The following is a 922746-nucleotide window of genomic DNA, read 5'->3' on the forward strand; positions in this document are numbered from 1 at the left end:
CCAGGCCCGGGAGGCGCCCATGTTCCGCCGGCACGACCGACACCACGACCAGGCGAACGAGTTCCGTGCTGCCGCGGCAGAACTGATCGCGGCGGCTGAGGAGCCCGCCCGGCCTGTCCCGGCGAGTACCGAGCCCAGCAACGTGGAGCCCGAGGACGTGGAGCTTGAGATACCGGCGGAGCTCCACGTCCCGGCGGCCGGGGATCTGGCCGGGTCGATGATGCGCTACTGGGCGCCGTTGACCGTGGACGGGGTCGTGGTGTCCTGCGCGGAGTGCGGCGTGTACCGCGACTGGCTCGTACTGAGCTCCGGCGGGCGGGTGTGGGTCCGCTGCCGCTCCGGTCACGACACCCCCGTTCCCGGGCTGGACTCGGCCTGGTACGAGCGGACCGCCGGGCCGGTCGAGGGTCTCTACACCAGCAGGGAGGATGGCGAGGCCTCGTTCGGCTACGACGGGACCTTCGCGGGAGTGATCCTCTGATCGCACACCAGGCGAGATGGATCTACCCCACCCGAGGTGATCGGGGTAGCGTACGGCCGCACACGAATTCTGGGGGGAATCACATATGCGAAACAACGTCAAGAATCTGCTCAGCCTCACGGCTCTGGGAGCCCTCGCGCTGACCGGCTGTTCCCAGGCTGCCGCACCTTCCGCGCCGGCCTCATCGGCCCGGGCAGAGGCGAAGAGCAGCGACGGATCCGGCGTATCCGCGAAGCCTTTGACCAGCGCTGAACTCGGCCCCCGCTTGCTCGACCTGATCGATCTGGGCTCCGACTACCGGGTGAAGCCCGAGACAACGTCGAAGCACGACGACATGGCCGTCGTCGGGTGCCCTGCCCTGGAGAAGCTCGGCTCCGGACCGGCGGACGGCTCGCTGGACTTCCCCAACCAGGCCAAGGTGTCCTTCACGTACGCCTCGAAGGATTCCGACCTGAGCGAAGAGGTCTACAGCGACACCGAAGAGAGGATCTCCGCCCGGTCCCGGGAGATCTTCACCGCCATGCAGTCGTGCCCGAAATACCAGATGGTCTCCGGAAACGTTCCCATCGACGTGACCGTCCAAAAGGTGACCACGCCCCAGCGCGGCGACGAGCAGTGGGGGCACGTTCTGACGCTCACGGCCGGCGGACGCCCCAGCGTGATGAAGCAGATCGCCGTCCGCTCCGGCAACGTGCTGATCGTCCTCTCGGGCAGCCCCGCCCTGGTCGACGCCCACGTCGACGAGGCACTGGCAAAGGCCCTGAAGACCGCAGGCTGACGTGCCCCGAAAACGCACTGGCCCCCAGCGAAGAATCTCGCTGGGGGCCAGTGCTCTGTATGCGAATCACGCGCGCCGCTGATCAACCTCCAGCCGTGCCCTCGTCAGAGGGAAGGCCGGATCGTAAGGCGCGCCTGGGAAGACGCCGGCAGGACACGGCGCGGAACGGGCGCGTCGCCGACCAGGCCAGTCGCGAAGGACGCGACCAGCTCATGCGGTGTGGACGTGCTGAACGCAGCGACCCACAGGTACGGACCCGCGATTTCCGGCTGGGACCAGGCCTGCCAGCCGGGCATATCGGGGCGGGGGTCCTGGTCCTGAATCCCGTCAGGAAGCGGCGCCCGGGTCATGCAGGCCGTGAAGGACTCGTCCCAGAGCGTGAAGTCCGGGTCGTCCACGTCCCCCTGCCAGCCGCCGGCCACCAGCATCTCGGGGACGGCCTCGGGGCCGTCGAATCCCCACGCGGGTTCCGTGCGATCCGCAACGGCGAGGGCGAAGGCGGCAACGGCTTCGTAGGGCACGCCGCGGGTGAAGTAAGCCGCCCAGTTCACGGTGGCGCGTGAAGAGTTCTCGCGTGCGGAGATCTCCCAGGCGACGGGCAGGTCGGCCAGCTCCGTGGTGAGCGGGTCGGCCATGACCCATTCGGCACAGCGGAGTTGATCGGGGCTCGCGTAGAAGAGCGTCCGACGCGCAGTTACCCAGTACGACCATCCGGCGCCGACGAGCTCGTCTCCCACACGATCCGCCAGCTCTCCGTCGTCGCCGGCCAAGTGTCTCGGGCTGACCCAGAGCACGTCGAGGCTCGGACGCTCTTCGGGCTGTTCGGCGTTCAGGGGCGCCTCCGGGGCTTCCAGGGGATGGTCACTGGTCAGTGGCTCCTACTCCTCGGCGCGTCCTGGCCGGCACGACGGTGCGCGGGTGCCAGCCCAGATCCTGGGCAGTGAGGGCCGGCAGGAAGCCCACCTGCCCCGCTTCCCCGATGTAGATGACGGGGCGGCCGTCGTGACCCATGCCCAGCACGATGCCTCCCAGCGTGTGGGCGTAGGGGAATTCGGGGTTGATGGCCATGCGCACCGGGGTGTCGGGGGCGTAGCGCGAAAGGTGCTCGATGATCTCGGCGGCGGTGGCGTCTGCCGTTGCGGATGTGGGGCGCATGGAGCCTCCGGAGCTGGATGCTGAAGTGGTGGAGTCGTGCTCGATGATGTGCGTGTCACGCCGGACGTGAGGTAGAGATGACGGCGGTGACCGCCGAGGCGATGACGTGGGCTGGGGTCTCGACGTCGAAGCCAATGCTGTAGCCGGGCACGGTTGCCGTTCCCGTGACGGCCAACCGCCATCCCTCATCAAGTCGGCCGGGGCGGCCTTCGGGAAACCATCCGAGGTAGAGGCGTCCGTCCTTGCTGGCGATGTGCATGTCGGCCCTGTCGTCCACCACGAAGTGGAAGTCCTCGGCGTTGAACTGGTCGATCACCAGGGAGGGCTGGCCCCGTCCTAGCATCCAGGTCCGGATCCGCAGGGCTTCGATGCTCGTGGAGAATCCGTGGCGACCTACCTCGACGGTCATGCGCGATTACCTCTCTGACCTGCAGCTTTAGGGAAGGGGTCAACCTTGACATGGGGTCGGCCGGTCTCTCCAGAGGTGTGCGCGTCTTGCTCGTCTGCCGTGAGCGATGTCCGGACAGCACAGAGCGAGGGCGGCACCCCTGATAGGGTGCCGCCCTCGCTCGGCGTTCTTCGATTGTGGTTGGGGCTCCGCCACCACCGCACGGTGGTGGCGGTACCTGTCGCCGTCCGGATGCACACGGTGCGCCGGAGATGGCAGCGGTGCGCTGTGCGGCTTCGGTAAGGTGCTGCTCTTCACGGAGGGAAGCCCATGAACGACGAACCCCTCGACCGTTGGGCCGCACGCCGCCAAGGGCGCCTGCGTGCGCCCGGCGAGCTCAAGGCCGTCACGCTTGGAAACGGCCCGCATCGCGCGGCCCATATGAACCCCGATGCCCCACGCATGATCTTGGAGTGGGACGGTTTTGCCTGGCAGGCGCTGATGATCGTGGACAACTTCGCGGAGGCGTGTCGGCTGCTCTACCCGACGCCCCAGCCGCAGCAGCGTGCACAGCCGGCGCAGCCGAAGCAGCCAGGCCGCCACCGCAAGCCCTGACTAGGCAGCCTGTCCGGAGACCCCACGGGAGACTCGCTGACGCCCGCTGGCAGTTCGCCTCCTGCGTTCGGTCCAGCTACACCACCCGGCGAGATCCCACCAAGGGCTGGTGGGCGAGCAGCTTCATCGCGGCGCCGGTCAACGTCACCGTCGTCCACTCCCTCCCGCTCCGGGTCAGTAGCCGCGCCGCCTCCAGCCGGTGAAGCTGGTGCGAGGCTGCTACTGCCGGCCAGCCCAACCCTCTCCCCGAGCTCCCGCACCGTGAGGCCAACCCCGTACTCGGCCAGATGATCGCGGAGCGCTCCGAGGATCGCCCATTGCCTGGGCGTGATCCGGTTCACGCGGCGCGCGCCCAACGATCCGCACGTGCCTGTCGCAGCAGCTCCACCCGTGCGGCCGTCGAGCGCCCCGGCATCGCCCAGAAAGGGTGAGCCGCGATGTCGCAGGAGAGCCGGATGAGCTGGCGCCGGTGCAGGCTGGTGCCCATTCCGGCAGGCGGGACGGCCATAGCCTCGTACGTACGCAACCAGGCTGTTTGCAGCGCCAGGAGATCGTCAGGAAAACGGATGAACTGCATCCGTCCATTCCAACACGCATTCGAACTTATGTGCGACTTGATCAGTGAGGCCATGGGCCACGGTCAGCTGCCACCACGCGTCGGTGGCTGGCGGAAGGTGTCCGGCACAACGGGCTTCGCGGCCAGTGCGGCCGTCCTCGGGCTGCCAGGGCTCGCCCCCCGCCCCTGCCCAGGTCCTGCGGAGGGCGGCCTGGTGGGCCCCAAGGCCGTACGTCGTTCGATTCGTCCGAGCAGTTCGATGGGGAGGGCGGGGTGCGCGGGGGTGGACATGACCGTGTAGCCGGCGTTGGCCAGCTCCGTGTACGACGCAAGGTGCAGTTCGGCGCTCAACTGCGTGCTGGTCTCTTCTGGGAGAGCGAAGAGTTCCAGATCGCCGATCATGGTCGGCTGGAAGCCATGCCGTTCCAGTACGGCAAGGGCATGGGGTAGGTCCTTGAGCACGGCAACCCACAGCGGATGCGAACTGCCTGGAGTCTGTCCGTACAGGACGTCGGGCTCGATGGAGTCAGTCATGTAGCTCCTGGAGGAGGGGGCCAGTGAGCTGGCCGTCTGTTCTGCGTGGAGGGTGTCGGCGAAGGAGCGGTTAGTGGGTCGTTCGCTCTGTCCGCCGGCGCAAGGCCCAGACGGCTCCGCCGCCCGCGATGATCAGTGCCCCGGCCAGGATGCCGATCCATCGGGCCGCTCCACCCCCTGTGTTGGCAAGGGAGCCGGTCGGCGCAGGGGTGGTGGTGCTCGACGCCGTTTCGGCGACCGTGGGCGTGCTTGACGGGGATGCGGAGGCCGTCGCCGAAGGGGTGGCCGAAGTGCTCGGCTTGGGCGAGGCCGGGGAGGTGGGCGGCGTGCTGGTCGGGGGCTTGGTCGGCGGGATCTTCGAATTGGTGAACTCTGCGGTGACCTGTGCGCCCGGCTTCGCGGTGACGGTCACCGGCTTGGCCGACAGCTGGTATCCGCCCGGGGCCTTCGTCTCGGTGGCGATGTAGGCGGTGCCTGCTCGTGCGGAGACCGGCAGCTTGGCCTTGGCGGTTCCGTCGGGTCCCGTGGTCAGGGTGACCGCCTCCCCCTTTGTGCCGGCAAGTGTCACGTTGATCACCGCGCCGGGCAAGGGCTTGCCGGTTTCCTTGTCGGTCTTCTTGACGATCAGATCGGCCGCCTTGAACGGGTCGATGATCACCAGGGGTGTGACGGCATCCGTGATGATGACGTCCTGGTCAGCGACGGTGTCGTGGATCGGGCTCCCGCTGGCGGTCTCCTTGAGGCGGTAGGCCCCGGGCATGAGGCCGTCGAGGCGCAGGAGGCCATCGGTGCCGGTCTTCCCTTCGGCCGCCGGCCTGCCGGAGGCGTCGAGGAGGGCGAAGGAAGCGCCGGCGAGGACGTCGCCTGCCGGGTCCTTCTTCTGGATCTCGATCCCGCCCGTCGTCGCGGAGCGCTCGGTCGGGGCCGGCGGCGGGGTGGACGGGGCGGGGCTCGCGTTGGCGTGGGCGAAGGGAACGGTGGCGGTGAGCGCGGTGAGGGTGAGGACGAGGACTTGGGCGGTGTGGCGGCTGGGCAAGTGGTGCTGCTCCTGGTGGTGGGGGTGGCGGCTGCTCGGGAAGAGCGGTCTGCCGTGCTGGGGACATTGGGTGGAAGTGGGTGACTGTCCTGCTGACGTGCGGTTCATCGCCTGGGGATGGTCGCGGGCTTCGCTGGTGTGGCCTGGAGGGTCGGGGCCGCGGCTGACCGAACGGCTCCCCGAGGGCGTTTCGGGGGGAACCAGAGGTCGGCGTAGCGCGTGATGGCCTCCCTCAGTGGTGTCCAGTCGCCTCCTGACCAGCCGGGTCCGCCCTTGGCGGTGGTGTAGTCGGTGAAGACGCCGTGCCCGCTGAGGCCCGGGTAGCTGCCGGCGGCCTGGTCGCGACGCTCAAAGGTTCGGTGGTCGGCGAAGGACAGGATCACGCCGTCGATCGTGCCCTTGTCTTCGTGGAGGATCCGGACGCGCAGTCCCCCGTATTCGCGGTGAACGATGGTCGGGTGGAAGTCGACTCGCAGGCGCAGTGGGCTCCGGGGGCTGGGCGTTGCGTAGTAGCTCTGTCCGATGACCGTGCCGCCGGGGAGGCCGAGGGCAAGTTCCTGGTCGAAGAACCAGCGTGGCTGTAGGGACAATTCAGCACCTCCAGAGGTTCAGGTTCAGCGGCCCGACCGGCGGGCGGGTGCGGGGAGGCGCGCGCTCGGGGCGGTGCTGGTCGACCAGCGCGGGACGCTGTGTGTGCGGGCGCTGGGCAGTGTTCGGGGGCGGGAACGGGCGACGTCGAGAGGTGTCGGTGCCTTGGGCGGGGCCGGTCGCACGGGGGTGAGCTCGGCGCGCTCGCGCAGCACCTTTGGCATCTCCTGCTCCCAGCGCAGGATCGGGGCCGGATCCGCAATCGCCGCGGTGATCGCGGTGACGAGGTTGACGGGGGTCTCGGAGGAGGCCGTCGCGTACCAGCGGTTCCATCCCTGCGGGCCACCCCGCATGAGCCACCGGGCGTCCAGGGTGGTGAACTCCATCTCGGGGTCGAGGTCACCGGTGGTGAAGGCGACGCCCGCGAGCTTGTCGGGCGACGTCCATTCGAGGGTCCGTTCTTCAGCGCGGGTTAGCTTCCACCCGTTGTGGATCAGCGGAACGAGCCCGTCGTAGGCGCTCCCCTTCATGTGGGGAAGGTAGGCCTGGGGTCCTTCGGTGTAGCTCTGAGCGAGGGCTTCGGTGAACGCGGTGACGAACTCGGTGGGCGCTGTGTCGCTGAAGCAGACGCCCCAGACAGGGGCGGCGTGCGGGTCGCGGTAGGCGGAGATCCGCCAGAGGCCGTCGTCCTCGCCTTCGGGGAGGTAGCCGAGTCGGACGCGTCGGTCGGGCGCGGTCACGTAGCAGTTGCCGAGGTCATCGTGTTCGAGTCGCCAGCCCAGGTCGCGCAGGGGCTGAAGCCCTGGGTCTCCGATCGCGGTGGGGCCGGCGAGGTAGCGGGGGGTGACGTAGACATCGCCGTCGAGGTCTTCGGCTTCGGCGCCGGGGAGACTCTCCCCCATCAGTTCTGTCCCCCCGTGCTGCTGACGGGTTTCCCCAGCGTGGGGCGGACGACGACCGTGATGTGGTCCTGGGCTTCCTGGATACGGGCGGCGGCCTGGGCCGCGTCCGCTGCGGTCACGACGACGAGGCCGACCCGGGCGACATCGACGTCGCCCTCCGGAGGCAGGACGACCTGGTCGCCGACCTCGCTGATCCAGCTGACCTGAGCCAGCCAGTCCGCGTCGAGCAGGCTGGGGTCGATACCGCGCTCGATGACGGTTCCCGAGACATCGGGGTAGAGCAGGCGTACGGCAGCAGCCTGCCGGCGGGTGGGGGTGAGGTCGGGTGCGATACCAAGGGCGAGGTCTGCGGCGGCGCGGGGCAGGTCGATGCCCGTTGCGAGCTGGACCAGGCGGCCGATCAGGTCGCCGCCGATCCGCTGGTTGACCTCGATGATCCGCGGGCCGGTCGCGGTGAGCCTGAGCTCAACGTGGGAGATGCCGGTCGTCACCCCGAGGGCGGCCACGGCGGCCGTGGCGATCGGGCCGGCCTCGGCGAGCAGCGGGTCGGCCGCGTCCACGCTGTGGCCGGTCTCCTCGAAGTAGGGCTCGAAACCCAGCTCCTTGCGCGTGATAGCCACGGCGGTGGTCTGGCCCCGGTGGGTGACGCACTCGACGGAGATCTCCGGCCCGTCGAGGTACTCCTCGACCAGGACGTCGTTGGAGTGGCCGCCGTGCAGGTTCGCCCCGGCGGTCGCGAACTCGTACGCCTCCGGGAGCTCTTCGGCCTTGTCCACCCGGATCACGCCGACACTGCCTGCCTGACCAGCTGGCTTGAGCACGACGGGGTAGCCGATGGATTCCGCCGCGAGGGCGCTCTCCAGTAGGGAGACCACCTTGATGGACTGCGCAGAGGGAACGCAATGGCGGGCGAACTGGGCACGGCTGGTGGCCTTGTCGCGGCAAGCATGGAGGACCTGGGGGTCGTCGGTGAGGACGCCCAGGTGCTGGGCCAGGTGCGCGGTCGCGACGAGGAGCGTCTCGTTCCAGGTGACGACTGCGGCAACGCGGTTGCGCGCGGCAAGGAGTTCGCCCGCGCTCAGCAGGGCCTGGCGGTCGTACGGATCGGCCGTCTCGTGGTCGATCACCAGCTCGTGCTCCCAGGTGATGGGGCTCGGGGTGATGACGACGGTGTCGTAGGCGGCGGCTACCGCCTGCAGGCAGTAGCCCCGGTAGAGGAAGTCGTTGGGGGCGACCACCAGGACGACGGGGCGGGAGGGGGCGGTGCGAGTGGAAGACAAGGGTCGGAAGGGTCCCGTTCTAGAGGTTCGTTGGGGGCGGTGGCCCGCTCGCGGTGCCGGATCAGCGCGGGCCGGGAAAGTGGGCGGGTGGCTACTCCGGCGCGACGGAGGCCATCGGGTGGGTCAGACCTCGGGTGCCCGGAGAGGAAGACCGGTTCGGTGGCCGCCTGACCGGAGCGGGCCTGCCACCAGGTCGCTGCTCGACGTCGGCCGGATGCTGTCGGAGCTCGGGCAGTGAAGCTTCGCCAGGGGGTGACCTGATTCCGGCACGGGCAGTCGCGGCTTCGACGAGCACGCGTAGGTCGTGCACGAGTCCGGCGGGGACGAGCAGCGACTGGGCGAGGGATTCTGCTTCGGGCCCGGGAAGGCTGTGGAGCCGTGAGGTGAGGCTTCGTAGAAGGCTTGCGGCGGCCACGGCCTGGTCGGTGCTGAACGACGAGGTGTGGCGGTTCGGGGACGGCATGGCTCTCCGTGCGTCGGGACTCAAGCGGCTACCGGTTCGAGTGCTGGTCTGTTCGTGTCGTGCAGGGCGGGATCGCGGCGCAGGCGCCAGAACGCGGTGGCCAGGCCGATGGCCTGGAGAGCTGCGCAGCCGGTCATGACGTGGCCGAGGGCTGCGGGCGGGGTGATGGCGACGAGTACGCCGGCGATCGGGAAGGGCAGCAGCATGATCAGGATGGTGATGCTGAGGGTGGCGCCGAAGACGTCGCGCGGGATGAGGCGGGAGCGCAGGGTGCGCAGGACCACGGTCATGGAGCCTTCGCCGGCCATCAGGATGGCGACGAGGACCAGGAAGGGCGTGTAGGCGTCGGCCTGGGAGACGGCGATGCCGCCGAGAGAGGCGATCAGGGCTCCCGCTGTGCCGACGGGCCAGAGCCCGAAGCGGTCGATGGCGAACCGGGACAGGGTCGTTGCGAGGAGGGCGGCCGTCGCGGCGGCGGACCAGATGAGGCCGACGGACGCGGTGCTGAGGCCGAAGTTCTGTACGACGATCACGGGGGCCGCGGCCTGGAGGAGGCCGGTGGCGAAGTTGCTGACGGTCAGGCCTGCGATCAACCATCCGAGGGCAGGGAGTGCCCTGAGGGTCGACCAGCCCATGCGCAGGCCCTGGCGGACGGTTGTGTTCTCGGGGTTGGGCTGGGTCCGGCGGGAACGGGGAGAGGTGACGGCGGCCAGGAGTGAGAGCGCGCCGATGGTGACGAGCAGGGTCTGCTGGCCGGCGTACTGGAGGAGGAAGGCGCCGGCGGCGGGTCCGGCGAGGGTGGCGGACTGGTCGATGCTGAGCAGTACGGACTGCACGCGGTGCTCGACTCGGCCTGGTTCCCGGCTGGCGGCGCCGCCGGCGGTCTCCGCGGCGACGTAGGAGTATTCGGTGAGGACGCCGATGACGGCGGCGAGGGCCATCACCGAGACGGTGGTGATGAGCTTGTCGTCGATGAAGGTCAGGGCCAGGACCGCCGTGGTGACGACGAGAGTCCGGATGGTCGTCGCCGTACGGAAGACTCGAGCCGCGCCGTGGCGGTCGACGGCTGCGCCTGCACCGACGAATGCTCCGATCCGGGGAATCCATTCCAGGACGAAGGCGAGGCCGGTCAGCATGGCCGAGGACGTGGTGGCCAGGACGAGCAGCGGGATCCCGTAGGTGCCCAGGTTGAACGCGGCGGCGTCCATGGTCCGCGGCAGGTAGATGCGGCGGAAGATGCCGTGGTCGGGCAGGCGGGCGTGGCGGCCACCAGCGGCTCTGTGACGGGTCATGATCACTTTCAGTCGGGGTGTGGCCGATGGGTGGTGGCCGGGAGTCTTCAGCCCTCGTGGCCCGGCGCTGGTGCGCCGGGAGCGTGCCGCGTGGAGGGGACCGTTGCTAGGCGGAGCGCCGGGGGGCCGCTCCGGGCAGGGCTGCTCCCTTCGCTACGCCGGGGATAGCGGCCTGCACCTTGGCCACAGGCGGGGCAGGCCGTGTGTGACGCACGCGCTGGACGAGTGCGGTGTTCGCGGTGGCCCAGGCCTGCAGTTCGGCCAGCGGTCCTCGCAGTTCGCGTCCGGTGTCGGTCAAGATCCACGGGACGCGTGCGCCTTGGCGGACCAAGCCCGCGTCGACAGCTCGGGCGACCCGGCTGGCTTCGTACGGTGCATGGGGGTTGAGCAGCACGGTGACGGTGTTGGGGTCGCGCAGCAGGCCGAGGGTGGCTTCGACTCGGTTGACGAAGTCGCTTTGACCGCCGGGGTAGTCGTGTTGGCGCGCCCATCGGCCGAGCTGGTCGTACACGTCCGCAAGGCCAGCGCCCGCCTGCGTGAGCCTGAGCTGGCGCTCGCCGGTGCTGAGGGTCTCGCGGCGCAGGAGCCCACGGCGGCGCAGTCCGGCCACGGCCGTCTTCAGGACGTCGACCGGGATATCGGGGAACGTGGCCGGCAGGCTGCCTCGACGCCGGGCGACGGGCCCGTTGTCGTCGAGTTCGGTGATGATCCTCGTGGTCCACCGGTAGCTGAGAAGGGTCGCCGCGCGCACGAGGGGTTCGGTCTCGGGGCTGGGCTGCGTCATCGGACGCGCCCTCCCATGGAGGACCCGGATCGGGGCCGGTCGGGGATCCCGTGGGAGAACAGGCCGAGGCGCTGCTGCACCGTGCTCTCCGGCGTGGCCACCGTCGATGCGGGCCGCTGGGAGGGCGAGCTGTTCGCGGCCCACATGGCCGGGTGGCTGGGAGCGGAGGCGGGTACCCACAGCGGGTGCGGGGTGGCCTTGGCGCGGCCGGCGGCCCAGGTGGACAGGGCCTGGAAGGTGTTGGTGAGGGCTTCGCCCTGGCGGGAGAGCCGGTAGCTGCTGTGGCCGAGCCGGTCGACGAGGCCGTCCTCGACGAGCTGGCGCAGCGGCTGGTAGATCGGAGCTGTCGTGGTGGCGTGGTCGAGGACGACGTCGGCGAGCTCGCGGCCCGAGGCGCTCGGCTGGGAGCGCAGGGCCCACAGCAGGGAGGTGGCGTACTTCGGCGTGATCAGCTTGAGGGTGTCCTCGGCGTTCTGGGCCGCGGGTATCCGCTCGGGCTCCAGTTCACCTGTGATGCGGTTGGGCTTCTTGATCTTGTCGAGGTGGGTGTCCCCGTAGGTGGCGAGGGCGGCGATGACCGTTCCCAGACTGCGTCCGCGTCCGGAAAGCTGGTAGGTGACGTGGCGGGCCGACTCCTCGTGCCGGTCGACGAGCCCGTCAGCGGTGAGCGTGGTCAGCCGGCCGGAGAGCTGGGCGTCGAAGAGCATCGGCAGCCGCGTCTTGATGTCGGTGTAGCGCAGGGGCTGTTCCCCGAGGGTCATCAGGGTCCACACGCTCCAGCGGGGGCTGAGCATGTCGAGGGCCTCGGTGACGCGGGAGAGGTCTTTCGCGATGGGGCGGGGCAGGCCGGGGGTAGCCACGGGAGGATCTCCTGAGCGTTTCGGGTCAGTGGGTGCGTGAGGAAGTGCTGGACACGGCGCGGGCGGCCTTCGCGACGGGCGGGTGCACGGGCGGCTCGGTGCGGCGCAGTCCCTGCAGCACGGCGGCGAGGGTCTTGGTGTGCACCTCGTGCGCGGTGACTGCGCGGTGCAGCCTCTCGGCGCTGTCGCGGATGTGGCCGGCCTCGAAGGAGCCGATGTCGCGGTCCTCGCCCGTGTACGTGCGCAGGCGGTCCAGCTGAAAGTCGATGCTGCGTTCGGCGAAGACCAGGTCACCGTGGATGGTGAGGATGGCGCCGAGGAGGGTGGAGTCGGGACTCTGGGCGGCCGCTTGCTTGAGTTCGGTGAGCGGCTGGCCGAAGAGGGCTTCGATACGGTTGCGGAGTTCGGACGAGGTCTGGTCGGACAGGTGGGTTCCTTCAGGGGTGTCGGGACCGGGCCGCGGGTGGGGCGGTGTTCGCCTTGGGGCTGGCCGTGGGGAGGGCCTGGTGTCGGCGGGGGCCCGCGGCTTCTCGGCCGGGCATGCTGCGGAGCAGCCGGGTGAGGGCGGTCACGATCTCGGTGCGGGAGGTGAGTGCCGCCTTCATCCACTCGACGTCCGTGCGCAAGTCGCCGGCGTCGAGTTCACTCTGGTCGCGGTCGGGCGCGGTGGCCTGGTGCAATCGGTCCCGCACGCGGTCCACGTGGAACTCGGCGACGGCGAGGAAGGAGCGCAGTTCCATCGCCCTAAACAGCGCGGGCCCTGCCTGGCCGGCGGTCGCCGTGCGGTGGAGCTCAGCAACCGGCCCGTTGAACGCGGCTTCGATCGCCTCGTCCTGACTGCTGGGCCGCAAAGGCGTGTTCATCGTCCGGTGGCCCGGCCTACGTTCGCCGGCGGGCGGGGTGGCAGCGCCGTGGGCACCTGCGAGGCGATCCGGGTCTGGGGGCGCTCCCCGCGCCAGACGTGGCGCGTGTTGGGTTCGAGGAGGTGGCGCAGGACCATGGCTCGGCCGTCTCTCGCGGCGACTGCGGTGTTGACCTGGTGGGCGACGGCCATCTGGGACGGGGTGAGTTCGCCGGGAGCGCGGCCTATGGCCGCGAGCAGGGTGTTCTCGGCCCGGTCCACCACGGTCTGGGCTTCGGCGGTCAGGCTGTACCAGTGGAGCACTTCGGTGGCGGGATGCGCGCGGCCGGTAGCGGTCGCTACTCGACGGAGGTCATCAAGGGGCTGCTGAAATGCCGCCTCTATGCGCTGGGTGAGGACACTCATGACGTCGTCGGATGACACGTCTTCTCCTTTCGCAAATGCAGTAGCCGACCAGCAGACGTGTTCCGCTTGCGGCCTTCTCTAAGCATCCGGAGAATCCGGGAATTCGATAAGCACGAAGAACCTGATATAGGGCCGATGGCGGTACGCCGGATTACTGTCAGCGCCGACGAGCGAGGCCGGGCAGCGTGGGCTGAACCAGCGCCGGGCGCAAGGCCGTTCGGGAGGCGAGGGGCGCCGGGCGCAGGGGTGCGTCCGGGCTGTCGATCCAGTCCATCGCGGCCTCGTAAGTGGGGAAGACGCCCTCGCGGAGGGTGTGGGTGAAGGCTTCCATGTCGGCGACTTCGCGCAGGACCCGGTAGGGGTGGGGGTCCTTCTCGTCGAGGGCGCGCAGGACGACGACCACGACCGGCGCCGGCAGCGAGTCGTCGGTGTTGCTGTGCAGGAGGGCGAAGTGGTCTCCGTCCCCCATCAGCCGCTCCTGCAGCGCAGCCGTGCGCTTGTCAGCGGGCGCGGTCCCCATGCCTTTCGGGAGCCGGATTTCGTCACGCGGGCATCCCCGGGAAATCAGCCAAGACTGCACCATCACCGGGAGCGGAAGGCTGGCGTATTCGAAGGTGAACGTCTTGGCTTGCAGGTTGCGGTCGATGTGGAGGGCGAGGAGCTGGGGAAGTCCGGGGATCCCCCAGGTGACGGATTCGTCGAACATCACGTGGTAGCTGTGGCGGCCGTCGGGCGTGTGATGCTCGGCCATCCGGCCCAGGTGGTCGAGGTTGGAGTCGATCGCGTCGTAGAAATCGTCGTCGACTGAGTCGTCGGCGGGCTCGAAGCCGTCGATTCTCAGGACGGGTTGGTGTTCGGGGTTCGGCACGTGCGTGCTTTCGGCAGTGGCTGGGTCAGGCCAGCGGGGAACGGGAAGGGGTTCGGGAGCCCGGCTGTGGGGGCAGATGCGTGCCAATGGCTGGGCGGCTGCCTGCGAGGACTGAGCGGCCGAGGTCGGTGACGGACACGGGCTGGCCGACGTGCAAGGGGCGTGAGGTGTCGCGGGTGACGAGGCCGGCGTCCTCAAGGCGCTCGAAGTCGTACTGGGTGATCTTGGCTCCGGCTGCCGTCGCGACGGAGATGCGCCGGGTCATGAGGTTCTCGTGGAGCTTTGCGCCACGGGCGATGGCGAGCAGCGCCGCGAAGTCCGGTGGCGAGATGTCGGGGCCCAGGGACCGGGAAGGACGGGGAGCGTGCTGTTCCAGCGGTACGAGCAGGGTGAGGGCTTCACCGAGGAGCTGGTCGCGGGTCTCGACGGCTTCCTTCAGTTGGCCCAGACCCCGGTCGATCCGGCCGAGTACGGCGCTGTCGATCTCGAACTGTCCGCTGGTCAGCCGCTGGAGCAGGACCCGGTTGAAGGTCAAGGTGGCCTGCGCATGGGCCAGGGCGCGGTGCGCGCGGACCAGCTGCGCGACGGGCTCAGTCAGCAGGTTGCTGTCGTCGAGGCGCCAGAGGGCTTCGATGGATTTCCCGGTGACGTTTTCAATGCGGTCATCGATGCCGGTCTGATCCTTGGGGATGGGCATGAGGGTCCTGTCAGACGGGGCGGGGTGCGGCCGGCACAGCAAGGAGTGAGAGCCGAAGCCGTACTTCGAGGTGGGCGCCGACGGGGTGCTCCGCGGTAGGACCGAGCTGCCGCAGGAGCGCCAGCATCGGCCGGTTGGACCGCTCGACGTACACGTGCAGCGTGAGGGCTCCTGCTGCCCGTGCACGGTCGGCGGCGGTCTGGATCAGGCGGGTCCCGATGCCGCGGCGGTGGTGCGGGTCGGCGACCTGAAGACCCAGGTCAACGGTGCCGGGTTCGCTCAGGACTGGCCCGGCGGATACGAGCCCGACAACTGCGCCGGCCTCGGTTGCCACCCAGCATTCCGAGAGCGCCGACAACCGCTCCCAGTCGCGCTGCCGAACCTGGGTGTGACCCCAGCGGCTGTGCAGGGACTTCTCACTGCACGCGCGGTGGAACGCTTCGATCAGTGGCCAGTCGTCTACCCCGGTCCGGCGGATCTGGAGCGGTTCGGCGTGCTGGGTGCTCAGTGCGCGCCGCTCCTCCGCGAGCACGCGGAAGCCTTCGCCTCGCAGGTGCAGCAGCAGGTCACGCGGGTGCTCAAGGCCGCCAGAAGCGCGGTCAGGAGGGAGCAGACGCAGGTTGCGCTGGTCGTGCTCGCGATGTCGGCGCTGGCGGCCGACCGCGGGCAGGACGTGGAGGTACAGGGGGCTGCGGCGGGACAGGCTCGGCTACTCAAAGAGAGGGACCTCTCGGGTGGAGGGAGACGGGAGACGTGGTGGCGGGCCGGCCGGTGGGCAGGCCTGCCGTGATGGGGTAGGGGTGGGCTGCGGTCTGCGGGGACCGCGCCCGGGCGGCGTGGGCCAGCGCGCCCAGGGGTCGGTGTTCGATGCCCAGGCGCTCGGCGACGACCTTGTAGATCTCGTACTGGGCGCGCGGCCTGAGGGCGACGACGAACACCTCGCTCCGGTGAGCCGACGCTTCCGGTGCGGGGCGCAGTCCGTAGACCATGCGCCACCGGGCCGAGTCGATGCAGATCTTCCGAAACCCGGCCAGAGCCCCGGTCAGTTCCGGTCCGTGACGCTGACCGGTGACGGCGTCCTGGAGGCGGGAGAGCGCCACATCGCGGACGTCGGCGGGCGCGGCGAGGAGGTCGTTCAGGGCCCGGGGGCCAAAGGACAGGCTGTACACGGGCTCGGCCGGGCCGGTCACGATGCCTCGGTCGGCACGGGCGCCTTCGGTCCGGGCAGCAGCCGGTGGGAGGGCCGGCTCGGATCGGTCATGCAAGCGGAGAGCGGGCCGCCTGGGGCACGCACCGCAGCCATGGTGTGGGTGAGGAAGTCGCGGTGCCACACGGCCGGACCTGACAGGCCCGCTTCGGGTTCCATGTGCTGCTGGTAGGCCATCCACAGGGCGTGGAGCCAGCCCACGACGTCGAGGTGTTCCTGCCACTGCTGGCACCAGGGCGTCGAGGTGGTGACCTCGGCGCCGTAGACGTCGAGGAGGACGTCCTGGACCCAGTCGGTGAGGGCGTCGAGCTCGGCCTCGTACTCCTCGCCGTCGAGGGCGAGGATGAAGCGCGGCTCGGGGGGCGGTTCCGGCATCGAGCGCGAGCCCGGCATCGGCATGCCGGCGAACGGGGACATCCCCGGCAGTGGTTCGGCGGAGAGCGTGTCCAGGAGACGGGCCTGCTCGACCGACTGGTCCATCAGCCGACGAACAGAGGCTTCTAGGTTGTCCAGCTCTGCGTCTGGCAGCCTGATCGGCTCCAACCGTCCCTGGTCGGGATCGTTGGATTCAGACATGGGGGTCCTCCTTGACGCCGCACAATGCGGGAAATGTGGTGCCGCTTCCAGCAGCCCGGGAATCCGCGGATTCGGAATTCACGGACCAGGTGCTATGTCCGACCGGGGCAGGGAGACCCCTGCCCCGGGATCCGGTCATGCGGCGAGGATGAAGTCCTCGCGGGTGAGGGTCTGGTTGAGGGTTTCGGTAAGCCGGTCGGCCGCGATCCGGCTGTACTCGGCGGTCTTCTCCACGCCGATAAAGCTGCGGCCCTCCAGCAGAGCGGCGACTCCGGTGGAACCGCTGCCGGCGCAGAAGTCGAGGACAGTGCCCTTCTCGGGGCAGATCTTCACGAGCTCGCGCATGACCGAGACCGGCTTCTGCGTGATGTGCTGACGCTCCTTACCCGAGGGCTGCGAGGCACTGTAGAGACCAGGCAGGTAGACCTCGTTCTGGGAGCCGTCCATGGCGCCCTTGCTTCCCCAGATGACGAATTCCAGGTTCTGGGTGAAGCGGCCCTTCTGGGGCCTGGCCTGCGGCTTGTGCCAGCCCAGGATGCCGCGCCACAGCCAGCCGGCGGCCTGCAGGGCGTCGGTCGTGGTCGGCAGCTGCCGCCAGTCGGTGAACAGGAGCGCGGTGCCGCCCGGCTTCGTCAGGCGGTGGGCCTCGGTCATGATCTGCGTCAGCCAGAACGAATAGGACCTCTGGTCCATGTTCTCGCCGGTGAAGTCCGGCAGAGCGTGCTTGGCGTCGTTGGAGGTGTACTTCTGCCGCGCCGTACGGGAGGTCCTCTCCTTCGCCGTCCGGCCGCCGCTGTTGTACGGCGGGTCGGTGATGACGGAGTCGACGCAGGCGTCGGGCAGGGTGGCGAGCACGCTGAGCGCATCGCCCTGGTGAAGGGAAAAGGGCAAGGGTGTACCGCGATTCTGGTTGGTGAAGGGGGAATCCCCAGCGCGACGGCGGCGTCACCTGGACGTCGTGGAGAGTGACGTCCGGGGGGAGCGGTGGCGGGGATATCGAAAAGGCTAGGGCACGATCCGGGAATGGCGATGGCCGCTCACGGCCATTTCGGTAAGTCCGGATCGGCGCCTAGAGTTTTGGATGTCCCGACCGGCACGGCCCGGTGGGACATCCCCTTCCCCGACTTCCGTGCCGGAGGCATGCCTTGATCCGAATCACCTAGCAGTGCGCCGGACCCGGTCGAGCGGCAACTCGACCGGATACGCCGGCCTCCCCGATCACCTACCGCCGGCCGTAGCGTCTTTCCGCTCCTCATCGCGCCACGGCCTGGCCCTCATCCAAGGACAACTCCCATGGCACACCCATGCCCTGAGGCAGCTGATGCCGCCGTCGACCAGCCCGTCCCCGCCCTGAGGCGGCCCGATTGAAGGCGCTGGCCGCCGTAATAGGCCTCGTCTGTCTCTCCCCGCTCCTCCTCGCAGCCACCGCAGCCGTAGCGGCGGCGGGCTCCGCCGGGCGCTCGACCACGTGCAACACAGGGTCGGGTACCGACGCGGCGGCCGTGGCCAAGGCCGTCGAGGCGATCCTCGGCAGCAACGGCTCTTCCAGCCAGGACGTACGCGTCGAAGGCCTGGAGCTTCCCGCCGAACAGATCCCCCACGCGAAGACGATCGTGGCGACCGGCATCTCCCTGCACGTCCCCGAGCGCGGCCAGGTCGTGGCGCTGGCCACCGCCATCCAGGAATCCCGCCTGCGGAATCTGGACTATGGCGACCGCGACAGCCTGGGCCTGTTCCAGCAGCGCCCCAGCCAGGGGTGGGGAACGCCCGAGCAGATCCGCGACCCCGTCAACGCGAGCACCAAGTTCTACAACGCGCTGCTCAAGGTGCCTGGTTGGGAGAGCCTGACCATCACCCAGGCCGCACAGAAGGTGCAGCTCAGCGGATTCCCCAACGCGTACGCCCAGTGGGAGCCGCTCGCCCGGGCCCTGCAGCAAGCCATCGTGAAAGTTCTGCCCGGCGGCGGAACCCCCGCCCCGGGGGGACAGCCCCCAGCTGGAGCCGGATGCAATGGCGGCGGAGACTTCGGGCAGATCCCCGAGGGCACGGTGCCCGAAGGGTACGAGATCCCCAAGGACGCGCCGGCCAAGGTCCAGACCGCGATCCGCTGGTCGATGGGTCAGCTCGGAACCATGTACCAGTGGGGCGGCACCTGCCTCGCCTCCCACGGCCCGGACCCGATGGGCCGGTGCGACTGCTCCAGCCTGACCCAGCAGTCCTACAACGCGGCCGGCATCACCCTCACCCGCACCACGTACACCCAGGTCAACGAAGGTTCCAGCGTGCCGGTTTCCGGCATCAAGCCGGGCGACCTGCTGTTCACCCGCCCCGGTCCGAACGGTCCCGAGCACGTGGCCATGGCCATCGGCTCCGCGAAGGGCACGGTCCTCGCGATCGAGGCCCCGCGGACAGGGAAGCCGGTCCGGATCGTCACCCAGGCCAGTCTCGGCGACATCATCGCCGTCCGGCGGATGGTCCCCGCTCCCTGACCGCCTGACGGCCGTCCTTCCCATCCGGCTTCCTCACCGGATTTCCCAGCGACCGTGCGCAGCCCGCACCGCGCGCCGCCCTCGCTTCCCCTCAGATCAAGCCCCCCGCACGAGGCCGAACTGCCCGTGCGTGCAAGGAGTTCAGCGCAGCCATGCCTTCGACCGACCGCATCATCTACCTCGCGTACGACCCGGGCGTCGCCCCCAAGGAAGGCGGCCTGCCGGGCCTGTCGGTCCTCAAGGACGTCGTCTCCTCCATCAACCTCTACGGCATCATCGCCGTCGTCGGCGCTCTCTCGGTCAGCCTCGCCGTCTGGGCCTGGGGCCACTTCACCGGCGGCCACAACAGCGAGGCCAACGGGAAGAAGGGCGCGCTGGTCAGCGCAGGCGCGGCCCTCGGCCTCGGTGCCGCCAACGGCGCCGTCGCCTTCTTCTCCACGCTCGGCACCCAGGTCAAGTAGTGGCGAAACGATCACGCAAACGCGCGCGCCCCCCTATGTACAGCCACGCAGGCCACTGGCCGGCCAACAAGCGCATCACCCTCCTCGCCATCGGCCTGGCCGTCCTCCTCGCGCTGGCCGGACTCGCCGCCTGGTGGACCGGACGCTCCGAAACCAACCGACCCGCCTCCCCCAGCCCTGCCGTCGCACCGCCGACCACGGCCCCGGCGCAGTCTCCGGCCGGCGGGACCGGCACGGTGGCCCCGCCTGCGAAGATCTCCGACCCGCTCGCGTACGGGAAGGCAGCGGCGCAGGTGCTGTGGACCTACGACACCCGCACCACCAGCCACCCCCAGCACCTCGCCGGTCTTCGCGGCTGGGTCACCCAGGAGACGAAGTACGCGGACTGGCCCGGAATCCAGGCCCAGATCCCCGACCCGGTCCTGTGGACCCGGATGCACGACAACGCCCAGCACGCCGAGGCCAACGTCACCGAGTCCCGGTTCCCCAGCAGCTTCAAGCAGGCGCTGGCCGAGGATCCCACCGCGCTGACCACCGCGTACATCTACTTCGTCACCGTCACCGGCAAGCAGCAGATCAGCTGGAACGGCGGCGGCGCCGGGGCCGAGGACCGCTCGGTCACCCTCGCCGTCCAGTGCCGGCCGGGAGCCGACTGCTCCCTCGTCGCGATCTCGCCCCGGGTCCTGCCGTGATCCGCCCCGCTCCCTGAAAGGAGGCATCCCCCTATGGGGTTCTGTGACCTGCCCATGGCGAACAAGCTGTGTTCCGCTGCCGACCTGATCGACTTCGCCAACGACCCCGGCAAGGCGATCACCGAAGGCATCGGGAACTGGATCGCGAAATCGGTCGGGGAACTGGCGATGGCCTCAGCTGACCTCGCCGTCGATGGCATCACCGCCACCACCAAGATCGACCTCAACGCCACATGGTTCAGGGACAACTACGAAACGCTGCTGCCCATCGGTCTGGTCATGCTCGTGGCGACCATGTGCGCTCAGCTGGTGCGTGCCGCGATCAAGCGGGACGGCCAGGCCCTGACCCAGGCGTTCACCGGCACCTTCGTGGGCGTGCTCTTCTCGTTCAGCGCCATCGCCCTGACCACGGTCGCGATCGAAGTCGTCGACGCCCTCTCGGACGGGCTCTTCGCGGCGGCCGGTACCTCCATGGAGGAGGCCGTCCGGCGCAGCATCAAGGCCTCCGTCATCGGTGGCGTGGCCGGGCTCGGCTGGATGGTGCCCGCGTTCGTCGGGATCGGCACCGCCATCGGCGCATTCATGTTCTGGTGCGTGATGCTGATGCGCAAGGTCGGCATCCTGGTCATGGTCACGCTGGCGGTCTTCGCCGGTGCCGGCGGCGGCTGGGAAGTCGCACGCCGTTGGCGGCGCGGCTGGATCGAGGCCACCGCAACCCTCGTCGTCTCCAAGCTCCTGATGACCGTCATCTTCATCCTCGGCATCTCCGCCCTCGGCGACACCGAGGGCAAGGACGGCACCCAGGCCCTGGCCGACGTCATGGCCGGCATCGTCATCATGTGCCTGGTCCTCCTCGCCCCGTACGCGACGTTCAAGTTCGTGCACTGGGCCGCCGAAGGCACCGACGGCGAATCGATTCACCGCGCCGGTGGAGCCGGTGCACAGGTTGCCCGTCAGCACACGGAGCAGGCGGCCCGCAAGGTCGCGACCATGGCCGCGACAGGCGGTGCCGGTGGAGCAGCGGCAGGATCAGCCGCTCCGCAGGGTCCCGACTCGCTCGCCAGCGGCGGGTTCCCCGGCGATGTCGCCTCCCAGTCCAGTGGTGGCGGCGGGCAGAAGCAGGGATCCCAGGAGGGCGGCGGCATGTCGCCCGCGATGGGCGCGCTGACCAAGGCGGTGCAGCCTCCGCCGACGAGCCCGCAGCAGGACACCAGCGGACAGCCCGGCGGCCCCTCCGGCCAACCGTCCGGCGACGGTTCCCCCAGCAGCCCGGACTCGGGCGGCGCGCAGTGGTCGAGCCGCGGCACCGGTTCCCCGCCGCCGCAGGGAGCCTCCCCGTCGGCCGACGCAGGCCAGGCAACCGGACCGGCGGCCCCGACGCCGCCTCCCGCCGGCAACTGATCCCCATCCGCTGACGGCAGGAAGCCCCGTGGGACGCGCCGCGCCCGCTCCGGCGCGTCCCACGGACCCACCCCAGCTCCCGCCCGTACCTGAACGGCCCTTCCCTTGTCAGACCTGCCCCTCTCCCCCATGACGGTGAAGTTCCCCATCCGCTCCCGTCGCGGCATCCTCCTCGGCCTCACCCTCCCCCAACTGGTCCTCGTCTCGATCACCCTCGCGCTGCTCCTCGCGACCGTCGTGACCTCCGGCCTGCTCGGCGCCCTCACCCTGACCCCGCTCTGGGCGGCCATCGCCACCCTCACCTTCGTACGCCGCGAAGGCCGGTCCCTGATCGACTGGGCGCCGATCATCGTCCGCTACGCACAGCGCCGCCGGACCGGGCAGACCATGTGGCTGGCCCGCGCGGTCTCCCGGCCCCGGGTCGACGGACTGCTCCACCTCCCCGGCACCACCGCGTCGCTGCGCGTCGTCACACCGGACGGCTCCCAGGCCGCCGCCGTCCACGACCCCCAGCAGCAGACCCTGACCGCGGTCGCCCGCGTCAGCTCCAGGGCGTTCGCACTCCTCGACCCGGGCACCCAGAACGCGAACGTCGCCAACTGGGGCCGGGCACTGGCGAGCATCGCCCGCACCGGGCACGTCGCCACCGTCCAGGTCCTGGAGCGCACAGTGCCCGACTCCGGAGACGGGCTGGCCCGTCACTGGGCCCAGCACGGCAACACCCAGACCCCCGTCGCCGGCCAGGTGTATTCGGAACTGCTGGCCTCCGCCGGACCGGCCGCCGCCCCGCACGAGGCGTACATCGCGATCTCCCTGGACCTCAAGGCCGCCAAGCGCCTCATCTCCCAGGCCGGCGGCGGACTCGCCGGAGCCTTCACCGTCATGGCCACGACCACCAGCTCGGTCTCCCAGGCCGCCCGCTCCTCCGACCTGACCGTCACCGGCTGGCTGACCGCCCGCGAAATCTCCGCCGTGATCCGCACCGCGTACGACCCCAAGGCCATGTCCGCGCTGCAGCAGTGGTCTCCCAACGGCCGCGCCGAGGCGGACCCGGCCGCCGCCGGACCCGTGGTCCAGATCGAGGAGAGCGACCGGCTCGCCACCGACTCCGCACGCCACGCCACCTACTGGGTGGAGTCCTGGCCGCGGACCGAGACGGGCGCCGGCTTCCTCCACGGCCTCCTCTTCAGCGCCGGTGTCCGGCGCAGCTTCTCCCTCATATACGCGCCGAAGGCCCTGACGGCCGCCCTGCGCGATGTCCAGCGCCGGAAGGCGACGATCATCGCCGACGTCGCCGAGCGACGGCGCAAGGGCATGGTCGACAGCGAAGAGGACAACGTCGAGTACACCGACGTCAAAACCCGTGAGCGCCAGCTGATCGCCGGCCACGCCGACGTCGCCCTCACCGGCCTGATCACCGTCAGCGCCGAGACCGACGCCCTCCTCGACGCGGCCTGCGCACAGATCGAGACCGCCGCTGTGACCGCCCAAGTCGACCTGCGCCGACTCCTGTTCCAGCAGCCCGACGCCTTCGCCCTCGCCGCGCTGCCCCTGGCCCGCGCCGCCCTCTAGCCGCGCCGCACCATCCCTGCCCCGCAGGAAGGACTCCGTGACACCCCCCACCCCGCTCCCCGACTCACACCCCTACCTGCGCGCTGCCACCGCTGGCATCCGCCACCACACCCGCAGCCTCAACCCCGGTGCACCGACGCCCACCGACCGGGTCCATCTCGACACCGTGCACGCCCACCTAACCGCGCTCCACCACCTCCTCGACCAGCTCACCGACACCACCCGCACCACCTGGCCGACCGCCGGCCGTCACCTCGCCGGCGCCCACACCCGCCTGTGGCAGGCCGCAGCCGAAGTCCACGACGCCTTCCACACCCTCCCGGCAACAACCACCACAGCACCCGGAGCTGCTGAGGAGTGCGATCCGAACCGGCTTCCCGAAGGCCCACCCGTGCTGACCATCTGCCAGCGCCACCTCACCGCCGGCCACGCCATCCGGCGCAAGACCACCCCCGCCGACCTGCGCGGCCACGTCACCCACTGCGGGCGATGAACACCCCCGCCCTCACGAGATCAGGCCGCCACCGATGACCCACCGGCCCGCACGCCGCGCCCGACGCGCCAGCGCATCCCCCCTGTTCACCCCCCACGGCACCGACCGCGCCACCCGCCGGGCCGCACGGCGTCAGCTCGCCGAAGCCCAGGCCAAGGCCCGCGAGACGGCCGCCTCACTCCCCGGCGGACACCTGCCGACCGAAGCCGAGATGCCGCTGCCGCTGTACCCGCCTTCGGGCCGGCCCGGCCCCGCCTCCGCCCGCGGCAACAAGCTGCGGCTGCCCGCACACCGCATGACCACCGCCACCGCAAGCGGCGCGTACCCCTTCCTCGCCGAGGGCGGTCTCGGCGCGGACGGGGTCTACATCGGCCGCGACGTGCATGCTGAGGCGTCCTTCACGTTCGACCCCTTTTCCCTGTACGGGAAGATCGAAGGCTTCACCAACCCGAACGTGCTGCTCGCCGGGGTCATCGGCCAGGGCAAGAGCGCCCTCGCGAAGTCCTTCGCGCTCCGCAGCGTCGCCTTCGGGTACAAGGTGTACGTCCCCTGCGACCCGAAGGGCGAGTGGACCCCGGTCGCCACCGCCCTCGGCGGGACCTCCATAGCCCTCGGCCCGGGCCTGCCCGGCAAGCTGAACCCGCTCGACGCCGCGCCCCGCCCGAACAGCGTCACGGAAGCGGATTGGGCGGGCGAGATCCGCAAGCGGCGACTCCTGCTCCTCGGGTCGCTGGCCCGCACCGTCCTCGGGCGAGATCTCCAGCCGATGGAGCACACCGCGCTGGACGTCGCCCTCGACGCCGTCGTCCAGGCCGCCACCGCGGCCGGGCGCACCCCTCTGCTCGGCGACATCGCCCACACCCTGAACCAGCCCAACCTCCTCGACCAGGCCGCCGGCACCATGTCCGGCCACCTCGGCGACGCCGCCCGCGACCTCGCGCACGCACTGCGACGCATGGTGCACGGAGACCTGAGCGGCATGTTCGACGCCCAGTCGACCATCCGCTTCGACCCCAACAGCCCGATGCTCACCATCGACCTCTCACGGCTGGGTGGATCGGGCGACGACACCGCCCTCGTGCTGGCGATGACCTGCGCATCGGCCTGGATGGAGTCCGCGCTCACCGACCCGGGCGGAGGCCGCCGCTGGGTCGTCTACGACGAGGCCTGGAGACTGATGCGCCACGCCGGCCTCCTGGAGCGCATGCAGGCACAGTGGAAGCTGAGCCGTGGCCTTGGTATCGCCAACTTGATGGTCATCCACCGGCTGTCGGACCTGCTCACCGCAGGCGACGTCGGCTCCCGAGGCCGTGCCCTCGCCGAGGGTCTCCTCGCCGACTGCTCCACCCGCATCATCTACCGCCAGGAGAACGACCAGCTCGCCGCAGCCGCTGGACTCCTCGGCCTCACCAGCGTCGAGACGCAGGCCATCTCCCACCTGAACCGGGGCCGCGGCCTGTGGCGGGTCGCCGGACGGTCCTTCATCGTCCAGCACCTCCTCCATCCCCACGAAGCCGCCCTCTTCGATACCGACGCCAGGATGCATTAATCCCAGTATTTCCACCCAATTACCAGCGAACCACCTCTAGGAGAACACCATCGAATTCCATCCAGTCGCCAGCCTCTTCCCCATGGTCGACGAGGAGGAGCTGCTCGCACTCGCCGAAGACATCTCCACCATCGGCCTCCAGCACCCGATCGTCCTCGACGACCGCGGACGGGTCCTCGATGGCCGCAACCGCCTCAAGGCCTGCGAGATCGCCGGCGTCGAACCGCGCTTCACTACCTACGAGGGCAGCAACCCGAACGCCCACGCCTTCTCCGTCAACGCGCGGCGACGCAACATCACCAAGGGACAGCTCGCCCTGATCGCGGCCCAGGCGAGCGTTTACGGAGTAAATCCTCACGGCCTTACCGAGGAAAGCCTGCCCGGATTTACCGAGGAAAACTCCGGACGCACCCTGAGCGAAAAGGCCGGCGTCTCGGGAAGTCGGATCAGCCAGGCCTTCACCGTGCTGCGGCATGCCCCGGAACTCGCCGACTCCGTCATCAGCGGAGCCATGGGGCTTAACGAGGCGTACAAGACGGCACGGGAGGCCAAGAATCAGGCCGACTCGGCAGAATCGCAGCTCACGCGCCTTCGCGCCGAGGACCCGGAACTGGCAGACCGGGTAGTCGAAGGTGAACTGACGCTGACCGGTGCCTGGGCCGAGCGGAAGGCACGCAAGGAAGAAGAGATACGCCAGCGCAAGGTGGCCACTCAGTTCCTGTGCGAGGTCGTACCGCCCCTCGCGCAGGCGCGCGGCACCAACACCGCGGGCAAGTTCGATCCCGAGTTTGTGCTGCCAGGCCGACCCATCAACCAGGAAGTGATCGAGAACGCCATGAAGGCCCTGACGGAGATGGCCGCGACGCTGCGGGAGCGTGATCTCGCATGAGTGCCCAGACCGACGCCCGCCTGTGGCAGATCGTCGAGGAGGCAGCCGCCGCCGTCACCGACGAGACCGGCCGATTCCGCAAGAGCGACCTCGAAGACGAACTCCGCACGCGGTTCGCCCACGAAGACCTCGAAGTACACGTCCGCGCAGCGGCAGCCGACAAACTCGTCCAAGGCCTCGTGCGCGGGTTCGGTGAACGGCGAAGCCCCAAGCCGCGCCGGCAGTCGGGAATGTTCCACCCCGAAGGCATCCTGAAGCTCGGCAACGGCATCTGGGTCTGGATGGACCGCGCCACTCGTACGGATCTCCTGGAGTGGGGTCGCTTGTCCACCCGGAACCTGGCACGGGTCGCAACAGCCGAGATCGACCGCCAGCGCTACGTCGCCGAGCGTCTCGACGCCTTCCGCCAGCACACCGGCTTCGATCTCCTAGGAGAGCTGGAAAAGACCGTCTTCGGGTACGTCCCGTCAGAGGCGGAGGACCCCTTCGGCGATGACGATCCGCTGCCGGACCCCGAAGTCGAAGCTCCTTTCAATGAAGACCAAAAGCAAGAGGGATGACCTCCACCAACCACCTGCGCTCAATGGCCCCGCTGCCGGATCACAGCAATACCGAAAACCCCGAGTGGCAGCAGGCATGGGCGAACATGGTGTTCCTGACGACCCCCCTCCGCGAACGCGGCATGGTGTGCGACGTCCAGCAAGGTCTCCAGTACGGGCTCGTCTACGCCTATCCGCCCGGCCACGACTCGGTGTTCATCATCGGCCCCGAGGACAGCGGCTGGCTGGTGACCCACCAGGCCCCCGCAGAGGACTGGACCGACTTCTCCGTCGTCTACGACTCCCGCGCTGGGAGCACACCGCCCGCAAGCCCTGATGCAGCGCACGGCCACCAGCTCACTCCCCTGCTTGCCGCCGTCGACGCTCATGTCGCCCGCCGTCTTCGCCCGCCAGCGGCCCCCATCTCGGCCGTGCCCCGGCAAGTAGGGCCGCCCGCAAGCCGGCCAACGCACACCCGCTGACCAAATCCGATCGGATGACCATGAACCGACCATCCGGACTAAGCGACGCCGACTGGGCGGACTACCGCGCAGCCGCCCGTGATGACGCACTCGTCCAAAGCGAACTCGCCGATCGCGAAGCCCAGATCGAGAACGGACTCCTCACCCCCCACGAGGAGTACGACTTCACCTGGGAGCAGGCAACCGACCACACCTGGCCCCGTGGCCTCGACGATCTCGCATACGGGTTCGAGCAGGCCACGCAGAGCATCGTCCTGCTGGACGCGTCCGGCCAGGTACCCAGCACTTCCCTGCAGCCCTTGCTCTACCAGCAGGTGCGCCGGGCGCAAGAACTCGCGCACGCCACCAACGCAGTGCTCGACGAGGCAACGAGGCCCAACCAGCTCCCGACGGCCCGCGGTATCACCGCGCTCGCTCACCTCGCTTCCGCCGCCGCCCTGAGTGCCGCTGCTGTGCGCAGCCTGACCGAGGCCCTCAGGAGCGAGGTTGAACCTTCCAGCAATGCCCGGCACCACGAGGAATGGCATCTGGTGCTCGCCCATGCCGACGCTCGCCAAGACCTACGTCGGGCCGGCGAGGCCATCCGCTCCGCCAAGACCCTGATCACCCCGACTCCGCCTGCCAGCGGCCTCAATCGGACAACCGCAGTCGCGCAACTCCCCACCCCTGGGCCGCCTCCTCGTATCCGGCGCTGACCCAGGACAACCAGATAGAGAGACCCCCTTCCGTGCACCACCCCGCCAGCATCCGCATCGGCCTGCACACACCAGGCCCGCTGGACCGAACCTCCAAGACGTCGCTCCAACGGCTGCTGTGGGGGCGCGGGTTCACCTACTCGCCGCGCTACAACGGCTACGTGGCACCGGGGGTACTGGCCGCCGAGCAGCAGGTCCTCCTTGTCCATGAAGCCGTACACGCCGTGGCCGCCCTCGGCTATCCGGTAGCGCACTTCCACCATCCAGTGGCCGACGGATGACAAATCCGGGCAAGGAACACCCTCTGGACGCCTCGACCACGTACGGCCCCCTGTCCCAGTTCTCCCAGCAGATGGCCTCCCGCCTGGGTGCCGGATGGAGCGCAACGGCCCGTCGAAGCCCCTACGCCACAGGGACAAGGGGCTGGGATCCCGCCGAGAAGCGCTCCTGGGACAGAGCGGAAGGCGTCCTGTGGAGGGCCCTGCGCCGCGCTGAGGATGGCGAGCGGGCCGTGCTCACCCATCCCCACGGCTATCAGCTTTACCTGATGGAAAGGCCCGGGCGGCCGCGGCAGGTTCTCGTGGGCGGAGTGCTCCCCGCCGGCATCAACTCCTACGGCGTGACCGAGGGCCCGGCCGCGATATCCGTACCGAGGGACTCGGTACGGGCCGCTGCCCTCATGCGCCACCGCAGGTTCCTGTGGCACTACCGGGTTGCCGCTGCGCGAGTGTCGCGGGAGACGCGGTTCGGAGAAGTGAACAGCGTCGTGTTCGGCCGGGACCTCGACGGCACCCCCCTGATCAACGTGCTGTCGCAGCACGCGGCGCGCCTCCTACTGCAGCACGGCTCACCCTGGCTGCTGGATCCGGAGTCCGGCCTGTGCCGCCCACGGGGCCCCGCCGGCGACAGCGAGAACCTCGTCCGCTCCGCCGCGACTCTCCTGCACGCCTACGGCTACGCGATCACGCTCACCTCGACACATCCCTGGGAGTACGCCTTCCGGCCTCCCACCAAGCCCGTCCCGCCGCCCACACCAGTCCTGCCACCCGGTAGGACCGCCGGTCCGACCCGCTGACCAGACGGCGCCCTTCCCCTCTCGATCCATGCCGCGCCACGAGCGAGCCACCTTCACCTGGAGTCACCCTGGCAACCCGATCCACCATCGCCCGCCCCACGGAGACCGGCTTTACCGGGATCTACGTTCACTGGGATGGATATCCCAGCAACCACCTCCCCCTCCTGCTCGCGGCTCATCAGCACCGTTTCGCCGGTGACACCGAGGCCCTCGCCGCTCACCTCATCGACTCGCCCGCCGTCGGGTGGAACTCGCTCGGGGAGGACCTCCTCGACGGCGCACCCGAAGAAGTCCGCCAGCACGTCGTCGGCCCGCACGGCGGCCCCGGGCCGAGCTCGACCATCGACAACATGTTCACGTCCGACGGCAGCCCCGCAGAGCGGATGACGTGCAACGAGGCCGCGGCCGGACAGGGGTGGCTGCAGTGGGCCTACGTCCTGCACCCGCACGGCATCGAGGTCCTCCCACTCTCGGAAGCCGTCACGGGATCGGTCGTGGCCTGGGATCAGGACCCTATGACCGTCTTCCCCGATGACGTCCGTGCCTGGCTCCCAGGACGGCGCACACCGCCGACGACCACCGTCCGCAAGCCGGCTCCCGTCAATACCGCTCCCGTCAAATCCGTACGACGGTGACACGCGATAGCGGCAGCGGCTCCTCCCAAGCCACCGCCAGGGACGAAGCACAACCGGAGGCCAATCCGCCACCGGGGCCTGCAGACCTTCGCCGACAGGCCCGCCTGGAAGCCGGACCGTACCTCGCCGGCCTGGAGCTCCCAGATCCGGGCCGCGCGGTCCGGGCCTGGGCTGAGCAGGTCGCGCACGCCCCCTCCGCGGAGGCACTCCACCTCCTTGTGGAAGGCACCACCGGAGCGGACGGTGCGCTGCTCGGCCTGCGCGACCTTCTTCGAGGCGCCGCTACGTGGTGCCAGAAACACGAAGAGCCGGCCCTCGCCCGGCGCTACGCGCACACCAGCGATCTCTTCGATGTCGCAGACCGGCTGCTCTACCAGCTGGGCGTCGACCTGCTCGCTGCCGCACGCGAGGCCCGCACCACCTTCTAGCCGTCCCACGCAGCGCCATCGGTCCGCGAGCAGGCGTCGGCTCCCCACGATGAAAGGCCTCTTGAGCCATTGGAATCTCCGCACCTGCACCTCGGCTGGCATCCCGAGTACGGCTTCGTCGCCGCGTCCACCCCACGTCTGACCGACCATCTACGCGACTGGGCCCTCGAACGTGTCCAGTTTGAACCCGTCCCGGGCACCAATCTGCACCGTCTCACCGAGCCTGGTCAGGACGGCCAGCGCCGGGCGCGTCAGGCCGTGACCGCGATCCGCAGCCTGGGCCTCGTTGTCCAGGCGGACTTCACCCTTGATCCGGAGCTCAGCGCCGACCCGCCGCGGCCCACCCTGCGACACGGGCTCGCCGAGCGCCAGGCCCGCATCGCCGGCGCAGCCGCGGCGCGGTCGCCTCAGCGCGCAGCATCCCTCACCAGCACCGTGGTCCCGACTCCCAGGCCGGCACCCGTGGCCGCACCGACAGGCACCGTCACCGGCACAGCACGAAGTCGATAGCGCTGGAAGCTTCGGGCCCGCCTCGCTTTCGCCCAACACCCCAGCGCTTTCCTGCCATCACCGATAGGAGATCCGCCTTGCCCGAGACCCCAGCAGAGCCGTTCATGGCGATCCGGCACACCATCACCGGCGAGATCACCACCACCGGCTACAACGCCGCCGCCCGGCGGATCCTGCTCCAGGACGGCTTCGAGGAGGCGCCCGGCTGCGCCTGCCGAGCAACGGAGTCCGGTACGGAGCGGGCGCACGGGCCCGCTGGGCAGCCGGCGAGCTGCTCGTCGCCGGGCATCCCCTGCACCTGGACCGAGCCCCCGGTCGACCGGTGAGTTCCGCAGGTACGCCCCGGTTGGCCCGGGCGCCGAGGTCGACACAGTCCGTGATCCGCTCCCAGAGCGGCCGACCTCTCCAGCACATCACCAACTCCGCTCGCATGCCCCCCTGTTGAAAGGAGGCAGCTTTGACCACGCCCGGAACGCCTACGAGTCCAGCGCGCACCAAGGGCGGCGAACTACGGGCCAAGGTGGCCCGACTGCTGGCCGACCGGCCTGCGGATAGGCTCACCATCGGGGACATGGCCCGGCAGCTGGGCCATTCCCACGGCGCCGTCCGCAACGCCGCCCTCACCCTGGTACGACGCGGTGAGGCCGACCAAAGTGGAACCGGGCAACCGGAGTTCCGCGCGAACGCGAAGACCGTCGCAGCCGCGCAAGCCGCTGTGATCAGCCCACCGGGCACCCACTCTCCCCGCGCCCAGGCGGCCACGGCCCGCACGACCACTCCCGCGGCGGCCACGCCCAGGCAGACCGGGCCGATCCGCCGCGCGGGGGGCCAGCTCTACCACCCCCGGGAACTGGCCGATCTGCCCGACGTCGAGGCGCTGAATCGCCTGCGCGACGCCGACGTGCCGGTGCTGCTCTACGGCCCTCCGGGCACCGGCAAGACGAGTCTGGTCGAGGCGGCGTTCCCGGACCTGCTGACCGTCGCCGGCGACGGCGACACCACGGTCGGAGACCTGATCGGCGAGTACACGCAAGCCGACGCGGGGGGCTACGTCTTCCAGTACGGTCCGCTGGTCACCGCGATGACCGAGGGCCGCGCCCTGCTGATCGACGATGCCACCTTGATCTCGCCGAAGGTCCTGGCGGCGCTGTATCCCGCGATGGACGGGCGCCGACAGATCCAGGTCAAGGCCCACAAGGGCGAGACCATCAAGGCCGAGCCCGGCTTCTACGTGGTGGCGGGCCACAACCCCGGCGTTCACGGGGCGGTGTTGACGGAGGCGCTGTCGTCCCGGTTCAGCGTGCAGATCCAGATCGGCACGGACTACGACCTCGCCCGGGCGCTGAAGATCGACGCCCGGGTGGTCCGGGTCGCCCGACACCTCGCCCGCCAAGTCGAACTCGGCGAGCTGGGCTGGGCTCCTCAACTGCGGGAGCTGCTCAGCTACCAGAAGACCGAGGCCGTCCTCGGCACCAACGCCGCGCTCGCGAACCTGGTCGGCATCGCTCCACTGGAGGATCGCGACGCCGTCGCCGACGCCGTCATCAAGGCTGTCGGCGTCAAGAAGATTGCGCCCCTCACCCTCGGCAAGCAGCTCCCCGCCTCGGCCCTCCGGCAGCCTCCGGGCAGCACCGTCCCCGCGCACCGGGGCCGCTCGCGATGAGCGCCCACCACCACGTCCAGTACCCCGCCACCATGGCGGACGACGACGCCGACCTCGCGCGATGGGACGACGACGGCGCCCCGCCCGCGCAACCCCGTTCCTCCCCGGACGCGTGGCTGCGCGTGGGAGCCGAACTCGGCGACCGGCTGGTCGCCCTCTCTGGCCGCCAGGACCTCCTCGTCACCTGCCGCCCCGGCACGCGCAGCGGCGCACCCGCCGCGTTCTTCCCCGCGCTGGGCGAGGTCGAGTTCGACTCCGGCTTGTTCGCCCCGCTCCAGCCCCACGAGATCCATCCGCGGATCGTGGGCGACGAGGAGCGGTATCCCGCCGCCTGGGGAGTGTTCGTCCACGAGGCCGCGCACGCGGCCCACTCCGTCTGGACACCACCTGCCGGAGCGGACCCCCGTGTCGTGGAGGCCGCGTTCCTGCTGGAGGAGAGCCGCGCCGAAGGCGCACACCTGACCAGGCGGCCCACGGACCGCACGTACCTGCGCACCAGTGCCCGAACCCTGGTCATGCCCGACATCGCCCACCCCACCCTCCAGGGCATCGAGCACGCCGCCTCCATAGCGGCCCTGATCCTCGGCCGCCGCGACGTCGGCATCCTGGACGCCGGCGAGACCCGGGCCGTCGCCGACCTGTGCGAGAAGGTGCTGGGCGCAGACCTGCTGGCCACCCTCACCCGCATCTGGACCGCGGCCCACCAGTGCGCCGACCACGACGCCACGACCATGCTCGCGCACGCCCAGGAATGGTGCGACGCTCTGGACACCGCGGCCCCCGCACTGCCCATGCCGGAGAACCTCACCGATCTGCTGTCCGGCGCCGTGGGAGTCGTCATGGACAGCACGGCCGCCACCGACACCGCCGACCTCGCGGAACAGGCAGCAGCGAACAACGCCATGGCCGCGAAGTCCCAGGCCCAAGCCCAGGACCGCGCCCAGCGGGCCGGCCAGCGACGCAAAGCCGCCGCCACCGCCAAGTCGGTCTTCAACACCCGCGGCACCACCGTCACCCCCGACGGCACACCGGCCCCCCACAGCAACCCGGTCACCGGCACCCGCAGGCCCACCGCCGCCGAGCAGGGTGCCGCCTCGCGTCTGAGCCGCGCCCTGCGCGCCGCCGCCTACCGCGAGCGGACCGAGGAGCGGACCACCAGCCCCACTCCGCCCGGCCGCCTCAACATGCGCGCGGCCCTCGCCCGTGATGCTCAGCGCGCGGCCGGGTCGGTCCCCACTGCGGAACCGTTCACCCACACTCGCCGCCGGAACTCCCCCACACCACCGCTGCGTGTGGGTATCGCGGTGGACGTCTCCGGCTCCATGAGTGCCGCCTGCGCGCCCGTCGCGTCCGCCGCCTGGATCGTGGCACGCGCAGCAGCCCTGACCGACCCCGACTCCCTTACCGCCACCATCGCCTACGACAGGTACCTGACCGCGTTGACCCGGCCCACCCACCGGGCACCGGAGCGCGTGACGACGTTCAATGCCAACGGTGGCGCCCACAACCTCGGCGACGCCATCGACGCACTCGACCACGGCCTCGCACTCAGCCTCCCCGGCGCCGGCCGCCTCCTCGTGATCGTCACCGACGCCCAGTACGGCAGCGACGAAACCACTCATGCCGTCACCCGCGTCAGACAGCTCACGACCGCCGGCTGCGCCGTACTCCAGCTCACCCTCACCGCGAAGTCTCAGCACCTGCCGGGGACCACCTTGCTGCACCTGCCCAAGCCCTCCAGCGCTCCCGCCGCCATCGCTGCGGCGGCCACAGACGCCATCCGCAGGACACGCTGAGACGACGCAGAAGGCGGAAGCGTCCCCACGACCACCGCCAAGCATTCGAGACCGCCTCCGTCCGCCGCATGAATCGTGCACCTGCTGCTCGACCCTCCGCAGCGACGCATGCCACCACCTCAACCGCCAACGAAAGGCACTCGATTTGAAGCCCCAGACCAGCAGCCCGACCTCGAACATAACGCCCATCAAACGGAATTCCCCGGGGGTTGCGACCCGTTGGAATATCGATCACCCCTGCGGCCACCAGGTCGAGCACGATCTCTCAAACCGCCCTGCCGACAAACGCGCCAGTCTCGCCCGATGGCTCGGCACGAAGGACTGCACAGCCTGCTGGAAGGCCGCTCGCGACGGCGACACCGAGAGCCGGGAAGCCTGGCTCGCCGGGAAGCGCGCTGAGGAGCAAGCAGCCGCCGACGAGTGGGCGGCCAAGTTCTCAATGCCCCCGCTGGAAGGGCCCGAGCGGGCTCTGGCGTGGGGTGAGCGCAGCCGACATCAGCTGGTCACCGCCGCGTACGAGGATCTGGTGGTCGAAGGGTCCTGGGACGAATCCGAGTGGGCCACGCTGGAGGAAGCCGTCCGCGGCATCCGCCGGGCAGGCTGGTGGATCGACCAGCGCGACGCCGAGGGGAGCGACCTCCCCGAGCTGGTCGAAGCCGCCTCCGACACCGACCGCGGCAACGAGAACCCCCACCTGTAGCCGCTTCTATCGCACATTCCGCGAATTCGATAATCCGGGATTCTCCGCACCATTGAAGTAATCCCCACCGCCGCCCCGGCACCCATTCGCGGAAGGACCCGTCCATGCCCGAAGCTGTTCCCCGCCCGCCCTACGCCACGCCCCAGGACGCGCTCACTCCCAACCGGGACATCACCCACGGCCACTTCGCCCCCGGAGACCGAGTCGTCATCATCCACGGCGTGGCGGGGGACAGCCTCTACGGCGATGCCGTCACCGTCGTAGCCCCGTCCTGGCACACCCCCACCGACGAGGACGGCTGGCGGCTGCGCAACCCGCTCGGCGGCCAGCACACCTTCGTCACCGGCCACCCGCGCTACCTCATCCACCTGGACCGGCACTGCCCGGACTGCCTGATCCACATGCGGGCCCTGGAGGAACTCCTCCTGCCACGCCTCTCCTCAGCAGACGAGAACACCGAGGTCGACTGCGGGTGGTACAGCCTGACCGCACTCGACCAGCTCGTCCACGTCGCCGACGCCAAGCAGGGCCTATGATCCCCCGCGTACGGCCCCGGCTCTTTCACGTCGAGGACGTCTTCGAGGATGCCCTCGGCCGGCCGGTACTCCACGTCGACGAGCTCACCGACTTCACCGTCGTGGCCCACGGGCCGGCCTTCACCCAGCGGCCGGTGCAGGAGGAGAACGCCCGCATGTGGAGTGCCGAGGACTGGGTCGAGCACCTCGAAGAACCCTTCCACGAGCACCCCTTCATCACCAGCCCGGGGGGTGACCGGCACGCCGTCCTGCATCTGGAGGTCCGGCTCCACCCGCTTGATCACCCACAGCATCCAGCTGCGTGGGAGCAGATCGCCGAGCGGCTGGCCCAGGCCTCGGGAATCACCGCTCCCGCAGACGCCCCAGGATGCCGCTGGGTGGCCTTCCTCGGAGAATCGGGAACCCTGCACATCGTCGCCAACCTCATCCGCGCCGACGGATCGTGGACCGATGTGCCGCACACCCTCGCACGGACCCTCCTCGCCGAGGCACGACGTCTGGAACGCGACTTCGGCCTCCACTCACCTGCGACTGACGGCGCACCTCACGAGCCACACGTCCACCTCGGAGGGGACACCGACCAGCTGCTCGCAGAGCTGGCCGATCCCGACCGGGGGCTGCTGGCCAGAGCCACCCGAGTCAGCGCCCGCACCTCCGAGGCCCTGTCCTATCGCTACGGGCACACCAACGACATCAGCACCCGGATCGCGGCCGTCGTCACCCACCTGCGAGCACTGAACGCCGAGGTCACCACCATCGCCACCCTGGCCGGCCCTTCCTGGACCCGGCAGACCCAACCGCACATGCCCCGCGTACCGCCAGCTCCCACCCAGTCGAGCATTCCCGGCCCGCGGGGACGCTGACCCAACTGGAGCTACCCATAGCCCTGTCCGACCGCGTCGTACACATATCCCGCGATCCGCACTCCGCCGAAGTCATCGCCCGCGGCGGGGACGAGGAAGCCGAAGCAATTCTGCAGCGCGCGAAGTTCATCAATGTGGTCCGCGCCCATGACCGCTATCACCGCCTGCCATACGGCCTCGACGACGAAGAGCAGCTGCACCTCTCCCAAGGAGCGGTCGCACTGCTGAAGGCCGCCGGGTACGCCGTACAGCACGATCCCGATTTCGCCTCACACCAAGTGGCGTTCCACGACCTGACGCTCGGCGGGCAGGTCGCGAACCTCGCTCAGAGCATCCGGGACGCCGAGCACAGCGAGGACGCCACGGCAGCTCTGACCGAGCTTGTGGCTCCCGCAGACGGTGTCCTGCCAGCCACGGTCGAGGTCCTCGAAGCAGCGGCCGAGTTCCTCGCCGGCCTCGGCGCAGACGCCGACCCCCATCACGCCGCACGAATCCGCAGCCTCGCGGAGAAGATCGCGGTGGTCACCACCGAGATCTCCGCGTATCGCAACGCTCTCGCTGACCGGCACACCGCGCACCCGCTCCGTCCGGCCTGCATCGGAGTCGAGAGCACCGAGCGTGAAGCCTCCGTCGTCTGCTCCTGTCCACCACCACCTCCCCCGGCTCCCGCAGTACGACGCGGACGCTGACCTCCCCCACCACGCACAAGGTTCCCCATGCCCTCATCCCGCCGGCGCGATGACCTCGCCGCCTTCGCCGTCTCCCTCGCCGCCCGCCTGCCAGGCCCGACCTGGACCAGCACGTACACCCGCCACGCCACGTATCCCGATCAGATCCCGACGACCAACTCGCTGTGGGACATCGGTGCCATCAGATACGCGGCCTCCAACTTCGTCCTTGGCCACCAGGCGGTCCTCAGCCGTGCCGACGGAGCCCGCCTGCTGGTCTTCGACCGGCCCATGCGGCCCCGCCAGTTCATGATCGGCGCCTTGGAACCGGATGCCGCGCCGGACGCCTTCCCCAAGGTGAAGGAGCCCAACGGCATCACCGTCCCTGCAGAACCGGCCCGCGCGGCCTCACAGGTCAGCCGCCGACTCGTGCCCCGGTTCGAGGCCGCCCTGCAGCAGGTCAGGCAAAACACGGAGCACCCCGTCCCCCGCCGTCCGGCGCCGCCCCTGCTCACTGGGCGGGTCAGCATGGCTTGGTATCCCGACGGAGCCGTGGGCGCGGTATCAGGAGCGGAGGGCGCCGCCGACGTGCTGTACGGGTCCGGCTTCCAGTTCCATCCGTACGACCGGATGTTCGTGCTACCGGCCGCGTACGGCGACCGCGAGCAGATCGCCCGCATCCACCTCGCCTCGCAGCGCCTGGAGCGTCTGGGCATCGGTGTCGTTGTCCGTCCCCTGCTCACCTCCAACCCGGCACGGCCAGCCGCCCTCGGCCCTGGCGTCCCAGTCCGGAGCCGTTGACCTCAACCCCACAGACCCATCCTGAGAGAGGACAGCCCTTCTGAACCACGCTGACGAATTCGGCACCGACCTTGAGATCTACCGGCACTACTCCGATAAGGCCGTCTACGCCGACACCCGCACGGGAGCCCCCGAGCGCCTGCTGAAGCTGCTGGATGCCCAGGGCTTCGAGCGGAACATCCTGCCGCCCCTCTACGTGTGGCACCGACTCCCCGACATCATCAGCCCTGACGAGGAACGGCAGCACGCGACCCGCGCCATGGCCGCCGGGACGAAGGCCGGCTACCGGGTCAACATCGCCCCCGAACTCTTCGACGAGGCGACCTACTCCGAGGCCATGACCGCCCGGAATAGCCCAGTGCCGCATCCGCCACGAGGCCTCCCTGCGCCGGGCGCCGCCCCACGCCGGCGTTCCTGACGTCGCTGGAGACCCGATCACCTCAACACCCAGCCCCGTCCTGCCTCCTCCGATCTCCGTCCGGCGCAGACCCCGGCTCGCCTTCCTCCTCATCCGCCGCTACCTGAAGGACTGCGCCTTCGGCAGCGACCACCGCCCCACCCCGAGACAGGCGAAGTCCCCCTTCGGCGCAGGCGGCGGGAGCAGCCGCCGCGCCCCGCGATGCGGTCCCGGGCAGCACCCCGTACACCCCGATGCCTGAAAGGAGGCCGCTTGTTCAACGTCACCGCGCAGGACCTCAACGACGTCCGTACCACCCTCGCCGCCCTGGCTGCACAACTGGACGAAGGACTACCCGCCGAGGACGCCGCAGCACTGCTGGCACCCGTCTTCGAGATTGACGACGGGCTGCTCTACCAGGTCAGCAACGTCTTGGGAGCGGTCAGCCGGATGGCCAAGCGATCCCACGACGCCGGCGTCGAAGACGCTGACATCTGGCGAGACCTCGCCAACTCCCGCGACGCAGTGTTCCGCCAAGCGGAGAAGCTCCTCGGCACCGAAGCCGAGATCGCCCAGTGGCTGGCCTGCGAACCCGCTCCGGCCAAGACCGCCACCGCCTTGCCGCCGCCCCCGCCGGCCCCGCTGACTGGGCGTGGCCGATGAGCCGGCAGTGGAAGGGGTGGGGACCCGGGGCCGAGCTCCCGGAGCAGCACTACCTCATCGAGCCCCGCCACCTGGCCGGCGGAGGCGACATCCGTCACGTCACCGAATACCTCCGTGCCAGCGGATGGGCCGACAGGACGCCCCGCGCCGGTACTCCGGTCGTCTTCGACAGCCCGGACCAGTCCGTCCGGATCGGGTACAACGTCGCCGCCACACCCCCGGGCTGGACGGTCTCCGGTCGAGCCACCCCGGAACAGGACGCCTGGCACGTGACCCTCACCGCGCACGTTCCCGTCGAGATCATCGCGGGGTTCACCGATGCACTGACGCAGCCCCGCCCGGCGCACGCCCCGAACGTGTGGGCGCCGTTGGAGGAGCAGAACTGGGCGACCGCCCGCGGGAAGCACTTCACCGCGACCAGCCCGGACGGCGACGCCTGGATCCAGTTCCACCAGAACGGGCCGGGCAAGGCGCACTGGTGGGCCGGCGCCCGAACCGAACACGGACGGGCCTGGGACGCGGTGTTCTCCCAGACCACCCCCATGCATCTAGTCCAGGAGTTCGCCACCGCCCTCGCCGACCCCCAGCCCGTCATGCGGCCACGAGGCCACGTACCGGCCACCGACAGGATCCGCACCACCTCGGTGTCCGTCCTGCCCTCCCATCTCGCCGCCTGGAAGCAGGCGCGCGTCACCGCCGCCCGTTCCGCGACCTGGGCCAGGAACGCGTGGGCCGCCCGTCAGCCTCGCAAGGCCGCACCCCGCGCGCCCACCTCCCGGAGCGGTGCCGCAGCCGGCCACCGTTAACCACCTCACCACAGGACGCCCATGCCCGACAGCACCACCGACATCACGCCCGAGCAGATCCAGGAGGCCGCGAACACGCTCCTGAGGCTCACCGCCCAGCTGCGATCGGGCCCCGCACCCGAACAGGCCCTGGACCTGGCGGCCGTTCTCCTCGACGAGGATCACGGAGTCCTCGTCCGCCTCTCCGAAGCCCTTCGCGCGACCTCCCGCTACCTGGTCCAGCAGGCGCCCGTCCCGTGGAGCCCGCAGGTCGAACACACCGTCCAGTGGCTGACGCTCGCGGCCAATGACATCCAGGACTGGACGATCCTTCACTTCGACGTCAGCCGGCTTCGCAAGACTCCCTTCCGGGGCCAGAGCAGCCCGTGAACGAGGACCTGCGAGCCTTCGCCGAAGACAAGAAGGGCACGTTCCACTGCGAGGTCAGCCCCCGCCACCTGGCCGGCACGGGAGACCCCCGGCACATCACGCACAGCCTGCGCGCGGCGGGCTGGAAGCATGACGGTGACCGCGGTCTCCCGCAGGTTTCCCTGACGAGCCCCGACCGCTCGCTGGGTCTCGTCCTCGACCCCTTCTCACCGCACCAGGCATGGTCGGTGGGCAGCGCCCTGATGTTCGTGCCCGGCTACTGGCACGCCGGGTTCACCCGCAACGCCCCGGTCGAGATCATCGCGGGACTGACCGACTCCCTCATCCGACCAGCCCCCAAGCACGCTCCACCAGACCTATGGGAGACGCTGGCTGCCGCCGGGTGGAATGCCAGCGACGGACCTCACGGGCGCGAGGCCTCAGCACCCGGCCAGGGACTGAAGATCCAACAGTTCGGGTCGAACAGCCGGGACCACGACCGCTTCTGGTGGAGGATCCAGGCCGTCGAGGAGACCTACGGCGGCGGGGTCGAAACGGTCTGGTCTGCCGCCCTCGACCAAACCACCCCTACGCACGTCATGGCCGGCCTGATCGACGAGCTCGCCAACCCGGCTGCCCTGCTCCGAGGTTCACACGACCAAGGCGCCCACTACCGAGCGACTGAGGGCGCCGTCTTCGCCGCCGGGCCCCAGATCGTGGAAGCCCACAGCGCACGCCTGGACGCGGCGCGCGCCGGGGCCCGAGCGCTCGCCCGAGCAGCCAAGCTGCCATCCGCCCGTCCACACTCGCCCGCTCCGGCCGCACCTGCCGCGGCGACGGGCCGCAGCCGGTAGCTGATCCCGGAGGGTGGCTCGGCACCCCGAGCCCGCCCTCCGGGAACCCCACTCCCCTGCCGTTCGAAGGACACCCCTCCCCTTGGCCTTGTCACCCACCGATCTCCACCGGCTACGCCTCCAGCAACTGGCCGTGTACGTACGCGACAGTCGCGCCCACCTCGAACCAGCACGGGACAACCCCCGCGACGGAACCGAAGAACCGCCGATCGCGAGTACCGCAGCGCACGCGGCCACGTGGCGGGCGTTCCGGAAGATCTCCTACAGCACCGGGCAGCTGGTCACCGTCGCCGAGATCCAGGCCACGCGGCTGCCAGCGGATGTCCTGCCTGCTTCCTGGACCGCCGTCTGCGCGGGCTTGCGCGACGCAGCCCGCCGCCTGGAGGAACTCCAGGCCCAGTGGCTGGTGGACCGCGAGGAGATCCTCGCCCGCGACAGCGATACGCGGGCCGAGTACGAGGCGGTCCTGCAACGCCGCAACCATGCCGCCTGGCCGTACCTGTCTCTCTGGGCCCGCTCCGCAGAAACGATCCTTCAGCTCGACGTTCTAGCGCGCGGTCTCACCGCTCCCGTGGCCCGCATTCCCGGGCTGCCGCCACTTCCCCGCCGCCGTGCCGCGCCTCCGAACCGTCCCTGAACCAACGCTCCTAGGACCTCCGCTTGCCGCCCAACCGACCCGACTCCTCCAACGACTTCACCGACCTGGCCTTCAAGGTGCTGCTCGGCGCCCTGGCCGTGGCCATCCCCTGGGCCAACCTCGCCTGGCTGGGCGCCAACAGCACCACCTGGCTGACCGGTGCCGGCGCTTGGGCCCCGTACGACCCGGCCAACGCTCTCCTCCACCCGGAACGGCTGTGGCCCACCACCGGCAGCACCGCCCTGGTGATCGGCCGCCTCATCGTCCCCGGGGTCCTCCTGGCCACGATCGCACTCGTCGCACTCAGCCTGTGGAAAAAGCGCACCGGAGGGGGGACGAAGAAGAAGGTCGTGGGGATGGCCAAGGCCCGCGACATCGAACCACTGCTGGCCAAGTCCCTCAACGGCAAGGCCCGATCACTGCGCCCCAGCCTGAAGGAGGTCAAGAACCTCGCGCCCAAGGACACCGGGATCCTCCTCGGCAACATCGCCGGGAGCCGTACCGAGGTCCGGATGAACTTCGAGGACGTGGCCGTCGCGATCATGGCACCCCGATCGGGCAAGACGACCACGCTGGCCATCCCCATGATCCTGTCCGCCCCCGGCCCGGTCCTCCTGACCTCGAACAAGGCCGCCGGTGACGCCTACACCTGTTGCCTCGACGCCCGCGGCGCGGTGGGCCGGACCTGGTCGATGGACCCGCAGCAGATCGCCCACGCGGAGCGGTCCATGTGGTGGAATCCGCTCGCCGACGCCGACAGCCTCGAAGGGGCCGGCCGCCTCGCCGGCCACTTCCTGACCGCCGCCGTCGATGCCAGCCAGCAGGGCGACTTCTGGTCCAAGGCCGCCAGCAACGTCCTCTCGCAGCTCTTCCTCGCGGCCGCACTCGACGAGCGCCCCATCACCGACGTCATGAGCTGGCTCGCGTTCCCGGCCGACCGCACCCCGCTCGACCTCCTGCGCGATCACGGCTTCACCGCCGTCGCCTCCCAGCTCAAGGGCACCGTGGAAGGGCCGCCGGAGACACGGGACGGCATCTTCGAAACCAGCAGGCAGTACGCCGCCTGCCTCCTCAACGCGGACATCGCGAAGTGGGTCACCCCGCAGAAGGACGCGGACGAGTTCAAGCCCCGCGACTTCGTGACCAGCACCGACACCTTGTTCCTCCTGAGCAAGGACGGCGGCGGCGGCGCCTCTGCCCTCATCGCGGCCTGCGCGGACTCCGTCATGCGCACCGCGACGGCCCAGGCCGAGCGCGCCGGCGGGCGCCTCGACCCGCCCATGATCTGCGTCCTCGACGAGGCCGCGAACGTGTGCAAAATTTCGGACCTGCCCGACCTGTACTCCCACCTCGGCAGCCGCGGCATCATCCCGATCACGATCCTGCAGTCCTACCGGCAGGGCCAGCGCGTCTGGGGTGACGCCGGCATGGACGCCATGTGGAGCGCCTCCACCATCAAGGTCATCGGCAGCGGCATCGACGACCCCGACTTCGCCGACAAGCTCAGCAGGATGATCGGCGATCACGACGTCGAGACCACCTCCACCTCGACCTCCGACTCCGGGAAGTCCACCTCCGTCTCCATGCGGCAGGAACGGATCCTGCCGGCCGATGCCATCCGTGCCCTCCCCAAGGGGTCCGGACTCCTCTTCGCCACCGGTATGCGCCCCGCGATGCTCGACATGCGTCCCTGGTACCTGGAGCCCGGCGCCGGCGAGCTGTCCGCCGCCTCCGCCCGAGCTTCGAAGGCCATCACCGCCCGAGCCATCGCCAAGCACGCGCTCCAGCAAAGCGACTACGGCCCCGCCGCGTAATCACTGCCCCCAAAGAGCTCTCTTGGCCTCATCGAGCACCAGTCAGCCCTCGCGGCAAGATCCGCACCCTTCAGCGCACCCACCCGCTGACCCTCATCGCCGAAGGACCTCGCCCTATGCGGAACATCTCCGTTCCGATCCACGTCGAGCACTCTCACGCCGCCGACCACCAGAAGTCCCTCCTAGCCGATACGCCCTCGGCCGTCGACATCGCGAAGGCTCTCGCGAGCCGGATCTCCACAACCCCACCGCCCCCGCCCCACCTCGTGACCGTCAGCTTCGGACTCGTGCGCGGTGCCGAATCGCGCTACCAATACCGGTCCTGCGGCGGATCCGCACTCGGCGTCGCCAACGCACTGCACGCCGAGCTGTACGGGCTCCCGGTCGAACAAAACGCGCTTCCCACCGCGTTGGACGAGCTGCTCCAGGCAACTGGGCACGACGACGACCAAGCGACCGTGCTCTCCCAGGTAGCCGCACAGATGGAGATCGCCGCCGTACTCATCGAGCGAGCCCGGCATGCCGCGCATTGGAGGCAGCTACCGGAGGCCCTGTCGGTCCAACTAGCCGCCAGTCAGGCCCTCGCCACCAAGCTGGCCACCGGTCTGGCTGGCCTGGCTCCCGGCTTTGCCCAGGCCGGCACGCAGTCCGCTGCCACCCCAATTTCTGCCGTCCCCGTACCCGCGGCCACCGCGCCCGGAGCAGTCCAACGCCGCTGAGCCCCGCAAACCGTCCGTCTCGTCCGCCACTGCGTACACACGAACCCGTTCTCCCGAAGGAGCAGTCATCACCGACCTCATACCCGCGAAGGCCTTTTCGGACCTCACCGTGAGCGAGTACCTCCAGCTCTGTGACGACGTCAACGATCCCCTATACGACCTGGATCAGTTCAGCCACCGATTCTCTGCCCTGCGCGATGGTGCGCGTCAGCTGACCTACCGACTGGGCGATGAGGCACGGGCGACGACCGTTGCCTTCGCCGGCGCGGCCGAGCTCCTTGCGGAGGAAACCGGCGCCGTTCTTGCGGCACTCGGCGAGCATGCGTCCCTGCCCAACCGCGACGGCCAGGGCGGATTCCTCGACCGTGCCGCTCCGCTCCGCTACACCTGCCGCGCAGCACACCACGCCTTCGCTGAAGCGTCCCATGTCAGTCACACCACGGGCCCCGAGACCGCCCGGACGGAGGCGGAGGACCTGGTCGCATGGCACATCGCAACGGGCTCCAACCTCCTCGATCGCGCCGCCACCGACAGCACGAATCTCGCCGAGGACATCTCCTGGCGCCTGGACGTGGCCGATCAGAAGCTCGCCCTGCGAGATGCCGCTCGCGCCGGAAGAGACCGCGGAGCCAGCGTCGGAACGACCGTCCCAAAGGCACCCGGCAAGCCCACGCCGCGCACCCGCTAGCGCCCGCCCAGCATCCCCGATCCGCACCCTGTCCCCGGCCCCGCACCGCTCGGACTCCGGTGCCCGCCTCTCCTCTAGGACCCTTCTTCTTGGACAACACCTCATCCGAGGCATCGCGCACGATCACGCGTCTTCACTCGCTGTCCGCCGACTTCGGTGCCCTCGGTGGACTCCTCTCTGGAGAACGCCCCGTCGCCGGGTCCAGCTCCCTGCCCAAGCTCACCTCCTGGTACGCCACGGCCCAAGGTCAGTCCGCCGCCGCCCTCACGCTGCTCCTGACATCCGCCGAGCAGGCGTACGCACACACCACGGTCTCCGGTCACCACGCGATGGGGTCCCTCGGGCAGCTCGTCAAGATCTCCTCCGACATCACCGCTCACGTCATGGCCGCGGTCGCGATGGCGGCCGAGTACCACCGTGTCGACGGCCTGCCGGACCCTCCCACCGGTCGCATGACCAGCCGGCCGTCCGTCCGCCGCCACGACCTCGACGACCACCTGGACCGTGCCGTCGAGCTGATCCGCCCTGCCCGCGCCGCCTGCCACAACGCCGCCACGTTCACCGAGACCGCAGCCCTGCGCGCAGCGAGCCGTCCTCCCGCCCCCGCCGAGCAGGAGCTGGGGCGCAGCACCTTCGACATTCCGCAGCCCCCTTCCGCTTCCGCCTCGGTCACGCTGACCGCGCTGCAGCACCGGGCCCTGCACCTCATCCACACGAGCACCGTCAAGTACAGCCAGTGGCCCCGCAAGCGGCCCGTCGTGGACAGCGGTTCCCCGGAGCGCATCACCGCCCGGTCCGTAGATGCCCTTGAAGACAAGCGGCTGGTGGCGCGGGACTTCAGCACCGGACTGCACGCGGGTCAGCGCCTCCACCTCACCTCGGATGGGCTCCAGGTCCTCCGCCGCCTCGGCCCTGCTCCGGAGCCGGGTGTTCCCGCCCGCCCCCACCACCCGGGCCCCGCCCCTGTCCGCTGACGCAGCCCCCTCCCGGTGGCTCAAGTGCTTCCGGGAGGGGGCCCTGAGGAGGCCTCACCCTCATGACCGACGACGCACTGTTCTCCCTGCCTGGCCTGCCCTCATCCCCCGCACCGAAGGCTCGGGGCCGTCCCGGACCGCCACCTGCTCCACCGGCGCCTGACCCTCCTCCTCCCCCACCGGTCCCATCCAGCCCTGATGTGCCACCCGCGCCGCAGACCCCGGTGCCGACCGTTGCCGGTCCGCCCTCGCCGGTCTTGCGACTGCTCGCTCTGGCTGACCAGTTCACCCAGTTCAACGACCAGCTCGCCCGCCTTCAGCCGGCCTACGCCGCCGCTCAGGGCCACTCCTCGGCGAACAGCCTGGTGAGCGCGTGCCGGGAAGCCGTTCAGGCCATCGTCGAACAGCCCATGTACGGGGGCGTGGCCCTGACCGAAGCAGCGGTCCGGATCAAGCAACTGGCCGTTCTGACCGGACAGGCGGTCCGGCACCTCGCCGATGCCAAGGAACTCCTCGCCACCGCTCCTCCGCCATCGGACACGCCCACACGGAGCGGGGACATCGCGCATCTAATCGAGTTGGCCTGCGAGTTGACGCTTCTGGCGCCGGTCGCAGCCGTGGACTCCGCGAGCACCCTCGCCACGGAGGTCCAACGCTGCCGGCCCGCGACGACCACCGGGGCCGACGCGCTGGCCCCTGCACAGCGGGCCGCCCTGCACGCCACGGCCCGAGGACATGTCGTCATCGCCCGGCACCAGGGACGCGAGGCCGTCCACAGCCGCAGCAACTCCGTGCACATCGACACCCTGCGCGCTCTCGAACAGGCCGGGCTCGTCGCCGTCGAGCCCGGGTCCGCACCGCCCGCCTTCGGCACCGGCCCCCCGCGCGACCGGGTCCGCCTCACCCTCACCGGAGCGATGGCCCTGACGGCCGCCCTCGACAGCAGCCACCGCATCCAGGCCCTCACAGCCCCAACAGCCCGTCCCGCCCACACCACCGCCGTGCCGGCAAAGCGCCGCTGAACACCGCACTCCCGCCGGACACCCCCGCGGTCTCCACCCATCTTGCGCCGTGATCATCCTCGGCGCCCGCACCACCCTGGATCCCCCTCTCTTGGAAAACCCCCGATACCGAGTGCTCTCCCTGGGCGCCGGAGTACAGTCCTCCACCCTCCTCGCGCTTTCCGCCGAAGGAATTCTCCCGAAGGTTGACTTCGCGGTCTTCGCAGACACGGGCTGGGAACCCCGGGCCGTTTATGACCATCTCGACCGCCTGGAGCGGGAGATAGCCCGACCCGCCGGGATACCGGTCCTCCGCGTCACCGCAGGGAACATTCGAAACGACGCCCTAAACCCGGATCACCGATTCGCGTCAATGCCGCTCTACATTCTCAACGAAGACGGGCGGCCTGGAATGACCAGGCGCCAATGCACTGGCGAATACAAGATAAAGCCGATTAAACGACAGGTCCGCGAATGGCTCGGATACCCATACCCCCTGCGTGTTCCGAAGGGGATCTTCGTCGAGCAGTGGGTCGGCATTTCCACGGATGAGTTTCATCGCGCCAAGGACTCCGACGTCAAATATATGCGCAACCGGCACCCCTTGATCACCGATCTGGACTGGTCGCGCGCCGACTGCACACGCTACCTGTCCAACATTGGGCTGGCGGACACCCCTAAGTCGAGCTGCCTTGGTTGCCCATTTCACGGAAATGCGCAATGGAGGAGCATCAGGGACACATCCCCCGCCGAATGGGATGATGTTGTCGCCTTCGACGAGGCTATCCGAAAGGGCAATGCGCGGGCGAACGCTTCGGGTAATCCGCTACTGGGGCAGGCTTTCCTCCATCGCTCTCGCGTGCCGCTCGGAGTTGCGCCGATCGACCACGTCACCCGCTCGGAGCGGGCCGCCGCCGAACTCGACGAGCTTGAAAACGGCGTGGTCAACGGCTGCTCGCCCTGGGCCTGCCGCGGCGATGCGGACACCGCCCAGGACGATTTCGGGCTGACCGCGTGAAGGACCTCGTCGTGGACCTCTTCGCCGGCCCCGGCGGCTGGAGCCACGCGCTGGGTGTGCTCGGCGTCCGCGATGTCGGCCTGGAATGGGATGAGTGGGCCTGCAAGACCAGGGCCGCCGCTGGGCAGTTGACGATCCGTACGGACGTGGCGATGTACCCGGTGTGGCCGTTCGCGGGCCGCGTCCGAGGGCTCATCGCCTCGCCGCCCTGTCAGGCCTGGTCCATGGCCGGCAAGCGCCTCGGCCTGGTGGACCAGCCGCTGGTCCACCAGGCTGTCGCCGACCTCGCCGCAGGCCGAGACACCCGGGCGCAGCTGCTGACCGCGTGCAAGGACCCTCGGAGCCTGCTGGCCGCGGAGCCGATGCGCTACCTCCGCGCACTGCATTCGGTGGGCGAACCGGAGTGGGTCCTCATGGAGGAGGTCCCCGACGTCCTGCCGTTGTGGAAGCAGTACGCCGCGATCCTGCGGGGCTGGGGCTTCTCCGTCTGGACCGGGCTCCTCAACGCGGCGGACTACGGGGTGCCGCAGACGAGGAGGCGGGCGATCCTGATCGCCTCCCGGGCCCGTGTGGCCGAACCGCCTGCACCGACGCACGCCCAGAGTGCCGAGGCCGAGTCGTTCTTCGGCCCGGGCCGCGAGCGGTGGGTGTCCATGGCGGAGGCGCTCGGCTGGGGTGCCACTGATCGCCCCGTCCCGACGGTCTGCGCAGGCGGCGGGCCAGGCGGAGGGCCGGAGCCTTTCCCGTCCGGAGCCCGCAAGACCCTGACCGACGCCCGTGACCGCGGCACCTGGAAGCCCCCCGCTTCGCCTCCCGCGACCAGGCGGACCCGAAGGCGTCCGTCCCGCTCCGACGTATCGGCCTGCACCTGCGGTCGGCACCCCTGGGCCTGGTCGCTGCGGAGCTCCAACCAGGCCAACGCGACCATCCGCGGCATCGGCGAGCCGGCCGGGACTCTGTTCTTCGGGCACCGGGCGAACGAGTGCGTGTGGGTCGCCGAGCCCGCAGGGACGGCGTCGGGCGCGGAGGCTGCTGCACCCGAGCCCATCCGGATCACCGCCGCTGAGGCAGGGGCGCTGCAGACCTTCCCCGCGGGCTATCCGTGGGCGGGTACGAAGGGTGCGCAGTTCAGCCAGATCGGGAACGCTGTCCCGCCGCTGCTGGCCGGCCATCTCCTTGCGCCGCATCTCGGCAAGACCCTGTCCCGCTCCGACTTCATCCTGGCGGCCTGATGCCCAACTCGCCAACCTCCGAGACGGACTTCGGCCTGGCGGACATCCCGCCGAACCCACCTGTCTACTTTGCCGAGCAGGCCCTTCTCGGCGGCCTTCTCCTCGACCCGCACCGGATCAAGGCGCTCGGGCCGCTCGGCCCGGATCATTTCGCCTCCGCCATCCACCGGGCAATATTCGCGGCGATGGCCGCGCTCCCCGCACCCTCTGCGGACCTCCACGCCAAGGAACCGGTGTGGATCACAGCAGTCCTCACCCACGCCCGCCCTCACGCGCGGGGGCTGACCCCCAGCTACCTTCACGCCCTAGCCGGGGCCTGCCCCGACCCGGCTCACGCCCCCGCGTACGCGCGGATGGTGCGCTCCGACCACGCCCGGCGGACCGTCCTCCTGCACGCCGGCCTCCTCGTCCAGGCGGCCACCGACCAGGGCCTGCCAGACCCGACCACCGTGGTACTGAGCCGGGTAGATGCTCTCGCCACGCTGCTCGATCAGCTGGCCGGCTCCTTCCCCTCCCACCCCGGCTCCCTACCGCGTACGGCACCGCCGGCACTTCCTGGCCTCCGGGTGAGACCCGAGGTCGCCGACGAGGAGCAGCTGCTGCTCTCGACTGCCACCACGTACCCGGAGGCTCTGGCGTTCATGCGGTGGCTGCGCCCGGAGGACTTCACCACCGCGCTGTACGGCGGCCTGTACCGGTGCCTGACGTCTCTGGCCAGCCGGGGCGAGCCGGTCGACAAGGTGACCGTGCTCTGGGAGGCGCAGCAGAACGGTCTGCTCACTTCCACGTTCGGACCGCAGGAGGCTTTGGAGCTGCTGGACAGCCCGGCGGGACCGCCGGAGCACTGGGGCGAGCAGATCCTGCGGCGTGCGCTCCTGCGCCACGCGCATCTCGCCGGCGTGCACGTCCAGGCCTTCGCTCAGGACCTGACGAACACGCCACATCAGGTGATCACCGGCAGCCGCCGGGCGCTCTCCCAGCTCGCCGGGGTCCGGGCCCGCTGGCAGCACGCCACGCACCAGCCGGCCTCGCCACGCCCACCTGTCCCCGCCTCCCGGGCCGGTCCCTCCCCACAACGGACCCGCGCCCCAGCCGCCTCCCCACGGCCTTCCCGATAAGCCCACCCCACCCGGGTCCGGCCGACCACCCGCCGGCCGGACCCGAGAAGCGAGCCGCATGACCGCCCGTACAGACCTCTCCGACGTCCGTCTCGCCCTTCACCCCGACCACAGCAGCGCCGTGGTCGCCACCCTCACCGCCCCCGAGCGCTACCTCGCCCGCTCCGTGCTCGCCAAGTACGGCTTCCGGGCGACCGGCGACTCGACCATGGTCCTGGCCCGAATCGACCACGATGAACCCCACCATGCCGACAAGGCCGCCGCGGCCCTCCGGGAAGGCGGCGCGATAGTCGAGGTCAGCGCCGCGCTCCAGGTGGAGATCGAGACGGAATGGACCTACGGCAACGCCCCAACACACTGGCAGTGGCTGACCCCTGAAGAGATCCGCGAGCACACCGGGGAAGCCCAGAGGATCCACGACGACATCCTCGCCGGACGCCTCACCATCCACCTCTTCTTGGGGCAGTTCAGATCTGTCTCATGAGGTGTCGCTCGGGCTGATGAACATGGTCCAGGAGCCGCTCGGCCCGCTGCTATCTCTCGTCTCCCGCGTTGTCTCACAAGGGGGATGGAGATGTTGCTGTTCTCGGTCGACTCGAAGGTGGCGAAGTGCCATCTGGAGAGTCCGCTGCTGGCCGGCGAGGAAGCGGCCAGGCTGTTGGTACATCGCTCGATCTCGGACGGGACCCCGATCTATCTGGACGACGAGACGATGATGCCGGTCGAGCCGTTGTGTTCGTGGGGCCGGAACATGTCGTACGCCGATCTGGCCCGGTCCACGCTGAAGGACTACGGACGGATCATGGCCCGCTTCGCTGGGCATCAGGAGGGCCGCGGCCGCGATGTTCTGGCGGCCACCGAGTCGGATCTGGTGGCGTTCAAGAAGGTCCGGACCTTGTTGCAGGAACGACCCATCGGCTCGTCGGCCTGGGGCAAGGAGTCCGGGCTGCTGGATCAGTTCTTCGGGTTCGCCGTCGATGAGGGGTATCTGCCGCAGCGGCCGGTGCGGGTGGCGGCTCGCGGTCGCAATGCACTCGCGCCCCGGGTGAGGCGGGGGATGGACATCCGGCATCTCACGCTCGATCAGTACCGCTATTTCCGCGATGTCGGCCTGGGCGGGCAACGGCCGGACTCCCAGGTCGACCGGACCTTTCGCGGCTGGGCACCTCACCGCAACCGCGCTGGCTCCGACATGGCCCTGGGCTCGGGGGCACGCTGGCAGGAGTGGGCAACGGTTCTGCTGCCTGAGCTCGGCATCGGGGTCAATCCCCCTGTACAGGCAGCCGAGTTCACGGTTCAAGCCTGCGCGAAGTACGGCAAGGCCCGCACCCTCTACGTCCCCGAGGACGCGGTCAGCTCGGTCGACACCTACGTGCTGCTCGAACGTCCGGAGCTGACGGCGGCCGCCGCCCCACGCCTGGGGCGGCGGCACCGGGACCTGTTCGTCGTCTCACCCATCGACCATGAGTCGGGCCGCATCCGCGGGGTCCTGGACGGAGTGTTGCGGGAGTTCGACATCCAGGCGATGCCCGCTGACCTCCGGAGGATCACCGTTCATGAGGGCGAGTACGGGCTGGAGGCGCTTGCGGTATTCGTCTGCCGCAGCGGCCTGATGCCCGGCGCCGACTCGTGGAAGCGCTACCGGCACGCGGCCTGGAGGCGGATGCAGGAGCACGCGAATTCGACGACGCCGCGGCTGCCTGCAAGGCGATGGCGCTGGCACGACCTGCGTCACACCCACGCTCTTCAGCTGCTGTCCTATCTGGAACGGCTGATGGACGGCGAAGAGCCGGATCACGCCGCACGGCGCCGTCGCCACGACCGCTACCTTTCGGGGCACATCCGGCACAACCCGCTGTTGATCGTCAGCCGCAGACTCGGTCACGCGAGCCCGGAGACCACCTATGCCTACCTTGAGTACACCGACGACCTGGTGAACGAGTTCGAAGAAGCGTTCGGCGGTTGGATCGGCGATGCGGACGAAGAGGCGACCTACGCGAAGATCGCCGCGCACGCCTTCGGTCTGGAGTCCGGCGATCGGGGTGGTCGGTGATGGGCCGGCGCCATGAATACGGCTCCCCGGCAGTCGGTGAGTACAGCGAGCGTGCTCCAGAGGAACTCCAGCCCACCGCCAGGATCGGGGTCCGTTCCGTGACCTGCGCGAAGGCGGGGGGCCGGTGCCAGGTGATCGAGCTCGATCCGGCAGCCTTTCGCTGCTCGCGACTGGCGGCCGAACTCGCTGACGAGTGGGTCGAATACGTCGAGGTCACCCAGATCACCGCGGGGCCGGCGGCCGCCTACCAGCGGGCTATCACCCGGTTCTGCACGAGGGTCGACGCCGAACTGGAGCACAGGGGGGCCGCGGAGTCGTTGGGCCTGGCCGATCCCCGCACAGTCCGGCTGCTGACGAAGTGGGAGCGGGGACTGGCGGGTACGTATCCGGCCGGTTCGACTTGGCCAGCCTATCTGGCAACGTCACTGCGGGCGCTGCTGGTCCGGCGGGATGACCATCCTGAGAGGCCCATGGACCCGGCTCTGGCCCGCACGGCCCGCGGTCCGCTGCTGGTCGCCTGGGGCGAGAAGGCCGAGCACGACGAGTTCTCCCGCAAGGACAAGCAGACCCTCGTCCGCGCGAGCTGGACGGCGGTCAACGAGTTGGAGAGGCGGCTGGCAGAGGGATGGCGGCTGGCAGAGAAGGGCCGGCATCCCGGCACCGGCAGCTGGCTGCACTTGCCCGATCTCCTCTGGGGTCTGGCCCATGGAGAGGTCACCCCGACGGACATGAGGCTGAACCTGCCGTCGGCGTCCGACTGGCCCGACGACCTGCGGAAGCGGGTGATGCGGCCGGACGGCCGCATCACCGTTCACACCGCGAAACAGAAACTCGTGCGTCACCTGCTCGCTCACCTCTATCCGACCACCCTCGACCTGCACGCCTTCCGCGTGCTGCTGATGGACGCGACAGGCCACACCTCCGAGGAGGTGACCGGCTTCGGCGCCAAGGACGTCGAGTTCTTCCCCAAGGGAGTTCGGCTGACGCTGGTGAAGAGGCGGGCCGGACGCGTTCGGCACCGCGCCTTCCGCGACGGCGCCATCACTCAGCAACCCGTTGAGGAGGCGTCCGCCGCCCACGAGATCACCGACCGACCCCGGCGCGAGGCCAGCGTGATCGTCCGCCGTCTTCTGGACGTCACCGCGAAGGTCCGCGAACAGCTACCGGAGGTCGACGACACGCTGTTCGTGAGGGCGGCGATGCTGCCCAACGAGATTCTCCTCTTCGACCGCTGGAACTTCGCGTCCCCTACCTCTTCCTTCGCGGCCTGGCTGGAGATCCGGGACATCACGGTCTCCGGCACCCCGCACATCGCCCGGCTGCGGAAGTCGACCAAGGTCGAGAAGGCGATCGTGGCCCGCGGGCGCCTCAGCGTTGCCGCCGACGACCACCTGGAGGAGACGTTCGCGGGGCACTATGCCCAAGGCACCACCTTGCGGGTCATTTCCGGAGAGGTCATCACCGCAGCTCAGGACCATTGGTTTCGGCAGGCCGTCGAGGGCCCCACGGTGATCGCAGCCGAGGCGAAGGACGCCGCGGACCGCGTCGGGTTGCAAGCCCTTGGCCTGCAACCCGACGAAGCCGAGGGAATCATCGGCGGCCAGCTCGACATGGGCCTGTCGCACTGCCGCGATCCACGGCAGTCGCCGTTCAGCCCGCCCGGAGAGCTCTGCGCGGTCGCCCCGCTGCGCTGCCTGGAATGCCGAAACGCCTGGATCCTCCCCAGCAATCTGCCCCAGCTCCTTCTCTTCAAGGAGCACCTGGAGCGGTTGAAGCAGCGGCTGCCACCTATCGCCTTCTCCGTCCAGTGGGGCCAGAGCTGGACGAACCTGCTCGCCGTCCTCGCCGACCGTCTACCCGAGGAGCTGGACCTGGCCCGCCGGCACATCGAGGAGGGACGCGAGGGCCTCCATCTTCCCCTCAACGCACACACGGAGTTCGAGCAGTGATCCTCAGCCAGCCCGCCGACCGCACCAAGCCGCTGTTCAGAGATGCTGAACTGGTTCTGCAAGGCCGTCCCCTGCGGGAAGGGGCCCACGGCGGAAACATGGCCCTGCCCCAGTTCGGCGACACCGAGGTCTGGGACTTCAACGACATTGTCCGCCGGCCGCCCAACCGCTCCCGCTGCAGCTGGAGAGTCCATTTCAGCGGCGAACTGACCGATCCGTTCTGGAACCTCCTGGCCCGCGAGGTCCTCATGGCCATGGCCAACCCTCAGCATGAGGCCCTCCACGACATCGGCGTACATCTCGGCTGTGACCACGCCAACGTCGCCACGCTAGTCCAGATCGTGTCGAAGCTCCGCACACTCATCGTCTGGGCCCGCAAGAAGGGCCTGCCTGACCGGCCCGCCGAATGGACCCACCACGACCTGCGCCGGCGGATCCAGGACCTTCACACAGTCCAGAAGCCGGGCACCGTGGTCTCGACCGTCACCTTCCTCAAGAAGATGGCAGTCCTCGGCCCTGCTCTCACCGGCGGCTGGCCCGCCGGTGACCCCTGGGAAGGCCGAAGTGCACGCCGGGTCGCCCAATGCCCTGGCAAGACCGAGCTGTCAACCGAGGCCGTCACGCCGGAGATCTGGTTCCCGCTTGTCCGCGCGGCTTGGGCCTACGTCCACACCTTCGCACCGGACATCCTGCGGGCCACCCGCCGCTACGAGGAACTGCGGAGCAAGGCCCAACCCTCGATCGTCGGGCGCAAAGCCGAAGTCGACGCCTGGCTCGACGACCCGGCGAACAAGATCCCGGTCTACTCCAACCGGACCCACAGCGACGGCAGCCCCCGCGTTCACTGGCACCTGCTGGACCTCCTCGTCGGCCTGCCCGGACGGAACAACGGCTACACCCTCGCCGGCGGCTCCCGATCACGTCGCCAGAAGGTCATGCAGGCCATCGCCGAGGGCCGGATCACCCACGAAGGACTCGTCCCTGCCCTGGCCACGGTCCACCGTCCCGACGGAACCACCGGTGCCTGGCACCCCGGCATTACCCCCAACAACCTGTTCCGTCTCCACCTTGCTCTCCGCAATGCCGCATTCATCCTGGTCGCGGCACTCTCGATGATGCGGGACTCGGAAATCCAGGCGATCGTCCGCGGCAGCGTCGTCGAGCACTACAACTCGCCCGCCATCGCCTCCACGCTCCAAAAGGGCCGCCCCGGCCTGCCCCGCAAGCACTGGTGGATCACCGAGCCGGTCGCCGAGGCCATCACGGTCGCCGAAGCTGTGTCTGTTCACGCCGAACGGGTCTTCGCTCCGCTCAGCAACCCGGCCGTCAACGTGGCCCTCCAGGGCACCGAAATGACCCAGAAGTTCATCGCCTTCGTCAACGCCGGCCGAGCCTGGTCAGGACTCGACGAAATCCCGCCAGGCAAGGCCCGACCCCACATGTTCCGCCGCACCATGGCCATGCTGACCGACCAATTCGCCGGCTCGGAGATCGCGCTCGGCATCCAGCTCAAACACGTCGCCACCCGAGCCCTCGCCAACCGCTCCACCCGCGGCTATGCCGCTTCCGACAGCGCCTGGGCCGAGCATCTCCAATCCGCTGTCGATGCTGCCAAATTCCGCCGCATCCGAGACCTCTACAGCGAACACACCAGCGGCAAGGCCATCGGCTTCGGCCCCGGAGCCGATCGAATCAAGGAGGCCTTCGACCAGATCAAGGAGACGGTCGCCGCCCGCGGCGGCGACGCCCGCGTCGAGGACAGCCTCCTACGCAAAGCTCGCATCACAATCCGCTTTGGGACGCTGAACCACTGCCTGTTCGACGAGATGAACCCGAATGGGGCCGTCTGCCTGGAGAACGCGATCGTTCCCAACGGCCACACTGGGCCCCTGGAAAGCCGCTGCCGACCCGACCGCTGCCACAACAGCATGATCGGCCCCGAACACGTCCCGATCTATGACTCACACCGTCGCACCCAGCTCAAGCTCCTGAACAACCCCGCCCTTCCTGTCGTCCGCAAGGAACTGATCGGCCGCGAGCTAGAGCGGACCGAAGCCGTTCTGGCCAAGGTCCACGAGGAGACGACGTGACCGCACCCCACCGCCGCACTCTCACCGAAGACGGTGTCTCCGCGAAGACCGCCGCAGCCCTTCGGGCAGCGATGCAGCGGCTCTTCCACGGCAAACCACAGCACACCGACGGACGCCTCACCAAGGAAAACCTATGGCGAGAAGCCCAGGTCAGCCGAGCCACCATGAACCGGGCCACCGGCATCCTCACCGAGTGGGACAGTCACATCGCCGACCGCGGCACCACCACACCGGGCGAAGCCCGTCGCGACGAAGAGATCACGCGACTCGGCCGGAAGCTAGCTGAGAAGACACGCGAGTGCACCCTTCTCAACAAGCGTCTGGACGCGGCCGCCACCGCCATCGCCGCACTCCACCACGACAACACCCAACTCCGCCAAGAACTCGCAGCCACTGGCGGAAACCTCACCCCCCTGAGGGGTATGACCGAGATACGCGCCAAAGGGGCAATGAGGTGATCTTGAAGCCCTGAGCGCTCGGCCCGTCACCCCCGAAGGGCAGCGAAGCTCCGGCACCAGCATGGCTGTAGGGGGGCGACCCCGGATCGGACCGCCCCCCTACCTCCCCGCCGGCAGACCGGCCGGGCGACGCACACTGCTGTGGCTACTGCACGGTGAGGGTGAACGCCGTGTCCGCCCAGGTGTCGGCCGTGTTGATGCTGCGTACGTAGATGGTGTTCGGGTCGCTGCCGCAGACGGTGACCGGCGTGGCCACGACGATGAACGTGGCCCAGTTGCTGTTGCTTGTGACGTGGACCGCCGCGTCCTTCAGATCGTCGATGTCGGGATCCGACACCTTGACGCAGTACTGCCCGGTGGCGACCTTCCTGGTCCCGGCCTCGTCGATGTTCTTCTGCGCCAGGAGCGTGCCGTTCGCTGCCACCTTGGCGGCGGCGCGGGCGTAGGGGGCGTACATGTCGATGGGTGCCGCCACTGACGTACCGGCCAGGACGGGGACCGACACCAGGGCGGCGACGGTCAGGGCGATGGCGCGAGCACGCCCGGTGATGCTGTGAGACATGGGGGGCTTCCTTCTTCTCGGCCGCGTCACCCGTGTGCTGGGGCGGCCAGGTCATGCCGGCGAGCGGGTGGTCCCGCCTACAGGCTTCGAGGCGGGAAGGTCAGGGGACGAGCAGCATGAAGGGCGCGTCGGCCATCAGAAGGCGTTCGCCGGTGTAGACGGTCAGCGTGTCTGCCGCGTTTCCGCATTGAGCCGTCGGGTAGGTGGCGAGGTTGATCGCGTACTCCGGGCCGCCGGACGTGACGAGGGTGGCGACCGGGGTGCTGCGGCTCACGTCGATCCTGGTGGCGTCGTCGAACGTCACGCAGTAGGTGCCGGCGGCGACCCTGGTGGACGACTTGATTCCCTTGGACTGCGCGCGGGTTCCGTCCGCGTTGATCTGAGCGGACGCCATCGCGTACGGGGCCTTGGCCCTCACGGCCGCGTCATCTGCGATGGCGACACCCGCGACCGCTCCTGCGGCCAGGAGGCTCAGCGCTGCAGCCGTCCCGATGATTCCCCGGCGCGCCTTGATGGTCTTGAACATGGTTTTCCTTCCTTGGGCGTGACCGCCGAACCGACTTGATCACGGAGCGTATGCAATTAGATATACCCCGTGACGAGCAAGGGGTAAGTGGATCACTCACTCGAACGCGCCATGCAGAAACGGTCCTTTTCCAGAGAAGCGCCGCAGGGGGTCCGCGCAGGCCGGCGGAGCGCCGGATCCGTTCGCACAACCCGTTCTCACGCAAACCAGGGACGGGCCCCCTTCTGAGAACTATGTTGTGAGAACATCCGGTTCATGACGGACCCTCAGGAACCTGCCCCGGCCGACGCGGCCGACGTCGAGCGCCACCCGTGCCCGCGGTGCGCGGCCGAGCCGGGCTCCCCGTGCCGGTCGCGCGGCGGCGCCGTCGCTGGGACCTACCACACCGGCCGGTTCACCAAGGTGCCCCGCCTTGCGAAGCTGCTGCGGGTCCAGACCCCGGCCGACCGCGGTCCCGGCCAGCCCTGGCGGCCCGGCACCCCGCCTCCGACCCCCCTCGACCCGGACACCCCGACCGCGGACATCCGCATCGGCTACGCCCGCTGCTCCACCCTCGGCCAGGAACTCGCCTCCCAGCTCGACGCCCTCGCCAAGCACGGCATCCCCCGGGAGAAGGTCTTCAGCGAGAAGATCAGCACCCGCATCCGGGTCCGCCCCCAGTTCGAGGCCGCGCTCGCCACCGCCCGCGAGGTCAAGGCGCACGCCCCGCACTGCCGCGTCATCTTCACCGTCTACGAGATGAAGCGGCTCGGCCGGGACGCCGCCGAACTCACGGCGCTCGCCGACCACCTCACCGCCCACGGCCTGGTCCTGGAGATGCTCGCCGGACCCCTGCCGGGGATGTATGACCCGAGCGGCCCCGGTCGGCTGCTGTTCGCGTTCTTCGCAGCGATGGCGGAGACCGAGCGGGAGAGCATCCGCGAGTCCACCCTCGAAGGCCTCGACACCACCGCCCGCAAGGGCAAGCACGGCGGCCGGCCCCCAGTCATCACCGACGACATGCTCCACACCGTGCTCCGCCGCCGCGCGGCCGGAGAGTCAGTCGAGCAGATCCAGCCCGACCTGTTCATCCCCACCGGCAAGCGCAAGGGACAGAACCCCTCCGCAGCCAGCATCTACCGGGCGCTCGCTGAGCACGCCAAGCGCGAGGCGTACCCCGAAGCAATCGAGGCTGCCCGCGCCGACTTCGCCGTCCTCCAGGACGCTGCCGACGTCCCGCGCCCCCGTCCAGCCCGCATCCTGACGACGGGGGCCGAGCAGTAACGAGCCTTTCGCCTACTTTGCACCGTGGGTCAGGGATAGGACACCGAGGCCGGGTATGGGGCGGGGAGAGCGCGGCGATCTGTCGGACGCGGAGTGGGATCGACTGCGGCCGTTCCTGCCGGTCAGCAACGGGCGGCGCAGACGGTGGCGCGATCACCGGCAGGTGAAGACCGGAAGGGATAAAAAAAACAAGCTCAGCTTGGCTGGAATGTCCGCATCATCAGTTCAGAGCTCAACTTCGCTATCGTCATCACCTGACGCTTCATCACATACCGCGCCGCGCGCTGTGGCCTCCCAGGACAAAGACAGGAACCCAACATGACTAGCACCCCAGTCCCCTTCAGTGACGGCTGTGTCAAGGTCGCCGACTGGCTCGCCTACCAAGCCGCCTTCGACATCCCCGCCGCAGTGGCCTTCAACCTCGACGCCGCAGTGGCCTTCACTGAGCCGGGCTGCCGGGGCGACAGCCAGCGGTTTCAGCCCGGCAGGTACAACCTGGCCAACCTCACCATCTCCAACGACTCCATCCGCTCAGTCACAGTCCCCAAGGGCTGGCGGGTCACGCTCTTCGAGCACGCGGACTTCTCCGGAGCACAAGCCATCATCGAAGCCGACACCGGCAACCTCGGTGGCGAGATCGACGGCCGCACCTCCTCTCTCATCGTCGAGAACACCCTCAGGTAACTCCCCCGAAGCACACGCAGGTGGGCTCCTGACCCCACGAACGGGGCCAGGAGCCACAATCCCGGGAGACTGGTCCGCACAAGATCACTCCGAGTGTCACTGGCAGCCGTGGTACCAGCCGGTAGAACCCCTCAGCGCCACGGCTCTACGTGACACTCGCATACGCCCGGTGCCGCTGGCGGTACGCCCGCGAGCGGCACTTCCCGCTGCAGTACAGGCGGTCCGAGCGGTAACCCGTGGCGAAGCCCTTGTAGACGAGGGTGTCGCACACCGGGCACCAGTACCGCTCCCAGCCGGGCCACTGCTCCTCCCGGGCGTCCATGGCAACGGTCATCTGGGCGAGGAGGCGGGGCCAGCGGCCACGCTCGCGGTACGCCTTCGAGCGGCAGGCCGCACTGCCGTAGAGCCGCCGCCGCGAGCACCCCCGGGGCAGCGGCTTGCGGCAGCAAGGAGCGGACGTCGAGGGTACGACGTCGTCCGTCCTCGTGGAGCGGATCTGAGCCAGGGCCGAGCAATGCGCCGCACGGCAGGTCGAATTCACGGCCACCGGGCGGCGCAACCGGCGATCTACGATCGTGACTACTCCGAGGCTCAAGGCATCAAGATCATCCCATGGCCCCCTTTGGACTCACCTCGGCGATACCCCACGTAAATCCGAGCGGATCAGGGCTCCAAGATCATCCCGTCGCCCCTTTGGCGCGTATCTCGGTCACACCCCCCTGAGGCCAACCTCAACCAGCAGGACCTGACCAGCCGAAGAGCAGCGATGCCTTCATCAGGTGGTCCCGTGATTACCCTCATGGCCCGCCGCATGAGGAAGCCCAGCGCTTTCCAGCACACCGAACTCCACCGAGGCGAGCTGGCTACCTGAGCGACCCCTCACTGCTTGTCATGATTGCGACGTGCCACAGGTTGGGCAGACCCCGCTCTCCTGGAAGCTGGGAGTGTTGATCCGCTCGTACATGTCCTGCAGATAGGCGAGGTCGGAGACCAAGAGGACCTCGATGACACCCGCATGGACGTTCGTCACCGTGCCCAAATTTGTGACCACCTGAGACAACAAGACCACGCCCAGGTATGCGGGGTTCTCCCGGACCCGCAGGTCCACCCCCGCGGTCAGCTCATCTCGGGCTGTGGCGGGCCGCATCTTGCCCTTGCGGTGACGGACACCTGCCCCATCGACATACCCATGGGGCAACTCAAACTCGAACTCCGTCGCAGACGTCATGGCTCCTCCATACTCGGTGATCACTTGCCGTGGACACTGCACCACGCAGGCCGACCCCAAACCTTGCTCACACGCCCCCGGATCGAGTGAACGTAACGGCCCCGATCGATCCCGGCCATCCCCGTCTCACGAGACATCCGAATCGCGAAGAACATCTCCATGCCCATGACGGCTGGACCACCCTCGCGGTCGGCACCTACTCCGGGGGCAAGAGCGTCCACCTCCACGGCGAGGACCACCTCCGCACGGAGGAGACGGACTACGCCTCCGAAGCCGAGGCCGTAGCCGACTTCCACCGCCGCCACACCGTTGCGGTCCGCCCCGGCCCGGCCCCTCTCACCGACGTCGAGCGCGACGCCTTGGCCGTCCTAGGCACAGCTCCGCCCTCCCCCACGCCGCCACCGGCACCTTTGGGCTTCGCAGCCGAGGAGACATCCCAGCTGGTGCCCGTGTACGCCAACGGTCCCGGCGACCACGAAACCCTCCTGAAGGACTTCTTCGCCGCCAACGGAGAATGGGAAAGATGGCGGCCGCACGACGAGACCACCATCGCCAGCCACGAGTCCCTCACCCTGCGCGTCGAGTTCCTCCACGAGGCCACGCACGGCGACAGCGCCTGGACGATCGCCGCCTACGAGTCACCCGTCGGCGAACGCCTCTGGCATGCCACCGCCACCCCGGCCACCCCCGCCGAAGTCATTCGCGCCCTCCTCAACAGCCTCAGCACCGAGGACTCCTGGGGCCGGGGATCCGGCGGCCCCGTCAAGGAGGAAGACCTCGCCCACGCGTCCCGCCCCCTGGGCGACGCGGGCTGGCCCTTGAAGGTCGGATCCCGGCTGATCGAGTGGACGGCGCCCACGACCGACGCGGCAGGCCTGCGCTTCGACACCCTCGTCAAGCAAGGAGACGTCCTGCCGGCCTGGACAATCTGGGGCGGCAACACGACCGAAAGCCCCTCATGGGCCATCCACCTCTCCGCATATGCCCCCACGGGCCTCATCCAGGACATCAGCTTCGAACTGGCTCACGGCTACAACCACCGCCAGCCCCCAATCGACGCTGTAGCCCCAGCCCGCCAGATCGCCCAGAAGCCGGTCGCGGCCTCACCCCCGGCCGCGACGCATCGGCCCCCTCCCAGACGCTGAACCGGCGAACCCTCCTCGGAGTGCGGTCTGGATGGCCAACACGCAGAGACGCGCCTCCACGCCACGACGCGACGGGGCATCGAGCTACTGTCTGAGTGAGACCCCGTCGAATCCCCCCCTCGACGGGGTCTCACCGCATGCCCGGGACAACCACAGCAGGGCCCTACCTCCTGGGCTCGCCCGCAAGGAGCCGCCCGCAAAAGCCCTGCAGCGGGGTCTGGCATCCAGCGGCCAAGCGGCGCTGACGGCTTCCTATAGCAGTGGATCCGCGAATTCCGAATTCCCAGATCCGCCGCATCATGGAAGGACACCGCCACCCCCTGTCCGCACCACGAGAGGCCGACGCCGCTGCCTGATCCACAACTCGATACCGCTGCCCGCCGAGCGGTCACGCCGCTTCGTAAGCCATCCGTAGGAGCGGCTCTACTCGGGGCAGATCGCGGTCCGTGCGCAGCCGGACTTCGAGGTCGCCCGTTCCGTGGTGGCCGATCTCGCTGACGTCCCGGGTGAATCCAGGGACCAGGTCGATCTCCTTCGATGACAGGCGAAGGGTCATGACGACCTCCTGCAGGTGTCCGTGGCTGACGCAGGCGAAGTTCCGCAGCGTCCGGTAGGCCCGGTACTGCTTGCGGTCGACGCGGCTCACGTCGTCACCGAGTCCCAGGATCAGCTCCTCCAGCGCGGCCCGCAGGTCCGAGACCCCGGTGTTGTCCACCGGCCTGTCTCCCTGAGCTGCCCTGCGCTGCCGACGGTCGCTTCGGACCGCTCCGTCGGCGACGACGGAGGCAACCGGCTCAAGGGCCAGGAGGTCGTTGCCGAAGTAGCTGTAGCGGACCAGGTCGATGCTGCGCCGGATCTCGCGCACGGCGTGCACGTCGTAGCGCGTGAAGTCCTCCGCAACGCAGATCAGCCTGGGCGCGCTCCACAGCACTTGGTCGGCGGCCGCTTCCCCGAGCCGGTCGCGGACCAGGTGCTGGAACTCCGCCTTGTGGTCGACGAGCCACGAGAGGTAGAAGAGGCCCTGCGTGATGACGCCGGCGTCCCGCCCACGCTTGTACTCGACGACGACGGGCGAACCGTTCTCGTCGATACCGAGCGAGTCGATCCTGCCCCCGTGCACCGGCCCCGTGCTGTACTCGCTCGCCAGGAACCGGACGCCGAGCAGGAGCTCCATGTTCCCCTCGACCACGTCCTGAAGATGGCGCTCCAGCTCCGCCGGCCTCGCGGTGATCTCCACCGCGCCCCCACCGCTCACATCGAACAGCCTCAGTCTAAGCACCCCCATGCATCGCTGTATCCAGAGGCCACAACAGCGGTGGAGAGCGAATTGTTTCCGCCTCGACCCGCCGGGACGTAAAGATCCTGTGAGAGGCTGAAAGCCGGAGTCGATCGCCCCACACGTACCCTTGTGGCACATGTGTGGCACAGCACCACACGACTCGTGTTCGGAAGCTGCGTTTTCGCAGGTCAGCCCCCGTAGCTCAGCGGATAGAGCAGGCGCCTTCTAAGCGCCTCCTCCACCAGGGCGCGTGCCTGGCCACGGAGTTCGACAGCTTGGCGCAGGCGAGCGGTCAGCTGGAGAGGTGAAGCCGATCAGCGGGCGGGTCACGCTTCTGACGGGACGTGTTCGATTGGGCTGCGCCAACCGCCGTTGATGTACGAATCGTCCTCGGCAAGGGCCCGGTACAGCGCGGCCATGGGTGTGTTGAGAGACTCACCCGCGCCCCTCGCGGCGGCATGATCAGCCAGTATCCGACTGATCCCGTGGCGGGGGAGGCCGCGGGCAGTCCATGTGGCCACAAGGTTGCTCACCGCGGATAGCTCCGACACCACCGCGTAGGTGAAGCGTGTGTCGAGTTCGAGGACCCTGAGGTGGGAGTTCAGCCGTGCGGCGAGAACCGGGGGCCATTCCGGGTGGGGGCTGACAGAGAACGCAGCCACTATGCCGCGGGTAGCGGTGGGCGGGAGGATTCGGGCCACCAGCCACGGGTGCTCGAAGAGGGTCTGGACGGGATAGTACGGGTGGAGGGTCTGCTCTTCCTCAGTGGCCGGGGCGTGCTCTCCCTTCTTCTTGTTGCAGTCACCGCACGCGGGGACGAGGTTCACCGGCACCACGGCGAGAAGCGGGTACTTCATCTTGGGGAGGTGGTGGTCGATCGTGGATACCGTGCCGATGGTGCACAGAGGGCAGAAGGCCGACCTCGCCTTGATCGCGTCGTAGGTCGTGCGGCCGGGCCCCCTCGTGTCGACGAGGCGCCCTTCGTAGACCTTCGCCAGCCGCTCACGGTCGGCCTTGTTCGCGGGCTGCTCGTTGAGGTGGCCAAGCGTGTGGAGTGCCTGCTTCTGGGCGGCAGCCTCGAACTGGTCGGCGGCGTCGACGACGTCGTCCTCGGCCGCGGCCAGCTTGGCGAAGGTGGCAGGCCGGGTGTTGGTGATGCAGGTGATGTAGACGTCTCGGGAGTTCTGCGGAGGCGGCGTGAGGCTACGGCGCATCTCTGGGCCCTTCATGGCGGGTCTCTCCGTCGCGGACGGCGATCAGTGCGCTGAGGGCGACGCGTGCCTCGCTGCCCATCCGGTGGTTGTACCGAGCGAGGACCTGGTCGTAGGTCATTTCCTGGTTGACGAGGGTTCGCAGGTCTTTCAGGAAGCCGGATTCGGTGACTTCGAGAGTGAAGACCTCGTGGGTGAGGACACCCACGTTCTCGCCCCAGGTCTCGATTCCCGGGGGCCTGGCGCGGAGGTGGTCGCCGTGGCGCTGGAGCTTCCACACACAGCGGGCGGGGAGTTCCTGGGTGACCACCGGTGAGTGGGTGGCGACGATGGCGAGTCCGTTGCGGTCGGCCAGCAGGGCAGAGACGGTGCGCATGAACGCGGCCAGCAGCGGGGGGTGGAGGTGGGTTTCGGGTTCGTCGATGATGACGAGAGTGCGCTCGTCGACGTTCTCGATCAGCCGGGTGACGGTGAGTATGACGATCCTGTGGCCGGCGGAGAGCTTTCCGAACAGGGCTCTGGCTTTGCGGATCTGGCCGGCGACGGTGGGGGTGCTTTCAAAGGCGTCGAGCCAGCCGTCTTCCAGGAGGCCACCGCCGTTGTAGTCGAGGGTCCGCATGGCGTCGATCCACCGAGGGGTGCGTTCACGGGTCATGCAGGCACGCACGGCGTTGGTGAAGTCCCGACGCAGCTGGTTGGGGGTCTTGAAGCGGGGCGGCGCGGAGCCCGGGACATGGAGGCCGACATAGGAGGTGTCGAACATGGCGTCGCCGTGGAGAAGGGGGAAGCCATCGAAGGCACTGAAGGAGACCATCACCAGGTTCGCGAAGGACCGCCCCTGCCGGCCCTCCTCGGTAACGAGGCCGAACCTGGCGGGATCCGGCTCGTCGGCGGCCACGGCCCGTGCCAGACGGGACAGCACGAACGACTTCCCTACGCCGTTGCGTCCGGTCAGCGCGTGAATGTTCGTGGGCGGTTGCGAGCCGGGAACGGCCGCGAACGTGAACCGTGGCGGGTTGGTGCCGTCGCGGCCAGGAGGGGTGTAGCCGATGCCGAAGGACTGCCTGCGGGCGCCTCCGCCGGCCAGCCGGCGCATCTGCCCGCGTACCGTTGCCAATTTCACGTACCGCAGGAGCGAGTCACGGGTGACGTCGTATTCCAGCGCGGTGGTCAAGACGGCTTCATCGCTCGCCATGTCACGCAGCGCCCGAAGTACCTCAGCCCGCTCCCGATCGGGAAGGTGCCGCAGGTTCTCGTAGTAGGAGACGTCCTGCCCGACAGAGAAGAAATCGTCGTCCAAGCGCACGAACCGGTCTGGCACGGGCGGCATGCGGCGCCCTCGGGGATCCATTGCCGCGTGCGCGATCCTCACCGCACCGACCGGCTCCTCCAGCCGCGCCAGGTGCAGGACGTATCCGGTGCGGTGGCCATCAGGAGAGCGGACGTCGGGCACCAGCACCCCGTCGAACCCCTCCTCCCACAGGGCCGCGAGCCCCTGCGCTTCCGCCCCGCGAGGCCCCACCACAAACCGCACCCTCTGCCCCTCCCCATGTCTTGACAGCCGATCCTAGCCACAGGCGGGAAGGCCACGCCCTCGCCCCTCAAGTCCTTGGGAGATAACTGCCTGCCGTTACAGGGCCCGCCCTGGCCCAGGGCGAAGACGCACTCTCGTCACAGCTGCCGCGCCGCATGCGGGAACTGCGGAGCAAGGAGATCGACAGCCTCGTCCCAGCGAAATCGGTCAGCACCCCCGCCGGACTTCGGGCGGTGCGGCTCGTAGCTGCCGAACACAGCACCCATCTCACGCAGCTGGTCAACGCTACGCCGATACGCGAGGTGAGCAGCGAGGGCAGTGTTGACATAGGGCAGAACCACAGTGGGAATGCCCATACCAAGCGCCTCGCACAGAATGCCGAGAGCAAGGTTGTCCGCGAAGCCGGCAGCCCATTTATTGACCGTGTTGAAGGTGGCTGGTGCGACGGTGATGGCGTCGGCCCTCGGGTACGACCGCGCGTCGCCGGATGAGCGCCAGACGGAACGGATCGGATAACCAATCTGTTCCTCGATCGCCTGGCAGTCGAGGAAGTCGATGGCCTGCGGGGTGGAGATGACCCCGACTTCCCAGCCCCGCTCTTGTGCGGCAGTGATGAGTATGCCGACATCGCCGGCGATCCCCGCAGCGCAGACGACGACGTACAGGACAGGCTTACGTTGCGGCTCGGTCACGCGGGTACTCCCAGTCGACGGCTCGAGCGGTCGAGTTATGGCAGGGTACGACAACGGCCTCGGGTGGCTATCTCGTGGGCCAGATCCCGGACCGCCGGCTCCCGACGCATCTGCGGCTCGCAGATGGGCCGATCAGCCGAGTACACCGTCCAAGTACGCCTCCACCAGTCCGAAGAGCCCGTGCGGTACGTACGCCGAGATCTGGCCGCGGGTGACCCACGCGATCTCCGCGACTTCCCGCTCCGCCGCGACGTGCGCCGTGCGCCGTGCCGCTGAGTACATCGCAGGCCGTGTAGGACATCAGTCGGCCGGTAGCGGGATGGACCCGCTCGCCGAGCAACTCACGCGTAATCACCCGCAGACCGGTCTCTTCCTGCGCCTCCCGGACAGCAGCAGCCTCGCGTGACTCCTCCGGCTCCACCTTGCCAGCAGGGAACTGCCAGGACAGTTGCCCCTCCGCGACGCGACGCCGCACCAACAGCAGCCGCCCCTTGTGCACCACAACAGCGGCGGCAACAGGTCGCTCAGACTCATTGGCCACAGAGACCACAGAGACCACGGCCTCCTCATTCAACCTAGACTCGCGCAGGGACGTCCGCGATCACCAGGTCGTACCGTTCCCTCTTCTTACGTCGCGTAGCCATCCCTACCGCCGGGATCACGGTCCCAGCCAGCGGCAATCCGCCGCCACAAGCTGCCTCCCCTGGGGGGAATCTGGGGGGAATGAGGCCTCACTGGGGGGCGGCTGGGGGGAATCGGCTGCATATACGGGCAGCAGGGTGAAAGACTCGGAAAGGTCCATCGCTGCAGGTCAGACCGCCTGTGCAGGCAATTTCCGCAGGTCAGCGGTGTGAGGGTGACGACTTCAAGAAGATCTCCTCCTGGGCCGCCATCCTGTTCGCACCCACCCTGGTCGGCACGATCTACGGCATGAACTTCGAGTCCATGCCGGAGCTGGGTTGGAGCTTCGGATATCCCCTTGCGATCTGCCTCATGGGGATGGTTTGCATCAGTTTGTACGTGATTTTCAAGCGGCGTGACTGGCTTTAGCCGCCCGCATCACGCTCAGTGATCCTTCGCCTGTGACCAGCTAATTTTGCGCGTCGGGAAGCTCTGGGGGGATCCGGGGGAAACGAATCGCGATCTGCGCCCTGCGCCCTGCGCCCGCCGCAACGAGCTCGGGGGCGTCCGGGTCGCGCAGCGGTCTTGTCGTCCGCCGCGTGCACCGAGGAGCGGGATGCGAGCCGGCAGCAGAGCCATGACTCCGAGCGGCGACAGACCGGCGCGACCGTGCCACCCGGATCGAGGGGGCTGCGGGCGGACCCGCCGGCACCGGTCCCGCCCTGCCACAACTCCGGCGGCGCCCACCGGGAAGGCGCGTTGCTGCGGGCCGGGCGGCGAGGGGCGATGATCGTGCTGAGGTCCGGATTGACGAGGGATGGGTGTGACGGTGGGTGCAGGTGCGGGGATCGATTCGGCGCAGGAAGCGGCCAACGATGAGCTGGTGCTCGCGTTCGGGCGGTTGCAGGGGGCCGCGGGGCGGCTGGAGTACCTGCTCGGTGCTGCGATCGAGGAGGAGTTCGGGATCAGTCACCTGATGTACGAGGTGCTGCTGATCGTGGGCCGGGCGGGCGGTCGGGGCATGTCGATGCGGGCGATCGCGCAGGAGCGGGTGCTGACCACGGGCGGGATGACCCGGCTGGTGGACCGGATGGAGGCGGCCGGTCTGGTGGTGCGCGCAGATGACCCCGCGGACCGCAGGGGCAAGCTGGTGCGGCTCACCGAGCGGGGCGAGGACCTCGTGGTGCGGGCCAGCCGGCTGCACGTGGAGAACATCCGCCGCCACTTCCTGGCTCCGCTGCCCGAGGAGGCACGGGAGCAGTTCATGGAGTGCCTGCGGATCCTGTCCCACTCGGCGCGGGACGCCCTGCCCCGCCTGCGGTAGGTGCGAAAGCCCCGAGATCGGGGGCTCTTCAGCACGCGGAATACCTGACGTCGCAGATACTGTTGAAGCAGGTACATCGCTTCGGTGTGGAGCGACCCCCTCTGCGAAGGCCTTCCCATGAAACTCGTCTACGTCTTCGACGCCTACTGCGGCTGGTCCTACGGTTTTGCCCCCACCCTGGCCGAGGTCACTCTGCGCCACCCCGAACTGTCCGTCGAGGTCGTGTCCGGCGGTCTGTTCACCGGGCCGCGGGCCGTGCCGATCCGCGAGTTCGGCTACGTCCAGGGCGCCAACGCCAAGATCAGCGAGCTGACCGGTGTCGTGTTCGGGGCCGGGTACGAGCGGCTGATAGCCGACGGCTCGTTCGTCATGGACTCCCTGGACGCCGCCCGAGGCGTGGCCGCGCTGCGGCAGGCGGCCCCGGAGCGGGCGGTGGAACTGGCCATGGCCGTGCAGGCCGCGTTCTACCAGGACGGACTGAGCCTCTCCGACCCCGACACCTTCACCCGGATCGCCACGGCAGCCGGCCTCGACCCCGTAGAAGCCGGGGCCGCGCTCACCTCACCCGCCGCACGTCGCGCGGCCGAGGCCGACTTCCGGCGGGCGGCAGCCCTCGGCGCGAAGGCCTACCCGACCCTCCTGGCCCAGGACGGCGACCACACCGCGGTGCTCGCCGTCGGCCACGCCCATCCCGACACGGTCGACACCCTCCTGGAGCAGTTCGGCTCCGCCCGCACCCGGTCGGCCGCGTCCGGCCGCTGAACCCTGGCCCGACACACCGGCACGGTCTGCTCCCACCCGCGTGTGGCGGGCGAACCTGAACCCCAGACGACCAGCAGCCCCCACCCCACACCCCGCACGCCGATCCCGGCAAAGGACATGATCATGAGCACTCTCGATTTCAAGGTCATCGACCTCGACTTCCCCGTCGGCTCGAAGAACAAGACCGCCACCCTCATCACCGGTGAGCACGACGCGTTCCTCATCGACACCGGATTCACCCGCGCCGACGGCCACCGGCTGGCCGCCGAGATCCTCGACTCCGGCAAGAACCTCACCAAGGTCTTCATCAGTCACGCAGACCCCGACTACTACTGGGGCGCCGAAGTCATCGCCGACGCCTTCCCCAACGCCGCGATCCTCGCGACACCGCTGGTGATCGAGCACATCAAGGCCGCGTACGAGGGCAAGCTCAAGGCCTGGGAGCCCGTCGGCGCCAACCGCCCCACCCGCCTGGTCGACATGGCCGAGCTGACCGGTGACCTCACCTTCGAAGGTCACGTCTTCCAGCTCAAGGGCGGCCACCCGGGGCTGCCCGACCGCCACTACCTGTGGCAGGCCGAACACCGGGCGATCGTCGCCGGCGTCCTGCTCTTCCAGAACGAACACGTCTGGGTCGCCGACACCGGCAAGCCCCAGGACCGCGCCGTATGGATCGAGCTGCTGGACGAGATGACGGCCTTGAACCCGGCCTTCGCCGTCCCCGGCCACCGCCTGCCCACCACCACCCTCGACGCGAGCCCGATCGCCTACACCCGGGACTACCTCACCGCCTTCGAGGCCGAACTGGACAAGGCCGACAGCGGCGAGGCCCTGACCAGTGCGCTGGTCGCCCGCTACCCGGAAGCGGGAATGCTCATCGCGGCCCAGCTCGGCGCCAAGGTCGCCAAGGGCGAAATGACCTGGGGCTGACCCACCCCGACCACAGGCCGGTCTGCCACCTACCGCCTGAGCCCCATCACCAGGCCCGGCCTCATCCCAGAAAGCTCATCATCATGAGTGAGACGACCGACTTCCACGCCCCCGCGACCCCCGCCGACGTGGTGCGTCGCCAGTACATCGCTTCCGCCAACGGCGACCTCGAAGCCCTTCGGGCCACCCTGGCCGACGACGTTGAATGGACCGAGATGGCGGGCTTCCCCCTGGCCGGCACCTACCGCACCCCGGGCGGTGTCACCTCTGCCGTCATGGAACAGCTGGCAAAGGACTGGGACAGCTGGACCGCCCACGACGACACCTACGTCGTCGACGGCGAGAACGTCGTCGTCCTCGCCCGCTACACCGCCACCAACAAGGCCACCGGCAAGGACATCGACGTCCGCGTCGCCCACCACTTCATCGTCCGCGGCGGCCGCATCGTCCGCTTCGAACAATTCGTGGACACCGCCAAAGTCCGCGATGCCATGAAGGCCTGACACGATCACACGGTCTGCGACAGCTCGCTCCTGCCCGTCACCTGCCGGGAGGTACCGAGTCAGGTCCGGCCGGCGTCTCTCTGACGAGGGGCGCCGGCCGGTCCGTATGACTGCCGTACCGCTTCATGCCGCACAAACAGGTGGGCTCCTCGCTTTGCCCAGCACCTAGCGGACGGTGAAGCGGGTCTGGATCACCTTGCCGTTGGCCAGGACCTCGGAGGCCATGATCGAGGTGGTGGCCGGGTCCTTCACGGTGAAGTTCAGTGCGAACGTGCCGTCCAGCCCGATCATCCGGGTGACACAGGCGTCCGAGGTCTTCGACCCGTCCGCCTTCCGGCCCGATACCGCGACGGTCGCCACCGGGGCGAAGCTGCGCCCGGTGACCTGCACGATGGTGCCCGCGGGGCCGCTGTCGGGTGACAGGGCGTACGAGGGGGCGGGCGGCGGCGGGGTGCCGCCGACGGCGAAGCGGGCCAATGCCTTCTTCCCGTTGACGAGCCACTCGCGTGCCTGGAGGGCGACGGTGGCCGGGTCGTTGACGGTGAAGGTCTGGGAGAAGCTGCCGTCGAGGCCGACCACCTTGGTCTTGTAGCCGTCCGAGCTCTTCGAGCCGTCCGCCTTCATCCCGTCGATCTGGACGGTGCTGACCGGGGCGAAGCCCTGGCCCACGACGGTCACCTTCGTACCGGTCGGCCCGGTGGACGGGGAGAGGGTGATGAAGGTCTTCGCCACCGTGAGCGGGGCGGTGACGTGCAGCCCGCCGGAGCTGATCTGGACCTGGTAGGCCCCTTCGCCCGCCGATGTGGCGAGGGTGACCGTACCGGACAGGGCTCCGGAGGCGCTGACGCCCAGGTTCGTCGCCGAGAGCTTCGCCGGATCGCAGCCGGAACCGTCCGCCGCGCACAGGGCCGCCGAGGCGGCGGCGCCCGCGGGCCAGCCGGTGCCCGAGAGGGAGACCGTGGCGCCCGGTTTCACCGTGGCCGCGCCCGTGGCGAGGGTGACGGGGTTGGTGGTGACGGTGAAGGGGACGTTGGTCGCGGTGCCCTCCACGGCCCCCTCATCGGTGTGGATGAAGGCGATGGCCGGGTCACTGATGGTGAACTCGGTGGTGAAGGTGCCGTCCGTGGTGGTGCTCGGATAGACGGCCGTGTCGTCGAGTGTGTTACCCGCGGCGTCCAGCGCGACCACGTTGAGCTGCTGGTCCTGGTGGTAGTTCTTCCCCGACACCGTGATCACGGAGCCGACCGGACCGTGATCGGGACTCGGGGTCAGCTCGTACGGGCCCGCCGGGACGTACGCCTTCACCTGGAGCGGAGCCTTCGCCTGCTTCGTACCGTCGCTCACCTGGACCGAGTACGAACCATCGGCGAGCGTCCAGGAACTGGCGAGGGCGATGCTGCCGCTCAGGCCGCCCGAGGCGTCGATGGCCAGGGTGCTCGACGCGATCATGGCCGCGTCGCAGTTGCCGCCCGTCGCGTCGCACAGGGTCGGGGTCGCGGTGGCGCCAGGGGTCCAGCCGCCGCCGGCCAGCGGTACGGACGTGCTCGGCTTCACCGAACCGGTCGGAGCCGACACCGTCGCCTCCGCGTTCCCGCCGCCCTGGGCCGTCACCGTCGCCACGGTCCCGCCGCCGGCGGTCACGTCGCAAGGTGTCTGGTAGGTGCCGCCGAAAACCACGGTGGTGGTGCGGGTCCGCAGCGGGGTCAGGTTGACCGCACCGGACGCGGTGGCGGGAAGGAAGAAGTCTCCCTCGAACGGCGGCAGGACGACGGCCTGGCCGCTGGTGTAGTCGAGGTTGACCGTCGGCCCCTGGATGGTGACGGTGCCCGTGGCCCCGCCGGACAGCGCGAGGTCGATCGCCGGAGTGGTCGGGATGTTGCTGAGGTTGGTGGTGCTCTTCGCCGGGCTGACGCCGAGGGTGATCTTGGCGTGGACCTTCCCGCCCGGCGGGGCGCTCGTGGTGGTCAGGTCGACGGTCATGCTCTGCGGACCGGTGGCCTCGCCCTGCCCGGCTGGCAGGGAGCAGTGCACGGTGGGGGTGACGGTGCCGGCCTGGGCCACGGGGGCCAGGGCGAGACCGCCCGCGGCCAGGATCAGGGCGATACCGCCCGTGGCCAGCGGCGTGCGCCGCAGCAGTCTTCGGTGCGAGAGCATCCGATCTCCCTTTGTCGGTGGGGGTGTGGGGTGGTGCGGGTGTGGGGGTGGTGTGGGGGTGGTGCGGGCCGGGACCCCGCGCGGGCGGAGGCCCGGCCCGGTGGTGCGTGGTGCGGCGGGCCCGGTCGTGCGCGCACGGGGACCCGGCCCGGCTCAGGACAGCGAGAGCGTGAGCGTCGCCGCGTAGTTCCCGCCGGGGACGACCGCCGGGACGTGGAGCTTCAGCCCGGCGGAGGCGTCGAAGACGCCGCCGACCACGCTGCCGCCCGCCTGGACCTCGCAGAGTCCGGCCGGGGTGGCCCCGAGGGCTCCGGCCGCTCCGGCGCTCGGGGTGCCGATCGCGTCGGCGTGCGCCGAGCAGGACGGGGTCCAGCTCACGGCACCGGCCGGGATCACGGCCGTACCGCCGCCGGCGGCGGTGAAGTCGCTGAGCGTGCCGGTCAGCGACCAGCCGGCGGTGCCACCCCTGGCGTCCGATACCTGGATCGGGTTGAGGGCGCCGGGGACGTCGTGGCTCGACCCGTCCAGTTGGATGGTCCCGAAGTTCACTTCCCCGCCGGCCTGGCTCATCGAGAGCGGGCCGGGCGTGACGGAGAAGGTGAACTTCTGCGTGCCGGTGCCGCCTCCGCCCGGTTCGCCGCCGGTGGTGACGGTGAAGGGGACCTTGGTGTCGGTGCCTTCCACGCCGCCCTCGTCGGTGTGGATGAAGGCGATGGCCGGGTCACTGATGGTGAACTCGGTGGTGAAGGTGCCGTCGGTGGTCGTGTTCGGATAGACGGCGGTGTCGTCGAGCGTGTTGCCGTCGGCGTCCAGCGCGACCACGTTGAGCTGCTGGTCCTGGTGGTAGTTCTTGCCGGACACCGTGATGACCGTGCCCACGGCGGCCCGGTCCGGGTAGGCCCTCAGCTCGTACGGGCCGGCGGGGACGTACGCCTTCACCTGGAGCGGAGCCTTCGCCTGCTTCGTACCGTCGCTCACCTGGACCGAGTACGAACCGTCGGCGATCGTCCAGGAGTCGGCGAGGGTGATACTGCCGCCGAGTGCGCCCGCGGCGTCGATGCTCAGCGAACTGCCGGTCAGCTTCGTCGCGTCGCATCCGCCTCCGCCCGCGTCGCACAGGGTCGGGGTCGCGGTGGCGCCCGGGGTCCAGCCGCCGCCCGACAGGGTCACGGACGTGCTCGGCTTCACCGGACCGGCCGGCACCGACACCGTCGCCTCCGTGCCACCGCCGCCCTGCGCGGTGACCGTGGCGACCACGCCTCCGCCGCTGACGACCTCGCAGGGCGTGTTGTAGTTGCCGCCGAAGACCACGGTGGCCGTGTTCATCTTGACGGGGGTGAACTGGATCGGCCCGGAGGCGTTCGCCGGGACGAAGAAGTCGCCCTCGTAGGGCGGGATCACGATCGGGTCGGGCGCCGCCGGGACGTCCACCGGAACCGTCGGCCCCTGCACGGTCACCTTGCCGGTGGCCCCGCCCGACATCACGAGATCGATCGAGGGGGTGGACGGCACGTCGTCGAGCTTGAACGGGCTGGTCGCAGGGCCGGCCCCGAGAGTGATCTTGGCGTGCACCTTGCCGCCGGGCCGCACCGTGGCCGGAGTGAGGTCGACGGTGATGTCCTGGGGGCCGGAGGGATCGCCCTGGCCGGCGGGAAGGACGCAGTGCACGGTGGGGTGAATCGTTCCCGCCTGCGCCGTGGGCGCCAGCACCGCGCCCGCCAGAGCCAGGGCGGTGGTCACACCTCCCGCTAACAGCGCCGATCTCCGGGCCACCGGACTTCGCTGAAAGAACACCTGATCTCCTCATTCCCGAGTAGGAGTTCCGGCCTGCTCGTGGATGAGCCGGCCGGCGGTCCGAGCGGCCGGCTGCGAGCGGTTTCCCTTTCGGTCCTTTTCCGGCATCCATCACACGGAATGCCTACGGTGCGCCGAAATGGACAAGGAAATACCCGAGGGTGGAAGCGGGGGCTCTGTAACGCCCACTCCCTTTTTGATACAGCCCACCCGGGCCGCTGTCCGACCTGATCAAAACGCATACGATCCGGGGTGGCCGGTGCATGCCCGGGCCACTCGGAGCGACAGCGTTGCGCAGTGCGGCGGAGAAGGGAATAGGCAAGTTGACGGTACGTCAGATGGAACTTTACGGGCCCACCCGCAAAGTCAACCGGGGAGCGCCGAGTCACCTGGGCTTTACACCGACGACTCGCCTCCGTAATCGAAAAGAATTCAACGAAAAGCCTTGACCGCCACCCGAAAGCGCGGCTTCACTGCAATTCGGGATGCTGGATCCAGCCACACCCGGGGTGCCGACGAACCGGGCGCCACCGAGCCTCCGGACATCGCCTCTCCCGGGAATTCCCGTCACCAAGCGGCACGCCTTCGATTCGGTGTGCCCGCGTTCCTGCGCCACCCCTCATGTCCGTCAGGTCCACGAAGGGAGCACCACCATGTCCCGCCTCAAGATCGTCACCATCGCAGCCGTCGGCGCGGCCGCCTTAACGGCCTCGGTCGCCCTGTCGACCAGCGCCTACGCCGTAGCCCCGGCCACCACGACCGCCACCTTCAACTGCGCCACCTGGGGAAGCGGCAGCGTGACCCTCACCGCCACCGACTCGGGCGGCGTCAAGAAGATCAAGCTCGCCTCGACCGCGATCAAGGTCCCCGCGGGCACGGCCCCGATCGGGGCCAACACCATCGCCACCGTCATCAAGGTCACGAAGAACGGCGTCGCCGGAACCACGCAGTTCTCCGGCACCATCAACCCGCCCATGGTCGCCGGAGGTTCGGTCACGGTCGGCCCGCTCCCGCTCACCACGGGCACGTTGACCACGGGCAACAAGACCAACGTCGCGCCGCTGGCCGGGGCCCCGGGCGCGGCCAACTTCACGGTCTCGATCACCCCGCCGGGCGTTCCCAGCATCTACTGCACCGCGACCAGCGCGCAGGCGTCGGACTTCACCTGGTAGCCCCGGGCAGCACCTGAGAACACCCGGCCACAAGGGTCAGAGGGTGGCTGGTCGGAACTCTCGGCCCGCCACCTGCCCCAAAGCCTCCTGGGCCCTGCGGCTTGGCGGGATCCGGACGACGGGGTTCACCCGAGGCCGGCGCCCGCCGCCCATCGGCCGAGTTCCTGCTGTACGGCCGTACGCTGCTCGGCCGTCGCCGGGGCGGCGCTGATCAGTGCGAAGTGCAGCCCTTCGGTGGCGCCGGACAGGAGGATGCGGCGGGCGTTCGTGCCGCCGGGCTCGGGGGCGATGGCGATGGCTCCGGTGGTTCCGGGTCCGGTGACCGTGCCGAGGTCCGAGACGACCGTGGTCGAGGCGGGATCGAAGCCGGCAGGCAGGTGCAATTCCGTCGGCGCACTCGCGTTCCCTCCGCGCCACACCAGCACGCCGTACGGAAGCTCGGGGCCGGCCAGGCGCGCCAACTCCGGCATTCCGGCGGGTATCCGGCTCCAGGTGACAGTGGTACCGGCGTCGCGCGAGCGGTCCTCGTAGAGGAACGCGAGCGTGTGGCCGGCGACCGCGCTCGGATAGACGCGGTCCAGGAGCCGTGCGTCCTGGCGAAGGACCGGGGTGCCGCTGTCGTCGAGGCGTACGGCGGACAGGTCCTCGTCGTTCCATGCGTCGCCCGTGGTGCGGATCTTGCCCTGGTTGTCGTTCATCGCCTCGTGATGGCGGCCGCTGTGGATGTCCCACTGCCACTGGGTCGCGGACAGGACGGGTCCCGCCGCGGCCGGGTTCTCCCACCAGGCACGGCCGCCGAGTCCGCTGTCGAGAGCCTGGTACTGGCCCTTGCCCACGGACGGGGCCTTGTCGGACGAGGTGCCGGTCAGCGGATGGCCGAACTCGCTCACGATGGCCGGGGAGCCGAGCGCGGTGGACCTGTTGCGAACGGAGTTGAAGTCCGAGGTGTACGCACCGTCCTTGGCCTTGGACAGGTTGAAGAAGCCGGACATCCGCGCCTGGTCGTAGAAATGCGTGTTGAACACGTACCGCGGACCCAGGGTTCCGACGCCGGCGAGGCCACCGGTCTGCTTCATGAAGGAGAGGTTGGAGTTCCAGAACATGTTCGGTTCGACGAGGGCGGGTTTGCCCTGCCAGCCCGCCGCGTCCATGCGCGCCCGGAACTTCTCGTAGAACGGCCAGAGGCGTCCCCGCTCCCAGGCGGCGCCGTCCTCGCCGCTCGCGTACTGCCCCGCGTAGGGCTCGTTGTACGGGTCGAACCCGGCGATCGCCGCGAACTCCGTGGCGTCGAGATGAGCCGCGAAGTACGTCATGGTCGCCTGGGCGGTGTCGAGGAAGGCGTCCTGGATGCCGTTCCGGTTGATCCAGAAGTCGCGCATGGCGCTCTTGACCGTCTGGTTCTGGGTGATGTTCTGGCCCCAGTGGGCGCAGATTCCGCAGGATTCCCGGGGATATCCGCCCGCCTGGACCACCCACCGCGGTGCGCCGTCGCCGGAGTACCAGCTGTCCTTGTCGAAGACGTAGCGCGAGAAGAGGTCCTGGTGGAAGTCGGGATACACACGCAGCCCGACGGCCAGGAACTCCCGCATCTGCGCCGTGGCCCGGCTCAAGTACACCTCGTCGACCTGACCGCGCACGGGTTCGGCCGCCGCCCATGACAGGAGGAAGCGGGCGGAGTTCGCTCCGCCCAGTTCGCGCATGGCCCGGGCCGACTTCCGTGCGTCCTCGACGCTCGCGAAGGGCAGCCCGCCGTTCTCGGCGAGCTTGGTCTCGCCGGAGACGTTGAACCCGCGCAGGACCACCTCGCGCCCGTAACCGTCGACGAAGTGCGTTCCGCTGACGGTCACTTCGGCCGCTCGCGCGTCGTACGCCGACGCCTCGGCGGCGCGCACCGGGACTCCCGCGTACAGAGAGAAGGCGGCGAGGACGGCGAGGACCGCACCCCACGACCATCGACCGGAAGCATGCGGCTCATGCATTGACTGGGTCACCATGGCCGCACTGTCACGGCAATCTGATGAACCGTCAACCAGTTGAGCGTGGGGGTGACGCACTATCAGCCATGGTCGAGTACGGCACGCCGCACCTTTCAGCCGAAGGGGGCCCTGGGGCCGCTTCCAGGCGTCGCGAGGTTCCCGGGCGCTGGACCGTGGCAGGCCACCCCACCACCCGGGGAAAGGGTGGCTCTTTGGGGTCACGCCTGCTAACTTCCCCCCGCTGGTCATACATTCACGCAATACATGTATGAATGGAGGAAGCATGCGAGGGAAGACGGCCGTGGTGCTCGGCGGCAGCGTCGCGGGGCTGTGCGCCGCGGGAGTGCTCGCGAGGCATTTCGACGAGGTGATCGTCCTGGAGCGGGACCTGCTCCCGCCGGACGCCCAGCACCGGCGGGGGGTGCCGCAGAGCAAGCACCCGCACTTCCTCCTCAACTCCGGGCGTCGCGCGATCGGCGAGATCTTCCCCGGCTTCGAGGAGGCGCTGATCGCCGCGGGCGGGATGCACCTGATGCCGTCGATGGACGCGGCGTACTGCGAGGACGAGGGCTGGGCCCCGCGCAAGTCCGGGTCGATGACGATGGTCTACAGCTCCCGCGTGCTCATCGAGCGGGTGCTGCGTGACCTGGTCCGCGGGTTCCCGACCATCGAGATCCGCGAGGGCGTGACCGTCACCGGTCTTCGTTCCAGCGGGGTCGGCACCGCGGGCGGCCGCGTCGAGGGAGTCGAGTACCGCGCGGGCGATGACTCGGGCCACCTTGCCGCCGACCTGGTCGTCGACGCGCTGGGGCGCGGCTCTTCGGTGGCCGACTGGCTGAGGACGGCCGGATGGCCGGCGCCGCCCGAGAAGACCCTCGACGCCAAGGTCACCTACACCTCGCGGTGGTACGACCTGCCGCCCGCCGAGCGGCGTCCGGAGTCGTGGTGGTGGAAGCACCTGGTGATCACTCCGACCCAGGACACCGGCGCCCATCCCGAGGAGCACGAGTTCCTCAGCAATTTCTTCCCCATCGAGGGAGACCGCGCCATCGTGTGCATGGGGGCGTGGGGCATCCGGATGCCGCACGAGATCGACACCTTCGAGGCTGCGGTGGACCGGGTGCGGGCCACGGCGTTCGGGCAGGCGACACGTGCCTGCACCCCGACCTCCGAGGTGCACCTCACCCGTTCGACCGGCAACAAGTGGCGCCGCTTCGACCTCCTGGACCAGCCACCGCTCGGGCTGGTCTGCGTCGGTGACTCGATCTGCGCCTTCAACCCGTTCTACGCCCAGGGGATGAGTTCGGCAGCCCGCTCGGCGCTCATCCTCGCCGAGCTGCTGCAAGGCAACGACAACGACGTGCTCGACCTCGCCTTCTTCCGTACGTTCCTCACTCGGCAGAAGAAGTCACTCGACGTCCCCTGGATGCTCGCGATGGCCCGTGACCAGGCCTACGACTTCGCGACCGGGACTGAGGTCGTGGCTCCCTGGCGCCGCAGACTGGCCGCGCGCCTCAGCTGGCCGGTCTTCAACGCCATCAACGCCACCAGCCGTGAAGACGCCTACGTCGAGCGGACGTTCGCCGAGGTCTTCAACCTCGACAAGTCGCTCAGGGAGATGACCACCGATCCGCGGTTCTGGTTCGGCATCGTGCGCTACAAGGTGCGGCAGCGGCTGGGACGGACGGTCGTGCCCGGCGGGTTCGACGACCAGCAGGACCCGCCCGGCACCGACTTCACCGGCCACACCCGCGCCGGCGGATCACCGCTCGCCGAAGCGGCCCCGTCGGCGGCTGAGCCGAGGAGCAGGGGATGAGCTATGCATGCGACTCGGCGGCCGAGCGCCTGGCCGAAGGGCTCGGCTTCTCCTGCCATGACGCCGATCCCGTGGTGGAGTTCCGCAACCCGTTCGGTCTCGAGAACGCCACCATGCCCTTCCTCGAGCTGCTCGTCATCGGCGGCGCGGTGTTCGCCCTCATCCATGCGTGGCGACGGTGGCGACGCGACGGCGATCCGGTCAACATCTCGCTGTGGTTCGCCTCGGTCGTCTACCTCGCGGTGATCGAGCCGCCGTTGTACTTCCCGGGCTGGTTCGGCCTGGAGAAGGACGTGGGGCTCATCTTCTCCCACAACGTGTTCACCGTGCAGTTCATGTACGACCGGCTGCCGCTCTACATCGTGGCCTTCTATCCGGCGCTGTCGCAGCTCGCCTACGAACTGGTCCGTGCCCTCGGCGTCTTCGCGCGACGCGGGCCCCTGGCCGGTTCGCTGACGGTCGCGTTCGCCTGTCAGGCGTTCTACGAGATCTTCGATCAGCTCGGGCCCCAGCTCAAGTGGTGGGCCTGGAACCCGGACAACAAGATGATCAACGAGCCGGCGCTCGCCTCGGTCCCGATGAACAGCATGTTCCTGTTCGCCTCGGTGTCCTTCGGTGCGATGACCTACCTCGTCGTCCGGCTGGTCGGCGCGAAGGATGGCCGGGGCACGCTCACCGGTCGGCAGATCAGCCTGCGCACCCTCGCCGCCGGCGTCCTGACACCGTGGGCGATGACGATCGCCGGTCTGCCCAGCAACGCCTTCCGCGGTGAGGACCAGCGGGGGATCCAGCAGGCCGTCCTCGGTACCGAGCTCGCCCTGCTCTGGATCACCGGCCTCTACCTCCTCGCGGAGGCCTGGCGCGCGCGGCGAACAGATCCGGCCCCGACGGTGTCACCGCAGTTCGCGCGGACCTATCCGGCGCTGTACCTCGGCGTCCACATCGCCCTCTGGGCGGTCGCATCGCCGTCCTACTTCGCGGCGCTCGACGGCGTCACCGAGCAGGGCACGCCGATCGGAAGCCTGTGGTACGCCGCGCTGTGCACCGTCGCCGCGACCGGGCTCATCGTGGCCGCAGTCCGCGCTACCTCGCCCCGACGGACCGCAACGCCTGTGCGATCCTGACGGCATGGGGCACCATGGCTGGGGAGGCAGGCCTCCCGCATCGGACGCCGAGGCACGGCAGCGCATCATCGACGCGACCGACCGCTGCATCGACAGGCACGGCGTCGCGAAGACGACCCTGTCCGACGTAGCCGGCGAACTCGGCGTCACCCGCCAGACCGTCTACCGTCACTTCGGCCGCATCAGCGACATCATCGGTGAGGTAGCGGCCCAGGGCGCCGAGTCGTTCGTCGAGCAGATGATTACGCACCTGCAGGGGATCACCGACCCTGCGGAGGCCGTGATCGAAGGCATGGTCTTCTGCGTAAGGACCATCCCCACCGACCCGCGGTTGAGCCTTCTGCTGCAACTCGGAGACCCCACCGCGTTCGGCCGCGGGGCCACCACCAGGGACACCATCGACCGCGGCGCCAAGATGCTGCAGCGCTTCCCCGTGGACTGGGCCGCCGCCGGCATCGGTGAGGACGACCTCAACGGCCTCGCCGAGATGATCATGCGACTCCTGACGTCGCTGTTGCAGCACCCGAGCGAAACACCGCAGGACGAAGCCCGGCTCCGCACCTTCCTGAGCCGCTGGCTGGCCCCGGCGCTGTACCGCACCTTTCGACCGAACGCCCTCTAGGTGAGGAGCATGGGCGCCTCGCGCATCACCATGACGGTTGCCGGAGGCGCCGGCCTCGCCATCGCCCGCGACATTCCTCCATCAGAAGCAGCCGCTGCTGGGGGGAATCCGGGGGGGAATGGAGCCCCGTTGGGGGGCGGCTGGGGAGAATCGGCTGTACAGACGGGTACCACGACGAAAGGGCCGCCTCGACTGTGCCCCAGCCGGTGATGACACCGTCGGTGTAGGGCTTCTTGGCCTCGAGGCCGAACCCGGTCGCGCGGTAACGACTCAGCTGCTCGACCTCCTTGAAGGAACCCTCGTCGAGCAGCAACGCGATCCGCTCGCGGGCGGTGAGCTTGCCCTTGGCGTGCCGCGCCTCGGTCGCACGCTCACTCGGGCCGCGGCGCGCCTGCTCACGCAGGTCGTGCGGCTCGGCCACGCGCCCGCGGGCGTCCGTCGGCTCGCCGGGGAGCGCCGGACAGGGACATTGCTAGGTACTCCTCATCAGTGCCTTGTGGGCGGTGCCGAGACCGTGGCGGGCCGGGGTGTGGTGCACACGGACGGGTGCGGGCAGGGCGATCGCGGTGAGCAGCAGTCCCCGCCGGGCCGTCCAGCGCCCGCTGAACCCGGTCAGCCGGATGCCGTCGATCACGGGGCCGGGCACCAGCAGACGGGCGTGGAAGGTTCCCGCGTCCGGATCGATGGTGATCAGGGCGTCCTCGAAGTCGAGCCAGCGGCGGGTGACCGGGAACCACGCCTTGTAGACGGACTCCTTCGCGCTGAACAGCAGCCGGTCCCAGCAGACCTCGGGCCGCAGCACCTGCCGACGGGCCAGCCACTCCCGTTCCTCGGGGAGGGTGACCAGGGCCAGCGTCCCCGCGGACGGGAGCGGCTCGTTGGGTTCCGCGTCGATGCCGACGGACAGCATGTCGCCGGCGCGTGCCACGGCGGCCGCCTGGTAGCCGCCGCCGTGGGTCATGCTGCCCACGATCCCGTCGGGCCACCTCGGCTCGCCCCGCGGGCCCTGAAGGATGGGCGTGGGCGGCACCCCGAGCGCGGCGAGGGCGTCGCGGGCGCAGCCGCGCACCGTGGCGAACTCGCGGCGGCGCTGCTCCACGCCGTGGGCGACGAGTGCCTTCTCCTCCTCGTAGAGCACTGAGTCGGGCAAGTGGCCGAAGGACCCGCGGGCCGCGACGGCCGTGGGCAGCAGTTCCTCGATCATGTGAGCTCCACCGCCTTCGCGGGAGCTGCGGGCCGGATGCGGACGGGCCTCCCGGCCGGGGCGGCGCGGCCGCGCCACTCGCGGGGGTAGCCGAGCGAGACCTCCTCGAACGGCACGCCGTCCTTGAGGATGGTCCGCGGAATGTGGAGGTGCCCGTAGACGACGGCGGCGGCGCGGAACCGGCGGTGCCAGTCGGCGGTGGCCTCGGTGCCGCACCACAGCGCGAACTCGGGCTTCCACAGCACCTCGGTGGGGTCCCGTACCAGCGGGAAATGGTTGACCAGAACGGTCCGGGCGTCGGGCGGGAGCGCCGCCAGGCGTGCCTCGGTGTAGGCGACGCGGGCCCGGCACCAGGTGTCACGGCTGCCGTACGGCTCGGGGTCGAGGAGGAACTCGTCGGAGCAGACCACGCCCGCCGCCTCGGCCCGTTCGAGGGCGTCCTCCTTCGAGGTCGTGCCGGCCTGCCGGAAGGTGTAGTCGTACAGCAGGAACAGTGGGGCGATCACCAAGGGGCCGTCCTCTCCGTCCCACACGGGGTAGGGATCTTCGGGGGTGACCACGCCGAGGGACCGGCAGAGCTCCACCAGGTGGTGGTAGCGCCGTTCGCCGCGCAGCTGGACGGGGTCCTCTCGCGGGGTCCACAGCTCGTGGTTGCCGGGCACCCAGACGACCTTGGCGAACCGGGCCGCGAGGAGTTCCAGCGCCCAGGCGATCTCGTCGACGACCTCGCCGACGTCGCCTGCGACGATCAGCCAGTCCTCGTCGGACTCGGGTCGCAGGTCCGCCACGATCCGGCGGTTCTCCGGGTAGTGGACGTGGAGGTCGCTGATGGCCGCCAGTACGCCGGCGCCGGGCCGGCGTGCGGGCGTGCGGGCGGGGCCTCGCGTCTCGTATGGCATGTGTGCCGCCCGTCAGCCGGCAACGGGCAGGGTGCGCAGGCGCTCCCTGACGGCCGCGAGTACGGCGGCCTGTTCCCGGAGCAGATAGAAGTGGCCGCCGGGCAGGATCTTCAGGCCGAATCCGGCGGTGGTGTGGTCCGCCCAGGCGCGCACGTCGTCGGGCTCGACGCGGGGGTCGCTGTCCCCCACCAGGGCGAGGACGGGGCAGGTCAGCCGGGCGGGAGTGGTCCGCAGATACGTTTCCACGGCCTGGTAGTCGGCGCGCACGGCGGGGAGGATCATACGGATGACCTCCTCGTCGCCCAGGAGCCCGGAGTCCGTGCCGCTCAGCTCGCGCAGTTCCGCGACCACCCCGTCGTCGGTCCGCAGGCGGATGTCGTCGCCGCGGTACAGGTGGGGGGCGCGGCGGCCGGAGACGATCAGTGCGGAGACGGGCGTGCCGCGGTCCTGGAGGCGGTCCGCGACCTCGAACGCGACGAGCGAGCCCATGCTGTGCCCGAACAGGGCCAGCGGACGGCCGTCCGCCCGGGCGGCCAGCCGGTCCGCGACCTCGTCGGCGAGCACGCCGATATCGGTGACGACCGGCTCGGAACGCCGGTCCTGGCGTCCCGGGTACTGGACCGCGAAGACGTCGACGTCCGGCGACAGGGCGCCGGCCATCGGGAAGTAGAAGCTGGCCGAGCCGCCGGCGTGCGGGAAGCAGGCCAGGCGTACCGCGGCATCGGGTGCGGGGCGGAAGTTCCTGAGCCAGAGGTCCTCGGGGGACGGTGCGGTGGTCATGGGGAAGGGGGCCTTTCACAGAGCTGACTGGCGGCGCGTCGACGCACCTCCGCATCGGTGCCGGGTGCGGTGTCGCGCCGTTGGGGACCGGCTCGCGGGGCGGCCGACGGGCGGGTGCCGGGCCGGCCACCCGCGGCCCCGCCCGTCATGTCACCTCACGCGGTTCTACGGGCCGTCCGGCCGGCGGTCCCGCGCGGCGGGTACGGACGGGTTCAACGGACCACGCGGACCGGCAGCCGCCGGGGGCAGATGATCTGCATCGGGTTCTCGAACTCCACGCCGGCCGAGTAGTCCACGGAGATCTCCTCGAATCGGTCGAACAGCGCGTTGAGCGCGATGCCGACCTCCAGCCGGGCCAGCGGGGCACCGAGGCAGAAGTGGATGCCCTGCCCGAAGGCGATGTGGCCGCCGGGGTCGCGGTGGATATCGAAGCGGTCGGGGTCGGTGAAGCGCCGCGTGTCCCGGTTGGCCGCGCCGACCCACAAGGTCACCAGCTCGTCCTTGCCGATCTTCTGCCCGCCGATCTCGGTCTCGGTGGTCGTCACCCGCGCCATCCGGGAGAACGGCGGGTACAGGCGCATCAGTTCCTCGATGGCGCCGGGCAGCAGCTCGCGGTTCGCGCGCACCGCGGCGAGCGCCTCGGGGTGGCGGTCGAAGGTGAGGATCGCGTTGCCGATCATCGCCATGGACGCGGCGTGGCCCGCGAACAGGGTGAGGCCGACCAGGCCGATCAGGTCGGCGTCGCGCAGCGGCTCGCCGTCGACGCTGGCGTGGGCCAGGCCGGTGAGCAGGTCGTCGGCCGGGTTCTGTCGGCGCCGGTGCACGTGCCCGAGGATGTACTCGTTCATCTCGCGGATGGCGGGAGTGACGTGCGACTCCATCACCTTGGGTGGCACGGTCGCCGCGTCCAGCGCGCCCAGGGCGTCGCCCCAGCCCCGGTACATCGGCACGTCCTCGGCCGGCAGACCGAGCATGTCCGCGACCACGATGATCGGCAGCGGGTAGGCCACCGCGTCGATGAGGTCGAAGGTGTCCGACCCCGACACTTCGTCGAGCAGGGACTCGACGGTCCGCGCGATCCGCTCGGAGAGGCCCGACACCACCCGCGGGGTGAAGGCCTGGTTGATGGCCCGGCGCAGCCTCCGGTGGTGGGGCGGGTCGTTGGTGACCAGGTTTCCCGTGAGGAACAGGTCGAGGTCGGGCTGCGGTTCGTTGAACAGGCGCACCGTGTCCGAGGAGAACGTCTTCGGGTCGGTGAGCACACGAGTGATGTCGGCGTGGCGGAACAGCTGCCACCCGTACTCTTCGTCGCGGTGGACCGTGTGCTGCTCCTGCATCTGGCGGAACCAGGAGAACAGCGCGTCCACGGGTTCGTTCGCGGATTCTTCCATCACCGGCATGGATACCCCCTGATCAGAATGCCACTGAGTTGTTGTCACAGGCCGAACACCGAGCGGTAGACCGTGCGGTCGACGGCCGGCATGACCACGCGGCCGGTCTGCGCCGCACCCGGCGCCGGCGACAGCGTGGCCGAACCGGCGGCCCGCAGGCCGGACTCGATGGCGCCGTCCATGTAGCCGCTCCAGCCGAGGGCGAGGTCATCGGCGCAGAACTTCACGGGCCCGAAGGGCTGGTTGATCGCCTTGTGCAGCCTCGTCAGCTGGAAGGGCTGCCGGAACGCGGGACCGCCGCGGGAGAATTCGGCCGCCTCCCAGTCCGAGACGGTGTAGTCGCGCAGCGTCGCCGACGGCAGGATCTGCCGCACCGCGGCCTCGACCTGGGCGCGGTCGGATACGTTCAGGGTGGCGTCGACGCTGAAAGCGACGACGGGGGCGTTGTCGTTCAGCCGGCCCATGATCACGAACGGAGAGCCCTCGGGCGCCTCGGCGATGAACCGGTCCGAGGGGGAGGCCAGGTCCAGGAACAGCTTGCGCTGGCGCGGCACGCCGTAGCCCTGGGTGGTGGCGTCGCGGTGCGCCTGGGGCAGCGGCGGACTGAAGGTGATGCCCTTCCAGACGTTGACCGGCACCGCCATGATGACCTCGGCCGCGGTGTAGGCGGCTCCCGCCCGGGTGACCACCTTCACCCGCCCTGGCTGCTGGGTGACGGAGGCGACCGGGGAGTTGAGCTTCAGGTCCGGTCCCCCGTCCGCCAGGATCGCGTTGGCGAGCGCGATGGTGCCCTGCGCCAGGCGGTAGGTGTTGACCCCGGAGAAGCCCGTGTAGTTCCAGCCGGCCAGGGCCCACCACTGGGCGAGCTGCAGCATCGATCCGCGCGAGCTGGGCGACCCGTACAGCCCGGTGGTGCTCGTCATCCTCAGCTCGTCTTCCGGCGAGTAGGCGAGCTGGTTCAGCCGGTCGCGCAGGGAGAAGCGGTCCAGCGGGGTGATCAGGTCCTCGCGGGTGAAGGGCGCGTAGGGCTTGGGGAAGTACTCGCGGGAGCCGTCGAAGAACGGGGTGAACAGCTCGCCCTGCCGGGTGTACGCGGTGACCGGGTCGTACTCGGTGAACCCGCCCGGGGTCGGCATGAGTACCCGCTCGGGCCCCTGGTCGGCCACGATCGTCAGGTTGTAGCGCGATATCTCGCGCCAGACGTGCGGCTGCAGCGGGTCGACCCAGGCGCCGCCGCGCTCGATCTCCCAGCTGTTGAACGTGTCGGTCCAGGTGCGCCCGCCGATGCGTCCGCGCGCCTCCAGCACGAGGACGCGGCGGCCCTTCTTCCGCAGTTCGCGGGCCGCGGTGAGACCGGCGAGCCCGGCCCCGACGACGATGACGTCGTAGCTGGTGCGCCCGGTGAAGTCCGCTCCGTCGGCGGCCTCCGCGATTCCGGGAAAACCTGCGCCCAGAGCCGTTCCCGCGATGGCCAGGCCACTCGTCCTGAGCACATTCCTCCGAGTGAAGGAATTGCGGGACGCGATCTTTTTCGTTCTACCTTGACTTTTCGACACGAATTTCCCCCGTGCGGCGATTTTCAGGAGCGGTGCTGCATTGGCATCTGCGGGATCTCGGGCAGGGCCGGGAATTCGGATCGCGAAGTGCGCGCTCCGGATTCCCGGCCCGCTCAGTGCGGTGCGGTGCGGTGCGGTGAGGTGCGCTGCGGTGCGGTGCGGAGGAAGGATCAGGCGGTCGGCTTGCGGAACTGCTGGATCATCGCCGCGTAGCTGTCCTCGGCGTGGCCGTCGGCCACCGCGCGCTGCGCCAGTTCCAGGAAGAAGCGCGGCAGGTCGGTGCTGATGCCGAGCTCCCGGCTCTCCTCGAGCAGGTGCTGCATGCCGCCCACGTGGACGTTGAGGGTGGCGTCGGTCGCCGGGAACTTCCCCTCGTCGATCTGCTCCGCGTACGCGGAGACGTAGTCCGCCGTCACGTTGATCGCGGTGGTGGCCATCTCCGCGAACGTCGTCGCCTTGACGTTCGCGGTGCCGAGCAGGGCGGCAGCGTGCAGGAAGCTGTTCAGGACGCCCCACATGATGCTCAGCACCGACATGTCGTACAGGGCCGACAGGCCGTGGTCCTCGTCGAGGTAGACCGTCCCGGTCTCGCCGAGCGCCTGAAGCGTGGCCTGGTGCTTCTCGAAGCCGTCCTTCGGCCCGGCGTACAGCAGCGTGGCCTCGGCGGTGCCGATGGCCTGCGGGAGCGCCAGGATCGCGCCGTCGATGTAGTCGGCGCCGGCCTTGGCCGCCCACGCGGCGGTCTCCCGCGCCTGGGTCGAGCCGGCCGTGGTCAGGTTCACCAGCGTACGGCCGGCCAGCGAGGAGCCGATCGGGTCCAGCAGCCCGTGCACCGCGTCGTAGTCCGAGACGCAGACGACTACGAGCGGGCTCGCCTCGACGGCGCCGCGGACCGAGTCGGCGAGGACGGCGCCCTTGGCGACGAGGGCCTCGGCCTTGCCGGCCGACCGGTTCCAGACGGTGGTCGGGTGGCCCTTCTCCAGGAAGGCCGCGGCGAGGGCCTGGCCCATCAGGCCCAGGCCGACGACGGTAACCGGGGATGCGGAGGCGGGAAGAGTGGTCACAGCTATGTCTCCGTACTTCGTGCGGCGGGCGCCGCGGTGGGTGTGATCGGTGGTGTGCCGGAGCCGGTGCGGGCGTTCCAGGTCAGCCCTGGGTGGCGCCCTCGGCGTCCCACGGGCCGCTCACGCCGAAGGGGTTGTCCACGACGTAGCGCCAGTAGCCGTCCGCGCCCTGGCGCAGGACGTCGATGGCGACGCCCTCCAGGTGCTCCGGCTCGCCGTTCTCGTCGAGCGCCTCCATCTGCCACTCGACGATGAGCATCGCGGTGTCGCCCACCACGAGCTGCTGGCGGACGGTCGCCTCCACGGAGGGCTTGCGCTTCGCCAGGAAGTCGACCACGTACGCGCGGCGGGCCTCGCCGTAGACCGGGAATCCGGGCTCCCACATTCCGACCGCGTCGTCGGTGTACATCGCGTTGACCGCTTCCACGTCCCCGGCATTGAAGGCTATTCCGAACGCCTCCTGATGTTTTTCGATATCGGTCACCAGCGTGTACATGCTGTCGCTCACGACGCTATTTCTCCATTCGCTTTTCTGCGGCACCTGAACAGATTGATGGGGACGCTATCAGCGGGGACTACCCGATCCGGTCTCCTGCCGGTAATCGCCAGCGGCCTTGCGGCGCACCGGTTCGATTACCGGGGAAAGACCGCCCGATGGCACCCCCGCCCGGGAGCCCTTCCGGTACGACCCCGCCGTCTAACCCGCCTGGCCGGACACCCGCTCCACCGCTGCCTGGATCTCCGGGGCGACCAGCGCCGCCGCCGGATCGAGGAGGAACGCCACCCGGGCATAGGCGACCAGCAGCCTCCCGTCCTTCGACGCCGCGTCCAGCAGCCGGTCCAGGTAGGCGTACTCGGCCAGTTGCTCCTCGTCGGGGTCGCCGCCGACGCCGGGGAAGACGAGGTCGGCGCCGGTGGTCAGCTCCCACACGTGGTCGACCGCCTTGGCCGCGTAGTCGGCGAGGTACGCCCGCGGGTCCACGGGCGCCGGCCGGGAGACGTGGTCGCGCAGCACGCGGGCGCCGAGCGCGGCCACCGTCATGCCCTGCCCGTAGACCGGGTTGAAGCTGCAGACGGCGTCGCCGAGGACGAGCAGCCCGGTGGGGAAGGAGTCCATCCGCTCGTACCGGCGGCGCAGGTTGGCCGGGAAGCGGTAGGACAGCGGCTCCCCGAGCGTCTCCTGGTCGTGCACCGCGTCGTAGATGTCGGTGGCGGCGAGCGACTTCAGGAAGTCGTGGAAGCCGGCGGTGTCGCGGGGCGGGTACTCGCCGGCGATGCCGTAGCCGGTCACCACGGCGCAGCCGTCCTCGATCTTGGCGCAGAGCGCCCCGCGCGGCACGGTCGCCGAGCCTCCGACGTCTATGGACACTTCGTCGGGCATCCGGTCCTCGGAGAGCCGGTAGTACTGCGTGGTGTAGCCGACGTTGACGGTGAGCTGCTCCTCCTCGACCTGGGGGTAGCCGAACTCCACGAGCCACGAAGGGGTGCGGGTGCGCCGTCCGGTCGCGTCGACGACGAGGTCGGCGGTGAGGTCGCGGTGGGTGTCGCCCTGCAGGACCCGGGCGCCGACGACCGCGGACCGGTCGGGCGTGGTCAGCAGCTCCGCTATCTCGGTCCGCTCCAGGAAGGTCACGTTGGGGAGCGCGCGCACCCGCCGGCGCACCCGCCGCTCCAGGTGCGGCCGGCTGACCGAGAGCAGCGGGAGGCCGGAGTGCGGCTTGGGCATGTGGGTGCCGTTGACGACCCACCGCACGTTGGCGGTGCCGTCGCCCAGCACCGCGCCGCCGGCGGCCAGTTCCTCCGTGATGCCGGGGATCAAGTCCTCCAGGGCGATCAGGCCGGCGGCCAGCAGGTTGTGCAGGTGCCCGCCGTGCGGGACGCCCCGCCGGGTCTCGCTGTGCGCACGACCGGCGTCGTCTCCCGCGAGGTCGTCGCGGTCGATCACCACGACGTCGGCGTAGCGGTCCGCCAGCACGTGCGCGGCCAGGAGGCCCGCCATGCTCGCACCGAGCACGATCACGCGCTCACGATCAGTTTTCTCCACGGTGGTGGTCACTCCTCTGCTCGTCCCCAACGGACGCGCGGGACGGGAAGTAGCCCGCGCGGACGAAAAAGTTCACGTACCTGCCGAAAAGGTCCCGGTCGATGTCCGGGCAGGTGATGCCGGTACCGCGCAGGGCGTGCTCGGTCTCCGAGACGTCGATCGGCGGGTAGGTGGTGGTGCCGCTGCCGGCGTTCATCCCCTCGAAGGAGTCGAGCAGCGGAACGACGGCGTTCTTCCGGTCCTCGCGCACCCGGGCCGACCAGGTGTCCCAGTCGAGTTCGGGCAGGTCGTAGCCCAGGGAGCGGAGGTGGCCGACGAACTCGGTGAACGTCTGGTTCTGCCGGTTGTAGAGGTGGAAGGTCCGGTTCGCGGTGTCTTCGCGGGCCGCGAGGGCCGTGATCGCCGCGCTCACGTAGTCCACCGGCACCATGTGGAGGACCCCGGCGAGGCTGTCGGGTACCGCTCCGGTCTCCAGCAGGCCCTTGAGGCTCAGCCAGACGAAGTCCTTGGTCTGGCAGGCGCCGGTCTCCCGGTCGCCGCACACGACGTCCACCCGGTAGACCGAGACGGGCAGCCCCCGGCTCCGGCCGAGCTCGATGACCTGCTCGGCCACCCACTTGCTCCGCAGGTAGCCGTTGTGCAGCAGGTGCGCGGGTCCGGTCGGGTCGCCCGCGCCGGCCGGCGCGGCGTCGGGGCCGGGCGCCGGGAACACGCCGGTGGTCGACACGTAGTGCACCGGAACGGTCCGGTGCGCCGCGGCCAGCCGCAGCACCTCCCGGGTGCCGCCCACGTTCCCCGCCGCGAGTTCGCTGTACGGCCGCACCCAGCTGACCGTCGCGCCCGCGTGGTAGACGACGTCCACGCGGCGGGAGAGCTCATCGAACTCGGCTTCCGCCAGGCCCAGTCGCGGGGCCGTCAGGTCGCCCACGGTCACGCTGAGCCGGTCCGGGTCGATATCGTCTCGGACCTGGTACCAGGCCAGGCTCTCGTGCAGTCGGCGGGTCGCGTCGGCCCGGTCGGTGCCCCGCACCAGGCAGTGCACGGTGGCCGTGGTCGACCGCATCAGGTCGCGGAGCAGGAAGGCGCCGAGGAATCCGGTGGCGCCGGTCAGCAGGATCTCGCGGGGATCGGCGGCCACCCGGCTGATCTCGGCGGCGGGCCGGATGCCCTCGTCGAGGCGGACCTCGGCGGCGTAGTCGAAGCCGGTGGAGCCGGGGGCTCCCCCGGTGACGGCGGACAGGAGGGCGGACAGGTGCCCGACCAGCTCCGCCGGAGTGGGGTGCTCGAAGATCAGCGAGGGCGGCAGCTTCAAGCCCGTGGCATCGGCGAGCCGGTTGCGTAGCTCCACCGAGGTGAGCGAGTCGAACCCGAGGTCGGAGAACCGCCGGTGGCCTTCGACCGCAGCCGCGGCGGAGTGCCCCAGCACCAGCGCCACTTCGCGGTGGACGAACTCCGATACGACCTCCAGGCGCCGGTCCTGCGGCAGTCCCGCCAGGTTCTCCGGCCGAAGTTCGGCCTGGTTCGCGGATTCCCCGGGGCCCTGGCCGGTGTCCTGGACCAGTCGGCGCAGCAGCAGCGGCGCCCGCCGGGCGTTGCCGCGCAGCGCGGTCCGGTCGACTGGTGTGACCACCAGCGCGGGCCGGCCGGTGCGCAGCGCGAGGTCCATCAGTCCGGGACCGGTCTCCTCTGTGATGGCGAGCAGGCCGGAGCGGGCGATGCGGTCGAGTTCGGTCCGTGTCAGGTGCCCGCTCATGCCGTGCTCGTGCTCCCACAGGCCCCAGGCCAGCGAGGTCGCCGGGAGTCCGATTCCGGACCGGTGGGCGGCCAGCGCGTCGAGGAACGTGTTGGCGGCGGCGTAGTTGGCCTGGCCGGTGCCACCGATGACGCCCGCCACGGACGAGAACAGCACGAAGGCGCCCAGGTCCCGGTCGAGGGTGAGTTCGTGCAGGTTCCACGCGGCGTGCACCTTGGGCCGCAGAACGGCGGCCAGTCGGTCCGGGGTCAGGTCCTGGATCATGCCGTCGTCAAGCACGCCGGCCGCGTGCACGACTCCGGTGAGCGGGTGTTCGGCGGGGATGGCCGCCAGCAGCGCGGCGAGGGCGGCCCGGTCGGCGAGGTCGCAAGCGGCGACGTGCACGTCGGCGCCGAGTCCGGTGAGTTCGCGGGCCAGCTCGGCGGCGCCGGCCGCCTCCGGCCCACGGCGGCTGACGAGCAGCAGCCGGGACACGCCGTGCGTACGGACCAGATGGCGGGCGAACAGCCCGCCGAGCGCCCCGGTCGCCCCGGTGATCAGTACGGTGCCGCCGGTGCGCCACCGGGTGCCGCCGTCCGGTTCGCCGTCCGGCAGGGCGTCGGCGAGTCCCGGTACGAGGATCCGGCCGGAGCGTACGGCGGCCTGCGGCTGGCCGGAGGCCAGGACCGACGGCACGGCCGCCGCCGACTCGGGGTCCTCGTCCAGGTCGATCAGCACGATCCGGTCGGGGGCCTCCGACTGCGCCGAGCGCAGCAGTCCCCACAGAGGGGCGGCCACGAGGTCCGACACGTCCGTGCCACCACCGTCCGTGCCACCGCCGTCCGCGGCCACCGCGCCGCGGGTCAGGACGACGAGCGGGGTGTCGGCGGCCCGGTCGTCCGCCAGCCACGACTGGACCAGCGCCAGTACCTCCTGCGCGGTGTCCTGGGCCCGGCGGGGCACATCACCGTCCAGGGAGAACGCCAGCGGCACGAGCAGGGAGTCGAACGGCGTGTCCGAGTCCAGCGCGGCCAGGGCGTCCGCCACGGCGCCGAAGGGCACGCCGGAGGCGAGCCGCGGCAGTCCGGTGTGGTCGGCCCCGGCGAGGTGCAGCGCCGCCAGTCTCATCGGCACGGTCGGCGCGGTCGGCTCGAACGGGGTCCACCCGACCCGGAGCACCGAGCCCTCCGCACGGGGCCCGGCCGTCGGCGCGGCGGCCGGCGCGTGCTCCAGCCAGTACCGCTCCCGCTGGAAGGGATAGGTCGGCAGGTCCACCCGCCGTGCTCCGGTTCCGGCGAAGACCGCCTGCCAGTCCACGGGGATCCCGGCCGACCACAGCCCGCCCAGGGCCGCGAGCGCGTCGTGCGCTTCGGCCCGTCCGCCGCGCACCGCGGCGACCGGGGTGAGGGAGGTGGTCTCGGCGATCAGGGCGGAGAGCACGCCCGCCGGACCGAGTTCCAGGGTGACGGTCACGTTCTGGTCGGCGAGGGTCCGGGCCGCGTCATGGAAGCGGACCGGCTGCCGCACCTGGTCGACCCAGTACTCGGGCGAGCGGAGCTCCTCCTCGGTGGCGAGGCCGCCGGTGAGCGTCGAAACGAGGGGGATGCCCGGCGCGTTCAGGGTGACCTTCCGCAGTACCCGGCCGAACTCCTCCAGCATCGGGTCCATGAGAGGCGAGTGGAAGGCGTGGCTGACCGTCAGCTGCTTGGTGCGGCGCCCCCAGGACCGTACGGTTCCGGCGATCTCCAGAACGGCGTCCCGGGCTCCGGACACCACGGTCGCCACCGGGCCGTTGACCGCGGCGACCGCCACGGCGCCGTCCGACCGTTGCAGCAGCGGGGTGATCTCCTCCTCGGTGGCCTGCAGCGCGACCATCGCGCCGCCCGGCGGCAGGGCCTGCATGAGCCGGCCGCGGGCGGCGACCACGGCCGCCGCGTCGGGCAGCGACAGCACTCCGGCCGCGTGTGCGGCTGCCAGTTCGCCGATCGAGTGGCCGGCGAGGTAGTCCGGGGTGATGCCCCACGCCTCGTACAGCCGGAACAGGGCGACCTCAAGCGCGAACAGCGCCGGCTGGGCGTGCCCCGTCTCGGCCAGCGCCTCCTCGTCGTCGAGGACGTCGCGCAGCGGCACGTCGAGGTGCCGGTCGAGTTCACCGCACACCGCGTCGAAGGCCTCCGCGAACACCGGGAACGCCTCGTACAGGCGGCGGCCCATCGCCGCCCGCTGGGCTCCCTGGCCGGTGAAGTGGAAGCCGAGCCTGCCCTTGCCGGGCGCCGTGGCGGCCGCGGTACGGGCTCCGTCCTCGGCCAGCGGGCGGAGGGCGGCGAGCAGGGACGCGGCGTCCGAGCCGACGACCACGGCCCGGTGGGGCAGGGCGGCGCGGGTGGTCGCCGTCGAGTAGGCGAGGTCGGCAGCGGACAGGCCGGGGTGGTCCGCGACGTACGCCATCAGGCCGCGCGCCTGCGCGGACAGCGCCGTACGGCTCTTGGCGGACAGCGGCAGCGGCACGAGCGCGGGGGCGGGGGCCCCGGCCGGGTCCGGGGCCGGGGTCTCCTCCGCCACGACGGCCTGCTCTTCGGGTGCCTGCTCCAGAATCAGGTGGGCGTTGGTGCCGCTGACGCCGAACGCCGACACCGCGGCGCGGCGCGGCCTGCCGGTCTGCGGCCACGGGCGGTGCTCGGTGAGCAGTTCGACCGCCCCCGCGGACCAGTCGACCAGCGGGGTGGGTTCATCGACGTGCAACGTCCGCGGCAGTGCGGCGTGCCGCAGCGCCTGGACCATCTTGATCACACCGCCGACACCCGCCGCTGCCACCGAGTGCCCGATGTTGGACTTCAGCGAGCCCAGGAGCAGGGGGTGTTCGGCGGTGTGGGCGGCGCCGTAGGTGGCCAGCAGCGCCTGGGCTTCGATGGGGTCGCCGAGCCGGGTGCCGGTGCCGTGGGCCTCGACGGCGTCGACGTCGGAGGCGTCCAGCCGGGCGCCGGTGAGCGCGGTGCGGATCACCCGTTCCTGCGAGGGGCCGCTGGGGGCGGTGAGCCCGTTGGAAGCGCCGTCGGAGTTGACCGCCGACGAACGCAGGACGGCCAGCACCCGGTGTCCGTTACGGACGGCGTCACCGAGCCGTTCGAGGAGGATCAGCCCGACGCCTTCCGACCAGCTCGTGCCGTCGGCGGCGGCGGCGAAGGACTTGCACCGGCCGTCGGGGGCGAGACCGCGCTGCCGGGAGAAGTCGACGAATCCGCCGGGGGTTCCGGCGACCGTGACGCCGCCGGCGAGGGCCAGGCCGGATTCGCCGGTGCGCAGCGACTGCGCGGCGAGGTGCATGGCGACCAGGGACGAAGAGCACGCCGTGTCCACGGTCATGGAGGGGCCTTCGAAACCGAAGGAGTAGGAGAGCCGGCCCGAGACGACGCTGCCGAGCTTGCCCGTCAACAGGTAGCCCTCGAGCTCCTCCGGGCCGGCCAGCCCCAGGTAGGACTGCTCCACGGCGCCGACGAACACACCGACGCCGGCGCCCTTGAGGGTGGTCGGGTCGATCCTCGCGTGCTCGAAGGTCTCCCAGGCGGTCTCCAGCAGCACGCGCTGCTGGGGGTCCATGGAAAGGGCCTCGCGCGGCGAGATGCCGAAGAAGTCGGCGTCGAATTCGGCTGCCCCGTCGAGGAAGCCGCCTTCGCGTGCGTAGGTGGTGCCCGGAACATCCGGGTCGGGGTCGTAGAGCGCGTCGAGGTCCCATCCGCGGTCGGCGGGGAACTCGGTGATGCCGTCCCGGCCGTCCGCGACGAGTTGCCACAGGTCGTCCGCCGAGCGCACGCCGCCGGGATAGCGGCAGGCCATTCCCACGATCGCGATCGGCTCGGTGCGGCCGGACTCCAGTTCCGCGATGCGCTGCCGGGCCTTCCGCAGATCAGCGGTGACCCATTTCAGATAGTCCGCGAGCTTCTTCTCATCCGCCATGGGGGGTTTACCTGTTCCATATGTCGGGGCGTCAGTGCCGGGCACGGCCGAGCTCGTTGTCGATGAAGTCGAGGAGTTCGTCGGTCGATGCCGACGCGAGGGCGTCGGCCGGTTCCTCGTCGGCTCCCTCGCCCGGCTGCGCGCCGGTCTCCAGCCATCGCGACAGGAGGGTCTGCAGCCGCACGGTGATCTCGTCGCGGTCGCCGTCGGCGCCGTCGCCTTCCCCGGCCGCGAGCACCTGCTCCAGGTCGTCCAGCGCGGCGATCGCGGTCGATCGCCGTTCCGGCGCGTCCTCGGGCGCGACGCACGTCAGCAGGAACGCGGCCAGCTTCGACGGGGTCGGGTGGTCGAACACCGCGGTGGCCGGGAGCCGGGCGCCGGTGGCGGTGTTCAGCCTGTTGCGCATCTCGACCGCGGTCAGCGAGTCGAAGCCGAGCTCCCGGAAGGGCTGTTCGGGATCGATCGCGGACGGGTCCGCGAGGCCGAGGACCGAGGCCACCCTGCCGCGGACCAGTTCGAGGACGAACTCCGTGCGCTCGGCGGCGGTCAGGTCGGAAAGCCGCTGCGCCACGGGCACTTCGGTGGAGCTGTCCGGACGGTGGGTTGGGGCGGGGACGAGGGACCTCAGCAGCGGGGGCACCCGGTCGAGCGACCGTATGACGTCCGGGTCGAACTCCGTGGTCACCACCGCGGGCCGGGCCGAGGAGAGGGCGGCGTCGAACAGGGCCATGCCGTCCTTCACGCCCGTCGGGACGAAGCCGTCCCCGGCGAACCGGGCGCGGTCGATGTCGCCCAGTGCCGCGTTGATGCCGCCGTCCACGTCCCACAGGCCCCAGGCCACCGAGGTCGCGGGCAGACCGTGCGCCCGCCGGTGGTGGGCGAGCCCGTCGAGGTACGCGTTCGCGGCGGCGTAGTTCGCCTGGCCGGGACCGCCGAACAGTCCGACGGTCGAGGAGAACAGGACGAAGGCCGACAGGCCGGCGTCGCGCGTCAGGTCGTGGAGGTGCCGGGCGGCGTCCGCCTTGGGACGCAGGACGTCGTCCAGCTGCTGCGGGGTCATCGCCGTGAGCAGGCTGTTGTCCAGCACCCCTGCCGTGTGCACGATTCCGGTGAGCGGCCGGTCGGCGGGGACCTCCGCGAGCAGCGCGACGAGGGCTTCGCGGTCCGCGACGTCGCAGGCGGCGATGCGGACCGTCGCGCCGAGTGAGGTCAGCTCGCTGTGCAGGTGGCCGGCTCCCGCCGCTTCGCCGCCCGTGCGCGCGGCCAGCAGCAGGTGTGTGACGCCGTGTTCGGTGACGAGGTGGCGGGCGACGGTGGCGCCGAGCACGCCGGTACCGCCGGTGACGAGGACGGTGCCCTCCGGGTTCCACACCGCGGCGTCCGCACCGGTGCGCGCCGCGGAGGAGCGGACCCGGACCAGCCGGGGGACCAGGACCCGGCCGCCCCGGACGGCGGCCTGGGGCTCGTCGGCGGACAGCAGGGCGGAGAGCAGCGCCGCGGGCACCGGCTCGCCGCCGCTGTCGGTGTCGACGTCCACGAGCAGGATCCGGTCGGGTGCTTCCGACTGGGCGGAGCGGACCAGTCCCCACACCGCCGCGGCGGCGGGATCGGGGGCCTCGGTGTCGGTGGTGGCGACGGCTCCCCTGGTGACCACGACCAGGCGCACACCGGTGAAGCGGTCGTCGGCCAGCCATTCCTGAAGGAGGGCCAGTGTCTGGCGGGCCGGCGGGTACGGGGCGTCGGCCGCGTCCTCGTCCAGGCCCGCGGCCGAGGGTACGACGAGGGCCCGGACCGGGTCGCCGGCGTCGAGCGACTGCCCGAAGGAGGCCAGGTCATCGTGGTACGGGATGCCGTCCGCCGGATCGGCGGCCGGTCCGAGCCGCGCCCAGGCCGCGGCCCGGGCGGACGGCCGTACGACCTCCGGGAGCCAGCCGACCTGGTGCAGGGCGCCGAGGGGGTCCGGCCCCGCGGGTGCCGCTCCCGCGGCTGCCGCGGCGTCGGCCGAGGGGTCCAGCCAGTACCGCTCGCGCTGGAAGGGGTAGGTCGGCAGGTCGACCTTGCGCACCGCGGTGTCGGCGAAGAACGCCGGCCAGTCGACGGGTACCCCCCGGGTGTGCAGCACGCCGAGGGCGTGCATCAGCGCCTGCGGTTCGGGCTGCTTCCTGCGCATGGCGGGCACCGCGACCGCGTGGTCCGCACTGGCGGCCGCGAGCGCGGAGAGCACCCCGTCGGGGCCGAGTTCCAGCAGAGTGGTCACGCCCTGCGCCTCCAGGGTGCGCACCGCGTCGACGAAGCGGACGGGCCGGCGGATCTGCTGCACCCAGTACTCGGGCGAGCTCCAGCCGTCCCCGGGCTCCACCTCGCCGGTCACCGTGGACACGACGGCGAACTTGGGCCGGTGGAAGGTGAGGCCCTCGGCGATGGCGCGGAACTCGTCGAGCATCGGGTCCATGCGGGGGGAGTGGGAGGCCCGCAGGATCGGCAGCACCTTGGTGGAGCGGCCGCGCTCCTTCCAGATGTCCGCGACGGCGTGCACGGCGTCCGCGTCGCCCGAGAGGACCACCGCGCGCGGCCCGTTGATCGTGCCGATCACGGCGCGCCCGTCCGGGTCGAGGGTCTCGCGTACCTCTTCCTCGGTCGCCTCGACGGCGATCATCGCGCCGCCTTCCGGCAGCGACCGCATCAGGCGTCCGCGGGCGGTCACCAGGATGGCGGCGTCGGGCAGCGAGAGCACGCCCGCGAGGTGGGCGGCGATCAGCTCGCCCGTCGAGTGCCCCATGAGGTAGTCGGGGTGCACCCCCCACGCCTCGAAGAGGCGGAACAGTGCCACGCCGACCGCGAAGAGGGCGGCGAGGGTGTAGTCGATCTGGTCCAGCTCGTCGCCCGACTCGATCACCGAGCGCAGCGGGCGGGGCAGGTGCTCGTCCAGGGCCGCGCAGACCTCGTCGAAGGCCGCGGCGAACGCCGGGAAGGTTTCCGCGAGTTCGCGGGCCATGCCGATGCGCTGGGCGCCTCCGCCGGTGAACATGAACGCGATCCGGCCCTCGTCCTTGGTGCCGGTGACGGTGCCGGATTCGTCGTCCGCCAGGGCCGCGAGTCCTTCGATCAGTTCGTCCCGGCCGGCCGCGAGCGCGACGGCCCGGTACCGCATCGCCGTACGGGTGGCGGACAGCGAGTAGGAGAGGTCGAGCAGGTCCAGGCCGGGGCGCTCGGCAAGGAGCGCGCCGATGCGCTCCGCTTGCGCGCGCAGCGCCTCGGGGGACCGGGCGGACAGCAGGTAGGGCATGACCGGCGCCGGCGGCACGGCGGGGGCGACCGGTTTCCCGGCGGGCTCCCGGGCGGGCTCTTCGTGGGCCGGCTGCGGTGCCTGCTCGACGATGACGTGCGCGTTGGTGCCGCTGAACCCGAAGGCGGAGACGGCGGCGCGGCGCGGCCGGTCCAGCTCCGGCCAGTCGCGTGCCTCGTCGAGCAAGGTCAGCGCGCCGGAGTCCCAGTCGACGTGCGGGGTCGGGTCGTCGGCGTGCAGGGTCTTGGGCATGACGCCGTGGCGGATGGCCTCGACCATCTTGATGATGCCGCCGACGCCCGCGGCCGCCTGAGTGTGCCCGACGTTGGACTTGAGCGACCCCAGCCGCAGCGGCTGGTCGGCCGGTCGGCCCCGGCCGTAGGTGGCGAGCAGGGCATTGGCTTCGATCGGGTCGCCGAGGGGCGTTCCGGTGCCGTGCGCCTCGACCATGTCGACGTCGGCCGTGGAGAGCCCCGCGCTGTCGAGGGCCTGGCGGATCACCCGTTCCTGGGCGGGGCCGTTGGGCGCGCTGAGCCCGTTGCTGGCGCCGTCCTGGTTGATCGCGGAGCCGGTGATCACGGCGAGCACCGGGTGACCGTTGCGCCGGGCATCGGACAGCCGCTCCACGAGGAGGACGCCGGCGCCCTCGGCCCAGCCGGTGCCGTCGGCGGACGCGGCGAAGGACTTGCAGCGCCCGTCGGCCGACAGACCGCGCAGCCGGGAGAATTCGACGAACGCCTGGGGCGTGGACATCACGGTCACGCCGCCGGCGAGGGCGAGGTCGCACTCCCCGCGGCGCAGCGCGGCCGCCGCGAGGTGGACGGCGACCAGCGACGAGGAGCAGGCCGTGTCGACGGTGACGGCGGGGCCCTCCAGGCCGAAGACGTAGGACAGCCGGCCTGAGGCGACACTGCCCGCGCTCCCGCTGTACAGGTATCCCTCGAACTCCTCGGGCGGCAGGTGCGGTCGGGATCCGTAGTCGTGGTACATCGACCCGATGAACACGCCCGTCCGGCTGCCGGAGACCGTGTCGGCAGGGATTCCGGCGCGTTCGAAGCTCTCCCAGGCCGTCTCCAGCAGCAAGCGCTGCTGGGGGTCGGTGGCGAGGGCCTCCCGCGGGGACATGCCGAAGAACTCGGGATCGAAGCGGTCCGCGTCGTGCAGGAATCCGCCCTGGTCGGTGTACGACGTGCCGACGGTGTCGGGGTCGGGGTGGTAAAGCCGGTCCAAGGGCCAGCCCCGGTGCTCGGGGAACGACGTCACCGCGTCCACTCCGTCGGCGACCACCTGCCACAGGCGTTCCGGTGAGTCCACACCGCCGGGGTACCGGCAGGCCATGCCGATGATCGCGATGGGTTCCCGGTCCTTCTCCTCGATCTCGCGCAGACGCCTGCGGCTCGCCTGGGCATCGGCGACCGCGCGCTTGAGGTACTGGCGGAGCTGGTTCTCGTCAGTGCTCACGCGCCCTCAACTCCCGGGGTTTCCTCAAGGGAACCGCCGGCCGATTTCTCGGTACCGTCCACGGATATTTTCCTTTCCCGGAGAACTTCTCATGCGACTCAGAGCCTCGAACAGTCTCGGACAAGAGCGTCCGCGAGGTGGTAATTCCGCGCTCTTTCCCGGCAGGGCGAAGCTCCTCACCGTGCGCCGATGCGCCAATTAGCGTCCGATTACAGGCCCGTTACGGTGAGGTCGGTAGGGTTCCGCACAAGTAGGCCTCATAGATTGGGAACTCGACTCCAAATGAACCCGGAGATTGAAGATCAGGACCTCGCGGAGCCCTATCTCGGGGGTCTGCTCGCCTCACTCGGACTGAGCGTTCACTATTCCAGGGCGGAAAAGGACAGCCTTTTCTACCGTGATGAGACGGGCCGGGAGGTCGAGGTGCTCGACCTCGTCGGCGGCTACGGCTCGACGATCATCGGGCACGGCAATCCCGACATCGTCGGCTACGCGAAGGAGCTGCTGGACCAGGGCGTGCCGGTCCACGCGCAGTTCTCCAAGCACCCGTACGCCAACGACCTGGCGCAGAAGCTGAACGCCGTCATCCGGCGCGAGTTCGCCACCTCGGAGCCGTATTCGGCGATCTTCGCCAACAGCGGCGCCGAAGCGGTCGAGATCGCGATGAAGCACGCCGAGTTCGACCGGGGCGCCAAGCTGGCCGAACTCGCCGCGGAGATCGACGGGAACATCGAGGCGGCGCGTGCGGCACTGGCCGCCGGCGGCAAGCTCGCCGCCGGTGCACTCGCCGCCGACGAGTCCTACGACCGCCTGGTCGCGGCCGCGGGGCTCGTGCGCGGCAGCGCGGCGGACGAGGTGATCGCCGGGATCCGCAGCGCCAACGCCTCGCGCCTGGCGGCGGCGCCGGTGTTCCTGGCCCCCGAGGGCTCGTTCCACGGGAAGCTCGTCGGCAGCGTCCAGCTGACCCACAACCCCGGCTTCCGAACCCCGTTCGCGTCGCTGGCCGCACGGTGCCGGTTCGTGCCGGTGCACGAGCCGGAAGCGCTCGCCAAGACCATCGAGTCGGTCCGCAGCACGCTGTTCGACCTTGAGGTCGACGGCGCCGCGGTTCGCGTCGTCGAACGCGAACTGCCCGTCATCGCCGCGTTCATCCTGGAGCCGGTGCAGGGCGAAGCGGGGATCCGGGTGTTCGACCGGGAGACCGTGCGCCGCATCCGGGAGGCCTGCGAGACGGTCGACTGCCCGGTCATCGTCGACGAGGTGCAGAGCGGCATGGGGCGTACCGGAGCGTTCTTCGCCGCCTCGCACATCGGCCTCCAGGGCGACTACATCACGCTGGCCAAGAGCCTGGGCGGCGGCGTGGCCAAGGCGGCCGTGACGCTGGTGCGCGGCTCCCGCTACCGCAAGGAGTTCGAGCTGGTGCACAGCTCGACCTTCGCGAAGGACGCCTTCTCCACGTCGATCGCCTGCCGGACGGTGGACCTGCTGGAGGCCGGGGGCGGCAAGGCCTACCAGCTGGCCGGCGAGCGCGGCGCCCGGCTGGCGGACATGCTGCGCAAGCTGCGGCAGGAGTTCGGGACCGTCATCAAGGAGGTCCGCGGGAAGGGCCTGATGATCGGCCTGGACTTCCACGACCTGTCGGACTCCCCCGACGAGGTCATCTCCGGGCAGGCCCGTGCCGGGCTGCTCGGGTACCTGCTGTCCGGTTACCTGCTGCGCGTGCACGCCCTGCGGATCCTCCCGACGGCCAGTGCCACGAGCACGCTGCGGCTGGAGCCGTCCGTGTACATCACGGACGCCGAGATCGGGCGGCTGGAATCGGGGCTGCGCGGGCTCTTGACGGTGCTCCGCGACCAGAACGGCGGCCTCCTCCTTCCCGCGGATCCGGCCGGGGAGCCCGGCGCGTAGGCACTCCGGCGGTAACCGCATTGCGACTGTCCAGGATGATGAAGGAAAGAGATGTTCAGATGACGACATGGCACGACGGACACGAAGACGTTCTCCACGAAGACGTTCTCGACGATTCGGTGGCGATCGTCGGAGTGTCCTGCCATTTGCCCGGGGCGACCGGGGCAGCGGAATTCTGGAATCTGCTCAGTGACAGTCGCAGTGCGATAACCGAGGTCCCGCTCGACCGGCGGGACGGAATGTCGAATTCGGTCCGGTTCGACGGCGGCACCCGCTTCGGGGCCTTCCTCGACGCGGTCGGGGACTTCGACGCGGCGTTCTTCGGGATGTCCGCGAGGGAAGCCGCGGCTACGGACCCGCAGCAACGGCTGGTGCTGGAGCTGGCCTGGGCGGCCCTGGAGGACGCCGGGATCGTCCCCGCCGCCCTGGCCGGATCGGCCTCTTCGGTGTTCGTGGGATCGCTCCGCGACGACTACGCCGGACTGGTGCTGAGCAGCGGCGACGGATCGATCACACAGCACACGAACACCGGTGTGCACCGGGGCATCATCGCCAACCGGGTCTCCTACGCCCTTGATCTGCGCGGTCCGAGCATCGTGGTGGACACGGCGCAGTCGTCGTCGCTGGTCGCCGTCCACCTGGCCGCCCAGAGCGTGCGGTCGGGCGAGTCGCCGGTCGCCATCGCCGCGGGCGTCAACCTCAACCTCCTCGCGGAGGGCGCGCTGGGGGCGCAGCGCTTCGGCGGCCTGTCCCCGGACGGGCACAGCTACGTCTTCGACGCCCGCGCCAACGGCTACGTACGCGGCGAGGGCGCCGTGGCCCTGGTGCTCAAGCCGCTGGCGGCGGCCCTGGCCGACGGGGACGACGTCTACGCGGTCGTGCGGGGCAGCGCCGTCAACAACGACGGGGCCACCCCCGGGCTGACGGTGCCCAGCCCGCAGGCGCAGGAGCGGGTCATCCGTGCCGCGCTGCGCCGGGCCGGCGTCTCCCCGGAGCAGGTGCAGTACGTGGAGCTGCACGGCACCGGGACCCCGGTCGGCGACCCGATCGAGGCGGCCGCGCTCGGCGCGGTCTTCTCGGGCCGGGAGGCGGACGGGGCGGCCGCCGGAGCGGACCCCCTGCTGGTGGGGTCGGTGAAGACCAACATCGGGCACCTGGAGGGCGCCGCCGGAATCACCGGGCTGCTCAAGGCCGTGCTCGGGATCCGCAACCGGCGCCTGCCCGCGAGCCTGAACTTCGCCACCCCGAATCCGGAGATCCCGTTCGAGGACCTCGGGCTGCGGGTCACCACGGGCCTTTCCGACTGGCCGCACCCGGACCGGCCGTTGATCGCCGGCGTCTCGTCGTTCGGCATGGGCGGCACGAACGCACACGTGGTCCTGAGCGAGCCGCCGGCCTCCGGGCAGGCCGCGGGTGGCGCGGAGCCGGACGCCGGACGATCCGGCATCGGACGATCCGACGCCGTCCAGTCGGCCACCGGGCAGTCGGCCACCGGGCGGGCGGCAGGTGGCGCGGAGCCGGACGCCGGGCTGGTCCCGGTACCCGTGTCGGGCCGGACCCGGGCCGCGCTGCGGGCGCACGCCGCCCTGTTGCGGGAGACCGGTTTCGCCCCGTACGACCTGGGCTTCTCCCTGGCCACCACCAGGACGGCGTTCCGGCACCGTGCCGTCGTCCTCGCCTCGGACGCCGAAGGCCTGCGCGCCGGGCTGGACGCCGTCGCACACGGGACGACCGCGCCGAACGTGGTCTCGGACGACGGGCCCGGGGCGGGGCAGGAAGCGGCGTCCGGTACCGCCGCGGGCCGCGGCGATGAGTCCGCCGGCCCGCGGACCGCCGAACTGGCCGCCCTCGCGGCCGAGTACGTCCAGGGCGCGGACGTCGACTGGGCGCCGGCGTACGCGGATGTCCGGGCCCGGCGGGTCCGGCTGCCGGGATACCCGTTCCAGCGGGAGCGGTTCTGGACCGGCGAGCACCACACCCCGGCGCCGGGCTCCGGCGCCTCTGGCCACTCCGGCGCCTCTGACACCGACCCGGCCGCCCTGGTCAGGGAACAGGTGGCGGCGGCCCTCGGCGCGGGCGACGTGGAGGGCGTGGAGCTGGACACGAACTTCCGGGACCTCGGCTTCTCCTCGCTCATGACGGTGGAGCTCATCGAGAGCCTGTCCACCGCCACCGGCCGGCCGCTGCCCAGCGGTCTGCTGTTCGACTACCCGACGCCGCAGGAGCTGATCGGATACTTCGCCGAGACCGGGATCGACCCGGGACACGCGGGGCGCAGCCCTTACGTGCCCCGCGCCTCCGCACGGGCGGACTCCTCCGCCGGCAGCGACGAGGACGCGATCGCGATCGTCGGCATGGCCTGCCGCTTCCCGGGCGGACTCGCCTCCCCGGAAGACCTGTGGCGCGTGGTCTCCGGGGAGCAGGACGTGACCGGCGCGTTCCCGACCGACCGCGGCTGGCAGCCCGGTGAGGGCTACTCCCGGGTCGGCGGATTCCTCGACACCGCGGCCGAGTTCGACGCGGAGTTCTTCGGCATCTCCCCCCGCGAGGCGCTGGCCATGGATCCGCAGCAGCGGCTGCTGCTGCAGACCACCTGGGAGGCGCTGGAGAGGGCCGGGATCGACCCCAAGTCCCTGCGGGGCAGCCGTACCGGGGTGTTCGTCGGCGGCACCTCCTCCGACTACGGCCCCCGGATGCACGAGGCCGGCGAAGACGTCAAGGGCTACGTGCTCACCGGGACCACGCCCAGCGTGCTTTCGGGCCGCATCGCCTACCAGTTCGGCTTCGTGGGTCCGACGCTCACCGTGGACACCGCCTGCTCGTCCTCGCTGGTCGCCCTGCACCTGGCGGTACGCGCCCTGCGCAGCGGCGAGGCGTCCGCGGCCGTCGCGGGCGGCGTGACCGTGATGGCCACACCGGGGATGTTCGAAGAGTTCTCCCGGCAGCACGGGCTGGCCGCCGACGGGCGGTGCAAGCCGTTCTCCGCGGACGCCGACGGCACCGGATGGTCCGAAGGCGTGGGCATGCTCGTGCTGGAGCGGCTGGAGGACGCCCGCCGCCACGGCCACCCCGTCCTCGCGGTGGTCCGGGGTACCGCCATCAACTCCGACGGCTCCTCCAACGGGCTGACCGCGCCCAGCGGCCTCTCCCAGCAGCGGCTGATCGGTGCCGCGCTGGCCGACGCCGGTCTGGCCGGGTCGGACGTCGACCTGCTGGAAGCCCACGGCACCGGTACCTCCCTCGGCGACCCGATCGAGGCCGACGCGATCCTCGCCACCTACGGGCAGGACCGCGAGGCGCCGCTGTACCTGGGCTCGCTGAAGTCGAACATCGGCCACACGCAGGCGGCCGCCGGCGTCGCCGGCGTGATCAAGACCGTGCAGGCCATGCGGCACGGGCTCCTGCCCCGCACCCTGCACGCCGACGTCCCGACCACTCGGGTGGACTGGGCTTCGGGCCGGGTCGAGCTGCTGACCCGGGCCCTGGAGTGGCAGCGCGCCGACCGCCCGATCCGCGCCGCGGTGTCCGCGTTCGGCATCAGCGGCACGAACGCCCACGTCGTCCTGGAGGAAGGCGAGCGGACCCCGACGGCCCTGCTGTTCACCGGCCAGGGGGCACAGCGCTCCGGCATGGGCCGCGAACTGTACGAGCGGTACCCGGTGTTCGCGCGCGCCCTCGACGAGGTGTGCGCCGCTTTCGACCCCCACCTGGACCGGCCGCTGAAGGAGCTGATGTTCGGCGCCGGGTCCGATGCCGCGCCGGAGCTGAACCAGACCCGCTACACCCAGCCCGCGCTGTTCGCCTTCGAGGTGGCGCTGGCCGAACTGGCCGCCGACCAGGGCCTGGCCGGCGACCTGCTCGCCGGGCACTCCATCGGCGAACTCGCCGCGGCCCACGTGGCCGGGGTGTTCTCGCTGCCGGACGCGGCGAAGCTGGTGGCGGCCCGGGGCCGGCTGATGCAGCAGGCCCGCTCCGGCGGCGCGATGATCGCCGTGGAGGCCACCGAGGCCGAAGTCGCCGGCACCCTCGTCGAGGGCGTCGTGGTGGCCGCGGTGAACGGCCCGGTCTCGGTGGTGCTCGCCGGCGATGCCGACGCCGCCGAGACCGTCGCCGCGGGATGGCGGGAGCGCGGCCGCAGGGTCACCCGGCTGACCGTCAGCCATGCCTTCCACTCCCCCCACATGGACGACGTACTCGACGAGTTCCGCACGGTGGCCGAGTCGGTCGACTACAGGCCGCCCCGGATTCCCGTGATCTCCACGGTGACCGGGCGACCGCTGCCCGCCGACACGGCCGGGTACGCCGACCACTGGGTCGCGCAGATCCGCGGCACCGTCCGGTTCCACGACGCCGTGTCGGCCCTGCGCGAGGCGGGCGCCGGCCTGTTCGTCGAGATCGGGCCGTCGGCCGCGCTCACCCCGCTGGTCAGGTCCGCCGGCGTCGCGCGGGCCGTCGCGCTGAGCCGGTCCGCCGGCTCCGAGGCGGACGTGTTCTCCGCCGGTCTGGCCCGGGCCCGGGGCACGGAGCCCACCCACCCCTTCCGCCGCGACCGGTACTGGCTGCCGCCGCGGCCCGCGCGCGGCGCCTCCGGTCACCCTCTGCTCGACTCGGTGGTGGAGCTGGTCGACCGGGACGAGGTGGTCCTGGCCGGATCCGTGTCGTTGGCCGACCACCCGTGGCTCGCCGGGCACGTGATCAACGGTTCGGTGCTGCTGCCCGGGACGGCGTTCCTGGAGATGGCACTGTTCGCCGGCGAGCGGGTGGGCCTGCCCGAAGTGGCGGACCTGACCCTGGAGAAGCCCCTCGTGCTGCCCGCCTCCGGCGCGGTGCAGCTCCAGGTCACCGTGCACGGCCGGCAGCTGGCGGTGCACTCCCGCCGGGACGGGGAGCAGGAGTGGACGCGGCACGCGTCCGGACTGCTCGGCGACACCGACCCGGCCTCCGGGCCCGGTGCGGATGACCTGCTGGAGTGGCCGCCCGCCGGCGACCCGGTACCCGTCGAGGACGCCTACGAGCTGCTGACCGGGCGCGGATACGACTACAGCGGCATGTTCCGCGGGCTGCGGGCGGTGTACCGGGACGGTGACACCGCGTACGCCGAGGTCCGGATCCCGGACGGGCACCTCGGTGCGGAGTCCGGCTTCCTGCTGCACCCGGCGCTGGTGGACGCGGTGCTGCACCCGATCGTGCTGGGCCTGGTGGACGGCGGGGAGGGCGCGCGCCTCCCGTTCGCCTGGAGCGGGGTGCGCCTGCACCCCGGCGCGGTCGGCGGGACCGAGTTCCGCGCCCGCCTCGCCCCGGCCGGCGGCGACACGTACGAACTGCTGCTCGCCGACGCGACGGGCACCGTGGTCGCCGCCGTCGAGGGACTGGCCTTCCGGGCGTCGTCCCCGGCCTCGGCCGACGCCGTCCCGCTGTACGAGCTGGCCTGGCAGCCCCGCACCGCCCGGACCGGTGACGCCGACGGCGACGCCCCGCGTCCTACCGTGGCCGAGGTCGCCCCGGCCCGCACCCCCGCCGCCGCGGCCACCGCCGCGCTCGCGACGATCCGAAACTGGGTGTCCGCCGACCACGAGGCGGGGGACCGGCTGGTGCTGGTCACCCGCAACGCGGTGGCCGTCGCACCGGGCGAGCGCGTCGCCGACCCGGCCGCGGGCGCGGTGTGGGGCCTGGCGCGCACCGCCCAGAGCGAGTACCCCGACCAGATCGTCGTGGTGGACGTCTCCGGCACCGCCACCGCGGCGGAAGCCGCCGAGGCGGCCGTACGGACCGGGGAGCCGCAGCTCGCCGTACGGGACGGCGGGCTGCTGGTGCCCCGGATCGCCAGGTCCGCCGCACCGGCCCCCGGCACCTCCCTGATCGAAGGCACCGCGACCGCCGACGGCACCGCGGGCGCGGCAAGCAGCGCGGCCCCGTTCGGCTGGAACCCCGACGGCACGGTCCTGATCACCGGTGGCACCGGCGGGCTGGGCGCCTTGATCGCCCGGCACCTCCACCACCGGCACGGCGTACGGAACCTGCTGCTCGTCAGCCGCCGCGGCCCGGACGCGCCCGGCGCCGCCGAGCTGGCGGCGGAACTCGACGGCGCGCGCATCGCGGCCGTCGACGTGACGGACCGCACCGCGCTGGCCTCACTGATCGAGGGCCTGCCGGCCGCCAATCCCCTGACCGCGGTGATCCACACCGCCGGGGTACTCGACGACGCCACGATCGGCGCCCTCACCGAGGAGCGGATCGGCACGGTCATGGCCGCCAAGGCGGACGCCGCGCGGTACCTGCACGAGCTCACCGCCGACCGGGACGTGGTCTCCTTCGTCCTGTTCTCCTCGATCTCCGGTCTGCTCGGCACGGCCGGCCAGGCCAACTACGCGGCGGCCAACGCCTACCTGGACTCGCTGGCCGCGCACCGCCGCGGCCTCGGCCTGCCCGGCACGTCACTGGCCTGGGGCCTGTGGGAAGAGGGCATGGGGCAGTCCCTCTCCGCCTCCGACCTGGGCCGCTGGACCCGGTCCGGAGTGGCGCCGCTGACCGCCGGGCAGGGGCTCGCCCTGTTCGACCGGTCGCTGTCCGCGGACGCGGCGGACACCGTGCTGCCGGTCCCGGCGATCCTCCAGCCGTCCCTTCTCGCCGAAACCGGTCCGGTCCCGCCCCTGTTGTCCGGGCTGGTCCGCCGCCGCAAGCCCGCCGCGGCCGCTCCGGCCGCCCGCGCGGGTCGGGCCCTGACCGCGAAGCAGGCCGAGGAGCTCGTACGGGCGACCACGGCCGGGGTGCTGGGACTGCCGAGCCCGAGGGCGCTCGACCTGGGCAAGGCCTTCCGGGAGCAGGGCTTCGACTCGCTGGCCGGCGTGGAGCTGCGCAACCGGCTGATCGCGGCCACCGGCCGGCAGCTCCCCGCCACCCTGGTGTTCGACCACCCGACGCCGCAGGCCCTGGCCGCCTTCCTGGCCGAGGAAGCGGGCACGGCCGGGGACCGGCGGCAGGCGGGCGGTGCCCGGCGGCCGCGGAAGGACCGCGGCCGCACCGACGAACCGATCGCGATCGTCGGCATGGCCTGCCGGTTCCCCGGCGGAGTCCGATCCGCCGACGACCTGTGGCAGCTGGTGCTGGACGGACGGGACGCCATCTCCGAGTTCCCGACCAACCGCGGCTGGGACCTGGACGGGCTGTACCACCCCGACCCGGACCACCTCGGCACCAGCTACACCCGGCGCGGCGGGTTCCTGCACGAAGCGGACCTGTTCGACGCGGCGTTCTTCGACATGTCGCCGCGCGAGGCGCTGGCCACCGACCCCCAGCAACGGCTGCTGCTGGAGACGGCGTGGGAGACCTTCGAGCACGCCGGGATCGACCCGGCGGTCCTGAGCGGCAGCCGGACCGGTGTGTTCACCGGCGTGATGTACGACGACTACGCCTCGCGCCTGGCCGTCACCCCGCGGGAGGTGGAGGGCTTCCTGCTGGCGGGCAACACCTCCAGCGTGATCTCCGGCCGGCTGGCGTACAACTACGGCCTGGAGGGGCCGGCGATCACGGTGGACACCGCGTGCTCGTCCTCCCTGGTCGCGCTGCACCTGGCCGCGAACTCGCTGCGCTCGGGCGAGGTGGACCTGGCCCTGGCGGGAGGCGTCACGGTCATGTCCGGGCCGAGCACGTTCGTGGAGTTCTCCCGGCAGAAGGGGCTGTCGACCGACGGCCGGTGCAGGTCCTTCTCGGCCGACGCCGACGGAACCGGCTGGTCGGAGGGCGTCGGCCTGCTCCTGGTGGAGCGGCTGGAGGACGCCCGGCGCCACGGGCACCAGGTGCTGGCCGTGCTGCGCGGTTCCGCGGTGAACTCCGACGGCGCCTCCAACGGGCTGACGGCACCGAGCGGGCCCTCGCAGGAGCGGGTGATCCGCGCCGCCCTGACCGACGCCGGCCTCGCCTCCGACGACATCGACCTGATCGAGGCGCACGGCACCGGCACCCGGCTCGGCGACCCGATCGAGGCCCAGGCCCTGCTGGCCACGTACGGGCAGGACCGCGCGGAGCCCGTCCGCCTGGGTTCGCTGAAGTCGAACCTCGGGCACGCCCAAGCCGCCGCCGGTGTCGGGGGCGTGATCAAGATGGTCCAGGCGATGCGGCACGGCGTCCAGCCGCGCACCCTGCACCTGGGCGAGCCCTCGCCGCACGTGGACTGGTCCGCGGGCGCGATCGAGCTGCTCGGCGAGCAGCAGGAGTGGCCGGACCTCGGCCGGCCGCGCCGCGCCGCGGTGTCGGCGTTCGGGATCAGCGGCACCAACGCCCACGTCATCCTCGAACAGGCCCCGGCCCCCGCCGGCACGGCCGCCCGGCCCGGCCCCGTCCCGCCGGTGGTGCCGCTGGTGCTGTCGGCCCGCACCGACCAGGCCCTGCGGGAGCAGGCCGCCGAGCTGCGCGCTCACCTCGACGGACACCCCGACCTCGACCTCGCCGACGTGGCCGGCACGCTCTCCGGGCGGCGTGCCCTGCTGGACCGGCGGGCCGTCGTGCTCGGCGCCGACCGGGAATCCCTGCTGCGCGGCCTCGACGCCGTCGCGGCGGGCACCGCGGCCGCGGGCGTCGTCCAGGGGCACGGCACCGGCCGCGGTGCGACGGCCTTCCTGTTCACCGGGCAGGGCGCGCAGCGGGCCGGGATGGGACGCGGGCTGTACGAGCGGTCCGACGTCTTCCGTACCGCGCTCGACGCGGTGGCCGCACACATCGACCCGGTGCTCGACCGGCCGCTGACCGCCGTCCTGTTCGCCGAACCGGAGAGCGCCGACGCGGCCCTCCTCGACCAGACCGCCTACACCCAGGCCGCGCTGTTCGCCGTGGAGGTGGCGCTGTACCGGTTCGCCGAGCACCACGGCGTCACCCCGGACTACCTCCTCGGGCACTCGGTCGGAGAGGTGGCCGCGGCACACGTGGCCGGCGTGTTCGACCTGCCCGATGCCTGCCGCCTGGTCGCCGCCCGGGGCGCTGCCATGCAGTCCGCCCGCGACGACGGCGCGATGGCCGCGCTGGAGGCCTCCGAGGAGGAGGTGCTCGAATCCCTGGCCGCCGGGGCGGCGATCGCCGGGGTGAACGGCCCCCGGGCCGTCGTGGTGTCCGGTGACGCCGACTCGGTGACCGCGATGATCGCGCTCTGGTCGGACCGGGGCCGACGGACCCGGCGCCTGTCGGTCAGCCACGCCTTCCACTCGGCGCACATGGACGGGGTCCTGGCCGGCTTCCGCGCCGAGCTGGACACCGTTGCCTTCCACGAGCCGCTGATCCCGGTCGTCTCGAACGTCACCGGGGAGATCGCCACCGCCGGGCAGCTGACGTCACCGGACTACTGGGTGACCCATGTCCGGGAAGCGGTCCGCTTCTTCGACGGCGTGCGCACCCTGCGGCGCGGCGGTGTCACCGAGTTCGTCGAACTCGGCCCGGACGGAGTGCTGACGGCGATGGCCGGACAGGCACGCGCGGACGAGGCCCCCGACACGGTCGGCGACACGGGCGACGGCGCCTCGGTGTCGATGCTGCGCGCCGGACGCGGCGACGTGGAGAGCGCGTTCACCGCCCTCGGCGCCCTGCACGTCCGGGGCGTACCGGTGGACTGGTCGGCGGTGCTGCGTACGACCACGCCGGTACCGCTGCCGCGCTACCCGTTCCAGCACCGCCGGTACTGGCTGGAGACCCCGTCGTCCGCGCATCCGCTGCTGGACACCGTGGTGGACCTCGCCGACGGCGGGACCGTACTGAGCGGCGAGATCGGCGGCGCCGGCTGGATCGGCGACCACCGGATCCGCGGGGAGGTCCTCGTACCCGGCACGGCGCTGCTGGACATGACGCTGCACGCCGGGGCCCGGCTGGACTGCCCGACAGTCGCCGAACTCACCTTCACCACACCGCTGGTGGTACCCGAGGAGGGTGCCGTGGCCGTACAGGTCCGGGTCGAGGCCCCGGAGCCCGACGGCAGCCGTGCGGTGACGATCCACTCCGGGCCGCGGGCCGGGAGCGGCGAGCCGGCCGAGTGGACCCGGCACGCCCACGGCGTGCTCGTGCCCGGACGGCAGGAGCCCCCGGCCGCACCGGAACCGGCCGGCACCGAGGCCGCCCTGGCCGGGGTGTACGAGCGGCTCGGTGAGCACGGCTACCACTACGGCCCGGCGTTCCAGGGCCTGATCGCGGTGCGCCACGCCGACGACGAACGGTTCGTCGAAGTGGAGCTGCCGAAGCGGTACCACGGCGAAGCGGCCCGGTACGGCGTACACCCGGCGCTGCTCGACGCGGTGCTGCACGTGCTGCTCCCCGGAGTCGTCGATCCCGGCGCCCGGCCGGTGCTGCCGTTCTCCTGGACCGGGGTGACCCGGTACGCGACCGGAGCGACGGCCCTGAGCGCGCGGGTCACGGTCCGCGGGACCACGGCGGGCCTGGTGGTCCACGACCGCGAAGGCCGCGCGGTGCTGACGGTGGACGAACTGGCGCTGCTGCCCGTGGGCGCGGGACATGCGCCCGCGGGGATGCACACGGTGGTCTGGCGCAATGCCGCCGGCCCCGACTCCTCCCTCGAACCGGCTGTCATGCACCGTGTGGCGTCCCTGCCGGAACACGCCCGGCACGCGGAACACGACGTCCCGACGGCGGCCAGGGCGCTGGTCCAATCCGTTCTGGCCGAGCTCAGGGCGGTCCTCGCCGAGGACGACCAGCGCCGGCACGCCTTCGTGATCACCCCGGGCCTGTCACACGCCGCGCTGCGCGGCCTGATCCGCACCGCCCAGGCGGAGAACCCCGGCAGGTTCGTGCTGATCGAGGCCGGCGAATCCGCCGACGGGGCGCGGCTGGAGGCCGCGCTGCGGACCCCGGAGCCGGAACTGGCGATCCGCGGGGACAGGCTCCTGGTGCCGCGGCTGGCCCGCCCGGGCGGGCCGGCGGCGGACGCCGCGACCCCCGGGGTGGACCTCTCCGCGGGCCCGGTCCTGGTCACCGGCGCCACCGGAACCCTCGGCACGGTCCTGGCCAGGCACCTGGTCGTACGGCACGGGGTGCGGAACCTGGTGCTCCTCAGCCGGCGGGGCGAAGCGGCGCCCGGCGCCGCCGACCTGCGGGACGAGCTGGTGGACCTCGGCGCGGCCGTGAGTCTGGTGGCCGCCGACGCGACCGACCGGCAGGCCCTCGAGCGCGTGTTCGCCGAGCACCAGCCTGCCGCGGTGGTGCACACCGCGGGCGTCGTCGCCGACTCCACTCTGGCCGGCATGACGGCCGAGCAGGTCGACGCGGTGCTGCGTCCGAAGGTGGACGCGGCCTGGCACCTGCACGAACTGGCCGGCGACCGCCCCCTGTTCCTGTACTCCTCGGTCGCCGGACTGCTCGGCACCGCGGGCCAGGCGAACTACGCGGCGGCCAACACCTTCCTGGACGCCCTCGCCGAGCACCGCCGCGGCCTCGGACTTCCCGCGGTCTCGCTGGCCTGGGGCCTGTGGGCGCGGACAAGCAGCATCTCCGAACAGCTGACCGACGCGGACATCCAGCGGCTGGCCCGCTCGGGCCTGCGTCCGCTGGACACGACGGAGGCGCTCGGCCTGTTCGACGCCTCCCTCGACGCGGCCGCCGGCGTCGGCGCCGCGGTGCTGGCCCTGACCCGGTTCGACCGCTCCGCGCTCCGGGGCCGGACCGATCTCCCCGCGGTGCTGCGCGACCTGGCCGGACCGGCCGCCGGCACGACGGTGGCCGTGCGGGACCACGCGCCCCACGGGGACGGCGCGGACGCGTCGGGATTCCGCCCCGCGGCCCTCCGGGAGATCGTCCGCGACCAGATCGCCGCGGTCCTCGGCTACGCCGACGCTTCCGAGATCGAGGAGGACCGCTCGTTCAGCGAGCTCGGTTTCGACTCGCTCACAGCCGTCGAGCTGCGCAACCAGCTCGGCACCGCGATCGGCCGCCGGCTGTCCGCGACCATCGTGTTCGACCACCCCACCCCGGCCTCGCTGACCGAGCACCTGCTCGGGCTCGTCGCGGCCGAGGAGCCGGCGCCGGCCGCTCCGGTCCGGGAACGGCCGGCGGCGGCCGGGGACGGCCACGACGAGCCGATCGCGATCGTCGGGATGGCCTGCCGCTACCCGGGCGGGGTCGCCTCGCCGCAGGACCTGTGGCGGCTGGTGGCCGACGGCCGTGACGCCACGTCGGACTTCCCGGTGAACCGCGGCTGGCCGGCCGACCTGTTCCACCCCGACGCGGACCACCCCGGAACCTCCACGACCCGCCGGGGCGGGTTCCTGCACGACGCCGACCGCTTCGACGCGGAGTTCTTCGGCCTGTCGCCGCGGGAGGCGATGGCCGTCGACCCGCAGCAGCGGCAGCTGCTGGAGACCACCTGGGAGGCCGTGGAGCAGGCGGGCCTGGACCCGCAGGACCTGCGCGGCAGCCGGACCGGCGTGTTCGTCGGCGTGATGTACAGCGACTACGGCTCGCGGCCGGACCTGCCGCCGGAGGGGGTTCAGGGCTACCTCTACAGCGGCAGCGCCGGAAGCATCGCCTCCGGCCGGCTCGCCTACACCTTCGGGTTCGAGGGGCCGACGCTCACCGTGGACACCGCGTGCTCGTCCTCGCTGGTCGCGGTGCACCTGGCCGCGAGCGCACTGCGCGGCGGGGAGTGCGAGCTCGCCGTGGCGGGCGGCGCGACGGTGATGGCCACGCCGACGCCGTTCGTGGAGTTCTCCCGGCTGCGCGGACTGTCCGAGGACGGCCGGTGCAAGTCGTTCTCCGACGACGCCGACGGCACCGGCTGGTCCGAGGGCGCGGGCATGCTGCTGCTGGAGAAGCTGTCGGACGCCAAGCGCAACGGGCACCGGGTGCTCGCCGTCCTGCGCGGCTCGGCGGTGAACTCCGACGGCGCCTCGAACGGGCTGACGGCACCGAACGGCCCCGCCCAGGAGCGGGTGATCATGGCGGCGCTCGAATCCGCCGACCTGTCCCCCGCCGACGTGGAACTGCTGGAGGCGCACGGCACCGGGACCAGGCTCGGCGACCCGATCGAGGCGCAGGCCGTGATGGCCACGTACGGGCGGGACCGCGAGCGCCCTCTGCTGCTGGGCTCGCTGAAGTCGAACATCGGACATGCCCAGGCGGCGGCGGGCGTCGGCGGGATCATCAAGGTCGTCCAGGCCATGCGGCACGACATCGCCCCGGCGACCCTGCACGTCGGCACTCCGTCCCGGCACGTCGACTGGTCGGAGGGCAACGTCGAGCTGCTGACCGAGGCCCGCCCGTGGCCGCGGGGCGCACAGCCCCGCCGGGCCGGCGTGTCCTCCTTCGGCTTCGGCGGCACCAACGCGCACGTGGTCCTGGAGGAGGCCGAAGCCGCACCGGCCCCTGCCTCCGGGGCACGGGCCTCCGGGGCACGGGGCTCCGGGGCCCCGGTATCCGCGGCTCCGGCCGGCCCCGCGCGGCCCCCGGTCCCCTGGGTGCTGTCCGCCCGTACCGGGCAGGCGCTCGCCGAGCAGGCGGAGCGGGTCGCATCCTTGTCCACGGCGGACGAGTCGTACACCCTGGCCACCCGTTCCGCCATGACGTACCGGATCGCGGCGATGAGCCCCGAGGCGCTGCGGGACGCGGTCCCGGTCCGCGTGGCGGGAGGCCGGCTGGCCTTCGCGTTCACCGGGCAGGGCGCCCAGCAGATCGGCATGGGCCGCGAACTGGCCGCCGCCTACCCGGTGTTCGCCGCGGCCTTCGACGCGGTCTGCACGCACTTCGACGCCTCGCTCCGGTCGACGGTGCGGACGGCCATCGCCGACGGCTCGGGCCTGGACGAGACCGGCACGGCGCAGCCCGCGTTGTTCGCCTTCGAGGTCGCACTGTTCCGTCTGGTGGAGTCGTGGGGAATCCGGCCCGACGTGGTACTCGGCCACTCGATCGGCGAGCTGGCCGCCGCACACGTCGCCGGCGTGCTGTCGCTGCCGGACGCGGCCAGGCTGGTCGCCGCCCGCGGCCGCCTCATGCAGGCCCTGCCCCGCGGCGGCGCGATGGTCGCCGTGGAGACGGCCGCCGCCGAACTGGGCGGGCTGGACCTGCCCGACGGGGTCGCGGTCGCCGCGGTCAACGGTCCCGCCTCGGTCGTGCTGTCCGGCGCCGAGGAGGCCCTGCTGCCCTTCGTCGCATCGGAGTTCACCGCACGGGGCAGGCGCACCAAGCGTCTCTCGGTCAGCCACGCCTTCCACTCGCCCCTGATGGAGCCGATGCTGGAGGACTTTCGGGCGGTCGCCCGGGAACTCGCCTACCGCGCCCCGGCGATCCCCGCGATCTCCACGGTCACCGGAGCGAACGCCGAGGAGTGGACCGACCCCGAGTACTGGGTGAACCAGGTGCGGGCGACGGTTCGCTTCCACGAGGCGGTGCTGACCGCCCGGGACGAGGGTGTGCGCACGGTCCTGGAGGTGGGACCCGACGCGGTGCTCACCGGCATGGTCGCGGCCGCGTTCCCCGCCGACGAGGCGGACAGCCCGGTCGGGGTGCCGCTGCGGCGGGCCGGCCGGCCCGAGACGGATTCCGTGGCCGGCGCGCTCGGCACCCTGTTCACCCGCGGTGCCGGGATCGACTGGAGTGCGGTGTTCCCCGGCGCCGAGCCGGTGGACGCGCCCACCTACGCGTTCCAGCGCAAGCGGTTCTGGCTCGACCCGGCCGGACGGGCCGACGTGGTCGGCGCCGGTCTGCGCTCCGCCGGACACCCGCTGCTGGGTGCGGCGGTGGACCTGGCCACGGGCGGTACGGGCGAAGGCGGCGCCACCGTCTCGACCGGCCGGGTCTCGCTCGCCGCCCAACCGTGGCTGGCCGACCACCGGGTGCGGGGCGTCGTGATCGTCCCCGGTACGGCGCTGGTCGAACTGGCCGCTTCGGCGGGCCCGCTCGCGGAGTTCACGGTGACCGAGCCGGTGGTCGTACCGGAGTCCGGTGCGCTCACCCTCCAGATGGTTGTCGACGGCGCCGACCTCACGCTGTTCTCCCGGAGCGGCGATCCCGGCTCCGGCGACCTTCCGTGGACCCGGCACGCCGCCGGAACCCTCGCCCCGGAAGGCCGCCCGGCCGTGGCGGAGGCTGATCCGTGGCCGGAGGGCTCGACGGAGATCGACCTCACCGGGGTGTACGACCGGGTCGCCGGGCACGGCTACGCGTACGGTCCCGCCTTCCAGGGGCTGCGGCGTCTGCTGCGCAACGGCGACGAACTGTTCGCCGAGGTCGAAGTCCCGGCTGAGGCGGCCCCGTCCGGTACCGGGTTCGCCGTGCACCCGGCGCTGCTGGACGCGGCCTTGCACGCGCTGCTGCCCGGCGTCGCCGGGGACCGGCCGGCCACCTTGCCGTTCGTCTGGAGCGGAGTGCGCTTCCACGCCCCCGCGGCGGCGGGCGCCCCCGTCCTCCGGGCCCGGATCACTCCCACGGGTCCGGACTCCGTACGCCTGCTGGTGACCGATGGCGACGGCCGCGTCCTGGCCGAGGTGGACGAGCTGGTGCTGCGCCCGCTCACCGGTCTCCCGGGCGGCGCCGCGGCCGGGGAGAACCTGCTGTACACCCCGGTGTGGCGCAGGCCCGAGCGGTCCGGCGAGCCGGCCGGCGCGTCGGTGGCCGGCGCCGGGTACGAGGTGCTCCTGGTCGGTTCCGGTGCCGGCGACCTGCCTCAGCGGGCCCGCGGCGCCGTCCGGCACATCCTGGGGGTGCTGCGCGACCGGCTTGCCGGCGACGCCCCCGGCAAGCTCGCGGTGGCCATCGGCTCCGACCTGGCGCATGCCGGTGTCCGCGGCCTGGTCCTCAGCGCCGCGGCCGAACATCCGGGCCGGTTCGTCCTGGTGGACCTTCCGGGCTGGGACGGCTCCGCGGACGTACGGGACACCGTCGCCGAGGCCTTGGCCGGAGCCGAGGGCTCGGACGAGCCTCAGGTCCGCATCGCGGGAGGGGAGCTCCTCGTCCCGCGCCTGGTCCGGTACGAGCGCCCCGCCGGTGACCGGCCGGGCGGCACGCAGGGCGAGGACGGGAGCGGGGACCGTCCCGCGTTCCCCTGGGACGAGGGCACGGTGATGATCACCGGGGCGAGCGGCGCGCTGGGCTCGGAGTTGGCCGCGCACCTGGTGGCCCGGCACGGCGCCCGTTCACTGCTGCTGGTCAGCCGGAGCGGGAAGGCTCCGGAGCTCGAAGGCGCCGGGGACGGCGTCGAGATCATCACGGCTGCCTGCGACGTGACCGACCGCGAGGCGCTGGCCGCACTGGTGGCACTGCACCGGCCCGTTGCCTTCGTGCACGCCGCCGGGACGCTGTCCGACGGGACCCTGGAGGGCCTCACGCCCGAGCAGGTCGACTCCGTGCTCCGGCCCAAGATCGATGCCGCCTGGCACCTGCACGAAGCGGCCGGTGACCGGCCCGTGGTGCTGTACTCGTCGATCGCAGGGCTGCTCGGCACGGCAGGGCAGGCGAACTACGCGGCGGGGAACACCTTCCTGGACGCCTTGGCCGAGTACCGCACCTCGCTTGGCCTGCCCACGGTCTCGCTGGCCTGGGGACTGTGGGAGACCGGGATGGGCGACGGGCTCGCCGACGCGGACCTGCGACGGATCCTCGGGCTCGGGCTGCGTCCGATCTCGGTGCCGGACGCGCTGGCCGCCTTCGACGTCGCCACCGCGGAGATCGCCCGCCCGGCCACGGACGACGGCCGGCGCCCGGTGTTCGCCGTGACGGGGCTCGACCGGGCCGCGCTCGGCGTCGCCCCGCACCCGCACCCGGTGCTGCGGGGCCTCGTACCCCGTACCGCACCTGCTGCCGCTCCGCGGGCCGGTCTGGACCGGGCGGCTCGGCAGCCGGCCGGAATCCCGTGGGACCAGCCGGGGGCCGTGCTCGACATGGTCCGCCGCGAGGTCGCCGCCGCCCTGGGCCACGACGAGGTGTCGGCGATCGCCTCGGAGGTGCCGTTCACCGACCTCGGCTTCGACTCGCTCACGGCGGTCGAACTGCGCAACCGGCTGGCGACCGTCACCGGCGAACGCCTGCCGACCACCCTGGTGTTCGACTATCCGACGGTGGCGGCCCTGGCCGAGAACCTGCGCACCATCGCGGCGACGAGCCAGGCAGCGCCCGTTCTCGACCAGCTGGAGACGCTGATCCGCGAGGGGCTGCTCGACCTGGATGCGGTGGCACGGCTGCGACAGCTGGTCGGTCACGCCCCGGCGGGCCGCAGCGCCCGGGACGAGCAGCCGGACAAGGACCTGCAGGACGCGGCCGACGAGGATCTGTTCGCCATGGTCGACGACCTGGGATAGACACCCCGCCGGAGGGCTCCCGGGTGCCCGGCAGGGGTGTTCCACCCTTCGACCGGACCCGGGAGCCCTCCGGCCCCCATCCCCCATCCCTCATCCCTCGTCACCCAACATCATCACCCAATAGACCGAATATTCAGGCGAATTCACCGATAGGGTACTGATCCATGGACAAGAATGACGTCACCAGGCTGGTCGGGCAATACATCGCGATCTGGAATGAATCCGACGACCGACTTCGGCAAGCCCTGATCGAGGAAGTCTTCACCCCCAACGCGACATACACGGATCCGAACATCGTCGCCCGGGGCGCCGCAGCCATCAGCGATTACCTCGCCGTGGCACAACGGAACTTCACCGGGATTCCCTTCACTTCGGGTCCGGTACTGACCCATCACGACGTGGTCCACTTCGCATGGCAGGCCGGCCCCGCCGGCGGCGTGCCGGTGGTGAGCGGATTCGACGTCGCCTCCTTCGAGGACGGCAGGATCAACCGGCTGACCGGATTCTTCACAGACTGATGACCCGCTCCTGGGGCACATGGTCACCGGGGAAGGAGTTCGTCCCGACAATCAGTGGCAATGCCCTGAGCAGGCCCGCTCTTTTCACCGATACGGAATCCGGGTCGCCGAAGATCCGGTGGAAGGTGTCCCAGGTCGATTCAGCGATGCAGTCCCCGATGGTCGCGATCAGATTCTCGAAGAGCCGGGCGACCGCATCGACCGACAGGGTTTCGAGCAGGATCCGGGTGCTGTTCAGCTGGCCCTGTCCCCACTGGGGGAACCTGCGGTGGAAATCCTCGTTCGCGCAGGCCACGATGAGCAGCATCCCGGACTGGCTTCCCGATACGAGCCGTTCGAAGAATTCGAGCGTGGCTTCGTCGGCGAGGTGCAGATCGTCCGCCACCAGGACTACCGGGTGCTTGCGGGCGAGTTCGTGCACGAGGCGCTCCGCCTCGTGCACACGGCCCGCCGGCTCCGGGCCGTTCGGATCGGCGGCGCCGACCGGGTCCGTCGGGCCGGTCTCGCGCAACAGCGACCGCAGTTGAGCGACGACCGATGCCGGGTCGATGCTCACCGACCTGCTCACCCGGTACTTCACCACGAAGGGAGCGGGGCGGGCCTCCTCCTCGAGCAGCCGGCAGAACTCCATCAGGAGCCGGCTCTTCCCCGTCCCGTGGTCGCCGAGGATGGTCACGAGGTGGGGAAGGCTCCGCTGTTCCACCCGCTGGAAGGTCCGCTGCAGGATCTCCATCTCGTGATCCCGGTCCATGAACGGCTTGGTGTCGACCGGATACTCCACCGAACGCGATTCGGCGATCCAGTAGGGCAGCTCCTCGACGCCCATGGCCAGGTAGGACGCCTGGTCGAGGGTCAGCGCCCTGGTGCGGTCGGACACCCAGATCACGCCGTCCGGCACCTGGGGGAAGATCTCCCAGCACTGGTCCAGCAGTGTGCCGTTGGCCGAGACCCGATTGCGGCGGGGCGCCGGGTCGGAGTGCCGCTGGAGGTCGCCGGTCGCCACCATGGCCCTGATCGCGATGCCGTGCCGACTCTCGTCCGACGCGTCGAGGCTGTCCCGCAGCAGCAGGGCGAGCTGCGCCGCGCGCGCGGCGCCCTCCCGCGGATCGTCGAGGTCGAAGAGGGCGATCGTCGCGGAGCCCACGGATGCGACCACCTCTCCCCCGCAGCACTCCACCCCGGCCCTGACCAGGGTGTGTATCCCGTCGAGGAGATCGTCCACACCCACGGGGTGCGGCGTTCCCGCCCCGGCGCCGACATGCGCTCGGACGATCATGACCGTCACCTCGCGCCGGTGCGACCGCTCCGGGGCCGCGGCCGAAGCCTGTGGCCGGCTCGTCGTGTTCAGCAGGCCGGGCGCGGGTCCGTCGGCGGCGGGAGGCGCCTTCGGAGCGGGCCGCGCACTCACGTCGGCCGGTCGGCCGGTCCAGCTGGCCTCCTGGGCCCCCGGCTCGACTTGGGAGAACTCGTTGAGCGTCGGGTCGTGCGACAGGATCCGCCGCTGCAGGTCCCGCAGCCACGGCCCGGGCTCCAGACCGAGCCGGTCCACGAGTTCGGAATGCGTGCGCTGGTAGACGGTGAGCGCTTCGCTCTGCCGGCCGGCACGGTACAGGGCCAGCATGAGCAGTCCGCGGGCCCGTTCCCGCAGCGGCTCGGCCTCCACCAGCGTCTCGATCCCGCTGATCACTTCGCGGTGATGGCCGCAATCCAGCTTGGCCTCGAAGTACAGCTCCTGGGCGTCGATGCGAGAGTTCTCGACGATGCTCGACTCCGGCCAGACGATCCCGGCTTCCACGAGATCGGCCAGCAGGTCTCCGCGCCACAGGTCCAGCGCGTCCCGCAGGACCACGGCGGCCTCGGCCGGGAGCCCGTCGGCCATCATCTTGCGCCCGCGCTCCAGCCGGTGGGAGAAGGCGTGTACGTCGACCATTTCCTCGTCGATGTGCAGCGTGTATCCGGGGGAACGCGTGATCAGCGCCGGCGCCGACTCACGCCCGCGCAGCGACCGCAGCACCGACCTGAGCGACCAGACCGAATTCTGAAGAATCTTCCGGGCCGTAATGGGCGGCTCACCATCCGGCCACAAAGAATCCAGCAACCGACTGGTCGCGACAACCTGATTCGGCTCGAGCAGAAGTCGCCCCAGCAGTGCACGCTGCTTTACTCCACCGAGAACCGCCCGTTCACCATCACGAACCACTTCCAGCGGTCCGAGCAAGCGAAATTGCATCATGACCCTCCCCCGTTTATGCATGATCAATAAGCACCCCGCCCCGCGAATCCACGCGGCAACGACGGGGGATTTAATGAAATCTACGCATCAGGCACGATCGGATGATCCACGATCCGCGAGCAGAGCCACTGCGCAGGAAAACTGCTCCGAGACGGCGGATGCGCCTATCTCGAGAACGGCAGGCGACAGGCCGCAAACAGCCTCGTACAGCATACGGAAACCGGGGGCCCGGCCGGGAATCTCGGTCGCGGACACACAGACGGACAGGTACTCAGGCATGCAACGAGAAATGGCCGCCGAGTATCGATATCGATCCACCCCCACCGCATCAACAGAGAAACTTCAAATAAAAGTGAAGCATACAACTTCCCGGCACGCAACCGAGAATCAATGGGGCCGCAACCCCAACGCTCGGCACCATGCCAAGATTTTACCCAGCTCGATTGCAATCAAGCAGACAAGCCTGTCCGATGTGTTCAGAAACACGCGCTCCCCCTCATCCGACCTCCCCAAAACCAGCCAAGAAGCCGCCCAAAGGCCGAATAGCATCTTGCGCAATACGCCTCACCTCACCGCGCCTCGATCGAATCACTGGAAAACGGTTCGCCCACCGGAAGAAGCCGCCCGCATGGATGATCGCGGCCGGGCTGAGGGGAGCGGAAATCCGTGGACGGACCCGCGGAAGATCACGTACCGTGTGGCTCCACGCCCTGAGATGGATGGAAGGAGGCGAGTGCCGTGCGGTTCACACCTTTCCAGCGCTCCCGCTTCCGCTATCCCGGCGTAGTTCGTCAGTTCTGACCGGGAGCGCTCCAAGCAGCCTGTATCCCGGAGGAATCCATGACCGATACGGTCATCCGCGCGCTCTCCGCGAGCGACGCCCATCTTTTCGACGCACACCCCGACCCCCTCGGCGCCGGTGAGGGCCACCGGCGTACCCGGTTCCGCCCCGACTGGAAGCGCGTCGCCCTGCGCGACGGCGAGGTCGTCGCACGCGGCGCGTGGTGGGGCGGCCCCGATGACTCGGAGCCCGTCAACATCAACTGGTTCGACGTGGCCGAGGGCGAGGAGGGGGCCGGGGCCGAACTCCTGCGCTCCGCTCCCTGGCAGGTCGAACTCGAGATCAACCTGCCCGGCGGCTGGCGGGAAAGGACCGACCTGCGCGCCGGAGCCGAGGCGCGCTTCGCCGCCGCACGAGCCGCGGGGTACGAACTCCTGGTGGAACGCTTCCTGTACCGCTGGACCCCCGAGCGAGGTCTGCCCGAGCGGCCCGGACGCCTGCGCTTCAGCGCCGAACCCGACGACACCGTGTTCTTCGACGCGTTGCGCCGCATCCACTCCGCCACCCTGGACGCCCACGCGCTCAGGGCCATCAAGGAGGGCGGCCTCGACAAGGCCGCCCAGGAGGAACTCGACTTCTTCCACTGGTGCCCCTCCCCACGCGAATGGTGGCGGATCGCACACACGCCGGAGGGCGACCTGGCCGGCATCCACATCCCGGCCCACAACTCCTCCGGCCCGACGATCGGCTTCATCGGAGTCGTCCCGGAACAGCGCGGTCGCGGCTACGCCTACGACCTCCTCGCGGAGTGCACCCACCTCCTCGTCGAGCAGGGCGCGGAGTTCGTCAGCGGAGCGACGGACCAGGCCAACTTCCCCATGGCCGCGCACTTCGCCAAGGCCGGCTTCCCCGTCATCCGTGAACGCATCAACTTCCACCCGACGGGCCAAGCGGCCTAGCGAGGAGTAGCACGCGGTGAGCGGTCCGGTCCGAGGGCGGGTCCGGACCGCTTGCCGGTGCCCGGCGGCCAGGCGAAAGCCCCCGAGAGGCGTGGGGAGCCTCTGGGGCGAATCCGTCCGAAGCGAGCGGCGGTTGGCGCCTCGCGCTCGCCGTAGCGGTCGGGAGCTGGTTGCCGAGCTGACTCCTCGGGCCGGAACCGGCCGTGGAGGCTGTCGCTGGAGGACCGGTTACCGCTGGTGGCCACGTATGGGCACTCCGGCGGTGGGGAGTCTGTCGAGTAGGTCTCCGATGACCCGTTCCGGCTGCTCGGAGAGGTAGAAATGGCCGCCGGGGAACTCCACCACCTCGCTCGGTCCGGAGGTCCACTCGCCCCATCGGGCCGCCCCTTCACGGGACAGTTCGGCGTCCTCGACGCCGACGAACGCGCTGACCGGGCAGGTGAGCAGGTCGCCCTGGCGCGGCTGGTACGCGGCCAGCAGTTCGTAGTCGCCGCGGATGACGGGCAGCACCATCTCGCGCAACTCGGGGAGTGCGAGCAGATCCGGATCGATGCCGCCGAGCCCGGCCAGTTCGGCGCACAGGTCGTCGTCCGTCATCACGTGCTGGCCTCGATCGCGGCGCAGGCTCGGAGCGGCGCAGGCCGAGGCGAAGAGCCTCGCCGGGGCGGGGAGGCCCATCCGCTGAACGCGCAGGACGAGTTCGTGGCCGACCAGCGCTCCCATGCTGTGGCCGAACGCCACCCAGGGGCGGTCCAGCCAGGGAGCCAGTTCGGTCGCGAGATCGGCTGCCAGGTCCGCCATCGAGGCCGGCCAGGGGTCGTCGATCCGGTCGAGCCGCCCCGGCGGGCAGGCGACGATCAGTTCGACCTCGGGCGGAAGCAGCCGCGCCCAGCCCTGGTACAGGCTCTGCGAACCGCCCGCGTGCGGCAGGCACACGAGGCGCATGGCCGCCCCCGGCCGGGGAAACGGTCGGCGCAGAGCCCTGCTCTCAGCCATGATCGGGTCAACTCCTCGTATCACTGGTGTGACGACGTCGTATCCGTTGCTTCAGGCGGCGGTCGCCGCGACCGGGTCCGGCTCCGTGTCGGAGCGCAGCGCGGGTCGCTTCTCGGCCGCCTTGGCGAGCGGACCGACGATCGCGCCGGCGAGCAGGAAGAAGGCTCCGAGCACTACCCAGCCCGTGGTCCCGTTGCCGATCACGCCGATGGTGACGATGGTGGGACCGAGCACGAACTGGGCGCTCGTCCCCAGGTTGAAGGTGGCCAGGTACTCGGCCCGCGAGCGGTCCGGGGCCAGTGCGTACGAAAGGCCCCAGCCGCCCGCGGACTGGTAGAGCTCGCCCGCGGTCAGCAGGACCAGTCCGACGACCAGCACGGCGACGACCGCGACCACGGGCAGGTCGAAGCCCGCCAGGGCGAACAGGGCGCAGGAGCCCACCAGGGCCGCCGCCGCCTTGTGCATCGCCCGGACGCTGCCGGCGACGTTCTCGGTACCGGCCGAGGCGCGGACCTGGAAGACGACGGCGAGCACCGTGTTGACCACGAGCAGCAGTCCGACCAGGGCCTTCGGCGCGCTGGTGTGCTCGCTCACCCACAGCGGCACGCCGATGCCGAGCAGTGCCATGTGCAGGACCAGCACGCCGTTGACCCCGGAGACCGCCACGTAGCGCAGATCGCGCAGGGCGACCAGCCGCAGGGGCGACTTCTTGGTCTTCTGCTCCGCCGGGGCGGGCGGGTTCTGCAACTGGAGCCTGCTCAGGAGCAGCGCGGCGATGACGAACGACGCGGCGTTGCCCAGGACGATCACGCTGAACGCCGCGCGGGTGCCCACCGCGATGGCGATGCTGGCGAGCAGGCCGCCGAGGGTGAAGCCCACGTTGAAGACGACGCGCATGCGCGCCATCATCGCGACGCGCCCGTCGGCACCCGCCATCTGCTCGGCGAGGGCCTGGTAGATCGGGAAGACCGCCTGCTCCCCGACACCGAGGAAGGCCGCGATGAGCAGGAAGCTGAGGAAGTCGTCGGCGAAGACGTACGCGATGAAGCCGCAGGCCCGGTAGACGTTGAGGATCACCAGGAGTTTGCGCGGGGTCCAGCGGTCCGCCAGCCATCCGATGACCGGCTGGGCGGCGAGTCCCAGGACGCCGGCGACCGAGAGGCCGATGCCCACCTGGGCCACGGTCAGTCCTACGACGGTGGTGAAGAACAGGGCCGAGCCCGCCAGGTACATGCCCGTGCCGACGGCGTCGATCAGCCCGATCGCGAGGAAGGCGAGGCCCCCCTTCGCGGCGGCCGGACCGAGCAGCTTCTCGCGCAGGACGCCCGTACGGCTGCCCCGCGTCTGCCCGGCGGTCACAGCGCGGCCTCGGCGTCCACGGTGATGCGGACGGCTCCGGCCGCTTCCTCGGCCGCGGTCCGGGCCTCGGCCGGCCCGGCGGCGAGCACCATGATCTCGCCGACCCTGTCCCAGGAGGAGCGGAGTTCGGGCACGTGGTCGCCCGGTCCCACGGTGACGGCGGCGCGCAGCACACCGGTCCGCTGCTGTACCTCCTCGATGCCCGTCACCTCCCGGACCGTGCCCGCGGGCGCGGTCAGGAAGCGGATCGCCGCGCCCATCGGGGCGCCGCCGGGCAGCTTCGGGCTGCCGCCCGCGAGGAGTTCCACCAGCGCGCGGATCACGTTGCCGCCGTACGCCGCGTCGAGCAGGAAGGTGATCGAGTCACCGGGCACCCGGCCCGCGCATTCGATGAGGACCGGTCCCTCCTCGCCGAGCATCCATTCGGCGTGCAGGATGCCGGTGTCGTACCCGATGGCTTCGACGAAGCGCGTCATCGCTTCCTCGAAGCCGCGCCGTACGTCGTCCGGAAGGCCGGCCGGCACGACGTGGCCCAGCTCCACCGGGTAGCGGCCGCCGGCGGTGAGCTTCTCGGTGACGTTCAGGAACACGATCCGGCCGCCGCGCACCAGGGCCTCGACGCTGTACTCGTGGCCGTACAGGCGGCGTTCGGCCATGTAGCGCCAGGCGAGTTCCCGGTCGGGCAGCATGATGTCGTCGCGGGCGGCGACGGTGAGTTCCCAGGCGGCGGCGATGTCGTCGCCCGCCTCCAGCAACTGAACGCCCAGCGAGGCGTGCCGGTTCGCGGGCTTGAGGACGACGGGGCCGCCGGCGGCGAACTCCTCGGCGTCCGCGGGCCCGTGCACCTCGGTCCATTCGGGGTTGCGCAGCCCCCCGGCCCGCGCGGCCGCACGGAGCTCCAGCTTGTCCGTGAGCGCGGCGGCGGCCTTGGCGCCGGCGCCGGGCCTCCCCCAGCGCTCGGCGAGGACGGCCGCACCGTGGACGCCGTACTCGAGACCGGCGATGACGAGTGCGACGGGCTCTCCCGCCAGGTGCTCCTCGACGGCTTCGACGAGCGCGAGGTCCTGGTGGTACGGGGCGGCGACGACGGAGTGGACGCACCGCAGCGTGGCCGCGGCCGCGTGGACATCGCGCTTGCGGATGATGTCGGGGTCCTCGACCACCACCACGCTGTTCTCCGGCAGGAACTGCTCCATCTGGTTCAGCAGCAGCTTGCCGAAGCCGACCATGATCACCCGGCCGGCGGGGAGTTCCATCTGCATGGGATTTTCTCTCTGTGAGTGGGCGCGGGGGCCCCGACGCCCCGGAGCGACCGCTCCGGGGCGTCGGGGGCACGGGTGTGGGCTCAGGCCGGACGCAGGCGGATGTCGAACCGGTCGATTCCGGAGATGAAGTTCGACGGCCGGCGGATCAGACCGGACAGGGCCTCCACCGACTCCACGCGCGTGAGCAGTTCGGTGAAGAGCGAGCGCATCTCCAGCCGGGCCAGTACGGCGCCCAGGCAGAAGTGCGGTCCGATGGTGAAGGACAGGTGGTTGTTGGGCGTCCGGTCGAGGCGGAACTCCTCGGGCGCCTCGAACACCTCCGGGTCGCGGTTGGCCGCCGAGAGCCAGACGCAGACCGTGTCCCCTTCCTTCAGCTCCGTTCCGCCGAGCACGGCCGGCCGGGTCACCGTGCGGATGAGGTGCATGGCGGGGGTGTCGAAGCGGAGCATCTCCTCGATCATCGCGGGGATCCGCCCGTGGTCCTCGCGCAGCCACTGCCAGGCGCCCGGCGTGGTGGCGAGCCGGAGCAGGCCCGCCGCCACGGCGTTCTTCGTGGTCTCGTAGCCGCCGATGGCCAGGTTGAGGCAGTTGAGCAGCACCTCGTCCGAGCTCAGGCGCTCGCCGTCCATCTCGATGTCCATCAGGCGCCGGACCATGCCGTTCGGGTCCAGCCGGTGCGGCTCCCCCTCGATGATCTCCACGAAGTACATGAGGAGGTCGTTGTTGCCGGTTTCGCTGAAGCGGCGGCGCTCGGCCAGGGTGGGCGCCGCGGCGCCCGCCGCCTCGGTACCGGTGATGGCCCGGCTGGCCATCGAGGCGACCGCCTCGCGGTCCTCCTCGGGGATGCCGAGGATGGAACCGATGGCGAGCCTCGGCATCGGGGCGGTCAGCGCGCCGACCGCGTCGACCTCGCCCTGCCGTACGGCCGCTTCGGCCAGCCGCCGGGCGTGCTCCTCGATGACCGGGGTGAGCGAATGGACGAACTGCGGGGTGATCGCCCCGGTGACCAGCTTGCGCAGCCGTGCGTGGCGCGGCTTGTCGGTCAGCTCGATCATCAGCCCCGCCGCGGGGTCGCGGACGCCGAGCGTGCTGTCCAGCGTCATGCCCCATTCGGAGCTGTACGTGGCCACGTCGCGCAGGACGGTCCGGGTGTGGTCGTGCCGGGTCACCGAGTAGAAGCCGGGCGCATCCGGCCGGTCCTGCCAAGGGAGTTGAGGCAGGTCCCGCATCGCGGCCCAGACCCGGTAGGGCGGTTCCGGGTCGAAGTTCGCCGGGGAGGCGAGGTCCAGCGAAAGGTCCACCGGCGCGGCCGCCGGTACGGCCGCCGGTACATCGGTCGCCGTCATCGCCCCTCACCCTTCGGCTCGGCGGACGCGGCGGACGCGGCGGACTCGGCGGACTCGGCGAGCGTGTCGAGGACGATCTCGACGACCTTGGCCGGCCGGGTGCGCGTGAAGTAGTGGCCGCCGCCGGGCATCTCGAGCACGCGCGGGACGCCGGTGAAGGGCTCCCAGTCCCGGTAGCGCTCCGCGAAACCGGTGGTGACCGGGTCGTCGGCCGCGTACACGGCCGTCGTCGGTACGGTCACCGGCCGCGCGGCGACGGCGCCGCCGTCCCCGTACGTGTTCAGGTAGTACGCGTTGGCGCTGGTCGAGTCGTGCCGGAAGGTGCGCACGAGCAGATCGGCGTACGAGGCTCCGAGCTCGTCGAAGCCCGTGAAGCCGCTCTCCACGATGAGCCAGCGCTTGATGTCCTCGTACGTCATCGAGGAGACGTAGTCGATGGACTCGTGCAGGGCCGCGGCGTCGTACAGCAGCTTGGCACCGATGAACAGGTGCTCCACCCCGACGTTGCGCGCCGTCAGCAGCCGCGCCACCTCGAGGGCCAGCGCGGACCCGACGCAGTGGCCCCACAGGACGATCCTGCCGCGCTCCTGGCGCAGCAGCTCCTCGACCACCAGGCCCGCGATGTCGGTGACCTGCATCAGCTCGTCGGCACCGGACTTGGGGTCGTGGCCGGGCAGTTCGACGCCCAGCACGGCGAAGGAGGAGTCCTTGCGCCGCATCGCGTCGGCGACCGGGCGGAAGTGCACCGCGTGACCGGCGCCGTAGGGGAAGCAGACGAGGGTCGCCGAGGGCCGGTCGTCGGCGGGCGTGAGCCGCACCAGGACACCGGATCCCTCGTCCTGGGTGAGCTTCTCGGCCAGGTCGGCCTGCTCGCCCAGACGGGAGTTGCGCATCACGTCCTTGATCGTCACCAGGCCGTTGAGCATCATCACCGCGCGCATGGCCGCCAGCGAGTTGCCGCCGAGCTCGAAGAAGTCGTCGGTGAGCTTGATCGACGTGGGGTCGATGCCGAGGACCTCGCCCCAGACCGCCGCCACGCGGATCGCCGCCGAGGACAGTTCGCCCTCGGCCTCCGGGGCGGCTTCCACCGCCGCCGTCACCTCTGGCGCCTGCGGCTCGTCGGCGCCGTCACCGGCCCGCTCCAGCACGCCGGTGGGCAGCCAGCGGCCCCGGCCGACGACCGAGCGGGTGCCGTCCGCGCCCACCAGGGCGATGTCGCCCGGGGCGCCGATCGCCGCGGGCAGGCCCGACGGGTCGAGTACGAGGACGCGGGCGCCGGACGCGAGGTCCCCGCCGTCGGCCACGGCCGGCTGCGGGCGGGAGCCGAACTCCGCCAGCGAGGCCAGTTCCTCGTCACCGAGCAGCGGCCGGGTCGCGTGCGGGTCCGACGGGTCGGCGGTCATCCGGTCGAGCGCGGCGATGAAGTAGCCGCCGATGCGCACGATGTGATCGTTGTCGAACGCGTCGGTGTGGTAGTGCAGGCTGAGCTGCACCTCGTCGGTGTAGAAGTGCCGGGAGAACTCCGAGCGGAACGGGAACTCCGTGATGGCCACGGCGCGGACGTCCAGCAGCGAGAACTCGGGCAGCTCGCGCAGCTTCTTCAGCGAGTAGAAGTGCGTGAAGTTGAAGACGGTCTCGAACAGCGGCACCTGGGTCTGCAGGTCCTGCTTCATCTTGGCCATCGGGTAGCGGCGGTGCGGCAGGAACGAGGTCTCGGCGTCGTAGATCTGCCGGATCAGCCCCTCCCAGCTGCCGTCGGCGATCTCCACCCGCAGCGGCACCGAGTTGAGGAAGAGGCCGCACGCCTTCTCCGCGTCCGCGACTTCCGGGCGGCCGCTGTGCTCGTAGCCGGTCATGACGTCCCGCTCGCCGGTCACCACGGCGTGCACCTTCATGTGGGCGGCGAGCAGCACGGTCTTCACCGGGACGCCGAGGCGTCCGGCCAGCGCCACGATCCGGTCGGAGAGCCCGCGCGGGAGCGGCACGTCCTGCAGGATGACGTGGAAGGCCGCTTCCTCGTCCCGCGGACGAAGCCGCGGGATGATCGTCCGCGGCCGGTCCTCCAGGCGGTCGAGCCAGTACTGCTTGTCCACCTGCGAGTTGATCGACTGCTGCTCCAGGCCGATGAAGTTGCGCAGGTGGTTGGGGACCGGCTCGCCGGTGAACACGCCGTCGGTGCACAGGGCGTGGTAGATCTCGAACAGCTTGGTGTGCACCAGGTTGATGCTCCAGCCGTCCAGCGCCGAATTGTGCTGGCTGATGCTGTAGCGGTACAGGTCGTCGCGCAGGACGTGGACGTGCAGCCGGATGAGGCCGGGGTACTCCCAGTCGAAGGCGTGCGCCTTCTCCTCGCGCTCCCACTCCTCGTACCAGACCTCCTGGGCCGCCTCGTCGAGGTGGCGGACGTCGGCGATGAACACCGGCGGCGGGTCCACTGACTTGTGGACGAGCTGCAGGTAGTCGCGGAAGCCGCTCAGCCGGTAGCTCGTGCGGAAGATCGGGTTGTGGTCGACCAGGATCCGTACGGCCTCGGTGAAGGCCTCGGCGTTGAAGCCGCTGTTGATCAGGTAGCCGATGATGTCGTGGTACTGGGAGCTGCCGCGGGTCATCTCGCTCTGGAAGATGGTGCCCGCCGAGAGCATCGACATCGGGTAGGCGTCCTCGACGTCCTCCGGCAGACGGCCCCGCTCCTCCTCGCTGATGAGCTCGAACGGGGCGAACTCGTGGCGCAGTTCCTCCCGGGTGCCGCCTTCGTCCAGTACGGCCGCCAGGGCGGCGACGGTCGGGTTGGCGAAGAGCTGCTGGAAGGTGAAGGCCAGGCCGAGCGCCCGCGCCTTGGCCAGCACGGTGACGAAGTGGATGGAGGTGCCACCTAGCGCGAAGAAGCTGTCGTGCACGCCGATCCGGTCGCGGCCGAGCACCTCGGCGATCAGGCCCGCCAGCGCCCTCTCGCTGTCGGTGCGGGGCTCCACATGGCCGACGGCCTCGGTGGCGGGCTCCGGCAGGGCGCCCCGGTCGAGCTTGCCGTTCGGGGACAGCGGGAAGGCGTCCAGCACGACGACGCGGGCCGGGACCATGTACTCGGGCAGCGTTCCGGCGAGGTGGACGCGCAGCTGCTGCTCCGTCGGCCGGTCCTCGGTGCTCCCGGCGCTCCCGGCGCTCCCGGCGCTCTCGGCGCTCCCGGCGCTCTCGGCGCTCTCGGCGCTCTCGGCGGCCACGGCGTACCCGACGAGCCGCTGGTGCCCGTCCGTCCCGGTGCGCACCACGACCACCGCGTCGCCGACGCCCTGATGGTCGAGGAGGCGGCGCTCGATCTCGCCCAACTCGATGCGGTAGCCGCGGAGCTTGACCTGGGAGTCGTTGCGGCCCAGGTACTCCAGGGAGCCGTCCGGGAGGCGCCGGACGAGGTCACCGGTGCGGTAGGCGCGGGACTCGCCCTCGAAGGGGTTCTCCACGAACCGCTCCGCGGTGAGTTCCGCGCGGTGGAGATAGCCGCGGGCCAGGCCGTCGCCGGCGATGTACAGCTCGCCGGGCAGGCCCACCGGCCGCTCGCGGCGCCGCTCGTCGAGCACGTACAGCCGGATGTTGTCGATGGGCAGACCGATCGGCACCACGGTGTCGTCGGCCGAGGTGCGGTGGTGGCTGACGTCCACGGTCGCCTCGGTGGGCCCGTAGAGGTTCACCAGCTCGGCGTGGCCGAGCAGTTCGGCGAAGCGGCGCACGTGGTGCACGCCCAGGGCCTCGCCACTGGCGAAGACGCGGCGCAGTGAGGAGAGGCGCCCCTGGGCTCCGGTGGCCGCCACGTAGTCGAGGAACGCGCCGAGCATGGTCGGCACGAAGTGCAGGGTGGTCACCCGGTGTCGCTCGACGGCGGCCACGATGGCCTCCGGCTCGCGCTCGCCGCCCGGTGCCAGCAGGGCGACGCGGGCGCCCTCGATGTGCCACCAGAACAGCTCCCACACGGAGACGTCGAAGGAGACGGGCGTCTTCTGCAGGATCGTGTCCGCGGCGCCGATCGCGTACGCGCGCTGCATCCAGTGGAGCCGGTTGACGACGCTGCGGTGTTCCACCACCACGCCCTTGGGGGCGCCCGTGGAGCCGGAGGTGTAGATGACGTACGCGGCGTCGGTCGCGGCCCCCGTCTCCAGGGGCTCGCCGGCGTCCTCGGAGGTGTCCGCGGCCAGCTCCAGCACGGTGACGGAGGACGGCACCAGGTCGGCGCGGTCGGGCCGCGCCAGGACGATCGCCGCCTTGCTGTCCTCGAGCATGTACGTCATGCGCGCGGCCGGCAGGGAGACGTCGAGGGGCAGGTAGGCGGCTCCGGCCTTCAGGACGGCGAGGATGGCGACGAGCATCTCGACCGACCGCTCGGCGAGGACACCGACGATGGCCTCGCGGCCCACGCCCTGCTCCCGGAGCGTGCGGGCCAGCCGTGTGGTGGCGCGGTCGAGCTCGGCGAAGGTGAGGGAGTGCTCGCCGGACACGACGGCGACGGCGTCGGGGGTCGCCGCCACCGTGCGGGCGAAGAGTTCCGGGAGGGTCACGTCGCCGGGGAACGGCGCGGTGGTGTCGTTGGCCGCGGCGACCACGGCCGCATCCGCCCCGGTGCTCAGGTCCAGCTCCGCGAGCGCGGTGTCGGGCGCTGCCAGGGCGGCGGTGAGCAGGGCCGCGTAGTGGGCGGCGAGGCGGGTGGCGTTCTGCGGGGAGGACCGTTCCGCCTCGGTGCGCACCTCGACGGCGAAGCCGGCCTCGGTGCGCCGTACGTGGAACAGCACGTCGGTGGCGACCGCGTCGACCGCCTCCGCGGCGTGCAGGCCCTCCAGCGCCACGGCCACCTCGACCTCGGCGCCGGCCAGCTCGACCGGGTAGTCCTGGTGGGCGAGCACGTCCAGGGTGGCCTGGCGCAGCCGGCCCAGCAGGGACTTGAGGGTGTCCTCGGCGAGCAGTTCGAGGCGGGCCGGCAGGACCCGGGCCAGCGGCTGGGGCACGGTCGGAGGCTGGCCGACCACCAGGTCGCGCTCACCGGTGTACGCGTTCAGCAGTGCGATCGCGGCCGCGGTGAACAGCGTGTGGAGCGTGGTGTCGTCGCCACGGCTGACGGCGGTCAGCCGCTCGGCCAGCGCGGGATCGAGGTCGAGCACCGCGGCCGGCCGGGTGCGTCCGGTACGGGCGGCGGCGGGGCGGTCGGCCGGGAACCCGGTGGCGCGGGACCCGTCGAGGAAGCCGGCCCAGAACGCCGCCGAGGCGGGCCGCTGCGAGGCGGCGATCTTTCGCTGCCCGACGGTCAGGTGAGAACTCATGAAAGGTGGTGCTCCTCGGCGTGTGGATCAGAAGTCGAATGCGATGCCGGGAAGTTCCGGCGCGGCCGTGGTGTCGGTGGCGGTGGCGCCGGGTCCGGCCGGCCGTCCCAGCGCGGCGACCGTCGTGTCCGGGTGCGCGAGCGCCCGGTCGAGGATGCCGAGGAGGGTGTCGCGGAACGCGGCGACCGTGGCACGGTCGAAGAGCTCCGTCGAGTACTCCCACTCGATGTGCAGGTCGTCCTGCTCCTCGAAGACCTGCATGTTCAGGTCGGCCATGCCCTGTCCGGTGTGACGGGGCCTCAGCAGGACGTGCTGTCCCAGGAATTCGACGGCCTGCAGGGAGCTCGCCTGGAGGGCGAGCAGGGTGTCGAAGAGGGGGTTGCGGCCGGGCACGGGCTCCCCGGCCTCGCGGACGAGTTCGCCGTACGGGAAGTCCTGGTGGGCGAACGCCTCGCGGGCGGTGGTGGCCGCCTCCTCGACGAGCGCGCCGAACGGCTTGTCCCCCGAGGGCCGCAGCCGCAGGGACACCGTGTTGACGAACATGCCGACCGCGGTGTCGAGGCCGGGGGCGGTACGGCCGGCTGCCGGCACCCCCACGGTGACGTCCTGCTGTCCGGTGGCCACGGACAGGAAGACCGCGTACGCGGCCGCCAGCGGCGCGAAGAGCGTGACGGAGCGCTGCGCGGCGAAGGCCCGCAGCGCGGCGGTGCGTCCGGTCCCGAGCCCGAAGGGCAGCAAGTCGCCCGCGTGGGTCCGCAGGGCGGGCCGGGGGCGGTCGGTGGGCAGCTCGGCCGGGGCGGGCCGGCCCCGGAACGCGGAGGTCCAGTACGCGCGCTGCTCCTCGGCGATCCCCTTGCCCTCCCCGGCGGCCGCCCAGTGGGCGTAGTCCCGGTAGGGATGCGCGACCGGCGGCAGCTCCCGGCCGTGGTACAGGGCGTCGAGGTCGCCGAAGAGGTGCCCCAGGGACAGTCCGTCGACCACCAGGTGGTGCAGGTCCACGAACAGCACGGCCCGGTCGCCGGACCGGTACAGGCCCGCCCGGGCCAGCGGCGCGGCCGCCAGGTCGAAGGGGCGCACCAGCTCGTCGAGCCGCGGCTCCCCCTGCGTGACGCGCAGCTCCGACACGACCTCGGCGCGCACCACCTGCACCGGTTCGTCCTTCAGCAGGAACGCGGTGCGCAGGACCTCGTGACGGCGGACCAGTCCGCGCCAGGCCTCCGCGAGACGTACCTCGTCCACGTCGGCCGGCAGGTCCAGCAGCAGCGGCACGTTGTACTGGACCGAGGCCTCGTCCCGGTGCTGCGCCACGAACAGCGGGTACTGCTGCGGCGCGAGCGGGTAGTGGTCGGCCGGCGGGGCGGCGGGCAGTTCGGCGGGCCCCCGGGGCTCGGGCGCCCGGGTGCCGAGCAGGACGGCGAGGTCCTCGACGGTCGGGTTGCGGAAGACGTCCGCGACGGTCACGGGAACGCGGAACTCCGTGCCGATGGCGGTCGCGAGACCGGCCGCCATCAGCGAGTCCACACCGTGGTCGAACGCCGAGTCGAGCACCCCTACGGTGGCGCCGGGCAGCACGCTCTCCCAGATCGCCACGAGCCGCTCCTCGACGGCGTCCCGCGGCGGCACGTGCTCCGCCGGCAGGTCGTGGAGATCGGCCGGATCGGGGAGCGCCGAGCGGTCGACCTTGCCGTGGGCGGTCAACGGAATGGAGTCGAGCAGGACGAGGTGCCCGGGGATCAGGTGGCGCGGCAGCCGCTCCGCCAGGTGCTCGCGCACCTCGCGCACGTCGAGCGGTTCGGCCTCCGTGAAGTAGGCGGCGAGGTAGCGGTCGCTCGCTTCGCCGCCCTCGCGCACCAGCGGTACGACGACGGCCTCGCCGACGGACGGGTGTCCGCGCAGCACGGACTCGATCTCCCCCGGCTCGATGCGGTAGCCCCGGATCTTGACCTGGCCGTCGGCGCGGCCGAGGAACTCGATGACCCCGTCCGGGCGCTGTCGCGCGAGGTCGCCCGTGCGGTACATGCGTCCGCCGGGCAGGAAGGGGTCGGGCAGGAAGACCTGCCCGGTGAGTTCGGGGCGGCCCAGGTAGCCGAGCGCCACGCCGTCGCCGCCGACGTACAGCTCGCCCTCGGTGCCCGGCTCCACCGCGGCGCCCGCGGGGTCCAGCACGTAGGCGGTGGAGTGGGCGATGGGCCGCCCGACGGGCAGCGGCCCGCCGGTCTCGTCCCGGCCGATGCGGTGGGTGGTGGAGAAGGTGGTGTTCTCCGTGGGGCCGTAGCCGTTGACGACGCGGATCCCCGGGCAGGCGTCCAGGACGGCCGCGACGTGCTCGCCGGCCACCACGTCGCCGCCGACCACGAGGTCGTCCAGCGGGGCGAAGACGGAGGGGTCCTGCCGGGCGATCCGGCTGAAGAGGGGCGAGGTGAGCCACAGCGTGGTGACCCCGTGGTCCCTCAGCGCGGCCCCGAGGCGGCCGGCGTCCAGAACGGCGTCCTCCTCGGGCAGCACCAGCGCACCGCCGTTCAGGAGCGGGCCCCAGAGCTCGAAGGTGCTCGCGTCGAAGGAGACCGCACCGGTCTGCAGGACCCGCATCGTCTCCGAGAACGCGACGAAGTCCGCGCCGCGGACCAGGCGGACCACGTTGCGGTGGCACACCATGACGCCCTTGGGCCGTCCGGTGCTGCCCGAGGTGTACATCACGTACGCGAGGCTCTCGGCCCCGACGCCCTCGGGCTCGCCCGCCTGCGGGTCCCCGGCGTCCGGCGCCCCCGCGTCCGGTGCCAGGTCGTCCCGGATCGCCATCTCGGTCCCGCGGCCGCCGGGCGCCTCGCCCTCGCGGTCCCCGAGCACCAGCCGCACCCCGCCGTCGTCGAGCAGGTACTCCACCCGCCGGTCGGGTTCGGAGGGGCTGATCGGCAGGTACGCGGCTCCGGCGCGCAGCACGGCCAGGTTGGCGATCACCCACTCGGGGCTCCGCTCGGCGCGCACCGCGACGAGTTCCCCGGGGCGGATCCCGTACGCGAGGACGCGGGCGGCGAGCCGGGCCGAACGTTCCGCCAGGTCGCGGTAGGTCAGCGTGCCGTGCTCACCGACCACCGCGGGCGCGTCGGGGGTCGCCGCGGCCTGCCGGAGGAACAGCGCGTGGATCGTCGCGTCGCGCGGGTAGCCCTGTGTAGCTCTCATCGTTCGTTCCATCTCTTCGTGCTCCCGCCTCACGCGCCCGCGCCGGCCGGCGGCGCGAAGACGGGGCGGAAAGTGGCGGTGATCGACTCCGCGACCGTCCGCAGGGTGTCGTGGTCCGGGGCGGAGCCGAAGACCACGCCCAAGTGGCTCTGGGTGCCCTCGCGCCAGTCCACGAGCCGCCCCGGCTCCGCGTTCGCCTCGACGTTGCGCACGCCGGGCAGCTCGGTGAGCTCGGACAGCCCGCCGACCGAGGCGAGCGTGCCCGCCACGGCTGGCGGGGTGAGGAAGTACTGGTAGGTGACGCCCCGGTGGCGGGCCGCCGGGATACGGGGCTCCCCGCCGAGGGCGACGTCCAGCGCCATCCGTACGAGGTTGATCCCGGTGGCCCGGCGCAGGATCTCCGGGACGTATCCGCCCAGTCGGCCGTTGACCTCGATGATGCGGGGGCCGTCCGCGGTCAGCTTGATCTCGGTGTGGGTGATGCCGTGGCGGATGCCCAGGGCCCGCACCGCGGCGGCCTCCAGGGCCAGGACCTCGTCGGCGGCCTCCTGCGACAGCGTGGCCGGCAGCAGCATCCCGGTCTCGCGGAAGGGTTCGGCGAGGGCGAACTTCCCGGTGACGCAGACCTGCCGGGAGGCCGACCCGGTGTGGACGGACTCCACGGAGACGTAGTCCCCCCAGAACCCGCCGGCCACCCGGGGGTCGCCCTCCAGCATCTGCTCGGCGACGAACTCGATACCGGCCGGGCGGGCGGCCGCCGTGGCGAGGAACTGCTCGGCGGAGTCCACCCGGGTGGTGTGCAGACTTCCGGCACCGATCCGCGGCTTGATCACGGCCGGCACGCCGACCAGGTCGAGCGCCTGCGCGGGATCGTCACCGATCACCGCGCAGCGGGTGGCCTGGACCCCGGCCTCGGCCAGGATCCGGCGCTGCACCAGCTTGTCCACCAGCGCCGGGATCAGCTCGACCGCGTGGTAGGGCAGCCCGAGACCGTGCGCCATGCGGGCCGTCTCGGCGAGCTGGTACTCGCTGTAGGTCACGACGCCGTCGACCGCGGCCTCCCGGAGCAGTCTCAGCCGCTCCTGGGGATCCCGTCCGGTGACGTCGACGACCTCGCCGAGGGCGAGCATGGACTGCCGGGCGGCAGCGGCCCCGGGCCGGTCGAAGTCCGCGACGAAGACCACTTCGCAGAGCCGGTGGGCGGCGGCCAGGATGTCGTTGGCCGTGGCGGAGCCCAAGTCGTAGACGACCGCGACCCGGGGCGTCTTCCGTATGCCGGTGGTCATGACTGCCCCGCCCCGGCCTCGGCCGACTGACGCGCCGTGAGGTGTTCCACGAGGAGCGCCGCCGTCGGCTGCAGGTACAGGTCGCGCAGGGGTACGGGCGGCAGGCCCTCGCGGCGCAGGGCCGCGGAAAGCCGCACCGCGAGCAGCGAGTTGCCGCCCAGCTCGAAGAAGTCGTCGTCCGGCCCCACCTCGGGACCCAGGACGGCCCGCCAGGCGCGCAGGACCACGTCGGCCAGGCTCTCCCGCTCCGCGGGGGCTTCCGCCTCGGCCGAGGCCGCGTCGGCGGCGTCGGCGGCTTCGGTGGCGGCCTCCACCGCGGGAAGCCGGTCGGGCTTGGGCAGCTTGGCCGCGTCGACCTTGCCGTTCACGGTGAGCGGGATCTCGGACACCGCAGTGAGGGTGGCCGGCACCATGTGCTCCGGGAGGACCTCGCGCAGCCGGCGCCGGACCTCGGTCACCGAGCCGGACGGCCGCAGCACCACGTAGGCGTCGAGGCGCACGCCGGCCGCGTCGCCGTCGCCCTGGTTGAGTACGACGGCGCCGGCCGCGACCGTGGGGTCGTCGAGCAGGACGGACCTGACCTCGCCGAGTTCGATGCGGAAGCCCCGCACCTTGACCTGGTCGTCGATCCGGCCCAGGTGGTCGAGCCGTCCGCCCGGACGCAGCCGTCCCAGGTCGCCGCTGCGGTAGACGCGTTCGCCGGTCAGCGGATCGTCGACGAAGCGTTCGGCGGTGAGCTCCGGGCGGTTGAGGTAGCGGTCGGCCACGCCCGCGCCGCCGACGTAGATCTCGCCGGGGACGCCGAGGGGCTGGACGCGGCCCCGGTCGTCGCGCACGGAGAGGGTCCATCCGGGCAGGGCCGTTCCCACCGAGCGGGACCCGGCGGCCACCTCGACGGGGGTGACCGTCTGGGTGGTGACGTGCACGGTGGTCTCGGTGATGCCGAACATGTTCACCAGCCGGCACCGGTCGTGCGGCTCGCGCCGGAACCACAGCTCGAGGGAGCGCACGTCCAGCGGCTCACCGCCGAAGACCACGAGCCGCAGGGCGAGCGGCTGCTGCTGGTTCAGGTGCACGTCGCGCAGCGAGGCGAAGGCGGAAGGGGTCTGGCTCAGTACGGTGACGCGGCGCCGGACCAGCAGCGCGTGGAACTCCTCCGGGGAGCGCGAGACCCAGTACGGGACCACGACGAGGTGGCCGCCGGTGAGCAGGCAGCCCCAGATCTCCCACACGGAGAAGTCGAAGGAGCTGGAGTGGAACAGCGTCCACACGTCGTCCGGGCCCAGCCGCATGTCCCCGGTGGTAGCCGCCATGAGCGCACCGACGTTGCGGTGGGGGACGACCACGCCCTTGGGCTTGCCGGTGGATCCGGAGGTGTAGATGACGTAGGCCGGCGCGTCGGGGTCGTCCGCGGGCTCGGGCGCCGGGGCCGTGGATCCGGCCAGCGCGCTCGGGTGGACCACGGTGACGCCGTCGATGTCGGGGAAGCCGTCGAGGGTCGTGACCACGAGGCGCAGCCCCGCGTCCTCGGTGGTGTAGCGCAGCCGCTCGACCGGGTAGCGCGGGTCCATCGGTACGTAGGCGGCCCCGGTCTTGAGCACCGCGAGGAGGGTGACCACCAGATCGGTGTCACGGTCCAGGCAGACACCCACGAAGTCGCCCGGGCCGACGTCCCGTTCGCCCAGTGCGCCGGACATCCGCGTCGCCGCCTCGTCGAGCTGCGCGTACGTCAGCTCGCGCTCGGCGTCGGACAGCGCGGTCGCGCCGGGCCGTTCGGCGGCGAGCCGGGTGAAGGCGGCGTGCAGGGTGGTGACGGCGTGCGGGGTGGTGGCGGCGTGCGCGGTCGTGGCCGGCCGGGCGGGGGCGGGCTGCGGGCGTCCGAGGTCCAGCAGGGCCGCACGCTCTTCCTCGGCGATCAGCTCGACGTCCGCGCCCAGCAGGGTCCGGGCGTCGTCCGGCTTGGCACCGACGAGCGCCGCCACGCGGCCGACGTGGCGGGCCAGTTGCTCGGCCACCTCGGGGTCCAGCACCGACTCGTCGTAGTCGAGGCGGCCGGCGAAGGAACCGTCGCGTCGCGGCTCCCAGGTGAAGGTCACCGGGAACGGCAGTTCCAGGAAGGGCCGGTACGCCTCGTCCTGGCCCGACAGCTCTACGATTCCCACGGCGGGGACGGGCTGGTCGGCGCCGACGGGAGCGGCGCAGGCGATGGCGCGCTCGGCCTGCTGGACCAGGTCCGTGACCGGGGTGGTGTCGTCGACGGGCAGGCTCACCGCGGCGAACCGGTCACGGCCCGCGCGGTCCGCGGTGAGCAGGCCGACCGGCCGGCCGCGGTCCGCGTAACGGGACAGCACCAGGGCGGTGGCGGCGATCAGGACGGGGGTCACGGGCTCCGGGGCGACCTCCACGGGGCCGATCCGCACGACGCCCGTGGCGCCGGCGCGGCGCGCGTCGCCCAGACCCCAGGCCGGCGGCGCGGCGTCCACGGCGCTGTGGCGCGTCGGTTCGCCGGGGGCGGCGAGCCGGGCAGCGTCGTCCGCGGCGCCGGACAGGATCCGGCCGACGAGGTCGAGTCCGGCGCTGTCCACGGCGCGGCGGTGGGCCACCAGGACCAGGTCGGCCACGCCGTCGGCGTAGGAAAGCAGGACCATGCGCAGCCGGGCGGCGTGGCCGACGGTCCGGGAGCCCTCACGGGCGCGCAGCGCCTCGGAGGCGGGGTCGGCGGCGGCGGTGACCACGTCCTCGACCCATAGCCGGAGTTCCGCGGGCAGCGCGCCGGCCTCCTGGGCGGCGGTCAGCAGCCCGGTGACACGGTCTGCGGTGAGCCCTTCGGGCATCCGGCGCACGAGGCTGTGGCACGCGCGGGCGGGCCGCGCGTCGAAGGCCGTCCCCGCGAAGAACTCGGCAGCGCTGCCCGTGGGTCCGGCCGTCGGGGGCGGGCTGATCCGGGTTGACATGCTGATCTCCTGGCTGGTGCGGGCGGTGGGCGCGGTCGTGTGGTCGGGTGCGCTCATCGCGTGCTGAATCCGCCGTCGACGGTGACGACGCTTCCGGTCACCTGGCGGGCGTCGTCACTGGCCAGCCACAGGGCGGCGGACGAGACGTCCTCGGGGTTGACCAGGGCGTTCATCGGCTGGGACTCCAGGAACGCGGCCTCCTGGTCCTCCGGGGCGACACCGAGCGAGCGGGCGACCTCCGAGAGCATCCGGCCTTCGAGGGCCGGCTCCTCGCGGACCTGGCCGGGGCACAGGGCGTTGACGCGGATCTGCAGGGCCGCGTAGTCGAGCGCCGCCGCCTTGGTCAGTCCGATCAGACCGTGCTTCGCGGCGACGTAGCCGGCGAAGTAGCGGTAGCCCACGAGGCCCGCCGTGGAGGAGACGTTCACGATGCTGCCGGACCGCTGCTTCGCCATGGAGGGCGCCACGGCCTTGATCATCCGCCAGGCGCCGGACAGGTCGACGTCCAGCATGACGCGCCACTCGTCCTCGGTGATCTCGTGGCTGGCCTTGCCGGAAGGGGACGCGATGCCGGCGTTGTTGACCAGGACGTCGATCCGGCCGAACCGGTCGAGGGCGTCGGCGACGGCTGCGTCGATCTCCTTCTGCTGCCGCACGTCCGCCCGGGCGGTCAGCACGGAGGCACCGCGCTCCCGGCACAGCCGTGCGGTGGCCTCCAACTGGTCGGCCGTGCCGAGCGGGTACGGCACGTCGGCGATGTCCGCGGCCACGTCGAGCAGGGCGAGGTCGGCGCCCTCCTCGGCGAACCTCAGGGCGCAGGCACGGCCGAGGCCGCGGGCCGCGCCGGTGATGAGGACGGTCTTCTGGGAAAGTCGCACGTCAGTTCTCCGTACGCCCGGACCGCAGCCGCGAGGCGATCAGCTCGAGCAGCGACTTGGCGCCCGCGTCGAGGTACATGTGGTCACCGGGCACGTCCACGGCGGTGAACGTCGCGCTGGTCGCGTCGCGCCAGTGGTCGGCGGCGCCGGCCGAGACGAGGTGGTCGTCGACGCCGCGGATCGAGGTGATGGGCGCCGTGAGCTTGCGCTCGGAGGCGGGCGCGTAGGCCTCGTGCATCTCCACGTCGGCGCGGAGCGTGGGGAGCAGCAGCTCGCGCATCTCCGGGATGTCGAAGGCCGGGTGCGTGTAGCCGGCGAACTCCTGGACCCGGGCGAGGAACGCGTCGTCGTCCAGTCCGGTCGCCCGCTCCGTACGGCCGTTCCACGGCCCCTGCGATCCGCTCACGAACAGGTGGACCAGCTCGTTGGCACCGTGGTCGGCGATCCGGTGGGCCAGCTCGTACGCGAGGATCGCGCCGAGGCTGTGACCGAAGACGGCCACGGGCCCCTCTCCGGCCGCCGCGAGGGCGGTGTCGAGAAGTCCGTCGGCCGCGTCCTGCACGTTGGTGTACGGGTCCTGGTCGACCAGGCGCTCGCGGCCAGGCAGTTGGATCGGCTTGACCTCGACGCCCTCGACGCCGAGGGAACGCCAGGGCATGTAGAAGCTGGCGCCGGCTCCGGCGAAGGGCAGGCACAGCAGAGGCGTGGCATGAAACATGGGGCTCATGGCTCCGTGAAGGAAGTTCGAACAAAGACGGGATCGGTCCGTCACGAGGGATTTGCGCGGGCCGTTGAGAGAAGCCGCCGACATTGGTGAATGTCTCAGGACGGCAGACAGCCCAAACCACAAGGGCAGGAAATTCGACAGAGCGTCAAGTTCGCCTCACACAAAGAAGACAGCGGCGCCATCACCCAGCCCCCGTGCCGCTCGACGACCGGATCATGCAACAGGCCCCAACGGTTGTCGAGCCGCGATTCCGATGGCCCGGAGATGTGACGGCCCCCTGACGCAAAGCATCGGCAACGGAGATCCCTTCGGTCGCCGAATCGGGCGGACCGGTCGAAATCAGCCGCAGAACACCGGCGGCACCGGGGCCCCCTGACGGATTCGCGAAGTTTCAGGCCATCGAGCCCATCGGGAATCGGCCACCGAACACCCTTGAGGCCAGGGCTGGTTCTGCCGTGCGGGCGGGTCCGCGTGTCCCGCCGGCGGGACACGCGGACCCGCCCGCCGCCCGCGCGAGGTGAATCCTTCCGGCCAAAACTGCGAAGGTTTCGTGGAGGGCCCGGATCTCACTTGACAGGGGGCATCCCCGCCCACAGGATCTCTCGAACAGGGCGCGAAAGACGGGGAATTACCAGAGGAATTACCAGGGAAATCGCCTGGGGAAGCCAGGGAACGAAGGAAAGCCAGAGCCAGCCTTTCGCGGACGCCTTGACGCCCGCCTGGCAGCGGTTCTCCGCGCCGAGTCTCCCCATGAGCGTCGCGGGGTTCCGGCGGAACGTGCGAATCGAGACGCCCAATATCGCGCGCGATCGCCTCATCCCGCACTCCGGCCGGCATCAGCCGCAGGATCGCCCGCTCTTGAGGAGTGGGACCGTCGCCCGGGTCCCGGACGAGGTCCTCCAGCGGAGTGGCGCTGATCCACCGGTCACCGTGTCGCTCACGATCAGCCGGAACGGCACGGATCCCAGGAGCCGGATCTCCACGCCGAGTTCGGTCAGTTCCCGCAAGTGCTTGGCCCCGTTGGGTGATCTGAAGAACGACTCCGCGTAGATGCCGCGCACGGTGACGCCCCGCGAGCGCACGTAGCCCGTACGCGCCACTTCCTCGGCGAGCTCCGCGCTGTCGGCCGCGGGTCCGGGGAACATGCTCAGGATCTGGTGCGACGCGACGGCCCCGGCATCGAGCAGCGCCTCCACGATCTCCGCCGGATCGGTCAGGAACTCGGCGGTGTACACGGCCCGGCGGGGTCCACCGCCGTCCTCCGGCCGAGCCCGATGGCGAGCATTCGGCCACCGCTGCGCGCTCCGCCGCGGCCCGCACGTCCCACGGCAGCCCCGAAGGACCGCGCCCTGCCTGCCGCATGCCGCTCGCCCCATCTCACAAGGCCTTCCCCCCAAGGGTCCGGTCTTCAGATCACCTGGATCATCGCCCTGTTTGCAGCAGGTTCCATCGCGGAATGGCCGATTGCCCGATAGCGCCATGGCTGCACCCTTTGATGCGGATACCACCCGCCCCCGGCCTTGGCATCCTGATGCCAGGCTGATTAATGCCGGTCGATTGATCTGGACCACGGCCCGAATGCGATGCCAGACTCCCTGTTGACCACAGCAGTTGCTCACCGCCCGGGAAGCGGTAGACCCACGTGAAACCCACATATCGGCCCGCCGTGCCGCAGGACTCGGTGGGGCCGACCGCCGTCACTCGTCGAGCAGGCGACGCTTTCGCGCCAAAGCGACGCCCCGCGCGGCACGGTGCGTCAACCACTCCCGGGACGGTGGTCAGGAACTGCGGCCGGACCGTAGCACCTGACCACCCATAGGACACTCATGAACTCCCCGTGGCTCGTTCACGACCCGCCACGCCCCTTTCGTGGCGAGGCACGCACGAACCTCTCTACGGAAACCTCCCCGCCCCGTCAGCGTCGACTCGGGTGTGCGCGCCGCGACGGCTGTTGACCCCGAAGGCCACCGCGCTGAACCGCGTTCGCCCATGCGTTACGGGGCGGAGCGGTCGGCACACCGGCAGCCCTCCTCCGGCTTTCATCGGCTTTCCCTCCACCGACCGACCTTGACCAGAGAAGCGATCAGCATGGAGACGTCCGCCAGCACGACCACCCTGCGCACCGCGCCCCGATCCTCTGCCGGTGCGGCGGCCCTCACACGCCGCACCGGCCTGTCCCTGCCACCGGACTTCCCCCTGGCCGAGTGGAAGCGGTTCGGCAAGCACCTCTACCTGATAGCGGACTCTTCGAGCTGGTGGCTCGGCGACTGGATCATTTTCGGCCAGGACATGTACCCCGGACGCTACCGGCAGGCCATGGAGGAAACAGGCCTGGACTACAAGACCTTGCGGAACTACGCCTGGATCGCCAGGCGGTTCACGGCCGCCGAACGGCACCCGAAGGTCAGCTTCCAGCACCATGCCGAGGTCGCCTCGCTGGAGCCGGCGAAGCGTGCGATGTGGCTGGAACGGGCCACTCAGGAGGGCTGGTCCCGCAACACGCTCCGACAGCACGTGCGGCAGGCGGCCCTGGCGGGATCGTCCGACGCGGCCGACGAGCGCGAGGGCAAGCAGGTTCAACTCCAGGTGCGCACGACCGCGGAACGGGAGACCCTGTGGGCGGGCGCCGCCGAGCGCGACGGCCGCGACCTGGCCGAGTGGATCATCAGCAGCCTCGACCGTGCCGCGACGCGGGAGACGGATCCCGCGCGCGGTTAGCCCGACGGCCGCGTCGGCACGCGTACGCCCTACTGGATGAGGGGGGCGAAGTCGGCGGGCTTCCAGGTGCCGTCGAAGGCGGCCTGTTCGGGGCCGTAGATGCGGAAGTAGCCGAACCAGCCCCGGCCCGGCACGGTCTGGATCCAGCGGCCCTCGGCACCGGCCGGCTCGGTGGGACCGAAGTACAGGTCGACGCTGTCGGCTCCGTCCGGGGCGAGCTTGTCGAAGAGCGAGCGGAGCGCGGGGCGGCCCTGGCCGGTATCGACCTCGGAGCGGGTCCGTGCGTCGTAGGCGGTCAGTGACCAGAACAGGCCGGCCGGTACCGGCAGGGGCACGGTGAGGCGGTAGCTCCGGCCGCCGTCGAGGTAGGCGCCATGGGCGTCGCGCAGGCCGAGCCAGTAGACCGAGCCCTGGCCGACGGCGCGGCCGAACATCGCGGGTGAGGCGATGATGGCCTGGATGAACCAGCGGTCCTTGGCCTCGACGTCGAGGGAACCCTCGCGTTCGAACGTGCCGTTCTCCGGACGCAGGCTCGCCCACTCCCAGGTGCGGTCGGGCCAGGCGATGCGGTCCGGGCGGTCGGAGGCGAAGGCCGTGACCAGCATTTCGTCGCGGCCCTCGCGGGCGGCCTCGGTGAGCAGTGCGGTCATGCGCTCGTCGGGGTCGAAGGGCTTGCCGGCCTCGATGCCGAGTTCGGCGAGCAGGCCGAGCATCGGGCGCAGCTCCTCGATGGCGGGTTCGGCGTCGATCACCGAGTGCAGGACGCGCCAGTACTCGAGGTTGTCCTCCCACTTCAGGCAGGTGCAGTCGATGCTCCGGTCGCTGAAATCGGTCACGGCGTACGGTGGCGGGCTGTCGGCCTGAGCCAGCGGGTAGAAGCGGACGTCGGCGAGGAGTTGCTTCGCCTTGTCCACGTCGCCGCCCAGGGGCAGGGCCCGCAGCGGGGCGAAGACGGTCCAGGTGTCGCTGCGGACCACCTCGTAGCCGTCGGCCGGCACCGGGCCGTCGTAGCCGGGCGGCAGCAGCAGGTGCCTGCCGCCCTTGGGGCCGTGTACGCCGGGCAGGCCGAGGTCGGTGATCCAGCGGTGGTGGTGATCGTCCACCAGGCCGACCAGCGGGCCCGGTGGCAGGTCGATCACCATCGGGCCGCTCTTGCGCAGGTCGAGGATGCCGCCCGAGTACGGGGTGTCGGAGTTCAGAGTGAAGCCGAGATGGTGCGGGCGGGCGACGAACAGCAGGGCCGTCTCGTTGTCCACCGCCCCGGCCTGCCGGGTGCCGTGGAAGATGCCCTCCAGCGACACCGTCGGGTAGAAGAACCGGTACGCCTCGACCGCCCGCCGCCGGTCCCGGCGCTCCAGCGCCGCCCGCGCGCTCACCGGCGTCGGATACCCGTCCTCGAACTCCACCTGATCCGCCACGACAGCCCCTTCCGCGTCCTCCCGGGGCCGCCGCCTGCGATGCGGACGGCGGCCACGCCTTGCCCTACACCCTTCCGGCCCACAGGAAGGCCCGCCATCACGGACGGCCGAACGGGTGACAACCCCACGGCGCGAGCACGTTGACGGGCACGTGGGCGGGCACCCGGCCGAGCGGATCCGGGGCCGGCCCGGCTCTACGGAGTGGGTGTGCGACACGAGGTGGACGGGCGGCACGGGGGAACCCTTCGTACGGTCGGCGCGCCCCTAGGGCCTGTCGTCACACTCCCGTCGTCGCCCGAAGGGCGGCCGCGCGGCGTCCGGTGCGTGCTCTCGGCGTGCCAGGCGGAACGCCGCGTACTGGACGTACCCGGCCTTCCGCCCGGTGCGGCGAGAGCGCGTGCCGGGCGTCGCGCGGCAGGCGGGAGTTTGACGACAGGCCCTAGGCTGCCGGTACTGAACCATTCGCCCCAAAAGGGAGTGAACGTGCCCTCTCGCCTGAACCCGTACATCAGCTTCGCCGGCGACGCGAAGCAGGCCATGGAGTTCTACAAGGCGGTGTTCGGCGGCGATCTGGCCGTCCACACCTACGCCGGGTTCGGCGCCGAGGCGCCCCCCGGATACTCCGACAAGATCATGCACGGCATGCTCGAGACGCCCGGCGGATTCACCCTGATGGGCGCCGACAATCCGCCCGGGGCGGGACACGAGCCCGGGAACAACATCGCGGTGAGTCTGAGCGGCGACGACATGGACGAGCTGCGGGGCTACTGGGAGAAGCTGTCCGACGGCGGCACGGTGTCCGTCCCCCTGGAGAAGCAGATGTGGGGCGACGTCTTCGGCATGTGCACGGACAAGTTCGGCATCACGTGGATGGTCAACGTCAGCGAACAGCAGGGCTGATCCGCCGGGGCGGGGCGTCTGGGGGGTGGGGATACGGGACGCCTCCTCCATACGGCGTGACCTGCGCGGATGCCGTTCCCTCGGTCGTGTCGGGCGGTTCCGACGGGCTGGGCGCGAGGGGGTAATGTCGTTCGGTCACGGACGGCGAACGGATCGTCTGTCCAACCCTGGGGAGCCACCATGACCGATCTGAACTCGCTGCGGGCAAGCCTTGCGTCGGGTGAGCACGAGTTCGCCGACACCTTGGCCTTCGTCTCCGCGCACTACGCGTACCAGCCGCAGGCGTTCCACAACGGGGACGTGGAAAACGCCGCAGGTGAGAACGAGGGTTCCTGCAAGACCCTGGGACTGGCCCTGCTGGAAGGGCTGAGCGACCAGGAAGCGCTGCTGGCCTTCGGTGAGCACTACCGCAGCGTGCTGGCGACGCCGAGCGGCACCGATCACAGCAACATTCGCAACCTCATGGCCCATGGCCTGGCAGGGGTGAAGTTCGACGGGCAGCCGTTGGCCCGCACGAGCTGACGGCCACAGCCGATCGGCGGCGGGGGCGGAGCGGTCTCCGGGCCCGGGCCGGGCCGGGCCGGGACCGGTCGGGACCATCTCGGGGTCGTGGTGGTCGAAGAACAGTGGCATGCCGGCCCGCCCGCCCACCCGCCCGCGGGGAGTCCATAGGCGGCCGGGATTGCTCCGTGGAGGGTTCCGCTTCGCTGTCGGACGGTGCCGGTCCCGACTCACCGATATCGCCCTCGAGTTAATTGAATTGCGAAAGAATCCCGGAACTCCGGCCAGGGGCCGGCTATCGCTTCGCTTCGCGATTCCGCGGGCCCGGCGAGATCCGAAAGAGGCCCTAGGCCAGGTGGTCCAGGAGCCAGGAGGCTTGCGCGGTGGGGATCAGCAGGCCCCCCGGGTCGGCGGGGGCGGCGGTGCTGTCGTCGAACTCCTCGTCGCCCAGCTCGTCGGCGACGTCACCGACGACCAGCTTGACCTTCTTCGGCAGCCGCGGCCAACCGCCCCGTGCGTCCAGGTCGGTGCGCTCCTGCGGGGAGGGTGCCGTTCCGTTGAAGGAGAAGTAGCTCCGGGCCCGGTGGTCCTCCTGCCCGTACTCCATCGCGGCGAGGGCGTAGCGGACGGCCAGGGCTCCCCTGCCGATGCCGCCCACGGCCAGCGGGGCGTTGCCGATCTGCTCGGACGCCGTCCGCCGGAGGGCGTCCGCGACGGTGCCCGCCAGGTCGGCCAGGGGGGCGGCTCCGTCGTTGAAGCCGATGAGGATCAGGTCGTGTCCGCGGGCGCCCACCGCATCACCGAACGCGCCGGTGCCGGAGCAGAGGCGGGCCCGGAGCGCGGCCAGGTCGGTCTCCCCCGGTCCCGCCTTGCTGGCCAGGACGAGCGGCTTGACGATGCCCCCGTCGCCCGCGGGGAGGATCCACGCGGTTCCGGCGTCCAGCTTCCACTCCTGATCCGATGCCATGAGTCCTCCAGAGGAAGGGTGTTGGCGATGGCGTCGCCACGTCTGCGTACGAGCCAAGGGAAGCGGCAGCCGCGGGGCGTGCGAAAGAGCGAAATCACGCCGCCGGGCCGAGAGTCGATCATGGGGCGGCAGCGGCCCGCGGGGAGCGGGTATCTGGCGATACGTCAGGAAGAAGCGCACATGCGGATATTGGCGATGTCAGCCACCGCCCGATTTGCCCGATCCCTAAAACATGTCGATAAATGGGGGCAAAGCCTCACACGCCCGCGATATCCGCGAACGGGGCACCGACACGTCGGGTCCCTCAGTCCCCGCCGGGGTTCGGTTGGCGCCGTGCGGCGGATAGTTGTGAGAGATCGCCGCCCCTCACGTGAAGAACTGCTTAACGGAGCGCTGTCGGGAGGGGGTGCCCGGCGGCGGATGTGAGGGGCCGAAAGGCCATGTCAACCCACAACCGTGCCAGTCCGGTTGGGTGATCGGGTGTCATAGCGGGCGTCCGGAGAGCCGATGATCCGGTGATAACATCCCGGCATCTGTGATCTTGATTCATTTAGACGCAGATGCTGATTTGGATCGGCGGCATGCTCTCCGCGTAACAGCAGGTGAACCGTGCCGATCAGCTGTGTTGCGGGGCCTCGCGAGGTGTATCTGCAGCCGTCCGCATGGCACGCGCCGGGAAAGGTTTCCATGAATCGAGACGCACTTGTGTGGTGCCTGGTCGCGGTGACGGCGATAGCCGTCGTCGCGGTCGTGGCACTCGTCGCCCGTACCAGAGCGCTGGGGGCGAAGAAGGAGCACACCGAGGCCGAACTGAGGCACCAGCTGCTCGCGACGGACAGCCACCTGCACGCGTCGCGCGCCGAGTTGCAGAGGTTCCTGGGCGAGCAGGAGGCCACGCTCCGCGCGGCCAAGGAAGCCGCGGAGGAGAACACCAAGGCCGTCCTCAAGGGTGCCGCGAGCCTCCTGCAGAGCCTGGCCGCCGAGCAGACGACGCTTCTCGACGGCATCCAGCGCAAGTACGGCGGACACACCGTCCTGAGCGACCTGTTGGACGTCAACCACGCCAACGCCCAGATGGCGCGCAAGGCTCAGGGCATCGCCGTCATGTGCGGTGCGCCGCTCGGCCGCCGCAACAGGCCCGCCAGCGTCTACGACGTCGTGCGCAGCGCCCAGGGGCAGATCCGCAACTTCCACCGGGTCGCCATCATGCAGCAGACCAGTCTCGCCCTGAAGTCGTCCGCGGTCGCGCCCGTGGCCCTCGCCGTGGCGGAGCTGCTCGACAACGCCGCCAGCTTCTCGCAGCACGACGCACCGATCGAGGTGACGTTCCAGCGGGTCCAGAACAACCTCTGCATCGTCATCGACGACGCCGGTGTCAGCATGAACGACGAGGAGCGGCAGCGGGCGACCGCGCTGCTCTCCGGGGAGATCGCCCCCCGCCTGTCGCAGCTCGGGACCCAGCCCAAGTTCGGCTTCCCGGTCATCGGCCTGATCGCGCGTCAGCACGGTTTCAAGGTCGATGTCACCGGGGTCTCCCGGTACGGCGGCGTCCGGGCCGTCGTCCTCTTGCCCGAGGAGCTGTGGACCATGGAGGAGATCCGGCCCGTCCAGGAGGCTCCGGTCAGCGGCGCTCCGGTCGGTGGCACTCCGGTCGGTGGCACTCCGGTCGGTGGCACTCCGGTCGGCGAGGCTCCGGTCGCCGAGTTCCGGCGCGCCGCCGAGAGCCGGCCCGCCCAGAGCGCGACGGCGCGGACCATGCACGGTCTGCCCAAGCGCGGCGCGCGCCAGGCTCCCATCGCGAGCGTCCCCGACCCCGACGCCACCACGCCGGCGCCGCGGACCCCGGGGGACTCCGGCCGCACGTCCGGGCGCGGCCTGGGGGCCTTCCAGCGAGGCACCCTCTCCGGCCGCAACCTTGACGCCACCTCGTTCGAAGGGCCCGAAGAGGCATGACCGCAGACCTCTCGTGGATGCTCGAGGACATCGTGCACAACGTGCCCCGCGCACGGCACGCCGTCCTGCTGTCGGCCGACGGGCTTCCTCGCGGCGCGACCGAAGGCCTGGCCGAGAAGGACGTGCGCACCATCTCGGCGGCCATGGCCGGGATGCAGTCGCTCAGCCGGGCAACGGCCCACTTCGCCGGCACGCAGGAGGACCGGCGGTGGAACCAGACCATCATCGAGTTCGCGCACGGCTGGAGCTTCCTGATCGGGGCGGGGCAAGGTTCCTACCTCGCCGCCGCGGCCGCGCCCGATGTGGACATGCAGCAGATCTCCTTCCGCATGCACCGCCTCGTCGCCCGGCTGGGCACCAACCTCACCTCGCCGCCGCGGGTGAACACCGAGGACGCCGGAGGTCCGCGCGGGGGCGTTCCCCGGCAGCAGGGCCCCGGTGACTCGGGTTTCGTCCTGGGTGAGCTCGACCGGGTGATGTCCGAGGTCAAGGGCGCCCGCCACGCCGTACTGCTGGGGTCGGACGGCCTTCCCCGCGGGGCGACCCACGGGATGAGCCGCGACCTCGCGGACACGATCTCCGCGGCCATGACGGGCATCCACGCCTACAGCCGGGTCACCTCCCAGTTCGCCGGGGCCGTCGAGGATCCGGAGTGGCGCCAGACGGTCATCGAGTTCCAGCACGGCTGGATCTTCCTGATGGCGGCCGGCCCCGACGCCTTCCTCGCCGCGGCCGCCGAACACGACTGCGACATCGAGCAGTTCACCACGCGTCTGCACGAGGTGGTGCCCCGGCTGACGGCCCCGGCCAGGGCGACGGTCGCATCGGCACCGGGGAAGGGGACAAGCCATGCCTGATGGTCTCGACCGGGACGAAGAGCTGGAACTGACCGCCCCATTAGTCCCCCTCTTCGTGATCACGAACGGACGGGCGCTGCCCCCGGACCACGAGTACGAGCACACGACGCTCGTGACCGCGGCGGCGGAGCGCGGACAGGTGGCGGCGCGCACGCTGTCCCCGGAAGCGGCGCGGGTCATGGACCTGGTCGCGAACGGCTTCCTGTCCGTGGCCGAGGTGGCGGGGCACACGCACCTGCCCCTGGGCGTGGTCCGCATCCTGCTGGCGCAGCTGGAGGAGGACGAGCTCATCCTCGCGAGGACACCGATCCCGCGCGCCGAACGTGTCGACAGAGAGCTGGTCAGCGCCGTGCTCGAAGGCCTGAAGAATCGATTCGGAGCGTAACGCGTGTACCTGGATCCAGATGTCTCCCACGCGGTGAAGATCCTCATCGTGGGGCATTTCGGGGTCGGCAAGACCACCTGCATCGGCAGTCTCTCCGAGATCGAGCCCTTGCGGACCGAGGAAGAGATCACCGAAGCCAGCGTGGGTTTCGATGACCTGTCGGGCACGCCCGACAAGACGACCACCACCGTCGCCATGGACTTCGGCCGGCTCACCCTGAGCGACACCCTGGTGCTCTACCTCTTCGGCACGCCGGGCCAGGAGCGCTTCAAGGAGATGTGGGAGGAACTCTCCCGGGGCGCCCTGGGGGCGCTGGTCCTCGTCGACCCGGAGCGACTGCACGAGTCCTTCCCCATCCTGGACCTCGTCGAACGCTTCGGCCTGACCTACGCCATCGCCGTGAACCACTTCGAGGGCACCACGCACTACCCGCTCGAAGAGGTGCACGAGGCCCTGAACCTCTCCCCCGAGACCCCTGTCGTCGAGTGCGACGTACGGGACGAGAACTCCTCCGCGCGGGCCCTCATCACCCTCGTGAAACACCTCATGTCCCAACTCGGCTAGGAGCGCAGGAATGCAACAGCCACGTGACCCGCACGAGATACCTCCCGGCTGCCCCGCGCACGGGAACGTCCAGATGTACGGCCCCTCGTTCGGAGCCGATCCGGACGGCCATTACGCGCAGCTGCGTTCCTACGGTCCCAGCGCGCCCGTGGACATCGCCCCCGACGTACAGGTCGAGCTCGTCACGAGCTACGACGCCGCGCTGTACGTCCTGCAGAACCCCGCGTCCTTCGTACGGGATTCCCGGCGCTGGAACGCACTGGCCGAAGGCCGCGTCCCGGCCGACAGCCCGGCCCTGCCGATGATGGGCTACCGCCCCAACGCGCTCTTCAGCGACGGCGCGTCGCACGCCCGGCTGCGGCGGGCCGTGACGGACAGCCTCGCCACCGTCAACGAGCACCAGCTCATCCGGCAGACGCAGCAGTCGGCCCACTACCTGATCAGCCAGTTCAGCACCGACGTCCGCGGCCACGCCGAGCTGATGGCCGAGTACGCCCAGCCGCTGCCGCTGCTGGTCTTCAGCGAGCTCTTCGGCTGCCCGCCCGAGATCGGTGACCGCGTGATCGCCGGCATCAGCGGCATCTTCGAGGGCACCCCCGGTGCCGACGAGGTGCTCGGCGGTGCGCTCACGGAGCTGATCGCCCTCAAGCGGCGGCGCCCGACGGACGATCTGACGACGCGCCTGATGGAGCACCCGGCCGAGCTGAGCGACGAGGAGGTGCTGCACCAGCTGGTCACCCTGCTCTCGGGCGGCACGGCGCCGCTGACCGCGGCCATCGGCACCAGCAGCGCCCTGTACCTCGGCGAGGAATGGCAGCTCGCCCTCCCCGTCGAGGACGCGGTCTCCCAGACCCTGTGGAACTACGCCCCCATCTCCAACTACGCGGCGCACTACCCGACCCACGACGTGGAGATCGGCGGCAGGGTGATCCGGGCGAACGACCCGATCCTCGTCTCGTTCGCCGCGGCCAACACCGACCCGAAGCTGACCGAACACCGGGAACAGCTGAGCGCGAAGGCGCACTTGGCCTTCGGGGCGGGCCCGCACGCCTGCCCCGCCAAGGACCCCGCTTTCATGATCGCCGTGACGGCCGTCGAGACGCTGCTCAACCAGCTGCACGACGTCGAACTGCGCGTTCCCTTCAAGTCGCTCACCTGGGCGCCCAGTCCGTGGAGCCGCTCGCTGGTCACCCTCCCGATCCGCTTCACCCCGAAGGCCGCTGCCCAGGGAGCCGGATCGACCGCGTCCGCCGGGACCTCCTGGCCGGCGGGGTCGAACCTGGGCCAGGCACCCCAACAGCAGCCGCACTCAGCCTCGTCCACTCAGTCCGGACCCGCGGGTTCACACCCCGGAGCCGGACCGCAGCAGCCCAAGGGCGGCCTGTTCAGCCGCTTCCTGGCATGGACCAGAGGCGAATGAGGAATCTGTGATTCAGGTAACACCCTGAGTACCCGGCAGTAACGGATGCCCTAACGATCTTGAGGGTATGCATGGCGGCTGGTTCTCGGAAAGGAGCCTCCATCATGGGCGTTGCCACAACTCCGGCGTACGACCGCCGGGCGTCCGCCTCCCTCTTCTCCCGTCTGCGGACGGCAAGAGGGCAGGCCGACCCCTTCCCCATCTACACGGAACTCCTCGCACGCGGCGAGGTGGTGCCCGCCCCCTGGGGCGGCTTCGCCGTGACCGGCTTCGCCGCCTGCGACCAGGTCCTGCGCAGCCGTCAATGGCTGGAGCCCGACAAGGAATGGCGCGAGCGCCAGGGGGCGGGTACGCGGTGGAACGCGCCCTCCTCGCGCGAGATGGGCAACACGCTCGCCGCGCTGAACCCCCCGGACCACACCAAGGTGCGGCGGGCGGCGGGCACGTTCGACCGGGGCACCGTGGAGCGCATCGGCCATACCGTGAAGCGGACCGCGGATCAGCTCCTCGACGCGTTCACGGAGCGAATACGCACCGGCGAGGCCGACTTCTCCGAACTCGTCTGCGAGGAGCTGCCGGTGGCCACCATAGGCGAATGGCTCGGGCTGCCCCGGGCGGACTGGCCCAGGCTCCGCGAGTTGACGCACGATCAGGTCTTCACCCAGGAGCTGCTGCCGTCGGCCAGCCAACTGGCGCTGTCCGACGCGGCCACGGCCGAACTGCGCACCTACTTCATGGACCTGGTCCGCGATCGGCGGGCCCGTCCCGGGGACGATCCCGTCACCCGGTGGATCCAGACGTGGGACGCGATCGAGCCCGACCGGGACAAGGCCGACGAGGCCGTCTACCACCTGGTGTTGTTCGTCCTGCTGGCAGCGCTGGAAACCACCGCGACCTTACTGTCCACGATGACGCTCCGGCTCGTGGAGAGCCCGGACCGCTGGGCCAGGGTCGCCGGCAACCCGGATCTCGTGCCCGGGTTCGTCGAGGAGACGCTCCGCTACGACCCGCCCACCCACGTGATCAGCAGGATCGCATCGCAGGACTCCGTGCTGGGAGGCTTCGAGATCCGGCGCGACGAGATGGTCCACCTCATGATCGGCGCGGCGCACCGGGACCCGGCCAGGCACAAGGACCCGGACCTCTTCGATCCCGAACGCCCCACCGACCACCTCGCGTTCAGCGGCGGCATCCACTACTGCCTCGGCGCGCCGCTGGCCCGCATCGAAGCCCAGACGCTGCTCCGGCAACTGGTCCTGCGCCTCCCCCGCCTCACCCTCGTACGCCCCCCGTCGATGGCGCCCCGTGTGGCGTTCCGGCGACTCCTGAACCTGGACGTAGCAGTCGCATGACCGACCCGACCCCCATCCCCGCTCCCCGCCCCGCCGCGATCCCCGCACAGGCACACGCACCCGTACACGCACTCGTCCGGACCGCACCCAAGGCGATACTCGCCGAACAGGACGGCCCCGTCCTGCACGTCCGCCTCAATCCCTGGGGGCAGGACGACACATTGGACGCCGCGGTCCTCGACGATCTCATCGCCCTGCTCGACGAGCTCCACGAGAGACCCGACGTCCGGATCCTGACGCTGTCGTCATCGGGTACGGACTTCTGCCTGGGTGCCGACCGGGGCGAGTACCAGGAGGCCATGGCCGCCGATCCCTCCGGGGTGGGCCTGCGGCGCATCGCCGACAAGGCCCACCGCCTGTGCCAGGCCCTGGAGAACACCCACGCGGTCACCATCGCCCGGCTGCACGGGCGGGTCATCGGCGCGGGCCTCGCCCTCGCGGCCTTCTGCGATCTGCGGGCCGGCGCCGACACCAGCCGCTTCCGCATGCCGGAGGTCGGCATCGGGCTGCCGCCCGCGTGGGGCGGGGCGATGGGGCGCCTGGTCTCCGAGGTCGGCGCCTCCAGGATCCGCGAACTCATGCTCACCTGCGACGTCTTCGACGCCGACACCGCGCACCGCGTGGGTCTGCTGCACCGGACCGCGCCGCTGGAGCAGCTGGACAAGGTGATCGATTCCTGGACGAGACCCCTCGTCCGGCGCTCGCCCGAGGCGCTCGTCCTGACCAAGCGGATGCTGGCCGGCTACGCACGGGCGGACAGGACGGCGGACGTCTCCCTGCTCGACTCCCACCTGCTGGCCGCCTCGCTCCACCAGCACGCGAGGGGCTGAGCGCTTCCGGGCCGGCCGATCCGGCCGGCCCGGGCGCCGCGGACCGGCCGGTCGCCCGTCAGACGGCCTGGCCGGCCGTGATCCGTTCGAGGACGTCCGCGTAGAGGGACCGCCGGTCCGGACGGGCGTGTACGGCGGCACGCCTGAGGGCCGGAACCGCCGGAGCGCCCATGCCGACGAGTCCCTCGGCCGCGGCCCTGCGCACGACGGGATGGGGGTGCTCCAGGAGGCCCGTCACCGCAGGGACGGCGGGTGTCCAGCCCGCGTGGCAGAGCGTCCGGATCGCCGTGCGCACCAGGTCCGGCTGGGGGTCGTCCAGCAGGACCGAGGTGTGGTGGAGGTAGGTCTGACGGTCCAGCACGGCCCGCGAGGTGCGGTGGGCGTGCAGCCGGACCTTGGGCTTCGGGTGCCGCAGCAGCGCGCCGATCAGCTCCCGCAGGTCGGGGTCCCGGTCCGCGTCCGCCCCGTCGTGTTCCTCGGCCAGCCGGGTGAGCGCGTGGCGTATCCGTACGGGGTCGCCCGTACGGGCCAGCTCCAGCAGCTCCTGGCGGGACGGGGGCTCCGATGCCCCTGCCGGGGCCGCCGGGTCGCGCTCGCGGAGCGCGGCCAGGTCGGCGGCGTCCTGCCGCACGGTGTCCGGCCGGCGCAGCGGACCCTCCACGAGGCGCAGGGTGTCCGCGAGGTCGTCGCGTCCTTCGGCGCGCAGCCGCCGGCAGGTCCGCGTCAGCGCGGGGGTGCGCAGGAGGGAACGCCCGCCGAGCAGGTCGAGGAACCCCCAGGCGCCGGCGTCGAGGCGGGCCCCGAGGTGCTCCGCCAGCACGTCGGCCGGGACGCTGTGCAGGGCCCGCCCGACCGCGGAGCCGCCGGACGCGGAGTCGTGCTCCCACCATTCCAGCAACAGCGGTACCAGCGGCTCCAGTTCCGACGGGTCGAGCTCGCTCATCACGAGGGCGGCCCGGTCGCGCAGGACGCCGTCCGCGCGCAGTTCGCTCTCGTCGAGCACGCTCAGCGCGCGGGCCAGGCCCGCGCCGACGGGTACGTCGACGCGGCCCCGCAGGAACGCGCGGAGCACGGGAAGCACGCCCTCGGGCTCGGGCCACTTCAGGAGCGCGAGGGCCGCGGTGTGCCTGCGGTCCGGTGCGGATGCCCGCAACATGGCCAGCAGGCGTTCCCGCAGGGCGGTGGAGCGGGGCTGGTCGAGGTCGTCGACGCGCACGGTCCGCGGTCGCGGCGCCTGCGCGCGGGCGTCGGAGCGGGCGCCGGCACGGGCGGTCTCGGTGAGCGTCCAGGGTGGTGCGTCGAGGGGCTGCATCTCCGTCATCCAGTCGATGAGGGCGGCGCGGACCCCTGGGCCGGCCGTGGCGTGGGCATCGATCAGCGCGGCCAGGCGGTCCCGGGAGCCCGGGACGCCGTACGCGGCATCCACGACAGCCGCTCCGTCCGCTCCGTCCGCTGCGTCCACGGCGGCCGCGGTAGCCACGCCGTCCCGCTGTCGGCAGAGCCCGCGGAACTCCTCCAGGGCTCCCGGCGTGCGGACCGCGGCGTCCAGCGCGGCTCGCCACGCCTCGGCTTCGGCCTGCGCGGTGGCGGCGGGCGACTGCGGGGCGGCGAACGCCTCCCTGAGTACGGCGCTCTCGGCCTGCCCCGGATGGGCGGCCAACCGGGCCGCATCCAGGGCCTGTTCGAGGTCGGCGCGGACCAGCACGGCGCCGAGGGCGCGGAGCAGCGTCAGGGTGGCCGGGCGGTCCGAGGGGGCGGCGGGCAGGGCGCGTACCGCCTCCGCGACGGCGAGCTTCTCGATCGTCGGCAGGGTCGGTGCGACCGCTTCGAGTACCGCCAGGAGGTCGCGCCGGCCCGCCGTCGGGGCCTCGGCGAGCCCGTCGAGCAGGACCCCGGCAGACCGGGCGAACTCCGACAGTTCCCCGGTCGTCCACGGTGCGGGGCAGAGCCCGAGGGCGAGCCGCAGGACGCCGACCCGTTCGGCGGGGTGGGAGGCGGCCAGGCGCAGCCAGTCCGGCAGTTGGGGCCGGAGCTCCCGCAGCCGGGTGGGACGGGGCAGCTCGCGCCGCGCGGCGAGGCGGAGCGCGACCGGAGCCCGCCAGCCCTCCGCCGCCAGCGCCTCGGCGTCGCGGTCCGCTCCGGCGTCCTCGGCCGGCCGCGGTACGCCGGGCGGGGTGATCCCGTGTCCGGTCATGGCCGCGGCCAGGTCCTCGACCTTCCCGGAGGCGAGGCCGACCCGTCCGGACGCCACCAGGGCGAGCAGGGTCGGCGCCACCCGTGACCCCTGGCCGTCCAGTGCGAGGACCGAGCGCGCGGACAGCGTACGGTCGAGGCCCGCCAACAGCAGTTCGCGCACCCGGCCGCCGTCCCCGCTCTGTTCGGCGGCGGCGAGGACCGTGGCCGGGTACGCGTCCCCGAGGATGGCGCGCAGCGCCTCGACGAGGCTGCCGCGCAGGCCCGGATTGTCCTGGTGGCCGAGCTGGAGGAGCAACGCCGGCACGGCCGCGGGTGTGCCCGAGCCGACCAGCACCCGGGCGGCGGTCTTCCTGACGTTCATGTTCGGATGGCCGAGCCGGGCGGCGATCGCGGTGGAGGCCCAGCGGGCCCGCGCGTGACCGAGGGCGAGCAGCGCCTGCCGTACGGTCTGGATGTCCTGGGCGGCGGTCAGCGCGATCAGCGTCGCCGACAAGGCCTGCGCGTCGTCCCCGCCCGCCTCGCGGGCGAGCAGCGCGATCACGTGCTTGCGCACGTGTCGGTCGCGGTGGCGCAGCAGGCGGTGGACCCGCGCACGGGTGCTCTCGTAGGGAGCCCTGAGGAGGAGTTCGAGCAGGATCGTCTGCTCGCCGCCCGACAGGCCTGGGCGGTCCAGCAGGTCCAGCGCCATGGTCGCGACGAGTGCGTGCCCGGCCTCTCGCGGGTTCGCCGCGTCGAGCAGGCAGACCGGCCTGATCCGTCCCCGCAGGTGGAGCCGCCGTCCCAGGTCGTGTACGGCGTCCAGGACCTCCTGCGGTACCACCGGCTCCCCGGCCGGCGAGCCGGTGTCGGGTACGGGGGCGGCCGCGCCCGGCTCCCGGGATGCCGCCAGGTCGGCCACGACGCGCAGGAGCAGGTCCGCGATCACCGGCAGCGTGCCGGCGCCGCCGTGGGCGGCCAGCCGGCACAGCGCCGCCACCGGCAGGTCCGGGTCCAGATGGGAACTCAGGAGCGCCAGTTCCCGCTCGTCCGGCCCACCGAGATCCGCGGCGACGCGCGTGGGGAGATCGGCGGGATCGAGCCGGACGAGGAGGGCTTGCCGCCGCGCCGGATCGTCGGTCAGGTGCCACAGCACCTCAAGGGCACGGTTGCGCACGGCGCGGAGATGCGGCGCGATCTCTCCCCCGCCCGTCTCTCCCCGGCCCGCCTCTCCCCCGGCCGTCTCTCCCCGGCCCGCCTCTCCCCCGCCCGCCTCTCCTCCGCCCGCCTTCCCGGCGAGACCGAGCCCTTGCCTCAGCGCCGTCGCGGTCCGGTGCCCGCCGATGGCCTCCAGCGCGTCCAGGGCCGCCGCGGGCGCCGAGGGCAGGAGGGTGATCACGGCGTCCTCGGCGTCCGCGTGACGCAGCGCACGGATGGCGTCGAGGAAGGGTGCCGGTGCGGGGGCCGAGGGGAGGACCCGTGCGATCGCCTCGCCGATCGGGAGCTGCCCCGCCCCCTGCCCGGCCAGGGCCACCAGCAGCGCGAGCCTTCGCGGCCAGGTCGGGTCGCCGGCGTCCGTGTCCGCCAGGACGCGGAGCGTCTCGTGCCGGCAGGTGAACAGGATCGTCGCGACCTCGTGGGGCGCGACCGAGTGATCGGCCAGCGCCAGGCCGACGACGGCCGGGACGTGCGGAACGTCCGGGAAGTGCCCGCGCCGGTGGAGGCCGCGCAGGCAGGCCACGGCCGACCCCGCGAACAGCAGCGGGTCCCGGGCGGCGACGGCGGTCAACACGCCGATGTCACCGCGGTCGGCCAGTTCACCGAGCAGTTCCATCGCGCGCCGGCGAAGAACCGGCGGCAGGTCCGGATCGTCGACGACCTGCCACAGCAGGCCGTCGTGCCCGTGGTGGGCCGCGGCCCTGAGTGCGGCGGCGGCCGCGCCGGGCCGCGTGATCACCGAATCGGCGGCGAGGAACGGCGCCAGCGGCCCCGACGCCAGGGGCTCCAACGCCGCCCAGGGCTGCGCGAGTTCATCCAGTGCGGCCGTCACGACCTCGGCGCTGCCGGCGCCGAGCAGGCTGATCACGTGGGCGCGGACCCGTACGGGGGCCAGCAGGCCGGCGTGCAGCCCCTCCCGGGTCAGCCGCAGCGCATCGGCCTGCAGCACCGGGTCGCCGCTGTCCAGCAGTTCGTTCACGAGCCGCTCGGGCCGGTGCGCCGCGGTGGCGGTCGTTTCCCGCACGGCTTGGTACAGCAGTTCGCCCCGGGGTTCCTTCCGGATCACCGTCGGCTCGTTCAGGAGCTCGGCGCGCAGCCACGCGATCCGCACCCGTACGGGCAGATCGGCCGTCCGCCACGCGGGCAGGCCCGGATTGCGGCGGCCCGGGCCGCCGCGGCCCGCCCCCCGGAGGTACGGTCCCAGCCGTTCGTGGAGCCGGGCCAGGACGAGCGCCTCCTCCGGCGTTCCCCCCACGGACGCGGGCAGCAGCCCCGCGAACTCGGCCATCTCCCGCTCACCGCCCGTACGGTCCGACCCGACGCGCTCGGCCAGCAGGACCAGCCCCAGGTACCGCAGGCGGGGATCCTCGTGCCGGACGAGGATCCCGAGGACGGCCGGCGAACAGTGCCGCGCGTCGAGAAGGCCGGCCGGCAGGCCGACGTCGGCTCGGCGTACGGCATCGCGGAAGGATGTGTCCGCCGGCAGCGGCATCGGCAGCGTCATCCTCGGATGCTAGCCGGGCCCTCCCCGGCCCCACCAGGCAATATGTCCGGCGTACGACCGCTACACCGTCCGCTCCGGCGGCTCCGTCCCCGCGTCGGCGCCGCCGCCCGGCCGGCGCGATCCGTACCAGTGGCCGGCGACGGCGGTGCAGAACAGCCCGGCGATCAGGGTGGTCAGCGCCAGTCCCGGGCCGGAGTTCCAGTGGACGGCGGGAGCGTGCACGGCCAGGACGACCGCCATCGCGAGCGAGACCCCGGGCATGGCGAGGAGGGCCGGGCGCAGGCGGCCGAGGTCGTCCTCGGCCAGGGCGCCGAGCACACCCATCCCGAGCGCGAGCGCCCAGACTCCGAGACCCTGGGCGTCCGCCCGGTTCACCTCCCAGGGGATGAAGCCGCCCCAGAAACCGGGGAGGACGAGCAGTCCGGCGCCGATGCCGAGCCAGGCGGAGCCCAGTACGGCCATCGGCGGCTTGGACCAGCCGGGCAGGGGGACCTCCCGGCTCCGCAGGGGGGAGCCGGGCCGGAAGCACTGGAGGGCGACGGCGAGTACCGCGAACGCCGCGAGCAGCCCGAGGAGGGCGACCCAGCCGAGGCTGAACAGGGCGAGGACGATCGAGGCGCCCGTGGCCACCTGGAGCGTGTCGGCGTTGAGGAGGCTGACGGTGAACAGGCCCAGCAGCACCACGGCGAGGGGGATCACGAGCACCCGAGCCTCTTCCCAGACCCGCGCCCGGCCGATCGCGAACAGACCCGGCGTGACGCCGGCCATGGCCGCTCCGATCAGTCCGGGGCTGAGCGGGTCCGGCGACTTCCAGGCGCCGCCCGCGTATCCGGCCAGGCTGGCGGCGACGAGGAACGCACCCGTCGTGAGGCTGACGACGCCCACGACGACGGCGAGCATCGCCACTCCCGCCGTGAGCGGGCGCCCGTCACCCGGTCCCGGCTCCTGCGGTTCGACTGCCATACGCCCTCGACTCCCTCGACTCCGTTGCTTGCGGCGACAGTTGTGGGTGTGCGGCCGGCGATGGCCGGCCCGGCCCGGCCCGCCGGGACAGCTCGCGGGCGTACATCACGCGCAGGCTCAACCCGGCGGTGGCCGCGAAGGCCGTCATCCCGCAGCCGACGGCGACCCCCGCGATCAGCGCGGTGGGACGGTCGAGGCCCGCGTACCGGTCCAAGGGCACGGCGGCGGCCAGCGAGAACAGCGGCGCCAGGCACAAGGCCGTCAGGTGCAGGCGCCATTCCTCGCGCGCCCACCCGTCACCGCGCCGCCCGGCGCGCCGGTGGCGCACGGTCATCACGGCGAACGCGGCCGCGTACGGGATCAGGTAGCCGAGGAGCAGCCGTCCGCCGACCGGGCCCCAGGACAGGAACGACCAGCCGATCCGGGCCAGGGCGGCGCCGCCGGCGAGGTGCGCCAGGACCAGCGCCGGGAACGGTACCCACGTCCCGGCGCCGCCGAGGGGGTCGGCGGCCGGCGCGCCGGTCCCGGGCACCGGCCTGCCACCGCGGTCGAGGGCGCGCGAGGCGAGCAGCGCGCCGAAGACGACGACGGAGCCGAGGTGCATGGTCGCGACCCGGTTGATCTCCTCCATCGACAGGCCCGGCAGCAGCCGGGGCAGCGCGCCCCATTCGAGGCGCAGCAGCGGCGCGGTCATCAGGTAGCCGTAACAGAGCAGCATCCACCGCTGGTGCAGGTCCGGGAAGCGGCCCAGGGCCGCCAGGATCCCGAACGTCACGCTCAGCGTGGTGCCCACGAGGATGGCGGCCAGCGCGATCCAGAACGTCGGCCCGCTGAAGGCGTCCTCGGGCGCGGTGCGTACGAGGTACACCGCCGCGCCCGCCATGGAGGCGTACACCGTCACCGCGAACACGACTCCCGCCGCGCGGTGCAGGCGCGGACGGCGCCGGACGGCCGACAGCAGCTGGACCGGTCCGAGCAGCATCAGCGCACCGCCCAGCACGGAGTGCACGACGAGCGGGACCAGGCTGCGCCCGTACGGTGCCACGCGGGTCCGCAGCGCCTCGGCGACGTACTCCGGGGACACCGTCCGGCCCAGGATCCACTCCCCCGGGGCCGGTGCGCCGGGCCGGGCGTAGGACCACAGTTCGGTCATGGCCACGGGCGCGTAGACCAGGCAGAGCGTCACCACCGCGAGGGTTGCCACGCGCGGCCACGGGACGCGCTGGAGACGGTTCACCGGGACTTCCCCTCCACCGCCGAAACTCGGCCGTCCGCTCTGGACTACCGAAAGGTAGGGTCCTGTTCGACTCCTGGTCAACAAGGCTGCCGGATAACGTTTTCGCGGTCCCCGACGGGTCAGATCCAGCCCCGCCGGGCCGCGATGGCTCCCGCCTGGAAGCGGTTCGCCGCGCCCAGCTGGTCGTGCAGGCGGCTCATCCGGCGCCGCATGGTCCGTACCGACCAGCCCAGTTGGCGCGCGATCGCCTCGTCCTTCAACCCGCTGACCAGCAGGGCGAGGAGCAGTCGGTCCTCCTCGCCGGGCTCCGCATCGCCGGATGCCGCCCCGCCCGATGCCACCTCGCCCGATGCCACCTCGCCCGATGCCACCTCGCCCGATGCCGCGGACTCCCCGCCGGGTCCCGTCGGCCGCGGCGGCGCGAGCAGGGGGGTCGCCACGGTCCAGCACAGCCGCCAGTAGTCCGTCAGCGCGTCGAGCAGCGACGACGGGCGGATCACCGCCGCGCGCACGTCCGTCAGGTCCAGCGACAGGGGCATCAGCGCCAGGGCGTCGTCCGCGATCGCCAGCTTGATCCGCAGCCCGGGCAGCACCCGCGCCTGCTCCCCCTGGGCCACCAGCCGCCGGATGTCGTCCAGCACCCCCGGCCACTCCAGCGCCTCCGGGGCGTACACCGCGCGGTACGTCAGCCCGCCGCGCATCGCCGTCTCCTCCACCGGATTGGCGGTGGTCAGCGCGTAGGGCGGCCGGTCCAGGGTCCGCACCTGGTGCTTGGCCTCCTGCTGGAGCCGTACGAACCAACGGCCCAGCGCCTCCCGGCCGGAGACGATCTCGACCTCCTTGGCATCGCCGCGCCGGGCCGCCTCGAAGAGACCGGCGAGCTCGCCGGCCGCCGACCGTACCCGGCCCAGTTCCACGGTGCGCTCCTGGATCAGCGCCTCCACCGCGTGCTGCGGGTCGATGGCCGCGTAGCGCCGCCGGGGGCCGGACAGCCGTCCGACCAGCCCGCGGTCGTGCATGCGGTCGAGGGCGCGCGCCACCCGCTCCGGGCCCGTGCCGAGTTCGCCCGCCAGCTCGGCGGGCGCGGCCGCCTGCCGGGCGAGCAGCGCGCGGTAGACCTGCTCGTCGAAGGCGTCGATGCCGACGGCCGCCAGTTCCTGGGACATGCGGGCCATCGTGGCCCACCTGTGCCAGCGGCAGCAATGGGCCACAGGGAATCGTTGCCCTATCCGGACCGGGCCGCATTAGGTACCGCCTATGGGTCACTCACACCGAAGAACTGTGCATACGGGCCTGGTGGCCGCGGTGCTCGGCGGACTGCTGGTCTCGGTCCCGCCCGCCGTCGCCGCCGCCCCCGAGTCCGCGGACCACGGCACGCGGCGGGTCATCGTCGAGTTCGAGGGCGCCCCGGCGCTGGCGGCCGTGCCCGGCTCCGCGAAGAGCTCCGCGAAGGACTCCGCGGGTGCCGGGAGCGCCGGGAACGCGAAGGACACGAAGGCCGCCCGGGCCGCGAAGGCCGCCGAGGTGACGGCCGCACGCAAAGACCTGACCGGCAGGCACGACGCGTTCCTGGCCGAGGCGAAGGGCGCCGGCGTCACCGCCAAGGCCGTACGCCGCCACACGCTGCTGCTCAACGCCGTGGCCATGACCGTCGGCTCCGCCGACCTGGCCACGCTGCGGAAGCTGCCGGGCGTGAAGTCCGTCAGCCCCGCCGGGACCTCGCGCGCCCTGGACACCGACGCCAACGAGGTCGTGGGCAACCCGGCCCTGTGGGCCCGGGAGGACCCGGCCGGCGTCAAGGTCACCGGCAAGGGCGTCACCGTCGCCGTGATCGACACCGGGGTGGACTACACCCACCCGGATCTGGGCGGCGGCTTCGGCGAGGGCCACAAGGTCGTCGGCGGCTGGGACTTCGTTGACAACGATGCCAACCCGATGGACGACAACGGCCACGGCACCCATGTGGCGGGCATCGTCGCGGGCAGGGCGGCCACGGCGGCGGGCGTCACGGGCGCCGCTCCGGACGCCGAGCTGCTGGCGTACAAGGTGCTCGGCGCCGACGGCAGCGGCGACGACTCCGGCATCATCGCGGCCATCGAGGCCGCGGTGGACCCGGCCAACCCGCACCGCGCCGACATCGTCAACATGAGCCTGGGCAACAGCGCGGGCACCGCGAGCGACCCGCTGTCCCGGGCCGCGTCCGCGGCCGTCGACGCCGGCGTCCTGGTCTTCGCCGCCGCCGGCAACGCCGGTCCCGGCTACTGGACCGTCGGCTCCCCGGCCGCCGCTCCCGGCGTCATCGCCGTCGGCGCCTCCACGAGCGGGATCCGGCTGCCCGTGCTCAAGGCGGCGGGCGACACCCTGCAGAGCTACCGGGGCGGGCGGTCCGCGAACCCGCCGGCCGCCGAGGTGACCGCCGGGGTCGTCTCCATCGGCATGGGCACCGCGGAGGACTGGGCGAAGGCGGGCGACGTCAGCGGCAAGGTCGTGCTGTACGCGATCCCGCCGGCCGTGAACCCGTACGAGGTGTGGCCCGAGGAGCTCGAGACCTGGCGCGAGGCCGAACGGCGCGGCGCCGCCGCCCTGGTGGGCGGCGTGGGCGGCGGTGGTGGCGGCCCGGTCGTGTTCGGCGGCAGGAGCCGTACGAACCCGCTCCAGCCGCGCCGCGAGCGGGAAACCGCCCGCGGCGGAGCCGCCGCCCGGAGCGAGGTACTGCTCGGTGCCACGCCCGCGGAGTCCGGCGACTCCCTGCGCCTGGACCGCCTCGTCGTGACCGGCGTGGACTACGAGACGGGTCAGCGGCTGGCCTCGCTGGCCGAGTCCGGCGGCGAGCTGGTGCTCGGCGGCCGTGACTCCACCGACGAGATGGCCTCCTTCTCCTCCCGCGGCCCGGACTCCGAACGGCTCGGTCTCAAGCCCGAGATCGTCGCCCCGGGCGTCGAGATCCTCTCCACCGTACCCAAGGGCATCGAGTCCACGGGCTACCTGCGGATGTCCGGCACCTCGATGGCCTCGCCGCTCGCCGCGGGCTCCGCGGCGCTGCTGCGCCAGCTCCACCCGGACCGCCCCGCGGACCGGCTGCGCGCCGAGGTGATCGGGTCCGCGAAGCCGCTCGACGGCCCGGACCTGCAGTCGCAGGGCAGCGGCCGGCTCGACACGGCCGCCGCGGCCGGGGCCGGGCTGTACGCCTCGCCCGCCACCGTCTCCTTCGGCCTGGCCCACATGGACGGGCCGAAGGTCACCGGCGCCCGGGAGGTCGTGCTCCACAACACGGGCAGCGCGCCGATCACCGGCAAGGTGGCCGTCACCGGGCCCGCGACCGTCACCCCGGACCACCTCACCATCCCCGCGGGCGGTACCGCGAAGGTCACGCTGACCGTCGAGCGCGACCGGCCCGACATCACGGACTACGCCACCAACTACCTCAGCGGCCGGGTCACCGTCACCCCCGACAAGGGCCGGGCGCTCACCGTCCCGTACCTGATGGCGGCCATCCCGCTGTACGTGGACCCGGCCGAGGACCCGTCCAACGACGGCTCCACCACCGTGTACGTGTACAGCCCGACCCCGCTCACCGCGCCGCCGGTGCTGACGGTCACCCCGCCCAAGGGCAAGCCCTACACCAAGGCGACGGCTCCCACCTCGGACCCGTCCTACTACCGGGCCGATTTCACCGGCCTCGGATCGGGCGTCCACACGATGACCGCCCGCGCCACCACGGCCACCGCGGTGCGCCAGTACGGTACCGGCGCCTTCGAGGTGACCCTCAAGGCGTCCAAGGACAGGGACTGGAAGCCGGTCGGCCCGAACAGCGCGGTGGGTACGACCCAGTTGACCCCCGGCGAGCCGAAGCAGGCCGTGATGACCCAGGGCACCCGGCCGGGTGCCTGGCTCACGACCGACGGCGGCAAGAGCTGGCAGCAGCGGGGCCACACACCGGTCAGCAACGCGCTGCGGGAACCGTCCCTGGTCATCGACTCCCGCGATCCGAGCCGCTGGTGGGAGGCCGTGGTCAGCGCCCACCCGTCGGCGTTCCCGGAGGGCGGCGTGCTGATGCGCACCGAGGACAGCGGCCGCTCCTGGGAGCGGATGGCCGGCCCGCCGGCCACGATCACCGAGCTGACCGCCGATGCCCGCACCCGGGTCCTGCTCGCCACCTCCGACTACACCGGCGAGCGGTTCGTCAGCCGGGACCGGGGCGCCACCTGGACACCGGTGGACCTCTCGGGGATCACCGGGTACCTCACCAAGAGCGTGATCGGCGGCGACGACCTGTACCTCTGGGCCGGCCAGGCGATCTGGGTGATCCGCGACTTCGTCACCGGCTCTCCCCGGCCCGCGCAGAAGGTCTTCCAGGCCACGCCGCGCGTGCAGGTCATCGGCGGCTTCGACGCCGACGGGACGCTGCTCGCCATCAAGGTGCAGGGCCAGAACTCGGGCCTGTACGTGAGCCGGGACGGCGGCCGCGTCGTCGAGAAGACCAGCCGCACCTACAGCGGCCTGATCGACGTCTCCGGCGGCGACATCTACCAGGACGACCTGAGCGGCACCGGAGCCCTGAGCCGCGACGGCGGCCGTACGTGGACCACGTCCGCGCAGCCGGTGCCGGGTTCGGTGGTCTACGACTACGACCGCTGGGCCGACGGTTCCCACACGATCGGCTCCGGCGCGGCCGGTCTGTTCCGCTCCACCCGGGAGGGCGGCTACCGGCGGATCGGCGTGCAGGGCGAGTCCGTGGCCGCACTGGCGACCTTCGGGGACCAGCTCCTCGCCGGCACCTCGGTCGGCACCTACCGCACCACGGTGCCCGCCGCGAGCCCCGAGTGGGGTGCGGCGGAGCGCGAGGGCACGACCGGTACCGGTGTCGTCGCCTTCCAGCCGTCCGCGGCGGACCCGAAGTCCGGCTGGCAGCTGGTCAATTACCTCTACGACGTGGTGCTGCAGAAGACCGCGGACGCCGGCCGGACCTGGTCGGACGTCGCCGCGCGGGAGGCGAACGGGACCGCGTTCCTCGTCGACCCCGCGAACCCGGACCGGATGATGATCTCCTACAAGAGCTCCAACTCCGCGGGTCTGTACACCACCACCGACGGCGGCGCCCACTGGAAGACCTTCGACCAGGGCCGCTCCTACGACACCATCGCGGCCGATCCCGGCAAGCCCGGGCGGATCTGGTTCGGCGGCTGGTGGGGGCTGTCCTACTCGGACGACTTCGGGGCCACGACGCACCAGGTGTCCGAAGCCGAGGTGCACGCCATCCAGTTCACGGCGGGCGCCATGGTCACGGGCGGGCAGGCGATCCGGGTCAGCAAGGACGGCGGCAAGACCTTCACCAAGGCCGACACCGGCGCCCTGCGGATCAGCGTCTCCGATCTCCTGCGGGTCGGCGACACCCTCTACGCGGGCACCAGCACCCGCTGGATGGACTTCACCCCCACCGGCGGGCGCGGGGTGCTCCGCTCCACCGACGGCGGGCTGACCTGGCGCAACGTCTCCCGCGGCATGCCGAACAAGGACGTCCTGTCCCTGGCGGCCTCGCCCGACGGCCGGTACCTCTTCACCGGCGTCGACCAGGGCGGCGTCCACCGCCTGGAGCTGGACGACTGAGGTCCGCACCCGCGGACCGCCGGGCCGGTGCGACCGCCGCACGACAGGGCGGCCACACCGGCCCGGCGGGTCTCCGCGGGCTTCCGCGCATCCCCGCGGGTCTCCGCGGGTCTCCGCGGGGATGCGCGATCTTGACAACTCTTCATGGGCATGACACCTGTTGACCCCTGTGGGCACCGCGCCACTCCCACTCCCGTCAGCGGCACCGGACCCCGAAGGGGGCGATCAGGGCATGCCCATGCCTGAGAGCACGGAACACGACTACGACGTCGTCATCAGCGGAGCCGGCCTCGCCGGCAGTGCCGCGGCGATCCTGCTCGCCCGGCGCGGCGTCCGCGTCGCCCTGCTGGAACGCCGCTCGGCCCCCGAGGCGTACAAGGTGCTGTGCACCCACTCCATGACGGCCAACGCCCATCCGGTGCTGGCGGAACTCGGCCTCGTCCCCGCCCTGGAGAAGGCCGGGGCCATGCGCAACACGGCTCGCTGGTACACCCGTTGGGGCTGGATCGAGCCGAAGCCCGCGCCCGGAGGACCGGAGTTGCCGTACGCGTACAACGTCCGGCGCAGCGTGCTCGACCCGTTGATCAGGTCCCGGGCGGAGCAGACCCCCGGCGTCGAACTGCTGCCGGGCCACCGGGTGACCGGGCTGGTCCGGGAAGCCGGACGGACCGTGGGGGTGCGTGCGTCGACCCCGGACGGGGAGCGCGAGATCCGGGCGCGCCTGGTGGTCGGCGCCGACGGCAAGGACTCGGCCGTGGCGCAGCTCGCCGGGATGCGCACCCGGACGTACGAGAACAGCCGGTTCGGCTACCTCGCGCACTACCGCGGCCTCCCGCTGCCCGGCGGGATCGGCCAGACCTGGTTCCTCGAACCCGACATGGCGTACGCGTTTCCCAACGACGACGGGGTGACGGTCCTCGCGGTGCTCCCGGACAAGAAGCACCTCCCGGCCTTCCGGGAAGACCTGGAGGGCGCCTTCGCCGCCTTCGTCCGCGCCCTGCCCGAGGCGCCGCCCATCGACTCCGCCGAGCGCGTCTCGAAGATCATCGGCACGATCGACTACCCGCTGCACAGCAGGAAGCCGACCGCGCCGGGCGTGGCGCTCATCGGCGACGCCGCCCTGACCGGCGACCCCCTGTGGGGCGTGGGGTGCGGGTGGGCCCTGCAGTCCGCGCGGTGGCTGGAGCGGGCCGTCGCCCCGGCCGCGACCGGCCGGGGCAGCCTCGACCGGTCGCTCGCACGGTACGCGCGCACCCACCGGCGGCGTACGAGCGGCCACCAGCTCCTGGCGGCCGACTTCGCCAGGGCCCGGCCGTTCAACCCCGTGGAGCGGCTGGTGTTCTCGGCGGCGGCCCGCGACGCGTCGATGGCGCGGCACATGCACCGGTTCGGCTCCCGCCTGATCGGCCCGGCGCGCTTCCTCAACCCCGTGGCCCTGGCCCAGGCCGCGGCCGTCGGCATCAGGCATCGCGGGGCCTGATCCGCACGGGCCGGCGGCCTCCACCCGGCCGGCTCAGCTCTTCGGGGCCGCACCCCTGTCGCCGGCCGGCAGCAGGACCCGGACCGTGAGCCCGCCGCCGGGGCGGGGCGTTGCCTCCACCTCGCCGTGGTGCGTGGCGGTGATCGCCCGGACCACGGCGAGCCCGAGTCCGAATCCGCTACCGCGCTCCCGGCCCTGCCGGAAGGGCGCGAACAGGGCGGGCAGGTCCTCCGCCGACAGGACGGGGCCGGTGTTGGAGACCTCCAGGAACACCGAGTCGCCCGCGGTGCCGGTCGCGATCACGGTGGTGCCGTCCGGGTAGTTGTGGCGCACCGCGTTGGCCAGCAGGTTGAGCGCGACCTGCCGGAGCAGCGCGGGGTCGCCGTCCACCGGCGCGTACGCCGCGTCGAGGGTCACCCCGATCCCTGCCGTACGGGCCTCCTCGGCCAGGTCGTCCGTCGCGGCCCGGGCGGCGTCCGCCAGGTCCGTCGGACGCAGCGCCAGCGCGGCGGTCTCCGCGCGGGCCAGGGTCAGCAGGGCCGCGATCAGCCGCTCGATGCGCCCGTTGGCGTCCAGCGCGCGCAGGACGGCGGGGCGCAGGTCGTCCGGGACCCGCCCCCGGGCGAGGGGGATCTCCAGCGCGGTGCGCAGGACGGTCAGCGGGGTGCGCAGCTCGTGCGAGGCGTGTGCGGTGAAGCTCCGCTGGGCCGTGAAGCTCCGCTCGAGCCGGTCGAGCATGGCGTCGAAGGTGTCGCCGAGTTCACGGATCTCGTCGTGCGGACCGTCCAGCGCGAGCCGCTCGTCCAGGCTGCTCCCGGTGCTGATCCGCCGTGCGGCCCCCGTCACCTGGTGGAGCCGGCGCAGCGAACGGTGGCTCGCCCACCAGGCCAGCAGCGCGGCGAGCGCCGTGAACACGGTGAGCAGCAGCGCGGAGCGGGTCAGCAGGTCGCCCAGGATGGCGTTCTGGAAGTGGTCGAAGGCCCGGGACGGGGTCGTGAGGACGGCCTCGGTGGACCCGGGTGGCACGTCGACGGGCGACGGGACGGGGAGCGGCGGCTCCGGAGCCCACGCGGCCTGGGTGATGAGGTCGCGGTTGGCCTCGATGAGCTGGCGCGAGCTGAGCCAGTTCAGCACCAGCACCCCGCATCCGAGCACCGCGAAGACGGCCGTGGTCACCAGGGTCAGCCGGCCCCGCAGCGGCAGGCGGCCGGGGCGGCTCACAGCCGGTACCCGTAGCCGGTGTCGTGCACGATCAGCGGCGGATCGCCGATCTTTCGGCGCAGCGCGTGCACGGTGACCCGTACCACCGTGGTGGCCGGGTCGAGTCCCGTGTCCCACAGCCGCTCCCGCAGTTCCTCGGTGGTGACCGGGGCGCCGTCCGCGGCCAGCAGCACCTCCAGGACTCCCAGTTCCTTCGGCGTGAGGTGCAGCGGGCGGCCGTCGCGTTCCGCGACCCTGCGCACGGTGTCGAGGCTGATGCCGAGGCGGCTCAGCACGACTTCGGCCCGGCCCGCGGCGGAGCGGCGGCCGAGCGCGCGCAGCCGGGCGACGAGCTCCAGGTAGGAGAACGGCTTGGTCATGTAGTCGTCGGCGCCCTGGCCGAGGCCCTCGACGAGGTCGGACAGGGTGTCCGCGGCGGTGAGCATCAGGATCCGGGCCGGATGGCCCATCGCGGCCAGCGCGCGGCACACGGCGTCGCCGCCCAGTCCTGGCAGGTCCCGGTCCAGGATCACCACGTCGTAGTCGGCCTCGCCGGTCTTCCGGAGCGCCTCCAGGCCGTCGTGGGCGAGGTCGCAGACCATGCCCTCGTCGCGGAGCCCTTCGGCGAGCATCAGGGCCAGTTCCCGCTCGTCCTCAACGATCAGCACCCGCATCGCGTTCCGCTCCGTTCGCCCGTGCCGCCGCTGTTCCAACCGAGCCGGCGCCGGGGACCAGCCTGCCCGCAGGCGGGTTAGCCGGTGGTTAGGCGCGCGATCACAGGTGGCTCACCGCACGAACCGTAGAACTTGGGCGTTCATCGGGAACGCCCAGAGGAGTGTGGGACATGCGAAGCACATCCGCGATACGCGGCCGGTCGGCACGAGGCCCGCGAAGCCCGCGCGGTCTACGACGCCTGCGCGCCCTGCCTGCCGCGGCCGCCGCGGCTGCGGTGCTGGCCCTGGCCGGCTGCTCGACCGCCTCCCCCGCGCCCGAGGTCGCCGGAAGCGACCGCGGGGGTCAGGCGAAGCCGCAGGACGACAACGCGGTCCGCCGGGCCTGGGTGGACTGCATGCACCAGCAGGGCCAGACGAGCGTCGAGCAGGACAAGGACGGCAACATCGGCTTTCCGGCCGCGAGCACGGACACGGGCATGCCGTCCGGGTATGACGCCGCCAGCCGGCTGTGCGACGAGAAGGTGCCGGGCATCCACCAGATCCAGCAGGGCGACAACGCCAAATACGTCGAGATGGCCCGCAAGTGGGTCGAATGCGCGCGCAAGAGCGGCTACGCCGACATGCCCGACCCGGATCCCAAGGAGGCCGTGGTCGTCGTCCCGCGCGCCGTGTTCGACGCGACCAAGTGGGATGCCGCCTCGCTCGCCTGCGATGCACGGTTCCCGTTGCCCGGCTACCGGATCGGTGAGTGAGCGTGACCCGCACGAGGGAACCCCTTGAACCCGCAGAGCAGGCAGAGCAGGTAGAACCCGTAGGACCCGTAGGACCCCTGGAACCCGTAGTGCGCGGGAAGAAGCGCGGCAGGGTCCTCGTGCCGCTGCTGCTGGTCGCCGTGGTGGCCGGGGCGGGGACCGTCGCCGTCACCCGCCCCTGGGACCGCGGCACCGCGGGGACCGGGCGGGAGGGCCCGGAGTTCGGCCTCGCCCAGGTGGAGCAGGGCTCGCTGTCCAGCAGCATCCAGCTCACCGGCTCGCTCGTGTACGACGCGCCCGTCGCCGTCCTCCCGGCCGGCCGGGGCACTCTTACGGGCCTCCCGGCCGTGGGCGCCGTCGTCAAGGCCGGACAGAAGCTCTACGAGGTGGACGGGCAGCCGGTGGTGCTGATGGTGGGCGACCGCCCGATGTGGCGCGACCTGGGCCCCGGTGTTCCGGCCGGCACCGACGTGGAGCAGCTCGAACGCAACCTGATCCGGCTCGGCCACGCCAAGGGCCTCGGCCTGACCGCCGACCGGAAGTTCGCCCCGGACACCGCCACCGCCGTGAAGCGCTGGCAGAAGTCCCTGGGCCTGAAGGAGACCGGCACGGTCCCCCTCGGCTCCCTCACCATGCTGTCGCACGAGTCCGTACGCGTGCAGCAGGTCGGCGCGCAGCTCGGCGCGACCCTGGGTGGTTCCTCCGTCATGACCGTCACCCGCGAGGACCTCGTGGTCACCGCCCGGCCCGCCGAGAACCAGCTCTCCCGGTTCAAGCCGGACGGCCGGGTCCGGGTCAAGCTGGCCGACGGCACCGAGGTCGGGGGCCGCATCCGTTCACTGATCCGCGGCTCCGGCTCCGGCTCCGGTGGTGAGGACGGTTCCGGCGGGTCGGGCGGCGGATCCGGGGAGGGCCCGGGCGCCGCCAAGACCACCGTGACGATCGTGCTGGACGGACAGGAACAGGCCCGGCGGGCCGGGCAGTCCGCGGTGACCGTCGCCGTGGTGGGCGACACCGCCGACCACGCGCTCATCGTTCCGGTCACCGCCCTGCTCGCCCTGGACGGCGGCGGCTACGGCGTACGGGTCTCCGACGGCCCCACACCCCGGCTGGTCAAGGTCCGGCTCGGCCTGATCGCCGACGCCAAGGCCCAGATCACCGGCGACGTCCGGCCCGGCGCGCAGGTGGTGATCCCGCGATGACGTCTCCTCCCGCGGCGGACGCCGCGCCCGTCCTCGAGCTGTCCGGCCTCGTCAAGGAGTATCCGGGCGCGCCCCCGCTGCGCATCCTGCACGGCATCGACCTCACCGTCGAAGCCGGTGAACTCCTCGCCGTCGTCGGGCCGTCCGGCTCCGGCAAGTCCACCCTCCTCGCACTGCTCGGCTCGCTCGACCGGCCCACCTCGGGCCGGCTCCGCTTCGAGGGCCGCGATCTGGCCGGCCTGTCCGACCGGGAGCTGGCCGCGCTGCGGGCGCACCGGATCGGATTCGTGTTCCAGCAGTTCTTCCTGCTGTCCGGACTCACCACCGTCGAGAACGTCGCGACCGGGCTGCTGTACGCCGGGGCGCCGGTCTCCGAGCGGCGCGCGCGGGCCGTGGAGGCGCTGCGCTCCGTGGGCCTCGGGCACCGGCTGGGCCACCGCCCCGACCAGCTCTCCGGGGGCGAGAAGCAGCGCGTGGCGATCGCCCGCGCGCTGATCGGCCGCCCGGCGCTGCTGCTCGCCGACGAGCCCACCGGAGCCCTGGACAGTGTGTCCGGCGCCGCCGTGGTCGAGCTGCTGCACACCCTGAACGCGGGCGGCACCACGGTGGTGGTCATCACCCACGACCGTTCGCTGGCCGCCTCGTTCCCCCGGCGGGTCGGCATCCAGGACGGCCGCATCGAGTTCGACGAGCGTCTCCCGGAGCCCGCCGGAGCCGTCCGATGACGGGCCTGCAGATGAAGGACCGTCAGATGAAGGACCGGCCGAAGACGACGCCTCGCACCCGCCTGCGCGTCATGGACCTGCTGCGCCTGGGCATGATCGGGCCGCGCACCCGCCCCCTGCGCACCGCGCTGTCCGCGCTGGGCATCTCGCTGGGCATCGCCGCCGTGGTCGCGGTCACCGGCATCTCGAACTCCAACCAGCAGCACCTGCTGGCACGGCTGGACCAGCTCGGCTCCAACCTGATCACCGTGGCCCCCGGCAAGGGGCCCGACCAGCAGCCGGTACCGCTCCCGCTCACCGCGGAGAAGATGCTCTCCGCCATCGCGCCCGTGCAGCGGACCACCGCCACCGGGGCCACCAAGGCCCAGGTGTACCGCAACGACCTGGTACCGGTGCAGCAGACCGCCAGCCTCACCGTGCTGGCCGCGCGCCTCGACCTGCTGGAGGTGCTGCGCGCCGAACTGCACAGCGGGCGCTGGCTGGACGCCGCGAGCGAGAACCTCCCGGTGACCGTGCTCGGCGGCCAGGCCGCCCAGCGCCTGGGCGTCACCGGACCGGGCGAGCGGGTGTGGCTGGGCGGCGAGTGGTACCAGGTCCTCGGCATCCTCGCCCCGAACGAACTCGCCCCCGAACTCGGCACGTCGGCCTTGGTCGGCTGGCCCCGGGCCGTCGCCCACCTGGGCGCCGACGGCAGCGCAGCGACCGTCTACCTGCGGTCGCACTCCGCACGCGTCCCGCAGGTCCAGGCGGTGGCCGCGGCCACCGCGAACCCCGGCAGCCCGACCATGGTCGCGGTGAGCCGGCCCTCCGACCTCCTGCTGGCCCGCACCGAGACGGAGAACAGCCTCAACGCGCTTGTACTCGTCCTGGCCGGCGTGGCGTTGCTGGTGGGGGGCGTCGGGATCGCCAACACCATGGTCGTCGGCGTGATGGAACGCCGCGGCGAGATCGGGCTGCGCCGCGCCCTGGGTGCCCGGGGCGGCCAGATCGCGGCGCAGTTCCTGCTGGAGGCCGTGCTGATGGGCTTCATCGGCGGAATCGGCGGCCTGCTCCTCGGCAGCCTGACCGTGTACGGCTACGCGCTGGTGCAGGGCTGGCCGGCGGCCATCCCGCTCTACACGCTCGTCGCCGGCCCCTCGGTCTCGGTGGTGGTGGCCGCGCTCGCCGGGCTCCATCCCGCGCTGCGGGCCGCCCGGGCCTCCCCCACGGACGCCCTGCGTTCGGCGTGACGCCCTCTGATCCGCACGGGCCGGCGGGTGGCTTCGCCGGACGAGTGCGCAGGTCCGGGATAGGGTGCCGCCGACGGACGTACACGGGTGGGCGGGGCGGTACATGACACTGCGGGACGGGGATCCGCGGGCGATCGGCGGCTATGTCCTGATCGCCCGGCTGGGTTCCGGCGGGATGGGGACGGTGTACTCGGGGCGGGCCGCTTCGGGGCGGCTCGTCGCGGTCAAGCTGGTGCACCAGCAGTTCGCCGACGACCCGGAGTTCCGGACCCGGTTCCGGCAGGAGGTGGCGGCCGCCCGGCGGGTGAGCGGCGCCTTCACCGCCGCGGTGGTGGACGCCGACCCCGACGCGGAGCGGCCCTGGATGGCCACCCAGCTGGTGCCGGGACGGACCCTGGGCGCGCGGGTGAAGGCGGACGGGCCGCTGCGCGGGAGCGCGCTCCGCGTCCTCGCGCTGGGACTGGTGGAGGCGCTGCGCGAGCTGCACACCACCGGGGTGATCCACCGCGACCTGAAGCCGGACAACGTCATGCTGACGGACGACGGGCCGCGGGTCATCGACTTCGGGATCTCGCGGGCGGCGGGTCAGCAGACGCTGACCTCGACCGGGCAGATCCTGGGGACGCCGCCGTACATGTCGCCGGAGCAGTTGTCGGCTCCGGCGCGGGTGCGGGCCTCGTCGGACGTGTTCTCGCTGGGGTCGGTGCTGGTGTTCGCCGCGACCGGACGGGGGCCCTTCGACGCGGAGTCGCACTACATGACGGCCTACCGCGTGGTGTCGGACGCGCCGGACATCACGGGGCTGGCCGACGCCCTACGGGACGTGGTCGGGGCGTGCCTCTCCAAGGAGGCGGCCGACCGGCCGGGACCGGACGAGCTGCTGGCCGTGCTGGCGCGGATCCCGGCGGCCGACTGGGAGAACCCGGTCCGCGAGGCGGGCGACCCGGGCGAGGAGACCCGTAGGCCGGTCGAGACGCCGGTCGAGGAGCCGGTCGAGGACACCGCCGGGGCGCTCACCCGGCGGTCCGGGCCGCCGACCGGCCCCGCCGGGGACGCGGCGGCGGCCGTAGGGCCCCGGCGGCCGCGCGGGCCCCGTAGGCCCCGTAGGCCCCGCAGGCGCGTCCTGCTCGCCGCGGCGCTCGCGGCTTCGCTGCTGACGGGCGGCGGGGTCTACCTGCGGCTCTCCCCGCCGGCCGGCGGTTCGCGGGACGACGCGAAGGCCCCCGAATCCTCCGCTGGATCCTCCGGGAACCCCGGCGGGGGCACCCGTACGCCCTCCCCGCAGGCGGTCACCGGCGCCCTCGCCCCGTACGTGGCAACCGAGGGCGGCAGCCCGGGTGGCGGCCGCGCCTACGCGGACGGGCCCGCCCGGCGCCCCGCCGGGTGGCGGGCCTGGAACGGCGGCGACCAGATGGGGTCCTGCGTGTACGCGGAATCCTCGCTGGTGTGCACCGCCCTCCGGCGCGACAAGGAAGTGCCGGGCGACGTGCTCAGCCGGTTCGACGCGGCCACCGGCGAACTGCTGTGGGGACAGCTGCTGGAAGGCGCCGCGGACGGGCAGGCGCCGATGGTGGCCCCGGGAGCGACCGCCGGAACCCACACGGTGATCGCGCTCGACAGCAGGGGGTTCACCGCGCTGGACCTCGAAGAGGGCACCCCCCGGTGGGAGTTCCCCACCAAGGAGAAGCTGCGGCGGCCGGTGCTGGACGCCGACGGCAGCAGGGTCTTCGCGGTCTCCGCGTCGGGCAGGGTCACCGCGCTGGAGACCCGGTACGGGAAGGTCCTGTGGCAGCAGGAGGTGTCCGGTTCGGACGACGGCTATCCGGCGCTGCGCGTCGACGGGGACCGGGTGTACGTCCAAGGACGGTCGCAGAGCGCCGACATGGGCTTCGAGAGCTTCGTGACGGCCCTCGACGGGGCCACGGGGAAGAAGCTGCCGTTCGGGACCTCCCAGGACGGCACCCGCTTCACGATGCCCGGGAGCTGCGAGACGCGCGGGCTGACGCTGGGCCGCGACGAGAGCGAGGCGACCGTCTTCCTGTGCAACAAGGAGAACGGGGCCGGGGTCCTGCGCGGTGAGCCGGCCCGGCGGCGCGGCGCGGACCTCCCGTACGCCGGCACCACGCTGTCCGGACCGGCCGTGGCCGGGGACAAGGTGTACCTGATGGCGACCGCCTCGGGCGGCGAGCCGGGGTTCATGGAGCTCAACCAGGAGTCCGGCGGCGCCGTGTGGCGGGTTCCGCTGGCGCAGGAGTGCACGGACCCGGAGCGCCCGGAGGCCGCGAACGCGGTGGTGGTGACCGACGGGCTGGCGTACGTACGGTGCCGGACCTCGGGGGTGGTCATCGACCTGGTCTCCCACGAGCGGACCGGCCGGTTCACCGTCCCGGGCGGCGGCGTCCGCTCCGGGGCCGACGACCCGTTCGGCTTCCTGGTGGTGGGCGGGATCGTCTTCACCCCGACCGCCAAGGGATGGTCCTCCGTGGAACCCTCCCCCGTCTAGTGACCTGAGTCAGAGATTCGGTGGCAGTAGGCGGCGACTTTGTCGAGGATCTCGTCGGCTGTCTTCGTCCAGAGGAAGGGCTTGGGCTGGTCGTTCCAGTCGGCCAGCCATGAACGGATGTCGCGCTCGAGAGCCTGGACGGAGCGGTGGACTCCACGCTTGAGCTTCTTCTGGGTGAGCTCGGCGAACCACCGCTCCACCAGGTTCAGCCACGACGCACTCGTCGGTGTGAAGTGCAGGTGGAACCGCGGGTGTGCCAGCAGCCATTTCTTGATGTCCGGCGTCTTGTGGGTCGCATAGTTGTCGAGGATCAGATGGATCTGAAGATCCGCCGGCACTTCTTTGTCGATCTTGGCCAGGAACTTCTTGAACTCGGCGGCCCGGTGGCGGCGGTGGAGAGACCCGATGACCTTGCCGGTGGCGACCTCCAGGGCCGCGAAGAGGGTGGTTGTGCCGGCGCGGATGTAGTCGTGACTGCGGCGCTCTGGAACGCCAGGCATCATCGGCAGGACCGGCTGGGACCGGTCCAGGGCCTGGATCTGCGACTTCTCATCCACGCAGAGGACCAGAGCCTTCTCCGGCGGGTCCAGGTAGAGGCCGACCACGTCGCGGACCTTGTCGATGAACAGCGGGTCCGTCGACAGCTTGAACGTCTGCGAACGATGCGGAGCCAGCGCGAACGCCCGCCAGATCCTTGAGACGGTCGACTGCGACATTCCCGTGGCCGCGGCCATCGACCTCGTCGACCAGTGCGTCGCGTTCTTCGGCGTCTCTTCCAGTGTTTTGACGATCACCCGCTCGACATCAGCGTCGGTGATCTTCCGCGGGACACCCGGCCGCGGCTCGTCGCCCAGCCCGTCCAGGCCGTGCTCCAGAAACCGCCGCCGCCAGGTGCGGACCGTGTCCGGCGCGATCCCAAGCCGCCGCGAAACTTCCATCACCCAATGCCCGCCCGCGCACTCCAGCACGATCCGCGACCGCTGAGCCAGAGCCTGAGCTGTCGAACGACGACGTAACCAGCCCTCCAGCACAGCACGCTGGGCATCAGTCACCGACAACGGCGGAATCTTCGGACCGGGACGACTCATGCCGAACTAACGACAAACCTCAGACTCAGGTCACTAGGTCGTCTCTTTCGGATCTTGTCGGCCGAGTCCGCGGCGTCTGGTGCCGTGCCTGGGCGTGCTGTCGGGGCGCTCGCGTGCTGGGTGTACGTGGTCGCCTCGGCAGTGCGGCCAGGCGCGGTGCCAGGCGTCGCGGGCCCGGCAAGATCCGAAAGAGACGGCCTAGGGGTGTCGTGCGGCGCGAGGACCGGAACGGCGGGGTGGGGCCGTCGCGGTGGAGGGGCCCCGGTGCCGGGGAAGGCGAGGCCGCCCTCCCCGGCACCAGGTCCGCCGCGTGCGTCAGTTGACGTTGACGGCCTTCCAAGCCGCCGTCACCTGCTGGTATTCGGCGCCCGTCGTGCCGTAGAGGTCGGCCGTGGCCTGCAGGGTCGCGGTGCGCGCTCCCGCGTAGTTGGTGGTCGACGTCATGTAGGTCGAGAGGGCCTTGTACCAGATCTTGTACGCCTTGACGCGGCCGATGCCCGTGACCGTCGAGCCGTTGCTGGTCGGCGAGTTGTAGGAGACGCCGTTGATCGTCTTGGCGCCGCTGCCCTCCGAGAGGAGGTAGAAGAAGTGGTTCGCGACGCCCGAGGAGTTGTGGACGTCGAGCCGGCCCACCGTCTTCGACCAGGAGTCGGCGGAGGCGCCGTCCTTGCTCGGCTTGTCCATGTAGCGCAGCGGGGTGCCGTTGCCACGGATGTCGATCTTCTCGCCGATAAGGTAATCGCCGATGTCCGAGGAGTTGTTGGCGAAGAACTCCACCGAGGTGCCGAAGATGTCACTGGTGGCCTCGTTGAGACCGCCCGACTCGCGGCTGTAGTTGAGCTTCGCGGTGGCGGCGGTCAGGCCATGGCTCATCTCGTGGCCGGCCACGTCCAGCGAGGTGAGGGGCTTGAGGTTGTTGGCGCCGTCGCCGTAGGTCATGCAGAAGCAGCTGTCGGACCAGAAGGCGTTGACGTAGGCGTTGCCGTAGTGGACGCGCGAGTACGCGGCCCTGCCGTCGCCGGCTATGCCGTTGCGGCCGAGCTCCGCCTGGTAGAAGTCCCAGGTCACGGCTGCGCCGTAGTGCGCGTCGACGGCGGCGGTCTGGCGGTTGGACGGGGTGCCGTCGCCCCACTTGTCGTCGGCGTCGGTGAAGAGGGTGCCGGTGGCGGTGGAGGTGGCGCCGTTCAGGTCGTAGGTCTTGTGGCCGCCGCGGGCCGCGTCGGTGAGGCTGTAGGACGATCCGCTCAGGGTGGTGCCGAGGGTGACGCCGCCCGAGTACTCGCTGGCACCGGTGCCGGTTTCGATGGCCTCGTAGGAGTAGAGCTCGGCGCCGCTGGCGGCGTCCGTGATGACGTGGCGCTCGCTCGGCGTGCCGTCGGTCCGGGTGCCGGTGAGGACGGACTCGTAGGCGAAGACCGGCTTGCCGGTGGCCGCCCAGACGACCTCGCGGGCACCGGCGGGGGCCGCCTTCAGGGTGCGGGCGCCGGCCGGGGCCACCGAAGCCTCGGTGCCCTTGGTGGTCTTGCGGCTGCCGTCCTTCTTCTGATGGACCACCAGGTCACCGCCGAGTACGGGCAGTCCGGCGTAGGTGCGCTCGTACCGGGTGTGGACCGTGCCGTCCGCATCCTTGATCACGTCGCGCGCCACGAGGCGCTCCCCGCCGGAGAGGCCGATGGCGCGGGCGGTGTCGGCCGACGCCGACTGGGCGGCCGATATCGCCTGGGCGCGGGCGCCGGACGACAGGGTGACCGCGGTGGCTCCCGCCTCGCGCTCCGCCGACGCGTTGGCCGCGCCGCCCTGGGCGATGATGGCGACCATCGCCGCCGAGGCGACGAAGGCGGTGGCGCGCAGCGCTCGGGTACGACTGCGGGGGGCGGGGGTTGAGGACATGGGGTGGGTCACTCTCTCTCCTTGGTTGCCGTGAGGGGGACGGCTGCGAGAGTGCCAGGAAAGAGAGCATGAATGACAGGTACGCAACAAGAATTTGACCAGGCGTTGTCCGAAGAGCGGTATCTGACGTCCGCTCAGCGGACCAAAACGGATCATTACGCTCACCCCCGGCGGCTGGTGCCGCCGGGGGCGGACGCGGGCGGCACCAGGGGCCGGGCTACGCGATGCCGGGGATCTGGCGGTCGGCGAACGCCTTGCGGACGGCGTCCGCGACGCCGGTCCCGTACATGCTCCGAGCCGTGGCGATCGTGGTGAGCGCGGCGTCCCGGAAGCTGGTGTCGGGGGCGAAGCCGAACTGCGCGTTGACGATGATGCGGTCGGCCGTCCTCGCGCCCAGGGCCTTGCGGACGTCGAAGAGGGCGCGGGACCAGATCTCGCCGTCCGCGTGTACCTCGCCGGTGCGGTCCGTGTAGACCTTGCCGCCGTCGATGCGGCGCAGGCAATGCGGGGCCGCGGTGTAGCCGACCGAGTCCCAGTCGGCCACGCACGCGGGGTCCGCCGCGCGCGGCCAGCCGCGGACGGCGGAGGCGTTCTCGCCGACCGAGACGGCCAGGTAGTCGCCGAAGGCCTCGCCTATGGCCCCGGCCTCCGGGGAGGTGCCGAAGCCCGGGACCTGCGCGTTGTGCACCGCGTGCCCGTATTCGTGGACGATGACCTCCGCGTCCTCGGCGTCGTCGACGCCGCCCTTGCCGAAGCGGATCTCGGCCTTCTTGTCGGTGAAGAAGGAGTTGTCGGCGCCCCACTGGTTGATGCGGACGGGCTGCGCCCGGTCGTTGGCTCCGGGCAGTTCGCCGCCGAAGCCCAGGCCTTGCAGGTACTCCTGCGCCTCGTTGACCCAGAAGTAGGCCATGACCTGCTCGAACTGGTCGTCGGCGCGGGTGTAGCGGCCGGCGTCCAGGGCGGTCGCGGGCGCGCCCGTCTCGGACCGGATGTACGCCCACCGGCCGGAGAGGCCGCCACTGGCGTCCAGGTTGCGCAACACGGCCGAGGCGTAGGCGGAGTCGGGTACGGCGCCCGCCGAATCCTTGGCGTCGACGAGCATCTGATCGCCGGTGGACTGGACCGGGTTGACCATGAAGACGCGGCCCCGGGGCAGCCCCGACGCGGACGCCGAGGCGTCGGCCGAGGCCGGTACGGCGAGGCCGAGCAGGGTCAGTGACGCGATCACGGCAGCGGTACGGCCGCGGGAGGTACGGCGGGGCATGGACATCCTCCTGTGAGGGACGTGTGGTGCCGGAAGAACGTGCGTGGTGAGGTGCGGACGCGATCCTTGCTCAATGCCCCCGACTTTGACCAGCCCCGCAGCGAGCCGACCGATCCGCCGGCCGGGCGGCGGGGCGGCGATCCGTCGGCGGCCCGTCGCCGGGCGTCGGCGGTCCACCGGCCGGGGTGAGACCTCGGGCCCGGGTGGCGCATGATGTCCCGCGTGCACAGTGCGGAGGATTTCGGCGGAGCCGACAGCGGAGCGGGCATACCGGGGACACGGCCCGCCCCGGAGGACATGACGGGCGCCGTCCGGGCGGCGCAGCAGGGTGACGAAGCGGCCTTCCAGTCGCTGTTCCGCGCGGTGCAGCCCGTGCTCCTGCGCTACCTGACCGTCCTGGTCGGCGAGGACGCGGAGGACGTGGCGTCCGAGGCCTGGCTCCAGATAGCGCGGGACCTGGGCTCCTTCAGCGGAGACTTCGACGGGTTCCGCGGCTGGGTGTCGACCATCGGCCGGAACCGGGCCATGGACCTGCTGCGGCGCCGTCGACGCAGGCCGGCCGTTTCCGTACCGGTCGAGTACCTGCACGACCGGGCGGCCGTGGAGGACACCGAGGGGGCCGCGCTGGCCACGATGGGGACGGGTGCGGCGCTCGCGCTGATCTCCCTCCTGCCCCGCGACCAGGCGGAGGCGGTCCTGCTGCGGGTGGTCATGGACCTGGACGCGGAGAGCGCCGCGCGGGTGCTGGGGAAGCGGGCCGGAGCGGTACGGATGGCATCGCACCGCGGGCTGCGCAAGCTCGCCAAACTGCTCGACCAGCAGGGGGCGGGTGCCACAACGGGCAGGGGCATACCGGGCGAACCGGCCGATCCCCGGCGGCCCGAAAGAACTTCCGCCCCAGGAGTGACACCGACGACGGCTCCGACGCTGAAGGGCACGAAATGAGCACCCACCGATCCCGCCGCATCGACCACGCCACGGCAGAGCAGTTGCTCGCCGGCGCCCGGTCGCAGGCCTCGGGTACGCCGGGTGCGTCCCAGACATCCGAGTTGACCGGTTCGCGCGGCGCCACGGACCGCTCCGACCGTGCGGACCACCACGAGAGCCTCGCGGAGCTGCTCGCAGCCGCCGCCGCTCCCGCGGGGAAGAGCGAACTGTCCGGCGAGCCGGAAGCCCTCGCCATGTTCCGGGCCGCCCGCCTCGACGCCGCGGCCGCTCACGCACCCGTACCCGTACGCGCGCCCGTCCCGGCCTCCCCGAGGCGCTCGCCGCTCACCCCGGCGGCGCTCCTCGCTTCGAAGGCCGCGGCCGCCGTCCTGGCGGTCGCCCTCGGCGGCGTGGCCGTCGCGGCCGGCACGGGCAACCTCCCCACCGTCCTCGGGGGCGCTCCCGAGCACGACCTTCCGGGCGCCTCCCCCGCGCCCGGCATCCTGGCCGCGGAGGCACCGTCCCCCGAGGCGTCCGGCCGCCCGTCGGCGGCGGTGCCCTCCGACCTGGCCGAGCTGTGCCGGGCCTTCACCCGCGCCACCGGGGCACGCCCCGACGAGGTCCTGGCCGAACAGCGGTTCGCCGTGCTGGTCGCCGCCGCGGGAAGCCGCCCCGCCGTTCCGGGCTACTGCGCTCGTGTCCAGGACGGCGGACCGGAACCGAGCGCCTCAGCGGCTACCACCGCACCGGCCGCCGCGCCGACCCGCAACCCGCGGGCCGCGACCCCCGCGCATCCCGGCAAGCCCGATCCGAGCCGGCGTCCCGTCACCCCCGGGCCGGGCACCGGAGGCCACGGGCCCGGCACCCGTCCGCCGGGACCCCCGAGCACCGTCCCGTCCCCGCCCCCGCCCCGCGGGGACGTCCCGACCGGGCGTCCCCCGGGGGCGCACCCCTGACCCCGGACGGGGTCCGGTCCGGCGGAGTACGGGGCGTCCCCCGTGTCCGTACCCCCGCCCGGGTCCCCGTCCACCACCTGTAGAGGCTGTCCACCGATGCACAGACCACCGGGTTCCACGGCGGAACCGGAACCGTATCCGTATCCGCACGCCGCGTACGCGCCCGTGCCCCCTTCCGTGCCCTGGCCCGGTCCGACGCCCTTCACCGAACCCGCCGCCGGGTACGCGCCCTTCGCCGAACCCGCCGCCGGGTACGCGCCCTTCGCCGAACCCGCCGCACCGTACGACCCCTTCCCCACCGAACCCGGCGCCGGGTACGCACCCTTCGCCGAGCCCGGCGGCCAGTACGAGTCCTTCGCCGAGCCCGGCGGCCAGTACGAGTCCTTCCTCACCGAACCCGGCGCCGGGTACGCCCCCTTCCCCGAATCCGCCGAACAGTACGAGTCCTTCCCCACCGAACCCACCGCCGCGGCAGCTCCTTCCACCACCGCGACCACCGCGACCACCGCCTCCGATCCGAGTCCCGTCTTCGTGGACTCCTCGGGCCGGCGCCAGCGCCGCGTACGACGTCTGGGGTGGCTGCTCGTCGTTCCGGCCGCCGGCTACCTCCTGCTCCTGCTGAGCTCCCTCTTCGGCGGGCCCACGCTCTCCTCACCGCTCCTGCCGCTCCCGCACCCCTCGCAGGCCCCGGAAGCCGCGCCGAGCAAGGCACCGGCCGCCGCCCCGTCGCCCGGAACCACCGCCGCCCCCAAGCGCACCGGCGCCGCCGCGAGCGGTGCCACCCGGGCGCCGGCGGCCCCGTCAGCCTCGGCCCCCGCCCACGGTGCCACGCCACGCGGTACGGCCGGCGCCACCGTCACGCCCCCCGTGGCCCCGGCCCCCTCCACCACCACCGGGGCCGCCCCGTCCCCCGGCCAGACGAACCGCGGCCGTTCCACGTCCGCACCCGGCCAGGGCGGCAAGCCGACCGCTCACCCGTGACCCGCCCCCACCCCCCTCAGGCACCACCACAGGTACCAGCACAGGCAGGAAGCACCTCCCCTTGTCGAAGAACCGCCGCCTCCCGCGCGGCCGGCACAGCACCGTGCGCGAGGTCCCCGTACGCGACGTGCGCGACGTCCCCGTGCGCACCCACTGGCTGCTGCTGACCACACTGGTCCTGACCCTCTCCGCGGCCTTGCTCCTCCAGGGCTACGTCACCCACATGTTCGACGGCACCGCCGACGGGGCCCACCGCGATCCGGGTCCGGCGGGCGCCGTCCCGGAGCGGATCCGGACGGGCGGCCCGGTGATCGAGGGGTCCGCGGGACGGACCGCGGCCGTCGAGCCCCGCACCATCGCCCTGACCTTCGACGACGGTCCGGATCCCCGCTGGACCCCGGAGATCCTGGACGTCCTGCGGCGCAACGACGTCCGGGCCACCTTCTTCACCGTGGGCGCGCAGGTCGCCGCCCACCCCGACCTGGCGCGCCGGATCGTCGAGGACGGCCACGAGATCGGCGTCCACACCTTCACCCACACCGATCTCGGCGCGGCTTCCCCTTGGCGCCGCTCCCTGGAACTGCGCGAAAGCCAGCTGGTCATCGCCGGCGCCACCGGAGTCACCACTCCCCTGCTGCGCCCGCCCTACTCCTCGACCGGCGCGGCACTGAACGACGTCGCCTGGGAGTCCGTGGTCCAGGCCGGCGCGGAGGGCTATCTCACCGTCCTCAGCACCCAGGACAGCCAGGACTGGCGCCGTCCCGGAGTCGACGAGATCGTGGCCAACTCGGTGCCCCGGGGCACCGAGGGCCAGATCCTGCTCCTGCACGACGCGGGCGGCGACCGGTCGCAGACCGTCGCGGCCCTCGAACGCCTCGTCCCCCTGCTGAAGGCCGAAGGTTTCCGGCTCACCACCGTCACCGAGGCGACCGACCTTCCCCCGACCGCGCACGAGGCCGCCACCGTGGACGAGTGGCACGGTGTCTCCCTCATCTACGCCCTGCGCGCCAGCGACTGGGTCCTGAGCGCGCTGTCCTGGCTCCTGTGGGCGGCGGGCGCCATCAGCGTGCTGCGCGCCGTGGCCGTCTTCACCGCGGCCCGCCGCCACGTGCGCAAGCGCCGGGTGCCGTGGGGCGCACCCGTCACCGAACCGGTCAGCATCATCGTCCCCGCGTACAACGAGAGCGCCGGCATCGAAGCGGCCGTCCGGTCGCTGCTGGCCTCGGACCATCCGGTGGAGATCATCGTGGTCGACGACGGGTCCACCGACGGCACCGCCGACATCGTGGAGGCCCTGCGGCTGCCGGGCGTCCGCGTCATCCGCCAGCGCAACGCGGGCAAGCCCGCCGCCCTCAACACCGGTATCGCCGCGGCCTCCTGCGACCTGCTCGTCATGGTCGACGGCGACACCGTCTTCGAACCGGACGCCGTCCGCATGATCATCCAGCCCTTCGCCCACCGCCGGGTCGGCGCGGTCTCGGGCAACGCCAAGGTCGTCAACCGCGGCGGCCTCCTCGGCCGTTGGCAGCACATCGAGTACGTCGTCGGCTTCAACCTCGACCGCCGCCTCTTCGACCTCGCCGAGTGCATGCCCACCGTGCCGGGCGCGGTCGGCGCCTTCCGCCGCGAGGCGCTCCTGCGCGTCGGCGGTGTCAGCGACACCACCCTCGCCGAGGACACCGACCTCACGATGGCCCTGTGCCGTGACGGATGGCGCGTCGTCTACGAGGAGCGGGCCAAGGCCTGGACCGAGGCCCCGGCCACCCTCGGGGCCCTCTGGAAGCAACGCTACCGCTGGTGTTACGGGACCCTCCAGGCCATGTGGAAGCACCGCGGCGCCCTCACCCAGCGGGGCCAGGCCGGAAAGCTCGGCCGCCGGGGCCTGCTGTACCTCCTGATGTTCCAGGTGCTGCTGCCGCTGCTCGCTCCCGTGGTCGACGTGACGGCGGTCTTCGGGCTGGTCTTCCTCGACCCGCTCCGGATCCTGGGCCTGTGGAGCGCCTTCCTGCTGCTCCAGCTCCTGATGGGGCTCTACGCCTTCCGCCTCGACAAGGAACACCCCGGCCCGCTGTGGAGCCTGCCGCTCCAGCAGTTCGTCTACCGCCAGTTGATGTACCTGGTCGTCATCCAGTCCGTGTTCACCGCCATCGCGGGTTCGCGCCTGCGCTGGCAGCGCATGGAACGCTACGGAAGCCTCCAGGTGCCCGCGTCCCCGCCGCGGCCCCGCACCCCGGACCGCGGGAGCGCCGGCCGTCCGGGGTGAGCACCGCGCACCGGCCCGTTCCGGCGGCCCGGGATCGGCCCCGGTTTGGCGGGTGCGGGGAATCTCAATACGATCCGGCGATGATCACTAGAAGATGGGTGAGGGCCAGTGCGTGCGGCCTGTTCGTCACCCTCGCTGCCGGGTTGTTCCCGGCAGGTGCCGCCGCCGGTGAGCCGGTCGCGAAGGAAGCGCCCAAGGTCGAGTTGGTGCTGGACGTCAGCGGCTCGATGCGGGCACAGGACATCGACGGGCAGACCCGGATGTCCGCCGCGAAACAGGCGTTCAACGAGGTGCTGGACGCGGTGCCCGAGGAAGTGCGCCTCGGCATACGGACCTTGGGCGCCAACTACCCCGGCCCCGACAAGAACCTGGGCTGCAAGGACACCAAGCAGCTCTACCCCGTAGGCCCCCTGGACCGGACCGAGGCCAAGACGGCGGTGGCCACGCTGGCCCCCACCGGGTGGACGCCCATCGGGCCCGCGCTGCTCGGAGCCGCCGAGGACCTGAAGGGCGGCGACGCCACCCGGCGGATCGTGCTCATCACCGACGGCGAGGACACCTGCGCCCCGCTCGACCCCTGCGAAGTGGCCCGGAGCATCGCGGCCCAGGGGATCCACCTGGTCATCGACACGCTCGGGCTCGTCCCCGACGCCAAGACCCGCGACCAGCTGATCTGCATCGCCGAGGCCACCGGCGGCACGTACACCTCCGTGCAGCACACGGCCGAACTGTCGGGCAGAGTAAAACAGTTGGTGGGGCGTGCGGCCACACCGGTGGTCAATCCGGTGGCCACCGAGGGCGCCAAGCAGTGCGCTGCGGCACCGGAGTTGCAGCCCGGCCTCTACAGCGACCGCGAGAGCTTCGGCGAGCACCGCTGGTACCGGGTCTCCGTACCGCCGGGCAAGGAGCTGCGGGCCTCGGTCAGCATCGGGGCCGACCGCGCCGTGAACAACGACTACGGAGTGCTGCTGCGCGCCACGACGCGGAGCGGCCGGGAGATCGTACGCGGCCAGGAAGCCGGTGACGGGCGGACCGACCTCATCTCGTCCGGGCTGCGCTATCCCAAGGCCGGGAGCGCGGACGACGAGGAGCCGGCCGAGACCGTGTGCCTCCAGGTCAGCAACTCCTTCTCGGCCCCCGCCACGGTCAAGACCACCCCGGGCATGCCGGTCGAGCTGACCATCGACGTGGTGGACGGCCCGGACGAGGCCTCCGACGTGGCCTCCTTCGGCCTCGGACGCGGCTGGTGGCTGCTCGGCGCACTGGCGCTCACCGGCCTCCTCGCAGGACTGGTGTGGGGCTGGGTCTCCCGCTGGCGTATCACGGTCTGGAGGACCAACAACTGATGAGTGCCGTGAGACGTGAACGAAACGAAGGATCCCGACCCGGGTCGCCGGCCGGCCGGCGCGTGCGGCGCGCGCTGACCGCCGCCCTGCTGGTGGGCGGCGGCCTGCTCGGGGTGGCGGCCTCGCCGTCGCCGAGCCCGAGCGGCGGCGGGCAGGCGCCGACCGAGGCCGGCACGGCCTTCCGTACCGCCACCCCGGTCCAGCTGGGCCAGGAGGCCACGGCCGACGCCTCCACCGGCGACTACCTCTACTGGGTGCTCCCCCTGGACTCGGGACAGCGCGCCACCGTGCGGGCCTCGGTCACCCTGCCCGCCGCGGCGGGCCGGCACTCCGCCTCCACCTGGCAGCTCGACGTGTACGACGGCCTGCGCCGCCGCCAGCCGTGCATGTACGGCACGCAGACCGGCACGGCCGCCAAGGACGCGGCCACCGTCGACCTGTCCTGCACCCTGCGCCCGGTCCGCTCGGGCGCCGACCAGTGGGCCAACGACCCGCTGCCGGGGGCCTATTACCTCCGGCTCACGGTCACCGACCTCGCGACGGAGGACCTCGGCCAGCCCGTACGGGCCCGCGTGCGGGCGGACGCCCGGGACGTCGGCGGCGCCTACGCGGCCGACAACGCCCTGGCCGTGCCGCTCGTCCCCGCCGCCGGCACGGCGTCCGGCATCGCGCCGGCCGACGGCTGGTCGGGCACCTGGTGGTCGGACCGCTGGCTCTGGACCGCGGCCGGCGGCCTGCTCGCCGCCCTCGCGGGCATCGGCGGCTACCGCCTGACCCGCGGCGCGGGCCGCCCGGGACGGGTACCGCCCACCGCCTGACCGGGCACCCGGGTGCGGGACCGCCAGGCCCCGCACCCGGGAATCCGCACGGCATCCACACGCCGGAGCCGTTGCCTCCCCCCGGAAGCCGCCGGGATGATGCCCCACACACGCACATCCGGGGGGCGGCACATGGACAACGGTGAAGCGCGGGGCGACCAGTACGACGACGAGTCGGAGGACTACGTCGCCTACTGGGAGGGACGCGACTACGAACACGCGGCGGAGCTGGCCGCGGTCAAACGGCTGATCGGCGACCGCCGTTACCGACTCGTCTGCGAAGTGGGCGGCGGGTTCGGGCGGTTGAGCCCGGTCCTCAAGGAGTACGCGGACCGGGTCATGATGTGCGACCCGAGCGCCAAGCACGTGGCCATCGCCGGACGGCTGCTGGCAGACCACCCCGGCATCACCGCGCACCACATGCGCCCCGGCCACCTCCCGCTGGACGACGGATCGGCCGATCTGGTCTCCATGATCCGCGTCATGCACCACATTCCCGATCCGGGCCCCACGCTGCGCGAGATCGCGCGCGTCCTGAAGCCCGGCGGCCGCGCCCTGATCGAGGTGGCCAACTCCGCGCACATGCTGAACAAGCTGCGCTACGCGAAGCGGCTGCGCGGCGTCCCGCGCGGGCCCGTGGACATCCGCTCCGCCGAGAAGGCGGCCGAGGGGGGCATCCCCTTCGTCAACCACCACCCCGACACCGTCGTACGGCAGTTCACGGAGGCCGGGCTCCGGGTCGAGGACAAGCTGTCCGTGTCCAACATGCGCAGCGGCCGGCTGAAGCGGAGCGTCGGCGAGGACCGCCTGCTGGCGGTCGAGCAGCGCGTCCAGAGCCCGCTGGCCGCCCTCAACTTCGGACCCAGCCTGTTCTTCCTGCTCCGGCGGAGCGGGTAGCCCTCCCGGTTCAGGGCGTCGGCGTCCCGGAGCCGCCGTCCGCGCCGCCCAGGCTGAACGTGGCGGCGCCCGAAGGCGGCAGGAGCGGGCGCCACGCGTCGGGGAGTCCCGCGGGATCGGCGAAGGTCGTGTTCATGAACTCTCCCCGGTCCGCGAAGTCGGTCCCGGCGAAGGTCACCCGGTCCGCGAAGAACGCACCTTTGAAGAACGTGGGCCCGGAGAAGGTGGCGTGGTCGAAGGAGGTCCGGCCATCGAAGCGGACCTGGTCGAACACCGCGTCGGAGCCCCAGACGGCGGACCCGAAGGAGGCGGGTCCCAGGAAGGTGGCGCTCTTCCAGTCGCTGTGGCCGTGGAAGACCGTGCTCCCGAGGTCGGCGGCTCCCCGCACCCGCATCCGGCCCATCCGCGCCCTGCCCCACACCTCGGCCCGTGTCATGTCGAGGCCTTGGGCGAACTCGGCTTCCGCGAATCCGGCATTGACCTCGAAGTCCGCCCTGGCGAACCTCGCTTCGCCGTCGAACACCGCCGCGTCGAAGGTCGCGCCGCGACGGAAGTCGGTCCGGCCGAAGGAGACATCCCCCTTGAAGTGAGCGGCGTCGAACACCGCCCGGCTTTCGAAGGCGGCACGGTCGAAGGAGGCGCGCTTCTCGAACTCTCCCCCCGCCGCGGACCACTCCTCGACGAAGCGCGCCCGGTCGAACAGCGCGAGCCGCATCCGTACGTGCCCCGTCTCCGGGTCACGCAGCGCGGCCATCAGTCGTTCGAGCAGACCGTCGGCGAAGGTGGTTCCCCGCAGGTCCACGTCCCACCCCGGCCCCAGGCCGCCGAGGTACTCGCCCTGGTCCGAGGCTGAAGCATGGGCGAGGCAGAGCCTGCCGCCCGGCAGCCGGATGCCCGTGCACCCCGCGGCCTCCGTCTCCACGCCCCCGTACCCGCAACGCGGCCATCCGATGCCCGGGTCGTCGATCCTCAGCTCCGCATCGGCCAGCGCCCGCCCCACCACGGCGGTTCGGTCGAGCCAGATCCATCCGCGCGGCTCCTGTTGCGCCCCCGAGCGGAGCGGTTCGGCCGTGAGGGAGTCCAGCCCGCCGACGTCCAGCAGCGACGCGCCTTTCACAGTGACGACCGATCCCGTCGCAGCGCCCCGCAGCCGCTCCAGGAGCTCCGGGCGCCGGACCAGCGTCAGGGCCTCGTTGGCGGCCGGTCCCCGCACGGCGCTCACATCGTGCGTGAACTGCCCCTTGGCCAGCGCCACTGCCAAGGACACCTCCCATTCGCCGGAACCCCCGCGCATCCGGGAGAGGATCCCCGGGAACTCGGCCAGCATCAGCCCGGCCGTTTCGAGGGCGCCCGGACCCTCCAGGGGGACCAGCAGGGCCCCGCCCTCCCAGAAGGACATCTGGAACCCGACACCGATTTCCGCCTGAGCACGCAGGACGAGTTCGGACAGCTCCGACTGCGCCGACCGGCCGGACGGGCCCAGTTCCACGTGGAGCAGCAGCGCCATGCAGATTCCGGAGCTCTCGTACCCGGCGCCCGTCCCCCTGGTGACCGCCACGAGGAATTCACGCTGCTCCAGCAGTGCCTGCCCCGTCAGGAACACCATCCGGTCCGGCAGCACCGTGTGCACGATGCCCACCAGCATCCCGTTGCGGGAGACCGGGGAGCCCACGTGGCGGCTCCAGGCCTCCGGTTCGGCGGAGAGCCGGACCAGTTCCCCGTTGCGCTCCCCCTCGTAGGGGAGGACCTCACCGGTCAGCGCCACCGCCACGCCCTCGTCGGTCACGCCGTCCACGACGAGGTTCTCACCCGCGACCGCGAACCCCTCCATCCAGGCCCGGTCCCTCCAGTCCGCCGGATCCACGAGGTCCACGGTGGAGAGCAGCAGGAGAACCTGGGGCGACGCCCCGTCTCCCCAAACCCGCTGACAGAGGACTTCCTGCCCCTCGGCCCGGACCCAGGCCGAGGTGTCCGACCCGGCGGGCTGCGCCTCTCTGACCGTCAGGACCAGCCGGGGTGACAACAGCACGCCCACCGCCTGCGGCTCCGACTGCACCCCGAATCCGACCCGCACCACCCGGTCGGCCAGCCCCGACACCGGCCCCCCGGTGACGGCGAACGGCTGCGCGTCCGGGGCCAGTTCGCGCCGACCCCCACCCCGAGGGTCCAGGCGGAACGCCGTGAAGTCCCGGCCGGTGCCGCGGTTGCGGGACAGGTAGTCCCCGACGCGCCGCCGGACCAGTTCCCGTACCGCGGCCACGTCCCCGCGCAGCTGCGACCCGAGCAGGGCTTCCCGTACGCCCGGCAGGAACTGGAACTCCACGTCCTCCGGCGCCTGTTCCCCGTCCCAGGGGGCGAGCAGGCCGCCCAGGGCCACTTCCGCGAGGTGGCCGTGCTCGGACTCCCGCAGCAGGGAGCGGCGTACGAGGGTCATCACGGGCAGGGTGAGCGGTACGGCGGCCAGGTGGTCGGCGAGGCGCTGGGCCGTCGGCGAGGCGCTCGCGCGAAACCGCTCCACCGCCTCCAGCGGGTCCGGGAAGAACTTCGCGGTCCCCGGCGTCCCGTACGAGGCTTCGCGCGCGGGTTCCCCGTCGAGGCGCAGGCACGCGAGCCGCCGCCAGCGGCCGTCGCCGGACACCACCCGCACCAGCCGGGCCAGGCTCCCGGAGGCGACGCCGACCACCGGGATCACCGCCCCGCCGCCGCGGGCCCGCCGGGTCATCGGGACCCGCTGCCAGGAGCGGGTGGCCGCCGCGGGCCGGTCCGCGCGGACCGCGAAGGGGACCGGCTGGACCGCCCCGCGCGTCCAGAGCCGTTCGGGCAGGACGTTGAGCACGGCCACGGCGTTGTGCGCCGACCACTGCCGCAGCACCGCGCGCAGGGGGGCTTCGCGCCAGCCGCCGGCCACCGTGTCGGAGAGCACGAGGATCAGCCGCCGGCCCGCCGGATCGACCAGCTCCAGCGGGTTGCGGGGCGGGCTGTCGCGATGGTGCGCGACCCTGGGCACGCCGCCGGGGCCGGTGCCCGTGAGCCGCCAGGTCCGCACGTCGCGGAAGACCCCGCTGCGGGTGAGGAGCCCGCGCACCTCCTCCACCAGGTCGGCCCAGAGCAGCATCGAGTGGTGGGAGTCGACGACCAGGGCCACGTCCAGCCAGCGGCTCTCCGCGGGGCGCAGGACCGGGGTGAGCACCATCCGCTCGATGCTGCGCTCGACGGTGAGCTGTTCGTCCAGTTCCTCACCGGGACCGCCGATGCCGCGCCGGCCGATCGGGCGCAGGGCGCGCATCAGGGCGAGCGGGTCGTCGAGGGTGGCGGCGCGCGGCAGCCGCACCGCGCTGCCCCGGCGCCGGGGCGGCGCGGGCGCCCCCTCGGGGGTCCCTGCCGCGGCCGGTGCGGCGGCGGGGTCCGCGGGGCCGCCGGGGGCGCGGGCGGGCCCGGCCGGGGGAAAGTACTGGACTCCGGGCGCGCCGGAGCCGCCGCGTGCCGGGACGGGTGGCTCCGTCGCGCTCGCGGCGGGTTCGGGTCCGGCCGCCGGGGGCGTCCCGTCGGGCTCCGGGCGCGGGGCCGCGTCCACCCGGGTCGCGAGCCACAGGATGTCCGCGATCTCCTCCGCCCCGAGCCCGGGGCGCGGGCCGCCGTCCCCGGCGCCCTCCGCGCCTTCGGCCAGGGCGGCGAGGAGCTTCTCGATCACGCGGAGGGCCCGGTGAGGTGGTGCATGACGGTGGCCAGGAAGCGCTCGCGGTCGCCGGGGGCGGACCAGGCTCCGGCCAGCCGCAGTTGGATGGCGTTGAGGAGCTGGTCGGTGGCGAGGTCGCCGTCCTCGGCGCGCTCCAGGAAGCTCCGTACGAGGTCCCGGTACTCGTCGCTGTTCTCGATGTCGACGCCGAGCCGGCCGCGCACGATGCGGGCGAGCTTGTCGGGTCCCGGCGGGTCCAGGTGGAGCCGTACGCAGCGGCGCAGGAAGGCGGGCGGGAAATCGCGTTCGCCGTTGCTGGTGAGGACCACGATGGGGAAGTACCGGCACTGGACGCGGCCTTGGGAGATCCGGACGGCCTCCTCCGTGTCATCGTCGGTGCCGATGGCCACGGTGGGGGCCTCCTTGGCGAGCCGGGCGAGCTCGGGGATGACGAAGCCGCCGTCCTCGAAGACGGTGAGGAGGTCTCCGGGGAGGTCGATGTCGCTCTTGTCGATCTCGTCCACGAGCAGGACGCGGGGCCGGTCCTGGGGCAGGAGCGCGGTGCCGAGCGGGCCGAGGCGCAGGTAGCGGGCGATGGACGGGCCGCCTTCGGCGAAGGACGGAGTCCGGTCGCGGGCCGCGGGCGGCTCGGCGCCGGGGGTGCGCAGCTGCTCCAGCCCCGCCTCCTGGAGCCGTCCGATCGCGTCGTACAGGTACAGGCCGTCGCGCAGGACGGTCCTGCTCGTGACGGGCCAGTGCAGTACGGGGCCGAGGCCCAGGTCGGCGGCGATGCTGGAGGCGAGCGTGGACTTGCCGACACCCGGTTTTCCGGTGATCAGGAGCGGCCGGCGCAGGTGCAGGGCCGTGTTGACCACGTCCTTCTCCAGCTCGTCGGGGACGTAGCCCTCGCCGCGCCGCCAGGTCCGCTCCCAGGCCGGCCCCGCGCAGCCGGGTGGCGCGTACCCCGGGTCGGGGACGCCCTTGAAGTCCCGCCAGGGCGGCGGCGGTCCGGCCTCCAGCCTGGCCCGGCGTTCGGCGGCCCCGCCGGTCCCTTGGTACAGCCACCAGTCCTTCACCACAGCCTCTGCCTCCATCGTGGGTGTCGCGGGCCGTCGCCGCGAGCGGTCATCGGGATCGGTGCGGATGCGAAGTCGGGGGGCGGGCGCGGGATCAGGATCTTCATCGGGCGCGGGTTCAAGCCAGGGACCGGAGGGTGAGGGTGTCGTCGGGATCGTCCCACAAGAGGACCAACCGGTCTCCCCCCAAAGGCTGTCGGCGATCGCCGCCGGGGGCGCCCGCGCCCGCGACGGCCGCCGCCCTGCGCACCGCGCGCACGCGGGCGGGCAGGGCGAGCACGTCGAGTGCGCCGGGATCGGGCGGCTGCCCGTCCTCGCCGGGCGGCACCAGCAGATCGAGCAGGTCGCCCGCGGACCCGCCCGGGCCGGCGTACGCGAAGCCGACCACCCCCGGCTCCGCGCCCCGGCCGGAGCCGGCCCGCGGCGACCGGGTCCGGTCCGCGCCCGCGGGCGGGGACGCGGGGCCGGACACGGACGCCGACGCGGACCCCGACCCCGACCCGGACCCGGACGCGGGGCCGCGGTGCCAGAGAGCCACCGGGACACCGCCCTCCAGCACCGCCTCCACCACCGCCGAGGTCCGCGCCCCGGCCCGGGTGTGCGCCAGGACGCACGCGGGCGCCGGTCCCGCGCCCAGTTCCATGCCGAGCCCGTCGTCCGCGTCCGCGTCGGCCACCACACGGACCGCGTCCGGGTGCCGGCCGCCCTGGGACCACAACCAGCGCCATTTGCCCCGCCATTCGGCGCCGGTGTCCTCGCGTTCCTGCGGGCAGCGCACCACCACCTGGTAGAGCGCCCCCAGGGGCCGGGTCCGCCCGCCCGGGCCGCGCGGGACCGGCCACTGGTCGAAGTCGAGGGCCAGCAGCTCGTACGGCACGTGGAACTCGATCCGCTCCACCGCTCCGGACAGCCGCCCGGCCTCCGCGTCGGCGCCCAACGCCTTCCCGACCAATGCGAGTTGCCGTATGAGCGCGTCCCGCACCGCCTCCAGCCGGACCGGCGCCCCCTCCGATTCCCAGATGTGCTCGGTCGTCTCCCGCCGCAGCCACATCCGGGCACGGAACCCGTCCTCACCGCCCGGCGGCGTCTCCAGGCGCACGTGCAGGACCGTCTTGCGCGGCGGCGGGGGCGGGGGCGGCAGCGCGGGCAGGCCGAGGCGCTCGCGGGTGGCGCGCACCCAGTCGCGCACCCGGGCCGCCCACCGCTCGTCTCCCGCCGCCCCCTGTTCCCCGAGGAACCGTACGAAGGGCACCGCCAGCGGCATCCCGCCGGGCCCGCCGTGGCGCTCGTCGAGGTCCTGGGCCACCTCCAGCAGGGTGTCACCGGGCAGGCCGCCCCGCGCGGGGGCCGCGCAGCCGGCCGCCCGGAACGCCCACAGGTACGCCTCGTAGGCGCAGCGCGGCAGGTCGCGGTCCTCGAAGAGTTCGCCGAGCCCGTCCCAGGCGCTCTGGTCGAGGCGGTCCGCGCGCGGCGGCGCCGGCCCGGGCACTCCGTCAGCGGGGAAGTCGAGGAAGGAGGAGGCGTCCCAGTCCCGGTCCACGACGAACTGCGGGAGCTGCCAGCCTTCGCCGCGTTCGCGCAGGCCCAGGAAGGTGTGGTGGATGGAGCGGGCGGTGTCGGAGAGACCGGAGACGGCCTCGCGCACCGTGCGTTCGGCGAGTTCGGCGAGGAGTTCCTCGGTGAAGCGGCCGGCGCCGCGTTCTGCGTCGTTCTTCGCGGCCTCGCCCTCGCGGGAGGCGTACAGCCGGAACTGGCGCCGTCCGGGGACGGTGGCGCCGCCGCCGTAGTCGCTGGTCCCGAAGTTCCATCGGGCGTCGCGGGGCGCGTCGACCCGGCAGGCGTCCACCAAGGCGGCCTGGTAGCGGAAGAGTTCGTGCTTGACGAGGTTGGTGCGCCACCAGCGCAGCGCGGAGTCGAGGTTGAGGTGGCGGATCTGGCCGGGCCGGGCGTCCGCGGATGGCAGCATCAGTTCGCCGCGGCGCGGTTCCGTATAGCCGTGTCCGGCCCAGAAGACGAGCAGCAAGTCTCCTTCGCACGACGGTAGTTCCTCGAAGAGCACCGATTTCACGTTCGCCTCGGTCGCCGGGCGGTGCGTGCCGCGCAGGGCCGCCAGCCCGGCCGAACCGGACCAGTCGAGGGCCTCCGGGTCGTCGAGCGCGGACAGCAGCAGCCGCACGTGGGCCGGCGGCACCCCTCCGGGGCCGGTGAGCCAGCGGGCGAAGCGCAGGGCGTCGCGGGCCGGGCCGCGCAGGTTCCAGTGACGGCTGATCTCGTACCTCTCGACCCCGGCGACGAGCGCGAAGGTGCGCGGCCCCAGGTCGGGGGGCAGGAGGCCCAGGGGGTTCACCCGATCTCCGCTTCGGCCACCGCCCGTTCGATGCGTGCGTAGAGCGAGTCCTGTTTCCAGTAGGCGCTGTGACAGGCCGGGAAGGGCTGACGGCTGCCGATCTCCTGGTCGCTGACGCGCGGGTCGCCGGGGAAGACGGGCTCGGCGAGGTACGAGAGCACGTCCTGGCGGTCGTAGACGTTGAGCCAGCTCGGGAAGCCGTACGGGAGCTTGCTGCCCGGTACCACCCCGGCCAGCGCCCCGAGTTCGTAGAGGAAGGGCGCCTGCGAGCCGACGGTGACGAGCAGTTCGACCCCGGGCACCGGCTCGCCGCGGGCGGCCGCGAGGGCGAGGAGGTCCACCAGGGCGATGCCGCCGAGGCTGTGGCCGATGAGCACGGTCGGCCCCGGCTCGGCGGTGATCCGCTCACGCAGGAAGGCGCGCAGGTCGGCGCCCCGGGCCTGGTAGCGCAGGATGTCGCCGAGGGCGGGGGTGGCTCCGACGGTGAGGGAGCCGCGCCAGGCGTTGAGCAGCGGCTGGGTGGTGACGCGCATGGCGAGCCGGCCGAGGACGGCGGCGGCCCGGGCGCCGGGGACCCGGGCGTCGCCACCGAGGCGGGCGGTGATCAGCTCGACGAGGCGGTCGCGTTCGGTTCCGGTGCAGTCGGCCTCGGCTCCGGCCGAGGCGAGGGCGGCGGCGGTCACCGCGCGGGCCAGGACCTTGGCCAGCTCGCGGGCCTGGGGCTCACTGGTGGCCCGGCCACCGGCGCGGGCGGCCTCGGCGGAGCGGGAGACGCTCTCCAGTGCGGCGGGGAATCCGGCGGCGAGGCCGGTGCCGAGCAGCAGCGCGGCCTGTTCGCCGCTGCCCTGTTCGCCGCCGCCCCGGCCCCCGGGGACCTCGGCGAGCAGCTCCAGCACGCGCTCGCCCGCGGACCGCACTCCGGGCATGGCGAAGGGGTCACCCCCGTCGAAGTCACCGTCCAGGCCACCGTCGAAGTCAGCGCCCAAGGCGGCGCCGAGGTCGTCCCCGGGCCCGCCGTCGGATCCGGTGTCCCAGCCGGCTTCCGCCAGGACCCGCAGCTCGCAGAGCGGGTCGGCGACCAGCAGCCCCCACTCGGCGACCTCCTCCTCGTCGGCGCCGGGGGCCGCGCCGGGGGCGCCCAGTCCGGGCACCGACCGTCCCTGGGCGCTCAGAGTGGCCCCGTACCGCTCGCCCCAGAAGCAGGAGTCGACGACGGCGCCGGGGAACCGGGTGGTCAACCGGTCCCGGACCAGGGCGAAGAGCGTGTCGTGCCGCTCGCGCCGCACCCCCGTGCCGTGCACAAACAGAAATCGCATCGCGGCTCCGCCCCCTCGCACCGTCGTCCCCGCTCGGCACGATAGCGCCGCACGGCGGACGGGACCCCCGGAACGTGCGGTTCGGATGGCCATTGCAAGCACCCGGTGCGGCCCTGGCACGCGCCCCGGGCGCACCGGAGGTCCCCCTCCCCCACACCTATCAATCACCTGTCACATGTGAAATATTACTCCCGCTCCGGCAGCCCCCGACCGACCGGAACCTCCAGAAAGGTCAGCTACGTTGCGCAGACTCGCTGCGGTGGGAGCGGCGATATCACTCGCCCTCCTCGCCGCCCCCGCGCTAGCCGCCACCGCCTCCCCGGCCCCGCCCGCCCCGACGCCCGCCGGCCGGCAGCAAGCCGAGCAGCCGCAGGCCGCCGCCCCGCCGCCCGCGCCCCTGGAGCTCCAGCGCCAGGCCCTGCGCCGCCAGGCCCTCGAGGAGGTGGCCTCGGGCCGCCCCGGCGGGCTGCACGCCGAGGCCGACGGCACGCTGCCCCGGCAGGCCAAGGTCGGCAAGCGGTACGTCGAACTGGCCCAGGAGCGCAAGGACAAGGTCTTCGTGATCCTCGCCGAGTTCGGCGACCAGGTGGACAACACCACCGAGTTCGAGGGCAAGCCGCGCTTCGGCGGCACCCCGGGCCCGGCGCACAACACCATCGGCAAGCCGGCCGCGGACGACAACCACACCCTGTGGCGCAAGGACTTCGACCGGTCCTTCTACGAGAAGCAGTTCTTCTCCACCGATCCGCGGTCGGCGTCCCTGCGCGCCTACTACCGGCTTCAGTCATCCGGCCGGTACGACATGGACGGCACGGTGACGGACTGGGTCAAACTCCCCTGGAACGAAGCCCGTTACGGCACCGACAACTGCTCGGAGTCCGGCCAGTGCCGGACCAACTGGGACATGATCCGGGATGCCACGAACTCCTGGTACGCCTCCGAGCGCGCCAAGGGCCGTACGGCCGAACAGATCAAGGCACAGCTCGCCGAGTACGACGTGTGGGACCGCTACGACGCCGACCACGACGGCGACTTCGACGAACCGGACGGCTACCTCGACCACCTCGTCGTCGTCCACGCGGGCAAGGACGGCACCTGGGGCGGCGGCGCGCAGGGCAAGGACGCCGTGTGGGCGCACCGCTGGTTCGCCTACTGGAACCAGGCCGGCAGCGCGGGCCCGGCGGGCAACAAGGCGGGCGGCACCCCGGTCGGCGACACCGGCATCTGGGCCGGGGACTACCTGACCGGCGGCGAGAACAGCGGCGCGGGCCTCTTCGCGCACGAGTTCGGGCACGACCTGGGCCTGCCGGACCTGTACAGCTCCGACGGGGACAACAGCGTCAACTTCTGGTCGCTGATGTCCTCGGCGTCCTACCTGGGCAGGGGCCGCAACTCCACCGGCGAGTTCCCGGGCGACCTCGACCCCTGGAGCAAGCTGCAGCTGGGCTGGCTCCAGTACACGGAGGCCGACGCGGGCCGCACCACGCGCGCCACGCTCGGGGTGTCCGGCTACAACACCGAGGATCCGCAGGCGCTGTTGGTGCACCTGCCGCCGTCCTCGACCACGACCGACCTGGTCGACCCGTACGAGGGCGGCAGCCAGTGGTGGAGCGGTACGGGTGACTTCATGGACAACACCCTGTCGCGCACGGTCGACCTGTCGGGGGTCGCGGCCGGAACCCCGGCCCGGCTGGACGCCCGGGCCTGGTACGACATCGAGCAGGACTTCGACTACCTGACGGTGGAGGCCTCCACGGACGGCGGCACCGTCTGGACCGCACTGCCGGGCACGGTGGACGCCGCGCCCATCGGGGCGAAGGGAATCTCCGGCACCTCGGCCGGCTGGACCCAGCTCTCGGTGCCGCTGAACCAATTCAGTGGCACCTCGGTCCAGTTGAGGCTGCGGGTCACCTCCGACAGCAACACCCACGGCAAGGGAGTCACCTTCGACGACATCCGTGTCACGGCGGGTGACGACGGCCGGGTACTGCTGCGCGACGGGGCGGAGCAGGGCGCGAACGGCTGGACGGCGGTCAAGTGGTCGCGCACGGAAGGCCGTACGGGCAGCGAGCAGCACCCGCGCGCGTACTTCGTGGAGAACCGCCGCTACACCGGCTACGGGAGCCTGCTGCGGACGGGTCCGTACAACTTCGGCTTCACGGGCGACAAGGTGGAGTTCTACCCGTACCAGCAGGGCGTGCTGGTCTGGCTCTGGGACACGGCGTACAGCGACAACACCACCAAGGCGCACCCCGGCGGCGGCCTGTTGCTGCCCGTCGACTCCCGGCCGGATCCCCTGACGAACGCGGACGGCACGCTGCTGAACGCACGGGCGCAGACCTTCGACGCGCCCTTCTCGCTCGGGAAGAGCGACCGGATCGTCCTGCACAAGGCGGGCGCGGCGACCGTGATCCCGGCCCGGAGCGGCGTACCGGTCTTCGACGACCGACACGGGTCGTACTGGAACGCGGCGCTGCCGCAGCTCGGGGTCAAGGTGCCGGACACCGGGACCCGGATCACGGTGGTGAAGGAGGCCGCGGGCGGGGCCCTGACGACGGTGCAGCTCAGCCCGTCGAAGTGACCTGCCGGGGCTGAGCGGGGGGAGGGCGGCGGGGACCGCCGGTCAGTGGCGCACCAGACAGAACGGGTGCCCGGCCGGATCGGCGTAGACCCGCCAGCCCTCTCCCGCCCGGTCCCCGTCCAGCAGGGTGGCTCCGCGGGCCAGGACCTCCGCGTGCGCCGGGTCCAGGTCCGCGACGGCGAAGTCGAGGTGGATCTGCTGGGGCCGGGCCGGGTCCGGCCAACGGGGTGGCCGGTGGTCCTCGGCGTACTGGAACGCGAGGACCGCACCGGCGGGCAGGTGCAGGGTCGCCCAGGTGGCGTCGGTGGCCCAGCGCCGGTCGGGACGGTTGACCTCGCCGCCGGCCAGGCTCTGGTAGAACGCGGCCAGCGCCGCCGGGTCGGGGCAGTCCAGCACCACGCACTGCAGCTCGGCGATCATGCGATCGATCCTAGGCCGTCCGGTGGACCACGGGTCACATGACATACGCTGCCCGCGGGGGCGTGCTGTGATCCGCACGGCGGGCCGAGGGGGCGGGCGGTACGGGATCCGATGACACAGCGGGGAAACACCGGCCTGCCGCGAGTGCCTGACGGCGGGACCGCGCGGCCCCGTTCCGGCGGCGGTCGGGACGCGGCCCTGTCCGTACAGGAGTTCACGGCGGTCCGGGGCGTCGGGTTCGAGCCGGTCGGCCAGGTTCTCGGTGCGGCCGTCTTCGCCATCGGGGACACGGGCCTCGGGGGCTGCCCGGGCGCCTGGACGGCCACGGACGGCGTGAAGACCCCCTCCTCCGCCTGGACCGCCTCCGCCTCCCCGTTGCAGCGGACGCTGTACACGGGCCGCCGGCTGGCACTCTCCCGGGCGGTGGCGCAGTGCCGCGCGCTCGGTGGGGACGGGATCGTCGGGGTGGATCTGCGGGTCGAGGACTTCGGAGCGCGGACCACCGAGTACACGACGCCGACCGTGCAGTTCACGGTCCTCGGCACCGCGGTCCGGGCCCGCTCGCGCATCCGCCCGCGCGAGCCCTTCACCTCGCACCTGCGCGGGCAGGACTTCGCGCGGCTCGTGCACTCCGGATGGATTCCCACCGCACTGGCCTTCGGCATCGCGATCGACACCCGCCACGACGACTGGCGCGCCTCCCGCCGGACCCGCTGGGCCACCGGGAACCAGGAGGTCGACGGATACACGCAACTGGTCGGCCAAGTACGCCGCAAGGCCCGGGAGAACCTGGCCGACGACGCCGCCCGGCACGGCGGCGACGGGGTGGTGGTGGACGACATCGGACTCCGGATGCGCGAGAACGAGTGCCCGTCCTTCGGGAACGTGCGCGATCTCGTGGCGGAGGCGGCCTTCGTCGGCACCGCCGTCGCCCGGTTCGGCCGCTCCGAGCGGCCCGCCGGACACGGACCACTGACCATCATGCGACTGGAACGCGAGCACTGAGATGACCGAGGGAACGGGGCAGGGAGTGACGGGACAGGAGCTGTCGCAGGACGCGATGCGGCGACTGGCACAGCTGCGGCCGGGAGAGAAGGGCTCGCTCTTCACCTCGGACCTGTCCGTGAACGAGTTCCTCCTGGTGCGCGAGGTCGGCTTCCGCCCCCTCGGCCTGGTCCTGGGGGCCTCCGTCTACCACGTGGGCATCCAGATCGGCCGGTGGACGAAGAACCAGGAACTGGCGAAACTGTCGCAGGCCATGTACGAGGCGCGCGAGTTGGCGATGAGCCGGATGGAGGCCGAGGCGAGCGCGCTGGGGGCGGACGGGATCGTGGGGGTGCGCCTCGACATCGAGTTCAAGGACTTCGGATCGGACATCGCCGAGTTCATCGCCGTCGGCACTGCCGTCAAGGCGGACGGCGCCGACCCGGGTCCGGGCGGGACCTGGCTCAACAACAAGGCCAAGCCCTTCACTTCGAACCTGTCCGGCCAGGACTTCTGGAGCCTGATCCGCGCCGGGTACGCCCCGCTGGACATGGTCATGGGGTCGTGCGTCTACCACGTGGCGCACCAGCGCTTCACCCAGGCGCTGTCCACCACCGGCCGCAACGTCGAGATCGAGCCGTACACCCAGGCCCTCTACGAGGCGCGCGAGTTGGCGATGAGCCGGATGCGGGCCGAGGGGGCGGCCCTGGAGGCCGAGGGGATCGTGGCGGTCCAGTTGAAGCAGCACTCCCACGGCTGGGGTTCGCACACCACCGAGTTCTTCGCCATCGGGACCGCGGTGCGCCCGCTGCGCGACGACCACGTCATCGACCGGCCGACCATGGTGCTGGGCCTCGATGACTGAACTGCCGGAGGTCCCCGAGTCGCCCGAGACGGACGTCGCGCTGCTGGCCGCGGCGCTGCGCACGGACCAGGCGGGCCTGAGCCTGCACGTCGGAGTGCTGGCGTCGGACCTGGCGCAATCGCTGCCGCCCGGCGCCGTGCGGGTCGACCGCAGGCGTTCGGTCGCGGACCGCCTGGCCGGGCGCGAGGGCACGGTCACCGCACTGGACGTCGCACTCGGCGAGCGGCGGCTGTCGCTGCGGACGGACCGGGGCCGGGTGACCGCCGAGATCTGCCACGAGGTACGGGGCATCGTGCTCTCCCGCCGCCAGGTGGGCCTGGACGAGTGGATCGAGGCCCTGGCCGGGTCCCTGGCCGACGCGGCGGCCTCCAGCGCCCGGGCCCGCGAGGCCGTCGAGCGCTATCTGACCCGTCCCACCGGCGCGCCGTGGTGGGTCGGGTAGGCGGTGGCTGCCGGGGTGTCCGGGGGCCGTCGCTTGGACAGGACGCCGGCCATCGTGACGGGGTCGAGCAGGGTGCCCGGCGGCCGGGTCAGCGAGAGCACCCCGAAGAAGCGGGAGGCGATCGCCTGGTCGGTGTTGGCTCCGGCCATCACCCGGGACATGTAGCGCTGCAGGATCCGCGTGGCCCGGTCCGGCGCGGGTCCCTCCGTCACCGGATAGCGCATGTCCTCGCTGGTGGCGATCTGCCAGGGCACGGCGGCCGTCGCGAGGGTCCGGCGCTGGATCCGGCGGGAGGCCGCGGCGATCTCCTCCGGGGTCAGGGTGCGGATCTCCTTGGCCAGGGCTTCCGCGGCGAGCGCGGCGGCCGTCATCCCGTGCCCGTACACGGGATTGACCCGGCAGGCGGCGTCGCCGAGCACCAGGAACCCGGCCGGCCAGCGCTCCAGGCGCTCGTAGTGGCGCCATTCGTTCGCCGTGTTCCGGAAGACGGCGGGCGAGGACAGCGGGACCGCGCCCCGGATGGCGTCGTACAGGGCCGGACTGCGCAGGCTCCGGGCGAACGGGAGGAACTCCTCGTCCTTCGCGGACGGGGCGTGTTCGCCGTTGCCGACGAGGGTCACCAGCCAGCGGTCCCCCTCCAGCGGCACCAGCACACCGCCGCGCGGGAGTTCGGGACGGCCCTGGACGTACATGCCCTGCCAGCGCCGGCCCGGATCGTCCGGGGTCTCGAAGTAGCGGCTGGCGTACCCGAGATGGGGGTCGTAGCGGGTGACCGCGGGAACCGGATGGCCGAGCGACGCGAGCCAGGCGGGGGCCTTGGAGGAGCGTCCGGTCGCGTCGACGACGAGGCGTGCGTCCAGCCTTTCGCCGCCGCGCAGTTCCACGCCGGTCACGGTGCGGCCGTCCGGCCCGGCCACGAGTCCGGTGGCGGCCGCACCGGCCCGGATGCGGACGCGCGGGATGCGGAGCACTTCCGCCCGTACCGTCGTGTCGAGCAACTCCCGTCCGGCCAGCAGCACTCTGGACCCGGACACGGGCCCGAACCAGTCGGCCGGGCTGAGCCAGAGGAAGTCGCGCGGCGAGTCGAAGAGGCCGGCCCCCGCCGCCACCAGCTTGCCGGTGATGCCCGGCAGCATCAGCTCGATCAGCTCCGCGCCCCGGGACCACAGGACGTGCACGTGCCGGGACTGGGGTATTCCTGGCCTGAACGCCACTTCTCCCTGCGGCAGTTCGTCCCGCTCGATCAGGGTGACCCGGGAGAACCGCATCGCGAGCACGCGTGCGGCCAGCAGCCCGGCCATACCCGCGCCGAGGACCACGGCATGGTCCCCGGCGCGATGCTCGGCTCGGTCCCCCGCGTGTTCGGCAGGGTGCTGGGCGTGGTGCTGGGCGTGGTGCTCGGCGTGCGGTCCGGTGGTGGTGCGTAGGTGGTTGTCCGTTGCGTCGTCGTCCATGCCGCCGAGTGTGGACGCGGACGGGGCGGCCTGGTCAGGTCCCGGACGGGGCGCCCGGAGGCTCGACGGGGGCGGACGGGCTCATATCGGGGCGCGCCCCGGCCGGGACCCCCGGTGGGGACCCCGGCGGGACCCCCACCGGGGCCCCCACCGGGGCCTCCGCCGGGGCCTGTCCCGCATCAGGGGCAGAGGGCGGTCCAGGTGACCTTCACGTGCCCGCCGTCGTCCCCGCGGAACTCGCTGGTACGGGTCCCCGGCTGATCGGTGTACGGATCCCACGCCACCGTGCCCCGGGCGACCAGGTCGTCGGCCGAGGAGGCGTCGTAGTCCCAGAGGAAGACGCCGATCTCGAACGGCCCGGGCCCGTACGTCGCCCCCGAGCCGACGCGCTGGTAGAAGTACGGGTCGGGGTCGGTGCGGTTGCCCTGGTTGGGGAAGGTCGACGGGTCCGAGCCGGAGCGCGACCACACGGCGGTGCGCGCGCCGTCGCCGGTCCGGACCGCGATGTCCCCGTAGAGCGCGGGGCGGGTCGTACCGTCGTCGAAGTAGGTCAGCTCCGCCCGGTCCACGCGGACCCGGCAGGCGGGGACGCCCTGCGCCGGGGTGACGGTGTAGGTGACGGAGGCCTCGCCGCCGTCCACGCCGGCCATCCTGGCGGTGAACCGGCCGAAGCCGAGGGACGGGTCCCAGTGCACGCGGCCGGCGGCCATCACGTCGTCGTTGTTCCCGGCGCTGTAGTCGGCGTCGGTGAGGTAGGCGGTGACGGTCGCCCGGCCGCTGAACGACTGGCTCCGAGTGGTGTCGTCGAGCCCGAACCAGGGATCGTAGTCCGGGAAGGCGGTGGCGCCGGACCGGTCCCGGCGCCACAGGGAGCGGGCGGTCCCGTCGGTGGTCAGGGTGAGGCCGTCGTACAGCTCGGGCCCGTTCTCCCCGGTGGAGGTGAACCGCGCCGAGTCCACGGTGATCCGGAACGGCCCCGTCTTCAGCTCCACTTCGCTCACCGGGTCCTTGGAGAACTCGGCGACGATCTGCCGGCGGACCCAGTCGTTTCCGAGCAGTCCGTAGTGCGAGGGGCAGCCGCTGTCGCCCACCGGCAGGACGTGGTTGACGGCTCCCGCCAGCTCGGTGGAGCGCGGGGCGCGACCGTCGCCGGGCGGGATCTGCTGGTCGCAGGTGGAGCTGATGGTGGTGTAGCGGGTGGTGCCCGGGGTTTCGTCGCCCGCGTTGAGGGAGGTCAGGAACGGGCTGCCGGGGGTCATGTCCGCGAGCGAGGCCGCGTGGATGTCGCAGAAGGTGGCGAAGGGCCCGCAGGGCGCGGCGTCCCCCGCCCCGTGGTTGGGGCCGCCGAGGGAGACCCAGGCGCGGACCCGGGAACTCCCGCCGTCCTTGAGGTACTTGCGGGTGAGCAGCGAACCCATGCTGTGGGCGACCACGTCGACCGGGCGGCTGCCGAACCGTTCGGTGAGGAAGGCGCCGAAGCGGGCGGCGTTGGAGTCGTTGGTGGCGGCCCAGTCGTAGCCGAATTCGGCGAGGTCGCCGGCGAGCCACCCCTGGGCAAGGAGATGGTCCTCCAGCCCGTCGAGGGAGGCCGCGGTGTCCCCGAACCCGTGCACGAGGACGACCGGTGTACGCCGCTGCGCACGGACGGCGCTCTCCGCGGTGTCCGCGGCCCGCGCGGTCGGTGCGGTGAGCAGGGTGGCGACGAGGGCCGCGGCGAGCGTCGCGGCGAGGGCCGCGGCCAGGGCGAGGAGCATCGGGAACGACAGGGGCGCGGGCAGGGCGGATCTGCGCATGGCTCTCCCAGGGACGCGGCGTGACACGACGGGGCCGCCGCGGCCCGAAGCCGAAGCCCGCACGCGACAGCCCGAAGTGACTGGCGAGTAGCAAGCTAACCCCCGGGGATTCAGCGCGATAGAGCCGCGTACGAGACTCCGGTGAGCTTTTCGGAAGCGCGCCAGAGGCGTTCGCCGGACTTGTCGTCCAGGGTCCATTTCGCCCGCCCGGAACGGTGCGGCGCGCCGCGAATGCTGAACCGCGGCCCGATGAACTCGTCCGGCCGGACCCCGGGGGCGGTGGCCGCGTACAGGGTGGGCAGTGCGCCGGAGGCCGCGGACTGGGCGAGGACCCCGTTGCCGATGGTGACGCCGAGACCGTTGGCGGCGACCGCGAGCCGTGACGCGAGGGTGGCGCCCGCCTGCGGGGCCGCGGCGACGTGCAGGTTCGTGGAGGCGTAGCCGGGATGGGCGGAGGCCGCGACGATCCCGGATCCGGCGGTCGCGAGGCGCCGGGCGAGCTCGTGGGTGAAGAGCAGGTTCGCGGTCTTGGAACGGCCGTAGGCGATCCAACGCCGGTAGTTCCGCTCACCGTTCAGATCCTCGTGGTCCACGTCCCCGAAGAGGTGGAAGCCGCTGGAGAGGGTGACGATCCGGGCCCCGGGCGGGGCGTCGAGGAGCCGGGGCAGCAGAAGTCCGGTGAGGGCGAAGTGCCCGAGGTGGTTGACCCCGAACTGCGTCTCGAACCCGTCGGCGGTGCGGCCGTACGGCAGCGCCATCACGCCGGCGTTGTTGACGAGCAGATCCAGCGTCCCCTGCCGCCGTCGCCCGTACGCGTCCGCGAACTCCCTCACGGAGGCCAGATCGGCGAGGTCCAGGGCCATGAACTCCACGTCGGCGCCCGGCACTTCGCCCCGCAGCGCGACTTCGGCGGCGCGCCCCCGGGCCGCGCTCCGGCAGGCGAGCACCACCGAGGCGCCGTGGCGCGCGAGTTCCCTGGCGGCGGCGTAGCCGATCCCGCTGTTGCCTCCGGTGACGACGGCCGCGCGTCCGCTCTGGTCCGGTATCCCGGTGGCCTTCCAGCCCGCCATGGCAGCTCCTCCCTCCCGGCGGCCCCATGGCCCACCGGCCCCCGCACCCTACTCCCGGCGTCGAGGCCCCCCACCGCGCTGAACCGCCCGCGGGCTCAGAAGGGGTCGGCGTCGATCGCCACCCGGCCGGTGGAGACCGCGCAGACCTGCCAGCGGTCGTCGGCACGGTGGAGTTCCAGGACCACCGCGATCCGGCCGCCCGCCGGCGGGGTGAGGCCGACGTTGACCGACGCGTTGCCGCCGCTCTCCATGGAGGACACGATGTCGTGGCCGAAGGTCCCCGCGAGGCCGTGCAGGACGGCGGCCGGGTCGGCCGCACCGTCGGGGCAGCCGTCCGCCGCCCCGGGGGCCGGGCCGCCGCGGCCCACCGCGTCGAGGTACTCGTCCACCGCCCGGCGCAGGGGGCTCGGCGCGAGCGCGCCGGTGACCGTGAACACCACCGCGAGCACGAGCCCGGCCACCGAGCACCCACGTGGCCCACTCCCTCTCCCGGAGGCCGGGCCCGCCGAAGGGGACCCTCGCCTTCCACCTCGGGCCCGGCACCGAAACCGGCCGCCAACCATGAGACAAGGAAGGGGAGTTGTCCCTATCGTTGGTAGACCACCACGGGGGAGGCGGCAGGATGACGGCAGGCCGGGAATTACCAACTCTCTTTCAGTACGGGGAAGAGTGGACGAGCCGCTGGCTCAGCGCGTCCGCCCACCTGGACGAGGAGTTCGCCCGCGCGACGGCGGTCGAACTCACCGAGGACCGGATCACGGCGCTCGGCCCGTCGCTCGGCGTCGACCTCGTCGCGGTGGCCCGGCACAGCCGCCTCGCCGTGCGCCGCACGAACCTCCGCGACGGGCTGCTGGCCGTCCTGTTCGCCGCCGGGACGGGCTGCCTGGCCCTGCTGGTCCACGGGGCCCAGGACCGACGGTTCGAGGTGATCGGGCGGTCCCTGCTCGGCCTCGTCGGGATGTTCGCCGCCGCCTGGGTGCTGGTGCTGGTGGTCGAACGCCGAGCCCGGGTCATGGCGTTGAAGGTGATCGCACAGGGCGGCCCGCCGCCCGCGGAGCTCGCCCCGCCCCTCGACCCGGTCCTGGAAGAGCGACTGCGCGAACAGGAGCGGGCCAACGTGGCCCCGTACCACGAGGACGCCGAACGGACGAACCCCTTCGTCGGCAGCGGCGAACGCTTCCAGGAGCGGGTCTGGCACCCCATCGACATCAGCAAGCCCGCCGACGCCCCGGGCGGCGGGAAGCTCGACATCATCCCCTTCGACGTGCTCGACCTGCACGCCTTCGTGGAACGGGAGATGGGCAGTATCGCCGGACTGGAAGGACTGCGGGCCGCCCACCGGCTGTACGTGCGCGGCCCGATGACCCTGCACGCCGGCAAGGACCTGCTCCCCGACCGGCTGAGACCGCCCCGTGCCGTGATCCCCGAGGACATGGTGCAGGCCGGCCTGGCCCGGCCCGGACTGGGCATGCGCACGTACCTGTGCCTGGAGCGGGTCGGCAACAGCGGCCGCGTCATCGTCTGCATGCACCTGCGTGCTCGTCTTCAGCACCCCAGCCTGACCTGGGAGGTGGCCGGCTACATCGTTCCGCCACTGCGCGACAGCTTCATGCGCGTACGAACCCTGCGGCTCGACCCCTTCGGCCGCTGGTGGACCCTGTTCACCTACGCCACGGGCTCGTTCCTGCCCTTGCTGTGCAAGGTGCCCGCCCGTTTGCCGCGCCGGGCCTGGGTCAAGTTCCTGCGCCGGTGGAACCTGGGGTACGCGCGCTGGGTCATCGGCAAGCGCCACATCGAGTACGACTACGGCGCCACCGGAAGCATCCGGGCGGAGGCGGCCGAGGAACTGGAGCACATCGAGTTCTCCGACAGCACCGACGCGCTGGACTTCCTCCAGCGGCTCCAGCGGGGCGTGCTCGCGGCGACCGAACAGTTCCTCAAGGCCCACCACGTGGACACCCGTTCCTTCGACCAGGCGCAGCGGGTCATCACGCACCACAGCTACACCTTCCAGGGGCCCATCAACGGCCCCGGCATCTACGGAGACCACGGCACCTTCAACCTGCCCGGAGGCGCGCCTTCGCCTTCCCCGGAGCCGACCAGGCCCTGACCCCGCACACACGGCACGCGCAGAGGAGCCCCATGGGCACGTACCACTTCCACGGGAACATCGAGGGCCCCGGCGTGTACGGGGACCACGGCGTGATCAACATCGGCCGCCAGGAGGGCGAGCCCGAAGCCGCCCGGGCACTGCGGCTGGCGGCGGAACTCGCGCAGCGGCTGCGGACCGAAGGTGCCGCCCAGGAACGGATCGACGCGGCGGCGGACCTGACCGGCGAACTGGAACGGGCCGGGCAGGAGCAGAGACCGCCCGAGCCGGGGCGGGTCCGCCGCTGCCTCGAAACGGTCACCCTGGGCTTGGCTGCGGGCAGCGCGACCCTGGCCCTGGCTCAGGAACTGGGCCGTCTTCTCGGCGGCTGACGGCCCCGGCGGGGTGGGGCGGGTCCGGGGACCGGGTCGGCTCCGCGGAACTCCGGCCGGACACCGCGTGTGACGGGCCCGGCCGCCAGGGGCGCGGCGCGGGCCCAGTAGGCTGCGGGTCCACCCGCTTCCCGTACCCCGAGGTCCACCCAGTGAGCTCCGCACCGCCCCCCGTACCCGTGTCGGTCGTCGGCCTCGGCGCAGACGGCTGGGGCGGGCTGACCGAAGCCGGCCGCGCCGCACTGGCCGGGGCCGAGGTGCTGATCGGCGGGCCCCGGCAGCTGGACCTGCTCCCGCCCGGGGAGTGCGGCGGCGCCCGCGTGGCGTGGCCCAGCCCGCTGCGCCCGGCCGTGCCGAAGCTGATGGCGGAGCACTCGGGCCGCCGCATCGCGGTACTGGCCAGCGGCGACCCGATGTTCTACGGGATCGGCCGGGCCCTCTCCGAGGAGCTCGGTCCGGACGCCCTGCACGTCCTGCCGCACCCCTCCTCCGTGTCCTACGCCTGCGCCCGCCTCGGCTGGCCGGTGGAGGACACCGAGGTGGTCACCGTGGTCGGCCGACCCGTGGCCCGGCTCGCGGCCGCCCTGTACGAGGGCCGCCGGGTCCTGGTGCTGAGCGCCGGAGCACTGACCGCAAACGAGATCGCCGCTCTGCTTCGAGAGCGGGGCTTCGGCCCCAGCCGGATGCGCGTCCTGGAACAGCTCGGCTCCGAGCACGAGGACGCGTACGAGGGGCTCGCCCAGAGCTGGGAACACCCGCCCGGCGACCCCCTCAACGTGGTCGCCGTCGACTGCCGCCGCGACCCCGGCGCCGAAGCCCCCCGGCTCGGCTCGACCCCCGGCCTGCCCGACGCCGCCTACGAGCACGACGGCCAGCTCACCAAGCGCCACGTCCGCGCCGCCACCCTGTGCGCCCTCGCCCCCGCCCCCGGCGAGCTGCTGTGGGACATCGGCGGCGGCTCCGGCTCCATCGGCATCGAGTGGATGCGCACGCACCCCTCCTGCCGGGCGGTGACCGTGGAGCGGGTGACGGAGCGGGCCGCGCGGATCACCCGTAACGCGGCCGCGCTCGGCGTGCCCGCCCTGCGCGTGGTCACCGGCTCCGCGCCCGCCGCGCTCGCCGGGCTGCCCGCCCCCGACGCCGTGTTCATCGGCGGCGGCCTGACCGCACCGGGCCTGCTCGACGCGGCCTGGGAGGCGCTGGCCCCCGGCGGCCGGCTCGTGGTCAACACCGTCACCCTGGAGTCGGAGGCGGTGCTGACCGACCGCTACCGCCGCCACGGAGGCGAGCTGGTCAAACTGGCCGTCGCGCACGCCGTACCGGTCGGCGGTTTCACCGGCTGGCGCCAGGCGATGCCCGTCACCCAGTGGACGGTCACCAAGCCGTACCCGCCCCACCCGCACTCCCAGCCCGACCTGCCCGACCCCGAAATGGTGGATCAGACGATATGACCGTGTACTTCATCGGTGCGGGCCCCGGCGCCGCCGACCTGATCACGGTGCGCGGCGCCCGGACGCTGGCCGCCGCCCCCGTCTGCCTGTACGCGGGCAGCCTGGTCCCGCGCGAACTGCTCGCCGAATGCCCGCCGGACGCCCGCCTGATCGACACGGCGCAGCTGAACCTGGACGAGATCATCGCCGAGTGCGTACGCGCGCACGCGGCGGGCCAGGACGTGGCCCGGCTCCACTCCGGCGACCCGTCCGTCTTCAGCGCCGTCGCGGAGCAGATGCGGCGCCTCGACGCGGCCGGCATCCCCTACGAGGTCGTCCCCGGCGTCCCCGCCTTCGCCGCGGCGGCCGCCGCGCTGAAGCGGGAGCTGACCGTCCCCACCGTCGGCCAGACCGTGATCCTGACCCGGATCTCCCAGCAGGCCACGCCGATGCCGCCCGGCGAGGACCTCGCCACGCTGGGCCGCAGCGGAGCGCTCCTCGTCCTCCACCTGGCCACCCGCTACGTGGACCGGGTCGTGGAGGAACTCCTGCCGCACTACGGAGCCGAGTGCCCGGCAGCGGTGGTCGCGATGGCCAGCCGCCCCGACGAGCTGATCCTGCGCGGAACGCTGGCCGACATCGCCGCCCAGGTGAAGGAGGCCGGGCTGGTCCGCACGGCCGTCATCCTGGTGGGCCGCACCCTGGGCGCCGAGCAGTTCCGCGACAGCCACCTGTACTCCGCCGAGCGCGACCGGCATGCCTGCTGATCCGGCCGGTCCGGGTCCGCACGTCCTGATCCTCGGCGGCACCACGGAGGCCCGCCGCCTGGCGGAGGCGCTGGCCGCCGCCCCGGACTCCCCCCGGGTGACCACCTCGCTGGCCGGCCGGGTCGCCGCCCCGGTGCTCCCGCCCGGCGAGACCCGGATCGGCGGCTTCGGCGGTGCCGACGGGCTGGCGGCCTGGATCACCGCGCACGGGGTCACGCACCTGGTCGACGCCACGCACCCCTTCGCGGAGCGGATGAGCTTCAACGCGGCCGGGGCGGCGGCCCGTTCGGGCGTCCCCCTGCTGGCCCTGCGCCGTCCCGGCTGGTCCCCGGGCCCCGGGGACGACTGGCACTTCGCGGACTCCCTCGCCCAGGCGGCCGCCCTTCTCCCCGCCCTGGGATCCCGCGCCTTCCTGACCACCGGCCGCATGGGCCTGAACACCTTCGCGCACCTCACCGAGCCCTGGTTCCTGGTGCGTTCGGTGGATCCCCCGGCGGGTCCGGTGCCGCCGCGCCTCGAAGTCCTGCTGGCCCGGGGCCCGTTCACTCTCGCCGACGAGCGGGACCTCCTCGCCCGCCACCGAATCGACCTCCTGGTCACCAAGGACAGCGGCGGCTCGGCCACCGCCCCCAAACTCGCGGCGGCCCGCGAGGCGGGTGTCCCGGTCCTGGTGGTCCGTCGCCCGCCGGTGCCGGAGGGTGTCGCGCAGACCCCGTCGGTCGACGGAGTACTGGACTGGCTGTCCGCCTGACCGGCCCGCTGCGCGGGGCGGAGTTCCCCTACCCGCCCTTCGCCCGTTCCCCGGGCTGCGCCCGGACCACTCCTGGGGCTCCGCCCCAGACCCCGCGCCTCAAACGCCGGCGAGGCTGGAATTGCCCCGCGGGCAATCCAGCCCGCACCGGCCAACTCCAGCCCGCACCGGCCACCTCCAGCCCCTCCGGCGTTTGAGGAGCGGGGGTCCGGGGGCCGGCCCCCGGGAACGGCGCCGCACCAGGCAACGGGTCCGGGCAACGCCCGGGGAACGGTGGAAGGGCGGGTAGGGGACCCAGCCCCGCAGGGCCAACCAACCCGCACCCGCCCCGGGCCCCGGCCCCTAACCGGGCCCGGGCCCGGGGAGGCGGGCCGCCCCGGTCAACCGACCGGGATCACCCGTACCGGCGCGGGGTCCAGGTCACCCGCGACCCGTCGGGCCGCTCGGAAACCCGGGTCTGCGAGGAGCCGATCAACAAAATCGTCCGCATGTCCACCTCGGACGGCTCCAGTTCGGCCAGCGTGACGATCCGGACCGACTGCTCCGGCCCGCCCACGTCACGCGCGACGACCACCGGGGTCTGCGGCGCGCGCAGCTCCAGCAGCAGTTCGCGAGCGCGGGCCACCTGCCAATTCCGGCTGCGCGAGCCCGGGTTGTACAGGGCCAGGACGAGATCGGCCGCGGCGGCCGCGCGCAGCCGCTCCGCGATGACCTCCCAGGGCTTGAGCCGGTCGGAGAGGGAGATCGTGGCGTAGTCGTGGCCGAGCGGCGCACCGGCCAGGGCCGCCGCCGCGTTGGCGGCCGTCACCCCGGGCAGCACCCGTACGGGCACGTCCTTGTACTCGGGCTGCCCCGCGACCTCCAGGACGGCGGTGGCCATGGCGAAGACCCCGGGGTCGCCGCCGGAGACCACGGCGACCCGCTTGCCGCGCCGGGCGAGGTCGAGCGCGAACTCGGCGCGCTCCGACTCGACCTTGTTGTCCGAGCCGTGCCGGATCTGGCCCGGCTTGGCCGGGACCCGGTCCAGGTAGGTCGTGTACCCGACCAGCACCTCGGCGTCGGCCAGCACCCGCCGCGTCTCGGCGGTCAGCCACAGCGGCCCGGCCGGGCCGGTGCCGACGACGGCGACCTCGCCGGGGCCGGACGGCACGCTGCCCGGGTTCCCGATCCGGCTGGGCACCACGGCGACGGCGAAGTAGGGGACGGAGTCGGGGTCGGTGTCCGCCAGGACGCCCGTCCGCTCCCCCGCCATCGTGGCGCGCTCCACGTAGCGCGCCTCGGCGAGCCGGCCGCTGTTCTCCATGGCCCGCCGGATGGCGGGGAAGGTGCGGCCGAGCTTCATGACGACCGCCGAGTCGGTGGCGGCGAGACGGGCCGTGAGCTCCTCCTCGGAGAGGGTGCCGGGCAGGATCGTCAGCACCTCCTCGCCCTCCACGAGCGGGGTGCCGAGCCGGGCGGCGGCGGCGCTCACCGAGGTCACCCCGGGGATCACCTCGGTCTCGTACCGGTCGGAGAGCCGCTTGTGCATGTGCATGTACGAGCTGTAGAAGAGCGGGTCGCCCTCCGCGAGCACGGCGACGGTGCGGCCGGCGTCCAGGTGGCCGGCGAGCCGGGCGGCGGAGGCCTCGTAGAACTCCTCCATCGCCCCCTGGTAGCCGCCGGGGTGGTCGGTGGTCTCGGTGGTGACCGGGTAGACCAGCGGCTCCTCGATGTGGTCCGCGCGCAGGTGCTTCGCGGCGATGGAGCGGGCGATCGAGCGGCCGTGGCGGGCGGAGTGGTACGCGACCACGTCGGCCTCCGCGATCACCTCGACGGCGCGCAGCGTCATCAGCGAGGGGTCGCCGGGCCCGAGCCCGACCCCGTAGAGCCGTCCGGTGCTCATTCGGCCACGCTCGCGATGGCGTTGACGGCGGCCGCGGCCATGGCGCTGCCGCCGCGGCGGCCACGGACGATCAAGTGGTCGAGTGCGGAGGGGTGTTCGGCGAGGGCGTCCTTGGACTCGGCGGCGCCGATGAACCCGACGGGGACCCCGATGACCGCGGCGGGGCGCGGGGCACCCTCCTCGATCATCTCCAGGAGCCGGAAGAGCGCGGTCGGCGCGTTCCCGACGGCGATCACCGAACCCTCCAACAGGCCCCGGTCCCGCCAGACTTCGAGGGCGGCGGCGCTGCGCGTCGTGCCCATCTTCGCGGCGAGCTCCGGCACGGCCGGGTCGGAGAGGGTGCAGATCACCTGGTTGTCGGCGGGCAGCCGCTTGCGGGTGACCCCGCTGGCGACCATCTGCACGTCGCACAGGATCGGCGCACCGGCCTCCAGGGCGGCGCGCGCCCTCAGCACGACCTCGGGCGAGTAGCCCAGGTCCCGGGTCAGGTCGGTCATCCCGCAGGCGTGAATCATGCGCACCGCGACCTGGGCGACCGAGGCGGGCAGCCCGGAAAGGTCCGCCTCGGCGCGGATCGTGGCAAAGGACTGGCGGTAGATCTCGGCGCCGTCCTTCTCGTACTCGAACACGGTGTACTCGCTCATTTCTTCACTGCGTCTTCGGACACTCGGGGTTGGCTGCGCGCGTCGGCGACGGCCTGGGCAAGTTCGTGGGACGGCACCGGGCGGCCGTCGAGCCGGTACCCGTCGGGGGTGGCGACGAGGTCGACCCAGGCGGTGCCGCGCGGGTGCCCGCAGCGGCGCTCGCACCCGGACCAGTGGACGGGCGCGACGGCGGTCCCGGCCTGCGCCTCGCCTTCCGCACCGCCCGCGTCCACGACGGCCCGCGCGTCGGCGCGCACGTCGGACAGCGCCTTGGCGCAACCCGGCCGCCCCGTACAGGCGGTGACGGACTCCCAGGGGCCGTCGGGTGCGACGGACAGGCCCGCGGCCACGAGCCGCGCGTAGCCGTCGACCGGCCGCCGGGTGCTCGCGCCGGGCAGGACGATGCTCCGCCACGGGGTGACCCGCAGCTCACCGTCGCCCTCCCCGCCGGCCTCCCCGCCGCCTTCTCCGCCGGCCGCGACGTCCACCAGCACCCGCCACTGGTCGGCGGTGAGCCGGCCGAGCGGGGGCAGGACGCACAGCGCCGTCTGGTCACCGGTGCCGGGGCCCCAGGGCCTGGGCGGCGGCGCGTAGGGCCAGGCCACCTCGGGAAGGACGTCGGCCGCGATACCGGCCGACCCGAGCCGCAGCGCGAACTCCCCTTCCTCCAGGGCGTGCGCGGCGGGCAGTTCGGACACCCGCCAGGCCCGGGTGCCGGCGGCGTCGGCGGAGTCGAGGAAGTACTCGGCCGCGAGCAGGGCCGCCCGCGGCGCGTCGGCGGCGTCCACCTCCACGGCGCCCCGGGCGGCGCCGAGCCGGACCAGCACCCGGCCCCGCGGTCCGCCGAGCAGGGTGACATCGGGGTCGAGCGCGGCGACGTCTCCGCGCCCGTCGTCGATGGCGAACAGGAACCGCCCGGACAGGGCCGTCGCACGGGTGCTCGTGCACAGCAGCCGGTCCAACTCCGCGACCCAGGAGGTCACATGGGGTCGCCCGGAGCTCCCGATCCCGGACAGCGGGGTCGCCACGACGTTCCGTACCCGCTCGTGACCGGGGGCGGGCAGCAACCCGGCCCCGTCCAGCAGCTCCGCCAGCCCCGTACCGCATCCTTCGGCGAGCCCGCGCAGCTGCACGTTCCCGCGCGAGGTGAGCTCCAGGTGCCCGTCCCCGAAGCGGTCGGCGGCCAGCGCCAGCACCGAGGCCTGCCGGCCGGTCAGCAGACCCCCCGGGATCCGGACCCGCGCCAGGTACCCGTCGTCGGCGGCGTGCAGGCGCAGCGCGCCGGGGCAGGCGTCGCCGCGATCCCGTATGACGGGTTCGTCCCGCGCGGTGGCGGAGGGGGGCGTGGGCATGGCGGCGAGCATACCCACGATTCTGCGCCCGCCCCCTGTGTCGATCACCACCCCGAACCGGCCACTCCCGCCGACACCCGACACCACCGGCGCCGGCCGCACCGGCCTGCCGAAACCGGGCCCATGGACGCCCGCCCCACCCGCACCCGCCGCCTCCCGCCCCACCTGCCCGCCGAAACCAGGCACACCGGCACCCTCCGCCCCCGCCTCACCGGCGCCGGAGGAATCCAGCCCCGCCGGCGTTTGAGGCCCGGGGCCCGGGGCAGAGCCCCGGCAACGGCGCCGCACCCGACCACAGCCCCCGCCATCGGGCGCCGGCCCCGGCCCCGCACCGACCCACGACCCAGCGTCACCGCAGGTGACCCACCCCCCTAAGATGAGTCCCAGGCGGCCAATAGGCCCGCCATCGCCGAGGACGGCGACATGGGAGGAAGCCCGGTGCGAATCCGGCGCGGTCCCGCCACTGTGAATCCGCGCGGCCCCGGCCGCACCGGATGAGTCAGGAACTCCCGCCGTCCTCACTGCCCGGGGCGCGGAAACCCCGAGGAAGGCCTGCCGCCGCATGATCCTGCTGCTGTCGACGTCCGACACCGATCTGCTCAGCGCCCGCGCGGCGAACGCGGGGGGCGCTCCCGTCCCGTACCGCTTCGCCAACCCCTCCCGCCTTCCCCTCGACGACCTCCCCGGTCTCCTCGACGGCGTCACCCTGGTCGTCGTACGCCTCCTGGGCGGCCTGCGCGCCTGGCAGGAAGGCCTCGACCTGCTCCTGGCCCCCGGCCAGACCCGCCCGGTGGTCGTGCTGACCGGCGAACAGGCCCCCGACGCCCAGCTGATGGAAGCCTCGACCGTCCCGATCGGCATCGCCGCCGAGGCGCACGGCTACCTCGCCCACGGCGGCCCGGCCAACCTGGACCAGCTGGCGCGCTTCCTCTCCGACACCGTGCTGCTGACCGGCCACGGCTTCGAGCCCCCGGCGGCCTCCCCCACGTGGGGCCCGCTGGAGCGCACCCCGCAGCGCACCGAAGGGCCCCGGATCGCGGTGCTCTACTACCGCGCGCACCAGATGAGCGGCAACACCGCCTTCGTGCACACCCTCTCCGAGGCGATCGAGGCCCACGGCGCCCAGGCGCTCCCGCTCTACGTCTCCTCCCTCCGCTCCCCGGAGCCGGAACTGATCGCGCAGCTGGCGTCCGCCGACGCGATCGTCACCACGGTCCTGGCCGCCGGCGGCACCAAGCCCGCCACCGCCTCCGCCGGCGGTGACGACGAGTCCTGGGACGCCGGCGCCCTGGCCGCCCTCGGCGTGCCGATCCTGCAGGCCCTGTGCCTGACCGGCTCCCGGTCCGCCTGGGAGGCCAACGACGAGGGCCTGTCCCCCCTCGACGCCGCCACCCAGGTCGCCGTCCCGGAGTTCGACGGCCGCCTGATCACCGTCCCCTTCTCCTTCAAGGAGCTGGACGAGGACGGGCTGCCCGCCTACGTCGCCGACCCCGAGCGGGCCGCCCGCGTGGCCGGCATCGCCGTGCGCCACGCCCGCCTGCGCCACATCGAGCGCCGCGACAAGAAGATCGCCCTGGTCCTGTCCGCGTACCCCACCAAGCACTCCCGCATCGGCAACGCGGTCGGCCTGGACACCCCGGCCAGCGCCGTGGAACTGCTGCGCACCCTCATCGCGGGCGGCTACGACTTCGGCCCCGTCGAGGACGTCCCGGGCCTGGTCTCCGGCGACGGCGACGAGCTGATCCGCGCCCTGATCGAGGCCGGCGGCCACGACCAGGACTGGCTCACCGAGGAGCAGCTCGCCCGCAACCCGGTCCGCATCCCGGCGGCCGACTACAAGCGCTGGTTCGCCGAACTCCCGGCCGATCTGCGCGAAAGCGTCGAGCGGCACTGGGGAGAGGCCCCGGGCAACATGTTCGTGGACCGCTCCGCGAACCCCGAGGGCGACATCGTGCTCGCCGCCCTGCGCCGCGCCAACCTCCTCATCCTCATCCAGCCGCCGCGCGGCTTCGGCGAGAACCCGATCGCGATCTACCACGATCCCGACCTGCCGCCCTCGCACCACTACCTGGCCGCGTACCGCTGGATCCAGGCCCGCGCCGAGGACGGCGGTTTCGGCGCCGACGCGATGATCCACCTGGGCAAGCACGGCAACCTGGAGTGGCTGCCGGGCAAGAACGCCGGCCTGTCGGCGTCCTGCGCCCCCGACGCCGCGCTCGGCGACCTGCCCCTGATCTACCCGTTCCTGGTCAACGACCCGGGCGAGGGCACCCAGGCCAAGCGCCGGGTGCACGCCACCCTGGTCGACCACCTGGTGCCGCCGATGGCGCGCGCGGAGTCGTACGGCGACATCGCGCGCCTGGAGCAGCACCTCGACGAGTACGCCCAGATCTCCGCGATGGACCCGGCGAAGCTGCCGGCCATCCGCGCCCAGATCTGGACCCTGATCCAGGCCGCGAAGCTGGACCACGACCTGGGACTGGAGCAGCGTCCCGACGACGACGGCTTCGACGACTTCCTGCTGCACGTCGACGGCTGGCTGTGCGAGATCAAGGACGCCCAGATCCGCGACGGTCTGCACGTCCTGGGCGGCGCCCCGACGGGCGACGCCCGCGTCAACCTGGTCCTCGCCATCCTGCGCGCCCGCCAGATCTGGGGCGGTACGACGGCCCTGCCCGGTCTGCGCGAGGCGCTCGGCCTCGACGAGTCCGCGGCCACCCGCACCACCGCCGACGAGGCGGAGGAGACGGCCCGCGCGCTGGTCCAGGCGATGGAGGACGCGAACTGGGCCCCGGAGGCGGTGGCTTCGGTCGCCGCCGGGTACTCGGCGGACGTGGCGGCCGTACTGGACTTCGCGGCCCGCGAGGTCGTCCCGCGCCTGGCCGGCACCACCGCCGAGATCGCCCACGTGGTCAGCGCCCTGGACGGCGGCTTCGTCCCGGCGGGCCCCTCCGGCTCCCCGCTGCGCGGTCTGGTCAACGTGCTGCCGACCGGCCGCAACTTCTACTCGGTGGACCCGAAGGCCGTCCCCTCCCGCCTCGCCTGGGAGACCGGCCAGGCCCTGGCCGATTCCCTCCTGACCCGCTACCGCACGGACAACGGCGAATGGCCCGCCTCCGTCGGCCTGTCCCTGTGGGGCACCAGCGCGATGCGCACCTCGGGCGACGACGTGGCCGAGGCCATGGCGCTGCTCGGTGTCCGCCCGGTCTGGGACGAGGCCTCCCGCCGCGTCACCGGCCTGGAGCCGATCCCGCTCGCGGAGCTGGGCCGTCCGCGCATCGACGTGACCCTGCGCATCTCGGGCTTCTTCCGGGACGCGTTCCCGCACGTCATCGGCCTGCTGGACGACGCGGTACGGCTGGCGGCCTCGCTGGAGGAGCCCGCGGAGGACAACTTCGTACGGGCCCACGCGCAGGCCGACCTGGCGGTGCACGGGGACGAGCGGCGGGCCACCACCCGCATCTTCGGCTCGCGCCCGGGCACGTACGGCGCGGGCATCCTGCAGCTGATCGACTCCCGCGACTGGCGCACCGACGCCGACCTCGCGGAGGTCTACACGGTGTGGGGCGGGTACGCGTACGGCCGGGGCCTGGAAGGGCGCGCGGCGCGCGAGGAGATGGAGACCGCCTACAAGCGGATCACGGTCGCGGCGAAGAACACCGACACCCGTGAGCACGACATCGCCGACTCCGACGACTACTTCCAGTACCACGGCGGCATGGTGGCCACCGTCCGCGCCCTGCGCGGCACGGCCCCCGAGGCGTACATCGGGGACTCCACCCGGCCCGAGACGGTCAAGACGCGCACGCTGGTCGAGGAGACCTCCCGCGTCTTCCGTGCCCGCGTGGTGAACCCGAAGTGGATCGAGGCGATGCGCCGCCACGGGTACAAGGGAGCCTTCGAGCTGGCCGCCACGGTCGACTACCTCTTCGGCTACGACGCCACGACCGGCGTGGTGGCCGACTGGATGTACGACAAGCTGACCGAGACGTACGTCCTGGACCCGGAGAACCGCGCCTTCCTGGAGGAGGCCAACCCCTGGGCCCTGCACGGGATCGCGGAGCGGCTGCTGGAGGCCGAGTCCCGCGGCATGTGGGAGAAGCCGGACCCGCAGGTCCTGGAGGCGCTGCGCCAGGTGTACCTGGACACGGAGGGCAACCTCGAAGGCGAAAGCGACTAACCGGACACCGGCTGGATCAGACTGAGCCGCATGTGCCATTACTGCGGCTGCCGCGAGATCCCCCTGATCAAGGAGTTCATCGCCGAGCACGAGGCGGTGACGAACGCGGCGGGCGACGCCCTGCGCGCCCTCGACGCGGGGGACCTCGGCCGGGCCCGCGCCCTCGTCACGGAGATGACGGCCGTCCTGCTCGCCCACTGGAAGGGCGAGGAGGACGGCCTGTTCACCGTGATGGAGCAGGACCCGGAGTACGCCCCGTACATCGCGGCGCTGGTCGGGGAGCACCGCGAACTGGCGGCGTTCCTCGCCGGCGCCGACCTGGCGCGCGGCCCACCCCGACGGGGAACTGAGGCCCGCCGGGTAGTTGATGCGTCGGTGCGCCGGTGCGCCGACCCTCCTACTTGCTGGTCTGGTTCAGCGCCACCAGCGCCTGGGCCCAGCGCGCGTACTTCAGCTGGCCGAAGTCGGCGACCGTCTTCACGCCGAAGGCTTCGAGCAGCAGCTCGCCGTCCTTGTCGGTGACGCCCTTGAGCGCGGCCACCGGCGCCGCGAGCACCTCCGCGAGCGGCTTGTCGGCCCACGCCTTGTCCAGCACCTTGTCGAGGTCGATCGCCATGAGTCTCTCTCCCGGAACTCGAAAGTATGAACTGATGGGACAAACCTAGAACAATCGGACAAGCATGTCGGGGTGCGACACCAGCTACGCCTCCGGCGCGCCGGGCGCCCTTCCGGCCAAGGGGCGGGCACCCACCCTCACCCTTACCGATTCCACGTATAATCCGCCCCGTTCACCCTGCGCTTCGCGTCGGATATCGGAATCGAAAAGGCTGTGACCAAGAAATGAATTCACTGCGGGCCCTTCTCGACGGCGGGATTCCGCTGGTGGCCGTCAGCTTCGACGACAGCGAGACCGAGCCGCGCGCACACGCCGCCAAGAGCGCGGGCGTCGACGTGGCCGAACTGCGCGTCGACCGGTACGCGGTGACCGACACGGCCCATGTCCTCGCGCAGGTGGACGCGTTCAAGACGCTGCCCGTACTGGCCACCATCCGGTCCGCCCGCGAAGGCGGCGACTGGAAGGGCACCGAGGCCGAGCGGCTCGAACTGTTCCGCGCGCTCGCCCCTCAGGTCCAGGCCGTGGACATCGAGCTCTCCTCCGGAGAAATCCTGTCCGAGGTGATCGAGGCCGCCCACCGGCACGACACGGTGGCGCTCGTCTCCTATCACAATTTCGAATTCACCCCGGCCACCGAGGAACTCCAGACCGTCATCGACGACGCGAAGAGCGCCGGCGCCGATGTGGTCAAGGTGTCCACCATGGTGCGGTCCCAGGACGACGTACGGCGGCTGGCCTCGCTGCTGCTGCGCGCCGGGGCCGAGGACACCCGGCTGATCGTCATCGCCATGGGCGAGACCGGAGCCGTCTCCCGCGTCTTCTTCCCCGCCCTGGGGTCCCGGATCACGTACTCCTTCTTCGGCGCCAGCTCCGCCCCGGGCCAGCTCGACTTCCCCGAGACCTTCGGCCTGCTGCGCAAGTTCTACCCGGCCTTCGACGAGCGGAAGTCCGCCGGCGCCTGAGCCCCCTCGCCGGGGAGGGTCACCGCCTCCCCGGCCGCCTCCCCGACCCCTCCCCGGCCGCCCCCCTACCGGTCACCGGCCCCATCCGTCGCGGAACGACGCACACGTCACCTGATGAAGTGAACTCCCCCTTATCCCACCGGCAACACGGGTAGTGCCCTGCTGATCTCGTGAGGAACCAACGAGACAGTCAGATGAAAGGCCCACCCTGCCGTGACGCAGCCGTTTCAACTGCCGGATTTCTATGTGCCTTATCCGGCGCGACTGAACCCCCACCTGGAGGACGCCAGGGTCCACACCAAGAAGTGGGCCCGCGACTTCGGGATGCTGGAAGGTTCCGGCGTCTGGGAGGAGAGCGACCTCGACTCGCACGACTACGCCCTGCTCTGCTCGTACACCCACCCCGACTGCGGCAGCGAGGCGCTGTCCCTGGTCACCGACTGGTACGTGTGGGTGTTCTTCTTCGACGACCACTTCCTGGAGATGTTCAAGCGCTCCCAGGACCGTGCGGGCGCCAAGGCCTACCTCGACCGGCTCGGCGCCTTCATGCCGATGGACCTGGCGGACGGGTTCCCCGAGGCGACCAACCCCGTCGAGGCCGGACTCGCCGACCTGTGGGCCCGTACCGTCCCGGCCATGTCGATGGACTGGCGGGAACGGTTCTCCCTGTCCACCAAGAACCTGCTCGACGAGTCGATGTGGGAACTCGCCAACATCAACATCGGGCGGGTCTCCAACCCCCTCGAATACATCGAGATGCGCCGCAAGGTCGGCGGGGCGCCCTGGTCGGCCGGGCTCATCGAGTACGTGTCCGCGGAGGTTCCGGCCCGTGTCGCGCACTCCCGCCCCCTCGGCGTGCTGCGCGATTCCTTCTCCGACGCCGTGCACATCCGGAACGACATCTTCTCCTACCAGCGCGAGGTCTCCGAGGAGGGGGAACTCTCCAACGCGATCCTGGTGCTGGAGACCTTCCTCGACTGCACCACCCAGGAGGCCGCCGAGGCCTCCAACGACCTCCTCACCTCCCGGCTCCAGCAGTTCGAGCAGACCGCCCTCGCCGAACTCCCCCAGCTCTTCGCCGACCACGCCATGAACCCGGCGGAGATCGCCGCCGTCCTCGCCTACGCCAAGGGGCTCCAGGACTGGCAGTCCGGCGGCCACGAATGGCACATGGTCTCCAGCCGCTACATGAACAAGGAGGCCCGGGCCACCGCCCCGCTCACCCTCCCGTTCATGCCCACCGGCCTCGGCACCACCGCCCTCGACCTCCGCTCCATCCTCGCCCCCCGCGCCCTGGAACTGCGCCGGCGCTCCTTCACCCACGTCCCCTTCGAGCCGACCGGCCCGTCCGTCGTCCCGGACGTCTACATGCCGTTCCCGCTCACCCTCAGCCCCCACCACGCCCGCGCCCGCGAGGAATCCGTCGCCTGGGCCCGGCGGATGGGCCTGATCGATCCGCAGCCCGGCGACCCCGGCTCGGCGATCTGGAACGAGGAGAAGCTGCGCGGCTACGACTTCGCGCTCTGCTCCGCGGGCATCGACCCCGACGCCGCCCCCGAGGCGCTGACCCTCAACGCCTGCTGGCTGACCTGGGGCACCTACGGCGACGACTACTACCCGGTGGTCTTCGCCCAGTCCAAGAACCTCTCCGCCGCCAAGGCCACCACCGCACGCCTCGTCGCCATGATCCCGGTGGACCACGCCGAGCAGCCGGTGGCACTGACCGCGATGGAGCGGTCCCTCGGCGACCTGTGGGTGCGCACCAGCAAGGACATGTCCCCCGAGGTCCGGGCCGAATTCCGGGCCACCCTCGTGAGCATGCTGCACAGCTGGCTGTGGGAGATGGAGAACCAGATCCAGAACCGCATCCCGGACCCGGTGGACTACGCGGAGATGCGCCGGCACACCTTCGGCTCGCACCTGACGATGTACCTGTGCCGACTGGGCCAGGCGGGCCGGGGCATCCCCGACGACATCTACGCCTCGGGCACCATCCGTTCCCTGGAGAACGCGGCGGCCGACTCCGCGTGCCTGATGAACGACATCTTCTCGTACCAGAAGGAGGTGGAGGTCGAGGGCGAGGTGCACAACTACGTGCTCGTCACCCGCAACTTCTTCGACATCGGCTACGAGGAGGCGCTGCACATCTGCCACTCGCTGATGACCCAGCGCACCGAGGAGTTCGAGCACATCGTCGCGAACCAGCTGCCCCTGCTCTACGACGACTGGAAGCTGGACGCCGGGGCCCGGGCCGGACTCGACGCGTACGTCGGCGAGTTGAAGGACTGGCTGGCCGGGATCCTGAACTGGCACGAGAAGACGGTCCGTTACCGCGAGGAGCACCTGCACCGCCTGGGTGACGGGATCTCCACCGGGGTCCTGAGTTCCGACTTCGGCATGTCGGCGGCCCGGATCTCCCTGCCCACCCCCTGAGCCGGGTCCGCGGCGGGGGCCGTCCTCCCCGCCGCGGACCCTTCAGAACTCGTCCGCCGTGTGCGGGAGCAGCGCGGTGCGCAGCCCGGCGTCCAGGGCCGCCGCCGCGCCGGCGGTGTGCTCCACCAGCAGGCCGGCCGCGGCCAGTTCGACGGCCCGGGTCCCGCCGAGGTAGCAGGCCGCGAGCTCCCGTACGTCCAGGGTCAGGTCCGGGGTGCGGCCCGCGGCGGCGGGCTCGTACGCCGCGCCCTGCGGCCCGGCCTTCAGCAGGAACCGCCCGGCGTTCGCGGGCAGCCGTACGTCGGTCAGTTCCAGTACGAGTTCCACGGGCGCGGCCCACGACCGGCCGGTCAGGGCGGCCGCCACGTCGACCAGCCGGAGCCAGAGCGCCGGGAACACGGCGGTGACCCGGACCTGGTCCCGGTCGGCGGCGAAGTGCAGCAGCGGGTCGTCGGCCGGCCGGCCCCACGCGGTGACCCGGCCGGTGAGGTCGAGGGAGGCCACGCACTCCCACAGGGCCGCGGCGGCCCCCGGGGTGTCGGCCTCCAGCTCGTCGACCCGGACCAGGCCCGGGACCCGTACGCCCCCGGTGCTCTCCTCGGGCTTCGTGCGGTAGAGGACGTAGCCCGCGATCGGTTGGCCCGGCTCCCCCAGGACGATGATCCGGGGCGGGCTGAGCTCCTCGTCCTCCTCGTCCTGCTCGATGAGCCACTCCTCGGTCCAGCGCCGCTCGCTGCGGGTGGGCCGCCCGGCCCGGACCGCGCGGGCCGCCTCGTGGTACGGGCCCACGACGGCGACCGCCTCCTCGGGGGCGACCAGCCGCAGCGGCCTGCGGTCCGCCTCGATGCGCAGGGCCAGCGGCCGGGTGGAGTCGATCTCGATGGTGGCGCCCTGGGTGGCGCTGCCGTAGCCGAAGCGCCCGTAGATGGCCGCCTCGGAGGCCCACAGGGCGGCGACGGGACTGCCGGCCGCCCCCGCGCGGCGCAGCAGGTCGCCCATCAGCGCGGTCAGTACACCGCGGCGGCGGTGGGTGGGGGCGACGCAGACGAAGGTGAGCCCGGGACAGGGCAGGTCCGCCCCGGGCACCGAGAGCCGGAAGTCGTGCGCGGCCATGAACCCGACCAGCGCGTCGCCGTCGTAGGCCCCGATCCGCAGGCAGGGGCGGAGCAGCTCGTGGTGCCGCTCGCGCCCCTCCTTCTCCGGGCGGTCGTGGAAGACCAGGTACGCGAGCTCCAGAGCACGGTCGATGTCGGACTCGGGCACCTCGCGGATCTCCACCATGATCCGGAGACTAATCGGTCATGGTGGACCAGTCACTTCATAACGGCTGATTCTCGATGCGGGCCGGTTCTCGCCCCGCCCGGTGGCGGTTCAGCGCGCGGCGGGTCCCGTCCAGTCCGCCGGGACGTGCCCGAGCCGGACCCGCTGCGGGTGGTCGCCGACGGGTACGGAGACGCGTTTGGCGCCGGTGGCGAAGTCGATGGCGGTGACCTGGTCCGCGCCGCTCTCGGAGATCACGCAGCCGGTGCCGTCTCCGTCGACGGTGGCCCAGTAGGGCTTGGCGGCGGGGACGAGGGGCCCCTGCTCCAGGGTGGCCCGGTCCACGACGGTCGCGTAGTCGTCCATGGTCCCCGCGACGCACAGCTTGGATCCGTCCGGGCTCATGGACATGCCGTGGTGCCGGGAGTCGTTGACCCAGGTGGTGCGGTCGGTGCTGGTGGCGGGGTTCACCGGGAGGGTCTTGATCCGGGTGATCCGGTCGGCGGCCACGTCGTACTCGACGAAGCCGTTGAAGAAGGACACCTGGAAGTACATCTTCGACTCGTCCGGGGTGAAGGACATGGGCCGCACCGCGTCGGACAGGTCGGAGCGCCCGAAGGCGTCGAGGCGGGCCCGCATGTCGATCACCCGGACCGGGCGGAGGGTCTGCGCGTCGGCGACCGTGATCCTGCGGTCACCCTTCGTCCAGTCCAGCCAGGGCGCGTCGAGGGCGGAGGTCACGTCGCCGATGGAGCTGTTCCACAGGAAGCGGCCGTCCCGGGTGAAGGTGTTCTCGTGCGGCTTGTCGCCGGTGGTGAAGGAGCCGGCCTGCCGGCCGGTCGCGATGTCGAGGACGTGCACGGTGTTGGCGGTGGAGGCCGAGACCGCCACGCGGGTGCCGTCCGGGGAGACCGCCATGTGGTCGGCCCGGTAACCGGCGACGGGAAAGCGCCAGTTGACCTGGCCGGTGCGGACGTCGATGGAGACGACGTCGGCGAAGCTGGGGCGGGAGGCGACGACGGCGGAGCCGTCCGGGGTGGTGTACATATCGTCCACGAACTGGTCGTGGCCCTCGCCCGCGGTGGCCCGGACGCCCAGGAAGTAGGCGAGCTTCACCGGGTTGAGGTAGATCTCCCTGAGCCGCTCCTCCTTGTCCGGAACCATGTCGATCCGGCCCACCTTGGCCAGGTCCCCGGTGGAGGCGAGGACGTCTGCGGTGCCCTCCCAGTTGTTGCCCACGAACAGGACCTCGCGCGGGCCCGCACCGGCGGCCCCGGAGCCCGCCTCGGACCCGGAGCCCGCCGCGAATCCGGCCCCCGCCGCGGGCGCGGGACCCACCGCGAGGGCGGCCAGCGCCAGCGCGGCCACGGCCGCCAGGGCGGGCAGGCCGCGGCCGGCCCCACGCTCACGACGGTTACTCGATCGACTGGCAGACATCCGGTCAACTCCGTTATGGGGAGACGCTGTTACCGGCCGGTAAGATAGGCGGAACGACGAAAGGGCGCAACCCCCACGGGGTTGCGCCCTTTGCACACCGCGCTAAAGCCCGTCAGCTCTTCAAGCGACGGAACCGATCCTGCTGATCACCGTGTTCGCGACGTCCGGGTGGATCGGGATGTGCGCGCCGGTCAGGGCCGCGCCGGTGCCGCCGCGCCGGTTGGCGACGATCTCGGCGGCGATGGACAGCGCGGTCTCCTCCGGCGAGCGGGCCCCGAGGTCCAGGCCGATCGGGGAGCGCAGCCGGGCCAGCTCGAGCTCCGTCACGCCGACCTCGCGGAGCCGCTTGTTGCGGTCCTCGTGAGTGCGGCGGGAGCCCATGGCGCCGACGTAGGCGACGGGAAGTTTGAGGGCCAGTTCGAGAAGGGGGACATCGAACTTGGCATCGTGCGTGAGGACGCACAGGACCGTCCGGCCGTCGATCGCACCGGCGGAGGACTGCTCCTCCAGGTAGCGGTGCGGCCAGTCGACCACGATCTCGTCCGCCTCGGGGAAACGCTTCCTCGTGGCGAAGACGGGCCGGGCGTCGCACAGGGTGACGTGATAGCCCAGGAACTTGCCGATCCGCACGAGCGCGGAGGCGAAGTCGATGGCCCCGAAGACGACCATCCGGGGCGGCGGGACGCTGGACTCGACCAGCACCTTGAGCGGCTCTCCGCAGAGGCGGCCGTCGGCGCCGATCTCCAGCACGCCGGTCTTGCCGGCCTCGAGCATGGCCCGGGCCTCGTCGGCGATGGCCCGGTCCAGCTCGGGGTGAGCGCCGAACCCGCCCTCGTAGGAGCCTTCGCCCCTGACGAGTACGGCGCGGCCCATGAGCTCGGCCGGGCCTTCGGCGATCCGCGCGACCGCCGCCGCCTCCCCGCGGGCGGCGGCGGCCAGCGAGGCCGCGAACACCTCCCGGGAGGGAGAGCCCACGGGGACCGGGGTCACCAGGATGTCGATGATTCCGCCGCAGGTCAGACCCACGGCGAAGGCATCGTCATCGCTGTACCCGAAGCGCTCCTGGACGGTCTCGCCGTCCTCCAGCGCCTGCTGGCACAGCTCGTACACCGCACCCTCCACACATCCGCCGGAGACCGAACCGATGGCCGTGCCGTCACTGTCTACGGCGAGGGCCGCTCCGGGCTGCCGGGGTGCGCTCCCGCCGACCGCCACGACCGTGGCGACGGCGAAGTCACGTCCCTGCTCGACCCACCGGTTCAGTTCTTCGGCGATGTCCAGCATGGGGGCCTCCTCGGAGAGGTTCAGATTCCAGTATCGGATACGTGGAGGGTGCGGGGTTTGCTACGGATTCAGACCCGGCCGGCTCAGCCGACGCCGAGCCAGCTCTCGATCGGGTGGAGCGCGAAGAAGACCAGGAAGATTCCGGTCAGCGCCCACATGAAGCCGCCGATCTCACGGGCCTTGCCCTGAGCGACCTTGATGGCGACGTAGGAGATGACACCCGCGGCGACACCGGCGGTGATCGAGTAGGTGAAGGGCATGACCACGACGGTCAGGAAGACCGGGATCGCGGTCGAGGAGTCGGCCCAGTCCACGTGGCGGGCGTTCTGCATCATCATCGCGCCGATGACGACCAGGGCCGCGGAGGCGACCTCACCCGGGACGATCTGCGTGATCGGGGTGAAGAAGAGGCAGGCGGCGAAGAACAGGCCGGTGACGACGGAGGCGAGGCCCGTGCGGGCACCCTCGCCGACGCCGGTCGCGGACTCGACGAACACGGTCTGGCCGGAGCCACCCGCGATGCCACCGATGGCGCCACCGGCACCGTCGATGAACAGCGCCTTGGACAGGCCCGGCATGCGGCCCTGCTCGTCGGCGAGCTTGGCTTCGGTACCGACGCCGATGATGGTGGCCATCGCGTCGAAGAAGCCGGCGAGCACCAGGGTGAAGACGATCATGCCGACCGTCATGTAGCCGACGTCGCCCCAGCCGCCGAAGGAGACGTCACCGAAGAGCGAGAAGTCCGGCGCCGAGATCGCGGAGCCGGTGAGCTCCGGCGGGCCGTTCTTCCAGGCCTTGGGGTCGATGTCCACGATGGCGTTGAGGATCGCGGCGAGGACCGTGCCACCGACGATGCCGATCAGGATCGCGCCGGGCACCTTGCGGGCCTGGAGCATGAAGATGGCGATCAGGGTGACGGCGAAGAGCAGGACGGGCCAGCCGGAGAGCTCACCGGTCGCACCGAGCTGGACGGGGGGCATGAACTCCCCGCCGTTGCCGACGAAGCCCGCCTTCACGAAGCCGATCAGGGCCACGAAGAGGCCGATGCCCATGGTGATGGCGTGCTTGAGCGCGAGGGGTATCGCGTTCATGATCATCTCGCGGAGGCCGGTGACGACCAGGAGACAGATCACGACGCCGTAGACCACGCACATGCCCATGGCCTGCGGCCAGGTCATCTGGGGGGCCACCTGCGAGGCCAGCACGCCGGACACGGAGAGGCCGGCGGCGAGCGCGAGCGGGACCTTGCCGACGAAGCCCATGAGGAGCGTCGTGACGGCCGCGGCGAACGCCGTGGCGGTGATGATCGCCGAGGCGGCCATCGTGTGGCCGTCGACGTCCTTGCCGGAAAGCAGCAGGGGGTTCAGCAGGAGGATGTAAGCCATGGCCATGAAGGTCGTGATACCGCCACGAACTTCGTTTCCGACCTTGGATCCGCGCTTGCTGATGTGAAAGTACCGGTCGAGCCAAGACTGTCCAGCGGGGGTCGAAGAGCCGTCTCCGGCTTCCTCCGCACTGGTCTTGGGCTCCACAGAGGACTGGGTCATGGTGCCTAACTCCCAAGGTTCAAAGGGGCACCCGCATAAAGATTGGAGACACGGGATTTGGGAAAACGCGTTTGGCTGCACGACCCGGGGTGACGGCCCGAGGCGACGCACATGGTGCACTGCGTGTACTGCGGGTACTGCGAGGGTTCTGCGGTACGGCTGGTACTCCTGGTGTCACCTGGGGTAGGCGGTGACCCGGGGGGGTACTACGGGGGGGTACTTCCGGGGAAAACTTGACCGCGAGCGGTGCGGTGCTGATGACTCCGGACTTCTGTGCTCCGGGCGGTGCGACTGGAAGTGTGACGTTCCCGTGTCACACCGCCCGGAAATCTGGGGGGTCCGGGGGCCTCGCGGCCCCCGGACCGGCCGTCCTAGAGGGTGCCGGTGAGCAGTTCCGGACGGATCGGCGTCTTGTTGATCTCCAGACCGGTCGCCGCCCGGATCGCCGCGATGACGGCCGGGGTGGACGAGAGGGTCGGGGCCTCGCCCATACCGCGCAGGCCGTACGGGGCCTTCGGGTCGGCGAGCTCCAGGACGTCGACCGGGATGGTCGGGGTGTCGAGGATGGTCGGGATCAGGTAGTCCGTGAAGGAGGGGTTGCGCACCTTCGCGGTCTTCGGGTCCACGATGATCTCTTCCATGATCGCGACGCCCAGGCCCTGGGTGGTACCACCCTGGATCTGGCCGACCACGGAGAGCATGTTCAGCGCCTTGCCGACGTCCTGGGCGGTCGCCAGCTCGACGACCTTGACGAGGCCGAGCTCGGTGTCCACCTCGACGACCGCGCGGTGCGCGGCGAAGGTGTACTGGACGTGGCCGTTGCCCTGGCCGGTGACCAGGTCGAAGGGCTCGGTCGCGGCGTGACGGAACTCGAGCTCGATGTCGATCGCGTCCTCGCCCTCGAGGATGTCGGCGATGTCCGCGAGGACCTCTCCGCCATCGGTGACGACCTTGCCGCCTTCGAGGAGCAGCTCGGCGGTCGCCCACGCGGGGTGGTACGAGCCGTTCTTGCGCCGGCCGATCTCCAGGACCCTCTCGCGGACGGCCTCACAGGTGTTCTTCACGGCGCCACCGGTCATGTACGTCTGCCGCGAGGCGGACGTGGAACCGGCGGAGCCGACCTGCGTGTCGGCCGGGTGGATGGTCACCTGCGTGACACCCAGCTCGGTACGGGCGATCTGCGCGTGGACGGTGATGCCGCCCTGGCCGACCTCCGCCATGGCCGTGTGGACCATCGCGACCGCTTCGCCGTTGATGACCTCGAGGGTCACGCGGGCGGTGGAGTAGTCGTCGAAGCCCTCGGAGAAGCCGACGTTCTTGATGCCGACCGCGTAGCCGACGCCGCGGACGACGCCTTCACCGTGGGTGGTGTTCGACAGACCACCGGGCAGCGCGCGGACGTCCGCGTTCTCGCCGGCGGTCTCCCACTGGCGCTCCGGCGGCAGCGGGCGGGCCTTGACCCGGCGCAGCAGCTCGGCGACGGGCGCCGGAGCGTCCACGACCTGGCCGGTGGGCATGATCGTGCCCTGCTCCATGGCGTTGAGCTGACGGAACTCGACCGGGTCCATGCCCAGCTTCGCCGCGAGCTTGTCCATCTGGGCCTCGTAGGCGAAGCAGGCCTGGACGGCGCCGAAGCCGCGCATCGCGCCACAGGGCGGGTTGTTCGTGTAGAGCGCGATCGCCTCGATGTCCACGTCCTCCAGGACGTACGGACCGACCGAGAGGGAGGAGGCGTTGCCCACGACCGCCGGGGAAGCGGACGCGTAGGCGCCGCCGTCCAGGACGATCTTGCACTTCATGTGCGTGAGCTTGCCGTCCTTGGTGGCGCCGTGCTCGTAGTACAGCTTCGCCGGGTGACGGTGCACGTGGCCGAAGAAGGACTCGAAGCGGTTGTAGACGATCTTGACCGGCTTGTTCGTGGCCAGGGCCAGGAGGCAGGCGTGGATCTGCATCGAGATGTCTTCGCGGCCACCGAACGCGCCGCCGACGCCCGAGAGCGTCATGCGGACCTTCTCCGGCGGCAGGCCCAGGACCGGGGCGATCTGCTGGAGGTCCGAGTGCAGCCACTGGGTGGCGACGTAGAGCTCGACACCGCCGTCCTCGGACGGTACGGCCAGACCGGACTCCGGGCCGAGGAAGGCCTGGTCCTGCATGCCGAAGGTGTACTCGCCCTCGACGATGACGTCGGCGCGCTTGCGGGCCTCTTCCACGTTGCCGCGGATGATCGGCTGGCGGTGCACGATGTTCGGGTGCGGGACGTGACCGATGTGGTGGTCGTCGCGGCCCTCGTGGATCAGCGGCGCGCCCTCGGCGAGGGCGGAGGCCTCGTCCGTGACGAGCGGCAGCTCACGGTAGTCGATCTTGATCTTGGCGGCCGCGCGGCGGGCGGTCTCCGGGTGGTCGGCGGCCACGAGGGCGACCGGCTCACCGTGGTGACGGACCCGGCCGTTGGCGAGAACCGGGGTGTCCTGGATCTCGAGGCCGTAGTTCTTCATCTCGGCCGGCAGGTCGTCGTACGTCAGCACCGAGTAGACACCCGGCATCGCCAGGGCCTCGGAGATGTCGATCGAGACGATCTCGGCGTGGGCCACGGTGCTGCGGAGCGTCTGGCCCCACAGCATGTCCTCGTGCCACATGTCCGAGGAGTACGCGAACTCACCGGTCACCTTGAGGGTGCCGTCCGGGCGCAGCGTGGACTCGCCGATGCCGCCCTTGGTGTGGTTCTGCGTGACGTTGGTCGGCGTACCCGCCGGGACCGTGCGCGTGTTCTGGGCCATGGTCAGACCGCCTCAGACTGACGGGCGGCCGCGAGGCGGACCGCGTCGAGGATCTTCTCGTAGCCCGTGCAGCGGCAGAGGTTGCCGGACAGGGACTCACGGATGTCCTGGTCGGACGGGGAGGGGTTCTCCTCCAGCAGCGCGTCGGCCTGGACCAGGAGGCCCGGGGTGCAGAAACCGCACTGGACGGCGCCGGCGTCGATGAACGCCTGCTGGATGTTGGAGAGCTCGACACCCTCGCCGGTCTGCGAGTCGCCCGGCTTGGCCTGCCACTGCTTGGCCGCGTCCAGGGTGACGCCGCCCTTGCTGCCGCAGCCGCCGCCGGTGCCGCAGGCACCGCCGTGGCCGTGCTCGTCGCGCTGCTTGGCGAACTCCGCCAGGCCCTCGACGGTCACGACGTCGCGGCCCTCGACCTGACCGGCCGCGACCAGACAGGAACAGACCGGCACTCCGTCGAGACGGACGGTGCAGGAACCGCACTCGCCCTGCTCACAGGCGTTCTTCGAACCGGGCAGGCCCAGGCGCTCGCGCAGGACGTAGAGAAGGGACTCGCCCTCCCAGACGTCGTCGGCTTCCTGCTGACGGCCGTTGACAGTGAAATTGACGCGCATGATTACGCAGCCCCTTCAAGCGAGCGGCCGTTGTTCGAACCGCGGTACTGCTCCCACGTCCAGACGAGCTGGCGGCGAGCCATGATGCCGACCGCGTGGCGGCGGTACTTCGCCGTGCCGCGGACGTCGTCGATCGGGTTGGCCGCGCCGGAGGCGAGGTCACCGAACTGCTTGGCGATCGACGGGGTGATGACCTTGCCGGACTCCCAGAAGCCACCCTCTTCGAGCGCGGCGTTGAGGAACTCCTCGGCGGCCTTCGCCCGGATCGGGGTCGGCGCGGCCGAACCGATACCGGTACGGACCGTGCGGGTCTCGGGGTGCAGCGCCAGGCCGAACGCGCAGACGGCGATGACCATCGCGTTGCGGGAGCCGACCTTGGAGTACTGCTGGGGGCCGTCCGCCTTCTTGACGTGGACGGTCTTGATGAGCTCGTCGGCGGCCAGCGCGTTGCGCTTGACGCCGGTGTAGAACTCGTCGATCGGGATCAGGCGGGATCCGCGTACGGACTCCACCTCGACCTCGGCACCCGCCGCGAGGAGCGCGGGGTGGGAGTCGCCGGCCGGCGAGGCGCAACCGAGGTTGCCGCCGACACCGCCGCGGTTACGGATCTGCGGGGACGCGACCGTGTGCGAGGCGAGCGCGAGTCCCGGAAGCTCCGTGCGGAGGTTCTCCATGATCTGCGTGTACGGGACGGAGGCGCCCAGACGTACCACGTCCTCGCCGACCTCCCACTCCCGCAGGAGACCGATGCGGTTCAGGTCCAGGAGGTACTCCGGCCGACGGTGGTCGAAGTTGATCTCGACCATCACATCGGTGCCACCCGCAATCGGCACAGCTGTGGGGAACTCGGCCTTAGCGGCGAGCGCCTCCTCCCAGCTGGCGGGGCGAAGGAAGTCCATGTGCGGCTCTCTTCTTCTTAATCGGGTCGTTCACTTCAAGCCAGGAGGCCGTTGGGCCCTCGACTGGTCGTTCACGTGCTGTTAACGCGGTGTGGACTCAGTACACCGGCCCTGCGTCCCCCGGGTGCAGTCACCGAAACCATGAAGGAGTTGGCTGGGGACCTCCCTCGTCTTGTAGATTCGTATGAAAGGCAGGATGCGACGACCTGCCCGATTTCCAACGGCAACATTCGAGACAGATCGGCGGCGACATCATGCGGCTGCGCGCACTGCTGGAAACCGAGGCGCTGGGGCTGCGGCTGCTGGGCGGCGAGGAAGAACTCGACCGGACGGTCCGCGGGGTCATGACGACCGACCTACGGGATCCCAGCCGATACCTATCCGGAGGGGAACTGGTCCTCACTGGCCTGGCCTGGAGACGAAATTCAGCCGACTCCGAGCCGTTCGTACGAATCCTCGCGAGCGCCGGCGTGGCCGGGCTCGCGGCCGGCGAGGCGGAGCTGGGTGACATTCCCGACGACCTCGTCACGGCGTGTCTTCGCAACCGTCTCCCGTTGTTCGCTGTAAACGAAGACGTTGCATTCGCCACCATCACCGAGTACGTGGTGCGGCAGGTGTCGGGAGAGCGTGCCGGGGACCTCGCGGCCGTCGTGGACCGCCATCGGCGGCTCATGACCTCCGGTCCGGCCGGTGGCGGACCCGATGTGGTGCTCGATCTGCTCACCACGGACCTCGATCTCCGGGCCTGGGTGCTCTCGCCCACCGGACGGCAGATCGCCGGGGCGGGCGAGCCGCTGGCGCCGGGCATCTGCGCGGCACTGGCGAGCGAGCACCTCGCGGCGGTCCGGACGGGCCGCAGGGGACCGCACCGGATCTCCCTCCAGGGTATTACGTACTCCCTCTTCCCGATCAGGGGACACGGGCGCGGCGCCGCCGGTCCGGCGGCCCGGGACGTCCGCGAGAGCGTGCTCTCCGACTGGCTGCTGGCCGTCGAGGCCGACGCCGGCGACTGGCCCGCCGAGCGGCTCGACCTGCTCCAGGGCGTCACCCAGCTGATCGCCGTCGAGCGGGACCGCCGCGACGCGGCCCGTACGGTGCGCCGCCGCCTCGCCCAGGAGGTCCTGGAGCTGGTCCAGACGGGCGCTCCGCCCGCCGAGATCGCCGCCCGCCTGCGGGTGGCCGCGCCGGTGCTCCTGCCGGGGCTGGGCGCCGCCCCGCACTGGCAGGTCGTCGTGGCCCGGGTGGACTGGGACGGCGGTGACATCGCGGGCGGCCCCGTCGCCCAGTCGCTGCTGGAGGAGATCCTCGTCGACCCCTCCGTCTCGGGTCCCGAACCCTCGGACCGGATCGCCGTCGCGCACGCCGGGGACGAGGCGATCGCCCTCGTACCGCTGCCCGCGCCCGCCGGGGAGCCCGGCGAGGAGAAGGGCCCCGACACCGCCCTGCACGCGGAAACGCTGCTCGCGGCCGTACGGGACCCCCTGGCGGCCGGACTCGCCGACGACGGCCGGCTCACCCTGGGCGTCAGCGCGGCCGTGTCCTCCGCCGAGGGCCTGCGCGGGGCCCTGGAAGAGGCCCGGCACGCCCGCCGGGTCGCCGCGGCCCGCCCGGGCCGCGTCTGCGCGGCCGGCCACCACGAGCTGGCCTCGCACGTCCTGCTGCTCCCGTTCGTCCCGGACGACGTCCGCCGCGCCTTCACGGCCCGGCTGCTGGACCCGCTGCGCGACTACGACCGCCGCCACCGCGCGGAGCTCATCCCCACCCTCGAAGCCTTCCTGGACTGCGACGGCTCGTGGACCCGCTGCGCGACGCGGCTGCACCTCCACGTCAACACGCTGAGGTACCGGGTCGGGCGAATCGAGCAGTTGACGGCACGGGACCTTTCCCGGCTCGAGGACAAGCTCGACTTCTTCCTTGCACTGCGGATGAGCTGAGAAGATCCACCGCCTGACCGGCCGGGGGGCCGGTCGGGACCGACCGGGGGCCGTGCGGGGGTGGCTGATGATCCGTCCGGACTTTGTGAAAGAGTTCACCCGACCCCTTGGCCGAACCCGCCGATCCGTGCTCTCATTTCGCCCCAGGGCTCAACGACGTGCTGCTTGGTTGCTTTGGGGAGGGCAATGTGGCGGATACCGCCATGTCCAGTGCCGGAACTATCGGGGGAGACGACCCCCTCCAGCGGGCGATATGGCGGCTGCGCTCGCGCGGCTGTTGGACCGACGCGGCGGCCCTGCTGACGCCGCACCTGCACGATGCCGGAGCCGCCGTACAGCGGACCGGGCTCCTGGTCGAACGCTGCCTGTTCACCGGGCAGGGCTGGGCCGAGGCCGAGGACGCCCTACGGGTGGCCGAAGCGGTGTCCCAGGACGACGACGACCGCGGCGCGGCGGCGTGCGAGCGGGGTCACCTGGCGTACGCGGCGACCGTACTGGGCGTACGCGACCGGGCCGACGAGGCCCGCTCGGCCCTGGGGCGGGCGGCGGCGCTGCTGTCCCCGGGCTCCCGCACCCGGCCGCTGCTGGACTTCCGCCGGGGCCTGGTGGCCGAGCACCTGGCGGACGCCCCCTCATCGGCCCTGCCGGCCTACCGGCGGGCCCACGCGGGCGCCCTCGCCCACGGCGACACCCTCCTCCTGTCCTTCACCTGGCGGCACCTGGCGGCGCTGGCCCTGCGGGACGGCGAGGTCGCCGAGGCCCGCAAGGGCTTCGCGGAATCCCTCCGCATCCGGGAGGACCTCGGCTTCCTGATCGGCACGGCACCCGCCCTGGCGGCCCTGGCCGAAGCCGAACCGGAACCGGAGGCCGCCCGCCTCCGCGCCGAGGCCCGCCGCCTCTTCCACCTCCTGGGCGGCATCCCCACATGGCTGGCCGACCAACTCCACCCCGCACCAGCCCCTACACCTTCTTGACGCGCCGGACTCCTCCTCGACGCACCGCTGCGCGGGACTCCGTCCGTCGGTGACCCGGCGGGGTGCTCGCCTCCGCCGTCCCGGCGCGGGGCCCGGTGGGCGGGTGCGGGTGGCTCGGCCCTGCGGGGCGGAGTTCCCCTACCCGCCCTTCCACCGTTCCCCGGGCGCTGCCCGGACCCCGGTCCGGGCACGCCGGACCGGCTGAAGAGCAGGGGCCCCGGGCTGCGCCCGGACCCCCTGGGGCTCCGCCCCAGACCCCGGTCCTCAAACGCCGGAGGGCTGGAGTGGCGCGGGCGGCCTGAAATATCCCCCAGCCGGGGTCGGGGGCTGCGTGCCGGGGTCGGGGACGGGGGCGGGGTGGGGTGTTGGCCGGGACGTAAAGCGTGATGTGTGGCGCACTACTCGGGATTACTGTCGAAGTACGGCACAGGGCGCCTAAATCATGCAGTCCAGGCCGACACCCCACCCCGCCCCCGGCACCGACCCCCCACCCGCAGCGAGCGCCACACCGGCACAACCCCAGCCCCGCCGGCGCTTGAGGCGCAGGGCCCCGGGGACAGCGTCCCCGGCAGCATCGGCTCAGGCAGACCCGAAGTGGGCGCGGATCAGCGACTCCGCCACCCCCACGTCACCCAAAGACAGCGCGGCCACAACCGCGCAGTGCTCCGCCGCATCCGCCACCAGCTCCGCCCGCCGCACCCGCCGCGGCCCCGGCAGGGGCCACTGCGAGCGCCGGTGGAGATCCTCCGCCACCAGCAGGAGCTGCGCGTTGCCGGCCAGCCCGAGCACCGCACGGTGAAACGCCCGGTCCGCATCCGCATACCGCGCCGCATCACCCGCGGCCGCCGCCGCCTCCGCCTCAGCCGCCGCAGGCACCACCGCGGCCCAGGCCCCCGCCGGCACCGTACGGGCCAGCCGCAGCATCACGGGGACTTCGAGCAGCGCCCTGACCTCGGCCAGTTCCGCCAGCTCCCCCGGGGTCCGGGTCAGGACCCGGAACCCCCGGTTCGGGAGGCATTCCACGACCCCCTCCAGCGCCAGCTGCTGCATCGCCTCGCGCACGGGCGTCGCGGAGACCCCGAACCGCTCCCCCAGGGCCGGGCCCGAGTAGATCTCCCCCGGCTCCAGCTCGCCCGCGAGCAGCGCCGCACGCAGGGCGTCGAGGACCTGCCCGCGCACGGAGTGCCGTACGACCTTGCGGTCCTGCTTGCGGTCCTGCTGTTCCGGTACCCGGGCTCGGGCCGTATCGCGCACTCGGTCCTCCACGGGTTTCGACCTGCCCCCGAAGAATAGCCCGCCTTCCCACACCCCACGAAGATCAGATAAGGTAAGGCTTACCTGTTAACGATCGCGTGCTTGGGGGGTTCGTCATGACCATCACAGCCGACGCGCCCGCCCAGAGCCGCGTACAGCCCGTCCGCACCCCCGCCCCGCCCGGCTCTCCGGTGGCGGACGCGTACGCACGGCTGACCACCGCCTACGGCGGACTGCGCGTCACCGAACTCGCCCCGCACGAACCCTCCCCCCGCGGTGTGGGGTGGGTCGGCGCGGACGAGCTCGCGGCGGGCGGCGAGGCCCTGGAGACGTTCCTCGCGTGGGACGAGGCGCAGATGCTCCGCGACTACGGGCGCCCGGGTCGGCCCGACGTGGTGGCGGGCTTCGGACTGCACCGGTACGCGTGGGAGGCCTGTCTGCTGTTCACGGCTCCCTGGTTCCTGGACCGGCGCGTGCCGCTCCTGCCCCCGGAAGCCGTGTCCTTCCACCGGACCGACGGCCGGATGGCCGTCCGCGTCCACTCCTTCGCATGCCTGCCGGACGACCCGGCGGCAGCGCTCCCCGGGGCCCGGGTCGTGCCCGACGAGGACGCGCTGCGCGCGGAGGTACGGGCCGCGGTGGCCCTGCACCTCGAACCGGTGGTGGAGGGCTTCGGCCCGCGGACGCGGCGCGGGCGGCGCGCCCTGTGGGGCATGGTGACCGACGACGTGGTCGAGAGCCTCTGGTACGTGGCCAACCTGCTCGGCGAAGCCGAGGAGCAGCGGGCGATGCGCGAGCTGGACCGGCTCTTCCCGGGTTCGACCGCCCCGTACACGGGAGGCGCGGGCTTCCGGACCCTCGAAGCCCCGGACGGCCGGCAGCTGCCCACCCGCAACCGGGCGAGCTGCTGCTTCTTCTACACGATCCGCCCGGACGACACCTGCGTCACCTGCCCCCGCACCTGCGACGAGGACCGCGTGGCACGCCTGACGGCCGACAGCTGAGAGCCGCAGTCCGTCCCTACGGCGCCAGGGTGCGCAGGGGTGGGCGGCATCCGACGGGCCCGGACCTCCCCGACGGTCGGCCGGTGTCATCCGCCCGGACGTACGGCCGCCACCGAGTTTGCGCGCCGCCGCCTCCACCGCCTCAACCCACCCGTCCGGCTGACCGAAATCGAACTCAACCCGCCATGTGCGAGCGGGAGTTCGATCCGCAACACCCTATCCGGCGGGCTCCGCCCCCCGTTGGCGTCCACTTGCCCCGAAACCCGCGTGTACGACTCACCGGCTGCGCCACTATGGCGCCCGGAAAGCCGCACCGGCCACAAGCCGAACAGCCGCATACGCGAGGCAAGGGACAACCGCATGAGACTGACCGACATATCGCTGGACTGGCTGCTGCCCGGCAGCCTGCTGATCCTGGGCGTACTTGCGGCAGTGGCGGTACTGGCCCGGGGCAAGCGCGAAGGCGAGAAGGCCGGAGCGGCCGAGGACAGCTGGGAGCGCAGCGAGGAACGGAGGCGGCGCAAGGAAGCCGTCTACGGGACCGCCTCCTACGTCCTGCTCTTCTGCTGCGCGGCGGTCGCCGCGGCGCTCTCCTTCCACGGGCTGGTCGGCTTCGGCCGGCAGAACCTCAACCTGTCCGGGGGCTGGGAGTACCTGGTCCCCTTCGGCCTCGACGGCGCCGCCATGTTCTGTTCGGTGCTCGCCGTCCGCGAGGCCAGCCACGGCGACGCGGCCCTCGGCTCGCGCATGCTGGTCTGGCTGTTCGCGGGAGCGGCCGCCTGGTTCAACTGGGTGCACGCCCCCCGCGGTCTCGGCCACGACGGGGCTCCGCAGTTCTTCTCCGGCATGTCGCTGTCGGCGGCCGTGCTCTTCGACCGCGCGCTGAAGCAGACCCGCCGGGCCGCACTGCGCGAACAGGGCCTGATTCCGAGGCCGTTGCCGCAGATCCGGATGGTCCGCTGGCTGCGGGCACCCCGGGAGACCTTCGGCGCGTGGTCGCTGATGCTGCTGGAGGGGGTCCGCACGCTGGACGAGGCCGTGGACGAGGTGCGCGAGGACAAGAAGGAGAAGGAGAACGACCGGCACCGCCGGCGGGAGCAACACCGGCTGGACCGGGCGCACATCAAGGCGCTCGGCCGTCAGAACCGGGCGTTCGGGCGGGTGGCCCGGGCCCGTCAGGTCGAGGTGCCGGGGCTGGCCCCCGGAGCGGGCTCCGCGCCGGTCGGCGCGGAGCCGGCCATAGCGGAATCCGGACAGCTGCCGCTACGGCGCCGGCCCTCCCTGCAGGCCGTGAGCGGAACCGACCCTCTCGATAGGACCGAAAGGACCGACAGGACCGACAGGACCGACAGGACCGAGTCGGCCGCCACGGCCGCCGGCCCCCGGACGGTGGACCTCACCGCCGAGGACGACACGCAGACGCTCCCCCGACTCGACTCCCTGGAGCGCAAACTGAAGGACCTGGAGCAGCAGTTCGGCTGACGCCGCCGATGCGGCGGGCCCAGGCCCGTCCGGGAAGCGCGTCGCGGGGTCCGCCCGGTCACTCAGGCGGGCCCCGCCTCCTTCGCTCCGTCGAATTCGAACCACACGAGTTCGAACCACACCACCTTGCCGCCGCCCAGCGACACTCCGAGCGCGTCCACGCCCCAGGCGTCGGCGAGCGACTGCACCAGCACCAGCCCCCTGCCGTGCGTACCGTCGTCGGCGGACGGTACGTGCGGCCGGGGCCGGCGGGCGGCGTAGTCGCGGACCTCCACCCGGAGCCGGTCGTCGGCGAGCGTCGCGGAGATCTCGGCGCCCTGATCCGTGTGGACGAGGGCGTTCGTGACGAGCTCGGTGATCAGCAGCTCGGCCACCTCGGCAGCCTCCGTACGGCACCGGTGACGCATCAACTCCCTTAAGTCCCTGCGGACTTCTCCCACGGCTTTCAAATCGGCCCGCCGCACGCTGCGGGTGATCCCCGAGGCGTCCCCCGCCGTCCCGTCCTCGGCCGACGGTTCGCGCGGCACCGGCCGCCCCCTCCGCCACAGCTTTCCGGCCTTCGCCCCCACCCGCACGGCGATGTACCTCCCGCATGTCCCCGCTACCCGACGGCCCGTCGGTCGAACAGGCCTACGGGATGCATGCCCCCCGGGGGAATCCGCACGCATCCGGGCTCAAGGGCGCGGCACGTTGCGGAGGTTGGATCGAGCCATCTGGATCATCCGGCCCACCCCTCCGTCCAGCACGATCTTGCTGGCCGAAAGTGCGAATCCGGTCACCATCTCGGCGCTGATCTTCGGTGGAATCGACAGCGCGTTGGGGTCCGTGACCACGTCCACCAGAGCGGGTCCCTTGTGCTTGAAAGCATCCTTCAAAGCCGCTGTGAGCTGCTTGGGCTTCTCCACGCGGACCCCGTACGCGCCCGCCGCGCGGGCGATCGCGGCGAAGTCGGGGTTCTTATTCGTCGTTCCGTACGAAGGAAGGCCGGAAACCAGCATCTCCAACTCGACCATACCGAGCGATGAGTTGTTGAAGAGGACCACTTTGACGGGGAGGTCGTACTGCACCAGGGTGAGGAAATCTCCCATCAGCATGGAGAAACCGCCGTCGCCCGACATCGACACCACTTGACGTCCGCGATCGGTGAACTGTGCGCCGATGGCCTGCGGAAGGGCGTTGGCCATGGAGCCGTGGCTGAAGGATCCGATGATGCGGCGCTTTCCGTTCGGGGAAAGATAGCGCGCCGCCCATACGTTGCACATGCCCGTGTCCACGGTGAACACGGCGTCCTCGTCGGCCAGTTCGTCGAGCACGGCGGCCACGTACTCGGGATGGATGGGCGTGTGCTTCTCCACCTTGCGCGTGTACGCCTTCACCACTCCCTCCAGCGCGTCCGCGTGCTTCTTCAGCATCCGGTCGAGGAACCGGCGGTCTGTCTTGGCCTTCACCCGGGTGTTCAGCGCGCGCAGGGTCTCCCGTACGTCGCCCCAGACCGCGAGGTCCAGCTTGGAGCGCCGGCCGAGGTGTTCGGGCCGGATGTCCACCTGGACGATCTTGACGTCGTCGGGGAGGAAGGCGTTGTACGGGAAGTCCGTGCCGAGCAGGATCAGCAGATCGCACTCGTGGGTGGCCTCGTAGGCCGCGCCGTAGCCGAGCAGCCCGCTCATACCGACGTCGTAGGGATTGTCGTACTGGATCCACTCCTTGCCGCGCAGGGCGTGGCCGATCGGCGCCTTGACCCGGCCGGCGAACTCCATGACCTCGGCGTGCGCGCCGGCGGTGCCGCTGCCGCAGAACAGGGTGACCCGGTCGGCCTCGTCGATGAGCCGGACCAGCTTGTCGATCTCGCCGTCGCCGGGCCGTACGGTCGGCCGCGCGGTCACGAGCGCCTGCTCGACGCTCTGCTCCGGGGCGGGCAGGGAGGCGATGTCCCCGGGCAGCGACACCACGCCGACGCCGCCGCGCCCGATGGCGTGCTGGATGGCGCTCTGCAGGACCCGGGGCATCTGCCGGGGGTTGGAGATCAGCTCGCTGTAGTGGCTGCACTCGGTGAACAGCCGGTCGGGGTGGGTCTCCTGGAAGTAGCCGAGGCCGATTTCGGAGGAGGGGATGTGGGAGGCCAGCGCGAGGACCGGCGCCATGGAACGGTGGGCGTCGTAGAGCCCGTTGATCAGGTGGAGGTTGCCGGGGCCGCAGGAGCCCGCGCAGGCGGCGAGGGACCCGGTGATCTGGGCCTCGGCGCCGGCCGCGAAGGCTGCGGTCTCCTCGTGGCGCACCTGGATCCACTCGATGCCGCCGGTGCGGCGGATCGCGTCGACGACGGGGTTGAGGCTGTCCCCGACGACTCCGTACATCCGGCGCACGCCGGCGCGCACGAGGATGTCGATGAACTGCTCCGCCACGTTCTGCTTGGCCATGGAGGGGGCACCCTTCCCTTTTCCGGTTCGGCTCTGCCGCGTGCGCCTCCCATCCACGCATGATCCGCCGGGTTACGCCTCCCAGACCGCGGCGGCCGTCCGGTCGTCGGCGTACCCCTTGAGCCGGAGCTGGGTGTCCGCGAGGAAGGCGGCGAGGCCCGGCGGGGGTGCGTCGGCCCAGCGGGCGGAGAGCTCGGCGGAGAGCGGCCGCTCCTCGCGCATCGGGTCGGCGAGGCCGCCGGAGCACAGCAGCAGGGTGTCGCCGGGGCGGGCCACGGAGGCCCGGAAGCGGAACGCGGCCCGGTCGGGGGACGCCGGTCCCGGCTCCTCCAGGTCCCGCCACTGTCCGTCCCGGAGCCGGAACAGCCCGCCCGCGCCCGCGCCGAAGCAGATCCGGGTGCGGCAGCCGGGGTCCACCGGCAGCAGCAGTCCGCGCAGCCCGGCCGTGTAACCGTCCTCCGGGAGCCCCAGCTCGGCGGCGCGGGCGCGCAGCTGCCCGTAGCCGCGGTCGGTGAGCCGCTGGAGCCCCGAGCGCAGGGCTTCGCGGCGGCCGTCGCGGATGTCCTGCGACAGCCGCTCCTGGCTCCGCCCGACGGCCGCGGCGACGGAGCGGCACACCTCGGCGGCCGCCTCGGCGGCCCCGGGTGCGGAGCGGTCCCCGCCGGCGAGCACGACCAGGACCAGCGCGTCGGGGCCGGTGCCGAAGCGGGCGGTGAGCAGGTAGTCCCGCCGTGCCTCGCCCCGGAACCGGGCGGAGTCCCCGCGCACGGAGGCGGCCCGCAGCGTGTAGCCGCCGTACTGGGCCCCCTCCAGCACGGTGTCGGGCGTCAGCGAGCCGAGCCCGGCGGGGTCGGCGGCGGGCAACGCGATGGGCTCGGCGGCGTAGGTGGGCGGCCGATCCCCCAGGTACGCCACCACGGGCCGCGGCCCCCCGGCCCCCTGCCCGGGCCCGTGCCCGGCCTCCGGAGCAGCCCCAGGATCCGGCCCGGGCCATGCCCCGGCCCCGGAGCCCGCCGCGAGGCCCGCATCGGCACCGCCCCCGGGCGCGGGCGCGGAACCCCAGCCCGTTCCGGAACCGGGATGCGACCCAAGCGCGAACCCGGTTTCGGGACCGGACCTTGGATCCGAACCGGTGCCGTGTCCGGACCTCGGATCTACGCCAGGGCCGGTGCCGGAGGCGGCGCCAGAGCCGGGGCCGGAGCCGGAGCTGGGGCCGGAGCTCGGGGCGGAGCCGGGGCCGGGTACCGCGCCCGTGCCGGGGCCCGTGCCACTGTCGGAGCCGCGGGGCGCGCCCAGGCCGAGGCCCGCGCCCGCGCCGGAGCCGGAGCCACGGCCACCGTCGGAGCCGGCCGTCTCCAGGCCGAGGCCCGCGGCCGTACCGGAGCCGGAGGCAAGGCCGGGGCCAGAGCTGGAGCCAAACCCGGCGCCGGAGCCCGTGCCGAGGCCCGTGCCGGAGCCAAGGCCACTGTCGGAGCCGGCCGTCCCCAGGCCGAGGCCCGCGCCCGCGCCGGAGGCGGAGTCGGAGCCCGTGCCGGAGCCAAGGCCACTGTCGGAGCCGGCCGTCCCCAGGCCGAGGCCCGCGCCCGTACCGGAGGTGGAGTCTGTGCCCGTACCGAGGCCCGCGCCGGAGCCCGAGCCTGAGTCGGAGCCCTGGCCTGAACCCCGATCCAGGCCCGAGCCTGAATCGAGCCCGGGGTCGGCCCCCGAAGCCGGGGCAGAGTCCGGATCGGGCGCGGAAGCGGAACCCGGGCCCGGGCCCGGGAGTGAGCTGGTGCCCGGCCCCGTCCAGGGGCTCCGCCCGGCATCCGCGCTCGCACTCGGTGCCGGGGCGGCAGGCCCCGGGTGCCCGGCTCCGGCGTGCGTGCCTTCGGGGTCGTATCCGGCATCCGCCGGGGGCGTAGCCGCTGGCGGTACGTCGTCCCGTGGGCCCCAGCTCCAGTCGGACGGGTCCCCCGACTCCTCGGCGGGCAGCGCGGGCGGGACGGTGACGCTGCCGAGGGCGTACCAGGTCTGGCCTCCCTCCCGCGGATCCCGCGGCGGAGGCAGCACCGAGCCGCCGTACGCGTCCTCCGCGCGGGGAAGCGGCCCCGGCGGCTCCGCCTCCGGCCAGCCAACGACCACGGGCGGCACCGCTTCAGCCTCAGACGCCGCCCCGCCAAAAGCCACCGGCGGCTCGGCTTCCACCTCAGGCGCCGGTCCGCCAAAAGCCACCGACGGCCCCGCCTCCGGCCAAGGAGCAGCAGCCACCGGCGGCTCCGCCTCCACCCCAGGCGCCACCCCACCAACGACCACCGACGGCCCCGACTCCGGCCAAGGAGCAGCAGCCGCCGGCGGCAGCGCCTCCACCCCAGGCGCCGCCCCGCCGACGGCCACGGACGGCGCAGGCCGGGGAGCGGGCGGGGCCGCCTCCGGAGCCGGGCCAGGAGCGGGCCGGGGAGCGGGCACGGCCCCCTCCGGCCCGGGAGGAGCCACGCGTGGCTCCGCTTGCGCCGCGGGCAGCGGCGACGGCTCCGCCGGAGCCTGGGCGGCGGGTTCCGTCAGGGGGTCCGGGGTCGCCCGGGGGGCCGGTACCGGGGTCGGGGCGACCAGGACCGCCGCCGAGCGGAAGCGGTGTTCCAGGGTGTCCCGGGGGTCGGGTTCGGGGCCCCCGTCGGGGTCCTCGTAGAGCTTCTGCCACCAGTCATCCGCGCCCGCGTCCCGCTGACTCATGGCCCTCATTGTCGGGCTCCGGCGCGACCGAAATCCGGCGAACGCAGGAAAAGGGGGGCCCATCGGACCGCCGTCCGATGGACCCCCCTGCTCTATGTCGTACGACTTAGCGAATGTCGTACGCCCGCGCGACCATCTGGGTGACGGTGGCGCCGTTCTTGTCGGTCAGTTCGACCTTGAGCATGACCTGCTTGCCCGCGGCTCCGGCGTGGTCCACGGTCGCGGTCCACTGCCCGCCGCGCTCGCTCACCTTCGCCTCGGTCCAGCTGCCGCCCTCGTCGTACGAGTACGACAGCTTGGCCGACTTGAGCGCGCCGGGCGCGTAGCCCGCGTGCCCGCTGACCGAGAGGCCGATCCGCTGGCCGTTGGCCGCGGCCAGCGTCTTCATGCCGTCCAGCGGGGCGGAGATCCGCGGGAAGATGACCGGCAGCGCCTGCGAGTACTGCGTCTCGTCCAGCTTCGAGCGGAAGGTCCAGGTGGTCTGGATCGCGGAGGATCGCTGCCAAGTGCGGGACGGCTGGCCGACCTTCTCCAGCTGCTGGGTCAGTTCGTACGTGGCCTCGCCGGCCGGGACCTCGAAGGCCCCGAACGGGTAGCCGGTGTCGCCCAGCGACTCGCCGTCGACCTTGAGCGAGACGTTGCCGAGGTCGCCGAAGCCGCCCTGCTGGGCGTAGTGGCCGGTGTCCCCCCACATCGCGGAGGAGAAGCCGATCAGGTTGCCCTGCCGCTCGGCGGCCAGCTGCTCCTTGCCCGCGGTGTCGCGCGGCGCCACCGGGCCGATGACCCCGTCGTACCAGTTCTCGGCGCGCTTCGAGCCCGCCTTGTACGTGCGGTGCTGGTCGGTCATGAACTCGCCCCACGGGAAGCTGCTGGAGACCATGTGGTCCCAGGCGGTGTCCCCGGCGGAGTAGTACTCGGTGCGCTTGCCCGGTACCGCGACGGTGTCGATGGAGCCGAAGTACACGGCGCCGCCCTGCGGGCGGTAGGCCCCGGTCACGTCGATGTAGTCGGCGGCGACGCCCATGGACTGGTAGGCCGATTCGACGGCGCCGAGCTCGCGGTCGCGCACCCGGTAGGTGCGGTCGCCGCGGACCTGGCCCTTCTCGATCTGCGCGAGGTTGTAGACGTACGGGCTCTTCGCGGTGCCCTTCCAGGTCAGCGTGACCCCGCCCTTGACGATCTTGTCCAGCAGGGCCTGGCCCTCGCCGGTCTCGACGGCCAGCAGCGGAAGGGATCCGCCCGCGTAGCCGCCGAAGGCCTGCCAGCGGCCGGGGGCTTCGCGGTAGAGCACGACGGCCTTGGCGCCGGCCGCCTTCGCGTTCTGCGAGATCTCGTAGGCCATGGTCTCGTCCGTCACCTTGACCAGGGCGATCGCGCCCTTGGCGGCGACGGCCGCGAACTCCTCGGGCGTGCCCGAACCGGCGTTGACGAGCGGGGCGCTGCCGGTTCCGTCGAGGTTCTCGCTGCCGGTGGAGGCGGTGATCGGGTGCAGCACCCGGCCGCCCTTCACCTTCAGCTCGGAGAGCAGCGGGGCGGCCGCCCGCCAGTAGCTGCCGAACTCGAAGTCGCCCTCCTCGGCCTTGCCGTCGACCGAGGCGTAGTAGCCGCGGATCGTCCGGCCGCCCATGGCGGTGCCGGCGTGCTGCCAGCCCTCCGCGCCCCAGGAGCGGGAGAAGGCGAGGGTGGTGGCGCGCGCCTCGGTGGGCTTGTCGGTGGCGATGCTCAGCTTGGCCGCCTTGCGGGCGTCCAGCACGATCACCGTGTCCTTCTTGATCTCCGTCTGGGGACGGCCGAGGTAGGTGAGCGAGTCGTACATCCGGTCGCCCTCGCCGGCGTCGGGGGTGCCGACGAAGGCGGAGAGGAAGTACGAGCCCGGGCGGACCCGGTACACCTGGTCCACGGCGCCCTCGTTGAAGCGGCGCTCACCGGTGGCGTCGTCGGTGCCGATCAGGTCCAGGGAGGACGGGCCGGCGGCCGGCTTGCCCGCGCGGTCGATGAGCTTGACGCGCACCGTGACCGTCTCGGGCTCCACGTAGAGGGAGAAGGGGGTGGAGACGTGCTCGCCGTTCGCCGTGGCGATGACGCGGCCGGTGACGTCCCCGTACTGGGAGCGCTCCAGCTTCGCGGCGGGGTCCAGGGCGAGCGGCACCTTGACGGTGGCGCCGGCCGGGACGGTCACGGTGCGCTTGTCCAGACGCGCGACCTGGCTGCGGACGGCGGAGCCGTCGTTGCCGGTGACCTTCTCCACGGAGAGGTTCAGCGTGACGGGCTTCTTGCCCGTGTTGGTGTACGGGATCTCCACGCCGGTGCGGTCGCTGCGGTCCTGCGGCCAGTTGTACGTGCCGCCCTGCACCGCGGGGGCGCTGGTGACGGTGGCGCCGATGGCGGCCTTGACGTCGAGCCGGCCACCGCCGGTCTCCCGTACGTCGCCCGGGACCGCGGTGTTCGCGGAGCCGACGAGCGCGGCCTTGATCTGCTGCGCCGTCCAGTCGGGGTGGCGCTGCTTGACGATGGCGGCGGCGCCCGCGACGTGCGGGGTGGCCATCGAGGTGCCGGACATGGACTGGTACGCGTACACCCCGCGGCCGCCCATGTTGGCGGCGGAGATCTGGACGCCGGGGGCGGCGATCTCGGGCTTGAGGGTGTGGTTCAGGCCGGCCGGGCCGCGGCTGGAGAAGGAGGCCGTCGTGTCGTCGCGGTCGACGGCGCCGACGGTCAGCACGCTGGGCGCGCAACCGGGCGAGGAGACCGTGTTGTTGCCGGGGCCGGCGTTGCCGGCGGCGATGACGAAGAGGCTGTCGCTGCTCTGGGCCAGCGCCTCGGTGGCCGCGGCCATCGGGTCGTCGCAGGAGAGCTGGGAGGGGTCGCCCAGGCTCATGGAGATCACGTCGGCCTTGCTGTCGACGGCCCACTGCATGCCCGCGATGATCCAGGAGTCCAGGCCGTAGCCGGAGTCGTTGAGGACCTTGCCGCTGAGCAGCTGGGCGCCGGGGGCGACGCCCTTCTTGGCGCCGCCGCTGGCGGCGCCGGAGCCGCCCACGGTGGAGATGGTGTGGGTGCCGTGACCCTGGCGGTCCTCGGCGGTGTCCGAGTCGGTGAAGTTCTTGGCTTCGGCGACGCGGCCCTTGAGGTCGGGGTGTTCGAGGTCGGTGCCGGTGTCGAGGACGGCGACCTTGGTGCCCTTGCCGTCGAATCCGGCGGCCCACGCCGCGGTGGCGCCGACCTGCTTGGTGGAACGCTCCAGGTTCGCCTGGACCTTGCCGTCCAGCCACAGCTTCTTCAGCGGGGCGGAGGCGGCCGACCGGGCGTGCGGGCTGACGTTCGCGCCGGTGACGTCGGCCCAGAAGTCGGCGGCCTTCTCCTTGTCGGCGGCGAGTGCGACGCCGCCGATGGAGCCGAGGACCAGCTTCTGCTCGGCGCCGCGCGGAGCGGGCGGGGTGCTGCGCGCGAGGCTCGCGGAGCGCTCGTACACGGCGATCAGCGGGAGCTTCTTGGCGTGCGTGTCGTCGTAGCCCTGCCGGATCAGGCCGGTGACGTTGAAGAGCTCCTCGTCGACCTTGCCCGCGGCGAGCGCCGTGACCGCGCTCTCGGGGTACACGTAGAGGTCCTTGCCCGCCTGGCGGGTCTGCACGATCGGCTGCGAGCCGTCCGCGCGGGGCATCGCGGTGGCGGCCGTACGGCCCTGCGCGTCGGTGGACACCAGGACGCGGTCGCCGGTGACCAGGGTCACCGTGACGGGGCCGGTGGGCTGCTTCGCCGCCTCCTGGCTCCCCGTGAGGGGCTTCTTCGCCGTGCCGGACCCTGCTCCGGACGCTCCGTCGCTCGGCTGCGCCGTGGACGGGCCCACGGCCGTGACGGCCAGGACGGCCGCGATGGCCGCTCCCAGTGCCGTACGCGATATCGGGCGCATCGCTCTCCCCAGGTGAATTCCGGCCAACTACTGCATTGCACGGCGAAATCGCCGCGTAAATGGCTTCTGGCCAGCGGATGTTGGTGCTGCGGTGGCGCCACCTTGGCAGAGGGGCGCCAGGTGCGGCGATGATGTCGGCGGCGGGTTTGCGCCGTGGCCGCTTCCCGCCAGGAACGGTTCCGAGAGGGTTGGGTGGACGAGTTGCTGGGTGCGATAGGTCTCGACGAAGGACAGGAGTCCGCTTACCGCGCGCTGGTCGCGCTGGGGGCGGCGGAGATACCGGACCTCGCGCACCGGCTGACCCTGCCGGTGCAGCAGACCGAACGGACCCTGCGCCACCTGGAGCGCCACGGGCTCGCCGCCCAGTCCTCCGCCCGGCCGGGCCGGTGGGTCGCGGCCCCGCCCGGGGTGGCCCTGGGCGCGCTGCTCACCCAGCAGCGGCACGAGCTGGAACAGGCGGAGCTGGCGGCGGCCCTGCTGGCGGAGGAGTACCGGGCGGAGGCCGCCGAGCCGGCCGTGCACGACCTGGTGGAGGTGGTGACGGGCGCGAGCGCGGTGGCCCACCGCTTCCACCAGCTCCAGCTCGGCGCGGTGGAGGAGGTGTGCGCGCTGGTCAGCGGCCGGCCGCAGGTGGTGACGGGGACGGAGAACGAGGCGGAGGAGCGGGCGGCCGTACGGGGCGTCGCGTACCGGGTGGTCATCGAGCGGGAGGTGCTGACCCTGCCGACCGGGATCCGCGAGGCCTCCACGGCGCTGGCGCGCGGCGAGCACATCAGGGTGTCGGCCGCGGTGCCGACCAAACTCGTCATCGCGGACCGGACGCTCGCGATGGTCCCGCTGACGGCGCGCGGCGCGGAGCCGGCGGCGCTGGTCGTGCACGCGTCGGGGCTGCTGGAGTCCCTGATGGGCCTCTTCGAGGCGGTCTGGCGGGAGTCGCTCCCGCTGCGGCTGGGCTCCACCGGGGCGCCGGAGGAATCCGATGGCGGACCGGACGCCACGGACCTGGAGATCCTCACCCTGCTGCTGGCGGGGATGACGGACGCGAGCGTGGCGAAGCACCTGGAGCTGGGCCTGCGGACGGTGCAGCGGCGGGTCAAGGGCCTGATGGAACTGGCGGGGGTCACGACCCGGCTCCAGCTGGGCTGGTACGCGTACGAACGGGGCTGGGTGGCCCGATAGCCCCAGGTCAGGCAGGCTGAGCAGATGGATCTGCCTCAGCTGCCCCAGTTGCTGCTGGTGGGGCTGGTGCTGGTGCTCGGATTGCTCGGGGTACTGGTCCCCGGCGTCCCCGGCACCCTCCTCGTCTGGGCCGGGGTCCTGTGGTGGGCGCTGCACGAACGGTCGTCGGTGGCCTGGGGCCTGCTGGCGGGCGCGACGGCGCTGCTGCTGGTGGTGCAGGTGGTGAAGTGGCTGCTGCCCCCGCGACGGCTCCGGGGCGTCGGCGTCACCCGCCGGATGGTGGTGTACGCGGGCGCGGGTGCGGTACTGGGCTTCGTGCTGCTCCCGGTCGTCGGCACGGTCCCGGGCTTCGTGGGCGGCATCTACCTCTGCGAGCGGCGCCGCCTGGGCACGCACGGGGAGGCGTGGGCGTCGGTACGGTCGGTGATGCGGGCGGTGGGGACGAGCGTGCTGGTGGAGCTGTTCGCGTGCCTGCTGGTGGTGGGGGCGTGGGTGGGCGCGCTCGTGTGGGCGTAGCCGCGGCGCGGACACCGCGGTCCCCCCGGCCACAGCCCGGTCCGCCGGCCGTGGCCTGGCCCGTCGGCCGTGGCCCGGTCCGCCGGCCGCAGCCCGGTTGACCCGGCCGGGGCCTGGCCCGCCGGCCCGGGCCTCAAACCGGGGCTTAAGGCGTAGGCCCCGCTAGGTCCTCGGCCCGATGCGCCGCGCGGCCCCGGCTGGGATCGTCTCCCCCATGACCGATATGACGGAGTTCGCGGAGTTCAAGGGTTTCAGTGAGGCCGAGCTGGCCTACCTGCGCGCGCAGCCGCTGGGCCGGCTCGCGACGGTGGATCCGGCCGGGCAGCCCCAGGCCAACCCGGTGGGTTTCTTCCCGCAGGACGACGGGACGGTCCTGGTGGGCGGGCTGGCGATGGGCACGACGAAGAAGTGGCGCAACCTCACCACCAACCCCCGGCTGTCCCTGGTCGTGGACGACCTGGTCAGCACGCGTCCGTGGACGGTGCGCGGCATCGAGATCCGCGGGCGGGCCGCGCTGGAGGTGGGCCCGCACTCCCTGGGCCCCCACTTCAGCCCGGAGGTCATCCGCATCCACCCGGACCGCGTCCTGTCCTGGGGCCTTTCGGGCTAGGCCTTTCGGACTGGGCCGGTTGGGCCGGGCCTTTCGGGCTGGGCCTGTTGGGCCGGCGGGTGGGCGGCGCGCCCGATTTCCCCATGGGTTCCCGACTCCCGGAGCAATCCCCTTGCGCAATGGTCAAGAAACGTTGACCATTGCGTCCATGCCTACCGATGAGCCTCCCGAGGCGCTCCACGTCACCACGGACGAGCAGCTGCGCGCCGTCTCCAACCTCACGCGCCACCGGATCATGGCCGTGCTCCGCTTCGAGCCGGCGACGATCACCCAGATCGCCGCGCGGGTGGGCCTGGCGAAGGGGAGTTCCAGCTATCACGTGCGGCTGCTGGAGCGGGCCGGGCTGGTGAAGGTGGTCCGGACGCGGAAGGTCCGGGGGGTCAACGAGCGCTACTACGCGATGGCCGCGCGGTCGATCGTGCTGCCGGATCCGGGCGAGGGCGGGCCGGATCTGCTGATGCGGCACGCGGTGGCGGACCTGGAAGAGGCGCCGGCGGACGGCGAGCGGCACGTCGGGATGATGCATCTGCGGCTCACCGACGAGCAGTTCGCGGAGCTGGGGGCGCGCCTGGAGGCATTGGCGCGCGAGTACCGCGAGTTGTCCGATCCGGCCCTGCCGGACGCGTCGTTCGTCTTCGCGCTGTTCCACCCGGCACGTCGCGACCAGAGCACCGAGGGCCGGAGCGCCGAGGATCAGAACACCGAGAGCCAGAACACCGAGGGGGAGTCCAAGTGAGCACTGGCATAACGAAGTTCCCGGCCGGATTCGGGCGGCTGTGGACCGCGCAGACGGTGTCCTCGCTCGGTGACGGGGTGACGCACGCCGCGCTGCCGCTGATCGCGCTGACGCTGACGCGGGATCCGATGGCGCTCGCCGTCGTCACGGCCGCCGGAACGCTGCCGTGGCTGCTCTTCGGGGTGCTCGGCGGTGCGCTGGTGGACCGTTGGGACCGCCGGCGCACGATGTGGGTCGCGGACGCGGGACGCGCGGTGCTGCTCGCGGTACCGGTGGCCGCGGCCGCGTTCGACGTGCTGAGCATTCCGCTGCTGGCGGTCGTCGCCTTCCTGCTCGGCATCGGCGGACTCTTCTTCGACACGGCGGCCACGGCCTATCTGCCGGACCTGCTCGGCCGTGACCCCGCGCTCCTGGAGCGCGCCAACTCCCGCCTGCGCGGGGCCCAGACCGCCGCGTCCGGCTTCGCCGGGCCGCCCGCGGGCAGTGCGCTGCTCGCGCTCGGCCGGGCGGTTCCGCTGCTCGCCGACGCGGTGTCGTTCGCGGTCTCCGCCCTGCTCGTACGGTCGCTGCCCAGCGTGCCCCGGCCCGTACCGCAGGCCCGCGAGTCGCTGCTGCGGCAGGCGCGGGCCGGGGCCTCGTACGTCTTCCGGGACCGGTTGCTGCTCGGGCTCGCGCTGCGCCCGGCGGTCGGGAACATCGCCTTCATCGCCGTGGAGACCGTCCTCGCCCTCTTCGCGCACGACCGGCTCGGCATCGGCGCCTTCGGCTTCGGTCTGCTCCTCACCGCGGAGGCCACCGGCGGCCTGCTCGGCGCGGCCATCGCCTCCTTCCTCGGCCGGCGGCTCGGTACCGGCACCGCGCTGACCTGCACGGCCGCCATCGAGGGACTGGCCGTCCTGGGGCTCGCCACCGCCCAGAACCCGTACGTGGCCGGCCTCGCGCTCGCCGTCTGCGGGGCGGGCATGGGCGCCACGATGGTGCTCGCGCCCTCCCTGCGGCAGACGATCGTCCCGGCGCACCTGATGGGCCGGGTCGCCTCCACCAGCCGCATGCTCGGCATGTGCGCCGCCCCGTTCGGCGCCTTCCTCGGCGGCTGGCTGGCCACCGCGTACGACGTGCGGACCCCGCTCTACGCAGCCTCCGGCCTCCTCCTCGCCATGACCGCCATCACGGCGAACATGACCAGCAACCGCCGGGTCGAGGCGGCCCTGCGTGCCGCCGGGGCGACCCCGGCCGGCACGCCGGACCAGCGGGACTCCGAGGATCGGAGCAAGGAAGACCACGGGGCGTCCGCGCCCCGCCCGTAGACCAGGCGGGGAACCCGGGGGCCCAGGGCGGGTGCAAAACCGCCCCGGGGCGGGTGATCACGGGAGCGGGTCGGTGGCCGTCAGGCGCGGCCCGTGCGCTTCGCGGAATAGTTCGCGCGGCCCTCCGCCGAGCGGAGCCTCCAGTCGCGCCTGATCTCCGCCCGGAGCCGCGCGTCCGTCTTCGCGACGATCCGCTGGTTCTCCCGCAGCAGCTTGCGGTAGCTCTCCAGCCGACGCTCGGGCAGCTCTCCGGAGTCAACGGCGGCCCGCACCGCGCACCCCGGCTCCGCCTCGTGCGCGCAGTCCTGGAAGCGGCACCGTTCCGCGTACTCCTCGATCTCCGAGAAGACCTGGCCCACGCCCGCCTCCGCGTCGTAGAGCCCGACGCCCCGCAGTCCGGGGGTGTCGATGAGCACGCCGCCGCCCGGCAGTACGAGCAGGTTGCGCGTCGTGGTGGTGTGGCGGCCCTTGCCGTCGACGTCGCGGGCGGCCTGGACCTCCATCACCTCTTCCCCGAGCAGGGTGTTGGCCAGCGTGGACTTGCCCGCGCCGGAGATGCCGAGGAGCACGCTCGTACCGCCCCCGACGACCGCGGCGAGCACGTCCGTGCCCTCCCCGGTCATCGAGGAGACCGTGAGGACCGTGACCCCGGGGGGCCGTGGCCTCCACGTCCTCGACGAGGTGCGAGAGGGTGACCGGGTCCGGGACCAGATCCGCCTTGGTCAGGACCACGAGGGGCTGCGCCCCCGATTCCCAGGCGAGCGCGAGGAACCGCTCGATGCGGCCGAGGTCCAGTTCGACCGCCAGGGACACCGCGATGATCGCGTGGTCGACGTTCGCGGCGAGGATCTGCCCCTCGGACCGCTGGGAGGAGGTGGACCGCACGAAGGCGGTCCGGCGCGGCAGGTACGTCTTCACGTACCGCGGAGTGCCGTGGGCCTCGACGACCGCCCAGTCGCCGGTGCAGATGACCCGGAGCGGGTCGTGCGGGGTGACGAAGGCGGTGTCGGCGCGGACGACGCCGTCCGCCGTCATGACATCGCACTGGCCGCGGTCGACCCGTACGACCCGGCCGGGCACGAGGCCCTGGTCGGCGTGGGGGGCGAACTCGGCGGCCCACGCGTCGTCCCAGCCGTAGGGGGCGAGGACGTGCTGAGCATCAGTGGTGGAAGAGGTGTCGAGCGAAGCGTGGAACAAGGGGAACCCTTCGAAGGGCGGCCCCGGCGGCGCGGAAGATGTGTGGGTGTCAGCCGGAGACCACAGGGGTGGAAACGATGATGAACTCCTGAATGCGGGCAGCGCCCGTCACCATGACCGTCATCAATGTCCTCACCTCCTGCTTCTTCTCAACGAACCGACACCGTTCCCTCGAGCACGACGCACGGCCGAACCCCGGAACGATGAAAACCATAGCCCCGCCCCGGGCACGGCACCAGCGATTAAACGCGGGGCCGACGTCAGACCGCGGGTCGTACGGCACCCTGGGCGGGGACCCCGGGCTCGCCGGGCCCACGCCGCACCGCCTCCGACCACGGCCCCGCGATGCCCGCTCCGGAGATCAGGACCCGTTGGCCGTCATGGGATCAGCCTGAACTTACCGTCGGTCAGCGGCGAGGAGAAAACCTGTCGCCAAGTGGGCCAAGGGACTAGGCTGTTCCTCATGGAAAACCGCGGAACCGTAGATTCTGAGACGCTTTACGAGACACGAACTGCCCCTGTCTCGTCGCAGAATGCGTCGAATATCGAGACGGCTTCCGACACCCGGCGGCGGATCCTGCGGGTGTCCATGGAGCTGTTCGGAGTCCACGGCTTCCACGAGACCTCACTGCGGGAGATCGCCGAGCGGGTGGGCGTCTCCAAGCCCGCCGTGCTCTACCACTTCCCCGGCAAGGCCGACATCCTCGGCGCCCTGGTCGAGCCGATGCTCCGCGATCTGGCTACCGCCCTGGCCCTCGCCACCGCGTCGGCGCAGCCCGGTACCGGCCCCGGGGCCGGTACCGGTACCGGCCCCGAGCGGGCGCGGTGGGCCGCCATCGAGGGGGTCCTCGACGTCTGGCTGAAGCACCGCCACCTGCTGCGGCTGAACCTGCAGGACATGGCCCTGGCCACCCCCGGACCGGCCTTCGCCCGCCTGCGCGACGCCATGCTCCGGGCGAACTCCCTGGTCGCGGGTGCGGACCCCGGCTTCGCGGAGCGGGTACGGGCCGCCCAGGCCATCGCCATGCTCTCCGACCCGGTGGTGCTCTTCGCGGACGCCCCCGTCCCCGCGCTGCGCGAGGCCGTGCTGGACGGCGTACGGCGGCTGCTGGACCGGCCCGCCGAACCGGCTCCGACCGCGCGGGCCGTACCGGGAGGCCGGCGCGGGCGGCCCGCCGCCATGAGCCCGGCCATGGTCGAGGCGGCCCGCCGGATGCACGCCGCGGGCAGCGGGGCCACCGCGATCGCCGCCGCCCTCGGCGTCTCCCGGGCCACGGTCTACCGGCACCTGCCCCAGGAGGACACCGAGTGACGGGCCGGCCGCCGGTGTCCGATTCGTTCAAGACCGGCCCGGCCGGACGTGCCTAGGGTGAGTTCATGACTCCCCGACTCGACATGATCGGCATCGTCGTCTCCGACATGGCCGCATCGCTCGCCTTCTACCGCCGCGTCGGCATCGAGGTGCCCGCGGAGGCGGACTCCCAGCCGCACGTCGAGGCCGTCCTGCCGGGCGGGCTGCGGATCGGCTGGGACACGGAGGAGGCCATCCGCTCCTTCGACCCGTCCTGGACCCGCCCCACGACCGACGGCCGGGTGGGCCTGGCGTTCCTCTGCGGCTCCCCCGCCGAGGTGGACTCCCTGTACGCCGAACTGACGGAGGCCGGGCACACGGGCCACCTGAAGCCCTGGGACGCCTTCTGGGGGCAGCGCTACGCCGTCGTCCTGGACCCGGACGGCTCCGGGGTCTCCCTCTTCGCACCGGCGGAGCCCGTCGCGTAGGACCCCGGCGTGGTCCCGGCCAGGGTGCGCGCCTCGCGGGTCCAGTGGGCCTGGTCGGCGTAGCCGGCCGCCGCGGCCACCGCCGCCGGGGGCAGCCCGCGCCGGGTCAGCGCGAGGGCCCGCTGGAGGCGCAGGATCCGCCCGAGCGTCCGGGGCCCGTACCCGAAGGCGTCGAGCGAGCGCCGGTGCAGCTGCCGCTCGCCGAGGCCCACGGCCCCCGCCACCGCGGCCACGCCCTGCCCGGCCCGCAGCCGGGCCGCGACCTCCGTGACCAGGGGGTCCGGGAGCCCGCCGTCGGCCGCGCGGAGCAGGGCCAGCTCCTCCAGTCCCGCGCGGGGATCCCCGTACGAGGCCACGCGCGCGGTGAGGCGCCGCACCTCGGCGGCCGGCCACAGGTCGGCCAGCTCGACCCGCCGGTCCCGCAGCACCCGGGCCGGTACGCCGAGCAGCGCGGGCGCCGTGCCGGGGGCCAGCCGGATCCCGGCGAATCCGGAGCCGGAGACCTCTCCGGCGGGGTGCGGGGCGGTGTCGGGTCCGGCCACCAGGAGGCGCCCGTCCACCCACAGCAGGTCCATGCACCCGTCGGGCAGCACCACGCCGCCGTTTCCGCCGGCCCGCCAGAGCACGGCGCCGGGCAGCGCGCGGGACGGCCGTTCCTCGTACACGCCCACCAGGCTACGACGGCGGCCGGCGCCCGACCCGGTCGGCGCCGACGTCAGTGCTTGCGCAGCCGGGAGTGGTAGTCCTCCGGAGGCAGGAACCTCGACCAGCGCTCGGGGAACTCCGAGGGCATGCCCCCGTCCTCGTCGCCGTCGTCGTCCTCCGACTCCCCCTCGGCCAGGGCCCGCCAGGCGGCCGCCCGGGCCACCAGCTGGGCGGCCTCCGCCTCGCGGACCCGCTCGTTCGCCTCGCGCGCCGCGGCTGTAGCCACCGAGGGCCAGACCCGGTCGATGGCGGCGTTGACGGCGGCTCCGACGAGGACGGCGAAGGCGGAGATGCCGATCCACAGCAGGATGGCCACGGGGGCGGCCAGCGACCCGTAGATGGTCGGGCCTTCCACCGTGTTGGTGAGGTAGATCCGCAGCAGGAACGAGCCGAGCACCCACATCGCGAGGGCGACCAGCGCGCCGGGCACGTCCTCGATCCAGGGCGAGCGGACCGGGACGGAGACGTGGTAGAGCGTGGTCAGGAAGGCGATGGAGAGCAGCGTGACGACCGGCCAGTACATGACGGCGATCACCTCGGTGCTCCAGGGCACCAGCCGCACCACCGCGTCCGGGCCGACCACCATCAGCGGCAGCACGATGGCGCCGATCAGCAGGGCCGCGATGTAGAGGACGAAGGCGAGCAGCCGGGTCTTGACGATGCCGCGCTGGCCGTCGAGTCCGTACATGACGGTGATGGTGTCGATGAAGACGTTGACGGCGCGCGAGCCGGACCAGAGGGCGAAGGCGAACCCGAGGGAGATGAGGTCGGGGCGGCCCCGGCCCGTGACGTCGTCGAGCATCGGTTTGGCGATGTCGTTGACGCCCCGGTCGGAGAGCACGGTGCCGACCGCGCGCAGGATGTTCTCCTCGATGCTGGCGACGGTCGTACCGCCCGACCAGCCGTCCACGTACCCGAGGAGGCCCAGCAGGCCCAGGAAGAGCGGGGGCAGCGAGAGCAGGGTGAAGAAGGCCGCCTCGGCGGCGAGTCCGAGGATCCGGTACTCGATGCACGAGTTCACGGTGTCTTTGAGCAGCAGCCACGCCATCTTGCGCTTGGAGACGTTGCGGTAGAGGGCGCGGGCCCGGTGGAGGCGTCCCGGAATCCGCTCAGGTGTTTCTTTCGCGTGCTGCACGTCCTTACGGTATCGGCATGGCAGCCACCACCCACACAGTCAGCAATCAGGCCCCGCCGCTCGTGGGCCACGACGTATACCGCAGCGACCGGGTCCTGAGCGAGGGGGTGGAGCGGCATCTCGCGGACGCCGCTCCCGAACTCGCCGCGGAGGTAAGGGAAGAGCTCACGGACCTGGGGCGCGCGGCCGGGTCCCGGCAGGCCCAGGACTGGGGGACGCAGGCGAACGAGAACCCGCCGAAGCTGCGGACGCACGACCGGTACGGGAACCGGATCGACGAGGTGGAGTTCCACCCCTCGTGGCACCGGCTGCTCGGGCACGCCGTGGGCGCCGGGCTCACCGACGCGTGGGGGCGGCCGGCGGGGCATCTGCGGCGGGCGGCCGGGTTCTTCGTGTGGTCGCAGGCGGAGGCGGGGCACGGGTGCCCGGTCTCGATGACGCACGCGGCGGTGCCGGCGCTGCGGACCGATCCGGAGCTGGCGGCCGAATGGGAGCCGCGGCTGACCTCGCACGTGTACGAGGAGGGGCTGCGGCCGGCCGGGCAGAAGGCCGGGGTGCTCTTCGGGATGGGCATGACGGAGAAGCAGGGCGGCAGCGACGTCCGGGCGAACACGACGGCGGCCGTGCCGCTGGACGCCTCGGGCGAGTACCTGCTGACCGGGCACAAGTGGTTCTGCTCGGCGCCGATGTGCGACGGGTTCCTGGTACTGGCGCAGGCGCCGGGCGGGCTGACGTGCTTCCTGGTGCCGCGGGTGCTGCCGGACGGGACGCGCAACGTGTTCGCGATCCAGCGGCTGAAGGACAAGCTGGGCAACCGGTCGAACGCGTCGAGCGAGGTGGAGTTCGACGGGACGTGGGCGCGGCGGGTGGGCGAGGAGGGCCGGGGAGTGCGGACCATCATCGAGATGGTCGCGGCGACCCGGCTGGACTGCGTGATCGGTTCGGCCTCGCTGATGCGGCAGGCGCTGACGCAGGCCGCTCACCATACGGAGCACCGCTCTGCTTTCGGAGCGCCGCTCATCGACCAGCCGCTGATGCGCAACGTGCTCGCCGACCTCGCGCTGGAGTCGGAGGCGGCCACCACCCTCACGCTCCGCCTCGCGGCCGCGTACGACGCCGTCCAGAGCACGGGCGACGAGCAGGAGCGGGCCTTCCTGCGCATCGCGGTGCCCGCCGCGAAGTACTGGGTGACCAAGCGCTGTACGCCGATGGTGGCGGAGGCCCTGGAGTGTCTGGGCGGAAACGGCTACGTCGAGGAGTCCGGGATGCCCCGGCTGCTGCGCGAGTCCCCGCTGAACTCCATCTGGGAGGGCTCGGGCAACGTCCAGGCCCTCGACGTGCTGCGCGCCCTGCAGCGCGAGCCGCAGGCGCTGAACGCCTTCCTCCAGGAGGTGGGCCTGGCGCGCGGGGCCGACCACCGGCTGGATTCGGCCATCAAGAACCTGCTGACCGAGCTCGCGGACCTGGAGGGCATCGAGGCACGGGCCCGGCGGGTCGTGGAGCGGATGGCCCTGGTGCTGCAGGGGTCCCTGCTGGTGCGCTGGGCGCCGCCGGAGGTGGCCGACGCCTTCTGCGCCTCCCGCCTGGGCGGGGACTGGGGCGCGGCCTTCGGCACGCTGCCGCACAGTCTGGATCTGGGATCCGTGGTGGAACGGGCCCGGACCGCATCCTGATCGCGTCCTGATCGCGAGCTGACGGAGGGCCCCAACCCTCCGGAAGCCGGGCTGATGCGGAGGGCCCCAACCCTCCGAAAAGCACCACGGTGCGGGATCCGGGCCCGTTGACCTGGATCAGGGATGGCGCCGCGCCGACTCGGCACCACCCCTGATCCGAGAAGCCCCGAGGAAGGAGCTGTCACGTCGCTCGGCGACGTCCGCACAGTTTCGATCGGGCGACCGGGACTTGGCGAGAGTTGCAAGACGTTGCAACCTTTGACTCGGAACCGTCCTCCGGGCGTCCCGGTCGGCCCCTGGGAAGCGGCGCGCACCGGACGGCCCCGCGGACGGCAACCGTCGTACGCATGTTCGGCACGGGGAGGTTCCGGTGGTCCACACCACAGGCAGCGCGGTCGATGCGGCACGCATCTCGGCCATGGACGCGCGGGCCGCCGCGCGTCTGCTCAAGGGGGTACGGGCGGCCGCGCTGGCCGGGGACCGGCCGCCGGCCGCGCCGCGCCCCGAGATCGCCGAGTCCTGGCGCCGGATGATGGCGGGCGGTGTCCACCCCGACCGCGACAGCCGCTCCCGGATGCTGTCGGCCGCCGAGACCGAGGAGCGCCGCCAGACCTCTCCGCTACGGGAACTGCTGCCCGTCCTGCGCGAAGGACTGCTGCCCTCCCTGGACGAGGCCCTGCACATCATGGTCGTCGCCGACGCCGACGGGCGGCTGCTGTGGCGGGAGGGCCACTCCTCGATCCTGCGCAACGCGGACCGCCTCGGCTTCGGGGTGGGCGCCCACTGGGACGAGGCGGTGGTCGGCACCAACGGGGTCGGCACCGCCCTGGTGACCCGCAGGCCGGTCCAGGTGTTCTCGGCGGAGCACTTCGTCTCCAGCCACCACGACTGGACCTGCGCCGGAGCCCCCGTACGGGACCCCCGCGACGGCTCGCTGCTCGGGGTCCTGGACGTCAGCGGGCCGCTGGCCACCATGCACCCGGCGACCCTGACCTGGGTGAGCTCGGTGGCCCGGCTCGCGGAGCGGGAGCTGCGGGTGCGGCACCTGGAGTCGCTGGAACGGCTGCGGACGGTGGCGGCCCCGCTGCTGGCCCGGATGCCGGGGCGGGCGCTGGCCGTGGACGGCAACGGCTGGACGGCGGCCGTCACCGGACTCGCGCCCACGGAGCGGATCCCGCTGCCGAAGAGCTTCGGTCCGGGCCGGGTGTGGGTGCCGCAGCTCGGGGACTGCCTCGTCGAGCCGCTGCCGGGCGGCTGGCTGGTGAACGTCACCGAGGCCCGTACCGGCGCCGGGGCGGCCGCCCGCGTCGTCCTCGACCTCAGCCGGCCCGGCGCGTGGCGGGCCACCGTCTACGGGGCCGCGGGAAGCTGGTCGCAGGAGCTGAGCCCGCGCCACGCGGAGCTGCTGTTCCTGCTGGCGGAGGCCCCCAAGGGCCGCTCGGCGGCGGAACTCTCGCAGGAGCTGTTCGGGGACCCGACGCGCACGGTGACGGTCCGCGCGGAGATCTCCCGGGTGCGCCGCAACCTCGGCGGCGTGCTGGCCCACCGCCCGTACCGCTTCGCGCACGACGTGGAGGTCGAGCTGATCCGCCCGGCGGACCCGGCCGCGCTGCTGCCGCACTCCACGGCGCCCGCGGTCGTCAGCGCCCGGCTGGGCCCCGCGGCGAGCGGCATGATTCCCTGACGTCCATGAGCACGAGCACACTGACCACCTGGTCCCTGGAAATGACCGCACCGTCCGATCTCGTCGCGGCGGCCGTGCCGGGCCCGGAGATCCGGATCGTCCGCTCGGAGGTCCCCTCCCCCGAGTTCAGCCGGTTCCTCTACGCCTCGGTGGGCGGGGACATCCACTGGACGGACCGGCTGTCGCTGACCCGCGCGCAGTGGGTGGAGCAGCTGGACCGTCCGGGCGTGGAGACCTGGGTGGCGTACGACCGGGGCACCCCCGCGGGGTACGTGGAACTCGACCCGCAGCCGGACGGTGTGGTGGAGATCATGTACTTCGGCCTGATCCCCGAGTTCCGGGGCCGGCGCATCGGCGGCCACCTGCTGACCGTGGGCATCGAGCGGGCCTGGTCCCTGGCCGAGCGCTGGCCGGAGCTGACCCCGACGCGGCGCGTCTGGCTGCACACGTGCAGCGACGACGGCCCGACGGCCATGGCGAACTACCTCCGGCGCGGCTTCAAGGTCTTCAAGGAGGAGACGGAGGAGAAGGCCGTCGCCCCCACCCCGGGCCCCTGGCCCGGCGCGTAGCCGCTCCGACAGGGGGGCGGCGGCCCCGCGGGGCCGCCCCCTCCCCGGGACAAGCGGGCACAAAGGGGCCGGTGAGGTGACGCCGATCACGGACATCTTGCCATTCGAGACGACTTCGTCCGCATCGTGGACAGTAGTGGACTCCTCCAATCGCCACATGCCACGCTTCCCCCCATGAACGGAGCTGGAATTGCCTTGGTGAGTCGGCGGCACGTCGACCTCGGCCGCATGTCCAGCGCCATCTGTCCGGCGCGCTGACGCAACTCACCGCCGCGACAGCGCCCCGCACCGACGTCGCCGCGGAAGCGAACACACCGCCCGTCGTCAGCCACCACCGCAGTCCCCTGTAGGCCGAACACCGCCCCACAAGGGCGGCGGATCTGCCACATCCCGCTCCACGCGCGCCAGGGGTCACGCCGCCGCTCCCCCTGCCCCTGCCTCGAGCCGCCCAAGAAGGACGTACCGCCATGGCCGCCACCCCCGATACGACCGCAGCAGCCGCACCCGCCGCCGCCGCGCGCCGCAAGACCGGCCGTCACCGCGGTGAGGGCCAGTGGGCCGTCGGACACCACACGCCCCTCAACGGCAACGAGCAGTTCAAGAAGGACGACGACGGTCTCAATGTGCGGGCGCGCATCGAGAACATCTACTCCAAGGCGGGCTTCGACTCGATCGACCCCAACGACCTGCGCGGCCGTATGCGCTGGTGGGGCCTCTACACCCAGCGCAAGCCCGGGATCGACGGCGGCAAGACCGCGATCCTGGAGCCGGAGGAGCTGGACGACAAGTACTTCATGCTGCGCGTGCGCATCGACGGCGGCCGGCTGACCACCGAGCAGCTGCGCGTCATCGGTGAGATCTCCGAGGAGTTCGCCCGCGGCACCGCCGACCTCACGGACCGGCAGAACGTGCAGTACCACTGGATCCGCATCGAGGACGTCCCGGAGATCTGGCGCCGTCTGGAGGCCGTCGGCCTCTCGACCACCGAGGCCTGCGGTGACACCCCCCGCGTGATCCTCGGCTCGCCCGTCGCCGGCATCGCGCTGGACGAGATCATCGACGGCACCCCCGCCATCGACGAGATCTACGCCCGCATCGTGGGCAACCCCGACTTCTCGAACCTGCCCCGCAAGTTCAAGTCCGCGATCTCCGGCTCGCCGCTGCTCGACGTGGCGCACGAGATCAACGACATCGCCTTCGTCGGCGTGAACCACCCCGAGCACGGCCCCGGCTTCGACGTCTGGGTCGGCGGCGGTCTCTCCACCAACCCGAAGCTGGGTGTGCGCCTGGGCACCTGGGTCTCGCTCGACGAGGTCCCGGACATCTACGAAGGCGTCATCTCGATCTTCCGCGACTACGGATACCGCCGGCTGCGCACCCGCGCCCGCCTGAAGTTCCTCGTCGCCGACTGGGGCCCGGCCAAGTTCCGCCAGGTCCTGGAGGACGAGTACCTGAAGCGCAAGCTGACCGACGGCCCCGCGCCCGAGCAGCCCAGCGGCCAGTGGCGCGACCACGTCGGCGTGCACCAGCAGCAGGACGGCAAGTTCTACGTCGGCTTCGCGCCCCGCGTGGGCCGTGTCGACGGCGCCACCCTGACGAAGATCGCCGCCGTCGCCGAGCAGCACGGTTCCGGCCGGCTGCGCACCACCGCCGAGCAGAAGATGATCGTGCTCGACATCGAGGCGGGCCAGGTCGACTCGGTCGTCGCGGCCCTGGAGGCGCTGGACCTGCGGGTCAACCCGTCCCCGTTCCGCCGCGGCACGATGGCCTGCACCGGCATCGAGTTCTGCAAGCTGGCCATCGTCGAGACGAAGGCGCGCGGCGCCTCGCTGATCGACGAACTGGAGCGCCGCCTGCCGGGGTTCGCCGAGCCGCTCACCATCAACATCAACGGCTGCCCGAACGCCTGCGCCCGTATCCAGGTCGCGGACATCGGTCTCAAGGGCCAGCTGGTCCTGGACGACGAGGGCAACCAGGTCGAGGGCTACCAGGTCCACCTGGGCGGCGCACTCGGACTGGAGGCCGGATTCGGCCGCAAGGTCCGCGGGCTCAAGGTCACCTCGGCCGGTCTGCCGGACTACGTCGAGCGGGTCGTCACGCGCTTCGAGAAGCAGCGCGAGGACGGCGAGCGCTTCGCCAGCTGGGTCACCCGCGCCAAGGACGAGGACCTGTCGTGAGCGAGCGCGCCGCACCGTTCTACTGCCCGTACTGCGGCGACGAGGACCTGTTCCCGAACGAAACAGGTCACGGCGCCTGGGAATGCAGGGCCTGCAATCGAGCCTTCCAGCTGAAGTACCTCGGGCTGCTGGCCCGGGGTGTTCAGTCCAACGACGCTGGAGGGGACGAGATATGACCACGATTCAGGACGCGGATCTCACGACGGGCGAGTTCGAGTCGGCCGACCTCAAGGGGCTGGCCGAGCAGGCGGGCCGGGACCTCGAGGACTCCACCCCGCTGGAGATCCTCACCTGGGCGGCCGAGACCTTCGGCAAGAAGTTCGCCGTGACCTCCTCCATGGAGGACGCGGTCGTCGCCCACCTCGCCTCCCGCGCCTTCCCCGGCGTGGACGTGGTCTTCCTCGACACGGGCTACCACTTCGAGGAGACCATCGGCACCCGTGACGCGGTCGAGGCCGTGATGGACGTCAACGTCATCACGCTCACCCCGCGCCAGAGCGTCGCCGAGCAGGACGCCGAGTACGGCCCCGAGCTGCACGACCGCGACCCCGACCTGTGCTGCGCGCTGCGCAAGGTCAAGCCGCTCGAAGAGGGCCTGACCGCGTACGACGCCTGGGCCACGGGCCTGCGCCGCGACGAGTCCCCGACCCGGGCGAACACCCCGGTGGTCGGCTGGGACGAGAAGCGGCGGAAGGTCAAGGTCTCGCCGATCGCCCGCTGGACCCAGGACGACGTGGACGCGTACGTCCTGGAGCACGGCGTGCTCACCAACCCGCTGCTGATGGACGGTTACGCCTCCGTCGGCTGCGCCCCCTGCACCCGCCGGGTGGCGGAGGGCGAGGACGCCCGCGCCGGCCGCTGGGCCGGGCGCGGCAAGACCGAGTGCGGGCTGCACGGCTGATGACGACCAGCGGCACGGCCGGCGGCACGGCCCCCGGCAAAACCACTGCACGTACAGAACCGACGGAGACGAACCAGATGAGCGTGAGCGACCAGGGCGCCACGGTGTGGCTGACCGGGCTGCCGAGCGCGGGCAAGACCACCATCGCCTACGCGCTGGCCGAGCGGCTGCGCGCCGAGGGCCACCGCGTGGAGGTCCTCGACGGCGACGAGATCCGCGAGTTCCTCTCCGCCGGTCTCGGCTTCAGCCGCGAGGACCGGCACACCAACGTGCAGCGGATCGGCTTCGTCGCCGAACTCCTCGCGTCCAACGGCGTCAAGGCGCTCGTCCCCGTGATCGCGCCGTTCGCCGACAGCCGCGAGGCCGTCCGCAAGCGGCACGCCGCCGAGGGCACGAGCTACCTCGAAGTGCACGTGGCCACTCCGGTGGAGGTGTGCTCCGAGCGTGACGTGAAGGGCCTGTACGCCAAGCAGGCGGCGGGCGAGATCTCCGGTCTGACCGGGGTCGACGACCCGTACGAGGCACCGGAGTCCCCGGACCTCCGTATCGAGTCGCACACGCAGTCCGTACAGGAGTCGGCTTCGGCCCTGCACGCGCTGCTCACCGAGAGGGGTCTGGCATGACCGCCACCGTCGCACACGTCCACGAAGGGACGGACGCGCCCTACGCGCTGTCGCACCTCGACGCCCTCGAGTCGGAGGCCGTGCACATCTTCCGCGAGGTGGCGGGCGAGTTCGAGAAGCCGGTGATCCTCTTCTCCGGCGGCAAGGACTCGATCGTCATGCTGCACCTGGCGCTGAAGGCGTTCGCGCCCGCGCCGGTGCCGTTCACCCTGCTCCACGTGGACACCGGCCACAACTTCCCCGAGGTCCTGGACTACCGCGACCGCGCCGTCGCCAAGCACGGGCTGCGCCTGCACGTGGCCTCCGTCCAGGAGTACATCGACGCCGGCAAGCTCCGCGAGCGTCCCGACGGCGTCCGCAACCCGCTGCAGACCGTCCCCCTCACGGAGGCGATCCAGAGCCTCAAGTTCGACGCGGTCTTCGGCGGCGGCCGCCGCGACGAGGAGAAGGCCCGCGCCAAGGAGCGCGTCTTCTCCCTGCGCGACGAGTTCTCCCAGTGGGACCCGCGCCGCCAGCGCCCCGAGCTGTGGCAGCTCTACAACGGCCGCCACGCGCCGGGCGAGCACGTGCGCGTCTTCCCGCTGTCCAACTGGACCGAGCTGGACGTGTGGCAGTACATCGCCCGCGAGAAGATCGAACTGCCGGAGATCTACTTCGCCCACGAGCGCGAGGTCTTCCAGCGCAACGGCATGTGGCTGACGGCCGGCGAGTGGGGCGGCGCCAAGGAAGGCGAGACCACCGAGACCCGCCTGATCCGCTACCGCACCGTCGGTGACATGTCCTGCACCGGTGCCGTCGACTCCGACGCCACCACGCTGGACGCCGTGATCACCGAAATCGCCGCCTCCCGGCTCACCGAGCGGGGCGCGACCCGCGCCGACGACAAGCTGTCCGAGGCCGCGATGGAAGACCGCAAGCGCGAAGGGTACTTCTAAAATGACCTCCACCACCGAGCAGTTCGCCGACCTGTCGGCGACCACGCTGCTGCGCTTCGCGACCGCGGGTTCCGTCGACGACGGCAAGTCCACCCTGGTCGGCCGCCTCCTGCACGACTCCAAGTCGGTCCTCACCGACCAGCTGGAAGCCGTGGAGCGGGTCTCGGCCAGCCGCGGTCAGGACACCCCCGACCTCGCGCTGCTCACCGACGGCCTGCGGGCCGAGCGGGAGCAGGGCATCACCATCGACGTGGCCTACCGCTACTTCGCGACCGCCCGGCGCCGGTTCATCCTGGCCGACACCCCCGGGCACGTGCAGTACACCCGGAACATGGTCACCGGCGCCTCCACCGCCGACCTCGCCGTGGTCCTCGTCGACGCCCGCAACGGCGTGATCGAGCAGACCCGCAGGCACGCCGCCGTCGCGGCCCTCCTCCGGGTCCCGCACGTGGTCCTCGCCGTCAACAAGATGGACCTGGTGGGCTACCAGGAGTCGGTCTTCGCGTCGATCGCCGAGGAGTTCACCGCGTACGCCACGGGCCTGGGCGTCCCGGAGATCACCGCGATCCCGATCTCCGCGCTGGCCGGCGACAACGTGGTGGAGCCCTCCGCGAACATGGACTGGTACGGCGGCCCCACGGTGCTGGAGCACCTGGAGACCGTCCCGGTCAGCCACGACCTCACCGCCTGCCCGGCGCGTTTCCCGGTGCAGTACGTGATCCGTCCGCAGACCGCCGAGAACCCGGACTACCGGGGCTACGCGGGCCAGATCGCCTCCGGCGTGCTGCGGGTCGGCGAGGCCGTCACCGTCCTGCCGTCGGGCCGCACCTCGGTCATCGAGGGCATCGACGCGCTCGGCGAGAGCGTCGACATCGCGTGGGCCCCGCAGTCGGTGACCCTGCGCCTGAAGGACGACATCGACATCTCGCGCGGCGATCTGATCGCGCCGTCGTCGAGCTCCCCCGCCACCACGCAGGACGTCGTGGCGACGGTCTGCCACGTGGCGGACCAGCCCCTCGCCGTGGGCGCCCGGGTGCTGATCAAGCACACGACGCGCACGGTGAAGGCGATCGTCAAGGAGATCCCCTCGCGGCTGACCCTGGACGACCTGTCCCAGCACCCGAACCCCGGGCAGCTGGTGGCCAACGACATCGGCCGAGTCGTCGTCCGTACCGCCGAGCCGCTCGCGCTCGACTCGTACGCCGACTCGCGCCGCACCGGGTCCTTCCTCCTGATCGACCCGGCGGACGGCACGACCCTGGCGGCCGGCATGGTCGGCGAATCCTTCGCCTCCACCGCCGAAACGACCGTCCAGGCTGATGAAGAAGGGTGGGACTTCTGATCATGCTTGCCGATATCTACTCCACCTTCGCGAAGGAGGGCGGCCGCGTAGGCAGCGGCTCCCTCGGCAGCGGCACGGGAGGCGTGGGGCGATGTGCGTGATGACGTACGCGCACCGCATGCGCGCCCACACCCCCCACGAGCTCTACCTGCCCTTGTTCAGCAAACGAAGACGTGCGTCGTGATACGACGCTACGAGAGGGAGCCCTCCCGTGCCTGCCAACGGATCCACCCGTGCTGTACACACCCGTAATGGCCTGCGCCGCAGCATCGTCGCCGCTGCCGCCCTGCCGCTCCTGATCGGCGCCCTGGCCTCGTGCGGCTACGGCTCCGACGCCAAGAAGGACGACGCTCCCAAGGCGAACGTCGCGGACACCTCCGCCAAGAAGCTGTCGGCTTCCGAGGTCCGCATCGGCTACTTCCCGAACCTGACCCACGCCACCGCGCTGGTCGGTCTCCAGGAAGGCCTGATCGCCAAGGAGCTCGGCGCCACCGCCATCAAGCCGCAGTCCTTCAACGCCGGCCCGTCCGAGATCGAAGCCCTCAACGGCGGCTCTCTCGACATCGGCTTCATCGGCCCCTCGCCGTCGATCAACGCCTATGTGAAGTCCAAGGGCTCCAACCTGCGGATCATCTCCGGCTCCGCCTCGGGCGGCGTCAAGCTGGTCGTGAACCCGGCGAAGATCAAGACCCTGGACGACCTCAAGGGCAAGAAGATCGCCACCCCGCAGAAGGGGAACACGCAGGACGTCGCGTTCCTCAACTGGATCGCCGAGAAGGGCTGGACGGTCGACCCGGAGTCCGGCAAGGGTGACGTCTCCGTCGTCCGCACGGACAACAAGGTCACCCCGGACGCCTTCAAGCAGGGCTCGATCGACGGCGCCTGGGTGCCGGAGCCCACGGCCTCCAAGCTCGTCGCCGAAGGCGGCTCGGTCCTCCTCGACGAGACCTCCCTGTGGCCCGACAAGAAGTTCGTGATCACGAACATCATCGTGTCCCAGAAGTTCCTCTCGGAGCACCCGGACGTCGTCGAGGCCGTGCTCACCGGCACGGTGAAGACCAACGCGTGGATCAACGCCAACCCGGACAAGGCCAAGGCCTCGGCGAACGCGAAGCTCGCGGCGGAGGGCGGCAAGCCGCTCGACGCGAAGGTCATCGACCCGGCGTGGCCGAGCATCCTCATCACGAACGACCCGCTGGCGTCGACGCTGAAGACGCAGTCGGAGTGGGCGGTCAAGGCCAAGCTCATCGAGCAGCCCGACCTGAACGGCATCTACGACCTGAAGCTCCTGAACAAGGTGCTCAAGGCCGCGGGCCAGCCCGAGGTCGCCGACGCCGGTCTCGGCGTCAAGTAACCCTCCGAAGTAGCCCTCAGTAGTCCTTCCCGTCCAGCAACCCTTCAGTACCCGTCCCGAATCCCAGGAGGTGACGACCATGGCCACCATGCTTGCCAAGGCTGCCGAGGGCACCGTAGCGGAGCAGACGCACGCCGCTCGGATCGAGCACGTCTCGAAGTCCTTCTCCGGCCCGGCCGGATCGCAGCTCGTCCTGGACGACATCAGCCTCGATGTCGCTCCCGGAGAGTTCGTCACCATCCTGGGTGCCTCGGGCTGTGGAAAGTCCACCCTGCTCAACCTGGTCGCCGGACTGGACAAGCCGTCCGCGGGGTCGATCGAGACCCCCGGCGGCCGTCCGGCCCTGATGTTCCAGGAGCACGCCCTCTTCCCGTGGCTCACCGCGGGCAAGAACATCGAACTCGCCCTGCGCCTGCGCGGGGTGGCCAAGGCCGACCGCAAGCCGGAGGCCGAGCGGCTGCTGGAGCTGGTCCGGCTCGGCGGCTCGTACGGCAAGCGGGTCCACGAGCTGTCCGGCGGCATGCGCCAGCGCGTGGCCCTGGCCCGGGCGCTCGCCCAGGACAGCCAACTGCTGCTGATGGACGAGCCGTTCGCGGCGCTCGACGCCATCACCCGCGACGTGCTGCACGGCGAGCTCACCCGCATCTGGGAAGAGACGAACCTGTCCGTCCTGTTCGTCACGCACAACGTCCGCGAGGCCGTCCGCCTCGCCCAGCGCGTGGTTCTCCTCTCCTCCCGCCCCGGCCGGGTCGCGAAGGAGTGGACCGTGGGCATTCCGCAGCCGCGCCGCATCGAGGACGCGGACGTCGCGGAGCTGTCCCTTGAGATCACTGAACACCTGCGTGGGGAGATCCGCCGCCATGGCCAGCACTGACACCACTCCCGAGGCCCCGTCCAAGGCCAAGGCCGAGGACCTCGCCGGACTGGAGGCGGGCCTCGACGCGCTCGACGCCGTCCAGACCCACCGCACGCCGGTCCGCGAAGTCCTCGTCAAGAAGGTCCTGCCGCCGGTCATCGCCGTCGGCCTGGTCCTCCTCGTCTGGCAGATCCTCGTCGCCGCGAAGGTCACCGACGAGACCAAGCTCCCCGCCCTGTCCTCCGTCTGGGACAGCCTGTCCGACATGTGGATGAAGGGCACCCTGCTGGAGGTCATCTGGACCTCCGTCTCGCGCGGTCTGCTCGGCTTCCTGCTGGCCCTGGCCATCGGTACGCCCCTCGGACTGCTCGTCGCCCGGGTGAAGTTCGTCCGCGCCGCGATCGGCCCGATCCTGCAGGGCCTGCAGTCGCTGCCCTCGGTCGCCTGGGTGCCCCCGGCGGTGCTCTGGTTCGGGCTCAACGACGCGATGATGTACACCGTCATCCTGCTCGGCGCCGTCCCGTCGATCGCCAACGGCCTCGTCTCCGGCATCGACCAGATCCCGCCGCTGTTCCTGCGGGCCGGCCGCACCCTGGGCGCCACCGGCCTGCGCGGAGCCTGGCACGTGGTCATGCCGGCCGCGCTGCCCGGCTACCTGGCCGGCCTCAAGCAGGGCTGGGCCTTCTCCTGGCGCTCCCTGATGGCCGCCGAGATCATCGCCAGCTCCCCCGACCTGGGCCTGGGCCTGGGCCAGCTCCTCGAAAACGGCCGCAACAACATCGACCTGCCCGGCGTGTTCCTCGCGATCATCCTGATCCTGGTCGTCGGCATCGCGATCGACCTGCTCATCTTCAGCCCGGTCGAGCGGTGGGTGCTGCGCACCCGCGGCCTGCTGGTCAAGAGCTGATCACCGTGTCGGCGCTCTCCGCTCGCTCCCCGGCCCTGCTCGTCATCGCCCACGGCAGCCGCGATCCGCGGCACGCGGCGACCGTGCACGCCCTCACCCGGCGGGTACGGGCGCTGCGGCCGGGGCTGCGCGTGGAGACCGCCTTCCTGGACTTCGACACCCCGACCGTCGACCAGGCGGTCGCCTCGCTGTACCTGTCGGGCGTACGCGAGATCGTGGCGCTCCCCCTCCTCCTGACGAGGGCGTTCCACGCGAAGTCCGACATCCCGGCCGTGCTCGCGGGCGCCGCGTCCCACCTGCCGGACCTCTCGGTCCGGATCGCGGATGTGCTCGGCCCGTCGCCGCTGCTGCTGGCGACCCTGGAGCGCCGGCTGTGGGAAGCCGGCCTCACCCCGGCGGACCGCGCCACCACCGGTGTGGTGCTCGCGTCCGCCGGCTCCTCGGACCCGGAGGCGATCGCAGTGATCGCTGAAACCGCGCGGGAGTGGCGGCACACCGGTTGGTGCGCCGTGCGGCCTGCGTTCGCCTCCGCCGCTCTCCCCCGGACGGAGGACGTCGTACGGGCCCTGCGCGCCGAGGGCGTCCGCCGGATCGCGGTGGCCCCCTACGTCATCGCCCCCGGCCGGCTCCCCGACCGCATCGCGGCGGGCGCGGCTGAGGCCGGCGCGGATGTGGTGGCCGACGTCCTGGGCCCCTCTCCGGAACTGGCCCGCCTGCTGCTCCGCAGATTCGACGCGGCCACCGTCACCCCGACCCGCGTCCCGGCCCTGGCAGCCTGACCCGCCGCTGCGCGGGCCGGAGTTCCCCGCTGCGACCTTTGCCGCTGCGCGGGGCGAAGTCCCCTACCCGCCCTTCGCCCGTTCCCCGGGCTGCGCCCGGACCCCCTGGGGCTCCGCCCCAGACCCCGCGCCTCAAACGCCGGCGAGGCTGAATTTTTCCGGCGGAGCCGGAAAATCCAGCCCGTCCGGCGTTTGAGGACCGGGTCCGGGCAGCGCCCGGGGAACGGTGGAAGGGTGGGTAGGGGACTCCGCCCCGCAGGGCCACCCATCCGCACCCGGCGGCTCAGCCCCGCGCCGCGGCCTCGTCGGCCAGGGCTGTGAGGTCCGAGGCGGACATCGCGCCGGGCGGCAGGCCCTCCCGGGCGAAGATGTTCGCCGCCACGCGCAGCGTGTCGTTGACCGGCGCGGCCACCCCGTGCAGCCGCCCGAGCAGCACGATCTCCCCGTTGAGATAGTCCGCCTCCACCGACCCCGTCCCCCGCGCCAGGCTCTGCCAGGACGATCCGCCCCGCGCCGCTCCGGCCGGCGCCTCGACCTTCCCGCCGCGCGCCTGCGACTGCTCGTCATCCGAGGCCCAGTCGATCCCGGCCGCGGTGAAGGCGGCCTTGGCCTCGCGCACGGCCCGCAGCAGCAGCGCGGCCTTCGCGGGCTCCGGCTCGGGGCCGGTGGTCGCCTGGATCGCGTTGCCCAGGTTGCCGAGCAGCTTCGCGTACTTCCACCGCATCACGTCCTCGACGACCGGCGCCCCGAACCCGGCCTTCTCCAGGTCGGCCGCGATCCGCCGGGCCCGCGCGTCCGCTCCCCCGGCGGCCTTCCCGAGGTGCAGGATCCCGGTCAGCGGCGCGCACAGCGCGGAGACCACCCCCGGCTCCAGGAAGGTCGCCGGCAGCCACACGCAGACCCCGTACACGCGCGCGAAGCGCCGTAGGGCGAGGCGTTCGCTCTCCACCCCGTTCTGCGCGCACAGCACCGGCAGCCGCTGCGCGGCCGTACCGCCGCCCGCGACCTCCGCGTCGCCCCACGCCTCGAGCGCTGCGAGTGCGTCCTGGGTCTTCACGGTGAGCAACAGCACGTCGTCGGGGCGCAGTTCGCCGAGCTCTGCCGGACCGCCGACCACGGGCAGCCGGTGCATCCGCTCCCCGTCCGCCGTGGTGAGCCGCAGCCCGTCCGCCCGCAGGGCCTCCGCGTGAGGGCCGCGCGCGACGAGCACGACCTCGCTGCCGGACTCCGCGAGCCGTCCGCCGATGGTCGCGCCGATCGCTCCGGCGCCGATGATGATGTAACGCATGCCCACGAGCCTGGCACATCCGCGGGCCTGGGATACGGTCGGGCCATGTCTGTTGACGTGGATGAGACGTTCGCCCTCGGGGGCGACCTGCCCGTGCGCCGCCTCGGACTCGGCACCGGCGGTCTGGTCGGCTCCGGCTACTGGGGCGCGCGCGACACGCGCCCCGCGTCGGTCGCGCTGCTGCGCACCGCCGTCGCACGCGGGGTCACCCTGATCGACACCGCCGACAACTACGGCCCCCACCTGGCCGAGGAGCTGGTCGCCGAGGCCCTCCACCCGTACGGGGAGCGGCTGGTGGTCTCCACCAAGGGCGGGGTGGTGCGCACCGGCCCCGACCAGTGGCACGCGGCGGGCCGCCCGGAGGACCTGCGCTCGATGTGCGAGGCGAGCCTGCGCAGGCTCCGCCTCGACCGGATCGACCTCTACCAACTGCACCGCTTCGACCCGGCCGTCCCGCCGGCGGAGCAGCTGGGCACGCTGGCCGAGCTCCGGGCGGAGGGCAAGATCCGCCACATCGGGCTGAACACGGTGACGGCGGACCAGCTCAGGGAGGCCCTGGCCGTGGTGCCGGTGGCCTCGGTGCAGAACCCGTACAACGTCCTGGACCGCTCCTCCGCGGAGCTCCTCGCCCTGTGCGAGGCCCGGGGCATCGCCTTCCTCCCCTACTACCCGCTGGGCAGCGGGGCCCTGACCCGGGAGAGCGCCGCCGCGCTGACGGCGGTCGCCACCGAACACGGCGCGTCCACCGGCCAGATCGCCCTGGCCTGGCTCCTCCAGCACTCCCCGGTCCTGTGCCCCACCCCCGGCACGGGCTCCCCGGACCACCTGGCGGAGAACCTGGACGCGGCGACGGTCCACCTGACCCCGCACGAGATGACCCTGCTGAACGGGCTGGCGGACTAGGCCGTCTCTTTCGGACCTTGCCGATCGGCCCGGCCCGTCAGAGGGACGCGCGCCGGCTCGCGTCCGGAACCAGGACCGTCTTTCCGCGGACGAGGGTTCCCGCTTCGGCTTCCGCGTGTACGTCGGCCAGGTCGGCCAGCGGGCGGACCGCGGCGGGGGCGACCTCCAGGTCGCCCGCGTCGACCAGCTCGACCAGGCGCGCGAGCTGCCCGGTGTCCTGGCGGGCCACCAGGTGGATGCCGCCGGGGATCGGGGTCGCCACGGAGACCGCCACGCCGCCCGGTCCGAGGAGGGCCGGCAGGGCGGCGGCGGCCTCCGGGGCGATCGGGGCCAGGTTGAGCACGGCGTCCAGGGGTTCACCCTCCAGGGCCGTGGAGAGCGGACCGGCCGTGTGGTCGATCACCCGCCGGGCCCCGTACCGCCGCACCGCCAGGGCGCTGCGCGGGCTCGCGGTCGCCACGACGGTGGCCCCGGCCCAGCGCGCGAGCTGCACGGCGAAGGCGCCCACGCCGCCGCCGGCCCCGTTGATCAGGATCCGGCTGCCCGGGCCGATCCCGGCCGCCTCGAACAGCGCCTGCCAGGCGGTCAGTCCGGCCACCGGGATCGCGGCCGCCGCCGTGAGGGGGAGGGAGCGGGGGGCGGGGACCAGCAGTCCAGGGGCGACGGACACGTACGGGGCGGCGGTTCCGCCCGCGTCCAGCCGGCCGATCACCCGTTCCCCGGTGGTCACGACCGTGCCGGCCAGGTCCCAGCCCGGGACGTACGGCAGGTCCAGGGGCAGGACGTCCCGCAGCCACCCGGCGCGCAGGGCGAGTTCGGACGGGTTGAAGGAGGTGGCCGCCACCTCTACGAGGACCTCGCCCGGAGCCGGGACGGGGACCGGTACTTCCTCGTGGCGGATGACGGCGGGGCCGCCGTAGGCGTGGATGCGGGCCGCGAGCATCGTGGCGGCGGGCTGTCGGGTTGCGTTCATGACCCCCACGCTATGAGCCGGGAGGAAGACGATCCATGCGTGAGGATCCATGTTTCCTGCGCATCCGTCTAAGCTGCCGGGCGTGGACGTACTCAGCGATGTCATCGCGCTCATGCGTACGGGCAGGCCCACGTCGGCGCTCGTACGGTGGCACGCGCCCTGGGGCCAGCGGTTCCCCGCGGTCCCCGGGTCCGCCGGGTTCCAGGTGGTGCTCAGCGGAAGCTGTCTGCTGGAGAAAGCCTCGGGGCCGGTCCGCCTGAACCCCGGGGACGTGCTGTTCCTGCCGCACGGCCACGGGTACACCTTGCTCGGCGAGCCGTCGGCGCAGCCGGCCGAACCCCGCTGGGACCCCACCCGCGAACCCGCCCTGCTCGTCCGGGACACCGTCGGGGAACCGGGCTCCGGGCCGGTCACCGTAACCCTGTGCGGCGGATACAAGATCGAGGCGGAGTTCGCGCATCCGCTGCTGCGCGAACTCCCCGAGGTGCTCCACCTGCCGGCCGGGCAGCCCGGCGCGGCCGAGGCGGTGGCCCTCCTGGCCCGGGAGGCCGAGGAGCCCGGGCTGGGGACGGACACGCTGCTCCCGGCCCTGCTGGACGTGCTGCTGCTCTACGTCCTGCGGGCCTACGTGGGCGGAGCTTGCGGACCGGGCGGGGCTTGCGGACCGGGCGGGGCCGCCGGGACCGACGGGGAGGCCGGGCGGACGGGCTGGGCGGCGGCGCTCGCCGACCCCGCCGTCGGCGCCGCACTGGCAGCCGTCCACACCGAACCGGACCGCCCCTGGACGGTCGCCTCCCTGGCGGCACGGGCCGGACTGTCGCGGGCCGCGTTCGCCCGCCGGTTCCACGAACGCGTCGGGCAGCCGCCGCTCGCCTACCTGACGTGGTGGCGCATGACCACGGCCGCGCGCCTGCTGCGCACCACCGACACGTCCCTGTCGGTCCTGGCGGCCCGCTCCGGCTACACCTCGGAGTACGCCTTCGCCCACGCCTTCAAACGGGCCCACGGGATCCCGCCCGGACGCTTCCGCGGCGGGCGGCACGACGAAGGGACGGCCCAGACCGTTTCCCTCGGATCACCTCGCTGACCAGATGGGGATGCCGGCGAGGTGGAGTCCGGCGAGATGGATGCCGGCGGCCTGGCCGTAGCGGGTGGCCGGGCCGGGGTCATTCCTCCGTGAGTTCCACCAGCTTCACGACGGTGTTCCAGTTGCGGGTGGTCACGTCCAGGCCCTTGACCACCGCCGGCTTCGCGAGGGACTCGCCCAGTTTGGAGCGGCCCAGGCCGTTGGGGGCGTAGAGGTAGATGACGCGGTCGCCCACGCGGTACTCCTCCGGGAGGTACGCGGGGGCGTCGATCGAGGCGAAGCGGGACTCGGCGGGCTGCTCGGAGCAGAAGGTGGCGTGGAGCTGTTTGCCTTCGAGTTCGGCCGCGGGGAAGGGGCAGGCGTCGGCGACGGCGCGCAGGTGGGCGCCGTCGAGCACCAGGCAGGGGACCCGGAAGCCGAAGTGGGCCTCGATGGCGGCCTCCAGCTCGCGGGCGAGGGCGGTCGGGGTCTTGCCGCTCGCGTCGGCGAAGACGGCGTTGCCGCTCTGGAGGTACGTCTGCACCTCCTCGTGGCCGAGGTCTGCCAGGACTTGGCGCAGCTCGGCCATCGGGACCTTCTTGTTCCCGCCGACGTTGATGCCCCGGAGCAGCGCCGCGTACTTCGTCGTCTTGGTCATGGCTGCACGATAGGGCGCAGCCCTGACAACGCCGACGACGCCGACGACGCTGACAGCGCGGATCGGGCATCATCCGCGTGCCGCAGGTGCAGGTGCCCGTCGAGCGGGTAGGAGGGCGGCGCCGACGGCAGGATCCTGCCGAACGCGTAGCCGCTCTTCTCGGCGACCCGGCAGGATGCCGCGTTGTCCGCCTGGTGGAGGAGTTCGAGGCATTCCAGACCATCGGCCCGGAAGGACTCGAAGGCCCAAGTACCGAGGGCGTCCAGGGCTCGTGGGGCCACGCCCCGCCCTCGGGCCCGCGCCGCCGTCCAGTAGCCGACCTCGGCGGAGGGCTTGCCGGGTCCGACTCCCTTCAGCACCACGTGGCCCGCCACAGCGGGGGCCCCGAGGGTCTCCTCCAGGACGGCGAAGCCGAACCGCGTGCCCGAGGCCCAGTCCCGCTCCCGGTCCCGCACCCACCGCAGCCCGTCCTCCGCGCCCTCCACGGGAGGACTCGCCCACCGCCGCAGGCCGGGATCCCGGTACGCCTCGACCAGCGCGGTGACATCGTCCGCGCACCAGGGGCGAAGCACGAGCGCGGGCGCGGTCCACGTCGCGGCCGCGTGGAGGGTGACGGGAGCGTTCATGATCGGATCGTACGCAGCCGCGTCCCGGCCCGTTCAGGATTCCCTTCCGCGGCGCCGCCGGACTCGCCGACCACCGCTCACCGCCGTCCGGGCAGTTCGGCCTCGATCAGGTCGGCCGCCTGGTGCGTGCCGCCCTCCGTTGCCATCTCGCGGCGGATGAGGTCCGCGCGGGCGGCGACCTCCGGGTCGGCGACCAGGGCGAGGACCGCCTCGCGCAGGGTCGTGGCGTCGGCCTCGGCCATCGGGACGTGCCGGGCGACGCCCAGGCCGGCCAGCGTGTCGGCGTTGCCGAACTGGTCGACCGCCTGCGGGACCGCGACCATCGGGGTCCCGGTGGCCAGCCCCTCCTGGCAGCCGCCCGTGCCCGCGTGGGTGATGAAGGCGGCGGCCCGGCGCAGGATGTCCAACTGGGGGACCCAGCGGTGGACTTCGACGTTGGCGGGGATCTCGCCGATCTCGGCCTCGTCGGTGAACTTGCCGATCTGGAGCACCACGTGCCAGTCGGGCAGGTCCCCGAAGGCCTCCACGCACGTCCGGTAGAAGGCCGGCTGCTTGGTGAAGGTGGACCCGAAGGAGACCAGGAGGACCTTCTTCCCCTCGGCGCCCGCGGGGCGCGTCCAGGTGCCCTGCGTGGCACTGCGGTCACCCTGGCAGGCGCCGACGAAGGTGTACACGGTCTCGTCGACCCGGTCGGCGTGGGGCTGGAGGGCGCGCGGCATGAGGACGACGCTGCGGCGGGGGCGGCCGACGAACCGGTCGCTGTCCTCGTCGATGCCGTTCTCGTCGAGCCAGGCCCGGAACCGGGCGTAGTACGCCCGCCCGCGCTCGGAGGCGCGCAGTGCGGCGGTCATCGGCGCGGCGACCTCCTCCTCGTAGCCGGTCCAGGCGACCAGGGTCGGGGAGAGGGAGACCGCGGGGACGCCCCAGCGGTGGGCGAGGACGATCGCGGGGTAGGCGGTGATGTCGTGGAGGACGAGGTCCGGCTCGTCGCCGTCGAAGGCGGCCGCGAGTTGCGGGAGGGCCTGGACGGCGTCGGCGAGGAAGGGCTCGATGTTGTCGATGACCTCGGTGCCCCACGCGTCGGGGTCCTCGTCGGTGGGGAGGGTGGAGTTCCAGACCACCGGGGTGGCGCCGGTCTCGGCGATCTTGTCCGCGTACGCGGCCGGGATGGCGTAGCTGACGCGGTGGCCGCGGGCGACCAGTTCGCGGATCACTTCGATGCTCGGGTTGACGTGTCCGGCGGCGGCGATGGAGAACATGGCGATGTGGGCGGGCTGCGCGGTGGCGGTGGCGGTCATGAGGGAACCATAACGAGACGAGACGTCTCGTGCAACCTATTGGCCGGCAGACCGCCAGTTCGGGGGAAGGGCGGGCCGGTGCGAAACTTGTCCGGTCATGAGCACCCGGGTACGCCCGGGGCACCCGGAGACACCGACACGGACCGCGGAGACGGCATGGACGAGGCACGGGCCCGGCAGGCCCTGACGGCGGCGGGCCTGGCAGGGGCGGGTTCGCCCGCTCCCCGGCTGCTGGCCCTCGGCGAGAACGCCGTCTTCGCGCTCGGCGACGACCTGGTCGCCAAGGTCGGCCGGGAGGCGGCGCTGCTGCCGCGGGCCGAGCTGGAACTCGCCGTGGCGGGCTGGCTCGCGGAGTCCGGGGTCCCCGCGGTCCGCGCGGCCGAACCGGAGCCGCGGCTGGTGGACGGGCACCCGGTGACCTTGTGGCACCGGCTCCCCGACGCGGTCCGCCCGGCCGGCCCGGAAGACCTCGCAGCGCTGCTGCGGCGGATCCACGCCCTGCCCGCGCCCCCCTTCGTCCTGCCCCCGCGCGATCTGCTGGGCGGGGTCGAGCGCTGGCTGCGGCTGGCGGGCGGGGCGATCGATCCGGCGGACGCGGCGTACCTGCGGGCCCGCCGCGACGGGTACGCCTCCCAGGTCGCCGCCCTCACCCCGCACCTCGCGCCGGGCCCGATCCACGGCGACGCGCTGCCCCGCAACGTGCACGTGGGCCCGGACGGGCCGGTCCTCGTGGACCTGGAGACGGTCTCCGCCGACCTGCGCGAGCACGACCTGGTGGTGATGGCCCTCTCCCGAGACCGGTACGCCCTGCCGGGCGCGGCGTACGAGGAGTTCACGGCGGCGTACGGCTGGGACGTGCGCGACTGGGAGGGCTGCGCGGTCCTGCGCGGCGCCCGCGAAACGGCCAGCTGCGCCTGGGTCTCCCAGCACGCCCCGGCCAACCCGAAGGCCCTGGCCGAGTTCCGCCGCCGGGTGACCTCCCTGCGCGAGGGCGACCCGGAAATCCGCTGGCACGCCTTCTAGGACCGGCGTATCGATTCCCCCATGAAACTTTCCCTCTCCCTCCACCGGGCCCGGCTCGGCCCGGCGGAGTTCCAGGTGATCCGCCCGGCCCGGCCGCCGGAGCGCGCGGTGCTGTCGGACGGCCGCTGGTACCTGGACGCCCAGGTCGACCAGCAGGCCGCGCAGCTCGTCGCCGCGCTGTGGTCGCTCGCCGCCACCTCCCCGCGCTCACTGGTCCACGTACCGCTGCGGCGCACCGATCCCGACACCGGGGAACCGGGCCTCGACCTGGTCCTCCTGCACCACTCGCTCCAGTTCGCCCCCTCGCGCTGGAAGGAGCTGCGAGCCCGGCTGGGACCGGGACGGCCGCGGACCGCGGACCTGCCCGGACCGCTTTCGGACGGCCGCGCCCGCGAGCTCCGGCCGGAGCGGCAGCACCGGGAGAACCGGGACCGGTTCCACCAGCGGGTCCACGCCGGGGCGCTGTTCATGACGGGCAGCGCCGCGTTGTTCGCCGACACCTCATGGCTCTTCGCCGACGTGGCCCACCGGGGTCCGGGGTACGTCCACGCCCGCCCCGACCACGGGCACTACTGCGCCCGGATGGGGCAGGGCGACGGCCTCGTCGCCGACGGCGGCGGCAGCGCGATCCACGTCGTCTACCGCGATCAGTGGCCGGACCGCTGACCCGCGGCCCCCTCCGGCGTCAGGCCGCCGCGCCGGATCCCGCGCCGGCCTGCCAGGCGCGGCCGATGCCGCGCAGCATCGCCGGGTACACCCCGAGGTGGCGGAAGGGCTTGATGCCCACCATGTAGAGGGCGCCGAGGAGTCCGTTCGGCTTGACCAGGATCGCCATCCGGCCGTGGTAGCCGCCCGCTCCGTCCTCGTCCGGGACCCAGCCGATGTGCAGGATCCCGTGCACGGTCCGGTTGGCGGTCTCCAGCGCCCACTCGTCATGCGTCTGGTAGACGGTGCTGAACGTGGGCGAACCGGACGCCGAACCCCGGGCGTTCGCCCGCAGGTCCTCGGGCAGCCGGTCCCGCAGGCTCGGCACCCGGCCGCCGAGGCCGTCGGCGGGCTTGTCCCAGCCGAGCAGCGCGCCCAGCTTCCAGCGGACCGCGAAGAGCACGCGCACCGCCGGAGAGGCGGCCTCGTGCTGCCCCCAGCCCTTCTCGAACTGCTCCACGAGCCGTGCGAGGTCGTCCGGACCGCCCGGCGTCGGGAGCTCCCACACGTCCTCGACCCGGAAGTCGCCGGCGATCTCGTGGATCCGCCAGGGCCGATCGGTGTGCGCGGTTCTGGGCAGTCTCATGAGCGAGCCCCGATCTGTGCGATCCCTTATGGAAAAGACTAGGGCTCTCGGTGTGGGCGAGGGCATCTTCCACGCGTGCTTCGGCGACGTCAGATCCGGTACGGCACCACGGGCCAGGCCCGCTCGACTATCGCCTCGGGGTCCGTGGTGCGCCGCAGGTAGCTCTGCAGCGAGGCCGCCTGTTCGGCCGCCGCGCGGATCTGGAGCTCGTGCAGGTCCGCCAGGGCGACCGTCCCTATCGCCGCGTGCACGGCGCCCATCCGCCGAGCGGCGCGGGCCGCCGCCAGCGCGTCCGCGCCCGCGTCGTGCGCCGCTTCCAGGCTCACCCCGTAGTGCTCGCAGAGGGCCTGGAGGGTGCGCCGGCCCTTGCGGTAGCGGTCCGCGTGCTTGTCCAGGACCAGGGGGTCGATGACGGGCGGCGCGGTCGTACCCGGCCAGCGCTCGCCCAGCGGGCGGATCCCGTGGCGGCGGCACTCGCGGTCCAGCAGGGTCAGGTCGTACCGCGCGTTCATCACCACCAGCGGGGTTCCCGAGCTCAGCGCCTCCACGAGCGTCCGGGTGATCTCCTCGATCGCCGGGGCCGCCGCCATCCCCCGCGAGCGGGCGTGGTCCGTGGAGATGCCGTGGATCGCCGAGGCCTGCTCCGGGATCGGCACGCCCGGGTCGACCAGCCAGGTCCGCTCGCGGGCCACCTGACCGTCCGGGCCGACCGTGAGGACGGCCGCCGTCACGATCCGGTCGGATTCGGTGTCGGTGCCCGTGGTCTCCAGGTCGAAGGCCACCATCGGCCCGCCGTGCCAGTCCCCCATCCAGTCCCCCGCCCGGTCCCCCATCGTGTTCCCCCCGTACCCGTCCCTCTACGTCAACGGCTTTCAGCCTGACACGGGCCACTGACAGCCCCGGAGGCGGGGCGGCCGGCGACCGCTCAGGACACCGGGCGGGAGTCCTGCCAGATCGACTCGAATTCCTCGCGGTAGGTCGGGAACAGCCCGTGCTCGTGGTCGGGCCGCACCGGTGCGGCCCGCCCGCCGCCGCGCAGGACGAGGACCGGCGCCTCCATGCCCCGGGCCCGGCGCAGGTACGACTGGACCACCGCGATGCCCGAGGACTCGCCCTCCACCAGGTACGCGGTGAAGCGCGGGGTCTCGTCGAAGACGTGGATCTCGAAGCGCGAGGGGTCGCGCAGGCCCGCCCGCACCCGCCGCACGTGCAGGATGTTCATCTCCACCGAGCGGCTCAGCTCGCCCTTGCGCAGGCCGAGCTCCCGCTCGCGCCGCTTGACGGCGCTGCTCGCCGGGTTGAGGAACAGCAGCCGCACCCGGCAGCCGGCCTCCGCGAGGCGTACGAGTCTTCGGCCCGAGAAGTTCTGGACCAGCAGGTTGAGCCCGATGCCGATGGCGTCGAGCCGCCGCGCGCCGCCGAAGAGGTCCTCGGCCGGGAGCTGGCGCTGAAGCCGCACCCGGTCCGGGTGGACGGAGATGACGTCCGCGTACCGGTCGCCGACCAGGTCCTCGACGGCGTCGATGGGCAGCCGGTCCGCCGCCGGGGAGCCCGCGCCGCCGCCCAGTACCTCCAGCAGCCGCGCCGATGCCCGCTCGGCCTGTTCCAGGACGGCCCGGGACAGGGCCCGGTTCCGCGAGACGACGTTGCGCGTGACCTCCAGCTCGTCCAGCGCCTGCTCGATCTCGCGCCGGTCGTCGAAGTAGGGCTCGAAGCAGGGCCAGTGCTGGACCATCAGTTCCCGCAGCTGCGGGAGGGTGAGGAAGCTCAGCACGTTGTCGTCGGCGGAGTCCAGCAGGTAGCCCTTGCGGCGGCTGACCTCGCGTACGGCGACCGCCCGCTGCACCCACTCCTGGCCGGCGGGGCCGGCCGCGGCCACCACCCAGTCGTCGCCTCCGTGCACGGGCTCGTAGACGGGCCGGAGCACCGCTCCGACCACGGAGCGCAGCCGCTGTTCGATCAGGTTCAGCCAGATGTACGCACGGCCGGCGCGCTGGGCCCGGGTCCGGACCTCGCTCCAGGCGTCCGCGCCCCAGTCCAGCTCGGCGCCGGCTCCCGCCTGCGCCTTCCCGGTACCGCCGGCTTCCGGCGGGGCCAGCGACACGGCCCCGGCGGGAATCGCGCCGGCCGTCCCGCCCGCGGCGTCCGCCGGGCCGCCCTCGTGACCGCCGTCACCAGGGGGCAGCTCCAGACCTCCCGAGCTCACCCGTGCACCGCCTCCTGCGTCTGGACGCCCGTCTCCAGTGATCACGGAAGGGTACTCCGCGCGTGCGGCACCCTGCAGCCCGATGCGGCCCCTGCGGCCCGACGCGGGCTCAGGGTCCGTACCCGGTCCGTCCGTTGGCTTATTATCCGCTCTGCCGACGATCGGATCTCCCCATCGTCCGCCCACCCTCTTATCAGCTCTCCGGGTCACCCGGTAGGACCCTCCCAAGTCCCCGCGTGGAAGCCCGGTTTCGGGGAAGATCTGCCAGTGACGTGGTCCACGCCGGATCAGCCCGACACAGAGGGGAAGAGTCGTTTTCTATGCAGGTCTGGCCGGGACAGGCGTATCCGCTCGGTGCCACGTATGACGGCGCCGGCACCAATTTCGCGGTCTATTCGGAGGCCGCCCGACGCATCGAACTGTGTCTGCTGCACGACGACGGTTCGGAGACCGCGATCGAGCTGCGCGAGACCGACGCGTTCGTCCGGCACGCCTACCTGCCGGGCATCATGCCCGGTCAGCGCTACGGGTTCCGGGTCCACGGACCCTACGAGCCGGAGCGCGGACGGCGCTGCAACGCGGCGAAGCTGCTCCTGGACCCGTACGCGCGGGCCATCGCGGGCAGCGTCGACTGGGGCGAGGAGGTGTACGGCTACCACTTCGGCCGGCCCGACTCCCGCAACGATCTGGACTCCGCGCCCAAGAGCATGAGTTCGGTCGTGGTCAACCCGTACTTCGACTGGGCCAACGACCGGCCGCCGCGCCACGAGTACCACCACACCGTGCTCTACGAGGCCCACGTGAAGGGCCTGACCATGCGTCACCCGGACCTCCCCGAGGAGCTGCGCGGCACGTACGGGGCGCTCGCGCACCCCGCGGTCATCGGGCACCTGACCAAGCTGGGTGTGACGGCGCTGGAGCTGATGCCGGTCCACCAGTTCGTCAACGACCACCGCCTCGTGGACGACGGGCTCAGCAACTACTGGGGCTACAACACCATCGGCTTCTTCGCCCCGCACAACGGCTACGCCTCGGGCGACCGCGGCCAGCAGGTGCTGGAGTTCAAGTCGGCCGTCCGGGCCCTGCACGAGGCCGGCATCGAGGTGATCCTCGACGTGGTCTACAACCACACCGCCGAGGGGAACCACCTGGGCCCGACCCTGTCCTTCCGGGGGCTGGACAACGCCTCGTACTACCGGCTCGCGGACGATCCGCGGCACTACATGGACACCACGGGCACCGGGAACTCGCTGCTGATGCGTTCCCCGCACGTGCTCCAGCTGATCATGGACTCGCTGCGGTACTGGGTCACCGAGATGCACGTGGACGGCTTCCGCTTCGACCTGGCGGCCACGCTGGCCCGCCAGTTCCACGAGGTGGACCGGCTGTCCTCGTTCTTCGACCTGGTCCAGCAGGATCCGGTGGTCAGCCAGGTCAAGCTGATCGCGGAGCCCTGGGACCTGGGCGAAGGCGGCTACCAAGTGGGCAACTTCCCGCCGCTGTGGACCGAGTGGAACGGCAAGTACCGCGATACCGTACGGGACTTGTGGCGCGGGCAGCCGCGCACGCTCGCGGAGTTCGCGGGCCGGCTGACTGGCTCCTCCGACCTCTACCAGGACGACGGCCGGCGGCCGCTGGCCTCGATCAACTTCACCACCTGCCACGACGGTTTCACCCTGAACGACCTGGTCTCGTACAACGAGAAGCACAACGAGGCCAACCGCGAGGGCAACCGGGACGGCGAGACGCACAACCGGTCCTGGAACTGCGGGGTGGAGGGGCCGACGGAGGACCCGGAGATCGGGGAGCTGCGCGAGCGCCAGATGCGCAACTTCCTTGCCACGCTGATGCTTTCGCAGGGCGTGCCGATGATCAGCCACGGCGACGAGTTCGCCCGGACCCAGGGCGGCAACAACAACGCCTACTGCCAGGACAACGAACTGTCGTGGGTGACCTGGCCGGAGCCCGGCAAACCCGAGCCCGCGCTGCTGGAGTTCACCCGGCAGATGGTGTGGCTGCGGCGCGAGCACCCGGTGTTCCGGCGGCGCCGGTTCTTCCACGGCCGTCCCGTGGAGGGCACGCACGACGAGCTCTCGGACATCGCGTGGTTCACCCCGCACGGCGAGGAGATGCGGGCCCGTGACTGGCAGGCGCAGCACGCGCGGGCGCTGGCGGTGTTCCTGAACGGGGAGGCCATCTCGGAGCCGGGCACCCGCGGGGAGCGGATCACCGACGACTCGTTCCTCCTGATGTTCAACGCGGGTGCGGAGGCCCAGGACTTCACGGTCCCGGCCGGGCACGGCGCGCAGTGGCGGCTGGTCGTGGACACGGCGCGTCCGGAGGTACTGGCACCCGGTACCGGGCCGCAGTACGCGGCCGGGGACCGGGTGACCCTGGCAGGACGGTGTCTGGTGGTGCTTCAGCGCCCGGCATAGGCGCCGCTCCGGCGCCCGGCGCGGGCCCGGGCGGCGCCCGGCACAGGCGCCGCCGCGGCGCCCGGCACAGGCGCCGCCGCGGCGCCCGGCACAGGCGCCGCCGCGGCGCCCGGACCGGGCGCCGCCCGGGCGCAGGGCTCGGGCGCCGCCTCAGTGCCCGGCGTAGGCGGCGCCTTCCACGAAGGCGTCCGGCCGGGCGCCCCCGCCGGCCACCACCGGGGCGTGCGTACGGCCCGACGGCACCCGGGTGACCAGGGCCAGGACCAGGCACAGGGCGGCGGCCCCCACGGCCACCGCGAAGGCCGCGGAGGGCCCGTACCACTCGGCGAGCCGCCCGGAGACGGCGAGCGAGGCGGCCTGTCCGGCGACCAGCGAGCTGGTGGCGAAGGCCATCGACTCGGCGAGCCGGCTGGGGCTCACCGCGCGCTCGGTGATGGCGAAGGCGGTGATCAGGTGCGGGGCGTAGGCGGCTCCGAGGACGGTGACGACCGCGTACAGCGGCCACAGCGTCTGCGTGAAGAGCAGCGGTACGGAGAGCACGAGCGCGGCGGCGGTGGCCCACCGCCAGCGCAGCCGCAGCCCGAAGCGGGCGGGCAGCGCGCCGAGCGAGAGCCCGACGGCGGCGCTGACGACTCCCATGGCCGCGTACACGATGCCGGCCTGGCCGGGGACGCCCAACTGCGCGGTCAGGGCGGCGATTCCGGCCTGGCAGGCGCCGAACATGGCGCCCTGGAGGGCGAGGGAGCCCCGCACGGCGAAGACCACGCGCGGCGGGCGGACCCGGACGCGGTCCTTCTTCCGGCCGGCTCCCGCGGGCACTCCGGCCGTGACGGCGGCGGTCGGGTGCAGTGCGTAGAGGCTGCCGAAGACGGCGACGAGGGCGGCCGCGCCGCCGAGGGCGACGGCCGGGTGCAGGACGAGGGTGGCCAGCCCCACGAGGGCGGGCCCGAAGACGAAGGAGACCTCGTCCAGGGTGCCTTCGAGGGAGTGGATGGCGCCCACGACGCCCTCGTCGGACTTGGCGCGGTGGGCCAGCGCCACGGAGCGGGTACGGGCGAGCGGGCCGATCAGCGGGACGGAGGCCCCGGTGACGAAGCCGATCGCGGCGAGCGGGACGGTGGCGAGCTCGGAGAGCGCCCCGGCCACCAGGGCGGCGGTCGCCACCGCGTTGACGGCGGCGGCCGTCAGGACGACGGAACGCTGCCCGTGACGGTCGGCGAGCCGGCCCAGGACGGGTCCGAAGACCACCTGTCCGGCGGAGAGGGTGCCGCCGACTATGCCCGCGGTGGCGAGGGAGCCGCTGGTCTCGGCGACGAGGAGGACGCTGCCGAACTGCGACATCGCGACGGGCAGTCGGGCGAGGAAGGAGATGAGCGGGAGTAGGGGCCCGGTCAGGGCAATGACTCTTCGATAGGTGTTGACGGTTCCAAACACTTGAGCAACGTTAACCCGGCGCAGTCACCCGGATGCATTGGGTAATGGCACGGAATCCCGCATCCTGGGTACGTACGTTCTCATGAGCCTGCCCCCGCGTACCGGTCGCCCGAGTCCCGATTTCAACCGGCCTGAATCCGATGGACCACCGGCCGTCATCCCGGCGTCGACCTACCGCCTTCAGCTGCGCCCCGAGTTCACCTTCGGCCACGCCCGGGCCGTCGTACCGTACCTCGCCTCGCTCGGCGTGTCCCACCTGCACCTGTCCCCCGTGCTGGAGGCGGTGCCCGGTTCCTCCCACGGTTACGACGTCACCGACCACACCCGGGTCCGGGTGGAGCTGGGCGGGGAGGAGGGGCTGCGGGCCCTGGCCGCCGAGGCCCGGGCGCACGACCTCGCACTGGTGCTCGACATCGTGCCGAACCACATGGCGCTGCCTACGCCGCTGCGCCTCAACCGGCCCCTGTGGGAGGTGGCCCGGGAGGGCCCCGGCTCACCGTACGCGCGCTGGTTCGACATCGACTGGGAAGCGGGCGGGGGGCAGCTGCTGCTGCCCGTGCTCGCGGAGCCGCTGGATCCCGCCGAGGTCAAGGTCGACGGGAGGGGCGAGCGGGCCGTCCTGCGGATCGGGGAGCTGGAGTTCCCGCTCCGGGAGGGCACGGCCGGGCTGGAGCCGGCGGCGCTGCTCGCCGCCCAGTGGTACCGGCCCGCGTGCTGGCGGGAGGCCCGGACCGGCCTCAACTACCGACGCTTCTTCACCATTTCGGAGCTGATCGGGGTGCGCGTCGAGGACCCCGAGGTCTTCGGCGCCACCCACGCCAAGGTGCTGGAGCTGGTCCGGGACGGGGTCGCCGAAGGTCTGCGGATCGACCACGTGGACGGACTGGCGGACCCCGAGGGCTACCTGCGGCGGCTGCGGGACGCCGTCGGCCGGGACTGCTGGGTGGTGGTCGAGAAGATCCTGGCCCGCGAGGAACGGCTCGCTCCCGCCTGGCCGGTGGCCGGGACCACCGGGTACGACGCGCTGTACCGGGTGGACGGGGTGCTGACCGACCCGGCCGGGGCCGCACGGCTCGACGCCCGGTTCCGCGGGGCGACCGGGCAGCCCCGGTGGGAGGTGACGGCCTCGGCGGGCGCCCGGGAGGTCCTGACCGGCGACCTGGCCGCGGAGCTCGCCACCCTGGAGCGACTGGCCGGTTCGGAACTGGCCTTTGCCGTACGCGAGTTGCTCATCGCCTACCCCGTCTACCGGCCCTACCCCGGCGATCCGGACCTCGCCCCCGAGGCCCTGGAGCGGGCCGCCGCGGAGGCCGGCGCGGCCCCGGTGGCGGGCGTACGCGAACTCCTGCTGCGGGACCCGGCCTTCGCGGCCCGCTTCGCCCAGACCTCGGCGGCCCTGCGCGCCAAGTCCCTCGAGGACAGGGCCTTCTACCGGTACGCCCCGCTGCTGTCGGCCACCGAGGTGGGCGGGGATCCGGGGGCTCCGGCGGTCACGGTGGCGGAGTTCCACGCGTACTGCGCCGAGCGGGCGGCGCTGTGGCCCCGCTCCGGGACGGTGCTGACCACGCACGACACGAAGCGCAGCGCGGACGTCCGGGCACGGATCTCGGCGCTCTCGCAGGACCCGGAGTGCGTACCGGCCCCGGCCGGGGCGGATCCCCAACTCGCCTGGGTGGCCTGGCAGACGGCGTTCGGACTCGGGGCCGACGGCGCCGCCCCGGAACGCGCCGACCGGCTCGCGCAGGCCCTGCTGAAGGCCGTCCGCGAAGCGGCCCTGCACACCACGTGGACCGAGCAGGACCCCGCCTACGAGGCCACGGTCCCGGAGCACCTCCCGAAGGCCGCCCCGGAGCCGGCCGGCGCCCTGGCGCAGGCGGCCCGCGCCAACCTGCTCGGCGGGACGCTGCTGCACCTGGCGATGCCCGGGGTCCCGGAGGTCTACCAGGGCTCCGAGACGGAGTACCGGGCCCTGGTAGACCCGGACAACCGCAGGCCCGCCGTCTTCCCCCGGGAGACCCTGGCCCGACTGGACGCGGGGGCCGCGCCCTCGGGCACGGCCGAGGAGAAGCTCGCCCTCACCGCCGCCCTGCTGCGGCTGCGGCGGAGCGAGCCCGGCCTGTTCACGGGCTACGCCCCGCTGCTCGCCCGGGGCCCGGCGGCGGAGCACTGCGTGGCCTTCGCCCGCTCGGCCGGCCTGGTGGCGGTGGCCACCCGCCTGGCGCACGGCCTGGCGGGAGCCGGCGGCTGGCGGAACACGACCCTGCCCCTCCCGCCGGGGCGCTGGCGGCGCCTCCCCCTCCCCGGGGCCGCGCCCGCAGCCTCGTACACGGGCGAGCTGCCGCTCGCGCACCTCCTCGGCGAAGCCTCCCCGGTCGCCGTCCTCCTCCGGGAGGACCCGAGCCCGGCGTGAGCCCGGGGGCCGCCGCCCGCCAGGGCTGCTCCCGGGCGGGCGGCGGCCCCGGCGGCTCCCGGCGCGGCCCGGGCCGGGCGAAGACGGCTAGGGCAGGCTCGTGGCGGGAATGGGATCACCTGTGACCCTCATCCGTGACATGTGCTACCCCACACCCCACGAACTGGCCCTGGCCGCCCGCGCCCTGGCCGATGAACACCCCGCCCTGGCCCGGCTCCGCCGGATCGGCGCGTCCCGGGCCGGGGAGCCCCTGTGGCTGCTCTCCGTGGGCTCCACGGCGACGGCCACGACCGGCGGCTCGACCGCTCCGAACGTGCTCGTCGTCGCCGGCGCCCACGCCAACGAGCCCGTGGGCGGGGCCACCGCCCTCGCGCTGGCCCGCCACCTGATCCGTGTACCCGCCGCCGGAACCACCTGGCACTTCCTGCTCTGCGCCGACCCCGACGGCGCGGCCCTGCACCGCACGCCCCGCCCGTACTCCCTGCTCGACTACCACCGGAACTTCTTCCGGCCTCCCGGTCCCGAACAGCCCGAGTGGGCGCCGTCTTTACTGCCCCCGGACCGCCTCCCGCCGGAGACCCTCGCCCTGACCCGGCTCATCGACGAACTCCGGCCCGCCCTCCAGGTCTCCCTGCACGGAACCGATCTCGGCGGCTCCTGGGTGCAGCTGACGCGGGACATACCGGGTCTCGCCGAGCCCTTCGGCAAATCGGCCGCCGAGCTGCGCATTCCCGTGGAGACCAGCGCCTCGGACGCCTCGGGCTGGCCCTCGCCGGGGGCGGGGATCTTCGTGATGCCCCAGCCCGGGACCACAGCCGACGGGCCGTTCCACCCCGAGGACACCCGGCTCAGCACCTGGTACCACGCCCACCGGCACGCCGGCACGACCGCGATCGTCGAAGTCCCCATGTGGGCCTCGGACCTGGTGGACGACCCGGCCCCGCATCCCGACCCCCGCGCCGCCCTGCGCGTCCTGGCCGGCCGGCTCACCGCCGACGCCGCCCGGGTGGCGGCCCTGCGCGAGGGCGCGGCCGGCGGTACGGATCCGGCCGCCGCGGCCCTGCTGCGCGCGGTGGACTGGACGCTCGCGCTGATCCCCCGGATCACCGCCGAGTGGACGGGCCCCGGGGCCCCCGCCGAGGCGACGGCGGCGTACATCGGCAGCATCGACGCCTTCGGCCGAAGGCTCTCGCTGCGCGCGGCCGCGATGCTGCTGCGGGTGCTGCGCGCCGAGGGGCACCCGACGGCGCCGGCCGTGGACCGGCTGGTCACGGGGTGGTGCGAGGAGTTCGCGGACCGCTTCCAGGCACGCTGGGTCCCGGTGGCCACGCAGGTGGAGCACCAGTCCCGGGTCGTCCTGGCCGCCTACGACCGGCTCGTGGCGGCGGGCCGGTAGGCGGCGGGCGCGGTGGGGGTGTGCGGTGAGGGTGTGCGGTGAGGGTGTGCGCCGCCTACTCCACCGGCAGGGCGTACCGGAGCTTCGGCTTGCCGGTGGCTCCGAGCCGGTCGTAGAAGCGGATCGCGCCCTCGTTCCAGTCGGGCGTCTGCCACTCGACGTGGCCGAGGCCCAGCTCGCGGGCGAGCGCGGCCACCCCGTCCACGAGGGCGGCGCCGAGGCCGTGTCCGCGGGCCTCCTCGGCCAGGTAGAGGCAGTCCATGTGGAGGTAGTGGCGGGCCTCCCAGAAGGAGAACTCGGCCGAGCAGGCGGCGTACCCGGCGACCTCGCCCCGCGGGGTCTCGGCCAGCAGCACCCACAGCCGGGCCCCCTCGGCGAACAGCCGCGCGCCGAGCCGGTCGCCGAGACCGGCCGTACGGGGCGCGGACTTCTCGTACACCATGTGCTCGCGCATGAGCTCGACCAGGCGGGGCAGGTCCTCGGGGCGCGCGGGCCGTACGAGGGGGGCGGCAGAGGTGTGTTCCATGGGGGACATCCTCCGCACGACCCGCGTCCGGACGCCACCCGGGTCCCCGCACGGCCCCGCGGCCCGGGTGCCCTACAGCCCCACGGCCCCACGGCTCCGCAGCCTGGGGCCCCGGCCCTCAGCCGCCCGTCAGCCGGAAGCTCATCCGGCCGAAGCCGATCTGGTCACCGTCCCGCACCACCGCCGAGCCCGTCACGCGGCGCCCGTTGACCGTGGTCCCGTTCGTCGAGCCGAGGTCCCGCACCACCCAGACCCCGTCCCGGATGCCCAGTTCCGCGTGGGCCCGCGAGACCGTCTCGTGGCTCAGGCGCAGCCCGTTGCCCGGGTCGCGGCCGATCCGCAGCGGTCCGGCGCTGGGGTGCGGGAGGAGCAGCGGGGGCAGCTTCTCCACGGCCCACGCCCGGCGCACCCCCACGGACACCGCCGAGACCCGCCCCACCCAGCCGAACAGCCGCCGGGTCCACGGGCTCTCCCCCGCCTCCCTGCCCTCCAGGTCCGCGGTGAGCACGGCGAGGTCCTCGGAGCGGCGGGCGACGAGGGCGAGTTCCATGCGGCGCAGGAACGTGTCGTGCGACAGCTTTCCGACGGCGGCGCCCTCCCTGAGCTGGCCCAGGGCACGGTCGCGCTCGGCATCGGAGAGCCGCGGGGCGGGGAAGGGAGGGAACTCGAAACTCGACGTCACCAGGTGATTGTCGGCCTGTCGGGGGCAGAGTGTCCAGAACTCCCGCGCCCGGGCGGAGATGATGGCCCGGACACGCAGGTTGGGGTAGCGCCGCCAGACGAGGGGACCGTCCGTGCAGTTCGAGGTGTGGGCACCGCTGACAGACCGGGTCGTACTGCGGCTCGACGGGGCCGCGTACGCGATGGCGCCCGATCAGGAGCGCGCCGGCTGGTGGGTCGCGGAGGCCCCGGCCGCCGACGGAGCCCATTACGGGTTCCAGCTGGGCGCCGGCCCGGCGCCGCGCTTTCCCGGGGACGATCCGCGCGACCCGGTCCACCCCGGGCAGCACGCGGAACACCCGGAGCATCCGGGTCACCCGGACCACGTGCACCCCGTACGGCCCGATCCGCGCGGGCGGCGCCTTCCGGAGGGGCCCGACGGGCTCTCGGCCGTGGTCGACTTCGCCGCCCTCGCCCCCGCCGAGCCGGCCCCCGCGCCCCGGGTGGCGCTCCAGGACGCCGTCCTGTACGAGCTGCACGTCGGCACCTTCACCCCCGAGGGCACCTTCGACGCGGCCGCCGCCCGCCTCGGCCACCTCACCGCCCTCGGCATCACGCACGTCGAGCTGATGCCCGTCTGCTCCTTCCCCGGGCGGCACGGCTGGGGGTACGACGGGGTCGCGCCCTGGGCGGTGCACGAGCCGTACGGTGGCCCGGCCGGGCTGGTCCGGTTCGTGGAGGCCGCGCACGCCGCCGGGCTCGGCGTGGTGCTCGACGTGGTCCACAACCACCTCGGCCCCTCCGGCAATCACCTGCCCGTCTTCGGCCCGTACTTCACCGAGACCCACCACACCCCCTGGGGCGCGGCGGTGAACCTGGACGCACCCGGCTCCGACGAGGTGCGCGCCTACTTCCTGGGCAGCGCGCTGGCCTGGCTGCGCGACTACCGGATCGACGGGCTGCGGCTGGACGCGGTGCACGCGCTCGCCGACGACCGGGCGCTGACCTTCCTGGAGGAGCTGTCCGCGGCGGTGGACGAGCTGGCCGCCGAGACGGGCCGGCCGCTGTTCCTGATCGCGGAGTCCGACCGCTGCGATCCGCGCACCACGAGCCCGCGCGCCGCCGGGGGCCTGGGCCTGCACGCGCAGTGGAACGACGACTTCCACCACGCCCTGCACTGCGCGCTGACCGGTGAATCCCAGGCTTACTACGCGGACTTCGCCGAGGCCCCGCTCGGGGCGCTGGCCAAGACCATGACCCGGGCCTTCTTCCACGACGGGACCTGGTCCTCCTTCCGGGGCCGCCACCACGGCCGGGCGGTGGACCGCGGCCGCACCCCGGCGCACCGCTTCCTCGGCTACACCCAGACCCACGACCAGATCGGCAACCGCGCGCTGGGCGACCGGCTCGCGGCCTCCCTGTCCCCCGGGCTGCTGGCGTGCGCGGCGACGGTGGCGCTGACCGGGCCGTTCGTGCCGATGCTGTTCATGGGCGAGGAGTGGGGCGCCGGCACCCCGTGGCAGTACTTCACCGACCATCCCGACGAGGAGCTCGCCGAGGCGGTACGGGCGGGCCGGCGGCGGGAGTTCGCGGAGCACGGCTGGAAGGCGGAGGAGATCCCCGACCCCCAGGACCCGGCCACCCGGGACCGCTCCTGCCTCGACTGGGCCGAGCCGGGCGGGGGCTCCCACGCCCGGCTGCTGGACTGGTACCGCACCCTGATCGCGCTCCGCCGCTCCCACTCCGACCTGCGCGATCCCGATCTGGCGGCGCTGCGGATCGCCCATGACGAGGAGCGCCGCTGGCTGACGTTCCGCCGGGGCGACGTCCGCGTGGTGGTGAACCTCTCCGGGGAGCCGGTCACCGTCGCGCTCGGCCGCAACGGGGTCCGGGTGCTGGCCGCCTGGCTGCCCGTGGAACATCCGGACGCCGACGGGCGGGTCCACGTACCGGCCGAGTCGGCGGTGGTGCTGGGCCCCTAGTGACCTGGTTTGGAGATCCTGTCGCAGTAGCGGCAGATGCGGTCGAGGATCTGGTCGGCGGTCTTGGTCCACTTGAACGGCCTGGCCTGGTCGTTCCAGACCTCGATCCAGCCTTCGAGTGCGGCCTTGAGGTCGTCGAGTGAGCAGAACACTCCGCGTTCGAGGCAGCGTCGTTCCAGCTCGGCAAACCACCGCTCGACCTGGTTGATCCACGACGAGTACGTGGGAGTGAAGTGGAGCTGGAACCGGGGATGCGCAAGGAGCCACTTGCGCACGACCGGCGCCTTGTGGGCAGAGAGGTTGTCGCAGATGACGTGGACCGCCAGGCCCGGATCGGTCTGGCGGTCGATGTCGTCGAGGAAGTCCCGGAAGTCCACAGCCCGGTGCTGCGCGGACAGTTTCGTGATCACCCTGCCAGTCGCGGTGTTCAGGGCGGCGAACAGGTCGACGGTGCCATGCCGGACGTAGTCGAAGCTCCGCCGTTCGGGGACTCCGGGCAGCATCGGCAGGACCGGTGCGGTCCGCTCCAGGGCCTGGATCTGCGGTTTCTCGTCCACGGCGAACACGGCCGCGTTCGCCGGCGGGGCGAGGTAGAGGCCGACGACATCGCGGATCTTGTCGATCAGGAACGGGTCCGGGGAGATCTTGAAGGTCTCGGTCCGCCAGGGCTGCAGGCCGAAGGCATGCCAGATCCTCAGCACGCTCGCCGGGGAGATCCCCACCACCTTGGCCAGCTCCCGCTTCGACCAGTGTGTCCCGCCCGCAGGTGTCTGTTCGAGGGTGCGGACCACCACCTCTTCGACCTGGGCGTCGGTAATGGTCCGCGGCACCCCGGGCCGCGGCTCGTCCGACAGGCCGTTCAGGCGGTCCCGCAGGAACCGGGACCGCCATCTGGCTACCGTCTTGCGCTCAGTGTCCAACCGCGCGGCGACCACGGTGTTGTTCCACCCTCGTGCGCACGCGAGCACGATCCGCGCTCGCTGGGCCAGGCCCTGCGCAGTTGAACGCCGCCCGGCCCAGCTCTCCAACGTCAGTCGCTCAGCTTCCGACAGCACCACTGGCGGCAGCCTGTTATCGCCCATCCCGTCAGGACACCGGACCGAAACCCGCCCCGTCAGGCAGAACCCAAGATCTGAAACAGAACACGACTCATGGGGCGAGCCCAGACCTCAAACCCAGATCACTAGGGCGCGGGCCCAGGGGCCCGTGGAAACCCGGTCGCGGAGGCGCGGGCCCTTCTGATGGGATCGGGCCCATGAAGATCGAATCCAACGAGGAATCCGCGGGCGCCTGCGGGCGGGCGGGCACGGCCAAGTACGACCGGATCGGGGTGGGTTACCGGGAGGTCCGGCGGCCCGATCCCCGGCTGGCCGCGCTGATCGCGGACGCCCTGGGGGACGCCCGTACCGTGGTCAACGTCGGTGCGGGCGCCGGTTCGTACGAGCCGGAGGGCCTCGAGGTGACGGCCGTGGATCCGTCCCGGGTCATGCTCGACCAGCATCCGGGGGCCCGCAAGGTCAGGGCCGGCGCGGAGGAACTCCCCTTCCCCGACGGGGCTTTCGACGCCGCGATGGCCGTGATGACCGTCCACCACTGGCCGGACCCGGCGCGCGGGCTGGCCGAACTGCGGCGGGTCTCGCGGCGCCAGGCCGTCTTCACCTGGGATCCGGAGCACGCCACGGAGCTGTGGCTCTTCGAGGAGTACCTGCCGGAGGCCGGGAAGCGGGACCGCTCCGCCTTCACCCCGCTGTCCGTGGTGACCGGGGAGCTGGACGCGCACACCGTGGTGCCGTTCCCCGTCCCGCACGATTTCACCGACGGGTTCCGGGCCGCCTTCTGGCGCCGGCCCGAGTCCTACCTCGATCCGGTGGTACGGGCCGCCAGTTCCACCCTCGCGAGCCTGCCGGCCTCCGTCGTGGAGCCCGCGATCGCCCGGCTCCGCGAGGACCTGCGCTCGGGGGCCTGGCAGCGGCGGCACGCCGACCTGCTGGACCGGGAGAGCGTGGACTACGGCTACCGCCTGGTCCTCGCCGGGTCCTGAGACCCGGCGAGGAGGCACCCTCGTGCCGCCGAGCGCCTACTCCACCAAGGCCAGCTCCCGGGAAGCGTTGTTGAAGCTGCGGCAGCCGTCCGCGGTGACCGTGATGATGTCCTCGATCCGGACCCCGAACCGCCCCGGGAGGTAGATCCCCGGCTCCACGGAGAAGCACATGCCGGGGACGAGGGGCCGCTCCTCCCCTTCCACCATGTACGGCGGCTCGTGCGTGGTGACTCCGATGCCGTGGCCCGTGCGGTGGATGAACTGCTCGCCGTAGCCGAACTCGGTGATCACCGCGCGCGCCGCCCGGTCCACGTCCTGGCAGGCCGCCCCCGGACGGGCCGCCGCCACGCCCGCCAACTGGGCCTCGCGGACGATGTCGTGGACCCGCTGCTCCTCCTCGGTGGGCTCGCCGACGTGGACGGTACGGGAGATGTCGGAGCCGTAGCCGTGCTTGAGGCCGCCGAAGTCGAGGACCACCATGTCCCCGTTCCGGATGACCCGGTCACCGGCTTCGTGGTGCGGGTTGGCGCCGTTCGGGCCGGAGCCGACGACGGTGAAGTCCACCTGGGAGTGCCCGTGCACGCGCAGCAGCGCGTCCAGGTCGGCGGCGACGTCGCTCTCCCGGCGCCCGGCGAAGGGGACATGCAGGATCTGCGCGTACGCGGCGTCCGCCGCCTCGCCGGCGGCCGCGAGCCGGGCCAGCTCGCGCTCGTCCTTGACCGCGCGCAGCATCGGCAGCGCATCGCTCAGCGAGACGTACGAGGTCGTCGGCAACTCCCTTTGCAGCCCCAGCAGATGCAGCGCCCAGGCGTTGTCGCTGACCCCGAAGCGGCCGGTCACGTCGAGCAGCGGCGAGGTCACGCCGTACGGGTTCTTCCCGTCGGCCCAGTCCCGCAGGGTCAGGGCGCCCGCGCCGGGGGACTTCGCCGCGTCGGGCGCTTCCAGCGCGGGGACGACGAGGACGGGGTCCTGCCCGGCGGCGAGGACGAGCAGGGTCATCCGCTCGGTGTCGACGGGCCGGTACCCGGTGAGGTGGGCCAGGTCGGGCCCGGGGGCGACCAGCAGGCCTGCCAGGCCCGCGTCGGCGGCGGCCTGCGCGGCGGCGGCCATCCGGGCGGCGTAGTCGGCGGCCGTGAAGGGATCGAAGTCGTGGTCCATGACTCCGATCCTCCCGCGCCCCGCCCCGGGACGGCAGGGGCCGCGCCGGTTACCGCGACCCCACCCCCACACGGCCCGCCGCGCGGGGCTTGTCCCCTACCCGCCCTTCCACCGTTCCACCGTTCCCTGGGGCTCCGCCCCAGACCCCGCGCCTCACACGCCGGCGAGGCTGAATTTTGCCGCGCAGCGGCACATCCAGCCCGTCCGACGTTTGAGGACCGGGTCCGGGCAGCGCCCGGGGAACGGGCGAAGGGCGGGTAGGGGACGGCCCCCGCAGGGCTTCGCGTCAGGCCGGGGTCACCGCCCGCAGCGCCCACTCCAGCGGCCCCCGCCGCAGCTCCGTACCGCGCAGGAAGTGGGCCCAGGCCAGGCAGCCGATCACCGCGGCGCCCGAGAAGCCGCCACGGCCGGCGCCCGGCCGTCGGCGGCGACGAGCAGCCAGCCGGGGCCCTCGGGCGCGGGCGGCGGGCCGACGTGCACGGCGAACATGCCGAGGACGGCGATGCCGCGGGCGGCGTCGAGGCCGGTCAGTCGGTTTGGTCCCATACGGGTAGGGATGGGGATCCGGGGCCCGGGGTTGCCTGCGCACCGCCCGGACCCCCGCCCGGACCCCCGCCCGGACCCGCGCCCGAACCACCGGCCGGGCCCGCCCGAACCAGCCCCGTCCCGGGCCAGCCCGGGCCGCCGGAAAAGGCGTCGCGGGAGCACCCCGCTGATCAGCTATGCTGTGCTTGCACATCGAACGGGCGGTCCGCCGCCCTTCGTGGTGGGTGTAGCTCAGTTGGTAGAGCACCTGGTTGTGGTCCAGGTGGCCGCGGGTTCAAGTCCCGTCACTCACCCTGTTGATCCCGTGGGGGTCGCGAGTTTTCCTCGTGACCCCCACGGGTTTTTTCGTTCCCCGCGGGAGCGGCGTGGCAGGATCAACCACATGAAATGGGACATCGGGGGTGCCCCGGCGCTGTTCCTCGCCGTCCTCGTGGCGGTCGCCGTGTTCGGGGCCGCGGTGTGGCTGTGGCCCCGGCTCGCGGGGCGCGGGGTGCGGCCGGTGCTGGGGCGGGCCGGGCTGCAGCTCGCGATCACCCTGACGACCGGGGCGGCGCTGCTGCTCGCGGTGAACTCCTCGTACGGCTTCTACGGCTCCTGGCACGACCTGCTGTCCCTGCGCCGCGAGGACCCGGTGACGTCGGGCGCGGACGCCTCGGGCCGGGACGCGCTGCTGGTGCGGGGGACCCGCTCGTGGCGGCACGCCGGCTCCGACGACCCCGCGGTGATCGGCCGGATCGAGGCGGTGACCGTGCGCGGGGCCCGCGGCGGGCTGTCGGGGCAGGGGTACGTGTACCTGCCGCCGCAGTACGCGCACGCGTCGGCCGGGCGCCGGGCGGAGTTCCCGGTGGTGCTGGCACTGAGCGGGTTCCCGAGTACGCCGGCGGTGCTGATCGACCGGCTGCGGTACCCGCAGCTCGCGCTGGACGCGGTGCGGGCGGGCCGAATGCGGCCGGCGGTGCTGGTCCTGATGACCCCGACGGTGGCGCCGCCGAGGGACACGCAGTGCGTGGACGTCCCGGGCGGGCCGCAGGCGCACACCTTCTTCGCGCGGGACCTGCGGGCGGCGGTCTCCTCGTACTACGGCCTCACCCGGGATGCCCGGGGGTGGGGCGTGATGGGCCATTCGGTGGGCGGCTACTGCGCGCTGAAGCTGGCCCTGCGCACGCCGGACGCCTACCGGGCGGCGGCCGCGCTGTCGGCCCCGTACGCGGCCGCGCGGGACGCGGACACCGGCGACCTGTTCGGTGGCGACGCGGACCGCGCGCTCCGGGACGACCTGCTGTGGCGGCTGCGGAACCTGCCGCAGCCACCGGTGTCCCTGCTGGTGGCGAGCAGCCGCACGGACGAGCACCAGTACCCGGCGACGCTGGAGTTCATCGACGCGGTACGGCCGCCCGCGCGGGCGTCCTCGATCATCCTCGCGAGCGGCGGCCACACCTACGAGACCTGGGCCCGCGAGGTCCCGCCGGCCCTGGAGTGGCTGGTGGGACGGCTGAGCCCGCACTGACGGAAGAACGGTGCCGGGCCCGGGCGGCCTACCCGCGCAGGAAGGCCTCCACCTCCGTGGCGAAGGCCACCGGGGTTTCGTGCGGCGGGTAGTGGCCGGCTCCGGGTAGCGGCTGGATGCGGCAGTTGGGGTACGAGACCTGCCAGGTGCCGCGCATGACGTCCACCGTGAGCGCGAGGTCGTACTCGCCGACGAGGACCAGCACCGGGACCGTGCTGCCCTTCACGGCGGCGGACAGGTCCAGCGGCTGCCAGCTCGCGAGGTACGCGGCGAAGGCCTCCGGCAGGGACACCTCGAGGGAGTGCGCGACCATCCGCTCCAGCCAGTACGGGCTCGCGCGGCGGCCGGTGACGATGTCGAGGATGGCGCGGCGGTTCTCCGCACTGGCGGCGGCCCCGTAGAAGAGGTCGTGGGTGGCGTCGTCCATCTCGTAGGGGCCGGCGGGGACCGGGTTGACGCCGATCAGCTTCTCGACCCGTTCCGGGGCGCGGACCAGGACCTGCTGGATGGCCTTGCCGCCCATGGAGTGGCCGAGGAGGGAGAAGGTGTCCCAGCCGAGCTCGTCGGCGAGCGCGAGGACGTCGTCGGCGATCTCGGGGAGCGTGTACCGGCCGGGGACGTCCCTGCGGTCGCCGTAGCCGCGGTAGTCGAGGAAGGCGTACGAGAACTCCCGCGGGTCCAAGTGGTCCAGTACGGAGCCCCAGTTGGCGGAGGTGCCGAACCAGTCGTGCAGCACGATGACGCGGACGGGGCCGGTGCCGGTCCTGCGGTGGGCGATGGCCATGCGTTCTCCCTCGGTGACGGGGCGGAAAGAATTGCCGCCGTACGTTCTGCCCACCGCGCCTACCATCACACCGTGCGGCCGGTACACCGCCGTCAGGCGACCGTGTACTCGGTGTCCCCGAAGTCGGCCACCACACGCAGCCGCCCGCCGAGCGCCTCGACGTACGACCTCAGGGTCGCGACCTCGGTACGGTCGGTCTCACCGTTCTCGATCGCGGAGACCCGCGGGGCCGAGACGCCCATGGTGTCGGCCACGTCCTTCTGGGTCAGCGCCTGCTCCCGGCGGATCTCCGCCAGCCGATAGGCCCGCACCTCTGCCATGAGCCGGTCCATGGCCGCCTGCAGTCGGTCTCGGCCAGCGCCTCGAACCACTCCGCCACCTCGCCCACGAGGATCACTTCCCAGGGAGCCACGCCCGCGAAGTTAACGCAAGCGTTAACCTCGCGGGCGGTCAGAGCGGCGGATTCATCCGTACGGGAACGGTCAGACGGTCTTGATCGCCGGGTCCGAGACTCCGGCCGCGCCCGTCTCCACGTGGCCGGCGAAGCGGCGCAGGAAGGTGGCGTCGGCGTCGGAGACGACGGTGACGTCGTACCAGCGGGCCGTGCCGGACAGCGACACGGTGTGCGCGACGGTGGCGCCCGCCGCGACGCGCACGACCTGGGCCGCGCCGCCGTAGGCGTTGGTGACGGTCAGGTTGACGGCCGCCGTGCCCTCGTTGGTCAGGGACAGCGCCAGGTTGCCGGTGGACGCCGAGTGGCGGGCCGTGGCCTCGGGGCCGGCCTTCTTCGCCGGGCCCTTCCAGGTGCGCAGGAAGCCGTTCGGGCCCCAGACCGTGAGGTTGATCTGGTTGCCGGTGGAGCCGCTCGTGCTCCAGGTGTCCGACAGGGTCTTGCCCGCCTCGACCGTGTAGGGCCACGGGCCGTCCGTACGGTTGCCCGAGGTGCTGTGGAAGTGGGCGCCGAGGGAGGGACCCGAGGAGAAGGTCAGGGTGAACTTGCCCGTGGAGACGGCGGCCTTGCCGTCCACGTACGGGGCGTAGCCCAGGGCGCGCGTCGGCTTCGCGCCGGCTTCCTGCTTGGGCAGGGTGCCCGTCGCGGGCGGGGCCGGGTTGTAGGACGCGTGGCGGTTCTTGTCCGGCGGGACGTACGAGGCCGTGGACGGCAGGGCGGCGGGCGCGGCGTCGGCCCGGGTGAAGTCGAAGGCCGAGGTCAGGTCTCCGCAGACGGCGCGGCGCCACGGGGAGATGTTGGGCTCCTGCACGCCGAAGCGCTTCTCCATGAAGCGGATCACCGAGGTGTGGTCGAAGGTCTCGGAGCAGACGTAGCCGCCCTTGCTCCACGGGGAGACGACGATCATCGGGACGCGGGGGCCGAGCCCGTACGGGCCGGCGGCGTAGCCGGAGACGCCCCCGGTGTACAGGTCGCCGGTGACGCTCGCCGTGGACAGGCCCCAGGAGGAGGACGCGGGCGGGTACGGCGGGACGACGTGGTCGAAGAAGCCGTCGTTCTCGTCGTAGGTGATGAAGAGGGCCGTCTTCGCCCACACGTCGGGGTTCGCGGTCAGCGAGTCCAGGACCTGCGAGATGTACCAGGCGCCGAAGTTCGTGGGCCAGTTGGCGTGCTCGCTGAACGCCTCGGGGGCGGCGATCCAGGAAACCTTCGGAAGGGTTCCGTTCACGACGTCCGCGCGCAGCTTGTCGAAGTAGGTGCCGCCCGCCTTGACGTCGGTGCCCGTACGGGCCTTCTCGTACAGGGCGCTGCCGGGCTGGGCGTTGCGGAAGCTGTTGAAGTACAGCAGCGAGTTGTCGCCGTAGTTGCCGCGGAAGGCGTCGTTGATCCAGCCCCAGGAGCCGGCGGCGTTCAGGCCGTCGCCGATGTCCTGGTAGACCTTCCAGGAGACTCCGGCCGCCTCCAGGCGCTCGGGGTAGGTCTTCCAGCCGTAGCCGGCTTCCTGGTTGCCGAGGACCGGGCCGCCGCCCACTCCGTCGTTGCCCGTGTAACCCGACCACAGGTAGTAGCGGTTGGGGTCGGTGGCACCGATGAAGGAGCAGTGGTAGGCGTCGCACACCGTGAAGGCGTCGGCGAGCGCGTAGTGGAACGGGATGTCGTTCCGGGTCATGTACGCCATGGTCGTGGCCGTCTTGGCCGGGACCCACTTGTCGTACTTGCCGTTGTTGTACGCCTGGTGGCCGCCGGCCCAGTCGTGGTTCAGCCCCGTCAGGAACTGCATGCCGAGGTCGTTGATCTGCGGGTTGAAGGGCAGGATGTCCTTCGTGCCGTTGGACTGGTGGAAGACGGACTTTCCGTTGTCCTGGACGACCGGTCGCGGGTCCCCGAACCCGCGGACCCCCTTCATCGCACCGAAGTAGTGGTCGAAGGAACGGTTCTCCTGCATGAGGACGACGATGTGCTCGATGTCCTGGATGGTGCCGGTACTGCCCTGGGCCGAAATCGCGGCGGCCCGCGCGATGCTCTCGTTCAGCATCGTGACGGCGGCGGCGCCACCGGCGATCTGCAGGAACCTGCGCCGATTCAATTCAGTCATGGAGAACGACCTCTGCGGGTGAGACGGGTGCGGGGGGATGTCGATGGGCGCCCCAAGAACAGCGGCCCCGGGGTACCGGTCGGCATTGCTGGAATGACAGTGGGCCGTACACCTGGAGAACGGAATACCTCGTCAGACGGTTCATGCCCCACGCGCCACTTCCCTTCGCGTCCGTCGCGCCCCTTCGCGGCCATCGCCCCCCTTCGCGGCCATCGTCCCCGTGCCGCGGGGCGCGGGCCCCGAGTACTCACCCGGTCCTGCGCCCGGGATGAGCATCCGTACTCAGGACCGGGGCCCGGCGGCGCGTCATGGTGAGGACATGCCGAATCAGCCATCCGTACCGGGTCCGCCCGGCCCGCCGCGGTTCCGCGCCGGGATCACCGCCGTCGCCGGCATCCTGCCCGGGGACGTCCTCTCCTCCGACCGGCTCCAGCAGGAGGTCGCCGGCCGGGCCGGAATCAAGCTGCCGTCCCGGCTGCTGACCCAGGCCACCGGGATCCGTACCCGCCGGATCGCGGGCGACGGGGTGTACGCGTCCACGCTCGCGGTGGGCGCGGCCCGCCGGGCGCTGGACAACGCCGGACTCGGGCCCGCCGACATCGACCTGCTGCTCTTCGCCTCCGCCTCCCGCGATGTCGCCGAGCCCGCCACCGCGCACATCGTGCAGGCCGAACTCGGCACGAGGGCGCACGCCTTGGACGTCACCAACGCGTGCAACAGCTTCGTCAACGGCATCGACCTCGCCCGCGCCATGGTCCTCGCCGGCCGGGCCCGGCGGGCCCTGGTGGTCACCGGGGAGACCCCGAGCCGGGCCGTGCGGACGGCGCCCGCCGACTTCGCCGAGTTCCGGGCCGGCTTCGCCGGCTACACCTTCGGCGACGCGGGGGCCGCCGTCGTCGTGGAGCCGGTGGAGCGCGGCGGGATCCTCGACGTGGACACCGAGACCCACTCCGAGCACTGGCGGGTCGGCGGCATCCCGGGCGGCGGCTCGCGCCACCCGCGCGGGGACGCGTACACGTACTTCCGCGGCGACGGGCACGAACTGCGCGGGGTCTTCGAGAAGGTGGGCACGGCCGTCATCGACCGGACCCTGCACCGCACGGGCATGGACTGGGACGACTTCTCCAAGGTGCTGGTGCACCAGGTGACCGTGCCCTACCTGGAGCGGTTCGCCGAGCTGACCGGCGTGCCGGACGGGAAGCTGGTGGTGACCGTGCCCGAGCTCGGCAACATCGCCAGCGCGACGATCGGGGTGCAGCTCGACCTGATATTCGATGAACTGGGTTCGGGTGAGCGGGTGTTGTTCGTCGGGCTCGGCGGCGGGATCAGCATCATGACGATGGTCTGGGAGAAGTCGTGAGCGCGGCCGGGCGGCTGTGGGTGGTGGTCCCCGCGCACGAGGAGGAGGCCCGGCTCGCCGGTACCCTCGCCGCGCTCGCCCGCCAACGGGACCGGGACTTCACCCTGTTGGTCGTCGACAACGCCTCGGCCGACCGGACGGGCGCCGTGGCGCGGGAGTTCGCGGCGGGCGCCCCCTTCGCGGTGGAGGTCATCGAGGAACCGGAGAAGGGCGTCGGCTCCGCCGTGGACACCGGCTTCCGGTACGCGATCGGGCGCGGCGCGACCCTGCTCGCCCGCACGGACGCCGACTGCCTGCCCCACCCGGGGTGGACGGGCGCGGCGCGCACCGCACTGGCCCGCCGCCCCGGGCTGGTGTGCGGGCGGATCGTGGCCCGCCGCGACGAGCACGGACCGCTGGGCCGGGCCGGGTTCGGGGTGCTCGTCCGGCTCGCCGGGCTCTTCGGCCGGCTGCGGCCCGAGCACGCGCGGCGGCGCGGTTACCGCGCCCCGTACCGGATGCACGCCGGGAACAACATGGCCATCACCGCCGAGCTGTACCTGGCCGTCGGCGGGATGCCCCGGCGCCCCTCCCCCACCGACCGGCTCTTCCTCAACGCCGTGCGCCGCCACACCGACCGGATCACGCGCTGCCGGGCCATGGTCGTGGAGAACTCCACGCGCCGGCTGAAGGCCTACGGGATCGCCGGCACGGCCCGCTGGTACCTCGGCCGCGGCAGCGGCCCGCACGGAACGGACGACCCCCGCTGATGCTGGACCGCCTCGACCACGCCCTGCGCGCCCGCCCCGAACGGCCCGCCATCCTGACCGCCACGCGTACGGGAGCCACCCGGACCGCCGCCACGCGCGGGGAACTCGTCGAGCTGGCCGACGCGTTCGCCGCCGCGCTGCACGCGCGCGGGCTGCGCGCCGGGGACACCGTCGGGGTCGCCGTACGCCCCGGACCCCGCGCGCTCGCCGTGCTGCTCGCGCTGTGGCGGCTCGGTCTGCGCGGGGCCGTCCTGGACCCGGGAGCCGGACCCGACCTGCTGCGCGCCCGGCTGACGGCCGCACGGCCCGCGCTGGTGCTGGCCGACGCCGCCGCGCAGGCGGTGGCCGGGTGGGCCCGGCCGCTGGCCCGGCGGGCGGCCGGGCTGGAGCTGCCGGAGCTGGCCGGGCTGGGCGCGCCCGTGGTCACGGTCGGGCGGCGGCTGCCGGGGTGCGCGCCCGGGCTGGACCGGCATGCGGGGCGGCTCGGGGTTCCCGCGGGGTTCACGGGCGACGGGGACGCCGACGCCGTCATCGTGTTCACCTCCGGGACCACGGCGCGGCCCCGGGCGGTGGTGCACACGCGGGCGAGTCTCGCCGCCGGGATGGAGACGGTGGCGGCGCTGTTCTCCCCCGCTCCGGGGAAGACTTGGGCCTCCGGCCCGGCTGCCGGTCCCGTGCTCGGCGGCACCTTCTTCGTGCTCGTCCCCTCCCTCGTGCGCGGCGCCCCCGTGGCCCTCCCGGCCCGTTCGCCCCGGGTGCTGGCCCGCCAACTGGCCCGGCTGGCACCGCGGGACGCCTACCTCACACCGCCGCAACTGCGGGACGCGCTGCGGGCGGGAGCCCGCTTCCGGGGCCGGGTGTGGACCGGGTCGGCGCCGGCGAGCGCGGAACTGCTGGGGCGCGTAAGGGCGTCGGGGGCCGATGAGGCCTGGGGGGTGTACGCGCTGACCGAGTTGTTCCCGGCCGCCGCGGTGGAGTCCCGGGAGAAGGCCGCGTACGAAGGTCCCGGCGACCTGGTCGGGTCCCCGCTGCCCGGGGTGCGCGCCGAGTCCGACGCGGACGGGCAGCTGCTCCTGACGGGACCCGGGGCCCGCCGCCGCTACCTCGGCGAGGCCCCCGATCCGTGGGTGCGGACGGGCGACCGGGCCCGCCTGGACGACGCGGGCCGGATCGTGCTGGAGGGCAGGACGAAGGACATGGTGCTGCGCCGGGCCGAGAACATCTACCCGGGCCTGTACGAACCCGCCCTGCACGTACCCGGCGTGGAGCTGGCACTGCTCGTCGGGATTCCGGCGGAGGCGGGCGACCGCCAGGGCGACGAGCGGCTCGTGGCGGTCGTCCAGCCGTGCCACGGCGCCTCCGAGCCCGCCCTGCGGTCCGCGCTGGCGGGCCCCCTGCGCCGGATGGGCACGGCCGCGCCCGACGCCCTGCTGTTCGCCCGGATCCCGCTGTCGGGACGCTCCCGCAAACCGGACCGCGCGGCGACGGCGGCCCTGGCGGCCCACCGGCTGACCTCCGGCCCGACACGGGACGGATCCGCACGGAACGGATCCTCACTGGACAGATCCTCACGGGACAGATCCGCCCAGAACGAATCCGCGCAGAACGAGTCCGCACCGAACGGCCCCTCACGGAACGGATCCGCACGGAACGGCCCGCGGCGGGGCGCCGCGTGACGGCCGCACCCGCGTGGCGGGCCCGCGCCGGCACGCCCTGGCGGACCCGCCACGCGGCCGTCCGGAACCGGGTCATGGCCTCCCACCGCCGCTACACCCGGGCCAACGGCGACGCCCTCGCGAGCTCGCTCACGTACGCCCTGCTCGTCGGGACGGCCCCGGCCGTCCTGCTGCTCGGCGCGCTGGCCGGGCGGCTGCCCATCGCGGCCCCGCACTGGCGGCCGCTGCTCGTCCTCGCCCTCGGCTGGTCGGTGGTGCGGACGACCCGGGCGCTGCGCACCGGGATCCGGGCCATGTGCGGGCAGAACGCGGGCAGCGGAAACCCCGTGCGCGACGCGGCCCGCGACCTCGCGGGAGCGGCCGTGCTCTGCCTCGCGGGCACCGCCGTCGCCGCGGCCGTGACAGCGGGCGGTCCGGCCCTGGCCGTCCCCGCGCTGTGGGCGCTGTTCTCGGCCGTCCTGTGACTCGCCCCGGGCAGGCCCCGGCCGGCCTCCATCGCGGGTCCGGCGCTGGCGGCCGCGCTGGTCTGCCGGCTGCTGCTCCTCGCCGCGGGCCCCTACCTCGCCGCGACCGCCGCACTGCACGGCGCGCTCTACCACCGGGCCGGGCCGCTGATCGGGCTCCTCGTCTGGGCCGGCCTGTGCGCCCGCGTGCTGCTCCGCGCCGCCTCCTGGGCCGCCACCACGAACACACCGGAAGGGAAACCGAGTTGACGAACCTGTGGGTGGTCGTGCCCGCGTACAACGAATCGGCGGCCATCGGGGCGGCCCTGGCCGCGCTCGCCGCGCAGCACGACACCGGATTCACGCTCGTGGTCGTGGACAACGCCTCCACCGACGGAACGGCCCAGGCGGTACGGGACTTCGCGCGCTCGGCGCCCTTTCCCGTCGCACTCGTCGCGGAGGAGCGGCCCGGCGCCGGGACCGCCGCCGACACGGGATTCCGCTACGCCATCGCCGCCGGCGCCACCCACCTGCTGCGCACCGACGCCGACTGCCTGCCCGCCCCGGACTGGACGGCCGTCGCGAAGGCGGAGTTCGGGCGGGGCGCCGAGATGCTGTGCGGGCGCAGCGTGCCGCGCCGCGACGAGGGGCCCGGCCTGCTCGAAGCCCGGCTGCTGCCGGCGCTGATCCGGCTCACCTCGTTATACGGCCGCTACCGGCCCGCCCACCGGCACCCGCGCTACCGCACCCCGTACGTCCTGTGCCACGGCCACAACCTGGGCATCACCGCCGGCCTCTACCTGCGCTGCGGCGGCGCCCTGCGGGTGCCGCTGCACGAGCGGTCCGAGGACGTGGCCCTGCTGAACCGGGCCCGCGAGCACAGCGACCGGATCGTCCGCGCGGAGCACCTGGTGGTGCAGAACAGCCTTCGCAGGCTGCGGAGTTGGGGCCCGCGCCGCACCTTGCTCTGGTACTGGGACCGGCGCTACCGGCCCGCCGACACCGCGGAGGCACACGTCCGATGACCACCGACCCGACCATCCGCACCCACACACGGGCCGGCGCGAAGGCCACGAAGGCCCGCCGCCGGGACCGGCGGGTCTACCTGCGCTCGCACCCGGTCCTGTTCGCACTGCTCGCCGCCACCCGCGGCCGGCCGGTGCGCCGGCTCGGGCGCGGCACCCTGCTCGTCCACGGCACGGCGGCCTACCGGGAGGCGCTGACCCGGCTGCCGCTGGACCGCACCGCGCCCGGCACCACGGGCGGCGCGGCCCGGGCCGCCCGGGTGGAGGGCGTGCTCTTCGACCAGGAGGGCTCCGGCCACCGGACGGCCCGGCGGGAGCTCGCCGAGCTGCTCGGCGCGGCCCGGACCCGGGAACTGCGCGCGGCCTGGCACCCGTTGCTCCTGCGGCGGCTCGAACCGCTGGCGCTCGGGGGCTCGGTGGACCTGGTCCCGCTGGCCCGGGAACTGGCCGGCTCGGTGGTGTACGCGCTCCTGCGCCCCGGCTCCTCGGACGGCGCCTCCCCGCTCGCCCTCGCGGAGGCCGCCGCCGAGGCCGCGGCCGCCTCCGTGCGCGGCCACCTCCCCGGCCCGCCCCGTCCCGGCGCCGGGGAGGCAGCGGTCCGCGCCGCCGGGCGGCTGCGCGGGCTCCTGGGGCCGGGGGCGGACGCCCGGGCGGCGATGCTGGCGGTCGCGGCCGTCAACACCACCGTCGCGGCGCTGCCCCGGGCCGTGGCCTGGTGCGCCGACGCCGGGTTGTGGGACCAGGCGGCGGACCCGGAGCTGTGCCCCGCGCTGGCCGACGAACTGCTGCGCGTGACGGCGGCCTCCCCGCTCCTCCCCCGGGTGGCCGCGGCCGACGGCTCGGTCGGGGGCTGCCCGGTCCGGGCCGGGGACCGGCTGCTCCTGGTGGCCCGGCACGCGGCCGGCGCCCACCTGCGGGACCCCGACGGGCACCGCCCCGCCGGGCCGGGCGTCGCCCGCCTGGTCTTCGGCGCCGGGCCGCACGCCTGCCCCGGCGCCCGCCTGGCGCGGGAGCAGCTGGCCGGCGTACTGGCGGCGCTGGCTCCGCACCGGCCGGTCGTGACCCGGGCCCGGGTGGACCGCGGGGCCGCCCTGCCCGGGTGGCGCTCGCTGGTCGTACGGGCGGCGGCATGACATCCCGTAGGCCGTCCGCCGTGGCCGGGATCCGGATCGCCGTCACGGGCGCGAGCGGCTTCTGCGGCGGGCACGTGGCCCGCGCCGCGGCGGCGGCCGGGGCCCACGTGCTCTGCGTGGGCCGCAGGCCGGGCCCGCTCGGGGAACACCGCTTCTGGGACGCGTCCCTCGGGGATCCGGACCTCTCCGGCGTGGACCTCGTCGTGCACTGCGCGGCGGCGGTCGGCGACCCGGCCCCGGGCTCCCCCGCCGAGGCCGTCATGCACGCCGTCAACGTGACGGGCACGCGGCGGCTGTTGCGGGCGGCGGGCGCCCGCCCGGTGGTGTGGGTCAGCAGCGCCAGCGTCTACGACCCCCGCCTCGACCGCACGCTCGTCCGCGAGGACCACCCGCGTACGGGGCACCTGAACGCCTACGGCCGCACGAAGGCCGCCGGCGAGTCCCTCGCGCTGGCCGCGGGCGCGGTGGTGCTGCGCCCGCGCGCCGTGTACGGCCCCGGCGACACCCAGCTGCTGCCCCGCCTGCTCTCCCGGGTCCGCGCCGGAAGCCTGTTCCTGCCGGGCCCGGACGTCCCGCTCAGCCTGACGGCGGTGGAGAACCTCGCCGACGCCTGCCTGGCGGCTCCCGCCTGGCCGGCGGGCGCGTACAACATCGCCGACGCCCGCCCCTACCGGCGCGACGCGGCCGTCCGCGAGGTCCTGCGGGCCCACGGGGTCCGCGCTCGCGTACGCCACCTCCCGCTGTCCCTGGCCCGTACGGCGGCGAGGCTCTCGGAATCCCTGTCCTCGGGCGAACCGGCCCTCAGCCGCTACGCGGTGGACCAGCTCGCCCACCCGGTGGTCCTGGACCTGACCCGCGCCCACACCCAGGGCTGGACCCCGCCCCGCACCCTGCCGGACCACCTCGCCGCCCTGCGGGGGTGAACCGCGGGAAGAAGCAAGAGGAGGAAAGAAGGAAGAAGGCGGCGACGGGGGCAGGATTCGAACCTACGTCCACCCGGAGATCGAGCCGGGCGCTCCTCCGCAGAGCTTCCCCGCCGCCGCTGCGATCCTCTGCGGCAACGGCCGGACGGGGCAACTCATTTACCTCGGCGGCCGGCGGCTCACAGCCACTCCTGCGCGGCGGCCCGCTTGCCCTTGCCCGAGAAGACCCCGGCGGACCGCAGGGCGCTCGCCATCAGCGGGTCCCTGACCGCGACACCGTGGACGAGCTCCGGCGTCCGGCGGTAGGGGGCCGGCTCGGCGACGGGCCGCTGCGCGGTCCAGCCGCCCGCGACGGGGTCCACTCCATGCCGTCGGCAGACCTCTTCGACCAGCGAGCGAGGGCACTGTTCCTCTCCCCGCAGCACCTCCCAGGGCAAAGGCAGTTCCGCCCACACATACGTGTCGGGGTGCAGCCCGCCACCGCTCTTGCGGTGCCAGTAGGCCACGTCGGCCGCCATCAGCCGGGGCACCTTGCCCGGGCAGAAGCGGTCCAGCAGGTCCTGCTCGCCCAATTCGCCGACCAGCGCGAACCAGTGCGCCCGCGCCGTGCTCCAGGCCTGGGCGGCCTGGTTCCAGGTCGAGGAGTCGTTGCCGGGACGCACGATCATGGTGTGCCGCTCCAGCCGGCACCGGTTCCAGGCGTCCTCCAGCATCTCGGCCACTTCCCGCAGGAAGCGGTTCCAGCGCACCAGGAGCCGGGCGAGGTCCGCGTCGGAAAGGTGTCCAAGCACCTCGGCGGTCGGGTACACGTGGGCGACCACGTACCAGTTCGTCCGGTCGGGCTCCGCGCACAGCCGCCGGAACAGGGCGTCGGCCACCTCGTCGTACGGCCGCCGCTGCTTTCCGTTGGTGAAGACGCTGCGCATGCCGCCCCGCGCGGTGAAGTACGCGACGAAGGCCGCGGTGGCCGGATCGGCGGCGAACGCCTCGTACGGGACGGTGTGCGCGAGCGCCCCCTTGCCGGTCATGGTGATCTCGCGGCGGCGCTGCTCGTGCACGATCCGGGCCAGTTTGGCCTCCATGCGGCGGAGCAGCCGGAAGCGCTTGTTGTACTGGCGTTTGGAGAACCCGCCGAGTCCTGCCCCGGCCCGCTCGGCCCGGTCGAGCCGCTCCGTACCGAAGTCGTTCTGCCCGTACTCCCGCCCTATCTCCTCGCCTGCCCGGCGGATCACCTCCTCGATGCGGGCGGGATCGTCACCCGCGTCCGCCGGGAGTTCCGGAAGGTTCGGGAACAAGGCGGCCGTGCGCGCGAGTTGGCGCTGTGCGCCGACGGGCCGGGCGAACTCCTCGCTCATCGAGGTATAGCCGTGCCACATGCTGCGCAGCGAGTGCTCGACGGCCTTGCCGAGAGCGGTGGCGGTAACGGGATCGAGGTCGGTGCGCTGGGCGGCGAACAGGTCCTGGACCAGCTGGGCCACGTCCTCGGGACGTTTGCGGAGCCCGAGGGAGGCATGCAGCTCACGGAGGAGCCGCTCGGCATGGAGCGTCGGCATGCGCCCACCCTGCCACCGGGCCCGCGGGGCCTCCACCGGATATATCCCGCACCGAACCCCGAGGGCCCCCGAGCCACGGGGCCCGCGGCGCCGGCTCCCGGACCCGTGCGGGTCGGGGAGCCGGTCCCGGTCCGGGGAGCCGGTCCCGGTCCGGTCAGCCGGTCCGGGAGGCCGACCGGGTCAGCCCTCGGCGGACGCCGGGCCCGGGGTGAGGCGCAGGGAGATGCTGTTGATGCAGTAGCGCTGGTCCGTGGGGGTCGGGTAGCCCTCGCCCTCGAAGACGTGGCCCAGGTGGGAGCCGCACTTTGCGCACAGCACCTCGGTGCGGACCATGCCGTGGGCGACGTCCGCCTTCAGTTCGACCGCGTCGGAGTCCTTCGGGTCGTAGAAGGACGGCCAGCCGCAGTGCGACTCGAACTTCTCCGTCGAGCGGAACAGCTCGGAGCCGCAGGCGCGGCAGCTGTAGACGCCCTCCGTCTTGGTGTCCGTGTACTCACCGCGGAAGGCGGGCTCGGTCCCGGCGAGGCGCAGCACCTGGTACTCGGAGGGGGTCAGCTCCGCCTGCCACTGCTCGTCCGTCTTCTCTACCTCGTACGACATGACTGATCTCCCGTTTTCCCGCTCTTCCCAGAGCCGTCAGTTCGACAGACGGGCCAGGATGGCCGGCCCCAGGTCCGTGACGTCGCCCGCACCCATGGTGAGAACGAGATCGCCGGGCTTGGCCATTCCCGCGATGACGTCCGCGACGGCTTCCTTGGAGTGCTCGGGGGTGACGTCGGCCCCGGCGGCGCGGGCGGCGGCCACGATGAGCTCGCTGGTGATCCCGGGGATCGGGTCCTCGCGGGCCGGGTAGATGTCGAGGACGACCGAGGCGTCGGCGAGGGCGAGGGCCCGGCCCATCTCCTTGCCGAGCTCCTGGGTGCGGGAGAAGAGGTGCGGCTGGAAGACGACCAGGATGCGGGAGTCCCCGGCGGCGCCGCGGATGGCCTCCAGGTCGGCGGTCATCTCGGTGGGGTGGTGCGCGTAGGAGTCGATGACCTGCACCCCGGCGGCCTCGCCCTTGAGCTGGAGGCGGCGCTTGACCCCGGTGTACTTGCCGAGGGCGGAGGCCAGGTTGTGCGCCGGGATGCCGAGCGCGACACCGGCGGCGAGGGCCGCGACGGCGTTGTGCGCGTAGTGCCGGCCGGGCACGGAGACGGTGAAGGTGAGCATCCGGCCGTCGATGACGACGGTGACCTCGCTGGTCAGCCCGCGCGGGGTGATCTTGGTGATCTGGACGTCGGCGGTGGGCTCCTCGCCGTACGTGACGATCTGGAGGGCGGGGTTGCCGCTGACCCGGCCGGCGATCTCCGCCGCGCCCGCCTGGCCGTGGGCGATGACCAGGGTGCCACCCTCGGGGATCTTGCCGACGAAGGTCTCGAAGGACTCGTAGATCTCGTCCATCGACGCGTAGTTCGCGTGGTGGTCGAGCTCGGCGTTGAGGATGATCGCGACCTGCGGCGTGTACTTGTGGAAGCTGCGGTCGCTCTCGTCCGCCTCGGCCACGAAGATGTCGCCCTCGCCGTGGTGGGCGTTGGAGCCGGGGGCGTCCAGGTCGCCGCCGATGGCGTACGAGGGGTCCAGGCCCAGCGCCGAGAGCGAGACGGCCAGCATCGAGGTGGTGGTGGTCTTGCCGTGGGTGCCGGCGACGGCGATCGGCCGCAGACCGTCCATCAGCCCGGCCAGGGCGTCGGAGCGGTGCACGACGGGGATGCCGAGCTCGGCGGCGCGGGCCAGCTCCGGGTTGTCGGCGCGGATGGCGCTGGAGACGACAACGCAGGTGGCGTCGTCGGCGAGGTGACCGGCGGCGTGCCCGATGTGGACCGTGGCGCCGTGGGCGCGCAGCGCCTGGGCGGTCTCGGAGTCACGGGCGTCGCTGCCGGCCACCTTGGCGCCGCGCTGGGCCAGGATCTTCGCGATGCCGGACATGCCGGCGCCGCCGATGCCGATGAAGTGGGGCCGTTCCATGGCGGTCGGCAGGCCGGGCTTCATTCAGGTAGCTCCAGGATCGAGTGCGTACGTACGGCAGCCGGAGGCGCGCGATCAACCGCGATCGACGGGGACGCGCGTTCCGGCCGCCTCCACCCTATTCCTTGTGGGCGAAGAGCTTGAGCACCGGAACGCCGACCTTGTGGCGCGCCCGCGAGGCCCAGTCCCGGTGGAAGAACTCCTCGACGTAGTGCGGGGCGGTCAGCACGATCACCTCGTCGGCGTTGGTCTCGGCCACCACCGCCTTCAGCTTGTCGAGCGGGTGGTCCTCGACGATCTGCCCGACGGCCTTGGCTCCCTTGGCCCGCAGGGACGCGAGGGAATGCTCGATCGCCAGTTCGGCGGGACCGCGGGCCGCGTCGCCCTCCGGTTCGTCGCCCTCGTGAATGGCCTCGGGAAGCTCACCGAGCGCTACGTCGTCGATGGCGCGCAGCAGCCGGTCCCGGTCGCCGCGGGGCTGCATGAGGACGATGAAGGAGACCTGCTCGTCTCCGTGGAGGGTGGTGACGAAGTCCACGTCGACGGGGGTCAGCGGCTGCTCGATCATCAATACGCTCGTGAACACGGACGCCCTCTCCTTCGTGGGCCGAGACCGGCCGGCCGGCCCCTGCGGAAACCATCCTGCCCCGCTGTCGCACGGGGCCTGTGCGGTTATACCTGCCCACTACTGTGCCCAGCGGAAGCTAAGCGGAACGACAAATTCCGCCTCTCTTCAGATCCGACGGTAACGCGTGAACAGAAACCCGGCCTCTTCCAGCAAGCAGGCCGGTGCGAGCCGGTGCGGAACCGTGACGGAGGGACCGCCGGAGATCCGCTGGGCGTCACCCGCCGTGAGCATCGGCGAGATCGTCAGGCACAGCTCGTCCAGCGCGTCCGCGGCCACGAACTGGCCCAGCAACCGGGGCCCGCCCTCGGTGAGCTGGCGGCGCAGCCCCCGGTCCGCGAGTTCCCGCACGGCCCGGGCCGGGTCCACGGCCGCCCCGTCGCCGGCCACCACCACCTGCGCCCCGGCCTTCACGGCCTCGGCGACCCGGTCCGCCGGGGCGGCGGCTCCGGTGAGCAGCAGGGTGGGCTCCAGCGGGGCGGTGAACAGGGGCAGCGAGAAGTCCAGGTCCAGGCTCGCGGAGACCACGGCGATGGCGGCGGCGGGCCCCTGACCGGCAGCCTCCCTGCGGGCGGCGAAGGCCTCCCGGGCCCGCGCGGGGCGGTAGCCCTCCTGGCGAACCGTTTCCGCACCGACGACGATCACATCGGCCAGCGCCCGCAGGGTGCCGAAGATCCGCATGTCCGTCTCGCCGGAGATGGGCTGCGAACGCCCGTCGTGCTGGGCCGCGCCGTCCAGGGTGGAGACCATGTTGGCCCGCAGCCAGTGGCCGCGGCCGTCCGGGCCGAGCTCGGGGTACTCGTACGCCTCGGCGAGTTCGTCCAGCGACCATTCTCGGTCGGTCTGGTCCGCTGATGTCTGATCGGTCACAGGGAACAGGCGTCGCATCGGTGCAGTGTGCCACGCCCCGTAGAGTTAAGAGCTGTGTCAACCTCTCTCTCGCCCTCAGCGTCAGCCTCCGGGCGGCCCCCGATAGCCGACGCGGGACCGCAGTCCCTGTGTGCCCGCGAGCCGCGGGTGCCCGCCGAACGGCTCGTGGCCGAGATGGTGCCGCCGCCCCGCTTCGACTCGGTGCGCTTCGACACCTACGACCCGGACCCGGCCCAGCCGAGCCAGTCCGAGGCCGTCACCGTCCTCGCGGACTTCGCCGCGGGCCTGGGCGGGGCGCACGCGAGCGGCTCGGGCAAGAAGCGGTGGTTCTCCAAGAAGCCGGCCGCCCCGACCGGACCGCGCGGGGTCTACCTCGACGGCGGCTACGGCGTCGGCAAGACCCACCTGCTCGCCTCCCTCTGGCACGCCACCCCGGCCGAGCCCGCGCTCAAGGCCTTCGGCACCTTCGTGGAGCTGACCAACCTGGTCGGCGCGCTCGGCTTCCAGCAGACCGTGCAGACCCTCGGCGGCCACCGCCTGCTGTGTATCGACGAGTTCGAGCTCGACGACCCGGGCGACACCGTCCTCGTGTCCTCCCTGCTCAGCCGCCTGGTCGAGCAGGGCGTGGCGCTGGCCGCCACCTCCAACACCCTGCCCGGCAAGCTCGGCGAGGGCCGCTTCGCCGCCGCCGACTTCCTGCGGGAGATCCAGGGCCTGTCCGCGCACTTCCGCCCGCTGCGCATCGACGGCCAGGACTACCGCCACCGGGGCCTGCCCGAGGCTCCCGCGCCGTTCTCCGACGAGCAGGTCACGAAGGCGGCGTACGCCACCGAGGGCGCGAGCCTCGACGATTTCCCCGGGCTGCTGGAGCACTTGGCGCGGGTCCACCCCAGCCGGTACGGGGCCCTGACCGACGGCCTGACGGCCGTCTGCCTCACCGATGTCGGCCCGGTCCCGGACCAGTCGACGGCGCTGCGGCTGGTGGTCCTGGCCGACCGGCTGTACGACCGGGAGGTCCCGGTCCTGGCGGCGGGCGTTCCCTTCGACCGGCTGTTCAGTGACGAGATGCTGAACGGCGGCTACCGCAAGAAGTACTTCCGCGCCATCTCGCGGCTCACCGCACTGGCACGCGACGCGAAGCCCCTGGTGTCCCAGTAGGTTTGGAGACGTCGGCCCGTTCCACGGGTCGGCCGTTTCCACTTCTGCGAAGGGATCCACCATGGCTGGCGCCACCCGCAATGCACATGCCGTCTGGGAAGGCGACCTGTTCGAAGGCAAGGGCGAGGTCACCCTCGACTCCTCCGGCCTCGGCAGCTACCCCGTCTCCTGGCCCGCGCGCACCGACGCGGAGGCGAACGGGCGGACCAGCCCGGAGGAACTCATCGCCGCCGCGCACTCGAGCTGCTTCAACATGGCCTTCTCGAACGGTCTCGCGAAGGCGGGCAACCCGCCGACCAAGCTGACCACCTCGGCCGCCGTCACCTTCGTGCCGGGCAAGGGCATCACCGGGATCCACCTCACCGTCGAGGGCGAGGTGCCGGGCCTGGACAACGACGCGTTCGTCGCCGCGGCCGAGGACGCCAAGCAGAACTGCCCGGTCAGCCAGGCCCTGACGGGTACGACCATCACCCTCAGCGCGAAGCTGGCCTGACATCCGCCCGTCCGGCGCGGTCGTGATCGGCCGCGCCGGGCACCGGCGGCGGGGTACGGCGCGGCGGAGCCCGCTCCGCCGGGCACCCGTGGTACCACGGCTCGGTCCTGTGTCCTGCACCGCCGCCGGGAGTTGCCCATGCCGACCGAGCCGCCGATGTCCCTCAGCCGGCGCAGCCTGATCGCGGCCGCCTCCATCTCCTTCGCCGGATCGCTCGGCGTCCTCTTCGCCGGAGCCGGACCGGGAGCCGGAGCGGGCACGGGCGCGGGCACGGGCTCGCGCGGCAAGAGCCCGGGTACGAGTACGGCCGCCCACGGCTCCGCGCGCGGCTACGGCCCGCTCGTGGCCGACCCCGCCGGACTGCTCGATCTGCCCGCCGGGTTCGCGTACCGCGTCCTCTCGCGCGCCGGCGACCCGCTGCGTTCGGGCGAGGGCACCGTCCCCGGCAACTTCGACGGCATGGCCGCCTTCGACGCCGGGCGGGGCCGCGTCCGGCTGGTGCGCAACCACGAGAACCGCACCACCGCCGCCCTGCGGGTCCCTCCCGTCGAGGGGCTCACCTACGACCCGTACGCCCTCGGCGGCTGCACGCTCCTCGACCTGGACCCGGCCGGCCGGGTCACCGCCGAGCGCGTCGCCCTCGCCGGCACCGCCGTCAACTGCGCGGGCGGCCGTACTCCCTGGAACACCTGGCTGTCCTGCGAGGAGACCGAGGACCGGGCCGGCACCGCCGGCTACACCCGCGACCACGGCTACGTCTTCGAGGTCGACCCCGCCGACCCGCACCGCTCCGGCGCCGTCCCGCTCACCGCGATGGGCCGCTTCGCGCACGAGGCCGTCGCCGTGGACCCGTACCGCGGTGTGGTCTACGAGACGGAGGACGCCTTCACCGAACCCTTCGGGCTCTTCTACCGGTTCCTGCCCGCCCGTCCCCTCGGCGGGCTCGGCTCCCTGCGCGCGGGCGGCGAGCTGGAGGCCCTGCGGGTCCCCGGACTGGCGAACCTCGCGGTGGTGGACGAGCCCGGGGCCGAGTTCCCGGTGGAGTGGGTGCCCGTGCCGGACCCGTCCGCGTCCGGGACCCCGATCCGGCTCCAGGACTTCGGCCCCGGCGGGATCACCCACGCCCAGAAGCTGGAGGGCTGCTACTGGGGCGACGGCGGCGTCCACTTCGTCTCCAGCTACGCCCGCACCCGCGAGGGCTCCCCCGCCGAGCACCACGGCCAGGTGTGGTTCTACAACCCGCTGCGCGCCCGGCTCCGGCTGGACGTGGTCTTCGGCCCGGCCGCCGACGTCCGGCTGCCCGGCGATTCCCCCGACAACATCTGCCTGGCCCCCGACGGCGGACTGATGGTGTGCGAGGACGGCGGCGGCGCGCAGTACGTCTTCGGCGTGACCCCCGGCGGCGAGGTCTACCCGATGGCCCGCAACGCCGCCGACATCGGGAAGCCGGGGGCGCCGGAGTGGGGCGAGTTCGCCGGGGTCACCTTCTCCCCGGACGCCCGGACGATGTACGTGAACGCCTACACGCCCGGCACCACCTTCGCGGTGACGGGTCCATGGCGGTGAGCCGTACTGCCTTACGGCCCGCCCGCACTGCCTTCCGGCCCGCCCGGCCTGGCCTTTCGTCACGTCGCGGTGCACCGCGTTGTGGTGGAGGATCGTATGGAGTCGACGGATCGAGGTAGGTAGCGGTGGCCCAGAAGGACAGCAAGGACGAGAAGGCCGGGAAGCCTGCCAAGGCGGGGAAGTCGGCCGCCGCCAAGGCGGGAAAGTCCGCCAAGGCGGGGAAGTCCGCCAAGGCCGACAAGCCGGAGAAGGCTGCCAAGGCCGAGAAGGTCCGGAAGACCGAGAAGACCGACAAGGCCGCCAAGGTTCCGAAGGCCCGCAAGGCCTTCAAGTCCGCCTCCGAGGAGGCCGCGGAAGCGGTCGCCCCGCCCGCCGAGGGCGAGAAGGCCGCCAAGGCGGAGAAGAAGCCCGGCTCCGGCGGCGAAACGGGCACCGCCGCCACGGCCACCACCGGCGGGAAGCCGAAGTCCAAGCCCCTCTCGCTGCGCGAGCTGCTCCGCATCTCCGCCGAGAACGGCAAGCACTCCAAGGGCGCCGCCCGCAAGTCCGGCGGCCACGGCCACGGGCACGGCCACGGACCGGGGTACGAGTACGGCTACGACACCCCCCTGAGCCCCCTGCTCCGCGTCCCCTCCGGCGAGCGCGTCGATCTCGGAGCCTTCCACCCCGGTGCGACCCCGGCCGGTCCCACCGACAAGGCGGCCGGCCTGGCGGACACCGCCCGGATGGGTGAACGGCTCGCCTCCCTCCAGGAACGGCTCTACGCCGCCAGCACCGCGGGCGACCGCCGCCGCGTCCTGCTCGTGCTCCAGGGCATGGACACCAGCGGCAAGGGCGGCACGGTCAAGCACGTGATCGGCCTGTTCAACCCCTCGGGCTGCCGGATCAAGGCCTTCAAGGCGCCCACGCCGGAGGAGCAGAACCACCCCTTCCTCTGGCGCGTCATGAAGGCGCTCCCCCAGCCGGGCGAGATCGGCATCTTCGACCGTTCGCACTACGAGGACGTCCTGATCGCCCGCGTGCGCGACCTGGTGCCGCGCAGTCAGCTGGGCCGCCGCTACGCGCAGATCAACCGGTTCGAGAAGTCCCTCGCCGACGACGGGGTCACCGTGGTGAAGGTCTTCCTCCACATCGGCTACGAGGAGCAGCGCAAGCGGCTCCTGGAGCGGATCGACAACCCGGACAAGCACTGGAAGTTCAACGCGGGCGACATCGAGGAGCGCTCCGTGTGGCCCGCGTACCAGCAGGCGTACGAGCTGGCCCTGGAGCGCTGCTCCACGGACGCCGCGCCCTGGTACGTCGTCCCCTCGGACCGCAAGTGGTACCGCAACTGGGCGATCAGCAAACTGCTGCTGGAGCATCTGGAGGGCATCGCGCCGCAGTACCCGAAGGGTGACTTCGACGTGGAGGAGTGCCGCACCCGCCTGCTCGCCACATAGTCATATATTTTGCGCATGTGACCATCTCAGTGCGCAGGACGGCTGCCGTCGCGGCCGTAGCAGCTCTCAGTGCCGCCCTCGCCGCGTGCGGGGGCGGCGCCGGTACCTCGGACGTCGGCGGCCGGGCCCGGATGGGAGCCTCCCCGGCCCCTTCCGCTCCGGCCTCCGCCGCTCCTTCCACCGCGGCCTCCGCCGCCCCGCCGGCGAGCCCCCGGAGCAGTCCGTCGGTGTCCCCGCAGGCCGGCGCCCCCGGCAAGGCGCCGACCATGGCCCCTGGTCCGGGCGGTCTGACCCCCGTCTTCGACCGCGCGAAGCAGCACACCGACAAGACGGTGGCGCTGACCTTCGACGCCGACATGACCTCCGACCAGGGGCCGCGCGCGGCGGGCGGGGAGCACTTCGACAATCCGCAGCTGATCTCCACGCTGCGCGGGCTCAAGGTGCCCTCGACGGTCTTCATGACGGGCCGCTGGGCCGAGGAGTACCCGGACCAGGCGAAGTCCATCGGCACGGACCCGAACTTCGAGATCGCGAACCACTCGTACAGCCACCACGCCTTCAAGTCCCCCTGCTACGGCCTCCCCACCCTCGACGAGGCCGCCGCCCGCGCCGACGTGGACCGGGCCTTCGAGGCCTTCCGCAAGGCGGGCGCGGTCAACACCGTCCCGTACTTCCGCTTCCCCGGCGGCTGCTACGACGACCAGGCGCTGCGGGCCATCTCCACCGCCAAGGTCACGGCCGTCCAGTGGGACGTGGTCAGCGGGGACGCCTTCGCGAAGGATCCCGACGCGGTGGCCGAACAGGTCCTGTCCGGGGTGAAGCCCGGCTCGGTGGTGGTCATGCACTGCACGCGCAGCGCCGCCCCGGTCACCGAGGAGGCCATCCGCACGATCGTCCCGGAGCTGCGCAAGCGCGGCTACCGCTTCGTCAAGGTCTCCGACCTCATCGGCAAGTAGCCCGCGGCCCCCTGCTCCGGCTGCGGCTCCCGCTCCGGCCCCCGCTCCGGCCTCAGCCGGAGCAGGCCGTGCGCTGCGCGTCCTGCCACTCGCACACCGGGCACAGCACCACGCCCGGGGTCGCGACCCCGTACTCGGTGGGCTTCCCGCACTCCACGCAGTCGGCGTAGGGCGGCCCGGGCACCCGCCCGGCGGGGGCCGCGGGCGCGGGGCAGTACGAGGAATCGGGCACGTGCCGCTCCGTCTGGTCCATGCGTACGAGCGTACTGCCCGGTCAGTGGGCGGCGGCCGACTCGGTGGCCTCGCTCGGGCGGACGATGACGAAGCCCTCGCCGCTGAGCTTCAGCTGGACGGCCTCGCCGGAGCCGCCGCGGATCATCGAGCCGACGGACTGGGAACGGTGCAGCGCCGTCTCGAGGCGGGCGCTCCAGCCGACCACCGCGTCGGTGTCCACGTACACCGGGGCCTGCGGGGTGACCGGGATGATGATCGGATTCCCGTCGCAGACGACGGCGAGCTTCCCGGTACCGGTGAAGAGGCTGTTGAAGAGGCCGCCGCCGGTCATGCCGGCGCCCTTGAGCATCTTGATCTCGTAGCCGAGAGTCGGGTCGAAGCACAGGACGTTGCGGCCGTTGACGGTCAGGGCGTCGCCGGGCTCGAACTCGATGATGAAGCAGTGGCCCGCCCGGTGCGCGAACCAGGCCTCGCCCTGCCCGCGCACGGACATCAGCGCGAGCCCCTCGCCCGTGACGGCGCGCTTGAGCATGCCGCCTATGCCCTGTCCCTTGCGCTCGAACTGCAGGTTCCCGCGGAAGGCGACCATGGAGCCCTGGCGGGCGAGCATCTCGCCGTTGACGGTGTACTTCACCGACTTGGCGTTCTGCAGGGTCATACCGGGTACGGCGGACGCCTCGACGAGGTTCTCTGACGCGAAAAGATCACTCTTCATGCCGTCGATCCTCGCCCGGCCCGGGCCCCTCGGGCATCAGCCTGGAGGTGGAGGCTGGCAAACTTGGCCGGATGAGCACCGAGGACACGCGCCACGACACGCAGGTACCCGCAGTCGGGTCCGACAGCCCCTTCCGGCAGGAGCGGATCGCCCGCGACGACGCACCGCAGTACGTCCTCCCGCTGGTCGTGCGGATCGAGAAGACGGAGCCGCCGGCCCGGACCGACGCCCTGGAGACGGCCGCCCGCGCGGTGCTCGTGCTGCTCACCGACGAGCGGTCGGGCGGCGAGGGCGAATGGGCGGCGGCGGTCCGGGACTGGCAGGACGCGCGGATCCGCAAGGTGGTGCGCAGGGCGCGCGGGGCGGAGTGGCGCAAGGCCGGAACCCTGCCGGGCCTCACGGTGCACGGCGCGGACTCGGAGGTACGGGTCTTCCCGCCGGTCCCGCTCGACGGCTGGCCCAAGGAACTGGCCAAGCTCCAGGTGTCGGGCACCGACCTGGACGACCCGGAGCCGGTCGCCCCGGCGGAGGCCGGGCTGCCGGTCCTCTGGCTCAACCCGGACCTGGAGATGTCGGCCGGCAAGGCCATGGCCCAGGCCGGACACGCGGCGCAGCTCGCGTGGTGGGAGCTGACCGGCCCGGAGCGGACCGCGTGGCGGGAGTCCGGCTTCCGGCTGGCCGTACGGACGGCCGCGCGCGAGCGGTGGACGGAGCTGTCGGGGAGCGGGCTGCCGGTGGTGCGGGACGCGGGGTTCACGGAGATCGCGCCCGGCTCGTGCACGGTGGTCGCGGACCATCCGGCGCTGCGGGCACGGCTGTAGCGCGGGGCCGCGGGACGGGGCCGCGGCGGCCGTAGCGACGGGCCGCGGGGCCCGTCCGTCCCGGCATGCGGAACGTCGTCCGGGCCGGGAACCTCAAATGTTGCTCTGAACGTCCCCCTGGGCGGGTTGGCCCGGCTCCGTCGGGGCCATGACATCGGCACACGGACCGATGAGAGGGGGCGAGGGGACATGAAGCCCATGGCACACCTGGGGGTGGGCATCGGCTGGCGGCCGGAGATCGCGGGGGCGGTGGAAGGCCTGCCGGGGCTGGACTGGGTCGAGGTCGTGGCGGAGAACATCTGCCCCGGCCACCTGCCGGAGTCCCTGCTGCGGCTGCTCGAACGCGGGGTCCGCGTGGTGCCGCACGGGGTCTCGCTGGGCATCGGCGGCGCCGACCGGCCGGACCCGGCGAAGCTGGCCGCGCTCGGGGAGCGGGCGGTGGCGCTGGGGGCTCCGCTGGTCACCGAGCACATCGCCTTCGTACGGACCTCCTCGGTGGCACCGGGACCGGTGCTCGAAGCCGGGCACCTGCTGCCCGTGGCCCGGACCCGGGACGCGCTGGACGTGCTCTGCGAGAACGTACGGATCGCGCAGGACGCGCTGCCGGTGCCGCTCGCGCTGGAGAACATCGCGGCGCTGGTGTCGTGGCCCGGGGAGGAGCTCACCGAGGCACAGTTCCTGACCGAGCTCGTGGAGCGGACCGGGGTGCGGCTGCTGATCGACGTGGCCAACCTGCACACCAACCGGGTCAACCGGGGGGAGGACCCGGTCGCCGTGCTGGACGGCATCCCGCTGGAGGCGCTGGCGTACGTGCACGTCGCCGGGGGCGTGGAGCGGGGTGGGGTGTGGCACGACACGCACGCGCATCCCGTGCCGGCGGCGGTGCTGGATGTGTTGGCGGAGCTCCGGAATCGGGTGGACCCGCCCGGGGTCCTGCTGGAGCGGGATGACGACTTCCCTGCCGGGGCCGAGCTCGCGAGTGAGCTGACCGCGATCCGCGGGGTGCTGGACGGCGGCCCTGCGGGGGCTGTCCCCTACCCGCCCTTCACCCGTTCCCCGGGCTCCGCCCGGACCCCTGCCGCGTGCGGCGCCGTTCCCGGGGGCCAGCCCCCGGACCCCCGCGCCTCAAACGCCGGCGAGGCTGGATCGGGCTCCGGCCCGGACCGCGTCGCACACGACGGCGGGGCCGGGCTCGATGCCGCGCGGACTCGGGTCGGGATCGGGCAGGCCGCGCTGTTGTCGGCGCTCGTGGCCGGGACTCCCGTGCCCGAGGGGTTCGACCGGCAGCGGGTGCGCGTGCAGGCGCGGGCGCTCGCGGCCAAGCGGGCCGATGTCGTGGCGAAGCTGGCGCCCGAGCTGCCCGGGATCCTGGGCGGGGAGGACCCGTACCGCGAGGCCTTCCTGCGCTATGCCCGGCAGCGGCCCATGACCGGCGGATACCGGCGCGACGCCATGGAGTTCGCCGAGCACCTGCTGGTCCGGGACCTGCCCGCCGACCCCGCCGCGCGGCGCCGGCTCACGCTCTGGTGGCGGGACCGGGCCGGGGCGCGGCCACCGGGACGGGCCGTGCGCTGGGCCCGCGCACTCGTGGGGAGGGCGGCGTGAACTTCTTCGACTTGCTCGCCGTGGCCGTCTGGATCGGTGTCATCGCCTCCTGCGTGCTGCTCCTGCGCGGCCTTCGGCGGTCGCGGCCGGCGGCCCTCGGCCCCGCCCCGCGCCTGCACGACCTGTCCGAGGCCGCCTTCATGGCCGGCGGGCCCGGCGCGGTGGTGGACGCCGCGATCGTCTCGCTGCTCTGCGACGGCCGGATGCTGGCCGGCGGGCCCGGCATCGTCCAGGTCCGGCCCGGGGTGCGGGGCGGCGACCCCGCCCAGCGGGCCGTGCTCCAGGCCTGCCAGGGCGCCCCGTCCGGATGGCTCTACCAGATCCGGTACGCCGCCATGCGGGACCCGGCCGTACAGGAGACCGGCGACGCGCTGTCCGCCCGCGGGCTGATCGCCGCACCCGGAGGCCGCCACCGCTGGCTGCGCCACGGGGTGGTGCAGGCCGTGGTGTGCGGGGTGCTGCTGATGCTCTCGCTGCCGCTGTCCTTCGTCGCCTTCGCGCTGCAGGACGGGCCCGTGAGCTTCCACGTGCCGTTCATCGTGGAGGTGCTGCCCGTACTGCTGGGCGGGATCGTGGTGGGCACCGTCGGGGCCTCCCGCGCCCGGCAGCGCATCACCCCGGCGGGGGCCGAGGCGCTGCGCCTCATGCGCGCCCACTACGGGGCCGACCAGAGCCCGTACGTCCAGACCTCGCTGTTCGGGCTGCGGGGCCTGCGGGACCCGTACCTGCGCGAGCAGTTGGTGCCGGCGGCCCGCGGGACCCGGCTGGCGGCCGCCCAGTCCCGATCGCGTCCGGGCGGCTCGGGGTCCGACTGGGACTCGGGCGCCGCGATGGTCCCCGTCGTCTGGTGCGCGGGTTCCGACGGCGGCGGGTCCGGCGGGGCGGGCTGCGGGTCCTCCGGTGGGAGCGGCTGTTCCTCCGGGTCGGGCTGCGGGTCCAGCGGGTCGAGTTGTTCCGGCGGATCGAGCGGGTCCAGCTGCTCGAGCGGCTCCGGCGGGTCGAGTTGTTCCAGCGGATCGAGTTGCAGCAGTTCGTCCGGTTCCAGCTGCGGCAGCAGTTCCTGACCGCCCATCACGGACCCGTCACGAGCTGCTCACACCTCGGCACAGGGCTGTACCGGGCCGTTCCACGTCTTGTAGAACTCGGACATGTTCTGGGTCCTGTTCCTCCTCCTCGCCTGGGCAGGGCTGCTGTTCGCGTGCACCCGCCTCCTGAAGGCCGCCTCCGAACTGGCGGAGCCCCCGCCGGGCACCGACGCCCGCCACCACCACGACGAGCTGAGCCTGTACGAGGCCGCCTACCTCGCAGGTGGCCCGGAGCGGGTGGCCGAGCTGACGCTGCTGTCGATGCAGCGTCAGCGGCGGCTGCTGCTCGCGCACACCGGCTGGGCGACGGTGGTCGACCCGGTGGGACGCGATCCGCACGAGTGCTCGGTGCTCGGCGCCTTCGGGCCGGACGGGCAGGAGCCGGTGACCTCCGTACGGTCGGCCGTGGCGCGGGACGCGGCCGTACGGGCCCTCGCGGAGCGGCTCGGAGAAGCCGGGCTCGCGTCGCGCGACGAGGCCCGGCAGGACGTCGAGGCAGGGGTCCGGTCGGTCCGGCAGGCCACCGGGCTGGTCCTCGGCATGATGGTCGCCGCACTGTGCGTGCCCGATCCGGGGACCACGACCAAGATGATCCTGTGCTGGTTCGCGCTGCCGCTGATCCTGGCGCTGGGCTGCCTGGCCATAGCCCGCGTCGAGGGGCACGGGCAGTCCGGGTGGGCCTCCCCCGCCGGCCGGCGGCTCCTCGTGGAGCTGGGGCGGGAGCAGGGCGCGCGGGGCTCGCTCACCGCGGTGGCCCTGCGGGGGCTGCGCGCCGTCACGGATCCCGAGCTGCGGGCGGCGCTCACCTACGGCAGGCGGGGGCGGATTCCGCGGCAACGGGGGCATTGAGCGCGACACCGGCCGGTGGTCCTGTACAGGAGGCCGCCCGCCGGATCTCATCGGGAGGTCCGATGAGATGAGAGGCCCGCCATGCGCATGCCCCGGGTGCCCGCCACGGTCGCGCTGGCCGCCCTCGCGCTGGCCGCCTCCCTGCCGCTGACCTCCGGCGCCGAGGCCGCTCCCCCGGGCCCGCCCGGAGTGACGGCGGACGCACCGGCTCCGGGCGCACCGGCCGCGGCCCCGGCCGCGGGCTCATCGCCCGCGGACCCGCCCCCGGGCCCCGCCGGAGCCGCCCGGACGGCCGCCGAGGCCGCCGAGGCCGCCGGGGCCGAGCTCGTGGCCCGTCAGGGTGCCCGCCACCGGCTGGAGTTCGGGCCCTGTCCCGTCGCCGAAGGGCTCGGCCCGGACGTGCGGTGCGGCACGCTCCGGGTTCCGGTCGACTACGCCCGGCCCTTCGGGCCGCGGACCGAGATCCTCGTCAGCCGGGTCGCCGCCTCCGGCGCGGGCGGGGCCCGGCGGCAGGGGGCGCTCGTGTACAACCCCGGCGGCCCGGGCGGGAACGGCCTGTTCTTCCCGCTCGTAGCCGACCTGCCGGAGTGGCGCCGCGTCGGGGCCGCCTACGACCTCGTCGGCTACGCCCCGCGCGGGGTGGGCCGCTCGGGGCGCCCGCTGTCCTGCCAGGACCCGGAGCGGTTCGACCGGGCCCCGGCGGAGGCCGCCGGCGCGCGCCCGGACGCCGCCGCGAAGGAGACCCGGATCGCCGCCGCGCGGTCCTACGCCCGTGGCTGCGCGGAGCGGGCCGGCGCCGCCCTCGGCTCGTACACGACCCTGAACAACGTCCGCGACCTGCACGTGCTGCGCGCCGCGCTCGGCGAGAGCGGGCTGACCTTCATGGGGGCCTCGTACGGCACCTACCTCGGCGCGGTGTACGCCACCCTCTACCCCGGCCACGTCCGCCGGATGGTCTTCGACTCGGCCGTCGACCCCGACCCCCGCAAGGTCTGGTACCGCAACAACCTCGCCCAGGCCCCCGGCTTCGAGCGCCGCTGGGCCGACTTCCGTGCCTGGACGGCCCGCCACCACGCCGCGTACGGGCTCGGCTCCACCCCCGAAGCGGTGCAGGCGAGTTACGAGCGGGTGCGCGCCGCGCTGGCCCGTGAACCGGCGGGCGGGGTGGTCGGCACCGGGCAGCTGCACTCCGCGTACCTGCGGGCGGCGTACTACGACGAGGTCTGGCCGGGGCGCGCGGCGGCCCTGGCGGCGTTCCTGCGCGGCGATCCGCGCCCGCTCCTCGCGCTGGCCGCCCCGGACCCGGCGGCGGCCGTCGAGGGCGAGAACGCCACGGCCGTCTACACGGCGACCCTGTGCAACGACGCCCCGTGGCCCGCCGACTGGGAGACCTGGGACCGCGACAACACCGAGCTGGCCCGCACGGCCCCCTTCGAGACCTGGGCCAACGCCTTCCTGAACCTGCCCTGCGCCTTCTGGCCGGTCCGCGAACGGCAGCGGCCGGTGGACGTGGGGGTACGGCCGGACGCCCCGCTCCCCCGCACGCTGATCGTCGCGGCCGACCGGGACGGCGCCACCCCGTACGGGGGCGCGCTGGAACTCCAGCGGCGGCTCGGGCCGCGGGCCGGGCTGGTGACGGAGACGGGGGCCGGCACCCACGGGGTGGTCGGCGGACGCAACGACTGCGTGGACGCCCACGTGGAGCGGTACTTGCTGACGGGTGACACGGCGGGGTCACGTGTCACGTGTGCGCCGCATCCGGAGCCCGCACCGGTGTCGCTGGACGACCGGGCAGCGGGTGTCCGGGGGCACCCCAGGGCACTGCTGCCGCCAGTCGTCTGAACTTCCGGGCGGGATCTCCGGCTGCGTCGATTCGGGGGCAGTGCCTCCCGATCCCCGGAGGACGCCGGTCAGGCGGTCCTCCGGTCCTTCCCCCCAGGGGAGGTCTCTAGGCGAGCCCGTCCACCAGATCGGCGACGGACTTGCGGCGCCCGGTGTAGAAGGGCACCTCTTCGCGGACGTGCATGCGGGCCTCGGAGGCGCGCAGGTGGCGCATGAGGTCGACGATGCGGTACAGCTCGTCGGCCTCGAAGGCGAGCAGCCATTCGTAGTCGCCGAGCGAGAAGGAGGCGACGGTGTTGGCGCGCACGTCGGGGTAGCCGCGGGCCATCATGCCGTGGTCCTTGAGCATGCGGCGGCGGTCCTCGTCGGGCAGCAGGTACCAGTCGTAGCTGCGCACGAAGGGGTAGACGCTGACGTAGTCGCGCGGCGTCTCGTCGGCCAGGAAGGCCGGGATGTGGGACTTGTTGAACTCGGCCGGGCGGTGCAGGGCCATGTTCGACCAGACCGGCTCCAGCGCGCGTCCCAGCTTGGTGCGGCGGAACAGGTTGTACGCGGTCTGCAGCTCGTCGGAGGTCTCCGCGTGCCACCAGATCATGATGTCCGCGTCGGCGCGCAGGCCGGAGACGTCATAGGTGCCGCGGACGGTGATGTCCTTGGCGGCCAGCTGGTCGAACAGCTCCTGGACCTCGTCGGCGAAGCCGGCGCGGTTCTCGGGGAGCACGTCCTTCAGCTTGAAGACGGACCACAGGGTGTAGCGGATGACCTCGTTGAGGTCCTTCGCCTTCTTCCCCGCGTTGGGAATCTTCTCTGGTGCAGTCATGTGTCTATTGTCCCGTGTGCTGATCAGTGGTCGGTGCCAGGGGTACCCCACCGGCCCCCAACGTGGCGATCACCACGTCGGCGGCCTTGCCCGCGCTCGCGATGCAGGCGGGGATGCCGACCCCGTCGTAGAGCGCTCCGCACACCGCGAGGCCCGGCAGGGCGGCGACGGCGGACCGGATCCGGGCCACCTTCCCGAGGTGGCCGACGGGGTACTGGGGCAGGCCGCCGTCCCAGCGGGTGACGGTGGAGGCCACCGGGCGGACGGTGGGCGCGAGGCCCACGGCCTCGCCGAGGTCGGCGAGGGAGACCTCGACCAGTTCCTCGTCGGAACGCCCCAGATCGCCCTCGTCGCCGTGGCGGCCGACGGAGGTGCGCAGCAGGAAGAGGTCGGGATCGGTGCCGGCCCAGGCCCACTTGTTGCTGGAGAAGGTCGAGGCCTTGATCGTCCGGCCGTCCACGGGCGGTACGAGGAACCCGCTCGCGGCGCCGTCGGCGATCCCGCCGGGCAGGTCGGAGCGGCGCAGGGCCATCGTGACCAGGGCCATGGAGGCGTACTCGACCCCGCGCAGTTCGGTGGCGGCGGCGGGCGCGATCCGGTCGAGCAGCCGGGCGGCGGGCCCGGCCTGCACGGCCACGACCACCCCGTCGGCCTCGATGACCTCGGCGCCACCTGTGCCGTCTGCGGATCCGGCGACCACGCGCCAGCCGGTGGCGGTACGGGTCAGCTCGCGCGCGGGGCTGTCGAGGAGGATCCGGGCTCCGGCCGCGCGGCAGGCCTCGGCGACGGCGAGCGGGAGCCTGCCGATGCCGCCGTCGATGCCGGAGAAGACGGGACCGGTCTGCCCCGCCCGGGCCGCCCGGGCCTGCAGGTCCCGTACGCCCTCGCCCAGGGAGGCGTGGGTGCGGGCGGCTTCGAAGAGCTGGGGGACGGCGGCCCGCATCGAGATGCGGTAGGAGTCGCCGGCGTAGACCCCGCCGAGCAGCGGTTCCACGAGCCGGTCGACGACCTCGTGGCCCAGCCGGGCGGCGACGTACTCGCCGAGGGCCACGTCCTCGCCGATCTCCTGCGGCTCCAGGGCGTCTTCGGCCGCGGCCCGGGCCAGGCCCTCGGCGGAGAGCACTCCGGACGCGGCGAGCGGGCCCAGGTCGCCGGGGACGCCCATGACGTGACCGCCGGGCAGGGGCCGCAGCACGCCGCGGGTCCAGAGGCGGGCGGTGGCGGTGGCGGGCGGCCGCAGGGCTTCGCCGAGGCCGACCGCGCGGGCCAGTTCGAGTGCTTCGGGGCGGCGGGCGAGTACGGATTCGGCGCCGAGGTCCACGCGCAGGCCCGCCAGTTCGCCCGAGCGCAGCTTGCCGCCGAGGCGCGGGCCGGCCTCCAGGAGGGTGACGCGAAGGCCCTCGGCGAGCAGCCGGTGGGCCGCCGCGAGGCCCGCGATACCGCCGCCGATGACGACTACGTGGCCGGCGGGGGCCGGCCGGTCCGTACGCGTGTCCGCTTCGTGCATGGACACATCGTCTCAGACCGCTCACCGGGCGATCGCCGAGGCCTGACCGTGACCGCTTCGGCATCAGCTCGGGACCGGGCGTACGAAACCCGGGAGGGGACGCCGGACGTCAGAACGGCGACAGCGGCGCGGCGGCCTGTTCGCGCATCCGGCGATTCCTCGGGGGCACACACGATGCACACCCAGTACAGACGGTTCGGACGGCGCCCGGCGACGGCTCTGGCCGCGCTCTCGTTGGCAGGGGCGCTCGCGCTCACCGGCTGCGCGGCGGCCGACGGCGACAAGTCCATGGCCAAGTCGGACGCGGCCCCCAAGCAGGAGGCGGCGGTCGGGAACGGTGCGGCGCCGGCTCCGGCGGCTTCGGGCGCGCCGGCGCCGTCCGCGGACAAGAACCAACAGGCTGCCGCCGTCCGCACGCAGATCATCCGCACGGCGACGCTCGGCGTGGAGACGGCCGACGTCCAGAAGGCGACGGCCGGTGCCCGGACGGCGGCTTCGAGCGCGGGCGGGTACGTGGGCAACGAGGGCACCACGCGCGCGCCCGACGGGTCGATGACCTCGACGGTGACCCTGCGGGTGCCGGGCGAGCGCTTCGATTCGGTGCTCGCCGCGATGGAGGGCTCCGGGAAGCTGCTGGAGCGCAAGGTCGAGGCGCAGGACGTGACGCAGAAGGTCGCCGACGTCGACAGCCGGGTCAAGTCCCAGCAGGCGAGCGTGGTGCGGGTGCGCGAGATGATGGAGAAGGCCACGGGGCTCGGCGAGGTCGTCACCCTGGAGTCCGAGCTCAGCAAGCGCCAGGCCGATCTGGAGTCGCTGCTCGCGCAGCAGACGGCGCTCAAGGACCAGACCTCGCTCGGCACGATCACCCTGACGTTCTCGGAACCGGGGAAGCAGCCCGTCAAGGAGAGGGAGAAGCCGGATCCGGGCTTCTCCGACGCCCTGGCCGGCGGCTGGAAGGTCTTCGCCGCGGCGGTCCTGTACCTGCTGATGGCGCTCGCCGCGGCCTCCCCGTTCCTGCTCAGCGGCGCGTTCCTGCTGCTCGCCTTCCGGCTGTACCGCAAGTGGCGGCCGGCGAAGGTGAAGCCCGGCGCCGCGCGACGCCTTCCCGCGCAGGGCGGGCCGGCGTGGCCGGGGCACACGGCCGCCACCGCGGCCCAGCCGGACGCGACGCCGCCGCGGGTCCAGGACTGATCACCCGTACGCCCGTAGCGTGGTCCCCGCAGACTTCGGCGGTGGGGAAGGACGGTACGGGCGCATGGGGAACGGCACGGAACGACTGGTGGTGGTCGGCGGTGACGCGGCGGGGATGTCCGCCGCGTCACAGGCCCGGCGGCTCAAGGGCCCGGCGGAGCTGGAGATCACCGCCTTCGAGCGCGGGCACTTCACCTCGTACTCCGCCTGCGGGATCCCGTACTGGATCGGCGGCCTGGTCGGCGGCCCGGACGAGCTGATCGCCCGGACGCCCGAGGAGCACCGCGCGCGGGACATCGACCTGCGGACCCGGACGGAGGTCGTGGAGCTGGACCTCGCGGGGCAGCGGGTGCGCGCCCGGGATCTGGAGTCGGGCGCCGAGTACTGGACGGGGTACGACAAGCTCGTCCTCGCGACCGGCGCCCGCCCGGTCCGCCCCCGGCTGCCCGGCATCGGCGCGCACGGGGTGCACGGGGTGCAGACGCTGGACGACGGGCAGCGTCTGATGGCGGACCTGGAACGGACGGCGGGCCGCCGGGCGGTGGTCGTGGGCGCCGGGTACATCGGTGTGGAGATGGCGGAGGCCCTGCTCGGGCGGGGCTTCGAGGTCACCGTGCTGCACCGGGGCGAGCAGCCGATGTCCACGCTGGACCCGGACATGGGCGGCCTCGTCCACAGCGCGATGAACGCCATGGGCATCCGTACGGTCGCCCGCGCGGAGGTGACGGAGATCCGCACCGACGGGGAGGGCCGGGCCCGTGCGGTGGTCACGGCGGCCGGGGAGGAGTACCCGGCGGACGTGGTCGTCCTCGGCATCGGCGTCGAGCCGCGCACGGCGCTGGCCCGCGCGGCGGGGCTGCCGCTGGGCGAGTCGGGCGGGCTGCTGACCGACCTCTCGATGCGGGTCCGCGGCCACGAGAACATCTGGTCGGGCGGCGACTGCGTGGAGGTCCTGGACCTGGTGGCGGGCCGGATGCGGCACATCGCGCTGGGCACGCACGCGAATAAGCACGGCCAGGTCATCGGCTCGGGCGTGGGCGGCGGCTACGCGACCTTCCCGGGCGTGGTCGGCACGGCCGTGAGCAAGGTGTGCGACCTGGAGATCGCCCGTACGGGGCTGCGCGAGCGGGACGCCCTGGCCGTCGGGCTCCGCTTCGTCACGGCGACGATCAGTTCGACGAACACGGCGGGCTACTACCCGGACGCGGCGGAGATGACGGTGAAGATGCTGGCGGAACGCCGCACGGGCCGTCTCCTGGGCGTCCAGATCGTCGGCGGCCCGGGCTCCGCGAAGCGGGTGGACATCGCCGCGGTGGCCCTGACGGCCGGCATGACGGTGGACCAGGTGGTCTCCCTGGACCTGGGCTACGCCCCGCCGTTCTCCCCGGTCTGGGACCCGGTCCTGGTCGCCGCCCGCAAGGCGGTCTCCGCGGTGCGGGCGGCGGGGGTTTAGCCGGTCTTGCCCACGTCCGCGCCCGCGGCGAGGAGTTCGGAACGGATCAGCTCCAGCAGGCGGCCGATCCAGTTCCGGCCGCCGCGGGGGCCACCGTGGTGCCAGAAGGCGGAGTCGGGGGTGCCCGCGTAGAGGATCGCGCCTTCCCCGGTGGCGACCAGCACCTCCGCGAGCCCCGGGTGCTGGCCGAACTTCGCCCGTAGCAGGGCGGCCATGACGGCGGGCCTGCGGGCAGACCAGTTCGCTCTCCCCACGGCCGCTGCGCCCAGCTCCCGCGCCTCGCGGGCGGTCGGAGCCGAGCGGATCCTGTCGTGGTCGGCCCGGTCGGCGGCGTAGAGGGCCCAGTAGCCGTGCACCACGGTGGGGTAGGTCTCCCCCTGGTAGGTGAAGGGGGCGTCGTACTCGTTGCGCAGCGCGAAGTTTCCGAGCTCGGCCGGCCATCCCCGGGGGTACACGGTCTCGCTGAGGACGACCGGCGGCTGCGGGTCACCGGCGGGCTCGTCCGCGGACCAGACCGCCCGCTGCCGCTCCTCCCGCTCGACGCCCTCGTCCCCGTCGGCGAAGTAGTCCAGGGCGCCCCGGTGCATCTCCGGCGTCGCCGCCGGCCCGTCCCCGTCCACCGGCTCGCCCAGATCGGTCACCAGGATCCGCAGCGGCCGGTCCTGCTGGTCCATGTCCCCCAGCACGAAGACCCGGCGGTGGGCGGGGACCGCGAGGTACGCGGCCCGGAGCAGGGACCGGTTGGACTCCGTGGTGTCCCGCCGGTAGTCGCGGACGGCCTCCCAGAGCAGCTCGGCGGCCGTGGGCCGGCCCGCCAGCCGGGAGATCTCGTCGGCCACTTCCACGAGGAAGCTCTCGTCGGTCAGCGGCTCGGGGTAGCGGGCGAGCCACTTCGAAGGCTCGACGGTCCGCTCGCGGCCGTCCGGCCGCGCGAGCGCGACCTTCCCCGAAGTCAGCAGCCCGGCCAGCCCGGCAAGATCGGTCGCCCCGTAGGATCCGCGGCTGATCCTGCCGTCCGCGTAGACGAACAGGTCCTCGGGGTAGTACTCGTCCTGCCACTCGTCGCGCCACCACACGAGGCGCCAGGCCCCGCCGATGGTTTCTCCGTCGGATATGCGAAACGTCGGCCCGTGCCATGTCATGCAGGGCACGGTACCGACGTCGGCGCAGTCTCGGTCTTAGACCGCCGTCTGCGTGTGGACGTAGTCCACCAGGCGGGTCAGGGCGTCCGGGTTCGTCGTCGGGAGGACGCCGTGGCCCAGGTTGAAGATGTGGCCCTCCAGGCCCGCCGCCGCGTCCAGGACCTCGCGGGCCTTGGTCTCGATCGCCTCGGGGGTGGAGAAGAGGACCGCCGGGTCCAGGTTGCCCTGGAGTGCCTTGCCGGGGCCGACGCGGTGGACGGCGTCGCTCAGGGAGACGCGGTAGTCGACGCCCATGACGTCAGCGCCGGCCTCGCCCATGAGGCCGAGCAGCTCGCCCGTGCCCACGCCGAAGTGGATGCGCGGGACCCCGTACGAGGCCACGGACTGAAGTACCTTCGCGGAGGCGGGCATCACGGAGCGGCGGTAGTCCGCCGGGGCGAGGGCGCCGACCCAGGAGTCGAAGAGCTGGACCGCGGAGGCGCCGGCCTCGATCTGGACCTTCAGGAAGGCGGAGGTGATCTCGGCGAGGCGGTCGAGCAGGTCGGCCCAGAGCTCGGGGTCCCCGTACATGAGGGCCTTGGTGTGCTCGTGGTTCTTCGAGGGGCCGCCCTCGACGAGGTAGCTCGCGAGGGTGAAAGGCGCGCCGGCGAAGCCGATCAACGGCGTGGAGCCCAGTTCACCCGTGAGCATGCCGATCGCCTCGGTGACGTACGAGACGTCCTCCGGGGTGAGGTCGCGCAGCTGTGCGAGGTCCTCGCGGCGGCGGATCGGCTGGGCTACGACCGGGCCGACGCCCGGCTTGATGTCCAGGTCGATGCCGATGGCCTTCAGCGGGACCACGATGTCGGAGAAGAAGATGGCCGCGTCCACGTTGTGGCGGCGGACGGGCTGCATCGTGATCTCGGTGACCAGGTCGGGCCGCATGCAGGATTCCAGCATCTGCGTGCCCTCGCGCACCTTGCGGTACTCGGGGAGCGAGCGCCCCGCCTGCCGCATGAACCACACGGGGGTGTGCGGCACCGGCTCGCGCCGGCACGCCTTCAGGAAGGCGGAATCGTACGTCTGGCTCGGCGTGCCCGTGGGGCGGGTGTTGGCGCTCACGACTCAAATCTTCGCACGTATGAAGAAGTGCCCGGCCCGGCACGGGTGTGGCTGCGCCGTACGGGGGCTCGTTCCGCCTAGTCTTCCCCGCATGGCTGCGGCTCAGGGACGATTTTCAGATGGCGCTGACGGTACGGACAGCGCGAAGGACAGCTCCGTCCCACTCCCGTTCCGGCGGGCGGTCGACGGCTTGAAGAAGGCGAGGCTGCGGCAGGGGATCGAGATCGACCCCACCAAACCGCCACAGAGACTGGCGCCCCACGCGTACGCGCTGGAGGCCGCCGTCGTGGACGGCGACGAGGACCTGGCCGACGGCCGGCTCATCCTCCTGCACGACCCGGCCGGGCACGACGCCTGGCAGGGCACCTTCCGGCTGGTGACGCTCGTACGGGCCGAACTGGAGCCGGAGATGGCCGTGGACCCGCTCCTCCCGGAGGTGTGCTGGTCCTGGCTGACGGGGGCGCTGGACGCGCGCGGGCTCACGTACGGGGAGGCGAGCGGGACCGTGACCATGGCCGCCTCGCACTACTTCGGCGGGCTCGGAGAGCGGCGGCCGGCGACCCAGATCGAGATCAGGGCCTCGTGGACGCCGCGCGAGGGGGTGGGCGGCGTGCCCGACACCGCCGCACACCTGTCGGCCTGGTGCGAACTGCTGTGCCAGATCGCGGGGCTGCCGCCGGTCGGCCCGACCGAGACGGTGACCGGCGTGGTCTCGCTGCCCCAGCGGCGCGGCCCGCATCACCCTCAGGGGTAGTTCCGGGGCGGTTCCGGGGCGGTTCCTCGAGGCCGGGACCTTGCCGGACCTCCGCCGGACGCCCGCCGGACCCGCGCCGGCCCGCACCCCGATGCCGGGCCGGATGTCGTTACGGGGCGTCCGTTGCGGGCTTCTGATCACCCTATGATCGATCGTGCGTCCGAATTGCCCGAATTGTTACTCACCAAATCGTGATCATTCCCTAAAGCCGGGCGGGTGACGTGCCGAAGGAGTCATAGACCATCCGCACGGTTCGCACCGGCTTCCTTCCCCTAGCCGGCCGTCCCGCCACTCCCCCCCAGGAGGCCTAGGTGTCCGTTCTTCTCGAGCAGCCCGCAAGCCTGGTCGCCTACCGCCCGAACAAGCCGACGGCCATGGTCGTCGTGGCCGACCCGCGCGTGCGTTCCACCGTGACCCGCCATTTGTGGGCCCTCGGAGTACGCGACGTGATCGAGGCTTCGTCCATCGCGGAGGCCCGTCCACGCATCGGCAGCCCGCGCGACATCTGCGTGGCCGACGTACACCTGCCCGACGGCTCCGGTCTCACCCTGCTCTCCGAGACCCGGGCCGCCGGTTGGCCGAACGGCCTGGCCCTGTCCGCCGCCGACGACATCGGCGCCGTGCGCAACGCCCTCGCGGGCGGAGTGAAGGGCTACGTCGTCACCGGCACCCGGACCAACATCGGGCTCCCGTCCCGGCCCGGCGCCGCCCCCATCGGCGCCGCCGCCGCCCGCATGCACCGCCGCCCCCCGGGTGCCCCGAGCCACCCGGGCGGCTACCGAGAGCTCTCCGGCCGCGAGGTCGAGGTCCTGCGCCTCGTCGCGGAGGGCCAGTCCAACAAGGCCATCGGCGTTTCGATGGGCCTTTCCGCCCTGACCGTCAAGTCCCACCTCGCACGGATCGCCCGCAAGCTGGGCACCGGCGACCGGGCCGGGATGGTCGCCGTCGCCCTGCGGACCGGGATCATCCACTGACCCGGCCGATATCCCCCGAAAGACCCCGGGAGAACTCCCGGAGAACCCGGGGAAACGTCCGTCCTCCCCCCTCGCGCCCGTCGCCGGAACGTTCCGGCGACGGGCGCGTCGTATCCACGGATACCCTTGACCGGTGACCGACGCCCAAGAAACCGCAGCAGGCCTGCGCACCACCACCGGGGGCGGCCCCCCGGACGACGAGGTTTCGTCCGACGGGCTGCCGATTCCCTTGCTAGAACCCCGTGAGGGCATCCCCCCGGTGGTCGCCGACGCCGCCGCGCTCGCCGAGGTGGTCGCGGCCTTCGCCGCGGGCACCGGCCCCGTCGCCGTGGACGCCGAGCGCGCCTCCGGCTACCGCTACGGCCAGCGCGCCTACCTCGTACAGCTGCGCCGCGAAGGCGCGGGTTCCGCACTGATCGACCCGGTGGGCTGTCCCGACCTCTCCTCTCTCGGCGAGGCCCTGGCCGGTACCGAGTGGATCCTGCACGCAGCCACCCAGGACCTGCCCTGCCTGCGCGAAATAGGCATGGCACCCACCTCCCTCTTCGACACCGAGCTGGCCGGCCGCCTCGCCGGCTTCCCGCGGGTCGGACTCGGCGCGATGGTCGAAGGGGTCCTCGGCTACTCGCTGGAGAAGGGCCACTCCGCCGTCGACTGGTCGACGCGTCCGCTCCCCGAGCCGTGGCTGCGCTACGCCGCGCTCGACGTGGAGCTGCTCGTGGACCTGAGGGACGCGCTGGAGAAGGAGCTGGACCGGCAGGGCAAGCTGGAATGGGCCCACCAGGAGTTCGACGCCATCTGCGCCGCACCGCCCGCGCCGCCGCGCAAGGACCCGTGGCGCCGCACCTCGGGCATGCACAAGGTGCGCCGGCGCCGGCAGATGGCCGTCGTCCGGGAGCTGTGGGAGTCCCGGGACCGGATCGCGCAGCGACGTGACGTGTCACCGGGCAAGGTGCTGGGTGACGCCGCGATCGTCGAGGCCGCGCTCTCCATGCCGCTGAACGTGCAGGCCCTCTCCGCCCTGCCCGGCTACGGGCAGCGCATGGGCCGGCGCCAGCTGGACCAGTGGATGGCGGCCGTGGACCGGGCGAAGGCCCTGCCCGAGGCCGAACTGCCGCAGCCGGGGGCCACCCCGGCGGGTCCGCCGCCGCCGCGTTCCTGGGCGGACAAGGACCCGGAGGCCGCGGCGCGGCTGGCGGCGGCCCGGACGGCCGTGTCGGCGCTGGCGGAGGGGCTGAACCTGCCGCAGGAGAACCTGATCACCCCCGACACGGTCCGCCGGCTGTGCTGGGAGCCGCCGCTGCGGCTGGAGGCCGACGCGGTGGCCGAGGCCCTGGCGGGCTACGGAGCCCGCCCGTGGCAGATCGAGCAGGTGACGGACGCCCTGGTCACGGCCCTGGCCGCGACCGCGCCCGTGGCGGCGCCCGAGCCCGAGCCCGAAGACTGACGCACCCGCGCCCGCGGTGCGTGGCGGAGCCCCCCGGTCCTGGGACCGGGGGGCTCCGCCGTGTCCCGGTTCCGCTACAGCCGGACCCGGCTGGAGCGACACCGTGTTCGTCCGGCTGCGGCGGCTGCTGGGCCTGCGGGTGGAACTGCTCGTCCTGATGGTGGCGGAGGTGGTGGCGCTGCGGTACTACCGGGCCGTGCGCGACGGGGCCGCCGATCCGCTGGCCCGCGAGGTCGCGGGCCGCATCCTGGCCGACGAGGAACGCCACGTCCCCTTCCACTGCCTGCGACTGCGCGAGGCGCTGGCACCCCTGCCCGCCCCCGCCCGCCGGGCCGCCCTGCTCGGATGGCGGACCCTGCTCGCCGCCGCGGCCGCGGTGGTCGCGGTCGACCACGGCCCGGCGCTGCGCACCCCCGGCGTCCGGCGGCGCGCCTTCGTCGCGGACACCGTCCGCTCCTCGGCGCCCATGGCCGCCGCCATCGCGGCCGCCACCACCGCGGCGTCCGCCGCCGCCGCGCGCCCCTTCGCACCGCCCGTGCGGCGGGGCGGCGGAGTGTGACCTTCGCCGCTCCTCCCAGGGGGGCTGTGCATGCCGGTTACCGGCAAGTAGCATGATGAGGTGAGCGGGCGCTCAGCGATTGGGAGCGCCCCCGCGCAGCAGTGCACACCCGCACCTGGAGGAGAGCCAACGTGCCTCGTACCGTCAGGGACGTCGTCTTCGTCGACGGCGTCCGCACCCCGTTCGGCAAGGCGGGCCCGAAGGGCATCTACAACGAGACCCGCGCCGACGACCTCGTCGTCAAGGCCATCCGGGAGCTGCTGCGCCGCAACCCGGACCTGGACCCCGCGAAGATCGACGAGGTCGCCATCGCCGCGACCACGCAGATCGGCGACCAGGGCCTGACGCTGGGCCGCACGGCCGGCATTCTCGCGGGCCTCCCGCAGTCCGTCCCGGGCTACTCCATCGACCGCATGTGCGCCGGCGCGCTCACCGCCGTGACCGCCGTCGCGGGCGGCGTGGCCTTCGGTGCGTACGACGTCGCCCTCGCCGGCGGTGTCGAGCACATGGGCCGTCACCCCATGGGTGAGGGCGTGGACCCGAACCCCCGCTTCGTCTCCGAGAAGCTGGTCGACGAGTCCGCCCTGTTCATGGGCATGACCGCCGAGAACCTGCACGACCGGTACCCGACGATCACCAAGCTCCGCGCCGACGAGTACGCCGTGCGCTCGCAGGAGAAGGCCGCCAAGGCGTACGCCGACGGCAAGATCCAGCAGGACCTGGTGCCGATCTCGGTGCGCAACAACAACGAGGCGGCCGGTGAGACGGGCTGGGGCCTGGTCACCGCCGACGAGCCGATGCGTCCGGGGACCACGCTGGAGAACCTGGCGGGCCTCAAGACCCCGTTCCGGGTCCACGGCAACGTCACCGCGGGCAACGCCGCCGGTCTCAACGACGGTGCCACGGCCGCGATCATCGCGTCCGAGGACTTCGCCCGCGAGAACAACCTCCCGGTCAAGATGCGCCTGGTCTCGTACTCCTTCGCGGGTGTCGAGCCGGAGGTCATGGGCTACGGCCCGATCCCGGCCACCGAGAAGGCGCTGGCCCAGGCCGGTCTGACGATCGACGACATCGGCCTCTTCGAGGTCAACGAGGCCTTCGCGGTCCAGGTCCTCGCGTTCCTGGAGCACTACGGCATCGCCGACGACGACGCCCGCGTCAACCAGTACGGCGGCGCCATCGCCTTCGGCCACCCGCTCGCCTCCTCCGGCGTCCGCCTGATGACCCAGCTGGCCCGCCAGTTCGAGGAGCAGCCGGAGGTCCGCTACGGCCTGACCACCATGTGCGTCGGCTTCGGCATGGGCGCCACGGTCGTCTGGGAGAACCCGAACTTCACCGCCGAGGGAGACAGCAAGTGAGCACCACCACCACTGAGCTCCTGAAGGGCGCGGCCGAGCTGTTCCCGGACGAGGTCGTCACGCGCGCGCTCGTACGCCACCTGGACCTGCCCTTCGGCGCCGGGCGCTTCGCGCTCGTCACGCTGGACAACGGCCTGGACCACACCAAGCCGACCACCTTCGGCCCGCAGTCCCTCGCCAACCTGAACGCGGCGATCGACCAGGTCGAGCAGGAGGCCCTCGCGGGTTCCATCGTCGGCGCGGGCATCACCGGCAAGCCGTTCATCTTCGCGGTCGGCGCCGACCTCAAGGGCGTCGAGCTGCTGAAGAAGCACGACGAGGCGCTCGCCATCGGCAAGGGCGGCCACGACGTCTTCAAGCGCCTCGCGGCGCTGGCCGTCCCCACCTTCGCGTACTACAACGGCGCGGCGATGGGCGGCGGTGTCGAGGTGGGTCTGCACTGCACCTACCGCACGGTCTCCAAGGCCATCCCGGCCTTCTCCCTGCCCGAGGTCTTCCTCGGCCTGGTACCGGGCTGGGGCGGCTGCGCCCTGCTGCCGAACCTGATCGGCGCGGACCGCGCGGTCTCGGTGATCATCGAGAACTCGCTGAACCAGAACCGCCAGCTCAAGGGCAAGCAGGTCTTCGAACTCGGCATCGCGGACGCGCTGTTCGAGGGCGCGGACTTCCTGGAGCAGTCGCTCCTGTGGACCGCGAACGTGCTGAACGGCACGACCGAGGTCGTCCGCGACGAGATCGACCGCGGCGAGGCCTGGGACGCGGCGGTCGCCCGCGGCCGCTTCATCGCCGACTCCAAGGTGCACGGCGCGGCCCCGGCCGCCTACCGCGCGCTGGAGATCATCGAGGCTGCCAAGGACGGCGACCTGCAGAAGGGCTTCGACGCCGAGGACGCGGCCCTGGCCGACCTCATCATGGGCGGCGAACTGCGCTCCGGCATCTACGCCTTCAACCTGGTCCAGAAGCGCGCCAAGCGCCCGGCCGGCGCCCCGGACAAGAACCTGGCCCGCGCGGTCACCAAGGTCGGCGTCGTCGGCGCGGGCCTGATGGCCTCGCAGCTGGCGCTGCTGTTCCTGCGCCGCCTGGAGGTGCCGGTGGTCCTCACCGACATCGACCAGGAGCGCGTGGACAAGGGTGTGGGCTACGTCCGCGCCGAGATCCAGAAGCTGCTCGGCAAGGGCCGCATCAACCAGGACAAGGCCAACCGCCTGACCGCCCTGGTGACCGGTGTCCTGGACAAGGCCGAGGGCTTCGCGGACGCGGACTTCATCATCGAGGCCGTGTTCGAGGAGATGTCCGTCAAGCAGAAGGTGTTCGCGGAGGTCGAGGCGGTCGCCCCGGCGCACGCGATCCTCGCCACCAACACCTCCTCGCTGTCGGTCTCGGAGATGGCCTCCAAGCTCCAGCACCCGGAGCGCGTGGTCGGCTTCCACTTCTTCAACCCGGTCGCGATCCTCCCGCTGCTGGAGATCGTCCGCGGCGAGCAGACCGACGACGCCTCGCTGGCCACGGCCTTCGGTGTCGCGCGGAAGCTGAAGAAGACCGCGGTCCTCACGAAGGACGCCCCGGCGTTCGTCGTGAACCGCATCCTGACCCGCTTCATGGGCGAGATCCAGAACGTCATCGACGAGGGCACCCCGGTGGTCACCGCCGAGAAGGCCATCGAGCCGCTCGGCCTGCCGATGTCCCCGCTGGTGCTCCTGGAGCTCGTGGGCCCGGCGATCGGTCTGCACGTCTCCGAGACCCTGAACCGCGCCTTCCCGGAGCGCTTCACCGTCTCGCCGAACCTCGCAGCGGTCGTCAAGGCCGGCAAGCGCGGCTTCTACACGTACGACTCCGGCAAGCCGGAACTGGACCCCGAGGTCGCCGCCCTCCTGGTGCAGGGCGATGTCGTCCTGACCGAGGAGCAGGTCCGTGACCGCGTCCTGGACGCGGTGGCGCAGGAGATCGGCCTGATGCTGGAAGAGGGTGTCGTGGCCGAGGCCCAGGACATCGACCTCTGCCTCATCACGGGCGCGGGCTGGCCCTTCCACCTGGGCGGCGTGACCCCGTACCTGGACCGCGAGGGCGTCTCCGAGCGGGTGAACGGCAAGAAGTTCCTGGCCCCGGGCCTGGCGAGCGTTCCGGTCTGATCCGGACCTCACGTACGACGAAGGCCGGTGTCCGCCGCCCCGCGAGGGGTGGTGGGCACCGGCCTTCGTCGTACGGCCGTGGTGACGCGCGGCCTGCCGGGCTCAGCGCGGGAAGAGGGCAAGCGCGTTGGCCACGGGCCGTTCGATGACCTTCCCCGGGGTCTCCCGCGGGTTGTTGCGCAGTTCCCCGAGCACGACCATGCTCGTGGACCCGCCGCCGTCGAGGCCGATCGCGTCCTGGGCGCCGAGCGAGGCCATGAGTTCGGCGGCCTCGGCGAGCGTGGCTCCGGCGTCCACACCGGGGTTGCGGCCGTCGATCGTGACCAGGAGCAGCGCGCCGTCCTCGGTGATTCCGGCCAGCGTGCGCGGAGCCTTCCTGGGGGTGGAGGCGGCGGCGCCGAGTGCGGACTCGCCCTCCTTCAGCAGCCGGTAACGGCCGCCCACCGCCGTCTCGACCTGGCCGCCCACGGGCAGGCCGACCATGTCGTTCATCTGCACGGAGCGCTTGAGCCGGTCGCCCCTGCGGGCGTGGGACTCCAGCCAGTCCACCGCTTCGCCCGTCGCGTAGAGCGTGCTGCCCTTCGCGGGTACGCGCCCGCCGGCGGGCTTGCGGAGGTCCACGACCCGCCCGTCGGCGTCGAGGACCGCTTCCATGCTGCCCGCGGGGCCGGGGGGCGTACGGTCGCCCCATTCCTCGGTGAAGGCGACGAGCTCGTCCACGTCCGTGCACAGACCGCCGTACGGCTCCTCCATCGGCTCTTCCGTGACGGCCAGGCGGTCGCCGCCCACGCCGCCGCAGCCCAGGACGCGGCCCGCGACCCGGTTGATGCCGTCCAGTTCCCCGCGTGCGCCGTCGTCCGAGATCACCTGGCCTTCGGTGGTGACCTCGTCGATGCGGGCGTCGAGCCTGCCGTCCCGGGTGGAGAGCAGCAGGGCCGTCCGGCCGTTCGTCGCCTCGCTGAGCAGCCGGCCGCCCTCGGTGTAGAGGCCGAGCGGGTCCCCGTCGTAGCCGCCGTAGTTCTTGCCGGTGCTGATGTCGAAGTAGGAGGCGTTGACGGCGGCCACCGCTCCGGCGGCCTCGGCCATCTCCCGTACGGTCTCGGCGTGGGCGAGGGACTTGCCGTGCACGGCCCCGACCCGGACCTCGGCGTCGGGGCGGATCGCCAGCATCTGGACGTGGGACACCGCGCGGCCGTCGAGTTTGCGGGTGAACTCCTTGTAGGTGACCCCCCTGGGCAGTGCTCCGTCCGGGACCGGCGCCCGGGAGGAGAACCCGGGTTCCGGGAAGCCGTCCGATCCGCTGGAACATCCCGCCAGTGTCACGGCCATGACCGTGGCCAGGGCGGCTGCCAGGCGCGCGCGCCTAGCCACGGAAGGCACTCAGTGCCCCCGGTGACATGCCCAGGTCGCCTATCCGGATGGTGACGTGCGAGCGCACGGAGTGGCCGGCCTCGTCCTCGTAGGTGCAGGTGAAGAAGTCGTAGCCCTGGTAGGAGGCGGGGGCCTGGTAGACCACCGTGCCGTCCGGGGCGCAGTGCAGCATGCCGTGCCGGGGGATGCCCACGCCGGTACGGCGCAGCCCGTGCTCGGCGTCCGGGGGCAGGGTGACCTGGGCGCCGGGCGGCAGGTGCAGGGCCCGGCCGGGAACGCTGTGGCGGCGGACCCAGAACCCCTGGTCCTCGATGCCGGAGCTGGGGATCAGCTTGTCGCCCTCGGCGGGCATCAGGCCGACCACCACACGCGGGAGCGTGATCGCGCCGTCGGGGGCGTCCGGCTTCACCTTCACGGTGCAGGTGTGGGTGACGGCCTCGGTGCCGGAGGCGAAGCCCATGTAGCGGCCGTTCTTCAGCAGCCGCAGGCCCGTCAGGCCGCCCATGACCACCCAGTCGCCCAGGGTGTCGCCGAGGACGTAGCCGTAGGTGCGGTACGCGCCGCCGCTGGGCGTGAGGGTCATGGCCAGGGTGAACTCCTGGCCGGGGAGCAGCGGCCGGCCCGGGTCGGCCGAGGCCGCCAGGTCGAGCACGCCGCTGAAGGCGCCCTGGGTGATCCAGGCGCGGACCACGGGGAACCAGGTCGTCGCTTCGCCGCTCATGCCGTCGCTCCCACCATCGCCGCGCCGACCCGCTCCTTGGTGAGCCGGTCGAATTCGACGTCGTCCAGGAACTGCACCGCCTGGTTCGCGTCGAACTGGTTCTCCAGGTTGCGGAAGAACGGGGCGGGCAGCAGCTCGCGCGAGCGCAGCTCGCCGGCGACGAACCGCGCGCACTCCACGGCGCCGACCGGCCGCAAGTGCGAGTTGTCCCCCACCCCGTCGGGGTAGTTGGGGTGCTCGCCCGGTTCGAGGTAGAGGAAGACCTGCTTGCAGCCCTGCGGGCCGAGCTGGCGCCACCAGGCGACGCTCCACTCGTTGAGGTCGATCAGCGGCACGGACATCTGCGCCGCCACCTCGCGCTTGGCGGCCGGGTAGAGCTTCAGCGGCCGGCGGAAGTTGCCGAACCGGTCGAAGACCGCGCGCTCGTGGCTGGGGACGAGTACGGGGTGGGCGCCGCGCAGCCGGGTCTCGATGACGTAGCGCCGCAGGTTGCCCTGGTAGTCGTCGAAGGGCTCGGTGTGCAGTCCGGCCCCGGGCTTCATGTCGTTGGGACCGAAGGAGATCAGGTGCAGGTCGCCGGGACGGATGTTCTCCATGATCCAGCCGAGCCTGCCGCGCTCCATGAAGCTCTTGGTGCTGGCCCCGGCCCGGGCGCAGTTGATCACGTCCGCGCCCTGCATGAAGATCGGCATCGCCTGCCCCCAGCCGGTCATGGGCGCCATGCCGCCCTGGCGGCTGCACACGCTCGATCCGCCGGACAGGAAGATTGCCGTCATGGTGCGTCCTTCATGTGTCTCAGAACTCCCCGAAGCCTCGTGCCCCGAGGTGCAGCTGCGCCCGCTGGTCGCCGACGATGTTGGCGTCCATGGATTCGATGACCTGGAAGGCCCGTTCGCAGTTGGAGGTGTCGCGCAGGACGAAGAACTCCTCGGCGCGCCGCCGGTACTGCGATTCCACCTCGAACTGCCGCTCGATGGTGGCGATGATCTCCTGGACGGCGTGGTCGACCGTCCGGCAGGCGGGTCCGAAGCCGTCCCGCGCCAGATCGAAGTAGCCCCGCTTGTAGTGCTTGCTGTAGAAGGACTCGTCGTCGAAGTTCGTGTAGACGATGGGCTTGCCCATGTACGCCACGTCGAAGAACACCGATGAGTAGTCCGTGACCAGCATCGAGCACTCGCGCATCGCGAGCTGCACGTCGCGGCCCGTCGTGGACACCGTGACCGACGGATGGTCGATCTTGAAGTGGTTCAGGTAGGGGCGGATCTCGTAGTGCGGCATGAACTCCAGTTCCACGCCGTAGTACTGGATCGCGCTCAGCAGCCGTTCGTTGCGCAGCAGCGCGGAGAAGAACCGGTAGTACTCGGACGCGGCGAAGGGGATCTCGGGCTTGGCCGCCTTGTTGTACGAGGGCGCCACGATGTCGCGGCGCCAGGTCGGCATGACCAGGATCCGCCGCGGTCCGTTCACCGGCTCCAGGGCGTCGAAGCGGGGCAGACCCGTCGCCGCGACGCGGGCGTAGCCGTAGCCGCAGTGCTCGGCGTAGTACGAGCGCTCGCTGCGCCCCGTGGTGAGCACCATGTCGACGTTGGTGGCCTGGCCGTGGATGGAGGCCACGACGTCGTTGTAGACGACCCCGTGCTGGAGGAACACCCGCTTGTAGCGCAGCAGGTCACCGTAGCCGCGCAGGAACGCCCGCTTGAGGAGGCCCGGGAAGCCCAGGTAGGCCTCCAGGTCGTAGGCGTTGATCAGCCGTTCCGCGTGGAGCAGGTAGGCGCGGTGCTTCCATGACAGCCGGTCGATGACCTGCCCGTAGCGGGCGACCTTGTCCCAGTCGGGGGAATCGCCGTTGATCGAGTAGTAGACCTTGGTCTTGGGCCGGTTCTGCCGGATCCACTTGAACAGGTGGTAGCTGTTGTCCTGGGCGGTGTCCTCGCGCTCGCCGATGATCCAGATGCCCCGGTTGTGCAGGTAGGGGTACGTGAACCAGTACATGAGGCGCGTGCGCCAGCCGGGGCGGCCCGGCAGCGAGTTCCGCAGCTCCCACTTGAACCGGCGCAGCTTGTCCTTGCACCGGGCCGCGAAGCCGCGTACCCAGCGGACGGTGACCTGCTCCTCGTCGTCGATGGACACGACGAAGCGCTGCCTGCCCTGGGTGTGCACGCCCTTGAAGCGGTGGAGCATCTGGCGGGCCGCCAGCGGGACGTCGTGGTGGCGGTCCTGGTCGACGAACCGGATCACCATGGACAGCTCGGTGTTGGCCAGCGCGTCGAGGGTGCCCGGGCGGGCCGTGGCGCGCCAGCCGGAGAACCAGTCCTGGTTCTTGCGGGTGCGCCAGCGGTCGCGGCGGTAGGTCTGCTCCACGGGGAGCGACACCTCGCGCCGCCCGTCGGAGAGCACCAGCCGGAGCTCGTTGGTGTAGCGGGCGTTGATGTCCACGCCGGAGAGGACGAGGAGCCCCTCGAAGTGGATCTCGCCGCCGGTCCAGTCGAAGGTCTCCAGGACGGCGCTGGAGCGCGGGACGCGCAGCAGCGTGGTCCGCACCGGGTCGGACACCAGTCTGCGGTAGACGCCCTCTTCGTCGAGGAAGAGCGTGGGCAGGTACTCCGGCGCGCCCAGGGGGTCCGCGAAGAGGTCGAGGTTGCCCGTGACGATCGCGTGGTGCTGGACCTTGGACTGCGGGTGGACGGCGTACTGCAGGATCACGTCGTCGGGGATCTGGCTGTAGACCGATCCCAGCAGGGGCAGGACCGAGGCGAGTTCGGGCCTGCTCATGATGCGGTGCATGTTGCGCACGTAGGGCTGGAGGGTACGGACGACGAAGCGCTGGGCCAGGACGAGGGTCCGCGGCGGGGCTCCTTGCACCGAGGCCAGGACGTGCGCGGCCAGCCGGACCCGGTCCACCGTCTTGACGGGGTCGTTCCAGGCGGAGTCGAAGAGCGAGTTCTGGTTCTGCTCGTCACGCTCGAAGAAGCGGGCTTCCGGCGCGATGGCCACGGTCCGCGCGTAGAGCACGGCCGGGACGGTGAACCAGTCGTCCTCCACTCCCGGGCCCGGGCCGCCGCGGAAGCCGTGCTCCCGGATGTAGGAGGTCTTGAAGAGCTTGCCGCCGAGCAGGGTGGAGAAGACGAGGTACGGGGCGTCGGCCAGCCGGCGGACGTTGTCCCTGGCCGTGAAGTACCGCTGCCACGGCTCGTCCTCGCTGCGCCACGGGCCGGGGAAGTTGTCGGCCTGGCCGACGACGACGTCGGCGCCCTTGGCCTTGCGGGCGGCCGCGAGCAGCCGGTCGACGGAGTTCTCGCCGAGGATGTCGCGGGCGCGCGCGAACATCACGTAGGGCGCGGCCGCGTACTGGAGTCCGTGGTCGAAGGCGGCGCTGGCGCCGAGGCTGTGCTGGGTGACGACGTGCGTGTTGGGGTAGTAGGCGGCGAAGGCCGCGAGCTGCCGGTCGGTGCTGTCGTTCGACCCGTCGTCGACGAACACGACCTGGGTGCGGCCGAAGGCGCGCTGGGCCACGAGCGAGGCGAGGAACTCGCGCAGGTGGTACTCATCGTTGTGGCAGTGGACGACGAGGGTGGCGGCGTAGCTCTCGGGCAGTTCCACGGGGCCGGTCGGTTCGGCGTTCTGCCACCACCGCCACGGGGTGCCCCGGTCCGAGGTCTTGACCTTCTGTTCCCCGGTCTCCGGGCGCAGGCCGAGGTTGCCGCTGACGGTCTCGTAGACCTCGAAGACGCCCGCGTCCGTGGAGTGCCGCATGCCTGCGACGTCCACACCGCTGATGTTCAGTGCGGTGGAGACCCGCTCGCCGGCGTGCCGGAGCTGGACGAAGAAGTTCCAGTTCCCCACCCGGTCGGTCTTGTCCAGGGTGGCCTGGAGGTCGATGGTGGTGTGGTACCGGATCCAGTCCTTGTCGATCTCCACACCCGAGACGGGGAAGTGGTGGTCGGCCTTGGTGCTGCGGCGGCGCAGCACGGCGATGAGCTCGACCTTGTCATCGGCGGCGAACCGGCTGAACTGGTTGCGGACGGCGCCGGAGATGTGGAGCTCGCCGTCGACCATCTCGATCGACTCGGCCTTGTTGTACATGCGGGAGTCGGCGAGCTTGTGGCCGGTCAGCTCCAGCTCGGTGACTTCGAGGAAGCTCTCGGCGTTCGGGTAGCCGAGCAGCGACCCGGACCAGAACACCCGGCCGTCGCGCTCCACGATGTCGGAGCTGATGACGCTGCGGCGCTTCATGTAGTCGGAGGCCGACACCGCGATGTCGACGCGTCCGTGCATGAGGCCGAAGGCGCGGATCCGCTCCATGGGGCCGCACAGTTCGAAGGTGCTCGGGTCGAGGCTGTGCAGGTACGGGGCGACGGCCGCGAGGAATCCGCTGTGGAAGGCGTGGTCGCCGGTGCGCAGCTCGGGCGTGTACAACCGCAGGTCGTGCGAGAGGAACTTGGCGCCCTTGCGGGCCAGCAGGTCCGGGCGGCCGACGCTGCGCAGGAAGCTGTCGGTGTACTGGTGCACCAGGACGCGGTCGCCGATGCTGCGCAGCTCGTGGCGGCGGTTGGTGATCGACGGCTGGTCGGACTCCCGCTCCCACATCCACCGGTAGACGGGGGTGGCGAGGATGGTGAAGGAGCGGGCGTGGAAGTTCGCGACCGTGGAGAAGTAGGTGTCCTCGAAGAAGACGCCCTCGGGGAAGCGGATCCCGTGGTTGTCGAGGAAGTCGCGGCGGTACAGCTTTCCGGCGGCGATCGGGTCGTCGATCAGCTCGGGCATGCCGCCCAGGCCGGCGACCGTCTGGTCGGCCGGGTAGAGCTGGGGCTGCCAGACGGTGAGCTCGTCCGTGGCGTGGTTGATGCGCACGACACGGCCGGCGGTGATCTCCGAGCCGGTGACGAGCGCGGAGGACAGCAGGGTCTCGGCGGCCTTGAGCGGGAGTTCGTCGTCCGCGTCGAGGAACATCACGAACTGGCCCGAGGCCGCCTCGATGCCGTTGTTGCGGGGGGCGCCGCAACCGCCGCTGTTCTGCGGCCGCTCGATGACCCGGACGCGTCCGTCCTGGGCCGCGAACTGGTGGGCCAGCGCGAGGGTGCCGTCGGTGGAACGGTCGTCGACGACGAGCACCTCGACCCCGCGGTGCGTCTGCGCCAGGGCCGACTGGAGGGCCCGGGCGAGCGTGGCGCTCGCGTTGAAGGCCGGTATGACGATGGTGACGCCGTAGTGCGATATGTCGACCGGGAAGCTCATCGAGAGTAGTGCTCCGGTTCGACGTAGCCGGGCCGCAGGGCCTGGGCCGGAATCTTGGAGAGCTGCATGGTGTCCGTCGCCACGCCCGTGTACTCGTTCGGGTAGGGCGCGGGGTACGGCACGAAGCCGGGGTCCTCGTACGGCTCGGGGGCGGGGAAGCGCTGGGCGGCTTCCTCCACCTCGCTCAGGTCGTCCTCGCCGCGCCGGCGGTGGCGTCCGGCGTGCAGGTGCTCGGCTATGGAGCCCGCCCGCGTCGGGATGTTGTGGGGGTCGAGGCGTTCCATCGTGCGCGTGAAGTCCCGGGTGGAGAGCCAGAACTTGAACATGATGACGAGCTCGAAGCCGCCCATCAGCACGGCCGACACCGCCGTGGTCCACAGGATGTGGCCGATGACGGGGCCGATGATGAAGATGAACATCTGGAACTCGATGCCGCTGATGAGGTGCGGCCGGATGCGGCTCTGCACCAGCGCGTGGCGCACCCGCGCGTACCAGGGGAACTTCTCGCGGAACTGCTCGTGCAGGTCGATGACCTCGGCCTGTTCGGCGTCCGTGCTCTGGCGCTTGAGCTCGTCGGCCTGGCCCAGGGGGTTCTCGCGCAGCAGGTCCTCGATGAAGACGACCTTGCGCTCCTCCTCCTCGACTCCCTGTTCCGCCTGGCGGGCGAGGGTGACGGCGGCGATCTTGGCGCGCATGGACATGCGCATCTTGTAGATCTGGAGGGCGTCGACGTAGCGGAGCATGTCGAGGAAGATCACGACGAGGGCCGCGAGCAGGTACACCTCTTCGTCGTTCTGGACGAACTGCCCGCCCATCAGGGTGAGCGCGCAGACCAGGACGCGGATGCGGTCGAAGACGTAGTCGAGCCAGCCGCCGAAGATGGTCCCGTTGCCCTTGAGGCGGGCGAGCTTGCCGTCGATGCAGTCGAGGATGAAGCTGAGGTGGTACAGGGCGGCGCCGATGCACAGCGAGATCCAGTCGCCCTGGAAGAAGAAGTACGCCGAGCCCAAGCCCACGAAGAGCGCGGCCCACGTCACCCGGTTCGGCGTGACGAAGTTCCATCGCGCCAGCACGCAGACGAGACGGGTCGCTATCGGGTCGACCAGAAGGACTGTCCACCAGGCGTCCCGCTTCTTGCAGGTCAGCTTCTGGACGGCCTTCAGTGACAGCTTGGACATAACCCCTCAGTCATCGACACCGGCACGGGATGTACAGGCAGAACCCTCATCCTGTGATCACGTGTGACGGCAAGTGGCGGTCAACGACCCCAACCATTCACTTATGGTTCAGGTAAAGGGCGTTCTTCAGACTTTAGCAAGACGTGACAGACGGCAGCTAGGCCGGAAGTCGGCAGCCGTCCTCGCCAAACGCCCACAGGGTCGGACCAAACAGCCTTACTGGACACGCCATGGAGTGAACTCCAGGCCATCGGATCCCAGTTGCTGCCGGGCGACGCGCAGTCGTCCGTCCATTCCCACCGTGACGATCACCACACGGCCCTGGCTGTCGAAGGCGGTGGCGGGCGGGACGATCGAGCGCTCCCCCGACGGCGACCACCACACTCCCGTGTCCGGCCGCCCGTCCGGGTGCGCGCCGATCGCCGGCACTCCCCCGTGGCCGCCGCGCACGAGCACCGTGCAGCCCCAGCCCTGAATGTCCGCGCCCACGACCCCGGCGACCGGTCCGTCCCCGTCGGGTCCGCCGAGGCCTATCGGCGCATGGGCGCCCGGCCACCAGACGCAGACCTCGTTCGTCGCCGCGTAGCGGAAGCGCACCGTCCCGGATTCCGGGGCGGCCGACAGGCTGCCGGCGCGGGGGCTCACCGGGATCCGGCGGTCCTCCTGCCATCCCGACGCCGTGCCCGAGGCCGCGTTCCCGTGGTACCAGTGCACCGCGCCGTCGCCGTCACGGGTCCGGGCCACGAGGTGCACGCCGCCGTCGGGCGAGGCGAAGACCGCCATCTCGTCGGCGACCTTCCGCCCGCGCAGGGCCTCCCAGCCGCTCAGCACCCCCTTCGGGGACTGCTTGAGCACGCTGATGCCCCGTCCGAAGTTGCGGACGAAGACGTTCATGAAGCCGTCGGCGGCGAAGGCGGCCACCGGGAACCCGATGGAGCGGGCCACCTGCCACGACGTGTGGGGGTTGCCGAGCTTGACCCACGGCCCCAGGGGCCGGCCCGTCTGGTACTGGGCGGCGTACACCACCTCGATGTCGGCGCCGCCCTCCTTGCGGTCGGTCCGGCTCAGACCGATCAGGTAGGCGTAGCCGTCGGGCCCCTGGACCACGGTCAGCCCCGGCATCAGGTCCGGGCCTTCGAGCAGCTCGGGTCCGCTCCACCCCTCGGCCTCGGTGCGGCCCTCGGTCCACCGGACGACGCCGGCCGCCGTGGGCAGGTACGCGGACAGCCGGCCGTCCTTGCCGCTGACCAGCCACCGGGACGGCAGCGGGTACCGGGAGGCGGACTCGGGAGGGAGCGCGGGGTCCGTGCCGGCCGCGCGGCAGTCGACGAAGACGGGCACGCCGACGGCCCGCTGATAGCGGCGGGCCGCCCTCAGGGCGCTGCGCGCGGCCTGGCCGCGGGCCGGCGGCTCGTGGACGATGGGGAGCTTGCGCTCCTTGTCGTAGCCGACGTGCGTGGGATCCGGGTCCAGCGTGCGCACGCGGACGGGCCCGGTCTCGTGGAAGACGTCGAGGATCTGGCCCGTGACGCTGCCCACTCCGGCGTCGAGTACGAAGGGGTCTCCGGAGAACCGGCAGCCGCGCCGGCGGGCCTCGGTCACGGCCGCTTCCAGAGCGCGGTATTCGGAGTCGCCGCCGCCGTCGAGGCAGACGATCTCGATCGCCGAGCCGTCGGGCTCCGAGGCGATCAGGGGGACGGCGTCACCGGGCGTGGCCACGACGATCGCCACCGGGCCGGTCCGGGCGGCCCCCGTACGCGGGGCTGCCGAGGTCTGCTCGGAGGGCGTGGCGCCGCGTCTCGCCCGACGTCCGGTCGCTCGGACCATTGGCTCTGCTCCCCATTCCCCTCGCGGCTGCGTTTATCCACTTCATACCGACCCCGAAGACGATAGGCGCTCTCCCGTTCGAGTTGAAAATCTGCCTATAGTGCAGCGGCATCCGGCCCACCGCGCCGTCCGTCAGCCGACCGAGGCCCCGAGGATTCGAGCAGTATGACCCAACAGACCGCCCCGCCCGGCCATCGGAACACCGGGCGACGTGGAGTGCGTCCGCCCAGGTCACGCGGCCGCCGCGCCATGAAGATCGTCCTGGTGGTGGTGGTCCTGCTCCTGCTCGGCGCCGCCGGCACCGGCTGGTGGGCTTACAACCACCTCAACGGGAACATCGACAGCGTCGACCTGGACCAGGCGATCGGCGTCGACAACCGGCCGGCGAAGGTCCCGGACAGCGGGCAGAACATCCTGGTGCTCGGCTCCGACTCGCGCGCCGGCGCCAACGGCGAGCTCGACCACGGCGATGTCAGCGGTTCGCGCTCGGACACCAACATGCTGGTGCACATACCCGAGGGCCGTAAGAAGGCCACCGCGATCAGCATCCCCCGCGACACCCTCGTGACGCGACCCGAGTGCAAGGACAAGAACGGCAAGTCGATCCCGGGTGCGAATCGCGTCATGATCAACGCCGTCATCGGGACGGGCGGGCCCGCCTGTGTCGTCAAGACCGTCGAGCAGATGTCCGGCATCCGCGTCGACCACCTGGTGAAGGTGGAGTTCGCCGGCTTCAAGGAGCTCGTGGACGCGCTAGGCGGCGTGGACGTCACCCTCGACAAGCCCATCAAGGGCGGCCTGAACCTCGACGCCGGCACGCACCGCCTCAACGGCGCGGACTCGCTCAAGTTCGTTCGCACCCGCCACGGTTACGGCGACGGCAGCGACCTCGGGCGCATCGACCTGCAGCAGAAGTTCATGATCGCGATGCTGTCCGAGATCAAGAAGCAGGACGTCCTCAGCAGCCCGGCCCGGCTCTACAAGCTCGCCGACGCCGGCACCAAGGCACTGACCACGGACGCCGAACTCGACTCCCTCAAGGGCCTGTCGGACTTCGCCCAGAGCATGAAGGGCGTGGATCCGGAGACCATGGAGACGATCATGCTCCCGGTCGACTACGACAAGATCGACAAGAACCGCGTCGTCGCCGTGGAGCCGCAGTCCGGCCAGCTGTGGGAGGCCCTGCGCAACGACCGGCCGATCCCGGCCGCCGCGAAGAAGTCCCCCGCCACCGGCGGCTGACCGACACCGCTCGCGGCTCGCGGCCCCGGCCCCCGATGGGGGGCCGGGGCTCGTCGGCGTCAAGAGCCGTCGCCGCCCAGTGCCGCCCGCCAGTTGCCGCTCGCGTGCCACTCCCCCGGCGGGTACTCGAACCGCACCTCCCCGAGGAGCGTGAACCCCGCCGCGCGGCACACCGCCTTGGAGGCCGGGTGGTCGACGGACGGGAAGGCGTGCACGTGCTGGCGGGTGCCGTGGACGCCCGCGTGGGCGACGAGGGCCCGGGCCGCGCGGGCCGCGAGCCCCCGGCCCTGGAACTCGGGCAGGATGCCCCAGCCGGTCTCGTAGACCTCCTCGCCCTCCCAGAGGCGCTCCCAGAAGCCGACGCTGCCCACGCTCTCCCCGTCGGCCACGACCCGGAACATCCGCCCGGCCCCCGGCTCCCGGGCGCTCAGCGCCAGGTAGCGCCTGTGCCGGTCCCGAAGCTTGGCCTCGGTCTCCGGGCCGCCCAGGTGCCCCGTCATGGCCGGCTCGTTCTTGCGCAGCAACAGCCAGAAGTCGTCCTCGGCCCAGGGTTCCAGCTTCACGGTGATCTCCATGCCCTCACCGTAGATCGGCGTCAGCGGCCCTCGCGTGCCGGGTTCGGAGTCATGCCCTCGCCCCGGCCCAGCCGGCTGTGCTGCTTGCCGTAGAGGAAGTAGACGAAGAAGCCGACGACCATCCAGATCCCGAACCGCAGCCAGGTCTCGGCCGGCAGGTTCAGCATCAGCCAGACCGACGCGGCGATCGACACGATGGGCACGAACGGCACCCACGGGGTGCGGAAGGACCGGTGCAGGTCGGGCCGGGTGCGGCGCAGGACCATCACGCCGAGCGCGACGACGACGAAGGCGAAGAGCGTGCCGATGTTCACCAGGGTCGCCAGCTCGTTGATGCTGGTGAATCCGGCGACGACCGCGATGATCCCGCCGAGCAGGATCGTCGGCCGGTAGGGCGTACGGAACTTCGGGTGGGTCCGCGAGAAGAAGCGCGGCAGCAGCCCGTCGCGGCTCATCGCGAAGAACACCCGGGTCTGGCCGAGCAGCAGGATCATGCACACCGTGGTCAGGCCCACGGCGGCGCCGAAGCTGATGATGCCCCCGTACACCGGATGCCCGGCGGATTTGAAGGCGTCGGCCAGCGGGGCGCTGACGGAGAGCTCCTTGTAGTTCTGCATGCCGGTCACCACGATCGAGACCGCCACGTAGAGCACGGTGCAGATGATCAGCGAGCCGAGGATGCCGCGCGGCATGTCCCGCTGCGGGAGCTTGGTCTCCTCGGCCGCGGTGGCCACCACGTCGAAGCCGATGAAGGCGAAGAAGACCACGGAGGCGGCGGTGAAGATGCCCATGACGCCGAAGTTGGTGGGCTCGTAGCCGAAGAGCAGCTGGACGAGCGGGGCGTCCAGTCCGGAGCCGCCCGTCTGCGGTTCGGCCGGCGGGATGAACGGCGTGTAGTTGGACTTCGTGATGAAGAACGCGCCGGCGATGATCACGATGAGCACCACCGTGACCTTGATCGCGACGACCACCGCGGTGATCCGCGCGGACAGCTTCACCCCGATGACCAGGACCACGGTGAGGACCAGGACCAGGAGGAAGGCGAGCAGGTCGAAGTGGCCGCCCGGAACGTCGGGCCCCTGGAGCGAGGCGGGCAGGTGGACTCCGGCGTTGTCCATGAGCGAGCGGACGTACCCCGACCAGCCGACGGCCACGACCGCGGTGCCGAGCGCGAACTCCAGCACGAGGTCCCAGCCGATGATCCAGGCGGGCAGCTCGCCGATCGAGGCGTACGAGAAGGTGTACGCGGATCCGGCCACCGGGACGGTCGAGGCGAACTCGGCGTAGCACAGGGCGGCGAGCGCGCACACGATGCCGGCGGCGACGAACGCGAGGGCCGTGGAGGGGCCCGCGGTCTCCTTGGCGACCTTGCCCGTGAGGACGAAGATGCCGGTGCCGATGATCACGCCGACGCCGAAGACGGTGAGGTCCCAGGAGGAGAGTGACTTCTTGAGCTGGTGTTCCGGCTCTTCCGTGTCGAGGATCGACTGTTCGACTGATTTGGTACGGAAGGGACCGTTCAGGTTCCTACTCACCGACGCACCTCCGCGAGGCAGACCGCATCGAAACGAAACGGGCCGGAAGGCCCACCCTCCCAGGGTGAACCTCCCGGCCCGTGACGTGCAACCGCAGATGATCAGTCGACGGTGGCGGCCGGCTCGCTGTCGTAGCGCCCGTCGAGCTTGGCCACCAGGCCGGTGACCTGGCGCGCGATGTCCGGGGCGGTCAGACCGATCTCGGCCATGACCTCCTTGCGCGTGGCGTGGTCCAGGAAGCGCTGCGGAATGCCGAAGTCGCGCAGCGGTACGTCGACCCCCGCGTCCCGCAGTGCCTGCGCGACGGCGGAGCCCACACCGCCGCTGCGGCTGTTGTCCTCGACGGTGACGACCACGCGGTGGCCGTCGGCGAGCGGGGCCAGGGCCTCGTCCACCGGCTTGACCCAGCGGGGGTCGACCACGGTCGTGGAGATGCCCTGCTTGTCGAGGAGATCGGCGATCTCCAGGCACATCGGGGCGAGCGCGCCGACCGAGACGAGCAGTACGTCCGGTCGGGTGACTTCGGGGGCCGGGGTGCGCAGCACGTCCATGCCGCCGATCCGTCCGACGGCCGGGACGGCCGGGCCGACGACGCCCTTGGAGAAGCGCACGACGGTCGGCGCGTCCTTCACCAGGACGGCCTCGTTCAGCTGGGCGCGCAGCTGCTCCGCGTCGCGCGGGGCGGCCAGGCGCAGGCCCGGGACCACCTGGAGGATGGACATGTCCCACATGCCGTTGTGGGAGGCGCCGTCGGTGCCGGTGACACCGGCGCGGTCCAGGACGAAGGTGACCCCGCACTTGTGCAGGGCCACGTCCATCAGGACCTGGTCGAAGGCGCGGTTGAGGAAGGTCGCGTACACCGCGAAGACCGGGTGGGCGCCGCCGGAGGCCAGGCCCGCCGCCGAGGTGGCGCCGTGCTGCTCGGCGATGCCGACGTCGAAGATCCGGTCCGGGTAGGCGTCGGCGAACTTCTTCAGGCCGACCGGCTGGAGCATGGCCGCGGTGATGGCGACGATGTCCTTGCGGTCCCGGCCCAGCTTGACCATCTCGTCGGCGAAGACCGAGGTCCAGCTGGCGGCGTCGGTGGAGACCGGCAGGCCGGTGTCCGGGTGGATCACGCCGACGGCGTGGAAGCGGTCCGCCTCGTCCTGGACGGCCGGCTCGTAGCCCCGGCCCTTCTGGGTGAGGCAGTGCACGATGACCGGTCCGCTGAAGCGCTTGGCGCGCTGCAGGGCCGACTCCAGGGCCTCGATGTCGTGGCCGTCGATGGGGCCGATGTACTTCAGGCCCAGGTCCTCGAACATGCCCTGCGGGGCGATGAAGTCCTTGAGGCCCTTCTTGGCCCCGTGCAGGGTCTCGTAGAGGGGCTTCCCGACGACCGGGGTGCGCTCCAGGAGGTCCTTGCCGCGGGCCAGGAAGCGCTCGTAGCCGTCCGTGGTGCGCAGGGTGGCCAGGTGGTTCGCGAGGCCGCCGATGGTGGGGCCGTACGAGCGCTCGTTGTCGTTGACGACGATCACCAGGGGGCGGTCCTTGGCGGCGGCGATGTTGTTCAGCGCCTCCCAGGCCATCCCGCCGGTGAGGGCGCCGTCGCCGATCACCGCGGCGACGTGGTGGTCCTCCTTGCCGAGCACCTCGTTGGCCTTCGCGAAGCCGTCGGCCCAGCCCAGCACGGTGGACGCGTGCGAGTTCTCGATCACGTCGTGCTCGGACTCGGCGCGCGAGGGGTAGCCCGACAGGCCGCCCTTGGTGCGCAGCCCGCGGAAGTCCTGGCGGCCGGTGAGCAGCTTGTGCACGTAGGCCTGGTGGCCGGTGTCGAAGAGGACCTTGTCCTTGGGCGAGTCGAAGACCCTGTGCAGAGCGATCGTCAGCTCTACGACACCGAGGTTGGGGCCGAGGTGCCCGCCGGTCTTGGAGACGGCGTCGACGAGGAAGGTCCTGATCTCTGCGGCGAGCCGGTCGAGCTCCTCCTGGCTGAGCCGGTCCAGATCGCGCGGTCCCTTGATGCGGGTCAGCAGCACCCGTGCCTCCTTGCAGTCGCTTGCTGGTCTGCCGAGTCTAATCTTCGCCAGTTGGGCGTAAGTGAAGCGCGGTCCCGGTCAGGTCACACCTTTGTCATACCTGTACACATCAGTACGGAGTCACACCCCCCAAAAGGGGGTATTCCCGCACATCTGTACGTACACGCCTACGCGCAGGTGCCCGGCGCCACATCAAGTGGCACCGGGCACTGTGACGGTTCTTACCGCCGCGTCACACTCCGCGCACGCCGGTCAGGCGCGCCCGGCCGTCTTCTGCGTCTTGCGGGTGACCGAGTCGATCACCACGGTCGCGAGGAGGACCGCGCCGGTGATCATGTACTGGATCGGCGTCGCGATTCCCTCCAGTGCCAGACCGTACTGGATGGAGGTGATGACCATGACGCCGAGGAGGGCGTTCCAGGTCCGGCCGCGGCCGCCGAAGAGGCTGGTGCCGCCGATGACGGCCGCCGCGATCACGTTCATCAGCAGGTCGCCGGCGCCGGCGCTCTGGTTGGCCGCGGCGATCTTGGAGGCCCAGAAGAGGCCGCCGATCGCCGCGAAGGTGCCGGCGATCGCGAAGACCGTGATCCGGACCCGGTTCACGTTGATGCCGGCGCGCCGGGAGGCCTCGACGCTGCCGCCGAGGGCGAAGACCTGGCGGCCGAAGGCGGTGCGCCGCAGGAGGAAGTCCGTGCCGACCAGGGCCAGCACGAAGAGCACGATCGCCAGCGGCAGGCCCTTGTACTGGTTGAACACCATGGCCGGACCGAAGGTGAACACCGCGAGGAGACCGGTGCGCAGCAGGATCTCGCCGAGCGGACGGGAGGGAACACCCGCCGCCGCGCGGCGCCGGTTGTCCGAGAACGTGGCGAGGAAGTAGCCCACCACGGCGAGGGCGGCGAGCCCGTAGCCGACGGCCACGTCCGAGAAGAAGTACGTGGTCAGCTGCCCGACCACGCCCTCGGAGTCGAGGTTGATGGTGCCGTTGCTGCCGAGGATCTGCAGCATGGCGCCGGACCAGAAGAGCAGGCCCGAAAGGGTGACGGCGAAGGCCGGGGCGCCGATCTTGGCGAAGAAGAAGCCGTGGAGGGAGCCGATCAGGGCGCCTCCGGCGATCGCCGCGAGGATGGCCAGCCATTCGTTGACGCCGTTGGTGACCGAGAGGACGGCCACGATGGCGCCGGAGACGCCGGAGACGGAACCGACCGAGAGGTCGATCTCGCCGAGCAGCAGGACGAAGATGATGCCGACCGCCATCATGCCGGTGGCCGTCATCGTGATCGCGATGTTGGTGAGGTTCTCGGCGCCGAGGAAGTTCGAGTTCAGCCCCTGGAAGATGCTCCAGATGATGATCAGGCCGAGGACGACGGGCACGGAGCCCAGGTCGCCGGCCTTGAGCTTGCGGCCGAACTCGTTCACGTACCCGGCGAAGCCCTGCTCGCGTACGAGCAGGCGGGGGTCCACGGCCGGTATGGCGTCGTGGGCGGCGGCCGGATTGACGGGGTCTATGTGCTGGGTGCTCACTTGCGGGCCTCCCCGGTGCGGGCCGCCCGGCGGGTCACGGCGTTGTCCGTGGCCCCGGTGATGGCGGAGATGATCTCTTCCTGCGACGTGTCCTTCACGGAGAAGACGCCGTTGTTGCGGCCCAGCCGCAGGACGGCCACCTTGTCGGCCACGGCCTTCACGTCGGCCATGTTGTGGCTGATGAGGATGACGGCGTGACCGCGCTCGCGCAGCCGCTCGACCAGGTCGAGCACCTGTGCGGTCTGCTCGACGCCGAGGGCGGCGGTGGGCTCGTCGAGGATCACGAGCTGGGGCTCGCCCAGCATGGAGCGGGCGATCGCCACGGTCTGGCGCTGACCGCCGGAGAGCGAGGCGATGGGGATGCGGACACTGGGGATCCGGATGGACAGGGTGGTCAGGAGCTCGCGTGCGCGCCGCTCCATCTCCACCTCGTCGAGGATGCCGCGCCGCTTGAGCTCGCGTCCCAGGAAGAGGTTGCCGACGACGTCGATGTTGTCGCACAGCGCGAGGTCCTGGTAGACCGTCGCGATGCCCAGGTTCTGGGCGTCGTGGGGCTTGGTGATCGAGACCGGGCGGCCCTCCCACTCGATGACGCCGTCATCGATGGGGTGCACGCCGGCGATCGTCTTGACCAGCGTGGACTTACCGGCGCCGTTGTCGCCGACGAGGGCGACCACCTCGCCGGAGTGGATCTCGAGTTCTACGTCGGTGAGGGCCTGAACGGCGCCGAACCGCTTCGAGACCCCTCGCAACGCCAGTACGGGCGCAGCGGACACATGAACCATCTCCTTGCCGCCTGACCGGCGGGGATGTCGTGCAAAAGAGCAGGACCACGGGGGATTGAGAGAAACGTTTCTGTTTGTGGAGAAACGATTCTGTTCTGTCCGGCGCCCCGCCGGTGGCGGGATGGAGGCGGGAGCGCCGGACAGGACAGGCATGGGGGCCGCTCGGCGGACCGAGCGGCGGGGGCCTTACTTCAGGCCGATGGCGGCGCAGGCGGCCGCGTACTTGTCGGTGCAGATCTCGTCGATCGTGTAGACGTTGTCGCGGACGACCGTGTCCTTGACGTTCGCCTTGGTCAGCGAGACGACCGGGATCAGCAGGGACGGGACGCCCTTGGTGGTGGGGCTGTCGACCTTGGCGGTGGCGGTGGTCGCGATCGGCTCGCCCTGGGCGAGCGCGACGGCCATCTTCGCGGCGGCCTCGGCCTCGGGGGCGTACGGCTTGTAGACGCTCATGAACTGCTCGCCCGCGACGATCCGCTGCACACCGGCGAGTTCGGCGTCCTGACCCGTGACCGGGGGCAGGGGGGACACGCCGGCCGCCTTGAGGGCGGTGATGATGCCGCCCGCCATGCCGTCATTGGCGGAGTAGACGCCGATGACCTTGTCCTTGCCGAGCGCCGAGAGGGCGGCCGCCATGTTGGTGTTGGCGTTCTCCGGCTTCCACTCGACGGTGTCGTACTCCTTGCCGACGTTCACGTTGCCGTCGAGGACGGAGTGCGCGCCCTTCTTGAACAGCGCGGCGTTCGGGTCGGTGACCGAGCCGTTCATCATGACGATCTGGCCGTCCTTGGCCTTGGCGCCCAGGGCCTCCAGGAGCGCCTTGCCCTGGACCTTGCCGACCTCTTCGTTGTCGAAGGAGGTGTAGGCGTCGATCGGGCCCTCGGCCAGGCGGTCGTAGGCCACGACCGGGATGCCGGCCTCCTTGGCCTTCTTGACCGAGCCGGCGATGGCCTTGGAGTCCACCGCGTCGATGATCAGGACGTTCACCTTGTTGGTGATCATCGTGTCGACCTGCGAGTTCTGCGTGGTCGCGTCCTGCTTCGCGTTGGCGTAGACGACCTCGCCCTTGCCTGCGGTGAGGTCCTTGACCGCCTTCTCGATGAGCGGCTTGTCGAACTTCTCGTAACGCGCGGTCTGGTTCTCCGGCAGGAGCAGACCGACCTTCACGGCGCCGCCCTTGACGGCGCCGGAGGCGGTGTCCGTCTTGTCGCCGGCCTCCTTCGCGCTGCCACAAGCGGCGAGCGAAACGGCCATGGTGCCGGCGGCGACTGCGACGGCAACTCTGCGCATACGCGTGTTCATTACTTGAACCTCCCTGACGAGGCCGCAGCACTGCGGCCGAGGTGGATGTGAGTCAACCCCGGCCGCGAGTTTGTCGTCAAGGAGTGAATGCTTAACGAGATGACAACGACGCCATTCGTTATCTAACTGAAGACAAGACGGCGGGAGCTCGCACTCCACTTCCATTTTGCGCCAAAAGCGTCGAATCGCCCATCTCACTCAGTACGAGAGCCAGCGCGCCCAGTACCTCGGCCCGCCCGCCCAGGGACCCCGTGAGCACCGAAAGCTGCCGGGCGGCACTGGGGATCGCGTACCTCCCCACGGATTCACGGATGGGGGCCAGGACCAGTTCACCCGCGTCCGCGAGCGAGCCGCCCAGGACCACCCGGCTGGGGTTCAGGAGGTTGCACAGGCTGGCCACTCCGCTGCCGATGTGGCGGCCCACGTCCGTGATGACCCGGCGGCAGCCGGGGTCCCCGTCACGGGCCAGCTCCACCACCCGCTCCATCGTCAACTCCGGCCCGTGGCTGCTCTGCAGGAGCGGCAGCACGTACCGGGCGGCGGCGAAGGTCTCCAGGCAGCCGCGGTTGCCGCAGCGGCAGACCGGACCCGATTCGTCCAGGGTGATGTGCCCTATCTCGCCGGCCGTGCCGCCGGGTCCGCGGTAGATCTGGCCGTTGATGACCAGCCCCGCGCCGACCCCGCTGGCGACCTTGATGTAGGCCAGGTCCTTCACTCCCCGGCCACTCCCCCAAACGAGTTCGCCGAGGGCTCCCAGGTTCGCGTCGTTGTCCACGTAGACCGGTACGCCCAGGCGCTGCGAGAGCTCGCGCCGCGGGTTGATCCCGGCCCAGCCCGGCAGGATCGCGGTGGACCCGAGGGTGCCGGACTCCACGTCGATGGGACCCGGTACCCCGAGCCCGACGCCTATGACCTTGTCGCGGCCGATCCCTATGCCCTCGACGAGCCGCCCCACCAGGGCTTCCGCCCGGTCGAAGCCGTCGACCCAGGAGGCGTCCACGTCCAGCGGCTCGGACTCCTCTGCCAGCACCTGGTGGGCCAGGTTCCCCACCGCCACCCTCAGATGGGTGTGGCCGAAGTCGACGCCGATCACGATGCCGGCGTCACCGCTGAGCGAGACGCTGCGGGCCCGCCTGCCCCCGGCGGAGGTGTCCGTGACCTCGACGGTCCCGGCCTCCTTGAGCTCCCGGACGATGTTGGAGACCGTGGCCGCCGACAGTCCGGTGCTCCGGGCGATCTCCGCCTGGGTCAGCGAACCGGCGAGCCGCACCGCCCGTACGACGCGCTCCAGATTGGCGCGATGCAGCGAAGACTGCGATCCGGGAGTCTGCACGACTCATCCACTCCTGCCCATAAGCAACGGCAAGCCGTCGCCCCCCGGCCAGGGCCGTCAGCGGCTGCGTGCTCCGGCTGACACGAGACCCCGGCGTCTCTCCAACTTGTGAACCTTAAGTCGAGCCTTTGCGCCTCGCGACGTCAAGAGGTCGCCACAGTACGAAATCGGCTACTACCGGTCATAAGTATGAGAGAAACCTCCATCCTGATCGTGCTACGGTCGCCGTGGCGCTGGTCAATACGGTCTTCACGGCCGGATCGGGCGCCCTCTGTCATGCAAGCGCTACGCAAGGAGGTGTTCGGGATGAGTCCCGATCGAAGTCCTTGCAGCGCTCTCTTCGGCTGAGCTCCCTGAGCGGCCGTTCTCTCTTCGAGTGTGCACGCCCGCGGCCCCGCGCCGCCTCCGTGCGTTTCTGCATTCATCTTCGTCACCCCTTCCGCACGCCCTGACGCTTCCGTCGGGCGCGCGTCATCCATGCCCATCGGCGTGCCCCGTGGCCGTACGTGCCACCTGACGCCGACCCATGATCACTCCACGTGACCGCTCGGCTTCGCGCTGCCCGGACACCGTGGAGGGAGGTTTTTGCCATGACCATGCTCACCCCCCGTACCCCCACGAAGCTCGCACCCCCGGGCCGGGCCCGCCGCGAGCGCAAGACCGCCGAGCTGGAGGCCCGTACCCGGGTCGTCGGCGAGCGGCTCGCCGAGGTCAGCGCCCGCCCGGGCGTCCAGGTCCTGCAGGAGGTGGACGCCTCCCGTAACGGCCTCACCCACACCGAGGCCGCGCTGCGCCTGGAGCGCCACGGCTCCAACGTCATCGCCCAGGAGCGCGCGCCGCGCTGGTACGTCCAGCTGGCGAAGGCGTACGCGAACCCCTTCATCGCCGTCCTGGTCTTCCTCGCGGCCGTCATGTACTGGCAGGAGCCCGGCGACCCGGGCGTCGTCATCCTCTCCGTGATGGTCGGGATCAGCGGCGTGCTGCGCTTCTGGCAGGAGTACCGCTCGGGCCGCGCGGCCGACGCCCTCAAGCAGCTCGTCACCACCACCTGTGCGGTGCAGCGCCGGGCCGGCAGCGGCTCCGGACCCACCACCTTCGAGATCCCGATGGACCAGGTGGTCCCGGGCGATGTGGTCAAGCTGGCCGCCGGCGACCTGATCCCGGCCGACCTGCGGCTCATCACCTCCAAGGACCTGATGGTCAGCCAGGCCGCGCTGTCCGGCGAGTCCCTGCCGGTCGCCAAGGCCGACACCCGCTCGGACGACCTCGGCCAGTCCCGGACCACCGACCCCGTCGAGGCCGACAACATCTGCCTGATGGGCACCTCGGTGACCTCGGGGACCGCTACCGGAGTCGTCGTCGCCACCGGCGCCGACACCTACTTCGGCTCGATGGCCGGCTCCCTGGTCGGCGAGCGCCCGGAGACCAACTTCGACACCGGCGTGCGCAAGGTCAGCTTCCTGCTGATCCGCTTCATGCTGGTGATGGTCCCCGTCGTCTTCATGATCAACGGCTTCACCAAGGGCGACTGGGAGGCCGCCTTCCTCCTCGGCATCGCCGTGGCGGTCGGCCTGACCCCCGAGATGCTGCCGATGGTGGTCTCGGCCAACCTGGCGCGCGGCGCCATGGCGATGTCCAAGCGCAAGGTCGTCGTCAAGCGGCTCAACGCGATCCAGAACCTGGGCGCCATGGACGTCCTCTGCACGGACAAGACCGGCACCCTCACCGAGGACCGGATCGTCCTGGACCGCTACCTGGACGTGCACGGCGACGACGACAACGAGGTCCTGGAGTACGGCTACCTCAACTCGCACTTCCAGACCGGCCTGAAGAACCTGATGGACCAGGCGGTCATCGACCGCGTGGGCGAGGCCGAGGAGGTTGTCGTCGATGCCCGTTTCTCGATGGTCGACGAGATCCCCTTCGACTTCGCCCGGCGCCGGATGTCCGTGGTCCTCAACCGCAACAGCATCGTGGGCGACCTCGGCCGCTCCGAGCACGTCATGATCACCAAGGGTGCCGTCGAGGAAGTCCTCGCCCTGTGCACCCACATGACGGACCGCGGGCAGAGGGTCGAGCTGACCGAGCAGCTGCGGTGGCACGTCTCGCGCATCGCCGAGGACAACAACCGCAAGGGCCTGCGCGTCCTGGCCGTCGCCACCCGCACGATGAGCACCCCCCGCGACACCTACACGGTCGCCGACGAGGACCAGCTGACCCTGGTCGGCTTCCTCGCCTTCCTCGACCCGCCGAAGGCCGACGCGGCCCAGGCCCTGCAGGGTCTGGCCGACAAGGGCATCGCGGTCAAGGTGGTGACCGGCGACAACGAGCTCGTCGCCGCCCGGGTCTGCGCCGATGTCGGCCTCACCGTCGGCCACGTGGTCGGCGGCACCGAGATCGACATCCTCGACGATGCCGAACTGCGCGCGCTGGCCGCCCGTACGACGGTCTTCGCCAAGATCAACCCGGTCCAGAAGGCCCGGATCGTACGGGCCCTGCAGGCCGACGGCCACACCGTCGGCTTCCTCGGCGACGGCATCAACGACGCGGCCGCGCTGCGCGACGCCGACGTCGGCATCTCGGTGGACACCGCCGTGGACATCGCCAAGGAGTCCGCCGACATCATCCTGCTGGAGAAGGACCTGACCGTCCTGGAGCAGGGCGTGATCCAGGGCCGGACCACCTTCGGCAACACGATCAAGTACATCAAGATGACGGCCAGTTCCAACTTCGGCAACGTCTTCTCGGTCCTGGTGGCGAGCGCCTTCATCCCCTTCCAGCCGATGCTGGCGATCATGCTGCTGATGCAGAACCTGGTCTACGACATCGCCCAGCTGGCCACGCCGTGGGACCGGATGGACGAGGAGTACCTGCGCAAGCCCCGCAACTGGGACGCCAAGGGCATCGGCCGCTTCATGCTGTGCATCGGCCCGATCAGCTCCATCTTCGACATCGCGATGTTCGTGATCATGTGGAACGTGTTCGCCGCCAACAGCGAGGCGAGCCAGGCGCTCTTCCAGTCCGGCTGGTTCATCGAGGGCCTGCTCTCGCAGACCCTGATCGTCCACATGATCCGTACCCGCAAGATCCCCTTCATCCAGTCCCGCGCCTCCTGGCCGGTGATGGTGATGACCGTCCTCGCGGTGCTGACCGGGCTCTACCTGCCCTTCTCGCCGCTTGCCTCCTCGCTGGGCTTCGTGGCCCTGCCGGCGAGCTACTTCCCGTGGCTGATCGGCGTGCTGCTGGCGTACTGCACGCTCACGCAGCTGCTGAAGACCGTGTACATCCGCAAGTTCGGCACCTGGCTCTAAGAGCCCTGCGAAAAGGAAGGACGGGCCGATGATGCTCACCGAATGGGAGATGGCCGGGCACCTGGTCTCGGCGCTCGGATTCGGGGCGGCCATCGGCCTGGAACGGCAGTGGCGGGCCCGGATGGCGGGCCTGCGGACCAACGCCCTGGTGGCGGGCGGGGCCGCGCTGTTCGTGCTGCTCTCGCAGTACGGGTTCATGAGCGAGGTCTCGGAGGTCCAGTACGACGGCTCGCGGGTCGCCGCCCAGATCGTCTCGGGGATCGGCTTCCTGGGCGCCGGCGTGATCATGCGCGACGGGCTGAGCGTCCGGGGACTGAACACGGCCGCCACCCTGTGGTGTTCGGCGGCCGTGGGCTGCCTGGCGGGCACCGGGATGTTCGTCCTGGCGGCCTGCGGCACGGTGGGCGTGGTGGGGGCGAACCTCCTGCTGCGCCCGCTGGGCCGGCGGATGGACCGCGAGCCGGGGGGCGGGGCCGAAGTGGCCACCGACTTCCACTTCGAGGCCGTGTGCCTGGAGGCGGAGGAGGCCCACATCCGCCACCGGCTGGTCGACGCGCTGGGCCGGCCGGGCTACCAGCTGCGCTCGATCCGCAGCCAGGACGGCCCGGAGGCCGGCCTGGTCACGGTGTCCGCACTGCTGACCGCCGAGGGCGAGGGGGGCCGGATGCTCGAGGAAGCCGTCAGCAACCTCTCTCTCGACCCCTCCGTCTCGGCGGTCAGCTGGTCGGTCGTGCCCGACCCCTCCGCCGCGTGAGCGCGGGCGCTCGTGAGCGGAGGCGCTCCTTGCGCGTGGCTACTTGAGCGTGGCGGAGGTCAGTCCCGCCTGGATCTGCCGCTGGAAGGACAGGTAGACCACCAGCATCGGGATCATGGCGATGGTCACACCGGCGAACAGCACCGGCAGGTCCGTCTCGTAGCCCATCTGGTACTGCAACTGGATCAGGCCCTGGGTGAGCATGTAGCGCTCGGGGTCCGATCCGGTCTGCGGCTGCATCAGCACGGACGGCAGGATGTACTGGTTCCACTGCCCCAGGACATTGAATATCCCGACGCTGATCAGGCCGGGCTTGGCCATCGGCATCATCACCTGGAAGAAGATCCGGGTGTGCGAGGCCCCGTCGATCACGGCGGCCTCGTGCACGGCCGTCGGCAGCGTCCTGAAGAACGAGTGCATGAAGAAGACGGTGAACGGCATCGAGTACGCCACGTAGACCAGGATCAGACCCTGGAACGTGTTGAGCATGTCCAGCCGCTTCACCATGAAGAACAGCGGGACCAGCGCCAGGAAGACCGGGAACATGGCCCCGCTGACGAAGAAGTAGTAGATCGGCCGGTTGCCCCGGAAGGGGTAGCGGGCCAGGACGTACGCGGCCATCGAGCCGAGCAGCATCGTCAGCGGAACCGAGAACACCATCACGATGATGGTGTTGGCGAAGTAGCTGCCGATGCCCTTGTCCCAGGCGCGGGGGAAGGCGTCGAAGTGCCAGTTGGCCGGCCAGCTCAGGGCCGACTCGCCGATCTGCACGTCGGTCTTGAACGAACCGAGCACCAGCCAGATGAGAGGCAGGATGATCAATATCCCCCACACGGCGAGGAAACCGTGCGAGAAGACGTTGAGGACCATGCCGTCGGAACCGCTCTTGCGCTTCCCGCGGGGGTGCCCGGTGGCGGAGGCGCGCTTCTTCTCGGCGGCCGCCTCGCCCGGTGCTTTGACAACTGTGGTCATCGTGGTCTCCCGCTAGAACTCGACGTGCTCGCGGCGAGTGGCCCGCAGCGTGATGGCGGAGAGGATCAGGGTGAGGACGAGCATCACGACCCCCATGGCGCAGGCGTAGCCGGCCTTGCCGAAGTAGAGGAAGTTACGCATCAGCACCGTCGCCATGACCTCGCTGTGGTGGTCCGGTCCGCCGCCGAACTGGCCCGAGGTCATGGTCGACACGAGGACGAACATGTCCATCGCGGCGATGCCCAGATAGACCGCGGAAGTCTGTACAGAATCCCACAGCAGGGGCAGCGTGACCTTGAAGAAGGTCTGTGCGCGCTTCGCGCCGTCGAGCAGCGCGGCTTCGTAGATGTCCTTGGGGATCGACTGCATGGCGGCCGAGAAGAGGACGAGGTAGAAGCCGACCCCGTGCCAGACCACGACGAGCAGCAGGCACCAGAGGACGAAGTTCGGCTCGTTGAGCCATTCGATGGGGTGGGCCGGGTCGACCAGGCCCAGTTTGGTGAGGAATCCATTCAGCAGCCCTCCCTCGTCGCTGCGGTACACGGCTCCGAAGAGCACCGCGAGGATGGCGAGGGAGAGGACCTGCGGGAAGAAGTAGATCACCTTGTAGAGGGCGGAGCCCCGTACGCCCTGGACTCCGCCGGCTCCGCCGCGCCCTCCGGCGTTCAGCATGAAGGCGAAGAACAGGGAGATCAGGATGGTGATCGTCGGGACGAACACCAGGAGCAGCAGATTGTGCAGCAGCGCGCCGCGGAAGACCTCGTCCTTCATCAGGGCCGAGTAGTTGTCCAGCCCGACGAAGTCGAAGGTCGGTGACTGACCCGTCCAGTTGGTGAAGGAATAGCCGAACGTCTGAACGTACGGCCAGATGACAAAGGTCAGGTACAGCGCAAGGGGCAGGATGAGGAAGCCGGCGATGAAGCCGCCCCGCCCCTTGCTGTTAGCTACGTGGCTCATGGTGTCCGTCCCTGGTGTTTCCGGGTGCCCGGTGGACGCGGTGTCAGCTGCGCTTGTTGTTCTTGGCGTTCGGGTCCTTCGTGGCCTTGTCTACCGCAGCCTGGGCCCGCTTGATCCATTCCTTGGGCTGGATGCGCTTGGCCATCAGCTCATTGGACGCGTTCTCCAGCTCGGTACCCATCTCGCTGTACCAGTCCGCGTAGCGGTAGTTGAAGGTGTTGTCCCCGGCCGCCTTGAGCGCCGCCACGGCCGACTGCGTACCCGAGCGGAGCTTGACCGCCGGGTCCACGCCGTCCTTGAGGACGGTGAGGGAGTTGGCCTGCTGGGCGAAGAGGGTGGACCACTCGCGCGACAGCATGGAGCGGAGGAACTCCAGGCCGCCGGCCTTGTTCGCGGCCTTCTCCGGGACGATGAAGGGCTCGCCGGCGCCGGCGCGGATGGCCTCGAAGGGCAGCTTGGACCCGGGCAGCACCGGCATCGGCAGGAACTGCATGTCGAAGTCTTCCGGGGTCTGCTTGAGCTGCTCGTTCTCCAGCCAGGAGCCGGAGGTGATGAAGGCGGCCTTGCCCTGGTTCCACTGGGTCTGGGACTCGGTGTGCGTCAGGCCGTTGGTGCCCGCCATCAGCAGGTCCTTCTCGACGATCTCGTAGATCGCCTCGACGGCCTCGAGCGCCACCGGGTTGTTCGCGAAGGCGTTCGGCTCCAGGTTGTCGATCGCCTTCATGGCATCCAGGCCGCCCTTCTTGGCGATCAGGTCCATGATGGCGACGTTGATGTAGTACGGGTACTTGCCCTGGTGGGCCAGGCCGCCGATGCCGGCCGCCTTCGCCTTCTGACAGATGTCCATGAACTCGGGCCACGTCTTCGGCGGGGTCCAGCCCTTCTCCTTGAAGAGCTTGCCCGAGTACCACAGGCCCCAGACCGTGTAGACGTACTGCAGGGCGACGAACTTGCCGCCGATCATGCCGCCCTCGATGGTCCCGGGCATCAGCGTGTCCCGGACCTTCTTGGTCGGGTCGTCGAGCGACGGGGCGTCGAGGACCACCGTGAGGTCGGCGAGCTGGTTGCCCTTGGCGAGCACGTCCAGCTTGATCTGCTGGGCGCCGGAGTCGTCGACGACGTCCGGCGGGTTGCCGCCGTTGAAGCGCGGCTGCAGCTTGGAGGTGATCTCCTGGGTGGAGAGGTGCGAGGAAGTGGTGCCCCACTTCTTGTCGAACGCCGCTTCCCAGGCCTTGGCGTAGTCGTCGCCGTAACCGCCCTTGAAGACGACCACGTCGAGCTTGCCGCCCTTGGCGACGCCGAACGGGTTCTCCTTGGTGACGGCCACCTTGGACTCGTTGCCCTTGGTCGTCTCGTCGGAGCCGGAGGCGCAGGCGGACAGGAAGCTCATCGTCGGAACCGCGATGAGGCCGAGTGCCGCGGAGCGCTTGATCAGGTCCCGGCGGCCGAAGCCCTCACCGTTGCTGTGCTCGCCGTGGGCGGAGGTGGATCCCATGCTCAAGTCCTCGCCTTCGTCAGGAGTGTGAAGGAGGAAGGAAAGTGCGACTGCTGCCGCCCAGCGGACATCACCGCAGGTCCCCGCCGTCCCCCCGTCCGGAGCCGCTCGTTTCGCGGTGACCCGGACGGGCACAGGTATAGTCCACTTCCGCTCCTGTGAGCAAGATCATGTACCGGTATGGGCCCCGGCTTTTCCGAGTTGAGACCTCACCGTCACCTGAGCTGGACCGTCGGAGCCGCCCGCAGAAACGGAAGGGCCGTACCCCCTTAACGGAGGTACGGCCCTTTGGTGCCGGTATGCGCTGTGTGCTTAGCCGCGGATGAGGTTGCGGAGCACGAACTGCATGATGCCGCCGTTGCGGTAGTAGTCCGCCTCGCCCGGAGTGTCGATGCGGACGACCGCGTCGAACTCCACGCCGGTGTCGGTGGTCACCTTGACCGTGCGCGGGGTGGTGCCGTCGTTCAGCTCCTCCACACCGGTGAAGGAGAAGGTCTCCTCGCCGGTGAGGCCCAGGGAGGCCGCCGTGACGCCCTCCGGGTACTGCAGGGGCAGGACGCCCATGCCGATCAGGTTGGAGCGGTGGATGCGCTCGTAGGACTCGGCGATGACGGCCTTGACGCCGAGCAGCGCGGTGCCCTTGGCCGCCCAGTCGCGCGAGGATCCGGAGCCGTACTCCTTGCCCGCCAGGATGACCAGCGGGATGCCGGCGGCCTGGTAGTTCTGCGAGGCGTCGTAGATGAAGGAGACCGGCGCGCCGTCAACGGTGAAGTCGCGGGTGAAGCCGCCCTCGGTGCCCGCCGCGATCTGGTTGCGGAGGCGAATGTTGGCGAACGTACCGCGGATCATGACCTCGTGGTTGCCGCGGCGGGAACCGTACGAGTTGAAGTCGCGGCGCTCGACGCCGTGCTCCGTGAGGTACTTGCCGGCCGGGGTGTCGGCCTTGATGGCGCCGGCCGGGGAGATGTGGTCGGTGGTGACCGAGTCGCCCAGCTTCGCCAGGACACGGGCGCCCGAGATGTCCGAGACCGGGGTGGTCTCCATCGTCATGCCCTCGAAGTAAGGGGGCTTGCGCACGTAGGTGGACTGCGGGTCCCACTCGAAGGTGTTGCCGGTCGGGATGGACAGCGCCTGCCACTGGGCGTCGCCCGCGAAGACGTCCTGGTAGGACTTGCTGAACATGTCTTCGCCGATCGCGTTCGCGACGACGTCGTTGACCTCGGCCTCGGTGGGCCAGATGTCCTTCAGGAAGACCGGGTTGCCCTCGGAGTCCGTGGCGATGGCGTCCCGGGTGATGTCCACCTTCATGGAGCCCGCGATGGCGTACGCGACGACCAGCGGCGGGGAGGCCAGGTAGTTCATCTTGACGTCGGGGTTGATGCGGCCCTCGAAGTTGCGGTTGCCCGAGAGGACCGAGGTGACCGCCAGGTCGGCGTCGTTGATCGCCTTGGAGATCTCCTCCTCCAGCGGACCCGAGTTGCCGATGCAGGTGGTGCAGCCGTACCCGACGAGGTTGAAGCCCATCTTGTCGAGGTACGGGGTCAGGCCGGCCTTGTCGAAGTAGTCGGTGACGACCTTCGAGCCCGGGGCCAGGGTGGTCTTGACCCACGGCTTGCGGGCGAGGCCCTTCTCGACGGCCTTCTTCGCCACGAGCGCCGCGGCGACCATGACGTAGGGGTTCGAGGTGTTGGTGCACGAGGTGATCGCGGCGACCGTGACGGCGCCGTGGTCGATCTCGAAGGAGGTGCCGTCGGCCAGGGTCACCGGGGTGGGCTTGGTGGGCACACCGTTGGTGGACGCCGGGGAGTCGGACGCCGGGAAGGACTCCTTGCCGGACTCCTCGTCGTCGTTGACGTAGTTGCGCACGTCCTGCGCGAACTGCTGGGAGGCGTTCGCGAGGATGATGCGGTCCTGCGGGCGCTTGGGGCCGGCGATGGAGGGGACGACCGTGGAGAGGTCGAGCTCCAGCTTCTCGGAGAAGTCCGGCTCGGCGGCCGGGTCCAGCCACAGGCCCTGCGCCTTGGCGTACGCCTCGACGAGCGCGACCTGCTGGGCCTCGCGGCCGGTCAGGCGCAGGTACTTCAGCGTCTCGTCGTCGATCGGGAAGATCGCGGCGGTGGAGCCGAACTCCGGCGACATGTTGCCGATGGTGGCGCGGTTCGCGAGGGAGGTGGCGGCGACGCCCTCACCGTAGAACTCGACGAACTTGCCGACGACGCCGTGCTTACGGAGCATCTCGGTGATGGTCAGCACGAGGTCGGTGGCGGTGGTGCCGGCCGGCAGCTCGCCGGTCAGCTTGAAGCCCACGACGCGCGGGATCAGCATGGAGACCGGCTGGCCGAGCATCGCGGCCTCGGCCTCGATGCCGCCGACGCCCCAGCCCAGCACGCCCAGGCCGTTGACCATGGTGGTGTGCGAGTCGGTGCCGACGAGGGTGTCGGGGTACGCCTGGCCGTTACGGACCATGACCGTACGGGCCAGGTGCTCGATGTTGACCTGGTGGACGATGCCGGTGCCCGGGGGGACGACCTTGAAGTCGTCGAAGGCGGTCTGGCCCCAGCGCAGGAACTGGTAGCGCTCCTTGTTGCGGCCGTACTCCAGCTCGACGTTCTGGGCGAACGCGTCGGCCGTGCCGAACTTGTCGGCGATGACCGAGTGGTCGATGACCATCTCGGCGGGCGAGAGCGGGTTGATCTTGGCCGGGTCGCCGCCGAGGGCCTTCACGGCCTCGCGCATGGTGGCGAGGTCCACGACGCAGGGGACGCCGGTGAAGTCCTGCATGATCACGCGGGCCGGCGTGAACTGGATCTCCTCGCTGGGCTGGGCCTGCGAGTCCCAGTTTCCGAGCGACCGGATGTGGTCGGCGGTGATGTTCGCGCCGTCCTCGGTACGGAGCAGGTTCTCCAGCAGGACCTTCAGGCTGTAGGGAAGGCGGGCGGAGCCCTCGACCTTGTCCAGCTTGAAGATCTCGTACGACTCGTCGCCCACCTGCAGCGTGCTGCGGGCGTCGAAGCTGTTCGCCGACACGACAGTCTCCTTCATGCATGAATTCGCGCGTATTGCCGCAATCCTGCCGCGAGGCACTCTGGCCTTTCCGCTAAGGTGAGGCTAAGTTAGGTAACCCTTACCAGCGGGGCGGCTGCGGCACGTCCGGGGCAGATATCTCGATGTCGAGATAACTCTAGTACATGCCAGGGGGGCGGGACGAGGCACGCACCCTCAGGCCCGCCGGGACGGTCAGTCGGCCGGTGGATTGCGCATGTCCGGATTCGATGAGCTTGACCAGGGACGAAACCGCCGTTTCCGCGATCCGCTCCGGATCGAAGGTGACGGTCGTCACGGACGGTTCGTTCTCGGCGTACGCCGGGTCCTCGCTGGCGCAGACCAGCAGCAGGCCCCTCTCGACCGGTCCTCTGCCCGCCGCGGCGCCGGGTATGCCGATGCCGTGGCGCGCGGCGGCGGCCAGCACCTGGCGGCCCCCCGGGTCGTATACGCAGTACACGGCGTCCGGCCGGTCCGGGCCCGCGAAGGCGGCGTCGAAGGCGTGCCCAGCCTCGTCATTGGGGTCGAAGGGGATCACGAGCGGAGTCCGGCCCCGCCCGGCGCACCAGTGTTCATAGGCTGACGTGACGGCCCCGGTGTAGAACTCCCGGCCGTAGCCCGCGTGCAGCGCGATCCGCCGGGCGCCGGAGGCCGCCAGGTGGTCGAGCACCTCGCGGGTGGTGGCGGTGTGGTCGTTGTCCACCCACACGTCGCCCGGCCTCGGATCGGCCGGCGGCCCGTCGAACACCACCGGCAGCCCCCGCGCCCGCAGCGCGCGCAGCACCGGGTCGTCGGCCGGGCTGTCGAGCAGCAGCATCCCGTCCACCGCCAGGGTGTGCCACAGCGGCTCGGCGCCGCGGTCGGCGGGCAGCGTGGTCAGGGCGTAGCCGTGGGCGTGCGCCGCCGAGGTGGCGGAGATGAGCAGCCGGGCGTAGTAGGCGATCCGTGCGAAGTCTCAGGCGAAGCCGGCGTACGTGGTCACGGCGATGCCCAGGCTGCGGTTGTGCGGACCGCGCCGGGCTCCGTAGCCCAGCGCCCCGGCGACCTCGCGCACCCGGCGGCGGGTGGACTCGCCGAGGCGGCCGGTGCCGTTGAGCGCGTGGGAGACGGTCGCGGTGGAGACCTCGGCGGCGCGGGCGATGTCGGCGAGGGTCGGACCGGGCACCGGCGCGGGCGGTGGCATCGGGACGCGTCCGGATGCGGGAAGGGGGGCGGGCACGGCGCCATCGTACGGATTTCGTCGCCGGAGACGGCTTCTGGTTAAGGCCTTAATCAAACAGCGTCCTCGCCACGCCAACGTTTGGAGTGTGCATGCAGTCTTCTCCTTCCCCCCGGCCCCTGTCGTCGTCCCTGTCCGCGCGGTCGGCGCGGTCCCCGCAATCCGCGCAGTCCTCGTCGGCCCCTCTGTCGCGCCGGGGGCTCCTCGCGGCCGCCGGAGCCGCCGGAGCCGCGGGTCTGCTGGGCGCGGGGCCCGCCGCGGCCGCCTCCGCCCCGCACGGCGGCGGGCGGAACTCGGCCGCGCTGGTGATCCGCAACGCCTCCGTATTCACCGGGACCGACCACCGGGGGCCCGTACGGGCCGTCGCGGTCGGCCGGGACGGGAAGATCCTGGCCACCGGGACCGACGCCGCGCTGCGCCGGTACGTGGGCCGGGACACCGAAGTGGTCGACGCCCGCGGCAACACCGTGATGAGCGGGATCCACGACGGCCACGTGCACCCGCTCGGGGCCGGCGAACGCTCGCTGTCCCCCTCGCTGGAGAGCGCGGAGACCACCCCGGCCGAGCTCCTGGAGATCCTGGCCGGCTTCCTCGCCGACACCGGTGGCGCGGGCGCCGAGCCGGACGGCTGGCTGGTGGTGGAGGACTGGAACCCGGTCGGGCTGCTCCCCACGGGCACCGCTCCGCACCACTCGATGCTGGACGCGCTCCCGACCCGGCGGCCCATCGTCCTGATCGGCGGCGACGGTCACAACTGCTGGGCCAACCAGCGGGCCCTGGACATCGCCGGGATCACGGCGGCGACGCCCGACCCGGTCGGCGGCAAGGTGGTCAAGGGCGCGGACGGGAAGCCGACGGGTGTCCTCAAGGACGACGCCCAGGGCCTGGTCAGGCACCTGATACCGGAGCACACCCGCGCCGAACTGGTCGCGGCCTGCGCGCAGGTGCTGGGGCTGGCCGCCGCGTCCGGGGTCACCACGATGATGGACGCCCTGGTGGGGCGGCACGAACTGGAGCTGTACCGGGCGCTCTCCGCGGCGGGCAGGCTGCCGCAGCGGATCGTCCCCGCGATCCGGCTGGACGCGGACCAGGCCAAGGACCCGGCGGGCTCGCTGGCGTACGCGCGGGGCCTGCGCAGGGAGTTCGGGGGCGTACGGGGGCTCCGGTTCGGGATGATCAAGGTCTTCCTGGACGGGGTCATCGAATACCCCGCGCAGACCGCCGCCCTGCTGGAGCCGTACCTCGACGGGAACGGCAAGCCGACCTCGAACCGGGGCGAGCTCTACACCTCGGCGGCGGACTACGGCCGGCTCAGCGCCGCCTTCAACCGGGCGGGCTGGCAGATGCACGCCCACGGGCTCGGGGACCGGGCGGTACGTACCGCTCTGGACGGATACGCGTACGCCCGGCGGGTCACGGGGCAGCGGGACGCCCGCAACGCGGTGGCGCACCTGCAGATCGTGGACCCCGCCGACCTGCGGCGCTTCGCGCAGCTGGGGGTCGCGGCGTGCATGCAGCTCCAGTGGGCCACGCGGGACACCTGGACGGTGGAGGCGCTGCTTCCCTACATCGGGCCCGAGCGGCACCGGTGGCTGTACCCGGCGCGCAGCCTGGAGAAGGCGGGCGCACGGCTGACGGGCGGTTCGGACTGGCCGGTGGACGCCCTCCAGGTGTGGAACCAGCTCCGGACCGCGATCGACCGGCAGGGCGCGGAAGGGGCCGGCGAGCTGTACCGGGAGCAGGAGGCGCTGAGTCGGGACACCACCTTGCGGATGCACACCTCGGGCACCGCGTGGCAGCTCCGCCAGGAGGAGCTGACCGGCACCGTGGAGCCGGGCAAGGCGGCGGACCTGGTCCTCCTGGACCGGGACGTGACCCGGTGTGCGGTGGCCGACATCAGCGGAACGGGCGTACGGATGACCCTGGTCGGCGGCCGTGTGGTGCACGAGGCGGATTCGGCGTCGGGCCGGGCGGCTTCGGCCCGGCTGGCCCGCGCCGCGGCGGCGGGCGCGCGCCCGGCCTCGTACGCCTCGGTCCACGGCGGCGGGGGCAAGGGGCGGCACCACGCCTGCGGGCACTGAGGGTTCCGGGGCGGGAGCCGCACGGGGGTCCCGCCCCGGTCGTCCAGCCCGCAAGGCCGTTCAGCCCGCAAGGCCGTGGCGCGCGGCCCAGGCCGTGACGGCCGCGGCGATCTCCTCGGGCCGGTCCTCCGGGCAGAGGTGGGCGGCGGCGCCGCAGTACTCGGTCTCCAGCGCGGAGATGTTGCTCTCGCACCAGGCGGCCGGCTCCGGGCCGATCATGAGGGTGGGCGAACCGTCGAAGGTCAGCAGGAGCTTGGGCACCTCGGGGCTGGCGGCCAGCCAGGTGTCGTAGGCCTCCACCCGGGCGGTGACGTCGGCCGGTTCGCCGTCGAGCGGCATGGAGCGGCCCCACTGGAGCATGGGCAGGCGGCTCTCAGGGGTGGGGTAGGGGGCGGCGTAGACGGCATGGTCGGCTGCGGAGAGCGGGGCCAGGACCGTCCTGTGCAGGCTGTCCTCGATGAAGAGGTTCTGGTCGAGGACCAGCTCCTCCCCCACCCCCGGGGTGCGCAGCGCCTCGAAACGGGGGCGGGCGGGGGCCGGGAACTCCGCCCAGGTCATCGGCCGCAGGATCGTTTCCATGAAGGCCAGCCCCCGAACCCTCCCGGGGTGCCGGGCGGCCCGGTCGAAGGCGAGCGCGCCGCCCCAGTCCTGGCCCACGAGCACGGCCTCCCCGATCCCCAGGGCGTCGAACCAGGCGTCGAGGTAGCGGGCGTGGTCGGCGAAGCGGTACTCGCCGCCGGGCTTGCCGGAGCGGCCCATCCCGATGAGGTCGGGGGCCAGGACGCGGACCCCGCCACCGATCCGGGGCAGCACTCCCCGCCACAGGTGGGAGGAGGTCGGGTTGCCGTGCAGGAAGACGAAGGGAACGCCGTCGGGGGCGCCGAGCTCCTCGTAGTACATGGTCGAGTCGAGTACGTCGATGACGGGCATGGTGAACCATCCGTTCCAATTCATTCGTGCAATAAACGTTTCTAGCACGAACGTTCGTGGCGCTAACGAAATTAAATCGTTAGCGCCACGAACGCAAGGGGTACGATCCCGGCATGACCACGGAAGAAGCGGACCGGGGCGCCTCCACCCTCCCGGCGCGACTGCGCGAACTGCCCAGCCGACTGCTCGCGCAGGCCTCGGCGCACGCCACGCGGCTCGTCACCGAGGGACTGAGCGGGGCAGACGCGCACAAATGGCACTACGCCACCCTGGTCGCCCTGGACGAGTTCGGACCCGCGAGCCAGGCGGCCCTGAGCGGCCGCACCGGCATCCACCGCAGCGACCTGGTCGCCGTCATCAACGAACTCGCCGCGCGCGAGCTGGTCGAGCGCACCCCCGACCCCGCCGACCGACGGCGCAACGTCATCACCCTCACGACCGCCGGACGGCGCCGGACGCGCAAGCTGGAGCAACTGCTCGCCGCGGCCCAGGAGGAGCTTCTGTCCCCTTTGTCCCCACAGGAGCGCGAGCAGCTCGTCGGACTCCTCGGCCGGCTCGTCGCGCACCACGCACCCGGCGGCCCCACGATGGAAGCTGACGACCGGTAACACCCGCCACCGCCCCACCGCCACCCGTCTGCCACACCCGACTCGATCGACATCTCATATCTGAGATACGGTGCATCCATGGCAGACGACTACCTCGTACGCATCGGCAAGCTCATCCGTGACGCCCGGCAGCACCGGGGCTGGACACAGAGTCAGCTCGCGGACGCCCTCGGCACCAGCCAGAGCGCCGTGAACCGGATCGAGCGCGGCAACCAGAACATCAGCCTTGAGATGATCGCGCGCATCGGGGAAGCCCTCGACAGCGAAATCGTCTCCCTGGGCTACGCCGGTCCGATGCACCTGCGCGTGGTCGGCGGTCGCCGCCTGTCCGGCGCGATCGACGTCAAGACGAGCAAGAACGCGTGCGTGGCCCTGCTGTGCGCCTCGCTGCTCAACAAGGGCCGTACGGTCCTGCGCCGGGTCGCCCGCATCGAGGAGGTCTACCGCCTCCTGGAGGTCCTGAACTCCATCGGCGTCCGCACCCGCTGGATCAACGACGGCGTCGACCTGGAACTCGTACCGCCGGCCCGCCTCGACATGGACGCGATGGACGCGGACGCGGCCCGCCGCACCCGCAGCATCATCATGTTCCTGGGCCCCCTGCTCCACCGGATGGACCACTTCAAGCTGCCGTACGCCGGCGGCTGCGACCTCGGCACCCGCACCATCGAGCCGCACATGATCGCCCTGCGCCGCTTCGGCCTGGACATCACCGCGACCGAGGGCATCTACCACGCCCAGGTCGAGTCCGGGATCTCCCCGGACCGCCCGATCGTGCTGACCGAGCGCGGGGACACCGTCACCGAGAACGCGCTGCTGGCCGCCGCCCGGCACGACGGCACCACCGTCATCCGCAACGCCTCCTCCAACTACATGGTCCAGGACCTGTGCTTCTTCCTGGAGGCCCTCGGCGTCCGCGTGGACGGCGTGGGCACCACGACCCTCACCGTCCACGGCGTCCCGAACATCGACGTGGACGTGGACTACTCCCCCTCGGAGGACCCGGTCGAGGCGATGAGCCTGCTGGCCGCCGCCGTGGTCACGGAGTCCGAACTCACCATCCGCCGGGTGCCGATCGAGTTCATGGAGATCGAGCTCGCGGTCCTGGAGGAGATGGGCCTCGACCACGACCGCTCCCCCGAGTACACGGCCGACAACGGCCGCACCCGCCTGGTGGACCTCACCGTCCGCCCGTCGAAGCTCGAAGCGCCGATCGACAAGATCCACCCGATGCCCTTCCCCGGGCTGAACATCGACAACGTCCCCTTCTTCGCCGCCATCGCGGCCGTGGCCCAGGGCCAGACCCTGATCCACGACTGGGTGTACGACAACCGCGCCATCTACCTCACGGACCTCAACCGCCTCGGCGGCCGCCTCCAACTCCTGGACCCCCACCGCGTCCTGGTCGAGGGCCCCACCCGCTGGCGCGCGGCGGAGATGATGTGCCCGCCGGCCCTGCGCCCGGCGGTGGTGGTCCTCCTGGCGATGATGGCGGCCGAGGGCACCTCGGTCCTGCGCAACGTCTACGTCATCAACCGCGGCTACGAGGAACTGGCGGAGCGCCTCAACTCGGTGGGCGCCCAGATCGAGATCTTCCGCGACATCTAGGAACTAGGACGAACCCGTAAAATTCGAACCTAGCCTGATGTCCGGTCAATCCCCGGGCCGACCTGCGGAAATATCCGTCCACGCCTTCCGGTGCCTTCCCGTCGTTTCCGACGCCTTGTGCAGCGGATGCGCAGCACAGCAATCGAACACTGAAATACCGTCAGCTAGACCCGAGCGCCCCCGCCACTCCTCACGGAGAGTGGTGGGGGCTTCCTATTTTCTCCGTAAATGTCCAGACCGGAGCTCGGATTGATGTTGCTGACGACTCATTGGTCACTACTTACGGTGGTGCTACGGTGGAGCTCGCGGTCGAACATCCCGCCCCCCGCGACGGAGCCGATGTGCGGCCGCCCGGCGCCGAGCTGTCCCACCAGGCCGGCGCTGCCAGCACAAAAGAATCCGTGCGGCCCAAATGAAAGAGAGGCCCGGTCTGCCCCCGAAACGGGGCGTGTACCCCGGCACGGGGTGCAGGTCGAACCTCTCAGTGGTGGCCGCCAGCCACCTCGCGTCGTTCGCCCCTGCAAGGGCTAGCGACGCTGCCCACGGATAACGCCGTGAACACCCTCAGTCTGCCGTGCCCTGTTACGGCGTGGCCAGTCGACAACCCCTTCTGGGGCGTCGAATCTGCCACACCGGCCATCGCCAGAACCGTCCCTGCGGCGGTGACCCGATGAGCTCAGCCCGACGGACCGCAAGGCGGCCTGAGCCGGGGACGTCAACCCGCTGCTAGGCTCGGCCTAGAGTCGTCGTCCTTTGCCGGGCAACTTCTCCCAGCGTCCTCCGCGTACGAACCTCGCCGCGCGAGGGCGGGGGTCGCTTCTTCATGTCCGGGACCACCGGTATGGCCGATGCGCCCTATTTTCCGGCCCGTAGACCTGCCACATGAAGAACACACTGATGGCAGAGGTCCGGATCTTCCTCGCGGTCCCCGACGGCACCCTCACCAAAGAGAAGACGCTGGAAGCGGTACGGGAGGAGCTGGAGTGCCTCCTGAACGCCGAGCGGGACGACCCTCTGAACGTTGACTTCGGGGTGTTGGCGGACGGGGCCCACGTATATGTGACCGTCGACAGCGCCGACGTCATGTCCCTCGCGCCGGCCGGAGTCCCCACGAACGCCTGACGCCTCCGTCCACCCACACGCCCCTTGGTCCGGAGGGGGCCTTTTTCATGCCCTGCGCGCCTTGCTCTGCTCGCTGGTCCGCTTCCCGTGGCAGCCCTTGCACACCACCCGCAGCATCGCCTGCTCCCCATGGAATCCCTTCCAGGCCACCTCCAAATCCTCATCCGCCAGCAGCCTTACCTCGTGCGGCCCACCTCGGCGACGGGGGGCCACCTCGAACTGCTCAATGCCCCCGTGCTCGGCGATGAACGCGTCGGCCAGCTCGGCGAACGGCGGGTCCGCGTGATCGACCTCCGCGTCCTCGTGGTGGATCAGTTCCTCGGAGCAGACCTCGCACTGGGGTCGGGGTTGGCCGAACACCCGCGTCCGCTCCGCCGTTACCTGATCACCGACCGCCGCCCGCAGTGCCCCCTTCACCCGCGCATGCTGCGTCGGCGGCTTTCCGTCGATGCACTGCATACGCTTGAGTTCCGACGGCCAACCCGTCGCGTGGACGATGTAGAACGCGGGGTAGTTCGTCCCGTAGGACAACACTGTGAAGCCCTGTACCCGCCCCGCGAACACCTGCGCGTAGTTGGGGTGCCGTTCGAGGAGCCCGTGGAGGAACGCGATGTCCTCCGCCTCGGTCACCTCGACACCCGGCGGTTCGGCGGTCATGCAGTCGTCGTCCAGCGGTTCCTGTTCGGGTGCCTCCGGCTGCGGGTACCTCCGGCCGATCTCCTTGCAGTGCTCACCTACGGCCTTCTTGCTCGGGAAGTCCCTGTCTCCGATGGTGACGGGTATGGGCACGCGGTCCTCCTGGGTGGGCGCGGGTATCCGACCGGGTATCCCCCTCCTGCACGCTGGCGGAACCCGGCCCGGAGGTGACCCGTGCCACGCTCTCGAACCGCCGTCCTCGCCTTGCTTCTCCCGCCGCTCGCCGGCCCCACCCCGGCCACTCTTCGGCAAACTCTGCCCACGACCTGAGGGTGAATCAGACCTAGATTCCCCGGCTGGACCTTGAGCCGCTGTGCGGCCCCGTGAGGGTGATCGCGGCCGGATCGCCGCTCCTTGCTCGCTGGGGGCTGATACTCACTCGCTATGGCAAAGAGGAAGAAGCAGCGCCCCGCCTACGACGTGGTCGTGTCCGACGTGCTGGAGATCCGTATGGACTTCGGCATGGTGTGTCTGCGGAGCCGTGACCGCAGAGGCGGAGTCGCCTGCATCGCGATCCCCGCAGAAATGCACGCGGACGTCCACCGCACCCTGCATCAGGCGGCCGTCGAGGCCGAAGAGGACTTCTGGAAGCTGTCGGCGAAGCACTTCGGCTCGGAGGACCGGTATCCGGGCTACGAGGCGTGGCTGCTGGATCAAGAGTGGCCAGCTCTGGCGGCTCGGGTGCCGGACCCGAGCGAGGTATTCATGATCACGCACTCCGGCCACGTGGGTCTCTTCGTCGATCCCCCGTACGCGCCCCGGAAGACCTGCCTGGTGCTGTCGCCGGCCCAACTTCACCGCACGCGCCCCGGGCGAGCTCAGGCGGGGATGCAGGCCATGATGCAGGCTGGTGACCCGGAAGTCCGGTCCCTAGGGCAGCGGCGGGCCGCGCTCGCGATCGGGATGATGCGTACCGCCCCCTGGCCGGGGGGCGGCGTGGGAGTCCCGGAGCCGGAGCACGCGAAGCGCTTGATGGAAGGGCTGTACGAGGGCTTTCTGCGCCGGGATGCGCAAGAGGCGCTCAACCCGCTGCCGGATTGATGACTCACTTCGGGGAAAGCGCGCTTCACCAAAACCCGCCCCGGCCAGGGGCTCTCCTGTCCGATGAGGAAGTTGTGGCGCTCCGCGAGTTGAGGGGCTGCGGTTCCAATCTCTGGTCTTCCTCAAGTCGCGCTTACGCAAGCCTCGGTCGGCGCACATTGGCCGCATGACAACGCCGACGTACCTCCCGCTGGGCATCTCGTGCCTGTCCCTGGTGGTCGCCACGTTCTCCGCGTGGCTCAGTCGCGCCAACGCCGTGCGTACGAGCGCGGTGAGTTGGCAGGGCGCGCACGCCACCCGGACCTTCGAAGCCCTAACCGACCTGCTGACCGCTACCTCGCCGGAAAGGGGGACCTCGGATGCTGTCGCCGAGGCCATGACGCGGGTCCGCCTCACCGCCCCCGGGCCACTGCGGGAGCTGGCCGAGCAAGTCGTGGAGGCCCGGCGGTCATTCATCAGTGCCAGGCGCAGCGTGGAGTCGAAGCAACAGAAGCCGTACTTCCGCTTGGTCGAAACCGCACGTAGCACCGCCGCTGCCGCAAGGGAGATCCTCCTGGAATCCGACGATCACGATGCCTGCCTGGCGATCGAGGCATGGAAGGCGTTGGAGATGCTCCACTCCGAGTTGGACGAGGGGGACAATCCCCACCCGATGCCCGTGATGAAGCGCTTGAGGGCAGCCGGCTATGAAGAGGAGGCAGTGCACCGCCTGGTCTCCGCCGAGGAGCGCCGCAAGGTCCGAGGGCTCTTGGAGGATGCCGCTGACGAGTCCGCCAAGAAGCGGACCGCGTTGGAGAGTACGCGAGACAGGCTGGTGGACGCCGTCGCTGAATGGAGTCGTAAGCCACCCACCTCGCGGACCGGCATGCGCTGACCGCGACGGACTGCCAGAGACGCGGTATCGAGTCGCCGTCCTTGCTGGGCGCGTCTCCCAGCGCCGTCCGCGTACGAACCTCCTCGGAGGGCGGGCGGCGCTTCTTCATGCCCGGAGAGACGGTCAGCGGGGAGCCTCAAGCCCGCTACGCCCCGTCAGGATGCCGCTCGCACCAACTGGGATGCGGTTCCCGCGAAAGCACTCGCAGTCGATACCACCCGTGGCGACGCCCACGTAAAGCTGTTCCTGGAAGGGCTGGGGCGGGTCCTCGATCACAACCTCACCGCTGCCGAATACCGCTTGTTCCTGTGGTTCGTCCACCGCCAAGTCCGATACTCCGGCGGCAGCATCGTCACCGGCACCAAGGAACGTCTGGCGTCCCAGACCAGCCTTAAGCGGACAACCCCGTACCGGGCCCTGGACACGCTCCCGCAGATCGACCTCATCCGGGCTGCGGACTCCGAGTCCTGGCGGATCGATCCTCGTGTGATTCACATGGGCCACACCCGCGACCGGGCCCAAGCCGTCGCCGCGTATGACCAACTGCCCGCCCCTAAGCCGAAGACCAGCACTGCACCCAGCCGGCCCCATGCGGCCTGACGGTCAGGAGGACTCCATGCCCGACACCAACCCCACACACGACCCGATCGCACCGCACGTGCGCTTCGACATGAGCCCTCCGCGTACCGCGTCCTGTTCTGGATGGTCGCGCATCAGTCGGCCTACAAGAACGGCTGCGTCCTGGGCGCCATCCAGACCGAGATCGCCGACCACCTTTCGATGCCCCCGGCCACCGTGTCCCGGGTCTCGCAGAACTGCGGGACGCCGATATCCTGCGCCGCAAGCCGGGATACCGCCGGTTCTGGCTCATCAACCCCGACTACCTCATGTTCGGTCTGGCTCCGGACGTGGAGGACCCCTACCGCGAGGAGGGTCTGGCCGAGGTGATCCAGCTGCGGGCGCTGGCCGCGTGATGGCTGGCGACCAGCAGGAGCTGGAGGAGGGCGAAGAATTCGCTCTGGTCGCCCGCGACGGCGGCCCGCCGTGCTTCGTCCCGTTGAGGCTGGACGGACCGGTGGACGAGCTGTACGACCTCACGGTGCAGGAGGCCGCCGAGCGGATGGGTGTGCCGGCGGAGCACATCCGGGGGCCCTACTCCATATACCCATAGGAGTATCAGGAGTTGAGGCAATCGAGCTTTCCCCAGCCATCGCGCGCAGGGGCAACACATCACCGCCCCGCCGACATCGCTGCCGTGTGGGGCGGTGGCGCGTCCGGGCCGGGTCACTCGTCGGAGAACAGGCTCCCGGTGCTTCCGGCGCGTTCGGCGTGCGCGGCCCCTAGCGATAAGCCGTTGCGCAACACTATGCCAACGCCATTGGAATCACGGAGCGTTGCGCAGCCGGGGTGAGCTCCGCTCGGGGCTGAGCGTAGCGGGCATAACGGGTGCGTAACGGTGCGCCTTCACCTCCGCCCCGTTTTGTATGAAATATTCCCGCGTTTTTGTGCGGGATCTCCCGCCGTTTTTGTGCGGAATCCGAGTTGTTTCCGCACAGGAACCCGGTCGGAAACCGGCAGGGCGGAGGGGCCGAACGTGCGTGGGCGGGGCGTTCCGGCAGGCCAGGGGCTCGCGGGTGGCGCGGAGAGCCTGTGCGGGCTGCAAGTGTTTTTCCACCCGGCCGCCCGGCCGGTTTCTGAGGTCCAAATTTAGCAAGAAGCCGCAGGTCAGGGGCCGTGTAGCGGGTTCGCGCAGGGGGGTGCGATGGGCTACGTTCTCCCTCGCCCCGCCACCGTGGCGGGGCGGCGGTGGGGATGCTCAGCACCCCCACCGCCGGTACTTCCTGACGGACCGATCGACTTTCCAAGGGCGGCGGCACGTCAGGGGAATACGAGGACAGGATGACAGAGGTCGTAGTGCAGGGCCGGGGCGCGCCGGGCGGGCGGGGGCTCCTGGCGGAGTGGAGGGCGGCCGCCGGGCAGGCGGTGGGGATCGCCTCCGCGTCGGCCGTGATGGTGCTGGGGGTGGCCGTCATCCCCGAGGTCATGCCCGAGGAGGTAACCGGCCGCGTCCAGGTCACGGAGACCGCCACGGCACCGGGGACGGACCGTATGGCGCACCTTCCGGCCGTGGCGCTAGCCGCCGCCGTGGCGTACGCGGGGTGCGCGGTGAGGATCAGCCGGGCGCGCCGGGTGGTCTGACGCTTCAACTCCTGCGCCCCGCCGGCATCGTGTCGGGCGGGGCGCAGTCATGTCCGGCGTCAGTCGTCGTTCGCGAGGAGTGAGGAGCTGTCGCCGATCCTGCGCCACAGGGCGGGCCGCCACGGAAGATCGCCGGCCAGAGGCTCCTCGGTGTCGCGCAGATCGCCATCCACGGGTTAGGCCACCTTCTACTCTGCCCACCACAGTTCGACCTCGGCCCAGTCATACCGCAGGTACTTCCCGATGCGCACGCCGGGCGGCCCGATCCCCGAGTGACGCCACTTGTAGAGGGTCTCGACGTCAACCTGTAGCTCTTCTGCGACCTGTTAGTCCGTGGCCCCTGTGTTGCCGTCGGCCGCTTTGCCGCCGCCATGATCGTCTCCCGGCCTCCGTCGGGTACCCCCTGACCCCACGCCGAGGACCGTAGATGCGGCTTCCGCAACTCCTCCGCGTCTACGGCCGGGACCTCCGGCCAAAGGTCGGTGTGTGTCTTCCCCACCTTCCATCCCGCGAGGGTAGGACCGCCAGCATCGGAGCGCCCGGAAGAATTCGGGGCGCCGCCGGCTTGCGGAACGTCACCCGAACTTGCCGGGCCAGTAGGGCTGTTTCACGTTTTGGACCCGTCTGGATTGACCATCGTTCAAGGTCTACTCCGCGCGGGCGCCAGCCGAAAGATCCCTTCTAGCGACGAAGGCCGCCTGTGCGCCCATCCAGACGAGGACCCCGATGACCACCCCCGAGCAGCCCTCCATGCCCCAGCAGTCCGAGCAGACGCACTCCCCGACCGGCTACGGCCACCCGCAGCCCGGATGGCCCGCCGCCCCGGCGTGGCCGGCTTTGGCCGCGGCTCCCAAAGGATGGCCCACCTCGGCCAAGGTCGTCACGGGAACCGCCGCCGCGGCCCTGGTCATCGGAGGGACCGCCCTGACCACCTGGGCCCTGACCGGCAATTCCACGAACACCACCGCGCCGACAGCGTCGCCGTCCACCTGGAGCGCGCCCACACCGGCGCCCGGCGTCACCACGGTCGCCCCGAGCCCCGCCCGCACCTACAGCGCGTACGACGAGATGAAGGCGCGCGAGGTCTGGCAGCAGCTCGGAAAGCCGACACGCGACCAGACGTGCAGGACCTACCGGCTCGTCAACCGCACCGCGATGGTCGACGCGATCGGGGAGAGCCTCTACAAGGTCAACGGCATCACCGCCGACCCGGGAGCCCTGTACGACCTGGTGCTCGTCAAGGAGTGCGGCAACAACACCGGGATCTGACCGCCTCGTCTCGCAGCCACGCCCTTATCGCGAAGCCCCCGCCCCCTGCAGCAGACCGGACCCGGCGGGGGCTGTTTCACGTTCTGGACGTGCCTGGATTGACCGTTCGTCAGGATCTACTCTTCGCGGGCGCCGCACCGCGAAAGATCCCTTCCGCAGACGGAAGACCGCGCGTGCGCAGACGAGGACCCGATGAGTCACATCCCCGGCCCCCAGTACCCGCAACAGCCGTACGGGCCGCCCCAGGGACAGCCCCCGTACCAGCAGCAGCCGGTGTACCAGCAGCAGCCCCAGTACGGCTACCAGCAGCCCCCGCAGCAGGTGTACGTACAGAACCAGCCGACCCGCACCGTCCACGGCGTCGGCTGCCTCGGCAGCATGTTCCACGCGTGCATGACCCTGATGACCTTCGGGCTCTGGTACCCGATCTGGCGCCGCGCCAAGCGCACCAGCCGGCACTACTGACCCCGACGACAGCCGACTCGCCCGCCCCGAGCCCCCGCCCCCGATCTCACGGCTCGGCGGGGGTCTTCACCGACCACTCGGAGGTCCCCACCATGTCCACGCCGCCCAGCCCGGACCAGATACCGCAGCCGCCCACCCAGCCGGCCTACATGCGGCCCACCGCGCCTCGATCCATCACCATCACCTTCCCCACCATCCACGGCAAGCTCGCCGCGACCCTCTACATCACCACCCTCCTCCTGGTAGGCGCCATCGCCTGGGCGCAGGTCGACCAAGCGCTCACCGCCCGCGACGAATACGTGCGCTTCCGGCATGGCCAGTGCGCCGGCTCCGTGTACGGAGTCGAGGACTACGACGCCGACGACATCGCCGAGTACACCGAGATCTGCGGGCACGCACCCCGCAAGTCCAGCAAGTAGCCACCCAGCCGAGATCGCCCCCGCCCCGGCAGCAGCCCGGACCTGGCGGGGGCTTCGTCAACCAACAGAAGGAGAGCACCCATGGCTGTCTGGCTGATCAGGGCCGGAGGGAGCGGCGACCCGTTCCTCCCCCAGTTCCACGAGTACAACGCGGCCGTCTTCTCCTACAAGGAGGGGGAGGACATACGCGGGCTCACCAAGGAGGAGATGATGGCCCGTTTCGAGGGCAAGCCGTACCTCGACCCCGACCGCGCCGGCGAGGTCATCAGCGCCTACAACGCGGGAAGATACGCTCGGGAACTCATCAAGATCCGCGACGAGGTGAAGCGAGGTGACTACCTCTACACCTCCCTCAAGGGCAGGAAGGAGTATCTCATCGGCCGCGTCAAGAAGAACCCGTACGAGTACCACCCCGAGCACGACCGCGACCACCGCCACATCGTGCGCACCAAGTGGGCCGCTCCGGTCCTCGCCGCGGATCTCGGAGAGCTCTTCCCGTACCTGAACACCGCGCGGCACACCATCCGCATCCCCGAGCAGCAGGAGAAGCTGGCCGAGTACGCCGCGCAGCGCTTCGCCTGACCCATCCCCCGCCCCGGCACCCAGCCGGCCAGCGGGGGCTTGCGCATGTCCGAGGCCGTGCAGCCGAGACCGGTCCGGCTTATCGCCGTAGGGAAATTCACGATGCTCCGGGGGTCTCCGTATGACGACGAGGCTCTACCCGCGCCGGCCGATCCGGATCGCGATCCCCACCACCCCAGCCGTCGCCATGCTCGACGGCTGCGGGCGCTGGACGCTTCTCACCCGCTGCCCACTGTGCAACTGCCAGCACGTGCACCCCGCCGGGGCCGGAGAGGAGCCGACTTACGGACTGCGGCGTCCCCTTCGCCGGACGGGCGTCGTCTACTGGGCCATGCCCGTCCGACCGTCAGACGGTGTGCACCGCGAGGCTCCTGACTTCGTCGTTCCAGGAGTGGACACGGACCGGCGGGTCCGTTGCCCTCATGTCTGATTTCTTGATCGTGATCACGACCGTCGACTCCCAGGAGGTCATCGCCTTCGGCATCGACGCCGGCCGCGCCGAGTACCTGGAGTGGATCACCCGCGTGACCCGCTAGACCTCCGCACGCTCCCGCAGCGCCCCGACTGGTTCACGGGAACGGGACCACAAGCGCCGCCGAGGCTCCGGCTCCACGACAACCCGCCCCGGCACCGAGCCGGCCAGCGGGGGCCGTTTCACGTTATGGACCCGTCTGGATCGACCGGCGTTCAAGGTCTAATCTGCGCGGGCGCCAGCCGAAAGATCCCTTCTGTCGACGAAGGCCGCCTGTGCGCCCCACCCAGACGAGGACCCCGATGGCCACCCCCGAGCAGCCCTCCGTGCCCCAGCAGACCGAGCAGCCCCACATCCCCGCTCAGCCTCTCCAGCCCCCCACCGGCTACGGCTACCCGCAGCCCGGCTCCTGGGCTCCCGTGCCGGAGCCGGCGAAGAAGCTCTCCACCGGCAAGAAGATAGGCATCGGGGTCGGCGGCACACTGGGCCTGGTGCTCCTGGCCGCCGTGTTCGGGGCGGTGTCCGGGGCCGTGCAGAACAAGTCCGCGAACACGGCGGCGGCGGCGGCGGCGGCGGCCACCACGCCCATGCCCCATCTCGTCGGAAAAACGGTCGCCGACACACCCGCCGCCCTCCACGGCCACGAGACCGTCAACCAGCGCAGCGCATTCGGCGGAACCGATCCCGTGTCCAACAGGTCCGACGACCGCATTTGCTTCCAGGAACCCGCCGCGGGCGCTCCCCTTGCCTCGGGGCAGGACGTCGAACTCTTCGTGGCCGCATCCTACGAAACCTGCCCCACCCGCCTCGGTGACCTCCGCGCCCAGCCCACACCCACCCCCACCCCGGCGGCCACGGGGGCGTCCGGCCTAGACAAGCCCACCGAGGCCCTCCTCGCCGCAGCGATGGCCCCCGGCATCGTCGAAGGGCAGTGGGCCAAGATGGACGCCGCCACCAAGAAGCAGATGTGCGACGTCTACAACACCCCCTCCGGGCCCATACTCGTGCGAGCCATGTTCCTCGCCGAGATCAAGCCCGGCACCGAGGGCTACGAGTACAAGGACGTCCTCGGCGACGCCTTCATGAACACGCTCAAGAAGAACTGCTGACACCCGCGCCGCGACGAGAACCCCGCACACCACGAAGCCCCCGCCTTCCCATTCAAGGACCCCCTCTTCCCCGCCGAGGTCCGATGCGGCGGACGCGGTCACTCACTGTCACGGTCACCGCGACGGCGGCGCCCGTGCCGCGCCCCATGCCCCAGGTCGTGGGGACCACGTACGCGGCCGCGGCGAAGCAGATCGAGGTCCTCGGTGGAGGCGCCCTCCAGGCCCGGAGCGTCTATACGGCCGTCCCCTCCCCGCCGATGTCGGCGCCTGGCTGGTGTGCGTCCAGGGGCCGGCCGCGGGAGAGGGGATCACGAACGGCGGGCAGCGGGTGGCGCCGGTCGCGCCGGATGCGAAGTGCCCGGAGGGAGAGGCGACTCGGCTCCACCCGGGGCCCCGGCCCAACCCCACCCCCAACCCCACCCCCGCCCCCACTCCGCCTCCGGCGGGCCGCGCCGCCGAAGGACGACGACGGCAAGGGGGCGGCACGAGCGGCGGGGCCGCGGGCGGTGGGTGGACGAGCGTTGTGCGGTTCGGTCGCTTCTGCTCTCCGGTCGGCGCCACCGCTACGACGACGGACGGCCGCCCGGCGAAGTGCTTCATGGGCAAGGACGGCCGCGCGCGCTGGGGATCCCGGAGCCGGCCGGACCGCGCGGCCGAACCAGGGCCTCAGCCCGGGTAGTTGGTGCGCCAGGGTTCGTAGTACGGGTTGTCCTCGCAGCGGTCCATGATTTCCACCTTCTTCACCGTGTCCACCGGGCAGACGGCCACGATGAACGAGCGGGCGATGCCGCCCGGGAAGGCCACCTCGACCTGGGAGGCGTACTTGTGGGTGTCGCCGATGGTCTGGTTGACGTCCACTCCGCCCGGGGCGTCGATGTAGTAGTTCCAGCCACTCTTCCAGGACTTGTAGAGGTCGTGGTTGTACGTGGTGGAGACGTACGGGGAAGGCTGGTTGACCAGGACGTAGCTCTCGATGTCGTACTGGCCGGTCACGGTGTCCCGGGGCAGGAAGCCCTCCTCGAAGACCACCGACGGCGGGCGGCCGTCCGAGCGGTAGAGCTGCTTGCAGTTGATCCGCCAGGAGGGGGAGGGGGTGATGCGCTCCACCTCCACGCGTTCGTCGGCGGCGGCGAAGAGGTGGTTCGTGACCCGGGGGCAGGAGTTGGCGGGAGCCGCCGCGCGGAGCGATCCGGGGGCGGCGGACGGGACGGACGCGGAGGCGGAAGCGGGGGGCAGCAGGGCGGCGGCGAGGGCCGTCGCCAGCACGGCGGCGCGGCGGCGCAGGGCAGACATGATCATGCGGCCACCCTCGCGCCCTCACGGCGCCCACGCGGGCATCCTCACTCGATGGTGAGCGTGTCGGTACGCGGGCCGACTGCCCTGCCGGTGCCGCGAGTTGGTGGCGTAACGATCCTTCGGCGGGTGGCCGTCCCGCGTGCCTTCGAGCCGGCGCGGAGGGCCTCCCCGGGCCGCCGGGGACGGAACCCCCGGCCCCCGGTGCGACGGGCAAGGCGAAGCCGCCCCGATCCGGCGCGGCCAGCCCCGTTACGGCAAGCACCTCGACAAGGACAACGGCGGGATCGCCTGCGAAAAGGAGGGAGGTCGGGGAGGCTCCGCGCGCTGCGGCGATATTCGGCCGGATGGGGCGGGAGACCTCGCACCCGGCGGGCCGCCGCCCGCAGAATCGGCCTGTCGGCACAGTTCTGAGGGCGGAGCCATGGCATCAACAGCGCGAGCACCACGGGCAGGTACGGGTACGGACGCGGGTAGCGGCGAGCGTACGGAGATACCCCGGCTGGAGGGTGCCCCGCTGCTCGGGTCGCTCGCCGATCTGAGGTCTGACGCCCTCGGTACGTATCAGCGGGCCCGGCAGCGGCACGGGGACGTCGTGCGGATCACGGCCGGTCCGCCGGGGCTGCGCACCGAGCTGCACTGCGTGTTCTCGGCGGAGGGGGCCCAGCAGGTCCTGGCCTCGCAGGCGGCCAATTTCCGCAAGGACAACGCCATCTACCAAGAGGTCCGCGACGCCCTCGGCAACGGGCTGCTCACCAGCCAGGACGAGGACTACCTGCGCCAGCGGCGGCTGGTCCAGCCGCTGTTCACCAAGCGCCGGGTGGACGGGTACGCGGACGCCGTCGCGACGGAGACCGCCTCCACCCTCGCCGCCTGGGAGGCGGCCCCGGACGGGGTCGTCGACGTCGCGGACGAGATGATGACGCTGGCGCTGCGCGCCGTCGCCCGGATCCTCTTCGGCACCGACGTGGACGCCACCGCCGACGTCGTGGACCGGTCCTTTCCGGTCATCACCGCCTACGTGATGCGCCGCGGCTACTCCCCCGTCAACATCCCCCGCGACTGGCCCACTCCGGGCAACAAGCGGGCGGCCGCCGCGATGGACGAGCTGTACGCGGTGTGCGACGGGATCATCGCCGAGCGACGGAGCGACAGCGGCGCCGGAGCGGGCGAGGACCTGCTGTCGCTGCTCGCCGCCGCCGGCAGCGACGACGACGGGGAGTTCGACGCGACGGAGCTGCGCGAACAGGTTCTGATCTTCCTGCTCGCCGGGCACGAGACGACCGCCACCTCGCTGGCCTTCTCGCTCCACCTGCTGGCCCGCCATCCCGAGTTCCAGGACCGGGCCCGCGCCGAGATCGCCGCGGTGCTGGGCGACCGTACGCCCGGGGCCGCCGACCTCGACCGGCTCCCGTACCTCACCCAGGTACTCAAGGAGGCCATGCGGCTCTACCCGGCGGCCCCCGCCATCGGCCGCCGCTCGGTCGCCGCGGCCGAGGTCGACGGGTACACCATCCCGGCCGGCGCCGATGTGATCGTGGCGCCCTGGGTGACCCACCGCCATCCCGCATACTGGCCGGACCCGGAGCGTTTCGACCCCGACCGGTTCACCCCGGAGGCGGAGGCGGCCCGGCCGCGCTACGCCTGGCTGCCGTTCGGCGGCGGCCCGCGCGCCTGCATCGGACAGCACTTCTCCATGCTGGAGTCGGTGATCGCGCTGGCGATGCTGCTGCGGGCCTACGAGTTCGAGGCGGTGGACACCGAAGTCTCCGTCGTCGCCGGGATCACCCTGCGCAACACCAGTCCGGTGCGCTGCCGCATCCGCCGCCTGGGGACCTGAGGGGTACGGGGAGGCCTGACCGTCAGGCACCCGCCGCCGGTGTGTGGTTGCCCTGGAGGCGGGCGAGGTCCGAGGGCCGTACCTGGATGACGAAGAGCGCGATCAGCGCCGTGACCAGGGTGAACGCGGCTGCCGCCACGAAGGCGGCGCTGACGCCCGAGGTGAGGACCTGGTCGCTCCAGGGCTTCGGGTACTGCTTGGTCTTGGCGAAGAAGAGCTTCTGCTCGGGTGTGGCGGTGCGCAGGAAGCTGCCCGCCTGGTCCCTGGCCTCGTTGCGGCTGGCCGTGCCGAAGACGGTGACCAGGATGGACAGGCCGAGCGAACCGCCCACCTGCTGCATCGCGTTCAGGAGGCCGGAGGCCGCGCCCGATTCCCGGTCGGGGACGTTCGAGAGGGCCATCAGGGTCAGGGACACGAACTGCATGCCCATGCCCGCGGCGAACAGCAGCATCGGTCCCAGGATGCTGCCCAGGTACGTCGAGTGGATGTCGGTCTGCGTGAGCCAGGCCAGGCCGGCGGCCGAGAACAGGGAGCCGGCCACCATGAAGGGTTTGGGCCCGAACTTCGGCAGCCCCTGGGAGGTGATCCCCGCCGTCACCGCGATCATCGCGCTGACCGGCAGGAAGGCGAGCCCGGCCCGCAGCGGGCTGAAGCCGAGCACGTTCTGCACGAAGAGGGTCAGGAAGAAGAACATGCCGAAGATCGCGCAGGCGAAGAAGAGCATGATCGCGTACGTGCCGGCCCGGTTGCGGTCGGCGAACATGTGCAGCGGGGTGATGGGCTGGGGCGAGCGCTTCTCGTTGACGACGAAGAGGGTCAGCAGGACCACGGCCGCCGCGAAGGAGCCGAGCGTCAGCCCGTCCCGCCAGCCGTCCTGGGACGCGCGGATGAATCCGTAGACCAGGGCCACCATGCCGAGGGTGGAGAGCAGGGCGCCGGCGAGGTCGAAGTGTCCGGGCCGGCGGGCGGATTCGCGGATCACCCTCGGGGTGACCAGGGCGATCAGCAGTGCGATCGGGACGTTGACGAAGAGCACCCAGCGCCAGTTGAGCCATTCCACGAGCACCCCGCCGGCCAGCAGCCCGATCGCGCCGCCACCGGCCGAGACGCCGGCGAAGACGCCGAAGGCCCGGTTGCGTTCGGGTCCTTCGCGGAAGGTGGTGGTGATCAGCGCGAGGGCGGTCGGGGAGGCGATGGCGCCGCCGACGCCCTGCAGGGCCCGGGCGCCCATCAACTGGCCGGCGTTCTGGGCGAATCCGCCCAGCAGCGAGGCCAGGCCGAAGAGCAGGACGCCGAAGATGAAGACGCGCCGCCGGCCGAGGATGTCGCCGGTGCGGCCGCCGAGGAGCAGCAGCCCGCCGAAGGTGAGGGTGTAGGCGTTGACGACCCAGGACAGGCTCTCGGTGGAGAAGTCGAGCGCGGTCTGGATGTGCGGCAGCGCGATGTTCACGATGGTGATGTCGAGAACGACCATGAGCTGGCACGAGGCGAGCACGAACAGGGCTAGTCCGCGATGACCGTCGTTGCCTTGGACCTTGCCGTCGGTCCCGGTGCTGGTACTGCTCGGCGTAGCGTTCGGGTCCACTTTTTCGACGCTAAACCCGTATCCGGGGTGTCACCACTCGAACGGCCTAGGCCATGTGGCATGCGCTGTGTGATATATACCGTGTGGTATTTCACATGACACACTGTTTTCATGGATCGCATGGATGACTTCCTCAGGCTCTCCGCGAGCACCGCCCGGTTCACCTACGGGGCCCCCCGCGCCTTCTCCTTCGGCGACGAAGGCCGGCTCCTGTGGTTCCTCCGCTCCACCGGCCCCACCGACCCCTTCGACAGCCTCTGGGTCCTGGACACCGCCACCGGCGCCGAAACCCTGCTCGCCGACCCCCGCGAGCTGTCCCCCGAGCCCGCGCCCCTCCCGGTCGTCGAGCGCCGGCTGCGCGAACGCTCGCGGCTCGTCGCCGCCGGGATCGGCTCCTACGCGCTCTCCGCCGACGGGCGCACCGCGGTGTTCGCGCTCTACGGCCGCCTGTACTGTGCCGCGTACGAAGGCGCCCGCGCCGCGGACTCCGGAGCGCCCGCGCAGCCCAAGGAGCTCCCCACCGCCGGGCCCGTCTTCGATCCGCGCCCGAGCCCCGACGCCTCGCGCGTCGCCTACGTCACCGGCGACGCCCTGCACACCGTCCCCGGCGGCCGGATCAGCCCCGACGACGGAGCCCGCTGGGGCGTCGCGGAGTTCGCCGCCGCCGAGGAACTCGACCGGCACCGGGGGCACTGGTGGTCCCCCGACGGGGAGCGTCTGCTGGCCGCCCGCGTCGACGAATCCGCCCTCCAGCGGCGCTGGTTCGCCGACCCGGCGCACCCGGAGCTGCCGGCCGAGGACTTCGCGTACCCCGAGGCGGGCGGCCCCAACGCCGACGTGGGGCTCTGGGTCCTCGGACCGGGCCGGGACACCGCCGTGCGGCTCGACTGGGACACCGAGGCCCATCCGTACTTCTCCGACGCGGAGTGGGACTCCCCCGAGGAGATCCTGCTCACCGTGCGGGACCGGCTCCAGCAAAACGTCCTGCTGCTCTCCGCCGACCCGGTCACCGGGCGGACCCGGGAGCTGTCGCGCACCACGCACCCCCAGTGGGTGGACCCCATGCTCCCCGGCACCCCGGCGCGCCTGGCCGACGGCCGGATGCTCACCTCGGCCGACACCCCCGGCGGGGCCGCCCGCGCGCTCGCGCTGGACGGCGTGCTCCTCACCGGGGACGGGCTCCAGGTCCGCAAGGTGGCCGGCGCCCACGGGAACCGCCTGCTGATCGAGGCCGGGCAGCGCGACCCCTCCGAGCAGCAGGTGCTCCTGCTGGACCCGGACACGGGCGCGCTGACCCCGCTCGCGGACGGGCCCGGCGTGCATTGCGTCCTGGCCGCCTCCGCCGGGGCGCTGCTGCTCGGCTCCGCCGACGCGGGCGGGATCCGGCGCGTCCTGCGGACCTCCGAAGGTCTGGCCACTGACCCGAAGTCCAGCGCTCCCGGCGACCTGTCCCAGCCGCTGCCCTACCGGGTGGTCCCGGTGCTGGAGCGGGTCACCGAGCACGGGGTGCCCACCGCCCTGGTGCTGCCGCGCGGCCACGTGCCCGGCACCCGGCTGCCCGTCCTGATGGACAGCTACGGCGGCCCCGGCATGCAGGACGTCAGCGCCGAGCCGCGGCGCTGGCAGCACCGGCAGTGGTGGGCCGACCAGGGCTTCGCCGTGGTCACCGTCGACAACCGCGGCACCGCCTACGTATCACCGCGGTTCACGCACGCCATGTACCGGGGCTTCTCCGAGGTCACCCTGGAGGACCAGGTCGCCGCCCTCCAGGCGCTCGGGGCGCGCCACGCCGACCTCGACCTGACCCGGGTGGGCGTCCGCGGCTGGTCGTACGGCGGGTACCTCTCCGCGCTCGCGGTGCTGCGCCGCCCGGACGTCTTCCACGCGGCGGCGGCCGGGGCCGCGCCGACCGACTTCCGGCAGTACGACACGGCGTACACCGAGCGGTACCTGGGGATCCCCCAGGAGCACCCGGAGGTGTACGAGCGGGACAGCCTGCTCGCCGACGCCCCTGGGCTGCGGCGGCCGTTGCTGCTGGTCACGGGGCTGGCCGACGACAACGTCCACCCCTCGCACACCCTGCGGCTCTCGCAGGCCCTGACCGACGCGGGCCGCCCGCACCAGCTCCTCGCGCTGCCGGGGGTCACCCACATGACCCCGGGCGGCACGCGGGAGAAGGTCATGGCGCTGGAACTGGAGTTCTTCCGCAAGGAGCTGGGCCTCGCCTGAGGCCTGCCGTCGTGCGGTCCCGCCCGGGACCGCACGGCAGGACCCCCGCAAGCACGCGGGCCCGCAAATCGATACCGGGGGCACCCGCACCTCTGCCAGGCTGGCCCGATGCACGCTCCCCTTCCGATCGACCTGAACACGTGGCAGCGCCGGCAGCACTTCGAGCACTACCGGCGGCGCGTTCCGTGCACGTACTCGATGACGGTGGAGCTCGACGTCACCGCTTTCGCGGCAGCGCTGCGCGCATCGCGGCGCAAGACCTACGTCGCACAGATCTGGGCCCTCTCGACGGTCGTCAACCGGCACGAGGAGTTCAGGATGTGCCTGACCGCCTCGGGCGAACCGGCCGTCTGGCCCGTCGTGCACCCGGCCTTCACGGTCTTCAACACGCAGCGCGAGACCTTCGCGACCGTATGGGCACCCCACGATCCCGACTTCGGCGCGTTCCACGCGGTGGCCGCCGCCCTGCTGGCGGAGCACGGCCGCGCCACCGAGTTCTTCCCCCAAGGGGAGCCTCCGGCGGCCGCGTTCGACGTGTCGAGCCTGCCCTGGGCATCCTTCACCGGGTTCAACCTCAACATCGGGGACAACTGGGACCACCTGGCGCCGATCTTCACCCTCGGCCGGTACACCGAGCGGGACGGCCGGACCCTGCTCCCCCTCGCCGTACAGGTGCACCACGCCGCCGCGGACGGCTTCCACACGGCACGGCTGGTCGACGAGGTGCGGGCCCTCTTCGCGGACCCGGCCTGGCTGGAGCGGTAGGGCCCCGGAGCGAGGTCATCGCTCCGGGGCCCTGCCCGTACCCGGGTTCCCCGCCGGTCCCCCGGGCGGGCGCGGCTACGCCATGTGGCAGGCCACCTCACGGGAGGCGACCGTCCGCAGCAGCGGCCGTTCGGTGCGGCAGATCTCCTGCGCCACGGGGCACCTGGGGTGGAAGGTGCAGCCCGGGGGCGGGGCGGCCGGACTCGGCGGGTCGCCGAGCAGCACGATCCGCTCGCGCCGCCGTTCCGCCGCCGGGTCGGGCAGCGGGACGGCGGACAACAGCGCCCTGGTGTACGGGTGCTGGGGGTTCTCGTAGAGCGACTTCTTGTCGCCCATCTCCACGATCCGGCCGAGGTACATCACGGCGACCCGGTCGCTGACCCGCTTGACGATCGAGAGGTCGTGCGCGATGAACACGTAGGCCAGGCCCAGTTCGGCGCGCAGCCGCTCCATCAGGTTGACGATCTGCGCCTGGACGGAGACGTCGAGGGCCGAGACCGGTTCGTCGGCGACGATCAGCCGGGGGTTGGTGGCCAGCGACCGGGCGATGCCGATGCGCTGCGCTTGGCCGCCGGAGAACTCGTGCGGATAGCGGTCGATGTGCTCCGGGATCAGTCCGACGAGCTCCATCAGTTCGGCGGCCCGGCGGCGGGCGTCCGCCGCGCCCGATCCCTGGACCAGCAGCGGGTCGGAGATGATCCGGGCCACCGTCTGGCGGGGGTTGAGGGAGGAGTGCGGGTCCTGGAAGACCATCTGGAGGTTCCGGCGCAGCGGGCGCAGGGCGCGCTGGGAGAGCCGGGTGATGTCCTTGCCGTCGAACTCGACGCTTCCGGAGGTCGGTTCCAGCAGCCGGACCAGCATCCGCCCGGTGGTGGACTTGCCGCAGCCCGACTCTCCCACGAGGCCCAGGGTCCGGCCGGCCTCCAGGTCGAAGGAGACCCCGTCGACGGCGCGCACGGGCGCCCCCCGGCGCCCGGTCGCGGTGCGTTTGCCGGGGAAGGCCATCGTGAGGTCGCGCACGCGCAGCAGCGGGGGCGGGGCCTCGGCCTCGCCGCGGGCCGCCGGGACCCGGGCGGTGGGGGGGCCCGTCTCGTTCGCCGTGGTCATCGGGTCACCTCCCGGACGGGGCCCGCGAAGTGGCAGGCCGCCTCGCGTCCGGCGTCGCCGTACGGTCTGAGCTCGGGCCGCACCGTGGCGCAGCGCTCCCGGTCCTCCTCGCCGCCCGCGGCGGACACCGCGCAGCGCGGCGCGAAGGCGCACCCGGGGGCCGGGGCGAGCAGCGAGGGCGGGGAGCCGGGGATGGCCCGCAGCGGTTCGTCGTCGCCGTCGTCCAGCCGGGGCAGGGAGTCCAGGAGCCCCCGGGTGTAGGGGTGCGCCGGGTCGGCGAACAGATCGTCCACCGGGGCCTGTTCGGCGGCGCGGCCGCCGTACATGACGAGCACCTCGTGGGCGACCCGGGCGACCACGCCCAGATCGTGGGTGATCATGACGACGCCGAGTCCGCGGTCCTGCTGGAGCCCGGCGATCAGTTCCAGGATCTGCGCCTGCACGGTGACGTCGAGCGCGGTGGTGGGCTCGTCGGCGATGAGCAGGTCGGGCTCGCAGGCCAGCGCCATGGCGATCATCGCGCGCTGGCGCATGCCGCCGGAGAACTGGTGCGGGTACTCCCCGGCCCGGCGGGCGGGTTCGGGGATGCCGACCTCGCCGAGCATGTCGACGGCGCGCCGCTTCGCGGCGGCCCGGCCGGCCCGGAAGTGGACCCGGAAGTGCTCGGAGATCTGCTCGCCGACCGTGTAGTAGGGGTGCAGGCTGGACAGCGGGTCCTGGAAGATCATGGCCATCTTGCGGCCGCGCAGCTTGGAGAGCTCCTTCTCGGACTTGGTGGTCAGCTCCTGTCCGTCCAGCGCGATGGAGCCGCCGATCTCGGCGCCCCGGTGCAGGCCCATGACGGCGAGGGAGGTGACGGACTTGCCCGAGCCGGATTCGCCGACGATGCCGAGCGTGCGGCCGGCCTCGACCGTGAAGTCGAGGGAGTCGACGGCGCGTACGGTGCCGCGCGGGGTGGTGAACGTGACCTGAAGGTCGCGGACTTGGAGCAGGGGTGGGGCGGTCGGAGGGGTCATCAGTACCTCACCCTCGGGTCGATGACGGCGTACAGGAGGTCGACGGCGAGGTTCGCGACGACGATGAAGAAGGCGGCCAGCAGCGTGACACCGAGCACCACGGGCTGGTCCGAGCTGACCAGGGCCCCGTAGAACAGCCTGCCGATGCCCGGGAGTCCGAAGATGGACTCGGTGATGACGGCGCCGGCGAGCAGGCCGCCGAGGTCCATGCCGAAGATGGTGAGGATGGGGGTCATCCCGGAGCGCAGTCCGTGTTTGACCACGACGGTGCGCTCGGGCATTCCCTTGGCGCGGGCGGTACGGATGTACGGCTCGGCCATCGCCTCGATCATCGAACCGCGGCTCTGGCGGGCGTACATGGCGGCGTAGAGCAGGGCGAGCGCGGTCCAGGGCAGGAGCAGGTTGCTCGCCCAGGCGAGCGGGTTGTCGCTGAAGGCCTGGTAGGCGGGGTAGGGCAGGAGCCCGGCGATGCGGATGACCCCGTAGATGAGCATCACGGAGGTGAAGTACACGGGCAGGGAGGCGGCGGCGACCGCGCCGACCATGAGCACCTTGTCCGTGGCGGTGTCCTTGCGCAGGGCGGCGGTGACTCCCGCGCCGAGGCCGAGGACGAGCCAGAGGGCGGCGGCGCCGACCGCGAGGGAGGCGGAGACCGGGAGCCGGTCCATCAGCAGGTCCCACACGGGCAGGGAGTTCTCGTAGGAGTAGCCCAGGCAGGGGAAGTCGCACTGGACGGCGTACTGGCCGGTGCCCAGGGTGCGTCCGGTGAAGATCCCGGTGAGGAACTCGCCGAACTGCCGCCACAGCGGCCGGTCGAGGCCGAGGTACGCGCGTACGTCGGCCAGCCGCTCGGCGCTGCAGGTCTTGCCGCAGGCGGCGGCCGCCGGGTCGGAGGGCAGGACGTAGAAGATGAGGAAGGTGACGGCGGCGATGGCCAGCATGACGCCGGCGAGGGCGAGGAGGCGGCGCGCGAGGTAGAAAATCACGTCCGGCCGCCCCTCGGGTCGAGGATGTCGCGCAGGGCGTCGCCGAGCAGGGTGAAGGCGAGGACCGCGAGGAAGAGGAAGAGGCTCGGGATGACGAAGTACATGGGGTCGGTCTCGTAGAAGGCCACGGACTCGGCGATCATCTGGCCCCAGGAGGGGGTGGGCGGGCGCACGCCCACGCCGAGGTAGCTGAGCGCTGCCTCGGTGCTGATCATGCCGGGGATGAGCAGGGTGGTGTAGGCGATGACGGGGCCGGAGACCCCCGGGAGGATGTCCCGGGTCAGGATCCGCCAGGAGCTCGCGCCGCCGACGCGGGCGGCGTCCACGTACTCGCGGTGTTTGAGCGAGAGGGCCTGGCCGCGGACGACGCGGGCGACGCCGGGCCAGCCGAAGACGCCGATGACGACGGTCATGAGGACGATGCGGTTGACGTCCTTGGCCACCGACAGCATCGCGATCATGAAGATGAGGGACGGGAAGGACATCGTCAGGTCCATCAGGCGGGACAGGACGGTGTCGGTGCGGCCGCCGAAGTAGCCGGCGGCGATTCCGGCGGCGGTGCCCGCGATGACCACGATGGCGGTGGCGGCGAAGGCGATGAGCAGCGAGACCTGGGCGCCGTTGACGACGCGGGCGAACAGGTCGCGGCCGCTGACGGGTTCCACGCCGAGCCAGTGGTCGGGGCTGATCCCGCCGAAGGAGCCCAGCGGCTGGCCGCCGAGGTAGGGGTCGATGGCGGACTTGTCGAACTCGTCCGGCGACCAGCCGCCGAGCGCACCCAGCCAGGGGGCGGTGACGGCCATCAGGACGAAGAGCAGGACGACGCAGAGACTGACGCGGACGGCGGGGCGGCGGCGGAGTTCCCGCCGGGCGAGCTGCCAGGGGCTGCTGCCCGGGGGGACGGTCCCGGCCGGTGCGCCGTCCGGGGCTGCCGGACGGGCGGCGCCCGGTCCGGCAGCGCCCGGTGCGGTGGTGGTCATGGTGTCAGGGGCCCCCGCGTCCTCAGCCCTGGCTCTTCGACGGGTCCTTGAGGCCGATGGTGGCGTAGTCGATCTGGCCGACCCAGACGGGGTGGCCGAAGGCGCCCGCGACGTTGGTGCCGACGAGCAGCGGCTTGCGCTCCAGCAGGACGGGGACGGCCGGGGACTTCTTCATGATCTCGGCGTCGAGGTCGAGCCAGGCCTGGTTGGCCTGCTTGGCGTCGGCCATGGCGTTGATCTCGTCGATCCGCTTCATCGTGGCGTCGTCGCGGAACTGCGAGTAGTTGGCGGAGTTGCCCTTGGCCTTGATGCCGCGACCGTCGAAGAGGAAGGGCAGGAAGGTGGATCCGGAGGGGTAGTCGGGGCACCAGCCGGCGAGCACCAGGTCGGGTGCGGTGGTGGTGTCACCGATGACGTCGTAGTACGCGCCCGGGTCGACGGTGTCGATGACCACCTCGACGCCCGCGCGGGCCAGGCCCTGCTGGATGGCCTCGGCCTTGCCCTTGTCGCCGGTGGAGACGGCGAGGGACACCTTCAGGGTCTCCTTGCCGGCGGCCTTGAGCAGCTCCTTGGCCTTGGCCGGGTCGCCGGACGGGGCGATCTTCAGAGTGTCGGCCTGCTTGCCGCCGGAGAGGGCCGGGGGCAGGTAGGCGGTGGCGATGTCGTTGAGCGCGGGGCCGCCGCCCGCGGTGACCACGGCCTCCTTGTCGAGGGCGTACTGCATGGCCTCGCGGACCTTCGGGTCGTCGAAGGGGGCGCGGGAGTTGTTCATCTGGAGCATCTCGGTACAGCCCTGGGACTCGGCGAGCAGCCGCGACTTGACGTCCGGCTTGGGCAGCACCTTGGGGGCGCTCTCGGGCCGCATGTCGGACCACTGGACGGAGGAGGCGTCGGCGCCCTCCCCGGCGATGATCCGGTCGTCGATCTGACCGCCCTTGAGGCCCATGACGACCACGAACTTGTCCGGGTAGGCCTTGCGGACGGTGTCGGTCTTGGCGTCCCAGTGCTCGTTGCGGACCAGGACGAGCTTCTTGTCCCGGTCGTAGGACTCGATCTTGTACGGGCCGGAGGAGAACGGGCGGGCGTCGTACTGCGTGCCCTTCTCCTGGGACTCGGGGACCGGGGCGAAGGTGGGGAGGGTCGCGGTCGCGGAGAACTCGGCGACGGGCCGCTTCAGTTCGAAGACGATCGTGCGGTCGTCGGGGGTCTTGACGGAGTCGAGGTGCTTGCCCTGGAGCGGACCCTTGTACCCCTCGGCGCCGGCGAGGTACTGGGCCGCGTAGTCGGGGCCGCCGGTGAGGTCGGGGGCCATGGAGCGCTCGACGTTGTACTTGATGTCCTGGGCCTTGATGGGCGAACCGTCCTCGTACTTCACCCCTTCCTTCAGGGTGAAGGTCCAGGTCTTGCCGCCGTTGGACGGGGTCCCGAGGTCGGTGGCGAGGTCGGGGACGAGCTCGCTGCCCGCCTTGCCCGGCTCGGCCTTGAAGGTGACCAGGGTGCGGTAGAGGAGGCGGGTGCCGAGGTCCATCGTCGGCATGACCCAGTTGCGGGCGGGGTCGAGGTGGGCGAAGTCCTGGTTGGACAGGACGGTGAGGGTGCCGCCCTTGACGGGTGCGCCGCCGAGGATCTTCCCGTCGTTGGCGGAGGCGGGGTTGGAGGCGCCGGCCCCTGCGGCGGAGCCCTTCTTGGGGTCGGAGCAGCCCGATGCGCCGAGTGCGAGTGCGGCCACCAGGGCGGTGGCGAGGGCGAGTTGGGTGCGCTTGGTCATGGGTCACTCCAGTGAAGGGCCGCGCTCTATGATGTGACCGGTAACATAGTAATGTGAAATTGTACTGACAAGGGGTTGGACCCCGGTTGGATCCACCGTTATCCAGCCGTGTCCAAATCAGTGCGCGCGGCGAGGCGTTCGGCCTGCGCCGCCGGGCGGGCCCTGCCCCGGGAAGGACGCCTACGAGGTGCCGTGCCGGGAAGCCACCCGGTTCGCGGGGGCGGAGGTTCCCGAGCATGCGACGGGGCGACGTGCGAGTCCTACGGGGTGCTGGACCGGTCCTACCGGGGGACTTGGCGGATGCCCCGGGCCGATGTCGCCGCCTGGCTGGACGCCTGCTTCCCCGACCGTCAGGCGCCGGAGGACCCCGCGTTCGCGCAGGACGCGAGCTGCGGCGCGAGCCTGTGCGTGACGGTGCTCCGGGACCCCATGGCCGTGACCACCAAGGGCGCCTACACGATCGACGCGGACGTGACCTACGAGGCCGACGGGACGGCGCTCGTCAGCTTCTCGGCACCGACTACTGAGCCCGCCCCGCCCCCGGGGCGGGGGGCGGGGCGGGGCGGAGCGGGGCCGGGGGTCAGCCGGCCGAGCCCAGGGGGGTCGTGCCCAGGCGGGTCTTGGGGCGGCCCACCGGTTCGTCGCGGCCCTGGGCCCAGAGGGAGCGGACATGGCCCAGGTGGCGGGTCATGCAGGCTTCGGCCGCCTCCGCGTCGCCGCTGAGCATCAGGTCCAGGAGCTCGATGTGCTCCTCGGCGGAGGACACCAGCTTGCCGGCCTCGTCCAGGCCCGTCAGGCCGTACAGCCGGGAACGCTTGCGCAGGTCGCCGACGGTTTCCACCAGGCGGTCGTTGCCCGAGAGGCCCAGGAGGGTGAGGTGGAAGCGGCGGTCGGCCTCCAGGTACCCGATGAGGTTGTGCTCGCGCGCGCTGGTGACGATCTCCTGCGCGATGGGGCGCAGGGCCTCCAGGGACTCGGGCGTGGCGATCTTCGTGATCCGGCCGATGGTCGGGACCTCGATCATCGTGCGCAGCTCGGTGTACTGGTCCAGATCGCGCTCGCTGACCTCCGTGATGCGGAAGCCCTTGTTGCGGACCGGTTCCACCAGGCCCTCGCGGGCCAGGTCGAGCATGGCCTCGCGCACCGGGGTGGCCGAGACGCCGAGCTCGGCCGCGAGGCCGGGCGCGGAGTAGACGCTCCCGGGGCGCAGCTCACCCGCTATCAGAGCCGCCCGCAGGGCGTGGCCGACCTGGTCGCGGAGCCGTTCCTGAGCCTTGATGAGACTGTGCTGCTTCAGGTCACCCATTGCATTTCCTCCGAGACCGCTCACGCCATCGGCGTGCGGAGGAACAGCGTACAATGTCACGTTGCGCTCGCTCCTCAGTGGACACCGCTCCCGGCCGCCTCGAACAGGGCGACCGCCACAGCGAGATCCTCCCAGGCCATGCCCACACTCTTGAAGAGCTGTGGACAACTCGCCGTCCCCGAACCCGGCATCCGGCCCGCGACCAGGTCGGCCAGGGTGCCGCTGATATGACCGGCGCCGATGGCCCCTTCCGCCTCCGGGACCAGCAGGTCCCCCGCCTCGCGCAGGGCCGCCGCACGCGACTCCACGTACACGGCCGCCCGCCGGACCAGCGCCGTGTCCACCTCGCGGGCCTCCGGCTCGTGCGAGCCGACCGCGACCACGGTGGCTCCCGGCGCGATCAGCCGCCCGTCGAAGAGGGGGTCGCGGGAGGTGGTGCAGCAGATCACCAGGTCGGCGTCGGACACCTCCGCCGCCACCCCCGGCCGGGCCGGGACGCCCAGCCCCCGTGCGTGCGCCGCGAGCTTCTCCGCGCCGGCGGCTCCGGCCGCGGACCCCGCACGGGCCACGACCACCACCTCCGCCAGCTGCCGCATCGCGTGCACCGCTTCGAAGTGCCCGTACGCCTGCGGACCCGAGCCGAACAGCATCAGGCGCAGCGGGCGCCCGGCCGGGGCCAGGTGGCGCAGCGCGAGCGCCGAGACGGCCGGGGTGCGCAGCGTGGTCAGCGCCGCCCCGTCGAGCAGGGCGACCGGGCGCAGGGTGGGCCCGTCCAGGAGGAGGTAGGACCCGGTGATCCGGGGCAGCCCGAGCGCCGGGTTCCCCGGGGCCACCCCGGCGATCTTCACACCGGCGTAGGCCCCGGTGGCGGCCGGCATCAGCAGCAGTTCCCCGCCGCCGGGCACCGGCAGGGCGCTGCGCGGCGGGCAGGTCTCCGGGTCCAGCCCGCCGCGCAGCACGCCGGCCAGCGCGTCCGCGGCGGCGGCCGGGGTCAGCAGCCCGGCCATCTCGGCGCCCGACAGCTGGGGGATCACAGCAGGAACCCCGCGCCGAGCGCGTCCTGCGGGTCCACGCTGAAGAGGTGTTCGCCCGTGCGGTACGCCGTACCAGTGACCTCCGTGACCACGCCCTCCGGCACCCGCGCGGCGACGCGGCCCGTGAACACCGTGCCCACGACCGACTCGTGCAGCAGGTCCTCCCCCTCCCCCAGCCGCCCGTCCTCGGCGAGCAGCGCGAGCCGCGCCGAGGTGCCGGAGCCGCAGGGCGAGCGGTCGATCTGCCCGTCGGCGAAGACGGTGACGTTGCGCTGGTGCGGCCCGAAGGGGGTGTCGGGAAGGTCCTCGTACAGGGTGACCCCGTACACCCCGGAGAGCAGGGGCCCGTCCGGGTGCCAGGTCCCGGGGTGGGTGGCGAGGGCGGCCCGGATCTCCTTCCCCACCTGCACGAGCGCGGGCAGCGAGGCCAGGGTGACCTCGAGGCCGAGGTCCCGGGCGGGCAGGGAGGCGTAGCAGGCCCCGCCGTGCGCGATGTCCACCTCGGCCATGCCCAGGGTGGTGGCGACGGGCACCTTGCGGGCGGTGGCGCGGGCCGGGACGTTGCGGAAGGTGACCCCGGTGGTGCGGCCCGCCGTGCGGTGCACGGTCGCGGCGACCCGCCCCGAGGGCACGTCGATCCGTACCTGGACGTCCCCGTCGTCCGGGGCGGCGACCCGGCCGGTGTCCACGGCCCAGGCGCCCAGCGCCATGGTGCCGTGGCCGCAGGCGGTGGAGTAGCCGTCCTTGTGCCAGAACAGCACCCCGAAGTGGGCCCCGTCGTCGTCGGGCGGGACCACGAAGCCCCCGTACATCCCCGCGTGCCCGCGCGGCTCCTGCACGAGGAGCCGCCGTACGTCGTCCAGGGGGCCGCGCCGGGGGGCCGTGCCCGAGCCCCCCGGTCCGATGGCGGTGGCGCAGCGCTCGGCGACGGTGTCCCCGGGCACGGCCGGCCCTCCGCCGGAGGTGAGGTCGACGATCCGGAAGGGTTCGCCGGCGGTGTGGTAGTCCACGGTTCGTACGACGGTCACAGCAGGAACCCTCCGGGGAACGGGTCGGACGGGTCGAGGAAGTACTGGGCGGTGCCGGTGATCCAGGCCCGCCCGGTGACCGTGGGCACGAGGGCCGGACGGCCGCCGACCGTGGTCTCGCCGATGAGGCGGCCGGTGAACTCGGTGCCGATGAAGGACTCGTTGACGAAGTCCGTGTCCAGGGGCAGGAGTCCGCGGGCGTGCAGCTGCGCCATGCGGGCGCTGGTTCCCGTACCGCACGGGGAGCGGTCGAACCAGCCGGGGTGGATGGCCATCGCGTGCCGGGATCGGCGGGCGTCGGAGCCGGGGGCGGCGAGGTAGACGTGCTTGAGCCCGGCGATGGAGGGGTTCTCGGGGTGGACGGGCCGGTCCGGCGAGGCGTTGATCGCCTCCATGACGGCCAGGCCGGCGGCGAGCAGGTCGCCCTTGCGCTCCCGGTCGAAGGGGAGACCGAGGGCGTCGAGTTCGACGAAGGCGTAGAAGTTGCCGCCGTAGGCGAGGTCGTAGGTGACCGTGCCGTATCCGGGGACCTCGGCCTTGAGGTCGAGGCCGACGCAGAAGGCGGGGACGTTGGTGAAGGTGGCGGCGGTGGCCGCCCCGTCCTCGACCCGGACGTCGACGCTGACGAGCCCGGCCGGGGTGTCGAGCCGGACGGTGGTGACCGGCTCGACGACCGGCACCATGCCCGTCTCGACCAGGACGGTGGCGACCCCGATGGTGCCGTGCCCGCACATGGGGAGCAGGCCCGACACCTCGATGTAGAGGACGCCGAAGTCGGCGTCGGGGCGGGTCGGGGGCTGCAGGATGGCGCCGCTCATCGCGGAGTGGCCGCGCGGTTCGTACATGAGCAGGGTCCGGAGGTGGTCCAGGTGCTCGATGAAGTGGAGCCGCTTGTCGGCCATGGTGGCGCCGGGGACCACCCCGACGCCCCCGGTGATCACCCGGGTGGGCATGCCCTCGGTGTGCGAGTCCACCGCGTGATAGACGTTTCGCGTGCGCATGAAGTCCCCCTCGGACTTTTCGACTTCTCGGCTCTCGGACTGAGTTAGCTGAGGCCCTCGGCGAGCGCCTTCTCGGTGGCGGCGCGGACGCCGGCCTCGATCTCGCCGGTGAGCGGGAAGCGCGGCGGGCGGGTGGGACCGCCGGGGCGGCCGGCCAGGTCCATGGAGAGCTTGATGGCCTGGACGAACTCGGTCTTGGAGTCCCAGCGCAGCAGCGAGTGCAGGGACTTGTAGAGCGGCAGGGCGGTGTCGAGGTCTCCCGCGACGGCGGCGCGGTAGAGGGTGGCGCAGGCCTGCGGGAGCGCGTTGGGGTAGCCGGCGATCCAGCCGACGGCGCCGGCCAGGGCCAGTTCGAGCAGCACGTCGTCGGCGCCGATCAACAGGTCCAGGCCCGGAGCGAGTTCGGCGATCTCGTACGCCCGCCGGACGTCCCCGCTGAACTCCTTGACGGCCACGATGGATCCGTCGCCGTGCAGCCGGGCCAGCAGGGACGGGACGAGGTCCACCTTGGTGTCGATGGGGTTGTTGTACGCGACCACGGGCACGCCGGCGCGGGCGACCTCGGCGTAGTGGGCGCGCACGGCGTCCGCGTCGGCCCGGAAGGCGTTCGGCGGCAGCAGGAGCACGGATCCGCAGCCGGCCTCGGCGGCCTGCTCGGCCCAGCGGCGGGATTCGGCGCTGCCGTAGGCGGCGACGCCGGGCATCACGCGGGCGCCGTCGCCGGCGGCCTCGACGGCGGTACGGACGACGGCGGCGCGCTCCTCGTCGGTGAGGGTCTGGTACTCGCCGAGGGAACCGTTGGGGACGACGCCGTCACAGCCGTTGGCGATCAGCCAGGCGACGTGCTCGGCGTAGGCGTCGTGGTCGACGCTCAGGTCTTCCCGCAGGGGCAGCGTGGTGGCGACCATGATGCCGTGCCAGGGGCGGGTGCGGGTGTCCGTACCGGCGGGCGCGGGGGTGTGCGCGTGGGTCATGAGAAGGCTCCCTAGGGTGATGTGTGACATTTTACTAGTGGGTATGGCGTGGCCACAAGAGGTGCGGCCGCCCTGTCGGCGGTCCCGTCAGGGAAGTTCGGTGGGAAGTGCGGCGAGGTGCCGGAGCGGAACCGGGCAGGACAACGGCCTGCGGTCGGGCGCGGGGTCGGTCCCGGCGAGGGCGGCCACGGCCGGTCCGCACATCCGGCCCTGGCACCAGCCCATCCCGGCCCGGGTGAGGAGTTTGACCGTACGGGCGTCCCGTGCCCCCAGGTCTTCGACGGCCTCCCGGATCCGGCCCGCCGGGACCTCCTCGCAGCGGCACACGTCGGTGTCCTCGCGCAGCCAGCCGGTCCAGCCGGGGCCCGGGCGGTGCGCGTCGGCCATCGCGGCGGCGAAGGCGCGCAGCCTCGTACGGGTACGGGCCAGGCGCGCCGGAACCGGCCGGCCCGCCACCGCGTGGGCGGCGATCTCCCCCTCAGCCAGGGCCAGCTGGGCTCCCCCGATGCCGCCGGTCTCCCCGGCGGCCCAGATCCCGGGCACGGAGGTGCGCTGCTCGGCGTCCAGCTCCAGGGCGACGGTGGCGTCCGGGCTCGGGAGGGTGGCGCAGCCGAGACCGGTGGCCAGCTCCAGCTGCGGCACGAGCCCGTGGCCGACGGCCACGGCGTCGCAGGGGATGCGGCGCGCGGTAACCGGCAGCGGGCGCCAGTCGCGGTCCAGGCGGGCCACGGTGACGGCCTCGACCCGGTCGGTGCCGTGGGCCTCGGTGACGGCGTGCCGGGTGAGCAGGCGGACCCCGTGCCGGACCAGGGCCCCGCCGTACGTGGCGCCTTCGGCGAGCTTGCCGGGGTTGCGGAGCAGGGCGGGCACGTGGGCGGCGTAGCCGGTGTACGCCGAGGCCTCCACGACGGCCGGCACCCGGGCTCCGGCGGCGGCGAGCGAGCCGGCCACGGCGAGCAGCAGGGGCCCGCTCCCGGCGACCACGACCCGGCTGCCCGGAAGCACGAGCCCGCCCTTGAGCATGGCCTGCGCCCCGCCGGCCCCGACGACCCCGGGCAGGGTCCAGCCGGGGAAGGGCAGCTGGCGCTCGTAGGCACCGGTGGCGAGCAGCACCCCGCGGGCGCGCACCGTGGCGGGGGCCTCGTCGGGCCCGACGACGGCGTGCAGGGTCCAGGCGGCGCCGGGGGTCACCGTCCAGACGTGGTGCCGGGGAAGGTACGTGATCCGGCCGGCCGACACATGCGCGCGCAGGGCCGCCTCGCGCGAGGCGAAGTCCGCCCATCCGTGGTGCAGCGCCTCGGGGCGGGCCGCGCCGAGTCCGGGCGCGGGGTGGCGGAAGTACTGCCCGCCGGGCCGCTCCCCCGCGTCGAGCAGCACGACGCGCAGTCCCAGGCCGGCGGCGGTGACCGCCGCGGCGAGACCGGCGGGGCCGGCGCCGACGACGGCGAGGTCGGACGGGAAGTCAGACGGCGAGGTCGTCACGGCCGGTCCCTTCCTGGGTGGTGACGTGGTCGCCCGGGCGGGCGGGGACGAGGCACGCGCGCTGGTTCGGGCGGCCGTTGACGGTGACGAGGCAGTCGTAGCAACTGCCGATCCCGCAGAACGCTCCGCGGGGGGCGGCGGTCTCGCGGGTCGTGCGCCAGGCGAGGATGCCGGCGGACCAGAGGACGGCGGCGATGCTCTGCCCGGACTGGGCCGGGAGTTCGCGGTCGTCGAAGCGGAGGCTCCACGTCTCGGCGGGGGCGCCGCCCACCAGGTCGCGGGGCGACCTCCGCCGGCCCCTCGTAGCTTCGCTCATCGCTTCCGTTCCTCCTCGGTTCCTCTGCCTAGGCGCGCTTACCGCACCGCGGTTGCCCTGCGGGGCTGTCCCCTACCCGCCCTTCCACCGTTCCCCGGGCTCTGCCCGGACCCCGGTCCTCAAACGCCGGACGGCTGGAGTGGCGCGGGCGGCCTGGAATGTCCCCCAGCCGGGGTCGGGGGCTGCGTGCTGGGGGCGGGGACGGGGGCGGGGTGGGGTGTTGGCCGGGACGTAAAGCGTGATTTGTGGCGCACTACTCGGAATCACTGTCAACGTAAGGGGCAGGGCGCCTAAATCATGCAGTCCAGGCCAACACCCCACCCCGCCCCCGGCACCGACCCCCCACCCGCAGCCACCCCGCGCCCAGGCCAACCCCAGCCCCGCCGGCGCTTGAGGCGCAGGGGCCCGGGGACAGCGTCCCCGGCGACACCGCCGCGCTCACCCCGGGGGCTCCGCGCCCGCAAAGCGCGCCGGCGCGAACGGAGCCGGGTCCAGGACGGGGGCCGCCCCCGTCAGCGTCGAGGCGATCAGGACGCCGGTCCCCGGCGCCAGCCCGATGCCCGCCCCCTCGTGCCCACAGGCGTGGAACAGCCCCGGCACCCGCGGGTCCGGCCCGATCGCCGGCAGATGGTCCGGCAGGTACGGCCGGAACCCGTGGTACGTGCGCAGCACCCGCACGTCGGCCAGGACCGGGAAGAGGGCCGCGGCCTGCGCCGCCAGCCGGCGCAACGCCTCCAACGACAACGAACGGTCGAAGCCGACCCGTTCCCGCGTGGCGCCGATCAGGACCGGCCCCGCCGGAGTGCCCTCGACCACCGCCGAGGACTGCAGCGCCGCCGACCCGCTCGCGACGTCCGCGATGTAGTCCGCGGCGTAGACCTTGTGCCGCACCACCCTCGGCAGCGGCTCCGTCACCAGGACGAACCCCCGCCGCGGCAGCACCGGAAGGCTGACCCCGGCCAGCGCGGCCACCGCCCCGCCCCAGGTGCCGGCGGCGTTGAGCACCGCCGGGGCGAGGAGGTCGCGCCGCGCCGTGCGGACCCCGCGGAGCTCGCCCGCGGGCCCGAACAGCAGCTCGGTGACCTCCTCCCCGAGGTGCACCTCCACACCCGGCGACGTCAGCCCCGCCGCCGCCAGCAGCCGCGCCGCCGCCTGCGCCGGCTGGACCTGGGCGTCCTGCGGGTAGTGGAAGCCGCCCGCCAGGTCCGGCGCGAGGTGGGGCTCCAGTTCGCGCAGCTCCCCCGGTCCCACCTCGACCGCTTCGACCCCGGCCGCGCGCTGGCCGTCCGCGAAGCCCCGTAGGGCCTTCACGGTGGCCGCCTCGGCCGCGACGACCAGGCCGCCCTTGGCCTCGTACTCGATCTCCTGCGGGAGTTCGAGCGCGAGCTCGCGCCAGAGCCGCGCCGACAGCAGCGCGAGGTCCAGCTCGGGACCCGCTTCCTTGTCGGAGACGAGCAGGTTGCCTTCGCCGGCGCCGGTCGTGCCGCCGGCGACCGGGCCGCGGTCGACGACGGCCACGCGGAGTCCGGCGCGCGCCGCGTAGTACGCGCACGCGGCTCCGACGACGCCGGCGCCGATGATCACGAGGTCCGGGGACGGGGAATGTCTGGGCACGGCAGTAATATGTCACATATCTTTAGAGGTGGACAGAGGTGGCGCCGGAGGCCGCGACGGACGCGTCGGACGCGGCGACGCGCCGCCGGGGTCAGCCGCGCAGCGGGCCCTCGCAGCTGTAACTCGACGTGCCGGCCACCCGATTGGTCCAGATGTCCAGTGCGCCGAAGGAGCAGTTCATGTCGGCCAGGTTGTTCGAGGCGGCGCCCGCCCGGTCGAGGATGAAGTAGTCGACCGTCTCGGACATGTCCTTGAAGTTCTGGTCCTCGCTGCGCCAGTCCTTCAGGTTCGCCGTGATCCTGCCGGTACAGGTGAACCGGCGCTTGCCCGGCTCGCCGTTCTCCACGCAGTCCGGGGTGTTGTACGTGGCCGTCGCGAAGGTGGACTTCACGTCCGCGAGCGCCGCGTCGCGCAGCTGCGCGTTCGGGGTGAAGACGGTGTTCGGGACGTACAGCTGGTCGACCTTGGCGATCTGCGCGTCCAGGAACCGGTCGTAGGCGCTCTGGACGGCCGCGTCGCGGCCCATCCGGCTGCGCCAGGCGTCGAAGGCCGCCGGGTTGTCGGCGCGCAGGGAGCCGTACATCTCCCGCAGCTTCGAGGGCTGCTCGTTCCACAGGAACTCGAAGAACGCGCCCGCGTACCCGTAGAAGCGGAAGCCGTCGTTGGCGTACGTGGCGTGCAGGAGCTGGTCCACCGACATGCGCGGGCCGCCGCCGGCCGTGTCGGCGATGATGCTCTTGATCAGGGACTTGCGAACCGCGATGCCGTTGTCGCGGGTCGCTCCGTCGAAGAACTCCGCGGTGCCCTCGTCCATGGCGGTCGTGCGGTCGCCCTCGTACCAGGCGCCCTGCCCGAAGGTGCCGGGGACGGCGAAGCGGCCGTTGAGGTAGTGGGTGTACTCGTGACGGAAGAGCTCTTCCAGGGTGAGCTGGGAGTCCTGCGGGACGCGGCGCTGATAGGTGTAGAAGGTGGCGCCGTTCTCGATGTACATGCCGCCGTTGTTGATCCCGTAGCCGGTGAGCAGCGGCTGGTAGTTCACGTAGTCGGCGCGGGAGGCGTACAGCACGATGTTCAGCGTGGTGTTGACGTCCCCGGCGATCGGCTGGTCGGTGCCGACGACCCGGTGGTACTGGGTCTTGACCTGCTTGCTCGCGTAGTAGAGCTGGTCGACGGTGGCCCGGTCGAGGGCGGTGCGGACCTTGATGGCGCCACTGTCGTACGTGTAGGTGTTCGGGAAGAGCTCCCGCTCGATGTCCTCCTTGCACACCCCGTACGGCTTGCACGCCTGGTAGAAGTTGAGCCAGGAGACGGCCTTCGCCCACGGCTCGCTCCCGTCGCCGAAGGCGGCCCTGGCCGGGGCGAGGAGCGCACCGAGGTCGGCGGTGATCCCGTCCTTGAGGCCCGCGATCTGGCCGAATCGACCGAACTCGGCGATGGCGTCGCGCGCCACCCAGGCGTTCGCGGTGCCCTTGAGGTGGGCGTACGTCGCGAAGTCCTTGAAGGCCGCGCGGTACGGGGCGTCGGCGGCGGCCGCCGCGTGGAACGCGGTGTCGTTGTTGTACACGCCGAGGTAGTTGACGGACAGGGCGGCGAGCGCCGCGCCCGCCCAGGCGGTGTCCAGGTGCGTCGCGGTGTGCGACGGGTCCATGGTGGCGAGCACGTTCTTGATCAGGCCGAGCTGGTGGTGGCGCAGCCCGGGGGCGCTGCCGGCATAGAGGGCCTCGCGCAGGGTGCGGGCGTTGGAGCCGGTGGCGTCGAAGGTGCGGGCCGCGCCCGCGAAGGCGGCGATGGCCTGGCGCATGGCGTCGACGGTCGGGGCGTCGGTGACGTCGATCTCGGCGCGCGAGTGGTCGTGGTAGGCCACGGCGTGCAGGTAGGTGAACATCTCCTCCAGGTGGGAGGAGTTCAGGCCGTCATGGGAGGCGGCCAGGCCGGATATCCGGCGGGAGACGGCCTGCACGTGGGCGTCCGACATGACGGGGGCCAGGCGGGCGTCCCAGGTCCAGATGAGGCCCGCGAGGCAGCCGCCCTTGGCCGCCGTGACGGCCGGGTCGGCGAGGAAGTCGGCGAACTGCTCCGGGGTGAGCCCGGTGATCCCGTCGAGGGTGCAGGGGACCCCGGTGGCGGTGGCCTGGGCGGAGGCGGCGAGCCTGCCGCTCTTCGTGGCGGGCGCGGCGGCGGGCGCGGTGACGGCGCCGGGTACCTTGCCCTCGGCGACGGCCTGCCCGCCCGGAAGCTGCGCGCCGGGCGCCGGGGCGGGCGCGGCGGCGGCCTGCCGCGCGTCGGCGAGGTGCTCGACCTCGTCGAACGGGTTCGCCCCGGCTTCGGCGCCCGCGGCGCCCGCGGCGAAGGTGCCGGGCGCGGCGGCGCCCGCGACGTCGGCGCGGGCGCCGGTCTCGGCGGCCCGGGTCACGGCCTGGCCCGCGGTGGCGAGGAGGGTGACCGCGACGGCGGCGGAGAGGAGGGACGTGCGCACGACTCTGTGCTGGGACACCAAGAACTCCTGGCTGGGAGGGGCGGTGGGGGAAGGTGCGGAACTGCCCTGCTTCACGCGGCGTTTGACGAGGCTTAACGGGGCGCGGTGTGAGCTGTAACATAGTAATGTGAAATTGCACTGACAAGACCTGTGCGCCCACCAGTTCGCATCTTCTTGAGGGAGCCCCTGTGACCGACACCCCCTCCCGCCCCACCGCCGGGCTCAACATCGGCAGTCACGACCTGCCCGTATCGGCCGAGTTGTCCCGCTTCATGGCGTCGGACTGGGCGGCCTCCCCCCTTGCCGACTCCAGCCGCGTGCCCGCGTACGCCGTCACCCCGGCCCGTCGTGCACGCCTGTCGGCCCGCTTCCCCGGCGAGCGGCTGATCATCCCCGCGGGCGAGCTGAAGGTCCGCAGCCACGACTGCGACTACCGCTTCCGCCCGCACAGCGCGTACGCCTGGCTGACCGGACTCACCGGCGAGGACCAGGTCGGCCACGTGCTGGTCCTGGAACCGGCCGGCCCGCACGGGCACGAGGCCGTCCTCTACCTGCGCCCGCGCTCACCGCGCACCGGCGGCAACGAGGAGTTCTACCGCGACCGCCGCTACGGGGAGTTCTGGGTCGGCCGCCGCCCCGACCTCGCGGAGGCGGAGCGGCTCTCCGGCATCCGCTGCGCCCACCTGGACGCCCTGGGCTCCCCCACGGGGCGCAACGCCGCCGCGGACCCGGAGCTCGCCGTCGCCCTCTCCGAACTGCGCCTGGTCAAGGACGCCTGGGAGGTGGCCGAGCTACAGCTCGCCGTCGACCACACCACCGCCGGGTTCGAGGACGTCGTACGGGACCTCCCGCGCGCGCTGGCCCACCCGCGCGGCGAGCGCTGGATCGAGGGGGTCTTCAACCGCCGCGCCCGGGCCGAGGGCAACGGCACCGGCTACGAGACGATCGCCGCGTCGGGCGCGCACGCCTGCGTGCTGCACTGGATCCGCAACGACGGCCGGCTGAACGCGGGCGACCTGCTCCTCATGGACGCGGGCGTGGAGACCGACGGCCTCTACACGGCGGACATCACCCGCACCCTCCCCCTGTCGGGCCGGTTCTCCCCCGTCCAGCGACAGGTGTACGAGCTGGTCCTCGCCGCACAGGACGCGGGCATGGCGGCGCTGCGACCGGGCGCGAGCTTCCGCGACTTCCACCGGGCCGGGATGCGGGTGATCGCGGAAGGGCTCGCGGAGTGGGGGGTGCTCAAGAACTCCGAGGGCGATCTGCACCGCCGCTACACCCTGTGCAGCAGCGGGCACATGCTCGGGCTCGACGTGCACGACTGCGCCCAGGCGCGCGCCGACACGTACCTGGACGGGGTCCTGGAAGAGGGCCAGGTCCTCACCGTGGAGCCGGGCCTCTACCTCCAGCCCGACGACGAGACCCTGCCGCCCGAGCTGCGCGGCATCGGCGTCCGCATCGAGGACGACCTCGTGATCACGGCCGAGGGCGCCCGGCTGATGTCGGGCGCCCTGCCGCGCACGGTGGCGGGCATCGAGGAATGGATGGGGAACCTGCTGGAGGACGGCGGCCGGTAGCGGGCCATCATGCGGGGCGCGGCCGCGGCAGCGGGGCGACCGCGGCGGCCGCGCCACGCCCACGAGGCGCGCACCGCCGACGCGACCGGCGCGCGTCCACCACGCGGAGTCACGGCAGTACTACGTTCGGCGCATGCCGATCTCTCCCGACCGGGCCCCCCGGCACCGGGCACCCCGCTGGGCGGCGTTCCTGTGCGCGGCCGGGCTGCTCTCCGCCGGCGCCCTGTTCATGCGGTACCTGCAGGACCGTCCGCACGGTCTGGGCCAGCACCGGGAACAGCGACTCCAGTTCGCCGGGCGGCGCGAGGAAGCGTGCCGGGCCGTCTACGAGCTGGGCCGGCGGTGCGAGACCACCGGTGCGCGCATCGACGCCTTCCAGCACGGCATCAGCGCCGACAGCCACTGGTTGGTCCCCGCGTACTCCCTGGCCCTGCTGTCGCTGTTCGGGCTGGGCGTCCTCTTCCTGTACCGCCTGGCATCGCGGAGGTTCGCCTTCCGGGCGATGCTCCTCACCCCGGTGGCCGCCGCGGCGGACCTGGCCGAGAACGCCTTCCTGAGCAGCGCCCTGCGGCACATGGCCGATGGTCCCGACCACAAGTTGACGGCCGCGGCCTCTTTCGCGCTGCTGAAGTGGGCGCTCGTCGCGCCACTGATCATCTCCGCGTGCTGGGTGCTCCTCACCCTGCTGGCCAGGTGCTTCACGAGGAGGGCGAAACTGCGGCTCGCCCCGAAGCCACCGGTCCTGCCGGGAACTCCGGGGATCGCGCGCCGGATGGCGCGGACCCGGGCCGGCGAGGGCGTGCGCGAATCGGCGCTCGCGGCGGGCTTCTGGGTGCTGTTGATCAGCCGGAGGATCCGGCGGCACGGCCCGCGGCTCCTCGTACGCTTCGCCCACCGGCTCGCCCAAGACCCCGGCAAGCCGCCGGACGATCTGCAGATCGTCGTGCCGCCGGCGGCGCCGCACCGCTCCTCCCCCTTGGAGGACTGGACCGCGCCGCCGAGCGAGGCGGCGCCGCCGGAGAGTGCGCACCGCCGCTGGCGCAGCCGCTCCCTCCCCCTGCCCGGCCGCGAGGCGGCGGAGATCGGCATCTGCGTGTCCGGCGGCGGGATCCGCTCCGCGTCGGTCACCCTCGGCGCCCTGCAGTCCCTGCGCGAGGCGGGGGTGTTGACCAAGGCGCGCTATCTGGTGTCGGTGTCCGGTGGCGGGTTCACAGCCGGGGCCTTCCAACTGGCGCTGACCACACGACAGCCACGGAACCGGGGGGCGCAACCTCCGCCCCGGGCCGACCTGGCGACGCCGCAGGACGTGTTCGCGCCCGGCAGCCCCGAGGAGCACCATCTGCGGCGGCACGCCAAGTACGTGGCCGACAGCCCCCAGGAATTCGTGCGGGCCCTGGGCGCGGCACTGCGCGGGGTACTCGTCTCCCTCACGCTGCTGGCACTGACGTTCACCGTGGCCGGGATCATGCTCAACGAGTTCTATTCGCTCGTCCCCGTGATCGAGATCGAACGCTTCCGGCCGGGCGGCTTCGACCCCACCTCGGCCTCGGGCACTGCCACGGGCGTCCGGAACCTATTGCTCCCCCGCTACGCCTGGCTGCCCATCGCGGGCCTGGTCGCGGTCGCCGGCGGGGTGTCCCTGGCGGCCTCCCTGCTCCGGCCCCGCACCGGGGCCGGGTGGCCGCGCTGGCTGCGGCTCTCGGTGAAGGGCATCGTGTGGATGGCCGTCGGGATCGCGGTGTACGCGCTGCTCATCCCCCTCGTGCTGTGGTTCTTCGGCTGGCTGGTCCAGCGTCAGAACCTGTTCCCCGAGGGGACGCAGGGAGTGACGCTCCTCGCCGGCCTCACGGCGGCCATCACCTGGCTGGGCGCGATGTTCGCCGCGCTGTACGAGCAGGTGAAGAAGATCCGGCCGAACGGCGAGAAGGCGGGATGGCTCTCCGCGGGCGGCACCTCACTGGCCGCCAAGGTGGGTACGGGATGGCTCCAGTACCTCGTCGTCTGGGTGGTGCTCCTGATCCTCGGCTTCGTCGGCCTCGCCGTGCTCTCCTGGTCCACCGTGCTGTCCGACCGGTGGCACTGGGGATGGCGGCTGGGTCTGCCCGCCGCCCTGCTCCTCCTGGCCGTGGTGCTCGACCAGACCATGTGCAGCCTGCACCCCTTCTACCGGCAGCGGCTGGCCAGCGCCTTCGCGGTGCGGCGCGCGGTGCTGTGGGACGGCTCCGTCGGCGCCCTGCCGTACGACTACCACACGGAGCTGACCCTGCTGAGCACGCACGCCCAGCGGGTGAAGCCCTTCCCGCAGGTCATCTTCGCGGCGTCCGCGGCCCTGTCCGGCCGCAACCGCACCGCGCCGGGCAGGCCCGCCGTCCCCTTCACCTTCGCCTCCGACTACGTCGGCGGACCCGATGTCGGCTGGGTGAAGACCTCCACGCTGGAGAAGACCTCGCACCCCTTGATCCGGCGCGACCTCACCGTCCAGTCCGCCGTCGCGGTCTCGGGCGCGGCGTTCGCGTCCACGATGGGCGCCCAGTCGAAGGCGGTGCAGCGGCTGCTCGCCCTGTCCAACCTGCGCCTGGGCACCTGGCTGCCCAACCCGCTGTACCTCGCCGAGGTGGCGAAATTCGCCCCGGACTGGACCATGCCCCGGCTCCCCCGGATGCGGCGGCTGCGCTACCAGCTCCAGGAGCTGATCGGGCTGTACTCCGACACCAGCCCCATGCTGCTGTGCACGGACGGCGGACACATCGACAATCTGGGCCTGGTGGAACTGCTCAGGCTGCGCTGCCGGGAGATCTACGTCATCGACGCCAGCGGGGACGTCCCCCCGCTGGCCACCACGCTCGCCCAGGCGATCGCGCTGGCGTACGAGGACCTCGGCGTCGAGATCGACTTCGGCCTGCCGGATCAGAACATGCTCACGCTCGTGCCGGGCAGCGCCGAGAAGCTGAGCCCGGAGGACCCGATGTCGGCCCTCAACGCGCGCTTGTCCGCGCGGTGCGTCGTACGGGGCACCATCCGCTACCCGGAGCCCATCGAGTTCACCCCGGGCGGGGAGCCGACCCGGGAGGGCACGATCGTCTTCGCCAAGGCCGGCCTGACCACCGACATGCCCTACAAGCTGCTGAGCTACGCGGTCACCGAGAAGGTCTTCCCCCGCCAGAGCACCTTCGACCAGTCGTTCGACCACGACCAGTTCGACGCCTACGTCGCACTCGGGCGCCACCTCGGCGGCGCGGCCGCGGGCAGCCGGCCCGTCAAGCGCGTCCAGCCGAACCTGCGCCTGCGGCGCGACCACTAGTGATCTGGGTTTGAGGTCTGGGCTCGCCCCATGAGTCGTGTTCTGTTTCAGATCTTGGGTTCTGCCTGACGGGGCGGGTTTCGGTCCGGTGTCCTGACGGGATGGGCGATAACAGGCTGCCGCCAGTGGTGCTGTCGGAAGCTGAGCGACTGACGTTGGAGAGCTGGGCCGGGCGGCGTTCAACTGCGCAGGGCCTGGCCCAGCGAGCGCGGATCGTGCTCGCGTGCGCACGAGGGTGGAACAACACCGTGGTCGCCGCGCGGTTGGACACTGAGCGCAAGACGGTAGCCAGATGGCGGTCCCGGTTCCTGCGGGACCGCCTGAACGGCCTGTCGGACGAGCCGCGGCCCGGGGTGCCGCGGACCATTACCGACGCCCAGGTCGAAGAGGTGGTGGTCCGCACCCTCGAACAGACACCTGCGGGCGGGACACACTGGTCGAAGCGGGAGCTGGCCAAGGTGGTGGGGATCTCCCCGGCGAGCGTGCTGAGGATCTGGCATGCCTTCGGCCTGCAGCCCTGGCGGACCGAGACCTTCAAGATCTCCCCGGACCCGTTCCTGATCGACAAGATCCGCGATGTCGTCGGCCTCTACCTCGCCCCGCCGGCGAACGCGGCCGTGTTCGCCGTGGACGAGAAACCGCAGATCCAGGCCCTGGAGCGGACCGCACCGGTCCTGCCGATGCTGCCCGGAGTCCCCGAACGGCGGAGCTTCGACTACGTCCGGCATGGCACCGTCGACCTGTTCGCCGCCCTGAACACCGCGACTGGCAGGGTGATCACGAAACTGTCCGCGCAGCACCGGGCTGTGGACTTCCGGGACTTCCTCGACGACATCGACCGCCAGACCGATCCGGGCCTGGCGGTCCACGTCATCTGCGACAACCTCTCTGCCCACAAGGCGCCGGTCGTGCGCAAGTGGCTCCTTGCGCATCCCCGGTTCCAGCTCCACTTCACTCCCACGTACTCGTCGTGGATCAACCAGGTCGAGCGGTGGTTTGCCGAGCTGGAACGACGCTGCCTCGAACGCGGAGTGTTCTGCTCACTCGACGACCTCAAGGCCGCACTCGAAGGCTGGATCGAGGTCTGGAACGACCAGGCCAGGCCGTTCAAGTGGACCAAGACCGCCGACCAGATCCTCGACCGCATCTGCCGCTACTGCGACAGGATCTCCAAACCAGGTCACTAGGTCGTCTCTTTCGGATCTTGTCGGCCGAGTCCGCGGCGTCTGGTGCCGTGCCTGGGCGTGCTGTCGGGGCGCTCGCGTACTGGGTGTACGTGGTCGCCTCGGCAGTGCGGCCAGGCGCGGTGCCAGGCGTCGCGGGCCCGGCAAGATCCGAAAGAGACGGCCTAGGGGGCGTCTTTCGGCCTGGCGGTCCGCCCGACGGGGCGGGCCCCGGCGCGATTCACGGCGCCGGGACTCGCGCCCCGCCGTTCAGCCGGTCGCCGCCAGGTCAGTTGCGGTGGCCCCCGCCGCCGCCGTTCCAGCCTCCGCCGTCGCTGCCGCCGCCATCACGCCAGTTGTTGCCGTTGTCGTGGTTCCAGTTGCCGTTGTCGCGGTCGTGGTTCCAGCTGTCGTTGTCGTTCCAGTTGTCGTGCCGGCTGTCGTTCCAGTTGTCGTTGTGGTTCCAGTTGCTGTTGTCCCAGTTGCTGTTCCAACTGTCGTTGTCCCAGTTGTTGTTGTCCCAGCACCAACTGGGGCGGTCCGCGCGCGAGGTGTCGCAGCAGTAGCGCCACCAGTCGTCTCCGCGCCAGTCACTGCCGCGCCAGTTGGAACACCGGTCGTACGTCTGCGGAAGACTCGATGCGAAGGCACTGCTCACGGGCATCAGGCCGAGCGTGATCCCGGCGGCCCCCGCCACGGCTGCCGCAACAAACCCACGGCGCATACTCATACACCTCCGAGCATGAAGGGTTGATTGGTCCGGATTACTCCGTTATGGGCCATTTCCACCCTCCCCCCTCCCCCGCCCACTGTCAAAGGCACCCGCGCTCACCAGCGGAAAGCCCTGCGGGGGCGCCGCCCCCGGGCCACCTCCGGGCCACCTCCTTCGGACCACCGCCTACGGGAGCACCGCCAGCCCGTCCAGCTCGACCAGCGCCGCCTCGTCCCACAGCCGGACCACGCCCACGACCGCCATCGCCGGATAGTCCCGGCCCGCCAACCGCCGCCAGATCCGGCCCAGTTCGGGGGCGCGGTCCCGGTAGTCGGCCACGTCCACGGCGTAGACCGTCACCCGTGCCAGATCCGCCGGCGAGCCGCCCGCCCCCGCCAGTGCGGCCAGCAGGTTCGTCAGCGCCTGCTCGAACTGCTGCGGCAGCGTCGCTCCCACCACCTTCCCCGCGCCGTCGAGGGCCGTCTGCCCCGCCAGGAACACCAGCCGGCCCCCGCTCGCGACGACGGCGTGCGAGAAGCCCGTCGCCGGGGACAGCTCCTCCGGGTTGATCCGCTCCAGGCTCACGCCTCGCCCACCTTCCGTGCCTCGCCCATGTCCCGCGCCCCGCCCATGTCCCGCGCCTCCCGCGCCTCCCGGTAGAGCTCCTTCGCGATGATCGTGCGCTGCACCTCGCTCGCCCCCTCGTAGATCCTCGGTGCCCGTACCTCCCGGTACAGGTGTTCCAGCAAGTGCCCCCGGCGCAGCGCGGCCGCCCCGTGCAGCTGTACCGCGTGGTCGACGACGTACTGGGCCGTCTCCGTGGCCAGCAGCTTCGCCATGGCCGCCCGGCGCGGCACCTGCGGGGAGGACGCGTCCGCGTCGTAGGCCTCCGCCGCCGCGTACACGAGGAGCCGGGCCGCCTCGGTCCGGGTGGCCATCTCGGCGACCCGGTGCGCCACGGCCTGGAGGTCGCCCAGCACCCCGCCGAAGGCCGTACGGGCGGCCGTGTGCGCCACCGTGGCGTCCAGGGCGGCCCTGGCCATCCCGACGGCGAAGGCGCCCACGCTGGGGCGGAAGAGGTTCAGGGTGTCCATGGCCACCCGGAAGCCCCGGCCCGGCTCCCCCAGCAGGTCGGCCGGGCCCACCGGGACCCCGTCGAAGGCGAGCGCGCCGATCGGGTGCGGGGAGAGCATGTCGAGCGGCTCCCCCGAGAGCCCCGGCCGGTCCGCCGGAACCAGGAAGGCGCTGACGCCCCTGGCCCCCGGGCCCTCGCCGGTGCGGGCGAAGACGGTGTAGAAATCCGCCTCGGGGGCGTTGGAGATCCAGCACTTCTCCCCGCTGAGCCGCCAGCCCTCACCCTCCCCTCCGTCGGGGGCCGCGTCGAGCGCCAGCGCCCCCGCGTCCGACCCGGCCCCCGGCTCGCTCAGCGCGAAGGCCGCCACCGTGCGCCCGGCCCGCACCCCGGGCAGCCAGCGCTCGCGCTGGGCGTCGCTGCCCGAGCGCAGGACCGGGTAGGCGCCCAGCCCCTGGAGGGCGAGGGCCGTCTCCGCCTCCGTACAGCCGTAGGCGAGGGATTCGCGCAGCAGGCACAGTTCCAGCGCGCCCGAGGTGAACACCCTTTCCAGCAGCCCCTCTTCGCCCAGTGCGGCCAGCAGCGGCCGGTTGACCCGGCCCGGTTCCCCCTTCTCCGCCAGCGGCCGCAGCCGCTCCGCCGCCAGTGCGCGCAGCCGCGCGCACCACTCCTCCTGGTCCGCCCCGAGCGCGAATCCCGTGAATCGGGTCATCCGTATGCCCCAGCCTCTATCGCGTCCTGTTGACTCCCGTCACCATGACGATACGCTCGTGCTGCGTTCGTACGGCCCGGCTCTTCCACTTCGGTCCACAGTCCATACGCAGGGTCCGGCCCCCACCCGGGGCGCGGGCCGTCGCAAGGGGGCGAACCCGCCTTGGAGCTCAAGCCTTCCGCTCATCGAGACACCTTCGCGCGCGATCACCTGCCGCCCGCGCACGCCTGGCCGCGGCTCCACTTCGAACTCCCCGCTCTGGCCTACCCGGACCGCCTGAACTGCGGCGTGGAGCTGCTCGACGCCACCATCGCCCGGCTGGGGCCCGACCGCCCCGCCTTCCGCGGGGCGGACGGAACGGTGTGGACGTACGGGGAACTGCACGCCCGCGTGGACCGGCTCGCGCACGTCCTCACCACCGATCTCGGCGTGGTCCCCGGCAACCGGGTGCTGCTGCGCGGCCCGACCGGCCCCTGGCTCGCCGCGTGCTGGCTCGCGGTGATGAAGGCGGGCGCGGTGGCCGTCACCGTGCTGGCCCAGCAGCGTCCGCAGGAGCTGGCCACGGTGTGCGCGATGGCCCGGGTGAGCCACGCCCTGTGCCAGGCGGAGGTCGTGGACGACCTGGTCAAGGCGGGGGTCCCGGGCCTGCGGATCACCGCGTACGGCGGCGCCGAACCGGACGACCTGCTGCGCCTGGCGGAGCGGCATCCGCACCCCTTCCCGGCCGTGGAGACCTCCGCCGACGACGTGGCGCTGATCGCCTTCACCTCGGGCACCACCGGGCGCCCCAAGGGCTGCATGCACTTCCACCGCGATCTGCTCGCCGTGGCCGACACCTTCTCTCAAGAAGTGCTCCGCCCGCGCCCCGAGGACGTCTTCGCGGGCAGTCCGCCGCTCGGCTTCACCTTCGGCCTGGGCGGGCTGGTGGTCTTCCCGCTGCGGGCCGGGGCCTCGGCGCTGCTCCTGGCGGACGGCTCCCCGCGCCGGCTGCTGCCCGCGCTGGCCGAGCACCGGGTGTCGGTGCTGTTCACCGCGCCCACCGCGTACCGGTCGATGCTGGACACGCTGGGCCCGTACGACACGGGCGCCTACGACCTCTCCGCGCTGCGCCGCTGCGTCTCGGCGGGCGAGAACCTGCCGGCCGCCACCTGGCAGGCCTGGTACGAGCGCACGGGCCTGCGGATCATCAACGGGATCGGCGCCACCGAGCTGCTCCACATCTTCATCTCGGCGGCCGACGAGGACATCCGGCCCGGTACGACCGGCCGCGCGGTGCCGGGCTGGGAGGCCCGGGTGGTGGACGGGGCGGGGCTGCCGGTCGCGGACGGGGTGCCGGGGCTGCTGGCCGTACGGGGGCCGGTGGGCTGCCGCTACCTGGCGGACCCGCGGCAGGGCGAGTACGTACGGGACGGCTGGAACCTCACGGGCGACACCTACGTCCGGGACGCGGAGGGCTACTTCCGCTACGTGGCCCGGGCCGACGACATGATCATCTCGGCGGGGTACAACATCGCGGGCCCGGAAGTCGAGGAGGCCCTGCTGCGCCATCCCGACGTGCTGGAGGCGGCCGTGGTCGGCCTCCCCGACGAGCGGCGCGGGCAGATCGTGGTCGCGTACGCGGTCCCCCGGGAGGGCGCGGTCCTCACCGAGGACGCCCTGCGCACCTTCATGCGGAACGAGCTCGCCCCGCACAAGTGCCCGCGCACCTTCGTCTTCCTGCCCGCCCTGCCCCGGACGGCGACGGGCAAGCTCCAGCGCTTCCGGCTGCGCGATCAAGAAGAGCACCTAGAGTGAAGCCGTGGTCGAGCAGCACACCCCGCGATCCCTGATCGTCACGTTCTACGGCGCCTACGGGCGGGCCTTCCCCGGCCCGGTCCCGGTGTCCGCGCTGGTCCGCCTGCTGGGTGCGGCCGGCGTGGACGCTCCGTCCGTCCGCTCCTCGGTGTCCCGGCTGAAGCGGCGCGGCTTCCTGCTGCCCGCGCGGACCGGGGACCGCGCGGCGGGGTACGAGCTCTCCGGGGAGGCGCGCCGGCTCCTGGAGGACGGCGACCGGCGGATCTACGGAGCCACCCGCCCGGCGGAGTCCCAGGAGTGGCTGCTGGCCGTCTTCTCCGTCCCGGAGCAGGAGCGGGCGAAGCGGCACCTGCTGCGTTCCCGGCTGGCCGGGCTCGGCTTCGGCTCGGTGGCGCCCGGCGTGTGGATCGCCCCGGCGCAGCTGGACGGGGAGACCCGCCGCACCCTGGAGCGGCTGCACCTGACGGCGTACGTGGAGCTCTTCCGCGGCGCCCACCTGGGCTTCGCCCCGACCACGGAGTCGGTGGCCCGCTGGTGGGACCTGGCGGCGCTGGCCAAGCAGCACGAGGAGTTCCTCGACCTCCACGAGCCCGTCCTGCGCGCCCTGCAGACGGGGACGGCCGCCCCCACCCCGGAGGCCGCCTACCGCGGCTACCTGCTCGCCCTGGACACCTGGCGCCGGCTCCCGTACGCCGACCCGGGCCTGCCGCGCGGGCTGCTCCCCGCGGACTGGCCGGGCGACCGCTCGGCGGCGGTCTTCGCGGAGCTGCACGAGCGACTGCGGGACCTCGGAGCCGCCTTCGTGGAACCGTAGCGGCCTCCGGACGCGTCACCTGCTCTCGTGACAGGAACCGCACGGCCCCCGCGAGGAGCCGGAGTCCCGCCCCGGCCCGCGGGCCGGGCCCCGGACCGGCCCCGCACGTGGCCCCACACCCTCTCGCTGACCGCCTCCGGGCTGCTGGGCGCGGCCGCCGGGTGCCTGGCCATCTCCCTCGCGTCCCACGCGCGCGCCTCCTGCGACGCAGGGGCGGACGCGGGCGGCAGGACCGAGCTGACCCTCCTGCTCCCGGTCCTGGTGGTGGGCTTCGCCTTCTGCGGGGTGATGGTCGCGATGCTCACGCCGCGCGGGCACCCGCTGCTGCGGATGGTCCCGGTCCTGCTCGCGCTGGGAGCGATGGTGCTCTGGTTCTTCGCCGTCAGGGGCACCCTGGACGGGTATCCGGGGGACCTGACCCGGTGCGGGCCGGACAACGTGCCGCCGTGGTGGCCTGGGTGGCTGCCGAGCTGACCCGGCGCGGCGGGGCCGGGGGAAATCCGGCTGCGCTCCGCGCCCGGCACGGGTGACCATGTGCCATGCCTTGGACCTTCACTTCCGACCTGCCGGCCTTTCTGGCCGCGGCGCGTCCGGCCCTCGCCGCCGACCCCGTCGTCAACACCTCCCTCATGACCGTGGTCGACGCCCTGGAGCGGCGGGGACCTGACGCCTACGGCTCCGACGCCCCCCTCTTCGGCTGGTGGACCGACCAGCAGGCAATCGACTCCGACGCCGACGCCGCCGGCGTCCTGGTGCACACCCCGCCGTACCCGCTGCTGACCGGGGCGCTGCCTGCCGGGGCGGTCCGGGAGCTGGGGGCCGCGCTCACGGCCGAGCCGCTGCTCGCCGGGGTCGAGGCGCTCAGCGTCCGCCGCGAGGACGCGGGCCCGCTGGCCGGCGCCTGGGGCAGGCCCTCGGAGGTCGTGGAGGAGAACCGCCTCTACCGGCTCGCCGGGCTCATCGCCCCCGATCCCGCCCCGGCCGGCAAGGCCCGCCCCGCCGGGGAGGCCGACCTGCCGCTGCTCCTGGACTGGATCACCGCCTTCAAGCAGGAGTCCGGCGAAGGCGGGGCCGCCTCCGAGGAGGCCCTGCGCGACCGGTTCTCGTACGGGGGCATGCTGCTCTGGGAGGACGCCGGGAGCCCCGTCTCGCTGGCCGGGTTCTCCCGCCCCCTCGGCGCGATGTCCCGGATCGGCCCGGTCTACACGCCGCCGGAGCTGCGCGGCCGGGGGTACGCGGCCGGGGTCACCTACGCCGCGACCGGGGCGGCGCACGCGGCCGGCGCGCACGAGGTGCTCCTCTTCGCGGACCTGAAGAACCCCACCAGCAACGGTGTCTACCGGCGCCTGGGCTACACCCCGGTCGAGGACCGGGTGGAGGTCGCGCTGAAATGACCGGGCCCCAGGAACGGGACGAGCCGGTCGAACCCTTCTGGATGCTCGCCGCGAACGTGGTCCTGTGGCGCCGCTACGGCGAGGGCGGCCAGGGCCAGCGCCCGGGCACGAAGATGTTCAAGGGCGGGTCCAAGGTGTACGTCGGCACCACGCACAACGGCGTCCAGGACTGTGAGGTCGTCGGCCGGCCTCGACACGGCCGCGGGTACCGGTGGTCCTACGTGGCCACCCGCCATCTGTACGGCTTCCGGCCCATCCTCGTTCGCTCTCCCGCCGTACTGCGGGTCGCCGACGGGGGGTTCTGCGACGAGGCCTACGCGCGGGACCTCTCGGTGCTCCTGGAGCGCCGCGCCTGGGAGCTGCGCTCCGGCGCCTGGCCCGACTGGCCGCACCCGGAGCCCTGCCACTGCCACGAGTGCCTGAGCGTGCGGCCGCACCGGTAGGCGGGGCGGCTGGAGTCCTACCCCCGGCCCGTCGGCGGCTTGCGGCTGCCGGCGAGGTAGGGGGCGGGCCAGGGCGCCGCCGGGCCGGTGTAGGACTGGTCGGCGGCCGCGTGCAGGGTCCAGTGCGGGTCGTAGAGGTGGGGGCGGCCGAGCGCGCAGAGGTCCGCCCGGCCCGCCAGCAGCAGGGAGTTGACGTCGTCCCAGGAGGAGATCGCCCCGACCGCGATCACCGGGACGTTCAGGGCGCCCCGGATCCGGTCGGCGTACGGGGTCTGGTACGCGCGTCCGTACTCGGGGGTCTCCTCCGCGACCACCTGGCCCGTGGAGACGTCGATGGCGTCCGCGCCGTGCGCCGCGAAGGCCCCGGCGATGGCCACCGCCTCCTCGGCCGAGGTGCCGCCGGGCGCCCAGTCGGTGGCGGAGAGGCGCACCGTCATCGGCCGGTCCTCGGGCCAGACGGCGCGGACCGCGTCGAAGACCTCCAGCGGGAACCGGAGCCGGTTCTCCAGCGAACCGCCGTAGGCGTCGGTGCGGTGGTTGGTCAGCGGGGAGAGGAAGCCGGAGAGCAGGTAGCCGTGCGCGCAGTGCAGTTCGAGGAGGTCGAAGCCGCTCGCGGCGGCCCGGACGGCGGCGGCGGCGAACTCGGAGCGGACGGCGGCGAGGTCGGCGGCGCCCATGGCCCGGGGCACGGCGGAGACCCCGGGGCGGTAGGGCAGTGCGGAGGCGGCCATCAGGGGCCAGTTCCCCTCGGGCAGCGGGGCGTCCATGCCCTCCCACATCACCCGGGTCGAGCCCTTGCGGCCCGAGTGGCCGAGCTGGACGCCCAGCGCGGTGCCGGGCGCCGAGGTGTGCACGAACTCGGCGATCCGGGCCCAGGCGGCCGCCTGGGCGGCGGTGTAGAGGCCCGTGCAGCCCGGGGTGATCCGGCCCTCGGGGCTGACGCAGACCATCTCGGTCATCACCAGGGCGGCCCCGCCCAGGGCGCGCGCGCCGAGGTGCACCAGGTGGAAGTCCCCGGGCACGCCTTCGCCGGCCGGAGCCGAGGTCCCTGCGCCTGCGCCTGCGCGAGCGCCAGCGCCTGCCGAGTACATGTCCATCGGGGACACCACGACCCGGTTGCGCAGGGTCAGCCCCCGCAGGGTGAACGGCGTGAACATCGGCGGGGTTCCCGGCTCCTGCGGGCCGCCCTCAGGAGCCTCCGGGCAGCCGAAGTCGCGTTCCACGGCCCGGGTGAAGCGCGGATCGCGCAGCCGCAGGTTGCCGTGGGTGACCCGCAGGCTGCGGGTGAGGAGGTTGAAGGCGAACTGCCGGGCGGGCTGCTCCACGTACCCGGCGAGCTCCTCGAACCACCGCATGCTGGCGGCCGCCGCCCGCTGGGTGGAGGCCACGGCGGGCCGCCGCGCGGCCTCGTACGCGGCCAGCGCGGCCGGGACGTCCGCCTCGGACTCCACCGCCCGGGCCAGCGCGAGCGCGTCCTCCACGGCCAGCTTGGTGCCGGAGCCGATCGAGAAGTGCGCGGTGTGCGCGGCGTCGCCGATGAGCACCGTGTTGCCGTGCGACCAGCGCGCGTTGACCACCGTACGGAACCGCGTCCAGGCCGAGCCGTTGCCCCGCAGCGGCCGTCCCCGCAGGGCCTCGCCGAAGATCTTCGCGCAGCGCGCCGCGGATTCCGCCTCGTCGCAGAGGTCGAATCCGGCGGCCAGCCAGACCTCCTCGCGCATCTCGACGATCACGGTGGAGGAGTCCGCCGCGTAGGGGTAGGCGTGCAGCTGCACCACCCCGTGCTCGGTCTCCGCGATCTCGAAGCGGAAGGCTTCGAAGGCGAAGTCGGCGGCCAGCCAGATGTACCGGCACCGCCCGCCCGTCAGCGTGGGCCCGTAGTGCTCCGCCGCGGACTCCCGGATCCGGCTGTGCACCCCGTCGGCCGCGACCACCAGGTCGTACGAGGCGGCGAGCACCGCGGGGTCGGGGGCCGGGGTGCGGAAGCGGAGCCGGACCCCGAGGCCCGCGCAGCGCTCGTGCAGGATCTCCAGGAGCCGGCGCCGCCCGAGCGCGGCGAACCCGTGGCCGCCCGAGGTGAGCAGTCGGCCCCGGTGCACGATGTCGATGTCGTCCCAGCGGACGAACTCGGCGCCCAGGGCCGCGTAGACCACGGCGTCGGCCGCTTCGATGCCGCCGAGGGTCTCGTCGGAGAGGACCACCCCGAAGCCGAAGGTGTCGTCGGGGGCGTTCTTCTCCCACACGTCCACCGCGTGCCCCTGCCGGGCCAGCAGGGCGGCGGCGTACAGCCCGCCCGGGCCCCCGCCGACCACGGCGACCCGCAGGGCGGCGCTCTCCCGGCCGGTGCTCGTCGCGCTGCCTGCCCCGCTCATCGCGCTACCTGCCCTTCCACTGGGGCGGCCGCTTCCCGGTGAAGGCCGCGTGGAACTCCCGGTAGTCCTCGCCGTTCATCAGCAGGGCCTGGGTGTTCGCGTCGAGTTCCACCGAGGCGGCGAGCGGCATGTCCAGCTCGGCGGTCAGCAGTGCCTTGGTCTGCGCGTACGCGAGGGCCGGACCGGCGGCGAGGTGCGCGGCGAGCTCCGCCGCGCGTACGGAGGCCTTGCCCTCCTCGGTGACCTCGCTGAGCAGCCCGATCCGCTCGGCCTCCGGCGCCCTGACCTGCTCCCCCAGCATCAGCAGCCGGGTCGCGTGCCCGAGCCCGACGACCCGGGGCAGCAGGTAGGCGGCGCCCATGTCCCCGCCGGAAAGGCCGACCCGCGTGAAGAGGAAAGCGAAGCGGGCGGTCGGGTCGGCGATGCGGAAGTCGGCGGCCAGGGCGATGACGGCCCCGGCGCCGGCGGCGACCCCGTGGACGGCGGCGATGACCGGGAAGGGGCACTCGCGCAGGGCGCGCACGACCTGTCCGGTCATCCGGTTGAAGTCGAGGAGCTGGGCGGTGTCCATCGCGAGGGTGGCGCCGATGATCTCGTCGACGTCGCCCCCGGAGCAGAAGCCGCGGCCTTCGCCGCCGAGCACGAGGGCGCGTACGGACCGCTCCCTGGACAGTTCGGCGAGCAGGTCGCGCAGGTCGGCGTAGGCGCCGAAGGTGAGCGCGTTGAGCTTCTCGGGGCGGTCGAGGGTGACGGTGGCGACCCCGTCGCGCCGGTCCACCCGGAGGTGGTTCCAGCGTTCGGTCGCGGGTGTGGAACCGAGGAAGGGACTCACGCTCCCGAAGGTATCACCGGTCCATGACTGTCGTCAGGGAAGCGCGATAAACGGGGGGTCGTGCCCGGCCCCGGGCGCCACACGCACCGAACGTCCCGAGCCCATGTGCCCGACGTCCCTTGCGATCACGTCGGGGTGCCCTACGGCAGGACATTTCCACTTCGTATCGTTGAAAGCAGGATTTCCCCCGCCGCACCCCGTACGACCCCACCGCGGCCCCTGCGATCCCACGGAACGGACGGTCCTGCCTTGCCCGACGCCTCCGCCTGGCGGATAGCCCTGCCGCACACGACAGCGGCCGTACCCATCGCCCGCGCCCTCGTCCGTACGGCCCTCGCCGACATCGACGCACCCGCCGACAGCGACACCGCCGAACTCCTCACCGCCGAACTGGTCGCCAACGCCGTGGAGCACACCCCCGGCGACGCCCCCATCGAGCTCGTCGTGGAGCTACTGGCGAACGGCTGCCAGGTCGAGGTCCACGACGGGGATCCGCAGCCCCCCGCCGATCTGACCGCGCCCGGCCGGGACGACGCCCACCCCGACCCCTGGCAGGAGCACGGCCGCGGCCTGCTGCTGATCCGGACCCTGAGCTCGGCCTGCGGACACCGCGCCACCCCGCACGGCAAGGCCGTGTGGTTCACCCTGCCGTCCCGGCCGCCGCTCTAGCCGGCGCTCGAGTCGGTGCTCAGTCGGTGCTCTGTCCGGTCGGGCACCTAGGGGGCATCCCGCCCCGCCGCATGACTATGCGGCCGGCCCCGCGAGGGTCGCGACGAGCACGGCCTTGATGGTGTGCAGCCGGTTCTCCGCCTCGTCGAAGACGACGGAGTGCCTGGACTCGAACACCTCGTCCGTCACCTCCAGCGAGTCCAGCCCGTGCCGCTCGTGGATCTCCCGGGCCACCTTGGTGCCGAGATCGTGGAACGCCGGCAGGCAGTGCATGAACTTCACGTCCGGGTTCCCGGTGGCGCGCAGCACGTCCATGGTGACGGCGTACGGGCTCAGCGCCTCGATCCGCTCGTCCCAGACCTCCTTGGGCTCCCCCATGGACACCCAGATGTCGGTCACCACGAAGTCGGCCTGCCCGACGCCCCGCGCGAGGTCCTCGGTGAGGGTGATCCGGGCGCCGCTGGCGGCCGCCAGCTCGCGCGCCGCGGCCACCACCGGGGCGGCCGGCCAGTAGTGCTCCGGCGCCACGATCCGTACGTCCATGCCCAGCAGCGCGCCCGTCACCAGGTACGAGTTGCCCATGTTGAAGCGGGCGTCGCCGAGGTAGGCGAAGGCGATCCGCTCCAGCGGCTTGGCGCAGTGCTCGGTCATCGTGAGCACGTCGGCCAGCATCTGGGTGGGGTGCCAGTCGTCGGTGAGGCCGTTGAACACGGGCACGCCGGCGTGGGCGGCGAGCTGATCGACGGTGTCCTGGGCGTCGCCCCGGTACTGGATGCCGTCGAACATCCGGCCCAGCACCCGCGCCGTGTCCCGGACCGATTCCTTGTGGCCCATCTGGGAGCCGGCGGGATCGAGGTACGTGGTGTGGGCGCCCTGGTCGGCGGCGGCGACCTCGAAGGCGCAGCGGGTGCGCGTGGAGGTCTTCTCGAAGATCAGGGCGATGTTCTTGCCCACGAGGCGGCGCCGCTCGGCCCCGGCCTTCTTGTCCGCCTTGAGTTCGGCGGCGAGCTCGACCAGGCCGCGGAACTCGGCGGCGGTGAAGTCGAGCTCCTTGAGGAAACTGCGGCCGACAAGATCGGTGGCCATGGGGGCGCTCCAGAGTCACGGTGACAGGGGATGCTGGAAGTCTATACGACGGCATGCATTGATATACAGAGCCTTCGTGTACCGGCCCGGGCCCCGGCCTCCGGGCACCCGCTTCCCCTGTCCCGCCCCCGGACGCCACCCCCGCGCCCGCGCTCCGCCCGGCTAGGCCACCGCGTCCCGCTCGACCGGGCAGCTCATACAGCGCGGCCCGCCCCGCCCCCGCCCCAGCTCGCTGCCCGGGATCTCGATCACCTCGATGCCTTGCTTGCGCAGGTGGGTGTTGGTCGTGACGTTCCGCTCGTACGCGACGACCACGCCCGGCTCCACGGCCAGCACGTTGCAGCCGTCGTCCCACTGCTCCCGTTCGGCGGCGTGCACGTCCTGGGTCGCCGTGAGCACCCGGATCGCGTCCAGCCCGAGGGCGGCGGCGATGGCCCGGTGCATGTGCTCGGGCGGGTGGTCGGTCACCTTCAGCTCGCTCGCACCGGCGCCCGGCTCGATCGTGTAGGAGCGCAGCATGCCCAGGCCCGCGTACTGGGTGAACGTGTCCGCGTCGACCATCGTCATCACCGTGTCCAGGTGCATGAACGCCCGCCGCTTGGGCATGTCGAGCGCCACGATCGTCGTCGCCGACCCCGCGGCGAACAGCCCGCGCGCCAGCATCTCCACCGCCTGCGGGGTGGTCCGCTCGCTCATCCCGATCAGCACGGCGCCGTTGCCGATGACCAGGACGTCGCCGCCCTCGATGGTGGAGGGGTAGTCGGCCTGCCCCTGGGACCAGGTGTGGAAGGGCCCGGAGCCGGTGAAGAGCGGGTGGTGCTTGTAGATGGCCTCGAAGTGCACGGTCTCGCGCTGCCGGGCCGGCCAGCGCATCGCGTTGATGGACACCCCGTCGTAGATCCAGGCGGAGGTGTCGCGGGTGAAGAGGTGGTTGGGCAGCGGCCCCAGCAGGAAGCCGTCCAGGTCCAGGGCGTGGAAGCGGACCGACACCGGCTCCGCGTGCCGCTCCAGGAACTCCCGCTTGGTCATCCCCCCGATCAATGACTCGGCCAGGTCCGCCGAGGCCAGCCCGTCGAAGACCGCCCGCAGGTGGTCGGTGGCGAGCGGGCCGTACTCCTTCTCGTCGAAGACCCGGTCCAGGACGAGGTGTCTCGCCTCCGGGATGTCCAGGGCCTCGATCAGCAGGTCACCGAAGAGGTGGACCTCCACGCCCCGGTCGCGCAGTACGTCGGCGAAGCCGTCGTGCTCCTGGCGGGCCCGGCGCACCCACAGCACGTCGTCGAAGAGCAACGCGTCCTTGTTGCTCGGTGTGAGCCGCTTCAGCTCCAGGTCGGGCCGGTGGAGGATGACGCGGCGCAGCCGCCCGGTCTCGGAATCGACATGGAATCCCATGCCGTACACGTTCGCAGACCGGGCGGCTTTTTGACGTGGCGTCGGCCCAGGGCGTCTCCAGCGGGTCCGTTCCGCCGGATCCGACGGCGGGCGCGGGGCCGGTGGTTCAGCGCAGGCCGAGCAGGGCCTCCGGGGTGCCGGTGAGGTCCGGGGCGATGACGCCCAGCGCGGGGGCGGTCACGTTCGGCAGCCCGTAGTTGGACGCGTCGGGCATGGTCAGCGGGGAGCCGACCAGCAGGCCCGGGGTCCGGGTGCGCATGGTGGTCGCGGGGGCGTCCAGCGAGCCCTCGCCGTCCGTCTCGGGCTTTCCGGCCAGGTTGGGCACCGGGGAGGTGAGGAGGGTGTTCCCGAGCTCGGTGCCGATCGGCACCGCCGGCAGCAGCGGGGTCGGCAGCATGTCGCCCTTGTGGAAGCGGGGCGCCTCGGGCGCTCCGACCACGGGCACCGGCACTCCGGTGGCCAGATGCGGGACGTCCACGCCGAGCGTGGTCCGCACCGCGTCCAGAGGGACTCCCACCGGCACCGCGTCGGCCATGGCCGGGGTGGCCGCGCCTGCCGCGGCCATACAGGTCATGAGTGCCGCAATGCTTCCGCGCGCGGTCATCTTCATAGGTGACGTTCCGTCCTTCCAGGGTCGCGGACATTCCGCTGCCCTGGATGAACGATCCCGCCGGTGGTTTTCCCGGAGTTCTCCGCGAAAGTTCCCCCATACGACCTAATGCGCGGCCGTACGGGGGTCCTTCCTTGACGCCGTCAGCACCCCGGGGTGGTGCTTCAGAGCCGCGGGTCCACCGGCTCCGACTCCAGCGCGAGGACGGCGAAGACCGCCTCGTGGATCCGCCACAGCGGCTCCCCGGCCGCCAGCCGGTCCACGGCCTCCAGGCCGAGCGCGTACTCGCGCAGGGCGAGCGAGCGCTTGTGCCCGAGGTGGCGTCCGCGCAGCCGCTCCAGATGGTCCGCACGCGTGTACTCGGGACCGTAGATGATCCGCAGGTACTCCCGTCCGCGCACCTTCACGCCCGGCTGTACGAGCCGGCCCTTGCCGTCCTTGGCGTACGCCTGGAGCGGTTTGACGACCATGCCCTCGCCGCCGGCGGCCGTCAGCTCCAGCCACCAGTCGGTGCCCGCCCGTACCGAGGCCTCGTCGGCGGTGTCCACCAGGATCCGGCCGGTGCGGCGCAGCAGTCCGGTGCCGGAGGCCTCGTCGGCGGCGACCAGCCGGTCCAGCCAGAACAGCTGCTCGTCGTGGGGTACGGCCGCCAGCGAGCGGCCGGCCGCCGCCAGCAGCTGGAACGGGGCGAACCGTACGCCGTCCAGCCCGTCGGTGCTCCAGCAGTAACGCCGGTACTCCTCGGTGAACTTCGCCGCGTCGGCGGCCCGTCCGCGCTGGCGCCCCAGCAGCTCCCCGGTGTCGACACCCCGGGCCGAGGCCGCCTCCAGAGCGGCGATGGCCTCGGGGAACACGGCGCCGGAGGCCGCGCCCACGGCCGCGTACTGGTTGCGCAGCAGCCCGCCGGACTTCAGCGACCAGGGCAGCAGTTCGCCGTCGACGAGCAGCCAGTCCGTGTCGAGCTCCTCCCACAGCCCCGCGTCGGTGACCGCCGAGCGGAGCCGGGCGAGGACCTCCTCGGTGACCTCGGGGTCCTTGAAGAAGGGCCGTCCGGTGCGCGTGTACACGGACCCGGTGGGTCCTCCCCGACGGCCTTCGGCGTGGGAGGTGCCCCCGACCCCGAACCGCTCGCGGGCCACCTCGGCGTCCTTGCAGATCAGCACGGTGGCGCGGGAGCCCATGTGCTTCTCCTCGCAGACGACCTGGGCGATGCCGTCCTTGCGGTACTGCGCGAAGGCCTCGGCGGGGTGCTCCAGGTAGCCGTCGATCTGCGAAGTGGCCGTCGGCGCCATGGTCGGCGGGAGGTACGGCACCAGGCGCGGGTCCACGGCGAAGCGGCTCATCACCTCCAGGGCGGCGGCCGCGTTCTCCTCGCGGACGTTGACGTTGCCCAGGTGCCGGGTCTCGACGATCCGGCGGCCCTGGACGTCGGCCAGGTCGAGCGGACGGCCGTCATGGCCACCCGGCACCTCGGTGACGAGCGGTTTGACGGGCTCGTACCAGACCTTCTCGGCCGGTACGTCGACCAGTTCGCGCTCGGGCCAGCGCAGGGCGGTCATCCGGCCGCCGAAGACGGCTCCGGTGTCGAGGCAGATGGTGTTGTTGATCCAGGTGGTGTCCGGGACCGGCGTGTGGCCGTAGACCACGACGGCCTTGCCCCGGTAGTCCTCGGCCCACGGGTAGCGCACGGGCAGCCCGAACTCGTCCGTCTCGCCCGTGGTTTCCCCGTACAGGGCGTGCGAGCGGACCCGGCCGGAGGTGCGGCCGTGGTACTTCTCGGGCAGCCCGGCGTGACAGACCACGAGCTTGCCGCCGTCCAGGACGTAGTGGCTGACCAGGCCCCGGATGAAGGCGCGGACCTCCTGGACGAACTCCTCCGGCTCCCCTTCGAGCTGCTCGATGGTCTCGGCGAGGCCGTGGGTCCGCTGGACCTTGGAGCCCTTGAGATAACGGCCGAGCTTGTTCTCGTGGTTCCCGGGCACGCACAGGGCGTTGCCGGAGCCGACCATGCCCATCACCCGGCGCAGGACGCCCGGACTGTCCGGGCCGCGGTCGACGAGGTCGCCGACGAACACGGCGGTACGGCCCTCGGGGTGCGCCCCGTCCCGGTAGCCGAGCTTGGCGAGCAGGGTCTCCAGCTCGGAGGCGCAGCCGTGGATGTCGCCGATGATGTCGAAGGGGCCGGTGAGGTGGGTGAGGTCGTTGAAACGCTTCTCCAGGACCACCTCGGCCGACTCCACCTCCTCGGGCGTGCGCAGCACGTGCACCTTGCGGAAGCCCTCGCGCTCCAGGCCGCGCAGGGAGCGCCGCAGGTCGCGGCGGTGGCGCTGGATGACGGCGCGCGGCAGCTTCGCCCGCTCGGGGCGGGCCGCGTTGCGCTCCGCGCAGACCTCTTCGGGCAGGTCGAGGACGATCGCGATGGGCAGCACGTCGTACTCGCGGGCGAGCTGGACCAGCTGCCGGCGGGACTCCGCCTGGACGCTGGTGGCGTCGACCACGGTGAGGCGGCCGGCGGCGAGCCGCTTGCCCGCGATGTAGTGCAGGACTTCGAAGGCGTCCTTGCTGGCGCCCTGGTCGTTCTCGTCGTCGGCGACCAAGCCCCGGCAGTAGTCGGAGGAGATCACCTCGGTGGGCTTGAAGTGCGTGCGGGCGAAGGTGGACTTGCCCGAACCGGTGGCGCCGATCAGGACGACGAGGGACAGGTCGGTGACGGGAAGTACGCGCTTGCGGTGGGTGGTGGCCCTGGTATCGGTATCGGTATCGGTGGTCATGCTGCCTCGCCCTCCTTCGGGGTGTCGGTGTCGGTGCGGGTGCTGGTGGCGGTGGCGGTGTTCAGGGTGAAGACGGCCATCTGGGTCGGCGGGCCCACCTCGGGGTCGTCGTCCCCGACGGGCAGGTACGCGACGGTGTAGCCGTGCCGTGCGGCGACGTCCCCGGCCCAGGCCCGGAACTCCTCGCGGGTCCACTCGAAGCGGTGGTCGCCGTGCCGGACGTGCCCGGCGGGCAGCGTCTCCCAGCGGACGTTGTACTCGACGTTCGGAGTGGTCACGAGGACCGTGCGGGGGCGGGCCGAGCCGAAGACCGCGTACTCCAGGGCGGGCAGCCGCTCCGGATCCAAGTGCTCGATGACCTCGCTGAGCACGGCCGCGTCGTAGCCCACGAGCCGCTTGTCGGTGTACGCGAGCGAACCCTGCGTCAGGCGGACGCGGGAGCTCTGCCGCTCCCCCAGCCGCTCCAGCCGCAGCCGCCTGGCGGCGATGTTCAGCGCCCGGACGGACACGTCCACACCGACTATCTCGGTGTACGCCGGGTCCTTCAGCAGCGCCTGCACCAACTGGCCCTGGCCGCAGCCCAGATCGAGGACGCGGGCCGCACCGGCCGCCCCCAGCGCGGCGAGGATCGCCTCGCGGCGCAGCACGGCGAGCGGTACGGGCTTCTCCTCGGTGTCGCTGGACTCGTCCACGGCGTTGTCGAGCTCCTCGACCTCGCTGCCGTCCGCCTCGGCGAGGCGGACCAGCTCCAGGCGTTCCAGGGCGTCCTGGGTCAGCCGCTTGTGGCGGGCCAGGTAGCGGGAGGTGATCAGCCCGCTCTCCGGGTGCTCGGCGAGCCAGCCGTCCCCGGCGCGCAGCAGCTTGTCCACCTCGTCGGAGGCGATCCAGTAGTGCTTGGAGTCGTCGAGCACGGGCAGCAGGACGTACAGGCCGCGCAGGGCGTCGGAAAGGCGCAGCTCGCCCTCCAGGACGAGGCGTACGTACCGGGAGTCGCCCCACTCCGGGAAGGTCTCGTCGAGCACCACCGGGGTGGCCGTGACCGACTCCCAGCCGAGCGGGCCGAACAGCCGGCGCACGAGGTCCGCGCCGCCCCGGGCGGGCAGGACCGGGATCTCGATGCGCAGCGGGCGCACCTCGTCGGGCAGCTCGGGGCGGGCCGCGCACTGCCCCTTGAGCGCGCTGCGGAACACGCCGCTCAGGGCGACGGCCAGCAGCGAGGAGGCGGCGTAGGGGCGGTCGTTGACGTACTGCGCGAGCGCGGCGTCCGGGGTGCCGCCCTGGCCCTTGCCCTGACCGCGCCGCACGAGCGCGACGGGATCCACCTCCAGGAGCAGGCCCGCGGTGCACCGCTCGTCCGTGGCTTCGGGGTAGAAGACGTGGGCGGTGCCGTGGGAGGTGGAGAACGCCTGCGTTCTGCCGGGATGCTTGTGCAGCAGGAAGCCCAGGTCGGTGGCGGGTCGCTCAGGAGAACCGGTGGTGGAGATCGTCAGGAACACACGAGCGATTGTTGCTGGTCACCGGTGGTGGGCGCGCCCCATTTTTACGGCGGCGCCCACCGCCGGAACCCGAGCGGCACCGTCGTTGCCAGCCGGTGTTGGTCGGTGTCAGTCGGTGTCCGTGGCCGCCAGGACGGCGAGGCGGAGGCCGTCCGGGGAGAGGGCCGCGATGGCGTAGTCATCGCCGTCGTGGTGGAAGAACGCGGAGTCGGCCCGGAAGTGGAACCAGCTGTACTGCTCGGCGAGGCGTTCCACCTCGTCCGCGCTCGCGTCGAACGGGAGGCCGCACAGGCCCATCAGCGAGCGCCACGCCTGATGCCGGCCCCAGGCCCCGTACCTGCCGGGGTTGTAGTAGCCCCCCATGGAAGCGGTGGCGAAGAGCAGGGACCAGATGTCGCCCACCGGGCGGGCCGCTATCTCGAAACGGCCGGTGGGGCCGAGGTCCGAGACGCACTCCATGGGCAGGGTGGGGAGCAGGGCGGGCACCTGGGCGGGGGTGAGGGGCCGGTCGGTCCGGAAGACCCAGGCCTCGGCGTGGCCCCAGTTGTCCTCGGCGGCGGTGACGATGAGGTCGCGCTCGTCCACCGTCACGGAGTTGCACAGCGGTGACGGCCCGGTCGGCCGGGGGGTCGGCGGATCCAGCCGGCCGCGCCCGGGCAGGCCGCTCTTCACACCGCCGGACGAGCCGTTCACGGAATGGTGCGTGAACGCGGGTTCGGTCTCCAGAGCGCGGCGGCGGTCGGGGAGCCAGGCCAGGGGGTAGTACGCCTCCGAGCCGGGGCGCAGGGCCGGAAACTCGTCCGGGTCCACCCCGCGCAGCAGCAACTCGTGGAACAGGAACCCCTGCAGCGCGCGGAGCCAGCGGGCCTCGGCGGTGCCGGCGAAGACCGTCCGGGCGAGCACCTCGGCCGACTGGTGCTGGGCGAGCATCGTCGCCATGAGCGGCAGTTCGGCCGACATGGATCCGGCGGCGGCTTCCTGTTCGCCGAGCAGCCGGAGCAGCAGCTCGACGCTGTCGCGGCCCGGGGTCGTGGCGAGGAGCCGCCGGAGGTAGGAGAGGTTGGTTTCGTGGATCCGGGCGGCCTTGGAGGCGGCCGCGTAGCGGGTGCTGAGGTCCGACCCCAGTCGCCGCAGATGGGCGATGTCACCGGCCAGGGCGTGCTGGAGGGCCTCGTCCCGCGAGATGTACTCGGGCTCGCCGTTGATGATCGTCAGGCCGTTCGCCGCGTCGTCTTTCACGGTGCGCCAGCCTAGCCACGCGGCGGATCGGCACGTCTGGCGGATCCGGTCGGTCGGGGCGGGCCGGCCGCGCCGGGGCGGGCCGGGTCGGGCCGGGTCGGGTCGGGGCGGGGCGGGTCGGGCCGGGGCGGGTATGGCGCAGCCGAGCGGGCGGCTGGGGGATCACGGGCAACCTCGCACACCCCGGCGTCGCCCCGACCAGACTGCTCGCCGTGCGCCCCGAGCTCGGTCGCGCCAAGGACGCTGTGGGCATCAAGTTGATCCGCGCCCTGTCCGCCCGCGGCATCCCGCTCGGGACCGTCGAGACCGCGCAGCTCCCGGGCCTGTTCGCGGCGGCGGCGGACGCGGCGCGGGGATCCCGCTTCTACGGACCGAGCAGCCCGGGACACCTCGGCAGCCCCCCTGCCGAGCAGGAGCTCTGCTCGCGCCTTCGCGGCACCGAGGACGCGCGGCGCATGTGGAACGCCTCCGAGGAACTGACGAAGGTCTCGTTTCCCGCCGCCCGAAGGGGTGTTGAAGGGTGATGACGTCTCCATCATGACAGGTCAGAGGCCGTTTTCGTAGGACGGACGGCACAGTCGATCTTCCTTGTCCAGAGCCCTGCGCGGCTCACAGAATCTCCCTCATGAATCCCACGGAGAACATCAATCACGACGCCGTGCTGCGCGCCCGGGTGGCTCTCCTCGGATCGGGCACGCTGCCCGTCCGGGAGCGGGTGGCCGCCTACCGCGTCCTCGTCCGGGTGAGTCCGTTGGCCTATCTGCCGCTGCTGGCCGTCGCGTTGTACGCGTACAGCCGTCAGGAGTTTGCCCATCGGCCCGGCATCGCGCTCGCCCTGCGCGCCGAGTCCGTCGACGCCGCGCGCCACATGTGCGTGCTGGAACCCGGGGAGACCCAACTGCTGCTCAGCTCGCTGGTGCACTACCGCGAACAGCTGCTCCTGACGGAGCGGCCGGAGGAACTGGCCGCGGTGGAAGCCGAGATGAGCGCGCTCGTGGCCTCGGGCGGTGGATCGCCGGGCGTGCGCTGGGACCTCAGCTGAGTGTGGCGGCCAGCTCGGCGATCCGGTCGGGGCCGATGCGGCAGCAGCCTCCGACGAGGCGGGCGCCGGCCCGGTGCCAGGCGGCCGTGGGCCAGCGGGCGGAGGTGGCCGGGGCCCGCCAAGTGGCGGTGTCGGGCTCCCAGACCGAGCCGTCGTTGGGGTAGGCCAGCAGCGGTTTGGCGGTGACGCTGGCGGCCGCCTCGAGGGCGGGCAGCACCTCCGCCGGGTCGCAGCAGTTCACGCCGACGGCGATGACCTGCGGTGACCCGGCGGCGAGGGCGAAGGCCTCGGGCAGGGGCTGCCCGGCCCGGGTGCGGCCGCCCTCCACCGTGTAGCTCAGCCAGGCGCGGGCGCCGGTCTCCGCGAGCACGGTGAGCAGGGCTTCGGCCTCGGTGGCGTCCGGGACCGTCTCCAGGGCCAGGACGTCGGGGCCCCCGGCCAGCAGCGCCTCGATCCGGGGCCGGTGGAAGTCGGCCAGCTCCCGCACGCCCAGGCCGTACCGGCCCCGGTACTCGGAGCCGTCCGCCAGCACCGCCCCGTACGGACCCACGGACGCGGCGACCCACACCGCGTGCTCCGCCGCCCGGGCCGCCTCGTCGGCCAGCCGCACGCTGCGCCGCAGTAGGGCCGTCGTGCGCTCCGGGCCGTATCCGCGCCCGGCGAAGGCGGCGTACCCCACCTGGTAGCTCGCGGTGATCAACACCTCGGCGCCGGCCCGCGCGTAGGCGGTGTGGGCGGCCGTCACCTGTTCCGGGCGCTCGGCGAGGACCCGGCCGGTCCAGAGGCCGCCGGACAGGTCGCAGCCCTGGTCGGCGAGCTGGTTGCTCAGTCCGCCGTCCAGGAGGACGGTGCGCCCGCCGGGGCCGGCCAGGGCCTCGGCGAGCGGTCGCGGTGCGCGGGGCACGGTCGTCTCCCCGTCAGCCGAGCTGGGTCTGGACCCGGGAGGAGATCAGCTCCAGGTGCTCCAGATCGCCGAGGTCGAGCAGCTGGAGGTAGAGGCGGGAGGAACCCACGGCCTCGTAGGCCGCGATCCGCTCCACCACCTCGTCCGGGGAGCCGGCGAGGCCGTTGGCCTTGAGCTCCGCCACGTCCCGGCCGATGGCGGCGGCCCGCCGGGCCACCTCGGCGTCGTCCTTGCCCACGCACACGACGAGGGCGTTGGAGTAGACGAGGTCGCCGGGCGCACGGCCGGCCTCCGTGGCTGCCGCGCGGACCCGGCCGAACTGCCGCTCGCTGTCGGCGATCGAGGCGAAGGGCATGTTGAACTCGTCCGCGTACCGGGCGGCGAGCCGCGGGGTGCGCTTCGCCCCGTGGCCGCCGATCAGGACCGGGATCTTCTCCTGGACCGGCTTGGGCAGCGCCGGGGAGTTCTCCACCTGGTAGTGGACGCCCGCGTAGTCGAAGGTGGCGCCGGGCTTGGTGGCCCACAGGCCGGTGACGATCGCCAGCTGCTCCTCCAGCCGGGCGAGGCGCTCGGCCGGGAAGGGAATGCCGTACGCCTTGTGCTCCTCCTCGAACCAGCCTGCCCCCAGGCCCAGTTCGATCCGGCCGCCCGACATCTGGTCGACCTGCGCGACCTGGATGGCGAGCACGCCGGGGAGCCGGAAGGTGCCGGCCGTCATCAGCGTGCCCAGCCGGATCCGCTTCGTCTCACGGGCCAGACCGGCCAGGGTGATCCAGGCGTCGGTGGGACCGGGCAGACCGTCGGCCCCGCCCATGCGCAGGTAGTGGTCCGAACGGAAGAAGGCGTCGAAGCCCAGGTCCTCGGTGGCCTTGGCGACGCGCAGGAGGGTGTCGTAGCTCGCGCCCTGCTGGGGCTCGGTGAAGATACGGAGATCCATGCCTCCATCCTGCCCTTTCGGCCCCGGCCGGGTGAATCTGAGTCAACCGGGCACTCCCCGCCGCCCGCGCCAGTGACCAGCCCGGATGGGGATCGTTGGCTCGGACGGAGCCGGACCGCCCGGCCCGCGCGCCGGCGGAGTTCGCCGGTGCGTCCACCGCCCCCTTCCGCCTCCCGGAAGGGCCAGGGCCGAGGAGGCCGCCATGTCCCAGGAGTCCGCGCCGGAGACCCCCCGGCAATCGGGTCAGGACTGTCAGACCGGGCAGGCAGCGCACGACCACGCACGCCAGGAACCCGCCGTACCCGCCCAGGGCGGTGCACCGAAGGGCCTGCTGCAGCAGATGGAAGAGCTGATGGCGGCGCTGAACGCCGACCTCTCGCAGCTCGACGCCGACCTCCAGTCCTCCACCCCCCGCACCCCCGCCGCTCCACTGCTCCAGGGCAGCCGCACCCCGGAGAGCGAACCCCGCCCGTCCTACCGGCCCGCCTGACCACCCGGGTCCCGCCGCCACACGGCGGGACCCCACCCCGGCTCAGGCCACGCCGGAGGCGGATCCTCGCTCGCGCACGGTCAGCCGGCGCAGGATCGCCCGGACCCGGTCGCTCGACTCGTCGGCCGCGTCTATGGACTCTATGCACTGCCAGTACAGACTCTCGTCGTCCGTCCCGCAGGCCACCCCGACCAGCGCTATGCCCACTTCTCCGAGCAGCGCCTGGAGCCCGAGCAACGCCTGCCGGGTCTCCGTCACCTCGGTCAACTGCGCAGCCCTGGGCGGGAGATCGGGCGCATAGCCCTCTCCACGCAGAGCCGCCCGGTCGAGTACCCCGCAGCCCCTGCCTCCCGCTTCACCCAGCCCCCGCGCCTCCGATCTCAGCTCCGGCGGCCCGGTGACCGCCAACCAGCTCCCGATGCCCTGCGCGAGGGCCTGTGCCTGCCAGGCCTCGCCCACGATGTCCCATGCAGCCCCGCTCTGCGCCAGCGCGTGCCGGCCGGCTGCGATGAGCCGTACCGCGTCCATATGCCGTCCCCCGTCCGCACGACATCTCGCCGTTCTCTCCACTACCCAGAGTGAGGGCAACGGGCCGGTAAAGCCAGGGGTATTCGGAAATTGTGGACACCGAAGATGGTTGTGGATATCGCCATCACTCCGAAGAGTGACAATCTGCCCCCGAAGTGCCCGGTACGGGGAACCTCAGCTCGTTCCGCTCGATCTTCGCGGCGAGCGCATCCAGCACATCGACCCCGAGCACCTCACAGAACTGCAGCAGGTAGGCGAGCACGTCGGCCACCTCATCGGCCACTCTGTGCGCGGTCTCCGGCTTCTCCATGACCGCTGCGGACTGTTCCGGTGTCAGCCACTGGAAGATCTCCACCAGTTCGGACGCCTCGACGCTCAGCGCGACCGCCAGGTTCTTCGGCGTGTGGAAGGGCTCCCACCCGCGCGCCGCCGCGAACTCGGCGAGCCGCCGCTGGAGCCGGTCGATCCGCTCGCCGCCCCCCTCGCCCTCTCCTGTCACTCCACGCTCCCCAGCCACTCCGCTCTCTCCACTCTCTCCGCCCGTGCGCCGCTCTTCGCTCATGCGCCCAGGTCTACCACCGAGATGCCCGGCACTCCCCGGGCGGCCGTCGCGCAGGCCTCACCCGCCGAGGCCGCCAGCCTGACCTGCCCGCGCGCGCAGGCCAGTACGGCCAGCCGCAGCAGTTCGGCGGTCTGCCGGCCGTCCAGGTCCCGGTCGAATCCGTCCGCGAGCACCGTCAGCGCCTGACGCGCGGTGGGCAGTTCGGCCGCCGGATCCACGTCCAGGACCCCCGGCCCGGTCAACAGCACCAGCGCGAGGGCGAGGAAGCGCAGCTCGCCCGCGCCCAGCCGGGCCAGCTCGGTGGCGGGCCTGTCGGGGCCCCGGTCCAGCAAGCCGGTGACCGGGCCGCCCTCGGGAGCCCGTACGTCCAGGCCGGCCACCCACCCCGCGCAGCCGGTACGGGCGGCCCCGGTCAGCAACCCGTACCGGGTGCCGCACTCCAGGCGGGTCCGGCGCAGTACGTCGGCCAGGTTCGCGCAGTCGCCCAGCAACCGCCCCTCCCCCGGCCGGGCCGGCTCCCGCATCCGCTCCGGGCGGGGGTCACAGGGGAACACCGAGCGCAGCGCGACCACGACCTGCTCGGCGGCGGCCAGCACCTGCCGCTGCCCCTCGGTGGACCCGGCCACGCGCAGCGGGAGCAGCGCGGTCCCGAGCCGGTCGTCGGGCAGCGGGGCCCGGGTGACCCCGGTGGCCCCACCGGTCAGCCAGGCCGCCTGGACGGACCGTCGCCCGGGATCGCGCAGCGCGGTGGCGAGGAGCACCTGCCCGTCCACGGAGAGCCGTTCACCGACGATCCGCAGCTCGGGCTCCGCCTGGACGGCGAGGTCGAGCCGGACCGGACCGGCGGGGCCGTCGACCGTGCAGCCGATCCGGAACCCCCTGCGCCGCTCGGCGTCGGGCACCGCCCCGTCGGGGATCCGGGCCCGCGCGTCGGGGAACACCTCGCCGAGGGTGGCCCCGGCACCCAGAGCGGCCAGGGCCCCGTAGGCCTCCAGCGCCTGGGACTTGCCGCTCCCGCTCGGCCCGGCGAAGAGGGTGACGGGCCCGAGGGCGAACCGGGCCCCACGGTGCGCCCCGTAGGCGGAGAGCCGCAACTCGGTGACGGCGGGCCGCAAATGCGTGGCGCCTGCGGCGGGCGAAGCCGTGCCCCGCGCCCGAGCGGAGCCCCGCGCCACCCCCTGAACCCCGTTTGGCCCCGAACCCTGAGCCGGGACCTGCCCCGAGGCCGGAGCCGGAGCCGAGGCCTGAGCCGGAGCCGAGGCCTGAGCAGCGGCAGGAGCCGGAACCCGGCCCGCGCCTAACCCCGGTGCGGCGAACACGGAGGGAGCCGCAGGAACTGCGGGGCCGGCGGAGGTGACGGATCCGGGCAACACCTCGGCGGACACTGCGCAGGTCGCGGGGACGGCGGGCCCGGCGGAAGCCGCAGATGCGGTGGGAACGGCCAACACGACGGCGGAAGCGGCGGAGGCGGCGGGTACGGCCGGCACGGCGGCGGGTACGGCGGAAGCGGCGGAGGCCGCAGGCCCGGCCAGCCCAGCGGAGGCCGCAGGCCCGGACGGCGAGGCGGTGGGCGTGGGCGCGGACGGCGCCGCGGGAGCCGTGGCGGTGGGCGTGGGGGCGGCGGGAGCCGTGGGGGGTGAGGTCATGCGCGGGACGGTACGGGCCGCCGGACCCCCCGTGGGTGCGGCGAACCGTTCCGTCCGCGGGACCTTCCTACGATCGGGGGACGGCCGCGGCCGCGATCCCCTCCACCTCGGTCCCGACGGGCGCCAGCAGGAAGACGTTCCGGTCGACCCGGTGCATCCCGCTGCCCAGCCCGAAGACCACGCCGCTGCTGAAGTCCAGGATGCGCTTGGCCACTTCGCCGTCCGCGCCCGTGAGGTCCAGCAGCACCGGGATCTGCGCGATCAGGTACTCCGCCACCTCCCGCGCGTCCGCGAATACCTGGACCCGGATCACCACGAAGCGCCGCTGCTCCGCCGCGGACGCCCCGGGAACCGTGGGGATCGTGCGGTGATCCACCCGGGAGGGCCACTCGTTGCGACTCCGCAGGGGGACCACCTGCGCGAGCCCCTCCCACTGTTCGTCGGTGACGTCGTACCTGCTCACCAGGCCGCCTCGGCCTTGCGCTTCATGTGCATCCCCCCATCCTCTCGCGTTTCACCCGTTCAGCCCAACACCGACACGAGGCAGCTGAGACACCCCCGGCGACCGACGCCGGCCGCGAGCCCGACCATCCCCCGCCCGCCCTGTAGGTTAGGTTAGGCATACCTAAGTACGTGCCATCTCGCCACTCGGGACGACGGAGATCCACATGCACCTGCCCCTGCCGCTGCCCACCGACGCCGAGCGGGTCCGGTCCATCCTGGCCGCCGCGCACTCCATGACCGTCGTCACCGACGGGCAGCGCACGGAGATCCGCCACCTCGACGGCACCGATCCCCTGGGCCGCCTGCACCTGCACCCCGCCGAGCCGGGCGGTCGCGCCGAGCACCGCCCCGCGATCCGGATGGAGTTCACGGACATCGCACCGACCCCGGTACGGGACCGCGTGCGCACCCGGGTCACCCTCGTCGGCCGCCTGCTCACCCCGTTCGACGAGGAGGGGGCCGACTCCACCTGCGTGGAGTTCGAGCGCGCCGTTCTCGAAACCGCCGACGGCGCCCGCTCGTACGTCGGGCTCGACGAGCTGGACGCGGCCCACCCCGACCCGCTCGCCTCCTACGAGGCCGGGATGCTCACCCACCTCCTCGACGACCACGCCGAACTCGTCACCCTCCTGCTGCGCCTGGTCCGGCCGCGGCCGGCGGGGGAGGCGGGCGCCGGGTCCGCCGTCCTGCGCGCACTGCCCCTCGCCATGGACCGGTACGGGATCATCCTGCGCCTGGAGGAGCGGCGCGGCCACCGCGACGTACGGATCCCCTTCCCCTCCCCGCTCGACGACGTGGAGCAGTCCGGGGCGCAGATCCAGGCCCTGTTCAGCGCGGCCCGGCGCAGCTCGCACCGCAACACCCTGCCCGCCTGAGGGAAGGCCGCCCCGGAGCGGGTCATTCCACAACAGGACGTCAAATGAGCGCCGAAACCCGGAACAACGATCCCCCGGCGACCTGTTGGGATGATCATGAAGGCAATCACATACACCGCATACGGAACGCCTGACATCCTCGCCCTCACCGAGGTTCCGGAGCCCAAGGTCGCGCCGGGCGAGGTCCTCGTCCGCGTCAGGGCCGCCGGGGTGAACCCGGTGGACTGGAAGCTCGCCGCCGGATACCTCGATTCGATCCTCGAAGTCCGCTACCCGGTCATACCCGGCTGGGACGTCGCGGGCGTCGTCGAGGCGGTCGGCGAGGACACCTTCGACTACGCCGTCGGCGACGAGGTGTACGGATACGTCCGCAAGGAGTGGGTGGAGCTGGGCACTTACGCCGAGCTGGTCTCCGCTCCCGTCCGCACCCTCGCCCGCAAGCCGCGCGAGCTGACCTTCGAGCAGGCCGCCGGCATCCCGCTGGCCGGGCTCACCGCCTACCAGTCGCTGACCCGCGTGGGGCTCCGGGCCGGCGAGACCGTGCTCATCCACTCCGCCGCGGGCGGCACCGGCTCCTTCGGCGTGCAGATAGCCGTCGCGCTCGGCCTGCGCGTCATCGGCACGGCCGGCGCGCACAACCACGACTACCTGCGCTCGCTGGGCGCCGAACCGGTCCTGTACGGCGAGGGCTTCGCCGACCGGGTCCGCGAGCTGGCGCCCGAAGGGGTGGACGCCGCCCTGGACTTCTTCGGCGACGACGTCGTCCCGGTGCTCCAGTCCCTGGTCAAGGAGCGGCACCGGGTGGTGTCGATCGCCGACTACACCGCGGCCGCCCAGGGCGCGCACCAGCTGTGGGTCCGCCCGGACACCGCCGACCTGACCTTCCTGGCCGAACTCGCGGACAAGGGCGGGCTCACGGTCAACGTGGAGCACGCCCTGCCGCTGGCCGAGGCGGCGAAGGCCTGGGAGCTGAACGCCACGGGCCGCACCCGCGGCAAGATCGTCCTCACGGTCTGAGGTGATACCCGGGGAACGGCGAACGGGGAACGGGGCCCGGGCAACGGCCCCCGCACGCGGACGTGCCGCCGGAGCGTCTCGCTCCGGCGGCACGGGGTCGGTCCCTTGGGCGACACTCAGGACGTGATCGGCGGCGCCGTCCCGCCGCCGGTCCCGCCGCCCGCCGCGCCGAGCGAGGGGCCGACCGCGCGCAGGGCGCCCGGTGTGCGCCCCTCGCCCCAGCCGATCTCCCGCCGGTAGCTGCCGAGCAGGCCGCGGCCGGCGAGGGCGGCCTCGTCCCGTACGGCCGGGTCCTCGGGGACCGGCCGGGTCAGCGGGGACACGAACAGCGCGTCCACCGGGCAGTTGGCCTCGCACAGGAAGCAGGTCTGGCAGTCCTCCTGCCGGGCGAGCAGCGGGATCCCCTCCGGCCCCCGCTCGAAGACGTCGGTCGGGCAGACCTCCACGCACTTGTCGCAGGCAATGCACCGCTCGGCCGAAACCAGCTCGATCATGCGACCAGCTCCGCCGGCCGCGTCCACACCCGGTCGAGCCCGCCCGTGACGATCCGGTGGTGCTGCGCCGGGTCCTGCCCCGGGTGGTCGAGCCGGCGGGCCATCCCGCGGCTCTCCGTACGGGCCAGCGCCGAGGCGTACATCCAGCGGGCGTGCGCCGTCATGGCCGCCGCCTGCCGGACCTTGACCAGCCCGGCGCCCTCCCCGCGGAGGGAGCGCACCTGCGCCCAAAGCTCGTCGAGGGCGCCGAGCGCGCCGGTGAGGACGGGGCCGCGCCGCAGGTAGTTCTTGTCGTACGGCAGCACCTCCTCCTGTACGAGCCGTACGAGTTCCCGTGCCTCCCCGGGCCCGGCCGCTGACCCGGCGCCCCCGGTCGGCCGCAGGCCCGCCCCGCCGGCCCCGGTGACCGGCCGGAAGGCGGCCCGGACCGAGCCCAGCGCGCGGGCGTACCGGGCCGCGCCGGCCCCCGCCCAACTGCCCGAGGACATCGCCCAGGCGGCGTTGTGGCTGCCGCCTCCGGTGAAGCCCCCGCAGATCTCCTCGCGGGTGGCCGCGTCCCCGGCGGCGTACAACCCGGGGACCGAGGTGGCGCAGTCGTCCCCCGTGATCCGGATGCCGCCGGTGCCGCGGACGGTGCCCTCGGCCAGCAGCGTGACGGAGAAGCGGTCGGTGAAGGGGTCGATGCCGAGCCGGTCGAAGGTGAGGAAGAAGTTCGGCTGCGCGAGCCGCATCGCGGCCTGCGCGGTGGTGTCGGCCCGGTCGAGGCGGGCGAAGACCCGGGCTCCGGTGAGGAGTTCACCGGCGATGGCGGAGCGCCCGCCTTGGCTGGCGGCGCCCTCCAGGACCTCGCCGTCCTCCCGGTAGAAGGTGGCGAAGGAGTAGAAGGCCGTCTTGGTGACGGAGGTGCCCTCGGGGGCGATCCCGTAGGAGTTGGAGAACTCCATGCCGGACAGTTCGGCCCCGGTCTCGGCGGCGAACAGCGCGCCGTCCCCGGTGTTGGTGTTGGTGCCGAGCGCGCCGCTGAGGAAGGCGCAGCCCCCGGTGGCCAGGACGACGGCGCCGGCCCGGACCCGGTAGGGCTCGCCGGCCTGGCGCCGGTATCCGGCGGCGCCCGCGACCGCTCCGTCCGCGTCGGTCAGCAGCTCGGCGACCGGGCTGTGGTCGAGGATCCGGACCCCGGCGCGGCGGATCCGGATGCGCATCCGCCGCATGTACTCCGGCCCCTGGAGGCCGTTTCGGAGCGGACTGCCGTCGGGGCCGGTCGGGAAGGGGTAGCGCCCCTCGTCGGCCAGCTCGTTCATCCGGGCGTACGTCTCGTCGAGCACCCGGGACATCCACCGCCGGTCGGCGAGGTACCCGCCGAGCCCCTCGCGGCTCGCCATCGCGGCCTCACGGGCCGCCGGCTCCGGCGGGACGTACCAGACGCCGGTGCCGCCGGCGGCCGTCGCCCCGCTGGTGCCGCAGTAGCCCTTGTCGGCGAGGACGACGGAGGCCCCGGCCCCGGCCGCCTTGAGGGCGGCCCAGGTGGCGGCGGGGCCCCCGCCGACCACGAGCACGTCGGCGACGTGCTCGCTCACGCCCCGGCTCCGTGGCCGGCCGCCACTGCCGGCGCCGCTGCCGACGCTGCCGTCGTGTAGCGGTTGGCGGGGCGGGCCAGGCCGTAGTTCTCGCGCAGGGTCCGGCCCGTGTACTCGGTGCGGAAGAGCCCGCGGCGCTGCAGGATCGGCACGACCTGGTCGACGAAGTCGGTGAGCCCGGTGGGGAGTACGGGAGCCATGATGTTGAAGCCGTCGGCGGCCCCCTGGGTGAACCACTCCTCCAGCTGGTCGGCGATCTGCTCGGGCGTCCCCGCGAAGACGCGGTGGCCGCGGCCCGCGCCCAGGCGGGCGATCAGCTCGCGCAGGGTGAGGCCCTCGCGGCGGGCGAGCTCGGCGACGAGCGTGAAGCGGCTCTTGTTGCCGTTGACGTCCCGCTCCTCGGGCAGGTCGGGCAGCCCGCCGTCGAGCGGCAGCCCGGTGAGGTCCACGTTCAGCATGTTGGAGAGCTGCGCGAGGCCGTACTCCGGGATCTGGAGCTCGGTGAGCTCCTGCTCCAGGGCCCTGGCCTCGGCCTCGGTGGAACCGATGACGGGGGCGATGCCGGGCAGCACGAGCAGCTGGTCCTCGGAGCGGCCGTACTTGGCGAGGCGCGACTTGAGGTCCTTGTAGAAGGTCTGCCCGTCGGCGAGGGTCTGCTGCGCGGTGAAGACGGCCTCGGCGTACTGGGCGGCGAACTCCTTGCCGTCCTCGGAGGACCCGGCCTGCACGAGCAGCGGGTGGCCCTGCGGGGAGCGGGGCACGTTGAGCGGTCCGGCGACGCCGAAGTACTCGCCCTTGTGCGCGGCGGGGTGGAGCTTGTCGGTGTCGGCGTAGACGCCGCCCTCCTTGTCGAGGACGATCGCGTCGTCCTCCCAGCTGTCCCAGAGCTTGGTGGCCACGTTGAGGAACTCGCGGGCCCGCTCGTAGCGGAGGTTGTGCTCGAGGTGCTCGTCGCGGTTGAAGTTGCGGGCCTCGTCGGCGCTGCCGGAGGTGACGATGTTCCAGCCGGCCCGGCCGCCGCTGATGTGGTCGAGGGAGGCGAACTTCCGGGCCAGGTTGTAGGGCTCGTTGAAGGTGGTGGAGACGGTGGCGATGAGCCCGATGTGCTCGGTGACGGCGGCGATCGCGGAGAGCAGGGTGAGCGGCTCGAAGCCGCCGACGGCGTTGTATCGGGCCTTGCCCCAGAGGGCGACCCCGTCGGCGAAGAAGATCGAGTCGAGCCGCCCGCGCTCGGCGGTACGGGCCAGTTCCTGGAAGTAGCGCAGATCGGTGATCCGCTCGGGGCTGCTGGAGGGGTGGCGCCAGGCGGCGTCGTGGTGGCCCGCGTTCATGAGGAAGGCGTTGAGGTGGAGGGTCCGGGGTGCGGTCATGTCGTGTCCTCGGTGGGGATGTGGGCGCGCGGCGCCCGCAAGGGTGTGGTCGTGGCGGGCCGGGCGGCCCGAGCGGCCGGGGGCCGGGAGGTCAGGGACGGCCGGCGGCCGAGGGTTCAGGGACGGCCGGCTCAGCGCCTCAGGACGGGACGCGCCATGTGCTCAGGCGGCGTTCGATCGTGACGAGGATCTGGTTGAAGGCGAGGCCGATCGCGGAGATCGTGACGATGCCCGCGTACATCTGCGGGATCGCGAAGTTGAACTGCGAGGCGTTGATCAGGTAGCCGAGGCCCGCCTTCGCGCCGATCATCTCGGCCGCGACCAGGACCAGGATGGAGACGGCCCCGGCCAGCCGGATGCCCGTGAAGATGACCGGCACCGACGCCGGCAAGATCACCTTCTGGAAGAGCTTCGGCGTGGACAGGTCCATCGAGCGCGCCAGTTTCACCAGGGTCGGATCGGCGTTGCCCACGGCGCTGATGGTGTTCAGCAGGATCGGCCAGACGCAGGCGTAGACGACGATCGAGACCTTCGAGGTCTCCCCGATGCCCAGCAGCAGGACGAACACCGGCAGCAGCGCGAGCGCCGCCGTGTTGCGGAACACCTCCAGCAGCGGCCCCAGCAGCGCCGCCACCGGCCGGTACCAGCCGATCAGCAGCCCGAGCGGGACCGCGACGGCCACCGCGATGCCGAATCCGCCGAAGGAGCGGGCCAGGCTCGCCTTGCTGTGCTCCGCGAGCTGCCCGTTGCCCAGCAGCTCCCACCAGGCCTTGGCGACCTCGCTCACCGGAGGCAGGAACGTCGCGTCGACCAGTCCCAGCCGCGGCGCCGCCTCCCACAGTCCCAGCAGCGCCAGGATCGCCGCCGACCGCAGGGCCACCGCCCGCAGCACCCGCAGGCCGCGCAGGGCCACGGCCGCGGCCGGCGACCGTACGGGGGCCCGCGCGGGGGTCCGTACCGCCGCGGGCGCGAGGTCCCGTACGGCTGTCGCCGCCGCTTCCGCCTCGACGCCCGTCTCGACGTCCGTCTTGACGTCCGTCTTGACGTCCGTCTTGACGCCCGGTTCCGCCTCTACCGCTGCTTCCACCGTCGTGCTCATACGGCGACCTCCTCCTTCTCCAGTTGCTGGGCGCGGGCCACCTCGTCGTGGAGCAGGGTCCAGATCTCGTGGCGGTAGCGGGCGAACTCCGGGCTGGAGCGCAGGTCTTCACCCGTGGCCCCGGTGGCCCGGTCGCCGAACGACACCGGGACGACCTGCTTGACCCGGCCGGGGCGGGAGGTGATGACCGCCACCCGCTGCCCGAGGTACACGGCCTCCTCGATGCCGTGCGTGATGAACACGATCGTCTTGCCGGTGCTCTGCCAGATCCGCCGCAGTTCGTCCTGGAGGGACTCGCGGGTCTGCGCGTCGAGCGCGGCGAACGGCTCGTCCATCAGGAGCACGTCCGGGTCGTACGCGAGCGAGCGCGCGATGGCGACCCGCTGGCGCATGCCGCCGGACAGTTCGTGCGGATGCCGGTCCTCGAAGCCGGTGAGGCCGACCAGGTCCAGGAACTCGCGTGCCTTCGCCGTCCGTTGGCGGCGCGGGACGCCGGTGGCCTCCAGGCCGAACTCGATGTTGCCCAGCGCGGTGCGCCACGGCAGCAGCGCGTACTGCTGGAAGACGATGCCCCGGTCGAGCCCCGGCCCGGTGACCGGCTTGCCGTCGAGCAGGATCCGGCCGGAGGTGGGCGGGGTCAGGCCGCCGAGCAGATCCAGGAGGGTGGACTTGCCGCAGCCGCTGGGGCCCACGACGACCACGAACTCCCCCGACCCGATCTCCAGGTCGATGCCGTCGAGGGCGGTGAACTCCTCCTTGGCCCCGTTCTTGTTCTTGCCCTTCGTCGGGAAGGTCTTCGTCACGGACTCGAACACGATCTTCGCCATGCCGGATCAGCCCTTCCCGTATCCGTTGAACTCGTTGGTGTAGAGGTCGGCCGCCTTGAGCTGGTCCTTCTTGATCTCGCCGCGGTCGCCGAGCCAGTCGAGCCAGAGCTGGAACGACTTGTCCTCGACCCGGCCGCCCGTCTCGGCGACTCCGTAGGAGCGCCAGAACTGCAGGGTCGCCGTGTCCTCGTTGCGGCCGCGCTTCTTGACGATCTCCGTCATCCGCGCGATGACCTGCTCGCGCGGAGTGGTGCGGGACCACTCGATGGCCTTGGCCACGCCGGTCACGAAGGTCCGTACGGTGTCCGGGTTCTGCTTGATGAAGCGCTCGGTCATGATGTACGTCCCGGCGCTGAACGGACCGAGCAGTTCCACATCGGTGAACAGCGGGCGGATGCCGCCGGCCGCCAGGGCCTTGTCGCGCAGGACTCCGGTGAGGACACCGACCTCGATCTGCTTCGCCCGCAGCGCCTGTTCGGTGTTGACGGGCGGAACCACGAGGGGCTCGACCTTGGCCGCGTCCGCCTTGGAGAGGCCGCCCCGGCTCAGGTAGATGTCGAGCAGGGCCTGGTAGTGGGCGCCCAGGGTGTTCATGCCGACCTTCTTGCCGATCAGGTCGCGGGCGGAGCGGAGCGGGCTGTCCTCCAGGACGTAGTAGCCGCCGTAGGAGTACTGGTCGGAGCCGTAGGAGGAGATGACGGCCTTGATCGGGGCCTTGGTGGCGGCGAGCTTGATGACGGCGCCGTTGAAGGCGCTGCCGAAGTGCGTCTGGCCGGTGGCCGCGGACTGGATGTCCTGGGGGCCGCTGATGGTGTTGCCGACCCAGTCCAGGGTCACGTTCCCGAGGTAGCCGAGGTCGGCGGCGAGCTCGGGGAGCGTGACCCCGCCGACGTTGCCCTGGTACTTCAGTGAGGTGATCTGCTCGCCGCCGGAGCCGCCGGTGGCGGTCGCCGTCCCGCAGCTCACCGCGGCCGCCGAGATGCCGAGCAGGGTGAGGAACTGGCGTCGGGAGGTACGGGTGGTGGTGAAAGCTGCGGACATCGCGATTCCTTGTCGATCCGGGTCGGGCGGGTGGGGCGGGTCGGGCGGGCGGTTCCGTACGAAGGTCAGCGCGCGGTGGCGAGCGCGGCGGCCTGGGCGGCGCGCAGGGCGTCGGCGAACTCGTCGACGGCCTGGTACAGGTCCAGCTCCGCCTCGGGCCGCAGCCGGTCCGGGCCGGCCCCGCGCTCGACGGAGGAGTCCAGGACGAAGCGGCCGGCGGTGACGTGCCGGGCGCCGAGCGCGGCGAGGACCGGGCGCAGGGCGTAGTCGATGGTCAGGACATGGGCGAGGCTGCCGCCGGTGGCCAGCGGGAAGACCGTCTTCCCGGCCAGCCCGTCCTGCGGGAGCAGGTCGAGGAAGGCCTTGAGGAGTCCGGTGTACGAGGCCTTGTAGACGGGCGTCGCGATGACGATCCCGTCGGCTTCGGCGACGGCTTCGAGGGCCCGGCGGATCTCCGGCTCGCCGCGGCGTGCGGCGAGCAGATCGGCGGCGGGGAGTTCCCGGACGGCGAGCTGCGCGGTCTCGAACCCGGCGTGGTTCAGGCGGCGCAGGATGTGGTCGGCGACCACGTCGGTACGGGAGTGGACGGACGGACTGCCGGTGAGGGCGAGCAGCTTGGGCACGGAGCGCTCCTTGGCTGACGGGGAGGGGCGGTGGGGTGGGACGGGTGGTTCGGGGCCGGGCGGGGCCGGGCGGGGCCGGACCGGGCCTGCCCGGCGCCGGCGCAGGCTCAGGCTTCGGAGGCGGAGGCTCCGGACGCGATGCCGAAGGCCGGGTCCGGCACGGTCTCCGGGCTGATCAGCCGGGACGGGACCCCGTCGGGGCCGACCGGGACGTCTCCGTCGACCGTCACGCGGCGCAGGGTGCGCTCGTGGTCGTCGGAGTCGTCGACGCCGTAGTGCTGGGTGGCGCGGTTGTCCCAGATCGCGACCTCACCGGCCTGCCACTGCCAGCGGACGGTGTTCTCGGGGAGCTCGATGTGGGCCTGGAAGAGGTCCTGGAGGAGGCGCGAGTCACGGCCGGTGAGCCCGTTGATCCGCTGGACGAAGTTGCCGAGCAGCAGGGTGCGTTCGCCTGTCTCGGGGTGGACCCGGACCACCGGGTGCTCGGTGAGGAACTTGGTCGAGGTGAACACCTCGCGGTACTGGGCCAGGGCCTCGGGCAGGGCGTCGGGCTTCAGGGCCGCGTAGTCGTACTCGTTGGTGTGCACGGCGCGGAGGCTGTCGGCGAGGACGCGCAGCGGCTCGGGCAGGCCGGCGTAGGCGGTGGCCGTGTTGGCCCACAGGGTGTTGCCCCCGTACGGCGGGATGGTGACGGCGCGCAGGATGGAGAAGGCGGGGTAGGCGGGGACGAAGGTGACGTCCGTGTGCCACTGGTTGGCGCGGGCTCCGTGGTGGGAGTCGATGCCGAGCGCGTAACGCCCGTCGGCGGAGGGCACGGTGGGGTGGGCGACGGGCGCGCCGAGCAGCTCGGCGAAGGCCTCGTGCCCGTCCTCGTCGAGGTGGTCCTGACCGCGGAAGAAGACGACCTTGTGGGCGAGCAGCGCGGCCCGGATCCCGGCGACGGCCTCGGCTTCGAGCTCGCCGCCGAGGCGGACCCCACCGATCTCGGCGCCTATGCGGCCGCCGATCTTGGTGACGGTGAGGTCGGTGCGGGTGGCAGTGGACATGAGAGGCTCCTTGTTTATTTCCGCAGGGGAAGAAATGAGGCAAGCGAGGACGCCGGGATCCGGCCGGGGCAAAGGGACGGAGGTGGCGTGTTCGACGGGGTGACGAGGTTCGGCGGGGCGACGAGGTTCGGCGGGCGGCGAGTTCCAACGGGCAACGGGCGGGGCCGGCGGCGGGTCAGCGACGTTCAGCCGGCAGAGTGCGCGGGTCGACGGGCAGCCGCCGTCGGCCGGCGACGGGGCGAGCGGGCAGGTAGGCGGTACTCGGATCCGATCGGCCTGAACCCGCGGCCTTGGCCACCAGCACTCCGCCGGCGGCTCGGCGCGAGTCCGTACGACCACCCGGACGACGGGGCACGAGGGCCCGGCCACTCGGCAAGTCAGTGCCCCCGGAGCCCCGTGCCCCAAGGACTCAGGGAGTCAAGGACCCAAGGGCTCAGGGACTCAAGGGCGCAGACGCTCAGGAACAGCGCGGGGCCGTACAGCGACGGCCCTGACACTCGCCCGGCGCGGTACAGAGGCCGGGGGTGTGGAGCCGCGGGGCGAGGAACTCGGTCGCGGTCATGTCCCGGAGACTGCCAGCGCCCCCAGCCCCGGTCAACCCCGACGAGCACCCCCCACCCGCACTCCTGGCCCCCGGCACATACACACTGCGACCTGCGCTTTCACCATTTCCCCCCACTCCCGGAACGGCCGAAACCCATGGCCTGATTTCACGCCCCCGCAACGCACCCGCCACGCAGCCCCTGCCGCCATCAGCTCGCCCGCCCGCGCCGAGCGCGGCGACACGGCATGATCGGGACCACACCCCACCCTCCGAGGAGCCCGCCCGTGTCCTCCACCCCCGGTGACAGCCGGGCCGTCGCCAATGCCGCCGCCGTGCTCCGTGCCGTCCTGAGCCACGGCCCCCTCGCGCGGAGCGACATCCCGCAGCTCTGCGGTCTCAGCCCGGCCGCCGTGTCCCGGCAGACCACGGCCCTGCTCCGCGCCGGCCTGCTGTGCGAACGCCCCGGACCGGAGCAGCCGCCCGCGGCAAGCGGCCCCGGGTCCGGAACCGGTGCCGGACCCGGCACCGCCACCCCCGGCACCACCCCCGGCCCCGGCCGCCCCCGCATTCCCCTCGACCTGCACACCGGACCCCTCGGCGGCCCCCTCGCCGCCGGACTGCACATCGGTGTGCCCGCCTCCACCTTCAGCCTCGTCGACCTCCGCGGCCGCGTCCTGGCCCGCCGGGCCTTCCCGCACGCGGGCCTCTCCTGCGACCGCCTGCCCGCGGCCATCGCCGCCGAGCTCGGCCGGTTCCTCCGGGACTCCCATCCCGCCGGCCGCCCCCTGCTCGGCGTCGGCGCGGCGCTCGGCGGCTGGGTCCGCCCCGCCGACGGGACCGTCGTGCGCCACGACGCCCTCGGCTGGCGCGAGCTCCCGCTCGCCGCCGAGCTCTCCGACCGCCTCGGGCTGCCCGTCTCCGTGGACAACCACGCCCGCGCCATCGCCCACGCCGAGATCCTCTTCGGCCGCCCCGAAGCCCGCTCCAGCCTCCTCCACCTCTTCATCGGCAACGTCGTCGACGCCGCCTTCGGCATCGAGGGCACCGTGCACCAGGGCCCGGGCGCAGCCGCCGGGGACGTCGCGCACCTCCCCGTGCCCGGTTCGCGGACCCCCTGCGCGTGCGGCCGTACGGGTTGTCTCCAGGCGAGCGCCTCCGACGGAGTCATCGGCGCCGAGGCCGTGCGCCGCGGCATCGTCCCGGAGCCCTCCATCAACCTCCTGGTCGACGCCGCCGCCACCGGCGACCCCCGCGCCGACCGGCTGCTGCGCGAACGCGCCCGTACCGTCGGCAGGGCCGCGGCCCTGCTCCTCGACGTGTTCAACCCGGCCGTCATGGTGGTCTCGGAGCTGGCCGGCATCCTCCACGAGGGCTACCTCGACGAGATCCGGGACGCGGCCGGCGCCCAGGACCGCTACGGGCGCCGGATCGTCGCCCCGCACGCGGGTCCGGCCGTACTCCCGGTAGCCTCCGCGACCGTGCTCCTCGCCCCGCTCTTTCGTGATCCCTCCCGACTCACATGAGAGGGGGAGATCACATCCGGTGGTTATAGGTCGTTCACAAGGACCCCCCTACCATTCGAGCCATGACGGTCCTGCCTGATGACGGGCTCTCCTTGGCCGCCGAATTCCCTGACGCGACGCATGAGCAGTGGCAGCGCCTGGTAGAGGGCGTGCTGCGCAAGTCGGGCAAGGAAGTTTCCGGCGAGGCAGCGGAAGACGCGTTGTCCACGAAGCTCGAGGACGGGCTCACCACCCGCCCGCTGTACACCGCGCCCGAAGCCGCGCCCGACACCGGTTTTCCGGGGTTCGCGCCCTTCGTACGGGGCGGGCGCGCCGAAGGCGGCGCCGCCTCGGGCTGGGACGTGCGCCAGCGGATCGCGGGCAGTGACCCCGTACGGGTGAACGACGCGGCCCTGGCCGACCTGGAGAACGGGACCACCTCGCTGTGGCTGGCCGTCGGCGACGCCGGCCTCCCCGCCGAGGGCCTGGGCCGGGCGCTGGAGGGGGTCTACCTCGACCTCGCGCCCGTCTCCCTGGACCCCGGGGCCCAGTTCGCCGAGGCCGCCCGCGCCCTGCTCGCGCTGTACGCCGAGCGCGGGGTGGCCCCCGAGGCGGCCCACGCGTCCCTGGGCGCCGACCCGCTGGGCCACGAGGCCCGGACGGGCGAGGCGCTCGACCTGGCCGAGGCCGCCGCGCTCGCCGCGCGGACGGCCGCCTGGCCCCACGTGCGCGCCCTGACCGTCGACGCCCTGCCCTACCACGAGGCGGGCGGCAGCGCCGCCGAGGAGCTGGGGCTGTCCCTGGCCACCGGGGTCGCCTACCTGCGCGCCCTCACCGAAGCCGGTCTGAGCACCGAAGCGGCCCTCGGCGAGCTGGAGTTCCGCTACGCCGCCACCGCCGACCAGTTCCTCACCATCGCCAAGCTGCGCGCCGCCCGCCGGCTGTGGGCCCGGATCGCCGAGGCCTGCGGGGCCCCGGCGGCCGGAGCCCAGCGCCAGCACGCCGTGACCTCGCCGGTGATGATGACCCGCCGCGACCCGTGGGTGAACATGCTGCGCACCACCGTCGCCTGCATGGCGGCGGGCGTGGGCGGCGCGGACTCGGTCACCGTGCTCCCCTTCGACCAAGAGCTCGGCCTGCCCGACGCGTTCGCGCGCCGCATCTCCCGCAACACCTCCACGATCCTGCTGGAGGAATCCCACCTGGCCCGCGTGATCGACCCGGCCGGCGGCTCGTACTACGTCGAGCGGCTCACGGACGAACTCGCCCACGCCGCCTGGGAGTTCTTCCAGACCATCGAGAAGGCGGGCGGCCAGGCCGCCGCCCTGCGCTCCGGCCTGGTGGCCGACCGCCTCGCCGCCACCTGGGCGACGCGTTCGAAGAAGCTGGCCACACGCCGCGAACCCGTCACCGGAGTCAGCGAGTTCCCGCACCTGTCCGAGAAGCCGGTCGTACGGGAGCCCGCGCCGGCCCCGCTCACCGGCGGACTGCCGCGCGTGCGGCGGGGCGAAGCGTACGAGGCCCTGCGCGCGCGCAGCGACGTACACCTGGAGGCGACCGGGGCCCGGCCCACCGTCTTCCTGGCGGCCCTGGGCCCGGCGGCCGCGCACACCGCCCGCGCCACCTTCGCCTCGAACCTGTTCCAGGCGGGCGGCATCACCCCGGTCCACGACCCGGTGTCGGTGACCCCGGAGACGGCGGCCGCGGCCTACGCGGCGAGCGGCGCCGACGGCATGGCCGTGCTGTGCTCCAGCGACGCGCTGTACGAGGAGCAGGCCGAGGCGGTGGCCGCGGCCCTGCGCTCGGCGGGCGCGACGACCGTGTTCCTCGCGGGCAGGCCCGGCACCGCCGAGACGGCCGTGGACGAGTACGTCTTCGCCGGCTGCGACGCGATCGCCGTGCTGTCCTCCGTACTCGACCGGATGGGAGTCGCGTCTTGAGCAGCGACCGCACCCCCCGCATCCCCGATTTCTCCGAACTCCCGCTGGACGGCGGGGCTCCGGCAGCCGGCTCCGAGGACCAGTGGCGCACCGCGCTGAAGGAGTCCACCGGCTCGGGAGCCGCCGAGCTGCTGTGGGAGACCCCCGAGGGGATCGGCGTACAGCCCCTGTACACGGGTCGTGACCTGGAGGGCCTGGACTTCCTCCAGACCTACCCGGGTGTGGCCCCGTACCTGCGCGGCCCGTACCCGACGATGTACGTGAACCAGCCCTGGACGATCCGGCAGTACGCCGGCTTCTCCACGGCCGAGGAGTCCAACGCCTTCTACCGGCGCAACCTGGCCTCCGGCCAGAAGGGCCTGTCGATCGCCTTCGACCTGCCCACGCACCGCGGCTACGACAGCGACCACCCGCGCGTGACCGGTGACGTCGGCATGGCGGGCGTGGCCATCGACTCGATCTACGACATGCGCCAGCTCTTCGACGGCATCCCGCTCGACAAGATGACCGTGTCGATGACGATGAACGGCGCCGTACTGCCGGTCCTCGCCCTCTACATCGTGGCGGCGGAGGAGCAGGGCGTCTCCCCCGACAAGCTCGCCGGGACCATCCAGAACGACATCCTCAAAGAGTTCATGGTCCGCAACACCTACATCTACCCGCCGAAGCCCTCGATGCGGATCATCTCCGACATCTTCGCCTTCACCTCGCAGAACATGCCCCGCTACAACTCCATCTCCATCTCCGGCTACCACATCCAGGAAGCCGGGGCCACGGCCGACCTGGAGCTGGCGTACACCCTCGCGGACGGCGTGGAGTACCTGCGGGCGGGCCAGGCCGTCGGCCTCGACGTGGACGCCTTCGCCCCGCGCCTGTCCTTCTTCTGGGCCATCGGCATGAACTTCTTCATGGAGGTGGCGAAGCTCCGCGCGGCGCGCCTCCTGTGGGCGCGCCTGGTCAAGCAGTTCGACCCGAAGAACGCCAAGTCCCTCTCCCTGCGCACCCATTCGCAGACCTCGGGCTGGTCCCTCACGGCGCAGGACGTCTTCAACAACGTCACCCGCACCTGCATCGAGGCGATGGCCGCGACCCAGGGCCACACCCAGTCCCTGCACACCAACGCGCTGGACGAGGCCCTCGCCCTCCCGACGGACTTCTCGGCCCGCATCGCCCGCAACACGCAGCTCCTGCTCCAGCAGGAGTCGGGCACCTGCCGGTCCATCGACCCGTGGGGCGGCAGCGCGTACGTCGAGAAGCTGACGTACGACCTCGCGCGCCGGGCCTGGCAGCACATCCAGGAGGTCGAGGCCGCCGGCGGCATGGCACAGGCCATCGACGCCGGCATCCCCAAACTCCGGATCGAGGAGGCCGCCGCTCGTACCCAGGCCCGCATCGACTCCGGCCGCCAGCCCGTCATCGGCATCAACAAGTACCGGGTCGAGACCGACGAGCAGATCGACGTCCTCAAGGTCGACAACTCCTCCGTGCGCACCCAGCAGATCGAGAAGCTGCGGCGGCTGCGGGCGGAGCGCGACGAGGCGGTCACCCAGGACACCCTGCGGGCGCTGACGAACGCGGCGGAGCGCGGGGACGGCAACCTCCTCGCCCTGGCGGTGAACGCGGCGCGCGCGAAGGCCACGGTCGGCGAGATCTCGGACGCCCTGGAGAAGGTCTACGGGCGGCACACGAGCCAGATCCGTACGATCTCGGGTGTGTACCGCACCGAAGCAGGCGAGTCCCCGTCCCTGGAGCGCACCCGCGCGCTCGTCGACCGGTTCGAGGAGTCGGAGGGCCGCCGGCCGCGCATCCTGGTCTGCAAGATGGGCCAGGACGGGCACGACCGCGGCCAGAAGGTGATCGCGACCGCCTTCGCCGACCTCGGCTTCGACGTGGACGTCGGCCCGCTGTTCCAGACCCCGGAGGAAGTGGCCCGCCAGGCCGTCGAGGCCGACGTGCACGTGGTCGGCGTCTCCTCCCTCGCGGCCGGCCACCTCACCCTCGTACCGGCGCTGCGCGAGGCCCTCGCCTCGGAGGGCCGCGAGGACATCATGATCGTGGTCGGCGGGGTCATCCCGCCGGCGGACGTCCCCACGCTCCTCGAAATGGGCGCGACGGCCGTCTTCCCGCCCGGCACGGTCATCCCGGACGCGGCGCACGACCTGGTGACGCGGCTCGCCGCGGACCTGGGCCACGAGCTGTAGGCGCCGCCGTGCCGCCCCGGATCGACATCCCCGCCTACACGAAGGGCGTACTCGACGGGAAGCGCGCGTTCATCGCGCGCGCCATCACCCTCGTCGAGTCCACCCTGCCCGCGCACCGGGCCCTGGCCCAGAGCCTGTTGACGGAACTCCTGCCCCACGCGGGGCGGGCGCGCCGGATCGGCATCAGCGGGGTCCCGGGCGTCGGGAAGTCCACCTTCATCGACGCCTTCGGCACGCTGCTGACAGGCCTCGGCCACCGGGTGGCGGTCCTGGCCGTCGACCCGTCCTCCACCCGTACGGGCGGCTCCATCCTGGGCGACAAGACCCGCATGGAACGCCTCTCCGTGGACCCCGCGGCCTTCGTCCGCCCGTCGCCCTCGGCGGGCACGCTCGGCGGGGTGGCGAAGGCGACGCGGGAATCGATCATCGTGATGGAGGCGGCGGGCTACGACGTGGTCCTGGTCGAGACGGTGGGCGTCGGCCAGTCGGAGACCACGGTCGCCGGCATGGTCGACTCCTTCCTCCTGCTCTCCCTCGCCCGCACGGGCGACGGCCTCCAGGGCATCAAGAAGGGCGTCCTGGAACTGGCCGACGTCCTCGCCGTCAACAAGGCGGACGGCCCGCACGAGCGCGACGCGAAGTCGGCGGCGCGCGAACTCTCCAGCGCCCTGCGCCTGATGCACCCGGCCGACGCCGCGTGGACCCCGCCGGTCCTGACGTGCAGCGCCCGGGAATCCACGGGCCTGGAGGAGGTCTGGAACCGCCTGGAACAACACCGCCGACTCCTGGAAGCGGGCGGCCGCCTGGCGTCGAAGCGCGCGGCCCAGCAGGTGGAGTGGACCTGGTCGATGGTCCGCGACGAACTCCTCGAACGCCTCCGCTCGAACCCGGCGGTACGGGACCTGGCCCCGGCCCTGGAATCAGAGGTCCGGGCGGGCACCCTGACCCCCACCCTGGCGGCGGACCGGCTGTTGGCGGCGTTCACGGACTCCTGAGAGAGCACTTGCAGCCTCGCCGGCGCTATTTTTAGCCCCGTCGGCGTTTGAGGCGCGGGGTCCGGGGCGGAGCCCCGGGAAACGGAGAAAGGGCGGGGCGGGGAGCAAGCCCCGCGCAGCGGCACCCCCGACCCCGCCCCGGAATCACGCACCCCGAGCCCGACCCGCCAGGGTCAGGCGGCAACCAGCACAGGGCCACCGGTGGCCAGCACCCGCCGGAGCACCCGTACCCGCTCCTCCGCCTCTTCCTCGGCGAGCAACGCAGCCAGCACCGCGACCCGCGCCTGCGGCGCCCGCAGCGTCCCCGTCGGCACGGCCCCGGCCGCGACCAGGTCCACCGCACCCCCGTGGGTGTAGATCTCCGTCACCGGCCCGGCCGCGACCCGCGTGGTCAGCGCCACCAGCACGCCGTCCGCGACGGCCGCCTTCACCGCGTCGACGACCTCCGGCGTCGCGTTCCCCGCGCCGGTCCCGACCAGCACGATCCCCCGCGCCCCCGCCGCCACCGCGGCGTTCAGCAGCACCGCGTCACCACTCACGTGGTGCACCACGACATCTACCCGCGGCGGCCCTGCCGGGTCCTGCGGCATCGCCGGCAACGGCAGCGGCTCCGGCCGCACCGGCGTCCGCAGCACGGTGACCTTGCCGAATCCGACCTTGCCCAACAGTTCCTTCGACGGGTCGGCGAACGCGTCGAGCGCCACCGCCTGCGCCTTCACGGTCCCCCGGGCCGCGTGCACCCGCCCCGCGAACGTGATCAGGACGCCGAGCCCGCGCGTCTTCGACGCGGTCAGCAGGGCATCGTAGAGATTCCCCGGACCGTCCCCGTCCGCCGCCCCCATGGGCCGCTGCGAGCCGGTGAAGACCACGGACCGCGCATCATGATGATGAAGATCCACCAGGAACGCCGACTCCTCCAGCGTGTCCGTGCCGTGCGTGACCACGACCCCGTCCACACCCGGGTCGGCGAGCACCTCGTGCACGGTCCGCAGCAGGGTCAGCTGGTGCGCGGTGGTCAGCCGGGGACTGTTCACACTGAACAGATCGACGACCTCGACGCTCACGCCCTCGGGCAGCGGCGCGGTGGCCATGACCTCCGCCCCGTCGGCATCGGCCGCGAAACCGGAACCCTGCCAGCGGCTGGCTATCGTCCCGCCCGTACTAATGACGACGATGCGTCCCATGACCCCGACCCTTCCCTCACACAGTCCGAAACGGCCCGTACAGATTTTCTACAAACGGCAATGGTAGGCCGATCTACGCGCAACGCGATTGCTATCTCACCCACCCTTGCAATAAAACATGCGTGATAATTGCGCAATGGACGCGATCGACAAAGAAATCTTGCGCGAGCTTCAGGCGGACGGCCGGCTCAGCAACCAGGAGCTGGCCCAGCGCGTGGGCCTCACCCCCTCCCCCTGCATGCGGCGGGTCCGCCAGCTCGAAGAGGAAGGGATCATCCAGGGCTACCGCGCGGTGATCTCCCCCGAAGCCGTGGGCCGCGGCTTCGAGGTCCTGGTCTCCGTGGAGGTCCGCCGCGACCGCGAGGCCGTGGAAGCCTTCGAAGCCGCCCTCCAGGACATCCCCGACATCATCGAGGCCTACCGCCTCTTCGGCAGCCCCGGCTGCCTCCTGCGCATCGCGGTGGCGGACCTCCGCGCGTACGAACGCCTCTGGATCGAAAAACTCACGGCCCTCTCGGGCGTCACGGAGGTCAACTCCCAGATCATCATGAAACGCATCAAGGAACCCACGGGCCTGCCGGTCTGAGGACCGGGACAGGGATCAGTCGCCCTTCGGCAGGCTGGCGTACGAGAAGGTGCACGTGACCGTCCCGTCGGCCACGGGCACGAGGCGCACCTGCTCGGCCGGCATCTGTACGGACTTCCCCGCGGCCTCGTCCCACAACGAGACCGTCCCGCCGGCCTCCCCGAAGGAGACGTACGGGCGCTCGGGGCGCAGGACACCGCCCCGGGTCCCGAGCTTCGCCGCGGGAACGGTGGGCTCGACGCAGGTCCACTCCGGCTCCACCCCGAAGTACGCGGGCAGCTCCGCCCTTCGGGCCACCGCAGCGCGGAAGTCCTTCACCGCGTCGCCCACCGATCCCAGCACCACGCCGGCGCAGAACACCACCACCAACGCCTGCGTGCCGACGTACAACGGGACCCTGAACCGGTCGGCGGGACCGACACCCGGCACGTGGACGTGCTTCGCGATGCCCCACAGGGCCGGCACGATCAGGACGGAGCTCAGCAGGATCATGAGCTTGGCCGCCGACACGGCCTGCCAGATCACGGGCACGTCGAGGTCCGGGGGCACCAGGTCGAGGTGGTCCGCATACATCGCGTGAAGCACCGATCCGGAAGACACCACGAGCGACGCCGCGGCCGCGAAGACCAGCGGCACGGCCCAGGTGAGCCATTCGCCCCACGTCCACTGCCGGACCAGGAGCCACATGCCTGCGGCCGTCGCCCATACGGTGACGGCCAGCAGGATCTCCCCCGGGGTCCAGCTCCGGTTCTCCCCGGCGCCGAGGAAGATCGCGAGGATGTACGCGGCGGCCATGCCCCAGGCGGCGAGGCCCTCCCCGCGGCCTCCGGCCGCGAACAGGCCGTACACCAGCACGACTCCCGCGAGGAAGCACAGGACCGCCGCACCGGCCCACACCCACGCCCACGCTCCGCTCTGCTGCCGGGCGACCACGGCCCAGAAGGTCAGGGCAACGAGCCAGGCGCCGAGACGGTACGACCTGCGGCGCATGTCGTCCGCGCGGCGGGGCACGAAGTGGCTGCCCACCGCCCGGTGGGCCACCCGCACGTCCGTGGCGGACCCGGGAGCGGCACCACCGGACGGCTCCATGCGCGAGAGCCGGCGGGCCTCGGAGGCCGTACCCGTCACCACCGTGCCGGTGTCGTGGTGTCCGCGCCACTCCGTGACGCCCGCGCGCGCCAGCGCCGCCGCGCGCCGCAGCTTCGCCATCGGCGTCAGGGACCTCGGGACAGGCGCGCGGAGCGGCCGGTGGGCCGTGGTGTGCGCCCACCAGGCGATCAGCATCTCCCGGTCGCGGTCCATCGGCTCGCAGCGCCGGGCGTACATCTCCAAGCGCCTCGCCCGCGCCAGGCGCTCGACCTGCCAGACCGCGGCCCGGGCGGTACGCCGGTTGCTGGCTCCGAAGAACCGCACTTCGACGGAGTACATCCGCGCCGAGGCATCGACCCTCAGCACGCCTCGTGACGCTCCCTCACCCCGTGCGAACGAGGTGACGACCGGCCAGTCCCGTTCGCCGAAGGCCCGTTCCGCCTCGTCCCAGTCGCGCTGCCCGCCCCGCACCTCGATCAGCACCAGTACCCGCTGGTCGTACCGCTTCCCCTGCACAGGCCCGCCCCCTCACCCCGCATTGACCGGTCGGCGCATGCACGGTTAGGCTTACCTAAGTCAGCTGTGGTGCGACTCCTGGCCACCTGCTTTGCCCCCTGTACATGCGCGTTGCCCTCAACGGGAGTTGTACTACCCATGCTGTGTACGAGGCTGACGAACGCGAACATCCTCACCATGGACCCGGACCGGCCCTTCGCCCGGGAGCTGGGGATCTGGCGGGGGCGGATCGTGGGGTTCGACGAGGAGGTCGCCTCGTTGCCCGCCCGGGAGGTCGTCGATCTGCAGGGGGCCACCGTGCTGCCCGGGTTCATCGACAGTCATGTGCACCTCGCCTGGGCCGGGCTGAAGCAGAGCACCCCGAGCGTCGCCCCGTGCGAACGGGTCGAGGACGTGCTGGCGGTGGTGGCCGGGGCCGTGGCGCGCTCGGTGGGTGGGGACGGGGCCTGGGTCGATGTCATGGGGTACGACCAGCGGGCGCTCGGGCGGCATCTGACCGCCGCCGAGCTGGATGCGGTCAGCCACGGGCGCAAGGTGTTCCTGATGCACGACTCGGGACACGCGTGTGTGGTCAACAGTGCGGTGCTGCGCATGCTGCCCGACGGGGTTCCGCATCAGGACGGCTTCCTCGCCGAGGCGGCCATGACCGCCGCGCGGCGGCTGCGGCTGCCGTACGGGCAGGACGAGATCGCCGATGCCGTCGAGCGTGCGGCACGGACCTGCCTCGCCGAGGGCGTGACGGCCGTCGCCGAGGCGGGCATCGGGGGCGGGCTGCTCGGGCACAGCCCGGTGGAGCTCGGCGCCTACCAACTGCTGCGGGACCAGGGGAGGCTGCCCCTGCGGGTGCAGCTCATGCCCGCCGGGGACGTGTTGCGGCCGCGCGAGGTGCACCGGGAGGACGGCATTCCCCGGGCTCTGGACCTGGGGATGCGCACCGGGTTCGGGGACGACTGGCTGTCGCTGGGCGCGCTCAAGATCTACACCGACGGCGGGATGATGGCCCGTACGGCCGCGCTCACGGCCCCGTACGCGGGCACGGACCACACCGGCCAGCTCCAGGACGATCCCGAGCGCCTCACCCGGCTGATCGTCGACGGCCACCTCGGCGGCTGGCAGCTCGCCGTCCACGCCATCGGGGACCGCGCCGCCGACCTCGCGCTCGACGCGCTGGAAGAGGCCCAGCGGCTGAGGCCCCGGCCGGACGCGCGGCACCGGATCGAGCACGCCGGGCTGATCCGCCCCGACCAGCTCCCGCGCTTCGCGCGCCTGGGCGTCAGCGCGGTCGTCCAGCCGGCCTTCCTCCACTCCTTCGGGGACGACTACGCGGACGTGATGGGTGAGGAGCGGGCTCCCTGGATGTACCGGGGGCGCGGGTTCCTGGACCACGGGGTGACCCTCGTGGGGAGTTCCGACCGGCCGGTCACGGACGGGGCCCCGCTGCGGGCGATCCAGTTCATGGTCGAGCGCGCCTCCGCCTCCGGCCGGCCGATCGGGCCGGACGAGGCGATCACCGTCGAGGAGGCGCTGCGCGCCTACACGGTCGCCGGTGCGTACGCCTGCCGGTGGGACGACCGCGCCGGCAGCCTCACCCCGGGGAAGCGGGCCGACCTGGTCGTCCTGGGCGACGACCCGCGATCCGTCGATCCCTCCCGGATCAGCGGCATCGAGGTCGTGGCGACGTGGGTCGACGGAAACGAAGCTACGGACAAAGGAAAGTTGTGATCAGTGCTGTGATCGGTCAAGCGAACGTCCTGGAACGGTTCTCCCCCCTGTGGGAGGTGCCCGAGATGCCGCCGCGCTGGGTGATCTGGCACGCGGGCGCGGGTGACTCCTTCGTGTTCGACCGGGAGTTCAACATGCCCGTCGACGTGGACGACGTCCTTCTCGGGGAGGTCCTGTGCCGGATGCGCGAGGCCGGAGCCCCGGAGGGCGAGGACTACCCCGGCCGCCCGTGCGGATGACGGCCCCGGCCGACCTGCCCCTGGACACCGAAGCTCCGGGCCGGCACTGGCTCAGCTCTCCCGGACCGGGGCTGTGGGCCGTGCGCGTGAGCCTGTACGCGGATCGGGCGCGGGAGTGGGAGGGGATGCTCGACGACGGCGAGCGGGCCCGGCTCCAGGGGCTCAGGCGCGCCGGCGACCGTGACCAGTACCGGGTCGCCCACGTCGTGCTGCGGCAGTTGCTCGGCGACCGGCTCGGACGGGATCCGGCGCGGGTGCGGTTCTTCCGCGAGCCGTGCCCCGGCTGCGGCGGGCCGCACGGCCGGCCCGCGGTGGTCGGCGTACCGCTGCACTTCTCGCTGTCCCACGCGGGGGACGCCGTGCTGCTGGCCTTCGCGGACGACCCGGTCGGCGTGGACGTCGAGCGGCGGCCGGCCCCCGCGCTGGCGGCCCAGGTCGCCTCCGAACTGACGGAGGTACTCCATCCCGCCGAGCGCGCCGAGCTGTCGGCGCTGCCGGCCGGCGAGCGCCCCGCCGCGGTGGCCCGCTGCTGGTCCCGGAAGGAGGCCTACCTCAAGGGAGTCGGGATCGGCCTCGGCGGGAACCCGGCCCTGACCTACGTGGGGACCGGCCCCGCCCCCTCGGATCCGCCGGGATGGACCGTCGCCGACGTGCCCGCCTTTCCCGGATACGTGGCCGCACGCGCGGTCCGTACGGGGCGACTTGGCCCCGATGGCTAGGTAAGGCTAACCTTACCTCGATCGTTCCGCCGGGAGGCCCCGCCCCCGTACCCGCACACGGCGGAACCGAGGAAGGAACACCTTGACCACGGCCACGCTGCCCCCTGCCGCCGCGCACGCCACTTCGACGCCCCGCGCCCACACCCACGCGCACGCACCCGCCCCCCGGTGGCACGAGGTCCCCGAGTTCACGGTGCGCCCGGCCCGCCGGGACGATGGTCCGGCGCTCGCCGCCCTCTCCCGGCCGTTCGCCCGGGCCGGGGCGCTGCGCGAGCGCCCGCTCTCGCTCTACCTCTCCCGCGCGTCCGACTTCCTCGTCGCGCAGGCGCCCGACGGAACCCTCGAAGGCTGTCTCGGCCTGCGCGAACACCCCGTCGCCGCCGGCGTGCTGTACAACTTCTGCGTCGCGGCCCACCGGCAGGGCACGGGGATGGGCGCCCGCCTGCTGCACGCGGCCTTCGCCAGGGCCCGTACGCGCTCCCTGGCCACGCTGTTCACGGCCACGACCGGCAGCGGCCGCCTCTTCCTCGGCCACGGGTTCCGCCCGGCCTCCCCGAGCCTGGCACCGGCCGACTGGGCGCAGTCCCTGGACCCCGCCCGGGGAGCACGGGTCCTGGCCCGCGCCCTGTAGACGGCCGCGGACGACAGAGGGGCGGGTCCCTTGTGGGACCCGCCCCATGTCGTACCGCCGACCGGGCCTACGCGGCTTCGAGGATCGCGGGCAGCGCCGCCAGCAGGGCGTCGGCACGCTCCTGCGGCAGTGTCAGTGCCGGAGCCAGCCGTACGACGTCCGCACCCGCCGCGTTCACGAGGAACCCGGCGTCCTGCGCGGCCCGCTGGACCCGCGCGGCGACCGGCTCGGCGAGGGCGATGCCCAGGAGCAGACCGGCGCCCCGCACTTCACGGACCAGGGGGTGGTGCAGGGCCTCGACGCCGAGCCGCAGCCGCTCCCCCACCCGCGCGGCGTGGGCCAGCAGCCCTTCCTTCTCGATGGTCTCCAGGACCGCGAGCCCGGCCGCGCACGCGACCGGGTTCCCGCCGAAGGTGGAGCCGTGCTGACCGGGGGTCAGCAGTCCGGCGGCCGCGCCGAAGGCGACCGTGGCGCCGATCGGCAGGCCGCCGCCCAGCCCCTTGGCCAGGGTGATCACGTCGGGCTCGGCTCCGGGCTCCGCCTGGTGCGCGAACCAGTGGCCGGTGCGCCCGATCCCGGTCTGCACCTCGTCCAGGACGAGCAGGGTTCCGGTGGCGCGGGTGATCTCGCGGGCCGCCCGCAGGTAGCCCGGCGGCGCCGGGACCACTCCGGCCTCGCCCTGCAGGGGTTCCAGCACGACCGCGGCCGTCTGTTCGGTGACGGCCGCGCGGAGCGCCTCCGTGTCCCCGTAGGGCACGTGCGTGACCTCCCCGGGCAGGGGCAGGAAGGGGGCTCGCTTGGGCGGCTGGCCGGTGAGGGCCAGGGCCCCCATGGTGCGCCCGTGGAACCCGCCCTCCGTCGCGACGAGGTGCGGGCGGCCGGTCCGGCGGGCGATCTTGAAGGCGGCCTCGACCGCCTCCGCGCCCGAGTTGGCGAAGAACACCCGGCCCGGCCTGTCCAGCAGGGCCAGGAGCCGTTCCGCCAGCGCGACGGCCGGCTCCGAGACGAACAGGTTCGACACGTGGCCGAGCCGGGCGACCTGCTCCCGCACGGCCGCGACCAGGGCCGGGTGGGCGTGCCCGAGGGCGTTGACGGCGATCCCGCCGGTGAAGTCCGTGTACGCGCGGCCGTCCTCGTCCCAGACCGTGCTCCCCTCGCCCCTGACCAGGGCCAGGGCGGGGGTGCCGTAGGTGTCCATCATCACCGCGCGCCAACGGTCGGCGAGCGGGGCCGTCGTGGTGCGGTCGGCGAGCGCGGCCGTCGTGGTGCGCCCGTCGGGCGTCGTCGTACGGTCGGTGGTCACGCGCCGCCCCCCTCGCCGCCCGGGCCCCGCGGGCCGGGCTCGTCGTCCGGCACCACCGTGGTGCCGGGTCCGTCCTCGGTGAGGACTCCGCGCAGCAGCGCGTGCGGCGCCCGGCCGTCGATGACCTGCGCCCGGGCGACGCCGGCCCGTACGGCGCGCAGGCAGCCCTCCATCTTGGGGAGCATGCCGCTGGCGAGCTCTGGGAGCAGGGCGTCCAGTTGGCCGGCCGTGAGGCGCTCGATCACCTCGGTGCTGTGCGGCCAGTCCGCGTACAGTCCCTCGACGTCGGTCATCACCACCAGCCGGTCGGCCCCGAGGGCGACGGCCAGGGCCGAGGCCGCGAGGTCGGCGTTGACGTTGTAGACCTGGCCGTCCTCGCCGCGCGCGACGGGCGAGACGACGGGGATGCGGCCCTGTTCCAGCAGTGCGGCGATCGCGCTGCCGTCCACGCCGACGATGTCGCCGACCTGGCCGATGTCCACCGGCCGGCCGTCCACCCAGGCCGGGCGCCGTACCGCGGTCATCGTGTGGGCGTCCTCGCCCGACAGGCCCACGGCGAACGGCCCGTGGGCGTTGATGGCCCCGACCAGTTCGCGCTGGACCTGACCGGTGAGCACCATGCGCACGACGTCCATCGTCTCCGGCGTGGTCACCCGCAGCCCGGCCTCGAAGCGGACCTCCAGGCCGAGCCGGTCGAGCAGTGCGCTGATCTGGGGCCCGCCGCCGTGGACGACGACGGGCCGCAGGCCCGCGTGCCACAGCTCCACGACGTCCTGGGCGAACGTCCGCTGCGTGGACGGGTCCACCATGGCGTTGCCGCCGAACTTGACGACGACCGTCCGCCCTTGGAGCTGCTCCAGCCAGGGCAGGTCCCGGGGGGCCGGCACGGTGGCCGGCGTCCGCGCCGACGTCCGTGCCCGCGTCGTCTCCCTCGTCATCTCGGCCCCGTTCACGAGCTGTAGGCGCTGTTCTCGTGCACGTACTCGGCCGTCAGGTCGTTGGTCCAGATCACGGCCGAGGAGTCGCCGGAGCGCAGGTCCACGGTGATGGCGATGCGGCGGCCGGACAGATCGGCCTTGTCCCGCGACTCTCCCCCGGCGCCGTCCCGGCACACCCAGACGCCGTTGATCGCCACGTCCAGCCGATCCGGGTCGAAGACGGCCGAGGTCGTGCCGATCGCCGACAGCACCCGGCCCCAGTTCGGGTCCTCGCCGTGCAGCGCGCACTTGAGGAGGTTGTTGCGGGCCACCGAGCGGCCCACCTCCACGGCGTCCGCCTCGGAGGCCGCGCCGACCACGGACACCTCGATCTCCTTGGAGGCGCCCTCGGCGTCCGCCACCAACTGGAGCGCCAGATCCCGGCACACGGCGTGGACGGCCGCGGTGAGTTCCGCGTGCTCGGGCGTGATGCCCGAGCTGCCCGAGGCGAGCAGCAGCACGGTGTCGTTGGTGGACATGCAGCCGTCCGAGTCCACCCGGTCGAAGGTGGTGTTCACCGCCTCGCGCAGCGCCGCGTCGAGCACGTCGGCGCTCGCGTCGGCGTCGGTGGTCAGGACCACCAGCATGGTGGCGAGGCCCGGGGCGAGCATCCCGGCGCCCTTGGCCATGCCTCCCACCGTCCAGCCGGGGCCGGTTGCCACCGCCGTCTTGTGGACGGAGTCCGTCGTCTTGATCGCGACGGCGGCCTCCTCGCCGCCCTCGGGCGACAGCCGGTCCGCGGCGGCGGCGATACCGGCCGTCACCCGGTCCATCGGCAGCCGGACACCGATGAGGCCGGTGGAGCACACCGCGACCTCGTCGGCGGCGGTGTCCACGGCCAGCGCGGTGCGCTCCGCCATCGCCCGGGTGTCCTCCGCGCCTCCGGGGCCCGTACAGGCGTTCGCGCCACCGGAGTTGAGGACGACGGCGGAGATCCGGCCGTCGGCGAGCACGCGGCGGGACCAGCGTACGGGCGCGGCCTGTACGCGGTTCGAGGTGAAGACACCGGCGGCGGCGCGCGACGGCCCCCGGTTCACCACCAGGGCCAGGTCCGGGTCACCGGACTCCTTGATGCCGGCGCGCACGGCGCCGGCAAGGAATCCGCGGGCGGCGGTCACACTCACGGAGCCACTCCATTCATGGGCAGGCCCAGCCGTTCCGGCAGGCCGAGGGCTATGTTCATGCTCTGCACCGCGCCACCGGCGGTGCCCTTCGTCAGGTTGTCGATGGCGCTCACGCAGATCAGCCTGCGGGCGTCCGGGTCCACGGCGATCTGCACCTGGGCGGCGTTCGAGCCGAGGACGGCCGCGGTGGTGGGCCACCGGCCGGGCGGCAGCAGCCGTACGAACGGCTGGTCGGCGTAAGCGGCTTCGAACACGGCGCGCACCTCCTCCTCCGCGAGCGTCTCGGCCGCCGGGCTCAGACGGGCCGAGCAGGTGGCGAGGATGCCGCGCGGCATGGGGGCCAGGGTGGGCGTGAAGGAGACGGTCACGGGCGCGCCGGCCGCGCGGGACAGGTTCTGGGCGATCTCCGGGGTGTGCCGGTGGCCGCCGCCGACTCCGTACGGGCTCATGGAGCCCATGACTTCGGAGCCGAGGAGCCGCGCCTTGAGCGCGCGTCCGGCGCCGGAGGTTCCGCTGGCGGCGACGATGACGGCCTCGGGCTCGACCAGGTGCGCCGCGTAGGCGGGGAACAGGGCCAGGGTGACGGCCGTGGGGTAGCAGCCGGGAACGGCGATCCGGGTGGCACCCTTCAACTCGGCTCGGACACCGGGCAGTTCCGGCAGCCCGTACGGCCAGGTGCCGGCGTGGGCGGTGCCGTAGAACCGCTCCCAGGCCGCCGGGTCCCGCAGCCGGAAGTCGGCACCGCAGTCCACCACCAGGATGCCTGGCTCCAACTCGGCGGCCAGGGCGGCGGATTGACCGTGGGGCAGCGCGAGGAACACCACGTCGTGCCCGCGCAGGGACGCGGCGGAGGTGTCCAGGAGGATCCGGTCGGCGAACTCCGGGAGCTGGGGCTGTACGGACCCCAGCGGACGCCCCGCACTGCTGTGCGCGGTCAACGCGCCGATCTCCACGCCGGGATGCGAGCTCAGCAGGCGGAGCAGCTCCCCGCCGGCGTAGCCGCTGGCACCGGCCACCGCGACCCGTACGGTCATGTTCTTCCGCTCTCTCTCGGTTCGTTGGGCGATCCAGCGGCGGCCGACCGCGGGCCGGACCCGCGGTCGGGCGCCGAAGGGATGGACTCAGGCATCCTTGCGCACGTCCGGGGACCCTCCGGCGAGCAGCAGCTCGCGGAGCAGGGTCCCGGTCGTGCACACCACCGCGCTGCGGGCGGCCCAGCGCAGGGCCATCGCGTGCTCCTCGGCGGAGAAGTCGGCGATGGCGTCGGCGACCACGAAGGGCTGGATGTCGTTCATGAAGGCGTCCGCGGCCGTCAGGAGGACGCCGAGGTGGGCGTGGATCCCGCAGACGATGAGCTGGTCGCGCCCCTCCGAACGCAGCAGTCTCCCCAGGTGGCTGCGGAGGAAGGCGTTGTGGCGGACGTTGGCCAGCACGCGCTCGCCGGGGCGCGGGGTGAGCGGCGGGACGATCGCGGCGGCGTCGGTCCCGTCGTCGTCGATGCCCGGCCCCCAGACGTCCGCGGCGAGGCCGCGCCGGCCGGGCGACTGGGCGGCGGGCTCGGCGGTGAACACGACCGGTATCCCGAGTGCCGTGGCGAGGGCGCGCAGAGCCGCGATGTTCTCCACGAGTTCCACGACCGGGGACCGGTCCGTCGGGAGTTCCCCCACGAAGTGGTTCTGCATGTCGTGGACCAGGAGTGCGGCGCGGCCCGGGTCGATGGCCCAGGACGCACAGGAGGGGGGCAGGGAGGCCCGGTCGGGCATGGCGTAGGAGCCGATGGCCGGCAGACCCATGACGATCCCCTCCCCCTGATGCCGTGCGTGCGGTCCCGCGCAGCACCGTGCAGTTAGCTTAGCCTAACCTAACCATCTGGAGTTCCATCCCGGACGCGACGCGGCCCCGGACATGCCGCGGCCCCGGACACGCCGCGAGCGCGGCGTGTCCGGGGCCGTCCCGGTCAGGCTTCGACGGCCGCCGCGAGGGACTTGGGGCGGAGGTCGGTCCAGCTCGACTCGATGAACTCCAGGCACGCGTCGCGGGTGGTCTCCGCGAGGGCGACCGCCCATCCGCCGGGAGCGTCGGCGAAGGACGGCCAGAGGGAGTGCTGACCCTCGTCGTTCACCAGAACCAGGAAACGACCGTCGGCATCGTCGAACGGGTTGGTGCTCATACTGGGGTTCCTCCAGGAGCCCGATGGGACGGCGGCCGGCGTCGGTGTGCGGCGCGTGGCGCGCGCGGTCCGGCCGTGGGCGCCGTGCCCGTGGGGAAGGTCGATCGGGAATGAAGAGAGCCAATCACTTAGGTTAGGCTCGCCTAATTATAGAGCTTAACGTTTCCCCTTCCCCCTCACAAGGAGGCACCGGTGCCCGCACTCGAACGGATCCTGGCCGAGGACGGCTCGCAGAGCCCCTTCGCCGCGTTCGGCCTGCCCAACGCGCCCGGCACCGATGAGTTCTGGGCGGCCGCGGCTCCCGCGTCCGCGCCTTCCGGTGACGGCGGTTGGGTCACCCTGTTCCTGTGGCGCGGCAGCCCGACGGTCATCGATTTCGAAAGCTGGTCGGATCCGGTGGCACTGCTCCGCTGGCGCGACACGGACTGCTGGTACGCCGAAGTGCGCATGCCCGCGCGGCTCCGGGTGACCTACCGGTTCCTCGCCGATGACGGATCGTCGTACCCCGATCCCCTCAACCCCCTCCGGGCCGGCGGCGAACGCTCCATCGTGGCCACCCCGGACGCTCCGCCCCAGCCGTACTGGCCCGCCGTGGGCGCCGACGACGTACTGCCCCTGCCGCGCACCCGGATCCGCTGGGCGAGCGAACGGCTCGGCGGGAAGCGCACCGTACGGGTCCATCCCGTGGGCGGCGGCGGCCCGGTGGTGCTGCTGCTCGACGGGGACGACTGGCTGTACCTCCACCCGGCCATGACGGCCTTCGACGCCGCCTTCGAAGCCGGCGACATGCCCCCGGCCACGCTGGTGTTCCTGCCCGTCAAGGACCGGCAGGCGGAGTTCGGTTGCCGGCCCGAGCTGTGGGAGGCGGTACGGGACGAACTGCTGCCGCTGGTCGCCGACAGCGGGGTGCCCGCGGACCTCGGCCGGCTGGTGGTCGCCGGGCAGAGCCTGGGCGGTCTGAGCGCGCTGTACGCGGCGACGGAGTTCCCGGAGCTGGTGTCCCGGGTCGCCTGCCAGTCGGGGTCCTTCTGGTGGACCCCGGAGGCCTCGGGCCTCCCGGACCCGCTGGGCGGTCCGCGCGGCGGCGCCATCGCGGCCCGACTGCGCGAGCGCCCCGCCCCGTCCGGACTGCGGATCGCCTTCGACCTGGGCGAGCACGAGACGCGCATGCGCCCCCACTGCGAGCTGGTCGAGGCGCTGACGGAACAGGCCGGTGCGACCGTACGGGTCTCCCGGTCCGCGTCGGGCCACGACCGTGCGGGCTGGCGGCAGGCCCTGCTCAGGGACGTGGCCTGGGCACTGGCCTGACGGCCCCGACAACACGGCAACACGGCAACACGGCAAGGGGGCCTGGTGGCCCCGCGGATCGCCGGGCCACCAGGCCCCCTTCTGTTCACCGGCTCACGAGCTCAGCGCGTGACCGCCGCGCAGTACGCCGGGTCAGTGGCCAGCAGGTGCCGGTGCGTGCCCTCGGCCGTGACCACCCCGTCGTCCAGGACCAGGACCCGGTCGGCGGCGTCCAGCAGGGCCGGGCTGCTCGTGATGACCACGGTGGTGCGGCCCCGCCGCAGCTCCGCGATCCTGCGCGCGACGAGCTGCTCGGTGACCGCGTCCACGGCCGTGGTCGGATCGCGCAGGACCAGCACGTCGGAGTCCGCCGCCAGCGCCCGGGCCAGCGAGAGCCGCTGGCGCTGCCCGCCGGAGAGGTTCGAACCGCGGTCGCGGACCTCGTGGTCGAGTCCCTCCCGGTGCAGGGCGACGACATCGGTCAGCATGGACGCCTCGACGGCCTCGCTCACCGTGCGGCTGGTGCCCGACGGGTCGATGTTCGTACGGAGGGTTCCCGCGAAGATCTCCCCGTCGTACGGGTTCACCAGCATGAGCTCGCGGACCGCCTCGACCGACAGCTCCGCGAGGTCCTGCCCGCCGAGCCGCACCGTGCCGCCGTACGCGGCCGGCGGCACGTTCACGGCCAGGATCGAGGCGAGCTCGGCCGCCGCCCGCGGCTGGTAGACCGCGATCGCGGTGAACTGGCCCGCCGGGACGTGGAACTTCAGACCCTGGAGGGACTCGTAGCGCACGCAGTCGATCTCCAGGTCCCCGCCGGGCGCCGGGCGGGCCGTCCCCGGGGCCGCCACCGGCGGGGCGGTCAGCACCAGGGCCATCCGCTCCGCCGAAGCGCGGGCCATCATCACGTACTTGGGCATGTCCGAGAACAGCCGCAGCGGCTCCATGATGAACTGCGCCAGGCCGACGGCCATGACGAGCTCACCGATGCTGATCTGCCCGTCGAAGGCAAGCCAGCCGGCGGTCAGCGTCACCGAGGCGGCGAGGATCGCGTTCAGGCCCAGCGCGGTACCCGTGTAGACGCCGTTCACCCGGGCGACGGTGATGGCCTGTTCCTTCGCCTCGGTGCTGACCTTCCGGTAGGACCGGAACGCCGCGTGGTTGCCGCCGAATCCGTGCAGCGGGCGCAGGCCCGTGATCAGGTCGGCGACCTTCGCGCCCGCCCGCGCCACCCGGGCCTGCTGCTCCTGGGTGCTGCTGCCGATCCGCTTCGACATCACGCTGAGGGAGGACAGGATCAGCGCCGTTCCCACCATGACCAGCAGGCCGAGCCGCAGGTCCGCCAGGCCCAGCGCGACCGCCGCGACCAGCACCGCGACCGAGGAGCTGATCAGCATCGGTACGACCTCGACGATGTCGGCGGTCTGGTCGGCGTCCTCGGTGGCGATCGTGAGGACCTCGCCGGACTTGAGGTCCACGTCCCGGGCCACCGGCTGGAGGCCGCAGGACGCGACCCGCACCCTCCAGTGGTGGGCCTCGGTCGTGTTGGCCTTCTGCAGGATGCGCATCCCGAACCGCCACGACAGCGACACGGTCGTGATGATCACGGCCAGCACGGCGATCGAGAGGACCAGCGCCCCGGGGCTCCGCTCGCGCATCGTGTGGTCGACGATCACGCCGAGCGCGATCGGGAAGGCCGTCTCGCCGGCCTGGTACAGGCCCATGAGGACGGTGCCCCAGACCATGGCGCCGCCGTTGCGGCGTACGGCGGCCGTGAGGATGTCGGATCCCGCGCGGCGGGATCCGTGGACGTCAGGAGTTGTCATCGATGTGCCCGGCAATCGCTTCGGGGGTTCGCAGGGTGAGCAGGTCGCGGATGGTGATGGTCGGGCCGAATTCACGGCGCAGGAGTCCGACCAGGCGTACGGCCAGCATGGAGTGTCCGCCGAGCGACACGAAATCGCTCACGGCGCTCACCTCGTCCTCGTCCAGGTCCAGGGCCTCGGCGAAGAACTCGCAGACCAGGACCTCGGTCTCGGTCTCCGGGCCGCGCTCGCCCGAAGTGGTCAGCGCGCCCAGCGGCTTGGGCTCCGGCAGGGCCTTGGTGTCGGCCTTCCCGTTCACCGTGAGCGGGATGGCGTCGACCTGGGCGTAGTGCGTCGGGCGCAGGTAGTCGGGGAGCCCGGCGCCCACCTCGGCGGCGACCGCCGCCAGGTCGGAGCCGTCCGCCAGCACGAGGTACGCGGCGAGCCGGTACGCGCCGTCCACCTGCGGGTCGGGCTGGGCGACCGCGGCGGTGAACCGTACCGCCGGGTGCGCGGCGAACGCGGCCTCCACCTCCCCCAGCTCGACGCGGTGGCCGCGGATCTTGACCTGCTGGTCGGTGCGGCCGAGGTACATCAGGTTCCCGTCCGGCCGGCGGATCACCAGGTCGCCGGTGCGGTACATCCGCTCGCCGGGGGCGCCGAACGGGGAGGCGACGAACCGGTGCGCGGTCTGGGCCGGCTGGCCGAGGTAGCCGCGGGCGATGCCGATGCCGGAGACGTAGAGCTCGCCGGGAACCCCGTCGGGCAGGGGCCGCAGCCACGGGTCCAGGACGAACACCTCGGTGTTGTCGATGGCCACGCCCACCACCGGGTCCTGGCACTCGAAGGTGCCGACGCCCAGGGTGTTGATGGTGTATTCCGTGGGTCCGTACAGGTTGTACCCGACGGTGCCCTCGGTCTCGGCGAGCCGCTGCCACAGGGTCGGGGTGACCGCCTCGCCGCCCAGGAGCACCAGCGCGGGGCGCCGGTCCGGGTTGTCGAGCAGGCCCTCGGCCGCGAGCTGCTGCGCGTAGGTCGGGGTCACGTTGACGACGTCGATCCCGTGCTCGCGGCAGTAGTCGACCAGCGCGGGTGCGTCGCGGCGCAGTTCCTCGTCGCAGATGTGCACCTCGTGGCCGTCGGCGAGCCAGAGCAGCTCCTCCCACGACATGTCGAAGGCGAAGGACACGGTGTGCGCGATGCGGAAGATCCGGTTGTCGTGCTCCGCCAGCACCGGCGCGAAGATGCGCCGCTGGTGGTTGATCAGCATGTTGGTGAGTCCGGCGTACTCGGTCACGACGCCCTTGGGCTTGCCCGTGGAGCCGGAGGTGTAGATCGTGTACGCGGGGTGGCGCAGCCGGTCCGGGTCGTCCGGTGCGAAGGTCACGAGCGGCTCGGCTTCCGGAAGGGGCCGGTCCAGTTCGATCAGGTCGCCGGACCCGACCGGGCCGCCGGTCAGCCGGGGCGAGACGGCGCTGACGGTGAGGATCACCTCGGGCCGGGCGTCCGCGACGATCGTGGCGATCCGCTCGTCCGGGTGGTCCAGCTCCAGCGGTACGTACGCGGCTCCGGTGCGCAGTACGGCGAACAGCGCGACGATCCAGTCCAGCGTGCGCGGGATCGCCAGGCCCACCGTCTTCTCCGGGCCGATGCCGCGTCCGGCGAGCACGCCCGCCAGCAGGCGGCTGCGGCTCTGGAGTTCGGCGAAGGTCATGCCGCGGCCCTGTGCGACGAGCGCGACCCGCTCGGGAGCGCGGTCCGCCGCCAGGTCGAAGCGGTCGACCACCGTGTCGGTGCCGATGTCCGTACGGTCGGCCGGCGCGGGCACCGGCCCGAGGCCGGGCAGTGCGCCCACCGGGCCGGTGGACCGGGCCAGGTCCTGGAGCAGGCCGACGTAGTCGTCGAGGAGGCGGCGGGCGCTCGCGGAGTCGCCGTGGCGGTGCTCCAGCTTGACCGTGAGCCGGTCGCCGGGGGTGACGACCCAGGTGAACGGGTAGTGGGTGGAGTCGTCCGACTTCACCTCGGTGATGCCGTGGCGGGCGTTCATCTCCGCGAGCCCGTCCAGGTCCAGGAAGTTCTGGAGCACGAACAGGTTGTCGAAGAGGGTGTCGTGGCCGCTGGCCCGCTGGATCTCGCCGAGCCCGAGGTGCTCGTGCTCCATCGCGTCGACCCGGGCCGCCTGTACGGACGCCAGGTACTGGCCGACCGTGTCCCCGGGCCTGGCCCGGGTCCACATCGGCACGGTGTTGAGCAGTACGCCGACGATGTCGGACAGGCCCTCGCCGTCGCGGCCGGACACGGTGACGCCGAACACGGCGTCGCCGCGGCCGGTGTGGGCGCCGAGGAGCAGGCCGAAGGCCCCGGTGAGGACCGAGTTGAGGGTGACGCCGTGCGCCTTGGCCGTCTCCCGCAGCAGCTGCGACTGTTCGGCGGTCAGGGTGTGCAGCAGCGCGGGCGGCAGGTCGTCCGAGAGGGCCGGCGACGGTCCGGCGAGCAGCGTCGGGCCGGTGAGCCCGGTCAGGTGCTCGGCCCAGAACCGCTCCGAGAGCGCCGGGTCCCTGCCGGCGAGCGAGCGTGCGTGGTCCTCGAAGGCCGGTACGGCCGGGGCCCTGTCGGGCTGTTCCCCGGCGAGCAGGGCCCGGTAGGCCTCGAACAGGTCGCGCAGCACGATCGCGCGGGACCAGCCGTCCCACAGCAGCAGGTGGTAGCTGAGGAGCAGGCCGTCGCGGCCGTCGGGCAGCCGGATCACGGTCAGCCGGACCAGCGGCGGCTCGGCCGGGTCGAAGCCGGTGTTGCGGTCCCGGACGCGCAGGGCCTCGACTTCCTCGTCGGTCGACAGCTCGACGGTGTGGACGCCGACCCGGCGGCCCGCCTTGAGGACCTGGACCGGGTTGCCGTCGTCGTCGGTGGTGAAGCCGGCGCCGACGACGGGGTGGCGGGCCATGACCACGGCCATGGCCTCGGTCAGGGCGTCGGTGTCGAGGCGGTGGTCGAGGGCGAAGTAGCTCTGCGCGACGTAGTGGCCGGCCGTACCGGCCAGCTGGGCCTGGAAGTACAGGCCCCGCTGGAGGGCGGTGACCGGCGCGGTGCGCTCGGCCGTCGCGGAGGCTTCCGCGAGGGTTTCCAGGGCGTGCAGCCAGTGGGCGGTGATCTCGTCGGGGATCTCCTCGGCGAGGGTGAAGTGCGCGTGCAGGCTGCCGGTGGCCGCGTCGGTCCAGGCGTTGACCTCCACGGCGTACGGGCTGCCCTGGTCGCCGCCGGTGATCTGCGGCGCCCGGGACTCGCCGCCCCGGCCGAGGTAGTTGAAGAGCACCTGCGGGCGGGCGGTGAGCAGCGGGGCCGTCTGCGGGTTGAGGTAGCGCAGCCGGCCGTAGGCGAGGTGCCCGGACTCGTCCGGCTGGCGCGCCGCGAGCTCGCGGGCCGCCGCGACCGGGTCGGTGTGCGCGGTGAGCCGGACGGGCGCGATGGCGGTGAACCAGCCGACCGTACGGGTGTAGTCGTGGTGCTCCTCCACGGCCACCCGGCCGTGCCGCTCCAGCTCGATCGCCAGATCGGTGGGCACGGGCTGGATCCGGGTCAGTGCGGTGCGCAGGGCGCCGCACAGCAGCTCGGTGAGGGCGACGCCGAGCGCGGCGGGGGCGGTGCGCGTCACCCGGTCGGCGGCCTCGGGGCCGAGGACGACGGTGGTGTCGCGCAGTGCCCCGGACGCGGGCAGCAGCGGGGGCGCCTCGAGGGTGTCCACCCAATGGCCGAGGTCGTCGGCGCCGGCGGCGGACCGCAGGGTCAGCGCGTCGGCGTACTCGGCGTAGGAGGTGGTCGCCGGTGCGAGGGGCTCGCCGCGCAGGGCGGCGGTCAGGTCGTCCAGCAGGATCAGCCAGGAGACCGCGTCGACCGCGATGTGGTGCACGGTGACCACCAGGGTGCCGGTGGCCGCGAGCCAGGTGAAGGCGGTGACCTCCCCGGTCTCCGGGTCGAGCCGTCCGGCGGCCTCGTCGGCGGCGGCCGTGGCGTCGGCCGTGTCCGCGCGGACCACGGTGGCCCCGCGGGCGGGTTCGGTGCGCAGGGTCCACACGCCGTGCTCGGTGCGCAGGCGCATCCGCAGGGCCGCGTGGGCGGCCAGTACGGCGTTCGCGGCGCGCTCGATGTCGGCGAACGCGGTGCCTTCGGGGACCTCCACGGTCCGGGCCTGGGCGAACCGGGCGAGGGAGCCGCCCAGTTCGCGCTGGCGCAGGATGATCGGCGTGGGCGCCAGCGGGCCGTCCTCGCGGCGCGCGGGGTTCGCGGCGGGGGCCTGGGTCCGCGGTGCGCGCGTGCCCAGGAGCCCGGCGAGCGCGCGCGGCGTCTTCAGGAGGAACACGTCGCGGGGTGCGATCGGCAGGCCGAGCGCCCTGGCCCGGTTGACCACGGTGATGGCGATGATGCTGTCGCCGCCCGCGCCGAAGAAGTCGGTGTCGGCGTCGGCGTCCGGGTGGGACAGGGTCTCGGCGAAGATGCCGACGAGCGAGGCGAGCGCGGAGGCGGTGACGGCACCGGTGACGGACTCGGTGACGGACCCGCTGACGGAACCGCCGTCCACCGGGCTGTCGTCCTGCGCGGCCCGCGCGATCAGGGCCTTGCGGTCCAGCTTGCCGTTGACGGTCAGCGGCAGGGCGTCCACCGGGAGGACCCGCCCGGGCACCATGTGCACGGGCAGCTTCTCCGCGAGGAGGACGGACAGGTCGCCGGGCACCCGGCCCACGACGTGCGCGACCAGGTGGTCGCCGCTGCCGGCCACGGTGACGGCCACGTCGACCACGCCGTCGAGGTCCCGCAGCGCGGACTCGACCTCGCCGAGCTCGATGCGGAAGCCCTTGAGCTGGACCTGGTCGTCGGCGCGGCCGGTGAACTCCAGCTCCCCGTCGAGGGTACGGACGGCCAGGTCGCCGGTGTGGTACATCCGGGAGCCGTCGTTCGCGAACGGGTTCGCCACGAACCGGCCCGCGGTCAGGCCCGGCCGCCCGAGGTAGCCCAGGGACACCTGGTCGCCGGCCACGTAGATCGCGCCGACCTGACCCGGCGGCACCGGCCGGAGCCGGTCGTCGAGCAGGTGGGTGACCAGGCCCGGGATGGGCCCGCCGATCGGGCTCGCCTCGTCGCCGAAGGCGAAGTCCTCCTCGGTCAGCACCCGGTGGGTCACGTGGACCGTGGTCTCGGTGATCCCGTACATGTTGACGAGCTCGGGCGAGGCGGCGCCGTGCCGCTCGACCCAGCCGCGCAGCCGCCCGAGGTCCAGCGCCTCGCCGCCGAAGACGACGCGGCGCAGGGCGGGAAGGGGCTCACCGGAATGCCGGTCGGCCTCGACGAACTGGTAGAAGGCCGACGGCGTCTGGTTGAGCACGGTCACCCCGCGCTCGCGGACGAGCCGGTGGAAGTCGACCGGGGAACGGGTCAGGCCGTAGTCGGGAACGAGCAGCTCGCCGCCGTGCGCCAGGGCTCCCCACAGCTCCCAGACGGCGAAGTCGAAGGAGTAGGAGTGGAACTGGACCCAGACGTCGTCGGGACCGAAGTCCATGTCGGGCCGGGTGTTGGCGAGCAGCGCCACCACGCTGGAGTGCGGGACGACGACGCCCTTGGGCCTGCCGGTCGACCCGGAGGTGTAGATCACGTAGGCGGGGTCGTGCCAGCTCACCTCGTCAGCGGCGGCCTCGGCAGCCTCCCGCGGCAGTTCGTCGCCCTGTACGAGGACGCGTGCGGGCACGCCCGCCCGCTCCAGCAGGGCCGTGAAGCGTGCGCGCTGGGCGGGGTCCACGAGGACGGCCTGCGGGGCGGCGTCGCCGAGGACGTACTCCAGCCGCTCGTCCGGGTAGGCCATGTCGAGCGGGACGTAGGCGCCGCCCGCGCTGACGATCGCGACCAGGGCGACGACCTGCTCGATGGTGCGCGGGACGGCCACGGCCACGCGCCGGCCCGGGCCGACCCCGGCAGCGCGCAGGGCGGCGGCCAGTTCGTCCTTCGCGGCGGCGAGTTCGCCGTAGGTCAGCGAGCGGGTGGCGCCGTCGAGCGCGCACTGGGTGACGGCGGTGGCCGCCGGGTCCCGCCGCGCCGCGGCGTCGAAGAGGGCGCCGAGGGTGGTCGGGGTGATCCGCGCGGGGGTCCTGCCGTCCTGCGGTGCCAGGTCGCCGACCGGGGCGTCCGGCCGGGTGAGCAGGCCGGTGAGGGTGTGCGAGAACCGGCTCAGGATGTCCCGGGCGCTGCTCTCGCGGAGCAGTTCGCCGTCGTAGATCAGGTTGAAGCGCGGGCGCCCGTCGAGGGCCCGCTCCACGACCAGGGTCAGCGGGTAGTGCGGGGCTCCCTCGTTGACGAGGGCGGTGACGGAGAGGGTGTCGCCGGCGCGGCGCAGGGCGGCCACGTCGGTGGCCACGTCGAACACGACGAGGGTGTCGAAGAGGGAGCCGACGCCCGCCAGGCGGCCGATCCGTGCCAGCGAGACGTGCTGGTGCGGCAGGACGGCGCCCTGGTGCTCGCGGACCGAGGCGAGCAGGTCGCGCGCCGTGGTGGCGGCGGACCACCGCGCACGCAGCGGGACGGTGTTGATGAACAGGCCGACCATGTCCTCGATGCCGGGGACGTCGGCGTCGCGGCCGGACACCGTGGAGCCGAAGACCACGTCGGCGGAGTGCAGGATCCCGCCCAGGGTCACCGCCCAGGCGCTGTGCACGGCCACGCTCAGCGGTACGCCCGCGGAACGGACGGCGGCGTCGATGTCCGGCGAGGGCAGGACGGAGGTGTCGGCGAACCGGTCGGACGGGGTGTGCTGCGGGGCCACCAGCGAGGGGCCGGGCAGTCCGGCGAGCTCGGCGCCCCACACGCGGTCGCTCTCGTCGGCGTCGCGCTCCGCGAGCCAGCCGACGTAGTCGGGGAAGCCGCTCAGCGGGTAGGTGCTGCCCGGCGCGTGGTACTCGGCGAGCAGCGCGCGCAGCATCGGGGGGACCGACCAGCCGTCGGCGAGGATGTGGTGGACGGTCTGCACGAGGACGTCGCGGCCCGATTCCGGGTCGCGGACCAGCGTGAACCGCATCAGCGGGCCGGTGACCAGGTCGAATCCGGCGCGGCGGTCCCGCTCGGCGAGGTCGTGGAGTTCCGCGTCGGTGATGCCGGGCCGCTCCACGGTGGTGAAGGGGGCCTCGGCGCCGCTCTCCAGGACGGAGACGACGCGGCCGTCGGCGAGGGCGGTGAACCGCGCGGCCAGGTTCGGGTACAGGGTGAGCAGCCGGGAGGCCGCGGCCGCGAGGCGGGCGGGGTCGAGCTCGCCCTCCAGCGTCAGCAGCTGCTGTTCGACGTAGCTGCCCGCGGAGTCTTCGTCGAAGACCGAGTGGAAGTACAGGCCTTCCTGGAGCGGGGTCAGCGGGAGGACGGCGCGCAGCGCGGGTCCGTCGAGGGCGTCGACGTCGGCCTGGGTCAGCCGCACCAGCGGGAAGTCGCTGGGCGAGTGGCCGCCCTCCTCCAGCGCGGCCAGGGCGGTGAGGGCCGCCTGGAAGTACCCGCCGATGGCCTCGATGTCCTCGTCGGTGAACATCCCGTCGGGCCAGGAGAGGGTGGTGACGAGTTCGTACGCGCCGGTGGCGGAGGGTTCGGCGATCGCGTTGAACTCCAGGGCGCGCGGCAGGCGCATCCGCGGGTCGCGCTTTTCGCCGAGCTGGCCGGTGGTGCCGGAGAGCTGCCAGTCCCCCGAGGCGCCGGCGTCGAAGCGGCCCAGGTAGTTGAAGAGGACCTGGGGTGCCGGGGCCGTGAAGGCGGCATCGGCCAGGTAGCGCAGGGCGCCGTAGGAGACGCCGTTGCTCGGCACGCGGGCCAGGTCCTCCTTGACCGCCTTCAGCGCGGCGGCGAGGTAGCGGGGGTCGGTGAAGTCGCCGGTCGTGCCGGGGTCCACGGTCACCGGGAACAGGGTCGTGAACCAGCCGACGGTCCGCGACAGTTCCGGCTCGATGCCGGTGGCGCCCGCCACGTGGCGGCCTTCGCGTCCGTGGCCCTCCAGCTCGATGTGCGCGAAGGTCTGCTCCTGGCCGCGGCCGCGGCGCCACCGGGCGAGGGTGACGGCGAGCGCGGTCAGCAGGACGTCGTTGACGCCCGCGTGGAACTTCGCGGGGATCTCGCCCAGCAGCGCCGCCGTGGCCTCGGAGCCGACGGTGAAGACCCGGGTCCGCTCCCGCTCGACGGTGTCGGCCTCGGACGGGGCACGCCTGCCCAAGGGCGCGTCGGGGCCGGGCAGGGGGCGCTCGTAGTGGGCGCGGTCGGCGTCGAAGCCGGCGCTCTCCAGGAGCTGGGTCCAGCGTCGGAACGAGGTTCCCACCGGGGGCAGTTCGATCGTCTCGCCCGCGGAGAACTCGCCCGCGGAGAACCGGCGCCATGCGGTGGCCAGGTCCTCCATCAGGACCCGCCAGGACACGCCGTCGACCACCACGTGGTGGGCGACCAGGACCAGCTGGCGGGCCTCGCGGCGCCAGACGGCCCGCAGCATCACGCCGTTGTCCGGGTCCAGTCCTTCGGTGGCGAGGGCGACGCACGCGTCCAGCGGCCCGCCGCTCTCCTGCCAGTCGGCCGTGGCTCCGCCGGCCTCCGCGATGTCGAAGCTCCAGCGGTCCCCGCGCACCAGCCGGGCGCGCAGCATGTCGTGCCGGGCGACGACGGAGTCGAGGATCGGGCCGAGGGCGTCGGCGGTGAGGTCCGCCGGGGTGTTCAGTACGACGGCCTGGACGAAGCCGTCGACGGCGTCGGTGGTCCGGCCGAGCCACTGGACGATGGGCGATCCCACGACGGGACCGGTCGCCACGTCGGCGTGGTCCGCCCGGGCCGGGTCCTCGCGTCCGGCGACGGCCGCCAGGGCGCCCAGGACGCTGTTGGCGAAGATCTGCCCCGCGGTGACGTAGAGGCCCGCTTCGCGCAGGGCGCTCAGCAGGGAGATGGCGAGGATGCTGTCTCCGCCGAGCTGGAAGAAGTCCTGGTCGACGCCGACTTCCTCCAGCCGCAGCACCGAGGCGACGGCCGCGCACACGGCGCGCTCCTCGTCGGTGGAGGGGCGGAGGGACTCCCCGGTCACGATCTCGGGTTCCGGCAGGGCGCGGCGGTCCAGCTTGCCGTTCGCGGTGAGCGGGAACTCGGTCATCACGACGATGTGGGTGGGCACCATGTACTCGACCATGTGCTCGGTGGCCCAGGCCTTGACCTCGTCGGCCCGCAGCTCTTCGCTGCCGGCGGCCGGGATCACGTACCCGACGAGGTAGGTGCCGCCCGCGCTGTTCTTCTTCGCGATGACGCAGGTGTGGCGTACCGCGGGGTGCTCGGCGAGGCCGACCTCCACGTCCTCCAGCTCCAGGCGCATGCCGCGGATCTTGATCTGGTTGTCGGCGCGGCCGAGGAAGTCCAGCGAACCGTCGGGGGCGAACCGGGCCAGGTCGCCGGTGCGGTAGAGGCGGGAGCCGTCGGTGGCGAAGGGGTTCGCCACGAACCGGGAGGCGGTCAGTCCGGGCGCGTTCACGTAGCCGCGGCCCAGGAGGAAGCCGCCGACGTAGAGCTCGCCGCCGACGCCGACCGGGACGGGGCGCAGTTCGTCGTCGAGGACGTACAGCTGGGTGTTGGGGTTGGCCTTGCCGATCGAGGTCGACAGGCGTTCGGCCTCGCCGCGGTAGATGACGTGGGAGACGCCGATGGTCGTCTCGGCCGGGCCGTAGCCGTGGTACATGGGGATGTCGAGCCGGGTGCGGTACCGCTCGTACAGCTCGGGGGTGAGCACCTCGCCGCCGCACCACACGTGGCGCATGCTGTCGAGGCGGTCGGAGTCGCCGGCGATCTCCAGCAGGACGTCCAGCATGGAGGAGACGAGGTAGGTGAAGGTGACGCGGTGTTCGGCGATCACGCCGAGCAGGTGGTGCGGGTCGCGTTCGCCGCCGGGCCGCAGGACGACGAGGCGGCCGCCGCACACCAGCGGGAGGAAGATCTCGTTGATGGATATGTCGAAGGACAGCGGCGCCTTGAACAGCGAGGCGTCGTCGTGGCCGAAGCCCAGGATCTCCTCGACCTGCCACAGCAGGCGCTCGCTGATCGCCTCGTGGCGGATCATCGCGCCCTTGGGGCGGCCGGTGGAACCGGATGTGAAGATCACGTAGGCCAGGGAGTTGCCGTGCGCGGTGATTCCGGTGCCCTGGCCGGACTGGTCGGCGTACCGCCAGTCGTCGAGGTCGACGGCGGCGGCGGCCGGTTCCGCGGGGTCGTGCTCGCCGGAGTCGTTGAGCTGCAGCACGACCCGGGCGTCGTCGATGACGACGGCGCGGCGCGCGGCGGGCCACTGCGGGTCGAGCGGGACGAAGGCGCAGCCGGCCTGGAGGACGCCGAGCAGGCCGATCACCATGTCGGCGGAGCGGCCCAGCGAGATGCCCACGACCTGCTCGGAGCCGAGTCCGCGGCCGATCAGGTGGTGGGCCAGCTGCGCGGACAGCTCCGCCGCCTGGCGGTAGGTCAGCGAGCGGTGTTCGTCGACGATGGCGACCGCGTCCGGCCGCAGGCGCGCCTGTTCGCGGAACAGCTCCACGATGGTCGGCCGGACCCGGTCCGCCGCGTTGTCGTTCCATTCGGCCAGGGTGGTGAGCCGCTCCGCCACGGTGGACGGGCTGATGGTGCCGAGGGCCCGGTCGGGGAAGTCCGCCAGGTCGTCCAGCGCGAGCTGGGCTTCGGACTGCGGGACGCTCGCGGGGACCGCGATGGCCCAGCCGTCCGGGGCCGCCTCGCCGGTCTCCCAACCGGCGGGCGCGCCGCCGCCGTTGTCGACCCATCCGAGGACGTCCGCGAAGAGCGTGCCGGGGGTCAGGTCGATTCCGTCGGGGCTCTCGCCCGTCGCCCAGTACGACAGTCCGAGGGCGCAGGCCTCGGCGATGGTCCGGTCGGAGTATCCGCCGGTACGCCGGCGCACGTCTGCCAGGCGCGTAGGAGAGATCAGCACGAGACGAGCGCTCGGTTCCATCATTGAAGACTCAACACCCTTCCAAGGTAGCAAGGTCAGCCTAACCTAAATTAGGGTGACCTAACTAGCACCTGCCTGGCGCTTAACTGGCGTCTCTCCAGGCCCGCCAGAGTCGCGCGTAGCGGCCGCCCAGAGCCACCAACTCCTCGTGCGTGCCCTGCTCCACGACGCGTCCCGCATCAAGCACGGCGATCCGGTCGGCGGCCACCGCCTGGGTCAGCCGGTGCGCCACGAACAGGGTGGTCCGACCGGCGCAGGCGGCCAGTACGGCCCGCTCCAGCTCGGCGGCGCCCTCGCTGCCCGCCTCCGCGGTGGACTCGTCGAGCACCACCACGGGGGCCCGGCCGAGCACCAGCCGGGCCAGGGCGACCTGGGCCACCTTGGTGCCGTCCAGCCGGGCACCGCCCTCACCGACCGCCGTGTCCAGCCCCTCGGGCAGCGCGTCGACCCACTCGGCCGCCCCTACGGTGCCCAGCGCGGCCAGCAGTTCGGCGTCGGTCGCCTCCGGCGCGGCCAGCCGCAGGTCGTCGGCGAGCGGCCCGGAGAACACGTGCGTCTCCTGGGTCAGGATGCTCACCAGCGCCCGCGCCGCCGCCTCGTCCAGATCGGCGAGGTCGGTCGAGCCGATCCGCACCGACCCGGCCTCCGGGGTCCCGATGCCGGCGATGAGCGCGGCCAGGGTCGTCTTGCCGGCCCCCGTCGCGCCGACCAGGGCCAGCGAGCCGCCCGCCGGGATCGTCAGGCTGACGTCGCTCAGCACCGGCTCCTCGGAGCCGGGGTAACGGAACGTCAGCCCCTGCACCGTCACCGGGTACGGGTCCCGGTCCGCGGGCGCGGCGGTCGAATCCCCGACCAGCCGGTCCTGCGTGGACTCCGCCAGCACCCCGACGAGCCGGGTCAGGCTCGCGCCCGACTTCTGGGCCTCGTCGAAGGTGAACATGATGGCGCCCAGCGGGGTGAACAGGCGGTGGAACACCAGTGGAGCCGCCGCCACTTCACCGAGGGTCGCGGAGCCGGTCTCCAGCAGGACGTAGCCCACCACGAGGATCAGGGTGAGTCCGATGAACTCCGCCCGGTTCTCCCGGCCGACGAAGCGGCCGAAGAAGTGGAACACCTCGATGCCGAGGTCCCGCACCCGCCGCGAATCGGCGGAGACCTTCTCGCGGAAGGCCTCCTCCAGGCGGTGCGCCCGGACCGTCTCGATGCCGTTCAGGCCGCTGATCAGGGCCTGCGCGCGCTCGGCCTGGGCCACCGCGCGCTTGCGGTAGAGCGGGGCCGAGCGGGGCAGGTACCAGCGCAGGGCCAGCGCGTAGGCCGGCAGGGCGCAGGCGCCGGCCAGTCCCAGCCGCCAGTCGAGGCCGAACATGCCGATCGTGGCGATGGCCACCAGGATCCCCGCGGAGAACACCGTGGGGATGGCCGAGCGGATGCCCTTGGACAGGACGGCGACGTCGTCGCCGACCCGGGAGAGCACGTCCCCTCGCCCCACCTGCTCGACGCGGGCGCTGGGCATCCCCAGGACGGCCCGTACGGCGCCCTCGCGCAGGTCCGCGAGCAGGTCGGCGCCGAGCCGCCCGATCAGGTAGGCGGACAAGGCGGTGGCCGCCGCGCCGAGCAGCGCGGCGGCCACCATCCAGACCCCGATCGTGATCAGGATCGAACGCGGTTCGCCCCCGGTCACTCCGTCGACCACCCGGCCGAGCAGCAGGACCGGGAGCATCTGGAGAGCCGCCCCGGCGACCGTGCTGAGTACGGCTCCGGACGTCAGCCAGGGCATCGTGCGGCAGTTCGCCGCGACCCATCGGGCTGCTTCACGTCCGGTCGTCGTACGCAGGGTTGCCGGGGCGACCCGAGTCTCCGTGGCGCTCACACCTAGCCGACCGACTTGACGAGCTCGTCGATGGCGAACGGCAGGGCGGGCAGGGTGGCCTGGGACACGGCCGCACCGACGGCCGGACCCTCGCTGTCCAGCAGGTAGGACACCTTCTTGGCCTTGGTGACCTTCAGGTTGGCGAAGAGGTCGAACTTGTTCAGCGCGTCCGTGTCGGCCTTGTCGTTGATGACGAAGACGCGGTCGACGTCGATGAGGTCCATCCGCTCCGGGGAGAGCGGATAGGAGAACTTGCCGTCCGAGATCTTGTCGAGCTCGGTCTGACCCTTGAAGCCCATGCCGGTCAGGAGCTGGCCGCGCACGTCGGTGGCGGTGAAGGGGTTGACCGCGTCCTTGTACCAGGACACCGCGACGGCCGTCTGGGTGGCGAACTCGGGGTGCGCCTTCTTGACCGTGGCGAGCTTGTCCTGGACGCCCTGGATCATCGCCTTGCCCTCGGTCTCCTTGCCGACCGCCTTGGCGATCTGGAGGGCGTTGTCCTGCCACGGAGCGCTGAAGGGCTCCTTCTCGGCCTTGGTGCGGCCGACCGTCGGGGCGATCTTCGACAGCTTGTCGTAGGCGGCCTGGTCGACCTCGGAGTAGACCGCGATGATCAGGTCGGGGCGCAGGGCCGCGATCTTCTCGAAGTTGGGGCCGGCGTCACCGTTGTTCATGATGACCTCGGGCTTGGTCTCGCCCCACTTGTCCTTCACCCAGGGCCACTGGGTGTTGATGTCAGGGCTCTGACCGGCCGGGTTCGGGTACTGGTCGACCATGCCGACCGGCTTGATGCCGAACGCGAGGACGTTCTGGTCGTCGGTGTAGCCGACGGTGACGACCCGCTGGGGGGCCTTCTTGACCTCGGTGGAGCCGAAGAAGTGCTCGACGGTGACCGGGAACGCGCCGGTGGCGGCCGGGGCGTTGGCGTTGTCGTCCTTCTTCTTGTCCTTGTCGTTGGTGGCAGCCGAGTCGGAACCGCAGCCGGCAAGGAGGCCTACACCGAGGGCCGCGGCGGACACGGTCGCCGCCAGCTGCCGCCAGGGCTTCATACGTGTCGTTCGGTCGAGGAGCATGCGGGTTCCCTTGCTTTCGTGCTGTCCACTGCGGCCCCCTACTTAGGGCAGGCAAACCGTACCCCGAGGAAGTGAGGTAAGCCTAGCCTAAGTAGTAACTATCTGGTTTCAGCCGCCCTCGCTCTGACTTCCCACACTCTGACCGCCCTCACTCAGGACGTGCGTGCGCCCGATCGGCACCACGAGCGGACGGTCGCCCACCGGATCGTCAATCACCATGGCACGCAAGCCGAATGCCTCCCGCAGCAGTTCGGCGGTCAGCACCTCGCGCGGATGCCCCTGCGCGAGGACCGAACCGTCCTTCATCACGATCAGGTTGTCGCTGTAGCGCGCGGCCAGGTTGAGGTCGTGCAGCACCATGACCACGGTGCGTCCCGACTCGTGCAGGTCGTCGACCAGGTCCAGCACGTCGACGGCGTGCGCCAGGTCGAGATAGGTGGTGGGCTCGTCGAGCAGCAGCAGGTCGGTGCCCTGAGCGAGGGTCATGGATATCCAGACGCGTTGACGCTGACCTCCGGAGAGCGCGTCCACGGGGCGGTCGGCCAGGTCGGCCACCCCCGTCATGGCCAGCGCGCGCTCCACGACGGACGCGTCGTCCGAGGACCACTGGCGCAGCCAGCTCTGGTGCGGATGCCGGCCCCTGGCGACCAGGTCGGCCACGGTCAGGCCTTCCGGCGCGACCGGCGCCTGGGGCAGCAGGCCGAGCTTCTTCGCCACGTCCCTGGTCCGCAGCCGGGCGATGTCCTCGCCGTCCAGGACCACGGAGCCGCTGGTCGGCTTGAGCAGCCGCGACAGGGTCCGCAACAGGGTGGACTTGCCGCAGCCGTTGGGGCCGATGATGGTGGTCACCACGCCCTCGGGGATCGACACGTCGAGCGAGTCGATGACGGTCCGGTCGCCGTACCCGACGGTGACGCCCTTGGCCACCAGGCGCGGGACCCCCTCGGTCCCGGACTGGATCCCGGTGATGGACTGAGCGCCCACGGCTCCCCCTTTATTTAGGCTTGCCTAACCTTTCTATCACCTAGCGGCGGTTCGCCCGCACCAGGAGGTAGATGAGGAAGGGGCCGCCGATCGCGGCCGTGACCACGCCGACCGGCAGGGTGATCGGCAGTGCCGTACGGGCCACCAGGTCGGAGCCGATCAGCAGCAGCGCCCCCGTCACGGCGGAGGCCACCAACGGAGGCGTGGGCGACTTCGTCAGACGCAGCGCCACCTGCGGCGCCACCATGGCGACGAACGGGACCGGTCCCGCCGCGCTCACCGCGAAGCCGGCCAGGAGCACCGCGCACAGCAGCAGGACGGCCCGTACGAGCGCGAACCGGACGCCGAGACCGGCGGCCACGTCGTCGCCGAAGTGCAGCGGCTTGAACTGGAAGGCCACGCACGCCACGACCACCGCGAGGGCGAGCGTGCCCCACAGGGCCACCGACACCTCGTCCCACGACCGGTTGTCCAGGGAGCCGACCAGCCAGGCCTGGGCCCGCGCCACGTCCCTGATGTCGGCGGTGACCAGCAGCCAGGTGGTGATCGCCTCCATCACGGCGCTCACGGAGAGGCCGATGAGGATGAGCCGGAAGCCGTCGACCCCGCGCCGCCAGGCCATGAAGTAGACCAGCAGTCCGGTGGCGAGGCCTCCCGCGAGCGCCGCCCCGGACAGTCCCACGGAGCTGACGACCGCGGCCGTGGCCCCGCCCGACACCGTCACCAGGCACACCGCGACCGCGCTGGCGCCCCCGGTGATCCCCAGGATGTCCGGACTGGCCAGCGGATTGCGGGCGATGGACTGGGTGATCGCCCCGGACATCCCCAGCGCGACGCCGACGACGAGGCCGGCCAGGGCCCGCGGCATGCGCAGGTCCATGATCACGAACTGGTCGACCTGTTCGCCGCCGCCGAAGAGGGTGGCCACCACCTGCGACAGGCCGAGGGGGAAGTCCCCCACGGCGATGGACAGGCAGAACAGCAGGAAGGCCGCCGCCGCCAGCAGCAGCGTGACCAGCACGATCCTGGGCCGCCAGACGAACGACAGGCCGCCGAGCCGCACACCCGGCGCCACCGAGGGCTTCCTGGCGGAGTTCTCGCCGGAGTTCTCGCCTGACTTGTCGACTGACTTCTCGGCGGACTTCACATCGGTCACGTTCATGCGCTCTTGAACTTTCCCCGCCACACCAGGACCGCGAAGAACGGAGCGCCGAGGAGAGCGACGAGGATGCCCGCGTCCAGCTCTCCCGGCCGCACCACGACGCGTCCCACGATGTCGCAGACCAGAAGGACGACCGCGCCGAGCAGACCCGCGTACGGCACCAGCCAGCGGTAATCGGGCCCGGCCAGATAGCGGGCCACGTGCGCCACCATCAGCCCGAGGAAGGCGATGGGCCCGCACGCCGCCGTGGCCGCGCCCGCCAGCAGCGTGATGGCGACGATGCCGACGGTCCGGATCAGCGTGATGTTGACGCCCAGTCCCCGGGCCACGTCGTCGCCCAGGTTCAGCAGGTTGACGGAGGGCAGGGTGGCCAGCGCCAGTACCAGCCCGACCACGATGAAGGCGGTCACCGGCCAGATGACGCCGAAGCCGACGCCGGCCACCGACCCCGCGTTCCAGAACCGCAGCGCGTTCAGCGCCGCCTTGTCCGACAGCGCGACCGCCGTCGTCATGGCCATCAGGAACACCGTGACCCCCTGCCCGGCCAGGGCGAGCGTCAGCGGATTGCCCGCGCCCCGGCCGATGCTGGAGAGCCCGAACACGACGACACCGGCGAGCGCGGCGCCCAGGAAGGCGAACCAGACGTACTGGAACGGGTCGGTGAACCCGAACAGGGCGATCGCCGACACCACGGCGAACGAGGCTCCGGTGTTCACCCCGAGCAGGCCGGTGTCCGCGATGGGGTTGCGCGTGTACCCCTGGATCAGCGCCCCGCCGACGCCCAGGGCGATGCCCGCCACGATCGCGAGGACCGTACGGGGCACCCGTACCGTCCGCATGATGAGCCGGGCCTCGGAGAGCTTCTGGTCGGGGTCCGGATCCGCGAAGAGCCCGTGCCACGCCTCGGCGGGGCTGAGCGCCCGCGCGCCGACGGCGAGGGACACCAGGGCCGCGGCCACGAGGACCGCGAGGAGGGCGAGCAGACCCACGATCCGCCGCCGCCGGGCCCGTGCGACGGCCCGGGAGGGTGCCGGGCGCCCGACCGCGGGCGGGCCGCCGACGGGGAGGCGAGTACCAGGGGGCACGGACGTTCCTTCGGTATGGGGCAACTGCGTGACGGAGCGACTGGATGCATGGGGCACCTGGTCGCACACTACTGCCGTGCCTCAGGCGCGAGAACGCCCGGGAGGCACGGCAGTGGGTGGGCGGGGACCGGTCAGACGGCCGGCTGGCGGGCTCCGCCGCCCGCTCCCCCGGCGACCGGACGGGCCTGCTCGGGCACGGCCTTGAGGTTCCGGTCGAGGATCGAGTCGAGTATCTCGCCGACCCTGACCGCGGTGTTGGACAGCAGGGAGGAGGTGATGCCGTGCGTGTGCTCGGTGCCGCCCTGGAGGTAGATGCCGCAGCTCAGTTCGAGGTCGGTCGTGACCCGGTAGTCGCGCTCGACCCGGATCCGGCCCTGGTCGTCACGGTGGCAGCGGTCGGCGACCTCGCCGAGCAGGCCCAGGCCGTCGGCCTGCTGGTACCCGGTGGCGCACACCACGACGTCGGCGTCGAGCACGCTCTCCTCGCCGGTGACCAGGGACTTGATGGTGGCGCGGACCCCGTCGGCGGTCTCCTCCACGCCCGTCAGGCGCGAGACGTTCAGGAAGCGCAGCCGCTCGGTGCCGAGCACCTTCTCCTGGTACGACTGCCGGTAGAGGTCGTCGATGAGGTCGATGTCGACCACGGAGTAGTTGGTGTTGCCGTGGTAGCCCATCAGCCGCTGCTTCACGTCCTCCGGGGCGGTGAAGTACTCGTCCACCGCCTGGGGGTCGAAGATGCGGTTGGCGAAGCTGCTGTCGTCCGCCGGGCTGTAGCCGTAGCGGGAGAAGACCGCGCAGACCTCGGCCCGCGGGAAACGGCGGTGCAGGTAGGCCACGTTCTCGGCGGCGCTCTGACCGGCGCCGACCACGACGAAACGGGTGGGCTCGCTGCCCTCCAGCCCGTCGATCTTCTTCAGCAGGTCGGTGTTGTGCCAGACGTGGTCGGTCCGCTCGACGCCCTCCGGCATGACCGGGCGCAGTCCGGTGGAGATGACGAGGTTGCGGGCGCGGTGGACGACGACCTCGTCGCCGGAGCGCGCCGTCACGTCGAGGTACTCCACGACGCCGTCCCGCAGCACGGGCTCGACGGAGACGACCTGGTGGCCGTACGAGACCATGTCGTCCACCTTGGCGGCGGCCCACTCCAGGTAGTCGTGGAACTCGACCCGGAGCGGGAACAGGTTCTTGTGGTTGACGAAGTCGATCAGCCGGCCCTTCTCCTGCAGGTAGCAGAGGAAGCTGTATTCGCTGGTCGGGTTCCGGAGCGTCACCAGGTCCTTCATGAAGGACACTTGCATCGTCGCGTCGTCGATGAGCATGCCGCGGTGCCACCCGAAGCGGGGCTGCTGCTCGAAGAAGTGGGCGGTGACCGCCTCTTGCCTTCCGACGCGCACGTTGTGCTCGCTGAGCGCGATCGCCATGGCGACGTTCGACGGCCCGAAGCCGATACCGATCAGGTCGTGGATCAGTGGTGCGTCGCCAGGAAGAGCCTGTGACATGTCACTCCCATTGGTGCGGGACAGCCGCCTGCCAGGCGTCGTGTCAGGGGTGGGGGAAAGGGGGCGTCCAGGCGCACCGGTGACCGGCAGCCGAGTGGAACTTAGGTAAAGCTAACCTGATCCAGACGCTCTGTCGACCAGGCAAACCGCACAAAACACCCCCACCCAACCCAATCAAGCCCAGAATCGGGGCTGTTGCGTCGTTAGGTAAGCCTTGCTTTACTTGCCTTTGCTTATTTCGCTCTTCTGAGGAGGAACCCCGATGCGGGTCGTCATGTTCGGTTATCAGACCTGGGGCCATCGCACCCTGAAGGCGCTCCTGGACTCCGAGCACGACGTCGTGATGGTCGTGACCCACCCCAAGAGCGAGCACGCCTACGAGAAGATCTGGAGCGACTCGGTCGCCGACCTCGCCGAGGAGCACGGCGTCCCGGTCGTCATCCGCAACCGCCCGGACGACGAGGAACTGTTCCAGCAGCTCAAGGAAGCCGACCCGGACATCCTCGTCGCGAACAACTGGCGCACCTGGATACCGCCGCGCATCTACACCCTCCCCCGGCACGGCACGCTCAACATCCACGACTCCCTCCTCCCGAAGTACGCGGGCTTCTCCCCCCTCATCTGGGCCCTCGTCAACGGCGAGCCCGAGGTCGGCGTGACGGCGCACATGATGGACGAGGTCCTGGACGCCGGCGACATCGTCATGCAGCGCTCGATCCCCGTCGGCCCCACGGACACGACCACGGACCTGTTCCACAAGACGGTCGACCTGATCGCCCCGGTCACGATCGCCGCCCTCGACCTCATCGCGTCCGGCCAAACGGAGTTCACGAAGCAGGACCGCTCCCAGGCCACCTTCTTCCACAAGCGGGCCGAGGAGGACATCCGCATCGACTGGTCCTGGCCCGCCGAAACCCTGGAACGCCTGGTCCGCGCCCAGTCGGCCCCCTACCCCGCCGCCTTCACCTTCCACCGGGGCAAGCGCCTGGAGATCCTCACGGCCGTCGTCTCCGAGGGCCGCTACGGCGGCACCCCGGGCCGCATCTTCTACCGCGAGGGCGAAGGCGTGGTCATCGTCGCCGGCCCGACCGCCCACACGGGCCACAACCACGGCCTGTCCATCACCTCCGTCCGCACGGAGGACGGCAAGGAACTCCCGGCCTCCACCTACTTCAAGTCCATGGGCGGCTACCTCACGTCCCGCCCGTAACCCCACCCGCCCCCGGCCCGCCCCGGCCGCCGGTCCCCGGGCGGGCCGTCACCGAATGCCGGCAGTGGCCGGCCAGAGGTCGCTGGTCAGAGTGCACTTCGCCGCGGCCCCGTGCGTCCGGCCGGGACGGGAATCACTCGCGCCCTAGCGTGGGCCGAATCGATCCCGGCATACCGCCGCCGGGATCCCGGCCCTCGGAGGCACCCCCACCATGACCGTCGACATCACCGCGCTGACCGGCGACTACGTCCTCGACCCGGCGCACACCCGGATCGGCTTCGTGGCCCGCCACGCCATGGTGACCAAAGTCCGAGGCGCGTTCCACCAGTTCGAGGGCTCGGCCCACCTGGACGGCGCCGATCCGGCCCGGTCCACCGGCCAGGTGGTGATCAAGGCCGACAGCATCGACACCGGCGTCGAACAGCGCGACCAGCACCTGCGCACCAACGACTTCCTGAACGCTCCCGACTTCCCCGACATCACGTTCCGCAGCACCTCGGTCGAGCCCCGCTCTGACACCGAATACCGCGTCACCGGCGACCTGACCATCAAGGACACCACCCGCCCGGTCACCATCGACTTCGAATACTCCGGCAACGCCGTCGACCCCTACGGAAACCTGCGGGTCGGCCTCGAAGGATCGGTGGCCATCTCCCGCAAGGAGTTCGGCGTGACCTGGAACGCGGCCCTGGAAGGCGGCGGCGTACTGGTCGGCGACAAGGTCGTCCTGGAGTTCGACATCTCCGCGATCAGGCAGGGCTGACAACACCCGGCCGACCGGCACGTGACACCCCGCCCGGGAGGGCCGGGGCGTCACGGCCGACGGAACGTGGCTTCGCGTACTCGGAGGGCGCCAACGAGGACGACCGGGTGCCGAACCGGCCGAGGCCGTGGCCGTGGCCGACAAGGCGCCGGAGCATCTCGCGCAGCAGCCGGCACCCCCGCTGCGCGAGACACCCCTCCGGCACCCGAACCAACCCAGGTCAGGCGTCCTTCGCCACCCGCTCCAGGATCGCCACGCACTCCACGTAGTGGGTCGTCAGAAACAAATCTGACGAAAACAAAACGAAGGTAACCGCAGTTGAGAGCCTTGCGGCATGGCTTCGCCTCGTGTGCTCTGCTTCCTCAGAGGCTCCCGCGGCCGTCAGCCGGGTCGCGCAAGTGGGGCCCGGCGATGCCCTCTGTCAGCGGCCGGAGTGGTCGATGACGTTGCCGTTGGTGCAGTTGTTGGGGTGGTCGCCGGCCCGGTTGCCGAGGGCGGGCACGACGGCGACTTCCTGGAGGCAGACGTCACCGGCGGTGAAGTTCCAGTTGTTCGGGGCGTTGACGCCGCCGCCGAAGTTGGAGTCGCTGTCGGCGTGGGCCGCGGGGGCGCCGAGGGCGAGGGCGAGCACAGGCAGTGCCGCGAGCATGATCTTCTTCATGGCCTGGGAAACGATCAAGATCTGGGAAGGAAACGGCCGGGGCCTTGTCTGCCCAGTCGGAGGGCTCGCGGTCACGGCCGCCGCAGGGTGGCCGGCCTGGCGGCGGCCGCACTTCCCATCGCCCTCGCCGGGACCGGCTGGTGCCACCGCGCCCGGCGGCGAGGTCAAGACCGGCCCCGTCCTCTCGGATGGAGTCGGGCGAAGAAGCTGATGGCAGTAGGGCCGCCCAACTCACAACCGTGATCAACGATCGCGGCGACGTCTCGCCGTCAACCGTGCACGAGCTCGGAGCTGTGCGCTGCGCGTCCAAGCCGCGGCCGACACCTTCCCGCACCCCCGGAGCCCGCTCCCTCGAAGGCCGCGCGCAGGCCGGATGGCGCGTCCTTCCGCAGGGAGCTGCTGACAGTCTCTGATCATGCGCAGGGCCGGCTGCCGTGGGCGTGCCTGTTCCGGGGACAGGGCCGGTTCCGGGACTCAGGGCGCGGGCTGGGGCACGGGGTCCGGGCCGCGCGTCACCGTGTGGGTCAGTCGATGGTTTCCTTGGCCTGTGCCGCTACCTGGGCGATGTCGGGATAGGGCCGCGGGTAGGGCGTGCCGATACCGAAGGCTGCGGCCATGACGTCGGCGAACGCTGCGGCGATGCGGATCTCGCCGTTGGGATTGGGGTGAGTGCCGTCCCAGGTGTGCTTGGCGGCCACGAACTCCGCTGCCGTCTCCGCGACGTACAGCGGGGACTCCACCGTGGAGAGCTCCTTCACCACGGTGCGCAGCCGGTCGTTGGCCCCAGCCACCTTCAGCGCGAACTCCGGCTCCTCGACGGCGCGGGTGGTCTCCAGGACGGTGCCGAAGGCGGCAGCCAGCTTCGGGTTGCCGCGGCGGGCGTTGGCGATGAACTCGCGCAGGTTGACCTCGAACTTCGGCGGGTCCACGTCGTACCAGACGAGGTCGTTGATGCCGAGGAGGACCAGCAGGTAGTCGGGCTTGTGCTCGGCGACCTTGGCCTCGATCTCCTCCTTCTCGGTCACGTAGGGGCGGCCCCACTGGGCGTCGTGGTCGGTGTCGAACTCGGGGTCGGCGTAGGTCTGGTCGCCGTCGCCGACCTCCTGCGTACGGATGTTGTCGAGGGTGTTCTTCGGGCCGACGAGGTCGAGCTCGACGTGCTGGGCTCGCAGGTGCTTCCAGAGGTGGTAGCGCCAGGTCCAGTCGCCGCTGCTGCCGTGACTGATGGAGTCGCCGACGATCATGATCGGGATCTCGCGGCCGGAGCTCGGAGCGTCTGTCAGTGAGGACATCAGGTGGCACCTCTTCGCATGATGTTGGACAAGGGCATGTCGCCTGTACAACTCCCGCCGCCACCGGGCGGCACGGGCTGGCACCGGAATAGCCACTTCCGGAGGCCAACCGGACTGGTCACTCGCCTGGTGCACGTCATCGCGGAGCCCAACGGCGAAGTCTCCGAGCTCAGCTCACGGATCGAAGTGGCAGCTCAGGCCACCTCGCCGGCTTCGCGTGCCCGGCACGCCGGATCCAGGTCGGCGGCTTGGCCTGGATCGGGCCACTTCTTTCCGCCGCCATCTCGCGGATGCTGGATCACTCCGAGAAGGAGAGAAGGTTCCGGACGAGCCGGTGGGCCAGGGAGTCGGTGGTCTGTCGTGCGAGCGGGGTGTCGGCGTGGAGGCTGTTGAGGTGCAGCCCGCTGTGGTTGCGGTGGAACCACAGGAAGCTTCCGTTGCAGGCCGGGGACCACACGTGCACGGTGGCGGTACGGGTCGATGGATGCTCGGCCCCGGGCGTGGTGCGGAAGTCGAGGTAGGAGAAGAAGCTGGCGGGGCGGTGGGCGTCGCTGGTGGCGTCCGCGCGGCGGAGTAGTTGCTGTGCGCGAACGGAGTGCACGTCGGCTTGTTGGCGTGCCGGTTCGTATCCCGCGCGTGCCAGGGCGAGTCGGGTGGCGAGGGAGGCGCGGCGGGGGGCGGGGATCGCGAGGGGAAGGGCGTTGATGAACCAGCCGATGGAGCGGGAGTAGCGGTTTCGTCCACGCCGGTTGATGGGCATGAGCGCCCGGTAGATGTCGGGGCCGCCTTCTTCCCGGACGGAGGCCGCCGTCGCGGCGAGGAGTCCGGTCAGCAAGCTGCCGCCGGATGTGCGGCACGCTGTCTCCAGCTGGTCGGTCAGGGGGCCGGGCAGCAGGGTGCGGGTGCGGTTGACCGGCGGGTACACGTGGTCTGGTGGGACGCCGAGGTCCAGGGGGAAGGCGGGGAGGTGGTCCCCGCCGTGGGTGAGGAACTCGCGCCAGTGCTGTAGTTGTTCGTCCTGTGCGCGCAGGGCGAGGTTGTGGGTGCGTTCCTCGCGTGCGAAGTCGATGTAGCTGCCGGCCGGAGTGGGGTCCGGCCGGCGTCCGTGTGTCAGGTCTTCATAGGTGCGGGCGAGGTCGGCGACGGTGATGGGGGCGGAGATCACGTCGGCCACGAGGTGGTCGTAGACCACGTGGACCGTGGTCGAGCCCTCGCGGACGATGGCGCCCGCGACCATCAGGGGCCCTGTGGCAGGGTCGACGAGTTGGAGGAGTTCGTGCAGGTGGGCGCGGGTGGCGACGCGTGAGAGGCGTGGTCCCGCATCGACACGCTCCAAGTGCGCCTCTTCTGGAGTGCGGACATGGATGGATACGCTCCGTGCGGTGCGGCGGCAGCAGGTGCGGAGCACCTCGTGCCGGTGGACCAGGTGCATCAGTGCGGCTTCGAGTGCCGGCAGATCGACGGGGCCGGTCAGTTCGAAGGTGCAAGCGATGGCGAGGCCGAAGGGCGGCGGCTGGTCGGCCAGTTGCGCGGAACAGGCTGCGGCCAGATGGGCCGCCTGGTTGTAGCTCGCCGGCCGACGGGAACCCGGATCCGCAGGTAGGTCCGGGAAGGAGATCCGCCAGGTGTAGGCGTGGCCGGGTTCGATCTCGGCCGCCTCGGCGGGGATCTGCATCACGTCGCGTCCTGGATGGTGGTGGTGTCGTCGGTGCGGACCGGCACGCTCTCGTAGCAGCGGTCGACGAGCACGCCCTGTCGGTGGAGCGCGGTCTTCGCGGTGGCGAGGCGGATGTCGGGGAACCGGCCGAACAGGGCGGTGAGCGCGCCGGCGGCCTGGACGCGGGCGAGGGGGGCGCCGGGGCAGTAGTGCGGGCCCAGTCCGAACGCGAGGTGGGCGCCGGGGCGGTGCGGGTGCGCGGTGTCGGGTTCGGAGTAGGAGTCGGGGTCGCGGTTGGCGGCGGCCAGGGCGATCAGCACCACGGCGCCCTGCGGGATCAGGGTGTCGCCGACAGTGACGTCCTCCAGGGCGAATCGCCAGGTGGCGACCGGGAAAGGGCTGGTGAGGCGCAGTAGCTCCTCGGTGAGGCGGGTCGCGTCGGCGCCGGCGTGCAATGCCCGGCGCAGTTCGGGGCTCTGCATGGCTTCGACCGCGCCGGAGGTGATCAGGGCGGTGGTGGGGGTAATGCCGCCGGAGAACAGGCCCCAGGCCACGGAGAGGAGCTCCTCGGCCGACAGGCGGCCCTGGCGGTGAGCGACGGTGAGGCGAGTGAGGACGTCGTCGCCGGGCCTGCGCCGTTTGTCGCCGAGGACGCGGGACCACAGTCCGAACAATTCGGTGCGGTGTTTTCGAACGGTGGGGTTCTCGGGGTCGGCGGCGCTGATCATCGTCAGCGTCAGGCTGGTCAGGCGGTGCTGCAGATCTTCCGGGATCCCCAGGAGGGTGGTGGTGACCCGGACGGCAAGGGGGCGGGCGTAGTCGGCGACCAGGTCGGGATGGTCGGCTCCGGCCAGGGAGTCGAGGAGTTCGGCGCAGGTGCGGGTGATGAAGGGCTGCCAGCGCTGTGCGGCCGTGCGGGTCAGCAGGGGGGCGAGGATCGCCCGCAGCCGTTGGTGGGCGGTGCCGTCGCTGTTGAGCAGGTGGCGGCCTTCGGCCGAGAAGAGGTCGTCGGGGTAGCGCAGGCCGCCGAACCCCTGTCGGGGGTCGGGAAGCCGGCGCATGTCGTGGGCCAGGCGGCCGTCGGTCAGAGCCTGTCGCGCCTCGGCTGCACCGGTGATCATCCAGGCGACGAGGCCGCCGGGCAGGACGACCTGCTGAGCGGGTGCCTGCTCGCGCAGTTCCCGGAAGGTCGTGTCCGCGTCCCAGAACATGGGATCACCGGTCACCAGCCGGGGGTACGGGCATGCCCCCGCGACAGGGCTCGGAGCTACCGGCGGGCAGAGGGACACCATGAGGAGGGTCGTTTCCCTTCTTCTGTCGGGCGCGGGCCGGGGGGTCAGGCGGGGGTGAGAACGACGGGGAGGGCTTCCACGCCGCGGACGGTGGCGGTGGTGTCCTTGTGCCGGACCGGGCCGGAGGCCAATTCCATGGCACGGGTCCGGGCGAGCAGCCGGCCCAGAGCCAGGGACGCTTCCAGCCTGGCGAGGGGCGCGCCGAGGCAGTAGTGGATGCCCGCGCCGAAGCTCAGGTGCGGATTGTGTACGCGGTCCAGGTCCAGTCGGGCGGGTTCGGCGAACACGCGGGGGTCGCGGTTGGCCGATCCGATGAGCAGAGCCGTCGGAGTTCCTGGCGCCAGTGATGTGCCCGCGATCACGGTCGGACGCTGCACCGTGCGGAAGGTGATCTGGATCGAGGAGTCGTAGCGCAGCAGTTCGTTCATGGCGCCGCCGTCCAGCCGACCGCCGTCGACGCGGTCGCGCGCGGCGGCGAGCTGGTCCGGGTAGCGCAGCAGGGCCAGAGCACTGTTGGCGATGACATTGGCGGTGGTCTCGTAGCCGGCCAGTAGCAGCAGGGCACACATCGGCAGCAGGTCACGACGGGTGAATCCCGTGTCCAGGTCGGCTTCGGCGGCCAGGGCACTGAGGGCGTCCGGGCCAGGGCGCCGGCGCCGTTCGTTGATCTTGCGGTGCAGGTAGGCGACGAACTTACCGGCCGCCGAGTGGGCCGTGGCAACATCGTGGTCGGTGAGGGCATAAGCCGGGTCGAGGAGCCGGGCGACGGGCGGTGTCTGCTCCCGGATCCACGCCTGGTCCTGCTCGGGAAGCGCGAACAGGCCGCAGACCACGCGGAGCGACAGCGGGTAGGCGAAGTCGGCGAGCAGGTCGACCTGTCGTTTCGACAGTGCCTGGTCGAGGAGTTCGTCGACGGCGGCGGTGATCTGTGGGGCCAGTGCGCTGACGGCGGCGGGGCTGAAGAAGCGTGCGGCGAGTCGGCGCAGCGGTCCGTGGTGGGGCGGGTCCATGCCCAGGAAGGAGAAGATCCGGTTCGGTGCGGTGAGCGGACCGTGGCCGAGCCGGTTGTCCCGCAGTGCGTGTGAGACGTCCGCGTGTCGGGTCACCACCACCAGACCGTGCGGCCCTTCGCACAATGCGGCGGCCTCGCGCGCCGCGGTGTAACGGGCGTACGGGTCGGCGTGCAGGGCGGGATCGAAGGGGTCGAAGAACGGGTGGAGCGCCGTTTTCGGCCCGGTGGTCGTCGAGGGGTTCATCGGCTGGGTCTTTCGCAACGGAGCGTCGGCGCGTACGTACGCGGATCTGGGCAGTGCCCGGTGTGGCGGCGCCCCGGGACGCCACCACACCGGGCGCTTGGTCACGGCGTGTAGAGGACCTGGCCCTGCTCCGTGGTGTGGATCTCCCCGGTGGGGTCGGGGACCTCACGGACGGAATGCCCGGTGATGGAGACGGTGTAGCCGCCGAAGCGGGTGCTGGCGGCGTCGTTGACGCCCTTGATCGTGAACTTCAGGACGCCGTCGTCGCCCACCTCCGTGCCGAAGTCGGTGAACGTGCCGGTGGTGACCTTGCCGTCCGACCACTCCACCCTGCTTCGGCTCTCAGGCTTGGCGTCCGCTGTCGGGGAGGGCAGCGTGCCGCTGAACTCGGTCTTACCTTCGAGGTAGGGCTCACCCTGTTCGTTGCGGCACGTGATGGTTCCCGTGCCGGTGAAGCGCGTCGGACTGCCGAGCTGCGGGGCCTGGAGCGTGCCGCGGGCGGTGCTTTCGCAGACGACGGACTCCGCCGCGGCAGGCTTCGCGGCGGCAGCTGGCGCCAGGAGCGCCGTACCCGCGCACAGGGCCGCGGCGCAGACGGTGAGGATCTGCAGGTGACGGGTGTACCGGGCCGTGCGGGGGAAGGGATGCATGGTGGTGCCCTTTCGTTGGATGAAGTGGTGCGAACTGTCCGGAGAGTTCTCGGGACCGGGTGGGGGGTGGCACGGCCCGGAGGACCTGTGCTGTCGTGCCGGGTGCGGGGCAGGGTCAGGGGTCGAGCACGACGGGAAGGTCAGTCCAGCCGCTCACTGTGATGCGGTCGTCGGGACACGGCGGGCCGGCGGGCGCCATGCGGGGAAAGCGCCGTAGCAGAGCGGGCAGGACGAGTGAGGCTTCCAGGCGTGCCAGTTGGGCGCCCAGGCAGTAGTGGGCGCCACCGCCGAAGGAGAGCAGCCGGCCCGCCGGGCGGTCGGGGTCGAACACGTCCGGATCGGTGAAGTGGGCGGGGTCCCGGTGCGCTTCGGCGATGAGCGCCATGACTTCCCGGCCTGCCGGGACCCGCACACCGCCGACCGTCACCTCGTGCCGGGCGACGCGCGTGATCAGCCGAACGGGAGGGGCGAGACGCAGGGACTCGCTGATCGCGGCGTCGACGCGGGACGGTTCGCCGGAAGCCACCGCGGTTCGCGCCGGCGACGTCATGAGCGCGGTGATCGCGTGGTCGAGCAGCGTCACCGTGGTGTCGAAACCGGCGGTCAGCGCGAGGGCGAGAGCGGAAGCCGCCTCGTCGTCGTCGAGCAAGCAGGCGACCGACGACGCCAGGTCCTCTCCCGGCCGCGCCCGTCGTTCGGCCACCAGCCGGTCCAAGTAGGGCCGCAGGGTCTCGGCGGCGCGGTCCGCCTCCCGTAGTGCGCGGAGGCCGACCATGGGGTCGAGCAGCGCCAGCAGCGGCTGCACCAGCTCGTAGAGGAACGGCGCGTCCTCCTCAGGGAGGCCGATGAGGGCGCACTGGGTGCGGCAGGTGACCGGAAGGGGGAGCAGCGCGTGCAGATCGACGACGTCACCGTGCGGCCGCGCGTCGAGCAGATCCAGACATTCCTCGGTGGCGGCGTACACGGTCTCACGCAAGGAGCGAAGGCGCGCCGGGCTGAAGGCGGGCGACGCTGCCTTCCGCAGCCGCTGGTGGCTCCCTCCGTTGTGGAACACCATGCTGGTGCCGAACAACCGCATCCCGGGACTGCGCCGCCAGCCGGGACGGTGCCCGTCGAACCAGGCGGCGTCCTTGGCCACGAACGCCGGATCGCGGGCGATCACCGCCACGTCGGCGTACCGACTGAACACCAGGACCTCGCTCCCCGGCCGCCGCCCGCGATCCGCTCGGCCGGCGGACGGCGCGGGAGCAACCCAGGCCGAGGGCGAGCACGGCTCCTGCTCCGTGCCGTCCGGCATTCGTTGCGTGGTGTTCGGCACGCGGCCTCTCCCCTTGCGCTGCGAGCGCCCGGACGGTCCCGGGCGACGTGAAACAGGGCCTTAAAGGGCAACGATCACCGGTCACCGAGGGCACGGCGCCAGCGACGAATGACTCCTCAAGGCCGCACGCCGACCGCGCGCGCGGACCGGCCTCGTCGCGCGACGGGTGGGGCGGGGGCGGCCCGGGCATGCCGGATTCAGGCGGCGCCGAATACCAGCGCGGCGTTCTGCCCGCCGAAGGCGAAAGACGTCGACAGTGCTCGGCGGAAGTCCACCCTGCGAGGGCTGCCGGTGACGATGTCCAGCTCACAACCAGGGTCCTGGCGGCTGATGTTGGCCACTGGCGGCACCTCCTGCCGCTCCAGGGCGAGCACGGTGACCGCGGCCTCGATGGCTCCTGCCGCGCCCAGCGCATGGCCGATGACGCCCTTGGTCGCGGTCACCGGAGGCATCCGGTCGCGGAAGACCCGCCGGAGCATGCGGGCCTCCGCCGCGTCGCCCAACCGGGTCGAGGTGCCGTGCGCATTGACGTGACCGATATCGCCCGGCGTGCATCCGGCGTCGGCCAGAGCCTGCCGAACGGCCTGCTCCGCACCCGCGCCCTCAGGGTGCGGGGCGGTCACGTGGTGGGCATCGGCGGAGGACCCGTACCCGCACAGCAGTGCGCGGCTGCGTGCCCCCCGTGCCCGCGCGTGCCCGAGGCGTTCGAGAACGAGTACGGCGGCCCCCTCGCCCAGAACGAAGCCATCGCGGTCCCGGTCGAAGGGGCGCGAGGCCAGTTCGGGCCTGTCCGTGCGCGCAGACAACGCCCGCATCTGGGAAAAGCAGGCGGCGGTCATCCGCGACCACGACTCGCTGCCGCCGGCCAGGACGACATCGCACATGCCGCCGAGCAGCAGGCTGCGGGCAACCCCGAGCGCGTTGCTGCCCGAGGCGCACGCGCTGGAGAGCGTGAAGTTCGGCCCCTGAGCCCCGATGTCGAGGGCGATCTCCCCGGCAACCATGGACGGGACGCTGCGGGGCAGAGCGAGCGGCGAAACCGCGGCGGACCGGTCCTCGGCAAGGCGCGTGAACTCGGCGACGTACGTCCGCAGACTGTTCGAACCCACCCCGAGCACCACACCGACCCGCTCCGGCGAACCGTCCGCGACCTGCAGGTCCGCGTCCACCACGGCACGGCGGGCGGCCGCGATCCCCAGGTGGGCGAACCGGTCCAGGCGGCGCGTGAGCCGTCCACCGAGTTCGACGACGGGATCAAAGTCCCTTACGTCGCAGGAGATGTCGACCTCGAGGCCCGCGAACTGCGGGTTCCTCGCGGCCAGCGAACGCCCCGCGCACAGATTCGTCCAGTTCGTGCCGACGTCACAGCCCGCCGGAGTAAGGAGGCCGAGACCGGTGACGGCCACCGGCTCACCCACCACTCACCCCGCGGAGCCGAAGACCCGGGACCGACGAGTCAAGCCCCCGGCCGGCGACGAGCGGCGCCCGATCACCGTCGGTGGTCATCGAGCCAAGAATCCCGCGATCATCCGGGCCACCTGGTCCAGCGACTCGGACCCTGAGACGTCGACGAGCCGACTGCCCAGTTCGACGCCGGTGCGCTCCTCAAGGACCGTCCCCAACTCCATCAGGGCAAGGGAGTCCAAACCCAGGTCATCGAGAGTGGCCGTGAGGGCGAGCGAGTCGGCCGGGAACCCGAACAACTCCTCCATGAGGCTGCGAAGGCTGTCCGGGCCGAACCCCTCCAACGTCCGTTCAGTCATCGCTCCGTCTTCCCTTCCGAGCGGCTGTGTCGACGGGCCAACGACACCGAGGACAGACGGTCACGGTGCCGGGACACGGCTTCCGTGAGGACCCCACGCCGTGCGCCGACACCACCGACCGCCTCACGACGGCCCGGCATGCCACCGCTCCGCAGGCGTCCAGCCAAGGCGAACCCAAAACGCCACGAGATGATCTTGAAGCGTCGCAGGGCGATGCCCGTACAGCCAACGGTGGCGGACGATGTTGCTGTCAGACATTTTGGCAGGCTGTGATTGGGTCCGGTGACGGTGAAGCCTGTCCGAATCGGGTGGTGCTTTTCCCAAAGCCCTCCCTGCCTTCCCTGGGGATGGAAGCGTGACTGCATCACCCCCTCTTCCTGAGGGCGGTCCGTGTCAGAAAGGCTGTTCATGATCGCCGGCAAGTACGACCTGCTGTCTGACCCCAGTGACAAGTTCTATGACGAGTTCCTCCAGGCGGCGGGGGTCAGCGAGGCTCACCGCGAAGCATGGAACATGATCAGGCCCTCGATGGAGATCATCCGCAGCGAGGGCGACCAATGGCTCATCAAGACGACGTCCGAACTGAGCAACGAAGAGACCCTCTTCACCTCCGGCGTCGAGACCCCGACCCAGTTCTTCGGGGCGGACACCGACTCGGTCTTCACCGTGGAAGGCAGCACCAAGATCGTCCACAAGTTCACCGCGGGCGGCAAGGAATCCCAGATCGTCTACGAGTTCGCTCCTGACGGGATGACCAGCACCCACGCGAGCCAGGGGAAGGCCGCTGTCCGGAAGTACAAGCGGGTCGCCTGAGCACCAAGCGGGCCACGTCCCGCGCCGTGCTGAGCCATCGGCAGGCGCGTAAGGAGGACGGGGCGAGCCTCCCTCGGCTTCCCCATGACACGCGGAGGCCCTGACCTTCCCCGGCTGGCCGGGTCCTTCGTCCTGCCGGGCGGTCCTTCGTGCAGACGGGAAGAGCAGACCCGCGAGCGCGAACGATCAGAGCGTCAAGATCATCCCGTGGCGGTTTTGGAGCTCCCTTGGCTGGACCCTCAGGAGACCGGCCAGCTGTCCCACTACTGGCCGTTCCAATCCCTCCTGAGGGCCGACGGCCGTCGCCACGGTGAACGTGAGTAGCTGGTGTCGGCGTGATCAGAGAGCGGCTCGAGGCGGACCGCGCCGACGGTCACGAAGTCACCCTCCGGGTGGGCCTGCCGCACGGTCAGCATCGCCGTGCCGCTCAGCCGCCAGTCCCGGCCGATGTGCCCGCACCGGCAGGTGTAGATGGCGCCGTCGGCGGCCGCCATCAGGCCGTGGCCATGTCGCATCGGGCACAGTGCAGGGCCATCCGGGAGCCGCTGAGGTCTTCGGACGTCAGGAAGTACAGGCGGCCCGGCACGGTGAGCACCCCGGTGCTGCTCGGGGCGGTCGCGGTGATGTCCACGGCCAGCACGGTACGGGGCGGTCAGGCCGCCCTGCGGTTGCCTTGGTTGTCGCAGGGCAGGTCGGCGGCCGGGTGGTTCATGGTGAAGTCGCGGGTGGCCTGGCGTTCGACCTCGGCGATCGCGGTCGGCTCGACGTTGATGATGCCGCCGAAGGGCCGGTCGACGTCGCGGATGATGCACAGCGCTGTCGTCAGCAGTGCGGTGATGATGACGAGGGTGATGAGCTGGCCGCGGTTGTTGCGGCGGGGCAGACAGACGCCGAGGGCGATGACGGTGATGGCCAGGGTGGCGAGGAGGAACCACAGGATGACTCCGGGGATGCTCGCCGTCGCCTGCGTGAGGCGTTCCTCCCGCTCCTCGGACCGCTTGTTGTCAGCGGCGATGAGCATGCCAAAGACCGGCTTGCCCTCCACCTCACGGAAGACCCGGCGCAGGTCGGTGGACCACACGCTGGGCGCCGCCGAGCCGTGCCCGTCAGCCATCGCGGGCCACTCCTGGGTGCGTACGGCACGCGCGTAGCAGACCGCGTCCGCCTGGACCTCGGCCCGCTGCGCCGCGGGAGCGTACTCGGCGGATTCGACGAGCTGGTCGACGGCGCGGGCTTCGCCGCGCGCGGCGACCTCGGCCTTGCCGTAGGAGCCGTTGGCGGTGACCAGGACGAAGGCGAGCAGTAGCACGGTTAGCGTGAGCAGCGGCCCGACCAGATCCTTCACTGCCATGCCGGTGTCGTCGTCCTCGTTGAGGAGCCGCGGGCGCAGGTAGCGGTTGGCGGCGAGGCCGGCGAGCAGGGCGAGTACGGCGACGACGATGACAAGGGCCACGGACGGACACCTCCGGGGAGCAAGTGAGAAGACCCCGGGTGTGCGGGGCGCCGGGATCATGTCCCGCGCGGTGTGCCGCCCCCAACAGGGGAAACGTCTCCTCACCTCCGAATGAGGGACACCCTGTATGCCAGACGCTCCAACCCCCGCCGGCCCTGGCAGCCCATGCAGCCGGCCTGCCCAAGCCCAGGCCGCACGTCCGCCAGCTGCCCGGTCAACGCATGCAGAGCTGCGCCGGGGGCTGGCCGGACGGGTGAAGGCGAGCCCCTGCCGCGCGCCGCGCTCAGTCGTAGAGCAGGGAGGCGGAGGACGTGGTCGGGCCCTGGCGGTCGGGTGTGGTGTAGGCGAAGTTGAGGACGGTACGCCGTACCCCCGGGCGTCCCAGTGGGGTGACTCGGTGGGCGGTGAGGTCGCTGCGCAGGAGGTATCCGTCGGCCGGCTGGTGGTGCACACGCCGGGTGCCGGGTGCGTCGAGGGCGGCGAGATCACTGCGTCCTGGGTGGAATTCGAGGAGTCCGCCATCGGTGGGGCGGGGCGGGGCTTCGAGGAAGAGGACCAGGGCGAGGGGGTAGTCGTCGGTGTGGGCGCCGTGGGTGTCCCCGGGCCGGTGCAGGACATTGAGGACGTGCCGCTCGACGGGGTCGTGGACGGCGACGACGGTCTCGTCCAGGAGTGAGGAGAGCAGCCGCATCACACCCTGGTCTTGGTAGGTCTGTGTGATGAGGGGTGAGGTGCGGGCGATGTGGTCTCCGCCGAGGGTGGTCATGTGGCGGGGGCTGTCGTCCATGCACGGCATGCGGAAGTCCCGCCGCACGGCGGCCGCCTCGAGCCGGCCGGCTTCGTTTCCGAGGTCGGCGAGCCCGGTGGGCGTGATGAGTTGGGGCAGGGGGAGGTAGCCGTCGGCGGTGAACTGCCGGCGCAGGGATGTCCAGCGGGGGGATGCGGGCAACGAGAACACGGCCGATGCATCCCTCAGGCCCGGAAGGGACAAACCCGGCCTCGACCATCTGGATGCGTCCGCCCGCCGGACTGACCGGGTCGTCTCCGATCGGTCCGCCGGGCGAACCGCTGCCGGGGGGGGGGGGGGGCCCAGCAGGCCGGCCCACGAAACCGGCTGCCGCGGCCAGGTGTCAGGTGGCGGACCGCGTGGCGTGCGGGCTGCCGGCTAGACCTGAGATGTCCCGCTGCAGGGTGGCCTGGAGTGGTCTTGATCTTGGGTTGGAGCGGTGGCTGTATGGCTGGGTTGGCCCGGGGCGGGAGCGGCGCGACGGCCGCGGGACCGAGGCGACGGGATGGGGCGGTCGTGGCGGTGCGGGGTGTGGACGTGCTGGTGGTCGGGGCCGGGGTGGTGGGCCGTTCGATCGCGTTTGCACTGGCCGCGGCGGAGCCGTCCGTGCGGGTCGTACTGGCCGGTGCGGCCGGCGGCGCGGGAGCATCGCGGGCGGCGGGCGCGATGCTCGGCGCTCTCGGCGAGGTCACCGATCTGGCTGCACGGACCTGGCACGGGCGGTTGCGCACCGACCTTGCGGTCACGGCAGCCGCCCGGTGGCCGGTTTGGCGGCAGCAGGTACGCGACCGCGCGGGCACTGGTGCCCCGCCGGGGGACGGATACGGCTCCGGCACGTTCGTCATCCTGAACTCAGCCTCCTCGGCTCTGGACGACGCCTCCTTCACCGCGATCAGCCGGGCTGCGGCCGAACACAACTTGGGGTGTCGTGCGACGGTCCCGTCGGACATCCCCGGACATCATCCGCTGGACAACGACCGCGCCCTGCGCGCCTGGTACCTCCCCGAGGAGGGATTCCTCGACGCCCGGGCCTGGCTGACCACCCTGGACGCCGCCTTGGCCGCTCTCCCGAACGTGACCCACACACCGGCCGGCACCCTCACCGCCCCGCCTGCCGACGGCTACCTCCTCGATACCCCCGCCGGCGCCTTCCGCGCCCCGCGCGTAGTGGTGGCGGCCGGCGCCTGGACCACCCCGGTCCTCCAAGCCGTGGACCCGCACCTGCCGGTCGTCCCGGTCCTGGCCGCAGCCGGAACCGCCCTGACCGTCACCGGGCAGGGCCCCCTTCCCGCCGTGATCCGCACTCCCAACCGGGCCTACGCCTGCGGCCTGCACACCGTCCCGCAGGCAGACGGCTCCCGCTACATCGGCGCCAGCGCCCACCCCAGCCTGACCCCGGTCCCCCGTCCCACGGCCGGAGCCCTGCGCTTCCTCCTCGATGCCGCGCTCGGCCAGCTCGACCACCGTCTGGCCACAGCCGCCGTCGCGTACACCCATCACGGCAACCGGCCCATCGCCCTGGACGGGCACCCCGTCATCGGCCCCACCCCCAAAGACGGCCTGTGGGTGGCCTCGGGCACCCACCGCGACGGCCTCCACCTCTCCCCCCTCATCGCGGCCACCCTGGCCGACGCCCTCCTGGCCCCCACCGGCACCGCCACGGCCCTGCCCGGCCCGCTCGCCGCGTTCATACCTTCCCGCCCGCTGATCACGGATCTCACCGCCAAGGAGGCGGCGACCGAGGCCGCAATTCACCACAGGGCGCTCGCGGCCGAGGCCCGCATGCGCCCGCCCCTGACCGGGGCGTGGCCCCGGATGCTGGCCGATTCGTACCAGGCCCTGATGGAGAGCGCGTACGCGGCCATGCCCGACGGGTACGTCCCACCTCCGGACCTTGCCCCCTGGCCTACGAGGAGAGCGGGGCCGCTCTCGCGGAACTGGCCGCCGCCCACCTGGACCGCCACAGCGCCCATTTCGGGTAGGCCGACGGCACGGCCGCAGCGTTCCGCCGTTCCGCGCCGGGCATGGTCGTGGCCACACCGGCCCAAGGGCGGCGGGGTCAAGGTCCAGCCGCCCGGCCTGGGCGAACTGAGAGGGTGACGGGCCGGCGCTAGGCCAGGAGGAATGCGGCTGCGGTGGTGGCGCCGACGCTGGCGCCGGCGGCGGTCTGGGCGATGCTGTGGTAGGTCAAGGCGACGCGGGACCAGCACACTGCCAGGGTGAGGCCGTAGGCGAGGAGCCACCACGGGGAGTGAGTCACGGCAAGCATCGCGGGGATCGCGGAGGCGACCGCGCTGTCGACGCTGATCTTCCAGACGTGGTTGACGGCCAGCAGGACGACCGTCATAGCCCACAGGGCGAGCATCGCGAGGAGGATCCCGGTGGGGGCGTGGCCGAGGATCATGATGATCGAGCCGAGGCCGATGGAGGCCAGGATGACCAGGAAGATCGGGGGGCGCTTGGTGCGGTCGACGATGTTTCGGTCTTCCCAGGTGCCGCGCTTGCGTTCCCACTGGATGTAGGCCGCGGGAACGATCCCGGCGCACAGGGCGCCGAGCAGCCCCCAGGGAATGCCGCTCCAGTTGCCGGCGGCGGCCAGCCCGATGCCCGGCATGCCGACGAGCAGAACGTTGCGCGGCTGGAGCACGTCAGTGACGGTCCGGGCCACCGTAGTGCGGTCCGCACGCCCATCCCCCTCAAGGCGAGGCTGCCCGTCCGGCTGGTGTGGCTGCTGGTGTTCGTGTGTGTCGGCAAGCACGGGTCCGTCAGACGGTGTGGCGGTCATGTCCTTCTTCCTCTGCAGCATCGTCGTCGGGCCTACAGTCCCAGCCGTCGCTGTCGCGAGGCGTAACTTTCCAGCGCCTGGCGCAGGTCTTCCCGGGTGAAGTCGGGCCACAACCGCTCGCAGAAGTACAGCTCCGACTGCGTTGTCTGCCAGGTCAGATACCCCGACAAACGCTGCTCGCCCGAGGTGCGGATCACCAGGTCCGGGTCCGCGAGCCCGGCCGTGCCCAGGTGGGACGCGAACTCCCCCTCCCACCAGGACAGATCCCCGGCCGACTCCTGTGGCCCCCGGTCGCGGAACTTTTCCGCCAGGGACCGGGCCGCGGCGACGATCTCCCGCCGGCCGTCGTAGGCCACAGCGATATTGGCCTGCACTCCCTCCACCTGCTCGGTGCGCCGCTGCACGTCCTCGAACGCGGCCGCGACAGGCGCGGGCAGCAACTCCAGGGCTCCGATCACCCGGACCCGCCAGCGCTGCGCCTCGGCGAGACGCTCGCACAGGCTGATGAACGACTCGTAGAGACCGGCCAGCTCCTGGGGGCTGCGCTGCAGGTTCCTGATGGACAGGATCCACTGCGTCACCATGGCGACCCCTTCCTCCTCGCACCACTGCAGGACATCAGGGATCTTCCCGATGCCGTAGCGGTGCCCCTCGGGCACGCTGAGACCACGCTGGGCAGCCCAGCGCCGATTGCCGTCGAGAACGAGAGCGACATGCGCCGGCACCCCCGGGCGCACAGCGGCAGTGAGTACGGACGGTTCGGTCATGGCGGCTCCCAACCAAAGGCAACGGAAAAGACAAAAATGCAACAGGCCCACGAACAAGGAGGACACGGCACCTCGTGGGACCACGGAATCACTGCTCCAGGAACCCGGTGCCACGGAAGCTGGATCGGGTCACACCGCCAACTGTGCGGAGGAGACGGGTGCAGTGGGGAGAGTCACGTGAGCGGGCGCGTGATCTTCATCCACACGTGTGAATACGCCGCCTCGTGGCAATGGGCGGACACCGCTGTGGGGTGTGTGAGGATCCCCCTCAGCCTCACGGACGCGGCACCCTTTCACGCCCGGCGTGCAAAGCGCTCAGGCGGCTGCTCACGCCGGGTTCGAGGCGAGCAGCACCGCTCCACCGCACCGTTCACTCTTGCCGCAGAGATCCCAGGGCGACCTGATGTCCGCGAGGATCCATCTATCAACTGGCCGCGCACACCGTACCCGGCCCGAGCCAGTCAGGGCCCAGTACCGGGACAGCAGATCAGTTCCTGCTGGCGTCGAGCCGCGAAGCTCTGGACTTTGGCACTGCCCCTGGCGAGCAACTGCTCGCCAGGGGGATCGGTCACTCCCGCTCTGCAGACCAACGAGGCGCCACCACAGCCGACACGGGCTGAACATGGCGATGCCCCACTGGCGACCGAGGGCCGCCGGCGGGGCATCTCTGTGGACGACTCAGACCGGCTGGATGTTCTCCGCCTGCGGGCCCTTCTGACCCTGCACGACGTCGAACTCGACCTTCTGGCCCTCCTGCAGCTCACGGAAACCCTGGGCGGCGATGTTCGAGTAGTGCGCGAAGACGTCAGCCCCGCCGCCGTCCTGCTCGATGAAACCGAAGCCCTTCTCGGCGTTGAACCACTTCACGACACCCGTAGCCATGCTGCTCTCCTCAACGTACGCAGTCGCCGACGCCCGCATACCGCGACCGCCATGCCCGCACCGCACCGCCCGGCCGCGGTCCTGGACGCCGAAACGACCTGTAGCCGCGATCATGGGCGAGCAGCGGCTTGCAACCACGACTGCTCCTTGCAACCACGCTATCGCCCCGAGCGCCCGGTGGTTCAGCAGACACGAACACTGGGACGCCGCGGCCCTCTCCGACACCGCCGAAGTCACTTGCCCTCTGCCCGCGCGCAGATTCCGAGGCGTCACCTTCGGCAAACAGCGCGCGCTGGCCCGTCCTGAACTCGCTGTCAGCGCTGCTGTTTCGGAAGACCCCACTCGCTCCTCGCACGGCCTTCGGCTCTGGTCCGGCGGATGCGGCGCGACCATTCCGGCAGCCACCAATTCGCCCGACCCGCAAGCTGCATGGCGGCCGGCACCAGCAACGCGCGGACGAGGGTCGCATCCAGCAGCACGGTCACCGCCAGTCCGGTCCCCAGCAGTTTCAGCGAGGTGATGCGGGACATGGCCAGGGCGCTCATAGTGATCACCACCACCAGAGACGAGGCACTGATGAGACGTCCGGTGCAGGCCATGCCGTAGACGATCGAGGAACGGCACTCTCCGGTCGCCCTGTACTGCTCCTTGATGCGCGACAACAGGAAGACCTCGTAGTCCACGGATAGGCCGAGGGCGATGCAGATCGTCAGCAGGAGCATGCTGATCTCCAGCTGCCCGGTGACCGTGAAACCGCCCATCCCGAGGCGTCCTTCTTGGAAGACGGGGACCATGCAGCCGATGCCGGCGCTCAGGCTGAGGACGGCAAGGACAACCGTCTTGATGGAGACGAACAGGCCGCCGGTAAAGGACAGCACCACGAGGAACGCACTGCCCCCGGCCAAGAGGGCGGCCAGCGGAACTCGGCGGGCGAGCTCCGCCTTCGTGTCCGCCGTACGGGCAGCGGTTCCGCCGACGACCCGGGGAACGAAGGCAGGCAGTGCACGAATCCGCCCCAACACCCGTTCGGATGCGCTCGCTTGGGAGCCCGAGAGCAGGCGTACGGTCAAGAGCACAGCACCGTCGCGTGCCAAGCGGTGATGTGCCGGAGCCGGCGGGGCGATCCGACTGCCGTCGCGGTAGGAGCCGGTGACCGTGTCCACCCCGGAGACGCCGTCGATCGACGACAGCCCACGAGCGTAACGGTCCACCCTCGCAGCGACACCCGCCGCCCAGGGATCGCCCACGCTCAGCACCACGGGCAGTCTGCTCCCGGCAACCTCCGGAAATTCGGTCCTCACGAGCTCACTGGTCTGTCGCACCTGCGTGGACTCCGGCAGTACGCGCTCGTCGGCAACACCGAACTGCGCCTTGTTCAACGGCATCGCGCAGCTCAGCAAGAGCACCGCCGCCAAAACACCCCACAGCACAGGGCGCCTGGTGGCGGCGCTTCCCAGCCGCGCCCACAGCCTGCTGTACCCGGGAACGGTCGGGATCAACTTGGGCGCGTCCAAGGTCTTGTCCGCCTGACACGGCAGCACCCTTCGCACCCGGTCGAACAGCCATCGATCCATTCGTGCGGCAGGAAGCATACTGACCCGCAACAGCACCGGGTAGACAAAGACCGCGGTCAACGCGGCGAAGGCGACCACGGCGATGCCACCGGCTGCCAGTGAACGCAGAAACGGCACCGGAAAGACGAGCAGTGCCGCCAGGCAGGCGATGACCGTGGCGGCTGAGAACAGCACGGCATGCCCGGCCGACCGGACCGCCATGACGACGGCGTCGGCTACCTCCGCTCCTCGCGCCATCTCCTCACGACAGCGCATCAGAACAAGGAGGCCGTAGTCCACCGAGAGGCCGAATCCGAGTGCCGCTGTGACGTTGACGGCGAACACGGAGACGGGCATCACGAGCGTTAGTCCGTTCAGCACCGCCAGCGTCGCCGTGATGGAGACGACCGCGATCACCATCGGCAACAACGCCAGCGCGGCCGAACGCAGGGTCACCATCAGGATGACCAGCACGAAGGGCGCGGCGGCCATCTCGGCACGGCGTAGGTCCTCTCTGCTCAGCCGGACTGCCTCCGCATTGCTCCACACGGGTCCGGCCACGGCCACGGAGACGCCCCCGTGCGTTCCCGCCAGGCGCGGGACGATGCGCTGCGCCGTGTTGACCGCCTGCACCCCGCTTCCGGTCAGCTCGACACCGATCAGGGCGGCATGCTCGTCACGAGACAGCAGAGCGGGCAGTGCCGTGTCCCAATAGCTCCACACCCGTGCCACGCCCGGTTGATCGGCTGCCGCGCGGGCCAAGGCACGGCCCTGGGCGGCCATCTCGCCATATTTCATCGAGGTTCGGCCGGAGACCAGGAACATCAAATCGGCGGACGGCTGGTCGAATTCTTCTTCAATCACACGGTCAGCCCGGTCGGACTCGGTCCCGGTGGCGGTGAACCCGGACGGAGTCAACCGGGATGAACACCCGATCACAGCCGGAAGGAGAGCCAGCCCCAGCACCGAGACCAACGCCAGTACCCGCCACGGATTTCCACGAATCCACTTCACCGTGAGCATGGGGAGACTTTACCTATAGGAACGCTCCCCTGCCGGGCATACCCGCGCACTTGCGATAGAAAAGAGACATGAAGACAAAGGTCGACACCTACGCCGCGGGCAGTCGCGCAAAATCTGGAGAACAGCACTATACGATTTCCGTCGCTCGTGACGAAAATACGATCCTCGAAGCCCAGCAGCTGCGCTTCCGAGTATTCAACCAGGAACTCAAATCGAGATATCACGCGGAGCATGGCCTGGAGATGGATGGAGTTGACCAGTATTGCGATCATCTCGTCGTCCGCCGCGCTGACACCGGTGAAATGGTCGGCATGCACCGCCTCCTCCCGCCCAGGGGTGCCGCGCAGGCGGGCGGCCTGACGTCAGAAGCCCTGTTCGATCTGAGTCCGCATCACGCGTTGAGACCGGCGCTCGTCGAGCTCACCCGGGTGTGCGTTCACCCGGACCACCGCACCGGTCCTGTCATCGCCATGCTGTGGGCGGGAACGATCCGATACATGGCGCGCGGCGGCCACGCCTGGCTCTCAGGACGCATGACCTTCCCCCTCTTCGACGGTGGCGCCCTGGCCGCAGCCTGCCGGGAACATGTGGCGGCCGGCGGCCACATCGCGCCTGACCGCTACCACGTACGCCCTCACACCCCCTGGAAGCCCACGGCGAACGACCGCCGCCCCGGCCTTCCGATGCCCCCCAAACTCCGCGGATACCTGCTTGCCGGCACATGGGTGTGCAGTGAGTTCGCCTACGATTCCCAACACGACGAGGTCAGTCTCTACCTCCTGCTCTCCCTTGAGAACACCGATCCGCGCCGGCGGAAGTTCCTCCTGTCACTGGGGGACCGACTGACCGCCTGACGCTCCTGCGAGAGTTCGCCGTTCGGGCCAGCGGCGCAGTGTGATGCGGTAAAGCGTCGAGGCCTGGCGCATGAAGGCGATCTCACTGGCCCGCAGGTAGGTGCGGTACCGCAGGTAGGCGTCGGGACCGACGAGCAGCTGGGCCTCCTCCCGGGCCTGAAACAGCCGGGAGGACCAGCCGCGCAGGGTGCGGGCGTAGTCCGCGCCGTCCTCGCGCAGTCTGGTGATCGCGAAATACGGCTCGCACGCGGTGGCGATCTCGGACAGCCGCGGCAGCGCCGATCCGGGGAAGACCTCCCGTGCGAAGAAGTCGGGTACCGACTCCTCGTGTTCCGCATGATCGGTCAGCGCGATGGTCTGGAGGCTGAGCCGACCGAGCGGCGGCAGCCATCCGGCGCAGCGCGCGAAGAATGCGCGGTAGGCCCCGATCCGTTCGTCACGGGACATGTCCTGATGGGTGAAGTGCTCGAACGCGCCGATCGAGACGATGCCGTCATAAGGCTCTGCCGTCTCGTGGTCCCGCCAGTCCTGGACTTCGACGTCCACGCCGGCCAGCCCGAGCGAGCGCACGTGTGCGTACTGGTCGGCGCTGAGGGTAAGACCGACCGCCTGCCGGACACCGGCCTCCTCGACAGCCGTCCGCAGCAGGCTCCCCCAGCCGCAGCCGATGTCCAGCAGCCGGCCGCCCGCCGTGAGGCCCGCTTGGTCGAGGTGGTAGCGGAGCTTGGCGTGCTGTGCCTTCACCAGCAAATCCGTGCTCCCGGGCGCGCCCGTGATGCCGTCCCACAGGGCGCAGGAGTATGTCAGGCCGGGATCGAGCCACAGGGCGTAGAAGTCCTTGCCGATGTCGTAGTGGGCCTGGATGTCCGCAGCGGTGGCACCGGTGCGAGGGCGTTGGCCGGTCCGGGTGTTCACGGGCCGCCTCTCTCGTCGTACGAAGTGGATGAGTCCGGGCAAGGGAGCAGGACGGGGGGAGCAGCCGCCCTCATCCGGTCGAACAGGCGGCTGGAGCGTTCGGCTCTGGTCCGCAGCTCGTCGAGATGGAGGCCGATGCGGTCACGGGCCTGCTCGCCGGCGGGGCCGAGACCGGAGCGGGTCATCACCCCCAGGGCACGCAGCAGTGGCTGCAGCACATGCCGCCTGTGGATGTCGAGGTCATAGATGCCGAACGCGGCGATCCGCATGGCGCGCTGTCGGTAGCCGGCAATGGTGGTACTCGGCCACTCGAAGGAGCAGATGACGTCGGCGAGGGCGCAGACCGCGCCGTCGGGGTCCATTTCCAGCGCGGCGGTGTACACGTCGCGATAGAAGATCATGTGAAGGTTCTCGTCGGCTGCGATCCGCGCGGTCAGCTGACGGGCCACCGGATCGGCGCAGGCCAGTCCGGTGTTGCGGTGGGCCTCGCGAGTGGCCAGCTCCTGGACGGTGACGTAGGCCAGACCGTGCAGCAGGGACGTGTGGCCGCTGGTGTAGCCGGTGGACACGTGCCGCATGCGCTGGCGTTCCAGGGCCAGGGGGTCCACGGCACGGCGTGCGTGCAGGTAGCCGCGCAGCGCGTGGGCGTGGCGGTCCTCCTCAGCCGTCCAGCGGTGCACCCAGGTGCCCCAGGCGCCGTCACGGCCGAACTGGGTGGCGATCTCGAAGTGGTAGCTCGGCAGGTTGTCCTCGGTCAGCAGGTTGACCGTCAGCGCGTCCGCCACGACCTCCGGGAGCTCGGACTGGTCGGCCTGCCAAGGGGTGCCGTCGAGGGGGCCGTCGAAGTCGGAGGCCCGGCTCCAGGGAATGTAGGCGTGGGGGAACCACTCCGTTGCGGTTGCCAGGTGGCGGTCCAAGAGCTTGGCCACGGTCGGCTCCAGCTCCGCCAGGTGATCGAGAGGGAGGGTCATCACGCAGGCTCCTGATGCGTCGGCCGATGTCAGGGGCGCTGGAACACGAGAGCCGCGTTCTGGCCGCCGAAACCGAAGGAATTGGAGAGCACCGTCTCCAGCCGGGCGGGCCGTGGAACCTTGGTGACGACGTCAAGGTCGATCTCCGGGTCCATCCGGTCGAGGTTGGCGGTGGGCGGGATGAGCTGATGGTGCAGGGAGAGCACCGAGCAGACGGCTTCCACGGCCCCGCTGCCGCCGAGTAGATGCCCCAGGACCCCCTTGGCCGCGGTCACGGGAGGCGGGGTGTCGAAGACCCGGCGCAGCGCCGTGGCTTCCGCGATGTCGTTCATCGGTGTGGCGCTGCCATGGGCGTTGACGTGTCCCACGTCGCGCGGTGCGAGTCCGGCGCCGTCCAGCGCCGCGTGCATGGCCCGGACCGCACCGTCGCCCGCGGGGTGGGGGACCGTCGGGTTGTGGGCATCCCCGGAGAAGCCGTAGCCGGTGAGCCTGGCGTACTCCCGGGCCCGTCGGGCCCGGGCGTGCTCGGACCTTTCGAGGACGAGGACTCCGGCGCCCTCGGACAGGACGAAGCCGTCCCGGTCGGCGTCGAAGGGACGGGACGCTCCGGCCGGGTCGTGCATGCGGGTGGACAGTGCGCCCATGCGCCAGAAGAGTGCCGATCCCAGTCGGTTGCAGCCGGAGTCGGACCCGCCGGCCACGGCGATGTCGCACGCGCCGGATCGGATCAGCATGCTCGCGATGCCGATGGCGCTGGCACCGGACGCACAGGCGGTGGTGACGCCCAGGGTGGGGCCCAGCGCACCGAGCATGGTCCCGACCTCGCCGGCGGCCATGTTCGGCAGGCTGCGGGGCAGGACCGTGGGCGACAGGGCGAGGAGGCGGCCCTTCTCCAGGATCTGGCAGGCCTTGATGGTGGTGTCGTGGCTCGATCCCCCGGTACCGATCACCACCGCGACCCGGCTGCCGTCCCACAGCGCGGAGTCCAGCCCGGCGTCGGCGACGGCCTCCTTGGCCGCTGCGTGAGCGAAGCGGATGAACCGGTCGGTGCGCCACGCCAGGCCGGCAGCCAGGGCCGGCTCGAGATCGGCATCCGCCACCCGGCAGGAGATCGTCACCGGCAGCCCGTCCATCGACGGATCGTGGGTGGCCGTGGGGACGCCGCCGCAGAGGCGGTCCCAAGTGGCGCCGACACCCACTCCTGCAGGCGTGACCATTCCCAGCCCGGTGACGGCCACGGCGTGGCGGTTCATGCGTCGTTCTTCGCAGCGGCCCCAGCCGACCGCAGGACCTGGTCCACGGCAGCGACCGCCTGGGCAAGCGTGGTGTCGAGGTTCATCTGCTCGAGAAGGCTTTCCTGGACATCGACTCCAGTCTGCTCTTCGATCACCACGATCAATTCCATCACGGCAATCGAATCGAGCTCCAGATCCGAAAACCTGACAGACCCGTCTAGTTTCGTCGGATCGATCTGAAAATGCGACTGAAGGAGATCCTTCAGGCGCGCCTCAGTGAATTCCTCGACGATCTGAGAGTCCATAAAAAACCACCGCTTCCGTTGCCCTTCCGGCGTTTCCGGCGAGGACGCCCCTCACTCCTACCACGCCCGCGATCCCCTGAAGAAGTCATTTCTAAAGCGTATACAGAAGTGTTCATTCGTATGCAGCAATTTCCGGGTGCAGGTGCCGCGCGGCATTGGCGAGCTCGCGGGGACGTCTCGGGGCCACGGCAGGGGCTGACAGCAGAGGAGACGTAGAAACCGGCGACAAGGGCCGTGGTCAGGCTCAGCCGACGGGAGCGCGGTGGCGGAAGGACGCGACCGCGATGGTGCGCCTGGTGGTGGCCTCGCTGATGGCGAGGTCGCTCTTCTGGTGGACCGGGTCGTCGGGATCGTACGAGGTGCGCAGCGCGAGGGTGAGGGTGGCGTCCAGGTCGGCGTTGGCGAGGTAGCAGATGCGGGCGTCGAGGAGTGTGCGGTCGAGGAAGGCGCGGTCAGTGCCACCGGAGGCCCGCCATTGGTGGAGCTGAGCACGCTCCACAATGGGGAAGAACGCGGCGAAATAGAGCAGGCCGACCCCGTTGACATCGCGGACGACGTCGACAGGGTGTTCCAGGACGAGGTCGGGTGCCGAACGGGGCCAGTGGGAGCGCGCGGAGTCGGGGAAGACCCCGAGGTCGCGGGCGCGTGCGCAAAGGTGGCGAGGGCTGTCCGCGTGGGGCAGATGCATGTGAGTGAAACCAACCGGTGCGCTGCGCACGAGCGCGACGTTGCTGCGGGGATCGCTGCGCGAGACCCACACGTTGAGGTTCTCGACGTACAGGCAGTCCGGGCGAGGCCGGCTGGACATCTCGTCCGCGTCGAAGGGCAGCGGCGGCTGCCCCTCTGCTGTGATCCGGCGGATCCGATGCACCGTCACCACGGACAGGCGACCGCTGTTGAAGACCAGGGAGTCGACCTCGATGCGTTCGCCGAACGTCAGATCACGGGGATGGAATCGGGAACCGGAGGTGAGGCGGTAGTAATAGAAGGCAAGGTAGGACGGTAGTCCCCGTGCGTCGCGGGCGTTGAACACGTCCAAGCCGCACACCATGCTGACGGTCTGCCACGTCCAGTCGCCCACGCACGCGACCAGGTTCTGCAGGGGCCCACACATCCCAGGTTGCACGATCATCGTCCGGCGCACCGACGCCGGGCCGGTCCGTTCCGCCTCGCAGAAAGGCATGCCCTCTGGAGGAGCCAGCACATCACTCACCACAATCCCCCTTCCAGGCCAGACGGCCCAGGGACGCCGGTAGGTCGCGTCGCAGCCTGCGACAACGAAGATCGTCCCTGCACCCCTCCAAGTCCAAATCTCCTGCCGCTAAATGGACTACCTCGGCATCGAACCAGCTCCACCACGGGTCTGGCCAAGCAGGCAAAGTGTGCACTCCGGGGGAGGACATCGTCGGGGTGGGTCTGGTCCCGCGGAAGGCGTACTGGGTGCAAGGCAGTGCCGGCCCTGTTCCCACGCCGTCAAGCGAGGCGGCCACCCCCTGCCGCAGGGCGGCCCCTTCCCTGTCGGCTGTGGCCAGGTCAGGCCGCGGTGCGAAGTGGCACGGCCTGCGGAACATGCCTACATCCGTCCGAATCTTCATCGTCGCCACCACCCCCTTCCCCTTTCCACCCGCGCCAGGCGGAGTGCGGCTGCGAGCATGCCCGTGCAGGCATTCGCACGGTGGGGAGTTCAGGTGCCACGAGAGCTCAACGAACGGCAGCAACAGGTGCTGCAATGGGTCGGCCAAGGCTGCCCTGACGGCGTGTGGGAGGGGACCGCGCACAAACTCAGCTGCCAAGCTCTTCACAGCCGGGGACTGGTCAAAGTCTCCAGGAGCCAGGGGCGGTGGTCCGTCGCCCTCACCAAGGCCGGCCAGCAATACCTGGACCACGGATCCCCTCCCCCCGATCAGCCTCGCAGTAGAGACACCGTGCCCGCACCACGGGCTGGAACCCTGCCGCCTGAAGTAGCCGAGGGCGAAAAGGTCGGCGTCAAGGCAGCCGCGCCTGTGTCATCGCCGAAAACGAGCCCCCTCCCGCGGAAGAGGGCTAAGACCGTCACCGAGCAGCTCCTGGAGGAGCTCACTGAAGCCGGCGGCCGAATCGTGAAACGCGAAGCCAGCGGTCGGGAGACCGAGAAATGGCCTATCCGTGTGGCCGCAGCACGGCGGTCGGGAAAGATCCCTGCGACCAAGGAACTGCACGCAGGCTGGTGCCGCGACGGATACGAAATCCGGCTCGTCGACACCCCCGCTTGGCGCTTGGCCGTCCTGCCACCCGTCCCCGTACCGGCACGGCTCCCCACTCCACACCCCGTGGTCAGAGCTCTGCGGGCGCACCCCCAGCCCATGGCGCTGACCAAAGGCGTACAGGGCAGAGCCTTCCGCCTCATCCACGCGCTGCTCACCGCAACGCAGAAGCTGGGGCATACCAGCGCGTTCGGAACGGCCGAGAGTGCACCCGCGCCACATCGCCGACGAAACGGCCCTCCCCACTTCACCATCACCACCCAGGGCCAGCGATGCGATTTCCTCATCCTGCAGGAACAAGACCGCACCGAACACGTCCCCACGAAGAAGGAGCTCGCGGACGCCGAGAAGCACTCCTGGGTAAGGATTCCCCGGTACGACACCTCCCCCGCCGACCGCCTGCGAATCTGCGTCAGCGGCGGGCTGCCACACAGGGCCGGGGAGTGGGCCGATACGACTTCACGCCCCCTTGAGGATCAGCTCGCCGAAATCGTGCAGGAAGTGGGACTTCGAGGTGAGGCCGCCGAACGCAAACGACTGGCCGACCTGGAGGCGGCACGGGAGAAGCGGCTGCAATGGGAAGCCGCGATGCAACGGGCAAAGATCGACTTCGCCGAGGCAGCCCGAGTCCAGCACCTCGAAGCGCAGGAACAAGCATGGCGCCGTGCAGCGGGCCTGGCCGAGTACGTCGACGCCCTCCGCCTCCACGCAGAGACCTTGGCGACCGGACCGGAGAGGGACGGAGCCGAGGCATGGATCGCCTGGGCCACCGACCACGTGGAGCGCCTGAACCCGCTCAACGGGACGCTCCGCCTGCCCGACATCCCCGAACCTCGCGCCAACGACCTGCAGCCGTTCCTGCACGGATGGAACCCCTACGGCCCCGGCTACTAGTCGCGAGCCCCCTCGGATTATCACAGAGCGTAATCGGAGAGGAGAAGGCGGATCGCGGGTCTGACGCCGACCGACTCGGTCGCCGACTACCGGAAAGGGCGCATCCCACAGCAAGATCAAAATCTGCTGCGGAACGCACCCTTCCACGCCTGACGGCCCGTCAGAGATCGCCGACGGCGTGCGTCAAACGTGCGTCACGAGCGTCAAATCTGCGTCAAGATATCGCCCGTAACGCCCACAGCGCACATCACGCACACTGCCCTAATCTGCAGGTCAGAGGCCCTTTCCAACGGGCTCAAGGATCGCGACGCACTCGACATGATGGGTCATCGAAATAAGATCTAGCAAAAACAGGTCAAAGGAAACCGCAGGTCAGCGGCTCGTGAGGCGCAAATCGGACAGGCCGCTGGTGTGCGTTACGTGCAGAGTGGGCGGTATGTGCGGCGCCCTGACGCTCTTTGCCTGCCTCTTGTCGTGGCAAAACAGGGCCCGAGCAGGCCGGGAAGCCAGTCAGGCGCGAAGGGACACCGCGGGGTCCATGAGGAACGTCCGGAGAACCATTCCAGCCTGGCCGCGGGCCCCGGCGCCCGCCCGCAGGCTCTCGCCGAGACAGCTCGCGCCTTCTCTCTGCGCATGGCTGCCTGGCCCATCCCGCAAGCGCGGGGGTGTCCGTCGGCGGTACTCCCAGGAAAACGCCCGGGCCTGGCCCGGTCAGATACCTGGAACACGGAGGCGGGCGTGCCACGCGCCCCGCCTCGGCCGGCTCCCGGAAGCGCCGCCATCGCGGGTACGCGTACCGCAGGGCCCCGGTTTCGGGCATGCTGGTGAGCATGAGCAGCAGGTACGCACAGCTTCGGCCGTACATTCTGCCGGGCTCGCTCGGGGAGCTGAGCGGGTCGGCGGACGGTTTCGTGGTGCTGCCCCGGCACCTGGACTGGGGCCCGCACTACGAGTACGACCTGGCCGATGACGCCGATGTCGTACTGATGTACGAGCGGGTGATCCGCGAGGCGCAGACGCCCGAGGACCTGCACGCCCACCTCAATGCGGACGTGCTGCGGAGCCACTGGCAGGCCCTGTTCCTGCCCCGCCCGGCCAGGGCCGCCTGGGAGTCCCACTTCCCCGAGCTCGCCAGTGCGTCGGCGGCGGCCGCGTAGTGGAAGATCTGCACCATCGACTCATCCGCATCGGCCTGGAAGCGCTCGCCGAGGACTTCGGCTACCGGCTCGCGGGCGGATACGCCGTCCAGGCTCATCGCCTCGTCAGCCGCGTGAGTGACGACGTCGACCTGTTCACCCCGATCGGACGCGCCGAGGGGGAGCTGCCACAGGCGATCGCACGCCTCGTCGAGGCCTACCAGTCGGCCGGGTACCTGGTCCAGGTCACCCAACAGGCACAGGTGTACGCGCGCCTGCACGTCACGGATCCCGCCTCCGGCGCCCAGTCGAAGGTGGAGCTGGTCGGGGACCTGCTGCACCACCCGGCCGTCGAATCGGACCTCGGCCCGGTCCTCCACCTCGACGACCTCGCCGCGGCCAAGACCGGGGCCCTGTTCGGCCGCGCCGAAGTCCGGGACGCCATCGACGTCAACGCTCTGCTGAAGGCCGGCTACACCCACGCCCGACTGATGGAACTGGCTGCGCAGAACGAGGCCGAACCCAGTCTCGACGAGTACGCGTCCGCCCTCACCCGCGTCCAGCACCACACCGACAGACAGTTCGCCGCCTACGGCCTCGATGCGCCGGCCGCGGCCGCGATCCGCCAGGAGTTCGCCGCCTGGCACCGCGAACTCACCCAGCGAGTGCGTGGCGAGGCTGCGGGAATCCGCGAGTCGCAGGTCCAGTCGTCCACTACCCAACCCGACAAGCAGACCGCAAGCCCTCTCCCCACCCCGCCACCGCGTCCCGGCCCGAACCGCGGAAGGCCCGCCAGGCCGTAAACGAAGAACAGCCGCCCACAGCAGGGCCAAGGCGCCAGACGATCACCTGCGCCGGGAGTAGCCCTGCTCTTCCGGGCCGCGCGGGGTCCAGCCCTTCAGGTACGGCTTCAGCTCCTCCGCCTCGGGGGCGCGAGGCGCAGGCATCCCGGGGAGCTCCCGCAGTGGATCCAGAGATCTCACATAGCCGCGGGCCCACTCCAGCCACTGCCGGGTGGAGACTGCCTCCGGGGCTGCGGAATCGTCAGACGCGGCCAACCGCCGCTCCAGGGCATCGCAGTACTTACTCAACGCGTTCGCCTGATGCCAGTCCTGCGCCTGGTCACGCAGGACGGCGGTGAGCTGGGCCTGGATCGCCTGCTCCCGTGCCGAGTCCATCGCGGCCTGCCACCGGGCCTTCCGGTCCTCCTCGGCCCGCTTCTCCTCGATCCGGCGTTGGGTGTCTTCCCCGGAGCGGGCCTCCACCTCGCGCAGGACCGCACCGAGGACGTCCTCCAGCCTCCACCGCTTCCGGTCGGCCCATTTGCTCTGACGGCCCGATCGGCTGTACGGGAGCTCGACCATCAGACTCCGCGCCCGCTCCGGATCCTCGGACAGCGGAAATTCCTGCTTGATGGTCACCGTGTACGTGAAGCCACCGACTGCCAGGTCCAGCTCGCCCTCGCGCCGGGAGGGACGAGAGGGGATGTACGTGCCGCCGTACGCATAGGCCCGACTGCGGTAGTTCTCATCCATCGGGCGCTCACGTACCGCGTAGCCGCGCTTCACCGCTTCCGCGCACAGCCCCTGGAGCAGACGGAGAGCCCTGTTCCGAAGAGGCGCGGACACGGTGAGCCGACTCGCGTCTTCCTTGAGAGCAGCCACCACCGGATGAAGGGACCGCAGTTGGACAGGCACAGGAAGGAGCGGCGCACCCTCCGGGCTCTCGCTCTTCGCGTTGCGATGCGGCCCGTCCTCCAGGGAGATCTGAAGGTCGCGGTTCCACAGGCGGAGTTTCTCGATGCGCTTCCCCGGCGGGGCGAGGTTGTGCCGCTTCGCGTAGTCGATGGCCCGCCGGTATTCGGCTTCCGTCGCCTCGTCGGGCTCAGGGATGACCACCAGCCGCTCAGCCAAAAGCCGCTCGATCAACTCCACCGCCTTGGCACGCCGCGCTCCGGCCACAGCCCTCTCCGAGTACGGGACGGGCGGCTTCTCGGTTCCGTCCTGGGACACGGCGGTGTACTGCGGATCCTCCGGGTGGTGACCGTGCTCCAGATAGAACTTCCCGGCGTCGGTGACCTCGGTCCGCACCACCCCGCCACGACGTACGACAACCAGCAGCCCTCGGTCGCGCAGTGCATACGCGGAGAGCCGTTCGGCCGACACCGTGCCCAGCTCGTCGTCGGCATCCAGCCTCTGCAGGAGCTCTCGTTGGCGGTCGTTCAACGGGGACCAGCGGCGCATGCGCCCACCTCATGCTCTCAGCCGACAGATGCCTCCGCTCTACCGGACATCGACGGCCATCAAGCCCAGAAGCGGGGAAATGATCCCGCAGCGATCGGTATCGACCAGGTGGGACTTGTCCGGCCGATCGCCGGGCGCCCGCGCGAAGCCTGTGGACGCGGGGTGCGGTAGATGTCATGATCACGCTCGCGTGCGGCACGGGCCCGGCACGCGGGAGAGAGATCATGAAGCTGTACCTCGCCGCATCCGTGGTTGTCATCGCATTGCTCATCGCCGCCTCTGGGATATCGGCGGTCACACGTGGCTGGGTGCTCCCCATGAACCGGCGCCACGTCCGCAGCCCTCGCCTCTACGGCGCGGGCCAGCTGGTGGCGGCCCTCGCACTGTGCTGGCAGGTGGTCTTCGGGCTGGTGATCGACGACGCCGGCACCCGGCTCTTCGGCACCCTGACCGGCGGCGCGATTCTCGTCGTCGGCCTCATCGTGATGTTGGTGGGCCAGCTCGCGCGTGGTCGTCGGGAGCGCAGCGGCACACGGTAGGAACGGCGGTCATATCCGGAGCCAGATGACGAGGGATCATTCCTCCTGAGCCGAGAGCCCGCGGCCACGCTTCCCGGAGTTCCGGTCCCACCGACGACGGCTCTTCGCACGGCCTCTTCCCTCTCTGCTCGGCCTCCTGCCATGGCTCCGACCGTCAGTGATCCGTCAGGACTTGGCCGGTCGCCGTATCGGTCTCGTCATGGGGTGGCCTCGGGAGTGCAGGTACGGGGATAGCTTCGGTGTCGTGCCCCGGACTGCCTCCCCGCATCCGGGGCCTCAACTGCCACTCGTGGCTCCTCTGGGAGGGCCTCATGTGTTTGATCCAGTACGACGACGACCCGGAGCCTGAAGAACGCGTCCCGGCCGGACCCCTGTACGTACGCAACCGGCCCCCGTCGGGCCACCCTGGAGGAAGGCGAGGAGGCGGCAGCGGTCATCTGTATGTCAGCGGAGATCGCCACGGCTCAGCTCGCGACCTTCCATGCAGCGGAAGGCAGGCCGTCAAGTCGTCTCGCCATGCAAGCACCGGCCAAGATCGGACACAGGCGGGTGAATGCGGCACGCATACGTCCGGAATCACACCATGAGACAGCCCGATTCCGGCACGCAGGCCGACGTCAGGAGCAGCGGTTTCGACCTCGCTGACCATCACGCGTTCTTGGCGCCTCGGACTATCAGCGTCACCTCGTGGGACCGGATGACCTAGTCCGGGCCCGTCCAGTCGAAGGTGATGTGCTTGCTCGACTGGCCCTCGCGGCTCCAGTGGAAGCCGAAGGCATCGGCGCGGTCCGCGGTCGAGCGGCCCCAGGTGGCCACCTGTCCCGGCCCGGTCTCCGCGCCCGGAAGGTTGGTGGACTGGACTCGCGCGCCCTCCGGCGTCGTCGGCCCGGTGAGGGCCACCGCGCTCGCCTCCACCCGGCCGGGGATCGTTGCGCGCCAGCCGCCGAGGTCCTCGTCGACGTCGATCTGGATGGGGGCGAAGTCCATGCCCCGCATCTCGGCGGCCATCATGGTCACCATCTCGGCGGGCCAGCTGCCCGCCTGCCCTCCGAAGATCATCTGCAGCGCTCCGCGCTGCGCGTCGTCGGCACGCTCGTCAAGGAAGACGGCCGCGTACGAGTCGGTGTGCTCCGCCCACACGTTGCCGACGAAGGAGCCGAGCATCAGCACGTTGAGGCCGTCCAGCCGTACCACGCCGTAGTTGCCCTCACGGATGTGCCAGGCCAGGACGCCGTCGCATTCCCCGTAGGTGGGCAATTGGGCGAAGGAACAGGGGCAGGGGACGTTGCACCTGCACGTGTCGAACCAGTCCCCGGCCGCATGCCATCTCGGGATGGTCGCTGTCGTCGTCTCGGACATCTCATCGCCTCCACATGGCCCCGCACCGGGCAGGGAACACGGGGGCGGCAATGCCCCGCCGGACATCACCACAGCCGCTCGGCGGCACGGGTCATCGTGTCAATTCTCCTCCTTCCGTCGAGAGGGGAAAAGCCGAGGGCGCCCGGGGGCCGGGGGCCATGGGCCGGGAATCTGTACAGCTGTGGCAAGTGCGCCTAGCCTTGAAGGGAAGGGCTGGCTCCTCGGGCCGGACGAGGTCCGCAGGGACGAGGCGAAGATGCACGCTGCCATCGCGCCGGACAGGATCCTTGACTCGGTCAGCAGGGTGGAACCCGCCGCCGCTGTCTCGGTCAGTGCCGGCTTCATGGGGTGCCGTGTGCCCGCCTTGAGGTCCGCGCGCTCCCCGCCCTTCGCTCTCGATGCCGGCGTCGTCCGCACCGTCGGACGGCGGAACACTCGCAGCGGTCGGGAGCAGTCATGACGTGGAACATCTCGGGCAACTATCTGGCTGGTTGCTCATGCGCGCTGGTCTGCGGGTGCGCCGTCGACGCGAAGCCGCACGACCCGCAGGGACGCGAGGAATGCCTTGGGTGCGCCGCATTTCATGTGGCGGACGGGCACTTGGACGACGTTGACCTGTCCGGGGTGACGTTCGCCTTCTACAACCACTTCCCCTCCCACCTGACGGCCGGAAACTGGAAGGTCGGCATCGTCGTCGACACGGGTGCCAGCGACGAGCAGGTCAACGCGCTGGAGCGCATTCTGTCCGGGCGCGAAGGCGGTGCGTTCGGCGAACTGTCCCAGTTCTACGGCGAGTACCTCGGCGTGGAGCGGGCGAGTGTCTCCCTCACTGACGGAGAGAGGGCACGGCTCAGCGTCGACGGGAGGACCGATCTCGCCTTCGAGCCCTTGCGTGGTCCCGATGGCGGTCCCACGACGATGAAGAACGCGATGTTCGGGTTCTCCACCGAGTTCACCTTGGGGCGCACGACTGGCACTTCGACTGCCTTCGGCCTCTCCTTCGAACCGGCGTACGGAGAGCAGTCCGAGTACACCTTCTCCAGTGAGCAGCCCGAGGGAGCGCCCGTAGGGCGGTAGCGCGCAATCTGTTCCTGGTCAACCAGGGGTCAGGTCCGTCATCCGGTTCATCTCCTCCATCGGGGCGCCCTCCAGGCCCGGCAGCAGCCAGTCCTGGAAGGGGGCGAGAGCGGCCAGGACGAGGAAGGCGGTCCCGACGGCCCAGGTGAGCCAAGGGCCCTGCCGCCACAGCTTCTCCAGGAAGATCACCGCCGCCACGGCCGCCACGTTCATCACGCCGAGCGGGATCAGGACGATCATCAGCCCCCAGCAGCAGCCGGCGCAGTACAGACCGTGGTGCGCGCCGACCCGCAGATCCTTCGCCCACGGCCGGAACCGCGAGTACCGCAGCAACTGGAACATCGGATTGCGGCAGTGCCGCAGGCAGACCCCCTTCAGCGGCCCGAACTGATGCAGCCCCGCGAGGAGGAAGGCCCCGGCCCCGATCCAGCGCCCCGCCTGCGGATCGCCGCGCACCAGGTCCCCGGTCGCCGCCAGGGCGCCGTACGCGAGCAGCCCGAAGCCGGTCCAGACCAGCAGGTAACCGCTGACGAACTCGGCGATGTGCAGTGCACGGGTCGGGCCCGCCGAGGAGCGGCTGATCCCCCGTACCCAGGTGATGGCAACGGGGGCCACCGACGGCAGCATCATCGCCGCCATCATCACCACCCACAGCAGCAGGAAGAGCGGCAGCGCCAGCCCCATGGTGCCCGGCTCCATCCCCATGTGACGGGCCTGCCCGACCGTGAGCACCCACGCGAGTACGGCGATCAGCACCATCAGCGTCCAGCCGACCGCCAGATCGCGCCGCGGAAGAAGGACTCCCGGCCGGGTCGGCGCGGGCGCTTCGAGGTGGACGTGCGGCATGGCAGGCCTCCCAGCGGCGCCGTTGCCCGAGGACAACTCCAGCTCAGCACAGAACCCGCGGGTCAGCGATGCAGCGGCTGGAAGCGACGCAGCCGCAGGCTGTTGGTGACGACGTATACGGACAAGGAGGCCATGGCTGCGCCGGCGATCATCGGGTTGAGCATGCCCAGGGCGGCCAGCGGCAGTGCCGCCACGTTGTAGGCGAACGCCCAGAACAGGTTTGCCTTGATCGTACGGAGCGTGCCGCGCGCGAGCCTGATGGCGTCACCGGCGGCCCGCAGGTCGCCCCGTACGGCCCATCCGGCCAGGTCGGAGCGTTTGACGGTCTCGCGTGAACGGCCACACTCCACCGGCGTGGAGTCCACGATCCACACGTCGCCGCTCCACACGGTGGTCTCGGTGGCCAGGAGCCGGTGACCCGGCGGAGCAGCTCGGCCGCCTGCGCAGACGCTTGTTGTAGCCGGCCTGCTTCGGCAGGTACGGGAAGAGATGCCGCAGGTGGGAGCGGGCATGGCGGAGCCACCGGGCCTCGGGGGTGAAGCAGAGCATGGCCTGCATCATCGCGAGCGTGACCGGCTCGGCGTCGGTGAGCTTCGGGGCGATACCCACCGCCGGCCGCCACGGAGCAAGCTGCGGCGAACCCTTCAGCAGGTCGTCGGTCTCCGCATAGAGTGCGGTCGCAAGGGAGTCCAAGTCTGGTGTCACAACCCGACTTTGGGTTCCCTTGGCATATCAGCTGTGGGTTCCCGTTTCTCGTGGCTGGCGCCGGGTGGACCTCGCCCGGTTGCCGCAGCCGAGGGAACACCATGCCTGGTCACGGCGCCTGGCCAGGAAGAACATGCCGCAACTGGGGGCGTGGCAGCGCCGCACCCGCTGACGGTCTGGACCCGCGGCCAGGACGAGCGTCTCGCGGGCGACGACGGCATCGGCGCCGCCACCCTGTTCCTGCTGTGCGAGCAGGCCGTCGCCGGTCATCCGGAAGACAACGGGGGCGGACAAGGCGAGTTCGTTCAGGCGGGTCCGCAGGCTGTCGGTGAGCGGCCGCTGTCCGGCCGTCGCGTCCAGCGCGTCGCGGACCAGCCCACGCAGCCGCTCCAGCTCATCCAAGGAAAGGGCGGCCAATCTGCGGTCCGCGGCGCGGGCGCGCCATCGCCTGGTGAGTTCCCGATCCGCGAGGAAGTCGACATCACCGCGCCCCGGGCCTGCGCCGACGACGACGGTGTTGGCCAGGTCGAGGACCGGGTCCTCGCCGATCCACGGCATTTCCTGCAGGTCCCGGATGGTCATGCTCTCAATCTACTGGATTCAGGTCAGCGAACCCGTGATAACTTCAGCTCATGGCTTTGATCAACCAAATCCGTGAGTCATGTGGTCGACGAAGGGTGATGCCATGAGTGCAACCATCGAGTACGTCAGGTTCGACACCGACGACCCCGCCGCCCTCACCGCCCACCGAGAGCAGCTCGTCGAACTGCTCAAGGAGCAGTACGGCGACGGCTTTCAAGGCGCCCACCTCGCCCAGTTCGACGACGGCACCGTCCTGGACTTCATCATCTGGTCGTCCGCCGCCGTCGCCGAGCGCGCGGCCAAGGAGATGCCGAGCGACCCCCGGGCACAGGGCTTCTTCAGCCGGATCGGCACAGTGCACGAGATGCGGCACGCTCAGGTACTGCACACCGCGTAGCCCCCGACATCAAGGAGAGTGACGCTGTGCCCTCGGCAGACGAACTACTCAGCGCGGACACCGCCGCCGACCTCGCCCGATGCCTCACGCGAGCCGGTGACGGGATCACGGCGCAGGAGACCCGGGGGTGCGGCGCCGCCCTGGACGGGCTGAGCTTCACCGAGCGTGTCGCCCTGATCAGAAATGCCGTCCTGGCTGATCTTCCGGCGGACTACCCGGCCTTCGCGAACGTGTTGCGCGCCGCACTGAGGGACAGCGATTTCACCGGATGGATGATCTTCCCCGTCACCGAGGCCGTCGCCGTACGGGGCCGGGACGCCTTCGAACCGGCGCTCGCCCTGCTTGCCGAACTCACCCCGCGCCTGACCGCGGAGATCGCCGTCCGACCCTTCCTCCGTGCCGACCTGGAACGCGCGCTCCGGGTCATGACGCCGTGGACCGCGCATCCCGACCTCCACGTCCGCCGACTGGCCAGTGAGGGCACGCGGCCAAGACTGCCCTGGGCGCCCCAGCTTCCGGAGCTGATCGCGGATCCGACACCCGCACTGCCCCTGCTCGACGCGCTGTACCGGGATGACTCCGAGTACGTCCGCAGATCAGTGGCCAACCACCTCAACGACATCAGCCGTGACCACCCCGACATCGCCGCCGGTGTCGCGGCGCGCTGGCTGAGCGACCCGGCACCGACGACGACCCGGTTGGTACGGCACGGCCTGCGCACCCTGATCAAGTCCGGCCACGCCGGCGCCCTTACGCTGCTCGGCCACTCCCCGGACAGCCCTGTCGCCGTCGAGGGCCCGCACCTCCACGCCTCAGAGATTCAGGTCGGCGACTACCTGCTGTTCGACTACTCGGTGACCAACACGCACGATCAGACCGCTCACCTCGTCGTCGACTACGTCATCCACCACATGAAGGCCAACGGGACCCGCACCCCCAAGGTCTTCAAACTCACCACGCGGACCCTGGCTCCCGGCCAGACGTGGCGCGCGACGCGCAGACATTCCTTCAAGCCGATCAGCACGCGGCGCTACCACCCGGGTGTCCATCTGGTGCAGCTCCAGGTCAACGGCCGATCCCCCGGGGTAGCCTCGTTCACGCTGCACTGCTGAGGGCAACCGCCTCGCATCCCGCTTCGGTGGCGTGAGAGCGGACAGCGCAGGATCCAGGTAGACGGACAAACTGGGTCTTGCTCCGTGGACTGCGGCACTGCCAGGCAACGGAGCCGCAGCCACCCCATGGCCCGGCGCCAGGGTGCTATTTGATCACCTGCGCCAGGAGTAGCCATGCTCTTCCGAGCCACGCGGACTCCAGCCGCTGAGATATGGCTTCAGTTCCTCAGGCTCGGGAGCACGCGTCACCGGCATCCCGGGCAGCTCCCGCAGCGGGTCCAGGGATCCTACGTAGGCGCGGGCCCACTCCAACCACTGCCGGGTGGAGACCGCTTCCGGGGCTGCCGAATCGTCTGACGCGGCCAGCCGGCGCTCCATTGCATCGCAGTACTGGCTCAGCGTGCTCGCCTGGTGCCAGCCTTTCGCCTGCTCACGCAGGACAGTGACCAGCTGGGCCTGAATCGCCTGCTCCCGCGCCGAGTCCATCGCCGCCTGCCACCGGAGCTTCCGGTCCTCCTCGGCCCGCTCCTCGTCGATCCGGCGTTGAGCGTCTTCCCGCGAGCGGACTTCCACCTCGCGCAGGACCGCACCAAGGACGTCCTCCAGCCTCCACCGCTTCCGGTCGGCCCACTTTCCCTGACGGCCCGATCGACTGTACGGAAGCTCGACCATCAAACTCTGCGCCCGGTCCGGATCCTCGGACAGCGGGAACTCCTGCTTGATGCTCACCGTGTACGTGAAGTCGCCGACGACCAGGTCCAGCTCGCCCTCACGGCGGGAGGGACGAGAGGGGATGTACGTGCCGCCGTACCCGTAGGCCCGGCTGCGGTAGTTCTCGTCCATCGGGTGCCCGCGCACCGCGTAACCACGCTTCACCGCTTCCGCGCACAGGCCTTGGAGCAGGCGGAGAGCCCTGCTCCGAAGCGTCACAAGAAACAGATCTACATAAAACATGCCGAAGAAAACCGTAGGTCAGCGGCGCAAGGGTCGCGAAACGGACACAAGATCAATGTGCATTATGTGCATGACGGGCGCTACGTGCGACCTCTGACGCACGTCCGAAGGGCAGCTGGGGCATCGCGCAGCCGAGAATCGCGCAGTTTGGCATTCCAAATGCCCTTCCTGCGTCATGGTTGGCAACGACACCGACTACCCGCCCGGTGACGGCTCCAGTAGTGGTGGCTCCGTCCTTCTGACCGCTGGCATCCTGCGAGCGATCCGTGAGTGGGTCGGCAAGCGTGGCGTTTCCGCGCAGCGGCAGATCGAGCGCTACAACCTGGACGCGCTGACCGCCGGCTTCGACAAGACACGGCCCCACCGATCCCGAGGCGGCGGCCGCCAAGCGGGCCAAGCTCCCCGGCGGTACCCCCTTCGATGCCGGGTGGCTCGGATGGTCAGCGGGCGTGGAGGAAATAGCGGTCCGCATCAGTGAGGGCCTGCCCGAGGAGATCGACGATGTGGTCGAGTTCTTCGCGGGTGGAGATCAGGGGTGGTGCGATCTGCACGACCGGGTCGCCGCGGTCGTCCGCGCGGGCCAGGAGTCCGAGGCCGCGCATGCGTGCGGGAAGGAACTGCTTGACGAGTTCGTTCTTGCGTTCAGTGGTGAAGCGTCGGCCGTCTGCTCCGGCGACGAGTTCGATGGCCCAGAAGAAGCCGTCGCCGCGTACGTCGCCCACGATGCTCAGTTCGGTCAGTTCGGCGAGCCGCTTGTGGAGGTGGCCGGTCAGTCCTCGGACGTTGTCCAGGACGCCGTCTCGTTCGAAGATGTCGAGGTTGGTCAGGGCGGTGGCGGCGGCGACCGGATGCCCGGCGAAGGTCAGCCCGTGCAGGAGGGTCACGCCGTCGTTGAAGAAGGGCGCGGAGACCTTGTCGGATACCAGGACGGCGCCGAGCGTGGCGTAGGACGAGGCGATGCCCTTGGCTGTGGTGATCATGTCGGGGATCGCACCGTACTTGCTCACGGCGAAGTATTCGCCGATGCGGCCGAAACCGGTGATGACCTCGTCGGCGACCAGGAGGAAGCCGTACCGGTCCGCCATCGCCCGCAGCCCCGCCCAGTAGCCCGCCGGAGGCGTGAAGCAGCCTCCGGAGTTCTGTACGGGTTCGGCGATGAGCATGGCCACGTTCTCCGGGCCGGCCTCCAGTACGGCGGCTTCGGTCTCGGCCAGGATCCGCCGGGTGAAGGCGTTCTCGTCAGTGTCGGTGGTGCGGTAGCGGTTGGTGTTGGGTGCGTGGATGACCTCGAAGGCTGGCGCGCCGAACGGTACCTTGAGTGCCGGGATTCCCGTGAGTGCGAGGGCGCCCATGGTCACGCCGTGGTAGGCGGTGCGGCGGGCGATGGCTTTGGTGCGCTGGGGCTGGCCTTGGGCGACGTGGTACATGCGGGCGAGCTTCCACGCGGACTCCACCGACTCCGATCCGCCGGAGGTGAAGAACACGCGGTTGATGCCGTCGGGTGCCAAAGTGGCGAGTCGTTCGGCCAGCTCGATGGCGGGAGGGTGTGCGGTGTTCCACAGGGTGCTGAACGGCAGGCGGTTGAGTTGCTGTTCGGCCGTCTTGGCGAACTCGGGGCCGTAGGAGTAGCCGAGCTGTGCGCAGAACAGTGCGGACAGGCCGTCGATGTAGCGGCTTCCTGTCGTGTCGTAGACGTAGACGCCTTCGGCCCGGTCGGGCAGAAAAATTCCCTGGCCGCTGCGCAGGTTCGCGTGTTGGCCGAAGTGCAGGAGCAGGTGTTCGCCGGCTGCTGCCTGCAGCCGGTTGGCCCGGTGTGTGGTGGCGGGCTGGTCGGGCATGGGTGTTCTCCGGGGAAGGTCGGCGGGCGCGTGAGGGGGAGCCGGGAGGCCGCTTGGGGGCGAGTAGGTGTCAGGTGCAAAAGGGCTGCCGCACTGTGCTCAGATGCTGACCGCTGGAGCGGTATCTGAGCACGGCCCCGCGAGGAGGGGCGGCGCAAACCCCGGCGCCGTTTGCGGAGCCGGGGCATCAGCACCGGGCAGCGGTCGCGACCGCTGCCCGGCTGGGCGTCTTAAGCTCCCGGCGACCCGGCGCGGGCGGGATGCAGCGGGCCGAGGCCCGACATGACCTGGCCCTTGTCGTAGCCGTCGGTGGCGGGAGGGAAGGGGGGCGGGGCGTCACGCAGTTGCTTCCACAGGGGGTTCAGGCCGAGAGTGCCCTGTTCCCGAGTGGTGGCCACGAGGTCGAGGTCGAGATGGAGGGTGAGGAACTCCTCGCCAGCGCCGCCCTGGGCCAGAACCCGGCCTTCGGGGTCGGTGGCGATGCTGCGGCCCGTGCCGAAGAGGCCGCCGATGTTCGGGTTGAGGACGTACACCTGGTTCGTGATGGCGTTGGCGCGGGCGAGGACGAGTTCTTGCTCGCGGTCGGATGTGCGGGTGTAGGTGGGCTGGATGATGACCTCCGCGCCCATCCAGGCGAGGGTGCGGGGAATCTCCGGGACCCAGCCGTCGTAGCAGATCGCCAGCCCGAAGCGGCCTACCTCGGGGATGTCGAAGGTGACGTAGGTGTCGCCGGGCACGGAGGTCTCGTACGGCATCCAGGGGAAGATCTTGCGGTACGAGGCCACCACTTCACCCTGCGGCGAGATGGCGAGGGCCGTGTTGTGGACGCCCTTGGACGACCGCTCCGGGATGCTGCCGGGGACGATCCACAGCCCGGTGTCGGCCGCGAGCTGGCACACCGCGTCGGTCGTGGGGCCCGGGATCGGTTCGGCGAGGCGTTCGAGGTAGCCGGCCGGGTGGTGGGCGTCGAAGCTGCCGAAGGCGCTCAGGTACAGCTCGGGGAAGACCACCAGGTCGATGGAAGGGGAGAGGGCTTTGAGGGAGCGCACCTCGCGGCTGAACTTCGCGAATGTGGCCTGGGGGTCGCCGGTCACGGGTGCGACCTGGGCGAGGGCGACGCCGAGGATTCGGCTCACTGGGCGGCTCCTTGTGCGGTGGCGGCGGCGGGTGTGCGCGGCGGGGTGACGTCCGGCGGGTGGAGGCCGGGGACGGCGTCGAGCAGCCGGCGGGTGTAGGTGTGCTGGGGGGAGTCCAGGACCTGGGCGGTGGGCCCGGTCTCGACGAGTTTGCCGTGCAGCATGACGCTGACCCGGTCGGCGATGTGCCGGACCACGCCCAGGTCGTGGGTGATGAGGAGGAATGCGAGGTCGCTGTGCTCGCGCAGGTCGAGCAGCAGGTTGAGGATCTGGGCCTGGACGGACACGTCGAGGGCCGAGGTGGGTTCGTCAAGGACCAGCAGTGAGGGCCCGACGGCGAGGGCGCGGGCGATGGCGACGCGCTGGCACTGGCCGCCGGAGAGCTGGTGCGGGTAGCGGGGCAGGACGGTCGCGGGCAGGCCCACGCGGGCGAGTTCCGCGGTGGCGTCGGTGACGGGGCGGCCGGCTTCGCGCAGTGGTTCGGCGATGAGCTGTCGTACGGTCATCCGGGGGTTGAGGGCCGCGTAGGGGTTCTGGAAGACGATCTGTACCTGGTGGCGCAGCCGGCGCAGCTCCTTGCGGCGCAGCCCGGTGAGCGGGCGGCCCGCGATGTGGACGGTGCCGGAGGTGGGCTGGATCAGGCCGAGCACGCAGCGCGCGAGGGTGGTCTTTCCCGACCCCGACTCGCCCACCAGTGCGTGTACTTCGCCTGCGGCGATGGTGAGGTCGACGCCGGCGACGGCGGTGTGCGAGCCGAAGGTCTTGACGAGCTGCTGTACGTCGAGGATCACGCCGGGACTCCCTTCGGTTGGGTGAGGTGGCAGGCGCTGGCCCGCGCTGCGACGGCGTGCAGAGGCGGCGGGGTGGCGCATGCCTCGGTGGTGTGGGCACAGCGGTCGGCAAAGGGGCAGCCGGTGAGGAGGTCGGGGCGGTCCGGCACGCTGCCGGGGATGGCGGGCAGCGCTTGGCCGGGGGTGGCCCGGTCGGGGAGGGCGGCGAGTAGGGCGCGGGTGTAGGGGTGGTCCGGGGTGTCCAGTACGTCGGCTACCGGGCCTGATTCGACGACCTGACCGGCGTAGAGCACGTACATCCGGGTGCACAGTTCGCGGACCTCGCCCAGGTTGTGGGTGATGTACAGGACTCCGAAGCCGTGCTCGGCCTGCAGACGGCGCAGCAGCAGGCGGATCTCCTTGGCCACGGTGACGTCCAGGGCGGTGGTCGGTTCGTCGGCGATGAGCAGATCGGGCCGGCACAGCAGAGCGGCGGCGATCATGACGCGCTGCAGCATGCCGCCGGAGAGCTGATGGGGGTAGGAGCGTGTGACACGCTCGCAGTCCAGGCCCACTTCCGTCAGCGCGGTGCTCACCTTTTCGGCCGCTTCGGCCCGGTTGCCGCCTTGGTGGAGGCGGACCAGCCGGGCGAGTTGGCGGCCGAGCGGGGTGACGGGGTCGAAAGAGGTGGCGGGGTTCTGGAAGACCATGGCCACTCTTCGTCCGCGGATCGTGTGGAAGCCCGCAGCCTGCAGGTCTTGGCCCTGGAGCTGGATGGCGCCGGAGGTTTTGGCTCCTGCGGGCAGCATGCCAAGGACGCTGAGGGCGGTCAGGGATTTGCCGCAGCCGCTCTCGCCGACCACCCCCACTACCTCGCCGGCGTGCACGTGGAGGGATACCTCGCGTACGACGGCGGCGTCGCCGATGGTGACGCGCAGCCGGGAGATCTCCAGCAGGGGCGCAGCCCGGTCGCCTGCGGGCTGATGGATCAGGCCGGAGGCGGTCTCGCCCTGAGTGGCATGTGAGAGGCTCACCGCGTCGGTGGCCTTCCCGTCCGGCCGGCGTCGCAGCAGAGCAGCGGCCTGCCCGGCCAAGGTGCGCAGGCCGCGTCGTGCGGTGGCGGAGCGGCCTTCCGTGCGCGGGTCGAAGACGTCACGCAGAGCGTCGCCGAGGAGGTTGAAGGCCAGCACGGTGAGGAGGATCGCCAGGCCCGGGAAGAGCGCCGCCCACCAGTGGGTCTGGAGGTCGCCGCGGGCCTCGGCCACCATCAGGCCCCAGTCCGCGGACGGCGGGCGGGTGCCCAGGCCGAGGAAGGCCAGTGATCCGGCGGCCAGGATCACCGTGCCGATGTCGACGGTTGCCTGGACCAGGATCGGCGAGACGGTGTTGCGCAGAATATGGCGGACCATGACGACTCGGTCCTTGAGCCCCAGGGCGCGCGCTCCCTCGACGAAGGGCCGCTCACGCATGGATGCGGTGAGGCCCTGGACCAGCCGGGCGTACCAGGGCCACCAGGCGATGGCCAGCGCGAGGGCGGCGTGCTCCAGGCCGGGGCCGAGGGTGGCCACGATGGCCATGGCGAGCAGCAATGGCGGGAAGGCCAGGAACATGTCGCACAGCCGCATGATCGCTTCGCTGACGCGCCCGCCGCGGAAGCCTGCGATCAGCCCCAGCGGTATGCCCACCAGCACGGCGAGCCCGACCACAAGGAGCGGTACGGTCAGCGCCGGCCGGGCGCCGTAGATGATGCGGCTGAGTACATCTCGGCCAAGGTTGTCGGTGCCGAGCAGGTGGCCGGTGCCGGGTGGCAGGTGGCGGGCGGCGACCTCGGCCGCTCCGGCGCCCTGATCAGGGTGCGGGGCGAGCCAGGGGCTGAGCAGGGCGGCGGCGACCAAGGCCACGAGCAGCACCAGGCCCAGGACGGCGAGCGGGTCGCGGAGCAGGGCGGTGAAGCGGGCGCCGCACGGAGGGATGGTCTGCGGACTGTGGCTCATGCCGGCCTCACTCGCGGGTCGAGGCGCGCGTGGAAGAGGTCCACCGCGAGGTTGACGAGGACGTAGGCGACGGCGCTGATGAGGGTGACGCCCATGACCGCCGGGTAGTCCAGGCTCAGCAGGCCGGAGGCGGCGTACTGGCCGAGGCCCGGCCAGTCGAAGACCACTTCGACGAAGAACGCGCCGGTCAGGGCGTAGGCGGCGGTCAGGCCGAGCACCGTGATGGTGGGTGGCAGGGCGTTGCGCAGGGCGACGCGCCAGACGAGGGTGCGTTCGGGTACGCCGTAGGCGCGGCCGACGCGGATGTGGTCTTGCTGGAGCGCCTCCAGCATGCTGGTGCGGGTCATCCGGGCCACGACGCCGAGCGGGTAGGCGGCCAGGGTGAGGGCCGGCAGGATCAAGTGCGCCGAGGCGCTGGCCAGCGCCACCCCGTTGCCGGTCAGGAGCGCGTCCACCGTGTTCAGTCCGGTGATCGAGTGGATCGGCGCGGTGAACTCCAGGTCGCTGTCCATGCGCCCGGTGGGCGGCAGCAGTCCCAGGCGGCCGAAGACCAGCAGCTGGAGCAGCAGCCCGAGCCAGAAGGCGGGCACCGATACGCCCGCGATGGACAGCAGCCGCACCGCCTGGTCGATCAGCCTGCCGGGCCGCACCGCGGCTATGCAGCCGAGCGTGATGCCCAGCACCAGCGCCACCGCCATGGCGGCGCCGACAAGTTCCAGGGTGGCGGGCAGCCGGTCGCCGAGTTCGCCGAGGACCGGCTGCTTGGTGGCGATGGAGGTGCCCCAGTCCCCGGTCAGCACATTGAGCAGATACGACAGGTACTGCAGCGGCAGCGGATCGTCCAGGCCCAGCGCGTGCCTGACCCGTTCCACTTCCTCCGGCGTCGCCTTGGCACCGACGTAGGTGAGGGCGGGGTTGGAGGGGATCACCCGGGCCAGCACGAAGGTGATCACGCTGACCCCGAGCAGGACGAGCAGGGAGCCGCGCAGCCGGCGCAGCAGGAAGCGTGGCATCAGCTTGCCCCGCGGCGCAGCTGGTGGAAGGGGATGGAGAAGGAGTAGTTCGGGTTGCAGGCGAAGCCCTTGACCTCGCTGTTCATCACGACCGGGGTGCGCATGTCGTAGAGGGACGCGCCGGGCGCCTGCTCCAGCAACCGGCGCTGCGCCTGGCCGTACAGAGCGGCGGCCTTGTTCTGGTCGGTGGCGGTGTGGGTACCGGCCTCGTCGACGAGCTGGTCGTACGTGGCGTCCTTCCAGTAGCTGAGGTTGAAGAACGGCTTGTCGCTGCTGCGGAAGAGCGAGACGAGGTTGTCCGAGCCCGCGTCGGAATAGGTCGGCCAGTACATCAGCAGGAAGATGTCCTGCGCCTTGGCCGGGTCCGCCTTGGCCTTCTCCCACTGCTGGTTGAACAGGATCGGCTGCAGCTCGACCGACACACCGACCTTGGCGAAGGAGTCCTTGATCAGCGGGGCGTACTTGGCCTGCTGCGCGTTCTCAGCCGCGTAGCTGAGGGTCAGCTTCAGACCCTTGCCGCCCTCGTATCCGGCCTCCGTGAGCAGCCGGCGGGCGGCCTCCAGGTCATACGGCGTCTGCGGCAGCTGCTCGTCGTGAGGGAAGACGCCGGCCGGTACGGCGCCGCGGGCGCGGGAGCCGAAGCCTTCGGTTCCCACCTTGACGATGTCGTCGTACGGGATGGCCTGCGCCAGCGCCCGACGTACCTTCACGTCCTTCAGCGGGCCCTTGGCGGTGTTGAAGAAGGCCGTGTGGCTCAGGAAGGTGGGACACTCGGTGACGGTGTAGCGCTTGTCCGTCTTGAACCGGGCGACGTTCTCCAGTGGCAGCGAGGCTGCGTAGTCGACCTGGCCGGACTCGAGCATCTGCTGCTGCGCGGTCGGCTCGGCGGTGATCCTGGCGACGACCGTGCGGTAGTGCTCGCCCTTCCAGCCGCCCCAGTACTTGTCGTACGCCTTGAGTACGACCCTCTTCTTGGCCTGGTACTCCGAGACCCGGTACGGGCCGGTACCTGCGTCAACGCCCTTGGCGAAGTAGTCTTCGCCGCCGGCCAGGGCCTTGGGGCTGACGATCCACGCCCCGTACATGGACGAGGCGATCATGTCGACCGGGGCGCCGCTCTTCAGCTTGAGCACGACCGTGTGCTCGTCCGGTGTCTCGATGGTCTCCAGCGCCGACCAGATGAAGGCTGCGCCGCCGTCCTTGGCGGAGGCTTCCAGAGACGCCTTGACCGCCGCGGCGTTCATCGGCTCGCCGTCGTGGAAGGTGACCCCTTCGCGCAGATGGAAGGTCCACGTCTTGGCGTCGGCGGAGGACGTCCAGCGCTCGGCGAGGGCGGGTCGGAAGCGTTCCTTCGAGCCGGGAGGGTTCATCCACAGCAGCGGCTCGTAGACGTTGCTGAGGTAGTAGACCTCGGTCGAGAAGGACTTCACCGGGTTCCAGGTCGTCACCTCGGCGGTGGTTGCCACGTTGAGGATCTGCCCGCTGCCGCTGTCTGCGCCGCTGTCCGTACCGCTACAGGCAGAGGCGAGCAGACCGCAGGCCACCAGCGTGGCGGCGACCTGTGTTCTTCGGGACGTGGCCATGAGTTCGCTCCTTGAGGAAGGCACATTCGCCAGCTGTTCAGGTGGGACAACAGTGGGTCCGGTGAGCTATAACCTCAAATACTTGTTGGGATTGACTTGCATGCCTGTCAGGCATGGGTTGGAGGTTCGCTGTGGAGCTGAGGGTGCTGCGCTATTTCCTGGCGGTCGTCGAGAGCGGCTCGGTGACCAAAGCAGCAGCCGAAGTCCATATCGCCCAGCCCTCGCTCTCCCGCCAACTGCGCGGACTCGAGACGTCCCTCGGGGTGACACTGTTCGACCGCACGGGCAAACGGATGGAACTCACGGCGGCCGGCCGCCGATTCCTGCCCCTCGCCCGGGACCTGGTAACCCGTGCCGACACCGCCCTCGCCGCCGCGAGCTCCCTGTCGTCCGGGCGGGCGATGCGGATCACCGTGGCAGCCCCCGCCACCACCATCACCGATGTCATCGCCCCCTTCCTCGCCACCTGGGGCCCAGAAGATCCGCTGGTCACGGTGCAGGCGGAGAACCCGGTACACGCCTACCAGGCCCTCACCCGGGGCGCCGACGTGGCGATCTCCTCAGCCCCGCCGCGCCGCCGCTACGCCGGGTTGCCCGTAGCCCGGCTGCCGCTGTGGGCCTACGTGCCGCCCTCACACCCCTGGACAGACCGGGACCGGGTCACCATCCAGGAACTGACCAGTGAGCCGCTGATCGTCCTCACCCTCGCGCACGGCACCCGCCGCATCCTGGACCAGGCGGTACAGGAAGCGGGCAGTTCCCTCGACATCGTCCTGGAGTGCGACACCCCGCAGGTCGCCCAGGCGATGACCGCCTCCGGCCACGGCATCGCCGTCGTCTCCGACGACCCCCGCTTCGGGCTGCACCCACTGCTCATCCTCGACAAACACGGGGAGCCCCTGCAGATCCGCCTGCACGCGGCCTGGGACGCCGGCCACTACGCGCTGCGCACCATCGAGTCCTTCGCCACCGGCCTGGCCCGCTTCTGCGTCGAGCAGTACGGGCCGCAGGCAGCGGGGAGCTGAACCTGCCGGCATTGGGCCGTTCTGGTGCGAAAGTTGTTCAGGAGGCATGGTCGGCTCAGGACGGTGTCCGGTCCAGCCGGCCCCGCGACAGAGGGCGACGGCCGGACCGGAGCACGGCGCGCTGTTCGCAGACCCATCGCTCGACCTGATCCACGGATACCGGCACGCGCTGGTCCGTGGTATCGAGCAGGTGGGTGCACCATCACCGGTCGTCGGCGCTCGACCCCGTCCAGCGGTGCCGGGCCCATACGGAGCCGGCTGCCGTCGATGACGGCGTCGGTTCGCCATCGGGAATCCTCCGCCTGCTTGCTGTGCCAGGCGGCCCATCCGAGAACGGAGCCAACCACCCGAACGTCCCCCGGCCCTCGCACGGTGAGCCTGCCCAGGAGGTCGACTTCCCGGTCCTGGTACTCCAGCGCACGGAGCACCCGCCTCTCGGTCATACGGTTGCGCCACTCGCGATCGACACCTTCCGGTACACCGAGCTCGTCGAAGACATGCACGGCGAGCCGCCCAGCCGCTTGCCGACCCCGTAGGCCGGCATGGTCTCGCCCGAACAGCTGGACCCGACGATTCGAGCAGCATCCGACCTGGGTGGCAGGTCAGCTGTGGCGTTCTCGGCGAGTTCACGCAGACCTTGCCTCTCGTCCACCGACCCCGGCGATGCCGCGCACTCCACCGGAGAACCTGCCCCGATGCTTTTAAGACACCATGGCCAGTCCCGACAGGCATTGGACAGCTCTCGCTGCGCGCACCCACCATGCCGCAACAACAGACCCCGCCCGGAAGAGGGACATCCATGACCTCCAGTCCGCCCACCCGCCGCCCACGCGGTATGCGATGTCTTGCGACGGCCACGGCACTGCTCACCGTGCTGCTCGCCGGCGTGTTCACCGCTCAATCCCCCGCGCTCGCCGAAAGCGCGGCCCCCGTGCCGGGCGACCCGCTCACCGGCAATGGCGCCGTGCCCCGCACGGTCCTCACCGCGGCTCACCTCTCCAGCGCCACCCCCACCGACACCGTCGTAGACAGCGCCTTCGCTCTGCCCGCCGAGGCGGCCCCGCCCGCACACACCTTCGAGGGCACCCTGACCCTCAACGGCACCGCCACGGCCGGCGGCTACCGCAAGCTGAAGGACCCCAACGGATACTCCCGCACCGAGGCCACCAAACACCTCCCCCCCTTCAGCGCCACCCTCCTACAGAACGGCAGCCACCTCATCCCCACCGTGCGCGGGCTGCGCTACACCGGGAACACCTCCTGGAACCTCGCCGTGGGAGCCGGCCGGGCCTGGCAGGAAGACGGCGACGGCGGCCGCACGCGCGCCGCGCTGCCCTTCGCACTGGTCGAACGGAACGCCAACTGCGTGCACAACGGGGTGCTCTCCTTCCTCTTCGACGCATCCTCCATCTCCCAGGTCCGCTACCAGATCACCGCGGAAACCTGCGCCTACCACCAGTTCGACATGTGGGGCCAGGTGGCCGCCACCTACCAGCCGGGCACCGTTCCCGATGGCGAAGCCGCACGCGCCGCCTACGCGGCCGAGGTCGCAGGCCGACTGCCCACCAAACCCATCGCGCAGCTCGCCACCGACCACCCCGGCGCCGGCGTGGACACCTCGAAGTTCGGCGCGGGGATCACCCCCACCGCTCTCAGCACCTACGGCTTCTACTACGACGGTGTGAACTACGTCGGCGGCTGCCAGACCAGGCGGGGCCAGTACCCGTTCTGCGGTCAGATGCTGCTGCCCTCCTACTCCACCGCCAAGTCCGCCTTCACCGGCACCGCCCTGCTCCGGCTCGCCCAGCGCTACGGCACCAGTGTCGCGGACCAGCGCCTGACCGACCTGATACCGGAAACCGCCGGAAAGAGCGCCTGGTCGGGTGTCACCGTCGACCACGCCCTCGACATGACCACCGGCAACTACACCTCGGCGCGCTACGAGACCGACGAGGCGGGAAGCACCATGACCGACTTCTTCCTCGCCGAGCCCTACGCCACCAAGATGGACAAGGCACTGTCTTTCCCGCGCAAGGCCACCCCGGGAAGCAAGTGGGTCTACCACTCCTCCGACACCTTCCTGGCGGCCCGCGCCATGAACAACTACCTCCAGAAGCAGGCAGGTGCCGGCGCGGACCTGTTCCACATGCTCCGCGACGAGGTCCTCACCCCGATCGGCATCAGCCCGGACGCCCGCGTCTCCTCCCGTACGGACAACAGCGCGGCCGGTGTCCCCTTCGGCGGGTACGGGATGTTCTGGACCAAGGACGATGTCGCCAAGTTCGCCAAGTTCCTGAACAACGATGCCGGCGCGGTGGCCGGTACCCAGGTGCTGCACCCGGGCCTGCTGGCCGACTCCATGCAGCAGAACCCCTCAGCACGTGGCGCCACCACCACAGGCAGCACCCCGATGCGCTACCAGAACGGCTTCTGGGGGCGGGAGTTCACGGCCACAGACAACCCCGCATACACCCAGCCGTTCCACGTGCCGTTCATGTCCGGATACGGAGGCATCACCATCGCGATGATGCCCAACGGCTCCACGTACTACTACTTCAGCGACAACAACGAATTCTCCTGGAGCGCGGCAGTATCCGAGTCCAACAAGCTCGCCCCCATGGCCTCCGACGGTGGCGGAGGCGTCTAGACGCCGGCACAACTGCTCGGCAACCCGGGCGCCATTCACGCCGTACCGCGGCACATCGGTCACGCTCCGATTCACTGACGCGGAGGACCACAGTCTGCGGCACGGCCTCCACCACCGTCAGGGCCGACGAGTACCTCCTGGGCGTGCTCCACGGCATGGACTGGGAACGGCCGTTTCAGGACTACCTCGCCGGCCCGTACGACTACGACGACCTGCGGACGGAGGAACTCCGGCTCGGCGCGTACGGCCTAGTGCCGCGTCAGGCAACGTTCGCCCTGTCGACGACGGCGCGTAGGCGTCGGCCGTCGGGGGACTGTCCGGAAGTTTGTGTATGCCCCGGTGTGACCCGTAAGGCATGAGACGTGGTCTCTGCCGGGAAGGATCACTGATGGGGATCAAGGATGACCGGCCCCGTGAAGGCATCGTACGGACGGGGGCCGAGTTGGCTCGACTAGCGGAAACAGAACGCGACTTGGCCGGGCAGCTCGTTGAGCGGGCCCGCGCGGAGGGCGTGAACCTGGTCGGAGAGAACGGGCTGCTCAAGGGACTGGTGAAGCTGGTCCTGGAAGGTGCCCTCGAGAGTGAGATGGCCGACCATCTCGGCTACGAGAAAGGCGACAGGGCCGGGATCGGATCGGGCAACTCCCGCAACGGCACCAGCCGCAAGCGGATCCTGACCGATGTCGGTGCGGTGGAACTGGACATCCCCCGCGACCGCGCCGGCACCTTCAGCCCGCAGATCGTGCCCAAGCACCAGCGGCGGGCGGAGGGCTTCGACGAGGCGATTCTGTCCCTCTATGCGAAGGGCCTGACCACGGGTGAGATCCAGGCGCACCTCGCGGAGATCTACGACGTGGACGTCTCACGCGAGACGATCTCCAAGGCCACCGACAAGGTCAGCGCCGAACTCGACGCCTGGCGCAACCGTCCGCTGGACCGCGTCTACGCCGTCGTCATGATCGACGCGATCGTCCTGAAGATCCGCGACGGCGCGGTCGCCAACCGGCCCGTCTACATCGCGGTGGGCATCAACCTCGAGGGCGAGCGGGACATCCTGGGCATGTGGGTCGGCACCGGTGGTGAGGGCGCCAAGACCTGGATGACCTGGCTCGCGGAACTGAGGAACCGCGGCGTTCAGGACGTGCTGATCGCCTGCTGCGACGGCCTCAAGGGCCTGCCCGACTCCATCGCCGCCATCTGGCCGCTGGCCGACATCCAACTCTGCGTGGTCCACATGGTCCGCAACTCGCTGAAGTACGCCTCCACCAAGCACTGGTCGCAGATCGCCAAGGAACTCCGGCAGGTCTACACGGCCGCGACCGCGGACGCGGCCGAGGCTCGGTTCGCAGAGTTCGAGGCCGAGGCCACCGCTACCCAGCCCTCGTCGCGGTCTGGCGCCGCAGCTGGGAACACCTCGTCATGTTCCTGCGGTTCCCGCCCGAGATCCGCAAGATCGTCTACACGACCAACATGATCGAGTCCCTGAACTCCCGCTTCCGCCAGGCCACCCGACGCCGCGGACACTTCCCCAACGAGGACGCGGCACTGAAGGTCCTCTACCTCGTCATCCGGGACCGCCAGCCCAACCGGCGCAACCCCACCGGCCGGACCCACAACTGGAAGGAAGCCATCAACACCCTCGCCGGCTACTACGGCGACCGCGTCACCGACAACCAGTAACCGCACTACCTGCAAGAAGCGTCAGCACCAGGGCTTACACAAAGAATCTGACACTCCCGTCGTCGGCATGGCGGTTTCGCCAGATGATGTAGCGGCGGATCATGCTGCCCTGCTCCTTGTGGTCGGCATGGTCGGTGCCGTCGAGGGTGAAGTAACGCAGGGCGGTGAACTGGGCCTCAATACGGTTGAGCCAGGAGCTGTTGGTGGGGGTGTAGGCGATCTCGACGTTGTTCGCCGTGGCCCAGGTGCCCACCCGCTGGCACTTCTTGGTGGTCAGGTGCGGGGAGAAGTTGTCGCAGACGATCGCGATGCGGACCTTGGCCGGATAGAGGCTGCGCAGGTACCGGCAGAACTCCAGGAACTGGGTGCGCTTCTTGACCGGCTTGATGTGGCCGTAGAGCTTGTCCCTGGTCAGGTCCAGGGCGGCGAACAGGTGCCGTACTCCGCCGTTGCGGTTGTAGGTCGCCCGCCGCCGACGGCGGGGTTCGCGGTCGGGGTCCTTGTGTTTCCCGCCGCGCTCGGCCCATTGCCGGCCGGGGTGGGGCATCAGGTTGAGCGGGCCGAACTCGTCCATGCAGAAGATGACTTCGGGTTCGTCGGACTCGGGTATGACCTCCCCGTCGGCGATCGCGTAGAGGTGTTCGACCCGGGCCTTCTTGGCCGCGTAGTCCGGATCGCGGGAGGTCTTCCAGGTCTTCAGGCGTTGAAAGGAGACGCCTTCCTCGCGGAGCAGGATGCGCAGGCCCTCGTGGCTGATGTCGTCGACCACCCCCTCGGCGACCAGGAAGTCCGCCAGCTTGGTCAGGCTCCAGGTCGAGAACGGCAGGTCGTGCTCGGTCGGCTTCGACTTCGCGATCTTCTTGATCTCGCGCCGCTCGGGCAGCGTGAACGCCTTCGGACGGCCGCCCTTGTACCTCGGATACAGCGAGGCGAAGCTGTCGGCGTTGAAGTTGTGGATCACGTCCCGGACCCGGTCATCGCTGGTGAACGACACCTCCGCGATCTTCGCCACCGGCATGCCCTGCGCGGACAGCAGCACCATCTGGGCCCGCCGCCAGGTCACCACCGACCCGGTGCCCCGGCGGATGATCCGCAGTAGCCGCCCGCCCTCATCATCGTCGATCTCGCGTACCCGCACCCGCTCCACCACAGATCAGCAGCCTGACCGATCCGTCCAGCCCACACCAGGCCCTTTGCCGACGCCGGCATACCGCCGCAACCACGCCGCCTCCGTGGGCGTCAGATTCGGGTCAGCCAGCTTCACCCTGACCGCCTCCTGCATCCGTCCCGCCGGGTCGGTCCGGCAGCTGCTGCGCATACCGCGCAGCAACAGCGCCCGCCCGAGTCGGGCGGCGAGTCCCGGCACGTCCGCACTGCCCACCGTCACCATGGTCATCGCCACATCGGCAGCCGGATCACCAGCGCCCGCGTTGCACCAGTCGATCACTACCGGGCCCCGCCGGGTCAGAATGACGTTGCCTGGGTGCAGGTCCAGATGCAGTACCCGGTCACCATCTGCCGTGCTGAACCGCTTGGGCAGCCACTCCGGTGCCGGCAGCGCATGCAGCCGGTCGTGCAGGCGGCCCAGCTCCCGGCCGAGAGAACCCACCCGCCACGGGCGCCGGGCCAGCTCATCCAGCATCGTCGGCCCGGCCAGCCGCTCAAGAACCATGTCGGTGTCGGTGATCTCGTACACCCGCGGCACCGGATACCCACATGCCGCAAGGTGCGTCATCAAGCGTGACTCCAGACCGGTTGGCCCCCCGTGCCGGTATCGCCTCAGCACCCTGGACTCATCCAGGGCATACACATCAGCATCCCGGCCCTGCGCGATCAACTCCATGCGGTGCAGTCTGCATTGATGGCCCAGCCCTCGCCAACAGGGCGAACGTTGCCTGACGCGGCACTAGCAGCCTGAGCAGCGCCCCAGCCTCTCCCCCGAGGCTGGGGCGCCCCTTCGTGCACGCCACCATCACTGGTCGGCGCAGGATACGCACATGGACATCCGCGCTCGCCTCGCCCTTCGCCGGGGTGACGGTGCGGACGCCGCATCACTACGACAAGGCAGGGCTGTTCTCGCCCAGTGACCGCAGCCACGCCAGATACCGGTTTCACAGTGAGGCTGACCTGCTCCGTCTCCAGCAGACCGTGCTACTGCGGCAGAACTGAAGTGGGCGCACTCGGATGGACGGCGCGATAGCCGGCACCACGCTCCTTGAGGCGACTTGCCGTCCACGGGTCTTGTGGCCGCCGCCCTTGGGGATGTTGCCCAGTTCCTTGATGTCAACGTGAACGAGTTCACCGGGCCGTTAGGAATCAGTGGCAATCGGTCAAGGTGGCACAGGAGACCCAGTTCTAAATGTCCTTTGTCATCCAAGCGAGGCGTTTGACAGCGAACCCAGTCGTTTCGGCTTCTCTGACAGTGAATCCAGCCGGAGGGCTGATCATTCTGGATGTCGGATGTCGGTATCGACAGGGATGGAGAGCACGGCCCCCGTGCTCTGAGGCGCCTTGGGTGGGTAACGAGCTCACACCGTGACTTCCGGTTGTTCCGGGCTGAGGTAGTGCACGCGCGTCTGCTCGGCGTGGAGCATCAGCAGGCCGCGCAACTCCTCGGCGGCGGTCTTGAGGTGGTGGCCGTCGCGGGTGGCGTGGAGGGTTTCGAGGACGAAGGCGACGTGGGTGGAGTCTTCGGTGACGCGGGTGCGGTGGGCGTCGCGGTGGTTCCAGTGGCGGGTGAGGACGCCGGTGGTGTCGGCGTAGATGATCTCGCCGGGCTTGGGGTTCTCAATGGTGCCGGGTTCGCCGAGCGGGGTGAACTCCTCGGTGCCGTCCGCGTACCGGATGTCGACGTTGCCGGTGACGTGGTCGAGGTCGAAGGCGCCGGCGGGCAGGCCGTGGCGGACGGAGACGGCGTTGTAGGAGTCGACGGCCGGGTTGATCTGCGGCAGCGTCCCCTTCTTGGCGAGGCGGCGTCCGAGGGCGTCGACGCTGGGGCGGACGCGGCGGGGGTTGGTACCGAAGGAGCGGTAGGCGGTGTGCCATGCCTCGATGCGCGGGTCGGTCTCGCCTGCGGGCTGCCAGGCCCCGTCGGAGAGTTGCTGCTCCAGCGTCTCCATGACGGCGACGGTGTCGGGCCAGGGCTCGTGGCCTCGCAGGCCGGTGGCGGTGACCACGGCGATGAGGGTGTCGGAGAAGGCGTCCGCGACGGCGGGGGCGATGCGGAAGGAGGTCATGGGAGGGGTTTTCCGTTCCTTCGTGCGTATGGGGCGGGTGGTCAGGGCTTCCAGGGGCCGATGCGGTCCAGGCGGCGGCGCTGCTGGAGCGCGGTGGCAGCGTCGAGGCCCTGGCCGCGTTCGGTGAGGTGGTCGGCGACGGCGGTGCGGTGCTCGACGGGCTTGTGGTCGTCGTACTTGAACTTCGCCCGTACGTCGGTGACTTTCAGGCGCAGGCCGCGGATGCCGGGCAGCATCCGGCCGTACGGGGGCTGGTCGACGGAGATGGGGGCGTGGTCGCCGTCGGGCTGGAAGTGGGCCATCTGGCGGCGCAGCAGCTCGGCCTTGTCCTCGGGGTCGTCGACGATTGTGGCGCGGCAGGTGAACTGGACGGCCGTGTAGTAGCTGGTGGGGACGCCGTCGATGGGTGGGGTGTCCGGCTTGGCGCGCCAGGGACCGGGGATGAAGGCGTAGTCGCCGAAGACGGTGAACAAGACGTTCGGGTCGTGCTCGATCGCCGTCCAAACCGGGTTGGGCCGGGCGAGGTGGACCAGGAGGTGGCCGGTGTCGCTGGTGAAGTGGGTGGGGACGGCTACGGGCGCCTGACCGGGCAAGCCGTTGACGCCGAGGAGGCCGAAGTCGTGGCCTTCGGCGATCCAGGTCTGCCATTCGGCTTCGTCCAGGCCGGCGTCCCAGGACTGGATGAACATGCTGGTCTCCTTGCGAGGCGGTGGTGCGGTGGTGCGGTGGTGCCGGAGCCCTCAGGTGAGGGCGAGGAGGCTGACGGCGACGGCGGCGATGCCCAGGCCGACGAGCTGTCCACGGTGGACGCGTTCGGCGAGCACGCTGCGGGCGAGCAGGACGGTGCCGGCCGGGTAGAGGGCGGTGATCGTGGCGACGACGGCGAGGTCCCCGCTGCGGGCGGCGAACAGGAACAGCAGGTTCGCCACCGAGTCCAGCACGCCGGCGGCGGCCGAGATCGCGTACGCGGGCTTCTCCGTCCCGAGCTTGCGGTACATCAGTCCGGCCGCGGCCAGGGTGACGGCGGAGGAGACCGCCCGCCCGATGATCAGGGGTGCCACGCCGCTGTCGGACGGGGCCTGGTGCAGGAAGATCAGCTGAAGCGCGATGGCAGCGCCGGCCCCGAGGGCCAGCAGCAGAGCGGTACGCGACGGGCGGGCCGATCCGGCGCCGTGACCGGCGCTGACCATCACCACCGCGGCCAGAGCGAGCGGCAGCCCGATCAGACCGGCGGTGCCCAGGTGCTCACCCTGGAGCAGGCCCACGCCGACCGGCAGCATGGCCGACACGAGGGCGGTGACGGGCGAGAGCACGTTCATCGGGCCGATCGCCAGGGTGCGGTAGAGCAGGGCGAACGCGGCGGCCGAGGCCACGCCGGAGGCGGCGCCCCAGCCGAGCGCGGCGGGGCTGAACGAGGCGCCGAGCACGGGCCACAGCAGCAGCTCGACTGCCAGGCTGGCCGGCGCGGCGATCATCACCGTGCGCAGCACGTGGGCCTTTCGGGCGCCCAGACCGCCGAGGAAGTCGGCGCATCCGTAGGCCAGCGAGCTGCCCAGGGCCAGCAGTAGAGCTATCACGAGACGATCCCTTAAGATTGCAATGGAACGACCAAACCGTACAACGGAACGACCACCCCTTGTCAATCGAACGACCGGGTGGTCCATTCCATTGACCGACCGATGGGGATGGTGACCAGGTGCCCGAGACAGAGGCGGCCCTGCGCACGCTCGCGCACAACGTCCGCTCGGCCCGAACTCGCGCGGGCCTGTCGCTGGACGAGCTCGGCCGCCGGGCCAAGGTCAGCAAGGGAGCCCTGGTCGGACTGGAGAAGGCGCAGGGCAATCCGAACTTCGCGACCCTGGTCCGGCTGGCCGACACGCTGGGCCTCTCGGTCTCCGCGCTGATGGAAGGTCCGGCCGAAGGGCGCGTCCGTGTGGTCTCGGCCAGCGCCGTGATGCCGCTATGGGCGGGCGAGCGGGGCAGCGAGGCCCGGCTCATGCTGACGACCTCGGGCCCCGCTCCGGTCGAGGTTTGGCGCTGGCGCCTGGAGCCGGGCGAGGAGTACCCCAGCCACCCCCATCAGGCCGGCGTCGTCGAGACCGTCAGCGTCATCGCAGGGCGCATGGTCCTGATCGTCGACGGCACGGAGCACCCGGTCGAGGCCGGGCAGACCGCCACGTTCGAAAGCGATGTCCCCCACACCTATCGCGGGGTGGGCGACGAGACCTGCCATCTGATCATGACTGTCCATCTGCCGCCCGGGCCCGCATCCGCGGCCTGACCCGTCCGCGGATGGCAACCAGTCCGCTCGCCCTGGACGACTGGGTTCGCCGTCAATCGCCTTGATTGGATGTCAAAGGACACTAAAACACGACCTCGGAGCGTCCTGAAGATCTTGAAATCCCGCCCGCCTTGCACCGGTTCATGCCGATCGACATTGACCGGCAATCCGGGATGAGCCGGGCCGCCAGAGCAAGATCTTCAGCGGTCTCCTAGCCGGTGTCCGGCTCGGCGGGCGGCGGCGCACGCGAGAATCGTCCCGCCCAAGATCCGCAGGATGCCGGCGCCCGGCGCGCGGCAGTCCTCGCGGTGGCGACCGCCGCGACCGCCGGGGACCGTCCCGTGCCACTGGCCGGCTCGGCCTACGACTCGTGGACCCTCGACTTCGACATCGCGGTCCTCAGGCTCAACGGAGCACCGGCTCTCTGAGGAGCACCCACGGCGTCCACGACGAAGCCGCGCCGGGTCGGGCCGAAGCCCGGCAGATCCCGGCGCGGCTCGGCCGCGGTGGACGAACGAATGGAGGGTCGGGGCTGTCAGGGGCCTCGACGGTCAGCCGACCGCGGGAACCCGCCGGCTGCCTCGGACCAGGAAGACGGCAACAAGCGAGAAGACGATCCGGGCGGAAGGGCGAGTATCGCGATGACGATCTTTCCGCTCTCGGTCTCCTCGACCGACCAGGCACTGGCGAGGCTGTCCACGATGAACAGGCCGCGCCCGCTCGCAGCCACCGTCCCTTCGTCAACAGATGAGTTCGAAGGCCGGACAGGGAGGGCAGTGATGTCGGCCCCGCGGTCAACGACGCCCAATGCCGCACCGAACTCGTAGGCCTCAACCCTTATGAGGACCGCACCACTGCTGTGCTGGATGGCGTTGGCGATGAGCTCGCTGGCCACCAGCATGGCGTCGAAGAGCTGATCCTCCGCCTTGCCGTCCAGGACGTCGGCCAGGACGGTACGGGCGGCGCGCTGCGGAGCATCAAGTCCGTCGAGCACCACATCACGCTGGATCAACAGGTCTCCGAGGCTCCGGTCATGCACCAGTTCAGCAGTTGTCGGGGGCATCGTCGTCTCCTCGCATCGGGAGGGGAGCTACGCGGCGACTCTGTCCGTGGCCGCGGTGTCGTCGTCGAAGGTCATCTCCGGTGCGGGTCGGCGGAATCCCCTGGTCAGGACGGCCAGGTAGACGACGCCGATCGCCAGCCAGACCCCGCCGATCTGGAGTGCGACGTCACCGAGCCTCGTGAGCAGGTAGAGGGAAACGCCCGCGCCGATGGCCGGCATCACCAGGTACGAGAAGAAGTTGGGGGTGCGGCCCTGCCTGCGCTCACGGACCAGGTGGGCGATCACGCACACGTTCACCAGGGCGAAGCCGAGGAAGGCGCCGAAGTTGATGAACGAGGTGGCTGTGGTCAGGTCGAGCTTCATGGCGATGACACCGGCGGCCGCGGTCAGCAGCAGGTTCAAGACGGGCGTGCCGGTCTTCCCCGACAGGTTGCCGAAGACGGCCTTGGGCAGCGCGCCGTCACGTCCCATGACGTACATGAGGCGGGCGGCGGAGGCTTGCAGGGCGATACAGGAGGCGATGGATCCGGCGATGGTGACGAAGTTGATGACCTCGGCGTACGTCTCGCCGCCGACCTGGACCTTCAGATGGTAGGCGGCCGCGTCGACGTCGGCGAACTCCGCGCCGGGGTGGACCAGTTGCATCACGAAGGACAGCACGATGAAGATCGCTCCGGCGGCAATGACGCAGCCGATGATGGCGCGGCCGATCGTCCTCGCCCCACCCCTGGCCTCCTCGCCCAGCGTGGAGACGGCGTCGAAGCCGAGGAAGGAGTACGCGGCGATGGCAGCGGCCGCAGTGACCGCGCCGATCGAAGTGCCGGAGTTCCACAGGGCGTCCGTGGCGGGGGCGGAGGAGCCGTGCTTGCCGAGGAAGACGACACACAGGGTGGCGAAGAGGACCAGCGACCCCAGGGCGATGAACATCAGGACCTTGTTGACGCGGTCCGCGAGCTTCATGCCGAAGACGTTGATGGCGGTGGTGATGCCCACCGAGACGATCAGCCAGACCCACTTGGGTATCGCAGGGAACTGGGCGTGGAAGTAGATCGCCGTGATCAGCCAGCCGACCATCGGGATGAAGAAGTAGTCGAGCAGCATCGCCCAGCCGGACAGGAAACCGAGGCGGCTGTCAAGCATCTTGCGGGCGTAGGTGTAGACCGACCCCGCGCCGGGCACGGCGCGCGCCATCTTCGCGTAACTCAGCCCCGTGAGCAGCATCGCGAGGGTGGCGACGGCGAACGCGGTCGGGGCCACGCCACCGCTGGTGGCGGCGACCACGCCGAAGATCGTGACGACGATGCCAGGGGAGATGTAGGCCAGGCCGAACAGGACGACGGAGAAGAGGCTCAGGTCGCCCTTCAGTCTCATGCTGTTCCCAGTGGTCTCGCTGTTCATCGCGGTGGCTCCTCGGCGGTGTGGGCGGCGTTCCAGGTGGCGGGGTCGATGCGGCCCCCGTACAGAGGGAGTTCGAGGGCAGGGTCGCCGGGGCGGAACTGGTCCCAGATCCGGTTGAGACCCGCGGTGCCGTAGCGGCGGACGTTGCTGACCTCGTCGAGGTCGATCACGTCGGTGAGGGTGGAGTCGCCGGCATCGACGGTTTCGGCGCGCACCGTGCCCTGTGGATCGATGACGAGGCTGCGGCCGATGCCGGACGGGGCAGCGGAATTGACGCTGGCGACGAAGACCTGATTGGCGATGGCGTTGGCGCGGTTGAGGACGACTTCCTGCGCGCGGTCGCTCGTCGACGTGCGGACCACGTTGACGATCAGGTCGGCGCCCATCCAGGCCAGATGGCGGGAGATTTCGGGGAACCAGGTGTCGTAGCAGATGGACAGTCCGATGCGGCCGACCCCGGCGAGGTCGACGACCTCGAACCGGTTGCCCGGTGCGGTCGTCTCGTACGGGCGCCACGGGCAGATCTTGCGGTACGCGGCGAGGCGCTCACCCCGTGGTGAATAGACCGGTGTCGTGTTGTGGACGCGGCCGCCGGTGCCCCGCTCGTAGACGCTGCCGGGTACGAGCCAGATGCCCAGATCCCCCGCGAGCTCGGCGAAGACCGCATCGCGTTTGCCGTCGAGCGGCTCGGCCGCCTTCTCCGGGTCGGCCGGGACGCCGGGGGCGCTCTCGCCGAGGTGCAGTTCGGGGTAGACGACGAGGGCGCCGGGGGCGCGCAGTTTCACGCGCCTCTCCACGTCGGCGGCAAAGCCTGCGAGGTCGTCGGCCGGGCGGCCGGGCGCTTGGGCGAGGATCAGGGGCAGGGGGCGGGCCATGCGGGAACACCAGCCAATCGAAGGGAGCGCTTTACCCAGAGAAGTCGACGGAGATTCGTGCGCCGATAACCAAAAGTTCCGGTGAAATCAGAATGCTCCCAGTCAGCCATAGCCTCAAATACTTGGAAGGGTTCATTATCATGCCTTTGGGGCATGAGAGTGCTGACTGTCGGTCGTCGTGCCCTGCGAATCACCCTGACGGCGCCGCCCGCCACCAGGGGCGGCATCCATCTCACTGCCCCGGGAGGTAACGCCTGCATTGCAGGGTGTAATCGGTGATGATCTCAACGCCCACCTTGCGTCACGGCCCGTAACCTCTACCCTCCGTGCATGTCATTCCTCTCACGTCGCCGCAGACAGGCTCGTCTCGTCCTGGAGTTCGACGACGCTGCCCTCAGCCGGCTGCTGAAGTCCCTCCAGCCGACGACAAGTACGGGCGCGATCGCGACGACGGACCTGTACATGGCCCAGATATCCCGTCTCCTGGACCAGAGCCGGGACGACTGGGACCGCCGCACCCACCAGCTCTCCGTGCTGGCGTACCGCCTGTCCGAATCGCACGGGCCCCGCGCCTGGGCCACTCGTGAGCCGCGCAACGCGAGCGCGCTCGTCCTCTCCGCATGGGCGCAGCTCGCACGCGGACGCTCCCGGGGGCGTCTGGAGGACGCGGCCGGCATAGCCGACAGCTGTCTGCGCGCCGCCGAACTGGCGCCTGAGGATCCCACTCCCTGGGTGGTCCTGCTGGGTCTGTCACGGCTGGAACGCCGCAGTCAGCCGGAGGTGTTCGGCCTGTGGAACGAGGCACTGACCCGCGACCGCTGGAACCGCGAGGCGTACCTGAGCATGCTGCGCTATCTGGGGCCGGAGGAGATGGGATCGCGCATCCAGGTACTGGACTTCGTCGACGCGGTCCGCGCCCGCACACCCGCGAACGCGCCCTGCGCGGCCGCCGAGCTCACCGCCCAGGTTCTGCAGTACCACTCCGTCCTCGCCCTGGGCGGAGTCGAGGCGCTGATGGCACGCAACCACTGGTCCCACGCATCGGCCGCCCAGGCCCTCGACCGTGCGGCACACACCTGGGCCCAGCCCGGGTTCTTCCACCACGCGGCGGCCCTCGCCGACCTGAACCTGCTGGCCTACGCGCTGATGGCCGCCGAGCGGCGCCGCGAGGCCCGTCCGGTCTTCGAGGCGATCAACGGTACGGTCGCGGCCTGGCCCTGGAGCGTCGGAGGCGACCCGGTGTCCGAGTTCGAGAAGGCGCGGATCAGGAGCGGGACCGGCGTGTGAGTTGCGGGGACCCCCACCCCTCGACGAGGCGGGCCGGACGGCCCTGACGGCGGAGCAACGTGGCAGGGGGACGTCAACCGCGGATGATGTTCCCGACCTCGGGGGTCCTTCCGGCCATGGGTGACGTCGAACATGACGTCACGGGCCGCCGGCCGTCATGCGTCCTTCGATCTCGCCGGGGGTGCCGGCAGGAGTCGAGTAGCGGGGTCCTCCGTTACTGGGAGACACCGGCGCCGTTCTCCCCCGCATCGGCCGCTACCGCGACCTTGCCATGCCGTGGCACGACCAGGCCAGGTCGGCGACTACAACGAGGGATCGATCCGCAACCCCGAGCCCGTATACCAGCGTCTCGACGCCCGCCGAACTGCTCGGCAGCCAGTGCCACAGCCACTTCAGGGTACCCACCGCGATACAGCGGACGGGCTCCGCACAGTAGTCGCCAATCACGCATGACGACCCATCAGGGGACATCGGCTGACATTGGCCCGAGGGCCGGCGAAACGATCCCAGCTCGACCGGCATCGGCTAGCCGACGTCGCTACAGCGCGTGACCGACAGGGGCCCCGCCCATCGAGCCGGCGAGGCCGGCATTCAGCACTGCGGCACACGAAAACCTGCCTTCCCAGCCGGACGCACGAACCGGCCGGGAAGGCGACTCTCGGCAATGACGCCACGTCAGCCAACACTGACACCCCGTCAAGGAATGCCTCCCGCGAGCGTCAAATGAGCGTCACGAGCGTCATTTCAGCGTCAAGATATCGCCCGTAACGCCCGTAACGCACATAACGCACATCGACAAACGTGCTGGTCAGGCGTCCTTCGCCACCCGCTCCAGGATCGCCACGCACTCCACGTGGTGGGTCATCGAAATAAGATCTATCAAAAACAGGTCAAAGAAAACCGCAGGTCAGCGGCTCGCTAGGCATAAATTGGACAGGCCACTGGTGTGCGTTACGTGCAGAGTGGGCGGTATGTGCAGCGCTCTGACGCTCTTTGCCCGCCTCTTTTCGCGGAAAACAGGGCCCAAGCAGCCCGGAAAGCCGGTCAGGCACGAAGGGGACACCGCTGGCTCGACGAGGACGTCCGGAGAACCATTCCAACCTGGCTGCGGGACCCCGACGCCCGCCCCAGGACTCTCACCGAGGCAGCTCGCGCCGTCTCTCTGTGTGTGTGGCTGCCTCGCCCATCCTGCGAGGATTGGGATCTTGGTCGGCGTACTCCCGGGAGGCGAAACGCCCAGGCCCAGCCTGGTCAGATGCCTGGAACACGGAGGTGAGCGTGCCACGCGCCTGCTTCGCTCGGCTCCCGGGAGCGCTGCCATCGCCGGTATGCGCACCGCGGGGCCACGGTTTGGGGCATGCTGGTGAGCATGAGCAGCAGGTACGCACAGCTTCGGCCGTACATCCTGCCGGGCTCGCTCGGGGAGCTGAGCGGGCCGGCGGACGGCCTTGTGGTCCTGCCCCGGCACCTGGACTGGGGCCCGCACTACGAATACGACCTGGCCGATGACGCCGACGTAGTGCTGATGTACGAGCGGGTGATCCGCGAGGCGCAGACGCCCGAGGACCTGCACGCTCACCTCAATGCCGACGTGCTGCGGAGTCACTGGCGGGCCCTGTTCCTGCCCGGCCCGGCGAGGGCCGCCTGGGAGGCCCGTTTCCCCCAGCTCGCCAGTGCGGCGGCGGCCGCGTAGTGGAAGATCTGCACCATCGGCTCATCCGCATCGGTCTGGAAGCGCTCGCTGAGGACTTCGGATACCGGCTGGCGGGGGGATACGCCGTCCAGGCCCATCGTCTCGTCAGTCGCGTCAGTGACGACGTCGATCTGTTCACCCCGATCGGACGCGCCGAGGGGGAGCTGCCGCAGGCGATCGCTCGTCTCGCCGAGGCGTACCGGACGGCCGGGTACCTGGTGCAGGTCACCCAGCAGGCGCAGGTGTACGCCCGCCTGCACGTCACAGATCCCGGCTCCGGCTCGCAGTCCAAGGTGGAACTGGTCGGTGACCTGCTGCACCACCCGCCGGTCGAATCGGACCTCGGACCGGTCCTCCACCTCGACGACCTCGCCGCGGCCAAGACCGGGGCTCTGTTCGGCCGCGCCGAAGTCCGGGATGCCATCGACGTCAACGCGATGCTGAAGGCCGGCTACACCCACGCTCGGCTGCTCGAACTCGCTGCACAGAACGAGGCCGAACCCAATCTTGACGAGTACGCGGCTGCCCTCGCCCGCGTCCAGCACCACACCGACAGACAGTTCGCCGCATACGGCCTCGATGCCCCGGCCGCGGCCGCAATCCGCCAGGAGTTCTCCGCCTGGCACCGCGAACTCACCGACCGAGTCCTTGCCGAGGCCGCGAGAGACTGCGAGTCGCAGGCCGAGTCGTCCACAGACCAACCCGACAAGCAGGCCGAAAGCCCACTCCCCACCCCCCCGCCCCGTCCGGGCCCGGACCACGGGAAACCTACCAAGCGCTAGGGCTTGTCTCCTTGACGAAGGTGCTGACTGCCTGTCAGTCGAACATGCCCGCGTAAGGGTCTGGTTCGCCAGTCATCGGGTCCAGGCCCGCGTGGAAGCGTCGTTCCTGCTCATCGTGATGGACGAAGGTGCCCACTCGTCCCCACAGGGAGAGGTCACTCAGGGGGCACGCGTCGAATTCGGCAGTCATGAGGCGCCGTAGGAACTCGGCCATACCGCAGTCGAACAGGGCCCAGTGGGGGTTGCCGTGCCTTCGCCAGACGACCACAGGCCATTGGTCGGGGTTCGGTCCGGTCATCAGCCAGCCAAGCTCGTTCGCGTTGCAGCCGCTGCCCCAGGGCAGAACTCGGTCAGCACCCAGGTCAACCTCGGGTACTCCGCCATCCGCGGTCCACAGGTCGCGGAAGCCGGCTGTGTGACCGGTGATCGATGCCTGCCAGCCGTTCCCGGTCGGCAGAGGCGGGAGAACAATCAAGTCATCGATGCAGCCGCCGCCGTAGACAGCCATGAAGCTGCGATAGTCGGCAGGGAGAGGCGTGCTTAGGTGGGCTTCAACTACCGTCCAGTCCACCTGCTCGTCCGCACCCCATTCGTGGTGCAGGATCCGCTGCAGTGCCTCTATGTCGGTTCGACTGGTCACCTGTCCTCCCGGCTACTCGTACTGGTGCACGATATCTGGCCAGCATCGGCAAGTTCGGTCGGCAGTCGCTAACGTCTTGTCCACATGAGGATGGCTGCGAGGTGGAGTGCGGCCTGGTAGGCGATGGCGAGTTTGTCCGTCCGCAGCGCCAGGCCACGCCATTGCTTGCGCCGGTTGATGCATCGTTCGACTGCGTTGCGCTGCTTGTACTCCTGGGTGTCGAACGCCGGCGGGCGACCGCCTGCGCTGCCTCGCCGCAGACGATGATCGACCTGGTCGGACGGCTGCGGGATGACGGCACGGATCCCGCGTCGGCGCAGCTGTCTCCGGATTGCGCGGGAGGAGTACGCGCGATCCGCCAGAACGACCTCTGGGCGAGTTCGTGGTCTCCCGCGTCCGCTCCGCGGAACGCGGATGCTGGCCATCACGGCTTCGAAGGCCGGTGCATCGCCGGCCTGGCCCGCGGTGACGTGGAAGGCCAGGGGCCGTGCATGGCTGTCGCTGGCGAGATGAACCTTTGTACTCAGGCCACCGCGGGAGCGTCCGAGCCCGTGATCGGCTGGTTCCGCCTGGTGCGAAGCCCCCTTTTCCTCGCTCCAGCGGCATGTTGATGGGCCCGGCAGACGGTGGAGTCCACCGACACGGTCCAGCCGATGTCGTCACTATCGTCGGCCGCTGCCAGAACTGCGCCGAAGATTCGTTCCCAGGTGCCGTCGAGGGCCCACCTGGTCAGTCGCTTGTGAGCGGTCTGGAACGAGCCGAGCTCGTCCGGCAGGTCGCGCCACGGCGAGCAGGTGCGGTACTTCCACGCAATGGCCTCCAGGGTGCGGCGGTGATCGGCCCATCGCCGTCCGCGGACCGGATCGGCAGGCATCAGCGGCTCTAGCCGGACCCACATCGCATCAGTAATCACTAACCGAACAGACACATCCGATCAACTGACCAGCCCAGCAAAGAGACACGCCCTAGGCGCGCAGGCGCCGGTGCCAGAGTGAAGACACTATTTGATCACTTCCGCCAGGAGCCTTGATAAGGGTCGACGTGCTGAAGGAGGCCGTGATCGCCGCCCCCTGCGACCGGGTCGCCCCCTACGCCGCCGACCCCGCGCACGCGCCGGAGTGGTACGCCAACATCAGCTCCGCCGACTGGCGGACCCCGCCGCCTGTGACCGTCGGCTCCCGCGTCGCGTTCGTCGCCCGCTTCCTCGGAAGACGGCTGGCCTACACGTACGAGATCACCGTGTACGAGCCCGGCCGGCGCATGGTGATGCGGACGAAGGAGGACCTCTTCCCGATGGAGACCACCTACACCTGGGAGCCGTACGGGCAGGCCTCGGACCACACCCGCATGACACTCCGCAACCGGGGCGAGCCCAGTGGATTCGTCTCCCTCGGAGCCGGACTGATGGCCGCGGCCATGCGCCGGGCGCAGAACAAGGACCTGGCGGCGCTCAAGGCCCTGCTGGAGCGGTGAGTACGGCCCTCACTTCGGCGAGAGGGTGCCGGCGAAGGCCAGTGCCGTCGTGACCCAGTGCTCCAGGACGGAGTCCTCCGCCAGGGCGGTGCCGCTCACGGTCACCCAGCCGCGCATCGGACGGCCGGTGAAGTCCATGGGCCGGGCCTCCGGGCGGGCGAGGGCCTGCTCGCTCCGGTCCGGACCCACCCGCGCGATGACCTCGTCGCCGACCACGCCCACGGTCATGTTGCCGTGCAGCAGGACCGGCCAGTGCGACCGGTGGCCGTTCCTTCCGGGCTACCGGAGTGCCTGGATGATCTCGGCGGGCTCGGTACGACGTCGGTAGTCGCCGTGGACCTGAGCGAATACGATCTTGCCGTCGGGGTTGATGACATAGGTGGCCGGGGCGGGCAGCTCCCAGCTGCGGCTGTCGCCGCCGTTGTACGCGAGCGGATCGCTGCCGACCTGGAGATAGGTCTCGCGCATGGCCTCGTCGACTTCGAACAGGAGCCCGAAGGCGCGGGCGGTCGCGTTGCCTTCGTCGGACAGGACGGAGAATTCGAGCTCGTTCTTCTCGGCCGTCGACAAGGAGTGATCGGGTGTCTGGGGCGATATGGCGATCAACTGTGCGCCGAGCGAGCGGAATTCGTCGAGCGACTGCTGGTAGCTACGCAGCTGCAGATTGCAGTACGGGCACCACTCGCCCCGGTAGAAGGCGAGCACGACCGGCCCCTGGGTCAACGACTCCTCCAGGGAGACCTTTCGGCCGGTCTGGTCCGGGAGCGTGAAGGCTGGCGCCGTATCGCCGGTCTTGACGGCCCGGGCGGCGAAGTCCACCAGGCCGAGGGCTTCCGCCTCCCCTCCGAACAGGTCCAACAGCTCGGCGGGAACCAGGGTCTTCAGGTGTTCCAGCAGCCCGGGTACCTGCGCGGCGTAGCTTTCCGCCATGGTTTCTCTCCAGAGGTGGGTCTTGCACAGTTCCGCACGACCGTGCGGCGGCTGTATGGCCACATCTGAAGTTACGGGCCGCAGATGGGCCGATCCATGCCTATCTAACTCTCATACATATCCGATCGGCTCAAGGCTTGCGCCGGCTGGTCGGCTAGCCTGTCGCCATGGACGTACTCACGGATGTACTGGCCGTCACGAAGACCGGCGGCACCGCGACTGCCCGGCTCAGCGCGTCGGCACCCTGGGGCGTCGAGATGTCCGACGTCCCGGTGGCCGCGTTCCACGCGGTCATCCAAGGCGCTTGCTGGCTGCGCCTGCCCGGCATGGAACCCGTACAACTCGTCGCCGGGGACATCACTTTGATGGCCTCGGGTGGCGGCCACGCGCTCTCCAGCGAGCCCACTGGGCCGCTGACCTCGCTGGAGGATGTCCTCCGTGCCCAGCCCGACGGGTCGTCCCCCGAGGTGGTCATCCCGGGGCCGGGGCCCGCCGCCAAGGTCATCTGCGGTGGATACCGCTACAGCAGTCAGGCCAGCCACCCGCTGCTGTCCCTGCTCCCGCCCGTTGTCCACCTGCCAGCCGACCAGTCGCCGGGGCGCCGGGACCTGGCCGACTGCCTGCGCATGCTGGCCTCGGAGCTCCTCGAACGCGGCCCCGGGTCCCAGACCCTCATCGATCGGCTGGTCGATGTGCTGCTGGTGCACATCGTCCGGCAGTGGCTCACCTCCCACGACGACGCGGGGGCCTCCTGGCTGCGCGGCCTGCGCGATCCCGAGGTGGCCGCGACGATCACTCTCATGCATGAGCAGCCGGCCCACTCCTGGACCATCGAGGAGCTCGCCCGGCGCGGCGGCGTCTCCCGCGCCACCCTGATCCGGCGGTTCACCGCACTGGTCGGCGAACCACCCCAGTCCTACCTCACCCGCTGGCGGATGGAACTGGCCGCCCGGAGCCTGCGCGAAGGCCGTGAGCCGCTGAGCGCCATCGCCGGAAGTATCGGCTACACCAGCGAGTTCGCGTTCTCCCGAGCCTTCACCCGGGCCCGCGGCGAGTCCCCCGGCCGCTACCGCTCCGCACATCGTGCAGGGCTGCCGCAGCCGTAACCGCCACGAGGTCGCTGGGCCCCGGCGGTGTCAACGGCTTGACGACCTAGGACGGCTGACCTACGTTGCGGCTTACGAGATCGGAAAGAGACCACCATGGCTGCTGTGGCGACCCGCGAACAGATCGTGGCAGCGGCCGACCGGCTGTTCTACCACCACGGCTACGAGCACACCTCGTTCGCGGACATCGCCGGAGCCGTCGGCCTGTCGCGGGGCAACTTCTACTACCACTTCAAGTCCAAGGACGCGATCCTGGACGCGGTGATCGACGCCCGCCTCGCCGACACCCGGCGGATGCTGGATCAGTGGGAGGCAGAAGCGCCCACCCCGGCCGGCCGCATCATGCGATACGTCGAGATCGTGCTGACCAACCGCGCCGACATCCTGGACTACGGCTGCCCCGTGGGCACCTTGACCACGGAGCTGGCCAAGCTGGAACACGCCATGCTCGGCCAGGCCGGTCGGCTGTTCACCCTGTTCCGCACCTGGCTCCGCGAGCAGTTCGCGCTGCTCGGCCCGGCCGAGCAGGCCGACGAGCTGGCGATGCACGTGCTCGCCTTCAGCCAGGGCGTCGCCGTCATGGCCAACGCATTCCACGACGAGGCATTCATCCAACGCGAAGTCGACCGGATGCGCGACTGGCTGCATACCTACGAGAAATGAGAGATCACATGTTCGTGGTCCTGCTTCGGTTCTCCGACAACAAGGCCGCCGCCGGCCAGCACATGGCCGGCCACCAGGAGTGGATCCAGCGCGGACTGGAGGACGGGGTCTTCCTCCTGGTCGGCGGCATCCAGCCCGGCCTCGGCGGCGCGGTCCTCGCCCACAACACCTCGCCCGAGGAGCTGAGCAAGCGCGTCGACGAGGACCCGTTCGTCGCACAGGACGTCGTCACGGCAGAGATCATCGAGATCGCACCGGGCATGGCGGACGAGCGCCTGAGCTTCCTGCTGTGACGACACCGCTCTTCGGCCCCGACTGCGCACCGCGCTGCGCCTGGAGCACGGCCGCCCCCGAATTCCTCGCTCACCACGACACCGAGTGAGGCTTCCCCACCGCTGACGACCGGCGCCTGGGCATCCCCGCGATGCCCAGGCCCACTCCCCCGTAGCGGGCCTCTCGACGGTGGCTCCGTCGCCTCAGCCGGCGATCTCGATCTTCCCGTTGGGTGCGGGGGACTCCGGTACGGCGGAGGCCTTCGGGGCGGTGAGGCCCTTCAGGAGCTGGGCCAGGTCGACGCCGGTGGTGGAGCTCAGGAGCTCCATGCCCTGGGCGACGTTGTCGGTGACCGTGCGGGAGAGCCTGCTCGCGCCGTCGGTGGAGATGACGGTCATCTTGTCGATGGCGGAGAGCGGTTCGGCGGCCTTGGCCACGACCTGCGGGAGCGCCTCGACCATCATCTGGATCATCGCCGCGTCGCCGTACGTCTCGAAGGCCTCCGCCTTCTTCCGCATGGCCTCGGCCTCGGCCGATCCCCTGGCCAGGATGGCCGCGGCCTCCGCGTCGCCCTCCAGGCGCACGGCCTCCGCGATCGCGGCGCGGCGGGCGCGTTCGGCCTCGCCGCGCTTGGCACCTTCGATGGCCTCGGCCTCGGCCAGGGCGGAGCGGCGCTGCTTCTCACCCTCACCAGTCAGGCGGGCTCGTTCGGCTTCACCCTGGGCGGCGGCGATGGCCGCGAGACGCTCGGCCTCGGCCTGCTTGACGCGGGCGACCCGGAGCGCTTCGGCTTCCTGTTCCGCCTGGTAGCGGCGGGCGTCGGCGGGCTTGCGGACCTGCGTGTCGAGCTGGCGGTCGGTCAGGGCGGCCTGGCGCTCGGCGACCTTCTCCTGCTCGGCCAGGATCTGCTGCTGCCGGTCGGCGTCGGCCAGGGGACCGGCGGCGTTGGCCTGGGCCGCGGCCGCGTCGGTCTCGGCCTTGATCTCCGCTTGGCGCAGGTAGAGGGTGCGCTCGGCGACCGCGATCTCCTCCTCCGCCTTCAGGCGGGCCTGCTCGGCGGCCCGGCGGGAGTTGGCCTCGGCGATGTCGGCTTCCTGCTTGGCGCGGGCGGCCTCGGGACGGCCGAGGTCTTCGAGGTAGGAGCCCTCGGTGGTGATGTCCTGGATCTGGAAGGCGTCCAGGACCAGGCCCTGCCCGGACAGGCTGGCCTCCGCCTCCTCGGCGACCTGCCCTGCGAAGGCGGCGCGGTCCCGGATGATGTCCTCCACCGACATGCGGCCCACGATGGCGCGCAGGGCGCCGGAGAGCACCTCCTGGGTGAAGCCGACGATGCCGTCCTGCTGCTGGAGGAAGCGCTGGGCGGCGGCCCGGATGGCGTCCTCGTTGCCGCCGACCTTGACGATGGCGACGCCTTCGAGGTTGGCCTTGATGCCGCGCAGCGTGACCGCGCCGCGGACGGCGATGGGGATGTGGCGGCTGGAGAGGTCGAGGGTGTAGCGCTGCTGGACGAAGGGGACGACGAAGACCCCGCCGCCGACCACGACCTTCTGGCCCGTGTTGTCGGTCGACGTCCGGCCGGTCTCGGGGTCGGTGGACTTCTTGCCGCGCCGGCCGGTGATGATGAACGCCTCGCTGGGCCCCGCGACCTTGTAGCGCGTGACGACGACCAGGGCGAGCAGGACGAGGAGTACGACGACTCCCACGACCGAGATGACGACTGGACTCATGGTGGATCCCCCCTGCCTCCCTCGTGGGGGCAGATCGGTGATGGATGAACTGTGAACGGGGCGGGTGGGGTGCTTCAGCGCTCGACGGGGTGGACGCTGACGGAGGTGGACGACGGGGCCGCCGTCACCCACACCTCCGCGCCACGGGCCAGCGGGCCCTCGGCGGTCGCGGAGAACTTCACGGGCTGCCCGGCCAGCCGGAGCAGGACCTCGCCGTAGCCGGACTCCGGGATCGCGGTGACCACGGTCCCGGTCGAGCCGATGAGGGCGTCGTGGTGCGGGGCGGCCCCGCTGCGATCGCGCATCAGGGCGCAGCTCAGGCGGTACGTCGCCCAGCCCGCTCCGGCGCCGGCGAGCGTGCCCGCGGCGGTCGCCGGGACCGGCCCCAGGTCAGTGGACCCGAGCACGATCGCCCCTGTGAAGCCGAGCATCGATGTGAAGCCCGCGAGCACGGGGAGGGACAGCCAGCCGTCGAACAGTCCGTCGAGCGCGCCGTCGAAGAGACCTTCCAGCACGCCGTCGAGGACCAGGGACAGGGCCAGCAGCACAATCCCCGCAATGCCGAGACCGAGAAACAAACCCATGAGCGCCTCCCCGCCCGAGTGGCATTTCCGCCGGACACCGGCATCATGTCACCGGAGGGGCACTCCACATATTGCCGGTCGTCGGCAATCTTTACGCCTCTTTAACGTACATCGCCTGCGCGCCGGACCGGCTCCGTCAGCGGCGCCTGACGCCCGAGCCCAGCATCACGAGGCCGGTGGTGAGCAAGGCGAGGCCGCTGGCCAGCGCAGGGAATCCGCGCTCATGCACGGAATACAGCACGCCGCCCGCTGATGCGGTGAGGCTGCCGGCGACCACCAGGGCAAGGGCAATACGGAACTCCGTGACGTTGCGGCGCACCCAGGAGAAGAATCCATTACCGGGCATTGGTGGTCAGCCCCCGTTGTGCAGCCCGTGCGGCCCGGACGAGGAGCGCGACCGCCGCCGCACTGAATGCGAGACCAGCAGCCATGCAAACAGTCACCACGCCCGGAGCCGCACCGAGCATCCGCGGAACAGCATTGAGGGGCGCATTGGCATAGAGGCACACCAGAGCCCCGGCGTACGGGACCACCGCGGCCCGTGAAGCCAGCTTCGGCGGGGTCCAGCCGGCCAACATCGCGACAGCGGGCGGAAGCATGAGCAGCGTCGCGGCCGCGAGCGCGAGGGCGTGGTACGCCGGGTTTCCGTCCATTGGTGCCTCTCTGCTGCGAACACCCACCATAGGGACGGTTCGCGTGTTGCGTTCATGCCGGGGCCCGGCAGTGTCCGGCCTGCGGGATTGCTGCGGGAAACCCGTTAAAGATACGTAAGGAATGTATAAAGTAGCCGGTGGTGTGCCGGGAAGCCTGGTCGGCGAACAGGGGAAAACTCTCTTCGTCGATCGGGGCTTGACGCCATGGTGCTCGTCGCCGTCTTCGGTGCTTCTTTGCTGATCGCCGTCCTGCTGTCCGGGCTCGCGGCCCGTACCGTCCTTTCGACCTCCCTCCTCTTCCTGCTGGGCGGGGCTCTGGTCAGTGACGGATTCCTCGGGCTCGTCCACATCACCGCCGACAGCGAGATCGTCGCCGTCACCGCCGATCTGGCCTTGTTCGCCGTGCTGTTCACCGACGGAATGCACGTCTCGCTGCCCAAGCTGCGCCGGAACTGGAAGAACCCGGCGCGCGCACTGGGGCTGGGGATGCCCCTCGCCATGGCCGGCATGGCCCTGATCACCCACTACCTGGTGGGCCTGGACTGGACGACCTCGTTCCTGGTCGGTGCCGTGCTCGCGCCCACCGATCCGGTGTTCGCCTCCGCGATCGTGGGCCGTAAGGAGGTCCCGGCGAAGCTGCGGCAGTTGCTGAACGTCGAGAGCGGCATCAACGACGGGCTCGCGCTGCCCGTGGTGCTGATCCTGATCGCCGCCGCCGGCCCCACGTCCGGACAGGCGCAGGTCTCTGTGGGCACGATCGGCCTGGAGCTCGGGCTGGGGCTCGTCTTCGGCATCGTGCTGCCGCTCGCGATCGCGGGACTGGTTCGGCTGCGGCTGCTGGGGGCGGAGCCCAAGCTCCAGCCGCTGCTGCCGCTGGCGACCGGGATCATCCTCTACGGGCTGTGCCACCTGACCGACGCCAACCCGTACCTGGCCGCCTTCTCCGCGGGCGCCGTGCTGGCCTCGGTGTCACCCGCGGCGAAGACGGTCTTCGAGCCGCTCGGCGAGGCGCTCTCGGAGCTCGCGAAGTTCGCCGCGCTGCTCGTCTTCGGCGCGCTGCTGACCCCCGCGTTGTTCGGCGACCTTTCGGGGGGCGGGTACGTGGCGGTGGTGCTGGCGATCGTGCTGATCCGGCCCGCTTCGTTCCTGGTGTCGCTGCTGGGGGCGCGGATCGAGCGGCGGGAGAAGCTGGTCGCGGCCTGGTTCGGGCCGAAGGGCTTCGCGTCCGTCGTGTACGGATTGCTGGTGCTCCAGGCCGGCATCCCACGAGGCGAGGAGGCGTACACATTGATCGCCGTCTGCATCGCCTTCTCGATCATCGCCCACAGCAGCACCGACGTACCGATCGCCCGCCTGTTCCACGTGGACGACCTCGCGGGCATCCCCACCGGCCTAGACGCTCCGCAGCCCTCCGTTCCCTCCGTTCCCGCCCCGAGCAGTGCACCCGACCAGGAGAAGCACCATGCCAGCCCGTGAACTCGCCGAGCCCTACCCGCACGTGACCATCGACGACACGGCCGTCGACGCGGTCCGGCTGCTGGCCGAGCAGAACCTGCCCGCGCTCCTGGTCCTCGACACGGACGGCGCCCCGTACGCCGTGGTCCCCGGCTCCCAGCTCGTACGGCAGTTGGTACCCGAGTACGTGATGGAGGACCCGCTGCTGGCAGCCGTCATCGACGACCGGCACGCCGAAGCCCTCGCCGACGACCTCGCGGGCAAGACGGTCGCCGAGTGGCTGCCCCGCCGTACGTTCAAGCCGCCCTACGTCGGACCGGACGCGGGGGCCCTGCAGATCGCGGCCGTCATGGCCCGTTCCCATGTCCCGCTCGTGGCGGTCCTCGAGCGGGACGGCAAGGAGAGCCGGCTCCTCGGGGTGGTCACCGCCGCCGCGCTGATGCGGCACCTGCTCGCGTCGGGCGGGCAGGCGTGAGCGACTGGCACAGCTGGGCCGCGGTCGCCGTCTTCGCCGGCGCCTACATCCTCATCATCAGCGAATGGGTCCACCGCGTCGCCGCGGCACTCGGCGGCGCGGGGCTGATGCTCGCCATCGGGGCGACCGACGACAACGCGGCCTTCCACTCCGACAAGACCGGCATCGACTGGAACGTCATCTTCCTGCTGCTCGGCATGATGATGATCGTCGGCGTCCTGAAGCGGACCGGGCTCTTCGAGTACCTGGCGATCTGGTCCGTGAAGAAGGCGAGGGCACGGCCCTTCCGGGTGATGGCCATGCTCGTGGTCATCACCGCGGTCGCCTCGGCGCTGCTGGACAACGTCACCACCGTGCTGCTCGTCGCCCCCGTGACACTCCTGGTCTGCGACCGGCTGAAGCTGTCCCCCGTCCCGTTCCTGCTCGCCGAGGTGTTCGCCTCCAACATCGGCGGCACCGCCACCCTGGTCGGAGATCCGCCCAACATCATCATCGCCAGCCGGGCCGGGCTCACCTTCAACGACTTCCTGATCCACCTCGCCCCGCTGGCCGCGGTCCTGACCGTGGTCCTGGTGCTGCTGTGCCGGGTGATGTTCGCCGAGTACTTCGTCTACGACGAGAAGCGCGCCGCCGAGCTGATGGAACTGCGCGAGCGCGAGGCGATCACCGAACCACGACTGCTCGTCCAGGGCTTGGGTGTCCTCGCCCTGGTCGTCGCCGGATTCGTCCTCCACCCCGTGCTGCACTACGAGCCCAGCGTCGTCGCCCTCCTCGGCGCCGGCCTGCTCGTCGCGATCTCCAAGGTGGAGACCGGTGAGGTGCTGGGCGAGGTCGAGTGGCCCACCCTCGCCTTCTTCGCGGGCCTGTTCGTCATGGTCGGCGCCCTCATCGAGACCGGCGTCATCGGCGACCTGGCCGGCTCCCTCGCGGACGCCATCGGCGGGAACGAACTCGGCGGCTCCATGCTGCTGCTGGGCGGCTCCGCCATCCTGTCCGGGATCGTGGACAACATCCCCTACGTCGCCACCATGGCACCCATCACCAGCGAACTCGTCACCAACATGGGCGGCAACCCCGACCACGTCATGTGGTGGGCCCTCGCGCTGGGCGCCGACCTCGGCGGCAACGCCACCGCCATCGGCGCCTCCGCCAACGTCGTCGTCCTCGGCATCGCCGAACGCAACCGCCACCCCATCAGCTTCTGGCAGTTCACCAAGTACGGCCTGATCGTCACCGCCGTCACGATCGCCGTCTCGGCCCTCTACCTGTGGCTGCGCTACTTCGCCCTCGCGTAGATCAGGCCTCGCCGTCCGGCCAGCCCAGCAGGCGGGCCCCGATCACCGCGGTCTGGAGCGTGTAGCGGTTCAGCGGGTCGGCCGGATCGGCGCCGGTCCGGGTGTGGATGCGGTCCAGCCGGTACGTGAGCGCCCGCACGCTGAGGGAGAGGCGTCGGGCCGCCTCTGTCGACACACAGCCGCTGTCGAAGTACGCGTTGAGGGTGTCGAGCAGCGGCCGAGCGCCGCCCCGGGCCTCGCGGAGGGGGCCGAGGGTGCTCTCGACCAAGTCGGCCATGGCCTGCCGGTCACGCGTCAGCACCGGGAAGACGAGCAGGTCGGCGGCATGGAGCACCGGCCCTTCCAGGCCCATCCGCCGGGCGAGGTCGAGCGCGTTCAGGGCCTCCTCGTAGGAGTGGACGACCCCGCCCGCTCCCGGGTGTGGCCGGCCGATCGCGACGCGGCCCCCGTCCGTGGCCGCGTACGCCCGCTTGGCGAAGTAGGCCAGTACGTCGGGCTGGTCGCCGGGGGCCACGCAGATCAGCCGACCGTCCTTCGTGGTCAGCAGGATCTGCCGGCCCGGGAATCGGGCCAGGACCGCGGACTCGATGCCGCGAGCCACCGGGTAGCCGTCGCCGTAGGGCTCGGGGCCGGTGGCCACCGCGACGCCGTGGGACTGCGAGAGGCGCAGCCCGAAGCGTTCGGCACGCTCCGCCAGCCGACCCAGGTCGCTGCCCCCGTAGAGGAGGTCGTCGATGAACTCACGGCGCGCCGCCTCCTCCTGGCGCACGGCCTGCTGCTGGGCCCGTTCGTACCCCTCGACGAAGGCGTCCACCGCCTGCTCGACGGCCGCCAGGAGCGGGCCCGGCTCGGGAAGGGGCCGTACGGCCTGGGCTGCGGCAAGGTGATCGCGTATCAGGGCACGGAGCGGGAGTCCGGCTTCCGCCGCCCGCTCCCCTTCCGCACGGCGTGATTCCAGCTCGTCGCGGGTCAACCGGCGGCCCGTGGCGCAGGCGTGCAAGAGCGTCTCGGCATACCCCGCGAGATGGTTCTCCGGCGTCTGTGACTCCACCACGGTCTTCCCCCGATCCTGACGCGCCCGTGACGCGTTCTTGATGCGGGGACAAGGGTGACACGTACCCGGCGGGCTCTTCACGACCGGCATCAGGACGGCGTAAAGATTGCCGGTGACCGGCAATGCGCATCGACGCACCACTCGGAGAGAATCAGGGCACGGGGGATGGCCAGCGCGGCCCGGATGCCGAACCGCGGAAGCGGGGGGGGCGGTATCCGGGCGGCGCTGGGTTTACACGGTCGCGAGGGCCGCCGCGCCGAAGGAGACGTCGAAGCGGTCGCACCAGATGGTGACGCTGCTGTAGTCGGCCAGGTTCACGTCGGCGGGGATCTCGTAGTTCTGGTCGCCCTTGTTGCCCTTGAGCTTGCCCAGACTCACGTGCTTGCCGTCGTCGAAGACGGACCAGCCCGCCTCGCCCTCCTTCACCGGGGCGTCGGTGAGCCAGACGCGGAGGTCCGGGCCGTTGCTGGTGTCGAGGTTCTCCAGCCGGAGGGTGCGGGAGCCGTCGGGGAGCCGGATCAGCTTCGCCGTGCCCGTGGTGGTGTGCTCGTGGCTGATCAGCGCGCCCTGGGCCAAGGTCTGCGGGCCGGCCGGAGCGCTCGGGGCCGCCGATGGGGTCGTGGGTGAGGGCGTTGTCCCGGGTGCGGGGGCGGAGGGAGCTGCCGCCGGGAGGGCCTCGTGGACGGTCGCGTCCTGCCACAGCTTCCACGGCTGGAACCAGTACAGGCCTACGCCCAGCATCAGCGTCGCCGCGACCATCACTCCGGCCCACAGTCGGCCGCGTCGCTTCGTTTCCGTCACCGGTAATGCCTCTCGTCGTTGGTCCGTCGCCCGTATTCAACGCGACCGGATCGCAGCCTCACCAGGTCCGGCCCGGTGACGAAAGGCTTACGGCTGCCCCGCGGACCTTGCGGTCACTGCTTCCTGGAGGAGACCCACACCGCTGCCGCGACCGCCAGGGCGAGTGCCCCGAGGGCCAGGACCGCCGGGCCGGGTCCCGGGTGCAGGTACAGCACCGCGCCAGCGGCGGTGAGCACCGCGCCGAAGGCGAAGAGCGGCGAGACCGGCCCGGTCCGGGAACGGCGGGTCATGGGGAGTCTCCTGGCGGGGAGGGAGAGGTGGTGGCCCCAGCCTCCCATGCGGCGGGGCGGGGGTACAGAACCCCCGCCCGCCATTCAGGTCACAGGGTGCGGAGCTTGTTACTGAAGACCTGGCCGGCGACGTTGTCGCCGAGGGTCAGGCCGTCGGTGGCGTCCCACGGGTAGTGGACGCCGAGCCAGACGCGGCTGTCTGCGTCCTCCTTGGCGGCGGCGCTGAAGCTGGTGAAGTGGCGGCTCTTGACCGGGGCCTGCGGTTCGTCGGTGGTGAGGTCGAAGGCGATGCTGTCGCTGCCGGAGTAGCGCTTCATCACTCCCGACGAGAGCGAAGAGCCGGGCGTTGGCGTACGTGCCCAGGCCGCGGGCCTTGGAGACCTCGCGGGTGGCGGAGGTCGGGGCGGTCGCGCCGGCGGCCTCGCCCTCGCCGTTCTCGCGCCCCCGCGCTCTCCCTCCGGGAGCCAAGCGCCGTCTGAACGCCGCCCTGGAGACAAGGGCGCCCGTCCCCGGGCCCTGCCTGCGTGTAGCCCGACAAGCGGACTATGGCGCCGTCGGGGTGGTCTTCGCCGGCTCGCCCCGTCCATGAGACCGCCCGCCGCGAACCCCGTCCGGATCCCGTGCCCATCCCGGACGGGACGAATCTCAGTCGGGGAGCATCATGCGTACGCGCAAGAGCACCATCGCCCTCTCGGTCGCCGTGGCCGCGGCCCTGTCCACACCCGTCCTGGCCTCGGCCGACGGCGACATGCACGGCATGGACCGGATGGACCACAAGTCGCTCACCGCGATCGGGCTGACCTCCGACCAGCGACTGGTGGAGTTCATGGTCGACCGGCCCGCGAAGACCATGTCGATCGGCAAGGTGTCCGGCCTCAAGGGCGACACCAAGATCGTCGGCATCGACTTCCGCGTGCAGAACGAGAAGCTCTACGGCGTCGGTGACAAGGGCGGCGTCTACACGCTCAGCACCGGCAACGCCAAGGCCATGAAGGTCTCCCAGCTCACCGTCGCCCTCGCCGGGGCCCGGTTCGGCGTGGACTTCAACCCCGCCGCCAACCGGCTGCGCGTGATCAGCGACACCGGGCAGAACCTGCGCCACAACATCGACGACAACGCCGCCCCGCTGACCACCACCGTCGACGGCCCCCTCACCAACCCGACGACGCCTCCCTCGACCGCCATGGGCGTCACCGGAGCCGCGTACACGAACAACGACCTCAACGCGGCCACCGCCACCTCGCTGTTCGACATCGACACCACGGCCGACCGCGTCTCCCTCCAGTCCCCCGCCAACGCCGGCACGCTCGCCCCGACCGGCACCTTCGGGGTCAACGCCGGCCCCGACGCAGGCTTCGACATCTACTTCGCCCCCAAGCAAGGCACCAACCAGGGCTTCGCCACCCTCAACACCGGCAACACCTTCCGCCTCTACGGAATCAACCTCCTCACCGGCGCCGCCCACGACATGGGCGCCTTCCCCAAGGACCGCCAGGTCACCGACATCGCCCTGCCGCTCAACCAGAACTGACGGCGCCGGGAAACACGTGGCCCCCTTCCGCGAGGCCGCACGGCCAAGGTGAGCGACCTCGCGGAAGGGGACCGGATCGGTAACGGTCACCTCGGGGTGAGGACGGTGTCGATGATGTTGACGGTGGCGTTGGCGGTCTGGACGTCACCGCAGACAATCTTCGCCTTGCCGTTAACGGTGAAGCTCTCGCCGGATCCGGCCGTGCTCAGCGAGCCGCCTTCGAGCGTCTTGAACGTGCCCGCGGCGAGCCGCTTCGGAGCGATCTTCTCGCCCACCACGTGGTACGTGAGGATCTTGGTCAGTTCGGCCTTGTCGGCCAGGATCCTGTCCAGGTCGGCCTTCGGGATCTTGGCGAAGGCGTCATTGGTCGGCGCGAACACCGTGATGCCCTTGGCGTTGTTCAGGGTGTCGACCAGGCCCGCCTTCTTGACCGCGGTGACCAGCGTCGACAGTGCGGGGTTGTTGGACGCGGCAGTGGCCACGGGGTGCTTGGCCATGCCCGCGAGACTGCCGGAACCTTCCTTGGGGACCGACGCACAAGCCGGCCCGAAGGGATCGGCCTGCTGCGAGTCGGCGGACGCCGGGGCCGCCACGCCCAGGGCGATGGGGAGTGCGAACGCTGCTGCCGCGAGTACGGCGGAACGGCGGACGTGGTGAGTGGTCATGTGCTCCTCCTCGTGGAGGCGGGCCCCAAGGTCAGTCCCGTCACGGGGCCTACATCGTCAACGACCCCTCGAACGTGGTCTGCGGCAACGTCAGGACCTCCAACGCCACCGTGTCCATCGCGTCGACACCGTCCTGATGCCCAAGTGGACGGCTCAGGGCACCACATGCTGCTGCGGGGGCCGGCCGTCATCGGGGATGTCGGCCGGCCCCCGCAGCTTTACTCGTCGACCGGCAACGGGCGGATGCGACAGGCCCGCTGCGGGCATGACGGAAGTCTTACGTGCGCGTGTGGGAGCCCCGACGAAGTCCCTGTGCTGCGTAACGTCGACCGTATGCGCGTACTCGTTACCGGAGGAGCCGGGTTCATCGGCTCCCACATCGTCAACGCCCTTTCGGCCCGCGGGCACGAGCCCGTCGTCCTCGACGCCCTGCTGCCCGCCGCCCATCCGCACGCGCCGGCCCTGCCCGACGCGGAGTTCCTCCGGGCCGACGTACGGGACGCCGACGCGGTCCGATCGGCGTTGCGCGGGGTGGACGCCGTGTGTCATCAGGCGGCCATGGTCGGGCTGGGCAAGGACTTCGCGGACGCCCCCGACTACGTCGGCTGCAACGACCTCGGAACGGCCGTGCTGCTGGCGGAGATGGCGGCCGCCCGGGTCCGGGACCTCGTCCTGGCCGGATCGATGGTGGTCTACGGGGAGGGCCGGTACAGCTGCTCAGCGCACGGCACGGTGCGCCCCGGGCCGCGCCGGACCGAGGACCTGATGGCCGGCCGGTTCGAGCCACGCTGCCCCGACTGCGGGGCCGAGCTCGCTCCGGGTCTGGTCGGCGAGGGCGCGCCGACGGACCCCCGGAACGTGTACGCGACCACGAAGCTGACCCAGGAGCACCTGGCCGTCTCGTGGGCACGGTGCGTGGAAGGCCGTGCGGTGTCGCTGCGCTACCACAACGTCTACGGCCCGGGGATGCCGCGCGACACCCCGTACGCGGGCGTGGCCTCCTTCTTCCGCTCCTCGCTGGCGCGGGGCGAGGCACCGCAGGTGTACGAGGACGGCGGCCAGCGGCGGGACTTCATCCACGTGACGGACGTCGCGGAGGCCAACGCCGTGGCCCTGGAGGCCGTCGGGGGCCTGTCCCCCGGAGCACTGACCGCCTTCAACACGGGCAGCGGCGACCCCCACACCGTCGGCGAGATGGCGATCGCGCTGGCGGCAGCGTACGGCGGACCGGCCCCGGTGGTCACGGGCGAGTTCAGGCTCGGGGACGTTCGGCACATCACCGCGGACTCCGCGCGGCTGCGCCGCGAGCTGGGGTGGAGTCCGCGGGTGGGCTTCTCCGAGGGGATGGCCGAGTTCGCGCGGGCCGGCCAGCGTGCCTCGGCAGGTTCCGTCAGTTGAGCCGACGCTCCGGCGCCACCTAAGCGGGGGCCGGGAGGGTGAGTTCGAAGCGGCAGCCGCCGGGGACGTTGTGGACGTCGGCGTGCCCGGCGTGGGCTTCGACGATGCCCCGGACGATCGCCAGGCCCAGCCCCGCGCCCGAGGGGGGCGTGCGGGCCTGGCTGCCGCGCCAGCCGGTGTCGAAGACCCGGGCCAGGTCCTCCTCGGGGATGCCGCCGCAGGCGTCGGTGACGGACACCACGACCGTGTCCGCGCGGCGTTCGGCGGCGATGGCGACGGTGCCGTCGGCCGGGGTGTGGCGGATGGCGTTGACCAGCAGGTTGGACAGCACCCGGGTCATCTCCTTGCCGTCGACCTCCACCGGCAGTGGGGCCACGCCACTACCGGCGAGGCGTACGCCGCGTTCGCGGGCAAGGGCGTCCGCGCCGGCGAGCGCGTCGCCGACCAGGTCGTAGAGGGACACGCGGGTGGGCGAGAGGGAGAGGGCGCCGGCATGGATGCGGGACAGCTCGAAGAGGTCGGTGACCATCGAGTTGAGGCGCTCCACCTCGGCGCGCATCTGGTGGTGGTAGCGGGCCGGGTCCGCGACCATGCCGTCCTCCAGCGCCTCCGACATCGCGCGCAGCCCGGCCAGGGGGGTCCGCAGGTCGTGCGAGATCCAGGCCACCAGTTCGCGCCGCGAGGTCTCCAGGGCGCGCTCGCGTTCGCGCGAGGCGGCGAGGCGTTCGCTGGTGAGGGCCAGCTCGCGGCTCAGCGCCCTGAGTTCGGCGGGCGCGGGAACGGCCGGGGGTGTGAAGACGCCGTCCTCTCCGAAGGTCCGGGCCGCATCCGCCAGTTCGCGGCACCGGGACACGACCTGCCGGCCCAGGATCAGTGCGGTGGCGAGCGACACGGCGGCGGCCATCGCGACGACCGTGGTCACCACGGCGAGGTCGTGGGAGGACAGGAACATCGCCCAGGCCACGGTCAGCGTCCCCGCCAGCATCGCGGAAACGGCGACGCCCGCCACGACCGCGAGGGCCACAGCCACGCTCCGCCGGCGCAGTATCCGCAGCGCGACGGCGCCGAGCAGGCCTGCGGCGCCCGCTCCGAGGAGAGCGTAGAGGGCGATGAGCAGCAGATCACGCATGACCGTCCTCCGCCCGGGCCGCTGCCCCTGCTTCCGCCCGGCGGGGCGGGCCCGCATCGTCCTCGAAACGGTAGCCGGCGCCCCACACCGTCCGGATCAACCGCGGATCGGCCGGATCCGTCTCGATCTTGCTGCGGAGCCTGCGCACGTGGACGGTGACCGTGGACAGGTCCCCGAAGTCCCATCCCCAGACCTCGCGCATCAGCCGTTCCCGGTCGCAGACCTGGCCGCGGTGGCGCAGGAAGTAGACAAGGAGGTCGAACTCGCGCAGCGTGAGCGCGAGTTCGTCTCCGTCCTTGGCGGCCCGGCGGGCCACCGGATCGACGGTCAGGCCGCCCAGCGTCAGCAGGGGTTCCTCGGGCGGCGCGGCGGAGCGGGCCCGGCGCAGGACGGACCGTACGCGCAGGACCAGTTCGCGCGGGCTGAAGGGTTTCGTCACGTAGTCGTCCGCGCCGACTTCCAGGCCCAGGATCCGTTCCTCCTCGTCGCCGCGCGCGGTGAGCATCACCACCGCGACGGGAGGCGTCCCGTTCTGGTGGGCCCGCAGTCGCCGGCAGACCTCCAAGCCGTCCATCCCGGGCAGCATCAGGTCCAGGACGACCAGATCGGGCCGGTGCCGCGCGGCGGCCTCCAGGGCGGCCGGGCCGTCGGCGGCGCGCTGCACGGTGAATCCGGCCCGCTCCAGGTAGCCGGCCACGACCTCCGAGACGGTCGGGTCGTCATCCACGACGAGGACCCGGCCCGTGACCTCCCCGGGAGAGCTCGGGGCGTCGGTGGCCGTGCCCCCGTGGGCGTTCCGCTCGTTGATCGGTGCCATGTTTCCAGGGTGGACCGAAAACGCGGCCGGCGGGCCTCTGTCCGCTCACATCGGTCACGGTGTCCGCGTTTCGTAAGGTCTTGCGGCCCGTTTCTTTGCCCTTCGGTTCCTACGGTGTGGAGGGTGACTGATTCTGCTTGTCGTCCGCCTCTCGCGGACCTCGTACTGCCGTGCCTCGACGAGGCGGAAGCCCTGCCCTGGGTGTTGGCGCGGATGCCGGCCGGGTGGCGGGCCATCGTCGTCGACAACGGTTCCACCGACGGTTCGGCCGACATCGCCCGATCCCTCGGCGCCACCGTCGTGCACGAGACCCGGCGCGGCTTCGGCGCCGCCTGCCACGCCGGGCTCCTCACAGCGCGCGCCGAGCTGGTGGCCTTCTGCGACTGCGACGCCTCCATGGACCCCGGACTGCTCGCGCCCATGGCCGCGCGCGTCGCGTCCGGCGAGGCGGACCTGCTGCTCGGCCGCCGGCGCCCGCAGGGACGCGGGGTCTGGCCGGCCCACGCGCGTGCCGGGAACCTCGCCCTCGCCCGGATGCTGCGCCGCCGCACCGGACTGCGCCTGCGCGACCTCGGCCCCATGCGGGTCGCCCGCCGCGAAGCCTTGCTCGGTCTGGACCTGACCGACCGGCGCAGCGGGTACCCGCTGCAGATGGTCGTACGGGCCGCCGACGCGGGCTGGAAGGTGGCCGAGACGGACGTCCCCTACCTGCCCCGTTCCGGAAAGTCCAAGGTCACCGGCACGTGGCGGGGCACCTGGCACGCCGTACGGGACATGCGCCGGGTGCTGGCCGAGCCGCCGGGCACGCACCCCGCGCCTGCCGAGGGGGTCTCTGCATGAGCACCCTCCTGGTCATCGCAAAGGCTCCCGTGGCGGGGCGTGTCAAAACCCGGCTGACCACTGCGTTCAGTCCGCAGCAGGCCGCCGACCTGGCCAGGGCCTCCCTCCGGGACACCCTCGACGCGGTCCTGACCACTCCGGTCGAGCGCCGCGTCCTGGTACTCGACGGACAGCCGGGGCCCTGGGTCCCGGAGGGGATCGAGGTCGTCCCGCAGGGCGCGGGCGGCCTGGACGCCCGACTGGCCGCCGCCTTCGCCCTGGCCGAGGGGCCGGCCCTGCTCATCGGGATGGACACCCCGCAGGTCACCCCCGGCCTCCTTGCCCTCGGGCTCGACTTCACCGAGGCGGACGCCTGGTACGGGCCCGCCGACGACGGAGGGTTCTGGGCGCTCGGCCTCGCCGACCCCGACCCCGCCCTGCTGCTCGGCGTACCCATGTCCGTACCGGAGACCGGGAAGGTCCAGCGGCGCCGACTGACCGACGCGGGGCTGGCCGTGCACGACCTGCCCGAGCTGTGCGACGTAGACACCCCGGCCGACGCGCGACGCGTGGCGGCGGCCGCTCCGCGGACCCGCTTCGCCGCCCTGCACTCCGGACTGTGCGCGGTGACCCGATGACCGCCCAGCTCACCGAACCGGCCACCCGCACCTGGCAGGCAGACCCGTACGCGGACGCCCTGCGCACCGGACAGGGTCCGCTTTACCTCCGCCGCCGTGACGGCTGGCTGCTGCCGCTGGAGGTCGAGCGCTGGTGCGCCGAACCCGACGCGGCCGATGACACGCTGCTGGCCCGGTGCACCGGACCGGTCCTCGACGTCGGCTGCGGACCGGGCCGGCTGGTCGCCGCGCTCGCCCGGCTGGGGCACACCGCCCTCGGGGTCGACGTCACCCCCGAGGCCGTGACCCGCACCGTTCGGGCGGGCGGCAGCGCACTGTGCCGGTCGGTGTTCGACCCGCTCCCCCGCGAGGGCGACTGGGGCACGGTGCTGCTCATCGACGGCAACATCGGAATCGGCGGAGACCCTGCCACCCTGCTGCGCCGTGCCATCGAACTGACCACCCCCGGCGGCTCCCTGCTGGTCGAGGTCGCCGACTCCGACGTCGACGAGCGCGTCGAGGTCCACGTCGAGGACGGCAACGGCGGCCGCGGAGCCTCCTTCTGGTGGGCCCGGCTCGGCGCACGCGCCCTCGGCACGGCGGCGCAGGCCACCGGCTGGAAACCGTACGGCAGTTGGCAGGCGACCGGGCGTCACTTCGTGCACCTGACCCGCTGACGGCCGGCGCACGGCGGACCGCTGGGGGTGGGATCCGTACGGTACGGATCCCACCCGGGCAGCCCTGTGGTCAGCGGCCCCGGCCCCGACTCGGCCCTTGACCCGGCGCCCGGCTCAAGCCCCGAGGGCCGCCCGGCGCAGGATGGCCCTCGTACCCGCATGGGCGGCGGTGAGCAGCGCGATGGCCGCCATCACCAGCAGCCAGTTGCGCAGGTAATCGAGCGGCAGGACCGTGGAGTTGGCCACGCCGCCGGGCCGCAGCAGCGGGGGAAGGGCGATCGCGGTCAGCGAACCCGCAATGATCAGGGCCGCGCGCGGTACGCCGCGCAGGCGCGGGCCCAGCGCGGCGACGAGTGCGGCGACGGCGATCACGAGCGGGGCGACGAATCCGTCGTGGACCACCACCGCTCCCCCGAGCCACACGGCGATCCGCCAGGGCTCGGGCTGCTGGAGGAGCAGCCACCCGCCCCAGCCGGCGACCACCAGCCCGAACCCGCCCGTCACGTAGCGGAAGTTCATCACGCGACCTCCAGTCGGCCGACCCACTTGGTCTGCAGGACACCGGGCCGGTTCGGGGCGATGATCCGCGCCGGGTAGCCGTGGTCCAGGGACAGCACCTCACCGTTCAGCCGCAGCGCCAGCAGCGTCAGCGGGTCCTGCGCGTACATCCGTCCCATCTCCATCACCCGGTAGGCGCCCGCCGCTTCCACGGACACCACCCGGGCCCGTGACACCGGGCCGCCTCCCGCCCGCTCCAGCAGGTCCCGTACCCGTACTCCCGTCCATCGGGCGGACTTGCTCCAGCCCTCCACGCACGCGATGGGCAGCGTGACCTCGTGCTGGGGAAGGGCCCGTAGTTCGTCCAGCGTGAGGGTGTACGGGCGCGGCCCGGCCACGGTCAGCCGCCAGTCGGCCAGTGACGCCCTGCTGACGCGTGCGGCGGCGGCCGTGCGGTTCACCGGCAGGCCCTGAACACCCTGGGCAGGGCTGCGGGGGCCGAACAGGTCCAGCGGGCCGAGCGCGGTCACCGACTGCCCGACGGTCGTGAGCGTGACCGCCCCCACCGCGGCCGCCACTGCGGTCAGCAGTTGTCTGCGGTCGGGCCCGTCGGACTCGGGGAGTGCCAGGGTTCCGGGGGAACGGAGCGTGAGGTGGTCGCGGATCTTCGGCCATTGCACGGCGATGTGCAGGAGCAGCGACCCGAGCAGGAGCCAGGCGACCGCGTAGTGCACGGGAACGAAGTTGAACGGCCACGGGTACCACTGGAAGGTGTTCAGCAGGCCGGTGAACAGTTCGAAGAGTGCGGCCGCGACGAGGACCGCAACGGAGAGCCGCTCCAGCGCGTGCACCGCGGAGCGCACCGGCGGCCAGGCGAACAGCTTCGGGTAGACCGTCCACAACTTGGCGAGCAGCAGCGGGATCGCCGCGATCCCGGACACCACGTGCAGCCCCTGGGTCAGCCGGTATCCCCAGTACGGACGGCTCGGCAGCCAGTCGGCCAGCCACCCCGGCGGATGCTGGAGGTAGTGGCTCAGCACACCGGTCACGAAGCAGACGGCGAAGGAGAGACCCAGCCAGCGACCGATGGCCGTGGCGGTACGGGCGTCGTGCAGGCGCGCCTTGAAGGTGAGGGGCGGGCCCGGGGCAAGGTGAAGCGCATGGCCCCATCACATCCCCCGCGCGGCTTTCGGAGGGTGCTGGAACACCTTACGAAACACGGACGTCCGGGGCGCCGACGGCCCGCGGAGGGCCGCTCCCTGGAACGCTTTCGCAGGTGAACCCGCCTATCGCCCCCACCACCCGTACCGCGATCACCGGCGCCGCCCTCGTCGCCCTCACCGTGGTCCTCGTCCTCACCGTCCGGTACGGGGGGTTCTTCACCGATCCCGTGGGCCTGTCCTGGTGGTACGCCGCGTGCTGGGCGCTCTTCGCCGCGGCCCTCCTCGCCCTGCGCCGGGTGCCGGCCAGGAGCGTCGTCCCGCTGCTCCTGGCGGGGGCCGTCGCCGTCACGGTGACCGGGCTCCTGGGACCGCCGCGCACCAGCACCGACTCCTACCGCTACGCCTGGGACGGCCGCGTCCAGTCCGCCGGGGTCTCCCCGTACGACCACACGCCCCAGGACCCCGCCCTGACCCGGCTGCGGGACCCCTGGCTGTTCCCCACGGGTACCGCGTGCACCGGCCCCGACCTGGCCGGCATCCCCCACGCCGACGCCGCGCCCCACTGCACCCGCATCAACAGGCCCGCCGTCCACACCATCTACCCGCCCGTCGCCGAGGCCTACTTCCTCGCCGTCGACACGCTCTCGCCCTCCGAAGCCCGGCACAAACCGCTCCAGATCGGCGCCGGCCTGATCTCCCTCGGCGTGACCGGCACCCTCCTGCTGATCATGCGACGGCGCGGCGGAGACCTGCGCAGAGCGGCGTACTGGGCCTGGTGCCCGGCCGTCCCCCTGGAGGCCGTCAACAACGCCCACATCGACGTCCTCGGCGTACTCCTCACCATCGCCGGACTCGGCCTCGTCGCCTCCCGCGCCCAGACCCGACGAGCGGCCGGTGGCCTGCTCATCGGCGCCGCCATCGCCACCAAACTCATGCCCGCCGTCGTCCTGCCCGGCGCCCTCTCCGGCGTTCGCCGGATCCGCGACGCCGCCGCCGTGCTCCTGCCCGCAGCGGCGTTCACGGCCCTCGCCTACCTGCCGTACGTCCTGCTCTCGCACGAATCGGTCTTCGGCTACCTCGGCGGCTACGTGGAGGAAGAGGGCTACGACGACCCGGCGGCCGGCTCCCGGTACGCGCTGTTGCGCCTGGTCCTGCCCGACACCTGGGCGTTCCCCGTCCTGCTCGGCGTCGTCGCGGCGGTGTCCCTGTACGTGATGTGGCGCGGGGACCCCCGGCGCCCCTGGAGCGGCGCCCTCCTGGTCACCGGCTGGGCCTTCGTCCTCCTCACCCCCGGCTACTCCTGGTACGCACTGCTCCTGATCGCCCTCATTGCCCTGGACGGCCGCTGGGAATGGCTCGGCATCCCGCTGGCCGGCGCCGCCGTCTACATCCTCGGCCCCACATTCGACTACGGGCCCGTACTCGCCGAGGTGGTGTACGGAGCCGCCGCGGGCCTCGTCCTGGTCACCGCCTGGTTCCGTCACCGAGCCACGCAGAAGAACGCCAGGGCATCGCAGCAGCCCACACCCAGCCGTAAGACTTCCGTATGATCCATTTTCACCCTTTTTGGGACTCCCCCCATCACCATGGAGGGCATGAACACCAGCGTGCACAACCTGGCAGTGGACATGACCCTGACGAACATCGGGTGGTTCGGGATCGTCGGACTCCTCATCGTCGCCGTCCTGATCGCCGCGTTCGTCCTCGGCGCGAAAGTCCGGGCACACGAGCCCCCTCCGCCCACGGCCGACAGCCAGCCACACCTCCCGGCCGGTGGGGCAGTCCACGAGGTGCGCGAACAGCGCGAAGACCGCCAGCCGAAGGGCTTCCCCGAGGGCGGGCTGAGCCCCCACCAGATGGGCGGCTACGGCAACGGCGGCTCCACCACCCACGCCCATCTCGAACAGGCCCTCTCCGAGGGGGAGTCCGCCGTCCCGCACCGCGGCGCCTGACCATGCTGGAGGGCACGAGACCTTGACACTCGGGGAGTACGAAGGAGGACCGATCCCGATGGCCACAGTCGCGCGGAACCATACCCAGCGTGGGCGGAGCGTCGTTCTCGATGACCACCTACCGGTCGATCACCGGCTGCGCCGCATCTACCGCGGCGGTGCAGGACTGATGGGCGCATTCCTGGTCGCCTTCGGCATTCTCGGGCTGGTCGACCGGATCGGGTTCTTCAGCACCAGCGGAAGCATGGTGATGGGCCTGGGCAGCAACGGCGCTCTGAGCGTGGCCTCCGTCCTCGTGGGCGGCCTGCTGCTGGCCGGCGCGGTGATCGGCGGCAATACCGCGTCCACCGTCAACATCGCCGTGGGCGTCGCCTTCCTCGCGGCTGGCTTCGCGAGCCTCGCTGTCCTGGACACCCGCTTGAACGTGTTCGCGTTCCACCTCCAGAACGTGGCCTTCAGCTTCGTCACCGGCCTGCTGCTGATGACCTTCGGCATGTACGGCCGGGTCAGCGGATCCCTGCCCCACGACAACCCGTACTGGCGATCCCGTCACCCCCGGAGCTGACGTGGCCCTGCATCCGTCCGGTTCGTCCTCACTCGGAGTGCGTCCGGTCCTGCCGTACGAGTTCGGTTTCGGCGTCGCGGATGGCGAGGGCGGCGTTGATGAGGCCGATGTGGCTGAAGGCCTGCGGGAAGTTGCCGAGAGCCTCGCCGCTGTCGGTGTCGACTTCTTCGGGGAGGAGACCCACATCGTTGGCGTGGGCGAGGGCGTTCTCGAAGACCTGGCGGGCGCGGGCGCTCTGGCCGGTGAGGGCGAGGGCCTGGGCGAGCCAGAAGGTGCACAGGAGGAAGGTGCCCTCGTCGTGGTCGATGTCGTCCTTGAGGTACCGGCGGACCAGGCCCCGGGAGTCCGTCAGGTTCCGGGCGATCGCCTCGACGGTGGAGCGCACGCGGGGGTCGTCGCCGGGAAGGAAGCCGGTGAGGGGCAGCATCAGTGCGGAGGCGTCGAGCCGGCGGCTGCCGAACGCCTGCGTGAACGCACCCACCTGCGCGTTGTAGCCCTGGTCCTCGATGGTGTCGCGGATCTGTTGGCGGACGTGCTGCCAGTGGGTGACGCGGTCTTGGGCGTCGAGGGCGGGGGCGAGGTCGATGGCGCGGTCCAGGGCGACCCAGCACATGAGTTTGGAGTGCAGGAAGTGGCGGGCGGGGCCGCGTCCCTCCCAGATGCCCTGGTCGGGGTCGGCCCAGCGCCGGGCAGCGGCCTCGGCACACTGGCGCAGGAAGGTACGGACCGGCGGGTCCAGGAGTTCGTCGTGGGGCAGGGTCTGGTGAGCGGCGTCGAGGAGTTCTCCGTAGACGTCGAGCTGCCGTTGGCGCCAGGCGTCGTTGCCGACGCGCACCGGGCCGCTGCCCCGCCATCCCGACAGGTGCGGCAGCGTGCGTTCGCTCAGATCGCGTTCCCCGCCGATGCCGTACATGACCTGGAGATCGACGCCGCGCTCCAGCTGCGTGGCCGCGGCCTGGGCGAGGAAGGCGAAGAAGTCGGCCTTCTCCCGCTTGCAGGCGGCGGTGGCCAGGGCCTGGAGGGTGAGGCTGGCGTCGCGGACCCAGGTGTAGCGGTAGTCCCAGTTACGGGTCCCGCCGATGCTCTCCGGGAGCGAGGTGGTCGCGGCGGCGACGATGGCCCCGGTCGGGGTGTAGGTCAGGGCGCGCAGCACCCGCCCGCTGTGGCGGACCTGCTCTTCCCAGGGACCCGTGTAGGCGGCATGGAGCGTGGACCAGGACCGCCAGCCCGTTTCGGTGTCGGCCAGCCGGCGGCGGATGCGGCGCCGGGACCACGGCTTGCGATCGGGACCCCAGGCCGGCTCGGCGCTGAGCGCGAAGTCGAGGCGGTCCCCGGCGGTGAGGGTGGCCTCGGCGAGGGCTGTCGACCCCTCCAGGCGGAGGGTGAGGTCGGTGGCGAGCATCAGGACCTGGGCGCCTCCGCGGGCCAGCAGGCCCCCGCGGACGGGCCTCATGACGGGCTGGATCAGCCCGAACTCCGGGCGCGGGGCATACTCCACGGTGATGTCGACCGTGCCGCTCGTACAGGTGACCTGGCGCAACAGGGTCCCCGGCGAGGATGTCCCCATGGCGTGTCCGCGTTCGCGCCTGCCGAGGGCCAGCGCGTCGAGGAGTACCGCCGTGCCGGTGGGTGTGCGGAAGGTGGTCTCCATGACCAGGGTGTGGGGCAGATAGCGACGGCTTACCTCGGCCGGAGTGCTGCCGGGGTGGATCGACCAGTGGCCCGCGTCCTGGTCGAGGAGCCGGGCGAAGACCGCGGGGCCGTCGAACCGCGGGAAGCACAGCCAGTCCACCGACCCGCCCGAACTCACCAGCGCAGCCGACCGGCAGTCCGAAAGCATCGCGTAGTCGCCGATGGGCCGCTCGCTCACGTTGACGCTCCCGTTCCGACGGCCCCCGGCACCCGGGCCGATTCCGACCGACGCCATCCGCAGGACGGGCGGTGTCCTTGCACGAAACGGCACTCCCCGCTCCGAGGCCGGCGACGTGACGGCAAGCCCCGGAGCAGGCAGTGGTGAGCCGCAGCCACCCATCCCGGGGCAACCAGAGCCCCACCAGGAAACACCCCGCGAACGGATTGGAAGCGACACCCCACCGGGGACGCACCTGCCGTCACCCGAACGCCTGCGGTCCCCGCCCCTGCTCGCTCGTCTGATGCGCCCGGAAGGCGGCCTTCGGCAAGCCGACCTAACGTCGACCGGGACCGCGTCGCCCGCTGCACAGTCACGAAACCGCCCGTCCGAGCACCTCCGGCGGACAGCCCACGAAGGACAGGAACAGGTGTGAACACCGCCGCTTCGATGCGGACCAGCGGCCCTGAGCCCTGGCAGCGGGGCCCGTACGCCGATGCGCTCTGCGCCGCGGAGGGCGGACTCACGCTGCGCGATGCCGAGGGCTGGTGCCTGCCCCTGGACGTCCACCGCTGGTGCGCGAAGGCGGACGCCGCGGACCGGGGCGTCGTGGACCGCTGCGCGGGCCGGGTTCTGGACATCGGATGCGGGGCCGGGCGCCTCGTCGAGGAACTCTCCCACCGGGGGCACAGTGTCCTGGGAATCGACGTGTGCCCGACCGCCGTCATCTCCACCGTCTGCCGGGGTGGCAGGGCGATCAGCCGGTCGGTGTTCGAGCCGCTCCCCGAGGAGGGCCACTGGGACACGGCGCTCCTGGTCGACGGGAACATCGGCATCGGCGGGGATCCCCGGCATCTGCTGGAGCGCGTCCGCGGCCTGGTCCGCTTCCGGGGGCTCCTGATCGCGGAGACCGCTCCCGCCGACGTCGACGAGCGGCGCCGGGTCCGGATCCACGCCGGACAGACGGCCAAGGGCCCCTTCTTCGCCTGGGCGACGGTCGGCTCCCGAGCCCTGGTCCAGCACGCCAGGAAATCGGGCTGGACACCCGTCGAGCAGTGGACCGACACGTCACCGGCCGGCGAGCGTCACTTCGTGGCACTGCGGGCCCGCTCCTGAGCCCGTGCCTCCTTGCGCAGGGTCTGCAGGCGCATCCAGGTGCGCACCAGCCAGACGATCGCCGAGGCGACGAACAAGCCGGCGGTGATGAGGAGCCAGCGTGCGAGGAACCCGTCGGCCGATAGGGCGGTGGAGGCGGTGTAGTGACCGCCCTGCCGCAGGATGAGCGGCCACCAGACGAGGAACAGGACGCCCGAGACGAAGGCCGGGACGCGCAGGTAGTTCACGCTCGGGCGCGGCACGCTCCCGGGCGCGGCGGTCCGGCCGCGGAAGAGGAACTGCGCGGCGCGGTCGGTGAGCGAGTAGGCGGGGAGCAGGACCAGATCGTGGAGCAGGGCCGCGCCGACGAACCAGATCGCCACGCCCATGGTGTCGCCCTTGAGGAGGCGGATGCCGGCGTAGAGGGCGAGGGCGAAGCAGGCCAGGGTGAGCAGGAGGTGCAGCGGGGAGGCGCCGTAGCGGGCGCGGAACGTACTCCGGTTCATGCGGGCTCTCCGAAGGTGAGGCGGGTGACCCATTTGGTGTTGTGGACGCCCGGGGCCCCCGGGATGATCACGCGGGCCGGGTAGCCGTGGTCCGGGGACAGGTCGGCACCGTTCACGCGCACGGCGAGGAGCGATCGGTCATCGCGCGCCTGGTTCGGGGCGAGGACCACGGAGGAGAACGACCCGCCGCGCTGCGCGGACTCGACCAGCACCTGAGGCGTGTCCGTGCCGAGTCCGACGAGGGCGGCGAGGTCGGTGAGGCGGACGCCGGACCACTGCTGGTCGGGGGTGGACCAGCCCTCCACGCAGGCGATCGGCAGCGCCGCTTCCCGCTGCTCCATCGCCAGCAGCATCTCCCGGGTCAGTACCTCCTGGCGGCCGGCGCCGCGCACGGTCAGCCGCCAGGCGGAGCCGATGTCGCTGGGCCGGATCCCGCTGGAGGCCGCGGTCTTGTTGATCTGGAAGCCGTTAGGGCCCGAACCGGGGTCCCGGCCGTGCGGGGCCAGCAGGGCGGTCTTGCGCCACCAGCCCCCGATGCTCTGGCCCGCCGTCACCACCAGAAGGGCCAGCGATCCGGCCCCCACCATCGCGACCGCACCCCGCCGCGAGATCGTCGCTGGCGCCGGACGGGGCGACACCAGCCCCGCGGCTTCTTCGGAGTCCGGTGCGGGCTGCCATCCCCGCCCGGCCCGCACCGCGCGGACAGCGCGCGGAAGCCGGAAGGCGACGTGGACGACGAAGGCTGCCATGAACACCCAGGCACCGTAGAAGTGCAAGACGTAGAAGGAGCCGGGGAAGACGTAGTCCAGCTGGATGTTCAAGATCCCGGTGACGAACGTGAAGCCCGCCCCGCCGACGAGGAGCAGCAGCGAGAGCCGCTCCAGGGCGTGGGCGGCCGAGCGGAGTGGCGGCCACTCGAACAGCTTCGGGATCACCGACCACAGCTTGGCCAAGAGGACCGGGACGAGGACCACGCCGAGGACGGTGTGCACGCCCTGGGTCAGCCGGTACAGCCAGTACGGCGAGGTGGGCCAGGTGAACAGGTAGAACCCGAGCCAGCCTTTGTCGGGGGTCTGGTCGTTGCGTGCGGCGAGGTCCGGGTTGTAGGCGGCGTAGGACAGCAGGCCGGTCACGAACAGCACGATGACCCCGACCAGCAGGATGAGGCCGAACACCCCGGTCAGCCACGGTCCCCGCAGCGGGCTGCGCCAGAACCCGGGGCGCGCCGGGCCCGGGGGCGGACCCGCCGCCCGCGCCCGGCCGACCGCGTCCCGCACCCGCTCGGTGACCCGTGCACGCGGGAGCTTCACAGCGGTAGACGGCCGCTCAGGCGCGTCGTCCGGCTGGTCACTGTCGCTGCTTGTATCCATCCGGCACATCTCCACATGTATCCGGCTCATCGGGCATGAGCGTCCGGAAGAACATCCCTCGCCCACACCCTCACCGGACTCATGACACGCAGATCGCATCCTTACGGCTCGTTCCCGCCCGCGGGAGTCACGCCCCGGCAGACGCCGAGCGGTGGAATGGAGGGTCCCGCTCGACGAAGGCGAGCTGCCGCCGGAGGGCGTCAGCGCGAGGTAGCGCGATGGGGCATACGAGTGAAGCGTTCGGCCAGATACGGGGACGAGTCCACCCCTTCGAGCGAACAGGCCGGTGGAGGCCAAGCCGCCCTGTCGTACCTCAACGAAGAGGGGGCACAGGCCTGATCTCGGGCCCACCGGCGCGTACGCGTCACTGGACCATCAAGGAGAGCCACCCATGTCCCGTGTTCTTAGAAGTCATCTCATTTGGCCAGTCGGCGGTAGCAGATGAGGGTGCAGGCGAGGCTGGTGAAGGCGAGGAAGTGCTCGGCCTTGCGTTCGTAGCGGCGGTGTAGTCGTCGGCAGCCGGCGAGCCAGGACATGGTCCTTTCGACGACCCATCTGTGGCGGCCGAGCCGTTGTGAGGACTCGATGCCTCTGCGGGCGATACGGTGTTTGATGCCGCGTCCGCGTAACCATCGTCGCAGGTGGGCGTAGTCGTAGCCCTTGTCCGCGTGGAGCTTGCCGGGCTTGCGTCGCCGCCGTCCGCGGCGGGAACGGATGGGCGGTATGCCGCGGACTAGGGGCTCGAGAGCCTGGCTGTCGTGCAGGTTGGCGCCCGAGATTGCGACGGACAGGGGCAGACCGGTCCGCTCGGTGATCAAGTGGATCTTCGAGCCGAACTTGCCGCGATCGACAGGATTCGGACCTGTCAGATCCCCCTTTTCAAGGCCCTCATGTTCACCGAGTCGATCGCGCAGCGGGACCAGTCGAGCTCGCCGCGGGCGCCGAGTTCGTCGAGGACCAGGCGGTGGAGCTTGGCCCACACCCGGGCCTTGCTCCACTCAGAGAACCTTCGGTGGGCTGTCGCCCCCGAAGGGCCGAACGATGCCGCGGGCAGCTGCTGCCAGGTGCAACCCGACGTCGCGACGAACACGATCGCGGCCAGTACTTCACGGTCGCCGTGCCGGCGCCGTCCACCGCCTTGGGGCCGCGACGGCGCCTCCGGCACCACCCGTTGGAACAGAACCCACAACTCATCCGGCACCAACCGTTCAACGATCCCCACCATGGCTGACAGCCTACCCACGAGGGCCAAATGAGATGACGTCTTAAGAGTGTCGGCCTCGCGCTCGCAGTAGGCATCGCCGTTGTCGGTGGCGCGTCCGCCGCATCCGCCGATGCCGGAGCCTCCGGCGCGGCCATCGGCTCCCCGGGCGTCCTGTCGGGAAACCTGATCCAGGTTCCGATCCACATCCCGATCAACGCATGCGGCAACAGCGTCAGCGTGATCGGCCTGCTCAACCCCGCCTTCGGCAACACCTGCATCAACAGCTGAAGGACCTGAGGTGCCCTTCGCCCCGGCCTGGGTCATGGCCGGGGCGAAGCAGCCGCCTGGATCGCGACACGTCACCAGATCACGAATCACTCCACCTTTAGACCAGTAGCAGCCGCATTTTCTTGGCCGGTATGCAGGTCCGAAATTCTCACACCCAACAGAAGAATCGTTACTTCATAGGAATTCGGATGGGCTGCTCGGGCATCTTGTCAGCACCAGGGGCCGTCTGGTTCTCTTTCCACTGCGATGCGCTCGCGGAGGCGTCGTCGTCCGCGGGCAAGGAACCTTGTCGACGAGGTTGCTCCAGGCCGGCGGGTGCCCCGAATGCGTGGTTCTGGCGGGGGCAGGCGGCCGTCCGGCGCCTGTCCGGCATGCTCATGATGCGAAGGGGATCTTCGTGGCAGGCGTACCCGAACTGGGTTCGGTGGTGGGCGACTTCGCCCTCCCGGGTGGCGAGCTCATAGGCTCATCGTTCGAGCGGCGCGACTTCGAACTGTGCAGGCAGCGCGGCAAGCCCCTGGTCCTGGCCTTCTACCCGGGGGATGACACGCCGGTCTGTACCCGCCAGCTGTGCTCGTACTCCGGAGGGCTGGAGTCGTTCGCCGCCGTCGGTGCGCAGGTGTGGGGCATCAGCCCTCAGGGCGTCGACAGCCATGAGGCGTTCGCACGGCGCCACGGCCTGCGCATGCCGCTGCTGGCGGACGAACAGCGAGTCGTGAGCCGTTCGTTCGGCATCACGGCTCCCGGGATCGGGTTGCGGCGGGCCGTCTTCTTGATCGCTCCGGACGGCACCTTGTACTGGAAGCACGTCTCCGTGCTGGGGGTCACATTCCAGAGCGTGGCGGTCCTGTCCCGCGAGCTGGCTGCCTTCGCCTGACCTGGTTCACGTCCAGCCGCACCCGCCCCGGCCCGCGCCCTTGCGGCGGGGGCCGGGGTCGCGGTCACTTGGCGAGGAAGTCGGTCAGGTGCCGGTTGAATTCCTGGGCGTGGGTGAGGTTCAGTCCGTGCGGGGCTCCCTCGATCAGGGCGAGCGTGCTGCCCGGCAGGGCTTCGTGGGACCGCTTGCCGCTGACCTCGAAGGGCACGATGGCGTCCTGGGTGCCGTGGATGATCAGGGTGGGTACGTCGATCCGGGCGAGGTCGTCACGGAAGTCGGTGCGGGCGAAGGCGTTGATGCAGTCCAGCGTCCCCTTGGGTGAGGCCGCCTCCGCCAGGTGCACGTGATAGCGGTGCTGGGGCGCGCTGACGAGGCCGGTGTTCTCGCCGGCCTGGAAGAAGCCGGTGACGAAGCCCTCCAGGAAGGCGGGCCGGTCGCCGCGGACGCCGTCCTCGAACTGGGTGATCGCGGCGTCGTCGAGTCCGCCGTCCGGGTTGTCGGCGCTCTTGTGGAGGTAGGGAGGCACCGCTGCGGCGAGGACAGCCTGGCGGACGCGGCTGCTGCCGTAGTTGTGGAGGTAGCGGACCACCTCCCCGCCGCCCATGGAGAACCCGACCAGCGTGGCGTCACGGATGTCGAGATGCGTCAGGAGGGCGTCCAGGTCAGCGGCCAGGGTGTCGTAGTCGTAGCCCTCCCAGGGCTGGGTGGACGAGCCGAACCCGCGCCGGTCGTAGGTGATCACTCGGTGGCCCGCCTCGACCAGTGGACCGACCTGCGGCTCCCAGGAGCGGCCGCTCAGCGGCCAGCCGTGGACGAGAACGACTGGGCGACCTTGGCCGTAGTCCTCGAAGTGGAGCTCGACACTGCGGCCCTTGTCTGCACTTACATTGATGCGCGGCATGCTGGATTGACGCCCTTCGTGTGGTGGTGCAACGCCTGTACCCGGACCATGCCCCGGCATCGCAAGATTTCACTCATCGCAGAACAGCCAGGGCATTCTCATCCTCATCATTCCATCGATACTTGTCGTCCTGCATTCACCGCCAAAGGCCATAAATCCTTGTTGCGAACTGGTTGCAATAACACGATTGACCTCGATCGGCCTAACCCATCGACTGCGTGTCGTAGCGAATGTGGAACCCCCTGGCGTTTCTGTGAAGAGGCTGTGGCCAGCGGATTTGCGAATTCGCGCCGGAGTCCCCTCTCGGCTTCGAAGGGAAAGTGGTCACGGGGTGCGGGTGCCGCGTGCTTTCCTTCGCTCGGCGCGATCTGAGCGCACGGCAGTAGGCCCGGTCGGCGGGCCGGGCTGCTGCTGATGCCGCCCGGGCCTCGCTGTCCGACCGAGTGGTCATCCCACCTGAATGCCCCTGTCCGGCTGCGCCGGTGTGCGCGGCGCGACGGGGTTCGCAGTCGAGAGGAACACCAGTGAAGTCCATCTCCGCACGGCCCCGTTCGCGGCGTGTGCTCGACCAGTCCCTGCTCGTCCTGGGCGCCGGCGCGCTCGCGACCAGCCTCGGTGTCCTGACGCTGGCGCCGGGAGTCAGTTCCGCCTCCAGTCACCGTGAGGCGCCGCTGATCGCGGGCGACCCGCGTGCGGACAACACCGACGTGTACGCGTACACGAGCCTGGACCGCCCCGACTCGGTGACGCTGCTGGCGAACTGGATCCCGTTCGAGGAGCCCAACGGCGGCCCGAACTTCTACGCGTTCGGCGATGACCTCCGCTACAACATCAAGATCGACAACACGGGTGACGGTGTCTCCGACATCACCTACACCTGGCGCTTCCACAGCAGCTACCGGGATGACGCCAACCAGTTCCTCTACAACACCGGTCCGGTCACCTCGCTGACCGACCCGGACCTCAACTTCCGCCAGGTCTACGACCTGGTCGTCTCGAAGGGGAACGAGAGCAAGGTCCTGCTCTCGAACGTCCCCGCAGCGCCCTCGCGCGTCGGCCCGGCGTCGATGCCGAACTACGCCGCCCTGCGCAACCAGGCCATCCGCAACCTGCCCGGCGGCGGCAAGACGTTCGCCGGTCAGGCCGAGGACCCGTTCTTCGCCGACCTGCGTGTCTTCGACCTCCTCTACGGCGGGAACCTGTCCGAGCGCGGCCAGGACACCCTCGCCGGCTACAACGTCAACTCCGTCGCCCTGCAGATCCCCAAGAAGGACCTGGCGCTGAAGGGCAACCCCGGCCGCAACCCGGTCATCGGCGTCTGGTCCACGACCGACCGCCAGGGCGTCCAGGTCTCCGACTCCCGCGACAAGCAGCACGGCGACAAGTGGAAGCAGGTCTCCCGCCTGGGCAACCCGCTGGTCAACGAGGTAGTCGTCCCGCTGAAGTACAAGGACGCCTTCAACACCCTCAACCCGGACCAGGACCGCACCGTCCAGCCGGTGGTGGACAAGGTCCTCGACCCGATCCTGCCCAAGCTGATCCAGCAGGTGTACGGCATCCCCGCCCCGCCGGCCCCCCGGCGGGACCTGTTCGAGATCTACCTGACGGGCATCTGCAAGGCGTGCGGTCCCATCCAGGCCGACCTCAACGCCCACCGCCTGAACAAGGACGCGCGGCTGAAGCAGATCGTCCCGGCGGAGGAGCTGCGCCTGAACATGGGCGTGCGCCCCAACCCCAACCCGAACCGGTACGGCGTCCTCGCCGGTGACCTGGCCGGCTTCCCCAACGGCCGCCGCCTGACCGACGACGTCATCGACATCTCCCTCCAGGCCGTCGAAGGCGCCGCCCAGACCGGCCAGCTCGTCCCGGCGCTCGCCGACGGCGACCAGGTCGACGCCAACGAAGTCCCCTTCGGCACCTCGTTCCCGTACCTGGCGCTGCCGCACACCAAGTCCGTCAACAGCGGCCCGAATGCGCCCGAGCGGTCCGGGAACGTGAGGACCGGATCCGTCGGCGCACTGGGCGCCGTACTCCTGGGAATCGGCGGCTACCGCCTGCGCCGCAACCGCAAGACCAGCTGACCCCACCACTCCGGGCGGGGCCGAGGTCGGTCCCCGGTTCCCCGCCCGGAACCCCGTTCACCGAAGTTTCCCCGGGGAGGATCCCGTGCACCGGCCCGACGACAAACCCGCCCCCGCGATCCGGCAGCGCAGACACCTGCGCACTACCGCGATCACCGTCGCCCTGGGCGTGGTCATGTTCACCGTCGGCGCCGTCGGCCTCTCCCCATCCGGCTCCAGCACACCAGACGCCCCCTCTTCCGCAGCCTCCGCCGCGGGTCCGGCGCGCGGCATCGAGGCACTGCGCGAGCGCGTGAAGCGCCTGCCGAAAGATCCGGGTAGCTGGGCGGACCTCGGCATGGCCCTCGTGCAGCAGGCCCGCACCACCGCCGACCAAGCCACCTACGCGCAGGCAGAGGAGGCTCTGCGCCGCTCCCTCGCCCTGGAACCGGCCGAGAACCTGCACGCCGAGATCGGCATGGGCGCCCTGGCCGCCGCCCGCCACCAGTTCCGCGACGCCCTCACCTGGGCCCGCAAGGCGGTCGCCACAAGCCCCGCCACCCCGGCCTCCTACGGAGTCCTGGCCGACGCCCACACCCAGCTCGGCCAGTACAAGGAGGCAGAGGAAGCCGTCCAGAAGATGGCCGACCTCCGCCCCGACAGCAGCTCCCTGGCCCGCGCCTCCTACACCTTCGAACTCCGCGGCGACACCGCCCAGGCCAAAACCCTGATGGAGCGCGCACTACGTGCGGCGGGCACGCCCGGCGAGCGAGCCTTCGCCCACACCCACCTGTCCTCCCTCGCCCTGGACAGCGGCGATCCGGCGACCGCTGTGCGCCAGGCCGAGGCCGGGCTGGCCATCGCGCCACGCGACGCAGGTCTGATGGAGGTCCGGGCCAAGGCACGCGCAGCCACGGGAGACCGCGAGCGGGCAGTCGCCGACTACACCGCGGCCATCGCGACGGCCCCGCTCCCGCAGTACCTCCTCGGACTCGGTGAACTCCAGCAGGCGCTCGGCCGCCCGGAACGGGCCGAGGCCCAGTACGCCGTCCTGCGTGCCCAGGAAACGCTCCGCCGGGCCACCGGTGCGCCCGCCGACGTCGACGCGATCTACTTCGAAGCGGATCACGGCGACCCCCGCCAGGCGGTGACCATGGCGGAAGCAGCGGTACGGGATCGGCCGTTCATCGCCGTCCACGACGCCTACGCCTGGGCCCTGCACCGCGCCGGACGCGACGAAGAGGCCCTCGACCAGGCCGACGAAGCCCTCGCCCTGGGTACGCGCAGCGCGCTCTTCCGCTACCACCGCGGCGCCATCCACCAGGCGCTCGGCGATGTCACGGCCGCCCGGCGCGATCTTCAGCAGGCGCTGGCCCTCGATCCCTCCTTCCACCCGCTGCACGCCCCCGCGGCGCGCGAAGCACTCCGGCGAATCGACGACACCCCATGAACCCCCGCACCCGCCGGCGCCTGGCCGCCGTACCGCTCGCAGCCGCCCTGCTCACCCCCCTGGGCCTCCTCGCCTCGGCCGCGCCCGCTGCCGCGCATCCGCTGGGCAACTTCACCGTCAACTATGCGACCAGCCTGACCCTGCGCCCTCGCGCGGTCGAGGCCGAGGTCGTGGTCGACCGCGCCGAGATCGCCGCAGCACAAGAGCGCCCGCTCATCGACCAGGACCACAACGGATCCCTCAGCTCCGACGAGCAGGGCATCTACGCGGACGAGGCGTGCGCCACCCTCGCCGGACACCTGGCCGCGGGCGTAGGGAACGTGAACCTCCAGTGGGAGCGGGGAGCAGGCAAGCTGGCTTTCCACACCGGCGAGGCCGGGCTCAAGACCAGCCGACTCACCTGCCACCTCACGGCCGCCGCGGACCTCACCTCGCCGTCCAATGTCCACGTTGCCACGCATTACGACAGCCGGCGGGTCGGCTGGCACGAGATCACCGCCCGCGGCGAAGGTCTCACCCTTACCAGCTCCACCGTTCCCGCGGTCTCCACGACCAACCAGCTGCGCCAGTACCCGCAGGACCCTCTCGCTGACCCGTTCGACCAGCGCACCGCTGAACTGCGGACCGTTCCCGGGCAGGGGATCGCGGCCCGGATCGTGCCGCCCGGCCTGCCCGGCTCAGGCCCGGTCACCGCCGCGCTGAACAAGGTCTCCGCTCTCTTCGACACCCTCGTCGGCAGCCGCGAACTGACCGTCCCTGTCGGCCTCCTCGCCCTGCTTCTCGCCGTCGTCCTCGGTGCCTCCCACGCGGCGATGCCCGGCCACGGCAAGACGATCATGGCGGCCTACCTGGCCGGACGGCGCGGCACCCCGCGTGATGCCGTCACTGTCGGAGCAACCGTCACCCTCACCCACACCGCGGGCGTCCTCGCTCTCGGTCTGGCGCTCCCGCTGGCCACCCACCTTGCCGGGGAAACCGTCCTCGGCTGGCTCGGCCTGGCCAGCGGCCTCCTCGTCACCGCCATCGGCTTGCGGCTGCTGCACTCCGCCCTGCGCGGCCGCCCTCTCCAGCACGGCCACAGCCACAGCCATGGGGGACATCACCACCACGGCGATCACAGCCACGCGCACCACGGTGACCACGGTGACCACGGCCATGGGCCTCACCACGGCGGCGACCACGGGCACGGACACAGCCACGAGCCGCCGACCGGCCTACCGTCCTCACGCCGCGCGCCGGACAGCGCGGCGGCCGACGGCGCCACCGTCGTCCTGACCAAAACCGCGACCGCGCTCCCGGACAACGATCACCACCACGGCGAAGCCGACCATCAACACACCCACGAAACCGACCACCACCACACTCACGCTCCGGCACGCCGAAGGCGCTGGTCGCTCATCGGCGTCGGCATCGCCGGCGGCCTCGTCCCCAGTCCCTCGGCACTGGTCGTCCTTCTCGGCGCCGTCGCCCTCGGCCGGACCGCCTTCGGCGTGCTCCTCGTCATCGGCTACGGCCTCGGGATGGCCACCACCCTCACCCTCGCCGGTCTCCTCCTCGTACGACTGCGCGACCGGATCGGTGCCCGCACCGCGGAGAGGTCCTCCACGCGTCTGAAGGCGCTTGGGCGTATCGGGCCCGCCGTCACCTCGGCCCTCGTTCTCCTCGTCGGACTAGGCCTCACCGCCCGCGCCATCACCGGCTTGTGAGCAATGCGGATACCAGCAGCTCAGAGGACCTGGCCGTCCGTGCAGAGTCTGGGTCGGTCTGCCACGGCAGCTCCGACGGCGCAGCACGATGCCGGGAGTCCCTCTGCTTGGTCGCCCTGGTTCGAGGGCCGGTGGGGCGCCCGGAGAACCGCCCTGTGCCGATATCTGGTGAATCCATACCAATCCGGCGGGTTCGATCCTTCGAATCACCAGGTGGAGGCGTGAGCGCAAGCTGCTCGCGGCGCCGGGTCTCACATGGCCCTGGGGCGCAGAGGCGAGGGGGCGCGAAAGGAAGTGCTGCTATGACCGCACGAACGATCGGACGCGGCTTTGCCGCCGTTGTCCTGGCTGCCGGTTTCGGTGTGGCGGGCGTGGGCGTGGCGGGGGCTGCTCCCCAGTCCCACCACCATGATCACGGGGTGTCGGGAACGGTGACCTCCCGGATCGAGCTCAATGTCCGCCAGCACCCGTGGACGCATTCCCACGTGGTGTGGAGCCTGTCCCCGGGCAGCCACGTCAAGCTGGCCTGCCAGCAGGACGGCTGGTACCACCTGGCCGACAAGTCCGGCTGGGTCGAGTCCCGCTACGTTCACGCCCACGAGTGGGTGCGGTACTGCTGACCGAGGCGGCGGGCGGCCGGGAGGTCTCCAGCTGTCGTGGCTCGACCCGGCCAGTCCCGCTCCACGGCAGGGGCCGCACCGGTGGTGCGGCCCCTGCCGTGCGTGTCAGTGCTGGTCGAGCGGGAGGGCGATGTCGGTGACCTGGCGGTTCTTCGGGAAGGAGCCGAGGTCGCGAGCTGCGCCGGTCAACAGGTTGATCCCGTAGAGGCGCTGGGTGCCCGTGGTGCTGAGGGCCGCGTAACCGCTGTTGGTGGACGACTTGGGGCTGTAGTAGATGTCGAAGCCCGCGTCGGGGCCCGCGTTGACGCCGAGGTTCCCGGTGGGGGCGAGGGTGCCGGCGTTGGCCGGGGACTGGATCGAGGTCCGGTCGGCCGTGGTGTCGATGTCGAACAGGGTCGTCGCGGTCGCCGCGTTCAGGTCGTTGTTCGTGTAGGCGGCACCGGTGACACCGAGGGCCGTGGAGGGCGGCGTGGTGGGGTTGGTGAGCATGCCGTCAACGGTGGTGGTGAGCGGGGGGCCTCGCCCGACGACCGACGCCACAGGAAACCGCGCTCGCGGCCGAGGGCGCCAGAGCACAGGGGCCGGCCGAGCCCCCGCCCGGTGCGCCGCGTACGCGTAGCCAGCCCCTGCTGCCCGCGTCCAGGTCAGGCGGGAAGGGAGAGGAGGACCAGGGGGCTGGTGGTGGGCTGGGCGGAGCCGCCTGCAGGTTCGAGGGTGAGGCCGACGGCCAGGGCCTGGCCGGGATCTCCCTGCATGAGGACGGAGCCGTCGCCGGGGATGAGACCGGCGGGGCGCATGGTGCCGTGGTCGTCGAACCACAGCTGGTAGGTCCGTCCCGCGGGAGCCGGGGAGAGCCCTGAGGCGAGGAACACGGCCTGGTTCAGGCGGGCAGAGGTCACGACAGAAGCGGAAGCCCCCGTGCTGGTGCGCCCACGGGTCGTCCGGGCGTCGGGGGAAGCCATCACAGCGGTCATGTCCTGGACCTGCTGGCCGGCGCGCTGGGCCTGCGTGCGGGCCTGTTCCGTCTGCTGGTGCTGCCAGAGGGCGACACCGCCGAACCCGGCGGCGGCGACGATGCTGGCCGCGACCACGAACGCCCCGGCCCTGCGGGTGAGACGTGTGGTGAGGCGGACGGACGGGAGGAGTAGGGGGCGCGCCGGCAATTGCCGGACGCCGTCGATTCGGTTCAGGACGACCTGTCGCATCGCGACGGGTACGGGCAGGCTCACTGCTGCGGCCAGACGTGCCGCCGTGGCAGCGAACTCGCCGACCTCCTGGTGACAGCCTTCGCAGTGTTCAAGGTGCGCGGTGAACGCGCGGAGTTCCTCACCGGTGAGCGCGTCGAGTGCGTACGCACCGGTGAGGGTGTGCAGTTCTGCTTCGTGTTTCATGTGGTCACCCCCATGCAGTCGCGCAGCCGGATCAGTCCGTCGCGCATTCGGGTCTTGATGGTCGGAAGCGGGGACCGCAGTTCTTCTGCGACCTCGCGGTAGGTCAGTCCCCCGTAGTAGGCCAGGGTCACCGCCCGGCGCTGGAGCTCGGTCAGACTGCGCAGACAGCGCCGTACCTGCTCGCTGTCCAGCCGGGTCTCGACCTCCTCGGCGACCTCGTCGAAGGGCCGCATCTGGTCGCGTACGCCCGTGGAGTGTTCACGGTTGGCGGCTGCCTGGGCGGACCGGACGCGGTCCACAGCCCGTCGGTGGGCGATGGTCGCCACCCAGGCCATGACGGTGCCCTGTTCGGGGCGGTAGCGGGCGGCCTGACGCCATACGTCGATCATCACCTCCTGTGCCACCTCCTCCGATTGGGCCCGGTCCCGGACGACTTTGACGGCGATCCCGAAGACGGTGGCGGCGACCGCGTCGTAGAGATCGGAGAAGGCGTCCTTGTCGCCCTGGCTCACCCGCCCCATCACCTCTTGCAGCTGCCGGCCGACGGGATCGTGGCCGCGGGATCGCTGGGGCTGGGTCATCGGCGTCCTGCCCCGTGCCGCCAAGTGCCGTGCTGCGGAACGGCCGTGCACGGGCCGCACCCGCCTTCATGCCTCGATGTCATCAACAGCTCTTTCGCCGCGAGAAGAGCCGGCCCCTCAGGGGCCGGCCATGTTCCTCCGCTGTCTTACCGCTTCTTCGGAGCGGGCATATGTGCGGATTGCCCTGAGCAGCTACCCCGCACCTGGTTTGCCATCCCTTCGAGTGATCTTGGCGCCGACCGCCCCGCAGCTCGACGAGCGGTAGTGAGGCAGACAGACCGGTGCGGCAGCTTGGCCGACACCCCTATCCGGTGCGCCCGCCCAGGCGCGGAAAACCAGTTGAACGTAGAAGCGACCAATCCGCCGGACGGACCACAGCGAATGGGCATTGTGAGCACCTTCCGCAAGTCCCTAGCCCGCAGCGCACTGGGCGCCGTGTCCGGTCTGCTGGCCGGGTACACGGCGCTGGCGGTGGCCGAGCTCGCAGCTTCCCTGATCCGGCCGCAGGCCGGGCCGGTGACCGTTGTGGGCGGCGCCGCCATCGACCGGACACCGGCTGCGGTCAAGGACTTCGCGATCCGCACGTTCGGTGAGAACGACAAGGTCGTTCTCCAGCTCGGCATCCTCGCCGTCCTCGGTCTCCTCGGTGTCATCCTCGGCATCGTCTCCCTGCGCTACCGGCGGGCAGGTGCGGCGGGTGTCCTGATCTTCGGTGTGATCGGCGCGGCCGCCGCACTGAGCAGGCCCGACACCCAAGGGGTCGCGGACGCACTGCCCTCTGTGGCCGGTGCGCTCGCGGGCGCCGCCGTCCTCTACCTCCTGGCCGGGAAACTGAACTCCGGCAGCTCACCCGCCGGTGCGGAGACCGCCGGAGGAGGCTGGTCGAGGCGGGGCTTCCTCACCGCGGCCTCCGTCACCGCAGTCGCCGCAACCGGCGCCGGAGCGGTGGGGCGCGCCCTCATCGGCAAGAGCGGCCAGGGCGCCACCGCCTCCAGGGCCGCGATCACCCTGCCCGCACCCGACTCCGCCGCCCCCGCGCTCCCGGCGGGATCGCAGCTCAAGGTGGAGGGGATCAGCGCCTTCACGACTCCGAACAAGGACTTCTACCGCGTGGACACCGCGCTCGTCGTCCCCAAAGTCGACGCGGACACCTGGAGGCTTCGCATCCGCGGCAAGGGCGTCACCCGCCCGCGCACCTACACCTTCCAGGAGCTGCTGGACCGTCCGCTCATCGAGCGCGACATCACCTTGACGTGCGTCTCCAACGAGGTCGGCGGCCCCTACATCGGCCACGCCCGCTGGCTCGGAGTACGCCTGGACGACCTGCTCGAGGAGTGCGGCGTCAAGGCACCCTCCCAGGGCGGCAAAGCAGACCAGCTGGTCGCCCGGTCGGTCGACGGCATGACGCTCGGCTCCCCGGTCGAGGACGTGATGGACGGCCGCGACGCGATCCTGGCCGTCGGGATGAACGGCGAACCCCTGCCCTTCGACCACGGCTTCCCCGTCCGCATGCTCGTCCCCGGTCTCTACGGGTACGTGTCGGCCTGCAAGTGGATCCAGGAGATCGAGCTCACCACCTTCGATTCCTACGACCCGTACTGGGTCAAGCGCAAGTGGGCCCGCAAGGCGCCCATCAAGACCCAAGCCCGCATCGACACCCCCAAACCCTTTGGCCGGCCCACGGGCCAGGTGGTGACGGTGGCCGGCGTCGCCTGGGCCCAGCACCGCGGCATCGACCGCGTCGAAGTCCGGGTCGATGACGGACCCTGGCAGACCGCCGACCTCGCCCCCCAGGCGAACAAGGACACCTGGCGCCAGTGGTCCTTCCCCTGGAAGCCGACACCGGGCGGCCACAACCTCACCGTCCGTGCCACTGACGGCACCGGCCAGGTCCAGACCGAAGAACGCACAAGGACCATCCCCGACGGCGCCAGCGGCTGGCACAGCGTCTTCGTCACCACGTAAAGCCCCGGCCGGTATCGACCAAGGCTTTTCGCCGCGGCCCCAGCCTCGCATCTCACCCTTTGCGTATTTCTGAGAACACAACAGGAGATTTTGATCATGTCGAACACCCTGCGTTTCCGTCGTACCGCTCTCGCCGTCGCCACGGCGGCCGTCCTGCCCTTCGCCCTTGCCGCCTGCTCCGACTCCGGGAGTGACTCGGCCTCCTCCGACAAGAGCAGCGAAGCTCCCGCCGCCTCCCAGCCGGCTACCCCGGATGCTTCGATGGTGATGGACAAGCCGTTCGGCCCGGCCTGTTCGGGCGTCCCCGCCGACGGCGCGGGCTCCTTTGACGGCATGGCCAAGGACCCGGTCGCCACCGCGGCCTCCAACAACCCGGCCCTGTCCACGCTGGTCACCGCCGTCAAGCAGGCCGGCCTGGTCGACACTCTCAACAATGCCAAGGACATCACCGTCTTCGCCCCGACCAACGACGCCTTCGCCAAGATCCCGAAGGCCGACCTGGACAAGGTCCTCGCCGACAAGGCCATGCTCACCAAGATCCTGACCTACCACGTCGTCGGCGAGAAGCTCACCCCGAAGCAGCTGGAGAGTGGCTCCTTCGACACCCTGGAGAAGACCAAGCTCACCACCAGCGGCTCCGGCGAGGCCTACAAGGTCAACGACGCCTCGACCGTCGTCTGCGGCAACGTCAAGACCGCCAACGCCAACGTCTACATCGTCGACACCGTCCTCATGCCGAAGTAACCCACACGCGTGCTGAGCAACCATGTGTGGGCCGGCTCCACCTCCCCTGGGGAAGCCGGCCCACACACCGCCCTGACATTCGACTGCGCAAGGCCCACACCAGGCACCGGTTCACGCTGCCGCGCGCCGATCTGGCTGGCGGTGTCGACCTACCGCTCAGGACTGCCAGGGCGACGCAGGCTCCTCGGCTGGCTACCCACAACCGCGACAACCGGTCGTGACATCACGACAGCGAGCACGTTCTCCAGAACACGAACCTGCTTCCGAACGGACGGCGGGTAGCCAAGAGCATCGGCGGCAAGCTCACGGTCACAGCAGCGCCCAGGGGGAGGCGGTCGAGATGGCCACCAAGGCCAATCCGGCTGCTCGTCAGCAGAATTGGCCGAAGTGGTCCGCCACATCGCCCTGCCGGTCGCCATCGTCCTGCATCTCCACGCCGACTCGGCCATGGACGCCGAAGCGACCCACCCCTTGGAGGTCCACCACCAAGAGCCAGGTGCAGGACCGCGCGAGTGGTGTTGTCTTAGGCGCGCGCGCCTCCGCCGACGCCTATCCCGCGAAATGACAACGCACCCTCACTCCCCCACGACCTAGATCCGGGCCAGTTGCGGGCCAACACCGTCCCATCGAAGGCGTATGGCTTCATCTTTCCTGCTCAGGATTAGTCCGGCGCGTGTACCACCAGCACTGGAAGGACCTGCTGGTGGCCTTCACCTCGCGAGACGACCCCTTGAAGCCGTGGGGACCTCCAGGAAGCCCTCTGGCCACCTGCGCCTCGCACGGTCCTGTCCGGCGCCTGCTTCCTGGTGACTGCCCATCAGGAGACGAGCCGGCGCTATTGTTCACCCGCGCCATGAGTGATCACGCTCTTCCCGGCTATGTGGACTCCAGCCCTTCAGGTACGGCTTCAGCTCCTCGGGTCCGGGATCGCGGGGCGCCGGCATGCCAGGCAGCTCCCGCAGCGGGTTGAGGGATCCTACGTAGGCGCGGGCCCACTCCAACCACTGTCGGGTGGAGAGCGTTTCCGGGGCTACCGAACCATCTGGCGCGGCCAGTCGGCGCTCCAGGGCATCGCAGTACTGGCTCAGCGCTCTCGCCTGATGCCAGTCCTGTGCCTGCTCACACAGCACAGTGGCGAGCTGGGCCTGGATCGCCTGCTTCCGCGCCGAGTCCATCGCCGCCCGCCACCGGACCTTCCGGTCCTCCTCGGCCCGCTTCTCGTCGACCCGGCGTTGGGCGTCCTCCCGCGAGCGGACTTCCACCTCGCGCAGGACCGCGCCGAGGACGTCCTCCAGCTTCCACCGTTTCCGGTCGGCCCACTTGCCCTGGCGTCCCGATCGGCTGTACGGAAGCTCGACCATCAGACTCTGCGCCCGCTCCGGATCCTCGGACAACGGAAATTCCTGCTTGATGGTCACCGTGTACGTGAAGTCGCCGACGACCAGGTTCAGCTCGCCCTCGCGCCGGGAGGGACGAGAGGGGATGTACGCGCCGTCGTACCCATAGGACCGGCTGCGGTAGTTCTCGGCCATCGGGTGCTCGCGCACCGCGTAGCCACGTTTCACCGCTTCCGCGCACAGGCCCTGGAACAGGCGCAGAGCCCTACTCCGGAGAGGCGCGGACACGGCGAGCCGACACTGGTCTTCCTTGAGAGCACCTACCACTGGGTGAAGGGAGCGCAATTGGGCGGGCACAGGGATGGGCAGAACGCTCTCAGGCCTCTGGCTCTTCGCGTTGTGATGCGGCCCGTCTTCGAGGGAGATCTGAAGGTCTCGGTTCCACAGGCGGAGCTTCTCGACGCGCTTCCCCGGCGGCGTGAGGTCGTGCCGTTTCGCGTAGTCGACGACCCGCCGGTATTCGGCTTCCGTCTCCTCGTCGGGCTCTGGAATGACCACCCGCCGTTCAGCCACGAGCCGTTCGATGAGCTCGGCCGCCTTGGCCCGCCGGGCCCGGGCGGCCACTGCCCGTTCCGAGTACGGCGCGGGCATCCTTTTGGCACCTGACTGGGGCGCGCCGACATACCGTGGATCCTCCGGATGGTGACCGTGCTCCAGATAGAACTCCCCCGCCTCGGTGACTTCGGCCCGCACCGCCCCACTACGGCGAGCGATCGCCAGCAGCCCTCGGTCGCGCAGCGCATATGCTGAGAGCCGTTCAGCCGATGCCAAGTCCAACTCCACGCCGGCATCCAGCCGCCTCAAGAGCTCTCGCTGGCGGTCGTTCAACGGGGACCAGCGGCGCATGCGCCCACCTCACGCTCTCAGCCGGCAGATACCTCCGCTCTACCGGCCATCGGCGGGCATCGAGCCGAGAACCGGCGAAATGACCCCGCCTCGACCGGCATCGGCTATACGTTCTGCCCACGGAAGTAGGGACGGCGGCCAGGACGGCAAAAGTCGGGCTGAGGAGTCTGGCCCCTACCGCCGACACGAGTAGCGGCTAGCCAGAATTGCTACAGAACGTAACCGGCAGGGGCTCTCGCGCATCGCACCGGCAAGGCTGGCATTCGCCACCACGGCACACAGAAAGCCGCCTTCCCGACCGGGCACACAGCCCGACCCAGAAGACGGCTTCCACTGCTGACGTGGCGTCAGTAAATACTGACACCCCGTCAAGAAATGCCTTCCATGAGCGTCAAATGAGCGTCACGAGCGTCAAACCAGCGTCAAGATATCGCCCGTAACGCCCACAACGCACATAATGCGCACCGACAAACCTGCAGGTCAGGAGCTTTTCGCGACCGGTTCAAGGATCGCGACGCACTCCACGTGGTGGGTCGTCAGAAACAAGTGAATCGAAAACAGGTGGAAGATAATTGCAGGTCAGGGCGACGCATGGCTGACTTCGTGACGTAGGTGATGTGCGTTATGGGCGCTGCGTGCGCAAACGTGACGCTGGTTGCCACTTGGAACGGACCTGGTCAGCGGTGGCCGCGGCCTTCTCCTGGCGCGACCAGGGCGAAACGCGCGGCCACGGCGGAGAGCACGGCGAGGGCCGCGAAGAGGTAGGAGTATCCGCCGAGTGAGGTGGGGAGGGCTGCGCTGGCCCAGGGGACCAGGGCGGCTGCGATCTGGCCCGGTGCGCCCACGAGTCCGGAGAGCCGGCCGTATTGAATGGTGCCCCAGCGATCGGTGACAGCTGTGGCCTGAAGCGGAGTCAGGTTGCCCCATGCGACTCCGGCCAGGATCGCGAGGCCCACAAGTAGCGGCATCGGGCCCGGGATGAGGGCAAGTGATGCCGTGGTAGCGCCGCCGAGGGTGACGAGGGCTGCGGTGCGGGTCGTGACGGATATGCGGGAGGAGGAGGCTCGCATAGAGGGTGCGGTCGAGGGTCTGGCCCGCCCCGCCCAGCCCGAGAGCCCAGCCTGCGATCGACGGACTGGCGCCGCGCACCTCGGGGCGACCCGGCGTGGGCGCCACGGTGGCGGACTGCGCCGCCATGCGGCCGGGCCTGCCCGGAACTCCGCCACCAGGCGGAATCTGCCGTCGCACGGATCCGTGACGCTGGGTGGGTCAGCGTCCCTGGCTGTGGTCAGTGTGACTGCCAGGGCTGCCTCCTCGTGCCGCCACTGGCTATCGCTGCCCCAGATCAGTCGATCCGTCCGCCATAGCAGCCACACTCTGGCACCCACCGCGGCTAGGACGACGGCTCCTGCGCGACGTACGGGGCGTATCGAACGTGGTGGCGCCACTATGACGACGGCCTCGCCATCAGGTTCGGCCCGGAGTCGGCGCTTCCGCCCTCCGCCCAAGCGGAGCAAGAGCCGGAGCAATTGCGGACCGCACCCGCTTACGGACCGGTAGATCTGCACTCGGAGCGACTGCCCACCGAGTTCCTCGACATCGGTACCGTCATCTACTTCCTGCGTGAAGTCGTCTGGATGGTCCCCGGCTTCACCGTCGACCAGCGCCACGACCGCCTCCGCGAACTCCACGAGAAATTCCAGGCCGAAGGCCCCTTCCTCGCCCACACTGCCCGCACTCCAGCACTTCGAGGACTTCCCCGCCGACGTCCTGCCCTCCTTCGTCGCCTACGTGATCAAGGACGAGCGCGCCTCCTGGTGGCGCATCTTCGGCCTGGCCGAACTCGCCGTCCTCATTCCACTCGTCGCAGCCGTCGGCCTCCGCTGCGTTGCCTCCACCATGGCCCCCGAGTCCGGTGGCGGCCATAGCCACGGCACCGGTACGGGTGGGAGCGAGACCCAACACGAGGAACCCGCCGTTACCAGCAGCCCGCAGCCCGCGCGGACCAAGCCGTCGGCACCGGCCCGCACCGTTGCCGCCACGCCCGCCGCGGAGCAGCCCACGACGATGGGCACGGGCGCTGACCCGAAGTACTACGTCACCGGAGGCCGCTCGGCGCCGCGGAGCAGCACAGCCAGCAGCCGACCAATGGTGAGCTTCGCATCCTCTCCCCGTCCGGGATCGCGTGTCATCAGCAGGTGGTGGGTCGTGCCGACGAGCGCGAGCGCGATGGTGGCAGCATCGGCGCCCGCGGCCAGCCGACCGCCGCGCTGCTCCGCCTGCAGGTAGAAGGTGAAGGCCTGCTGGATCGCGGCGAACGCCGGTGCGCCGGCCTGGAGGCCTTCCCGGGTGTGCAGCGCAGCCGCGGGGCGTGTCATCGCCAGCCCCACCACCGCAGGAGGCAGAGCGTCCATCAGGACGAGGACGACTTCCTGAAGATTATCTCCAACCGTCGCCTGGCCCACCTTCGCCTTCAGCGCTTCGGCCTGCCGGGCGCTGCGCGCGAACCGATCCAGGACCAGCTCGGCAACGAACTCGTCCAGGCTGGCGAAGTGCGTGTGCAGGACACCCTTGCCGCAGTCAGCCTCCACGGTGATCGCACGGCTGGTCAGGGCCCCTGCGCCGTCGCGGGCCACCACCCGCTCCGCAGCCGCGAACAGCCGCTCACGCAAGTCGGGAATCGCCACTCCACGAGGTGACACAACAACCCCTTTCCTCAGGCCCATTGCAAGTATGGGCACTCGCCCATACTGTTTGGGCACTTGCCCATACTAGGGCCGGGGCGCCGTACCGCGCCCCGGTGGGAGGGAGTTCACCCATGGAACGACTCGCCAACACCGCACAGGCAGAGGCATGGAACGGCTACGAGGGCGAGCAATGGGCCCGCAGTCAGGAACGCTGGGACGCCATCAACGACGGCTTCAACCAGCCCCTCCTGGAGGCTGCGGCCATCTCGGAAACCGATCGCGTGCTGGACATCGGCTGCGGGGCAGGCCGCACCACCCGGCTCGCAGCCCTGCGCGCCGCCCGCGGCCAGGCACTCGGACTGGACCTGTCAGGCCCGATGCTGGAGAAGGCCCGCGACAGCGCCCTGCGCGAAGGCGTGCAGAACGTCTCCTTCATTCAGGGCGACGCCCAAGTCCACCCCTTCGACCCCGAGGGGTTCGACGCGGTCATCAGCCGCTACGGCATGACCTTCTTCACCGACCCCGTCGCCGCGTTCGCCAATCTCCACCGCGCACTGCGCCCCGGCGGCCGGCTGGCCTTCATCTGCGCGGCCGAAGCCGAAGCCAACGGGTGGCTGCAGGCCCTGGCCTCGCTCGAGGGCATCCTGCCGCTCGGCGGCTTCGGAAAGCCGGGCGCACCCGGCATGTTCTCGCTCACCGACCCCGACCACATCCGGATGCTGCTCAGCGCGGGCGGGTTCGCCGAAGTCGCTGTACAGCGGGTCGAGGTGCCGGGGAAGTGGGGTGTCAACGCGGCAGATGCCACGGCGTTCCTGCTCGACTCCGGCCCTGGACGCCACCTCCTCGACCAGGTCGGGCCGCAGGAGCAGACCCAGGCACGCCAGGCGCTGACGGTCGCCCTGCGAGATCACGAGGCGGACGGAGCGGTGTGGCTTCGCAGCAGCTCCTGGCTGGTCACCGCTGCACGGGAGCCCCTACACGGCTGATCCCATCAGGTGCGAACCATGCGGGCGATGGCTTGGGAGGCTTCTTGGACCTTGTCGCGGGCTCCATCGCCACCTTCCGCGATGGCGTCGGCGACGCATGAATGGAGGTGGTCTTCCAGCATGGTCAGCCCGAAGGACTGCAGGGCCTTGGTGGTGGCGCTGACCTGGGTGAGGACGTCGATGCAGTAGGTGTCTTCGTCGACCAGGCGCTGCAGACCACGCACCTGGCCTTCGATGCGGCGCAGCCGTTTGAGGATGTCGTCCTTGTTGGCGGTGTAGCCGTGCACGAGGCGATCCCTTCCTTCCTATCGGCGCTTTACCCCCAGGGGGTATTAGCGTAACGATGGGTTGCAGCTATCTGTTCCGCTGAACGTCGGGCGAATGCATAGGTGCCCCCGCCCGAGCGACGGGCGGGGGCACCTTTTACAGGTGAGGGTCAGGCGACATCCACCGAGTCAAGAATCATGGCCGGCTCCGGCCGCGTGCCGCTGGGGCTCACAAGGTACTGCGAGCCCTCCTCCGGGAGCCACCCCTGCGCGTCACCCTAGTGGGAGTGCCCGCCCGGCTCGGCCGTGGTGGTGTTCGCGGCCGGGGCGGTGGATCCGCCTGCCTGGACCGTGAAAGCTGCCGTCCGAACCTTGCCCTCGTGCTGGAAGTCCAGGAAGAGCCGGTAGGTTCCTGCGCTCGGGGCCGTGGCAGTGAAGGAGACGTCCGGCCCGGGGCCGCCCTCGTTGGGGTGGACGTGCAGGTAGGCGAGGTCTCCGTCGCGAAGGGCGACGAGGTGGCCGTACGCCCCGAGGTAGGGCTCGAGGTTCGTGACCGGCTTGCCGTCCTTGCTGACCGTGAGCTTGAGTTCGCCGGCCTTACCGGGGTCGAGGGTCCCACCAAGGGTGACCTGATAGCCCTCCACCTCCGCAGTCGTCGCGGCCGGGGGCACGGAGTTCGGCGCGTACGCCCCAGGCACCGCCAGGTCAGCGCCGAGGGTGACGCCCTTCGCGCCTTCCGCAGCGGGGGCGAAGTCGGCGAAGGCCTTATACGCCCCCGCCGCAGGAAGGTCGACCGGCGTCGACCACGTCCCGTCGTCCGCACGCACCGGGTGCAGATGGCGATAGACGGCGAGGTCGCGTGAGGCAACGATGAAGTGCAGCTCCTTGCCGTGCTCGGTCTTGTACGCGGTGACCTTGCGGCCTTCCGCATCCTTGATCGAAAACTTCAGCTCACCCTGACCCGCGGCGATCTGCGGGGTATCCAGGGCCAGCGTGTAGCCACCCTCCGACACCTGCAGGCCCCCGGCCGCCGGTCCTTGGGCGGCCTCCTCATGAGCTCCGTGCCCGGCGGCGCCCGCATCGGTCGGCGCCGGTGCCGCGTGGCCCGCATGTTCCGTTTTCGCCGGTGTACCTACGGGTCCTACGCCCGCCCCGACCCCGTAGGCGGCCCCGAAAGTCGCTGCGAGTGCGGCGGCAAAGACGGCGGTCTTCACTCCGGTGTTCATGGCTGCTCTCCCGTACGACGTAGTGCCGCGTCCAGCGGTTCCAGAAGCCCACCATACCCCTGGGGGGTACCAAGTCAAGCCGAGGAAACACTTGCGGGGAGATACCGCTGGGGGGTATATCTGAAGCCCAGTCCGGATACCCCCTGTGGGTATCTGAATCGATCAAGGAGAAGCCCATGTCTTCCTGCTGTACCCCTGAAGGCACCTGCAGCACGAACGCCGGCGAATCGACGACCGCCACAGCCGTCGTCGACAGCACCGCCACCGTCTACCGCGTGTCGGGCATGACCTGCGGCCACTGCAAGACCGCCATCACCAAGTCGGTCAGCGCGCTCGACGGGGTCCTCTCCGTCGACGTGGACGTGGACGGCGGCCTCGTCACCGTAACCACGGCCGGCGACCCCGACGACGCCGCGATCACCGTGGCGGTGGACGACGCCGGCTACGAGCTGACCAGTCGGGTCTGACACCCAGCCCGACCCCGACCAACCTGGCCGCCGGGGCCCCGTCCATCCACCGGGCCCCGGCCTCCACCCCGCGCTCGAACGAGGAGCAGCCCTCATGACCACCATCACTCCCGGCGCCGCCCAGGTCGAGCTCGCCATCGGCGGCATGACCTGCGCCTCTTGCGCGGCCCGCATCGAGAAGAAGCTCAACCGCATGGACGGCGTCGAGGCGACCGTCAACTACGCCACCGAGAAGGCCAAGGTCACCTTCGACGCCGACATCTCCGTCGCGGACCTGATCGCCACCGTCGAGGCCACCGGATACACGGCGCAGGAGCCTGCGCCGCCCCGTACGAACGGCTCGTCCGGCAGCGGGGAGGACCCGGACGAGCACGACGAGCTGCGCCCTCTGCGCCACCGGCTCGTCACCGCCGTCTCGCTCGCCCTGCCGGTCATCGCCATGGCCATGATCCCGGCCCTGCAGATCGACTACTGGCAGTGGCTCTCGCTCACTCTGACCGCGCCCGTCGTCACGTACGCTGCCTGGCCCTTCCACCGCGCCGCCTGGACCAACGCCAAGCACGGCGCGGCTACCATGGACACACTGATCTCGGTGGGTACGACCGCCGCGTTCCTGTGGTCACTGTGGGCTCTGTTCTTCGGAACTGCCGGCACGCCCGGGATGACCCATGCCTTCGAGTTCACCATCGCCCGCACCGACGGCGCCGGAAACATCTACCTGGAGGCGGCAGCCGGGGTCACTGCCTTCATCCTCGCCGGCCGCTACTTCGAGGCCAGGTCCAAGCGCAAGGCCGGCGCCGCCCTCAAGGCGCTGCTGGAGCTCGGCGCCAAGGAAGTGACGGTGCTGCGCAGCGGCCGCGAAGTCACCGTACCCACGGCCGACTTGCAGGTCGGCGACCGCTTCCTGGTGCGCCCCGGAGAGAAGATCGCCACCGACGGCACCGTCGTCGAGGGCTCCTCCGCCGTGGACGCTTCCATGCTCACCGGCGAGTCCGTCCCCGTGGAGGTCTCGCTTGGGGACTCCGTCACCGGCGCCACCCTCAACGCCGGCGGGCGCCTCGTGGTCGAGGCCACCCGCATCGGCGCCGACACCCAGTTGGCTCGGATGGCCAAGCTGGTCGAGGACGCGCAGAACGGCAAGGCCGCAGCCCAGCGGCTCGCCGACAAGATCTCCGCCGTGTTCGTGCCGGTCGTCATCGGTCTGGCCCTGGCCACCCTCGGCTTCTGGCTCGGCACCGGCTCCGGCCTCGCGGCCGCCTTCACCGCCGCCGTCGCCGTACTGATCATCGCCTGCCCCTGCGCCCTGGGCCTCGCCACCCCCACCGCCCTCATGGTCGGCACGGGCCGCGGCGCCCAGCTCGGGATCCTGATCAAGGGACCCGAGGTACTGGAGACCACCCGCAAGGTCGACACCATCGTCCTGGACAAGACCGGTACGGTCACCACCGGCAAGATGGCGCTGCTCGCCGTGCACACCGCGGACGGCACCGACGAGAGCCAAGTACTGCGCCTGGCAGGAGCGTTGGAGCATGCCTCCGAGCACCCCATCGCGCAGGCCGTCGCCGCCGGCGCCGCCGCCAAGGTCGGCGCGCTGCCCGTCCCGGAGGACTTCGCCAACATCCCCGGACTGGGCGTCCAGGGCGTCGTCGAAGGCCACGCCGTTCTCGTCGGCCGCGAGAAGCTGCTCACCGAATGGGCGATGGAGCTGCCCGTGGAACTGGAGCGCGCCAAGGCGGAGGCCGAAGCCGCCGGTCGCACCGCCATCGCGGTGGCCTGGGACGGAGAGGCACGCGCGGTCCTGGAGGTCGCCGACGCGGTCAAGGAGACCAGCGCGGAAGCCATCCGGCGCCTGCGCGCCCTGGGCCTCAAGCCGATCCTCCTCACCGGTGACAACAAGGCCGTCGCCGAGTCCGTCGCCGCCGAAGTCGGGATCGACGAGGTCATCGCGGAGGTCATGCCCCAGGACAAGGTCGATGTCGTCAAGAAGCTGCAGGCCGAGGGCCGCAGCGTCGCGATGGTCGGCGACGGCGTCAACGACGCGGCCGCTCTCGCCCAGGCCGACCTCGGCCTGGCCATGGGAACCGGCACGGACGCCGCCATCGAAGCGGGTGACCTGACGCTCGTACGAGGAGACCTGCGGGCTGCGGCGGATGCGATCCGCCTCGCTCGCAAGACGCTCGGCACCATCCGCTCGAACCTGTTCTGGGCCTTCGCCTACAACGTGGCCGCCCTGCCGCTCGCCGCGGCCGGCTTGCTCAACCCGATGATCGCCGGAGCGGCCATGGCCTTCTCCTCCGTCTTCGTCGTCGGCAACAGCCTGCGACTGCGTGGCTTCCAGGCCGCCGACAACTGAGGAGCCTCCCGTGGCCGGTTACGTACAGAGCAAGGAAGTCATCATCAGACGCCTGCGCCGAATCGAGGGACAGGTCCGCGGGGTCCAGCGGATGGTCGACGAGGACTCGTACTGCATCGACGTCCTCACGCAGGTTGCCGCGATCAACGCCGCATTGCAGTCGTGCGCGGTGGCCCTGCTGGACGAACACCTCAGCTGCTGCGTCACCGAGGCCATCACCGCGGGTGGGGACCAGGCGAAGGTGAAGGTGGGCGAGGCTTCGAAAGCCATCGCCCGGCTCATCCGGGCCTGATCTCACGGCCCTCACGTACCCATCATGGACCGCCCCCGAGCGAAGAAGACCACGCTGCGGGGGCGGTCCGTGGTGTTGACGACGAATCACACCGGAATACCCGCCGGGGGTATGTCGGTTCTGCGGTGGCGGCCCGTACGATGAGCCGCTCGCGAGGGGCAAGTGGCGAGGGGGATGCGTGTGCGCCGGCTGGGAGAGCTGGAAGCCGAGATCATGGACCGGGTGTGGCTGTGGGAACGCCCCACTACGGTCCGCGAGATCGTCGACGACATAAACCGGGAGCGCCAGGTCGCCTACACGACCGTCATGACGGTTGCCGACATCCTTCACCGCAAGGGATGGCTGCGTCGCAAGAAAGCCGGTCGCGCGTGGCTCTATGAGGCGGTCCGCAGTCGCGAGGAGTACACGGCAGGTCTCATGCAGGACGCACTCGGGGACAGCCAGAACCGCGAGGCCGCCCTCTTGCATTTCGTGGAACGCATGTCCCACGAGGACGTGGAAACGCTGGACGCCGTACTACGCGCCGCCCGACGCGACCGCCCGGCCGACGGCCTCCGGAGCGGGCAATGAACCATCACGTCCTGCCTCCCCTCGGACTCGCCCTCGCCACAGGCGCGTTGTTGCCCTGGACGCTGGCACGCGCCCGCTGGGCCCAACAGGTTCCGCGGCTGGCGCTCACCGTATGGACGGCATGCGGCCTGATCTTCGCGCTCGCGGTGGCCCTGATCCCGGCACAACTGCTACTCCCCGGCAGGGTCAGCCACCGGATCGTCGACATGGCCCTGACCCTGACCTTCCCCTCCCTTCACCAGCTGAGGCATGCGACCGGTCTCGAATACGCCGCAGCGGCTACCGCTCTCGCCGTCCTGGCGTTGCCCGTCACCGGCTTCCTGCGTGAGGTCCTGAGGGCGCGTCGGGCCCGGTCCCGACACGCAGGACTACTGCAATTGGTCGGCCGCTACGACGCGAGGCTGGGAGCGACCGTCTTGGACGACCCACGCCCCGCGGTCTACTGCCTTCCCGGACGGTCGCGCCAAGTGGTGGTCTCGTCAGGGGCGGTCACCACCCTGACGGAACCTCAGCTGGCCGCCGCCCTCTGCCACGAGCGGGCTCACATCGCAGGCCGTCATCATTTGCTCGTCGCGGCGGCCAGGGCCTACGCAACCGCCTTCCCCCGACTGCCGCTGGCGCGGCTCGGCGGAAGGGCCGTACCACTCCTACTGGAGATGACAGCGGACGATCAAGCGATGCGTGCTGCTTCACGGGAGGCACTGGCCACGGCGCTCTACACGCTGGCAGTCGGACGGGCACCGCGCGAGGCATTCGCGGCGAGCGGCCCCTCGGCAGCTCTGCGCATGCGCCGAATCCTGACTCCGCATCGTTCGGGACACCCCGTCTTGCGTGGGCTGTTCGCGGTCACGGCAGCGGCTGCTGCCATCACTCCGCTGATCCTCGCCTGTTGTTCGGTGCCGGGTTAGTAGCCCCTACTCCCAACCACTCTAATTACTAAGCGAATTCGTAAGTTTGGCATCGACTTCCCTCACTCGAATTCCCCGCTATTGTGGGCCCGTGCGAGCGCAGGACCGGGAACGGCGAGAGGTATGGACATATGCTGCTGGGTCACGTCCGGACGGCAGCATCTAACGACGCAACATCAATTTCTCGGCTTCTCGCCGTGGGGATTCGCGACAGCTACGGCGAAATCCTCGGACGGACCGACACCGAGCGGCTGGTTTCCGACCAGTGCGCCCTGCCCCGCCTAAGAGCTGAAATCGAAATGCCCGGCGGGGCGCCGGGCTGGCTGGGCTGGCTGGTGGCCGCGGACCCTGACGGCAACATCCAAGGTGTCGCGTCAGGCGGCGTCGCAGTTCCGACCCAGGGTGAGATATACGCCCTGTGCACCGCTCCCGGCCGGCGCCGCAAGGGCGTGGGGACGGCACTGCTTGCGGCGGTCACCATACGGATGGTCGCGTACGGCGCCACCTCCCAGCGAATCAGTCTTCCCGTCGGCAAGGACCCTGCGCTGCCGTTCTTCACGCACCACGACTTCGCCCTCGTCGCGCCGCTACGGCTCGGCCGCATGCTCTGACCTGCCGCTGGGTCATCGCCGCCACCCCGCATCACTCCAGACCGTGGCAGATCCACGCCATCGCGTGTTCACGCAGCCCATTCCGCTGGTCCGTCCCCGCACCACAGGACAGGATTTCCTCAACGGCGCGGCCCCGGCGGCACGGAACCTAGCCGGGCCGCTGGACCGAACGAGCCCCTGGAGGAGCGATGCACACACCGAGCGGCACTTCCCTGCCCGTCGTGCCTGCAGCGCTTGTGCCGGTCCTGCCGTCCGAATACACGGGACGGTGTGAGGCACTGGGCACCAGCATCCGCGCCACCGCGGAATACCTGCCCGGCCTCGAGTCGACCTCTCCCGTCGACAATGACTCGGTGTGGCTGCACGACGCACTGCTCGGCCCCCACAGCGCCGACATCGTCCGCTACTTGAGGCTGGCTCGGGCCACTGGCGGCCCGGTCCTCGACCTCGGCTCAGGGGCGGGTCGACTCGCCGTTCCCTTCGCCCGGCACGGCTTCCTCGTCGAGGCTGTCGACCGGGATGCTTCGAGCCTGGAACGGCTCCAGACGTGGGGCCGACGGATCGGGCCGCAGGTGTCGCGGCTGGTGATCCCCACTCGCGCCGACCTCGCGGAGTTGCACCTGCGGCGCACGTACCGTCTGGCGTTGCTCGCCGGGACGATGGTCTCTGCCGTATCGCCACGGGCGCGCCCCGAACTACTGCGCGAGATCGCATCACACCTGGACCCCGGCGGCGCGCTCGCCCTCGACTACACGGCGCACCAGCTGCGGGGGCTGTCCGAGGATCCCCACCGCACCTGGGCTTTCCAAGTTCCCCGCTTCGACGGGATCGAGGAGTGGGTGGTGGCTCGCCAGGTCTTCGACTTGGCGGACATGAGCGAGCGCATCACGTACTACGCGGTCCGGACGGGCAAGTCGAGTTCCGAGCGGGTGGTCCTGACCACCGACAAGTGGGTCATCGACCCGCAACGGCTCACGGACGAGCTGCACGCGGCCGGACTCCGCATCGAGGGCCGGCGACGCCGCCGTATCGACGAGCGGACCGAGAGCGTGTTCCTCGTTTGCCGGGCCCACGCCTGACGACCACAGCGACCGACTCCGCCCACTCCCCTCCCAGTCGGGCAGGCAAGAGGTACGATGCCCTCAAACCTTTGGGCCGACCAGGTGATGGACACCTGCTGACAGGGGTGGCGGAGGAGTGGCTGGCGTGCAGGTGTCAACGGGCCGCGAGGCGGTGATCCAGCGCCTCCGTGACGTAGGACTGCGGGTCACAGGGCCCCGCCTGGAGGTGCTCCAGGTCATGGCAGCGGGTGGCCACATGGACGTCGAGACCATCACCGCGACCGCCCGTGAGCGGCTCGGCACCCTGACCAGCCAGGCCGTCTACGAGATGCTTCGCCACTTCCTCGATACGGGCTTGGCCACAAAGTTCGACCGCCCTGGACTGCCGGCCGTCTTCGAGATCTCAGGCACACCTCACCAGCATGCGCTCTGCGTGCGCTGCGGCCGGGTGGAGAACGTGGAATCCGAGGTGCCGAAAGCGATCGGCGAGGGTCTCCAGGAGTGGCAGATGGGCGAAGCGGATGTAGTGTTCAAGGGCTTGTGCCCCGACTGCCTCCGCGCAGCGGGGGATTGAGCCTGAGTCCGGAGGGGGTGCTGCACTCTGAGCAGGTACGGGATCGGTCCGCGAGTGGGCGACCAGACCCTCGCGCTTTACCTTGAGCTTCGTGAGCGCCCGGAGTCCGGAGTCGAGAAGATCGCAGCCTCCCTGGGATTCTCGACCGAAGAGCGCGAGCGCTGCCTGGCCGAGCTTTCCGGGCTCGGTCTGCTTGATCACCACGGGGCCAGAGACAGCCGCACTGCCGTCGAACCGGGCATCGCACTGCTCGGGCTCCTCCGTGCCGAACGGGAACGCCTGCAGAACCGGCTGATAGAGACCGGCCGCTTCCACGACACCCTGGACATTCTGGCCGGGCCCGTCTTGCGGGCCGGCGCCACACCCGAGCGTGAGATCGGGGTCGAGATCGTGACCGACCTCAGCCGCGTCCACCTGGAGCGAGCCGGAATCTCCGAGTCCGTGACACACGACCGTCAGACCATGCATACAGGAGCGGTCGGCCGCGAGGAGAGCGAACAGACGCTCGAAGAAGATCGGCGACAGCTGGCGCGCGGTGTGAGGGTGCGAGCCATGTATGGGCGCCGCGCGGCCTCTGTACCGGACATGGCGCGGCACCTGCGAGATCGAGCCGAACTGGGGGTGGAAATAAGACTTTCCCCCGTGGTCCCGATGAACATGTTCCTCGCGGACGAGAATTTCGCCCTCCTACCCATCGACCTGCACGATCTCTCCGCGGGCGCCATCATCGCGCGGGGATCCGCACTGGTCGGCTCGTACCTGGCGCTGTACGAGTACTGCTGGCATTGCGCGACACCCCACGGGGAGGACTCCCCTGCCGAGCGCGGCGGCGACGGGCTGTCTGAACAGCAGGTAGCCGCACTTCACATGCTCGCCTCAGGCGTAAAGGACGAGGAGGTAGCCCGCAACCTGGGGGTGTCCCTGCGCACCGCGAGTCGCCTCCTCTCGGAAATCATGCAGGAGTTGGGGGCCGCGAGCCGCTTCGAGGCGGGGGTCAAGGCGGCCCGTCTCGGTTGGCTGGACGCGAGGAGCAGCACGCCGGAGGGCCCTGCGTGACCTGCCCCACAAGCCACTTCGGGGCCGGAAGTTCTTGTCCCGGTGTGTGGCAAGGTGTGGCGGGCATTCTGATGATCAGGGGGGTCACTTCACAATGTCGACGGGTGACGACAGCAGCGGTATCCAGTCGGCCGAGAGGGTTCTCGCGCTTTACCAGGAACTCCGCCAGCGCGGGGTGTCCAATCTCGACGAGGTCTTCGATGAGCTGAAGTTACCGCCGGAAGAGTACGAACAGCGACGAGCGGAACTGATCGCCCTCGGCCTCATCGTGCCGACCAGCACCACCCACGCCACACGTGCCGATCTCCAGGCGGGTACCTGGGAGTCCGGACCGGATACGGTTGCCGTGGTCGACCCCGAGATCGCTCTTCTCCGCATGCTGCAGCAGGAGCGCGAGCGTCTCCGGGAGCATCTGGACGAGTCCGACCGTGCCTACAGCACTCTCGAAGCATTAGTGGGGAGATTTCTTCGGCCCGGCTCGCTGAACGGCTCCGAAGTCGAGGTAGAGCTTCTCAGTGATTACCGGAGGATCCAGCAGGCGCTGGAGGACATCACGGATGTCATCCAGCACAACCTCGCGTCCATGCACGTAACCGCCCTTGTGCGCGAGGTCGCGGACCGCGTACTCAGCCGGGATCTGAGGCAGATCGAGAACGGCGTGCGCATCCGCGCCATCTACCACCAACGCATCACCGCATCCCCGGAGGCAGCCGAGATGCTGCGCCGCCGGGTAGAAGTGGGCGTCGAGATCCGGCTGTCCCCCGCGGTCCCCATGAACATGATCATCGCGGATCAGCAGTTCGCCGTTCTCCCCGTCCACCGCGAGGACCGGGCCGCCGGCGCGATCCTGGCTCGCGGGCCGGCGCTCGTCCGCTCGTATCTGGCGCTGTACGAGCACTGTTGGCACACGGCGACTCCGTACGGCGACGACGTCACTGCCGAACGCGGCGGGGACGGCCTGTCCGAACAGCAGCGGGCCGCTCTCAAAATGCTGGCTTCTGGCATGAAGGACGAAAAGATCGCCCGAAGTCTGGGAGTCTCGTTGAGGACAGTGAGTCGCATGCTGTCCGAGGTGATGCAGGAGCTCGGTGCATCGAGCCGCTTCGAGGCCGGCGTACGCGCCTATCGGCTCGGCTGGCTCGACTGACTCCTGCCCAATTCCGACCTGCACAGTGGCGAATACTGACGCGCCGCTTCGGACCGCAAGGCCGAAAAGCCCCGTGTTCACCTGGAGCGGCGATCACGGGGCGCGCTTCGTCGGCGTCAATTGCCCGGAGCCACAAGGGCCGGCTTGGTGGAGTCCCAGCCGTTTCCGTTCGACGGAGTCGGAGACGGCACCGGGGTGTCGGCACCGTCCGCCGACGCCGGGGTCGGCTTGGCGGAGTCCCAGCCGTTGCCGTTCGACGGGCTCGGGGACGGAGCACCAGGGTCGGAACCCTCGGCCACCGAGCGCTGCGAAGCGGTCGTCGACGGGGATACGGCGACCGCCGCTCCGCCGGCGACCGCGGTACAGAGCAGGAGCGCGAGGGCGAACTGGCCGGCCGTCTTGCGAATTCCGGTGGTGTGCCCAGCAGACATGATTCCTCCAGGAATGTGGAATGCGATTTCCGCCTTCGTAGGCCCCGTGCCGCCGGGATCCCCTTGAAGACATCTCTATTCTTGTCGCACTCCCAAGGCTGAATCCAGTATTCCTCCATGCGTGGAAACGCCATGGCGTGGATGAGACAAGAGACGTCAACACGCCACGATCCCGCGAGAGTTCATACAGACGTTACAGTTCCAGTTCTTTGGTCAGACCAAAAGAGATGTTAGGCTGGTATTCCGGCCTTCTCCACCCTCCAGGAGGGAAGCGCCGGTGAGGCAGGAGCGTGCCGTCGCTCCTGCCTCATTTGCGTTCCGGCAGGCCGCTGCGCACACAGTGCGCGCCGATACACCTCCAGCGTCCGCGTGGCCGCGGCCTGCCAGCTCATCGCCCGCGCATGGCGCACCGCGGCCCCGCCCATGCTCACGACGGCCTCGGGATGCTGCGCAAACCACCGCAGGCAGCGGGCGTAGTCCACCGGGTCGTGGCCGGGCACCAGCACTCCGGTCACCCCGTCCCACACGGCCGTCGGCAGTCCACCGACGGCCGCCGCCAGTACAGGGGTTCCGCACGCCTGCGCCTCCAGCGCCACCAGCCCGAAGGACTCGCTGCGCGAGGGCACCACGAGAACGTCCGCCGCCCGGTACCAGTCCGCCAGCTCCGCCTGCGCCACGGGCGGAAGGCACCGGAGTACGTCCGCCACCCCCAGCTCGCGCGCCAGGTCCCAGGGTCCGCCGACCGGTCCGGCGCCCGAGTGTCCGCCGACCACCGGGACAAGAAGACGGCTGCGCAGCGCAGCGTCGGTCCTCAGGAGCTCGGCGACCGCTCTCACGAGGACGTCCGGGCCTTTGAGTGGCTGAATTCGTCCCGCGTACACGGGGATGAAGGACCCGGTGGGCAACCCGAGTCGCGCCCGCGCCGCTGCCCGACCGTCACCGGGGTGGAAGGTGTCCAGATCCACGCCCGGTCGGACCACGTCGACACGAGGTGCCGACGCCCCGTAGAGGCCCCGCAACGCCCCAGCCTCGTCTGCCGTGTTGGCGATCAGCCTGTCCGCAGAGGCGGTGACTTGCTGCTCGCCCCGGATCCGCAGCTCGGGCTCGGGGGTGTCGCCGGCGGCGAGGGCGGCGTTCTTCACCAGGGCGAGGGTGTGTGCGGTGTGCACAAGCGGTATCCCCCAGCCGGCGGCGGCGATGCGGCCGGCCTGGCCGGAGAGCCAGTAGTGGGAGTGGACCAGGTCGTAGCACCGCCGCTCTTTCATCAGCGCCAGCGAGAACGGCACCACCAGACCCGGCATGTCCTCCTTGGGAAGGGCGGCGCGTGGCCCCGCGTGCAGATGGCGGACCCGTACACCCGGGGCGAGGTCGACCTGGGACGGCCGGCCCTCACCGCGACAGCGGGTGAAGAGGTCTACTTCGATGCCTTGTTCGGCGAGAGCGCGGGAGAGCTGAACCATGTAGACGTTCATGCCGCCCGCGTCCCCGGTGCCGGGCTGGTGAAGCGGTGAGGTGTGGACACTGAGCATGGCGACGCGCAGGGACACGTGGAGCTCCTAGGGGAACGGGCCACGTGCCCTGCGCCCGCCGCGTGGCCGGCCGGCGCGCCACGCGGCGAAGGGGGGATCTTGCCGTTTTACTGTCTTGCGTCTGAGGGCCTGCCCGGGGCCGCCCGGTCAGAAGCCGAAAATCGGACCCGACGGTGGGGCCAGCCGACTGCCGGGCGGCAGCGGGGCGAGTGCCGCATCGGATACGGGGCGCCCGGGCGCCGCCTTGAGCGCCGCCGCCAGACGGTCCGCGCCCTCCGGCATCACCGGCCGGGCCCAGGCGCTTAGTGCAGAGGCCACCGCCAGCTGGGCGGACAGGGCCGGAAGGTGACGGCAGTCCGCCGTGGGGCGGCATGTCTCGTGGGCGTTGACGTGGCCGAAGTCGGACACCAAGCGGACGATTTCATCGAGCAGGGCGACCGCCCTGCGGGGATCGAAGGTGTCAGGACCGTACGCCTCGCGCAGATCCTCCACCGCCCTCAGCAGTCGCTGCGCCAAGACCTCCCAGCCTGTGCCACCGGGCAACGCCGCGGGAGCCAAGCCCGCGCTCTCTGCCCTTACCGCCGCGAACAGCCGGGACAGCCAGCTGTTCCAGTTCTCGTCCAACTCCTTTCGGGCAGCATCGAGCCGGTCGGCATGGAACACCGTTCGCCGGCCCAGCGGGCGAGCCTGCAGGACGTGGCGGCGGAGCGTGTCGGACCCGTACTCGGTAAGGAGGTCCAGCGCCCACACCTTGTGATCGGAGCCGGAGACGATGACCTTGTCCTCGATGACGAACGACTCGTTCACACAGAATTCCTGTGGAAGCTTGATGCCCTGGGACAGGAGAATGACCGGCAGCAAGACGGCGTGGCAGAAGGCATGGCCGAACCCGCAGAAGTGGATAGTGCGTTCAGGCAGCGGCCGGTCGTCGCCGTAGCCGAAGAGATGCATCGCGGCTGCCTCGAAGCAGCCGTCGATCCGGTGCTCGGGGAAACCGTCCACCGGGACGCTCAGCCCCCACTCCGCCGGATGCGAAACCGCGATGTCCGGCAGACCGTCCTCGACCAGCGACTCGCACAGTGCGGCGAGACGGGGCGGCAGGCCGGTGGCGGCCCAGTAGTCGGCGAGCGTTTCGCGGAAGGGTTCCAGCGGGATGTAGAGGCGGCGGCAGCGCCGGGGCACTGCCGGGGTGGCACACACGGCGCAGTGGGGCTCCACGAGGTCCCCACCGTCATTGGGGCGGGCGCACTCGTGGCACATCCCGCCGTCGCTGACGGCTGCGCAGTGCGGGCAGGCCCCCGTGACGTGCGCGCCGTACAGCCAACGGCCACACGGCTCGCAGTACGGCAGCATCCTCGTACGCGGGGCGATGACGCCTTCCGCGTGCAGCCGCCGGAAGAGGTCCGCCACCCAGCGGCCGTATCCCCGGTCCTGACGCGGGCGCACGACGTGATCGAACTCGATGCCCGAGCGCAGCCAGTCCGCGGTGATCGCGGCCCGATAGCCCTCGGAGACCTCCTCCGGCTTGCGACCCGCCCGCAGTGCGCGTACGTGTACGGAACTGGTGTGGTCAGCGGTGCCGGTGGTGAACAGGACCGGTTCGCCCTCGGCGCGCAGGTAGCGGGACAGAACATCGGCTGCGACGTACGGTCCCGCAAGGTGACCGATGTGGAGTTCACCGTGCGTGGCGGGCGGGGTCGCGGTGATCCAGAAAGGGGTGCTCATGGGACCTCCTTGACGCTGTGGTGCGAAGTGCTCAGCGAGGCTCGAAATGGAAGGAGCGGATGAAACAGTCACGCGGCTGCTCAACGGCGTAGACGATGCATTCGAAGAGGGCCTGGGTGGTGAGTTTCTCGTCGCGTATCGCGTCGTCCGCCTTGATTCCGTCCCACTCGGCGAATCGCGGGTCGGAAGTGGAGAAGTCGGGGGGATACAGGGAGAACACCCGGACACCGGAAGGCCTCAGTCGCTGTGAAAGGATTTCGGCGAACCCGGCCTGTGCGCTCTTGGCCGTCCAGAACGCCTCGTGCGCCGCCGCCACGGAGGATCCGCCGGCGTCCCGTACGGCGACCATGTTGACGATGTCGGGGCGCTGGGACGACCTCAGAAGCGGCAGGAAGTGTTTCACCATCAGGACCGTGCCGCCGGCCGTGGACTCGATGGTCTCCACGATCGCGTCGTCCGACGCGTCCTCCAGATCGACGGCGTCCAGCCATCGGGCACCGTTGTTGACCAGCAGGTCCACCCGGTCGGTGTGTTCGCCGACCTGGCGGGCGAACTCCCTGATCTCCGCCGGTCGGCTGAGGTCGCAGCCGAAGGCATGGATACGGTCGCGTGCGGACCCCATGACCTCGGCACGGGTTCGCTCGGCCAACTCCACGGTCCGAGCCGAGACGTAGACCTCGGCTCCCAAGTGGGCGAATCCAATGGCGAGCGCTCGGCCGAAATGGCGCGAGGCACCCGTGACTACAACACGCAGATTTTCGAATTTCATTCTTCGCTCGGTCTCCCCGCTGGGATGCGAATGCGGTCGAATTCACGACGCCCGTCCGGTAATCCGGACGGGGGCTCCACATCAGCGTGCCAGAGACGGGAAGCGGGGAGTCCCCCACAAGGGTTGCGCATTCACGCCGTTGCGTGGATACGCCACGGCAGCTCCATCCGTCGGAGAACGGTCGCGCGCTTGTGGTGCACGCTGACCCGGTTGGCCGTGGAGGAGACCGTGACCGGGCCGCCGGGAGTGTCGACGACTCCATCGAGCGGGCGCACGACCGTACCGCACAGCGCGGCCGCCGCGGCGAGGGCAGTGGCACCGGTGAGTGCGAGCGAGGGATGCCAGCCCCCGACGGTGACGGCGCGCACAGCGGGGGTGGCCGCGGAGTAGTCGACAGCAGCGATCTTGGGCAGGGCGGAGTGGGGCGGGTGTCCCAGCACCTCAGCGGCGAGGGCTCGCAGGGCCAGGAGCCGGCGCAGTACCATCTCCCCGGCGGCGAAGAGCTGGTCGCGGCTACGGATCCCCAGGTCGCGGGCGTCCACGAAGACGTAAGGGTTTCCGTACCTGACCAGGGAAACGGGAACGCCGTCGAGCCGGTCGAGAGGCCGGCCCGTGGGCAGCACGCCTGGTGCATCCGGCGCCCGCAAGAAGTGCAGCGTGTAAGTGTCCGGAACCCCTCCGTGAGGCTGTTCCGACACGCACACGACCTCGTCCCCGGTGGTTACGGCCCGCACGGTGACGGGACCGGGCGACCCGGCGGCGGCTACACAGGCGAGCAGGGAGTGACCGCATCCGGTACGGAAGTCGAAACTGCCGTCCGGCATGGCCTGGACGAAGCGATAGTCCAGGTCCGTGCCGGGCGCGCCCGAGGGCCCGTAGAGGGCGATCTTGGCGAGGCGGTCGTAGCTAGACCCCTCCAAGCTCTCCCGAAGGCCGCGGAGTTCCGCATGCAACGCCAGTGCGCCTAGGGGCAGTTCGGACAGCTCCACGACCAGGGTGGGGCCGGGAGCCCCCGCGGCCCTCACCACTGTGGCGATCACGGGACGACCGCTCCGTTCACGCGGCGCATCCGACCGGGACACCCATCCCCCGGACGACTTCGGTCCACAGTTCGTGGGTGGCCAGCGCCCACAGGGTGAGCGCGTCCTGGTCCGAAGGCCGTTCCAGTTGCCGGGCGAGCAAGCGCTGCACCCGGTCGGGCCGGACCTGGCCGCCCCGCAAGAGCCGGTCCGGAGACAAGAGCTCCCGCACGGGCTCGAGGAGGGGACTACCAGGGCTAAGCATCGCGGTCACGGGCAGGGTGAAGGGCTGCTTGGGCCGGTTCAGCACGGTGGCGGGCAGCAGGTCGCGCCCGGCCTCGTACAGCGCCAGCTTCCCGCGTCGAGCGGCCGAAGGGAGGTCCCGGGCGTGCGCGGCGACAGCGGGCTGACAGAACGGCATCCGGGCCTCGACCGCCCACGCCATGCTCAGGTGGTCGACTCGGCGAAGGTGGTAGGCGGGCAGCCGCCAGCGGGTCTCGAACGAAGTGATCGCGGTGAGCCGATCCGTGCGCGCGGAGCGAAGCTCCCGCACTATGCGGTCGGCAGCCGAACCTTCCTCGGCGATGTAGGCCCGGTACGCGGGGGTGTAGAGGTATTCGCGGAGCATCCTGGGTGCCGCGGACAGCGCGTCGGCGTACGAGGCGGCCCAGTCGCCACCCGCAGGGGCCTCCAGGGCCTCCCGCATCCGGGCATATCCACCGAACAGCTCGTCGGCGCCGTCTCCGGTGAGAGCGACGGTGAAGCCGGCCTCTCGTACGGCCCGGAAGAGGGCGTACGTACTCAGGGCGATGGGGTCGGCGTTCGGCTGCCCCAGATGCCGGGTGGCGCGGGTGAGTAGCGATCCCAGCTCCCCGGGATCCAGCGCCACTTCGTGGTGGACGGTCCGGGCCTGCCGGGCGACGGCGCGGGCGTGGATGCGCTCCGAGCCCGGCCATCGGCCCTGGTAGGTGAGATGGAAGGTGTGCAGGGACGGCGCGCCGGTTTCACGCGCGTACTCTGCTGCCAGCGCGGTCACCAGGCCGGAGTCGAGACCACCACTCGTGAGGGCACAGACCGGCACATCGGCTCGGGCGAGGCGTCGCACTTCGCGGCGCAACACGTCCTCGGTGCCGAAGCCGGCCTCTGAGGGCGCCGCCGGCTGCACGGGCCGCCGCCGTACGGCCGGTTCCCGCCCAGGGCTGACGACAGCGGTCGCGCCCGGGGGCATGACACTGATGCCTTCCAGGGCAGTCTGCGTGGAGAAGGGTGTCCGTGTGGCTAGGACCGTGTCGAGGGTGTCAGCGCGAGGAGTGATCCGCACCCCTTCGAAGGCCAGGAGTGCCGGGATCTCGGAGGCGAAGCGGAAGGAGCCGTCCTCGCCCCGGTGGTAGTGAATGGGTTTCATCCCCATGGGGTCGACGGCCAAGACGAGTAGGGGGCTCGCCCGCAGGTCGAGGACGGCCACGGCGAACATCCCATCGAGCCGCTCGGCGAAGGCCGGCCCGTACTCGGCGTAGAGCGCGGGCAGCAGGGTGCCGTCGCACGTGTCGGGGAAGCGGTGGCCGCGGGCCGCGAGCTCGCGGCGGAGGATGCGGTGGTTGTAGATCTCGCCGTTGAGTACGGCGATGATCCCGGGCAAGTGGGGCAGCCGGTAGGGCTGTCGACCGCCACGGAGGTCGGTCACGGCGAGCCGGTCGCACCCGAGCGACCAGCCGGCCCCGCTGAGCACGTCATGTTCGTCGGGACCACCGTGCCGCTGACGGGCGGAGACCGCGGCGAGCTCGCCCGGGTCGGGGCGCGCCGCGCCGGCCGAGAAGGAGCCGAAAATCCTGCACATGCCGGTGCCTCCGGATTCCACGTACATGCGATTAGACCATTTATTTGAAGCTACCAAATTTTTGACTGGCGTAGAAGTGCCATGTCGCAAGTACGCCAGATGAGTTGCCTTGCAAGCCGCCACCAGGCACAACAGGCTGAGTCCATGGAGCACTTCGCGACCGATCTAACAGACCGCAGCGCCCCGGAATCCCTGCTGGTGGTGGCCGCGCACCCGGACGACATCGAGTTCTGTGTCAGCGGCACGGTCATGCGGTGGATCGCCCAGGGCACGACGCGGGTCACGTACTGCATCGTCACCGACGGCGGGGCCGGCGGATACGACGAGCAGCTCCCCCGCCAAGCGATGGGGGACCTCCGGCGAGCCGAACAGGTGCACTCGGCCAAGCGGAGCGGCGTCGAGGACGTCCGCTTCCTCGGCTACCCCGACAGCTTCGTCGAGCCGAGCGTCGAGCTGCGCCGCGATCTGTGCCGGGTGATCCGACAGGTTCGCCCGCAGCGCGCCGTCATCCCCAGCCCGGAGATCAACTGGGCCCGAGTGGCCGACCTTCACCCGGACCATCGCGCGGTCGGCGATGCCGCCCTACGTGCGATCTACCCCGAGGCCCGCAATCCCTTCGCGCATCCTTCCCTCCTCAAGGAGGAAGGACTGGAGCCCTGGATCGTGCCAGAACTGTGGCTGATGACCGGCCCCACGCCGAACCAGTACATCGACGTGACCCCCGTCTTCGAACGCAAGGTCGAGGCTCTGCGGATCCACACCTCGCAGACGGCCCATTTCGACGACCTGGCGGGGCTACTGCGGGACTGGTTGGGGGAACACGCAAGGGCAGCGGGACTGCCGACGGGCCGGATGGCAGAAGCCTTCCAGGTCGTGAAGATCGAATGAGGCCCGGGGCCGTCCGCCTGCCGTGACGGACGGACCGGCTCGGGCTCGTCATCGGTAGATGAGCAGTTCTTGTTCGGTCGCATCCGTGAGTTCGTAGCGGGTCGCGACCAGCGGACGGCCCGAGTAGAGGCGAATCAGCGTGGCCGCGTCGCCTTGGAAGCGGGCCGCGGGCCGTCCCTCGATCTCATTGCCCAAAACCAAGAGACCGTCCAGACCATTGAGTTGTGCGACCAGCCGAGGTGTCCCCCGCTTGCGGCTCGTAATGCGGAGAAGGGGCAGGGCAAGTGTCAGGCTGTCCCCGCTGTAAGCCCCCGACTCCCCGAACGCGTCACGGACATCGCCGGCGTGGACCCACTCCCCCAGCGCCACCGCGTCCAGCGTGCCGTCGCCCGCGGCGATCTCCGGGCCGGCCTCGGTGAAGCCCCGCTCCAACTCGTCAAGGATCTGGGCCAACGGCCAGTGTTCGCGTTCGGCGACGTCCGCCGCGTTGGCCTCGGGGAGGAACACTCCCTCTTCCAATCGTCCTTCGACAATCCGCACCAGGGCCGCCGCGCAGTGGGCGAGCACCTGCCGGGCAGTCCAGCCAGGACAGGCCGTGCGTAGCGCGTATGCCTCCGGGGGGGTTCGACGCAACAGCGGCATCAACGCGTCGCGTTCGGTTCGCAACAGCCGATCCGGAAGCCAAGGGTCACGTATCTCGTCGAGAACTGTCATGGGGCTCAGTAGCGGTAGTGGTCGGGCTTGTAGGGGCCGCTGACGTCCACGCCGATGTACGCGGCCTGCTCAGGGCGCAGGGTCGTCAGCTTCACGCCAAGGGCGTCGAGGTGCAGGCGGGCGACCTTCTCGTCGAGGTGCTTGGGGAGCACGTAGACGTCCGTGGGGTATTCGGCCGGCTTGGTGTAGAGCTCGATCTGGGCCAGGGTCTGGTCCGCGAAGGAGTTCGACATCACGAAGGACGGGTGACCGGTCGCGTTGCCGAGGTTCAGGAGGCGGCCCTCGGACAGCACGATCAAGACCTTGCCGTCGGGGAACTTCCAGGTGTGGACCTGCGGCTTGACCTCGTCCTTGACGATGCCCTCGACGGCCGCGAGGCCGGCCATGTCGATCTCGTTATCGAAGTGGCCGATGTTGCCGACGATCGCCTGGTGCTTCATCTTGGCCATGTCCGCGGCCATGATGATGTCCTTGTTGCCGGTCGTCGTGATGAAGATGTCGGCGATCTCCACCACGTCGTCCAGCGTCGCGACCTGGTATCCGTCCATCGCGGCCTGCAGGGCGCAGATCGGGTCGATCTCGGTGACGATGACGCGCGCGCCCTGGCCGCGCAGGGACTCCGCGGAGCCCTTGCCGACGTCGCCGTAGCCGCAGACGACGGCGACCTTGCCGCCGATCAGGACATCCGTGGCGCGGTTGATGCCGTCGATCAGGGAGTGGCGGCAGCCGTACTTGTTGTCGAACTTCGACTTCGTCACGGCGTCGTTCACGTTGATCGCCGGAAACAGCAGCGCGCCGGCCTGCTGCATCTCGTACAGGCGGTGGACGCCCGTCGTGGTCTCCTCGGTGACGCCGCGGATCTCGGACGCCAGCTCGGTCCACTTCAAGGACGTGCTGTGCAGCAGTTCCAGGACGACGCGCATCTCGTCGTTCTCGGCGGTCGAGGGGTCGGGGATGCTTCCGGCCTTCTCGTACTCGACGCCCTTGTGGACCAGCAGGGTGGCGTCACCGCCGTCGTCCAGGATCATGTTGGGACCCGCGTGCCCGGGCCAGGTCAGCGCCTGCTCGGTGCACCACCAGTACTCCTCCAGCGTCTCGCCCTTCCAGGCGAAGACCGGGATGCCGGCGGCGGCGACGGCGGCCGCCGCGTGGTCCTGGGTGGAGAAGATGTTGCACGAGACCCATCGGACGTCCGCGCCCAGGGCGACGAGCGTCTCGATCAGCACGGCCGTCTGCACCGTCATGTGCAGGGAGCCCGTGATCCGGGCCCCGGCCAGCGGCTGCGCCGCCGCGTACTCGCGGCGGATGGACATCAGGCCGGGCATCTCGTGCTCGGCAAGTGTGATCTCCTTGCGCCCGAAGGCGGCGAGGGAAAGGTCTGCGACCTTGAAATCGGTGAATTCAGCAGGCATGAAGAACGCTCCTTGTGCTCCGGTCGGTGCAATGGGTCGTGGGGGCCGGTACGTGGTTCACCGGCGGCCCCCGGCATTGAAGTAGCTGGCCTCGGGATGGTGGACAACGATGGCGTCGGTGGACTGCTCCGGGTGGAGCTGGAACTCCTCAGAGAGGTGGACGCCGATCCGCTCGGGCCGCAGCAGCTCGGCGATCTTCGCGCGGTCCTCCAGCTCAGGGCAGGCGGGATAGCCGAGCGAGTAGCGACACCCCTGGTACTCGGTGCGGAACATTCCCTCCATGGACAAAGGGTCGGCCCCTTCGATACCGAGTTCGCCCCGCACCCGGGCGTGCCAGTACTCGGCGAGCGCCTCGGCCAGCTGCACTGAAAGCCCGTGCAGTTCCAGGTAGTCGCGGTAGGCGTCCGCCTCGAAGAGGCGGGCGGTCTCCTCGCCGATCCGGCTGCCGACGGTGACAACCTGGAAGCCGACGACGTCGATCTCCCCCGATTCCTCGGGGCGGAAGAAGTCGGCGAGGCACAGGCGGCGGCCGCGGCTCTGGCGGGGGAACGTGAACCGCGTCCGCTCGCCTCCGTCCTCGTCAAGGACGATCAAGTCTTCGCCCTTGGACACGCAGGGGAAGTACCCGTAGACGACCGCCGCTTCAAGCAGCTGATCGGTGTGCAACCGGTCCAGCCAGCCACGCAGACGCGGTCGGCCCTCCGACTCGATCAAGCCAGCGTCCTTGAGGCCCCACTGGCCCTTGAAGAGGGCGCCTTCGTCGAGCCAGGAGGCGTAGTCCTTGAGCGGGATGCCCTTGACCACGCGGGAGCCGAGGAATGGCGGCTCGGGTACGGGGGCATCGACTGCAACGTCGGAGCGGCCGACGACCTCGGGTTCACGTACATCGAGCAAGGGTTTCCGTTGTGGTACTCGACGTTGCTTGAGCGGGGGCAGGCCCGCTCCGGGGACTCCGCGCTTGACCCCCATGAGGGCGTCCATGAGGCGCAGGCCCTCGAAGGCGTCGCGGGCGTAGCGGACCTCGCCCTCGTAGATCTCGTGGAGGTCCTGTTCGACGTAGGCACGGGTGAGGGCGGCGCCGCCGAGGATGACCGGGTAGTCGGCCGCCAGCTTGCGCTGGTTGAGCTCCTCCAGGTTCTCCTTCATGATCACCGTGGACTTGACCAGCAGGCCGGACATGCCGATGACGTCGGCCTTGTGCTCGGCGGCGGCTTCGAGGATCGCGGAGACCGGCTGCTTGATGCCGATGTTGACCACGTTGTAGCCGTTGTTGGTCAGGATGATGTCGACGAGGTTCTTGCCGATGTCGTGGACGTCGCCGCGGACGGTGGCCAGGACGATGGTGCCCTTGCCCTCGTCGTCGCTCTTCTCCATGTGCGGTTCGAGGTGGGCCACCGCGGTCTTCATGACTTCGGCGGACTGCAGGACGAAGGGGAGCTGCATCTGGCCGGAGCCGAACAGCTCGCCGACGACTTTCATGCCCTCCAGGAGGGTGTCGTTGACGATGTCGAGGGCGGGGCGGGTCTGGAGGGCCTCGTCGAGGTCGGCGCCCAGGCCGTTCTTCTCGCCGTCGATGATGCGGCGCTGCAGGCGCTCGTCCAGCGGCAGGGCGAGGAGTTCCTCGGCGCGGCCGGCCTTCATCGACTTGGTGTTGACGCCTTCGAAGAGGGCCATCAGCTTCTGCAGCGGGTCGTAGCCCTCCGCGCGCCGGTCGTAGATCAGGTCGAGGGCGACCTTGACCTGCTCCTCCTCCAGGCGGGCGATCGGCAGGATCTTGCTCGCGTGGACGATCGCCGAGTCGAGGCCGGCCTTGACGCACTCGTCGAGGAAGACCGAGTTCAGGACGATACGGGCGGCCGGGTTGAGGCCGAAGGAGATGTTCGACAGGCCCAGGGTCGTCTGGACGTCGGGGTGGCGGCGCTTGAGCTCGCGGATCGACTCGATCGTGGCGATGCCGTCCTTGCGGGACTCCTCCTGGCCGGTGCAGATGGTGAAGGTCAGGGTGTCGATGAGGATGTCCGACTCCAGGATCCCCCAGTTGGTGGTGAGGTCCTCGATGAGCCGCTCGGCGATGGCGACCTTGTGCTCGACGGTCCGGGCCTGGCCCTCCTCGTCGATGGTCAGCGCGATCAGCGCCGCGCCGTGCTCCTGGGCGAGGGCGGTGACCTTCGCGAAGCGGGACTCGGGGCCGTCGCCGTCCTCGTAGTTCACGGAGTTGACGACAGCGCGTCCGCCGAGCTTCTCCAGGCCCGCCCGCAGAACGGGAACCTCCGTGGAGTCCAGCACGATCGGCAGGGTGGAGGCGGTCGCGAAGCGGCCGGCCAGCTCTTCCATGTCGGCGACGCCGTCGCGGCCGACGTAGTCCACGCACAGGTCGAGCATGTGCGCGCCCTCGCGGATCTGGTCGCGGACCATCTCCACGCAGTCGTCCCAGCGGGCTTCGAGCATGGCCTCGCGGAACTTCTTCGACCCGTTCGCGTTGGTGCGCTCGCCGATCGCCATGTACGAGATGTCCTGCCGGAACGGCACCGTCTGATACAGCGAGGAGGCACCCGGCTCGGGACGCGGATCCCGCGCCACCGGGCTCAACCCACGCACCCGCTCGACCACCTGACGCAGGTGCTCCGGCGTGGTGCCGCAGCAGCCGCCGACCAAGGAGAGCCCGTACTCGCGGACGAAGGTCTCCTGGGCGTCCGCCAGCTCAGTCGCCGACAGCGGGTAGTGCGCGCCGTTCTTGCCCAGCACGGGCAGGCCCGCGTTGGGCATGCAGGACAGCGGGATACGGGAGTTCCGCGCGAGATAGCGCAGGTGCTCACTCATCTCCGCCGGACCGGTCGCACAGTTCAGACCGATCATGTCGATACCCAACGGCTCCAAAGCCGTCAGCGCCGCGCCGATCTCTGAACCCAGCAGCATCGTGCCGGTCGCCTCAACCGTCACCTGCACGATGAGAGGCAGGTCTCCCATTCCGCACCATTCCAGCGCCCTGCGCGCGCCGATGACGGCCGCCTTCGCCTGAAGGAGGTCCTGCGAGGTTTCGACCAATAGCGCGTCCGCGCCGCCTCGGATCAGACCCTCGGCATTCGCCTGGTACGCCTCACGCAAGGGCTCGTACGCCACGTGCTTGAGCGTGGGCAGCTTGGTGCCGGGGCCCATGGAGCCCAGGACCCAGCGGGGCCGTCCATCTTTCGCCGTGAACGCATCCGCGGCTTCGCGGGCGATGCGCGCTCCGGCCTCGGACAGGTCATAGACCCGGCCCTCCACGCCGTACTCGGCGAGTGCGGAGAGGTTGGCCCCGAAGGTGTTGGTCTCGACGCAGTCCACACCCACCGCGTAGTACTCGTCATGGACCGACCGGACGATGTCGGGCCGGGTGACATTGAGGATCTCGTTGCAGCCCTCGAGACCCATGAAGTCGTCGAGCGTCGGATCGGCGGCCTGGAGCATCGTTCCCATCGCCCCGTCGGCCACCACGACCCGCTGCGCCAGCTCCTCCCTCAGAGACCGTCTCATGCCAACTCCCGGAGGTGTGCGGTCAGCTCCGTCTCGTACCGGCAGCCGTACCCCATGCCGAGCAGGGTGAGCAACGATTCGCCGGACAACCGGTACTCCTGCGTACCCACGGATGCGAGGACGGTCGCAGCGACCGCACAGCCCAGCTGAGCCGCGCTCCGCTCGGACACACCCCACGCCGTTGCGGCGAGGAACCCGGCTCGGAACGCGTCGCCGACACCGGTGGGGTCGACGACTTCCTCGACCTCGACCGCGTGCACGGTCAGCGGCGTGGTGCCCGCAGTTTGGATTCGTACGCCACCCTCGCCGTGGGTGGTCACCCAGGAGCCGACCCGCCGCAGGATCTGCTCCTCGGTGAGCCCGGACTTCTCGCACAGCAAGGCTGCTTCGTACTCGTTGGTGAACAGCCGGCTCGCACCGTCCACCAGCTCCCGAACCTGCGGCCGCTCCAGTCGCGCCAGCTGCTGGGACGGGTCCGCAGCGAAGGGGATGCCCAGCTCACGGCAGGTCCGCGTATGGCGGAGCATGGCCTCGGGGTCGTCGGGCGAGATCAGCACCAAGTCGGGGCGACCGGCCCGTGCGACGACGTCGCTCAGATCGATCTCGCGGGCCTCTACCATGGCCCCCTCGTAGAACGTCGCGATCTGGTTCTGGTCCCGGTCGGTGGTGCAGACGAAACGCGCGGTCTGGCACGTCTCGCTGACCCGAACGGAGTCGGTGTCGACGCCGTGCTCCTTGAGCCACACCCGGTACGGATCGAAGTCTCGACCCACAGAGCCCACCAGGACAGGCCGCAGTCCCAGCGTTCCCAGACCGAACGCGATGTTGGCCGCTACTCCGCCGCGTCGGAATTCCAGGTTGTCGGCGAGGAACGACAGGGATATCCGGTCCAACCGGTCCGCGAGCAGCTGCTCGGCGAACCGGCCGGGAAAGGTCATCAGATGGTCGGTCGCGATGGATCCCGTCACAACGATGCGCATGTCAGACCCCAACGGCCCGGCGAAGGGCGTCCACGCGGTCGGTGCGTTCCCAGGTGAAGTCCGGCAGCTCACGGCCAAAGTGGCCGTACGCGGCGGTCTGGGCGTAGATCGGGCGCAGCAGGTCCAGATCGCGGATGATCGCGGCCGGCCGAAGATCGAAGACACTCGACACGGCTTCCTGGATGCGCTCGTCCGGCAGTGTTCCCGTGCCGAAGGTCTCGACGAAGAGGCCGACGGGCTCGGCCTTGCCGATGGCGTACGCGACCTGGACCTCGCAGCGCGAGGCCAGGCCCGCGGCGACCACGTTCTTCGCCACCCAGCGCATCGCGTACGCGGCGGAACGGTCGACCTTGGACGGGTCCTTGCCCGAGAAGGCGCCGCCACCGTGACGCGCCATCCCGCCGTACGTGTCGATGATGATCTTGCGACCGGTCAGGCCGGCGTCGCCCATCGGGCCGCCGATCTCGAAGCGCCCGGTCGGGTTCACCAGTAGTCGGTAACCCTCGGTCTCCAGCTTGATGCCGTCCTCGACGAGCTGGTTCAGCACGTACTCCACGACGAACTCACGGATGTCCGGGGCCAGCAGCGCGTCGAGGTCGACGTCGGCTGCGTGCTGGGAGGAGACCACCACCGTGTCCAGGCGCACCGCCTGATCGCCGTCGTACTCGATGGTGACCTGCGTCTTGCCGTCGGGGCGCAGGTAAGGGATGACCCCATCCTTGCGGACCTCGGACAGCCGGCGCGAGAGCCGGTGCGCGATGTGGATCGGCAGCGGCATCAGCTCGGGCGTCTCGTCACAGGCGTAGCCGAACATCAGGCCTTGGTCGCCCGCTCCCTGCTTGTCGAGCTCGTCACTCGGCCCCGCGCCTCCGACACGCTTCTCGAATGCGGTGTCGACGCCCTGGGCGATGTCGGGTGACTGCGCCCCGATGGACACCGACACCCCGCAGGAGGCACCGTCGAAGCCCTTCTTCGAGGAGTCGTAGCCGATGTCGAGAATGGCCTCACGAACGAGGGCGGCTATGGGGGCATAGGCCTTGGTCGTCACCTCGCCGGCTATGTGGACCAGGCCGGTGGTGATCAGGGTCTCCACAGCCACCCGCGAGGTGGGGTCCTCACGGAGCAGCGCGTCGAGGATCGTGTCACTGATCCGGTCGGCGATCTTGTCGGGATGCCCCTCGGTCACCGACTCTGAGGTGAACAGCCGCTTGCTCATGCCTGCCCCACCTCGACCGGGAAGAAGTGCGACTCGATGGCGGCGAGGGTGCGGATCTCGTCCACTTCCAGGGCCTCCATCTGGATGGACCGACCGCTCTGCTGCTCCAGCAGGAAGACGAACTCCACGAAGGACAGCGAGTCGATGAGCCGGTTCTCGATGAGGTCCAGGTCGGAGGCGATGTCGTCACGCTCCGTGTGACGGGCGAGGAGCCAGTTCTTCACCTGCTGCAGACCGTCGGACATGGTTGTTCTCCTTGAAGTGCTTTGTATGGATGAGGTGTTGGTTGCGCGGGCGACGCTGAGAGCACCGGCTGGGTCCGGAAGGCCCGGCGTGAGGGGGTAGCCCGCCGAGCCGGCATGGAGCACCGGGGCAGCCACGGCTACCGCGTAGTCCACGTCATGGCTGATGGACACGGTGATCTCGGCGATGCCGGACTCCGCGGCCATCTCGGCCGCGCCCCGGCGGAGCTCGACGAGGGGCCAGCCCCCTTCGGAACGCCGAACGACGATGTCGAGCCAGGGGAGGAATTTGCCCCGGACGCGGAGGGTCTTGAAGGCTGCCTCCTTGGCCGCTATCCGGCCGCACAGACTCAGTACGTCGAGCCCGGAGGCCGTTCCGCAGTCGGCGAGTTCGCCTGGGGTGAGCATCCGCTCGAAGAAGTCCTCGCCGTACTCGGCGAGCAGTCGTCGGACACGGGTGACGGACACGATGTCCATGCCTAGATTCGCCCAGCCCAGGCCGCCCGCCGGCGGGGCGACGGGTCGGGTCGGCACGTCAGATCGCCGGCCCGGCCGCGTTCGCGCGCAGGACGGCCTCGGTCGCCGCCCCCCAGCTGCCGTGGCGCCTGGTCAGCGCGGACAGCCAGCGTTCGAGGCCGAACGCGGCGCAGCTGGTGAAGGCCGGGCTGCCGCTCGACTCCAGCGTGATCTCGCAGCGGTCTCCGAAGAAGTTGCGGTGGGTGTTGACCGAGGCGATCGCCAGGTCCTCGTACAGGAACTCGTGCTTGACCGGGGTGAGGCGCTGGAGCACCGCCTTCGAGCTGCCCTTGTCGAAGAACGGGTCGCAGGCGGCCTCCTTGCGCAGAGGCAGGTCCAGCGCCTCGGCGAAGGCCTGGATGCGCGAGGTGAAGCGGGTGAGGTGGGACTCTGCGTGCTCGCGGGTCCCGATCGCGACCACCTCCCGCATGCGGAAACCGAGTTGCCGGCGCAGGCCCTCGTAGTGCTCCTCCTTGCGGAAGCACCAGCCGACGACGGTGATCAGGGTGTCGTCCGCGACCTGGCGACCCTGGTGGTCGATGTAGACGGCGTAGCAGGACGCGGAGGGGAGTCCGAGGGCCGCCGGCTGGAGGGCGGTGCAGGGGAAGCAACCGCTGTCCGTACAGAACTCGTCGGTCTCCCGTGCGGACAGGTCGAGCGGGGCGGCGACGACGGCCTGGTGAGGGAAGTTGTCGTAGTAGTCGAGCCGGGCCAGGTCGGCGGCCGGCAGCAGCGGAGGCATGGTCATCGGGCGGGCGCCCGCGCTCACACCCCAGCCCTCGAAGGTGTCGTCGAGGAGCCGCAGCAGGGCGGTTCCCTCGGGACCGAGGGACGGCAGGCCCCTCGATTCCCCGACGCTCGCAGGGGTTGTTGTAACGGTCATGGTGGAGTCACCTCTCGGACGACGGACGGTTCGTTCAGACGACGGGCAGTACGTCGTCGGTGAAGATTCCGGTCTTCAGGAAGAAGCCGAGCGGCTTGCGGATGGCCTTGCGCTCGTACGGACGGCGGCCCTCGTCGGCGACCAGCGCATTGCGCAGGGCCAGCGGGTCGGCGATGCCGGCGTCGCGGTAGACGTGCGGGTTGTAAAGGGAGTTGACGCTGTAGACGACGTACCGCTTGAGGTACGCCTCCACCTCGGCGAGCCGCTGGGCAGAGACGGTGTCCTTCATCCGCTTGAACAGCAGGGAGACCAGCTCCCGCCCGAAGGCGATGTGCCGGGACTCGTCTTGGTGGTGGATGCGGTTGACCTCGCGGATGGTGTGACACAGGGACTCGTCCTGCGCCATCCGCATGTTGTAGTGGTCGACGAGCTCCTCGAAGAACAGGATCCGGGCGAAGACCAGGAAGTTGTCCACCTCCGGCTCCCACGCGGAGTCGGCGCGCATGGCGGTCGAGCCGTAGATCTTGTCGCCGTAGCGGCGGCAGAACTCGGCGAAGAACCACATGTGTTCGTTTTCTTCGCCGATGAAGTGGTGGAAGAAGTCGGAGGGGACTTCGAAGCCGGGCATGTGTATCCGGCCGACCACCTCGATGAGCAGCTCACGGATGCCGTGCACGTTGAGGCTGTAGAAGTTGATGCTCTCCCACTTGGAAAGGCGGTGAATGGTCTCCTCGCCGAGCTCCTCGTAGAAGGGCGTGCCGTAGACGGTGAGCAGCTCGGGGGTCATCCACAGCTGGCCCTCTTCGAGCTTCTCGGGCCAGTCGAACTGCTGGTAGGGGTTGTAGTACTCCTCGATGGAGCGCGAGCTCAGCCGTTCCAGGACTTCCAGGAAGCGATCAGTGACGGGCAGGGGGGCGGCGATGCCCATGGAGACTCCCTCGGTGTGTGGTGGGTTGCGGCGAGCGAAGGCTCAGGGCCGGACTTCGTAAACGGCGTTGACCGGGGTCTCGGTCGCGCGCCGCCAGCGGGTGAAGCCGGCCTCCTCCGCGATGGCGCGGAACGCCTTCTCGCCGGAGTGGTTGCCGAGAGCGTGAGGACCGCGCTGGGCGACGGCCACGGGCAGGCACATCACGGCCGACAGCGCCATGAACATGCGGGCGGCGGGCGTCTGCGTGTCGATGTCCGCGGGCGAGACGTTCGACTCGACGAGCATCCACGTCCCTTCTCCATCCAGGGACTTGTGTACGTGCTGCGCGGCGGCGACCGGGTCTCCCATGTCGTGCAGGGCGTTGAAGAAGGTGACCAGGTCGTAGCCGGAGCCGGGGTAGTCGTCGGCCGCGGCGACGTCGAAGACGACGCGGTCGGAGAGTCCGGCCTCCTCGGCAAGCTGCCGGGCGATGGAGATGGCTTCCTCGGAGTAGTCGAAGCCGTGCACGGTCGCCTGGGGGAACGCCTTCGCGATGAGCAGCGTGGTGTGCCCGACGCCGCACCCGACGTCGGCGACGGTGCCGCCGGCTGCCAGCTTGCTGGTGACCCCGTGCAGGGCGGGCAGCCAGTCGGGGACGAGCCGGTGCTCGTAGGTGGGCTGGAAGAAGCTGCCCATCCCGGTGTCCAGTGCCGGGTCGTGTTCCGCCCAGCCGACGCCGTCGCCGGAACGGTACGCGTCGACGAGCAGGTCCTCGGTGGCGTACAGCGCCTTGAGGGCGGTGAAGAAGCCCGCGGCGAACGTGACGGCTTTCGGGTCGGCCAGTACGGCCACGTGGTCGGCGGGGAGCGTGTACGTATCGGCGCTCGGGTGGCGCTCGACGTACCCGGCGCTCAGCTGTGCGTGCAGCCACTCCTCCGCGTACCGCTTGGCGATGCCGGTGCGCTCGGCGAGCCCGGCCGCGGTGAGGGGGCCGGCCTCGGCCAGCGCGCGGTACAGGCCGAGCCGTTCGCCGAGGGCGACGGTGAGCCCCCGTACGGCGGCTCCGGCATCGCTGATGACCCGTTGGTGGAACTCGTGCGTGCCGCTCATGCCGCCGCCGCCTCGGAGGTCGGAAGGTCACACGTGAACAGGAAGGAACGGGGAACGCCCGGAACGCTGCGAGCCGGAACCGGGTACGGCCAGCGGCCGAAGTCGGCGCCCGGTTCTCCCGGCTGTCGAACCTCGCGCACGTCCCAGCCGCAGTCGGCGAGGAGCTGCTCGGGGGTCTCAGTGCCGAACAGCCACGGGTTGCCGTCTTCCTTCAGGCACTTGAGGAAGGGGCGGGAGAGCGGGTTGTCCAGCGCGGCCCGGCTGATGACGTCTCCGAGCAGCACCGAGCCGGGCGCGGAGTGGGCGGCCAGCGTCGAGATCAGGTTGCGCACGGCGCCTTCCGGGAGGAAGAAGAGGAGCCCTTCGACCACCCACAACACCGGCTCGTCACTGCGCCAGCCGGCCTCCTTGAGCGGACCGGTCCAGTCCTGCGTGAGGTCCACCGGTACGGTGACGCGGGTGCGTCCGGCGGGGGCGGGTTCATCGGCGAGCATCTGCGCCTTCGCCTCCAGGAGCGCGGGGCGGTCCAGCTCGTAGACGGTCACGCCGTCGGGCCACGGGAGCCGGTAGAACCGGGTGTCCATGCCCGCGGCGAGGAACACGACCTGGCGGATGCCGTGTTCCTCGACGGCCCGGACGATCGCCCGGTCCAGGTAGGTGGTGCGGATGGCGAGGAACGGCACGGTGCCCGCCCCTGCGTAGCGCTCCAGAAGTTCGAAGCCGATCGTGTCGGCGACGGTGCGCGCGTAGGGATCGGCGAACAGCCGGTCCTCGCGGTCGGTCTCCAGGGCTCGCGCTGCGGCGGTCCACTGGGCGGTGCGGGATACGGCCTCCACAGGAGGTCTCCCTTCACATCGGGTGAGATGGGTACAAGCAGTTATGGAATCCGCAAGGGGCCCCGGTCCGGCGCGGTCAAGCCACGGATCGCACGCAGGCGACCGGGTCGTCTGCCGCGGACTTCGTCCCGGAGCGCGAGGCGTCGGGACCGGCGGGCCGGCGCTGGAAGATGCTGTGCAGGATCATGCTGAAGACGACCGCCCCGTCGCCGTCGACCAGCAGGCACTTGGGCTGCACGATGCCGGTGGTCGGGTTGAACGGTGACGGGCGGGACCCGAGGATCTCCACTCGGGCGGCGAGGACGTCTCCCGGGCGGACGGGGCGCACGTAGCGGATCTCGTCGACCCCCGGGGAGCCGGTGCACGCACTGTGGACCAGCAACCCGTCCACGTAGCGCCGCATGAACATCGAGGCGGTGTGCCAGCCGCTGGCGATCAGACCGCCGAACGGCGACCGGGCGGCGAGCTCCGGGTCCGTGTGGAAGGGCTGCGGATCGAAGCGCTTTCCGAACTCCAGCACCTCCTCGGCGGTGACGGTGATCGTGCCCAGCTCGTGGACATCACCGGTCCGGAAGTCCTCGAAGTAGCGCATCACGCGCCCCCCTTGACGTAGAGCAGTGTTTCCTTGGCGTGAACCAATCTACGAATCGTTCATTTATTTTGTCAAGCCAAAAGAAGCTTGGATAGAGCCTGTTCGATGTCCCTCCACAGGTCGTCGGGGTCCTCGATACCGACCGACATCCGCACCAGACCCGATCCGATACCGGCCGCCGCCAACGCCTCCTCACCCAGCTCTCGATGGGAGGTACTGGCCGGATGCGTCACCAGCGTCTCCACGCCACCCAGGGACAGCGCGAGCCGTGCCACCCGCACTCCCTCCACGAACACCCGCCCCGCCTCCCGGCCGCCGGCCAGTTCGAAGGAGAGCAACCCTCCCCCGCCGGAGAGCGCCTTACGGGCGGTGGCGTACGAGGGGTGGGCGGGGAGCCAGGGCCAGTGGACGGCCGTGACTGTGGGATGAGCAGCCAGCCGCGCAGACAGGACTTCGGCATTGGCGCAGTGCTCCCGCATCCGCAGGGGCAGCGTCGGGATCCCGCGCAGGGTCAGCCAGGCGGCGAACGGGTCGGCGCTAGCCCCGAGTTCGACTGTCCGCGGCCATATCTCCTGCCGCAGTCCGTCATCCGCGAAGATGGCCGCGCCCCCGAGGACGTCGGAGTGTCCGGCCAGATATTTGGTCGTGGAGTGGAGCACGATGTCGGCGCCGAGTTCGATGGGCCGGCACAGGACGGGCGACGCGAGGGAGTTGTCCACGGCGCTGACGACTCCCCGGCGCCGGGCCGCAGCCAGCAGCCCTGGCAGGTCAGGGACTTGGCCCGTCGGGTTCGCGATGGTCTCCAGCAGGAGCAGCCGGGTCCGGGGTCCTGCGGCCGCCTCGAACTCGGCCACCTCGTCACCGCTGATGTACGTGACGTCCACGCCGTAGCGGTCCGCCAGGTCAGTTAGGGCGGCGTATGTCCCTCCGTACAAACACCGCTGCGCGATCACGTGATCGCCGGGGCGTAGCAGCGCCAGCAGGACGCCACTGATGGCTCCCATGCCCGAGGCGAAGGCTATGGCCGAAGCCCCGCCCTCCAAGTCCGCGAGGGTGTGCTCCAGGGCGCGGACGGTGGGATTGCCGCGGCGGCTGTAGACGTACTGGCCGTCGGGGCTAGCCATGGCTTCGGCCAGCTCGCTCGCGGAGTCGAAGGCGAAGGCGGACGATTGCACCAGGGGTACGGAGAGCGGCCAACTGCCGTGCGGCAAAGGCCGATTGATCACATGCACGGCACGGGTTCGGATGTCTTTGTCTTCCATGGGGTCTCCTGTCTGATGGGCCGGTCCGTCCGGCCGTCTGCGTCAGGTACGGGGAGCAGACAAGGGGTCGCCCGATGTCCTGGGAGGACATCGGGCGACCCCTTGTCGAGTACGGACGAGCCCGTACGTCACACCCCGGCGGTCTCGCTTTGCGGCGCGGGGGCGGCTGCGGTCGCCGCAGCCTTGTCTCCCTTCATGACGAGAAGAGTGATCACGGCGCCAGCGGCCGCGATGGCGGCGGCACCGAGGAACGCGGCACTGAAGCCGTCGGTGAGGGCGGGCAGGTTGCCGAGCTCACCGGCCCCCTGCGTGGTGGCAAGAGCGGTCAGAGCGGCAAGGCCGAGGGCCGAGCCCACGTTGTACGTGGTGTTGACGATGCCCGAGGCCAGACCTGCCTGCTCCTGGGGAGCTCCGGACATGGCGGCGATCATCGCAGGGATGTAGGCGAGCGCCATGCCGAGCGCGGCGACGAGCGAGGCCGGGAGGACGTCGACCAGGAAGGTGCCAGTCGGCTCCACCGCCGACAGCCAGACCAGGCCTGCGGCGAGGGCCAAGAGGCCGGCGACGATCAGCGGCTTCGCACCGAACTTGCCCATGAGGCGTGCGGTAATCGCCGTCATGAAGATCATCAACAGGACGGTCATGGGGAGCAGGGCGGCGCCGGACGCGAATGCGCCGTAGTTGAGGACCTGCTGCAGATACAGGTTGAGGAAGTACCACATCGGGATCCACGCCGCACCGAGCAGCGTCATCGCGAGGTTGGCCGAGCCGAGACGCGGGACCCGCCAGACGCTGAGCGGCATGAGCGGCTCACGGATGGACTTCTGAATCACGAAGAAGGCGGCGAGCAGAACGGCCGCACCGATCAGCTCCAGGACGGTGGCGGTGGAGCCCCAGCCCACCTCGGGCGCCCGGACGACAGCGAACACGGCGAGCGCGAGACCCGCAGTGACGGCGACCGCACCCAGGACATCCACAGAACCGCGTCGGGACGCAACGTCCGGCAGCAGCTTGGTGGCGGCGAGGGTCGCGAGACCGATCGGGATGTAGATGATGAAAACCCACTGCCAACTCATCCACTCGGTGAAGACACCACCGAGGAATACACCCGCAGTACCGCCGGCGGGAGCAGCGGCGCCGTACAGCGCCATCGCCTTGCCGAGCTCCTTGGGGTCGTGCATGAAGAGCATCATCAGCAGGGTCATGGCGGCGGGTGCGATCAGCGCGCCGCCAATGCCCTGGACGGCACGGCCCACGATCTCGACCGTAGCTGTCTGCGCGGCGGCCGCGACGATCGAACCGACGATCATGGTCGCCCATCCGGCGGCGAAGATCTTGCGAGCTCCGACGAGGTCGGAGAGACGACCGCCGAGCAGGAGTAATCCGCCGAACACGATGACGTAGGCGTTGAAGACCCACTGCAGCTCGCCCTGCGAGAAGCCGAGGTCCTTCTGCATCTCGGGGAGTGCGACTCCGATGATGGAGGTGTCCATGATGACCATGAACTGCGCGGCGGCAAGCACGGCAAGTGCCCACCAGCGCCGGGGATTGACGGTTGACATTGCCCTGACCCTTCTCTGCATCATACCCCTAGGGGGTACCTTCGCGCAGCAACGTAGCATACCCATGGGGGGTATGTAAGAGCGAAGTGAGGGCGATTGCAGGGTGAGGGAATCGAACTCCGGCAGGTTGTGCCGCCTCCACTGCCACGCGGGCCCATGGCCGGTCCGATTGAAGGCGACGCGGGCGGAACGCGGACGGACGCCTGCAGCTGGTGCACTCCGCCCGCTGACGAACGGCACCGACCCAGGGAGCACCGCACCGTGCGGTGCTCCCCGCCGTATTGCACCTCAGCCAGTGAGTGCGGCCTGCCGGCCCGGTGCCCGCAGGTGCCCGCCGCGCTCCAGGGCCGCTACGGACCCCGCACAACCCGCGCCGGTCGCGGCCAGGACAACCCACGGCAGCCACGGCAGCCCGGTGTCGAACATTGCCCCCACCGCGAGGTTGCCCGCCGCGATGGCGATGCCGGAGGCGGTGTTGTAGGCGCCGTAGTAGGTGGCGACCAGCCGGTCCCCCGCAAGGCGTACGACCGTGTCCATCTCGAAGGGGTAGAGCAGGGCACCGCCCCACGCCAACAGTGCCGCGCACAGCGCAAGCCCAGCCACCCCCACCGCAAGGCCGACAGCCCCCTCATGCGGGCCGGGCAGCAGCGGCAGGAACGCCGCGCCCATGACGGCCAGCCCCCAGACGATCGCCCGGGGCCCGCTCAGGGTGCGCTTGGCCCAGGCCGTCAGCTTGAGCTGCCCGGACAGGGCTGCGAGGGCCGACACGGCGAACACGGCTCCCGTGACGAGGCCGGTCTGCGGGCCGAACAGTTCCCGGGCCCGTAGCGGCAGGGCCAGGTACACCTGGAAAGCCAGGACGTACGAGCCGGACATGGCCGCGGCGAACAGCAGGAACGGCCGGTTCGCGGCGATGGACCGCCAGTCCGCGAGCACCGCCCGCCACGCCGACTCCGCACTACGGTCGGACGGTGGACGGGTGGGCAGCGCCCGCGCCTGGAGCAGGGCCAAGGCGCCGAAGATGACCGCCGAGGCCGCACACACCGCCCTGAAGTCCCAGGCCAGCAACGCGAGCCCGGCCAGCGGGCCGATGAGGATGCCGGCCTGGTAAAAAATGTTGAACGCGGCGAACGCCTCCACCCGGCGCTCCTCACCGGCCTCGGCCGCCAGGTAAGCCCGCACCGCCGGGTTGAACAGGGCCCCGGCCAGCCCGGTGAGCGCCGAGGCGACGATCAGCGCGGGCAGCGACTGCACCATCCCCAGCAGTGCGAAGGCCACCGTGCGCAGGCCGCATCCGGCGAGGATCATCGGCTTGCAGCCGTAGCGGTCGGCGAGGGTTCCGCCGACCAGGAACATTCCCTGCTGGGACAGGTTCCGTACGCCGAGGACCAGGCCGACGGCCCAGGCGGCCAAACCGAGTCCGTGGGCGAGATGGTCGGCGAGGTAGGGCATCAGCATGTAGAAGCCCAGGTTGATGGCGAACTGGTTGGCCATCAACAACCGCACGCTCGGGTCGAAGGAGGCGACCTGCGCCCGCAGCGCCTTCACCGGGCGCCCGCGGTACGGATCGCGCGGGGTCCGGGCTTCCGGCCGAGCGGGTCGCGGACCTGAGTGGACCGGGTCCAGCCCGTCACCGTGCACGCATCCGGGGCCGCGATTTCCTCGGGCTCCGCCGCGGGCTCTGCGCCGAGAATGCCCTGTTCCGCGCACCAGGCGTCGTTGTAGACGGTCTCCAGGTAGCGGTGCGGTCCGTCGGGGAACACGGCTGCGATCCGGGTTCCGGGCGGCATGGTCCTTGCTGCCCATCCTGCGACGAGCGCGACCGCGCCCACGCTCCAGCCGCCCGAGGCGTAGTGCCTGCGGGCCAGGCGGCGGCAGGCCCATACCGCTTCGCCCGGGGCCACCCAGTGGACCTCGGCGAAGGCCTTGTAGTCGACGTTGGCGGGGTGAATGCTGGAGCCGAGCCCGCGCATCAGCCGCGGACCTGCGGGCTGGCCGAAGATCGCCGAGTTGATGGAGTCCACGCCGATCAGCCGAAGTCCGGGCGAGTGCTCCCGCAGTCCCGCCGCGATCCCGGCGGAGTGGCCGCCGGTGCCGACCGCCGTGACCAGGACATCGATCCGGCCCAGTTGCGCGATCAGCTCGGCGGCCAGCGGCCGGTAGGCGCCGACGTTGTCCGGGTTGCTGTACTGATCCGGGCAGTACGCGCCAGGAGCTGCGGTCAGGAGTTCGGCGACCCTCTCCCGGCGGGCCTCCTGCCAGCCGCCCGTCGGATGCGGAGTTTCGACCTGGTCGACGTACGCGCCGAGCGCCGTGAGCAGGCGGACCACGGCTGGCTCCATGCCCGGATCGGAGACGACGGTGACCGGATGACCGTAGGTCAGCCCGGCCAGCGTCAGCCCGAGACCAAGGGTTCCGCTGGAGGACTCGACGATGGGCGCACCAGGCAGCAGATCGCCGCGCAGGCGTGCTTGGCGGACCATGTGGAGCCCCGGGCGGTCTTTGATGCCGCCGGGATTCGCGCCTTCGAGCTTGGCGAAGAAGCCGCGGCCGGGCGGGGCGAAGGGCTCGTCGATCCACAGGACCGGGGTGTTGCCGACCAGCTGTGCGGGCCGGCGGGCGATAACGGGCACCGGAGCGTGAGCTGCCGGGGAGAGCGGACCGAAGTCTTCGAGCAGGGGAAGGCGGTTCATGTGCGTACGGCTCCTACACGCCGCCGGTGTACGGAGGCGCGGGGTAGGCAGGTCGAAAGGCGCGCGTGCACACCCCAGCCCTCCACACCCGGGACGATCACCGGTGGAGGTCAGGGGTGCGGGCGTGCTTCTACTGCCGCCAGACGCAGTTCAGCGCGAGATCGACCCCGCTGCCCGGCGGGCCGGCCTCACGTGAGGCCGCCCATCCGACCGCCAGGTCTGGACAGGGTTCATCGGGAATCGGGACGAGCACGACTGCGGCCACCGCAGGCATCGCCACGGCCTTCGCTCCGTCAGAGCGCGGCCTGTCCACAGCGTGATCGATATGCTTTTCCGAGCCGTGCTGATGCGCAGGACCCGAGGAGAACGCCGACAGGACCAGGCCCTGGCGAAGGTCATGCTGTGGACCGGCGGCCAGCACCGTGGTGTGCGGCCCCGCGAAAGCAGGGGTGTGTGCGCCCGCGGCCACATGCGCCGCGATCAGCAGAACGAGTGCGGGCAGAAGGACGTTGCGGGCCCGCCGCACTGCTTCCTGGGAAACCCGCCACCACCCGATCACATCCCTCAAAGTAGTCGAGCGACTGCAAGGCGTCACGTTTCTGCGGGTCGGATACCCCCGTACGTGGGTAGGTCCAGCACGGGCATTGCCTGTCCCGTGTAGCCGTCGGCGGCTTCGTGGACCGCCGGGCTCGGCCCTCCAGACGCGATGCGAGGGGGCTGCGGCGGGGCGGGCCCGCCGCAGCCCCCTCGCATCGGTGTCGGGTCAGTACGCGTGGCCGTCGCTGTGATCCGACTGCGGCGTCTTCGCGGTCGGCTTGGTGGCAGGCGTGACCCTCGCGCCGGGAGTGCTGCCCGTGGTGGGGGCATTGGTGGGGGCGTGGTCATCTGCGGCCGGCTGCTCCGCGGTGCCGTGGCTGTGCCCGCCGGCCGGAATGTCGTGCATCGAGGACGCGACCTGCCGTAGGCCGAGGAAGGCAAGGGCTGCGGCCACCATGACGGCCCGGCCGACGAGGCCGAAGATGCGCTGCCAGGGGTGTCGGCGGCTTCGATGACGTAGGCGATGGCGAGGAGGAGTCCGATGGGGGGCAAGGGCCGTTACCCGGTCGGGGAAGTCGTCGAAGTACTGAAGGCCGCAGCTGAGCATCCGATGCCGAACGAGAGCATCAGGGAGGCGCCGATGACCACCATCATCCGCGAAGGCCCGGGGCGCTCGCGGGTGAGGAGGAACTCGTTGACGACGGTGGCGGCGAGGAAGACCAGGACGCCGTAGAGGGCGATGCGGGCAGGGTCGAGCGGGTGGTGGACGACGGCGCCGCTGATCAGGCAAGCGCCGACGAAGTATCCGACGTAGCCGCGGTAGCGGGCGGCCAGTGAACGCTTGCGGGCCTGGTGTGAGCGTTGTTTGCGACGGGCGGCGCGTCCTTCGGCGGGCGCGGGCGGCCGGCTGTGGGTGGGCCGGGAGTCCAGGAGCTGGGGTGATGTCACGGGCATGTTCCTTCTGGTGGCATGCGTGGCTCATCGCGGGCGCGCGCCAGAGCAGGCGGCTGCTGGGCCAGGCGAAAGTGCAGGACTGATCGGGCAGAAATCCCGGGTCTACACCTGCTGCACCACGGAACGGCCGGTGCGGCGTTCAGCGCGGGCGGGTCAGTGTCCGGTGTTCGTGTGGCCCCCTTGGTGCACGGTGGTCCAGGTGCGGCCGCCGTCCTTGGATTCGTGGACGGCGTCGTTGCTGTCGGCGGCCAGGAGGTGGTCGGGGCCGGCCGCGGTCAGTACGGCACCCTGCACGCCGCCCGGGAGGCGGCCGCGTTCTTTCCAGGAGGTCCCGTCGCCACCGGAGAGGACCTTGCCGTCCGTGGTGAGGGCGATCAGCTGCCCGGGAGTCGGCAGCTCCACGGCGGCCAGGGCCGGTGCGCCGGGCACCGGCTGGAAGGTGGCGCCGCTGTCGGTGCTGTGCAGCAGCCCGTCGCGGCTGGTCGCCCATACCTCCTGTGGCGTCCCGGTGTGGGCGGCGAGGTCACCGGCCGGGATCTTCGCGCGCCGGTCCCACGTGGCGCCGGCGTCCTTGCTGGCCCAGACCTGTGAGGTCTGGCTGTCGAGGCCGTAGAGGATGGGGCCGGCCTGCTGGAGTGAGTGGAAGTCGGCTTTGCCTGCGGCGGAGACGGTGGTCCAGGTCTGTCCGGCGTCGGTGCTGCGGATCAGGCCCAGATGCGGTGAGGTCGCGGCGGGGTCGGTGGGTGAGGGGTGGCCGCTGGCGAGGAAGGTGCGCGGGCCGGTGACGGTGAAGCCCATCGTGTCCTGGTAGCGGTCGGCGATCCGTACGGCCCCGGTGGGGGTGAGGTGGAAGACGCCGAGGTGCCCGGCGGCGTAGAGGGTGCCGTCGGCCGGGTCGACGCCGAGACCGTGCAGGTGCCCGGTCCCCGGGTCAGGGTCGCTCGTGGCGCCGGCCTTGCCCTGTGCGGGCGTGGTGTCGGGACTCGAGCAGGCGGTCAGCAGCAGGGCGGCGGCCGTGAACGCGGCTATGCGGAAGCGGATGGTCATGGGTGAGGTCCAGAGCGCTTGAAGGGGAAGAAGGGCTGGCCTGCCCGGGTGCGGGCAGCCGTGGCCGGCTGCCCGCACCCGAGGGGTGCTGATGCGGCTCAGCTCTTGCCGAGGAGGGTGTTCATCCGGTCGATCTCCGCGCTCTGGGAGGTGATGATCTGACCGGCCATGTCCTTGGCGGGCTGGTAGGCGCCGTCGGCCTGCTCGGTCTTGGCCATGGTGACGGCGCCTTCGTGGTGCTTGACCATCATCGTCAGGAAGGCGGTGTCGAACGCCTTGCCCGAGGCAGCTTCCAGCTGCTTCATTTCCTCGTCGGTCATCATCCCGGACATGTCGTGCCCGCCGTGGCCGGCGTCCTCGGCCGGGACCTGCTCGCCCCAGGAGGTCAGCCAGCCGGAGAGGGTCTTGATCTCCGGGTCCTGGGCCTTCTTGATCTCGTCGGCCAGCTTCTTGACCTCGGCCGACTCGGCGCGCGTCGCGGCGAGGTCGGCCATCTCGACGGCCTGACGGTGGTGGGGGATCATCCCCTGCGCGAACGCGGTGTCGGCGGCGTTGTGGTCACCCTGCTGCGCGGGGGCGGAGGCGGACGGGGAGGCGGTGTTGTGCCCGTTGTGGGCCGAGCCGCTGTCATCGCCGTTGCCGCCGCAGGCGGCGAGGACGAGGGCGGCGGTGGCGGCCGCGGCCACGGCGGTGGCGCGGCGGATCAGGGAACGCTTGGTGCTCATGGTGCAACTCCTGTTGTGGGGCACGCGCGTCTGCGGGCGTGCGGAAGTAGGGCGGGCCGGGGGCTGGCCGGCTCTCTGGGGCCGGGCATGCCAGGACCGCCCTATATGCGCAGGAGTTGCAGTTCGCTCAGTGACGGCGGTGCCCGTCCGCAGGCGGTGGCGCCGGGGATGACCCCGTGCGCGAGGACCGCCTGGGCTTGCACGTGGCCGGGCAGGACCGCGGGCGCGGGCAGAACCGGGGCTCCGGCCGTGCCAGTGGCGGCGCACGTCGCATCGGCGTGCTCCGCGTGCCCGCTGCCTCCACTGCCTGCCGGATCGTCGGCATGGACGCACCCGGCGTTGCAGAGAGCCTCTGATGCGGCCGCCCGCTCGTGGCCCGCGGCCGACGCGTGGTGGGAAGTGGCCGCCGCGTGCGCGGCGGACGCCATGGGGGCGGGCCCCAGGCCGTGCATGGCCACCAGCCCCGCCAGTACGACCAGGACGAGGAGCAGGTAGCAGCGCAGCCCGAAGGGCTTCACCGCTCGCACCACCTGACCGTCCATGTCCGCATCGTAAGCGGCCCCCTCCGCAGGCGGCGAGGCGAGGGCCGGACGACTACCCATTGAGGAATACCCCTAGGGGGTATACCGTTCGGGCAATCGAAGTCATACCCCCCAGGGGTATGAGGGGAATCTGTCTTTGGGGAGCGGTCATGGAAGCCGTCAATCCGCGTCGCTGGTGGGCCTTCGGGGTGCTCGCCGCCGCACAGTTCATGGTGATCATGGACACGTCGATCATCGGCGTGGCGCTGCCGGAGATGCAGCGCGACCTGGGGTTCTCCCAGGGTGATCTGCAGTGGGTGTTCAACGCCTACGTCATCGCCTTCGGCGGACTGCTCCTGCTGGGTGGCCGCCTCTCCGACCTGCTGGGAGCCCGGAAGGTGTTCGTGGCCGGCTGGGGCGTCCTGATCGCCGGCTCCGTCGTGGCCGCCGCCGCGCAGAGCGCGTGGGCGGAGGTCGCAGGCCGGGCCGTGCAAGGGGTGGGCGGCGCACTGATCGCACCCGCCTCGATGACCCTGCTGATGATGCTCTTCGGCCACAACCCCAAGGAGCTGGGTAAGGCCCTGGCCCTGTACGGCGCCGCCGCTCCGGCCGGCGGCACCGCCGGCGTCTTCCTCGGCGGGGTGTTCACCGAGTGGGCCAGCTGGCCATGGGTGTTCATCATCTACATCCCGATCGGCATCGCCACCCTGCTCGCCACCGGCCTGCTGCCGGCCGTTGCCGCCCGCCGCGGCGGCGGGGTCGACGTCCTGGGCGCCGCGGCCGTCACCGCGGGGCTCGCGCTCACCGTCTTCACCGTGGTCCGCGCCCCCGAGACCGGTTGGGGGAGCGCGCAGACGGTCCTTCAGCTGATCGCAGGCGCGGCCCTGCTGGCCGTGTTCGTCCTCATCCAGCGGTCCGCGAAGTCGCCGCTGATGCCGCTCGGCATCTGGCGCACCCCCGGTCTCGGCGTCTCCAACCTGGCGATGGCCCTGCTGGGAGCCGCCTGGATCCCGATGTGGTACTTCCTCAACCTCTACCTCCAGCAGGTCCTCGGCTACGGCGCCTTCGCCTCCGGAGCCGCCCTGCTGCCGATGACCGGCCTGCTGATGCTCTTCATGACCACCGCCAGCGCCCGCCTGCTCAGCCGCTTCGACCCCAAGCCGCTCATCACCGGCGGCCTGCTGGTCCTGGCCGCGGGCCTGGTGTGGCTCTCGGCCGCCCGCCCCACCGGCAGCTTCCTCGTCGACGTCCTGCCCGCCTCGCTCGTGGCAGCCCTCGGTATGGCCCTCGCCTACATCCCGACCTTGATGGCGGCCATGTCCGCCGCCCCGCAGGAGCAGGCCGGCCTCGCGTCGGGCATCGTCAACACCACCTACCAGGTCGGCTCCGCCCTCGGCCTCGCTGCCCTGACCGCACTCGCCACCTCCCAGGGCGCGGGCGCACTCGGTGACCTGACCGCCCTCACCGACGGGTTCAGCGCAGCCTTCCTCGCCGCCGCCGGCCTCGCCGCCGCAGGCGCCCTGGCCACCGTGGGCCTCATGCGTGGCAAGCCGCAGAGCCCGCCAGTCGAAACCGCCACTACCGAGGGGCCCCACAGCGTCAGCACGCCGGCAAGTGACCAGAGGGAAAGCGAGGGGGCCCGCCGATATCCATCGGCGGGCCTTCCCGGCGCAGAGGCAGCAGCGGAGGCCCTGTGTCGCTTGTGCGTCCGTAGCCAATGGCCTCTCCACTTAGGCATGGACCGCTTCGTCGTCCCCCAGGCACTGCTGCACAAGCCCCGGCGCCTGTCCTCCGGCGACACCTCCGTACGCCCGTAGGCATGTCCCAGGGACTCCCCCGTTGACGCGACCGGAGGGTGCGGGCGTATCAGAGGCCCCAGATGCAGTGATCCCAATTACCTCTTGCGTATACCCCTAGGGGGTATATCGTTATGGTGTGAGCCCGCGGGGGCGGGGTCACACTGGACGGGATTGGGGATGACGGTCATGGATCACAGCGCACACCACACCAGCACCGCACACGACCACACCGCGCACCAGGCGCACGCCGGTCATGCCGGACACCAGATGGGCCCGGTCACCTGGGGTGCCGCCGCCAAAGCGACGCTGCACTGCCTGACCGGATGTGCGATCGGCGAGATCCTCGGCATGGTCATCGGTACCGCCCTGATGTGGGGCAACGTCCAGACGATGGTCCTGGCCATCACCCTCGCGTTCCTCTTCGGCTACTCCTTCACCCTGTTCGCAGTCCGTCGGGCCGGCCTCGACTGGAAGAGCGCCATCAAGGTCGCGCTGGCCGCCGACACCGTCTCGATCGCGGTGATGGAGCTCGTCGACAACGGCATCATCGCCCTGACGCCGGGAGCGATGGACGCCCACCTGTCGGACGCGCTGTTCTGGACGGCACTCCTGGGCGGCTTCGCCGTCGCCTTCGTGATCACGACGCCGGTCAACAAGTGGATGATCGGCCGCGGCAAAGGCCACGCCGTCGTCCACGCCTACCACTGACCACAGCCGTACGGCACGGCGCCCGGTCGCACCCTCACGGTGCGACCGGGCGCGTCCGTGGTCAGGGGCGTGAGCTGGAGATGTACCCGGGGCTTGAAGGCAGCCGTCCCTGTCCCGGAGGCCGGACGCGCACGGCGCCCTGCCCTCGTACCGCTCGGCCCCGCCCGGCTGCTCCGGTCACGCCCACCGCGAGTACTGAACCTCTCGGAAGCCACGGGACCGACCAGCAGGGTGCAGCCCACGCTGTGGGACGCCGCGCAGTCGCGTCCACCTCCGGTGCTATCTTCCTCCCAGTCCGGGTGGGACCCCTGTTGGCATTCCCGCTACCAAGCTCTTCGATGGTCATGAGGCGTGATTTCAGGCAAGGTCCGTCGCGACCGTCACTCGGGAGCCTTGCTGCGGGCAACGCTCGTCGCGGTGGTGCTTGCCCTCTTCGCGATGCACGTCCTGGCCTCACATCAGCCAGATCACAGCGGGCACGCCGCCGCGTTCCCGCTCATCGACGCAGGGGACAAGGCTCAGCACGCGCACTCGGACGTCGCCCCCGGGCATGTCACCAGAACACTGGCCAGCCCGGACGGTGAATCCCCCTGCGACCACGGCGGAGTCGGAGAGAGCTGTCTGGCGCTGCTGTGCATCGTGGCCGCCCTGTTCACATTCGCCATCAGGCGCGGGGTCTCCAACCGCGTCCTCCAGCGTTGGGCAGCACGCGCGCGCCCTTGGATCAGCCGCACCGGCGACCCGCCGTGCCTTCACCGACTTTCGATCCTGCGCTGCTGAGAGCTGCATCCGTGGCGCCGCACCACTGGTGCCGGCGCGGCTTTTGCCTGCTCTCACCTACCAAGATCCGAAAGGCGTTACCCGCATGACCACCGTTCTCGAGCCCGAGCGCCACCAGACTTCCCCCTCGGAACATCGCCGCCCCGCCTTCGACAAGAAGTCACTTCCGGCTCGCTACAGCGGCCAGATGCTCTACTTCCTGGGCGCCGCCCTCATCGCCGGCGCCGTCGTCCACTACCCGATCAATCCACCGCTGTACGCGATCATCTGCGGCGTCGGCGCCTTCGTATTCCTCCTCGGCACCATCGTCAACGAGTTCGTACTGGCCGACGAGCGTCCGGCGCTGCGCCAGGCCATCTCGCTGGTCGCCTTCTCCCTGCTGCTGTCCTTCGGTGTCGGCCTGGTCGGCGGCGGCATCCAGCACTTCGAGCAGTTCCCCGAGCGCAGCGCCTGGATGACCCCCGTCGGCCTGCTCATGTCGTACGTCGCGTTCGTCGCCAAGGACTCCAAGGGCCGCTGGCGGCACCTCGTCACCCCGTTCGCGGCCGGCGTCGTCGTCCTCGCGGCCCTCGCCTGGCTGGGCATGACCGCCCTCGCCGGCACCATCAGCTCCGGCGGCGGCCACGACCACGGCTCCACGACCGGAACCCCTGCAAAGCCGGACCAGGCTCCCGTCGAGCAGGCCCCTCCGGCCAAGGCACCCTCCGCGCCGGCAGAGGATGGCCATACGTCCCATAGCCACTGACCCCGGTCCGGCCGGCACCTCGTAGCCGAGCCGGGCACTGCAGGGACGAGCGGCGTGACGGCTGCACCCGGTCGGACGGGCAGATGCCCCCGGCCGCGCACGGTGATCGCCACACCGGAACGGTGCACGACCACGCCGTCGGCGAGGGCCACCATGGTCACGCGCCAGGAGGGGCGGTCTGGTCGGCGGCGGCGGCGAAGGCGATGCTGCACTGCCTGACCGCGCACCTCTCGCCGGACGTGCCCGGCGCACCCCAGGGGTGCGCCGGGCACTTTCGCGCTGGGGGAGCTTAGCTGGAGGTGTACCGGGGGGCTCGCGAGGCGGCCGACCGGAGCCGCCGGCCCCGCGGTGCAAGGAGGCATCCACGATGTCCAGCACCGTCAAGGACATGCTCGCCACCTACCCGGCCGACCTCGGCAACATCGACCAGGCCAAGATCACCCGCTGCATCGAGGAGTGCATCGCCTGCGCGCAGGCGTGTACCGCGTGCGCGGACGCCTGCCTGTCCGAGGGCATGGTGGGTGACCTGACCAAGTGCATCCGTACCGACATGGACTGCGCCGACATCTGCACCGCCACCGCTGCGGTCCTCTCGCGGCACACCGGCTACGACGCCAACATCACGGCGGCCATCCTTCGTGCGTGCGCCATGGCCTGCAAGGCGTGCGGCGACGAGTGCGCCAAGCACGCCGACATGCACGAGCACTGCCGTATCTGCGCCGAAGCCTGCCGAAGCTGCGAGCAGGCGTGCAACGAACTGTTCTCGGCCTTCGGCTGACGCCCGCACCGCCATCCATCCCGCCCGGCAGCCGAAATCCCGGCCGGCAGGTCGGGAGCCACGCACCCACTCGTCCGATTGAAAACACGCCTCTCGGGCGGTCCACGGCCGGCGTGCCGCTATGCTCCCCGGCATGGTTGTGGCCCGGGCGACTCGTAGCGCGCCGCGGTCCCGCTCTCGTGCAGCGGGCCCGTGGCGAGTGTGGGTGCTGGCCGCGCTTCTCCTGACCCTGATGTACACCCACGGTGTCAGCGCGGAGAGCGCCGCAGGCCATGCCCACCTCGGGGCGCCGACCAGTACAGCAGCCCTGAACGTTCCGGACCTGGGTTCCGCCGGGCACAGCCACGAGGCGCCCGACCCGCACTCCGGCCAGGGACACACCGAGCACCAGGATGCTCCGGAGCCCGATCACGCGGCTCACCAGTGTGTGTCCGGCCAGCCCCAACAGGGCGCTGCTCTGCCCGCCCCGTGCGAGGCCCTGACCATTCACGGGCCTCCGTACGCGTATGCGTCCGCCGCCGCCCGACCTGTCCCGGCCCTCCGGGCGTCTGCTCCCGTGCCGGACTCAGCGGTCCTACGGATCTAAGCCGTCACGCCCGCCGACAGGTCGACGCCTGTCGGGCATGCCCGTGAGCCAGCTACGCCAATGCACCAGCGGCGGCTCGGCCATGCCGTGCGATGCGCCTTGGCCAACCTGCGATGGTGCGAACGCCGTAGCGATGGCCGACTCACGTTGCGCCGTGCCCGACGGGTCTGATCTTCGGCCCCGTCCTGCCCGCCTGCCTCGTTCAGAGCCCCAGGCCCCACTGAACTTCCCTTGAAGGGTCCGTTTTGTCTACCTCGCCCAGTCTCGCCACGACGACCCCGCCCCCCGCCCCGGCGCAGCCGACCCGCAGCCAGCGCCGTTCCAACAGCAGACGGGAAAGCGCCTCCCTGCCGTGGCGCTACCTCGGCTACGTCGGCTACTACGTGGGGGCCGGCCTCATCAGCGGAGCCGTCGTCCACCACCCCATGGCCCCCGCCCGTTACTCGATGATCGCCGCGTCCGGCGTACTGGTCTTCCTGCTCGCGACCGTCCTCAACGACATCATCCTCGCGAAGGAGAGGCAGCCCCTGTCACGCGTCCTGCGCGTGCTCGGCACGTCGACGATGCTCTCCTTCGGCCTGGGCATGCTCAGCGGCGGCATGCAGCACTTCGCAGACCTCCCCGAACGCTGTGCCGTGCTGATACCGCTCGGCATCGTCCTGTCCTTCGTCGCCTTCTTCCTGAAGGAAGCCAAGAGGCCCTGGCGCCGCATCTTCAGCCTCATGGGTCTGGCCATCCTCGTCGTGACAGCCCTCACCTTCCTCGGCCTTCGCCATATCGCCCCCACCATGGCTCAGTCCGGAGGCGGACACAGCCACAGCGATGTCGAGCCCGAGAAGGGAAGTGACGAAGGCCAGCAGGGCAACCCCGGCAGCGACACCACTAAACCGACCTCCCAGCCCACCGCCTCTCCGAACGCCACCCACCCCAGCAAGGAACCCGGGCACGACGACGGACACCAGCACTGAGCCGACCCGCGTCCGCCGTTAGCAAGAAGTCAGACGACGCCGGGTCTGAGATCGCGGCCCGAGTGTCTGATCAGTCGTGACTGGATGATCTGCTGCCTGATGCGGCCCTGTCGAAGCCCACCCCTTGCCTGCGCGCAGGCCACGGCCTCAGGGAACAAGGAGCAGCCATTAGCGCTAACCGCCTGATCGTGAACGCGTGGCGGGGCCTGGTTAGGTAGTGACCTGGCTGCTTCTGGGGAGGAAGCGTCCGGTGCGGGCGGTGTATGCGGCGTACGCGGGGCCGTGCACGGCCATGAGGTAGGGCTCCTCGACGACGCGGACCTGGAGCTGGATGGCGGCGATCAGGCAGGCCAGGGCGACGAGGGTGAGCCAGTTCGGGATCATCAGGGCCAGGCCGACAGCGGTGACGGCCATGGCGGTGAAGACGGGGTTGCGCACGTGCGCGAACAGGCCGTCGGTGACCAGCGTGGTGCGTTCATCCGCATCCACGCCCACGCGCCAGGATGTCCCCATGTTCGTCTGCGCCGCCAGCGTGGCCGCCATCCCTGCCAGGGTGATCACCAGGCCGGTCCACTGCACGGCGGCGTGGGCGGCGGTGGGCAGTCCGGCGAGCGCGGCCACGGGAGCGGCGGTGCCCCCGAGCAGGGCGGCCACGAACAGCACGCCGGCCCACCAGGAGGCTTCGCCGGGACGGCCGGAGATGCCGCGGAAGCCCGCGTCGCCGGTGCGGCGGCGCTGCAGGGCGGCGCGGACACCGAACGCGAATCCTGCCCATCCCAGGTAGAGGGCGAGTGCCGTCCAGGCCCAGCCGCTCACCGCTTCTCCTGGGGTGCCGAGGTGCAGCAGGCGCAGCCGGGGCGGCAGCTGCCGCACGCGTCCGCCTCGGCCCCGGTGGACGGCATCACCGCGGCGGCGGGTGCGCAGCAGCCCTTGCCCTGCCAGGCGTCGCGGCCTTCCTTGACGGCGATGGCGGCGATGACAAGGGCGGCGATGGGGTCGGCCCAGGACCATCCGAGGGTGGCGTTGAGGACCAGGCCGACGAGGAGGACGGCGGAGAGGTACGTGCAGAGCAGGGTCTGCTTGGAGTCGGCGACCGCGCTGGCGGAGCCGAGTTCGCGTCCGGCCTTGCGCTGGACGACGGAGAGGAACGGCATGATCGCCAGTGACAGGGCGGCGATGACGATGCCGGGCAGGGAGCGTTCGGCCTCGCCGGTACCGGACAGCGCGCGGACGGCGTCGAAGGTGACGTACGCGGCGAGGGTGAAGAACGACACCGCGATGATCCGCAGGGTGCGCTGCTCGCGTGCTTCGCGGACGGCGTGGTCCCGGGCGGAGAACTGCCACGCGACCGCGGCGGCGGAGGAGACCTCGATGATCGAGTCGAGGCCGAAGCCGATCAGGGCGGTGGAGGAGGCGATCGTGCCGGCGGTGAGGGCGACGATCGCCTCGATCACGTTGTAGGTGATGGTGGCGGCGACCAGCAGGCGTATGCGCTTGGCGAGCGCTTCGCGGCGGGTCGGGGACGGCCCGAGGGATATCGATATCTCGGCGGTCATGGTCAGCAGCAGCCCTTGTCGGCGGCGTCCGGGCAGGTGCGGTCGGTCTCGACGGCAACTACGGCGGTGCGCAGGTCGTCCAGGGCGTGGCCGAGGCGTTCGTCGGCGAGCTCGTAGCGGGTGCGGCGGCCGTCGGGCATGGTGACGACCAGGCCGCAGTCCCGCAGGCACGCCAGATGGTTCGACAGCCGTGTGCGGGAGATCTCAAGAGTGTCGGCGAGGTCGGCCGGGTAGGCCGGGGCCTCGCGCAGAGCGAGCAGGATGCGGCAGCGGATCGGGTCGGCGAGCGCGCGGCCGAACCGGGCCAGCACCTCGATGTCGGAAGCAACAGTCAGCACACCATGACGATACAAGACATCCTGAATTCAGGAAATCCTGTATCGCCGTGGTCATCGGTGCGGCCCACCGCCGGGTACATCCGCGTGGTCGGCTAAGGCGTTCTTGGTCAGCAGCGGCAGGTCGGGGGCGAAGTCGCCGACCGTGGTGCCGTGGGTGTAGACGACCCGACCCTTGTCGCCGCCGGGGGTGAAGGCGATGACCTGGGTGCCGTGGCCGGAGGTGATGGTGCCGTCGTGGTGCTTGTTGGGGTCCTCCACCGAGACGCCGACGCTGAGCGTCCACGCGCGGCCGGGGAGCCGGTCGGTGGGGGTGCGGCTGGATCTCGTTGCGGTCGGACGGACGGACTCGACGCCTTGGCCCCGGCTCGGGTGCCGGTTCCTGACGTAGGGCTGCCGCAGGTGGTGCGCATACGGGGGAACGGTCATCATCACGATATCGGGCACCGTGCCGAGGGCCGACCGAGAGCTGGCAGACGATGGCGAACGCGACTCCGATGGACCGGCAGGCCGTGTACGAGGATTTCGAACGAGCCCGTCGCACCTTCCACCAACTGCTGGACTCCGCCTCCAAGGCGGACCTTGCCCGGCCTACCCGCGGTACCAAGTGGACCAACGGGCAGTTGCTGTGGCACATGCTCTTCGGCTTCATGGTCGTCCGGGCCCTGCTGGTCCTGGTCCGTGTCTTCGGGCGGCTTCCACGCGGTGCCAGCAAGGCGTTCGCCCGGCTCCTGAACGCGGGAACCGTCCCGTTCAACTGGGTCAATTACACGGGTCCACGAGGGGCCGTGAAGGTCTACGGGCCGCGCCGCATGGGCACCGCCTTCGACCGGGTCCTCCACTCCCTCCAGCGCCGGCTGGCCGCCGAGTCCGATGCCGACCTGGCCCGCGGTATGCACTACCCCGTCCGGTGGGACCCCTTCTTCAAGGACTTCATGACCCTCGCGGACATCTACCGGTACCCGACGCAGCACTTCGACTTCCACCACCGCCAGCTCACCCTGAGCGGCGGGGACGGGCGTCAACGGGAAGTCTGAGGTCGGGCGCGGAATGCGTTCCGGATCCCCGTGTGGGGGTCAGGTGCGGGGGTGTGTTTCGTACATGCGCACTGCGACGAGGAGGCCGGAGGCCGCGGTGAGGGCGGCGATGGCGTAGATGGCGGTGGTCAGGCCGTAGGCGTCGGCGAGTACGCCGGCGAGGAGGGCGCCGACGGCGAAGCCGCCGTCGCGCCAGAGGCGGTAGACGCCGACGGCGCGGGCGCGCCAGGCGGGGTGTGCGACGTCGCCGATGACGGCGAGCAGGGTGGGGTAGACGAGGGCGGTGCCGATGCCGAGGAGGATCTGGGCGGTGGCCCAGACGCCGAAGGTGGTGCCGGCGGCGACGAGGGCGATGGCGGCGGCCTGGAGCAGCATGCCTGCGGTGATGAGGTGTTTGCGGCCGATGTGGTCGGACCACCAGCCCGTCAGCATCTGGCCCGCGCCCCAGACGGCCGGGTAGAGGGCGGCGAGAACGCCGATCTGGGCGATGGACAGGCCGTGGGCGGCGAAGAGCAGGGGGAAGATGCCCCAGGCCAGGGCGTCGTTGAGGTTGTTGACTAGGCCGGCCTGGCTCGCGGCCGAGAGGGCCTTGTCGCGGAGGCTGGTCAGGCGGGCGATCTGGCCGGTGGTCAGTTCCCCGTCGTGTCCGCCGCTGGTGGGGTTGGCATGGCGGGCGGCTTCATAGCGGGCGTGGTCGCGGGTCTCGCGTACGGCGAAGACGGACAGGCCCAGCGCCAGGACGACGTAGGCGGCGCCGAGCAGGAACGGGGCGGGGCGCAGTCCGGCGTGTTCGGCGATGGCGCCGGTGGCCATGGCGGTCGCGGCGACGGCGCCGTATCCGGCGGCCTCGTTGAAGCCCATGGCGAGTCCCCGGCGTTCGGGGCCGGCCAGGTCGATCTTCATGATGACGGTGGTGGACCAGGTCAGGCCCTGGTTGATGCCGAGCAGGATGTTCGCGGCGATGATCCAGCCCCAGGTCGGGCCCCAGGCGAGCATCGCGGGTACGGGCAGGGCGATCAGCCATCCGGCGATCAGGACGGGCTTGCGGCCGTAGCGGTCCGACCAGGTCCCGGCGAAGAAGTTGGTGACGGCCTTGGTCGAGCCGAACGCCACGATGTAGGTGAGGGCGGCGGTGTAGGCGGACAGGTGGAAGACGTCGTCGGCGAGCAGTGGCAGGACGGTGCGTTCCTGGCCGAGCATTCCGCCGACGAGGGCGTTGACCGCGACGAGCAGGGCGAACTGGGGGAGGTTGGCCCGCAGTCCGAGCCGTATGTCGGAACTGGTCTCGCCGGGGGCGTGGGTGCTCACGCCCCCTCCTGGAGGGGGCGGCCGGTGGCCTTGGCCCAGTCGCCCGGGCCGCCGTCGAGGACGGCGAGATCCCGATGCCCTGCGCGCAGCAGGAGGCTGGCGGCCGTCATGGCGCGCTCGCCGTGGCCGCAGGCCACCACGGCACCGGTCGGAGCCTCGCCGGAGCGGACTGCGAGATCGCCGAGTTCGATGTGAACCGCGTCGGGGATGTGCCCCGCGAGGTGTTCCGCCCGCTGGCGGATGTCCAGGACGGGCCGGCCCTCCATGCGGTCGGCGGTGAGCAGTTCGATGCTCTGGCGCTGTCCTCCGGCGCTGGTCCAGGCGTCCATGCCGCCGTCGAGGTGCCCGGCCAGCCGCTCGTACCCGATCTTCAAGGCCTGCCAGGCGATCTCCGCGAGGTCCTGGCCGGGGGAGGTGACGAACACCAGCGGACTGTCGTCGGGCAGCAGCCAGCCCAGCCAGGTGGCGAACTGCCCGCGCAGCGGGTTCGAGATCGCGCCGGGTATGTGGCCTGCGGCGAAGTCGGCGACGGAGCGGACGTCGACGACCTGAGCGCCCTGGCCGAGGAGGCCCCGGACCTCGGCCACCGTGAGAGGGGCGAGCGTGGGTGCGGATCCGAGCACCGCGGGCCCGCGCCGGTTCACCTCACCCAGCTGGTCGAAGTACGCCGGGTAGGAACCGAGGCTCCCCAGCAGCTGCCGTACGAAGGCGTCCTCGTTCGGTGCGGCGAGCAGCGGGTTGGCCCGTCGTTGGTCACCGATGGTGGTGGTGCGCTCGGAGCCGGGAGGGGCGGAGCAGAACGAGCCCGCGCCGTGGGTGGGCCAGACCGCCGTGCTGTCCGGCAGCTCGACCAGGTGCCGCAGTGAGTGGTACTGGGCGCGGGCCAGCTCTTCGGCGCGGTCGGCGCCGAGGAGGTCGGTGCGCGCGGCCGAGCCGACGATCAGCGATCCGCCGGTGAAGACGCCCAGCTCACGGTCGCCGTCCAGCAGGAGGAAGGAGAGGTGTTCGTCCGTGTGGCCGGGGGTGGCCAGCGCCCGCAGGGTCAGCCCGCCGAGGTCGGTCTCGTCGCCGTCGCCCAGGCGCGTGTGCGGGAAGCCCCGGTGGCCGGCGGCGGAGGCCAGCACGGTCGCGTCGTCGTCGTGCGCGAGCTGGACGGCGCCGGAGAGGAAATCGGCGTGCAGGTGGGTGTCGGCCGCGTACGCCACCCGCAGGCGCCGACGCCCGGCAGCGGCCCGCAGGGCGCGCAGGTCCCGGCTCGCGTCTACCGCGAGGGCGCGTCCGTCGCCGAGGTCGACGAGGTAGGCGCTGTTTCCCAGCCCCTCGTCGACCAGCGGTATCAAGTGATCGTCGGCGAAGCCCATCAGGTCCTCCAGGTGACACGGTAGGGGCTCGGTGGTCCCAGCGCCCCTCCACAGATACAATATTCCATGGATCTATGGAGGATGCCATGGGAGATGCCGTACGCAAGTCGGCCCTGTACGACGCCTTCGCCCTCACGGGCAAGGCACTGAGCAGCGGGAAGCGCCTGGAACTGCTCGACCTGCTGGCGCAGGGCGAGCGCACGGTCGACGCGCTCGCCAAGGCGGCCGGACTGAACCTGACCACCGCCTCGGCACACCTGCAGACCCTCAAGCAGGCCGGACTCGTCGCCACCCGCCGCGAGGGCGTACGGATCCACTACCGCCTCGCCGGCGACGACGTCGCCGCCCTCTACGCCCTCCTGCGCCAGGTCGCCCGGACCCACCAGAGCGCCGTCGAACCGGCACGCACGGCGTACCTCGGCACGGACGCGGCGGAAGAGGTCGACCGCGACGAACTGCAGGCCCGAGCGCAAGCGGGCGAAATCGTCGTCCTCGACGTCCGCCCCGGAGTGGAGTACGCCGCGGGCCACATTCCCGGCGCGATCTCCATCCCGGTCGAAGAACTCGCCGAGCGCATCGCCGAACTACCGGACGACATCGAGGTCGTGGCGTACTGCCGCGGCGCCTACTGCGTCCTCGCCCACGACGCCGTACGCCTGCTCCACCGACACGGCCGCAAAGCCGTACGCCTCACCGACGGCATGCTGGAATGGCGCCTGGCCGACCTCCCCGTCGAGGCGAACGCCGCCTGACCCTGCGCCTGAACCGTCCGGCGAGTCACTCGCTCAGGGCAGGCGCCATCCGGCGGCGGACCGGCCTGCCTGTTGCTCCCTCAGTGGTGGCTGTGGCGGCCGTGGTGCAGAGGGCGCCCGTCCGGTGTGCCGTCGTCCTCCGGTACGGGGCGGCGGGCTGGTCCGAAGCCCCGAGGGACGCCCAGCGCTGATTACAACTTCGGCCGCATCCTCGCCGCGTACGGCGGGATCTTCGTGGCCGGATCCATCGCCTGGAGCATGGTCGCCGACGGCTACCGCCCCGACCGCTGGGACGTCATCGGCGCCCTGGTGTGTCTCGCAGGCATGGCCGTGATCATGTACGCGCCTCGCAGCCACTGATCACCGCGGCGCCAGGCGCCGGGCCACCCCCGGCGGCGGGGGTCAGCGCGGCTGCGGCATCTGCTCGCGCTGGCGGCGGCGCCCGTAGCGGGTCACCCCGCGCGGCTTGAACACCGACAGGGCGGCCGCCGTCAGGAGCACCAGCAGGGCGGCGGCCGCGTCCGCGATCAGCTGGATACGCATGCCCTCCAGCTCGCCGCCCGCGGGGGCGGCCCGGGCGGCCGCGTCCGCGAGGTGGCTGACCGGCTGCATGTGGACCAGCAGCAGAAGAGTCGCGGCCACGGTGATCAGCAGTTTCGCAATCACCCAGTAGTGCCGCAGCAGCCCCCACACCGTCCCGAGCGACTGCACCAGACCCGTCAGCAGGCAGGCGATGCTGAACGGGACAATCACGTACCAGCCCACCACGTCCATGGCCAGGTAGGCGCCCCGCACCGTCTGGGATGAGCTGCTGGTCAGGCCAGCGACGGCGAGGGCGAAGAACGCGGCGACCGCGCCCAGCCAGCCGACGGAGGAGGTGACGTGCAGTGTAAGCATCAGCTTGCGCAGCCGCGGCGGGAACGGGGTCACGGCGCGTGCCCCGCCATGCCGCCGCTGGCCAGGTGCACGATCACGAACACCACGACCAGAACGACAGCGATCGCCGCGGAGACCTTCACCCAGCGCGGCGCCCCCTCTCCATCGTCATCGTGGCGGTCCGGTGAGCCTGCCATGACGCCTCCACTCGCTTTTTCGAGACACTCTGTCTCTATCTAAAACCGAGTGTATGCCCTGTGGACGTCCGTATCCTGGGTGGGTGCCGAAGCTGTGGAACGAGACGATCGATGCGCATCGCGCCGCCGTGCGTGAGGCGATCCTGGACACCACCGCGAAGCTGGTGGCCCAGGGCGGCCTGCGGTCGGTGACCATGTCCCAGATCGCCGAGCAGACCGGCATCGGCCGCGCGACGCTCTACAAGTACTTCTCCGACGTCGAGGCCGTCCTGCTGGCCTGGCATGAGCGCCAGGTCACCGCCCACCTCCAGCAGCTCGCGGGCATCCGCGACCAGACCGGCACCGCCATGGAACGCCTGAAGGCGGTGCTGGAGGCGTACGCGGGCATCGCCCGGCAGCGGCACGGCGGCGAACTCGCCGCCCTCCTTCACCAGGGCGAGCACGTCTCGCATGCCGAGCGGCACCTGCACGGCATGCTCCAGCACCTCCTCGCCGAAGCAGCCGAAGCCGGTGATCTGCGCGACGACGTCCCACCGGCCGAACTCGCCCAGTACTGCCTTCACGCCCTGACCGCGGCGGCCGCCCTCACTTCCCAGACTGCGGTGGCCCGCCTCGTTACCGTCACCCTCGACGGCCTGCGCCCAATTCCCTAAGACCGACGGGAACCTCGACCCCAGCCACGACGGGCCAGCTCACCTCGACACAGAATGTGGACCATGGACACCTTCAAACCCTGTCCGCGACTTGGGCTCGTAGGCGATTCCCCCAGTAGGGCGGCTGGCATCGGCAAGCGCGGACAGTCCGCGCCAGCATCGGCTCCAGCGGCGGGGACAGAGTCACACCGGGCCCTTACCCACACAGATGTGACTGATTCCCAATGATTCTTGTCAACCCAGTGAGCCGTAAGGTGCGGCCCATGGAATCGTTGATCGCTGCCGTCCGCGAGCAGGACGAAGCTGCCCGTTTTCTCGCTTGGCCGGGTGACTTCGACCTGGACCGAGGCGACCATGTCGAAGAAGTCCACCTCGCTTCGGGGGCCGCACTCGAAGGTTTCGCCGGCGACGGCGCCGGGGGCACGTACTTCTTCTGCGGTGAAGGTGGCGAGGAACGTCCAATCCTCTATGCCGACTCCGAAGGAGGTGCGGCTCTGGTTGCGATCGGCCTTCCCGAGCTCCTGCGGCTGCTGCTGGTCGCCCCTTGGTGGCGCGACTGCCAGGCGTTCACGGACGAGGAGAGTCGCGAGCTCGCGGCCGAGTACCTGGAGGACATGCCGGATCTCGTGGCCAGGAGAGACCGTGCCGCGGCAGCCCTGGGCCTCGACCTGCCGGCCCAGGCAGAAGTCTTGGCCCGCTTGCGGGATGTAGCTGTTCGGATGGGTGAGAACTTCGTCCTCGTCTTCACCCCAGAGGGCCACCCCTACGAGCGTCTCATCAGGAATTGAGAGACATCGCGGCAGCAAGCACGCGCCGTTCCAGCCAACAGGAAGGCGTCTGATCGGGGCCGTTGGCCTGACCACAAGCGGTGACCAGCATGTGCTGGTCACCGCTTGTGCGTTTGGAGGCGAGGGAGGCCTCGTCGCCCGTGCGGGCCCGCAGGCCAGTACAGACACGGGACATGATCTGCGGCTCAGCCCCTGCGAACACCGTCGGCTCGCCCAGCGCGGGGTGGCACCGGCACGGGGGCGCGGTCACCTATCAGGGGCGCCGCACTACACTCGCAGCGCCGAAAGACGCGATGGAGCAGTGGAGTTGGACTGTCAGCGGGGTCTGGTATGCATGGAGCTGTGACGAGCCTCAGATCATGTGTGGAATATTCTGTGGCATAAAAACGTGTACTCTCTGGGGAGTTGAACTCGCCAGGGCTGGAGGTGGGCACATGCGCGACCAGAAGGGCTTGGTTGCGGATCCCGGGATGCTCACGCTGGCCCGTGACTCGCGCGGCTGGACACAGTCCGAACTTGCTGACGAGATGACACGTCTTGATGGCAGCCGCATCACCCAGGGGTATGTCAGCCGGGCTGAAGCCGGCCGCATCCCCGTCAGGAACGAGCGGGTGCACCTCTTCGCCGACGCCCTGCGCTACACCGCCGACACCCTGTGCCGCGCCACTGACACGGCCGGAACAGGCGTCGGACTGGTACACCACCGCAAGCGAGCCTCTCTGGGGGCGCCCGCCCTACGTCGGATCCATGCGACGTTGGCGCTCACCCGGCTCCAGGTCGACTCCTTGGCCCGGGCAACGGACCTTCATCGCAGCGACCGATTTCGGCGCGTGGAGGTCAACGACTTCGACACTCCCGCGGATGCGGCGGAGACGATGCGTGAGGAGTGGAACGTCCCCGCAGGACCCATCGAGGACATGGTCGCCCTGCTGGAAGATGCGGGCGCTCTGGTCGTAGTCCGGGATCTCTGCACCACCGAGCTCGACGCCGTGAGCCAGTGGCCCCCTGGCGGATATCCGTTGATCCTGCTCAACTCACACGCGCCAGGAGATCGTTCACGCTTCAGCCTGGCGCACGAGCTGGGTCATCTGGTGATGCACGGCGAGCCGGGAGAGGGGCGCGTGCAGGAAGACCAGGCCAACCGGTTCGCCGCCGAGTTCCTCATGCCCCACGACGCGGTCCTGCCCGAGCTGAAGCCAGGCATCGACGTGTCCCGTCTGCTGGACCTCAAGGCCCGGTGGGGGGTGTCCATGGCAGCTCTCCTCAGGCGGGCCATGGACTTGGGAGTCATCAGCGAATGGCAATACCGCACGCTCGTGGTCGAGTTGTCCGCCCTCGGCTACCGCACCAACGAGCCGACCACCATCCGGCGCGAAACCCCGCGCCACCTCGCTCAAGCCGTCACCCGGCTTGAGCAGCAGCTCCACCTCAGTCCGACCGAGACCGCCCACCTGGCTGGCCTGGGTCGCGAGGAGTTCCACGAGATCTACTTGTGCACTTCCTCTCCGTCCGGCCACAAGGACGTGCCGGACTCTTCTGCGAGGTGATTCATGAGCAACACCCCTTCCCCGAGGCGGCGACCACCCGCCCTGAAGACGCTCGACCACACCGTTGCCGCCGTGCCGCTCCTCCAGGGGCGGGTGCTGCTCCACGAGAACGCCGTCAATCTTCCGCGGCCGCGGCCCGCGCTCGATGACGACTTCAGCGGCGTCGTGATGACCGGAGCCAAAGCCGACGAGCGGGCCTTCCACCTTCGCAGCACGGTCGGCTACGAGGGCACCCTGCTGATCGACAGCGCCCCCTACACCACCTATGTCGCAACCGCGGACGAGCCGTTCATGGTGCCCACCGACGAGCTGTTCGCCTCAGTGGACACCTCGCTGGCCTTCCAGAAGGCACGCGGAGCGAGCGCGGCACTGACTCCGACCGGCTACATTCCGCCCGCGGACTCCAAGACACTCAAAGCAGTGATACGCGAGGCCAACAAGATCGAACGGGCCGATACCGTCGTGACGCTCCCGATCGACGTCACATGGCTCAACCGCGAGAACATCGGTCAACTCATCGCGGTCTGCACGAAGATCCGGCACCCGAAGGCCCTCGTCCTGTTCCGCCAGTTCGATCCGATGGAGCAGACGAAGGACATCCCCGCCAATCTGCGCCGCCTGCTGGCCGAGGTCGAACACGTGGCACTACTGCGGACCGACCTCGCTGCGCTTGATGCGATCGCGCACGGCGCCTTCTGCGCCGGCATCGGCGTGCAGAGTTCACTCCGCCACGCGATCCCGCCCGGCGAGAAGGCCCAGACCAACAAGGCCGGCCCCACCTACCCGAGCGTGCTGATGCCGGAACTCATATGCTTCAAGGGCGCCGAGTCCCTCTCCAGGTTGTACGGGAACGTGGATCCCGCAACCTGCTCCTGCGAGGAGTGCGACGGGCGTGGACTCGACCGCTTCTTCCTGCCGGACGGCGAAACCCGGCGCGAGGCCGACAATCACACCGTTCTCACGTGGAGCGACTGGGTCACCGAAATGGCCGGCTACCAGCCAGGCACCCCGCGTAAATCGTGGTGGCGCGACAAGTGTGCGGCCGCGATCGACCGCTACGCACTGGAGAACCAGCGCATCGGGCTGGGCGCCAGCCCCCGGTCCGGATTCCAGGCGCCCTCCCCGCTCAAAGCATGGGCGACACTCCCCGTCACCCCGTAACGAGCCGCGGGCCGGATGCTCAGGGGAGCTGGCGGTGGACGTCTTCCAGGAACTTCCAGCCGGCAACGGTGTGGCGTCTGCGCACGAAGGGCCGCGGCGGCACCACCACTTCCACCGAGTCCCCCCGAAGCGTGAGCAGGCCAATGCCGTAAAAGTCCGCGCGCAGCACAGCATCATCCTTGCGCCGCAATACGCCATCCACCACCACAGCGCGAGAACAGAACGGAGTAAATCGCTCTGCCTTCTCCATCGCCGACTCCCAGCTTCGGCCGGGCACGAACGCCATGTCGATATGGACAGGCTGCGCCGCTCGACGGGTGATCGACCCGTCCCTGCGGACCGCCGCGCCCTTCGGAAGCGACTTCAGCACCCGCCGCTCCCTCTCACTCAAGGAGCCGGCAGGAACCGGCTCGCCCAGGGGCAGCGACATGAGGAGATCCAGCACGTCAGGTCGCGTCAGCGGCGGCATCCCTTCAGCTGACCGCCGCTCCCGCTCAAGCGCGTCATGCCGATAGGCCACAACAGCTTCCGTCCCGAAGGCTTCGACAAGCGCGAGCTTCGCCTCGCGGGGCACGAGGTCGCAGGGAGCCAGCGCACCTGCGACGACATCCATCTGCTCTCGCGCCACGACCGACATGAACCAACCCGCTCTCGTCTCGAACTGACGCCCTCGCCTGCGGTGCGCCTGCACGCCCCTGCTTACCCTCAGGCACCCATCACCGGAAGCACGAGCGACTCACGCTCACGCGATCCATTCGCCAGTCCCCTCCCGGCCGCAGCCAGGCGGGATCGACCGCCTAACCGGCATTCCCCTGCCCGAGACACGGGAACGCCCCAGCACGAATGCCCAGGCTAATACGGTCGCTCGTACGCCCGGCGGCCACCTCCTCGGATGATCGCGAAACGGCCAGCACCCGTCACAGGCCGACCAACAAGCGTCCACGGCGGCCACCAACGAACGACTGCGAGCCTAGCCACCACAAGCGGCCATGCCTACATCTGTCCGAATCTTCATCGCCGTCTGCCAACCCCCGCCCTCTTCCACCCGCGCCAGGCGGAGTGCGACTGCGAGCATGCCCGTGAGGCGTTCGCACGATGGGGAGTTCAGGTGCCACGAGAGCTAAACGAACGGCAGCAACAGGTGCTGCAGTGGGTCGGTCGAGGCTGTCCTGACGGCGTGTGGGAGGGGAATGCGCACAAGCTCAGCTGCCAAGCCCTGCACAGCCGCGGACTCGTCAAAGTCTCCAGGCATCAGGGGCAGTGGTCCGTCGCCCTCACCAAGGCCGGCCAGCAATACCTGGACCACGGGTCCCATCTCCCCGATCAGCCTCGCAGCAGAGGCACGACGCCAGCTCCACGGCCTGGAATCCAGCTACCCGACGTGGCCAAGAGCGAGAAATCAGGGAACAAGGTGGTTACTCCCGTGCCACCGCAACGAACCACGTCCCTTCCACGGAAGAAGACCAAGACCGTCACGGAACAGCTCCTGGAAGAGCTCGCCGAAGCGGGCGGCCGCGTCGTCAAACGCGAAACCAGCGGTCGGGAGACCGAAAAGTGGCCGATCCGCGTTGCCGCAGCCCGCCGGTCCGGAAGAATCCCTACGACCAAGGAACTGCACTCCGGCTGGTGCAACGACGGATACGAGATCCGGCTCGTCGACACCCCGGCCTGGCGCTTGGCCGTACTACCACCCGTTCCCGTACCGGTACGGCTCACCACGCCACACCCTGTGGTCAAGGCTCTGCAGGCGCACTCCCAGCCCATGGCGCTGACGAAATCGGTGCAGGGCAGAGCCTTCCGCCTCATCCACGCATTGCTCATCGCAGCGCAAAAACTGGGGTATACCAGCACGTTCGGCACAGCCGAGAGTGCACCCGCCCCACATCGTCGGCGAAACGGCCCGCCCCACTTCACCATCACGGCCCAGGGTCAGCGATGCGATTTCCTCGTCCTACAGGAACAAGACCGCACCGAACACGTGCCCACGAAAAAGGAACTCGCGGACGCGGAGAAGAACTCCTGGGTCAGGATTCCTCGGTACGACCACTCCCCCGCTGAACGCCTGAGGATCTGTGTCAGTGGCGGGCGGCCACACAGGGCCGGCGAGTGGGCCGATACGACCGCACGCCCCCTTGAGGACCAGCTCGCCGAAATGGTGCAGGAAGTAGGACTTCGAGGCGAGGCCGCCGAACGCAAACGACTGGCCGACCTGGAGGCGGCACGGGAAAAGCGGCTGCAGTGGGAAGCCGCGATGCAACGGGCAAAGATCGACTTCGCCGAGGCGGCCCGAGTCCAGCACCTCGAAGCGCAGGAACAAGCATGGCGCCGTGCAGCGGGCCTGTCCGAGTACGTCGACGCCCTCCGCCTCCACTCACAGACCTTGGCGACCGGACCGGAGAAGGACGGAGCCGAGGCATGGATCGCCTGGGCCACCGACCACGTGGAGCGCCTGAACCCGCTCAACGGGACGCTCCGCCTGCCCGACATTCCCGAACCCCGCGCCAGCGACCTACAGCCGTTCCTGCACGGATGGAACCCCTACGGTCCCGGCTACTAGCCGCGCCCCCCTCGAATTGTCACAGAGTGTTATCGAAGAGAGGAGGTGGACGCGGGGCAGACACCAACCAACTCGGTCGCCCACGACCGGGAAGGGCGCCTCCCGCAGCAAGATCACAATCTGCTGCGGGAGTGCGCCCCTACACGCCTGACGGCTCGTCAGGCATGGCCGACGGCGTGCGTCAAACGAGCGTCACGAGCGTCAAATCAGCGTCAAGATATCGCCCGTAACGCCCACAGCGCACATAATGCACACTGCCCTAACCCGCAGGTCAGAGGCCCTTTCCAACGGGCTCAAGGATCGCGACACACTCGACATGCTGGGTCATCGGGAAGAGGTCGAAGGCGCGCAGGGTGCGGACCTTGTAGCCCGCCTCCTGGAAGTAGGCCAGGTCTCGGGCGAGGGCCGCCGGGTCGCAGGCCACGTAGGCGATGCGGCGCGGGGTGAGGCCGGCGACCTGGCGGACCGTCTGCTTGCCCGCGCCCGCGCGGGGCGGGTCCAGGACGACCAGGTCGCACTCGGTGATGCCGGTCTTCGGGAGGATCTGCTCGACCTTGCCCTGCTCGATGCGGACGCGGGGGAAGTCCGTGAGGTTGTGGCGGGCGTCCTCGACCGCGCGCTTCGTGGACTCGATGCCCAGGACCGCGCCGGTCTCGCCGAGGCGCTCCGCGAGGGCGCCCGCGAAGATGCCGACGCCGCAGTAGAGGTCGAGGGCCATCTCGCCCTTGCGCGGCATCAGGCCCTGCATGACGGCCTTGATCAGGGTGTCCGCGGCCTGCGGGTGGACCTGCCAGAAGCCGCCCATGCCGACGCGGTACGTACGGCCGTCCGCGCGCTCGCGCACGAAGGGGCGGCCGTGGACGCGGTGGACTCCGCCGTCCTTCTCCTCGACGCGCAGGACCGAGACCGGCTTGTCGAGCTCGACCAGGGGCAGGCGGCCGCCCGGGCGGGGGGTCAGGACGACCTGGCGGTCACCGGAGCCCGTGGCGGCGATGGCCTCGACGGTGGCCATCTGGGGCCAGTCCTGCTGCTCGATGCCGAGCTCGCTGACGCCGGGCGCCGCGATCATGCAGTGCTCGATCGGCTCGATGTCGTGCGAGCGGTGCTTGCGCAGGCCGACGACGCCGTCCTCGTCGATGGCGTACTGCACGCGGGTGCGCCACTGCGGGACCTGGCCCGCGGGCACCTTGTCGCCCTCGGCCGGCATGACCGTACCGTCCCAGCCGGCCTGCTCCGGGGTGAGCCCGGCGAGCCGCAGCAGCTGCTCGGCGATGACCTCGCCCTTGAGCCGGCGCTGGGCGCCCGGCTTGGCGTGCTGCCAGTCGCAGCCGCCGCACTTGCCGGGGCCGGCGTACGGGCAGGGGGCCGGGGTGCGGTCCTTGGAGGGGTCGAGGATCGTGATGGCGTCGGCGCGCAGGAAGCGGGAGTCCGCGTCGCCCTCCGTCACGCGCGCGATGATCTTCTCGCCGGGCAGCGTGTGCCGGACGAACAGGACGCGGCCCTCGGCGGTCCGGGCGATGCAGTGCCCGCCGTGCGCGACGGGGCCGACCTCGACCTCGTACTCCTCCCCGACCAGTGACTGCTTCTCGTTCTGCTCGCTCGTCATGGTGGGGAGACTCCAAGGAGATGTGGATCAGAAGATCAGAATCGAAAAGGAACGGCCGGACGACCGACCCACCAGTTTACGTGGATCTCGTCCGGCCGTTCGCCAACCCGATGCGCGGGCCGTGGACCTACTTGCCCGCCGGGTCCTTCGGACGCGCGCGCGGGGTGTCGACCGGCCCGCGGCGCACCGCGCCCGGGGCGTTCCACTCCGCGCGCTTCTTCGCCCGCTTCTTCGCCAGCTCCGAGGACTCCAGCTGGTAGGGCACCGAGGTGACCATCACACCGGGGGTGAAGAGCAGTCGGCCCTTGAGGCGCAGCGCGCTCTGGTTGTGCAGCAGGTGCTCGTACCAGCGTCCGACCACGTACTCGGGGATGTACACGCTGACGGCGTCGCGCGGGTTCTCGCTGCGCAGGCCCTTCACGTACTCCACGACCGGGCGGGTGATCTCGCGGTACGGGGAGTCGAGGATCTTGAGCGGAACGTTGATGCCGCGCCGCTCCCACTCCTCGCGCAGGGCCTTGGTCTCGACCGGGTCGACGCTGATGCTGAGCGCCTCCAGCCGGTCCGAGCGGGTCAGCTTGGCGAAGGCCAGGGCCCGCAGGGTGGGCTTGTGGACCTTGGAGACCAGGACGATGGAGTGGACCCGCGAGGGGCGCACGCTGTCGTCGCTCGGGCCCTCGGCGGCGGAGATCTCCTCGGCGACCCGGTCGTAGTGCTTGCGGATCGCGGACATCGTTCCGTAGAAGATGACCATGCCGAGCAGGGCGACCCAGGCGCCGTGGGTGAACTTGGTGGCCAGGACGACCACCAGCACCATGCCGGTGAAGAAGGCGCCGAAGGTGTTGATCGCCCGGGACCGGTGCATCCGGCGGCGCGCGGCCGGGTCGCGCTCGGCGCGCAGGTGGCGGTTCCAGTGCCGGACCATGCCGATCTGGCTCAGCGTGAAGGAGACGAAGACGCCGACGATGTAGAGCTGGATCAGCTTCGTCGAGTCCGCGTCGTAGATCCACACCAGCAGCATCGCGGCGCCCGCAAGGAGCACGATGCCGTTGGAGAAGGCGAGGCGGTCGCCGCGGGTGTGCAGCTGGCGCGGCAGGTAGCGGTCCTGGGCGAGGATCGAGCCGAGCAGCGGGAAGCCGTTGTACGCGGTGTTCGCGGCGAGGAACAGGACCAGCGCGGTGGCCGCGGCGAGCACGATGAACAGGAAGCTGCCGTTGCCGAAGACGGCCTCGGCGACCTGGGAGATGACCGGGTGCTGGACGAAGCCGGCGCCGACCGGCGTGCCGTTCTCGAGCAGGTCGACGGCCGGGTTCTCGGCCATCTTGACGTCGGTCGCCATGGCCAGGCCGATGATCCCGCAGAACATGGTGACGGCCAGCAGGCCCATGAGGGCGAGGGTGGTGGCCGCGTTCTTGCTCTTGGGCTTGCGGAAGGCGGGTACGCCGTTGCTGATGGCCTCGACGCCGGTGAGGGCGGCGCAGCCGGAGGAGAAGGCCCGCAGCAACAGGAAGACCAGGGCGAATCCGGCCAGTCCCTGGTGTTCGGGTTTGATCTCCAGGCCGGCCGTGGGGGCCTCCATGGTGTCGCCCATGACGATGCCGCGCCAGGCACCCCACCCGATCATGACGAAAACGGCGCCCACGAAAACATAGGTCGGGATGGCGAAGAGCTTCCCGGATTCCTTCATGCCCCGCAGATTCATCAGCGTGAGCAGCACAATCATGATCATCGCGGAGAGCACTTTGTGCTCGATGACGAAATCGACGGCGGAGCCGAGATTCTCGACCCCCGAGGAGATCGACACGGCGACCGTGAGGACGTAGTCGACGAGCAGGGCGCTCGCGACGGTGAGACCGGCCTTGGGCCCGAGGTTGGTGTTGGCGACCTCGTAGTCACCGCCGCCGCTGGGGTAGGCGTGGACGTTCTGCCGGTAGGAGGCGACCACGGTGAACATCAGCACGACGACCGCGACCGCGATCCATGGGCTGAAGTGGTACGCCGACACGCCCGCGATCGACAGGACCAGCAGAACCTCGCCGGGGGCATATGCCACCGAGGAGAGCGGGTCGGACGCGAACACGGGGAGGGCGATCCGCTTGGGAAGGAGGGTTTCCCCGAGGCGGTCGCTGCGTAGCGCCCGGCCGATCAGGATCCGTTTGGGCACGTCGGTCAGTTTGGACACGCAGAGGATCGTAAGCGTTCGAAATCGGCCTGACGAACCCCCCACCCCTAAGGAACGGGAAGTCGCACCTCATCCAGGGCAAAGGAGGGCCGCGTCCAGGGCAAAGGAGGGCCGCCGACTACACGCCGACCACACGCCGACCGCACGCCGACCGTACAAACGGGCACACTGGTGACCGCCCGTGTGTAGCTTGGGCCATGGTCTGAGACCCTGTTAAGCCAGAGCAGCAATGAGGCTGGAACCCAGCGAGCCGCTGACAGCCGGAAGGACGGCCGTGCACATCGTCATTATGGGCTGCGGAAGAGTGGGCTCCGCCCTCGCGCAGACCCTGGAACAGCAGGGGCATACGGTCGCGGTCATCGACCAGGACCCCACCGCATTCCGCCGGCTGGGAGCCGGATTCGGCGGCCGTCGCGTCACCGGGGTCGGCTTCGACCAGGACACGCTGCGCGAGGCCGGCATCGAGGACGCGGGCGCCTTCGCCGCGGTCAGCAGTGGTGACAATTCCAACATCATCGCCGCCCGGGTGGCCCGTGAGATGTTCGGCGTCGAGAACGTCGCCGCCCGCATCTACGACCCCAAGCGCGCCGAGGTCTACCAGCGCCTGGGCATCCCCACCGTCGCCACCGTCCGCTGGACGGCCGACCAGATGCTCCGCCGGCTGCTGCCGTCGGGCGCCGAGCCGCTGTGGCGGGACCCGAGCGGCGGTGTCCAGCTCGCGGAGGTGCACACCTCCACCGCTTGGATCGGCCAGAAGGTCAGCCGGCTTCAGGAGGAGACCGGCGTCCGCGTCGCCTTCCTCACCCGGCTGGGCGAGGCCATGCTGCCGACATCGGCGACCGTCCTCCAGGAGGGCGACCTCGTCCACGTGATGATGCGGACGGACGAGATCGACAAGGTGGAGGCAGCCTTCGCCGAGGGTCCTGAGGAGGCACACGCATGAGGGTCGCGATCGCCGGAGCCGGCGCGGTGGGCCGTTCCATCGCGGGCGAGCTCCTGGAGAACGGCCACGAGGTGCTCCTCGTGGACAAGGCCCCGACCGCCATCTCGGTGGAGCGGGTGCCGCAGGCCGAGTGGCTGCTGGCCGACGCCTGCGAGATCACCTCGCTCGACGAGGCGGCGCTCCAGCGCTGCAACGTGGTCATCGCCGCGACCGGCGACGACAAGGTCAACCTGGTCGTCTCCCTCCTCGCCAAGACCGAGTACGGGGTGCCCCGGGTCGTGGCGCGGGTGAACAACCCGAAGAACGAGTGGCTCTTCAACGAGTCCTGGGGCGTCGACGTCGCCGTTTCCACGCCGCGCCTGATGTCGGCGCTGGTCGAGGAAGCCGTCAGCGTCGGCGACCTGGTCCGGCTGCTGCGCTTCAGCCACGGCGACGCGAACCTCGTCGAGCTGACCCTGCCCGCCGACTCCCAGGTCGCGGGCAAGCAGATCAGCGAGATCACCTGGCCCGAGGACACCTCGCTGGTCACGATCATCCGGGGCAACCGGGTGCTCACGCCGCACGGCGAGGAGACCCTGGAGCCGGGCGACGAGCTCCTCTTCGTGGCCGCCCAGGCCCGCGAGGAGCAGCTGGAGGACCTCCTCCAGGCCGCGGACTGACCCGCGGTCCCGCTGAACGCCGAAGGGGCGGCTGACCACCACGGTCAGCCGCCCCTTCGCACGCTCTGCCTACGAGGCTGCGGGCCGGCAGCCATCCGGCCGGCCGGTGCAATCCGGCGCCGGCCAAAATCCAGCCCCGCCCGGGGGGCACCTCCCAGCGCTAGCTGGGGGAGTTTGAGGCGCGGGGCCCGGGCGCAGCCCGCTCCCACCCCGCGCAGCGAGCAGGCGCACGCAGCGGCGTACGGCTCAGGCTCCCGGGCCCCCCGCGGCCTTCTCCGCCTTCGCGGCGGCCTTCGCGGCCTTCTCCGCCTCCTCCTCGGCCTCCCACTCCGCGATCACGTTGATCGGCGGCGGCGCCTGCGCCAGGAAGAGCCAGGTGAAGTACACCGCGAGCACCATCGGCGGCAGCTTCAGCGCGATCAGCACCCAGCCGAGCTGCGTCGCGTCGCCCCACCAGTACAGCGGGAAGAGGATCGCGTACTTCGCGAGGAAGATCAGGCCCCAGGCGAGGCTGGCCTTGACGTACGCCTTCTTGCGCCCGGGGTTGCGCGTGCGCCAGGACAGGTTCTCCTTGAAGACCGGTCCCAGGATCACGCCGAGCAGCGGGAAGCCCACCAGCGCGGAGAGCGTGAAGGCCACGCCCAGGCCGGCGCCGTAGATCATGCCGGGCAGGTAGAAGCCCTTCGCGCTGCCCGTGAACAGGGCGAAGGCCACGCCCACGCCCACGCCGAAGACGCCGCTGGAGGCGTGCTTGACGGTGTCCTTGCGCAGCAGTCGCACGACCACCAGCAGGACCGCGACCGCGCCCGCCGCGATGGCGGACAGCTTCACGTCCTTGTTGATCGTGTAGATCATCACGAAGAGCAGACCGGGGAGCATCGTCTCCACGGTGCCCCGGATGCCGCCGAAGGCGTCGAAGAGGGCCGCCTGCGTGACGGCCTTCTGGTCCTCGGAGGGCTCGGCGGCGGGGTCCACGCCGTGCGTGGTCGGTTTGTCGAGTGACGTCACCGTCAGTGCTCCTGTCCGAGCGGTCGGAGTTCGTACTTCGGGTTGAAGAGCACCCGACGGCCGTGGCTCATCGAGATCCGCCCGGAGGCGATCATGCGACGGCCGGGTTCGATTCCCACGATCGAGCGACGTCCGAGCCAGACGACGTCCAGCGCGGCCGAGCCGTCGAACAGCTCGGCCTCCAGGGCGGGGACGCCCGCGCGCGGCCGCAGGGTGACGGTCCGCAGGGTCCCGGTCACCTTCACTATCTGACGGTCGTGGCAGTCGCAGATCCGCGTGCACCCCGCGGCTTCTGCGTCCTCCTGCAGTTCAGCCGAATGCAGCTCCTCCTGCGAGGTGGACAGCCGCTCTATCATCCGGCGGAACCTGCCCGCAGGCCTGGCGGGCTTCGCCGGCTTCGCGGGCTTCTCGGGACGCGGTTCAGCACTCATACAGGAAGCGTACCGGCGCCCCCACTACCTCTCGAAGCGGTATCCCATGCCCGGTTCGGTGATGAAGTGCCTCGGGTGCGAGGGGTCGGCCTCCAGCTTGCGCCGCAGCTGCGCCATGTAGACCCGCAGGTAGTTGGTCTCGGTCCCGTACGAGGGCCCCCAGACCTCCTGGAGGAGCTGCTTCTGGCTGACCAGTTTGCCGCCGTTGCGCACCAGCACCTCCAGCAGGTGCCACTCGGTGGGCGTGAGGCGTACGTCGCGTCCGGCGCGCACCGCCTTCTTCGCCGCGAGGTCCACCGTGAAGGTCTCGGTCTCGACGACCACCTCGTCCTCACCGGCCCCGGCGCCCGGCTCGGCCCGCCGGACGGCGGCGCGCAGCCGGGCGAGCAGCTCGTCCATGCCGAAGGGCTTGGTGACGTAGTCGTCGGCGCCCGCGTCCAGGGCCTCGACCTTCTCGTCGGAGCTGTGCCGGGCGGAGAGCACCAGGATCGGGACCCGGGTCCAGCCGCGCAGCCCCTTGATCACCTCGACCCCGTCCATGTCGGGCAGGCCGAGGTCCAGGACGACCACGTCGGGGTGGCGGGCGGCCGCCAGTTCCAGGGCGCTCGCCCCGTCGGCGGCCGCGTCGACCTCGTACTTGCGTGCCTTCAGGTTGATCACGAGGGCCCGGACGATCTGGGGTTCGTCGTCCACCACGAGCACCCGGGTCATTGAGGTCCTGCCTTCTGTCGTGTCTGTCGTGTCTGTCGTATCGAATCGAGATCGGAATCCGCCGGGAGTCCCCCGGCCCCGCCCGGCTCCGGTCCCCCGGTCCCGCCGGGCGCGCTGCGCCCCTCGCCGTCCACGCTCACGGCGAGCGCCGGGCGCCCGCCGGTCGCCGCGCGCAGCGTCAGCACCATCGTGAGCCCGCCCCCGGGGGTGTCCTCGGCCTCCAGGGTGCCGTCCATGGCCTCGGCGAAGCCGCGCGCGACGGCCAGGCCGAGCCCGACCCCGGCGCCGCGGGGCGCGTCCCCGTGCCGCTGGAAGGGGGCGAAGATCCGGTCCTTGGCCTCGTCGGGCACGCCCGGCCCGCGGTCCACGACCCGTACCTCGACCCGGTCGCCGAGGAAGCTGGCCGCCACCAGCACCTGCTCCCCGGGCGGGCTGTACTTCACCGCGTTCTCCACCACGTTGGCCACGGTCCGCTCCAGCAGCCCGGGGTCCACGGCCACCATGGGCAGGGTCTCCGGGACGTCGAGCAGCACGCTGCCCTCGGGTACGCCGCCCAGCGCCATCGGGACCACCTCGTCGAGGTCGATCTCGCGGATCAGCGGGGTCACGGTGCCGGTCTGGAGCCGTGACATGTCGAGCAGGTTGCCCACGAGGTGGTCGAGCCGGTCGGCGCCGTCCTCGATGCCCTCCAGCAGCTCGGCGCGGTCCTCCTCGGACCATTCCACGTCGTCGGAGCGCAGGGAGCTGACGGAGGCCTTGATGGAGGCCAGGGGCGTACGGAGGTCATGGCTGACGGCGGCCAGCAGCGCGGTCCGGATCCGGTTGCCCTCGGCCATCCGACGGGCCTCCTCCGCCTCCCCGACCAGCCGCTGCCGGTCCAGCACGACGGCGGCCTGGGCCGCGAAGGCGCCGAGCACGCGGCGGTCCTCGGCGGGCAGCACCCGCCCGGACAGGGCCAGCGCCATGTGGTCGCCGATCGGCATGTCCACGTCCGCGTCCTCGGGGCGGGCGACCGGGTTCGGGCCGACGCTGCCCGCCGGCCGCCAGGGCTCGACGTCGCTCTCGCGCTCGAGGAGCGCCACCGACTCCATGGCGAAGGTCTCGCGGACCCGTTCCAGCAGCGCGTCCAGGGTGGTCTCGCCGCGCAGCACGCTGCCGGCGAGGAAGGAGAGGATCTCGGACTCGGCGCGCAGCCGGGCGGCCTGGTGGGTGCGGCGGGCGGCGGCGTCGACGACGGAGGCCACGGAGCCGGCGACGCCGAAGAAGACCACGATGGCCACGAAGTTCTTGGGGTCCGAGATGGTGAAGCGGTGGAGGGGCGGGGCGAAGTAGTAGTTCAGCAGCAGGGAGCCGACGGCGGCCGAGGCCAGCGCCGGCCAGAGCCCGCCGAGCAGGGCGGCGCCCACGGTCAGGGCCAGGAACAGCAGCATCTCGTTGGCGAGGCCGGGGTCGTTGTCGATGTGCGTCAGCAGGGTCGCGAGCGCCAGCGGCAGGGCCACCCCGACCACCCAGCCGGCCAGCAGCCGGGTCCGGCCGAGCCGGGCCGCCGAGCGGGCCACGGGCCGCAGGCCGCGGCCCTTGGCGACCTCCTCGTGCGTGACGATGTGCACGTCGAGGTCGGGTCCCGAGTCCCGGGCGACGGTGGCGCCGACCCCGGGGCCGAACACGTACCGCCAGGAGCGGTGGCGGCTGGAGCCGAGCACGATCTGGGTGGCGTTGACCCCGCGGGCGAATTCGAGGAGCGCCTCGGGGACGTTGTCTCCGATGACGTGGTGAAACGTTCCGCCGAGGTCCTCGACCAGCGTCCGCTGGACCGCGAGCTCCTTGGGCGAGGCCGCGGTCAGCCCGTCGCTGCGGGCGATGTAGACAGCCAGGATCTCGCTGCCGGAGCCCTTGGCCGCCACCCTGGAGGCGCGCCGGATGAGGGTGCGCCCCTCGGGCCCCCCGGTGAGGCCCACGACGATCCGCTCGCGCGCCTGCCAGGTGGAGCGGATGTTGTGCTCGCCCCGGTACTGCTGGAGGTACTCGTCGGCCCGGTCCGCGACCCAGAGCAGCGCGAGCTCGCGCAGCGCGGTCAGGTTGCCGGGGCGGAAGTAGTTGGACAGGGCCGCGTCGACCTTGTCGGACTTGTAGATGTTGCCGTGCGCCATGCGGCGGCGCAGGGCCTGCGGGGACATGTCGACCAGCTCGATCTGGTCGGCCCGCCGGACCACCTCGTCGGGGACGGTCTCCCGCTGCCGCACGCCGGTGATCGACTCCACCACGTCGCCCAGGGACTCCAGGTGCTGGATGTTGACCGTGGAGATCACGTCGATCCCGGCCCGCAGCAGCTCCTCCACGTCCTGCCAGCGCTTGGCGTTGCGCGAGCCCGGCACGTTGGTGTGCGCGAGTTCGTCCACCAGGGCTATGGCGGGCTTGCGGGCCAGCAGGGAGTCCACGTCCATCTCGGTGAAGGCGGCGCCCCGGTACACGAGCTCCTTGCGCTCCACCTGCTCCAGGCCGTGCAGCATGACCTCGGTGCGCGGCCGCCCGTGGTGCTCGACGAAGCCCACGACGCAGTCGGTGCCCCGCTCCACCCGGCGGTGGCCCTCCGAGAGCATGGCGTACGTCTTGCCCACGCCGGGGGCCGAGCCGAGATAGATCCTGAGCTTGCCGCGTCCCATGCGGCCATTCTCCGGGACGTCCGCCCCGTTCACGCGCCGATGACCTGCCGCGGACGGATCTCTGACGGTTCCCTGACGCCCCCGGGCTCGGGCGGGTTCCTACCGCCGCGGAAACGGCGGTGGGCCGCACCCCCGGAGGAGTGCGGCCCACGGCCGTGACGGATCGAGCCGGGGTCAGCGGACCTCGGTGATCTCCGGGCCGCGCTCCAGCTGGCCCATTCCGCCGCCGAAGCGGGAGCCTTCCTGGTCTGCGGCCTCGTCGGTCTGCACGCCGTCCGGCACCATCTGCGCGTCGTTCGGCAGCTTCAGGACGATCGGGTCGCGCGGGGCCATCGGGCCCTCGCCGCGGACCACGACGGTGTCCAGGAAGATCCGCTCCAGCACACCGGCCGACTCGGGACGCACCGCGCCCTGGCCGGAGATGACACCGCGCAGGAACCAGCGCGGGCCGTCCACCCCGACGAAGCGGACCAGCTGGGCGCCGGTCTGTCCGTCCGGGAGCGGTACGGGGACCTGCGCGCGCAGCTCCCAGCCCAGCGGACCCTCGACCTCGTCGATGATGCCGCCCTGCTTGGTGATGCCCTCGGCGATCTCCTCGCGGACCTCGCCCCAGATGCCTTCCTTGCGCGGCGCGGCGAAGGCCTGCAGCTGCACCGCGCTGTCGCCGAGCACCACGGTCGCGGCGACGATCGCGTCCCCGGCGACCTCGACGCGCAGCTCCATGCCCTCGACACCCGGTACGAGGATGCCGCCGAGGTCGACCCGGCCTTCCTCGGGGCTGCCGGGGACCTCGGAGATGTCCCACGGGCCGTCGGGACGCGGGGCCGGCGGCAGGTTCACCCTGCGCGGCTGTACCGCGTCGTTCTCCTCCGTGCCGTCCTGCTCATCGGCACCGACGCCGTCGACGACCTGCTCGGCCGCGCCGCCGTCCTTGACGGAGTCGTTCTTCTTGCGACGTCCGAACACGTCACTGTCCTTCCCGGTCGTGTACGACCGAAGCGTAGCCATTCCCACCCTGCTGACCAGCGCCGGATCCGGCCACGGCCGCATGACCACCGGTGGAGCCGAAACCCCCCTCGGCCCGCGCCGAGTCGGGAAGCTGCGCCACCTCGCGGAAGCGCACCTGCTCGACTCGCTGGACAACCAGCTGGGCAATGCGGTCGAAACGCTCGAACCGGACGCTCTCGCGCGGGTCGAGATTGACCACGATCACCTTGATCTCCCCACGGTACCCGGCATCCACCGTCCCGGGGGCATTCACGAGTGCGAGCCCGCAGCGGGCGGCCAGGCCCGAGCGCGGGTGCACGAACGCCGCGTAGCCCTCGGGCAGGGCGATGGAGATCCCCGTGGGCAGGACCGCCCGCTCCCCCGGCTCCAGCTCCGCGGCCACCGTGGTGACCAGATCGCAGCCGGCGTCGCCGGGGTGCCCGTAGGCCGGAATCGGCACCTCCGGGTCGACGCGCCGGATGGCGACGTCCACGCCGGTGTTGTTCTCAGACATCAGGGGTTCACCTCGAAGGCGCGTGCGCGCCTGACCTGGTCCGGGTCGGCCATCGCCGCCCGGATCTCCTCGGGCCGTCCGTTGTCGATGAAGTGGTCGACCTTCACCTCGATGAAGAGGGCGTCGGCGCGCAGCGCGACCGGTCCCTGGGGTCCGCCTATTCGGCCGACCGCGCGGGAGTAGATCTTCCGGCCGGCGACGGCGGTGACCTCGGCCTCCAGGTACAGCACCGTGTCCACGGGCACGGGCCGGACGAAGTCCGTCTCCAGCCGGCCGGTGACGGCGATGACGCGCAGCAGCCAGTTCAGGGAGCCCAGGGTCTCGTCGAGCGCGGTGGCGAGGACGCCGCCGTGCGCGAGGCCGGGCGCACCTTGGTGGGCCGCCTTGACGGTGAACTCGGCGGTGACGCGCACGCCCTCGCCCGCGCGGGCCGCCAGGTGCAGTCCGTGCGGCTGGCCGTCGCCGCAGCCGAAGCAGTGCTCGTAGTGCGCGCCGAGGAGTTCGCCGGGGGCCGGGGCATCGGGGTGCCGCACCGGCGCCGTGGCGTCGGCGGGAGGCGTCAACGCTGTGTTTCGTCCACTCACAGCCGCAGACCTTACCCGCGCGGCTACCCGCCGGTCGCCTCGTGGCAGGCTTGGCCGCATGCAGCTCTCCCCCGCGCACTACGACGAACGCCTGACAGCCCCCCGCTCCTGGTGGGCCATCACCGCCCTGACCGGCCTGGCCTGCGCGCTGATGCTGCTCCCGCTGGGCACGCTGCCGCTGCTCGCGGGGCTGATCGGGGGCACCGCGCTGACGGGGCTGCTGGTGAGTTCGTACGGTTCCCAGCGCGTGCGCGTGGTGGGCGGCGCGCTGGCCGCCGGGGAGGCCCGGATCCCGGTGGCGGCGCTCGGCGACCCGGAGGTGCTGGACGCGGAGGAGGCCCGCGCCTGGCGCACGTACAAGGCCGACATGCGCGCCTTCATGCTGATGCGCAGCTACGTGCCGACGGCGGTCCGCGTCGAGGTCACCGACCCCTCGGACCCGACCCCGTACGTCTACGTCTCCACCCGCGAGCCGCAGGCCCTGGCGGCGGCCATCCGCGCGGCGCAGGGCCGGGACTGACCACGGCCGGGACCGGTCCCGCGGGTCACTGATCAGTCCCGCCGGTCGCCGTCTCGGGGGTCGATGGCCCGAGGGTCGAACATCCGGCCCTCGACGGCGGCCCTGGCGGCCTCGGGAAGGGCCTCGGCGGGCCGCTCCAGGGGCGGGAGCTGCGGCAGCGCGTTCCAGGCCACGGCGCGGGCCCGCAGGTCCGTACGCACCTTCTCGGCGAGTTTGCGGGTGTCCCGGCGGTTCATGACCGCTCCGACCGCGGCGCCGACCATGAACGGCATCAGGTTGGGCAGGTTGCGGAACATCCGCTTCATGATCTGCTGGCGCAGTTCGCGCTTCATCTGGCCGCCGAGCGCCGCGTTGAGCGTGGTCGGCTTGGTCAGGTCGACCCCGCGCTCCTCCGTCCAGGAGGTGAGGTAGGCGACGCTGCGCTGCTTGAGGTTGCCGGGCGGTCGCAGGCCGTAGACCTCGTGGAGTTCGGCGATGAGCTTCAGCTCGATCGCGGCGACCCCGGTGATCTCGGCGGCCAGCTCAGCGGGCATCGCGGGAGGCACCGGCAGCATGGCGGCCGCGCCGATCCCCGCGCCGACCGTGGACGTGGCGTTGGCGGCGCCCGAGATCAGCTTGTCGGCCAGCTGATCGGGCCCGAGGCCCGGGAACTGCGCGCGCAGGGTCGCGAGGTCCCGAACCGGAACGCGCGGTGCGTTCTCGATGACTCGGTCGGTGAGGTAAAGGGCGGCGGCCCTGGCACTTTCGCCGCCCTTGCGCACACCGTTCTTGACGGCTTGCAGCCGACGGACCCCGGAGTTCTTCCGGGGCCCCTCGCCGGCCTCGGAGGCCGACGTCACCGCCTCGGCGGTGTCGGGGAGCACGGCGGGTACGCCGGGGGCTCCAGGGCCTGTTTCCAGGCCCCCGGTTCCCTCGTGCGTCTCCGCCGGATCACCAGCTTTTCGGAAGCGCCGCTTCCGAAATGGTGTCGAGCCAGTCACGGCCGACGCCTCTCAGTCGCATTCGCGGCAGATGGGCTGACCGTTCTTCTCGCGTGCCAGCTGGCTGCGGTGGTGCACCAGGAAGCAGCTCGTGCAGGTGAACTCGTCGGCCTGCTTCGGCAGGACCCGTACGGCCAGTTCCTCGTTCGAGAGGTCTGCGCCGGGCAGGTCGAGGCCCTCCGCGTTGTCGATTTCGTCCAGGTCCACGTTCGACGACGACTTCTCGTTGCGACGAGCCTTCAGCTCTTCGATGCTGTCGTTGTCTACGTCGTCGTCGGTCTTGCGCGGGGTGTCGTAGTCCGTTGCCATAGTTCGCTCTCCCCCTCTGGGATTTAGCGGGTGTCTCAGCGCACGTAACGCGCGAGAGGCCGGACTTGTGCCCGACCTGAGGCGGAGATTTTGCCTCACATCAAGGTCTGTTACTCAATCGACACCCAGCCGCACATTCAGACGAGCGATTGGCTGGGATGACGACCGGGACCGTACACGGTCCGGGGGCCGTCTTGCACAAACGCCACCCCATGTATTTCCCGCCATCAGGGGGGCCGGAAACCCGGACTTCCCGGGCTTTCCGGCCCCCCCAAGGTCACTGAGCGCATAGGGCCGGACACTCGCCACTGTGATCGATCGCACAGAAGTCACTGTCTTCACGACCCAAGCATTCAGCCAACAGCGAACACGGGGTGGTCGTCCTCACAAGGACGGCGGCCGCTCTCACAAGGGCAGAGTGACACGCATCACGAGGCCACCCCCCTCGCGCGGGACGGCCTGGATCCTCCCGCCGTGCGCGCGCGCCACGGAGCGCGCGATCGAGAGGCCGAGCCCGACACCCTTGTCGCTGCCCGTGCGCTCCGTACGCAGCCGCCTGAAGGGCTCGAAGAGGTTGTCCACCTCGTACGCGGGAACCACGGGACCCGTGTTCGAAACCAGCAGGACCGCCTGCCCGTGCACGGCCTCGGTGGTCACGTCCACCCAGCCGCCCTCGGGCACGTTGTAGCGCACCGCGTTCTGCACCAGGTTGAGCGCGATCCGCTCCAGCAGTACGCCGTTGCCCTGGACCACGGCCAGCGCGCGCTCCCCGCGGATCTCCACGCCCTTGGCCTGCGCCTCCCCGCGCGCCTGGTCGAGGGCGCGGGAGGCCACCTCCGCCAGGTCCACGGGCTTGCGCTCGATGATCTGGTTGTCGCTGCGGGCCAGCAGCAGCAGGCCCTCGACCAGCTGCTCGCTGCGTTCGTTGGTGGCCAGCAGCGTCTTGCCGAGCTGCTGGAGCTCCACCGGAGCCCCGGGATCGGAGAGGTGCACCTCCAGCAGCGTCCGGTTGATGGCCAGCGGGGTCCTCAGCTCGTGCGAGGCGTTGGCCACGAACCGCTGCTGGGCCGTGAAGGCCCGCTCCAGCCGGTCGAGCATCTCGTCGAAGGTGTCGGCGAGCTCCTTGAGCTCGTCGTCCGGACCGTCCAGCTCGATCCGCCGGGTGAGGTCCGAGCCGACCACCCGGCGGGCGGTCCGGGTGATCTTGCCGAGCGGCGAGAGCACCCGGCCGGCCATCGCGTAACCGAAGGCGAAGGCGATGATGCTCAGCCCCATCAGCGCCATCAGCGAGCGGCTCAGCAGGTCGTCCAGCGCGTGCCGGCGCTGTTCGAGGATGCACGTGTTGATCGCGGCGTTGAACTGGTCGGGCATCTGGCCCGTACCGCTCACACCGGGGCAGCTGCTCGTGACCTGGATCGGGCCGCCGCCCACGATGGTGAACGGCAGCGCGTTGCCCTGCCGCAGCGCCTGGGCCGCCAGGAGGTAGATGATCGACAGCAGCAGGATGCCGGCGATCAGGAACATCCCGCCGTACAGCAGCGTCAGGCGTATCCGGATGGTCGGCCGCAGCCAAGGGAAAGGACCCTCGGGCTGGCCGGGGTCCCAGGTCGGTTTCGGTGGCGCGGAGGGTGGCGCCGGGGTCGCGGCCACCCGCGTCAGATCCGGTAGCCGGAACCGGGCACGGTCACGATGACCGGCGGCTCCCCGAGCTTGCGGCGCAGCGTCATCACCGTCACGCGCACCACGTTGGTGAAGGGATCCGTGTTCTCGTCCCACGCCTTCTCCAGGAGCTGTTCGGCGGACACGACCGTGCCCTCGCTGCGCATGAGGACCTCCAGCACCGCGAACTCCTTCGGCGCCAGCTGCACCTCCTTGCCCTCGCGGAACACCTCGCGCCGGTTCGGGTCCAGCTTGATCCCCGCGCGCTCCAGCACGGGGGGCAGCGCGACCGTGGTGCGCCGGCCCAGCGCCCGTACCCGGGCGGTCAGCTCGGTGAACGCGAAGGGCTTGGGCAGATAGTCGTCCGCCCCGATCTCCAGGCCCTCGACCCGGTCGCTCACGTCGCCGGAGGCCGTCAGCATGAGCACGCGGGTGGGCATGCCGAGCTCGACGATCTTCCGGCACACGTCGTCGCCGTGCACGAGCGGGAGGTCCCGGTCGAGCACGACCACGTCGTAGTCGTTCACTCCGACGCGCTCCAGGGCCGCGGCACCGTCGTACACGACGTCCACGGCCATGGCCTCCCGGCGCAGTCCGGTGGCCACCGCATCGGCGAGCAGCTGCTCGTCCTCGACGACGAGTACGCGCACGTCGTTTCCTTCCTCAGAGCCCGTCAGGGCAGGGGTGTCATGTGTCGTCCATCCTGCCCCTTTCGCCGGTAAACCGGCTGTAAGACGCCGCTCGGGGGCGCGCGAGGGGGCTCGGGGAGTACTCGAGGAGTGCTCAGGCGGTGCTCAGGGGGACCCGAGGGGCGGAAGTGAGGATTCCCTCGCCTTACGAGGTTTCTGGGTCCAACGCGGCGGGGAGGACGACTTCACACCCCGAACACCTCCCTGACGGCGCACTGCCACGTGCCGCCGCCGACCCACGAAGAGGGGGCGAACCCACCATGGACGCATTCACCGCGGGTCTCCTGCAGCGCATCAGGAGCACGCAGTCGGACCTCAGGCAGGCTCGCGAGACGGGCGACGACTTCCTCGTGGAAGTGGAACAGGCGGAGCTGGAAGACCTCCAGCGCATCGCAGCCGATCACGGCGTTCCGGTCACCGTCTCCGCCTGCTGACTCCAGCCGCCGGTAGCCAGCCCACCGGTCCTCGCACACCCCCGGACCCCGGAGGCCGCCACCCGGCCGCCGGGGTTCCCTCATGCCCGGGGGCCGGTCCGACCGCTCAGTCGTGCCAGGCCCCGGCTTCCTCCAGCAGCGGCCGCAGCGAGGCGAACACCGCCGGGGTCGCCGCCAGCGCGAGTTCGCCCGAGGCGGGCTCCCCGGGGCGGCCGCCCGTCACCGCGCCCGCCTCCCGCGCGATCAGCTCGCCCGCCGCCAGGTCCCACGGGTTCAGCCCGCGCTCCCAGTACCCGTCCAGCCGTCCAGCGGCCACGTCGCACAGGTCGATCGCCGCCGAACCGCCGCGCCGGACGTCCCGGACCAGCGGGATGATCCGCCGCGCCACCTCGGCCTGGTGCGCCCGCCGGCTCTGGACGTACGCGAACCCGGTGCCGATCAGCGCCTGGTCCAGCGGAGCGGCCGGCCGGCAGGCGAGGCGGACCCCGCCCAGCCAGGCCCCGCGCCCCAGCACCGCGTGGTACGTCTCCCCGCGCATCGGCGCCGCCACGACCCCGGCCACGGTCTCGCCGCGGAACTCGGCCGCGATGGAGACGCCCCAGGTGGGGAGCCCGTAGAGGTAGTTCACCGTGCCGTCCAGCGGGTCGATGACCCACCGCACACCGCTGGTGCCGGCCGATTCCGAGCCCTCCTCGCCCAGCAGCCCGTCCTCGGGCCGCCGCTCCGCGAGGATGCCGGTGATCAGCTTCTCGGCCGCGATGTCCATCTCGGTCACCACGTCGATCGGGCTCGTCTTGGTCGAGGCGACCGCCAGATCGGCGGGCCGCCCGTCCCTCAGCAGCGCGCCCGCCCGGCCGGCCGCCTCCAGGGCCACGTCCAGCAGTTCGGTCTTCAGCTCTTCGGAGATCACGCCCGGCTCCCGTTCATCGAATTCCGCTGACTTCAGTGCGCTACGGCTACGCGTACGGGCTGTCCGCGCCCGCGGCCGCCGGCCGGGGCCCGCGCGCCGGGCAGCAGCCCACCGCGCACAGGTCGTGGCTCGCGCCGAGCAGCCCGAGCGCGCAACGCTCCACGGACTCGCCGCGTTCCGCCGCGGCCCGCTCCAGCACGAGGTCCCGTACCGCCGCCGCGAACCGGGGGTCGGAGCCGACCGTGGCCGAGCGGGCGATCGGCAGCCCCAGCTCGGCGGCCTTGGCCGTCGCCTCCGTGTCGAGGTCGTACAGCACCTCCATGTGGTCCGAGACGAAGCCGATCGGCACCATGACCACCGCCGGGGCGCCCGCCCCGTGCAGGGCCTCCAGGTGGTCGCAGATGTCCGGCTCCAGCCACGGGATGTGGGGGGCGCCGCTGCGCGACTGGTAGACGAGCTCCCAGGGCAGCTCGGTGCCGGTCTCGGCGCGGACCGCGTCGGCGATCACCTTGGCGACGTCCAGGTGCTGCTTGACGTAGGCCCCGCCCGCGCCGTCCGCCGTGTGGTCCTCCACCGGGCCGGAGGCGTCCGCCGCCGCGTTCGGGATGGAGTGGGTGGTGAAGGCCAGGTGCGCGCCGGCGCGCACCTCCTCGGGCAGCGCGGCCAGCGAGGCCAGCACCCCGTCGATCATGGGCTGCACGAAGCCGGGGTGGTTGAAGTAGTGCCGCAGCTTGTCGACCTTCGGCAGGTCCGCCTCGGCCACGCCCTCCTCCACGAGCAGGGCGAGCGCGTCGGCGAGGTTCTCGCGGTACTGCCGGCAGCCCGAGTACGAGGCGTACGCGCTGGTCGCGAGCACCGCGACGCGGCGGCGCCCGTCGGCGGCCAGCTCGCGCATCACGTCGTTCAGGTACGGGGCCCAGTTGCGGTTGCCCCAGTACACGGGCAGGTCCAGGCCGTGCCCGGCGAAGTCCTTGCGCAGGGCGTCCAGCAGCTCGCGGTTCTGGCCGTTGATCGGGCTGACTCCGCCGAAGCCGAAGTAGTGCTGCCCGACCTCCTTGAGCCGCTCGCGCGGGATGCCGCGGCCGCGCGTGACGTTCTCCAGGAACGGCACGACGTCGTCGGGCCCCTCGGGGCCGCCGAAGGACAGCAGCAGGAGGGCGTCATAGGGGGCGGCAGGGCCTTCGGTCGAGCCGGGGGCGCTGGCGCGGAGCTGGTCAGACATGCTTCGAATCCTGCCACCCGCCGCCGCCCCGCGGAAAACAGGTCCGGCCTCCGGGACCGCTCGACGCGGGGGTACGGGCCGTTCGGCCCCTGTCCGGTTCCTCCCCGCGCGGGCGGCTTGTGCGCGGTCGTAACCTGTATGGGCCAATGACGTCCCTTACGGAGGGCACCTTGCCCAGTCCCTACCGCGCGCTCTTCGCCGCCCCCGGGAGCCGGGGCTTCAGCGCGGCCGGCCTCATAGGCCGGCTGCCGCTCTCCATGGTCGGCATCGGCATCCTGACGATGATCTCCGAGCTCACCGGCCGCTACTCGCTGGCCGGCGCCCTCACCGCCACCCTCGCGCTCTCCGCCGCCGGGATCGGCCCGCAGGTCTCCCGCCTGGTCGACCAGTACGGCCAGCGCCGCGTCCTGCGCCCGGCGAGCCTGCTCGCGATCCTCGCCATCTCCGGGCTGCTGCTGTGCGCGGCCAACCACGCGCCCGACTGGACCCTGTTCGTCTTCGCCGCGCTCGCGGGCTGCGTACCCAGCGTGGGCGCGATGATCCGGGCCCGGTGGACGGCCATCTACCGGGACTCGCCGCGCGAACTGCACACCGCGTACTCCCTGGAATCCGTCCTGGACGAGGTCTGCTTCATCTTCGGGCCGATCCTCGCCATCGGGCTCTCCACCACCTGGTTCCCCGAGGCGGGCCCGCTGGTCGCCGGGGTCTGCCTGCTCGTGGGCGTGTGGTGGCTGACCGCGCAGCGCGCCACCGAGCCGGCCCCGCACCCGCGCGACGAGCACTCCGACCGGACCTCGGCGCTGCGCTCGCCCGGACTCCAGGTGCTGGTGGCCACCTTCGTCGCCACCGGGGCCATCTTCGGCTCCATCGACGTGGTCACGCTGGCCTTCGCCGAGGAGCAGGGGCACAAGGCGTGGGCCAGTTTCATCCTGGCCGTCTGGGCGGTCGGATCCTGCCTCGCCGGCATCGTCTTCGGCCTGCTGCACCTCAAGGGCAAGGCCGAACGCAGGTGGGTGCTGGGCATCTGTGCGATGGCCGTGAGTATGATCCCCCTCCTACTGGCCGGGAACCTTCCGTTTCTGGCCGTGGCGCTCTTCGTCTCGGGCCTCGCCATCGCTCCCACGATGATCACCACGATGGCCCTGATCGAGGCGCACGTACCACGCGCGAAGCTGACCGAGGGGATGACCTGGACGGGCACCGGGCTCGCGGTCGGGGTCGCGCTCGGGTCCTCCGTGGCCGGCTGGGTCATCGACGCCGCCGGCGCGAAGACCGGGTACGTCGTCTCCATCTCGGCGGGGGCCGCCGCGGCGGCGGTTGCGTTCGCGGGTTACCGCCGGCTGACGAGGCCGGCGCAAGGGGAGGAGCCTTCCAACGATGGCGACGACGGGGACAGCAGGCAGCGGCGGGACACGGACCGCCGCGTGGCATAACTGGGCGGGCAACATCAGCGCCACGCCCGCGCGCGTGGTCACCCCGGCATCGGTCGGGGACCTCCGGGAGGCGGTCCGCCGGGCCGCCGGGGACGGGCTCAAGGTGAAGGCGGTGGGCTCCGGCCACTCCTTCACCGCGGCCGCCGCGACCGACGGCGTACTGATCCGCCCGCAGGCGCTGGCCGGGATCCAGTCGATCGACCGGACCGCCGGCACCGTCACCGTGGCGGCGGGCACGGTCCTCAAGGACCTCAACCTGGCCCTCGCCCAGGAGGGCCTGTCGCTCACCAACATGGGCGACATCATGGAGCAGACGGTCTCGGGCGCCACCAGCACCGGCACCCACGGCACCGGCCGCGACTCGGCCTCCATCGCCGCCCAGATCCGCGGCCTGGAGCTGGTCACGGCGAACGGTGAGCTGCTGTCGTGCTCCGAGAAGGAGAATCCGGAGGTCTTCGCGGCGGCCCGGCTGGGCATCGGGGCGCTCGGCGTCGTCACCGCGCTCACCTTCGCCGTGGAGCCGCTCTTCTTCCTGACCGCCCGTGAGGAGCCCATGAGCTTCGACCGGGTGACGGAGGAGTTCGACCAGCACCACGCGGAGAACGAGCACTTCGAGTTCTACTGGTTCCCGCACACCGGCAACTGCAACACCAAGCGCAACAACCGCAGCCAGGGCCCGGCCGCCCCGCCCGGAGCGGTCTCCGCCTGGGTCGAGGACGAGCTGCTGTCCAACGGCCTCTTCCAGGCCGTGAACTCCTTCGGCCGCGCCGTCCCGGCGTCCATCCCCTCCATCGCCCGGATCGCGAGCCGCGCCCTGTCGGCGCGCACCTACACGGACATCCCGTACAAGGTGTTCACCAGCCCGCGCCGGGTGCGGTTCGTGGAGATGGAGTACGCCCTTCCGCGCGAGCGCGTCGTCGGGGCGCTACGGGAGCTGAAGGCCATGGTGGACCGCTCCGACCTGCGGATCAGCTTCCCGGTGGAGGTGCGGACCGCTCCGGCGGACGACATCACCCTGTCGACGGCCTCGGGCCGCGAGAGCGCCTACATCGCGGTGCACATGTACAAGGGCACCCCGTACCAGGCCTACTTCACGGCCGCCGAGCGGATCTTCACCGAGCACGGCGGGCGGCCGCACTGGGGCAAGGTGCACACGCGGGACGCGGAGTACTTCGCCGGGGTGTACCCGCGCTTCGGGGAGTTCACCGCGCTCCGGGACCGGCTGGACCCGGACCGGGTCTTCGGCAACGACTACCTGCGGCGGGTCTTGGGAGATTGAGCCCGGGAGATTGAGCCCGGGGGATTGCGCCTCGGGGACCGGGCCCGGGCCCTCAGGGGGCCGGTGACTCCTGGCCGGTCCCGGGGCTCGGCGTGTGCTTGCCGGTGCCCGGGCTGGGAGTCGGGGTCGGGGTCGGCGTGGGAGTCGGGTCCGGCTTCGGTGTCGGCGTGGGAGTCGGGGTCGGAGTCGGGGTGGGCCGGGGAGTCGGGGACCCCGAGGGGTCCGGGTCGGGCTTCGGGCTCGGGTCGCCGTTCGAGTGCGAAGGGCTCGGGGAGTTCCCGGTGTCCGGGGTCTTCCCGCCCTTGCCGCCCCTTCCCCCGCCGGGCGGGGCCGGCTTCTCCTCGGAGACCTTCTGGGTGCCGCCGGAGAAGAGGGTCCCGCCCCCCTTGCTGACGGAGGTGTCGGCGATCGCCTCGTAGGTTCCGATGCCGCCGAGGGCGATGGCGAAGGCCGCCCCCGAGGCGACCGCCGTGCGCTTCCAGCCCCGGAACCGCTTGCCGTGCACGGTGGCCGCGCCGAACTCCTCCGAGACCTCCGGCGGCGGGACCTGGCGCAGCATCATGGTCCCGTCGGGCGCCCGCACCTCGTGGGGCTCCTCGCGCGGCCCCTCCACCGGGACCTGACGGGCCTTCGGCCGGGCCGTCTCGCGCAGCTGGTCGCCGGTGCGGCGGAAGAAGTGCTGGATGACGGGTCCGCCCGCGGTGGCCACCACGCTCACCACTCCGGCGCCGAGGATGGTCCCGTAGACGCCCATCTGCGAGGCCAGCAGCGCCGCGGCGACCGTGGCGAGGGAGGAGCCCGCGACCTGAGCCGCGCTCAGATCGAGCTTCTTCGTCTCCTTCTCCCGCTCCGGTTCCACGTCCAGCACCGTCTTCTGACCCATCGCCATCCCCTGCGTGTCCTGCCCCTCGCGCTCCAACGCCTTCTCCCGTTACTGACACGTCAGCGAAACGGATAGTTCCGTTTCCGGAGATTCTGTGAAGCAAGACACCCGAAATCGGGTGCGTGCGCAGGTCCGGCCGGATGGGGGCCCGATCCAGGGCAGCCCAACTCCCGCCGTCCGGGACAAGTTCGGCGGCGCGGCGGTCCACCCAGGTGGCCCGAATGGAGTACTGTGGCGAGCCCTGGGGCCGTCCTTCCTTTCGGATGTCCGGACTCGGGAGAGGGGGCCGGCTGATGGAAAAACGGCACTCGAGACCGGCGATGCCGCGGTTTTGCACGGGATCCTGCTGCGCACAGTAATCGTTCGGTCACTGTGCGTGCCCAACAGGTAACCGTGCCATAACAGCGATCAAGGGCGCATGCCCGACACGCCGGTTTAACTCGGCAAGGTAGTGGCAGGCTGCACCCGGGCAGGCCACACTCGACTAGCGGAAGCAGCGACGCACGTGACGTCGGCAGGCACCACCCGGGAGGTCCCCATGCCCGAACTGCGTGTCGTGGCCGTCTCCAATGACGGCACACGACTGGTGCTCAAGGCTGCGGACAGCACGGAGTACACGCTTCCGATCGACGAGCGTCTCCGGGCTGCCGTACGTAACGACCGTGCGCGCCTGAACCAGATCGAGATCGAGGTGGAGAGCCACCTCCGCCCCCGCGACATCCAGGCCCGCATACGGGCCGGCGCCTCCGCGGAGGAGGTCGCTCAGATGGCCGGCATCCCCGTCGACCGGGTACGCCGCTTCGAGGGCCCGGTGCTCGCCGAGCGCGCCTTCATGGCGGAGCGGGCCCGCAAGACCCCCGTGCGCCGGCCGGGCGAGAACACCGGACCCCAGCTCGGCGAGGCCGTGCAGGAAAGGCTCTCGCTGCGCGGGGCCGAGAAGGAATCCGTGCAGTGGGACTCCTGGCGCCGCGACGACGGCACCTGGGAGGTCCTGCTGGTCTACCGGGTCGCGGGCGAACCGCACTCGGCGAGCTGGACGTACGACCCGCCGCGCCGGCTGGTCGTGGCCGTGGACGACGAGGCCCGCTCGCTGATCGGCGAGTCGGACGACCTGCCGGCGACCCCGGAGCCGAGCTTCCCGTTCGTGCCGAGGATCGCGCGGCTGCCGCGCGACAGGCCGCTGGACCGGGCGCTGGACCGTCAGATGGAGAGGCCCACGGCGCCTCCTCCCCCGCCGGAGCCGGAGCCCGAGGAGGAACGGGACACGCTGACGGCCCTGCTGGAGGCGGTCCCGAGCTTCCGCGGCGACCTGGTGGTCCCCGAGCCGGTCACGGAACCGGAGCTGGAGGAGCCGCCCGCCGCTTCGGCGTCGGCCGGTGCGGGTTCCGCGTACGCCGACGTCCTGATGCCGCGCACCGTCGCGGGCCACCGGGACCGGCTGACGGGAACCACGGACCGGCAGGCGGAGGCCGACGGGGTGCGCCCCGGCCGCCGCGCGGCGGTGCCGAGCTGGGACGAGATCGTCTTCGGCACGCGCCGCAAGAAGCAGGAGTAGCCCGGCTCGGGCCCCGGCGGCGGAGTCCGCCATCGGGGCCCGGGGCCGCGCGCCCGGAAGGATCCGGAAGGGACGGCCTAGCCCGGCAGCTCGCCCACGGCGACCTCGCGGGACGGGTCCGCGGACCATTCCGACCAGCTGCCCGCGTACAGCGCCGCCGGGATGCCCGCCGTCGCCAGCGCCAGGACCTCGTGGGCCCCCGAGACGCCCGAGCCGCAGTAGACCCCGACCGGGGTACCGGTGTCGGCGTGGACGCCGAGGCCTTCGAAGCGGGCCCGCAGGGCCTCGCGGTCCAGGAACAGTCCGCCCGGGCCCGTGTTCTCCGTGGTCGGCGCCGACAGCGCCCCCGGGATGTGGCCCCCGACCGGGTCGATCGGTTCGACCTCGCCCCGGTACCGTTCGCCCGCCCGTGCGTCCAGCAGCACACCCGTCCGGGCCAGCGCCGCCGCCGCGTCCGCGTCCAGGAGTCCGATGGCACCCGGATTTGGCTTGAAATCACCCTCGCTCACAGGAGTGACCCCGGCCGACAGCGGGCCGCCGGCGGCCTGCCACGCGGCCAGTCCCCCGTCCAGGACCCGCACCCGGGCGTGACCCGTCCAGCGCAACAGCCACCACGCGCGCGCCGCCGCCCAGCCCAGGCCGCCGTCGTACACGACCACCGGGGCCTCCCCCGAGACCCCGGCCCGCCGCATCACCGCCCCGAACTCCTCCGGGTCGGGCAGCGGGTGCCGGCCGCCGGAGCCCGCCGGGCCTGCCAGTTCCGCGTCGAGGTCGACGTAGACCGCGTTCGGGAGGTGTCCGGCCTCGTACTCGGGCCGCAGGTTCGGGCCGCCGAGCTGCCAGCGGACGTCGAGGAGCACCGGCGGCAGCGGGCCGGCCAGCTCCTCCCTGAGGGCGGCGGCGGAGACGAGCGGGGAGCGGGGCGGGTTCACAGTCATGCCGCCAATTTTGCTCCCCGCCACCACCTCGCGTAACAAGCCTGACATCGACGGGCCGTGCCGGGCCGCACTGATCCGGACATCTCTCCCGGCTCCCGCGAAACCCGGCCGGTCGGGGCGCGCCGGGCCTGCCGGAGTGGAAGCATCAGCTCCGGGAAAGGTCACGAGCGTGACGACGGAGGAGACGGCTGACATGACCGAGGCATCGGAAGCAACGCGGCGCACACCCGGCACGCCGTGCTGGGCGAGCCTGATGGTGCACGGCCTCGGGACCACCGAGGAGTTCTACGCCGACCTGTTCGGCTGGGAGTACGAGCCCGGCCCCGAGCAGCTGGGCCCGTACGTCCGGGCCATGCTCGGCGGGCGGGAGGTGGCCGGCATCGGCGAGATGCCGCCGGACCGCCAGCTCCCGGTGGCCTGGACCACGTACCTGGCCACGGACGACGCCGACGCGACGGCGGAGTCCATCCGCTCCTGCGGCGGCACGGTGGCGGTGGGCCCGCTCGATGCCGGGATCGCGGGGCGGGTGGCGATCTGCTCGGACCCGCTGGGCGCGATCTTCGGGCTCTGGCAGGCGGCGTCCCACCTCGGGACCCGGCTGGCCGGGGGGCCCGGCACCCCGGTGTGGCACGAGCTGGTCACGCAGGACACCTCGACGGTCGGGAAGTTCTACGAGCACGTCTTCGGCCACGAGGCCCGGGCGCACGCGGATGCCTGCGAGGATTTCGACTACCTCACGCTCTCCCTGCAGGGCCGTCCGGTGGCGGCCGTGCACGGGGTCGGCCGCTCCCTGCCCCACGACCGGGGCCCGCACTGGATGACGTACTTCGAGGTGGAGGACACCGACGCGGCCGCCGCCCGGGTCCGGCGGCTCGGCGGCGGGATCGTCCAGCCGCCGCGCGAGGGCCTGAGCGGCCGGCTGGCGGTGGTCACGGACCCGGAGGGCGCGGTGTTCACGCTCGTACGCGGCAGGGGCTGAGCTCCTACCGGGACTACCGGGCCGGCCCGGCGCCCCTGGGCTCCCTGGCGGTGACCAGCAGGCCGCCGGCGAGGGCCGCCAGCAGCAGGGCGCCGAACCCGCACCAGAGGAACGTGCCGTAGCCCTCCACCAGCGTCTGGTACTGGTCGTCCGGTTCCGCGGACCGGGCGGCGACGACCACGACCATGGCGAGCAGCACCCCGCCGATCGCGTCGCCCAGCTGCTGGGCCGTGGCGACGGCGGCCGAGGCCGCCCCGGCGTACCGGGGTGCCACGCCGGCGGTCACCGTGGCGAGGAGCGGGACGAGGGCCGCGCCGAGACCGAGCCCGGTGAGGAACATGCTGGGCAGCGACAGGCCCGTGGACAGGTACCCGTTGTCGCCGGTGGCCAGGACGAGCACGCCGACGGCCGCGACCACCAGCCCCGCCGCGATCAGGACCTGGGGCGCGGCGCGGTGCAGCAGGCGGGCGGACACCTGGGTGGAGCCGATCACCGTCCCGACCAGCAGGGGCAGGAGGTACCTCCAGGTCTCGTCCGTCTGGTAGCCGGCGATCTGCTGGAGGTAGAAGGCCAGCGAGGAGAACAGGGCCAGGGAGCCGATGCCCACGAGGAACAGGGTGAGGAGGGCGCCGACCCGGTTGCGGTCCCTGAAGACGTACGGGGCGAGGAGAGGGCCGGAGGCGCCGGCCTGCCGCCACAGGAAGCCCGCGAGGAGGCCGGCGCCGACGGCGAGCAGGAGCACTGCCAGGAGGTTGATCGTCCCGCCGGACTCGATCTCGGCGAGGCCGTAGGTGAGGGCGGCGAGCCCGCCGGTGCCGAGCAGCACACCGGGCACGTCCGGGCGGACGCCGGAGGCACCGGGGTCTTCCCGCGGGAGCGTGAGCGCGACCGGCAGCAGGAGCACGGCGATCGCGGCGGGGGCGTACAGGCACCAGCGCCAGCTCAGGCTCTGGAGGAGCGGTACGCCCAGGAGCAGCCCGACGGCCGAACCGCCGCAGGTGAACGCGGCGTAGACCCCGAGGGCCCGGCCCCGCCTCCCGGTGTCGGAGGAGCCGGTGGTGACCAGTGCGAGCCCGGCCGTCGTCAGCAGGGCGGCGGAGGCACCCTGCACGACACGGGCCCAGAACAGCGTGCCGGAATCGCCGGCCGAGCCGCCGAGCGCGCAGGCCGCCGCGAATCCGAGCAGTCCGACGAGCAGCGACCGCCGGCGGCCCATCAGGTCCGCGAGGTGCCCGCCGAGCAGCAGCAGCGCGCCGAAGGAGACCGCGTAGGCCGTGAACAGCGGGCTCAGGCCGGAGGATTCGACACCGAGGTCCGACTGGACGGACGGCATCGCCATGGTGAAGACCGTCGCCGCGAGCACCACCGTCAGCTGAGCCAGGGAGGCCACCAGCAGGCCGCGCCGGCGTCCGGCGCCGCGCGGGGCGCCGACCGGGTCCTGGCCCGGGGGCGTGAACGGGGGCGTGGGCGTGGGCGGGGCCTCGTGCCGCACGTCCGGGGGCGGGCCGAAGCCTCCCGCGGGGGTTGCGTCGGCCGGGGCCGTCGGAGCGTACGGGGGCGGCAGGGGGTGCGCGCGGGCGGCGGGGACGCGGGGGTCCGGCTGTGTGTCCGGCCGCGGGGCCGGCTCGGGGGCCGCGGGCATCGCCGGGGCGTAGTCCAGCAGCTTGGCCGCGTGGCGGCCCAGTTGGGCGAGCACCGTGCCCGGCAGCCATTCCCCGTCCCGGTCCGGCGACGTGCGTTCGGCCACCTGCGCGGGGGTGGGCCGCCGGGACGGGTCCTTGTGCAGGCAGTCGCGTACGAGGTCGGCCAGCGTCTCCGGTACGCCCGTCAGGTCCGCCTCCTCCTCGGCGACGCGGAAGAGGTGGGCGTTCAGGCCGGTGTCCGCGGCTCCGAAGAGGAGGCGTCCGGTGGCGGCGTAGACGAGGACGGCTCCGAGGCAGAAGACGTCGCTGGCGGGGGTGAGTTCGAGGCCGCGGACCTGCTCCGGCGACATGAACCCGGCCGAGCCGATCAGCATGCCGGTGTGGGTGAGCAGGCTGTCCCCGGCCAGACTGTCCATCGCCCGGGCGATGCCGAAGTCGATGACGCGCGGGCCGTCGACGGTGACGAGCACGTTGGAGGGCTTGAGGTCGCGGTGGATCAGGCCCGCCTCGTGCACGGCCCCCAGGGCGAGGGCGAGCCGGTTGGCGAGGGTGCGCACGGAGTGCTCGGGCAGTGGCCCGAAGTCCTTGGCGACCACGGCGTGCAGGTCGGGCCCCGGGATGTACTGGGTCGCCACCCAGGGCACCGCGGCCTCGGGGTCGGCGTCGAGGACGGCGGCGGTCCAACTCCCACCCACCCGCCGCGCGGCGGCCACCTCGCGGGCGAAGCGCCTGCGGAACTCCGGGTTCCCGGCGTATTCGGCCTGTACGACCTTCACGGCGACGGTGCGCCCGCCCTCGGAGCGGCCGAGGTAGACCAGGCCCATGCCGCCGGCACCCAGCCGGGCGATCAGACGGTACGGGCCGATACGGGTCGGGTCTTCGACGATCAGCTGATCCACGCGCTGAGGATAGTGCAACTATCCAAGGCCTGCGGGCGCATCGGCGGAAATGACGGGCGGCCAGGACGGCCGCCTGTGCCTCATATCCGACAGAAAGGACCATAAGATGACATTCCATCAACTATGAGGGCAGGCCGTCATGCCACGAGTCGACGCCACCGCCGCGGACCGGATGGTCACGGCCCTGTTCATCGAGCGCGCCTGGCGCAGCCCCAGCTCGACCCGCTTCTGGGTCCTGCTCGTCCTCGCGGCGGTCATCGCGTCCGCGGGCGTCGTCGGGGACTCGACGGCCACCGTCATCGGAGCGATGATCGTCGCCCCGCTGATGACCCCGATCCTGGGCAGCGCGCTCGCGCTGGTCCTCGCCGACCGGCACCAGGTGGTGCGCTGCGCGCTCCTGGTGCTCGGCGGGGCCCTGACGGTGGTGGCCATCGGCATGCTGATGGGGTGGCTCGTGTCGCCGCCCGACGCCTTCGCCTCGAACAGCCAGGTCTCCTCGCGGATCAGCCCCCGGCTGATCGACCTCGTCGCCGCTCTGGCCACCGGCACGGTCGGGGCCTTCGCCCTGGTGCGCTCCGACGTCTCCGACACCCTCCCGGGGGTGGCCATCGCCATCTCCCTGGTGCCGCCGCTGGCCGTCACCGGGCTCCTGATCACCACGCACCGCTTCCACGACGCGAGCCAGTCCGCGCTCCTGTTCGCCACCAACGTCGCGGCCATCGTCGCCACCGGAACGGTGGTCTTCCTCGCCTACGGGGTCCGGGCCGGCGCCGGCGAGGCGGGCATCGCGGTGGGCACGTTCCACGGCCGGACCCTGGCCGCGGTATCGGCCATCGTGCTGCTGATCGCCGTACCGCTCACCGCGGGCACGATCTCCGTCGCCCGCGACCGCGCGCTCGCGGCGAACGCGCGGCCGGTGGCCGAACGGTGGGCCGCCACGGGCAACTGGCAGATCGCCTCGGTCGAGGCCCGCAACGGGGTCGTCGTCGTGGGTGTACTGGGACTGCCGCCGCAGCCCGCCCCCACCGCCCTGCGCGAGGCACTGAACCGGGGCGGCATGCGGGACGCCGCGCTCGAACTCCACCTGGTCGGCGGCCGCACCCACTGGTGCCCGGCGGACAGCGCCACCTGCACGGTCCGCGATTCCTCCCGCACCTGAACCGGGCGCCGTCTCAGCCCTCGGCGCTGGGGCTGCGCTCTCCGTGCAGTCGCAGCAGGTCGGCGTCGCTGCGGAAGCGGTGGGCCCACCGGCGGCCGTCGAAGACGCTCAGGCCGGGGATGTGACGGGTCTCCAGCGCCAGGATCACGAAGGCCATGGAGAAGGTCCGGTTGCCGGCGGCGGCCCCTCAGGGTGCGCTCGAAGCCGAGCAGGCAGGTGAGGACGAAGGCCACCGCGACGTGGCCGATCGTGACGAGGGTGGAGAGCGCGCGGGGGCAGCTCAGGGCGTCGGGCGCGCCGCCGCGGGGGCTCAGTTGTGCGGGGCCGTTCCGCTGACCCGGTGGTCGGCGTGGCTGAGGGCTTCCAGGACGAGCCGGCGCAAGTGCCCGTCGCGCAGGCTGTAGTGGATGCGGCGGCCCTCGCGGCGGGTGTCGACGAGGCCCGCGAGCCGCAGCTTCGCCAGGTGCTGGCTCACCGCCGTCCTCGACGCGGCGCACCGGTCGGCGAGCGAGCCGACGTCCGACTCCTCCTGGGCGAGCAGCCACAGCAGGTGCAGCCGGGTGACGTCCGACAGCATCGCGAAGACCTCGGTCGCCTCGGTCAGGCGCGCCCTGTCGGGATCCCGTAGGTGCGCATCGGGTGCAGGTGGCTGGGGTTCGCGAGCTGGCATACCCCACAGGGTAGGTCGCCGGGGGCGGCTCGGGGCGAGGGCGGAGCCGTGATCCATCAGACATGTGCGCAGATGCGCATGTGTGGATACATTGAAGGCCCCGCACCACCGTCCCGCCCGGAGGGCCATCGCATGCCGAGCGTGCTGCGCGACCGCACCTACCGCCGCCTCTTCGGCGCCCAGGTCATCGCCCTGACCGGCACGGGCCTGGCCACCGTGGCCCTCGGCCTGCTCGCCTACGACCTCGCGGGCGCCGACGCGGGTTCGGTGCTCGGCACGGCGCTCGCGATCAAGATGGCGGCGTACGTGGTCATCGCCCCGGCGGTCGCCGCGGTGGCCGACCGGCTGCCGCGCCGGGCCCTGCTGGTCGGCTCGGATCTGATCCGGGCGGCGGTCGCGCTCTTCCTGCCGTTCGTGAGCCAGGTGTGGCAGGTCTACGTCCTGATCTTCCTGCTGCAGACCGCCTCGGCCGCCTTCACTCCGACCTTCCAGGCCCTGATCCCCGAGGTCCTGCCGGAGGAGCGCGCCTACACGCGGGCCCTGTCGCTGTCCCGGCTCGCCTACGACCTGGAGAGCCTCTTCAGTCCCGCGCTGGCGGCCGCACTACTGTCGGTGGCCACCTACGACCGGCTGTTCCTCGGTACGGCGGCCGGATTCCTCGGCTCGTCCGCGCTCGTGATGTCCGCCGTACCGCCCCGGCGGGGGCCGGCCCGCGCCGGTTCCGGGCCGGGGGCGTACGCCAAGGCCACCGCGGGGGCGCGGCTGTTCCTCGGCGCCCCGCAGCTGCGGTCCCTGCTGGCCATGAACCTCGCGGTCGCGGCCGCAGGAGCTGTGGTCACGGTCAACTCCGTCGTGTACGTACGGGACGCGCTGGGGCTGTCCGCCGAGTCGGTCGCCCTGGCTCTCGGCGCGTACGGAGCCGGCTCCATGGCCGTGGCGCTGGCCCTGCCGCGGATCCTGGAGGACCGCCCCGGCCGGCGCGTGATGCTGGCCGGCGCCCTGCTGCTCCCGGCGGCGTTCGGCGCCCTCGGCGTCATCACCGCCGCGCACGGCGGCGGTTGGCGCTGGCCCGCGCTGCTGGCCACGTGGGCCTGGTTCGGGGCGGCGTGCTCGATGGTGCTCACGCCCGCCGGGCGGGTGCTGCGGCGGGCGGCTCCGGAGGGGGACCGCACCGCGGTGTTCGCCGCCCAGTTCTCCCTGTCGCACGCCGCCTGGCTGCTGACCTATCCGCTCGCGGGCTGGCTGGGGGCGAAGGCGGGGCTCGGGTGGGCGACGGCGGCCCTGGGTGCGATCGCCCTCGCGGCCGCGGCCCTCGCCGCCCGCCTGTGGCCGGCCGGGGCCGGGCAACCGGGCGCCACTGCGGCGGCGGTGGAGACGGGCCGGAGCCACGTACACGAACACGAACACACCGGCCTGACTCCCGGGCATCCGCACCTGCACGGGGCACGCCGGGCCGGGGCGGGATGGCGGCACAGCCACCGCCACTCCACGGACGCACTGCACGCCGCGCACGGCTGAGCCGACGACATACGACCGACGGACTGAATTCGATCACCCATTGGCCATAAGCGATCAAGCAAGACGCACCCTTCCTGACCATTTGTGTGAATAGATCACCGCACTGGTCCTCCTTGGGCGAGTCCTCCTCCCCGAAGGGCAGCCAATGCGACGTGTCGTGAGAAGCCGCGCCGGTGGCCCGTACCGGCGTCGGCGCACCGTGTCCGCGCTCTCCGCGGCGGCGGCGTGCTGCTTCCTCTGCCTGATCTCCACGGCTCCTTCCGCGGCATCGGCGCCCCCGCCGGCGGACCCCGGTACCGGCGCCCCGTCCGGATCCCCGAGCTCCCCGGCGTCCGCCGCACCGGCGGCGCCCGTCGCGGGTACGGGGCGGCCGTCCCCGGAAACAGGACCCGACGGGGGCGCCGTACGGGCGGCGGACGAGTCCGGGGAGGGCGCCACCGGAGCCGCCGCCTCGGAGCTCCCGGAGAGCGCGGACCTCGCGGTGTCGGGCATCCTGCGGCAGGCGGCGGCCGCCGGGCAGGACGACCCGGAGAGCCGGGAGGGCGTCGCCCCGGCGGGGCGGGAGACCTTCGACTACGTCGTGACGGTGACCAACCGGGGGCCGTCCACCGCCCGGCAGGTGCGCGTCACCGACCGGTTGCCGCCCTCCCTGGAGTTCGTCACGTCCCGCGACGGCTGCACCGCGAGCGGCCGGACCGCGGTGTGCGGGCCGTTGGCCACCCTGGCCGTGGGCGCCTCGCACGCGTGGGTGATCACCGTACGGCTCGCCGCCGGCTACCGCGGAGACGGTTCGGACATCGTCAACGAAGCGGTCGTGGACTCGGCCACCGCGGACCCGGACTCCCGGAACAACACCTCCTCCCTGACCGGCCTGGAGATCCCGCCCAGTGCGCGGACCGCGGACCTGTCGCTCCGGAAGACCGCGGTGCTCGCGAAGGGACGGGAGCACGTCAGGCCCGGCGAGAAGTTCACCTACCTGATCACGGTGCGCAACGAGGGCCCGGCGACGGCGCGGCAGCTCCAGGTCACCGACCTGTTGCCGCCCTCGCTGGCCCTGCTCTCCTCGCCCGACGACTGCGCGGTCGCGAAGGACGGGGAGCGGCTGGTGGTCTGTCCGCCGCTGGACCGCCTGGCCGCCGGCGAGAAGGCGGAGTACCGGATCACGGTGCGCGCCGTCACCGGGGACCGGGCGGCCCGGCCGCCGGACGGCCGGTGCACGCCCGTCGAGAACATCGCCCGCGTCACCTCGGCGAGCTTCGACCCCGACCTCTCGGACAACGCCAACCGGCCCGGAACCACGGGGCCGGGCGGCGGCCGGCTGTGCCTGGTGCCCGAAGGGCGCGGGGAGCATCACGACGGTCGTGGGGACGATGGGGACGGTCATCACGGCCGTGACGACCACCACGACGGGCGGGAGCAGCACGACGGCCGGGAGCAGCACGACGGCCGCGGCGACCTGGCCGACTCCGGTGCCGCGGTCCCGCCCTGGCTGCTGTGGACCTCTGCCGCGCTGGTGGCCGCGGGAGCGGCGCTGCGTACGGCGTTCCGGGTGCGGTGCCGGTGACCGGGGGTTCGCCGCGGCCCCCGCGGCGGACGGCCTCCGCAGGACCCACCGCGGCGCGAGAAGACGAGGAACGTTCCGGTATGACCATGCCCCGGAGTCCCCTGTGGCGCAGGGCCGCTGCCGCCTTGCTGTGCGCGGCGGCGCTGGTCCTGCCGGCGGCGCTCTCCACGCCCGCGACCGCGGCCCCGGACGCCGTGGCCGGGGCCGGTCCGGCCGGCGGCCCCCGGCCCCGCGCGCTGGCCTTCCCCGTCAACGAGAACTTCAACAGCTCCACCAACCTGGGCACTGCCAGCGGCAACGCGAGCTATCCCGATGGCGGCGGCTGGCTGCGGCTGACCTCCGCGAGCACCAACCAGGCCGGCACCTGGAAGCTGAAGGACTCCTTCCCCTCCAGCCTCGGCATCCTCGTCGAGTTCAGCTACGCCAGCTATGGGGGAACCACCATCGAGAGCAAGCGCGGTGACGGGCTGTCGTTCTACCTGGCCGACGGCGCGGCGGCCGACGGGGTCGGCCCCTCCGGCGGGGCCCTCGGCTACGCCTGCACGGGCGCAGCGGACTCCTGCGCCACCTCGGGCGTACCGGGCGCGTACCTCGGCATCGGGCTCGACGAGTTCGGCAACTTCTCCTCCAGCGTCGTCGGCAACGGCGGACCGGGCAACCAGCCCAACAAGATCGTGGTGCGCGGCGGAGGCAGCGCCAGGACGGGGTACCGCCACGCCACGTCCGCCGACGGACCGGGCAAGACCGTGGAGACGGGCAGCCGCGACAAGGAGCGCACGGTGCGCGTCTCCCTGCTGCCCAGCGGTACGAAGATGCTGCTGTCGGTGTGGTCCGACAGCGGCCCCGGCACGGCCATGACCCAGCTGATCACCGACTTCGACGTCACGGGCATCAAGGACCAGCCGAAGCTCCCGGCCACCCTCAAGGTGGGGTTCTCCGGCAGCACCGGCGGTGCGACGAACGTGCACGAGATCGACACCCTGCGGATCAACGTGCCGGCCGACCTGACCCTCACGAAGACGGGCTCCCCGGCGACCGTGCCCGCCGGCGGCGGACCGGTGACCTACACCCTGGCCGTCTCCAACAGCCAGGCCAACGAGGTCACCGGAGCCACCGTGCGCGACACCGTGCCCGGACTGACCAACGTGACCTGGACCTGCCGCGCGGGCACCGGAGGCACCTGCGGGCAGTCCTCCGGCAGCGGGAACGCCCTGAGCACCACGGCCGACTTCCAGCGCGGCGGCTCCGTCACCTACACGGTCACCGGTACGGCCCCGGCCCAGCCCGGCACCCTGTCCAACACCGCCACCGTGACCGCCCCGGCGGACCGTACGGACACCAATCCGGCGGACAACAGCTCCACGGCCGCGCCCACGGTGGTGACGGCGCGCGCCGACGTGGCCGCGGAGAAGGAGGGGGTCGGCTCCGGACCGGTGGTCCCGGGGCAGGAGTTCGCGTACCGCCTCACCGCGCGCAACCTGGGGCCCTCCCACACGAGCGCCGTCCAGCTCTCCGACACCCTTCCCGGGCCGCTGCGGTTCGTCTCCTCCGCCGACGGGTGCACGGCCTCGGGACAGCAGCTGTCCTGCCCGGTCCGCGATCAGCTGAACGCGGGGACGAGCACCTCGTGGACCGTACGCGTACGGCTGGACCCGGCCTATCAGGGGGACGGCTCGGACCTCGGTAACGTCGCGTCCGTCCGGCACGCCGTCACCGATCCGCAGCCCGCGAACGACACCAGCGCGGCCGCCGCCCCGCCGGGCGGGGTCGCGGCCGCCCAGGCCGGCCTCTCGCTGGTGAAGGCCGTCGAGGCCCGCTCCCCCGTGGCCCCCGGGGAGACCTTCACGTACACGGTGACCGTACGCAACGACGGCCCGTCGGTGGCCCGGAAGGTCACGGTCGCCGACCCGCTGCCCGCGGCGCTCGCCTTCGTCTCCTCGGCCGGCGGCTGCACCGCCGCCGGCCGGGACGTCACCTGCGGTACGGCGGCGACGCTGGACCCGGGCGGGGTCCGGTCGTGGACCTTCACCGTGCGCCTGGACCCGGCGTACACCGGGGACGGGACGGGCCTGGGGAACACCGCGACCGCCCGCGCGGACACGGCCGATCCGAACCCGCTCGACAACAGCGGCTCCGCCGGTGTGCCCGGCGGGCGGGTCCGCCCTCCGACCGCCGACATCGAGCTCGCGAAGCGCGCGACGGCGGGCTGACGGGGCCGCCCCCCTGCCCGCCCTCCCCCAACTCCCGTACAGCTCTCTCTGTACGGTCCCCTCCCGCACGAAACGGAACGATGCGCGATGACGACGACACCCGGCCGGCGGTCGGCGGTGTGGGCCCTGGCCCCGCTGCTCAGCGCCGCGGCCCTGTGGGCCGGACCGGTCCCCGGGGCCGCCGCCCTGCCCGGCGGAGGGCCCAGGATCGAGGTGACGGCACAGCGGGCCAAGGCCCCCGGTGACCTGATCACCTACACGCTGACCGCGAGGAACAAGGGCCCGTCGGTGGCCCGGAAGGTCACCGCGACGGACAAGCTCCCCACCGGGATCTCCTTCGTGGGCTCCGCCGACGGCTGCACCGCCGTCGGGCAGACCGTCACGTGCGGGCCCGAACCGCAGCTTTCCGCCGGGGAGACCAAGAGCTGGAGCTTCCAGGCCCGGCTGAGCCCCTCCTACCAGGGCGACGGTTCCGACCTCGGCAACAGTGCCACGGGCAGCTCCGAGGCCACCGATCCCGACCCGGCCAACAACAAGCCGGATCCGGTGCTGCCGCCGGGGCCGTTCGATCCCGTGTCGGACTTGGCCACCGTCAAGACCCCGCTGGGCGCGGGGCCGACGGTGCCTGGCCAGGAGTACGAGTACGAGGTCCGTACGACCAACAAGGGCCCCTCCGACGCGCGCAACGTCGTGGTGACCGACGCCCTGCCCGTCGGGCTGGACTTCGTGTCCTCCGCCGACCCGTGCGCGGTGTCCGGACGGACCGTCACCTGCGGCCCGCTGGCCCGGCTCGTCCCCGGCGGTGAGGTGGTGTGGACCTTCAAGGTGAAGCTGGACGCCGCCTACTCCGGCGACGGCGGCGACCTGCGCAACACGGCGACCTCCGCCTCCGCGTCCAAGGATCCGGAGCCCGCCGACAACACCTCGCGCGCCGTGCTGCCGCCGGGCGGGGTCACCGCCCCGCAGGCCGACGTGTGGACGACCAAGCAGCCGGCCGACGACACCCCGGTCGCCCCCGGACAGACCTTCGAGTACGTGGTGAGCGCGACCAACGACGGCCCGTCCCGCGCACTGGGCACCACCGTCACCGACAAGCTGCCCGCGCAGCTCGCCTTCGTCTCCTCCCCCGACGGCTGCTCGGTCACCGACGGTACGGTCAGCTGCGGCCCGGTGGCCGTACTGGAGCCCTCGGGGTCCCGGACCTGGCGGTTCACCGTCCGCCTGGACAGCGACTACACCGGCAACGGATCCGACATCCGCAACACGGCGACCGCCACCTCGCGGACCAAGGACCCCAAGCCCGAGAACAACACGAGCAGCCCGGCGGGCCTGCCCGGCAGCACCGTCAACAAGCCGACCGCGGACCTGGAAGTGGTCAAGGAAGCGGTCGGCACCAAGCCCCCGGTGCCGGGCGAGACCTTCGACTACCGGATCCGGATCACCAACAACGGCCCGTCGGCCGACGCCTTCAACGTCAAGCTCACCGACGCGCTGCCCGAGGGCCTCTCGTACGTGACCTCCTCCCCGGCCGGATGCACCGTCGCCGGACACCTGGTCTCGTGCAGGCGCACCAGCCCGCTCAGGGTCGGTGAGACGTTCGAGTACCTGCTCACCGTGAAGGTGGATCCCGCCTACGCGGGAGACGGCAGCGACCTGAAGAACACCGCCCAGGTGACGGCCGACAACATCGACCCGGCGAGCGGGAACGACAAGAGCACCGCGACCGTGCCCGGCGGGCACGTCACGGATCCCGCGGCGGACCTCGCCCTCGCCAAGAAGGCCGTCCAGACCAGTCCCGTGGCCCCGGGCGAGACCTTCGACTACGCCCTGACCGTCACCAACAACGGCCCCTCCCAGGCCGAGCAGATCACGGTCTCCGACACGCTCCCGACCGCGCTGAGCTTCGTATCCGGCGACCCCGGCTGCACCTCGGGGCGGACCGTCACCTGCGGCCCGCTGCCGCGGCTGGCGTCCGGGGCCTCGATGACCTGGGTGATCAAGGTGAAGCTGGACCCGGAGTACACCGGGAACGGCTCCGACATCCGCAACACCGCGATCGTCGACTCCCTGACCCGCGACCCCAGGCCCGCGAACAACACGAGCGCGGCCGCCGGCCCGCCCGGCGGCACGGTCAAGGACCCGACGGCCGACCTGGAGGTCGGCAAGACGACCCCCTGACCCCGCACCCCACGGAAGGCCGGCAGGGCGCCCCGCCCTGCCGGCCTTCCGGCGTGCGCGCCCGCCCTGGAAACTCACCCGAATGGCCGCGCTCGAATGTCCCCCCGCTCCCCCGCCACCGACGCTGGGCGCAACGCAGGACCCACGGCGTCCCGCCCGACGAAGGAGCCTCTCGTGGCACAGGCAACGCCCCCCAGCAGGGCCCCCAACAGCAGGTACACCGCCGACGAGAACCCGTGGGCGACGAGCGGCACCGTGTTCGCCGGCGTGCTGATGCTCGTCGAAGGCGTCCTCGGCATCCTGAAGGGGATCGTCGGCATCGCGGACGACGACGTCTACGCGCGCGTCGGCGACTACACCTTCAAGTTCGACGTCACGGCGTGGGGCTGGATCCACCTCGTCCTGGGCATCGTGCTCGTGGTCGTCGGCGCGGGCATCCTCAAGGGCGCGGCCTGGGCCAAGGTCACGGGTGTGGTGATCGTCGCCCTGGACATCATCCTCAACTTCCTGTGGCTGCCCTACACCCCGCTCTGGGGCCTCATCTCGATCGCCATCGGCGTCTTCATCATCTGGGCCCTGTGCACGGACAAGGGCACATCCCGCTCCACCACCTCCTGAACGGCGCTCCGGGCGCCCCTCCCGCTCCGCGCACCGGCCACCGGCCGGGCGTGCGACACGGGAAGGGCGCCCCGGCGCGTTCACACCTCTGAGTGAGGCCGGCGCGGTTCACGTGGGGCGGGGGCGCGCCCCTGCCTAGGGTGATCCCCGGTGGGCGGGCAGCCGCTCCGACCGGCGCGAATGGCGCGTCGACTCATGTACGGGAGCTTGTGTGGCGCAGCAGCACACGACGTCACTCCGGCTCCGCTTCCGGTACCGGTTCGACCATCTGGTCTCGGGCGGAACGGCCGCGCTGATCGGCTGGCTCGCCCTGGCCTGCCTGGCCGTCGTCGTCCCGGCGAGCATGGTGCTCGTCTGGTCCGACCGGTCCGCTCCGACCACGCTGTCCGGCCGGCTCACCGCCGTGTGGGTCAGCGTCGGCCAGACCCTGAAGATCGGGGGCGCCGTCGGCTCCCCGCTCTACGTACTGGCCTCCGTGTCCCTCGCGCTGGTGGCGCTGCTCTTCGTGTCGACCCTGGTCAGTCTGATCACCACGGGGATCAACCGGCGCATCATGGCGCTGCGCCTCGGGCACTCCACCGTGCTGGAGACCGGGCACACCGTCGTACTGGGCTGGTCGGACCAGGTCTTTCCGGTGATCGGGGAGCTGGTGGCCGCGAACGCGAACCAGCGCGGGTCCGCCATCGCCGTGCTCGCCCCGCAGGACAAGGTGTGGATGGAGGACGAGATCTCCACCCGCGTCGGCGACGGCGGCAGGACGCGGATCATCTGCCGCAGCGGGAGCACCACCGACCCCACCGAGCTGTGCCGGGTCAGTCCGCGCGGCGCGAAGGCGGTGCTGGTGCTGCCCCCCACCGGGGACGGCGGTGACGCCCACGTGGTGAAGACGCTCCTCGCCCTCGGCGCGGCCGTCCCCGGGTCCGGCGAGGGGCGAGCGGTGGTGGTGGCCGCCGTCCGCGACTCCCGCAACCACGTCACCGCCCGGCTCGCCGCCGGGCCCGCGGGGCACGTCCTGTGCGTGGACGACATCGTCGCCCGGCTGCTCGTCCAGACCGCCCGGCAGCCCGGTCTCTCCCTCGTCTACTCGGAGTTGCTGGACTTCGAGGGGGACGAGTTCTACCCGGTCGCCGCAGAGGGCCTCGCCGGGCGGACGTTCGGCGAGGCCCTGCTGTCGTTCGCCACGTCCTGCGCGGTCGGCCTGCTGCACGCCGACGGGAGCGTCACCCTCAACCCCGGCCAGGAGACCCTGATCGGCCCGGCCGACCGGATCATCGTCATCTCCCGCGACGACGACACGGCCGTCCGGGAGGACGCGGCCTCCCTCGTCTCCCTCGTGGAGGAGGAGGCGATCGTGTCGGCCCGGCCCCGGCCCGCCCCGGCCGAGCGCCTCCTGCTGCTCGGCTGGAACCGCCGCGCCCCGCTCGTGATCGAGCAGCTGGACCAGTACGTGAGCCCGGGAACGACCCTGGACGTCGTGGCGCTCGGCGCGTACGCGGACACCCACGGCGCCCGGTCCGCCGCGGCCTCCCGGTCCCGCCTCGACGTCTCCCTCCACACCGGCGACATCACCGACCCGCTCACCCTGGCCAAGCTGGACGTGCCCTCGTACGACGGCGTGATCGTGATCGGCGAGACGCATGTCCCGGCCGCGGCGGATCCGGAGGCGGGGCCGGGAGCGGGTACGGCGGCGGAGGCGGAGGCCGGGGCGGACGACAGGACGCTGGTGACCCTGCTGTACCTGCGGGCGGTCGGGGAGGCCGCGCAGCGGGAACTCGCCCTCACCACCGAGATGTCCGACGACGGCAACCGGCTCCTCGCACCCGCCCGGGAGGGAGCGGACTTCATCGTGAGCGGCAGGCTGATCAGTCTGCTGATGACGCAGATCTCGGAGAGCCCGTATCTCGCCGAGGTCTTCGAGGAGTTGTTCACGGCGCGGGGCCACGAGTTCCACCTCAAGCCGGCCACGGACTACGTCCGGGCGGGCTCCGAGGTCTCCTTCGCCACGGCCGTGGAGTCGGCGCGGCGGCGCCGGGAATGCGCGGTCGGCTACCGGCTGCGCGCGCGGAGCGCCGCGGCCCCCGACCACGGGGTGCGGATCAACCCCGACAAGCGGCAGCGGATCCGGTTCTCCGAGGAGGACTGGCTGATCGTGCTCGCGGAGAGCTGACGGCCGCCCGGGACAACCGGGCGGCCGCGGCGCCGGCTAGGCGGTGTGCACTTCCAGGGCGGTCCGTACCGCGGATTCCAGGGCTCCCTCGATCCATGCGGGCTTGATGGACGTGTGGCACCCGGCGAAGTGCAGGCTTCCCTCGGCCTTGCGGACGTCGGGGAAGAGCTCGGTGTGCTGGCCGGGCAGCAGGACGGAGGCCTCTCCGTAGGCGTACGGGTCGCGCATCCAGGACTGGGTGCGGCCGACACCGGTGTAGAACACCTCGACGCGCTGTCCGAACACCTCCTGGACCCCCGCGAGGGCGCGCGGGTAGCGCTCCTCGTCGTCCAGCGAGTCCCACTTCAGGGCGTCGTCCGACCAGCTGTAGGAGGCGAGGATCACGCCGCCGGCGCTGCCTTCCACGGGGTGGGAGGGCTGGAACATGAAGCGGTTGGGGTTGTCGGTGGCCGAACCGCCGCCGATGACTCCGGCCGCCTCGGGCTGGTCGCGGCTGACCACGCGGCTGGCGGCGTAGTGCGCGCGCTGGCCGGCGGAGATGTGGCCCGCGCGGACGGAGGAGTGGGCGCCCAGCAGCGATCCGTCCACCGGGGTCTGCCCGGTCTGGTACTTCCGGTACAGGCCGGGCCGCACGGCCTCCAGCTCGCGCTTCCAGTCGGCCTCGTCGAACTCCCACCAGCGGCGGCTGAATTCGAGCAGCACCTTGGTGGCGGCGTCGTAGTGCAGCTCGGTGACCGCGCGCCGCTTGCCGTAGGAGAGCGCGGGGGTGATGGGGATGTGGCGCAGTCCGGAGAAGGGGACGGTGATGATGGCGGTGTCGCCGGTGAAGGTCTCCCGCCGCACGGGGCTGCCGCCGCGGCCCTCGGACACGGTCTCGACGGTGACCTCGCCCTCGCCGTGGGTGATGCGGGTGGCGCGCCGGTCGAGCCGTACGAGGTCCTTGACCCGGGCGTACATCGCGTCGGCCAAGGTGGCGGTGCCGCCGGGCAGTTCGTAGAAGGCGGTGTCGGGGCTGATCAGCGAGGCGCCGATGAAGCTGTGCACGAAGGCGAGGTGCAGGCGGGAGGTGAGGTTCTCGACGGTTCCGATCAGGTCGATGGTCCGCACGTCGAGCTTGGCCTCCTCCGTCAGGAAGCGGTACATCGACATGTGGCCGTAGCGCTGGATGACGCGCGCCCAGCCCTCGACGAGTTCCTTGTCCTTCTTGCCCTCGATCTCGCGGCGCACGGGGGCGAAGGCGTCGCGGACGATCCGCGAGGCGGGCACGGACTCGTACGCCCGCGGCACGCCGAAGGAACGATTGACCGTCTGCGGGGCGCGCGCGTAGTCGGCGCGGCGGACCCGGATGCCGTTGACGTGGATCCAGGTGCGGTACGCGGGGCGGCCGGCCCCGTCCACGTCGACCAGGTGGAAGCGCCGGCGCTTGAGGCCGAGGCTGTCCATCAGCCCGGTGACCAGCGGGTGGCTGTCCGGGATGCGCATCGCGCCGGCCTCGGCGTACTGCTTGGGGTCCGCGAAGGGCTGCGCGGCGTTCTCGTGGCCGCCGGTGCGGAAGGTCTTGATCCGGCCGCCCACCCGGTTGCCGTTGGCCTCGATCACGGTGACCTCGTGCCCGGCCTCGCGCAGGAGGTGCGCGGCGGTGAGGCCGGCCGGTCCGGCGCCGATGACCAGCACCTTCTTCCCGGGACGGCGGGAGCGCGGCAGGCCGCTCTTGAGGAGGATGTCGGCGTAGCGCGGTACGAGCGGCTGGTCCTCGTCGTCGCGGACGAGAACGGCCCGCGCGATCGTCATGCAGGCACCCCAGTCGGCGACCGCGGCTCCGGGTACCGCCTGCGAGGTCTCGGCGGAGGTGACGGCCACCGTCAGCCCGCCCGCCGCGGCGACGGCGGCCGCGCCGGCGATGACGGTACGGCGGGAGGGGCGGCGGGAGGTTGCGGAGTTGGCATCGGGGTCCATGATCATGACCCAACCTTCGCCGTCCGGCCGGCCCCGACCGGCCAGAAAGGACCCGCGCGGGCAAGGACCACCCGGACGTGCGTCGCGCGCCCGGCGTGCTGACGAACTGGGTTTCGCATGCCCGGCCTTGCGGGCCGTTGAGCGAGCCCGGCGACCGGGCTCGCGCCGCGCCCGTACCGCGCCCTCAGCGCACGGGCGGGACAGGCTCGGGCGGAACGGGCACGGCGGCGGTCAGCACGGCGCCCTCACCGGGCGACGACTCGATGGTCAGGGTCCCGCCGAGCTGGCGCATCCGGGCCCGCATCGCCGGAACGCCGTGTCCGCGCAGGCCGGACGGAGCGTCGGGGAGGGCCTCGGGGTCGAACCCCCGCCCGTTGTCCGCGACATCGAGGACGACCTGGTCGTCGAGCCGGGTGAGGGTGAGCCCGGCGGTGGTCGCACCGGAGTGCTCCCGTACGTTGGCCAGCGCCCCTTGGGCGATGCGGAGCAGCGCGGACTCCACGCGTTCGGGCAGCGGGGCGATCCGCCCGCCCGCGTCGATGTGGACGCGCACCGTCAGCCCGGCGCCGGACTCCCGTTCCGCGAGGGCGTGCAGTGCGGCGTCGAGTCCACCGCCGTGGGCGAGGTCGGCGGGGGCGAGGTCGTGCACGAAGCGGCGGGCCTCCGCGAGGTTGAGCTCCGCGATGGACACGGCGGCTCGGACGTGGCCACGGGCCTTGGCCTGGTCGGTGTCCCAGGTCCGCTCGGCGGCCTGGAGCAGCATCTGCTGGCTGGAGAGGCCCTGGGCGAGCGTGTCGTGGATCTCCATGGACAGCCGTTGGCGTTCGGCGAGGGTGCCCTCGCGGCGCTCGGTGGCGGCCAGTTCGCGGCGGGTGCGTACGAGGTCGTCGATGAGGGCGTGCTGGCGGGCCGCCTGCCGCTGCATGTGGAGGAAGACGGCCGTGCTGAGCGCGGCGACGGCGGCCGGCCCGATCACCAGGTCGAGGTTGAAGCGGGGGGCCAGGGTCAGCTGCGCGAAGATCACGAGGAGCGTGAGGAACGCGACGAGGACGTACGCGGCGACGGGCGGCAGCGTGCGCAGCACGGAGTAGAAGAGAGGGACCGCGACCCACGCGAAGCTGGGCGCGAGCAGCACGAGGACGGCCCACACGGTGACGACCAGGCCCAGCCAGACCAGCCGAGAGGCGGCGGGCCGGGGCACGCGGCCGCGGGGCGGGGGCGTCCCGGCCGCCGTGGAGGGCCCGCCGAGCACGTAGAGGACGGCGAGCAGGACGGCGAGGGCGATCACCCAGGGGGCCCGGACCTCCTGGGTGTGCCGCTGGACGAACCGGATCATCGACGTGCCGATCAGCACGAAGAACGTGACGCGCATGACCAGCGGGAGCCGCTGGTCGTCCGGATCACCTGCGGAGGGGCCGCTGGAGTCGGGCCGCACGTGCGCCTCCTGGCATAGGGGTCCCCGAACCGGGCAAACCACCACATTGTCGCCGAGCAGGGCAGTGCCACGGGTACACCGATCGGATGACCCGCGTGTCACAAGGAGCCCGCCCTCGGGTCAGTGCCGGATCCCTGCCGGATCCTCACCCGCGGCTGACGCTCCAGAGGCCCGCGTGGCCCGGCCAGTCGTCCCGCTCGTCCTCACCGTCGACGACGAGTACGGACACCTTGGTGTCCGGGTTCCGGTATTCGAGGCAGTCGCCCTGTGTCGTGCGCACCAAGGCCCCCTCGGCCAGACCGGCGGCGGCCAGGGCGCCGGCCACCTCCGACCACGCCGTGTTCTTGACCATCCACCAACTTTCAGCTCCGTTCCCGCACCGCCAAGGCTTCCTCAGCCCGCAGTGCACCCGCACCGGAACCGACGAGGCAGACCTTCCCGTGGTGCGATTCGTCCAGCACCTCCCGGGGATGCCCGTACCACTCGATCTCCGTGAGTTCGACGGTTCCGTCCGCCGGGGAGGGCAGCTGGTAGCGCATCCCGACGCGTGCGGATCCGTACAGGCTCCGTACCACGCAGACGGCCCGTGAGGTTTCTGCGCTCTCGACCGAGATGATGAGGAGCCGGTGGGCGTCAGCCGCCATACTCATGAGCCCTTCGAACGAATTCCGAGATCTGTTCCGGTGTCAGTTTAGGGACGTCGTATTCCAGCAGGGGGTCCATGTCCGCCTGGTTGATCCGACTGGGGACATGGACGCCCATATCCCTCAGGATGTCGCGGGCGGCCGCGGACGGAATCTCCGCCGACGCACGGGCCGTGACCTCCGCCGGGGACAGACCGACAGGCACCTCCGCCTCCCGCCGGATGTAGCCGTGGTAGGTCTCCACCCCGTCCAGGGAACTGCGCGGGACGACTTGGACGACGGCGTCGCCGAACTCCTGCGCCCGGGTCGCGAACACCGTGGCCACACCGGGATCTGTCGACGTCGGCGTGATGGTCAGCTCCTGGACGCCCGGGCTTCCGTCGAATCCGCGTGTGGTGCCCCGGAACAGATGCTCGTCCTCGGGACACGGTGTCAGGCCCAGCGGGTCGGCCCAGGTGTGCGGGTTGTGGACGTAGGCCACGGGGTTGGCTGCCGGGGCGAGACCCAGCGGATCGGGCGAGAGATAGCGCGCCGTCTCCGGGTCGTAGGTCCGCAAGACGTTGTAGTGGAGGCCTGACTCGGGGTCGAAGTACTGCCCGGGGAACCGGAGCGGGGTGTACGCCGTCGCGTCCCGGTTCCAGGTGGTCGTACCCCACACGGTGGCCCGGGTGTGCCAGGCCACCTGCCCGCCCTCGTCGACCAGTTCGGTCGGAGTACCCACCAGGTCCGTGACGATCGAGAAGAACCGGGTGTCGATCTCGGACTGCGAGGAGCCCGTGGTGATGCGCTCCGTCTGGGTCAGCGGGTGCGCGCCCTGGTGGTTCCAGGTCAGCGTGACCGGGTGCGGCAGGTCGGGCGAGATCGTGGTCTGTTCGCACAGCACCGGGCCGTCCCAGGTGAACAGGGTCTCCTCCACCACCTCTCCGGACCCGGCGAGACGCTGTTTGGAGGTGCGACGCCCCAACGGGTCGTACCCGTATCGCCACGTCGTGCCGTCCGGCGTGATCACCGAGGTGAGCCGGTCCTCGCAGTCCCACGTGTACCGCCAGGTGTCGGGCTTGCGGGAAAGGCGGGCCTTCTGCCGGAGGGTGACACGGCCCGCCGCGTCGTACTCGTAGCGAACCGATCCGGCGCGCTGGATACGGGTGCCCTCGTACACCCGGTCCCCCTGGGCCTCGCCGCCGGGGTGTGAGGCCGGCCATGAGGCCGAGGTCTGGTTGCCCGCCTCGTCGTAGGAGTACCGCTCGGTCCAGTTCTCCGCGTCGACCGACGTGACGCGGGAAGCCGCATCGAGGGTGATGGCGCTGGGTCCGGTCAGGCTGTCGTCGATCTCCGTGAGAGCACCGTCCGCGCGGTAGGCGTAGCCGCGTCGCCGCAGGCCCCGGCCATCGTGGCCGATCAGCTGCTGCCCCGTGAGGCGGCCCACTTCGTCGAAGGTGCGGGAGAGCGAGGCTCCACCGCCCAGGGAACGTGACAGGGTCCGGCCGGCGGCATCACGTTCGAAGGTGACCGTTCGGCCCGCCGTGGTGAGGCGCGTCCGGCGCCCCGCCGCGTCGTACGTCCACTCGGTCCGCTCCCCCACGGGGGTGGTCCGCCCCGTCCGGCGCCCCACCTCGTCGTGGGTGAACGTCAGCGTGCGGCCGTCGACCGTCTCGGAGATCAGCCGTCCGGCCCGGTCCCGCAACCGTATGGCCTCAGCTTCCGGGCCGACGATCCGGGCGGGCTGGCCCGAAACGTCGTACTCGTACGTCGTGACCGCTCCGGCGGCCTCCTTGCGGAGGACCTGGCCGAGTTCGTTGTACGCGTAGGTGATCCGTTCGCCGGTGGCCGTCGTGCGGGCCGTGAGGCGACCCGCCGGATCGTAGGCGTAGCCAGTGCGGCGGGCGTCGAAATCCGTCTCCGCGACCAGGCGGCCCGCCGGATCGTAGCTGTACGACCAGGTCAGGCCCTGCGGGTTGGTGACGTCCGTGAGCCGCAGCCCGGCGTCGTGAGTGAAGCTGTACCGCAGTCCGTCCGGGCCGGTGCGGGCGGTGAGCAGGTCGAAGTCCCCGTACTCGGAGAGGGTCGTGCCGCCCGCGGCGTCGGTGAACCGGACACAGTTGCCCTCGCCGTCGTACGTCCAGGACTCCGAGCCGCCGTCCGGGGCCGTACGGCGCAGCATCCGGCCCTCCACGCTCCACTCCATGCGGACGGTGTGGCCCAACGGATCCGTCACTGCGGCGGTGCGGCCGAAGGCGTCGTACTCCCAACGGGTGCGGTTGCCCAGAGGATCGACCGTCTCGACGAGGAGTCCCGCCGCGTTACAGCGGACCGCCGTCATATGGCCCAGTGCGTCGGTCACCGAGGCGATGTGCCCGCGCTCGTCGTAGGCGAAGCGAGTGGTGCTGCCCGAAGGGCCCGTCACCGAGGTGCGATTTCCCCGCTCGTCGTAGGTCTGCCGCACCACGGTGCCGTCGGAGTTCACGATCCGCACCGGCCGGCCGAGGCTGTTGTACTCCGCCGTCGACCTACGGCCGTCCGGTCCCACCACGGACGTGATCCGGCCCGCCTCGTCGTACGAGAGTCCGGTCCGCCGGCCCAGCGGATCGGTGTGCGACAACAGGCGGTTGAAATGGTCGCGTTCTGTGCGGACCAGCGCACCGGTGGCATCGGTCGCGGCCACCACCTGCGCCCGTTCATTCGTCTCGTACCGCCGGAGGTGACCCAGTGCGTTCGTGGCGCGGGTGAGACCCGGCTCGTACACGTAGCGCACGTTGAGGTGGCCGTTGGTGCCCGACTGGGCGATGCAACGGTCGCGGTCGTCGTAGGCGTAATCGAAGTGATGGCCGTTGGTGTCGGTCCAGGAGGTGATTCGGGCCTGATCGTCGTAGCCGAACCGGAGCGGCTTCCCCGAGGAATTGACCACCTCGGTGAGGTGGCCGTCGTCGAAGCCGTAGTCCAGGATCCTGGTGCCGTCGCCCAGGGAGAGCGAGGTGATCCGGCCCTCGGCGGTGGTGACGTGCACCCGGTAGCCGCCGCTGTGGCTGACGGCTGTCGGGCTGCCGTCGTCGTCGTACTCGTACGCGATCCAGGCACCGTTTCGGTCGTCGAGCTGAACCAGGACGCCCTCGGCGGTGTAATGCCAGACCCGGCCCGCGTCGGGGTCGGTGACCGTGAACTCGCCCTCGGGCATCCGATCCAGTGGCCAGCGCCGGCCGTGGGTGGGCAATACGGGAACGCCCGGGGCGGGATGCGGGTAGCACAACAGGCTGCCGTCCTCGCCGATCCGGACGACCCCTTCGGCGTCGATCTCCAACCGCTGGTCGAGCGTGCCGGCCCAGGAAGGCCCGAACCAGCGGCCGGCCCGGTACGAGGACTCGAAGGTACGGGTGAGGGCCAGCGGCAGCGAGCCCGGCAGGACCAGGTCGGTCTGTGGCAGAAGCATCCGTCCGGTCGCGACGTCGACCGGGTCGTCGATGCACGTCTTGTCCTTGGGGGCGCGCGAGGAACTGCCGGGGCCGTCCTTGCCGAGTTGGGTGCGGCCGGGCTTCAGGTCATCGGCGTGCCTGGCGACCGTGGCGCCCTTCTTGAGTGCGCCCAGGCCCTTGGAGCCGATGAGTTCCGGGATCATCTTCCCGATGCCCTCGGAGGGGTCCTTCATGAACTCGTCGAGCATCTGCTTGCCCGCACCGAGCGGGTCGTTGGCCGCCGTGACCAGACCCGCGGCCGTCGCATTCAGGTTCGTCACGTACTCGGCCGGGTGCGTCAGGTTGTACGGATCCATCGGGTTCAGCGCCCGCGCGAAGTTCGCGATCCCCGCCGTGCCCTTCATGACACCGCCCGCCAGGTGCGTCTTGGCCAGGTCCATGTAGTCCATGCCGTCGCCGAGCTGCTTCGCGTACGAAGGCTTCGGCGGAGCCGCGTCACGCGCCGCACGCACTGCCGTACGCACCGTCTCCGCCACGTCGTTGCGCTGCTTGCGGGCACTGGTGAGCTTGTCCTGCGCGGCCGTCGCCAGCGCGGTGCCCGGGTCAGTGAAGCCCTCCGACGGGCGCGGCGGCAGCGTGTCCTTCTCCGCCCTCACCGCGTCGTTGTAGGTGTCGACCAGCTTGTTGTGCGCGCTGCGGGCGTCCGTGGAGACCTTCTTCGCGTGGTTGTACTCCTCCAGCGCCTCCTTGGCCTGGCCCTGCGCCCACTCCACCGTCTCCGCGAACCGGCCCATCGCGTCGGCGGCCTTCCCGAAGGCTTCGGCCGCCTTGAACCAGCGCGGCGGCTCCTTCGCCACCGACTCCCGAAAGGAATCCGCCGCCTTGCCCCTCAGGCCGTCCGGCTCCCCCATCCCCTTCAGACCGTTGCCGACCTTGTCGAACGACGCCTTGAAATCGTTCAGATGGGACACCTGCGCCCGGATCTTCGACACGCTGCCGTAGATCAGCTTGTTCGGGTCCTCGGTTTGGCCAAGCTCCAACTCGGCCACATCCGCGCCGAGTTGGTTTGCGGCAGAGCGGCTCTTGTCGCGGATCCAGTCCCCGGCGTCATCCAGGCCGACATGCTCGGCGACGTCGGCCGTCTTGTCACCGGCCCACTCGACCGCGTCGCCGACCTTCTCCGCACCCTTCTCGACACCGTCCTCGATGACGTCCGGTACGAAATCCCGCCAGCCCATCAGTGACCGCCCCCGTCACGCTTCGCCTGTTCCAACAGGTCCTTCAGCGAACCGATCTTCCCGGTGGAGGTGAGCTGGTCCCCGGTGTCCGACCAGGTCTTCTTGATGTCCTCGGCGCTCTTCTCGAAGGACTCCGGGCTGTAATCGGGCTTGTAGGCGTCCGCGGAGAAGATGTCACCCCAGCCCTTCTGCTCGATCTCGTCCTCACTCGCGTGCGGATTGCCGAACGCGGCCGCGTTCGCGACCACCTTGAACGAGCCCTGGAGGTACTGCTCCTCCTCCCACACCGTGCCCGCCGCGATCCCCAACGACTGGGCGAGGGTGCTCGCGTTCTGCACCAGACTCCGCACGCCCCACTCCCAGCGCTCGCAGAAGTCCTCGAAGTCCGTGGCCAGACCCGCGTGCCCGGCCTCCATCCCCGTCATCGCCAGGTTCTCGAACCCCGCACCCATCGAGGCCCCGGCCGCGTCCCCCGACTCCCGCAGCTCCCCGATCGCCGCCCTCAGCCCGTCCTGGATGTTCTTGACCGCCGCCGGCGAAACCTCGAGGTCCCCGTCGCCCGCCATCAGGCCACCTCCCCAGGACCGGCCAGATCCACCGCGTTCGCATCCGGGACGATCCCCGCCACCGGCGGGAAGAACATCGAACCGTCGTCGTCCGCGACGTTCACGACGACACCGGCCGGGCGGTCCGCCATCGGAACCACCGCATCGGCCAGCCTCGCACCCAGCACCGAGAGGTAGTCCCACTCCCGGGCGGACTCCGCCTCACCACGCGCCTGCGCGAACCGGGCGAGGGCCTCCTCGTCCGTGAACGCGTAGATCCAGCGGATCCCACCCGACACCGCCGACATCAGCCCGCCGTCGGGCCCCTCGGCCAGCGGAACCAGCAGCACGGCCCGCCGGAACTCCCCCAGCAGGCGTGCCGGATCGCCCAGCCCGTCCCGTATCGCCTCAATCTCCGCGGTCAGTTCCATGAGCTGCATCCCTCCAGCGCCGGGCAGCGTCCCAGACCAACACGCTACCGGGGACCCCACCGGTTCCCTCAGGCCCCTTCCGCGGCCCTGTCAGGCGTGGTTGACCGGGAGGACGTCCGGGGAGAGGGCGCCGGCCTGGGCCGCGGCGCTCGTCATCTGCTTGCGGTGGTGGCGGCGGCAGAGGACCTCGTAGCCGATCTCCTCCGCCGGGCGGTTCACGTCGCCGACCACGACCTGGGCGCCCTCGACCACCATTTCGCCGCCGATCGTGCGTGCGTTGTGGGTGGCGCGGGCGCCGCACCAGCACAGGGCCTCCACCTGGAGCTGCTCCAGGCGGTCCGCCAGTTCGATCAGGCGCTGCGAGCCGGGGAAGAGCTTGGTGCGAAAGTCCGTCGTGATGCCGAAGGCGAAGACGTCCATGTCGAGGTCGTCCACGATGCGGGCGAGCTGGTCGATCTGCTCGGGGGCCAGGAACTGGGCCTCGTCCACGATCACGTAGTCCGCCTTGCCGCCCTTGGTGAGCTGGGCGACCACGTACGCGTACAGGTCCATCCCCTCCGGCGCCTCCACCGCCTCCGTCACCAGGCCCAGGCGGGACGAGAGCTTGCCCTCGCCCGCCCGGTCGTCACGGGTGAAGATGACGCCCTGGAGCCCCCGCGCATCACGGTTGTGGGCGATCTGGAGCGCCAGTGTGCTCTTTCCGCAGTCCATCGTTCCGGAGAAGAACACCAGCTCGGGCATGGGGAGTACAGGGCCTTTCGAGGGGAGGGGGTGTGAGGGGGAAGGCGCGCGTCAGGAGCGGATTTCGAGCAGCGGGACCAGCTGCTCGGCCGGGGTCATGGAGCCGTGCATGCCCGCGAGGGCCGACTCGTTGGGCTCGGCCCGCGAGGCGGTGATCGCCACGTCGGCCTGGGCCGCGGCGATCACGTCGCCGATGCGGCCGAGGACCCGCTCGTCGCATTCGCCCGGCGCCCCGAACCAGCCCAGGTCCAGGGCCTCCGCGCGGCTCGCCACCCAGAAGCGGTCGCCGAGCACCTCGCGCCAGACGGTCAGGACGTCGGCCTCGGCTCCGGGTACGGCGTACACGTGCCGGGCCCGGCCCTCGCCGCCCAACAGGGCCACGCCGGCGCCGAGTTCCCAGTCGTCGTCGTAGTCGATGCGGGAGTCCTCGTCGAAGGGGACGTCCACCATGCCGTGGTCGGCGGTCACGTACAGCGCGGTGCGCGGCGGCAGTTGCTCGGCCAGGCGCTGGACCAGGCGGTCCACGTACATGAGCTGGCCTCGCCAGGCGTCGGAGTCCACGCCGTGCCGGTGCCCGGCCCCGTCGAGCTCGCTGTAGTACGTGTACACGAGCGAGCGGTCGCCGGCCGCGAGCCGCTCGGCCGCGAGGTCCATGCGCTCCTCGCCGGTCATCCGGCCGAGGAAGGTGCCGCCGCTCAGCGCGACCTTCGTGAGCGGGGTGGTCTGGAAGGCGGGCGAGGACACCTGAGCCGTGGCCACTCCGGCCGCGTCCGCCTGCTGGAAGACGGTCGGGTACGGCTGCCAGGGCTTGGGCGAGGTCCACGGCTGCCAGCGGAGCTGGTTCATCAGTTCGCCGGTGGCGGGATTGCGCACGGTGTACCCGGGCAGGCCGTGCCGCGCGGGCGGCAGGCCGGTGCCGACGGAGGCCAGCGAGGTGGCGGTGGTCGCCGGGAAGCCCGCGGTGATCGGGCGGCCGGTGCCGCCGCGCGAGGTGGCGAGCAGGGAGGTGAGGTACGGGGCCTCGTCCGGGTGGGCCTTGATCTGCTCCCAGCCCATGCCGTCGACCAGGAACACGCAGTTCCGGTCGGCCGGGGTCAGCTCGGCGATCGAGGCCTCGAAGCCGGGCACGCCTTGGCCGGCCACGAGGGTGGGCAGCAGGTCGGCGAGCGAACCGGTGCCGTAGTGCGGCACCGGGGCTCCGGCCAGGTCCAGCAGCTCGGGCTCGTCCTGCCAGCTCTGCGCGGCGGAGTACGCCATCAGCGGGCGGGGGTGGAGGTGGCTGCCGTCGCTTCGGAGAGCGCCTGTGCGAAGACCAGGGTCTGGCGCACCGCCTCCGGGCCGTCGCCGGCCTCGCTGACGCGCAGGCTGAGGTCGTCGGCGGTGGAGTTGCCGGTGTAGCCGTGGTCGGCGTCGCAGTTCTGGTCGCCGCAGGCGGCGGGCTCCAGGTCGATGCGCGAGACCGCGCCCCAGCCGATGGTCAGCACGACCTCGCGGGGCAGGGTGCCGGGAGTGTAGGACTCCGGGTTGGCGACGACGCGGCTGAGCACCACGGAGGAGATGCTGGCCAGCTTGACCGACTCGGTGGAGGTGGTCGCGTACGGCGACGGGGACCCGGCGTCGGCGGCCTGCTCGTCGGTGTGGCTGACGATGAAGCGGTTGCCGGTCAGGACCAGCACGGTGACGTGCCGGCGCACCTCGTTGGAGTCGAAGGTCGTCTCCTGGTGGACCAGGTACGACGAAATCGGCTCGCCGCCCACCGCGGCCTCCACGGCCTCGGCCACGAGGGCCGGGTAGTAGCCGCTGCGCTCGATCGCCGTGCGCAGCCCCTGGGTCGTCGTACCGGATTTCGCCATGAGGTCCATCCTAAGGCCCGTACGGGGCACACCGGCCGCCCTGGGGCCCGGCGTGAAAGTGCCGTCTCCCCGCGGCCCCGGTCCTCAGTAGCTGGGCAGGGTCCGCGGGCCGAGGTCGCCGCGGGCGGGCGGGTGGGCGACGCGGACCGTCGCGCTGAGCACGGACAGCCCCTCGGTGGCGACGACGACGGGCTCCAGGGCGACCCCGACCACCTCGGGGTGGTCGTCGACGAGGCGGGAGAGGCGCAGGAGGAGTTCCTCCAGGGCGGGGGTGTCCACGGGGTCGCTGCCGCGCCAGCCGAAGAGCAGCGGGGCGGTGCGGATCGAGCGGATCAGGCTCGCCGCGTCCTTGTCCGTGGCGGGAACCAGCCGGTGGGCGGTGTCCCCGAGCAGTTCGGAGGCGACCCCGGAGAGCCCGAAGGACAGGACCGCGCCGGCGGCGGGGTCGATGACGGAACGGATGACGGTGTCCACGCCCCGGGGCACCATCGACTGGACCACGGGAAGCAGCTCCTGCGGTTTGCCCAGCGCGTGGGTGAGCTCCTCGTACGAGCGGCGCAGCTCGGCCTCGGTGGTGAGGTCGAGGCGGACCCCGCCGAGGTCGGCGCGGTGGCGCAGGTGCGGGGCGGTGGTCTTGAGCGCGACGGGATACCCGAGGACGGCCGCGGCGCGGACGGCGGCGTCGGCGCTGGGGGCCGGGAGCGTGGAGAGCACCCGGATCCCGTACCGGGCCAGCAGCTCGCGGGCATCCGGGTCGTCCAGGGTGGCCACCTCCTCCCCTACGCCGGCCAGCAGGCGGGAGAGCTGCCCGGCGGCCCCGCTCTCGTCGATGTCCTCGAACTCGGGCACCTGCCCGACCTCGGCCACGCCCCGGCGCCACTGCCCGTACCGGACGGCTTCCGCGACGGCCTTGACGGCCCGCTCGGCGGCGGGGTAGCTGGGGATCCGGGCGGTGCCGGGAGCGGGCGCGGCCCCGCCCCCGGCGCCGCCGCGGGCCGGCTCCGGCCGGAAGGGCGCGGCGGGGGCGGCGGGGGCGGCAGGCACGGCGGGCGCGGCCGGCACGGCCGGCACGGCGGGCGCGGCCGGCACGGCGGGCGCGGCCGGCACGGCGGGCGCGGCGGGCACGGAGGCGGAGGACACGGCGTCGGAGCCGGGCACGGTGTCCGAGCCGGGCCCGGCGTCGGGCAGCGCTTCGGACCCTGCCGCCAGGGCCGCCAGAGCCGTCGCGGGCGTCGGCAGCGCCGCGGGCAGCGCGTCCGCGAGGTCCGCCGCGGCGGCCGGCGCCGTGGCGGCCGAGAGCGCCTCGGCGAGGGCGCCCAGCTCCACGTGGACCACGGCCACCGGCTTGCCGGGGTGCGCGGCGGCGGCCGCCCGCAGGGCCTCCGCCAGGTCGTCGGCGAGCGCGTGCTCGCTCACCCACGGGATCGCGGTGACGACGACGGCGTCGGTGTCCGGCGAGGCCAGCGCCGCGGAGACGGCCCTGCGGAAGTCCTCCGGCGAGGCGGCCGTGGTCAGGTCGAGCGGCGGCAGCGGCCGCAGCCCCTCCGTGAGGCAGGCGTCGTAGGTGAGGACCCCGAGCGATTCGGAGTTGCCGAGGATGGCCACCCGCGGCCCGGCCGGTACGGGCTGCGAGGCCAGCAGCAGGCCGACGTCCACCAGCTCGGTCACCGTGTCGACCCGGATGACCCCGGCCTGCCGCAACAGCTCCGAGACCGTCGCCTCGGGCAGCCGGGTGCCGGGGACCACGTGTCCGGCGGGGGTGTGCCTGCCTCCCTTGGCGACGACCACGGGCTTGACGGCCGCGGTGCGCCGGGCGAGCCGGGTGAACTTCCTCGGGTTGCCCAGGGTCTCCAGGTACATGAGCGCGACGTCGGTGGCCTCGTCGTCGTACCAGTACTGGAGGATGTCGTTGCCGGAGACGTCGGCCCGGTTGCCGGCGGAGACGAAGGAGGACAGCCCCTCCCCGCGCCGCAGCAGCCCGGAGAGCAGCGCGATGCCGATCGCCCCGGACTGGGTGAACAGCCCGATCCGGCCCCGGGCGGGCGCCGGAGCGGGGGCCAGGGAGGCGTTCAGCTCCACCTCGGGGGCCGTGTTGATCACCCCGAAGGCGTTCGGTCCGATCAGCCTCATCCCGTACGAGCGCACCTGGCGCACCAGTTCGCGCTGGCGGGCCATGCCCTCGGCCCCGCTCTCCCCGTATCCGGCGGACAGCACGACCAGCCCCTGCACCCCGTGCTCGCCGCAGGCCGCCACCGCGTCCGGGACCCGGTCGGACGGGACCGCGATGACCGCGAGGTCCACCGGGGCGCCGACGGCGCCGAGCGTGGGGTAGGCGCGTACGCCGTCGAGCAGATCCCGGGTGACCGCCTCGTTGACCGCGTACAGGTGGCCGTGGAAGCCGCTGTCGCGCAGGTTGCGCAGGGCCGCCGCGCCCACGCCCGCGAGGGAGCGGCTGACGCCGATCACCGCCACCGAGCCGGGTGACAGCAGCCGCTGGACGGAGCGGGCCTCGGCGCGCTGTTCGCGGGCGCGCTGGACGGCGAGGGACTCGGCGGTCGGTTCGAGGTCGAGGGTGAGGTGGACGGAGCCGTCCTCGAAGCTGCGCTTCTGCTGGTAGCCGGCGTCCGTGAACACCTTGATCATCTTGCTGTTGGCGGGCAGCACCTCGGCCGCGAACCGGCGGATCCCCCGCTCGCGGGCCACCGCGCCGATGTGTTCGAGCAGGGCGGAGGCGACCCCGCGCCCCTGATGGGCGTCCTGGACGAGGAAGGCGACCTCGGCCTCGTCGGAGGGTCCGGTGGCGGAGCGGCCGTCGGCGCCGATCCGGTCGTAGCGGACGGTGGCGATGAACTCGCCGCCGATCGTCGCGGCGAGGCCGACCCGGTCCACGTAGTCGTGGTGCGTGAAGCGGTGCACGTCGCGGTCGGAGAGCCGGGGGTACGGAGCGAAGAACCGGTAGTACTTCGACTCGTCCGAGACCTGCTCGTAGAAACTGACCAGCCGGCCCGCGTCGGCGGTGGTGATGGGCCGGATCCGGGCGGTCCCGCCGTCCCGAAGGACGACGTCGGCTTCCCAGTGGTCCGGGTACGAGGGGTCGGACTCGGTCGTCATGGGGTCACCTTAAGGCGCGAACGGTTCGACTGGCCTGGGCGCGGCGCATCGGGCAAGCTGGCTCGCATCAGGGCAAGCTGGGCTAGGTCGAACGGCGGGAAACTCGGGCCGAAGGTCGGTTCGACCATTCCGGACGTCGTGAGAGACTGGTCTAGACAACCCGTAAGAACCTGAAGGGCATCACCATGGCAGAGCGCCGCGTCAACGTCGGGTGGGCCGAGGGCCTGCACGCTCGTCCCGCCTCGATCTTCGTCCGCGCGACGACCGCTTCCGGCGTCCCGGTGACCATCGCGAAGGCCGGCGGCGACCCCGTCAACGCCGCCTCCATGCTGGCGGTTCTGGGCCTGGGCGCCCAGGGCGGCGAGGAGATCGTCCTCTCGTCCTCGGCCGATGGCGCCGAGGCCGCGCTGGACCGCCTCGCGAAGCTGGTCGCCGAGGGCCTCGAGGAGCTCCCCGAGACCGTCTGACCCTTCGGGTTCGACCCGCAGGACTTGCTGGACTTGCACGGCGGAGCCGTTGCCCCCGACCCACGAGGTCGAGGGCAACGGCTTCGCTGCTTTCCGTGCGGGGATCCAGCCGGCCGGCCGGCTCCGCTCGGCCCTTTCGGAACAGCCCATCGCGGCGGCCCGAATTCCGGCGGCACAATGGGGCCCGGGGCGCGGGGAATTACAAATGGGCCCGGGGCGCTAATTACCGGCCCGGATATCCCCTCTTTGTATACGGCGTTTGTTAATGCGGAACGCTCGCCGTGTTTACGGCAGGTTGCAAAGTCCTCACGCGCATTCGGTGCGCCCCCGCCGCGCGGTCCACGTGCGCCGCCATCAGCATCCGGGCCCGCTCCGCGTCGCCCCGGGCCACCGCGTCCACGATCGCGCCGTGCTCCACCCAGGACTCCACGGGCCGCACCGGGGACTCCACCACGTACATCCAGGCCACCTTGTGGCGCATCTGGGTGAGCAGGGCGATGAGCCCGGGGCTGCCCGAGGCCTGGGAGAGCGTCTCGTGGAACCAGCCGCCCAGGGAGCGCAGATCCTCCCCCTGGCCCCTCCTGGCGCGCTCCTGGCCCAGCCTGACCAGTCCGCGCAGCACCTTGAGGTGGGCCTCGCTGCGCCGCCTGGCCGCCCGGGCGGCCGCGAGGGGCTCCAGGAGCATCCGCAGCTCCAGGAGGTCGGCCGCCTCCTGCTCGGTCGGCTCGGCCACGCAGGCACCGGCATGCCGGCGGGTGGTCACGAACCCCTCGGACTCCAGCGTGCGCAGCGCCTCGCGCACCGGAACGCGCGAGACTCCGTACCTGCGGGCCAGCACTTCCTCGGTCAGCCGGGCGCCGGGCCCGAACACCCCGGAGACGATGTCGTCGCGGATCGCTGTGCATACCGTGTGCGCGGGAATACGCAAGACCGGACCTCCGCCTTTTTCGTATGGCTGTGCGCGTTGCGACTCTATTGCAACACACGATAATTTCCGAGGACGGCCGGAAATACGAAACATTCACACAATGCGGAGCGCGAAACACGACGAAGGCCCCGGCTCTCAGAGAGCCGGGGCCTTCGCGGAAGACGTGCGGTGGGTCGAGCGGTCAGACGCTGACGCCGTGCGAGCGCAGGTACGTGAGCGGGTTGATGTCCGAACCGTAGTCGGCGCCGGTGCGGGCCTCGAAGTGCAGGTGCGGTCCGCTGGAGTTGCCGGTGGAGCCCGACAGGCCGATCTGCTGGCCCGGGGTGACCTGCTGGCCGACCCGGACGCTCAGCGAGGACATGTGGCCGTACTGGGTGTACGTGCCGTCGGCGTGCTTGATGACGACGTTGTTGCCGTACGCGCCGCCCCAGCCCGCCTCGACCACGGTGCCCAGGCCGACCGCGTGCACGGAAGTGCCGGAGGAGGCGTGGAAGTCGATGCCGGTGTGGCTGCCGGAGGACCACATGCCGCCGCCCGCGTGGTACTGCGTGCTGACGTAGGAGCCGTCGATCGGCGAAACGAAGGTGTTGAGGCGCTTGCGCTCCTCTTCGCGGGCGGCGCGCTCGGCGGCCTCGCGCTCGGCCTTGGCCTGGGCTTCGGCCTTCGCCTTGGCCTCGGCGGCCCGCTGGCGGGCGTCGGCCTCGGCCTGCGCCTTGGCGGCGGCGGCCTCGGCGGCCCGCTGCTGGGACTCGGCCTGGGCCTCTACGTCACCGGCGAGCTCGTCGGCCACGACGATGGTGTTCAGGGCGCCGGTGTCCTCCACGGAGGGGGACGTGTCCGCGGCGAACGCGGGACCGGCCAGGGAGCCAACGACGCCGGTGGCGGCGAGGGCGGCTATGCCGGCGTAGCCGGCGGTCTTGCGGCTCAGACGGCTCGAACCACGGTGCTTGCCGGCGGCACTACTGCCAAACGCCATGAAGGGGTTGATCCTTTCCTTCCCTCTCGCCTACCGGGTTAGCTGACGGGTTCGGAGCAGGAAGGTCTCCTACGGGCCCCCTCTTGCGAGGCGGTCCGATTCACCCCAGGGACACAAGTGGGTCCCCGGCTCCCCAGGCTCGCGCCTGACGGGGACTCGGCGATCGCTGCCCGGTGCCGCGGACGCGGCGGTTACAACTGACGGACAGCACGGCCGACGCTAAGCGGATCATCAGTCGATCGCCAAACAGACGCGCCCTTTTGTTGCGTACGCCACACCACATAAAAGCAACAACACCAAGAAAGGGACAAGAAGTACAAAAAGGGCCCCGGCGGACAAGCCGCCGGAGCCCTTCCGCGGCGGGCCAGTTGACGGCCCGCCGGAGACCAACTGACGATCAGTTGGCGACCACGGTCACTTCACCGATCCCGAGGGCCCGTACCGGCTCCTCGATCAGCGAGGCGTCCCCGACCAGGACCGTGACCAGACGGTCCACCGGGAAGGCGCTGACGACCGCCGAAGTGGCCTCCACCGTCCCCGTTTCGGCCAGCCGCGCGTACAACCGCGCCTGGTAGTCGTCCGGAAGCTCCTGCTCGACCTGGTCGGCGAGCGTGCCTGCGACGGAGGCGGCCGTCTCGAACTTCAGCGGGGCCACCCCCACCAAGTTCTGCACGGCCACGTCCCGTTCGGCGTCGGTCAGGCCGCCCTGCGCGAGGGTGCGCAGCACCGTCCAGAGGTCGTCCAGGGCCGGGCCGGTGTTCGGGGTGTCCACCGAGCCGCTGATGGCGAGCATCGAGGCGCCCTTGCCGTCGGCGGTGGAGCGCAGCACCTGGCCGAAGGCGCGCACGCCGTACGTGTACCCCTTCTCCTCGCGCAGCACCTTGTCCAGCCGGGAGGTGAGCGTGCCGCCCAGGCAGTACGTGCCGAGCACCTGGGGCGCCCACACCCGGTCGTGCCGGTCCGCCCCGATGCGGCCGATCAGCAGCTGCGTCTGGACCGCGCCGGGCCGGTCCACGATGACCACGCGGCCCGTGTCGTCGGCGGTGATCGGCGTGACCGGGCGCGGGGCGGTGGTGTCACCGGTCCACGCGCCCAGGGTGTCGGCCAGGACCTCGTCCAGGTCGATGCCGGTCAGGTCGCCCACGACCACCGCGGTGGCGGTCGCGGGGCGCACGTGGGCCTCGTAGAAGGCGCGTACGGCCGCGGAGTCGATGCGGGCGACCGTCTCCTCGGTTCCCTGACGCGGGCGCGACATCCGCAGGGTGGCCGGGAACAGCTCCTTCGAGAGCTGCTTGGCGGCGCGGCGCTGCGGGTTGGCGCTCTCGTGCGGGATCTCGTCGAGCCGGTTGCGCACCAGGCGGTCGACCTCGGAGTCGGCGAAGGCCGGCGCGCGCAGGGCCTCGGCGACCAGCCCCAGCGCCTTGTGCAGGCGGGAGGCCGGGACCTCCAGGGAGACCCGCAGGCCGGGGTGGTCGGCGTGCGCGTCGAGGGTGGCGCCGCAGCGCTCCAGCTCGGCGGCGAACTCCTCGGCGGAGCGCTTGTCGGTGCCCTCCGACAGGGCGCGGACCATGATCGTGGCCACGCCGTCGAGGCCCTCGGGCTCCGCGTCGAGCGGGGCGGCGAGGTTGATCTCGACCGCGACGACCTGCTGGCCCGGGCGCTGGCAGCGCAGCAGGGTCAGGCCGTTGGCCAGTACCCCGCGCTCGGGGGCCGGGAAGGCCCACGGCTGCGGCTCGCCGGCCTCGGGGCGCGGGTGGAAGGTCATCGTGACGGCTGCGGTGTCGGCTGCGGTGTCGCTCACTGCTCCGCCCCCTCGTTCTGGTCGCTCGCGTCGGTCTCTTCGGTGTCGTCGCTGTCATCGGCCGCGATCGGCTCGTAGACGAGCACCGCCCGGTTGTCGGGGCGCAGTCGGGCCGCGGCCACGGCCTGCACCTCCTCGGCGGTGATGTCGAGGACGCGCTGGACGGCGGTCAGCGCCAGCTGCGGGTCGCCGAACAGCACCGCGAAGCGGCACAGTTCGTCGGCGCGGCCCGCCACCGTGCTCAGCCGGTCCAGCCACTCGCGCTCCAGCTGGGCCTGCGCCCGCTCCATCTCCTCGGCCGTCGGGCCCTCGGCGGCGAACCGCGCGAGCTCCTCGTCCACGGCCGCCTCGATGGCGGGCACCTCGACCCCGCTGGAGGTCTTGACGTCCAGCCAGCCCAGCGAGGGCGCGCCGGCGAGGCGCAGCATGCCGAAGCCGGCCGCCACGGCGCTCTGGTCACGGCGCACCAGCCGGTTGTGCAGGCGGGAGGACTCGCCGCTGCCCAGGACGGTCAGCGCCACGTCGGCGGCGTCGCACTCGCGGGTGCCGTCGTGCGGGAGGCGGTAGGCCGCCATCAGCGCGCGGGCCGGGACCTCCTCGACGATCTCCTCGCGCAGCTGCCCGCCCATGATCTCGGGCAGCGAACCGTCGCGCGGCGGCTGCTTGCCGTCGTGGCCGGGGATGGTGCCGAAGTACTTCTCCACCCAGGCGAGCGTCTTCTCGGGGTCGATGTCGCCGACGACCGAGAGCACCGCGTTGTTGGGCGCGTAGTACGTACGGAAGAACGCGCGCGCGTCCTCCAGGGACGCGGCGTCCAGATCGGCCATGGACCCGATCGGGGTGTGGTGGTACGGGTGGCCCTCCGGGTAGGCCAGGGCCGTCAGCCTCTCGAAGGCCGTGCCGTACGGGACGTTGTCGTACCGCTGGCGGCGCTCGTTCTTGACGACGTCGCGCTGGTTCTCCATGGACTCGTCGTCCAGGGCGGCCAGCAGCGAGCCCATCCGGTCCGCCTCCAGCCACAGCGCGAGTTCCAGCTGGTGGGTCGGCATCGTCTCGAAGTAGTTGGTCCGCTCGAAGCTGGTGGTCCCGTTGAGGGAGCCGCCGGCTCCCTGGACCAGTTCGAAGTGGCCGTTTCCGGAGACGTTCTTGGACCCCTGGAACATCAGGTGCTCGAAGAGGTGAGCCAGGCCCGTACGTCCCTTGACTTCGTGGCGCGAGCCGACGTCGTACCAGAGGCAGACCGCGGCGACCGGAGTCAGGTGGTCCTCGGACAGCACCACGCGTAGGCCGTTGGCCAGCCGGTGCTCGGTCGCTGTGAGGCCGCCGGAGCCTGCGTGAGCTGTGGCCGTGTGACCCATGGGCATGTGGTCCCTTCGATCGCGATGCAGAGATTCCTGTCAGACCTGCCACTGTATGCAAGCGTGTCGCCGGGCGGAGAAGTTCCCGGCCCAGTCCTGGGTCGGAGTCGGCGTTGTCGGTGCCTCGGGCCACAATGGTCCGCGTCACCCCTGTCCGAAACCGCTCGCCCGACCGTCCCAGCCCCGTCCCAGTCCCGTACCCGCCCCACCCCGTGAGAGCTCAGCTCATCCCGATTCTTGGTTAAGGAGCCGCGCAGCGATGGCCCGCCGCAGCACGAAGACCCCGCCGCCGGAGGATTTCGAGGAGAAGATCCTCGACATCGACGTCGTCGACGAAATGCAGGGCTCCTTCCTCGAGTACGCGTACTCGGTGATCTACTCCCGCGCCCTGCCCGACGCCCGCGACGGCATGAAGCCGGTGCACCGGCGCATCGTCTACCAGATGAACGAGATGGGCCTGCGCCCCGACCGCGGCTACGTGAAGTGCGCCCGTGTCGTCGGCGAGGTCATGGGCAAGCTGCACCCGCACGGCGACGCGTCGATCTACGACGCCCTCGTGCGCATGGCGCAGCCCTTCTCCATGCGGCTCCCTCTGGTCGACGGCCACGGCAACTTCGGCTCGCTCGGCAACGACGACCCGCCGGCCGCGATGCGGTACACCGAGTCGAAGATGGCCGACGCGGCCTCGCTGATGACGGACGGGATCGACGAGGACACCGTCGACTTCGCCGCGAACTACGACGGCCAGGAGCGCGAACCGGTCGTCCTGCCGGCGGCGTACCCGAACCTGCTGGTCAACGGCGCGTCCGGCATCGCCGTGGGCATGGCCACCAACATGGCCCCGCACAACCTCGGCGAGGTCATCGCGGCCGCCCGCCACCTGATCCGCTACCCGGATGCGGACCTGGAAGCGCTGATGCGCTTCGTACCGGGTCCCGACCTGCCCACCGGCGGCCGGATCGTGGGCCTCTCGGGCATCAAGGACGCCTACGAGAACGGCCGCGGCACCTTCAAGATCCGCGCCACGGTGGCCCTGGAGGACGTGACCCCGCGCCGCAAGGGGCTGGTCGTCACCGAACTGCCCTTCACGGTCGGCCCCGAGAAGGTCATCGCGAAGATCAAGGACCTGGTCGGCTCGAAGAAGCTCCAGGGCATCGCGGACGTCAAGGACCTCACGGACCGCTCGCACGGCCTGCGCCTCGTCATCGAGATCAAGAACGGCTTCCACCCCGAGGCCGTCCTGGAGCAGCTGTACAAGCTGACGCCGATGGAGGAGACCTTCGGCATCAACAACGTCGCGCTGGTCGACGGGCAGCCGCTGACGCTGGGCCTCAAGGAGCTGCTGGAGGTCTACCTCGACCACCGCTTCGAGGTCGTGCGCCGGCGCAGCGAGTTCCGCCGCGGCAAGCGGCAGAGCCGCCTGCACCTCGTCGAGGGCCTGCTCGTGGCCCTGCTCGACATCGACGAGGTCATCCGGATCATCCGGGACAGCGACAACTCCGCGCAGGCCAAGGAGCGCCTGATGGAGCGCTTCTCGCTGAGCGAGATCCAGACCCAGTACATCCTGGACACCCCGCTGCGCCGGCTCACCCGCTTCGACCGGATCGAGCTGGAGTCCGAGCGCGACCGGCTGGCCGGCGAGATCGACGAGCTGACCGGGATCCTGGACTCCGACAGCGAGCTGCGCAAGCTGGTCTCGGCGGAACTGGCCGCGGTGTCGAAGAAGTTCGGCACGGAGCGCCGTACGGTGCTGCTGGAGTCGGCGGGGACGCCGGTCGCGGCGGTACCGCTGGAGGTCGAGGACACCCCCTGCCGGGTGCTGCTGTCCTCCACCGGACTGCTGGCCCGCACGCCGAACGCCGAGCCGCTCCCCGAGGAGGAGGGCGGCGCCCGCGCCAAGCACGACCTGATCGTCTCGCAGGTCGCGGCGACCGCCCGGGCGGACATCGGCGTGGTCACCTCGTACGGGCGGCTCCTGCGGCTGTCGGTGATCGACCTGCCGCAACTGCCCGACACGCACGCCGCGCCGAACCTGGCGGGCGGCGCCCCGGTCACGGAGTTCCTCTCCGGACTGGAGGCGGACGAGAAGGTCGTCTGCCTGACCTCGCTGGACGAGTCCGGGCAGGGCCTGGCGCTCGGCACCGAGCAGGGCGTGGTCAAGCGGGTCGTGCCGGACTATCCGGCCAACAAGGACGAGCTGGAGGTCATCACCCTCAAGGACGGTGACCGGATCGTCGGCGCGGTCGAACTGCGCACGGGCGAGGAGGACCTCGTCTTCATCACCGACGACGCCCAGCTGCTGCGCTACCCGGCCGGCCAGGTACGCCCGCAGGGCCGCCCGGCGGGCGGTATGGCGGGCATCAAGCTCGCGGACGGCACCAAGGTGATCCACTTCTCGGCGGTGGACCCGGCGCGCGAGGCCGTGGTGTTCACGGTGGCCGGCTCGCACGGGACGCTGGACGACTCGATGCAGTCCGGGAAGCTCACCCCGTTCGACCAGTACCCGCGCAAGGGAAGGGCCACCGGCGGCGTGCGCTGCCAGCGCTTCCTGAAGGGCGAGGACGTCCTGCTGCTGGCCTGGGCGGGCGGATCCCCGGTCCGCGCGGCCGCGGCGAACGGCACCCCGGCCCTGCTGCCGGCCGTCGACCCGCGCAGGGACGGCTCGGGCACGGCCCTGCCGTCCGTGGTCGGCGCCCTGGCGGGGGCCGCGCTGTAGGAGGTCGCAGGTCATTCGGGTGGTGCTGCCGCGGCGACTGGGCGGACGTACCACCCGAATGGCGACTAGTGTTTTCCCTCTTGGCACTGTCGGGTGGGGCGGGGAGACACAGAACTGATGAGTCGTCGGGCGGGCGGATTGATCAGTGACTGGGCGGAAGCCCAGCGCCGGACGCAGCAGACGCAGCTGATCCAGCAGCGCGAGGCCGAACGCCGGCAGCGGACGTACGAACGGGACGTGGCCCGGGGTCAGCGCCAGCAGCAGGCCGCCTACAAACAGCACCGCGAGGCCGAGGCCCGGCGGACGACCGAGCGGCTCGATGCCCAGGTCGCGTCCCTGCAGGGGCTGTTGGCCGCCGGCTGCCGGGCCCCGGCGTTCCGGCTGGCCGGCCTCGTCAGGCCCGAGCGGCTCGAACCCTTCGATCCCGGGACCCTGGCACACCCCGTGCCGCTGCCGCAGCTGCACCACTTCCAGCAGCAGAGCAGCGGCTGGACGCTGGGCTCGAACCGGCGGGCGCAGGCGGAGCGGGAGGCGCACGCCCGGTACACGCAGGCCTGGCAGGCGGCTCAGGCCGCGGAGGCGCAGCGGCAGCAGCAGCTGGCGGCGTACCGGCAGCAGTACGACCGTTGGGCGGCCGAGCAGCTCGCCGGGATCCGCGGGCACAACGGCGGGCTCACCGAGCTGGCCGCGGCGCTGCGCGCGGGCGACGCCGAGGCCGCGGTGGAGTACTTCTCGGCGGCCCTGTACGCCTCGGCCGGCTGGCCGGAGAACCTGCCGCGACAGGTGTCGGCGGCCTACGACCCCGCACGGCGCCAGCTCGTACTGGACTGGGAACTGCCCGGCTACGAGGTGGTGCCGGAGGCCAAGTCGGTGCGGTACGTGCCTAGCACGGACCAGGACAAGGAGACGGCCCGCCCGGCCACGCAGCGGCGGGCGGTCTACCGGGACCTGCTGGCGCAGTGCGTGCTGCTGGTGGTGCGCGATCTCTACGCCGCCGACGAGTTCGGCGTACTGGAGTCGGTCGTCGTCAACGGTTTCGTGGACGCCCACGATCCGGTGACGGGACGGGAAGCACAGCTCGTACTGGCCTCGGTGTCGGCGGCGCGGTCCGCCTTCACCGGGCTGCGGCTGGAGCTGGTGAGCGCGGTGGACTGCCTGGTCGAGGGGCTGGGCGGGCAGTTGTCCACGCGGCCGGACCAGTCGGCCGCCGTCCGCCCGGAACGCCGGCCCGGCGAGGTCGGCGGTGTCGTCAGCCACGGCGGGCATGCGGGCCGGGTCGAGGACCAGGAGGAGGACGAGCCGGACCTCTTCGCGATGGACCCGATCGCCTTCGAGAACCTGGTCGCGGAGCTGTTCCGGGCGATGGGCATGGAGGCGGTGACCACGCAGCGGTCCGGTGACGGCGGCGTGGACATCGAGGCGAACGACCCGTCCCCGATCACGGGCGGCCGGATCGTGGTGCAGGTCAAGCGCTACCGCAACACCGTGTCACCGACGGCGGTCCGGGATCTCTACGGCACGGTGCAGGACAAAGGGGCGAACAAGGGGGTGCTGGTCACCACCGCGACCTTCGGGCCCACCTCGTACACCTTCGCCAACGGCAAGCCGCTGGAGTTGGTTCCCGGGGCCGCGCTCGTGGAGCTGCTGCACCAGCACGGGCTGCGCGGCCGTCTCGGCCCGGGCGCGGCGCCCTCGATACCGGCCCAGCGGGCGGCCGAACCGGAGCCCGCCACGGACCACAACGTGCTCGGCATGTCCTGGGCGGGGTCGGTCGCGCTGGACGTGTGCGCGCTGGTCTGCGAAGGCAGCCGGGTGCTGAGCGAGGACCACTTCGTGTTCTTCAACAACCCGAACACCCCGGACGGTTCGGTACGGACCCACGCGCACGCGGCGCCCGACAAGGCGGCGCTGCTGGTCGCCTTCGACGCGTTGCCGCAGCGGGCCGACCGGCTGGTCCTCGTCGCGGCGATCGACCCCGAGGTCAATCCGCACGCCGATCTGGCCGGCTTCACCGACGCCCGGATCCGGCTGCTGGGGGCGGCCGGGGAGGAGCTCGGCCGGCTGGAGGTCTCCGACGGCCGCGCCGGCGAGACCGCCCTGGTCCTGGGATCCTTCCGGCGCCGCCCGGGCGGCGACTGGGACTTCGTCCTGGGCGGCAAGGGCTACCGGGACGGCCTGGCACCCCTGCTCGGCGACTTCGGCATCGAGGTCGCCTGAGCGCGGCCGGCGGCTCTCAGAAGTCCTCGGGGTCACCCTCCGGGTCCGGCTCCGGCTCCGGGTCCGGCTCCGGGTCCGGGTCCGGGTCCGGGTCCGGGTCCGGCTCCGGGTCCGGCGCCGGCGGGCGGTCGACGTAGCGCAGGACGCCCCACATGGATTCCGGCCCGGCACGCCACGGCTCCGGTTCGCGGCAGCTCTCCAGCTCGCGGAGCAGGGCGGGGCCGTCGGTGCCCGAGCCGATCAGGACGAGCTGCGTCAGGCGAGGTTCGCCCCGGCCCCAGGGGTGCGGGGCGAAGCGGAGGAAGCGGCCGACCGCGTGGACCTCGTACCGCTCCTCGTGGCCGGGGACTCCGAAGTGGACGGAGCCCTTGATCCGGTAGAGGCCGGGCGGGCGGCGGTCGAGGAAGTCGATGAACCGGCGCGGGCTGAGGGCCTCCTCGGAGACGAACTCCGTGCTGGCGTAGGCCGCGTGAGTGTGACCCGTGTGATCACCCTCGTGCGTGTGGTCGTCGGCCTGGGCCAGCAGATCCTCGAAGGACAGCTGGCCGCGCGTCTCGGTCCAGGGGCGGCGGTCGAAGAGCAGTTCCGGGTCGATCCGCCCGTGGTCCGCGCCGACGACCGGGATCCCCGGGGCGCAGAGCGCGGCGAGCGCGGTCTCGATCCGGGTGCGTTCGGCGGCGTCGATCCGGTCCGTCTTGTTGAGCACCACCAGGTCGGCGACGGCGAGGTGCCGGTCCGTCTCGGGGTGCCTGGCCCGGGTCGCGTCGAACTCCGCCGCGTCGACGACGTGCACCATGCCGCCGTAGCGGACGGCCGGGTTCTCGTTGGCGACGAGCATCCGGACCATCTCCTGCGGCTCCGCCAGCCCGCTCGCCTCGATGACGATCACATCGATGCGGTGGACGGGGTCGGCGAGCTTCTCCAGGTAGGCGTCCAGTTCGCTGCCGTCCACCGCGCAGCACAGGCAGCCGCCGCCGAGGGAGACCATCGAGTCGCCGACCTGGCCCGCCACCGACATCGCGTCGACCTCGATGGAGCCGAAGTCGTTGACGACGACCCCGATCCGGGTGCCGCCCCGGTTGCCGAGGAGGTGGTTGAGGAGGGTCGTCTTGCCGGATCCGAGGAATCCGGCGAGGACGACGACGGGGATGCTGTTCACCCGGTCGATCGTAGCCAGTGCTTTGGCCGGGAAGGTTTGCCGGTCACGGCACTGGCCTCAGCCGAGGGCGGGGACCGGCTGGGGCGGGGTCGGGCCGGTGTAGCGGGCGGCCGGTCGGATGATCTTCGGGTCGGCGGCCTGCTCCAGGACGTTCGCGCTCCAGCCGACCACGCGGGCCGCGCAGAAGGTCGGCGTGAACATCTCGCGCGGCAGCCCGCACAGTTCCATGACCACGCCCGCGTAGAACTCCACGTTGGTGTGCAGCTCCCGGCCCGGCTTGAGCTCGGCGAGAATCGCCTCGACGTGCCGCTCGACCTCCACGGCGAAATCCACGAGCGGGCCGCCGAACCGCAGGGCGATCCCGCGCAGCATCCGCGAGCGCGGGTCCTCGGTGCGGTAGACGGGGTGTCCGAAGCCCATGATCCGGTCTCCCGCGAGGACCCGCTCGCGGATCCACGGATCGATCCGGTCCGTCGTGCCGATGGCGTCCAGGGTGTCCAGGGCCCGGCTGGGGGCGCCGCCGTGCAGCGGGCCCGAGAGCGCGCCGATCGCCCCGGTGAGGCAGGCAGCGACGTCGGCGCCGGTGGAGGCGATCACGCGGGCGGTGAAGGTGGAGGCGTTGAAGCCGTGGTCGATCGTGGAGATCAGGTACCGCTCGACCGCGCGGGCCCTGACCGGCTCGGGGTCGCGCCCGGTGAGCATGTAGAGGTAATTGGCCGCGTACGGGAGGTCGTCCCGCGGTTCCACCGGTTCCAGCCCCTGGCCGAGCCGGTGCAGGGCGGTGAGCAGGGTCGGTACCGCGGCGCAGGCGGCCAGCGCGTCGGCGGCGCGGCGTTCGGGGGTCAGGTCGTAGACCGGGCGGAAGCCGGCGGAGGCGCCGAGCAGCGAGAGCGCCGTGCGCAGTCCGGCGAGCGGGCCGGAGAGGGCGGTGGCGCGGGCCAGGGCGGGCAGGGCGTCCCGCACCTCGGCGGGGAGGCGGCGCAGCGGGGCGATCTCGGCGGTGAACGCGGCCCGCTCGGCGGCGTCGGCCGGCAGCGCGCCGCGGAACATCAGGTGCCACACGTCCTCGAAGGTGCGGCTCCCGGCGAGCTCGACGGCGGAGTACTGGCGGTAGTGGTAGAAGCCCTCACGGCCTCGGACGTCACCGAGCTCGGTCTCGGTGACCACGACTCCCGCGAGTCCGCGGGGGCTTTCGGCGGGTGCGACGGTGGTGTTCATGGATCGACCATCCATGATGGACTCAATCACTGTCAATATTGATTGAATCAACATATGTAGGGTGTGTGTCATGAACGACGAGCCCGGTGGGCGAAGGATCGGTACCCGGGAGGCGGCCCGGCTGCTGGGGGTGAAGCCCGCGACCGTGTACGCGTACGTCAGCCGCGGTCAGCTCACGAGCCGCCGCGACCCGGTCGGGCGCTCCAGCAGTTTCGACGCCCGCGAGGTGGAAGCCCTGGCCGCGCGCAGTCGGCGCGAGGCGGCGGGGCCCTCCGGTTCCGCCTCCGCCGGCGAGCTCTCCGTACGCACCGCGCTCACCCTCATCGAGTCCGGCCACTACTACTTCCGTGGCGTCGATGCCGTGGAGCTGGCCTCGAGGTACCGCTACGAGGAGGTCGCCGAGTGGCTCTGGACGGGGACCCTGATGTCGGGGGCCCGGTTCACCGCTCCCCCGGAGTCCCTCGCCGCGGCCCGGCGTGCGGTCGCCGCGCTGCCCGAGCACAGCGGTCCGATCGACCGGCTGCGGGTGGCCGTCGCCGCCGCGGCGGTCGCGGACCCGCTGCGCTTCGACCTGTCCAAACCGTCCGTACTGGGCTCCGCGCGCGCCCTGATCCCCACCCTGGTCGGCGCCCTGCCCGAGGTGGGCCCGGCGCAGTGGGGCGGGGACGGCCGCCTCTCCCGGCAGCTGTGGCCCCGGCTCTCCGCCCTGGACCCCGATCCCGACGCGCTGGCCGTACTGGACCTGGCCCTGGCCCTGCTGACGGACCACGACCTGGCCGCCTCGACCCTGGCCGTACGGGTGGCCGCGTCGGCGCGCGCGCATCCGTACGCGGTGGTCTCGGCCGGGCTCGGCGCACTCGAAGGCCCCCTGCACGGAGCGGCGGGGCGGCTCGCGCACCGGATGCTGGTGGAGGTGCTGGAACGGGGCGGGGCGGCCCCGGTGGTGGCGGAGTACCTGCGGGCCGGGCGCCGGGTGCCCGGGCTCGGGCACCGGCTGTACGAGGCCGAGGACCCGCGGGCGACGGCGCTGTTCGCGCGGCTGGAGCCGCTGGCGCAGGCCGGGCCGGCGCTGGGCGCGGCGCGCGAGGTGGCCGCGGTGATGGCCCGGCACGGCGGCGGCCTGTACCCCAATGTGGACCTGGCGCTGGCGGTGCTGACGGTCTCGTGCGGGATGGCCCCGGAGGCCGGGGAGACCGTCTTCGCGGTGGCCCGTACGGCCGGATGGATCGCGCACGCACTGGAGGAGTACGAGGAGCGCCCGCTGCGGATGCGACCGAGCGGGCAGTACCACGGGCCCCGCCCGCCACAGCCGTTGCCGTGACGGGCGAGGCGCCCCTGGGGGGCGAACAGGTGGTGCCGACGGTCCGGCTGCGGCGTCAGGTCCGCAGCCAGACCGCCGCGTCCTGACCGAGCAGCCCGTCCGCACCCAGGGCGGAGCTGCTCAGCAGGAGGCTCGTGTGGGCCGGCAGCGGGACCGGCTCCGGGGACAGGTTGGCCACGCAGACCAGCCCGTCGGGGCGGGCGAAGGCGAGCACTCCGGCCGGCGCGGGCAGCCACTCCAGCGATCCGCCGCCGAAGCCGGCCGCGTCCCGGCGCAGGCCCAGTGCCGTCCGGTAGAGGGTGAGCATCGAGTCCGGGTCCCCGGCCTGGCGGTCCGCGGCGTACGCCGGCCAGTCCGCGGGCTGGGGCAGCCAGGGCTCGTTCCAGGGCTCGGCGGTCCACGGCAGCGGGACCCGGCACCCGTCCCGGCCGGGGTCGGTGCCGCCGGACCGGAAGTGCATGGGGTCCTGGATCCGGCCGAGGGGGATGTCGGCCTCGGGAAGCCCGAGTTCCTCGCCCTGGTAGACGTAGACGGCGCCGGGCAGGGCGAGGCTCAGCAGCGCGGCGGCGCGGGCCCGGCGAGTACCGAGGGCCAGGTCGGCGGGGGTCCCGAAGGCCTTGGTGGCGAAGTCGAAGCCGGTGTCGGCGCGCCCGTAGCGGGTGACCGTGCGGGTCACGTCGTGGTTGCACAGCACCCAGGTGGCCGGGGCTCCGACGGGGGCGTGCTCGGCCAGGGTCTCCTCGATGGAGGTGCGCAGCCGGCCGGCGTCCCACGGGCAGCTGAGGAAGGAGAAGTTGAAGGCGGTGTGCAGTTCGTCGGGGCGCAGGTAGCGGGCGAACCGCTCGGAGTCCGGCAGCCACACCTCGCCCACGAAGATGCCCCCGTACTCGTCGGCGATGGCCCGCCACGAGCGGTAGATGGTGTGCAGGTCGTCGCGGTCGATGTACGGGTGCACCTCGCCGGGCCACGGCTCGGGCGAGCGGCCGGCCAGGTCGGGCAGGGCCGGGTCCTTGGCGAGCAGGGCCGCGGAGTCGATCCGTACGCCGGACACTCCGCGCTCGAACCAGAACCGCAGCACTTCCTCGTGTTCCCGGCGGACGGCGGGATGGTCCCAGTTGAGGTCGGGCTGCTCGGGCGTGAAGAGGTGCAGGTACCACTCCCCGTCCGGTACCCGCGTCCAGGTGGCGGCGCCGTTGAACTGCGAGGGCCAGTCCCCCGGCGGCAGTTCGCCGTGCTCCCCGCGGCCCGGGCGGAAGTGGAAGAGCTCCCGCTCGGGACTGCCGGGGCCGGCGGCGAGGGCGGCCTTGAACCAGGCGTGCTGGTCGGACACGTGGTTCGGGACGATGTCGACAATGGTGCGGATGCCCAGTTCGCGGGCCTCGGCGATGAGCTTCTCGGCTTCGGCGAGGGTGCCGAAGGCGGGGTCGATGGTGCGGTAGTCGGCGACGTCGTAGCCGCCGTCGGCGAGCGGGGAGAGGTACCAGGGGGTGAACCACAGGGCGTCGACGCCCAGTTCGGAGAGGTAGGGGAGGCGGGCCCGGACGCCCGCGAGGTCACCGGTGCCGTCCCCGTCGCCGTCGGCGAAGCTCCGTACGTACACCTGGTAGATGGCGGCCGAGCGCCACCAGTCGGCGGCGTTTTCGGGCAGGGGAAAGTCAGCCACGGAGGGGTCCTTTCACGGGGGGCGACCGGGCACGGCGGCGGTGCGGGGTGGTGCTCACCCCTTGAGGGAGCCCGCCGTCAGGCCGCTCATGATGTTGCGCTGGAAGATCAGGAAGATGATGAGCGTGGGCGCCGAGGCCATCGCGAGTGCGGCGACGAGATGGTTCTCGGGCACTCCCCGGGAGAGCGAGTAGATGCCGACGTTGAGCGTCTGCAGGGCCGGGTCGGGGAGGGTGAGCATGGGCCAGAGGAAGTCTTTCCAGACCCCGACGATGGCGAAGATCGACACGACGCCGAGGATCGGCCGGGACATCGGCAGGACCACGGAGCGAAGGGTGCGCAGGGAGGAGGCGCCGTCGATGGACGCGGCGTCGAGGATCTCGCCCGGGATGGAGTCGAAGAATCGTTTCAGAAGGAAGATGTTGAAGGCGTTCGTGACCGAGGGCAGCCAGATCACCCAGGGCGTGTTGAGCAGGTTCCGCTGGATGAGCGGCATGTCCAGGACCGTGAGGTACTGCGGTACGACGAGGACGGTGGCCGGGATCATCAACGTGGCCAGCATCATGCCGAGGACGGCCTTGCCGAAGACCGGCCGGAGCTTGGACAGCGAGTAGGCCGCGGCCACGTCGAGGACGAGCTGGAAGGCCAGGGCGCCGAACGCGTAGTAGAGGGTGTTGAACAGCAGCTTGGCGAGGTCCATGACCTCCCAGGCCGCCGAGTAGTTGTCGGGGTGCAGGGAGTCCGGCACCACGGTCGGCGGGACCTGGGTGAACTCCGCCGTGGATTTGAGGCCGTTGACGACCATCCAGTAGAGGGGCCCGAGGAAGACGACCGTGAAGCCGATCACCACCAGGGCCAGGACGGTCCAGTAGACGGCCTTGCCCCGGGGACGGCCGAGCTGGGCCGGCGATATGAGCGTGCGCTCTGACATGTGAGGGTGCTCCCGTCAGTTCTCGTTGTCGCGGCTCAGCCGGACGTACACGGCGGAGAAGCCGGCGAGCAGGACGAGCAGGCACAGGCCCAGGGCCGCGGCGCCGCCGTACTGGTTGAAACTGAACGCGTACTGGTAGATGAGGACGACGACGGTGGTCGTCGACCCCTCGGGGCCGGCTCCGCCCGTGAGCATGAACGGCTCGACGAACACCTGCATCGTCGCGATGATCTGCATGAGCAGCATGAGCGAGAGGATGAGCTTGGTCTGCGGGATCGTGACGTACCAGATCTTGCGCAGCACCCCGGCTCCGTCGAGCTCAGCCGCTTCGTAGAGCTCTCCGGGGATGCCCTGGAGGGCTGCCAGGTAGATCAGGGTCGCGCCGCCCATGTTCATCCATGTGGAAGCGATGACGACGGAGAGCATCGCCGTATCGGTGGATTGCAGCCAGTCTTGCGCCGGCAGGTGCAGGAATTCCAGAATCCTGTTGAAGACCCCGTAACCGGGATCGTAGAAGTACTTGAAGAGCAGGATCGAGGCCACCGGCGGCATCATCACCGGGAGGTAGACCAGCAGGCGCAAGTAACCCTGCGCGTGCCGGAATTCGTTGAGCACGATCGAGACCACGAACGGCACGGCGAAGCCGAGTACCAGCGCGAGCCCGCTGAAGAGGAGGGTGTTGCGCCAGGCCTGCCAGAACGTCGGGTCGTTGAAGACGTAGCGGAAATTGTCCCAGCCGACCCAGTGGACGGCTCCGCCCTCGGTCTTCTGGAAGGCCAGCAGGAACTCCCGGACCATCGGGTACCAGGAGAAGAAGGAGAAGCAGAGGACGGCGCCGATCAGAAAGCCGTGGGCCGAGAGGTTCCGCTTGAACGCCCGGAGGAATTCCTCACGAGAGGTACCGGGCAGGGTGGGAGCCGACATCGCCGCTCGCTCCTTGGTGGGTCGTCGCCATCGGTTTGCTGGGGTACGGGGCCTGCGGGCGGGTCCGGGCCGGGGAGGCCGCCCGGACCTCCCCCGGCCGGGACACGCGCCCCGGGACCGCTACTGGTTGGCCAGCACCTGGTTGACGGCCTTCTCGGCCTCCGCGAGGAGCTGCGCCGAATCGGCGTCCTTGTTGGTCAGGACCCCCGACATCACCTTGTCGAGGACCTTGTAGACCTCCTGGGCCTTCGCCGGCTCGGCCTTGCCGGCTACCGGGTTGTCCAGGAAGGACTTGAAGTTGACGACCGGCATGGTGGCGCTGGCGGCCTTCAGCTCGTCGTCCTTGGCCTTGCTGGCACCGGTGAAGAAGGCGGGCTGCGGAAGCCCGACCGGCAGGCCGTCGGTCTTGGAACGGTCGTACTGGAACTGCCCCTTGCCGACCGCGAGCGTCTTGAAGTTCAGCCAGGCGATGGCCGCCTTGATCTTGTCCGGCGAGCTGCCCTTCTTGATCATGTAGCCGTTGCCGCCGGCCAGCGTCGCGGCGCCGCCGGGGATCGGGCCCATGCCGAAGTTCTCGTACTTGCCGGCGAGCTGCTGGACCATGTAGGTGATGTCGTCGGGCGCGGCGAGGAACATGCCGAGCTTGTCCGAGGCCATCTGCTTCTGCAGGTCACCCCACTTGAGCAGCTGGGTCTTGCCCATGCTGTCGTCTTCCCAGCGCATGGCCTTGAGGTTGTCGACGACCTGCTTGCCGGTCGCGTTGTTGAAGGCCGCCTTGCCGTCGGCTCCGACGACGTCGCCGCCCAGGCCGTACATGGCGGCCGTGAAGTGCCAGCCGCCGGTGTTCTCGACGCTGTACTCGCCGTAGCCGGCGGTGCCGTTGCCGAGCGCCGCGATCTTCTTGGCGGCCGCGCGGACCTCGTCCCAGGTGCGCGGGGGCTGGTCGGGGTTGAGGCCCGCCTGCGTGAAGAGCTTGCGGTTGATCAGCAGGCCCATCGTGTAGTTGCTGGTGGGCAGGCCGTAGAGCTTGCCGTCCTGCTTCAGGGTGTTGACGACGTTCTTGTCGATGTCGTCGATGCCCGGAACCGTCTTGGCCGTGACGTACGCGGAGATGTCCTCGGCGCCGTCGTTGTCGAGGACCTGCTTGAGGTCCGTGAAGTAGGCGTAGAAGACGTCCGGCTGCGACTTGGCCTTGAGCATCGCGGTGAACCGCGGGGGCTCCAGGCACTGGCCGGGGGTGGAGCGGCCTTCGATCGTGACGTTCGGGTAGGTCTTGTTGAACTCCGCCACGTCCTCCTTCCACTGCTTGAGCTCCGCCTTCTTCGCGGCGGGCGGCATGCAGTCCATGGAGATGGTGACCTTGGTCTTGGGGTCGAGCGGTGCGGAAACGTCCGAGGAACCGCCGGACGGCTGCTCCTTGGGGTCGTCTCCGTCGCTGCTCGTGCCGCAGGCCGCGAGGGCGGTGACGGCGAGCGCCGAGACGAGGGCGGTCGCGGTGGTGCGGCGGATGTTGGTTCTCATCGGTGGTCCCCTTCGAGCATCGAGCAGGAGGCGTGGGGCGTGTAAGGAGGCGAGCGCGGCACACTCAACCACCACCGACAGATGAACGCAATATCTCGCGCAGATTTCGCAAGACATTGGCAGCAGGACGCCGGACTACCCCGAGCGAGAACGCAAAACAGGGCCCCAGAACGTCAGCGAGACGTTGCGGGGCCCTGCGGCCGGGGGTTGAACTCGGTGGAGCTCTGCGGGGCGTTACGCCGGACGGGGGCGCGGAACCTGCGCGGTGGAGCCGCGCACGACGAGCTCGGGCTCGAAGAGCAGCTCTCCGGGCTGTACGGCGGCCCCCTGGATCTGTGCGGTGAGCAGCTCCACGGCGGCCCTGCCCATGGCCTCGATGGGCTGCCGGACGGTGGTCAGCGGGGGCTCGGTGCAGTTCATGAAGGCCGAGTCGTCGTACCCGACGACGGAGACCTCGCCGGGCACGTCCAGGCCGCGCCGGCGGGCCGCCCTGATGGCCCCGAGGGCCAGCGGGTCGCTCGCGCAGATGATGCCGGTCACCCCGCGGTCCAGCAGCCTCGAGGTGGCCGCGTGGCCGCCCTCCAGGGAGAACAGCGCCCGTTCCACGTGCGCGGCGGGCAGCTCCGTACCGGCCGCCGCCGCGACCGCCTGGGCGGCCACCAGCTTGCGCAGGGAGGGGATGTGGTCGGGCGGGCCCAGCACCAGCCCGATGCGCTCGTGACCGAGGGAGGCCAAGTGCCGCCAGGCCTGTTCGACCGCGACGGCGTCGTCGCAGGAGACGCACGGGAAGCCGAGGTCCTCTATCGAAGCGTTGATCAGCACCACCGGGACCTTGCGGTCGTGGAGCAGCCGGTAGTGCTCGTGCGGGGCGTCGGCCTGCGCGAAGAGCCCGCCGGCGAAGACCACGCCGGACACCTGCTGCTGGAGCAGGAGCTCGACGTAATCCGCCTCGGAGACCCCTCCGGTGGTCTGCGTGCAGAGCACCGGGGTCAGCCCCTGCTGGGCCAGCGCCCCGCCGATCACCTCGGCGAAGGCAGGGAAGATCGGGTTCTGGAGTTCCGGCAGGACCAGGCCGACCAGCCGGGCCCGTTCGCCGCGCAGCTGGGTGGGGCGCTCGTAGCCGAGGACGTCCAGGGCGGTGAGCACGGACTGGCGGGTCGCGTCCGAGACGCCCGGCTTGCCGTTGAGCACCCGGCTGACCGTTGCCTCGCTGACCCCCACCTTCTTCGCCACTTGAGCAAGTCGTCGCGTCATGAGCGCAAGAGTAGCGCAAACAATGCAAGTTCCTTGCAGTTCGATTACGGCCAGTTTGGCCCATCGGAAACCGGCGCGGAACCCCCCGTGTCCCACCGACCTCGGCCGGCGCCTGGGCGGCGAGCACACGGGCAAGCGCACGGGCGAGCGGCGGGGCACCCCGAAGGGATGCCCCGCCGCCCTCTGCGCCCTGGATCGGCCGCCCGCTACGGCAACTGGTTGATCTTGAACGTCGAGGTCGTGTTGCGCACGTCCACGGCGTTGTCGCTCATCCTCAGGTTCTGGATGGTGACCTCACCCACCGCCGGTCCTTGTCCCGCCTCGGGCATCTCGTTCGCCCAGAGACCGAATCCGGACTTGGCGTCGAAGGCGTCCCCGCTCTTCTTCGCCCCCGTGATGGTGATGTCCTTCAGGATGGTGTCCTTGATGGGATTGACCGGCTGGCCGCCGACGTACTGCGTCTGGAACATGATTCCGCTGTAGGTCGGATCGACGATGTCGACGTTGTTGATGCGGATTCCCTGGAACACCTTGGAAGCCGAGAAGATCCAGATTCCGGGGAAGGTCTGCGCCCCCCAGAAATGGCCTCCGGCCCGGACGATCGAGATGTTCTCGAAGAGCGTCGGGTCGGTCCCGAATCCGTTCATCGGATACCCGAAGTCCAGCGAGCTGATGGTGATGCCCGAGTAGACGAGGATGTCGGCGATGTAGATGTTGCGGAAGGTGTTGTTGAAGCCGCCGTAGACGGCGACACCGGCCGCGCGCCAGGTCAGGATGGCGCTCAGGTTCTCGTAGACGTTGTTCTTCATGTCCGCGCCGCCCGCGTCGATGGCGGAGAACAGCGCGAAGCTGTCGTCACCCGTGGAACGGGCCTCGATGTTGGCCACGAGGTTGTCCGTGCTGCCGTTGGTCATGTTGATGCCGTCGGCGAAGGTGTCGCGGATCCGCGAGTTCTTGATCGTGATCCGGTCGGTGTTGGCGCCCCAGTAGAGGCACACCTGGTGTTCGTTCCAGACGTTGTCGATGGTCATGTCGGTCACGTTGGCGAAGTCGAAGACCTTGCCCGGACCGTCGATGCGCGAGGTGTAGTTGCCGAAGTAGGCGAACCCCGTGAAGGACGAACCCTTCGCGGTGCCCTCCGCGCGCCAGCCGTTGTCGGTGTTGTCCTGCGAGGACGGGGCGTGGAAGCGGGTGAACCACGGTCCGGCGCCGACGACCTGCACGGCCTTGCCGTACACCTGGAACTTGCTCGCCGTGTCGTAGTCGCCCGGCGGCAGGTAGACGCCCACGAGCTTGCCCGTGGTGTCCATGCGGACCTTGTCCAGGGCGTTCTGCACGTCCTGGTGGGTGAAGCCGGCGGGCACCGTGTAGGTCGCCGGGTCGGGGTTGGCGATCACCGTGGCCTGTTCCAGGCTCACGAAGTCGATCGCGTAGGTGGTGGTGTTCGCCGTGTCCTTCTGGAGGCGGATCTTGCTGCCCGCCGGGACGGTCTCGCCGAGGAGGATGTTCGCCTCGTCGTAGATGTGCCGCGGGGCACCGGCGCTCGGGGCATTACCCGGTCCGGCCTCGGCTCCGTAGAGCCAGGCGTACTTCGAGGTCAGCGGCAGGGCCTTCTTCAAGGCGCCGTTGACGTAGACGTTGATGGTGGAGTCGATGCCGCCGCCGCCCGGGGCGTCCGGGATGGAGAAGCGGGTGACCAGGGTGTTGGTCGCGGCGCGGGTGGTGAACTCGACGTACTCGCCCGTCGCGTCCAGGTTCACGGCCTTGCGGCCCGAGGCCTCGCCCGCGATGTCGCCGACGGTCCGGTTGGGGCCGACCACGTTGGCTCCGCCACCGACGACGCCGTCCTCGGCCTCGTAGGTGTCGAAGGGCATGTTCGCCCCGCGGCCGACGAAGAAGGGCTTGCTGGACGTGTTGTTGGCGCGCTTGACCGGCAGTTCGTTGGCATCGTCGGCGAGGACCACCTTGACGGTGTACTTGCCGTTGGCCGCGGTCCAGTTGCCGAGCGCGATCGGCGCCGAGGAGGCACCGGCCGCGAGCGCGCCGCTGAAGGATCCGCTCAGCGTACGGATGGTCGCGCCGCCCGCGTCCTGCAGCGTGAGGGTGACGCCGTGGGTGCCCGCCGCGGCGGCCACGGTGCCCTGGTTCTTGACCGTGACGGAGAAGCCCACGGACTGACCGGCGGACGGGGCGCTCGGCGACCACCCGACGGAGGAGGCCACCAGGTCGGAACTGTCGACCGGGCGGACCACCAGCGGGGAGCCGGTGAGGCTGTTGTTGGTGTCGTTCTGCTCTACGACCGTGTTCGCCTCGTCGACGATCGCGCTCAGCGGGTAGCTGCCCGCGTCGCGCGGTCCGATGGCGGCCGTGACGGTGGCCGAGGCCCCGGCGGCCAGCGCGGGCACGTTGGCGGAGGCGATCTTCGAACCGCCGAGCTGGAAGGAGACGGAGGTCGCCGGCGCCGGGGCCGGGCCGGTGTTCTTGACGGTGGCGGACAGGGTGACGGAGTCCGACTCGACCGGGGCGGCCGGGCTGGCGCTCACCGCGGTGACCTGGAGGTCCGGGTTGGGCGCCGCGACCCCCATGACCTGGAACTCGGCGATCTGACCGTTGGAGGACCCGGTGTTGGAGGTGAAGCGCAGCTGCACGTCCGCGATCCGGGCGCCGACCGGGATGGTGACGGTGTTGGAGCCGGAGGCCGGGTTGAAGACGTAGTCCTTGGCGGCCACCAGGCCGGTGACGCCCGAGGCGCTCTGCTCGCGGCCGAGCACCTGGATGTTCTGGGTGCGGGTGCCCCAGCTGCTGTCCGGGTTGAGCTTGAGGACCAGGCGGTCGACGTCGGCGTTGGCGCCGAGCTTGACGGTCAGGGTGCTCGGGTAGGCACCGCCGGCGCCCTCCCAGTAGGTGGAGGTGCTGTTGTCGTTGGCGTTCTCCGCGACGAAGGTGTGGATCACGGAGGAGCCCTCGATGGGCTTGCCGACGGCCAGGTTGGAGCCGCCCGTACCGCCGCTTCCGTTGCGCGTCACGGAGTTGCTGTCGCCGGAGCGGTTGCCCGCCGCGTCCTTGGCCCGCACGAAGTAGCTCACCGTGGCGGTGGCCGGCTGGGCGTCCGTGTAGGTGGTGACGTTGCCCGCGACCGTGGTGAGCAGGACGTTGTTGGCGAACACCTCGTAGCCGGTGACACCGGTGTTGTCGGTGGAGGCCTGCCAGGCCAGCTTGATCTGCCCGGCGGCCGGCTCGGTGAAGGTCAGGGCGCCCGGGATGGTCGGGGCCTGGGTGTCACCGGTGTCGCCGGCGCGGGTGACGCTGTTGCTGTTCCCCGACTGGTTGCCGGCCGCGTCCTTGGCCCGGACGTAGTAGGTCACGCTCGCGGAGGCCGGCTGGGTGTCGGTGTAGGTGGTGACGTTGCCCGCGACGCTGGTGCGCAGTTGGTTGTTGGCGTAGACGTCGTACCCGGTGACGCCCGTGTTGTCGGTGGCGGCGGTCCAGGTCAGCTTGATCTGGCCCGTGGCGGGCTCGGTGTAGGCGAGCGCCGTCGGGGCCGTCGGGGCCTGGGTGTCGCCGGTCGTCGGGCCGTAGATCTCCAGCTCGGAGAGCTGCCCGCCGGGCTGTACGGAGTTGGACGCTATCCACACCCGTACGTAGCGGGTGGTGGTGGCGTCGAAGGTGATGCTCACCGTGTTGCCGCCGGCGGGGCTGAAGTCGTACCCCTTGGACGCCGTCAGGTCGAGGTAGTCCGTGCCGTTGGCGCTGCCCTGGATCTTGAGGGTCTGGGTGCGGGCGCCCCAGTTCTCGGGGAGCTTGAGGACCACCCGGTCCACGCGGACGGAGGAGCCGAGGTCGGCCTGGAGCCACTGGGGCATGGCGTTGTTGACGCTCTCCCAGTAGCTGGCGGCGTTGCCGTCGTTGGCGTTGCCCGGCACGTAGACCTGGGTGTTGCTGCTCGCGGTGAGCGTCTTGCCGAGGGCCAGGTTGGTCCCGGACTCACCGGGGGCGCGGACCTCCAGCTCGGAGAGCTGGGCGGCCTGCCAGCCGGTGTTGGCGGTGATGTCGATCCGCACGTACCGGGCCTGGGTGGCCGGGAAGCCGATGGTGACCACGTTTCCGGCGCCCTGGCCGAAGGTGTGGGTCGCCGAGCTCACGAGGGTGCTGAAGCTGGTGCCGTCGGCGCTGCCCTGGACGGACAGGGTCTGGTTGCGGCTCTCCCAGGTGGCGGGGAGCTTGAGCACCACCTGGTCGACGCGGGTGGTGGCTCCGAGGTCGGTCTGCACCCATTGCGGGAAGGTGCTGCCGGCGCTCTCCCAGTACGAGGACTGGTTGCCGTCGGTGACGTTGGCGGCGGTGTAGGCGCCGTTGGTACTGCTCGCGGCGGCGGGCCTGCCGGCCGAGACGCTCGGTCCGCCGGCGGCCACGGCGGTCAGGGCGGGCCAGCCCAGCATCAGCAGGGCCGTACTGATCAAGGCGGCCAGGGTCCGCCATCTCCAGTTGTGCCTTCTCATATGTCCTCGTCCCTCGACATGAACTTTCTGAACCATGGGAGATAGGAATTTGCGGCGTGCGGTGCGAGAGTTGCAGAGCTTTGGCGAGTCGTCTACATCTCTGACCGCACTTTCATACCGTCATCGCTTGCGCAAGCTGGGCGCAAATAACGCAAGTCATTTGCGTGAGAGAGCCACATTCCACTTACGTCCGAATCGCCCTACCGTTCGTACTCATGCAGTCCCCGCGGTTCCTCCACATGAGCGCTCGGCGCCTCGGGCTGCCCAGACGGGCCGCCTCGCAGATCCTGCTGACCCAGCTGGCGATCGCCGCCGGGGTCCTCGCCCTGGCCACCGGCCTCTTCCTGGCCCCGCTGAGCGCGCAGCTCGACGACCAGGCCATGCGGCGCGCCCTGGCCATCGCCCAGAGCGCCGCGGCCGACCCCTCCCTGGCCGCCGGCCTCCTCGGCTCGGCGCCCTCGCCCGACAGCCCCGTACAGGCCTCCGCGGAACGGATCCGCTCGGCCACGGGCGCCGAGTACGTGGTGGTCATGGACCTGGACGGCATCCGCCGCTCGCACCCGAGCCCCGACCGCATCGGGCGGCCCGTCTCCACCGACCCCCGCGACGTGCTGGCCGGCCGCCAGGTCATGGAGATCGACGACGGCACCCTGGGCCGCTCCGCGCGCGGCAAGGTCCCCCTGCTCGCCGCCGACGGCGAGGTCGTCGGCGCCGTCTCGGTCGGCATCGCCTACGACAGCGTCCAGGGCCGCCTGCTCGGCGCCATCCCGGGCCTGCTCGCGTACGCGGGCGGCGCCCTGGCCGCGGGCGCCCTCGCCGCCTACCTGCTCTCGCGCAGGATCCACCGGCAGACCCGCGACCTGGCCTTCTCCGATATCGCGGGCCTGCTCGCCGAACGCGAGGCGATGCTGCACTCCATCCGGGAAGGTGTGATCGCCCTCGACCGGACCGGCCGGATCCGGCTGGTCAACGACGAGGCGGCCCGGCTCCTCGGCCTCGCCCCCGAGGCCGCCGGCGCCGTAGCGGGGCGCGCTCTGGACGAGGTGCTCGGCACGGGCCGCACCACCGACGTCCTCACCGGCCGGGTCACCGGCCGCGACCTGCTCACCGTGCAGGGCCCCCGGGTGCTGGTCGCCAACCGGATGCCCACCGAGGACGGCGGAGCCGTGGCCACCCTGCGCGACCGCACCGAGCTGGAGCACCTGGGCCGCGAGCTCGACTCCACCAAGGGCCTGATCGACGCCCTGCGCGCTCAGGACCACGAACACGCCAACCGGCTCCACACCCTCCTCGGACTCCTGGAGCTGGGCCTGTACGAGGAAGCCGTGGAGTTCGTCACGGAGGTGGTCGGCGTGCACCGCAGCACCGCCGAGCAGGTCACCGAGAAGGTGCACGACCCCCTCCTCGCCGCCCTGCTGATGGGCAAGGCCACGGTCGCGGCGGAACGCGGCGTACCCCTGCGGCTGGCCGATTCCGCCCTGCTGCCCGACCGTCTCGTCGACCCGGGGGGCCTGGTCACCATCCTCGGCAACCTGGTCGACAACGCGCTGGACGCCGCGGTCGGCTCGGCCGCGCCGCTGGTCGAGGTCGACATCCGGGCGGACGGCCGCACCGCGGTCCTGCGGGTCCGCGACAGCGGCCCCGGCGTCCCGGTGGCACGCCGCGAGGAGATCTTCACCGAGGGCTGGTCGACCAAGAAGCCCCAGGCCGGCGGCGCCCACCGCGGACGCGGGCTCGGCCTCGCCCTGGTGCGGCGCCTGGCCGAACGGCAGGGCGGCACGGTCCGGGCCGGCGAGGCGACCGGCGGAGGGGCGGAATTCTCCGTCGTGCTCCCGGAGGCCCTGCGATGAGCGATGCCGGCCGACCCGGGGCAGCCGGGGCATCCGGGGCAGCCGGCGCCTTCGACGTGCTGGTCGTCGACGACGATCTGCGCGTCGCCCGGATCAACGCGGCCTACGTGGCCAAGGTCCCCGGCTTCCGCGTCGCGGCCCAGGCCCATTCTGCGGCGGAGGCACTGGCGCTCCTCGACTCCCGCCCCGTGGACCTGATCCTCCTCGACCACTACCTCCCCGACGAGAACGGCCTCGACCTGGTCCGGCGCCTGCGCGAACGCGGCCACCGCACCGACGTGATCATGGTGACCGCCGCCCGCGACCTGGCCACCGTCCAGGCCGCCATGCGCCTCGGCGCCCTCCAGTACCTGGTCAAACCCTTCACCTTCGCGGGCCTGCGCACCCGTCTGGAGGCCTACGCGGCCCTGCGCCGCACCCTGGACACCGGCGGCGAGGCCGAACAGTCGGAGGTGGACCGGATCTTCGGGGCCCTCGCCGCGGCCGGCGCCGACGCCCCGAGCGATCTCCCCAAGGGCCACTCCCCCACCACCGCCGACCTGGTCCGCGGCATCCTGCGCGCGGCCGAAGGCCCGCTCTCCACCCAGCAGATCGCCGACCGCGCGGGCATCAGCCGCCAGACCGCCCAGCGCTACCTCAAGCTCCTCGACCGCGCCGGCCGCGTCGTCCTCGCCCTGCGGTACGGCGAGACGGGCCGCCCTGAGCACCGATACGCCTGGCGTCCGCCCACGACCGGCTGACACCGCCCGGCCGGCCGACCGCCCGCCCGGCCGACCGTCCGATCAGCCGGCCTCCCGGCCGATCCCGCTCCCCCGCCGCGCCGGCCCTACACCGCCCCGGCCCCCGTCAGCGCGCGGACCTCGGTCTCCGCGTGCCGCCGCTCGTCCGGCTCCTCCGCCGAGGTCACGGTGCCCAGCCAACCCGCCAGGAAGCCCAGCGGAATGGACACGATGCCCGGGTTCTGGAGCGGGAAGAACTGGAAGTCCACGCCCGGGAAGAGGGATTCGGGGCTGCCCGAGACCACCGGGGACAGGGCCACCAGCAGTACGGCCGGGAGCAGCCCCCCGTACACCGACCAGACGGCACCCCGCGTGGTGAAGCCGCGCCAGAACAGCGAATACAGGAGCACCGGCAGGTTCGCCGAGGCCGCCACCGCGAAGGCCAGACCCACGAGGAAGGCCACGTTCAGGTCCTGGGCGAGCAGACCCAGCGCGATCGCCACCGCCCCGATCCCGACCGCCGCCGTCCTGGCCACCGCCACCTCGCTGCGCTGGCGGGCGTGGCGGCGCTTGAGCGAGGCGTACAGGTCGTGCGCGACGGAGGCCGACGAGGCGAGGGTGATCCCCGCGACCACCGCGAGGATGGTCGCGAAGGCGATGGCCGCCACGAAGGCGAACAGCACCGCCCCGCCCGTCGAGTCGGCCCCGCCGCCCAGGAAGGCCGCGAGCAGCGGAACCGCCGTGTTTCCCGAGGCGTTGGAGGCCCTGACCTCCTGCGGCCCGAGCAGCGCCGCCGCGCCGAAACCGAGCACGATGGTCATCAGGTAGAAGCCGCCGATCAGCCCGATCGCCCACACCACCGACCGGCGGGCCGCCCGCGCCGTGGGCACCGTGTAGAAGCGGGACAGGATGTGCGGCAGCCCGGCCGTCCCCAGGACCAGGGCGAGCCCGAGGCTCATGAAGTCGAAGCGGGCCGTCCAGTCGCCGCCGTACTTGAGCCCGGGGCCCAGGAACCGGTCGCCGTGCCCGCTGCGCTCGGCGGCGGTGCTGAGGAGCTGGTCGAAGTTCCCGTGGAAGCGCAGGAGCACGAGCACCGTCAGGGTGATCGCCCCGCCCATCAGCAGCACGGCCTTGACGATCTGGATCCAGGTGGTGGCCCGCATGCCGCCGAAGGACACGTAGATCACCATGAGCGCGCCGACCCCGATGACCGTCAGCGTCCGTGCGGCCCGGCCCGAATCGGAGAGCAGCAGGCCCACGAGGCTGCCGGCGCCGACCATCTGCGCGACGAGGTACAGCACGGAGACCACCACCGAGGAGGTCCCGGCCGCGATCCGCACCGGCCGTTCCTTCATCCGCGCGACGACCACGTCGGCGAGGGTGAACCGGCCGCAGTTACGGACGAGTTCGGCGACGAGGAACAGCACGACCAGCCAGGCGACGAGGAAGCCCACCGAGTACAGCAGGCCGTCGTAGCCGAAGAGGGCGATGAGGCCGGAGATGCCGAGGAAGGAAGCGGCGGACATGTAGTCGCCGGCGATGGCGAAACCGTTCTCCATCGGGGAGAACAGCCGCCCGCCCGCGTAGAACTCCTCCGCCGAACCGTGCCGGTTGCGGCTCACCCAGGTGGTGATGCCGAGGGTGACGGCGATGAAGACGCTGAACAGGAGCAGCGCCAGGGTCTGGTGCTCGGTGGTCACCGGCCCGCCCCCCGTCCCCGGGTGCGCTCCCCGGCGTCCGCCCGGCGGACCTGCTCCTGCTCGAAGACCGTCCAGCGCAGGTCCAGCGCCGCGCGGTCGCGCCGCAGCCGGGCGTGACGGGCGTAGGCCCAGGTCAGCAGGAAGGTGCTGAGGAACTGCCCCAGGCCCGCGAGCAGGGCCACGTTGACGGACCCGAACACGGGCCGGGCCATCATCTCCGGCGCCGTGGTGGCGGCGATCACGTAGGCGACGTACCAGAGGAAGAAGCCTGCGGTCGCGGGGACGACGAACCTCCGGTAGCGGCCGCGCACCTCCTGGAAGGCCGCGCTGCGCTGCACTTCGAGGTAGATGTCGGAGGCGGCGCGCGCGGGCGCGCCACCCGGGGAGGAGTTCGGCGGTGACGTTTCCGCTCCGCCGCCCGCCGCTCCACCGGGCCCCTCGCCTACGCCGGCACCGTCGCCCTCGCCCCAACCGACGGCCAGCGCGTCGTACCAGGGGTCGTCCAGCCGGATCGTTCCGGCATCACGACCTTCGTGCTTGTCCACCGAACTCTCCTTGTCCGCCGCCGCAGTGGCCGCGTGCCCACAAGGATGTGCGGGAGGGACGGTTTCCGGACTGGTGTCCCGGTGCTCTTCACTCCATCAGGTGATGGAGCGAAGAGCGCGGGTGTGCCAGTGCCCCGGAGGTGCCACCGGAGGTCCGCCGGTGGCCCGGACGGCCCCCGGGGCCGGTCAGGCGTCGATCCGCGAGCGGTCCAGGGTGGCCGCGGAGCTGGTGATGAACTCCTTGCGCGGGGCCACCTCGTTGCCCATGAGCAGGTCGAAGACCGACTCGGCCGAGTCCAGGTCGCCGATGTTGATCCGGCGCAGGGTGCGGAAACGGGGATCCATGGTGGTCTCCGCCAGCTGATCGGCATCCATCTCGCCGAGGCCCTTGTAGCGCTGGATCGAGTCCTTGTACCGGATGTTCTTGCGCTGGTACTCCAGAAGGGTCTGGCGCAGCTCGTTGTCCGAGTACGTGTAGACGTACTTGTCCTGGCCCTTCTTCGGCTGGACGAGCTCGATCCGGTGCAGCGGCGGCACGGCGGCGAAGACCCGGCCCGCCTCCACCATCGGGCGCATGTAGCGCTGGAAGAGCGTGAGCAGCAGGCAGCGGATGTGCGCGCCGTCCACATCGGCGTCCACGAGCAGGACGATCTTCCCGTACCGGGCGGCGTCGATGTCGAAGGTCCGGCCCGAGCCGGCTCCTATGACCTGGATGATCGCCCCGCACTCGGCGTTCTTGAGCATGTCCGAGACCGAGGACTTCTGGACGTTGAGGATCTTGCCCCGGATGGGCAGCAGCGCCTGGAACTCGGAGTTCCGGGCGAGCTTGGCCGTACCCAGAGCCGAGTCCCCCTCGACGATGAAGAGCTCGCTGCGCTCCACGTCGTCGCTGCGGCAGTCGGCCAGCTTGGCGGGCAGCGAGGAGGACTCCAGCGCGGTCTTGCGACGCTGCGCCTCCTTGTGCTGGCGGGCCGCGATCCGGGTCCGGGCGGCCGCGACGATCTTCTCCATCACGGAGCGCGCCTGCTGCTTGTCGTCCCGTTTGGTGGAGGTCAGGAAGGCCTTGAGCTCCTTGGCGACGACGGCCGCGACGATCCGGGTGGCCGCCGAGGTGCCGAGCACCTCCTTGGTCTGGCCCTCGAACTGCGGCTCGGCGAGGCGGACGGTGACGACCGCCGTCATGCCCTCCATCGCGTCGTCCTTGACCACGTCGTCCTCGGCGACGCGCAGCAGCTTCGCGGAGCGCAGCACCTCGTTCACGGTCTTGGTGACCGAGCGCTCGAAGCCGGAGATGTGGGTGCCGCCCTTGGGGGTGGCGATGATGTTCACGAACGACTTCACGTTCGTCTCGTACCCCGTGCCCCAGCGCAGGGCGATGTCCACACCGAGCTCGCGGGTGACCTCGGTGGGGGTCATGTGGCCGCGGTCGTCGAGGACCGGGACGGTCTCCTTGAAGATCCCCGTGCCGGTCAGGCGCAGGATGTCGCAGGCCGCCTTGTCCTGCGCGAGGTACTCGCAGAACTCGCTGATGCCCCCGTCGAAGCGGAAGGTCTCCTCGGTCTTCCCGGCCCCTTCCAGGGCCCGCTCGTCGCGGACCACGATGGTCAGGCCGGGTACGAGGAAGGCCGTCTGGCGGGCGCGCTGGTAGAGCGTGTCCAGCGTGAGCTTGGCGTCCTTGAGGAAGATCTGCCGGTCGGCCCAGTAGCGGATCCGGGTGCCCGTCTTGCCCTTGGCGATCCGCTTGCCCTTGCGCAGGCCGTTGGCGGGGTCGAAGGGGCTGTCGGGGCCCTGCTCGGTGAACATGCCGGGGACGCCGCGGCGGAAGCTGATGGCCTGCGTGGCGCTGCCCCGGTCGACCTCCACGTCCAGACGCGCCGAGAGGGCGTTGACGACGGAGGCGCCGACGCCGTGCAGGCCGCCGGAGGCCGCGTACGACCCGCCGCCGAACTTGCCGCCGGCGTGCAGCTTGGTCATGACGACCTCGACGCCGGAGAGGCCGGTCTTGGGCTCGACGTCCACGGGGATGCCGCGGCCGTTGTCGCGGACCTCCACGGAGGAGTCCTCGTGGAGGATCACCTCGATGTGGTCGCAGTAGCCGCCCAGGGCCTCATCGACGGAATTGTCGATGATCTCCCAGAGGCAGTGCATGAGGCCCCGGCTGTCGGTGGAGCCGATATACATGCCGGGGCGCTTGCGGACGGCCTCGAGGCCCTCGAGGACGAGCAGGTGCCGCGCGGTGTAGTTGGAGCCGTCCCGGTCTGCTCCGGTCAGCAGTGCGCTGGAAGGCACGGACGTGTCGGCGGTCACGCAGTTCGCTCCTCGCTGAATTCTTTTTCTGGCCCGGTCGGGCGCAGTGGTGGCTCGGTTGCCGTTGGAAGGGTACCGAGGCCTGGTAGAGCCGATGCAACGCCATCCCAGCCCCTTCACCAGCCTAGTGCAGATCCGTACGCCTGTTCGATCCCCCGTGAGGGTGAAGCAAACATCACGTTCCCTTCCGCGCATGAACCATTTAGTGTTCGGGCACGTCCTCATCAACATCCGGCACTCAGCCGGGAGAGGGCAGAACCGCGACAAGCGAACGACCTGACAACGCGAAACCGTAAAGCAACGCAATACGGTTCCTTCGCCGCCAACCGGCAACAGCCGGCCAGCTTCGGAAGGAAGTTTCGAGGAAAAGCCGCGAGCGGGAACGTTTTCGGCCTGGTTGGATGTTGACCCTGGTACGACAGCTCGTCGAGCTAGAGAAGAGGCGACGTGACTACTGTTCTGACACCCGCGACCCCGCTGACGGCCGCTGACCGATGCGACCGCTGCGGCGCCCAGGCATATCTGCGCGTCGTCCTGCTGAGCGGCGGTGAACTGCTCTTCTGCGCCCACCACGGACGCAAGTTCGAGCCGGAACTCAAGAAGATCGCCGCGGAAATACAGGATGAGACCGAGCGGCTTACGTCCGCTCCGGCGGCCAGTGCCGCCGAACCCGAGGACCGCTGACACAAGGCCTACACCTCGCATCCGACGAGCCAGGACCGGCGATGCCGGTCGACGGGCGGTACCTCTGCGACCCAGAGGGACCGCCCGTCCTCATGTCCGGACGGGCTTCGGCCTCACGTCCGGACGGGGCTCAGCGCTTCAGTGCGGGCAGGTCCCCCGCCGCGAGGCCCCTCCCGGGCCCCTGGGCGGGGCGTACGTCCATCCGCAGGACTCCGCGACCACCAGGACGCCCTAGCTCCCCCCGGGGCGCCTCCGAGCCGCTGACGGGCTCGGTGACGAAGCCGATGAGCGGTGCGATCCGCGTGTACACCCCCGGGCTGTCCGCCCGCCCGCAGCCGCGCCCCCAGGACACCAGGCCGATCAGCCTCCCCTGGGCCACCAGCGGACCGCCGCTGTCCCCCTGGCAGGCGTCCTTGCCGCCCTCGCGGTCCCCCGCGCACAGCATGGAGTCGGCCCGGTACTGACCGTCGGCGTCTCCCGGGTAGGCCCGCCCGCACACCTCGTCCGCCAGCACCGTCACCCTGGCGGCCCGCAGCCCGTAGGCGTAGTCGCCGAAGCCACTCGTGTCGCCCCAGCCGTACACGGCGGCCTCGGTACCGGCGCCGTAGGCCGGATGCCCGAGGTCGGCCATCGGCAGCACGTGCTGTGCGGACACGGCCTCGGCCAGCTCCAGGACGGCCAGGTCGCCGGCATTGCTGCCCGCGTCGTACGCCGGGTTCACCCGGGCGGAACGCACCGCGATCTCCCGGCCCTCGCTCGCGCGCAGCTCCGTACGCCCGGTGATCACCCGGAAATCGCGGACGGAGTCGACCGGACCTCCCAGCACCTGACGCCCCAGGCAGTGGGCCGCGGTCACCACCTTGGTGGGGGTCACGAGGACGCCCCCGCAGAACTGGCCGCCTCGCGTACCCCCGAACCGGTCACGGCTGGCGAGGGCCACGACCCACGGGGCATCGGCCACCTTCACCGGCTTCCCGCCGATCACCACGCTGTCCGCGGCCGCTCGCGGCGCCTGGGAGAGCGGCGCCGCCGCCGCTCCCGCCGCCAGGGTCAGCGCTCCCGCCAGGACACGGGCAAAGGGACGACGCATGAGGCCTCCTGACTCCGAGTGTGCATGACTCCACTCAGAGTGGGACGCCCGGTGGCCGTGCGCACCCGCGCGGCCACCGGCGACGACCTGCGGCGAGCCCCTCGCCGCGCCGGGCGGATCCGGCGGGATCGGTCCGGATCAAGCCGGATCAAGCCGGATCAGGCTGGATCAGTCGAGGTAATCGCGAAGCACCTGGGACCGGGACGGGTGGCGGAGCTTCGACATGGTCTTCGACTCGATCTGGCGGATGCGCTCACGGGTGACCCCGTAGACCTTGCCGATCTCGTCGAGCGTCTTGGGCTGGCCGTCCGTGAGGCCGAAGCGCATGGAGACCACGCCCGCCTCGCGCTCGCTCAGCGTGTCGAGGACCGAGTGCAGCTGTTCCTGCAAGAGCGTGAAGCTCACGGCGTCGGCCGGGACGACCGCCTCGGAGTCCTCGATGAGGTCGCCGAACTCGCTGTCGCCGTCCTCGCCGAGCGGGGTGTGCAGGGAGATCGGCTCGCGGCCGTACTTCTGGACCTCGATGACCTTCTCGGGGGTCATGTCGAGTTCCTTGGCCAGCTCCTCCGGGGTGGGCTCGCGGCCCAGGTCCTGGAGCATCTGGCGCTGGACGCGGGCCAGCTTGTTGATGACCTCCACCATGTGCACCGGGATGCGGATGGTGCGGGCCTGGTCGGCCATGGCCCGGGTGATCGCCTGCCGGATCCACCAGGTGGCGTACGTGGAGAACTTGTAGCCCTTGGTGTAGTCGAACTTCTCCACGGCGCGGATCAGACCCAGGTTGCCCTCCTGGATCAGGTCCAGGAAGAGCATGCCGCGGCCGGTGTAGCGCTTGGCGAGGGAGACCACGAGGCGGAGGTTGGCCTCCAGCAGGTGGTTCTTGGCCCGGCGGCCGTCCTCGGCGATGATCTCCAGCTCGCGCTTGAGCTTGGGCGCCAGCTTGTCGGAGTTGGCGAGCTTGTCCTCGCCGAAGAGGCCGGCCTCGATGCGCTTGGCGAGCTCGACCTCCTGCTCGGCGTTGAGGAGGGGAACCTTGCCGATCTGCTTGAGGTAGTCCTTGACGGGGTCGGCGGTGGCACCGGCGACGGCGACCTGCTGGGCCGGGGCGTCGTCCTCGTCGTCCGAGATGACGAAGCCCTTGCTCTCGGCGCCTTCCTCCTCGTCCTCGGACTCGGCCTTGGCGGCTCCGGGACCCTCTTCCGTGGTCTCTTCGTCGCCTGCGTCGGCGTCCTTCTTGGCGGTGGTCTTCTTGGCCGCCGTCTTCTTCGCCGCCGTCTTCTTGGCGGGCGCGGCCTTCTTCGCCGCCGTCTTCTTCGCAGCCGTCTTCTTGGCGGCGGGCTCGGTCGCGATCCCCTCCGCGAGGGCGTCGACGCCGGTTTCCACCTGCGCGGGATCCGGTTCGGCCGTCCCGGCCACCGCGTCCGGTGCGGCGGCGGCGGGCGCTGCCGCCGGCCCGGTCGCGGCCTTCTTGGCGACGGGCTCGGTGGCCGTCCGCTTGACGGGGCTCTTCGCTGCGACGCTCTTGCGGGTGGTGCGCTTGGGCGACTCCGCGGCACTGACCATCAGCGTCACACCCTCTTCCTCAAGGATCTGGTTGAGGCTGCGCAGAACATTCTTCCACTGGGTCGCAGGAATCTGGTCAGCCTCGAAGGCCCGACGCACGTCATCGCCGGCGATCTGCCCCTCGGCCTTGCCCCGCTCGATGAGCGCCATCACAGACTCGGAATCGGCGATCTCCGGCGGGAGCGTACGGGATGTGCTGGCCGACACGAACAACCTCTCGGAACGATGGAAACGGCTTCCGACCCCGGCCTGGTGGTGCTGGACCGGAGCCGACGACCACCGACTGGGGATGGGCCGGGGGCGCGGGCAGGGACCGGGGAGCTGCACAGCACCCCCAAGGGCTGCTGTCTTCCCTCCGTCGGCCATCACCTCTTAGGTCATCGCGTGACCTCGCGGAGCGTTACGCCCAATCTTCGTGGCCCGAGTCACACCCCGTTTGATGCCATGCCGGTCATACCGTTATTTCTGCACGCCCGGTGTGTCCGAACACGCCCCGTTTCGCGGGCCGGACGGCTCCCCGCAAGCGGGGTCGAAGCGGGGTCCCGGCGTCCGGAACGGGGCCGGGCGGGCGGCCGGGGCGCTCAGGACCCGGCCGGGGAGCCTCGCCCGGGCCCCGCCGGACCCTCCCGGAGCTCCCTCCGGGGGTGCCGCCCGCAACGGGCTCCCCGTCGACGCGCCCACGCCCGTGCGCTGCGGCTCGTCAGTGCTCGCGCGGGGCGGGGACCACGCGCTCGACTTCCGGATGCACCGTCAGAAGCTGGCGCATGGCGTTCTCCGCGCCCACCGCGTCGCCGGCGGCGATGCACTCGACCATGCGCGCGTGGTGCGCGACGCAGGTCTCGCTGGGGCGGTCGCAGGCGGTGATGGGGCTGCCGGACACCTGCAGCGCGGCGGAGACGATGCCGGAGAGGTGCTCCAGCATGCGGTTGGCCGCGACCTGGATGAGCAGCGCGTGGAACTCGTGGTCCGCACGCGCGAAGGTGATCGAATCGCCCTGCCCGAGGGCGTGTCCCATGATCTCGACCATGTCGGCGAGGCGCTGCTGGATCTCCGGGCGGCCGTGGCCGGCGGCGAGACGGGCGGCGAGCGGTTCGATGGTCCAGCGGAGCTCGCCGAGCTCGCGGCGCTGGTCGTCGCGATGCGGGCCGAAGGCGCGCCATTCGATGATGTCGGGGTCGAGCAGGTTCCAGTCGGCGACCGGGCGGACCCGGGTGCCGACGTTCGGGCGGGCGCTGACGAGGCCCTTGGCCTCCAGGACCCGCAGTGATTCGCGGACGACGGTGCGGGAGACCTCGAAACGCTGCCCGATCTCCTCGGGGACCAGCGGGCGGTCCGCGCCGAGGTCGCCGGAAACGATCATCTGGCCGAGCTGCTGGACGAGTTGGCCGTGCAGGCCGCGTCCGCGGCTGCCCGCGGCGCGGCGGCCGACCCGGCTCAACTCGATGTCGGATCCGTCCCAGTGGGGCACTCCCACCCGGTCGGCCCCCGAGGCCTCCGGGTAGGGGTAGCGGTCGAGTTCGCCCGCGCCGGCGAGGCCGGAATCGGCATGGCGGGCGGCGGTCATCATGGTGTGCGCAAGGGTACTCACGAATCCTTTGTCGGCTGTGTCTCCGCGACCCTTGAGGTCTTTGGTGAAAAGCACACGAAAGGGTGATCGGTGCCACCTACGCAATTGACGACTTATCGTAAAGAACCGGGCCTTTTGCGGGGAGTTGCGGCCCTCCGGGCTTGATGTGGACCACAACGGTCCCGTTGGGTCCGGATCCATACGGAAACGATCACCAACGATCCCTCACAAACGGACGCGGCCGCGCAGTCCTGTGAACCCATAGGCGCACAACAGGACCATCAGCGACAACACCAGTGCGGTGCCCACCGGTTGGGCCATCACCCGGATCGCCCCGAGGACCACCCGGTCCGCCTCCGGCGGCCACTGCGCCCAGGCCAGACCGCGCAGCCGCTCCGCGAGTCCGGTGACCGGGTACGCGGACGGGCCGTCCAGTGCCTTGCGCACCAGCGGTACGACCATCACCGGTACGGCGAGCACCGCGGCCAGGCCGGCGGAGGCGGACCGGAAGACGCCGGAGGCAAGGACCCCGGACCAGGCGCAGCCGATGAGCAGCCCCGCCCAACTCGCGGCCGGGGAGACCCACTCCGCGGGCGTACGGAGCGGTGCGCCGCCGAACACCAGCGTCAGGGCGGCGGCGTCGGCGGTCACGGCGAGGGCGCCGAACAGCAGCGCGAGGGTGGCGCTGACGCCGAGTTTCGCGGTGAGCAGCCCGAGTCGGCGCGGGACGGTGCCGCGGTCGGCGGCGAGCGCGGGATAGCGGTACTCCTCACCGAAGGCCAGGGCCCCGAGCAGCCCGGCGCCCAGCGCCGCGGGCGGCAGCGGGAGCAACTCGGGCCAGGCGGCGAGCAACCGGTTCTGCGGAGTGTGGCCGGCCCGGGCCAGCACCAGCGCCGTGACGACGGAGACGGCGACGACGAAGGCGGCGGTGAGCACGGGGGTGGCGGTGCCGAACATCCGGTGCAGCTCGTAGCGCAGGGGCCGCAGCGGGCCGCCGAGCCGGCGCACGACCGAGGCGGGCCGCCCAGGGCGGGCGGAGCGGGGCCGGTCGCCGACGTCGGCCCCGGCCGCGGCTGTGACTGCGGTCGCGGTCGCGGCTGCGGTCGCGGCTGCGGTCGCGGTCGGCGTTCCGGCGGCGGCCGCGTCCCGTGCCCCGGTTGCGGCGCGGTCCCGGGCGCGCGGCAGCGTGGGCTGCGCGCCCGCGTCGCCGGTCTCGTCGGCGAGCTGGTGGACGAGCACACCGTGCCGGAAGGCGGCCTCGCCGACCTCGGCGCAGTTGCTGCCGTAGACGGACAGCCGGCTGCCGCTCTCCTCCACGATCTCCCACGTCCGCCGGGCCGCCCGCGCCTCCCGGCCCAGTACGTCGGCCAGCCGGGCGGCGTGCGGGGTGCGCACGGCGACCCGCGGCCGGAGCCGGGTCCGGGCGAACTCGGCGGCGTCCTGGTCGGCGACGAGCCGGCCCGCCTCGATGCTCACGACCCGGTCCGCGCTGCGGGCGGCCTCCTTCGCGTCGTCGGTGGTGAAGAGCACCGCGCCGCCGAGGGAGGCGTGGCCGCGCAGCAGCCCGTGCAGCCAGCCCCGTTCACGGGGCGAGAGCCCGGCGGCGGGCTCGTCGAGGAGCAGCGTGCAGGGGTCGGCGAGCAGTGCGGCGGCCAGCGCGACCCTGCGCTCCATGCCGAGCGAGAGCGAACCGAGCCGCTGATCGCGCAGTCCCGCGACGCCGACGACCTCCAGCATCGCGTCGGCCCGTGCGGCCGGCACGCCGGCGGCGGCGCAGAGCATCCGCAGCTGACCGCGCACGGTGCGCGAGGGGTTGCCGGGGAGATCGCCGAGGAGCACGCCGACCTCGCGGCCCGGATGCGGGATCCGGTGCAGGGGGCGCCCGCGGAAGTAGGTGACCCCACGACCCGGTTCGAGTTCGAGCATGAGCCGCAGCGCGGTGGTCTTGCCCGAGCCGGGCTCGCCGAGCAGTGCGGTCACGCTCCCGGGGCGGGCCTCGAAGGTGAGGTCGTCCACGAGGGGCGGGAGGTTGCGGCGGGGGGTGCTGGTGAGTCCGATGGCCTGGAGCATCGCTTCTCTCGCGGGGGGTGAGACCGCTCTGCGGCAGGGTGATTACCGCCAACAAGATAACGCGATATGTCCGATTTACGGCGTAGCTCGTCGCGAGCCGCATCCGTGTCGGCGCCCCGGCACGGCTGCGGAGCGCCTTGGCCTCAGACTTCGGGGCGCAGCATCGGCGGGTTGAGCAGGGTCGCCCCGCCGGCCCGGAACAGCTGCGCGGGACGGCCGCCCTGACGCGTCGTCGTCCCCCCGGCCGGCACCAGGAACCCGGGGGTGCCGGTGACCTTGCGGTGGAAGTTCCGGGGGTCGAGGGCGACTCCCCAGACCGCTTCGTAGACCCGGCGCAGCTCGCCGACGGTGAACTCGGGCGGGCAGAAGGCGGTGGCCAGCGAGGAGTACTCGATCTTCGAGCGGGCCCGCTCGACACCGTCGACGAGGATCTGCTCGTGGTCGAAGGCGAGTCCGGCGCCGGTCCGGCCTTCCGTGGACAGGAGCTCGTCGACGGGGGCCCAGCGCGCGCTGTTGGCATCGCCGCCGGCCCGGGGGGCGGGCAGGTCCGGAGCCAGCACCAGATGCGCGACGCTGACCACGCGCATGCGCGGATCCCGTTTCGGATCGCCGTAGGTGGCCAGCTGCTCGAGGTGCGCCCCGTTGCCCACGTCCGGGGCGGCCGGGTCGTGGGCGCAGAGGCCGGTCTCCTCGGACAGTTCACGGGCCGCGGCGGCCGACAGGTCCTCGTCCCCGCGCACGAAGCCGCCGGGCAGCGCCCAGCGTCCCTGGAACGGCTGCTCACCCCGTCGGATGACCAACGCGCAGAGCGCATGGCGCCGCACGGTGAGCACGACCAGGTCGACGGTGACGGCGAAGGGCGGAAAGGCCGACGGGTCGTAGGGCGACATGCCGCGATCATAGTCGTCTGCCTGACGATAAACAGAGCTTTGGGGATCTTCGGACCACGGAAACGGAAGCCCCGGCCCGATCCGGCCCGGCCGGCGGGGCGTCGGCTACCCGCCCAGTTGCAGCGCATCGGCGGCCTCCTCCACCATGCCCAGGCCGAGCCGGCTGATCCGGACGGCGAAGGGCTCCCCCGAAACCCGCAGCCCGGAGAGGCGGAGCCCGCCGAGCGGAGCGCCGGGGAGCGGTACCAGGGCGACCGTTCCCGCGGGGGCGTCCGGGCGGATCCCGGCCAGGGCCGTCAGCACGTGGATCCCCGCGGCCGCAGCGACCGCGGCCGGGCGGCAGGCCGCCGGATGCGGAAGCGGAGCGCTGCCCTCGGTGCGCTGCTCGGCCGCGTACATCTCCGGGAGGCGGTACCCGAAGGCCTCCGCCGCGTCCAGCAGGCCCCGCAGCAGCCCCGTGGCCTCCTTCTCGAAGCCCGCCTGGGCCAGGCCCGCCACGGCGACGGCGCTCTCGTACGGCCGTACCGCGCCCGAGCGGAACCCGAACGGGTTGTGCCCCGGCTCCCGCACCGCCATGCTGCGCAGTCCCCAGCCCGAGTCCATGGCGGGGGCTCCGAGCAGCCGGGCCAGCTGCTCGGTACGGACCCGGTCGAGCAGCCCGCGCGCGAGCCGGCCGCCACCGAGCAGCCCGGTGTCCAGCAGGTGGGCGGCGGCCCCCGTCAGCCGGGGCAGGGGCCGCCCGTCGGGATGCAGGGCCGCCGCGGGCCGGCCGCCGTCCGGGCCGTCGACCCAGAAGCGGGCTGCGAACGACTCCCGCAGCCCGGCCGCCCGGTCCCGCCACTCCTCGGCTCCGGGGCGCCCGCACCCGGCGAGCAGGTCGGCCCCGAGGAGCATGGCGCGATGGGCGTGGGCCTGGGTTTCACAGCGCCGGGGCCCCGGATCGGGGTCGGCCAGGAAGCCGTCCTCCCCGAAGGCGCCCCGGAGCCACTCCAGGCAGCGCTCGGCGGTGGGGACCAGCCGGTCCACCTCCGCCTCGGGCATCCCCCAGAGCCGGGCTTCGGCGAGCACCACGGGGAAGGCCAGCGTCGCCTCGGTCCCGGTGCATCCCGGGGGCAGCTGCGGCCCGGCCCCCCGCAGCGGCCCGGGGATCTTCCCCGCGTCGCCGCCCCGCCCCCCGGTCTGGGTCCGGGCCAGGATGCGCAGGGTCGCGGCGGCAAGTCCGGTGCCGAGCGGGAGCGCCATGCGGGCGGCCCACAGGGACTCCGCCGGGGCCAGTCCGAGCCTCCACGGCACTCCGGCCGCCGCGTAGCTGTCGGTCGGCTCCTTCGGGTCCCTGAGCAGCAGCGCGCCCAGGTCCCGCACGCTGGCGCGCAGCCATGCCTCGGCCCTCGGGTCGTCCCCCTCTGCGCGGGCCTCGTCGGACAGCGGATTGGCCACCTGTCCGGCGGGGGCCCGGGCGCCTCGGTCCCGGGTGGTCCGCAGCTCGATGGTGCGTGACTCCCCGGGGCGCAGTTCGAGCTGCCAGCGCAGCAGGCCGGCCGAGGCCAGCGCGTCGTCCGGAGGCGGCTCGGCCGCGGTGACGGCCTGGGCCTCACCCTTGGTCCAGCGCAGCCCGGCGGCGTGCACCCCGGCGGGCAGCTCCGGCCCGGCCCGGCCGGCGGCCACGTCGGCCAGCTCCGCCAGGTCCGTGCCCAGCGAGACCTCCACGGGGATCCGCAGGGGCCGGCCGGTGAAGCTGCGCAGGGTGATCCGCTCGGTGCCGTCGGCGTACCGGATCCGCTCCACTCCGACGTCGGGGTCCGGCCCGGGCTCCGCTCCGGTCCGGACGGTCGCGGTGAAGGAGGCCCGGTCGGCGCCGAGGCTGCGGCCCTGGACCGCGACCGGGTCACGGCCGGCGACGCGCAGCACGCAGCGGGACAGCAGCCGGATCCCGGCGCGGTAGATCCCGTCGGCTCCGCGCCCGGTGAGCTGTCCGTGCTCGGGCGAGATGACCATGCACGGTGCGGAGACGCAGATGACGGCGCCGTGCACGGGCGGCAGGTCGGACCTGCGGGAGGGGGCTGGGCGGGCGGAGGGTACGGGGTGAGACATGGGTCGCCTTGTCTGCGCTCCGGGTGGTTCGGCTGGGCGGCGGCGCGGCCGGGTCCCCACCACCCCCCAGCGCAACGCCCCTGCCCCCGCCCGGGTCACGGGCCCCGGCGGGGGCTGCGCCCGGCGGAGCACCGGCCTTCGCGGGGGCCGTAGCCGCAGGACCGCTCGCGCCCCTTCCCGCAGCCACCCCCGCAGCACGGTTCCGCAGGCCGCCCCCAGGCCGCGCCTCAGGCCCGTACAACCGCCTCCACCCCGACCTCCAACGGCTCCCCCGACTCCACCCCGACGTCCACCGGCTGGACCGCCTCCGCCCCGGCCTCGGCGGCCAGCACCCCAGCTTCCCCCTAGGCCAGCACCCCGGCCGACCCCCAGGCCAGCGCCCCGCCCGAAGCCCCCGACCGCGCCCGCGCCCCGCCCGACGCCCAGGCCGGCACCCAGGCCGCACCCACTGTCCGTGCCCGTGTCCCCGGCCCGGCCGCGCATCACTGCTCGCTCCCCGCGGTGCTGCCGGACTCCCGGCGGCTGCCGCTCGTCCTGCCCGGGCGGCCCGGCGGCCTGGTGGCGGTGGCCGCCCGCCGGGATCCCGCGGGCAGGCGCCCCCGGCGCGGCTCCCGGCGCCGCCGCTCCTCCCGCAGGCACTCCCGCAGCCCCTCCGGGTCGATCCCCTCGTTGCAGGCGTGGTGGAGCAGCTGCGCGAAGCGGTACCCGTCGTCCGCCCGCAGGGCCAGCCCCAGGGCGATCCTGGCCGTCGGCTCGTCCCCGGTGGACCAGGAGACCCAGCCCGCCAGGGTGAGGGGAGCCGCCGCGTGCTCCCCGTAGGCCCCGACGCAGCGCCGGGCCAGGGCCCGCCACAGCCGCAGGGCGGGGGCGGCCTCCTCGCCCTCCATCCACTCGGCGGCGATGTCGCGGATCTCGCGGTCCTGGAGCCCGAGGATCAACGAGGCCGCCTCGTCGTGGCCCAGCAGCCCGTCGTCCCGGGCGTCGGCTCCGGCGCCGCCTTCGGCCGGCGGGGCCAAGGTCATGCGCTGGATCAGGGCGCGGGCGAGCAGGACCGTCTCGGCCCCCACCTCCTCCCGGGTGGCCCCGTCGAGGATCTTCGGCACCAGGGCGACGGCCGCCCGGTCCAGAGCCGCCTCCATCTCGTCGGCCACCGCCCCTCCAAGCGGTGTCAGCCGGCGCTCGATCTCCCGGAGGGAGCCGCGTACCTGGAGGCCGGCGAAGGTGGCCGCGGCGGCCATCACCGAGGTGCCGGGCGCGGCCAGCGCGCTGCCCTCGGCGGGGCAGCACCGCTCGTCCGGGCAGCAGTAGGACCAGTACCGCCCGGCGGAGAGGCACAGGGCCTCCAGTACGGGGACGTCCAGTGCTCCGCAGGCCAGCCGGATCCGCTGCGCGAGCGGGCGCAGCCTGGTCATCACCCGCTGCGGGCTCTCGCCGCGGTGCGGGTCCTGGCAGAGGAAGACGATGATGCCGTCGGGCCTGGATCCGCGCCGCACGCTGCCGCGGATCAGACAGTCGGCGACCTGACGGGCGGTGTCCTCCCATTCGTCGGGGGCGGCGGGGATGCCCACCCGGAGCCGACCGCCGAAGCGGCCGGCCTCCCCGTGGACGGCCACCATGACGAGGGAGTCACTCGGATGGAACCCGAGCATGTAGGGCAGTGCGTCGGCCAGTTCGGCCGGGCTGCGCAGGGTGATCCCGGACGCGTCGACGCCTCCGGACGAACCGGTGGACGACGAGGACGCGGAGGACCCGGGTCCCGGCGCGGAGAACGCGGAGGACCCGGGTCCGGGTCCGGACGCGGAGGACGCGGATTCGGACGGGTTGTGTGCCGCTTCGTGGTTGTTGTTCGTCATGTCCCGAAGGTCCCGTGTCCGGCCGGATCCGGAAACCCCTGTGGATAAGTCCCCGGCAGCGGCGACCACGCCGATCACCACCGCGGGGTTCCGCCGGCGCAGCGGCGGGCCGGTGCCGCCATGGGGCGGGTGCCACCGGCCACCGGCCGCCATCTCGGCTCGTAGACCCGCAGGCGCCGGGCGAATCGCCTCGCGGTGCCGCTCGGACCGCAGCCGCGACCGGTAGCCCGGAACGGCACCGCGGCGAAGAACTCGGCGACGCCGCCGGATCCGTAGCCGAGCAGGCCGATGGCCCGGCCGGTCGGGTCGTCGGCGTCGTCGTCGAGCAGCGCGGCCAGGCCGGGGTACACGGACGCGGTGCAGCTGTTCCCGTTCTCCTCGTCGCAGCTCGTCGACGAGGCCGATGGCGCAAACGACCTCGGCCTCGTCGACTCCTGCCCACAGCTCTCCCGCAGGGCCCAATGAGCCTTGTGGGCCGCCTTCGTGAACGGCTGGTGGTGGCAGAACGCGGCGAACTCGCCCAGCGAACGGCCGCCTTGCTCGGTGCGGTGGTGAACACCCCCGACGGAGGCTTCCCCGCCTACGGGGACCCTACGAAGCCGGGTCCGGTCTTGACTTGGCGAACAGTTGCCACGCACCGCCCATTGATGGGGCGGTCGAGTTGACGGCGCGGTCGAATCGACGGGGCGGTCGTTGACGGGGCGGTCGAGGCGCTCTCACCCCGCCAGGGCGAGGGTCAGCGGGAGCACCTGCTCGGCCCCGCCCTGGCGCAGGACGCGGGCGCCCACGGCCAGGGTCCAGCCGGAGTCGGCGTAGTCGTCGACGAGCAGGACCGGTCCCGGGGTGGCGGCCAGGGCCGCCGCGAGCTCGTCGGGGACGGCGAAGGAGGCGGCCAGTGCGCGCAGCCGCTGGGCGGAGTTGCTGCGGTGCGCGCCGTACTCGCCGGCCTGCGCGGTGTAGGCGAGGCTGCCCAGCAGCGGGAGCCTGCCGACCCGGGCCAGGCCCTCGGCCAGTGAGCCCACCAGCTGGGGGCGGGAGCGGGAGGGCATGGCCACGATCCCCACGGGCCGGGCCATCGCGTCGGCCGAGCCACTGGCCCAGCCGCCCGGGGAACGGGCCCAGTCGGCCACCACCGTCACCACGGCCGCCAGTACGTCGTCCGGAACCGGCCCGTCCGCGGCCCGCTCCGACAGCAGCGGGCGCAGGCGGTTGCCCCAGCCGATGTCCGACAGCCGGCCCAGCGCGCGCCCCGTGGCGGCCTGCTGGCCGACGGGGATGCGGCCCTTGAGGTCGACGCCGACCGCGGGCATGCCCGAGGGCCACATCCGGCGGGGCTCGACCTCGACCCCGGGGCGGTCCAGCTCACCGGTCGCCGTGTCGAGGGCCCCGTGGGAGACGGCCGGGTCGAGCCAGGGCCCGGCACAGGAGTCGCAGCGGCCGCACGGGGTGGCCTTCTCGTCGTCGAGCTGCCGCTGCAGGAACTCCATGCGGCACCCCGTGGTCGCCACGTAGTCCCGCATGGCCTGCTGCTCAGCCTGCCGCTGCCGGGCCACCCACTCGTAGCGCTGCGCGTCGTACTCCCAGGGCTGCCCGGTGGAGGTCCAGCCGCCCTTCACGCGCTTGACCGCGCCATCCACGTCCAGGACCTTGAGCATGGTCTCCAGCCGCGAACGCCGCAGGTCCACCAACGGCTCCAGCGCCGGCAGCGACAACGGCCGGCCCGCCTGCTCCAGCACGTCCAGGGTCCGCCGCACCTGCTCCTCGGGCGGGAAACCCACCGAAGCGAAGTACGCCCAGATCGCCTCGTCCTCCCGCCCCGGCAGCAGCAGCACGTCGGCGTGGTCCACGCCGCGCCCCGCACGCCCCACCTGCTGGTAGTAGGCGATCGGGGACGAGGGGGAGCCCAGGTGCACCACGAAGCCGAGGTCCGGCTTGTCGAAGCCCATGCCCAGCGCGGAGGTCGCCACCAGCGCCTTCACCCGGTTCGCGAGCAGATCCTCCTCGGCCTGCAGCCGGTCGGCGTTCTCCGTCTTCCCGGTGTACGAAGCCACCGGATACCCGCGCTGCCGCAGGAACGCCGCCACCTCTTCGGCGGCCGCCACCGTCAGCGTGTAGATGATCCCCGAGCCCGGCAGGTCCCCCAGCCGCTCCCCCAGCCACGCCAGCCGGTGCGCCGCGTTCGGCAGCTCCAGCACGCCCAGGCGAAGGCTCTCCCGGTCGAGCGGGCCGCGCAGCACCAGGGCGCCGCCGCCTCCCGTGCCCAGCTGCTCGGCCACGTCCGCCGTGACCCGGGCGTTGGCCGTCGCGGTGGTGGCGAGCACGGGCACGCCGGGGGCGAGCTCGGCGAGCATGGTGCGCAGCCGGCGGTAGTCGGGGCGGAAGTCGTGTCCCCAGTCGGAGATGCAGTGGGCCTCGTCGACCACCAGCAGGCCGGTCGTGGCCGCGAGCTTGGGCAGGACCTGCTCCCGGAAGTCCACCGAGTTCAGGCGCTCCGGACTCACGAGGAGGACGTCGGTCTCGCCCCGCTCGACCTCCCCGTAGATCGTCTCCCACTCCTCCGGGTTGGCCGAGTTGATCGTCCGCGCCTGGATTCCGGCCCGCGCCGCCGCGTCGACCTGGTTGCGCATCAGCGCGAGGAGCGGCGAGATGATCACCGTCGGACCCGCGCCGCGACGGCGCAGCAGGGCCGTCGCGACGAAGTAGACCGCCGATTTGCCCCACCCCGTGCGCTGCACCACCAGCGCCCGCCGGCGCTCCTCCACCAGGGCCGACACCGCCTGCCACTGGTCCTCCCGCAGCCGCGCCGCACCCCCTGGGGCACCGACCAGCTCAGCGAGGATGGCATCGGCTTCGGCGCGGAGCTCCAGGTTGTCCATGCCCCCATGCAACCCGATGCCTAGGACAATCGGCCAATTCACCCAGCGTGACGCGCGGCCCACAAGCCGTCCGGATCGCCGCGCCACCACTGACGGCGGGCGGCCGCAAGGGCGGTGTTTCCCCTGGCGGCCGCGCTCCGGACTTGAGGGAATGAGTCATCTTCGGCGTGGCGGGGCAAGGATATGAACGGCATACCGGCGAATTCCGGTCGGCGGCTCCAATTGCTCGTTGCCGCATGCTCACGGGCCACGCGAGAATTGTGGTGCTCCCGCTCGGCTCGACGGCGCTCTCCTGGGCCGTGCCGCGGCGCGCCCGCACCCCCGCTGTGCCCGTTCGCGGGCGTGTACCCGAAGGGAGGACAGTGTCCTTCGGATTCGCCCGGCCATCGACCACGTCCCTGACCACGGCCACCGGTGGCATCAGCCGGCACGGCAGACTGCTGGAACCCTCCGAGTGGACGGCAGCGGGCGTCCCCCTGCTGCGCAATCCGCGCGAGGTCGTCAGCGGACTGCACTCACGGCACAGCCCCGTCCCCTCCACGGCGGTGATCGCCGTGCTCGGGCCCGAGGAGCGGCTCGTGGCCAGCGCCTCCTTCGTTCAGCGCTCCACCGCGGCCGACGGCTGGGAGTACCGCAACGCCCTGCTCTCCCGGCTGCGCCGGGTCATCCCGCACGACCTGCGCCGGCGGACCCCGGTACGGACCGCCGTGCTGTTGTTCTGCCGCGACGGCGACGAGCGCTGGACCGAGGAGGACGGGGCCTGGATGTGGGGGCTGCGGGACGCCTGCACCCTGCACGGGCTGCGCTGCGGCGCGTACATCACGCTGACCCGGGGCGGCTGGCAGGTGCTGGGCGAGGGGCGCGGCGGCCGGAGCCCCAGTTGGGACTCCCGGCCCGAGCGCCTCGGTGAGGCGCCGTCCGAGTTCGCCCCGCTCGCCCTGCGCGGCGGCGGCGGAGCCTCGGAGGCCCTGCGCCGCACCGCCGCACGCTGAGCCCGCGGGACCGCGTACGCACGGACGCCCACTCGCGGCCGCCTACGCACCGCCGCCTACGCACCTGCGCGGACGCAGCACCGGGCCCGCAGGGCCGCGTACCCGGGAACGACCAACGGCCGTACACCCGGATGCGGGCGTACGGCTGGTCAGGCCTCGGACTTCGGCAGGGCCGGCCACGAGCCCGCCCCGCCCCTCGACCGTGCGGGGGTACGGGGCGTCAGACGCCCGCCCCCAGCACGGAGTTGATCTGCTGCGGCTCGCCGCACACGATCAGGATCGCGCCGGCTCGCGCGAGGGCGACCGGCAGGGCTCCGGTGGCGGCTTCGGCAGGTCCGCCGTTGACCGCGAAGACCACGACGGGACGGCCGCCCGCGCGCTGCGCCTGCGACGCGTCGGCGTAGAAGACGTCGTCCCCGGCATCGTGCAGGCCCCAGTACGCGGCCTCGCCGAAGGACAGCTCGTGCGCGGCCCACGGGTGCGGGTCGCCGGTGGTGAGCACCAGGATGTCACCGGGCGCGCGCCCGGTGTCGAGCAGCAGGTCGACGGCCTCTTCGGCCGCGTCCAGCGCACCCTCGGCGGAGGCCGGGATCAGCTGGACCCGCGGCACGGACGCCGAGACCGAGGGGGTGGTGGGGGCTACGGGACCGCGGGCGGCCTGCGGCTTCCGCGGGGCGGGCGGCGCGGGCCTGGGGGCGGGACGGGGACCGGGGACGGGACGGGGGGTCTGCGCGCTGCGGCTCGCGGCCGGAGTGACGCGGGGACCCTGGGCACTCTCGTGAATCTGAGGCTCCTCGGGGGCGGGGGTGAGAGGCATGAGCTGATTTTTATCAAACACCGGTGCGAAACGTACCGGTTGGTGGCACCTTCGTGCGATCAGAAATCGAAGCCGAGTTGGCCTCCGTTTTCCAGCTCCATCGCTTCCTCGCTGCGGCGCACCTTCTTGAGGTGGCTCCAGCGGGGCAGCGCGTCGAGGTAGGACCAGGAGAGCCGGTGGTACGCGGTCGGACCCTGCTCCTCCAGCGCCGCCCGGTGCACGGGCGAGGGGTATCCGGCGTTGGCGGCGAAGGCGAAGTCCGCGATCCCGCCGTCCTGTTCACCGATCTCGGCCATCATCCGGTCGCGCCGGACCTTGGCGATCACCGAGGCCGCGGCGACGGCGACGCAGGACTGGTCGCCCTTGATCACCGTCCGGACCTGCCAGGGCGCACCGAGGTAGTCGTGCTTGCCGTCGAGTATCACCGCGTCGGGCCGCACGGGCAGTGCCTCCAGGGCGCGCACCGCGGCGAGGCGCAGGGCGGCGGTCATCCCGAGCTCGTCGATCTCCTCCGGGGAGGAGTGGCCCAGGGCGTAGGCGGTGACCCAGTCCTCCAGGACGCCGACGAGCGCGTCACGGCGCTTGGGGGTCAGCAGTTTGGAGTCGGTGAGTCCCGCGGGCGGCCGGCGCAGACCGGTGATCGCCGCGCAGACGGTGACGGGACCGGCCCAGGCCCCTCGTCCGACTTCGTCGACCCCGGCGATGACCTTGGCGCCGGTGGTCGCTCGGAGGGAGCGTTCGACGGTGTGAGTGGGTGCTTCATACGGCATGGCGCCAGCAAGGTTACGCCGCCCCGGGCCGCCTGCACACCCCGCCCCCTCCCCGGCGGGCCGCCGCCCCCTCCCGGCCGGGCTCCGGCCACTTCCCCGCCGCGCCGGCGACCCCGGCCCGTCTCACACCCTGAGCAGCGGGACCATCACCCCGTCGATCATTTCGGCGATGTCCCCGTCGGCCCATTCGCTCCCGCACACCTTCGCGCGGTACATCATCAGCGCCGGGACCACGTCCACGAGAAACGGACTGGTCGCGTCCGATCGAACGTCCCCCCGGTCGATTCCGCGATGGACCAGCTCCCCGATCAGCCTGTGCGCCGGCTCGTGCAGCCCGGACCAGATCAGGCCGTGGAACCGCTCCGCATGACTGTGATCGCATTCGTGAAGCACCGCCCGCAGGGCCTGCCCGGCCCGCGAGTGCATGATGTCCCGCATCCGCACGCACAGCGCGTACAGGTCCTCGCGGATCGACCCCAGGTCCTGGATCTGGCCGAGCGGGGGGAGCCGCGTCCGCAGCGCGTCGGCCACCAAGTCCGCTTTCGAGGGCCAGCGCCGGTAGAGCGCCGCCTTGCCGGTGCGGGCGCCCGAGGCCACGCCCTCCATGGTGAGGGCGTTCCAGCCGACGGTGCCCAGCTGCTCCAACGCGGCGTCGAGAATCGCCCGTTCGAGTTCGGGCCCCCGCCTGCGTCCCGGGGCCGCCACTGACCAGCGCGAACTCATCACTCCCCAACCCTCCGCCCCGCACGCGCGTCCCACGCACGCACGTACAAGCTTAGTGAACGCTTGCGTTCACTAAGGCTGGCTCCTACCTTGGTCTCGCTGTGAACGCCTACGTTCACTATTTCACTTGGGGGGGATCCACAGTGACAACTCCTCAGCTCTCCAAACTCCGGATACCCGGCGCGGCCCGCCGGGAGGGGCGCCCGGGAGTGGCGCTCGCCGTCATCGCCGCCTGCCAGCTCATGGTCGTCCTCGACGCGACGATCGTGAACATCGCGCTCCCGCACATCCAGACCGACCTCGCGATCTCGACCACCGACCTGTCCTGGGTGATCAGCGCCTACACGCTCGCCTTCGGCGGCCTGCTGCTGCTCGGCGGCCGCGCCGGCGACATCCTGGGCCGCCGCCGCGTCTTCCTGACCGGCATCCTGCTCTTCACCCTGGCCTCCCTGCTCGGCGGATTCGCCGAGGAGCCCTGGCAGTTGCTCGCGGCCCGCGCGCTGCAGGGCGTCGGCGGCGCCATCGCCTCGCCGACCTCCCTCGCCCTGGTCACCACGACCTTCGCCGAGGGCCCCGCGCGCAACCGCGCCTTCGGCGTGTTCGCCGCCGTTTCCGCGGGTGGCGGCGCGGTCGGCCTGCTGGCCGGCGGCATGCTCACCGAGTGGCTCGACTGGCGCTGGGTCTTCTTCGTCAACGTGCCGATCGGGCTGCTGATCGCGTTCCTGACCCCGCTCTACATCAGCGAGTCCGAGCGCCACCCGGGCCGCTTCGACATCGCCGGAGCGCTCACCTCCACGGTCGGGATGACCTCGCTGGTCTACGGGTTCATCCGTGCCTCCCAGGACGGCTGGCGCGACGGCGTGACCATCGGCGCGTTCGTCCTCGCCGTGATCCTGCTCGCGGGCTTCGTGCTCGTCGAGTCACGGGCCGCCGATCCGATCATCCCGCTGCGCATGTTCGCCGATCGCAACCGCACCGGCACCTACGTGATCATGCTCAGCCTCGCCGCCGCGATGTTCGGCATGTTCTTCTTCATCGTCCAGTTCGTGCAGAACGTGCTGGACTTCAGCCCGATCCGATCCGGCATCGGCTTCCTCCCCATCACCGTCGCCATCGTCACCGCCGCCGGACTCTCCCAGCGGCTGCTGCCGCGCTTGGGCCCCAAGCCGTTCATGGTCATCGGATCGGCACTCACCGGCATCGGCCTGACCTGGCTGACCTTCATCGAACCCGACAGCTCCTACGCCTCCGGGGTGTTGGGCCCCATGCTGCTGTTCGGATTCGGCATGGGCCTGAACTTCGTCACCCTCACCCTCACCGCCGTCTCCGGAGTGGCCCCGCAGGAAGCGGGCGCGGCCTCCGGACTCCTCAACGCCAGCCAGCAGGTCGGCGGCTCGCTCGGACTGTCCATCCTGGTCACCGTGTTCGGCACGGCCGGCCGCAACGAGGCCCACCAGCAGGTCCCCGACTTCATGGCCCACGCCGACCAGGGCCAGGCCGCGGCCTTCCAGCAGACCGGAATGCTGCCCGACCCCTGGGGGGACGCCGTCCTCACGCAGGGGATCTCCACCTCGTTCATCGCCGCCGTCGCCATGTCGGGACTCGCCCTCGTCACCGCGGTGCTGGTGATCCGGGTGCGCAAGAGCGACCTCGAGGCTCTGAACGGAGCCGCCGCCCAGGCCGGTCCGGCCGCCTGAGCAGGCGGTCCCGTACGAGGGGCCCGGCGCGGGAAGCCTCCGCGCCGGGCCCCTTCGTGGGCCGAGACGGTTCGCCGAGACGGTTCCTGGGGCGGCTAGTACTCGATCCGGCTCCCGAAGGTTCCCAGGCTCCTGCACTGCTCGTACGAGGCGTTCGCCCCGTGCTCGCCCAGGATCTCCCGGGCCCGGCGCTCCCCCAGGCTCGTCGCGTACCAGGGTGCGCGGCCGTCCGCCTCCAGTTCCCTGGCGATCCCGCGCAGGGCGCAGGAACGTTGGGGCTCGGGCAGCCGGTCCAGGGCGGGCACCGCGTCCGCCGACAGCGACTGGAAGTAGGCCAGGTCGATCTTTCCGGACCGCTCGTACCGCGTGACGTTGCCCTCCGCGATCACCCCGTCCGGGGACATCAGCCCGAACGCCAGTACGGCCGCCACGGCGCTCCCCGCGACCGCGCGGGGCAGCCACCGCGCACCGAACAGCCCGCCGGCCATGATCAGTACGATCACCAGCCCGAGCCACAGCTCCATACCGGCGACCGACAGCCGCAGCCTGGTCAGCCCGTACGCGTCCACGTACAGGTCCATGCGGCGGAGCGCCGAGGCGACCACCACGAGGGTGAGCGCGCAGAGCGTGCCGAGCACGACGCGCACCAGCCGCCGGTCGCCGGCTTCCGCGCGCGGGGCCCAGCGCAGGGCCAGCGCGATGACGGCGAGGGTGAGCAGAGTCGCCCAGAGCAGCTGCCAGAAGCCCTGGCGCGCGTACGCGGCGTAGGTGAGGCCGGTGGCCTCCAGGACCTTGCGGTAGCCGCCGAAGAGGACGGCGAGCTGGACGGCGTTGAACGCGGCGAAGAGCAGGTTCAGCACGACGAGCGGAAGGGCCCATTCGACCCGGGAGCGCGCCTTCCCCGGACGGACCTCGATCCGGTCCCAGCGGGAAGGGGCGGCGCCCGCGCGGGCGACGGCGATCGCGACGAGCAGACCCAGCGCGAAGAGCAGGAAGCGGACCGGGCCGCCGATGCCGCTGATGTCGGGGGTGAGCCCGCTCAGCAGGTCCGCGAACGCGGCGTCGGCGGAGGCGAACAGGGTACCGAAGAGGACCAGCAGGACCACCGCCACCACGACTGCCTTCATCACCGGCAGCAACCGCTCCCGGCGCCCCTCGCCGCGCGAGCGCAGGCCCTGCCAGACCCAGCGCACGCCGAGGACGGCCGAGTCCAGGAGGCCGACCGGGCCGAGCAGGATGCCGGGCCAGGTCCGGCTGCCGTGCAGGGCCAGGGCGCCGGTCAGAAGGGCCGCGAACAGGGCGGCCGCGGCAGGCCAGGCGGAGGCACGCAGGGCGGGCACGGCGAGCAGCGCGAGACAGCCGAGCGCCCAGAGGGCGGTCCACGGACGCAGCCCGCGGCCGGCCGCACGGGCCGCCGCGTGGGCGGCGACGAGCGCGGGCACCACCGCGAGGAGCAGACCCGGGCCGAGCCCCTCGCCGAGGAGCAGGGAGACGGCGATGCCGGAGGCGAGCACGGCGCCCAGCACGACGGCCGGCACCGGTCCGACGGCGGCCGGGCGCGCGGCCTCGGCCCAGGCGAGCGGGGCCATCGACCAGGCACCGGAGGCGGCGCGCTCCTTGCGCGTCTGGTGCCTCTGCCAGCCCTTGGGATCCCACCCCGGCGGCGCGGGTGGAGTGGCGTTCCCCGTCCCGGTGTTTCCTGTCCCGGTGTTTCCTGTCCCGGTGTTCCCCGTCCCGGCGTTCCCCGTCCCGGTGTTTCCCGCACCGCCGGTGTTCCCTGCTGACATCGGGTTCCCCTCCCCTGTCGGCCTCCCCCTGCCGTGGGGCGGGGAAGGCGAAGCCGACAGGGTAGGCCGGTCCTATGCAGTTTTGAACAGGCTCAAAAGATGCCTGTGGCAGGACCGTGACAAACGGAGGGTCACCCCTCGCACCGCCACCCCGCTACCCCGCCGCCTCCGGCAGCCAGGCCGGCAGCGCCTCGGTCCGGGCCAGCCAGGCCGACGGCAGCACCGCGTCCCCGCGTGCGCCCAGCACTCCGCCGACGATCGCGCAGGTCGTGTCCACGTCTCCGCCCACCTGGGCGGTGGTCCAGAAGGCCCGCTCGTAGTCCTCCAGACCCCGCGCCGCCGACCACAGGGCGAACGGCACGGTGTCGTGGGCGCTGGTGCGCCGTCCGCAGCCCAGTACGGCGGCCACCGTGGTCGCGTCGCCGTAGTCGAGCATGTCGCGCGCCCGCCGCACACCGGCGCCCACCGCGCTCCGCGGGACGAGCGCGATCACCCCGTCCAGCAGGTCCGCGGCCTTCGGCGGCCCGGCCGGATCGGCCGCCAGCGCGGCCGCGGCGGCCACGGCCATCGCGCCGCACACCGCCTCGCGGTGCTGGTGGGTGGTGTAGGCGGAGATCTCCGCCTGGTGGGTGGCCTGCTCCGGGTCGTCGGCGTACCAGGCGCCCAGCGGGGCGACCCGCATGGCCGCGCCGTTGCCCCAGGAGCCCTGGCCGTTGAACAGCTCCGCGGCGAGCGTGCGCCAGTCGGCGCCCTCGCGGACCAGGCGCAGCATCCGGTTCACGGCGGGCCCGTAGCCGCGGTCGAAGTCGTGGTGGTGGGCGAAGGAGGCGGCCAGCGCGTCCTGGTCCACCCGGCCGTGCCCGGCGAGCACGGCCACCACCGAGCAGGCCATCTCGGTGTCGTCGGTCCACTGCCACGGATCGCTGCCCTCGGGCAGCTCGCGCCGCTTGAGCAGCGGGTAGTTCACGGGGACGAAGTACTGGGAACCCAGTGCGTCGCCCAGGGCCAGCCCGCGGAGGCTGGCCATGGCGCGTGCGTAGCGCCCTTCGGGAGAGGAGTCAGCGGTCATCGCGCGCCACTCTAGCCGTCCAGGTCGTAAGGCTCGGGTGTGGTCCACCGCTCAAACGGGCGGTCCATCCGGTACCGGCCGTCGGAGCCCAGCATCAGCACCCGGTACTCCCCGTTGCACGGGTTGGACAGGGCCTCGAACTCGGCCACGGACCAGTGGAACCAGCGCATGCAGAACAGCCGCATCGTCAGGCCGTGGGTCACGAGGAGCACGTTCTCCGGGTGGTCCGGGGCCTCGAAGCTGCGGTAGAGGCTCTCCAGGAAGGCCCCGACCCGGTCGTACACGTCCGCGCCCGACTCCCCCTGTGCGAAGCGGTAGAAGAAGTGCCCGTAGGCGTCCCGGTACGCCTTCTGCAGCCGTACCTCCTCCCGCTCCTGCCAGTTCCCCCAGTCCTGCTCGCGCAGCCTCGGCTCCTCGCGCATCCGTACGCGCGTGGGGTCCAGGCGCAGCTCGCGGAAGGTCTGCAGGGTCCGGCGGTAGGGGGAGACGTACGCGCTGACGTGCTCGTCCCCGAAGAGTTCGCGCAGGCGTACGCCGGCCTCCGCCGCCTGCTCGCGGCCGGTGGGGGTCAGCCGGAGGGCGTGGTCGGGCTCCCGCTCGTACACCGTGTCATCGGCATTGCCCTCCGATTCCCCGTGCCGGACAAGGACGATGCGCCGTGGTCGAACCATCCCACGACCCTATTCGGCCACCGCCGGGCACACCGACCGGGGCTCGCCGGTCGGACCCGGCGGCCATACAGTCAGGTCGTCAGCCAGGTCCTCGGGCAGGTCGCCACCCAGGCCGTCAGCCAGGCCGCGTCACACCGTCCAGGACGGTTCGAGGTCGACGACGTCCCCGGTGAGGGCCTCGACGTCGGCCTGGATCTGGGCCCGCAGCGACAGCCGCTCCACGCGCTCCTGCCGGTACTTGCCGTGTTCGGCCGCCGCGTGCCACATCGACAGCACCAGGAACTCGCGGCCCGGAGCCTCGCCGAAGAGGCCCCGGACCATGCCGGGCGATCCCGCCATGGCCGGGTTCCAGACCTTCTCCTGCATGAGCGCGAAATGGTCCACGCGACCCTCCCGCACCCGGGTGTGGGCGACCCGGACGACGTCGGCGTCGGTGAAGCGCGGCTCGAAGCCGGTCTTCACGTCGAAGCGGTGGTCGAAGAGCGTGACCCGCGCGTCGGTGTAGGTGCCGTTCTGCGAAGCGGCCAGCCGGTCGTGGGAGCGGGCCATGAAGGAGTCGTAGAAGGAACGGCTCTCCCAGAAGGTGAAGACGTGCGCCACCCCCTGCCGGCCCCGGCTCCAGCCGCCGCCCTGCCCCCGGAATCCCGGTTCGCCGGGGAGCCCGGCCCATTTGCGCTGCCCGCGCTCGAACCCGCGTCGGTCCGTCACCGTGCAGCGAATCCACTTGACCAGCACTGCGCCATCGTACGGGCCCGGCGGGGCCCGGGTCAGTCCTCGGCGCGGTATAGCCGAAGGAGTTCGGCCTCGTCCCGCTCGGACAGCCGAATCCCGAACTCCCGCCCGAGCAGGGCGAGCAGTTCCCCGGCAGGCACCTCCCGCCGCTCGATCCGCCCGTCGGGCAGCAGCCGGGACAGCTCCCGCCCCACGAGGGCCAGGCGCTCGGAGTCGGCCTGCTTCTGGACGACGACCCGGCCGACGAAGGAGGAGCGGGGGTGCGAGGAGCTGTAGTGGTTCAGCACCACGTAGTCGACGGGGTGGTAGGGCTGCGGGGAGAAGGCGTACAGGTCCCGCCAGACGCCCTCGCGCGGTACGCACAGCACGAGGACCCCGCCCGCCTCCTCCCGGACGCGGAACACCCACTCCCCCTGCCGCACTTCGGCGCCGGGGCGCGCCAGCGGCACGGGTTCGCGCGGCCCCTGCCACCCGAACCCGGCGTCGCAGAGCCAGGGCTCCCCCTCGACGGTGACGACGAGGACGGCGTGCGTCACCGCGGTCAGGGCGTCCCCCCGGGTGCGGTTGCGGGCGCCGCGTCCCGAGACCTCGAAGCCGATCCGCTCCAGGGCGGCGGCCAGCAGGGTGTTCTGCTCGTAGCAGTACCCGCCGCGGCGCTCGTGCACGAGCTTGTCCTCGACCGTCTTGACGTCCAGCCCGACGGGGCGGCCGAACAGTACGTCCAGGCTCTCGAAGGTGATCGCACCGGCGTGGGCCCGGTGTACTGCCTTCAACGTCGCGAGGTCCGCCCGGAGTTCCCCGCCCGCCCAGCCGATCCTCGCCAAGTAGGCGTCCAGGTCCAGCTCGTCACCGCTCCACATGGCTTCCCCGTTCTGCGCATCACGGATTCGCGGGGCGTTCCCCGTCCCCGCCTCACACCATCATCCCGGCACGGAAAACGGGGACCGGCACCCGCCCGGTCCCCGCTCCTTCGACTACCCGGTCAGATCGGCGGTCAGGCGCGGCAGCGCAGCATCTCCAGCGGGGGGTTGGCGTGGAGGTCCGCCCAGTGGTCCGCGCCGAACTCGCGCAGACCGGCCTCCGACACCTCCAGCGGGACCCAGGTCAGCTCGCTGAACCCGGCCGCCTCCAGGGACTTCTCGTAGACCTCGCGACGCGGGCGGTTGGCGACGAAGGAAACCGGCGGTTCGAGCAGCGCCGTAGTCCTGACCTTCGGTCCGGTCTCGCCCTCTTCGCCGGTGAGCACGCTGCGGAAGCCGTACTTCTCCGGCGTCGGCCCGTCGAAGCGGTAGTCGGGCGACTGGTTGAGCAGGAACAGCTCCGCGCCGGGCTTCAGGCTCCGGTGGATGTTGCGGCACATCAGCTCGGTGGTGGCGGTGTCCGGCGCGTAGTTGAGCAGCTGGACCGCCAGACCGATGTCGAAGCGCTGCTCGAAGGCCCGCAGTTCGGACGCGTCGCCCACCTCGTAGCGCACACCCAGCGGATTGTGCTCCTCCAGCTTCTGCGCGACGGCGACCATCTCGCCGGAGATGTCGATGCCGAGCACGTCCGCGGCGCCGCGCCGCTTGAACTCGCGGCTGTAGAAGCCGGTGCCGGAAGCCAGGTCGAGGACCGACTTGCCGCTCACGTCCCCGACCAGCGCCAGGAAACCGGGCACCACCACGTACTGCTCCAGGGGCAGGGCCTTGAATCCCTCGTAGGCCTCGCCTATCTCGTCATACTGCTGTGCACTCATCGTGTTCTCCCCCGTGGTTCGTCGTATTCACGGCCTCGGCCCCCATCACCGGGGTCCGCCTCGGCCTCGACGGGCAGTCTTCCCCCACCCCGGCGGACCGCCGTACTGGCAAAACCCACAAAGATCATTGCCGCGCACAGGGCACAAACACGACGAAGGGGACCGGCCTCAGTCCGGCCCCCTTCGTGAAGCTGCTGGTCAGCTGCCTGCGCGGGGCTACACACCGGATGGTGCGTCCGGCGCGACCCCGCCCGATGTACTGGCGGAGACCACCTCTTCCTGGCGTGCGCTATTCCTCGGCATCCGGCTCGCGATCGGGGAACGCACGCAGCCTCAACTGTGGCGCCCTGTGGTCGGCGAGCCACCGCATCCGATGGTCATCCGCCGCGAAGCCGGCGCGAGCGGTGTGGGTCCACTCCTCCCGGTCGAGGACCTTGAGGTACGTCGACCGGAGCTCTTCCTGCTGCGCCGCGGTGCACCCGGCAGCCTTGGGAGGCTTCGTGGTCAGGTGCTGAGTGAGCAGCGCGATCGTGAAGTAGCGCTCGATGGTCGGGCTGAGCGCACCCACATGTCGAGCATGAGCTTCCAGGACCATTCCCGAATGGGGGTAGTGAGCGAGGGTGAGCCCCATCCCCCCGCAGTCGCTCATCAGATGGAGCAGGCGACCGACATGGTCGACCATCTCGCTGTCGGAATCGAGGTCCGCGAGCGCCTCATGGAGCTTGGCGACTGTGGCGACCTTGCCGGCGAAGTATCCGTTGAGGAAGTCACCGTCACAGGCCCGGCGAAGCAGCCAGGAGCGGGCAGTCGGATCGTCGAGTCCGCAGAGTGCTTCAACGACATAGACGCGTCCCCAGCCTGTGACTCGCTCGGCGAGCCAGAGCAGGGCTTCGACTCCTCCTGTCTGCCGTTCGAAGGCGTGTGCCGCCAGCGGCCCGAAGCGGTCGGAGAGCAGCCCGATCGTCTGGATCAGCGGGATGTCGTCAGCCGTTCCCACAACGGCGAGCAGGGCAAGCCCTACGGTGACTGAGCAGCGATCGGTGCCATGGCGGACGAGCCAGCGGCCCGTTTGACGAGCGCGTACTGTGTCCGCCCGCTCAGCCGCGGCGGCGATGTGCTCGTTGTGGTGAAACGGGATGTAGACGTCGCGGAAGACGTCGGCCAGTTCGCTGGGGAGGGCCGAGGCCCTCGCGAAATGCACGTCCAGAATGAGCGCGACGTCCTTGCCGGCCGAGTGCCGGTCTTTGGGCGCCTTCGAGCCTCGGCGACGGTGCGACGCGTCGTCGGGAAAGGGGTACCCATCGCGCGGAAGCGGCTCATCCGGAACCAGTCGGTGCAGCCGCAGCGCGTGGTCGAACAGGGTTGTCGGTGATCCGGGCAGTCCCATCCCGGTCGTCTCGCTCATCGGCGGACGGAGGACTCGATTCTCTTGATCATGGCCAAGAGGATGTCACGACAACGGTTGCCGCAACAAGCCGTCGACGCAGCGGCTCGTCGCATCGGGCACAACAGCGAGCAGGCACAAAATCACGTCCTGTGCCGTTGCGGCCAGGAGTAGCCGAGCCGGCGGGCGAACTCCGGCGATCCGCCGCAGACATCGGCTGCCACGCGCGGGTCCCCCGCCGTGAGTTCCTCCACCAGCCGACGGGTCTGGGTCGCTGGGTCTGCGCCGGAGATGTTCAGAGTCATCTGGAACTGGAGCCAGGGACGGTCTTCCGTGATGGCGGATCGGCCCGGGTGAAAAAGGAAGAGATGGAACTGGTCCGGCGGCTCCCAGAGCCGGGCGGACACACTGCCAAGCTCACAGTCCCAGCGTTCCAGCCAGGCAGTCTGCTGCCGGAGTTCGTCTTCGAGTAGCCGGGCGACAGTCCTTGCCGGCCATTCCCAGGAGCGATCCAACGTCGCACGCTCGAGCTCTGCCCGGTATTGCCGAGCGTCGAACCGGAACTCTGGCAGGCCAACCTCATCGTCATCGGGGTTACGCCACGCGTCCCACACCACTTGGTCGCCATCACGACGGATCGTGACATAAAGAGCTCCGCAACACCCTTCAGTGCAGGTCGCCTCCGCCAAGCGGACCTCACGCGGGTCCACGCTGGTTTCCTGCGCAACATCGTTGAATTGCCTACGCGGCCCAGGTCACGGGCACGACGAAGGGGACCGACCAAAGGTCGGTCCCCTTCGTGAGCTGCTGGTCAGCTACGTGCGCGGGCTACGTCGGATGTCGCGTCCCACGCAATTCCGCCCGGTTTCAGCTGCAGCCGCTGGTGGAGCCGCAGCCCTCGCAGATGTAGCAGGAGCCGGCGCGCTGCATCTTCGTACCGCAGGAGAAGCAGAGCGGGGCGTCGGCGGAGACGCCGAGCTGCATCTCGACCAGTTCGGCGTTGGAGTGCGCCGTCTTGGGGGCCGGGACCGGGGCGAGCACGACCGGCTTGACGACCGGGACGGTCTGGACCGCGGCGACCGGGGCCGCCTGGGTCAGGGACTCCGTGTCGAGCTCCTCGTCGAGGGGCTCGTAGGAACCGGTGTCCAGGTGGCGCTGACGCTCCTCGGCGGAGTGGATGCCGAGGGCCGAGCGGGTCTCGAAGGGCAGGAAGTCGAGCGCCACGCGACGGAAGATGTAGTCGACGATCGACTGCGCCATCCGCACGTCCGGGTCGTCCGTCATGCCGGCCGGCTCGAAGCGCATGTTCGTGAACTTCGCGACGTACGTCTCCAGCGGGACGCCGTACTGCAGACCGACCGAGACGGCGATCGAGAAGGCGTCCATCATGCCCGCGAGGGTCGAACCCTGCTTGGACATCTTCAGGAAGACCTCGCCGAGACCGTCGTCCGGGTAGGAGTTCGCGGTCATGTAGCCCTCGGCGCCACCGACCGTGAAGGAGGTGGTGATCCCCGGGCGGCCCTTCGGGAGGCGCTTGCGGACCGGGCGGTACTCGATGACCTTCTCGACCGCCGTGCGGATCGTGTCCTCGGCCTTGGCCGTGACCTCGACCTTCTCCTCTTCCTTCTTCTTCGCGGAGAGGGGCTGGCCGACCTTGCAGTTGTCGCGGTAGATCGCGAGCGCCTTGACGCCCAGCTTCCACGCCTCGAAGTAGATCTCCTCGATCTCTTCGACGGTCGCCGTCTCCGGCATGTTGACCGTCTTCGAGATCGCGCCGGAGATCCAGGGCTGGATCGCGGCCATCATGCGCACGTGGCCCATCGCGGAGATGGAACGCTCGCCCATCGCGCAGTCGAAGACCGAGTAGTGCTCCTGCTTCAGGCCCGGGGCGTCGACGACCACGCCGTGCTCGGCGATGTGGGCGACGATCGCCTCGATCTGCTCTTCCTGGTAGCCCATGCGACGCAGGGCCTGCGGCACGGTGCCGTTGACGATCTGCATCGAGCCGCCGCCGACGAGCTTCTTGAACTTGACCAGGGCCAGGTCCGGCTCGACACCGGTGGTGTCGCAGGACATCGCGAGACCGATGGTGCCGGTCGGCGCGAGGACGGAGGCCTGCGAGTTGCGGAAGCCGTTCTTCTCGCCGAGGCGGATCACGTCCTGCCAGGCCTCGGTGGCCGCGGCCCAGATGATGTTGTCCAGGTCCTCGGTGCGCGGCGCGACGGCGTTGGCGTCGGCGTGCTGCTTCATGACGCGCTTGTGGGACTCGGCGTTGCGGGCGTAGCCGTCGTACGGGCCGACGATCGCGGCCAGCTCGGCGGAGCGCTTGTACGCGGTACCGGTCATCAGCGAGGTGATCGAGGCGGCGAGGGTGCGGCCGCCGTCGGAGTCGTACGCGTGGCCGGTGGCCATCAGCAGGGCGCCGAGGTTGGCGTAGCCGATGCCCAGCTGGCGGAAGGCGCGGGTGTTCTCGCCGATCTTCTGCGTCGGGAAGTCCGCGAAGCAGATGGAGATGTCCATCGCGGTGATGACCAGCTCGACGACCTTGGAGAAGCGCTCGGCGTCGAAGGACTGGTTGCCCTTGCCGTCGTCGTCGAGGAACTTCATCAGGTTCAGCGAGGCGAGGTTGCAGGACGTGTTGTCCAGGTGCATGTACTCGCTGCACGGGTTGGACGCGGTGATGCGGCCGGACTCGGGGCAGGTGTGCCAGTTGTTGATCACACCGTCGTACTGGATGCCCGGGTCGGCACAGGCCCACGCGGCCTCGGCGAGCTTGCGGAAGAGCGACTTGGCGTCGACCGTCTCGATGACCTCGCCGGTCATGCGGGCACGCAGGCCGAACTCGGTGCCGTTCTCGACGGCCGTCATGAACTCGTCGTTCACGCGGACGGAGTTGTTGGCGTTCTGGTACTGGACGGACGTGATGTCGTCGCCGCCCAGGTCCATGTCGAAGCCCGCGTCGCGCAGGGCGCGGATCTTCTCCTCTTCCTTCACCTTGGTCGCGATGAAGTCCTCGACGTCCGGGTGGTCCACGTCCAGGACGACCATCTTGGCCGCGCGGCGGGTGGCGCCGCCCGACTTGATCGTTCCGGCGGACGCGTCGGCGCCGCGCATGAAGGAGACCGGGCCGGAGGCGTTTCCGCCGGAGGAGAGGAGCTCCTTGGAGGAGCGGATGCGGGAGAGGTTCAGGCCGGCGCCGGAGCCGCCCTTGAAGATCATGCCCTCTTCCTTGTACCAGTCGAGGATCGACTCCATGGAGTCGTCGACGGCCAGGATGAAGCAGGCGGAGACCTGCTGCGGCTGGGGCGTGCCGACGTTGAACCACACCGGGGAGTTGAAGCTGAAGATCTGGTGCAGGAGCGCGTAGGTCAGCTCGTGCTCGAAGATCTCCGCGTCGGCGGGGGACGTGAAGTAGTCGAAGTCCTCGCCGGCCTTCGTGTACGTCTTCACGATCCGGTCGATGAGCTGCTTCAGACCGGTCTCGCGCTGCGGGCTGCCGACCGCACCGCGGAAGTACTTGCTGGTGACGATGTTGACCGCGTTCACCGACCAGAAGTCGGGGAACTCGACGCCGTACTGCTCGAAGTTGACCGAGCCGTCGCGCCAGTTGGTCATGACGACGTCGCGGCGCGCCCAGGTCACCTCGTCGTACGGGTGCACGCCCGGGGTGGTGTGGATGCGCTCGATACGCAGGCCGCTCTTGGCAGTCTTGGTGCCCTTGGCGCGGGAACCTCGTGCCGAGCTGCTCGCCGTCTCTGTCATGCCGTTCCTCCCAATGCGGGCAAAACGCCCTAAAGTGCCAGCGCTATTCCGCGGCACGGTGCTGTGTGTCTTGTATCTACGTCTTCTTCGCCGGACCCTCCGGCCGTTCCACGAGGCGCGTGCGACGGGGAACGGGCAGGCGGGTCAGTCGGCGGCGGAGGCGGGCACGGGGACCGGAGCGGTCCCACCGGGCTCGCACTCTTCATGAGGCCGCGGCACGCGGAGTTCCGCGATGGCGGTCTCGAAGTCTTCGAGTGTGTCGAACGCCTTGTAAACGGACGCGAACCGGAGGTACGCGACCAGATCGAGGTCCTGCAACGGGCCGAGTATGGCCAGACCCACGTCGTGGGTGGTCAGCTCGGCGCTCCCGGTGGCGCGCAGCGCCTCCTCGACCCGCTGGCCGAGTTTGGCGAGGGCGTCCTCGGTGACCGGCCGCCCCTGGCACGCCTTGCGCACGCCGGAGATGACCTTGGTACGACTGAAGGGTTCGGTCACCCCGCTGCGCTTGATCACCATCAGTGAGGCCGTCTCCACCGTCGTGAAGCGACGGGAGCAGTCGGGGCACTGGCGGCGCCGGCGGATCGACGTGCCGTCGTCGGTGGTGCGACTGTCGACGACACGGCTGTCGGGGTGCCTGCAGAAGGGGCAGTGCATGGTTCCCTCACCCTCCTCTTGGCACGACTGAATCACCTCGTGAGACCCCTGAACGGCAGAGTCGAAGCTCTGTCGGAGGCTCTCGAAGCAGCCACAAGCATATGCGATGTCGGGGGCCCCGGCAGACCGAGGACCACAACTTCTGGGTGGCAGCGCTCATCCAACCACTAGATCTTGGGTTGTGGTGGATTTACACCGCTCCGCGTGTCGCGGCGTCCGGTGGCCGGATAACAGGCCTCGCGGTGCCAGACTGGACGCAGACCCGGACGGTGGCGACCCGACCCGGAAGGGTACCGTAAGCAGCGGCTCCGGAGCCGAACCCCCGTTCGGCCCGGACGACCCCGGCGGCGGCATATACACCTCACGAAGTGAACACGGTGGGTGATCTCCGATTTTTCACTCGAACGTGTGTTTGGCGCAACCTTTCGAAAGCAACTACCGTTGTCCAGCTAGGGAGAACATTTCGAGAGGGGCCGACGTGACCACCACCGCAGACAGTGCCACCATCACTGCCCAGAACCGCTCCCAGAGCCGACTTGAGCCGGTGCATGCCATGAATGACGCAAGTCTGAACCCGGAGGCGGAGCCCGTACGCCCCGCACGCTCGCTGCCAGGGCGACCTCCAGGCATCCGCGCCGACAGCTCCGGGCTCACGGACCGGCAGCGGAGGGTCATCGAGGTCATTCGCGACTCGGTGCAGCGGCGCGGCTACCCGCCGTCGATGCGGGAGATCGGCCAGGCGGTCGGCCTGTCCAGCACCTCTTCGGTCGCGCACCAGCTGATGGCCCTGGAGCGCAAGGGCTTCCTGCGCCGCGACCCCCACCGCCCCCGGGCGTACGAGGTCCGCGGCTCCGACCAGCCCAGCTCGCAGCCCACGGACACCACGGGCAAGCCCGCGGCCTCGTACGTCCCCCTGGTCGGCCGGATCGCGGCCGGCGGCCCGATCCTCGCCGAGGAGTCGGTGGAGGACGTGTTCCCCCTCCCCCGCCAGCTCGTGGGCGACGGAGAACTGTTCTGCCTCAAGGTCGTGGGCGACTCGATGATCGAGGCCGCGATCTGTGACGGCGACTGGGTGACCGTCCGCCGCCAGCCCGTCGCGGAGAACGGCGACATCGTCGCCGCCATGCTCGAAGGCGAGGCCACGGTCAAGCGCTTCAAGCGCGAGGACGGCCACGTCTGGCTGCTCCCCCATAACGCCGCCTACCAGCCGATCCCCGGCGACGAAGCCACCATCCTCGGCAAGGTCGTGGCGGTACTGCGCCGGCTCTGACCGCCCGCGCCCTCATCCAGCTCCGGGACCTACTGCGCCGGTCCCGGAGCTGTTTTGTGTCTCGGCGCTACTTGCCTTCGGCCTGGGCGGCGGCGTCGATCGCGGCGAGCGAGCGGCGGACCTGGTTGCGGTCCGTGGTGTACCAGAAGTCCGGCAGCGTGGCCCGCAGGAAGCTCCCGTACCGGGCCGTGGCCAACCGGGGGTCCAGGACCGCCACGACGCCCTTGTCCCCGGTGGCCCGTACGAGCCGACCCGCGCCCTGGGCCATGAGCAGCGCCGCGTGCGTCGCCGCGACGGACATGAAGCCGTTCCCGCCGCGCTCCTCGACCGCCTTCTGGCGGGCGCTCATCAGCGGATCGTCGGGGCGCGGGAACGGGATCCTGTCCATGATCACCAACTGGCAGCTGGGCCCTGGAACATCCACGCCCTGCCACAGCGACAGGGTCCCGAACAGGCAGGTCTTCGGATCTGCGGCGAAGGCCTTGATCAGCTCCCCGAGCGTCTCCTCGCCCTGGAGCAGGATCGGGTTCTCGAGCCGGCCGCGCAGTTCCTCGGCGGCGGCCTTCGCCCCGCGCATGGAAGAGAACAGTCCGAGGGTGCGGCCGCCCGCCGCCTCGATCAGTTCCGCGAGCTCGTCCATCATGTCGCCGCGGGTGCCCTCGCGGCCGGGGGTGGCCAGGTGCTTGGCGACGTAGAGGATGCCCTGCTTGGGATAGTCGAAGGGCGAGCCGACGTCGAGGCCCTTCCACTGCGGCACGTCCTCGCCCTCGACGCCCTCCGGGGACAGGCCCATGGACGCCGCGACGCCGTTGAAGTCGCCGCCGAGCTTGAGGGTCGCCGAGGTCAGGACCACCGAGCGGTCCGCGAACAGCTTCTCGCGCAGCAAGCCGGACACCGACAGCGGAGCCACCCGGAGGGTCGCTCCGAAGCGGTCGTGGCGTTCGTACCAGACCACGTCGTACTCGGAGCCGGCCGTGATCCGCTCGGCCACCCCGTGCACGCTCTCCACCGCGGCGAGCGCCTGCTTGCGGACGGCGTCCTCGTCGTGGACGGACTTGTCCCGCGTGTTGCCGATCGCGGAGATCACGGTGCGCGAGGCGTCCCGCAGGGCCATCAGCGCGTACCCGAGGTCCTCGGGGATCTCCTCCAGCCGGCCGGGGAGCGCCAGCTCCATGACCCGCTCGAAGGTCTCGGACGCGGTCTGCAGGGAGTCGGCGGTCTTCTCGTCGACCAGCTTCGCCGCACGCTTCACGGCGCGGTTGACCTGACCCGGGGTGAGCTCTCCCGTGGCGACGCCGGTCACCCGGGACACCAGCTCGTGGGCCTCGTCGACGATCAGCACCTCGTGCTGCGGGAGGACCGGGGCGCCCTCGATGGCGTCGATGGCGAGGAGCGCGTGGTTGGTGACGACCACGTCCGCGAGCTTGGCCCGCTCACGGGCGGCCTCCGCGAAGCACTCCGCGCCGTACGCGCACTTCGTCGCGCCCAGGCATTCGCGGGAGGAGACGGAGATCTGTGCCCAGGCCTTGTCGGAGACGCCCGGGGTGAGGTCGTCGCGGTCACCCGTCTCGGTCTCGTCCGCCCAGTCGCGCAGCCGCAGCAGGTCCTGCCCCAGCTTGCTCGTGGGGGTGGCCGCCTCGAACTGGTCGAAGAGGCCCTCCTCCTCGTCCTGCGGGGCGCCCTCGTGCAGACGGTGCAGGCACAGGTAGTTGGAGCGGCCCTTGAGCATGGCGAACTGCGGGCGGCGGCGGAGCTGCGGATGCAGCGCCTCCACCGTCCGGGGCAGGTCGCGCTCGACGAGCTGGCGCTGGAGGGCCAGCGTCGCGGTGGCCACGACCACGCGCTCGCCGTGCGCGAGGGCCGGCACCAGGTAGCCCAGGGACTTACCGGTGCCGGTTCCGGCCTGGATCAGGCGGTGGGAACTGTCGTCGATCGCTTCGGCGACGGCTTCGGCCATGGCCACCTGGCCGGGGCGCTCCGTGCCGCCGACGGCGGAGACGGCGGCGTGCAGCAGGTCGGGGAGGGAGGGCTTCGTCATAGCAGTGCCAACCCTACGGGGCTCCACCGACAGTGACCGCACCGGCGAGCGTTCATGGCCGGTGGAGGGGGTTCGGCACGGTGCCGTACCGCACGGCGTGCGGGCGGTCCGGCCGGTCGCGGTAGCCGTCCTCGTAGAGGCGGTTCCTGTTCAGGCAGAGCCTCGCGATGCGTTCACCGAGGAGGTCGAAGAGCTCGTAGCGCTCCTTGAGCTCCGGGAAGCGGGCCTGGTGACGCAGGATCTCCGCCCGTACGAGGGACCAGAACGTGTCCTCCGGAACCCCGAGCCGGTCCTCGCAGAGGGCGGAGAGGTAGCGGAAGACGCCGACGAAGAGCCCCGAGTGGATGAACTGGGGCAGGAAATCCGCGGGCTCGGTGAGCAGGACCGCACGGACCTCGTCGGGCATGGCCGCCAGCTCGGGCAGCGGTTCCGTGCTGATGTTGACGTCGTCCACGAAGTCCTTCACCGCGAGCCGGACCGGGACGTCGCGCTCGTCGAAGATCACGACGGTGTTCTCGCCGTGCGGGGAGAAGACGGTGCCGTAGCGGTAGAGGAAGCGGAGCAGCGGAGGCAGCAGGGCGGCGAAGAGGTGCTGGAGCCAGACCGCGGGGCTCAGGCCGGACCGGGCGACGAGTTCGGCGGTGAAGGACCGGCCGCGGGGGTCGGTGTGCAGGAGCGAGGAGAGGGTACGGGCCCGCTCCCCCGGGGCGAGGTGGCCGGCCAGCGGCTCGCGCCAGATCGCGCCGAGGAGCTCCTTGTACTGGTACGGGACTTCGGGGAGCGCGTCGTAGACGGGGTGGCGGACCGTGACGGAGGCGACTTCGCCGAGCAGGATCACTCCGCATTCCTGGCGGAGGAAGGGGTCGCCGTCGCGCAGCGAGTGGATCCAGGCGGTGACGGCGGGCGCCGCGAGGGCCAGGTCCGAGGGCAGGCCGCGCCAGACCATGGTGTTGAAGATGGAGAGCGGAAGTTTGACGCTGTGGCGGTCGGGGCGGGTGAGGTTGAGGAAGGTGCGGATCGACTGCTGGGGCAGGCGCAGGTCGGGGTCCGCGGGGAGCGGCACCAGGGTGCCCGCGGCGAGGGCCGGGGCGAAGAGGGGCAGCAGGACCTCGTCCCACTGCCAGGGGTGCACGGGGAGGTAGAGGTAGCCCAGCGGGTCGAGGCCGCGGTCGCGCAGGGTCCGGTCGAAGAGGGCTCGGGTGACGGGGTCAAGTTCGGCGGAGTAGAGGCGGGCGGGATCTTCCAGGCCGGCGGTGCCCCGGTAGTGGGCGAGGGAGGTGTGGGCCGCCAGCCAGGGGAGGTGCTGGGCGGTGCGGGCCTCGGGCGCCCAGGCGGCGGTGTCGGAGGCGGAGAGTCCGATCCGCCCCTTGTTGAGGACCAGCCAGGGATGGCCGGTCTGGTGCCCCTCGAGGGCCGCGTAGTCGAGGTCGGCGAGGACGTCCGCGGTGAGCGCGGTGTGGTCGATGCGTGCGTCGGCCGCGAGCGTGGCACTGAGCTCGCGGACGAGGTGGCCGAGGGTGGCGCCGTCGAGGCCGAGGAGGGTGCGCGCGCGGATGAGGAAGGCGTACGGGTCCCCGAAGGCGGTCGGCGATCCGGCGGAGGCGGGCTGCGGGGTGAGGGTGATCGTGTCGGGGGTGACGTGCCAGCTGCCGTACGCGCGGCGGCGGGCACGGAAACCGAGGCTGCTGCCGTCGTCGAGGGTCAGCGTCCAGGCGTCGCCGGAGGCGGCCGGGGCGGGGACCGGGGTGATGATCTCCTCGTACGCGAACTCGCCGAGCATCTTGGCGAGCAGGCGGCGGGCGGCGAAGTCCCAGGTCAGCCGGTTCAGTTCGGGCGGCGTGCTCGGATGCTGGGGCGACAGGGGCACGATGTCCGGGAAGTGAGGACCTGGGGAGTCGGGGGCTGCGGAGAAATTCTGCACGGGACTCCTCGGGTCGGATTTTTTGCTGCGTTACGCAGGGTTTTAGGGGTGAGAGATGCGGGCACTGACGAGGTAGACGTGAACTGCGGGACTGCGGGACTGCGGGACTGCGGGACTGCGGGACTGCGGGACTGCGGGACTGCGGCCTCAAAGGAGACTGCGCAGCGCCCGCTCGCGGATCATCAGGGCGGCACGTTTGCCGGGCAGTTCGATCTCGGCGGGACAGCGGAAACCGGAGTTCAGGAAGGCTGATACGGAGGGGGTGTTGCGGATGTCCGGTTCGGCGATGACGCGCATGCAGCGCGGGCGGTTGTCGAGCACCAGGTCGGCGACGGCGCGCAGGAGCGCGGTGCCCAGACCTCGGCCGCGGTTCGTGCCGTCTCCGATGAGCAGGTGGATACCCGTGTCGTGGGGCCGCGCCGGGTAGTGGGCGGAGACCGGGTCGAGGTCGGCCCGGTAGATCTCCCAGTAGCTCATCGGCGTGCCGTCGAGGAGGCCGAGACACGGGACGCTGCGGCTGTCCCCGTCCAGCTGTGCCCGGACGTGGGCGGCGGTGACGGCTGCCGGGCCGGCGAGTTCCCAAAACGCGTCCACCTCCGGGTCGTTCATCCACCGCGCGAGCAGCCCCAGGTCGCGGTCGAGCCGTACGGGTTCGAGGCGGAAGACGCCGGACCGCGTCGTGACGCCACCCCAGGCCGCCGGGGAGTCGAGTAGATCCGCCTCGGCGAGCCGGGGCAGCGACTCGGCGCTGAGACGCGGCGCGATGAGGCGGTGCACATCGGTCGCGACGGTGCGGTGCACATCGGTGAGGAGCACGCCGGTGTGGAAGTCGGTGGAGGGCATCGGGGGCTGTTCTCCGTTTCGAAGCTGACGGATCAATCGTGGAGGGGGTTGGCGATGGTGACGTAGACGGACTGGGTGTCGACGGGGCCGACGAGCTCGTCCAGACCTCCGAGGCGGGTGAGCAGATTCGCCTTGCAGCGCAGGGTGGGCGAGTCGAGCAGCCTCTCGGGGAGCGGGCCGAGGCCCCTGGCCTTGCCGAGGAAACGACGGAAGGCGGCCAGCAGAATGCGCTCGTCTGCGAGCCGCTGGGATCCGAAGGCCCCGATGAGACCGAGCACGTTGTTGATGCCGAGGTAGTAGGCGAAGCGTTCGTCGGTGACGGCGTCCGAGACGAAGGTGTCGCTCGTGGCACCGATTCCGGGGAGCCTGCGCTCCAGCTCGGCACGGCGGGAGGAGCGGAAGTAGTAGCCCTGGTTGTCGCGGTAGCGGCCGCCGACCGGCCAGCCGGCCGGGTCGAGGAGGACCAGCGTGTTCTGCTGGTGCGCTTCGAGGGCGATCCCGGCGAGCGCGTCGAAGGCGAGGACCGGCAGGACGACGTGTTCGAGGTAGCGCAGGAACCACTCGGCGGCGACGGCGGAGGTCGTCCGCCCGGTGGTGGTGGCGAGGCGCGAGACGGTCTCGGCCAGCCGGGAGCTCATGGTGGTCCGCCCGGGCCACGGGCGGGGTGCGGTGAGCGCGGCGATACAGAGGACGTCGTCGCCCGGTCGGAAGGGGTTGTGCCGGAGCAGGACGTCGAGTCCGGGGACGGGGGTGCCGTCCGGGGCGTCGGCGGCGACCCACGCGGGATCGCGGACGATGTCGAAGCCGGGGTGGGCGGCCTGCCACCGCTCTGCCAGTCCGGTGCGGAGCAGCCGGTGCACCTCGATGCCGCGGTGCAGTTCCTTGCGGAGGTTCTCACGGCGGGAGTTGGTGATGCGCAGGCCCAGGGAGAGCTTGAGCATCGCGGGGGCGCCGGGCTGGTGCACGGTGCGGATGGAGGAGGTCGGATACCAGGGGGCTCCGTACGGGCCCAGGTCGTGCAGGAGTCCCGCGTCGCGGAGGGCGGCTGCCGCGGGGCGCTGGAGCAGGTCGTGGGCCTGCCAGGGGTGAAGGGGAAGGGGGGTGGCGCCGTCGGGCACCGGGAGCCCTGGGGCGAGGCGGCCCAGGAGCCGGGCGGCGGAGACCGGGCGACCGCGTTCGGTCCAGGCGGAGTCGGTGGCGAGCGCGGCGGGTGCGATCGCCACCCAGTGCAGGGGGAAGGAGCCGTGCAGTTCGGGTGAGTAGCGGCGGACTTCGGCTTCGGAGAGTCCTTCGCGGCTCTTCGGGGTCGGGTGCAGGGGGTGGCCGAGGAGAAGGGACTGTTCGGCGGTGAGGAACCGGTCCCCGGCGACGGGGACGGGCGCGGCCGGGCGTTGGCGACGGTCGGTGATGAACTCGGCGGTCCGGCGAACCGAGTCGGCGACCCGCCCGACGAGGTCGGCGCCGCCGGGGGCGCCGTCGTTGGGGGCGTCGTTTGCGGGGCCGTCGTTTGCGGGGCCGTCGGCGTGTTCGTGGGGGCCGATCGCGCGGGCGCCCTCCCCGTGGGCGGGGTTCCCGTGGGCGGGGTTCCCGTGGGCGGGGTTCCCGTGGGCGGGGTTCCCGTGGGCGGGGTTCCCGTGGGCGGGGTTCCCGTGGGCGGCTTCGCCTTCGCGGGAGATCAGCGCCGCGAGGGTGACCGCGTCCACGGCGGGGGCGGCGGCGGGAACGCCTTCGATGCGGGCCGGGCCGAAGCGGTGCCAGCCGGCTGCGGACCAGTAGCGGACCGCGACGAGCAGGGCAGCGCCCGATGCGGGGAGGGGGATGCGCAGGACGGGACCGGCCGGCTGTTCGAGTCCGGTCTCGCGGACCCAGCAGCGCAGCAGGTTCTCCACCGAGGCGGCCTCGGCGGCGACCCTGGGGTCGGGGTGGTCCAACGGGTCGGCCGCTCCCGCGCGCGGTCGGACGGAGCCGTCCTTCTGCCGTGGCACCGCGGGTTGCTGCGGCTCGGCCGGCGGCCAGGGCATGCCCGCGGCTGGCATGCCCGGGAGGGCGCCGGCAGAACCGGTGAAACCGTCGCCCGGCGGCGCAGACGCCGCGGCCCGCTCCCCCGGTCCGGCTGCGCCCTGTCGCGAGGACACCGGGTCCGCGGCGGCGGTGGGCGTACCGATGGAACCCGACGCCGAAGTGGCCGCCACGGAAGGCCCCTCGGGTGCGGCCTTGCCCTGTCCCCCCGAGGACGGCTCGTCCGCACGTCCCCCGCCGGGCGGCGCCGGGTCGGCCGACGAGCCGGGGCCGGACACAGCTCCCCGAACCTCCGCCCGGCGGGAGCCCGCCGGCACGTCAGCGGAGCCCTGCGCGGGCCGTCCCTCCGCCAGGTCTGCCACACCGGGGACCGACCGCGAAGCCCCGGTCGAGGACGCACTGCCCACAGCGTCACCGAGAGCCGGTGTCCCGGGGCGCGCCAAGGAACCGGCCAACGGCGGCCAGGCGGTGGGGGCGGCCGATTCGCCGGCGGCCTGATGCGGACGGTTCGCTGAAGCCAGCAGCGGCGGCCAGGCGGTGGGGGCAGGCGTAGACCCGCCTGGCACAGCCGCATCGGCGGCGGGTTGGTGGGAATCGCCCTCCGGGGCGAGCAACGGCGGCCACGCGGTGGAGGGGGGCATCGACGCACCGGATCCATGCGGATCCAGGGCGGGCCGGGGGTATCCGTCCTCCGCAGCGAGCAGCGGCGGCCACGCCGTGGGAGGGAGTGTCGCCCCGCCGGGCACGGGCGGCTCGGTGGCGGGCCGGGCAGAACGTTCCGCCGGTGCGGGTGGCGGCTGCCAAGCCGTGCGAGGAGGCGTGGCCCGGCCGGGCTCGTCGCCGGACGGGGTAGAACGTTCCGTCGGTGTAGGTGTCGGCTGCCCTGCGGGGGCGGCGAGTGGAAGCTCGCTGCCCGGAACTGCGGGGGAGGCAGGCGACTCCGGTCCGGGCGTAGCACCCGAAGGCGCGGGAGCGGGCCAGGCGTCCGAGGAAGGGGGGAGGCCTGCCCATGCCGAGACAGCCATTTCGGAGGAGGTGGCGCTGACCGGGGCCGCACCGTCCGGGGCCCCCGGGACGGCCGGGTCCGTGAGCGGACCGGGAGCCGAGGGCTCGGTACCGACGGGCGTCGCCGACCGGGTCGCCGGGTACCCGACGGATGCCGCCGGGGACGGTGAGGGTCCATCGTCCAGAGGCGCCGCCCATCCGGCACCCGGGTCCGGGGCCGACGGCGGCACAGGCCCGTCTCCTGAGGCCGGGGCTGAAATCGGCGTAGGCGCAGCACCCCAGGCCACGGCCGACGGCAACATGGGCGCCTCTCCCGAGGCCGGGGCCGAGAGCGGCGTAGCCGCGGCTGCGGAGACTGGGGGCAACGGCAACATAAGCGCGGCTTCCGAGACCGAAGACGACAGCAACAGGGGCCCAACACCCGGAGCCAGGTCAGCCGACGACAGGGGCGCGGCTACGGAGGCCGGGAGCGACGGCGGCATGGGCGCGGCTCCGGAGGCCTGGGCCGAGAGCGGCGTAACGGCGGCTGCGGAGGCCCGGAGCAACGGCGGCATCGGCGCGGCTTCCGAGGTCGGGGCGGAGGTCGGGATGGGGGTCGGGGTGGCTTCCGAGGTCGGGGCGGAGGTCGGGATGGGGGTCGGGGTGGCTTCCGAGGTCGGGGCGGAGGTCGGGATGGGGGTCGGGGTGGGGGTCGGGGTGGGCGTCGGGACGGGTGCGGATTCGATGGTCGGGGGCGACGGCGGCTTCGAGCCGGCTGGGCTGGCGGGGGATGGCGTAGGCGCGCTCTCGGCCACGGGCCGGGCCCCGGGGGCGGGCGGCGGCTGCGGGAGCGGTGCGTTCGGAAGCCGCGCGGGTCGGTGACCGGCCGCAGCAGGCGGATCCTGCGCGGCCGCCAGCGGGGCCCCGAACCTGGGTGGGACATCGGGATGAAGGGCCGACGCCGTCGGGGGGAGCCCGGGCTCCCCTAGTGCAGGCCCCAGTGGGGAGGCGTCTGGGAGGAGCGTCGAGGGCTTGTGCCCGTACCCGGGAGAAGCGGGAGAGCCTGAGATGTCCGGAGAGGGGCCCGGACCAGCCCCTCCACCTGGTGGCATATCCAGGGCCGGTACTGACATCGCCGATGGCGCGGCAGGCACCGGCAGCGGCGCCGTCGCAGCAAGGGCGGACCGTAGCGGATCGGGCTGCGCCGACAGCGGTAGCCCGGTGGCGGGCGAAGACGGCACCGGCGACGGGGGTACGGGTTCAGCCGGAGCGGACAGGGACCGTGGCGCATCGCCCGGCGGCACGGCAGGTCGCACGGAAGCAGTCGGCGCGATCAAGGAGCCCTGTCGATCAGCGGGCACCGATGGAGGCGGGGACGCGGGGGTGGGCGAGGAAGCGGATGACAGCAGCGGATTGGCCGGCCCCGGCGACGGAGTAGCGGACTCAGGCGGAGCGGACAGGGACCGTGGTGCGTCATCAGGCGCCGGGGCGGCTGGCGCGGATGCAGTCGCGGGGGGCGGCGAACCCAATCGATCGGGAGAACCTGTCAGATCGGGGACGGGCGCCGACGGAGAGGCCGACTGCGTCGGCAGTGGCTCAGCGGGCGTCGGCAGCAGCGGCGCGGGCTCGGCCGGAGCGAGCCCCGGCCGTTGTGGACCGTCAGCCACGGACGAGGGCGGCGCGGAAGCGGCCGGGAGGGCGGGGGACGGCGGAGAGTCCGGCGAGGCCGGCGGATCGGCGGGCATCGGCATCGGCGTCGGCATCGGCATCGGCGGCGCGGGCTCAGCCGGAGCAAGTGGGGACCGTAGCCGCATGGTTCGCGTGGGCGACGGGTCGGACTCGGTCGGAGGTTGCGGGGACTGCGGCGGCGTGGGGAGCGGCGGGGGCGGGGTGGCGGCCTGAGGTTGAACAGACCCGAGCTGAGCCGGGGGCACCGGAGGTTGGCTGGCAGCGGCCGGAGTCCGCGGTGGTTGCAGGGGGTTGGCCGGTGGCTGCGCGGACACGGGCGCCCCGAGGGCGGGGCCCGAGGGGGTGAGCGGCGGCGCGATGGACGGGGCCCGGGACTCCGTGGGCGCCGTCGAGGCGGACGCGGTGCCCGACACCGCTGCCGGCGCCACCGCTGAACTGGCCGAGTACCCCGTAGGGGCGGGCGAGAAGAGGGCAGCCCCCGACGCCGCGGACGGCGCGGGGGGACAGGCCGACGACTCCGTGAGCGCGGCCGAGGTGGGGGTGGGGGGTGGGGAGGGGTGCGAGGGGTGGAGGGGGTCGGGCATGGGGGTCCTTAGCGGCGGGTGGCGGCGGAGATGGCGTCGGCGAGGCGGTCGAGGACGGCCGCGGCCTGTTCGTCGGTCAGGGTGAGAGGCGGAAGGAGGCGGACGACGCTGGAGTGGCGGCCGCCGAGTTCCACGATCAGACCGCGGTCCAGACAGGCCTGGCGGACGGCTGCCGCGAGGGCGGGCGCGGCCTCCCCCGTGTCCGGGTCGGCCAGTTCGACGCCGAGCATCAGGCCGCGGCCCCGTACGTCCGCCACGCACGGATGCGCCGGCATCAGGCCGCGCAGCGCGGCGAGCATGTGCGCGCCCAGGGTCCGCGCACGCTCCGCGAGGCCGTTCTCCCGGACGTAGGCCAGGGTCGCGGTGCCCGCCGCCATGGCGAGCTGGTTGCCGCGGAAGGTGCCGGCGTGGGCGCCGGGGGCCCACTGGTCCAGCTCCGCGCGGTACACGATCACCGCGAGCGGCAGGCTGCCTCCGATGGCCTTGGAGAGCACCATCACGTCGGGGACGACCCCCGCGTGGTCGACCCCCCAGAAGGCCCCGGTGCGCCCGACCCCCGTCTGGACCTCGTCGGCGATCAGCGGGATCCCCCGCGCCGCCGTGATCTCCCGCATCCTGCGCAGCCAGGCGTCGGGGGCGGGGTGGACCCCACCCTCTCCCTGGACGGGTTCGACGATCATCCCGGCGGGTTCGGGCACCCCGCTCTTGGGGTCGTCCAGCAGGCTCCGCGTCCAACGGGCCGACAGCTCCGCCCCCTCGGCCCCGCCGACTCCGAACGGGCAGTGGTGGTCCTGCGGATACGGCAGCCGGGTCACCCGGACGTCCGTGGCCCCGCCGGAGGCGGCCAGCGCTCCCGCGGTCATGCCGTGGTAGGCGCCGGTGAAGGCCAGCAGCCCCGATCGGCCGGTCGCGGTGCGGACGAGGGTGAGCGCGGCCTCCACCGCGTCCGTCCCCGCCGGTCCGCAGAACTGGATGCGGGCATCGGCGGCCAGCTCCGCCGGCAGGTTGGCGAACAGCTCAGTGGTGAAGGCGTCCTTGACCGGGGTCGCCAGGTCCAGGACGTGCAGCGGGGCCCCCGAGTCGAGGACCCCGCGGATGGCTTCGAGCACCACCGGGTGGTTGTGGCCGAGGGCGAGGGTTCCGGCGCCGGAGAGGCAGTCGAGGTAGCGGCGTCCGTCCGCGCCTTCGATGGTCAACCCCCGGGCGCGCACGGGCACGATGGGCAGGGAGCGCGCGTACGTCCGTGCCGCGGACTCCCGTTGTGCCTGTCTGCGCAGGATCCCCTCCCCCGCGACCCCGTCGGGCACCGGGCCCGGCCCGGTGAAGTGCCCTGTCTCCGTGGCCCGGTCCGCCTGCGGCGGGACCTGCGCCCCGGCCGCGGCCCGCTCGGCCCGCTCGCCCGTCCAAGCCGTCAAAGCCGTCAAAGCCGTCAAAGGCACGAGTGTCGCTCCTCCCGCACGGTTGCTCTTCCGGGGTGCGCCTCGAACACCCACGCTGCTCCCCCATCCCCCGTACGTACCAACGACGGTGGCGGCGACGGATCACGGGTGGGCCCAAGATCCTTGCCCCGGCCCGAGATCCATGCCCCGCCCCCAAGATCCTTGCCCCGGCCTTCCCCGGCCTCGGCCCCGCCCCCACCCCCGGAACCGCGGAGTCGGCGGAACCGGCGCCCCGGGCTGTGCCGTCCCCCAAGGCAACGGCATAGTGGGGTGCTGCAACCCAGGCGCCCGTCAACCCAGGCACCATCCCGAACCACCGAACCACCAGGGGGACTCACGACATGCGACCGATCCGACCGGTCACCGCGATCCTGTGCTCGGCCGCGCTCGCGCTGACCGCCGCGGCGTGCGGGCCCGGCGACGGTGAGACCGACGCCAAGCCGAGCGTGGCGGTGAGCCTCCCCACCAGCCTCGACGGGGTGCAGATCCCGGACGGGCTCAAGGACAAGCTCAAGGAGCACGGCATCGACCTGGAGAAGTGGAAGGGGGGTGAGTGGAAGAACTGGAAGAAGGAGGACTGGCTCCGCGAGGCGGGCGACTACATCAACCCGATCATCGAGGACCTCTGGGACCCGGACCGGATGCGCGACGCCGCCAAGACGCCGCAGCCGCCCGCCGTCGATCCCGACGCGGGCAAGGACCAGGGCGTCACCGACCCGACGCCGCCTCCGGTGCGGGCCAAGGCCGCGGCCGCGCCCTACCACCAGAGCGTCCCCGCCTCCGGCAAGGTCTTCTTCGACGGCCCCGAGGGCTCGATGGTCTGCTCGGCGACCGTGGTCAAGGACCCGGCGCACCCCGGCAAGTCCAACATGGTCTGGACGGCGGGCCACTGCGTGCACGCGGGCAAGGCCGGCGGCTGGTACCGCAACATCGCCTTCGTCCCGTCGTACAACAACAAGGGCAAGTCCGCGGCCGCGCTCAAGGGCGCGCCCCGCGAGGAAGTGGCCCCGTACGGCGTGTGGTGGAGCGACTGGGCGCAGACCTCCGACCAGTGGATCGCGACCGGCGGTCCGACCGGTGGCGCGGGTGCCCCGTACGACTTCGCGGTGCTGCACGTGACCCCGGAGAAGGGTGGCGGCAAGTCGCTGGAGGAGACGGTCGGTACGGCGCTTCCGGTGGAGTTCAACGCCCCGGCCGCACCCAAGATCGCGAAGATGACGGCCACCGGCTACCCGGCGGCGGCTCCGTTCGACGGCCAGAAGACCTTCCAGTGCGTCGACAAGCCGGGCCGGCTGTCGCTGAACGCGACCGACCCCACGATGTACCGCATCGGCTGCACGATGACCGGCGGTTCCTCGGGTGGCGGCTGGGTCGCGGCGGGCAGCGACGGCAAGCCCGCGCTGGTGTCGAACACCTCCATCGGCCCCGCCAAGGCGGGCTGGCTGGCCGGGCCCCGGCTGGGTCCGGAGGCGAAGGGCGTCTTCGACGCCGTGAGCGGCAAGTTCAAGTAGCCGCACCGGCGCACCACATGACTGAGGGCCCCCGCTGCTGCGGGGGCCCTCAGTCGTTCATCCGGAACGCGTTACGCGGTAAGCCCTACGCGTTACGCGTTACGCATTACGCGGTACGCGTCAGTGCTTCGCGAGCACGTACGGCGCGAACTCCGCCGCCAGTTCGGCGTGCACCCGCGCCTTGAGCAGGGTGCCCTCCTCGATGTGTTCCTCGGAGATCACCTCGCCCTCGGCGTGCGCCCGGGCGACCAGCCCGCCGCGCGTGTAGGGCACCACGGCCTCGATCTCGATCGCCGGCCGCGGCAGCTCGGCGTCGATGAGCGCGAGGAGTTCCTCCATGCCCTGACCCGTGCGGGCCGAGACGGCGATGGAGCGCTTCTCGATCCGCAGCAGGCGCTGGAGCACCAGCGGGTCGGCCGCGTCCGCCTTGTTGATCACCACGATCTCGGGCACCTTGACGGCGCCGACCTCGCGGATGACCTCGCGGACCGCCGCCAGCTGCTCCTCCGGCGCCGGGTGCGAGCCGTCCACGATGTGCAGGATGAGGTCGGAGTCGCCGACCTCCTCCATCGTGGAGCGGAACGCCTCGACGAGGTGGTGCGGCAGGTGCCGGACGAAGCCGACCGTGTCGGCCAGGGTGTAGACCCGGCCGGACGGCGTCTCGGCCCGGCGCACGGTCGGGTCGAGGGTGGCGAACAGTGCGTTCTCCACCAGCACGCCCGCGCCCGTGAGGCGGTTGAGCAGCGAGGACTTGCCGGCGTTGGTGTATCCGGCGATGGCGACCGAGGGCACCTTGTTGCGGCGCCGTTCCTGCCGCTTGATGTCGCGGCCGGTCTTCATCTCCGCGATCTCCCGGCGCATCTTCGCCATCTTCTCGCGGATCCGGCGCCGGTCGGTCTCGATCTTGGTCTCACCGGGGCCGCGGGTGGCCATGCCGCCACCGCCGCCGCCACCCATCTGACGGGACAGCGAGGCACCCCAGCCGCGCAGTCGCGGCAGCATGTACTGCATCTGCGCGAGCGCGACCTGCGCCTTGCCCTCTCGGGACTTGGCGTGCTGGGCGAAGATGTCGAGGATGAGCGCGGTCCGGTCGACCACCTTCACCTTGACTACGTCTTCGAGGGCGATGAGCTGGCCGGGGCTGAGCTCGCCGTCGCAGACGACGGTGTCGGCGCCGCTCTCCATCACGATGTCGCGCAGCTCGCGCGCCTTGCCGGAACCGATGAAGGTGGCCGGGTCGGGCTTGTCGCGGCGCTGGATGACGCCGTCGAGCACGAGCGCGCCCGCCGTCTCGGCGAGGGCGGCGAGCTCCGCGAGGGAGTTGTCGGCGTCCTGCACCGTGCCGGAGGTCCACACGCCGACGAGCACGACCCGCTCCAGGCGGAGCTGGCGGTACTCGACCTCGGTGACGTCCTCGAGTTCGGTGGAGAGGCCGGCCACGCGGCGCAGGGCCGCGCGCTCGGAACGCTCGTACTGGGCGCCGTCCCGGTCTCCATCGACCTCGTGGCTCCAGGCGACGTCCTCTTCCATCAGGGCGTCGGCCCGAAGGCTCTCGGTGAAGCTCTGCGGCTCCGGCGCATCCTGTGCGTCGTCCCGCGCGTCCTGGGAAGGGGAAGAAGAGGAGGTCATTGGATCCTTACGTCGTTTTCGAATGCGTCCGCGTCAGGCGAAGCGGAGCCAAGGCCAAAGCTACTCCCGCGCGTGACATAACACTGTCACGTCCAACGTGTGACACTCCCCTGGGATTCCCCCGGACTGCGGAGATTCCCCGGGTGGCGCCCAGCGCGGCGGCCCCGTCGATGGTGGCATGCCCGTTCGGCGGACGTCACACGCTTTTCGGGGCGCTCCACTCCGGGTGCCCCGGCATGGCGGGGGTCTTCTTCCCGTACAGCCACGGCTCCAGGAACGCGCCCAGGTCCCGGCCCGCCTCCTGCGAGGCCAGCCGTACGAAGTCCGCCGTACCCGCGATCGCGTCCCGGTGCTCCCCCACCCAGCGCCGCTCCACCCGGTCGAAGGCCTTGACCCCGATCTCCTGCCGCAGCGCGTACAGGATCAGCGCGGCGCCGTCGTAGACCGCCGGCCGGAACAGCCCGATCTTCTCGCCCGGGGCGGCCGGCTTGGGCGCGGCCGGGGGGCCGCCGGCCGCACGCCACTGGTCGGAGCGCTGGTACGCCTCGCGCATCCGCCGCTCCAGGGAGTACTTGCCGAGGCCGTCCGCGTACAGGGCCTCGTACCAGGTGGCGTGGCCCTCGTTGAGCCACAGGTCGGACCAGGTGCGCGGGCTCACGCTGTCGCCGAACCACTGGTGGGCCAGCTCGTGGACCATCACGGACTCGACGTACCACTCGGGGTAGCCGCCGCCGCCCGCGAACAGCGCGCTCTCGAACAGCGACAGGGTCTGCGTCTCCAGCTCGAAGCCGGTACGGGCCTTCGCGATCAGCACCCCGTAGTTCTCGAAGGGGTAACGGCCGACCCGGGCCTCCATCCACTCGATGTGCCCGGCGGTCTTCTTCAGCCACGGCTCCAGCCGTTCCCGGTCCGCCGCCGGGACCACGTCGCGCAGCGGCAGTCCGTGCGGCCCGGTGCGGTGGATCACGGCCGAGTCGCCGATCGAGACCTGGGCCAGCTCGGTGGCCATCGGGTGCAGGGTCCGGTACGTCCACGTGGTCGCGGCCCCCGCCCGGTGGGCCGGGAGCGCGCCCGGCACCCCGTTGGCCACGGCCGTCGTCCCGGCCGGCGCGCTCACCCGGAAGGTGAAGTACGCCTTGTCGGCGGGGTGGTCGTTGCACGGGAAGACCCGGTGGGCGGCGTCGGCCTGGTTCGCCATGGCCAGCCCGTCGTCGGTGACCACCCAGCCGCCGTCGCCGCGGCCGCGCGGGTCGCTGGTGTGCCGGATGGTGATGTGGAGGGGCAGGTCCGGTTCCACCGGCCGGGCGGGGGTCAGGACGAGGTCCTCGCCCACGCTCGCGAAGGCGGCAGGTTCCCCGTTGACCTCGGCCGAGGCCACCTTCCCGTGGGTGAAGTCGAGGTTGACGGTGTCCAGCCGGGTGAGGCTGCGCGCGTCGATGACGGTGACCGCGTCGAGGGGGCTGCTGTTGTTCTTGTAGGCGAAGGACAGGTCGTACGAGAGCACGTCGTAGCCGGGGTTGCCGAGCTCGGGGAACAGCACGTCGCCGATGCCGAGCGCCTTGGGCGGGGGCACGACGGCGGCGACGAGGGTGAGGGAGGCCGCGGCCAGCAGGGCGGCGCGCAGGCGCGGGGAGGTGAGCTGCATCCCCCACCGCTTATCAGCGCCCGCCACGCGCCCGCGAACGGCGCGCGACGGCTCCACCCGAAAGGGGTCGGACCGGTTACGCCCGGCTGACGTCGTAGACCCCCGGCACGTCCCGCATGGCCCGCATCAGCGCCGGGAGGCCCGTCGCGTCGGGCAGCTGCAGGGTGTAGCTGTGCCGGACCCGCTGTTCGACGGGCGGCTCCACGGTCGCGGACACCACCTCGACCCCCTCGCGGGCGATGGCCTCGGTCAGATCGGCCAGCAGGTGCGGGCGGCCGAACGATTCGGCGAGCAGGGTGACCCGGCAGTCCGCGGTCGCCCGCCAGTGCACGGCGACGGGGGTGCGCCCCACCGCCCGCATCTGGGCCACGCTCGCGCAGTGGACCCGGTGCACGGTGACGACCCCGCCGCGGATGACGAACCCCTCGACGGCGTCGGGCGGCACCGGGGTGCAGCACCCCGCGAGCCGCACGGTGGCGTCCGGCAGGTCGGCGACGGCGTTGCCCCCGCCACTGCGCAGGCCGATCACCGAGAGCGGCGCCCTGGGGGCCGCGTCGGCGGGCCGGGCCCCGTCGGGGTGGGCCTCCAGCCAGCTGCTGACGGCGATCCGGGCGGCCGGGGTCCTGGCGTGGTCCAGCCAGTCGGCGGTGGGTCCCGAGGAGGCGTCGTGCGAGAGCAGGAGCTGGACGGTGTCCCCGTCCGAGAGCCGGGAGGAGAGGGAGGTGAGGCGCCCGTTGACCCGGGCGCCGATACAGCCGTGGGCCGCCTCGCCGTACTGCGCGTAGGCGGCGTCGATACAGCTGGCGCCGGCCGGCAGGCCCAGCGTGCCCCCGTCGGCCCGGAACACGGTGATCTCGCGGTCCTGGGCCAGCTCCGAGCGCAGGACGTCCCAGAAGGTGTCGGGGTCGGGCGCCGACTGCTGCCAGTCGAGCAGCCGCGAGAGCCAGCCGGGCCGGGTCGGATCGACCCGCTCCTCCTCGCAGTCGGACGCCGCGACCGGCTCCGCCGACGGCGGGGAGGTGTACGGATTGCCCAGCGCCACGACGCCCGCCTCCGCGACCCGGTGCATCTGCCGGGTCCGGACGATGACCTCGGCGACTTGGGTGGTGGGCCCCTCGGACGTGGCGAAGGCGGTGTGCAGGGACTGGTAGAGGTTGAACTTCGGGGAGGCGATGAAGTCCTTGAACTCGGAGATGACCGGGGTGAAGCAGGTGTGCAGCTCCCCCAGCACGGCATAACAGTCCGCGTTCTCCCCCACGAGGACCAGCAGGCGGCCGAAGTCGGAGCCGCGCAGCTCCCCGCGCTTGAGGGAGATCCGGTGCACGGAGACGAAGTGCCGGGGCCGCACCACGACCTCGGCCGCGATGCCGGCGTCGCGCAGGACGGCCCGTACCGAGTCGGCGATGGCGGGCAGCGGGTCGCGCTCGCCCGCGTGGGCCGCGATGAGCGCGCGGGTGTGCTCGTACTCCTCGGGGTGCAGGATCGCGAAGACGAGGTCCTCCAGCTCGGTCTTCAGGGCCTGCACGCCGAGCCGTTCGGCGAGCGGGATGAGGACGTCGCGGGTGACCTTCGCGATGCGGGCCTGTTTCTCGGGCCGCATCACCCCGAGGGTGCGCATGTTGTGCAGCCGGTCGGCGAGCTTGATGGACATCACGCGGACGTCGTTGCCGGTGGCGACGAGCATCTTGCGGAAGGTCTCGGGCTCGGCGGCGGCGCCGTAGTCGATCTTCTCGACCTTGGTGACGCCGTCGACGATGAAGCAGACCTCGTCGCCGAACTCCTCGCGGACCTGATCGAGGGTCACGTCGGTGTCCTCGACGGTGTCGTGGAGGAGCGAGGCCGTCAGGGTCGTGGTTTCGGCACCCAGTTCGGCCAGGATGAGCGTGACGGCGAGCGGATGTGTGATGTACGGCTCACCGCTCTTGCGCATCTGACCGCGGTGCGAGGTCTCGGCGAGCAGGTACGCACGGCGCAGGAGCGACAGGTCCGCGTCGGGGTGATGGGCGCGGTGCGCTTCGGCGACATGGCCGATGGCGTCCGGCAGCCGGTCCCGGGGCGTGGGCCCGAGCAGCGCGGCCCGGCCGAGTCGTCGCAGGTCAAGCCTGGTCCTGCCACGTCTGCGAAGTTCAGGGAGCGCTTCGGGACGTGCTTCGGGGTTCGTGGCCTCTGCACTCATGGGCACCTCCGACGGCATCGACCGGCGGTGGTGGGCATGGGGTGAGCCCTCAGGGCCGGTGCCTGATGCTACCGACCCCACCACGTGGCGCAGTCCACCTCTCGCTCAGCGTGAAACGGATCACCCATTAGAGGGAAGCTTCAGGCGAAAGCCGTTTCGGTGAGCCAGGCGGGATCGAACTCGCCCTCGGCCACGATCACGGCGGGTCCGGTCATCTCGATCCGCCCGTCGGGGTGCTCGGTGATGACCAGCGTGCCGCCGGGCAGATCGACGGTGTACGTGGCCGGCGCGCCGGTGACGGCCGGGTCGGCGCCGTCGCGGCGGATGGCCGCCACGGCGACCGCGCAGGCGCCGGTGCCGCAGGAGCGGGTCTCGCCGGAGCCTCGCTCATGGACGCGCATGGCGACGTGCCGGGGGCCGCGGTCGACGACGAACTCGACGTTGACACCCGTCGGGTAGGCGGACGCCGGGCTGTACGGGGGCGGGTCCAGCAGGGTCCCGGCGTCGTCCAGACTGTCAACGAAGGCCACCGCGTGCGGGTTCCCCATGTTGACGTTGCGCGCGGGCCAGGAGCGCTCGCCGACGGAGACGGTGACCTCGCCCGCGGGCAGCTCGGCGCGGCCCATGGAGACGGTCACGTCGCCGGTCTTGTCGAGGTGCACCCGCTTGACCCCGCCGCGCGTGGCGACGGCCAGGTCGCCCGGCTCCACGTGTCCGGCGTGCTGGAGGTAGCGGGCGAAGACGCGGACGCCGTTGCCGCACATCTCGGCGATGGAGCCGTCGCTGTTGCGGTAGTCCATGAACCACTCGGCCTCGTCGGCCAGGTGCGCGGCCTCGGGGTGCGCGGCGGAGCGCACGACGTGCAGCACGCCGTCCGCGCCGATCCCGGCGCGCCGGTCGCACAGCCGCGCCACGGCGGAGGCCGGCAGCTCGATGGCGTTGTCCGGGTCCGGGACGATCACGAAGTCGTTCTCGGTGCCGTGGCCCTTGAGGAAGGAGAGGCTGGTCTGCGTCACCCGCCCATGGTACCGAGGCCGTGCCCCGTACGGCCGGGCCGCCCCGCTAGCGGAGCCGGGCCACCCGGTACACCGCGAGCGCCACGACACCCAGCGCGACCAGCGCGTACAGCAGGGCGAGGCGCCAGTCGGGGCGCTGCCCCGAGCCGCGGGCCGGGAGTCCCGGCAGGGCGTAGCCCACGCGGCGCGCGGCCATCAGACCCCAGCCGCCCGCGCAGCAGCTGATGAGGAATCCGAGCATCGCGACGACCGCTCCGCCGTCGCCGAACTCGAAGGCGAGCGGGAAGGCGAACATCAGGGAGCCGGCCGCGGCCAGCATGACGATGGGGGCGATCTGCCAGAGCCTCAGCCTGCGCTGCGGGCGCAGTTCCACCTCGAAGGCGGGGGCCGCGGCGGCCTCCGCCTCGGCGGAGTCGGGCGCGTCCGGGCCGTCGGGGGTCAGCCGCGCGGGATCCGCGGGCAGCCCCAGTCCGAGGCCGCCGTCGGCGGGCAGGGCAAGGGCGTCCACGTCCGCCGGAGCTCCACCGAGCGGGCCGTCGCCATCGGCGAGGGCGCTGTGAAGCGTCGGGTCCGCTTCCGGCCGGGTGTCGTCCCGACCGGTGTCACGAGGGCCGGCCTCCATCGCCACGCGCCCTCCCCACGTTGGACTCCGTACGCTGCCGTACACCGCCGGTGACGGCACCGGCGGAAGTTTGATGATGGCACGCCGTCAGGCCCCGGACGGGCGTGCGGGGCGTCCCGATGCCATCACGTGATCAGGCTGTGACCGCTCGTTCGACCAACGACTGCGCGAGTCCGGCCAGTTCTCCCCGGTCCTCGGCGGCCCCGCTGAGCCAGTGCACCCTCGGGTCCCGGCGGAACCACGAGTCCTGACGGCGGGCGAACCGCTTGGTGGCGCGAACCGTTTCGGCGCGGGCCTCCTCCTCCGTGCACTCCCCCGCGAGGGCGGCCAGCACCTGCTGGTAGCCGAGCGCCCTGGAGGCGGTGATTCCGCCCCGCAGGCCCGCGGCCTCCAGCGTGCGGACCTCGTCCACCAGCCCGTCCTCCCACATCCGCTCCACGCGCAGCGCGATCCGCTCGTCGAGTTCGGGCCGGGCCACGTCCACGCCGATCTGGACCGTGTCGTAGACGGACTCGTGGCCGGGCAGGTTGGCGGTGAACGGCCGCCCGGTGATCTCGATGACCTCCAGCGCGCGCACGATGCGGCGGCCGTTGCTGGGCAGGATGGCCTGCGCGGCGGCCGGGTCGGCGGCGGCGAGGCGGGCGTGCAGGGCGCCGGGGCCGCGCAGGGTGACCTCGGCCTCCAGCCGGGCCCGGACCTCGGGGTCGGTGCCGGGGAACTCCATGGCGTCGAGCGCGCCGCGCACGTAGAGGCCGGACCCGCCGACGAGGACCGGCGTACGGCCCTGGGCGAGCAGCTTGTCGATCTCGGCGCGGGCGAGCCGCTGGTACTCCGCGACGCTCGCCGTCTCGGTGACGTCCCAGATGTCGAGGAGGTGGTGGGGGACCCCGCCGCGCTCCTCGGTCGTCAGTTTGGCGGTACCGATGTCCATCCCCCGGTACAGCTGCATCGAGTCGGCGTTGACGACTTCGCCGCCGAAATGACGGGCCAGGGCTACGCCCAGATCGGACTTTCCGGCCGCGGTGGGTCCTACGACGGCGATGACCCGCGGGGCGGGGGCTGCTTTCCTCACCGCACCAGTCTCGCAGCCCTCCGTCAAGGCATCGCCATGTACCCGATCGAGCTACGTGACGGGACCTGGGCGGGGTCGTTGCCCTGACGGGGTTCCGGCCGGGCGTACGCCTGCCGTGCGGCGGCCCGTCCACGGCGGAACTTCACTCACACGAGTAACGTTATAGGAGTAGACATGGGCATTTTGGACCGGCTTCTCGGCCGCAAGACCCCGGCGACGACCGAAGAGGCCGTTTCCGCGGATCTGACGGCGGAGTCCGCGACGGCCGACGAGGCCGGGACCGAGCAGGCTGTGGCGGAGGAGAGCGCGGCGGCCGAGGCCGTCGAGATCCCGAAGCAGCAGACGGCGGAGGTCAGCGCGGACAGCGAGGCCGCAGAGGGTGCCCGTACGTAGCCTCGCTATTGGAAGGTGACCCATGGGCCTGCTGGACAATCTGAAGGCCAAGCTCGCGCCCGCCAAGGACAAGGTCGGTGACCTCGCTGCACAGCACGAGGGCAAGATCACCCAGAATCTGGAGAAGGTGGCCAAGGCCGTCGACTCCAAGACCAAGGGCAAGTACAGCGGCCAGATCTCTAGCGGCGCGGACAAGGCGAAGGACGCCCTGGGCAAGATCGCGCACAAGGACGCTCCCGGCGGGCCGACGCCGCCGGCCGCTCCCTGACGCGGTCCCGGAATCCTCCGGACTCCCCGGCATCACGGAAGGGGCCCGGCACCACTTGGTGCCGGGCCCCTTCCGCGTTCCGTGCCGCCGTCCCTACGGCCTACGACCAGGCGGCGACGAAGTAACCGACCCCGTACGGGGCGTCCTCGTACAGCAGCCGTCCTTCGAGTCCGGCGCCCTCGGCCGCGCCCGCGAGGACCTGCCAGGGGGCCCGGCCGGCGGCCTGCAGCTCGGCGGCGAGTCCCGCGTCGAGGGCGGCGAGGGCGGGCAGGTCGGCGGCGCCGAGCGCGCGGGCGGCCTCCGCGTCGAAGCCGGCGGCGCGTTCGTCGAGGTAGCCGGGGGCCTTGAGGGTTCGCCGCGCGCTGCCGTCGCCCATGACGAGCAGGGCGACCCGGTCCTCGCGTACGGCGAGCTCCCGGCCGGCCTCCAGGCACTGCTCGGTGTCCAGCGGCCCGGCGACCCCGAACCCCTCCAGGGGCGCTGCGCCCCAGCCCGCCCGGCCGAGCAGCCAGGCGCCCACCGCGAGCGGGGTGGGCAGCAGCCGCGGCCCCTCCTCGCCCTCGCCCAGCCGTACGTCGGCCGCGACCCCGAATCCCCGGAAGGTGCCGCGGGCGCCCTGGGGGTAGGCGCCGTGGTGATCGGGATCGCAGGCTCCGACCACGACGAGCAGATCGGGCCGGGAGGCGGCGAGCACGGACAGCGCGTCGGAACAGGCGGTCCGGGCGTCGGCGAGTTCGGCGGCGGCGCCCGTGGCGAGCTCCGGCAGGAGCATCGGCGGGGCGGGGCAGACGGCGGCGGCTACGAGCATGATCCGCAGCGTAGCCGCCCCGCTCCTTCTTGACGCGCTCCTTCTTGACGCGGAGCTCGCACCGCTGCGCGGGCTTCGCCCCGCCGGGCCGGACTCCGTCCGGCGGTGGCGGGTCGGGGTTGCCGCCACCGCCGTCCCGGCGTGGGGCCGGTGGGCGGGTGCGGCTGGGTTGGCCCTGCGGGGCGGGGGTCCCCTACCCGCCCTTCCACCGTTCCCCGGGGGCCGGCCCCCGGACCCCCGCTCCTCAAGCGCCGGAGGGGCTGGATGTGCCCGGTGCGGGCTGGATGGCGCGGAGCGCCATCCAGCCTCGCCTGCGTTGGAGGCGCGGGGTCTGGCACGGAGCCCCAGGAGGGGTCCGGGCGCAGCCCGGGGAACGGGCGAAGGGCGGGTACGGGGACTCCGCCCCGCAGGGCCGAACCACCCGCACCCGCCCACCGGGCCCCACGCCGGAACGGCGGTGGCGGCAACCCCGACCGGCCGCCGCCGGACGGAGTCCGGCGCAGCGGCGCGAAGCCGGTAAGGCCCGCCAGGGCCGCACCGCGCGAGCGACGCGTTGAGAAGGAGGACGCGTTAGGAAGGAGAAGGTGCGGCGCAGCCCGAGGTCGTGGCCGGGAGGGGGGTCGGGACGCCCAGGGTCGGGATGCCGAGCAGGACGCCCTTCGGCTGCGCCGGAGCCGCGTTGCGCTTCTCCCACGCGTCGCCAGCGCGGGTGCGGCGTACCGCCCCCGTCGGGCCCTCCGCCAGGAGGTGGTGGGGGGCCGCGTAGGTGATCTCGACGGTCACCACGTCGCCCGGGCGGACCTCGTCCTCGGGCTTCGTGAAGTGGACCAGGCGGTTGTCCGGGGCCCGCCCGGACAGCCGGTGGGTGGCGCCGTCCTTGCGGCCCTCGCCCTCCGCGACCATGACCTCCAGGGTCCGGCCGACCTGCTTCTTGTTCTCGTCCCAGGAGATCTCCTCCTGGAGGGCGACCAGGCGCATGTACCGCTCCTGGACGACCTCCTTGGGGATCTGCCCCTCCATGTCGGCGGCCGGGGTCCCGGGGCGCTTGGAGTACTGGAAGGTGAAGGCGTTCGCGAAGCGCGCCTCGCGGACCGCGTGCATGGTCTGCTGGAAGTCCTCCTCCGTCTCACCGGGGAAGCCCACGATGATGTCGGTGGAGATCGCCGCGTGCGGGATCGAGGCGCGGACCTTCTCGATGATGCCGAGGAAGCGGTCCTGGCGGTACGAGCGGCGCATGGCGCGCAGGATCGTGTCCGATCCCGACTGCATCGGCATGTGCAGCTGCGGCATGACGTTGGGGGTCTCGGCCATGGCCGCGATCACGTCGTCGGTGAAGTCGCGCGGGTGCGGGGAGGTGAAGCGGACCCGCTCCAGGCCCTCGATGGCCCCGCAGGCGCGCAGCAGCTTGGAGAAGGCCTCGCGGTCGCCCAGGTCGGAGCCGTAGGCGTTGACGTTCTGGCCGAGCAGGGTGATCTCGGAGACGCCCTCGGCGACCAGTGCCTCGACCTCGGCGAGGATGTCGCCGGGGCGGCGGTCCTCCTCCTTGCCGCGCAGCGCCGGGACGATGCAGAAGGTGCAGGTGTTGTTGCAGCCGACGGAGATCGAGACCCAGGCGGCGTACGCGGACTCGCGCCGGGTCGGGAGCGTGGAGGGGAAGGCCTCCAGCGATTCGGCGATCTCGATCTGCGCCTCTTCCTGGATGCGCGCGCGCTCCAGGAGAACGGGCAGCTTGCCGATGTTGTGCGTGCCGAAGACCACGTCGACCCAGGGGGCGCGGTCCACGATGGTGTCGCGGTCCTTCTGCGCGAGGCAGCCGCCCACGGCGATCTGCATGCCGGGGCGCTTCGTCTTCATCGGCGCGAGCCGGCCGAGGTTGCCGTAGAGCTTGTTGTCGGCGTTCTCGCGGACCGCACAGGTGTTGAACACGACGACGTCGGCGTCGCCGTCTGAGCCCTGGGGCGCGCGGACGTACCCGGCGTCCTCCAGCAGGCCGGACAGCCGCTCGGAGTCGTGCACGTTCATCTGACAGCCGTACGTCCGGACCTCGTACGTTTTCACAACAGTCGCCTCGCCGCTCTCGGTACTCACCCAGCAAGGGTACGGGTCGGGCGTGGCGGCCCGGGCCGGGCGTGGGCCGGAGCGGGCCGGTGAGGCCCGGCGGGGCGGGCGGGCCGTGACAGGACGGCGGGTCGGTGGCAGGATCGCGGCCATGCCTCTCGTACCGCCCCGGATCAGCAGGCGCCGTGCCCTGCGGGCCCTGGTGGCCGTCCTGGCGGTGCTCTGCGCCCTCGTCTGGTGGCTGAGGCCCTTCGGCCGGCCGGAGCTCACGGGTGAGATCACCTTCAGCACCGGCGTCCAGCAGGGGGTCTACCACCGCTACGGCCTGCTGCTGGAGCAGGCGCTCGCCAAGGACGTGCCCGGGGTTCGGGTCCGGCTGAACACGAGCGAGGGTTCGCAGCAGAACCTGCAGCGGGTGGCCGCGGGCGAGGCCGACTTCACCGTGGCGACGGCCGACGCGGTGGCCAAGTACCAGGTCGACCGGAAGCCCGGAGCGGACAGGCTGCGCGGGCTGGCCCGCCTCTACGACGACTACGTCCAGCTCGTGGTCCCCGCCGGCTCGCCCGTCCAGTCCACCCGGGACCTGCGGGGCAAGCGGGTCGCCGTCGGCCAGGAGGGCTCGGGCGTGCGGCTGATCTCCGAGCGGATGTTCAGGGCCGCGGGGCTGGACCCCGCCCGCGACGTCACCCCGGTGGCCATCGGCATCGACACCGTGCCCGCGGAACTGGAGGCCGGCCGGATCGACGCCTTCTTCTGGTCCGGCGGGCTGCCCACCACCGCCGTCCGGGAACTCTCGGAGCGGTTCGAGATCCGGCTCGTGCAGCTCGGCGACCTGGTGGAGGCGCTCCAGGCCAGCGGCAGCCCCGCGCGGTACTACCGGGCGGCGGTGATGCCGCAGGACGCCTACGACCATGTCCGCAGCAACTCGGCGGTGTCCACCGTCGCGGTGCCGAACCTGCTGGTGACGCGGGACGACGCGGGCGCCGAGCTGACGGAACAGTTCACGCGCACGGTGATCGACAGCCGCGACCCCATCGGCAAGCAGGTGCACGCGGCCCAGCTCGTGGACCTGCGGACGGCCATCTACACGGATCCCCTGCAACTGCACGAGGGCGCGGCCCGCTACTACCGCTCCGTCAAGCCCTGAGGCCTGCCGCTCACTGCCGCAGCAGCATCGACGCCGCGGCGGCGGCCCCGATCAGGCCCGCGTGGGTGCCCAGCGTCGCCGGGACGACCTGGAGGTCCCTGACGAAGGACAGGGTCGCGTACGAGGCCAGGTGCGCGCGGACCGGCCCGAAGAGGGTGTCCCCGCAGGCGGCGACGCCGCCTCCGATGACGGCGATGTCGGTCTCGACGAGGGTGGCGGTGGCCGCGATGGCGGCGGCCAGCGCCCGGCCGGCGCGGTCGAAGGCGGCGAGGGCGACGGGATCGCCCGCGGCAGCGGCGGCGGCCACCCCGGCCGCGGTGGCGTCCCCGGCCGGGACCCATCCCTGGGCCAGGGCCCAGGCCGCGATGGCGGTGCCGGAGGCGAGGGACTCCACGCAGCCGCGGCCTCCGCAGGCGCAGGGCTCCCCGTCGTAGGCGACGCTGATGTGGCCGATGTGACCCGCGTTCCCGGTGGGGCCCGTGTGGAGCTGGTTGTTCAGGACGAGGCCGCCGCCGACGCCGGTGGAGACCACCATGCAGAGGGCGTTGGCGTGCCCGCGGGCGGCGCCCAGCCAGTGCTCGGCGGCGGTCATCGCCACCCCGTCGCCGGCCAGCACCGTCGGGATCCCGGCCCCGTGCCGCGCGAGCTCGGCCTCCACCCGGGCCTGGACGGGGAAGCCCCGCCAGGCGCCGATGTTGACCGGGCTGACCGTGCCGAGCGCGGTGTCCACCGGGCCCGCGCTGCCGATCCCGCACCGGACGGCCGAGGACCACAGCGGGGACTTCGCCAGCTCCGCGACGACCTCCGCGACGGCGGCGAACACGGTGTCCCCGTCGGCGCCGCGCGGGGTGGGCCGGCGGGTGGTGGCCGTCATCGAGCCGTCGGAGTCCACCAGTGCTCCGGCGATCTTCGTACCGCCGATGTCGATCGCGACCGTCGGCCCGGAGTCGGCCGGCGCACCGGCTCGGGGGGCAGGGAATGCGGAGGTGGGGGTGGGAGTGGTCACGGTGGCGCTCCAGGAAGGGGTCGGTTTCAGTATGCGGCCGGCGGCGGCGCCGTACTCTCGCGGGGCTCCAGCCTGGGCAGCTCGCTCTCTCGGGACCTCGGCGGGCCCCCCGCGAGGAGGGCGAGGAGCTCCTCGGCGGCGAGCCGGCCGAAGCCGGCGGTGTCGCGGACCAGGGCGGTGAGCCGGGGACGGGTGACCCGGCAGAGCGCCGAGTCGTCCCAGGCCACGACGGAGGGCCCGCCCGGGACCGGAATGCCCAGCTCGGAGGCGACGGCCACGCCGGCCACCGCCATCACGTCGTTGTCGTAGACGATCGCGGTCGGCGGCTCCGGCTCGGCGAGGATCCGCCGGGTGGCCTCCGCCCCCTCGGCGTCGGAGTAGTCGGTGGTGACCGAGCGCACCTGACCGGGTCCGAGGCCCAGGCGCCGGGCCTCCGCGCGCAGCGAGACGATCCGGCGCTCGGTGCGGGCGAGTCCGGGCAGTCCCGCGACGTGCGCGATCCGGCGGTGGCCGAGCCCGTAGAGGTGGTCGAGCACCTGTGCCATGGCACCGGCGTCGTCGGCCCGGACGGCGGACAGGGCGACGGGGGCGGCGGCAGCCGAGTCGGGGGCCGAGTCCAGGTCGGCGGCGCCGGGGGCGGCCGAGGCCGGTCCCGTCTCCCCCACCGTGACGGCCGGCAGCGCGAGCTGTTCGAGCAGGGCGGGGCGCGGGTCGTCGGTCCTCGGGTCCACGACGACGACCCCGTCGACGCGCCGCTCGGCCCACCAGCGGCGGTAGACGGCGCATTCGGCGTCGAGGTCCTCGACCACCTGGAAGAGCAGGGCGATCCGGCCGGCGGCCAGCACTTCCTGGATGCCGGAGACCAGCTGGAGGAAGAAGGACTCCACGCCGAGGGTGTGCGCGGGCCGGGCGAGGACCAGGCCGACGGCGCCGGAGTGTTCCCCGGAGAGGGCGCGCGCGGCGCTGTTGGGCTGCCAGCCGAGCTCCTCGGCGACCCGCCGGACGCGGGCGCGGGTGTCCTGGGAGACCCCGGGCCGGTTGTTGAGCGCGAAGGAGACGGCGCTCTCCGACACCCCGGCCTGGCGGACGATGTCCTTGACGGTGGGTCTGCGGGCCATGGCCTGTCTCATCCCTCGCTGACGTGGACGGCAATGGCCGGACCGTACGCGATCCTGCCCTGGCAGACCGCCTTGACCACGATCCAGTACTCCCCTGCGGGGGTGGTGAGCGGCGGCCTCAGCTCGAGGACCGCCTGGGTCTCGCCGTCCGCCGGCACCTCTACGGGCAGCACGGCGGGGGCCGTCATGTCCCACGTGCCGAACGGGGAGACGGCGTACGCCTGCCCCGTCAGGGCGCTGCGGATGCCGGTGGAGCCGATCCGCACCCGTACGAGGGCCCGCCCGCCGGCGGCGACGGTGACCGTGTCGACGGGGTCCGGCGCGGCCACCCACAGCCCGGCCGGCGACGCGGCCGGGCCCCCGGGGACGGTGACGGTGAGCACGTCCTCGAAGGTGCCTCCCGGGGTGGTGGCGAGGATCCGGACCAGGTGTTCGCCGGGCCGCGCTTCGGCGGCGGGCTCCACGGCGAGCGGGAAGGAGAGGTGCCCGCCGGCCGGGAGTTCGGCCCGCCGCCGGGTCCAGGAGGTGGTCCAGGAGGTGGTCCAGCCCTCCGGGGCCCGGACCTCCAGCCCGACGCGGCCGCCGTCCGCCCGGCCGTGGGCGGCGAGGGTGACCGCGGCTTCGGCGGGAACGCCGTCGCACGTCACCGTGTACGGGGCGTCGCCGAGCGGGGCCGTCCCGGTGTTGTGCAGCCAGTACCGGCTGAACACCGGCTGGTGCGCCTCCCGTTCCGCTTCCCGCAGCGGCATGCCGGATTCCGTGAGCAGCAGGAGCGTGGTCGTCGCGGCGCCCTGGACCTGCCCCTCGAAGAACCCGGTGGGGCGGTCCAGCAGATCGGCCTCGGCGGCCGGATCCGTCGGCCACAGGGTCTGCGCCATCACCGGGCGGCCGTGCGTCTCGCGCAGCCGGACGGCGAGGTCGGCCCGGTCGCCGGAGCCCTCGGCCCGCTTGACCGTCTCGATCAGCACCCGGTCGGCCGGCTCCACGCCGAGCAGCGAGCGCGCGGGCGGCCGGGGGCCCTCGGCGGGGGCGGCCGTGACGGCGGTGAGCGGCTTGTTGAACTCCCGTCCGCGGCGCGCGAGGTCCACCGCCCGCCAGTCCCCGGAGCCCGCGACCAGCGCGTGCTCGAAGACGTGCGTCCAGTGCTGGAGCTGGAAGGAGCTGCCGTCGGGGGCGGTGCGCCGCGGAGGGTCCATCCACTCCCCGCTCGGGCGGCCGGTGCAGGACCGCATCAGGGTGCTGTGCAGCCGCCCGGCCGTGTCGATGGCGAAGCTGGGCGTGCCGCGCACCAGGATCCCGACGGTGCGGTCCGCGTACGGCTCCTCGTGCGGGTCGGCTCCACCCGCCGGAGCCGTGGCGTCGATCCGGCCCGACGCCGCGACGGCCCGGGCGAGTTGCTCCGGGGGCCCGGCGTGGACCAGGACCGGCAGGTCCCGCGGGCCCGTCAGGTCGCAGCCGGGGCTCCAGAGCGAGCGGAGCCCCGCTCGGGCCGCGATCCAGACCTGCCCGTGTTCCCGTAGGGCTTCCCGCAGGGCCTTCTTGTGGGCGGGACCGGCCGATTCCAGCAGCGCCGCCGTGAAGGGGTTCTCCGCGGGGCCGCCGAGTGCGATGCGGAAGTCGGGCAGGCTGCTGTCCACCGCCAGGTCGCCCCAGCGCGGCCCGGCCGCCCGGGTCGGGGTCGCGGTGACCCCGTACCGCCCGAGGGCGGTGACCAGCTCCCGGAGTCCGGGCGGGGTGAACGCGTCCGGAAGGACGATCTCCGCCGCGCCCAGGGCCCGGCCGCGCTGGTCCACCGCACCGAGCGGGGCCCGGTGACGGTCGAGCTCGGCGTGGCCACCCGCGAGCCGTCCGGCCCGGGGCAGGAGGTCCCCTACGCCTGGCTGAAGGCGGAGACCCTCGGGACCGGGCAGGGCTGGCGCACGACCAGGGTCCCGCTGTCGGAACTGGCGGGCACCACCGCCCACGCCCTGGCCGTACGGATCACCCGACGCGGGAAGGAGCCGGTGCGCTGGCGACTCGGCGCGGTGACGGTACGCGAAGCCGCCGCGCGGCCCCGCCCGGCGACTCCGGGCACCCCGGCCGTGTCCGCCTCGGCCCAGCAGTCAGGCAAGGCCGCCGTCCGGCTGGCCCGGCAGCGTTCCGCCGGGCCCGTCCGCCATTACGAGGTGTCCCGCGTCCTGCCGGACGGCGCCCGCCGTCTCCGCCCCCGCCCGCACCACCCTCGCCTGGACGGGAGCCCTCTGATGCATGACGGCCTCGCTGCCAGATCCGCCGGTGCCCCCGCGGTTCACTCGGGGCCGGCGGCGGGATCGGTGCGCGGGACGGCCAGCGTCACGCGCAGCCCGTGCGGCGGGTTCTTCTCGTAGGAGAGGGACCCGCCGCCCGCCGCGAGCAGGATGCGGGAGATGGAGAGGCCGAGCCCGGAGCCCTTGATGTTCTGGTGGCGTCCGCTGCGCCAGAACCGGTCCCCGATCCGCAGCAGCTCCTCCTCGGTGAGCCCGGGGCCCCGGTCGGCGACCACGATCAGCACCCGGTCGCCCTCCACGGAGAGCGCCACCTCGACGGCCTCACCCTCGGGAGTGAACTTGAGGGCGTTGTCGATGACGGCGTCGAGCGCGCTGGAGAGCGCGATCGGGTCGGCCCAGCCGGTGGCGGCGCTCCGCCCCGTCCCGGTGAGCCGCACGCCCTTCTCCTCGGCGAACGGCCGCCAGGCGGTCACCCGCTCCGCGGCCAGCCCCGCGATGTCTATCAGGCTGATCTCGGCGGCGGCGTGCTCGGCCAGGGCCAGGTCGAGCAGGTCGTCCAGGACCTGGGTCAGGCGCTTGCCCTCGGTCCGCACCGAGGCGATCTCCTCGTTGCCCTCGGGCAGTTCGAGGGCGAGCAGTTCGATCCGCAGGAGCAGTGCGGCGAGCGGGTTGCGCAGCTGGTGGGAGGCGTCGGCGACGAAGGCGCGCTGCTGTTCCAGCACCTCTTCGACGTTGTCGGCCATCTCGTTGAACGAGCGGGCCAGGCGGCGGAGTTCCGGGGGACCGCCGCCCGCCGCGACGCGGGAGTTCATCCGCCCGGTGGCGATGCCGTGGGCGGCGGCGTCCAGGGTCTGTACGGGCTTGAGCACCCAGCTGGTCAGCCGCAGGGCCGCGCCGAAGGCCACGAGCATGGCCGCGCTGAGCCCGGCGGCGATGAGCAGCCAGCCCCGCAGGGTCCGGGCGCGCATCTGGTCGGTGGGCGACTCGGTGGCGACCACGGCGACCACGTCCCCGTCGAGGACGACCGGGGAGGCGACGAGGAGCTTGCCGTTGGTCTGCCAGGGCCACACCTGGCCGGGGTCGTGGCTGCGGCGTCCGGCGAGCGCCTGGATGAAGGCGTCGTCCGCCTCCCACTCCGCCGGCAGCTTCCACCCGTCGGAGGAGCGGGCGATGGCGTTGCCGTCCCGGCGGAAGATGCCGGTGCGGATCCCGTACAGCTGCTGGTACCGGGCCAGTTCCTGCTTGAGGGTTTCGAGGCGTTCGTCGGCACCGCTGGACTTCGAGCCCTCGGCGTCGATGACGAACTGGGTGAGCGCGGCGAAGCGGGCGCTGTCGTCGATCCGGTCGACGACCACCCGCTGCTGCTGTCCCGCGGCCAGGGCCACCGCGAGCGGGAAGCCGAGGGCGAGCAGGACGCCCGCCATCAGGACGACGAGCAGCGGGAGCAGACGGGCGCGCACGACGGGTGGCCGCTAGACGGCGGGCGGCGCGGGGGCGGCGGGCGGCGCGGGGGTCGCCGGGGCGGGGGCGGCGGGCGGCGCGGGTGTCGCCGGGGCGGGCGGTACGACGAGCCGGTACCCGACACCGCGGACGGTCTCGATGAGGGCCGGCATGCGCAGCTTGGACCGCAGCGAGGCCACGTGCACCTCCAGCGTCCGGCCGGTGCCTTCCCAACTGGTGCGCCAGACCTCGCTGATGATCTGCTCGCGGCGGAAGACCACGCCGGGGCGCTGCGCGAGCAGGGCCAGCAGGTCGAACTCCTTGCGGGTGAGCGCCACGTCGACGCCGTCCACGCTGACCCGGCGGGTGGACAGCTCGATGCCGACGCTCCCGAGCCGGACCACGCCGGGCGTGCCCGCGGTACCGGTGGCCGCGCTCTCATCGGGGGCGCCGGTGCGCCGGGCCACCGCGTGGATGCGGGCGAGGAGTTCGCCGGTGTCGTAGGGCTTGGTGACGTAGTCGTCGGCGCCCATGTTGAGTCCGTGGATGCGCGAGCGCACGTCGGCCCGCGCGGTGACCATGATGACGGGCGTGCTGGTGCGCTTGCGGATCTTGCCGCACACCTCGTACCCGTCCTGGTCGGGCAGGCCGAGGTCGAGCAGGATCACCCCGTACGGGGAGGCCTGCGGCGGCGCGCCCGCCGACAGCAGGGCCTGCAGGGCCTCCTCGCCGCTGCGGGCATGGGTGACCTTGAAGCCGTGCCGGGCGAGGATCGCGGACAGGGCGGCGGCGACGTGGTCGTCGTCCTCGACGAGCAGCAGTCTCATGTCGTCCCCCTCTCCATCTCTTGATCTCTTCGCGTTCGCATGGCGGACATCATGGGCCACCAAGCATCCACGCCGATGTGGACTCCCACGTCAAGACGGTTCCGGTCCGTCGGGGGTTCCGTTATGGACCCGGTACGGCCACGGCCGGTGCGGGACGCCCGCGAGTACGGAGCGTATCGGTGCGAGGCCGGATCGTTATGCTCAATTCTCCCTCAGATGTGATGACGCTGTGCGCGCCACGTCACTACTGTCCTCCCAACCGAGGAGGACGGAGCCACAAGCCGATGAGCGGAGTATCAGTGACCAAGGACGTGCAGGACGCGGCCGGTGCCGCGGACGACCTGGTCGTACTGAGCAACGTCAACAAGCACTTCGGCGCGCTGCACGTGCTTCAGGACATCGATCTGAGCATTGCCCGCGGTGAGGTCGTCGTCGTGATCGGCCCTTCGGGGTCGGGCAAGTCCACGCTGTGCCGGACCATCAACCGCCTGGAGACGATCGATTCGGGCAGCATCACCGTCGACGGCAAGCAACTGCCGTCGGAGGGCAAGGCGCTGGCGAAGCTGCGCGCCGATGTGGGCATGGTCTTCCAGTCGTTCAACCTCTTCGCGCACAAGACGGTGCTGCAGAACGTGATGCTGGGCCAGCTCAAGGTCCGCAAGGCGGACTCGGCGGCGGCGCTGGAGAAGGCGAAGTCCCTCCTCGACCGGGTGGGTGTCGGCTCGCAGGCCGACAAGTACCCGGCGCAGCTCTCGGGCGGCCAGCAGCAGCGCGTGGCGATCGCACGCGCCCTGGCGATGGACCCGAAGGTGATGCTGTTCGACGAGCCGACCTCGGCCCTCGACCCGGAGATGATCAACGAGGTGCTGGAGGTCATGCAGCAGCTCGCCCGGGAGGGGATGACCATGGTCGTCGTCACGCACGAGATGGGCTTCGCCCGCTCCGCCGCGAACCGGGTCGTCTTCATGGCCGACGGAAAGATCGTCGAAGAGGCCACGCCCGAGCAGTTCTTCAGCAACCCGCGGAGCGACCGCGCCAAGGACTTCCTCTCGAAGATCCTGCACCACTGAGCTTCGCATCTGGTAGTGATCCGGTGACGGATCGTCGTCCAGCAGTCTCACTTCACGTCTTTCTCCCGTCTCACGTCTCACTTCGAGGGAAGTCCACCATGAAGCTCTCCAAGGTCGGCGCGGCCGCCGCCATCGCCGTTGCTCTCGCCCTGACCGCGACCGCCTGTGGCGGCGACAGCGACAAGACCGCCGGTGACGGCGGCTCCTCGGCCGGTGCCAAGAAGGACAAGATCGTCATCGGCATCAAGTTCGACCAGCCGGGTGTGGGCCTCAAGACCCCCGACGGCAAGTTCACGGGCTTCGACGTGGACGTGGCGACGTACGTGGCCAAGGAGCTCGGCTACACGCCGGAGCAGATCGAGTTCAAGCAGGCCGTCAGCGCCGAGCGCGAGAACCTGATCGCCAACGGCGACGTGAAGCTGGTCGTCGCGAGCTACTCGATCAACGACAAGCGCAAGGCGCGCGTCGACTTCGCCGGCCCGTACTTCCTCGCGCACCAGGACCTGCTGGTCCGCGCCGACGACACCTCGATCACCAAGGCCGAGGACCTCAACAAGAAGAAGCTCTGCTCGGTCACCGGCTCCACCTCGGCGCAGAACGTCAAGGACAAGCTGGCCCCCCAGGCCGACCTGCAGCAGGTGGGCGGCTACTCCGAGTGCCTGACCGGCCTGGAGAACAAGACCATCGACGCGCTGACCACGGACAACTCGATCCTGGCCGGCTACGCGGCGCAGGACAAGAACAAGGGCAAGTTCAAGCTGGTCGGGCTGAGCCTGAGCAACGAGAACTACGGCATCGGTCTGAAGAAGGGCGACAAGGAGCTCCAGACCAAGGTCAACGCCGCCATCAAGAAGATGGAGGCCGACGGTGCCTGGGCCGCGGCCATCGAGAAGAACTTCGGCCCGGCCGGCTACAAGGCCGAGCCGGCGCCCGCGGTCACCGAAGGCAGCTGACCCGGCGGCCGGTCCGCCGGCCGATCCATCGGTGAGGAGCGTCGCCGCCCGCCTGCCGCGGGCGGCGCCGTGACCCACCGGCCCACCTGGCCATCCTGGGGAGAGCGCAGGCCATCGTGTTCGATTTTCTTGATTCCGGGCAGTACGACGTGCTCGGAGCCTTCTGGGTGACGGTTCAGCTCACCCTCTACTCGGCCGTCGGGTCCCTGATCTGGGGCACCGTGCTGGCCGGGATGCGGGTCAGCCCGGTCCCGGTGATGCGGGGCTTCGCCACCGCGTACGTCAACCTCGTGCGCAACACCCCGCTGACCGTGCTGATCATCGGGTGTTCGCTGGGCCTCAACCAGACCCTCGGCGTCACCCTGGGCGGCGGCACCTTCAAGGAGATCGGCTTCCGGCTCGCCGTCCTCGGGTTCATCGCCTACACCGGCACCTTCGTCTGCGAGGCGATCCGCTCGGGCATCAACACGGTCCCGGTCGGCCAGGCCGAGGCCTCCCGCGCCCTGGGCATGAGCTTCCTCCAGACGCTCACCCTGATCGTGCTCCCCCAGGCGTTCCGGGCGGTCATCGCGCCGCTCGCCAACGTGCTCATCGCCCTCACCAAGAACACCACGGTGGCGGCGGCGATCAGCGTGGCCGAGGCCGCGCTGCTGATGAAGGAGATGGTCGAGAACGAGCCGCAGTCGCTGTTCGCCGTCTTCGGCGTCTTCGCCCTCGGCTTCGTCCTTCTGACCCTGCCCACCGGCCTGCTCCTGGGCTGGGTTGCCAAGCGAGTGGCGGTGAAGCGATGACCTCCGTGCTGTACGACGCCCCGGGCCCCAAGGCCAAGGCGCGCAACTGGATCTACAGCGGGATCTTCCTCGTCGTGGCCGCGGCCGTCGCCTGGTGGGTGCTGTCCGCCCTGGCGGACAAGAACCAGCTCGAAGCCGACAAGTGGAGCCCCTTCTTCACCGGCGAGGTGTGGACGACCTTCCTGCTCCCCGGACTCGGCGAGACCCTGCGGGCCGGCGCCATCTCCATGCTGATCGCCCTGCCCCTGGGCGCCCTCCTCGGCATGGGGCGGCTCTCCGACCACGCGTGGGTACGCAGCATCGTGGGCACCTGGGTCGAGTTCTTCCGGGCCATCCCGGTCCTGATGCTGATGCTCTTCGGCTCCGCCTTCTACGTGCAGTACACGGGCGTGGACTCCGAGGTGCGGCCGCTGTACGCGGTGGTCACCGGGCTGGTCCTGTACAACTCCGCGGTCATCGGCGAGATCGTCCGGGCCGGCGTCGAGTCGCTGCCGAAGGGCCAGACCGACGCCGCGAAGGCGATCGGCATGCGCAAGGGCCAGGTCATGACCTACGTCCTGATCCCGCAGGCCGTGACCGCGATGCTGCCCGCGCTGGTCAGCCAGCTCGTGGTGATCCTCAAGGACACCGCCATCGGCGGTGCGGTCCTGGGCCTCGCCGAACTGCTGACCCAGTACCGGCAGATCTCGGCGAACTTCAGCAACACCATCCCGACCCTCATCGTGATCGCGGCGATCTACATCGCGGTCAACTTCGCCCTCACCTCCTTCGCCTCCTGGATGGAGGGCCGGCTGCGGAAGTCGAAGCGGACCACGGACGCGACCGTCCCGATCACCCTCGACGCGGGCAACAACAGCGCCGGCGGGTGACCGCCTCTCCGGCGCGGCGTCTCCCGGCGCGGCATCGGACATCTGCTCGGACCCACGTCCGGCATCCGGTCTGACAGCCGGTCAGTACACTGGCGGGACACGTGTGGTGCGGCGGAACTCATCCGTCGCACCACTCGGCATTGTCCGGCCCGGCGTCACTTGACGCAGGCACCTCCAGTGGGTTGCATACGTTCTGTGATCACATACCGGACACCGGGAGCCACATCATGGACCCGGTGATCGTCGTCGGCGCGGGGCCCGTCGGACTGTCCATGTCCCTCGCCCTGGCCGGCCAGGGCGTGCCCTGCGTCGTCCTCGACGAGGGATCCGGCAAGGACGAGCTCCGCCCCGCCCGCACCGTCGCCCTGCACGCCGACACCGCCGCGATGGTGCACCGGCTGGGCTGTACGACCCTGCGCGACGAGGGCGCGTACTTCACCGCCTGGCGCACCATGCGCGGCGGCCGCGAGTCCCAGCGGATCACCTTCGAGGACGGCCCGGCGCCGATCCACCTGCCCCAGCACGCCCTGACCCGCGGACTGCGCGACGCCGCCGCCGCGCACCCCCTGGTCCAACTGGTCACCGAGAGCAAGATCGACGCCCTGGAGCAGGACGACCGCGGGGTCACCGCCCACACCCGGGGCGCCGAGACCACGTGGTGGCGCGGGAGCCACCTGGTCGGCTGCGACGGGGCCCGCTCCACCGTGCGCAAGCTGCTCGGCATCCGCTTCCCCGGCCGCACCGCCGTGGAACGGCACGCCGTCGCCGCCCTGCGCACCGAACTGCCCTGGCCCGGCGAAGCGTTGCTGCACCGCAGCCCGCCCGAGGAAGTCACCGCCCGGCCGCTGGCCGACGGGGTGTACCGGCTGGACTGGCTGCTCCCGGCGCGCGGCGACCTCGTCACCCCCGACGCGCTGGTGACCCGGATCCGCGACAGCCTCGCGGTGTGGTGCGGGGGCACGACACCCCCGTACGAGCTGCTCGACACCGGGGTCCACACCCTGCACCACCGCCTCGCGCGGCGCTGGCGCGACGGCCGCTGCTTCCTCGCCGGGGACGCCGCGCACCTGCTCGGCGCGCTCGGCACCCAGGGCGTGGAGGAGGGGCTGCGCGACGCGGAGAACCTCGCCTGGAAGCTCTCCCTGGCCTGGCACCAGGGGGCTTCCGAGGAACTCCTCGACAGTTACGAGGCCGAGCGCCGCAGGGCGGTGGCCGCCCGGCTGCGCGCCGCCGACCAGGCCATGCCCGTCCTGCGCACCGGGGGCGGCCTGCGCGCCTACCTCCCCGGAGCCTCGCGCGCCGCCGAACTACTCCTGGCCGACGGCCATCTGGGCCGCGGCCCGCTGGGCGCGGAGCCGGTGTACGCCCCGCCCGTGGCCGTCCACGACGTGCCCACCGCCACCGAGCCGGGCGGGCCCGTGGAGAACGTCCCGGTGACCGCGCCCGACGGCTCGACGGTGCCGCTGCGCGACCAGCTGGGGCGGGGCCGGCTCCTCGTCGTCCTCGTCGCCCCGGGCACCGGGGTCTGGGACCGGCGGCACTGGGTGGGCGCCGGCCTGATGCCCCGCCTCGCGGCGGCGGTCTCCGCGCTGCCGGTCCGGGCGGAGCTGCTCGTGGCGGACGGCTACCCGGGGGCGGCGGCGCACACCGTGCTCCTCGTGCGACCGGACGGGCATCTCTCCGCCACCTTCGCCGGGGTCCAGCCGGCCGAGCTGTACGAGGCCGCTGACGCGGTCCGCCGCGGCGCGCCGGAAGCTCCCCCGACCAGGGCGGCCCCCAGGGCCCTGCCCGCCGCCGCACCCGTGATCGATTGACCCTCGGGCCGAGTCGTGCTTCACTCGCGGACATGACCGGCAACGACGTACGCCTGTGGCGGAGGGTCCATATGGACCTGCTCCGCTACGCGGGCTGCGTGTGTCGCCCTTCCTGCTGATTCGCCTTCCCCTCGCGCGCCCCCATGTGGATGTGCCGCGCACTCTCGCGAACCCCCAGGACGGTCACCCTCCATGTCTGCACCCACGCACGCCCCTGCCCCGGCGACGGCTCCGGCTTCCGGCCCGGCCGTCTCGGCCGTCTCGGCGGCGGATCTCCTCGCCTTCACCCGGCGCATCGCCTCCGACCCCGAGCTGATCGCCGCCCTCCCGCTCGACCCCGAGGGCCGGACGTGGATCCGCCTCGACGGCCCGGGCGGCAGCGAGGCCTGGCTGATCGGCTGGCCGCCCGGCACCGGCACCGGCTGGCACGACCACGCCGAGTCGCGGGGCGCGTTCACCACCGCGCTCGGGCGCCTCACGGAGAACTCCCTGGCGGTCCGCCTCCCTTCGGAGGGCTGGCAGTCCCTGTCCCTGGCCCCCGACGTGGACCGCACGCGCGCCCTGGACGCGGGCACCGGGCGGGCCTTCGGCGAGCACCACGTGCACGAGGTGCTGAACGAGTCCGCGACGGAGCACGCGATCTCCGTCCACGCGTACTACCCGCCGCTCCCCTTGATCCGCCGCTACAGCCGCACCGGCCCGGTGCTCACGCTGGAGCAGGTCGAGCGTCCGGCGGACTGGCAGTGAGCGGCATCGACGCGCTGATCGACCGGCTGCGGACCACGTACACCCGCGTGGACGCGGCCCAGGCGCACGCGGAGTCCCTGACCGGGGCCCTGCTGGTCGACATCCGGTACCAGGCCCTGCGCGAGCGGGACGGACTCATCCCGGGGGCGCTCGTGATCGAGCGCAACGAACTGGAATGGCGCCTCGACCCCGAAGGCTCCCACCGCCTCCCGGAGGCGGTGGACCACGACATCCGCGTCATCGTCATCTGCAACGAGGGCTACGCCTCCACCCTCGCGGCGGCCTCCCTCCACGCCCTGTCCCTCCCCCACTCGACGGACCTCACCGGCGGCTTCCAGGCCTGGAAGGCCGCAGGCCTACCCGTAGTTCCCTGACGCACCCGGCGCACCGCCGCACGGGCTTCGCGCCGCTGCGCCGAGCACCTTTTCGACGCGCTACTCGCACCGCTGCGCGGGCTTCGGGGCGCTGCGCCGAACTCCGTCCGGCGGTGGCCGGTCGGCGGTGCCGCCACCGCCGTCCCGGGTCGGGGCCGGTGGTCGGGTGCGGCTGGGTCGGCCCTGCGGGGCGGAGTCCCCTACCCACCCTTCGCCCGTTCCCCGGGGCTCCGCCCCGGACCCGTCGCCGCGCGCGGCCCCGATCCAGCCCTCCGGCCCTTGAGGACCGGAGTCCGGGGCGCAGCCCCAGGAGGTCCCGGCACAGCCCGGAACCCTCCAGCCCACCCGCGCCAACCCAGCCTCACCGGCGTTCGAGGCGCGGAGTCCGGGGCGCAGCCCCAGGAGGTCCCGGCACAGCCCGGAACCCTCCAGCCCGTCCGGCGCTTGAGGACCGGGGTCCGGGCAGAGCCCGCGGAACGGGCGAAGGGCGGGTAGGGAAACTCAGCCCCGCGCAGCGGCAAAGGGTCGCAGCGGGGAACTCTGCCCCGCGCAGCGGCGACGGTCGCAGCGGTGTACCCGGGGCCGCCCCCAGCCCCGCCGGCGCCTGAGGCGCGAGGGGCCGGGGGTAGCCCACGGGCGGAGTCGCGAGGGCTAGGCCTTGGCCGTCGCCAGGTCCACCGGGCGGGGCCGCATCGCCACCCGCCCGGCGAAGCCCGTGGCACACAGCGCCACCAGCCCTGCCCCGCCCACGACCAGCACGTACACCAGCGGAAGCACCACCGCCCCCGCCGACCCCGTCATGCCCACGCTGAACGCGGTGAGGACCGCCAGCGAGATCCCCGACCCCAGCACCACCCCCATCAGGAGCACCGCCAGCGCCTCCACCCGCAGCATGCCCCGCAGTTGCCGCCGCGTCGCCCCCGCGAGCCTCAGCATCGCGAACTCCCGCAGCCGCTCCCCCGTGGACATCGCCAGGGTGTTGGCCACCGCGATCGCGGTGAAGGCCAGGACGAGCCCCATCGCCAGCAGGTTGATCTCCGCCCCGGCCGCCTGCCGCTCGGCCCGCGCGCCGTCCGCTTCGGCCGCCGACAGCACGACCACGCCGGGGTACTCCCGTACCGCCGAGGCGAGCGCTTCCCGAGCGGCCGGCCCCGCGGCCGGCCCCGCCACCAGCACGGTCGAAGCCAGCGGAGCGTCCACGTGCGCGGCCACCAGACCGTGCGGCAGCGTCACGTCCCCGAAACCCAGCCCGCGCGCGTACACCGCGGACACGGTCAGGGTGACCGGCGTGCCGTCCCCCAGCGTCAGCGAGAGCGGGCTGCCCGGCTTCAGGTCCAGCTGGTCAGCGGCCAGATCGCTCACCGCGACGCTCTTCTCCCCGAACCCCGTCAGGCTTCCGGCCGTCACCCCCGGGTCCCAGGTCCGGTCGAGCCCCGCCGGGGTCACGCCCTGCGCCGCGTACTTCGTCAGCCCCACCCGGATCGAGGTGTGCACGATCTCGGTGGCCGCGAGGACCCCGGGGGTCCGGCGGATCCGCTCGGCGGCGGCGCCGGGAACCCCCGGCCCCCGGCCCTGGAGCACCCACTCGGCCCGTACGCCCTCACGGGCCTGCGCCCGGGCGGCGTCGCCGAGCGTCGGCGTGACGAAGAGCACCGTGCAGGCCATCCCGATCAGCAGGGTGAGCGGGGTGACGGCGGAGGCCATCCGGGTCGCGTTGCCGCGCAGGTTCGCGGTGGCCAGCCGGCCGCCCGGGCCGGCGAGCCGCAGCGGCCCGGCGAGCAGCGCGGCCGCGCCCTTGACGATCAGCGGGCCCAGCAGGGAGACGGCTCCGGCGAGCACCACGACGGCGAGGAAGGTGACCGGAGTCGAAGCCGGTTCGGTGCGCAGCGTACTGAGTACGGCGACCAGCACCACCCCGGCCGCCAGCAGCAGCGCCCCGGCGACGAGCCGCGCCCAGGTGGGCCGGCTCCGTTCGACGGCGGCCTCGGCCAGTGCTTCGGCGGGCCGCACGCGGGCCACGCGCCGTGCGGTGATCCGGGCCGCGGCCCACGCTCCGAGCAGGCTCGCGCCGACGGCGGCGATCATCGGGAAGATCCCGGCGGTGCGCTCCAGCGTCACGGGGACGACGCCCGCGTCGACGAAGCGGCCGTGCAGCCAGGCGGCCAGCGGCAGTCCGGCGAGGGCGCCGGCGATTCCGGCGGCGAACCCCACGAGCAGCGCCTCGCGGCCGATCATGCGCCGCAGCTGCCTGGGGGTGGCGGCGATGGCGCGGAGCAGGGCGAGTTCGCGGTGGCGCTGCTGGATCGACAGGGAGAAGGTGCCGACGACCACGAGGACCGCCACGAGGAGCGAGGTGCCGCCCATCGCGCCGCCCATGGAGACCAGCTTGATCCGGGCGCCGGCCGCGTCGAGGAACTCCACGGGGCCCCGCTGGTCGCCGGTGGCCACCTGCGCGGTGGTGCCCTGGAGGGCTTGGCGGATCCGCCCGGCCAGCTCGCCGGCGTCCACTCCGACCTCGGGCAGTACCCCGATGGCGCTGACCCGGCCGTCGCGGGCGGCGAGCCGCTGCGCCTCGGCGTCGCCGAAGAACAGCGCGCTCTGGTGCGCCAGGCTCCCGCCGGAAGTGGCCGGGGCCGCGATCCCGCTGACCGTGTAGGTCTTCGGCGCGCCGGTGGACTGCACGGTGAGCTCGGAACCGGGCTTCAGGGACGCGCGGGCGGCGAGTCCACGGTCGACGACGACCTCGCCACCACCGTGGGGGGCGCGGCCTTCGGCGAGCGTGAAGGGGGTGAGCGCGGCCGAACTCCAGGCGTGCCCGTACGAGGGCTTCGCGCCTTCGCCGCCCGAGCCGCCCCGGGTGAGCGGCACGGCCTGGAAGGTGAGTTCGGGCACGGCCCGCTCGACTCCGGGCACCGCGCGGACGGTGTCCACGGTGGCGGCCGGCAGCCAGGCCCGTTCGGCGACGGGCTTGGCCTTGTGCTTCCTTTTCGTCTTGCCCTTCTTCTCCTTGACCGTCGTCGCGTGGACGTTCTGGTCGGCGGAGACGACCACCGGGGCGCCCGCGTAGCGCTCGGTGGCGATCGTGCCGCGCAGGCCCGTCTCCAGGAGAGTTCCGCAGGCGGTCACGAGGGCCGCCGCGCACAGCAGGGCGAGGAAGGCGCCGAGGAAACCGGCTTTGCGGTCCCTGACGGTCTGGAGTGCGTAGCGCAGCATCATGGGGAAAACTCTGCCGCCGGGGCCGCCTCGGGACATTGGAGCGCCCCGGCGTCCCCGGCCGGGGGCTAACCCCACCTACGCCCTACCCACATGCCCGGCCCCCTGCCCCCGGAGCCCGCGGGTCACCTCGTCACACCATCAGCCCCTTAGCCCCTTGGCCCCTTGGCCCCTTGGCCCCTTGGCCCCTTGGCCCCTTGGCCCCCTAGACCATCAGACCGTCGGGGTCCTCGCCCTCCGCCTCCAGTGCGCGGCGGACCACCCGCAGGGCCATGCCCTCGGGGTACCCCTTGCGGGCGAGCATTCCGGCGAGGCGCCGGATCCGCTTGTCCCGCTCCAGGCCCCGGGTCGCGCGGAGCTTGCGCTCCACGAGCTCCCGGGCGGTCTCCTCCTCCTGGTCGGAGTCGAGCTGTTCCAGGGCCTCCTGCACGAGGGTGGGTGCCACCCCCTTGGTACGGAGCTCCTGCGCGAGCGCCCGGCGGGCCAGCCCCCGCCCCCGGTGCCGGGACTCGACCCAGGCCCCGGCGAAGGCGGCGTCGTCGATCAGGCCCACCTCCTCGAACCGGGAGAGGACCTGCTCGGACACCTCCTCGGGGATGTCCCGCTTGGCCAGGGCGTCCGCGAGCTGCCGCCGGGTGCGCGGCATCCCCGTGAGCAGGCGCAGACAGATCGCCCGCGCCTGCTCCTCGGGACTCTGGGGCGGCAGTTCCGGGCGGGCCTCCCGGCCCTCCCGCCCCTCCCGGTCCCCCCAGCCCTCCGAGCGGCGGCCTCCCCGGCCGCCGCCCTCGCGGCGGCCCCGGCGACTGCCCTCGCGGCGGTCCTCAGCCCCGTCCGCGCCGTCCGCGCCGCCGCTTTGCTGCTCCCACACGGGTCAGCTCTTGGCGACGGCGGCCTTGACCGCGGTCTTGGCCTTCGACGCGGGAGCGGGCACGGCCGCGGTCTCGGCGGACGCGTCCGCGCCGGCCTCGGCAGCGGCGGCCGTCGCAGCGGCGTCCTTGCGGATGCCGACGCCCAGCTTCTCCTTGATCTTCCGCTCGATCTCGTCGGACAGGGCGGGGTTGTCGCAGAGGAACTTCCGCGCGTTCTCCTTGCCCTGGCCGAGCTGGTCGCCCTCGTACGTGTACCAGGCACCGGCCTTGCGGACGAAGCCGTGCTCCACGCCCATGTCGATCAGGCCGCCCTCGCGGCTGATGCCGTGGCCGTAGAGGATGTCGAACTCGGCCTGCTTGAAGGGCGGCGCGACCTTGTTCTTGACGACCTTGACGCGGGTGCGGTTTCCGACCGCGTCCGTGCCGTCCTTGAGGGTCTCGATGCGCCGGATGTCGAGGCGCACGGAGGCGTAGAACTTCAGCGCGCGGCCACCGGTGGTGGTCTCCGGCGAGCCGAACATCACACCGATCTTCTCGCGGAGCTGGTTGATGAAGATCGCGGTGGTCTTGGACTGGTTGAGCGCACCGGTGATCTTCCGGAGGGCCTGGCTCATCAGACGGGCCTGGAGACCCACGTGCGAGTCACCCATCTCGCCCTCGATCTCCGCGCGCGGCACGAGCGCCGCGACGGAGTCGATGACGATGAGGTCCAGCGCACCGGAGCGGACCAGCATGTCCACGATCTCCAGCGCCTGCTCGCCGGTGTCCGGCTGGGACAGGATGAGGTTGTCGGTGTCGACGCCGAGGGCCTTGGCGTACTCGGGGTCGAGCGCGTGCTCGGCGTCCACGAAGGCCACGGTGCCGCCGGCCTTCTGCGCGTTGGCCACGGCATGCAGGGTCAGGGTGGTCTTACCGGAGGACTCCGGCCCGTACACCTCGATCACACGGCCGCGCGGCAGTCCACCGACGCCGAGCGCGATGTCCAGCGCGGTCGATCCGGTGGGGATGACCTCGATGGGGTCGTTCGGCTTGTCGCCGAGACGCATCACGGCACCCTTGCCGAACTGCCGTTCAATCTGTGCGAGCGCGGCTTCGAGAGCCTTCTCGCGGTCGTTGCCTGCTGCCATGGGTTCCACCCGATTTGCTTGAGTCGATCGCTTCACGCCATTGACGCTAACGCCTGCCACTGACAACGCGGTCCCACGTCCGTTTTGACTGTGGATAACCCATGAGAATGCGTGTTCGATTTCCCTGTCAAGCGCGCCACGCCGGACCCGCGCGCCCCACCGGCGGCTGGCATGATCCACTCTCATGACGGACGACACCTCCAGCATGTTCCCCGCCGGCCGCACCGCGCTCATCGTGCGGATGCCCGAGGCGGAACCCGTCGTACGGGACTGGCAGGAGCGGATCGACCCCGCGACCCGGGCCGGGGCCGGGGTCCCGGCGCACGTGAGCGTGCTCTACCCGTTCCTCCAGGAGCACCTGATCGACGCCTCGATCCTCGCCGGGATCGCCGCGACCCTGAGCCCCCACCACGCCTTCGACCTGCGCTTCGAGCGGACCGGCCGGTTCCCGGGGATGCTCTACCTCGCCCCGGAGCCGGACGCCCCGCTGCGCCGCCTGACCCGCGCGATCACCGGGCGCTGGCCGGACGTGCGGCCCTACGGCGGCCGCTACCCGGACCCGGTCCCGCACCTCACGGTGGCCCAGCGCGCCCCCGAGGCCGACCTGGACGCCGCAGAGGCGGACCTGAACGGCCGGCTGCCCCTCACCGCCCGCGCCCGTGCCGTCGACCTGGTGGCCTACGACGGGACGGCCTGGCGCGAGCGCGCGAGCTTCACGCTGCGGGAACCGGGAAAGTGACAACCCAAGGTTGACACCCCTTCGACTGTCAACCTAGGGTTGCCTCTATGACGAACCCTTCGGTGGAACCCGTTCGCATGACCAATCCGGTACGCCTCGACGACCTCATCGAGGCCATCAAGAAGGTCCACACCGACACCCTGGAGCAGCTCAGCGGCGCGGTCGTCGCCGCCGAGTCCCTCGGGGACGTCGCCGACCACCTCATCGGCCACTTCGTCGACCAGGCCCGCCGCTCCGGCGCCTCCTGGACCGACATCGGCCGCAGCATGGGCGTCACCCGCCAGGCCGCCCAGAAGCGCTTCGTCCCCAAGGCCGACAAGGCCGGGGAGGGCGCCGAAGCCGACGCCGCACAGGGCTTCGGCCGGTTCACGCCGCGCGCCCGCAACGTCGTCGTCACCGCCCAGAACGAGGCCCGCGCGGCCGGCAACGCCGAGATCGGCGCCGCGCACCTGATCCTCGGGCTGCTCGCCGACACCGAGTCCCTCGCCTCGCTCGTCCTGCGGGGACAGGGGGTCGCCCTGGAGGACGTGCGCGCCGCCGCGACCGCCTCCCTGCCGGCCGCCGCCGGGGAGATGCCCGCGCTCGTGCCCTTCGACGCCACCGCCAAGAAGGCCCTCGAGCTCACCTTCCGCGAATCGCTGCGCCTGGGCCACGCCTACGTCGGCACCGAGCACATCCTGCTCGCGCTCCTCGAACTCGAGGACGGCGAAGGCGTGCTGTCCTCCCTCGGCGTCGACAAGGCCGCCACCGAGGCGGCCGTCACCGACGCCCTGGAATCCGTACTCGGCGACGCCGGGGCGCAGTAACGCCCGTACCGCTCTCCCCGGGGGCGGCCTCCCCCGTCACCGCGTACCGCTTCACGTACGCGCCGAGGAAGGCCTGCATCGTGGCGACGGCCGGGATCGCGATGAGCGCCCCGACCGCGCCCAGCAGGGCGGTGCCGGCGATGACCGATCCGAAGGCCACCGCCGGGTGGATGTCGACCGTCTTCGAGGTGAGCTTCGGCTGGAGCACGTAGTTCTCGAACTGCTGGTATACCACCACGAATCCGAGGACGTACAGCGCGTACCAGGGGTTGACCGTGAAGGCGAGCAGCATCGGCAGCGCACCCGCCAGGTAGGTGCCGATGGTGGGGATGAACTGCGAGACCAGCCCCACCCACACCGCGAGCGCGGGCGCGTACGGCACGCCCAGCACCGCGAAGACGATGTAGTGCGCGATCCCGGAGATCAGCGCCATCAGCCCGCGCGAGTAGAGGTATCCGCCCGTCTTCGTGACGGCGATCTCCCACGCGCGCAGCACCTCCGCCTGCTTCCTGGGAGGCAGTACGGAGCACAGCGCGCGGCGCAGTCGCGGCCCGTCGGCGGCGAAGTAGAAGGAGAACAGGCCGATCGTCAGCAGCTTGAACAGCCCGCCGAGCACGGTGGCGGACACGTCGAGCACGCCGCTCGCGCTGTTCTGCACGTACTTCTGCAGCCAGTCCGAGTGCAGCAGGCTGTCCTGGATGTCCAGCCGGGACAGGTCCGTGTGGAAGGTGTCGTTGATCGAGCCGATCAGCGAGTCGAGATAGCCGGGGAAGCCTTCCACCAGGTCGACGATCTGCGCGGCGAGGACCGAGCCGAGCAGGACGACGAAACCGGCGGCGCCGACGAACACCCCGAGGAACACCAGGAAGGTGGCGAGCCCGCGGCGCACGCCGCGGGCCGCCATCCGGGCCACGGCCGGTTCGATCGCGAGCGCGAGGAAGAACGCGATCAGGATGTTGACGAGCAGCCCGATGAGCTGGTGGAAGGCCCAGCTGCCGAGCTGGAAGCAGGCCACCAGGGCCAGTACGAGGACCACCGCGCGCGGCAGCCAGCGCGGCATCCGGGCATCCGGCGGAGCCGGTTCACCGGTGCCGCCCGACCCATCGGGCCCTCCCCCTACGGGGCCTGCGGCCGAGGGGTCCGCCGCGGCCGCCGGGCCCGTCGGCGGCGCGCTCCGGGGGGCTTCGGGCCGGTCGGTCGTCTCATCACTGGCTGCCACGCCGACCAGTCTGTCCCACCGGCGCCGCGAACCACGAAGCGTTCGCCGCGGCCCTGCCCGGGAGAGGCGGTCCGGGAGCCGCAGCGACCCGCGCGACGGCCGGTGTGCGGGCCTGCCGGGCGCGCCGCGCTAGCGCAGCGAGGCGGGCACGTCCACCGCCGAACACACGGCGCGCCACACGTCCTTGGCCTCCCAGCCCGCGTCCAGCGCCTCGTGGACCGTGCGTCCCCCGAGCTCCGTCATGACGTGGTCCCGCGCGAAGGAGTCCGCGTAGCCCGCGCCGAAGTGCTCGGCCATCCGCTCCCAGAAAATCGTCAACCGCATGCCTCCAGTATCCCGCCCCGGAGAGTGCACCCTCCCCGTTCGGGCCACCTCCGCGCGGCCCGGGCCCCTACGGTTCCTGGCATGCCTGGAGACGAAGCCCGCGCCCCGGCGGCGACCACAGCGACGACGGTGACCACGGCGACGGCGACGAGCGCGCTCGCCCGTGCCGAGCGGTTCATCTGGCTCACGGCCCGCGTGCTGGAGCAGCGGCGGTTCGCGTTCCACTTCCTCGGCGCGGACGCCGACCCGGTGGACACCGCCCTCGGCGCCTATCTGGGCGGTGACGGCGGCTACGGCCACGCCCTCGACCCGGATCTGCGCGGTCCGCTGAGCCACCCGCTGCACACCGCCCACGCCCTGCGCGTCCTGGACGGCCTGGGCCGCTGCGCCGGACAGCGCATCGAGCGGCTCTGCGCCCACCTGACCCGGGTCTCCACCCCGGACGGGGCGCTCCCGGCGACCGCCCCGGGCTCCGGCGGCTACCCGGCGGCCCCCTACCACCCGCTGCACGACGATCCGCCGGGCGACCTGCTGGCCACCGGCCCGGTCGTCGGGATCCTGCACCGCAACCGGGTGTGGCACGCGTGGCTGTTCCGTGCGACGGACTTCTGCTGGGACCGGGTGGAGAACCTGCGCCACTGGCACCCGTACGAGGTCCGCGGCGCGGTGGCCTTCCTGGACGGGGTCCCCGACCGGGCCCGGGCCGCGGCGGCCGCCGACCGGCTGGGCCGCCTCGTCCGCGAGCAGCGGCTCGTCGTACTGGACCGCGCGCCGGACCCGGCGGCGGACCCCGTACCGCGCGAGCACCTGTACCCGTACGACTTCGCCCGCCGCCCGGAGTCCCTCGCCCGCGGCTGGTTCACGGACGCGGAGCTGTACGGCTCGCTGCGCTTCCTGGCCGGCCTGCAGCAGCCGGACGGCGGCTGGCCGGCGGGCCGCGGGGCCTGGGCGCCGGGCAGCTCGCTGGAGCGGCGCCCGATCGCGACGCTGGAGGCGCTGCTGACCCTGCGCGCGTACGGCCGCCTCGCCGGCGCCATCGGCGGCGTGCCTAGCCTCCCAGGGCCCGCAGCCCCGCGGTGACGGCCACGGCCGCCGCGACCACGACGAGGAACGGGGCCCGCAGCAGCAGCGCGACCGCGGCGGCCGCGAGCCCGGCGGCGCGGGCGTCCAGCACGAGCTCCTGCCCGGTGGCGAAGGTCTGCTGCGCGGTGAGCGCGGCGAGCAGCGCGACCGGCAGGAGGGCGGCGAGCTTGCGCACCGCGGGCCGCTCCAGGGCGCCGGCGGGGACGAGCAGTCCGGCGAGCTTCACGGCGTAGCAGCCGAGGACGGTGAGCCCGATGGCGATCCAGACGTTCACGAGCGGCGTCCCTTCATCCACAGCACGATCGGCGCGGCCAGCGCCGCGATCAGCACGGGCACCCCGGCGGGCAGTACGGGCAGCAGGCCCAGCCCCAGGACGAGGGCGAGCGCGGCGACGGCCCGCTCGGTGCCGGTCTTCAGCATCGGCGCGAGCAGCGCCAGGAACACGGCGGGCCCGGCGGCGTCCAGCCCCCACGCGCGGGTGTCCCCGATGGCCTCTGCGCCGAGCGCGCCGAGCAGGGTGGTGAGGTTCCACAGGACGTAGAGGCTCAGCCCGGTCACGGTGAAGCCGAGCCGCGCGGACTTGCGGTCGGGCTGGGCCAGGGCCACCGCGGTGGTCTCGTCGATCACCCAGTGCGCGGCGAACGGGCGTACGCCCTTGGGGAGCGCGAGCAACTGGGACAGCCGCAGCCCGTAGAAGGCGTTGCGGGTCCCGAGGAAGAAGGCTCCGGCGGCGGCCGTGAACGGGTTCCCGCCCGCGGCCAGTGCCCCGACCAGCGCGAACTGCGAGGCCCCGGTGAACACCAGCAGGCTCAGCACGCACGCCTGGAGGGTGCTGACCCCGGATCCGGCGGCGGTCACCCCGAAGGCGAAGCCGGACAGCCCGACCGCCACTCCGACGCCGAGCGCGTCCCGGACCACGGCGGCGCGCGGCTTGTCCACTACGGGCGCGCCGGGAGCCTCCCCGCCGGGGGCCTCCCCGCCGGGGGTCTCCCGGTCGGGTTCTTCTCGTATGACCATCCGCTGTTCTCCCACGCCCCGAAAATTACGCGGCCCCCGCCATCCCGGTCTTGTACGTTCTTGCACCATGCACGAAGTGATCAAGGAAATGGCGCAGCGGCTGGCCGAGGTGCCCGGCGTGCGCGGAGTCATGCTCGGCGGCAGCCGGGCCCGCGGCGAGCACCACCCCGCATCGGACTGGGACCTCGGCGTCTACTACCGCGGCCCCCTCGACCTCGCCGCGCTCGGCGCACTGGCCGGCCCGGACGTGGAGGTGGCCGGCCCCGGCGGCTGGGGGCCCTGGGTCAACGGCGGCGCCTGGCTGCGCGTCGACGGGGTGGCGGTGGACTGGATCCTGCGCGACCTGGACCGGGTGGAACGGGTGTGGCAGGAGTGCCGCGAGGGCCGCTACGAGGTGGGCGTGCAGCCGGGACACCCGCTCGGCTTCTGGTCCCCCTGCTACCCGGGCGAGGTGGCCCTGGGCCAGGTCCTGGCGGACCCGACGGGCGAGCTGACCGCCCTGCGCACCACGGCCTCGGCCTACCCGGAACCCCTCCGCGAGGCCCTGATCGCCGGGGCGTGGGAGGCGGAGTTCCTCGCGGCGGGCGCCGCGAAGGGCGCGGCCCGCGCGGACGCCCTGTACGTCTCCCTGTGCCTGTCCAAGGCCTTCGGCATCCTGGTCCAGGCCCTGTACGCGGCGGACCGCCGCTGGTGCCTCAACGAGAAGGGCGCCCTGGCCGCCGCCGAGCTCCTGCCCTCGGCGCCCGCCGGTTTCGGCGACCGCGTACGGGCCCTGCTGGGCGCGCCGGGCACGACGCCCGAGTCCCTGACGGCCACCGTGACCGAGGCCCGGGCCCTGATCGAGGAGACCCGTGCGGGGCTGGTCTAGCTAGGGGGTGTCCCGCCGCCGCAGCGGCTCACCGAGCAACTCGGTGAGCCCCGCCTCTACGGCGGCGAGCAGTCCGGCGCCCCAGACGCACAGGGTCCGCTCCCAGGGGTGTCCGAAGGTGCCGAATCGCAGGTCGGGGTGGAGGTAGAGGTAGTAGTCGCCGTTCGGGTCGACCTGCCCGGGCCACTCGGGCTCGCCGGAACCGCCGACCCGGTGCGGGTCGAAGTCGTACCCGGTGTGCTGCCAGTCGAGCCAGTACAGCCGCCCGGCCGGGGTGAGGGACCGCACAGCGGGTCGCAGGATCCGGTCCAGCTCTTCGGGCGGCCCCTCCGCGAGCCGCCAGGTGACGGACGGGGCCGACGCGTCAAAACCGGGGAACTGCTCGGTGTCCGGGGCGAAGCCGAACTCGTTCTCCAGCCGGTCCCACAGCAGATCCTCGTCGTCGCCCAGCCACCGCACGGGCCGGCTCTGTGCCGGGCTTCCCGGCGGAGCCCAGCGGTGGGTCCGTACCGTGGTCAGCTCGCGGAATCCGGCGGTTCGGGCCACCTCGCGCAGCTCCCCCTCGGCCTCCAGCACACAGTGCGTGGCCGCCGAGGTCTTCGGGTGCCTCGGCGCCGCGAGCTGTCCCCAGGCCCTCAGGAGCTCGGCGTACGGCCCGGTCAGCCCACCGATCACCACGAAGTCCGTGCGCGGGTCGCGCCGGGCCCACCCCACGGCCGCCGGGCGACCTCCGTCGAACAGCAGGGCGACCTCGGCCCGGCCGTAGACGCAGCCGCCGTCGGCCTCGAACTCGGCGAGCGGCGTTTCGTGCGGACCGGACGAAGCCGCCAGTTCGAGCAGGGTCGGCCCGGGGACGACGGACCGCACCCGCCCGTCAGCGCGCTCGCGCCCCAGCACCGCACACTCCACCACCATCAGGGACCGCTCCGGATCCGCCGTGAACCCGGCCGCCTCCAGCTCCTCGGCCAGGCCCGGCGGATCGGCCCCGTACGCCTTCCACTCCACCGGCTCGCTCCGCGCCGCGAAGGCCTCCTGCTGCCCGCGCACCAGCTTCGCGAGCTCCCCGCGCCCGATCTCCGTCAGCGGCCGGTGCCCGACCGTCCCGTGCGTGCCGTAGTGGGTCCGTACGAGGGGCCCGTCCCGCTCCACCACCGCGCCCGGCGGCGCCCACTCGGGCACCCGCCCGCGCACCTGCTCCGCGTACGCGCCCCACACCGCGGCCTGCTCCAACCGGTCCATGATCCGGACCCTAACCGGCCGCCCGCCCCCGCCGGTAGGCGCCCGGCGGCACCCCCACGATGCGGGTGAAGTGCCGGTTCAGGTGCGGCTGGTCGGTGAAGCCGACGGCGACGGCCGCCTCCGCCGGCGGGATCCCCGCGTCGAGCAGCCGCCGCGCCCGCCGGACCCTGGCATCGGTCAGCCAGGTGTGCGGGGGCATGCCGTACCGGTCCCGGAAGGCCCGCAGCAGGGCGAAGGGGCTCGTGCCCAGCTCCGCCGCGAGCTGCTCCAGCGACGGGGGCTCCGCCATCCGCTCCTCCAGTACGGCCCGGGCCCGCTCCGCGTCCGCGGCCCCCGCGCGGCCCGCCGTACGGGCGGGCAGCGGCCCGGCGTGCCGGGTCAGCATCCGGGCCACCACCCCGCGCAGCAGGGTGTCGGCGGCCAGCGCGTTGCCGGCCTCGGCGGCCCGGTGGACCTCGGTGATGGCCCGCGAGGCCTGCGCGTCGGCGACCATGTCGGCGGTGAAGCCGGGGGTCCCGCGCAGCGTCCCGATCTCGGTGGCGACCTCGGTGATCAGCGCCCGGGAGGGGTAGAGGGTCGCGTAGGCCCAGCCCTCGGGGACCCCGGCGCGGGCGGTGTGCGGGACCTCGGGGTTGATCAGGACCACGCTGCCGGGCCCGGCGCGCAGGGTGTCCCCGGGCAGGCCGATCTCCTCGACGCCGCCGGTGACGGCCGCGATGACGTACCCGTCGTGGGCGTGGCGCGGGAAGGTGTGGCGCACGTAGTGGGCGCGCAGGAGGTCCAGCCCGGGCAGTTCCGCGTACCGCCAGTGCCGCGCCCACTCCCGGCGGCCCTCGTCCGCTCCGGTCGTCCCCGTGCCCATCCCCCCATTCTGCGCCCGTCCCGGCCGGGCTGTTCCCGCACGTCCGGCCGTGGTGTTTCCACAGGTCCGGCCGGTTGTCAGTGGGCGGGTGCACGATGGGGGCATGTCCGGTACCGCGCTCGACTCGTTCTCCCCCGCGACCCGTTCCTGGTTCACGGGGGCCTTCGTCTCGCCCACCTCCGCCCAGGAAGGCGCCTGGCGGGCCATCGGTGCGGGCTCGGACGTGCTGGTGGTGGCCCCCACCGGCTCCGGCAAGACCCTGGCCGCCTTCCTCGCCGCCCTCGACCAGCTGGCCTCGACCCCGCCCCCGGCGGAGCCGAAGAAGCGCTGCCGGGTGCTGTACATCTCGCCCCTGAAGGCCCTCGCGGTGGACGTGGAGCGCAATCTGCGCAGCCCGCTGACCGGCATCCGGCAGGAATCGGTGCGCCTGGGCCTGCCCGAGCCGGAGATCCGGGTCGGGATCCGCTCCGGCGACACCCCGCCGGCCGAGCGGCGCGCGCTGGTGACCCGGCCGCCGGACATCCTGATCACCACGCCCGAGTCGCTGTTCCTGATGCTGACCTCGGCGGCCCGCGAGGCCCTGGCCGGGATCGAGACGGTGATCCTGGACGAGGTGCACGCGGTCGCCGGGACCAAGCGCGGCGCCCATCTCGCGCTGTCCCTGGAGCGGTTGGACGAGCTGCTGCCCCGCCCCGCGCGCCGGATCGGGCTGTCGGCGACGGTCCGCCCGGTGGAGGAGGTGGCCCGCTACCTCGCTCCGCGCGGCAAGGTGGAGATCGTCCAGCCGCCCTCCACCAAGGAGTTCGACCTGTCGGTGGTCGTCCCGGTCGAGGACATGGGCGAGTTGGGCGGCTCCCCCGCCACCGAGGGCAAGGAGGGCGGCGACAAGCCCTCCATCTGGCCGCACGTGGAGGAGCGGATCGCCGATCTGGTCCAGGCCCACCGCTCCACCATCGTGTTCGCCAACTCCCGCCGCCTCGCCGAGCGCCTGTGCAACCGGCTCAACGAGATCGCGTACGAGCGGGCCACCGGCGGCCCGCTGCCCGACGGCCCGCCCCCGGCCGAGATCATGGCGCAGTCGGGCGCCGCCCAGGGCGCTCCGCCGCTGCTGGCCCGCGCCCACCACGGCTCGGTCTCCAAGGAGCAGCGGGCCCTGGTGGAGGAGGACTTGAAGGCGGGCCGGCTGCCCGCCGTGGTCGCCACCTCCAGCCTGGAGCTGGGCATCGACATGGGCGCGGTGGACCTCGTCATCCAGGTGGAGTCCCCGCCGTCGGTGGCCTCCGGGCTGCAGCGGGTGGGCCGGGCCGGACACCAGGTGGGCGCGGTCTCCACCGGGGTCGTCTTCCCCAAGTACCGGGGCGACCTGGTCCAGGCGGCCGTGGTCACCGAGCGGATGCGCACGGGCTCGATCGAGTCCCTGCGGATCCCCTCCAACCCGCTGGACGTCCTCGCCCAGCAGCTCGTCGCGATGACCGCGATGGACACCTGGCAGCTGGACGACCTGCTCGCCCTGGTGCGCCGGGCCGCCCCCTTCGCGGCGCTGCCCGACTCGGCCTTCACGGCGGTGCTGGACATGCTGGCCGGCCGCTACCCCTCGGACGCCTTCGCCGAGCTCAGACCCCGCGTCGTGTGGGACCGCGTCGCCGGAACGATCACCGGCCGGCCGGGCGCGCAGCGGCTCGCGGTGACCTCGGGCGGGACCATCCCGGACCGCGGGCTCTTCGGCGTCTTCCTGGCGGGGTCCGACCCCAAGAAGGGCGGGGGCAGGGTCGGCGAGCTCGACGAGGAGATGGTCTACGAGTCCCGCGTCGGCGACGTCTTCACCCTCGGCACCACCTCCTGGCGGATCGTGGACATCACCCGTGACCGCGTCCTGGTCACCCCCGCCCCCGGGGTCCCGGGCCGCCTCCCGTTCTGGAAGGGCGACCAGCTGGGCCGCCCGCTGGAGCTGGGCCGCGCGGTCGGCGCGTTCCTGCGCGAGCTCGGCGGCCTTGACCCCGAGGACGCCCGGCTGCGGCTGCTGGCGGCGGGCCTGGACGCCTGGGCCGCCGAGAATGTCCTGTCCTACCTCTCGGAACAGCGCGAGGCCTGCGGCCACGTACCGGACGACCGAACCATCGTCGTCGAGCGGTTCCGCGACGAGCTCGGCGACTGGCGGGTCGTCGTCCACTCCCCCTTCGGCGCCCAGGTCCACGCCCCCTGGGCGCTGGCGCTCGGCGCCCGCCTCTCCGAGCGGTACGGGATGGACGCGCAGGTCATGCACGCCGACGACGGCATCGTGCTGCGCCTCCCGGACGCGGACCTGCTGGGCATGGACCTGGACCTCCTGGACCACGACCCAGCGCCGAAGGGCACGGCAGCCTCTTCGGCCTCCTTCGACTTCGACGACGACAAGCCCCCGCTGGGCGCGGCCGACGTGGCCTTCGACCACGGGGACGTCCAGCAGATCGTCACCGACCAGGTGGGCGGCTCCGCCCTGTTCGCCTCCCGCTTCCGCGAGTGCGCGGCCCGCGCCCTGCTGCTCCCGCGCCGCAATCCCGGCAAGCGCACCCCCCTGTGGCAGCAGCGCCAGCGCGCCTCGCAACTGCTCCAGGTGGCCTCCGAGTTCGGTTCGTTCCCGATCGTGCTGGAAGCCGTACGGGAATGCCTGCAAGACGTCTTCGACGTGCCGGGCCTGACCGAGCTGATGGGGGACATCGAGGCCCGCCGGGTCCGCCTCGTCGAGGTCACCACGACCGAGCCCTCCCCCTTCGCCCGCTCCCTCCTCTTCGGGTACGTCGCCCAGTTCCTCTACGAGGGCGACACCCCGCTCGCCGAGCGCAGGGCGGCCGCGCTGTCGCTGGACTCCCGGCTGCTGGCCGAGCTGCTCGGCCAGGCGGAGCTCCGCGAACTGCTCGACGCGGAGGTGCTGACGGAGCTGGAGCGGGAGCTCCAGTGGCTGACCGAGGACCGGCGGGCCAAGGACGCCGAGTCGGTGGCCGACCTGCTGCGCCTGCTCGGCCCGCTCACCCCGGCGGAACTGGCCGCCCGCGGCGCGGAAGCCGAGTGGGCCGCGTCCCTCTCCGCCTCCCGCCGGGCGATCCGGGTCCGGATCGGCGGCGAGGACCACTGGGCGGCCATCGAGGACGCCGGCCGGATGCGCGACGCGCTGGGCACGGCGCTCCCCGTGGGCGTCCCGGAGGCGTTCACCGAGCCGGTGAAGGACCCGCTCGGCGACCTCCTGGCCCGGTACGCCCGCACCCACGGCCCCTTCACCACGGTCAGCGCCGCCGCCCGCTTCGGGCTGGGCACGGCCGTGACGGACGGCGCGCTGCACCGGCTCGCGGCGGCCGGGCGGGTGGTCCAGGGAGAGTTCCACCCGGCGGGCATCGGCCAGGAATGGTGCGACGCCACCGTGCTCCGCCGGCTACGGCGCCGCTCCCTCGCCGCGCTGCGCCAGGAACTGGAGCCGGTCCCTCCCGCCGCCCTCGCCACCTTCCTCCCCCAGTGGCAGCACCTGGGCGGAGCCCTGCGCGGCATCGACGGCCTGGCCCGCGCGATCGAGCAGCTCCAGGGCGCCGCGGTGCCCGCCTCCGCCCTCGAACGGCTGATCCTGCCCTCCCGGGTCGCGGACTACTCCCCCACCCTCCTGGACGAGCTCACCACCACCGGCGAGGTCGTCTGGGCGGGCGCGGGCGCCCTGCCGGGCAAGGACGGCTGGGTCTCCCTCTACCTCGCCGACTCCGCCCCCCTCCTCCTGCCTCCTCCGCACCCCCTGGAGCTCAGCCCGCTCCACGAGGCGCTCCTGTCCGCCCTCTCCGGGGGCTACGGCCTGTTCTTCCGCCAGCTCACGGACCGTGCCCGCGCCCTGGTCCCGGACGCCTCGGACGCGGACCTGTCCTCCGCCGTCTGGGACCTGGCGTGGTCGGGCCGCCTGACCAACGACACCCTGGCCCCCCTGCGCTCCCTCCTCGGCTCGGGCCGCACGGCGGGCGCCACCGCCCACCGCGCCCGCCGTACGATCCCGCGCGGCCGCTACGGCACCCTCACCACCCCTGCCTCCCGTACGGGCCCGCCCACGGTGTCGGGCCGCTGGTCCCTGCTCCCGGCCCACGCCCCGGACCCGACCCACCGCGCACACGCCCTGGCCCGCACCCTGCTCGACCGGCACGGGGTGGTGACCCGGGGCGCGGTGGCCGCCGAAGGCGTGCAAGGCGGCTTCAGCGCCGTCTACCGCGTCCTCTCCGCCTTCGAGGACAGCGGCCAGGCCCGCAGGGGCTACGTGGTCGAAGGCCTGGGCGCGGCCCAGTTCGCCATGGACGGCGCGGTCGACCGGCTCCGCGCGGCCGAGCGCACCCCGCCCCCGCTGGCCGCGGTGGTCCTCGCCGCCGCCGACCCGGCGAACGCCTACGGCGCGGCCCTCCCCTGGCCGGAACCCCCGACCGGAGCCACTCACAAGCCGGGCCGCAAGGCGGGCTCCCTGGTGGTCCTGGTCGACGGCGAACTCACCCTCTACCTGGAGCGCGGCGGCAAAACCCTCCTCGCCTGGCCCGACCCGGACGACCCCCGCCTCACAGCCGCCCTGACGGCCCTCACCACGGCCTCCCGCCAGGGCAGCCTGCCCACCCTCACGGTGGAACGCGTCAACGCCGCCCCCTCCCTCACCTCCCCCTACGCCCCACCCACGGAAGCCGCCGGGTTCCACGCCACCCCCCAGGGCCTGCGCCTGCGCCACTGACCGAGGGGGGACCGGCTCACTTCCGCCAGAACAGGTGGTGCGTCACCCCGCTCGGGCTGGGCACCACCTCCAGGTGGAAACGGTCGCGCAGCTCGTCGGGGGACTCCCAGAGCCGCAGTCCGGACCCGAGCTTCACCGGCGAGACCGCCACGTGCAGGGTGTCGACGAGGTCGGCGTCGAGGAACTGCCGGATGGTGGTGACCCCGCCGCCGAGGCGCACGTCCTTCCCCTGAGCCACCTCCCGCGCCCGGGCGAGAACGGCGGCCGGGTCGCCGCCGACGAAGTGGAACGTGGTGTCGGAGAGCGTGATCGAAGGCCGCTCGTGGTGGGTCATGACGAACACCGGGGTGTGGAACGGAGGCTCGTCACCCCACCAGCCCTGCCACGTGTGGTCCTGCCAGGGCCCGCGCTGGGGCCCGAACTTGTTGCGCCCCATGATCTCGGCACCGATGTTGTGGGAGAAGTCCCGGGCGAAGTAGTCGTCGAGCCCGCGGCTTCCGCCGGGCTCGGTGCGATTGGGCCAACTCGCCGTGGCCCCGGCCCAGGCGAACAGCCGCGCGGGATCCGCGTCCCCGAACGGCCTCTCGAGCGTCTGTTCCTCACCGGCACCGATGCCGTCACTCGAGACACTGAAGTTCTGCACCCTCAGCAGTTGAGCCACAAGTTCCTCCTCTGACGTCGCCAACGGCAATAGGACTCCCCACCCCGCCCGAACTCATCGCCCGAACCACAAACACTGCCCCCCAATCCATCCCCCGGCCACCCGTCCGGATCCCACCCCGTGAACGGGACCCGGTCCACAGCCCGGGAGACAGACCCCGGCGGCACAGCCCGGGACGGCCCTCGGTGCACAACCCGGACACCGACCCGCCGGCAACACTCCGGCAACACGGTCCGGGGCACAGCCAAGAGAACGGGGTCCGGAGCGCAGCCCGGGGACCGGACCCGAGGTACGGCCCGGGAACAGGGCCAGGCACACAGCCCAGCAGCAAGCCCCGAGACCCAGCCCGGAATACGGGGTCCGGGGCGCAGCCCCGGGGAACAGAGGAAGGGCGGGGCGGGGAGCACGCCCCGCGCAGCGGCGCCCCCGTCCGCACCCGTCGAGCCCGACTCCGCAGGAGAATGAACCCATGCCCGAAGGAGACAGCGTCTACCGCGTCGCGGCCCGCCTCCGCGAAGCCCTCGCGGGCAAGGAACTCACCCGCTCCGACCTCCGCGTCCCCCGCTTCGCCACCGCCGACCTCACCGGCTTCACCACCCTGGAAGTCGTCCCCCGGGGCAAGCACCTCCTCATCCGCTTCGGCGACCCCGAACCCAACACCGACCCAGGCGCCAACCCCGGCGCCGGCCCCGGCCACCGCACCGAACCACGAGCCACCCCCCACCCCCGCCTCACCCTCCACACCCACCTCCGCATGGACGGCGCCTGGCGCATCCTCCCCGCCACCGGAGCCACCGGAACCCCCAGGACCACCCCCACCCCGCCCGGCCCCGCCCACGAGATCCGCGTCATCCTCGGCACCACCGACCACACCGCCGTCGGCTACCGCCTCCCCGTGGTCGAACTGCTCCGCACCGCCGACGAACACCGCGCCGTCGGTCACCTCGGCCCCGACCTGCTCGGTCCCGACTGGGACGGGGCCACCGCCGCCGCGAACCTCCTCGCCGCCCCCGCCCGCCCCCTCGGCGAGGCCCTCCTCGACCAGCGCAACCTGGCCGGCATCGGCAACATTTACAAGGCCGAGCTCTGCTTCCTCGCCCAGGTCACCCCCTGGACTCCGGTGGGCGATCTGCCACCCAGCACCCTCCCCCGCCTCGCCGCCGCCGCACACCGGCTCCTCGACGCGAACAAGGCCCGCCACCGCAACACCACGGGCAGCCTCCGCCGAGGCCAGGAGCTGTTCGTCTACGGTCGCGCCCACCGCCCCTGCCTGCGCTGCGGCACCCCCATCCGCGAAGCCCCCCAGGACGACCGCCCCACCTACTGGTGTCCGCGCTGCCAATCCGGGCCGACACGTTAGTTGACGGCCCGTCAGATGCAGTCGTACGGTCCCCGCATGCCTACACCCAGCGCGTACGAACTCACCGGCCGCACCGCCCTGATCACCGGCGCCGCCAGCGGCATCGGCCGGGCCACCGCCGTGCTCCTCGCCGAGGCCGGGGCCGCCGTGCACTGCGCGGACCGCGATGCCCAGGGCCTCCAGGAGACCGTCGAACTCGTCACCAAGGCCGGCGGCCGGGCCACCGCCCATCCCCTCGACGTCACCGACCGCGCCGCGATCCGGGCGGCGATCTCGCAGGCCGGCCCGCTCGACATCACCGCCGCGATCGCCGGGATCATGCACACCAGCAGCGTCCTGGAGACCTCCGACGAGGACCTCGACCGGGTCCTGGACATCAACTTCAAGGGGGTGCTGCGCACCTGCCAGGAGGCGGCCCGCGCCATGATCGCCGCCGGCCGGCCCGGTTCGATCATTACCATGGCCTCGGGCGCCGTGGACGCCGCCCAGCCCGGCCTGCTCTGCTACAGCGCCGCCAAGGCGGCCGTCGTCCAGCTGACCAAGACCCTCGCCACGGAGGCCGGCCCGCACGGCATCCGCGTCAACGCCGTCGCGCCGGGCTGGATCCGCACCCCGATGACCGGCCGGCACAGCCCCGAGGTCCAGGAGCAGACCGAGGCGATGATGACCCGCATGTCCCCGCTGCGCCGCGTGGGCGAGCCCGAGGACATAGCCCAGGCGGTGCTCTACCTCGCCTCGGACGCCTCGTCCTTCATGACGGGCCAGATCCTTCGCCCGAACGGTGGAGTCGCCATGCCCTGGTAACCACCCACCGGCCCCGACCCACCCGACCCGACGCCACCCGACCCCGACCACCGCGAACTCGACGCCCCCCGACCCGCCCACGCCCCCGGATCAGCCGGCCCCCTCCTCGCCGCCCTCCGAAGCTCCTGCCACCGCCGCCCCCGGCTCCCGGACCCCCACCGACCCGGCAGCACTCCACTCCCCACCCTCACCCGCGACGCCGCCCCCGCCCGCGGCTCCGCCCCCGGCACCCCGTACGCCTCCCGCCGCCCCACGGCGACGACGGCCACCCAACGGCCCCGGCACGCAGTGCACCGGAAGCAGGCCCAGCCCCCACCCCCCGACGGCGACCGCACCCTCCACCGGCCCGGCCTCGGCCGGAGCCAGCACGAGCCGCAGCACGGCCCACCACCACAGGACGCCCACCGACAGCGCGAGGGCCAGACCCACGGGTATACCCAGCAACCGCCGCACGGCCACCTCCAGGGGCCGGAGACCCGAACGGGCCCATCCTCCCGCACCCCGCCCGACCCCGCACCCCCGTCGCGCCCCCGCGGCACCGCCACCGGAACGCCGCACCGGAACCCACCCCCGGAACAGCAAAGAGCCCCACCCGGCACCCAAGGGCACCGGCCGGGGCTCCGGCCACACTCATACGCTCAGCACACACGCACACGCATCACGCGGCTACGACATTCACCGCTTCCACGGGCGCCTTGATGGTCACCCGTTCCGGGCCACCCGTGACCGAGGCCACGGATACCGAATTGAGCATCGGACGGACCGGTGCGGACACCGGTTCGCTCGCCGCGGCGGACTGGGCCAGCTCGGCGAGCGAAAGCTCGTCGCTGACTTCCCGCATCAGCTCTGACATCCGTACGTCAAGCGCGTCGCAGATCGCGGAGAGCAGCTCGGAAGATGCCTCCTTCTGCCCCCGCTCCACCTCGGAGAGATAGCCGAGCGAAACCCGGGCGGACGAGGAGACTTCGCGCAGAGTACGGCCCTGGCGCTGGCGCTGCCGACGCAGCACGTCACCCAGCAGGCGACGGAGCAGAATCATCGGTGGCTCCCTCCTCTGACCGTGTAGCCGTAACCTTCACGCCCCACCGTACCGCCTCGCGCGGCGGCCGTGCGGGGAGCGATGTCGTGTTCACTCAGGGCTGCAAACATCAAATCCCCCCGTCCTGTTCCGTATCCTGCCCCCGCAGATTCTCGCGGAGTTCGCTCGCGAGCAGCTCGAGCACTGTCCGTGCACTCTCCCTACGGATTTCCTCACGGGAGCCTTTCAACCGCAGCCGGGCCGTTTTCCTGCCACCGGGACCCGCCACGGCGATGAAAACCGTGCCCACCGGCTGACCGTCCTGCGGGTCGGGACCGGCCACCCCGGTGGTCGCGATGCCCCAGGAAGCGCCGAGCACGCGCCGTACTCCGGCCGCCATCTCCTCCGCGACCAGCGGGTTCACCGCGCCTTCGGCCTCCAGCAGCCCGGCGTCCACGCCCAGCACCCGGTGCTTCAGCTCGGTCGCGTACGCGGTGACGGACCCGCGGAAGGACTTGGAGGCCCCCGGGACCGCCGTGAGCTCCGCGGCCACCATGCCGCCGGTCAGCGACTCCGCAACCGCAACCGTACCGTTACTCTCCGCGAGGAGTCGAAGCACATCGGCCGCAACCTCCCCGCTGCCCCCGGCAGCCCCCACGGGATTCCGCACCGCTTCACCGGCCACCGAAGAACCGCCCGTCTCTTGCAGCACCGCGCCATCCTCCGGCAGGTTCACCGCGCGGCACGCTCCGCGGCGAGCCCCTTGCGCCGGAGCACGACGGCCTCGCGGATGTAGTCCAGACCGGTCACGACGGTCAGGACGACGGCGGCCGCCATCACCCAGAACCGCAGCGTCGCCAGCGGCCCGGTCAGCGCGAGCACGTACATGCCCACCGCCACGCCCTGGGTCAGGGTCTTCAGCTTCCCGCCCCGGCTCGCCGGGATCACTCCGTACCTGATGACCCAGAAACGCAGGAGCGTGATCCCGAGTTCCCGGCCGAGGATCACTCCGGTGACCCACCAGGGCAGATCACCGAGCCAGGACAGACACACCAATGCCGACCCCATGATCGCCTTGTCGGCGATGGGGTCGGCGATCTTCCCGAAGTCCGTGACCAGGTTGTACGTACGGGCCAGATGCCCGTCGAAGATGTCGGTGATCATGGCGACGGCGAACGCCGCCCACGCGAGCGCCCGCCAGACGGGGTCGTAGCCCCCGTCGGCGAGCAGCAGCATCACGAATCCCGGCACCAGGACCAGCCGGATCATCGTCAGGATGTTGGCGATGTTCCACAGGCTGGCCTGATTGACCGCCGCTGCGCCCAGCTTCGCGCCGGGCGCGGGCCGGCGGCCGGTCCCGCCCGCCGCAGATGCCGGGGCTCCGGTCATCCGGCCGCCTCCTCAAGATCCACACCCAGGGGCTCCGCCACCAGGTCCACGCCCAGGGTGCCGACCACCTTCGCGGTGACGATGCGTCCCACGACCAGGCCCGCGCCGTCCGTGAAGACGACCTGGCCGTCGGTCTCGGGCGCCTGGTGGGCGGCGCGCCCGTAGGCTCCCTCGCCGTCCTCCGCCTCGTCGATCGGGACGACCGTCTCGACGAGCACCTCCAGCGTCTCCCCGATCCGCTCCTCCGCGCGCTGCGAGGTGAGCTCCTCGGCGAGGCGCTGCATGTGGGCGAGGCGCTCGGCGATGGTGTCGGCGTCCAGCTTGTTCTCGTACGTGACGGCCTCGGTGCCGTCCTCGTCGGAGTAGCCGAAGACGCCGATGGCGTCGAGCCGCGCGCTGGTCAGGAAGCGCTCCAGCTCGGCGAAGTCCGACTCCGTCTCGCCGGGGAAGCCGACGATGAAGTTGGACCGGACGCCGGCCGTCGGGGCCTTGGAACGGATGGTGTCGAGCAGTTCCAGGAACCGGTCGGTGTCACCGAAGCGGCGCATGGAGCGCAGCACGTCGGGGGCCGAGTGCTGGAAGGAGAGGTCGAAGTACGGGACGACCTTGGGGGTCGAGGTGAGTACGTCGATCAGCCCGGGCCGCATCTCGGCGGGCTGGAGGTAGCTGACGCGGACGCGCTCGATGCCGTCCACCTCGGCCAGCTCGGGCAGCAGGGTCTCCAGCAGGCGGATGTCGCCCAGGTCCTTGCCGTACGAGGTGTTGTTCTCGGAGACCAGCATGATCTCCTTGACGCCCTGCTCCGCGAGCCAGCGCGTCTCGCCCAGCACGTCGCTGGGGCGGCGGGAGATGAAGGAGCCGCGGAAGGACGGGATGGCGCAGAAGGAACAGCGCCGGTCGCAGCCGGAGGCGAGCTTGACCGAGGCGACCGGGCTCTTGTCCAGGCGGCGGCGCAGCGGCGCGCGCGGCCCGGAGGCGGGCGCGAGGCCGTCCGGAAGGTCGGCGGGAGCCGCTGCCGGCTCCTCGGCGGGCGTCGACTGCGCGTGACCCGGGAGGGCCACCTCGGCGTCCTGGCGCTCCGCCGGGCTGATCGGCAGCAGCTTGCGCCGGTCGCGCGGGGTGTGGGAGGCGTGGACGCCGCCGTTGAGGATGGTCTGGAGGCGGTCGGAGATGTCGGCGTAGTCGTCGAAGCCGAGTACTCCGTCGGCCTCGGGGAGCGCTTCGGCAAGTTCCTTGCCGTAGCGCTCGGCCATACAGCCGACGGCTACGACGGCCTGCGTGCGGCCGTGATCCTTGAGATCGTTGGCCTCCAGCAGGGCGTCTACGGAGTCCTTCTTGGCGGCTTCGACGAAGCCGCAGGTGTTGACGACGGCTACGTCCGCATCGGCGGCGTCCTCGACGAGCTCCCAGCCATCCGCCGCCAAGCGGCCTGCGAGCTCCTCCGAGTCCACCTCGTTACGGGCGCAGCCAAGAGTGACAAGGGCGACGGTACGGCGTTCGGGCATGGACTCAAGACTACTTCGTCCCGGCACCGGCCCCCGCCTCCCGTCCCGGACGACAAGATCCCCGGAGTGCGGCGCGGCACTCCGGGGATCCGGAACGTTCTATTCCCTGCTGGTCAGCCCTGCTGATCAGCCCGCCTGGGCCTGGCCCTGACGCGGGTCGTCCTTGGTGTATGTGAGGCGTTCCACCTGTCCGGGCTGGAACTCGTCCTTGATCTCCTTGCCGTTCACGAAGAGCTTCACGACCCCGGCGTCGCCGAGCACCAGGTCGATGGACTCCTTGTCCGTGAACGTCTTCGACTGACCCTGTTCGAGGGTGCCGTCGAAGAGGAGCCGGCCACTGTGGTCCTTGGCCGAGATCCAGCTCTCGCCGTCGTTGGCCGTCAGGACGACCGTGACGAGGTCCTTGGGCGCGGCGGCGATAGCACTGTCCGAAGGCTCCGGCTTGGGAGCCGTAGGCGCCGGCGGTGCCTGGACCGAGGGCTTGGACGCGTTGGGAGTGGGTGCGGGCTTCGGCGCGGCGGAACCTTCCGCCACCGGCCGCTTGGTCTTGTCGTCGGCGCCGCCGAAGGCCGTGAAGCCGACGAAGCCGATCACGGCGACGATGGCGGCGACCATGGCGGCGGTCCAGTTGGGCCGCTGCCGTTCGGGACGGATCCGCTCGGCTTCGAACATCGGCGCGGCGGGGGTGGGTGCCGGCCGGCCGCCGTGGGCCGCGTCGTACGACTCGATCAGGGGTTCCGGATCGAGGCGCACGGCACGGGCGAGCGTACGAATGTGGCCGCGGGCATAGACATCGCCGCCGCAGCGCGAGAAATCGTCGGATTCGATCGCGTGCACGATCGGAATGCGCACGCGGGTGGTGGAACTGACCTCGTCGACAGTCAGCCCGGCGGCGATCCGGGCCTTCTTGAGGGCCGTCCCGATCGACGGCTCTTCGACGGAACGTTCGACGAGGCGGTCCTCGGACCGGTCGTCGGTCGAAGGCCGTTCATCTTCGGGGGATTTGGCGTTGCCGATGGACACGAGGGCGCCTTTCGAGCGTGTAGCCACCTGCTGGAAGTCCAGTCTAGGGGGGTGACGAAAGGGTGGAGCAACCGGAGGGGCACCTCCCTACGCCATACGAATGGCCAGGGGGCTCCCGCCCGGTGTGGCGACCCGGAACGGACCGCCACCTCCCTCAACTAGACACGCGACCGGGGGAAACGGTTGCCCCCGATCCTTTGCCCATTACTCGGGAGTCTCCCCGCGGATCACCGCGAGCACGCCGTCCAGCTCGTCGGCCTTCAGCAGCACGTCGCGCGCCTTCGATCCCTCGCTCGGTCCGACGATCCCCCGCGACTCCATCAGGTCCATCAGCCGCCCGGCCTTCGCGAACCCGACCCGCAGCTTGCGCTGGAGCATCGAGGTCGACCCGAACTGCGTGGAGACCACCAGCTCGGCCGCCTGGCACAGCAGGTCCAGGTCGTCGCCGATCTCCTCGTCGATCTCCTTCTTCTGCTTCTGCCCGACCGTGACGTCGTTGCGGAAGACGGGCGCCATCTGGTCCTTGCAGTGCTGCACGATCCCGGCGATCTCGTCCTCGGTGACGAAGGCGCCCTGGAGCCGCACCGGCTTGTTCGCGCCCATCGGCAGGAACAGCCCGTCGCCCTTGCCGATCAGCTTCTCCGCGCCCGGCTGGTCCAGGATGACCCGGCTGTCGGCGAGCGAGGAGGTGGCGAAAGCGAGCCGCGAGGGCACGTTCGCCTTGATCAGACCGGTCACCACGTCCACCGAGGGCCGCTGGGTGGCGAGCACCAGGTGGATGCCGGCCGCGCGGGCCAGCTGCGTGATGCGGACGATCGAGTCCTCCACGTCGCGCGGGGCCACCATCATCAGGTCGGCGAGCTCGTCGACGATCACCAGCAGGTACGGGTAGGGGCTGAGCTCCCGCTCGCTGCCCGGCGGCAGTTTGATCTTGCCGTCGCGGATCGCCTTGTTGAAGTCGTCGATGTGCCGGTACCCGAAGGCCGCCAGGTCGTCGTAGCGCAGGTCCATCTCGCGCACGACCCACTGGAGCGCCTCGGCGGCCCGCTTCGGGTTGGTGATGATCGGCGTGATCAGGTGCGGGATGCCCTCGTACGCCGTCAGCTCCACCCGCTTGGGGTCCACGAGCACCATCCGGACGTCCTCCGGGGTGGCCCGCACCATCACCGAGGTGATCAGGCAGTTGATGCAGGAGGACTTGCCGGAACCAGTGGCTCCGGCGACCAGCACGTGCGGCATCTTCGCCAGGTTGGCCATGACGTAGCCGCCCTCGACGTCCTTGCCGAGCGCCACCAGCATCGGGTGGTCGTCCTCGGCGGCGTCCGCCAGCCGCAGCACGTCCCCCAGGTTGACCATCTCGCGGTCGGTGTTCGGGATCTCGATGCCGACCGCCGACTTGCCCGGGATCGGGCTGATGATGCGGACGTCGGGCGAGGCCACGGCGTAGGCGATGTTCTTCGCCAGTGCCGTGATCCGCTCGACCTTCACGGCCGGACCCAGCTCCACCTCGTAGCGGGTCACCGTCGGGCCCCGGGTGAAACCGGTGACCTTCGCGTCGACCTTGAACTCCATGAACACGTTCGTCAGCGAGGCCACGACCGCGTCGTTCGCGGCGCTGCGGGTCTTGCCCGGCCCGCCCTTCTCCAGCAGGTCCAGCGAGGGCAGGGAGTACGTGATGTCCCCGCGCAGCTGGAGCTGCTCGGCGCGGGGCGGCAGCGCCTGGGTCTCGGGCGGGGCCTTGGTCAGGTCGGGTACGGACAGCGTCCCGGAGGCCGCCGCGGTGGTGTCGTGCGGCGGGGCCGCGCCCTCGGACGCCGCCGCCGCGGGCTTCTCCTCGCGGGCGGGCCCCTCCTCCCGGGCCGCCGGGACCGGGGCGGTGATCTCCGCACCTTCGCGACCTTCGCGGCCTTCGCGCTCCACCGAGATGCCCTGCGTGAGGTCGGCGACCAGCGGGGAGGGCGGCATGCCGCCGTACACCACCCCGTCCAGTGCGGCGGCGGCCGCCGCGGCCACGTCGACGGCGTCCATCCCGCGGTCCATGGCCGGCCGGCCCGCGGCCCGGCGGGGGCGCCGCCGCCGGGCGAGCGCCTCCTCCTCGGCCGCGTCCGCCGGGTCGCCCGGCCCGGCGGCGCCGGCGTGGGCCCGCCAGCGCTCGGCATCGTGCCGGTCCGCGGCGGCCGAGCCCGGGAAGTCCCCGGACTCCGCGTGCTCGGCGTACTCGGCATCGTGTTCGTTCGGAGCGATGACCCCGAGGCGGATGCCCGCGCTCCGCAGCCGCTGCGGGATCGCGTTGACGGGGGTGGCGGTGACCACCAGCAGCCCGAACACGGTGAGCAGCACCAGCATCGGCACGGCCAGCGGCGCGCCCATCGTGAAGATCAGCGGCTTCGAGGCGCCCCAGCCGATCAGCCCGCCGGCGTTCTGCATGGCGGTGGTGCCCTCGTCGCGCCCGGGGGCTCCGCAGGCGATGTGCACGAGCCCCAGGACTCCGACGACCAGCGCCGAGAGCCCGATGCCGATGCGGCCGTTGGCGTCGGCCTGTTCGGGATGGCGGATGAAACGTACCGCCATGACACCGAGCAGGACCGGCACGAGCAGGTCGAGCCGCCCGAAGGCGCCGGTGACCAGCATGGTCACCAGATCCCCGACGGGCCCGCTCAGGTTCGACCAGGTACCGGCGGCGACGATCAGCGCGAGGGCGAGCAGCAGCAGGGCGAGGCCGTCCTTGCGGTGGGCCGGGTCGAGGTTCTTCGCGCCCTGGCCGATGCCGCGGAAGATCGCGCCGACCGCGTGCGCGATGCCGAGCCAGAAGGCGCGCACCAGCCGCAGCACTCCCCCGGTGGGGGACGGCGCGGGCTTCGGCGCCACCTTCCTGACGGGGCCGCGCTTGGCCGCGGACGCCGCCTTCTTCGCGGGCGGCTTGCGCGCTGGGGCAGCCTTCTTCGCCGGCGCCGTCGTACGGCCGGTGCGGCCCTTGGCGGTGCCCGCCGTGCTCTGGGAACCCTTACCGGACGTACTTGAGGCCATGCGCCCGAGGTTACCGGTGCGCGCGCCGGTGGACACGCGTGCCCACCCCTTCACCCGTTCGTGTCGTTCCGGGTCCGGGGTGGGAGACGCCCGCGGCCTCGGCCCGTACCGGTGGCCCGCCCTGACGCTCCGCCAGACCTGACGGCCCGCCAACCGGGCCCGCACGCGGCCCTTGCGGACCGCGAGCGACTGACGCCGAAGGACCGCCGGCGGGCCGCCGAAGGACCGCGAACCTCAGCCCTGTGCGGGCAGCACGGGAGCCCCGCCGCCGGTTCCCGGCTCCAGCGCGTCGAGCGCCCGCCGCAGTCCGGTGAGCTTGCGTTCCAGGTGGGCCGCGGTGGCCACCACCGAGGGATCGGCCGACTCTTCGCCGAGCTGCTTGGTCAGCGCCTCCGCCTGCTCCTCCACCGCGGCGAGCCGCGCGGAGAGCTCGGCCAGCAGGCCGGCCGTCTCCTTGGAGCCGTCCACCGCACCGTTGGAGCTGCCGCCCTCCAGCTGGAGCCTCAGCAGCGCCGCCTGCTCGCGCAGTTGGCAGTTCTTCGTATACAGCTCGACGAACACCGAAACCTTGGCCCGCAGCACCCACGGGTCGAAGGGCTTGGAGATGTAGTCCACCGCGCCCGCCGCGTACCCGCGGAAGGTGTGGTGCGGACCGTGGTTGATCGCCGTGAGGAAGATGATCGGGATGTCCCGGGTCCGCTCACGCCGCTTGATGTGCGCGGCCGTCTCGAACCCGTCCATGCCCGGCATCTGCACGTCGAGCAGGATGACCGCGAAGTCGTCCGTCAGCAGCGCCTTGAGCGCTTCCTCCCCCGACGACGCCCGGACCAGTGTCTGATCGAGCGCGGAGAGGATGGCCTCCAGCGCCAGCAGATTCTCCGGCCGGTCGTCGACCAGGAGGATCTTGGCCTTCTGCACCATGCCCTGTCCTCCTCGCCCCGGCATGGGGCCTCCCCGGCTCCTGGCTCCGGCCTGTGCGCCGGGCCCCGCCCCAGAGGACGGCATCCTTGCGCCGTCCGTCCTTGTGCCGGTCATCGTAGCCCCAGTCCCGAGATCGCCACACCCTGTCACCAAGATGTCACAGCGCACGAACGAGAAACGTGGTGGAAGGGCAGAAGGTTCCCTCGGGAGTCCCCCTCGGCCCGCCCGGTCACGCCCCGGCCCCGCGCATGTGCCCTTCCATGACCGACAGTAGGTAATCGGGCTCGACCGGCTTGGTCACGTAGTCCGAGGCACCGGACTCGATCGCCTTCTCCCGGTCCCCCTTCATGGCCTTCGCCGTCAGCGCGATGATGGGCAGCCCCTCGAACTGGGGCATCCGCCGGATCGCCGAGGTCGTCGCGTACCCGTCCATCTCCGGCATCATGATGTCCATCAGCACGAGCGCCACGTCGTCGTGCTGTTCCAGGACCTCGATGCCCTCCCGGCCGTTCTCCGCGTACAGCACCGCCAGACCGTGCTGTTCCAGCACGCTGGTCAGCGCGAAGACGTTGCGCACGTCGTCGTCCACGATCAGCACCCGCTCGCCGTGGAAGTCGTACGTCCGCGGCGCCGTCGGCAGCGGCTCGTCCACGGCCCACGCGTCCGCCTCGCCCTGGCCGGGCACCTCCGCCCGCAGCGGCGGCTCGGCCATCGCCTTGCGCCGCCGCCGGAACAGCGCCGAAGAACCCTGCCCGTACCCTTCCCCGGCCCGCGGCAGCGCCATCGGCGCCACCGGCCCTACGGGGCCCTGCGCCACCGGCGCCGCCGGCAGCTCGGGCCGCGCCTCCTCGGCGGCCGGGCGGCGGTACAGCTCCCCGCGCGCCCCGCCGGGCGTCGGCGGCGCGTACCCCTGCGGGGGCAGCTCGCTCGGGTGCAGCGGCAGGTACAGCGTGAAGGTCGATCCGCGGCCCGGTTCGCTCGCCGCGTGGATCTCCCCGCCCAGCAGCCGGGCGATCTCCCGGCTGATGGACAGCCCGAGGCCGGTGCCTCCGTACTTGCGGCTGGTGGTCCCGTCGGCCTGCTTGAACGCCTCGAAGATCACCAGCATCTTGCTCGCGGCGATCCCGATCCCGGTGTCGGTCACCGAGAAGGCGATCAGGTCGGCGTCGGCCTCCCGCAGCGAACCGGCCTCCAGGAGCTGCTCGCGGATCGCGATGGGCACATCGGCCCCGGCGGGCCGGATCACCAGCTCCACCGCCCCGGTGTCGGTGAACTTCACCGCGTTCGACAGCAGGTTGCGCAGTACCTGGAGCAGCCGCTGCTCGTCGGTGTGCAGGGTGGCCGGAAGCTCCGGGGAGACCCGTACCGAGAAGTCGAGGCCCTTCTCCGCCGTCAGCGGCCGGAAGGTGGCCTCCACGTAGTCGACGAGCTGGACCAGCGCGATCCGGGTCGGGGAGACGTCCATCTTCCCGGCCTCGACCTTCGACAGGTCGAGGATGTCGTTGATCAGCTGGAGCAGGTCGGAGCCGGCCCCGTGGATGGTCTCGGCGAACTCCACCTGCTTGGGCGAGAGGTTCTCGTCCGCGTTGTCGGCGAGCAGCTTGGCCAGGATCAGCAGGGAGTTGAGCGGGGTCCGCAGCTCGTGGGACATGTTCGCCAGGAACTCGCTCTTGTACCGCATCGAGACCGCGAGCTGCTCGGCGCGCTCCTCGAGGACCTGCCGGGCCTCCTCGATCTCGGTGTTCTTCACCTCGATGTCCCGGTTCTGCTGGGCCAGCAGCTCGGCCTTCTCCTCCAGCTCGGCGTTGGCGGCCTGGAGGGCCTTCTGCCGGTTCTCCAGCTCGTCGGAGCGCTCGCGCAGCTGCTCGGTCATCTCCTGCGACTGCTTGAGGAGCATCTCCGTCTTGGAGTTGACGGAGATGGTGTTGACGCTCGTCCCGATCATCTCGGCGATCTGGCTGAGGAAGTCCTTCTGGATCTGTGTGAAGGGCTGGAAGGAGGCCAGCTCGATGACGCCGAGCACCTTCCCCTCGAAGAGCACCGGCAGCACGATCACGTGCGCCGGCGGGGCCTCGCCGAGCCCGGAGGAGATCTTCAGGTAACCGGGCGGGGTGTTCTCGATGAGCACCATCCGCTTCTCCTCGGCGACCATGCCGATGAGCCCCTCCCCCGGCCGGAAGGAGATGGGCATCTGCCCGCTGGCGTACGCGTAACTCCCGCGCATCCGCAGCTCGTACGAGCCGTCCGCGCCGCCGTCGGTCCCGATCTCGGTGGTGCCCCCGGTCGGCAGCGCCAGGAAGAACGCCCCGTGCTGCGCGGAGACCACCGGGGTCAGCTCGCTCATGATCAGCGAGGCCACGTCGTCCAGCTCGCGGCGGCCCTGCATCAGGGCGGAGATGCGGGCGAGGTTGCCCTTGAGCCAGTCCTGCTCCTTGTTGGCCAAGGTGGTGTCGCGCAGGTTGGCGATCATCGTGTTGATGTTGTCCTGGAGGACCTGGATCTCGCCCGCCGCGTCCACGTCGATCTTCAGGTTGAGGTCGCCCCGCGTCACCGCGGTGGCCACGGCCGCGATGGCGCGCACCTGCCGGGTGAGGTTTCCGGCCATCTCGTTCACGGACTCGGTCAGGTCCCGCCAGGTGCCGTCCACGTCCCGCACCCGGGCCTGGCCGCCGAGGATGCCCTCGGTACCCACCTCCCGGGCCACCCGGGTCACCTGGTCGGCGAAGGAGGAGAGCTGGTCGACCATCGTGTTGATCGTGGTCTTGAGCTCCAGGATCTCCCCGCGCGCGTCGATGTCGATCTTCTTGGTCATATCGCCCTTGGCGATGGCGGTCGTGACCATGGCGATCTGCCGCACCTGGCCGGTGAGGTTGGAGGCCATGAAGTTCACCGAGTCGGTGAGGTCCTTCCACGTCCCGGAGACCCCCGGCACGTGCGCCTGGCCGCCGAGGCGGCCCTCCGTACCCACCTCGCGGGCCACGCGCGTGACCTCGTCGGCGAAGGAGGACAGGGTCTTGACCATCGTGTTGACGGTGTCGGCGAGCTGCGCGACCTCGCCGCGCGCCTCGACGGTGACCGTCTTGGTCAGATCACCGTTGGCCACCGCGGTCGACACCTGCGCGATGCCGCGCACCTGGGCGGTCAGATTGCCGGCCATGGTGTTGACGTTGTCGCTGAGGTCCTTCCAGATGCCGGTGACCCCGCGCACCCGGGCCTGGCCACCGAGGATGCCCTCGGTACCCACCTCGCGGGCCACCCGCGTCACCTGCTCGGCGAAGGAGGAGAGCTGGTCCACCATCGTGTTCACGGTGGTGACGAGCTCCAGGATCTCGCCCTTGGCATCGACCGTGATCTTCTTCGACAGGTCGCCCATGGCGACCGCCGTGGTCACCTCCGCGATGTTGCGCACCTGCGAGGTCAGGTTGTTCGCCATGAAGTTGACGGACTGGGTGAGGTCCTTCCAGGTGCCGGAGACACCCTTCACCTCCGCCTGGCCGCCCAGGATGCCCTCGGTACCCACCTCCCGGGCCACCCGGGTCACCTGCTCCGCGAAGTTCGAGAGCTGGTCCACCATCGTGTTCAGGGTGTTCTTGAGCTCCAGGATCTCGCCCCGGGCATCGACCTCGATCTTCTGCGACAGGTCGCCGCGCGCCACCGCGGTGGCGACCTGCGCGATGTTGCGGACCTGGGAGGTCAGGTTCCCGGCCATGCCGTTCACGGAGTCCGTCAGATCACGCCATACGCCGGCCACACCGGGCACCTGCGCCTGACCGCCGAGCCGGCCCTCCGTACCCACGTCCCGGGCCACCCGGGTCACCTGCTCCGCGAAGGCCGAGAGCTGGTCGACCATCGTGTTGATGGTGTTCTTCAGCTCCAGGATCTCGCCGCGCGCGTCCACGTCGATCTTCTGCGAGAGGTCGCCGCGCGCCACCGCCGTGGTCACCTGGGCGATCTGGCGCACCTGGGAGGTCAGGTTCCCGGCCATGAAGTTGACGGAGTCGGTGAGCTCCTTCCAGGTGCCGGACACCCCCTCGACCCGCGCCTGGCCGCCGAGCCGGCCCTCCGTGCCCACGTCCCGCGCCATCCGCGTGACCTGGTCGGCGAAGGAGGACAGCTGGTCCACCATCGTGTTCACGGTGTTCTTCAGCTGGAGCATCTCGCCGGAGACGTCGACCGTGACCTTCTGCGACAGGTCGCCGTTGGCCACCGCCGTCGTCACCTGGGCGATGTTGCGGACCTGACCGGTGAGGTTGCGGAAGGCCGTGTTCACCGAGTCGGTGAGGTCCTTCCACGTGCCCGCCGCGCCCGGCACCTGCGCCTGGCCGCCCAGTTCGCCCTCGACGCCGACCTCACGGGCCACCCGCGTCACTTCTGCGCCGAAGGACTGGAGCTGGTCCACCATCGTGTTGACGGTGTTCTTCAGCTCCAGCATCTCGCCGGCCACGTTCACGGTGACCTTCTGCGACAGGTCGCCGTTGGCCACCGCCGTCGTCACCGTCGCGATGTCCCGCACCTGCGTGGTGAGGTTGCGGAAGACCGTGTTCACCGAGTCGGTGAGGTCCTTCCACGTGCCCGCGGCCCCCGGCACCTGAGCCTGGCCGCCGAGCGTTCCCTTGGCCCCGACCTCGCTGGCCACGCGCGTGACCTCGTCCGCGAAGGTCCGTAGCGTCTCGGTCATCTGGTTGATCGTTTCGGCCAGCTGCGCGACCTCGCCGCGCGCGCTGACCCGGACCTTCTGCGACAGGTCGCCGTTGGCCACCGCCGTCGTCACCTGCGCGATCCCGCGCACCTGGGCCGTCAGGTTCCCGGCCATGGTGTTGACCGAGTCGGTCAGGTCCTTCCACACGCCCGCGACCCCGGGCACCTTCGCCTGGCCGCCGAGCTCACCCTCCGTACCCACCTCGCGGGCCACGCGGGTCACCTCGGAGGAGAACGAGGAGAGCTGGTCCACCATCGTGTTCACGGTGTTCTTCAGCTGCAGCATCTCGCCGGCCACGTGCACCGTGACCTTGCGCGACAGATCGCCCTTGGCCACCGCCGTCGTCACGAGAGCGATGTCACGCACCTGAGCGGTGAGCCGGTACGCCATCGTGTTGACGGAGTCGGTCAGATCCTTCCAGGACCCGGACATCCCGCGTACCTGCGCCTGGCCGCCGAGCTTGCCCTCGGTACCCACCTCCAGCGCCACCCGCGTCACCTCGTCGGTGAACGCGGAGAGCTGGTCGACCAGGTTGTTGACCGTCCGCCCGACCTTCAGGAACTCCCCGCGCAGCGGGTGCCCGGCACCCTCCGCGGCCTGGGTCCGCAGGTCCATGCGCTGGTCGAGATCACCCTCGGCGACCGCCGACAGCACCCGGCCCACCTCGGACACCGGCCGGGCCAGATCGTCCACCAGCTGGTTCGAGGCATCGATCGCGGCCGCCCAGGAGCCCTCGCAGGCACCTGTTTCCAGCCGTTCGCTGAGCTTGCCCTCGCGGCCCACCATCCGCCGCACCCGGGACAGCTCCCCGGTCAGGTGGAGATTGCGGTCGGCGACCTCGTTGTAGACGGCGGCGATCTCCGCCATCACCCCGTCGCCGGACACCGTCAGGCGCTTGCGGAAGTTACCGTCCCGCATCGACACCAGGGCCGTGAGCAGCCTGTTCAGGGCCGCGGTATCGACCTCCGTCGTCGTGCCCCGCCGGGAGCGACCTCCCTTCGGGCGCGTTCCCGTACGCCGCACCGCCGCGCCAGCCTCCACCGTGTCCCTCCCGAAGGGGTCGACCTCTGTTCCACCGGGCATCTTGCTCATCAGACTGCGCCCACTTACGCCGTGCCCATCTACGCCGTGCCCGTTTACGCCGTGCCCATGTACGGCCCGACTTCAAGCCTGCCCAGTGTTTCACCCCGGCCGAACCCGGCCATAACACTCCGGCACCATCGCACACCCTCCGCACCCTGCGGGTGGATTCCCGGACGACGGCACCATGGCGACCGCGAAGGTAAGTAACCTGGCATCCGTTGTCCACCGCGTCGAAGGAGACTTGTGATCACGGCACGGGCGGCTGCCAGTTTCGATCCACAGGGGCGTTCGGTCGCTGCTGCCCGCGCATTCGTCCGCGACACCCTCCAGGGCTGGGGTTTCTCGGACATCGTCGACGACGCGGTCGTCCTCACCAGCGAGCTCGTCACCAACGCCGTGGTCCACGCCGGAACCCGCGCCGAGGTCCTGTGCCTGCGCACCGAGGACGGCGTACGGGTCGAGGTGGCCGACCGCTACCCCGAGCGCGAGCTCCCGCTCCACCTCCCCGGCGAGCGCCCGTACGCGGACCCCGACCGCGAGAACGGCCGCGGGCTCATGCTCTGCGCGGCCCTCGCCACCCGCTGGGGCGTCGAGTACACGGCCGCGCACAAGCACGTCTGGTTCCGGCTCGACATGCCGGACCGTCCGGTCGGTACCCGCTCCGCGGGGCCCGTCGTCCCCGACCAGCTCCTCCCCCTGGCCGACAGCCGGGTCCGCGTCGCCGTCCTGCAGATCGACTCCGCGGGCACCGTCTCCGCCTGGAACGAGGACGCCGAGATCATCTTCGGCCACCTCGCCTCGAAGGCGGTCGGCCGCCCGCTCGCCGAGCTCGCCGCCTGGCCGCAGACCCCCGGCACCGGCACCGGCATCGCCGAGGCCCTGCGCCTGTCCCGCTGGGAGGGCAGCTACGGCATCCGCGGCGCCGACGGCCGCGTCATCCCGATCTACGCCTCCCACCTGCGGGTCCGCGATGCCCACGGCGAGCCCTCCATCGTCTGCCTGCTCGTGCACGACGACGAGCGCGCCCTGCTGCAGAGCCCCGTACGGGCCCCCATGGACGGCGGCCACCTCACCGAGACCCGCCCCACGGACCCCTTCGAGATCTTCATCGGCTCCCCCGCCCCCGACGACCTCGACGGCCTTCTCCAGCGCACCGTGGAACGCGCCCGCGACCTCCTCGACGCCGACTCCGCCTTCCTCCTCCTCGCCACCGACGACGAGACCGAGCTCGAGGTCCGCGCCACCACCGGCCTGCCGTCCACCCGCCAGCGCTTCGCCCGCGTCCCCGTCGAAGCCGGCACCAACCGGTACGGCAGCGCCCGCATGCCCGCCATCCACGAGGACCTCGTCGTCGTCCCCGGCGCGGTACCCCTCCTGGAAGCCACCGGCATGCGCTCCGCCATCACCGTCCCCCTCAAGGTCGAGGGCCGCCTCACCGGTTCCCTCGGAGTCGCCGCCGAGATGCCCGGCCGCTACTCCAACGACGACGCCCTGCGCCTGCAGTTCGCCGCGGACCGCATCGCCCTCGCCGTGGAATCCGCCCGCCTCGGCGAGCTCGAACGACTGCGCCGCGGCTCCCTCTCCTTCCTCGTGGAGGCCTCCGACCTGCTCGCCGGCACCCTGGACCGGGACCAGACCCTGGCCCTCATGGCCCAGATGACCGTCCCCACCCTCGCCACCTGGTGCGCCGTCTACACCATCGCCGACCAGGCCTCCGACCCGTTCCTCTCGTACGTCCTGCACGAGGACGAGGAACGCATCGACGGACTCAAGGCCCTGCTGGCCCAGGTCAGCCCGCCCGAGCCGGTCCGCGAGTCCGGCGCCCGCCCCTGGCCGGAAACCTCCCTGGCGGTCGGCGGCGAGACCGTGGTCCTCCCGCTCCTCGCCCGCAACCGCGTGATCGGCATGCTGACCCTCGGCAAGCCCTCCGAGGAGCACTTCCGCCAGGAGATCCTCGAACTCGCCGAGGACCTCTCCCGCCGCGCCGCCCTCGCCCTGGACAACGCCCGCCTGTACTCCGAGCGCACCGCGATCAGCCGCTCGCTCCAGCGCAGCCTGCTGCCGCCCGGCTCCCCCACCATCCCCGGCATCGAGGTCGAGGTCATCTACCGCGCGGCGGGCGAGGGCAACGAGGTGGGCGGCGACTTCTACGACGTCTTCCCGATCCGCCCCGGCGTCTACGGGTTCGCCATCGGCGACGTCTGCGGTACGGGCCCCGAGGCGGCCGCCGTCACCGGTCTGGCCCGCCACGCCCTGCGCCTCCTGGCCCGCGAGGGCCTCGGCGGCCCGGCCGTACTGGAACGCCTGAACGCGGCGATCCTCGACGAGGGCGACCGCAGCCGCTTCCTCACGCTCCTCTACGGCGAGCTGCACCCGCAGCCCGACGGCGGCGCCCACATGAAGGTCGTCTGCGCGGGCCACCCGCTGCCGCTGCGCCTGCGCCCGAACGGCGAGGTCATCCCCGCCGCCGACCCGCAGCCCCTCCTCGGCGTCCTCGACGACCTGGAGCTCTACGAGCAGACCCTCACCCTGGACCCGGGCGACGTCCTCCTCTGCGTCACCGACGGTGTCACCGAACGCCGCGAGGGCACCCGCATGCTCGGCGACGACGGCCTCGCCGAGGTCCTCACCACCTGTACGGGCCTCACCGCCGGCGCCGTCGCCTCCCGCGTCCTGCGCGCGGTGGAACGCTTCGCCGCGGAACCGGCCTCCGACGACATGGCCATCCTGGCCTTCCGCATCCCCCGGCAGCGCGACGGCGACTGAGCACCGTCGCGCCACTCGCCCTAGCGGCGGGGCCCCGCCACCAGGATCATGAACGACGGGGCCGCCATTTCCCCGGTCCAGGGCGCACTGCCCGTCTCCACGACCGAATCCCGGCCGGTGTCGGACCGGGAAGCGGACCGGAACGGCTGCACGGACGGAGAGGCGGCGTCACCGGCCAGAGCGATCCTGACCGTGTGGGCGAGGTGTCGAATCCGTTCGTTGTTCATGAGCTTTCCTCCCGTGGATCGAAGGCCTGGGAACTCCTGCTGATCCCATTGCGCCCCGGCCCCCGCCCCCGGTCACGGCCCGAAGATTCGGGGCTTGACGAGGAGCCCCGGACCCCCACCACGCACAAAGGGCCCCCGCCACAAAGGCGGAGGCCCTCCTTGCGCCGTCCCTCAGACCCTCAGACGTCGTCCCGGCGCGCCAGCGCGATCCCGAGCACGTCCCGGACGTACAGCTCGAGGAACTCGGGCAGCCAGGGATCACCGGCCATCCGGTCGAAGACCTTCACCAGCCGCTCGTCCGGCTCATCGGTCAGCAGGACGATCCGCCAGGTATTGAGCGGCCTCTCATCCGTACCGGCGACCCCGTGCTGTACGTGGAACAGCGGCTGCCGGCCGTCCGCGCGCAGGGGCACGCCCCGCACGTCGGCGAAGGTCTCCCGGCCCAGAAAGGTGACCACCTGCCGGTCATGGTTCAGGTACGTCTCTTCGAGCACGAGTCCGTACTCGTCCGGCTCCAGCCACAGCCTCTGCCGCGACTGCCGGGCGAACTCGGCCCCCAGGTCCGCGCCCGCCCGGCCCGGCACCCAGGCGGAGGCAGAGCCTTCCTGAATGACGTACGGAATGAAGGCACCGGGATTGCCGGCCTTCCGGACCTCCATGTCCCAGATCCCCGCCCGGTCCAATGCCACCGGCTCCGCGGCGACGTACCGCTCCCCCAGGATCCGGTTCACGTCCACGGCCGGCAGAACCGCCCGGGTATACCTCTCGTCGGCCCAGGCCTGCTCGAACTCGGCCTCGGCCGGAGTCTGATCCGACATCACGCGTCCCTCCCCAACAACACCCTCAAGATCAATCCAAACCGAAGGATACTCAGGAGGAGATCGCGGAAAGAGTGGGGGGAAACGCAAAAAGGCCCCCGCCAATGGCGGGGGCCTTCTCGTTTTGGAGCCCTTTAACGGAATCGAACCGTTGACCTTCTCCTTACCATGGAGACGCTCTACCGACTGAGCTAAAAGGGCGGGTTGTTCGGCGGCGTCCTACTCTCCCACAGGGTCCCCCCTGCAGTACCATCGGCGCTGAAAGGCTTAGCTTCCGGGTTCGGAATGTAAACCGGGCGTTTCCCTAACGCTATGACCACCGAAACACTATGAAGTTAACCAACCGGATATGAACACAGTTCGTTACTTCAGAACTAACACAGTGGACGCGAGCAACTGAGGACAAGCCCTCGGCCTATTAGTACCAGTCAGCTCCACCCGTTACCGGGCTTCCACATCTGGCCTATCAACCCAGTCGTCTACTGGGAGCCTTACCCTCTCAAGGAGGTGGGAATACTCATCTTGAAGCAGGCTTCCCGCTTAGATGCTTTCAGCGGTTATCCCTCCCGAACGTAGCCAACCAGCCATGCCCTTGGCAGGACAACTGGCACACCAGAGGTTCGTCCGTCCCGGTCCTCTCGTACTAGGGACAGCCCTTCTCAATATTCCTACGCGCACAGCGGATAGGGACCGAACTGTCTCACGACGTTCTAAACCCAGCTCGCGTACCGCTTTAATGGGCGAACAGCCCAACCCTTGGGACCGACTCCAGCCCCAGGATGCGACGAGCCGACATCGAGGTGCCAAACCATCCCGTCGATATGGACTCTTGGGGAAGATCAGCCTGTTATCCCCGGGGTACCTTTTATCCGTTGAGCGACGGCGCTTCCACAAGCCACCGCCGGATCACTAGTCCCGACTTTCGTCCCTGCTCGACCCGTCGGTCTCACAGTCAAGCTCCCTTGTGCACTTACACTCAACACCTGATTGCCAACCAGGCTGAGGGAACCTTTGGGCGCCTCCGTTACTTTTTGGGAGGCAACCGCCCCAGTTAAACTACCCATCAGACACTGTCCCTGATCCGGATCACGGACCGAGGTTAGACATCCAGCACGACCAGAGTGGTATTTCAACGACGACTCCACAACCACTGGCGTGGCCGCTTCAAAGTCTCCCACCTATCCTACACAAGCCGAACCGAACACCAATATCAAACTATAGTAAAGGTCCCGGGGTCTTTCCGTCCTGCTGCGCGAAACGAGCATCTTTACTCGTAGTGCAATTTCACCGGGCCTATGGTTGAGACAGTCGAGAAGTCGTTACGCCATTCGTGCAGGTCGGAACTTACCCGACAAGGAATTTCGCTACCTTAGGATGGTTATAGTTACCACCGCCGTTTACTGGCGCTTAAGTTCTCAGCTTCGCCACACCGAAATGTGACTAACCGGTCCCCTTAACGTTCCAGCACCGGGCAGGCGTCAGTCCGTATACATCGCCTTACGGCTTCGCACGGACCTGTGTTTTTAGTAAACAGTCGCTTCTCGCTGGTCTCTGCGGCCACCCCCAGCTCACGGAGTAAATCCGATCACCAGTGATGGCCCCCCTTCTCCCGAAGTTACGGGGGCATTTTGCCGAGTTCCTTAACCATAGTTCACCCGAACGCCTCGGTATTCTCTACCTGACCACCTGAGTCGGTTTAGGGTACGGGCCGCCATGAAACTCGCTAGAGGCTTTTCTCGACAGCATAGGATCATCCACTTCACCACAATCGGCTCGGCATCAGGTCTCAGCCTTATATGAGGGACGGATTTGCCTACCCCTCGGCCTACACCCTTACCCCGGGACTACCACCGCCCGGGCTGGACTACCTTCCTGCGTCACCCCATCGCTTACCTACTACAAGTCTGGGTCACCGGCTCCACCACTTTCCTTTCCCCGAAGGGTCCGGAACGGCTTCACGGGCTTAGCATCGCCTGATTCGATATTGGGCGTTTCAAAGCGGGTACCGGAATATCAACCGGTTGTCCATCGACTACGCCTGTCGGCCTCGCCTTAGGTCCCGACTTACCCTGGGCAGATCAGCTTGACCCAGGAACCCTTAGTCAATCGGCGCACACGTTTCTCACGTGTGTATCGCTACTCATGCCTGCATTCTCACTCGTGAACCGTCCACAACTAGCTTCCGCTGCTGCTTCACCCGGCACACGACGCTCCCCTACCCATCACAGCGGGCGTTGGCCCTATTGCTGCAATGACACGACTTCGGCGGTACGCTTGAGCCCCGCTACATTGTCGGCGCGGAATCACTTGACCAGTGAGCTATTACGCACTCTTTCAAGGGTGGCTGCTTCTAAGCCAACCTCCTGGTTGTCTCTGCGACTCCACATCCTTTCCCACTTAGCGTACGCTTAGGGGCCTTAGTCGATGCTCTGGGCTGTTTCCCTCTCGACCATGGAGCTTATCCCCCACAGTCTCACTGCCACGCTCTCACTTACCGGCATTCGGAGTTTGGCTAAGGTCAGTAACCCGGTAGGGCCCATCGCCTATCCAGTGCTCTACCTCCGGCAAGAAACACGTGACGCTGCACCTAAATGCATTTCGGGGAGAACCAGCTATCACGGAGTTTGATTGGCCTTTCACCCCTAACCACAGGTCATCCCCCAGGTTTTCAACCCTGGTGGGTTCGGTCCTCCACGAAGTCTTACCTCCGCTTCAACCTGCCCATGGCTAGATCACTCCGCTTCGGGTCTAGAGCGTGCAACTCAATCGCCCTATTCGGACTCGCTTTCGCTACGGCTTCCCCACACGGGTTAACCTCGCTACACACCGCTAACTCGCAGGCTCATTCTTCAAAAGGCACGCAGTCACGACCGTTATTCCGAAGAATAACGGCGACGCTCCCACGGCTTGTAGGCACACGGTTTCAGGTACTATTTCACTCCGCTCCCGCGGTACTTTTCACCATTCCCTCACGGTACTATCCGCTATCGGTCACCAGGGAATATTTAGGCTTAGCGGGTGGTCCCGCCAGATTCACACGGGATTTCTCGGGCCCCGTGCTACTTGGGAGATCCTTAAGCAAGCCGTTAATGTTTCGTCTACGGGGGTCTTACCCTCTACGCCGGACCTTTCGCATGTCCTTCGACTACATCAACGGTTTCTGACTCGCCGACCGGCCGGCAGACCGATCAAAAGAATTCCCACAACCCCGCATGCGCAACCCCTGCCGGGTATCACACGCATACGGTTTGGCCTCATCCGGTTTCGCTCGCCACTACTCCCGGAATCACGGTTGTTTTCTCTTCCTGCGGGTACTGAGATGTTTCACTTCCCCGCGTTCCCTCCACATGCCCTATGTGTTCAGGCATGGGTGACAGCCCATGACGACTGCCGGGTTTCCCCATTCGGACACCCCCGGATCAAAGCTCAGTTGGCAGCTCCCCGGGGCCTATCGCGGCCTCTCACGTCCTTCATCGGTTCCTGGTGCCAAGGCATCCACCGTGCGCCCTTAAAAACTTGGCCTACAGATGCTCGCGTCCACTGTGTAGTTCTCAAGCAACGACCAGTCACCCATCACCCTCGTCCGGAGACGAAGTTCACTGGGGCCGGCATCACGAAGATAAGACCTTCCGGCCGTACCCTCAGATACCCAACAACGTGCCAAGCACGATCCCCCGTCAGTGAGTCACTTTCCACGCCGAAGCAGTACTTGTGATCCATCCAGGAAACCGTGCCAACTAATCAACGTTCCACCCTGAGCTGACCGTGCAGAACGTTTGTCTGCAATCGGTACTGTGCTCCTTAGAAAGGAGGTGATCCAGCCGCACCTTCCGGTACGGCTACCTTGTTACGACTTCGTCCCAATCGCCAGTCCCACCTTCGACAGCTCCCTCCCTTACGGGTTGGGCCACCGGCTTCGGGTGTTACCGACTTTCGTGACGTGACGGGCGGTGTGTACAAGGCCCGGGAACGTATTCACCGCAGCAATGCTGATCTGCGATTACTAGCAACTCCGACTTCATGGGGTCGAGTTGCAGACCCCAATCCGAACTGAGACCGGCTTTTTGAGATTCGCTCCACCTCACGGTATCGCAGCTCATTGTACCGGCCATTGTAGCACGTGTGCAGCCCAAGACATAAGGGGCATGATGACTTGACGTCGTCCCCACCTTCCTCCGAGTTGACCCCGGCGGTCTCCTGTGAGTCCCCATCACCCCGAAGGGCATGCTGGCAACACAGGACAAGGGTTGCGCTCGTTGCGGGACTTAACCCAACATCTCACGACACGAGCTGACGACAGCCATGCACCACCTGTATACCGACCACAAGGGGGGCACTATCTCTAATGCTTTCCGGTATATGTCAAGCCTTGGTAAGGTTCTTCGCGTTGCGTCGAATTAAGCCACATGCTCCGCTGCTTGTGCGGGCCCCCGTCAATTCCTTTGAGTTTTAGCCTTGCGGCCGTACTCCCCAGGCGGGGAACTTAATGCGTTAGCTGCGGCACCGACGACGTGGAATGTCGCCAACACCTAGTTCCCAACGTTTACGGCGTGGACTACCAGGGTATCTAATCCTGTTCGCTCCCCACGCTTTCGCTCCTCAGCGTCAGTAATGGCCCAGAGATCCGCCTTCGCCACCGGTGTTCCTCCTGATATCTGCGCATTTCACCGCTACACCAGGAATTCCGATCTCCCCTACCACACTCTAGCTAGCCCGTATCGAATGCAGACCCGAGGTTAAGCCTCGGGCTTTCACATCCGACGTGACAAGCCGCCTACGAGCTCTTTACGCCCAATAATTCCGGACAACGCTTGCGCCCTACGTATTACCGCGGCTGCTGGCACGTAGTTAGCCGGCGCTTCTTCTGCAGGTACCGTCACTTTCGCTTCTTCCCTGCTGAAAGAGGTTTACAACCCGAAGGCCGTCATCCCTCACGCGGCGTCGCTGCATCAGGCTTTCGCCCATTGTGCAATATTCCCCACTGCTGCCTCCCGTAGGAGTCTGGGCCGTGTCTCAGTCCCAGTGTGGCCGGTCGCCCTCTCAGGCCGGCTACCCGTCGTCGCCTTGGTGGGCCATTACCCCACCAACAAGCTGATAGGCCGCGGGCTCATCCTTCACCGCCGGAGCTTTTAACCCCCGCCCATGCAGGCAGGAGTGTTATCCGGTATTAGACCCCGTTTCCAGGGCTTGTCCCAGAGTGAAGGGCAGATTGCCCACGTGTTACTCACCCGTTCGCCACTAATCCACCCCGAAGGGCTTCATCGTTCGACTTGCATGTGTTAAGCACGCCGCCAGCGTTCGTCCTGAGCCAGGATCAAACTCTCCATGAATGTTTACCCGTAATCGGGTGCACACGCACTTAGAGCGGGACAGTCATGTCGGAATAAGACCGACCGTCCACTGCGTCCTCGCTGTGTAATTGCCTGCAAGCATCACGGCAGAACCGCGACCTCACAGGTCTTTTTCAAAGGAACCTCATCCACCGAAATGGACGGGGTATCAACTTTTTGGCGTTGATTTTTGGCACGCTGTTGAGTTCTCAAGGAACGGACGCTTCCTTTGTACTCACCCTCGCGGGTTTTCCTCCGGGCTTTCGTTCTGTTCTGTTCTTGCGTTTCCGACTCTATCAGACTCTTTCGTGTCCGATTCCCAGTCAGCGGGATCCGCTTTCCAGTTCTTCGCTTTCGCGTTTCCCTTTCCGGCGATTCCAACTCTACCAGATCATTTCCGCGTCGTTTCTGACTTGGATTTGAATTGGATGGCCATTGGAGAGCCATTCCCTTTCGGGCGAGCCAGACTTTATCAGGTTTCCCTGCTCTGGAATCCCACCCGCCCGCATCGGCATGGCCGGGCACACGTGTGTGCCGGGGGGCCGTGCGAGGTGGAGACGTAAACGTACTGGAGCGGGGCCCCCGGATGCAAATCCGGTTGCCCCGCTCCGGTGTGGTCGCTACGGCGAGGGTCAGACCTCGACGACGACCGGGAGGATCATCGGGCGGCGGCGGTAGCCGTCCGAGACCCACTTGCCCATCGTGCGGCGGATGAGCTGCTGGATCTGGTGCGGCTCGGCCACACCGTCCGCGGCGGCGCGGGCGATGGCTTCCTCGATCTTCGGCAGGACGGACGTGAACGCCGAGTCCTCGATGCCGGAGCCGCGGGCCTGGATGTTCGGGCCGCTGACGATCTTGCCCGTGGTGCTGTCCACCACGACGTAGACCGAGATGATGCCCTCGTCACCGAGGATCTTGCGGTCCTTGAGGTGGGCTTCGGTGACATCGCCGACCGAGAGGCCGTCCACGTAGACGTAGCCGGCCTGGACCTTGCCCGAGATGCGGGCCTTGCCGTCGATGAGGTCGACGACGACGCCGTCCTCGGCGATGACGATGCGGTCCTTCGGTACGCCCGTCAGGGCGCCGAGCTCCGCGTTGGCGCGCAGGTGGCGCCATTCGCCGTGGACCGGCATCAGGTTCCGCGGCTTGCAGATGTTGTAGAAGTACAGCAGCTCGCCCGCGGAGGCGTGGCCCGAGACGTGCACCTTGGCGTTGCCCTTGTGCACGACGTTGGCGCCCCAGCGGGTCAGGCCGTTGATCACGCGGTAGACCGCGTTCTCGTTGCCCGGGATCAGGGACGAGGCCAGGATGACCGTGTCGCCCGGGACGATCCGGATCTGGTGATCGCGGTTCGCCATGCGGGACAGGGCCGCCATCGGCTCGCCCTGCGAACCCGTGCAGACCAGGACGACCTCGTGGGCCGGCAGGTCGTCGAGGGTCTTGACGTCCACGACGAGGCCGGCCGGGACCTTCAGGTAGCCCAGGTCACGGGCGATGCCCATGTTGCGGACCATCGAGCGGCCGACGAAGGCGACCCTGCGGCCGTACTCGTGGGCGGCGTCGAGGATCTGCTGGATGCGGTGCACGTGGCTCGCGAAGCTCGCCACGATGATCCGGTTGTTGGCGTTGGCGAACACCGTGCGCAGGACGTTCGAGATCTCGCGCTCGGGCGGGACGAAGCCCGGGACCTCGGCGTTCGTCGAGTCCGAGAGGAGAAGGTCGATGCCCTCTTCGCTCAGACGCGCGAAGGCGTGCAGGTCGGTGAGGCGGTTGTCCAGCGGGAGCTGGTCCATCTTGAAGTCACCGGTGCACACGACCATGCCGGCGCCGGTGCGGATGGCCACGGCCAGGGCGTCCGGGATGGAGTGGTTGACCGCGATGAACTCGCAGTCGAAGGGGCCGAGGTTCTCGCGCTCGCCTTCCTTCACCTCAAGGGTGTAGGGGCGGATGCGGTGCTCCTGGAGCTTGGCCTCGATGAGCGCCAGCGTCAGCTTGGAGCCGATCAGCGGGATGTCCGGCTTCTCCCGGAGGAGGTACGGGACGGCGCCGATGTGGTCTTCGTGGCCGTGCGTGAGGACGATGCCCTCGATGTCGTCGAGGCGATCCCGGATGGACGAGAAGTCCGGCAGGATCAGGTCGATGCCCGGCTGTTCCTCTTCAGGGAAGAGGACACCGCAGTCGACGATGAGCAGGCGGCCGTCGAACTCGAAGACGGTCATGTTGCGGCCGATCTCACCGAGCCCGCCCAGGGGGGTGACCCGAAGGCCGCCCTTGGGGAGCTTCGGCGGCGGACCGAGTTCAGGATGCGGATGGCTCAAAAGGTTCTCCTTCACCACGCGCGGCCACGTACCCGTCGAGGCACGTGGCGCGCATGTCATTCGTGCACTTGCTGTGGTCTTGTGTGGTTCTGCTTATTCAGTTGTGAAGTCTGATGTCAGAGCTGTACCCCGCCGGCGGCAAGATCGATCTTGAGCTGGGCCGTCTCTTCGGCGGTCAGCTCGACCAGCGGGAGACGCAGCGGGCCCGCGGGCAGGCCCTGCAGGTTCAGCGCGCCCTTGGTGGTGATCACACCCTGGGTGCGGAACATGCCGGTGAAGACGGGGAGCAGCTTCTGGTGGATCTCGGTGGCCTTCTGGACGTCGCCGCCCAGGTGAGCCTCGAGCATCTCTCGGAGCTCGGGGCTGACCACGTGACCGACCACGGAGACGAAGCCGACCGCGCCGACCGACAGGAGCGGCAGGTTCAGCATGTCGTCACCGGAGTACCAGGCCAGACCGCTCTGCGCGATGGCCCAGCTGGCGCGTCCGAGGTCGCCCTTGGCGTCCTTGTTGGCAACGATACGGGGGTGCTCGGCCAGCCGGACGAGTGTTTCCGTATTGATCGGGACACCGCTGCGGCCGGGGATGTCGTAGAGCATCACCGGGAGCTCGGTGGCGTCGGCGATCGCCGTGAAGTGCCGGAAGAGGCCCTCCTGCGGCGGCTTGCTGTAGTACGGGGTGACCGCGAGCAGGCCGTGAGCGCCGGTGCGCTCGGCCTCGCGGGCCAGCTCGAGGGTGTGACGGGTGTCATTGGTGCCGATGCCGGCGACCACGTGGGCCCGGTCTCCGACCGCTTCGAGTACGGCTCGTACGAGGTCGTTTTTCTCCGCGTCAGTGGTGGTCGGCGACTCACCGGTGGTGCCGTTGATGATCAGGCCGTCGTTGCCTGCGTCCACCAAGTGGACGGCGAGCTGCTGCGCGCCGTCGAGGTCAAGTGCGCCATCCGCCGTAAACGGCGTGATCATGGCGGTGAGGACCCGCCCGAAGGGGGTCTGCGGAGTCGAGATCGGAGCCATGGGTAACACGCTACTCGCTGCCATGCTCGCGGTGTCCCCTCGGGGGACGTGATGACGGTGTTGGAGCCCGGCACTGCCTGCTCGGGGGTTCAAGCAGTGCCGGGTCCGTTTGATCAGCCTAGATGAACTTTACGAAACGTGGCAATACGGACACTTCAGACTTGTTCCGTACATCCGTGCGGAACCGGGACTTCTACCCAAACAGGGCATCGTGGTGGGCCCTGGGAAGGGTCCGGCCCGGGTCTCACCGCGGAGACGGCAGAGCCGGCCGACAGGGCCGAACGGGCAGCCCGGGCCGCGTCGGGCCCTCGGCGGCGAAGCTGACGCAACGCCACGAACTTTGGTGAATCTCCCGAAAATCGGCACCGATCGGGCCATTCGTACGTCCTACTCCGTAGAACGTCCGCCCATCCCGCCCCACCGCCCCGGGGCCCTGACTGTGAGGAGAGTCGTTCCCATGTTTCGCCGGCGCGAACCCGTCCCCTTCGCCTTCGTCGCCGAGGCCGACCGATTCCGCAGCAACGTCACTCCGCCGCCGCGCGAGAGTCTGAGCAAGACCCAGATCGCCGCCCGTAGTCTGGTTGGACTCACCGTCGTCGCGGGGCTCGTCGGATCGCTGCTCTTCGGCGTCCCCGCACTGCAGCCGAGCCACGCACCGGAGAAGTCGCAGCAGTCGGAGGCCTCCGAGGGGCGGTAGCCTCACGGGCACAGCCCAACCGAACGTGCATGTGAGTGAGGTCCTGCCGTGCCCCTGCCCTTCCTGACGGCCGACGGCGCATTCGACGCGCACGACACCGGGGAGACGCTCCCCTACGAAGACCCCGACCGATGGCGCCGCCCGTACCGCCCGGGGCCCTGGCGGGTGGCCATCGCCTCGGTGATGCTCCTGGTCGGCTCGTTCATGCTGTTCGCCACGGTGATCATCGTGGCCGCCGGCACCTGGACCGGCGCCCTGGGCGGTCTGCTGGCCTCGCTCGCCGTGGTCGGCTCCGCCCTGCGGCTGCTGCGCACGGGCGTCTGGGTGAGCCCCAAGGGGCTGCGCGTGGCCGGGTTCCTGACCACGCGCTCGATCCCCTGGGACCAGGTCGGCGAAGTCCGCACCGTGCAGCAGCCCGTGCGCTGGCTCGGGTTGCCGAGGACCGTGCAGGGTCAGGCCCTGACGGTGGCCGCGCGCGGCGGCGCCGAGCTGCCGGTGCTGCTGACCGACCACAACGCCGATTTCCTGTCGCGGACCGAGGCCTTCGACCGGGCCGCCGGCCGGGTCGAGGCCTGGGCCGACGAGTACCGGGCCGTGCCCGCCTGAGGCGGTCCGCCCCGGCGCCGCGGCGCCCCCGGTGAGAGTCCGTCACGCGCACGGGAAGCCCGTACAGGCTCAGGCTTGTACGGGCTTTCCGTCGTGCAGGGAGATGGCCCTCTGCATGGCCTTGCGGGCCCGCGGGGTGTCGCGGGCGTCGTGGTACGCGATGGCCAGGCGGAACCAGCTGCGCCAGTCCCCCGGCGCGTCCTCCGTCTCGGCCCTGCGGCGCGCGAAGACCTCGTCGGCCGAGTCCCGCAGGATCCGGCCGTACTTGTCCCGCTCCAGCTCGTCCACGGGCAGTCCGCCCTCGGCTTCCAGCTCGACTCCCAGCTGGTTGGCCCTGGTGACGAACTGGGTGTTCTTCCAGAGGAACCAGACGCCGATGACCGGCAGGATCAGCACGGCCACCCCGAAGGTGACGGTGAGCAGGGTCCCGTGCCGGATCAGCATCAGGCCCCTGCTGCCGACCAGGACGAAGTACACGACCAGGACGGCGGCCGTGAGGAAGTAGAGGATCTTCGCGCGCATGGGTACCGCCTGCTCGTCAGCCGAGTTCGAGGAAGTTTTCCAGGCCGAAGGTGAGGCCCGGGGTCTGCGTCACGCGGCGCGCGCCGAGCAGGATGCCCGGCATGAAGCTGCTGTGGTGCAGGGAGTCGTGACGGATGGTCAGGGTCTCGCCCTCACCGCCGAGGAGCACCTCCTGGTGGGCCAGCAGGCCGCGGAGGCGGATCGCGTGCACCGGGACGCCGTCGACGTTCGCGCCGCGCGCGCCGTCGAGGGCGGTGGCGGTGGCGTCGGGCTGCGCACCGAGGCCGGCCTCGGCGCGGGCGGCCGCGATGAGCTGCGCCGTACGGGTCGCCGTGCCGGAGGGGGCGTCGACCTTGTTCGGGTGGTGGAGTTCGACGACCTCGACGGACTCGAAGTACCGGGCGGCCTGGGCCGCGAACTTCATGGTGAGGACGGCGCCGATGGAGAAGTTCGGGGCGATGAGCACGCCGGTCGCCGGGGAAGCGGCGAGCCAGCCGTTCAGCCGGCCGAGGCGGTCCTCGGTCCAGCCGGTGGTGCCGACCACTCCGTGGATGCCGTGGCCGACGAGGAACTCGAGGTTCTCCATCACCGAGGCGGGGGTGGTCAGCTCGATCGCGACCTGGGCGCCGGCCTCGGCCACCGTCTCCAGCTTGTCTCCGCGGCCGAGGGCGGCCACCAGTTCCATGTCCCCGGCGGCCTCGACCGCCTTGACGGCCTCGGAGCCGATGCGGCCCTGGGCGCCGAGAACTGCCACGCGCAGCTTGCTCATGTCATTCCTTAAAGTGCGTACGGACCCGGGCCCTGTCCCGGGGCCCGGGCAACGTGCTCCCGGGGTTCGCCCGGCTAGGCGACGGCCTCGTCCAGACGGGCCGCCTGCTTCTCCTTCAGCGGGCCGATCACCGCGAGCGAGGGCCGCTGGGCCAGGACGTCCTGCGCGACGGAGCGCACTTCGTCCGGGGTGACGGCCGCGATCCGGGCCAGCAGGTCGTCGACCGACATCTGGTCGCCCCAGCACAGCTCGCTCTTGCCGATGCGGTTCATGATCGCGCCGGTGTCCTCCAGGCCGAGGACGGTGGAGCCGGACAGCTGGCCGACGGCCCGCCGGATCTCCTCGTCGGTGAGCCCGTCGGCGGCCACCTTGTCCAGCTCGTCCCGGCAGATCCGCAGTACGTCGTGGACCTGGTTGGGGCGGCAGCCGGCGTAGACGCCGAAGAGACCGGTGTCGGCGAAGCCCGAGGTGTACGAGTACACGCTGTAGGCGAGGCCGCGCTTCTCCCGGACCTCCTGGAAGAGGCGGGAGGACATGCCGCCGCCGAGCGCGGTGTTCAGTACGCCCAGCGCCCAGCGACGCTCGTCGGTACGGGCCAGGGCCGGCATGCCGAGGACCACGTGGGCCTGCTCGGTCTTGCGGTTGACCAGCTCGACGCGGCCGGAGGTGCGGATCCGCTTGGTGCCGGAGCGCGGACCCACCGGTTCGGCGTCGGCGCGGGTCAGGGCGCCGGCCTTCTCGAAGGCCGCGCGGACCTGGCGTACGACCTTGTTGTGGTCGACGTTGCCCGCGGCCGCCACGACCAGGTGGGTGGGGTCGTAGTGCTTCTTGTAGAAGCGGCGGATCCGGTCGGCGGTGAGCGCGTTGATCGTGTCGACGGTGCCGAGGACGGGGCGCCCGAGCGGGGTGTCCCCGTACATGGTCTGGGCGAACAGGTCGTGGACCATGTCGCCCGGGTCGTCCTCGGTCATCGCGATCTCTTCGAGGATGACTCCGCGCTCGGCGTCGACATCGGATTCGAGGATCAGCGAGCCGGTGAGCATGTCACACACGACGTCGATGGCCAGCGGCAGGTCGGTGTCGAGCACCCGCGCGTAGTAGCAGGTGTACTCCTTCGCCGTGAAGGCGTTCATCTCGCCGCCGACCGCGTCGATCGCGGAGGAGATGTCGAGGGCACTGCGCTTCTCGGTGCCCTTGAAGAGGAGGTGCTCCAGGTAGTGCGTGGCGCCGTTCAGCGAAGGCGTCTCGTCCCGGGAGCCGACGTGCGCCCAGATCCCGAAGGTGGCGGAGCGGACGGACGGCAGCGTCTCCGTGACCACGCGCAGTCCGCCGGGGAGGACCGTGCGGCGGACGGTGCCGATGCCGTTCGCGCCCTTGAGCAGTGTTTGGGTACGGGCGACGGCCCGCCCCTCCGAAGAGGGGCGGGCCGTCACACGGGAACTACGCGACGTCACTTGTCGGAGTCGTCCTTGTCAGCGTCGTCACCGGCGGCCTCGCCGTCGATGACGGGGACCAGCGAGAGCTTGCCGCGGGAGTCGATCTCGGCGATCTCGACCTGGACCTTGGTGCCGACCGCGAGCACGTCCTCGACGTTCTCCACGCGCTTGCCACCGGCGAGCTTGCGGATCTGCGAGATGTGCAGCAGGCCGTCCTTGCCGGGCATGAGGGAGACGAAGGCACCGAAGGTGGTGGTCTTGACGACCGTACCCAGGTAACGCTCGCCGACCTCCGGCATGGTCGGGTTGGCGATCTGGTTGATCGTGGCGCGGGCGGCCTCGGCGGCCGGACCGTCGGCGGCACCGATGTAGATGGTGCCGTCGTCCTCGATCGTGATCTCGGCGCCGGTGTCCTCCTGGATCTGGTTGATCATCTTGCCCTTGGGCCCGATGACCTCACCGATCTTGTCCACCGGGATCTTGACGGTGATGATCCGGGGAGCGAACGGGGACATGGCGTCCGGCGTGTCGATCGCTTCCATCATCACGTCGAGGATGTGGAGGCGGGCGTCGCGGGCCTGCTTGAGGGCGGCGGCCAGAACCGAGGCCGGGATGCCGTCGAGCTTGGTGTCCAGCTGGAGCGCGGTGACGAACTCCTTGGTGCCGGCGACCTTGAAGTCCATGTCGCCGAACGCGTCCTCCGCACCGAGGATGTCGGTGAGGGCGACGTAGTGGGTCTTGCCGTCGATCTCCTGCGAGATCAGGCCCATGGCGATACCGGCGACGGGGGCCTTGAGGGGCACACCGGCGTTCAGCAGCGACATGGTGGAGGCGCAGACCGAGCCCATGGACGTCGAACCGTTGGAGCCGAGAGCCTCGGACACCTGGCGGATCGCGTAGGGGAACTCCTCGCGCGTCGGGAGGACCGGCACGATCGCGCGCTCGGCGAGCGCGCCGTGGCCGATCTCGCGGCGCTTCGGCGAACCGACGCGGCCGGTCTCGCCGACCGAGTACGGCGGGAAGTTGTAGTTGTGCATGTAGCGCTTGCGGGTCACCGGGGAGAGGGTGTCCAGCTGCTGCTCCATGCGGAGCATGTTGAGGGTGGTGACGCCCAGGATCTGGGTCTCGCCACGCTCGAACAGCGCCGAGCCGTGCACGCGCGGGATGGCCTCGACCTCGGCGGCGAGGGTACGGATGTCCGTGAGCCCGCGGCCGTCGATGCGGACCTTGTCCTTGATGACGCGCTCGCGGACCAGGGCCTTGGTCAGGCCGCGGTACGCGGCGGAGATCTCCTTCTCGCGGCCTTCGAAGGCCGGGAGGAGCTTCTCGGCGGCGATCTCCTTGACGCGGTCCAGCTCGGCCTCGCGGTCCTGCTTGCCCGCGATGGTCAGCGCCTGGGAGAGCTCGCCCTTCACCGCGGCCGAGAGGGCCTCGTAGACGTCGTCCTGGTAGTCCAGGAAGACCGGGAACTCGCCCTCGGGCTTGGCGGCCTTGGCGGCCAGGTCGGCCTGCGCCTTGCACAGGGCCTTGATGAAGGGCTTCGAGGCGTCGAGGCCGGCGGCCACGACCTCCTCGGTCGGCGCCTCGGCGCCGCCCTTGACCAGGGCGATGGTCTTCTCGGTGGCCTCGGCCTCGACCATCATGATCGCGACGTCGCCGTCCTCGAGCACGCGGCCCGCGACGACCATGTCGAAGACGGCGTCCTCGAGCTCGGTGTGCGTCGGGAAGGCGACCCACTGGCCGCGGATCAGCGCGACGCGGACGCCGCCGATCGGGCCGGAGAAGGGCAGGCCGGCCAGCTGGGTGGACGCGGAGGCGGCGTTGATCGCCACGACGTCGTACAGGTGGTCGGGGTTGAGCGCCATGATCGTCGCGACGACCTGGATCTCGTTGCGCAGGCCCTTCTTGAAGGACGGGCGCAGCGGGCGGTCGATCAGGCGACAGGTGAGGATCGCGTCCTCGGAGGGGCGGCCCTCGCGGCGGAAGAAGGATCCGGGGATCTTGCCGGCCGCGTACTGGCGCTCCTCGACGTCCACCGTGAGGGGGAAGAAGTCGAGCTGGTCCTTGGGCTTCTTCGACGCGGTGGTGGCGGAAAGCACCATCGTGTCGTCGTCCAGGTAGGCAACGGCGGAGCCGGCGGCCTGGCGGGCCAGACGGCCCGTCTCGAAGCGGATGGTGCGGGTGCCGAAGGAACCGTTGTCAATGACGGCCTCGGCGTAGTGGGTCTCGTTCTCCACTAGCGTTTTCTCCATTTTCGTCGTCTCCGTCCGCCACCCGTGTGGTGGTGGACGGTTGCGGAGAAGCGCTCCTGGCGTGCGGGCCGGTCTTCGATCGAAGCAGCCGGGCGAAGCCCCGTACGGGCTTTCCGGATGCCACTACCGAGGACCGGCGGCGTGGGAGGGCGCTCCTCCTCTTCAGTTGTGCGCGTCTTGCGACGCGGACGCTTCCAGACTACAAAGCGTCCGGTGCCTCGCGCACGTACAGCAAAGGGAGCGGCCCACTCAATGTGGGAACCGCTCCCTTCACAGCGTCTTTACTTGGCGCCGGCCGCACCGCGGCGGATGCCGAGGCGCTCGACCAGCGTACGGAAGCGCTGGATGTCCTTCTTGGCCAGGTACTGCAGCAGGCGGCGACGCTGGCCGACCAGGATCAGCAGACCACGACGGGAGTGGTGGTCGTGCTTGTGGGACTTCAGGTGCTCGGTCAGGTCCGAGATGCGGCGGGACAGCATCGCGACCTGGACCTCGGGGGAGCCGGTGTCGCCCTCCTTGGCACCAAACTCTGCGATGAGCTGCTTCTTGACTGCGGCGTCGAGCGGCACGCGTACTCCTTGTAATAGGTCTACATAGCCACCGAGTGCCCCAGGTCGAATTCTCTGGGGATCTTCCGTAACTCGGGAGGCGGGATCCGCTGAGCGCAGCCCCCGGAAGAATCCGGAGGCGCGTACACAAACGGCCGTCACACAGCGTACCAGGCTGCCGCTGCCCCTCGTCTCAGCTGGTGAGAGCGCGGGCCCGGGCGTAGACGTCGAGCACGGCCAGGGCCAGCGGGACCAGGCTGAGCAGGACCGCGGCCTCGGTGAGGTCGAGCATCCGCCCCCAGAAGGGTGACAGACCCTTGCGGGGAATGACCAATGCAATTCCGGCGAAGAGGGCCGCGCCGGCGGCGACGGCGGCGGAGAGCCAGAGCGTACGGATCTCCAGGCCGCTGTGGTCCCCGTACTGGGCGAGCTCCTTGAGCAGGGCGAACGGCGGGTGCATCGCGAGGCCCAGGACGAGCAGGCCGAGGGCGGCGAAGCCGGCGACGAGGGCGCAGGCGACCTGGGAGGTGTACCGGAAGAGGCGGGCGCGCAGCAGCATGGCGAGCCCGGTGGCCAGGGCCAGGAGCCGGGCCCAGGTGTTGTCCGAGAAGCCGAGGACGGCGGCCGAGCCGACGGCGACGGCCGCGCAGCCGCCGACGAGGCCGAGGAGCATCTCGTGGCCGCGGCGGGCCTGCGCGCCGATGGCCTCGGCGTCGAGGGGGGCTGCGGAGTCGTGCCCTTCGGTGGCGGACCGGTCACCGTACGGCTCGGTCTCGTAGCGGTCCGGGGTCTCGTACTCGGCGGTGGCGCTCCGCGGGGCGGCGTAGCCGATGGGGAGCCGGGCGAAGCGGGCGGAGAGGCCGGGGAGGAAGGCGACGAGGCCGATGGCGGCGGGGGCGCAGACGGCCGCGGCGTAGGTCGCGCTCGCGTCGGCGGCGATGGCGGCGAAGGTGGCCAGGGTCCCGGTGGCGGCGAGGAAGGTGGTCGCCACGAAGGGGGCGTCGCCGTCGGGGGTGAGGGCCACCAGGGCGACGGAGGCGACGAGCACGCAGACGCAGCCGAGGAGGAACTGCAGCCGGCCCGGGCCCTGGCCGGCGGCGGGGGCGATGATGCCGGCGCCGGCGAGCAGCAGGTGCGGTACGGCGGCGAGGCCGAGGGCGACGGCGGAGCCGCGGTCGCGGTAGACCCGGGCGCGGACGCCCGCGGCGGCGGTGAGGAGCACGCCGACGGAGCCGGCGATGATGCCGGGCAGTCCGTGCATGTCGTGCAGGACGGGGTCGGCATACCAGAGGACGAAGCCGAGCAGGACGAAGAGGACGGCGGCGCCGGTCAGGCCCGCGCCGCGCAGCATGTCGTCGCTCCAGCGGTGGCGGTCGCGCACCACGGCGGCGGCGACGGCGTCGGAGACGTCGTCGAAGACGGCGGGCGGCAGGGATTCCGCGAAGGGGCGCAGGCTGAGCACTTCGCCGTCCAGGACCTGCTGGGCCGCGAGGGTGCGGGCGCCGTCGAGGACGGTGCCGGAGCGCAGGACCAGGTGGAAGCCGGTGGGTGCGCCGACGGGCTGGGTCTGGCCGGTGAGGCGCAGCAGCTCGGGGTAGATGTCGGCGACGGCGATGTCCTCGGGGAGGGCGACGTCTATGCGGCTGTCGGGAGCCACGACGGTGACCCTGCGGAAGCCGGTCGCCTCGGCGGTGTTCACCTGATGCCCCCCGGTGGGTGTGTGCGTTGGTGTCGCGTGGGTATGCGGCGGCGGTGGTGGTCCGCCCGCCGGTGCGCGGCCGATTCGCGGATGCGCATGCCGCGCGCGCCACCCTACCGGGAGGGCTGACGACTGTCGGCAAGTAGGATCACCTCTCTGCGGAGGAGACCCCCTTCGCGCCCGGGACTTGAGGGCGCCGGTTGCGACGTCCCGTCTGTTTTCGAGGGATTGATGCTCCGGTGAGCCAGATCGTCGTCAAGCGTCCGCCGCGGTCGCTGCCGCCCGAAGTGCCTTCGGACGAACTGCGGCTGGAGGCGCCGCCGGAACTTCCCCGGGGGCAGCAGGAGGGCGTGCTGATGCAGCTCCTCCCGATGCTCGGGATGGGCTCGTCGGCCGTCTTCTTCTTCATGCCGGGCGCCGCGCCGTTCATGCGCATCATGGGCGTGCTGATGATGGTGTCGACGGTGGGCATGCTGGTGGCTCAGTTGGTGCGGCACCGGCGCGGTACGCAGGGGCAAATGGCCGATATCCGGCGGGACTACCTCAAGTACCTGGCTCAAACCCGCCGTCAGGTACGCAGGACCGCGCGGGCCCAGCGCGACGCGCAGCTGTATCTGCACCCGGCTCCGGAGCAGTTGTGGTCGGTGGTGGCCGAGGGTTCGCGACTGTGGGAGCGGCGGGTCGGCGACGCGGACTTCGGGCAGGCCCGGCTGGGGCTGGGCGCGCAGCGTCTGGCGACCCCGCTGGTGGCTCCGGACACGGCGCCGGTGGACGAGCTGGAGCCGTTGGCGGCAGGGGCCATGCAGCGGTTCCTGCGGGTGCACTCCTCGCTGGACGGGCTGCCGATGGCGGTGTCGTTGCGGGCCTTCTACCACGTGACGGTCTCCGGGGAGCCGGAGTCCGCGCGGGGCACCGCCCGGGCGCTGGTGGCGCAACTGGCCACGCTGCACTCCCCCGAGGACCTGATGGTGGCCGTGGTGGCGGCGCCGGGCGCGGTGGCGGAGTGGGACTGGGTGAAGTGGCTGCCGCACACCCAGCTGCCGGGTCAGATCGACGGGGCCGGCACGAAGCGGCTGTTCGGCGACGACCTCGGTGAGCTGGAGGGGCTGCTCGGCTCCCGGCTGGAGGGCCGGCCCCGGTTCAGCCGGGAGGGTTCCCCGGTGCTGGACCAGCCGCACGTGGTGCTCGTGCTGGACTCGGGTTCCCGCGGGGGTCTGGTGCCGCCGGACTCGGTGTTCGCGGCGGCCGAGGGCCTGCAGGGGGTCACCGTCGTCGAGGTGGTGGCGGGCGAGCTGGACGAGGCGCGCGGCGGGCTGTCGGTCGTGGTGCGGCCGGGCCGGCTGCGGCTGGAGTCGGGTGCGGGCTTCGCCTACGAGGGTCTGCCGGACGTCCTGTCGCTGCCGGCGGCCGAGGCGCTGGCCCGGCAGCTGGCGCCGCTGCGGACGGGCGGCGGGGACGAGGACGAGCCGCTGCTGGCCAACCTGGACTTCACCGACCTGCTGAACCTGGGCGACGCGGCCGCGGTGGACGTGGCCCGGACCTGGCGGCCGCGCTCCGCCGGCGAGCGGCTGCGCGTGCCGATCGGGGTCGGCGAGGACGGCTCCCCGGTGATGCTGGACCTGAAGGAGGCCGCGCAGGAGGGCATGGGCCCGCACGGGCTGTGCGTGGGCGCGACCGGTTCGGGCAAGTCGGAGCTGCTGCGCACGCTGGTGCTGGGGCTGGCCGTCACGCACACCTCGGAGACGCTGAACTTCGTGCTCGCCGACTTCAAGGGCGGTGCGACCTTCACCGGGATGGGGCAGATGCCGCACGTCGCGGCGGTCATCACCAACCTGGCGGACGACCTCACGCTCGTGGACCGCATGGGCGACTCGATCCGCGGCGAGCTGCAGCGCCGCCAGGAGCTGCTGCGCTCGGCGGGCAACTACGCGAACATCCACGACTACGAGAAGGCCCGCGCGGCGGGTGCTCCGCTGGAGCCGCTGGCCTCGCTGGTGCTGGTCATCGACGAGTTCTCCGAGCTGCTGACCGCGAAGCCGGACTTCATCGACATGTTCATCCAGATCGGCCGCATCGGCCGGTCGCTGGGCGTGCACCTGCTGCTGGCCTCGCAGCGGCTGGAGGAGGGCAAGCTGCGCGGGCTGGACACGTACCTGTCGTACCGGATCGGTCTGCGGACCTTCTCGGCGGCGGAGTCGCGGACCGCGATCGGCGTGCCGGACGCCTACCACCTGCCGTCGGTGCCCGGTTCGGGCTACCTGAAGTTCGGTACGGACGAGATGACGCGCTTCAAGGCGGCGTACGTCTCGGGCACCTACCGCTCGGGCGGGCCGGACCTGTCGGTCGGGCTGTTCCCGGTGGAGCGGCGGCCCGTGCTGTTCACGGCGGCGCCGGTGCCGGTGGTGTACGCGGCTCCGGACCCGGCGTACCTGTCGGCGCGGGCGGAGCAGGAGGCGCGGGCCGGGGACGACGCGCTCGCGGACACGGTGCTGGACGTGATCGTGGGACGGCTGGAGGGGCAGGGGGTGCCGGCGCACCAGGTGTGGCTGCCGCCGCTGGACCAGGCTCCGCCGCTGGACCAGCTGCTGCCGGCGCTGGCGCCGAGCGCGGAGCGGGGGCTGCACGCCGAGGGGTACACGCGGCCGGGCGGGCTGGTGGTACCGCTCGGGCTCATCGACAAGCCCTTCGAGCAGCGGCGCGAGGTGCTGTACCGGGACTTCTCGGGTGCGGCGGGCCACATGATGGTGGTCGGCGGCCCGCAGTCGGGCAAGTCCACGCTGATGCGGACGCTGATCTCCTCCTTCGCGCTGACGCACACCCCGCGCGAGGTGCAGTTCTACGGGCTGGACTTCGGCGGCGGCGGTATGTCCTCGCTGGCCGAGCTCCCGCACGTGGGCGGGATCGCCTCCCGGCTCGACCCGGAGCGGGTGCGCCGCACGGTCGCGGAGGTGGCCGGGGTCCTGCGGCGGCGCGAGGAGTTCTTCCGCGCGCACAACATCGACTCGATCGGCACCTACCGGCGGCGGCGGGCCGCGGGCGAGCTGCCCGGGGAGGCCTGGGGCGACGTGTTCCTGGTCGTCGACGGCTGGGGCGGTTTCCGGGGCGAGTACGAGGCCCTGGAGCAGGTCGTCACGGACATCGCGTCCCGCGGGCTGGGATACGGCATCCACGTGGTGATCACGGTCGCCCGGTACATGGAGGTCCGGGCCGCGCTGAAGGACCAGATCCTCAGCCGGCTGGAGCTGCGCCTCGGCGATGTCATGGACTCCGAGTTCGACCGCAAGGTCGCGGCGAACGTCCCGGCGGGCATGCCGGGCCGGGGCCAGGTCGCGGAGAAGCTGCACTTCCTGGGCGCGCTGCCGCGGGTCGACGGCTCGCACGCGACGGAGGACCTGTCGGAGGCGACGGCCGCCTTCGTGGACTCCGTGAAGCAGAACTGGACGGGCCAGGCCGCCCCCGGTGTACGGCTGCTGCCGCGGCTGCTGCACGCGGACCAGCTCCCCAAGGGCGGGGAGTACCCGGAGCGCGGGATCGCGATCGGCATCGACGAGACCGAGCTGGAGCCGGTGTTCGTCGACTTCGAGACCGACCCCTTCCTCCTCGTGTTCGGCGAGAGCGAGTCGGGCAAGACGAACCTGCTGCGGCTCATCGCACAGCGGATCTCGGAGCGCTACGGCCCGGACCGCGCCCGGCTGGTGGTCGGCGACTACCGGCGCGGCCTGCTCGGCGCGCTGCCGGAGGAGCACCTGCTGGAGTACGCGCCGATGGCGAGCTCCCTGCAGATGCACATGGAGGCGCTGGCCGGGGTGTTCGCCCGCCGGCAGCCCCCGCAGGACGTCACCCCGCAGCAGTTGCGCGACCGCAGCTGGTGGACGGGCCCGGACGTGTTCATCATCATCGACGACTTCGACCTGGTGGCCACGAGTCAGGGCAATCCGCTGGCGCAGCTGGTGGAGTTCCTGCCGTTCGCGCGCGACACCGGGGTGCGCTTCATCATCGCGCGCAGTTCGGCGGGCGCCTCGCGGGCGCTGTACGAGCCGTTCATGCAGCGGATCAAGGAGCTGGGCGCGCAGGGCGTGGTGCTGTCCGGCGATCCGTCCGAGGGGGATCTGGTCGGCAGCGTGCGGCCGCGTCCCATGCCTCAGGGCCGGGCCTCCTTCGTCTCGCGCAAGCGCGGGACCTCGCTGATCCAGATCGGCCGGGTGCCGGGGATGTAGGGCGGAGCCGGGGGCCGGGCGTGCGGGGGCGGGGGCTCGCGGTGGCTTGCGGTGGCTTGTTGAAAGCCCCTCGCGTGCGGCTCGCCACCGTCGATAATCGGCAGGGATCGCACCACCGAAGGAGAGGCCGCGCATGGGCACTCAGCAGGAGAAGGACGAGCTCTACGGGCTCGACATCAGCGGCGTCGAGTGGGAGGGCCCGCCCGGCACCTCTCCCGACGAGGAGCGGGTCGAGATCGCCCGGCTGCCCGAGGGCGCGGTGGCGATGCGGTCGTCACTGGACCGGGACACGGTGCTGCGCTACACCGCCGCCGAGTGGGAGGCGTTCGTACTCGGGGCCCGGGACGGCGAGTTCGACCTGGACCGGGATCCGCGCTAGGGGTCGTACGGCCTCCGGGGACTCGGGGACATGAGGAAGGGGCGCGCCCGCACCGGGCGCGCCCCTTCCTCGTGTTTCGCGGTACCGCGGGCCTAGTAGGCCTCGGTGAACAGGCGCGAGGCCTTCACGTCGGTGGCGCGGTAGTCGTTCTTGCCGCGCTCGATCAGGTCCGCGACCTGGCGGAGCTGGGCGCGCATGTGGTCGGCCTTGGCGTTGTACTTGCGCTGCAGCTCGACGTACTGGAGGTGCGCCTCGCCGTCCCAGGTGTCGGTGACGACCGTCAGGGCCGCGCCCATCTCGTCGAGGTCCTTCTTGATGTTGTCCGAGACGATGCGGATGCGGTCCGCCATCCCCTGGAGGCTCTCGTACTGGACCTTGGTGTGCCCGTCGTTCGCGGTCATGCTCTTCTCCTTCGCACGGGGCGGGGCAGGTGGGTGGGAATCGGGTCGGATCCCGCGGGTCAGATCCCGTTGAGGGCGGAGGTGTTGCCGCCGCCGCTGGAAGCCTTGACCGACTGGAACGCCGAGACCACGTCGTCGTCCTGCGCGTTGCTCAGGTTCTTGGTCTGCCCGACCGCGTTGTGCAGGACGCCGAGCAGCCGGCGGATCTCGTCGTGGTCCTCGTTGACGACGGTCTGCGCGGAGGTGAACCCCGACGCACCCACACCGGTCCAGCCCGCGCCGACGGTGGCGAGGATGTCCGCCAGCTCCCGGGACTGCCGGGTGACGCTGTCGGCGGTCTCCGAAATCTTGTTCAGTGCCTGCTTTACCGGGTCATCAGCGAGTCCGAAATTGTTGGTCATCCGAAGCTCCTCATCTCTCAATTCGCCAGACAGAACCGGCGGATCGCGCGGCGGAGCGGTATGTCGAGGGGGCGGTTTTCAGCCACACGCCCCCGGATCCCCTCCGCTCCACGCACCATCCCCGATCACAGTCGTGAAGCCTCCGAACACTGTAGTCAGTTGATCGGCCCGACCCAACACAGCCCTTGGGGATCTGTTGAGGAACCGTGACCGTTCACTGCAAACGGCGCCTTCGGTTCCGTCGGTTCCCCCGGCTCCGTGCGTCCCGGACCACCGTGGCGGTGCCGGCGATCACGGCGATGAGTACGCCACCGATCCCCAGCGCGTACGTGGCGAGCCGCTCGTCGCGTTCGCGGGCCGTCTCCGTCGTCTGCATCGCGGCCGGTTCCGGGGCCGCGGCGGGCGGCGGACCGGGGTCCGGTACGGGGGCCTTCGGGGGCTCCGCGCCCACGGCGGACTGGGTGAGCGCGCGGACCGGGTCGACCACGCCCCAGCCCACGTAGTCGTCGTGGCCGTTGACGGAGCGCTCGGCGGTGTTCTGGAGCTGCCAGATCACCTCTTGCGCGGTCCACTCGGGATGCTTGGCGCGCAGCAGGGCGGCGACCCCGGCGACGTAGGGGGCGGAGAAGCTGGTGCCGTTGTCCACGCACTGGCCGAAGCCGGGGACGGTGGAGACCATGTCGACGCCGGGGGCCGCGATCCCGATGAAGGAGCCGGGCTGGGAGAAGGCGGCGCGCTCGTTGTTGCGGTCCGAGGAGCCCACGGCCAGGACCCCGGGGAAGGCCGCCGGGTAGGTGGCGCGCTTCTTCCCGCTCAGGCCGTCGTTGCCGGCCGAGGCGACGACGACCACGTTGGCCTCGACGGCCTTCTTCACGGCCTGCCCGAGCTTGGAGTCCTGGGTCATCGGCTGCTCGGTGTCCTGCGAGACGTTGATGACCTGGGCGCCCTTGGCCACCGCGTGCGTGATGGCCTCGCTCAGGGTCTGTGCGTTGCCGCCGCCCTGTCCGTCGTTCTGCCGGATGGGGATGATCGTGGCCTCGGGGGCGAGCCCGACGAAGCCGGTGCCGGCCTTCGGACGGGCCGCGATGAGCCCGGCGACCTTGGTGCCGTGCCCGACGGTGTCCGCCGTGCCGTCGCCCTTGGCGTCGAGGAAGTCGCGGCCGGCCCCGATGTCGAGGGCGTCGCTGAGCTGCGGGTTGACCCGGTCGACGCCGGTGTCGATGACGGCCACCCGGACGGACTTGCCGTCCTTGGAGCGGCCCTTGGTCTGCGCCCAGAGCTCGTCGAGCAGCAGGCGCTGGAGCGCCCAGGGGCGGTCCTCTATCTGCTTCTTCATCGGGAAGGTGCACTCGCCCGCGCCCGCGAGACGCAGGGGGTACGAGGGCTCGCGCGGGCTCGCGTACGAGGGCTGCGGCGCGGCCCCCAGGGTGAGGGCGGCCGCCGCCAGTAGGGCGGCGAGGGCGGGCCTGGCTGTCCTGCGCATCACGAACCCTGGGGCTGACGGGCGGAGTTGCTGTCGAGGCGGGGCCCCTTGGAGAGGAACTCCGACCAGGCGATGGGCACCGTCACCGGGACCACGTCCGCGTATCCGAGCCGCGCCTGGGCCTGGCTCGGCGCGGGGCGGCCGTCGGAAGTCGCCGACCCGCCCTGGCCGGGGCTCTCGCTCTGGCCGGAGCTCGCGCCCGGTCCGGGTGAGGGCTGGGCCGCGTCGCTGTCGCCGTTGGCCTGGACCGCGTACCGCAGGCCGGTGTCGGTGACCAGGAAGAGCGCGCCGCCCGCGGTGGTCTGGCGGCCCTGCGCCTGGGTGTAGAGCAGGCCGGTGCCCGGAGTGACGTAGGCGCTCGTGCCGCTGGCGGTGATGTCGACGGGGAATCCGGTGCCGGCCCAGGTGCTCAGCGTCTGGCGGCCCCGGGCGTCGACCGAGCGCAGCACGCTGCAGACGGTGTCGCGGGCGCCGTCCGAACCGGCGGCGGAGGCCGCGGAGGCGCGGACCTCGTTGACCCGCTCGGTCTTCTTCTGCGGCCATTTCGCGTCGCCCTTGAAGGGCGTGCGGTCCGGGTTGATGGACTGCATGTCCACCTCGTGGGCCTTGCCGTGCATGTCGAGCCGGTCGGTCGCGGGCGAGGAGATCATCAGCCAGGCGACGAAGTCGGAGACGGGCACGACCTTGCCGGGCAGCACCAGGTAGTGCTGCACACCGGCGCCGGTCACGGCCTTCAGCACCATGCCGACCTTGTCGTCGGTGCTGGCCAGGCCCTTGACCCCGGCGGCCGTTCCGGCCCGGGCGCCCGGCAGTTCGGGGAAAGCCAGGTCGTCGCCGGAGCCCAGGGTGGCCAGCCACTCCTCGGCGACCTGCTGCGGGACGGCGCTGTTGCCGACGAGGGCATTGGTCATCGTGCGCGAGTCCGCGGCGCCGCCGTCGGGGAACTTGTACTTCATGCCCGCCGCGTCGACGAGGTAGCGGGCCCGGCCCGGGCCGGTGCTCTGGACGTACAGGGCCTGGGAGTCGGCGAGCCTGCGCCTGTCGTCCATCAGGTGCGCCTCGCGGTCGGCGAGGACGAAGGCGGCCGTCTGCACGCCCTTGCCGTTGCCACCGGGCTGCTGGCAGACGGCCCAGCGCTTGGCCTTCCCCGCCTCCGCCGGGGCGGGCAGCCGGTCGGGGGCGTACGGGATGCCGATGATGGGACCGCGCGGGATCTTGCCCGCGTCCAGCACCTTGTCCTCCACCTGCACGACCTTGGCCTTGGACGGGTCGAGGAGCAGCCGGGCGGAGGCGAGGTTGAGGACCGGGTGCAGCCGGGTCTGGGGTTTGCCGTCGACCGTGGTCGTCAGGATGACGTAGCGGGTCGTCGAGTCCTTGCCGACGATGACGTGGTCGCCGGGGGTGTCCCAGCCCTTGGGGGCCGTCGGCTTGAACATCCCCCAGGCTCCGAAGGCCGCGAGGACGACGGCGGCGGTGATCACACTGGGAAGGACGGCGCGCAGCGGCCGCGGAGCACCCTCCTCCGAACCGCTCGCCGAGGGCTGAAGGAACGCGGCCACCGTGCGTCGCTTCGCAAAGGTGTACGCGTTGAGCTCGTCACGTCGTGAGGCCATGGCCGCCTGATTCTCCCCGCACGGCCCGGTCGGTGAGTACGGTCGCCGGGCCTCTGTTGTCCGACCGGCCACCTACTATGCCTCTTGACGGGGGCCGGTTGGGGGCCGGGTAGGGTGAGGCAGCCGCTCCACGCCTTCCGGGCCGGGGGAAACAGGGGTGTTGGGGCGGGTTGGGGAGATTCCGGGGGCGAGCGGCCGGCTGTCGCGCGTGCTGCCGGGGCTCAGGGGTACGAACCCCGGAAAGGTGAGGTGCGCGAGTGATGGCCACTGCCGTGAGGCCGCGGACCGGGGCGCCCGAATCCGCGCGCGCCGGAGTGACGCCGCATCCGAAGTCCGGCCCGGGGCGTTTTGGCCCGTTCCGATTGCAACAACTCGTGCTCCTCCAGGTGGCCGCCGCGGCTCTGCTGGCGGCCTGGGTCGTGGATCCGCTGCTGCTGGCGCCCGCCGGTGTGCTCGCCCTGCTCCTCGTCCTGCTCGCGGTCGTACGCAGGCACCGGCGCTCGCTGCCCGAGTGGATCGGCGGCGCCCTCGCCCTGCGCGCACGCCGCCGCCGGGCCGCCGCCACGGCGGTGCCGGCCGGTACGGAACCCGGGCTGGCCCCGCTCGTCGAGGCCGAACCGGCTTTGCGGACGCTCACGTTCAGCGAGCGGGAGCGCGACCGTGACCGGCGGCCCGTGGGCATGGTCGGTGACGGCACCTTCCTGACCGCGGTGGTCCAGGTCGACATGGACGCCACCGCGCTGCGCCCCGACCGGGCGGCGCGGCCGCTGCCGCTGGCCCTCGTACGGGACGTCCTCGAAGTGGACGGCATCCGGCTGGAGTCCGCGCAGCTCGTGCAGCACACCCAGCCCGCGCCGGCCCCGCACCTGCCGGCCCAGTCGATGGCCGCGCGCAACTACGCCCCGCTCCAGGCCCTGACCGGGAGCCCGGCCGTACGCCTCACCTGGATCGCGCTCAAGCTGGATCCGGAGCTGTGCCCCGACGCGGTCACCGCGCGCGGGGGCGGGCTGCCGGGGGCGCAGCGGTGTCTGGTGCGGGTCGCGGACCAGTTGGCGAGCAGGCTCGCGGGGGCCGGGTTCCGCGCGACGGTGCTCACGGAGCAGGAGCTGACGGGCGCCCTGGCCACGTCCTCGTGCGCGAACCCGATGGCGATCACCCAGGCGGGGCGGTCGGCGGCCACGGGCCGGCGCACCGAGGAGACCTCGCGGACCTGGCGCTGCGACGACCGGCGGCACACCACGTACTGGATCAGCCGCTGGCCCCAGTTGGGCGGGAGCGGGGCGGCACTGCCGCAGTTCGTCGCGCTGCTGACCTCACTGCCGGCGCTGGCCACGAACTTCAGCCTCACGATGACCCCGGCCGCGCGGCACGAGGTCGCGCTGACCGGGCACGTACGGGTCACCGGGCGCAGCGACGAGGAGCTGGTCACCGCGCGGCGCGGACTGGAGCAGACGGCCCGCGGGGTCAAGGCCGGGCTGGTACGGCTGGACCGGGAGCAGGTGCCGGGGCTGCTGGCGTCGCTGCCGCTGGGAGGGACACGATGAGGGGCTCTCGTTCGGGATCCGCTGCGGGACCGGGATCCGCTGTGGGATCGCGCGCCGGAGCGGGTTCGGGCTCGCGGGGCGGGTTCGGGCTGGTCGGCCCGCGCCGGGAACGGCACGTGGTCCAGGCGGCGGAGCTGGACGCGCTCGCGCTGCCGGTCGGGGACGACGGAGTCGTCATCGGCGTCGACTCGGGGGGCCGCCCGGCGGTCCTCGGCATCAACCGGCCGACTCCGTACGAGGTCACGCTGATCGGCGGTCTGTGGACGGCGCAGGTCCTGGCCCTGCGGGCCGCCGCCACGGGGGCGCGGGTGACGGTGGAGACCGGGCGCGGCCCGGTGTGGTCCGGGCTGGCGCAGGCCGCGGGCGGGGGCCAGCAGTGCGTGACCCTGCACGACGTGGGCCGGGTGCCGCCTCAGGGCGCGTCGGCGGGCAGTCCGGTCCTGGTGATCCGCGACTGCGGCATGCGGCCGCCGCGGGGCCGCGTCGCGGCGGGACCCTGGCAGTCGGTCCTGACCCTGCTCCCGTACCTGAGCCCGGCGGCCCCCCGACTGGTGCGCAACGCCTCCCTGGTCGGCGTCCAGCGGGTCTCCCCGGACGAGGCCGAGCAGCTGGGCCGCCTGATGCTGCTGCCGGCGGCGGCGGTGGAGTCACTGCCGACGCTGGGCGACGGGGTCACGCTGTGGTGCACCGAGCGGGACCGGCAGTTCGTGATGACCCAGCCGACGGACGGGGAGACGGGCCTGCTGGGCCCGGCACGTCGCATCGACTGAGCGGGGACGGAGGCCTGGCGCCTGCCCTGGCCCTGGCCCTGGCCCTGGCCCTGGCCCTGACCGGGCGCTGACCGGCTGAGCGGGTCCGGGAGTTCCGGGTGGCTGCCGGCGGGGCCCGGGGTGCGGCGGGGTTCACCCTCACGGGGGACCCCGGGTCGTGGCGTGGACACCCGGGAGGTACCGGTTCGGGGAACCGTGGCTCGCGGGACGCGGGTCGGCGGGGCAGCGTGTGCGCGGCTCGCGGTCCGTTCCGCGGAACCGGTGTCCCGAGGAACGGACCGGACCGGGCAGCCATGGCCCGACGGTGGAACCAGCCCGCCGGCGGAACGGCAACGGCCAGGCCGCCGACCCGGTTCGGGCGACGGGTCAGCCGGGAACCGGGTGACCCGAACGGGCGGTCCGGTAACGGCAGAACAGAAACAGGCGAGCTCCGGCCGGCACCGCGGGAACCGCCCGGCGGAGCGATGTGCCGGGGCTGGGCAGGGCGTGCCCAGCCCTGCCACCACCGGCGTAGACCGGACGCCGACGGAACATGCAGGGGCGCGCCATGGTCCAGTAGCCCCCGAACCGGCGAGCCTGGGACAGGCGAACCGCGACCCGCGGGCCGGGAACAGGCGAACCGCCACCGGCGAACCTGGAACAGGCGAACCGCCACCCGCCGGCCGGGAACTTGCGAGCCTCCACCGGCGGGGCACGAACAGGCGGAGCCGAGCCGAACGAGCCGGGGATGGACGGGAGCCAAGACCAGGCGAGCCCCGGTCCGACAGGACCGGAGCCGGCAGGCCGAGCCGAACGTGCCACAGCCCCCGCTTCCGGCGAACCGGCCCGGGCCCCTCCAGCCCGTCGGGCGCTCGAGGACCGGGTCCGGGCGGAGCCCGGGGAACGGGCGAACCGGGGGTCCCCCGGACGGAATCTGGGGGAGGGTAGGGGACCTCGCCCCGCAGGGCCCACCACCCGCACCACGCAAGCGGCGCGGGGCAACCGGCCGACCGGCCGACCGGCCAACCGGGCAACGTCAGGCCGCACCAGGCGAGGGCGAAGCGGACGGGGAACCCGCGGGGCGGGAACAGCTGGACGGGGACCGGCCCGCACGCGCCCCCGACGAAGGGCGGGCCGCAACCGGGCGGGTACGGAACGGCGTGATACGGCAGGTGGGCCGGGGAGACGGGATTGGCCGGGGCCCGGCCGTATGGGCAGGATGGGGGCGGCCCCGGCCCGTGGTCCGCCCCGGGTACGGGCAGACGGGGGCGGAGACCGGCCGCAGGGCACGATTAGGCTGGGCGACGGCGTGGCCCGGTGGGACGCCGGACCAGTGTTCGACAGATCAGGAGGACCAGTGAGCGGCGATCGGAACGAGAGGCGCGGCGGGACGTGGGACGTCCCGACGGACGATCAGTCCGACGCGGAGCCCGAGCTGACGGGCGAGTTCACCATCGACTACACCCCGCCGGCCTGGTACACGCAGGGCTCGGCTCCGGCGGCCGCCGCGATCCCGGGCCTGCCCGAAGGCAGCGGCTTCGAGCCCCACCGGCCTCCGTCGGACCTGGAGACCCCTCCGACGATGCGCATCGCACCGCCCGCGCCCCGCGCGGCGTCGAACCCGGCACCGGCCCCGGCCGTGCCGTACGCGGGCACCCCCGACGCACTCACGGCGCTGCCCGCGGACTCCGCGCCCGCACCGTACGCTCCGGCTCCGGCGGCTCAGGACCCGGCCGCTCAGGACCCGGCCGCTCAGGCGGCACCGTACGCTCCGGCCGCCGGCACCCCAGCCGCGTCTTACCCGTCGGCCCCCAGCACCCCGGCCGCGCCGTACGCCCCGGCCGCCGACGCCTCCGCCCCGGCATACCCGCCGGCCCCCGACACTGCCGTCCCGCCCCACCCGTCGGCCCAGGGCACCGGACTGCCGTCGAACCCCGCCGGCACGGGCAGCCCCGCTCCGACCCACACCCCGGCCCCGGACGCCGCCGGGCCGGCGTACCCGTCGGCCTCGGTCAGCGCCGCCTCGCCCCACACGCCGCCCTCGGGCACCGGGCTGCCGTCGAACCCGGCCGCCCCGGACAGCCCCGCCCCGGCCCACACGCCGCCCCCGGACTTCGCCCCGGCGCCGGTCCCGCCGGTCCCGGACGGCTCCGCGCCCGGCCGCGCCGACGACGCCGCGCCGCAGCCCGCCGCACCGGCCCCGGACGCCGCCCTGCCGCCGAACCCGTCGGCCTCGGCCAGTGCTGTCCCGCCCCACCCGTCGGCCTCGGACTCCCCCGCGCCGCCGTACCCGGGCAGCCCGGCCCCGCCGTATCCCTCCGCGCCGGACGCCGGCATCCCTCCCCACGCCCCGGCCCCGGCCCCGGACAACGCCCTTCCCCCGTACCCGGGCAGCCCGGACGCCGCCGCCCCGGCCCCGCCGGCCTCGGACGGCATCGCGCCGGCGCCGGCCACCGGGTCCCCCGCCGGTCAGGGCCCCTTGAGCGACCCGTACGCCGCCGCGCCCGCCGGCCAGGGGCACGCGCCGGCTTCGTACGACGCCCGGCCGCCGTACGCGGACTCCGCGCCGGTCGGCGACGCGCCGCCCGCCGTCGTGCGTACGCCCACTCCCCCGGCGGGGACGGTCATCCCCACGCCGCGCGAGGCGAACCCGTTCGAGGGATCCGCCGGAGCCGCCCCGGCGTCCGGCGCCGAACTTCCGCAGTGGTCCGCCGAGTTGACCGCACCGGTGGACCCCCAGGCCGGGTACGACATCCAGCCGCCGTCCCAGCCCCGCCCCCAGACGCCCGACGCCGGGTACGGATTCCCGCCCGCGCACCAGGCCCCGCAGGCACCCCAGCAGCAGCCGCAGCCGCAGGCGCAGTACGCCGATCCGCGCGGCGGCCAATGGCAGCAAGGTCCGCCGGGGCCCCAGGGACCGCAGGGCCCCCACGGCCAGGACCCCCGTTACGGCGGCGGCGCACCCCAGCCCTCCGGCGGCGCACCCCTCGGCTACACCGCCGCCGTCGAGCTGTCCTCCGACCGCCTGCTGCGCGGCCGGCAGAAGGCCCGGAGCGGCAACAACGCCTCCGGTGGCGGCGGCCTGTTCCGCTTCGGCGGCAAGGCGGCGGAAGCGGAGCGGCGGCGCAAGCTGGAGCTGATCCGCACGCCGGTGATGTCCTGCTACCGGATCGCCGTCATCAGCCTCAAGGGCGGCGTCGGCAAGACGACGACCACCACCGCCCTCGGCGCCACCCTCGCCACCGAGCGCCAGGACAAGATCCTGGCCATCGACGCGAACCCCGACGCCGGCACCCTCGGCCGCCGCGTGCGCCGCGAGACCGGGGCCACGATCCGGGACCTGGTCCAGGCGATCCCGTACCTGAACTCGTACATGGACATCCGCCGGTTCACCTCCCAGGCGCCCTCCGGTCTGGAGATCATCGCCAACGACGTGGACCCGGCCGTCTCGACGGCCTTCAACGACGAGGACTACCGCCGCGTCATCGAGACGCTCGGCCGCCAGTACCCGATCATCCTCACCGACTCGGGCACCGGTCTCCTCTACTCCGCGATGCGCGGGGTCCTGGACCTGGCCGATCAGCTGATCATCATCTCGACCCCGTCGGTGGACGGCGCGAGCAGCGCAAGCACCACCCTCGACTGGCTCTCCGCGCACGGGTACGCCGACCTCGTCTCGCGCTCCCTCACCGTGATCTCCGGCGTCCGCGAGACCGCCAAGATGATCAAGGTCGAGGACATCGTGCGGCACTTCGAGACCCGCTGCCGCGGTGTCGTGGTGGTCCCGTTCGACGACCACCTCGCGGCCGGCGCCGAGGTCGACCTCGACATGCTCCGGCCCAAGACGCGCGAGGCCTACTTCAACCTCTCCGCCCTGGTCGCCGAGGACTTCATCCGCGCCCAGCAGCAGGCGCCACAGAACCACTGGGGCCAGCCGCAGCCGCCCCAGCAGCCCTACCCGCAGCAGCCGCAGCCGCAGCCGCCCCACCAGCCCCAGCAGCAGCCCCCGTACGGCCAGCAGCCCTACCCCACCCCCGGCCAGCCCTGGCCCCAGCAGCCCGGCCAGCCCCAGCCGCCCCAGCCCAACGGGCCCCCGCGCGACCCGCGCCTGGGCTGACGGTGGGCGGCTGACCGCCGGCGGCTGACGGCCGGCGCAGCCCGCACACGCACGAGGGCCCGTACCGCCCCCGGAATCCCCGGGACGGTACGGGCCCTCGCCCGTCGGCCGACCGCTCGTCAGCGCTCCGCGTCGTACGCGTCCGTCAGCACCCGCGCGCGCTTCACGTCGTCGGCGATGGCCTCCAGCAGCCCGTCCAGCGACTCGAACTTCGCCATCCCGCGCACGTAGGCGAGGAAGTCCACGGCCACGTGCATGCCGTACAGGTCCAGCCCGACCCGGTCGATCGCGTACGCCTCCACGGTCCGCTCGGTCGCGTCGAACTGCACGTTCGTGCCGACCGAGATCGCCGCCGGCATCCGCTCGCCGTCCGCCGTCAGCCAGCCCGCGTACACCCCGTCGGCCGGGATCGCGGTGTGCGGCTGCGTCTCCACGTTCGCCGTCGGGTAGCCGAGTTCGCGCCCGCGCTGCGCACCGCGCACCACGATGCCTTCGAGCCGGTGCGGGCGGCCCAGGATCTCGGCCGCGCCGTCCATGTCGCCCTGCGCCACGAGCTTGCGCGCGAGCGTGGAGGAGAACGGCACGCCGCCGCCCGCCTCGCCGCGCTCCACCAGGTCCACGACCTCGACCTCGTAGTCGTAGGTGGCGCCGAGCTGCCGCAGGAACTCCACGTTGCCCGCGGCCTTGTGGCCGAAGCGGAAGTTCGGGCCCTCGATGACCGCCAGCGCGTGCAGCTTGTCGACGAGCACCTTCACGATGAAGTCGGCCGGGGACAGCTGCGAGAACTCCGCCGTGAAGGGCAGGATCAGCAGCGCGTCCACGCCCAGCCCGGCCATCAGCTCGGCGCGCCGGTCGTACGGGGCCAGGATCGGCGGGTGGCTGCCGGGGCGGACGACCTCGCTCGGGTGCGGGCTGAAGGTGACGACGACGGAGGGGACGCCGAGTTCGCGCGCCTTGGCCACGGCGCGTCCGATGATCAGCTGATGACCCCGGTGGACGCCGTCGTAGGAGCCGATGGTGACGACGCCGCGTCCCCAGTCCTGGGGGATGTCCTCCAAGCCACGCCAGCGCTGCACTGTGACCGCTCCTCGCCCGAACCCTTTAGGCCCTGTCCTGATTGCCGATTGCAGGTCTAAGACTGCCATGCCGGTGCCCGCTGCCCATCATCGGCGTCGTCCGGCGCGGACGCGCTCCGGGACGCACTCGCGGACGCGCTCGCGGACGCGCTGTGAGCGAGGGTCTCGACGGTCCGGCGCGCGCCCGGTCCCAGCAGCGCCGCCGCCTCCTGCGGCGCCCGCTCCAGCCAGCGGGCCACGAGCGCGCGGAAGGCCGGTTCGGCCCGCGCCAGCTCGACCGTGCGCCGCTCGAAGACCGCCGGCCCGCCCGGTGTCCCCAGCAGTTGCCGGCCGGTGCGCCGCAGCAGGTCCCGGGTACGGTCCGGCGGCGCGCCGGCGGCCGCGCCCGCCGCCAGCGCGCCGAGGAAGGCGTCGAGCACATACGGATCGAGCTCCTCGCGGAGCAGCGCCTCGGCCAGTTCGCCGCGGAGCGTGTACGAGGACTCCGTGCCCGGGGCGGCCAGTACGCGGGCCAGCGCCGCCCGGACCGGGGGCGGACCGGAGCCCAGCAGGTCCCGTACGAGCGGGCGGAGCACGGGGGCGGCGGCCAGACCCTGTTCGAGCCGCCGCTCCACGAACTCGGCGGCGTGCGCCGCGTCCTGCGGGTGCCGCGCGAGGTGGTCCCGTACGAGGTCGGCCGCGCGCCGCGCCAGACCCGGCGTGGTCAGCGCGGCCAGCGCGCGCACCACCTCCCCGTCGGCCCGCTCCCGCAGTGCGGCGAACACCGCGTCCGGGTCGGGCAGCACGGGGAGCGCGGCCACCAGCGCGGCGGCGGGCAGCCGCCGGCCGGGCACGGGGTCGCGGAAGCAGGCGAGGGCCTCGGGGAGGTAGCGGGCCCGGACCTGGGGGTCGCGGAGCAGGATCCCGAGGGCGCTCCCGTGCAGGGAGGCGTCCGCGGGGCGGGCGAGGAGGGCCTGCGCGGCGTAGCGCAGCAGCTCGCGGTCGGCGGGGGTGCGTACGTGCGGGGCGGTGAGCGGCCCGTACGCGGCCGCCGCGACCCGGCGGCCGGGCCGCTCGTCGTGGGCCCAGCGGTCCACGGCCCGGCTGAGGGCGGAGGGCTCGTCCTCGGCGAGTACGGCGAGCAGCTCGTCGGCGCGGGGGTGCGCGGCGGTGACGAGCGCTTCGGCGAGGTCGTCGACGGCCAGGCTGCGATGGGTGTGCAGCAGGGCCTGTGCGGCGGTGGCGACGGTGGCCCCGGGCCGCCCGAGCAGCCGCCGCTCGTCGCGGAACCAGCCGCAGAGCAGCGGCTGCACCAGGTGCGGTGCCCGGACCAGCCGCCGGGCGGCGGCGTCGAGGAGCCGGTGGTCATGGGGCACCAGCCGCCGCAGCAGCTCGAACCGGTCCTCCTCGGCGAGGCGCAGCCGGCTCCAGAACCACACCCCGAACTCCCCCTCGTCCTGGCCGCCCTCACCGGGTGCGGTGGTCCCGCCGGACCCGGTGCCGCCGACGCCGCAGGTGGCAGCCGCCCCGGGACGGACGGGCCCGGCCAGCGCATCGGGCCCACCGGCCGCCGGCACTCCACCCTGGGCGGGAATCCGCGGCTGCCCGGTGCCACAGGGCCCCGCCCACGCGGCGATGTCCGCCGGCCCCAGAGTGCCCGCGTACGCGGCGGACCCGGCCGACGCCGAAGGCACCACGACCGGCGCCGGGCGAGGCAAGTCCATCCCGGGAGCCCCGGCGTCCACGCCGGACCCGGCCGATGCCGAGGGTGCAGCCACCGGCGCCGGGCGGTGCAGGTCCGCCCCGGGAGGCCCCGCATACCCGGCGGAGCCAGCCCATTCCGGGGATCCGGCCACTGGTGCCGGGCGGGGCAAGTCCATCCCCGAAGTCCCCGCACACCCGGCAGACCCGGCCGACGCCGAAGGCGCCACGACCGGCGCCGAGCGCGGCAAGTCCACCCCCGAAGTCCCCGCACACCCGGCAGACCCGGCCGACGCCGAAGGCGCCACGACCGGCGCCGAGCGCGGCAAGTCCACCCCGGGAGACCCGGCGTCCGCGGCGGAGCCGGCCGGTGTCGGGGCCGGGCGCGGCGGGTCCGCCCCCGGAGGGGTGCCCTGCGCCGGAGCAGGACGGGGCCGGGACAGGTGCTCGGCCAGGGCGTGCAGGACCGGCAGGTACGGCGTGGCGTCGGGGGCGCGCAGCAGGGTCTCGCCGATGAGACGGGCGGCCCACCAACCCGCCTCCGGGCCGTCGGCTCCGTCGAGCAGGGCCACGAGCCGCTCCAGCGCGGCTGCCCGCTCCCCGGGCGGCAGCAGACGCACGCCCTCCAACACGGGACCGATGCGGTGACGGGGGACGTCCCGACCCAGGGTGTCGAGGGCCACCGGGAGGTCCAGGTGCGCGGCCTGCAGCCAGTCGGCGAGCTCCTCGTGGGCGAAGCGGTAGCCCTCGCCGGCCGGCACCAGCAGCCCCTCCGTGAGCACCGCGGAAGCCCACCCCGACCGCCAGGGGAACAGTTCCTCGAAGGAGGCCCGGTCCAGCTGTCCCTGACCCGGCCCCAGACACCGCCGGGCGGCTTCGTGCACCCGCCCGGCCACCCGCGCGGCCAGCCGGCCCACCCCGGGCCCGTACACCCCGGCCGCATCCGGCCCGGCCACGCCCGGCCCACCCGCGTACGGCCCCGCCGTGTCCTGCCCACCCGCGTACGACTCAGCCCTGCCCCACTCACCCGAATCCGGCCCGCCCGAATCCGGCCCACCCGCCCCCGGCCCACCCGCGCCCGGCCCGTCCGCATACAGCCCGCCCGTACCCGGCCCGCCCGCGTACGGCCCCGCCATCCCCCACCCGCCCAAATCCGGCCCACCTGAATCAGGCCCACCCGTAGCCGGCCCGCCCAGGAAGGGCGCGGCCGTACCCCGCCCGCCCCCGAACGGCCCGGCCGCGTCGCATCCGTCCGTCTCCCAACCGTGCGGCCCGCCCCCGGCGGCCGGGTTCGCGGCCGCGGCGCGGCTGTGGGGCTCGGGGAGGGTGGCGGATGCGCGGACGGCCACGCGCAGGCACAGCAGGGCCAGGTGCGCCGCGAAGACCTCGTCACGGGACGGACGGCCCGCGGTGACCCCGGCCGCGCGGATCTCCGCGAGCAGCCGCAGGGTGAGCGGGTGCCGGGCGTCGGAGTCGGCGACGGCCCCGGCCGGGATGCCCAGCCGGGTCCGGGCCCGCTCCGCTTCCTCGGGGGTGAGGTCGCCGACCGGGACAGCGGGCGGCAGCCGACGGGCCGGCCGGGCCGGGATCCGGAGCATCCGCGGCGGGTAGAGCTGCCCGGCCGACTCCCAGTGCTCGGGGCGGGCGGCCACGGCCAGCCGGGCCCCGGTCGCCTCCAGCCAGGCGGCGGTGGCGCCGGTCCACGGCCCGGCCCGCCCCGCGAGCCGCGGCGGCATCTCCTCGGGCCCGTCCAGGACGACGAGCAGGGGCCGCCCGGCCGAGGCCACGGCCGAGGCCAGCGCCGAGGCCGATGCCGGGTCGGGGCCCCCGTCGGGGCAGCCGTCCGGCCCCGGGGCGGCGGCCGGAACCTCCAGGATCCGTCCCGCCTCCGCCAGGGCCCGCGCCACCGCGTCGGCCAGCGAGGTGTCGTCGGCCCGCAGGTCGGCGCCGCGCAGCCAGAGGGTCGGGGCCGGGTGGGGGCCCCGGGCGCGGCGGGCCGCCAGCGCGGCGAGGGCGGTGGTGCGGCCGGTCCCGGGACGGCCGACCAGCGCGAGGACCCGGTGATCCCCGGCGGCGAAGGCGTCCAGTTCGGCGGCGATCTCCGGGCGGTCCACCGGCTCCGGCCCACCAGTGGCGAGGGCCGCGCCCAGGGTGGTGCCGGTGAGCTGGAGGGCTCCGGCGAGGTTCAGGTCGGCGCCGAAGCCCGGCACGGTCGCGGCGTTGCGTTCCAGCAGCGCGGCGAGGGGTCCGCTCGGATCGGCGGCGGCCGCGGCCGCCAGGGGCACGGCGAAACCCCCGGAGCGGTGCTCCGCCCGCAGAGCGGTGCACAGGACCGCGAGCACCGCTCCGGTTACGGCGTCCAGCACCGGGCCCCCGCAGGCCTCGCCGCCGAGCCGCAGCGCGTCGCGGCCGTCGGTCCCGATGGCCAGTTCCAGCGCGGCCGGGAGCAGGTGCAAACCGTCGGTCGCGACCCCAGCCGCGTAAGTGGTCTCGGCCGAGCCGAGCACCCGTGCCTGGCGCCAGCCCCGCGCGGACAGCCGTACGTACGTCCCGGGAACGATCACCCCGCGCGGCGCGACCGGCAGCGGCCGCACCCCGAGCCCGTCGCTGCGTACGAGCGCCAGCCCCAGCTCCGGCAGGGCCGTCACGTCCGAGGCCCCGGCCCGCCAGGTCCGCTCCCCCGGCCCCGGCCCGTGCAGGACCATCCGGGCCAGTCCGTCCACCGCCTCGTGGCTGGTGAGCACCGTCCCGCGGTCGTCCGCGACGAAGCCGCTCCCCCGCGGCCGTCCGGCGAGATCGCAGATCCTGATCAGTTCCGCCGTCACCGCACCACTCCCCGCCGCGCGTGCCCCGTAGCCACGACCGTAGGCAGGTGAAGATCAGCGGGAACAGCACGCGTGGCGAAAGCGCCCCCTTACGCTCCCTCCATTCACTCCGAGCGCCTGCTCGGACGGGTGAATAAGGGGGTCCGGATGGATAGAGACCTATCCGAGGGGGGTCGTGGAGCGGCGAGCAGCAGCGGTCCCTGTGCGCTCGCCGCTCCACGTCGAAGCAACACCGACCGGGCCAAGCAACACCGGCCGGGCCAAGGAACACCGGCCGGGCAAACGAGAACCGGCCGGCCCGAAGGCCGGCCGGCGAATCGCCTCAGCGGAACGCGTAAGCGGAACACGTCAACGGAACAGATCAGTGGAACGGATCAGGCGAAGACCGCGAGCGACTTCGCCTTGCCGCCCTTGCTCTCGACGAGGCCGAGCAGCTGCCCGTCCGGCCCGTAGACCGCGACCGCCTTGCCGGGCTCGTACTCGTCCGGCATGTCGATCCGCACGCCGTTCGCCAGCAGCGACGCCCGCCGGGCGTCGAGCTCCCAGCGCGGGAACGCGGCAGCCGCCGCGTCGCCGATCGGCATGACGGTCAGCTCCTCCTGGAGCTGGTCGAGCGTGCGCGCCCGGTCGATCTTGTACGGGCCCACCCGCGTGCGCCGCAGCGCCGTGAGGTGCCCGCCGACGCCGAGGTCGGCGCCCAGGTCCCGCGCGAGCGCGCGGATGTACGTACCGCTGGAGCAGACCACGGAGACGACGAGGTCGACGACCTTGGTGCCGTCCTCGGCCTCCGCCTCCCGCATGTCGTACACCTGGAACGAGGAGACGGTCACCGGGCGGGCCGGGATCTCGAACTCCTCGCCGTCGCGTGCGCGCTTGTAGGAGCGCACGCCCTTGATCTTGATGGCGCTGACCTTGGACGGGACCTGCATGATCGCGCCGGACAGCTTGGCGATGCCCGCGTCCACGCCCTCCCGGGTGACCCCGGTGGCGTCCGTGGAGGAGGTGATCTCGCCCTCGGCGTCGTCCGTCAGGGTGTTCTGGCCCAGCCGGATGGTGCCGAGGTACTCCTTCTCCGTGAGCGCGAGGTGGCCGAGGAGCTTGGTGGCCTTCTCGACGCCCAGGACCAGCACGCCCGTAGCCATCGGATCGAGCGTGCCGGCGTGGCCGACGCGGCGGGTCTTGGCGATCCCGCGCATCTTGGCGACCACGTCGTGCGAAGTGAAACCGGACGGCTTGTCGACGATGACCAGGCCGTCCGGCGTCTTCCCTGCGTTGGTGCTCATTACGCGGATGCGTCCCCGTCTTCGTCGGCGACGTCGTCAGCTTCGGCGTCGTCCTCGTCGGGCTTCTTGTACGGGTCGGCGTCGCCGGCGTACTTCGCGCCCGAGGAGACCTCGCGCACCTGGGCGTCGGAGGTCCGCGCCTTCTCCAGGAGGTCCTCGATGCTCTTGGCGGTCTCCGGAAGGGCGTCCGCCACGAACGTCAGGGTCGGCGTGAACTTGGTCTGCGCCGCCCGGCCGACCGCGGAGCGAAGTACGCCCTTGGCGCTCTCCAGACCCGCTGCCGCACTGACCCGCGCCTCGTCGTCGCCGTACACCGTGTAGAAGACCGTGGCCTCCCGCAGGTCGCCGGTGACCCTGGTGTCCGTGATGGTCACGTGCGTACCGAGGCGGGGGTCCTTGACGCCGCGCTGCAGCTTCTCGGCCACCACCTCCCGGATGAGGTCCGCCAGCTTCTTCGCCCGCGCATTGTCGGCCACTGGTCCGTCTCCTTCTTAAAGTCTTGCGGTCAGTCTTCATCACCGTGGAGCCGCCGTCGTACCGACAGCAGTTCCACTTCCGGACGTGCCGCGACCAGCCGCTCGCAGCGGTCCAGTACATCCGAGAGGAACCCCGTGTCCCCACTCACCAGAGCGACCCCTATACGGGCCCTGCGGTGCAGGTCCTGGTCGCCCACTTCGGCCGCGCTCACAGAGAACTTGCGCTGGAGCTCGGCCACGATGGGCCGGACGACGGAGCGTTTCTCCTTCAGCGAGTGAACGTCGCCGAGGAGCAGATCGAAGGACAGAGTCCCCACGTACATGCAGTTCCGGATATCCCGCCGGTGCGGGTTCGGTGGCCTGCCGGCCGTCGCGCGGCAGGGTCATCAGAACCGTACACGCAACGGCCGGGGCCGATCGACGGATATTCCGCCGACCGGCCCCGGTGTTACAGCTACCTACGACACGGTGCGAACCGCCTCGCGCTTACGCGCGGGGCTTCTCGCGCATCTCGTACGTCGCGATGACGTCGTCGATCTTGATGTCGTTGAAGTTACCGAGGTTGATACCACCCTCGAAGCCTTCGCGGATCTCGGTGACGTCGTCCTTGAAGCGGCGCAGACCGGAGATGTTGAGGCTCTCGGCGATGACCTTGCCATCGCGCAGGAGCCGCGCCTTGGTGTTGCGCTTGACCTCGCCGGACCGGATGAGGACACCGGCGATGTTGCCCAGCTTGGACGAGCGGAAGACCTCGCGGACCTCCGCCGTACCGAGCTCGACCTCTTCGTACTCCGGCTTGAGGAGACCCTTCAGGGCCGCCTCGATCTCCTCGATGGCCTGGTAGATCACCGAGTAGTAGCGGACGTCGACACCCTCGCGCTCCGCCATCTGCGCGGCACGGCCGGCCGCACGGACGTTGTAGCCGATGACGATGGCGTCGGAGCCCATCGCCAGGTTGATGTCGGACTCGGTGACCGCACCCACACCGCGGTGCAGGACGCGGATGTCCACCTCTTCGCCGACGTCGAGCTGGAGCAGCGAGGACTCGAGAGCCTCCACCGCACCGGACGCGTCGCCCTTGATGATGAGGTTGAGTTCCTGGACCAGACCGGCCTTGAGGACCGAGTCGAGGTCTTCCAGGGACACCCGGCGGACGCGCTTGGCGAAGTTGGCGTTGCGCTCACGCGCAGCACGCTTCTCGGCGATCTGACGGGCCGTACGGTCCTCGTCGACGACGAGGAAGTTGTCGCCGGCGCCGGGGACGTTGGTGAGACCCAGGACCAGGACGGGGGTCGCGGGACCCGCTTCCTCGACGTTGTTGCCCTTGTCGTCGAGCATGGCGCGCACGCGGCCGTAGGCATCGCCCACGACCATCGTGTCGCCGACGCGGAGGGTACCGCGCTGGACGAGGACGGTGGCAACGGCACCGCGGCCGCGGTCGAGGTGGGACTCGATCGCAATACCCTGAGCGTCCTGCTCCGGGTTGGCGCGCAGGTCGAGCGAGGCGTCGGCGGTGAGGACGACGGCCTCGAGCAGGGAGTCGATGTGCAGACCCTGCTTGGCGGAGATGTCGACGAACATCGTGTCGCCGCCGTACTCCTCGGCGACCAGACCGAACTCGGTGAGCTGACCGCGCACCTTGACCGGGTCGGCACCCTCGACATCGATCTTGTTGACCGCGACGACGATCGGAACGCCGGCGGCCTGGGCGTGGTTGAGCGCCTCGATCGTCTGCGGCATCACGCCGTCGTTGGCCGCGACCACGAGGATCGCGATGTCGGTCGACTTGGCACCACGGGCACGCATGGCGGTGAACGCCTCGTGACCCGGGGTGTCGATGAAGGTGATCTTGCGCTCTTCATCGTTGACCGTGGCGCTGACCTGGTACGCACCGATGTGCTGCGTGATGCCACCGGCCTCGCCCGCGACGACGTTCGTCTTGCGGATGGCGTCGAGCAGTCGGGTCTTACCGTGGTCGACGTGACCCATGACGGTCACGACCGGCGGACGCGGCATGAGGAATTCCTCGCCGCCCTCGTCCTCGCCGAACTCGATGTCGAAGCCCTCGAGGAGCTCGCGGTCCTCTTCCTCCGGGCTGACGATCTGAACGACGTAGTTCATCTCGCCGGCCAGCATTTCGAGGGTCTCGTCGGAGACGGACTGCGTGGCAGTGACCATCTCGCCGAGGTTCATCATCACGGCGACGAGCGACGCCGGGTTGGCGTTGATCTTCTCCGCGAAGTCGGTGAGGGAGGCACCGCGCGACAGGCGAACGGTCTCGCCGTGACCACGCGGCAGCATGATGCCGCCGACCGACGGGGCCTGCATGGCCTCGTACTCCTGGCGACGCTGGCGCTTGGACTTGCGTCCACGACGCGCGGGACCACCGGGACGGCCGAAGGCGCCCTGCGTGCCACCACGGGCATTGGGACCACCGGGACGCCCGCCGAAGCCGGGACGACCGCCGCCACCGGCACCGGCCGGACCGCCGCCGAAGCCGCCGCCACCGGGACGGGGACCGCCGAAGCCGCCGCCACCACCCGGACGCGAGCCCGGACCGGCCGGACGACCGGCGAAGCCGCCGCCCGCGGGACGACCGGCGCCACCGGCGCCGCCGGGACGGGGACCGCCCGCACCGGGACCACGGCCACCGGGGCCGCCACCGGGACGGGGACCGGGACCACCGGCAGCGGGACGCTGCGGCATCATGCCCGGGTTGGGACGGTTACCACCGGGAGCACCACCGGGACGCGGGGCGCCGCCCTGCGGACGCGGCATGCCGCCCGGGGTCGGACGACCCGCACCGGCACCCTGGGGACGCGGAGCGCCGCCGGGGCCGCCCTGCGGACGGGGAGCGCCACCCTGGCGGTCACCGGCGCCGGGGGCGCCGGGACGGGGAGCGCCGGCCGGACGGGGCGCCTGCGGGCGCGCCATGCCGGTGGAGCCACCAGAGGTGAACGGGTTGTTGCCCGGACGGGGACCGGCCGGACGGGCGCCCTGCGGACGCGGGGCCGAAGCACCGGGACCGGCGGGACGCTCGGTGCGCGCCGGAGCGGCACCGGCCGGACGCGGGGCGCCGGGACGGGCGCCGGACTGGCCGCCCTGGGCCGCCGGACGCTCGGTGCGCTCGGGGCGCTGCTGCGCCGGACGCGGACCGGGGGTCGCGCCGGGGCCGGCGGGACGGTCGGTGCGCGCCGGAGCCGCGGCGGCCGGAGCCGCCGGAGGCGCGGAGAACTCGGTCGCCACGGGAGCCGCCGGAGCGGGCTTCGGGGCGGCCGGAGCCTTGGGACCCGGACGCGGACCACCGGGGGCGGCGGTCGGGGTCACCGGGGCGGGGGCGCTGACGGCCGGAGCCTCGGCAACGACCGGCTTGGGGGCCGGTGCGCCGGGCTTCGGGGCAGCGGGACGTGCAACAGCACCCGGGGTGGGAACCCCGGGCTTGGCGGGGGCGGCCTTGCGGGGCTCACCCGGCTTCGCAGCGGACTTGCCGGCGTTGCCGCCGGGGCCCTGCAAAGCATCGGTCAACTTGCGTACGACCGGCGCCTCGATAGTCGAGGACGCCGAACGGACGAACTCACCGAGTTCCTGGAGCTTGGCCATGACGACCTTGCTCTCAACTCCGAACTCCTTGGCGAGTTCGTATACCCGGACCTTAGCCACTTCGCTCCTTTTAGGTCCGGGTTACGCCGGACCGTCTCTACTTCATGCTCGTACTCATCGCGTACTCATCGAGGGGTGCTCATCGCAATCTCGACCTACTTCCAACTCGCGAGGTACCTGACCGCACGGTGATGTGATCCGT

The 922746-nt window shown here is 71.6% G+C and carries 744 protein-coding genes, 3 tRNA genes, 3 rRNA genes, 18 pseudogenes and 2 riboswitches; of the genes and pseudogenes, 327 read left to right on the top strand and 441 right to left on the bottom strand.

Going from position 1 to position 922746, the window contains the following annotated elements; genetic code table 11:
* Positions 1–19: 19 nt before the first annotated feature.
* Together OG730_RS08350 and OG730_RS08355 are read left to right on the top strand one after the other, a co-directional pair.
* Entirely contained in the window at positions 20–481 is a 462-nt protein-coding gene (locus OG730_RS08350) for a hypothetical protein (protein WP_327303616.1), read from the top strand.
* Between the two features lie 85 nt (positions 482–566).
* Entirely contained in the window at positions 567–1259 is a 693-nt protein-coding gene (locus OG730_RS08355) for a hypothetical protein (protein ID WP_327303617.1), read from the top strand.
* A gap of 104 nt (positions 1260–1363) precedes the next feature.
* On the opposite strand, the gene OG730_RS08360 is transcribed toward OG730_RS08355, so the two are convergent.
* The 3 genes from OG730_RS08360 to OG730_RS08370 form a co-directional block, all read right to left on the bottom strand.
* On the bottom strand, positions 1364–2029 hold the full coding sequence (locus OG730_RS08360; protein WP_327303618.1) for an SPDY domain-containing protein: 666 nt from the start codon (positions 2027–2029) through the stop codon (positions 1364–1366).
* Positions 2030–2120: 91 nt separating this feature from the next.
* Positions 2121–2414, bottom strand: a complete 294-nt coding sequence (locus OG730_RS08365) for a hypothetical protein (protein ID WP_327303619.1) — start codon at positions 2412–2414, stop codon at positions 2121–2123.
* 55 nt (positions 2415–2469) lie between these two features.
* Entirely contained in the window at positions 2470–2823 is a 354-nt protein-coding gene (locus tag OG730_RS08370; protein WP_327303620.1) for an SPDY domain-containing protein, read from the bottom strand.
* A 309-nt stretch (positions 2824–3132) separates the two neighbouring features.
* Between OG730_RS08370 and OG730_RS08375 the strand changes: the two genes are divergently transcribed.
* Positions 3133–3417, top strand: coding sequence for a DUF6087 family protein (locus OG730_RS08375; RefSeq protein ID WP_327303621.1), 285 nt, complete (start codon positions 3133–3135; stop codon positions 3415–3417).
* A gap of 337 nt (positions 3418–3754) precedes the next feature.
* Here OG730_RS08375 and OG730_RS08380 read toward each other — a convergent pair whose 3' ends face one another.
* The 17 genes from OG730_RS08380 to OG730_RS08460 all read right to left on the bottom strand — a co-directional run bounded on the left by OG730_RS08380 (position 3755) and on the right by OG730_RS08460 (position 17218).
* On the bottom strand, positions 3755–3994 hold the full coding sequence (locus OG730_RS08380) for a DUF8825 domain-containing protein (protein ID WP_327303622.1): 240 nt from the start codon (positions 3992–3994) through the stop codon (positions 3755–3757).
* A gap of 63 nt (positions 3995–4057) precedes the next feature.
* Positions 4058–4507 carry a hypothetical protein gene (locus OG730_RS08385; protein WP_327303623.1) on the bottom strand — a complete coding sequence of 150 codons (450 nt, stop codon included), beginning with the start codon at positions 4505–4507 and terminating at the stop codon, positions 4058–4060.
* A gap of 70 nt (positions 4508–4577) precedes the next feature.
* Positions 4578–5543: an MSCRAMM family protein gene (locus OG730_RS08390; protein ID WP_327303624.1), complete on the bottom strand. Its 966-nt coding sequence runs from the start codon at positions 5541–5543 to the stop codon at positions 4578–4580.
* 104 nt (positions 5544–5647) lie between these two features.
* A complete protein-coding gene (locus OG730_RS08395) occupies positions 5648–6133 on the bottom strand; it encodes a hypothetical protein (RefSeq protein ID WP_327303625.1) in 486 nt (161 codons plus the stop codon).
* Positions 6134–6157: 24 nt separating this feature from the next.
* Entirely contained in the window at positions 6158–7033 is an 876-nt protein-coding gene (locus tag OG730_RS08400) for an SPDY domain-containing protein (protein WP_327303626.1), read from the bottom strand.
* Positions 7033–8313 carry an ATP-grasp domain-containing protein gene (locus tag OG730_RS08405; protein ID WP_327303627.1) on the bottom strand — a complete coding sequence of 427 codons (1281 nt, stop codon included), beginning with the start codon at positions 8311–8313 and terminating at the stop codon, positions 7033–7035. The genes OG730_RS08400 and OG730_RS08405 overlap by 1 nt, the downstream gene beginning before the upstream one ends.
* A gap of 483 nt (positions 8314–8796) precedes the next feature.
* On the bottom strand, positions 8797–10068 hold the full coding sequence (locus OG730_RS08410; RefSeq protein ID WP_327303628.1) for an MFS transporter: 1272 nt from the start codon (positions 10066–10068) through the stop codon (positions 8797–8799).
* A gap of 106 nt (positions 10069–10174) precedes the next feature.
* Entirely contained in the window at positions 10175–10852 is a 678-nt protein-coding gene (locus tag OG730_RS08415) for a winged helix-turn-helix transcriptional regulator (RefSeq protein WP_327303629.1), read from the bottom strand.
* Complete coding sequence (locus OG730_RS08420) at positions 10849–11712, bottom strand: winged helix-turn-helix transcriptional regulator (RefSeq protein WP_327303630.1); 864 nt, start codon at positions 11710–11712, stop codon at positions 10849–10851. Before OG730_RS08420 ends, OG730_RS08415 begins: the two co-directional genes overlap by 4 nt.
* A gap of 437 nt (positions 11713–12149) precedes the next feature.
* Positions 12150–12575, bottom strand: coding sequence for a hypothetical protein (locus tag OG730_RS08425; RefSeq protein ID WP_327303631.1), 426 nt, complete (start codon positions 12573–12575; stop codon positions 12150–12152).
* Positions 12572–12997 (bottom strand): hypothetical protein, encoded by a 426-nt coding sequence (locus tag OG730_RS08430; protein ID WP_327303632.1) that lies wholly within the window; start codon positions 12995–12997, stop codon positions 12572–12574. Before OG730_RS08430 ends, OG730_RS08425 begins: the two co-directional genes overlap by 4 nt.
* Before the next feature lie 139 nt (positions 12998–13136).
* On the bottom strand, positions 13137–13847 hold the full coding sequence (locus OG730_RS08435) for a hypothetical protein (protein ID WP_327303633.1): 711 nt from the start codon (positions 13845–13847) through the stop codon (positions 13137–13139).
* 25 nt (positions 13848–13872) lie between these two features.
* A complete protein-coding gene (locus OG730_RS08440) occupies positions 13873–14544 on the bottom strand; it encodes a hypothetical protein (RefSeq protein WP_327303634.1) in 672 nt (223 codons plus the stop codon).
* 10 nt (positions 14545–14554) lie between these two features.
* Positions 14555–15076: a GNAT family N-acetyltransferase gene (locus OG730_RS08445; RefSeq protein ID WP_327303635.1), complete on the bottom strand. Its 522-nt coding sequence runs from the start codon at positions 15074–15076 to the stop codon at positions 14555–14557.
* Positions 15077–15257: 181 nt separating this feature from the next.
* Complete coding sequence (locus OG730_RS08450) at positions 15258–15734, bottom strand: hypothetical protein (RefSeq protein ID WP_327303636.1); 477 nt, start codon at positions 15732–15734, stop codon at positions 15258–15260.
* A complete protein-coding gene (locus OG730_RS08455) occupies positions 15731–16327 on the bottom strand; it encodes a DUF4913 domain-containing protein (protein WP_327303637.1) in 597 nt (198 codons plus the stop codon). The genes OG730_RS08450 and OG730_RS08455 overlap by 4 nt, the downstream gene beginning before the upstream one ends.
* Positions 16328–16462: 135 nt before the next feature.
* Positions 16463–17218 (bottom strand): DNA-methyltransferase, encoded by a 756-nt coding sequence (locus tag OG730_RS08460; RefSeq protein WP_327303638.1) that lies wholly within the window; start codon positions 17216–17218, stop codon positions 16463–16465.
* A 473-nt stretch (positions 17219–17691) separates the two neighbouring features.
* On the opposite strand from OG730_RS08460, the gene OG730_RS08465 reads away from it, so the two are divergent.
* From OG730_RS08465 to OG730_RS08525, 13 genes are all read left to right on the top strand, one after another.
* Entirely contained in the window at positions 17692–18816 is a 1125-nt protein-coding gene (locus tag OG730_RS08465; protein WP_327303639.1) for a C40 family peptidase, read from the top strand.
* Positions 18817–18968: 152 nt separating this feature from the next.
* The gene (locus tag OG730_RS08470; protein ID WP_327303640.1) at positions 18969–19277 is read left to right on the top strand and encodes a DUF6112 family protein; all 309 of its coding nucleotides are present in this window, start codon (positions 18969–18971) and stop codon (positions 19275–19277) included.
* 35 nt (positions 19278–19312) lie between these two features.
* Entirely contained in the window at positions 19313–19969 is a 657-nt protein-coding gene (locus tag OG730_RS08475; protein WP_327303641.1) for a hypothetical protein, read from the top strand.
* Between the two features lie 33 nt (positions 19970–20002).
* Positions 20003–21370 (top strand): SCO6881 family protein, encoded by a 1368-nt coding sequence (locus OG730_RS08480; RefSeq protein ID WP_327303642.1) that lies wholly within the window; start codon positions 20003–20005, stop codon positions 21368–21370.
* A 129-nt stretch (positions 21371–21499) separates the two neighbouring features.
* Positions 21500–22942, top strand: coding sequence for an SCO6880 family protein (locus OG730_RS08485; protein ID WP_442814862.1), 1443 nt, complete (start codon positions 21500–21502; stop codon positions 22940–22942).
* A 37-nt stretch (positions 22943–22979) separates the two neighbouring features.
* Complete coding sequence (locus OG730_RS08490) at positions 22980–23435, top strand: DUF6238 family protein (protein WP_267039847.1); 456 nt, start codon at positions 22980–22982, stop codon at positions 23433–23435.
* Between the two features lie 34 nt (positions 23436–23469).
* The gene (locus OG730_RS08495; protein WP_327303644.1) at positions 23470–24984 is read left to right on the top strand and encodes a putative type IV secretion/conjugal transfer ATPase; all 1515 of its coding nucleotides are present in this window, start codon (positions 23470–23472) and stop codon (positions 24982–24984) included.
* An 82-nt stretch (positions 24985–25066) separates the two neighbouring features.
* Entirely contained in the window at positions 25067–25873 is an 807-nt protein-coding gene (locus tag OG730_RS08500; RefSeq protein WP_327303645.1) for a ParB/RepB/Spo0J family partition protein, read from the top strand.
* Positions 25870–26433, top strand: coding sequence for a hypothetical protein (locus OG730_RS08505; protein ID WP_327303646.1), 564 nt, complete (start codon positions 25870–25872; stop codon positions 26431–26433). Before OG730_RS08500 ends, OG730_RS08505 begins: the two co-directional genes overlap by 4 nt.
* Positions 26430–26894, top strand: coding sequence for a hypothetical protein (locus OG730_RS08510; RefSeq protein ID WP_327303647.1), 465 nt, complete (start codon positions 26430–26432; stop codon positions 26892–26894). Before OG730_RS08505 ends, OG730_RS08510 begins: the two co-directional genes overlap by 4 nt.
* 14 nt (positions 26895–26908) lie before the next feature.
* Positions 26909–27589 (top strand): hypothetical protein, encoded by a 681-nt coding sequence (locus OG730_RS08515; protein WP_327303648.1) that lies wholly within the window; start codon positions 26909–26911, stop codon positions 27587–27589.
* A gap of 32 nt (positions 27590–27621) precedes the next feature.
* The gene (locus OG730_RS08520; RefSeq protein ID WP_327303649.1) at positions 27622–27870 is read left to right on the top strand and encodes a hypothetical protein; all 249 of its coding nucleotides are present in this window, start codon (positions 27622–27624) and stop codon (positions 27868–27870) included.
* Between the two features lie 230 nt (positions 27871–28100).
* Complete coding sequence (locus tag OG730_RS08525; protein WP_327303650.1) at positions 28101–28664, top strand: hypothetical protein; 564 nt, start codon at positions 28101–28103, stop codon at positions 28662–28664.
* 53 nt (positions 28665–28717) lie between these two features.
* On the opposite strand, the gene OG730_RS08530 is transcribed toward OG730_RS08525, so the two are convergent.
* The gene (locus OG730_RS08530) at positions 28718–28981 is read right to left on the bottom strand and encodes a hypothetical protein (protein WP_327303651.1); all 264 of its coding nucleotides are present in this window, start codon (positions 28979–28981) and stop codon (positions 28718–28720) included.
* A gap of 33 nt (positions 28982–29014) precedes the next feature.
* Here OG730_RS08530 and OG730_RS08535 point away from each other — a divergent pair, with 33 nt between their 5' ends.
* The 30 genes from OG730_RS08535 (at position 29015) to OG730_RS08680 (ending at position 56083) form a co-directional block, all read left to right on the top strand.
* Positions 29015–29299: a hypothetical protein gene (locus tag OG730_RS08535; RefSeq protein ID WP_327303652.1), complete on the top strand. Its 285-nt coding sequence runs from the start codon at positions 29015–29017 to the stop codon at positions 29297–29299.
* Positions 29296–29727, top strand: a complete 432-nt coding sequence (locus tag OG730_RS08540; RefSeq protein ID WP_327303653.1) for a hypothetical protein — start codon at positions 29296–29298, stop codon at positions 29725–29727. Before OG730_RS08535 ends, OG730_RS08540 begins: the two co-directional genes overlap by 4 nt.
* A 69-nt stretch (positions 29728–29796) precedes the next feature.
* Entirely contained in the window at positions 29797–30237 is a 441-nt protein-coding gene (locus OG730_RS08545; protein ID WP_327303654.1) for a hypothetical protein, read from the top strand.
* Positions 30238–30341: 104 nt separating this feature from the next.
* On the top strand, positions 30342–30563 hold the full coding sequence (locus OG730_RS08550; RefSeq protein WP_327309193.1) for a hypothetical protein: 222 nt from the start codon (positions 30342–30344) through the stop codon (positions 30561–30563).
* A 194-nt stretch (positions 30564–30757) separates the two neighbouring features.
* On the top strand, positions 30758–31900 hold the full coding sequence (locus tag OG730_RS08555; protein ID WP_327309194.1) for an AAA family ATPase: 1143 nt from the start codon (positions 30758–30760) through the stop codon (positions 31898–31900).
* Positions 31897–33696 carry a hypothetical protein gene (locus OG730_RS08560; protein WP_327303655.1) on the top strand — a complete coding sequence of 600 codons (1800 nt, stop codon included), beginning with the start codon at positions 31897–31899 and terminating at the stop codon, positions 33694–33696. The genes OG730_RS08555 and OG730_RS08560 overlap by 4 nt, the downstream gene beginning before the upstream one ends.
* Positions 33697–33922: 226 nt before the next feature.
* Positions 33923–34396: a hypothetical protein gene (locus OG730_RS08565; protein ID WP_327309196.1), complete on the top strand. Its 474-nt coding sequence runs from the start codon at positions 33923–33925 to the stop codon at positions 34394–34396.
* Positions 34397–34500: 104 nt separating this feature from the next.
* Positions 34501–34932 (top strand): hypothetical protein, encoded by a 432-nt coding sequence (locus tag OG730_RS08570; protein WP_327303656.1) that lies wholly within the window; start codon positions 34501–34503, stop codon positions 34930–34932.
* On the top strand, positions 34929–35795 hold the full coding sequence (locus tag OG730_RS08575) for a hypothetical protein (RefSeq protein ID WP_327303657.1): 867 nt from the start codon (positions 34929–34931) through the stop codon (positions 35793–35795). The genes OG730_RS08570 and OG730_RS08575 overlap by 4 nt, the downstream gene beginning before the upstream one ends.
* 134 nt (positions 35796–35929) lie before the next feature.
* Positions 35930–36484 (top strand): hypothetical protein, encoded by a 555-nt coding sequence (locus OG730_RS08580; protein ID WP_327303658.1) that lies wholly within the window; start codon positions 35930–35932, stop codon positions 36482–36484.
* A gap of 27 nt (positions 36485–36511) precedes the next feature.
* On the top strand, positions 36512–37264 hold the full coding sequence (locus tag OG730_RS08585) for a hypothetical protein (RefSeq protein ID WP_327303659.1): 753 nt from the start codon (positions 36512–36514) through the stop codon (positions 37262–37264).
* A gap of 196 nt (positions 37265–37460) precedes the next feature.
* On the top strand, positions 37461–37682 hold the full coding sequence (locus OG730_RS08590; RefSeq protein WP_327303660.1) for a hypothetical protein: 222 nt from the start codon (positions 37461–37463) through the stop codon (positions 37680–37682).
* Between the two features lie 252 nt (positions 37683–37934).
* Entirely contained in the window at positions 37935–38324 is a 390-nt protein-coding gene (locus OG730_RS08595) for a hypothetical protein (protein ID WP_327303661.1), read from the top strand.
* The gene (locus OG730_RS08600) at positions 38321–39130 is read left to right on the top strand and encodes an SPDY domain-containing protein (RefSeq protein WP_327303662.1); all 810 of its coding nucleotides are present in this window, start codon (positions 38321–38323) and stop codon (positions 39128–39130) included. Before OG730_RS08595 ends, OG730_RS08600 begins: the two co-directional genes overlap by 4 nt.
* A gap of 21 nt (positions 39131–39151) precedes the next feature.
* Positions 39152–39499 (top strand): hypothetical protein, encoded by a 348-nt coding sequence (locus OG730_RS08605; protein ID WP_327303663.1) that lies wholly within the window; start codon positions 39152–39154, stop codon positions 39497–39499.
* Positions 39496–40332 (top strand): SPDY domain-containing protein, encoded by an 837-nt coding sequence (locus OG730_RS08610; RefSeq protein WP_327303664.1) that lies wholly within the window; start codon positions 39496–39498, stop codon positions 40330–40332. Before OG730_RS08605 ends, OG730_RS08610 begins: the two co-directional genes overlap by 4 nt.
* An 82-nt stretch (positions 40333–40414) precedes the next feature.
* Complete coding sequence (locus OG730_RS08615; RefSeq protein WP_327303665.1) at positions 40415–40969, top strand: hypothetical protein; 555 nt, start codon at positions 40415–40417, stop codon at positions 40967–40969.
* Positions 40970–40992: 23 nt separating this feature from the next.
* The gene (locus OG730_RS08620) at positions 40993–42783 is read left to right on the top strand and encodes a type IV secretory system conjugative DNA transfer family protein (RefSeq protein WP_327303666.1); all 1791 of its coding nucleotides are present in this window, start codon (positions 40993–40995) and stop codon (positions 42781–42783) included.
* Positions 42784–42899: 116 nt separating this feature from the next.
* Positions 42900–43502 (top strand): hypothetical protein, encoded by a 603-nt coding sequence (locus tag OG730_RS08625; RefSeq protein WP_327303667.1) that lies wholly within the window; start codon positions 42900–42902, stop codon positions 43500–43502.
* 109 nt (positions 43503–43611) lie between these two features.
* Entirely contained in the window at positions 43612–44190 is a 579-nt protein-coding gene (locus tag OG730_RS08630; protein WP_327303668.1) for a hypothetical protein, read from the top strand.
* An 89-nt stretch (positions 44191–44279) separates the two neighbouring features.
* Positions 44280–45164: a hypothetical protein gene (locus OG730_RS08635; RefSeq protein WP_327303669.1), complete on the top strand. Its 885-nt coding sequence runs from the start codon at positions 44280–44282 to the stop codon at positions 45162–45164.
* Positions 45165–45421: 257 nt separating this feature from the next.
* Complete coding sequence (locus tag OG730_RS08640; protein WP_327303670.1) at positions 45422–46186, top strand: hypothetical protein; 765 nt, start codon at positions 45422–45424, stop codon at positions 46184–46186.
* A 112-nt stretch (positions 46187–46298) separates the two neighbouring features.
* Positions 46299–47183, top strand: a complete 885-nt coding sequence (locus OG730_RS08645) for an adenine nucleotide alpha hydrolase family protein (RefSeq protein ID WP_327309197.1) — start codon at positions 46299–46301, stop codon at positions 47181–47183.
* Entirely contained in the window at positions 47180–48415 is a 1236-nt protein-coding gene (locus OG730_RS08650) for a DNA cytosine methyltransferase (protein ID WP_327303671.1), read from the top strand. The genes OG730_RS08645 and OG730_RS08650 overlap by 4 nt, the downstream gene beginning before the upstream one ends.
* Complete coding sequence (locus tag OG730_RS08655; RefSeq protein WP_327303672.1) at positions 48415–49533, top strand: DnaB-like helicase N-terminal domain-containing protein; 1119 nt, start codon at positions 48415–48417, stop codon at positions 49531–49533. Before OG730_RS08650 ends, OG730_RS08655 begins: the two co-directional genes overlap by 1 nt.
* Positions 49534–49591: 58 nt before the next feature.
* Positions 49592–50017, top strand: a complete 426-nt coding sequence (locus tag OG730_RS08660; RefSeq protein ID WP_327303673.1) for a hypothetical protein — start codon at positions 49592–49594, stop codon at positions 50015–50017.
* Positions 50018–50101: 84 nt separating this feature from the next.
* Positions 50102–51586: a site-specific integrase gene (locus OG730_RS08665; RefSeq protein WP_327303674.1), complete on the top strand. Its 1485-nt coding sequence runs from the start codon at positions 50102–50104 to the stop codon at positions 51584–51586.
* A 131-nt stretch (positions 51587–51717) separates the two neighbouring features.
* Positions 51718–53535, top strand: coding sequence for a hypothetical protein (locus OG730_RS08670; RefSeq protein WP_327303675.1), 1818 nt, complete (start codon positions 51718–51720; stop codon positions 53533–53535).
* A gap of 98 nt (positions 53536–53633) precedes the next feature.
* Positions 53634–55625: an integrase gene (locus OG730_RS08675; protein ID WP_327303676.1), complete on the top strand. Its 1992-nt coding sequence runs from the start codon at positions 53634–53636 to the stop codon at positions 55623–55625.
* Positions 55622–56083, top strand: coding sequence for a hypothetical protein (locus OG730_RS08680; RefSeq protein WP_327303677.1), 462 nt, complete (start codon positions 55622–55624; stop codon positions 56081–56083). The genes OG730_RS08675 and OG730_RS08680 overlap by 4 nt, the downstream gene beginning before the upstream one ends.
* A 145-nt stretch (positions 56084–56228) precedes the next feature.
* On the opposite strand, the gene OG730_RS08685 is transcribed toward OG730_RS08680, so the two are convergent.
* On the bottom strand, positions 56229–56645 hold the full coding sequence (locus tag OG730_RS08685) for a hypothetical protein (RefSeq protein ID WP_327303678.1): 417 nt from the start codon (positions 56643–56645) through the stop codon (positions 56229–56231).
* 100 nt (positions 56646–56745) lie between these two features.
* A complete protein-coding gene (locus OG730_RS08690) occupies positions 56746–57171 on the bottom strand; it encodes a hypothetical protein (protein WP_327303679.1) in 426 nt (141 codons plus the stop codon).
* Between the two features lie 255 nt (positions 57172–57426).
* Between OG730_RS08690 and OG730_RS08695 the strand changes: the two genes are divergently transcribed.
* Both OG730_RS08695 and OG730_RS08700 read left to right on the top strand, forming a co-directional pair.
* Positions 57427–58434, top strand: coding sequence for a recombinase family protein (locus tag OG730_RS08695; protein ID WP_327303680.1), 1008 nt, complete (start codon positions 57427–57429; stop codon positions 58432–58434).
* A 318-nt stretch (positions 58435–58752) separates the two neighbouring features.
* The gene (locus tag OG730_RS08700; RefSeq protein WP_327303681.1) at positions 58753–59118 is read left to right on the top strand and encodes a hypothetical protein; all 366 of its coding nucleotides are present in this window, start codon (positions 58753–58755) and stop codon (positions 59116–59118) included.
* A 145-nt stretch (positions 59119–59263) separates the two neighbouring features.
* On the opposite strand, the gene OG730_RS08705 is transcribed toward OG730_RS08700, so the two are convergent.
* Positions 59264–59452 carry a hypothetical protein gene (locus tag OG730_RS08705; RefSeq protein ID WP_327303682.1) on the bottom strand — a complete coding sequence of 63 codons (189 nt, stop codon included), beginning with the start codon at positions 59450–59452 and terminating at the stop codon, positions 59264–59266.
* A gap of 555 nt (positions 59453–60007) precedes the next feature.
* Positions 60008–60391 (bottom strand): hypothetical protein, encoded by a 384-nt coding sequence (locus OG730_RS08710; RefSeq protein ID WP_442814863.1) that lies wholly within the window; start codon positions 60389–60391, stop codon positions 60008–60010.
* A gap of 41 nt (positions 60392–60432) precedes the next feature.
* On the opposite strand from OG730_RS08710, the gene OG730_RS08715 reads away from it, so the two are divergent.
* Entirely contained in the window at positions 60433–61491 is a 1059-nt protein-coding gene (locus tag OG730_RS08715; RefSeq protein WP_327303683.1) for an SPDY domain-containing protein, read from the top strand.
* Between the two features lie 388 nt (positions 61492–61879).
* Here the strand turns inward: OG730_RS08715 and OG730_RS08720 are convergent, their stop codons facing one another.
* From OG730_RS08720 to OG730_RS08740, 5 genes and pseudogenes are all read right to left on the bottom strand, one after another.
* Positions 61880–62776: a DUF5655 domain-containing protein gene (locus tag OG730_RS08720; RefSeq protein WP_327303684.1), complete on the bottom strand. Its 897-nt coding sequence runs from the start codon at positions 62774–62776 to the stop codon at positions 61880–61882.
* Between the two features lie 320 nt (positions 62777–63096).
* Entirely contained in the window at positions 63097–63999 is a 903-nt protein-coding gene (locus OG730_RS08725) for an HNH endonuclease signature motif containing protein (RefSeq protein ID WP_327303685.1), read from the bottom strand.
* Complete coding sequence (locus OG730_RS08730; protein ID WP_327303686.1) at positions 63974–65506, bottom strand: AAA family ATPase; 1533 nt, start codon at positions 65504–65506, stop codon at positions 63974–63976. The genes OG730_RS08725 and OG730_RS08730 overlap by 26 nt, the downstream gene beginning before the upstream one ends.
* Before the next feature lie 146 nt (positions 65507–65652).
* Positions 65653–66207, bottom strand: coding sequence for a flavoprotein (locus OG730_RS08735; protein WP_327303687.1), 555 nt, complete (start codon positions 66205–66207; stop codon positions 65653–65655).
* Between the two features lie 132 nt (positions 66208–66339).
* Positions 66340–66685 (bottom strand): annotated as a pseudogene (locus tag OG730_RS08740) (NUDIX hydrolase).
* Positions 66686–67071: 386 nt separating this feature from the next.
* Here OG730_RS08740 and OG730_RS08745 point away from each other — a divergent pair.
* The 5 genes and pseudogenes from OG730_RS08745 to OG730_RS08765 form a co-directional block, all read left to right on the top strand.
* A pseudogene (locus OG730_RS08745) lies at positions 67072–67257 on the top strand (CorA family divalent cation transporter); the annotation flags it as partial.
* A 400-nt stretch (positions 67258–67657) separates the two neighbouring features.
* Positions 67658–68152 (top strand): MarR family winged helix-turn-helix transcriptional regulator, encoded by a 495-nt coding sequence (locus OG730_RS08750; RefSeq protein ID WP_327309198.1) that lies wholly within the window; start codon positions 67658–67660, stop codon positions 68150–68152.
* A 117-nt stretch (positions 68153–68269) separates the two neighbouring features.
* On the top strand, positions 68270–68914 hold the full coding sequence (locus tag OG730_RS08755; RefSeq protein WP_327303688.1) for a DsbA family protein: 645 nt from the start codon (positions 68270–68272) through the stop codon (positions 68912–68914).
* A gap of 123 nt (positions 68915–69037) precedes the next feature.
* A complete protein-coding gene (locus tag OG730_RS08760) occupies positions 69038–69844 on the top strand; it encodes an MBL fold metallo-hydrolase (RefSeq protein WP_327303689.1) in 807 nt (268 codons plus the stop codon).
* An 83-nt stretch (positions 69845–69927) separates the two neighbouring features.
* Positions 69928–70347 (top strand): nuclear transport factor 2 family protein, encoded by a 420-nt coding sequence (locus OG730_RS08765; RefSeq protein ID WP_327303690.1) that lies wholly within the window; start codon positions 69928–69930, stop codon positions 70345–70347.
* A gap of 165 nt (positions 70348–70512) precedes the next feature.
* On the opposite strand, the gene OG730_RS08770 is transcribed toward OG730_RS08765, so the two are convergent.
* Both OG730_RS08770 and OG730_RS08775 read right to left on the bottom strand, forming a co-directional pair.
* Positions 70513–72501, bottom strand: a complete 1989-nt coding sequence (locus tag OG730_RS08770; RefSeq protein WP_327303691.1) for a hypothetical protein — start codon at positions 72499–72501, stop codon at positions 70513–70515.
* Between the two features lie 153 nt (positions 72502–72654).
* Entirely contained in the window at positions 72655–74241 is a 1587-nt protein-coding gene (locus OG730_RS08775) for a WxL domain-containing protein (RefSeq protein WP_327303692.1), read from the bottom strand.
* Positions 74242–74948: 707 nt separating this feature from the next.
* Here OG730_RS08775 and OG730_RS08780 point away from each other — a divergent pair.
* Positions 74949–75467 (top strand): hypothetical protein, encoded by a 519-nt coding sequence (locus OG730_RS08780; RefSeq protein WP_327303693.1) that lies wholly within the window; start codon positions 74949–74951, stop codon positions 75465–75467.
* 125 nt (positions 75468–75592) lie between these two features.
* On the opposite strand, the gene OG730_RS08785 is transcribed toward OG730_RS08780, so the two are convergent.
* A complete protein-coding gene (locus OG730_RS08785; RefSeq protein WP_327303694.1) occupies positions 75593–77446 on the bottom strand; it encodes a glycoside hydrolase family 5 protein in 1854 nt (617 codons plus the stop codon).
* Between the two features lie 280 nt (positions 77447–77726).
* On the opposite strand from OG730_RS08785, the gene OG730_RS08790 reads away from it, so the two are divergent.
* Genes OG730_RS08790 through OG730_RS08800 form a run of 3 tightly spaced genes read left to right on the top strand, consistent with a single transcriptional unit; the run spans position 77727 to position 81005 of the window.
* Complete coding sequence (locus OG730_RS08790; RefSeq protein WP_327303695.1) at positions 77727–79259, top strand: FAD-dependent oxidoreductase; 1533 nt, start codon at positions 77727–77729, stop codon at positions 79257–79259.
* The gene (locus OG730_RS08795) at positions 79256–80383 is read left to right on the top strand and encodes a hypothetical protein (RefSeq protein ID WP_327303696.1); all 1128 of its coding nucleotides are present in this window, start codon (positions 79256–79258) and stop codon (positions 80381–80383) included. Before OG730_RS08790 ends, OG730_RS08795 begins: the two co-directional genes overlap by 4 nt.
* A 4-nt stretch (positions 80384–80387) precedes the next feature.
* Positions 80388–81005 carry a TetR/AcrR family transcriptional regulator gene (locus tag OG730_RS08800; protein ID WP_327303697.1) on the top strand — a complete coding sequence of 206 codons (618 nt, stop codon included), beginning with the start codon at positions 80388–80390 and terminating at the stop codon, positions 81003–81005.
* A gap of 187 nt (positions 81006–81192) precedes the next feature.
* Here OG730_RS08800 and OG730_RS08805 read toward each other — a convergent pair.
* The 11 genes and pseudogenes from OG730_RS08805 to OG730_RS08855 all read right to left on the bottom strand — a co-directional run.
* Positions 81193–81426: pseudogene (locus OG730_RS08805) on the bottom strand (carboxyl transferase domain-containing protein); the annotation flags it as partial.
* A 51-nt stretch (positions 81427–81477) separates the two neighbouring features.
* On the bottom strand, positions 81478–82209 hold the full coding sequence (locus OG730_RS08810) for a 4'-phosphopantetheinyl transferase family protein (protein WP_327303698.1): 732 nt from the start codon (positions 82207–82209) through the stop codon (positions 81478–81480).
* Positions 82206–83108 carry a metallophosphoesterase family protein gene (locus tag OG730_RS08815; RefSeq protein WP_327303699.1) on the bottom strand — a complete coding sequence of 301 codons (903 nt, stop codon included), beginning with the start codon at positions 83106–83108 and terminating at the stop codon, positions 82206–82208. The genes OG730_RS08810 and OG730_RS08815 overlap by 4 nt, the downstream gene beginning before the upstream one ends.
* 12 nt (positions 83109–83120) lie before the next feature.
* Entirely contained in the window at positions 83121–83888 is a 768-nt protein-coding gene (locus OG730_RS08820; protein ID WP_327303700.1) for a thioesterase II family protein, read from the bottom strand.
* Positions 83889–84100: 212 nt separating this feature from the next.
* A complete protein-coding gene (locus OG730_RS08825) occupies positions 84101–85288 on the bottom strand; it encodes a cytochrome P450 (protein ID WP_327303701.1) in 1188 nt (395 codons plus the stop codon).
* 35 nt (positions 85289–85323) lie between these two features.
* A complete protein-coding gene (locus OG730_RS08830; protein ID WP_327303702.1) occupies positions 85324–86772 on the bottom strand; it encodes a flavin monoamine oxidase family protein in 1449 nt (482 codons plus the stop codon).
* A 233-nt stretch (positions 86773–87005) separates the two neighbouring features.
* The gene (locus tag OG730_RS08835; RefSeq protein ID WP_327303703.1) at positions 87006–87899 is read right to left on the bottom strand and encodes an NAD(P)-dependent oxidoreductase; all 894 of its coding nucleotides are present in this window, start codon (positions 87897–87899) and stop codon (positions 87006–87008) included.
* 82 nt (positions 87900–87981) lie between these two features.
* A complete protein-coding gene (locus OG730_RS08840; protein WP_327303704.1) occupies positions 87982–88407 on the bottom strand; it encodes a YybH family protein in 426 nt (141 codons plus the stop codon).
* A gap of 189 nt (positions 88408–88596) precedes the next feature.
* Positions 88597–89943, bottom strand: coding sequence for an FAD-dependent oxidoreductase (locus OG730_RS08845; RefSeq protein WP_327303705.1), 1347 nt, complete (start codon positions 89941–89943; stop codon positions 88597–88599).
* The gene (locus tag OG730_RS08850) at positions 89930–95629 is read right to left on the bottom strand and encodes a polyketide synthase (RefSeq protein ID WP_327303706.1); all 5700 of its coding nucleotides are present in this window, start codon (positions 95627–95629) and stop codon (positions 89930–89932) included. Before OG730_RS08850 ends, OG730_RS08845 begins: the two co-directional genes overlap by 14 nt.
* Before the next feature lie 31 nt (positions 95630–95660).
* Positions 95661–100346 (bottom strand): annotated as a pseudogene (locus OG730_RS08855) (type I polyketide synthase); the annotation flags it as partial.
* Positions 100347–100658: 312 nt separating this feature from the next.
* Here OG730_RS08855 and OG730_RS08860 point away from each other — a divergent pair.
* The 3 genes from OG730_RS08860 (at position 100659) to OG730_RS08870 (ending at position 120078) form a co-directional block, all read left to right on the top strand.
* Entirely contained in the window at positions 100659–102284 is a 1626-nt protein-coding gene (locus tag OG730_RS08860) for an aspartate aminotransferase family protein (RefSeq protein WP_327303708.1), read from the top strand.
* A 59-nt stretch (positions 102285–102343) separates the two neighbouring features.
* The gene (locus OG730_RS08865) at positions 102344–119560 is read left to right on the top strand and encodes an SDR family NAD(P)-dependent oxidoreductase (protein ID WP_327303709.1); all 17217 of its coding nucleotides are present in this window, start codon (positions 102344–102346) and stop codon (positions 119558–119560) included.
* Positions 119561–119724: 164 nt separating this feature from the next.
* A complete protein-coding gene (locus OG730_RS08870; RefSeq protein ID WP_327303710.1) occupies positions 119725–120078 on the top strand; it encodes a nuclear transport factor 2 family protein in 354 nt (117 codons plus the stop codon).
* Here OG730_RS08870 and OG730_RS08875 read toward each other — a convergent pair.
* Entirely contained in the window at positions 120068–122296 is a 2229-nt protein-coding gene (locus tag OG730_RS08875) for an ATP-binding protein (protein ID WP_327303711.1), read from the bottom strand. The genes OG730_RS08870 and OG730_RS08875 overlap by 11 nt on opposite strands.
* A gap of 855 nt (positions 122297–123151) precedes the next feature.
* Between OG730_RS08875 and OG730_RS08880 the strand changes: the two genes are divergently transcribed.
* Positions 123152–124051, top strand: a complete 900-nt coding sequence (locus tag OG730_RS08880) for a GNAT family N-acetyltransferase (RefSeq protein WP_327303712.1) — start codon at positions 123152–123154, stop codon at positions 124049–124051.
* 228 nt (positions 124052–124279) lie between these two features.
* Here the strand turns inward: OG730_RS08880 and OG730_RS08885 are convergent, their stop codons facing one another.
* The 11 genes from OG730_RS08885 to OG730_RS08935 all read right to left on the bottom strand — a co-directional run bounded on the left by OG730_RS08885 (position 124280) and on the right by OG730_RS08935 (position 144577).
* Complete coding sequence (locus tag OG730_RS08885; protein WP_327303713.1) at positions 124280–125047, bottom strand: thioesterase II family protein; 768 nt, start codon at positions 125045–125047, stop codon at positions 124280–124282.
* A 51-nt stretch (positions 125048–125098) separates the two neighbouring features.
* Positions 125099–126406 carry an MFS transporter gene (locus OG730_RS08890; protein WP_327303714.1) on the bottom strand — a complete coding sequence of 436 codons (1308 nt, stop codon included), beginning with the start codon at positions 126404–126406 and terminating at the stop codon, positions 125099–125101.
* Positions 126403–127668, bottom strand: coding sequence for an ATP-grasp domain-containing protein (locus OG730_RS08895; RefSeq protein ID WP_327303715.1), 1266 nt, complete (start codon positions 127666–127668; stop codon positions 126403–126405). Before OG730_RS08895 ends, OG730_RS08890 begins: the two co-directional genes overlap by 4 nt.
* Before the next feature lie 83 nt (positions 127669–127751).
* On the bottom strand, positions 127752–129017 hold the full coding sequence (locus OG730_RS08900) for a cytochrome P450 (protein ID WP_327303716.1): 1266 nt from the start codon (positions 129015–129017) through the stop codon (positions 127752–127754).
* Entirely contained in the window at positions 129014–134317 is a 5304-nt protein-coding gene (locus tag OG730_RS08905; protein ID WP_327303717.1) for a non-ribosomal peptide synthetase, read from the bottom strand. Before OG730_RS08905 ends, OG730_RS08900 begins: the two co-directional genes overlap by 4 nt.
* Positions 134318–134344: 27 nt before the next feature.
* Positions 134345–137497 (bottom strand): non-ribosomal peptide synthetase, encoded by a 3153-nt coding sequence (locus tag OG730_RS08910; protein WP_327303718.1) that lies wholly within the window; start codon positions 137495–137497, stop codon positions 134345–134347.
* A gap of 29 nt (positions 137498–137526) precedes the next feature.
* A complete protein-coding gene (locus tag OG730_RS08915; protein ID WP_327303719.1) occupies positions 137527–138783 on the bottom strand; it encodes an ATP-grasp domain-containing protein in 1257 nt (418 codons plus the stop codon).
* Complete coding sequence (locus OG730_RS08920; RefSeq protein ID WP_327303720.1) at positions 138780–141794, bottom strand: amino acid adenylation domain-containing protein; 3015 nt, start codon at positions 141792–141794, stop codon at positions 138780–138782. The genes OG730_RS08915 and OG730_RS08920 overlap by 4 nt, the downstream gene beginning before the upstream one ends.
* On the bottom strand, positions 141791–142615 hold the full coding sequence (locus tag OG730_RS08925; RefSeq protein WP_327303721.1) for a mycofactocin-coupled SDR family oxidoreductase: 825 nt from the start codon (positions 142613–142615) through the stop codon (positions 141791–141793). Before OG730_RS08925 ends, OG730_RS08920 begins: the two co-directional genes overlap by 4 nt.
* 1 nt (position 142616) lies before the next feature.
* Positions 142617–143426 carry a thioesterase II family protein gene (locus OG730_RS08930; RefSeq protein WP_327303722.1) on the bottom strand — a complete coding sequence of 270 codons (810 nt, stop codon included), beginning with the start codon at positions 143424–143426 and terminating at the stop codon, positions 142617–142619.
* A gap of 752 nt (positions 143427–144178) precedes the next feature.
* Entirely contained in the window at positions 144179–144577 is a 399-nt protein-coding gene (locus OG730_RS08935) for a phospholipase D-like domain-containing protein (protein ID WP_327303723.1), read from the bottom strand.
* A gap of 853 nt (positions 144578–145430) precedes the next feature.
* Between OG730_RS08935 and OG730_RS08940 the strand changes: the two genes are divergently transcribed.
* Positions 145431–146060: an LmbU family transcriptional regulator gene (locus OG730_RS08940; RefSeq protein WP_327303724.1), complete on the top strand. Its 630-nt coding sequence runs from the start codon at positions 145431–145433 to the stop codon at positions 146058–146060.
* Positions 146061–146089: 29 nt separating this feature from the next.
* On the opposite strand, the gene OG730_RS08945 is transcribed toward OG730_RS08940, so the two are convergent.
* Entirely contained in the window at positions 146090–147478 is a 1389-nt protein-coding gene (locus OG730_RS08945) for a DUF1254 domain-containing protein (RefSeq protein ID WP_327303725.1), read from the bottom strand.
* Between the two features lie 483 nt (positions 147479–147961).
* On the opposite strand from OG730_RS08945, the gene OG730_RS08950 reads away from it, so the two are divergent.
* Positions 147962–148378 carry a VOC family protein gene (locus tag OG730_RS08950; protein ID WP_327303726.1) on the top strand — a complete coding sequence of 139 codons (417 nt, stop codon included), beginning with the start codon at positions 147962–147964 and terminating at the stop codon, positions 148376–148378.
* Between the two features lie 180 nt (positions 148379–148558).
* A complete protein-coding gene (locus tag OG730_RS08955; RefSeq protein ID WP_327303727.1) occupies positions 148559–148900 on the top strand; it encodes a HopJ type III effector protein in 342 nt (113 codons plus the stop codon).
* A gap of 325 nt (positions 148901–149225) precedes the next feature.
* On the opposite strand, the gene OG730_RS08960 is transcribed toward OG730_RS08955, so the two are convergent.
* The gene (locus OG730_RS08960) at positions 149226–149846 is read right to left on the bottom strand and encodes a hypothetical protein (protein WP_327303728.1); all 621 of its coding nucleotides are present in this window, start codon (positions 149844–149846) and stop codon (positions 149226–149228) included.
* Positions 149847–150533: 687 nt separating this feature from the next.
* Here OG730_RS08960 and OG730_RS08965 point away from each other — a divergent pair.
* The 7 genes from OG730_RS08965 (at position 150534) to OG730_RS08995 (ending at position 157207) form a co-directional block, all read left to right on the top strand.
* The gene (locus OG730_RS08965) at positions 150534–151799 is read left to right on the top strand and encodes an ATP-binding protein (protein WP_327303729.1); all 1266 of its coding nucleotides are present in this window, start codon (positions 150534–150536) and stop codon (positions 151797–151799) included.
* Positions 151796–152656 (top strand): roadblock/LC7 domain-containing protein, encoded by an 861-nt coding sequence (locus OG730_RS08970; protein WP_327303730.1) that lies wholly within the window; start codon positions 151796–151798, stop codon positions 152654–152656. The genes OG730_RS08965 and OG730_RS08970 overlap by 4 nt, the downstream gene beginning before the upstream one ends.
* A complete protein-coding gene (locus OG730_RS08975) occupies positions 152649–153041 on the top strand; it encodes a DUF742 domain-containing protein (protein ID WP_327303731.1) in 393 nt (130 codons plus the stop codon). The genes OG730_RS08970 and OG730_RS08975 overlap by 8 nt, the downstream gene beginning before the upstream one ends.
* A 3-nt stretch (positions 153042–153044) precedes the next feature.
* Positions 153045–153605 (top strand): GTP-binding protein, encoded by a 561-nt coding sequence (locus OG730_RS08980; RefSeq protein WP_327303732.1) that lies wholly within the window; start codon positions 153045–153047, stop codon positions 153603–153605.
* Between the two features lie 10 nt (positions 153606–153615).
* Positions 153616–155025, top strand: coding sequence for a cytochrome P450 family protein (locus OG730_RS08985; RefSeq protein WP_327303733.1), 1410 nt, complete (start codon positions 153616–153618; stop codon positions 155023–155025).
* A 104-nt stretch (positions 155026–155129) separates the two neighbouring features.
* Complete coding sequence (locus OG730_RS08990; RefSeq protein WP_327303734.1) at positions 155130–156377, top strand: cytochrome P450; 1248 nt, start codon at positions 155130–155132, stop codon at positions 156375–156377.
* A complete protein-coding gene (locus tag OG730_RS08995) occupies positions 156374–157207 on the top strand; it encodes an enoyl-CoA hydratase/isomerase family protein (RefSeq protein ID WP_327303735.1) in 834 nt (277 codons plus the stop codon). Before OG730_RS08990 ends, OG730_RS08995 begins: the two co-directional genes overlap by 4 nt.
* Before the next feature lie 58 nt (positions 157208–157265).
* On the opposite strand, the gene OG730_RS09000 is transcribed toward OG730_RS08995, so the two are convergent.
* From OG730_RS09000 to OG730_RS09015, 4 genes are all read right to left on the bottom strand, one after another.
* Positions 157266–162101 carry a HEAT repeat domain-containing protein gene (locus OG730_RS09000; RefSeq protein WP_327303736.1) on the bottom strand — a complete coding sequence of 1612 codons (4836 nt, stop codon included), beginning with the start codon at positions 162099–162101 and terminating at the stop codon, positions 157266–157268.
* Positions 162102–162161: 60 nt separating this feature from the next.
* Entirely contained in the window at positions 162162–163064 is a 903-nt protein-coding gene (locus tag OG730_RS09005) for a hypothetical protein (protein WP_327303737.1), read from the bottom strand.
* A complete protein-coding gene (locus OG730_RS09010; protein WP_327303738.1) occupies positions 163030–164301 on the bottom strand; it encodes a DUF2306 domain-containing protein in 1272 nt (423 codons plus the stop codon). Before OG730_RS09010 ends, OG730_RS09005 begins: the two co-directional genes overlap by 35 nt.
* A gap of 119 nt (positions 164302–164420) precedes the next feature.
* The gene (locus tag OG730_RS09015; RefSeq protein ID WP_327303739.1) at positions 164421–165467 is read right to left on the bottom strand and encodes a helix-turn-helix domain-containing protein; all 1047 of its coding nucleotides are present in this window, start codon (positions 165465–165467) and stop codon (positions 164421–164423) included.
* Positions 165468–165582: 115 nt separating this feature from the next.
* Here OG730_RS09015 and OG730_RS09020 point away from each other — a divergent pair, with 115 nt between their 5' ends.
* Both OG730_RS09020 and OG730_RS09025 read left to right on the top strand, forming a co-directional pair.
* Positions 165583–169908 (top strand): S8 family serine peptidase, encoded by a 4326-nt coding sequence (locus OG730_RS09020; protein ID WP_327303740.1) that lies wholly within the window; start codon positions 165583–165585, stop codon positions 169906–169908.
* Between the two features lie 238 nt (positions 169909–170146).
* Positions 170147–171388 (top strand): NAD(P)/FAD-dependent oxidoreductase, encoded by a 1242-nt coding sequence (locus OG730_RS09025; RefSeq protein ID WP_327303741.1) that lies wholly within the window; start codon positions 170147–170149, stop codon positions 171386–171388.
* A gap of 33 nt (positions 171389–171421) precedes the next feature.
* Here the strand turns inward: OG730_RS09025 and OG730_RS09030 are convergent, their stop codons facing one another.
* Complete coding sequence (locus OG730_RS09030; RefSeq protein WP_327303742.1) at positions 171422–172609, bottom strand: sensor histidine kinase; 1188 nt, start codon at positions 172607–172609, stop codon at positions 171422–171424.
* The gene (locus OG730_RS09035; protein WP_327303743.1) at positions 172606–173262 is read right to left on the bottom strand and encodes a response regulator transcription factor; all 657 of its coding nucleotides are present in this window, start codon (positions 173260–173262) and stop codon (positions 172606–172608) included. The genes OG730_RS09030 and OG730_RS09035 overlap by 4 nt, the downstream gene beginning before the upstream one ends.
* Before the next feature lie 170 nt (positions 173263–173432).
* Here OG730_RS09035 and OG730_RS09040 point away from each other — a divergent pair, with 170 nt between their 5' ends.
* The 5 genes from OG730_RS09040 to OG730_RS09060 all read left to right on the top strand — a co-directional run bounded on the left by OG730_RS09040 (position 173433) and on the right by OG730_RS09060 (position 179673).
* Positions 173433–174014, top strand: a complete 582-nt coding sequence (locus OG730_RS09040; RefSeq protein WP_327303744.1) for a hypothetical protein — start codon at positions 173433–173435, stop codon at positions 174012–174014.
* Between the two features lie 89 nt (positions 174015–174103).
* Entirely contained in the window at positions 174104–175216 is a 1113-nt protein-coding gene (locus OG730_RS09045) for a peptidoglycan-binding protein (RefSeq protein ID WP_327303745.1), read from the top strand.
* The gene (locus OG730_RS09050; RefSeq protein ID WP_327303746.1) at positions 175213–175941 is read left to right on the top strand and encodes an ABC transporter ATP-binding protein; all 729 of its coding nucleotides are present in this window, start codon (positions 175213–175215) and stop codon (positions 175939–175941) included. Before OG730_RS09045 ends, OG730_RS09050 begins: the two co-directional genes overlap by 4 nt.
* Positions 175938–177170: an ABC transporter permease gene (locus OG730_RS09055; RefSeq protein ID WP_327303747.1), complete on the top strand. Its 1233-nt coding sequence runs from the start codon at positions 175938–175940 to the stop codon at positions 177168–177170. The genes OG730_RS09050 and OG730_RS09055 overlap by 4 nt, the downstream gene beginning before the upstream one ends.
* A gap of 103 nt (positions 177171–177273) precedes the next feature.
* Positions 177274–179673: a protein kinase domain-containing protein gene (locus tag OG730_RS09060; protein WP_327303748.1), complete on the top strand. Its 2400-nt coding sequence runs from the start codon at positions 177274–177276 to the stop codon at positions 179671–179673.
* Here OG730_RS09060 and OG730_RS09065 read toward each other — a convergent pair.
* The 3 genes from OG730_RS09065 to OG730_RS09075 all read right to left on the bottom strand — a co-directional run bounded on the left by OG730_RS09065 (position 179670) and on the right by OG730_RS09075 (position 183915).
* Complete coding sequence (locus OG730_RS09065) at positions 179670–180761, bottom strand: IS630 family transposase (protein ID WP_327303749.1); 1092 nt, start codon at positions 180759–180761, stop codon at positions 179670–179672. The genes OG730_RS09060 and OG730_RS09065 overlap by 4 nt on opposite strands.
* A gap of 315 nt (positions 180762–181076) precedes the next feature.
* Positions 181077–182651, bottom strand: coding sequence for a M4 family metallopeptidase (locus tag OG730_RS09070; RefSeq protein WP_327309199.1), 1575 nt, complete (start codon positions 182649–182651; stop codon positions 181077–181079).
* A 217-nt stretch (positions 182652–182868) separates the two neighbouring features.
* Positions 182869–183915: a M4 family metallopeptidase gene (locus OG730_RS09075; RefSeq protein ID WP_327303750.1), complete on the bottom strand. Its 1047-nt coding sequence runs from the start codon at positions 183913–183915 to the stop codon at positions 182869–182871.
* Between the two features lie 213 nt (positions 183916–184128).
* On the opposite strand from OG730_RS09075, the gene OG730_RS09080 reads away from it, so the two are divergent.
* The 7 genes from OG730_RS09080 (at position 184129) to OG730_RS09110 (ending at position 192103) form a co-directional block, all read left to right on the top strand.
* Positions 184129–184860, top strand: coding sequence for an RNA polymerase sigma factor (locus OG730_RS09080; protein WP_442815184.1), 732 nt, complete (start codon positions 184129–184131; stop codon positions 184858–184860).
* Positions 184857–185798 (top strand): hypothetical protein, encoded by a 942-nt coding sequence (locus OG730_RS09085; RefSeq protein ID WP_327303751.1) that lies wholly within the window; start codon positions 184857–184859, stop codon positions 185796–185798. The genes OG730_RS09080 and OG730_RS09085 overlap by 4 nt, the downstream gene beginning before the upstream one ends.
* Before the next feature lie 96 nt (positions 185799–185894).
* A complete protein-coding gene (locus OG730_RS09090) occupies positions 185895–186779 on the top strand; it encodes a hypothetical protein (RefSeq protein WP_327303752.1) in 885 nt (294 codons plus the stop codon).
* Positions 186780–186840: 61 nt separating this feature from the next.
* Positions 186841–189042 (top strand): bifunctional polysaccharide deacetylase/glycosyltransferase family 2 protein, encoded by a 2202-nt coding sequence (locus tag OG730_RS09095; protein WP_327303753.1) that lies wholly within the window; start codon positions 186841–186843, stop codon positions 189040–189042.
* Between the two features lie 80 nt (positions 189043–189122).
* Positions 189123–190388 carry a VWA domain-containing protein gene (locus OG730_RS09100; RefSeq protein ID WP_327303754.1) on the top strand — a complete coding sequence of 422 codons (1266 nt, stop codon included), beginning with the start codon at positions 189123–189125 and terminating at the stop codon, positions 190386–190388.
* The gene (locus tag OG730_RS09105; protein ID WP_327303755.1) at positions 190388–191206 is read left to right on the top strand and encodes a hypothetical protein; all 819 of its coding nucleotides are present in this window, start codon (positions 190388–190390) and stop codon (positions 191204–191206) included. Before OG730_RS09100 ends, OG730_RS09105 begins: the two co-directional genes overlap by 1 nt.
* Before the next feature lie 132 nt (positions 191207–191338).
* Entirely contained in the window at positions 191339–192103 is a 765-nt protein-coding gene (locus OG730_RS09110; protein ID WP_327303756.1) for a methyltransferase domain-containing protein, read from the top strand.
* A gap of 10 nt (positions 192104–192113) precedes the next feature.
* On the opposite strand, the gene OG730_RS09115 is transcribed toward OG730_RS09110, so the two are convergent.
* The 4 genes from OG730_RS09115 to OG730_RS09130 all read right to left on the bottom strand — a co-directional run bounded on the left by OG730_RS09115 (position 192114) and on the right by OG730_RS09130 (position 200518).
* The gene (locus tag OG730_RS09115) at positions 192114–195794 is read right to left on the bottom strand and encodes an SAV_2336 N-terminal domain-related protein (RefSeq protein ID WP_327303757.1); all 3681 of its coding nucleotides are present in this window, start codon (positions 195792–195794) and stop codon (positions 192114–192116) included.
* Positions 195791–196873: an AAA family ATPase gene (locus tag OG730_RS09120; RefSeq protein ID WP_327303758.1), complete on the bottom strand. Its 1083-nt coding sequence runs from the start codon at positions 196871–196873 to the stop codon at positions 195791–195793. Before OG730_RS09120 ends, OG730_RS09115 begins: the two co-directional genes overlap by 4 nt.
* A 100-nt stretch (positions 196874–196973) precedes the next feature.
* Complete coding sequence (locus OG730_RS09125) at positions 196974–199202, bottom strand: VMAP-C domain-containing protein (RefSeq protein WP_327303759.1); 2229 nt, start codon at positions 199200–199202, stop codon at positions 196974–196976.
* Positions 199199–200518, bottom strand: a complete 1320-nt coding sequence (locus tag OG730_RS09130; RefSeq protein WP_327303760.1) for a hypothetical protein — start codon at positions 200516–200518, stop codon at positions 199199–199201. Before OG730_RS09130 ends, OG730_RS09125 begins: the two co-directional genes overlap by 4 nt.
* Positions 200519–200777: 259 nt before the next feature.
* Between OG730_RS09130 and OG730_RS09135 the strand changes: the two genes are divergently transcribed.
* Positions 200778–203099: an immune inhibitor A domain-containing protein gene (locus tag OG730_RS09135; protein WP_327303761.1), complete on the top strand. Its 2322-nt coding sequence runs from the start codon at positions 200778–200780 to the stop codon at positions 203097–203099.
* A 42-nt stretch (positions 203100–203141) separates the two neighbouring features.
* Here the strand turns inward: OG730_RS09135 and OG730_RS09140 are convergent, their stop codons facing one another.
* Entirely contained in the window at positions 203142–203519 is a 378-nt protein-coding gene (locus OG730_RS09140; protein ID WP_327303762.1) for a VOC family protein, read from the bottom strand.
* A 111-nt stretch (positions 203520–203630) separates the two neighbouring features.
* Here OG730_RS09140 and OG730_RS09145 point away from each other — a divergent pair, with 111 nt between their 5' ends.
* Genes OG730_RS09145 through OG730_RS09155 form a run of 3 tightly spaced genes read left to right on the top strand, consistent with a single transcriptional unit; the run spans position 203631 to position 205810 of the window.
* Positions 203631–204524 (top strand): heavy metal-binding domain-containing protein, encoded by an 894-nt coding sequence (locus OG730_RS09145; RefSeq protein WP_327303763.1) that lies wholly within the window; start codon positions 203631–203633, stop codon positions 204522–204524.
* Position 204525: 1 nt separating this feature from the next.
* Positions 204526–205368: a heavy metal-binding domain-containing protein gene (locus OG730_RS09150; protein WP_327303764.1), complete on the top strand. Its 843-nt coding sequence runs from the start codon at positions 204526–204528 to the stop codon at positions 205366–205368.
* Positions 205361–205810: a hypothetical protein gene (locus tag OG730_RS09155; RefSeq protein WP_327303765.1), complete on the top strand. Its 450-nt coding sequence runs from the start codon at positions 205361–205363 to the stop codon at positions 205808–205810. The genes OG730_RS09150 and OG730_RS09155 overlap by 8 nt, the downstream gene beginning before the upstream one ends.
* Here OG730_RS09155 and OG730_RS09160 read toward each other — a convergent pair.
* The 4 genes from OG730_RS09160 to OG730_RS09175 form a co-directional block, all read right to left on the bottom strand.
* A complete protein-coding gene (locus OG730_RS09160; RefSeq protein WP_327303766.1) occupies positions 205768–207264 on the bottom strand; it encodes an FAD-dependent oxidoreductase in 1497 nt (498 codons plus the stop codon). The two genes, OG730_RS09155 and OG730_RS09160, sit on opposite strands and share 43 nt — an antisense overlap.
* Before the next feature lie 179 nt (positions 207265–207443).
* Positions 207444–209057 (bottom strand): esterase/lipase family protein, encoded by a 1614-nt coding sequence (locus OG730_RS09165; RefSeq protein ID WP_327303767.1) that lies wholly within the window; start codon positions 209055–209057, stop codon positions 207444–207446.
* Positions 209058–209167: 110 nt separating this feature from the next.
* The gene (locus OG730_RS09170; RefSeq protein WP_327303768.1) at positions 209168–210127 is read right to left on the bottom strand and encodes an oxidoreductase; all 960 of its coding nucleotides are present in this window, start codon (positions 210125–210127) and stop codon (positions 209168–209170) included.
* Positions 210128–210222: 95 nt separating this feature from the next.
* Entirely contained in the window at positions 210223–210588 is a 366-nt protein-coding gene (locus OG730_RS09175) for a hypothetical protein (RefSeq protein ID WP_327303769.1), read from the bottom strand.
* 161 nt (positions 210589–210749) lie between these two features.
* Between OG730_RS09175 and OG730_RS09180 the strand changes: the two genes are divergently transcribed.
* The 5 genes from OG730_RS09180 (at position 210750) to OG730_RS09200 (ending at position 215556) form a co-directional block, all read left to right on the top strand.
* Positions 210750–212237 (top strand): AbeC-like domain-containing protein, encoded by a 1488-nt coding sequence (locus tag OG730_RS09180; protein WP_327303770.1) that lies wholly within the window; start codon positions 210750–210752, stop codon positions 212235–212237.
* Between the two features lie 32 nt (positions 212238–212269).
* Positions 212270–212608 carry a hypothetical protein gene (locus tag OG730_RS09185; protein WP_327303771.1) on the top strand — a complete coding sequence of 113 codons (339 nt, stop codon included), beginning with the start codon at positions 212270–212272 and terminating at the stop codon, positions 212606–212608.
* A gap of 152 nt (positions 212609–212760) precedes the next feature.
* Positions 212761–214059: a precorrin-6y C5,15-methyltransferase (decarboxylating) subunit CbiE gene (gene cbiE / locus OG730_RS09190; protein WP_327303772.1), complete on the top strand. Its 1299-nt coding sequence runs from the start codon at positions 212761–212763 to the stop codon at positions 214057–214059.
* Positions 214056–214805, top strand: coding sequence for a precorrin-4 C(11)-methyltransferase (cobM, locus tag OG730_RS09195; protein ID WP_327303773.1), 750 nt, complete (start codon positions 214056–214058; stop codon positions 214803–214805). The genes cbiE and cobM overlap by 4 nt, the downstream gene beginning before the upstream one ends.
* Positions 214795–215556, top strand: coding sequence for a cobalt-precorrin-6A reductase (locus tag OG730_RS09200; protein WP_327303774.1), 762 nt, complete (start codon positions 214795–214797; stop codon positions 215554–215556). Before cobM ends, OG730_RS09200 begins: the two co-directional genes overlap by 11 nt.
* A 394-nt stretch (positions 215557–215950) precedes the next feature.
* On the opposite strand, the gene OG730_RS09205 is transcribed toward OG730_RS09200, so the two are convergent.
* Genes OG730_RS09205 through OG730_RS09215 form a run of 3 tightly spaced genes read right to left on the bottom strand, consistent with a single transcriptional unit; the run spans position 215951 to position 219434 of the window.
* A complete protein-coding gene (locus OG730_RS09205) occupies positions 215951–217438 on the bottom strand; it encodes a precorrin-2 C(20)-methyltransferase (protein WP_327303775.1) in 1488 nt (495 codons plus the stop codon).
* The gene (locus tag OG730_RS09210) at positions 217435–218082 is read right to left on the bottom strand and encodes a precorrin-8X methylmutase (protein WP_243338785.1); all 648 of its coding nucleotides are present in this window, start codon (positions 218080–218082) and stop codon (positions 217435–217437) included. The genes OG730_RS09205 and OG730_RS09210 overlap by 4 nt, the downstream gene beginning before the upstream one ends.
* Positions 218079–219434: a ferredoxin-like domain-containing protein gene (locus OG730_RS09215; RefSeq protein ID WP_327303776.1), complete on the bottom strand. Its 1356-nt coding sequence runs from the start codon at positions 219432–219434 to the stop codon at positions 218079–218081. The genes OG730_RS09210 and OG730_RS09215 overlap by 4 nt, the downstream gene beginning before the upstream one ends.
* 406 nt (positions 219435–219840) lie before the next feature.
* Positions 219841–219943, top strand: a riboswitch (cobalamin riboswitch).
* Positions 219944–219996: 53 nt separating this feature from the next.
* Between OG730_RS09215 and cobN the strand changes: the two genes are divergently transcribed.
* Together cobN and OG730_RS09225 are read left to right on the top strand one after the other, a co-directional pair.
* The gene (gene cobN, locus OG730_RS09220) at positions 219997–223614 is read left to right on the top strand and encodes a cobaltochelatase subunit CobN (protein WP_327303777.1); all 3618 of its coding nucleotides are present in this window, start codon (positions 219997–219999) and stop codon (positions 223612–223614) included.
* Between the two features lie 30 nt (positions 223615–223644).
* Positions 223645–223890, top strand: a pseudogene (locus OG730_RS09225) (hemerythrin domain-containing protein); the annotation flags it as partial.
* 121 nt (positions 223891–224011) lie between these two features.
* Here OG730_RS09225 and OG730_RS09230 read toward each other — a convergent pair.
* Positions 224012–224230 carry a hypothetical protein gene (locus OG730_RS09230; RefSeq protein WP_327303778.1) on the bottom strand — a complete coding sequence of 73 codons (219 nt, stop codon included), beginning with the start codon at positions 224228–224230 and terminating at the stop codon, positions 224012–224014.
* A 224-nt stretch (positions 224231–224454) separates the two neighbouring features.
* On the opposite strand from OG730_RS09230, the gene aroD reads away from it, so the two are divergent.
* Positions 224455–225192 (top strand): type I 3-dehydroquinate dehydratase, encoded by a 738-nt coding sequence (aroD, locus tag OG730_RS09235; protein ID WP_327303779.1) that lies wholly within the window; start codon positions 224455–224457, stop codon positions 225190–225192.
* 213 nt (positions 225193–225405) lie between these two features.
* Positions 225406–227625, top strand: coding sequence for a terpene synthase family protein (locus OG730_RS09240; RefSeq protein WP_327303780.1), 2220 nt, complete (start codon positions 225406–225408; stop codon positions 227623–227625).
* 42 nt (positions 227626–227667) lie between these two features.
* Here OG730_RS09240 and OG730_RS09245 read toward each other — a convergent pair whose 3' ends face one another.
* From OG730_RS09245 to OG730_RS09275, 7 genes are all read right to left on the bottom strand, one after another.
* Complete coding sequence (locus OG730_RS09245) at positions 227668–228906, bottom strand: GNAT family N-acetyltransferase (RefSeq protein ID WP_327303781.1); 1239 nt, start codon at positions 228904–228906, stop codon at positions 227668–227670.
* Positions 228907–228996: 90 nt separating this feature from the next.
* Positions 228997–230322, bottom strand: a complete 1326-nt coding sequence (locus OG730_RS09250; RefSeq protein ID WP_327303782.1) for a YncE family protein — start codon at positions 230320–230322, stop codon at positions 228997–228999.
* 120 nt (positions 230323–230442) lie between these two features.
* Positions 230443–231606: an XdhC family protein gene (locus OG730_RS09255; RefSeq protein WP_327303783.1), complete on the bottom strand. Its 1164-nt coding sequence runs from the start codon at positions 231604–231606 to the stop codon at positions 230443–230445.
* Positions 231607–231689: 83 nt separating this feature from the next.
* Positions 231690–233153 carry an NCS2 family permease gene (locus OG730_RS09260; RefSeq protein WP_327303784.1) on the bottom strand — a complete coding sequence of 488 codons (1464 nt, stop codon included), beginning with the start codon at positions 233151–233153 and terminating at the stop codon, positions 231690–231692.
* 371 nt (positions 233154–233524) lie between these two features.
* Entirely contained in the window at positions 233525–235930 is a 2406-nt protein-coding gene (locus tag OG730_RS09265; protein WP_327303785.1) for a xanthine dehydrogenase family protein molybdopterin-binding subunit, read from the bottom strand.
* Positions 235931–235932: 2 nt separating this feature from the next.
* Positions 235933–236541 (bottom strand): (2Fe-2S)-binding protein, encoded by a 609-nt coding sequence (locus tag OG730_RS09270; protein ID WP_250744167.1) that lies wholly within the window; start codon positions 236539–236541, stop codon positions 235933–235935.
* A 2-nt stretch (positions 236542–236543) separates the two neighbouring features.
* The gene (locus tag OG730_RS09275; protein ID WP_250744166.1) at positions 236544–237440 is read right to left on the bottom strand and encodes an FAD binding domain-containing protein; all 897 of its coding nucleotides are present in this window, start codon (positions 237438–237440) and stop codon (positions 236544–236546) included.
* Positions 237441–237694: 254 nt separating this feature from the next.
* Between OG730_RS09275 and OG730_RS09280 the strand changes: the two genes are divergently transcribed.
* Complete coding sequence (locus OG730_RS09280; protein WP_250744165.1) at positions 237695–239374, top strand: PucR family transcriptional regulator; 1680 nt, start codon at positions 237695–237697, stop codon at positions 239372–239374.
* 203 nt (positions 239375–239577) lie between these two features.
* The gene (locus OG730_RS09285) at positions 239578–240348 is read left to right on the top strand and encodes a hypothetical protein (protein WP_327303786.1); all 771 of its coding nucleotides are present in this window, start codon (positions 239578–239580) and stop codon (positions 240346–240348) included.
* A 579-nt stretch (positions 240349–240927) separates the two neighbouring features.
* On the opposite strand, the gene OG730_RS09290 is transcribed toward OG730_RS09285, so the two are convergent.
* Positions 240928–241602 carry a GntR family transcriptional regulator gene (locus OG730_RS09290; protein WP_327303787.1) on the bottom strand — a complete coding sequence of 225 codons (675 nt, stop codon included), beginning with the start codon at positions 241600–241602 and terminating at the stop codon, positions 240928–240930.
* Between the two features lie 116 nt (positions 241603–241718).
* Between OG730_RS09290 and OG730_RS09295 the strand changes: the two genes are divergently transcribed.
* Together OG730_RS09295 and OG730_RS09300 are read left to right on the top strand one after the other, a co-directional pair.
* Complete coding sequence (locus OG730_RS09295; protein ID WP_327303788.1) at positions 241719–242606, top strand: (2Fe-2S)-binding protein; 888 nt, start codon at positions 241719–241721, stop codon at positions 242604–242606.
* Between the two features lie 360 nt (positions 242607–242966).
* A complete protein-coding gene (locus OG730_RS09300) occupies positions 242967–244088 on the top strand; it encodes a DUF2637 domain-containing protein (RefSeq protein ID WP_327303789.1) in 1122 nt (373 codons plus the stop codon).
* Positions 244089–244150: 62 nt separating this feature from the next.
* Here the strand turns inward: OG730_RS09300 and OG730_RS09305 are convergent, their stop codons facing one another.
* The 4 genes from OG730_RS09305 to OG730_RS09320 all read right to left on the bottom strand — a co-directional run bounded on the left by OG730_RS09305 (position 244151) and on the right by OG730_RS09320 (position 253124).
* Positions 244151–244615 (bottom strand): ATP-binding protein, encoded by a 465-nt coding sequence (locus OG730_RS09305; protein ID WP_327303790.1) that lies wholly within the window; start codon positions 244613–244615, stop codon positions 244151–244153.
* A 147-nt stretch (positions 244616–244762) separates the two neighbouring features.
* Entirely contained in the window at positions 244763–246505 is a 1743-nt protein-coding gene (locus tag OG730_RS09310; RefSeq protein ID WP_327303791.1) for a pyruvate dehydrogenase, read from the bottom strand.
* A gap of 72 nt (positions 246506–246577) precedes the next feature.
* Positions 246578–247423: a protein phosphatase 2C domain-containing protein gene (locus OG730_RS09315; RefSeq protein WP_442814864.1), complete on the bottom strand. Its 846-nt coding sequence runs from the start codon at positions 247421–247423 to the stop codon at positions 246578–246580.
* Between the two features lie 1897 nt (positions 247424–249320).
* On the bottom strand, positions 249321–253124 hold the full coding sequence (locus OG730_RS09320; RefSeq protein WP_327303792.1) for a S8 family peptidase: 3804 nt from the start codon (positions 253122–253124) through the stop codon (positions 249321–249323).
* A gap of 201 nt (positions 253125–253325) precedes the next feature.
* Between OG730_RS09320 and OG730_RS09325 the strand changes: the two genes are divergently transcribed.
* From OG730_RS09325 to OG730_RS09345, 5 genes are all read left to right on the top strand, one after another.
* Positions 253326–254303 (top strand): helix-turn-helix domain-containing protein, encoded by a 978-nt coding sequence (locus OG730_RS09325; protein ID WP_327309201.1) that lies wholly within the window; start codon positions 253326–253328, stop codon positions 254301–254303.
* A gap of 24 nt (positions 254304–254327) precedes the next feature.
* Positions 254328–254819: a DUF456 domain-containing protein gene (locus tag OG730_RS09330; RefSeq protein ID WP_327303793.1), complete on the top strand. Its 492-nt coding sequence runs from the start codon at positions 254328–254330 to the stop codon at positions 254817–254819.
* A 214-nt stretch (positions 254820–255033) separates the two neighbouring features.
* A complete protein-coding gene (locus OG730_RS09335; protein ID WP_442814865.1) occupies positions 255034–255429 on the top strand; it encodes a PPOX class F420-dependent oxidoreductase in 396 nt (131 codons plus the stop codon).
* A gap of 148 nt (positions 255430–255577) precedes the next feature.
* Positions 255578–256165, top strand: a complete 588-nt coding sequence (locus OG730_RS09340; RefSeq protein ID WP_327303794.1) for an ArsR/SmtB family transcription factor — start codon at positions 255578–255580, stop codon at positions 256163–256165.
* Positions 256162–257472 carry an MFS transporter gene (locus OG730_RS09345; RefSeq protein WP_327303795.1) on the top strand — a complete coding sequence of 437 codons (1311 nt, stop codon included), beginning with the start codon at positions 256162–256164 and terminating at the stop codon, positions 257470–257472. The genes OG730_RS09340 and OG730_RS09345 overlap by 4 nt, the downstream gene beginning before the upstream one ends.
* Positions 257473–257552: 80 nt before the next feature.
* On the opposite strand, the pseudogene rsgA reads toward OG730_RS09345, so the two are convergent.
* Positions 257553–258552, bottom strand: a pseudogene (rsgA, locus tag OG730_RS09350) (ribosome small subunit-dependent GTPase A).
* A 706-nt stretch (positions 258553–259258) separates the two neighbouring features.
* On the opposite strand from rsgA, the gene OG730_RS09355 reads away from it, so the two are divergent.
* On the top strand, positions 259259–259981 hold the full coding sequence (locus OG730_RS09355) for a TetR family transcriptional regulator (protein ID WP_442814866.1): 723 nt from the start codon (positions 259259–259261) through the stop codon (positions 259979–259981).
* A 65-nt stretch (positions 259982–260046) separates the two neighbouring features.
* Positions 260047–260448: a VOC family protein gene (locus OG730_RS09360; protein ID WP_327303797.1), complete on the top strand. Its 402-nt coding sequence runs from the start codon at positions 260047–260049 to the stop codon at positions 260446–260448.
* Here the strand turns inward: OG730_RS09360 and OG730_RS09365 are convergent.
* Together OG730_RS09365 and OG730_RS09370 are read right to left on the bottom strand one after the other, a co-directional pair.
* Positions 260379–261113 (bottom strand): helix-turn-helix domain-containing protein, encoded by a 735-nt coding sequence (locus OG730_RS09365; RefSeq protein WP_327303798.1) that lies wholly within the window; start codon positions 261111–261113, stop codon positions 260379–260381. The two genes, OG730_RS09360 and OG730_RS09365, sit on opposite strands and share 70 nt — an antisense overlap.
* Before the next feature lie 50 nt (positions 261114–261163).
* On the bottom strand, positions 261164–262288 hold the full coding sequence (locus OG730_RS09370) for a YihY/virulence factor BrkB family protein (RefSeq protein ID WP_327303799.1): 1125 nt from the start codon (positions 262286–262288) through the stop codon (positions 261164–261166).
* Between the two features lie 17 nt (positions 262289–262305).
* Here OG730_RS09370 and OG730_RS09375 point away from each other — a divergent pair, with 17 nt between their 5' ends.
* From OG730_RS09375 to OG730_RS09435, 14 genes are all read left to right on the top strand, one after another.
* Positions 262306–263961 (top strand): acyl-CoA dehydrogenase family protein, encoded by a 1656-nt coding sequence (locus OG730_RS09375; protein WP_327303800.1) that lies wholly within the window; start codon positions 262306–262308, stop codon positions 263959–263961.
* A 418-nt stretch (positions 263962–264379) separates the two neighbouring features.
* Positions 264380–265645, top strand: a complete 1266-nt coding sequence (locus OG730_RS09380; RefSeq protein WP_327309203.1) for a helix-turn-helix domain-containing protein — start codon at positions 264380–264382, stop codon at positions 265643–265645.
* Positions 265646–265650: 5 nt separating this feature from the next.
* On the top strand, positions 265651–266214 hold the full coding sequence (locus tag OG730_RS09385) for a GNAT family N-acetyltransferase (RefSeq protein ID WP_327303801.1): 564 nt from the start codon (positions 265651–265653) through the stop codon (positions 266212–266214).
* A 174-nt stretch (positions 266215–266388) separates the two neighbouring features.
* Complete coding sequence (locus OG730_RS44285; protein ID WP_312847410.1) at positions 266389–266472, top strand: putative leader peptide; 84 nt, start codon at positions 266389–266391, stop codon at positions 266470–266472.
* Between the two features lie 209 nt (positions 266473–266681).
* Positions 266682–268391 carry a nitrite/sulfite reductase gene (locus OG730_RS09390; protein ID WP_327303802.1) on the top strand — a complete coding sequence of 570 codons (1710 nt, stop codon included), beginning with the start codon at positions 266682–266684 and terminating at the stop codon, positions 268389–268391.
* Positions 268388–268567: a DpnI domain-containing protein gene (locus OG730_RS09395; RefSeq protein ID WP_214956597.1), complete on the top strand. Its 180-nt coding sequence runs from the start codon at positions 268388–268390 to the stop codon at positions 268565–268567. The genes OG730_RS09390 and OG730_RS09395 overlap by 4 nt, the downstream gene beginning before the upstream one ends.
* The gene (locus OG730_RS09400) at positions 268564–269292 is read left to right on the top strand and encodes a phosphoadenylyl-sulfate reductase (RefSeq protein ID WP_327303803.1); all 729 of its coding nucleotides are present in this window, start codon (positions 268564–268566) and stop codon (positions 269290–269292) included. Before OG730_RS09395 ends, OG730_RS09400 begins: the two co-directional genes overlap by 4 nt.
* A 77-nt stretch (positions 269293–269369) precedes the next feature.
* Positions 269370–269915 (top strand): adenylyl-sulfate kinase, encoded by a 546-nt coding sequence (gene cysC / locus OG730_RS09405; protein ID WP_215148038.1) that lies wholly within the window; start codon positions 269370–269372, stop codon positions 269913–269915.
* On the top strand, positions 269912–270850 hold the full coding sequence (gene cysD / locus OG730_RS09410) for a sulfate adenylyltransferase subunit CysD (RefSeq protein WP_327303804.1): 939 nt from the start codon (positions 269912–269914) through the stop codon (positions 270848–270850). The genes cysC and cysD overlap by 4 nt, the downstream gene beginning before the upstream one ends.
* Position 270851: 1 nt before the next feature.
* Positions 270852–272192 (top strand): sulfate adenylyltransferase subunit 1, encoded by a 1341-nt coding sequence (locus tag OG730_RS09415; protein ID WP_327303805.1) that lies wholly within the window; start codon positions 270852–270854, stop codon positions 272190–272192.
* Positions 272193–272403: 211 nt separating this feature from the next.
* Positions 272404–273546 carry an aliphatic sulfonate ABC transporter substrate-binding protein gene (locus OG730_RS09420; RefSeq protein ID WP_327303806.1) on the top strand — a complete coding sequence of 381 codons (1143 nt, stop codon included), beginning with the start codon at positions 272404–272406 and terminating at the stop codon, positions 273544–273546.
* Between the two features lie 79 nt (positions 273547–273625).
* Positions 273626–274420, top strand: a complete 795-nt coding sequence (locus OG730_RS09425) for an ABC transporter ATP-binding protein (protein WP_243338711.1) — start codon at positions 273626–273628, stop codon at positions 274418–274420.
* Positions 274407–275309, top strand: a complete 903-nt coding sequence (locus tag OG730_RS09430) for an ABC transporter permease (RefSeq protein WP_327303807.1) — start codon at positions 274407–274409, stop codon at positions 275307–275309. Before OG730_RS09425 ends, OG730_RS09430 begins: the two co-directional genes overlap by 14 nt.
* A gap of 5 nt (positions 275310–275314) precedes the next feature.
* Positions 275315–276088 carry a sirohydrochlorin chelatase gene (locus tag OG730_RS09435; RefSeq protein WP_327303808.1) on the top strand — a complete coding sequence of 258 codons (774 nt, stop codon included), beginning with the start codon at positions 275315–275317 and terminating at the stop codon, positions 276086–276088.
* A 283-nt stretch (positions 276089–276371) separates the two neighbouring features.
* On the opposite strand, the gene OG730_RS09440 is transcribed toward OG730_RS09435, so the two are convergent.
* Complete coding sequence (locus OG730_RS09440; protein ID WP_327303809.1) at positions 276372–277376, bottom strand: ketopantoate reductase family protein; 1005 nt, start codon at positions 277374–277376, stop codon at positions 276372–276374.
* A gap of 45 nt (positions 277377–277421) precedes the next feature.
* Here OG730_RS09440 and OG730_RS09445 point away from each other — a divergent pair, with 45 nt between their 5' ends.
* Positions 277422–278279 (top strand): aldo/keto reductase, encoded by an 858-nt coding sequence (locus tag OG730_RS09445; protein ID WP_327303810.1) that lies wholly within the window; start codon positions 277422–277424, stop codon positions 278277–278279.
* 37 nt (positions 278280–278316) lie between these two features.
* Here OG730_RS09445 and OG730_RS09450 read toward each other — a convergent pair whose 3' ends face one another.
* Positions 278317–279252 carry an NADP-dependent oxidoreductase gene (locus OG730_RS09450; protein WP_327303811.1) on the bottom strand — a complete coding sequence of 312 codons (936 nt, stop codon included), beginning with the start codon at positions 279250–279252 and terminating at the stop codon, positions 278317–278319.
* A gap of 82 nt (positions 279253–279334) precedes the next feature.
* Between OG730_RS09450 and OG730_RS09455 the strand changes: the two genes are divergently transcribed.
* A complete protein-coding gene (locus OG730_RS09455) occupies positions 279335–280339 on the top strand; it encodes an AraC family transcriptional regulator (RefSeq protein ID WP_327303812.1) in 1005 nt (334 codons plus the stop codon).
* A gap of 79 nt (positions 280340–280418) precedes the next feature.
* Here OG730_RS09455 and OG730_RS09460 read toward each other — a convergent pair whose 3' ends face one another.
* The 3 genes and pseudogenes from OG730_RS09460 to mgt form a co-directional block, all read right to left on the bottom strand.
* The gene (locus tag OG730_RS09460; protein ID WP_327303813.1) at positions 280419–280976 is read right to left on the bottom strand and encodes a DUF1697 domain-containing protein; all 558 of its coding nucleotides are present in this window, start codon (positions 280974–280976) and stop codon (positions 280419–280421) included.
* Positions 280973–281602 (bottom strand): GNAT family N-acetyltransferase, encoded by a 630-nt coding sequence (locus OG730_RS09465; protein ID WP_327303814.1) that lies wholly within the window; start codon positions 281600–281602, stop codon positions 280973–280975. Before OG730_RS09465 ends, OG730_RS09460 begins: the two co-directional genes overlap by 4 nt.
* Before the next feature lie 77 nt (positions 281603–281679).
* Positions 281680–282950: pseudogene (mgt, locus tag OG730_RS09470) on the bottom strand (macrolide-inactivating glycosyltransferase).
* Between the two features lie 106 nt (positions 282951–283056).
* On the opposite strand from mgt, the gene OG730_RS09475 reads away from it, so the two are divergent.
* Together OG730_RS09475 and OG730_RS09480 are read left to right on the top strand one after the other, a co-directional pair.
* Positions 283057–283923, top strand: a complete 867-nt coding sequence (locus OG730_RS09475) for a phosphotransferase enzyme family protein (RefSeq protein ID WP_327303816.1) — start codon at positions 283057–283059, stop codon at positions 283921–283923.
* Positions 283924–283944: 21 nt separating this feature from the next.
* Positions 283945–284589, top strand: a complete 645-nt coding sequence (locus OG730_RS09480) for a hypothetical protein (protein ID WP_327303817.1) — start codon at positions 283945–283947, stop codon at positions 284587–284589.
* A gap of 19 nt (positions 284590–284608) precedes the next feature.
* Here OG730_RS09480 and OG730_RS09485 read toward each other — a convergent pair whose 3' ends face one another.
* From OG730_RS09485 to OG730_RS09495, 3 genes are all read right to left on the bottom strand, one after another.
* Positions 284609–285214 carry a DUF2867 domain-containing protein gene (locus OG730_RS09485; RefSeq protein WP_327303818.1) on the bottom strand — a complete coding sequence of 202 codons (606 nt, stop codon included), beginning with the start codon at positions 285212–285214 and terminating at the stop codon, positions 284609–284611.
* Between the two features lie 89 nt (positions 285215–285303).
* On the bottom strand, positions 285304–286047 hold the full coding sequence (locus OG730_RS09490) for an exonuclease domain-containing protein (RefSeq protein WP_327303819.1): 744 nt from the start codon (positions 286045–286047) through the stop codon (positions 285304–285306).
* A gap of 92 nt (positions 286048–286139) precedes the next feature.
* Positions 286140–287420 (bottom strand): DUF5919 domain-containing protein, encoded by a 1281-nt coding sequence (locus tag OG730_RS09495; RefSeq protein WP_327303820.1) that lies wholly within the window; start codon positions 287418–287420, stop codon positions 286140–286142.
* Between the two features lie 320 nt (positions 287421–287740).
* On the opposite strand from OG730_RS09495, the gene glgX reads away from it, so the two are divergent.
* Positions 287741–289855: a glycogen debranching protein GlgX gene (gene glgX / locus OG730_RS09500; RefSeq protein WP_327303821.1), complete on the top strand. Its 2115-nt coding sequence runs from the start codon at positions 287741–287743 to the stop codon at positions 289853–289855.
* A gap of 150 nt (positions 289856–290005) precedes the next feature.
* Here the strand turns inward: glgX and OG730_RS09505 are convergent, their stop codons facing one another.
* Positions 290006–291289, bottom strand: a complete 1284-nt coding sequence (locus OG730_RS09505) for an MFS transporter (protein WP_327303822.1) — start codon at positions 291287–291289, stop codon at positions 290006–290008.
* 82 nt (positions 291290–291371) lie between these two features.
* Between OG730_RS09505 and treY the strand changes: the two genes are divergently transcribed.
* Together treY and OG730_RS09515 are read left to right on the top strand one after the other, a co-directional pair.
* Entirely contained in the window at positions 291372–293699 is a 2328-nt protein-coding gene (gene treY, locus OG730_RS09510) for a malto-oligosyltrehalose synthase (RefSeq protein WP_327303823.1), read from the top strand.
* Between the two features lie 121 nt (positions 293700–293820).
* Positions 293821–295095, top strand: coding sequence for a M14 family zinc carboxypeptidase (locus OG730_RS09515; protein WP_327303824.1), 1275 nt, complete (start codon positions 293821–293823; stop codon positions 295093–295095).
* A 55-nt stretch (positions 295096–295150) separates the two neighbouring features.
* On the opposite strand, the gene OG730_RS09520 is transcribed toward OG730_RS09515, so the two are convergent.
* Together OG730_RS09520 and OG730_RS09525 are read right to left on the bottom strand one after the other, a co-directional pair.
* A complete protein-coding gene (locus tag OG730_RS09520; protein ID WP_327303825.1) occupies positions 295151–295621 on the bottom strand; it encodes a GNAT family N-acetyltransferase in 471 nt (156 codons plus the stop codon).
* 118 nt (positions 295622–295739) lie between these two features.
* Positions 295740–296303: an FHA domain-containing protein gene (locus OG730_RS09525; protein WP_327303826.1), complete on the bottom strand. Its 564-nt coding sequence runs from the start codon at positions 296301–296303 to the stop codon at positions 295740–295742.
* A gap of 112 nt (positions 296304–296415) precedes the next feature.
* On the opposite strand from OG730_RS09525, the gene treZ reads away from it, so the two are divergent.
* Entirely contained in the window at positions 296416–298263 is a 1848-nt protein-coding gene (treZ, locus tag OG730_RS09530; protein WP_327303827.1) for a malto-oligosyltrehalose trehalohydrolase, read from the top strand.
* Here treZ and OG730_RS09535 read toward each other — a convergent pair.
* Positions 298260–299345 carry an IS630 family transposase gene (locus tag OG730_RS09535; protein WP_327303547.1) on the bottom strand — a complete coding sequence of 362 codons (1086 nt, stop codon included), beginning with the start codon at positions 299343–299345 and terminating at the stop codon, positions 298260–298262. The two genes, treZ and OG730_RS09535, sit on opposite strands and share 4 nt — an antisense overlap.
* 173 nt (positions 299346–299518) lie before the next feature.
* Here OG730_RS09535 and OG730_RS09540 point away from each other — a divergent pair, with 173 nt between their 5' ends.
* Complete coding sequence (locus OG730_RS09540) at positions 299519–300304, top strand: class I SAM-dependent methyltransferase (RefSeq protein ID WP_327303828.1); 786 nt, start codon at positions 299519–299521, stop codon at positions 300302–300304.
* Between the two features lie 36 nt (positions 300305–300340).
* Here the strand turns inward: OG730_RS09540 and OG730_RS09545 are convergent, their stop codons facing one another.
* Entirely contained in the window at positions 300341–301462 is a 1122-nt protein-coding gene (locus OG730_RS09545) for a M24 family metallopeptidase (RefSeq protein ID WP_327303829.1), read from the bottom strand.
* Positions 301463–301840: 378 nt separating this feature from the next.
* Positions 301841–302008, bottom strand: a complete 168-nt coding sequence (locus tag OG730_RS09550; protein WP_327303830.1) for a hypothetical protein — start codon at positions 302006–302008, stop codon at positions 301841–301843.
* A 220-nt stretch (positions 302009–302228) separates the two neighbouring features.
* Between OG730_RS09550 and OG730_RS09555 the strand changes: the two genes are divergently transcribed.
* Positions 302229–302301 (top strand) — tRNA-His (locus OG730_RS09555).
* Between the two features lie 89 nt (positions 302302–302390).
* Positions 302391–303515, top strand: coding sequence for an alpha/beta hydrolase (locus tag OG730_RS09560; RefSeq protein WP_327303831.1), 1125 nt, complete (start codon positions 302391–302393; stop codon positions 303513–303515).
* A 28-nt stretch (positions 303516–303543) separates the two neighbouring features.
* On the opposite strand, the gene OG730_RS09565 is transcribed toward OG730_RS09560, so the two are convergent.
* The 3 genes from OG730_RS09565 to OG730_RS09575 all read right to left on the bottom strand — a co-directional run bounded on the left by OG730_RS09565 (position 303544) and on the right by OG730_RS09575 (position 306845).
* Positions 303544–304299, bottom strand: a complete 756-nt coding sequence (locus OG730_RS09565) for an alpha/beta fold hydrolase (RefSeq protein ID WP_327303832.1) — start codon at positions 304297–304299, stop codon at positions 303544–303546.
* Positions 304300–304391: 92 nt separating this feature from the next.
* Positions 304392–304670, bottom strand: coding sequence for an XRE family transcriptional regulator (locus OG730_RS09570; RefSeq protein WP_442814867.1), 279 nt, complete (start codon positions 304668–304670; stop codon positions 304392–304394).
* Between the two features lie 111 nt (positions 304671–304781).
* Entirely contained in the window at positions 304782–306845 is a 2064-nt protein-coding gene (locus OG730_RS09575; protein WP_327303834.1) for a phosphocholine-specific phospholipase C, read from the bottom strand.
* Positions 306846–307164: 319 nt separating this feature from the next.
* On the opposite strand from OG730_RS09575, the gene OG730_RS09580 reads away from it, so the two are divergent.
* From OG730_RS09580 to OG730_RS09610, 7 genes are all read left to right on the top strand, one after another.
* Positions 307165–308205 (top strand): 3-oxoacyl-ACP synthase III family protein, encoded by a 1041-nt coding sequence (locus tag OG730_RS09580; RefSeq protein ID WP_327303835.1) that lies wholly within the window; start codon positions 307165–307167, stop codon positions 308203–308205.
* Complete coding sequence (locus tag OG730_RS09585; protein ID WP_327303836.1) at positions 308202–308954, top strand: glycosyltransferase family 2 protein; 753 nt, start codon at positions 308202–308204, stop codon at positions 308952–308954. Before OG730_RS09580 ends, OG730_RS09585 begins: the two co-directional genes overlap by 4 nt.
* Positions 308954–310630, top strand: coding sequence for an AMP-binding protein (locus tag OG730_RS09590; protein ID WP_327303837.1), 1677 nt, complete (start codon positions 308954–308956; stop codon positions 310628–310630). Before OG730_RS09585 ends, OG730_RS09590 begins: the two co-directional genes overlap by 1 nt.
* Positions 310627–311094: a hypothetical protein gene (locus OG730_RS09595; protein ID WP_327303838.1), complete on the top strand. Its 468-nt coding sequence runs from the start codon at positions 310627–310629 to the stop codon at positions 311092–311094. The genes OG730_RS09590 and OG730_RS09595 overlap by 4 nt, the downstream gene beginning before the upstream one ends.
* Before the next feature lie 245 nt (positions 311095–311339).
* Positions 311340–312098: a glycosyltransferase family 2 protein gene (locus OG730_RS09600; RefSeq protein WP_327303839.1), complete on the top strand. Its 759-nt coding sequence runs from the start codon at positions 311340–311342 to the stop codon at positions 312096–312098.
* Positions 312095–313231 (top strand): cytochrome P450, encoded by a 1137-nt coding sequence (locus OG730_RS09605; protein WP_327303840.1) that lies wholly within the window; start codon positions 312095–312097, stop codon positions 313229–313231. The genes OG730_RS09600 and OG730_RS09605 overlap by 4 nt, the downstream gene beginning before the upstream one ends.
* Complete coding sequence (locus tag OG730_RS09610; RefSeq protein WP_327303841.1) at positions 313228–314154, top strand: NAD-dependent epimerase/dehydratase family protein; 927 nt, start codon at positions 313228–313230, stop codon at positions 314152–314154. Before OG730_RS09605 ends, OG730_RS09610 begins: the two co-directional genes overlap by 4 nt.
* Positions 314155–314196: 42 nt before the next feature.
* On the opposite strand, the gene OG730_RS09615 is transcribed toward OG730_RS09610, so the two are convergent.
* The 6 genes from OG730_RS09615 to OG730_RS09640 all read right to left on the bottom strand — a co-directional run bounded on the left by OG730_RS09615 (position 314197) and on the right by OG730_RS09640 (position 319227).
* Positions 314197–314269: transfer RNA gene (locus OG730_RS09615), tRNA-Ser, on the bottom strand.
* Positions 314270–314333: 64 nt separating this feature from the next.
* The gene (locus tag OG730_RS09620) at positions 314334–315707 is read right to left on the bottom strand and encodes a hypothetical protein (protein WP_327303842.1); all 1374 of its coding nucleotides are present in this window, start codon (positions 315705–315707) and stop codon (positions 314334–314336) included.
* A gap of 180 nt (positions 315708–315887) precedes the next feature.
* The gene (gene msrB, locus OG730_RS09625) at positions 315888–316307 is read right to left on the bottom strand and encodes a peptide-methionine (R)-S-oxide reductase MsrB (RefSeq protein WP_327303843.1); all 420 of its coding nucleotides are present in this window, start codon (positions 316305–316307) and stop codon (positions 315888–315890) included.
* Positions 316308–316343: 36 nt separating this feature from the next.
* On the bottom strand, positions 316344–317738 hold the full coding sequence (murC, locus tag OG730_RS09630; RefSeq protein WP_327303844.1) for a UDP-N-acetylmuramate--L-alanine ligase: 1395 nt from the start codon (positions 317736–317738) through the stop codon (positions 316344–316346).
* 94 nt (positions 317739–317832) lie between these two features.
* Complete coding sequence (locus tag OG730_RS09635) at positions 317833–318300, bottom strand: indole-3-glycerol phosphate synthase (protein ID WP_327303845.1); 468 nt, start codon at positions 318298–318300, stop codon at positions 317833–317835.
* 147 nt (positions 318301–318447) lie between these two features.
* A complete protein-coding gene (locus OG730_RS09640; protein WP_327303846.1) occupies positions 318448–319227 on the bottom strand; it encodes a pyrimidine reductase family protein in 780 nt (259 codons plus the stop codon).
* Positions 319228–319263: 36 nt separating this feature from the next.
* Between OG730_RS09640 and zapE the strand changes: the two genes are divergently transcribed.
* The 5 genes from zapE (at position 319264) to OG730_RS09665 (ending at position 324821) form a co-directional block, all read left to right on the top strand.
* The gene (zapE, locus tag OG730_RS09645) at positions 319264–320367 is read left to right on the top strand and encodes a cell division protein ZapE (RefSeq protein ID WP_327303847.1); all 1104 of its coding nucleotides are present in this window, start codon (positions 319264–319266) and stop codon (positions 320365–320367) included.
* A gap of 61 nt (positions 320368–320428) precedes the next feature.
* On the top strand, positions 320429–320860 hold the full coding sequence (locus OG730_RS09650; RefSeq protein WP_327303848.1) for an OsmC family protein: 432 nt from the start codon (positions 320429–320431) through the stop codon (positions 320858–320860).
* 138 nt (positions 320861–320998) lie between these two features.
* A complete protein-coding gene (locus tag OG730_RS09655) occupies positions 320999–322426 on the top strand; it encodes an alkaline phosphatase PhoX (protein ID WP_327303849.1) in 1428 nt (475 codons plus the stop codon).
* A 608-nt stretch (positions 322427–323034) separates the two neighbouring features.
* Entirely contained in the window at positions 323035–323865 is an 831-nt protein-coding gene (locus OG730_RS09660) for a PPK2 family polyphosphate kinase (protein ID WP_327309204.1), read from the top strand.
* A 17-nt stretch (positions 323866–323882) separates the two neighbouring features.
* Positions 323883–324821, top strand: a complete 939-nt coding sequence (locus tag OG730_RS09665) for a polysaccharide deacetylase family protein (RefSeq protein WP_327303850.1) — start codon at positions 323883–323885, stop codon at positions 324819–324821.
* Positions 324822–324873: 52 nt separating this feature from the next.
* Here the strand turns inward: OG730_RS09665 and OG730_RS09670 are convergent, their stop codons facing one another.
* Positions 324874–325074 (bottom strand): hypothetical protein, encoded by a 201-nt coding sequence (locus OG730_RS09670; protein WP_327303851.1) that lies wholly within the window; start codon positions 325072–325074, stop codon positions 324874–324876.
* 21 nt (positions 325075–325095) lie between these two features.
* Complete coding sequence (locus OG730_RS09675; protein WP_327303852.1) at positions 325096–325770, bottom strand: AIM24 family protein; 675 nt, start codon at positions 325768–325770, stop codon at positions 325096–325098.
* Between the two features lie 71 nt (positions 325771–325841).
* Here OG730_RS09675 and OG730_RS09680 point away from each other — a divergent pair, with 71 nt between their 5' ends.
* The 5 genes from OG730_RS09680 (at position 325842) to OG730_RS09700 (ending at position 331972) form a co-directional block, all read left to right on the top strand.
* Entirely contained in the window at positions 325842–326591 is a 750-nt protein-coding gene (locus tag OG730_RS09680) for an aminoacyl-tRNA hydrolase (protein WP_327303853.1), read from the top strand.
* A 189-nt stretch (positions 326592–326780) separates the two neighbouring features.
* Positions 326781–328196 (top strand): MbnB/TglH/ChrH family RiPP precursor modification enzyme, encoded by a 1416-nt coding sequence (locus OG730_RS09685; RefSeq protein WP_327303854.1) that lies wholly within the window; start codon positions 326781–326783, stop codon positions 328194–328196.
* Positions 328193–329260, top strand: coding sequence for a TIGR04222 domain-containing membrane protein (locus tag OG730_RS09690; RefSeq protein WP_327303855.1), 1068 nt, complete (start codon positions 328193–328195; stop codon positions 329258–329260). The genes OG730_RS09685 and OG730_RS09690 overlap by 4 nt, the downstream gene beginning before the upstream one ends.
* A gap of 84 nt (positions 329261–329344) precedes the next feature.
* Positions 329345–330130 (top strand): TIGR04222 domain-containing membrane protein, encoded by a 786-nt coding sequence (locus OG730_RS09695; RefSeq protein WP_327303856.1) that lies wholly within the window; start codon positions 329345–329347, stop codon positions 330128–330130.
* Between the two features lie 81 nt (positions 330131–330211).
* Entirely contained in the window at positions 330212–331972 is a 1761-nt protein-coding gene (locus tag OG730_RS09700) for an alpha/beta fold hydrolase (RefSeq protein WP_327303857.1), read from the top strand.
* A 106-nt stretch (positions 331973–332078) separates the two neighbouring features.
* On the opposite strand, the gene hemQ is transcribed toward OG730_RS09700, so the two are convergent.
* Positions 332079–332792, bottom strand: a complete 714-nt coding sequence (gene hemQ, locus OG730_RS09705; RefSeq protein WP_327303858.1) for a hydrogen peroxide-dependent heme synthase — start codon at positions 332790–332792, stop codon at positions 332079–332081.
* Between the two features lie 4 nt (positions 332793–332796).
* The gene (hemG, locus tag OG730_RS09710; protein WP_327303859.1) at positions 332797–334299 is read right to left on the bottom strand and encodes a protoporphyrinogen oxidase; all 1503 of its coding nucleotides are present in this window, start codon (positions 334297–334299) and stop codon (positions 332797–332799) included.
* A gap of 174 nt (positions 334300–334473) precedes the next feature.
* Here hemG and OG730_RS09715 point away from each other — a divergent pair, with 174 nt between their 5' ends.
* Together OG730_RS09715 and OG730_RS09720 are read left to right on the top strand one after the other, a co-directional pair.
* Complete coding sequence (locus OG730_RS09715) at positions 334474–335490, top strand: DUF4349 domain-containing protein (protein ID WP_327303860.1); 1017 nt, start codon at positions 334474–334476, stop codon at positions 335488–335490.
* Between the two features lie 64 nt (positions 335491–335554).
* Positions 335555–336943, top strand: a complete 1389-nt coding sequence (locus OG730_RS09720; protein ID WP_327303861.1) for an FAD-dependent oxidoreductase — start codon at positions 335555–335557, stop codon at positions 336941–336943.
* Here OG730_RS09720 and OG730_RS09725 read toward each other — a convergent pair.
* Together OG730_RS09725 and hemE are read right to left on the bottom strand one after the other, a co-directional pair.
* The gene (locus OG730_RS09725; protein ID WP_327303862.1) at positions 336940–338085 is read right to left on the bottom strand and encodes an NADAR family protein; all 1146 of its coding nucleotides are present in this window, start codon (positions 338083–338085) and stop codon (positions 336940–336942) included. The two genes, OG730_RS09720 and OG730_RS09725, sit on opposite strands and share 4 nt — an antisense overlap.
* A gap of 36 nt (positions 338086–338121) precedes the next feature.
* Positions 338122–339186, bottom strand: coding sequence for a uroporphyrinogen decarboxylase (hemE, locus tag OG730_RS09730; RefSeq protein WP_327303863.1), 1065 nt, complete (start codon positions 339184–339186; stop codon positions 338122–338124).
* 91 nt (positions 339187–339277) lie between these two features.
* Between hemE and OG730_RS09735 the strand changes: the two genes are divergently transcribed.
* The 6 genes and pseudogenes from OG730_RS09735 (at position 339278) to OG730_RS09760 (ending at position 346407) form a co-directional block, all read left to right on the top strand.
* A complete protein-coding gene (locus OG730_RS09735) occupies positions 339278–339940 on the top strand; it encodes a DUF3000 domain-containing protein (protein ID WP_243331447.1) in 663 nt (220 codons plus the stop codon).
* A gap of 311 nt (positions 339941–340251) precedes the next feature.
* Positions 340252–340914 carry a response regulator transcription factor gene (locus OG730_RS09740; RefSeq protein ID WP_214956508.1) on the top strand — a complete coding sequence of 221 codons (663 nt, stop codon included), beginning with the start codon at positions 340252–340254 and terminating at the stop codon, positions 340912–340914.
* Between the two features lie 133 nt (positions 340915–341047).
* A complete protein-coding gene (locus tag OG730_RS09745) occupies positions 341048–342361 on the top strand; it encodes an HRDC domain-containing protein (protein WP_327303864.1) in 1314 nt (437 codons plus the stop codon).
* Positions 342362–342428: 67 nt separating this feature from the next.
* Positions 342429–342920, top strand: a pseudogene (locus OG730_RS09750) (ferritin-like domain-containing protein); the annotation flags it as partial.
* Positions 342921–343051: 131 nt separating this feature from the next.
* Positions 343052–344278 carry a thiolase family protein gene (locus tag OG730_RS09755; RefSeq protein ID WP_112447308.1) on the top strand — a complete coding sequence of 409 codons (1227 nt, stop codon included), beginning with the start codon at positions 343052–343054 and terminating at the stop codon, positions 344276–344278.
* A complete protein-coding gene (locus OG730_RS09760; protein ID WP_327303865.1) occupies positions 344275–346407 on the top strand; it encodes a 3-hydroxyacyl-CoA dehydrogenase NAD-binding domain-containing protein in 2133 nt (710 codons plus the stop codon). The genes OG730_RS09755 and OG730_RS09760 overlap by 4 nt, the downstream gene beginning before the upstream one ends.
* Positions 346408–346509: 102 nt before the next feature.
* Here the strand turns inward: OG730_RS09760 and OG730_RS09765 are convergent, their stop codons facing one another.
* From OG730_RS09765 to OG730_RS09790, 6 genes are all read right to left on the bottom strand, one after another.
* Positions 346510–347778, bottom strand: a complete 1269-nt coding sequence (locus OG730_RS09765; protein ID WP_327303866.1) for a phosphodiester glycosidase family protein — start codon at positions 347776–347778, stop codon at positions 346510–346512.
* Positions 347771–348499: a hypothetical protein gene (locus OG730_RS09770; RefSeq protein WP_327303867.1), complete on the bottom strand. Its 729-nt coding sequence runs from the start codon at positions 348497–348499 to the stop codon at positions 347771–347773. The genes OG730_RS09765 and OG730_RS09770 overlap by 8 nt, the downstream gene beginning before the upstream one ends.
* Positions 348496–349275: a rhamnogalacturonan acetylesterase gene (locus tag OG730_RS09775; protein WP_327303868.1), complete on the bottom strand. Its 780-nt coding sequence runs from the start codon at positions 349273–349275 to the stop codon at positions 348496–348498. Before OG730_RS09775 ends, OG730_RS09770 begins: the two co-directional genes overlap by 4 nt.
* Before the next feature lie 19 nt (positions 349276–349294).
* Positions 349295–353734: a bifunctional glycosyltransferase/CDP-glycerol:glycerophosphate glycerophosphotransferase gene (locus OG730_RS09780; protein ID WP_327303869.1), complete on the bottom strand. Its 4440-nt coding sequence runs from the start codon at positions 353732–353734 to the stop codon at positions 349295–349297.
* A complete protein-coding gene (locus OG730_RS09785) occupies positions 353731–354912 on the bottom strand; it encodes a CDP-alcohol phosphatidyltransferase family protein (RefSeq protein WP_327303870.1) in 1182 nt (393 codons plus the stop codon). Before OG730_RS09785 ends, OG730_RS09780 begins: the two co-directional genes overlap by 4 nt.
* Before the next feature lie 216 nt (positions 354913–355128).
* Positions 355129–356739 carry a PLL family lectin gene (locus OG730_RS09790; protein WP_327303871.1) on the bottom strand — a complete coding sequence of 537 codons (1611 nt, stop codon included), beginning with the start codon at positions 356737–356739 and terminating at the stop codon, positions 355129–355131.
* Between the two features lie 165 nt (positions 356740–356904).
* Between OG730_RS09790 and OG730_RS09795 the strand changes: the two genes are divergently transcribed.
* Positions 356905–357981 carry an LCP family protein gene (locus OG730_RS09795; RefSeq protein ID WP_442814868.1) on the top strand — a complete coding sequence of 359 codons (1077 nt, stop codon included), beginning with the start codon at positions 356905–356907 and terminating at the stop codon, positions 357979–357981.
* A gap of 59 nt (positions 357982–358040) precedes the next feature.
* Here OG730_RS09795 and OG730_RS09800 read toward each other — a convergent pair whose 3' ends face one another.
* The 7 genes from OG730_RS09800 to OG730_RS09830 all read right to left on the bottom strand — a co-directional run bounded on the left by OG730_RS09800 (position 358041) and on the right by OG730_RS09830 (position 367053).
* Complete coding sequence (locus tag OG730_RS09800; RefSeq protein WP_327303873.1) at positions 358041–358556, bottom strand: GNAT family N-acetyltransferase; 516 nt, start codon at positions 358554–358556, stop codon at positions 358041–358043.
* Between the two features lie 20 nt (positions 358557–358576).
* Entirely contained in the window at positions 358577–360091 is a 1515-nt protein-coding gene (locus tag OG730_RS09805) for an amino acid permease (RefSeq protein WP_327303874.1), read from the bottom strand.
* A gap of 101 nt (positions 360092–360192) precedes the next feature.
* Positions 360193–362109, bottom strand: a complete 1917-nt coding sequence (dxs, locus tag OG730_RS09810) for a 1-deoxy-D-xylulose-5-phosphate synthase (protein WP_327303875.1) — start codon at positions 362107–362109, stop codon at positions 360193–360195.
* A 252-nt stretch (positions 362110–362361) separates the two neighbouring features.
* Positions 362362–363633: a sugar ABC transporter permease gene (locus OG730_RS09815; protein WP_327303876.1), complete on the bottom strand. Its 1272-nt coding sequence runs from the start codon at positions 363631–363633 to the stop codon at positions 362362–362364.
* Positions 363630–364418 (bottom strand): ATP-binding cassette domain-containing protein, encoded by a 789-nt coding sequence (locus OG730_RS09820; RefSeq protein WP_112447331.1) that lies wholly within the window; start codon positions 364416–364418, stop codon positions 363630–363632. Before OG730_RS09820 ends, OG730_RS09815 begins: the two co-directional genes overlap by 4 nt.
* A gap of 186 nt (positions 364419–364604) precedes the next feature.
* Positions 364605–365720, bottom strand: coding sequence for a substrate-binding domain-containing protein (locus OG730_RS09825; protein ID WP_327303877.1), 1116 nt, complete (start codon positions 365718–365720; stop codon positions 364605–364607).
* 118 nt (positions 365721–365838) lie between these two features.
* Entirely contained in the window at positions 365839–367053 is a 1215-nt protein-coding gene (locus OG730_RS09830; RefSeq protein ID WP_327303878.1) for an ROK family transcriptional regulator, read from the bottom strand.
* 590 nt (positions 367054–367643) lie between these two features.
* Here OG730_RS09830 and mgtA point away from each other — a divergent pair.
* Together mgtA and OG730_RS09840 are read left to right on the top strand one after the other, a co-directional pair.
* Positions 367644–370364 (top strand): magnesium-translocating P-type ATPase, encoded by a 2721-nt coding sequence (mgtA, locus tag OG730_RS09835; RefSeq protein WP_327303879.1) that lies wholly within the window; start codon positions 367644–367646, stop codon positions 370362–370364.
* Positions 370365–370392: 28 nt separating this feature from the next.
* Complete coding sequence (locus OG730_RS09840; protein ID WP_327303880.1) at positions 370393–371118, top strand: MgtC/SapB family protein; 726 nt, start codon at positions 370393–370395, stop codon at positions 371116–371118.
* A 39-nt stretch (positions 371119–371157) separates the two neighbouring features.
* Here OG730_RS09840 and OG730_RS09845 read toward each other — a convergent pair whose 3' ends face one another.
* The 6 genes from OG730_RS09845 to OG730_RS09870 all read right to left on the bottom strand — a co-directional run bounded on the left by OG730_RS09845 (position 371158) and on the right by OG730_RS09870 (position 378803).
* Entirely contained in the window at positions 371158–372090 is a 933-nt protein-coding gene (locus OG730_RS09845) for a carbohydrate ABC transporter permease (protein WP_327303881.1), read from the bottom strand.
* Positions 372091–372102: 12 nt separating this feature from the next.
* On the bottom strand, positions 372103–373047 hold the full coding sequence (locus OG730_RS09850; RefSeq protein WP_327303882.1) for a carbohydrate ABC transporter permease: 945 nt from the start codon (positions 373045–373047) through the stop codon (positions 372103–372105).
* Between the two features lie 43 nt (positions 373048–373090).
* A complete protein-coding gene (ngcE, locus tag OG730_RS09855; RefSeq protein ID WP_327303883.1) occupies positions 373091–374542 on the bottom strand; it encodes an N-acetylglucosamine/diacetylchitobiose ABC transporter substrate-binding protein in 1452 nt (483 codons plus the stop codon).
* Positions 374543–374854: 312 nt separating this feature from the next.
* Positions 374855–377569, bottom strand: coding sequence for an aconitate hydratase AcnA (gene acnA / locus OG730_RS09860; protein WP_327303884.1), 2715 nt, complete (start codon positions 377567–377569; stop codon positions 374855–374857).
* 154 nt (positions 377570–377723) lie between these two features.
* On the bottom strand, positions 377724–378527 hold the full coding sequence (locus OG730_RS09865; protein WP_327309205.1) for a substrate-binding domain-containing protein: 804 nt from the start codon (positions 378525–378527) through the stop codon (positions 377724–377726).
* A 12-nt stretch (positions 378528–378539) separates the two neighbouring features.
* Positions 378540–378803, bottom strand: a complete 264-nt coding sequence (locus tag OG730_RS09870) for a LacI family DNA-binding transcriptional regulator (protein WP_327303885.1) — start codon at positions 378801–378803, stop codon at positions 378540–378542.
* Between the two features lie 92 nt (positions 378804–378895).
* On the opposite strand from OG730_RS09870, the gene OG730_RS09875 reads away from it, so the two are divergent.
* The gene (locus OG730_RS09875) at positions 378896–380884 is read left to right on the top strand and encodes an amidohydrolase (RefSeq protein ID WP_327303886.1); all 1989 of its coding nucleotides are present in this window, start codon (positions 378896–378898) and stop codon (positions 380882–380884) included.
* Between the two features lie 60 nt (positions 380885–380944).
* Here the strand turns inward: OG730_RS09875 and OG730_RS09880 are convergent, their stop codons facing one another.
* Positions 380945–381814 (bottom strand): haloalkane dehalogenase, encoded by an 870-nt coding sequence (locus OG730_RS09880; RefSeq protein WP_327309206.1) that lies wholly within the window; start codon positions 381812–381814, stop codon positions 380945–380947.
* A gap of 113 nt (positions 381815–381927) precedes the next feature.
* Between OG730_RS09880 and OG730_RS09885 the strand changes: the two genes are divergently transcribed.
* From OG730_RS09885 to OG730_RS09895, 3 genes are all read left to right on the top strand, one after another.
* Entirely contained in the window at positions 381928–382422 is a 495-nt protein-coding gene (locus OG730_RS09885) for a MarR family winged helix-turn-helix transcriptional regulator (protein ID WP_327303887.1), read from the top strand.
* A gap of 78 nt (positions 382423–382500) precedes the next feature.
* Complete coding sequence (locus OG730_RS09890; protein WP_327303888.1) at positions 382501–384030, top strand: helix-turn-helix domain-containing protein; 1530 nt, start codon at positions 382501–382503, stop codon at positions 384028–384030.
* Between the two features lie 882 nt (positions 384031–384912).
* Positions 384913–385152: a hypothetical protein gene (locus tag OG730_RS09895; protein ID WP_327303889.1), complete on the top strand. Its 240-nt coding sequence runs from the start codon at positions 384913–384915 to the stop codon at positions 385150–385152.
* 45 nt (positions 385153–385197) lie between these two features.
* Here OG730_RS09895 and OG730_RS09900 read toward each other — a convergent pair whose 3' ends face one another.
* The gene (locus OG730_RS09900) at positions 385198–385941 is read right to left on the bottom strand and encodes a hypothetical protein (RefSeq protein WP_327303890.1); all 744 of its coding nucleotides are present in this window, start codon (positions 385939–385941) and stop codon (positions 385198–385200) included.
* 333 nt (positions 385942–386274) lie between these two features.
* On the opposite strand from OG730_RS09900, the gene OG730_RS09905 reads away from it, so the two are divergent.
* From OG730_RS09905 to OG730_RS09920, 4 genes are all read left to right on the top strand, one after another.
* Complete coding sequence (locus OG730_RS09905) at positions 386275–386889, top strand: hypothetical protein (RefSeq protein WP_327303891.1); 615 nt, start codon at positions 386275–386277, stop codon at positions 386887–386889.
* A 166-nt stretch (positions 386890–387055) separates the two neighbouring features.
* On the top strand, positions 387056–387763 hold the full coding sequence (locus OG730_RS09910; protein ID WP_327303892.1) for a hypothetical protein: 708 nt from the start codon (positions 387056–387058) through the stop codon (positions 387761–387763).
* A gap of 973 nt (positions 387764–388736) precedes the next feature.
* A complete protein-coding gene (locus OG730_RS09915; RefSeq protein WP_327303893.1) occupies positions 388737–388934 on the top strand; it encodes a hypothetical protein in 198 nt (65 codons plus the stop codon).
* A 728-nt stretch (positions 388935–389662) separates the two neighbouring features.
* Entirely contained in the window at positions 389663–389962 is a 300-nt protein-coding gene (locus OG730_RS09920; RefSeq protein ID WP_327303894.1) for a hypothetical protein, read from the top strand.
* 188 nt (positions 389963–390150) lie between these two features.
* Here the strand turns inward: OG730_RS09920 and OG730_RS44290 are convergent.
* A pseudogene (locus tag OG730_RS44290) lies at positions 390151–390276 on the bottom strand (hypothetical protein); the annotation flags it as partial.
* Between the two features lie 412 nt (positions 390277–390688).
* On the opposite strand from OG730_RS44290, the gene OG730_RS09925 reads away from it, so the two are divergent.
* The 5 genes from OG730_RS09925 (at position 390689) to OG730_RS09945 (ending at position 394278) form a co-directional block, all read left to right on the top strand.
* Positions 390689–391231, top strand: coding sequence for a hypothetical protein (locus OG730_RS09925; protein WP_327303895.1), 543 nt, complete (start codon positions 390689–390691; stop codon positions 391229–391231).
* 192 nt (positions 391232–391423) lie between these two features.
* A complete protein-coding gene (locus OG730_RS09930; protein WP_327303896.1) occupies positions 391424–391696 on the top strand; it encodes a hypothetical protein in 273 nt (90 codons plus the stop codon).
* A gap of 92 nt (positions 391697–391788) precedes the next feature.
* Entirely contained in the window at positions 391789–392115 is a 327-nt protein-coding gene (locus OG730_RS09935) for a hypothetical protein (RefSeq protein WP_327303897.1), read from the top strand.
* An 81-nt stretch (positions 392116–392196) separates the two neighbouring features.
* Positions 392197–392697, top strand: coding sequence for a hypothetical protein (locus OG730_RS09940; RefSeq protein ID WP_327303898.1), 501 nt, complete (start codon positions 392197–392199; stop codon positions 392695–392697).
* A gap of 774 nt (positions 392698–393471) precedes the next feature.
* Positions 393472–394278, top strand: coding sequence for a hypothetical protein (locus OG730_RS09945; protein WP_327303899.1), 807 nt, complete (start codon positions 393472–393474; stop codon positions 394276–394278).
* 666 nt (positions 394279–394944) lie between these two features.
* On the opposite strand, the gene OG730_RS09950 is transcribed toward OG730_RS09945, so the two are convergent.
* Positions 394945–395577, bottom strand: coding sequence for an ADP-ribosyltransferase (locus OG730_RS09950; RefSeq protein ID WP_327303900.1), 633 nt, complete (start codon positions 395575–395577; stop codon positions 394945–394947).
* Positions 395578–395713: 136 nt separating this feature from the next.
* Between OG730_RS09950 and OG730_RS44295 the strand changes: the two are divergent.
* A pseudogene (locus OG730_RS44295) lies at positions 395714–395857 on the top strand (excalibur calcium-binding domain-containing protein); the annotation flags it as partial.
* Positions 395858–395995: 138 nt separating this feature from the next.
* Positions 395996–397411, top strand: a complete 1416-nt coding sequence (locus OG730_RS09955) for a cytochrome P450 (RefSeq protein WP_327303901.1) — start codon at positions 395996–395998, stop codon at positions 397409–397411.
* Positions 397412–397433: 22 nt separating this feature from the next.
* Here OG730_RS09955 and OG730_RS09960 read toward each other — a convergent pair whose 3' ends face one another.
* Entirely contained in the window at positions 397434–398996 is a 1563-nt protein-coding gene (locus OG730_RS09960; RefSeq protein WP_327303902.1) for an MFS transporter, read from the bottom strand.
* A 111-nt stretch (positions 398997–399107) separates the two neighbouring features.
* Here OG730_RS09960 and OG730_RS09965 point away from each other — a divergent pair, with 111 nt between their 5' ends.
* Together OG730_RS09965 and catA are read left to right on the top strand one after the other, a co-directional pair.
* On the top strand, positions 399108–401225 hold the full coding sequence (locus OG730_RS09965) for a S9 family peptidase (protein WP_327303903.1): 2118 nt from the start codon (positions 399108–399110) through the stop codon (positions 401223–401225).
* 108 nt (positions 401226–401333) lie between these two features.
* On the top strand, positions 401334–401990 hold the full coding sequence (catA, locus tag OG730_RS09970) for a type A chloramphenicol O-acetyltransferase (protein ID WP_327303904.1): 657 nt from the start codon (positions 401334–401336) through the stop codon (positions 401988–401990).
* A 75-nt stretch (positions 401991–402065) separates the two neighbouring features.
* Here catA and OG730_RS09975 read toward each other — a convergent pair whose 3' ends face one another.
* The 14 genes from OG730_RS09975 to OG730_RS10040 form a co-directional block, all read right to left on the bottom strand.
* The gene (locus OG730_RS09975) at positions 402066–403097 is read right to left on the bottom strand and encodes an ABC transporter ATP-binding protein (RefSeq protein WP_327303905.1); all 1032 of its coding nucleotides are present in this window, start codon (positions 403095–403097) and stop codon (positions 402066–402068) included.
* A complete protein-coding gene (locus tag OG730_RS09980; protein WP_327303906.1) occupies positions 403094–404113 on the bottom strand; it encodes an ABC transporter ATP-binding protein in 1020 nt (339 codons plus the stop codon). The genes OG730_RS09975 and OG730_RS09980 overlap by 4 nt, the downstream gene beginning before the upstream one ends.
* Entirely contained in the window at positions 404113–405099 is a 987-nt protein-coding gene (locus OG730_RS09985; protein ID WP_327303907.1) for an ABC transporter permease, read from the bottom strand. The genes OG730_RS09980 and OG730_RS09985 overlap by 1 nt, the downstream gene beginning before the upstream one ends.
* Entirely contained in the window at positions 405096–406079 is a 984-nt protein-coding gene (locus OG730_RS09990; RefSeq protein WP_327303908.1) for an ABC transporter permease, read from the bottom strand. The genes OG730_RS09985 and OG730_RS09990 overlap by 4 nt, the downstream gene beginning before the upstream one ends.
* Before the next feature lie 22 nt (positions 406080–406101).
* Positions 406102–407847: an ABC transporter substrate-binding protein gene (locus OG730_RS09995; RefSeq protein WP_327303909.1), complete on the bottom strand. Its 1746-nt coding sequence runs from the start codon at positions 407845–407847 to the stop codon at positions 406102–406104.
* Between the two features lie 580 nt (positions 407848–408427).
* Positions 408428–409153, bottom strand: coding sequence for a GntR family transcriptional regulator (locus OG730_RS10000; RefSeq protein WP_327303910.1), 726 nt, complete (start codon positions 409151–409153; stop codon positions 408428–408430).
* A 74-nt stretch (positions 409154–409227) separates the two neighbouring features.
* Positions 409228–410160, bottom strand: coding sequence for an ornithine cyclodeaminase family protein (locus tag OG730_RS10005; protein ID WP_442815185.1), 933 nt, complete (start codon positions 410158–410160; stop codon positions 409228–409230).
* 23 nt (positions 410161–410183) lie between these two features.
* Positions 410184–411215: a proline racemase family protein gene (locus tag OG730_RS10010; RefSeq protein ID WP_327303912.1), complete on the bottom strand. Its 1032-nt coding sequence runs from the start codon at positions 411213–411215 to the stop codon at positions 410184–410186.
* Complete coding sequence (locus OG730_RS10015; protein ID WP_327303913.1) at positions 411212–412216, bottom strand: proline racemase family protein; 1005 nt, start codon at positions 412214–412216, stop codon at positions 411212–411214. The genes OG730_RS10010 and OG730_RS10015 overlap by 4 nt, the downstream gene beginning before the upstream one ends.
* A gap of 44 nt (positions 412217–412260) precedes the next feature.
* Positions 412261–413190 carry a dihydrodipicolinate synthase family protein gene (locus OG730_RS10020; RefSeq protein ID WP_327303914.1) on the bottom strand — a complete coding sequence of 310 codons (930 nt, stop codon included), beginning with the start codon at positions 413188–413190 and terminating at the stop codon, positions 412261–412263.
* Positions 413191–413277: 87 nt separating this feature from the next.
* Complete coding sequence (locus OG730_RS10025) at positions 413278–414672, bottom strand: FAD/NAD(P)-dependent oxidoreductase (RefSeq protein WP_327303915.1); 1395 nt, start codon at positions 414670–414672, stop codon at positions 413278–413280.
* Complete coding sequence (locus OG730_RS10030; protein WP_327303916.1) at positions 414653–414988, bottom strand: (2Fe-2S)-binding protein; 336 nt, start codon at positions 414986–414988, stop codon at positions 414653–414655. The genes OG730_RS10025 and OG730_RS10030 overlap by 20 nt, the downstream gene beginning before the upstream one ends.
* Before the next feature lie 438 nt (positions 414989–415426).
* Positions 415427–416602 (bottom strand): NAD(P)/FAD-dependent oxidoreductase, encoded by a 1176-nt coding sequence (locus OG730_RS10035; RefSeq protein ID WP_327303917.1) that lies wholly within the window; start codon positions 416600–416602, stop codon positions 415427–415429.
* Between the two features lie 91 nt (positions 416603–416693).
* Positions 416694–419096: a collagenase gene (locus OG730_RS10040; protein WP_327303918.1), complete on the bottom strand. Its 2403-nt coding sequence runs from the start codon at positions 419094–419096 to the stop codon at positions 416694–416696.
* Positions 419097–419266: 170 nt separating this feature from the next.
* Here OG730_RS10040 and OG730_RS10045 point away from each other — a divergent pair, with 170 nt between their 5' ends.
* The 3 genes from OG730_RS10045 (at position 419267) to OG730_RS10055 (ending at position 425146) form a co-directional block, all read left to right on the top strand.
* Positions 419267–420658 (top strand): aminopeptidase P family protein, encoded by a 1392-nt coding sequence (locus OG730_RS10045; protein WP_327303919.1) that lies wholly within the window; start codon positions 419267–419269, stop codon positions 420656–420658.
* A 133-nt stretch (positions 420659–420791) separates the two neighbouring features.
* On the top strand, positions 420792–423959 hold the full coding sequence (locus OG730_RS10050; RefSeq protein ID WP_327303920.1) for a hypothetical protein: 3168 nt from the start codon (positions 420792–420794) through the stop codon (positions 423957–423959).
* Positions 423960–424060: 101 nt separating this feature from the next.
* Entirely contained in the window at positions 424061–425146 is a 1086-nt protein-coding gene (locus OG730_RS10055; RefSeq protein ID WP_327303547.1) for an IS630 family transposase, read from the top strand.
* A 265-nt stretch (positions 425147–425411) separates the two neighbouring features.
* Here the strand turns inward: OG730_RS10055 and OG730_RS10060 are convergent, their stop codons facing one another.
* From OG730_RS10060 to OG730_RS10070, 3 genes are all read right to left on the bottom strand, one after another.
* Entirely contained in the window at positions 425412–425786 is a 375-nt protein-coding gene (locus OG730_RS10060) for a hypothetical protein (protein WP_327303921.1), read from the bottom strand.
* A 234-nt stretch (positions 425787–426020) separates the two neighbouring features.
* Positions 426021–426419 carry a RidA family protein gene (locus tag OG730_RS10065; protein ID WP_327303922.1) on the bottom strand — a complete coding sequence of 133 codons (399 nt, stop codon included), beginning with the start codon at positions 426417–426419 and terminating at the stop codon, positions 426021–426023.
* Entirely contained in the window at positions 426416–427618 is a 1203-nt protein-coding gene (locus OG730_RS10070) for an acyl-CoA dehydrogenase family protein (RefSeq protein WP_327303923.1), read from the bottom strand. Before OG730_RS10070 ends, OG730_RS10065 begins: the two co-directional genes overlap by 4 nt.
* Positions 427619–427780: 162 nt before the next feature.
* Between OG730_RS10070 and OG730_RS10075 the strand changes: the two genes are divergently transcribed.
* From OG730_RS10075 to OG730_RS10095, 5 genes are all read left to right on the top strand, one after another.
* A complete protein-coding gene (locus OG730_RS10075; RefSeq protein ID WP_327303924.1) occupies positions 427781–429412 on the top strand; it encodes an AMP-binding protein in 1632 nt (543 codons plus the stop codon).
* Positions 429413–429416: 4 nt separating this feature from the next.
* Positions 429417–430226, top strand: coding sequence for a PaaX family transcriptional regulator (locus tag OG730_RS10080; protein ID WP_327303925.1), 810 nt, complete (start codon positions 429417–429419; stop codon positions 430224–430226).
* 27 nt (positions 430227–430253) lie between these two features.
* Entirely contained in the window at positions 430254–430700 is a 447-nt protein-coding gene (locus tag OG730_RS10085; RefSeq protein ID WP_327303926.1) for a hypothetical protein, read from the top strand.
* 65 nt (positions 430701–430765) lie between these two features.
* A complete protein-coding gene (locus OG730_RS10090) occupies positions 430766–431620 on the top strand; it encodes a GNAT family N-acetyltransferase (protein ID WP_327303927.1) in 855 nt (284 codons plus the stop codon).
* On the top strand, positions 431617–432063 hold the full coding sequence (locus OG730_RS10095; RefSeq protein ID WP_327303928.1) for a hypothetical protein: 447 nt from the start codon (positions 431617–431619) through the stop codon (positions 432061–432063). The genes OG730_RS10090 and OG730_RS10095 overlap by 4 nt, the downstream gene beginning before the upstream one ends.
* A gap of 17 nt (positions 432064–432080) precedes the next feature.
* Here OG730_RS10095 and OG730_RS10100 read toward each other — a convergent pair whose 3' ends face one another.
* Together OG730_RS10100 and OG730_RS10105 are read right to left on the bottom strand one after the other, a co-directional pair.
* The gene (locus OG730_RS10100; protein WP_327303929.1) at positions 432081–434435 is read right to left on the bottom strand and encodes a bifunctional salicylyl-CoA 5-hydroxylase/oxidoreductase; all 2355 of its coding nucleotides are present in this window, start codon (positions 434433–434435) and stop codon (positions 432081–432083) included.
* A 4-nt stretch (positions 434436–434439) separates the two neighbouring features.
* Positions 434440–435267, bottom strand: coding sequence for an enoyl-CoA hydratase family protein (locus OG730_RS10105; RefSeq protein ID WP_243331536.1), 828 nt, complete (start codon positions 435265–435267; stop codon positions 434440–434442).
* A 249-nt stretch (positions 435268–435516) separates the two neighbouring features.
* Here OG730_RS10105 and OG730_RS10110 point away from each other — a divergent pair, with 249 nt between their 5' ends.
* Positions 435517–435936: an ATP-binding protein gene (locus OG730_RS10110; RefSeq protein ID WP_327303930.1), complete on the top strand. Its 420-nt coding sequence runs from the start codon at positions 435517–435519 to the stop codon at positions 435934–435936.
* A gap of 75 nt (positions 435937–436011) precedes the next feature.
* On the opposite strand, the gene argF is transcribed toward OG730_RS10110, so the two are convergent.
* From argF to OG730_RS10140, 6 genes are all read right to left on the bottom strand, one after another.
* Positions 436012–437022, bottom strand: a complete 1011-nt coding sequence (gene argF / locus OG730_RS10115; RefSeq protein WP_327303931.1) for an ornithine carbamoyltransferase — start codon at positions 437020–437022, stop codon at positions 436012–436014.
* 162 nt (positions 437023–437184) lie between these two features.
* Positions 437185–438414 (bottom strand): arginine deiminase, encoded by a 1230-nt coding sequence (locus tag OG730_RS10120; protein ID WP_327303932.1) that lies wholly within the window; start codon positions 438412–438414, stop codon positions 437185–437187.
* Between the two features lie 106 nt (positions 438415–438520).
* The gene (locus OG730_RS10125) at positions 438521–438988 is read right to left on the bottom strand and encodes a hypothetical protein (RefSeq protein WP_327303933.1); all 468 of its coding nucleotides are present in this window, start codon (positions 438986–438988) and stop codon (positions 438521–438523) included.
* A gap of 200 nt (positions 438989–439188) precedes the next feature.
* Positions 439189–441795: a polynucleotide kinase-phosphatase gene (locus tag OG730_RS10130; RefSeq protein WP_327303934.1), complete on the bottom strand. Its 2607-nt coding sequence runs from the start codon at positions 441793–441795 to the stop codon at positions 439189–439191.
* On the bottom strand, positions 441792–443291 hold the full coding sequence (locus OG730_RS10135; protein ID WP_327303935.1) for a 3' terminal RNA ribose 2'-O-methyltransferase Hen1: 1500 nt from the start codon (positions 443289–443291) through the stop codon (positions 441792–441794). Before OG730_RS10135 ends, OG730_RS10130 begins: the two co-directional genes overlap by 4 nt.
* A gap of 108 nt (positions 443292–443399) precedes the next feature.
* On the bottom strand, positions 443400–444530 hold the full coding sequence (locus OG730_RS10140; RefSeq protein WP_327303936.1) for a DUF6183 family protein: 1131 nt from the start codon (positions 444528–444530) through the stop codon (positions 443400–443402).
* A 137-nt stretch (positions 444531–444667) separates the two neighbouring features.
* On the opposite strand from OG730_RS10140, the pseudogene OG730_RS10145 reads away from it, so the two are divergent.
* Positions 444668–445054 (top strand): annotated as a pseudogene (locus OG730_RS10145) (short chain dehydrogenase); the annotation flags it as partial.
* Between the two features lie 101 nt (positions 445055–445155).
* The gene (locus OG730_RS10150; RefSeq protein ID WP_327303937.1) at positions 445156–445572 is read left to right on the top strand and encodes a hypothetical protein; all 417 of its coding nucleotides are present in this window, start codon (positions 445156–445158) and stop codon (positions 445570–445572) included.
* On the opposite strand, the gene mmuM is transcribed toward OG730_RS10150, so the two are convergent.
* Positions 445565–446476 carry a homocysteine S-methyltransferase gene (mmuM, locus tag OG730_RS10155; protein ID WP_327303938.1) on the bottom strand — a complete coding sequence of 304 codons (912 nt, stop codon included), beginning with the start codon at positions 446474–446476 and terminating at the stop codon, positions 445565–445567. The two genes, OG730_RS10150 and mmuM, sit on opposite strands and share 8 nt — an antisense overlap.
* A 13-nt stretch (positions 446477–446489) precedes the next feature.
* Positions 446490–447413, bottom strand: a complete 924-nt coding sequence (locus OG730_RS10160; protein ID WP_327303939.1) for an LLM class F420-dependent oxidoreductase — start codon at positions 447411–447413, stop codon at positions 446490–446492.
* 202 nt (positions 447414–447615) lie between these two features.
* On the opposite strand from OG730_RS10160, the gene OG730_RS10165 reads away from it, so the two are divergent.
* Positions 447616–447903 carry a hypothetical protein gene (locus OG730_RS10165; RefSeq protein ID WP_327309627.1) on the top strand — a complete coding sequence of 96 codons (288 nt, stop codon included), beginning with the start codon at positions 447616–447618 and terminating at the stop codon, positions 447901–447903.
* Between the two features lie 42 nt (positions 447904–447945).
* On the opposite strand, the gene OG730_RS10170 is transcribed toward OG730_RS10165, so the two are convergent.
* From OG730_RS10170 to OG730_RS10185, 4 genes are all read right to left on the bottom strand, one after another.
* Positions 447946–448431 (bottom strand): DUF6099 family protein, encoded by a 486-nt coding sequence (locus tag OG730_RS10170; protein WP_327303940.1) that lies wholly within the window; start codon positions 448429–448431, stop codon positions 447946–447948.
* 124 nt (positions 448432–448555) lie between these two features.
* A complete protein-coding gene (locus OG730_RS10175; protein WP_327303941.1) occupies positions 448556–448993 on the bottom strand; it encodes a nucleotide pyrophosphohydrolase in 438 nt (145 codons plus the stop codon).
* Complete coding sequence (locus OG730_RS10180) at positions 448990–450108, bottom strand: AAA family ATPase (protein WP_327303942.1); 1119 nt, start codon at positions 450106–450108, stop codon at positions 448990–448992. Before OG730_RS10180 ends, OG730_RS10175 begins: the two co-directional genes overlap by 4 nt.
* 598 nt (positions 450109–450706) lie before the next feature.
* A complete protein-coding gene (locus OG730_RS10185; protein ID WP_250742110.1) occupies positions 450707–451102 on the bottom strand; it encodes a cell division protein SepF in 396 nt (131 codons plus the stop codon).
* A 205-nt stretch (positions 451103–451307) separates the two neighbouring features.
* On the opposite strand from OG730_RS10185, the gene OG730_RS10190 reads away from it, so the two are divergent.
* Together OG730_RS10190 and OG730_RS10195 are read left to right on the top strand one after the other, a co-directional pair.
* The gene (locus OG730_RS10190; RefSeq protein WP_327303943.1) at positions 451308–452018 is read left to right on the top strand and encodes a DUF2470 domain-containing protein; all 711 of its coding nucleotides are present in this window, start codon (positions 451308–451310) and stop codon (positions 452016–452018) included.
* 96 nt (positions 452019–452114) lie between these two features.
* Positions 452115–453035, top strand: a complete 921-nt coding sequence (locus OG730_RS10195; RefSeq protein WP_327303944.1) for an NADP-dependent oxidoreductase — start codon at positions 452115–452117, stop codon at positions 453033–453035.
* A 116-nt stretch (positions 453036–453151) separates the two neighbouring features.
* Here OG730_RS10195 and OG730_RS10200 read toward each other — a convergent pair whose 3' ends face one another.
* The 8 genes from OG730_RS10200 to OG730_RS10235 form a co-directional block, all read right to left on the bottom strand.
* On the bottom strand, positions 453152–453529 hold the full coding sequence (locus OG730_RS10200; RefSeq protein WP_327303945.1) for a 4Fe-4S dicluster domain-containing protein: 378 nt from the start codon (positions 453527–453529) through the stop codon (positions 453152–453154).
* Complete coding sequence (locus tag OG730_RS10205) at positions 453526–455106, bottom strand: FAD-dependent oxidoreductase (protein WP_327303946.1); 1581 nt, start codon at positions 455104–455106, stop codon at positions 453526–453528. The genes OG730_RS10200 and OG730_RS10205 overlap by 4 nt, the downstream gene beginning before the upstream one ends.
* Positions 455103–456476: an LLM class flavin-dependent oxidoreductase gene (locus OG730_RS10210; protein WP_327303947.1), complete on the bottom strand. Its 1374-nt coding sequence runs from the start codon at positions 456474–456476 to the stop codon at positions 455103–455105. The genes OG730_RS10205 and OG730_RS10210 overlap by 4 nt, the downstream gene beginning before the upstream one ends.
* 139 nt (positions 456477–456615) lie before the next feature.
* The gene (locus OG730_RS10215; protein ID WP_327303948.1) at positions 456616–457575 is read right to left on the bottom strand and encodes an ABC transporter permease; all 960 of its coding nucleotides are present in this window, start codon (positions 457573–457575) and stop codon (positions 456616–456618) included.
* Positions 457572–458402 (bottom strand): ABC transporter ATP-binding protein, encoded by an 831-nt coding sequence (locus tag OG730_RS10220; RefSeq protein ID WP_327303949.1) that lies wholly within the window; start codon positions 458400–458402, stop codon positions 457572–457574. The genes OG730_RS10215 and OG730_RS10220 overlap by 4 nt, the downstream gene beginning before the upstream one ends.
* Before the next feature lie 6 nt (positions 458403–458408).
* Positions 458409–459443 (bottom strand): ABC transporter substrate-binding protein, encoded by a 1035-nt coding sequence (locus OG730_RS10225; RefSeq protein WP_327303950.1) that lies wholly within the window; start codon positions 459441–459443, stop codon positions 458409–458411.
* Positions 459444–459508: 65 nt separating this feature from the next.
* Positions 459509–460066: an NADPH-dependent FMN reductase gene (gene ssuE, locus OG730_RS10230; protein ID WP_327303951.1), complete on the bottom strand. Its 558-nt coding sequence runs from the start codon at positions 460064–460066 to the stop codon at positions 459509–459511.
* A gap of 107 nt (positions 460067–460173) precedes the next feature.
* A complete protein-coding gene (locus OG730_RS10235) occupies positions 460174–461112 on the bottom strand; it encodes a TauD/TfdA dioxygenase family protein (RefSeq protein ID WP_327303952.1) in 939 nt (312 codons plus the stop codon).
* A gap of 789 nt (positions 461113–461901) precedes the next feature.
* Here OG730_RS10235 and OG730_RS10240 point away from each other — a divergent pair.
* The 4 genes from OG730_RS10240 to meaB all read left to right on the top strand — a co-directional run bounded on the left by OG730_RS10240 (position 461902) and on the right by meaB (position 468294).
* The gene (locus OG730_RS10240; protein ID WP_442814869.1) at positions 461902–463179 is read left to right on the top strand and encodes an ROK family protein; all 1278 of its coding nucleotides are present in this window, start codon (positions 461902–461904) and stop codon (positions 463177–463179) included.
* A gap of 62 nt (positions 463180–463241) precedes the next feature.
* On the top strand, positions 463242–465098 hold the full coding sequence (locus tag OG730_RS10245; protein ID WP_327303954.1) for a methylmalonyl-CoA mutase family protein: 1857 nt from the start codon (positions 463242–463244) through the stop codon (positions 465096–465098).
* Positions 465099–465118: 20 nt separating this feature from the next.
* The gene (gene scpA / locus OG730_RS10250) at positions 465119–467299 is read left to right on the top strand and encodes a methylmalonyl-CoA mutase (protein WP_442815186.1); all 2181 of its coding nucleotides are present in this window, start codon (positions 465119–465121) and stop codon (positions 467297–467299) included.
* An 8-nt stretch (positions 467300–467307) separates the two neighbouring features.
* Positions 467308–468294 carry a methylmalonyl Co-A mutase-associated GTPase MeaB gene (meaB, locus tag OG730_RS10255; protein ID WP_327303956.1) on the top strand — a complete coding sequence of 329 codons (987 nt, stop codon included), beginning with the start codon at positions 467308–467310 and terminating at the stop codon, positions 468292–468294.
* A gap of 173 nt (positions 468295–468467) precedes the next feature.
* Here the strand turns inward: meaB and OG730_RS10260 are convergent, their stop codons facing one another.
* Positions 468468–469478, bottom strand: a complete 1011-nt coding sequence (locus OG730_RS10260) for an asparaginase (RefSeq protein ID WP_327303957.1) — start codon at positions 469476–469478, stop codon at positions 468468–468470.
* Positions 469479–469614: 136 nt separating this feature from the next.
* Between OG730_RS10260 and OG730_RS10265 the strand changes: the two genes are divergently transcribed.
* A complete protein-coding gene (locus OG730_RS10265; RefSeq protein WP_327303958.1) occupies positions 469615–470064 on the top strand; it encodes an Lrp/AsnC family transcriptional regulator in 450 nt (149 codons plus the stop codon).
* Positions 470065–470079: 15 nt separating this feature from the next.
* On the opposite strand, the gene OG730_RS10270 is transcribed toward OG730_RS10265, so the two are convergent.
* Positions 470080–471669, bottom strand: a complete 1590-nt coding sequence (locus OG730_RS10270; RefSeq protein WP_327303959.1) for an NnrS multi-domain protein — start codon at positions 471667–471669, stop codon at positions 470080–470082.
* A 138-nt stretch (positions 471670–471807) separates the two neighbouring features.
* On the opposite strand from OG730_RS10270, the gene OG730_RS10275 reads away from it, so the two are divergent.
* The 4 genes from OG730_RS10275 (at position 471808) to OG730_RS10290 (ending at position 474980) form a co-directional block, all read left to right on the top strand.
* Positions 471808–473391, top strand: a complete 1584-nt coding sequence (locus OG730_RS10275; RefSeq protein ID WP_327303960.1) for an amidohydrolase — start codon at positions 471808–471810, stop codon at positions 473389–473391.
* An 8-nt stretch (positions 473392–473399) separates the two neighbouring features.
* Complete coding sequence (locus tag OG730_RS10280) at positions 473400–473630, top strand: hypothetical protein (RefSeq protein ID WP_327303961.1); 231 nt, start codon at positions 473400–473402, stop codon at positions 473628–473630.
* Positions 473627–474349 carry a 4'-phosphopantetheinyl transferase family protein gene (locus tag OG730_RS10285; protein WP_327309207.1) on the top strand — a complete coding sequence of 241 codons (723 nt, stop codon included), beginning with the start codon at positions 473627–473629 and terminating at the stop codon, positions 474347–474349. The genes OG730_RS10280 and OG730_RS10285 overlap by 4 nt, the downstream gene beginning before the upstream one ends.
* An 82-nt stretch (positions 474350–474431) precedes the next feature.
* Positions 474432–474980: a GNAT family N-acetyltransferase gene (locus OG730_RS10290; protein ID WP_442814870.1), complete on the top strand. Its 549-nt coding sequence runs from the start codon at positions 474432–474434 to the stop codon at positions 474978–474980.
* Positions 474981–475047: 67 nt separating this feature from the next.
* On the opposite strand, the gene OG730_RS10295 is transcribed toward OG730_RS10290, so the two are convergent.
* The 6 genes from OG730_RS10295 to OG730_RS10320 form a co-directional block, all read right to left on the bottom strand.
* Positions 475048–476283: an acetylornithine transaminase gene (locus OG730_RS10295; protein WP_327303962.1), complete on the bottom strand. Its 1236-nt coding sequence runs from the start codon at positions 476281–476283 to the stop codon at positions 475048–475050.
* Positions 476280–477221, bottom strand: a complete 942-nt coding sequence (gene argB, locus OG730_RS10300) for an acetylglutamate kinase (protein ID WP_327303963.1) — start codon at positions 477219–477221, stop codon at positions 476280–476282. The genes OG730_RS10295 and argB overlap by 4 nt, the downstream gene beginning before the upstream one ends.
* A gap of 11 nt (positions 477222–477232) precedes the next feature.
* Entirely contained in the window at positions 477233–478384 is a 1152-nt protein-coding gene (gene argJ / locus OG730_RS10305; protein ID WP_327303964.1) for a bifunctional glutamate N-acetyltransferase/amino-acid acetyltransferase ArgJ, read from the bottom strand.
* On the bottom strand, positions 478381–479418 hold the full coding sequence (argC, locus tag OG730_RS10310) for an N-acetyl-gamma-glutamyl-phosphate reductase (RefSeq protein WP_327303965.1): 1038 nt from the start codon (positions 479416–479418) through the stop codon (positions 478381–478383). The genes argJ and argC overlap by 4 nt, the downstream gene beginning before the upstream one ends.
* An 87-nt stretch (positions 479419–479505) precedes the next feature.
* Complete coding sequence (locus OG730_RS10315) at positions 479506–480177, bottom strand: isochorismatase family protein (protein WP_327303966.1); 672 nt, start codon at positions 480175–480177, stop codon at positions 479506–479508.
* Positions 480178–480341: 164 nt separating this feature from the next.
* On the bottom strand, positions 480342–480554 hold the full coding sequence (locus OG730_RS10320) for an MbtH family protein (protein ID WP_327303967.1): 213 nt from the start codon (positions 480552–480554) through the stop codon (positions 480342–480344).
* 192 nt (positions 480555–480746) lie between these two features.
* Here OG730_RS10320 and OG730_RS10325 point away from each other — a divergent pair, with 192 nt between their 5' ends.
* Entirely contained in the window at positions 480747–481862 is a 1116-nt protein-coding gene (locus OG730_RS10325) for an alpha/beta hydrolase-fold protein (protein WP_327303968.1), read from the top strand.
* Positions 481863–481963: 101 nt separating this feature from the next.
* Here OG730_RS10325 and OG730_RS10330 read toward each other — a convergent pair whose 3' ends face one another.
* The 8 genes from OG730_RS10330 to OG730_RS10365 all read right to left on the bottom strand — a co-directional run bounded on the left by OG730_RS10330 (position 481964) and on the right by OG730_RS10365 (position 502312).
* Positions 481964–483667: an ABC transporter ATP-binding protein gene (locus OG730_RS10330; protein ID WP_327303969.1), complete on the bottom strand. Its 1704-nt coding sequence runs from the start codon at positions 483665–483667 to the stop codon at positions 481964–481966.
* A complete protein-coding gene (locus tag OG730_RS10335; RefSeq protein WP_327303970.1) occupies positions 483654–494642 on the bottom strand; it encodes a non-ribosomal peptide synthetase in 10989 nt (3662 codons plus the stop codon). Before OG730_RS10335 ends, OG730_RS10330 begins: the two co-directional genes overlap by 14 nt.
* Positions 494643–494721: 79 nt before the next feature.
* On the bottom strand, positions 494722–496509 hold the full coding sequence (locus OG730_RS10340; protein WP_327303971.1) for an ABC transporter ATP-binding protein: 1788 nt from the start codon (positions 496507–496509) through the stop codon (positions 494722–494724).
* A 2-nt stretch (positions 496510–496511) separates the two neighbouring features.
* Positions 496512–497582: an iron-siderophore ABC transporter substrate-binding protein gene (locus OG730_RS10345; RefSeq protein WP_327303972.1), complete on the bottom strand. Its 1071-nt coding sequence runs from the start codon at positions 497580–497582 to the stop codon at positions 496512–496514.
* 108 nt (positions 497583–497690) lie between these two features.
* Positions 497691–498566 (bottom strand): ABC transporter ATP-binding protein, encoded by an 876-nt coding sequence (locus tag OG730_RS10350; RefSeq protein ID WP_327303973.1) that lies wholly within the window; start codon positions 498564–498566, stop codon positions 497691–497693.
* A 40-nt stretch (positions 498567–498606) separates the two neighbouring features.
* Positions 498607–499728, bottom strand: a complete 1122-nt coding sequence (locus tag OG730_RS10355; RefSeq protein WP_327303974.1) for a FecCD family ABC transporter permease — start codon at positions 499726–499728, stop codon at positions 498607–498609.
* On the bottom strand, positions 499725–500813 hold the full coding sequence (locus tag OG730_RS10360) for a FecCD family ABC transporter permease (protein WP_442814871.1): 1089 nt from the start codon (positions 500811–500813) through the stop codon (positions 499725–499727). The genes OG730_RS10355 and OG730_RS10360 overlap by 4 nt, the downstream gene beginning before the upstream one ends.
* A gap of 131 nt (positions 500814–500944) precedes the next feature.
* The gene (locus tag OG730_RS10365) at positions 500945–502312 is read right to left on the bottom strand and encodes a lysine N(6)-hydroxylase/L-ornithine N(5)-oxygenase family protein (RefSeq protein WP_327303975.1); all 1368 of its coding nucleotides are present in this window, start codon (positions 502310–502312) and stop codon (positions 500945–500947) included.
* Between the two features lie 262 nt (positions 502313–502574).
* Between OG730_RS10365 and OG730_RS10370 the strand changes: the two genes are divergently transcribed.
* Both OG730_RS10370 and OG730_RS10375 read left to right on the top strand, forming a co-directional pair.
* Positions 502575–503522, top strand: a complete 948-nt coding sequence (locus OG730_RS10370) for a methionyl-tRNA formyltransferase (RefSeq protein WP_327303976.1) — start codon at positions 502575–502577, stop codon at positions 503520–503522.
* A 211-nt stretch (positions 503523–503733) separates the two neighbouring features.
* A complete protein-coding gene (locus tag OG730_RS10375; protein ID WP_327303977.1) occupies positions 503734–504285 on the top strand; it encodes a YceI family protein in 552 nt (183 codons plus the stop codon).
* Between the two features lie 421 nt (positions 504286–504706).
* On the opposite strand, the gene OG730_RS10380 is transcribed toward OG730_RS10375, so the two are convergent.
* The 9 genes from OG730_RS10380 to OG730_RS10420 all read right to left on the bottom strand — a co-directional run bounded on the left by OG730_RS10380 (position 504707) and on the right by OG730_RS10420 (position 514174).
* Entirely contained in the window at positions 504707–504946 is a 240-nt protein-coding gene (locus tag OG730_RS10380) for a hypothetical protein (RefSeq protein ID WP_327303978.1), read from the bottom strand.
* A 524-nt stretch (positions 504947–505470) separates the two neighbouring features.
* Positions 505471–506238: a GDSL-type esterase/lipase family protein gene (locus OG730_RS10385; RefSeq protein WP_327303979.1), complete on the bottom strand. Its 768-nt coding sequence runs from the start codon at positions 506236–506238 to the stop codon at positions 505471–505473.
* Positions 506239–506536: 298 nt separating this feature from the next.
* Positions 506537–507913, bottom strand: a complete 1377-nt coding sequence (locus OG730_RS10390; protein WP_327309210.1) for a condensation domain-containing protein — start codon at positions 507911–507913, stop codon at positions 506537–506539.
* Positions 507913–509121 carry a cytochrome P450 gene (locus tag OG730_RS10395; protein ID WP_327303980.1) on the bottom strand — a complete coding sequence of 403 codons (1209 nt, stop codon included), beginning with the start codon at positions 509119–509121 and terminating at the stop codon, positions 507913–507915. The genes OG730_RS10390 and OG730_RS10395 overlap by 1 nt, the downstream gene beginning before the upstream one ends.
* 110 nt (positions 509122–509231) lie before the next feature.
* Positions 509232–510443, bottom strand: a complete 1212-nt coding sequence (locus OG730_RS10400) for a cytochrome P450 (RefSeq protein WP_327303981.1) — start codon at positions 510441–510443, stop codon at positions 509232–509234.
* A gap of 101 nt (positions 510444–510544) precedes the next feature.
* On the bottom strand, positions 510545–511093 hold the full coding sequence (locus OG730_RS10405; RefSeq protein ID WP_327303982.1) for a hypothetical protein: 549 nt from the start codon (positions 511091–511093) through the stop codon (positions 510545–510547).
* 115 nt (positions 511094–511208) lie between these two features.
* A complete protein-coding gene (locus tag OG730_RS10410; protein WP_327303983.1) occupies positions 511209–512282 on the bottom strand; it encodes a cytochrome P450 in 1074 nt (357 codons plus the stop codon).
* A 326-nt stretch (positions 512283–512608) separates the two neighbouring features.
* Positions 512609–513832, bottom strand: coding sequence for a beta-ketoacyl-[acyl-carrier-protein] synthase family protein (locus OG730_RS10415; RefSeq protein ID WP_327303984.1), 1224 nt, complete (start codon positions 513830–513832; stop codon positions 512609–512611).
* 81 nt (positions 513833–513913) lie between these two features.
* Positions 513914–514174 carry an acyl carrier protein gene (locus tag OG730_RS10420; protein ID WP_327303985.1) on the bottom strand — a complete coding sequence of 87 codons (261 nt, stop codon included), beginning with the start codon at positions 514172–514174 and terminating at the stop codon, positions 513914–513916.
* Between the two features lie 390 nt (positions 514175–514564).
* On the opposite strand from OG730_RS10420, the gene OG730_RS10425 reads away from it, so the two are divergent.
* A complete protein-coding gene (locus OG730_RS10425) occupies positions 514565–514987 on the top strand; it encodes a lipocalin/fatty-acid binding family protein (RefSeq protein ID WP_327303986.1) in 423 nt (140 codons plus the stop codon).
* 263 nt (positions 514988–515250) lie between these two features.
* On the opposite strand, the gene OG730_RS10430 is transcribed toward OG730_RS10425, so the two are convergent.
* The 4 genes from OG730_RS10430 to OG730_RS10445 all read right to left on the bottom strand — a co-directional run bounded on the left by OG730_RS10430 (position 515251) and on the right by OG730_RS10445 (position 517398).
* Complete coding sequence (locus tag OG730_RS10430; RefSeq protein WP_327303987.1) at positions 515251–515502, bottom strand: hypothetical protein; 252 nt, start codon at positions 515500–515502, stop codon at positions 515251–515253.
* Positions 515481–515618 (bottom strand): hypothetical protein, encoded by a 138-nt coding sequence (locus OG730_RS10435; protein ID WP_327303988.1) that lies wholly within the window; start codon positions 515616–515618, stop codon positions 515481–515483. The genes OG730_RS10430 and OG730_RS10435 overlap by 22 nt, the downstream gene beginning before the upstream one ends.
* Before the next feature lie 21 nt (positions 515619–515639).
* Positions 515640–516440: a bestrophin-like domain gene (locus OG730_RS10440; RefSeq protein WP_327303989.1), complete on the bottom strand. Its 801-nt coding sequence runs from the start codon at positions 516438–516440 to the stop codon at positions 515640–515642.
* A gap of 283 nt (positions 516441–516723) precedes the next feature.
* Complete coding sequence (locus OG730_RS10445; RefSeq protein WP_327303990.1) at positions 516724–517398, bottom strand: HalD/BesD family halogenase; 675 nt, start codon at positions 517396–517398, stop codon at positions 516724–516726.
* A gap of 345 nt (positions 517399–517743) precedes the next feature.
* On the opposite strand from OG730_RS10445, the gene OG730_RS10450 reads away from it, so the two are divergent.
* Entirely contained in the window at positions 517744–519327 is a 1584-nt protein-coding gene (locus tag OG730_RS10450; protein WP_327303991.1) for an NAD(P)/FAD-dependent oxidoreductase, read from the top strand.
* 10 nt (positions 519328–519337) lie between these two features.
* Here the strand turns inward: OG730_RS10450 and OG730_RS10455 are convergent, their stop codons facing one another.
* From OG730_RS10455 to OG730_RS10470, 4 genes are all read right to left on the bottom strand, one after another.
* Entirely contained in the window at positions 519338–519895 is a 558-nt protein-coding gene (locus OG730_RS10455; protein ID WP_327303992.1) for a phosphatase PAP2 family protein, read from the bottom strand.
* 149 nt (positions 519896–520044) lie between these two features.
* A complete protein-coding gene (uppS, locus tag OG730_RS10460) occupies positions 520045–520779 on the bottom strand; it encodes a polyprenyl diphosphate synthase (protein ID WP_327303993.1) in 735 nt (244 codons plus the stop codon).
* Positions 520780–521457: 678 nt separating this feature from the next.
* Entirely contained in the window at positions 521458–521661 is a 204-nt protein-coding gene (locus OG730_RS10465) for a cold-shock protein (RefSeq protein ID WP_254386292.1), read from the bottom strand.
* 314 nt (positions 521662–521975) lie between these two features.
* Positions 521976–524237 (bottom strand): MMPL family transporter, encoded by a 2262-nt coding sequence (locus OG730_RS10470; RefSeq protein WP_327303994.1) that lies wholly within the window; start codon positions 524235–524237, stop codon positions 521976–521978.
* A gap of 68 nt (positions 524238–524305) precedes the next feature.
* On the opposite strand from OG730_RS10470, the gene OG730_RS10475 reads away from it, so the two are divergent.
* A complete protein-coding gene (locus OG730_RS10475; RefSeq protein ID WP_327303995.1) occupies positions 524306–525091 on the top strand; it encodes a GNAT family N-acetyltransferase in 786 nt (261 codons plus the stop codon).
* Here the strand turns inward: OG730_RS10475 and OG730_RS10480 are convergent.
* From OG730_RS10480 to OG730_RS10500, 5 genes are all read right to left on the bottom strand, one after another.
* The gene (locus tag OG730_RS10480) at positions 525065–526006 is read right to left on the bottom strand and encodes a class I SAM-dependent methyltransferase (RefSeq protein WP_327303996.1); all 942 of its coding nucleotides are present in this window, start codon (positions 526004–526006) and stop codon (positions 525065–525067) included. The two genes, OG730_RS10475 and OG730_RS10480, sit on opposite strands and share 27 nt — an antisense overlap.
* Positions 526003–526977: an acyl-ACP desaturase gene (locus tag OG730_RS10485; protein ID WP_327303997.1), complete on the bottom strand. Its 975-nt coding sequence runs from the start codon at positions 526975–526977 to the stop codon at positions 526003–526005. Before OG730_RS10485 ends, OG730_RS10480 begins: the two co-directional genes overlap by 4 nt.
* Before the next feature lie 29 nt (positions 526978–527006).
* The gene (locus OG730_RS10490; protein ID WP_327303998.1) at positions 527007–528230 is read right to left on the bottom strand and encodes a beta-ketoacyl-[acyl-carrier-protein] synthase family protein; all 1224 of its coding nucleotides are present in this window, start codon (positions 528228–528230) and stop codon (positions 527007–527009) included.
* A complete protein-coding gene (locus OG730_RS10495) occupies positions 528227–528517 on the bottom strand; it encodes an acyl carrier protein (protein ID WP_327303999.1) in 291 nt (96 codons plus the stop codon). Before OG730_RS10495 ends, OG730_RS10490 begins: the two co-directional genes overlap by 4 nt.
* A 244-nt stretch (positions 528518–528761) precedes the next feature.
* Positions 528762–529700, bottom strand: a complete 939-nt coding sequence (locus OG730_RS10500) for an LnmK family bifunctional acyltransferase/decarboxylase (RefSeq protein WP_327309211.1) — start codon at positions 529698–529700, stop codon at positions 528762–528764.
* A 1159-nt stretch (positions 529701–530859) separates the two neighbouring features.
* Here OG730_RS10500 and OG730_RS10505 point away from each other — a divergent pair.
* The 3 genes from OG730_RS10505 (at position 530860) to OG730_RS10515 (ending at position 533593) form a co-directional block, all read left to right on the top strand.
* Complete coding sequence (locus OG730_RS10505) at positions 530860–531654, top strand: hypothetical protein (RefSeq protein ID WP_327304000.1); 795 nt, start codon at positions 530860–530862, stop codon at positions 531652–531654.
* A gap of 830 nt (positions 531655–532484) precedes the next feature.
* Positions 532485–532811, top strand: a complete 327-nt coding sequence (locus tag OG730_RS10510; protein ID WP_327304001.1) for a hypothetical protein — start codon at positions 532485–532487, stop codon at positions 532809–532811.
* Positions 532811–533593 (top strand): nucleotidyl transferase AbiEii/AbiGii toxin family protein, encoded by a 783-nt coding sequence (locus tag OG730_RS10515; protein WP_327304002.1) that lies wholly within the window; start codon positions 532811–532813, stop codon positions 533591–533593. The genes OG730_RS10510 and OG730_RS10515 overlap by 1 nt, the downstream gene beginning before the upstream one ends.
* Before the next feature lie 42 nt (positions 533594–533635).
* Here OG730_RS10515 and OG730_RS10520 read toward each other — a convergent pair whose 3' ends face one another.
* Positions 533636–535033, bottom strand: a complete 1398-nt coding sequence (locus OG730_RS10520) for a hypothetical protein (RefSeq protein WP_327304003.1) — start codon at positions 535031–535033, stop codon at positions 533636–533638.
* Positions 535034–535209: 176 nt separating this feature from the next.
* Between OG730_RS10520 and OG730_RS10525 the strand changes: the two genes are divergently transcribed.
* Positions 535210–535572: a hypothetical protein gene (locus OG730_RS10525; protein WP_327304004.1), complete on the top strand. Its 363-nt coding sequence runs from the start codon at positions 535210–535212 to the stop codon at positions 535570–535572.
* A gap of 702 nt (positions 535573–536274) precedes the next feature.
* Here OG730_RS10525 and OG730_RS10530 read toward each other — a convergent pair.
* Positions 536275–536931 carry a DUF1326 domain-containing protein gene (locus OG730_RS10530; RefSeq protein WP_327304005.1) on the bottom strand — a complete coding sequence of 219 codons (657 nt, stop codon included), beginning with the start codon at positions 536929–536931 and terminating at the stop codon, positions 536275–536277.
* 456 nt (positions 536932–537387) lie between these two features.
* Between OG730_RS10530 and OG730_RS10535 the strand changes: the two genes are divergently transcribed.
* The gene (locus tag OG730_RS10535; protein WP_327304006.1) at positions 537388–538008 is read left to right on the top strand and encodes a DUF1326 domain-containing protein; all 621 of its coding nucleotides are present in this window, start codon (positions 537388–537390) and stop codon (positions 538006–538008) included.
* Between the two features lie 18 nt (positions 538009–538026).
* Here the strand turns inward: OG730_RS10535 and OG730_RS10540 are convergent, their stop codons facing one another.
* The 4 genes and pseudogenes from OG730_RS10540 to OG730_RS10555 form a co-directional block, all read right to left on the bottom strand.
* A complete protein-coding gene (locus OG730_RS10540) occupies positions 538027–538854 on the bottom strand; it encodes a DUF2182 domain-containing protein (protein WP_327304007.1) in 828 nt (275 codons plus the stop codon).
* A 62-nt stretch (positions 538855–538916) separates the two neighbouring features.
* Positions 538917–539147, bottom strand: a pseudogene (locus OG730_RS10545) (hypothetical protein); the annotation flags it as partial.
* Positions 539139–539559 (bottom strand): annotated as a pseudogene (locus OG730_RS10550) (IS982 family transposase); the annotation flags it as partial. The pseudogenes OG730_RS10550 and OG730_RS10545, both read right to left, overlap by 9 nt.
* 27 nt (positions 539560–539586) lie before the next feature.
* Complete coding sequence (locus OG730_RS10555) at positions 539587–540141, bottom strand: ABATE domain-containing protein (RefSeq protein WP_327304008.1); 555 nt, start codon at positions 540139–540141, stop codon at positions 539587–539589.
* Between the two features lie 103 nt (positions 540142–540244).
* Between OG730_RS10555 and OG730_RS10560 the strand changes: the two genes are divergently transcribed.
* Positions 540245–540538 carry a hypothetical protein gene (locus OG730_RS10560; RefSeq protein ID WP_327304009.1) on the top strand — a complete coding sequence of 98 codons (294 nt, stop codon included), beginning with the start codon at positions 540245–540247 and terminating at the stop codon, positions 540536–540538.
* 26 nt (positions 540539–540564) lie between these two features.
* Positions 540565–541650 carry a DNA alkylation repair protein gene (locus OG730_RS10565; RefSeq protein ID WP_327304010.1) on the top strand — a complete coding sequence of 362 codons (1086 nt, stop codon included), beginning with the start codon at positions 540565–540567 and terminating at the stop codon, positions 541648–541650.
* A gap of 153 nt (positions 541651–541803) precedes the next feature.
* On the opposite strand, the gene OG730_RS10570 is transcribed toward OG730_RS10565, so the two are convergent.
* The 7 genes from OG730_RS10570 to OG730_RS10605 all read right to left on the bottom strand — a co-directional run bounded on the left by OG730_RS10570 (position 541804) and on the right by OG730_RS10605 (position 550938).
* Positions 541804–542526, bottom strand: coding sequence for a hypothetical protein (locus OG730_RS10570; RefSeq protein WP_327304011.1), 723 nt, complete (start codon positions 542524–542526; stop codon positions 541804–541806).
* A 518-nt stretch (positions 542527–543044) separates the two neighbouring features.
* Positions 543045–544442 carry an aspartate aminotransferase family protein gene (locus tag OG730_RS10580; RefSeq protein ID WP_327304012.1) on the bottom strand — a complete coding sequence of 466 codons (1398 nt, stop codon included), beginning with the start codon at positions 544440–544442 and terminating at the stop codon, positions 543045–543047.
* A 230-nt stretch (positions 544443–544672) separates the two neighbouring features.
* Complete coding sequence (locus OG730_RS10585; protein WP_327304013.1) at positions 544673–545578, bottom strand: carbon-nitrogen hydrolase family protein; 906 nt, start codon at positions 545576–545578, stop codon at positions 544673–544675.
* Positions 545575–546369, bottom strand: coding sequence for an ABC transporter ATP-binding protein (locus tag OG730_RS10590; protein WP_327304014.1), 795 nt, complete (start codon positions 546367–546369; stop codon positions 545575–545577). The genes OG730_RS10585 and OG730_RS10590 overlap by 4 nt, the downstream gene beginning before the upstream one ends.
* The gene (locus OG730_RS10595) at positions 546366–548342 is read right to left on the bottom strand and encodes a dipeptide/oligopeptide/nickel ABC transporter permease/ATP-binding protein (protein WP_327304015.1); all 1977 of its coding nucleotides are present in this window, start codon (positions 548340–548342) and stop codon (positions 546366–546368) included. The genes OG730_RS10590 and OG730_RS10595 overlap by 4 nt, the downstream gene beginning before the upstream one ends.
* Positions 548339–549355 carry an ABC transporter permease gene (locus OG730_RS10600; protein ID WP_327304016.1) on the bottom strand — a complete coding sequence of 339 codons (1017 nt, stop codon included), beginning with the start codon at positions 549353–549355 and terminating at the stop codon, positions 548339–548341. The genes OG730_RS10595 and OG730_RS10600 overlap by 4 nt, the downstream gene beginning before the upstream one ends.
* On the bottom strand, positions 549355–550938 hold the full coding sequence (locus OG730_RS10605; protein ID WP_327304017.1) for an ABC transporter substrate-binding protein: 1584 nt from the start codon (positions 550936–550938) through the stop codon (positions 549355–549357). The genes OG730_RS10600 and OG730_RS10605 overlap by 1 nt, the downstream gene beginning before the upstream one ends.
* 131 nt (positions 550939–551069) lie before the next feature.
* On the opposite strand from OG730_RS10605, the gene OG730_RS10610 reads away from it, so the two are divergent.
* The 3 genes and pseudogenes from OG730_RS10610 (at position 551070) to OG730_RS10620 (ending at position 556290) form a co-directional block, all read left to right on the top strand.
* On the top strand, positions 551070–551963 hold the full coding sequence (locus OG730_RS10610) for a LysR family transcriptional regulator (protein WP_327304018.1): 894 nt from the start codon (positions 551070–551072) through the stop codon (positions 551961–551963).
* Positions 551964–552762: 799 nt separating this feature from the next.
* Entirely contained in the window at positions 552763–554610 is a 1848-nt protein-coding gene (locus OG730_RS10615) for a serine hydrolase domain-containing protein (RefSeq protein WP_327304019.1), read from the top strand.
* 388 nt (positions 554611–554998) lie between these two features.
* Positions 554999–556290, top strand: a pseudogene (locus OG730_RS10620) (IS256 family transposase).
* Positions 556291–556324: 34 nt separating this feature from the next.
* Here the strand turns inward: OG730_RS10620 and OG730_RS10625 are convergent.
* Together OG730_RS10625 and OG730_RS10630 are read right to left on the bottom strand one after the other, a co-directional pair.
* Positions 556325–557440, bottom strand: a complete 1116-nt coding sequence (locus OG730_RS10625) for an IS630 family transposase (protein ID WP_327304020.1) — start codon at positions 557438–557440, stop codon at positions 556325–556327.
* A gap of 3 nt (positions 557441–557443) precedes the next feature.
* Positions 557444–558133: a phosphotransferase gene (locus OG730_RS10630; RefSeq protein WP_327304021.1), complete on the bottom strand. Its 690-nt coding sequence runs from the start codon at positions 558131–558133 to the stop codon at positions 557444–557446.
* 146 nt (positions 558134–558279) lie between these two features.
* Between OG730_RS10630 and OG730_RS10635 the strand changes: the two are divergent.
* Positions 558280–558453: pseudogene (locus tag OG730_RS10635) on the top strand (MerR family transcriptional regulator); the annotation flags it as partial.
* Positions 558454–558818: 365 nt separating this feature from the next.
* On the opposite strand, the gene OG730_RS10640 reads toward OG730_RS10635, so the two are convergent.
* From OG730_RS10640 to OG730_RS10650, 3 genes are read right to left on the bottom strand one after another with little or no spacing between them, the layout of a single operon-like run.
* The gene (locus OG730_RS10640) at positions 558819–559526 is read right to left on the bottom strand and encodes a B3/B4 domain-containing protein (RefSeq protein WP_327304022.1); all 708 of its coding nucleotides are present in this window, start codon (positions 559524–559526) and stop codon (positions 558819–558821) included.
* Between the two features lie 41 nt (positions 559527–559567).
* Positions 559568–560215, bottom strand: coding sequence for an FMN-binding negative transcriptional regulator (locus OG730_RS10645; RefSeq protein WP_327304023.1), 648 nt, complete (start codon positions 560213–560215; stop codon positions 559568–559570).
* Positions 560216–560266: 51 nt separating this feature from the next.
* Entirely contained in the window at positions 560267–561103 is an 837-nt protein-coding gene (locus OG730_RS10650) for an EamA family transporter (RefSeq protein WP_327304024.1), read from the bottom strand.
* Positions 561104–561222: 119 nt separating this feature from the next.
* Between OG730_RS10650 and OG730_RS10655 the strand changes: the two genes are divergently transcribed.
* Positions 561223–561807, top strand: a complete 585-nt coding sequence (locus tag OG730_RS10655; RefSeq protein ID WP_327304025.1) for a helix-turn-helix domain-containing protein — start codon at positions 561223–561225, stop codon at positions 561805–561807.
* Positions 561808–562342: 535 nt separating this feature from the next.
* On the opposite strand, the gene OG730_RS10660 is transcribed toward OG730_RS10655, so the two are convergent.
* From OG730_RS10660 to OG730_RS10670, 3 genes are read right to left on the bottom strand one after another with little or no spacing between them, the layout of a single operon-like run.
* Positions 562343–562870 carry an ATP-binding protein gene (locus OG730_RS10660; RefSeq protein WP_327304026.1) on the bottom strand — a complete coding sequence of 176 codons (528 nt, stop codon included), beginning with the start codon at positions 562868–562870 and terminating at the stop codon, positions 562343–562345.
* 27 nt (positions 562871–562897) lie between these two features.
* A complete protein-coding gene (locus tag OG730_RS10665) occupies positions 562898–564268 on the bottom strand; it encodes an APC family permease (protein ID WP_327304027.1) in 1371 nt (456 codons plus the stop codon).
* Complete coding sequence (locus OG730_RS10670) at positions 564265–565143, bottom strand: carbon-nitrogen hydrolase family protein (RefSeq protein WP_327304028.1); 879 nt, start codon at positions 565141–565143, stop codon at positions 564265–564267. Before OG730_RS10670 ends, OG730_RS10665 begins: the two co-directional genes overlap by 4 nt.
* 330 nt (positions 565144–565473) lie before the next feature.
* Between OG730_RS10670 and OG730_RS10675 the strand changes: the two genes are divergently transcribed.
* From OG730_RS10675 to OG730_RS10685, 3 genes are all read left to right on the top strand, one after another.
* Positions 565474–566430, top strand: a complete 957-nt coding sequence (locus OG730_RS10675; RefSeq protein WP_327304029.1) for a hypothetical protein — start codon at positions 565474–565476, stop codon at positions 566428–566430.
* A 1369-nt stretch (positions 566431–567799) separates the two neighbouring features.
* Positions 567800–568123: a hypothetical protein gene (locus OG730_RS10680; RefSeq protein ID WP_327304030.1), complete on the top strand. Its 324-nt coding sequence runs from the start codon at positions 567800–567802 to the stop codon at positions 568121–568123.
* Positions 568123–568905: a nucleotidyl transferase AbiEii/AbiGii toxin family protein gene (locus OG730_RS10685; protein ID WP_327304031.1), complete on the top strand. Its 783-nt coding sequence runs from the start codon at positions 568123–568125 to the stop codon at positions 568903–568905. Before OG730_RS10680 ends, OG730_RS10685 begins: the two co-directional genes overlap by 1 nt.
* Positions 568906–568939: 34 nt before the next feature.
* Here the strand turns inward: OG730_RS10685 and OG730_RS10690 are convergent, their stop codons facing one another.
* Both OG730_RS10690 and OG730_RS10695 read right to left on the bottom strand, forming a co-directional pair.
* A complete protein-coding gene (locus OG730_RS10690) occupies positions 568940–569545 on the bottom strand; it encodes an SMI1/KNR4 family protein (RefSeq protein ID WP_327304032.1) in 606 nt (201 codons plus the stop codon).
* A 68-nt stretch (positions 569546–569613) separates the two neighbouring features.
* Positions 569614–570473, bottom strand: a protein-coding gene (locus OG730_RS10695; RefSeq protein WP_327304033.1) for an IS5 family transposase whose coding sequence is annotated in 2 segments (ribosomal slippage) — positions 569614–570122 and positions 570122–570473 — 861 coding nt in all. Because the reading frame shifts where the segments join, the coding sequence is not laid out codon by codon here.
* 98 nt (positions 570474–570571) lie between these two features.
* On the opposite strand from OG730_RS10695, the gene OG730_RS10700 reads away from it, so the two are divergent.
* Entirely contained in the window at positions 570572–571018 is a 447-nt protein-coding gene (locus OG730_RS10700) for an SRPBCC family protein (RefSeq protein ID WP_327304034.1), read from the top strand.
* Positions 571019–571027: 9 nt separating this feature from the next.
* Here the strand turns inward: OG730_RS10700 and OG730_RS10705 are convergent, their stop codons facing one another.
* Together OG730_RS10705 and OG730_RS10710 are read right to left on the bottom strand one after the other, a co-directional pair.
* Positions 571028–571261, bottom strand: coding sequence for a TfoX/Sxy family protein (locus OG730_RS10705; protein WP_327309212.1), 234 nt, complete (start codon positions 571259–571261; stop codon positions 571028–571030).
* Positions 571262–571297: 36 nt separating this feature from the next.
* Positions 571298–571948, bottom strand: coding sequence for a peroxiredoxin-like family protein (locus OG730_RS10710; RefSeq protein WP_327304035.1), 651 nt, complete (start codon positions 571946–571948; stop codon positions 571298–571300).
* Positions 571949–572115: 167 nt separating this feature from the next.
* On the opposite strand from OG730_RS10710, the gene OG730_RS10715 reads away from it, so the two are divergent.
* The 3 genes from OG730_RS10715 (at position 572116) to OG730_RS10725 (ending at position 574010) form a co-directional block, all read left to right on the top strand.
* Entirely contained in the window at positions 572116–573054 is a 939-nt protein-coding gene (locus tag OG730_RS10715; RefSeq protein ID WP_327304036.1) for an AraC family transcriptional regulator, read from the top strand.
* 96 nt (positions 573055–573150) lie between these two features.
* Positions 573151–573717, top strand: coding sequence for a TetR/AcrR family transcriptional regulator (locus OG730_RS10720; RefSeq protein WP_327304037.1), 567 nt, complete (start codon positions 573151–573153; stop codon positions 573715–573717).
* Positions 573714–574010 (top strand): YciI family protein, encoded by a 297-nt coding sequence (locus tag OG730_RS10725; protein WP_327304038.1) that lies wholly within the window; start codon positions 573714–573716, stop codon positions 574008–574010. Before OG730_RS10720 ends, OG730_RS10725 begins: the two co-directional genes overlap by 4 nt.
* 183 nt (positions 574011–574193) lie before the next feature.
* On the opposite strand, the gene OG730_RS10730 is transcribed toward OG730_RS10725, so the two are convergent.
* From OG730_RS10730 to OG730_RS10745, 4 genes are all read right to left on the bottom strand, one after another.
* The gene (locus OG730_RS10730) at positions 574194–575717 is read right to left on the bottom strand and encodes a flotillin family protein (protein WP_327304039.1); all 1524 of its coding nucleotides are present in this window, start codon (positions 575715–575717) and stop codon (positions 574194–574196) included.
* Positions 575718–575791: 74 nt separating this feature from the next.
* A complete protein-coding gene (locus OG730_RS10735) occupies positions 575792–576301 on the bottom strand; it encodes an NfeD C-terminal domain-containing protein (protein ID WP_327304040.1) in 510 nt (169 codons plus the stop codon).
* Positions 576302–576437: 136 nt separating this feature from the next.
* A complete protein-coding gene (locus OG730_RS10740) occupies positions 576438–576620 on the bottom strand; it encodes a hypothetical protein (RefSeq protein WP_327304041.1) in 183 nt (60 codons plus the stop codon).
* 16 nt (positions 576621–576636) lie between these two features.
* Entirely contained in the window at positions 576637–576954 is a 318-nt protein-coding gene (locus OG730_RS10745; RefSeq protein ID WP_327304042.1) for a hypothetical protein, read from the bottom strand.
* A 204-nt stretch (positions 576955–577158) separates the two neighbouring features.
* On the opposite strand from OG730_RS10745, the gene OG730_RS10750 reads away from it, so the two are divergent.
* From OG730_RS10750 to OG730_RS10760, 3 genes are read left to right on the top strand one after another with little or no spacing between them, the layout of a single operon-like run.
* Entirely contained in the window at positions 577159–578430 is a 1272-nt protein-coding gene (locus OG730_RS10750; protein ID WP_327304043.1) for a cation:proton antiporter, read from the top strand.
* Positions 578417–578884, top strand: coding sequence for a CBS domain-containing protein (locus OG730_RS10755; RefSeq protein WP_327304044.1), 468 nt, complete (start codon positions 578417–578419; stop codon positions 578882–578884). The genes OG730_RS10750 and OG730_RS10755 overlap by 14 nt, the downstream gene beginning before the upstream one ends.
* Positions 578881–580179, top strand: coding sequence for an ArsB/NhaD family transporter (locus tag OG730_RS10760; protein WP_327304045.1), 1299 nt, complete (start codon positions 578881–578883; stop codon positions 580177–580179). Before OG730_RS10755 ends, OG730_RS10760 begins: the two co-directional genes overlap by 4 nt.
* Position 580180: 1 nt before the next feature.
* On the opposite strand, the gene OG730_RS10765 is transcribed toward OG730_RS10760, so the two are convergent.
* The 4 genes from OG730_RS10765 to OG730_RS10780 all read right to left on the bottom strand — a co-directional run bounded on the left by OG730_RS10765 (position 580181) and on the right by OG730_RS10780 (position 582641).
* Entirely contained in the window at positions 580181–581233 is a 1053-nt protein-coding gene (locus OG730_RS10765; protein WP_442814873.1) for a PucR family transcriptional regulator, read from the bottom strand.
* Positions 581234–581464: 231 nt separating this feature from the next.
* The gene (locus OG730_RS10770; protein ID WP_327309213.1) at positions 581465–581992 is read right to left on the bottom strand and encodes a DM13 domain-containing protein; all 528 of its coding nucleotides are present in this window, start codon (positions 581990–581992) and stop codon (positions 581465–581467) included.
* Between the two features lie 155 nt (positions 581993–582147).
* Positions 582148–582324, bottom strand: a complete 177-nt coding sequence (locus tag OG730_RS10775) for a hypothetical protein (RefSeq protein WP_185558273.1) — start codon at positions 582322–582324, stop codon at positions 582148–582150.
* A gap of 89 nt (positions 582325–582413) precedes the next feature.
* Positions 582414–582641: a phosphatase PAP2 family protein gene (locus OG730_RS10780; RefSeq protein WP_327304047.1), complete on the bottom strand. Its 228-nt coding sequence runs from the start codon at positions 582639–582641 to the stop codon at positions 582414–582416.
* Positions 582642–582985: 344 nt separating this feature from the next.
* Between OG730_RS10780 and OG730_RS10785 the strand changes: the two genes are divergently transcribed.
* Complete coding sequence (locus OG730_RS10785) at positions 582986–583855, top strand: DUF4394 domain-containing protein (protein ID WP_327304048.1); 870 nt, start codon at positions 582986–582988, stop codon at positions 583853–583855.
* A gap of 86 nt (positions 583856–583941) precedes the next feature.
* On the opposite strand, the gene OG730_RS10790 is transcribed toward OG730_RS10785, so the two are convergent.
* A complete protein-coding gene (locus OG730_RS10790) occupies positions 583942–584520 on the bottom strand; it encodes a fasciclin domain-containing protein (RefSeq protein ID WP_327304049.1) in 579 nt (192 codons plus the stop codon).
* A gap of 333 nt (positions 584521–584853) precedes the next feature.
* Here OG730_RS10790 and OG730_RS10800 point away from each other — a divergent pair, with 333 nt between their 5' ends.
* Positions 584854–585918, top strand: coding sequence for an NAD-dependent epimerase/dehydratase family protein (locus tag OG730_RS10800; RefSeq protein ID WP_327304050.1), 1065 nt, complete (start codon positions 584854–584856; stop codon positions 585916–585918).
* A 19-nt stretch (positions 585919–585937) separates the two neighbouring features.
* Here OG730_RS10800 and OG730_RS10805 read toward each other — a convergent pair whose 3' ends face one another.
* Both OG730_RS10805 and OG730_RS10810 read right to left on the bottom strand, forming a co-directional pair.
* Positions 585938–587047 carry a sensor histidine kinase gene (locus OG730_RS10805; RefSeq protein WP_327304051.1) on the bottom strand — a complete coding sequence of 370 codons (1110 nt, stop codon included), beginning with the start codon at positions 587045–587047 and terminating at the stop codon, positions 585938–585940.
* Positions 587040–587864 (bottom strand): response regulator transcription factor, encoded by an 825-nt coding sequence (locus OG730_RS10810; protein ID WP_327304052.1) that lies wholly within the window; start codon positions 587862–587864, stop codon positions 587040–587042. Before OG730_RS10810 ends, OG730_RS10805 begins: the two co-directional genes overlap by 8 nt.
* Before the next feature lie 123 nt (positions 587865–587987).
* On the opposite strand from OG730_RS10810, the gene OG730_RS10815 reads away from it, so the two are divergent.
* The 3 genes from OG730_RS10815 to OG730_RS10825 are packed head-to-tail and all read left to right on the top strand — an operon-like array spanning position 587988 to position 589977.
* Positions 587988–588704, top strand: coding sequence for a glycosyltransferase family 2 protein (locus tag OG730_RS10815; protein ID WP_327304053.1), 717 nt, complete (start codon positions 587988–587990; stop codon positions 588702–588704).
* A complete protein-coding gene (locus OG730_RS10820; protein WP_327304054.1) occupies positions 588701–589321 on the top strand; it encodes a TIGR04282 family arsenosugar biosynthesis glycosyltransferase in 621 nt (206 codons plus the stop codon). Before OG730_RS10815 ends, OG730_RS10820 begins: the two co-directional genes overlap by 4 nt.
* The gene (locus OG730_RS10825; protein WP_327304055.1) at positions 589318–589977 is read left to right on the top strand and encodes a class I SAM-dependent methyltransferase; all 660 of its coding nucleotides are present in this window, start codon (positions 589318–589320) and stop codon (positions 589975–589977) included. Before OG730_RS10820 ends, OG730_RS10825 begins: the two co-directional genes overlap by 4 nt.
* A 114-nt stretch (positions 589978–590091) precedes the next feature.
* On the opposite strand, the gene OG730_RS10830 is transcribed toward OG730_RS10825, so the two are convergent.
* Both OG730_RS10830 and OG730_RS10835 read right to left on the bottom strand, forming a co-directional pair.
* Entirely contained in the window at positions 590092–590496 is a 405-nt protein-coding gene (locus tag OG730_RS10830; protein WP_327304056.1) for a hypothetical protein, read from the bottom strand.
* On the bottom strand, positions 590496–591590 hold the full coding sequence (locus OG730_RS10835; RefSeq protein WP_327309214.1) for a molybdopterin-dependent oxidoreductase: 1095 nt from the start codon (positions 591588–591590) through the stop codon (positions 590496–590498). The genes OG730_RS10830 and OG730_RS10835 overlap by 1 nt, the downstream gene beginning before the upstream one ends.
* 161 nt (positions 591591–591751) lie before the next feature.
* On the opposite strand from OG730_RS10835, the gene OG730_RS10840 reads away from it, so the two are divergent.
* From OG730_RS10840 to OG730_RS10850, 3 genes are read left to right on the top strand one after another with little or no spacing between them, the layout of a single operon-like run.
* Positions 591752–593188 carry a glycosyltransferase family 87 protein gene (locus OG730_RS10840; protein WP_327304057.1) on the top strand — a complete coding sequence of 479 codons (1437 nt, stop codon included), beginning with the start codon at positions 591752–591754 and terminating at the stop codon, positions 593186–593188.
* Between the two features lie 45 nt (positions 593189–593233).
* Positions 593234–593590, top strand: a complete 357-nt coding sequence (locus OG730_RS10845; protein ID WP_327304058.1) for a DUF6479 family protein — start codon at positions 593234–593236, stop codon at positions 593588–593590.
* 58 nt (positions 593591–593648) lie between these two features.
* On the top strand, positions 593649–594155 hold the full coding sequence (locus OG730_RS10850; RefSeq protein ID WP_327304059.1) for a DUF4383 domain-containing protein: 507 nt from the start codon (positions 593649–593651) through the stop codon (positions 594153–594155).
* 28 nt (positions 594156–594183) lie between these two features.
* On the opposite strand, the gene OG730_RS10855 is transcribed toward OG730_RS10850, so the two are convergent.
* Positions 594184–596025 carry a glycoside hydrolase family 15 protein gene (locus OG730_RS10855; RefSeq protein WP_327304060.1) on the bottom strand — a complete coding sequence of 614 codons (1842 nt, stop codon included), beginning with the start codon at positions 596023–596025 and terminating at the stop codon, positions 594184–594186.
* 411 nt (positions 596026–596436) lie between these two features.
* Between OG730_RS10855 and OG730_RS10860 the strand changes: the two genes are divergently transcribed.
* Positions 596437–597120: a class I SAM-dependent methyltransferase gene (locus tag OG730_RS10860; RefSeq protein WP_327304061.1), complete on the top strand. Its 684-nt coding sequence runs from the start codon at positions 596437–596439 to the stop codon at positions 597118–597120.
* On the opposite strand, the gene OG730_RS10865 is transcribed toward OG730_RS10860, so the two are convergent.
* The 3 genes from OG730_RS10865 to OG730_RS10875 all read right to left on the bottom strand — a co-directional run bounded on the left by OG730_RS10865 (position 597090) and on the right by OG730_RS10875 (position 600200).
* The gene (locus tag OG730_RS10865; RefSeq protein WP_327304062.1) at positions 597090–597605 is read right to left on the bottom strand and encodes a Sec62 family protein translocation protein; all 516 of its coding nucleotides are present in this window, start codon (positions 597603–597605) and stop codon (positions 597090–597092) included. The genes OG730_RS10860 and OG730_RS10865 overlap by 31 nt on opposite strands.
* A complete protein-coding gene (locus tag OG730_RS10870; RefSeq protein WP_327304063.1) occupies positions 597602–598975 on the bottom strand; it encodes a molybdopterin-dependent oxidoreductase in 1374 nt (457 codons plus the stop codon). Before OG730_RS10870 ends, OG730_RS10865 begins: the two co-directional genes overlap by 4 nt.
* Positions 598976–599391: 416 nt before the next feature.
* A protein-coding gene (locus OG730_RS10875) for an IS5 family transposase (RefSeq protein WP_442815187.1) occupies positions 599392–600200 on the bottom strand; the annotation gives its coding sequence in 2 pieces (ribosomal slippage) (positions 599392–599852 and positions 599852–600200; 810 coding nt in all).
* A 72-nt stretch (positions 600201–600272) separates the two neighbouring features.
* Here OG730_RS10875 and OG730_RS10880 point away from each other — a divergent pair.
* Both OG730_RS10880 and OG730_RS10885 read left to right on the top strand, forming a co-directional pair.
* Positions 600273–600467 carry a chaplin gene (locus OG730_RS10880; protein ID WP_327309216.1) on the top strand — a complete coding sequence of 65 codons (195 nt, stop codon included), beginning with the start codon at positions 600273–600275 and terminating at the stop codon, positions 600465–600467.
* 397 nt (positions 600468–600864) lie between these two features.
* Entirely contained in the window at positions 600865–601344 is a 480-nt protein-coding gene (locus OG730_RS10885; RefSeq protein WP_327304064.1) for a peroxiredoxin, read from the top strand.
* A 64-nt stretch (positions 601345–601408) separates the two neighbouring features.
* Here OG730_RS10885 and OG730_RS10890 read toward each other — a convergent pair whose 3' ends face one another.
* Positions 601409–602245 carry an alpha/beta fold hydrolase gene (locus OG730_RS10890; RefSeq protein ID WP_327304065.1) on the bottom strand — a complete coding sequence of 279 codons (837 nt, stop codon included), beginning with the start codon at positions 602243–602245 and terminating at the stop codon, positions 601409–601411.
* A gap of 524 nt (positions 602246–602769) precedes the next feature.
* Here OG730_RS10890 and OG730_RS10895 point away from each other — a divergent pair.
* From OG730_RS10895 to OG730_RS10910, 4 genes are all read left to right on the top strand, one after another.
* Positions 602770–604326, top strand: a complete 1557-nt coding sequence (locus OG730_RS10895; protein ID WP_327304066.1) for a DUF4331 domain-containing protein — start codon at positions 602770–602772, stop codon at positions 604324–604326.
* A gap of 85 nt (positions 604327–604411) precedes the next feature.
* Complete coding sequence (locus OG730_RS10900) at positions 604412–605755, top strand: tetratricopeptide repeat protein (protein ID WP_327304067.1); 1344 nt, start codon at positions 604412–604414, stop codon at positions 605753–605755.
* Positions 605752–607461: an urease accessory protein UreH domain-containing protein gene (locus tag OG730_RS10905; RefSeq protein ID WP_327304068.1), complete on the top strand. Its 1710-nt coding sequence runs from the start codon at positions 605752–605754 to the stop codon at positions 607459–607461. The genes OG730_RS10900 and OG730_RS10905 overlap by 4 nt, the downstream gene beginning before the upstream one ends.
* Before the next feature lie 302 nt (positions 607462–607763).
* Entirely contained in the window at positions 607764–608081 is a 318-nt protein-coding gene (locus tag OG730_RS10910) for an SH3 domain-containing protein (RefSeq protein WP_327304069.1), read from the top strand.
* Between the two features lie 105 nt (positions 608082–608186).
* Here the strand turns inward: OG730_RS10910 and OG730_RS10915 are convergent.
* The 3 genes and pseudogenes from OG730_RS10915 to sigK form a co-directional block, all read right to left on the bottom strand.
* Positions 608187–608594: pseudogene (locus OG730_RS10915) on the bottom strand (DUF4394 domain-containing protein); the annotation flags it as partial.
* A 131-nt stretch (positions 608595–608725) separates the two neighbouring features.
* Positions 608726–609472, bottom strand: coding sequence for an anti-sigma factor (locus tag OG730_RS10920; RefSeq protein WP_327304070.1), 747 nt, complete (start codon positions 609470–609472; stop codon positions 608726–608728).
* Positions 609469–610053 (bottom strand): ECF RNA polymerase sigma factor SigK, encoded by a 585-nt coding sequence (sigK, locus tag OG730_RS10925; RefSeq protein ID WP_327304071.1) that lies wholly within the window; start codon positions 610051–610053, stop codon positions 609469–609471. Before sigK ends, OG730_RS10920 begins: the two co-directional genes overlap by 4 nt.
* Positions 610054–610434: 381 nt before the next feature.
* Between sigK and OG730_RS10930 the strand changes: the two genes are divergently transcribed.
* Together OG730_RS10930 and OG730_RS10935 are read left to right on the top strand one after the other, a co-directional pair.
* On the top strand, positions 610435–612018 hold the full coding sequence (locus OG730_RS10930) for a molybdopterin-dependent oxidoreductase (protein WP_327304072.1): 1584 nt from the start codon (positions 610435–610437) through the stop codon (positions 612016–612018).
* A gap of 96 nt (positions 612019–612114) precedes the next feature.
* Positions 612115–612762: a fasciclin domain-containing protein gene (locus OG730_RS10935; protein ID WP_327304073.1), complete on the top strand. Its 648-nt coding sequence runs from the start codon at positions 612115–612117 to the stop codon at positions 612760–612762.
* Between the two features lie 842 nt (positions 612763–613604).
* On the opposite strand, the gene OG730_RS10940 is transcribed toward OG730_RS10935, so the two are convergent.
* From OG730_RS10940 to OG730_RS10955, 3 genes are all read right to left on the bottom strand, one after another.
* A complete protein-coding gene (locus OG730_RS10940; RefSeq protein WP_327304074.1) occupies positions 613605–615005 on the bottom strand; it encodes a hypothetical protein in 1401 nt (466 codons plus the stop codon).
* Positions 615006–615682: 677 nt separating this feature from the next.
* On the bottom strand, positions 615683–615973 hold the full coding sequence (locus OG730_RS10945; RefSeq protein WP_327304075.1) for a hypothetical protein: 291 nt from the start codon (positions 615971–615973) through the stop codon (positions 615683–615685).
* 1125 nt (positions 615974–617098) lie between these two features.
* A complete protein-coding gene (locus tag OG730_RS10955) occupies positions 617099–617707 on the bottom strand; it encodes a TetR family transcriptional regulator (RefSeq protein ID WP_327309217.1) in 609 nt (202 codons plus the stop codon).
* A gap of 116 nt (positions 617708–617823) precedes the next feature.
* Between OG730_RS10955 and OG730_RS10960 the strand changes: the two genes are divergently transcribed.
* Complete coding sequence (locus tag OG730_RS10960; RefSeq protein ID WP_327304076.1) at positions 617824–618678, top strand: class I SAM-dependent methyltransferase; 855 nt, start codon at positions 617824–617826, stop codon at positions 618676–618678.
* A 5-nt stretch (positions 618679–618683) separates the two neighbouring features.
* Here OG730_RS10960 and OG730_RS10965 read toward each other — a convergent pair whose 3' ends face one another.
* Together OG730_RS10965 and OG730_RS10970 are read right to left on the bottom strand one after the other, a co-directional pair.
* Entirely contained in the window at positions 618684–618965 is a 282-nt protein-coding gene (locus OG730_RS10965) for a metal-sensitive transcriptional regulator (protein WP_266903795.1), read from the bottom strand.
* A 257-nt stretch (positions 618966–619222) separates the two neighbouring features.
* On the bottom strand, positions 619223–620170 hold the full coding sequence (locus OG730_RS10970; protein ID WP_327304077.1) for a DUF8832 domain-containing protein: 948 nt from the start codon (positions 620168–620170) through the stop codon (positions 619223–619225).
* A 176-nt stretch (positions 620171–620346) separates the two neighbouring features.
* Here OG730_RS10970 and OG730_RS10975 point away from each other — a divergent pair, with 176 nt between their 5' ends.
* From OG730_RS10975 to OG730_RS11020, 10 genes are all read left to right on the top strand, one after another.
* Positions 620347–620637, top strand: coding sequence for a heavy-metal-associated domain-containing protein (locus OG730_RS10975; RefSeq protein ID WP_327304078.1), 291 nt, complete (start codon positions 620347–620349; stop codon positions 620635–620637).
* A gap of 94 nt (positions 620638–620731) precedes the next feature.
* Complete coding sequence (locus tag OG730_RS10980; protein WP_327304079.1) at positions 620732–622990, top strand: heavy metal translocating P-type ATPase; 2259 nt, start codon at positions 620732–620734, stop codon at positions 622988–622990.
* 10 nt (positions 622991–623000) lie between these two features.
* Positions 623001–623282, top strand: a complete 282-nt coding sequence (locus OG730_RS10985) for a metal-sensitive transcriptional regulator (protein WP_327304080.1) — start codon at positions 623001–623003, stop codon at positions 623280–623282.
* 180 nt (positions 623283–623462) lie between these two features.
* Positions 623463–623852 carry a BlaI/MecI/CopY family transcriptional regulator gene (locus tag OG730_RS10990; protein ID WP_327304081.1) on the top strand — a complete coding sequence of 130 codons (390 nt, stop codon included), beginning with the start codon at positions 623463–623465 and terminating at the stop codon, positions 623850–623852.
* The gene (locus OG730_RS10995) at positions 623849–624760 is read left to right on the top strand and encodes a M56 family metallopeptidase (protein ID WP_327304082.1); all 912 of its coding nucleotides are present in this window, start codon (positions 623849–623851) and stop codon (positions 624758–624760) included. Before OG730_RS10990 ends, OG730_RS10995 begins: the two co-directional genes overlap by 4 nt.
* 197 nt (positions 624761–624957) lie before the next feature.
* Positions 624958–625371: a GNAT family N-acetyltransferase gene (locus tag OG730_RS11000; RefSeq protein ID WP_327304083.1), complete on the top strand. Its 414-nt coding sequence runs from the start codon at positions 624958–624960 to the stop codon at positions 625369–625371.
* A gap of 221 nt (positions 625372–625592) precedes the next feature.
* Positions 625593–626450: a class I SAM-dependent methyltransferase gene (locus tag OG730_RS11005; RefSeq protein ID WP_327304084.1), complete on the top strand. Its 858-nt coding sequence runs from the start codon at positions 625593–625595 to the stop codon at positions 626448–626450.
* Between the two features lie 154 nt (positions 626451–626604).
* A complete protein-coding gene (locus OG730_RS11010; protein WP_266912615.1) occupies positions 626605–627006 on the top strand; it encodes a Fur family transcriptional regulator in 402 nt (133 codons plus the stop codon).
* 54 nt (positions 627007–627060) lie between these two features.
* Positions 627061–628062, top strand: a complete 1002-nt coding sequence (locus tag OG730_RS11015) for a helix-turn-helix transcriptional regulator (RefSeq protein WP_327304085.1) — start codon at positions 627061–627063, stop codon at positions 628060–628062.
* Positions 628063–628156: 94 nt separating this feature from the next.
* A complete protein-coding gene (locus OG730_RS11020; protein ID WP_266903805.1) occupies positions 628157–629209 on the top strand; it encodes a helix-turn-helix transcriptional regulator in 1053 nt (350 codons plus the stop codon).
* 116 nt (positions 629210–629325) lie between these two features.
* Here the strand turns inward: OG730_RS11020 and OG730_RS11025 are convergent, their stop codons facing one another.
* The 6 genes from OG730_RS11025 to asnB all read right to left on the bottom strand — a co-directional run bounded on the left by OG730_RS11025 (position 629326) and on the right by asnB (position 636519).
* Positions 629326–629640 (bottom strand): hypothetical protein, encoded by a 315-nt coding sequence (locus OG730_RS11025; protein WP_327304086.1) that lies wholly within the window; start codon positions 629638–629640, stop codon positions 629326–629328.
* 230 nt (positions 629641–629870) lie between these two features.
* On the bottom strand, positions 629871–631169 hold the full coding sequence (gene mshA / locus OG730_RS11030; RefSeq protein ID WP_327309218.1) for a D-inositol-3-phosphate glycosyltransferase: 1299 nt from the start codon (positions 631167–631169) through the stop codon (positions 629871–629873).
* A 147-nt stretch (positions 631170–631316) separates the two neighbouring features.
* The gene (locus tag OG730_RS11035) at positions 631317–632894 is read right to left on the bottom strand and encodes a class I tRNA ligase family protein (RefSeq protein WP_327304087.1); all 1578 of its coding nucleotides are present in this window, start codon (positions 632892–632894) and stop codon (positions 631317–631319) included.
* Positions 632895–632925: 31 nt separating this feature from the next.
* Positions 632926–633663: an SDR family oxidoreductase gene (locus OG730_RS11040; RefSeq protein ID WP_266903808.1), complete on the bottom strand. Its 738-nt coding sequence runs from the start codon at positions 633661–633663 to the stop codon at positions 632926–632928.
* 131 nt (positions 633664–633794) lie between these two features.
* A complete protein-coding gene (locus tag OG730_RS11045) occupies positions 633795–634703 on the bottom strand; it encodes a PrpF domain-containing protein (RefSeq protein WP_327304088.1) in 909 nt (302 codons plus the stop codon).
* 16 nt (positions 634704–634719) lie between these two features.
* A complete protein-coding gene (gene asnB / locus OG730_RS11050) occupies positions 634720–636519 on the bottom strand; it encodes an asparagine synthase (glutamine-hydrolyzing) (RefSeq protein WP_327304089.1) in 1800 nt (599 codons plus the stop codon).
* A 144-nt stretch (positions 636520–636663) separates the two neighbouring features.
* Between asnB and OG730_RS11055 the strand changes: the two genes are divergently transcribed.
* Positions 636664–637407, top strand: coding sequence for a PIG-L deacetylase family protein (locus tag OG730_RS11055; protein ID WP_327304090.1), 744 nt, complete (start codon positions 636664–636666; stop codon positions 637405–637407).
* Positions 637408–637455: 48 nt separating this feature from the next.
* Here OG730_RS11055 and OG730_RS11060 read toward each other — a convergent pair whose 3' ends face one another.
* The 21 genes from OG730_RS11060 to OG730_RS11160 form a co-directional block, all read right to left on the bottom strand.
* Positions 637456–638121 carry a maleylpyruvate isomerase family mycothiol-dependent enzyme gene (locus OG730_RS11060; RefSeq protein WP_327304091.1) on the bottom strand — a complete coding sequence of 222 codons (666 nt, stop codon included), beginning with the start codon at positions 638119–638121 and terminating at the stop codon, positions 637456–637458.
* A gap of 5 nt (positions 638122–638126) precedes the next feature.
* Entirely contained in the window at positions 638127–639533 is a 1407-nt protein-coding gene (gene ahcY, locus OG730_RS11065) for an adenosylhomocysteinase (RefSeq protein ID WP_327304092.1), read from the bottom strand.
* 57 nt (positions 639534–639590) lie between these two features.
* The gene (metH, locus tag OG730_RS11070) at positions 639591–643046 is read right to left on the bottom strand and encodes a methionine synthase (RefSeq protein ID WP_327304093.1); all 3456 of its coding nucleotides are present in this window, start codon (positions 643044–643046) and stop codon (positions 639591–639593) included.
* A complete protein-coding gene (locus OG730_RS11075; RefSeq protein WP_327304094.1) occupies positions 643043–644026 on the bottom strand; it encodes a carbohydrate kinase family protein in 984 nt (327 codons plus the stop codon). Before OG730_RS11075 ends, metH begins: the two co-directional genes overlap by 4 nt.
* A 1-nt stretch (position 644027) precedes the next feature.
* A complete protein-coding gene (gene metK / locus OG730_RS11080; RefSeq protein WP_266903816.1) occupies positions 644028–645242 on the bottom strand; it encodes a methionine adenosyltransferase in 1215 nt (404 codons plus the stop codon).
* Positions 645239–645961, bottom strand: a complete 723-nt coding sequence (locus tag OG730_RS11085) for a 4'-phosphopantetheinyl transferase superfamily protein (RefSeq protein WP_266903817.1) — start codon at positions 645959–645961, stop codon at positions 645239–645241. Before OG730_RS11085 ends, metK begins: the two co-directional genes overlap by 4 nt.
* A 58-nt stretch (positions 645962–646019) precedes the next feature.
* On the bottom strand, positions 646020–646883 hold the full coding sequence (locus OG730_RS11090; RefSeq protein ID WP_327304095.1) for a class-II aminoacyl-tRNA synthetase family protein: 864 nt from the start codon (positions 646881–646883) through the stop codon (positions 646020–646022).
* 34 nt (positions 646884–646917) lie between these two features.
* Positions 646918–647811, bottom strand: coding sequence for a diiron oxygenase (locus tag OG730_RS11095; RefSeq protein WP_266903819.1), 894 nt, complete (start codon positions 647809–647811; stop codon positions 646918–646920).
* Between the two features lie 42 nt (positions 647812–647853).
* Positions 647854–648900: a methyltransferase domain-containing protein gene (locus OG730_RS11100; RefSeq protein WP_266903820.1), complete on the bottom strand. Its 1047-nt coding sequence runs from the start codon at positions 648898–648900 to the stop codon at positions 647854–647856.
* Positions 648897–649736, bottom strand: a complete 840-nt coding sequence (locus OG730_RS11105; RefSeq protein WP_266903821.1) for a class I SAM-dependent methyltransferase — start codon at positions 649734–649736, stop codon at positions 648897–648899. The genes OG730_RS11100 and OG730_RS11105 overlap by 4 nt, the downstream gene beginning before the upstream one ends.
* Positions 649737–649812: 76 nt before the next feature.
* Positions 649813–650328 (bottom strand): MaoC family dehydratase, encoded by a 516-nt coding sequence (locus tag OG730_RS11110; RefSeq protein WP_266903822.1) that lies wholly within the window; start codon positions 650326–650328, stop codon positions 649813–649815.
* A 71-nt stretch (positions 650329–650399) separates the two neighbouring features.
* Complete coding sequence (locus tag OG730_RS11115) at positions 650400–651590, bottom strand: trans-sulfuration enzyme family protein (RefSeq protein ID WP_327304096.1); 1191 nt, start codon at positions 651588–651590, stop codon at positions 650400–650402.
* A gap of 128 nt (positions 651591–651718) precedes the next feature.
* Entirely contained in the window at positions 651719–653152 is a 1434-nt protein-coding gene (locus tag OG730_RS11120) for an MFS transporter (RefSeq protein WP_266912619.1), read from the bottom strand.
* A 288-nt stretch (positions 653153–653440) separates the two neighbouring features.
* A complete protein-coding gene (locus tag OG730_RS11125; RefSeq protein ID WP_327304097.1) occupies positions 653441–654700 on the bottom strand; it encodes an MDR family MFS transporter in 1260 nt (419 codons plus the stop codon).
* On the bottom strand, positions 654697–655845 hold the full coding sequence (locus OG730_RS11130; RefSeq protein ID WP_266903825.1) for a PLP-dependent cysteine synthase family protein: 1149 nt from the start codon (positions 655843–655845) through the stop codon (positions 654697–654699). Before OG730_RS11130 ends, OG730_RS11125 begins: the two co-directional genes overlap by 4 nt.
* A gap of 130 nt (positions 655846–655975) precedes the next feature.
* Entirely contained in the window at positions 655976–656404 is a 429-nt protein-coding gene (locus OG730_RS11135) for a hypothetical protein (protein WP_327304098.1), read from the bottom strand.
* 204 nt (positions 656405–656608) lie between these two features.
* Positions 656609–656788 (bottom strand): hypothetical protein, encoded by a 180-nt coding sequence (locus OG730_RS11140; RefSeq protein WP_266903827.1) that lies wholly within the window; start codon positions 656786–656788, stop codon positions 656609–656611.
* Positions 656789–656940: 152 nt separating this feature from the next.
* Positions 656941–657330: a hypothetical protein gene (locus tag OG730_RS11145; protein WP_327304099.1), complete on the bottom strand. Its 390-nt coding sequence runs from the start codon at positions 657328–657330 to the stop codon at positions 656941–656943.
* A 159-nt stretch (positions 657331–657489) separates the two neighbouring features.
* The gene (locus tag OG730_RS11150) at positions 657490–658383 is read right to left on the bottom strand and encodes a F510_1955 family glycosylhydrolase (protein WP_327304100.1); all 894 of its coding nucleotides are present in this window, start codon (positions 658381–658383) and stop codon (positions 657490–657492) included.
* 98 nt (positions 658384–658481) lie between these two features.
* The gene (locus OG730_RS11155; RefSeq protein ID WP_327304101.1) at positions 658482–659108 is read right to left on the bottom strand and encodes a DUF305 domain-containing protein; all 627 of its coding nucleotides are present in this window, start codon (positions 659106–659108) and stop codon (positions 658482–658484) included.
* A 101-nt stretch (positions 659109–659209) separates the two neighbouring features.
* Complete coding sequence (locus OG730_RS11160; protein WP_327304102.1) at positions 659210–659650, bottom strand: DUF6153 family protein; 441 nt, start codon at positions 659648–659650, stop codon at positions 659210–659212.
* 149 nt (positions 659651–659799) lie between these two features.
* Here OG730_RS11160 and OG730_RS11165 point away from each other — a divergent pair, with 149 nt between their 5' ends.
* From OG730_RS11165 to OG730_RS11190, 6 genes are all read left to right on the top strand, one after another.
* Positions 659800–661446 carry an MFS transporter gene (locus OG730_RS11165; protein ID WP_327304103.1) on the top strand — a complete coding sequence of 549 codons (1647 nt, stop codon included), beginning with the start codon at positions 659800–659802 and terminating at the stop codon, positions 661444–661446.
* A 168-nt stretch (positions 661447–661614) separates the two neighbouring features.
* On the top strand, positions 661615–662136 hold the full coding sequence (locus OG730_RS11170; RefSeq protein WP_327304104.1) for a DUF4396 domain-containing protein: 522 nt from the start codon (positions 661615–661617) through the stop codon (positions 662134–662136).
* Positions 662137–662487: 351 nt separating this feature from the next.
* On the top strand, positions 662488–662916 hold the full coding sequence (locus OG730_RS11175) for a hypothetical protein (RefSeq protein WP_327304105.1): 429 nt from the start codon (positions 662488–662490) through the stop codon (positions 662914–662916).
* An 85-nt stretch (positions 662917–663001) separates the two neighbouring features.
* Complete coding sequence (locus OG730_RS11180) at positions 663002–663661, top strand: hypothetical protein (RefSeq protein WP_327304106.1); 660 nt, start codon at positions 663002–663004, stop codon at positions 663659–663661.
* A 367-nt stretch (positions 663662–664028) separates the two neighbouring features.
* A complete protein-coding gene (locus tag OG730_RS11185; protein WP_327304107.1) occupies positions 664029–664439 on the top strand; it encodes a four-helix bundle copper-binding protein in 411 nt (136 codons plus the stop codon).
* Positions 664440–665270: 831 nt separating this feature from the next.
* The gene (locus OG730_RS11190) at positions 665271–665993 is read left to right on the top strand and encodes a hypothetical protein (protein ID WP_327304108.1); all 723 of its coding nucleotides are present in this window, start codon (positions 665271–665273) and stop codon (positions 665991–665993) included.
* A gap of 210 nt (positions 665994–666203) precedes the next feature.
* Here the strand turns inward: OG730_RS11190 and OG730_RS11195 are convergent, their stop codons facing one another.
* The 4 genes from OG730_RS11195 to OG730_RS11210 are packed head-to-tail and all read right to left on the bottom strand — an operon-like array spanning position 666204 to position 668331.
* The gene (locus tag OG730_RS11195; protein WP_327304109.1) at positions 666204–666809 is read right to left on the bottom strand and encodes a methyltransferase family protein; all 606 of its coding nucleotides are present in this window, start codon (positions 666807–666809) and stop codon (positions 666204–666206) included.
* On the bottom strand, positions 666806–667549 hold the full coding sequence (locus tag OG730_RS11200) for a cation efflux transmembrane domain-containing protein (RefSeq protein WP_327304110.1): 744 nt from the start codon (positions 667547–667549) through the stop codon (positions 666806–666808). Before OG730_RS11200 ends, OG730_RS11195 begins: the two co-directional genes overlap by 4 nt.
* Positions 667550–667551: 2 nt before the next feature.
* Positions 667552–667887 (bottom strand): ArsR/SmtB family transcription factor, encoded by a 336-nt coding sequence (locus OG730_RS11205; protein WP_327304111.1) that lies wholly within the window; start codon positions 667885–667887, stop codon positions 667552–667554.
* Between the two features lie 51 nt (positions 667888–667938).
* Entirely contained in the window at positions 667939–668331 is a 393-nt protein-coding gene (locus tag OG730_RS11210; protein WP_327304112.1) for a hypothetical protein, read from the bottom strand.
* Positions 668332–668363: 32 nt separating this feature from the next.
* Here OG730_RS11210 and OG730_RS11215 point away from each other — a divergent pair, with 32 nt between their 5' ends.
* Entirely contained in the window at positions 668364–668921 is a 558-nt protein-coding gene (locus OG730_RS11215; protein WP_327304113.1) for a DinB family protein, read from the top strand.
* A 39-nt stretch (positions 668922–668960) separates the two neighbouring features.
* Here OG730_RS11215 and OG730_RS11220 read toward each other — a convergent pair whose 3' ends face one another.
* Together OG730_RS11220 and OG730_RS11225 are read right to left on the bottom strand one after the other, a co-directional pair.
* Entirely contained in the window at positions 668961–670229 is a 1269-nt protein-coding gene (locus OG730_RS11220; protein WP_327304114.1) for an MFS transporter, read from the bottom strand.
* On the bottom strand, positions 670226–671590 hold the full coding sequence (locus tag OG730_RS11225) for an MBL fold metallo-hydrolase (protein WP_327304115.1): 1365 nt from the start codon (positions 671588–671590) through the stop codon (positions 670226–670228). Before OG730_RS11225 ends, OG730_RS11220 begins: the two co-directional genes overlap by 4 nt.
* 86 nt (positions 671591–671676) lie before the next feature.
* Between OG730_RS11225 and OG730_RS11230 the strand changes: the two genes are divergently transcribed.
* Positions 671677–672342: an ArsR/SmtB family transcription factor gene (locus OG730_RS11230; RefSeq protein WP_327304116.1), complete on the top strand. Its 666-nt coding sequence runs from the start codon at positions 671677–671679 to the stop codon at positions 672340–672342.
* 189 nt (positions 672343–672531) lie between these two features.
* A pseudogene (locus tag OG730_RS11235) lies at positions 672532–672702 on the top strand (YnfA family protein); the annotation flags it as partial.
* Positions 672703–672744: 42 nt separating this feature from the next.
* Here the strand turns inward: OG730_RS11235 and OG730_RS11240 are convergent.
* Both OG730_RS11240 and OG730_RS11245 read right to left on the bottom strand, forming a co-directional pair.
* Entirely contained in the window at positions 672745–673272 is a 528-nt protein-coding gene (locus tag OG730_RS11240; RefSeq protein ID WP_327304117.1) for a hypothetical protein, read from the bottom strand.
* Complete coding sequence (locus tag OG730_RS11245; protein ID WP_327304118.1) at positions 673269–673415, bottom strand: hypothetical protein; 147 nt, start codon at positions 673413–673415, stop codon at positions 673269–673271. Before OG730_RS11245 ends, OG730_RS11240 begins: the two co-directional genes overlap by 4 nt.
* 83 nt (positions 673416–673498) lie before the next feature.
* Between OG730_RS11245 and OG730_RS11250 the strand changes: the two genes are divergently transcribed.
* The 4 genes from OG730_RS11250 to OG730_RS11265 all read left to right on the top strand — a co-directional run bounded on the left by OG730_RS11250 (position 673499) and on the right by OG730_RS11265 (position 677564).
* Entirely contained in the window at positions 673499–674068 is a 570-nt protein-coding gene (locus OG730_RS11250; protein ID WP_327304119.1) for a TetR/AcrR family transcriptional regulator, read from the top strand.
* A 263-nt stretch (positions 674069–674331) separates the two neighbouring features.
* Positions 674332–674856, top strand: a complete 525-nt coding sequence (locus tag OG730_RS11255; protein ID WP_327304120.1) for a hypothetical protein — start codon at positions 674332–674334, stop codon at positions 674854–674856.
* A gap of 434 nt (positions 674857–675290) precedes the next feature.
* Positions 675291–676403, top strand: a complete 1113-nt coding sequence (locus OG730_RS11260; protein WP_327304121.1) for an XRE family transcriptional regulator — start codon at positions 675291–675293, stop codon at positions 676401–676403.
* Positions 676404–676406: 3 nt separating this feature from the next.
* Positions 676407–677564: a hypothetical protein gene (locus tag OG730_RS11265; RefSeq protein WP_327304122.1), complete on the top strand. Its 1158-nt coding sequence runs from the start codon at positions 676407–676409 to the stop codon at positions 677562–677564.
* Positions 677565–677583: 19 nt separating this feature from the next.
* On the opposite strand, the gene OG730_RS11270 is transcribed toward OG730_RS11265, so the two are convergent.
* Complete coding sequence (locus OG730_RS11270) at positions 677584–678201, bottom strand: hypothetical protein (protein WP_327304123.1); 618 nt, start codon at positions 678199–678201, stop codon at positions 677584–677586.
* 744 nt (positions 678202–678945) lie between these two features.
* Between OG730_RS11270 and OG730_RS11275 the strand changes: the two genes are divergently transcribed.
* A complete protein-coding gene (locus OG730_RS11275; protein ID WP_327304124.1) occupies positions 678946–680121 on the top strand; it encodes a hypothetical protein in 1176 nt (391 codons plus the stop codon).
* 271 nt (positions 680122–680392) lie between these two features.
* Here the strand turns inward: OG730_RS11275 and OG730_RS11280 are convergent, their stop codons facing one another.
* Positions 680393–681727, bottom strand: a complete 1335-nt coding sequence (locus tag OG730_RS11280) for a class I SAM-dependent RNA methyltransferase (RefSeq protein WP_327304125.1) — start codon at positions 681725–681727, stop codon at positions 680393–680395.
* Positions 681728–681854: 127 nt separating this feature from the next.
* Positions 681855–683909: an APC family permease gene (locus OG730_RS11285; RefSeq protein ID WP_327304126.1), complete on the bottom strand. Its 2055-nt coding sequence runs from the start codon at positions 683907–683909 to the stop codon at positions 681855–681857.
* Positions 683910–684183: 274 nt separating this feature from the next.
* Here OG730_RS11285 and OG730_RS11290 point away from each other — a divergent pair, with 274 nt between their 5' ends.
* Both OG730_RS11290 and OG730_RS11295 read left to right on the top strand, forming a co-directional pair.
* Complete coding sequence (locus OG730_RS11290; RefSeq protein ID WP_274549945.1) at positions 684184–684852, top strand: potassium channel family protein; 669 nt, start codon at positions 684184–684186, stop codon at positions 684850–684852.
* Positions 684849–685511 carry a potassium channel family protein gene (locus OG730_RS11295; RefSeq protein WP_214953432.1) on the top strand — a complete coding sequence of 221 codons (663 nt, stop codon included), beginning with the start codon at positions 684849–684851 and terminating at the stop codon, positions 685509–685511. The genes OG730_RS11290 and OG730_RS11295 overlap by 4 nt, the downstream gene beginning before the upstream one ends.
* Before the next feature lie 246 nt (positions 685512–685757).
* Here OG730_RS11295 and OG730_RS11300 read toward each other — a convergent pair whose 3' ends face one another.
* From OG730_RS11300 to OG730_RS11330, 7 genes are all read right to left on the bottom strand, one after another.
* Positions 685758–686519: a DUF3159 domain-containing protein gene (locus OG730_RS11300; RefSeq protein WP_327304127.1), complete on the bottom strand. Its 762-nt coding sequence runs from the start codon at positions 686517–686519 to the stop codon at positions 685758–685760.
* 2 nt (positions 686520–686521) lie between these two features.
* Positions 686522–686950 (bottom strand): OB-fold nucleic acid binding domain-containing protein, encoded by a 429-nt coding sequence (locus OG730_RS11305; protein WP_112451269.1) that lies wholly within the window; start codon positions 686948–686950, stop codon positions 686522–686524.
* Positions 686951–686974: 24 nt separating this feature from the next.
* Complete coding sequence (locus OG730_RS11310) at positions 686975–687661, bottom strand: response regulator (protein WP_250742929.1); 687 nt, start codon at positions 687659–687661, stop codon at positions 686975–686977.
* Positions 687658–690324 (bottom strand): DUF4118 domain-containing protein, encoded by a 2667-nt coding sequence (locus OG730_RS11315; protein ID WP_327304128.1) that lies wholly within the window; start codon positions 690322–690324, stop codon positions 687658–687660. The genes OG730_RS11310 and OG730_RS11315 overlap by 4 nt, the downstream gene beginning before the upstream one ends.
* A gap of 174 nt (positions 690325–690498) precedes the next feature.
* Positions 690499–691290, bottom strand: coding sequence for a DUF3710 domain-containing protein (locus OG730_RS11320; protein WP_327304129.1), 792 nt, complete (start codon positions 691288–691290; stop codon positions 690499–690501).
* A 1-nt stretch (position 691291) separates the two neighbouring features.
* Positions 691292–691825, bottom strand: coding sequence for a dUTP diphosphatase (dut, locus tag OG730_RS11325; RefSeq protein WP_266886143.1), 534 nt, complete (start codon positions 691823–691825; stop codon positions 691292–691294).
* Complete coding sequence (locus tag OG730_RS11330) at positions 691825–692409, bottom strand: PaaI family thioesterase (protein WP_327304130.1); 585 nt, start codon at positions 692407–692409, stop codon at positions 691825–691827. Before OG730_RS11330 ends, dut begins: the two co-directional genes overlap by 1 nt.
* A 58-nt stretch (positions 692410–692467) precedes the next feature.
* Between OG730_RS11330 and OG730_RS11335 the strand changes: the two genes are divergently transcribed.
* On the top strand, positions 692468–692929 hold the full coding sequence (locus OG730_RS11335; protein ID WP_327304131.1) for a DUF3093 domain-containing protein: 462 nt from the start codon (positions 692468–692470) through the stop codon (positions 692927–692929).
* A gap of 32 nt (positions 692930–692961) precedes the next feature.
* On the opposite strand, the gene OG730_RS11340 is transcribed toward OG730_RS11335, so the two are convergent.
* The 4 genes from OG730_RS11340 to OG730_RS11355 form a co-directional block, all read right to left on the bottom strand.
* Complete coding sequence (locus OG730_RS11340) at positions 692962–693909, bottom strand: hypothetical protein (protein ID WP_327304132.1); 948 nt, start codon at positions 693907–693909, stop codon at positions 692962–692964.
* Positions 693910–693921: 12 nt separating this feature from the next.
* A complete protein-coding gene (locus OG730_RS11345; RefSeq protein ID WP_112451146.1) occupies positions 693922–694218 on the bottom strand; it encodes a DUF4193 domain-containing protein in 297 nt (98 codons plus the stop codon).
* A 405-nt stretch (positions 694219–694623) separates the two neighbouring features.
* Positions 694624–695868 (bottom strand): sensor histidine kinase, encoded by a 1245-nt coding sequence (locus tag OG730_RS11350; protein WP_327304133.1) that lies wholly within the window; start codon positions 695866–695868, stop codon positions 694624–694626.
* A gap of 5 nt (positions 695869–695873) precedes the next feature.
* Positions 695874–696527 (bottom strand): response regulator transcription factor, encoded by a 654-nt coding sequence (locus tag OG730_RS11355; RefSeq protein ID WP_112451148.1) that lies wholly within the window; start codon positions 696525–696527, stop codon positions 695874–695876.
* A 299-nt stretch (positions 696528–696826) separates the two neighbouring features.
* On the opposite strand from OG730_RS11355, the gene OG730_RS11360 reads away from it, so the two are divergent.
* Positions 696827–697000, top strand: coding sequence for a hypothetical protein (locus OG730_RS11360; RefSeq protein WP_204357838.1), 174 nt, complete (start codon positions 696827–696829; stop codon positions 696998–697000).
* A gap of 106 nt (positions 697001–697106) precedes the next feature.
* Here the strand turns inward: OG730_RS11360 and OG730_RS11365 are convergent, their stop codons facing one another.
* Both OG730_RS11365 and OG730_RS11370 read right to left on the bottom strand, forming a co-directional pair.
* Positions 697107–697910: an inositol monophosphatase family protein gene (locus tag OG730_RS11365; RefSeq protein WP_442814878.1), complete on the bottom strand. Its 804-nt coding sequence runs from the start codon at positions 697908–697910 to the stop codon at positions 697107–697109.
* A 46-nt stretch (positions 697911–697956) separates the two neighbouring features.
* Positions 697957–699132, bottom strand: a complete 1176-nt coding sequence (locus OG730_RS11370) for a ferrochelatase (protein ID WP_327304134.1) — start codon at positions 699130–699132, stop codon at positions 697957–697959.
* A gap of 170 nt (positions 699133–699302) precedes the next feature.
* Between OG730_RS11370 and OG730_RS11375 the strand changes: the two genes are divergently transcribed.
* Positions 699303–700565: an MFS transporter gene (locus OG730_RS11375; RefSeq protein WP_327304135.1), complete on the top strand. Its 1263-nt coding sequence runs from the start codon at positions 699303–699305 to the stop codon at positions 700563–700565.
* Positions 700510–701844: a D-arabinono-1,4-lactone oxidase gene (locus OG730_RS11380; protein ID WP_327304136.1), complete on the top strand. Its 1335-nt coding sequence runs from the start codon at positions 700510–700512 to the stop codon at positions 701842–701844. The genes OG730_RS11375 and OG730_RS11380 overlap by 56 nt, the downstream gene beginning before the upstream one ends.
* Before the next feature lie 52 nt (positions 701845–701896).
* On the opposite strand, the gene OG730_RS11385 is transcribed toward OG730_RS11380, so the two are convergent.
* Entirely contained in the window at positions 701897–702727 is an 831-nt protein-coding gene (locus OG730_RS11385; RefSeq protein WP_327304137.1) for a hypothetical protein, read from the bottom strand.
* Between the two features lie 538 nt (positions 702728–703265).
* Between OG730_RS11385 and sepH the strand changes: the two genes are divergently transcribed.
* Positions 703266–704282, top strand: a complete 1017-nt coding sequence (sepH, locus tag OG730_RS11390; protein WP_327304138.1) for a septation protein SepH — start codon at positions 703266–703268, stop codon at positions 704280–704282.
* Positions 704283–704359: 77 nt separating this feature from the next.
* Here the strand turns inward: sepH and OG730_RS11395 are convergent, their stop codons facing one another.
* Positions 704360–705220: a sulfurtransferase gene (locus OG730_RS11395; RefSeq protein WP_327304139.1), complete on the bottom strand. Its 861-nt coding sequence runs from the start codon at positions 705218–705220 to the stop codon at positions 704360–704362.
* A 193-nt stretch (positions 705221–705413) separates the two neighbouring features.
* Between OG730_RS11395 and OG730_RS11400 the strand changes: the two genes are divergently transcribed.
* Complete coding sequence (locus tag OG730_RS11400; RefSeq protein WP_327304140.1) at positions 705414–706199, top strand: VOC family protein; 786 nt, start codon at positions 705414–705416, stop codon at positions 706197–706199.
* Positions 706200–706212: 13 nt separating this feature from the next.
* Here OG730_RS11400 and OG730_RS44300 read toward each other — a convergent pair whose 3' ends face one another.
* On the bottom strand, positions 706213–708741 hold the full coding sequence (locus OG730_RS44300) for a bifunctional serine/threonine protein kinase/MFS transporter (RefSeq protein ID WP_442814880.1): 2529 nt from the start codon (positions 708739–708741) through the stop codon (positions 706213–706215).
* A gap of 139 nt (positions 708742–708880) precedes the next feature.
* Here OG730_RS44300 and OG730_RS11415 point away from each other — a divergent pair, with 139 nt between their 5' ends.
* Complete coding sequence (locus tag OG730_RS11415; protein WP_327304141.1) at positions 708881–709900, top strand: DUF389 domain-containing protein; 1020 nt, start codon at positions 708881–708883, stop codon at positions 709898–709900.
* Positions 709901–709913: 13 nt separating this feature from the next.
* Here the strand turns inward: OG730_RS11415 and OG730_RS11420 are convergent, their stop codons facing one another.
* A complete protein-coding gene (locus OG730_RS11420; protein WP_327304142.1) occupies positions 709914–710057 on the bottom strand; it encodes a hypothetical protein in 144 nt (47 codons plus the stop codon).
* A gap of 153 nt (positions 710058–710210) precedes the next feature.
* The gene (locus OG730_RS11425; protein ID WP_327304143.1) at positions 710211–710570 is read right to left on the bottom strand and encodes an ArsR/SmtB family transcription factor; all 360 of its coding nucleotides are present in this window, start codon (positions 710568–710570) and stop codon (positions 710211–710213) included.
* Positions 710571–710702: 132 nt separating this feature from the next.
* Here OG730_RS11425 and OG730_RS11430 point away from each other — a divergent pair, with 132 nt between their 5' ends.
* The 6 genes from OG730_RS11430 (at position 710703) to OG730_RS11455 (ending at position 720825) form a co-directional block, all read left to right on the top strand.
* Positions 710703–712088, top strand: coding sequence for an MFS transporter (locus OG730_RS11430; RefSeq protein ID WP_327304144.1), 1386 nt, complete (start codon positions 710703–710705; stop codon positions 712086–712088).
* 157 nt (positions 712089–712245) lie between these two features.
* Positions 712246–713652: a DUF11 domain-containing protein gene (locus tag OG730_RS11435; protein WP_327304145.1), complete on the top strand. Its 1407-nt coding sequence runs from the start codon at positions 712246–712248 to the stop codon at positions 713650–713652.
* Between the two features lie 80 nt (positions 713653–713732).
* Positions 713733–715862, top strand: coding sequence for a lectin-like domain-containing protein (locus OG730_RS11440; protein ID WP_327304146.1), 2130 nt, complete (start codon positions 713733–713735; stop codon positions 715860–715862).
* A gap of 87 nt (positions 715863–715949) precedes the next feature.
* Positions 715950–718040, top strand: coding sequence for a DUF11 domain-containing protein (locus OG730_RS11445; RefSeq protein WP_327304147.1), 2091 nt, complete (start codon positions 715950–715952; stop codon positions 718038–718040).
* Positions 718041–718214: 174 nt separating this feature from the next.
* Entirely contained in the window at positions 718215–718658 is a 444-nt protein-coding gene (locus OG730_RS11450) for a DUF7144 family membrane protein (protein ID WP_327304148.1), read from the top strand.
* A gap of 211 nt (positions 718659–718869) precedes the next feature.
* Positions 718870–720825, top strand: a complete 1956-nt coding sequence (locus OG730_RS11455) for a CASTOR/POLLUX-related putative ion channel (protein WP_327304149.1) — start codon at positions 718870–718872, stop codon at positions 720823–720825.
* Between the two features lie 36 nt (positions 720826–720861).
* Here the strand turns inward: OG730_RS11455 and OG730_RS11460 are convergent, their stop codons facing one another.
* From OG730_RS11460 to OG730_RS11510, 11 genes are all read right to left on the bottom strand, one after another.
* A complete protein-coding gene (locus OG730_RS11460) occupies positions 720862–722781 on the bottom strand; it encodes an L-glutamate oxidase LgoX (RefSeq protein WP_442815188.1) in 1920 nt (639 codons plus the stop codon).
* A 184-nt stretch (positions 722782–722965) separates the two neighbouring features.
* Complete coding sequence (locus OG730_RS11465; protein WP_327309221.1) at positions 722966–724153, bottom strand: sensor histidine kinase; 1188 nt, start codon at positions 724151–724153, stop codon at positions 722966–722968.
* Positions 724154–724361: 208 nt separating this feature from the next.
* Complete coding sequence (locus OG730_RS11470) at positions 724362–724568, bottom strand: hypothetical protein (RefSeq protein ID WP_327304151.1); 207 nt, start codon at positions 724566–724568, stop codon at positions 724362–724364.
* Positions 724569–724578: 10 nt separating this feature from the next.
* Positions 724579–724866: a hypothetical protein gene (locus tag OG730_RS11475; protein ID WP_327304152.1), complete on the bottom strand. Its 288-nt coding sequence runs from the start codon at positions 724864–724866 to the stop codon at positions 724579–724581.
* The gene (locus tag OG730_RS11480; RefSeq protein WP_327304153.1) at positions 724850–729505 is read right to left on the bottom strand and encodes a putative T7SS-secreted protein; all 4656 of its coding nucleotides are present in this window, start codon (positions 729503–729505) and stop codon (positions 724850–724852) included. The genes OG730_RS11475 and OG730_RS11480 overlap by 17 nt, the downstream gene beginning before the upstream one ends.
* Positions 729505–730071 (bottom strand): hypothetical protein, encoded by a 567-nt coding sequence (locus tag OG730_RS11485; RefSeq protein ID WP_327304154.1) that lies wholly within the window; start codon positions 730069–730071, stop codon positions 729505–729507. The genes OG730_RS11480 and OG730_RS11485 overlap by 1 nt, the downstream gene beginning before the upstream one ends.
* Positions 730071–730481: an SseB family protein gene (locus OG730_RS11490; protein WP_327304155.1), complete on the bottom strand. Its 411-nt coding sequence runs from the start codon at positions 730479–730481 to the stop codon at positions 730071–730073. Before OG730_RS11490 ends, OG730_RS11485 begins: the two co-directional genes overlap by 1 nt.
* 90 nt (positions 730482–730571) lie before the next feature.
* Positions 730572–731222, bottom strand: coding sequence for a thymidine kinase (locus OG730_RS11495; RefSeq protein WP_327304156.1), 651 nt, complete (start codon positions 731220–731222; stop codon positions 730572–730574).
* A 51-nt stretch (positions 731223–731273) separates the two neighbouring features.
* On the bottom strand, positions 731274–732479 hold the full coding sequence (locus OG730_RS11500) for an alkaline phosphatase family protein (protein WP_327304157.1): 1206 nt from the start codon (positions 732477–732479) through the stop codon (positions 731274–731276).
* The gene (locus tag OG730_RS11505) at positions 732479–733075 is read right to left on the bottom strand and encodes a DUF5998 family protein (protein ID WP_243331716.1); all 597 of its coding nucleotides are present in this window, start codon (positions 733073–733075) and stop codon (positions 732479–732481) included. Before OG730_RS11505 ends, OG730_RS11500 begins: the two co-directional genes overlap by 1 nt.
* Positions 733076–733159: 84 nt before the next feature.
* A complete protein-coding gene (locus OG730_RS11510) occupies positions 733160–736186 on the bottom strand; it encodes a bifunctional acetate--CoA ligase family protein/GNAT family N-acetyltransferase (protein WP_327304158.1) in 3027 nt (1008 codons plus the stop codon).
* A 185-nt stretch (positions 736187–736371) separates the two neighbouring features.
* On the opposite strand from OG730_RS11510, the gene OG730_RS11515 reads away from it, so the two are divergent.
* On the top strand, positions 736372–736653 hold the full coding sequence (locus tag OG730_RS11515; RefSeq protein ID WP_327304159.1) for an HPr family phosphocarrier protein: 282 nt from the start codon (positions 736372–736374) through the stop codon (positions 736651–736653).
* Between the two features lie 262 nt (positions 736654–736915).
* Here the strand turns inward: OG730_RS11515 and OG730_RS11520 are convergent, their stop codons facing one another.
* From OG730_RS11520 to OG730_RS11535, 4 genes are all read right to left on the bottom strand, one after another.
* Positions 736916–737581, bottom strand: coding sequence for a GntR family transcriptional regulator (locus OG730_RS11520; RefSeq protein WP_327304160.1), 666 nt, complete (start codon positions 737579–737581; stop codon positions 736916–736918).
* 181 nt (positions 737582–737762) lie between these two features.
* Positions 737763–738557: a M23 family metallopeptidase gene (locus OG730_RS11525; RefSeq protein ID WP_327304161.1), complete on the bottom strand. Its 795-nt coding sequence runs from the start codon at positions 738555–738557 to the stop codon at positions 737763–737765.
* Positions 738558–738569: 12 nt separating this feature from the next.
* Positions 738570–738729, bottom strand: a riboswitch (cyclic di-AMP (ydaO/yuaA leader).
* A 225-nt stretch (positions 738730–738954) separates the two neighbouring features.
* Positions 738955–740322, bottom strand: coding sequence for a M16 family metallopeptidase (locus OG730_RS11530; RefSeq protein WP_327309222.1), 1368 nt, complete (start codon positions 740320–740322; stop codon positions 738955–738957).
* Between the two features lie 32 nt (positions 740323–740354).
* Positions 740355–741716: a M16 family metallopeptidase gene (locus tag OG730_RS11535; protein WP_327304162.1), complete on the bottom strand. Its 1362-nt coding sequence runs from the start codon at positions 741714–741716 to the stop codon at positions 740355–740357.
* A 259-nt stretch (positions 741717–741975) separates the two neighbouring features.
* Here OG730_RS11535 and OG730_RS11540 point away from each other — a divergent pair, with 259 nt between their 5' ends.
* Both OG730_RS11540 and OG730_RS11545 read left to right on the top strand, forming a co-directional pair.
* On the top strand, positions 741976–744432 hold the full coding sequence (locus OG730_RS11540; protein ID WP_327304163.1) for a DNA gyrase/topoisomerase IV subunit A: 2457 nt from the start codon (positions 741976–741978) through the stop codon (positions 744430–744432).
* A 117-nt stretch (positions 744433–744549) separates the two neighbouring features.
* Positions 744550–746649 carry a restriction endonuclease gene (locus OG730_RS11545; protein ID WP_327304164.1) on the top strand — a complete coding sequence of 700 codons (2100 nt, stop codon included), beginning with the start codon at positions 744550–744552 and terminating at the stop codon, positions 746647–746649.
* 16 nt (positions 746650–746665) lie between these two features.
* On the opposite strand, the gene OG730_RS11550 is transcribed toward OG730_RS11545, so the two are convergent.
* Both OG730_RS11550 and OG730_RS11555 read right to left on the bottom strand, forming a co-directional pair.
* The gene (locus tag OG730_RS11550; protein WP_327304165.1) at positions 746666–747808 is read right to left on the bottom strand and encodes a CobW family GTP-binding protein; all 1143 of its coding nucleotides are present in this window, start codon (positions 747806–747808) and stop codon (positions 746666–746668) included.
* Between the two features lie 57 nt (positions 747809–747865).
* The gene (locus tag OG730_RS11555; RefSeq protein ID WP_442814882.1) at positions 747866–749041 is read right to left on the bottom strand and encodes a citrate synthase; all 1176 of its coding nucleotides are present in this window, start codon (positions 749039–749041) and stop codon (positions 747866–747868) included.
* A gap of 55 nt (positions 749042–749096) precedes the next feature.
* Here OG730_RS11555 and OG730_RS11560 point away from each other — a divergent pair, with 55 nt between their 5' ends.
* Entirely contained in the window at positions 749097–750347 is a 1251-nt protein-coding gene (locus OG730_RS11560) for a citrate/2-methylcitrate synthase (RefSeq protein ID WP_327304167.1), read from the top strand.
* A 55-nt stretch (positions 750348–750402) separates the two neighbouring features.
* On the opposite strand, the gene OG730_RS11565 is transcribed toward OG730_RS11560, so the two are convergent.
* The 6 genes from OG730_RS11565 to OG730_RS11590 all read right to left on the bottom strand — a co-directional run bounded on the left by OG730_RS11565 (position 750403) and on the right by OG730_RS11590 (position 761138).
* The gene (locus OG730_RS11565) at positions 750403–752010 is read right to left on the bottom strand and encodes a glycoside hydrolase family 13 protein (RefSeq protein ID WP_327304168.1); all 1608 of its coding nucleotides are present in this window, start codon (positions 752008–752010) and stop codon (positions 750403–750405) included.
* Positions 752011–752064: 54 nt separating this feature from the next.
* Complete coding sequence (locus OG730_RS11570; RefSeq protein ID WP_327304169.1) at positions 752065–752940, bottom strand: carbohydrate ABC transporter permease; 876 nt, start codon at positions 752938–752940, stop codon at positions 752065–752067.
* A gap of 15 nt (positions 752941–752955) precedes the next feature.
* Entirely contained in the window at positions 752956–753864 is a 909-nt protein-coding gene (locus OG730_RS11575) for a carbohydrate ABC transporter permease (RefSeq protein WP_327304170.1), read from the bottom strand.
* 120 nt (positions 753865–753984) lie between these two features.
* Complete coding sequence (locus OG730_RS11580; RefSeq protein WP_327304171.1) at positions 753985–755385, bottom strand: ABC transporter substrate-binding protein; 1401 nt, start codon at positions 755383–755385, stop codon at positions 753985–753987.
* 234 nt (positions 755386–755619) lie between these two features.
* A complete protein-coding gene (locus OG730_RS11585) occupies positions 755620–756639 on the bottom strand; it encodes a LacI family DNA-binding transcriptional regulator (protein WP_327304172.1) in 1020 nt (339 codons plus the stop codon).
* Positions 756640–756845: 206 nt separating this feature from the next.
* A complete protein-coding gene (locus OG730_RS11590) occupies positions 756846–761138 on the bottom strand; it encodes a discoidin domain-containing protein (RefSeq protein ID WP_327304173.1) in 4293 nt (1430 codons plus the stop codon).
* Between the two features lie 239 nt (positions 761139–761377).
* On the opposite strand from OG730_RS11590, the gene OG730_RS11595 reads away from it, so the two are divergent.
* Positions 761378–762988, top strand: a complete 1611-nt coding sequence (locus tag OG730_RS11595; protein ID WP_327304174.1) for a sensor histidine kinase — start codon at positions 761378–761380, stop codon at positions 762986–762988.
* Complete coding sequence (locus tag OG730_RS11600; protein WP_327304175.1) at positions 762985–763728, top strand: response regulator; 744 nt, start codon at positions 762985–762987, stop codon at positions 763726–763728. Before OG730_RS11595 ends, OG730_RS11600 begins: the two co-directional genes overlap by 4 nt.
* Before the next feature lie 86 nt (positions 763729–763814).
* Here OG730_RS11600 and OG730_RS11605 read toward each other — a convergent pair whose 3' ends face one another.
* The 3 genes from OG730_RS11605 to OG730_RS11615 all read right to left on the bottom strand — a co-directional run bounded on the left by OG730_RS11605 (position 763815) and on the right by OG730_RS11615 (position 768259).
* Positions 763815–765407, bottom strand: coding sequence for a monocarboxylic acid transporter (locus OG730_RS11605; protein WP_327304176.1), 1593 nt, complete (start codon positions 765405–765407; stop codon positions 763815–763817).
* A complete protein-coding gene (locus OG730_RS11610; RefSeq protein ID WP_327304177.1) occupies positions 765404–765952 on the bottom strand; it encodes a DUF485 domain-containing protein in 549 nt (182 codons plus the stop codon). The genes OG730_RS11605 and OG730_RS11610 overlap by 4 nt, the downstream gene beginning before the upstream one ends.
* 186 nt (positions 765953–766138) lie before the next feature.
* Positions 766139–768259 carry a DNA gyrase/topoisomerase IV subunit B gene (locus OG730_RS11615; RefSeq protein WP_327304178.1) on the bottom strand — a complete coding sequence of 707 codons (2121 nt, stop codon included), beginning with the start codon at positions 768257–768259 and terminating at the stop codon, positions 766139–766141.
* Positions 768260–768706: 447 nt separating this feature from the next.
* Here OG730_RS11615 and OG730_RS11620 point away from each other — a divergent pair, with 447 nt between their 5' ends.
* A complete protein-coding gene (locus OG730_RS11620) occupies positions 768707–768943 on the top strand; it encodes a DUF7455 domain-containing protein (RefSeq protein WP_112449103.1) in 237 nt (78 codons plus the stop codon).
* A 130-nt stretch (positions 768944–769073) separates the two neighbouring features.
* Here OG730_RS11620 and OG730_RS11625 read toward each other — a convergent pair whose 3' ends face one another.
* From OG730_RS11625 to OG730_RS11665, 9 genes are all read right to left on the bottom strand, one after another.
* The gene (locus tag OG730_RS11625; RefSeq protein WP_327304179.1) at positions 769074–770033 is read right to left on the bottom strand and encodes a S1 family peptidase; all 960 of its coding nucleotides are present in this window, start codon (positions 770031–770033) and stop codon (positions 769074–769076) included.
* Between the two features lie 168 nt (positions 770034–770201).
* A complete protein-coding gene (locus OG730_RS11630) occupies positions 770202–771809 on the bottom strand; it encodes an RNA polymerase sigma factor (protein ID WP_327304180.1) in 1608 nt (535 codons plus the stop codon).
* 487 nt (positions 771810–772296) lie between these two features.
* Positions 772297–773238: a FadR/GntR family transcriptional regulator gene (locus OG730_RS11635; RefSeq protein WP_327304181.1), complete on the bottom strand. Its 942-nt coding sequence runs from the start codon at positions 773236–773238 to the stop codon at positions 772297–772299.
* A 150-nt stretch (positions 773239–773388) separates the two neighbouring features.
* Positions 773389–775233 carry an ATP-binding cassette domain-containing protein gene (locus OG730_RS11640; RefSeq protein WP_327304182.1) on the bottom strand — a complete coding sequence of 615 codons (1845 nt, stop codon included), beginning with the start codon at positions 775231–775233 and terminating at the stop codon, positions 773389–773391.
* Positions 775234–775376: 143 nt separating this feature from the next.
* Positions 775377–776123, bottom strand: a complete 747-nt coding sequence (locus OG730_RS11645) for an NUDIX hydrolase (protein ID WP_327304183.1) — start codon at positions 776121–776123, stop codon at positions 775377–775379.
* Between the two features lie 105 nt (positions 776124–776228).
* Entirely contained in the window at positions 776229–778214 is a 1986-nt protein-coding gene (locus tag OG730_RS11650; protein ID WP_327304184.1) for a glycogen debranching N-terminal domain-containing protein, read from the bottom strand.
* Between the two features lie 482 nt (positions 778215–778696).
* Positions 778697–780067: a DUF4192 domain-containing protein gene (locus OG730_RS11655; protein WP_327304185.1), complete on the bottom strand. Its 1371-nt coding sequence runs from the start codon at positions 780065–780067 to the stop codon at positions 778697–778699.
* Between the two features lie 74 nt (positions 780068–780141).
* Complete coding sequence (locus tag OG730_RS11660; protein ID WP_327304186.1) at positions 780142–780705, bottom strand: hydroxymethylglutaryl-CoA synthase; 564 nt, start codon at positions 780703–780705, stop codon at positions 780142–780144.
* A 78-nt stretch (positions 780706–780783) separates the two neighbouring features.
* Complete coding sequence (locus tag OG730_RS11665) at positions 780784–782943, bottom strand: RecQ family ATP-dependent DNA helicase (protein WP_327304187.1); 2160 nt, start codon at positions 782941–782943, stop codon at positions 780784–780786.
* Between the two features lie 362 nt (positions 782944–783305).
* On the opposite strand from OG730_RS11665, the gene OG730_RS11670 reads away from it, so the two are divergent.
* Complete coding sequence (locus tag OG730_RS11670) at positions 783306–783935, top strand: hypothetical protein (RefSeq protein WP_327304188.1); 630 nt, start codon at positions 783306–783308, stop codon at positions 783933–783935.
* 220 nt (positions 783936–784155) lie between these two features.
* Here the strand turns inward: OG730_RS11670 and OG730_RS11675 are convergent, their stop codons facing one another.
* The 3 genes from OG730_RS11675 to OG730_RS11685 form a co-directional block, all read right to left on the bottom strand.
* Positions 784156–784752: a hypothetical protein gene (locus tag OG730_RS11675; RefSeq protein ID WP_327304189.1), complete on the bottom strand. Its 597-nt coding sequence runs from the start codon at positions 784750–784752 to the stop codon at positions 784156–784158.
* A 59-nt stretch (positions 784753–784811) separates the two neighbouring features.
* On the bottom strand, positions 784812–785522 hold the full coding sequence (locus OG730_RS11680; protein WP_327304190.1) for a ribonuclease HII: 711 nt from the start codon (positions 785520–785522) through the stop codon (positions 784812–784814).
* 123 nt (positions 785523–785645) lie between these two features.
* A complete protein-coding gene (locus OG730_RS11685) occupies positions 785646–786248 on the bottom strand; it encodes a TetR/AcrR family transcriptional regulator (protein ID WP_327304191.1) in 603 nt (200 codons plus the stop codon).
* Between the two features lie 140 nt (positions 786249–786388).
* Here OG730_RS11685 and OG730_RS11690 point away from each other — a divergent pair, with 140 nt between their 5' ends.
* Positions 786389–787942: an MFS transporter gene (locus OG730_RS11690; RefSeq protein ID WP_327304192.1), complete on the top strand. Its 1554-nt coding sequence runs from the start codon at positions 786389–786391 to the stop codon at positions 787940–787942.
* Between the two features lie 95 nt (positions 787943–788037).
* Here OG730_RS11690 and OG730_RS11695 read toward each other — a convergent pair whose 3' ends face one another.
* The 10 genes from OG730_RS11695 to nrdR all read right to left on the bottom strand — a co-directional run bounded on the left by OG730_RS11695 (position 788038) and on the right by nrdR (position 799736).
* The gene (locus OG730_RS11695; RefSeq protein ID WP_327304193.1) at positions 788038–789729 is read right to left on the bottom strand and encodes a DUF4153 domain-containing protein; all 1692 of its coding nucleotides are present in this window, start codon (positions 789727–789729) and stop codon (positions 788038–788040) included.
* 154 nt (positions 789730–789883) lie between these two features.
* The gene (locus OG730_RS11700) at positions 789884–790798 is read right to left on the bottom strand and encodes an ADP-ribosylglycohydrolase family protein (protein WP_327304194.1); all 915 of its coding nucleotides are present in this window, start codon (positions 790796–790798) and stop codon (positions 789884–789886) included.
* A gap of 11 nt (positions 790799–790809) precedes the next feature.
* Entirely contained in the window at positions 790810–791469 is a 660-nt protein-coding gene (locus OG730_RS11705; protein ID WP_327304195.1) for a histidine phosphatase family protein, read from the bottom strand.
* Between the two features lie 129 nt (positions 791470–791598).
* A complete protein-coding gene (locus OG730_RS11710; RefSeq protein WP_250748831.1) occupies positions 791599–792204 on the bottom strand; it encodes a YdbC family protein in 606 nt (201 codons plus the stop codon).
* A gap of 32 nt (positions 792205–792236) precedes the next feature.
* The gene (locus OG730_RS11715; RefSeq protein ID WP_327304196.1) at positions 792237–793061 is read right to left on the bottom strand and encodes an arylamine N-acetyltransferase family protein; all 825 of its coding nucleotides are present in this window, start codon (positions 793059–793061) and stop codon (positions 792237–792239) included.
* Positions 793062–793195: 134 nt separating this feature from the next.
* Positions 793196–793936 carry a class I SAM-dependent methyltransferase gene (locus OG730_RS11720; RefSeq protein WP_327304197.1) on the bottom strand — a complete coding sequence of 247 codons (741 nt, stop codon included), beginning with the start codon at positions 793934–793936 and terminating at the stop codon, positions 793196–793198.
* A gap of 289 nt (positions 793937–794225) precedes the next feature.
* On the bottom strand, positions 794226–795341 hold the full coding sequence (locus OG730_RS11725) for a hypothetical protein (protein WP_327304198.1): 1116 nt from the start codon (positions 795339–795341) through the stop codon (positions 794226–794228).
* A 122-nt stretch (positions 795342–795463) separates the two neighbouring features.
* Positions 795464–796030 carry a hypothetical protein gene (locus OG730_RS11730; protein WP_327304199.1) on the bottom strand — a complete coding sequence of 189 codons (567 nt, stop codon included), beginning with the start codon at positions 796028–796030 and terminating at the stop codon, positions 795464–795466.
* 157 nt (positions 796031–796187) lie between these two features.
* A complete protein-coding gene (locus OG730_RS11735) occupies positions 796188–799082 on the bottom strand; it encodes a vitamin B12-dependent ribonucleotide reductase (protein WP_327304200.1) in 2895 nt (964 codons plus the stop codon).
* A gap of 144 nt (positions 799083–799226) precedes the next feature.
* Positions 799227–799736, bottom strand: coding sequence for a transcriptional regulator NrdR (nrdR, locus tag OG730_RS11740; protein WP_250748823.1), 510 nt, complete (start codon positions 799734–799736; stop codon positions 799227–799229).
* 478 nt (positions 799737–800214) lie between these two features.
* Between nrdR and lexA the strand changes: the two genes are divergently transcribed.
* Positions 800215–801006: a transcriptional repressor LexA gene (lexA, locus tag OG730_RS11745; RefSeq protein ID WP_327304201.1), complete on the top strand. Its 792-nt coding sequence runs from the start codon at positions 800215–800217 to the stop codon at positions 801004–801006.
* A gap of 67 nt (positions 801007–801073) precedes the next feature.
* Here lexA and OG730_RS11750 read toward each other — a convergent pair whose 3' ends face one another.
* The 5 genes from OG730_RS11750 to OG730_RS11770 all read right to left on the bottom strand — a co-directional run bounded on the left by OG730_RS11750 (position 801074) and on the right by OG730_RS11770 (position 812391).
* Complete coding sequence (locus tag OG730_RS11750; protein WP_327304202.1) at positions 801074–803044, bottom strand: ATP-dependent DNA helicase; 1971 nt, start codon at positions 803042–803044, stop codon at positions 801074–801076.
* 52 nt (positions 803045–803096) lie between these two features.
* The gene (locus tag OG730_RS11755; protein ID WP_442814884.1) at positions 803097–804965 is read right to left on the bottom strand and encodes an IucA/IucC family protein; all 1869 of its coding nucleotides are present in this window, start codon (positions 804963–804965) and stop codon (positions 803097–803099) included.
* Positions 804966–805112: 147 nt separating this feature from the next.
* Entirely contained in the window at positions 805113–805808 is a 696-nt protein-coding gene (locus tag OG730_RS11760) for a GNAT family N-acetyltransferase (protein WP_327304203.1), read from the bottom strand.
* Positions 805809–805840: 32 nt separating this feature from the next.
* Positions 805841–807829 (bottom strand): IucA/IucC family protein, encoded by a 1989-nt coding sequence (locus OG730_RS11765; protein ID WP_442815189.1) that lies wholly within the window; start codon positions 807827–807829, stop codon positions 805841–805843.
* 3263 nt (positions 807830–811092) lie between these two features.
* Entirely contained in the window at positions 811093–812391 is a 1299-nt protein-coding gene (locus tag OG730_RS11770; protein WP_327309224.1) for a diaminobutyrate--2-oxoglutarate transaminase family protein, read from the bottom strand.
* A 473-nt stretch (positions 812392–812864) separates the two neighbouring features.
* Between OG730_RS11770 and OG730_RS11775 the strand changes: the two genes are divergently transcribed.
* Positions 812865–814034, top strand: coding sequence for a hypothetical protein (locus OG730_RS11775; protein ID WP_327304205.1), 1170 nt, complete (start codon positions 812865–812867; stop codon positions 814032–814034).
* Positions 814035–814154: 120 nt separating this feature from the next.
* Here OG730_RS11775 and hflX read toward each other — a convergent pair whose 3' ends face one another.
* From hflX to miaA, 6 genes are all read right to left on the bottom strand, one after another.
* Positions 814155–815663 (bottom strand): GTPase HflX, encoded by a 1509-nt coding sequence (hflX, locus tag OG730_RS11780; protein WP_327304206.1) that lies wholly within the window; start codon positions 815661–815663, stop codon positions 814155–814157.
* A 196-nt stretch (positions 815664–815859) separates the two neighbouring features.
* Positions 815860–817308: a M1 family metallopeptidase gene (locus OG730_RS11785; protein ID WP_327304207.1), complete on the bottom strand. Its 1449-nt coding sequence runs from the start codon at positions 817306–817308 to the stop codon at positions 815860–815862.
* A gap of 76 nt (positions 817309–817384) precedes the next feature.
* Entirely contained in the window at positions 817385–819484 is a 2100-nt protein-coding gene (locus OG730_RS11790) for a RelA/SpoT family protein (protein ID WP_327304208.1), read from the bottom strand.
* A gap of 140 nt (positions 819485–819624) precedes the next feature.
* The gene (gene dapF, locus OG730_RS11795; protein ID WP_327304209.1) at positions 819625–820500 is read right to left on the bottom strand and encodes a diaminopimelate epimerase; all 876 of its coding nucleotides are present in this window, start codon (positions 820498–820500) and stop codon (positions 819625–819627) included.
* A 46-nt stretch (positions 820501–820546) separates the two neighbouring features.
* Positions 820547–821122, bottom strand: a complete 576-nt coding sequence (locus tag OG730_RS11800) for a hypothetical protein (protein ID WP_327309225.1) — start codon at positions 821120–821122, stop codon at positions 820547–820549.
* A 133-nt stretch (positions 821123–821255) separates the two neighbouring features.
* Positions 821256–822194, bottom strand: coding sequence for a tRNA (adenosine(37)-N6)-dimethylallyltransferase MiaA (gene miaA / locus OG730_RS11805; protein ID WP_327304210.1), 939 nt, complete (start codon positions 822192–822194; stop codon positions 821256–821258).
* Positions 822195–822368: 174 nt separating this feature from the next.
* On the opposite strand from miaA, the gene OG730_RS11810 reads away from it, so the two are divergent.
* Both OG730_RS11810 and OG730_RS11815 read left to right on the top strand, forming a co-directional pair.
* On the top strand, positions 822369–822587 hold the full coding sequence (locus tag OG730_RS11810; RefSeq protein WP_327304211.1) for a gliding motility protein: 219 nt from the start codon (positions 822369–822371) through the stop codon (positions 822585–822587).
* A gap of 22 nt (positions 822588–822609) precedes the next feature.
* Positions 822610–822855 carry an antitoxin gene (locus OG730_RS11815; protein ID WP_327304212.1) on the top strand — a complete coding sequence of 82 codons (246 nt, stop codon included), beginning with the start codon at positions 822610–822612 and terminating at the stop codon, positions 822853–822855.
* A gap of 100 nt (positions 822856–822955) precedes the next feature.
* Here OG730_RS11815 and OG730_RS11820 read toward each other — a convergent pair whose 3' ends face one another.
* Together OG730_RS11820 and miaB are read right to left on the bottom strand one after the other, a co-directional pair.
* The gene (locus OG730_RS11820) at positions 822956–823663 is read right to left on the bottom strand and encodes a class III extradiol dioxygenase subunit B-like domain-containing protein (RefSeq protein WP_327304213.1); all 708 of its coding nucleotides are present in this window, start codon (positions 823661–823663) and stop codon (positions 822956–822958) included.
* A 570-nt stretch (positions 823664–824233) separates the two neighbouring features.
* A complete protein-coding gene (gene miaB / locus OG730_RS11825) occupies positions 824234–825751 on the bottom strand; it encodes a tRNA (N6-isopentenyl adenosine(37)-C2)-methylthiotransferase MiaB (RefSeq protein ID WP_327304214.1) in 1518 nt (505 codons plus the stop codon).
* A gap of 121 nt (positions 825752–825872) precedes the next feature.
* Here miaB and OG730_RS11830 point away from each other — a divergent pair, with 121 nt between their 5' ends.
* The gene (locus tag OG730_RS11830) at positions 825873–826868 is read left to right on the top strand and encodes a TAXI family TRAP transporter solute-binding subunit (protein WP_327304215.1); all 996 of its coding nucleotides are present in this window, start codon (positions 825873–825875) and stop codon (positions 826866–826868) included.
* Positions 826869–826878: 10 nt separating this feature from the next.
* Here the strand turns inward: OG730_RS11830 and OG730_RS11835 are convergent, their stop codons facing one another.
* The 3 genes from OG730_RS11835 to OG730_RS11845 form a co-directional block, all read right to left on the bottom strand.
* Positions 826879–827796 carry an ROK family protein gene (locus OG730_RS11835; protein WP_327309226.1) on the bottom strand — a complete coding sequence of 306 codons (918 nt, stop codon included), beginning with the start codon at positions 827794–827796 and terminating at the stop codon, positions 826879–826881.
* Positions 827797–827900: 104 nt separating this feature from the next.
* Positions 827901–828992, bottom strand: coding sequence for a LacI family DNA-binding transcriptional regulator (locus OG730_RS11840; RefSeq protein ID WP_327304216.1), 1092 nt, complete (start codon positions 828990–828992; stop codon positions 827901–827903).
* Positions 828993–829000: 8 nt separating this feature from the next.
* Positions 829001–830785 (bottom strand): NEW3 domain-containing protein, encoded by a 1785-nt coding sequence (locus tag OG730_RS11845; protein WP_327304217.1) that lies wholly within the window; start codon positions 830783–830785, stop codon positions 829001–829003.
* A gap of 18 nt (positions 830786–830803) precedes the next feature.
* Between OG730_RS11845 and OG730_RS11850 the strand changes: the two genes are divergently transcribed.
* Positions 830804–831358: a hypothetical protein gene (locus tag OG730_RS11850; RefSeq protein WP_327304218.1), complete on the top strand. Its 555-nt coding sequence runs from the start codon at positions 830804–830806 to the stop codon at positions 831356–831358.
* On the opposite strand, the gene OG730_RS11855 is transcribed toward OG730_RS11850, so the two are convergent.
* A complete protein-coding gene (locus tag OG730_RS11855; RefSeq protein ID WP_327304219.1) occupies positions 831280–832698 on the bottom strand; it encodes a sensor histidine kinase in 1419 nt (472 codons plus the stop codon). The genes OG730_RS11850 and OG730_RS11855 overlap by 79 nt on opposite strands.
* Positions 832699–832791: 93 nt before the next feature.
* A pseudogene (locus OG730_RS11860) lies at positions 832792–833505 on the bottom strand (response regulator transcription factor); the annotation flags it as partial.
* A 284-nt stretch (positions 833506–833789) separates the two neighbouring features.
* On the opposite strand from OG730_RS11860, the gene OG730_RS11865 reads away from it, so the two are divergent.
* The 8 genes from OG730_RS11865 (at position 833790) to OG730_RS11900 (ending at position 840123) form a co-directional block, all read left to right on the top strand.
* Entirely contained in the window at positions 833790–834575 is a 786-nt protein-coding gene (locus OG730_RS11865; protein WP_327304220.1) for an amino acid ABC transporter ATP-binding protein, read from the top strand.
* A 98-nt stretch (positions 834576–834673) separates the two neighbouring features.
* Complete coding sequence (locus OG730_RS11870) at positions 834674–835528, top strand: glutamate ABC transporter substrate-binding protein (RefSeq protein ID WP_327304221.1); 855 nt, start codon at positions 834674–834676, stop codon at positions 835526–835528.
* Between the two features lie 116 nt (positions 835529–835644).
* On the top strand, positions 835645–836319 hold the full coding sequence (locus OG730_RS11875; protein ID WP_327304222.1) for an amino acid ABC transporter permease: 675 nt from the start codon (positions 835645–835647) through the stop codon (positions 836317–836319).
* Positions 836316–837188, top strand: a complete 873-nt coding sequence (locus OG730_RS11880) for an amino acid ABC transporter permease (protein WP_327304223.1) — start codon at positions 836316–836318, stop codon at positions 837186–837188. The genes OG730_RS11875 and OG730_RS11880 overlap by 4 nt, the downstream gene beginning before the upstream one ends.
* Before the next feature lie 227 nt (positions 837189–837415).
* Positions 837416–839002, top strand: a complete 1587-nt coding sequence (locus OG730_RS11885; RefSeq protein ID WP_327304224.1) for an FAD-dependent monooxygenase — start codon at positions 837416–837418, stop codon at positions 839000–839002.
* Positions 839003–839073: 71 nt separating this feature from the next.
* Positions 839074–839121: a hypothetical protein gene (locus OG730_RS44305; RefSeq protein WP_311314449.1), complete on the top strand. Its 48-nt coding sequence runs from the start codon at positions 839074–839076 to the stop codon at positions 839119–839121.
* Between the two features lie 73 nt (positions 839122–839194).
* Positions 839195–839749: a cupin domain-containing protein gene (locus tag OG730_RS11895; protein WP_327304225.1), complete on the top strand. Its 555-nt coding sequence runs from the start codon at positions 839195–839197 to the stop codon at positions 839747–839749.
* A complete protein-coding gene (locus tag OG730_RS11900) occupies positions 839740–840123 on the top strand; it encodes a rhodanese-like domain-containing protein (RefSeq protein WP_327309227.1) in 384 nt (127 codons plus the stop codon). The genes OG730_RS11895 and OG730_RS11900 overlap by 10 nt, the downstream gene beginning before the upstream one ends.
* A gap of 651 nt (positions 840124–840774) precedes the next feature.
* Here the strand turns inward: OG730_RS11900 and OG730_RS11905 are convergent.
* The 3 genes from OG730_RS11905 to recA form a co-directional block, all read right to left on the bottom strand.
* Positions 840775–843339 carry an FtsX-like permease family protein gene (locus OG730_RS11905; protein ID WP_327304226.1) on the bottom strand — a complete coding sequence of 855 codons (2565 nt, stop codon included), beginning with the start codon at positions 843337–843339 and terminating at the stop codon, positions 840775–840777.
* A gap of 202 nt (positions 843340–843541) precedes the next feature.
* Complete coding sequence (gene recX / locus OG730_RS11910) at positions 843542–844204, bottom strand: recombination regulator RecX (protein WP_327304227.1); 663 nt, start codon at positions 844202–844204, stop codon at positions 843542–843544.
* 3 nt (positions 844205–844207) lie between these two features.
* Entirely contained in the window at positions 844208–845332 is a 1125-nt protein-coding gene (gene recA, locus OG730_RS11915; RefSeq protein ID WP_327304228.1) for a recombinase RecA, read from the bottom strand.
* A gap of 184 nt (positions 845333–845516) precedes the next feature.
* On the opposite strand from recA, the gene OG730_RS11920 reads away from it, so the two are divergent.
* Together OG730_RS11920 and OG730_RS11925 are read left to right on the top strand one after the other, a co-directional pair.
* Complete coding sequence (locus OG730_RS11920) at positions 845517–846071, top strand: 2'-5' RNA ligase family protein (RefSeq protein WP_327304229.1); 555 nt, start codon at positions 845517–845519, stop codon at positions 846069–846071.
* 47 nt (positions 846072–846118) lie between these two features.
* Positions 846119–846877, top strand: a complete 759-nt coding sequence (locus OG730_RS11925; RefSeq protein WP_327304230.1) for a Clp protease N-terminal domain-containing protein — start codon at positions 846119–846121, stop codon at positions 846875–846877.
* On the opposite strand, the gene OG730_RS11930 is transcribed toward OG730_RS11925, so the two are convergent.
* Both OG730_RS11930 and OG730_RS11935 read right to left on the bottom strand, forming a co-directional pair.
* Entirely contained in the window at positions 846831–847937 is a 1107-nt protein-coding gene (locus tag OG730_RS11930) for an AI-2E family transporter (protein WP_327309228.1), read from the bottom strand. The two genes, OG730_RS11925 and OG730_RS11930, sit on opposite strands and share 47 nt — an antisense overlap.
* A gap of 288 nt (positions 847938–848225) precedes the next feature.
* Positions 848226–848420, bottom strand: coding sequence for a DUF3046 domain-containing protein (locus OG730_RS11935; protein WP_214955542.1), 195 nt, complete (start codon positions 848418–848420; stop codon positions 848226–848228).
* A gap of 81 nt (positions 848421–848501) precedes the next feature.
* Between OG730_RS11935 and OG730_RS11940 the strand changes: the two genes are divergently transcribed.
* Positions 848502–849500 carry a hypothetical protein gene (locus OG730_RS11940; RefSeq protein ID WP_327304231.1) on the top strand — a complete coding sequence of 333 codons (999 nt, stop codon included), beginning with the start codon at positions 848502–848504 and terminating at the stop codon, positions 849498–849500.
* On the opposite strand, the gene OG730_RS11945 is transcribed toward OG730_RS11940, so the two are convergent.
* Complete coding sequence (locus OG730_RS11945) at positions 849469–849777, bottom strand: AzlD domain-containing protein (protein ID WP_327304232.1); 309 nt, start codon at positions 849775–849777, stop codon at positions 849469–849471. The two genes, OG730_RS11940 and OG730_RS11945, sit on opposite strands and share 32 nt — an antisense overlap.
* Positions 849774–850520: an AzlC family ABC transporter permease gene (locus OG730_RS11950; protein WP_327304233.1), complete on the bottom strand. Its 747-nt coding sequence runs from the start codon at positions 850518–850520 to the stop codon at positions 849774–849776. Before OG730_RS11950 ends, OG730_RS11945 begins: the two co-directional genes overlap by 4 nt.
* Before the next feature lie 67 nt (positions 850521–850587).
* On the opposite strand from OG730_RS11950, the gene OG730_RS11955 reads away from it, so the two are divergent.
* Positions 850588–851388, top strand: coding sequence for a nucleotidyltransferase domain-containing protein (locus OG730_RS11955; protein ID WP_327304234.1), 801 nt, complete (start codon positions 850588–850590; stop codon positions 851386–851388).
* Here OG730_RS11955 and OG730_RS11960 read toward each other — a convergent pair whose 3' ends face one another.
* Both OG730_RS11960 and OG730_RS11965 read right to left on the bottom strand, forming a co-directional pair.
* Positions 851389–852627 carry a DUF2716 domain-containing protein gene (locus tag OG730_RS11960; protein ID WP_327304235.1) on the bottom strand — a complete coding sequence of 413 codons (1239 nt, stop codon included), beginning with the start codon at positions 852625–852627 and terminating at the stop codon, positions 851389–851391.
* Positions 852628–852637: 10 nt separating this feature from the next.
* Positions 852638–853489, bottom strand: coding sequence for an AraC family transcriptional regulator (locus OG730_RS11965; protein ID WP_327304236.1), 852 nt, complete (start codon positions 853487–853489; stop codon positions 852638–852640).
* A gap of 103 nt (positions 853490–853592) precedes the next feature.
* Here OG730_RS11965 and OG730_RS11970 point away from each other — a divergent pair, with 103 nt between their 5' ends.
* Positions 853593–858206 carry an ATP-dependent helicase gene (locus OG730_RS11970; protein ID WP_327304237.1) on the top strand — a complete coding sequence of 1538 codons (4614 nt, stop codon included), beginning with the start codon at positions 853593–853595 and terminating at the stop codon, positions 858204–858206.
* A 16-nt stretch (positions 858207–858222) separates the two neighbouring features.
* Here the strand turns inward: OG730_RS11970 and OG730_RS11975 are convergent, their stop codons facing one another.
* Positions 858223–858867 (bottom strand): dihydrofolate reductase family protein, encoded by a 645-nt coding sequence (locus OG730_RS11975; protein WP_327304238.1) that lies wholly within the window; start codon positions 858865–858867, stop codon positions 858223–858225.
* Between the two features lie 469 nt (positions 858868–859336).
* On the opposite strand from OG730_RS11975, the gene OG730_RS11980 reads away from it, so the two are divergent.
* Together OG730_RS11980 and OG730_RS11985 are read left to right on the top strand one after the other, a co-directional pair.
* Entirely contained in the window at positions 859337–860227 is an 891-nt protein-coding gene (locus OG730_RS11980) for a DNA-formamidopyrimidine glycosylase family protein (RefSeq protein WP_327304239.1), read from the top strand.
* A gap of 36 nt (positions 860228–860263) precedes the next feature.
* Positions 860264–861031: an SDR family NAD(P)-dependent oxidoreductase gene (locus tag OG730_RS11985; RefSeq protein WP_327304240.1), complete on the top strand. Its 768-nt coding sequence runs from the start codon at positions 860264–860266 to the stop codon at positions 861029–861031.
* Between the two features lie 90 nt (positions 861032–861121).
* On the opposite strand, the gene OG730_RS11990 is transcribed toward OG730_RS11985, so the two are convergent.
* From OG730_RS11990 to OG730_RS12030, 9 genes are all read right to left on the bottom strand, one after another.
* On the bottom strand, positions 861122–861484 hold the full coding sequence (locus tag OG730_RS11990; RefSeq protein ID WP_442814885.1) for a hypothetical protein: 363 nt from the start codon (positions 861482–861484) through the stop codon (positions 861122–861124).
* A gap of 205 nt (positions 861485–861689) precedes the next feature.
* Complete coding sequence (locus OG730_RS11995) at positions 861690–862070, bottom strand: helix-turn-helix domain-containing protein (RefSeq protein ID WP_112451800.1); 381 nt, start codon at positions 862068–862070, stop codon at positions 861690–861692.
* Between the two features lie 109 nt (positions 862071–862179).
* Positions 862180–862707, bottom strand: coding sequence for a CinA family protein (locus tag OG730_RS12000; RefSeq protein ID WP_327309229.1), 528 nt, complete (start codon positions 862705–862707; stop codon positions 862180–862182).
* A 74-nt stretch (positions 862708–862781) separates the two neighbouring features.
* Positions 862782–863438: a CDP-diacylglycerol--glycerol-3-phosphate 3-phosphatidyltransferase gene (gene pgsA, locus OG730_RS12005; RefSeq protein WP_327304242.1), complete on the bottom strand. Its 657-nt coding sequence runs from the start codon at positions 863436–863438 to the stop codon at positions 862782–862784.
* Complete coding sequence (gene rimO / locus OG730_RS12010; RefSeq protein ID WP_327304243.1) at positions 863435–864943, bottom strand: 30S ribosomal protein S12 methylthiotransferase RimO; 1509 nt, start codon at positions 864941–864943, stop codon at positions 863435–863437. The genes pgsA and rimO overlap by 4 nt, the downstream gene beginning before the upstream one ends.
* Before the next feature lie 126 nt (positions 864944–865069).
* On the bottom strand, positions 865070–865966 hold the full coding sequence (locus OG730_RS12015; protein WP_327304244.1) for a helix-turn-helix domain-containing protein: 897 nt from the start codon (positions 865964–865966) through the stop codon (positions 865070–865072).
* 204 nt (positions 865967–866170) lie between these two features.
* Positions 866171–868993 carry an FtsK/SpoIIIE family DNA translocase gene (locus OG730_RS12020; RefSeq protein ID WP_327304245.1) on the bottom strand — a complete coding sequence of 941 codons (2823 nt, stop codon included), beginning with the start codon at positions 868991–868993 and terminating at the stop codon, positions 866171–866173.
* A gap of 234 nt (positions 868994–869227) precedes the next feature.
* Entirely contained in the window at positions 869228–869914 is a 687-nt protein-coding gene (locus tag OG730_RS12025) for a response regulator (protein ID WP_266881432.1), read from the bottom strand.
* A 229-nt stretch (positions 869915–870143) separates the two neighbouring features.
* Entirely contained in the window at positions 870144–875696 is a 5553-nt protein-coding gene (locus OG730_RS12030) for a HAMP domain-containing hybrid sensor histidine kinase/response regulator (protein WP_442814886.1), read from the bottom strand.
* Between the two features lie 243 nt (positions 875697–875939).
* Here OG730_RS12030 and OG730_RS12035 point away from each other — a divergent pair, with 243 nt between their 5' ends.
* Positions 875940–878462 carry a SpoIIE family protein phosphatase gene (locus OG730_RS12035; protein WP_327304246.1) on the top strand — a complete coding sequence of 841 codons (2523 nt, stop codon included), beginning with the start codon at positions 875940–875942 and terminating at the stop codon, positions 878460–878462.
* Between the two features lie 20 nt (positions 878463–878482).
* On the opposite strand, the gene OG730_RS12040 is transcribed toward OG730_RS12035, so the two are convergent.
* The 8 genes from OG730_RS12040 to dapA form a co-directional block, all read right to left on the bottom strand.
* Entirely contained in the window at positions 878483–878689 is a 207-nt protein-coding gene (locus tag OG730_RS12040; RefSeq protein ID WP_327304247.1) for a hypothetical protein, read from the bottom strand.
* Between the two features lie 179 nt (positions 878690–878868).
* Positions 878869–879507: a hypothetical protein gene (locus OG730_RS12045; protein WP_327304248.1), complete on the bottom strand. Its 639-nt coding sequence runs from the start codon at positions 879505–879507 to the stop codon at positions 878869–878871.
* 125 nt (positions 879508–879632) lie between these two features.
* Positions 879633–879708, bottom strand: a tRNA-Thr gene (locus tag OG730_RS12050).
* A 5-nt stretch (positions 879709–879713) separates the two neighbouring features.
* Positions 879714–879831 (bottom strand): 5S ribosomal RNA (rrf, locus tag OG730_RS12055).
* Positions 879832–879905: 74 nt separating this feature from the next.
* Positions 879906–883029: ribosomal RNA gene (locus OG730_RS12060) — 23S ribosomal RNA — on the bottom strand.
* Between the two features lie 283 nt (positions 883030–883312).
* Positions 883313–884837: ribosomal RNA gene (locus OG730_RS12065) — 16S ribosomal RNA — on the bottom strand.
* The 16S, 23S and 5S rRNA genes sit together here with 1 tRNA gene alongside, the layout of an rRNA operon.
* 632 nt (positions 884838–885469) lie before the next feature.
* Positions 885470–887155 (bottom strand): ribonuclease J, encoded by a 1686-nt coding sequence (locus OG730_RS12070; RefSeq protein ID WP_327304249.1) that lies wholly within the window; start codon positions 887153–887155, stop codon positions 885470–885472.
* 116 nt (positions 887156–887271) lie between these two features.
* Positions 887272–888171 (bottom strand): 4-hydroxy-tetrahydrodipicolinate synthase, encoded by a 900-nt coding sequence (dapA, locus tag OG730_RS12075; protein ID WP_327304250.1) that lies wholly within the window; start codon positions 888169–888171, stop codon positions 887272–887274.
* A gap of 457 nt (positions 888172–888628) precedes the next feature.
* On the opposite strand from dapA, the gene OG730_RS12080 reads away from it, so the two are divergent.
* Entirely contained in the window at positions 888629–888868 is a 240-nt protein-coding gene (locus tag OG730_RS12080; RefSeq protein ID WP_327304251.1) for a hypothetical protein, read from the top strand.
* Between the two features lie 48 nt (positions 888869–888916).
* Positions 888917–889474 carry an SCO5741 family PH domain-containing membrane protein gene (locus tag OG730_RS12085; protein WP_327304252.1) on the top strand — a complete coding sequence of 186 codons (558 nt, stop codon included), beginning with the start codon at positions 888917–888919 and terminating at the stop codon, positions 889472–889474.
* Positions 889475–889543: 69 nt separating this feature from the next.
* Here OG730_RS12085 and OG730_RS12090 read toward each other — a convergent pair whose 3' ends face one another.
* The 6 genes from OG730_RS12090 to eccD form a co-directional block, all read right to left on the bottom strand.
* On the bottom strand, positions 889544–889996 hold the full coding sequence (locus tag OG730_RS12090; RefSeq protein WP_327304253.1) for a tetratricopeptide repeat protein: 453 nt from the start codon (positions 889994–889996) through the stop codon (positions 889544–889546).
* 16 nt (positions 889997–890012) lie between these two features.
* Positions 890013–890765, bottom strand: coding sequence for a 4-hydroxy-tetrahydrodipicolinate reductase (gene dapB, locus OG730_RS12095; protein ID WP_327304254.1), 753 nt, complete (start codon positions 890763–890765; stop codon positions 890013–890015).
* 74 nt (positions 890766–890839) lie between these two features.
* On the bottom strand, positions 890840–892219 hold the full coding sequence (locus tag OG730_RS12100; RefSeq protein ID WP_327304255.1) for a M16 family metallopeptidase: 1380 nt from the start codon (positions 892217–892219) through the stop codon (positions 890840–890842).
* Positions 892216–894438, bottom strand: coding sequence for a polyribonucleotide nucleotidyltransferase (locus tag OG730_RS12105; RefSeq protein ID WP_327309231.1), 2223 nt, complete (start codon positions 894436–894438; stop codon positions 892216–892218). Before OG730_RS12105 ends, OG730_RS12100 begins: the two co-directional genes overlap by 4 nt.
* A 296-nt stretch (positions 894439–894734) precedes the next feature.
* Positions 894735–895022: a 30S ribosomal protein S15 gene (gene rpsO / locus OG730_RS12110; protein WP_243337509.1), complete on the bottom strand. Its 288-nt coding sequence runs from the start codon at positions 895020–895022 to the stop codon at positions 894735–894737.
* Positions 895023–895194: 172 nt separating this feature from the next.
* A complete protein-coding gene (eccD, locus tag OG730_RS12115; RefSeq protein WP_327304256.1) occupies positions 895195–896700 on the bottom strand; it encodes a type VII secretion integral membrane protein EccD in 1506 nt (501 codons plus the stop codon).
* A gap of 239 nt (positions 896701–896939) precedes the next feature.
* Between eccD and eccCa the strand changes: the two genes are divergently transcribed.
* Entirely contained in the window at positions 896940–900917 is a 3978-nt protein-coding gene (eccCa, locus tag OG730_RS12120) for a type VII secretion protein EccCa (protein ID WP_327304257.1), read from the top strand.
* Between the two features lie 133 nt (positions 900918–901050).
* Positions 901051–901296 (top strand): DUF397 domain-containing protein, encoded by a 246-nt coding sequence (locus OG730_RS12125; RefSeq protein ID WP_254385841.1) that lies wholly within the window; start codon positions 901051–901053, stop codon positions 901294–901296.
* 92 nt (positions 901297–901388) lie between these two features.
* Here the strand turns inward: OG730_RS12125 and OG730_RS12130 are convergent, their stop codons facing one another.
* The 4 genes from OG730_RS12130 to eccB form a co-directional block, all read right to left on the bottom strand.
* A complete protein-coding gene (locus tag OG730_RS12130; RefSeq protein WP_327304258.1) occupies positions 901389–901697 on the bottom strand; it encodes a WXG100 family type VII secretion target in 309 nt (102 codons plus the stop codon).
* 59 nt (positions 901698–901756) lie between these two features.
* A complete protein-coding gene (locus OG730_RS12135) occupies positions 901757–902098 on the bottom strand; it encodes a WXG100 family type VII secretion target (RefSeq protein WP_327304259.1) in 342 nt (113 codons plus the stop codon).
* Positions 902099–902312: 214 nt separating this feature from the next.
* A complete protein-coding gene (gene mycP, locus OG730_RS12140; protein ID WP_327304260.1) occupies positions 902313–903581 on the bottom strand; it encodes a type VII secretion-associated serine protease mycosin in 1269 nt (422 codons plus the stop codon).
* The gene (gene eccB, locus OG730_RS12145; protein ID WP_327304261.1) at positions 903581–905194 is read right to left on the bottom strand and encodes a type VII secretion protein EccB; all 1614 of its coding nucleotides are present in this window, start codon (positions 905192–905194) and stop codon (positions 903581–903583) included. Before eccB ends, mycP begins: the two co-directional genes overlap by 1 nt.
* 260 nt (positions 905195–905454) lie before the next feature.
* On the opposite strand from eccB, the gene eccE reads away from it, so the two are divergent.
* From eccE to OG730_RS12160, 3 genes are all read left to right on the top strand, one after another.
* Positions 905455–906738 (top strand): type VII secretion protein EccE, encoded by a 1284-nt coding sequence (eccE, locus tag OG730_RS12150; RefSeq protein WP_327304262.1) that lies wholly within the window; start codon positions 905455–905457, stop codon positions 906736–906738.
* On the top strand, positions 906735–907508 hold the full coding sequence (locus tag OG730_RS12155) for a hypothetical protein (RefSeq protein ID WP_327304263.1): 774 nt from the start codon (positions 906735–906737) through the stop codon (positions 907506–907508). The genes eccE and OG730_RS12155 overlap by 4 nt, the downstream gene beginning before the upstream one ends.
* A 1336-nt stretch (positions 907509–908844) precedes the next feature.
* Positions 908845–911604 carry an SCO5717 family growth-regulating ATPase gene (locus tag OG730_RS12160; protein ID WP_327304264.1) on the top strand — a complete coding sequence of 920 codons (2760 nt, stop codon included), beginning with the start codon at positions 908845–908847 and terminating at the stop codon, positions 911602–911604.
* Between the two features lie 119 nt (positions 911605–911723).
* Here OG730_RS12160 and OG730_RS12165 read toward each other — a convergent pair whose 3' ends face one another.
* The 6 genes from OG730_RS12165 to infB form a co-directional block, all read right to left on the bottom strand.
* The gene (locus tag OG730_RS12165; protein ID WP_327304265.1) at positions 911724–912680 is read right to left on the bottom strand and encodes a bifunctional riboflavin kinase/FAD synthetase; all 957 of its coding nucleotides are present in this window, start codon (positions 912678–912680) and stop codon (positions 911724–911726) included.
* A gap of 56 nt (positions 912681–912736) precedes the next feature.
* On the bottom strand, positions 912737–917185 hold the full coding sequence (locus tag OG730_RS12170) for a serine protease (protein ID WP_327304266.1): 4449 nt from the start codon (positions 917183–917185) through the stop codon (positions 912737–912739).
* Between the two features lie 374 nt (positions 917186–917559).
* Positions 917560–918468 (bottom strand): tRNA pseudouridine(55) synthase TruB, encoded by a 909-nt coding sequence (truB, locus tag OG730_RS12175; protein WP_327304267.1) that lies wholly within the window; start codon positions 918466–918468, stop codon positions 917560–917562.
* Entirely contained in the window at positions 918468–918944 is a 477-nt protein-coding gene (rbfA, locus tag OG730_RS12180; RefSeq protein WP_327304268.1) for a 30S ribosome-binding factor RbfA, read from the bottom strand. Before rbfA ends, truB begins: the two co-directional genes overlap by 1 nt.
* 29 nt (positions 918945–918973) lie before the next feature.
* Entirely contained in the window at positions 918974–919267 is a 294-nt protein-coding gene (locus tag OG730_RS12185; RefSeq protein WP_030161467.1) for a DUF503 domain-containing protein, read from the bottom strand.
* 163 nt (positions 919268–919430) lie between these two features.
* Positions 919431–922604 carry a translation initiation factor IF-2 gene (gene infB / locus OG730_RS12190; protein ID WP_327304269.1) on the bottom strand — a complete coding sequence of 1058 codons (3174 nt, stop codon included), beginning with the start codon at positions 922602–922604 and terminating at the stop codon, positions 919431–919433.
* Positions 922605–922746: the final 142 nt, after the last annotated feature.

Source organism: Streptomyces sp. NBC_01298, from assembly GCF_035978755.1.
Lineage (GTDB): Bacteria > Actinomycetota > Actinomycetes > Streptomycetales > Streptomycetaceae > Streptomyces.

Excerpts from the sequence above, each read along its gene's own strand:
- OG730_RS10510 (WP_327304001.1), top strand. The coding sequence starts at position 532,485 with ATGAGCAGCAGGTACGCACAGCTTCGGCCGTACATTCTGCCGGGCTCG.
- OG730_RS10240 (WP_442814869.1), top strand. The coding sequence starts at position 461,902 with ATGATCGGGACCACACCCCACCCTCCGAGGAGCCCGCCCGTGTCCTCC.
- OG730_RS11810 (WP_327304211.1), top strand. The coding sequence starts at position 822,369 with ATGGGCATTTTGGACCGGCTTCTCGGCCGCAAGACCCCGGCGACGACC.
- OG730_RS08725 (WP_327303685.1), bottom strand. The coding sequence starts at position 63,999 with ATGAAGGGCCCAGAGATGCGCCGTAGCCTCACGCCGCCTCCGCAGAAC.
- OG730_RS10000 (WP_327303910.1), bottom strand. The coding sequence starts at position 409,153 with ATGGGTGACCTGAAGCAGCACAGTCTCATCAAGGCTCAGGAACGGCTC.
- OG730_RS09675 (WP_327303852.1), bottom strand. The coding sequence starts at position 325,770 with ATGAAGAGTGATCTTTTCGCGTCAGAGAACCTCGTCGAGGCGTCCGCC.
- OG730_RS10775 (WP_185558273.1), bottom strand. The coding sequence starts at position 582,324 with ATGACCCGCCGTTCCCGGACCGGGCCGGTCTCGCCGCTCTTCGCCTTC.
- OG730_RS09015 (WP_327303739.1), bottom strand. The coding sequence starts at position 165,467 with ATGTCCCAGGAACTGGCGGCCGTCGGCATCGACGCCTTCGACGAGCAG.
- OG730_RS11140 (WP_266903827.1), bottom strand. The coding sequence starts at position 656,788 with ATGCACGACATTCCGGCCGGCGGGCACAGCCACGGCACCGCGGAGCAG.
- OG730_RS10335 (WP_327303970.1), bottom strand. The coding sequence starts at position 494,642 with ATGATGGAACCGAGCGCTCGTCTCGTGCTGATCTCTCCTACGCGCCTG.
- OG730_RS09655 (WP_327303849.1), top strand. The coding sequence starts at position 320,999 with ATGCCGACCGAGCCGCCGATGTCCCTCAGCCGGCGCAGCCTGATCGCG.
- OG730_RS11295 (WP_214953432.1), top strand. The coding sequence starts at position 684,849 with ATGAGGGTCGCGATCGCCGGAGCCGGCGCGGTGGGCCGTTCCATCGCG.
- OG730_RS10200 (WP_327303945.1), bottom strand. The coding sequence starts at position 453,529 with ATGATCGAGCTGGTTTCGGCCGAGCGGTGCATTGCCTGCGACAAGTGC.
- aroD (WP_327303779.1), top strand. The coding sequence starts at position 224,455 with ATGAATTCACTGCGGGCCCTTCTCGACGGCGGGATTCCGCTGGTGGCC.
- OG730_RS08990 (WP_327303734.1), top strand. The coding sequence starts at position 155,130 with ATGGGCGTTGCCACAACTCCGGCGTACGACCGCCGGGCGTCCGCCTCC.
- sepH (WP_327304138.1), top strand. The coding sequence starts at position 703,266 with ATGCCCGAACTGCGTGTCGTGGCCGTCTCCAATGACGGCACACGACTG.
- OG730_RS08480 (WP_327303642.1), top strand. The coding sequence starts at position 20,003 with ATGGGGTTCTGTGACCTGCCCATGGCGAACAAGCTGTGTTCCGCTGCC.
- OG730_RS09685 (WP_327303854.1), top strand. The coding sequence starts at position 326,781 with ATGAAGCCCATGGCACACCTGGGGGTGGGCATCGGCTGGCGGCCGGAG.
- OG730_RS10125 (WP_327303933.1), bottom strand. The coding sequence starts at position 438,988 with ATGACCTGTATGGCCGCGGCAGGCGCGGCCACCCCGGCCATGGCCGAC.
- OG730_RS11655 (WP_327304185.1), bottom strand. The coding sequence starts at position 780,067 with ATGACGAACAACAACCACGAAGCGGCACACAACCCGTCCGAATCCGCG.
- OG730_RS08920 (WP_327303720.1), bottom strand. The coding sequence starts at position 141,794 with ATGAGCGCACCCGACCACACGACCGCGCCCACCGCCCGCACCAGCCAG.
- OG730_RS11830 (WP_327304215.1), top strand. The coding sequence starts at position 825,873 with ATGCCTCTCGTACCGCCCCGGATCAGCAGGCGCCGTGCCCTGCGGGCC.
- OG730_RS12030 (WP_442814886.1), bottom strand. The coding sequence starts at position 875,696 with ATGCCCGGTGGAACAGAGGTCGACCCCTTCGGGAGGGACACGGTGGAG.
- OG730_RS08350 (WP_327303616.1), top strand. The coding sequence starts at position 20 with ATGTTCCGCCGGCACGACCGACACCACGACCAGGCGAACGAGTTCCGT.
- OG730_RS08825 (WP_327303701.1), bottom strand. The coding sequence starts at position 85,288 with ATGCCGGTGATGGAAGAATCCGCGAACGAACCCGTGGACGCGCTGTTC.
- OG730_RS11020 (WP_266903805.1), top strand. The coding sequence starts at position 628,157 with ATGTCGACGGGTGACGACAGCAGCGGTATCCAGTCGGCCGAGAGGGTT.
- OG730_RS08365 (WP_327303619.1), bottom strand. The coding sequence starts at position 2,414 with ATGCGCCCCACATCCGCAACGGCAGACGCCACCGCCGCCGAGATCATC.
- OG730_RS09775 (WP_327303868.1), bottom strand. The coding sequence starts at position 349,275 with ATGACGGCAATCTTCCTGTCCGGCGGATCGAGCGTGTGCAGCCGCCAG.
- OG730_RS11510 (WP_327304158.1), bottom strand. The coding sequence starts at position 736,186 with ATGACGACCGAGTCCGACCCCTCGTACCCGGACCACTGGGAAGCCGAC.
- OG730_RS08575 (WP_327303657.1), top strand. The coding sequence starts at position 34,929 with ATGATCCCCCGCGTACGGCCCCGGCTCTTTCACGTCGAGGACGTCTTC.
- OG730_RS09150 (WP_327303764.1), top strand. The coding sequence starts at position 204,526 with ATGACCGAGGGAACGGGGCAGGGAGTGACGGGACAGGAGCTGTCGCAG.
- OG730_RS09430 (WP_327303807.1), top strand. The coding sequence starts at position 274,407 with ATGGCCAGCACTGACACCACTCCCGAGGCCCCGTCCAAGGCCAAGGCC.
- OG730_RS10555 (WP_327304008.1), bottom strand. The coding sequence starts at position 540,141 with ATGACCATCCGGGACCTGCAGGAAATGCCGTGGATCGGCGAGGACCCG.
- ngcE (WP_327303883.1), bottom strand. The coding sequence starts at position 374,542 with ATGGGATCCACCTCCGCCCACGGCGAGCACAGCAACGGTGAGGGCTTC.
- OG730_RS10055 (WP_327303547.1), top strand. The coding sequence starts at position 424,061 with ATGGGCGATAACAGGCTGCCGCCAGTGGTGCTGTCGGAAGCTGAGCGA.
- OG730_RS11930 (WP_327309228.1), bottom strand. The coding sequence starts at position 847,937 with ATGCCGCGCTGGCTGCCGCGCGCGGTGGTCCTCGTACTGGCCCTGGTG.
- OG730_RS08905 (WP_327303717.1), bottom strand. The coding sequence starts at position 134,317 with ATGAGTTCTCACCTGACCGTCGGGCAGCGAAAGATCGCCGCCTCGCAG.
- OG730_RS09210 (WP_243338785.1), bottom strand. The coding sequence starts at position 218,082 with ATGAGCGAGTACACCGTGTTCGAGTACGAGAAGGACGGCGCCGAGATC.
- pgsA (WP_327304242.1), bottom strand. The coding sequence starts at position 863,438 with ATGACCGGAGCCCCGGCATCTGCGGCGGGCGGGACCGGCCGCCGGCCC.
- OG730_RS11055 (WP_327304090.1), top strand. The coding sequence starts at position 636,664 with ATGGAGCACTTCGCGACCGATCTAACAGACCGCAGCGCCCCGGAATCC.
- OG730_RS11060 (WP_327304091.1), bottom strand. The coding sequence starts at position 638,121 with ATGACAGTTCTCGACGAGATACGTGACCCTTGGCTTCCGGATCGGCTG.
- OG730_RS11415 (WP_327304141.1), top strand. The coding sequence starts at position 708,881 with ATGCCACGAGTCGACGCCACCGCCGCGGACCGGATGGTCACGGCCCTG.
- OG730_RS10490 (WP_327303998.1), bottom strand. The coding sequence starts at position 528,230 with ATGAACCGCCACGCCGTGGCCGTCACCGGGCTGGGAATGGTCACGCCT.
- OG730_RS10660 (WP_327304026.1), bottom strand. The coding sequence starts at position 562,870 with ATGCCCCCGACAACTGCTGAACTGGTGCATGACCGGAGCCTCGGAGAC.
- OG730_RS08385 (WP_327303623.1), bottom strand. The coding sequence starts at position 4,507 with ATGACTGACTCCATCGAGCCCGACGTCCTGTACGGACAGACTCCAGGC.
- OG730_RS10020 (WP_327303914.1), bottom strand. The coding sequence starts at position 413,190 with ATGACCCACGCGCACACCCCCGCGCCCGCCGGTACGGACACCCGCACC.
- OG730_RS11100 (WP_266903820.1), bottom strand. The coding sequence starts at position 648,900 with ATGAGCGGCACGCACGAGTTCCACCAACGGGTCATCAGCGATGCCGGA.
- OG730_RS09050 (WP_327303746.1), top strand. The coding sequence starts at position 175,213 with ATGACGTCTCCTCCCGCGGCGGACGCCGCGCCCGTCCTCGAGCTGTCC.
- OG730_RS10265 (WP_327303958.1), top strand. The coding sequence starts at position 469,615 with ATGGACGCGATCGACAAAGAAATCTTGCGCGAGCTTCAGGCGGACGGC.
- OG730_RS10830 (WP_327304056.1), bottom strand. The coding sequence starts at position 590,496 with ATGAACTTCCGCTACGTGACGGGCGGGTTCGGGCTGGTGGTCGCCGGC.
- OG730_RS10645 (WP_327304023.1), bottom strand. The coding sequence starts at position 560,215 with ATGTTCATCCAGTCCTGGGACGCCGGCCTGGACGAAGCCGAATGGCAG.
- OG730_RS09540 (WP_327303828.1), top strand. The coding sequence starts at position 299,519 with ATGAAGATCGAATCCAACGAGGAATCCGCGGGCGCCTGCGGGCGGGCG.
- OG730_RS10980 (WP_327304079.1), top strand. The coding sequence starts at position 620,732 with ATGACCACCATCACTCCCGGCGCCGCCCAGGTCGAGCTCGCCATCGGC.
- OG730_RS09230 (WP_327303778.1), bottom strand. The coding sequence starts at position 224,230 with ATGGCGATCGACCTCGACAAGGTGCTGGACAAGGCGTGGGCCGACAAG.
- OG730_RS11360 (WP_204357838.1), top strand. The coding sequence starts at position 696,827 with ATGGACGCATTCACCGCGGGTCTCCTGCAGCGCATCAGGAGCACGCAG.
- OG730_RS10220 (WP_327303949.1), bottom strand. The coding sequence starts at position 458,402 with ATGGCGAAGATCGTGTTCGAGTCCGTGACGAAGACCTTCCCGACGAAG.
- OG730_RS11155 (WP_327304101.1), bottom strand. The coding sequence starts at position 659,108 with ATGAGCACCAAGCGTTCCCTGATCCGCCGCGCCACCGCCGTGGCCGCG.
- OG730_RS12155 (WP_327304263.1), top strand. The coding sequence starts at position 906,735 with ATGAGGGGCTCTCGTTCGGGATCCGCTGCGGGACCGGGATCCGCTGTG.
- recA (WP_327304228.1), bottom strand. The coding sequence starts at position 845,332 with ATGGCAGCAGGCAACGACCGCGAGAAGGCTCTCGAAGCCGCGCTCGCA.
- OG730_RS11370 (WP_327304134.1), bottom strand. The coding sequence starts at position 699,132 with ATGTCTGACCAGCTCCGCGCCAGCGCCCCCGGCTCGACCGAAGGCCCT.
- OG730_RS10595 (WP_327304015.1), bottom strand. The coding sequence starts at position 548,342 with ATGAGCCACAGTCCGCAGACCATCCCTCCGTGCGGCGCCCGCTTCACC.
- OG730_RS10730 (WP_327304039.1), bottom strand. The coding sequence starts at position 575,717 with ATGAGTCCAGTCGTCATCTCGGTCGTGGGAGTCGTCGTACTCCTCGTC.
- OG730_RS09040 (WP_327303744.1), top strand. The coding sequence starts at position 173,433 with ATGCGAAGCACATCCGCGATACGCGGCCGGTCGGCACGAGGCCCGCGA.
- OG730_RS08505 (WP_327303646.1), top strand. The coding sequence starts at position 25,870 with ATGAGTGCCCAGACCGACGCCCGCCTGTGGCAGATCGTCGAGGAGGCA.
- OG730_RS11625 (WP_327304179.1), bottom strand. The coding sequence starts at position 770,033 with ATGCGTCGTCCCTTTGCCCGTGTCCTGGCGGGAGCGCTGACCCTGGCG.
- OG730_RS09070 (WP_327309199.1), bottom strand. The coding sequence starts at position 182,651 with ATGTCCTCAACCCCCGCCCCCCGCAGTCGTACCCGAGCGCTGCGCGCC.
- OG730_RS11955 (WP_327304234.1), top strand. The coding sequence starts at position 850,588 with ATGCACGAAGTGATCAAGGAAATGGCGCAGCGGCTGGCCGAGGTGCCC.
- OG730_RS11280 (WP_327304125.1), bottom strand. The coding sequence starts at position 681,727 with ATGACGAGCGAGCAGAACGAGAAGCAGTCACTGGTCGGGGAGGAGTAC.
- OG730_RS11260 (WP_327304121.1), top strand. The coding sequence starts at position 675,291 with ATGCGCGACCAGAAGGGCTTGGTTGCGGATCCCGGGATGCTCACGCTG.
- OG730_RS11585 (WP_327304172.1), bottom strand. The coding sequence starts at position 756,639 with ATGACGCGACGACTTGCTCAAGTGGCGAAGAAGGTGGGGGTCAGCGAG.
- OG730_RS08535 (WP_327303652.1), top strand. The coding sequence starts at position 29,015 with ATGTTCACGTCCGACGGCAGCCCCGCAGAGCGGATGACGTGCAACGAG.
- OG730_RS10940 (WP_327304074.1), bottom strand. The coding sequence starts at position 615,005 with ATGCGCCGCTGGTCCCCGTTGAACGACCGCCAGCGAGAGCTCTTGAGG.
- OG730_RS11940 (WP_327304231.1), top strand. The coding sequence starts at position 848,502 with ATGCCTGGAGACGAAGCCCGCGCCCCGGCGGCGACCACAGCGACGACG.
- OG730_RS10540 (WP_327304007.1), bottom strand. The coding sequence starts at position 538,854 with ATGCCGCACGTCCACCTCGAAGCGCCCGCGCCGACCCGGCCGGGAGTC.
- OG730_RS11490 (WP_327304155.1), bottom strand. The coding sequence starts at position 730,481 with ATGGAACTGACCGCGGAGATTGAGGCGATACGGGACGGGCTGGGCGAT.
- OG730_RS08865 (WP_327303709.1), top strand. The coding sequence starts at position 102,344 with ATGACGACATGGCACGACGGACACGAAGACGTTCTCCACGAAGACGTT.
- OG730_RS09355 (WP_442814866.1), top strand. The coding sequence starts at position 259,259 with ATGGAGCTGTTCGGAGTCCACGGCTTCCACGAGACCTCACTGCGGGAG.
- OG730_RS11680 (WP_327304190.1), bottom strand. The coding sequence starts at position 785,522 with ATGCCGTATGAAGCACCCACTCACACCGTCGAACGCTCCCTCCGAGCG.
- OG730_RS09910 (WP_327303892.1), top strand. The coding sequence starts at position 387,056 with ATGACAACGCCGACGTACCTCCCGCTGGGCATCTCGTGCCTGTCCCTG.
- OG730_RS11935 (WP_214955542.1), bottom strand. The coding sequence starts at position 848,420 with ATGCGGTTGACGATTTTCTGGGAGCGGATGGCCGAGCACTTCGGCGCG.
- OG730_RS08380 (WP_327303622.1), bottom strand. The coding sequence starts at position 3,994 with ATGCAGTTCATCCGTTTTCCTGACGATCTCCTGGCGCTGCAAACAGCC.
- OG730_RS10500 (WP_327309211.1), bottom strand. The coding sequence starts at position 529,700 with ATGCCTTTCTGCGAGGCGGAACGGACCGGCCCGGCGTCGGTGCGCCGG.
- OG730_RS09565 (WP_327303832.1), bottom strand. The coding sequence starts at position 304,299 with ATGGCCATCGCCCACCGCAGGACCGGCACCGGCCCCGTCCGCGTCATC.
- OG730_RS09930 (WP_327303896.1), top strand. The coding sequence starts at position 391,424 with ATGAGTCACATCCCCGGCCCCCAGTACCCGCAACAGCCGTACGGGCCG.
- OG730_RS44285 (WP_312847410.1), top strand. The coding sequence starts at position 266,389 with ATGAACGGAGCTGGAATTGCCTTGGTGAGTCGGCGGCACGTCGACCTC.
- cysC (WP_215148038.1), top strand. The coding sequence starts at position 269,370 with ATGAGCGTGAGCGACCAGGGCGCCACGGTGTGGCTGACCGGGCTGCCG.
- OG730_RS08700 (WP_327303681.1), top strand. The coding sequence starts at position 58,753 with ATGACTAGCACCCCAGTCCCCTTCAGTGACGGCTGTGTCAAGGTCGCC.
- OG730_RS11920 (WP_327304229.1), top strand. The coding sequence starts at position 845,517 with ATGACGGACGACACCTCCAGCATGTTCCCCGCCGGCCGCACCGCGCTC.
- OG730_RS10770 (WP_327309213.1), bottom strand. The coding sequence starts at position 581,992 with ATGGTCGCGGCGACGCTGATGCTGGGCGTAGGCCTGTACTGGTTCCAG.
- OG730_RS10665 (WP_327304027.1), bottom strand. The coding sequence starts at position 564,268 with ATGAACAGCGAGACCACTGGGAACAGCATGAGACTGAAGGGCGACCTG.
- OG730_RS09485 (WP_327303818.1), bottom strand. The coding sequence starts at position 285,214 with ATGAGACTGCCCAGAACCGCGCACACCGATCGGCCCTGGCGGATCCAC.
- hemG (WP_327303859.1), bottom strand. The coding sequence starts at position 334,299 with ATGCACGAAGCGGACACGCGTACGGACCGGCCGGCCCCCGCCGGCCAC.
- OG730_RS10800 (WP_327304050.1), top strand. The coding sequence starts at position 584,854 with ATGCGCGTACTCGTTACCGGAGGAGCCGGGTTCATCGGCTCCCACATC.
- OG730_RS10015 (WP_327303913.1), bottom strand. The coding sequence starts at position 412,216 with ATGCGCACGCGAAACGTCTATCACGCGGTGGACTCGCACACCGAGGGC.
- OG730_RS10865 (WP_327304062.1), bottom strand. The coding sequence starts at position 597,605 with ATGAACCGGAGTACGTTCCGCGCCCGCTACGGCGCCTCCCCGCTGCAC.
- OG730_RS11640 (WP_327304182.1), bottom strand. The coding sequence starts at position 775,233 with ATGCTCCAGGCCATCGGACTCACCAGCACCCCCCGCCGCAACCTCCCG.
- OG730_RS10945 (WP_327304075.1), bottom strand. The coding sequence starts at position 615,973 with ATGCCGCTACTTGTGGGCCTCGCGATCCTGGCCGGAGTCGCATGGGGC.
- OG730_RS10245 (WP_327303954.1), top strand. The coding sequence starts at position 463,242 with ATGACGGTCCTGCCTGATGACGGGCTCTCCTTGGCCGCCGAATTCCCT.
- OG730_RS11995 (WP_112451800.1), bottom strand. The coding sequence starts at position 862,070 with ATGATTCTGCTCCGTCGCCTGCTGGGTGACGTGCTGCGTCGGCAGCGC.
- OG730_RS09945 (WP_327303899.1), top strand. The coding sequence starts at position 393,472 with ATGGCCACCCCCGAGCAGCCCTCCGTGCCCCAGCAGACCGAGCAGCCC.
- glgX (WP_327303821.1), top strand. The coding sequence starts at position 287,741 with ATGCAGGTCTGGCCGGGACAGGCGTATCCGCTCGGTGCCACGTATGAC.
- OG730_RS09885 (WP_327303887.1), top strand. The coding sequence starts at position 381,928 with ATGACCACGGAAGAAGCGGACCGGGGCGCCTCCACCCTCCCGGCGCGA.
- OG730_RS08600 (WP_327303662.1), top strand. The coding sequence starts at position 38,321 with ATGAGCCGGCAGTGGAAGGGGTGGGGACCCGGGGCCGAGCTCCCGGAG.
- OG730_RS10820 (WP_327304054.1), top strand. The coding sequence starts at position 588,701 with ATGAGCACCCTCCTGGTCATCGCAAAGGCTCCCGTGGCGGGGCGTGTC.
- OG730_RS11245 (WP_327304118.1), bottom strand. The coding sequence starts at position 673,415 with ATGGCAGGCTCACCGGACCGCCACGATGACGATGGAGAGGGGGCGCCG.
- OG730_RS08770 (WP_327303691.1), bottom strand. The coding sequence starts at position 72,501 with ATGCTCTCGCACCGAAGACTGCTGCGGCGCACGCCGCTGGCCACGGGC.
- OG730_RS11545 (WP_327304164.1), top strand. The coding sequence starts at position 744,550 with ATGAGTCGTCGGGCGGGCGGATTGATCAGTGACTGGGCGGAAGCCCAG.
- OG730_RS11815 (WP_327304212.1), top strand. The coding sequence starts at position 822,610 with ATGGGCCTGCTGGACAATCTGAAGGCCAAGCTCGCGCCCGCCAAGGAC.
- OG730_RS10675 (WP_327304029.1), top strand. The coding sequence starts at position 565,474 with ATGTCATTCCTCTCACGTCGCCGCAGACAGGCTCGTCTCGTCCTGGAG.
- OG730_RS10400 (WP_327303981.1), bottom strand. The coding sequence starts at position 510,443 with ATGAACCCCTCGACGACCACCGGGCCGAAAACGGCGCTCCACCCGTTC.
- OG730_RS08985 (WP_327303733.1), top strand. The coding sequence starts at position 153,616 with ATGCAACAGCCACGTGACCCGCACGAGATACCTCCCGGCTGCCCCGCG.
- OG730_RS11420 (WP_327304142.1), bottom strand. The coding sequence starts at position 710,057 with ATGGCCTTCGTGATCCTGGCGCTGGAGACCCGTCACATCCCCGGCCTG.
- OG730_RS10920 (WP_327304070.1), bottom strand. The coding sequence starts at position 609,472 with ATGAAACACGAAGCAGAACTGCACACCCTCACCGGTGCGTACGCACTC.
- OG730_RS09520 (WP_327303825.1), bottom strand. The coding sequence starts at position 295,621 with ATGGAACACACCTCTGCCGCCCCCCTCGTACGGCCCGCGCGCCCCGAG.
- OG730_RS09285 (WP_327303786.1), top strand. The coding sequence starts at position 239,578 with ATGTCCAGTGCCGGAACTATCGGGGGAGACGACCCCCTCCAGCGGGCG.
- OG730_RS09715 (WP_327303860.1), top strand. The coding sequence starts at position 334,474 with ATGCACACCCAGTACAGACGGTTCGGACGGCGCCCGGCGACGGCTCTG.
- OG730_RS09170 (WP_327303768.1), bottom strand. The coding sequence starts at position 210,127 with ATGGCGGGCTGGAAGGCCACCGGGATACCGGACCAGAGCGGACGCGCG.
- OG730_RS10850 (WP_327304059.1), top strand. The coding sequence starts at position 593,649 with ATGGCCACAGTCGCGCGGAACCATACCCAGCGTGGGCGGAGCGTCGTT.
- OG730_RS09940 (WP_327303898.1), top strand. The coding sequence starts at position 392,197 with ATGGCTGTCTGGCTGATCAGGGCCGGAGGGAGCGGCGACCCGTTCCTC.
- OG730_RS10975 (WP_327304078.1), top strand. The coding sequence starts at position 620,347 with ATGTCTTCCTGCTGTACCCCTGAAGGCACCTGCAGCACGAACGCCGGC.
- OG730_RS11075 (WP_327304094.1), bottom strand. The coding sequence starts at position 644,026 with ATGCGCATCGTTGTGACGGGATCCATCGCGACCGACCATCTGATGACC.
- OG730_RS09075 (WP_327303750.1), bottom strand. The coding sequence starts at position 183,915 with ATGCCCCGCCGTACCTCCCGCGGCCGTACCGCTGCCGTGATCGCGTCA.
- OG730_RS12135 (WP_327304259.1), bottom strand. The coding sequence starts at position 902,098 with ATGACCAACAATTTCGGACTCGCTGATGACCCGGTAAAGCAGGCACTG.
- OG730_RS11650 (WP_327304184.1), bottom strand. The coding sequence starts at position 778,214 with ATGTCTCACCCCGTACCCTCCGCCCGCCCAGCCCCCTCCCGCAGGTCC.
- OG730_RS11185 (WP_327304107.1), top strand. The coding sequence starts at position 664,029 with ATGTCCAGCACCGTCAAGGACATGCTCGCCACCTACCCGGCCGACCTC.
- eccB (WP_327304261.1), bottom strand. The coding sequence starts at position 905,194 with ATGGCCTCACGACGTGACGAGCTCAACGCGTACACCTTTGCGAAGCGA.
- OG730_RS10630 (WP_327304021.1), bottom strand. The coding sequence starts at position 558,133 with ATGGAGTTGATCGCGCAGGGCCGGGATGCTGATGTGTATGCCCTGGAT.
- OG730_RS11120 (WP_266912619.1), bottom strand. The coding sequence starts at position 653,152 with ATGTCAACCGTCAATCCCCGGCGCTGGTGGGCACTTGCCGTGCTTGCC.
- OG730_RS08790 (WP_327303695.1), top strand. The coding sequence starts at position 77,727 with ATGCGAGGGAAGACGGCCGTGGTGCTCGGCGGCAGCGTCGCGGGGCTG.
- OG730_RS10615 (WP_327304019.1), top strand. The coding sequence starts at position 552,763 with ATGACCTCCAGTCCGCCCACCCGCCGCCCACGCGGTATGCGATGTCTT.
- OG730_RS09165 (WP_327303767.1), bottom strand. The coding sequence starts at position 209,057 with ATGCGCAGATCCGCCCTGCCCGCGCCCCTGTCGTTCCCGATGCTCCTC.
- OG730_RS08415 (WP_327303629.1), bottom strand. The coding sequence starts at position 10,852 with ATGACGCAGCCCAGCCCCGAGACCGAACCCCTCGTGCGCGCGGCGACC.
- OG730_RS09160 (WP_327303766.1), bottom strand. The coding sequence starts at position 207,264 with ATGGACGACGACGCAACGGACAACCACCTACGCACCACCACCGGACCG.
- OG730_RS10995 (WP_327304082.1), top strand. The coding sequence starts at position 623,849 with ATGAACCATCACGTCCTGCCTCCCCTCGGACTCGCCCTCGCCACAGGC.
- OG730_RS08355 (WP_327303617.1), top strand. The coding sequence starts at position 567 with ATGCGAAACAACGTCAAGAATCTGCTCAGCCTCACGGCTCTGGGAGCC.
- OG730_RS09080 (WP_442815184.1), top strand. The coding sequence starts at position 184,129 with ATGTCCCGCGTGCACAGTGCGGAGGATTTCGGCGGAGCCGACAGCGGA.
- OG730_RS09450 (WP_327303811.1), bottom strand. The coding sequence starts at position 279,252 with ATGAACGCAACCCGACAGCCCGCCGCCACGATGCTCGCGGCCCGCATC.
- OG730_RS10960 (WP_327304076.1), top strand. The coding sequence starts at position 617,824 with ATGGAACGACTCGCCAACACCGCACAGGCAGAGGCATGGAACGGCTAC.
- OG730_RS11400 (WP_327304140.1), top strand. The coding sequence starts at position 705,414 with ATGACCGAGGCATCGGAAGCAACGCGGCGCACACCCGGCACGCCGTGC.
- argC (WP_327303965.1), bottom strand. The coding sequence starts at position 479,418 with ATGACCGTACGGGTCGCGGTGGCCGGTGCCAGCGGCTACGCCGGCGGG.
- OG730_RS11315 (WP_327304128.1), bottom strand. The coding sequence starts at position 690,324 with ATGGGACGCGGCAAGCTCAGGATCTATCTCGGCTCGGCCCCCGGCGTG.
- OG730_RS11980 (WP_327304239.1), top strand. The coding sequence starts at position 859,337 with ATGCCCGAAGGAGACAGCGTCTACCGCGTCGCGGCCCGCCTCCGCGAA.
- OG730_RS11495 (WP_327304156.1), bottom strand. The coding sequence starts at position 731,222 with ATGCCCGAGCTGGTGTTCTTCTCCGGAACGATGGACTGCGGAAAGAGC.
- OG730_RS08510 (WP_327303647.1), top strand. The coding sequence starts at position 26,430 with ATGACCTCCACCAACCACCTGCGCTCAATGGCCCCGCTGCCGGATCAC.
- ahcY (WP_327304092.1), bottom strand. The coding sequence starts at position 639,533 with ATGCCTGCTGAATTCACCGATTTCAAGGTCGCAGACCTTTCCCTCGCC.
- OG730_RS10715 (WP_327304036.1), top strand. The coding sequence starts at position 572,116 with ATGGACGTACTCACGGATGTACTGGCCGTCACGAAGACCGGCGGCACC.
- OG730_RS10285 (WP_327309207.1), top strand. The coding sequence starts at position 473,627 with ATGACGGCCCCGGCCGACCTGCCCCTGGACACCGAAGCTCCGGGCCGG.
- OG730_RS09310 (WP_327303791.1), bottom strand. The coding sequence starts at position 246,505 with ATGGCCAAGCAGAACGTGGCGGAGCAGTTCATCGACATCCTCGTGCGC.
- OG730_RS10710 (WP_327304035.1), bottom strand. The coding sequence starts at position 571,948 with ATGGCGGAAAGCTACGCCGCGCAGGTACCCGGGCTGCTGGAACACCTG.
- OG730_RS09180 (WP_327303770.1), top strand. The coding sequence starts at position 210,750 with ATGACGGCAGGCCGGGAATTACCAACTCTCTTTCAGTACGGGGAAGAG.
- OG730_RS11950 (WP_327304233.1), bottom strand. The coding sequence starts at position 850,520 with ATGGTCATACGAGAAGAACCCGACCGGGAGACCCCCGGCGGGGAGGCC.
- OG730_RS11035 (WP_327304087.1), bottom strand. The coding sequence starts at position 632,894 with ATGAGCACCCCTTTCTGGATCACCGCGACCCCGCCCGCCACGCACGGT.
- OG730_RS11525 (WP_327304161.1), bottom strand. The coding sequence starts at position 738,557 with ATGGCGTTTGGCAGTAGTGCCGCCGGCAAGCACCGTGGTTCGAGCCGT.
- OG730_RS09320 (WP_327303792.1), bottom strand. The coding sequence starts at position 253,124 with ATGCGCCCGATATCGCGTACGGCACTGGGAGCGGCCATCGCGGCCGTC.
- OG730_RS10930 (WP_327304072.1), top strand. The coding sequence starts at position 610,435 with ATGGGCATTGTGAGCACCTTCCGCAAGTCCCTAGCCCGCAGCGCACTG.
- OG730_RS09890 (WP_327303888.1), top strand. The coding sequence starts at position 382,501 with ATGGCAGACGACTACCTCGTACGCATCGGCAAGCTCATCCGTGACGCC.
- OG730_RS09670 (WP_327303851.1), bottom strand. The coding sequence starts at position 325,074 with ATGGACCAGACGGAGCGGCACGTGCCCGATTCCTCGTACTGCCCCGCG.
- murC (WP_327303844.1), bottom strand. The coding sequence starts at position 317,738 with ATGAAGCCCGGCCTGCCGACCGCCATGGAACGGCCCCACTTCATCGGC.
- OG730_RS10130 (WP_327303934.1), bottom strand. The coding sequence starts at position 441,795 with ATGACCACCGATACCGATACCGATACCAGGGCCACCACCCACCGCAAG.
- OG730_RS08550 (WP_327309193.1), top strand. The coding sequence starts at position 30,342 with ATGGCGATCCGGCACACCATCACCGGCGAGATCACCACCACCGGCTAC.
- OG730_RS08665 (WP_327303674.1), top strand. The coding sequence starts at position 50,102 with ATGGAGATGTTGCTGTTCTCGGTCGACTCGAAGGTGGCGAAGTGCCAT.
- hflX (WP_327304206.1), bottom strand. The coding sequence starts at position 815,663 with ATGACCTCCTCTTCTTCCCCTTCCCAGGACGCGCGGGACGACGCACAG.
- OG730_RS09990 (WP_327303908.1), bottom strand. The coding sequence starts at position 406,079 with ATGACCACCACCGCACCGGGCGCTGCCGGACCGGGCGCCGCCCGTCCG.
- OG730_RS09535 (WP_327303547.1), bottom strand. The coding sequence starts at position 299,345 with ATGGGCGATAACAGGCTGCCGCCAGTGGTGCTGTCGGAAGCTGAGCGA.
- OG730_RS09780 (WP_327303869.1), bottom strand. The coding sequence starts at position 353,734 with ATGAGCTTCCCGGTCGACATATCGCACTACGGCGTCACCATCGTCATA.
- OG730_RS10580 (WP_327304012.1), bottom strand. The coding sequence starts at position 544,442 with ATGCCCGACCAGCCCGCCACCACACACCGGGCCAACCGGCTGCAGGCA.
- OG730_RS09875 (WP_327303886.1), top strand. The coding sequence starts at position 378,896 with ATGCAGTCTTCTCCTTCCCCCCGGCCCCTGTCGTCGTCCCTGTCCGCG.
- OG730_RS08780 (WP_327303693.1), top strand. The coding sequence starts at position 74,949 with ATGTCCCGCCTCAAGATCGTCACCATCGCAGCCGTCGGCGCGGCCGCC.
- OG730_RS09795 (WP_442814868.1), top strand. The coding sequence starts at position 356,905 with ATGACCCAACAGACCGCCCCGCCCGGCCATCGGAACACCGGGCGACGT.
- OG730_RS09550 (WP_327303830.1), bottom strand. The coding sequence starts at position 302,008 with ATGGGACCAAACCGACTGACCGGCCTCGACGCCGCCCGCGGCATCGCC.
- OG730_RS11715 (WP_327304196.1), bottom strand. The coding sequence starts at position 793,061 with ATGTGGAGCGGTGACGAGCTGGACCTGGACGCCTACTTGGCGAGGATC.
- OG730_RS08685 (WP_327303678.1), bottom strand. The coding sequence starts at position 56,645 with ATGTCTCACAGCATCACCGGGCGTGCTCGCGCCATCGCCCTGACCGTC.
- OG730_RS10275 (WP_327303960.1), top strand. The coding sequence starts at position 471,808 with ATGCTGTGTACGAGGCTGACGAACGCGAACATCCTCACCATGGACCCG.
- OG730_RS10525 (WP_327304004.1), top strand. The coding sequence starts at position 535,210 with ATGATCACGCTCGCGTGCGGCACGGGCCCGGCACGCGGGAGAGAGATC.
- OG730_RS11865 (WP_327304220.1), top strand. The coding sequence starts at position 833,790 with ATGAGCGGAGTATCAGTGACCAAGGACGTGCAGGACGCGGCCGGTGCC.
- OG730_RS09700 (WP_327303857.1), top strand. The coding sequence starts at position 330,212 with ATGCGCATGCCCCGGGTGCCCGCCACGGTCGCGCTGGCCGCCCTCGCG.
- OG730_RS08485 (WP_442814862.1), top strand. The coding sequence starts at position 21,500 with ATGACGGTGAAGTTCCCCATCCGCTCCCGTCGCGGCATCCTCCTCGGC.
- OG730_RS09110 (WP_327303756.1), top strand. The coding sequence starts at position 191,339 with ATGGACAACGGTGAAGCGCGGGGCGACCAGTACGACGACGAGTCGGAG.
- OG730_RS10750 (WP_327304043.1), top strand. The coding sequence starts at position 577,159 with ATGGTGCTCGTCGCCGTCTTCGGTGCTTCTTTGCTGATCGCCGTCCTG.
- OG730_RS11765 (WP_442815189.1), bottom strand. The coding sequence starts at position 807,829 with ATGCCCTGGCCGCCGGCCGAGCCGCAGCAACCCGCGGTGCCACGGCAG.
- OG730_RS10790 (WP_327304049.1), bottom strand. The coding sequence starts at position 584,520 with ATGACCACTCACCACGTCCGCCGTTCCGCCGTACTCGCGGCAGCAGCG.
- msrB (WP_327303843.1), bottom strand. The coding sequence starts at position 316,307 with ATGTCGTACGAGGTAGAGAAGACGGACGAGCAGTGGCAGGCGGAGCTG.
- argB (WP_327303963.1), bottom strand. The coding sequence starts at position 477,221 with ATGACGAGGGAGACGACGCGGGCACGGACGTCGGCGCGGACGCCGGCC.
- OG730_RS09340 (WP_327303794.1), top strand. The coding sequence starts at position 255,578 with ATGCCTACCGATGAGCCTCCCGAGGCGCTCCACGTCACCACGGACGAG.
- OG730_RS11440 (WP_327304146.1), top strand. The coding sequence starts at position 713,733 with ATGACCATGCCCCGGAGTCCCCTGTGGCGCAGGGCCGCTGCCGCCTTG.
- OG730_RS08820 (WP_327303700.1), bottom strand. The coding sequence starts at position 83,888 with ATGACCACCGCACCGTCCCCCGAGGACCTCTGGCTCAGGAACTTCCGC.
- OG730_RS09215 (WP_327303776.1), bottom strand. The coding sequence starts at position 219,434 with ATGCCCACGCCCCCCTCCGCCACCGCGCGGGACGAACCCGTCATACGG.
- OG730_RS08605 (WP_327303663.1), top strand. The coding sequence starts at position 39,152 with ATGCCCGACAGCACCACCGACATCACGCCCGAGCAGATCCAGGAGGCC.
- OG730_RS09895 (WP_327303889.1), top strand. The coding sequence starts at position 384,913 with ATGAAGAACACACTGATGGCAGAGGTCCGGATCTTCCTCGCGGTCCCC.
- OG730_RS08815 (WP_327303699.1), bottom strand. The coding sequence starts at position 83,108 with ATGCCATACGAGACGCGAGGCCCCGCCCGCACGCCCGCACGCCGGCCC.
- OG730_RS10175 (WP_327303941.1), bottom strand. The coding sequence starts at position 448,993 with ATGAGCGAAGAGCGGCGCACGGGCGGAGAGAGTGGAGAGAGCGGAGTG.
- OG730_RS11505 (WP_243331716.1), bottom strand. The coding sequence starts at position 733,075 with ATGGCGAAATCCGGTACGACGACCCAGGGGCTGCGCACGGCGATCGAG.
- OG730_RS11395 (WP_327304139.1), bottom strand. The coding sequence starts at position 705,220 with ATGACTGTGAACCCGCCCCGCTCCCCGCTCGTCTCCGCCGCCGCCCTC.
- OG730_RS09845 (WP_327303881.1), bottom strand. The coding sequence starts at position 372,090 with ATGACCACAGTTGTCAAAGCACCGGGCGAGGCGGCCGCCGAGAAGAAG.
- OG730_RS09560 (WP_327303831.1), top strand. The coding sequence starts at position 302,391 with ATGAAATGGGACATCGGGGGTGCCCCGGCGCTGTTCCTCGCCGTCCTC.
- OG730_RS11750 (WP_327304202.1), bottom strand. The coding sequence starts at position 803,044 with ATGACGAAGCCCTCCCTCCCCGACCTGCTGCACGCCGCCGTCTCCGCC.
- OG730_RS10385 (WP_327303979.1), bottom strand. The coding sequence starts at position 506,238 with ATGTCCTCACTGACAGACGCTCCGAGCTCCGGCCGCGAGATCCCGATC.
- OG730_RS09640 (WP_327303846.1), bottom strand. The coding sequence starts at position 319,227 with ATGCGACGCCTGTTCCCTGTGACCGATCAGACATCAGCGGACCAGACC.
- OG730_RS09100 (WP_327303754.1), top strand. The coding sequence starts at position 189,123 with ATGATCACTAGAAGATGGGTGAGGGCCAGTGCGTGCGGCCTGTTCGTC.
- OG730_RS09935 (WP_327303897.1), top strand. The coding sequence starts at position 391,789 with ATGTCCACGCCGCCCAGCCCGGACCAGATACCGCAGCCGCCCACCCAG.
- OG730_RS08675 (WP_327303676.1), top strand. The coding sequence starts at position 53,634 with ATGGCCCTGCCCCAGTTCGGCGACACCGAGGTCTGGGACTTCAACGAC.
- OG730_RS11335 (WP_327304131.1), top strand. The coding sequence starts at position 692,468 with ATGCAGCTCTCCCCCGCGCACTACGACGAACGCCTGACAGCCCCCCGC.
- OG730_RS10670 (WP_327304028.1), bottom strand. The coding sequence starts at position 565,143 with ATGGCCCGCCCCCTGCCCCTGATCCTCGCCCAAGCGCCCGGCCGCCCG.
- OG730_RS11040 (WP_266903808.1), bottom strand. The coding sequence starts at position 633,663 with ATGAAATTCGAAAATCTGCGTGTTGTAGTCACGGGTGCCTCGCGCCAT.
- OG730_RS11265 (WP_327304122.1), top strand. The coding sequence starts at position 676,407 with ATGAGCAACACCCCTTCCCCGAGGCGGCGACCACCCGCCCTGAAGACG.
- OG730_RS10390 (WP_327309210.1), bottom strand. The coding sequence starts at position 507,913 with ATGCAGATCCCCGCCGAGGCGGCCGAGATCGAACCCGGCCACGCCTAC.
- OG730_RS11885 (WP_327304224.1), top strand. The coding sequence starts at position 837,416 with ATGGACCCGGTGATCGTCGTCGGCGCGGGGCCCGTCGGACTGTCCATG.
- OG730_RS10605 (WP_327304017.1), bottom strand. The coding sequence starts at position 550,938 with ATGGCCACGTCCCGAAGAACACAGGTCGCCGCCACGCTGGTGGCCTGC.
- OG730_RS10905 (WP_327304068.1), top strand. The coding sequence starts at position 605,752 with ATGAACCCCCGCACCCGCCGGCGCCTGGCCGCCGTACCGCTCGCAGCC.
- OG730_RS09300 (WP_327303789.1), top strand. The coding sequence starts at position 242,967 with ATGAGACTGACCGACATATCGCTGGACTGGCTGCTGCCCGGCAGCCTG.
- OG730_RS10805 (WP_327304051.1), bottom strand. The coding sequence starts at position 587,047 with ATGCGTGATCTGCTGCTCATCGCCCTCTACGCTCTCCTCGGAGCGGGC.
- OG730_RS11110 (WP_266903822.1), bottom strand. The coding sequence starts at position 650,328 with ATGCGCTACTTCGAGGACTTCCGGACCGGTGATGTCCACGAGCTGGGC.
- OG730_RS12040 (WP_327304247.1), bottom strand. The coding sequence starts at position 878,689 with ATGAACAACGAACGGATTCGACACCTCGCCCACACGGTCAGGATCGCT.
- OG730_RS08930 (WP_327303722.1), bottom strand. The coding sequence starts at position 143,426 with ATGTCGGCGGCTTCTCTCAACGGCCCGCGCAAATCCCTCGTGACGGAC.
- OG730_RS09200 (WP_327303774.1), top strand. The coding sequence starts at position 214,795 with ATGCCTGCTGATCCGGCCGGTCCGGGTCCGCACGTCCTGATCCTCGGC.
- OG730_RS11700 (WP_327304194.1), bottom strand. The coding sequence starts at position 790,798 with ATGACCGCTGACTCCTCTCCCGAAGGGCGCTACGCACGCGCCATGGCC.
- OG730_RS09610 (WP_327303841.1), top strand. The coding sequence starts at position 313,228 with ATGACATCCCGTAGGCCGTCCGCCGTGGCCGGGATCCGGATCGCCGTC.
- OG730_RS08400 (WP_327303626.1), bottom strand. The coding sequence starts at position 7,033 with ATGGGGGAGAGTCTCCCCGGCGCCGAAGCCGAAGACCTCGACGGCGAT.
- OG730_RS10755 (WP_327304044.1), top strand. The coding sequence starts at position 578,417 with ATGCCAGCCCGTGAACTCGCCGAGCCCTACCCGCACGTGACCATCGAC.
- OG730_RS08570 (WP_327303656.1), top strand. The coding sequence starts at position 34,501 with ATGCCCGAAGCTGTTCCCCGCCCGCCCTACGCCACGCCCCAGGACGCG.
- OG730_RS10165 (WP_327309627.1), top strand. The coding sequence starts at position 447,616 with ATGTCCCAGGAGTCCGCGCCGGAGACCCCCCGGCAATCGGGTCAGGAC.
- metH (WP_327304093.1), bottom strand. The coding sequence starts at position 643,046 with ATGAGACGGTCTCTGAGGGAGGAGCTGGCGCAGCGGGTCGTGGTGGCC.
- OG730_RS08495 (WP_327303644.1), top strand. The coding sequence starts at position 23,470 with ATGACCCACCGGCCCGCACGCCGCGCCCGACGCGCCAGCGCATCCCCC.
- OG730_RS11540 (WP_327304163.1), top strand. The coding sequence starts at position 741,976 with ATGGCCCGCCGCAGCACGAAGACCCCGCCGCCGGAGGATTTCGAGGAG.
- OG730_RS08755 (WP_327303688.1), top strand. The coding sequence starts at position 68,270 with ATGAAACTCGTCTACGTCTTCGACGCCTACTGCGGCTGGTCCTACGGT.
- OG730_RS11580 (WP_327304171.1), bottom strand. The coding sequence starts at position 755,385 with ATGAGAACCAACATCCGCCGCACCACCGCGACCGCCCTCGTCTCGGCG.
- catA (WP_327303904.1), top strand. The coding sequence starts at position 401,334 with ATGCACGCTCCCCTTCCGATCGACCTGAACACGTGGCAGCGCCGGCAG.
- OG730_RS11590 (WP_327304173.1), bottom strand. The coding sequence starts at position 761,138 with ATGAGAAGGCACAACTGGAGATGGCGGACCCTGGCCGCCTTGATCAGT.
- OG730_RS08690 (WP_327303679.1), bottom strand. The coding sequence starts at position 57,171 with ATGTTCAAGACCATCAAGGCGCGCCGGGGAATCATCGGGACGGCTGCA.
- OG730_RS10345 (WP_327303972.1), bottom strand. The coding sequence starts at position 497,582 with ATGCTCCTCGACCGAACGACACGTATGAAGCCCTGGCGGCAGCTGGCG.
- OG730_RS10420 (WP_327303985.1), bottom strand. The coding sequence starts at position 514,174 with ATGACTGAACGGACGTTGGAGGGGTTCGGCCCGGACAGCCTTCGCAGC.
- OG730_RS10315 (WP_327303966.1), bottom strand. The coding sequence starts at position 480,177 with ATGGGTCTGCCGGCCATCGGCTCCTACGCCATGCCCGACCGGGCCTCC.
- OG730_RS10170 (WP_327303940.1), bottom strand. The coding sequence starts at position 448,431 with ATGGACGCGGTACGGCTCATCGCAGCCGGCCGGCACGCGCTGGCGCAG.
- OG730_RS08810 (WP_327303698.1), bottom strand. The coding sequence starts at position 82,209 with ATGATCGAGGAACTGCTGCCCACGGCCGTCGCGGCCCGCGGGTCCTTC.
- OG730_RS09995 (WP_327303909.1), bottom strand. The coding sequence starts at position 407,847 with ATGACCAAGCGCACCCAACTCGCCCTCGCCACCGCCCTGGTGGCCGCA.
- OG730_RS09475 (WP_327303816.1), top strand. The coding sequence starts at position 283,057 with ATGGACGAGGCACGGGCCCGGCAGGCCCTGACGGCGGCGGGCCTGGCA.
- OG730_RS08870 (WP_327303710.1), top strand. The coding sequence starts at position 119,725 with ATGGACAAGAATGACGTCACCAGGCTGGTCGGGCAATACATCGCGATC.
- OG730_RS08440 (WP_327303634.1), bottom strand. The coding sequence starts at position 14,544 with ATGCCCATCCCCAAGGATCAGACCGGCATCGATGACCGCATTGAAAAC.
- OG730_RS12090 (WP_327304253.1), bottom strand. The coding sequence starts at position 889,996 with ATGCGCGCGAAGATCCTCTACTTCCTCACGGCCGCCGTCCTGGTCGTG.
- OG730_RS10330 (WP_327303969.1), bottom strand. The coding sequence starts at position 483,667 with ATGACAACTCCTGACGTCCACGGATCCCGCCGCGCGGGATCCGACATC.
- OG730_RS09620 (WP_327303842.1), bottom strand. The coding sequence starts at position 315,707 with ATGCCGACGCTCCATGCCGAGCGGCTCCTCCGTGAGCTGCATGCCTCC.
- cobN (WP_327303777.1), top strand. The coding sequence starts at position 219,997 with ATGATCCTGCTGCTGTCGACGTCCGACACCGATCTGCTCAGCGCCCGC.
- sigK (WP_327304071.1), bottom strand. The coding sequence starts at position 610,053 with ATGACCCAGCCCCAGCGATCCCGCGGCCACGATCCCGTCGGCCGGCAG.
- OG730_RS09335 (WP_442814865.1), top strand. The coding sequence starts at position 255,034 with ATGACCGATATGACGGAGTTCGCGGAGTTCAAGGGTTTCAGTGAGGCC.
- treY (WP_327303823.1), top strand. The coding sequence starts at position 291,372 with ATGAGCCTGCCCCCGCGTACCGGTCGCCCGAGTCCCGATTTCAACCGG.
- OG730_RS09840 (WP_327303880.1), top strand. The coding sequence starts at position 370,393 with ATGATGCTCACCGAATGGGAGATGGCCGGGCACCTGGTCTCGGCGCTC.
- OG730_RS11255 (WP_327304120.1), top strand. The coding sequence starts at position 674,332 with ATGGAATCGTTGATCGCTGCCGTCCGCGAGCAGGACGAAGCTGCCCGT.
- OG730_RS09280 (WP_250744165.1), top strand. The coding sequence starts at position 237,695 with ATGCGGCTGCGCGCACTGCTGGAAACCGAGGCGCTGGGGCTGCGGCTG.
- OG730_RS11785 (WP_327304207.1), bottom strand. The coding sequence starts at position 817,308 with ATGCAGCTCACCTCCCCGCGCCTGCGCGCCGCCCTGCTGGCCGCGGCC.
- OG730_RS08370 (WP_327303620.1), bottom strand. The coding sequence starts at position 2,823 with ATGACCGTCGAGGTAGGTCGCCACGGATTCTCCACGAGCATCGAAGCC.
- OG730_RS10890 (WP_327304065.1), bottom strand. The coding sequence starts at position 602,245 with ATGCCGCGCATCAATGTAAGTGCAGACAAGGGCCGCAGTGTCGAGCTC.
- OG730_RS08760 (WP_327303689.1), top strand. The coding sequence starts at position 69,038 with ATGAGCACTCTCGATTTCAAGGTCATCGACCTCGACTTCCCCGTCGGC.
- OG730_RS10070 (WP_327303923.1), bottom strand. The coding sequence starts at position 427,618 with ATGACCCGATTCACGGGATTCGCGCTCGGGGCGGACCAGGAGGAGTGG.
- truB (WP_327304267.1), bottom strand. The coding sequence starts at position 918,468 with ATGAGCACCAACGCAGGGAAGACGCCGGACGGCCTGGTCATCGTCGAC.
- OG730_RS10210 (WP_327303947.1), bottom strand. The coding sequence starts at position 456,476 with ATGACCGCACCCCGGACCCTCCACCTCAACGCCTTCCTCATGAACGCG.
- OG730_RS09850 (WP_327303882.1), bottom strand. The coding sequence starts at position 373,047 with ATGAGCCACGTAGCTAACAGCAAGGGGCGGGGCGGCTTCATCGCCGGC.
- OG730_RS09590 (WP_327303837.1), top strand. The coding sequence starts at position 308,954 with ATGCTGGACCGCCTCGACCACGCCCTGCGCGCCCGCCCCGAACGGCCC.
- OG730_RS11840 (WP_327304216.1), bottom strand. The coding sequence starts at position 828,992 with ATGGCCCGCAGACCCACCGTCAAGGACATCGTCCGCCAGGCCGGGGTG.
- OG730_RS11600 (WP_327304175.1), top strand. The coding sequence starts at position 762,985 with ATGAGCGATGCCGGCCGACCCGGGGCAGCCGGGGCATCCGGGGCAGCC.
- OG730_RS12130 (WP_327304258.1), bottom strand. The coding sequence starts at position 901,697 with ATGACCGCGAACGACGGGCACACCAAGGTCCAGTACGAGAGCCTCCAG.
- OG730_RS11895 (WP_327304225.1), top strand. The coding sequence starts at position 839,195 with ATGTCTGCACCCACGCACGCCCCTGCCCCGGCGACGGCTCCGGCTTCC.
- OG730_RS08500 (WP_327303645.1), top strand. The coding sequence starts at position 25,067 with ATGGTCGACGAGGAGGAGCTGCTCGCACTCGCCGAAGACATCTCCACC.
- OG730_RS12045 (WP_327304248.1), bottom strand. The coding sequence starts at position 879,507 with ATGTCGGATCAGACTCCGGCCGAGGCCGAGTTCGAGCAGGCCTGGGCC.
- OG730_RS11470 (WP_327304151.1), bottom strand. The coding sequence starts at position 724,568 with ATGGTCAAGAACACGGCGTGGTCGGAGGTGGCCGGCGCCCTGGCCGCC.
- OG730_RS08410 (WP_327303628.1), bottom strand. The coding sequence starts at position 10,068 with ATGACCCGTCACAGAGCCGCTGGTGGCCGCCACGCCCGCCTGCCCGAC.
- OG730_RS09980 (WP_327303906.1), bottom strand. The coding sequence starts at position 404,113 with ATGACCCCTCCGACCGCCCCACCCCTGCTCCAAGTCCGCGACCTTCAG.
- OG730_RS08900 (WP_327303716.1), bottom strand. The coding sequence starts at position 129,017 with ATGACGGCGACCGATGTACCGGCGGCCGTACCGGCGGCCGCGCCGGTG.
- OG730_RS10190 (WP_327303943.1), top strand. The coding sequence starts at position 451,308 with ATGCACCTGCCCCTGCCGCTGCCCACCGACGCCGAGCGGGTCCGGTCC.
- OG730_RS08860 (WP_327303708.1), top strand. The coding sequence starts at position 100,659 with ATGAACCCGGAGATTGAAGATCAGGACCTCGCGGAGCCCTATCTCGGG.
- OG730_RS10825 (WP_327304055.1), top strand. The coding sequence starts at position 589,318 with ATGACCGCCCAGCTCACCGAACCGGCCACCCGCACCTGGCAGGCAGAC.
- OG730_RS10970 (WP_327304077.1), bottom strand. The coding sequence starts at position 620,170 with ATGAACACCGGAGTGAAGACCGCCGTCTTTGCCGCCGCACTCGCAGCG.
- OG730_RS11090 (WP_327304095.1), bottom strand. The coding sequence starts at position 646,883 with ATGACCGTTACAACAACCCCTGCGAGCGTCGGGGAATCGAGGGGCCTG.
- OG730_RS10745 (WP_327304042.1), bottom strand. The coding sequence starts at position 576,954 with ATGGACGGAAACCCGGCGTACCACGCCCTCGCGCTCGCGGCCGCGACG.
- OG730_RS09090 (WP_327303752.1), top strand. The coding sequence starts at position 185,895 with ATGCACAGACCACCGGGTTCCACGGCGGAACCGGAACCGTATCCGTAT.
- OG730_RS08705 (WP_327303682.1), bottom strand. The coding sequence starts at position 59,452 with ATGACCGTTGCCATGGACGCCCGGGAGGAGCAGTGGCCCGGCTGGGAG.
- OG730_RS10505 (WP_327304000.1), top strand. The coding sequence starts at position 530,860 with ATGGCGCTGACCAAAGGCGTACAGGGCAGAGCCTTCCGCCTCATCCAC.
- OG730_RS10260 (WP_327303957.1), bottom strand. The coding sequence starts at position 469,478 with ATGGGACGCATCGTCGTCATTAGTACGGGCGGGACGATAGCCAGCCGC.
- OG730_RS11460 (WP_442815188.1), bottom strand. The coding sequence starts at position 722,781 with ATGGACCCCGATGCCAACTCCGCAACCTCCCGCCGCCCCTCCCGCCGT.
- hemQ (WP_327303858.1), bottom strand. The coding sequence starts at position 332,792 with ATGACTGCACCAGAGAAGATTCCCAACGCGGGGAAGAAGGCGAAGGAC.
- OG730_RS10735 (WP_327304040.1), bottom strand. The coding sequence starts at position 576,301 with ATGGGTTTGTTTCTCGGTCTCGGCATTGCGGGGATTGTGCTGCTGGCC.
- OG730_RS11695 (WP_327304193.1), bottom strand. The coding sequence starts at position 789,729 with ATGTCAGCAGGGAACACCGGCGGTGCGGGAAACACCGGGACGGGGAAC.
- OG730_RS12125 (WP_254385841.1), top strand. The coding sequence starts at position 901,051 with ATGGGCACTCAGCAGGAGAAGGACGAGCTCTACGGGCTCGACATCAGC.
- OG730_RS09005 (WP_327303737.1), bottom strand. The coding sequence starts at position 163,064 with ATGGCAGTCGAACCGCAGGAGCCGGGACCGGGTGACGGGCGCCCGCTC.
- OG730_RS08795 (WP_327303696.1), top strand. The coding sequence starts at position 79,256 with ATGAGCTATGCATGCGACTCGGCGGCCGAGCGCCTGGCCGAAGGGCTC.
- OG730_RS12020 (WP_327304245.1), bottom strand. The coding sequence starts at position 868,993 with ATGGCCTCAAGTACGTCCGGTAAGGGTTCCCAGAGCACGGCGGGCACC.
- OG730_RS10560 (WP_327304009.1), top strand. The coding sequence starts at position 540,245 with ATGAGTGCAACCATCGAGTACGTCAGGTTCGACACCGACGACCCCGCC.
- OG730_RS10780 (WP_327304047.1), bottom strand. The coding sequence starts at position 582,641 with ATGAAGCGCTACTCCGGCAGCGACAGCATCGCCTTCGACCTCACCACC.
- OG730_RS10370 (WP_327303976.1), top strand. The coding sequence starts at position 502,575 with ATGCGGGTCGTCATGTTCGGTTATCAGACCTGGGGCCATCGCACCCTG.
- OG730_RS09490 (WP_327303819.1), bottom strand. The coding sequence starts at position 286,047 with ATGGGGGACCGGGCGGGGGACTGGATGGGGGACTGGCACGGCGGGCCG.
- OG730_RS11130 (WP_266903825.1), bottom strand. The coding sequence starts at position 655,845 with ATGAACCGCCTTCCCCTGCTCGAAGACTTCGGTCCGCTCTCCCCGGCA.
- OG730_RS10160 (WP_327303939.1), bottom strand. The coding sequence starts at position 447,413 with ATGGATCTCCGTATCTTCACCGAGCCCCAGCAGGGCGCGAGCTACGAC.
- OG730_RS09400 (WP_327303803.1), top strand. The coding sequence starts at position 268,564 with ATGACCACGATTCAGGACGCGGATCTCACGACGGGCGAGTTCGAGTCG.
- OG730_RS09445 (WP_327303810.1), top strand. The coding sequence starts at position 277,422 with ATGTCTGTTGACGTGGATGAGACGTTCGCCCTCGGGGGCGACCTGCCC.
- OG730_RS08455 (WP_327303637.1), bottom strand. The coding sequence starts at position 16,327 with ATGTCTGAATCCAACGATCCCGACCAGGGACGGTTGGAGCCGATCAGG.
- OG730_RS10195 (WP_327303944.1), top strand. The coding sequence starts at position 452,115 with ATGAAGGCAATCACATACACCGCATACGGAACGCCTGACATCCTCGCC.
- OG730_RS09790 (WP_327303871.1), bottom strand. The coding sequence starts at position 356,739 with ATGGTCCGAGCGACCGGACGTCGGGCGAGACGCGGCGCCACGCCCTCC.
- OG730_RS10225 (WP_327303950.1), bottom strand. The coding sequence starts at position 459,443 with ATGTCCGCAGCTTTCACCACCACCCGTACCTCCCGACGCCAGTTCCTC.
- OG730_RS10120 (WP_327303932.1), bottom strand. The coding sequence starts at position 438,414 with ATGGGATTCCATGTCGATTCCGAGACCGGGCGGCTGCGCCGCGTCATC.
- OG730_RS09925 (WP_327303895.1), top strand. The coding sequence starts at position 390,689 with ATGACCACCCCCGAGCAGCCCTCCATGCCCCAGCAGTCCGAGCAGACG.
- OG730_RS11905 (WP_327304226.1), bottom strand. The coding sequence starts at position 843,339 with ATGATGCTGCGCTACGCACTCCAGACCGTCAGGGACCGCAAAGCCGGT.
- OG730_RS08885 (WP_327303713.1), bottom strand. The coding sequence starts at position 125,047 with ATGGCTGAGAGCAGGGCTCTGCGCCGACCGTTTCCCCGGCCGGGGGCG.
- OG730_RS08880 (WP_327303712.1), top strand. The coding sequence starts at position 123,152 with ATGACCGATACGGTCATCCGCGCGCTCTCCGCGAGCGACGCCCATCTT.
- OG730_RS11500 (WP_327304157.1), bottom strand. The coding sequence starts at position 732,479 with ATGGCGTACTCCGCCGCGCAGAGCTGGCAGGACGAGCCCGAGCTGCTG.
- OG730_RS11965 (WP_327304236.1), bottom strand. The coding sequence starts at position 853,489 with ATGGGCACGGGGACGACCGGAGCGGACGAGGGCCGCCGGGAGTGGGCG.
- OG730_RS08895 (WP_327303715.1), bottom strand. The coding sequence starts at position 127,668 with ATGCAGATGGAACTCCCCGCCGGCCGGGTGATCATGGTCGGCTTCGGC.
- OG730_RS11095 (WP_266903819.1), bottom strand. The coding sequence starts at position 647,811 with ATGGGCATCGCCGCCCCCCTGCCCGTCACTGATCGCTTCCTGGAAGTC.
- OG730_RS09065 (WP_327303749.1), bottom strand. The coding sequence starts at position 180,761 with ATGAGTCGTCCCGGTCCGAAGATTCCGCCGTTGTCGGTGACTGATGCC.
- OG730_RS11305 (WP_112451269.1), bottom strand. The coding sequence starts at position 686,950 with ATGAGTGCTGAACCGCGTCCCGAGAAGCCCGCGAAGCCGGCGAAGCCC.
- OG730_RS11425 (WP_327304143.1), bottom strand. The coding sequence starts at position 710,570 with ATGCCAGCTCGCGAACCCCAGCCACCTGCACCCGATGCGCACCTACGG.
- OG730_RS09735 (WP_243331447.1), top strand. The coding sequence starts at position 339,278 with ATGGCTGCGGCTCAGGGACGATTTTCAGATGGCGCTGACGGTACGGAC.
- OG730_RS10870 (WP_327304063.1), bottom strand. The coding sequence starts at position 598,975 with ATGGATACAAGCAGCGACAGTGACCAGCCGGACGACGCGCCTGAGCGG.
- OG730_RS10720 (WP_327304037.1), top strand. The coding sequence starts at position 573,151 with ATGGCTGCTGTGGCGACCCGCGAACAGATCGTGGCAGCGGCCGACCGG.
- OG730_RS10465 (WP_254386292.1), bottom strand. The coding sequence starts at position 521,661 with ATGGCTACGGGTGTCGTGAAGTGGTTCAACGCCGAGAAGGGCTTCGGT.
- OG730_RS09140 (WP_327303762.1), bottom strand. The coding sequence starts at position 203,519 with ATGATCGCCGAGCTGCAGTGCGTGGTGCTGGACTGCCCCGACCCGGCG.
- OG730_RS11535 (WP_327304162.1), bottom strand. The coding sequence starts at position 741,716 with ATGGGTCACACGGCCACAGCTCACGCAGGCTCCGGCGGCCTCACAGCG.
- OG730_RS11160 (WP_327304102.1), bottom strand. The coding sequence starts at position 659,650 with ATGGACGGTCAGGTGGTGCGAGCGGTGAAGCCCTTCGGGCTGCGCTGC.
- OG730_RS11165 (WP_327304103.1), top strand. The coding sequence starts at position 659,800 with ATGGAAGCCGTCAATCCGCGTCGCTGGTGGGCCTTCGGGGTGCTCGCC.
- OG730_RS11430 (WP_327304144.1), top strand. The coding sequence starts at position 710,703 with ATGCCGAGCGTGCTGCGCGACCGCACCTACCGCCGCCTCTTCGGCGCC.
- OG730_RS10030 (WP_327303916.1), bottom strand. The coding sequence starts at position 414,988 with ATGAGCGAAGCTACGAGGGGCCGGCGGAGGTCGCCCCGCGACCTGGTG.
- OG730_RS09375 (WP_327303800.1), top strand. The coding sequence starts at position 262,306 with ATGGCAGCCACCACCCACACAGTCAGCAATCAGGCCCCGCCGCTCGTG.
- OG730_RS08585 (WP_327303659.1), top strand. The coding sequence starts at position 36,512 with ATGCCCTCATCCCGCCGGCGCGATGACCTCGCCGCCTTCGCCGTCTCC.
- OG730_RS10430 (WP_327303987.1), bottom strand. The coding sequence starts at position 515,502 with ATGCGACATGGCCACGGCCTGATGGCGGCCGCCGACGGCGCCATCTAC.
- OG730_RS10100 (WP_327303929.1), bottom strand. The coding sequence starts at position 434,435 with ATGAGCGGGGCAGGCAGCGCGACGAGCACCGGCCGGGAGAGCGCCGCC.
- OG730_RS08470 (WP_327303640.1), top strand. The coding sequence starts at position 18,969 with ATGCCTTCGACCGACCGCATCATCTACCTCGCGTACGACCCGGGCGTC.
- OG730_RS11675 (WP_327304189.1), bottom strand. The coding sequence starts at position 784,752 with ATGCCTCTCACCCCCGCCCCCGAGGAGCCTCAGATTCACGAGAGTGCC.
- OG730_RS10535 (WP_327304006.1), top strand. The coding sequence starts at position 537,388 with ATGACGTGGAACATCTCGGGCAACTATCTGGCTGGTTGCTCATGCGCG.
- OG730_RS10600 (WP_327304016.1), bottom strand. The coding sequence starts at position 549,355 with ATGCCACGCTTCCTGCTGCGCCGGCTGCGCGGCTCCCTGCTCGTCCTG.
- OG730_RS08995 (WP_327303735.1), top strand. The coding sequence starts at position 156,374 with ATGACCGACCCGACCCCCATCCCCGCTCCCCGCCCCGCCGCGATCCCC.
- OG730_RS11170 (WP_327304104.1), top strand. The coding sequence starts at position 661,615 with ATGGATCACAGCGCACACCACACCAGCACCGCACACGACCACACCGCG.
- OG730_RS09265 (WP_327303785.1), bottom strand. The coding sequence starts at position 235,930 with ATGGCCCAGAACACGCGCACGGTCCCGGCGGGTACGCCGACCAACGTC.
- nrdR (WP_250748823.1), bottom strand. The coding sequence starts at position 799,736 with ATGCACTGCCCCTTCTGCAGGCACCCCGACAGCCGTGTCGTCGACAGT.
- OG730_RS10090 (WP_327303927.1), top strand. The coding sequence starts at position 430,766 with ATGCCTTGGACCTTCACTTCCGACCTGCCGGCCTTTCTGGCCGCGGCG.
- OG730_RS09120 (WP_327303758.1), bottom strand. The coding sequence starts at position 196,873 with ATGGAGGCAGAGGCTGTGGTGAAGGACTGGTGGCTGTACCAAGGGACC.
- OG730_RS11445 (WP_327304147.1), top strand. The coding sequence starts at position 715,950 with ATGACGACGACACCCGGCCGGCGGTCGGCGGTGTGGGCCCTGGCCCCG.
- OG730_RS11665 (WP_327304187.1), bottom strand. The coding sequence starts at position 782,943 with ATGGACAACCTGGAGCTCCGCGCCGAAGCCGATGCCATCCTCGCTGAG.
- OG730_RS10320 (WP_327303967.1), bottom strand. The coding sequence starts at position 480,554 with ATGAGCACCAACCCGTTCGACGATGCCGACGGTCGTTTCCTGGTTCTG.
- OG730_RS09035 (WP_327303743.1), bottom strand. The coding sequence starts at position 173,262 with ATGCGGGTGCTGATCGTTGAGGACGAGCGGGAACTGGCCCTGATGCTC.
- OG730_RS09880 (WP_327309206.1), bottom strand. The coding sequence starts at position 381,814 with ATGCCCGTCATCGACGTACTCGACTCGACCATGTACTACGAGGAGCTC.
- OG730_RS09130 (WP_327303760.1), bottom strand. The coding sequence starts at position 200,518 with ATGCGATTTCTGTTTGTGCACGGCACGGGGGTGCGGCGCGAGCGGCAC.
- OG730_RS09260 (WP_327303784.1), bottom strand. The coding sequence starts at position 233,153 with ATGACCCAGTCCTCTGTGGAGCCCAAGACCAGTGCGGAGGAAGCCGGA.
- OG730_RS11180 (WP_327304106.1), top strand. The coding sequence starts at position 663,002 with ATGACCACCGTTCTCGAGCCCGAGCGCCACCAGACTTCCCCCTCGGAA.
- uppS (WP_327303993.1), bottom strand. The coding sequence starts at position 520,779 with ATGACCGAACCGTCCGTACTCACTGCCGCTGTGCGCCCGGGGGTGCCG.
- OG730_RS11985 (WP_327304240.1), top strand. The coding sequence starts at position 860,264 with ATGCCTACACCCAGCGCGTACGAACTCACCGGCCGCACCGCCCTGATC.
- mycP (WP_327304260.1), bottom strand. The coding sequence starts at position 903,581 with ATGCGCAGGACAGCCAGGCCCGCCCTCGCCGCCCTACTGGCGGCGGCC.
- OG730_RS11970 (WP_327304237.1), top strand. The coding sequence starts at position 853,593 with ATGTCCGGTACCGCGCTCGACTCGTTCTCCCCCGCGACCCGTTCCTGG.
- OG730_RS09465 (WP_327303814.1), bottom strand. The coding sequence starts at position 281,602 with ATGAACGCTCCCGTCACCCTCCACGCGGCCGCGACGTGGACCGCGCCC.
- mgtA (WP_327303879.1), top strand. The coding sequence starts at position 367,644 with ATGACCATGCTCACCCCCCGTACCCCCACGAAGCTCGCACCCCCGGGC.
- OG730_RS10235 (WP_327303952.1), bottom strand. The coding sequence starts at position 461,112 with ATGTCCACTGCCACCCGCACCGACCTCACCGTCACCAAGATCGGCGGC.
- eccE (WP_327304262.1), top strand. The coding sequence starts at position 905,455 with ATGGCCACTGCCGTGAGGCCGCGGACCGGGGCGCCCGAATCCGCGCGC.
- OG730_RS10215 (WP_327303948.1), bottom strand. The coding sequence starts at position 457,575 with ATGAGCACGACGGTGGAAGCAGCGGTAGAGGCGGAACCGGGCGTCAAG.
- OG730_RS08660 (WP_327303673.1), top strand. The coding sequence starts at position 49,592 with ATGACCGCCCGTACAGACCTCTCCGACGTCCGTCTCGCCCTTCACCCC.
- rimO (WP_327304243.1), bottom strand. The coding sequence starts at position 864,943 with ATGCCCGAACGCCGTACCGTCGCCCTTGTCACTCTTGGCTGCGCCCGT.
- OG730_RS11775 (WP_327304205.1), top strand. The coding sequence starts at position 812,865 with ATGCGACCGATCCGACCGGTCACCGCGATCCTGTGCTCGGCCGCGCTC.
- OG730_RS09545 (WP_327303829.1), bottom strand. The coding sequence starts at position 301,462 with ATGGACCACGACTTCGATCCCTTCACGGCCGCCGACTACGCCGCCCGG.
- OG730_RS11570 (WP_327304169.1), bottom strand. The coding sequence starts at position 752,940 with ATGTCAGAGCGCACGCTCATATCGCCGGCCCAGCTCGGCCGTCCCCGG.
- OG730_RS08915 (WP_327303719.1), bottom strand. The coding sequence starts at position 138,783 with ATGACCACCGGCATACGGAAGACGCCCCGGGTCGCGGTCGTCTACGAC.
- OG730_RS08850 (WP_327303706.1), bottom strand. The coding sequence starts at position 95,629 with ATGGCGGATGAGAAGAAGCTCGCGGACTATCTGAAATGGGTCACCGCT.
- OG730_RS09255 (WP_327303783.1), bottom strand. The coding sequence starts at position 231,606 with ATGCTGGACATCGCCGAAGAACTGAACCGGTGGGTCGAGCAGGGACGT.
- asnB (WP_327304089.1), bottom strand. The coding sequence starts at position 636,519 with ATGTGCAGGATTTTCGGCTCCTTCTCGGCCGGCGCGGCGCGCCCCGAC.
- OG730_RS10495 (WP_327303999.1), bottom strand. The coding sequence starts at position 528,517 with ATGGACTCTCAGATCGTCGAGGAATTCACTGAGGCGCGCCTGAAGGAT.
- OG730_RS10150 (WP_327303937.1), top strand. The coding sequence starts at position 445,156 with ATGAATCCCACGGAGAACATCAATCACGACGCCGTGCTGCGCGCCCGG.
- OG730_RS08560 (WP_327303655.1), top strand. The coding sequence starts at position 31,897 with ATGAGCGCCCACCACCACGTCCAGTACCCCGCCACCATGGCGGACGAC.
- OG730_RS09800 (WP_327303873.1), bottom strand. The coding sequence starts at position 358,556 with ATGGAGATCACCGTGAAGCTGGAACCCTGGGCCGAGGACGACTTCTGG.
- OG730_RS08475 (WP_327303641.1), top strand. The coding sequence starts at position 19,313 with ATGTACAGCCACGCAGGCCACTGGCCGGCCAACAAGCGCATCACCCTC.
- OG730_RS09725 (WP_327303862.1), bottom strand. The coding sequence starts at position 338,085 with ATGACATGGCACGGGCCGACGTTTCGCATATCCGACGGAGAAACCATC.
- OG730_RS09295 (WP_327303788.1), top strand. The coding sequence starts at position 241,719 with ATGACCATCACAGCCGACGCGCCCGCCCAGAGCCGCGTACAGCCCGTC.
- OG730_RS08785 (WP_327303694.1), bottom strand. The coding sequence starts at position 77,446 with ATGCATGAGCCGCATGCTTCCGGTCGATGGTCGTGGGGTGCGGTCCTC.
- OG730_RS08910 (WP_327303718.1), bottom strand. The coding sequence starts at position 137,497 with ATGAGAGCTACACAGGGCTACCCGCGCGACGCGACGATCCACGCGCTG.
- OG730_RS12080 (WP_327304251.1), top strand. The coding sequence starts at position 888,629 with ATGTTTCGCCGGCGCGAACCCGTCCCCTTCGCCTTCGTCGCCGAGGCC.
- OG730_RS11215 (WP_327304113.1), top strand. The coding sequence starts at position 668,364 with ATGGCGAACGCGACTCCGATGGACCGGCAGGCCGTGTACGAGGATTTC.
- dapB (WP_327304254.1), bottom strand. The coding sequence starts at position 890,765 with ATGAGCAAGCTGCGCGTGGCAGTTCTCGGCGCCCAGGGCCGCATCGGC.
- OG730_RS09060 (WP_327303748.1), top strand. The coding sequence starts at position 177,274 with ATGACACTGCGGGACGGGGATCCGCGGGCGATCGGCGGCTATGTCCTG.
- OG730_RS09825 (WP_327303877.1), bottom strand. The coding sequence starts at position 365,720 with ATGAACACGCGTATGCGCAGAGTTGCCGTCGCAGTCGCCGCCGGCACC.
- OG730_RS08800 (WP_327303697.1), top strand. The coding sequence starts at position 80,388 with ATGGGGCACCATGGCTGGGGAGGCAGGCCTCCCGCATCGGACGCCGAG.
- OG730_RS11150 (WP_327304100.1), bottom strand. The coding sequence starts at position 658,383 with ATGACCATCCGCTTCCGCATAGCCGCGTTCACGGCCGCCGCCCTGCTG.
- dapA (WP_327304250.1), bottom strand. The coding sequence starts at position 888,171 with ATGGCTCCGATCTCGACTCCGCAGACCCCCTTCGGGCGGGTCCTCACC.
- OG730_RS09085 (WP_327303751.1), top strand. The coding sequence starts at position 184,857 with ATGAGCACCCACCGATCCCGCCGCATCGACCACGCCACGGCAGAGCAG.
- OG730_RS11270 (WP_327304123.1), bottom strand. The coding sequence starts at position 678,201 with ATGTCGGTCGTGGCGCGAGAGCAGATGGATGTCGTCGCAGGTGCGCTG.
- OG730_RS09695 (WP_327303856.1), top strand. The coding sequence starts at position 329,345 with ATGTTCTGGGTCCTGTTCCTCCTCCTCGCCTGGGCAGGGCTGCTGTTC.
- OG730_RS09820 (WP_112447331.1), bottom strand. The coding sequence starts at position 364,418 with ATGGTTCATGTGTCCGCTGCGCCCGTACTGGCGTTGCGAGGGGTCTCG.
- OG730_RS11530 (WP_327309222.1), bottom strand. The coding sequence starts at position 740,322 with ATGACCTTCCACCCGCGCCCCGAGGCCGGCGAGCCGCAGCCGTGGGCC.
- OG730_RS11555 (WP_442814882.1), bottom strand. The coding sequence starts at position 749,041 with ATGGATGGTCGATCCATGAACACCACCGTCGCACCCGCCGAAAGCCCC.
- OG730_RS11115 (WP_327304096.1), bottom strand. The coding sequence starts at position 651,590 with ATGGAAGACAAAGACATCCGAACCCGTGCCGTGCATGTGATCAATCGG.
- OG730_RS11870 (WP_327304221.1), top strand. The coding sequence starts at position 834,674 with ATGAAGCTCTCCAAGGTCGGCGCGGCCGCCGCCATCGCCGTTGCTCTC.
- OG730_RS09145 (WP_327303763.1), top strand. The coding sequence starts at position 203,631 with ATGACACAGCGGGGAAACACCGGCCTGCCGCGAGTGCCTGACGGCGGG.
- OG730_RS11200 (WP_327304110.1), bottom strand. The coding sequence starts at position 667,549 with ATGACCGCCGAGATATCGATATCCCTCGGGCCGTCCCCGACCCGCCGC.
- cobM (WP_327303773.1), top strand. The coding sequence starts at position 214,056 with ATGACCGTGTACTTCATCGGTGCGGGCCCCGGCGCCGCCGACCTGATC.
- OG730_RS09440 (WP_327303809.1), bottom strand. The coding sequence starts at position 277,376 with ATGCGTTACATCATCATCGGCGCCGGAGCGATCGGCGCGACCATCGGC.
- OG730_RS10845 (WP_327304058.1), top strand. The coding sequence starts at position 593,234 with ATGAACACCAGCGTGCACAACCTGGCAGTGGACATGACCCTGACGAAC.
- OG730_RS08515 (WP_327303648.1), top strand. The coding sequence starts at position 26,909 with ATGACCATGAACCGACCATCCGGACTAAGCGACGCCGACTGGGCGGAC.
- OG730_RS12185 (WP_030161467.1), bottom strand. The coding sequence starts at position 919,267 with ATGTACGTGGGGACTCTGTCCTTCGATCTGCTCCTCGGCGACGTTCAC.
- OG730_RS09650 (WP_327303848.1), top strand. The coding sequence starts at position 320,429 with ATGGCTGGCGCCACCCGCAATGCACATGCCGTCTGGGAAGGCGACCTG.
- OG730_RS10485 (WP_327303997.1), bottom strand. The coding sequence starts at position 526,977 with ATGACCCTCCCTCTCGATCACCTGGCGGAGCTGGAGCCGACCGTGGCC.
- cysD (WP_327303804.1), top strand. The coding sequence starts at position 269,912 with ATGACCGCCACCGTCGCACACGTCCACGAAGGGACGGACGCGCCCTAC.
- OG730_RS11380 (WP_327304136.1), top strand. The coding sequence starts at position 700,510 with ATGGCGACGACGGGGACAGCAGGCAGCGGCGGGACACGGACCGCCGCG.
- OG730_RS08655 (WP_327303672.1), top strand. The coding sequence starts at position 48,415 with ATGCCCAACTCGCCAACCTCCGAGACGGACTTCGGCCTGGCGGACATC.
- OG730_RS11725 (WP_327304198.1), bottom strand. The coding sequence starts at position 795,341 with ATGAGCGAGACGACCGGGATGGGACTGCCCGGATCACCGACAACCCTG.
- OG730_RS10530 (WP_327304005.1), bottom strand. The coding sequence starts at position 536,931 with ATGTCCGAGACGACGACAGCGACCATCCCGAGATGGCATGCGGCCGGG.
- OG730_RS11760 (WP_327304203.1), bottom strand. The coding sequence starts at position 805,808 with ATGCCCTCCACCGACTTCCACACCGGCGTGCTCCTCACCGATGTGCAC.
- OG730_RS08975 (WP_327303731.1), top strand. The coding sequence starts at position 152,649 with ATGCCTGATGGTCTCGACCGGGACGAAGAGCTGGAACTGACCGCCCCA.
- OG730_RS10050 (WP_327303920.1), top strand. The coding sequence starts at position 420,792 with ATGCCGATCTCTCCCGACCGGGCCCCCCGGCACCGGGCACCCCGCTGG.
- OG730_RS11225 (WP_327304115.1), bottom strand. The coding sequence starts at position 671,590 with ATGGGCTTCGCCGACGATCACTTGATACCGCTGGTCGACGAGGGGCTG.
- OG730_RS10375 (WP_327303977.1), top strand. The coding sequence starts at position 503,734 with ATGACCGTCGACATCACCGCGCTGACCGGCGACTACGTCCTCGACCCG.
- OG730_RS09975 (WP_327303905.1), bottom strand. The coding sequence starts at position 403,097 with ATGACCACGGCGAACGAGACGGGCCCCCCCACCGCCCGGGTCCCGGCG.
- OG730_RS10470 (WP_327303994.1), bottom strand. The coding sequence starts at position 524,237 with ATGCTCACGGTGAAGTGGATTCGTGGAAATCCGTGGCGGGTACTGGCG.
- OG730_RS09185 (WP_327303771.1), top strand. The coding sequence starts at position 212,270 with ATGGGCACGTACCACTTCCACGGGAACATCGAGGGCCCCGGCGTGTAC.
- OG730_RS11595 (WP_327304174.1), top strand. The coding sequence starts at position 761,378 with ATGAGCGCTCGGCGCCTCGGGCTGCCCAGACGGGCCGCCTCGCAGATC.
- OG730_RS09025 (WP_327303741.1), top strand. The coding sequence starts at position 170,147 with ATGCCTGAGAGCACGGAACACGACTACGACGTCGTCATCAGCGGAGCC.
- OG730_RS09680 (WP_327303853.1), top strand. The coding sequence starts at position 325,842 with ATGAGCACCGAGGACACGCGCCACGACACGCAGGTACCCGCAGTCGGG.
- OG730_RS10910 (WP_327304069.1), top strand. The coding sequence starts at position 607,764 with ATGACCGCACGAACGATCGGACGCGGCTTTGCCGCCGTTGTCCTGGCT.
- OG730_RS08960 (WP_327303728.1), bottom strand. The coding sequence starts at position 149,846 with ATGGCATCGGATCAGGAGTGGAAGCTGGACGCCGGAACCGCGTGGATC.
- OG730_RS11465 (WP_327309221.1), bottom strand. The coding sequence starts at position 724,153 with ATGCGCGTCACGTTCTTCGTGCTGATCGGCACGTCGATGATCCGGTTC.
- OG730_RS11960 (WP_327304235.1), bottom strand. The coding sequence starts at position 852,627 with ATGGACCGGTTGGAGCAGGCCGCGGTGTGGGGCGCGTACGCGGAGCAG.
- OG730_RS10680 (WP_327304030.1), top strand. The coding sequence starts at position 567,800 with ATGAGCAGCAGGTACGCACAGCTTCGGCCGTACATCCTGCCGGGCTCG.
- OG730_RS10475 (WP_327303995.1), top strand. The coding sequence starts at position 524,306 with ATGAAGACAAAGGTCGACACCTACGCCGCGGGCAGTCGCGCAAAATCT.
- OG730_RS11735 (WP_327304200.1), bottom strand. The coding sequence starts at position 799,082 with ATGACAGAGACGGCGAGCAGCTCGGCACGAGGTTCCCGCGCCAAGGGC.
- OG730_RS10355 (WP_327303974.1), bottom strand. The coding sequence starts at position 499,728 with ATGAACGTGACCGATGTGAAGTCCGCCGAGAAGTCAGTCGACAAGTCA.
- OG730_RS10095 (WP_327303928.1), top strand. The coding sequence starts at position 431,617 with ATGACCGGGCCCCAGGAACGGGACGAGCCGGTCGAACCCTTCTGGATG.
- OG730_RS08955 (WP_327303727.1), top strand. The coding sequence starts at position 148,559 with ATGACCGATCTGAACTCGCTGCGGGCAAGCCTTGCGTCGGGTGAGCAC.
- OG730_RS09330 (WP_327303793.1), top strand. The coding sequence starts at position 254,328 with ATGGATCTGCCTCAGCTGCCCCAGTTGCTGCTGGTGGGGCTGGTGCTG.
- OG730_RS11310 (WP_250742929.1), bottom strand. The coding sequence starts at position 687,661 with ATGACCCGGGTGCTCGTGGTGGACGACGAACCCCAGATCGTCCGGGCC.
- OG730_RS09965 (WP_327303903.1), top strand. The coding sequence starts at position 399,108 with ATGGATCGCATGGATGACTTCCTCAGGCTCTCCGCGAGCACCGCCCGG.
- OG730_RS11345 (WP_112451146.1), bottom strand. The coding sequence starts at position 694,218 with ATGGCAACGGACTACGACACCCCGCGCAAGACCGACGACGACGTAGAC.
- OG730_RS11720 (WP_327304197.1), bottom strand. The coding sequence starts at position 793,936 with ATGAGTGCACAGCAGTATGACGAGATAGGCGAGGCCTACGAGGGATTC.
- OG730_RS10785 (WP_327304048.1), top strand. The coding sequence starts at position 582,986 with ATGCGTACGCGCAAGAGCACCATCGCCCTCTCGGTCGCCGTGGCCGCG.
- OG730_RS09950 (WP_327303900.1), bottom strand. The coding sequence starts at position 395,577 with ATGATCATGTCTGCCCTGCGCCGCCGCGCCGCCGTGCTGGCGACGGCC.
- OG730_RS09460 (WP_327303813.1), bottom strand. The coding sequence starts at position 280,976 with ATGACCAAGACGACGAAGTACGCGGCGCTGCTCCGGGGCATCAACGTC.
- OG730_RS08965 (WP_327303729.1), top strand. The coding sequence starts at position 150,534 with ATGAATCGAGACGCACTTGTGTGGTGCCTGGTCGCGGTGACGGCGATA.
- OG730_RS09105 (WP_327303755.1), top strand. The coding sequence starts at position 190,388 with ATGAGTGCCGTGAGACGTGAACGAAACGAAGGATCCCGACCCGGGTCG.
- OG730_RS09785 (WP_327303870.1), bottom strand. The coding sequence starts at position 354,912 with ATGTCCAAGCTGTCACTGAAGGCCGTCCAGAAGCTGACCTGCAAGAAG.
- OG730_RS10935 (WP_327304073.1), top strand. The coding sequence starts at position 612,115 with ATGTCGAACACCCTGCGTTTCCGTCGTACCGCTCTCGCCGTCGCCACG.
- OG730_RS09770 (WP_327303867.1), bottom strand. The coding sequence starts at position 348,499 with ATGAGCGGCGAAGCGACGACCTGGTTCCCCGTGGTCCGCGCCTGGATC.
- OG730_RS11515 (WP_327304159.1), top strand. The coding sequence starts at position 736,372 with ATGGCAGAGCGCCGCGTCAACGTCGGGTGGGCCGAGGGCCTGCACGCT.
- OG730_RS11560 (WP_327304167.1), top strand. The coding sequence starts at position 749,097 with ATGAACGACGAGCCCGGTGGGCGAAGGATCGGTACCCGGGAGGCGGCC.
- OG730_RS08625 (WP_327303667.1), top strand. The coding sequence starts at position 42,900 with ATGCGGAACATCTCCGTTCCGATCCACGTCGAGCACTCTCACGCCGCC.
- OG730_RS09415 (WP_327303805.1), top strand. The coding sequence starts at position 270,852 with ATGACCTCCACCACCGAGCAGTTCGCCGACCTGTCGGCGACCACGCTG.
- OG730_RS08375 (WP_327303621.1), top strand. The coding sequence starts at position 3,133 with ATGAACGACGAACCCCTCGACCGTTGGGCCGCACGCCGCCAAGGGCGC.
- OG730_RS09915 (WP_327303893.1), top strand. The coding sequence starts at position 388,737 with ATGGCTGGCGACCAGCAGGAGCTGGAGGAGGGCGAAGAATTCGCTCTG.
- OG730_RS09720 (WP_327303861.1), top strand. The coding sequence starts at position 335,555 with ATGGGGAACGGCACGGAACGACTGGTGGTGGTCGGCGGTGACGCGGCG.
- OG730_RS11820 (WP_327304213.1), bottom strand. The coding sequence starts at position 823,663 with ATGCTCGTAGCCGCCGCCGTCTGCCCCGCCCCGCCGATGCTCCTGCCG.
- OG730_RS09360 (WP_327303797.1), top strand. The coding sequence starts at position 260,047 with ATGACTCCCCGACTCGACATGATCGGCATCGTCGTCTCCGACATGGCC.
- OG730_RS11575 (WP_327304170.1), bottom strand. The coding sequence starts at position 753,864 with ATGTCGGCTCCCACCCTGCCCGGTACCTCTCGTGAGGAATTCCTCCGG.
- OG730_RS10365 (WP_327303975.1), bottom strand. The coding sequence starts at position 502,312 with ATGTCACAGGCTCTTCCTGGCGACGCACCACTGATCCACGACCTGATC.
- OG730_RS11790 (WP_327304208.1), bottom strand. The coding sequence starts at position 819,484 with ATGAGTGCAGAGGCCACGAACCCCGAAGCACGTCCCGAAGCGCTCCCT.
- OG730_RS10725 (WP_327304038.1), top strand. The coding sequence starts at position 573,714 with ATGAGAGATCACATGTTCGTGGTCCTGCTTCGGTTCTCCGACAACAAG.
- OG730_RS08765 (WP_327303690.1), top strand. The coding sequence starts at position 69,928 with ATGAGTGAGACGACCGACTTCCACGCCCCCGCGACCCCCGCCGACGTG.
- OG730_RS08970 (WP_327303730.1), top strand. The coding sequence starts at position 151,796 with ATGACCGCAGACCTCTCGTGGATGCTCGAGGACATCGTGCACAACGTG.
- OG730_RS09055 (WP_327303747.1), top strand. The coding sequence starts at position 175,938 with ATGACGGGCCTGCAGATGAAGGACCGTCAGATGAAGGACCGGCCGAAG.
- OG730_RS08940 (WP_327303724.1), top strand. The coding sequence starts at position 145,431 with ATGGAGACGTCCGCCAGCACGACCACCCTGCGCACCGCGCCCCGATCC.
- OG730_RS11705 (WP_327304195.1), bottom strand. The coding sequence starts at position 791,469 with ATGGTTCGACCACGGCGCATCGTCCTTGTCCGGCACGGGGAATCGGAG.
- dut (WP_266886143.1), bottom strand. The coding sequence starts at position 691,825 with ATGTCTGAGAACAACACCGGCGTGGACGTCGCCATCCGGCGCGTCGAC.
- OG730_RS10380 (WP_327303978.1), bottom strand. The coding sequence starts at position 504,946 with ATGAAGAAGATCATGCTCGCGGCACTGCCTGTGCTCGCCCTCGCCCTC.
- OG730_RS11385 (WP_327304137.1), bottom strand. The coding sequence starts at position 702,727 with ATGGGTCAGAAGACGGTGCTGGACGTGGAACCGGAGCGGGAGAAGGAG.
- OG730_RS10640 (WP_327304022.1), bottom strand. The coding sequence starts at position 559,526 with ATGACCTCCTTCCGCATCGCCCCCGCCGTCGCGGACGCCTTCTCCGAC.
- OG730_RS08720 (WP_327303684.1), bottom strand. The coding sequence starts at position 62,776 with ATGGGGGTGCTTAGACTGAGGCTGTTCGATGTGAGCGGTGGGGGCGCG.
- OG730_RS10405 (WP_327303982.1), bottom strand. The coding sequence starts at position 511,093 with ATGCATCCCTTCCCCCGCACGGCCCGGTACACCCGTCACCTGCAGATC.
- mshA (WP_327309218.1), bottom strand. The coding sequence starts at position 631,169 with ATGCTCAGTGTCCACACCTCACCGCTTCACCAGCCCGGCACCGGGGAC.
- OG730_RS09580 (WP_327303835.1), top strand. The coding sequence starts at position 307,165 with ATGCCGAATCAGCCATCCGTACCGGGTCCGCCCGGCCCGCCGCGGTTC.
- OG730_RS12025 (WP_266881432.1), bottom strand. The coding sequence starts at position 869,914 with ATGGTGCAGAAGGCCAAGATCCTCCTGGTCGACGACCGGCCGGAGAAT.
- OG730_RS08695 (WP_327303680.1), top strand. The coding sequence starts at position 57,427 with ATGACGGACCCTCAGGAACCTGCCCCGGCCGACGCGGCCGACGTCGAG.
- OG730_RS10520 (WP_327304003.1), bottom strand. The coding sequence starts at position 535,033 with ATGCGCCGCTGGTCCCCGTTGAACGACCGCCAACGAGAGCTCCTGCAG.
- OG730_RS11485 (WP_327304154.1), bottom strand. The coding sequence starts at position 730,071 with ATGGCGGGCGACGGGGACCTCGAGGTTTCGCCGGCGGCGGTCAAGAAC.
- OG730_RS09605 (WP_327303840.1), top strand. The coding sequence starts at position 312,095 with ATGACCACCGACCCGACCATCCGCACCCACACACGGGCCGGCGCGAAG.
- OG730_RS09955 (WP_327303901.1), top strand. The coding sequence starts at position 395,996 with ATGGCATCAACAGCGCGAGCACCACGGGCAGGTACGGGTACGGACGCG.
- argF (WP_327303931.1), bottom strand. The coding sequence starts at position 437,022 with ATGGCCACCGATCTTGTCGGCCGCAGTTTCCTCAAGGAGCTCGACTTC.
- OG730_RS10810 (WP_327304052.1), bottom strand. The coding sequence starts at position 587,864 with ATGGCACCGATCAACGAGCGGAACGCCCACGGGGGCACGGCCACCGAC.
- OG730_RS11800 (WP_327309225.1), bottom strand. The coding sequence starts at position 821,122 with ATGGAGGCCGGCCCTCGTGACACCGGTCGGGACGACACCCGGCCGGAA.
- OG730_RS09250 (WP_327303782.1), bottom strand. The coding sequence starts at position 230,322 with ATGTCTGCCAGTCGATCGAGTAACCGTCGTGAGCGTGGGGCCGGCCGC.
- OG730_RS09575 (WP_327303834.1), bottom strand. The coding sequence starts at position 306,845 with ATGACTGAATTGAATCGGCGCAGGTTCCTGCAGATCGCCGGTGGCGCC.
- OG730_RS09155 (WP_327303765.1), top strand. The coding sequence starts at position 205,361 with ATGACTGAACTGCCGGAGGTCCCCGAGTCGCCCGAGACGGACGTCGCG.
- OG730_RS09920 (WP_327303894.1), top strand. The coding sequence starts at position 389,663 with ATGACAGAGGTCGTAGTGCAGGGCCGGGGCGCGCCGGGCGGGCGGGGG.
- OG730_RS09425 (WP_243338711.1), top strand. The coding sequence starts at position 273,626 with ATGGCCACCATGCTTGCCAAGGCTGCCGAGGGCACCGTAGCGGAGCAG.
- OG730_RS08425 (WP_327303631.1), bottom strand. The coding sequence starts at position 12,575 with ATGAACACGCCTTTGCGGCCCAGCAGTCAGGACGAGGCGATCGAAGCC.
- OG730_RS11230 (WP_327304116.1), top strand. The coding sequence starts at position 671,677 with ATGGGAGATGCCGTACGCAAGTCGGCCCTGTACGACGCCTTCGCCCTC.
- OG730_RS09390 (WP_327303802.1), top strand. The coding sequence starts at position 266,682 with ATGGCCGCCACCCCCGATACGACCGCAGCAGCCGCACCCGCCGCCGCC.
- OG730_RS11475 (WP_327304152.1), bottom strand. The coding sequence starts at position 724,866 with ATGAGTATGGCGGCTGACGCCCACCGGCTCCTCATCATCTCGGTCGAG.
- OG730_RS10060 (WP_327303921.1), bottom strand. The coding sequence starts at position 425,786 with ATGCCCGTGAGCAGTGCCTTCGCATCGAGTCTTCCGCAGACGTACGAC.
- OG730_RS11085 (WP_266903817.1), bottom strand. The coding sequence starts at position 645,961 with ATGGACATCGTGTCCGTCACCCGTGTCCGACGACTGCTCGCCGAGTAC.
- OG730_RS11480 (WP_327304153.1), bottom strand. The coding sequence starts at position 729,505 with ATGGGCTGGCGGGATTTCGTACCGGACGTCATCGAGGACGGTGTCGAG.
- OG730_RS09245 (WP_327303781.1), bottom strand. The coding sequence starts at position 228,906 with ATGGTGGAGATCCGCGAGGTGCCCGAGTCCGACATCGACCGTGCTCTG.
- OG730_RS09385 (WP_327303801.1), top strand. The coding sequence starts at position 265,651 with ATGAGCACGAGCACACTGACCACCTGGTCCCTGGAAATGACCGCACCG.
- OG730_RS10005 (WP_442815185.1), bottom strand. The coding sequence starts at position 410,160 with ATGGCCGGGCTGCTGACCCCGGCCGCCGCCGCGGACGCGCTGGCCGGC.
- OG730_RS09270 (WP_250744167.1), bottom strand. The coding sequence starts at position 236,541 with ATGCGCGTCAATTTCACTGTCAACGGCCGTCAGCAGGAAGCCGACGAC.
- OG730_RS11645 (WP_327304183.1), bottom strand. The coding sequence starts at position 776,123 with ATGTCGCCCTACGACCCGTCGGCCTTTCCGCCCTTCGCCGTCACCGTC.
- OG730_RS11025 (WP_327304086.1), bottom strand. The coding sequence starts at position 629,640 with ATGTCTGCTGGGCACACCACCGGAATTCGCAAGACGGCCGGCCAGTTC.
- OG730_RS09000 (WP_327303736.1), bottom strand. The coding sequence starts at position 162,101 with ATGACGCTGCCGATGCCGCTGCCGGCGGACACATCCTTCCGCGATGCC.
- OG730_RS09205 (WP_327303775.1), bottom strand. The coding sequence starts at position 217,438 with ATGAGCACCGGACGGCTCTACGGGGTCGGGCTCGGGCCCGGCGACCCC.
- OG730_RS09275 (WP_250744166.1), bottom strand. The coding sequence starts at position 237,440 with ATGGACTTCCTTCGCCCCGCCAGCTGGGAGGAGGCGCTCGCCGCTAAG.
- OG730_RS11880 (WP_327304223.1), top strand. The coding sequence starts at position 836,316 with ATGACCTCCGTGCTGTACGACGCCCCGGGCCCCAAGGCCAAGGCGCGC.
- metK (WP_266903816.1), bottom strand. The coding sequence starts at position 645,242 with ATGAGCAAGCGGCTGTTCACCTCAGAGTCGGTGACCGAGGGGCATCCC.
- OG730_RS09480 (WP_327303817.1), top strand. The coding sequence starts at position 283,945 with ATGAAACTTTCCCTCTCCCTCCACCGGGCCCGGCTCGGCCCGGCGGAG.
- OG730_RS11925 (WP_327304230.1), top strand. The coding sequence starts at position 846,119 with ATGACGAACCCTTCGGTGGAACCCGTTCGCATGACCAATCCGGTACGC.
- OG730_RS09380 (WP_327309203.1), top strand. The coding sequence starts at position 264,380 with ATGGACGCGCGGGCCGCCGCGCGTCTGCTCAAGGGGGTACGGGCGGCC.